General features: G+C 70.5%; 780 protein-coding genes, 20 tRNA genes, 2 other RNA genes, 4 pseudogenes and 2 riboswitches. Of the genes and pseudogenes, 350 read left to right on the forward strand and 456 right to left on the reverse strand.

The window, feature by feature from the left end; translation table 11 throughout:
- Positions 1-23: 23 nt before the first annotated feature.
- From FHS08_RS16965 to xerD, 9 genes are all read left to right on the forward strand, one after another.
- Positions 24-1,577, forward strand: a complete 1,554-nt coding sequence (locus FHS08_RS16965; RefSeq protein ID WP_243847516.1) for a primosomal protein — start codon at positions 24-26, stop codon at positions 1,575-1,577.
- Positions 1,577-2,614, forward strand: a complete 1,038-nt coding sequence (locus tag FHS08_RS12535; protein ID WP_167039909.1) for an HAD-IIA family hydrolase — start codon at positions 1,577-1,579, stop codon at positions 2,612-2,614. The genes FHS08_RS16965 and FHS08_RS12535 overlap by 1 nt, the downstream gene beginning before the upstream one ends.
- A 38-nt stretch (positions 2,615-2,652) precedes the next feature.
- Positions 2,653-2,814, forward strand: a complete 162-nt coding sequence (locus tag FHS08_RS12540; RefSeq protein WP_167039911.1) for a hypothetical protein — start codon at positions 2,653-2,655, stop codon at positions 2,812-2,814.
- Positions 2,811-3,611 carry a TlyA family RNA methyltransferase gene (locus FHS08_RS12545; protein ID WP_167039913.1) on the forward strand — a complete coding sequence of 267 codons (801 nt, stop codon included), beginning with the start codon at positions 2,811-2,813 and terminating at the stop codon, positions 3,609-3,611. Before FHS08_RS12540 ends, FHS08_RS12545 begins: the two co-directional genes overlap by 4 nt.
- Positions 3,608-4,582 carry an NAD kinase gene (locus tag FHS08_RS12550; RefSeq protein WP_167039915.1) on the forward strand — a complete coding sequence of 325 codons (975 nt, stop codon included), beginning with the start codon at positions 3,608-3,610 and terminating at the stop codon, positions 4,580-4,582. The genes FHS08_RS12545 and FHS08_RS12550 overlap by 4 nt, the downstream gene beginning before the upstream one ends.
- Positions 4,579-6,300 (forward strand): DNA repair protein RecN, encoded by a 1,722-nt coding sequence (gene recN, locus FHS08_RS12555; RefSeq protein ID WP_167039917.1) that lies wholly within the window; start codon positions 4,579-4,581, stop codon positions 6,298-6,300. Before FHS08_RS12550 ends, recN begins: the two co-directional genes overlap by 4 nt.
- Positions 6,301-6,474: 174 nt before the next feature.
- Positions 6,475-8,169 (forward strand): CTP synthase, encoded by a 1,695-nt coding sequence (locus tag FHS08_RS12560; RefSeq protein ID WP_167041724.1) that lies wholly within the window; start codon positions 6,475-6,477, stop codon positions 8,167-8,169.
- The gene (locus FHS08_RS12565; protein ID WP_167039919.1) at positions 8,162-8,764 is read left to right on the forward strand and encodes an NUDIX domain-containing protein; all 603 of its coding nucleotides are present in this window, start codon (positions 8,162-8,164) and stop codon (positions 8,762-8,764) included. Before FHS08_RS12560 ends, FHS08_RS12565 begins: the two co-directional genes overlap by 8 nt.
- A 54-nt stretch (positions 8,765-8,818) precedes the next feature.
- Positions 8,819-9,718: a site-specific tyrosine recombinase XerD gene (gene xerD / locus FHS08_RS12570; RefSeq protein WP_167039921.1), complete on the forward strand. Its 900-nt coding sequence runs from the start codon at positions 8,819-8,821 to the stop codon at positions 9,716-9,718.
- A 1-nt stretch (position 9,719) separates the two neighbouring features.
- On the opposite strand, the gene FHS08_RS12575 is transcribed toward xerD, so the two are convergent.
- Together FHS08_RS12575 and FHS08_RS12580 are read right to left on the reverse strand one after the other, a co-directional pair.
- On the reverse strand, positions 9,720-11,039 hold the full coding sequence (locus FHS08_RS12575) for an NAD(P)/FAD-dependent oxidoreductase (protein ID WP_167039923.1): 1,320 nt from the start codon (positions 11,037-11,039) through the stop codon (positions 9,720-9,722).
- Positions 11,036-12,127, reverse strand: a complete 1,092-nt coding sequence (locus FHS08_RS12580) for a semialdehyde dehydrogenase (RefSeq protein WP_341800410.1) — start codon at positions 12,125-12,127, stop codon at positions 11,036-11,038. The genes FHS08_RS12575 and FHS08_RS12580 overlap by 4 nt, the downstream gene beginning before the upstream one ends.
- 109 nt (positions 12,128-12,236) lie before the next feature.
- On the opposite strand from FHS08_RS12580, the gene FHS08_RS12585 reads away from it, so the two are divergent.
- From FHS08_RS12585 to der, 7 genes are read left to right on the forward strand one after another with little or no spacing between them, the layout of a single operon-like run.
- On the forward strand, positions 12,237-13,097 hold the full coding sequence (locus FHS08_RS12585) for an AAA family ATPase (protein WP_170283171.1): 861 nt from the start codon (positions 12,237-12,239) through the stop codon (positions 13,095-13,097).
- Between the two features lie 52 nt (positions 13,098-13,149).
- Positions 13,150-13,995 carry a segregation/condensation protein A gene (locus tag FHS08_RS12590; protein ID WP_167041730.1) on the forward strand — a complete coding sequence of 282 codons (846 nt, stop codon included), beginning with the start codon at positions 13,150-13,152 and terminating at the stop codon, positions 13,993-13,995.
- The gene (gene scpB, locus FHS08_RS12595) at positions 13,985-14,608 is read left to right on the forward strand and encodes an SMC-Scp complex subunit ScpB (RefSeq protein WP_167039927.1); all 624 of its coding nucleotides are present in this window, start codon (positions 13,985-13,987) and stop codon (positions 14,606-14,608) included. The genes FHS08_RS12590 and scpB overlap by 11 nt, the downstream gene beginning before the upstream one ends.
- Positions 14,605-15,387 carry a pseudouridine synthase gene (locus FHS08_RS12600; RefSeq protein WP_167039929.1) on the forward strand — a complete coding sequence of 261 codons (783 nt, stop codon included), beginning with the start codon at positions 14,605-14,607 and terminating at the stop codon, positions 15,385-15,387. Before scpB ends, FHS08_RS12600 begins: the two co-directional genes overlap by 4 nt.
- On the forward strand, positions 15,384-16,499 hold the full coding sequence (locus FHS08_RS12605) for a prephenate dehydrogenase (RefSeq protein ID WP_167039931.1): 1,116 nt from the start codon (positions 15,384-15,386) through the stop codon (positions 16,497-16,499). The genes FHS08_RS12600 and FHS08_RS12605 overlap by 4 nt, the downstream gene beginning before the upstream one ends.
- Entirely contained in the window at positions 16,492-17,214 is a 723-nt protein-coding gene (gene cmk / locus FHS08_RS12610; RefSeq protein WP_167039933.1) for a (d)CMP kinase, read from the forward strand. The genes FHS08_RS12605 and cmk overlap by 8 nt, the downstream gene beginning before the upstream one ends.
- Positions 17,211-18,734, forward strand: a complete 1,524-nt coding sequence (gene der / locus FHS08_RS12615) for a ribosome biogenesis GTPase Der (RefSeq protein ID WP_167039935.1) — start codon at positions 17,211-17,213, stop codon at positions 18,732-18,734. The genes cmk and der overlap by 4 nt, the downstream gene beginning before the upstream one ends.
- Before the next feature lie 51 nt (positions 18,735-18,785).
- On the opposite strand, the gene FHS08_RS17320 is transcribed toward der, so the two are convergent.
- Positions 18,786-19,205, reverse strand: coding sequence for a GNAT family N-acetyltransferase (locus FHS08_RS17320; RefSeq protein ID WP_167039937.1), 420 nt, complete (start codon positions 19,203-19,205; stop codon positions 18,786-18,788).
- 83 nt (positions 19,206-19,288) lie between these two features.
- On the opposite strand from FHS08_RS17320, the gene FHS08_RS12625 reads away from it, so the two are divergent.
- Positions 19,289-20,185, forward strand: a complete 897-nt coding sequence (locus tag FHS08_RS12625; protein ID WP_167039939.1) for an NUDIX domain-containing protein — start codon at positions 19,289-19,291, stop codon at positions 20,183-20,185.
- Here FHS08_RS12625 and FHS08_RS12630 read toward each other — a convergent pair.
- The 3 genes from FHS08_RS12630 to FHS08_RS12640 all read right to left on the reverse strand — a co-directional run bounded on the left by FHS08_RS12630 (position 20,182) and on the right by FHS08_RS12640 (position 22,207).
- Positions 20,182-20,568, reverse strand: coding sequence for an RNA-binding S4 domain-containing protein (locus FHS08_RS12630; RefSeq protein ID WP_167039941.1), 387 nt, complete (start codon positions 20,566-20,568; stop codon positions 20,182-20,184). The genes FHS08_RS12625 and FHS08_RS12630 overlap by 4 nt on opposite strands.
- Positions 20,565-21,272 (reverse strand): lysoplasmalogenase, encoded by a 708-nt coding sequence (locus tag FHS08_RS12635; RefSeq protein ID WP_341800411.1) that lies wholly within the window; start codon positions 21,270-21,272, stop codon positions 20,565-20,567. Before FHS08_RS12635 ends, FHS08_RS12630 begins: the two co-directional genes overlap by 4 nt.
- 350 nt (positions 21,273-21,622) lie before the next feature.
- A complete protein-coding gene (locus FHS08_RS12640; protein ID WP_167039945.1) occupies positions 21,623-22,207 on the reverse strand; it encodes a GNAT family N-acetyltransferase in 585 nt (194 codons plus the stop codon).
- 137 nt (positions 22,208-22,344) lie between these two features.
- On the opposite strand from FHS08_RS12640, the gene FHS08_RS12645 reads away from it, so the two are divergent.
- Positions 22,345-22,418, forward strand: a tRNA-Pro gene (locus FHS08_RS12645).
- 302 nt (positions 22,419-22,720) lie between these two features.
- On the opposite strand, the gene FHS08_RS12650 is transcribed toward FHS08_RS12645, so the two are convergent.
- The 9 genes and pseudogenes from FHS08_RS12650 to FHS08_RS17165 form a co-directional block, all read right to left on the reverse strand.
- Positions 22,721-22,897 carry a nuclear transport factor 2 family protein gene (locus tag FHS08_RS12650; RefSeq protein WP_208382551.1) on the reverse strand — a complete coding sequence of 59 codons (177 nt, stop codon included), beginning with the start codon at positions 22,895-22,897 and terminating at the stop codon, positions 22,721-22,723.
- A 135-nt stretch (positions 22,898-23,032) separates the two neighbouring features.
- Positions 23,033-23,668, reverse strand: coding sequence for a TetR-like C-terminal domain-containing protein (locus FHS08_RS12655; RefSeq protein WP_341800412.1), 636 nt, complete (start codon positions 23,666-23,668; stop codon positions 23,033-23,035).
- A gap of 52 nt (positions 23,669-23,720) precedes the next feature.
- Positions 23,721-24,047, reverse strand: a complete 327-nt coding sequence (locus FHS08_RS12660) for a nuclear transport factor 2 family protein (protein WP_167039947.1) — start codon at positions 24,045-24,047, stop codon at positions 23,721-23,723.
- Positions 24,048-24,060: 13 nt separating this feature from the next.
- Positions 24,061-24,960, reverse strand: a complete 900-nt coding sequence (locus FHS08_RS12665; protein WP_167039949.1) for an SDR family oxidoreductase — start codon at positions 24,958-24,960, stop codon at positions 24,061-24,063.
- Positions 24,961-24,995: 35 nt separating this feature from the next.
- Positions 24,996-25,739: an SDR family oxidoreductase gene (locus FHS08_RS12670; protein ID WP_167039951.1), complete on the reverse strand. Its 744-nt coding sequence runs from the start codon at positions 25,737-25,739 to the stop codon at positions 24,996-24,998.
- 243 nt (positions 25,740-25,982) lie between these two features.
- Complete coding sequence (locus FHS08_RS12675; RefSeq protein ID WP_167039953.1) at positions 25,983-26,600, reverse strand: methylated-DNA--[protein]-cysteine S-methyltransferase; 618 nt, start codon at positions 26,598-26,600, stop codon at positions 25,983-25,985.
- A complete protein-coding gene (locus FHS08_RS12680) occupies positions 26,597-27,094 on the reverse strand; it encodes an RNA polymerase sigma factor (RefSeq protein ID WP_208382552.1) in 498 nt (165 codons plus the stop codon). Before FHS08_RS12680 ends, FHS08_RS12675 begins: the two co-directional genes overlap by 4 nt.
- Positions 27,095-27,436: 342 nt before the next feature.
- Complete coding sequence (locus tag FHS08_RS12690) at positions 27,437-27,829, reverse strand: VOC family protein (protein ID WP_208382591.1); 393 nt, start codon at positions 27,827-27,829, stop codon at positions 27,437-27,439.
- Positions 27,830-27,940: 111 nt separating this feature from the next.
- Positions 27,941-28,441 (reverse strand): annotated as a pseudogene (locus FHS08_RS17165) (hypothetical protein); the annotation flags it as partial.
- A 273-nt stretch (positions 28,442-28,714) separates the two neighbouring features.
- On the opposite strand from FHS08_RS17165, the gene FHS08_RS12700 reads away from it, so the two are divergent.
- The 11 genes from FHS08_RS12700 to FHS08_RS12750 all read left to right on the forward strand — a co-directional run bounded on the left by FHS08_RS12700 (position 28,715) and on the right by FHS08_RS12750 (position 33,358).
- On the forward strand, positions 28,715-29,170 hold the full coding sequence (locus tag FHS08_RS12700; RefSeq protein WP_167039956.1) for an Asp23/Gls24 family envelope stress response protein: 456 nt from the start codon (positions 28,715-28,717) through the stop codon (positions 29,168-29,170).
- Positions 29,167-29,358, forward strand: coding sequence for a hypothetical protein (locus FHS08_RS12705; protein WP_167039958.1), 192 nt, complete (start codon positions 29,167-29,169; stop codon positions 29,356-29,358). Before FHS08_RS12700 ends, FHS08_RS12705 begins: the two co-directional genes overlap by 4 nt.
- Positions 29,355-29,696 (forward strand): hypothetical protein, encoded by a 342-nt coding sequence (locus FHS08_RS12710; RefSeq protein WP_167039960.1) that lies wholly within the window; start codon positions 29,355-29,357, stop codon positions 29,694-29,696. The genes FHS08_RS12705 and FHS08_RS12710 overlap by 4 nt, the downstream gene beginning before the upstream one ends.
- Positions 29,693-30,262: a hypothetical protein gene (locus FHS08_RS12715; RefSeq protein WP_167039962.1), complete on the forward strand. Its 570-nt coding sequence runs from the start codon at positions 29,693-29,695 to the stop codon at positions 30,260-30,262. Before FHS08_RS12710 ends, FHS08_RS12715 begins: the two co-directional genes overlap by 4 nt.
- A complete protein-coding gene (locus FHS08_RS12720) occupies positions 30,259-30,873 on the forward strand; it encodes a hypothetical protein (RefSeq protein ID WP_167039964.1) in 615 nt (204 codons plus the stop codon). Before FHS08_RS12715 ends, FHS08_RS12720 begins: the two co-directional genes overlap by 4 nt.
- Positions 30,874-30,901: 28 nt before the next feature.
- A complete protein-coding gene (locus FHS08_RS12725; RefSeq protein WP_167039966.1) occupies positions 30,902-31,123 on the forward strand; it encodes a hypothetical protein in 222 nt (73 codons plus the stop codon).
- Positions 31,124-31,195: 72 nt separating this feature from the next.
- Positions 31,196-31,369, forward strand: coding sequence for a CsbD family protein (locus FHS08_RS12730; RefSeq protein ID WP_167039968.1), 174 nt, complete (start codon positions 31,196-31,198; stop codon positions 31,367-31,369).
- Between the two features lie 67 nt (positions 31,370-31,436).
- On the forward strand, positions 31,437-31,703 hold the full coding sequence (locus tag FHS08_RS12735; protein ID WP_167039970.1) for a GlsB/YeaQ/YmgE family stress response membrane protein: 267 nt from the start codon (positions 31,437-31,439) through the stop codon (positions 31,701-31,703).
- Between the two features lie 121 nt (positions 31,704-31,824).
- The gene (locus FHS08_RS12740) at positions 31,825-32,391 is read left to right on the forward strand and encodes an RNA polymerase sigma factor (RefSeq protein WP_167039972.1); all 567 of its coding nucleotides are present in this window, start codon (positions 31,825-31,827) and stop codon (positions 32,389-32,391) included.
- Positions 32,388-33,014: an Asp23/Gls24 family envelope stress response protein gene (locus FHS08_RS12745; protein ID WP_167039974.1), complete on the forward strand. Its 627-nt coding sequence runs from the start codon at positions 32,388-32,390 to the stop codon at positions 33,012-33,014. The genes FHS08_RS12740 and FHS08_RS12745 overlap by 4 nt, the downstream gene beginning before the upstream one ends.
- The gene (locus FHS08_RS12750; protein WP_167039976.1) at positions 33,011-33,358 is read left to right on the forward strand and encodes a hypothetical protein; all 348 of its coding nucleotides are present in this window, start codon (positions 33,011-33,013) and stop codon (positions 33,356-33,358) included. The genes FHS08_RS12745 and FHS08_RS12750 overlap by 4 nt, the downstream gene beginning before the upstream one ends.
- A gap of 90 nt (positions 33,359-33,448) precedes the next feature.
- Here the strand turns inward: FHS08_RS12750 and FHS08_RS12755 are convergent, their stop codons facing one another.
- Positions 33,449-34,432, reverse strand: coding sequence for a glycosyltransferase (locus FHS08_RS12755; protein WP_341800413.1), 984 nt, complete (start codon positions 34,430-34,432; stop codon positions 33,449-33,451).
- A 201-nt stretch (positions 34,433-34,633) separates the two neighbouring features.
- Here FHS08_RS12755 and adhE point away from each other — a divergent pair, with 201 nt between their 5' ends.
- From adhE to FHS08_RS12810, 11 genes are all read left to right on the forward strand, one after another.
- Complete coding sequence (adhE, locus tag FHS08_RS12760) at positions 34,634-37,354, forward strand: bifunctional acetaldehyde-CoA/alcohol dehydrogenase (protein WP_167039980.1); 2,721 nt, start codon at positions 34,634-34,636, stop codon at positions 37,352-37,354.
- A gap of 179 nt (positions 37,355-37,533) precedes the next feature.
- The gene (locus tag FHS08_RS12765) at positions 37,534-38,475 is read left to right on the forward strand and encodes a L,D-transpeptidase (RefSeq protein WP_167039982.1); all 942 of its coding nucleotides are present in this window, start codon (positions 37,534-37,536) and stop codon (positions 38,473-38,475) included.
- Positions 38,476-38,682: 207 nt separating this feature from the next.
- A complete protein-coding gene (locus tag FHS08_RS12770; protein ID WP_167039984.1) occupies positions 38,683-39,687 on the forward strand; it encodes an aldo/keto reductase in 1,005 nt (334 codons plus the stop codon).
- Positions 39,681-40,097 (forward strand): DUF2809 domain-containing protein, encoded by a 417-nt coding sequence (locus FHS08_RS12775; RefSeq protein ID WP_341800414.1) that lies wholly within the window; start codon positions 39,681-39,683, stop codon positions 40,095-40,097. The genes FHS08_RS12770 and FHS08_RS12775 overlap by 7 nt, the downstream gene beginning before the upstream one ends.
- 193 nt (positions 40,098-40,290) lie before the next feature.
- Positions 40,291-41,259, forward strand: coding sequence for a calcium/sodium antiporter (locus FHS08_RS12780; RefSeq protein ID WP_167039986.1), 969 nt, complete (start codon positions 40,291-40,293; stop codon positions 41,257-41,259).
- A gap of 59 nt (positions 41,260-41,318) precedes the next feature.
- The gene (locus FHS08_RS12785; RefSeq protein WP_167039988.1) at positions 41,319-42,110 is read left to right on the forward strand and encodes a glycosyltransferase; all 792 of its coding nucleotides are present in this window, start codon (positions 41,319-41,321) and stop codon (positions 42,108-42,110) included.
- Positions 42,111-42,114: 4 nt separating this feature from the next.
- The gene (locus FHS08_RS12790; protein ID WP_167039990.1) at positions 42,115-42,411 is read left to right on the forward strand and encodes a DUF1905 domain-containing protein; all 297 of its coding nucleotides are present in this window, start codon (positions 42,115-42,117) and stop codon (positions 42,409-42,411) included.
- Between the two features lie 67 nt (positions 42,412-42,478).
- The gene (locus FHS08_RS12795; RefSeq protein ID WP_167039992.1) at positions 42,479-42,970 is read left to right on the forward strand and encodes a prepilin peptidase; all 492 of its coding nucleotides are present in this window, start codon (positions 42,479-42,481) and stop codon (positions 42,968-42,970) included.
- A 32-nt stretch (positions 42,971-43,002) separates the two neighbouring features.
- Complete coding sequence (locus tag FHS08_RS12800; protein WP_167039995.1) at positions 43,003-44,028, forward strand: YihY/virulence factor BrkB family protein; 1,026 nt, start codon at positions 43,003-43,005, stop codon at positions 44,026-44,028.
- Complete coding sequence (locus FHS08_RS12805; protein WP_341800415.1) at positions 44,021-44,746, forward strand: NAD(P)H-hydrate epimerase; 726 nt, start codon at positions 44,021-44,023, stop codon at positions 44,744-44,746. The genes FHS08_RS12800 and FHS08_RS12805 overlap by 8 nt, the downstream gene beginning before the upstream one ends.
- A gap of 118 nt (positions 44,747-44,864) precedes the next feature.
- Complete coding sequence (locus FHS08_RS12810) at positions 44,865-47,342, forward strand: glycogen/starch/alpha-glucan phosphorylase (RefSeq protein ID WP_208382596.1); 2,478 nt, start codon at positions 44,865-44,867, stop codon at positions 47,340-47,342.
- 22 nt (positions 47,343-47,364) lie between these two features.
- Here the strand turns inward: FHS08_RS12810 and FHS08_RS12815 are convergent, their stop codons facing one another.
- The 3 genes from FHS08_RS12815 to FHS08_RS12825 all read right to left on the reverse strand — a co-directional run bounded on the left by FHS08_RS12815 (position 47,365) and on the right by FHS08_RS12825 (position 51,630).
- A complete protein-coding gene (locus FHS08_RS12815) occupies positions 47,365-48,096 on the reverse strand; it encodes a glutamine amidotransferase (RefSeq protein ID WP_167040001.1) in 732 nt (243 codons plus the stop codon).
- Positions 48,093-50,654 carry an alpha-glucan family phosphorylase gene (gene glgP, locus FHS08_RS12820; RefSeq protein WP_170283172.1) on the reverse strand — a complete coding sequence of 854 codons (2,562 nt, stop codon included), beginning with the start codon at positions 50,652-50,654 and terminating at the stop codon, positions 48,093-48,095. The genes FHS08_RS12815 and glgP overlap by 4 nt, the downstream gene beginning before the upstream one ends.
- Before the next feature lie 85 nt (positions 50,655-50,739).
- Complete coding sequence (locus tag FHS08_RS12825; protein WP_243847518.1) at positions 50,740-51,630, reverse strand: LysR family transcriptional regulator; 891 nt, start codon at positions 51,628-51,630, stop codon at positions 50,740-50,742.
- Between the two features lie 127 nt (positions 51,631-51,757).
- Between FHS08_RS12825 and FHS08_RS12830 the strand changes: the two genes are divergently transcribed.
- The 4 genes from FHS08_RS12830 to FHS08_RS12845 are packed head-to-tail and all read left to right on the forward strand — an operon-like array spanning position 51,758 to position 55,112.
- Entirely contained in the window at positions 51,758-52,678 is a 921-nt protein-coding gene (locus FHS08_RS12830) for an NAD(P)-dependent oxidoreductase (protein WP_167040003.1), read from the forward strand.
- Between the two features lie 17 nt (positions 52,679-52,695).
- Positions 52,696-54,225: a CoA-acylating methylmalonate-semialdehyde dehydrogenase gene (locus FHS08_RS12835; RefSeq protein WP_167040005.1), complete on the forward strand. Its 1,530-nt coding sequence runs from the start codon at positions 52,696-52,698 to the stop codon at positions 54,223-54,225.
- A 43-nt stretch (positions 54,226-54,268) separates the two neighbouring features.
- Positions 54,269-54,487 carry a response regulator gene (locus FHS08_RS12840; RefSeq protein WP_167040007.1) on the forward strand — a complete coding sequence of 73 codons (219 nt, stop codon included), beginning with the start codon at positions 54,269-54,271 and terminating at the stop codon, positions 54,485-54,487.
- Positions 54,488-54,491: 4 nt separating this feature from the next.
- Positions 54,492-55,112: a CYTH domain-containing protein gene (locus FHS08_RS12845; protein WP_167040009.1), complete on the forward strand. Its 621-nt coding sequence runs from the start codon at positions 54,492-54,494 to the stop codon at positions 55,110-55,112.
- Positions 55,113-55,202: 90 nt separating this feature from the next.
- Here FHS08_RS12845 and lpdA (FHS08_RS12850) read toward each other — a convergent pair whose 3' ends face one another.
- Complete coding sequence (gene lpdA, locus FHS08_RS12850; protein ID WP_167040011.1) at positions 55,203-56,600, reverse strand: dihydrolipoyl dehydrogenase; 1,398 nt, start codon at positions 56,598-56,600, stop codon at positions 55,203-55,205.
- 9 nt (positions 56,601-56,609) lie between these two features.
- Complete coding sequence (locus FHS08_RS12855) at positions 56,610-57,242, reverse strand: copper resistance CopC family protein (protein WP_243847519.1); 633 nt, start codon at positions 57,240-57,242, stop codon at positions 56,610-56,612.
- 146 nt (positions 57,243-57,388) lie between these two features.
- On the opposite strand from FHS08_RS12855, the gene FHS08_RS12860 reads away from it, so the two are divergent.
- Positions 57,389-57,790 (forward strand): four-helix bundle copper-binding protein, encoded by a 402-nt coding sequence (locus FHS08_RS12860; protein ID WP_167040014.1) that lies wholly within the window; start codon positions 57,389-57,391, stop codon positions 57,788-57,790.
- Positions 57,791-57,822: 32 nt separating this feature from the next.
- On the opposite strand, the gene FHS08_RS12865 is transcribed toward FHS08_RS12860, so the two are convergent.
- Positions 57,823-58,119 (reverse strand): hypothetical protein, encoded by a 297-nt coding sequence (locus FHS08_RS12865; RefSeq protein ID WP_208382554.1) that lies wholly within the window; start codon positions 58,117-58,119, stop codon positions 57,823-57,825.
- Positions 58,120-58,346: 227 nt separating this feature from the next.
- Between FHS08_RS12865 and FHS08_RS12870 the strand changes: the two genes are divergently transcribed.
- From FHS08_RS12870 to FHS08_RS12880, 3 genes are all read left to right on the forward strand, one after another.
- The gene (locus FHS08_RS12870; RefSeq protein WP_167040018.1) at positions 58,347-58,850 is read left to right on the forward strand and encodes an FHA domain-containing protein; all 504 of its coding nucleotides are present in this window, start codon (positions 58,347-58,349) and stop codon (positions 58,848-58,850) included.
- Complete coding sequence (ftsR, locus tag FHS08_RS12875; RefSeq protein WP_167040020.1) at positions 58,850-59,542, forward strand: transcriptional regulator FtsR; 693 nt, start codon at positions 58,850-58,852, stop codon at positions 59,540-59,542. Before FHS08_RS12870 ends, ftsR begins: the two co-directional genes overlap by 1 nt.
- A gap of 102 nt (positions 59,543-59,644) precedes the next feature.
- Positions 59,645-60,190: a MerR family transcriptional regulator gene (locus FHS08_RS12880; protein WP_167040022.1), complete on the forward strand. Its 546-nt coding sequence runs from the start codon at positions 59,645-59,647 to the stop codon at positions 60,188-60,190.
- 170 nt (positions 60,191-60,360) lie between these two features.
- Here FHS08_RS12880 and FHS08_RS12885 read toward each other — a convergent pair whose 3' ends face one another.
- On the reverse strand, positions 60,361-61,170 hold the full coding sequence (locus tag FHS08_RS12885) for an AAA family ATPase (RefSeq protein ID WP_167040024.1): 810 nt from the start codon (positions 61,168-61,170) through the stop codon (positions 60,361-60,363).
- Between the two features lie 73 nt (positions 61,171-61,243).
- Between FHS08_RS12885 and FHS08_RS12890 the strand changes: the two genes are divergently transcribed.
- From FHS08_RS12890 to def (FHS08_RS12900), 3 genes are read left to right on the forward strand one after another with little or no spacing between them, the layout of a single operon-like run.
- Complete coding sequence (locus FHS08_RS12890; RefSeq protein ID WP_167040026.1) at positions 61,244-64,651, forward strand: pyruvate carboxylase; 3,408 nt, start codon at positions 61,244-61,246, stop codon at positions 64,649-64,651.
- 54 nt (positions 64,652-64,705) lie between these two features.
- Positions 64,706-66,478, forward strand: a complete 1,773-nt coding sequence (locus FHS08_RS16620; protein ID WP_167040028.1) for a nucleotide-binding protein — start codon at positions 64,706-64,708, stop codon at positions 66,476-66,478.
- A gap of 10 nt (positions 66,479-66,488) precedes the next feature.
- Positions 66,489-66,980 (forward strand): peptide deformylase, encoded by a 492-nt coding sequence (gene def / locus FHS08_RS12900; RefSeq protein WP_167040030.1) that lies wholly within the window; start codon positions 66,489-66,491, stop codon positions 66,978-66,980.
- A 141-nt stretch (positions 66,981-67,121) separates the two neighbouring features.
- Here the strand turns inward: def (FHS08_RS12900) and FHS08_RS12905 are convergent, their stop codons facing one another.
- A complete protein-coding gene (locus FHS08_RS12905; RefSeq protein ID WP_167040032.1) occupies positions 67,122-68,948 on the reverse strand; it encodes an AMP-binding protein in 1,827 nt (608 codons plus the stop codon).
- Between the two features lie 149 nt (positions 68,949-69,097).
- On the opposite strand from FHS08_RS12905, the gene FHS08_RS12910 reads away from it, so the two are divergent.
- The 3 genes from FHS08_RS12910 to FHS08_RS12920 are packed head-to-tail and all read left to right on the forward strand — an operon-like array spanning position 69,098 to position 72,091.
- Entirely contained in the window at positions 69,098-70,039 is a 942-nt protein-coding gene (locus FHS08_RS12910; protein WP_167040034.1) for an ROK family glucokinase, read from the forward strand.
- Between the two features lie 3 nt (positions 70,040-70,042).
- Positions 70,043-70,744: a lysophospholipid acyltransferase family protein gene (locus tag FHS08_RS12915; protein ID WP_167040036.1), complete on the forward strand. Its 702-nt coding sequence runs from the start codon at positions 70,043-70,045 to the stop codon at positions 70,742-70,744.
- A gap of 9 nt (positions 70,745-70,753) precedes the next feature.
- The gene (locus FHS08_RS12920) at positions 70,754-72,091 is read left to right on the forward strand and encodes a class II 3-deoxy-7-phosphoheptulonate synthase (RefSeq protein WP_167040038.1); all 1,338 of its coding nucleotides are present in this window, start codon (positions 70,754-70,756) and stop codon (positions 72,089-72,091) included.
- 107 nt (positions 72,092-72,198) lie between these two features.
- Here FHS08_RS12920 and pknB read toward each other — a convergent pair whose 3' ends face one another.
- Together pknB and FHS08_RS12930 are read right to left on the reverse strand one after the other, a co-directional pair.
- A complete protein-coding gene (gene pknB, locus FHS08_RS12925; RefSeq protein WP_167040040.1) occupies positions 72,199-74,139 on the reverse strand; it encodes a Stk1 family PASTA domain-containing Ser/Thr kinase in 1,941 nt (646 codons plus the stop codon).
- A 68-nt stretch (positions 74,140-74,207) separates the two neighbouring features.
- A complete protein-coding gene (locus tag FHS08_RS12930; RefSeq protein WP_167040042.1) occupies positions 74,208-75,602 on the reverse strand; it encodes a LysM peptidoglycan-binding domain-containing protein in 1,395 nt (464 codons plus the stop codon).
- Positions 75,603-75,740: 138 nt separating this feature from the next.
- On the opposite strand from FHS08_RS12930, the gene FHS08_RS12935 reads away from it, so the two are divergent.
- Positions 75,741-76,091: an Rv2175c family DNA-binding protein gene (locus FHS08_RS12935; protein ID WP_167040044.1), complete on the forward strand. Its 351-nt coding sequence runs from the start codon at positions 75,741-75,743 to the stop codon at positions 76,089-76,091.
- Positions 76,092-76,107: 16 nt separating this feature from the next.
- On the opposite strand, the gene FHS08_RS12940 is transcribed toward FHS08_RS12935, so the two are convergent.
- Entirely contained in the window at positions 76,108-77,202 is a 1,095-nt protein-coding gene (locus FHS08_RS12940) for a polyprenyl synthetase family protein (protein ID WP_167040046.1), read from the reverse strand.
- A 67-nt stretch (positions 77,203-77,269) separates the two neighbouring features.
- On the opposite strand from FHS08_RS12940, the gene FHS08_RS12945 reads away from it, so the two are divergent.
- The 10 genes from FHS08_RS12945 (at position 77,270) to FHS08_RS12990 (ending at position 88,124) form a co-directional block, all read left to right on the forward strand.
- Positions 77,270-77,635 carry a DUF3040 domain-containing protein gene (locus FHS08_RS12945; RefSeq protein ID WP_167040048.1) on the forward strand — a complete coding sequence of 122 codons (366 nt, stop codon included), beginning with the start codon at positions 77,270-77,272 and terminating at the stop codon, positions 77,633-77,635.
- Between the two features lie 199 nt (positions 77,636-77,834).
- Entirely contained in the window at positions 77,835-78,266 is a 432-nt protein-coding gene (gene mraZ / locus FHS08_RS12950) for a division/cell wall cluster transcriptional repressor MraZ (RefSeq protein ID WP_167040050.1), read from the forward strand.
- Between the two features lie 114 nt (positions 78,267-78,380).
- On the forward strand, positions 78,381-79,334 hold the full coding sequence (gene rsmH, locus FHS08_RS12955) for a 16S rRNA (cytosine(1402)-N(4))-methyltransferase RsmH (RefSeq protein WP_167040052.1): 954 nt from the start codon (positions 78,381-78,383) through the stop codon (positions 79,332-79,334).
- Positions 79,331-79,921 carry a cell division protein FtsL gene (ftsL, locus tag FHS08_RS12960; RefSeq protein WP_167040054.1) on the forward strand — a complete coding sequence of 197 codons (591 nt, stop codon included), beginning with the start codon at positions 79,331-79,333 and terminating at the stop codon, positions 79,919-79,921. The genes rsmH and ftsL overlap by 4 nt, the downstream gene beginning before the upstream one ends.
- Before the next feature lie 4 nt (positions 79,922-79,925).
- Positions 79,926-81,740 (forward strand): peptidoglycan D,D-transpeptidase FtsI family protein, encoded by a 1,815-nt coding sequence (locus FHS08_RS12965; RefSeq protein ID WP_167040056.1) that lies wholly within the window; start codon positions 79,926-79,928, stop codon positions 81,738-81,740.
- Between the two features lie 25 nt (positions 81,741-81,765).
- On the forward strand, positions 81,766-83,178 hold the full coding sequence (locus tag FHS08_RS12970) for a UDP-N-acetylmuramoyl-tripeptide--D-alanyl-D-alanine ligase (protein ID WP_167040057.1): 1,413 nt from the start codon (positions 81,766-81,768) through the stop codon (positions 83,176-83,178).
- The gene (gene mraY, locus FHS08_RS12975; RefSeq protein WP_167040059.1) at positions 83,175-84,284 is read left to right on the forward strand and encodes a phospho-N-acetylmuramoyl-pentapeptide-transferase; all 1,110 of its coding nucleotides are present in this window, start codon (positions 83,175-83,177) and stop codon (positions 84,282-84,284) included. The genes FHS08_RS12970 and mraY overlap by 4 nt, the downstream gene beginning before the upstream one ends.
- Entirely contained in the window at positions 84,281-85,819 is a 1,539-nt protein-coding gene (gene murD, locus FHS08_RS12980) for a UDP-N-acetylmuramoyl-L-alanine--D-glutamate ligase (protein WP_167040061.1), read from the forward strand. Before mraY ends, murD begins: the two co-directional genes overlap by 4 nt.
- On the forward strand, positions 85,776-87,035 hold the full coding sequence (ftsW, locus tag FHS08_RS12985) for a putative lipid II flippase FtsW (RefSeq protein WP_167040063.1): 1,260 nt from the start codon (positions 85,776-85,778) through the stop codon (positions 87,033-87,035). The genes murD and ftsW overlap by 44 nt, the downstream gene beginning before the upstream one ends.
- Before the next feature lie 15 nt (positions 87,036-87,050).
- Complete coding sequence (locus FHS08_RS12990) at positions 87,051-88,124, forward strand: glycosyltransferase (RefSeq protein ID WP_167040065.1); 1,074 nt, start codon at positions 87,051-87,053, stop codon at positions 88,122-88,124.
- A gap of 11 nt (positions 88,125-88,135) precedes the next feature.
- Here FHS08_RS12990 and FHS08_RS12995 read toward each other — a convergent pair whose 3' ends face one another.
- The gene (locus FHS08_RS12995; protein WP_170283173.1) at positions 88,136-88,504 is read right to left on the reverse strand and encodes a GntR family transcriptional regulator; all 369 of its coding nucleotides are present in this window, start codon (positions 88,502-88,504) and stop codon (positions 88,136-88,138) included.
- Positions 88,505-88,719: 215 nt separating this feature from the next.
- Here FHS08_RS12995 and murC point away from each other — a divergent pair, with 215 nt between their 5' ends.
- The 11 genes from murC to FHS08_RS13050 all read left to right on the forward strand — a co-directional run bounded on the left by murC (position 88,720) and on the right by FHS08_RS13050 (position 97,297).
- Entirely contained in the window at positions 88,720-90,135 is a 1,416-nt protein-coding gene (gene murC, locus FHS08_RS13000; RefSeq protein ID WP_167040069.1) for a UDP-N-acetylmuramate--L-alanine ligase, read from the forward strand.
- Positions 90,136-90,141: 6 nt separating this feature from the next.
- Positions 90,142-91,128 (forward strand): cell division protein FtsQ/DivIB, encoded by a 987-nt coding sequence (locus tag FHS08_RS13005; RefSeq protein WP_167040071.1) that lies wholly within the window; start codon positions 90,142-90,144, stop codon positions 91,126-91,128.
- 169 nt (positions 91,129-91,297) lie between these two features.
- Positions 91,298-92,446 (forward strand): cell division protein FtsZ, encoded by a 1,149-nt coding sequence (gene ftsZ / locus FHS08_RS13010; protein WP_167040073.1) that lies wholly within the window; start codon positions 91,298-91,300, stop codon positions 92,444-92,446.
- A gap of 9 nt (positions 92,447-92,455) precedes the next feature.
- A complete protein-coding gene (locus FHS08_RS13015; RefSeq protein WP_167040076.1) occupies positions 92,456-93,142 on the forward strand; it encodes a YggS family pyridoxal phosphate-dependent enzyme in 687 nt (228 codons plus the stop codon).
- Between the two features lie 32 nt (positions 93,143-93,174).
- The gene (locus tag FHS08_RS13020; protein ID WP_167040078.1) at positions 93,175-93,636 is read left to right on the forward strand and encodes a cell division protein SepF; all 462 of its coding nucleotides are present in this window, start codon (positions 93,175-93,177) and stop codon (positions 93,634-93,636) included.
- A 4-nt stretch (positions 93,637-93,640) separates the two neighbouring features.
- The gene (locus FHS08_RS13025; protein WP_167040080.1) at positions 93,641-93,940 is read left to right on the forward strand and encodes a YggT family protein; all 300 of its coding nucleotides are present in this window, start codon (positions 93,641-93,643) and stop codon (positions 93,938-93,940) included.
- 98 nt (positions 93,941-94,038) lie between these two features.
- Positions 94,039-94,620 carry a DivIVA domain-containing protein gene (locus FHS08_RS13030; protein ID WP_167040082.1) on the forward strand — a complete coding sequence of 194 codons (582 nt, stop codon included), beginning with the start codon at positions 94,039-94,041 and terminating at the stop codon, positions 94,618-94,620.
- Positions 94,621-94,629: 9 nt separating this feature from the next.
- A complete protein-coding gene (locus FHS08_RS13035; RefSeq protein WP_167040084.1) occupies positions 94,630-95,277 on the forward strand; it encodes a signal peptidase II in 648 nt (215 codons plus the stop codon).
- A gap of 1 nt (position 95,278) precedes the next feature.
- Positions 95,279-96,199 (forward strand): RluA family pseudouridine synthase, encoded by a 921-nt coding sequence (locus FHS08_RS13040; RefSeq protein WP_167040086.1) that lies wholly within the window; start codon positions 95,279-95,281, stop codon positions 96,197-96,199.
- A 144-nt stretch (positions 96,200-96,343) separates the two neighbouring features.
- The gene (locus FHS08_RS13045; RefSeq protein ID WP_208382556.1) at positions 96,344-96,586 is read left to right on the forward strand and encodes an RNA polymerase sigma factor; all 243 of its coding nucleotides are present in this window, start codon (positions 96,344-96,346) and stop codon (positions 96,584-96,586) included.
- A gap of 87 nt (positions 96,587-96,673) precedes the next feature.
- Complete coding sequence (locus tag FHS08_RS13050; RefSeq protein WP_167040088.1) at positions 96,674-97,297, forward strand: GNAT family N-acetyltransferase; 624 nt, start codon at positions 96,674-96,676, stop codon at positions 97,295-97,297.
- On the opposite strand, the gene FHS08_RS13055 is transcribed toward FHS08_RS13050, so the two are convergent.
- Complete coding sequence (locus tag FHS08_RS13055) at positions 97,294-97,902, reverse strand: vitamin K epoxide reductase family protein (protein ID WP_167040090.1); 609 nt, start codon at positions 97,900-97,902, stop codon at positions 97,294-97,296. The genes FHS08_RS13050 and FHS08_RS13055 overlap by 4 nt on opposite strands.
- 57 nt (positions 97,903-97,959) lie before the next feature.
- Positions 97,960-98,436: an NUDIX domain-containing protein gene (locus FHS08_RS13060; RefSeq protein WP_167040092.1), complete on the reverse strand. Its 477-nt coding sequence runs from the start codon at positions 98,434-98,436 to the stop codon at positions 97,960-97,962.
- Positions 98,437-98,496: 60 nt separating this feature from the next.
- Between FHS08_RS13060 and dnaE the strand changes: the two genes are divergently transcribed.
- From dnaE to FHS08_RS13085, 5 genes are all read left to right on the forward strand, one after another.
- Complete coding sequence (gene dnaE, locus FHS08_RS13065; protein ID WP_167040094.1) at positions 98,497-102,015, forward strand: DNA polymerase III subunit alpha; 3,519 nt, start codon at positions 98,497-98,499, stop codon at positions 102,013-102,015.
- Between the two features lie 98 nt (positions 102,016-102,113).
- Positions 102,114-103,094: a hypothetical protein gene (locus FHS08_RS13070; protein ID WP_167040096.1), complete on the forward strand. Its 981-nt coding sequence runs from the start codon at positions 102,114-102,116 to the stop codon at positions 103,092-103,094.
- A gap of 42 nt (positions 103,095-103,136) precedes the next feature.
- Entirely contained in the window at positions 103,137-104,465 is a 1,329-nt protein-coding gene (gene hisD, locus FHS08_RS13075) for a histidinol dehydrogenase (RefSeq protein ID WP_167040098.1), read from the forward strand.
- A gap of 25 nt (positions 104,466-104,490) precedes the next feature.
- Positions 104,491-104,943: a transcriptional regulator NrdR gene (gene nrdR / locus FHS08_RS13080; protein ID WP_167040100.1), complete on the forward strand. Its 453-nt coding sequence runs from the start codon at positions 104,491-104,493 to the stop codon at positions 104,941-104,943.
- 23 nt (positions 104,944-104,966) lie between these two features.
- Positions 104,967-105,995: a quinone-dependent dihydroorotate dehydrogenase gene (locus FHS08_RS13085; RefSeq protein ID WP_167040102.1), complete on the forward strand. Its 1,029-nt coding sequence runs from the start codon at positions 104,967-104,969 to the stop codon at positions 105,993-105,995.
- A gap of 18 nt (positions 105,996-106,013) precedes the next feature.
- On the opposite strand, the gene FHS08_RS13090 is transcribed toward FHS08_RS13085, so the two are convergent.
- Complete coding sequence (locus FHS08_RS13090; protein WP_167040104.1) at positions 106,014-106,577, reverse strand: DUF3043 domain-containing protein; 564 nt, start codon at positions 106,575-106,577, stop codon at positions 106,014-106,016.
- Positions 106,578-106,625: 48 nt separating this feature from the next.
- Between FHS08_RS13090 and FHS08_RS13095 the strand changes: the two genes are divergently transcribed.
- The 6 genes from FHS08_RS13095 to FHS08_RS13120 all read left to right on the forward strand — a co-directional run bounded on the left by FHS08_RS13095 (position 106,626) and on the right by FHS08_RS13120 (position 112,539).
- Positions 106,626-108,017, forward strand: coding sequence for a dipeptidase (locus FHS08_RS13095; RefSeq protein ID WP_167040106.1), 1,392 nt, complete (start codon positions 106,626-106,628; stop codon positions 108,015-108,017).
- 83 nt (positions 108,018-108,100) lie between these two features.
- The gene (erpA, locus tag FHS08_RS13100; RefSeq protein ID WP_167040108.1) at positions 108,101-108,466 is read left to right on the forward strand and encodes an iron-sulfur cluster insertion protein ErpA; all 366 of its coding nucleotides are present in this window, start codon (positions 108,101-108,103) and stop codon (positions 108,464-108,466) included.
- A gap of 180 nt (positions 108,467-108,646) precedes the next feature.
- On the forward strand, positions 108,647-109,543 hold the full coding sequence (ctaC, locus tag FHS08_RS13105; RefSeq protein WP_167040110.1) for an aa3-type cytochrome oxidase subunit II: 897 nt from the start codon (positions 108,647-108,649) through the stop codon (positions 109,541-109,543).
- A 2-nt stretch (positions 109,544-109,545) separates the two neighbouring features.
- On the forward strand, positions 109,546-111,309 hold the full coding sequence (gene ctaD / locus FHS08_RS13110; RefSeq protein ID WP_167040112.1) for an aa3-type cytochrome oxidase subunit I: 1,764 nt from the start codon (positions 109,546-109,548) through the stop codon (positions 111,307-111,309).
- The gene (locus tag FHS08_RS13115; protein WP_167040114.1) at positions 111,309-111,740 is read left to right on the forward strand and encodes an aa3-type cytochrome oxidase subunit IV; all 432 of its coding nucleotides are present in this window, start codon (positions 111,309-111,311) and stop codon (positions 111,738-111,740) included. Before ctaD ends, FHS08_RS13115 begins: the two co-directional genes overlap by 1 nt.
- 13 nt (positions 111,741-111,753) lie before the next feature.
- Positions 111,754-112,539, forward strand: a complete 786-nt coding sequence (locus tag FHS08_RS13120) for a PP2C family protein-serine/threonine phosphatase (RefSeq protein WP_167040117.1) — start codon at positions 111,754-111,756, stop codon at positions 112,537-112,539.
- Between the two features lie 11 nt (positions 112,540-112,550).
- Here the strand turns inward: FHS08_RS13120 and FHS08_RS13125 are convergent, their stop codons facing one another.
- From FHS08_RS13125 to ctaE, 5 genes are all read right to left on the reverse strand, one after another.
- Positions 112,551-112,958: a rhodanese-like domain-containing protein gene (locus tag FHS08_RS13125; protein ID WP_167040119.1), complete on the reverse strand. Its 408-nt coding sequence runs from the start codon at positions 112,956-112,958 to the stop codon at positions 112,551-112,553.
- A gap of 157 nt (positions 112,959-113,115) precedes the next feature.
- Entirely contained in the window at positions 113,116-114,942 is a 1,827-nt protein-coding gene (qcrB, locus tag FHS08_RS13130; RefSeq protein WP_167040121.1) for a cytochrome bc1 complex cytochrome b subunit, read from the reverse strand.
- Entirely contained in the window at positions 114,939-116,018 is a 1,080-nt protein-coding gene (qcrA, locus tag FHS08_RS13135; RefSeq protein WP_167040123.1) for a cytochrome bc1 complex Rieske iron-sulfur subunit, read from the reverse strand. Before qcrA ends, qcrB begins: the two co-directional genes overlap by 4 nt.
- A 40-nt stretch (positions 116,019-116,058) precedes the next feature.
- On the reverse strand, positions 116,059-116,856 hold the full coding sequence (gene qcrC, locus FHS08_RS13140) for a cytochrome bc1 complex diheme cytochrome c subunit (protein WP_167040125.1): 798 nt from the start codon (positions 116,854-116,856) through the stop codon (positions 116,059-116,061).
- 19 nt (positions 116,857-116,875) lie between these two features.
- Positions 116,876-117,529, reverse strand: a complete 654-nt coding sequence (ctaE, locus tag FHS08_RS13145) for an aa3-type cytochrome oxidase subunit III (RefSeq protein WP_167040127.1) — start codon at positions 117,527-117,529, stop codon at positions 116,876-116,878.
- A 165-nt stretch (positions 117,530-117,694) separates the two neighbouring features.
- Between ctaE and trpD the strand changes: the two genes are divergently transcribed.
- From trpD to FHS08_RS13165, 4 genes are all read left to right on the forward strand, one after another.
- A complete protein-coding gene (gene trpD, locus FHS08_RS13150) occupies positions 117,695-118,756 on the forward strand; it encodes an anthranilate phosphoribosyltransferase (RefSeq protein ID WP_167040129.1) in 1,062 nt (353 codons plus the stop codon).
- Between the two features lie 88 nt (positions 118,757-118,844).
- On the forward strand, positions 118,845-119,342 hold the full coding sequence (locus tag FHS08_RS13155) for an aromatic ring-opening dioxygenase LigA (RefSeq protein WP_167040131.1): 498 nt from the start codon (positions 118,845-118,847) through the stop codon (positions 119,340-119,342).
- Between the two features lie 28 nt (positions 119,343-119,370).
- Complete coding sequence (locus FHS08_RS13160; protein ID WP_167040133.1) at positions 119,371-120,369, forward strand: PHP domain-containing protein; 999 nt, start codon at positions 119,371-119,373, stop codon at positions 120,367-120,369.
- Positions 120,370-120,373: 4 nt separating this feature from the next.
- Positions 120,374-120,886 (forward strand): ClbS/DfsB family four-helix bundle protein, encoded by a 513-nt coding sequence (locus FHS08_RS13165; RefSeq protein ID WP_167040135.1) that lies wholly within the window; start codon positions 120,374-120,376, stop codon positions 120,884-120,886.
- A 194-nt stretch (positions 120,887-121,080) separates the two neighbouring features.
- Here the strand turns inward: FHS08_RS13165 and FHS08_RS13170 are convergent, their stop codons facing one another.
- The 4 genes from FHS08_RS13170 to FHS08_RS13185 form a co-directional block, all read right to left on the reverse strand.
- Entirely contained in the window at positions 121,081-122,007 is a 927-nt protein-coding gene (locus FHS08_RS13170; protein ID WP_341800416.1) for a 5'-3' exonuclease, read from the reverse strand.
- A gap of 36 nt (positions 122,008-122,043) precedes the next feature.
- Positions 122,044-122,661 (reverse strand): PKD domain-containing protein, encoded by a 618-nt coding sequence (locus tag FHS08_RS13175; RefSeq protein ID WP_167040137.1) that lies wholly within the window; start codon positions 122,659-122,661, stop codon positions 122,044-122,046.
- A gap of 140 nt (positions 122,662-122,801) precedes the next feature.
- A complete protein-coding gene (locus FHS08_RS13180) occupies positions 122,802-123,326 on the reverse strand; it encodes a hypothetical protein (RefSeq protein WP_167040139.1) in 525 nt (174 codons plus the stop codon).
- Positions 123,327-123,386: 60 nt separating this feature from the next.
- Entirely contained in the window at positions 123,387-124,085 is a 699-nt protein-coding gene (locus tag FHS08_RS13185) for a Pr6Pr family membrane protein (protein ID WP_167040141.1), read from the reverse strand.
- Positions 124,086-124,379: 294 nt separating this feature from the next.
- On the opposite strand from FHS08_RS13185, the gene FHS08_RS13190 reads away from it, so the two are divergent.
- Together FHS08_RS13190 and FHS08_RS13195 are read left to right on the forward strand one after the other, a co-directional pair.
- Positions 124,380-124,730, forward strand: coding sequence for a TraR/DksA family transcriptional regulator (locus tag FHS08_RS13190; protein ID WP_167040143.1), 351 nt, complete (start codon positions 124,380-124,382; stop codon positions 124,728-124,730).
- Complete coding sequence (locus tag FHS08_RS13195) at positions 124,730-125,146, forward strand: YchJ family protein (protein WP_167040145.1); 417 nt, start codon at positions 124,730-124,732, stop codon at positions 125,144-125,146. Before FHS08_RS13190 ends, FHS08_RS13195 begins: the two co-directional genes overlap by 1 nt.
- A gap of 58 nt (positions 125,147-125,204) precedes the next feature.
- Here the strand turns inward: FHS08_RS13195 and FHS08_RS13200 are convergent, their stop codons facing one another.
- Positions 125,205-125,828 (reverse strand): DUF2510 domain-containing protein, encoded by a 624-nt coding sequence (locus FHS08_RS13200; protein ID WP_167040147.1) that lies wholly within the window; start codon positions 125,826-125,828, stop codon positions 125,205-125,207.
- Positions 125,829-126,121: 293 nt separating this feature from the next.
- On the opposite strand from FHS08_RS13200, the gene rpsA reads away from it, so the two are divergent.
- Positions 126,122-127,573: a 30S ribosomal protein S1 gene (rpsA, locus tag FHS08_RS13205; RefSeq protein WP_167040149.1), complete on the forward strand. Its 1,452-nt coding sequence runs from the start codon at positions 126,122-126,124 to the stop codon at positions 127,571-127,573.
- Positions 127,574-127,843: 270 nt separating this feature from the next.
- On the opposite strand, the gene FHS08_RS13210 is transcribed toward rpsA, so the two are convergent.
- The 3 genes from FHS08_RS13210 to FHS08_RS13220 are packed head-to-tail and all read right to left on the reverse strand — an operon-like array spanning position 127,844 to position 130,232.
- Positions 127,844-128,512, reverse strand: a complete 669-nt coding sequence (locus tag FHS08_RS13210; protein ID WP_167040152.1) for a signal peptidase I — start codon at positions 128,510-128,512, stop codon at positions 127,844-127,846.
- 15 nt (positions 128,513-128,527) lie between these two features.
- Positions 128,528-129,649: a hypothetical protein gene (locus tag FHS08_RS13215; protein ID WP_167040154.1), complete on the reverse strand. Its 1,122-nt coding sequence runs from the start codon at positions 129,647-129,649 to the stop codon at positions 128,528-128,530.
- Between the two features lie 28 nt (positions 129,650-129,677).
- Positions 129,678-130,232, reverse strand: a complete 555-nt coding sequence (locus FHS08_RS13220; protein ID WP_167040156.1) for an alternate-type signal peptide domain-containing protein — start codon at positions 130,230-130,232, stop codon at positions 129,678-129,680.
- Between the two features lie 312 nt (positions 130,233-130,544).
- Here FHS08_RS13220 and coaE point away from each other — a divergent pair, with 312 nt between their 5' ends.
- Positions 130,545-131,156, forward strand: coding sequence for a dephospho-CoA kinase (coaE, locus tag FHS08_RS13225; RefSeq protein ID WP_167040158.1), 612 nt, complete (start codon positions 130,545-130,547; stop codon positions 131,154-131,156).
- Positions 131,157-131,204: 48 nt separating this feature from the next.
- Here the strand turns inward: coaE and FHS08_RS13230 are convergent, their stop codons facing one another.
- Entirely contained in the window at positions 131,205-132,707 is a 1,503-nt protein-coding gene (locus tag FHS08_RS13230; protein WP_167040160.1) for a hypothetical protein, read from the reverse strand.
- A complete protein-coding gene (locus FHS08_RS13235; protein WP_167040162.1) occupies positions 132,704-133,699 on the reverse strand; it encodes a hypothetical protein in 996 nt (331 codons plus the stop codon). The genes FHS08_RS13230 and FHS08_RS13235 overlap by 4 nt, the downstream gene beginning before the upstream one ends.
- Before the next feature lie 148 nt (positions 133,700-133,847).
- On the opposite strand from FHS08_RS13235, the gene uvrB reads away from it, so the two are divergent.
- On the forward strand, positions 133,848-135,929 hold the full coding sequence (gene uvrB, locus FHS08_RS13240; protein WP_167040164.1) for an excinuclease ABC subunit UvrB: 2,082 nt from the start codon (positions 133,848-133,850) through the stop codon (positions 135,927-135,929).
- A 36-nt stretch (positions 135,930-135,965) separates the two neighbouring features.
- Here uvrB and FHS08_RS13245 read toward each other — a convergent pair whose 3' ends face one another.
- Positions 135,966-136,211 carry a hypothetical protein gene (locus FHS08_RS13245; RefSeq protein ID WP_167040166.1) on the reverse strand — a complete coding sequence of 82 codons (246 nt, stop codon included), beginning with the start codon at positions 136,209-136,211 and terminating at the stop codon, positions 135,966-135,968.
- Between the two features lie 31 nt (positions 136,212-136,242).
- On the opposite strand from FHS08_RS13245, the gene FHS08_RS13250 reads away from it, so the two are divergent.
- The 12 genes from FHS08_RS13250 to FHS08_RS13305 all read left to right on the forward strand — a co-directional run bounded on the left by FHS08_RS13250 (position 136,243) and on the right by FHS08_RS13305 (position 148,677).
- Entirely contained in the window at positions 136,243-136,692 is a 450-nt protein-coding gene (locus FHS08_RS13250) for a MarR family transcriptional regulator (protein WP_167040168.1), read from the forward strand.
- Positions 136,689-137,237, forward strand: coding sequence for an ATP-dependent endonuclease (locus FHS08_RS13255; RefSeq protein ID WP_167040170.1), 549 nt, complete (start codon positions 136,689-136,691; stop codon positions 137,235-137,237). The genes FHS08_RS13250 and FHS08_RS13255 overlap by 4 nt, the downstream gene beginning before the upstream one ends.
- A 9-nt stretch (positions 137,238-137,246) precedes the next feature.
- Positions 137,247-140,165, forward strand: coding sequence for an excinuclease ABC subunit UvrA (gene uvrA / locus FHS08_RS13260; RefSeq protein ID WP_424960808.1), 2,919 nt, complete (start codon positions 137,247-137,249; stop codon positions 140,163-140,165).
- A 22-nt stretch (positions 140,166-140,187) separates the two neighbouring features.
- Complete coding sequence (uvrC, locus tag FHS08_RS13265) at positions 140,188-142,095, forward strand: excinuclease ABC subunit UvrC (protein ID WP_167040172.1); 1,908 nt, start codon at positions 140,188-140,190, stop codon at positions 142,093-142,095.
- Between the two features lie 32 nt (positions 142,096-142,127).
- Positions 142,128-143,012, forward strand: a complete 885-nt coding sequence (gene rapZ, locus FHS08_RS13270) for an RNase adapter RapZ (RefSeq protein ID WP_167040174.1) — start codon at positions 142,128-142,130, stop codon at positions 143,010-143,012.
- A 64-nt stretch (positions 143,013-143,076) separates the two neighbouring features.
- A complete protein-coding gene (gene whiA / locus FHS08_RS13275) occupies positions 143,077-144,054 on the forward strand; it encodes a DNA-binding protein WhiA (protein ID WP_167040176.1) in 978 nt (325 codons plus the stop codon).
- Between the two features lie 171 nt (positions 144,055-144,225).
- A complete protein-coding gene (locus FHS08_RS13280) occupies positions 144,226-144,852 on the forward strand; it encodes a superoxide dismutase (protein WP_167041758.1) in 627 nt (208 codons plus the stop codon).
- Between the two features lie 104 nt (positions 144,853-144,956).
- Positions 144,957-145,967: a type I glyceraldehyde-3-phosphate dehydrogenase gene (gap, locus tag FHS08_RS13285; protein ID WP_167040178.1), complete on the forward strand. Its 1,011-nt coding sequence runs from the start codon at positions 144,957-144,959 to the stop codon at positions 145,965-145,967.
- Between the two features lie 6 nt (positions 145,968-145,973).
- Complete coding sequence (locus FHS08_RS13290; RefSeq protein WP_167040180.1) at positions 145,974-147,188, forward strand: phosphoglycerate kinase; 1,215 nt, start codon at positions 145,974-145,976, stop codon at positions 147,186-147,188.
- The gene (tpiA, locus tag FHS08_RS13295) at positions 147,179-147,967 is read left to right on the forward strand and encodes a triose-phosphate isomerase (RefSeq protein ID WP_167040182.1); all 789 of its coding nucleotides are present in this window, start codon (positions 147,179-147,181) and stop codon (positions 147,965-147,967) included. Before FHS08_RS13290 ends, tpiA begins: the two co-directional genes overlap by 10 nt.
- 105 nt (positions 147,968-148,072) lie before the next feature.
- Positions 148,073-148,321, forward strand: coding sequence for a preprotein translocase subunit SecG (gene secG / locus FHS08_RS13300; protein ID WP_167040184.1), 249 nt, complete (start codon positions 148,073-148,075; stop codon positions 148,319-148,321).
- Entirely contained in the window at positions 148,321-148,677 is a 357-nt protein-coding gene (locus tag FHS08_RS13305) for an RNA polymerase-binding protein RbpA (RefSeq protein WP_167040186.1), read from the forward strand. The genes secG and FHS08_RS13305 overlap by 1 nt, the downstream gene beginning before the upstream one ends.
- A 52-nt stretch (positions 148,678-148,729) precedes the next feature.
- On the opposite strand, the gene pgl is transcribed toward FHS08_RS13305, so the two are convergent.
- Genes pgl through tkt form a run of 6 tightly spaced genes read right to left on the reverse strand, consistent with a single transcriptional unit; the run spans position 148,730 to position 156,873 of the window.
- Positions 148,730-149,509 (reverse strand): 6-phosphogluconolactonase, encoded by a 780-nt coding sequence (pgl, locus tag FHS08_RS13310; protein WP_167040188.1) that lies wholly within the window; start codon positions 149,507-149,509, stop codon positions 148,730-148,732.
- Entirely contained in the window at positions 149,502-150,455 is a 954-nt protein-coding gene (locus tag FHS08_RS13315) for a glucose-6-phosphate dehydrogenase assembly protein OpcA (protein ID WP_167040190.1), read from the reverse strand. The genes pgl and FHS08_RS13315 overlap by 8 nt, the downstream gene beginning before the upstream one ends.
- Entirely contained in the window at positions 150,452-152,002 is a 1,551-nt protein-coding gene (gene zwf / locus FHS08_RS13320; RefSeq protein WP_167040192.1) for a glucose-6-phosphate dehydrogenase, read from the reverse strand. The genes FHS08_RS13315 and zwf overlap by 4 nt, the downstream gene beginning before the upstream one ends.
- A 13-nt stretch (positions 152,003-152,015) precedes the next feature.
- Entirely contained in the window at positions 152,016-153,635 is a 1,620-nt protein-coding gene (locus FHS08_RS13325; RefSeq protein WP_167040194.1) for a glucose-6-phosphate isomerase, read from the reverse strand.
- Positions 153,632-154,750 (reverse strand): transaldolase, encoded by a 1,119-nt coding sequence (gene tal, locus FHS08_RS13330; RefSeq protein WP_167040196.1) that lies wholly within the window; start codon positions 154,748-154,750, stop codon positions 153,632-153,634. The genes FHS08_RS13325 and tal overlap by 4 nt, the downstream gene beginning before the upstream one ends.
- Positions 154,751-154,767: 17 nt before the next feature.
- Entirely contained in the window at positions 154,768-156,873 is a 2,106-nt protein-coding gene (gene tkt / locus FHS08_RS13335; protein WP_167040198.1) for a transketolase, read from the reverse strand.
- Between the two features lie 284 nt (positions 156,874-157,157).
- On the opposite strand from tkt, the gene FHS08_RS13340 reads away from it, so the two are divergent.
- Positions 157,158-158,081 carry a heme o synthase gene (locus tag FHS08_RS13340; RefSeq protein WP_167040200.1) on the forward strand — a complete coding sequence of 308 codons (924 nt, stop codon included), beginning with the start codon at positions 157,158-157,160 and terminating at the stop codon, positions 158,079-158,081.
- 61 nt (positions 158,082-158,142) lie between these two features.
- Here the strand turns inward: FHS08_RS13340 and FHS08_RS13345 are convergent, their stop codons facing one another.
- The 3 genes from FHS08_RS13345 to FHS08_RS13355 all read right to left on the reverse strand — a co-directional run bounded on the left by FHS08_RS13345 (position 158,143) and on the right by FHS08_RS13355 (position 160,695).
- A complete protein-coding gene (locus FHS08_RS13345) occupies positions 158,143-159,714 on the reverse strand; it encodes a Na+/H+ antiporter (protein WP_167040202.1) in 1,572 nt (523 codons plus the stop codon).
- Between the two features lie 131 nt (positions 159,715-159,845).
- The gene (locus FHS08_RS13350; protein WP_208382559.1) at positions 159,846-160,274 is read right to left on the reverse strand and encodes a dinucleotide-utilizing enzyme; all 429 of its coding nucleotides are present in this window, start codon (positions 160,272-160,274) and stop codon (positions 159,846-159,848) included.
- Between the two features lie 175 nt (positions 160,275-160,449).
- Positions 160,450-160,695, reverse strand: coding sequence for a hypothetical protein (locus tag FHS08_RS13355; RefSeq protein WP_167040204.1), 246 nt, complete (start codon positions 160,693-160,695; stop codon positions 160,450-160,452).
- Between the two features lie 144 nt (positions 160,696-160,839).
- Between FHS08_RS13355 and FHS08_RS13360 the strand changes: the two genes are divergently transcribed.
- Positions 160,840-163,713: a helix-turn-helix transcriptional regulator gene (locus tag FHS08_RS13360; protein WP_167040206.1), complete on the forward strand. Its 2,874-nt coding sequence runs from the start codon at positions 160,840-160,842 to the stop codon at positions 163,711-163,713.
- A gap of 4 nt (positions 163,714-163,717) precedes the next feature.
- On the opposite strand, the gene FHS08_RS13365 is transcribed toward FHS08_RS13360, so the two are convergent.
- Positions 163,718-164,722, reverse strand: a complete 1,005-nt coding sequence (locus tag FHS08_RS13365) for a COX15/CtaA family protein (RefSeq protein ID WP_167040208.1) — start codon at positions 164,720-164,722, stop codon at positions 163,718-163,720.
- 255 nt (positions 164,723-164,977) lie between these two features.
- On the opposite strand from FHS08_RS13365, the gene sufB reads away from it, so the two are divergent.
- The 8 genes from sufB to FHS08_RS13405 all read left to right on the forward strand — a co-directional run bounded on the left by sufB (position 164,978) and on the right by FHS08_RS13405 (position 171,704).
- Entirely contained in the window at positions 164,978-166,396 is a 1,419-nt protein-coding gene (gene sufB, locus FHS08_RS13370) for a Fe-S cluster assembly protein SufB (RefSeq protein ID WP_167040210.1), read from the forward strand.
- A 2-nt stretch (positions 166,397-166,398) separates the two neighbouring features.
- Positions 166,399-167,589 carry a Fe-S cluster assembly protein SufD gene (sufD, locus tag FHS08_RS13375; RefSeq protein WP_167040211.1) on the forward strand — a complete coding sequence of 397 codons (1,191 nt, stop codon included), beginning with the start codon at positions 166,399-166,401 and terminating at the stop codon, positions 167,587-167,589.
- Positions 167,586-167,915 carry a non-heme iron oxygenase ferredoxin subunit gene (locus tag FHS08_RS13380; RefSeq protein WP_167040212.1) on the forward strand — a complete coding sequence of 110 codons (330 nt, stop codon included), beginning with the start codon at positions 167,586-167,588 and terminating at the stop codon, positions 167,913-167,915. Before sufD ends, FHS08_RS13380 begins: the two co-directional genes overlap by 4 nt.
- A gap of 15 nt (positions 167,916-167,930) precedes the next feature.
- Positions 167,931-168,713 (forward strand): Fe-S cluster assembly ATPase SufC, encoded by a 783-nt coding sequence (gene sufC / locus FHS08_RS13385; RefSeq protein WP_167040213.1) that lies wholly within the window; start codon positions 167,931-167,933, stop codon positions 168,711-168,713.
- Positions 168,714-168,722: 9 nt separating this feature from the next.
- Entirely contained in the window at positions 168,723-169,052 is a 330-nt protein-coding gene (locus FHS08_RS13390) for a metal-sulfur cluster assembly factor (protein ID WP_167040214.1), read from the forward strand.
- An 85-nt stretch (positions 169,053-169,137) separates the two neighbouring features.
- A complete protein-coding gene (locus FHS08_RS13395) occupies positions 169,138-169,953 on the forward strand; it encodes an MmyB family transcriptional regulator (protein ID WP_167040215.1) in 816 nt (271 codons plus the stop codon).
- A gap of 87 nt (positions 169,954-170,040) precedes the next feature.
- Entirely contained in the window at positions 170,041-170,835 is a 795-nt protein-coding gene (locus FHS08_RS13400) for an oxidoreductase (protein ID WP_167040216.1), read from the forward strand.
- Between the two features lie 47 nt (positions 170,836-170,882).
- Positions 170,883-171,704, forward strand: coding sequence for an alpha/beta hydrolase (locus FHS08_RS13405; protein WP_167040218.1), 822 nt, complete (start codon positions 170,883-170,885; stop codon positions 171,702-171,704).
- Between the two features lie 16 nt (positions 171,705-171,720).
- Here FHS08_RS13405 and FHS08_RS13410 read toward each other — a convergent pair whose 3' ends face one another.
- Complete coding sequence (locus FHS08_RS13410; RefSeq protein WP_167040220.1) at positions 171,721-172,422, reverse strand: type 1 glutamine amidotransferase domain-containing protein; 702 nt, start codon at positions 172,420-172,422, stop codon at positions 171,721-171,723.
- Between the two features lie 146 nt (positions 172,423-172,568).
- Between FHS08_RS13410 and FHS08_RS13415 the strand changes: the two genes are divergently transcribed.
- From FHS08_RS13415 to FHS08_RS13450, 9 genes are all read left to right on the forward strand, one after another.
- Positions 172,569-173,471, forward strand: a complete 903-nt coding sequence (locus FHS08_RS13415) for a LysR family transcriptional regulator (protein ID WP_167040222.1) — start codon at positions 172,569-172,571, stop codon at positions 173,469-173,471.
- A gap of 104 nt (positions 173,472-173,575) precedes the next feature.
- Positions 173,576-174,736 (forward strand): aminotransferase class I/II-fold pyridoxal phosphate-dependent enzyme, encoded by a 1,161-nt coding sequence (locus FHS08_RS13420; protein ID WP_167040224.1) that lies wholly within the window; start codon positions 173,576-173,578, stop codon positions 174,734-174,736.
- Positions 174,733-175,503: an MFS transporter gene (locus FHS08_RS17325; protein WP_341800417.1), complete on the forward strand. Its 771-nt coding sequence runs from the start codon at positions 174,733-174,735 to the stop codon at positions 175,501-175,503. The genes FHS08_RS13420 and FHS08_RS17325 overlap by 4 nt, the downstream gene beginning before the upstream one ends.
- Positions 175,500-176,141 (forward strand): MFS transporter, encoded by a 642-nt coding sequence (locus tag FHS08_RS17330; RefSeq protein WP_341800418.1) that lies wholly within the window; start codon positions 175,500-175,502, stop codon positions 176,139-176,141. The genes FHS08_RS17325 and FHS08_RS17330 overlap by 4 nt, the downstream gene beginning before the upstream one ends.
- Positions 176,142-176,188: 47 nt before the next feature.
- Entirely contained in the window at positions 176,189-177,115 is a 927-nt protein-coding gene (locus FHS08_RS13430) for a siderophore-interacting protein (RefSeq protein ID WP_167040226.1), read from the forward strand.
- Between the two features lie 44 nt (positions 177,116-177,159).
- On the forward strand, positions 177,160-178,125 hold the full coding sequence (locus tag FHS08_RS13435; RefSeq protein ID WP_167041761.1) for a FecCD family ABC transporter permease: 966 nt from the start codon (positions 177,160-177,162) through the stop codon (positions 178,123-178,125).
- Positions 178,122-179,174, forward strand: a complete 1,053-nt coding sequence (locus tag FHS08_RS13440) for a FecCD family ABC transporter permease (protein ID WP_341800420.1) — start codon at positions 178,122-178,124, stop codon at positions 179,172-179,174. The genes FHS08_RS13435 and FHS08_RS13440 overlap by 4 nt, the downstream gene beginning before the upstream one ends.
- Before the next feature lie 5 nt (positions 179,175-179,179).
- Positions 179,180-180,028: an ABC transporter ATP-binding protein gene (locus FHS08_RS13445; RefSeq protein WP_341800456.1), complete on the forward strand. Its 849-nt coding sequence runs from the start codon at positions 179,180-179,182 to the stop codon at positions 180,026-180,028.
- Positions 180,025-181,059: an ABC transporter substrate-binding protein gene (locus FHS08_RS13450; protein ID WP_243847520.1), complete on the forward strand. Its 1,035-nt coding sequence runs from the start codon at positions 180,025-180,027 to the stop codon at positions 181,057-181,059. Before FHS08_RS13445 ends, FHS08_RS13450 begins: the two co-directional genes overlap by 4 nt.
- 63 nt (positions 181,060-181,122) lie before the next feature.
- Here the strand turns inward: FHS08_RS13450 and FHS08_RS13455 are convergent, their stop codons facing one another.
- Positions 181,123-181,761: a biotin transporter BioY gene (locus tag FHS08_RS13455; protein ID WP_167040230.1), complete on the reverse strand. Its 639-nt coding sequence runs from the start codon at positions 181,759-181,761 to the stop codon at positions 181,123-181,125.
- Positions 181,762-181,912: 151 nt separating this feature from the next.
- Here FHS08_RS13455 and FHS08_RS13460 point away from each other — a divergent pair, with 151 nt between their 5' ends.
- The gene (locus tag FHS08_RS13460; protein ID WP_167040232.1) at positions 181,913-182,344 is read left to right on the forward strand and encodes a phage tail protein; all 432 of its coding nucleotides are present in this window, start codon (positions 181,913-181,915) and stop codon (positions 182,342-182,344) included.
- A 68-nt stretch (positions 182,345-182,412) separates the two neighbouring features.
- On the forward strand, positions 182,413-184,011 hold the full coding sequence (locus tag FHS08_RS13465; protein WP_167041769.1) for an ATP-binding cassette domain-containing protein: 1,599 nt from the start codon (positions 182,413-182,415) through the stop codon (positions 184,009-184,011).
- A gap of 27 nt (positions 184,012-184,038) precedes the next feature.
- Here the strand turns inward: FHS08_RS13465 and FHS08_RS13470 are convergent, their stop codons facing one another.
- From FHS08_RS13470 to FHS08_RS13485, 4 genes are read right to left on the reverse strand one after another with little or no spacing between them, the layout of a single operon-like run.
- Positions 184,039-184,908 (reverse strand): SURF1 family cytochrome oxidase biogenesis protein, encoded by an 870-nt coding sequence (locus FHS08_RS13470; RefSeq protein WP_167040234.1) that lies wholly within the window; start codon positions 184,906-184,908, stop codon positions 184,039-184,041.
- Positions 184,905-185,117 (reverse strand): hypothetical protein, encoded by a 213-nt coding sequence (locus FHS08_RS13475; RefSeq protein ID WP_167040236.1) that lies wholly within the window; start codon positions 185,115-185,117, stop codon positions 184,905-184,907. Before FHS08_RS13475 ends, FHS08_RS13470 begins: the two co-directional genes overlap by 4 nt.
- Entirely contained in the window at positions 185,114-185,476 is a 363-nt protein-coding gene (locus FHS08_RS13480; protein ID WP_167040238.1) for a DUF3099 domain-containing protein, read from the reverse strand. Before FHS08_RS13480 ends, FHS08_RS13475 begins: the two co-directional genes overlap by 4 nt.
- A gap of 43 nt (positions 185,477-185,519) precedes the next feature.
- A complete protein-coding gene (locus tag FHS08_RS13485) occupies positions 185,520-186,056 on the reverse strand; it encodes a DUF4190 domain-containing protein (RefSeq protein ID WP_167040240.1) in 537 nt (178 codons plus the stop codon).
- A gap of 112 nt (positions 186,057-186,168) precedes the next feature.
- On the opposite strand from FHS08_RS13485, the gene fabG reads away from it, so the two are divergent.
- Positions 186,169-186,879, forward strand: coding sequence for a 3-oxoacyl-ACP reductase FabG (gene fabG, locus FHS08_RS13490; protein WP_167040242.1), 711 nt, complete (start codon positions 186,169-186,171; stop codon positions 186,877-186,879).
- 37 nt (positions 186,880-186,916) lie between these two features.
- Here the strand turns inward: fabG and FHS08_RS13495 are convergent, their stop codons facing one another.
- The 3 genes from FHS08_RS13495 to glgC all read right to left on the reverse strand — a co-directional run bounded on the left by FHS08_RS13495 (position 186,917) and on the right by glgC (position 189,634).
- Entirely contained in the window at positions 186,917-187,609 is a 693-nt protein-coding gene (locus FHS08_RS13495; RefSeq protein ID WP_167040244.1) for an alpha/beta fold hydrolase, read from the reverse strand.
- Positions 187,610-187,647: 38 nt separating this feature from the next.
- Positions 187,648-188,286: a phosphoserine phosphatase SerB gene (gene serB / locus FHS08_RS13500; protein ID WP_167040246.1), complete on the reverse strand. Its 639-nt coding sequence runs from the start codon at positions 188,284-188,286 to the stop codon at positions 187,648-187,650.
- A 106-nt stretch (positions 188,287-188,392) separates the two neighbouring features.
- A complete protein-coding gene (glgC, locus tag FHS08_RS13505; protein ID WP_167040249.1) occupies positions 188,393-189,634 on the reverse strand; it encodes a glucose-1-phosphate adenylyltransferase in 1,242 nt (413 codons plus the stop codon).
- Positions 189,635-189,680: 46 nt separating this feature from the next.
- Here glgC and glgA point away from each other — a divergent pair, with 46 nt between their 5' ends.
- From glgA to FHS08_RS13520, 3 genes are all read left to right on the forward strand, one after another.
- A complete protein-coding gene (glgA, locus tag FHS08_RS13510; protein WP_167040251.1) occupies positions 189,681-190,874 on the forward strand; it encodes a glycogen synthase in 1,194 nt (397 codons plus the stop codon).
- A 10-nt stretch (positions 190,875-190,884) separates the two neighbouring features.
- A complete protein-coding gene (locus FHS08_RS13515; protein ID WP_167040253.1) occupies positions 190,885-191,670 on the forward strand; it encodes an ABC transporter ATP-binding protein in 786 nt (261 codons plus the stop codon).
- A gap of 107 nt (positions 191,671-191,777) precedes the next feature.
- Complete coding sequence (locus tag FHS08_RS13520) at positions 191,778-192,038, forward strand: type B 50S ribosomal protein L31 (protein ID WP_167040255.1); 261 nt, start codon at positions 191,778-191,780, stop codon at positions 192,036-192,038.
- Positions 192,039-192,097: 59 nt separating this feature from the next.
- Here the strand turns inward: FHS08_RS13520 and FHS08_RS13525 are convergent, their stop codons facing one another.
- Positions 192,098-192,814: an exonuclease domain-containing protein gene (locus FHS08_RS13525; protein WP_167040257.1), complete on the reverse strand. Its 717-nt coding sequence runs from the start codon at positions 192,812-192,814 to the stop codon at positions 192,098-192,100.
- 59 nt (positions 192,815-192,873) lie between these two features.
- Between FHS08_RS13525 and FHS08_RS13530 the strand changes: the two genes are divergently transcribed.
- Entirely contained in the window at positions 192,874-193,773 is a 900-nt protein-coding gene (locus tag FHS08_RS13530) for an alpha/beta fold hydrolase (RefSeq protein ID WP_167040259.1), read from the forward strand.
- On the opposite strand, the gene FHS08_RS13535 is transcribed toward FHS08_RS13530, so the two are convergent.
- Complete coding sequence (locus tag FHS08_RS13535) at positions 193,733-194,287, reverse strand: CGNR zinc finger domain-containing protein (RefSeq protein ID WP_167040261.1); 555 nt, start codon at positions 194,285-194,287, stop codon at positions 193,733-193,735. The two genes, FHS08_RS13530 and FHS08_RS13535, sit on opposite strands and share 41 nt — an antisense overlap.
- A gap of 74 nt (positions 194,288-194,361) precedes the next feature.
- On the opposite strand from FHS08_RS13535, the gene FHS08_RS13540 reads away from it, so the two are divergent.
- Positions 194,362-195,333 carry an EamA family transporter gene (locus FHS08_RS13540; RefSeq protein WP_167040263.1) on the forward strand — a complete coding sequence of 324 codons (972 nt, stop codon included), beginning with the start codon at positions 194,362-194,364 and terminating at the stop codon, positions 195,331-195,333.
- Positions 195,334-195,469: 136 nt separating this feature from the next.
- Here FHS08_RS13540 and FHS08_RS13545 read toward each other — a convergent pair whose 3' ends face one another.
- Positions 195,470-195,946, reverse strand: coding sequence for an Lrp/AsnC family transcriptional regulator (locus FHS08_RS13545; protein WP_167040265.1), 477 nt, complete (start codon positions 195,944-195,946; stop codon positions 195,470-195,472).
- A 174-nt stretch (positions 195,947-196,120) separates the two neighbouring features.
- Here FHS08_RS13545 and pdhA point away from each other — a divergent pair, with 174 nt between their 5' ends.
- The 3 genes from pdhA to FHS08_RS13560 are packed head-to-tail and all read left to right on the forward strand — an operon-like array spanning position 196,121 to position 199,622.
- Positions 196,121-197,251 (forward strand): pyruvate dehydrogenase (acetyl-transferring) E1 component subunit alpha, encoded by a 1,131-nt coding sequence (pdhA, locus tag FHS08_RS13550; protein ID WP_167040267.1) that lies wholly within the window; start codon positions 196,121-196,123, stop codon positions 197,249-197,251.
- Positions 197,248-198,258 (forward strand): alpha-ketoacid dehydrogenase subunit beta, encoded by a 1,011-nt coding sequence (locus FHS08_RS13555; RefSeq protein ID WP_167040269.1) that lies wholly within the window; start codon positions 197,248-197,250, stop codon positions 198,256-198,258. Before pdhA ends, FHS08_RS13555 begins: the two co-directional genes overlap by 4 nt.
- The gene (locus FHS08_RS13560) at positions 198,255-199,622 is read left to right on the forward strand and encodes a 2-oxo acid dehydrogenase subunit E2 (RefSeq protein ID WP_167040271.1); all 1,368 of its coding nucleotides are present in this window, start codon (positions 198,255-198,257) and stop codon (positions 199,620-199,622) included. The genes FHS08_RS13555 and FHS08_RS13560 overlap by 4 nt, the downstream gene beginning before the upstream one ends.
- A 16-nt stretch (positions 199,623-199,638) precedes the next feature.
- Here FHS08_RS13560 and FHS08_RS13565 read toward each other — a convergent pair whose 3' ends face one another.
- Positions 199,639-201,411: an alkaline phosphatase family protein gene (locus tag FHS08_RS13565; protein ID WP_167040273.1), complete on the reverse strand. Its 1,773-nt coding sequence runs from the start codon at positions 201,409-201,411 to the stop codon at positions 199,639-199,641.
- A gap of 26 nt (positions 201,412-201,437) precedes the next feature.
- The gene (locus tag FHS08_RS13570) at positions 201,438-202,034 is read right to left on the reverse strand and encodes an SACE_7040 family transcriptional regulator (protein ID WP_167040275.1); all 597 of its coding nucleotides are present in this window, start codon (positions 202,032-202,034) and stop codon (positions 201,438-201,440) included.
- Positions 202,035-202,140: 106 nt separating this feature from the next.
- Here FHS08_RS13570 and FHS08_RS13575 point away from each other — a divergent pair, with 106 nt between their 5' ends.
- Genes FHS08_RS13575 through FHS08_RS13600 form a run of 5 tightly spaced genes read left to right on the forward strand, consistent with a single transcriptional unit; the run spans position 202,141 to position 208,752 of the window.
- Positions 202,141-203,745, forward strand: coding sequence for a carboxyl transferase domain-containing protein (locus FHS08_RS13575; protein ID WP_167040277.1), 1,605 nt, complete (start codon positions 202,141-202,143; stop codon positions 203,743-203,745).
- 5 nt (positions 203,746-203,750) lie between these two features.
- The gene (locus tag FHS08_RS16975) at positions 203,751-206,252 is read left to right on the forward strand and encodes an acetyl/propionyl/methylcrotonyl-CoA carboxylase subunit alpha (protein WP_341800421.1); all 2,502 of its coding nucleotides are present in this window, start codon (positions 203,751-203,753) and stop codon (positions 206,250-206,252) included.
- A gap of 15 nt (positions 206,253-206,267) precedes the next feature.
- Complete coding sequence (locus tag FHS08_RS13590) at positions 206,268-207,419, forward strand: acyl-CoA dehydrogenase family protein (RefSeq protein WP_167040279.1); 1,152 nt, start codon at positions 206,268-206,270, stop codon at positions 207,417-207,419.
- Between the two features lie 20 nt (positions 207,420-207,439).
- Complete coding sequence (locus tag FHS08_RS13595; RefSeq protein WP_341800422.1) at positions 207,440-207,946, forward strand: MaoC family dehydratase; 507 nt, start codon at positions 207,440-207,442, stop codon at positions 207,944-207,946.
- Positions 207,943-208,752 (forward strand): aldolase/citrate lyase family protein, encoded by an 810-nt coding sequence (locus tag FHS08_RS13600; protein WP_167040283.1) that lies wholly within the window; start codon positions 207,943-207,945, stop codon positions 208,750-208,752. The genes FHS08_RS13595 and FHS08_RS13600 overlap by 4 nt, the downstream gene beginning before the upstream one ends.
- Positions 208,753-208,888: 136 nt before the next feature.
- Here FHS08_RS13600 and FHS08_RS13605 read toward each other — a convergent pair whose 3' ends face one another.
- Together FHS08_RS13605 and FHS08_RS13610 are read right to left on the reverse strand one after the other, a co-directional pair.
- Positions 208,889-209,494: a histidine phosphatase family protein gene (locus FHS08_RS13605; protein WP_167040285.1), complete on the reverse strand. Its 606-nt coding sequence runs from the start codon at positions 209,492-209,494 to the stop codon at positions 208,889-208,891.
- Positions 209,495-209,542: 48 nt separating this feature from the next.
- Entirely contained in the window at positions 209,543-210,394 is an 852-nt protein-coding gene (locus tag FHS08_RS13610) for a Sir2 family NAD-dependent protein deacetylase (protein ID WP_167040287.1), read from the reverse strand.
- Between the two features lie 160 nt (positions 210,395-210,554).
- Here FHS08_RS13610 and FHS08_RS13615 point away from each other — a divergent pair, with 160 nt between their 5' ends.
- Positions 210,555-211,358: a TrmH family RNA methyltransferase gene (locus FHS08_RS13615; RefSeq protein WP_167040289.1), complete on the forward strand. Its 804-nt coding sequence runs from the start codon at positions 210,555-210,557 to the stop codon at positions 211,356-211,358.
- A gap of 54 nt (positions 211,359-211,412) precedes the next feature.
- On the opposite strand, the gene FHS08_RS13620 is transcribed toward FHS08_RS13615, so the two are convergent.
- Complete coding sequence (locus FHS08_RS13620; protein WP_167040291.1) at positions 211,413-212,306, reverse strand: SGNH/GDSL hydrolase family protein; 894 nt, start codon at positions 212,304-212,306, stop codon at positions 211,413-211,415.
- 136 nt (positions 212,307-212,442) lie between these two features.
- On the opposite strand from FHS08_RS13620, the gene FHS08_RS13625 reads away from it, so the two are divergent.
- The 6 genes from FHS08_RS13625 to FHS08_RS13650 all read left to right on the forward strand — a co-directional run bounded on the left by FHS08_RS13625 (position 212,443) and on the right by FHS08_RS13650 (position 218,506).
- Positions 212,443-214,320, forward strand: a complete 1,878-nt coding sequence (locus FHS08_RS13625) for a DEAD/DEAH box helicase (RefSeq protein WP_167040294.1) — start codon at positions 212,443-212,445, stop codon at positions 214,318-214,320.
- Between the two features lie 9 nt (positions 214,321-214,329).
- Positions 214,330-214,803, forward strand: coding sequence for an SRPBCC family protein (locus FHS08_RS13630; RefSeq protein WP_167040296.1), 474 nt, complete (start codon positions 214,330-214,332; stop codon positions 214,801-214,803).
- Positions 214,804-215,004: 201 nt separating this feature from the next.
- Positions 215,005-216,096 (forward strand): VIT1/CCC1 transporter family protein, encoded by a 1,092-nt coding sequence (locus FHS08_RS13635; RefSeq protein ID WP_167040297.1) that lies wholly within the window; start codon positions 215,005-215,007, stop codon positions 216,094-216,096.
- Between the two features lie 72 nt (positions 216,097-216,168).
- Positions 216,169-216,253: transfer RNA gene (locus FHS08_RS13640), tRNA-Leu, on the forward strand.
- 114 nt (positions 216,254-216,367) lie between these two features.
- Positions 216,368-217,666, forward strand: a complete 1,299-nt coding sequence (locus tag FHS08_RS13645) for a M20/M25/M40 family metallo-hydrolase (protein WP_167040299.1) — start codon at positions 216,368-216,370, stop codon at positions 217,664-217,666.
- Between the two features lie 12 nt (positions 217,667-217,678).
- Positions 217,679-218,506 carry an undecaprenyl-diphosphate phosphatase gene (locus FHS08_RS13650; RefSeq protein ID WP_167040301.1) on the forward strand — a complete coding sequence of 276 codons (828 nt, stop codon included), beginning with the start codon at positions 217,679-217,681 and terminating at the stop codon, positions 218,504-218,506.
- 145 nt (positions 218,507-218,651) lie between these two features.
- On the opposite strand, the gene FHS08_RS13655 is transcribed toward FHS08_RS13650, so the two are convergent.
- The gene (locus FHS08_RS13655) at positions 218,652-219,518 is read right to left on the reverse strand and encodes a PAC2 family protein (protein WP_167040303.1); all 867 of its coding nucleotides are present in this window, start codon (positions 219,516-219,518) and stop codon (positions 218,652-218,654) included.
- 136 nt (positions 219,519-219,654) lie between these two features.
- On the opposite strand from FHS08_RS13655, the gene FHS08_RS13660 reads away from it, so the two are divergent.
- The 10 genes from FHS08_RS13660 to lnt all read left to right on the forward strand — a co-directional run bounded on the left by FHS08_RS13660 (position 219,655) and on the right by lnt (position 230,396).
- Positions 219,655-220,362 carry an HAD family hydrolase gene (locus FHS08_RS13660; RefSeq protein ID WP_341800423.1) on the forward strand — a complete coding sequence of 236 codons (708 nt, stop codon included), beginning with the start codon at positions 219,655-219,657 and terminating at the stop codon, positions 220,360-220,362.
- Positions 220,359-221,399 (forward strand): tRNA (adenine-N1)-methyltransferase, encoded by a 1,041-nt coding sequence (locus FHS08_RS13665; protein WP_167040304.1) that lies wholly within the window; start codon positions 220,359-220,361, stop codon positions 221,397-221,399. The genes FHS08_RS13660 and FHS08_RS13665 overlap by 4 nt, the downstream gene beginning before the upstream one ends.
- Before the next feature lie 9 nt (positions 221,400-221,408).
- On the forward strand, positions 221,409-222,371 hold the full coding sequence (locus FHS08_RS13670; protein ID WP_167040306.1) for an FKBP-type peptidyl-prolyl cis-trans isomerase: 963 nt from the start codon (positions 221,409-221,411) through the stop codon (positions 222,369-222,371).
- A 30-nt stretch (positions 222,372-222,401) separates the two neighbouring features.
- Positions 222,402-223,397 carry a WYL domain-containing protein gene (locus FHS08_RS13675; protein WP_167040308.1) on the forward strand — a complete coding sequence of 332 codons (996 nt, stop codon included), beginning with the start codon at positions 222,402-222,404 and terminating at the stop codon, positions 223,395-223,397.
- On the forward strand, positions 223,394-224,356 hold the full coding sequence (locus FHS08_RS13680) for a helix-turn-helix transcriptional regulator (RefSeq protein ID WP_167040310.1): 963 nt from the start codon (positions 223,394-223,396) through the stop codon (positions 224,354-224,356). Before FHS08_RS13675 ends, FHS08_RS13680 begins: the two co-directional genes overlap by 4 nt.
- 71 nt (positions 224,357-224,427) lie before the next feature.
- Positions 224,428-224,682, forward strand: coding sequence for a Sec-independent protein translocase subunit TatA (gene tatA, locus FHS08_RS13685; protein WP_167040312.1), 255 nt, complete (start codon positions 224,428-224,430; stop codon positions 224,680-224,682).
- Positions 224,683-224,745: 63 nt separating this feature from the next.
- Complete coding sequence (gene tatC, locus FHS08_RS13690) at positions 224,746-225,507, forward strand: twin-arginine translocase subunit TatC (RefSeq protein ID WP_167040314.1); 762 nt, start codon at positions 224,746-224,748, stop codon at positions 225,505-225,507.
- Complete coding sequence (locus FHS08_RS13695; protein WP_167040319.1) at positions 225,504-228,038, forward strand: DEAD/DEAH box helicase; 2,535 nt, start codon at positions 225,504-225,506, stop codon at positions 228,036-228,038. Before tatC ends, FHS08_RS13695 begins: the two co-directional genes overlap by 4 nt.
- Before the next feature lie 93 nt (positions 228,039-228,131).
- The gene (locus tag FHS08_RS13700) at positions 228,132-228,749 is read left to right on the forward strand and encodes a sugar O-acetyltransferase (protein WP_243847523.1); all 618 of its coding nucleotides are present in this window, start codon (positions 228,132-228,134) and stop codon (positions 228,747-228,749) included.
- A gap of 60 nt (positions 228,750-228,809) precedes the next feature.
- The gene (gene lnt, locus FHS08_RS13705) at positions 228,810-230,396 is read left to right on the forward strand and encodes an apolipoprotein N-acyltransferase (protein WP_341800424.1); all 1,587 of its coding nucleotides are present in this window, start codon (positions 228,810-228,812) and stop codon (positions 230,394-230,396) included.
- Here lnt and FHS08_RS13710 read toward each other — a convergent pair.
- The 4 genes from FHS08_RS13710 to FHS08_RS13725 all read right to left on the reverse strand — a co-directional run bounded on the left by FHS08_RS13710 (position 230,386) and on the right by FHS08_RS13725 (position 233,161).
- Positions 230,386-230,769: an RNA polymerase-binding protein RbpA gene (locus FHS08_RS13710; protein WP_167040321.1), complete on the reverse strand. Its 384-nt coding sequence runs from the start codon at positions 230,767-230,769 to the stop codon at positions 230,386-230,388. The two genes, lnt and FHS08_RS13710, sit on opposite strands and share 11 nt — an antisense overlap.
- A gap of 136 nt (positions 230,770-230,905) precedes the next feature.
- On the reverse strand, positions 230,906-231,682 hold the full coding sequence (locus FHS08_RS13715) for a glycerophosphodiester phosphodiesterase family protein (protein WP_167040323.1): 777 nt from the start codon (positions 231,680-231,682) through the stop codon (positions 230,906-230,908).
- Positions 231,679-232,662, reverse strand: a complete 984-nt coding sequence (locus FHS08_RS13720; protein WP_167040325.1) for an SPFH domain-containing protein — start codon at positions 232,660-232,662, stop codon at positions 231,679-231,681. Before FHS08_RS13720 ends, FHS08_RS13715 begins: the two co-directional genes overlap by 4 nt.
- A complete protein-coding gene (locus tag FHS08_RS13725; RefSeq protein WP_341800425.1) occupies positions 232,655-233,161 on the reverse strand; it encodes an NfeD family protein in 507 nt (168 codons plus the stop codon). Before FHS08_RS13725 ends, FHS08_RS13720 begins: the two co-directional genes overlap by 8 nt.
- 131 nt (positions 233,162-233,292) lie before the next feature.
- Between FHS08_RS13725 and FHS08_RS13730 the strand changes: the two genes are divergently transcribed.
- The gene (locus FHS08_RS13730) at positions 233,293-234,057 is read left to right on the forward strand and encodes an SDR family oxidoreductase (RefSeq protein WP_167040327.1); all 765 of its coding nucleotides are present in this window, start codon (positions 233,293-233,295) and stop codon (positions 234,055-234,057) included.
- Between the two features lie 55 nt (positions 234,058-234,112).
- On the opposite strand, the gene FHS08_RS13735 is transcribed toward FHS08_RS13730, so the two are convergent.
- Positions 234,113-234,670, reverse strand: a complete 558-nt coding sequence (locus tag FHS08_RS13735; RefSeq protein WP_167040329.1) for an HdeD family acid-resistance protein — start codon at positions 234,668-234,670, stop codon at positions 234,113-234,115.
- Positions 234,671-234,829: 159 nt separating this feature from the next.
- Here FHS08_RS13735 and FHS08_RS13740 point away from each other — a divergent pair, with 159 nt between their 5' ends.
- The 6 genes from FHS08_RS13740 (at position 234,830) to FHS08_RS16985 (ending at position 238,422) form a co-directional block, all read left to right on the forward strand.
- Complete coding sequence (locus FHS08_RS13740) at positions 234,830-235,423, forward strand: sulfite oxidase-like oxidoreductase (RefSeq protein ID WP_167040331.1); 594 nt, start codon at positions 234,830-234,832, stop codon at positions 235,421-235,423.
- The gene (locus FHS08_RS13745; protein WP_341800426.1) at positions 235,420-236,136 is read left to right on the forward strand and encodes a ferredoxin reductase; all 717 of its coding nucleotides are present in this window, start codon (positions 235,420-235,422) and stop codon (positions 236,134-236,136) included. Before FHS08_RS13740 ends, FHS08_RS13745 begins: the two co-directional genes overlap by 4 nt.
- Positions 236,133-236,390: a DUF6510 family protein gene (locus tag FHS08_RS13750; RefSeq protein ID WP_167040333.1), complete on the forward strand. Its 258-nt coding sequence runs from the start codon at positions 236,133-236,135 to the stop codon at positions 236,388-236,390. The genes FHS08_RS13745 and FHS08_RS13750 overlap by 4 nt, the downstream gene beginning before the upstream one ends.
- Before the next feature lie 164 nt (positions 236,391-236,554).
- Entirely contained in the window at positions 236,555-237,871 is a 1,317-nt protein-coding gene (locus FHS08_RS13755; RefSeq protein ID WP_243847524.1) for an HNH endonuclease signature motif containing protein, read from the forward strand.
- Positions 237,872-237,980: 109 nt separating this feature from the next.
- Complete coding sequence (locus FHS08_RS16980) at positions 237,981-238,088, forward strand: AAA family ATPase (RefSeq protein ID WP_243847525.1); 108 nt, start codon at positions 237,981-237,983, stop codon at positions 238,086-238,088.
- 136 nt (positions 238,089-238,224) lie between these two features.
- Positions 238,225-238,422, forward strand: coding sequence for a hypothetical protein (locus tag FHS08_RS16985; protein ID WP_243847526.1), 198 nt, complete (start codon positions 238,225-238,227; stop codon positions 238,420-238,422).
- Positions 238,423-238,435: 13 nt separating this feature from the next.
- Here FHS08_RS16985 and FHS08_RS13765 read toward each other — a convergent pair whose 3' ends face one another.
- Positions 238,436-239,119: a dihydrofolate reductase family protein gene (locus FHS08_RS13765; protein WP_167040335.1), complete on the reverse strand. Its 684-nt coding sequence runs from the start codon at positions 239,117-239,119 to the stop codon at positions 238,436-238,438.
- A gap of 185 nt (positions 239,120-239,304) precedes the next feature.
- Here FHS08_RS13765 and FHS08_RS16990 point away from each other — a divergent pair, with 185 nt between their 5' ends.
- Both FHS08_RS16990 and FHS08_RS13775 read left to right on the forward strand, forming a co-directional pair.
- Complete coding sequence (locus FHS08_RS16990; RefSeq protein ID WP_167040338.1) at positions 239,305-240,240, forward strand: hypothetical protein; 936 nt, start codon at positions 239,305-239,307, stop codon at positions 240,238-240,240.
- A complete protein-coding gene (locus FHS08_RS13775) occupies positions 240,237-240,623 on the forward strand; it encodes a GntR family transcriptional regulator (protein WP_167040340.1) in 387 nt (128 codons plus the stop codon). Before FHS08_RS16990 ends, FHS08_RS13775 begins: the two co-directional genes overlap by 4 nt.
- Positions 240,624-240,628: 5 nt before the next feature.
- On the opposite strand, the gene FHS08_RS13780 is transcribed toward FHS08_RS13775, so the two are convergent.
- Positions 240,629-241,030, reverse strand: a complete 402-nt coding sequence (locus FHS08_RS13780; RefSeq protein WP_167040342.1) for an ester cyclase — start codon at positions 241,028-241,030, stop codon at positions 240,629-240,631.
- A gap of 80 nt (positions 241,031-241,110) precedes the next feature.
- Between FHS08_RS13780 and FHS08_RS13785 the strand changes: the two genes are divergently transcribed.
- From FHS08_RS13785 to FHS08_RS13800, 3 genes are all read left to right on the forward strand, one after another.
- The gene (locus tag FHS08_RS13785; RefSeq protein WP_167040344.1) at positions 241,111-241,452 is read left to right on the forward strand and encodes a YciI family protein; all 342 of its coding nucleotides are present in this window, start codon (positions 241,111-241,113) and stop codon (positions 241,450-241,452) included.
- Positions 241,453-241,490: 38 nt separating this feature from the next.
- Positions 241,491-242,822 carry an MFS transporter gene (locus tag FHS08_RS13790; protein ID WP_167040346.1) on the forward strand — a complete coding sequence of 444 codons (1,332 nt, stop codon included), beginning with the start codon at positions 241,491-241,493 and terminating at the stop codon, positions 242,820-242,822.
- Between the two features lie 263 nt (positions 242,823-243,085).
- Positions 243,086-243,655: a dihydrofolate reductase family protein gene (locus FHS08_RS13800; protein WP_167040348.1), complete on the forward strand. Its 570-nt coding sequence runs from the start codon at positions 243,086-243,088 to the stop codon at positions 243,653-243,655.
- 40 nt (positions 243,656-243,695) lie between these two features.
- On the opposite strand, the gene FHS08_RS13805 is transcribed toward FHS08_RS13800, so the two are convergent.
- From FHS08_RS13805 to FHS08_RS13815, 3 genes are read right to left on the reverse strand one after another with little or no spacing between them, the layout of a single operon-like run.
- Complete coding sequence (locus tag FHS08_RS13805) at positions 243,696-244,457, reverse strand: GDSL-type esterase/lipase family protein (protein ID WP_170283174.1); 762 nt, start codon at positions 244,455-244,457, stop codon at positions 243,696-243,698.
- A gap of 29 nt (positions 244,458-244,486) precedes the next feature.
- Positions 244,487-245,851 (reverse strand): MFS transporter, encoded by a 1,365-nt coding sequence (locus FHS08_RS13810; RefSeq protein ID WP_167040350.1) that lies wholly within the window; start codon positions 245,849-245,851, stop codon positions 244,487-244,489.
- Between the two features lie 33 nt (positions 245,852-245,884).
- A complete protein-coding gene (locus tag FHS08_RS13815; protein ID WP_167040352.1) occupies positions 245,885-246,931 on the reverse strand; it encodes an LLM class flavin-dependent oxidoreductase in 1,047 nt (348 codons plus the stop codon).
- A gap of 84 nt (positions 246,932-247,015) precedes the next feature.
- Between FHS08_RS13815 and FHS08_RS13820 the strand changes: the two genes are divergently transcribed.
- Positions 247,016-247,651 carry a phosphoribosyltransferase gene (locus FHS08_RS13820; protein WP_167040354.1) on the forward strand — a complete coding sequence of 212 codons (636 nt, stop codon included), beginning with the start codon at positions 247,016-247,018 and terminating at the stop codon, positions 247,649-247,651.
- Positions 247,652-247,654: 3 nt separating this feature from the next.
- Here the strand turns inward: FHS08_RS13820 and FHS08_RS13825 are convergent, their stop codons facing one another.
- Together FHS08_RS13825 and polA are read right to left on the reverse strand one after the other, a co-directional pair.
- Positions 247,655-249,328, reverse strand: coding sequence for a DUF885 domain-containing protein (locus FHS08_RS13825; RefSeq protein ID WP_167040356.1), 1,674 nt, complete (start codon positions 249,326-249,328; stop codon positions 247,655-247,657).
- Between the two features lie 43 nt (positions 249,329-249,371).
- On the reverse strand, positions 249,372-252,011 hold the full coding sequence (gene polA / locus FHS08_RS13830; RefSeq protein WP_167040358.1) for a DNA polymerase I: 2,640 nt from the start codon (positions 252,009-252,011) through the stop codon (positions 249,372-249,374).
- 59 nt (positions 252,012-252,070) lie between these two features.
- Between polA and FHS08_RS13835 the strand changes: the two genes are divergently transcribed.
- Positions 252,071-252,505, forward strand: coding sequence for a hotdog fold thioesterase (locus FHS08_RS13835; protein WP_167040360.1), 435 nt, complete (start codon positions 252,071-252,073; stop codon positions 252,503-252,505).
- Positions 252,506-252,546: 41 nt separating this feature from the next.
- On the opposite strand, the gene FHS08_RS13840 is transcribed toward FHS08_RS13835, so the two are convergent.
- Positions 252,547-253,167 carry a response regulator gene (locus tag FHS08_RS13840; protein WP_167040362.1) on the reverse strand — a complete coding sequence of 207 codons (621 nt, stop codon included), beginning with the start codon at positions 253,165-253,167 and terminating at the stop codon, positions 252,547-252,549.
- 144 nt (positions 253,168-253,311) lie between these two features.
- Here FHS08_RS13840 and FHS08_RS13845 point away from each other — a divergent pair.
- Positions 253,312-253,394: transfer RNA gene (locus FHS08_RS13845), tRNA-Leu, on the forward strand.
- Positions 253,395-253,444: 50 nt separating this feature from the next.
- Here FHS08_RS13845 and FHS08_RS13850 read toward each other — a convergent pair.
- The 15 genes from FHS08_RS13850 to rpe form a co-directional block, all read right to left on the reverse strand.
- Entirely contained in the window at positions 253,445-253,660 is a 216-nt protein-coding gene (locus FHS08_RS13850) for a hypothetical protein (RefSeq protein ID WP_208382565.1), read from the reverse strand.
- A gap of 95 nt (positions 253,661-253,755) precedes the next feature.
- On the reverse strand, positions 253,756-255,198 hold the full coding sequence (gene pyk, locus FHS08_RS13855) for a pyruvate kinase (protein WP_167040364.1): 1,443 nt from the start codon (positions 255,196-255,198) through the stop codon (positions 253,756-253,758).
- A 98-nt stretch (positions 255,199-255,296) separates the two neighbouring features.
- A complete protein-coding gene (locus tag FHS08_RS13860) occupies positions 255,297-256,754 on the reverse strand; it encodes a glutamate synthase small subunit (protein ID WP_167040366.1) in 1,458 nt (485 codons plus the stop codon).
- Positions 256,747-261,336, reverse strand: coding sequence for a glutamate synthase large subunit (gene gltB, locus FHS08_RS13865; protein WP_167040368.1), 4,590 nt, complete (start codon positions 261,334-261,336; stop codon positions 256,747-256,749). Before gltB ends, FHS08_RS13860 begins: the two co-directional genes overlap by 8 nt.
- Positions 261,337-261,409: 73 nt before the next feature.
- Complete coding sequence (gene lgt / locus FHS08_RS13870; protein ID WP_167040370.1) at positions 261,410-262,405, reverse strand: prolipoprotein diacylglyceryl transferase; 996 nt, start codon at positions 262,403-262,405, stop codon at positions 261,410-261,412.
- A 54-nt stretch (positions 262,406-262,459) separates the two neighbouring features.
- The gene (gene trpA, locus FHS08_RS13875) at positions 262,460-263,257 is read right to left on the reverse strand and encodes a tryptophan synthase subunit alpha (RefSeq protein WP_167040372.1); all 798 of its coding nucleotides are present in this window, start codon (positions 263,255-263,257) and stop codon (positions 262,460-262,462) included.
- Positions 263,254-264,462, reverse strand: coding sequence for a tryptophan synthase subunit beta (gene trpB, locus FHS08_RS13880; RefSeq protein WP_167040374.1), 1,209 nt, complete (start codon positions 264,460-264,462; stop codon positions 263,254-263,256). The genes trpA and trpB overlap by 4 nt, the downstream gene beginning before the upstream one ends.
- Entirely contained in the window at positions 264,459-265,235 is a 777-nt protein-coding gene (gene trpC / locus FHS08_RS13885) for an indole-3-glycerol phosphate synthase TrpC (protein ID WP_167040376.1), read from the reverse strand. Before trpC ends, trpB begins: the two co-directional genes overlap by 4 nt.
- Before the next feature lie 2 nt (positions 265,236-265,237).
- Complete coding sequence (locus FHS08_RS13890; protein WP_167040378.1) at positions 265,238-265,468, reverse strand: DUF6704 family protein; 231 nt, start codon at positions 265,466-265,468, stop codon at positions 265,238-265,240.
- A 43-nt stretch (positions 265,469-265,511) separates the two neighbouring features.
- Positions 265,512-266,105 carry a Trp biosynthesis-associated membrane protein gene (locus FHS08_RS13895; protein WP_167040380.1) on the reverse strand — a complete coding sequence of 198 codons (594 nt, stop codon included), beginning with the start codon at positions 266,103-266,105 and terminating at the stop codon, positions 265,512-265,514.
- A complete protein-coding gene (gene hisI / locus FHS08_RS13900) occupies positions 266,102-266,473 on the reverse strand; it encodes a phosphoribosyl-AMP cyclohydrolase (protein WP_167040382.1) in 372 nt (123 codons plus the stop codon). The genes FHS08_RS13895 and hisI overlap by 4 nt, the downstream gene beginning before the upstream one ends.
- On the reverse strand, positions 266,470-267,246 hold the full coding sequence (gene hisF, locus FHS08_RS13905) for an imidazole glycerol phosphate synthase subunit HisF (RefSeq protein ID WP_167040384.1): 777 nt from the start codon (positions 267,244-267,246) through the stop codon (positions 266,470-266,472). The genes hisI and hisF overlap by 4 nt, the downstream gene beginning before the upstream one ends.
- Positions 267,246-268,088, reverse strand: a complete 843-nt coding sequence (gene hisG / locus FHS08_RS13910) for an ATP phosphoribosyltransferase (protein WP_167040386.1) — start codon at positions 268,086-268,088, stop codon at positions 267,246-267,248. The genes hisF and hisG overlap by 1 nt, the downstream gene beginning before the upstream one ends.
- A gap of 43 nt (positions 268,089-268,131) precedes the next feature.
- Positions 268,132-268,395, reverse strand: coding sequence for a phosphoribosyl-ATP diphosphatase (locus FHS08_RS13915; protein WP_167040388.1), 264 nt, complete (start codon positions 268,393-268,395; stop codon positions 268,132-268,134).
- A gap of 41 nt (positions 268,396-268,436) precedes the next feature.
- On the reverse strand, positions 268,437-269,120 hold the full coding sequence (gene rpe / locus FHS08_RS13920; protein WP_167040390.1) for a ribulose-phosphate 3-epimerase: 684 nt from the start codon (positions 269,118-269,120) through the stop codon (positions 268,437-268,439).
- Between the two features lie 83 nt (positions 269,121-269,203).
- Here rpe and FHS08_RS13925 point away from each other — a divergent pair, with 83 nt between their 5' ends.
- Together FHS08_RS13925 and FHS08_RS17345 are read left to right on the forward strand one after the other, a co-directional pair.
- A complete protein-coding gene (locus FHS08_RS13925; RefSeq protein ID WP_167040392.1) occupies positions 269,204-271,051 on the forward strand; it encodes a CHAT domain-containing protein in 1,848 nt (615 codons plus the stop codon).
- 123 nt (positions 271,052-271,174) lie between these two features.
- Positions 271,175-271,330 (forward strand): annotated as a pseudogene (locus FHS08_RS17345) (hypothetical protein); the annotation flags it as partial.
- Here FHS08_RS17345 and FHS08_RS13935 read toward each other — a convergent pair.
- The 14 genes and pseudogenes from FHS08_RS13935 to pyrR form a co-directional block, all read right to left on the reverse strand.
- Positions 271,258-272,625 carry an RsmB/NOP family class I SAM-dependent RNA methyltransferase gene (locus tag FHS08_RS13935; RefSeq protein ID WP_167040394.1) on the reverse strand — a complete coding sequence of 456 codons (1,368 nt, stop codon included), beginning with the start codon at positions 272,623-272,625 and terminating at the stop codon, positions 271,258-271,260. The pseudogene FHS08_RS17345 and the gene FHS08_RS13935 sit on opposite strands and share 73 nt — an antisense overlap.
- Positions 272,622-273,545 (reverse strand): methionyl-tRNA formyltransferase, encoded by a 924-nt coding sequence (locus tag FHS08_RS13940; RefSeq protein WP_167040396.1) that lies wholly within the window; start codon positions 273,543-273,545, stop codon positions 272,622-272,624. Before FHS08_RS13940 ends, FHS08_RS13935 begins: the two co-directional genes overlap by 4 nt.
- Positions 273,546-273,565: 20 nt before the next feature.
- On the reverse strand, positions 273,566-275,545 hold the full coding sequence (locus FHS08_RS13945) for a primosomal protein N' family DNA-binding protein (RefSeq protein ID WP_167040398.1): 1,980 nt from the start codon (positions 275,543-275,545) through the stop codon (positions 273,566-273,568).
- Positions 275,546-275,576: 31 nt separating this feature from the next.
- Positions 275,577-276,770, reverse strand: a complete 1,194-nt coding sequence (gene metK / locus FHS08_RS13950) for a methionine adenosyltransferase (RefSeq protein ID WP_167040401.1) — start codon at positions 276,768-276,770, stop codon at positions 275,577-275,579.
- 126 nt (positions 276,771-276,896) lie between these two features.
- Positions 276,897-277,151 carry a DNA-directed RNA polymerase subunit omega gene (gene rpoZ / locus FHS08_RS13955; protein WP_167040403.1) on the reverse strand — a complete coding sequence of 85 codons (255 nt, stop codon included), beginning with the start codon at positions 277,149-277,151 and terminating at the stop codon, positions 276,897-276,899.
- A 107-nt stretch (positions 277,152-277,258) separates the two neighbouring features.
- Positions 277,259-277,897: a hypothetical protein gene (locus FHS08_RS13960; RefSeq protein ID WP_167040406.1), complete on the reverse strand. Its 639-nt coding sequence runs from the start codon at positions 277,895-277,897 to the stop codon at positions 277,259-277,261.
- Positions 277,898-277,921: 24 nt separating this feature from the next.
- Positions 277,922-278,863 (reverse strand): guanylate kinase, encoded by a 942-nt coding sequence (gmk, locus tag FHS08_RS13965; RefSeq protein WP_341800427.1) that lies wholly within the window; start codon positions 278,861-278,863, stop codon positions 277,922-277,924.
- Positions 278,856-279,728 (reverse strand): orotidine-5'-phosphate decarboxylase, encoded by an 873-nt coding sequence (gene pyrF, locus FHS08_RS13970; RefSeq protein WP_167040410.1) that lies wholly within the window; start codon positions 279,726-279,728, stop codon positions 278,856-278,858. The genes gmk and pyrF overlap by 8 nt, the downstream gene beginning before the upstream one ends.
- Entirely contained in the window at positions 279,725-283,012 is a 3,288-nt protein-coding gene (carB, locus tag FHS08_RS13975) for a carbamoyl-phosphate synthase large subunit (protein WP_167040412.1), read from the reverse strand. Before carB ends, pyrF begins: the two co-directional genes overlap by 4 nt.
- Positions 283,005-284,159, reverse strand: coding sequence for a glutamine-hydrolyzing carbamoyl-phosphate synthase small subunit (carA, locus tag FHS08_RS13980; RefSeq protein ID WP_167040414.1), 1,155 nt, complete (start codon positions 284,157-284,159; stop codon positions 283,005-283,007). The genes carB and carA overlap by 8 nt, the downstream gene beginning before the upstream one ends.
- Positions 284,156-284,662, reverse strand: a complete 507-nt coding sequence (locus FHS08_RS13985) for a PH-like domain-containing protein (protein WP_167040416.1) — start codon at positions 284,660-284,662, stop codon at positions 284,156-284,158. The genes carA and FHS08_RS13985 overlap by 4 nt, the downstream gene beginning before the upstream one ends.
- Positions 284,659-285,969 (reverse strand): dihydroorotase, encoded by a 1,311-nt coding sequence (locus FHS08_RS13990; RefSeq protein WP_167040418.1) that lies wholly within the window; start codon positions 285,967-285,969, stop codon positions 284,659-284,661. The genes FHS08_RS13985 and FHS08_RS13990 overlap by 4 nt, the downstream gene beginning before the upstream one ends.
- A complete protein-coding gene (locus FHS08_RS13995; RefSeq protein ID WP_167040420.1) occupies positions 285,966-286,928 on the reverse strand; it encodes an aspartate carbamoyltransferase catalytic subunit in 963 nt (320 codons plus the stop codon). Before FHS08_RS13995 ends, FHS08_RS13990 begins: the two co-directional genes overlap by 4 nt.
- Positions 286,925-287,458, reverse strand: a pseudogene (pyrR, locus tag FHS08_RS14000) (bifunctional pyr operon transcriptional regulator/uracil phosphoribosyltransferase PyrR); the annotation flags it as partial. The gene FHS08_RS13995 and the pseudogene pyrR, both read right to left, overlap by 4 nt.
- A gap of 75 nt (positions 287,459-287,533) precedes the next feature.
- On the opposite strand from pyrR, the gene FHS08_RS14005 reads away from it, so the two are divergent.
- From FHS08_RS14005 to FHS08_RS14015, 3 genes are read left to right on the forward strand one after another with little or no spacing between them, the layout of a single operon-like run.
- Positions 287,534-288,268 carry a TMEM175 family protein gene (locus FHS08_RS14005; RefSeq protein ID WP_167040424.1) on the forward strand — a complete coding sequence of 245 codons (735 nt, stop codon included), beginning with the start codon at positions 287,534-287,536 and terminating at the stop codon, positions 288,266-288,268.
- Between the two features lie 33 nt (positions 288,269-288,301).
- The gene (locus FHS08_RS14010; protein ID WP_167040426.1) at positions 288,302-288,640 is read left to right on the forward strand and encodes a PadR family transcriptional regulator; all 339 of its coding nucleotides are present in this window, start codon (positions 288,302-288,304) and stop codon (positions 288,638-288,640) included.
- On the forward strand, positions 288,622-289,440 hold the full coding sequence (locus FHS08_RS14015; RefSeq protein ID WP_167040428.1) for a permease prefix domain 1-containing protein: 819 nt from the start codon (positions 288,622-288,624) through the stop codon (positions 289,438-289,440). The genes FHS08_RS14010 and FHS08_RS14015 overlap by 19 nt, the downstream gene beginning before the upstream one ends.
- 60 nt (positions 289,441-289,500) lie before the next feature.
- Here the strand turns inward: FHS08_RS14015 and FHS08_RS14020 are convergent, their stop codons facing one another.
- The 5 genes from FHS08_RS14020 to FHS08_RS14040 form a co-directional block, all read right to left on the reverse strand.
- Positions 289,501-291,075: a Rieske 2Fe-2S domain-containing protein gene (locus tag FHS08_RS14020; protein WP_167040430.1), complete on the reverse strand. Its 1,575-nt coding sequence runs from the start codon at positions 291,073-291,075 to the stop codon at positions 289,501-289,503.
- 139 nt (positions 291,076-291,214) lie between these two features.
- Complete coding sequence (locus FHS08_RS14025) at positions 291,215-294,535, reverse strand: SNF2-related protein (protein WP_167040432.1); 3,321 nt, start codon at positions 294,533-294,535, stop codon at positions 291,215-291,217.
- Positions 294,536-294,587: 52 nt separating this feature from the next.
- Positions 294,588-294,998 carry a transcription antitermination factor NusB gene (gene nusB, locus FHS08_RS14030; RefSeq protein WP_167040434.1) on the reverse strand — a complete coding sequence of 137 codons (411 nt, stop codon included), beginning with the start codon at positions 294,996-294,998 and terminating at the stop codon, positions 294,588-294,590.
- 3 nt (positions 294,999-295,001) lie between these two features.
- Positions 295,002-295,562, reverse strand: a complete 561-nt coding sequence (gene efp / locus FHS08_RS14035; protein WP_167040436.1) for an elongation factor P — start codon at positions 295,560-295,562, stop codon at positions 295,002-295,004.
- Positions 295,563-295,692: 130 nt separating this feature from the next.
- Positions 295,693-296,307 (reverse strand): TetR/AcrR family transcriptional regulator, encoded by a 615-nt coding sequence (locus tag FHS08_RS14040; protein WP_167040438.1) that lies wholly within the window; start codon positions 296,305-296,307, stop codon positions 295,693-295,695.
- A 68-nt stretch (positions 296,308-296,375) separates the two neighbouring features.
- Here FHS08_RS14040 and FHS08_RS14045 point away from each other — a divergent pair, with 68 nt between their 5' ends.
- A complete protein-coding gene (locus FHS08_RS14045) occupies positions 296,376-297,863 on the forward strand; it encodes an MDR family MFS transporter (RefSeq protein ID WP_167040440.1) in 1,488 nt (495 codons plus the stop codon).
- Between the two features lie 56 nt (positions 297,864-297,919).
- Here the strand turns inward: FHS08_RS14045 and aroQ are convergent, their stop codons facing one another.
- The 11 genes from aroQ to rpsD all read right to left on the reverse strand — a co-directional run bounded on the left by aroQ (position 297,920) and on the right by rpsD (position 308,822).
- Entirely contained in the window at positions 297,920-298,378 is a 459-nt protein-coding gene (aroQ, locus tag FHS08_RS14050; RefSeq protein ID WP_167040442.1) for a type II 3-dehydroquinate dehydratase, read from the reverse strand.
- Positions 298,379-298,435: 57 nt separating this feature from the next.
- Positions 298,436-298,969 carry a GNAT family N-acetyltransferase gene (locus tag FHS08_RS14055; RefSeq protein ID WP_167040444.1) on the reverse strand — a complete coding sequence of 178 codons (534 nt, stop codon included), beginning with the start codon at positions 298,967-298,969 and terminating at the stop codon, positions 298,436-298,438.
- A complete protein-coding gene (aroB, locus tag FHS08_RS14060; protein WP_167040446.1) occupies positions 298,966-300,042 on the reverse strand; it encodes a 3-dehydroquinate synthase in 1,077 nt (358 codons plus the stop codon). Before aroB ends, FHS08_RS14055 begins: the two co-directional genes overlap by 4 nt.
- Positions 300,039-300,551: a shikimate kinase gene (locus FHS08_RS14065; protein ID WP_167040448.1), complete on the reverse strand. Its 513-nt coding sequence runs from the start codon at positions 300,549-300,551 to the stop codon at positions 300,039-300,041. The genes aroB and FHS08_RS14065 overlap by 4 nt, the downstream gene beginning before the upstream one ends.
- Positions 300,548-301,789 (reverse strand): chorismate synthase, encoded by a 1,242-nt coding sequence (gene aroC / locus FHS08_RS14070; RefSeq protein WP_167040450.1) that lies wholly within the window; start codon positions 301,787-301,789, stop codon positions 300,548-300,550. Before aroC ends, FHS08_RS14065 begins: the two co-directional genes overlap by 4 nt.
- Before the next feature lie 41 nt (positions 301,790-301,830).
- Positions 301,831-302,685, reverse strand: a complete 855-nt coding sequence (locus FHS08_RS14075; protein WP_167040452.1) for a shikimate dehydrogenase — start codon at positions 302,683-302,685, stop codon at positions 301,831-301,833.
- A 4-nt stretch (positions 302,686-302,689) separates the two neighbouring features.
- Positions 302,690-304,402: an endolytic transglycosylase MltG gene (gene mltG, locus FHS08_RS14080; protein WP_167040454.1), complete on the reverse strand. Its 1,713-nt coding sequence runs from the start codon at positions 304,400-304,402 to the stop codon at positions 302,690-302,692.
- Position 304,403: 1 nt separating this feature from the next.
- Positions 304,404-304,877 (reverse strand): Holliday junction resolvase RuvX, encoded by a 474-nt coding sequence (gene ruvX / locus FHS08_RS14085; RefSeq protein WP_167040456.1) that lies wholly within the window; start codon positions 304,875-304,877, stop codon positions 304,404-304,406.
- A gap of 10 nt (positions 304,878-304,887) precedes the next feature.
- Positions 304,888-307,548, reverse strand: coding sequence for an alanine--tRNA ligase (gene alaS, locus FHS08_RS14090; protein ID WP_167040458.1), 2,661 nt, complete (start codon positions 307,546-307,548; stop codon positions 304,888-304,890).
- Between the two features lie 77 nt (positions 307,549-307,625).
- Positions 307,626-307,898, reverse strand: coding sequence for an ATPase (locus FHS08_RS14095; RefSeq protein ID WP_167040460.1), 273 nt, complete (start codon positions 307,896-307,898; stop codon positions 307,626-307,628).
- A 294-nt stretch (positions 307,899-308,192) separates the two neighbouring features.
- Positions 308,193-308,822, reverse strand: coding sequence for a 30S ribosomal protein S4 (gene rpsD, locus FHS08_RS14100; protein WP_167040462.1), 630 nt, complete (start codon positions 308,820-308,822; stop codon positions 308,193-308,195).
- A 342-nt stretch (positions 308,823-309,164) separates the two neighbouring features.
- On the opposite strand from rpsD, the gene FHS08_RS14105 reads away from it, so the two are divergent.
- From FHS08_RS14105 to FHS08_RS14135, 7 genes are read left to right on the forward strand one after another with little or no spacing between them, the layout of a single operon-like run.
- On the forward strand, positions 309,165-309,839 hold the full coding sequence (locus tag FHS08_RS14105) for a GntR family transcriptional regulator (RefSeq protein WP_167040464.1): 675 nt from the start codon (positions 309,165-309,167) through the stop codon (positions 309,837-309,839).
- Positions 309,840-309,844: 5 nt separating this feature from the next.
- Positions 309,845-310,477 carry a hypothetical protein gene (locus FHS08_RS14110; RefSeq protein ID WP_167040467.1) on the forward strand — a complete coding sequence of 211 codons (633 nt, stop codon included), beginning with the start codon at positions 309,845-309,847 and terminating at the stop codon, positions 310,475-310,477.
- Positions 310,478-310,500: 23 nt separating this feature from the next.
- The gene (locus tag FHS08_RS14115; protein WP_167040469.1) at positions 310,501-312,243 is read left to right on the forward strand and encodes an ABC transporter ATP-binding protein; all 1,743 of its coding nucleotides are present in this window, start codon (positions 310,501-310,503) and stop codon (positions 312,241-312,243) included.
- Positions 312,240-313,082, forward strand: a complete 843-nt coding sequence (locus tag FHS08_RS14120) for a CbiQ family ECF transporter T component (protein WP_167040471.1) — start codon at positions 312,240-312,242, stop codon at positions 313,080-313,082. The genes FHS08_RS14115 and FHS08_RS14120 overlap by 4 nt, the downstream gene beginning before the upstream one ends.
- Complete coding sequence (locus tag FHS08_RS14125) at positions 313,075-314,517, forward strand: M20/M25/M40 family metallo-hydrolase (RefSeq protein ID WP_167040473.1); 1,443 nt, start codon at positions 313,075-313,077, stop codon at positions 314,515-314,517. The genes FHS08_RS14120 and FHS08_RS14125 overlap by 8 nt, the downstream gene beginning before the upstream one ends.
- 6 nt (positions 314,518-314,523) lie before the next feature.
- Positions 314,524-315,789 carry a M24 family metallopeptidase gene (locus FHS08_RS14130; protein ID WP_167040475.1) on the forward strand — a complete coding sequence of 422 codons (1,266 nt, stop codon included), beginning with the start codon at positions 314,524-314,526 and terminating at the stop codon, positions 315,787-315,789.
- Positions 315,786-317,114, forward strand: a complete 1,329-nt coding sequence (locus FHS08_RS14135) for a M24 family metallopeptidase (RefSeq protein WP_167040477.1) — start codon at positions 315,786-315,788, stop codon at positions 317,112-317,114. Before FHS08_RS14130 ends, FHS08_RS14135 begins: the two co-directional genes overlap by 4 nt.
- A gap of 71 nt (positions 317,115-317,185) precedes the next feature.
- Here the strand turns inward: FHS08_RS14135 and FHS08_RS14140 are convergent, their stop codons facing one another.
- Entirely contained in the window at positions 317,186-318,472 is a 1,287-nt protein-coding gene (locus FHS08_RS14140) for a replication-associated recombination protein A (protein ID WP_167041796.1), read from the reverse strand.
- A gap of 161 nt (positions 318,473-318,633) precedes the next feature.
- Between FHS08_RS14140 and FHS08_RS14145 the strand changes: the two genes are divergently transcribed.
- The 3 genes from FHS08_RS14145 to FHS08_RS14155 all read left to right on the forward strand — a co-directional run bounded on the left by FHS08_RS14145 (position 318,634) and on the right by FHS08_RS14155 (position 321,289).
- Complete coding sequence (locus tag FHS08_RS14145) at positions 318,634-318,912, forward strand: dioxygenase (RefSeq protein ID WP_167040479.1); 279 nt, start codon at positions 318,634-318,636, stop codon at positions 318,910-318,912.
- A 78-nt stretch (positions 318,913-318,990) separates the two neighbouring features.
- Complete coding sequence (locus FHS08_RS14150; RefSeq protein WP_424960809.1) at positions 318,991-320,601, forward strand: DUF349 domain-containing protein; 1,611 nt, start codon at positions 318,991-318,993, stop codon at positions 320,599-320,601.
- A gap of 88 nt (positions 320,602-320,689) precedes the next feature.
- Positions 320,690-321,289 (forward strand): type IV toxin-antitoxin system AbiEi family antitoxin, encoded by a 600-nt coding sequence (locus FHS08_RS14155; protein WP_341800429.1) that lies wholly within the window; start codon positions 320,690-320,692, stop codon positions 321,287-321,289.
- Here FHS08_RS14155 and FHS08_RS14160 read toward each other — a convergent pair.
- The 9 genes from FHS08_RS14160 to FHS08_RS14200 all read right to left on the reverse strand — a co-directional run bounded on the left by FHS08_RS14160 (position 321,268) and on the right by FHS08_RS14200 (position 330,790).
- Complete coding sequence (locus FHS08_RS14160; protein ID WP_208382566.1) at positions 321,268-323,553, reverse strand: RelA/SpoT family protein; 2,286 nt, start codon at positions 323,551-323,553, stop codon at positions 321,268-321,270. The genes FHS08_RS14155 and FHS08_RS14160 overlap by 22 nt on opposite strands.
- Positions 323,554-323,589: 36 nt before the next feature.
- On the reverse strand, positions 323,590-324,579 hold the full coding sequence (secF, locus tag FHS08_RS14165) for a protein translocase subunit SecF (RefSeq protein WP_167040485.1): 990 nt from the start codon (positions 324,577-324,579) through the stop codon (positions 323,590-323,592).
- On the reverse strand, positions 324,579-326,321 hold the full coding sequence (gene secD / locus FHS08_RS14170; protein ID WP_167040487.1) for a protein translocase subunit SecD: 1,743 nt from the start codon (positions 326,319-326,321) through the stop codon (positions 324,579-324,581). Before secD ends, secF begins: the two co-directional genes overlap by 1 nt.
- Before the next feature lie 42 nt (positions 326,322-326,363).
- On the reverse strand, positions 326,364-326,795 hold the full coding sequence (locus FHS08_RS14175) for a preprotein translocase subunit YajC (protein WP_167040489.1): 432 nt from the start codon (positions 326,793-326,795) through the stop codon (positions 326,364-326,366).
- Between the two features lie 82 nt (positions 326,796-326,877).
- On the reverse strand, positions 326,878-327,900 hold the full coding sequence (ruvB, locus tag FHS08_RS14180; RefSeq protein ID WP_167040491.1) for a Holliday junction branch migration DNA helicase RuvB: 1,023 nt from the start codon (positions 327,898-327,900) through the stop codon (positions 326,878-326,880).
- Positions 327,893-328,513 carry a Holliday junction branch migration protein RuvA gene (gene ruvA / locus FHS08_RS14185; protein ID WP_167040493.1) on the reverse strand — a complete coding sequence of 207 codons (621 nt, stop codon included), beginning with the start codon at positions 328,511-328,513 and terminating at the stop codon, positions 327,893-327,895. The genes ruvB and ruvA overlap by 8 nt, the downstream gene beginning before the upstream one ends.
- 61 nt (positions 328,514-328,574) lie before the next feature.
- A complete protein-coding gene (gene ruvC, locus FHS08_RS14190) occupies positions 328,575-329,132 on the reverse strand; it encodes a crossover junction endodeoxyribonuclease RuvC (RefSeq protein ID WP_167040495.1) in 558 nt (185 codons plus the stop codon).
- Between the two features lie 133 nt (positions 329,133-329,265).
- Complete coding sequence (locus tag FHS08_RS14195) at positions 329,266-330,024, reverse strand: YebC/PmpR family DNA-binding transcriptional regulator (RefSeq protein ID WP_167040497.1); 759 nt, start codon at positions 330,022-330,024, stop codon at positions 329,266-329,268.
- Positions 330,025-330,064: 40 nt separating this feature from the next.
- Complete coding sequence (locus FHS08_RS14200) at positions 330,065-330,790, reverse strand: hemerythrin domain-containing protein (protein ID WP_167040500.1); 726 nt, start codon at positions 330,788-330,790, stop codon at positions 330,065-330,067.
- A 151-nt stretch (positions 330,791-330,941) separates the two neighbouring features.
- On the opposite strand from FHS08_RS14200, the gene FHS08_RS14205 reads away from it, so the two are divergent.
- Positions 330,942-332,321 carry a pyridoxal phosphate-dependent decarboxylase family protein gene (locus FHS08_RS14205; protein WP_167040503.1) on the forward strand — a complete coding sequence of 460 codons (1,380 nt, stop codon included), beginning with the start codon at positions 330,942-330,944 and terminating at the stop codon, positions 332,319-332,321.
- Here FHS08_RS14205 and FHS08_RS14210 read toward each other — a convergent pair.
- From FHS08_RS14210 to pdxS, 3 genes are read right to left on the reverse strand one after another with little or no spacing between them, the layout of a single operon-like run.
- Complete coding sequence (locus tag FHS08_RS14210; RefSeq protein ID WP_167040506.1) at positions 332,305-332,838, reverse strand: DUF1697 domain-containing protein; 534 nt, start codon at positions 332,836-332,838, stop codon at positions 332,305-332,307. The two genes, FHS08_RS14205 and FHS08_RS14210, sit on opposite strands and share 17 nt — an antisense overlap.
- Before the next feature lie 29 nt (positions 332,839-332,867).
- A complete protein-coding gene (gene pdxT / locus FHS08_RS14215) occupies positions 332,868-333,461 on the reverse strand; it encodes a pyridoxal 5'-phosphate synthase glutaminase subunit PdxT (RefSeq protein WP_167040508.1) in 594 nt (197 codons plus the stop codon).
- Positions 333,462-333,508: 47 nt separating this feature from the next.
- Positions 333,509-334,405: a pyridoxal 5'-phosphate synthase lyase subunit PdxS gene (gene pdxS, locus FHS08_RS14220; RefSeq protein ID WP_167040511.1), complete on the reverse strand. Its 897-nt coding sequence runs from the start codon at positions 334,403-334,405 to the stop codon at positions 333,509-333,511.
- A 72-nt stretch (positions 334,406-334,477) separates the two neighbouring features.
- Here pdxS and pdxY point away from each other — a divergent pair, with 72 nt between their 5' ends.
- Positions 334,478-335,329 carry a pyridoxal kinase PdxY gene (gene pdxY, locus FHS08_RS14225; RefSeq protein ID WP_167040515.1) on the forward strand — a complete coding sequence of 284 codons (852 nt, stop codon included), beginning with the start codon at positions 334,478-334,480 and terminating at the stop codon, positions 335,327-335,329.
- 37 nt (positions 335,330-335,366) lie between these two features.
- On the opposite strand, the gene FHS08_RS14230 is transcribed toward pdxY, so the two are convergent.
- The 8 genes from FHS08_RS14230 to FHS08_RS14265 all read right to left on the reverse strand — a co-directional run bounded on the left by FHS08_RS14230 (position 335,367) and on the right by FHS08_RS14265 (position 343,273).
- Positions 335,367-335,930, reverse strand: coding sequence for an HIT domain-containing protein (locus tag FHS08_RS14230; protein ID WP_167040518.1), 564 nt, complete (start codon positions 335,928-335,930; stop codon positions 335,367-335,369).
- Positions 335,927-337,936, reverse strand: a complete 2,010-nt coding sequence (gene thrS, locus FHS08_RS14235) for a threonine--tRNA ligase (protein WP_167040521.1) — start codon at positions 337,934-337,936, stop codon at positions 335,927-335,929. The genes FHS08_RS14230 and thrS overlap by 4 nt, the downstream gene beginning before the upstream one ends.
- Before the next feature lie 227 nt (positions 337,937-338,163).
- Positions 338,164-341,577 (reverse strand): S8 family serine peptidase, encoded by a 3,414-nt coding sequence (locus FHS08_RS14240; protein ID WP_167040524.1) that lies wholly within the window; start codon positions 341,575-341,577, stop codon positions 338,164-338,166.
- A 151-nt stretch (positions 341,578-341,728) separates the two neighbouring features.
- On the reverse strand, positions 341,729-342,388 hold the full coding sequence (locus tag FHS08_RS14245) for a DNA alkylation repair protein (protein ID WP_167040528.1): 660 nt from the start codon (positions 342,386-342,388) through the stop codon (positions 341,729-341,731).
- A 9-nt stretch (positions 342,389-342,397) separates the two neighbouring features.
- Entirely contained in the window at positions 342,398-342,904 is a 507-nt protein-coding gene (locus FHS08_RS14250) for a glycine cleavage system transcriptional repressor (RefSeq protein WP_167040531.1), read from the reverse strand.
- 67 nt (positions 342,905-342,971) lie between these two features.
- Positions 342,972-343,046 (reverse strand) — tRNA-Val (locus FHS08_RS14255).
- A 28-nt stretch (positions 343,047-343,074) separates the two neighbouring features.
- Positions 343,075-343,148: transfer RNA gene (locus FHS08_RS14260), tRNA-Cys, on the reverse strand.
- A gap of 52 nt (positions 343,149-343,200) precedes the next feature.
- Positions 343,201-343,273: transfer RNA gene (locus FHS08_RS14265), tRNA-Gly, on the reverse strand.
- A gap of 150 nt (positions 343,274-343,423) precedes the next feature.
- Between FHS08_RS14265 and FHS08_RS14270 the strand changes: the two genes are divergently transcribed.
- Positions 343,424-343,496: transfer RNA gene (locus FHS08_RS14270), tRNA-Val, on the forward strand.
- A gap of 91 nt (positions 343,497-343,587) precedes the next feature.
- Here FHS08_RS14270 and FHS08_RS17350 read toward each other — a convergent pair.
- The 6 genes from FHS08_RS17350 to zapE form a co-directional block, all read right to left on the reverse strand.
- A complete protein-coding gene (locus FHS08_RS17350; protein WP_167040533.1) occupies positions 343,588-343,896 on the reverse strand; it encodes a tyrosine-type recombinase/integrase in 309 nt (102 codons plus the stop codon).
- Between the two features lie 323 nt (positions 343,897-344,219).
- Entirely contained in the window at positions 344,220-344,696 is a 477-nt protein-coding gene (locus tag FHS08_RS14280; protein ID WP_167040535.1) for a hypothetical protein, read from the reverse strand.
- The gene (locus FHS08_RS14285; protein WP_167040537.1) at positions 344,693-345,169 is read right to left on the reverse strand and encodes a hypothetical protein; all 477 of its coding nucleotides are present in this window, start codon (positions 345,167-345,169) and stop codon (positions 344,693-344,695) included. Before FHS08_RS14285 ends, FHS08_RS14280 begins: the two co-directional genes overlap by 4 nt.
- 259 nt (positions 345,170-345,428) lie before the next feature.
- Complete coding sequence (locus FHS08_RS14290; protein WP_167040540.1) at positions 345,429-345,965, reverse strand: type II toxin-antitoxin system PemK/MazF family toxin; 537 nt, start codon at positions 345,963-345,965, stop codon at positions 345,429-345,431.
- A gap of 97 nt (positions 345,966-346,062) precedes the next feature.
- Complete coding sequence (locus tag FHS08_RS14295; protein ID WP_167040542.1) at positions 346,063-347,289, reverse strand: ammonium transporter; 1,227 nt, start codon at positions 347,287-347,289, stop codon at positions 346,063-346,065.
- Positions 347,290-347,488: 199 nt separating this feature from the next.
- Positions 347,489-348,526 carry a cell division protein ZapE gene (zapE, locus tag FHS08_RS14300; protein WP_167040544.1) on the reverse strand — a complete coding sequence of 346 codons (1,038 nt, stop codon included), beginning with the start codon at positions 348,524-348,526 and terminating at the stop codon, positions 347,489-347,491.
- Positions 348,527-348,645: 119 nt separating this feature from the next.
- Between zapE and FHS08_RS14305 the strand changes: the two genes are divergently transcribed.
- From FHS08_RS14305 to FHS08_RS14315, 3 genes are read left to right on the forward strand one after another with little or no spacing between them, the layout of a single operon-like run.
- On the forward strand, positions 348,646-349,572 hold the full coding sequence (locus tag FHS08_RS14305) for a sulfurtransferase (protein ID WP_167040546.1): 927 nt from the start codon (positions 348,646-348,648) through the stop codon (positions 349,570-349,572).
- A gap of 28 nt (positions 349,573-349,600) precedes the next feature.
- Positions 349,601-350,041 carry a SufE family protein gene (locus FHS08_RS14310; protein WP_167040548.1) on the forward strand — a complete coding sequence of 147 codons (441 nt, stop codon included), beginning with the start codon at positions 349,601-349,603 and terminating at the stop codon, positions 350,039-350,041.
- Positions 350,042-350,047: 6 nt separating this feature from the next.
- Positions 350,048-350,764 carry a RibD family protein gene (locus tag FHS08_RS14315; RefSeq protein WP_167040550.1) on the forward strand — a complete coding sequence of 239 codons (717 nt, stop codon included), beginning with the start codon at positions 350,048-350,050 and terminating at the stop codon, positions 350,762-350,764.
- Here FHS08_RS14315 and FHS08_RS14320 read toward each other — a convergent pair.
- A complete protein-coding gene (locus FHS08_RS14320; protein WP_167040552.1) occupies positions 350,733-351,968 on the reverse strand; it encodes an alpha/beta hydrolase family protein in 1,236 nt (411 codons plus the stop codon). The genes FHS08_RS14315 and FHS08_RS14320 overlap by 32 nt on opposite strands.
- A gap of 25 nt (positions 351,969-351,993) precedes the next feature.
- Here FHS08_RS14320 and FHS08_RS14325 point away from each other — a divergent pair, with 25 nt between their 5' ends.
- The 4 genes from FHS08_RS14325 to FHS08_RS14340 all read left to right on the forward strand — a co-directional run bounded on the left by FHS08_RS14325 (position 351,994) and on the right by FHS08_RS14340 (position 357,212).
- Complete coding sequence (locus FHS08_RS14325) at positions 351,994-352,584, forward strand: DUF3000 family protein (RefSeq protein WP_167040554.1); 591 nt, start codon at positions 351,994-351,996, stop codon at positions 352,582-352,584.
- Positions 352,577-353,776 (forward strand): HRDC domain-containing protein, encoded by a 1,200-nt coding sequence (locus FHS08_RS14330; protein ID WP_167040556.1) that lies wholly within the window; start codon positions 352,577-352,579, stop codon positions 353,774-353,776. The genes FHS08_RS14325 and FHS08_RS14330 overlap by 8 nt, the downstream gene beginning before the upstream one ends.
- Positions 353,777-353,850: 74 nt before the next feature.
- Positions 353,851-355,056, forward strand: a complete 1,206-nt coding sequence (locus FHS08_RS14335; RefSeq protein WP_167040558.1) for an acetyl-CoA C-acyltransferase — start codon at positions 353,851-353,853, stop codon at positions 355,054-355,056.
- 11 nt (positions 355,057-355,067) lie between these two features.
- The gene (locus tag FHS08_RS14340; protein ID WP_167040560.1) at positions 355,068-357,212 is read left to right on the forward strand and encodes a 3-hydroxyacyl-CoA dehydrogenase NAD-binding domain-containing protein; all 2,145 of its coding nucleotides are present in this window, start codon (positions 355,068-355,070) and stop codon (positions 357,210-357,212) included.
- Between the two features lie 124 nt (positions 357,213-357,336).
- Here FHS08_RS14340 and dxs read toward each other — a convergent pair whose 3' ends face one another.
- From dxs to dut, 5 genes are all read right to left on the reverse strand, one after another.
- Positions 357,337-359,289 carry a 1-deoxy-D-xylulose-5-phosphate synthase gene (gene dxs / locus FHS08_RS14345; protein WP_167040562.1) on the reverse strand — a complete coding sequence of 651 codons (1,953 nt, stop codon included), beginning with the start codon at positions 359,287-359,289 and terminating at the stop codon, positions 357,337-357,339.
- A gap of 171 nt (positions 359,290-359,460) precedes the next feature.
- Entirely contained in the window at positions 359,461-362,289 is a 2,829-nt protein-coding gene (gene acnA, locus FHS08_RS14350) for an aconitate hydratase AcnA (RefSeq protein WP_167040565.1), read from the reverse strand.
- A 137-nt stretch (positions 362,290-362,426) separates the two neighbouring features.
- Positions 362,427-363,215, reverse strand: a complete 789-nt coding sequence (locus FHS08_RS14355) for a DUF3159 domain-containing protein (protein ID WP_424960810.1) — start codon at positions 363,213-363,215, stop codon at positions 362,427-362,429.
- Complete coding sequence (locus FHS08_RS14360; protein ID WP_167040568.1) at positions 363,212-363,811, reverse strand: DUF3710 domain-containing protein; 600 nt, start codon at positions 363,809-363,811, stop codon at positions 363,212-363,214. The genes FHS08_RS14355 and FHS08_RS14360 overlap by 4 nt, the downstream gene beginning before the upstream one ends.
- Before the next feature lie 62 nt (positions 363,812-363,873).
- Complete coding sequence (dut, locus tag FHS08_RS14365) at positions 363,874-364,320, reverse strand: dUTP diphosphatase (RefSeq protein ID WP_167040571.1); 447 nt, start codon at positions 364,318-364,320, stop codon at positions 363,874-363,876.
- Positions 364,321-364,332: 12 nt separating this feature from the next.
- Here dut and FHS08_RS14370 point away from each other — a divergent pair, with 12 nt between their 5' ends.
- A complete protein-coding gene (locus FHS08_RS14370; protein WP_167040574.1) occupies positions 364,333-364,827 on the forward strand; it encodes a DUF3093 family protein in 495 nt (164 codons plus the stop codon).
- An 84-nt stretch (positions 364,828-364,911) separates the two neighbouring features.
- On the opposite strand, the gene FHS08_RS14375 is transcribed toward FHS08_RS14370, so the two are convergent.
- Positions 364,912-365,205 carry a DUF4193 domain-containing protein gene (locus FHS08_RS14375; RefSeq protein WP_167040577.1) on the reverse strand — a complete coding sequence of 98 codons (294 nt, stop codon included), beginning with the start codon at positions 365,203-365,205 and terminating at the stop codon, positions 364,912-364,914.
- A gap of 206 nt (positions 365,206-365,411) precedes the next feature.
- On the opposite strand from FHS08_RS14375, the gene sepH reads away from it, so the two are divergent.
- Positions 365,412-366,452, forward strand: a complete 1,041-nt coding sequence (gene sepH / locus FHS08_RS14380; protein WP_167040579.1) for a septation protein SepH — start codon at positions 365,412-365,414, stop codon at positions 366,450-366,452.
- A gap of 16 nt (positions 366,453-366,468) precedes the next feature.
- Here the strand turns inward: sepH and FHS08_RS14385 are convergent, their stop codons facing one another.
- A complete protein-coding gene (locus FHS08_RS14385) occupies positions 366,469-367,596 on the reverse strand; it encodes an alkaline phosphatase family protein (protein WP_167040583.1) in 1,128 nt (375 codons plus the stop codon).
- A gap of 92 nt (positions 367,597-367,688) precedes the next feature.
- Here FHS08_RS14385 and FHS08_RS14390 point away from each other — a divergent pair, with 92 nt between their 5' ends.
- A complete protein-coding gene (locus tag FHS08_RS14390; RefSeq protein ID WP_167040586.1) occupies positions 367,689-370,148 on the forward strand; it encodes a DNA gyrase/topoisomerase IV subunit A in 2,460 nt (819 codons plus the stop codon).
- 221 nt (positions 370,149-370,369) lie between these two features.
- Here FHS08_RS14390 and FHS08_RS14395 read toward each other — a convergent pair whose 3' ends face one another.
- Positions 370,370-372,439: a DNA gyrase/topoisomerase IV subunit B gene (locus FHS08_RS14395; RefSeq protein ID WP_424960811.1), complete on the reverse strand. Its 2,070-nt coding sequence runs from the start codon at positions 372,437-372,439 to the stop codon at positions 370,370-370,372.
- Positions 372,440-372,608: 169 nt separating this feature from the next.
- Here FHS08_RS14395 and FHS08_RS14400 point away from each other — a divergent pair, with 169 nt between their 5' ends.
- Positions 372,609-372,833, forward strand: a complete 225-nt coding sequence (locus FHS08_RS14400; RefSeq protein WP_167040589.1) for a DUF7455 domain-containing protein — start codon at positions 372,609-372,611, stop codon at positions 372,831-372,833.
- On the opposite strand, the gene FHS08_RS14405 is transcribed toward FHS08_RS14400, so the two are convergent.
- The 6 genes from FHS08_RS14405 to FHS08_RS14430 form a co-directional block, all read right to left on the reverse strand.
- On the reverse strand, positions 372,830-373,852 hold the full coding sequence (locus FHS08_RS14405; RefSeq protein WP_167040592.1) for an alanine racemase: 1,023 nt from the start codon (positions 373,850-373,852) through the stop codon (positions 372,830-372,832). The two genes, FHS08_RS14400 and FHS08_RS14405, sit on opposite strands and share 4 nt — an antisense overlap.
- Positions 373,849-374,511, reverse strand: a complete 663-nt coding sequence (locus FHS08_RS14410) for an alanine racemase C-terminal domain-containing protein (RefSeq protein WP_341800430.1) — start codon at positions 374,509-374,511, stop codon at positions 373,849-373,851. The genes FHS08_RS14405 and FHS08_RS14410 overlap by 4 nt, the downstream gene beginning before the upstream one ends.
- A gap of 49 nt (positions 374,512-374,560) precedes the next feature.
- The gene (locus FHS08_RS14415; protein WP_167040598.1) at positions 374,561-375,319 is read right to left on the reverse strand and encodes a glutamine amidotransferase; all 759 of its coding nucleotides are present in this window, start codon (positions 375,317-375,319) and stop codon (positions 374,561-374,563) included.
- Positions 375,316-376,626 (reverse strand): MurT ligase domain-containing protein, encoded by a 1,311-nt coding sequence (locus FHS08_RS14420; protein WP_167040601.1) that lies wholly within the window; start codon positions 376,624-376,626, stop codon positions 375,316-375,318. The genes FHS08_RS14415 and FHS08_RS14420 overlap by 4 nt, the downstream gene beginning before the upstream one ends.
- Positions 376,619-378,046 (reverse strand): RNA polymerase sigma factor, encoded by a 1,428-nt coding sequence (locus FHS08_RS14425; protein WP_167040604.1) that lies wholly within the window; start codon positions 378,044-378,046, stop codon positions 376,619-376,621. The genes FHS08_RS14420 and FHS08_RS14425 overlap by 8 nt, the downstream gene beginning before the upstream one ends.
- Before the next feature lie 228 nt (positions 378,047-378,274).
- On the reverse strand, positions 378,275-379,198 hold the full coding sequence (locus FHS08_RS14430) for a proteasome assembly chaperone family protein (protein ID WP_167040607.1): 924 nt from the start codon (positions 379,196-379,198) through the stop codon (positions 378,275-378,277).
- A gap of 123 nt (positions 379,199-379,321) precedes the next feature.
- Here FHS08_RS14430 and FHS08_RS14435 point away from each other — a divergent pair, with 123 nt between their 5' ends.
- From FHS08_RS14435 to sucB, 3 genes are all read left to right on the forward strand, one after another.
- On the forward strand, positions 379,322-380,800 hold the full coding sequence (locus FHS08_RS14435; protein ID WP_167040610.1) for a leucyl aminopeptidase: 1,479 nt from the start codon (positions 379,322-379,324) through the stop codon (positions 380,798-380,800).
- A complete protein-coding gene (gene lpdA / locus FHS08_RS14440) occupies positions 380,797-382,170 on the forward strand; it encodes a dihydrolipoyl dehydrogenase (RefSeq protein ID WP_167040613.1) in 1,374 nt (457 codons plus the stop codon). Before FHS08_RS14435 ends, lpdA (FHS08_RS14440) begins: the two co-directional genes overlap by 4 nt.
- Before the next feature lie 64 nt (positions 382,171-382,234).
- Positions 382,235-383,983: a 2-oxoglutarate dehydrogenase, E2 component, dihydrolipoamide succinyltransferase gene (gene sucB, locus FHS08_RS14445; protein WP_167040616.1), complete on the forward strand. Its 1,749-nt coding sequence runs from the start codon at positions 382,235-382,237 to the stop codon at positions 383,981-383,983.
- A 6-nt stretch (positions 383,984-383,989) separates the two neighbouring features.
- Here sucB and FHS08_RS14450 read toward each other — a convergent pair whose 3' ends face one another.
- The gene (locus FHS08_RS14450; protein WP_167040620.1) at positions 383,990-385,285 is read right to left on the reverse strand and encodes a hypothetical protein; all 1,296 of its coding nucleotides are present in this window, start codon (positions 385,283-385,285) and stop codon (positions 383,990-383,992) included.
- A 114-nt stretch (positions 385,286-385,399) separates the two neighbouring features.
- On the opposite strand from FHS08_RS14450, the gene FHS08_RS14455 reads away from it, so the two are divergent.
- Positions 385,400-386,110: a DUF4191 family protein gene (locus tag FHS08_RS14455; protein WP_167040623.1), complete on the forward strand. Its 711-nt coding sequence runs from the start codon at positions 385,400-385,402 to the stop codon at positions 386,108-386,110.
- Between the two features lie 48 nt (positions 386,111-386,158).
- Here the strand turns inward: FHS08_RS14455 and FHS08_RS14460 are convergent, their stop codons facing one another.
- The gene (locus FHS08_RS14460; RefSeq protein ID WP_167040626.1) at positions 386,159-386,590 is read right to left on the reverse strand and encodes an RDD family protein; all 432 of its coding nucleotides are present in this window, start codon (positions 386,588-386,590) and stop codon (positions 386,159-386,161) included.
- Between the two features lie 136 nt (positions 386,591-386,726).
- Between FHS08_RS14460 and glnA (FHS08_RS14465) the strand changes: the two genes are divergently transcribed.
- Both glnA (FHS08_RS14465) and FHS08_RS14470 read left to right on the forward strand, forming a co-directional pair.
- On the forward strand, positions 386,727-388,151 hold the full coding sequence (glnA, locus tag FHS08_RS14465) for a type I glutamate--ammonia ligase (RefSeq protein ID WP_167040629.1): 1,425 nt from the start codon (positions 386,727-386,729) through the stop codon (positions 388,149-388,151).
- 121 nt (positions 388,152-388,272) lie between these two features.
- Positions 388,273-389,013: an AAA family ATPase gene (locus FHS08_RS14470; protein WP_167040632.1), complete on the forward strand. Its 741-nt coding sequence runs from the start codon at positions 388,273-388,275 to the stop codon at positions 389,011-389,013.
- Between the two features lie 97 nt (positions 389,014-389,110).
- Here the strand turns inward: FHS08_RS14470 and FHS08_RS14475 are convergent, their stop codons facing one another.
- The 3 genes from FHS08_RS14475 to FHS08_RS14485 are packed head-to-tail and all read right to left on the reverse strand — an operon-like array spanning position 389,111 to position 393,732.
- Complete coding sequence (locus FHS08_RS14475; protein WP_167040635.1) at positions 389,111-392,113, reverse strand: bifunctional [glutamine synthetase] adenylyltransferase/[glutamine synthetase]-adenylyl-L-tyrosine phosphorylase; 3,003 nt, start codon at positions 392,111-392,113, stop codon at positions 389,111-389,113.
- 17 nt (positions 392,114-392,130) lie between these two features.
- Entirely contained in the window at positions 392,131-393,468 is a 1,338-nt protein-coding gene (gene glnA / locus FHS08_RS14480) for a type I glutamate--ammonia ligase (RefSeq protein ID WP_167040638.1), read from the reverse strand.
- Between the two features lie 33 nt (positions 393,469-393,501).
- Entirely contained in the window at positions 393,502-393,732 is a 231-nt protein-coding gene (locus tag FHS08_RS14485; protein ID WP_167040641.1) for an SPOR domain-containing protein, read from the reverse strand.
- A 75-nt stretch (positions 393,733-393,807) separates the two neighbouring features.
- Between FHS08_RS14485 and ppgK the strand changes: the two genes are divergently transcribed.
- Entirely contained in the window at positions 393,808-394,572 is a 765-nt protein-coding gene (gene ppgK, locus FHS08_RS14490; RefSeq protein ID WP_167040644.1) for a polyphosphate--glucose phosphotransferase, read from the forward strand.
- 35 nt (positions 394,573-394,607) lie between these two features.
- On the opposite strand, the gene rnpB is transcribed toward ppgK, so the two are convergent.
- An RNA gene (gene rnpB / locus FHS08_RS14495) (RNase P RNA component class A) lies at positions 394,608-394,977 on the reverse strand.
- A gap of 147 nt (positions 394,978-395,124) precedes the next feature.
- On the opposite strand from rnpB, the gene FHS08_RS14500 reads away from it, so the two are divergent.
- Together FHS08_RS14500 and FHS08_RS14505 are read left to right on the forward strand one after the other, a co-directional pair.
- Positions 395,125-395,799, forward strand: a complete 675-nt coding sequence (locus tag FHS08_RS14500; RefSeq protein WP_167040648.1) for an LPXTG cell wall anchor domain-containing protein — start codon at positions 395,125-395,127, stop codon at positions 395,797-395,799.
- A 10-nt stretch (positions 395,800-395,809) separates the two neighbouring features.
- Positions 395,810-397,576: a DUF4012 domain-containing protein gene (locus FHS08_RS14505; RefSeq protein WP_167040651.1), complete on the forward strand. Its 1,767-nt coding sequence runs from the start codon at positions 395,810-395,812 to the stop codon at positions 397,574-397,576.
- A 20-nt stretch (positions 397,577-397,596) separates the two neighbouring features.
- Here FHS08_RS14505 and FHS08_RS14510 read toward each other — a convergent pair whose 3' ends face one another.
- Positions 397,597-399,342 (reverse strand): bifunctional 3'-5' exonuclease/DNA polymerase, encoded by a 1,746-nt coding sequence (locus tag FHS08_RS14510; RefSeq protein WP_167040654.1) that lies wholly within the window; start codon positions 399,340-399,342, stop codon positions 397,597-397,599.
- 60 nt (positions 399,343-399,402) lie between these two features.
- Positions 399,403-400,134 carry a CT398-like coiled coil hairpin domain-containing protein gene (locus tag FHS08_RS14515; RefSeq protein ID WP_167040657.1) on the reverse strand — a complete coding sequence of 244 codons (732 nt, stop codon included), beginning with the start codon at positions 400,132-400,134 and terminating at the stop codon, positions 399,403-399,405.
- 167 nt (positions 400,135-400,301) lie between these two features.
- Here FHS08_RS14515 and FHS08_RS14520 point away from each other — a divergent pair, with 167 nt between their 5' ends.
- The gene (locus tag FHS08_RS14520) at positions 400,302-401,894 is read left to right on the forward strand and encodes an amino acid permease (RefSeq protein ID WP_167041809.1); all 1,593 of its coding nucleotides are present in this window, start codon (positions 400,302-400,304) and stop codon (positions 401,892-401,894) included.
- Here FHS08_RS14520 and FHS08_RS14525 read toward each other — a convergent pair.
- A tRNA-Val gene (locus tag FHS08_RS14525) sits at positions 401,854-401,925 on the reverse strand. The two genes, FHS08_RS14520 and FHS08_RS14525, sit on opposite strands and share 41 nt — an antisense overlap.
- Positions 401,926-401,948: 23 nt before the next feature.
- A complete protein-coding gene (locus FHS08_RS14530; protein ID WP_167040660.1) occupies positions 401,949-402,410 on the reverse strand; it encodes a peroxiredoxin in 462 nt (153 codons plus the stop codon).
- Between the two features lie 127 nt (positions 402,411-402,537).
- Here FHS08_RS14530 and aceE point away from each other — a divergent pair, with 127 nt between their 5' ends.
- The 6 genes from aceE (at position 402,538) to FHS08_RS14560 (ending at position 410,125) form a co-directional block, all read left to right on the forward strand.
- On the forward strand, positions 402,538-405,267 hold the full coding sequence (gene aceE / locus FHS08_RS14535; RefSeq protein ID WP_167040663.1) for a pyruvate dehydrogenase (acetyl-transferring), homodimeric type: 2,730 nt from the start codon (positions 402,538-402,540) through the stop codon (positions 405,265-405,267).
- A gap of 8 nt (positions 405,268-405,275) precedes the next feature.
- Positions 405,276-406,496: a PucR family transcriptional regulator gene (locus tag FHS08_RS14540; protein WP_167040666.1), complete on the forward strand. Its 1,221-nt coding sequence runs from the start codon at positions 405,276-405,278 to the stop codon at positions 406,494-406,496.
- An 85-nt stretch (positions 406,497-406,581) separates the two neighbouring features.
- Positions 406,582-407,493, forward strand: coding sequence for an ACP S-malonyltransferase (locus FHS08_RS14545; protein WP_167040669.1), 912 nt, complete (start codon positions 406,582-406,584; stop codon positions 407,491-407,493).
- Positions 407,490-408,491 (forward strand): beta-ketoacyl-ACP synthase III, encoded by a 1,002-nt coding sequence (locus tag FHS08_RS14550; RefSeq protein WP_167040672.1) that lies wholly within the window; start codon positions 407,490-407,492, stop codon positions 408,489-408,491. The genes FHS08_RS14545 and FHS08_RS14550 overlap by 4 nt, the downstream gene beginning before the upstream one ends.
- A 75-nt stretch (positions 408,492-408,566) precedes the next feature.
- Entirely contained in the window at positions 408,567-408,815 is a 249-nt protein-coding gene (locus FHS08_RS14555) for an acyl carrier protein (protein WP_013586517.1), read from the forward strand.
- Between the two features lie 71 nt (positions 408,816-408,886).
- On the forward strand, positions 408,887-410,125 hold the full coding sequence (locus FHS08_RS14560) for a beta-ketoacyl-[acyl-carrier-protein] synthase family protein (RefSeq protein WP_167040675.1): 1,239 nt from the start codon (positions 408,887-408,889) through the stop codon (positions 410,123-410,125).
- Between the two features lie 150 nt (positions 410,126-410,275).
- Here the strand turns inward: FHS08_RS14560 and FHS08_RS14565 are convergent, their stop codons facing one another.
- Complete coding sequence (locus FHS08_RS14565; protein WP_167040678.1) at positions 410,276-410,779, reverse strand: DUF3145 domain-containing protein; 504 nt, start codon at positions 410,777-410,779, stop codon at positions 410,276-410,278.
- 172 nt (positions 410,780-410,951) lie between these two features.
- Between FHS08_RS14565 and FHS08_RS14570 the strand changes: the two genes are divergently transcribed.
- Positions 410,952-411,025, forward strand: a tRNA-Ile gene (locus tag FHS08_RS14570).
- A gap of 267 nt (positions 411,026-411,292) precedes the next feature.
- Here the strand turns inward: FHS08_RS14570 and FHS08_RS14575 are convergent.
- Positions 411,293-412,375, reverse strand: a complete 1,083-nt coding sequence (locus tag FHS08_RS14575) for a DMT family transporter (protein ID WP_167040681.1) — start codon at positions 412,373-412,375, stop codon at positions 411,293-411,295.
- A gap of 58 nt (positions 412,376-412,433) precedes the next feature.
- On the opposite strand from FHS08_RS14575, the gene def (FHS08_RS14580) reads away from it, so the two are divergent.
- Positions 412,434-413,000: a peptide deformylase gene (def, locus tag FHS08_RS14580; protein ID WP_167040684.1), complete on the forward strand. Its 567-nt coding sequence runs from the start codon at positions 412,434-412,436 to the stop codon at positions 412,998-413,000.
- A 67-nt stretch (positions 413,001-413,067) separates the two neighbouring features.
- Here the strand turns inward: def (FHS08_RS14580) and FHS08_RS14585 are convergent.
- From FHS08_RS14585 to dusB, 5 genes are all read right to left on the reverse strand, one after another.
- Positions 413,068-413,140 (reverse strand) — tRNA-Asn (locus FHS08_RS14585).
- 65 nt (positions 413,141-413,205) lie between these two features.
- Positions 413,206-413,994 carry an ATP-binding cassette domain-containing protein gene (locus FHS08_RS14590; protein ID WP_167040687.1) on the reverse strand — a complete coding sequence of 263 codons (789 nt, stop codon included), beginning with the start codon at positions 413,992-413,994 and terminating at the stop codon, positions 413,206-413,208.
- Between the two features lie 51 nt (positions 413,995-414,045).
- Complete coding sequence (gene dnaG, locus FHS08_RS14595) at positions 414,046-415,896, reverse strand: DNA primase (RefSeq protein ID WP_167040690.1); 1,851 nt, start codon at positions 415,894-415,896, stop codon at positions 414,046-414,048.
- Entirely contained in the window at positions 415,896-417,263 is a 1,368-nt protein-coding gene (locus FHS08_RS14600; protein ID WP_167040693.1) for a deoxyguanosinetriphosphate triphosphohydrolase, read from the reverse strand. The genes dnaG and FHS08_RS14600 overlap by 1 nt, the downstream gene beginning before the upstream one ends.
- A complete protein-coding gene (gene dusB, locus FHS08_RS14605; protein ID WP_167040696.1) occupies positions 417,253-418,419 on the reverse strand; it encodes a tRNA dihydrouridine synthase DusB in 1,167 nt (388 codons plus the stop codon). The genes FHS08_RS14600 and dusB overlap by 11 nt, the downstream gene beginning before the upstream one ends.
- Before the next feature lie 89 nt (positions 418,420-418,508).
- On the opposite strand from dusB, the gene FHS08_RS14610 reads away from it, so the two are divergent.
- Positions 418,509-419,012 carry a glutathione peroxidase gene (locus FHS08_RS14610; protein ID WP_167040699.1) on the forward strand — a complete coding sequence of 168 codons (504 nt, stop codon included), beginning with the start codon at positions 418,509-418,511 and terminating at the stop codon, positions 419,010-419,012.
- 15 nt (positions 419,013-419,027) lie between these two features.
- Here FHS08_RS14610 and FHS08_RS14615 read toward each other — a convergent pair whose 3' ends face one another.
- The 5 genes from FHS08_RS14615 to FHS08_RS14635 form a co-directional block, all read right to left on the reverse strand.
- On the reverse strand, positions 419,028-419,717 hold the full coding sequence (locus FHS08_RS14615; RefSeq protein ID WP_167040702.1) for a DsbA family oxidoreductase: 690 nt from the start codon (positions 419,715-419,717) through the stop codon (positions 419,028-419,030).
- 29 nt (positions 419,718-419,746) lie between these two features.
- The gene (locus FHS08_RS14620; protein ID WP_167040705.1) at positions 419,747-420,562 is read right to left on the reverse strand and encodes an isoprenyl transferase; all 816 of its coding nucleotides are present in this window, start codon (positions 420,560-420,562) and stop codon (positions 419,747-419,749) included.
- Complete coding sequence (gene recO, locus FHS08_RS14625; protein WP_167040708.1) at positions 420,559-421,287, reverse strand: DNA repair protein RecO; 729 nt, start codon at positions 421,285-421,287, stop codon at positions 420,559-420,561. The genes FHS08_RS14620 and recO overlap by 4 nt, the downstream gene beginning before the upstream one ends.
- An 87-nt stretch (positions 421,288-421,374) precedes the next feature.
- Complete coding sequence (locus FHS08_RS14630) at positions 421,375-423,000, reverse strand: GTPase family protein (protein ID WP_167040710.1); 1,626 nt, start codon at positions 422,998-423,000, stop codon at positions 421,375-421,377.
- On the reverse strand, positions 423,000-424,997 hold the full coding sequence (locus FHS08_RS14635; RefSeq protein WP_167040713.1) for a dynamin family protein: 1,998 nt from the start codon (positions 424,995-424,997) through the stop codon (positions 423,000-423,002). The genes FHS08_RS14630 and FHS08_RS14635 overlap by 1 nt, the downstream gene beginning before the upstream one ends.
- A gap of 106 nt (positions 424,998-425,103) precedes the next feature.
- Between FHS08_RS14635 and FHS08_RS14640 the strand changes: the two genes are divergently transcribed.
- The 4 genes from FHS08_RS14640 (at position 425,104) to FHS08_RS14655 (ending at position 428,135) form a co-directional block, all read left to right on the forward strand.
- Positions 425,104-425,796 (forward strand): TRIC cation channel family protein, encoded by a 693-nt coding sequence (locus FHS08_RS14640; protein ID WP_167040716.1) that lies wholly within the window; start codon positions 425,104-425,106, stop codon positions 425,794-425,796.
- Positions 425,797-425,899: 103 nt separating this feature from the next.
- Complete coding sequence (locus tag FHS08_RS14645; protein ID WP_167040719.1) at positions 425,900-426,709, forward strand: amino acid ABC transporter substrate-binding protein; 810 nt, start codon at positions 425,900-425,902, stop codon at positions 426,707-426,709.
- A gap of 9 nt (positions 426,710-426,718) precedes the next feature.
- On the forward strand, positions 426,719-427,381 hold the full coding sequence (locus tag FHS08_RS14650; protein ID WP_167040722.1) for an amino acid ABC transporter permease: 663 nt from the start codon (positions 426,719-426,721) through the stop codon (positions 427,379-427,381).
- Positions 427,368-428,135 carry an amino acid ABC transporter ATP-binding protein gene (locus FHS08_RS14655; protein WP_167040725.1) on the forward strand — a complete coding sequence of 256 codons (768 nt, stop codon included), beginning with the start codon at positions 427,368-427,370 and terminating at the stop codon, positions 428,133-428,135. Before FHS08_RS14650 ends, FHS08_RS14655 begins: the two co-directional genes overlap by 14 nt.
- A gap of 54 nt (positions 428,136-428,189) precedes the next feature.
- Here the strand turns inward: FHS08_RS14655 and leuA are convergent, their stop codons facing one another.
- A complete protein-coding gene (gene leuA, locus FHS08_RS14660) occupies positions 428,190-429,950 on the reverse strand; it encodes a 2-isopropylmalate synthase (RefSeq protein WP_167040729.1) in 1,761 nt (586 codons plus the stop codon).
- 352 nt (positions 429,951-430,302) lie between these two features.
- Here leuA and FHS08_RS14665 point away from each other — a divergent pair, with 352 nt between their 5' ends.
- Together FHS08_RS14665 and FHS08_RS14670 are read left to right on the forward strand one after the other, a co-directional pair.
- Positions 430,303-432,402, forward strand: a complete 2,100-nt coding sequence (locus FHS08_RS14665) for a CHAT domain-containing protein (protein ID WP_167040732.1) — start codon at positions 430,303-430,305, stop codon at positions 432,400-432,402.
- Between the two features lie 17 nt (positions 432,403-432,419).
- Positions 432,420-433,763, forward strand: a complete 1,344-nt coding sequence (locus FHS08_RS14670) for a hypothetical protein (protein WP_167040736.1) — start codon at positions 432,420-432,422, stop codon at positions 433,761-433,763.
- A gap of 77 nt (positions 433,764-433,840) precedes the next feature.
- Here the strand turns inward: FHS08_RS14670 and FHS08_RS14675 are convergent, their stop codons facing one another.
- From FHS08_RS14675 to FHS08_RS14745, 15 genes are all read right to left on the reverse strand, one after another.
- On the reverse strand, positions 433,841-437,269 hold the full coding sequence (locus FHS08_RS14675) for a vWA domain-containing protein (RefSeq protein WP_167040738.1): 3,429 nt from the start codon (positions 437,267-437,269) through the stop codon (positions 433,841-433,843).
- Positions 437,270-437,426: 157 nt separating this feature from the next.
- Positions 437,427-438,362, reverse strand: a complete 936-nt coding sequence (locus FHS08_RS14680) for an NADP-dependent oxidoreductase (protein WP_167040740.1) — start codon at positions 438,360-438,362, stop codon at positions 437,427-437,429.
- 1 nt (position 438,363) lies between these two features.
- On the reverse strand, positions 438,364-439,260 hold the full coding sequence (gene era, locus FHS08_RS14685; RefSeq protein ID WP_167040742.1) for a GTPase Era: 897 nt from the start codon (positions 439,258-439,260) through the stop codon (positions 438,364-438,366).
- Positions 439,253-440,716, reverse strand: a complete 1,464-nt coding sequence (locus FHS08_RS14690) for a hemolysin family protein (RefSeq protein ID WP_167040744.1) — start codon at positions 440,714-440,716, stop codon at positions 439,253-439,255. Before FHS08_RS14690 ends, era begins: the two co-directional genes overlap by 8 nt.
- A complete protein-coding gene (gene ybeY, locus FHS08_RS14695; protein ID WP_167040746.1) occupies positions 440,713-441,183 on the reverse strand; it encodes an rRNA maturation RNase YbeY in 471 nt (156 codons plus the stop codon). Before ybeY ends, FHS08_RS14690 begins: the two co-directional genes overlap by 4 nt.
- Complete coding sequence (locus FHS08_RS14700; RefSeq protein WP_208382647.1) at positions 441,180-442,208, reverse strand: PhoH family protein; 1,029 nt, start codon at positions 442,206-442,208, stop codon at positions 441,180-441,182. The genes ybeY and FHS08_RS14700 overlap by 4 nt, the downstream gene beginning before the upstream one ends.
- A 53-nt stretch (positions 442,209-442,261) precedes the next feature.
- A complete protein-coding gene (locus tag FHS08_RS14705; RefSeq protein ID WP_167040751.1) occupies positions 442,262-442,618 on the reverse strand; it encodes an HIT domain-containing protein in 357 nt (118 codons plus the stop codon).
- Between the two features lie 38 nt (positions 442,619-442,656).
- Positions 442,657-443,391: a 16S rRNA (uracil(1498)-N(3))-methyltransferase gene (locus FHS08_RS14710; RefSeq protein ID WP_167040754.1), complete on the reverse strand. Its 735-nt coding sequence runs from the start codon at positions 443,389-443,391 to the stop codon at positions 442,657-442,659.
- 3 nt (positions 443,392-443,394) lie between these two features.
- Positions 443,395-444,510, reverse strand: a complete 1,116-nt coding sequence (gene dnaJ, locus FHS08_RS14715) for a molecular chaperone DnaJ (protein WP_167040757.1) — start codon at positions 444,508-444,510, stop codon at positions 443,395-443,397.
- Between the two features lie 45 nt (positions 444,511-444,555).
- Positions 444,556-445,602: a heat-inducible transcriptional repressor HrcA gene (gene hrcA / locus FHS08_RS14720; RefSeq protein ID WP_167040760.1), complete on the reverse strand. Its 1,047-nt coding sequence runs from the start codon at positions 445,600-445,602 to the stop codon at positions 444,556-444,558.
- A gap of 140 nt (positions 445,603-445,742) precedes the next feature.
- Positions 445,743-446,954: a radical SAM family heme chaperone HemW gene (hemW, locus tag FHS08_RS14725; protein WP_167040763.1), complete on the reverse strand. Its 1,212-nt coding sequence runs from the start codon at positions 446,952-446,954 to the stop codon at positions 445,743-445,745.
- Entirely contained in the window at positions 446,954-447,604 is a 651-nt protein-coding gene (locus FHS08_RS14730) for a DUF1990 family protein (RefSeq protein ID WP_167040766.1), read from the reverse strand. Before FHS08_RS14730 ends, hemW begins: the two co-directional genes overlap by 1 nt.
- Positions 447,605-447,660: 56 nt before the next feature.
- Complete coding sequence (locus tag FHS08_RS14735; RefSeq protein ID WP_167040768.1) at positions 447,661-448,152, reverse strand: DUF1990 family protein; 492 nt, start codon at positions 448,150-448,152, stop codon at positions 447,661-447,663.
- Between the two features lie 3 nt (positions 448,153-448,155).
- Positions 448,156-450,006: a translation elongation factor 4 gene (gene lepA, locus FHS08_RS14740; protein WP_167040771.1), complete on the reverse strand. Its 1,851-nt coding sequence runs from the start codon at positions 450,004-450,006 to the stop codon at positions 448,156-448,158.
- A 51-nt stretch (positions 450,007-450,057) separates the two neighbouring features.
- On the reverse strand, positions 450,058-451,200 hold the full coding sequence (locus FHS08_RS14745; protein ID WP_167040774.1) for a pyridoxal phosphate-dependent aminotransferase: 1,143 nt from the start codon (positions 451,198-451,200) through the stop codon (positions 450,058-450,060).
- Between the two features lie 80 nt (positions 451,201-451,280).
- Here FHS08_RS14745 and FHS08_RS14750 point away from each other — a divergent pair, with 80 nt between their 5' ends.
- Entirely contained in the window at positions 451,281-452,000 is a 720-nt protein-coding gene (locus FHS08_RS14750; protein WP_167040777.1) for an alpha/beta fold hydrolase, read from the forward strand.
- A 111-nt stretch (positions 452,001-452,111) separates the two neighbouring features.
- On the forward strand, positions 452,112-452,372 hold the full coding sequence (gene rpsT, locus FHS08_RS14755; protein ID WP_167040780.1) for a 30S ribosomal protein S20: 261 nt from the start codon (positions 452,112-452,114) through the stop codon (positions 452,370-452,372).
- Positions 452,373-452,491: 119 nt separating this feature from the next.
- Here the strand turns inward: rpsT and holA are convergent, their stop codons facing one another.
- From holA to pabB, 6 genes are all read right to left on the reverse strand, one after another.
- Positions 452,492-453,550, reverse strand: coding sequence for a DNA polymerase III subunit delta (gene holA, locus FHS08_RS14760; protein ID WP_167040783.1), 1,059 nt, complete (start codon positions 453,548-453,550; stop codon positions 452,492-452,494).
- A 131-nt stretch (positions 453,551-453,681) separates the two neighbouring features.
- Positions 453,682-455,058: a hypothetical protein gene (locus FHS08_RS14765; protein WP_167040786.1), complete on the reverse strand. Its 1,377-nt coding sequence runs from the start codon at positions 455,056-455,058 to the stop codon at positions 453,682-453,684.
- A 30-nt stretch (positions 455,059-455,088) separates the two neighbouring features.
- A complete protein-coding gene (locus FHS08_RS14770) occupies positions 455,089-457,419 on the reverse strand; it encodes a ComEC/Rec2 family competence protein (RefSeq protein WP_167040789.1) in 2,331 nt (776 codons plus the stop codon).
- Positions 457,416-458,006, reverse strand: a complete 591-nt coding sequence (locus FHS08_RS14775; protein ID WP_341800432.1) for a ComEA family DNA-binding protein — start codon at positions 458,004-458,006, stop codon at positions 457,416-457,418. Before FHS08_RS14775 ends, FHS08_RS14770 begins: the two co-directional genes overlap by 4 nt.
- A gap of 93 nt (positions 458,007-458,099) precedes the next feature.
- Entirely contained in the window at positions 458,100-460,679 is a 2,580-nt protein-coding gene (leuS, locus tag FHS08_RS14780; RefSeq protein ID WP_167040794.1) for a leucine--tRNA ligase, read from the reverse strand.
- Positions 460,680-460,746: 67 nt separating this feature from the next.
- Complete coding sequence (gene pabB / locus FHS08_RS14785; RefSeq protein ID WP_167040797.1) at positions 460,747-462,057, reverse strand: aminodeoxychorismate synthase component I; 1,311 nt, start codon at positions 462,055-462,057, stop codon at positions 460,747-460,749.
- A 43-nt stretch (positions 462,058-462,100) separates the two neighbouring features.
- Here pabB and FHS08_RS14790 point away from each other — a divergent pair, with 43 nt between their 5' ends.
- From FHS08_RS14790 to FHS08_RS14800, 3 genes are read left to right on the forward strand one after another with little or no spacing between them, the layout of a single operon-like run.
- On the forward strand, positions 462,101-462,790 hold the full coding sequence (locus FHS08_RS14790) for a VTT domain-containing protein (protein WP_167040800.1): 690 nt from the start codon (positions 462,101-462,103) through the stop codon (positions 462,788-462,790).
- A gap of 4 nt (positions 462,791-462,794) precedes the next feature.
- A complete protein-coding gene (locus FHS08_RS14795; protein ID WP_167040803.1) occupies positions 462,795-463,832 on the forward strand; it encodes an App1 family protein in 1,038 nt (345 codons plus the stop codon).
- Between the two features lie 29 nt (positions 463,833-463,861).
- Positions 463,862-464,578 (forward strand): SOS response-associated peptidase, encoded by a 717-nt coding sequence (locus FHS08_RS14800; protein ID WP_167040806.1) that lies wholly within the window; start codon positions 463,862-463,864, stop codon positions 464,576-464,578.
- Between the two features lie 145 nt (positions 464,579-464,723).
- Here the strand turns inward: FHS08_RS14800 and FHS08_RS14805 are convergent, their stop codons facing one another.
- From FHS08_RS14805 to FHS08_RS14830, 6 genes are all read right to left on the reverse strand, one after another.
- A complete protein-coding gene (locus tag FHS08_RS14805) occupies positions 464,724-465,929 on the reverse strand; it encodes a glycoside hydrolase family 3 N-terminal domain-containing protein (RefSeq protein WP_167040809.1) in 1,206 nt (401 codons plus the stop codon).
- Between the two features lie 57 nt (positions 465,930-465,986).
- Positions 465,987-467,660, reverse strand: a complete 1,674-nt coding sequence (locus FHS08_RS14810) for an acyl-CoA dehydrogenase family protein (protein WP_167040812.1) — start codon at positions 467,658-467,660, stop codon at positions 465,987-465,989.
- Complete coding sequence (locus FHS08_RS14815) at positions 467,657-468,742, reverse strand: putative zinc-binding metallopeptidase (protein ID WP_167040815.1); 1,086 nt, start codon at positions 468,740-468,742, stop codon at positions 467,657-467,659. Before FHS08_RS14815 ends, FHS08_RS14810 begins: the two co-directional genes overlap by 4 nt.
- A gap of 44 nt (positions 468,743-468,786) precedes the next feature.
- Positions 468,787-469,938, reverse strand: coding sequence for a PQQ-dependent sugar dehydrogenase (locus FHS08_RS14820; RefSeq protein WP_167040818.1), 1,152 nt, complete (start codon positions 469,936-469,938; stop codon positions 468,787-468,789).
- Entirely contained in the window at positions 469,935-470,411 is a 477-nt protein-coding gene (locus FHS08_RS14825) for a VOC family protein (RefSeq protein ID WP_167040821.1), read from the reverse strand. Before FHS08_RS14825 ends, FHS08_RS14820 begins: the two co-directional genes overlap by 4 nt.
- Before the next feature lie 108 nt (positions 470,412-470,519).
- Positions 470,520-471,497 (reverse strand): helix-turn-helix domain-containing protein, encoded by a 978-nt coding sequence (locus FHS08_RS14830; protein WP_167040824.1) that lies wholly within the window; start codon positions 471,495-471,497, stop codon positions 470,520-470,522.
- Positions 471,498-471,647: 150 nt separating this feature from the next.
- Here FHS08_RS14830 and FHS08_RS14835 point away from each other — a divergent pair, with 150 nt between their 5' ends.
- Positions 471,648-472,529, forward strand: a complete 882-nt coding sequence (locus tag FHS08_RS14835) for an alpha/beta hydrolase (protein ID WP_167040827.1) — start codon at positions 471,648-471,650, stop codon at positions 472,527-472,529.
- Positions 472,530-472,562: 33 nt separating this feature from the next.
- Positions 472,563-473,387, forward strand: coding sequence for an alpha/beta fold hydrolase (locus FHS08_RS14840; RefSeq protein ID WP_167040830.1), 825 nt, complete (start codon positions 472,563-472,565; stop codon positions 473,385-473,387).
- Between the two features lie 121 nt (positions 473,388-473,508).
- On the opposite strand, the gene FHS08_RS14845 is transcribed toward FHS08_RS14840, so the two are convergent.
- Positions 473,509-473,581 (reverse strand) — tRNA-Ala (locus tag FHS08_RS14845).
- A 120-nt stretch (positions 473,582-473,701) separates the two neighbouring features.
- Here FHS08_RS14845 and FHS08_RS14850 point away from each other — a divergent pair.
- On the forward strand, positions 473,702-474,127 hold the full coding sequence (locus FHS08_RS14850) for a VOC family protein (protein WP_167040833.1): 426 nt from the start codon (positions 473,702-473,704) through the stop codon (positions 474,125-474,127).
- Between the two features lie 3 nt (positions 474,128-474,130).
- Here the strand turns inward: FHS08_RS14850 and rsfS are convergent, their stop codons facing one another.
- From rsfS to rplU, 9 genes are all read right to left on the reverse strand, one after another.
- Complete coding sequence (gene rsfS / locus FHS08_RS14855) at positions 474,131-474,511, reverse strand: ribosome silencing factor (protein WP_167040836.1); 381 nt, start codon at positions 474,509-474,511, stop codon at positions 474,131-474,133.
- On the reverse strand, positions 474,511-475,629 hold the full coding sequence (locus FHS08_RS14860) for a hypothetical protein (RefSeq protein ID WP_167040839.1): 1,119 nt from the start codon (positions 475,627-475,629) through the stop codon (positions 474,511-474,513). The genes rsfS and FHS08_RS14860 overlap by 1 nt, the downstream gene beginning before the upstream one ends.
- Positions 475,626-476,222 carry a nicotinate-nucleotide adenylyltransferase gene (nadD, locus tag FHS08_RS14865; protein ID WP_167040842.1) on the reverse strand — a complete coding sequence of 199 codons (597 nt, stop codon included), beginning with the start codon at positions 476,220-476,222 and terminating at the stop codon, positions 475,626-475,628. The genes FHS08_RS14860 and nadD overlap by 4 nt, the downstream gene beginning before the upstream one ends.
- Positions 476,223-476,233: 11 nt before the next feature.
- A complete protein-coding gene (locus tag FHS08_RS14870; RefSeq protein WP_167040845.1) occupies positions 476,234-476,458 on the reverse strand; it encodes a hypothetical protein in 225 nt (74 codons plus the stop codon).
- A 50-nt stretch (positions 476,459-476,508) separates the two neighbouring features.
- A complete protein-coding gene (locus FHS08_RS14875) occupies positions 476,509-477,759 on the reverse strand; it encodes a glutamate-5-semialdehyde dehydrogenase (RefSeq protein WP_167040848.1) in 1,251 nt (416 codons plus the stop codon).
- 57 nt (positions 477,760-477,816) lie between these two features.
- Entirely contained in the window at positions 477,817-478,644 is an 828-nt protein-coding gene (proB, locus tag FHS08_RS14880; RefSeq protein ID WP_167040851.1) for a glutamate 5-kinase, read from the reverse strand.
- Positions 478,641-480,152, reverse strand: coding sequence for a GTPase ObgE (gene obgE / locus FHS08_RS14885; RefSeq protein WP_167040854.1), 1,512 nt, complete (start codon positions 480,150-480,152; stop codon positions 478,641-478,643). The genes proB and obgE overlap by 4 nt, the downstream gene beginning before the upstream one ends.
- Before the next feature lie 105 nt (positions 480,153-480,257).
- Positions 480,258-480,515, reverse strand: a complete 258-nt coding sequence (gene rpmA, locus FHS08_RS14890) for a 50S ribosomal protein L27 (protein WP_167040857.1) — start codon at positions 480,513-480,515, stop codon at positions 480,258-480,260.
- 19 nt (positions 480,516-480,534) lie between these two features.
- Positions 480,535-480,843: a 50S ribosomal protein L21 gene (gene rplU / locus FHS08_RS14895; RefSeq protein WP_167040860.1), complete on the reverse strand. Its 309-nt coding sequence runs from the start codon at positions 480,841-480,843 to the stop codon at positions 480,535-480,537.
- A gap of 237 nt (positions 480,844-481,080) precedes the next feature.
- On the opposite strand from rplU, the gene FHS08_RS14900 reads away from it, so the two are divergent.
- Positions 481,081-481,347, forward strand: a complete 267-nt coding sequence (locus FHS08_RS14900; protein ID WP_167040863.1) for a DUF4031 domain-containing protein — start codon at positions 481,081-481,083, stop codon at positions 481,345-481,347.
- Positions 481,348-481,353: 6 nt separating this feature from the next.
- Here FHS08_RS14900 and FHS08_RS14905 read toward each other — a convergent pair whose 3' ends face one another.
- Entirely contained in the window at positions 481,354-483,846 is a 2,493-nt protein-coding gene (locus tag FHS08_RS14905; protein WP_167040866.1) for an Rne/Rng family ribonuclease, read from the reverse strand.
- 302 nt (positions 483,847-484,148) lie between these two features.
- On the opposite strand from FHS08_RS14905, the gene FHS08_RS14910 reads away from it, so the two are divergent.
- Complete coding sequence (locus FHS08_RS14910; RefSeq protein WP_167040869.1) at positions 484,149-484,751, forward strand: vitamin K epoxide reductase family protein; 603 nt, start codon at positions 484,149-484,151, stop codon at positions 484,749-484,751.
- A gap of 58 nt (positions 484,752-484,809) precedes the next feature.
- Here FHS08_RS14910 and ndk read toward each other — a convergent pair whose 3' ends face one another.
- The 5 genes from ndk to mgtE form a co-directional block, all read right to left on the reverse strand.
- The gene (ndk, locus tag FHS08_RS14915; RefSeq protein ID WP_167040872.1) at positions 484,810-485,223 is read right to left on the reverse strand and encodes a nucleoside-diphosphate kinase; all 414 of its coding nucleotides are present in this window, start codon (positions 485,221-485,223) and stop codon (positions 484,810-484,812) included.
- 1 nt (position 485,224) lies between these two features.
- Positions 485,225-485,635: a DUF4233 domain-containing protein gene (locus tag FHS08_RS14920; protein WP_167040876.1), complete on the reverse strand. Its 411-nt coding sequence runs from the start codon at positions 485,633-485,635 to the stop codon at positions 485,225-485,227.
- Positions 485,632-486,984 (reverse strand): bifunctional folylpolyglutamate synthase/dihydrofolate synthase, encoded by a 1,353-nt coding sequence (locus FHS08_RS14925; RefSeq protein ID WP_167040879.1) that lies wholly within the window; start codon positions 486,982-486,984, stop codon positions 485,632-485,634. The genes FHS08_RS14920 and FHS08_RS14925 overlap by 4 nt, the downstream gene beginning before the upstream one ends.
- Complete coding sequence (gene ileS / locus FHS08_RS14930) at positions 486,981-490,400, reverse strand: isoleucine--tRNA ligase (RefSeq protein ID WP_167040882.1); 3,420 nt, start codon at positions 490,398-490,400, stop codon at positions 486,981-486,983. The genes FHS08_RS14925 and ileS overlap by 4 nt, the downstream gene beginning before the upstream one ends.
- A 299-nt stretch (positions 490,401-490,699) precedes the next feature.
- Entirely contained in the window at positions 490,700-492,019 is a 1,320-nt protein-coding gene (mgtE, locus tag FHS08_RS14935; protein ID WP_167040885.1) for a magnesium transporter, read from the reverse strand.
- A gap of 210 nt (positions 492,020-492,229) precedes the next feature.
- On the opposite strand from mgtE, the gene valS reads away from it, so the two are divergent.
- Both valS and FHS08_RS14945 read left to right on the forward strand, forming a co-directional pair.
- Positions 492,230-494,809, forward strand: coding sequence for a valine--tRNA ligase (valS, locus tag FHS08_RS14940; protein ID WP_167040889.1), 2,580 nt, complete (start codon positions 492,230-492,232; stop codon positions 494,807-494,809).
- Between the two features lies 1 nt (position 494,810).
- Positions 494,811-495,065: a hypothetical protein gene (locus tag FHS08_RS14945; protein ID WP_167040892.1), complete on the forward strand. Its 255-nt coding sequence runs from the start codon at positions 494,811-494,813 to the stop codon at positions 495,063-495,065.
- Here the strand turns inward: FHS08_RS14945 and FHS08_RS14950 are convergent.
- From FHS08_RS14950 to FHS08_RS14960, 3 genes are read right to left on the reverse strand one after another with little or no spacing between them, the layout of a single operon-like run.
- On the reverse strand, positions 495,032-496,372 hold the full coding sequence (locus FHS08_RS14950; RefSeq protein WP_167040894.1) for an MFS transporter: 1,341 nt from the start codon (positions 496,370-496,372) through the stop codon (positions 495,032-495,034). The two genes, FHS08_RS14945 and FHS08_RS14950, sit on opposite strands and share 34 nt — an antisense overlap.
- A complete protein-coding gene (locus tag FHS08_RS14955; RefSeq protein WP_167040897.1) occupies positions 496,369-496,587 on the reverse strand; it encodes a hypothetical protein in 219 nt (72 codons plus the stop codon). Before FHS08_RS14955 ends, FHS08_RS14950 begins: the two co-directional genes overlap by 4 nt.
- Positions 496,587-497,216, reverse strand: coding sequence for an ArsR/SmtB family transcription factor (locus FHS08_RS14960; protein ID WP_167040901.1), 630 nt, complete (start codon positions 497,214-497,216; stop codon positions 496,587-496,589). The genes FHS08_RS14955 and FHS08_RS14960 overlap by 1 nt, the downstream gene beginning before the upstream one ends.
- A 92-nt stretch (positions 497,217-497,308) precedes the next feature.
- On the opposite strand from FHS08_RS14960, the gene FHS08_RS14965 reads away from it, so the two are divergent.
- Both FHS08_RS14965 and FHS08_RS14970 read left to right on the forward strand, forming a co-directional pair.
- On the forward strand, positions 497,309-499,357 hold the full coding sequence (locus tag FHS08_RS14965) for a M3 family metallopeptidase (protein WP_167040904.1): 2,049 nt from the start codon (positions 497,309-497,311) through the stop codon (positions 499,355-499,357).
- Position 499,358: 1 nt separating this feature from the next.
- Complete coding sequence (locus FHS08_RS14970; protein WP_341800434.1) at positions 499,359-499,994, forward strand: class I SAM-dependent methyltransferase; 636 nt, start codon at positions 499,359-499,361, stop codon at positions 499,992-499,994.
- A gap of 19 nt (positions 499,995-500,013) precedes the next feature.
- On the opposite strand, the gene clpX is transcribed toward FHS08_RS14970, so the two are convergent.
- The 8 genes from clpX to FHS08_RS15010 all read right to left on the reverse strand — a co-directional run bounded on the left by clpX (position 500,014) and on the right by FHS08_RS15010 (position 508,035).
- Entirely contained in the window at positions 500,014-501,282 is a 1,269-nt protein-coding gene (gene clpX, locus FHS08_RS14975) for an ATP-dependent Clp protease ATP-binding subunit ClpX (protein ID WP_167040910.1), read from the reverse strand.
- Between the two features lie 168 nt (positions 501,283-501,450).
- A complete protein-coding gene (locus FHS08_RS14980) occupies positions 501,451-502,125 on the reverse strand; it encodes an ATP-dependent Clp protease proteolytic subunit (RefSeq protein ID WP_167040913.1) in 675 nt (224 codons plus the stop codon).
- Between the two features lie 31 nt (positions 502,126-502,156).
- Entirely contained in the window at positions 502,157-502,741 is a 585-nt protein-coding gene (locus FHS08_RS14985) for an ATP-dependent Clp protease proteolytic subunit (RefSeq protein ID WP_167040916.1), read from the reverse strand.
- An 80-nt stretch (positions 502,742-502,821) separates the two neighbouring features.
- Complete coding sequence (locus FHS08_RS14990) at positions 502,822-503,313, reverse strand: tetratricopeptide repeat protein (protein WP_167040919.1); 492 nt, start codon at positions 503,311-503,313, stop codon at positions 502,822-502,824.
- A 105-nt stretch (positions 503,314-503,418) separates the two neighbouring features.
- Positions 503,419-504,849 carry a trigger factor gene (tig, locus tag FHS08_RS14995; protein WP_167040922.1) on the reverse strand — a complete coding sequence of 477 codons (1,431 nt, stop codon included), beginning with the start codon at positions 504,847-504,849 and terminating at the stop codon, positions 503,419-503,421.
- Between the two features lie 389 nt (positions 504,850-505,238).
- On the reverse strand, positions 505,239-506,084 hold the full coding sequence (locus FHS08_RS15000) for a DUF4389 domain-containing protein (RefSeq protein WP_167040925.1): 846 nt from the start codon (positions 506,082-506,084) through the stop codon (positions 505,239-505,241).
- Positions 506,085-506,140: 56 nt separating this feature from the next.
- Positions 506,141-507,172 (reverse strand): NAD(P)-dependent alcohol dehydrogenase, encoded by a 1,032-nt coding sequence (locus FHS08_RS15005; protein WP_341800435.1) that lies wholly within the window; start codon positions 507,170-507,172, stop codon positions 506,141-506,143.
- On the reverse strand, positions 507,106-508,035 hold the full coding sequence (locus FHS08_RS15010) for an oxidoreductase (protein ID WP_167040928.1): 930 nt from the start codon (positions 508,033-508,035) through the stop codon (positions 507,106-507,108). Before FHS08_RS15010 ends, FHS08_RS15005 begins: the two co-directional genes overlap by 67 nt.
- Before the next feature lie 96 nt (positions 508,036-508,131).
- On the opposite strand from FHS08_RS15010, the gene FHS08_RS15015 reads away from it, so the two are divergent.
- Positions 508,132-508,815, forward strand: a complete 684-nt coding sequence (locus FHS08_RS15015; RefSeq protein ID WP_167040930.1) for a TetR/AcrR family transcriptional regulator — start codon at positions 508,132-508,134, stop codon at positions 508,813-508,815.
- A 241-nt stretch (positions 508,816-509,056) separates the two neighbouring features.
- On the opposite strand, the gene FHS08_RS15020 is transcribed toward FHS08_RS15015, so the two are convergent.
- From FHS08_RS15020 to FHS08_RS15030, 3 genes are all read right to left on the reverse strand, one after another.
- Positions 509,057-509,293 (reverse strand): hypothetical protein, encoded by a 237-nt coding sequence (locus tag FHS08_RS15020; protein WP_167040933.1) that lies wholly within the window; start codon positions 509,291-509,293, stop codon positions 509,057-509,059.
- A gap of 10 nt (positions 509,294-509,303) precedes the next feature.
- A complete protein-coding gene (locus FHS08_RS15025; RefSeq protein WP_167040936.1) occupies positions 509,304-509,891 on the reverse strand; it encodes a helix-turn-helix domain-containing protein in 588 nt (195 codons plus the stop codon).
- Between the two features lie 20 nt (positions 509,892-509,911).
- Positions 509,912-509,988: transfer RNA gene (locus FHS08_RS15030), tRNA-Pro, on the reverse strand.
- Between the two features lie 238 nt (positions 509,989-510,226).
- On the opposite strand from FHS08_RS15030, the gene FHS08_RS15035 reads away from it, so the two are divergent.
- Positions 510,227-510,300: transfer RNA gene (locus FHS08_RS15035), tRNA-Gly, on the forward strand.
- Positions 510,301-510,333: 33 nt separating this feature from the next.
- On the opposite strand, the gene FHS08_RS15040 is transcribed toward FHS08_RS15035, so the two are convergent.
- The 3 genes from FHS08_RS15040 to FHS08_RS15050 form a co-directional block, all read right to left on the reverse strand.
- Positions 510,334-511,341, reverse strand: a complete 1,008-nt coding sequence (locus tag FHS08_RS15040) for a thermonuclease family protein (protein WP_167040939.1) — start codon at positions 511,339-511,341, stop codon at positions 510,334-510,336.
- Positions 511,342-511,630: 289 nt separating this feature from the next.
- A complete protein-coding gene (locus FHS08_RS15045; protein ID WP_167040942.1) occupies positions 511,631-511,996 on the reverse strand; it encodes an A1S_2505 family phage non-structural protein in 366 nt (121 codons plus the stop codon).
- A complete protein-coding gene (locus FHS08_RS15050) occupies positions 511,993-512,529 on the reverse strand; it encodes a gamma carbonic anhydrase family protein (protein ID WP_167040945.1) in 537 nt (178 codons plus the stop codon). The genes FHS08_RS15045 and FHS08_RS15050 overlap by 4 nt, the downstream gene beginning before the upstream one ends.
- Positions 512,530-512,651: 122 nt before the next feature.
- Here FHS08_RS15050 and FHS08_RS15055 point away from each other — a divergent pair, with 122 nt between their 5' ends.
- Positions 512,652-513,137 (forward strand): Dps family protein, encoded by a 486-nt coding sequence (locus FHS08_RS15055; protein WP_167040948.1) that lies wholly within the window; start codon positions 512,652-512,654, stop codon positions 513,135-513,137.
- A gap of 46 nt (positions 513,138-513,183) precedes the next feature.
- Here FHS08_RS15055 and FHS08_RS15060 read toward each other — a convergent pair whose 3' ends face one another.
- The 5 genes from FHS08_RS15060 to FHS08_RS15080 form a co-directional block, all read right to left on the reverse strand.
- The gene (locus tag FHS08_RS15060) at positions 513,184-513,837 is read right to left on the reverse strand and encodes a response regulator (RefSeq protein ID WP_167040951.1); all 654 of its coding nucleotides are present in this window, start codon (positions 513,835-513,837) and stop codon (positions 513,184-513,186) included.
- A 29-nt stretch (positions 513,838-513,866) separates the two neighbouring features.
- Positions 513,867-515,255 (reverse strand): sensor histidine kinase, encoded by a 1,389-nt coding sequence (locus FHS08_RS15065; protein ID WP_243847528.1) that lies wholly within the window; start codon positions 515,253-515,255, stop codon positions 513,867-513,869.
- Between the two features lie 133 nt (positions 515,256-515,388).
- On the reverse strand, positions 515,389-516,891 hold the full coding sequence (locus tag FHS08_RS15070; RefSeq protein WP_167040953.1) for an amidohydrolase: 1,503 nt from the start codon (positions 516,889-516,891) through the stop codon (positions 515,389-515,391).
- Positions 516,888-517,529 carry an FMN-binding negative transcriptional regulator gene (locus FHS08_RS15075; RefSeq protein ID WP_167040956.1) on the reverse strand — a complete coding sequence of 214 codons (642 nt, stop codon included), beginning with the start codon at positions 517,527-517,529 and terminating at the stop codon, positions 516,888-516,890. Before FHS08_RS15075 ends, FHS08_RS15070 begins: the two co-directional genes overlap by 4 nt.
- 61 nt (positions 517,530-517,590) lie before the next feature.
- Complete coding sequence (locus FHS08_RS15080; RefSeq protein WP_167040959.1) at positions 517,591-518,025, reverse strand: cupin domain-containing protein; 435 nt, start codon at positions 518,023-518,025, stop codon at positions 517,591-517,593.
- Between the two features lie 100 nt (positions 518,026-518,125).
- Here FHS08_RS15080 and FHS08_RS15085 point away from each other — a divergent pair, with 100 nt between their 5' ends.
- Entirely contained in the window at positions 518,126-518,269 is a 144-nt protein-coding gene (locus tag FHS08_RS15085) for a hypothetical protein (protein ID WP_167040962.1), read from the forward strand.
- A 15-nt stretch (positions 518,270-518,284) separates the two neighbouring features.
- On the opposite strand, the gene FHS08_RS15090 is transcribed toward FHS08_RS15085, so the two are convergent.
- Together FHS08_RS15090 and FHS08_RS15095 are read right to left on the reverse strand one after the other, a co-directional pair.
- On the reverse strand, positions 518,285-519,289 hold the full coding sequence (locus FHS08_RS15090; RefSeq protein ID WP_167040965.1) for an Fpg/Nei family DNA glycosylase: 1,005 nt from the start codon (positions 519,287-519,289) through the stop codon (positions 518,285-518,287).
- Complete coding sequence (locus FHS08_RS15095; protein WP_167040968.1) at positions 519,289-519,834, reverse strand: ribose-5-phosphate isomerase; 546 nt, start codon at positions 519,832-519,834, stop codon at positions 519,289-519,291. Before FHS08_RS15095 ends, FHS08_RS15090 begins: the two co-directional genes overlap by 1 nt.
- A gap of 125 nt (positions 519,835-519,959) precedes the next feature.
- Here FHS08_RS15095 and FHS08_RS15100 point away from each other — a divergent pair, with 125 nt between their 5' ends.
- From FHS08_RS15100 to FHS08_RS15155, 12 genes and pseudogenes are all read left to right on the forward strand, one after another.
- Positions 519,960-520,328 (forward strand): PadR family transcriptional regulator, encoded by a 369-nt coding sequence (locus FHS08_RS15100; protein WP_167040971.1) that lies wholly within the window; start codon positions 519,960-519,962, stop codon positions 520,326-520,328.
- Positions 520,291-520,539 (forward strand): annotated as a pseudogene (locus FHS08_RS16995) (permease prefix domain 1-containing protein); the annotation flags it as partial. The gene FHS08_RS15100 and the pseudogene FHS08_RS16995, both read left to right, overlap by 38 nt.
- 1,232 nt (positions 520,540-521,771) lie before the next feature.
- On the forward strand, positions 521,772-522,140 hold the full coding sequence (locus FHS08_RS15110) for an ArsR/SmtB family transcription factor (protein ID WP_167040974.1): 369 nt from the start codon (positions 521,772-521,774) through the stop codon (positions 522,138-522,140).
- Complete coding sequence (locus tag FHS08_RS15115) at positions 522,137-523,831, forward strand: SulP family inorganic anion transporter (RefSeq protein WP_167040977.1); 1,695 nt, start codon at positions 522,137-522,139, stop codon at positions 523,829-523,831. Before FHS08_RS15110 ends, FHS08_RS15115 begins: the two co-directional genes overlap by 4 nt.
- A gap of 73 nt (positions 523,832-523,904) precedes the next feature.
- Positions 523,905-526,451 (forward strand): aminopeptidase N, encoded by a 2,547-nt coding sequence (pepN, locus tag FHS08_RS15120; protein WP_167040980.1) that lies wholly within the window; start codon positions 523,905-523,907, stop codon positions 526,449-526,451.
- Positions 526,452-526,578: 127 nt separating this feature from the next.
- Positions 526,579-527,490 carry an ATP-binding cassette domain-containing protein gene (locus tag FHS08_RS15125; RefSeq protein WP_167040983.1) on the forward strand — a complete coding sequence of 304 codons (912 nt, stop codon included), beginning with the start codon at positions 526,579-526,581 and terminating at the stop codon, positions 527,488-527,490.
- Positions 527,487-528,341, forward strand: coding sequence for an ABC transporter permease subunit (locus FHS08_RS15130; RefSeq protein WP_167040987.1), 855 nt, complete (start codon positions 527,487-527,489; stop codon positions 528,339-528,341). Before FHS08_RS15125 ends, FHS08_RS15130 begins: the two co-directional genes overlap by 4 nt.
- 10 nt (positions 528,342-528,351) lie before the next feature.
- Positions 528,352-529,662, forward strand: coding sequence for a histidine kinase (locus tag FHS08_RS15135; RefSeq protein WP_167040989.1), 1,311 nt, complete (start codon positions 528,352-528,354; stop codon positions 529,660-529,662).
- A complete protein-coding gene (locus FHS08_RS15140; protein WP_167040991.1) occupies positions 529,659-530,318 on the forward strand; it encodes a response regulator transcription factor in 660 nt (219 codons plus the stop codon). The genes FHS08_RS15135 and FHS08_RS15140 overlap by 4 nt, the downstream gene beginning before the upstream one ends.
- 44 nt (positions 530,319-530,362) lie before the next feature.
- Positions 530,363-531,424: a mechanosensitive ion channel family protein gene (locus tag FHS08_RS15145; RefSeq protein ID WP_167040994.1), complete on the forward strand. Its 1,062-nt coding sequence runs from the start codon at positions 530,363-530,365 to the stop codon at positions 531,422-531,424.
- Positions 531,421-531,897 (forward strand): globin, encoded by a 477-nt coding sequence (locus tag FHS08_RS15150; RefSeq protein WP_170283159.1) that lies wholly within the window; start codon positions 531,421-531,423, stop codon positions 531,895-531,897. Before FHS08_RS15145 ends, FHS08_RS15150 begins: the two co-directional genes overlap by 4 nt.
- A 29-nt stretch (positions 531,898-531,926) precedes the next feature.
- Complete coding sequence (locus FHS08_RS15155) at positions 531,927-533,597, forward strand: FAD-binding dehydrogenase (protein WP_167040996.1); 1,671 nt, start codon at positions 531,927-531,929, stop codon at positions 533,595-533,597.
- A gap of 316 nt (positions 533,598-533,913) precedes the next feature.
- Here FHS08_RS15155 and FHS08_RS15160 read toward each other — a convergent pair whose 3' ends face one another.
- Positions 533,914-534,588: a DUF8185 domain-containing protein gene (locus FHS08_RS15160; protein ID WP_167040999.1), complete on the reverse strand. Its 675-nt coding sequence runs from the start codon at positions 534,586-534,588 to the stop codon at positions 533,914-533,916.
- A gap of 55 nt (positions 534,589-534,643) precedes the next feature.
- On the opposite strand from FHS08_RS15160, the gene FHS08_RS15165 reads away from it, so the two are divergent.
- Complete coding sequence (locus tag FHS08_RS15165) at positions 534,644-535,555, forward strand: acyl-CoA thioesterase domain-containing protein (RefSeq protein WP_170283160.1); 912 nt, start codon at positions 534,644-534,646, stop codon at positions 535,553-535,555.
- Positions 535,556-535,577: 22 nt separating this feature from the next.
- Here the strand turns inward: FHS08_RS15165 and FHS08_RS15170 are convergent, their stop codons facing one another.
- The 4 genes from FHS08_RS15170 to FHS08_RS15185 form a co-directional block, all read right to left on the reverse strand.
- Positions 535,578-536,093, reverse strand: coding sequence for an acyl-CoA thioesterase (locus FHS08_RS15170; RefSeq protein ID WP_167041001.1), 516 nt, complete (start codon positions 536,091-536,093; stop codon positions 535,578-535,580).
- Positions 536,094-536,118: 25 nt separating this feature from the next.
- Complete coding sequence (gene ettA, locus FHS08_RS15175) at positions 536,119-537,798, reverse strand: energy-dependent translational throttle protein EttA (protein ID WP_167041827.1); 1,680 nt, start codon at positions 537,796-537,798, stop codon at positions 536,119-536,121.
- Positions 537,799-537,938: 140 nt separating this feature from the next.
- Positions 537,939-538,457, reverse strand: a complete 519-nt coding sequence (locus FHS08_RS16625; RefSeq protein WP_341800436.1) for a DUF6993 domain-containing protein — start codon at positions 538,455-538,457, stop codon at positions 537,939-537,941.
- Positions 538,458-538,510: 53 nt separating this feature from the next.
- Positions 538,511-539,062 (reverse strand): single-stranded DNA-binding protein, encoded by a 552-nt coding sequence (locus tag FHS08_RS15185; RefSeq protein WP_167041004.1) that lies wholly within the window; start codon positions 539,060-539,062, stop codon positions 538,511-538,513.
- Positions 539,063-539,311: 249 nt separating this feature from the next.
- Here FHS08_RS15185 and FHS08_RS15190 point away from each other — a divergent pair, with 249 nt between their 5' ends.
- Complete coding sequence (locus tag FHS08_RS15190) at positions 539,312-539,572, forward strand: hypothetical protein (RefSeq protein ID WP_167041006.1); 261 nt, start codon at positions 539,312-539,314, stop codon at positions 539,570-539,572.
- Between the two features lie 16 nt (positions 539,573-539,588).
- On the opposite strand, the gene yczR is transcribed toward FHS08_RS15190, so the two are convergent.
- Positions 539,589-541,013: a MocR-like transcription factor YczR gene (gene yczR / locus FHS08_RS15195; RefSeq protein WP_167041009.1), complete on the reverse strand. Its 1,425-nt coding sequence runs from the start codon at positions 541,011-541,013 to the stop codon at positions 539,589-539,591.
- Positions 541,014-541,074: 61 nt separating this feature from the next.
- On the opposite strand from yczR, the gene yczE reads away from it, so the two are divergent.
- Entirely contained in the window at positions 541,075-541,797 is a 723-nt protein-coding gene (gene yczE / locus FHS08_RS15200; protein ID WP_243847529.1) for a membrane protein YczE, read from the forward strand.
- A 1-nt stretch (position 541,798) separates the two neighbouring features.
- Here yczE and FHS08_RS15205 read toward each other — a convergent pair whose 3' ends face one another.
- Entirely contained in the window at positions 541,799-542,011 is a 213-nt protein-coding gene (locus FHS08_RS15205; RefSeq protein WP_167041011.1) for a methyltransferase, read from the reverse strand.
- 146 nt (positions 542,012-542,157) lie between these two features.
- Here FHS08_RS15205 and FHS08_RS15210 point away from each other — a divergent pair.
- From FHS08_RS15210 to FHS08_RS15235, 6 genes are all read left to right on the forward strand, one after another.
- A tRNA-Arg gene (locus FHS08_RS15210) sits at positions 542,158-542,230 on the forward strand.
- 221 nt (positions 542,231-542,451) lie between these two features.
- Positions 542,452-543,054 carry an oligoribonuclease gene (gene orn / locus FHS08_RS15215; protein WP_167041014.1) on the forward strand — a complete coding sequence of 201 codons (603 nt, stop codon included), beginning with the start codon at positions 542,452-542,454 and terminating at the stop codon, positions 543,052-543,054.
- 63 nt (positions 543,055-543,117) lie between these two features.
- Positions 543,118-543,193 (forward strand) — tRNA-His (locus tag FHS08_RS15220).
- A gap of 102 nt (positions 543,194-543,295) precedes the next feature.
- Positions 543,296-543,637, forward strand: a complete 342-nt coding sequence (locus FHS08_RS15225) for a metallopeptidase family protein (protein ID WP_167041834.1) — start codon at positions 543,296-543,298, stop codon at positions 543,635-543,637.
- On the forward strand, positions 543,634-543,936 hold the full coding sequence (clpS, locus tag FHS08_RS15230; RefSeq protein ID WP_167041016.1) for an ATP-dependent Clp protease adapter ClpS: 303 nt from the start codon (positions 543,634-543,636) through the stop codon (positions 543,934-543,936). Before FHS08_RS15225 ends, clpS begins: the two co-directional genes overlap by 4 nt.
- Positions 543,933-544,421: a DUF2017 family protein gene (locus FHS08_RS15235; RefSeq protein WP_167041019.1), complete on the forward strand. Its 489-nt coding sequence runs from the start codon at positions 543,933-543,935 to the stop codon at positions 544,419-544,421. Before clpS ends, FHS08_RS15235 begins: the two co-directional genes overlap by 4 nt.
- A gap of 10 nt (positions 544,422-544,431) precedes the next feature.
- Here the strand turns inward: FHS08_RS15235 and FHS08_RS17000 are convergent, their stop codons facing one another.
- The 6 genes from FHS08_RS17000 to gatC are packed head-to-tail and all read right to left on the reverse strand — an operon-like array spanning position 544,432 to position 549,974.
- Positions 544,432-545,022, reverse strand: coding sequence for a nucleoside/nucleotide kinase family protein (locus FHS08_RS17000; RefSeq protein WP_341800437.1), 591 nt, complete (start codon positions 545,020-545,022; stop codon positions 544,432-544,434).
- Positions 544,997-545,317 (reverse strand): hypothetical protein, encoded by a 321-nt coding sequence (locus FHS08_RS17005; protein WP_243847530.1) that lies wholly within the window; start codon positions 545,315-545,317, stop codon positions 544,997-544,999. The genes FHS08_RS17000 and FHS08_RS17005 overlap by 26 nt, the downstream gene beginning before the upstream one ends.
- Before the next feature lie 45 nt (positions 545,318-545,362).
- Positions 545,363-546,622, reverse strand: coding sequence for a DNA polymerase IV (gene dinB / locus FHS08_RS15245; RefSeq protein ID WP_167041024.1), 1,260 nt, complete (start codon positions 546,620-546,622; stop codon positions 545,363-545,365).
- A 30-nt stretch (positions 546,623-546,652) separates the two neighbouring features.
- A complete protein-coding gene (gatB, locus tag FHS08_RS15250) occupies positions 546,653-548,167 on the reverse strand; it encodes an Asp-tRNA(Asn)/Glu-tRNA(Gln) amidotransferase subunit GatB (RefSeq protein ID WP_167041027.1) in 1,515 nt (504 codons plus the stop codon).
- Entirely contained in the window at positions 548,167-549,678 is a 1,512-nt protein-coding gene (gene gatA, locus FHS08_RS15255; RefSeq protein WP_167041029.1) for an Asp-tRNA(Asn)/Glu-tRNA(Gln) amidotransferase subunit GatA, read from the reverse strand. The genes gatB and gatA overlap by 1 nt, the downstream gene beginning before the upstream one ends.
- Positions 549,675-549,974: an Asp-tRNA(Asn)/Glu-tRNA(Gln) amidotransferase subunit GatC gene (gene gatC, locus FHS08_RS15260; RefSeq protein ID WP_167041032.1), complete on the reverse strand. Its 300-nt coding sequence runs from the start codon at positions 549,972-549,974 to the stop codon at positions 549,675-549,677. The genes gatA and gatC overlap by 4 nt, the downstream gene beginning before the upstream one ends.
- 58 nt (positions 549,975-550,032) lie before the next feature.
- Between gatC and FHS08_RS15265 the strand changes: the two genes are divergently transcribed.
- Entirely contained in the window at positions 550,033-551,739 is a 1,707-nt protein-coding gene (locus FHS08_RS15265; protein ID WP_167041035.1) for a long-chain-fatty-acid--CoA ligase, read from the forward strand.
- Positions 551,740-551,742: 3 nt separating this feature from the next.
- Here the strand turns inward: FHS08_RS15265 and FHS08_RS15270 are convergent, their stop codons facing one another.
- From FHS08_RS15270 to FHS08_RS15290, 5 genes are all read right to left on the reverse strand, one after another.
- The gene (locus FHS08_RS15270) at positions 551,743-552,057 is read right to left on the reverse strand and encodes a YciI family protein (protein WP_167041038.1); all 315 of its coding nucleotides are present in this window, start codon (positions 552,055-552,057) and stop codon (positions 551,743-551,745) included.
- A 7-nt stretch (positions 552,058-552,064) separates the two neighbouring features.
- Complete coding sequence (gene ligA / locus FHS08_RS15275; RefSeq protein ID WP_167041041.1) at positions 552,065-554,377, reverse strand: NAD-dependent DNA ligase LigA; 2,313 nt, start codon at positions 554,375-554,377, stop codon at positions 552,065-552,067.
- A 9-nt stretch (positions 554,378-554,386) separates the two neighbouring features.
- The gene (locus FHS08_RS15280; RefSeq protein ID WP_167041044.1) at positions 554,387-555,052 is read right to left on the reverse strand and encodes a hypothetical protein; all 666 of its coding nucleotides are present in this window, start codon (positions 555,050-555,052) and stop codon (positions 554,387-554,389) included.
- 126 nt (positions 555,053-555,178) lie between these two features.
- The gene (mnmA, locus tag FHS08_RS15285; RefSeq protein ID WP_167041047.1) at positions 555,179-556,276 is read right to left on the reverse strand and encodes a tRNA 2-thiouridine(34) synthase MnmA; all 1,098 of its coding nucleotides are present in this window, start codon (positions 556,274-556,276) and stop codon (positions 555,179-555,181) included.
- Positions 556,277-556,386: 110 nt separating this feature from the next.
- Positions 556,387-557,559, reverse strand: coding sequence for an aminotransferase class V-fold PLP-dependent enzyme (locus tag FHS08_RS15290; protein ID WP_167041050.1), 1,173 nt, complete (start codon positions 557,557-557,559; stop codon positions 556,387-556,389).
- A 179-nt stretch (positions 557,560-557,738) separates the two neighbouring features.
- Here FHS08_RS15290 and glgX point away from each other — a divergent pair, with 179 nt between their 5' ends.
- The 3 genes from glgX to glgB all read left to right on the forward strand — a co-directional run bounded on the left by glgX (position 557,739) and on the right by glgB (position 564,155).
- Entirely contained in the window at positions 557,739-559,826 is a 2,088-nt protein-coding gene (glgX, locus tag FHS08_RS15295; RefSeq protein WP_167041053.1) for a glycogen debranching protein GlgX, read from the forward strand.
- Positions 559,827-559,995: 169 nt separating this feature from the next.
- Positions 559,996-561,978 carry an alpha-1,4-glucan--maltose-1-phosphate maltosyltransferase gene (locus FHS08_RS15300; protein ID WP_167041837.1) on the forward strand — a complete coding sequence of 661 codons (1,983 nt, stop codon included), beginning with the start codon at positions 559,996-559,998 and terminating at the stop codon, positions 561,976-561,978.
- Entirely contained in the window at positions 561,975-564,155 is a 2,181-nt protein-coding gene (glgB, locus tag FHS08_RS15305) for a 1,4-alpha-glucan branching protein GlgB (RefSeq protein ID WP_167041056.1), read from the forward strand. The genes FHS08_RS15300 and glgB overlap by 4 nt, the downstream gene beginning before the upstream one ends.
- 75 nt (positions 564,156-564,230) lie before the next feature.
- Here glgB and FHS08_RS15310 read toward each other — a convergent pair whose 3' ends face one another.
- Complete coding sequence (locus FHS08_RS15310; protein WP_167041086.1) at positions 564,231-565,175, reverse strand: tetratricopeptide repeat protein; 945 nt, start codon at positions 565,173-565,175, stop codon at positions 564,231-564,233.
- Positions 565,172-567,019: a DUF8094 domain-containing protein gene (locus FHS08_RS15315; RefSeq protein ID WP_167041089.1), complete on the reverse strand. Its 1,848-nt coding sequence runs from the start codon at positions 567,017-567,019 to the stop codon at positions 565,172-565,174. Before FHS08_RS15315 ends, FHS08_RS15310 begins: the two co-directional genes overlap by 4 nt.
- Before the next feature lie 173 nt (positions 567,020-567,192).
- Between FHS08_RS15315 and FHS08_RS15320 the strand changes: the two genes are divergently transcribed.
- Positions 567,193-568,254 carry an AI-2E family transporter gene (locus FHS08_RS15320; RefSeq protein ID WP_167041092.1) on the forward strand — a complete coding sequence of 354 codons (1,062 nt, stop codon included), beginning with the start codon at positions 567,193-567,195 and terminating at the stop codon, positions 568,252-568,254.
- Between the two features lie 7 nt (positions 568,255-568,261).
- Here FHS08_RS15320 and FHS08_RS15325 read toward each other — a convergent pair whose 3' ends face one another.
- From FHS08_RS15325 to rpsB, 9 genes are all read right to left on the reverse strand, one after another.
- Positions 568,262-568,993, reverse strand: coding sequence for an alpha/beta fold hydrolase (locus FHS08_RS15325; RefSeq protein ID WP_167041095.1), 732 nt, complete (start codon positions 568,991-568,993; stop codon positions 568,262-568,264).
- A gap of 27 nt (positions 568,994-569,020) precedes the next feature.
- On the reverse strand, positions 569,021-569,305 hold the full coding sequence (locus tag FHS08_RS15330) for a hypothetical protein (protein ID WP_167041098.1): 285 nt from the start codon (positions 569,303-569,305) through the stop codon (positions 569,021-569,023).
- 5 nt (positions 569,306-569,310) lie between these two features.
- Positions 569,311-570,066, reverse strand: a complete 756-nt coding sequence (locus FHS08_RS15335; RefSeq protein ID WP_425560307.1) for an aggregation-promoting factor C-terminal-like domain-containing protein — start codon at positions 570,064-570,066, stop codon at positions 569,311-569,313.
- A gap of 82 nt (positions 570,067-570,148) precedes the next feature.
- Positions 570,149-570,703 carry a DivIVA domain-containing protein gene (locus tag FHS08_RS15340; protein WP_167041101.1) on the reverse strand — a complete coding sequence of 185 codons (555 nt, stop codon included), beginning with the start codon at positions 570,701-570,703 and terminating at the stop codon, positions 570,149-570,151.
- A complete protein-coding gene (locus FHS08_RS15345; RefSeq protein WP_167041104.1) occupies positions 570,700-571,749 on the reverse strand; it encodes a phosphatidate cytidylyltransferase in 1,050 nt (349 codons plus the stop codon). Before FHS08_RS15345 ends, FHS08_RS15340 begins: the two co-directional genes overlap by 4 nt.
- 9 nt (positions 571,750-571,758) lie before the next feature.
- Entirely contained in the window at positions 571,759-572,313 is a 555-nt protein-coding gene (gene frr, locus FHS08_RS15350) for a ribosome recycling factor (protein ID WP_167041107.1), read from the reverse strand.
- A 66-nt stretch (positions 572,314-572,379) separates the two neighbouring features.
- Positions 572,380-573,099: a UMP kinase gene (gene pyrH, locus FHS08_RS15355; RefSeq protein WP_167041111.1), complete on the reverse strand. Its 720-nt coding sequence runs from the start codon at positions 573,097-573,099 to the stop codon at positions 572,380-572,382.
- A 117-nt stretch (positions 573,100-573,216) separates the two neighbouring features.
- On the reverse strand, positions 573,217-574,044 hold the full coding sequence (gene tsf / locus FHS08_RS15360; RefSeq protein ID WP_167041114.1) for a translation elongation factor Ts: 828 nt from the start codon (positions 574,042-574,044) through the stop codon (positions 573,217-573,219).
- A 106-nt stretch (positions 574,045-574,150) separates the two neighbouring features.
- Positions 574,151-575,032, reverse strand: coding sequence for a 30S ribosomal protein S2 (gene rpsB / locus FHS08_RS15365; protein ID WP_167041117.1), 882 nt, complete (start codon positions 575,030-575,032; stop codon positions 574,151-574,153).
- A 305-nt stretch (positions 575,033-575,337) separates the two neighbouring features.
- Between rpsB and FHS08_RS15370 the strand changes: the two genes are divergently transcribed.
- Both FHS08_RS15370 and FHS08_RS15375 read left to right on the forward strand, forming a co-directional pair.
- Entirely contained in the window at positions 575,338-575,874 is a 537-nt protein-coding gene (locus FHS08_RS15370) for a M23 family metallopeptidase (protein WP_243847531.1), read from the forward strand.
- Between the two features lie 40 nt (positions 575,875-575,914).
- The gene (locus FHS08_RS15375) at positions 575,915-576,460 is read left to right on the forward strand and encodes a MarR family winged helix-turn-helix transcriptional regulator (RefSeq protein WP_167041120.1); all 546 of its coding nucleotides are present in this window, start codon (positions 575,915-575,917) and stop codon (positions 576,458-576,460) included.
- Here the strand turns inward: FHS08_RS15375 and FHS08_RS15380 are convergent.
- The 10 genes from FHS08_RS15380 to FHS08_RS15425 all read right to left on the reverse strand — a co-directional run bounded on the left by FHS08_RS15380 (position 576,455) and on the right by FHS08_RS15425 (position 584,720).
- Complete coding sequence (locus FHS08_RS15380; RefSeq protein WP_167041123.1) at positions 576,455-577,366, reverse strand: NADP-dependent oxidoreductase; 912 nt, start codon at positions 577,364-577,366, stop codon at positions 576,455-576,457. The two genes, FHS08_RS15375 and FHS08_RS15380, sit on opposite strands and share 6 nt — an antisense overlap.
- Positions 577,367-577,514: 148 nt before the next feature.
- The gene (locus tag FHS08_RS15385; RefSeq protein ID WP_167041126.1) at positions 577,515-578,438 is read right to left on the reverse strand and encodes a tyrosine-type recombinase/integrase; all 924 of its coding nucleotides are present in this window, start codon (positions 578,436-578,438) and stop codon (positions 577,515-577,517) included.
- Between the two features lie 76 nt (positions 578,439-578,514).
- Positions 578,515-579,717 carry a DNA-processing protein DprA gene (gene dprA / locus FHS08_RS15390; RefSeq protein WP_167041129.1) on the reverse strand — a complete coding sequence of 401 codons (1,203 nt, stop codon included), beginning with the start codon at positions 579,715-579,717 and terminating at the stop codon, positions 578,515-578,517.
- Positions 579,714-581,243: a YifB family Mg chelatase-like AAA ATPase gene (locus FHS08_RS15395; protein WP_167041132.1), complete on the reverse strand. Its 1,530-nt coding sequence runs from the start codon at positions 581,241-581,243 to the stop codon at positions 579,714-579,716. Before FHS08_RS15395 ends, dprA begins: the two co-directional genes overlap by 4 nt.
- On the reverse strand, positions 581,240-581,602 hold the full coding sequence (locus FHS08_RS15400; protein ID WP_167041135.1) for a YraN family protein: 363 nt from the start codon (positions 581,600-581,602) through the stop codon (positions 581,240-581,242). The genes FHS08_RS15395 and FHS08_RS15400 overlap by 4 nt, the downstream gene beginning before the upstream one ends.
- A 101-nt stretch (positions 581,603-581,703) precedes the next feature.
- Positions 581,704-582,027 carry a DUF2469 family protein gene (locus FHS08_RS15405; protein ID WP_167041138.1) on the reverse strand — a complete coding sequence of 108 codons (324 nt, stop codon included), beginning with the start codon at positions 582,025-582,027 and terminating at the stop codon, positions 581,704-581,706.
- A 40-nt stretch (positions 582,028-582,067) separates the two neighbouring features.
- Positions 582,068-582,727 carry a ribonuclease HII gene (locus FHS08_RS15410; protein WP_167041141.1) on the reverse strand — a complete coding sequence of 220 codons (660 nt, stop codon included), beginning with the start codon at positions 582,725-582,727 and terminating at the stop codon, positions 582,068-582,070.
- Positions 582,724-583,521, reverse strand: a complete 798-nt coding sequence (gene lepB, locus FHS08_RS15415) for a signal peptidase I (RefSeq protein ID WP_167041144.1) — start codon at positions 583,519-583,521, stop codon at positions 582,724-582,726. The genes FHS08_RS15410 and lepB overlap by 4 nt, the downstream gene beginning before the upstream one ends.
- 187 nt (positions 583,522-583,708) lie before the next feature.
- Positions 583,709-584,056 carry a 50S ribosomal protein L19 gene (gene rplS / locus FHS08_RS15420; RefSeq protein ID WP_167041147.1) on the reverse strand — a complete coding sequence of 116 codons (348 nt, stop codon included), beginning with the start codon at positions 584,054-584,056 and terminating at the stop codon, positions 583,709-583,711.
- Between the two features lie 166 nt (positions 584,057-584,222).
- On the reverse strand, positions 584,223-584,720 hold the full coding sequence (locus tag FHS08_RS15425) for an MFS transporter permease (RefSeq protein ID WP_167041150.1): 498 nt from the start codon (positions 584,718-584,720) through the stop codon (positions 584,223-584,225).
- A 114-nt stretch (positions 584,721-584,834) separates the two neighbouring features.
- On the opposite strand from FHS08_RS15425, the gene map reads away from it, so the two are divergent.
- The gene (gene map / locus FHS08_RS15430; protein ID WP_167041153.1) at positions 584,835-585,617 is read left to right on the forward strand and encodes a type I methionyl aminopeptidase; all 783 of its coding nucleotides are present in this window, start codon (positions 584,835-584,837) and stop codon (positions 585,615-585,617) included.
- A gap of 39 nt (positions 585,618-585,656) precedes the next feature.
- Here map and pyk (FHS08_RS15435) read toward each other — a convergent pair whose 3' ends face one another.
- From pyk (FHS08_RS15435) to rpsP, 5 genes are all read right to left on the reverse strand, one after another.
- Positions 585,657-587,084: a pyruvate kinase gene (pyk, locus tag FHS08_RS15435; protein ID WP_167041156.1), complete on the reverse strand. Its 1,428-nt coding sequence runs from the start codon at positions 587,082-587,084 to the stop codon at positions 585,657-585,659.
- A 138-nt stretch (positions 587,085-587,222) separates the two neighbouring features.
- A complete protein-coding gene (gene trmD / locus FHS08_RS15440) occupies positions 587,223-587,921 on the reverse strand; it encodes a tRNA (guanosine(37)-N1)-methyltransferase TrmD (protein ID WP_167041159.1) in 699 nt (232 codons plus the stop codon).
- 1 nt (position 587,922) lies between these two features.
- Positions 587,923-588,603 carry a ribosome maturation factor RimM gene (gene rimM, locus FHS08_RS15445; RefSeq protein ID WP_167041162.1) on the reverse strand — a complete coding sequence of 227 codons (681 nt, stop codon included), beginning with the start codon at positions 588,601-588,603 and terminating at the stop codon, positions 587,923-587,925.
- 1 nt (position 588,604) lies between these two features.
- Positions 588,605-588,835 carry an RNA-binding protein gene (locus FHS08_RS15450; protein WP_167041165.1) on the reverse strand — a complete coding sequence of 77 codons (231 nt, stop codon included), beginning with the start codon at positions 588,833-588,835 and terminating at the stop codon, positions 588,605-588,607.
- 4 nt (positions 588,836-588,839) lie between these two features.
- Positions 588,840-589,250, reverse strand: a complete 411-nt coding sequence (gene rpsP, locus FHS08_RS15455) for a 30S ribosomal protein S16 (RefSeq protein WP_167041168.1) — start codon at positions 589,248-589,250, stop codon at positions 588,840-588,842.
- Between the two features lie 268 nt (positions 589,251-589,518).
- Between rpsP and FHS08_RS15460 the strand changes: the two genes are divergently transcribed.
- A complete protein-coding gene (locus FHS08_RS15460; protein ID WP_167041171.1) occupies positions 589,519-590,682 on the forward strand; it encodes a glutamate--cysteine ligase in 1,164 nt (387 codons plus the stop codon).
- Between the two features lie 15 nt (positions 590,683-590,697).
- On the opposite strand, the gene FHS08_RS15465 is transcribed toward FHS08_RS15460, so the two are convergent.
- From FHS08_RS15465 to FHS08_RS15490, 6 genes are all read right to left on the reverse strand, one after another.
- Positions 590,698-591,873, reverse strand: a complete 1,176-nt coding sequence (locus tag FHS08_RS15465) for an enterochelin esterase domain-containing protein (protein ID WP_167041174.1) — start codon at positions 591,871-591,873, stop codon at positions 590,698-590,700.
- Positions 591,870-592,694, reverse strand: coding sequence for an ABC transporter ATP-binding protein (locus FHS08_RS15470; RefSeq protein ID WP_167041177.1), 825 nt, complete (start codon positions 592,692-592,694; stop codon positions 591,870-591,872). Before FHS08_RS15470 ends, FHS08_RS15465 begins: the two co-directional genes overlap by 4 nt.
- On the reverse strand, positions 592,691-593,719 hold the full coding sequence (locus FHS08_RS15475; protein WP_208382575.1) for an iron chelate uptake ABC transporter family permease subunit: 1,029 nt from the start codon (positions 593,717-593,719) through the stop codon (positions 592,691-592,693). The genes FHS08_RS15470 and FHS08_RS15475 overlap by 4 nt, the downstream gene beginning before the upstream one ends.
- The gene (locus FHS08_RS15480) at positions 593,716-594,672 is read right to left on the reverse strand and encodes a FecCD family ABC transporter permease (protein WP_341800438.1); all 957 of its coding nucleotides are present in this window, start codon (positions 594,670-594,672) and stop codon (positions 593,716-593,718) included. Before FHS08_RS15480 ends, FHS08_RS15475 begins: the two co-directional genes overlap by 4 nt.
- A 79-nt stretch (positions 594,673-594,751) precedes the next feature.
- Positions 594,752-595,747, reverse strand: a complete 996-nt coding sequence (gene fepB / locus FHS08_RS15485) for a Fe2+-enterobactin ABC transporter substrate-binding protein (RefSeq protein ID WP_167041180.1) — start codon at positions 595,745-595,747, stop codon at positions 594,752-594,754.
- A gap of 14 nt (positions 595,748-595,761) precedes the next feature.
- Entirely contained in the window at positions 595,762-596,583 is an 822-nt protein-coding gene (locus tag FHS08_RS15490; protein WP_167041183.1) for a siderophore-interacting protein, read from the reverse strand.
- A 114-nt stretch (positions 596,584-596,697) separates the two neighbouring features.
- Here FHS08_RS15490 and FHS08_RS15495 point away from each other — a divergent pair, with 114 nt between their 5' ends.
- Positions 596,698-597,429 carry a helix-turn-helix transcriptional regulator gene (locus tag FHS08_RS15495; RefSeq protein ID WP_167041186.1) on the forward strand — a complete coding sequence of 244 codons (732 nt, stop codon included), beginning with the start codon at positions 596,698-596,700 and terminating at the stop codon, positions 597,427-597,429.
- A 30-nt stretch (positions 597,430-597,459) separates the two neighbouring features.
- On the opposite strand, the gene ffh is transcribed toward FHS08_RS15495, so the two are convergent.
- From ffh to FHS08_RS15515, 4 genes are all read right to left on the reverse strand, one after another.
- On the reverse strand, positions 597,460-599,025 hold the full coding sequence (gene ffh / locus FHS08_RS15500; protein ID WP_167041189.1) for a signal recognition particle protein: 1,566 nt from the start codon (positions 599,023-599,025) through the stop codon (positions 597,460-597,462).
- Between the two features lie 52 nt (positions 599,026-599,077).
- Entirely contained in the window at positions 599,078-599,578 is a 501-nt protein-coding gene (locus tag FHS08_RS15505; RefSeq protein WP_167041192.1) for an RNA polymerase sigma factor, read from the reverse strand.
- A 14-nt stretch (positions 599,579-599,592) separates the two neighbouring features.
- Positions 599,593-600,216, reverse strand: coding sequence for a hypothetical protein (locus FHS08_RS15510; RefSeq protein ID WP_167041195.1), 624 nt, complete (start codon positions 600,214-600,216; stop codon positions 599,593-599,595).
- A 288-nt stretch (positions 600,217-600,504) separates the two neighbouring features.
- Entirely contained in the window at positions 600,505-601,482 is a 978-nt protein-coding gene (locus FHS08_RS15515; RefSeq protein ID WP_341800439.1) for a TetR family transcriptional regulator, read from the reverse strand.
- A 172-nt stretch (positions 601,483-601,654) separates the two neighbouring features.
- On the opposite strand from FHS08_RS15515, the gene lipB reads away from it, so the two are divergent.
- Both lipB and lipA read left to right on the forward strand, forming a co-directional pair.
- Positions 601,655-602,293 (forward strand): lipoyl(octanoyl) transferase LipB, encoded by a 639-nt coding sequence (gene lipB, locus FHS08_RS15520; protein ID WP_167041201.1) that lies wholly within the window; start codon positions 601,655-601,657, stop codon positions 602,291-602,293.
- Entirely contained in the window at positions 602,290-603,330 is a 1,041-nt protein-coding gene (lipA, locus tag FHS08_RS15525; RefSeq protein WP_167041204.1) for a lipoyl synthase, read from the forward strand. The genes lipB and lipA overlap by 4 nt, the downstream gene beginning before the upstream one ends.
- Before the next feature lie 75 nt (positions 603,331-603,405).
- Here lipA and FHS08_RS15530 read toward each other — a convergent pair whose 3' ends face one another.
- Together FHS08_RS15530 and ftsY are read right to left on the reverse strand one after the other, a co-directional pair.
- Positions 603,406-603,906, reverse strand: coding sequence for a DUF2004 domain-containing protein (locus FHS08_RS15530; RefSeq protein ID WP_167041207.1), 501 nt, complete (start codon positions 603,904-603,906; stop codon positions 603,406-603,408).
- Between the two features lie 57 nt (positions 603,907-603,963).
- Positions 603,964-604,836 carry a signal recognition particle-docking protein FtsY gene (gene ftsY, locus FHS08_RS15535; protein ID WP_167041210.1) on the reverse strand — a complete coding sequence of 291 codons (873 nt, stop codon included), beginning with the start codon at positions 604,834-604,836 and terminating at the stop codon, positions 603,964-603,966.
- 78 nt (positions 604,837-604,914) lie between these two features.
- On the opposite strand from ftsY, the gene FHS08_RS15540 reads away from it, so the two are divergent.
- Positions 604,915-607,515 carry a DUF4062 domain-containing protein gene (locus tag FHS08_RS15540; RefSeq protein ID WP_167041213.1) on the forward strand — a complete coding sequence of 867 codons (2,601 nt, stop codon included), beginning with the start codon at positions 604,915-604,917 and terminating at the stop codon, positions 607,513-607,515.
- 12 nt (positions 607,516-607,527) lie between these two features.
- Here FHS08_RS15540 and smc read toward each other — a convergent pair whose 3' ends face one another.
- Together smc and FHS08_RS15550 are read right to left on the reverse strand one after the other, a co-directional pair.
- A complete protein-coding gene (gene smc, locus FHS08_RS15545; protein WP_167041216.1) occupies positions 607,528-611,052 on the reverse strand; it encodes a chromosome segregation protein SMC in 3,525 nt (1,174 codons plus the stop codon).
- An 81-nt stretch (positions 611,053-611,133) separates the two neighbouring features.
- Positions 611,134-611,694 carry a hypothetical protein gene (locus tag FHS08_RS15550; RefSeq protein ID WP_167041219.1) on the reverse strand — a complete coding sequence of 187 codons (561 nt, stop codon included), beginning with the start codon at positions 611,692-611,694 and terminating at the stop codon, positions 611,134-611,136.
- Between the two features lie 499 nt (positions 611,695-612,193).
- Here FHS08_RS15550 and FHS08_RS15555 point away from each other — a divergent pair, with 499 nt between their 5' ends.
- Positions 612,194-612,442 carry a hypothetical protein gene (locus tag FHS08_RS15555; protein ID WP_167041222.1) on the forward strand — a complete coding sequence of 83 codons (249 nt, stop codon included), beginning with the start codon at positions 612,194-612,196 and terminating at the stop codon, positions 612,440-612,442.
- 55 nt (positions 612,443-612,497) lie between these two features.
- Positions 612,498-613,598 carry a GNAT family N-acetyltransferase gene (locus FHS08_RS15560; RefSeq protein WP_167041225.1) on the forward strand — a complete coding sequence of 367 codons (1,101 nt, stop codon included), beginning with the start codon at positions 612,498-612,500 and terminating at the stop codon, positions 613,596-613,598.
- An 8-nt stretch (positions 613,599-613,606) separates the two neighbouring features.
- Here FHS08_RS15560 and mutM read toward each other — a convergent pair whose 3' ends face one another.
- The 6 genes from mutM to FHS08_RS15590 form a co-directional block, all read right to left on the reverse strand.
- Complete coding sequence (mutM, locus tag FHS08_RS15565) at positions 613,607-614,527, reverse strand: bifunctional DNA-formamidopyrimidine glycosylase/DNA-(apurinic or apyrimidinic site) lyase (RefSeq protein ID WP_167041228.1); 921 nt, start codon at positions 614,525-614,527, stop codon at positions 613,607-613,609.
- Positions 614,520-615,221 carry a ribonuclease III gene (gene rnc, locus FHS08_RS15570; RefSeq protein ID WP_167041231.1) on the reverse strand — a complete coding sequence of 234 codons (702 nt, stop codon included), beginning with the start codon at positions 615,219-615,221 and terminating at the stop codon, positions 614,520-614,522. Before rnc ends, mutM begins: the two co-directional genes overlap by 8 nt.
- Before the next feature lie 17 nt (positions 615,222-615,238).
- Positions 615,239-615,448, reverse strand: coding sequence for a 50S ribosomal protein L32 (gene rpmF, locus FHS08_RS15575; protein ID WP_167041235.1), 210 nt, complete (start codon positions 615,446-615,448; stop codon positions 615,239-615,241).
- 2 nt (positions 615,449-615,450) lie between these two features.
- A complete protein-coding gene (locus FHS08_RS15580) occupies positions 615,451-615,951 on the reverse strand; it encodes a YceD family protein (RefSeq protein WP_167041853.1) in 501 nt (166 codons plus the stop codon).
- Positions 615,952-616,084: 133 nt separating this feature from the next.
- The gene (coaD, locus tag FHS08_RS15585; RefSeq protein ID WP_167041238.1) at positions 616,085-616,576 is read right to left on the reverse strand and encodes a pantetheine-phosphate adenylyltransferase; all 492 of its coding nucleotides are present in this window, start codon (positions 616,574-616,576) and stop codon (positions 616,085-616,087) included.
- A 42-nt stretch (positions 616,577-616,618) separates the two neighbouring features.
- On the reverse strand, positions 616,619-618,772 hold the full coding sequence (locus FHS08_RS15590) for an ATP-dependent DNA helicase RecG (RefSeq protein WP_167041241.1): 2,154 nt from the start codon (positions 618,770-618,772) through the stop codon (positions 616,619-616,621).
- An 88-nt stretch (positions 618,773-618,860) separates the two neighbouring features.
- Here FHS08_RS15590 and FHS08_RS15595 point away from each other — a divergent pair, with 88 nt between their 5' ends.
- Both FHS08_RS15595 and rsmD read left to right on the forward strand, forming a co-directional pair.
- Positions 618,861-619,457 carry a 1-acyl-sn-glycerol-3-phosphate acyltransferase gene (locus FHS08_RS15595; protein WP_167041244.1) on the forward strand — a complete coding sequence of 199 codons (597 nt, stop codon included), beginning with the start codon at positions 618,861-618,863 and terminating at the stop codon, positions 619,455-619,457.
- A gap of 4 nt (positions 619,458-619,461) precedes the next feature.
- Positions 619,462-620,025: a 16S rRNA (guanine(966)-N(2))-methyltransferase RsmD gene (gene rsmD / locus FHS08_RS15600; RefSeq protein WP_170283162.1), complete on the forward strand. Its 564-nt coding sequence runs from the start codon at positions 619,462-619,464 to the stop codon at positions 620,023-620,025.
- 21 nt (positions 620,026-620,046) lie between these two features.
- Here the strand turns inward: rsmD and thiL are convergent, their stop codons facing one another.
- Positions 620,047-621,030: a thiamine-phosphate kinase gene (gene thiL / locus FHS08_RS15605; protein WP_167041250.1), complete on the reverse strand. Its 984-nt coding sequence runs from the start codon at positions 621,028-621,030 to the stop codon at positions 620,047-620,049.
- Between the two features lie 43 nt (positions 621,031-621,073).
- On the opposite strand from thiL, the gene FHS08_RS15610 reads away from it, so the two are divergent.
- Positions 621,074-621,541, forward strand: a complete 468-nt coding sequence (locus FHS08_RS15610; RefSeq protein WP_167041253.1) for a DUF3515 family protein — start codon at positions 621,074-621,076, stop codon at positions 621,539-621,541.
- A gap of 45 nt (positions 621,542-621,586) precedes the next feature.
- On the opposite strand, the gene FHS08_RS15615 is transcribed toward FHS08_RS15610, so the two are convergent.
- The 7 genes from FHS08_RS15615 to FHS08_RS15645 all read right to left on the reverse strand — a co-directional run bounded on the left by FHS08_RS15615 (position 621,587) and on the right by FHS08_RS15645 (position 629,231).
- Entirely contained in the window at positions 621,587-622,675 is a 1,089-nt protein-coding gene (locus FHS08_RS15615) for a D-alanine--D-alanine ligase family protein (RefSeq protein ID WP_167041256.1), read from the reverse strand.
- A complete protein-coding gene (locus FHS08_RS15620) occupies positions 622,581-623,705 on the reverse strand; it encodes an NAD(P)H-dependent glycerol-3-phosphate dehydrogenase (protein WP_167041259.1) in 1,125 nt (374 codons plus the stop codon). The genes FHS08_RS15615 and FHS08_RS15620 overlap by 95 nt, the downstream gene beginning before the upstream one ends.
- Positions 623,695-624,456, reverse strand: a complete 762-nt coding sequence (locus tag FHS08_RS15625; protein WP_167041262.1) for a 1-acyl-sn-glycerol-3-phosphate acyltransferase — start codon at positions 624,454-624,456, stop codon at positions 623,695-623,697. The genes FHS08_RS15620 and FHS08_RS15625 overlap by 11 nt, the downstream gene beginning before the upstream one ends.
- A 5-nt stretch (positions 624,457-624,461) precedes the next feature.
- Positions 624,462-625,832 carry a UDP-N-acetylglucosamine 1-carboxyvinyltransferase gene (murA, locus tag FHS08_RS15630; RefSeq protein WP_167041265.1) on the reverse strand — a complete coding sequence of 457 codons (1,371 nt, stop codon included), beginning with the start codon at positions 625,830-625,832 and terminating at the stop codon, positions 624,462-624,464.
- A gap of 73 nt (positions 625,833-625,905) precedes the next feature.
- Positions 625,906-626,502 carry a 3-isopropylmalate dehydratase small subunit gene (gene leuD / locus FHS08_RS15635; protein ID WP_167041268.1) on the reverse strand — a complete coding sequence of 199 codons (597 nt, stop codon included), beginning with the start codon at positions 626,500-626,502 and terminating at the stop codon, positions 625,906-625,908.
- Between the two features lies 1 nt (position 626,503).
- Positions 626,504-627,982, reverse strand: a complete 1,479-nt coding sequence (leuC, locus tag FHS08_RS15640; RefSeq protein ID WP_167041271.1) for a 3-isopropylmalate dehydratase large subunit — start codon at positions 627,980-627,982, stop codon at positions 626,504-626,506.
- A gap of 196 nt (positions 627,983-628,178) precedes the next feature.
- Positions 628,179-629,231, reverse strand: a complete 1,053-nt coding sequence (locus FHS08_RS15645) for a TerC family protein (RefSeq protein WP_167041273.1) — start codon at positions 629,229-629,231, stop codon at positions 628,179-628,181.
- 292 nt (positions 629,232-629,523) lie between these two features.
- Here FHS08_RS15645 and FHS08_RS15650 point away from each other — a divergent pair, with 292 nt between their 5' ends.
- The 4 genes from FHS08_RS15650 (at position 629,524) to FHS08_RS15665 (ending at position 632,309) form a co-directional block, all read left to right on the forward strand.
- Positions 629,524-630,081, forward strand: a complete 558-nt coding sequence (locus FHS08_RS15650; protein ID WP_167041856.1) for an RNA polymerase sigma factor — start codon at positions 629,524-629,526, stop codon at positions 630,079-630,081.
- The gene (locus tag FHS08_RS15655) at positions 630,078-631,178 is read left to right on the forward strand and encodes a DUF4349 domain-containing protein (protein ID WP_167041276.1); all 1,101 of its coding nucleotides are present in this window, start codon (positions 630,078-630,080) and stop codon (positions 631,176-631,178) included. Before FHS08_RS15650 ends, FHS08_RS15655 begins: the two co-directional genes overlap by 4 nt.
- Positions 631,179-631,250: 72 nt before the next feature.
- A tRNA-Glu gene (locus tag FHS08_RS15660) sits at positions 631,251-631,323 on the forward strand.
- A 347-nt stretch (positions 631,324-631,670) separates the two neighbouring features.
- Complete coding sequence (locus FHS08_RS15665; protein WP_167041279.1) at positions 631,671-632,309, forward strand: MBL fold metallo-hydrolase; 639 nt, start codon at positions 631,671-631,673, stop codon at positions 632,307-632,309.
- A 55-nt stretch (positions 632,310-632,364) separates the two neighbouring features.
- Here the strand turns inward: FHS08_RS15665 and FHS08_RS15670 are convergent, their stop codons facing one another.
- The 4 genes from FHS08_RS15670 to FHS08_RS15685 are packed head-to-tail and all read right to left on the reverse strand — an operon-like array spanning position 632,365 to position 636,479.
- On the reverse strand, positions 632,365-632,634 hold the full coding sequence (locus FHS08_RS15670) for an HPr family phosphocarrier protein (RefSeq protein ID WP_167041282.1): 270 nt from the start codon (positions 632,632-632,634) through the stop codon (positions 632,365-632,367).
- Positions 632,635-632,648: 14 nt separating this feature from the next.
- Positions 632,649-634,715, reverse strand: coding sequence for a fructose-specific PTS transporter subunit EIIC (locus FHS08_RS15675; protein WP_167041285.1), 2,067 nt, complete (start codon positions 634,713-634,715; stop codon positions 632,649-632,651).
- Between the two features lie 40 nt (positions 634,716-634,755).
- Complete coding sequence (gene pfkB, locus FHS08_RS15680; protein ID WP_167041288.1) at positions 634,756-635,703, reverse strand: 1-phosphofructokinase; 948 nt, start codon at positions 635,701-635,703, stop codon at positions 634,756-634,758.
- Positions 635,700-636,479 (reverse strand): DeoR/GlpR family DNA-binding transcription regulator, encoded by a 780-nt coding sequence (locus FHS08_RS15685; protein WP_167041291.1) that lies wholly within the window; start codon positions 636,477-636,479, stop codon positions 635,700-635,702. Before FHS08_RS15685 ends, pfkB begins: the two co-directional genes overlap by 4 nt.
- Before the next feature lie 95 nt (positions 636,480-636,574).
- Between FHS08_RS15685 and FHS08_RS15690 the strand changes: the two genes are divergently transcribed.
- Positions 636,575-637,486: a phosphotransferase gene (locus FHS08_RS15690; RefSeq protein ID WP_167041294.1), complete on the forward strand. Its 912-nt coding sequence runs from the start codon at positions 636,575-636,577 to the stop codon at positions 637,484-637,486.
- Here the strand turns inward: FHS08_RS15690 and FHS08_RS15695 are convergent.
- From FHS08_RS15695 to FHS08_RS15715, 5 genes are all read right to left on the reverse strand, one after another.
- The gene (locus tag FHS08_RS15695) at positions 637,473-638,318 is read right to left on the reverse strand and encodes a hypothetical protein (RefSeq protein ID WP_167041297.1); all 846 of its coding nucleotides are present in this window, start codon (positions 638,316-638,318) and stop codon (positions 637,473-637,475) included. The two genes, FHS08_RS15690 and FHS08_RS15695, sit on opposite strands and share 14 nt — an antisense overlap.
- A 798-nt stretch (positions 638,319-639,116) precedes the next feature.
- The gene (locus FHS08_RS15700) at positions 639,117-639,965 is read right to left on the reverse strand and encodes a DUF4062 domain-containing protein (protein WP_167041300.1); all 849 of its coding nucleotides are present in this window, start codon (positions 639,963-639,965) and stop codon (positions 639,117-639,119) included.
- Between the two features lie 142 nt (positions 639,966-640,107).
- Complete coding sequence (locus FHS08_RS15705; protein WP_167041303.1) at positions 640,108-643,470, reverse strand: NACHT domain-containing protein; 3,363 nt, start codon at positions 643,468-643,470, stop codon at positions 640,108-640,110.
- A 129-nt stretch (positions 643,471-643,599) separates the two neighbouring features.
- Positions 643,600-644,226, reverse strand: coding sequence for a Fic family protein (locus tag FHS08_RS15710; RefSeq protein WP_167041306.1), 627 nt, complete (start codon positions 644,224-644,226; stop codon positions 643,600-643,602).
- Positions 644,226-644,366 (reverse strand): hypothetical protein, encoded by a 141-nt coding sequence (locus FHS08_RS15715; RefSeq protein ID WP_167041309.1) that lies wholly within the window; start codon positions 644,364-644,366, stop codon positions 644,226-644,228. The genes FHS08_RS15710 and FHS08_RS15715 overlap by 1 nt, the downstream gene beginning before the upstream one ends.
- 220 nt (positions 644,367-644,586) lie before the next feature.
- Here FHS08_RS15715 and FHS08_RS15720 point away from each other — a divergent pair, with 220 nt between their 5' ends.
- Positions 644,587-646,119 (forward strand): hypothetical protein, encoded by a 1,533-nt coding sequence (locus FHS08_RS15720; protein WP_167041312.1) that lies wholly within the window; start codon positions 644,587-644,589, stop codon positions 646,117-646,119.
- Here FHS08_RS15720 and FHS08_RS15725 read toward each other — a convergent pair.
- From FHS08_RS15725 to FHS08_RS15735, 3 genes are all read right to left on the reverse strand, one after another.
- On the reverse strand, positions 646,064-646,978 hold the full coding sequence (locus FHS08_RS15725) for a DNA adenine methylase (protein WP_167041315.1): 915 nt from the start codon (positions 646,976-646,978) through the stop codon (positions 646,064-646,066). The two genes, FHS08_RS15720 and FHS08_RS15725, sit on opposite strands and share 56 nt — an antisense overlap.
- 537 nt (positions 646,979-647,515) lie before the next feature.
- Entirely contained in the window at positions 647,516-648,697 is a 1,182-nt protein-coding gene (locus tag FHS08_RS15730; RefSeq protein ID WP_167041318.1) for a tyrosine-type recombinase/integrase, read from the reverse strand.
- Entirely contained in the window at positions 648,690-648,905 is a 216-nt protein-coding gene (locus FHS08_RS15735) for a helix-turn-helix domain-containing protein (RefSeq protein WP_167041321.1), read from the reverse strand. The genes FHS08_RS15730 and FHS08_RS15735 overlap by 8 nt, the downstream gene beginning before the upstream one ends.
- Before the next feature lie 281 nt (positions 648,906-649,186).
- On the opposite strand from FHS08_RS15735, the gene FHS08_RS15740 reads away from it, so the two are divergent.
- On the forward strand, positions 649,187-650,701 hold the full coding sequence (locus FHS08_RS15740; protein WP_243847532.1) for a recombinase family protein: 1,515 nt from the start codon (positions 649,187-649,189) through the stop codon (positions 650,699-650,701).
- Positions 650,702-650,737: 36 nt separating this feature from the next.
- On the opposite strand, the gene FHS08_RS15745 is transcribed toward FHS08_RS15740, so the two are convergent.
- The 9 genes from FHS08_RS15745 to FHS08_RS15785 form a co-directional block, all read right to left on the reverse strand.
- Positions 650,738-651,343, reverse strand: coding sequence for a type IV toxin-antitoxin system AbiEi family antitoxin domain-containing protein (locus FHS08_RS15745; RefSeq protein WP_243847533.1), 606 nt, complete (start codon positions 651,341-651,343; stop codon positions 650,738-650,740).
- Positions 651,344-651,383: 40 nt separating this feature from the next.
- On the reverse strand, positions 651,384-652,586 hold the full coding sequence (locus tag FHS08_RS15750; RefSeq protein WP_167041327.1) for a tyrosine-type recombinase/integrase: 1,203 nt from the start codon (positions 652,584-652,586) through the stop codon (positions 651,384-651,386).
- Positions 652,579-652,764 (reverse strand): helix-turn-helix transcriptional regulator, encoded by a 186-nt coding sequence (locus FHS08_RS15755; protein ID WP_167041330.1) that lies wholly within the window; start codon positions 652,762-652,764, stop codon positions 652,579-652,581. Before FHS08_RS15755 ends, FHS08_RS15750 begins: the two co-directional genes overlap by 8 nt.
- A gap of 196 nt (positions 652,765-652,960) precedes the next feature.
- Positions 652,961-653,032, reverse strand: a tRNA-Gln gene (locus FHS08_RS15760).
- Between the two features lie 90 nt (positions 653,033-653,122).
- Complete coding sequence (gltX, locus tag FHS08_RS15765; protein ID WP_167041333.1) at positions 653,123-654,631, reverse strand: glutamate--tRNA ligase; 1,509 nt, start codon at positions 654,629-654,631, stop codon at positions 653,123-653,125.
- 62 nt (positions 654,632-654,693) lie between these two features.
- Positions 654,694-655,461, reverse strand: coding sequence for a fumarylacetoacetate hydrolase family protein (locus tag FHS08_RS15770; protein ID WP_167041336.1), 768 nt, complete (start codon positions 655,459-655,461; stop codon positions 654,694-654,696).
- A gap of 34 nt (positions 655,462-655,495) precedes the next feature.
- Positions 655,496-656,599: a branched-chain amino acid aminotransferase gene (locus FHS08_RS15775; protein ID WP_167041339.1), complete on the reverse strand. Its 1,104-nt coding sequence runs from the start codon at positions 656,597-656,599 to the stop codon at positions 655,496-655,498.
- Positions 656,600-656,648: 49 nt separating this feature from the next.
- On the reverse strand, positions 656,649-657,725 hold the full coding sequence (locus tag FHS08_RS15780) for a 3-isopropylmalate dehydrogenase (protein ID WP_167041342.1): 1,077 nt from the start codon (positions 657,723-657,725) through the stop codon (positions 656,649-656,651).
- 93 nt (positions 657,726-657,818) lie between these two features.
- Positions 657,819-658,013 carry a hypothetical protein gene (locus tag FHS08_RS15785; protein ID WP_167041345.1) on the reverse strand — a complete coding sequence of 65 codons (195 nt, stop codon included), beginning with the start codon at positions 658,011-658,013 and terminating at the stop codon, positions 657,819-657,821.
- Positions 658,014-658,123: 110 nt separating this feature from the next.
- Between FHS08_RS15785 and FHS08_RS15790 the strand changes: the two genes are divergently transcribed.
- Genes FHS08_RS15790 through FHS08_RS15800 form a run of 3 tightly spaced genes read left to right on the forward strand, consistent with a single transcriptional unit; the run spans position 658,124 to position 660,886 of the window.
- The gene (locus FHS08_RS15790) at positions 658,124-658,477 is read left to right on the forward strand and encodes a response regulator (protein WP_208382577.1); all 354 of its coding nucleotides are present in this window, start codon (positions 658,124-658,126) and stop codon (positions 658,475-658,477) included.
- Positions 658,467-660,233: a sensor histidine kinase gene (locus FHS08_RS15795; protein WP_167041351.1), complete on the forward strand. Its 1,767-nt coding sequence runs from the start codon at positions 658,467-658,469 to the stop codon at positions 660,231-660,233. Before FHS08_RS15790 ends, FHS08_RS15795 begins: the two co-directional genes overlap by 11 nt.
- Positions 660,230-660,886, forward strand: a complete 657-nt coding sequence (locus FHS08_RS15800; RefSeq protein ID WP_167041354.1) for a response regulator transcription factor — start codon at positions 660,230-660,232, stop codon at positions 660,884-660,886. The genes FHS08_RS15795 and FHS08_RS15800 overlap by 4 nt, the downstream gene beginning before the upstream one ends.
- A gap of 106 nt (positions 660,887-660,992) precedes the next feature.
- Here the strand turns inward: FHS08_RS15800 and FHS08_RS15805 are convergent, their stop codons facing one another.
- Positions 660,993-662,546 (reverse strand): MFS transporter, encoded by a 1,554-nt coding sequence (locus tag FHS08_RS15805; protein WP_424960812.1) that lies wholly within the window; start codon positions 662,544-662,546, stop codon positions 660,993-660,995.
- 61 nt (positions 662,547-662,607) lie between these two features.
- On the opposite strand from FHS08_RS15805, the gene FHS08_RS15810 reads away from it, so the two are divergent.
- Entirely contained in the window at positions 662,608-663,153 is a 546-nt protein-coding gene (locus FHS08_RS15810; protein WP_167041357.1) for a TetR/AcrR family transcriptional regulator, read from the forward strand.
- A gap of 74 nt (positions 663,154-663,227) precedes the next feature.
- Here the strand turns inward: FHS08_RS15810 and serA are convergent, their stop codons facing one another.
- From serA to FHS08_RS15835, 4 genes are all read right to left on the reverse strand, one after another.
- Positions 663,228-664,832, reverse strand: a complete 1,605-nt coding sequence (gene serA, locus FHS08_RS15815; RefSeq protein ID WP_167041360.1) for a phosphoglycerate dehydrogenase — start codon at positions 664,830-664,832, stop codon at positions 663,228-663,230.
- A gap of 133 nt (positions 664,833-664,965) precedes the next feature.
- Positions 664,966-665,328, reverse strand: a complete 363-nt coding sequence (locus FHS08_RS15820) for a hypothetical protein (protein ID WP_243847534.1) — start codon at positions 665,326-665,328, stop codon at positions 664,966-664,968.
- A complete protein-coding gene (locus tag FHS08_RS15825; RefSeq protein ID WP_208382578.1) occupies positions 665,325-666,107 on the reverse strand; it encodes a peptidoglycan-binding domain-containing protein in 783 nt (260 codons plus the stop codon). Before FHS08_RS15825 ends, FHS08_RS15820 begins: the two co-directional genes overlap by 4 nt.
- 3 nt (positions 666,108-666,110) lie before the next feature.
- Positions 666,111-666,950, reverse strand: coding sequence for a helix-turn-helix transcriptional regulator (locus FHS08_RS15835; protein ID WP_167041363.1), 840 nt, complete (start codon positions 666,948-666,950; stop codon positions 666,111-666,113).
- A gap of 159 nt (positions 666,951-667,109) precedes the next feature.
- Between FHS08_RS15835 and FHS08_RS15840 the strand changes: the two genes are divergently transcribed.
- Positions 667,110-669,938: a glucuronyl esterase domain-containing protein gene (locus FHS08_RS15840; protein ID WP_167041366.1), complete on the forward strand. Its 2,829-nt coding sequence runs from the start codon at positions 667,110-667,112 to the stop codon at positions 669,936-669,938.
- Between the two features lie 4 nt (positions 669,939-669,942).
- Here the strand turns inward: FHS08_RS15840 and FHS08_RS15845 are convergent, their stop codons facing one another.
- The 8 genes from FHS08_RS15845 to FHS08_RS15880 all read right to left on the reverse strand — a co-directional run bounded on the left by FHS08_RS15845 (position 669,943) and on the right by FHS08_RS15880 (position 684,554).
- The gene (locus tag FHS08_RS15845) at positions 669,943-673,212 is read right to left on the reverse strand and encodes a lamin tail domain-containing protein (RefSeq protein WP_167041368.1); all 3,270 of its coding nucleotides are present in this window, start codon (positions 673,210-673,212) and stop codon (positions 669,943-669,945) included.
- A gap of 213 nt (positions 673,213-673,425) precedes the next feature.
- Entirely contained in the window at positions 673,426-676,788 is a 3,363-nt protein-coding gene (locus FHS08_RS15850; RefSeq protein WP_243847535.1) for an ExeM/NucH family extracellular endonuclease, read from the reverse strand.
- A gap of 352 nt (positions 676,789-677,140) precedes the next feature.
- Complete coding sequence (gene ilvC, locus FHS08_RS15855) at positions 677,141-678,166, reverse strand: ketol-acid reductoisomerase (RefSeq protein ID WP_167041371.1); 1,026 nt, start codon at positions 678,164-678,166, stop codon at positions 677,141-677,143.
- A 43-nt stretch (positions 678,167-678,209) separates the two neighbouring features.
- Positions 678,210-678,719: an acetolactate synthase small subunit gene (gene ilvN, locus FHS08_RS15860; protein WP_167041374.1), complete on the reverse strand. Its 510-nt coding sequence runs from the start codon at positions 678,717-678,719 to the stop codon at positions 678,210-678,212.
- A 1-nt stretch (position 678,720) separates the two neighbouring features.
- Positions 678,721-680,529: an acetolactate synthase large subunit gene (locus tag FHS08_RS15865; protein ID WP_167041377.1), complete on the reverse strand. Its 1,809-nt coding sequence runs from the start codon at positions 680,527-680,529 to the stop codon at positions 678,721-678,723.
- A 45-nt stretch (positions 680,530-680,574) separates the two neighbouring features.
- Positions 680,575-682,293 carry a dihydroxy-acid dehydratase gene (ilvD, locus tag FHS08_RS15870; protein ID WP_167041380.1) on the reverse strand — a complete coding sequence of 573 codons (1,719 nt, stop codon included), beginning with the start codon at positions 682,291-682,293 and terminating at the stop codon, positions 680,575-680,577.
- A gap of 45 nt (positions 682,294-682,338) precedes the next feature.
- Complete coding sequence (gene otsB, locus FHS08_RS15875) at positions 682,339-683,145, reverse strand: trehalose-phosphatase (protein ID WP_167041384.1); 807 nt, start codon at positions 683,143-683,145, stop codon at positions 682,339-682,341.
- Positions 683,142-684,554, reverse strand: a complete 1,413-nt coding sequence (locus FHS08_RS15880) for a trehalose-6-phosphate synthase (protein WP_167041387.1) — start codon at positions 684,552-684,554, stop codon at positions 683,142-683,144. Before FHS08_RS15880 ends, otsB begins: the two co-directional genes overlap by 4 nt.
- Before the next feature lie 90 nt (positions 684,555-684,644).
- On the opposite strand from FHS08_RS15880, the gene FHS08_RS15885 reads away from it, so the two are divergent.
- Positions 684,645-684,899 carry a hypothetical protein gene (locus FHS08_RS15885; RefSeq protein WP_167041390.1) on the forward strand — a complete coding sequence of 85 codons (255 nt, stop codon included), beginning with the start codon at positions 684,645-684,647 and terminating at the stop codon, positions 684,897-684,899.
- Positions 684,900-684,926: 27 nt separating this feature from the next.
- On the opposite strand, the gene FHS08_RS15890 is transcribed toward FHS08_RS15885, so the two are convergent.
- The 4 genes from FHS08_RS15890 to FHS08_RS15905 all read right to left on the reverse strand — a co-directional run bounded on the left by FHS08_RS15890 (position 684,927) and on the right by FHS08_RS15905 (position 688,073).
- Entirely contained in the window at positions 684,927-685,382 is a 456-nt protein-coding gene (locus FHS08_RS15890) for a GNAT family N-acetyltransferase (protein WP_167041393.1), read from the reverse strand.
- Positions 685,383-685,444: 62 nt separating this feature from the next.
- A complete protein-coding gene (locus FHS08_RS15895; RefSeq protein ID WP_167041874.1) occupies positions 685,445-686,629 on the reverse strand; it encodes an acetyl-CoA C-acetyltransferase in 1,185 nt (394 codons plus the stop codon).
- A gap of 2 nt (positions 686,630-686,631) precedes the next feature.
- Positions 686,632-687,285, reverse strand: a complete 654-nt coding sequence (locus FHS08_RS15900; protein WP_170283163.1) for a CoA transferase subunit B — start codon at positions 687,283-687,285, stop codon at positions 686,632-686,634.
- A 2-nt stretch (positions 687,286-687,287) separates the two neighbouring features.
- A complete protein-coding gene (locus FHS08_RS15905; protein WP_167041396.1) occupies positions 687,288-688,073 on the reverse strand; it encodes a 3-oxoacid CoA-transferase subunit A in 786 nt (261 codons plus the stop codon).
- A 133-nt stretch (positions 688,074-688,206) separates the two neighbouring features.
- Between FHS08_RS15905 and FHS08_RS15910 the strand changes: the two genes are divergently transcribed.
- Positions 688,207-688,989, forward strand: coding sequence for an IclR family transcriptional regulator (locus FHS08_RS15910; protein ID WP_341800440.1), 783 nt, complete (start codon positions 688,207-688,209; stop codon positions 688,987-688,989).
- Between the two features lie 106 nt (positions 688,990-689,095).
- On the opposite strand, the gene FHS08_RS15915 is transcribed toward FHS08_RS15910, so the two are convergent.
- The 9 genes from FHS08_RS15915 to FHS08_RS15955 all read right to left on the reverse strand — a co-directional run bounded on the left by FHS08_RS15915 (position 689,096) and on the right by FHS08_RS15955 (position 697,732).
- Positions 689,096-690,037: an alpha/beta fold hydrolase gene (locus FHS08_RS15915; protein ID WP_167041401.1), complete on the reverse strand. Its 942-nt coding sequence runs from the start codon at positions 690,035-690,037 to the stop codon at positions 689,096-689,098.
- Positions 690,022-690,774 carry a 3-hydroxybutyrate dehydrogenase gene (locus FHS08_RS15920; RefSeq protein WP_167041404.1) on the reverse strand — a complete coding sequence of 251 codons (753 nt, stop codon included), beginning with the start codon at positions 690,772-690,774 and terminating at the stop codon, positions 690,022-690,024. Before FHS08_RS15920 ends, FHS08_RS15915 begins: the two co-directional genes overlap by 16 nt.
- Positions 690,771-691,463: a TetR/AcrR family transcriptional regulator gene (locus FHS08_RS15925; RefSeq protein WP_167041407.1), complete on the reverse strand. Its 693-nt coding sequence runs from the start codon at positions 691,461-691,463 to the stop codon at positions 690,771-690,773. The genes FHS08_RS15920 and FHS08_RS15925 overlap by 4 nt, the downstream gene beginning before the upstream one ends.
- Entirely contained in the window at positions 691,447-693,012 is a 1,566-nt protein-coding gene (locus tag FHS08_RS15930) for a class I adenylate-forming enzyme family protein (RefSeq protein ID WP_167041410.1), read from the reverse strand. The genes FHS08_RS15925 and FHS08_RS15930 overlap by 17 nt, the downstream gene beginning before the upstream one ends.
- Entirely contained in the window at positions 693,009-694,064 is a 1,056-nt protein-coding gene (locus tag FHS08_RS15935; RefSeq protein WP_167041880.1) for a branched-chain amino acid ABC transporter permease, read from the reverse strand. Before FHS08_RS15935 ends, FHS08_RS15930 begins: the two co-directional genes overlap by 4 nt.
- 74 nt (positions 694,065-694,138) lie before the next feature.
- Positions 694,139-695,014 (reverse strand): branched-chain amino acid ABC transporter permease, encoded by an 876-nt coding sequence (locus tag FHS08_RS15940; RefSeq protein WP_167041413.1) that lies wholly within the window; start codon positions 695,012-695,014, stop codon positions 694,139-694,141.
- On the reverse strand, positions 695,011-695,748 hold the full coding sequence (locus FHS08_RS15945; protein ID WP_167041416.1) for an ABC transporter ATP-binding protein: 738 nt from the start codon (positions 695,746-695,748) through the stop codon (positions 695,011-695,013). The genes FHS08_RS15940 and FHS08_RS15945 overlap by 4 nt, the downstream gene beginning before the upstream one ends.
- A complete protein-coding gene (locus FHS08_RS15950) occupies positions 695,745-696,512 on the reverse strand; it encodes an ATP-binding cassette domain-containing protein (protein WP_167041419.1) in 768 nt (255 codons plus the stop codon). Before FHS08_RS15950 ends, FHS08_RS15945 begins: the two co-directional genes overlap by 4 nt.
- Positions 696,513-696,529: 17 nt before the next feature.
- Positions 696,530-697,732, reverse strand: a complete 1,203-nt coding sequence (locus FHS08_RS15955) for a substrate-binding domain-containing protein (RefSeq protein WP_167041422.1) — start codon at positions 697,730-697,732, stop codon at positions 696,530-696,532.
- A gap of 190 nt (positions 697,733-697,922) precedes the next feature.
- On the opposite strand from FHS08_RS15955, the gene FHS08_RS15960 reads away from it, so the two are divergent.
- Both FHS08_RS15960 and FHS08_RS15965 read left to right on the forward strand, forming a co-directional pair.
- Entirely contained in the window at positions 697,923-698,354 is a 432-nt protein-coding gene (locus FHS08_RS15960; protein ID WP_341800441.1) for a MarR family winged helix-turn-helix transcriptional regulator, read from the forward strand.
- Entirely contained in the window at positions 698,351-699,577 is a 1,227-nt protein-coding gene (locus FHS08_RS15965; RefSeq protein ID WP_167041428.1) for an MFS transporter, read from the forward strand. The genes FHS08_RS15960 and FHS08_RS15965 overlap by 4 nt, the downstream gene beginning before the upstream one ends.
- Before the next feature lie 155 nt (positions 699,578-699,732).
- On the opposite strand, the gene FHS08_RS15970 is transcribed toward FHS08_RS15965, so the two are convergent.
- Positions 699,733-699,808 (reverse strand) — tRNA-Lys (locus FHS08_RS15970).
- Positions 699,809-699,901: 93 nt separating this feature from the next.
- On the opposite strand from FHS08_RS15970, the gene FHS08_RS15975 reads away from it, so the two are divergent.
- Both FHS08_RS15975 and FHS08_RS15980 read left to right on the forward strand, forming a co-directional pair.
- Entirely contained in the window at positions 699,902-700,756 is an 855-nt protein-coding gene (locus FHS08_RS15975) for an inositol monophosphatase family protein (protein WP_167041431.1), read from the forward strand.
- The gene (locus FHS08_RS15980; RefSeq protein ID WP_167041434.1) at positions 700,753-701,334 is read left to right on the forward strand and encodes a hypothetical protein; all 582 of its coding nucleotides are present in this window, start codon (positions 700,753-700,755) and stop codon (positions 701,332-701,334) included. Before FHS08_RS15975 ends, FHS08_RS15980 begins: the two co-directional genes overlap by 4 nt.
- 19 nt (positions 701,335-701,353) lie before the next feature.
- Here FHS08_RS15980 and FHS08_RS15985 read toward each other — a convergent pair whose 3' ends face one another.
- Positions 701,354-702,466 carry an NAD(P)-binding domain-containing protein gene (locus FHS08_RS15985; RefSeq protein WP_341800442.1) on the reverse strand — a complete coding sequence of 371 codons (1,113 nt, stop codon included), beginning with the start codon at positions 702,464-702,466 and terminating at the stop codon, positions 701,354-701,356.
- A gap of 121 nt (positions 702,467-702,587) precedes the next feature.
- Between FHS08_RS15985 and FHS08_RS15990 the strand changes: the two genes are divergently transcribed.
- Complete coding sequence (locus tag FHS08_RS15990) at positions 702,588-703,127, forward strand: YaeQ family protein (RefSeq protein WP_167041440.1); 540 nt, start codon at positions 702,588-702,590, stop codon at positions 703,125-703,127.
- Between the two features lie 83 nt (positions 703,128-703,210).
- Here the strand turns inward: FHS08_RS15990 and ssrA are convergent.
- Positions 703,211-703,579, reverse strand: a transfer-messenger RNA (tmRNA) gene (gene ssrA, locus FHS08_RS15995).
- Between the two features lie 144 nt (positions 703,580-703,723).
- Here ssrA and FHS08_RS16000 point away from each other — a divergent pair.
- From FHS08_RS16000 to FHS08_RS16015, 4 genes are all read left to right on the forward strand, one after another.
- The gene (locus tag FHS08_RS16000) at positions 703,724-704,326 is read left to right on the forward strand and encodes a hypothetical protein (protein ID WP_167041443.1); all 603 of its coding nucleotides are present in this window, start codon (positions 703,724-703,726) and stop codon (positions 704,324-704,326) included.
- An 88-nt stretch (positions 704,327-704,414) separates the two neighbouring features.
- Positions 704,415-705,089: an SIMPL domain-containing protein gene (locus tag FHS08_RS16005; RefSeq protein ID WP_167041445.1), complete on the forward strand. Its 675-nt coding sequence runs from the start codon at positions 704,415-704,417 to the stop codon at positions 705,087-705,089.
- Entirely contained in the window at positions 705,086-706,453 is a 1,368-nt protein-coding gene (locus FHS08_RS16010; protein ID WP_341800443.1) for a M20/M25/M40 family metallo-hydrolase, read from the forward strand. The genes FHS08_RS16005 and FHS08_RS16010 overlap by 4 nt, the downstream gene beginning before the upstream one ends.
- A 37-nt stretch (positions 706,454-706,490) precedes the next feature.
- Positions 706,491-707,951: an MFS transporter gene (locus tag FHS08_RS16015; protein ID WP_167041448.1), complete on the forward strand. Its 1,461-nt coding sequence runs from the start codon at positions 706,491-706,493 to the stop codon at positions 707,949-707,951.
- A 21-nt stretch (positions 707,952-707,972) separates the two neighbouring features.
- Here the strand turns inward: FHS08_RS16015 and smpB are convergent, their stop codons facing one another.
- The 4 genes from smpB to ftsE form a co-directional block, all read right to left on the reverse strand.
- The gene (smpB, locus tag FHS08_RS16020) at positions 707,973-708,449 is read right to left on the reverse strand and encodes an SsrA-binding protein SmpB (RefSeq protein ID WP_167041451.1); all 477 of its coding nucleotides are present in this window, start codon (positions 708,447-708,449) and stop codon (positions 707,973-707,975) included.
- A gap of 106 nt (positions 708,450-708,555) precedes the next feature.
- A complete protein-coding gene (locus FHS08_RS16025; protein WP_167041454.1) occupies positions 708,556-708,885 on the reverse strand; it encodes a hypothetical protein in 330 nt (109 codons plus the stop codon).
- Positions 708,882-709,796, reverse strand: coding sequence for a permease-like cell division protein FtsX (gene ftsX / locus FHS08_RS16030; protein ID WP_167041457.1), 915 nt, complete (start codon positions 709,794-709,796; stop codon positions 708,882-708,884). The genes FHS08_RS16025 and ftsX overlap by 4 nt, the downstream gene beginning before the upstream one ends.
- On the reverse strand, positions 709,793-710,863 hold the full coding sequence (ftsE, locus tag FHS08_RS16035) for a cell division ATP-binding protein FtsE (protein WP_167041460.1): 1,071 nt from the start codon (positions 710,861-710,863) through the stop codon (positions 709,793-709,795). The genes ftsX and ftsE overlap by 4 nt, the downstream gene beginning before the upstream one ends.
- Positions 710,864-711,010: 147 nt before the next feature.
- Between ftsE and FHS08_RS16040 the strand changes: the two genes are divergently transcribed.
- Positions 711,011-712,180, forward strand: coding sequence for a TM2 domain-containing protein (locus FHS08_RS16040; protein ID WP_167041463.1), 1,170 nt, complete (start codon positions 711,011-711,013; stop codon positions 712,178-712,180).
- A 63-nt stretch (positions 712,181-712,243) separates the two neighbouring features.
- Here the strand turns inward: FHS08_RS16040 and prfB are convergent, their stop codons facing one another.
- Positions 712,244-713,353 (reverse strand): peptide chain release factor 2, encoded by a 1,110-nt coding sequence (gene prfB, locus FHS08_RS16045; RefSeq protein ID WP_167041466.1) that lies wholly within the window; start codon positions 713,351-713,353, stop codon positions 712,244-712,246.
- A gap of 25 nt (positions 713,354-713,378) precedes the next feature.
- Here prfB and FHS08_RS16050 point away from each other — a divergent pair, with 25 nt between their 5' ends.
- Positions 713,379-714,656: an MFS transporter gene (locus tag FHS08_RS16050; RefSeq protein ID WP_167041887.1), complete on the forward strand. Its 1,278-nt coding sequence runs from the start codon at positions 713,379-713,381 to the stop codon at positions 714,654-714,656.
- A 12-nt stretch (positions 714,657-714,668) separates the two neighbouring features.
- On the opposite strand, the gene FHS08_RS16055 is transcribed toward FHS08_RS16050, so the two are convergent.
- The 7 genes from FHS08_RS16055 to FHS08_RS16085 are packed head-to-tail and all read right to left on the reverse strand — an operon-like array spanning position 714,669 to position 719,099.
- Positions 714,669-715,106, reverse strand: a complete 438-nt coding sequence (locus FHS08_RS16055; protein ID WP_167041469.1) for a pilus assembly protein TadG-related protein — start codon at positions 715,104-715,106, stop codon at positions 714,669-714,671.
- Complete coding sequence (locus FHS08_RS16060; protein ID WP_167041472.1) at positions 715,103-715,579, reverse strand: TadE family protein; 477 nt, start codon at positions 715,577-715,579, stop codon at positions 715,103-715,105. Before FHS08_RS16060 ends, FHS08_RS16055 begins: the two co-directional genes overlap by 4 nt.
- Entirely contained in the window at positions 715,554-715,964 is a 411-nt protein-coding gene (locus FHS08_RS16065; RefSeq protein WP_170283164.1) for a TadE/TadG family type IV pilus assembly protein, read from the reverse strand. Before FHS08_RS16065 ends, FHS08_RS16060 begins: the two co-directional genes overlap by 26 nt.
- A 4-nt stretch (positions 715,965-715,968) precedes the next feature.
- Positions 715,969-716,160 (reverse strand): hypothetical protein, encoded by a 192-nt coding sequence (locus FHS08_RS16070; RefSeq protein WP_167041475.1) that lies wholly within the window; start codon positions 716,158-716,160, stop codon positions 715,969-715,971.
- A 25-nt stretch (positions 716,161-716,185) separates the two neighbouring features.
- Complete coding sequence (locus FHS08_RS16075) at positions 716,186-717,100, reverse strand: type II secretion system F family protein (RefSeq protein ID WP_341800445.1); 915 nt, start codon at positions 717,098-717,100, stop codon at positions 716,186-716,188.
- A complete protein-coding gene (locus FHS08_RS16080) occupies positions 717,097-717,954 on the reverse strand; it encodes a type II secretion system F family protein (RefSeq protein ID WP_167041481.1) in 858 nt (285 codons plus the stop codon). The genes FHS08_RS16075 and FHS08_RS16080 overlap by 4 nt, the downstream gene beginning before the upstream one ends.
- Positions 717,951-719,099, reverse strand: coding sequence for a TadA family conjugal transfer-associated ATPase (locus FHS08_RS16085; protein ID WP_341800446.1), 1,149 nt, complete (start codon positions 719,097-719,099; stop codon positions 717,951-717,953). Before FHS08_RS16085 ends, FHS08_RS16080 begins: the two co-directional genes overlap by 4 nt.
- Before the next feature lie 111 nt (positions 719,100-719,210).
- On the opposite strand from FHS08_RS16085, the gene FHS08_RS16090 reads away from it, so the two are divergent.
- Both FHS08_RS16090 and FHS08_RS16095 read left to right on the forward strand, forming a co-directional pair.
- Positions 719,211-719,292, forward strand: a tRNA-Leu gene (locus tag FHS08_RS16090).
- A gap of 38 nt (positions 719,293-719,330) precedes the next feature.
- On the forward strand, positions 719,331-720,143 hold the full coding sequence (locus tag FHS08_RS16095) for a DedA family protein (RefSeq protein ID WP_170283165.1): 813 nt from the start codon (positions 719,331-719,333) through the stop codon (positions 720,141-720,143).
- Here the strand turns inward: FHS08_RS16095 and sigJ are convergent, their stop codons facing one another.
- Positions 720,144-721,037, reverse strand: a complete 894-nt coding sequence (gene sigJ / locus FHS08_RS16100) for an RNA polymerase sigma factor SigJ (RefSeq protein ID WP_167041484.1) — start codon at positions 721,035-721,037, stop codon at positions 720,144-720,146. It abuts the gene before it with no gap.
- Positions 721,038-721,207: 170 nt separating this feature from the next.
- Here sigJ and FHS08_RS16105 point away from each other — a divergent pair, with 170 nt between their 5' ends.
- Positions 721,208-721,666: a DUF6069 family protein gene (locus FHS08_RS16105; RefSeq protein WP_167041487.1), complete on the forward strand. Its 459-nt coding sequence runs from the start codon at positions 721,208-721,210 to the stop codon at positions 721,664-721,666.
- Positions 721,663-722,046 carry a hypothetical protein gene (locus FHS08_RS16110; RefSeq protein ID WP_167041490.1) on the forward strand — a complete coding sequence of 128 codons (384 nt, stop codon included), beginning with the start codon at positions 721,663-721,665 and terminating at the stop codon, positions 722,044-722,046. The genes FHS08_RS16105 and FHS08_RS16110 overlap by 4 nt, the downstream gene beginning before the upstream one ends.
- 3 nt (positions 722,047-722,049) lie before the next feature.
- Here FHS08_RS16110 and ku read toward each other — a convergent pair whose 3' ends face one another.
- A complete protein-coding gene (gene ku / locus FHS08_RS16115; protein ID WP_167041493.1) occupies positions 722,050-722,934 on the reverse strand; it encodes a non-homologous end joining protein Ku in 885 nt (294 codons plus the stop codon).
- 46 nt (positions 722,935-722,980) lie between these two features.
- Here ku and FHS08_RS16120 point away from each other — a divergent pair, with 46 nt between their 5' ends.
- A complete protein-coding gene (locus tag FHS08_RS16120; protein ID WP_167041496.1) occupies positions 722,981-725,545 on the forward strand; it encodes an ATP-dependent DNA ligase in 2,565 nt (854 codons plus the stop codon).
- A 45-nt stretch (positions 725,546-725,590) separates the two neighbouring features.
- On the opposite strand, the gene FHS08_RS16125 is transcribed toward FHS08_RS16120, so the two are convergent.
- The 3 genes from FHS08_RS16125 to FHS08_RS16135 all read right to left on the reverse strand — a co-directional run bounded on the left by FHS08_RS16125 (position 725,591) and on the right by FHS08_RS16135 (position 727,853).
- Positions 725,591-726,505: a cation diffusion facilitator family transporter gene (locus FHS08_RS16125; RefSeq protein WP_167041499.1), complete on the reverse strand. Its 915-nt coding sequence runs from the start codon at positions 726,503-726,505 to the stop codon at positions 725,591-725,593.
- Between the two features lie 74 nt (positions 726,506-726,579).
- Entirely contained in the window at positions 726,580-727,287 is a 708-nt protein-coding gene (locus FHS08_RS16130) for a DUF4386 family protein (RefSeq protein WP_167041502.1), read from the reverse strand.
- Positions 727,284-727,853: a hypothetical protein gene (locus tag FHS08_RS16135; RefSeq protein ID WP_167041505.1), complete on the reverse strand. Its 570-nt coding sequence runs from the start codon at positions 727,851-727,853 to the stop codon at positions 727,284-727,286. The genes FHS08_RS16130 and FHS08_RS16135 overlap by 4 nt, the downstream gene beginning before the upstream one ends.
- A 101-nt stretch (positions 727,854-727,954) precedes the next feature.
- Here FHS08_RS16135 and FHS08_RS16140 point away from each other — a divergent pair, with 101 nt between their 5' ends.
- Entirely contained in the window at positions 727,955-728,620 is a 666-nt protein-coding gene (locus FHS08_RS16140; RefSeq protein ID WP_167041508.1) for a TetR/AcrR family transcriptional regulator, read from the forward strand.
- A 4-nt stretch (positions 728,621-728,624) separates the two neighbouring features.
- On the opposite strand, the gene rdgB is transcribed toward FHS08_RS16140, so the two are convergent.
- The 3 genes from rdgB to murI all read right to left on the reverse strand — a co-directional run bounded on the left by rdgB (position 728,625) and on the right by murI (position 730,908).
- Positions 728,625-729,224 carry an RdgB/HAM1 family non-canonical purine NTP pyrophosphatase gene (gene rdgB / locus FHS08_RS16145; protein WP_167041511.1) on the reverse strand — a complete coding sequence of 200 codons (600 nt, stop codon included), beginning with the start codon at positions 729,222-729,224 and terminating at the stop codon, positions 728,625-728,627.
- Between the two features lie 5 nt (positions 729,225-729,229).
- Complete coding sequence (gene rph, locus FHS08_RS16150) at positions 729,230-729,979, reverse strand: ribonuclease PH (RefSeq protein WP_167041514.1); 750 nt, start codon at positions 729,977-729,979, stop codon at positions 729,230-729,232.
- A 101-nt stretch (positions 729,980-730,080) separates the two neighbouring features.
- Positions 730,081-730,908 carry a glutamate racemase gene (gene murI, locus FHS08_RS16155; RefSeq protein ID WP_167041517.1) on the reverse strand — a complete coding sequence of 276 codons (828 nt, stop codon included), beginning with the start codon at positions 730,906-730,908 and terminating at the stop codon, positions 730,081-730,083.
- Between the two features lie 60 nt (positions 730,909-730,968).
- Here murI and FHS08_RS16160 point away from each other — a divergent pair, with 60 nt between their 5' ends.
- Positions 730,969-732,291 carry a nicotinate phosphoribosyltransferase gene (locus FHS08_RS16160; RefSeq protein WP_167041520.1) on the forward strand — a complete coding sequence of 441 codons (1,323 nt, stop codon included), beginning with the start codon at positions 730,969-730,971 and terminating at the stop codon, positions 732,289-732,291.
- A gap of 9 nt (positions 732,292-732,300) precedes the next feature.
- Here FHS08_RS16160 and FHS08_RS16165 read toward each other — a convergent pair whose 3' ends face one another.
- Genes FHS08_RS16165 through FHS08_RS17010 form a run of 3 tightly spaced genes read right to left on the reverse strand, consistent with a single transcriptional unit; the run spans position 732,301 to position 735,933 of the window.
- On the reverse strand, positions 732,301-732,567 hold the full coding sequence (locus FHS08_RS16165; RefSeq protein WP_167041523.1) for a DUF3039 domain-containing protein: 267 nt from the start codon (positions 732,565-732,567) through the stop codon (positions 732,301-732,303).
- Between the two features lie 58 nt (positions 732,568-732,625).
- Positions 732,626-734,194 (reverse strand): hypothetical protein, encoded by a 1,569-nt coding sequence (locus FHS08_RS16170; RefSeq protein ID WP_167041526.1) that lies wholly within the window; start codon positions 734,192-734,194, stop codon positions 732,626-732,628.
- On the reverse strand, positions 734,170-735,933 hold the full coding sequence (locus tag FHS08_RS17010) for an ABC transporter ATP-binding protein (RefSeq protein WP_341800447.1): 1,764 nt from the start codon (positions 735,931-735,933) through the stop codon (positions 734,170-734,172). The genes FHS08_RS16170 and FHS08_RS17010 overlap by 25 nt, the downstream gene beginning before the upstream one ends.
- Before the next feature lie 214 nt (positions 735,934-736,147).
- On the opposite strand from FHS08_RS17010, the gene FHS08_RS16180 reads away from it, so the two are divergent.
- The 6 genes from FHS08_RS16180 (at position 736,148) to FHS08_RS16205 (ending at position 740,441) form a co-directional block, all read left to right on the forward strand.
- Positions 736,148-736,840: a phosphocholine cytidylyltransferase family protein gene (locus tag FHS08_RS16180; RefSeq protein WP_167041529.1), complete on the forward strand. Its 693-nt coding sequence runs from the start codon at positions 736,148-736,150 to the stop codon at positions 736,838-736,840.
- A 54-nt stretch (positions 736,841-736,894) separates the two neighbouring features.
- The gene (locus tag FHS08_RS16185) at positions 736,895-737,821 is read left to right on the forward strand and encodes a hypothetical protein (RefSeq protein ID WP_167041532.1); all 927 of its coding nucleotides are present in this window, start codon (positions 736,895-736,897) and stop codon (positions 737,819-737,821) included.
- Between the two features lie 166 nt (positions 737,822-737,987).
- Complete coding sequence (locus FHS08_RS16190; protein WP_167041535.1) at positions 737,988-738,329, forward strand: hypothetical protein; 342 nt, start codon at positions 737,988-737,990, stop codon at positions 738,327-738,329.
- 48 nt (positions 738,330-738,377) lie between these two features.
- Positions 738,378-738,620, forward strand: a complete 243-nt coding sequence (locus FHS08_RS16195; RefSeq protein ID WP_167041538.1) for a hypothetical protein — start codon at positions 738,378-738,380, stop codon at positions 738,618-738,620.
- Positions 738,621-738,730: 110 nt separating this feature from the next.
- Complete coding sequence (locus FHS08_RS16200; RefSeq protein WP_167041541.1) at positions 738,731-738,943, forward strand: SCO4848 family membrane protein; 213 nt, start codon at positions 738,731-738,733, stop codon at positions 738,941-738,943.
- 127 nt (positions 738,944-739,070) lie between these two features.
- Entirely contained in the window at positions 739,071-740,441 is a 1,371-nt protein-coding gene (locus FHS08_RS16205; RefSeq protein ID WP_167041544.1) for a maltokinase N-terminal cap-like domain-containing protein, read from the forward strand.
- Between the two features lie 121 nt (positions 740,442-740,562).
- On the opposite strand, the gene FHS08_RS16210 is transcribed toward FHS08_RS16205, so the two are convergent.
- Complete coding sequence (locus FHS08_RS16210; protein ID WP_167041547.1) at positions 740,563-741,840, reverse strand: CDP-glycerol glycerophosphotransferase family protein; 1,278 nt, start codon at positions 741,838-741,840, stop codon at positions 740,563-740,565.
- A gap of 72 nt (positions 741,841-741,912) precedes the next feature.
- Here FHS08_RS16210 and FHS08_RS16215 point away from each other — a divergent pair, with 72 nt between their 5' ends.
- Positions 741,913-743,007 carry a glycosyltransferase family 2 protein gene (locus FHS08_RS16215; RefSeq protein WP_481822779.1) on the forward strand — a complete coding sequence of 365 codons (1,095 nt, stop codon included), beginning with the start codon at positions 741,913-741,915 and terminating at the stop codon, positions 743,005-743,007.
- A 3-nt stretch (positions 743,008-743,010) separates the two neighbouring features.
- Here the strand turns inward: FHS08_RS16215 and FHS08_RS16220 are convergent, their stop codons facing one another.
- From FHS08_RS16220 to FHS08_RS16230, 3 genes are read right to left on the reverse strand one after another with little or no spacing between them, the layout of a single operon-like run.
- Positions 743,011-744,462 carry a CDP-glycerol glycerophosphotransferase family protein gene (locus tag FHS08_RS16220; protein WP_167041550.1) on the reverse strand — a complete coding sequence of 484 codons (1,452 nt, stop codon included), beginning with the start codon at positions 744,460-744,462 and terminating at the stop codon, positions 743,011-743,013.
- Positions 744,459-745,730 carry a CDP-glycerol glycerophosphotransferase family protein gene (locus FHS08_RS16225; RefSeq protein WP_167041554.1) on the reverse strand — a complete coding sequence of 424 codons (1,272 nt, stop codon included), beginning with the start codon at positions 745,728-745,730 and terminating at the stop codon, positions 744,459-744,461. Before FHS08_RS16225 ends, FHS08_RS16220 begins: the two co-directional genes overlap by 4 nt.
- Before the next feature lie 43 nt (positions 745,731-745,773).
- Positions 745,774-747,459: a trypsin-like peptidase domain-containing protein gene (locus tag FHS08_RS16230; protein ID WP_167041557.1), complete on the reverse strand. Its 1,686-nt coding sequence runs from the start codon at positions 747,457-747,459 to the stop codon at positions 745,774-745,776.
- Positions 747,460-747,558: 99 nt separating this feature from the next.
- Between FHS08_RS16230 and FHS08_RS16235 the strand changes: the two genes are divergently transcribed.
- Complete coding sequence (locus tag FHS08_RS16235) at positions 747,559-748,758, forward strand: aminotransferase class I/II-fold pyridoxal phosphate-dependent enzyme (RefSeq protein WP_167041561.1); 1,200 nt, start codon at positions 747,559-747,561, stop codon at positions 748,756-748,758.
- A gap of 21 nt (positions 748,759-748,779) precedes the next feature.
- Here the strand turns inward: FHS08_RS16235 and FHS08_RS16240 are convergent, their stop codons facing one another.
- The 5 genes from FHS08_RS16240 to FHS08_RS16260 form a co-directional block, all read right to left on the reverse strand.
- Positions 748,780-749,574, reverse strand: coding sequence for a carbon-nitrogen hydrolase family protein (locus FHS08_RS16240; protein WP_167041564.1), 795 nt, complete (start codon positions 749,572-749,574; stop codon positions 748,780-748,782).
- Positions 749,571-750,074, reverse strand: coding sequence for a DUF6328 family protein (locus FHS08_RS16245; protein ID WP_167041567.1), 504 nt, complete (start codon positions 750,072-750,074; stop codon positions 749,571-749,573). Before FHS08_RS16245 ends, FHS08_RS16240 begins: the two co-directional genes overlap by 4 nt.
- 171 nt (positions 750,075-750,245) lie before the next feature.
- A tRNA-Met gene (locus tag FHS08_RS16250) sits at positions 750,246-750,319 on the reverse strand.
- Between the two features lie 60 nt (positions 750,320-750,379).
- Positions 750,380-753,283 carry a UPF0182 family protein gene (locus tag FHS08_RS16255; protein ID WP_167041570.1) on the reverse strand — a complete coding sequence of 968 codons (2,904 nt, stop codon included), beginning with the start codon at positions 753,281-753,283 and terminating at the stop codon, positions 750,380-750,382.
- 66 nt (positions 753,284-753,349) lie between these two features.
- On the reverse strand, positions 753,350-754,474 hold the full coding sequence (locus tag FHS08_RS16260; protein WP_170283292.1) for a YlbL family protein: 1,125 nt from the start codon (positions 754,472-754,474) through the stop codon (positions 753,350-753,352).
- 133 nt (positions 754,475-754,607) lie between these two features.
- On the opposite strand from FHS08_RS16260, the gene FHS08_RS16265 reads away from it, so the two are divergent.
- A complete protein-coding gene (locus tag FHS08_RS16265) occupies positions 754,608-756,032 on the forward strand; it encodes a zinc-dependent metalloprotease (protein WP_167041576.1) in 1,425 nt (474 codons plus the stop codon).
- 861 nt (positions 756,033-756,893) lie between these two features.
- On the opposite strand, the gene FHS08_RS16270 is transcribed toward FHS08_RS16265, so the two are convergent.
- Together FHS08_RS16270 and nudC are read right to left on the reverse strand one after the other, a co-directional pair.
- Positions 756,894-758,651 carry an ATP-dependent helicase gene (locus tag FHS08_RS16270; RefSeq protein ID WP_167041579.1) on the reverse strand — a complete coding sequence of 586 codons (1,758 nt, stop codon included), beginning with the start codon at positions 758,649-758,651 and terminating at the stop codon, positions 756,894-756,896.
- Positions 758,648-759,559, reverse strand: a complete 912-nt coding sequence (nudC, locus tag FHS08_RS16275; RefSeq protein WP_167041582.1) for an NAD(+) diphosphatase — start codon at positions 759,557-759,559, stop codon at positions 758,648-758,650. The genes FHS08_RS16270 and nudC overlap by 4 nt, the downstream gene beginning before the upstream one ends.
- 78 nt (positions 759,560-759,637) lie before the next feature.
- On the opposite strand from nudC, the gene FHS08_RS16280 reads away from it, so the two are divergent.
- On the forward strand, positions 759,638-760,933 hold the full coding sequence (locus tag FHS08_RS16280) for a protein kinase family protein (RefSeq protein ID WP_167041585.1): 1,296 nt from the start codon (positions 759,638-759,640) through the stop codon (positions 760,931-760,933).
- Positions 760,934-761,096: 163 nt separating this feature from the next.
- Here the strand turns inward: FHS08_RS16280 and FHS08_RS16285 are convergent, their stop codons facing one another.
- Both FHS08_RS16285 and FHS08_RS16290 read right to left on the reverse strand, forming a co-directional pair.
- Positions 761,097-764,393 (reverse strand): ATP-dependent helicase, encoded by a 3,297-nt coding sequence (locus tag FHS08_RS16285; RefSeq protein ID WP_167041588.1) that lies wholly within the window; start codon positions 764,391-764,393, stop codon positions 761,097-761,099.
- The gene (locus tag FHS08_RS16290; RefSeq protein ID WP_167041591.1) at positions 764,390-767,548 is read right to left on the reverse strand and encodes an ATP-dependent helicase; all 3,159 of its coding nucleotides are present in this window, start codon (positions 767,546-767,548) and stop codon (positions 764,390-764,392) included. The genes FHS08_RS16285 and FHS08_RS16290 overlap by 4 nt, the downstream gene beginning before the upstream one ends.
- Before the next feature lie 187 nt (positions 767,549-767,735).
- Between FHS08_RS16290 and FHS08_RS16295 the strand changes: the two genes are divergently transcribed.
- The 3 genes from FHS08_RS16295 to FHS08_RS16305 all read left to right on the forward strand — a co-directional run bounded on the left by FHS08_RS16295 (position 767,736) and on the right by FHS08_RS16305 (position 769,027).
- Entirely contained in the window at positions 767,736-767,960 is a 225-nt protein-coding gene (locus FHS08_RS16295; RefSeq protein WP_167041594.1) for a DUF3107 family protein, read from the forward strand.
- A gap of 13 nt (positions 767,961-767,973) precedes the next feature.
- Entirely contained in the window at positions 767,974-768,264 is a 291-nt protein-coding gene (locus tag FHS08_RS16300) for a hypothetical protein (protein ID WP_167041597.1), read from the forward strand.
- A gap of 82 nt (positions 768,265-768,346) precedes the next feature.
- Positions 768,347-769,027, forward strand: coding sequence for a PhzF family phenazine biosynthesis protein (locus FHS08_RS16305; RefSeq protein WP_167041600.1), 681 nt, complete (start codon positions 768,347-768,349; stop codon positions 769,025-769,027).
- 110 nt (positions 769,028-769,137) lie between these two features.
- Here FHS08_RS16305 and FHS08_RS16310 read toward each other — a convergent pair whose 3' ends face one another.
- Positions 769,138-769,854 carry a ferritin-like fold-containing protein gene (locus tag FHS08_RS16310; protein ID WP_167041603.1) on the reverse strand — a complete coding sequence of 239 codons (717 nt, stop codon included), beginning with the start codon at positions 769,852-769,854 and terminating at the stop codon, positions 769,138-769,140.
- Between the two features lie 189 nt (positions 769,855-770,043).
- On the opposite strand from FHS08_RS16310, the gene FHS08_RS16315 reads away from it, so the two are divergent.
- Both FHS08_RS16315 and FHS08_RS16320 read left to right on the forward strand, forming a co-directional pair.
- On the forward strand, positions 770,044-771,567 hold the full coding sequence (locus FHS08_RS16315; protein WP_167041606.1) for a DEAD/DEAH box helicase: 1,524 nt from the start codon (positions 770,044-770,046) through the stop codon (positions 771,565-771,567).
- Between the two features lie 132 nt (positions 771,568-771,699).
- On the forward strand, positions 771,700-772,125 hold the full coding sequence (locus FHS08_RS16320) for an SHOCT domain-containing protein (RefSeq protein ID WP_167041609.1): 426 nt from the start codon (positions 771,700-771,702) through the stop codon (positions 772,123-772,125).
- Between the two features lie 34 nt (positions 772,126-772,159).
- Here the strand turns inward: FHS08_RS16320 and FHS08_RS16325 are convergent, their stop codons facing one another.
- Positions 772,160-773,029, reverse strand: coding sequence for a PHP domain-containing protein (locus tag FHS08_RS16325; RefSeq protein WP_167041612.1), 870 nt, complete (start codon positions 773,027-773,029; stop codon positions 772,160-772,162).
- A 72-nt stretch (positions 773,030-773,101) separates the two neighbouring features.
- Here FHS08_RS16325 and FHS08_RS16330 point away from each other — a divergent pair, with 72 nt between their 5' ends.
- Together FHS08_RS16330 and FHS08_RS16335 are read left to right on the forward strand one after the other, a co-directional pair.
- Entirely contained in the window at positions 773,102-774,121 is a 1,020-nt protein-coding gene (locus FHS08_RS16330; protein WP_167041615.1) for an endonuclease/exonuclease/phosphatase family protein, read from the forward strand.
- Positions 774,122-774,158: 37 nt separating this feature from the next.
- Positions 774,159-775,631, forward strand: coding sequence for an aminopeptidase P family protein (locus tag FHS08_RS16335; protein WP_167041618.1), 1,473 nt, complete (start codon positions 774,159-774,161; stop codon positions 775,629-775,631).
- 21 nt (positions 775,632-775,652) lie between these two features.
- On the opposite strand, the gene FHS08_RS16340 is transcribed toward FHS08_RS16335, so the two are convergent.
- Positions 775,653-776,327, reverse strand: a complete 675-nt coding sequence (locus FHS08_RS16340; protein ID WP_341800448.1) for an alpha/beta hydrolase family protein — start codon at positions 776,325-776,327, stop codon at positions 775,653-775,655.
- A gap of 1 nt (position 776,328) precedes the next feature.
- Positions 776,329-777,186: a general stress protein gene (locus FHS08_RS16345; protein WP_243847598.1), complete on the reverse strand. Its 858-nt coding sequence runs from the start codon at positions 777,184-777,186 to the stop codon at positions 776,329-776,331.
- Positions 777,187-777,232: 46 nt separating this feature from the next.
- Between FHS08_RS16345 and FHS08_RS16350 the strand changes: the two genes are divergently transcribed.
- From FHS08_RS16350 to FHS08_RS17020, 3 genes are read left to right on the forward strand one after another with little or no spacing between them, the layout of a single operon-like run.
- Complete coding sequence (locus FHS08_RS16350) at positions 777,233-778,525, forward strand: magnesium transporter MgtE N-terminal domain-containing protein (RefSeq protein WP_167041624.1); 1,293 nt, start codon at positions 777,233-777,235, stop codon at positions 778,523-778,525.
- Positions 778,525-779,061 (forward strand): DUF1003 domain-containing protein, encoded by a 537-nt coding sequence (locus FHS08_RS17015; protein ID WP_243847537.1) that lies wholly within the window; start codon positions 778,525-778,527, stop codon positions 779,059-779,061. Before FHS08_RS16350 ends, FHS08_RS17015 begins: the two co-directional genes overlap by 1 nt.
- Complete coding sequence (locus FHS08_RS17020; protein ID WP_341800449.1) at positions 779,058-780,200, forward strand: Mrp/NBP35 family ATP-binding protein; 1,143 nt, start codon at positions 779,058-779,060, stop codon at positions 780,198-780,200. The genes FHS08_RS17015 and FHS08_RS17020 overlap by 4 nt, the downstream gene beginning before the upstream one ends.
- 3 nt (positions 780,201-780,203) lie before the next feature.
- Here the strand turns inward: FHS08_RS17020 and FHS08_RS16360 are convergent, their stop codons facing one another.
- On the reverse strand, positions 780,204-780,581 hold the full coding sequence (locus tag FHS08_RS16360; RefSeq protein WP_167041630.1) for a twin-arginine translocase TatA/TatE family subunit: 378 nt from the start codon (positions 780,579-780,581) through the stop codon (positions 780,204-780,206).
- A gap of 70 nt (positions 780,582-780,651) precedes the next feature.
- On the opposite strand from FHS08_RS16360, the gene FHS08_RS16365 reads away from it, so the two are divergent.
- Positions 780,652-781,287: an O-methyltransferase gene (locus FHS08_RS16365; RefSeq protein WP_167041633.1), complete on the forward strand. Its 636-nt coding sequence runs from the start codon at positions 780,652-780,654 to the stop codon at positions 781,285-781,287.
- Positions 781,288-781,377: 90 nt separating this feature from the next.
- Here FHS08_RS16365 and FHS08_RS16370 read toward each other — a convergent pair whose 3' ends face one another.
- The 3 genes from FHS08_RS16370 to dapE form a co-directional block, all read right to left on the reverse strand.
- Positions 781,378-781,551, reverse strand: a complete 174-nt coding sequence (locus tag FHS08_RS16370; RefSeq protein ID WP_019179788.1) for a DUF3117 domain-containing protein — start codon at positions 781,549-781,551, stop codon at positions 781,378-781,380.
- Positions 781,552-781,659: 108 nt separating this feature from the next.
- Positions 781,660-782,898 carry a hypothetical protein gene (locus FHS08_RS16375; RefSeq protein WP_341800450.1) on the reverse strand — a complete coding sequence of 413 codons (1,239 nt, stop codon included), beginning with the start codon at positions 782,896-782,898 and terminating at the stop codon, positions 781,660-781,662.
- Entirely contained in the window at positions 782,880-783,956 is a 1,077-nt protein-coding gene (gene dapE / locus FHS08_RS16380; RefSeq protein WP_167041636.1) for a succinyl-diaminopimelate desuccinylase, read from the reverse strand. The genes FHS08_RS16375 and dapE overlap by 19 nt, the downstream gene beginning before the upstream one ends.
- Before the next feature lie 52 nt (positions 783,957-784,008).
- Here dapE and dapD point away from each other — a divergent pair, with 52 nt between their 5' ends.
- The gene (gene dapD, locus FHS08_RS16385) at positions 784,009-784,965 is read left to right on the forward strand and encodes a 2,3,4,5-tetrahydropyridine-2,6-dicarboxylate N-succinyltransferase (RefSeq protein ID WP_167041639.1); all 957 of its coding nucleotides are present in this window, start codon (positions 784,009-784,011) and stop codon (positions 784,963-784,965) included.
- Positions 784,966-784,979: 14 nt separating this feature from the next.
- Here the strand turns inward: dapD and FHS08_RS16390 are convergent, their stop codons facing one another.
- The 17 genes from FHS08_RS16390 to FHS08_RS16470 form a co-directional block, all read right to left on the reverse strand.
- The gene (locus FHS08_RS16390) at positions 784,980-786,608 is read right to left on the reverse strand and encodes an L-lactate permease (RefSeq protein ID WP_208382583.1); all 1,629 of its coding nucleotides are present in this window, start codon (positions 786,606-786,608) and stop codon (positions 784,980-784,982) included.
- Positions 786,609-786,736: 128 nt separating this feature from the next.
- The gene (locus FHS08_RS16395; protein ID WP_167041641.1) at positions 786,737-788,035 is read right to left on the reverse strand and encodes a citrate synthase; all 1,299 of its coding nucleotides are present in this window, start codon (positions 788,033-788,035) and stop codon (positions 786,737-786,739) included.
- Between the two features lie 182 nt (positions 788,036-788,217).
- Entirely contained in the window at positions 788,218-789,336 is a 1,119-nt protein-coding gene (gene dapC, locus FHS08_RS16400) for a succinyldiaminopimelate transaminase (RefSeq protein WP_167041644.1), read from the reverse strand.
- Position 789,337: 1 nt separating this feature from the next.
- Positions 789,338-789,658 carry a ferredoxin gene (gene fdxA / locus FHS08_RS16405; protein WP_167041647.1) on the reverse strand — a complete coding sequence of 107 codons (321 nt, stop codon included), beginning with the start codon at positions 789,656-789,658 and terminating at the stop codon, positions 789,338-789,340.
- 9 nt (positions 789,659-789,667) lie between these two features.
- Positions 789,668-790,054, reverse strand: a complete 387-nt coding sequence (locus tag FHS08_RS16410) for a DUF6113 family protein (protein ID WP_167041650.1) — start codon at positions 790,052-790,054, stop codon at positions 789,668-789,670.
- 25 nt (positions 790,055-790,079) lie between these two features.
- Complete coding sequence (locus FHS08_RS16415; RefSeq protein ID WP_167041653.1) at positions 790,080-790,394, reverse strand: AzlD domain-containing protein; 315 nt, start codon at positions 790,392-790,394, stop codon at positions 790,080-790,082.
- A complete protein-coding gene (locus tag FHS08_RS16420; RefSeq protein ID WP_167041656.1) occupies positions 790,391-791,152 on the reverse strand; it encodes an AzlC family ABC transporter permease in 762 nt (253 codons plus the stop codon). Before FHS08_RS16420 ends, FHS08_RS16415 begins: the two co-directional genes overlap by 4 nt.
- A gap of 60 nt (positions 791,153-791,212) precedes the next feature.
- Positions 791,213-793,123: a translational GTPase TypA gene (typA, locus tag FHS08_RS16425; RefSeq protein WP_167041659.1), complete on the reverse strand. Its 1,911-nt coding sequence runs from the start codon at positions 793,121-793,123 to the stop codon at positions 791,213-791,215.
- 160 nt (positions 793,124-793,283) lie between these two features.
- Positions 793,284-794,981 (reverse strand): ABC transporter family substrate-binding protein, encoded by a 1,698-nt coding sequence (locus tag FHS08_RS16430; RefSeq protein WP_167041662.1) that lies wholly within the window; start codon positions 794,979-794,981, stop codon positions 793,284-793,286.
- Between the two features lie 52 nt (positions 794,982-795,033).
- The gene (locus FHS08_RS16435) at positions 795,034-797,145 is read right to left on the reverse strand and encodes a dipeptide ABC transporter ATP-binding protein (protein ID WP_341800451.1); all 2,112 of its coding nucleotides are present in this window, start codon (positions 797,143-797,145) and stop codon (positions 795,034-795,036) included.
- Positions 797,138-798,064, reverse strand: coding sequence for an ABC transporter permease (locus FHS08_RS16440; protein WP_167041665.1), 927 nt, complete (start codon positions 798,062-798,064; stop codon positions 797,138-797,140). The genes FHS08_RS16435 and FHS08_RS16440 overlap by 8 nt, the downstream gene beginning before the upstream one ends.
- A 1-nt stretch (position 798,065) precedes the next feature.
- Entirely contained in the window at positions 798,066-799,025 is a 960-nt protein-coding gene (locus FHS08_RS16445; protein WP_341800452.1) for an ABC transporter permease, read from the reverse strand.
- A gap of 166 nt (positions 799,026-799,191) precedes the next feature.
- Entirely contained in the window at positions 799,192-799,749 is a 558-nt protein-coding gene (locus FHS08_RS16450) for a hypothetical protein (protein ID WP_167041671.1), read from the reverse strand.
- A 6-nt stretch (positions 799,750-799,755) separates the two neighbouring features.
- Entirely contained in the window at positions 799,756-801,420 is a 1,665-nt protein-coding gene (locus tag FHS08_RS16455; RefSeq protein ID WP_167041674.1) for a dipeptide ABC transporter ATP-binding protein, read from the reverse strand.
- Positions 801,417-802,361: an ABC transporter permease gene (locus FHS08_RS16460; RefSeq protein ID WP_167041677.1), complete on the reverse strand. Its 945-nt coding sequence runs from the start codon at positions 802,359-802,361 to the stop codon at positions 801,417-801,419. Before FHS08_RS16460 ends, FHS08_RS16455 begins: the two co-directional genes overlap by 4 nt.
- Entirely contained in the window at positions 802,351-803,280 is a 930-nt protein-coding gene (locus tag FHS08_RS16465) for an ABC transporter permease (RefSeq protein WP_167041680.1), read from the reverse strand. The genes FHS08_RS16460 and FHS08_RS16465 overlap by 11 nt, the downstream gene beginning before the upstream one ends.
- Before the next feature lie 167 nt (positions 803,281-803,447).
- On the reverse strand, positions 803,448-805,073 hold the full coding sequence (locus FHS08_RS16470) for an ABC transporter substrate-binding protein (protein WP_167041683.1): 1,626 nt from the start codon (positions 805,071-805,073) through the stop codon (positions 803,448-803,450).
- A 144-nt stretch (positions 805,074-805,217) separates the two neighbouring features.
- Between FHS08_RS16470 and FHS08_RS16475 the strand changes: the two genes are divergently transcribed.
- Positions 805,218-806,060 carry a CPBP family intramembrane glutamic endopeptidase gene (locus FHS08_RS16475; RefSeq protein ID WP_167041686.1) on the forward strand — a complete coding sequence of 281 codons (843 nt, stop codon included), beginning with the start codon at positions 805,218-805,220 and terminating at the stop codon, positions 806,058-806,060.
- A 110-nt stretch (positions 806,061-806,170) separates the two neighbouring features.
- Here the strand turns inward: FHS08_RS16475 and gcvP are convergent, their stop codons facing one another.
- The 3 genes from gcvP to FHS08_RS16490 all read right to left on the reverse strand — a co-directional run bounded on the left by gcvP (position 806,171) and on the right by FHS08_RS16490 (position 810,653).
- Positions 806,171-808,984, reverse strand: coding sequence for an aminomethyl-transferring glycine dehydrogenase (gene gcvP, locus FHS08_RS16480; RefSeq protein WP_243847604.1), 2,814 nt, complete (start codon positions 808,982-808,984; stop codon positions 806,171-806,173).
- A gap of 110 nt (positions 808,985-809,094) precedes the next feature.
- Positions 809,095-809,478, reverse strand: a complete 384-nt coding sequence (gene gcvH, locus FHS08_RS16485; protein ID WP_167041692.1) for a glycine cleavage system protein GcvH — start codon at positions 809,476-809,478, stop codon at positions 809,095-809,097.
- Complete coding sequence (locus tag FHS08_RS16490) at positions 809,475-810,653, reverse strand: glycine cleavage system aminomethyltransferase GcvT (RefSeq protein WP_167041695.1); 1,179 nt, start codon at positions 810,651-810,653, stop codon at positions 809,475-809,477. Before FHS08_RS16490 ends, gcvH begins: the two co-directional genes overlap by 4 nt.
- Positions 810,654-810,698: 45 nt before the next feature.
- Positions 810,699-810,794, reverse strand: a riboswitch (glycine riboswitch).
- Positions 810,795-810,901: riboswitch (glycine riboswitch) on the reverse strand.
- A gap of 147 nt (positions 810,902-811,048) precedes the next feature.
- On the opposite strand from FHS08_RS16490, the gene FHS08_RS16495 reads away from it, so the two are divergent.
- Genes FHS08_RS16495 through FHS08_RS16520 form a run of 6 tightly spaced genes read left to right on the forward strand, consistent with a single transcriptional unit; the run spans position 811,049 to position 817,732 of the window.
- Positions 811,049-811,771 (forward strand): NUDIX hydrolase, encoded by a 723-nt coding sequence (locus FHS08_RS16495; RefSeq protein ID WP_167041698.1) that lies wholly within the window; start codon positions 811,049-811,051, stop codon positions 811,769-811,771.
- 23 nt (positions 811,772-811,794) lie between these two features.
- On the forward strand, positions 811,795-813,144 hold the full coding sequence (nadA, locus tag FHS08_RS16500) for a quinolinate synthase NadA (RefSeq protein ID WP_167041701.1): 1,350 nt from the start codon (positions 811,795-811,797) through the stop codon (positions 813,142-813,144).
- The gene (gene nadB / locus FHS08_RS16505; RefSeq protein ID WP_424960813.1) at positions 813,141-814,736 is read left to right on the forward strand and encodes an L-aspartate oxidase; all 1,596 of its coding nucleotides are present in this window, start codon (positions 813,141-813,143) and stop codon (positions 814,734-814,736) included. Before nadA ends, nadB begins: the two co-directional genes overlap by 4 nt.
- Positions 814,736-815,605, forward strand: a complete 870-nt coding sequence (gene nadC, locus FHS08_RS16510; RefSeq protein ID WP_167041704.1) for a carboxylating nicotinate-nucleotide diphosphorylase — start codon at positions 814,736-814,738, stop codon at positions 815,603-815,605. The genes nadB and nadC overlap by 1 nt, the downstream gene beginning before the upstream one ends.
- 10 nt (positions 815,606-815,615) lie before the next feature.
- Positions 815,616-816,749: a cysteine desulfurase family protein gene (locus FHS08_RS16515; RefSeq protein ID WP_167041927.1), complete on the forward strand. Its 1,134-nt coding sequence runs from the start codon at positions 815,616-815,618 to the stop codon at positions 816,747-816,749.
- 23 nt (positions 816,750-816,772) lie between these two features.
- On the forward strand, positions 816,773-817,732 hold the full coding sequence (locus tag FHS08_RS16520; RefSeq protein WP_167041707.1) for a glycosyltransferase: 960 nt from the start codon (positions 816,773-816,775) through the stop codon (positions 817,730-817,732).
- Between the two features lie 106 nt (positions 817,733-817,838).
- On the opposite strand, the gene FHS08_RS16525 is transcribed toward FHS08_RS16520, so the two are convergent.
- Positions 817,839-819,887 carry an ABC transporter ATP-binding protein gene (locus tag FHS08_RS16525; protein WP_170283258.1) on the reverse strand — a complete coding sequence of 683 codons (2,049 nt, stop codon included), beginning with the start codon at positions 819,885-819,887 and terminating at the stop codon, positions 817,839-817,841.
- Positions 819,888-819,947: 60 nt separating this feature from the next.
- Entirely contained in the window at positions 819,948-820,583 is a 636-nt protein-coding gene (locus FHS08_RS16530; protein ID WP_167041710.1) for a DUF1345 domain-containing protein, read from the reverse strand.
- A gap of 158 nt (positions 820,584-820,741) precedes the next feature.
- On the opposite strand from FHS08_RS16530, the gene FHS08_RS16535 reads away from it, so the two are divergent.
- A complete protein-coding gene (locus tag FHS08_RS16535) occupies positions 820,742-822,256 on the forward strand; it encodes a DHA2 family efflux MFS transporter permease subunit (RefSeq protein WP_167041713.1) in 1,515 nt (504 codons plus the stop codon).
- A gap of 91 nt (positions 822,257-822,347) precedes the next feature.
- On the opposite strand, the gene FHS08_RS16540 is transcribed toward FHS08_RS16535, so the two are convergent.
- Both FHS08_RS16540 and FHS08_RS17170 read right to left on the reverse strand, forming a co-directional pair.
- A complete protein-coding gene (locus tag FHS08_RS16540) occupies positions 822,348-822,857 on the reverse strand; it encodes a hypothetical protein (RefSeq protein ID WP_167041715.1) in 510 nt (169 codons plus the stop codon).
- A 21-nt stretch (positions 822,858-822,878) separates the two neighbouring features.
- Positions 822,879-823,004: a hypothetical protein gene (locus FHS08_RS17170; protein ID WP_279587857.1), complete on the reverse strand. Its 126-nt coding sequence runs from the start codon at positions 823,002-823,004 to the stop codon at positions 822,879-822,881.
- Between the two features lie 66 nt (positions 823,005-823,070).
- Between FHS08_RS17170 and FHS08_RS16545 the strand changes: the two genes are divergently transcribed.
- Positions 823,071-823,424 carry a hypothetical protein gene (locus FHS08_RS16545; protein ID WP_243847538.1) on the forward strand — a complete coding sequence of 118 codons (354 nt, stop codon included), beginning with the start codon at positions 823,071-823,073 and terminating at the stop codon, positions 823,422-823,424.
- A 10-nt stretch (positions 823,425-823,434) separates the two neighbouring features.
- Here the strand turns inward: FHS08_RS16545 and FHS08_RS16550 are convergent, their stop codons facing one another.
- Positions 823,435-824,262 (reverse strand): DNA-formamidopyrimidine glycosylase family protein, encoded by an 828-nt coding sequence (locus tag FHS08_RS16550; RefSeq protein ID WP_167041718.1) that lies wholly within the window; start codon positions 824,260-824,262, stop codon positions 823,435-823,437.
- Positions 824,263-824,346: the final 84 nt, after the last annotated feature.

Genomic DNA, 824,346 nt, shown 5'->3' on the forward strand with positions numbered 1-824,346 from the left:
CACAACCACCGGAAGGAGCAGCCATGGCGGAAGAGGACCGCGACAAGCCTCGCGGCGCCGGCAAGCCGGTGGGTGGCGAGAGATCAGCCGGAAAGCGCGACGGGGAGCGCAAGCCGTACGTGAAGCGCGACGGCGAACGCAAGCCATATGTCGCGCGTGACGGAGAGCGCAAGCCGCACGTCAAGCGTGACGGCGAACGTCCTTACGCGAAGCGCGACGGCGAGCGCAAGCCGTACGTGAAGCGTGACGGCGAACGTCCTTACGCGAAGCGCGACGGCGAGCGCAAGCCGTATGTCGCGCGTGACGGAGAGCGCAAGCCGTACGCGCCGCGTGATGGTGAGCGGAAGCCGTTCGCGCCGCGTGGTGGTGAGCGGAAGCCTTACGCCAAGCGTGACGGGGACCGTCCATACGCGCCGCGCGATGGTGAGCGTAGGCCTTACGCGCCGCGCGATGGTGAGCGTAGGCCTTACGCCCCGCGCGATGGTGAGCGGAAGCCTTACACTCCGCGCGAGGGGGGCCGTTCGTACGCCCCGCGGGACGGCGAGCGCAAGAGGTACGCGCCGCAGGACGGCGAGCGCACGCCGTTCCCGAAGCGTGGCGGGGTTGATCGGCGCGACGCCGATCGGTCCACCGCGCCGCGGCATCCGGCACCCCCGATTCCCGACGAGGTCACACCTCGCGACCTGAACGCCGCGGCGCGCAACGAGCTGAAGACGCTGAGCAAGGAGAACGCCGACGAGGTCGCGCGTCACCTCGCCATGGCCGCACAGCTCATCGAAGAAGACCCCGCTCTTGCGCACGAGCACGCCCTCGCGGCATCCCGACGTGCCGGTCGCATCGCGGTAGTGCGGGAGACGGTCGCGATCACCGCGTACGCGACGGGCGACTACGCCCTCGCGCTGAGGGAGCTCCGCACGTTCCGCCGGATCTCGGGGCGTGAGGACCAGATCGCGCTCATGGTCGACAGCGAGCGCGGCGTCGGACGACCCGACCGCGCCGTCGAGGTGGGCCGCGCTGTCGATCGCGCGGCGCTTCCGGCCGCGGTGCGGGTCGAGCTCGCCATCGCGATGTCGGGCGCCCGCCTCGATCTCGGCGAGGCGGAGCGCGCGCTGCAGGAGCTCGACATCCCCGAGCTCGACCCCGATCACGCCTTCGAGTGGAGCCCCGCACTGTTCGCGGCCCGCGCCGCCGTGCTGGAAGAGCTGGGCCGAGATGACGAGGCCGCGCGATGGCAGCAACGCGCAGAGGTCGCGGCCGATGCGCTCGAACAGGCCAGCGGCGCAGCTGCGGGCGAAGTCGTCTTCGTCGAGGAGGTGCTCGAGGAGGACCTCGATGACGACGACGCGGAGCGCGCCCAGGCGCGGACGGACGAGTCGCTGGACGAGTTCGATGATGACGCGGACGACGACCTCGACGATGCCGATGAGGAGGACGACCTCGACGAACCCCGCGAAGATCTGACCGATTCCGAGGCCGACGGCGAGGCGGGAGTCTCGGCATCCTCGCCCTCCGTGCAGGACGAGGTCGACGAGATCCTCGTGGAGGCCGGCGTCGACGAAGACGGAGACGAAGACTGATGGCGCTGTTCTCGAGGCGCCCGGCCGACGCGGCGCCGCTCGACGGAGTGGACGCCGTGCTGGCCGACCTCGACGGCGTCGTGTACGCGGGCGCCGGCGCACTGCCTCATGCGGTGGAGAGCCTCAACCGCGCACGTGCGGGCCGTCGGCTGGGGTACATCACCAACAACGCGTCGCGGACGGATGCCTCGGTCGCGGCGCACCTGACCGAGCTGGGTCTCGCTACCTCACCCGGAGAGGTCGTCACGAGCCCGCAGGCGGCGATGCGCCTGCTCGCCGAACGCGTCGCGCCCGGCTCGACGATCCTCGTCGTCGGGGGCGACGGTCTCGTCACCGAGGTCGAGAAGGCCGGGTTCGCCGTGACGCGCAGCGCCGACGACGGCCCTGCCGCGGTCGTGCAGGGCTTCGCTCCGGATGTCGGCTGGCTGCAGCTCGCGGAGGCCGCCTTCGCGCTCAAGGTGCCGGAGGATGAGGGCGGCATCCCGTGGATCGCGACCAACACCGACTGGACGATTCCGCAGGCGCGAGGCATCGCACCGGGGAACGGGACGCTCGTGTCCGCCGTGCACACGGCGATCGGACGTCTCGCGACCGTCGCGGGGAAGCCCGAGACGCCGATCTTCGACGAGGCCGTGGTCCGATTCGGGGCGCAGCATCCCCTCTTCCTCGGCGATCGCCTCGACACCGACATCCTGGGAGCCAATCGCGCAGGCATCCCCTCCGCGATGGTCCTGACGGGAGTCGATCGGCCCAAGCATCTGCTCGCGGCCCCGCCCGACTCGCGACCGACGTACATCCTGAGTGATCTGCGCGAACTCCACGAGCCGTACCCCTCCGCGACCGTCAACGACGGCGTCGTGACGGTCGGTGACGCGAAGGTTCGCATCGACGGCCCCGACGTGCACATCCTCGCGGAGGGCGGTCGCCAGATCGACCTCCTGCGTGCGGGGGCGAAGGCGATCTGGGATACCGGCCGGGGGATCTTCGGGTTCCGCGTGCCCGAGGTGCTCTACGCCGACCCGTTCCATCGGCCCTGATCCGCGGGAGAAGGCTGCTCGGGTCGTATCCTGATGGCATGGACCAGACGGAGCGCGACGACCACGCCGATCTCCTCTCGCGGCTCGAAGTCATCGAGGCGCAGCCGCTCGCGACACGTGCACAGGCGTATGAGGCGCTGCACGACGAGCTGGCTCGCGCCCTCGAGTCCGGCCCCGCGGGCATGACGCCGCGCGCATGACCCAGCGCCTCGATGCGGCGCTCGCGACGCGTGGTCTGGCACGATCCCGCACGCACGGGGCGGCGCTGATCGCCGCGGGACTCGTGACCGTCGACGGCAGACCCGTCGTCAAGGCGTCGAGCCCCGTGCGCGATGACGCGGTCGTCGAGGTGGCGGGCGCCGACCACTATGTGAGCCGCGCCGCGCACAAGCTCATCGCCGGTCTCGACGCGTTCGGGATCGACGTCGCACATCGCGTGGCGCTGGACATGGGCGCCTCGACGGGCGGGTTCACTCAGGTGCTCCGCGAGCGCGGCGCCGAGCCCGTCATCGCCGTGGACGTCGGACACGGGCAGCTCGCGGCATCCGTCGCAGACGACCCCCACGTCGTCCCGGTCGAAGGGTTCAACGTCCGGTACATGACCCCCGAGACCCTCGCGGCGGCCAGCGGAGTCTCGACCGCGCCGTCCGTCGTCACGGGGGATCTGTCGTTCATCTCGCTGACGCACGTGCTCCCTGCGGCACGGGCCGTCGCGGCGCCCGACGCCGACCTCGTGCTCCTCGTCAAGCCGCAGTTCGAGGTGGGTCGCACCGCCGTCAAGGGCGGACTCGTGACGGATGCCGGGCTCCGCGCCGACGCCGTCGCGGGCGTCCTGTGGGCCGCATGGGACGAAGGGCTCGGAACGGCAGGCGTCGTCTCCTCCCCGATCGCCGGCACGCACGGAAACGTCGAGTTCGTCGCACACCTCAAGCCTGGGGGCGGGAGCAATCCGACAGAATGGTTGAGCACTGTGAACCGACTGGCGGGGAGCCCATGACCGACGCACAGCAGCGTGACGAGAACGCCGGGCGCATGATCCTCGTCGTCGCGCACGCGCATCGCGACGAGACCGTGCGCGCGGCCGAACGCGTCGTCGCGGCGCTGCGCGACGCAGGCGCGCGGCCCGTGCTCTCGGCAGACGACCGAGCCGACCTCGCGGCAGCGGTGCCCGCGCTCGGCGATGTCGCGACCCTCGGCGACGACGTGCCGGTCGGCGAGGTCGAGCTCGCGATCGTCCTCGGCGGCGACGGCACGATCCTGCGCGCCGCAGAGCTCGTCCGCGACGGGACGGCGCCGATCCTCGGGATCAACATGGGTCACGTCGGGTTCCTCGCCGAGATCGAGCGCGACGACATGGACGACGCGGTCCGGCGCGTCATCGCGCGCGACTACTCCGTCGAGGAGCGGCTCGCGCTGCAGGTGCGCGTGAAGGATGCCGCCGACACCGTGGTCTATGAGACCTGGGCCCTGAACGAGGCCACGGTCGAGAAGGCGAGCCGTGAGCGCATGCTCGAGGTCGTCATCGAGATCGACGGCAGGCCCCTCTCGAGCTTCGGATGCGACGGCGTCGTCATCTCGACGCCGACGGGGTCGACGGCGTACAACTTCTCGGCGGGCGGGCCCGTCATCTGGCCGACCGTCGAGGCGATCTCGGTCGTGCCGCTCTCCGCCCACGCCCTGTTCGCGAAGCCCCTCGTCGTCGGCCCCGAGCACGCCGTCGCGATCGAGCTTCTCGAGCGCACGAACGGTGTCGGCATCCTGTGGTGCGACGGTCGCCGATCGCACGACCTGCCGCCGGGGGCTCGCGTCGTCGTGCGCCGCTCGGAGAAGCCGGTCCGTCTCGCGCGGCTGCATCCCGCGGCATTCACCGACCGGCTGGTGCGCAAGTTCCGCCTGCCCGTGGAGGGATGGCGCGGCCCTGCCGCGCTGACCATGGGCCACGAGATCATCCGGCCGGAGGCCACGTGATCGAGGAGATGCGCCTGCGCGATCTCGGCGTCATCGCGGAGGCGACCCTGCCCATCGGGCCCGGATTCACGGCGATCACGGGCGAGACGGGGGCGGGCAAGACGATGGTCGTGACGGGCCTCGGCCTGCTGCTCGGACAGCGCGCCGACTCCGGCGCCGTGCGGTCCGGAGCGCCCCAGGCCTCCGTCGACGGGGTCTGGATCGTCCCCGACGACGGCGCTGTCGCCGACCGCGTCCGCGAGGCGGGCGGTGACGTGGAGCCGCTCGGCGACGGGCGCGGCGAGCTCTTCCTCGGGCGCTCCATCTCGAGCGAAGGCCGCAGCCGCGCGTCCGTCGGGGGCCGCGCCGCGCCTGCCGGGGTGCTCGTCGACCTCGCCGACGAGCTCGTCGTCGTGCACGGGCAGTCCGATCAGCTTCGCCTGCGCTCCGCGACGGCGCAGCGCGACGCTCTGGACCGGTTCGGCGGCGCGCCCGTCGAGAAGGCGCTCGCGGCCTACCGCGCCGAGTACGAGCGCTGGCGCGCGCTCGACCGTGAGCTGACGTCGCTCGCGGCCGATCGCGACGCCCGTGCGCGAGAGGCGGAGGACCTGCGCGCGGCCCTCGCCGACATCGAGCAGGCCGATCCCCAGCCCGGCGAGGACGTCGAGCTCGCGCAGCGGGCCGAGCGCCTCGCGAACGCGGAGGAGCTGCGGCTCGCGGCCGCCACGGCGCACGACGCCCTCTCCGGCGAGGACGACGCTCCGGATGCCGCCGCCCTCGTCGCCGAGGCGCGACGCGTCCTCGACCGGGGTGCGCAGCGCGACAGCGCCCTCGCGGCCCTGGCCGAGCAGGCCGCCGACGTCGGCTACCGCATCGCCGATCTCGCGGCCGGACTCGCCGGGTACCTCGCCGACCTCGACGAGTCGGGACCGCACGAGCTCGCGGCCGTCGAGGATCGGCGCGCCGTGCTCGGCGGCCTCGTGCGCGCCCACGGCTCGCTCGACGAGGCGCTCGCCCTCCTCGCGACCGGATCGGCACGTCTCGCCGAGCTCGACGACGACGGCTCGCGCATCGAGCGGCTCACCGTCGAGCGGGCGGATGCGGCATCCGCTCTCGACGCCGCGGCCGCCGCGCTCACGGCGGTGCGCGAGGAGGCGGCGGCGCGCCTGGCGGCGGCCGTGACGGACGAGCTCAGGGCGCTCGCGATGCCCGACGCCCGCGTCGTCGTCGCCGTGTCGGCCGGTGCCGAGACGGCTGCGGGCCGCGACGACGTCGCGATCCTGCTCGCACCTCACCCGGGGGCTGAGCCCCGTGCCGTGTCGAAGGGCGCGTCGGGCGGAGAGCTCAGCCGCGTCATGCTCGCGATCGAGGTCGTCATCGCGGGCGTCGACCCCGTGCCGACGTTCGTGTTCGACGAGGTCGACGCGGGCATCGGCGGTGCGGCGGCGATCGAGGTCGGCCGGCGGCTCGCGCGCCTCGCGGAGGCATCCCAGGTCATCGCGGTGACGCATCTCGCGCAGGTCGCGGCATTCGCGACGAATCATCTGTCTGTCGTGAAGGCGAGCGACGGCTCGGTCACGGCATCCGATGTGCGACGTCTCGAGGGGGCGGATCGCGAGGCGGAGATGGCACGACTGCTCTCGGGGATGCCCGACTCCGAGGCGGCGCTCATGCACGCCCGTGAACTGCTGCAGCTGGCGTCGAGCCCGGCGGGCACGGCGCGGTCCGCGCGTCGCTAGCGTTCGGCCCGGGACGCCCGGACGATCCGGCTCGCGCCGCTCGTCGAGCGGGGGATCGCGCCCCTGCGCTCGCAGTCCAGGGCGCGCCGGACGCGGCACGCGGGCGGCGCGGATCGCGCTCCGCGAGTTGCTCAGCATCCGCACGGCTGAGCGCTGATAGGATAAAAGCCCGTGATGCAGACTTCTGGAACTGGCGCGGGTACAACGGACGACACCACCAAGCACATCTTCGTGACGGGCGGTGTCGTCTCTTCGTTGGGCAAGGGTCTCACCGCCGCGAGCCTCGGGAATCTCCTGACCGCGCGGGGCCTTCGCGTCGTGATGCAGAAGCTCGATCCGTATCTCAACGTCGACCCCGGGACGATGAACCCGTTCCAGCACGGCGAGGTCTTCGTGACCGACGACGGCGCCGAGACCGACCTCGACATCGGGCACTACGAGCGCTTCCTCGACATCGAGCTGAGCCAGGCCGCGAACGTCACGACAGGCCAGATCTATTCGCAGGTCATCGCGAAAGAGCGCAGGGGAGAGTACCTCGGCGACACCGTGCAGGTCATCCCTCACATCACCGACGAGATCAAGCGCCGCATGCGGCTGCAGGCGACCGAGGAGCCGCGGCCCGACGTCATCATCACCGAGATCGGCGGCACGGTCGGCGACATCGAGTCGCAGCCGTTCATCGAGTCGGCGCGTCAGGTGCGCCACGAGCTCGGACGCAGCAACGTCTTCTTCGTGCACGTCTCGCTCGTGCCGTTCATGGGGGCCTCCGGCGAGCAGAAGACGAAGCCGACGCAGCACTCCGTCGCGGCCCTGCGCTCGATCGGCATCCAGCCCGATGCGCTCGTGCTGCGCAGCGACCGCCCCGTGACCGAGGCGAACAAGCGCAAGATCGCGCTCATGTGCGACGTCGACGAGGACGCGGTCGTCAACGCCGTCGATGTGCCGAGCATCTACGACATCCCGACGATGCTGCACGACCAGGGCCTGGACGAGTACATCGTGCGGTCGCTGCGGCTCGACAAGGCGGCCGAGGTCGACTGGACGCGATGGAGCAAGGTGCTGCAGGCCGTGCACAACCCCAAGCACGAGGTCACGATCGGCCTCGTCGGCAAGTACATCGACCTGCCCGACGCCTACCTCTCGGTGACGGAGGCGCTAAAGGCCGGCGGCTTCGGCCAGGAGACGCACGTCGGGATCCAGTGGATCCCGTCCGACCTGTGCGAGACGCCCGAAGGCGCCGCGAGGGCTCTCGGCGCGATCGACGGGATCGTGGTGCCGGGGGGCTTCGGCATCCGGGGCATCGAAGGCAAGCTCGGCGCGCTGCAGTTCGCCCGCGAGCAGGGGATCCCGACGCTGGGGCTGTGCCTGGGGCTGCAGTGCATGGTCGTCGAGTTCGCGCGCCACGTCGCGGGCCTGGAAGGAGCGTCGTCGAGCGAGTTCGACCCCGACACGCAGTTCCCCGTCATCGCGACGATGGCGGAGCAGGTCGACATCCTCGACCACGGCGACATGGGCGGCACGATGCGCCTCGGCCTGTACGAGGCCGTTCTCGCGGAGGACTCGCTCGCCGCCGAGCTGTACGGCTCGACCCGCGTGTCGGAGCGCCACCGCCACCGCTACGAGGTGAACAACCGCTATCGAGACCAGATCGCCGAGGCCGGGCTCGTGTTCTCGGGCCTGTCGCCGGATCGCAACCTCGTCGAGTACGTCGAGCTGCCGCGCGAGGTGCACCCGTACTACATCGCGACGCAGGCGCACCCCGAGCTGCGCTCCCGACCGACCGACCCGCATCCGCTGTTCCGCGGTCTCGTCGCGGCGGCGGTCGAGCGCCACCGCTCGAGCGAGCTGTTCGACGTCGAGAATGACTGACGCGGCCTCGCTCCCGGGACCGGTCGAGCGTCTGCGCGACGAGCCGGTCGAGCCCGACATCGTCGTGAGCGAGCTCGTCTACGAGGGTCGCGTGTGGGATGTCCGCAGCGACGTGTTCCGCTACGGCGGTGCGGAGCTCGAGCGGCAGTACGTCGACCATCCGGGCGCCGCGGCGATCGTCGCCGTGGACGACCAGGACCGCGTCCTGCTCATCCAGCAGTACCGGCATCCGATCCGCAGTCGCGACTGGGAGATCCCCGCGGGGCTCCTCGACGTCCCGGGGGAGTCGCCGCTCGAGTCGGCGCGGCGAGAGCTGGAGGAGGAGGCGGATCTCTCCGCGGCCGAGTGGTCTCCGCTGGTGAGCGTCTTCACGACCCCGGGCGGAAACGACGAGGTCGTCCACCTCTTCCTGGCGCGGGGCCTCTCGCCGACCGGTCACGCGCATGCGCGTGAGGCGGAGGAGGCCGACATCCGCGTCGAGTGGGTGCCGTTGACGGATGCCGTGACCGGCATCCTCGAAGGGCGCCTGCGCAACGGCATCCTGGCCGTGGGCGTGCTGGCCGCCGCCGAGCGGCTGCGCCGTACCGGCGCCTGAGCAGGCCCGGCGCGCTGTCGCCGTTCCGCTCGCGCACGGAGGCAGGATCGTGATGTGAAGCTCGATCGCGCCGTCGACGCCTACCTGCGTCATGTCTCGATCGAGCGCGGGCTCTCGGACCACACGGTGGCGGCGTACCGTCGCGATCTCGCCGGATACCTCGCGTGGCTCGAGGGACGCGGCATCCGAGACTCGTCCGCCGTGACGCCGGCGCTCGTCGCCGGGTTCATCGCAGAGCGCGCCTCGGCGCAGCCGGCCCCTGCGGCATCGAGCCTCGCGCGACTGCAGTCGTCGGTGCGGGGCCTGCACCGCTTCCTCGCGCGCGAGGGGATCCAGGATGCCGATCCCTCGGCCCGGCTGCGACCGCCGAAGCTTCCGCGGCGGCTGCCGAAGGCGCTCACGATCGACCAGGTCGATCGTCTCCTGGGAACTCCCGACGACAGTGCGACAGGGCTGCGCGACCGCGCGCTGCTGGAGCTGCTCTACGCCACGGGGGCCCGGGTCTCGGAGGCGGTAGGGCTCGACGTCGACGACGTGTCGCACGGCGATGTCCTGCGCGTGCGCGGCAAGGGCTCGAAGGAGCGGATCGTGCCCGTCGGGTCGTATGCGCGTGCGGCCCTCGACGCGTACCTGACGCGTGCGCGCCCCGAGCTCTCGCGGCGGGGGAAGGCGTCGCCCCGGCTCTTCCTCGGCGCGCGCGGGGCGCCGCTGTCGCGCCAGAGCGCATGGCTCGTCCTGCAGCAGGCGGCGCAGCGCGCGCAGCTGACGGCGCACGTCTCACCGCACACGCTGCGCCACTCGTTCGCGACCCACCTCCTGCAGGGCGGAGCCGACGTGCGGGTCGTGCAGGAGCTGCTCGGCCACGCGTCCGTCGCGACGACCCAGATCTACACGCATGTCACGGTGGACGCGCTCCGCGACGTCTACGCGACGTCGCACCCGCGAGCCCTCTAGCTCACATCGCAGCCGCAGCTGCAGCCGGAGGCGCGGCCGCTGCCGCAGCCGGAGGCGCGGGTGCGAGCTGCCCGCGGAGCTCGACGGGCTCGTGCACAGCGCCGCGGAACCACTCGACCGCCGTCGCGAGGCCGACGCCGTGGGACGGCATGAACCAGTGGAAGAACACCCACCGGGCGATCCACGCGGGCCATCCCGTCAGCGAGATCCCGTACAGCTCGGCTGCTCCCCGGCCGACGCCGAGGCTCGCGCCCTGACCCAGTCCCGGGAAGCGGAACGGAGCGGGACGGCGTCCCCGCAGCACGCGGGCGATGTTCGAGCCGATCCGCCGGCCGTGAAAGATGGCCCAGAGCGCGTTCGCGGGGCACGCCCCGCCGTTCGTGGGATGCGGCACGGCGGCGACGTCGCCGCCTGCCCAGACCCCGGGCGCGACGCGCAGGAACCGGTCGGTCACGAGGCGGCTCGACGCGTCCCTGTCGAGCGACTCGGTGCCCGGCAGCGCGACGGGCGTCTGGCCGATCGTCGTGACGACCGTCGCAGAGCGGATGAAGCCGCTCTCGTCCAGATCGGCGCCCTCCTCGGTGACCTCGACGAGACGCGTCCTGTCGTGGAGTTCGACACCCGCGCGCTGCGCCTGGGCAGAGGCGTAGTCCGCGATGCGGGAGAACCGGGGTCGCAGCGACGGGAGGGGCTTCGCGCCCGAGTGCGCGAGCACGACGCGCGGCGCCGAGCCCGCGAGAAGCGGATGGGCCGCGACCGCGCTGCGCAGGCGCTGGGCGATCGCGGTCGCGGCCTCGACGCCTGTGAAGCCCGCACCTGCGACCACGACGGTCAGCAGCCGCTGCCGCTCCTCGGGATCGGGAGAGGCCGCGGCGAGCCTGACGATCCCGCTCAGGTGATCCCGTAGCGCGGCGAGTCCCTCGGGGTCCTTGAGCGAGAACCCGAGCTCGGCGAGGCCTGGCACGCGCTCGACGGCGTCGCGGCTGCCGACCCCCAGCACGAGGTGGTCGTAGGAGAGACGGCGGATGCCGGCATCCGTGGCGACCTCGACGACCCGGCGCTGCAGATCGACCTGCCTGACGGAGCCGTGCACGATCCCGACATCGGGGAGGAGTCTCGTCAACGGCACGCGGGCGCGCTCGGGGCGGACGTGTCCCGTGATGACCTCGGCCGTCCAGCCGTGGAACGAGTGCTCCAGGCACGCCGAGACGAGCGTCACACGCGCGTCGCGGATGCGCCCCGCGCCGAGGTCCCGCGCGATCCTGCGGGCGCTCCAGACGCCGACGTACCCGCCGCCGAGGACGACGACCTCTGTCGTCATGACAGCACCGCCTCTCGCGCGGGCGACGGCCAGGCGACGGGCCGTCCGAACGACAGCGGATCCGCGAGCGTGAAGCCGAGGTGCGCGAACCGTCGCGCGGCATCCCGCATGCGGACTGCGTGATCGACGCTCGCCTCGCCGATGGCCTGCTCGGTGCCGCCGTCGAAGGCCATGAGCATCGTCTCGCACAGGCATGCGTAGGCAAGGCCGCGGGGCAGCCCGATGTCGCCGCGGACGTCGATCCCGGGGATCGCCGCGATCCCTCCGTCGATCACGAGGACGTCCGGTCGTTCCGTCTGGAGCGCTGGATCGGTGTTGCGGGGCTGCGTGTCGTCGAGAACGATGGCGCCGGTCTTGAGATGCGCCGAGGTGAGGACGGCGTCGACCGCCGAGGTCAGGACGAGCACGAGGTCGGCGTCGCGCACGACGTCCATCGACGTCGAGGTGCGCACCGCGATGCCGGCGTCGCGTTCGCGGATGTCGGCGGCGAGGTCGCCGAGGCGCCTCGCGCCGCGCGCGACGAGCGTGAGGTCGGCGCCGAGCGGCTCGTCGGCGAGGAGGCGGACGACGCACGACCCCACGCTCCCCGTCGCGCCGACGATTGCGAGGTGCGCGCCGGGCGCTGCGGGGAGCAGCCGTCGCAGCGCCTCCACGGTCAGGTGCGCCGTGAAGGCGTTGCCCGTCGTGAGGGTCAGCCCGGGGCGTTCGCGCAGGAGCCGGCCTGCCCCCGTCGCCGGCGCCGTGAGCGCTCCGAGGCCGACGATCTCGGCTCCGAGCCTCTGCGCGCGGTCGACGGCCCGCTCGATCCTCCCGAGCACCCAGCGCCGATCCTCCGCGAGGAGCTGGCGCGCCCCGACGGGGACGACGACGATCCAGCCGGCGGGGCCGGGCTCGGCATCCTCCCTATGTACGGTCGCGAGGGTCACGGGCGGGACGGGAAGCCGACGCAGCCCCCACTCCCACGCGGGCGCCGGAACGCGGCCGAGCGGTCGCCAGATTCGGGCCATGTCTGACGCGACATCGGCGCGAGGATGAACGAGGAAGGCGAACTTCCGTGCGGGACGCGAGGGCTCGGTGTCGGCGGGCACGGCGGCTCCTTTCGTGGACGTGTTGAGAGAGAGCCCGCTCGGCGCCCCGTGATACGCCCCGACCCGTCGCTAGAATCGATCGAACACTGCAGTGAAGGCGGGAGCATCCGTGGCGAAGAAGGACGACGAAGGTCCGATCGGTCCGACCGGACGCCCGTATCACGGGTTCCCGACGCCCCCCAAGCTCGACAGCCACGGTCCCGCGCGCATCATCGCGCTGTGCAACCAGAAGGGCGGCGTCGGAAAGACGACGTCGACCATCAACCTCGCCGCTGCGCTCGCCGGCTACGGCCGGAAGGTGCTCGCCGTCGACTTCGACCCTCAGGGGGCGCTCTCGGCGGGGCTCGGCATCCCGACGCACGAGATCCCCACGGTCTACGACCTGCTGCTCGATCTCAAGCGCGACCCGCACGAGGCGATCGTGCACTCCGCTGTCGAGAACCTCGACGTCATCCCCGCCAACATCGACCTGTCGGCGGCGGAGGTCCACCTCGTCAACGAGGTCGCGCGCGAGTCGATCCTGGCGCGCGTGCTGCGCAAGGTCACGCCCGACTACGACGTGATCCTCATCGACTGCCAGCCGTCGCTCGGCCTGCTCACGGTCAACGCGCTGACGGCGAGCCACGGCGTCGTCATCCCGCTGGAGTGCGAGTTCTTCGCGCTGCGCGGCGTCGCGCTCCTCATCGAGACGATCGACAAGGTCCGAGACAGGCTGAACCCGAGCATCAAGCTCGACGGCGTGCTCGCGACGATGTACGACCCGCGCACGCTGCATTCGCGCGAAGTGCTCGAACGCGTCGTCGAGGCGTTCGGCGACGACGTGCTCGAGACCGTCATCGGGCGCACGGTGAAGTTCCCGGATGCGTCGGTCTCGGGGCAGCCGATCACGGATTACGCGCCCGAGCACGCGGCCGCCCAGGCCTACCTGCGGCTCGCGCGGGAGCTGGTCGCCCGTGGTGCGGTCGCCTGAGGCGGCTGCGGGGGATGCCGTGCCGTCGCCTGGGGCGGCGCCCGGGGATGCCGTGCCGTCGCCCGATCCGCCGGGCGACCAGGTCGTCGACTCCGCGACGGATGCCGCAGCGGCCGAGGGCGGCTTCCGCGTCTCGCTCGGTGTGTTCGACGGGCCGTTCGACCTCCTGCTCACGCTCCTGTCGAAGCATGAGCTCGACATCACCGAGGTCTCGCTCTCGAAGGTCACGGAGGAGTTCATCGCCTATCTGCGCGTGCTCGACGTGGACGAGGAGATCGAGCAGGCATCCGAGTTCCTCGTCGTCGCGGCGACGCTCCTGGACATGAAGGTCGCGGGGCTCCTGCCGCAGGGCGAGCTCGTCGACGCCGAGTCCGTCGCGCTCCTCGAGGCGCGCGACCTCCTGTTCGCGCGCCTGCTGCAGTACCGCGCGTTCAAAGAGGTCTCGACGTGGTTCGCTGGGCGGCTGCAGGCCGAGGACAGGCGTCACACTCGCGCCGTCCGCCTCGACGAGAAATACCGCAACGCCGTTCCCGAGCTCGTCTGGACGCTCAACGCCGACGACTTCGCGGCGCTGGCTCTGCTCGCGATGACGCCGAGGGAGATCCCCCACGTCGGCCTCGACCATCTGCACGCGCCGCTCGTGAGCATCCGCGAGCAGGCGGCGATCGTGGTGACCCTGCTGCGGGATGCCGGCGCCATGAACTTCCGGGAGCTCGTCGCGGGCGTGACGCAGTCCGGCGTCGTCGTCGCCCGCTTCCTGTCGGTGCTCGAGCTCTACCGCCACGCCGCCCTGTCCTTCGAGCAGCTCGAGCCGCTCGGAGAGCTCACCCTGCGCTGGACCGCCGAGCGGTGGTCCGACGAGAACCTCGCGACCCTGGGGGCAGACTATGACCGATGACGATCCGACGAGCTCAGCCGCGGAGCGCGGCGAGCCGGCGCCACGCCGGCACGACGCGGCATCCGTCGCTCGCAGGCTCGAGGCGATCCTGCTGGTGGTCGAGGAGCCGCAGAGCCTCGTGAGCCTCGCCACCGCCGTCGACGCGCCCGTCGCGGCCGTGCGCCAGGCGATCGAAGGACTCGTGGAGGACTACGACGGTCTCACCGGCGGGCCGCGACGCGGCTTCGAGCTGCGCGAGGTCGGCGGCGGCTGGCGGCTCTATGTCCGCGCCGAGCACGACGGTCTCGTGAGCGAGTTCGTCAACACGCAGGCGCCGTCCCGGCTGTCGCAGGCGGCGCTCGAGACGCTCGCCGTCATCGCGTACAAGCAGCCCGTGACGCGCGGGCAGGTCGCGTCGATCCGCGCCGTGAACGTCGACTCCGTCGTCAGGACGCTCCTCTCGCGCGGACTCATCCAGGAGGCGTTCACGGATGCCGAGACCGGCGCGATCCACTATGCGACGACGGACGCGCTTCTCGTGAACCTCGGCATCAACTCGCTCGACGAGCTGCCCCACATCTCGCCGCTGCTCGACGACGGCGCCGACGGATTCGACGCGGAGGTCGTGCGATGACCGAGTCACCGGAGGCCGAGGGCATCCGGCTGCAGAAGGTTCTCGCCAACGCGGGCGTCGCGTCCCGGCGCGTGTCGGAGCAGCTCATCGTCGAGGGACGCGTCCGGGTCAACGGCGTCGTCGTGACCGAGCTGGGATCGCGCATCGACCCCGCCGTCGACCTCGTCGACGTCGACGGCACGGCGATCCAGCTCGACCAGTCGAAGCGCTACGTCATGCTCAACAAGCCCACGGGCGTCGTGAGCTCCATGAACGACGACCGCGGGCGACCCGATCTGCGGCGCTTCACGAAGGAGTGGGCGGAGCGGCTCTACAACGTCGGCCGCCTCGACGCCGACACGAGCGGCCTGCTCGTCCTCACGAACGACGGCGAGCTCGCGCACGTCCTGGCGCACCCGTCGTTCGGCGTCACGAAGGTGTACATCGCGAAGGTCGATGGACGCGTGACGCCGCAGACCATCGCGAGGCTCACGAAGGGCGTCGACCTCGAGGACGGGCCGATCGCGGCCGACAAGGCGCGGCTGCTGTCCAGCTCGGACGCCGGGGGCGGGTCCCTCGTCGAGCTGACCCTGCACTCCGGCCGCAACCGCATCGTGCGGCGGATGATGGCGGAGGTGGGGCATCCCGTCGTCGAGCTCGTCCGACGGCAGTTCGGGCCTCTTCACCTGGGAGGCCTCCCAGCGGGCCGGGCCCGCGAGTTGACTACAGTGGAACGCGGCGCGCTGCTGACTCTCGCGCGTCAGGCGGGGGTCCCGTCGGGGGAGCAGGAGACCGAGTGAGCGACACGTTGATCACGCGCGCCCGTGCGGCGCGCGTGCGCGGCACCGTGCGGATCGTGGGCGCGGGGCTCCTCGGCGCCAGCATCGGTCACGCGCTCACGGCCGAGGGCGTCGACGTCGCTCTCGCCGACTCGTCGCCCGCGCAGCTGCGCCTCGCCGTCGACTACGGCGCCGGCCGTCGTGCGCGCGACGACGACGATCCGACGCTTGTCGTCGTGGCCGTGCCGCCGGATGTCACGGCCGACGTCATCGAGCGCGAGCTCGCGTCGTTCCCGAACGCCGTCGTGACGGATGTCGCGAGCGTCAAGTCGGAGCCCGTCCGCGCTCTGCGCGAGCGCGGCGTCGACCTCGCCAGGTACATCGGCTCGCACCCGCTCGCGGGACGCGAGCGGGGAGGCGCGATCGCGGCGCGAGCCGACATCTTCGTCGGCCGGCCCTGGGTCGTGTGCCGGGACGAGGAGACGTCCGCGGCAGACCTCGCGCTCGTCGAGGGGCTCGCGCTCGACCTCGGCGCGACTCCGATCGAGATGACGCCCGACGAGCACGACCGCGCGGTCGCCCTCGTCTCGCACGTTCCGCAGCTCGTCGCGAGCCTGCTCGCCGGACGCTTCGTCGACGCGCCGGACGGTTCGCTGCGCCTCGCGGGACAGGGCGTGCGCGACACGACGCGGATCGCGGCATCCGCCCCCGAGCTGTGGGTGCAGATCCTCGGCGCGAACGCGGAGCCCGTCGTCGATGTGCTGGAAGCGCTCGCCGCCGACCTCTCGTCCGTCGCCGACGCGCTGCGTGCGCCCGACGCTCCCGGCGCGCGCCGCGCCGTCGCCGACACCATCCGCCGCGGGAACGACGGGGTCGAGCGGCTCCCCGGCAAGCACGGCCAGAACCGCCGGTTCGAGACGATCGTCGTCATGGTCGACGACACGGCCGGGCAGCTCGGGCGCCTGTTCGGGGAGCTCGGGGAGCTCGAGGTGAACGTGGAAGACCTGCGGCTCGAGCACTCGCCCGGCGCACAGTTCGGCCTCGCCGAGATCAGCGTCGTGCCCAGTGCCGTGCGGCGCGCGATCGACGGGCTCGAAGCCCGAGGCTGGAGGATTGCGAGTGTCAATGACTGACCCTTCGACGAGCTCGGCGGCTGCGGCGGCGGATGCGCCCGTCGTCGTCGCGATCGACGGACCCGCCGGCAGCGGCAAGTCGAGCGTCTCGAAAGAGGCCGCCCGGCGCCTGGGCTACGGGTATCTCGACACGGGCGCCGCCTACCGGGCGCTCGCGTGGCACGCGCTCCAGCACGGCGCCGACACGTCGGACTCGTCCGCCGTGATCGACGTCGCGGGCGACTTCGACTACGCGATCTCGCTCGACCCCGACGAGTACTGGGTCCGCGTCGGCACGACCGACGTGACCGACGCGATCCGCGAGCCGCGCATCTCCGACGCCGTCAGCGGAGTCGCGCGCGTGCCGGTCGTGCGCCGAACGGTCAACGCGCTGTTCCGCGGCCTCGTCGCGGAGTCGGGGCGCCCGGGCGTCGTCGTGGAAGGACGCGACATCACGACCGTCGTCGCCCCGGACGCGCCCGTGCGGATCCTGCTGACGGCCGCACCCGACGTACGGGCCGCGCGCCGCAGCAATGAGCTCACGACGCAGGATGCGGCATCCGTCGCCGCTGCCCTCCACAAGCGCGACGCATCCGACTCGACCGTCGTCGACTTCCTCACGGCAGCGCCGGGGGTCGTCGTCGTCGACTCGACGGAGCTCGACTTCGCGCAGACCGTGGACGCCGTCCTCGACGTCGTCCGGTCCGCGCTCGACACAGACAGGAGCGCATCTTGAGCGCCGACGAGGAATACGAAGGCGGGCCCGATCAGCTCGCCGACAAGCTGGCCGATCTCGACGAGGAGCTCGCCGAGCAGCGGGCCGAAGCGCTCCGCGCCTCGCTCTCCGACTACGAGCTCGAGGACGAGGATGCCGCGCTCCTGGCGGGCGTGACCCTCGGCGAGGACGGCGTCGAGTACCTGCCGGCGCTGCCGGTCGTCGCGATCGTGGGACGCCCGAACGTCGGCAAGTCGGCGCTCGTGAACCGGATCCTCGGCCGCCGAGAGGCGGTCGTGGAGGACACCCCCGGTGTGACGCGCGACCGTGTGACGTACAAGGCGGAGTGGATGGAGCGCCGCTTCTCGCTCGTCGACACGGGCGGGTGGGAGCCCGACGCTCGCGGGATCGATCGGTCGGTAGCGGCTCAGGCGGAGGTGGCGATCGATCTCGCCGACGTCGTGCTCTTCGTCGTCGACGCCATGGTCGGGGCCACCTCGACGGACGAGCACGTCGTGCGGCTTCTGCGCAAGAGCCGCAAGCCCGTCTTCCTCGTCGCGAACAAGATCGACGACGCGCGCCAGGAGCCTGAGGCCGCAGCCCTGTGGAATCTCGGCCTGGGCGAGCCGCATCCCGTCTCGGCGATCCACGGCAGAGGCGTCGCGGACCTCCTCGACGAGGTCGTCAAGGTGCTGCCGGACGTCTCCGCCATGGGGAAGCAGGAGGTGAGCGGTCCGCGTCGCGTCGCGATCCTGGGTCGTCCGAACGTCGGCAAGTCCTCGCTGCTGAACAAGGCGGCGGGCGAAGAGCGCGTCGTCGTCAACGAGCTCGCCGGCACGACACGCGACCCCGTCGACGAGCTCGTCGAGCTCGGCGGCAGGCTGTGGCGCTTCGTCGACACCGCCGGCATCCGTCGTCGCGTGCACCTGCAGCAGGGCGCCGACTTCTACGCGTCGCTGCGCACGTCCGCCGCGCTCGAGAAGGCGGAGGTGGCGGTCGTCGTCCTGGATGTGACCCAGCCCGTGAGCGTGCAGGACCTCAACATCATCGACCTCGTGCTCGAGTCCGGCCGCGCGCTCGTCATCGCCTACAACAAGTGGGATCGCCTGAACGACGACGACATGGAGAACATCGATCGTCGCCGGTACCTCGAGCGAGAGATCGAGCAGGACCTCGCGCACGTCACATGGGCGCCGCGCGTCAACATCTCCGCCCGAACGGGCCGGCACCTCGAGAGGCTCGTGCCGGCGCTCGAGACGGCGCTCACGTCGTGGGATCAGCGCATCCCCACCGGCAAGTTCAACGCGTTCCTTTCGGAGCTCGTCGCGGAGCACCCCCACCCGGTGCGGGGCGGCAAGCAGCCGCGCATCCTGTTCGGGACGCAGGCCTCGACGCGCCCGCCGACGTTCGTGCTGTTCACGACGGGATTCCTCGACCCCGGGTACCGCCGCTTCATCCAGCGGCGCCTGCGCGAGCTGTACGGGTTCGAGGGCACGCCGATCGTCGTCAACATGCGGGTGCGCGAGCGCAAGCAGCGCTGACGTCCTGCCCCGGCGCCCGGCGTTCTCATCGCATGCGGGCCGCGGGCGTTCTCATCGCATGCGGGATGCCGCGGGTCGCACCATCGCCGTCTCGTCCGGAACGACGAAGCCGAACTGCTCGTAGAGGCCGTGCGCGTCCTTCGTGAAGAGCGTCCAGCGGAAGTCGCGGCCCGGGCCGTCGTCGATCATCCGTGCGATGAGGCGCTTGCCGAGCCCCGCGCCCTGGTGCGCGGGCAGCACGAAGACATCGGCGAGGTACGCGAACGCGACGCCGTCCGAGACCGCCCGCGCGAACGCGACCTGCTCGCCCGTGTCGACGCGATAGGCGCCGACGACGCGCCAGGCGCCGTCGAGCTGCCGATCGAGGTCGGCGCGCTCGCGCCAGCGGCCCCAGTAGGCAGCCGTCGAGAGCCATCCCCAGACGATGTCGCACTGGATCCGGGCGGGGTCGTCGTCGAGCTCGTAGTCCACCGTCCCAGTCTGCCGAGTCGTCGCGTCATCCGGCTCGGTCCGATCGGGGGTGCGTGGCCCGCGCCGTGTGACAGGCTGGACGTGTGACGATCGAGCCTCCCGTTCCCGGCGAGCCGCGGCGTCCGTTCGGCCCGCGCGATCCGGGCGATGCGTGGGTGGTCGCCCCCTCGGGGGAGCGGTACTGGGGCCGGTTCGGCGCCGCCGGGCTGCTCGCGTACGATCCCGCGCGCGGTGTCCTCCTGCAGCACCGCGTCGCCTGGAGCCATCACGGCGACACGTGGGGTCTGCCGGGCGGCGCGCGCCACGAGGGCGAGTCGGCATGCGACGGCGCGCTGCGCGAGGCGCAGGAGGAGGCGGGGGTGCCGGATGCCGCGATCCGCCCGCGGCTGCTCAGCATCCTGGATCTCGGGTACTGGACCTACACGACCCTCGTCGGCGACGTCGTCACGCCGTTCGAGCCGACGATCAGCGACCCCGAGAGCAGAGAGCTGGCGTGGGTGCCCGCGGATGCCGTCGCGGCGCGTGCGCTGCATCCGGGCTTCGCCGACTCCTGGGACCGGCTGCGTGCGCTTCTCTCCGTGCGGCCGGCCGTCGTCGTCGACGTCGCGAACGTCGTCGGGGCGGTGCCCGACGGATGGTGGCGCGACCGAGCGGCCGCGGCGACGCGCCTGCTCGGACGGATGTCGGGGCTCGTCGCGAGCGGGATCCCGGCGTCGGCGCTCGACCTTCCCGAGGACGTGTGGTTCCCCGAGTGGACCGCCGTCGTCGAAGGCGAGGGTCGCGGGGCGGAGGAGGTCTCGGGCATCGGGATGGTGCGGGCCGCGGCATCCGGGGACGACGCGATCGTCGCGGAGGCCGCACGGATCGTGGCGGAGGGCCGCGTCGTGACGGTCGTGACGAGCGACCGCGCGCTTGCGACGCGGGCGACGGATGCCGGAGCCGACGTCCGCGGGGCACGCTGGCTGCTCGATCTGTTCTAGGGCTCGTCGTCTCCGGAGACGGCGTCGCGACCGCGCAGACGGTCGATCTCGCGGCGCTCGCGCTTGGTGGGGCGCCCGGCTCCGCGGTCGCGCTTGGCGAGGACCGGGACAGGATCGCGGGGCGGCGTGCGATCCTCGAGGGCGGCAGCGGCGGGCTCTGCGCCGACGCGCTTCGAGATGGGCGCCCTGACGACGAGGATCCGGTCGAACCCGGATATCCGCACGCGCAGCTCGTCTCCTGGGTGGACGGGCTGAGCGGCCTTCGCACGCTCGCCGTTGACGCGTACATGTCCCGCGCGGCATGCGGCTGTCGCTGCCGACCGCGTCTTGTAGACGCGGACCGCCCACAGCCAGGCGTCGACGCGGGCGGAGGCGCTCGTCATCGGGCTGCTCGTCGTAGCGCTATGACGGCGCCGGTCGCGATGAGCCCCTGACCGGCGCAGTACGTCAGCATGACGAGAGGATCGGCCCAGACGGGCATGGCGTCGGGCGTGAAGATGAGGAACGCGAGAATCGAGTCCGACGCGAGGAACAGCGCCCCGCCCCACACGACGAGCGGGTGGCAGCGCGTCGAGCTCGCGGCCGTGCCGCCGAGGACGAGGCCGTAGACGGCCACCGCGATCGCGAGTCCGCCCAGGTGCGGCCAGAGGATCGCGATGAGCGCGATCCACCACGCGGCGTAGACGAGCGCCCACCACGGCATCCGCCGCACGGCGAGATGCCGCTGGAACAGCACGATGTACGCGATGTGTGCGAGCCCGAAGCACAGCAGCATCGCGGGCAGCTCGTCGTCGAGGAACGGGAAGAACGTGTGAGCGCCGTCGCCGAGCCACGACAGGACGATCGCGGCGACGAGGAGCGTGTGGGCCGGCCGCCATCGCGCGCCGCGCGCCGCCCAGACGACCGCGAGCGCGAGGGCGGGCATGAGGGCGAGCTTGGTCGGCCCGCTCACGTCGGCTGCGCCGGCAGCGAGCGCCCCGATGTGGACCGCGGAGACGACGGCATAGAGCGCAAGGCCCCACCACCAGGAGCGCGCGAGCGCGGGGACGGTGTCGCTGTCGCGGGCGGGAGCGGATGTCGCGTGCACGGCACTCCTTCGTGTCGGCGTGGGTTCGGGCGGATCCATCGTAGGCGGTCGCGCGCGGCGGCCCGTCTCAGGTCGGCGGCGGGAGGGCGTGTCCTCGGTCGGCTTGCGCGCGGTCGGCACCTCAGCGCGCGCTCTCTTCCCGCCAGCGGGGGCCGCGCTCGGCCACGCGCGAGCGGTGCCGTGGGCCAGGGCGCGGGGGTAGTCAGCCCGCGGCCGCGGTTGTCGGTTCGGCGGGACCGCGGTTGTCGGTGAGGCGGGACCGCTCGGTTCGGCGGGACCGCGGTTGTCGGTGAGGCGGGACCGCTCGGTTCGGAAGGACCAGGGTTGTCGGTTCGGCGGGACCGTGGTTGTCAAGTCAGCGCGAGCGAGACGACGGCGAGGTCGGGGCGGGGACGGCCGACCTCGCGGAATCCCGCGTCCTGGAACGTCGACAGCACGCCGTGGTACAGCTCGTTCGCGGACTTCTTGCGTCCCGCCGCAGGGTCGATCGGGTACGCCTCGACGACGCGCGCCCCCGCCTCCTTCGCACGCCGGACCGCGGCATCCAGCAGCACGGCGTTGAGCCCGAGCCCTCGGTGCTCTTTGCGAACGACGAAGCACGAGACGGCCCACACGTCGGGGTCGTCCCACGGCTCTTCGGAGGTCGTCGTGAAGTTCTTCGTGCGCGAGAGTCTCACCTGCGCGGTTCGGGGACCGATGCGCACCCAGCCCGCGGGCTCGCCGTCGACGTAGGCGATGAGCGCGGGCGGCGGCCCCGTCCGGATCTCGTCGTGCAGGAGGGCCTCGCGTTCTTCGCGCGTCGTGGTCTGCCACTGCGCGTTCGTGAGGATCCACCACTGGCATTGACAGCTGCGCCCGTCGCCGCCGCCCGTCAGGGCGTGCTCGGCATCGTCGAAGCGGTCAGGCGTCGCGGGCTCGATCGTGATCGTCGGCATGAGCAGACGCTACGCGGCCCCTCCGACACACGGAAGGGATGCGATGTTCCTCGGCGGGGCGTCTCAGTTCGCGGGCGCCTCCCCGAGCGGGTAGGATGGGGGAGTTGTCCGCGCGACTGACTCAGCAGCGAAGACATCGGGATGTGGCGCAGCTTGGTAGCGCACCTGACTGGGGGTCAGGGGGTCGCAGGTTCAAATCCTGTCATCCCGACGAAAGGGTCCCGGGAACTTGAGGGTTCCCGGGACTTCTCAGTCGGTGAAGCGGGACCACGTCACCGCGATGCCATCACTTTGACCGCGCTCGCGTCCTGATGAGGCCAAGGGCCTCGGCGCCCTCAGCCGTCGGAGCTGGTGGTCGCCGTTCGGTGGTCGCGCTCATGTCTGCAACCGCCTCATGTGAGGCTGCGGGTACGCCTTGACACTTGGCACAACCACGTCCGTGCTGCGATCGGTGTCCCACCAGAGGACCCGTCGACGAGCTTTCGCGTACGTCGACGGCAGCGAGCTTCACTGTCAAGGCCCCTGCCTGGGCTCGTGCAGCGAGTAGTGGAACTGGATGTCCGGGGCGGCGAGCTCGTCGATGATGTCGGCGTCGAAGGGATTGCCCCAGAACTCCGTGAACCGGCGGCCGACAGTGGCCTGGTTCTCCTCGAGCGACACGTGCTCGACCTTTCCGTGGATGAGCGCCACCGGCCTGCCTTGCGGCGTGGTGACAGCCAGAAGACGTGGGGGAGCGCAGGCGCGTAGATCGCGACGATGAGTCAGCTCGGAGAGGGCGTACGCCTCGCAAAGGACCGCCCGTCCGCATCGGGGCAGCCGTCTGGCTCAGTGTCCGACCGTGAGGATGCCGTCGAGCAGGTTGTCCAGCAGCGCGTCGATGAACGTCGTCGTGATCGGCTCGTCGGGGATCAGCAGGCGATGATAGACCGCGCCCCAGAGTTGGTCGACGACAACCTGGGGGTCGACATCGGCCCGGAGCTGTCCGGATGCCTGGGCCCGCTGCATCCGCGCGACCGCGATGTGGCGACGCTCGAAGGAGTACAGCGCGCGATACGCGGCGGCGAGCTCGGCATCGGTCTGGGCGGCCCCGATCAGCTCGGCGAGCAGCCGACCGGCCGGGGTCTCGCCCACGAGGCGTCCGAAGGCATGGAGCTGCGAGGTCAGATCGGCTCGAATGTCGCCGGTGTCTGGGAAGGCGAGGGTGGGCTCGACGGCGTGAAAGTAGCCGTCGAGAGCGAGCGCCCCGCGAGACGGCCACCACTTGTAAATGGTGGTCTTGCTGACTCCGGAGAGGCGGGCGACCCGTTCGATCGTGAAGTCTGTGAGCCCTTCCGCCAGCAGCAGCTCGCCGACGGCGCTCAGCACGTCCGCGCGCACCTCGTCGGCGGGGCGACGGCCGCGGCCGCGGCGCAGCGACGCCTGCGGCGTGACCTCGGTCGCGGGCTTCGGTGTGCGGGGCACGGCGGGGACTCCTGTCGACTTCTGATCAGCCTATTCGAGTGGGACGTTCGCCTCAGCTGATGAGCAGGCGGGCGATCAGCCCGTCGCGCAGCTCGAAGCGCATGGGACCCGTGCCGTTGTAACCGTCGCCGGTCACGGTGAGCGTCACGACGTAGCTCCCGGGGGTCTCGCCGTGGGTCGCGTCGACGAGCTCGAAGTGCGCGCGCTTGCCGATGTTGTCGGTGCGGTCCCAGGAGCGGATGCCGGCGTGGCCGTCGAAGCCGCGACCCCAGTCGTCCAGGTGGGCGTCGGAGGCGAACGCCGCCACGAAGGCGTCGGAGTCGCCGCGGTTGGTCGCGTCGATGAAGGTGCGGATGGCGGCAGGCAGCTGGATGGTCATGAGTGCAGCACCACTAGGCGACGTGCAGGAGGTCGGCGAGGTCGACGCGGGTGAGGAACTCGGCGCGGATCCGGTCGGCGACCTCTGAGACCTCCTTCGAGCCGTCGTCGGCCGGATCGATGTGCACGCGGTAGGGGCGTTCGCCGGCGGGCAGCGCGACGATCCGGACGATCTCGTCTGAGACCATCGAGGCGTCCGCGCCCTCGGGGGCCAGCGCTGCGAGCTTTCCCGAGACCTGATCCATGAGGCCGGCGTACTTCGTCTCGTACTCCGCCTCGACCGTGCGGTCCGCGGGGCGGCCGGAATGGGCGAAGTGGTTGGTGCCGGAGGTGAAGGAGCCGGGGACCACGATCGTGGTCTCCACGCCCCAGCGGGCGAGCTCCGCGGCATACGAGATCGCGAGCGAGTCCATGCCGGCCTTCGCCGCGAAGTACGGCGAGAGGTACGGCGGGGTGCCGCCCTTCACGCTTGAGCTGGACACCCACAGCACCAGGCCGGCGCCGCGGCGGCGCATGCCCGGCAAGGCGGCGCGGTTGACCCGCTGCGTGGACAGGACGTTGACGTTGTAGAGCTCGGCGAGCTGCTCGGGCGTGAACGCCTCGGCCGGGCCCACCACCATGTGGCCGGCGTTGTGGATCAGCACGTCGATGCGGCCGCTCTCGACCTCGATCTGTGCGATCGCGGCGTCGACGGACTCCGGACTGTTGACATCCATCTCGATCGCGCGCAAGTCCACGCCGTTCTCCTTCGAGAAGTCGGCGGCGGCCTGCACCTGCGGAGCGTTGCGACCGGTGGTCTCGCGCATCCCGGCGTGGACGGTGTTGCCGGACTTAGCCAGAGCTCGGGCGGTCAGTGCGCCGAAGCCGCTGGATGCCCCGGTGACGACGACGATCTGATTCGTGGTGGTACCCATGATGTTCACCTGTTCTCGATGAGAGCGGGCGGCGCTCAGGCGAGTCCGCCGTTGGCGTAGATGACCTGGCCGTTGACCCAGCGGGCCGGGCCGGCGAGGAACGCGACGGTCTCGGCGATGTCCTCGGGCTGGCCGAGGCGCTCCAGCGGGGCGGCCTTCGAGAGGCTCGCGATGGTGGCCTCGTCCTTGCCATCGAGGAACAGCGGGGTCGCGGTGGGACCGGGCGCGACGGCATTGACGGTGATGTCCCGGCCGCGCAGCTCGCGGGCCAGGATGAGGGTGATGCCCTCGACCGCGGCCTTGGAGGCGACGTACGCGCCGTAGCCGGGGAAGGACGTCTTGGTGACGGTGGTGGAGAAGTTGATGATCGCGCCGCCGGCACGCAACCGGTTGGCGGCCAGCTGGGAGACGACGAAGGTGCCGCGGATGTTCGTGCGGTGCATCCGGTCCAGATCGGCCAGATCGAGGGTCGCGATCGGGCTGAGGAGCATGATGCCGGCGGTGTTGACGAGCACGTCGATGCCGCCGAACGCAGCCGTGGTGGCTTCGAAGGCCGCCGCCATGGCGGCCTCGTCGGCCACGTCACCGCCGACCGCGATGGCCTGACCGCCCTTGCCGGCGATCTCGGCGACGATCGCCTCGGCCTTGGCGGCGTTGCCGGCGTAGTGGACCGCGACGGCGAAGCCGTCCTCGACGAGGCGTTCGACCACGGCCTTGCCGATGCCGCCCGACCCGCCGGTCACCAGGGCGACACGGCCGGTGCTGGAAGTTCTGTTCATGGTGGATGTCCTCTCGTTGACCACCGTCCTTTAATGAACGATTAGTGCATTTAATCAGTAAATGAACGGCGCGTCTATATCGTGAGGGGAGATCGCAGTGATTTCCTCCCACGCTCGGGGGTCGACGAGCGCTGCAGAGCGTTCGTGACGGCGCGATCAATGAGGCCGCCGACGATGACTCCCGCGATCGGATTCACGAACCAGCCGAGCACCGCGGCCAGGACGTATCCGGTGCCTCGGCACTCACGCTGCCGCTTCCAGGTTCAGGAGGGCGGTCTTGGCTTCACGCCCGCCGATGTAGCCGCCGAGCGTGCCGTCGGTGCGCAGCACCCGGTGGCAGGGCACGACGATCGGCAGAGGGTTGGTCGCGCAGGCGGTGCCGACGGCGCGGACCGCCTTGGGGTTGCCGACGAGTTCGGCCATGTCGCGGTAGCTGCGGGTCTGTCCGTAGCCGATCTCCGGCAGGTGCGTCTGCACGAGCTGTCGGAAGCCGCGAGACAGGGACAGGTCGAGGTCGACATCGAAGCTCCGGCGGTGCTTGGCGAAGTACTCGTCGAGCTCGCGGGCCACGACATCCAGCCGCTTCGGGACACGCAGGATGCGGGGGCTGAGCTTCCGGCTGAGAGTCTCGAGCACCCTGTCGTGGTCCTCGCTGGCGTAGGCCACGCGGACCAAGCCTTTGGGGGTGGCTGCCAACAGCAGCTTCCCGAGAGGCGAGTCGATGGTGGTGTAGGCGACGTCGACCAGCTCGGCCTGCTCGGCCTCCTGCTCCAGGCGGCGGTGGAGCCGGCTGAGGATCTCGGCGTCCACGGGCGTCGACAGCAGGGCGGTCACGTCGTCATCGCTTCGGATGCCGGTCATGATGTTGCTCCTTTCGTGATCGCGCCCGGATAGCTCTTCCTGAGATTCTTGAGCCCGTCGGCGGCGGCTCTTCGCGCCGCTTCGACGGTGCCGCCGAGGATCTCCGCGATCTCGGCGTAAGACAGCCCCGCCACATAGCGGTATGCGATGGCTTGGCGTTGTTTGCTGGGGAGCCCGCCCACGGCGGCCCAGAGGTCAGAGTCGCCGGAGCCGGGTATGCCCAGCGTCGTCGGTGCTTCCGGCACGTGCTCAACAGACAGAGGATTGCGCTTCGCCGCGCGGACCACGTCGATCGCCTTGCGATGCGCGATCGTCACAAGCCACGCCTCCACGTTCGCCGTCTCAGGCAGGTCCGGATAGGCACGCAGCGCGGAGAGGAAGGTCTCTGACCAGGCGTCGTCTGCGTCATGCGGGCCGAGGATGACGCGGCAGACGCGCAGCACAGTTGTGCCATGCTGCGCGACGACCCTCTCGAACGGCTGTTTCATGTCCATCCCAGTGAAGACGTACTCGCGGTCTCAAACGTGAGATCGCCCGCCAGATTCATTCAGAACAGTCGTCCAGCGCGGAGCTGAGCTGGCTCTTCGAGTTCCAGCAGAGCCCGCATGCACGTGAGGCCTCCGGCGCCTCCGGTGGGGGGCCGTACGTCGTCGTCTCACCGCGCGGGATGCCCGCCACGATGTCCCAGACAGCGTGCTGGAACGCATCGCCCTCAGCCACCAGCGAGCGCTCGAACGCCGTGTGCGTTCCCGCACGATGGTCTCAACTGTCGGGCCGCCTCGTGCAGGAGGGCATCGGTGGAGACGGCTCTGCCGGCTTCGTGGCCCCGTCGTTCTTCACGCGGCGCTCGTGAGCTGGATCAGATTGCCGCAGGTGTCATCGAGTACGGCGGTGACGACCGGCCCCATCGTCGTCGGCTCCTGCGTGAAGCGGACGCCCTTCGCGGCAAGCCCGGCGTGCGACGCCGCGACATCATCGACGGCGAACGACGCGGCAGGGATGCCGTCGGCGACGAGCGCCGCCTTGTACGCCTTCGCGGCCGGGTGCTGGTCGGGTTCGAGCAGGAGCTCGGTGCCGTCGGGCTCGTCCGGGCTGACGACGGTGAGCCACCGGAACTCGCCCACGGGCACGTCGGTCTTGGGCAGGAAGCCGAGCTGTTCGGTGTAGAAGGCGAGTGCCTTGGCTTGGTCGTCGACGAACACACTCGTCACGTTGATGCGGATGCCCATGCGTCGTTCCTTCGGTTCGGCGGGCCAGCGCTCGGCGATGGCGCGCAGCGGCTGCGTGTGCAGATGGTGGAGCTTCGTCCGCCCCGAGCGGCGTGATCCGACGAGACCCGCATCCTCCAGGACCGCGAGGTGCTGGGAGATCGCCTGCCTGCTCGATGTGATGCCGTGCTGCATGACCAGCCGGCCGCAGAGCTCGAACAGACTCTGTCCGTCCCGCTCCGTCAGCTCGTCGAGGATGAGCCTCCGGGTCGGATCGGCCAGCGCCTGGTAGAGGTCTCCCACGCGACCACGATAGGCAAGCCAAGACTTGCATGTCAAGGCTGATCGTGGCGGAGGATCTGCGTCGTTGCTCCCACGCCGCTTCCCGCGAGGTGCTCGGTGTTGTCGACTGCGCGGGCGCGACGGCCGCCGCTGCGGCAGTCCGCGCCCGCCCGCGAAACGTTCGCGTGAAGGGTGTGGGAGCCTGCAGCCGTCGATCGGCGAGGCAAGGCGCTCCCAGTGGCCCTCGGAGACAACCTCGTGGGCCCCGCCGACTGCGGTGATCGCCGACTGGTCGTCGAGGGCGTAGGCCGGCCCGCCCAGCTCATCGGCCCACTGCCTCGCGGCCCACATGGCGCTGTGCGGCAGGCCCGCGGGTTCTCCAGGCGCGGGAAGATCGAGAAGTCGACCAGGCCCAGCGCACGGTCATCCCCGGTGTCCTCTGTGATCGGACCGTGCTCGGCGTACGGAGCTACCCAGGCTTCTCGCGGAGGCGGTTCCTGCCGCGCCGCAGGGGTGGCGGACGCATTCGTGACGTTCTCGGCGTTCGCACCGTCATACGAGTGTCGCCGGTTCAGGGGGCGGCGGCCACACGCGAGTGCGACATCCGAAGGGGAGGAAGTCATCATGGCGAACATTGCGGCGAACACGCAGGCCGAGATCCGCGCGACGGGGGCGCCGGAGTCGCGCGCCGCCGGGAAGACCACGATCGAAGACGGGGTCGTCGCCAAGATCGCGGGCATCGCGGCTCGCGACGTGAGCGGCGTCTACGCGCTGGGGGGCGGAGCGGCGCGGGCGATCGGCGCCATCCGGGATGCCCTCAACACGACCGATCTCTCGCAGGGGATCAGCGTCGAGGTGGGGGAGAAGCAGGTCGCCGTCGACGTCACCATCGTCGCGGAGTACCCGGTGGCCCTCCAGAAGGTCGCCGACGACGTGCGCACGGCGATCGTGCGCGCGATGGAGGACCTCGTCGGCATGGAGGTCGCCGAGGTGAACGTGACGGTCAACGACGTGCACGTCCCGACCGATGAGGACCAGGACTCCGAGAGCTCCGGGTCGCAGGAGGCGCGAGTCCAGTGACCCCCACCGTCGTCGGTGCCGCCGCGGGTGGGGCGCTCGCTCTCACGTGGATCGCACTCGGCTTCTGGGCATGCGTGCTGGTTGCGGTCGCGATGCTCGTGGGCGCAGCCGCCGCCCGCCTCGTGGAGGGGCGGCTCGACATCCATGCCCTCGCCGACGCCGTCCGCGGGCGGCGCACGTCATCATGAGTGCCGACGGCATCGCAGGGACGCGCGGCGCGACGAGGGGGAGGACCCTGATCGGCGCTCGTGCGCTGCAGCGGCTCGTCGCGCAGCTCGCGGGCGAGGCCGGCAGAGTGCCCCACCGGCTCGTGTCGGCGACGCTCGCCGACAGGGCCGGAGCGCTCGAGGTGTCGGTCACGATGCCGTTGCGCATGGCGTCGCGGCGCGACGAGACGCTGCTCGAGCGAGGCTCGGCGGTTCGCGGCGGTGTCATCTCCGGCATGCGCGACCTCGCGGCGCGGAGAGTGGAGAGAGTCGACGTCAGGTTCGCAGGTGTCCGGCACGGAGAAGGCGGGCGCTCATGACGGCGAGCGAGCAGGCGGTGTACCGGAGGATCCTGCACCGAGAGACCCACTCGTCACGATCGCTGGCCGCGATCGTCGTCGCCTCGCTCACGGCCCTCGTCCTCGTCGGGGCGATCGCGGCCGTCGTCGGCAGCCTCCTGAACCTGCGCATGCGCGACGCACTGTCCACGGCCGTCGCCGCCGTCGTGACCGCCGTCGATGGACGCTCGCTCCTCATCGTGGCGGGCGCCGTCGGGGTCGTGCTCGCGGTCGCCCTCATCGCGCTCGCCGTCGCACCGGGCCGCCGCGCTCGTCGGGGACGCATCGCGCTGCGCGTCGCGATGCTGGTCGACGACGGCGTACTGGCGGATGCCGCGGCCGACGCCGTCGCGGCGCGCTGCGAGGTCGCCCGCGCGCAGGTCGTCGTGACCATGGCGCGACGACGGGCGGCGGTCACGGTCGTTCCGATCAGCGGGGTTCCCGTCGACGCCGCGTCGGCGAAGGCGGCCGCCGCGGAGACACTCGCCGCCGTCGGGTTCCCGACGCCGACGACAGCGGTCGTGGCGGCTCACGGGGTGATCGCATGACATCGACGAGTCGTCTCCTCAACCGTGCCGTACTGCTGCTGCTCGGGGTCGCAGCAGGCGCCGCGGGGCTTGCGGGGCTCCTTGCCGGCGCGCAGCCCGCTTGGGCGTCGGCGTGGACGGCTTGGCTTGCGCGGCTCTCGGACGCCATCGCCGATCGTTACGACGCATCGACGGTCGCTCTTCCTGACGGGACGAGCGTCTCGGCGCTCGTGCTCATCGTGCTCGCGGCGGGGATCGTGCTCGCGGCCCTTCTCGCCGTGTTCGTGTTCACGCGCGGGCGAGGCGCTTCACGCACCGTGCTGCGGGTCGCAGACGAGCGCGGAGCGACCTCGGCCGACCGCAGCGTCGCGGAGTCCCTTCTCGCGGGGCCGATCGACGCGCGCCCCGATGTGCTCTCCGCGCGAGCGCGAGTCTTCCGCGTGAAGGGCGCACCCGCAGTGGAGCTCGCCGTCGTCGTGCGACGCGGCGCCGATCTCGTCCGCGTGCTGACCGCCGCGGAGCAAGTCGCCAGTGACTGGGACGCGCTCATGGGGGTGCGCGTCCCGGTCCTGGTCCATCTGACAGGCCGGACCCCGCTCGTCGCAGCAGGGTCCCGCACGCGAGTGCGCTGACAAGAAGAAGAAGGAGGAGGAGGGACGCATGCGGAAGAACATCGTGATCCTCGTGATCCTGGCGGTCGCCGCCTATCTCGTGGGCGTGGAGTCCGCGAGGTCGCGCGGCAAGAACTACGAGGACCTGCGCCATCAGGTCGAACGACTGTGGAGGAGCCCCGAGGCGAAGAGATCCCGCAGTCGCATCGCCAAGCGAGCGCGCAAGGCGCTCGCGAAGACGCAGCGCAGAGTTCGCGAGCTCGCCGGCTGATCCCGACCGAGTGACGCGAAGAAGGTCGATCCCGGCAATGCCGGGGTCGCGAACCGAAAGGAAGAAGACGCCATGAGCGCAGAACACAGCATCACGAGTGCCGCCGCCAAGATCGGGGGCAAGGCCGAGGAGGCCTTCGGCAAGGTGACCGACAACGACAGGCTCGTCGCCGAAGGATCGGCCGACCAGGTGAAGGGTCACCTGAACACTGTCGCCTCGGACGTCGAGGACTCGGTCGAGAAGTAGTCGCGACCCCGGCGGGCCGCATCGAGCGGGCCGCCGATCCCCACCCCTCTCTGAAAGGACACGTTCCATGGGCTTCTTCAGCTTCCTTCTGCTCGGTCTGATCGCTGGCGCGACCGCCAAGCTCATCATCCCCGGCAAGCAGCGCGGCGGATGGTTCGTCACTCTTCTGCTCGGCGTCGTCGGGGCGATGCTCGGCGGGTGGCTGGGCGGGTTGATCTTCAACGTCGACCTGCAGTCGTTCTTCTCGCTGTCGACGTGGCTGCTCGCCGTCGGCGGCTCGCTCATCGTCCTGCTGATCTACGGCCTCATCGCCGGACGACGAGCGACGGAATGATGTGCGCGGATGATCCCGCGCGACGCACCCGCACTCTGGGGGAGGATGGGGTCGGTGCGGCGGCGACGATGCCGCCGTACCGGCTCCCTCCGGGGAGGGTGCTCCACGAGGGGGACGGTGCATGACGGGTGACCACCATGGGAACGCTCTGGAGGATGCCGACGACCGAATCGTGGCGGGCCGAGCGGCGGATGGCGATGTGGCGGCGTTCGCCGTGCTCGTGCGTCGATACACGCCGATGATGCGCGCCTACACCCGCCGCATGCTGCCGGGCAGCTCGGACGTCGACGACATCGTGCAGGATGCGCTCGTGACGGCGTGGCAACGCCTTCCCGAGCTCGCAGAGCCCGCGAAGGTCAAGAGCTGGCTCATGCGCATCGTGAGCCGCAAGGCCGTCGACCGGATCAGGTCGACGCGCCCGCAGGTCGACATCGACGAGATCCAGCATCCGCTTCCCATCGAGGCGACACCGCCGCGCATCGTCGAGACCCGCGCCGAGGTGGCGGCGCTCGGGGCAGCCCTTCGCGAGCTGCCCGACGCGCAGCGCCAGTGCTGGGTGCTGCGCGAACTCGGCGGGCTCTCCTACGACGAGATCGCGGGGGAGCTCGACGTCCCGGCCTCGACCGTCAGGGGACTGCTCGCGAGGGCCCGCCGCGACATCATCGTGCGGATGGAGGAATGGCGATGACCGACCAGCGCGCACCCGATCCCCGCCGCCTCGGCTTCGAGCCCGACGATCTCGGCGGCCACACCATGGACGAGCTCAGCGACTACCTCGATGCCGGCCGTGTTCCGCGCAACCCGTCGATCGAGGAGCATGCGGGATGCCGGCTCGCCCTCGACGCTCTCGAGAGGCTGCGCGGACTCACGTCCGCGCTGCTCGCGGCGGATGCCGCGGCCGAGCCTCCCGCAGACGAAGGATGGGTCAAGAGGGTGCTCGGCGGCATCGCACTCGACGCGCGTTCGGGCCGACGCATCCCGTTCGCGGACCCCGACGACTCTGCCGACCTCGGGATCACGGAGGGCGCGGTCCGTGGACTCATCCGAGCGGCCGAGAACGCCTTCCCCGGCGTGCTGATCGGCAGCTGCCGGCTCGACGGCGACGTGACATTGCCGGGCGCGCCCATCCGTGTGGAGATCGACACGAGCGTGCCGTACGGCGAGCCGATCCCACACCTGGCCTCTCGCCTGAGGGCCGAGATCGCGGGCCGGCTCCGGCTCCATACCGAGCTGAACGTCGTCGGCATCGACATCACGGTGTACGACATCCGATCGCTGCCCGGGCCCGATCCGGAGGGGAGCGCCCCATGAGCGCCGCACGGCACCGACAGGCCGCGACTGCCGTCGAAGCTGCCGTCCGGGCGACGCCCGGTGTGTCAGAGGTGTACCGCTCGGGGTCGCTCGTGTCGAGCATCGTCGACGCGGGTGCACGGCTGATCGGGCTTCGCGGCGATGCTCCGCTCGTCGTCATCGACGGAGAGGGCGCGAATGCGCACGTGGCTGTCTCGATCGGAGTGGATGCCGCGTCCGGTGCCGCGCAGACATGCCGCGCCGTCCATGCCGCGGTCGCGGAGAGCCTTCCCGAGCACGGGCTCTCCGGAGCAGTGCTGTCCATCACTGTCGCGCACGTGGTGGAGGAGGCCGACATCGCGTGATCGGGCGCTCGGGGCGTGCTGCGTCGGCGGACGTGCTCGCTCGTGCCGGGCGGCACGTTCCTGCGCGCTTCACGTCGGCGCCCGCAGGAGCTACCGCCCAGTGACTGCGGCGACGCGATTGCGGATGCGGCCACCGGCCTGCCCGAAGAGCGACGCGAGGAAACCGATCGGGTCGAGCGTCATCGCCTGGCGGATGCTCTTCCACACCTCGCCGAGCTCGCGGGGTGTCCTGTGCGCCCGGAGCACTTTCCCCGCCTCGTGGGCGGCGAACATACGGCGAGCTCGTCGCCGGTTCTCGATGAGGTGACCCGCCACGTCGCTGTCGCCTCGGTCTCGCGCATCGAGGATGTGGCGCGAGAGGAATCGCTCGCTCGCTTCCCACGTCACTCGGATCGCGTCAGACCGTACGGTCTCGGCGCCGACGTGCCTGCGGTAGTGAACGAGGACGCGGGGAACTGCGACGAACTCGCCTTCGATCAGCAGCCGGCACATGAACTCCATGTCTTCGGCGCGATGGAGGCTCTCGTCGAACCATCCGACTCGCTCGGCGGAACGGCGTCGCACCACAAAGGCCGGAATGTGAGGGAAGGGCTGCTCCCCGCGAAGCATCTCCGCTCGCGAAGCAGGCTCGGCCTTCCATTCACCGAACGGCACACCTGCCTCGTCGACGAATCGACCCGCCGCGTAGGCGGCCACCGCGTCCGGTTCGGCCTCGAGCGCGGCCACCATCTCCTCCAGGTAGTCGGGATCCCAGAAGTCATCGTCGTCCAGGAAGGCCACGTAGTCGCCGGTGCCCTGCGTCACGCCGTGATTGCGCCCGGCCGAGATGCCGCGCGTCTGAATGCGCTCGATCGTCACCCGAGACCGCGAGTGATGCGGATCGGACGTCGCGCCCACTGCCGCCTCGACCGCGTCCGCGAGTGCGGCTGGATCCGGGGAGCCGTTGTCGACGATGACGTAGCTCCAGTGCGCGTGGCTCTGCCCGAAGACGGAAGCCGTCGCCTCGCGCATGAACTCGCCCGAACGGTTCGTGGGAGTGACGACATCCACCACGGCACTGGTATTCACCTCCACATACTGGCATGTCCCGCTGGCGGCGGATCACGCGGTGCACGACCCCGGCGTGATCCCGTCGCCACGACTTCCGCACTCATTCGCTGGAGGGCGCCGTGTCCGTCATGGTCTGACCACGCCTTGTGTGGTCAGACCACATGCGCTACGATGGACGCAGGGCAAAGGTGCGGGCACTCGGCCCGACCTGGGTAGGAGGATCCGATGTCCAACGCGATCGACACTCTCGTCGCGCGAGCGCAGACGGCGCTCAGTGAATACGCTTCGTTCAACCAGGAGCAGATCGACCACATCGTGCGCAAGGCGTCGGTGGCGGCACTGCACCACCACGGCGATCTCGCCGTCATGGCCGTCGAGGAGACGGGCCGAGGCCTGTTCGAAGACAAGGCCGTCAAGAACATGTTCGCGTGCGAGCACGTGACCAACTCGATCATCAACCAGAAGACCGTCGGCGTCATCTCGCACGACGAGCTCACGGGCATCACCGAGATCGCCGACCCCGTCGGCGTCGTCGCGGCGCTGACCCCCGTCACCAACCCCACGTCGACGACGATCTTCAAGTCGCTCATCGCGCTGAAGACGCGGAACCCCATCATCTTCGGCTTCCACCCGTCCGCGCAGAACTCGTCCGTCGCCGCCGCCCGCATCGTGCGCGATGCGGCGATCGCGGCCGGCGCTCCCGAGAACTGCGTCCAGTGGATCGAGGAGCCCTCGATGCAGGCATCCGGCGAGCTCATGAACCACCCGGGCGTCGCACTCATCCTCGCGACCGGCGGCAACGCCATGGTCCGCGCGGCGTACTCGTGCGGCAAGCCGGCGCTGGGCGTCGGCGCAGGAAACGTCCCCGCGTTCATCGAGCGCACCGCCAAGGTCGCCCGCGCCGTCAACGACGTCGTCATGTCGAAGTCGTTCGACATGGGCATGGTGTGCGCGTCGGAGCAGGCCGTCATCCTCGACGCGCCGATCGCCGACGAGGCGCTCGCCGAATTCGAGCGTCTGCACGCCTACATGGCGACAGCCGACGAGAAGCGCATGCTCGAGGAGTTCATCTTCGGCGTCTCCGCCGAGGACGCGAACTGCGCCGAGGCGAAGCTCAACGCGAAGGTCGTGGGCCAGTCGCCCGTGTGGATCGCCGAGCAGGCCGGCTTCACGGTTCCCGCCGACACGTCGATCATCCTCGCGGAGGTCGGCAGCGTCGGCCCGCAGGAGCCGCTGACGCGCGAGAAGCTGGCCCCCGTCCTCGCGGTGCTGCGCGCCGAGACGGTCGAGGAGGGCATCGAGCTTGCGGGCCAGATGGTCGACTTCGACGGCCTCGGCCACTCGGGAGCCATCCACTCGAACGACGCCGACGTCATCGCGCGCTTCGCTGCGCGCGTCAAGGCCGTCCGCATCATCGAGAACTCGCCGTCGGCGCTCGGCGGCATCGGCGACATCTACAACGCCTTCATGCCGTCGCTCACGCTCGGCTGCGGCTCGTACGGCCGCAACTCGGTATCGAACAACGTCTCCGCCGCCAACCTCGTGAACGTCAAGCGCATCGGCCGCCGCAACAACAACCTGCAGTGGTTCAAGGTGCCCGCGAAGACGTACTTCGAGCCGAACGCCATCCGCTACCTCGCCGAGATGAAGGGCGTCGAGCGCGTCACGATCGTCACGGACAAGACGATGGCGAGCCTCGGCTACGTCGACAAGATCGTCGACGTGCTGAACCGCCGCGAGAACCGCGTGCAGTTCCAGATCCTCGACCGCGTCAAGCCCGAGCCCACCGTCACGCAGGTGCGCGCCGGCGCCGCGGAGATGCGCGACTTCAAGCCCGACACGATCATCGCGCTCGGCGGCGGCTCGCCGATGGATGCCGCGAAGGTCATGTGGCTGCTCTACGAGAACCCGGACGTGCAGTTCTCCGACATGCGCGAGAAGTTCTTCGACGTGCGCAAGCGCGCGTTCAAGTTCCCCGAGCTGGGCGCCCTCGCGAAGCTCGTCTGCATCCCGACGACGTCGGGCACGGGCTCCGAGATGACGCCGTTCGCCGTCATCACCGACGACGAGACGGGCATGAAGTACCCGCTCGCCGACTACGCGCTCACGCCGTCGGTCGCGATCGTCGACCCCGAGCTCACGAAGGTGCTCCCGGGCTTCCTCGTCGCGGACGCGGGATTCGACGCTCTCACGCACGCGACCGAGGCCTATGTGTCGGTCTACGCGAACGACTACACCGACGGCCTGTGCCTCCACGCGATCAAGCTCATCTTCGAGAACATCGAGGCCAGCGCCAAGGCGCAGCCCAACAGCACGGATGCCGCAGAGCTCAAGGCCCGCGAGAAGATGCACAACGCGGCATCCATCTCGGGCATGGCCTTCGGCAACGCGTTCCTCGGTCTCGTCCACGCCATGGCGCACGTCACGGGTGCGAAGCTCCACCTCGTGCACGGCCGCACCAACGCCGTGTACCTGCCGCACGTCATCCGCTACAACGGCCGCATCCCCACGAAGCTCACGAGCTGGCCGAAGTACGAGACGTACATCGCACCCGAGCGCTTCCAGGAGATCGCCGCGCACCTCGGCCTGCCGGCGTCCACGCCGGAGGAGGGCGTCGAGAGCTACGCCCGCGCCGTCGAGGAGCTGCGGGCGAAGGTCGGCATCGAGGACTCCTTCCAGGAGCAGGGCGTCGACGAGGCCGAGTTCATCGGACGCCTCGACGAGCTCGCGATGGCCGCCTACGGCGACCAGTGCGCGCCCGCCAACCCGCGGATGCCGATGCTCGCCGACATGAAGACGCTCATGGAGGCCGCCTACTACGGCACGTCCTTCGACGAGGTCCGCTCGGGCCGCGGAGAGGTCGCGATCTCGGGCAAGGCCGACGGCACGGCGGAGGCCGCGCCCGCGAAGGCCGCCGCTGGCAAGACCGCCGCCGCGAAGGCGTAGCGCGAAAAGCCCCTACCCAGGGAGAGGGGGTCGGCCGGAGGGCCGGCCCCCTCTGTTCGTCCCTCGCGGCTTCTCCCTTGCCCTCGGCCGTCTGCGATCGCGCCGCGTCGGAGACTCTCCGCCGCAGCCGTGCTCGGCGGCACATTGCGGCATCCGGCCCGACGACCGACCATGGGCGTATGGACGACGGCCGGCCGAGCGCGGCGACGGGGGCGCGACGCCCGCGCCGCGCGCTGTGGACCGGGCTCGCTGTGACGTTCGCGCTCGGAGCCGTCGTCGTGGGCGCGTGGGCTCTGCGGCCGGGCGAGCCCGCGGCATCCGTCTCTCCCGGGGACACGCCGACGCCCACGGAGGCGGCGAGTGCGCCCATGACCCCGTCGGCTGCTCCGACCCCCACCCCCGCCGGGTTCCCCGCCAACACGACCGCGTACGACGTCCTCGCGCTGCCGCAGGTCGACGTGTTCGCCGTCATTCCGTCCCTGCCCGTCGACGACGATCCCTTCGGGTCGTTCACGGGCGAGGTCGCGCGCTCCCTCTACGACGCGGCGCCCGTCTTCGCGGACCCCCTCGGCGAGCCCGTCGGCGCCCTGCCGCGGGCATACGTCTTCGACGGCACGACCGTGCCGATCGTCGAACGTCAGGACCACTGGGTGAAGGTGCTCCTGACCGGCAGACAGGCGTATCCCTCGCAGGGCAACCCCGCCCAGGTCACGGGGTGGCTGCGAACGCAGGATGTCGTCATCCTCCCGATCGACACGCGCGTCGAGGTGAGCATCTCGGCCCGCACCGTCGACATCGTCAGCACGAGCGGAACGGAGCGCGTCGCGACGGACTTCGCATGGGGCACCGAGGCGACGCCGACTCCGCTCGGGCGGTCCTTCGTCATGCTCATCCGCACGGACTCCGCACTCTGGTACACGCGCGGCAATCCGCTCGTGTACCTGTCGGTCCAGTCGCCGACCCTCGACGGGTTCGCGGGAGCGAGCGTCGCCGTGACGGCGTTCCACTATCACGACGACCGCTCGGGCCGGATCTCCAACGGCTGCATCCGCCTCGACCCAGGGGCGATCGCGAGGCTCGCGCAGCTGGCGCTCGGAACACCCGTCTACATCCGCGCCTGACGCCCTCGATGCGAGGGTGGCGAGGCGCCTGCATCGGCTCCGTGGGCGCGCAGTGCGGTCGCGCGAGTTCCTCTCCATCGAGGGATGACGCGCAGCGGGGGAACGTCGCTTCCTCCGAGGACAGCAGCCAGCTGGGCCGGTCCGGCAAGAGGGCGACGAGAGAGCCCTCGCTGTAGTCTGGGCGGCCGGACGACGGAAGGAACGCTCATGCAGTACCGCCCCCTCGGCCGGACCCGCCGCGAGGCGTCCGCCATCGGCCTCGGAACGTGGCAGCTCGGTTCCGACTGGGGAGCCGTGACCGATGCCGACGCGCTCGCGGTGCTCGAGGCGTCGGCCGCTCACGGTGTCACGCTCTTCGACACGGCCGACGTCTACGGCGACGGGCGCTCCGAGTCGCTCATCGGCCGCTTCCTCGCCGAGCACCCCGATCGCGACGTGACGGTCGCCACCAAGATGGGCCGACGCGTCGCGCAGGAGCCCGAGAACTACACGCCCGAGAACTTCCGCGCGTGGACCGATCGCAGCCGCCGCAACCTCGGGGTCGAGACGCTCGACCTCGTGCAGCTGCACTGCCCGCCGACCGCCGTCATCGAGGCCGACGCGACCTACGACGCCCTCGACGAGCTCGTCGCCGACGGTGCGATCGCCGCCTACGGCGTGTCGGTCGAGACGTGCGACCAGGCGCTCGCGGCGATCGCGCGACCCAACGTCACGAACGTGCAGATCATCTTCAACCCGTTCCGTCTCAAGCCGCTCGACGCCGTCCTCCCCGCCGCCGAGGCCGCAGGTGTCGCGGTGTTCGCGCGCGTGCCGCTCGCATCGGGCCTGCTCTCCGGCACGTACACCGCGGCGACGACCTTCAGCGCGGACGACCATCGCACGTACAACCGCCATGGCGAGGCATTCGACCGCGGCGAGACGTTCTCTGGAATCGACTTCGACCTCGGCCTCGACGCGGCGCGGACGCTCGCCGCGTCTCTCCCGGACGGCGTCCCCCTCCCTGCGGCGACCCTCGCGTGGATCTCGGCGCAGCGCGGGGTCACGACGGTCATCCCCGGTGCCCGCAGCGTCGTGCAGGCGGCGGCCAACGCCGAGGCGGCCGTGCTGCTCGAAGGCACACCGGAGGCGGCGGAGATCCTCGAGGTCTTCGATGCCGCCGTCCACGCCGTCTACGACGCGAAGCTTCGGTCCGCGATCCACCCGCTGTGGTGAGGGCGGCCCGTCGACGCCTCCTCGGGGTCGCGGCGCTCGCGGGCGCGATCGGGGCGGGCCTGGGCATCCACCTGCTCGCACCGGATGCCGCGTGGTCGGATGTCGCCGGCGACGCTCTGTATGCCGTCGCCGCGTATCTCGTCGTCGTGGCGCTCGCCCCGCGCTGGGCGCCCGTCGCCGCCGCGGCGGTCGTCGGCACGTGGTGCGTCGCGGTCGAGCTGTTCCAGCTCACGGGGCTCCCGCTGCGCGCCGGCACGGCGTTCCCGCCCGCCATGCTCATCCTCGGGACCGTCTTCGACGTGCGCGACCTCGTCGTCTACGTCGTCGCCGTCGCCCTCGCGGCGGGGCTCGACGCGCTCGGCCGACGGGCAGCCTCAGACGCCGGGACTCTCCCGCGCGAGACCCCCTGAGCGGTCGCGAGGCTGCCGCTGAGCCGTGTCGAGGAGGCGTGGCGCCGCACCGATCTGTGCGGCTCGCCGCCCGTGATCGTCCCAGACTGAGCGCGGCGACGCCTGATCCGCCTCAGACGTCGCGACGCCTACGTCGGAGGGAGCTCGCACGCGTGCCGTCGAGCCCGGACGGTGCCGACGATAGGGTCGGAGCGTGGCAGTGGTGCTGATCGTGCTGGGCCTGGTCGCCCTCATCGTCGGCGCCGAGCTCGTCGTGCGGTACGGGTCGCGGCTCGCGCGGCGGATGGGCGTCCCGCCGCTGCTCGTGGGGCTCACGATCGTCTCCATCGGCACGAGCGCGCCCGAGCTGGCGGTCGGGATCGACGCGATCCGATCGGGCGCGGGCTCCCTCGCGGTCGGCAACATCGCGGGCACGAACGTCGTCAACCTCCTGCTGATCCTCGGGCTCTCCGCCGCGATCCGACCGATCATGATCCACCTTCAGACGATCAAGCTCGACCTGCCCTCCATGGCCATCGCGTCCGCCGTCGTCCTCCTGCTGGCGCTCGACGGCAGCCTCTCGGTCGTCGACGGGGTCGTGCTGTTCGCCCTCGCCCTCGTCTACCTGGCGCTGCTGTTCGTCTTCACCAAGCGCGAGAACGCAGCCGTGAAGGCCGAGTTCGAGCACGAGTACCCGCCCGAGAAGCCGTCGGGCGGTGCGTGGCCGGCCGTGCTGCAGGTCGTGCTGCTGATCGCGGGGCTCGCCGTCATCCTCTTCGGCGCCGACTGGCTCGTGACCGGCTCGGTCGACCTCGCGCGCGCGGTCGGGGTCTCGGACGCGATCATCGGCCTGACGATCGTCGCGATCGGGACGAGTGCGCCGGAGCTCGCGACGACGATCATCTCGACGATCCGCGGCGATCGCGACATCGCGATCGGCAACCTCATCGGATCGAGCACCTTCAACGTGACCATCATCCTCGGCACGTCGCTGTTCTTCGCGCCGGGATCGATCGCGCTGGACCCGCATCTGGTCATGATCGACCTCCCCGTCATGCTCGCCGTCGCGCTCGTGTGCATTCCCGTGTTCATCACGCATCGAGGTGTGACCCGCGTCGAAGGCGGCGCGTTCGTCGCCGCGTACGTCGCGTACCTCGCGATCCTGCTCGTCACGCGCACGTGAAATCGCGCCCACGCCGTGCCCTGACCACAGCCCCGGCACCCCGCGAGTAGGGTGAGGATGTGCCTCTGCCGCCGCGTGTGACCGTCGTGATCCCGTGCCGCGACGATGCAGACTTCCTCGAGGAGTGCCTCGCCGCGCTCGCGGCGCAGACGCATCCCGCGAATCGGATCGTCGTCGTCGACAACGCGAGTGCGGATGCCTCCGCCGCCGTCGCGCGGCACTTCGGCGCCCACCTCGTGACGGAGTCCATCGTCGGCGTCTCGTCCGCCGCAGCCCGCGGCTACGACGAGGCGATGGCCTCGGCCGACATCATCGCGCGACTCGACGCGGACTCCCGCCCGCATCCCGACTGGATCGCCCGCATCGTCCGCGCGTTCGTGGCAGACCCGACCCTCGGCGTGCTCACGGGCGCCGCCGAGTTCTACGGCGGCAGCCCGCTCGTCAACTATCTCGGCGAGCACTGGTACATCGGCGGCGGCCACTACTGGGTCAGGAAGTGGCTCGGCATCCCGCTCGTCTACGGGTCGAACTTCGCGATGCGCACGCGCGTGTGGAAGCGCGTGCGCGACAGGGTCGACCGCACGAACCCGCGCATCCACGACGACCTCGACCTCACGATCCGGCTTCGACCCGAGGACGGCGTCCGCTTCGACCCGCAGCTTCGGATGCCCGTCTCTGCGCGGGCCATCGCGACGCAGCGCGACCTGTGGCGGCGCGTGTGGCGCGTCGTCCCGACGTTCGCGGCGAGCTGGCCGGAGGGCGCGCGCTGGAACCGCACCGCCGACTCGCGGCTCTCGCCCGACACGGGACCCGAGCTCGACGAGGACTGGGCACCGCAGTTCGGACGGTGACGCGGTGATCGTCGAGTTCGACGGCGAGGTCTTCCGCTGGTCGGCCCGCGCGGAGGACTGGTTCTTCGCGGCGCTTCCCGACGACCTGAGCGATCAGATCCGCGAGATCCCACGCCCGCGACGCGGGTTCGGCTCCGTGCGCGTGCGGGCGCGGATCGGCGGCTCCGACTGGCGGACCTCGATCTTCCCCGACGGCGGTCGCCGCGCCTACGTCCTGCCCCTCAAGAAGGCGGTGCGCGATGCCGAGGGCATCGTCGACGGGGGCATCGTGACCGTCCGGCTCGACATCCTCGACGGGTGACGGCGTCTCTCCACAGAAGCGCGGTCCCGTGCGCCGACCCGTGCGCCGACGATGCTAGACAGATGCGGTGCTCTGGACGGACGTCTTCGCAGCCGCTGCCTTCGTGTGCTTCGCGATCGCGAGCGTCGTGCTCGCCGTCGTCGATCTGCGCAGCCACCGCCTTCCCAACGCGATCGTGCTGCCGCTGTGGCTCGCGGGCGTCGCCCTGTTCGCGGCGGCGAGCGCCGCGGCGCACGACGGCGAAGGCTTCCTGCGCGCGCTGATCGGCTCGGGCGCGCTCTTCGCGTTCTATCTCGTCCTGCGCCTCCTCAGCCCGCGCGGCATGGGAGGAGGCGACGTCAAGCTCGCGGGCGCCGTCGGCCTTCATCTCGCGTGGCTCGGCTGGGACGCCCTTGCACTGGGCGCGCTCGCCGGTTTCGTCCTCGGCGGAGCGTACGGGCTCGTGCTCGTCGCGGCGCGCCGAGCCGACCGTCGCACCGCGATCCCGTTCGGTCCCTGGATGCTCGCGGGAGCGTGGATCGCCGTGCTGGGAGCCGTGTGCGGCATCCGTCTCACCTGACGAACGGGTCTCCGGCGGGTTAGCCTGACGGAATGCCTGGGCAGACGCGGTTGCGGGAGCTCGCGGCGCGGGCGACCGCGTGGGCGCTGACTCTCAAGCCGGTGCGCGCGTTCCTGCTGTACACGGAGCATCGCGGGCCCGTGCTCGCGGACAGCGTCACGTACCGAACCCTGTTCAGCGTCTTCGCAGGCGTCCTGCTGGGCTTCTCGCTCGCCGCGATATGGCTCGCGGGCAACCCGACGGCGTTCCAGTCGCTCGTCGACGCCGTGAACGCGGCGGTCCCCGGTCTGCTCGGCGAGGGAGACGAGGGACTCGTCGACCCCTCGGCGATCCCGGTTCCCGCGGGACTCACGATCGCGACGATCGTGTCGCTCATCGGTCTCGTCGGATCCGCCATGGGAGCCATCGCGTCGCTCCGCACGGCGCTGCACGTGCTCGCCGACAACACGCACGACGACGTGCTGTGGGTCTGGGTCATCCTGCGCAACCTGGCTCTCGCGATCGGGATAGGCGCCGCGCTCGGTGCCTCGGCGGCTGTGACGGCGCTCGCGACGACCGGGCTGCGCGTCGTGAGCGAGTGGCTCGGACAGGGACCCGGCGATCCCGTCGCGCTGACGAGCGGCCGCATCGTGTCGATCCTGGTCGTCTTCGCTCTCGACGCTGCCGTGATCGCCGTGCTCTTCCTCGTGCTGTCGGGCGTGCGCGCATCGGCCCGCTCGCTGTGGAGCGGCGCGCTCCTGGGAGCGGTCGGGCTGACGGTGCTGCAGGAGCTGTCGAGCCTGTTCGTCGGCGGAGCGGCCTCGAACCCGCTGCTCGTGTCGTTCGCCGCCCTCATCGCACTCCTGCTCTGGCTGAACCTCTCGGCACAGGTCATCCTCATCGCGAGCGCGTACATCATCGTCGGCGTCGAGGAGGAGCACGACCGCGTGCGGGCGCGGCACGGCGCCTCGACCTTCGCACAGCGACGCGTCCGACGCGCGGAGGAGGCCGTGCGGGTCGCGACGGAGGAGCTGCAGCATGCCCGTGGCGACGAGGAGAGGGAGCGCAGCCGTGCCTGAGCTCGTGCCCGTCTACACGGCCGCTCAGGTGCGCGAGGCGGAGCGTCCGCTCATCGAGGCGGGCGTGCCCCTCATGTCGCGGGCGGCGGCCGCGCTCGCGAGGGTCACGGGCGCCCTCGTGGCGGCGTCGAGCGGTCGGCGGGTGCTGGTCCTCGTGGGCGGGGGAGACAACGGCGGCGACGCGCTGTTCGCCGCGGCGCTCCTCCTCGCGGACGGCGCCGCCCGCGCGCGTGCGGTCGACGTCCTCCCGACGTCGCCTGCGCATCACGCGAAGGGCCTGGCTGCGGCTCTCGCCGCCGGCGCCCGGATCGTCGACGCGGCCGAGGCGGCCGCATCCCGCCCCGATGTCGTGATCGACGGGATCCTCGGCACGGGAACGCACGGGGCTCCCGTCCTGCGCGGCACAGCGCGCGACGTCGTGTCGACCCTGATCCCGGATGCCGCATCCCGCACGATCGCCGTCGTCGCGGTCGACCTGCCTAGCGGCCTCCACCCCGACGACGGCACGACCGCCGACGGGCTCGTGCTGCCGGCATCCGTCACCGTCACGTTCGGCGCGGTCAAGGCGGGACTCGTGCGCGGGCGCGGGCCCGAGCTCGCGGGCCGCGTCGTGCTGGCCGACATCGGCCTCGGGCCGGCGCTCGCCGCGAGCGAGCCCGTCGGGGAGGCCGAGGTCGAGAGCGTGATCGACGTTGCGCGAGATGCATCCCCCGGGTGACAGGGATGTAAACTCTCGCGCGCAACGGCGGGGAGGATCCCCGCAGGGCGGCCGGGATCGATAGCGTTCTCCTGTGCCCGAAGAAGCCACCGCCTCTGCCGCTCCGATCGTCCACGCGCTGGGTGCCACGCACCCGCTCGCGCTCGCCCCCGTCACAGCGCCCCCGGCCAGCGTCGACGGGTTCGTGCGCGAGTTCCTGCACAACCTCAACTTCGAGCTGGGCGTCTCGCTCTCGGCGTCCAGCGTCAACGACCGCTACCTCGCGCTCGCACAGACGGTGCGCGACTACCTCATGGCCCGCTGGCTGGACGATCAGCGCCGGCTCAGCGAAATCAAGCCGAAGACCGTGTGCTACCTGTCCGCGGAGTACCTTCTCGGCCGCCAGCTCGACAACAATCTCCTCGCCGCGCGACTCACCGACGTCGCGACGGAGGCGCTCGCCGCCTGCGGGGTGAGCCTCGAAGAGCTGCGGGAGATCGAGGTCGAGCCGGGTCTGGGAAACGGCGGCCTCGGGCGCCTCGCGGCGTGCTTCATCGACTCGCTCGCGACGATGAGCGTCCCGAGCATCGGCTACGGCATCCGGTACGAGTACGGCATCTTCCGCCAGACGTTCGTCGACGGCCAGCAGGTCGAGCAGCCCGACTCGTGGCTGCGCCTCGGCTCGCCGTGGGAGTTCCCGCACCCCGAGGCTGCGCAGACCATCTCGTTCGGCGGGCACACCGAGAAGTACGTCGACGACGACGGCGTGGAGCGCTCGCGCTGGATTCCCGGATGGAACGTGCTCGCCGTCCCCTACAACTACATGGTCCCCGGCTACCACAACGGCCGCGTCAACACCCTCCGTCTCTGGCGCGCGGTCGCGACCAGCAGCTTCGACCTGCGGGTCTTCAACTCGGGGGACTACGAGGAGGCCGTTCGGGCTCAGACGTACGCCGAGAACATCTCGAAGGTGCTCTACCCCGAGGACTCGACGCCCCAGGGCAAGGAGCTGCGCCTGCAGCAGCAGTACTTCTTCGTGGCGGCGTCGATCAGCGACTTCCTCGAGAACGTCCTGGGCGACGGCGTCGAGCTCGAGAAGCTCCCGAGCCGCGTCATCTTCCAGCTCAACGACACCCACCCCGTCATCGCGGTGCCGGAGCTCATGCGCGTGCTCCTGGACGAGCGCAGGCTCGACTGGGACGACGCGTGGGCCATCACGCAGCAGTGCTTCGCGTACACGTGCCACACGCTCCTGCCGGAGGCGCTGGAGGTGTGGTCGGTCGATCTCCTCGGGCGCCTCCTGCCCCGCCATCTCGAGATCATCTACCGGATCAACGAGGAGTTCCTCGAGGCCGTGCGCGAGCGCTTCGGCGACGACGAGATGCGCATCCGCAACATGTCCATCATCGGCGAGCACCCCTACCGCTCGGTGCGGATGGCCTACCTCGCGACGGTCGCGGGTGCCAAGGTCAACGGCGTCGCCGAGCTGCACTCCCAGCTGCTGCGAGACAAGGTCCTGCCGGACTTCGACGAGTTCTACCCGGGCAAGTTCACGAACGTCACGAACGGCGTGACCCCGCGACGATTCATCCGCCTTGCCAATCCCGACCTCGCGTCGCTCATCACGGAGGCGCTCGGTGCGGGCTGGACGATCGATCTCGAGCGGCTCCGGGGGCTCGAGGCGTACGCGGAGGACCCGGAGTTCCGCGCGAAGTTCGCCGCCGTGAAGGCGTCCAACAAGCGCAGGCTCAGCGATGTGCTGCATGTGCGCGACGGCTTCGACGTCAGTGAAGACCACATGCTCGACGTCATGGTCAAGCGGCTGCACGAGTACAAGCGGCAGATGCTCAAGGTGCTGCACATCGTGACCGAGTACGAGGGCATCGCGTCGGGGCGGGTCGCCGCATCCGCCGTGCAGCCGCGCACGTTCGTGTTCGGCGCGAAGGCGGCACCCGGCTACATCATGGCCAAGCGCATCATCCACCTCATCAACGCGGTCGGAAAGGTCGTGAACGAGGATCCGCGCGTCGAGGGGCGGCTCAAGGTGCTGTTCCCGCCGAACTACAACGTGACGCTCGCGGAGCGGCTCATCCCCGCCGCCGACCTGTCGGAGCAGATCTCGCTCGCCGGCAAGGAGGCCTCGGGCACGGGCAACATGAAGTTCGCCCTCAACGGGGCGCTCACGGTCGGCACGGACGACGGCGCGAACGTCGAGATCCGCCAGCTCGTGGGCGACGACAACTTCTTCCTGTTCGGGATGACCGAGCCCGAGGTCGAGGCGCTGTGGGCGAAGGGCTACCGCCCTGCGGACTTCTACCAGCAGGACGACGACCTGCGCCGCGCGATCGACCTCATCGCGTCGGGCGCGTTCTCGGACGGCGACCGGTCGGTGTTCGAGCCGATCGTCTCGAACCTGCTCTACGACGACCGGTTCATGGTGCTCGCCGACTACTCGTCGTACATCGCGGCGCAGGCCCAGGTGGATGCCGCATACGCGGACCAGGATGCCTGGACCCGGTCGGCGATCCTCAACATCGCGCGTTGCGGCTTCTTCTCGTCCGACAGGTCGATGCGCGACTACATCGACCGGATCTGGCACACCCCGCCCGTGCTCTGACGCCGCGTCTCGAGGGCATGCCTCAGCGTGCGTACCGCTCGACGAAGTTCCGCAGGATCCGACTCGGATGCGACACGGGCGCGCGGCGCGCCGCCGCGAGCGTCAGGTCGAGCTCGCCCGGCGCGAAGTACCCGTGGTCGGCGTACGCGTGGATGCGGGTCGTGATGCCGTCGACGTCGAGCTCGGGGTGGAACTGCGTCGCGTAGACGTTGCGTCCCACGCGGAACATCTGGACGGGGCATCCTGGCGACGACGCGAGCAGCACGGCGGACGACGGCAGCGCGGTGACCGCCTCCTTGTGGCCGACGAACGCGCCGAACTCGTGCGGCATCCCCGCGAGGAGCGGGTCGGCGGCACCCGCCTCGGTGAGCGTGACGGGCACGACCCCGATGGGCTCGGCGTAGGTCGCGTCGATCACCGCGCCCTGGTGCACGCCGACCGTTCCCACGCCGTAGCACGCGCCGAGGAACGGGAAGTCCCGCGGCACGACCTCGTCGAGGAGCGCGCGGAACTCCGCCTCGACGCGCCGCTGCACGGCGGGCTTCCTCTCCGGCGGATCCGACGCGTTGAACGGGCCGCCGCCGACGAAGATGCCCGAGAGCGCGTCGAGGTCGAGTCGCGGCATCGGGCCCGCTTCGAGGCGCACGCGGACGAGCTCGTGCTCCGTGAGCCCCGCGTACGCCAGGAACGCCGCGTACTCCTCCTCGGCGGGCACGTCCTCCGCCCGGGTGGCGAGGAGCACGAAGGGTCTCATGAGGCGTACGTGACCAGGCCGAGCTCGACGGGGGAGACGAGCAGCGGATGCGTCGGCACGGCGCGCACGCTGTACCCGAACGTGCCCGTCACGGTGAGCGGCAGCGTCCCGGTGAACGTCGTCACGCCGTCGAGCGCAGGCCCTGCCGGTCGGAGCCGGTGCACCACGCGATCGTGGGCGAGCGCGTCGTTCTCGTCCGTACGCCCGTAGGCGAGCTCGACCGCGACGTCGTCGGCGGCGAGGCCGTCGAGCCGCACGGCCGCCCGCACCTCGAGCACGTCGCCCGCCTGCGCCTGCTGCGGGATCCCCGAGCTGTCGACGTTCTCGATATGCACCTTGGGCCACGCGGCGCGCACGCGCGCGACGAACGCTGCGAGCTCCTTCGCCTCGGCGAAGCCGTCGGCGCGCAGCGCGACGTCGTGCTCGGCCGCAGGCACGTACAGGCGCGTCACGTAGTCGCGCACCATGCGGTCGCTCGTGGCCTTCTTGCCGAGCTCGGTCATCGTGTGGCGCACCATGCCGAGCCAGCGCTTCGGGATGCCGCCCTCGCGCTCGTAGAAGGTCGGCACGAGCTGGTGCTCGATGAGGTCGTACAGCGCCGCGGCCTCCGCGTCGTCGCGCTCCTCGTCGTTCGACGCCGTGTCGGCCGTCGGGATCGCCCAGCCGTTCTCGCCGTCGTACCACTCGTCCCACCAGCCGTCGAGGATCGACAGGTTGAGGGCGCCGTTGAGCGCGGCCTTCATCCCCGAGGTTCCGCATGCCTCGAGGGGGCGCAGCGGATTGTTGAGCCACACGTCGCAGCCCGGGTAGAGGATCTTCGCGAGCGTGATGTCGTAGTTCGGGAGGAAGACGATGCGTCCGCGCACCTCCTTGCCCTGGCTGAACCGCACGAGCTGCTGGATGAGGATCTTGCCCGAGTCGTCCGCCGGGTGCGACTTGCCCCCCACGACGATCTGAACGGGCCGCTCCGGGTCGGTCAGGAGCTTCGTGAGGCGCTCGGGGTCGCGCAGCATGAGCGTCAGCCGCTTGTATGTCGGCACGCGCCGAGCGAACCCGATCGTCAGGACGTCGGGGTCGAGCAGGTTCTGCACCCAGGACGGCACGACGCCGGACCCCGTCGCCGAGACGGATGCCGTCATCCTGCGCCGCGCCTCGGCCACGAGCTCGTCCTTCATGGCGCCTCGGACGCCCCACAGCTCTTCGTCGCTGACGACGCGCGCGTCGGACCAGTCGTGCTCGGTCGCGTACGCGTCGCCGAAGGCGCGCTCGCTGAGGGCCTTGATGGCGGGGTGGATCCACGTCGGTCCGTGGACGCCGTTCGTGATCGACGTGATGGGCACCTCGTCGGTGTCGACCCCTGGCCAGAGCTGTCCGAACATGCCACGGCTGACCTCGCCGTGCAGGAGCGAGACGCCGTTGGCATGCTGTCCGAGGTGCAGGCCGAGGACCGCCATGTTGAAGACGCCCGGATCGCCGCCCTCGTACGACTCGAGCCCGAGCTCGAGGGCCCTGACGGGGTCGAGCCCGCGGAAGAGCCCGCTCGTGAGGAAGCTCGCGATGAGGTCCCGCGGGAACCGGTCGATCCCGGCTGCCACGGGTGTGTGCGTCGTGAACACCGTCGAGGCGCGCACCTGTGCGAGCGCCTCGCCGAACGACAGGCCGTCGGCCGTGATGAACTCGGACATGCGCTCGAGGCCCTGGAATCCGGCGTGGCCCTCGTTGGTGTGGAAGACATCAGGCGCCGGGCGGCCGGTCGCGGCGGAGAACGCCCGCACGGCGCGGACGCCGCCGACCCCGAGCAGCAGCTCCTGCAGGAGGCGGTGCTCTCCGCCTCCGCCGTAGAGACGGTCGGTGACGCGGCGCAGCTCCTCCGTGTTGGACGGCGTCTCGGAGTCGAGGAGCAGGAGCGGGATGCGGCCGATGTCGGCGATCCACACTCGTGCGTGCAGCGTGCGGGCCCCGGGCAGGTCGAGCGCGATCTCGATCGGCGCGCCGTCCGGCTCGCGAAGGAGGGTCAGGCCCAGTCCGTACGGGTCGAGGAGCGGGTACGCCTCGCGCTGCCAGCCGTCGTCGCCGATCGACTGGCGGAAGTAGCCGGCGCGGTAGAACAGGCCGACACCCGTGAGCGGCACGCCCAGGTCGGACGAGCTCTTGAGGTGGTCGCCGGCGAGGATGCCGAGGCCCCCGGAGTACTGCGGCAGTGAGCCGTCGACGCCGAACTCCGGGGAGAAGTACGCGATGTGCGCGGGCTTGGCGCCCTCGAGGCGCTGGTACCAGCGCTCGCCCGTGAGGTACGCCTCGAGGCGCTCGTCCTCGGCGCGCACGCGCGCCACGAACCGGTCGTCGGCGGCGAGCTGGTCCAGGCGCGTCTGGCCGAGAGCGCCGAGCATGCGCGACGGGTTCTCGCCGATCTCCTCCCAGAGGTCGGGGTCCATCGAGGCGAAGAGCGCATGGGTCGCGCGGCTCCACGACCAGCGCCAGTTGGAGGCGAGGCGGTCGAGAGGGGCGAGGGAGGGGGCGAGGACAGGGCGGACGGTGAACGTTCGGATGGCCTTCACGAGCCCCACATTACCGGCGGGCCGCAGGCGCGGAGCGGTCGCCCGGATGACCTTCGGCCGTTGCACAGAGGATGCTCAGATGTGGTCAGACCATAGAGCCCGACTCTTCGATGTGCGCGCGGAGGACGGCGAGCGCCTCCGCCACGACGGGATTGCGCGGTCCTTCGTCCCGCGCGACGGCCCAGTATGCGAGCGGATGCGCGTACGAGCCGTCGAGCACGCGTATGAGCCGCGGATCCGGGTCGGCCAGGAAGTCGGGCAGCAGCCCGATCCCGGCGCCCGCCGCTGTCGCCTCGACGTGCGCGAAGACGCTCGTCGACCGGATCGAGGGCGGCGATGCCGGCAATGACTGCACGGCCCGGTCGAGCTCGTCGACCTGCAGCGACGACTCGATGTAGTAGCTGAGCGGATGGGCGGCGAGGTCGGCGACCCTGGTGGGCGCGCCGCGGAGAGCGAGGTACTCCGGCGTCGCGTAGAGGCGCAGTGAGTAGGAGCACACGGGAGTCGCGAACGCGCGGTGCACCTGGGGCCTGCCGACGACGATCTCCAGATCGACGCCCGAGCGGTTCTGGCGCACCCGCTGCGTCGCGGCGATCAGCTCGACGGCGAGCGCGGGATGCCGCATCCGCAGCCGTGCCATCGCGGGAACGAGGAACGACGACGTGAACGCGTCGGGCGCCGCGATGCGCACCATGCCCTGCATCGCGTCCTCGTCGCCCGCGAGGCCGCGAAGGGACGCCTCGATCCGCTCGGCGACGGCGACGGCGCGGTGACCGAGCGGAGTGATCTCCCACCCGCCGGATGTGCGGACGAGCACGCGTCCGCCCATCGCCTCCTCGAGGGAGGCGACGCGGCGGGACACCGTCGAGTGGGTGATGCCGAGAACCTCAGCCGCAGCCGTGTACCGACCGAGCCGGGCCGCCGCGAGGAAGGTCATGAGCGCGTCGAGCTGCGGCTCGCCGGGGGAGGGGGTCATGCCCTCGAGTGTGCAGGGATGCACAGCCTTCGTGCAAGAACGCGGTCCGCCCGTGCGTTGATTCGCGGCATCCGTCGTGCCTATCCTGGCCTGGACCTTCTCCGCCCGATGACGCAGGGAGACGACGATGTCGACGATCGCCTGGATCGGCCTCGGGCACATGGGCGCGCCGATGACCGCCCACCTCGTGGGCGCGGGCCACGAGGTGCGCGGGTACGACATCAGCGCCGAGGCCGCCGCGGCCGCCGCGGCGCGCGGTGTGACGCTCGTCGGCTCGATCGCCGAGGCGCTCGACGGCGCGGATGCGTGCTTCACGTCGCTCCCGAAGCCCGCGCACGTCAGGGCCGTCTTCGGCGGATCCGGCGGGATCTGGGCGCACGCGGATCCTCGCACGATCCTCCTCGACACCTCGACGGTCGACGTCGAGACGTCGCGCTGGTGCCACAGCGAGTCCGACGCGCGCGGACTCGTCTTCGTCGACGCGCCGATCTCGGGCGGCACCGCCGGCGCCGAGGCGCACACGCTCACCTTCATGCTCGGCGGCCGCCCCGCCGACGTCGACCGCGCGAGAGAGCTCGTCGCGCCCATGGCCGGCTCGGTCATCGCGTGCGGAGGTGCGGGAGCCGGGATCTCCGCCAAGCTCGTCAACAACATGATGCTGTTCATCGGCGTCATGGCGACAGCGGAGGGCTCGCAGCTCGCGCAGCGGCTCGGGCTCGATCCGAAGGTCTTCTGGCAGGTCGCCGACGTGTCGTCGGGCGGCTCGTGGCCCCAGCACACGTGGTATCCCGTTCCCGGCGTGATCGAGAGGGGAAGCGCCGCCGACCACAACTTCGACGCGACCTTCTCGGTCGACCTGGCCCGGAAGGACTGCGGCCTCGCCGTGCAGGCGGGACTTGCGACGGGCGTCCCGCTGCCGGCGGCGACCCTCGCCCTGTCGCAGCTCGACGAGCTCGTCGCGCGCGGCCTCGGCCACAAGGACTGCACCCTGGTGACGATCTTCGCGACCCCCGACGGGGTCCTGCAGGGCTACGACCCCTCCCTCTGAGATTCAGGAGCCATGACATGAGCACCCCGACGATCGCACAGTCCGCGGCTGCGGCATCCGCCCCCCTCGCGCAGATCCCGCACGTCGTCGGCGGACGGCACCTCCGGCCCGACGGCCGGCGCGGCGCCGTCTTCAACCCCGCGACGGGGCGGCAGACGCGCGAGGTGGGGCTCGCCACCGCCGAGCTCGTGCACGACGCCGCGCTGGCGGCGCAGGCGGCGCAGCGAGGATGGCGCGACACGGGGCTCGCGAAGCGCGCAGGCGTCCTGTTCCGGGTCCGCGAGCTCATCAGCGCGCGCGCCGACGAGCTCGCGCGGATCATCACCTCCGAGCACGGCAAGACCGTCGCCGACGCCCTCGGCGAAGTCGCGCGCGGGCTCGAGAACGTCGAGTTCTGCACGGGCCTCATGAGCCACCTGAAGGGCGAGTACTCGGAGCAGGTCGCGACGGGCGTCGACGTGCACCAGGTGCGGCAGCCCATCGGCGTCGTGGCGTGCATCACGCCCTTCAACTTCCCCGCGATGGTGCCGCTGTGGATGGTGACGACGGCGATCGCCGCGGGCAACGCCGTCATCCTCAAGCCCTCCGAACGCGATCCGTCCGCCGCCGTCTGGCTCGCTGACGTGTTCCGCGAGGCGGGGCTGCCCGACGGCGTCTTCAACGTCGTGCACGGCGACAAGGAGGCGGTCGACGCGATCCTCGACGACCCCGTGATCCGCGCCGTGTCGTTCGTGGGGTCGACGCCGATCGCGAAGTACATCTACGCGCGCGCTGCCGCGAACGGCAAGCGCGTCCAGGCCCTCGGAGGCGCGAAGAACCACATGATCGTCATGCCGGATGCGGATCTGGATGCCGCGGCCGACGCCGCCGTCTCGGCCGCCTACGGCTCCGCGGGGGAGCGCTGCATGGCGGTGTCGGTCGTCGTCGCGGTCGGCGGCGTCGCCGACCCGCTCATCGCGAAGGTCTCGGATCGCATCGGGCGTCTCGTGATCGGCGACGGGCTCGACCCGGCGTCCGAGATGGGTCCGCTCATCACGCGCGAAGCACGCGAGCGGGTCGCAGGGTACGTCGAAGGGGCGGCGGGCGAGGGTGCGCGCGTCGTGGTGGACGGGCGCGCGCACGAGTTCGAGGGTGACGGCTTCTTCATCGGCGCGTCCCTCGTGGACGGCGTCGAGCCCGGGATGCGGGTCTACGACGAGGAGATCTTCGGTCCCGTGCTCTCGGTCGTGCGCGTCGCGAGCTACGACGAGGCCGTCGAGCTCGTCAACGCGAACCGCTACGCCAACGGCACGGCGGTCTTCACCCGCGACGGGAAGACGGCGCGTCAGTTCGAGTACGACATCGAGGTCGGGATGGTGGGCGTCAACGTTCCCATCCCGGTGCCCGTCGGGTCGTTCTCCTTCGGCGGATGGAAGGACTCGCTCTTCGGCGACACGCACATGTACGGACCGGAGGCGTTCAGCTTCTACACGCGCCGCAAGGTCGTCACGACCCGGTGGCCCGAGCCGAGCGAAAGTCAGGTCAGTCTGGGTTTCCCGACGCACTGACGCGTTCCCGATCCATCCGCACGCCGACCACTAGGCTGACGCCATGGCCATCGCACGACTTCACGGAGGCCCGCTCGACGGGCAGCTCCTTCCGCTGGAGAGCCCCGGGCTCGATTCGCTCATCGTCCCCTACGGCGAGGGCCAGATCGTCTACCGGCGCGGCGGCGACCTCGCCCACACCGGTGCGAGCGACGGGCCGACCGAGGCCGCGTTCTGGTTCGTCGAGGCGACCGACGAGATCGTCCCGGGCACCGACGACTGAGGCCATGGCCGAGCCGTCGCGTTCGGTCGAGGTCGAGCTGAAGTTCGACGTCGACGCAGACACGCCGCTGCCCGACTGGACGGCGCTGCCCGGCGTCGTCGGCGCCTCGGCACCGGAGCCGCGCGACCTCGATGCGCGCTACCTCGACACCAACGACCACGCGCTCGGACGTGCGGGCTTCGCGCTGCGCCGCCGCACGGGCGGACCCGACGCAGGCTGGCATCTCAAGGGCCCGCGTGGTGAGGACGGCGGGCGGGTCGAGCTGCACTGGCCGCTCGGCGACCACGACGGGGTGCCGGATGCCGTGGCCGCCGTCGTCGCGGAGATCGCGGACGCCCCGATGCATCCCGCCGCGCGCATCCGCAACGCCCGAACGGCGTACTCCCTTCTCGACGCGGAGGGCGCGGTCGTCGCCGAGTTCGTCGACGACCGCGTCGTCGCGACCGACGAGCGTCGCGGCGCCGAGCAGTCGTGGCGCGAGTGGGAGTTCGAGCTCGGCCCCGCAGCTCCCGCCTCTGCGGGCGAGCGCGCCGCGCTGTTCGACGCGGCGACGGATGCCGTGCACGCCGCCGGCGGACGGAACGCGGCATCCGAGTCGAAGCTCGGCAGGGCGCTGGGAGTCTGACGGCGACGCGCGGGGAAGCCTGCGCTGTCGGAGTCTCTGCGAACGACGAAGGCCCGGGGCCGAGACCCCGAGCCTTCTGCGCGGCTGCCGTCAGAGGTTGATCATGTGCCCCGCGAGGCCGTGGAACGCCTCCTGCACGGCCTCCGACAGCGTCGGGTGCGTGTGCACGTTGCGCGCCGCCTCGAGCGCCGTGAGGTCCCACTTCTGAGCGAGGGTCAGCTCGGGGAGGAGCTCCGAGACGTCGGGGCCGATGAGGTGGCCGCCGAGCAGCTCGAGGTGCTCGCCGTCGGCGATGAGCTTGACGAAGCCCACGGGCTCGCCGAGTCCGTTGGCCTTGCCGTTGGCCGAGAACGGGAACTTCGCGACCTTGACGTCGTATCCCGCGTCGCGGGCCTGCTGCTCCGTGAGGCCGAACGACGCGACCTGCGGCGAGCAGAACGTCGCGCGCGGCATCATGCGGTAGTCGCCGAGGGTCATCGTCTCGGCCTTGCCGATCGTCTCGGCCGCGACCACGGCCTGCGCCTCCGCGACGTGCGCGAGCTGGAGCTTGGCGGTGACGTCGCCGATCGCGTAGATGTGCGGGACGTTCGTGCGCATGTGGTCGTCGATGTCGATCGCGCCGCGGTCGGTGAGCGCGACGCCCGTGGCCTCGAGGCCGAACCCCGCGACGTTCGGCACGAAGCCGATCGACATCATGACCTTGTCGGCGTCGAGCGAGCCGGCGGTGCCGTCCTGCGCCGTGTAGGTGACGGTCACGCGGTCGCCGTGGTCGGTGACGGTCTCGACCTTGGTCGAGGTGAGGAAGTCGACGCCGTACTTCTTGTACTGGCGCTGGATCTCCTTCGAGACCTCTTCGTCCTCGAGAGGCAGAAGCCGATCGAGGAACTCCACGATCGTGACCTTGACGCCGTAGTTCGTCATGACGAATGCGAACTCCATGCCGATCGGTCCGGCACCCACGATCACGATCGACCGGGGGAGCTCGCGGGCGAGGATCTGCTCCTCGTACGTCACGACGTTGCCGCCGAGCTGGACGCCCGGCAGCAGCCGCACCTTGGAGCCCGTCGCGATGATGGCGTTGTCGAAGGTGACGTCCTCGGTCTGCCCGTCGGCCTTCGTGACGCGGATCGCGTTGGGGCCCGTGAACGACCCCCGGCCGTCGTACTCGGTGACCTTGTTCTTCTTCATGAGGAAGTGGATGCCCTTGACGTGCGTCTCGGCGACCTTGCGGCTGCGGTCCCACGCGACGCCGAAGTCGAAGTGCACGTCCCCCGAGATGCCGAACAGGTCGGCCTTGTGGAGCACCTGGTGGGCGAGGTCCGCGTTCTTCAGAAGCGCCTTCGAGGGGATGCAGCCGACGTTGAGGCAGACACCGCCCCAGTACTTCTCTTCGATGATCGCGACCGAGAGGCCGAGCTGGGCCGAGCGGACGGCCGCGACGTACCCGCCGGGGCCCGCGCCGAGGATGACGACGTCGTAGTGAGGCATGATTCCAGCCTATCGGTCGGAGGGGGAGTCGGAACCGGCCGAGCCGCCCTCGGCGAGCGTCTTCTCGCGGCGGCCGCGCGTCACGACGAGGTAGAGCACGGCGCCGCCGACCGCTGCGAGCAGGACGAGTCCGCCGATGACCCAGGGCAGCGCCGAAGGTCCCGCCGAGATGGGCACGATCGTCGGCTGCGGGGTCGGAGTGGCCGCATCGGTCGGCGTCGCGGAGGGCTCGTCGGACGGTTCCGCCGTCGGCGTCGCGGGCTCCGTCGGCGCGGGCTCCGTCGGCGCGGGCGCGTTCACGGTGAACGAGTACTCGCCCGACACCGGGTGCCCGTCGCCCGACACGACCTTCCAGAGGACCCGGATCGCGCCCTCGGCCGAGCCCGCGAGCGGCTGCGTGACGACGTTCGCCTGCACGGCGGGGGAGCCGGCCGTGAGCGACGCGCCCGCGGCATCCGTCACCTGCACTTCGGTCGCACCCTCGTCGGAGAGCAGCTCGCCGCTGAAGGTCATCGTCAGCTGAGTGGGGAGGGCGTCCAGCGTGGCGCCGGCTGCAGGGTCGGTCGACTCGAGCTCGTCGTGCGCGCTCGCAGGCCCCGCCACGAGGAGGACGGATGCCGCCGCCAGCACCCACGCCGTCAATGTCGTGGACAGTCGTCGTTTGTGAATTCCGTGTGACAACACCCTCTCGAGCCTAGTCGGGCCTTATGCCGGGAAGAGGCCGCGTCTACCATTGCGGCAGGCGGGTGCTCCTGCCCCGCTGGTCTCCGATCTAGGTGAGGTGCGGGATGGACTCGATGATGATGGACATGATGTCGAAGGACATGATGTCGATGCCCGACATGGCAACGATGGACATGTCGGTCCTGCAGGCGTGTATGGACGCCTGCTCGGCCTGCGAGCAGGCGTGCACGGTGTGCTCGACCCAGCTCATGTCGTGCGCGCCGGCGTGCATGAACTGCGCCGACATGTGCAACACGATGATGCGCGCCATGATGCGCATGCAGGGGATGTCGCCCGCCGTCCTGATGTCGATGCTCGACGCGTGCATCGCGATGTGCCAGCTCTGCATGGACGAGTGCATGGAGCATGCCGACCACAGCGAGGTCTGCAAGATGTGCGCTCAGTCGTGCCAGGCCTGCATGGACGCCTGCATGGCCGTCAAGGACATGATGATGAAGACGGCGTAGGCCGTCTTCATCCGTTCTCGGATGCCTCCGCGCTAGGCGGTGCGGAGGATGTTAAACCGACGCGTCCCGACGGCGAGGACGTCGTAGCGTCCATGCAGGGCGATCGGCGCTCCGGGAGAGACCAGACCCGCTGCGCCCTCGGCGTTCCACACCGCGACGGGCGTGCCATCGGCGACCGTGCGGACGACGATGTCGCCCGTCGCCGTGTCGACCGACTCGACGATCGCGTCGGTCCAGTCCGACGGCGTCGCCGACGCGAGACGCGACTGGATGAGGTGCAGAGCGTGGCCCGGAGCGTAGCTCGAGCAGACGGCGCCGTGGCTGCACATGCACGCCGCACGCTCACGCACCTGGAAGGGCGGAATGTGGCTGTGCGGACTCGACACGACGGACTCCCGTTCGTTAGGTTCTATTACTCGTCAGGTTAGGCGGGATGCCGCGGCCGATCACCTCGCGTGACACACGGCGCAACATTGGGGGACGCCCCGCCGCGAACCGGGAAGCCGACCCTTTCGGGAGTCGGCCTTTCGGATAGGGTGGTGCGAGAGGAGGACACGTGGAGGACAACCGCCGATCCGGGCCGGATGAGATCCGCCGGGCATCCGATGCGGGCTCCCCTCTGGCCGACCCGGGAAGCGACACGACGCAGACATTCGGGCACGACTCCGACCTGTCGTTCGTGCCCTTCGGCGCCGACCTGAGCGAGGTCGAGCTCGACGCGATCGAGGCGCTTCCGACGGGCGCTGCCCTGCTGATCGTCCGCTCGGGTCCGACGGCCGGCGCCCGCTATCTCCTCGACACCGACGTCACGACGGTGGGGCGCCATCCCGAAGCCGACATCTTCTTCGACGACGTGACGGTCTCGCGCCGTCACGCCGAGATCACCCGCCAGGGCGCCACGTTCGAGATCGTCGATCAGCGCTCGCTGAACGGCACGTACGTCAACGGCGAGCGAGTCGATCGCGCGGCGCTCGTCAACGGCGGCGAAGTGCGCATCGGCAAGTTCCGCCTCAACTTCTTCGTCTCACCCGCCGACCTGCCGCAGGCGGCGGACGGCTGATGCCGGCCGGTACCGCCCGCGAGCGCTCGGCGTCCGCGGGACTCCTGAGCATCGGACAGGTCCTCGCCAGGCTCGCACCCGAGTTCCCTGGGCTGTCGGCGTCGAAGCTGCGCTTCCTCGAAGTGCAGGGCATCGTCACACCCGTGCGCACCGAGTCGGGCTATCGCAAGTTCTCCCCGCAGGACCTCGAGCGCCTCCGGCTCGCGCTCACCCTCCAGCGCGACCACTTCATGCCGCACAGCGTCATCCGCGAGTACCTGAGCGATCTCGACGCAGGCCGGGATCCGGCGACGCCGGCTCCCGTGCCGCCGCAGTCGATCGTGCCCGCGCCGCGCAGGTATCGCCGCGAAGAGCTGCTCGCGGCGGCCGGGGCGGCGCCGCAGCTGCTGAACGACGCCATCAGCACGGGGATCATCGCGGGGGCCGACATGTACGGCGATCAGGCCGTCGCGGTCCTGCGCGCCCTCGTCGCCCTCGATCGTCACGGCATCGAGCCGCGACACGTGCGCACGCTGCGACAGAGCGCCGAGCGGGATGTCGCGCTCATCGAGTCCGCCCTGTCGGCGCTGCTGCGCCGCACCGACGCGGCGTCGCGGGCGCGCGCGAGCGAGCTTGCGCCCGAGCTCGCGAAGCGCCTCGAAGAGGTGCGCTCGATCTTCATGCGCAGCGCCCTCGAGCGGTTGCTCTCCTGACGGCGGATCGCGACACGCCGACCCTCGAACGGCGGATGTCGTTGCCGGAGTCTCGGCCCTGATCTAGCGTTGAAGTCACCCCTGATCCCTGAGGAGGAGCGAATGACCGCTCATGACTCGGCGGACGAGCCCCGGTTCGTCTCCGACCTCCTCTTCACCGACGGTCTTCCCCAGATGGACGACGAGGTCGGCTACCGCGGCGCCGTCGCCGCGCGCGCGGCCGGCATCACCTACCGGCAGCTCGACTACTGGGCCCGCACCGAGCTCGTCGTGCCGACGGTGCGCGGCGCGACCGGCTCGGGTTCGCAGCGGCTCTACGGGTTCCGCGACATCCTCGTCCTGAAGCTCGTCAAACGCCTCCTCGACACGGGGATCTCGCTCCAGCAGATCCGCACCGCCGTCGAGCAGCTGCGCGCCGCCGGCATCCGCGACCTCGCGGGCACGACGCTCATGAGCGACGGCGCGTCGGTGTACCTGTGCACGTCGAACGACGAGGTCATCGATCTCGTGAGTCGCGGTCAGGGCGTGTTCGGCATCGCCGTCGGCAAGGTGCTGCACGAGGTCGAGTCGACGCTTCTCGACTTCGACCCGCAGACGCCCGAGGCCCTCGACGAGCTCGCGGCGCGTCGCGCGGCCCGCTCGGCCTGAGCGGCGTCCGGCAGAGCCGAGTGGCGTCCGGACCGAGTTGAGCGGCGCCCGGCCGAGCGGGGGTCCGGGCGAGTTCGGTGTGGTACCTGCCTGCGCAGACGTTCTCCGTGACCGACGTCGGGCGACCTGCGACCGGCGACCGATGAGGCACGCCGTCCGCGCGGAAGGGCCTAGGCGCGCGCTTCGCCGGGGGTCGGGATGCGGCCCGTGCGCATGACGCGGTCCAGGAGCGCGTCGAAGTCGGCCGCGAGCTCCTGAGCCGAGTCGCCCGGCCAGATGTGCAGGGGCTTCGCCGCGCCCTGCGCCTGCTGCAGCGAGGTGCGCTCCGGCAGCTGCGGCGCGAGCACGAGCGGGCCGAACATGTCGCGCAGCTCCTTGATGCGGAACTGATGCTCGATCGACTGCGGCCGCACGCGGTTCACGACGATGCCGAGCGGCTGCAGCCGGGGCGACAGTCCACGGCGGATCTCCTCGATCGCACGCAGGGCACGATCGGCGGCCGCGACCGAGAAGAGCCCGGGCTCGGTCACGACGATCACTCGGTCGCTCGCAGCCCACGCCGTGCGGGTGAGCGCGTTGAGCGAGGGCGCGCAGTCGACGAGAACGAGGTCGTAGTCGGCCTCGATCGTCGCGAGCGCCTCTTCGAGCTTCCACACGTCGCGAACGCTCGGATGCGGGCCGTCGAAGTTGATGGCGGACGGACTGCCTATCATGACGTCGATCGTGCCCGGGTGCACCTTGGCCCAGCCGCTCGAGGTGATCGCCTGACGGACGACCTTCTCCTTGGGGTTGGCGAGGACGTCGGCGACATTGAGGCGGCCGGCGACCTGGATGTCCATCCCCGTCGAAACGTCCGACTGGGGATCGAGATCGACGACGAGGGTCCGGACGCCGCGCGCGAAGGCGGCGGAGGCGAGACCCAGCGTCACGGTGGTCTTGCCGACACCGCCTTTGAGCGAGCTCACGGAAAGTACGTGCACAAGGGTCCACGTTACCGTCCCTTAGGCTGAGAGCACACTCAGCCCGATCCCACGGCAGCCCAGCGAGGTGCGAATGTTCCGAAAGATCCTGGTCGCGAACCGCGGTGAGATCGCCATCCGAGCCTTCCGCGCCGCGTTCGAGCTCGGAGCGCGGACCGTCGCGGTCTTCCCCTGGGAGGATCGCGGGTCGATCCACAGGCAGAAGGCCGACGAGTCCTACGAGATCGGCGAGCGCGGACATCCTGTCCGGGCGTACCTCGACATCGACGAGATCATCCGGGTCGCCCTCAAATCGGGTGCCGACGCGATCTACCCGGGCTACGGGTTCCTCTCGGAGAACCCCGACCTCGCCGCGCGCGCGGCCGAGAACGGCATCACCTTCATCGGCCCCTCGTCCGACGTGCTCGGCATGGCGGGCAACAAGGTCACCGCGAAGGAGCACGCCATCGCGGCCGGCGTGCCCGTGCTCGCGTCGACCGCCGCGTCCGACGACGTCGACGAGCTCGTCGCGCAGGCGGCCGGAATCGGATTCCCCATCTTCGTCAAGGCCGTCGCGGGCGGCGGGGGCCGCGGCATGCGGCGGGTCGAGACGCCCGCAGACCTCCCGCCGGCGATCGCCGAGGCGATGCGAGAGGCGGGGGCCGCGTTCGGCGACGCACGCGTCTTCCTCGAGCAGGCCGTCGTTCGTCCCCGCCACATCGAGGTGCAGATCCTCGCCGATGCGACCGGCGAGACCGTCCACCTGTTCGAGCGCGACTGCTCCGTGCAGCGGCGCCACCAGAAGGTCATCGAGATCGCGCCCGCCCCGAACCTCGACGACGAGCTGCGGCAGCGCATCCATCGCGACGCCGTCGCCTTCGCGAGATCGATCGGCTACGTCAATGCCGGCACCGTGGAGTTCCTCGTCGACACGGCGGGCGAGCGGGCCGGCCAGCACGTCTTCATCGAGATGAACCCGCGCATCCAGGTCGAGCACACCGTGACCGAAGAGGTGACGGACGTCGATCTCGTGCAGTCCCAGATGCGCATCGCGGCGGGCGAGACGCTGCAGGAGCTGGGCCTGCAGCAGTCCGACATCCACCTGCGCGGGGCTGCTCTGCAGTGCCGCATCACGACGGAGGATCCCGCGCAGGGCTTCCGGCCCGACACGGGGCGCATCACGACGTACCGGTCTCCCGGCGGTGCCGGCATCCGCCTCGACGGCGGCACGACAGCGGCGGGCTCGCAGATCAGCCCGCACTTCGACTCGATGCTCGCGAAGCTCACGTGTCGCGGCCGGGACTTCCCCGCAGCGGTCGCCCGCGCGCGCCGCGCCCTCGCCGAGTTCCGCATCCGGGGCGTCGCGACCAACATCCCGTTCCTGCGCGCCGTGCTCGACGACCCCGCGTTCGTCGCGGGCGACGTGAGCACGTCGTTCATCGACGAGCGCCCCATGCTGCTCACGAGCAACGTCTCCCGCGACCGCGCGACGAAGCTCCTCAACTGGCTCGCCGATGTGACCGTCAACCGGCCGTACGGCGAGAAGCCCCTCTCGGTCTCGCCCGGCAGCAAGCTGCCCGTCATCGACCTGCTGGCCCCGCCTCCCGCAGCCGGACTCGAGCGACTGCGAGCGCTCGGTCCCGCGGGCTTCGCGAGGGCGCTGCGCGAGCAGACGGCGCTCGCGGTCACCGAGACGACGTTCCGCGATGCGCACCAGTCGCTGCTCGCGACGCGGGTGCGCACGCGGGACCTCACGCGCGTCGGGCCGCACGTGTCCCGGATGACGCCGCAGCTGCTGTCGATCGAGGCGTGGGGCGGCGCGACGTACGACGTCGCGCTGCGCTTCCTCGCGGAGGATCCGTGGGAGCGGCTCGAGGCCCTTCGCGATGCGATGCCGAACATCCCGATCCAGATGCTCCTGCGGGGACGCAACACGGTGGGGTACACGCCGCGGCCCGTCGAGGTCACGGACGCCTTCGTGAAGGAGGCAGCGCGCACGGGCGTGGACATCTTCCGCATCTTCGACGCGCTCAACGACGTCGACCAGATGGTGCCGGCGATCGCGTCGGTACTCGAGACCGGCACGGCGGTCGCCGAGGTCGCGGTCTGCTACACCGGCGACCTGCTGGACCCCGCAGAGGACCTCTACACGCTCGACTACTACCTGCGACTGGCCGATCAGATCGTCGGCGCGGGTGCCCACATCCTTGCGATCAAGGACATGGCGGGGCTCCTGCGCCCCGCAGCCGCGGCCAGGCTCGTGGGGGCCCTGCGTGAGCGCTTCGACCTGCCGGTGCAGGTGCACACGCACGACACGGCGGGCGGGCAGCTCGCGACGCTCCTCGCCGCGAGCGCGGCGGGTGCGGATGCCGTCGACGCCGCAGCGGCGCCCATGGCGGGGACGACGAGTCAGCCCTCGCTGTCCGCGCTCGTCGCCGCCCTCGCCCACACCGAGCGCGACACCGGCCTCGATCTGCAGGCCGTGAGCGACCTCGAGCCGTACTGGGAGGCAGTCCGGCACCTGTACCGCCCCTTCGAGTCGGGACTGCCCGGTCCGACGGGGCGCGTCTACCACCACGAGATCCCCGGCGGTCAGCTGTCGAATCTCCGCCAGCAGGCGATCGCGCTCGGCCTCGCGGACGACTTCGAGCTCATCGAGGACATGTACGCGGCCGCCGATCGCATCCTCGGGCGCATCCCGAAGGTCACGCCGTCCTCGAAGGTCGTGGGCGATCTCGCGCTCGCGCTCGTGGCCGCCAAGGCCGACCCCGCCGACTTCGAGGCGAACCCGCAGAGCTATGACATCCCCGACTCGGTCGTCGGCTTCATGGCCGGCGAGCTGGGAGACCTCCCGGGCGGCTGGCCCGAGCCCTTCCGCACGAAGGTGCTCGAGGGGCGCGAGGTGTCGATCGACATCCCGCCGCTCACGTCGGAAGAGCGCGACGGGCTCGCGGGAGAGGTGCTCGATCGGCGGCGCACGCTCAACCGGCTGCTCTTCCCGGGCCCCGCCAGGGAGTTCGAGTCGAATCGCCAGGCCTACGGCGACCTCACGGCGCTCGGCACCCCCGACTACTTCTACGGTCTCAAACCGGGGGAGGAGCACGTCGCCGAGATCGACCCGGGCGTGCAGCTGTACGTCGGGCTCGAGGCGATCGGCGAGCCCGACAGCAGCGGCATCCGCACCGTGATGACGACGCTCAACGGCCAGCTGCGACCCGTATACGTCCGCGACCGCTCGATCAAGGTCGACAAGGTCGCCGCCGAGAGGGCCGACACGTCGAAGCCCGGACAGGTCGCGGCGCCGTTCGCGGGGGTCGTGACGCTCAAGGCGCGCGAAGGCGACGTCGTGAAGGCGGGTCAGCCGATCGCGTCGATCGAGGCGATGAAGATGGAGGCCGCGATCACGGCGCCCGTCGAGGGCGTCGTGGAGCGTCTCGCGATCAGCCAGACCCAGCAGGTCGCGGCAGGCGACCTTTTGGTTGTCATCCATCCCGCGCACTAGCCTGGGGTGCGGGCAGAAGCCGCCCGACCCACTCTTCAGGAGACAGACCTCGCAGTGACGCCCGATCGCAACGACCAGACGCCGCAGGACGACGCCGAGAACGGCGTGCTCAACGACACCGGAAGCGTCGACACGACCTCCATCGGCATCCTGGGCGGCGCGACCGCGCAGGTGAGCGTGTCGCTCCCCGTCGCAGACGACCCGATCGACGATGACGACGACGTCGTAGGGGACGAAGTCCCGTACGACGTCGACCGCCACGCCGACTCGGACGCCGTCGCCGACTCAGGACCGGCCGCCGACTCGGAGCCCGTCGCCGACGACGAGCAGCGTCCGTCTCCGACGGCCGAGCATCACACGCGCACGGCCGACGTGCCCACCATCGACTCGGCCGACGTGTTCGTGATCGAGGTCTCCGATCCCGCGCCCGCTCGCGACGAGATCGACGTGCACGACGCGGACATCGTCGTCGACGCGCAGATCCAGGACGCCGACATCGTGCATGAGGACGAAGTCGAGACGGATGCCGCGCCCGTCGACGTCACGGCGGACGACGCCGAGGAGGACGCCGACGCCGTCACCACGAACGACGCCGCTGCCGCCGCTGCGCTGCGGACAGAGGTCGACGCGATGTTCGGCCCCCGCGCGACGTCTGACGCCCCGACCAGCACGATCCCTGTCGCCGGCTCGGGTGGCGCGGACGCCCCCGTCACGATGTCCGGGGTTCGACCCGCGACGGAAGCGACCCCGACCACGCGCTGGGAGGCCCACCACCCGGGGACCGCCGAGCGTCCCGATCGCGCACATGCCGTCGAGCGCATCCATCCCCGCACGGAGGTCACCTTGAGTTCGAAGCGACTCGGCGAGTTCGAGGCCGGACGCGAGTCCGCCGACCTGCTCACGGCGGATCGTCTGCTCGACCCGCACCAGGTCGTGCGCCCCGAGCCGGAAGGTCCGTGGCAGCACTTCGTCTATGCCATCAGCGGCAAGCGCATCAATCTCGGCGACGGAAAGCGCGCACGGGCCCGCAAGGAGCTCGACCGCCGCATCTCGGCGCCGCTGTCGGGGGGAGCCCGATTCGTCCCGGTCGTCTCACGCAAGGGCGGCGTCGGGAAGACCACCATCACGACGCTGCTCGGCATGGCGCTGGCCGACGCGCGGGACGACCGGATCATCGCCGTCGACGCCAACCCCGACAGGGGAACCCTCGCCGACCGCATCGCCCGTCCGAGCGGCAAGACCGTCCGCGACCTCGTGCGCGCCCGCGGCGACGTGTCGGGGTACAACGACATCTCCACGATCGTCGCGCGCGACGAGACACGTCTCGACGTTCTCGCGTCGGACTCCGACCCGCGCATCTCCGAGGCGTTCAGCGACCGCGACTACCACGACGTCGCGAGCCTCGCAGCGCACTACTACTCGATCGTGCTGACCGACACGGGCACGGGCATCGTCCACTCCGTCATGGGTGCCACGCTCGACCTCGCCGATCAGCTCGTCATCGTGGCCGGACTCAGCGTCGACGAGGCGCGACTCGCCTCCGAGACGCTGACGTGGCTCGAGACCAACGGCTACTCCGAGCAGGTGCGCAGCGCCGTCGTCGTGCTCAACACGGCTCGCCCCGGGACCCCGCTCGTGCGGGCAGACGAGCTCGAGACGCACTTCCGCTCGCGAGTGCGCGCCGTCGTCCGCATGCCTTACGACCCGCTCGTGGCCGCGGGATCGGCGATCGCCTTCCGCGACCTCCAGCCTGCTACGCGCCTGGCCGCACGCGAGCTCGCGGCGGCCGTGGTCGAGGGTCTCCGAGCCGTCCCGACGGCTGCCTGAGGCGGAGCGCGTGTCGGTACGTCCCATCCGCGTCTTCGGAGACCCCGTGCTGCGCACGCGCAGCGAGCCCGTCGGCGAGATCGACGACGGCGTGCGCGCCCTCGTCCAGGATCTCCTCGACACGGTCGAGCTCCCGGGGCGCGCCGGCGTCGCGGCCCCCCAGATCGGGGTGGGCCTGCGGGCCTTCAGCTACAACATCGACGGCGACATCGGGTACATCCTCAATCCCGTGCTCGTCGAGGTGCGCGGCGACGCCGCGCCGGTGGGCGAGGGATGCCTCTCGGTGCCGGGTCTCTGGCACGACGCGCTGCGGCATCCCTGGGCGCGCGTCGAGGGCATCGACCTCGACGGCAACCCCGTCGTCCTCGAGGGAGAAGGGCTTCTCGCGCAGGCTCTGCAGCACGAGACCGACCACCTCGACGGGAAGCTCTACATCGACCGGCTGCCCCCCGAGACGCGGCGAGTCGCGATGCGCGAGATCCGCGAGAGCAGCTGGTTCTGACGCGAGCCGCTCCTGCGAGTCCGCGTCGACGCCCACGACGACGTCCGGACCCGGAACCCTTCGCGCGCCGGATCGGCGTCGCGCAGGACGAAGGGAAAGGCCCGAGGCTTCCGCCCCGGGCCTTTCGCTTGTCCGGCGCGACTACGCCAGCGACACGTTCGTCGTCGAGACGGGGACGCTGTACAGGTCTGTGATCTCCTTCGCGAAGTCGTCGGTGATGACGTTGCGCTTGATGCTGAGCTTGGGCGTCAGGTGACCGCTCGCCTCGGTCCACTCGATCGGGAGGATCGTGAACTTGCGGATGGACTCTGCCCGCGAGACGTACTTGTTCGCCTCGTCGATCGCGCGCTGCACTTCGGCCCGCACGGCGGCGTTCTGCGCGGCCTCTGCCAACGGCAGGTCGGCGGGCAGGTCGTTGTTGGCGAGCCAGGCCGGCAGCATCTCGCTGTCGAGGGTGACGAGAGCCGAGATGAACGGCTTCTGGTCGCCGACGACGACGACCTGCCCGACGATCGGGTTCGCACGGATGGGGTCTTCGAGAGCGGCGGGCGCGACGTTCTTGCCTCCGGCCGTGACGATGATCTCCTTCTTGCGGCCCGTGATCTTGAGGAACCCCTCGTCGTCGAACGTGCCGACGTCGCCCGTCTTGAACCAGTCGCCCTCGAACGCGGCGGCCGTGGCCTCGGGGTTGCGCCAGTACTCGCGGAACACGTTGATGCCGCGCACCTCGATCTCGCCGTCGTCGGCGAGGCGGATTCCGATGCCGGGGAGGACCGGTCCCACTGTGCCGATCTTCGACTTCTGCGCGAGGTTGACCGTCGCAGGTGCCGTGGTCTCGGTCAGTCCGTAGCCCTCGAGGATCACGACGCCGAGGCTGTGGAAGAAGTGGCCGAGACGTTCGCCGAGCGGTGCGGAGCCGGAGACGGCGTACACGACGCGGCCGCCCATCGCCTCGCGGAGCTTGACGTAGACGAGCCTGTCGAACAACGCGAACTTGATCCTCGTGAGGAAGGGGATCTTCTTGCCGTCCTGCAGGAGCTTGGAGTGCTCGACGGCCGTGTGCGCCGCTGCGCGGAAGATCTTGCCCTTGCCGCCTGCCTCGGCCTTCTGCTCGGCCGAGTTGTAGACCTTCTCGAAGACGCGGGGGACCGCGAGCAGGAACGTCGGCTTGAACGAGCCGAGGGCCGGCAGCAGGAACTTCGTGTCGGGCTGGTGTCCTGTCTTGACACCGGCGTGGATGTCGAGGATCGAGATGAAGCGGGCGAAGACGTGCGCCGTCGTGATGAACAGGAGCGTCGACGCGCCGGGGATCTCGACGACGTCGTGCAGCGCCTTGGCGGAGTTGCGGGACAGCTCGACGAAGTTGCTGTGCGTCAGGACGCAGCCCTTGGGGCGCCCCGTCGAGCCCGAGGTGTAGATGAGCGTCGCGATGTCGGCGCCGTTGGCGATGTTTCGGCGACGCTCGATCTCGTCGTCCGTGACGTCCTTGCCCTGCTCGACGAGCCTCTCGAGGCCGCCGGCGTGCATCGTCCACACGGAGCGGACGAGCGGGAGGTCTGCCCGGACCCCGTCGAGGCGCGATGCATGCTCGGAGCTCTCCGTGATGCACGCGATGGCGCCGGAGTCGGAGAGGATCCACTGGATCTGCGCGGGGGAGCTCGTCTCGTAGATGGGGACCATGACGGCTCCCGCGAAGAAGAGCGCGAAGTCGACGAGCGTCCACTCGTAGGTCGTGCGTGCGATGAAGCCGACCTTGTCGCCGGGCTCGATGCCCGCGGCGGCGAGGCCTTTCGCGAGCGCGACGACCTGGCGCTGGAACTCGGCGGCCGTGACGTCACGCCATCCTTCGCCTTCGGGGACGCCGAACAGAGCGAGGTCGGGCGTCTTCCCGACGCGTTCGACGAGCAGGTCTGTGACGTTGGCCTGCGGGTCGGCGGGGACGATCGCAGGTACTTCGAATTGAACCACGGCAGCTCCTTCGGTACCGGTTGCATTCTCACGTGAGGCTTCCCGTCGAGTGTACCTGCGGGCCGACGCCGCCAAGTCCAGGGCTGTGGAGCGGGGTCCGCACTAGACTTCAAGACGCCGTCGTGCGAGCGCGGCGGGGAGGGATCGCAGTGCTCAAGGTCGGGATCGACATCGGCGGGACGAAGATCGCGGGAGGCGTCGTCGACCCCGAGGGACGGATCGTCGAGAAGCTGCGCGTGGAGACCCCCACCGACACACGCGCTCTCGCGGATGCCGTCGCGGTGATGGCCCGCGACCTGAGCGCCCGGCACGAGGTCGCCGCCGTCGGCGTGGCGGCTGCGGGATTCATCGACCGGGAGCGCGCGAGCGTCATCCACGCGCCCAACATCGACTGGCACGACGAGCCGCTGAAGGCGATCCTCGAGGAGCGCATCGGGATGCCGGTCACGATCGAGAACGACGCCAACGCCGCAGGGTGGGCCGAGTACCGATTCGGCGCAGGCCGCGGCGTGGACGACATGGCCATGCTCACCCTCGGCACGGGCGTCGGAGGCGCGATCGTCCTCGACGGCCGGCTGTTCCGCGGCGGCCACGGCATCGCAGCCGAGCTCGGGCATACGAGGTTCCTGCGCGACGGACGTCCGTGCGGATGCGGACAGAACGGATGCCTCGAGCAGTATGCTTCTGGCCGCGCCCTCCAGCGCGAGGCGAACGACATCGCCGATCAGGACCGCGAGGGTCTCGGCCGGCGTCTCGCGGCGGTCCGCGACGCGAAGGGCGTCATCACGGGACCTGCGATCGCGCGGCTCGTGCTGGCGGACGACGCGGGGGCTCTCGAGGCGCTGCGGCGGATCGCGACCTCCCTCGGCGAAGCGTGCGGCGGCTTCCAGGCCGTGCTCGACCCCGAGCTGTTCGTCATCGGGGGCGGCGTCGCGCAGCTCGGCGACATCCTGCTCGACCCCGTCCGCCTCGCCTACGAGACGTCGCTTCCCGGCTTCGGCGAGCGGCCCGTCGCTCGCTTCGCGATCGCTCAGCTCATCAACGACGCCGGCATCATCGGCGTCGCGGATCTCGCGGGGGAGAGCGCGTAGGCGATGTTCTACTGGTTCATGAAGTACATCGTGATCGGGCCGATCGTGAAGGCGATCTTCCGACCCTGGATCGTCGGGCGCCGGAACGTCCCCAGCCAGGGCGCGGCGATCCTCGCGAGCAACCACCTGTCGTTCGTCGACTCCATCTTCCTGCCGCTCATGATCGACCGCCCCGTCTCCTTCCTCGCGAAGAGCGACTACTTCACGGGCAAGGGGATCAAGGGCTGGGCGACCCGTATGTTCTTCAAGGCGACGGGCCAGCTGCCGATCGACCGATCCGGCGGCAAGGCGTCCGAGGCATCGCTCAACACGGGCCTCCAGGTGCTCGGGCGCGGCGACCTCCTCGGCATCTACCCCGAGGGCACTCGCAGCCCCGACGGCAAGCTCTACCGCGGACGCACGGGCATCGCCCGCATGGCACTGGAAGCGCATGTCCCCGTCGTGCCGGTCGTCATGGTCGACACCGACACGATGATGCCGATCGGCCGCCGCATCCCGCACGTCGTGCGCGTCGGCATCGTGATAGGCGAGCCGCTCGACTTCTCTCGGTACGCCGGGATGGAGGGCGACAGGTACATCCTGCGCTCCGTCACCGACGAGATCATGGTCGCGCTGCACCGGCTGGGCGAACAGGAGTATGAAGACGTCTACGCGTCGACCGTGAAGGATCGTCTCGCGAAATCCCGGGCCGGTTCGGGCCGATAGACTTCAGGGATGCTTCAGCAGCTCGACGGACTCGACCAGTGGCGGACTCTGCCGATCAAGCAGCAGCCCGACTGGTACGACGCCGACGCTGTCGCCGCCGTGTCCGCCGAGATCGCGACGCTTCCGCCGCTCGTCTTCGCGGGCGAGGTCGACAACCTGCGCGAGAAGCTCGCGCGCGCCGCCTCCGGCCGGGCCTTCCTCCTGCAGGGCGGCGACTGCGCCGAGACGTTCGCCGGCGCCACAGCGGAGCAGATCCGCAACCGCATCAAGACCGTGCTGCAGATGGCGGTCGTGCTGACATACGGCGCGTCGATGCCGATCATCAAGATGGGCCGCATGGCGGGCCAGTTCGCCAAGCCCCGCTCGAGCGACACCGAGACGCGCGGCGACGTGACGCTGCCCGCGTACCGAGGCGACATCGTGAACGGCTACGACTTCACCGAGGCGTCGCGTCGGGCCGACCCGGCGCGGCTGCTCAAGGGGTACCACACGGCGGCCTCGACGCTGAACCTCATCCGCGCCTTCACGCAGGGCGGCTTCGCCGATCTGCGCGAAGTGCACTCGTGGAACAAGGGCTTCGCGCAGAACCCGGCCAATCAGCGCTACGAGGGCCTGGCGGCCGAGATCGACCGCGCCATCAAGTTCATGGAGGCGGCGGGCGCCGACTTCGACGAGCTCAAGCGCGTCGAGTTCTACACGGGTCACGAGGGTCTGCTGATGGACTACGAGCGACCCATGACCCGCATCGACTCGCGCACGAACACGCCGTACAACACCTCCGCCCACTTCGTGTGGATCGGGGAGCGCACACGCGATCTCGACGGCGCGCACGTCGAGTACTTCTCGCGCATCCGCAACCCCATCGGCGTCAAGCTCGGGCCCTCGACGACCGCCGAGACGGCGCTCGCTCTCATCGACAAGCTCGACCCCGAGCGTGAGCCCGGTCGGCTGACGTTCATCACGCGCATGGGCGCGGGCAGGATCCGCGACGCGCTGCCGCCCCTGCTCGAGGCCGTCAAGGCTTCGGGGGCGACTCCGCTGTGGGTCACCGATCCCATGCACGGCAACGGCATCACGACCCCGACGGGCTACAAGACGCGCCGCTTCGACGACGTCGTCGACGAGGTGCGCGGCTTCTTCGAGGCGCACAGGGCCGTCGGCACGTTCCCGGGCGGCATCCACGTCGAGCTCACGGGCGACGACGTCACGGAATGCCTCGGCGGCTCCGAGATGATCGACGAGGCGACACTCGCGACTCGTTACGAGTCGCTGTGCGACCCGCGCCTGAACCACATGCAGAGCCTCGAGCTCGCGTTCCTCGTCGCCGAGGAGCTCGAGAAGCTGTAGCGGGGCCGACCCTCCGGGCACGCGGTGCGCGAGCCGCAGGATCCCGCAGTGCGGCGCCTGCGCCGGTTCGCGGCTGCAGGCGACGGATGCCGCGGCCGCACGGCCGCCTAGAGCGACGCCCCGATTCGGACGGAGATCTCGGTGCCCTTGCGCTTCATGTCGCCCGCCTTGGGGTTCTGCGACTCCACCCGCGTGAACGAGTCGGGGAAGGTGCTCCAGCGGTCGTCGTACTCGAGCGTGAACCCGGCATCCGCCACGGCCTTCTTCGCGGCGCCGAGCGTCATCCCGCGCAGATCCGGGACGGCGAACAGGGGCGGACCCGTCGAGACGACGAGCGTCACGGTGTCGCCGGGACGCAGCCATGCACCGTCGTCGCGGCCGGTGACCCGGATGACCCGGCCCTCGTCGATGGTCTCGCTCGCCTCGGTGGGGCTCGGGTCGGCCACCGTCAGCTGGAGACCCTCGAGCGTGCTGCGCGCCTTCCCCTCGCTCTCGCCCACGACATCGGGAAGCGGACCGAGCGAGACGGAGAGCGTGGCGGTGTCGCCCTCGTGGACCGTGCAGCCGTCGGTGCATGCGACGTCGTCGCCCCCGGCGCGCGGGTGGATGACGAGCCCCACGACCTCGCCGTCCGGCGCGTCCGTGAAGAACTGCTCGCTGTCGCCCGCCTCGATCGTGTGCGACTGCAGGATCGCCCGGGCGTCTGACTCGCTCCGCCCGCTGAGCGCCTCGACGGCGACCTCTGCGGGTCCGAGGGAGATGAAGACCGTGACGGTCGTGTCCTTGTCGACGCGCTCGCCGGGCCGCGGGTCGCTGTCGATCGCGAGCCCGACGTCGACCTCGAGGCTGTTCCGGCCCTCCTGCTGCGCGAGCAGCGAGTGCTCGGCCAGGAGCGCCTGAGCCTCGTCGAACGTCCTGTTCGCGACATCCGGGACCGCGACCAAGGAGCCGGGGCCGGAGCCGAACCACCACCCGGCTCCCGCCGCGAGCGCCGCGAGGACGATCACGAGCGCGAGCAGCCACCCGCCCTTCGCGGCGCGGCGCTTTCCCTTGCGCCGCAGCCGCGTCGCGTTGTCTGTGTCGTCGGCGGCGGCCATGGGCGCCGTCATCGTCGCGGGCAGCACCTTGGTGAGCTCGGCCGAGTCCGACACGTCGGAGGGAGCGATGCCGATCGGAGCGGGGCGCGCGACGTGCGGGGTGATGCCCAGTTCGCGCTCGATCTCGCGCAGCCGCTCGAGCATCTCGCGCGCATCGGTCGGACGGTCGTCCGGCGCCTTCTCGGTCGACCACAGCACGAGCTCGTCGAGCGCCTCGGGGACGGCGGGGTTCTTGATGCTGGGCCGCGGCACGGAGTCGGTCGCATGCTGGAACGCGATCTGCATCGGCTGCTCGCCCTTGTAGGGCTGCTCTCCGACGAGCATCTCGTACAGCATGATGCCCAGCGCGTAGATGTCGCTGCGGGCGTCGGCCGTGCCGCGGGTGACGAGCTCGGGAGCGAGGTAGGCGATCGTGCCGAGCAGCTGCGCGCCCGACGCCGTGTTCGCCGTCGTGGCGCGCGCGAGGCCGAAGTCGCCGATCTTGATGCGGCCGTCCTCCGCGAGCAGGACGTTCTCCGGCTTGACGTCGCGATGCACGATGCCGGCACGATGCGCGGCCGCGAGACCCGAGAGCACGGCATCCATGATCGAGACCGTCTGCGCGACCGTCAGCCTGCGCTGCTCGCGCATGAGCTCGCGCAGCGTGATGCCCGGCAGGTACTCCATGACGAGGTAGGCCATGTCGCCGTCCTGGCCCTGGTCGAACACATTGACGACGTGCGGGTCGGCGAGCCGGGCGGCGGCGCGCGCCTCCTGGATGAAGCGGCTCTGGAAGACGGAGTCGTCGCTCAGATGGCCGTGCATGACCTTGAGCGCGATGCGTCGCTCGAGCCGCAGATCCGTCGCCACGTACACGGTCGCCATGCCGCCGCGCGCGATGCGCGCACGGACCCGGTACCGGCCGTCGACGAGACGGCCGATCAGCGGGTCGGCCTGCTGACTCGTGCTCACGCTGAGAGTCTAGGTACGGATGGCTGAGAGCCAGGGGAGCGGCTCACCCGCAGACCCGGGGGGATGCCTCAGCCCAGCGCTGCGAGCCAGGTGTACGAGGCCTGCTCCCACTTCGCGTAGTAGTCGGGGTAGGCCGAGATCTGAACGGCCTGCGCGGCCTGCGTGAAGGTCATCGCCTCCCATCCCGCGATGTCGAGCAGGCCTCTCGTGCGAGAGCCGTTGGGGTCGGACGGGCCGCCGTAGAACGCCTTCGTCGCGCGGACGGGGTCGCGCACCTCGTCGGCGGTGCCCCAGCCCGTGCTGGGCCGCTGCTGGAACAGACCGAGCGAGTCGCGGTCGCCGTGGTCGAGGTTGCGCAGCGATGACTCCTGCATCGCGGAGCCGAGCGCGATCGCGATCCCGCGCTCGGGGACGCCGAGCTCGCGGCCGATGCGGATGATGAGCTGGGCGTTGGCCGTCTGCTCGGCGTCGAGCGTCGCCGACAGCTGCACGACGGGCGCGGGCGGCGCAGGCGCAGCCGGTGCCGTCGCGGCGGGTGCGGCCGCTCCCGGGATCGAGATCCTCTGCCCCGGGTAGATCACCGACGACCAGCCGAGCCCGTTCGCGCCCAGGACGGCCTGCGTCGTGACGCCGTGGCTCTTGGCGATGCCGCTGATCGTGTCGCCGCCCTTGACGGTGTAGGCGCCGCTCGCCGAGGGAGGAGCGGGGGCGGGAGGAGCCGGAGCCGTGGGTGCCGCAGGCGCGGGCGCGGAGGCTCCGGGGATGACGATCCGCTGTCCCGGATAGATGATCGACGCGGATGTCAGGCCGTTGGCGTCGAGCACGGCCGCCGTGCTGAGCCCGCTGCGCTTCGCGATCGCGTAGATCGTGTCGCCCTTCTGCACGACGTAGCCTCCGGCCGCCGCGGGCGGCGGCGTCGAGGGTGCGACGGGAGCAGGGGCGGGAGCCGTCGGAGCGGAGGATCCGGGAATCGTGAGGCGCTGACCGGGGTAGATGATGGACGACCACACGAGCCCGTTGGCACTGAGCACCGCCTGCGTGCTGACGCCGTGCCTGCTCGCGATCCCGCTGATCGTGTCGCCCTTCTGCACCGTGTAGTCGCCCCCGCTGGGCTCAGGCGCCGGAGCGGGCGCGGCCGGGGCGCCCGTGAGGCGCAGCACCTGCCCTGGTCGGATGATCGAGCTGGCCGCAAGGCCGTTGAGCGCGAGGACGTCGGATGTGCGCAGCCCGAACCGCGTCGCGATCGCCCACACCGAGTCGCCCTTGCCGACGACATAGGTCGCGGGCGGCGTGTTCGCGGCGACCCGGACGTTGAGGACGGCGGCCGGCCCCGTGAACGCGGGGGCCTGCCTCGCGCCCGCCGCAGTGCGACTCGGCTCGGCGGCCTGCGCGGGCGTGGCCACGAGCATCAGAGCGATGGAGCCGGCCAGTGCGGCGGGTGCAGCAGCTGTGGTTGGTCGCACGGGTTCCCCCCTCGGTGGACTCACAAAACCGTGTCACGGATGTATATGCGTGTCAACAGGTGATATAGGAGGGGCTGATGTGGCTCATGTGATCGATGTGGCATCGGCATCGCTCTCGGCGGATGAGATAGTGGAACGGTGACTTCCGATGCCACACCCCGTACCGAGACCGACTGGCTGACCCTTCCCGACCTCATCGAGGTCCTGGGAGAACCGCTCGGACGTGTCCACCGGCTGCTCGACGAGCGCTACCTCATCGGCTCGCGCCGCGACGGAGTGCTCAAGGTGCCCGCGGTGTTCATCGTCGACGGGCATCCGCTGTCGTCGCTGCGCGGCACCGTCATCGTCCTTCAGGACGCCGGCTTCTCCGACGACGAGGCGATCGACTGGCTGCTCGAGCAGGAGGACTCGATCGGCATCCCGCCCATCGAGGCACTGCGGGCCGGCCGCAAGAGCGAAGTGCGCCGCGTCGCGCAGACCGTCGCCTGACGCAGGCCGTCGCCCGTTACGTCGATCGGACGGTCGCCGCCCGCGCGAGATCGCGCAGGTCGCCGACCGCCGCGTTCCCTAGCCGCGCGCCCGACAGCGCGCGCTCGGCCTCGCGCGCGTAGTCCGAGATGAGCTGCTCGACGCGATCGAGCGCGCCGGTCTCGACGATCGTGCGCTGCAGCGACGCGATCTGATCTGCGTCCAGCGCCGGGTCGCCGACGAGCTCGTCCAGGATGCGGCGCGCCGGCGGGGCGAGGCGCTCGCGCGTGAAGGCGACCAGGACCGTGCGCTTGCCTTCGCGGAGATCGTCGCCCGACGGCTTGCCCGTCGCAGCCTCGTCGCCGAAGACGCCCAGCACATCGTCGCGCAGCTGGAACGCCATGCCGACGGGGTGCCCGAAGGCGACGAGCGAGGCGAGCTGCGCCGCATCCGCCCCCGCCAGCGCACCGCCGATGACGAGCGGCTGCTGGATGCTGTACCTCGCCGACTTGAGCGACGCGACGCGCAGCGCGCGCTCGGCGTGCCGGTCGTCGGGCGCCGTGCGGAACGCCGACTCCTCTGCGACGTCGAGGAACTGCCCGACGGTCACCTCTCGGCGCATCGACGCGTACTCGCGCCGGGCGGCGGACGCCGCGGAGGCGTCGGCATCCGCAAGCCCCTCCTCGAGCAGATCGTCGCTCCACGCGACGAGGAGGTCGCCGAGAAGGATCGAGGCGGAGCGCCCGAACGCCTCGGCGTCGCCGACCCACGCGGCATCCCGATGCGCGCGCTCGAGCGCTCGGTGCGCGGCGGGACGTCCTCGTCGCGTGTCCGAGTTGTCGATCAGGTCGTCGTGGACGAGGGCCGCGGCCTGGAAGATCTCGAGCGCCGCCGCGGCCGCGACGACCTCCCGCGGAGGCGCCTCAGCGGGACCCGCGACCTCCGCGACGGCGCGCCATCCGGCTATGCAGAATCGCCCGCGCAGACGCTTGCCGCCCTCGAGCGCCCGCGCTCCGGCAGCGACGAACAGCGCGGCTTCGGGGCCCCATGCCGTCGCCGACGCCGTCTGCGATGCCACGAAGTTGCCGAGTCGCTGGGAAACCGCCTCGACAGGGTCCACAGAGGGTGACACGGGCCTAGCCTAGTGATCAACGGGACGCGTACAATCGACGCGACCGGAGCCCGCGGAAGGAGGATGCATGCCACTGTCGGAACAGGAGCAGCGTCTGCTTGACGAGATGGAACGTCATCTCATGCACAACGACGCCGACGTGGTGAGTGCGCAGCGCGACGGGCGCTCGCTCAGCTACCGCAACATCGTCTACGGCACCGTGCTCGTGCTCGTCGGGCTCGGCGGCCTCATCGCGGGCGTCTCGATCCCCCTCGTCGTCATCGGCGTCATCGGCTTCCTCGTGATGCTGGGCGGAGTCGTCCTCGCGGTCACGCCGACGCGCGGCCTCGCACGGACCGCGACGAGGCGCGAGCAGCCCTCGACGCCGGCCTCGTCCTCGTCATTCATGGACCGCATGAACGACCGCTGGGACAAGCGGCGCGGAGAAGGCTGACACCGCCTCCCACACGATCTGGCACCGACCCTCGGGTCGGTGCTTTTTTTGTGCCCGGATGCCGCTACGCGACCGTCCGCGCTCGGCCGGGGTGGAGCGGTGCGCACAGTCGGTGGTGCGTCCTTATAGCGAAGTGGGGGAGAGTGGAGTAAAGTGGCGAACAACCCGCGGGGGGCCGGACGAAGGGGGGTGATGGCCGATGCTTCTGGGCACGCACACTCCCAAGCTCGACGACAAAGGCCGCGTCATCCTCCCCGCGAAGTTCCGCGACGACCTCGGTGCGGGAGTCGTCGTGACCCGCGGTCAGGACCGCTGCCTCTACGTGTTCAGCACGGAGGAGTTCGAGCGCATCCACGAGCGGATCCGTGAGACGCCGCTCTCGAACAAGCAGGCGCGCGACTTCCTGCGCATGTTCCTCTCCGGCGCCAGCGCCGAGAAGCCCGACAGCCAGAACCGCATCACGATCCCCCCGGCGCTGCGCGCCTACGCCGGCCTCGATCGCGAGCTGGTCGTCACGGGCGTGGGCGCGCACGCCGAGATCTGGAACGCCGACGCGTGGAACGCCTACGCGGAGGGCAACGAAGAGAGCTATGCCGAACTGGAGCAGGAGGTGATTCCGGGCCTGTTCTGAGCCCCCGATCGTGATCCCCAGCCGCTCACGCCCTGACGCACTTCCCCGGCGCCAGGTCAGGGCGGATGGGAATCAGGGTCTGGGGATCAGGAGAACGGCAGAGCCCACGCCATCATGAGCCTCCGAGACATTCACACTCCCGTCCTCCTCGAGCGCTGCGCCGAGCTGCTGGCGCCCGCCCTCGAGCCCGCCGGCGCCGTGTTCGTCGACGCGACGCTCGGGATGGGCGGCCACTCCGAGGCCCTGCTGGAGAGGTTCCCCCGCGCTCGGCTGATCGGCCTCGATCGCGACACCGACGCGCTGCGCATCGCCGGAGAGCGGCTCGCGCGCTTCGGAGACCGTGTGACGCTCGTGCACACGGTGTACGACGGCATCGCCGACGCCGTCACGAGCGCGGGAGTCGATCGGGTCGACGGCATCCTCTTCGACCTCGGCGTCTCGTCGCTGCAGCTCGACGTCGCCGACCGCGGCTTCGCCTACTCGCAGGACGCCCCGCTCGACATGCGCATGGACCAGTCGTCGGGCACGACGGCCGCCGACGTCATCGCGACCTACAGCGAAGGCGAGCTGCGCCGCATCTTCGAGCGCTACGGCGAGGAGAAGCTGTCGGGGCGGTACGCCAGAGCGATCATCGATGCGCGCACACGCGAGCCCATCGAGCGTTCCGGACGCCTCGTGGAGATCCTCGTCGCGGCCACGCCGTACGCCGCCCAGCGTGCGGGACATCCCGCCAAGCGCGTGTTCCAGGCGCTGCGCATCGAGGTGAACCGCGAGCTCGTCGTCCTCGAGCGCGCGATTCCCGCGGCTCTCTCGCTGCTGGCGGTCGGCGGCCGCATCGTCGTGCTCTCGTACCAGTCGCTCGAGGATCGCCTGGTCAAGCGCGCCCTCGCGCAGGCCACAGCCTCCACGGCTCCCGCGGGGCTTCCCGTCGAGCTGCCCGAGCACGCCCCCCGCTTCCGGCTCCTCGTCAAGGGCGCCGAGCTCGCATCGCCCGAGGAGATCGCCCGCAACCCGCGGGCCACCCCCGTGCGGCTGCGCGCGGCCGAGCGAGTCAGGGAGTCCGCATGAGCCTTGCAGCGCCGCTCGCGCCCGCCCCGGACCGGCGGACGTCCCCACGCCCGCTCCGCGTCGTGGAGGCGCCCGGCCGACGTCGTCGACCGCGTGTCGTCTACGCCATCGTCGCGATCCTGGGCGCGCTGTCCATCGGCGCGGCGCAGATGGCGCTGTCGATCCTCACGACGCAGTCGTCGTACGAGCTGTCGAAGCTCTCCGGCCAGCAGCGCACGCTCGACTGGCAGAAGCAGATCCTCGATGACGACCTCGCGGGCCTGAGCTCGCCCCAATACCTCGCGGCGAACGCCTCGGCGCTCGGGATGGTCATCATCGAGTCGCCCTCCTACCTGAGGCTCAGCGACGGCGCGCTCCTCGGCACCGGCTCTCCCGCGATCGGCGCATCGTCCGTCGACGCGCTGGGCCGGGCATCCGTCCCGAACGCGCTCATCACCGACACCCCGCTCGTGACCGCGCCCGAGGCGACGATCCAGGGGATGCCCGAGCCGGAGCCTCCCGTCGAGCAGGCCGCCGACGGCGCCGCGCCGGTTTCGAACACTCCGCCGCCCCTCACCGAGGGCCTGCCCACTCCGAGCACACACTGAAGCCATGACGACGAGAAGCACCCGCAGCCCGCGCCGCCGCACCGTGGTCGCCCTCGCCGTGGTCCTCGCGGTCCTCGGGGGGTTCATCGTGCGGCTCGTCGACATCCAGGTGGTCAACGCGCAGGAGCACATCGCCGACTCGATGATGGCGTTCGACGGCGAGCGACCGCTGTACGGGACGCGAGGCGCCATCGTCGACGAGACGGGGCAGTCGCTCGCGGGCAGCATCCTGCTGTACGACGGCGTGCTCGACCCCAAGAACATCACGCTGTACGAGCAGCCGACCAAGACCCGCAAGGCGGGGTTCGTCCGCACAGCGGAGGACGGCACCGCCTCCAACGTGGTGTGGGCGCAGGCGTCCGCCGAGATCGGAGCCGTGACGGGCCAGACGGCGGAGGAGATCCAGGCGATCGTCGCCGCGGCGATCGCGGACAACCCCGACACGCAGTTCGTGTACCTCAAGCGCGGCCTCACGACGGAGCAGTACCGCGCGCTGGCGGATCTCGGCATCCCGTATCTGAGCTTCGACGCGCACCCCGCGCGCACGTATCCCGACGGAGCCGTCGCCGGCAACCTCGTCGGCTACATGGGCACCGAGGGCACTGCGCTCGGCGGCCTCGAGCAGAGCCAGGACAGCTGCCTGACGGCGAGCAACGGGAAGATCACGTACCAGAAGGGCAAAGACGGGGTCGTCATCCCCGGCACCGAGCGCAGGGTGGATGCCGTCGACGGCGGCACGCTGCAGCTCACGATCAACCGAGACCTGCAGTGGTACCTGCAGCAGCTCATCGCCGAGCAGGTGCAGGATCTGGGAGCGCTGTCGGGCAACATCACGGTCGTCGAGGTCAAGACGGGCAAGATCCGCGCGGCCGCCGAATACCCGACGGTCGATCCCAACGACGTGCCGGCCTCGGATGTGAACGACCGCGGAAGCCGCATCTTCACGAACTGGTTCGAGCCGGGGTCGACCTTCAAGGCCCTCACGGCCGCGACGCTCATCGACGCGGGCGGCCAGACGCCGACGTCGACCGTGACGGCGCCGTGGCGCGAGACGTTCCCGAACGGAGCACGGGTCGGGGACTCGTTCCAGCATCCCAGCAACCGCTACACGCTCACAGGCGTGCTGATCGACTCGTCGAACGTCGGCATCTCCAAGTTCGCCGAGCGCGTCGACACCCAGACCCGCTACGACTACCTCAAGAAGTTCGGCATCGGAGACGGGAGCCCGATCGACTTCTACGGCCAGCTCAAGGGCGACCTGCCCACTCCCGACCGCTGGGACAACCAGAGCTTCTACAACATCGCGTTCGGCCAGGGCGTCACCACGACCGTGCCCGAGCTCGCGGGCGCGTACCAGGCGATCGCGAACGACGGACTTCGCATCCCGCTGTCGCTCGTCGAGTCGTGCACGAAGCCCGACGGGACCGTCGTCACGCCCGAGCAGCCCGCCCCGACGCAGGTCGTGCGGCCGGAGACGGCCGTGGCCGTGCAGCAGATGCTCGAGAACGTCGCTCTGCAGAGCTCGCTCGCCAAGAGCGTCGCGGTGCCCGGCTACAACATCGCCGACAAGACGGGCACGGGCGAGAAGACGGACGGGAACGGCCGGTACAAGGCCGGCATCTACTTCACGACGATGATCGGATTCGCCCCCGCCGAGGACCCGCAGTACGTGGTCGTGGTCACGCTCGACGAGCCGACTCGGATAAAGTCGTCGGGGGCCAACGCCTCCGCGTGGCAGAAGGCCATGACACAGGTTCTGAAGACCTTCCGCGTCATGCCGTCCACCGTGGGGCCGACGCTGCTCCCCAAGTTCGGGTGAGCGCGTCCGATTCGGCCGGACAACGATGATCTCACTGACACTCGCACAGCTAGCCCAGGCCGTCCGCGGACAGCTCCGTCTCGCCGGCTCCGACGCACCCGACACGGTCGTCTCCGGTCTCGTCGACACCGACTCGCGGCTCATCGGGCCCGGCGACGTCTTCGTCGCCAAGCCGGGGGAGACGACGGACGGGCACCTGTTCGTGCCCGCCGCCGCGGAGGCGGGAGCCGCGCTCGCGATCGTCGAGCGACACGTCGACGTCGACATCTCCCAGGTCGTGGTCGCGGATGCCGTCGCCTCGCTCGCCGACCTCGCCCGATTCGTCGTGGCCCGCGTCCGGGAGGACGGCGATCTGCGCGTCGTCGGAATCACCGGCTCGAACGGCAAGACGACGACCAAGAACCTCCTCGCTCGGATCCTGCAGGACGAAGGCGAGACCGTGTCGCCTCGCGCGTCGTTCAACAACGAGGTCGGCGCCCCCCTCACGATGCTGCGCGTCGCCGAGTCGACGCGGTTCCTCGTGAGCGAGTTCGGCGCGTCGGCGCCCGGCGAGATCGCGCGCCTCGCGGGACTCGTCGAGCCCGACATCGGGATCGTGCTCATGGTCGGGCTGGCGCACGCAGGCGGCTTCGGAGGGATCGAGGCGACGCTCGCTGCGAAGTCGGAGCTCGTCCGCGCGCTGCGCCCCGGCGGGCTCGCGATCCTCAACGCCGACGACGCGCGCGTCGCGTCGATGGCCGCTCCGGCCGCGGAGCGCGGCGTCGCGGTGCGATGGTTCGGCCGCGGCGCGTCGGCGGACGTCCGCGCCGACGACGTCGAGGTGACGGCATCCGGAACCGCGTTCGTCGTGAGCTGCGACGGCGAGAGCCTTCCGCTGCGGCTGCGAGTCCTCGGCGAGCACCACGTCATGAACGCGCTCGCGGCGATCGCGGCGGCGACGGCGCTCGGCGTCTCCCTGGCGGAGTGCGTCGCCCGCCTCGAGACCGTCGAGCTCGCGGAGCGGTGGCGCATGCAGCCGCTCGGATCCGACCGCGTGCGCATCATCAACGACGCCTACAACGCCAGCCCCGACTCGATGGCCGCGGCCCTGCGGACGCTCGCGCAGATCGTCGAGCCAGGACAGCGCACCGTCGCGGTCCTCGGTGCGATGAGCGAGCTGGGGGAGCACTCCGCCGAGGAGCACGACCGCGTGGGGCTGCTCGCCGTGCGGCTCGGCATCCAGCGCATCGTCGTCATCGGCCCCGACGCGCGCCGCATGTACCTCGAAGCCGTCTCGCAGGGCTCCTGGGACGGCGAGGCGATCTTCTTCCCGACGGCCGACGAGGCGTTCGACTACCTCGTGGGCGAGCTGCGCGACGGCGACCGCGTGCTCGTGAAGTCGTCCAACTCGGCCGGGCTCCGGTTCCTCGGCGATCGTCTGGGAGAATCGTTCTCGTGAGATCACTCCTGACCGCGGCGGCGATCTCGCTGGCATTCACCCTCCTGCTCACGCCGGTGTTCCTCCGGCTGTTCCGGCGATGGGGATGGGGCCAGATCATCCGCACGCCGGAGGACGGGAACATCCCCCCGCACGAGGCGAAGCGCGGCACGCCCACGATGGGCGGCGTCATCTTCGTGCTGGGCACGATCGTCGGCTACTTCATCGGCACGTATGCGGGCGGGTCGCCGCCCACGATCTCCGGTCTGCTCGTGATCTGGATGATGGTGGGCTTCGCGGTGGTCGGCTTCGTCGACGACTACATGAAGGTGCGCCGCCAGCGCAGCCTGGGGCTGACGGGATGGCGCAAGATCCTCGGGCAGGTCATCGTCATCGTGCCGTGGGCGATCGTGTCGCTGCAGTTCCCGAACACGTGGAACCAGACTCCCGCATCGGCGCACGTCTCGATCTTCCGCGACCTCGGCGTCCTCGACTTCATGGCCCTCGGCGTCGCCGTCGGCACGATCCTGTTCATCCTCTGGATCACCTTCATCGGGGTCGCGTGGTCGAACAGCACGAACGTGACCGACGGACTCGACGGACTCGCCGCCGGGGCCGGCATCTTCACGATCGGCGCGATGAGCCTCGTCACGTTCTGGCAGTTCCAGCAGCGCTGCTACTCCGAGGCGCTCGTGGAGGCCTACCAGTCCGCGTGCTATGAGACGCGCGATCCGCTCGACCTCACGATCGTGGCGGCGGCCTTCGCGGCCGGTCTCGTCGGGTTCCTCTGGTGGAACGCGCCGAAGGCGCAGGTCTTCATGGGCGACGTGGGATCCATGGCCATCGGCGGCGTCATCGCCGCGATGTCGATCCTCTCGCGCACCGAGATCCTCGCGGTCATCGTCTGCGGCGTCTTCATCATCGGCTCGGGATCGGTCATCCTCCAGCGCTACTACTTCAAGCTCACGAAGGGGAAGCGGCTCTTCCTCATGAGCCCCTTCCACCACCATCTCGAGATGCGCGGCTGGGCCGAGACGACGATCGTCGTCCGCATGTGGATCGTCGCGGCGATCCTCGCGGCATCCGGCGTCGGATTCATGTACGTCGAATGGCTCACCCAGACATGACCCGGCTCGACGACCTCACGAGCTGGCACGCGGACTGGAAGGGACTGCGCGTCGGCGTCCTCGGGCTGTCGGTCACCGGCTTCTCGGTCGCCGACACCCTCGCCGAGCTCGGCGCGGACGTGTTCGTGTTCACGGAGAAGGCCGACGAGGAGTACGCGCGCCTCATCCCCGTCATCGGGGCGCGACTGTGGACGGGCTCGCTCGACGCGGTTCCGCAGGAGCTCGTCGACTTCGAGCCCGACGTCGTCGTCGCATCGCCGGGCTTCGCGCCGCGGCATCCCGTCGTCGCGTGGACGCTCGAGACGGGCCTCGCGCTGTGGGGGGATGTCGAGCTCGCGTGGCGCGTCCGCGACAAGGTCGTCCGGCTCGACGGCCGGCCCGCCGACTGGATCCTCGTGACGGGCACGAACGGCAAGACGACGACGACCCGCCTCGCCGCGACGATGCTCGTCGAAGGGGGACTGCGCGCGGCGGCGGTCGGCAACATCGGGACGCCGGTGCTGGACGCCGTGCGCGACCCCGCAGGATTCGACGCCCTCGTCGTCGAGCTGTCGAGCCATCAGCTGTGGTACCTCGGCCTCCAGACCGGCCCCGACCCCGTGTCGCCGCACGCCGCGGTCTGCCTCAACCTGGCCGACGACCACCTCGAGTGGCACGGCTCGGCGGATGCCTACCGCGACGCCAAGGCGCACGTCTACGACAACACGCGCGTCGCGTGCGTCTACAACAAGGCGGATGCCGCGACGATGCGCATGGTCGAGGATGCCGAGGTCGTCGAGGGCGCCCGTGCGGTCGGCTTCGACCTCGGCGCCCCCGGGCCGAGCGACCTCGGCGTCATCGAGGGCATCCTCGTCGACCGCGCGTTCCTCGAGGAGCGTCGCACGTCGGCTCTCGAGCTCACGACCGTCGAGGAGCTGCGCGAGCTCGGTCTGGCCGCCCCCCACGTCGTCGCGAACATCCTCGCGGCCGCCGCGCTGGCGCGCTCGCTCGAGGTGCCGCCCGCCGCGATCCGCGACGCGCTGCGCGGCTTCCGCCTCGATCCGCACCGCATCGAAGTCGTCGCGGTCGAGGGCGGCATCACGTGGGTGGACGACTCGAAGGCGACGAATCCGCACGCCGCGGCATCCTCTCTCGCCGCCTACCCGGGTGCCGTCTGGGTCGTCGGGGGACTGCTGAAGGGCGTCGACATCTCGGATCTCGTCGCAGGACGCGGCGCGACGACCAAGGCCGCGATCGTCATCGGCGCGGAGCGCGAGGAGCTCGTCGCGGCGTTCGCGCGACACGCGCCCGCGGTCCCCGTCTTCGAGGTCGATGCCGATGAGACTGAAGAGGTCATGGCGCGGGTCGTCGAGCTGGCGGCCGGGATCGCGCGTGACGGGGACGTCGTGCTGCTCGCCCCCGCCGCGGCGTCCTTCGACCAGTTCTCGTCCTACGCCGACCGCGGCAGGCGATTCGCGGCCGCAGTGAGGGATCGGATCGGAAGGGGGACCGATGGCGACGCGCACGCCGACGCGACCCCGGGCGATCGGACCTGACCAGCCCCGCAGGCGCGGCCTCGCGGCCCGCGTGTCGCTCGGGAAGGCGTTCGCGCCGGTTCCGAGCGAGTTCCTCCTGATCACCTCGACGGCGCTCCTGCTGACGTTCTTCGGGCTCGTCATGATCCTGTCGGCGACGTCGGCCGTCGCGACGGCCAAGGGCGACCCGCCGTACGACGACGTGCTCAAGCAGGCGGTGTTCGCCGCCATCGGCATCCCGCTCATGTTCATCGCGAGCCGGCTCCCCGTGGCCTTCTGGAAGAAGGCCGCGTGGCCGGCGCTCATCGGGGCGATCGGGTTCCAGATGCTCGTGTTCGTGCCGGGCCTCGGCGTCTCGGCGAACGGCAACCGGAACTGGATCGCGATCGGCGGGTTCCAGGCGCAGCCGTCGGAGTTCCTCAAGCTCGCCCTCGCGCTCTGGCTGGGCTACGTGCTGTTCCGCAAGCAGAACCTGCTCACGAAGTGGCAGCACGTCCTGATCCCCGTCGTCCCCGTCGCCGGCATCGTGATGGCGACCGTCATCGGCGGTCACGACCTCGGCACCGTCATCATCCTCGTCCTCATCGTGCTGGGGGCACTCTTCTTCTCGGGCGCGCGTCTGCGGCTGTTCGTGCTGCCGGCGATCCTCGGACTCGGCGCCCTCGCGGCCTACGCCGTCACGAGCGCAGACCGCATGCGGCGCATCATGAGCTTCCTCAACGCCGACTGCCTCGCGGACTACTACGGCGACTGCTATCAGCCGCTGCACGGCATCTGGGGACTCGCGAGCGGTGGCGTCTTCGGGCTGGGCCTGGGCAACTCGAAGGAGAAGTACGACTGGCTGCCGGCCGCGTCGAACGACTACATCTTCGCGATCGTCGGCGAGGAGCTGGGGCTCATCGGCTGCATCGTCGTCCTGGCGCTGTTCTCCCTCTTCGCCGTCGGCGCGTTCCACATCATCCGCAAGACGCACGACCCCTTCGTCCGGATCGTGTCGGGCGGCATCACGGTGTGGATCGTCGGTCAGGCGCTCATCAACATCGGCGTCGTGCTGCGGCTTTTCCCCGTGCTGGGCGTGCCGCTGCCCTTCATGTCGCAGGGCGGCACGTCGCTGCTCTCGGTGCTCATCGCATCCGGCGTCCTGCTCTCGTTCGCGCGGACGCTGCCTGCGAAGCGGCAGGTGCCCGCTGCGGCCCCGCGTCGCGCTGCGACCCGGCCCGTCGCGACCGTGCGCTGACGGTAGGGTCGCTGGGTGACCACGTACCTCCTCGCAGGCGGCGGGACCGCCGGGCACGTCAATCCGCTCCTGGCCGTCGCCGACGCGCTGCGCGAGCGAGAGCCCGAGTCCTCCGTTCTCGTGGTGGGCACCCGGGAGGGTCTCGAGGCCCGGCTCGTGCCCGAACGCGGCTACGAGCTGCTCATCGTCGACAAGGTGCCGTTCCCTCGGCGGCCCGACAGGGCGGCCGCGGCGTTTCCCGCACGGTTCGCGCGCGCCGTCAAGCAGGTGCGCGCGCACCTGCAGGACCGCGCGGTCGACGTCGTGGTGGGCTTCGGCGGCTACGCGTCGGCCCCCGCGTACGTCGCGGCGCGTCGAGCCGGCGTGCCGATCGTCGTGCACGAGGCCAACGCGAAGCCGGGCCTGGCGAACGTGCTGGGCGCCCGATCGGCCGCCGGCGTCGGGGTCGCGTTCGAAGGCACCCCGCTGCGGGGCTCGCGAGTGGTCGGGATGCCGCTGCGCCGCGAGATCGTCTCCCTCGACCGCGATGCGCTCCGCGCTGAGGCGGCCGAGCACTTCGGCCTCGACGCCGCGAAGCCGACGCTTCTCGTCTTCGGCGGCTCGCTCGGGGCGCTTCGGCTCAACGAGGCCTTCGGCGGCGCGTGGCGGGACGTGCTCGACGCAGGGTGGCAGCTCCTCCACGTGACGGGGGAGAAGTCGGACCTCGCCGATCCCGGCGCTGCGGGCTACGCCGTCCGCCGCTACGTCGATCGCATGGACCTCGCGTTCGCCCTCGCCGACTTCATCGTGTCGCGCTCGGGATCGGCGACCGTGAGCGAGATCAGCGCGCTCGGCATCCCCGCCGTGTACGTCCCGTATGCCGTCGGCAACGGCGAGCAGGCCCTGAACGCGGCGTCCGCCGTGCGCGCGGGCGCAGCCGTCCTGATTCCGGATGTCGAGTTCTCGGCCGACCGGGTGCGGTCCGAGGTGGTGCCGCTCCTCGCGGACGCGGCCCGTCGCGACGCGATGCGCGCCGCCGCCGCGACCGTCGGCACGCGCACGGGCACGGAGAACGTCGTCGCGATGATCGACGGGGCGCTCGGCCGCTGAGCCGGACCCCGTCAGGTCGTGCGGGGGTCGGCGCGCAGCGCGGCGGCGACGAGCTCGAGCGCGTGGTCGGCGTCGACGTGCAGCATCCGGATCTGCTCCGCGAAGGCGGCCGCCGCCCGCTTCGCCTCTCGCACCGCGGGATCGCCCTGCGGCGAGACGAACGTGCCGTTGCGGCCGCGGGTCTCGATGAACCCGGACGCCTCGAGCTCGCGATACGCGCGGGCGATCGTGCCGGGCGCGAGACCGAGGTCGCCGGCGAGGCGTCGCACGGTGGGAAGGCGTGCGCCCGCGACGAGCTCGCCCGAAGATACGGCGTCGACGAGCTGTGCGCGCAGCTGCTCGAACGGCGGAACGGGCGACGACGCATCGACGGCGATCACGTGACGCTCCCCGCCGCGACGAGCCGACGCCTCCGCTCTGGGCATGGCGGGAGGGGGCGTCGCGTGCTGCGGATCGTGCGGGCGAAGACGGCGTCGAGTTCCATGGACCTCTTGTACGTGCGTCGCGCAGATGTGTCAACGCACAGCCTCCGCGGCGGGTCGCCAGGCGCGCCCTGGGCCGCGGCATCCCTCGGCCAACTTAGGATTGGTGGGTCATGATCAGACCCGACTTGAGCCTGCCCATCCCCGAGGACATCGAGGCCGCCCACTTCATCGGCATCGGAGGCTCCGGGATGTCGGGCCTCGCGCGCATGTTCCTGGACCGCGGCATCCGCGTGTCCGGCTCCGACCGTGCAGACGGCCCCGCACTGCGTGAGCTCGCAGAGCGCGGCGCCACGATCTTCGTCGGCCACGATGCGGCGAACCTTCCCGACGACGTCGACACCGTCGTGCACACGGGCGCGATCTGGCCGGAGAACCCCGAGTTCCTGCTCGCGAAGGAGCGCGGACTGCACGTCATCCACCGCTCGCAGGCGCTGTACTGGCTCATCGGGGGCCGACGGCTCGTCTCGGTCGCAGGCGCGCACGGCAAGACCACCTCGACGGGGATGATCGTCACGGCGCTGCAGGCCCTTGACGCGCGCCCGACGTTCGTGAGCGGCGGCGTGATCGCACAGCTCGGCGTCTCGAGCGGAACAGGCTCGGACGATCTCGTCGTGATCGAGGCGGACGAGTCCGACGGCACGTTCCTGCTCTACGACACGTCGATCGCGCTCATCACGAACGTCGACCCCGACCACCTCGACCACTGGGGCACGAGCGACGCGTTCTACGACGGCTTCGCGACGTTCGCGAACCGTGCGCGCGAGGCCGTCGTGATCTCGTCGGACGACGCGGGGGCGCGGCTGGTGTCCGAGCGGATCACGCACGACAGCGTCGTGACCTTCGGCGAGGCGGAGGACGCCGACGTGCGCGTGACCGACATCCGCACGGAGGGTCCCGTGTCGTTCACGATCACGGCCCGCGGTCAGAGCGTCGTCGCGCGCCTCGCCATCCCCGGCACGCACAATGCGATCAACGCTGCCGGCGTCGTCGCCGTCCTGCTCGCGCTCGGGCACGGGCTCGAGCCGGCGGTCCGGGCCGTGGAGGGCTTCACCGGCACCGTGCGCCGCTTCGAGCTGCACGGCGTCGAACGCGGGGTCAGCGTCTACGACGACTACGCGCACCACCCTACGGAGGTCGCTGCGGCCCTCGCCGCGACGCGCACCGTCGTCGGCGACGGTCGCATCATCGCGCTCCACCAGCCGCACACGTACTCGCGCACGCAGCACCTGTTCCGCGAGTTCGCCGAGGTTCTCGAGGGTCACGCCGACCACACGATCGTCCTCGACGTGTACGGCGCGCGGGAAGACCCCGTCCCCGGTGTCACGGGCGAGCTCGTGAGCGGAGCCTTCGCCGATCCCGCCCACGTGCACTACGTCGTTGACTGGCAGGAGGCCGCCGACTACACCGCCTCCGTCGCGCGCGAGGGCGACTACATCATCACGCTCGGCTGCGGCAACGTGAACCTCATCATTCCGCAGGTGCTCGAGGCGCTCTCGCGCACTCCGGCGCAGGTCGCGGGGGAGTAGGACGGCATGCGCCGGCCGAGTCCGCTCCCGCCGCCGGTCGGCGCCGCGAGCCGCCCGCGCGCCGACGCCGGGACGCCGTCCGAGCCGATCGCACCGTCCGAGCCCGTCGAGGCGTCCGTGGCCGGGGGCGCCGAGGAGGCATCCCTCGCCCCCGTCATTCCGCTCACCCACGACGTCGACCGCGAGGGCCCGGATGCCGCGTCCCCGCGCGAGCCCGAGGGCGATACCCAGGTCGGCCTGCGCGACGTGTGGCGCGCCGCGCGCGCACGGCGCAAGGCGCTGCGCGCCGAGGTCCGCCGCTTCACGGGCCGCCAGCGACGGCGGCGCCTGACCTGGTTCGCGTCGCTCGCCGCACTCGCCGCGCTCGTCGTCGGGACGGTCGCGGCGGCGTACAGCCCCCTCTTCGGCGTTGAGCGGATCCACGTCCTGGGCACGCAGCAGCTCGACGCGGAGGTCGTCGCCGGCGCCCTCGACGGGCAGCTCGGCAAGCCGCTGCCGCTCGTCGACGAGAGCGCCGTCAAGGCGGCGCTCGTGGCGTTCCCGCTCGTGGAGACCTACACGCTGGAGGCACGGCCTCCCCACGAGCTCGTCGTGCGGATCGTGGAGCGCACGCCGATCGGACTCGTCCAGTCCGCGGCGGGGTACACGCTCGTCGATGCGGCGGGCGTCGCGCTGTCGACGACGCCGACGCCTCCTGCGGGTCAGCCGCTCATCACGGTCGATGCGGGCACGTCGTCGCCCGCGTTCGTCGCGCTCGGACAGGTCATGCGGTCGCTTCCCGACGACATCCGCGCACAGGTGACGGAGGCGTCTGCGACGACGCGCGACGACGTGACCCTGACGCTCGGAGGCACGCGCACGAAGGTCGTGTGGGGCAGCGCCGAGGACTCCGCGATGAAGGCGCTGCGACTTCAGACGATCATGACGGCACGACCGCCCGCCGACGTCAGCGTCTACGACGTCTCGTCTCCGAGCGCGATCGTGGTGCGCTGAGCGCCTGCGGCGACGAATCCGGCGCGGGATGTCGCGACACGCCCACGACGCTCCGGACGGGAGAGCGGCATCCGCTTAGTTTCATCTCAGGAATTGCATACCGGGCAATTCTTTATACCTCTAGTAGAGGTTGAAGGTTTACCAGGTTCGGACGAAGACGGAGGCCGGCATGAGCCAGAACCAGAACTACCTCGCCGTCATCAAGGTGGTCGGCGTTGGCGGCGGTGGCGTCAACGCCGTGAACCGCATGATCGAACTCGGTCTGCGCGGCGTCGAGTTCATCGCGATCAACACGGATGCCCAGGCGCTGCTCATGAGCGACGCCGACGTCAAGCTCGACGTCGGACGTGAGCTCACGCGCGGACTCGGCGCCGGCGCAGACCCCGAGGTGGGTCGCCGCGCCGCCGAAGACCACGCGGAGGAGATCGAAGAGGCCATCCGCGGCGCCGATATGGTGTTCGTGACGGCAGGCGAGGGCGGTGGCACGGGCACAGGCGGTGCTCCCGTCGTCGCCAAGATCGCGAAGTCGATCGGCGCGCTGACCATCGGCGTCGTCACGAAGCCGTTCTCGTTCGAGGGGCGCCGCCGCCAGCAGCAGGCCGAGACGGGCGTCGCCAAGCTCAAGGAAGAGGTCGACACGCTCATCGTCGTGCCGAACGATCGCCTGCTCGAGATCAGCGACCGCGGCATCTCGATGATCGAGGCGTTCGCGACGGCCGACCAGGTGCTCCTCGCCGGTGTCCAGGGCATCACCGACCTCATCACGACGCCGGGCCTCATCAACCTCGACTTCGCCGACGTCAAGTCGGTCATGCAGGGTGCGGGCTCGGCGCTCATGGGCATCGGCTCGGCACGCGGCGCCGACCGCGCGATCAAGGCGGCGGAGCTCGCGGTCGAGTCGCCCCTGCTCGAGGCATCGATCGAGGGCGCGCACGGCGTGCTGCTGTCGATCCAGGGCGGGTCGAACCTCGGCATCTTCGAGATCAACGACGCGGCGCAGCTGGTCAAGGAGGCGGCGCACTCCGAGGCGAACATCATCTTCGGCACGGTCATCGACGACACCCTCGGCGACGAAGTGCGGGTGACCGTCATCGCCGCGGGCTTCGACGGAGGCGAGCCCCAGTCGCGTATCGAGCCCATCACGGCGCAGCGCGTCGTGTCGACGCCGCTCGTCCCGAAGACTCCCGCGGAGGATGCCGCGAAGGAGCTCGCGGTCCAGCCCGAGCCGGTCTCTGTGGGGGTCGCCGCCGTGACCGAGTCCAGCTTCGACTCGGCGTTCGGAGACGACGATCTCGACATCCCCGACTTCCTGAAGTAGACCGAGGGAGTGGACGACCTCGCATCGCGGCTCGCCGACGTCGACGCGCGCATCACGGATGCCGCTCGCGCGGCGGGCCGCGATCCTTCTGGGCTCACCCGCATCGTCGTGACGAAGTTCCACGACGCGTCGATCGTCGAGGAGCTCTACAGGCTCGGCGTTCGCGACGTCGGTGAGAACCGCCAGCAGGAGCTGACGCAGAAGGCCGAGGCGATCGGCCCGCTCGACGGGCTGCGCTGGCACTTCATCGGCCAGGCGCAGACCAACAAGGCACGGGCGATCCGCAGCGCGGCATCCGTCGTGCACTCGGTCGACCGCGATCGGCTCGCCGACGCGCTCGACGCGGCGGGCGACGACGGCGCCACCGACCTCGACGTGCTGCTGCAGGTGAACCTGACGGCCGATCCAGGACGCGGTGGAGTCCAGCCCGGCGGACTCGCGGCGCTCGCGGAGCACGTCGCAGGATGCCGCACCCTCCGCGTGCGGGGAGTCATGGGCGTCGCGCCCCTCGACGAAGACCCCGCGGCGGCGTTCGAGCGCCTGCGCGTATGCAGCGAGCGGCTGCGCGGGATCGTCCCCGATGCGACCTGGATCTCGGCGGGCATGACGGCGGATTTCGCCGAAGCGATCGCGGCGGGCGCGACACACCTGCGGATCGGCTCCGCAATCACGGGACCGAGGCCCCCGCGCGGTTAACCTCGGAGCAGACGAGCGATCAGGAGGAAGCGATGTCGAACCCGCTCAAGAAGACCATGGTGTACCTGGGCCTCGCCGACGAAGAGGACGTCTACGAGGAGCCGGCGCCGCAGCCCGCCGCCCGCAAGTCGCAGACGCAGGTCGAGAAGGCGGCAGCGCCTGTGACGCCGTTGCGACCCGCCGTCGTGCGTCAGCCCGCCGCAGGCACTGTGAGCGAGATCCTGACCGTGCACCCGAAGCAGTACCGGGATGCCCAGATCATCGCAGAGAACTTCCGCGAGAACATCCCCGTCATCATCAACCTCTCGCAGATGAGCGACGCCGACGCGCGTCGTCTCATCGACTTCGCGAGCGGTCTGTCGCTCGGCCTGTACGGCCGTATCGAGCGCGTCACGAGCAAGGTCTTCCTCCTGTCGCCCGAGAACGTCGCCGTCTCCGGCGACGGCGGCGTCGCGCAGGCGGACACCGAGTCGGTGCCGTTCTCGCAGTCCTAGCGCCGTGGAGCTCGTCCCCCTCATCGCCTGGCTGCTGTACTGGCTGCTCCTCGTCTACACGCTGCTGCTGCTCGTGCGTCTGATCCTCGACTGGATCCCGTTCTTCAACCGCGAATGGCGACCGAAGGGCGCGGGTCTGGTCGCCGCCGAGATCGTCTATACCGTGACGGACCCGCCGCTGAAGTTCTTCCGTCGCTTCATCCCGCCGCTGCGCGTGGGCGCGGTGGCGATCGACTTCGGCTTCGCGATCGTCATGCTGCTGTGCTTCGTGCTTCTCGGCGTGACGCGTTCTCTCGCGAGCTGAAACCTCCCCGACTATGCTTGCTGGGTACGGTCCGCCCGACGGGCGGGCTCTGCCCTTGATCATCGTCGGCGACACGACCGCCCGAAAGAGGAATCACCATGGCTTTGACCCCCGATGACGTCGTCACCAAGCAGTTCCAGCACGTCCGGTTCAAGGACGGGTTCGACCCCGACGAGGTCGACGACTTCCTCGACGAGATCGTGGTGGAGTGGCGCAAGACCATCGAGGAGAACGAGCAGCTGAAGGCGAAGCTCGCTCAGTACGAGGCCGGCGGCGCCCCCGCCGCCGCGCCCGCTCCCGTCGTCGAGGCGCCCGCCGCCGCGGCTCCCACGGCCGAGCCTGTCGCCGGCGGTGCCGCAGCGAGCGCCGGAATCATCGAACTCGCCCAGCGGCTGCACGACGAGCACGTCGCCGAGGGCCGCGCGCAGCGCGACCAGCTGATCTCCGACGCGCAGGCACAGGCGACAGCGATCGTCTCCGAGGCCGAGGCCCGCGGCCGCGACGAGATCGCGAAGCTGGAGCGCGAGCGCGCTGTGCTCGAGAACCGCATCACCGAGCTGCGCAACTTCGAGCGCGACTACCGCTCGCAGCTGCGCAGCTACATCGAGGGCAAGCTGCGCGACCTCGAGACCACGGCGACGTCCTCCGGCTCGACGCCCGTCTCCGCCATCGGCCTCTAGGCCCGGTCTTTGACAGGCCGCGCCCCCCTGCGTCATGCGGCGGCCGGCACCGGCATCGCGATCCTCGCTGTGCTGGTGCTGGCCGCCGACCAGTTCGCGAAGCTCCTCGCGATCCGGAACCTCCCGCTCGAAGAGCCGGTGCACGTCATCGGCGACTTCCTGATCCTGTATCTGATCCGCAACGCCGGTGCCGCCTTCTCGCTCGGCGAGGACGTCACGTGGATCTTCACGATCGCGCTTGCACTCGTGGCCATCGTGATCGGCTGGCTCGCGGCCACGCGTGTGCGATCGCGCCTGTGGATGGTCGTGCTGGGACTGCTCCTCGGCGGCGTGCTCGGCAACCTCGCCGACAGGCTCTTCCGTGAGCCGGCGTTCGGTGCGGGTCACGTCGTGGATTTCATCAGCACGCCCTGGATGATGCCCGCCATCTACAACGTCGCGGACATCTTCATCGTGACGATGATGATCTCCGTCGCGCTGCTGGTGTTCTTCGGAGTCCATCTCGACGGGACTCGTGAGCGTCGCGGTGGCGCGGCGCAGCCGGTCGCGGTTGCGCCGGAGTCCGCAGCTCCTGTCGAGACCGCGGCCGTGTCCGACGCCGTGGCTCCCGTCGAGACGGCAGCCCCGGCCGATCCCGCCGATCCCGCGAAGGACTGACGTGGAGTCGCGCAGCCTCCCCGTCCCTGACGGGCTCGACGGAGCGCGGGTGGATGCCGCGCTCGCGAAGATGCTCGGCTTCTCCCGCACGTTCGCGGCCGAGATCGCCGACGCCGGCGGCGTCCGCCTCGACGGCCGCGGTCTGTCGAAGTCCGACAAGCTGCGCGCGGGCGGCTGGCTCGACGTCGAGTGGGAGCACAAGCGCGGACCTGAGGTCGTCCCCGTCCTCGTGCCCGACCTCGGGATCGCGTACGACGATGACGACATCGTCGTGGTCGACAAGCCGGCCGGTGTCGCAGCCCACCCCTCACTCGGCTGGGAGGGCCCGACGGTGCTCGGTGCGCTCGCGGCAGCCGGATTCCGCATCGCGACGACGGGTGCGGCGGAGCGGCAGGGTGTCGTCCACCGCCTCGATGTCGGCACGAGCGGGCTCATGGTGGTCGCCAAGACCGAGCATGCCTACACGAGCCTCAAGCGCGCCTTCAAGGAGCGCGAGGTCGACAAGATCTACCACGCCGTCGTGCAGGGGCATCCCGATCCCCTCTCCGGAACGATCGACGCGCCGATCGGGCGACACCCGACGCACTCGTGGAAGTTCGCCGTCACGCCAGAGGGCAAGGACTCCGTCACGCACTACGAGACGCTCGAGGCGTTCCCCGGCGCATCTCTTCTCGAGATCCACCTCGAGACCGGTCGCACGCACCAGATCCGCGTGCACATGGCGGCGCATCGGCATCCGTGCGTCGGCGATCCGCTCTACGGTGCCGACCCGACCCTCTCCGCGAGGCTCGGGCTCACGCGGCAGTGGCTGCATGCGCACGAGCTGTCGTTCGCGCACCCGCTCACGGGTGACTGGGTCACCTTCACGTCGGACTATCCGGTCGATCTGCAGCACGCGCTGGACATCCTGCGCGGGGACTGAGCGTGAACCCATCGCGCGACATCGGGCAATACCCGGTGTGAGCACAGACAGCGAGATCATCCGGCGGTCCCTCGACTCCCCCTCCGCGTTCGCGGAGCTGTTCGAGAGGCACGCGCGGGTGATCGGGCCTTCGCGGCGCGCCGCGTGGGGTCGGATGCCGCGGACGACGTCCTGAGCGAGACCATGCTCGTCGCCATCCGGCGGCGCCGTGACGACGACCACGCGTGGGAGAGCGCGAGGCCGTGGCTGCGCGGCATCGCGTCTCGCGTCGTCAAGAAGCACCGCGCGCAGGAAGCGGCCCAGTGGCGGTCGTTCCAGTCGTCGGCCGCGCAGGGCGACCACGCCAGCGACGGCGCCATCGACTCCGCAGCGGCCAGGACGGGGTGAGGGCGGCGGAGGCATCCGTCGCCTTCACCCGTGCGGGCGCCGACGCGGCGGATCGTCCATGTCGGACCCCGTCGGCACAATGGGTCCATGGCGATCGAGGTGCGACCGGCACGGGACTTCGATGACGCGCGCGCCGTGATCGGGCCCAAGGGCGAGGACTCCACGGTCTGCTGGTGCCTCAGCTACCGCATTCCGAGCAGGGAGAGTCTCGCGCTGCGCGGCACGGAGCGCGGCGAGCGTGTGAGGGAGCTGCTGGCCGAACCGCTCGCGCCCGGCGTGCTCGCGTACGACGGCGACGAGCCGGTCGGATGGGCGGCCGTGCATCCTCGCCGCGACACGCACTTCGCGACGTTCCGCAGGATCCCGCACGTCGATGAGCTCGACGCCTGGTCGGTGTGGTGCTTCCGCGTTCGGCCGGGGCACCGCAGGCAGGGGATCATGCACGCGCTCCTCGACGGCGCCGTCGCATTCGCGAAGGCGAACGGCGCTCCCGCCGTCGAGGGGTATCCGATCGACAACCAGGGGTCCAGGATCGATCTGACGATGGCCTACGTCGGGACCCGCGCGCTCTTCGAGAAGGCGGGGTTCCGCAAGGCGGCCGACACCGACTCGGTCCTGAGCGGGTTCCCGCGGGTGCTCATGCGGCTCGAGTCGACCCGAGCAGAGCAGACGGGCGCAGAGTCCGTCCCGGCCTCGCCGCAATCGTCCTAGAGCGTCCCGAGCACGTCGAGGCGCACCTGCGCCGCGATCGCGATGGCGGCGTAGTCGAGGATCGTGAGCAGCACCGCCCAGGAGAACACCACGGCACCGACGCGCCGCGGGCGGTCGCCCCAGACGCCGTCGCGCAGCTCCCACCCGAGCGTGAACCAGAACAGCGGGATCGTGACGAGCCACACGATCATGCACCACGGGCACAGTGACCCGTACTCGAAGACGCTCCGCCACGCGAAGACGTGCACGAGCAGGAAGCCGCCGAGCACGAAGACGCCGTATACGCGCCAATACCAGGTGCGCAGCCCTGCGGGCGCGGCGAGGGCGCTGACTCCGGCGTGGACCGGGCCGCCGAACAGCACGAGTCCGATGAGGGAGTTCGTGAAGCCGAGCAGGTTTCCGCCGGGCGACAGGAGGTTCGGACCGCACGTCACGACGACACCCCACGAGCACGAGATGAGCGGCTCGGTGCCCTGCAGCTGGCCCACGTACTCGAGGTACAGCAGGAACGAGACGATCCCGCCGGCCGCGCCAGCGACGATCCAGAAGATCGCAAGGCCCCGCGGTGGACGGACGCCGGTCAGGGAGAGCTCCGTGGTGGCCATGTGCTCAGTGTGCACGCCACGACCCGCCGGTGCCGAATCGAGGGCGGGCACGACTGGTCAGCGCCCGCCCTCGAACCGCGCGGGCTCGTCCTCCGCGATCGCGACGGCGATGCGTCGGCGCATCTCGGCGTCGACTTCGACCGGAAGCGCGTCGAGGTCGTACCAGCCCACCTCGGTCAGCTCTCCGTCGGCGGGATAGGGCTCGCCCGAGACCCACTCGCAGCGGAAGACCATGTCGAGATAGTCGCTCTGGTCGCCGTTGTCGTACGTCACCCGGGGGATCCATCGCACAGACGCGAGCCTCGTCGCGCGGATGACGACCCCCGCCTCCTCGAGCGCCTCCCGCACGGCGGCGTCCGCCGGCTCCTCGCGCGGATCGACGATGCCCGTCACGGGCGTGAGGCGGCCGTCGTCGGATCTGCGCCCCAGGAGGACCTTCTCGTCGCGGATCACGACAGCCGTGACGCCGGGGATGCCGAGGGGGTCGTGACCGACCTTCTCCCTCAAGTGGAGGATGAACTCGGGTGTGGGCACCAGTTCAGGCTAGTGCGCGCGTCAGGCGATGGATGTCGGACGGCTTCGTAGACTCGACCCGTGGCATCCGACTCCTTCGTCCATCTGCACGTGCACAGCGAGTACTCGATGCTCGACGGCGCCGCTCGCATCGGCCCGATGGTCCAAGAGGCCGTCCGCCAGGGCATGCCCGCGATCGCCGTCACCGACCACGGCAACACGTTCGCGGCCTTCGAGTTCTACAAGGCGGCGAAGGATGCCGGCATCAAGCCGATCATCGGCATCGAGGCCTACGTGACTCCGGGCACGCACCGCTCCGACAAGGCGCGCGTGCGCTGGGGCACGCCGGAGCAGGGCGACGACGACGTCTCGGGGTCGGGCGCCTACACGCACATGACCCTGCTGTCGCAGACGACCGAGGGCATGCACAACCTGTTCCGCCTCTCGTCCCGCGCGAGCATGGAGGGGTATTACTTCAAGCCCCGCATGGACCGCGAGCTGCTCCAGACCTACAGCAAGGGTCTCATCGCGACGACGGGCTGCCCGTCCGGCGAGGTCCAGACACGCCTGCGGCTCGGCCAGTACGACGCGGCGCGAGCGGCCGCAGCCGAGTTCCAGGACATCTTCGGCAGAGAGAACTACTTCGCCGAGATCATGGACCACGGCCTCTCGATCGAGCGCAGGGTCATGGGCGATCTGCTGAAGATCGCGAAGGATCTCGACATCCCGCTCGTGGGCACGAACGACCTGCACTACACGCACCAGCACGACGCGGGCAGCCACGCCGCCCTCCTCTGCGTGCAGTCCGGCTCGACGCTCGACGATCCCAAGCGCTTCAAGTTCGACGGCGACGGGTATTACGTCAAGAGCTCCGCCGAGATGCGCCAGATCTTCCGCGACCACCCCGAAGCATGCGACAACACGCTCCTGATCGCGGAGCGCTGCGACGTCGAGTTCAACACGAGCGCCAACTACATGCCGAGGTATCCCGTGCCGGAGGGCGAGACCGAGGAGTCGTGGTTCGTCAAGGAGGTCGAGAGGGGGCTTCACGCGCGGTACCCCGGCGGCATCCCCGATGAGGTGCGGAAGCAGGCCGAGTACGAGACCGGCGTCATCGTTCAGATGGGGTTCCCCGGGTACTTCCTCGTCGTCGCGGACTTCATCAACTGGGCCAAGCGCAACGGCATCCGCGTCGGTCCCGGTCGCGGGTCGGGAGCAGGCTCCATGGCCGCCTACGCGATGAGGATCACCGACCTCGACCCGCTCCAGCACGGCCTGATCTTCGAGCGGTTCCTCAATCCCGATCGCGTCTCGATGCCCGACTTCGACGTCGACTTCGACGACCGCCGTCGCGGCGAGGTCATCCAGTACGTGACGGAGAAGTACGGCGACGAGCGCGTCGCGCAGATCGTCACGTACGGCACGATCAAGGCGAAGCAGGCCCTCAAGGACGCCGGGCGAGTGCTCGGCTTCCCCTTCAGCATGGGGGAGCGGCTGACGAAGGCGATGCCGCCGGCCGTCATGGGCAAGGACATGCCGCTCGAGGGCATGTTCGACCCGAGTCATCCGCGCTACAAAGAGGCGAGCGAGTTCCGCGCGCTCATCGACACGGATGCCGAGGCGAAGACGGTCTTCGACACCGCCGTCGGCCTCGAGAACCTCAAGCGCCAGTGGGGCGTGCACGCGGCGGGCGTCATCATGTCGAGCGAGCCGCTCATCGACATCATCCCGATCATGCGCCGTGAGCAGGACGGCCAGATCGTCACGCAGTTCGACTATCCGTCGTGCGAAGCCCTCGGGCTCATCAAGATGGACTTCCTCGGCCTGCGAAACCTCACGATCATCAACGACGCGCTCGACAACATCGCGGCCAACCGCGGCGTCCCGCTCGTGCTCGAAGACCTCTCCCTCGACGATCCCGAGTCGTACGAGCTGCTGTCTCGCGGCGACACCCTCGGAGTCTTCCAGCTCGACGGCGGGCCCATGCGGTCGCTGCTGCGCCTCATGAAGCCCGACAACTTCGAAGACATCTCGGCCGTCATCGCGCTGTACCGACCAGGGCCGATGGGTGCCAACTCGCACACGAACTACGCCCTCCGCAAGAACGGCCTGCAGGAGATCACGCCTATCCACGAGGAGTTCGCGGAGTCGCTCGCCGACATCCTCGACACGAGCTACGGCCTCATCATCTATCAGGAGCAGGTGATGGCGATCGCGCAGCGCGTCGCCGGGTTCAGCCTCGGTCAGGCCGACATCCTGCGCCGCGCGATGGGCAAGAAGAAGAAGTCCGAGCTCGATAAGCAGTTCGAGGGCTTCCAGGCGGGCATGCACGCGAACGGCTACTCGGACGACGCCGTGCAGACGCTGTGGGAGATCCTGCTGCCGTTCTCCGACTACGCCTTCAACAAGGCGCACTCCGCCGCCTACGGCCTCGTGTCGTATTGGACGGCGTACCTCAAGGCGCACTATCCCGCCGAGTACATGGCGGCTCTCCTCACGAGCGTCGGTGACTCGAAGGACAAGATGGCGGTGTATCTCAACGAGTGCCGTCGCATGGGCATCAGGGTGCTGCCGCCCGACGTGGGGCAGTCGATCAGGTACTTCGCCGCGGTCGGCGAGGACATCCGCTTCGGTCTCGGCGCCGTGCGCAATGTCGGCGCGAACGTCGTGGACGGGATCGTCGCGTCGCGTCAGGACGACGGCTTCGTGAGCTTCCACGACTTCCTCACGAAGGTCCCGCTCCATGTCGCGAACAAGCGCACGGTCGAGTCGCTCATCAAGGCGGGTGCCTTCGACTCGCTCGGCTCCAGCAGGCGCGCCCTCATGGAGATCCACGAAGACGCCGTCGAGGCCGCCGTCGAGACCAAGCGCAAGGCCGCGACAGGTGCGATCGGATTCGACTTCGACAGCCTCTACGACGAGGCCGAGGAGGTCGTGCCGGCGAAGGTGCCCGAACGACCGGAGTGGATGAAGAAGGACAAGCTGGCGTTCGAGCGCGAGATGCTCGGGCTCTATGTGTCGGATCATCCGCTCGCCGGCCTGGAGATCCCGCTCGCGAAGCACGCGTCGACGTCGATCCACGATCTGCTCTCGAACGAAGAGGTGCGCGACGGCGACCAGGTGACGGTCGCGGGGCTCGTGACGAGCGTGCAGCATCGGGTCGCGAAGCAGAGCGGCAATCCGTACGGGATGATCACGATCGAGGACTTCAACGGCGAGGTCACCGTGATGTTCATGGGCAAGACCTACACGGAGTTCCAGTCGCAGCTGATCGCGGACTCGATCCTCGCGGTACGCGGCAGGGTGTCCCGCCGCGACGACGGGCTCAATCTGCACGCGCAATCGGTGTTCGCCCCGGATCTCGGGGCCGTCGACGCCACGGGCCCGCTCACGCTCCTGCTGCCCGAGCACCGAGCGACCGAGACCGTCATCGGGCAGCTCGCCGAGGTGCTCGACCGCCACAGGGGAGACATCGAGGTGACCCTGAAGCTCCACAGGGGCTCGACGGCGAAAGTCTTCGAAGTGCCCATCCCCGTGCGCGTGACCGCCGACCTCTATGGCGAGCTGAAAGGGCTGCTCGGCCCTCAGTGCCTCGGCTGACCCGCATTGCAACGATCCCGCGATCCCATCTGGCGCTGACGGAGCCCGCCGGTAGTATCGGGGTCGGCGCGCCCCCTACGCCGACGGAAAGGAACATCGTGACCGACGAGCAGCTGAACGAACCTGAGGAGGTCGCCGACGTCGCGGCCGAAGCGCCCGATGCCGGGATCCCGCCTCAGTACGGCGTGGGCCCCTTCTCGATCCGCGAGGTCGCGATCGCGGGCATCTGGCTCGTGGCGTTCGTCGTGTCGTTCTTCCCCGTCACGGCGACGTGGACGGGCACGACCGCCGCCATCCGGCTCACGTGGGGCTCCGTGTGGACATCGGGTCTCCCATGGGTCCTCACGATCGCCGTGCCCACGGTGGCCGTCTTCCTCCTCGTGCTGCGGCGCCTGTCGCCGCAGGGCATCCGCCGCGTCGGATCGCTCGGCATCGACCAGTTCGCGTCGGTCGCGTTCTCGGTCGCGACCGTCGTGTGGCTCGGCTGGGTCTGGGACACCGTCGCGTTCGCGGCGGGAAGCGGCATCTGGACCCGCTCGTGGGTCATGTGGGTCGAGTTCGCCCTCATGATCGCCGGTGTCGTCCTCACCGTCTTCGCCCCCGTCATCCCGCCGCTGGCGGAGGACTTCGAGCACCGGCCCGAGGTCGTGGCGCACCGCAGCGCCCGCCCGATCCGCGCCGTCTCGCCACGCCCGACGCCAACGTTCTCGGCGTTCGCGGAGCCATCGCCGACGGAGGCACCCGGCTACGCCTACGATGCGGGCGACCCCGCAGAGCCCGCTGAGCCCGAGTCCGCGGAGTACGGTCTCGCAGGCGACCAGGAGGACTGGAAGCCCCTTCACACGCGGAACACCTTCGACGATGTCGAACCCGAGCAGGCCACCGTGCGCCACCAGGCGTTCTGGGCGCTCGCCCCTGAGGAGCGCGACGTCGTCGACGAGTCCGGCATCCCGATCTTCCGGATCGGGCCTACGGCGTGGGCGCTCGTGATCGAAGACCGCGGCGACTCGTTCGTCGTGCGCCACGAGGACGGCCGTCTCGGCTACCTCCTCGACGTCCGGGGCGTCACGCGGGGCTGAATCCTGCACGTGTCGCCCAGCCCTGCGCGATAACGTTGTGGGATGCTTCGCACGATCGATCTGCGCGGACACGCTCTCTCGCCCTCCGACCTGCTCGCCGTCGTCCCGCGCGCCGAGGCCGCCTTCGACAAGGCACTCGGCACGGCCGCGACTCTCGTCGCGGACGTGGCGTCGCACGGCGAGGACGCGCTCCGCAGCCAGGCGGCACGTTTCGACGGTGCCGAGGGTCACGCCATCCGCGTGCCGCAGGCGCACCTCGACGAGGCGCTCGCAGGTCTCGACCCTGCAGTACGTGTCGCGCTCGAGGAGGCCATCGGGCGCGTGCGTCGCGCGTCGGCAGCCCAGGTGCCCGCTCCCGCGGTGACCGAGCTCGAGCCCGGCGCACGGGTGACGCAGCGCTGGCAGCCCGTTCGCAGGGTCGGCGTCTACGTGCCGGGCGGCAAGGCGGTGTACCCCTCGAGCGTCGTCATGAACGTCGTTCCCGCGCAGGTCGCCGGGGTCGCCCAGATCGCTCTCGCCTCGCCGCCGCAGCGCGACCACCGTGGCCGCGTGCACCCCGTGATCCTCGCGGCGGCCCGTCTGCTCGGCGTGCAGGAGGTCTACGCGATGGGCGGGGCCGGCGCGATCGGAGCATTCGCGCACGGCGTCGCGTCACTCGGGCTCGACCCGGTCGACGTCGTCACGGGGCCGGGCAACAACTTCGTCGCGGCCGCGAAGCGCGTGGTGGCGGGAACCGTGGGGACGGATGCCGAGGCCGGCGCGACCGAGATCCTCATCGTCGCAGACGACTCGGCCGACCCCGTGCTCGTCGCGGCCGATCTCGTCAGCCAGGCCGAGCACGACGAGCAGGCGGCGGCCGTCCTCGTGACGGCATCCGAAGCCCTCGCCGTCGCCGTCGGCGTCGAGGTCGCGCGTCGCGCGGGCGCGACGCGGCACGCCGATCGTGTCGCCGTCTCGCTCGCGGGCCCGCAGTCCGCGATCGTCCTCGTCGACGACCTCGCGACGGCGACGGCGTTCAGCAACGCCTACGCGCCGGAGCACCTCGAGCTGCACCTCGCCGATGCGCGCCCTGAGGACTTCGTGCACGCCGGGGCCGTCTTCGTCGGCGCCGACTCGCCCGTCAGCCTCGGCGACTACCTCGCGGGGAGCAACCACGTGCTCCCGACCGGAGGCCAGGCGCGATACTCGTCGGGCCTGTCGGCTGCGACCTTCCTTCGCCCGCAGCAGGTCATCGAGTACGACCGCGCGGCGCTCGACCGCGTGCGCGAGGCGATCGTGACGCTCGCGGACGCCGAGCAGCTCCCCGCGCACGGCGAGGCCGTCGAGGCCCGCTTCGCCGTTCGAGAAGGTCTGGAGACGGCCGACGCCTGACCGGGTGCCGTAGTCTTTCCGTGCCATGCACTGCCCGTTCTGCCGCCACCCCGACTCGCGCGTCATCGACTCGCGCACGAGCGACGACGGCCTCAGCATCCGTCGTCGTCGCCAGTGCCCCGAGTGCGGAGGGCGCTTCTCGACGACCGAGACGGCGAGCCTCAACGTCGTGAAGCGCTCCGGCGTCATCGAGCCGTTCAGCCGCGACAAGGTCATGTCGGGCGTCCGGAAGGCGTGTCAGGGTCGCCCCGTGACCGAGGCCGACCTCGCGATCCTCGCGCAGACCGTCGAGGAGGCGATCCGGCAGACCGGCACGTCGCAGATCGACACGAACGAGATCGGCCTCGCCATCCTCGGCCCGCTGCGCGAGCTCGACGAGGTCGCCTACCTCCGGTTCGCGAGCGTGTACCGCGCGTTCGACTCCCTCGAGGACTTCGAGGCGGCGATCGGCCAGCTGAGGGCGGATCACGCGCGATAGCGCGTCCCGATAGCCTGGAGGGGATGTATCCCTTCCTTTTCCGGACCGTGCTGTCGCGCATGGACCCCGAGACCGCGCACCACGCCGCGATGCTCGTGATCCGCGTGCTCGGCGTCCCGCCGTTCTCCTGGCCGGCGCGCGCCTTCACGAAGCCTGCGCCGCGGCTGCGGACGACGGCGCTCGGCCTCGAGTTCGACTCGCCGTTCGGCGTCGCCGCCGGCTTCGACAAGGACGTCATCGGCGTCCGCGGGCTGTGGGCGCTCGGGTTCGGTCACGTCGAGGTCGGCACGGTCACGGCGATCCCGCAGGAGGGGAACCCGCGCCCGCGCCTGTTCCGTCTCATCCCCGACCGCGCTGTCGTCAATCGCATGGGCTTCAACAACCACGGGGCCGAAGCGGCGGCGCAGCGCCTGGAGAAGGTCCGGCGCCGGGGCGAGCGCGCCGTCATCGGCGTCAACATCGGCAAGAGCCGGGTCGTCGACGTCGCACAGGCGACGGCCGACTACGTCGCGAGCGCGACGCTGCTCGCGCCCCTCGCCGACTACCTCGTCGTCAACGTGTCATCGCCCAACACGCCGGGGCTGCGGGGCCTGCAGGCGGTGGAGACCCTGCGTCCGCTCCTCGAGGCCGTCCGCGACGTCGCGGGGAAGACGCCTCTTCTCGTGAAGATCGCCCCCGATCTCCCGGATGACGAGATCGAGGCCGTCGCGCGGCTCGCGGTGGAGCTGGGCCTCGCGGGGATCATCGCGACGAACACGACGACCTCGCGTGACGGCCTGCGCACCGACCCCGCCATCGTCGAGGCGGCGGGAGCGGGCGGGCTGTCGGGCGGTCCGCTCAAGGAGCGCGCGCTCGCCGTTCTGAGGCTGCTGCGCGCCGTCGTGCCTGCGGAGTTCTGCGTCGTCTCGGTCGGTGCGGTCGAGACCGCCGTCGATGTCCGCGAGCGGCTGGATGCCGGCGCCGACCTCGTGCAGGGTTACACGGCGTTCCTGTACCGCGGACCGCTGTGGGCGCGGCAGATCAACCGGGGGCTCGCGCGCCCCGACGGGTGACGACGGTGACGGCGCCCGTCAGGCCGGGTACTGCCCGCGCTTGACCTGCGCCTTCGGCAGGCGCATGAAGCGCATCTGGATGGTCCTCATGGCGGCGTACCAGCCGAGTCCGCGCTCTGTCCTGTCGCCCCACTTGGCCTTCGCGGCGCGCTTGACGCGGATCGAGGTCACGATCATGTCGGCGATCACGAGCAGGATGAAGAACCAGAGTCCGACGAACGCGTACATCTGCACCTGATACAGCGGCACGAAGGTGAGGATGATCACGAGCAGCATGAGCGGCATGATGGCTTCGCCGAGGTGCCATCCCGCGTCGATCCAGTCGCGCACCCACCGCCGCTGCGGACCCTTGTCACGGGCCGTCAGATAGCGGTCGTCTCCGGCTGCCATGCCGACGCGCGCCTTCTCGCGCTGCTTCGCGACGTCGGCCTTGGCGCGGGCCTTCGCCTCCTTCGTGTCGGCCACGAGGGGGCGCTTGCGCGCGGCTTCCTGCTCCGCCCGCGTCGGCGTCGCGCGGCCCTTCCCGGTCGCGCCGTCCGGCTGTGCGGGAGCGTCGTTGGATGCGGAAGGGGTCGTGGTCACGAGTGATACCTCTGAGAAGGGGAAAGGGGTGCCCTTAAGATTACCCGCATGACCTCAGAGTTCTCCCGTGCGGAGGCGGTGCGGGATGCCGCGACCGCCGGCATCCCGGCAGCCCTCGCCGATCTCGGCGCCCTCGTCCGCATCCCGTCGATCGCCTTCCCCGGTTTCGACCATGCAGAAGTCCAGCGCAGCGCGGAGGCCGTCGAGGCCCTCGCCGAGGGCATCGGGGTCTTCGACTCCGTCAGGATCGCCGACGCCGCGATACCCGGGACGGACGAGCGCGGCATGCCTGCCGTGCTCGCGACCCGCGCCGCGCGCAACGGCAGGCCGACGATCCTGCTCTACGCGCACCACGACGTGCAGCCCGTCGGTGACATCGGCCTGTGGGACACGCCGCCGTTCGAGCCGACCGTCCGCCACGGCCGCCTCTACGGACGCGGCGCCGCCGACGACAAGGCCGGCGTCATGGCGCACATCGGCGCGCTGCGCGCGCTGAAGGAGGCGCTCGGGGCCGACTTCGACCTCGGGGTCGCCCTCTTCGTCGAGGGGGAGGAGGAGGCGGCATCCCGCTCCTTCTCGCAGTTCCTCACCGACCATGCCGACGCGCTGCGTGCCGACGTCATCGTCGTCGCCGACTCGGGCAACTGGGACGCGAAGACCCCGGGGCTCACGGTGTCGCTGCGGGGGAACGCGCGCTTCACCCTCAGGGTCCGCACACTCGAGCACGCGTCGCACTCCGGAATGTTCGGCGGCGCGGTCCCCGACGCCATGATGGCCACGATCACGCTCCTCTCCACGCTGTGGGACGCCGACGGCGTCGTCGCGGTCGAGGGGATGACGGCACGGGATGCCGCGACCCCCGAGTACTCGGAGGAGACTCTCCGGGACGAGGCCGGGCTGCCTGCGGGCACGACGCCGATCGGGCGGGACTCGATCCTCAGCCGCATCTGGAACAAGCCCTCCATCACGGTGACCGGGATCGACGCGCCGAGCGTCGTCAACGCGTCGAACACGCTGAGCCCCGAGATCTCGGTCGTCATCAGCGCGCGTGTCGCGCCCGGCCAGGCGGCACGGGAGGCCTACGACGCGATCGAGCGGCACCTGCGTGCGCACGCGCCCTTCGGGGCGGAGCTCGAGTTCGCCGACGTCGACTTCGGCGACGGTTTTCTCGTCGACACGAGCGGGTGGGCGGTCGCGGCGGTGCGCGAGGCGTTCGAGGAGGGCTACGGCGTGCCGTCGGTCGACGTCGGCGTCGGCGGATCCATCCCGTTCATCGCCGATCTCGTGCGCGAGTTCCCGTCCGCGCAGATCCTCGTGACGGGGGTCGAGGACCCGCACGCCCGCGCCCACAGTCCGAACGAGTCGCTGCATCTCGAGACGTTCCGCAACGCGCTCGTGTCCGAGGCGCTGCTGCTGGAGAAGCTCGACGCGCGCACGTGAGCGCCCGGAGCCTTCTCGCATCCGTCGCGGCGTAGAATCGACCCATCCAGCCGTATGACAACGGCCCGACCATCGGGAGAGACATGACCGACATCGCACTGTCGACCGACCAGACCCAGCGCACGCACGGCGTTCTCCTGACCGACGCTGCGGCCGACAAGGTCAAGAGCCTGCTCTCGCAGGAGGGTCGCGACGATCTGCGCCTGCGCGTGGCCGTGCAGCCGGGCGGATGCAGCGGCCTCATCTACCAGCTGTACTTCGACGAGCGGTTCCTCGACGGCGACCAGGCGGTCGACTTCGACGGCGTCGAGGTCATCGTCGACGACATGAGCGTCCCGTACCTCGACGGCGCCACGATCGACTTCAAGGACACGATCTCGGAGCAGGGCTTCACGATCGACAACCCCAACGCGGCGGGAAGCTGCGCCTGCGGCGACAGCTTCCACTGACCCGTTCGCCGAACGGCGTCCTGCCCGGCCTCTCCGGCCGCAGGGCGCCGTTCGTCGTACCCGACGAAGTGCCTGCTCAGCGGCGAAACGACGCCCTGAGGCTGGGCGGTTGGCCTGAATCCGGTGGGAGGTTGCCCTAGACTTGCGACAGTCCTGTTCGCGTCCCGGAAAGGTGCACCCGTGCCCTCGAAACGTCGCCTCCGCTGGGCTGCTCTTCCCCTCGGGGTCGCAGCGGCCGTCGTCCTCGCGGGCTGCACCCCGACGGAGCTCAACGGCTTCCTTCCGGGATTCGTGGAGGACGGTCCGGCGACGACCGACCGCACGGAGATGGTCTCGGGCCTGTGGGTCAACTCCTGGCTCGTGCTGCTCGCCGTCGGCGTCATCACATGGGGCCTCATGGCGTGGGCGGCGATCGTCTACCGTCGCCGCCGCGGCCAGTCCGGGCTGCCCGTGCAGCTGCGCTACAACATGCCGATCGAGATCTTCTACACGATCGTGCCGTTCGTCCTGGTGCTGGGCTTCTTCGCCTTCACGGCGCGCGACCAGGTGACGCTCGAGACGCAGTGGGAAGACCCGGACGTGTCGATCACGGCGATCGGCAAGCAGTGGTCGTGGGACTTCCAGTACGACGGCGAAGAGGAGGACAACTCCGACGCCGTGTGGACGATGGGTCAGCAGGCTCGGCCCGACGCGGCAGGCAACGTCGACCAGGACGCGCTCCCGACGCTGTACCTCCCGGTCGACAAGACCGTCACGATCAAGCTCGCCTCGCGCGACGTCATCCACTCCTTCTGGATCATCGACTTCCTCTACAAGAAGGACATGTACCAGGGGCACGACAACTTCTGGTCCTTCACCCCGACGCGTGAGGGCACGTACGCGGGCAAGTGCGCCGAGCTGTGCGGCGAATACCACTCGATGATGCTCTTCAACGTCAAGGTCGTCAGCGAAGGCGAGTACGAGGACTACCTCGAGTCCCTGCGCGACGCAGGGCAGACGGGCGACGTCAACGACGCCTACGACCGCCTCCAGAACTGGCCGGGCACCGGCGCTTCCGAGGAAGAGGGAGACAACTGATCATGGCGACGACGGTCCCACTCCAGGAGGCCCCGCACGGACGTCCGACGACGCTCCCGCCGCGCCAGGCCGCGCTCCTGAGCTCTTCTCGCGTCGAGCAGAAGGGCAACATCATCGTCAAGTGGATCACCTCCACCGACCACAAGACGATCGGCTACATGTACCTGATCGCCTCCGTGCTGTTCTTCATGCTCGGCGGCGTCATGGCGCTCATCATCCGCGCCGAGCTCTTCGAGCCCGGGATGCAGATCATCCCGACGAAGGAGCAGTACAACCAGCTGTTCACGATGCACGGCACGATCATGCTGCTCATGTTCGCGACGCCGCTGTTCGCGGGCTTCGCGAACGCGATCCTGCCGCTGCAGATCGGTGCGCCGGATGTCGCGTTCCCGCGTCTGAACGCGTTCGCGTTTTGGCTGTTCCTGTTCGGATCGACGATCGCCGTCGCCGGCTTCCTGACCCCTCAGGGCGCGGCATCCTTCGGCTGGTTCGCCTATCAGCCGCTCGCGAGCGCGAGCTTCTCTCCGGGCGCCGGCGGCAACCTGTGGATGGTCGGTCTGGGCATGAGCGGCTTCGGCACGATCCTCGGCGCCGTCAACTTCATCACGACGATCGTCACGATGCGTGCGCCGGGTATGACGATGTGGCGGATGCCGATCTTCTCGTGGAACACGCTGATCACGAGCATCCTGATCCTGATGGCGTTCCCCGTGCTCGCGGCAGCGATCCTCGCTGCGGCCGCCGATCGCATCCTGGGCGCGCACATCTACGACCCCGAGAACGGCGGCGTGCTGCTCTGGCAGCACCTGTTCTGGTTCTTCGGCCACCCCGAGGTGTACATCATCGCCCTGCCGTTCTTCGGCATCGTGTCCGAGATCCTCCCCGTGTTCAGCCGCAAGCCGATCTTCGGCTACAAGACGCTCGTCTACGCGACGATCTCGATCGCGGCCCTCTCTGTCGCGGTGTGGGCGCACCACATGTACGTGACGGGAGCCGTCCTCCTGCCGTTCTTCGCCCTCATGACGATGCTCATCGCCGTGCCCACCGGCGTGAAGATCTTCAACTGGATCGGCACGATGTGGCGAGGCTCGGTGACCTTCGAAGCCCCCATGAAGTTCACGCTCGGCTTCCTCGTGTCCTTCGTGTTCGGCGGGCTCACGGGCGTCATCCTCGCGTCGCCGCCGCTGGACTTCCATCTGTCGGACTCGTACTTCGTCGTCGCCCACTTCCACTACGTCGTCTTCGGCACGGTCGTGTTCGCGATGTTCGCCGGCTTCTACTTCTGGTGGCCCAAGTGGACGGGACGCATGCTCAACGAGCGGCTCGGAACGGTGCACTTCTGGATGCTGTTCGTCGGGTTCCACATGACCTTCCTCATCCAGCACTGGCTGGGTGTCGACGGGATGGTGCGTCGCTATGCCGACTACTCGGCGGCAGACGGCTGGACGTGGCAGAACCAGGTCTCGACGATCGGCGCGATCATCCTCGGCGCCTCGATGATCCCGTTCCTGTTCAACGTGTGGATCACGGCGCGCACCGCGCCGAAGGTGACGGTCAACGACCCGTGGGGCTACGGCGCATCGCTCGAGTGGGCGACCAGCTGCCCGCCGCCTCGCCACAACTTCACGTCGATCCCGCGCATCCGCAGCGAGCGCCCCGCGTTCGACCTCAACCACCCGGAGGCCGGCATCCCTGTCGGCGTGGGTCCTGCGAAGGACGCTCCTGACGCTCCGGTCGTCGACCTCGCCGAGGGAGAGGTGAAGTAGTGCGTACGAACGTCGGCCTCTGGTGGCTTCTGACGGTCTTCTTCTTCGTCGTGGCCGTCCTCTACACGGGGTGGAACATCGTCGCCCGCGAGGGCGAGATCGTCCACCGCATCGAGTGGGTGGGCACGGTCGCCCTGTTGTTCACGTCGTTCATGGGCGCCCTCATCGCCTTCTACGTGGGGCGCGTGCACAAGGCGCAGCGTGGAGAGCTTCCCGAAGACATCCTGACCGCAGACATCGACGACGGCGACCCTGAGCTCGGCGAGTTCAGCCCGTGGTCGTGGTGGCCCATCGTCCTCGCCTTCTCGGCGGCACTCGCCATGATCGGCCTCGCGGTCGGCACGTGGATGGTGCCCATCGGCCTCAGCGTCTTCGTCGTCGCGATCGTCGGCTGGGTCTACGAGTACTACCGCGGCTACTTCGCCCGCTGATTCCGGCACGCGCTTGCCCCCCCGCCTGCGCGCCGCGGCCGTATCGACCGTCGGCGGCCATCGTGCCTCCAACCAGGACTCCGCCTTCACGGCATGGTGGGGTGCGGCCGTCGCGGACGGCGTCGGGGGAGGTCCCGCGGGCGATGTCGCATCGGCGGCGCTCGTCCACCGGCTCGTGTCGGGGATGCACGGCCCCGTCACGCCCTCGCAGCTGCTCACGCGCATCCGCGAGGCCAACTGGGATCTGCGGGCGCATGTGCAGCGCAACCCGGCGCTCGACGGCATGGCGACGACACTGACGGGCGTCTTCGCGACGCCGGACGACACGCTCGTGCTCGCCCACACGGGCGACTCGCGTGCGTATCGACTGCGCGAGGGGAGGATGTCGCGCCAGACCCGCGACGACTCGTTCGTGCAGGTGCTCGTCGACCGCGGTCTCATGTCAGCGGAGGAAGCGGCATCCCATCCTCATCGCAACGTCATCACGGCGTCGCTGCACGGCGGCGATGACGACGTCGTGACGCTCGCCGAGTTCGACATGATGATCGGCGACCGCTGGCTGCTCTGCAGCGACGGCATGACCGACTACGTGCCCGAACAGGACATCGAGACCCTCCTCGCGACGGGCGATCCCGCGCACGCCTCGTACGCGCTCGTACGGCTCGCCCTCGACGCGGGATCGCGCGACAACGTCACAGCGGTCGTCGGCGAGGTGACGGACGCGGAGACGGCCGCCGAGCGTCCTCAGTTCCACGGCGCTGCCGCCGATCTGTTCAACGAGCAGCTCGAGTCCGCCTAGTCCCGGCGGGCTCAGGCTCGCACGACCATGACCTGCGGGTCGAAGACGCGGGGGAGCGGACCCTCGTCGTTCTCGGCGGGCTGCCCCTCGCGCACCCAGTACTCGTAGCCGCCGATCATCTCCTTGACCGACCACCCGAGCTTCGCGAACTCGAGCGCGCCCTTCGCTCCGGCGTTGCAGCCGGGGCTCCAGCAGTAGACGACCACGGCCGCGGCAGGATCGAGCTCGCGCGGAGCGCGCTCGGCGATCTCGCGATACGGCATGTGGACGGCGCCCGGGATGCGCCCCTGCGCCCACGCCTCCGCGCTGCGGACGTCGACGAGCACGACGCGCTCGCCCGCCTTCTGCGCCGCGTAGACGTCCGACGGGTCGGTCTCGAGCTGCAGCTTGGCCGAGAAGTAGGAGAGCGCGTCTGTCATGCTCTCACGCTAACGGGGAGGGGTGCCGCGTCCGCGACAGAGGTCGGACAGCCTCCGACGGTTTCCTGCCGACGTGGCGCGCCACAGGGGAGACACGACAGAGAGTCCCGGGCGGCGATCATGCGATCGCGGCGCCGGGACTCTCGGAGAGGTCGGCCTACTGGCCGGACTCCTTCTCGCGGTTCTTCGACTTCTTCGTGCCGTCGTCGGAGACGATGACGTTGGAGGGCCGGTTGGCGGTCTCACCGTGCTGTCCGTCGTCGATCGGGATGTGCGGGGCGTCCGGCACTCCCGCGCGCTCGTGAGCGCCCTGGATCTCGGCATCCTCCTCGACGGCGATGTGATCGAGCGTGTGGTGCTGGTGCTCGATGGCGGCGTTCACATCCGCCTGCGTGAGCGGAGTGAGGCGGTCCTCGAAGAACCAGCGCGAGAGGCCTGAACGGAGATTCTCGTGCCACGGGATGCGGCCGCGGGAGTTGGGTCGCACGACGAGCGGCTCGTAGTCCTCGTGACCGACGAGCTTCCAGCGCTCGTACTCGTCGACGGGCTGGTGCACCTCGATGTACTCGCCGCCGGGGAGGCGGACGATGCGGCCCGACTCGTAGCCGTGCAGCGCGATCTCGCGATCCTTCTTCTGCAGTGCGACGCACATACGCTTCGTGACGAAGTAGGCGATGACCGGTCCGAGGATCAGCAGCGCCTGGAGCGCGTGGATGACGCCCTCCATCGTGAGCGAGAAGTGCGTCGCGATGATGTCGGACGAGGCCGCCGCCCACAGCACGGCATAGAACGTCACACCGGCCGCGCCGATCGCCGTGCGGGTCGCGGCGTTGCGCGGGCGCTGGGCGATGTGGTGCTCGCGCTTGTCGCCTGTGACCCACGCCTCGATGAAGGGGTAGATCAGCACGAGGACGATGAACACGCCGATCACGGCGAGCGGGATCAGGATGTTGAACGACCACGTCCGGTCGAGGAAGACGAACTCGAGGTGCGGCGGCACGAGTCGCAGCGCGCCGTCGGCGAACCCGATGTACCAGTCGGGCTGCGTGCCGGCCGAGACGGGCGACGGGTCGTACGGGCCGTAGTTCCAGATCGGGTTGATCGTGAACAGCGACGCGATGAGGACGATGACGCCGAAGGTGATGAAGAAGAACCCGCCCATCTTCGACATGTAGACCGGCATCATGGGGTAGCCCACGACGTTGCTGTTCGTGCGCGCCGGCCCTGCGAACTGCGTGTGCTTGTTGATCACCATCAGCATGAGGTGGAGCACGAGCAGCGCGACCAGGATGGCGGGCAGCAGCAGGATGTGCAGCGTGTACAGGCGTCCGACGATCTGGTTGCCGGGGAACTCGCCGCCGAACAGCAGGAACGAGAACCACGTGCCGATGAGCGGGATGCCCTTGACCATGCCGTCGATGATGCGCAGGCCGTTGCCCGAGAGGAGGTCGTCGGGCAGCGAGTATCCCGTGAAGCCCTCGCCCATCGCGAGGATGAAGAGGATGAAGCCGATGACCCAGTTGAGCTCACGCGGCTTGCGGAACGCACCCGTGAAGAAGATGCGCAGCATGTGCACGCCGATGCCTGCGACGAAGACGAGCGCCGCCCAGTGATGGATCTGACGCACGAGCAGGCCGCCGCGGATGTCGAACGACAGCCGCAGGGTGGAGTCGAGCGCCGCCGACATCTCGACGCCACGCATCGGGAGGAACGCTCCCGAGTAGTGGGTCGGAACCATCGAGGCCTGGAAGAAGAACGTCAGGAATGTTCCCGACAGCAGGACGGCGACGAAAGACCACAGTGCGATCTCGCCGAGCATGAACGACCAGTGGTCGGGGAAGATCTTGCGACCCAGCTCCTTGACGAACCCGGAGAGGCTCGTGCGCTCGTCGATGTAGTTCGATGCCCAGCCGACGAAACGGCCGCCCAGGGGCTTGTCGCGCGAGACGGACTCGCGCTCCTCGGTGACGGTTGCGGTGCTCAATGGCGCTCCCAGAAGCTCGGGCCGACGGGTTCGTTGAAGTCGCTCTGTGCGATGAGGTAGCCCTCGGAGTCGACGGCGATCGGAAGCTGCGGGAGCGGACGGGCGGCGGGCCCGAAGATGACGGCTGCGCCGCGCGTCACGTCGAACTGCGACTGGTGGCAGGGGCACAGCAGGTGGTGCGTCTGCTGCTCGTAGAGCGCGACGGGGCAGCCGACGTGCGTGCACACCTTCGAGTAGGCGACGATGCCGTCGTACGACCAGCTCTTGCGTTCCTCCGTCTCGATGAGCTGTTCGGGGAGCAGGCGCATGAGCAGCACGATCGCCTTGGCCTTCTCCTCGAGGTAGCCCTCCTCGTGGCCGAGCTCTGCGAGGTCTTCGGGGATCACGTGGAAGGCGGAGCCGAGCGTGACCTCAGACGCGCGGATGGGCGTGCCCTCGGGGTCGCGTGCGAGGCGGGTTCCCTCCTTCCACATGGTGTGGCTCAGGAGGTGGACGGGATCGCCCGCGAACGGGTTCGACGGCGAGTTCTGCGGCGCGAGGCCGCGGAACAGCGTGATGCCCGGCACGACCGAGGCGACGACGGCCGCGATGAGGGAGTTGCGGATCATCGCTCGACGACCGAAACCCGAGTCCTCGTTGGCTTCCGAGAAGGCCTTCACGGCGGCCTCGCGCGTGGAGTCGCGCCCGCGCGTGGCGTGCCGGGGCTCGATGAACTCCTTGTCGGACATGACGGCCTTGGACCAGTGGATCGCGCCGATTCCGAGCGCGAGGAGGGCCAGTGCGATGCCGAGTCCGACGAACAGGTTGTTGTTGCGGACGTCGACGATCCGCCCGCTCTCGATCGGGAAGATCATGTAGGCGGCCACCGCCCACACGCTCGCCGCGACCGACAGGTAGAACAGCGTGTACACGGTGCGGACGGCGCGCGTCATGGCGGCCGGGTCCTTGTCGGTGATCCTCGAGCGGTGCGACGGAAGGTCCGGGGGACGCACCGGGTCGCTGACCGCGACGGCGAGCCCCGCGGAGGGCTTCCACGAAGCCCTCTCGTGCTCGAGCGGGTCGTCCTCGTGTGCCATGCTGCTCCCTCTTGCCTACTGGGTCTTCGTCAGTTGTCGTTCAGTTGGACTTCGCCGTGATCCACACGGTGATGGCGATCAGCGAGCCGATTCCGAAGATCCACACGAACAGGCCCTCGGAGACGGGGCCGAGGCCGCCGAGCGAGAAACCGCCGGCCGACTGGTTCTCCTGCAGGAAGAGAAGGGCCGAGATGATGTCGCGCTTGTCCTCGAGCGACAGGTTCATGTCGCTGAACACCGGCATGTTCTGCGGGCCCGTGACCATCGCGGCGTACATGTGCAGCGGGCTCGTCTGCGTCAGAGCGGGGGCGTACTTGCCCTCCGTCAGGGCGCCTCCCGCGGCCGCGACGTTGTGACACATCGCACAGTTGATGCGGAACAGCTCCGCGCCGCGTGCGACGTCGCCTTCGCCGTCCAGGGTCTCGTCCGAAGGGTACTGAGGACCGGGGGACGTCGACTGGACCCACGACGCGATGGCCTCGATCTGCTCCTGCGTGAACTGCGGCGCCTTCTGCGGCGCCTGCGGCCCCTGCATCTGCAGCGGCATGCGGCCGGTCGCCATCTGGAACTCGACCGCGAGCTCGCCCACGCCGTAGAGCGATGGCCCTGCATCGCTGCCCTCGAGGTTGAGGCCGTGGCAGGTCGCGCAGTTCGCCTGGAAGAGCCGTTTGCCGTCTTCGACGGTGAGGGCGGTGGGGGCCGTGTCGGTGCCGGCCGCCATCGCGGCGGATGCGCCGGCGTAGGCGCCTCCCGTGATGAGCAGGCCGATGCCGATGAGGGCCGCGGCGGCCCAGGGGCTGCGACGTCCGGTGGAGCGGCGTTTTGTCTCTCGTGCCATATCGGGTGTTGGCTCGCTCTCAGCTCACGAAGGGCAGCAGGTAGATGACGGCGAAGAGGGCGACCCACACGACGTCGACGAAGTGCCAGTAGTACGACACGACGATCGCGGTGGTCATCTCCTTGCGGCCGAAGTTCTTGACCGCGAAGGCGCGGCCGATGACGAGGAGGAAGGCGATGAGGCCGCCCGTCACGTGCAGGGCGTGGAAGCCGGTCGTGAGGTAGAAGGCGGATGCGTATGCGTCGGCGCTGATCGGCATCCCCTCGGTGACGAGCTGGGCGTACTCCCACACCTGGCCGGACACGAAGATGGCGCCCATGAAGAACGTGAGGAAGAACCACTCGACCATGCCCCACTGACGGAAGCTCCAGAACCCGCCGGTGCGGTACGGCTGAAGGCGCTCCGCGGCGAAGACGCCCGCCTGGCATGTGAAGGACGACAGGATCAGGATGATCGTGTTGACCGTCGCGAACGGGACGTTCAACAGGTCGGATCGCTCGGCCCACAGCTCGGGGGAGGTCGAGCGGAGGGTGAAGAAGATCGCGAACAGGCCCGCGAAGAACATCACCTCGCTGCCGAGCCACACGATCGTCCCGACGGCGACCGGGTCGGGCCGCTTGACGGAACGCATCGCCTGTGAGTAGGTCGCAGGAGTCGTCGTCACGCTGACCATTATGGCCGAACTCGACGCACGATTTTCGCATCCGAGCGCGCGGATTTGCCTGCGGGTGAATTTAGGACAACCTAAGAGATCACTGCGAATCCGCCGGAAACGGGCTGTGCGGTCGCATCATCGCACGGCGCGGCGGGGCGCCGCACGCGGCTAGGCTTTTCAGTCATGGCAGAGCTCTACTCGTGGCCCGACATCCTCACCTCCCTCCTGGGCCGACGCGACCTCAGCGTCTCGGAGTCGACCTGGGCCATGCGCCAGATCATGGCGGGCTCTGCGACCCCCTCGCAGCTTGCGGGATTCCTCGTCGCGCTGCGCGCGAAGGGAGAGACGGTCGATGAGATCGTCGGCTTCCGCGACGCGATCCTCGAGGCCGCGCTGCCGCTTCCCGTCACGTCCGACGTGCTCGACATCGTGGGCACGGGGGGCGACCGCTTCGGCACCGTGAACGTCTCGACGATGGCGGCGGTCGTGGCCGCGGCATCCGGAGTCCCCGTCGTCAAGCACGGCAACAAGGCCGCGAGCTCGTCGTCGGGCTCGTCCGACGTCCTGAGCGCCCTGGGCATCGAGCTCGCGATCAGCCCCGACGCCGTCGCCGAGGTGCTCGACCGCGCAGGCATCACGTTCGCGTGGGCCGCCGCGTTCCATCCCGGGTTCAAGCACGCGGGCGCCACCCGCAGCGAGCTCGGCGTGCCGACGGTGTTCAACTTCCTGGGTCCGCTGTGCAACCCGGCGCGCGCGGAGGCCAACGCGGTCGGCGTGGCGCAGCTCGACCGGGTGCCGCTCATCACGGGCGTCTTCCAGACGCGGGGCGCGACGGCCCTCGTCTTCCGCGGCGACGACGGCCTGGACGAGCTCACGACGACGGGCCACAGCCGCGTGTGGGAGGTCAGCCGCGGCGACATCCACGAGCACGATCTCGACCCGCGCGATCTCGGCATCCCGCTCGCGCAGATCGACGACCTCCTGGGCGGAGAGCCGGCGCACAACGCCGCCGTGGTGCACCGCGTCTTCTCGGGCGAGACGGGCCCCGTGCGCGACATCGTGCTGCTCAACGCGGCTGCGGGCATCGTCGCGTACCGGCTCTGGAAGGACTCGGCGCAGGTGCAGCGGCCCATCCTCGAGCGGCTCGCGGAGGCGAAGGACGCCGCTGCCGCCGCCATCGACGACGGCGGGGCGGCGGCGAAGCTCGCGCAGTGGATCGAGGCCACGCAGGCGCTCGCGGGCTGACGGCGGCCCTTTCCGCGGGGGCTCTTCCATCGGTGCGCGCCACGGCGATAGCGTGATGCGCAACTGCTCCCGCCTCAAGGAGGACGCCATGACCGATGCACCCGTCGAGACAGCCGACGTCATCGAACCCCCCGCTCGCAGCCTCGGATCGGTCAAGGTGATCGGCATCCTCGGAATACTGGGCGGCATCGCCCTCATCGTGGTCGGCATCGTCGTCTGGATCATGGTGTCGGTCCAGCTGCGGGCCGAGAGCATCACGGTCCCCGACGACGCCATGGCGTTCCAGGGGCAGACCGTCGCGGGACCCTTCACGGCGTACGTGCAGGCCGACATCATCCAGCGCCACGCGCTCGACATCTCCGGCGGGAAGACCTTCGCCGAGCTCGCGCAGGACGACCCGGTGCGACCCGTCATGGCCAACGCGTCGTTCCTCCGGGCGTCGCTGTTCACGTCGGTCGTGTCCTTCGGCGTCGCCGTGTTCGCGATCGCGATCGGCGTCCTGTCGATACTGTTCGGCTGGGCGCTCCAGCGCCTCGCGAACGCGCCCGTCGTCGTGCGCCGGTCCTCGGTGGCCGGCGCTCCGTGACGCGCGCGCACGGCGTGCGCAGGCGGGCATGAATCCGCACGACGCGCTCACCGAGATCGCCTCCCTGCTCGAACGGGAGAGGTCTTCGCGCTACAAGTCGCAGGCTTTCCGGACGGCAGCGGATGCGATCGCGGCTCTGACGGACGAAGAGCTGCGGGATGCGGCATCCCTCCGCCGCCGCAAGGGCATCGGCGACTCGACCTTCGCCGTCATACAGGAGGCGCTCGACGGTCGCGTCCCCTCGTACCTCGAAGACCTCCGCACCCGGGCGGGCGTCGACCGCCGGTCCGCACTCCGCGCCCGGCTGCGCGGCGACCTCCACAGTCACAGCGACTGGTCGGACGGACTGACGTCGATCGACCTCATGGTCGACGCGGCGCGCGCGCTCGGCCACGAGTACCTCGCGCTCACGGATCACTCGCCGCGGCTCCGCGTCGCCAACGGGCTGTCGCCCGAGCGCCTGCGTGAGCAGCTGACGCTTCACGACGGGTTCTCGGGCGAGGGGTTCACCCTCCTGAGCGGCATCGAGGTCGACATCCTCGAGGACGGCACGCTCGATCAGGAGCCGGACCTCCTCGACGAGCTCGACGTCGTCGTCGCCTCGGCGCACTCGAAGCTGCGCATGGAGCGCGCACCCATGACCCGTCGGCTCGTCGCGGCGGTGTCCGACACGCGCACGGACGTGCTCGGTCATGTGACGGGCCGCCTCGTCGAGGGCTCGCGCGGCACGAGGCCGCCGTCGACCTTCGAGGCCGCTCCCGTGTTCGAGGCGTGCGCGGCGCGCGGCGTGGCGGTCGAGATCAACTCCCGCCCCGAGCGGCAGGACCCGCCCGACGATCTCATCGAGGTCGCACTCGAGAAGGGATGCCTCTTCTCGATCGACTCGGACGCGCATGCGCCGGGGCAGCTGTCGCTCATCGACCACGGCGCGGAGCGCGCCGAGCGACTCGGCGTCCCCGCCGAGCGCATCGTCACGACGTGGCCGCTGGCGCGGCTGCGCGAGTGGACCGGAGCACGGAAGGCGTAGCGCCATGAAGATCCACGACCGAGAAGAGCTGATCCGCCGCAACGACGAGGAGTACTCGGCGCTGACGGGTCTCGTGGCGCGCGTGCGGGCCGCGGACCGCGTCGACGAAGAGTTCGCGGGGGATGCGCGCGACCGCAACGTGCGGGATGTGCTCGCGCACCTGCACGCCTGGCACCTCCTGCTGGAAGGGTGGTACGAGGACGGCATGATCGGCGGATCACCCGCCCTGCCGGCCCCCGGGTACACGTGGAGCGACCTGGATGCGCTCAACGTCACGCTGCGCGACCGCTGGGTGGATGCGCCCCTCGAGAAGGTCGAGGCGCTGCTGGATGCCTCGCACAGGGGCCTGCAGCGGCTCGTCTCCGTGCACTCCGACGCTCAGCTCTTCGACGGCGGGACCTACCCCTGGACGCAGGGGTCGGCTCTGGGCTCGCTGTGCCTGGAGTGCGGCGGGAACCACTATCGGTGGGGGCGGGCCGCCATCGGGGCGGGGCTCGGGATCGACGTCGGGGTCTGACGACGGACTCCGCCGATCCCAACGGCGGCAGGCCTCATGTGAGTGCGGCGACAGCTATGAGGAGAGTCGTCGCGCCCATCGTGGGTGAAGGTGCGCTCTCGGTTCGGCGGTGGACTGCGGTTCGGGCGGCGTCCGGGCACTGCGCCGTGCCTGCCGGCGGCGGCACGAGGGCGCCGGGCGCACGAGGCCACGTGTCACGCCGTCGCGTCGAGTGCCAGTGAGATGCGCTCGACGGCGGTGCCGAGAGCCCAGCGTTCGGACAGCCCCGCGAGGCGCTCGCGACGGTCGGCATCGAGAGGCTGCAGGCGCGTGTGGGGCGTCGTGAGAGCGAGGTCCTTCGCCACCGCGACGACGCGCGGCGCGACGGCGAGGTACGGGAGCGCCGCCAGGATCTTTGCAGCGACACCCGCCGACATCCCTCGACCCGCTTCCGCCGCGGCGACGATGCCGGCGAGGTCGCCGTGCGCCGCGAGGAGCGTCGCAGCGGACTTCTCGCCGATGCCAGGAACCCCGGGAAGCCCGTCGGACGCGTCGCCGCGGAGAGTCGCGAAATCGGCGTACTGGCTCGGCAGTACGCCGTACTTCGCGACGACGACCTCATCCGTGACGATCTCGAGCCTGCTCATTCCGCGCGCCGTGTAGACGACCCGCACGTCGCGCGCGTCGTCGACGAGCTGGAAGAGGTCGCGATCGCCCGTCACGATGTCTACGGGCAGCGTCGCCGTCGTCGCCAGAGTGCCGATCACGTCGTCGGCCTCGTGCTCGGCGGCGCCGACGATCGCGATGCCGACCGCCGCCAGCACGTCGCGGATGACAGGCACCTGCACCTCGAGCGGATCGGGGACGACCTCGACGTCGGCTCCGCCCTCCACCACCTCGGCCACCCGGTGCGCCTTGTACGACGGGATGAGGTCGACGCGCCACTGCGGGCGCCAGTCGTCGTCCCAGCAGGCGACGAGGTGCGTCGGGCGGTACGTCGTCACGAGCCTCGTGATGATGTCGAGGAAGCCGCGAACGGCGTTGACCGGAGTTCCGTCGGGAGCCCGCACGGTGTCGGGGACGCCGTAGAACGCGCGGAAGTAGAGGCTCGCGGAGTCCAGGAGCATGAGGCGGTCGGTCACGCGCTCATCCTGCCACGCCCGTCCGACGCGGTCTCGTCAGCAGCCGGGACCCGCGGGATCCTCGAGGCACGTGCGCTCCACGAGGGCCGTACGGACCTCGACGACGCGCACGTCGTAGCCGCCCGTGCTCGCCTCGACGTAGCCCGCGACGGGACGCCACAGACCCGAGCCGAAGTCGACGGATGCCGTGTACCGCACGGTCACCCGCACGGCGTACGTGCCGCGCTCGCGGTACGCGTGGCTCGTCGCGGTGGGCGTGAACGGGGCCTGACGGAGCTGCTCCCACGTCGCGCCGCCCGTCGTCGTGCGCAGCGTCGTGCCGTCGCCGAACTCGAAGACGTAGGCGGCGGGCACGAACCTGACGACGACGTCCCACCCCAGCAGCGTGCCGGAGAGCCGCTGCTCGGATGCCGCGGCGACGATGTTCGCGGGCATTCCGACGACGCCGAACCCCGCGGGTTCGCCCGAGAGCGTCGGCGCCGCCGGCCGGAACGATGCGAGATCGGCGAGCGTCACCTCGGGGACGCTTCCCACCTCGTACGTCACCTCGCACCGAGCCAGGACGCAGTCGGGCGTCGGCTCCGGTTCGGGCGCCGGCGCGCGGCCACCGCCCGCGGACGGCGGGCGGTCCTCGCCGTGCCCGGGCAGGGTCATGGACGCGCCCACGTCGACTTGAGTGCCGTCGTTCGTGATTTGTGGGCAGAGCGCAGCGGCGGCGAGGTCTGGTGTGCAGACGGGGTCTGTCGCTGTCACTCCGACCGCGGCTCCACCCAGAATGAGGCCGATCACCACCGCTAGACGGAGCATGAGCCGTTCGCGCGCGTGACGCTGTTCTCGATGGCCAGATCCTCGCCGGCCAGGATCAAGTCCACTGCCAACAACGTGATTGTTTCGCGCGAGGCGGGCGTCACGTCTTGACCTGAACGATTGACAACACGGGTAGCCGAGGAATCAAGACAGACATAGAGACTCACGTTGAGTGGCGCGAAGCTCGCATGCTCGTGGGTGAGATCAACAATTCGTGTTGCACCCACGATCGACAGACCTTCTTGAGAGAACTTGGTCTGGGTGTCGACATCAACCTCAAGCGCCCGCCCGATGAGAAAGGACGATGGAGAAGGACGAGCCCCAGGGTCGGATCTCCGAGAGTTCAGGGCATCGACGTACGCGCGGTAGGTCTCTTCAGCGGCGGCGAAGGCCTCTTCCTCGCTGGCGAACGTGGGCGGCGTCTCGACGGGCTCGGGGTCGGGCGCACACCCCGTCGCGAAGGCGGCCGCGAGCGCCAGTGCGAGGGCGGCAGTCGTTCGGCGCAGGATCACGCGACCACGGTAGCTGCGGCATCCATCACGGTCGGCGAGTTATCCACATCGCGACGGGGGTCACGCGTCGGCGGCCGCGGCATCCGGAATGCGCGCCGTGAGTCGCAGCCGGCGCTTCACGAGCCCGGAGGCGCGGTCCAGGGCGATGACGGCCGCGGCGAGCACCACGATGACGGCGACGATTCGCGTGAGAGCCCAGACGATGCCGCCGCCGAGCGCCTCGACGTCGAGGAAGGGATACGGGAAGCGGTCGGAGACCGTGGGGAATGCGACGCCGCGCACGATCGCGATGGCCCCGTACGCGACGGGATACAGCAGCCACAGCAGGCCGTCGCGCCACCGGACGATGCCGTGCGGACCGAACACGACCCAGTCCACGAGCACCATCGCCGGCACGACGTAGTGGAGCAGGAACAGCGATCTGTTGTCGAGGACCGTCACGGCGTCGGTCACGAACAGACCGGGCAGCGGGTTCGCGCCCTGATTGAGGATGACGTGCGAGACGAGACCCGTGACGGCGATCCAGAGCGTCACACCGCCGCGCAGACGCGGTGCCGGGGCATCCGTGGTGCCCTCCCGGATCATCCAGTACGTCACGACCGCGAAGAACGCGACGACGATGAGGTTGCTCTGCGTCGTGTAGAACGCGAGGCGTCGCTCTCCGGTCATGAGCCCGAGCGTGCCGACGAGCACGATCGCGACGCGCCACCAGAGCTGCGGCGATCTCCAGACGGGTGGCGCTGACTGCTTCGTGCCCACGCGGCCTCCAGTTCGTCGAGCCACAGAACGCTAGATGCCGCGCGGGCGCGCTGTCAAAACGGGGGTCGTACGCGGGAACAGACCGCCGTACCGAAAGAGAGAGGGCCCACCTCCGGGGGTCGAGGTGGGCCCATGACGAAGCGGCGCGCGACCGGATGCATTCGGCGCGGTCCTCCCGGGGACTGCCTTCGACGTCATGACGAGCCTGACAGGCCAGACTGTGAGGACTCTGTGGTCAGACCGCAAGGAGCCTGCCCGGATGTCGAGAGATCGCCGCGCTAGGCTCGACGGGTCATGACGACGGATGCTCATCGGCTGCTCGCCGACCTCAGGGTCGCCACGCTCGCGCGCATCGCCCAGCTCGACGACGAGATGGCAGACCTCCGTGCCGACCGCGCGATCGACAGCGCCGACGACGAGCACGACCCCGAAGGAGTCACGCTCTCGGGGGAGTGGTCGCTGCTCGCGGGGCTGCGCGACGAAGCGTCCAGGACGCTCGGCGAGATCGACCTGGCTCTCGCGAGAGTGGCGGACGGAACGTACGGCACATGCGTCGACTGCGGTCGCGCGATCCCCGACGCGCGGCTCCGCGCCCGCCCCACGGCGCTGCGGTGCGTCGCGTGCGCCGAGCGGGCGGGGCAGTGATGTCGTTCGGCTCAGGCGCAGGGCGAAGGGTCCTCGCGGACCGGGAGGCATGTCCGTGCGGAAGCGGCGGCGCATACGGGGGATGCTGCGGCCCCGTCATCCGCGGCGGTGCTGCCCCCACGGCCGAAGCGCTCATGCGTTCGCGATACACGGCGTTCGCCGTCGGCGACGAGAGGCACCTGCTCGCGACCTGGCATCCCCGCACGCGTCCTGACGTGCTCGAGCTCGACCCGCGCCTGACGTGGACGCGGCTCGAGATCCTCGCCGTCGATGAGGGTGTGGACGGCGACGAGACCGGCGTCGTGGAGTTCCGCGCCGAGTGGCGCGGGGGCGGCGGCCGCGGCATCCTTCACGAGCGCAGCAGTTTCACGCGGCTGCGGGGCCGCTGGTGCTACCTCGACGGCGAGGTCGAGTGACGCGCTGAGCGCGGTCGCGTCGGCAGACCGAGCGCCTCTGGCGGCGAGACGGCTTCGATCACAGCAGCGCGAGCGCCTGGTTCCGTCTGACCGCTTCGATCCAGTCGGCGTGCGTGCGCGACGAGCACACGACGCCGAGTCTCGACTCATGGCCGACGTCCTCCAGGAGCAGCACGATCTCGGTGCGGGGGCTCGTCCAGGCGGCCATGAGCCGCAGGTCGCCTCTGCGGACCGCTGCGCCCCACTGGTCCCGCGGCACGCGCCGAGCGGCGGGCTCCCAGACCGGACGGTCGACGACGGGATCGCCGTGGTCCTTCGAGAGGAGCGTCGTGAACGAGCCGAACGCGTCGACATAGTGCTGCGGACTCGGGTAGCGGTCGGCGACGACGTACCGCCCCGCGACGAGGAGCCCCTCGACGTACTCGTAGCCGATGGTGACGCGGCGGGAGTCGATCGTCGACGCGTAGAGCATCAGCCGGTCGTCGCCGTGGAGGAGCGCGGCATCCTCCTGCACGTCGTCGACGGAGTCGCCCCAGCGGGCACTGCGGAAGTCGGGTCGGCCGTCGTCGGCGGGCGCGACGGCGGGTGGGCGCATCCGGTGACGATCGGTCCAGCCGCGTCCGTCCCAGAATGTCTCCCACTCCGCTCCGTCGGGATACCAGCCGGCGGGAATCGAGTTCATGATCACGCTCGCACGAGGACGCAGAAGTATGGACAATGTGGTCTGACCACAATACCGAGCGGTCCTGACAGGACGGTGGGAACCGCGATGACGGGCACAGGGAAGCCTTCGGGGCGCGTCCGCGTTCTGATACCCTGGAGTGTCACTCGTGTGGCTTAGTCGCCGTGCGTTCATGACATCGCAAGAACAATCCGCTTCGCTTCGGCTCGAGGCATCCGTCCGCGCATCTCGCGGGTCGGAGGTCGCGAAAGGCTGAGGCCCGACACCCAAACCCAACAAGGACAACCCACTACATGACTACCGCAACGACCGCCCCGGCCACCAAGCAGGTCGCGATCAACGACATCGGATCTGCCGAGGACTTCCTGGCCGCGGTCGAGAAGACTCTGAAGTTCTTCAACGACGGCGACCTCATCGAGGGCACCGTCGTGAAGATCGACCGCGACGAGGTGCTCCTCGACGTCGGCTACAAGACCGAGGGCGTCATCCCCTCGCGCGAGCTTTCCATCAAGCACGACGTCGACCCCAACGAGGTCGTCAAGGTCGGCGACGAGGTCGAGGCCCTCGTCCTCCAGAAGGAGGACAAGGAAGGTCGCCTCATCCTCTCCAAGAAGCGCGCGCAGTACGAGCGCGCCTGGGGCGACGTCGAGAAGATCAAGGAGAACGACGGCGTCGTGACCGGCTCGGTCATCGAGGTCGTCAAGGGCGGCCTCATCGTCGACATCGGCCTCCGCGGCTTCCTCCCCGCCTCGCTCATCGAGCTTCGTCGCGTCCGCGACCTCACGCCGTACCTCGGCCAGGAGATCGAGGCGAAGATCCTCGAGCTCGACAAGAACCGCAACAACGTCGTGCTCTCGCGCCGCGCCCTGCTCGAGCAGACGCAGTCCGAGTCGCGCACCACGTTCCTCAACAACCTGCACAAGGGCCAGGTCCGCAAGGGCACGGTCTCGTCGATCGTCAACTTCGGTGCGTTCGTCGACCTGGGCGGCGTGGACGGTCTCGTGCACGTCTCCGAGCTGTCGTGGAAGCACATCGAGCACGCCTCCGAGGTCGTCGAGGTGGGCCAGGAGGTCACCGTCGAGATCCTCGAGGTCGACCTCGACCGCGAGCGCGTGTCGCTCTCGCTCAAGGCGACGCAGGAGGACCCGTGGCAGGTCTTCGCCCGCACGCACGCGATCGGCCAGGTCGCGCCGGGCAAGGTCACCAAGCTCGTCCCGTTCGGCGCGTTCGTTCGCGTCGCGGACGGCATCGAGGGCCTCGTGCACATCTCGGAGCTGTCGGGCAAGCACGTCGAGCTCGCCGAGCAGGTCGTGTCGGTCGGCGAAGAGGTCTTCGTCAAGATCATCGACATCGACCTCGAGCGTCGCCGCATCTCGCTCTCGCTCAAGCAGGCGAACGAGTCGGTCGACCCCTTCGGCACCGAGTTCGACCCCGCCCTCTACGGCATGGTCACGGAGTACGACGAGAACGGGGAGTACAAGTACCCCGAGGGCTTCGACCCCGAGACCAACGCATGGCTCGAAGGCTTCGACGAGCAGCGTGAGAAGTGGGAGCAGGAGTACGCCGCTGCCCAGGGTCGCTGGGAGGCGCACAAGGCTGCTGTCGCCAAGGCCCTCGAGGCCGAGGCTGCCGCTCCGGTCGAGACCGGCGGATCGTCGTTCTCCTCCGACTCGTCGAACGTCGGCGGCACGCTGGCCGACGACGAGGCTCTCGCGGCCCTGCGTGAGAAGCTCTCGGGTCGCTGATCGACTGAGCGCGTCGCCGAACGGCGACCGCTAGAGAGGGGCCGGGATGCTGCATCCCGGCCTCTCTTGTCTCCCGGCGTGGCTTGTCGCATGCCCGTCCTGTGCGCGGGTCCGCCGTCCCGAATCGGCCCGTCGAGCCGAGTGCGTCCCGTCCCGCGCTCGATCCGGCCCCCCGGCCGGCTGACCGCGGCGGCGCATCGATGGCCGCGGCCCGCGACGGAGCAGCCTGCGGCGTGTTCGCCTCCCGCGAGGCGGCGCCGACTGCCTTGTTCAGGCGGTCTCGCGCGGCTCCATCGCGCAGGCGTCCTCGGCCAGGCGATCCTTCTCCGCGTCGCGCTCGCGCTTCTTCGCGACCGCTGCAGAGACGATGGTGTATCCCCCGTACGCGAAGAGCGCACCGGCGGCGGTCGGGACGATCCAGTGCTTGTGCTGCACGTTGACCCAGTTGCTGACCCAGCCCAGCAGCGGGATCGAGTACATGAGGACGGCCCGCACCTGCTTGCCGTAGACGGGATCGTCGACCGTCGCGTTCGCGTCGCCCTGCGTCGTGAAGACGAACGTGCCGTCCTGATGCTGCGTGATGCCGACGACGCGGTGCGTCACGAGCGTCGGGTCGAGCGGATATGGCTGGAAGGACACGACATCGCCGATCCGGAGCTCCTCGGGGGTCACGGGTCTCACGATGAGGAGCGTGCCGACGGGGAGGGTGGGCTGCATCGACGGCGACAGCACCGTCAGCGGCACGCCTCCGACGACCTTCGGAACGATGATCGTGAGCACGGCGATGAGGAGCACGAGACCGAGCATGCCGGCACTGATGCCGTACCAGAGCGAGTGCAGGATCGGATGCCGGTCGGCGAACGTGCGCCGCGCGGGTTCGACCTCAGAAGTCGCGGTGCGAACCGGAAGGGTCGTCACCTCGAGGGGTGCGGTGGTCATGCTGCGGCCTCCTCATCAGGTGGCGGTGGGGACGTCGGGCGCGAGAGCCGTCTCCTCGGGCTTGAGCGCCGGCTCGCCGCGTGCGGCCCGCATCGATGACGGGTCGCCGGCGCTCGGCGCCGGCTCGTCGGATGCCGGTGCGTCGGGCACCGACGCCGATTCGGCCTGTGCAGATTCGAAGACCAGGAACCGATCCGACTCCGAGTCGAACCTCGCGAAGAACGTGCCGATCGCGACGATCGTCCCGGGGTCGCCTTCAGGTGTGATGATGACGTCGAACGACTGGCCCGTGTCCGCCGCATCGGGGGTGACGATCCCCGCCGCCCTCAGCTTGCTGTCGTCGACGCGGACGAAGGGGGATCCAGAGCTCACTCCGTCGCGCGTGAAGGTGTGACCGTCGAGCCGCCAGTCGTAGAACTCGTGGGTCGCGCTCTCGAGAGCCGCGAACGCGAAGACCACCTCACGCGGGCTGTTCGAGCCGTCGCCCTCGACGACCGGGGCCGAGGTCTGCTCTTCCGGCGGAGTCAGCTGACCTGCGGGCGGGGGAGGCGGCTCGAGCGGCTCGAGCGGACTCTCCCCCGAGAGAAGCGATGGTCTCCAGTCGTCCTCGGAGCACGAGAGCTGAAGGTCGGTGGAGCTGGAGCGCAAGAACCAGACGGGAACCTGAACGAGAAGAGTCTCGTCCGGTGGCGTCGCTCTCACCGTCACCCAAATCGGGGTGGGCGTCCCGAGCGGGAGGCCGATGACCTCTTGCGCCTTGCTCGCATGGTCTGAGCTGAGCTCCTCGCCGGTCTTGTGGATCGAGTCGAACCATCGCTTCTCCTCGATGCGGGTCTCGCCGACGTACCAGTCCGAGAATCCGCCGAACTGCGTGCCCGCACCCAGGAGCACCTTGCCCCAGCCGCCCCCGTCGGCCCCTCGCGTGCAGGTGCCGAACTGCTCCGGCGTGCCCGGGGTCGGAGCCGGCTGCAACTGGATCACGCCGAGATCCGCCTCGATCGAGTCGCTCCAGAGCGCATACGTGCCCCCAGCGGCACTGAGCACGAGGGTCGCCGCAGCGACCGCGGCCGAAGCCGTGATCAGGGCAGCGCCTGTGCGCGTACGGCGAGGCGCCGTGCGGCGGCTGGGGGCGTTCACTATGCGATCTCCAGTTCAACTAGAGCGGTTACGGAGTCGCGAGGGGGCGCTGCTGGGTGAGCTTGAACGTGATGCCACTCAGCCCGATGGTTGCACCTTGTCCTTCCGCGCCATCGACCGCCTCCTTGTCCCACGACACACGGAGCGTGAAGGGATGGCTGAGGGTGGTGGACCCGCCCGGATTGACATAATCGATCTCGTCGCCATTCACGAACTCAACTTCGATTCCGAGAGCGTCCAGGTCGGCAGAGCCCCCGATCGACCCCGGAACCACCGACAGAATGGCCTGAAGGTTGTTTCCGGTTGCGGTCAATTCGACGTTTCCTCGGTACTCGAGCACGTCGCCCGGCACCATCACAAAATTCCCGATGACGAGCTCTTCTTCTTCTCTCGCATCGGGGGACACGTCCCACCATTTGCCCGTCACACTTTGGGGATCCGTGAACTGGAGAGTCCCGGCAGTGATCACTCCAGCGTCCTGTCCGGGGAGCGTGTCGTTCCACAGCGCGAAGGTGCCTGCCCCGCCGAGAAGCAGCGCACCCCCGGCAGCCGACGCGATCGCGCCCTTTACAAACTTGTTCATCTTTGTCCTGCCAATCGGGTTTGGCGGCAGGGCGAAGCAGTGCTCACAACGGTGTGCGTCGACCTGCCAGGGTGGGGCCGACCGCGCGGGTCGCGGCCGGTCGGGGAGACGATGCCCTATGGACTCCATCGCTTCCACATCTCCAGCCTATGTGGTGAGACCACAGGCCCCCAACTGTGGTCGGACCACCCAGTACATTCCCAGTCGCAGCTTCCCACGGGCCGAAACCGGCCTCCGATCGAGGATGTCTTCGAGCGGTGGCGCGGGGGCGGCGACGACTCCTCCACGTTGGACCGTGGCATTCTCGTAGGCATGCCCCTCATCGCGCTGACCGGCGGGATCGCGTCCGGCAAGTCGACCATCGCGCAGCGGCTCGCAGAGCACGGCGCCGTCGTGATCGACGCCGATCAGGTGGTCCGCGACGTGCAGCGGCCCCGCTCGCCGGTGCTCGACGCGATCGCGGAGGAGTTCGGCACGGCGATGATCCTTCCCGACGGATCGCTGGATCGCGCGGCGCTCGGCACGCGCGTGTTCGGCGACCCCGAGGCAGTCGCCAGGCTCAACACGATCGTGCATCCCGCCGTGCGGGTCGAGTCCTGGCGGCGCTTTGCGGAGGCGTCGGCGGCCGACCCCGAGGCGGTGGTCGTCTACGACGTCCCGCTCCTGGTCGAGGCGCGCGTGGACGACCCTTGGGAGCTCATCGTCGTCGCGCATGCGCCCTCCGACGTGCGGCTGCGGCGACTGGTCGAACTGCGGGGGATGAGCGAGAAGGATGCCGCGGCCCGCATCGCGTCTCAGGTCTCGGACGACGCACGGCTCGCCGTCGCCGACGTCGTCATCGACACATCCGGGAGCATCGACGGGACGCTCCGCCAGGTCGACGAGCTCTGGGACCGGCTGCCGCGACTCATCGCACAGCGCTGAGCGCTCCGACGGGCACGCGGACCTCGCGCGACGTGCCGCGGTCGCCGATCACTCCGACTGCTCGGCCTCCCGCGGGACTGATTCGGCAGACGCGGTCTCTTCCTGCTGAGGCTCGGTCGGAGCCGCCTGAAGGTCGGGCGCCGCGGCGAGCTCGGTCGGCCGGGCCGGCTCGACGCTCGGCCCCGTGTCGGCCTGCGGCGCGGTAGGACCGATCGGCTCGGTCTCGCCCCCCGGTGCGACCTCGCTTGCCGGTGCGCCCTCGCCCGCAGGGACGACGTCTTCGGCGATCTCGGGCGGGGTCGAGGCATCCGTCGCCTTCACGGCGTCGAGCGGCTCGATCGAAACCGCCGACTCGGCAGCCTCGGAGATGCCGTCTCCCACCGTCGCGAGGCTCGCGGGGTCGGTCTCGTCCGGCTCGGGAAGCTTCGTCACGCCGACCGCGTCCAGCGCGGGGAACGGCGTCGGCGGGTCCTTCGGCTCGTAGGGGGGAGCCGCAGCGACCGCTGCGAGGATGGCGGCAGCGTCGATGCCCGCGAAGAGGATGGCTCCCGCCTCCTGGTCGGTCGCGGCATCCTTCGCGATGAGAAGGCGCTCCGCCGTCATCGGCCCGCACCAGCTCGACGGCGGGTCTCCCTGGCCGGTCCACGGCGCCGTGCTCTCGTCGACGTCGAAGGTGCACGGGTCGTCGTAGATCTTGTCGAACCCGTACGGCTGCGAGGCGAAGCCGGCATTGTCGCCGCCGCGCATGCAGGCGATCGTCTCGAGGCCGACCTGATCGCGGATGCTCACGAGCGTGCGGTAGAGATCGCACCACGGCTCGCCCCACCCCGGCGGTTCGTTCTGCGGGTACAGCCGCTCGGATGCCGCGTCGGTGTCGACGCGGTCGAGCGCCTGCGTGCCGTACACCTTGACTGCTCCCGCGAAGTACGCGCTTCCCAGATCGGGCCGCTCGACGCAGTACGCGAGCCCCGAGACGTACATGACGAGATAGCGAGGCCCGCCTTCTTCGCTGAACTGCCACATCTGGTTGCCGACCGTGTCGCTCATGTATGTCATGGCGGCGCGGCATCCCGCGCGGAGCCTGCCGTAGGCAGGGCCGTCGTTGCCCGTCGGGCTCTGGTCGGTGGGCGGGAGCTGCCAGACGTAGAGGTTCGGCTCGTCACCGCCGCCCGGGGACGCCGTCGCGCCCGTCGCGCCGGCGTCCCGGTTCGCGCTCGTGCCGCTCCGGCTTCCCGGCATCCCGCTCTGCACGGTCCGCGAGCCGCCGCCCCCGCCCGATCGGCCGGCATCCGCGATCGGGGTGCTTTCGTCCGGCGCTGTGCCGGGGTCGTCGACGCCAGGGGCGTCGGTTCCGGCATCCGGGACAGGATCCAGCGGATCGGGCGTGACTGTGTCGCTCCGCGCCCCCGGATCCGTCCCGCGCGCATCGGGCGTGCTCGTCTGCGCGTCGCCGCCGCCAACGAGCGGCGAGTACTCGCCGCAGCCGGACGTCAGCAGCAGCGCCGCGCACAGCGCGATCGCCTGCGCCGCGCGGGCAGAGGTCGTCTTCATGATGGTTCCTCCTCACAGGGCGGGTACTCGGCGGCGCGCGCGGCGCCGGACGTATCCCGGACGAACGTGTAGCGGATGCCTTCCGACGTCATGGGGAGGATCACGACGACGCCGTAGTCGGGGGTCCAGCCGTCCGAGACCAGGAAGTAGTTGCCGCCCGTCGACTCGAGGTACTTCAGTCCGCGATAGTGATAGCGCGTGCGGCCCTCGTCCTCGGGGCACGACATGCTGACACCCGGCGCGACGATGTCGAGGGGCTCGGCGCTGTCGACCTCCAGGCTCGGCAGCTGCGACACCCGCGAGGGGAACGCCTGGGCGATCTGCGTGCCCTCGACCATCGCGAAGTTGGTGGCCGACCAGAACAGCCCGATCGCGACGAGCACTGCGATCGACCCGCGCAGCACGCCGTCCGTGAGCGGCGCGAACGGCGTCGCATCGGGCAGGACGGCGCGGAGGTTGAGGGCGTAGAGCAGAAGGAGCAGCCCCGCGGCGCACACGAGCGGGGCGGCGATGAACGTCGCGGCGTAGCCGACGAGCCCGAGAACGATCCCGAGCGCGAAAATGCCGACAGCGACCGTCCACAGCCATCGGGCGACGAGCACAGCCACGCGATCGTCCTCGCCGAGCCGCCGCCGGCGGCGCCACCACTGGTCGAATGCCACCCACGCGAGACCCGTCCCGGCCGCGGCGAGCGGCAGGATGAACACCGACTGCACGCTGCGGCGCAGGTAGTCGTCCACCGTCATGCCCAGGATCGCCTCGTCGATGCCCAGGGCGCTCGCGAAGCGGTCGCTGCGCACCCAGCCGAAGTACACGAGCAGGGCGGTCAGAACACCGACGTTCGCCACGACGGCGAGCAGCGCCTTGACCACGCCGCCACGAAGGGCGCGCGTCTCGGACGACTCTCTCGGCGTGTCGCCGGAGTCGGCCGCGTCGGGATCCCCGGCGGGCGCCAACGTCTCAGGAGGACGCGCGGCGGTCGCAGCTTGCATGCTCTCAAGAAGCCCGGAGGACGAGATCTGATACATGGCTGAGCCGTCGTGGGGCGCACAGGCGGAGATCGGGCCGAGACGGCGGGCGCGGCATCCGCCTGCCGCGAACTCCCGACCCGGTGTCGGAGCCCGCGTCTACGCTGGAACGATGCAGACGACTCGGAGCGTGCGGCCGTTCGAGGTCGTGAGCGACTACGCGCCCAGCGGCGACCAGCCCCAGGCGATCGCACAGCTCGCGGCGCGCATCAACGCGGGCGAGACGGATGTCGTGCTGCTCGGCGCGACCGGCACGGGCAAGTCGGCGACGACGGCGTGGCTCATCGAGCAGGTGCAGCGCCCGACCCTCGTGCTCGCGCACAACAAGACCCTCGCCGCGCAACTCGCGAACGAGTTCCGCGAGCTCATGCCCCACAACGCGGTCGAGTACTTCGTGAGCTACTACGACTACTACCAGCCCGAGGCCTACGTCCCGCAGACCGACACCTTCATCGAGAAGGACTCGTCGATCAACGCCGAGGTCGAGCGGCTCCGGCACTCCACGACGAACTCCCTCCTCTCGCGCAGAGACGTCGTCGTGGTCTCGACGGTGTCGTGCATCTACGGCCTGGGCGCGCCGGAGGAGTACCTGCGCGCGATGGTCGCGCTGCAGGTGGGGGAGCGGTACGACCGCGACGCGCTCATCCGCAAGTTCATCTCGATGCAGTACAACCGCAACGACGTCGACTTCTCGCGCGGCAACTTCCGCGTGCGCGGCGACACGATCGAGATCATCCCGGTGTACGAGGAGTACGCGATCCGCATCGAGCTCTTCGGCGACGAGATCGAAGCGCTCTACATGCTGCATCCGCTCACGGGCGACGTCGTCCAGCGGCTCGACTCCGTGCCGATCTTCCCCGCATCGCACTACGTGGCAGGAACAGACGTCGTCCAGCGCGCGATCGGCACGATCGAGGACGAGCTCGCCGAGCGCCTGAAAGAGCTCGAGTCTCAGAACAAGCTCCTCGAGGCTCAGCGCCTGCGCATGCGCACGACGTTCGATCTCGAGATGCTGCAGCAGCTCGGCTTCTGCTCCGGCATCGAGAACTACTCCCGGCACCTCGACGGCCGCGCGCCCGGCGAGCCGCCCCACACGCTCCTCGACTTCTTCCCCGACGACTTCCTCCTCGTCATCGACGAGTCGCACGTGACGGTGCCGCAGGTGGGGGCGATGTATGAGGGGGATGCCTCGCGCAAGCGCACGCTCGTCGAGCACGGGTTCCGCCTTCCGTCGGCACTCGACAACCGGCCGCTGCGGTGGGACGAGTTCAAGAACCGGATCGGCCAGACGGTGTATCTCTCGGCGACGCCGGGCCGCTACGAGATGGGCATCGCGGACGGCATCGTCGAGCAGATCATCCGTCCCACGGGCCTGGTCGACCCGCAGATCGTCGTGAAGCCGTCGAAGGGGCAGATCGACGACCTCCTCGAGGAGATCCGCCTCCGCGCGCAGCGCGACGAGCGCGTGCTCGTGACCACCCTGACGAAGAAGATGGCCGAGGAGCTCACCGACTTCCTCGGCGAGCACGGAGTGCGTGTGCGCTACCTCCACTCCGACGTCGACACGCTCCGCCGCGTCGAGCTGCTCACCGAGCTGCGCGCCGGCGTCTACGACGTGCTCGTCGGCATCAACCTGCTCCGCGAGGGCCTCGACCTGCCCGAGGTCTCGCTCGTCGCGATCCTCGACGCAGACAAGGAGGGGTTCCTGCGCTCGGGCACATCGCTCATCCAGACGATCGGCCGAGCCGCGCGCAACGTCTCGGGCGAAGTGCACATGTACGCCGACAACATGACCGACTCGATGCGCAACGCGATCGACGAGACCGATCGTCGCCGCGACAAGCAGCTCGAATACAACCGCGTCAACGGCATCGATCCGACGCCGCTGCGCAAGCGCATCGCCGACATCACGGAGGTGCTCGCCCGCGAAGGCGCCGACACCGCCGCCATGATGTCGCGCAAGGATGCGGTCATGTCCAAGAGCGGCAAGGGGAAGAGTCCGACTCCCAATCTGCGCCGAGAGGGCATCGCGGCGGAAGGGGCCAACCAGCTCGAGGCGACGATCCAAGACCTGTCGAACCAGATGCTCGCGGCCGCAGGCGAGCTCAAGTTCGAGCTCGCAGCGCGCCTTCGCGACGAGGTGCAAGACCTCAAGAAGGCGCTGCGGGCGATGGAGCGGGCAGGCCACGCCTGACGCTGTCGGGCCGGCGACGTCGTCAGCGGCGGCCGGCTACGGACAGTGCATGAGCGGCTTCGGCCCCGATCGGTCGAACGTGTGCTGCGACATCGCGGCGCCGCACAGGGGGCACGGCCGGTCGGCGCGCGACGGCTCCGGCGTCGTCTCGTACGGACCGACGGATGCCGGGCCGGCGAGCTTGATGAGGCGCGCGTTGAGCCACGCATACCAGCCGCCGGCTTCGCGGACGCGCTCGCGGAGGGGACGGCGGGACTCGGCATCCATTCGTGTCATGAACATTAGTGTACTAAACAAACCGTAGGATGGACTCGTGGATGCGCGCGACGGACTGCTCAAGCTCGAGAACCAGCTGTGCTTCGCCCTCGTGACGGCGGCGCGCAACGTCGTGTCGATCTACCGGCCGGTCCTCGAGCCTCTCGGGCTGACGCATCCGCAGTATCTCGTCATGCTCGCGCTGTGGGAGCGCTCGCCGCGGTCGCTGAGCGACCTCGCCGATGAGCTGGCGATGGAGCCCGCGACCCTGTCGCCGCTCGTCAAGCGGCTCGAGGCTCAGGGCCGTGTCACCCGGTCGCGCCGTGCGGACGACGAGCGCGTGCTCGACATCGGGCTGACCGACGACGGTCGGGCCCTGCGCGATCGCGCGCTCGACGTGCCGGAGCAGATCATGCAGCGCGTCGGGATGGATGTCGCACAGCTGGCCGCGCTGCGCGACGGCCTCGCGCCGTTCGCGGGCAGCCGGCCTCCGATGGGCCGGACGTGACCGTCGTCCTCGTCGAGGGGGTGAGCGACCGCATCGCGCTCGAGACGTTCGCCGCACGCCGGGGGATGCCGCCGCCGCGGATCGTCGTGGTCGGCGGGTCCAAGGGGGTGCGCCGCATCCTCGCGACCCTCGCAGACGAGCATCCGGTCGGGCTCGTGGACGCAGGGGAGCGAGCGGACTTCGAGCGCGACGTCGCTGACGTCTTCGTCTGCGACCCCGATCTCGAGGCCGAGCTCGTGCGCGCGCTCGGGGTCGCCGGCGTCGAGGCGGTGATCGATGCCGAGGGCGAGCTCGCGTCGTTCCGCCGGCTCCAGCGACAGCCTGCGCAGCGCGGCCGGGCGGTGGAAGCGCAGCTCGCGCGCTTCTTCGGCGGAAGGAGCGGCAACAAGGTCCGGTACGCGGGGCTCCTCGCAGCGGCGGTCCCGCTCGACCGCATCCCTCCTCCCCTCGCCGCGCTGCTCGCGTCGCTGGAGAGCGAGTCGCCGCGAACCCCCGGGTCCGCTGCGGCGCATTCGCCCGGCCGCGGTGTCGGAGGCCCCGCCTAGACTTGACGGGTGCCCATCTCACCCGTCGTCGTGCCCGGAAACTCCCATGTCACTGGAGTGACCGGCGGCAAGCTCAGCGTGCGCGGCGCCCGGGTCCACAACCTCAGGAACATCGATCTCGACATCCCGCGCGACGCGCTCGTCGTCTTCACGGGGCTGTCCGGCTCGGGCAAGTCGAGTCTCGCCTTCGACACGATCTTCGCGGAGGGTCAGCGCCGCTACGTCGAGTCGCTGAGCGCCTACGCGCGTCAGTTCCTCGGCCAGGTCGACCGCCCGGACGTCGACTTCATCGAGGGCCTCAGCCCCGCCGTGAGCATCGACCAGAAGTCGACGAACCGCAACCCGCGCTCGACCGTGGGCACGATCACCGAGATCCACGACTACATGCGACTCCTGTGGGCGCGCATCGGCATCCCGCACTGTCCCGTGTGCGGCGAGGTCATCCAGAGGCAGACGGTGCAGCAGATCGCCGATCAGCTCATGGAGCTTCCCGAGCGCACGCGCTACCAGATCGTGGCACCCGTCGTGTCGCAGAAGAAGGGCGAGTTCGTCGACCTCTTCAAGGAGCTCGGCGCGAAGGGCTACGCGCGCGCGATCGTCGACGGCGAGCTCATCCAGCTCGCCGAGCCCCCCGTGCTGAAGAAGAGCTACAAGCACGACATCGCGGTCGTCGTCGACCGGCTCGTCGCGAGCCCCGACATCCTGAGCCGAGTCACCGACTCGGTCGAGACGGCGCTCGGGCTCGCGGGCGGCATCATGCAGGTCAACTTCGTCGACGAGGAGGGGGATGCCGCATGGCAGAGCTTCTCCGAGAAGCTCGCGTGCCCCAACGGCCACCCCCTGCAGCTCACCGAGATCGAGCCGCGCACGTTCTCGTTCAACGCCCCGTTCGGGGCGTGCCCCGCGTGCTCGGGCCTCGGCACGAAGATGTCGGTCGACGTCGACCTGATGCTCGGCGACGAGGATCTCTCGATCGCCGAGGGCGTGCTGCTGCCGTGGACGACGCAGGGCAAGGGGCTGTTCCAGTACTACGAGCGGCTGCTCGAGGGACTCGCGCGCGACTTGAACTTCTCGCTCGACACGCCGTGGCGCGACCTGCGCGTCGACGTGCAGGATGCCGTGCTCCGCGGCGAGAACTACAAGGTGACGGTCCGCTGGAAGAACCGGTACGGCCGTGAGATGCGCTACGCATCGGGCTTCGAGGGCGTCGTCCCGTACATCGAGCGGCAGTACCTGCAGGCCGAGACCGACACGCAGCGACAGCGCTGGTCGGAGTACCTGCGGGAGGTTCCGTGCCCCACGTGCAACGGCGATCGGCTCAAGCCCGAGGTCCTCGCCGTGCTCGTGCACGGCCATTCGATCGCCGAGGCGTCGCGCCTGAGCCTGGCCGACGCGCAGCAGTACTTCGCGACGCTCGAGCTCACCGACCGCGAGGCGAAGATCGCGGCGGCCGTCCTCCGCGAGATCAGGGCGCGGCTCGACTTCCTGCTGCAGGTCGGGCTCAGCTATCTGAGCCTCAGCCGGTCCGCCGGATCGCTCTCCGGCGGCGAGGCGCAGCGCATCCGTCTCGCCACCCAGATCGGGTCGGGTCTCACGGGCGTGCTGTACGTCCTGGACGAGCCGAGCATCGGGCTCCACCAGCGCGACAACCGACGCCTCATCGAGACGCTTCTGACCCTGCGAGACCTCGGCAACACGCTCATCGTCGTCGAGCACGACGAGGAGACCATCCACGCGGCCGACTGGATCGTCGACATCGGGCCTCGCGCGGGCGTCGACGGGGGCGCCGTCGTGCACTCGGGTCCGCTCGCCTCGCTCCTCGAGGACCGCGACTCGATCACGGGCGACTACCTCGCCGGCCGTCGTGAGATCCCCACCCCGGCCAAGCGCCGCCGCATCGACAAGAGCCGCCAGATCACGGTCGTCGGCGCACGCGAGAACAACCTCAAGAACGTCACGGTGGACTTCCCGCTCGGTGTCCTGACGGCGGTCACGGGGGTGAGCGGATCGGGCAAGTCGTCGCTGGTCAACGGCATCCTCTACGAGGTCCTCGCGACCCGGCTCAACGGAGCGCGCCGCGTCGCCGGCAAGCACACGCGCATCACGGGGCTCGACAACCTGGACAAGGTCGTGCACGTCGACCAGGCTCCCATCGGCCGCACGCCGCGCTCGAACCCCGCGACCTACACGGGGGTCTTCGACCGCATCCGGACGCTCTTCAGCGAGACGCCCGAGGCGAAGGCGCGGGGCTACCAGCCGGGCCGGTTCAGCTTCAACGTCAAGGGAGGGCGCTGCGAGGCGTGCTCGGGCGACGGCACGATCAAGATCGAGATGAACTTCCTGCCCGACGTGTACGTCGACTGCGAGGTCTGTCACGGCAAGCGCTACAACCGCGACACGCTCGCCGTGCACTACAAGGGCAAGAACATCGCCGAAGTGCTGGAGATGCCGATCGCCGAGGCGGCGGACTTCTTCGAGCCGATCCAGGCCATCCACCGCTACCTGAGGACCCTCGTCGACGTGGGTCTGGGCTATGTCCGCCTCGGGCAGTCCGCGACGACGCTCAGCGGCGGAGAGGCGCAGCGCGTCAAGCTCGCGACCGAGCTGCAGCGTCGGTCGAACGGACGCTCGGTGTACGTCCTCGACGAGCCGACGACGGGCCTGCACTTCGAGGACGTCCGGCGCCTTCTCGAGGTGCTCGGCGGCCTCGTCGACAAGGGCAACACCGTCATCGTCATCGAGCACAACCTCGACGTCATCAAGTCGGCGGACTGGGTCATCGACCTGGGGCCCGAGGGCGGATCGGGCGGCGGCACGATCGTCGCGACGGGAACCCCCGAGCAGGTCGCGCGCAACGAGCAGAGCCACACGGGCCTGTTCCTCGCCGAGGTGCTCGCCGGCGCACCAGCCGTCCGCAAGGCCGGCTGAGCGAGAGTCGGAACCCGACCGAATGGCAGAACAGCTTCCGTACAAGCCGAAGCAGGGGGAGATCCCGACCAACCCGGGCGTGTACCGCTTCCGCGACCGCGACGGACGCGTCCTCTACGTCGGCAAGGCGAAGAGCCTGCGCTCGCGGCTGTCGAACTACTTCGCGCCGCTGCACACGCTGCACGAGCGCACCCGCCGGATGGTGCTGACCGCGGCATCCGTCGAGTGGACGGTCGTCGCGAGCGACGTCGAGGCGCTCCAGCTCGAGTACATGTGGATCCAGGAGTTCTCGCCGCCCTTCAACGTGCGCTACAAGGACGACAAGTCGTACCCGTTCATGGCCATCACGCTCGCGGACGAGGCGCCGCGCGTCATCGTGACCCGCAACCGCCGCATCCCGGGGGCGAAGTACTTCGGTCCGTATCCGAAGGTCTGGGCCGTGCACGACACGATCGACCTCATGATCAGGGTCTTCCCGATCCGCACGTGCTCGGACGCGTCGTACAGGAAGGCGATGACGACCGGCCGGCCGTGCTTCCCCGGCCAGATCGGCCGCTGCGGCGGCCCGTGCTCGATGAAGGTCACGGTGGAGGAGCACCGCGCCATCGTCGACGACTTCGTGTCGTTCATGTCGGGGGGCGACCAGCGCTTCACGCGCGAGCTGACCCGTCGCATGCGCGAGGCATCCGCCGCGATGGACTACGAAGCCGCGGCCGTCTACCGCGACAGGCTCCAGGCGATCGAGGCGGTGCTGAACAAGAGCGCCCTCGTCCTCGCGGCGGACACGGATGCCGATCTCTTCGGCATCGCGGAGGACGAGCTCGCCGCCGTCGTGCAGCACTTCGTCATCCGCGGCGGTCGCGTGCGCGGCGTCCGCGCCACGACGATCGAGAAGGAGCTCGACATCTCGGGCCCCGACCTGGTCGACCAGGTGCTGCAGCGCACGTACGGCGACGCGGCGGCCGCAGACATCCCGCGGCAGGTCCTCGTCCCCTCGCTCCCCGAGGATGCCGCAGACCTCGAGCTGTGGCTCCGGGAGCGACGCGGCCGGAACGTGACGATCCAGGTGGCGCAGCGCGGGCGCAAGGCCGAGTTCATGAAGACCGCGACGCTCAACGCGCAGCAGGCGCTCATCCTCCACAAGACGCGCCGCACGAGCGACTACGTCGCACGGACGCAGGCCCTCACGGACCTGCAGGAGGCGCTGGGTCTGGCCGAGGCGCCCCTGCGCATCGAGTGCTTCGACGTGTCGCACCTGTCGGGCACGAACGTCGTCGCGTCGATGGTCGTCTTCGAGGACGGGCTGCCCCGCAAAGACCAGTACCGCTCCTTCTCGGTGTCCGAGACGACCGACGACACGGACTCGCTCCACCAGGTGCTCATGCGTCGCCTCGCCTATCTCGACAGGCCGGAGGACCCCGAGCCCGAACCCGAGGTCACGGCCGACGGCGAGGTCGTCGTCGCGCGGCGCCGGCCCCGCTTCGCGTACCGGCCGCAGCTGCTCGTCGTCGACGGCGGCCGGCCGCAGGTCGAGGCCGCCGCGCGCGCCCTCGCCGACGCGGGCCACGAGGAGATCGCCCTGTGCGGCATCGCGAAGCGCCTCGAGGAGGTGTGGCTGCCGGGGGAGGACTATCCCGTCATCCTTCCGCGCACCTCCGAGGCCCTCTACCTGCTGCAGCGGCTCCGCGACGAAGCGCACCGCTTCGCGATCACGCATCAGCGCCGGCGCCGGCGCCGCGACATCCAGAGCGTGCTGTCGGAGGTCCCGGGCCTCGGCGACGCGCGCATCAAGGCGCTGCTGCGGCACTTCGGGTCGGTGACGGCGCTCAAGCGGGCGACCCCGGACGAGATCGAGCAGCTCCCCGGCGTCGGCCCCAAGCTCGCGGCCGCGATACACGCCCATCTGCGCGACGCCTCCGCCGTCGTCTGAATCGCTAGGCTGAACGCGACGATGGGGGAGTCATGGTCGACGAGGAGCAGCGGGACCGCGGGGAAGTGCTGATCGTCACCGGCATGTCCGGTGCCGGGCGCACGACCGCCGCCAACGCGCTGGAGGACCTCGACTGGTACGTCGTCGACAACCTCCCGCCGCAGATGCTCAAGCCGCTCCTCGAGCTCACCGGCCGCGCGGGCGGAGCGCTGCCGCGCGTCGCGGTGGTCGTGGACGTGCGCGGACGCGACCTGTTCGCTCATCTGCCCGAGGTGACACGTGCGCTGCGCGACGCGCGCCAGCAGCTGCGAGTCATGTTCCTCGACGCCTCTGACGACGTGCTCGTCCGCCGCTTCGAAGCGGTCAGGCGCCCGCATCCGCTGCAGGACGACGGGACGATCCTCGACGGCATCCGCCGAGAGCGCGAGCGGCTCGCGGTCGTCAGGGAGAGCGCCGACGTCATCATCGACACGTCGGCGTTCAACATCCACCAGCTCGCGACGGCGGTCGTCGACCTCTTCGCGGAGGAGGACTCGGCACGTCACACGGTGACCATCATGAGCTTCGGATTCAAGTACGGGCTCCCGCCGGATGCCGATCTCGTCGCCGACATGCGATTCCTGCCGAACCCCTTCTGGAGCGAGGATCTGCGGCCGCTCACGGGTGAGGACGATGCCGTGCGCGAGTACGTGCTGGCCCAGCCGGGCGCCCTCGAGTTCGCCGACGCGTACGCCGCGGCGCTTCTGCCGGTCCTCGCGGGCTATCAGCGCGAGAACAAGCGGCACTCCGTCGTCGCCGTGGGGTGCACGGGCGGCAAGCACCGCTCGGTCGTGATGGCCCGCGAGCTCGCGGCTCGACTCGAGGGGACACCGGGTGTCGCCGTCCGTGTGAAGCATCGGGACCTCGGCCGGGAGTAACGTCGGCGGCGGTCGCGGGTAGGCTAGTCGCTTGTCCCATGATCCCCCGACTGCGAGGAGACCCGTGTCGCTGACCGCTGACGTGAAGGCCGAACTGACCTCTGTGCGCGATCCGCGTCCGTCTGCCCGTGTCGCGGAGCTCACGTCGCTGCTGCGCTTCTCGGGCGGTCTGCACTCGATCGCGAACCGCGTCGCCGTCGAGGCCGAGCTCGAGTCCGATGCGCTCGCGCGTCGCGTCGCCCGCGACCTGATCGAGCTGTACGGCGTTCGCCCGGAGCTCGTCCACGTGCAGGGGTCGGGGGCGCGCAGCGGCAGCCACTACGCCGTGCGCGTCATCGAGGGCGGCGAGACGCTCGCGCGCCAGACGGGCCTGCTCGACCAGCGTCGACGCCCCGTCAGGGGTCTGCCGAACAAGCTGACGACAGGCTCGCGCGCCGACCTCGCAGGCGTGTGGCGCGGCGCGTTCCTCGCGGCGGGCTCGCTGTCGGAGCCCGGGCGGTCCGCGGCGCTCGAGATCACGTGCCCCGCACCGGAGGCCGCGATGGCCCTCGTGGGCGCGGCGCACCGCCTCGGCATCCCCGCGAAGGCGCGAGAGGTGCGCGGAGTGCCGCGCGTGGTCGTGCGCGAGGGCGAGGCGATCAGGCTCGCCCTGGCGCACATGGGCGCGCAGCGCGCCGCAGCCGAATGGGACCAGATGCGTCAGCGGCGCGAAGTGCGGGCGGGCGTCAACCGGCTCGTGAACTTCGACGACGCCAACCTCCGCCGCTCCGCGCAGGCCGCCGTCGCGGCGTGCGCGCGGGTCGAGCGGGCGCTCGAGATCCTCGGCGACGACGTCCCCGAGCACCTTCGCGAGGCGGGTGCGCTGCGGCTCGCGCACCGCGACGCGAGCCTCGACGAGCTCGGCCACCACGCAGAGCCGGCGCTCACCAAGGATGCCGTCGCCGGCCGCATCCGGCGCCTGCTCGCGATGGCCGACAAGAAGGCCGAGGTCGACGGCATCCCCGGCACGGAGTCGGCCGTGCCCGCAGGCGCCGAGGACTGACTCCGCCCGGCCGCCGGGGATCGCCGGTCGAGGGGCACAGGCCATCGCCTGGTAGACCACGTCACAGGCGGAAGCAACCCCCTCCTTCCCGCGTTGCCGCTCACTAGGATGAGGATCGTCACCCTCGCCCGCGCCGAGGATCTCGACGCAGAGCCGACAAGGAAGAAGAATATGGCGAAGTACAGCTTGCCCGACCTCCCCTACGACTACGCAGCGCTCGCGCCGCACATCAGCGCGACGATCATGGAGCTGCATCACGACAAGCACCACCAGGCGTACGTGACCGGCGCCAACACGGCGCTCGACCAGCTCGCGGAGGCACGCGAGAAGGGCGATTTCGCGTACATCAACAAGCTCGAGAAGGACCTCGCGTTCAACCTCGGCGGCCACACGAACCACTCGATCTTCTGGACCAACCTCTCGCCGGACGGCGGCGACAAGCCGACGGGCGATCTCGCGTCGGCCGTCGACGACCACTTCGGCTCGTTCGACAAGTTCCAGGCCCAGTTCACCGCCGCGGCGCTCGGCGTGCAGGGATCGGGCTGGGCGGGGCTGTTCTGGGACTCGATCGGCGAGAACCTCATCATCCAGCAGTTCTTCGACCAGCAGTCGCAGTTCGCCGCGGGAACCGTGCCTCTGCTCCTGCTCGACGTCTGGGAGCACGCCTACTACCTCGACTACAAGAACGTGCGCGCCGACTATGTGAAGGCCTTCTGGAACATCGCGAACTGGTCGAACGTTCAGGATCGCTTCACCGTCGCCCGTGAGAAGTCCCAGGGCCTGCTGGTACTGTCGTGAGCAAGGCGGCCGTCCCGGCGGACGAGTCCGCCGGGACGCCGTTGTCCATCGTTTGAGATCGCAATAGACCGCGCTTCGCGCACGACACAATCAGGAGATCTTCCGTGACTGTCAAGATCGGAATCAACGGCTTCGGCCGCATCGGACGCAACTTTCTCCGCGCGGCTCTCGCGCAGGGTGCGGACCTCGACATCGTGGCGGTGAACGACCTCACCGACAACAAGACCCTCGCGCACCTTCTCAAGTACGACTCGGTCGGCGGGCCGCTGAGCGAGTCGGTCTCGTACGACGGGGACTCGATCACGGTGGGCGACAAGACCATCAAGGTCTTCGAAGAGCGCGACCCCGCGAACCTCCCCTGGGGCGAGCTCGGCGTCGACATCGTCATCGAGTCGACCGGGCGCTTCACGAAGGCCGAGGACGCGAAGAAGCACATCGCCGGAGGTGCGAAGAAGGTGCTCATCTCGGCTCCCGCCAGCGGCGACGACGCCACGATCGTGATCGGGGTGAACGAAGAGACCTACGACCCCGAGGCCGACGTGATCATCTCGAACGCGTCCTGCACGACCAACTGCCTTGCGCCCCTGGCCAAGGTCTTCAACGACGCGTTCGGCATCGAGCGCGGCTTCATGATGACGGCCCACGCCTACACCGCCGACCAGAACCTGCAGGACGGCCCGCACGGCGACCTGCGCCGCGCACGCGCCGCAGCGATCAACATCGTCCCGGCCTCGACGGGCGCGGCCAAGGCCATCGGACTCGTGCTCCCCGAGCTCAACGGCAAGCTGAGCGGCTCGTCGTACCGTGTGCCCGTCCCGACCGGCTCGATCGTCGACCTGACGATCGTCACCCCGACCGAGGGTCTCACCGTCGAGCAGATCAACGCCGCCTACAAGGCCGCTGCCGCCGAGGGACGCCTCAAGGGCATCCTGGAGTACACCGAGGACCCGATCGTCTCGAGCGACATCCAGCTCAACCCGCACTCGTCGATCTTCGACTCGGGGCTCACCAACGTGAGCGGCAACCTGGTCAAGGTGTCGGCCTGGTACGACAACGAGTGGGGCTACTCCAACCGCCTCGTCGACCTGACCGAGCTCGTCGCCGACAAGCTCTGACCGACTATGACTCTGCGCACCCTCGATTCGCTGGGTTCGCTCGCAGGCAAGCGCGTCATCGTCCGTTGTGACTTCAACGTTCCTCTCAAGGACGGCGTCATCACGGACGATGGCCGCGTGCGCGCGGCACTGCCCACGCTGAACCATCTCATCAACCAGGGCGCGCGTGTCATCGCGTGCTCGCACCTGGGGCGGCCCGACGGCGCACCCGATGCCAAGTACAGCCTCGCGCCGGTGGCGCAGCGGCTGTCCGAGCTCCTCGGCAAGCCGGTCGCGTTCGCGCTCGACACGGTGGGCGAGTCCGCACAGGATGCCGCAGCCGCTCTCCAGGACGGTGAGGTCGCCGTCATCGAGAACCTGCGGTTCAACCCGGGGGAGACCGCGAAGGACGACGCGGAGCGCCGCGCGTTCGCGGAGCAGCTGGCACGCCTCGGCGACGTGCTCGTCTCGGACGGGTTCGGCGTCGTGCACCGCAAGCAGGCGTCGGTCTACGACCTCGCCGAGATCCTCCCCTCGGCCGCGGGGTATCTCATCGAGAAGGAGGTCGACGTCCTCGACCGGCTCACCGAGAACCCCGAGCGTCCGTATGCGGTCGTGCTCGGCGGGTCGAAGGTGAGCGACAAGCTGGGCGTCATCGAGCACCTCCTGCCTCGCGTCGACAAGCTCCTCGTGGGCGGCGGCATGATGTTCACGTTCCTTGCGGCCGAGGGCGCGAGGGTCGGCAAGAGCCTTCTCGAAGAGGACCAGCTCGACACCGTCCGCGGCTACATCGCGACGGCCGAGGAGCGCGGCGTGGAGCTCGTGCTCCCCGTCGACGCGATCGTGGCGGCGTCGTTCAGCGCGGATGCCGAGCACGTCGTGGCCGACGCATCCGCTCTGGAGGACACTCCGTTCGGCGCTTCGGGCCTCGGCCTCGACATCGGGCCGAAGACGGCTGCCGAGTTCGCGGCCGTCATCCGTGCGTCCAAGACGGTGTTCTGGAACGGTCCCATGGGCGTGTTCGAGATGGCGCCGTTCGCCGAGGGCACGCGTGCCGTAGCGAAGGCGCTGACGGATGTCGAGGGCCTGAGCGTCGTGGGCGGCGGCGACTCGGCCGCTGCGGTGCGTCAGCTCGGCTTCGCCGAGAACGACTTCGGCCACATCTCGACGGGCGGCGGCGCGAGCCTCGAGTTCCTCGAGGGCAAGAAGCTTCCCGGACTGGAGGTCCTCGGATGGTCGTGAACAGAACGCCGCTCATCGCCGGCAACTGGAAGATGAACCTCGACCACCTGCAGGCGGTCGCGTTCGTCCAGAAGCTGCACTGGTCGCTCAAGGACGCCAAGCACGACGACGGCTCGGTCGAGGTCGCGGTCTTCCCGCCCTTCACCGACCTGCGGACCGTGCAGACGCTCATCGACGCCGACAAGATCCCGTTCGCGCTCGGCGCGCAGGACCTGTCGGCGCACGACTCCGGCGCCTACACGGGAGAGATCTCGGGCTCCTTCCTCTCGAAGCTCGACTGCACCTTCGTCATCATCGGGCACTCCGAGCGCCGTCAGTATCACGCCGAGACCGACGAGATCGTCGCGGCGAAGGTGCAGGCGGCCATCCGCCACGGCATCTCTCCCGTCATCTGCGTGGGCGAGACCTCGGACGACCTCGAGAAGTTCGGGGCGTCCGCCGTGCCGGTGGGCCAGCTGCAGATCGCGCTCGAGGGCGTTCCGGCGGATGCCGAGATCGTCGTCGCGTACGAGCCCGTGTGGGCGATCGGCTCAGGACAGGCGGCGACGCCCGAGCAGGCGCAGGACGTCTGCGCCAAGCTGCGGGAGGTCATCGCCGACAAGCTCGGCCCGGAGGCGGCCGAGCGCACGCGCGTGCTGTACGGCGGCTCCGTCAAGTCCTCGAACATCGCGAGCTTCATGCGCGAGCCCGACGTCGACGGCGCCCTCGTCGGGGGTGCGAGCCTCGTGGTGGACGAGTTCGCGGCGATCATCCGCTACCAGAAGCACGTCGGCGTCTAGCCGACCGCGCCGCCGCGGTGGGGCCGGTCCCTCACCGCGGCGGCGCTCCACGTATACTTGACCCTTGTGCGATCCGTCGGGTCGCCGCGAAAGGCTTCAACGACTGTGCAGATCCTCGAGTTCGTCCTGCAGGTGATCCTCGGCATCACGAGCCTCCTGCTGACCCTCCTCATCCTGCTCCACAAGGGGCGTGGCGGCGGCCTGTCCGACATGTTCGGCGGAGGCATGACCTCGGCCCTCGGCTCGTCCGGCCTGGCGGAGCGCAACCTCAACCGGTTCACGGTGGTCCTCGCGCTCGTCTGGTTCGTCGCGATCGTCTCGCTCGGCCTCATCACGAAGTTCCAGGGACTCTGATGGCCACCGGCGGCAACGCGATCCGCGGCACCCGCGTGGGTGCCGGCCCCATGGGCGAGCAGGACCACGGCTTCCACGCCGAGCGCGTCGCGATCTCCTACTGGGACGCGCTGGGCAACGAGACGGTGCGGTACTTCGCCGCCGGGATCCCCGAAGAGGAGATCCCCGACACGATCGACTCGCCCCACTCGGGCCTGCCGGCCGGCCGCGACAAGGAGAACCCTCCGGCCGTCGCCAAGACCGAGCCGTACAAGACGCACCTCGCCTACGTGAAGGAGCGTCGCACGGAGGAGGAGGCGGACGCACTCCTCGACGACGCGCTCCAGCAGCTGCGGGATCGCCGCGGCGGAGAATGAGCGAACGGGATGCCGCGGCATCCCGTTTCTCGTCTCCTGAGGGTCGTGTGAGTCAGTACTCGCCGTCGATGAGGTGTGGCGGCACCTGGTGCGCGGCAGCCTGGTCGACGAAGAACGCGGTGCGCCTGCGCCCCTTCGCGCCCGCGGCGGGAACGCTCTGATAGCTGGCGCCGGCGAGAGCCAGGCCGAGCGCGGCGGCCTTGTCGGGCCCGGCGAGGACCATCCACACGCGCTTGGACGCGTTGATGACGGGTCTCGTCAGGGTGATCCGCTCGGGCGGCGGTTTAGGGGAGTTGCGCACGGGGAGGACCGCACGATCGACGACCTGGATCTCCGGACGATCGGGGAACAGGGACGCGATGTGCGCGTCTGGTCCGACGCCGAGGAAGCAGATGTCGAACGACGGCCAGGGCTCCTCGTCGGAGCCGAAGCGGGCGAGCTCCGCCGCGTATGCGTCTGCCGCGGCATCCAGCGTCACACCGTCGTCGCTCGCCGCGATCGTGTGGATGTTCTCGGCGGGGACGTCGATCGCCGAGAACAGCGCCGTCTGCGCGAGGGCGTCGTTGCGATCCGTGTGGCCGCGCGGGACGAATCGCTCGTCGCTCCACCAGAAGTGCACGCGCGACCAGTCGACGCGGGCGCGCTTGGGGTGACGGCCGGCCGCCTCGAGGACGGCGGCGCCCATCGTCCCTCCCGTGAGCGAGATGTGGACCGTCTGGCCCTCTGACGTGCTCTTCGCCGCGCGCGCGAGGAACCGCACCGCGACTCCCTCTGCGAGCGACGCTGCGTCCGATGCGATGATGACGCGCTTCTCGGTGAAGAACTCAGCCATTCGTCTCCTGCGTCGTCGCAGCAGCTCCCAAGAGCTCCCAGCCTTCCGTGATCACTCGACCATACAGGAGGTCGGGATCCAAACGACGGAGCTCCTCGGCAAGACACTCTCGAAGCGAGCGACGGGGAAGGACGAGGTCGTGGCGGGGCTGGCCGGGCTGCGTGAGACACGCGATGGCGGGGCTGGACCGGTCGAGCAGGATGTCGCCGCTCTCGCGGACGAGACGCACAGACTTGATGCCGTCCGACCACTCGTCGGGTGACATGTAGTGCCAGTCGACCGGAACGTCGAGCATGAGCCTGAGCCATGCCGCCAGCAGCGCCGTCGACGGCGAGCTGCTCGCCCCGCGCACCTCCACCGCCGTGACCGGCTCGAACGGCGGCTGGTCGAGCACGGCCGCGAGCTGCTCGCGCCAGTGCGTCAGCCGCGTCCAGGCCAGATCCGTGTCGCCCGGGGCGTGGTTCTCGCCGAGGACCGCGAGACGGTGCTTGTCATAGGGCCGGGTCGAGGCATCCGTGATGCGGCGCGTCGCGATGCGTCCGAGCGGCGAGTCCGACGGGACGGCGGGCGGATTGTCGGGCCACCACGCGACGACGGGCGCGTCGGGCAGCAGGAGTCCCGTCACGAGGCTCTCGGTGTTGCTCGCGGCTGCGCCGGCGGCGCGCAGGACGACGACCTCGCTCGCACCGGCGTCGCCGCCCACCCGGATCTCGGCGTCGAGGCGGGGCTCGGCATCCTCGTCGCCCAGCATGAGCACGACGACGCGCATGGGATGCTCGCGCGAGGCGTCGTTCGCCGCCTCGATGACCTCTTCCTCGGCGCCGTGCCGCACCGCGATGATGAGGGTGAGCACGCGGCCGAGGGCGACGGCACCGCCCTCTTCACGCACGCTCACGAGGGCGCGGGAGATCTTGCTGACGGTCGTGTCGGGCAGATCGATGATCACGGACGCCTCCAGGTGCGGCCATCGCGGGCCAGAAGCTCATCGGCGGACGGAGGACCCCACGAGCCGGGGGAGTACTGCTCGAGCGGGCCGCCCTGCTCGCGCCAGAACTGCTCGACCGGGTCGAGGATCTTCCAGGACAGCTCGACCTCCTCATGGCGGGGGAACAGCGGCGGGTCGCCGAGGAGGACGTCGAGGATGAGACGCTCGTACGCCTCCGGGCTCGCCTCGGTGAACGCGTGGCCGTAGCCGAAGTCCATCGTGACGTCGCGCACCTCCGTGCCCGCGCCGGGGACCTTCGAGCCGAACCGGATCGTGACGCCTTCGTCGGGCTGGACGCGGATGACCAGCGCGTTCTGCCCCTGCTCGCTCGCCTGGCTGCGTGAGAAGAGCAGCTGCGGAGCGCGCTTGAACACGACGGCGATCTCGGTCACACGGCGGCCCAGCCGTTTGCCCGTGCGCAGGTAGAAGGGCACGTCGGCCCAGCGGCGGGTGTTGACCTCGAGCTTGACGGCCGCGTACGTCTCGGTCGCCGAGTCAGCTGCCATGCCGTCCTCTTCGAGGAAGCCGAGGACCTTCTCGCCGCCCTGCCAGCCGCCGGCGTACTGGCCACGGGCGGTCGCATGGGACAGGTCCTTCGGCAGCGTGACCGCGGCGAGCACCTTCTCCTTCTCGGCGCGGAGATCCTTCGCGTCGAACGAGATGGGCTCCTCCATGGCCGTCAGGGCCATGAGCTGCAGGAGGTGGTTCTGGATGACGTCGCGCGCCGCGCCGATGCCGTCGTAGTACCCCGCTCGGCCGCCGACGCCGATGTCCTCGGCCATCGTGATCTGCACGTGGTCGACGTAGTTGCGGTTCCACAGCGGCTCGTACAGCTCGTTCGCGAAGCGCAGGGCCAGGATGTTCTGGACGGTCTCCTTGCCGAGGTAGTGGTCGATGCGGAAGATCGAGTCCGCCGGGAAGGCGGTGCGCAGCGCATCGTTGAGCGAGCGCGCCGAGGCCAGGTCGTGGCCGAACGGCTTCTCGATCACGACACGGCGCCAGCGGTCCTCGCCGTCGGCCGTGTCGTCGACGAGTCCGGACGCCTTGAGCTGCTCCGCGACGAGGGGGAAGTCCTTCGGCGGGATCGACAGGTAGTAGGCGTGGTTGCCCATCGTGCCGCGCTCCACGTCGAGCTTCTCGACTGTCTCGCGCAGGCGCCGGAACGCGCCAGGGTCGTTGAACTCGCCCGACACGAAGCGGATGCCCTGCAGCAGCTGCTGCCAGGTCTCGTCGCGGAACTCCGTGCGCGCGTACTGCCGCACGGCGTCGTGGACGACGTTGGCGAAGTCCTGGTCGGCCCAGTCCCGGCGGGCGAAGCCGACGAGCGCGAAGCCCGGGGGGAGCAGCCCGCGGTTGGCGAGGTCGTACACGGCGGGCATGAGCTTCTTGCGGGACAGGTCGCCTGTCACGCCGAAGATCACGAGGGCGCTCGGGCCGGCGATGCGGCTCAGGCGGCGGTCATCCGGATCGCGCAGGGGGTTGTGCCCGCGCGAGATCTCCACGGTCATGGAAGACGTGCTCCTACTGGGCGGCTTCGAAGAGCGTGAGCACTTCGGGCTGGGGGTCGGTGAGGGTCAGGGTGACGACGGGGCGGCCGTGCTCGGCGAGCACGCTCGCGTCGCCTGCGGCCTGCGCCTCGATGAGCTGGCCGAACGTGAACGGTCGTCCGGGGATCTCCAGGTCGACGTCGGTGCGCTCCAGGATCTGGAGGAACACTCCCGTGCGGGGGCCGCCCTTGTGGTATTGGCCCGTCGAGTGCAGGAACCGCGGTCCCCAGCCGAAGGTGGTCGGCCGGCCCGAGTCCGCGGCGACGAGCTCGCGAAGGCCCGCGAGCGGGGAGAGGCGGACGCGGTCGACATAGGCGTGGATCGCGACATAGCCGCCCTCGGGCACCCGAGACCACAGCGCGTCGAGCACCCCCGCGACGGTTCCCGCAGCGGCGAGAGCGGGGTCGGACACGCGCACCTCGACGCCCTCGGCCGTGAAGTCGGGCGCGACGGGCAGCGGACGGGCGTCGAGCAGACCGCGCGTCGCGACCTTCGCCGACTCGACGTCGGGCTGATCGAACGGGTTGATGCCGAGCATCCGGCCGGCGATCGCCGTCGCGTACTCCCACACGACGAACTGCGCGCCCAGCGAGCCGCTCATGAGGATCTCGCCGACGTGCCGCTCGAAGAGGTGGAACTCGCCGGCGTCGTCGACGAAGCGGACGAGCTGCAGGTCGTCGGGCGGGTTCTCGACCTCGGGGGAGACCGGGAGCAGGACGACGGGCAGGATGCCGGTGCCCTCCTTGCCCGTCGACTCGGCGACGAGCTGCTCGATCCAGTCGGGAAGCCCGACGATGTGCGTGCCGTCCGTGATCAGGCCGAGCTTGTCCTTGCGGGGGCTGCCTCCCGCGATCGCGGCGGCGAGGATCAGCGCAGGGTTCTCCCGACCGTCGATCGCGAGCTCGAGGAGGGACGCCTCGGCTTCGTCGAGCAGCTCCGAGATGTCGGCGCCGGCAAGGCCTGCCGGGACCAGGCCGAACGCCGTGAGGGCCGAGTAGCGGCCGCCGACGGTCGGGTCGGCGTTGAAGACGCGGTAGCCGTCTGCGCGGGCGGCGACATCGAGCGGCGAGCCCGGATCGGTCACGACGACGATGCGCTCGGCGGGGTCGATCCCCAGATCGCGGAACGCCGCCTCGAACGCGCGCTTGGCCGAGTCGGTCTCGACGGTCGAACCGGACTTCGACGAGACGACCAGGACGGTCTGCGAGAGATCGCCAGACTCGGCGTCGCCGTCGAGCGCCGCCAGCACCTGGCCTGGGGCCGTCGCGTCGAGGATCGTGAGCGGGACGCCCGCCGTCTGCGCGATCACCTCGGGCGCGAGCGACGAGCCGCCCATGCCCGCGAGGACGACGCGCGTGATGCCCTGGGCGACCAGGTCGGCGCGAAGGGCTGCGATCTCGGCGACGAGCGGGCGCGAGACCGTGACGGCCTGCACCCAGCCGAGGCGCGCGGATGCCTCCTCCTCCGCGGCCAGGCCCCACAGCGTGGGGTCGCCCGCCGTGACGCCGGAGGCCACCAGGTCGTCGACGAGACCTTTGACGGTCTCGTCGACGACCGTGGCGACGTGTCCCGACAGGTGGAGGGTGACGCTCACCGGGCTGCGATCTCCGGTGCGCCGGCGAGGGCGCCGGCGACCGTCTGCTGCAGCTCGTGCCACGAGGCGATGAACTTGTCGACGCCCTCGTCCTCGAGCACCTGGGTGACGTCGGCGAAGTCGACGCCGACCGCGGCGAGCCGGTCGAACACGCCGTGCGCGTCGGCGTAGTTGCCCGTGACGGTGTCGCCTGTCACGACGCCGTGGTCGAACGTCGCCTCGAGCGTCTTCTCGGGCATCGTGTTGACGGTTCCGCGAGCGACGAGCTCGGTGACGTAGAGCGTGTCGGGGAGCGACGGGTCCTTCACGCCGGTCGAGGCCCACAGCGGGCGCTGGACGTTGGCACCGGCATCCGTCAGCGCCTTCGCGTCCTCGGCGGCGAACTTCTGCTCGTACAGCTCGAAGGCGAGGCGCGCGTTCGCGACGCCCGCCTTCGAGACGAGCGCGAGCGCCTCCTCGGTGCCGATCGCCTTGAGCCGCTTGTCGACCTCGGTGTCGACGCGCGACACGAAGAAGGAGGCGACGGAGTGGATCTTCGAGAGGTCGTGGCCGTTCGCCTTCGCCTTCTCCAGGCCAGCGAGATACGCGTCGATGACGTCGGCGTAGCGCTCGAGGCTGAAGATGAGCGTCACGTTGACCGAGATGCCCTCCGCGATGACCGCAGTGATGGCAGGCAGGCCCGCCTTGGTCGCGGGGATCTTGATGAGCGTGTTGGGCCGGTCGACCTTGGCCCACAGCTGCTTGGCCTGCGTGATGGTCGCGTCGGTGTCGTGGGCGAGATCGGGGGACACCTCGATCGAGACTCTTCCGTCGAGTCCGTCCGTCGCGTCGAACACGGGACGGAAGATGTCCGCCGCATCCCGCACGTCCTCGGTCGTGATCTCGAAGATCGCCTCGTCGGCCGACGCGCCGGCCGCTGCGAGCGCCACGACCTGATCGTCGTAGCCGTGGCCCGCGAGAGCGCCGGCGAAGATCGTCGGGTTCGTCGTGACGCCCGTGACGTTGCGCGTCGCGATGAGGCCGGCCAGGTTGCCCGACGTGATCCGCGAGCGGGAGAGGTCGTCCAGCCAGATGCTGACGCCCTGAGCCGTCAGCTGCTCGGTGGGGGTGCTCATTGCGTGCTCCTTCGGTTTCACTCCGCCGCGTTCGCGGCGGCAAGGGTCTCGCGCGCCGCCTCGACGACGGCTTCGGCGGTGATGCCGAACTTCTCGAACAGGGTCTTGTAGTCGGCGGATGCGCCGAAGTGCTCGATCGATACCGACCGGCCCTTGTCTCCCACGATGCCACGCCACGTGAGCGCAAGGCCCGCTTCGACCGAAACACGTGCCGTGACCGCCTTCGGCAGCACGCTCTCGCGGTACGCCTCGTCCTGCTCGGCGAACCACTCGAGCGACGGCGCCGACACGACGCGGGCGTTGACGCCCTCGGCCTTGAGCGTCTCGCGGGCCGCGACGGCCAGCTGCACCTCGGACCCGGTCGCGACGATGATGACGTCGGGCGTGCCGTTCGGCGCCTCCGCGAGGACGTACGCGCCCTTGACGGCGTTGCCGGCCGACGCGAACACCTCGCCGGATGCCTCGCCCTCGCCGCGGGCGAACACGGGGATGTTCTGCCGCGTCAGGGCAAGGCCCGCAGGGCCCGCATGGCGGCGCAGGAGCTCGAGCCAGACGACCGCCGTCTCGTTCGCGTCTGCGGGGCGCACGACGGCGAATCCCGGGATCGCACGCAGCGTCGCGAGCTGCTCGATCGGCTGGTGGGTGGGGCCGTCCTCGCCGAGGGCGACGGAGTCGTGCGTCCAGACGAAGATCGAGGGGATCCCCATGAGCGCCGCGAGCCGCACGGAGGGGCGCATGTAGTCGCTGAAGATCAGGAACGTGCCGCCGAACGCGCGGGTCTTGCCGTGCAGCACGATGCCGTTGACGATCGCGCCCATGGCGTGCTCGCGGATGCCGAAATGCAGCACGCGGCCATAGGGGTCGCCCGACCACTCGTGCGTCGACCACTGCGTCGGGATGAACGACTTCGCATCCTTGATCGTGGTCAGGTTCGACTCGGCGAGGTCGGCGGAGCCGCCCCACAGCTCGGGAAGCTCTGCGGCCAGCGCGTTGATGACGACGCCCGACGCGGCGCGGGTCGAGACGTCCTTGCCCGCTTCGAACACGGGAAGCGCGTCGGCGATCCCGCCGGGAAGCTCGCGCGCCTGCACCCGGTCGAACAGCGCCTTGCGCTCGGGGTTGGCCGCGGCCCACGCGTCGAAGCGCTCCTGCCATGCGGCGTGGGCGGCGGCGCCGCGGTCGCGCAGCTCGCGCGTGTGGGCGATGACCTCGTCCGAGACCTCGAACGTCTGCTCGGGGTCGAAGCCGAGGACCTCCTTCGTCGCGGCGAGCTCCGCGCCGCCGAGGGCGGAGCCGTGGATCTTGCCCGTGTTCTGCTTGCCGGGGGAGGGCCATCCGATGATCGTCTTGAGCACGATGATCGAGGGCTTGGAGGTCTCGCCCTTGGCGGCCTCGATCGCCGCGTAGAGCTCGGCGACGTCTTCGACGTACTCGCCGGTCTTCTTCCAGTCGACGGTCTGGACGTGCCAGCCGTACGACTCGTAGCGCTTGGCGACATCCTCCGTGAAGGCGACGTTCGTGTCGTCCTCGATCGAGATCTGGTTGGCGTCGTACAGGACGACGAGGTTGCCCAGGCCCTGGTGGCCCGCGAGCGACGAGGCCTCGGAGGTGATGCCCTCCTCCAGGTCGCCGTCGGACGCGATGACGTACACGAAGTGGTCGAACGGGCTCTCGCCGGCCGGCGTCTCGGGGTCGAACAGCCCGCGCTCGTAGCGAGCGGCGTATGCGAAGCCGACGGAGGACGCGAGGCCCTGGCCGAGCGGGCCCGTCGTGATCTCAACGCCGTCGGTGTGGCCGTACTCGGGGTGGCCGGGTGTGAGCGAGCCCCACGTGCGCAGCGACGTGAGGTCGTCGAGCTCGAGGCCGAACCCGCCCAGGTACAGCTGCACGTACTGCGTCAGCGACGAGTGGCCCGCAGACAGGATGAACCGGTCCCTTCCCACCCAGTGCGTGTCGGCCGGGTCGTGGTTCAGCACCCGCTGGTAGAGCAGGTACGCCGCCGGCGCCAGGCTCATCGCCGTTCCGGGGTGCCCGTTCCCCACCTTCTCGACGGCGTCCGCCGCGAGAACGCGAGCGGTGTCCACCGCGCGCCGATCAACTTCATCCCAACGCAGAACCGACACCCGGCCGCCTTTCTCAGAGAATGGGGCGCCCCGCACACGGTCGATTCACGGCCACAGCGGGCGGAGAAAAGGGATTCGGCGCGTGGGCGCGCGTGCTCTCAGCATACCGAAGGGGTATGCCGCGAAGGCTATCCGGACGTCACATGTGACGAAAATGTTGTCGTCGCCTACGAAATGCCGGAGCGCCCCGTCGTCGCGCCGCCCGCAAGCCGGGTCGCCCCAGGCGAGCAGCCTCGATGCCATAGACTTGGCGCGACTCATCACACGGGCCGATAGCAGGGGCGATGGACATCACGACGGCAGGGATCGCGGCATCCGCACCCCCTCGCTCGCTCGGTCGCACGATCCGCGGCTACGTGGCGCTCACCAAGCCGCGCGTGCTCGAGCTCCTGCTCGTCACGACCGTCCCGGTCATGATCCTCGCGCAGAACGGCTTCCCGAGCCTGCTGCTCGTGCTCGCGACCGTCGTGGGAGGCTCGCTCAGCGCGGGCTCGGCGGCGGCCTTCAACATGTACCTCGACCGCGACATCGACGCGCACATGCGCCGGACGATCAATCGGCCGATCGTGACGGGCGACGTGTCGGCACGCGGCGCACTGACCTTCGCGTGGGTCCTCGCGGTGTTCTCGACGGGCTGGCTGTGGCTCACCACGAACTGGCTCGCCGCGGTGCTGTCGGCGACGGCGATCTTCTTCTACGTCGTGGTCTACACGATGATCCTCAAGCGCCGCACGGAGCAGAACATCGTGTGGGGCGGCATCGCGGGATGCTTCCCCGTCGTGATCGGCTGGACCGCCGTGACGGGCTCGATCGCGTGGCCGCCCGTCATCCTGTTCGTGCTCGTGTTCCTGTGGACGCCTCCGCACTACTGGCCGCTGTCGATGAAGTACAGGGACCAGTACGAGGACGTGCACGTGCCGATGCTCGGCGCGACGCGCAACGGGTCGCAGGTCGGGCTCCAGGTCATCCTGTACGCATGGGCCACCGTCGTGTGCTCTCTGCTGCTGATCCCGGTCGCGGGCATGGGCCTCGTGTACTCGGTCTCCGCCCTCGTCTTCGGCGGATGGTTCGTGTACGAGTCGCACGTGCTCTACAACCGCGCCGTTCAGGGCACCGAGCCCAAGCCCATGCGGGTGTTCCATGCCTCGATCACATATCTGACGCTCCTGTTCGTCGCGATCGCCGTCGACCCGCTCTTGCCGTTCTGACCCCCCGACGCGTCGCTCGCGGGCGCTGCGGGACTCTGCCAGGACGCCGGCGCACGTCGGCTCAGTACTCGGGGTACATGGCGGCCAACGCCGTCTCCTCCGCGTCGATCGCGGCGAGCGCGGAGACGATCGCGGGCTCCTGATACCTGCCTTCGCGCCGGGCCGTCAGGACGGCGGTGCGCTGGGCCTCGAGCATGAGCCGCTGGAGCCGGAGCTTCGCCTCGAGCTGCGGGATCGACTCATCGGGGCCGTAGCGGTCGAGGGTCTCGCCGAGGAATCCGGCATCCGTCCTCAGAAGCGCGACGACGCGCGGCGGATCGTCGGGGGTCGCGGCCTCGTCGAGCCGCGCGATCGCCGCCGTGCGCGCCTCGGCGAACAGGGCGCGCCGCTCGACGAGCTCCTGCATGCGGTTGGGCGGGGGCAGGTGCAGACGGCGGATGACCCAGGGCAGCGCGGAGCCGCCGAGCAGGCTCGCGACCACCACGACGAAGGCGAGGAACTGCAGGTACTCGCGCTGCGGCGTCGACTCCGGGAGGAGGAAGACGGCGGCGAGCGTCACGACGCCCCGCGCGCCCGCCGTCGCGACCGCCACGCCGTTGCGCCAGCTCCAGCTGCGCTCGCGAAGCCGCCGCGGTCCTCGGCGGTAGAGGAGCGTCGTGGCGAGCACCCACGCGAAGCGCGACGCGATGAGCGCGGCGACGATGCCGGCGCAGATGCCGACGGTGGGCCACACCCCCGGACCGGTCTCGATCGCGCCTTCGAGGATGCCGCGGAGGTTAAGTCCGATGAACAGGAACACGGCGTTCTCGAGGAGGAAGGCGATCGTGCGCCAGTTGAGCCTCTCCGCGACGCGTGCCTCGGCGGAGGCGACCGTCGGCGCGCGGAATCCCAGGTACAGACCTGCGATGACGACCGCGAGCACGCCCGAGCCTCGCAGGAGCTCGGCGACGAGGAACGCCGCGAACGGCGTCACGAGGGTGAGGCAGGTGTCGAGCACGGGGGAGCGAAGGCGTCCGCGCACGAGCGACACGACCCAGCCGACGAGCAGGCCGACGCCGACCCCCACGACGACCGCGACGACGAAGCCGAGGGCGATCCCGACCGGGCTCACCGCCGTGACGATCGCCGCGACGGAGGCGTTCAGGGCGACGAGCGCCGTCGCATCGTTGAGGAGGCTCTCGCCCTCGAGGATCGTCACGACGCGGCGCGGCAGCCCGACCCGGCCCATCGTCGCCGTCACGGCGACGGCGTCGGTGGGAGCGACGACGGCCGCGAACGCGAATGCGGCGGCGAGCGACACCGCGGGCACGAGAAGCCAGGTCGCGAACCCCACGACGACGACCGTGAAGACGACCAGTCCCACGGAGAGGAGCAGGATGCTGTCGCGCCTGGCCCGCACATCGATCACCGACATCCCGATCGCCGCGGCGAACAGGAGCGGAGGAAGGATGCCGTGGAGGATGAGCTCGGGCTCGACGACGACGTGCGGGACGCCCGGCAGGAACGACGCGATGCCGCCGACGACGACGAGCGCGGCCGGCGCGGACCACCCGATGCGACCCACGAGACCCGTCACGGCGACCGTCACCACGACGAACAGCACGATCCAGGCGATGGCCGCGACGGTGTCCACGAGTTCAGTATGGATCCGCGCCGTGCGGCGCTGCGCGGTGCTGCGCGGTCAGGTCGCCGCAGCGACGACACCGCCCGTCCTGCGGGGGCCAGGACGGGCGGTGTCGAGTGCGCCGCGTGCGGCGCGCAGGGTCAGCGCGCGGCGGGCGCGTCCTCGACCTCGACGACGGGCTCCTCGGCCGCGGCGACCTCGTCTCCGACGGGCTCGTCTGCCGAGGCGACCTCGTCCTCGACGGGCTCGTCGGCCGCGTCATCCTCGTCGGCCCAGTCGAGGGGCTCGACGACCGCGACGGGAGCCGTCGCGACGAGCGACTTCGCGGCGCCGAGGAAGAGGGCGGCCACGAAGCCGACGAGGCCCGCACCCACGAGGACGGCGCCGAGCGTGACCCACGCCTGGCCGGCGTAGACCTCGACACCCGTGGCCGAGCCGTCGGTGAGGGTCGTGGTCATGGTGGACGTCTTCTCGACGACGAGCCAGGCGCCGACGGCGGCGCTCGCGAGCGAGCCGGCGATGAGGACCCAGAACGGGATGCTGCGGGTGAGGCGGGGCTGAGTGGACATGCGTGAAGAACTCCCTGATCGACGGGCGCGGACCGCCCGGGCACCGACCAGTCTCGCAGGGCGTTCCGGACGCCTCGTGTGCGGTTCCGATGAATCGCCTATGAGCGCCGTCTCTCCGAGCGTCGCGGCGCGCCCCGGGACGGGCGCCGCGCCGCGCCGGCTGCGAGCATGCGCCCTACTCGGCGGACGTCTGCTCGTGGATCCAGGAGGGCGCGGGAACACCCGCGCCCGTCAGGTCGTCGCAGCGCACGTACTGCGTGCCGATGCGCTCCATCGAGCAGTACGGTCCGTACTGCCGGGTCGAGCCGGTCGCGGGCTGCGGCTCGGGCCGCGCAGACGCGGCGGGCGCCGCGGACAGCGAGCCCACGAGGACGGCGGCGCCGACGATCGCGGCCAGCTTCGTGCGGGTGGATGCGTTCATGATGACCCCCAGGCGGCGCTCCGGGCGGAGCGCTGTTGCCATCACGATCCCGCGGAGCGACGGCTCGGCACATCGGAGGCGAACCCTGAGATCGGACTGTCGACACCCTTACCGCGGCTGCGCAGCGGTGCGACAATGTGCGTCATGGGCGACGGGCCGGCCCGTGTTGATGTCGCCCTGTTCGGGAGGGACCGAGAACTGGGTCTTCTCGACGCGCTCCTCGAGGCAGCGGCGCGGCGCGAAGCGCAGAGCGTGCTCGTCACGGGAGTCGTCGGCGTCGGCAAGACGGCCCTCACCCGTCATGCCGCGGATCGACGGCCGCGGACGAGCGTGCTCGCGGGCGCCTGCCTCCCGCTCGTGTCCATCGCGGTGCCGCTGCTCGCCGTGCGCAGCCTCCTCAGATCAGCCCCCGCCTCGGCGGCCGCCGCCCCGCAGAACGCCGGCACCGGCATCCCGGATCTCGCGCGCCTGGACGACTGGCTGAGCGGGCTGTGCGCCGAGCAACCCGTCGTCGTGCTCGTCGACGACCTGCAGTGGGCCGATCAGGCGACCCTCGACGTCCTCACCTTCCTGATCGCGGGACCCGCAGCCCGCCGTCTCGCGATCCTGGCCACGATCCGCTCCGACGAGGTCGGAGACGACCACGTGCTGCAGCGCTGGCTCGCCGACATCCGCCGTCTGCCGCGCGTGACGGAGATCGGGCTCGGCCCGCTCGATCACGACGCCACCGCCGCACAGATCTCGTCCCTGCTGGGCCAGGTCGTGCACACCGCTCTCGTCGACGACGTCTTCGCCCGCAGCGGCGGCAACCCCTACCTGAGTCGGCTCATCGTCCAGGGGCTGGCTCCCACGGCACGGCGCATCGATGCCGAGCTGCCACGGGACCTGCGCACGGCCGTGCTCGGCACGTGGTCGCGTCTGGCGTCCGCCGCGCGTGAGGCCACGACGGCGCTCGCCGTGGCCGGCGTGCCGCTGGCGCCCGCGGAGCTGGCCTTCGCGCTGCCGGTGGGGGAGTCGAGAGTGCGCGGCGCCCTGCAGGCCGCGGCGGGTGTGGGGCTCGTCGAGACGAGGACGGACGGGACGTACTGGTTCGTGCATCCGCTCAGCGCCGAGGTCCTCGAGGGGTCGCTGCCGGCCGAGCGACGACGCAGTCTTCACGCGGCCTTCGCGATGTTCCTGGAGACGCGGGGCGCCCGCGGCGACCTGCGCACGGCGACGGCCGTCGCAGACCACTGGAATCGAGGCGGGATTCCGATCGCGGCATACCGCTCTGCGCTGCGCGCCGCCGACATCGCGGAGAGCTCGGGTGCGTGGCTGGACGCATTGCGCATGCTCGAACGCGCCGCCTCGCTGTGGGATCGCGATCGTGGCGACGACGTGACGGCGATCCTGCGCCGCCGGATCGGTGCGGCGAGGAATGCGGGAGCCCTGCAGGCCGAGCTCGGCGCCATCGATGCGCTCCTGGGAGCCCCCGGCGAGGGGTCCTCCGGAGCGGATGCCGCCGAGGTCAGCCGGCTCCTCCTTCGCCGGATCCATCTCCGGTTCATGAACGGGAACGCGTTCTTCGATCTCGAGGAGACCCGCCGAGCGGTCGCCGCCGCGCCCCCCGGGACGACCGCTCACGCGTCAGCCCTCGCCGAGCTCGCGCATGCGGGAGCCTGGCACGGCGATCCTGCGGCGCCGGAGAACGCGCGGCGGGCGCTCGACGAGGCCCGCGCGCACGACGACGACGCGACGCTCTCCTACGCACTCACCGCGAACGCGATGCAGGCGGTCCTCGCGGAGGACGGAGCACGCGGACTCGAGCTCGCCGAGGCCGGGGCAGAGGCGGCGCTGCGAGCTCGCGACTGGCTGGCCCTCGGCCACGCGGCCCTCTGGGAGGCCAACGCCTGCGAGACGTGGGCGGCGCAGTCGTACGCCTCTCGTGTGGGAGTCCGCAGCGCACAGATGCGAGAACAGGGTGCGCCGCACGCCTACATCGCGTGGCTGGCGGGAAATCAGGCGATGAGCAGCCTGGCGGCAGGCGACTGGGAGGAGTGCGCCGTGCGGCTGCGCGAGGCGCTCGCCTCCGACCCTGGTCCGGTCGGCGACGTGCAGGCGCGACTGACCGCTGCGCGCCTGGCTGCGCTTCAGGGGCGTCAGCGTGAGGCGGAGCAGCACCTCGCCCGCGCCGAGGAGCTGTTCGAGGTCACGTCGGACTTCCTCGCGCACCCGTTCGACCCCATCCGCGCCGAGGTGCGCCTCGGCGGTCACGATCCGGGCGGCGCTCAGGATGCCGCGCAACGCGGGATCGCCGCCGAGGGCATGCCGCCCACGATGTGCGAATGGCTGCTTCCGCTCGCGGCGCGCGCGATCGCCGACCGCATCGGCGCGACGCGCGACGCCGGCGGCGACACCCGTTCGATCCAGGACGAGCTCGAGGCCTTCGTCGCGGCCCACCCGGACATCATCCGCGACTTCGGCAACTCGACGCCTCTGTGGGAGAGCCAGATCCATGCCCTCGGAGCGCTGTACGCCTCCGAGCGCGCTCGGGGACTGGCGGACGCGGATGAGAGCGAGCGCTGGATCGTCGCGGCCGACGCGCTCGTGACGGCATGCCTGCCCTGGGAGCAGGCCTACGCGCGACGTCGTGCCGCGGAGGCGCTCCTGGTGCGCGACGGCGACCGTCTCCGGGGCGCCGATCAGCTGCGCAGGGGGCTCGTCCTCGCGCAGACGCTCGCGGCCGCACCGATCGAGTCCGAGCTGCGCGCGCTCGCACGCCGCGCACGGGTCGCCCTCGCGACGCCGGCACCTGTCGACGGCGACCGGCTCTCGGCCGTCGCGATCACGCCGCGCGAGCGCGACATCCTGTCCCTCGTCGTGGCGGGCCGCACCTACGGCGAGATCGCCCGCGAGCTCGTCATCAGCGAGAAGACCGTGAGCACGCACATCTCCCACCTGCTCGGCAAGACGGGAACGGCGAACCGCATCGAGCTCGCGGGCTTCGCCGAGCGCGCGCTGAGCGCGCAGGACGGCTGAGGTCCTAGGCCTCGACGTAGCCCCGCGACACGTGCGGCTCGAGCCCTGCCTGCGCTGCCGGCGCCTTCAGGTGCATGACGACCGCCGTCATCGCCGCGACGAGGCAGACGGCGAGGACCATGTGGATGTTGACGAGCACGATCGGCAGGCCTGTCCGCGCCTGCCAGAGCCCCACCGCGATCTGGACGAGCTCGACGCCGAGCAGGAGCCCCGCCCACAGCCGCAGGCGGAGAGGGGAGGGGGTCCGGAACGCGCCGATCAGCAGCACGATCGTGAGCGCGAAGGTCACGTAGGCGGGCCACGAGTGCACGTGCTGCATGAGCTCGGGGTCCAGGCCGTTGCGGGCGGCGCCGCCATCGCCCGCATGCGGTCCGGATCCGGTCACGAGGATGCCGACGACGACCGTCAGCAGCACGAACACGCTCGTGACGTGCGTCGTGATCGCGTACCACGCCGGCACCGCTCGCACCCGGGGTCCGGGTGTCGCGTAGACACGGACGACGAAGACGGCCGCGAGCGCGACGAGCACGACGGACGCGAAGAAGTGGAGACCGACGACGAACGGGTTGAGGTTCGTGAGGACCGTGATGCCGCCGATGATCGCCTGCAACGGCACGTAGAGGCCGATGAGGAGTGCGAGCCAGAACAGGTCGCGACGCTCGCGACGCATCCGCACGACGAACAGGAACGTGATGACCGCGACGACGACCAGGACGAACGTCAGCGTGCGGTTGCCGAACTCGATGACGCCGTGGAAGCCCATCGCGGGCGTGGGGACGAGCGACTCGTCCGTGCAGCGCGGCCACGTGGGGCAGCCCAGGCCCGATCCTGTGAGGCGGACGAGGCCCCCCGTGCCGACGATCAGGATCTGGACGGCGAGCGTCGCCCACGCCGCGACGACGACGCGGCGGTCGACCCGGACGGGCAGCCACCGGACGAAGCGTCGCCAGAGGCCCGCGAGCCACCCCCGGAAGGTCGCGCTGTCGGTGCGGGTCGGCTGGGAAGACATCTGGTGTCGCCTCCTGGGAATGCTCTCCGCGTCGGGCGCGCAGGCGCTTGCGAGCCGCCCGTCGTGGGGGCGGACCCTGTAGAATCGAGGGGTTGGATGCCGGCGCGCGACGCGCGATGCATCAGTGACAGTTTAGGCGCGACGACCAGCGCCGATTGAGAGGCCCACCAAGCGGCATCCCCCTCCCGAACTCCCCGGAGGACCCGGATTGCCGGGGCGGATGACACCGTTCGGGCCCATGAGGAGAGTGTGACGATGTCGGATGTGCTGATCGACCGCCCCGAGCTCGAGAGTCTGGGGGTGTACGAGTTCGGCTGGCACGACACCGACGCTGCCGGCGCCGCCGCACAGCGCGGCCTGAGCGAGAGCGTCGTGCGCGGCATCTCCGCGCTCAAGAACGAGCCCGAATGGATGCTCAAGAACCGGCTCAAGGGCCTGCAGCTGTTCGAGCGCAAGCCGATGCCGACCTGGGGCGCCGACCTCAGCGAGATCGACTTCGACAACATCAAGTACTTCGTGCGCTCCACCGAGAAGCAGGCGACGACGTGGGAGGAGCTCCCCGAGGAGATCCGCAGCACGTACGAGCGGCTCGGCATCCCCGAGGCGGAGCGTCAGCGCCTCGTCGCAGGCGTCGCCGCGCAGTACGAGTCCGAAGTCGTGTATCACCAGATCCGCGAGGACCTCGAGGCGCAGGGCGTCATCTTCATGGACACCGACACGGCCCTGCGCGAGCACCCCGAGTTCTTCGAGGAGTACTTCGGCACCGTGATCCCCGCCGGCGACAACAAGTTCGCGGCTCTCAACACGGCGGTGTGGTCGGGCGGATCGTTCGTCTATGTGCCGAAGGGCGTGCACGTCGAGATCCCGCTGCAGGCCTACTTCCGCATCAACACCGAGAACATGGGCCAGTTCGAGCGGACGCTCATCATCGCCGACGAAGACTCGTACGTCCACTACATCGAGGGCTGCACTGCGCCGATCTACAAGAGCGACTCGCTGCACTCGGCCGTCGTCGAGATCATCGTGAAGAAGAACGCGCGGGTTCGGTACACGACGATCCAGAACTGGTCGAACAACGTCTACAACCTCGTCACGAAGCGCGCCATCGCGCACGAGGGCGCGACGATGGAGTGGATCGACGGCAACATCGGCTCGAAGGTCACGATGAAGTACCCGTCGATCTTCCTCATGGGCGAGCACGCGAAGGGCGAGACGCTCTCCGTCGCCTTCGCAGGCCCCGGCCAGCACCAGGACGCCGGCGCCAAGATGATCCACATGGCGCCGTACACCCAGTCGTCGATCGTCTCGAAGTCGATCGCCCGCGGCGGCGGCCGCGCCGGCTACCGCGGTGAGGTGCGGGTCGACGCCAACGCGCACCATTCCGCCAACACCGTCCGCTGCGACGCCCTCCTCGTCGACACGATCTCGCGCAGCGACACGTATCCTGCGATCGACATCCGCGTCGACGACGTGCAGCTCGGCCACGAGGCCACCGTCTCGAAGGTCAGCGAGGAGCAGTTGTTCTATCTGCAGTCGCGCGGGATGCCGGAGGACGAGGCGATGGCCATGATCGTCCGCGGCTTCATCGAGCCCATCGCACGCGAACTGCCCATGGAGTACGCCCTCGAGCTGAACAAGCTCATCGAGATGGGCATGGAAGGATCGGTCGGCTAAGCATGACGACCACGACACAGGCACCCCGGGTGGTGCCGGGTTCCCGAGCGCATTCCGACGGGGCCGGGGCGTTCGTCCCCGTGCAGACCCGCTCGGAGCGCCCCGCTTCGTACGACCCCGCCGACTTCGCCGCTCCGACAGGCCGCGAGGTCAACTGGCGGTACACGCCCGTCGCGCGCCTCGCGCCCCTCTTCCGGGATGCCGATGCCGACGCCGACGCGCTGACCGTCGAGGTGACGGCGCCGGCCGGCGTCGAGACGTACGAGCTCGCGCACGGACAGGCGCCCCGCGGCGAGGCGTTCACGCCCGAGGACCTTCCGTCCGCCATCGCGTGGCACCGCACCGGTTCCGCGCATCACGTGCGCATCGCGGCGGATGCCGAGCTCGACGCTCCCGTCGTGATCGACGTGCGCGGTCTCGGCGGAGTGGCGCACTCGCACCTCGTCGTCGAGGCGCTCCCGAACGCGAAGGCGACCGTCCTCCTGCGCCACAGCGGCGACGGGCAGCTGGCCCAGAACGTCGAGATCCTCGTCCGCGACGGAGCCACGCTCAAGCTCGTCACGGTGCAGCAGTGGGAGGACGACGCGCTCCACGCGGCATCCCACCAGGCTCGCGTCGAGAAGGACGCGTACCTCCGACACATCGTCGTCAGCTTCGGCGGCGGGGTCGTCAGGGTCAACCCCTCGATCGAGCTCGCGGGCGCCGGCGCACACGCCGACCTGTTCGGCCTGTCGTATGCCGACGCCGGCCAGCACCTCGAGAGCCAGGTGTACCTGCATCACAGGGGCCCGCAGACGAAGGGCGACGTGCTCTACAAGGGCGCCCTGCAGGGCGTCGGCGCGCGCAGCGTGTGGATCGGCGACGTCCTCATCGGACCCGGCGCGGTCGGCACCGACTCGTACGAGGCCAATCGCAATCTCGTCCTCACCGACGGCGCGCGCGCCGATTCGGTTCCCAACCTCGAGATCGAGACGGGCGACATCCTGGGCGCCGGCCACGCGAGCGCGACCGGCCGCTTCGACGACGAGCAGCTCTTCTACCTGCAGGCTCGCGGCATCCCCGAGCCGGAGGCCCGCCGCCTCGTCGTCATCGGGTTCCTCGCCGAGATCGTGCAGAAGATCGGCATCCCGTCACTCGAGGCCGAGCTCTCCGCGGCGATCGAGCGCGAGCTCGCGGAAGGAGCCGACCGATGACGGCGACGCGCGTCTGCGCGCTGAGCGAGCTCGAGCAGGACACCGCGAAACGGGTGGAGGTCGACGGCGTCGCCATCGCCCTCGTGCTCGACTCGGCCGGCGAGCTCCACGCCATCGGCGACACGTGCACGCACGGCGACATCTCGCTCGCCGAAGGCTTCGTCGACGGCGAGACGCTCGAGTGCTGGGCGCACGGCTCGGCGTTCTCGCTGCGCACCGGCAAGCCCCTCAACCTCCCCGCGTACGAGCCCGTCCCCGTCTACGTCGTCGAGATCGACGGCGACGACGTGCTCATCGACCCGGCTGTCAAGCTCGAAGCGAACTGAAGAAGGTACCGAACAATGTCTGTCCTCGAGATCCGCGACCTCCACGTGACGGTCGAGACCGACGAGGGGACGACGCCGATCCTCAACGGCGTCACCCTCACGATCCGCACCGGTGAGACCCATGCCATCATGGGCCCCAACGGCTCCGGCAAGTCGACGCTCGCCTATACGATCGCCGGCCACCCCAAGTACACCGTCACGAGCGGCTCGATCGCCTTCGACGGCGAGGACGTCCTCGCGATGACGGTCGACGAGCGCGCCCGCGCGGGGGTATTCCTCGCGATGCAGTACCCCGTCGAGATCCCAGGCGTGACGGTGACGAACTTCCTGCGCACCGCGAAGACCGCGATCGACGGCGAGGCCCCCTCGATCCGCACGTGGACGAAGGACGTCAAGGAGGCCATGAAGCATCTCCGCATGGACGGCAAGTTCGCCCAGCGCAACGTCAACGAGGGCTTCTCGGGCGGCGAGAAGAAGCGTCACGAGATCCTCCAGCTCGAGCTCCTGAAGCCGAAGATCGCCGTGCTCGACGAGACCGACTCGGGTCTCGACGTCGACGCGCTCAAGATCGTCTCGGAGGGCGTCAACCGCGCGAAGGCTCAGACGAACCTCGGTGTGCTGCTCATCACGCATTACACGCGCATCCTCCGCTACATCCACCCCGACTTCGTGCACGTCATGGTCAAGGGCCGGATCGTCGAGGAGGGCGGGCCGGAGCTCGCCGACCGTCTCGAGAACGAAGGCTACGACCGCTTCCTCGAAGGCGAGCTCGAGCCCGCCGTCGACACCGAGGCGTAAGCTCGCACCATGACCGCAACTCTCGCACCCGAGAAGTACGACGAGGTCACCGAAGCGCTCAAGGACGTCATGGACCCCGAGCTCGGGATCAACGTCGTCGACCTCGGCCTCATCTACGACCTCGCATGGGACGACGAGAACGACGCGCTCGTGATCCACATGACGCTCACCTCGGCGGGGTGCCCCCTGACCGATGTCCTCGAGGAGCAGACGGCGCAGGCCCTCGACGACATCGTGGAGCGGTTCCGCATCAACTGGGTGTGGATGCCGCCGTGGGGCCCCGAGCGGATCACCGACGATGGGCGCGACATGATGCGCGCGCTCGGCTTCGCGATCTGACGAGAGGCGGCGAGGTGTCGCGGTCCCGGGACGTCGAACACCTCCGCCGAACCAGGACCCGGCCCCTCCGCGGCGAGCCGATCGCGTGAACGCGAACGGCCGGCTGGGCGAGTACCTCAGGGCGCGGCGCGAGCGACTTCACCCCGAGGACGTGGGGCTCGCCGTCGGCATCGGAAGGCGACGAGTCGAAGGGCTCCGCCGTGAAGAGGTCGCGATCCTCGCGGGGATCAGCACCGAGTACTACCTGCGACTCGAGCAGGGCCGCGATGCGAACCCGTCCGGACAGGTGCTGGAGGCCCTGGCTCGGGCACTCCGACTCGACTCCGTCGCATCCGCATATCTGCGCAGCCTCGCGCGGCCGGAGACCGCGTCGACGGCGGTCGACCACGGCGATGTCGTCCACGAGAGCACTCGATGGCTCATCGAGTCCTGGCCGCTCACAGCGGCCGTCGTGCACAGCCGCTACATCGACGTGCTCGCCTCGAACGCGCTCGCGCGAGCGCTCAACCCCAACTTCCGTCCCGGCGTCAACAGCGTGCTCTCGCTCCTGAGCGATCCCTCGGAGCGGGTCTTCCACGTCGACTGGGAGCCGCTCGCGGCCCGGTCGATCGCACTGCTGCGGAACATGGCGGATACGCACACCGGCGACGCCCGCCTCGCCGCCCTGGTCGCGGAGGGCAGGGCCGCGAGCACGCTGTTCGGCGAGCTCTGGGAACGTCAGGATGTGATCCGCGTCGGCGACGGGACGCATGTGCTGCGACATCCGGATGTCGGGGAGCTCACACTCACGTACCTGCGCCTTCCTCTCGTCGGCACCGACGGGCAGTCGATCTTCCTGTACTCGGCGCAGCCGGGCTCTCCGAGCGCCGCGCGCCTCGAGCGCCTGGCGGCCGCGGACTAGGTGATCTGGGCCACAACGTAGGAGCCCTCCCAGGGTGGGAGCGGCAGGGACACGCGCGAGCGCGGATCCCGGTCTAGCGTCGCGAACGTGGACCTCCATCTGACCGGCAGAGCCGCGATCGTCACGGGCGCGAGCAAGGGCATCGGCCTCGCCGTCACGCGAGCGCTCGTCGCAGAAGGGGCCAACGTCGTCGCGGGAGCCCGATCGATCACCGATGACCTCGTCGCGCTCTCGGACACGGGGCAGGTCCTCGCGGTCGCGGTCGACCTTGCCGACGCCGACGGGCCGGCCGAGCTCGTCTCTCGCGCGTCCCACTTCGGCGGCCTCGACATCGTCGTCAACAACGTCGGCGCCGTCACGGCGCGCACGACGGGGTTCCTCGACGTCAGCGACGACGACTGGGAGCAGACCCTCAACCTCACGCTCATGGCAGCAGTCCGCACGACTCGTGCGGCCATCCCGCTGCTGATCGAGCGCGGCGGCGGCAACGTCGTCACGATCTGCTCCGTCAACGCGTACCTCCCCGACCCCGGCGTGGTCGACTACTCGGCGACGAAGGCAGCTGTCTGGAACCTCTCCAAGTCGCTGTCGAAGGAGTACGGCGCGCGGGGGCTGCGCTTCAACACCATCAGCCCCGGCCCCGTCTCGACCCCGCTGTGGCTCGGCGAGCACGGTGTGGCCGCGACGGTCGCCGCGAGCATGGGCGTGTCGTTCGACGAAGCCCGGCGGCGCATCATCGACGGCGGCGGCGGCTTCTCGACCGGCCGCTTCACCGAGCCCGAGGAGGTCGCCGACCTCGTGCTGCTGCTCGCGAGCGACCGGGCGGGAAACGTCACGGGGGCCGACTTCCTCATCGACGGCGGCCTCGCCAAGCAGCTCTGATCGTCCGGACCGGCCCCCGCCGATCCGTCCCATCGCAAGGAGAAGCCATGTCCAAGACACCCGTCGTGTTCATCCACGGCCTCTGGATCCACTCGTCCGCATGGGCGCCGTGGCTCGAGCTCTTCGCGGAGCACGGCTACGCTCCGAGCGCCCCGGGATGGCCGGGGGATGCCGACACCGCAGCCGAGACCCGCGCAGCGGCCGACGCGCTCGACGATGTGGGAATCGAGCAGATCTGCCACCATTACGCCGACTACATCGACACCCTCGATGCGAAGCCCATCGTCGTCGGGCATTCGTTCGGCGGGCTCATCGCGCAGGAGCTGCTCGCCAACGACCTCGTCATCGCCGCTGTCGCGATCGATCCCGCGCCGATCAAGGGAGTCAAGACGCTGCCGTTCTCGCAGCTGCGCGCCGGCTTCCCGGTGCTCGGCAATCCCGCCAACAGGAAGCGCACCGTGTCGCTCACGGCGAAGCAGTTCCGGTACAGCTTCGGCAACGCGATCAGCCAGGAGGAGTCCGACGCGCTGTTCGAGGCGTGGGCGATCCCGGGCCCCGGGCGCCCGCTCTTCGAAGACGCCACGGCCAACTTCTCGCGCAACTCGCCCGCCAGGGTCGACACGCATCGGGCGGTGCGCGGGCCGCTCCTGCTGACCTCCGGCGGCGAGGACCACACGGTGCCGAAGGCCGTGACCCTCGAAGTCGCCAAGATGTACGAAGACAGCCCCGGCTCGGTCACGGAGTACCACGAGTTCCCGGGCAGGGGGCACTCGCTGACCATCGACTCGGGCTGGCGCGACGTCGCCGAGGTCGCCCTCGCGTGGCTCGCGACGCAGAAGCTCGAGGTGGCCGCGGCGGCCGCGCAGTAGCGCGAGGCGCGCCGGCTCAGCCGATCTGCGCCTTCGCGAGCTGCGCGACGAGCCGCTGCGCGGTGGCGACGCTCGACTGCGGGTTCTGACCGCTCACAAGCGCGCCGTCGGCGACGACGGTGCTCGACCAGGGCGCACCCGCACGGACGACCGCACCGAGCTCGCGCAGCCGAGACTCGACGAGATACGGCGAGCTGTCGCCGAGCCCTCCCAGGCGCTCCTCGTCGTCGGTGAACACCGTCAGCTCACGGCCGGCGAAGGCGAAATCGCCGTTGCGACGGATCGCGCTGAGCAGGCCGGCAGGTCCGTGGCACAGGACGCCGACGACGGCGTCGCGGTCTGCCGCATCGACGAGGAGGCGCCCGAGGTCGGCATCGTGCGCGAGGTCGGCCATCGGTCCGTGGCCGCCGGGAAGCACGATCGCGTCGTAGGCGCCGTCGGCGACCTCGCTGAGAGCGAGGGGCCGGTCGAGCGCGTCGGCGATCCTGTCGAGATAGGCCTGCAGCTCGCGGCCCGACTCCGTCTCGAGGTCGAGGCTGCCGGGGTCAACCGGCGGACGGCGTGCTCCCGGGGTGGCGATGTCCACCGAATGTCCCGCCGCCGTGAGGCCGCGGTGGAGCTCGACGAGCTCCTCCGCCCAGAATCCCGTCTTGTGCGATGCGCCGTCGGCGAGGACCAGCTCGTCGGCGGCCGTCACGACCATGAGCACATGTGCCATCTCTTCTTCTTCCCGTTCGTGTCGTCCTGCGACTCGGTCGAGCCGCCTCCGGGAGAACCGACTCGCCATCGAGAGGATTCCACATGGACGAGGCGGTGCCATAGATTTCTTGATGAGAAGAAGACATCCTGACAGTCGGGAGTGACATGCGCGATCTCGAACTGCTGGCGACCTTCCTCGAGGTGCGCCGAGCCGGCTCCGTCACGGCAGCGGCATCCCGTCTGGGACTGAGTCAGCCCTCGGTGAGCGAACGCCTCGCGCGCCTGGAGGAGCAGTTCGGCGAGACCCTGTTGGTCCGTTCGTCGCGTGGGGTCACTCCGACCCCTGCTGGCGATCGCCTCGCGGCCCGCATCGGCGATCCCGTCGACCGTCTGCGCGCGGCCTGGACGGCGGAGCCCGCAACGGATGCCTCGGGCACCGTGCGCATCGGGGGAGCGAGCGACGTCGTCGCGAGCCGGGTCATCCCCGCGCTCGCGCCGCTCGCCGCGCAGGGCATCCGGCTCGAGTTCGCACTCGGTCGTGCGCAGCCGCTGCTCGAGTCGCTCAAGGAGCGTCGCCTCGACGTCGTCATCGCGTCGATCCGCCCCGCGGATGCCGCGATCCGGTATCGGGGTCTCGTCGACGAGGAGTTCGTGCTCGTCGGTGCACCCTCGCTCGCGCGCGCGATCGATGCGAGGCGTCTTGGCAGCGATCCGGCCGGTGCCCTCGTGCACCTTCCGCTCGTCGTGTACGACGAAGAGCTCTCGATCGTGCGCCGCTACTGGCGCAGCCAGTTCGGTCATCGCCCCGCCAACCCCGTCGCGATCGTCGTGCCCGATCTGCGAGGCATCCTCGCCGCCGTCGTCGCGGGTGCGGGGATCTCCGCGATCCCTCGTTACCTCGCCGATCCGGCCGTGGCGAGCGGGTCGGTCGAGATCCTGCACAGGCCCGAGGAGTCGCCGATCAACACGCTCCACATCGCCATCCCCGTGCACGAGCCTCCCTCCGCGGCGACGGCCGCCGTCATCACTCGCCTTCTCGAGACGGCGCGGGCGTGGGACTCGTTCTGACTGCCGCGCCGGTCGTCGCGGGCGAACGGATGCCGCTCGCGGGGAAAGTCCTCGGATGACCCGCGCCCGTCGACGCGTCGGGACTCGCCGGTAGGCTCTGAGGAGTGAGCGTCAACCCCCTCGAAGCACTTCCGATCGACGAGCTGCGCCGGCGCTCGAGCACGAAGTGGCGGAAGTATCCGGACGACGTCCTGCCCCTCTTCGTCGCGGAGACCGACTTCGCGCCCGCGCCCGCCATCACAGACCGGCTGCGGCGTGCCGTCGAGCTCGGCGACACGGGCTACACACCGCCCGACCCCGGCATCCGCGACGCGTACGCCGCCTTCGCGAAGCGTCGCTTCGGGTGGGATGTCGATCCCGCTCATGTGCGGACGACGTGCGACGTCATGATGGGTGTCGTCGAGATCCTGCGCTCCGTCACCCGGCCGGGCGATCGCGTCGTCGTGACGCCCCCCGTCTACCCGCCGTTCTTCGAGTGCATCCCCGAGGCGGGAGCCGTCGTCGAGCGCGTGCCCCTCGTCGACACGGGCGCGGGATGGAAGCTCGACCTGCCGGGCATCGAGGCCTCGCTCGCGGGCGGTGCGCGCGCCGTGCTGCTGTGCAACCCGCACAACCCCACCGGGACGGTGCACTCGAAGGAGGAGCTCGCCCAGCTCGCCGACCTCGCCGCCGCTCACGACGCGGTCGTCGTGAGCGACGAGATCCACGGTCCTCTCGTGCAGCCGGACGTCGCGTTCACGCCGTTCCTCGCGGCATCCTCGACGGCCGCTCGGATCGGGTACGCCGTCACGAGCGCGAGCAAGGCGTACAACCTCGCAGGGCTCAAGTGCGCACTCATGGTGACCGCGGCGGAGGGCACGGCTCGCGTCGTGCGCGCGCTGCCGGACGAGGTCGAGTGGCGGACGGGCCTGTTCGGGGCGCTCGCGGGCGTCGCCGCCTTCTCGCCCGAGAGCGACGCCTGGCTCGACGGGCTGCTCGCACGCCTCGACGAGAACCGCCGGCTGCTCGCAGACCTGCTGACCGAGCACCTGCCTGGCGCCCGGTACCGCGTGCCCGGCGCCGGCTTCCTCGCGTGGGTGGACCTGTCGGACTTCGGATGGGGGGACAACCCCGCCCGGACGATCCTTCGCGACGCCAAGGTGGCGCTCCACTTCGGCCCGCTCTTCGGCGAGGAGGGCAAGGGGCACGTCCGCATCAACTTCGGCTGCGACCCCGCCGTGCTCAGGCAGGCCGTCGAACGCATCGGGAGGCTCGCGCGCTCGTGAGCGCTCCGCACGAGCCGGCCCCGACAGGTCCCGTGACGCTCCCCGCCGCCGCGGAGGCCGCGGGGATCTGGAACGCCCGGTTCGTCTGGGTCACGGTCGGCGCCGTCGCGCTCATCTTCCTCGCGGCGATGCAGTCGCTCGCCGTCACGACGGTCATGCCGGTCGTCGCCGACGACCTCGACGGGGCGGCGCTGTACGCCGTCGCCTTCTCGGGCACGCTCGCGACGAGCGTCATCGGCATGGTCGCCGTCGGGGCGTGGAGCGACCGATCGGGGCCCGTGTGGCCGCTGACGAGCGCTGTCGCGCTCTTCGTCATCGGCCTCGTCGTCGCAGGCCTCGCACCGTCGATGCCGCTCCTGGTCGTGGGCAGGCTCATCCAGGGACTCGGCACGGGCGGCCAGACGGTCGCGCTGTACGTCGTGGTGGCGCGCATCTATCCGCCCGTCCTGCACGGGCGGGTCTTCGCGGCGTTCTCCGCGGCATGGGTCGTGCCTTCGCTCATCGGCCCGTTCCTCGCGGGCGCTGTGACCGAGTACCTGCATTGGCGCTGGGTGTTCCTCGGCGTCGCCCTCCTGACCGTGGGGGCCTTCACGATGGTCGCGCTGCGCCTGTGGGGCACGCCGATGCACACGGACGAGCCGTCGTCGGCGCGTGTGCTTCCCCGCCTGGCATGCGCCGTGGCCGTCGCGGCCGGCGCCCTCGGACTCAGCCTCGCCGGGGAGGCGCGGGGGCTCGCGGGGTCCTCGTCGCGGCGTCCCTGCTCGTGATCGGGTTCGCCGCGCGACCGCTGCTCCCGCGGCGCACGCTGCTGTCCGCCCGGGGCCTGCCGAGCGTCGTGCTCATGCGGGCGCTCATCGCGGGATCGCTCTTCGGCGCCGAGATCTACGTGCCGTATCTGCTCATCGACCGGTACGGGTTCTCTCCGACGTGGGCGGGACTCGGGCTGACAGCCGCTGCGCTCGCGTGGGCCGCGGCATCCGATGTCCAGGGACGCTTCGGCGACCGCATCGGCAACACCCGCATCGCGATCATCGGGACGACGCAGCTGACGGCCGCGACGCTCGTCGCGGCGCTCACGGCCGTCTGGCATCTGCATCCCGCGGTGGCGATCGCCGGATGGGCGCTCGCAGGCGGCGGCATGGGTCTCATGTATCCGCGGCTGACGGTGCTGACGCTCGCGTACTCGACGCCGCAGAACCAGGGCTTCAACTCGTCGGCCCTCTCGATCGCCGACTCGGTGGGCTCCGCCGTCACGATCGCGGCGATGGGGCTCGTGTTCACGGCTCTCACCGGGACGGATGCCGGGTTCCCCGCCGTCTTCGGGATCGCGGCGGCCCTCGCGGTGCTCGCGCTCGTTCCCGGCCTCCGGCTCGGGCATGCGCACGAGTCGGAAAGGGCGTCGTGATCGGTCCGGTTTGAGGCGAGGCCGAAGGTAAGGCTAGCCTTATCGTCATGCCCCCGATCGAAACCGTCGTCCGGCCTGCCTACCGTCCGTATCGAGTGCGGGTCGCACGCGTGGAACGGCTGTCGCCGCACTTCGTGCGCACAGTGTTCGCGTCCGACGACCTGGCGCACTTCGGCGTCGGCGGTCCCGACCAGCGGATAAAGGTCGTCCTTCCGCACGACGGCGACTTCGGCGACTTCGGTCAGGACGAGGGGGCGGGGGACTGGTACGAACGCTGGCGGGCACTCCCGGATGCCGAGCGCAACCCGTTCCGCACGTATACGGTCCGCAGCGCCGATGCGGGCAGGCGCGAGCTCGTCGTCGACTTCGTCATCCACCACGATGCCGGGCCCGCGGGAGCATGGGCCGAGCGCGCGGCCGTCGGGCAGGAGCTCATCGTGGTGGGGCCGGATACGCGCAGCAGGGAGCCGCTCCTGGGATTCGACTGGCATCCCGGCACCGCACGGCGACTGCTGCTCGCGGGCGACGAGACGGCCGCGCCGGCGATCGCGTCGATCCTCGAGTCGCTCGACGGCTCGTTCGGCGTCGATGCGTTCATCGAGGTGCCGACGGCGGCCGACGTCCTGCCGATCGCGCACCGCGACGGCGTCCGTGTGCGCTGGCTCACGCGCGACGACCATCCCCACGGCGCGCGGCTCGTCGAGGCGCTGACCTCGTGGACGGAGCTCTCGAGCGACGTGCTCGCACGGGCCGCCGCGCCGCGCACGCAGGAGCTCGCCGACATCGACGTCGACCGCGAGCTGCTGTGGGACAGCCCCGAGGACGCCGACGGCGAGTTCTACGCGTGGATCGCGGGCGAGGCGGCGACCGTCAAGACGCTGCGGCGGCTGCTCGTCAGCGCGCACGGCGTCGACCGCAGGCGCGTGGCGTTCATGGGCTACTGGCGCCTCGGCCAGGCGGAACGCACAGAGTGAAGACGACGGCGCGAGCCCGGCGTGCACGGTTCCTGCTCGCGGGGATGGTGGCGCTCCTCGTCGTCGCCGTGGCGCTGAGCCTCGGCGTCGGCGCGCGACCGATCGCTCCGGGCGTGGTCTGGGAGGCGCTGTTCGCGCAGGATCCGACGAACCCCGACCACATCGTCGTTCTCACGCAGCGCGTTCCCCGCACCGTGATCGGCATCGTCGCGGGCGCATCGCTGGCTCTCGCGGGCACCGTCATGCAGGGGCTCACCCGCAATCCGCTCGCCGATCCCGGACTGCTGGGAGTGAACGCCGGGGCATCGGTGGCCGTGCTGGCCGCGATCGTGCTGCTCGGCGTGAGCAAGCCCTCCGGGTTCGTCTGGTTCGCGTTCGCAGGAGCCGCTGTCGCCGCGCTCGTCGTCGCCGCGATCGGATCCCGCGGCCCGGACGGCGGCAACCCCGCCAAGCTCGCCCTGACCGGCGCGGCCGTGACGGCGGGGATCACCGCCGTCACGATGCTCATCCTCACGACGCAGATCGTCGCCCTCGACGTGTACCGCTACTGGTCGGTCGGCGGGCTCACGGCGAGGGGCCTCGACAGCGTCGCGCTGGTCGGCATCCCGATCCTCCTGGGAGCCGTGCTCGCGATCGCCTCGGCCCGCGGGCTCGACCTCATCGCGCTCGGCGAGGACACCGCATCGGGCCTCGGCCACAATGTCGCCCGGACGCGGACGGTCGGGATCGTCGCGACGATCCTGCTGTGCGGCGGCGCGACGGCGATCGCCGGCCCGATCGTCTTCCTCGGGCTGCTCGTGCCGCATGCGCTTCGCGCCGTCATCGGCGACGACTACGCGCGCCTCCTCGCGATCGGAGTCCCCGCAGGAGCGAGCGTGCTCGTGCTCTCGGATGTCGTCGGCCGCGTCATCGCGCCTCCGGGTGAAGTGCAGGCGGGCATCGTCGTCGCGTTCGTCGGAGCGCCCGTGCTCATCGCCCTCGTGCTGCGTCGCAGGCGGGTGGTCCTGTGACCATCGTGGAGCGCGCCGCCGCCCCGGCGACACCCCGCGTCGTCGGCGACGTGCGTCGTCGTGCCCGCCGCCGCGGCATCCTGGTGATCTCGGCGGTCGCGCTCGTGGCGTTCGCCGTCGCGGTGGTCGCCCTGTCGATCGGCGACTACCCTCTCTCGATCGAGCGGCTGTGGCGCACGCTGTGGGGCGGCGGCGAGCGACTGGAGCAATACGTCGTCTTCCGCGTCCGGCTTCCCCGACTGACGATGGCGCTGCTGGTCGGCGCGGCGCTCGGGATCGCGGGCGCGCTGCTCCAGTCGCTCCTGCGCAATCCTCTCGCGAGTCCGGATCTGCTCGGCATCTCGGGCGGAAGCGGTGTCGCCGCCGTGTTCACTCTCCTGGTCATCGGCACGACGGGGCCTCTCCTTCCGATCGGGGCCTTCGTCGGCGGCATGGCCGTCGCCGCCCTCCTGCTCCTGGCCGGACGCGCGCAGCCCGACGGCGGGTACCGGCTCATCCTCGCCGGTGTCGGGGTGTCGTTCCTGTGCATCGCCGTCGTGGACTTCCTCATGGTGCGCGCGCAGGTCAGGGAGTCGCAGATGGCACTGCTGTGGCTCACGGGGAGCCTGTCGTCGACGCCGTGGTGGCAGGTCGGCGTCGTCGCGGTCGTGCTCGTCGCGACCCTCCCGGCGATCGTCGCGGTGGCGCGCTGGCTGCCGATCTCTCAGCTGGGAGCCGCGACGGCGAGCAGCCTGGGGGTGAGCCCGGCGCTCGTACGCGTCATCGCCGTCGCGTCGGCCGTGCTGCTCACCTCCGTGACCTGCGCGTTCGTCGGCCCGATCTCGTTCGTGGCGCTGTGCGCACCGGCGATCGCGCGATCGCTCCTGGGCCACGGCGCGATCGGCATCGGCACGAGCGCCGTTGTCGGAGCCGCGATTCTTCCGGCTGCGGATCTGGTCGCGCAGTATGCGATTCCCGGGCTCAGCCTGCCCGTGGGCGTCGTGACGGGCGCGATCGGGGCCGTGTTCCTCCTCTGGCTGCTGGCCACGTCGAAAGGACGCAACCTGTGACGACGATCGTCGGAACCCCGCGGCTCGCCGCGCGCGGCCTCGACGCCGGCTACCCCGGGCGCCGCGTGATCGAGGGCCTCGACCTGGAGGTCTCTCCGGGCCGCATCACCATGATCATCGGGGCGAACGCCTGCGGGAAGTCGACGCTGCTGGGCGTGCTCGCGCGACTGCGCGCACCGCTCGGCGGCCTCGTGGAGCTCGGCGGCGTGGACGCCTCGACGCTCTCCCGCCGTCGGTTCGCCCAGACGGTCGGGCTGCTGCCGCAGCATCCCACCGCTCCCGACGGACTGTCGGTCGCCGAGCTCGTCGCACGGGGGCGGCATCCGCATCGCGGGGTCTTCCGCCGCTGGAGCGCCGCCGACTCCGCCATCGTGGACGAGGCGATGGCCCGCACGGGCGTATCCGAGCTCGCGGACCGTCCTGTGGGCGACCTGTCGGGCGGCCAGCGCCAGCGCGTATGGATCGCCATGGCCCTCGCGCAGGACCCGCAGATCCTCCTGCTCGACGAGCCGACGACGTTCCTCGACCTCAGTCACCAGCTCGAGGTGCTCGACCTGCTGCGCGAGCTCAACCGCACGCGCGGCACGACGATCGTCGTCGTGCTCCACGAGCTGAACCTGGCGGCTCGCTACGCCGACGAGCTCATCGTGATGTCCCAGGGGCGGATCGTCGCACACGGCGCCCCCGCCGCCGTGCTCACGCCCGAGGTCGTCGCCGAGGCCTTCTCGCTCGACGCCCTCGTCATCCCGGATCCGCTCACGGCGACACCCCTCGTCATCCCCGTGCCCGGCGGCGCGCACGTGCACGGCGACGCGGAACAAGACCACGCACCCACAGTAAGGAACGAGAAATGATGAGACAGCGCACGAAGGCGGCCCTCGGGGTCGTCGTCGCGACGGCAGCGGCCGTCGCTCTCGCCGGCTGCGCCGGCACCGGGTCGGAGGCGCCGACCGGCGGCTCCGGTGTGGGCGACCGGACCGGGTTCCCCGTCACGATCGACTCCGCCCTCGGCGAGACGACGATCGAGTCCGCCCCCGAGCGCATCGCGACGTGGGGCTGGGGGGCGACGGATGCCGTGCTCGCCCTCGGCATCGTCCCCGTCGCGATCCCGTCCGACGACTACTCGGGCGGCGACGACCGCATCCCGCCGTGGATCTCGGAGGCGATCGACGATCTCGGCGGCGAGACTCCCGCCATCCTCGACTCGTCCGCCCCGGAGATCTCCGTCGAAGAGCTGCTCAAGGCCGACCCCGATGTGCTCCTCGCGCCCTACTCGGGTCTCACGCAGGACGAGTTCGACGCCGTGACCGACGCGGGCATCCCGGTCGTCGCCTACCCGGACGCGCCCTGGACGACGCCATGGCGAGACGTCATCACGATCACCGGCGAGGCGCTCGGCCTGAAGGCGGAGGCGCAGACCCTTCTCGGCGACCTCGACACGCTCGTGTCGGATGCCGCGGCGGCCCACCCCGAGTTCGCCGGCACGACGATCGCGTACGTGGACGACGACGTGGACACGTTCTACATGTACCTGCCGTCCGACGCCCGCGTCGAGATCCTCGAGGACCTCGGATTCGTCACGCCGCCGAGCGTCACCGACCTCGACACGGGCGAAGGCACCTTCTACACGACGGTGAGCTACGAGAATCTCGACAAGATCGACGCGCAGGTCGTCTTCACGCAGGCCGAGGAGCAGGCCGCGCTCGACGAGTTCCTGAGCTCGGCCCGCGGACAGCTCATCCCCGCCGTCAGGAAGGGCGCCGTCGCAGCCATGGTCGGGCCCGAGAACGCCGCGGCGGTCTCGCCGACGGCCCTCACGCTCCCGTGGATCCTCCCGACGATCGTGGAGAAGCTCGCCGCCGCGACGGCGATCGCCCAGGGGTGACATCCCCAGACGGCGAGAGGCCCGGACCGGTACGGTCCGGGCCTCTCGCGCGGAGGAGGGGTCTCAGACGTCCTTGCGCGCGTCGACGCGGCGCACGAGCGCCCACGCCGCGGGGATGAGCGCCGCGGCGATCGCGGCCTTCACGAGGCCGCCGACGATGAACGGCGTCACGCCCGCGGCGAGCACCTGGCCGACGTCGTAGCCGAGGCCCATCACGGAGTTCAGGATGAACGCCATGTACGGCACGCCGATCAAGAACGGCACGATGCTCGCGGCGACGAAGCCGATGAAGGCGAGCCAGGGCTTGCGGTCCCATGCCCGCTCCGCGAACCAGCCGGCGAGGAACGCGGCGGGGATGAACCCGAGCACGAACCCGAAGCTCGGCTTGCCGACCGCCGCGATCGATCCCGTGAACTCGGCGAAGACCGGCAGGCCCGCGAGACCCGCGAGCAGGTAGGTCGTCAGCGCGGCCGCGCCCCTCCGCGCGCCGAGCGCGGCTCCCACGACGATGACGGCAAGGGTCTGCCCCGTGATCGGCACGGGCCACAGCGGCACGGTGACCTGGGCGAGCACCGCGACCACCGCGGCGCCTACGACGACGAGGGTCGCGTCGACCGCGAGCGCGCGGGCGCGGGACGAAGGGCGGCCGAGGGCGTCTGCCAGCACGGGGCGGCGGCCGGGGGCTGCGGCGATCGAGGACATGGGGCTCCTTGCCAGTCGAGGCATCCGCACCGGTGCGGATGCGGCATCCGGATTTCAGCCTAGAGCTTCCTCTGCGGTCGTTCTTGGACGGAGTCCACCGATGGCGGGCCGCATGGTTGTGTGCATCATCCGAGGCGACGAGAGTGGCGGGGTGGCGCTGTCCGATGATGTGTCTCCCGCGGGGAGCTTCTCGGTCTCGATCGACGGGATCGTGCTGCCGCTCGTGCGGGAGATCTCGGGCCTTCGCGTCGACGCGGACGCGATCGACGCGGTGCGGCAGAAGGCCGACGGCTCGTACGTCGTGCATGCGATCCCGGGGCGGCCGAAGCCGGGCGAGTTCACGATCACGCGCGGCGTCGCGGCATCCCGCAGCCTGGACGACTGGCTGCGGTCACTCGTCACCGACGGAAAGGTCGCGCTGCGGGTCGAGGTGTCGGTGACGGATGCCGTGGGCCGAGTCGTGCGCACGTGGGTCTGCACGGACTGCTGGGTGCGATCCCTCGAGCTCTCGCGCGACGCGGACGGACGGAGCGAGTCTGTCCAGCGCATCACGATCGCCTACGCCGACGTGCAGATCCTCTGATCCGTCGCGGGTAGAGTGGAATGCTGGCCCTCCGCCGCTTTCCACCCCTCTACGAACGGACGTCTGCTGTGCTCGCCGTGCACGACCTCGAGATCCGCGTGGGCGCGCGCGTCCTGATGTCGGATGTGTCGTTCCGCGTGTCCGACGGCGACAAGATCGGCCTGGTCGGGCGCAACGGTGCGGGCAAGACGACGCTCACGAAGGTGCTCGCGGGCGACGTGCTGCCTGCGAACGGCCGTGTCGACCGCTCGGGCGAGCTCGGCTATCTGCCCCAGGACCCGCGCTCGGGGGATCCGGAGATGCTCGCGCGCACGCGCATCCTCGACGCCCGCGGCCTCGGCACGATCGCGCTCGGCATGCACGAGGCCACACAGGCGATGGGGTCGGACGACCCGGATGCCGCGGCCCGCGCGATGCGCAGGTACGCGAACCTCACCGAGCGGTTCGAGGCGCTCGGCGGGTACGCCGCGGAAGCGGAGGCGGCATCCATCGCCCACAACCTCTCGCTGCCCGACCGCATCCTCGACCAGCCGCTCAAGACCCTCTCAGGCGGTCAGCGCCGGCGCATCGAGCTCGCCCGCATCCTCTTCTCGGATGCCGAGACGATGATCCTCGACGAGCCCACCAACCACCTCGACGCCGACAGTGTCGTGTGGCTGCGCGAGTTCCTGAAGGGATACCGGGGTGGCCTCATCGTCATCTCGCACGACGTCGAGCTCGTCGGAGAGACGGTCAACCGCGTGTTCTACCTCGACGCGAACCGCCAGGTCATCGACGTCTACAACATGAACTGGAAGAACTATCTGCGCCAGCGGGTCGCCGACGAGGAGCGCCGCAAGAAGGAGCGCGCGAACGTCGAGAAGAAGGCGACGGCGCTGCAGCTGCAGGCCGCGCGCTTCGGCGCGAAGGCGTCGAAGGCCGCGGCCGCGCACCAGATGGTCGCGCGCGCGGAGAAGATGCTCTCGGGGCTCGATGACGTCCGCCAGGAGGACCGGGTCGCCAAGCTCCGCTTCCCCAAGCCCGCTCCGTGCGGCAAGACGCCCATCACGGCATCCAATCTGTCGAAGTCCTACGGCTCGCTCGAGATCTTCACGGATGTCGATCTCGCGATCGATCGCGGCTCCAAGGTCGTCGTGCTCGGTCTCAACGGCGCGGGGAAGACGACGCTGCTGCGGATCCTCGCGGGTGTCGACGCGCCCGACACGGGACGGGTCGAACCCGGCCACGGGCTCAAGATCGGCTACTACGCGCAGGAGCACGAGAACCTCGACGTCAGCCGATCGGTGCTCGAGAACATGATGTCGGCAGCGCCCGACATCAACGCGACGGAGGCGCGCAAGGTCCTGGGGTCGTTCCTGTTCACGGGCGACGACGTGCTCAAGCCCGCCGGCGTCCTGTCCGGCGGCGAGAAGACGCGTCTGTCGCTCGCGACGCTCGTCGTGTCGTCGGCGAACGTCCTGCTGCTCGACGAGCCCACGAACAACCTCGACCCGGCGTCACGCGACGAGATCCTCGGCGCCCTCTCGCACTACGAAGGCGCCGTGATCCTCGTCTCGCACGACGAGGGCGCCGTCGAGGCGCTCAACCCCGAGCGCGTGCTGATCCTCCCGGACGGTGTCGAAGACATCTGGGGCCGCGACTACATCGATCTCGTCACGCTCGCCTGACGGAACCGACGCGCCGGGCGTGCGCGGCTAGCGAGGCATCCGGTCGAGCAGGGCGTCCTCGTCCTGCATGTCGCGGTCGCGGCGGCGGGCGCCGAGGGCGGGGGATGCCGCAGGCCCGACTGCGCCGTCCACGGTCTCCACGGCATCCTCGTCGTCTTCGAGCCGGGCTCTGCGCTCGGATCGGATGACGTACCAGATGAAGACGAAGCCCATGACGGCGAACAGGATCCACTGGATCGCGTACGACAGGTGCGGACCGGGGTCGTCCGACGGGGCCTCGAGCGCTTGAGGGGCGGATGCGGGGGCGGGCTGCTCCGTGACCATCAGCCCGTACGCGCCGGCCTCGACGCCGGCACCTCCGACGATGTCGGCGATGAGCGGGAGGTGGATGGTCGGCACCTGCCCGTCGGGGGCGGAGCGCCCCGACGACGGCAGCGGCTCGCCCGGCTTGAGCCGCGCGACGACCGTGACCTCGCCGGTCGGCGGAGCGGGCACGGCGTCGGGGTCGGCCTGGTGCTCGCCGGGGGGCACCCAGCCCCGGTTGACGAGGAAGACGCGACCATCGTCGAGGCGGAAGGGGACGAGCACCTCGAACGCGGCTGTGCCGCCGTGCGCGCGGTTGCGCACCAGCAGCTGCTGGTCGGGCAGATACGTGCCCGTGAGCGTCACGGGATGCCACTCGTCCTCCGGCGCGAGCGAGCCGTCGGCAGGAAGGAGCTCGGCGAGCGGCACGGGCGCCGCGTCGTAGTTCGCGGCGACGAGCGCGAGCTGCCGCGACCGCTCGGCGTTGCGCGAGAACTGCCAGTTCGAGAGGAACGCGCACGCGACGGCGAAGACGATCGCGACGGCGACGTAGACGGTCCATCTCGCGGCGGGGCGCGCAGACCGGAGGCTCATGAGCGGCCCGCCGGCAGCTCGAGCGCCGCGACCGCGACGGGGAAGTCCCGGGCCGCGAGGAAGTCCCGGAGATACGCGACGTGCTCGTCGCACGCCACCCACGTCTTGCGCCGGTCCTCGGAGTGGATCCGGGGGTTGCGCCACTCGATCCGCCAGCGTGCCTGGGCGCGGCATCCCGCCCGCGAGCACTCGGCCTGCTCGGTCGTCATGGCCCCGCGTCCGGCGGTGGGGTCGGGGCCTTCGACTCCTCGATACGGATGACGCGAACGGCGGGCGGCTCCTCGAGGGGCGCCGGGGTCGCAGGGAGCGCCTTCTCGGGGCTCTCGCGCTCGGCCCGGTGATCCTCCTGCGCGACGTTCGCGATGACGACCGCGACGTAGGGGAGGAAGATCGCGCCGATCCCGAGGAGCACGGTGTGCCAGCCGTACGGCGTGATGAGGACCATGAGCACGAAGCACACGACGCGGATCATCATCATGACGAAGTACCGGAAGACGCGCGATCCGGCGTCGTCGCGCGGTGCGCGCGGCAGCGAGGTCGCAGACTGCGGTCCGGTGGAGCTCTTCACGATGCCCACCAGCCTACGCCGGGCTGACGGGCCCGGTTCCGCGTCAGGCGCTGTAGCGGATCACCCCCGTGCCGGCGAACGGAACGACGAACGCGAACACCGCGAGCAGGGCGAGGATCGCGAGGCCGATCGAGGCCCAGCCGATGATGGTGCCGGCGAGGGCGAGCCCGCGGCCGCCTTCGTGACTGGTCTTCAGCTCGTTGAGCGCCATGTGCCCCGTCACGACCGCGATGATCGACCCGATGACGGGCAGGATCACGAATGCTGCGAGCGACGCGACGAGCGAGACGATCGCGAGCGAGCTGGTCTTGGGCGCGTAGGGGTAGGCGTACGGCTGCGCGGTGCCGTACGGAGCGGTGCCGTAGGGTGCGGTGCCGTACGGAGTGGAGCTGTACGGAGCGGTGCCGTACGGAGCGGTGCCGTAGGTCGGGGGCGTCCCGTAGACCGGGGGAGTCCCGTACGCCGGCGGGCCGGCGGGCGGGAGGGGAGCGCCGGAGGGCTGGCCCGGTTGGCCGCCGTAGGCCGGAGGGGCGGGAGCGGGGGCGTCGGGCGTCCCCTCGGGGACATTCGCATCACTCACGGGCGGGTCCTCCTTCATGCTGTGCTCTCAGCGTCTCAGCGGGGGTGCACCGTGTCAAACGCCCGCCGGTAGGCTGGTGCGGTTCGCCGTACCAGAGCCCACGGGAGTGCCCATGACCACCGACCGCGTCGTCCTCGTCACCGGCGGAAACCGCGGGATCGGCCGCGCGATCGCCGAGCGCTTCGTCGCCCAGGGATACCGGGTCGCCGTCACGGCGCGCTCGGGCGAGGGCCCCGAGGGGACGCTCACGGTCCGCGCCGACGTGACGGATGCCGCGGCCGTCGACGCCGCGTTCACGGAGGTCGAGCAGAAGCTGGGCCCCGTGGGGATCGTCGTCGCGAACGCCGGTGTCACGAAGGACACGCTGCTGCTGCGCATGACGGAGGACGACTTCGACAGCGTCGTCTCGACGAACCTCGGCGGTGCGTTCCGCGTCGTCAAGCGGGCATCGAAGGGGATGCTGCGCGCGAAGTGGGGCCGCGTCATCCTCATCTCGTCCGTCGTGGGGCTGTACGGGTCGGCGGGGCAGATCAACTACGCGTCGTCGAAGAGCGGCCTCGTGGGCTTCGCCCGCTCGCTCACGCGCGAACTGGGCGGCCGCGGCATCACGGCGAACGTCGTCGCGCCGGGCTTCATCGAGACCGACATGACGGCGGCTCTGCCGGACGAGACCCAGGCGGAGTACAGGCGCAGCATTCCCGCGGGCCGATTCGCGACTCCCGACGAGGTCGCGGGCGTCGTCGCCTGGATCGCCTCGGACGACGCGGCCTACATCTCGGGCGCCGTCATCCCGGTCGACGGCGGCCTCGGCATGGGTCACTGACGCTCCGCGCGGGCGAACGTCTGGCGACCGCAAGTCCTCAGCGGATCGCCGCGACGATCGCCTGCGCGAGCTCTGCGGGCTTGGAGAACTGGGGCCAGTGACCCGTGCCGAGGTGGACGACCTCGGTGTCGGAGATGGCGCCGAACTCGGTCGCCCACGCACTCCACTGCGCGAGCACCTCGGGCAGCGTCTCGGCTGTCAGCCCGCCCGACAGGATCGTGACGGGAACGCCGAACCGCCGCGCGTCGTGCAGCGCGAGCGTGTCGGTCGGCACCCTCGCGGGCACGGGCAGCGCGCGCCGAGCCCACAGCGCGCGCACGTCGGCATCGAGATCGAACACCTCCTCGTCGTCGAACACCTCCCAGCCGGGGAAGGGCACGACCCCGCCCGTCGTGTCGAACTCGGAGATGTCGGCACCGGGAGCGGGCGGCACGGTGTCGACGAACACGACGCGGGCAACCTTGTCGGGCCGTGCGTCGGCGGCGCCCCACACGACGTTGCCCCCGCCGCTGTGCCCCACGAGCACGGCCGGAGCAGCGAGCGCATCGAGCTCGCCCACGACGGCGGCCACCCAGTCGGCGATGCCGATCGACCCCGACTCGGATGCCGACGCTCCGACTCCGGGCATCGTGAGGGGTCTCGGGCGATGCCCTGCGGCTTCGAGCGCGGGGAGGATGTCGTCCCACGACGACGCGTCGAGCCAGAGTCCGGGAACCAGGATGACGTCCATGACTCGACGCTAGCCGCGGCATCCGACATCGTCGAGGCTCAGGGCAGGAGCGGGATGACCTCGCGCAGATCCACGGGACCGACCACGAGATCGGCGTGCGCACGCACCGTCGGCTTGGCGTTGAAGGCGAGGCCGAGGCCCGCGACCTCCATCATGCGGAGGTCGTTCGCGCCGTCGCCGATCGCGATCGTGCGTGCGAGCGGCACACCGGACGCGGCGGCCCACTCGCGCAGCGAGGCTGCCTTCCCCTGGGCGTCCACGATCTCGCCGTCCACGAGGCCCGTCAGCACGCCGTCCGAGACGACGAGGCGATTGGCCCTCCAGGTGTCCACGCCGAGGGACGGCGCGATCGTGTCGAGGATCTGGTGGAACCCGCCCGACACGACGCCGACCCTTCCGCCGCGCTCATGCACGGCATCCGTCAGCTCGCGCGCTCCGGGAGTCGGCTCGATGCGCGACAGCACCCGGGCGAACGCCGCGACGGGCACCCCCGCGAGCGCCCGCACGCGGGAGCGCAGGCTCGTCGCGAAGTCGACCTCGCCGCGCATGGCGGCCTCGGTCGCGGCGGCGACCTCGGGGCCGCGTCCCGCCTCGTCGGCGAGCAGCTCGATGACCTCGTTGCGGATCAGCGTGGAGTCGGCGTCGAGCACGACGAGGAAGCGGGGGGTCGCGAGCACTCCTCTACGCTAGCGGCGCGCCGGGGCATCCCCCGACGGGAGCCGGGCACCCGCCGGCGAGCGTCACCGAGTCCTCGCGGGGACCCGTGATCGGGATCTCGGGCGGTCAGTCGACGTGCACGCCCTTGCCGACGACTGTGATCCCCGTGTCCGTCACGGTGAACCCGCGCGCGAGGTCGAGCTCGCGGTCGACGCCGACGGTCGCACCCGGCGCGAGGACGACGTTCTTGTCGAGGATCGCGCGGTGGACGCGGGCCCCGGCGCCGAGGCGCACGTGGTCGAACAGGACCGAGTCCGTGATCGTGGAACCGCCCCCGGAGAGGGTCCACGGACCGACGACGCTGCGCTCGAGATGCGTGCCGGACAGCACGGAGCCGAGCGACACGATGGAGTCGATCGCATTGCCCATGCGACCCACGCCGTCGCGCACGAACTTCGCGGGCGGCGAGTTGACCGTCTGCGAATGGATCGGCCAGTCGGTGTTGTAGAGGTTGAAGATCGGGAGGGTCGAGATGAGATCCATGTGGGCGTCGAAGAAGGACTCGATCGTTCCGACGTCGCGCCAGTAGGACCGGTCGCGATCCGTCGAGCCGGGGACGTCGTTGCGCTTCATGTCGTACACGCCGGCCTCGCCGCGACCGACGAAGTAGGGGATGATGTCGCCGCCCATGTCGTGGTTGGACGTCGGCAGCTCACCGTCGTTCTCGACCGCCTCGATGAGCGCGTCCGCGCCGAAGATGTAATTGCCCATCGAGGCGAGCACCTCGTGGGGGCTGTCGGCGAGACCCTGCGGGCTCTGCGGCTTCTCGAGGAACTCGTCGATCTTGGAGGGGTCCTTCTCGTCCACCGCGATGACGCCGAACTGGTTGGCGAGCGAGATGGGCTGGCGGATGCCGGCGACCGTCGCACGCGCGCCCGAGTCGATGTGCGCCGAGAGCATCTGGCGGAAGTCCATGCGGTAGACGTGGTCGGCGCCGATGACCACGACGATGTCGGGCTTCTCGTCGTTGATCAGGTTGAGGCTCTGCAGGATCGCGTCGGCCGATCCCGAGAACCAGCGCTTGCCGAGCCGCTGCTGAGCCGGCACCGACGTCACGTACGAGTCCAGCAGCGCCGACATGCGCCACGTCTGGGAGATGTGCCTGTCGAGGCTGTGCGACTTGTACTGGGTGAGCACGACGATCTGGCGGAGACCGGAGTTGATGAGGTTGGAGATCGCGAAATCGATCAGACGGTACTGGCCGCCGAACGGGACCGCGGGCTTTGCGCGGTCCGCTGTGAGCGGCATGAGACGTTTGCCCTCGCCGCCGGCGAGGATGATTCCGAAGACCTTCGGCGCTGCAGGCATGGCACCACATTATGCCGGGTCGAGGGCGTGTACTAGCGTTCGAGGCATGCGCGTCGACATCATCACGAAGGAGTATCCGCCGGAGATCTACGGGGGTGCCGGCGTTCATGTCACCGAGCTCGTGAAGGCGCTGCGCGCTTCGATCGACGTGCAGGTGCGCGCCTTCGGCGCGGCGCGCGACGAGGACGGCACCACGTCGTACGGCGTGCCGGCCGAGCTGTCGGCGGCCAACGCGGCGGTGCAGACGCTCGGGACGGACCTCGAGATCGTGACGGATGTCGCGGGCGCCGACGTCGTGCACAGCCACACCTGGTACGCCAACTTCGCCGGCCACCTCGCGTCGCTGCTGCACGGCATCCCGCACATCGTGACGGCGCACTCCCTCGAGCCCCTGCGCCCGTGGAAGGCCGAGCAGCTCGGCGGCGGCTACGCCGTGTCGAGCTGGATCGAGAAGATCGCGTACGAGGGCGCAGCCGCGGTCGTCGCCGTCAGCGACGGCATGCGCAGGGACATCCTGCGCAGCTACCCGGCACTCGACCCCGACAAGGTGCGCGTCGTCTACAACGGGATCGACGTGCAGGCGTGGCGGCCCGTGGAGAATCCGGAGCTGCTCGCGCGGCTCGGGATCGATCCCACGAAGCCGTCCGTCGTCTTCGTCGGCCGCATCACGCGCCAGAAGGGGCTCCCGTACTTCCTCCGCGCGGCGGAGAAGCTGCCCGCCGGCGTGCAGCTCGTGCTGTGCGCGGGAGCGCCCGACACGCCCCAGATCATGCAGGAGGTCCAGGGCCTCGTCCGCGAGCTCCAGCAGTCGCGCGAGGGCGTCGTGTGGATCGACGAGTTCCTTCCGCGCGACTCGCTGTGCGCGATCCTGTCGGCCGCGACGACGTTCGTGTGTCCCTCCGTGTACGAGCCCCTCGGCATCGTGAACCTCGAGGCCATGGCGTGCGGCGCCGCCGTCGTCGGGACGGCGACGGGGGGGATCCCCGAGGTCGTAGTCGACGGTGTGACCGGCCGGCTCGTGCCGATCGAGCAGGTGCAGGACGGCACGGGCACGCCCATCGACCCGGAGAGGTTCGTCGACGACCTGGCCCGCATCCTGACCGAGGTCGTCAGCGACCCCGCGAAGGCCGCCGAGTACGGCGCGGCGGGCCGTGCGCGGGCCGCGAGCGATTTCAGCTGGCAGAAGATCGCGGACGCGACGGCGGCGCTGTACGCGGAGGTCGCCGCCGTGGGCCGATAGGCTGGGCGGCATGCCGCAGGTGCTCCAGTTCTCCGACGTCGTCGTCCGCAGGAACGCCAGGGACATCGTCGACAGGCTCTCGTGGTCGGTGAGCGACGATGAGCGCTGGGTCATCCTCGGGCCCAACGGCGCAGGCAAGACGACTCTCCTTCAGCTGGCCGACACGCTCCTGCATCCGACGTCCGGCGTCGTCGAGATCCTGGGGGAGCGGCTCGGCCGCACCGACGTCTTCGAGCTGCGGCCGCGCATCGGCTTCGCGTCGTCGGCGATGGCGCGACGCGTGCCGCCCGAGGAGACCGTGCTCGACGTCGTGCTGACGGCGGCGTTCTCCGTGCTCGGGCGCTGGAACGAGCACTACGAAGACATCGACGAGCGTCGCGCCCTGCGCGTGCTCGCGCAGTGGAAGCTCGACCACCTCGCCGATCGCACGTTCGGCACGCTCTCGGACGGCGAGCAGAAGCGCGTGCAGATCGCGCGCGCCGTCATGACCGACCCCGAGATCCTCCTGCTCGACGAGCCGACGGCGAGCCTCGACCTCGGGGCGCGTGAGGAGCTGCTGGAGCTGCTGGGCGGTTACGCGCAGGCGCCGACGACTCCGGCGATGATCATGGTGACGCACCACGTCGAGGAGATCCCGGTCGGCTTCACGCATGTCCTGCTCCTGCGCGAAGGCCGTGTCGTCGCTGCGGGGCCGATCGCCGAGACGCTCACGGCCGAGAGCCTCACCGAGACGTTCGGGCTGCCGATCCGACTGTCGTCGGAGGATGGCCGCTACGCCGCGCGCGCGACCTCCTGATTCCGCGTCTCGCCCGGAGCCTGATAGAATCGCTCTTTGGTGCACTCGCACCGCAGACTTTTGACCGTCCTGGCAAAATCCAGGACACCACTCCCTAGAGGATCACCATGAAGACTGACATCCACCCCGGTTACCAGGCCGTCGTGTTCCGCGACCTCGGCTCGGGCGAGACCTTCCTGACCCGTTCGACGGTCACGAGCGACAAGACGATCGAGCTCGACGGCGTCGAGTACCCCGTCATCGATGTCGAGATCTCGTCGGCGTCGCACCCGTTCTACACGGGCAAGCAGCGCATCATGGACTCGGCCGGTCGTGTCGAGAAATTCAACCAGCGCTTCAAGAACTTCGGCTCCGGCTCCTCCAAGTAGGCTCGCAGCTTCCGGAAGGCCTCGCTTCGGCGGGGCCTTCCGTGCGTGCGCCGTGCGGCTCAGCGGATGGGCCAGCTACCGTCGACGCTGTCGTCGGGATCGAGCCTGCCGATGCGGATGAAGTACTCGGTGAGGCTCTCGGCCTGATCGCGCGCCCAGCCGATCTGACGCGTGTGCAGCTCGTGCGCCGTCGCCGGGAGCCACGGCGCGAACCGCTCCGCCAGGGCCTGCGCCACGCGCCCCGCGGCGACCGCGTCTGCCGAGGCGTCGTGCGCCCCGTCGAGCCGGACGGCGTAGTGCGCCGCGACGACTTCGAGGGTGCGCTTGCCCGGCCGATAGCGGTCGAGTCGCTTGTCGACGACGAGCGGGTCGATCACGGGAGAAGGCGCGAGGATCGGCTCGACGCCGTGGCGGAGCGCCTCGTTCTTGAGGAGTGAGAAGTCGTACGGCGCGTTGTAGGCGACGACGGGGATGCCGGCATCCAGCAGGGCGCGCAGCGCCGCCACCACCTCCCCGACGACGTCGCGCGCACTCCGCCCCTGTGAGCGAGCGCGGGCGGTCGTGATGCCGTGCACGGCGGTGGCCCCCTCGGGGATCTCGACGCCCGGGTCGGCGAGCCAGTCGCGGGAGCGGATGACGGAGCCCGCCGCGTCGAGCAGGCCGACGTGCGCCGTCACGACGCGATCGACCGTGACGTCGACCCCGGTCGTCTCGAGGTCGAAGACGCCGATGACGCGCGTCCACTCCGGCGTGTCGAAGAGCGGGAGCTGATCCATGCCGCTCACGGTATGCGAGAGCTCGGACGTCCCTCAGAGGCGCTCCGTAGACTCGACGCATGCCCGTCGCGAACCCCTACGCCGAACTGCTCGCCGTCGTCCCCGTCGAGCGACGCGAGGTCGGTGTGCTCGGCGGCACCACGGCGTACTGGGTGTACGGACCGGCGGACGCAGAGACGACGGTCCTGGCGGTGCACGGGTTCCGCGGAGAGCACCACGGTCTCGAGCCCGTCGTCGCGCAGCTGCCGGAGATCCGGGTCGTCATGCCCGACCTGCCCGGCTTCGGCGAGACGGCCCCCATCCCCGGCCGCACGCACGATCTCGAGCTGTACGCGCAGTGGCTCACGGCGTTCGCGGTGGAGGTCGCGCCGGGCGCGGTCGTGCTGGGGCACTCGTTCGGATCGATCGTGGCGTCCGCCGCCGTCGCGGGCGGTCTGCCGACGCCGAGGCTCGTGCTCGTCAACCCGATCGGCGCCCCGGCGCTCGAGGGGCCGCGCGGCATCCTGACGCGCCTCGCGGTCTTCTACTACTGGGCCGGCGCGAGGCTGCCGCGCGCCGTGGGGGAGGCGCTCCTGCGCAGCCGCGTCATCGTGCGCGCCATGAGCGTCTCGATGTCGAAGACGAAGGATGCCGGCATCCGTCGCTTCGTGCACGATCAGCACGACACGTACTTCTCGCGCTTCGCCGACCGCGATGTGCTGCACGACGCGTTCGTGACGAGCGTCTCCCACGACGTGCGCGCCTTCGCACCGAGCATCGCTCAGCCGACGCTGCTGGTCGCCGCGGTTCAGGACGACATCACCCCCATCGAGGCGGAGCGGCGGCTCGCGACGCTCTTCCCGAGCGCGGAGCTCGTCGAGATCGAGGGCGTGGGGCACCTCATCCACTACGAGACGCCCGCGCCCGCCGCGTCCGCGATCAGGCGGTTTCTCGCGCCTTCCGCCGACGGTACGCGTTGACGTTCATGCGGTTGCCGCAGTTGCCGGTGTCGCAGTAGCGCTTCGACCCGTTGCGCGAGTAGTCGATGTAGACGCTGTCGCAGTCTGACGCCTCGCAGACGCGGACTCGGTCGTACTCGCCGGCGCGGATGACGTCGACGAACGCCATCGCGGCCTCCACGAGGATGCGCGTCGCCAGCGGAGCGTCGTCGCTCGTCGCATGGACGTGCCAGTCGTATCCGTCGTGCCGGACGAGCCGGGGCAGCGCGTGGCCGTCGGCGAGCATCTCGTTGACGAGCGGGACGGCGCCGTCGCGGTCGACGTCCCACAGGGCGCGCAGTCGGCGGCGGATGCCGCGGATCGCGGTGAGCTCGTCCCGATCGCGGCGGATGAGCCCTGTGTACGGATTGGCCGATAGGTAGGCGTCGAGGTCGTCGAGCGTCTCGAGCCGGTCAGGATCGTCGTACCCGGGCAGCGTGTTGACGAGGTCCGTGGCCGCCATGAGTGAGCGCCGCGTGTCATGAATGAAAACCACGTTGACTCCTGACATCCGCGTCCATTAGTGTCACCAGTGTAAGCACTTTCGCCCCTGACAGCCGGATGCCGCCCATGACCGCCCGCGTCGCCGTCCTCCCCGTCGACTCCGCACCGCGCGTGCGCACCACGGGGCTCGTCCTGGCCGTCGCGTCCGCGCTCGCATTCTCGTCGAGTGGGCCGCTGGTCAAGCCGCTCCTGGAGGCCGGGTGGTCGCTCGGAGCGGCGCTGCTCGTCCGCATGGGCGTGTCCGGGCTGCTGCTCTCACCCGCGCTGGTGCTCGCGATGCGCGGCGAGCGGCGGTTCCTGCGGCGCCGGTGGCGCCTCATCGCCGGGTTCGGGCTGACGGCGGTCGCGGGATGCCAGCTGCTGTTCTTCGCCGCGATGCAGCGGATGCCCGTCGCCGTCGCGCTGCTCATCCAGTACCTCGCACCCGTCCTCCTCGTCGGTCTCGCATGGATCCGGACACGCCGCGCACCGTCGCGGCTCGTCATCCTGGGCTCGATCGTCGCGATGGCCGGACTCGTGCTCGTCGTCGACGTCGCGGGCGCCCGGTTCGACCCTCTGGGCACCCTGTTCGCCCTCGGCGCCGCGATCTGCGTCGGCGCGTACTTCCTCATCTCCGAGCGCACGGGCGAAGACCTGCCGCCGCTCGCGCTGGCGGCGGGCGGCCTTCTCACGGGAGCCGTGCTCATGGCCGCACTGCTGGCCACCGGCATCCTTCCGTTCGCCGCACCGGCCGTCGACGTCGTGCTCGCGGGGATGACAGTGCCGTGGTGGATGCCGCTCCTGTGGGTCGCGGGCATCGCGACGACGCTCGGGTACGCCCTCGGAGTCGTCGCCGTGCCTCAGATCGGCTCGCGCATCGCGTCGTTCGTGGGATTGTCCGAGGTGCTCTTCGCCCTCGGGTTCGCGTGGCTCGTGCTCGCGGAGGTGCCTGCGCCGATCCAGTTCGTCGGCGGCGCGCTGATCCTCGTCGGCGTCGTGCTGGTCCGGCTGGCCGCGGACTCCGCGCCCGCCCGCGTGAAGGCTCTCACCCCGTCCTGATCGGGGCTGTCCCCATGTCTTTCGTCCAGCCCGTGGTCCCCGCGAGGACTCGCTGCGCTCGTCGGCGGCTACGCCGCGCCCTGTTCTTCTTGGTCGCGGGGGGTTCCCCGCGAGGACTCGCTGCGCTCGTCGGCGGCTACGCCGCGCCCCCGCGGGCCAGCTCCATGAGCGGGGTGACGCGGTAGCCGATGACCTCGCCCATCACGAGCGACGTCTCGGTGCGCTCGACGCCCTCGATCGAGAGGATGCGCGCGTCGGTGTCGAAGAGGTGCTGCGTGTCGCGGCAGGCGACGCGGACGAGGAGATCGATCTGCCCGCTGAGCCCGTGCACCTGCACGATCTCAGGCACTCGGATGAGCTCCGCCGTGATGCGCGGGAGCTCGACCTGCCGCACCGTGACGCTGATGAATGCCTCGATCGGAAAGCCCAGAGCAGAGGACGAGATCGCGCGCTCGTAGGAGAGGAACACCCCGGATCGCTCAAGGCGCCCCATGCGCGCCTGGACCGTGTTGCGAGAGAGCCCGAGCTTGTCGGCGAGAGCGACGACGGTGGCGCGCGGGTCGCCGGCGAGAGCGGCCAGCAGGTCGAGGTCGACGTGATCCAGGGAGGCCATAGTGCGAAAGAATAGCAGGTCTGATCGCGCTCTTCTTACGCAACATGCTCAAGGGATCCTGGCATGCTTGAGCTAGGTGTCAGACGGACGTAGTGTCGGCGTCGTCGGCGACGATGCCGGCGATCCACGATGATCTGCCTCACGAGGGCGGCTCTCACGAGGAGAGACGCGACGATGCACACCCTGACACCCCTGGCCGATCCCGCGACCGACGTCGACGACGTCGCGCGGCTCATCTCCGCGGAGGGCGAGCGCCTCGCGGACCCCGACCTCGACCCCTGGGTCGCCGACGTCGACGCGGAGGCGATGCGTGGCCTCTACCGTGACATGACCCTCGTCCGCAGGATAGACGCGGAGGGCATCGCACTGCAGCGCCAGGGCCAGCTCGGGCTCTGGGCGCCGTGTCAGGGGCAGGAGGGCGTGCAGGTCGGCACCGCCCGCGCGTTCCGCCGCGACGACTTCGTCTTCCCCAGCTATCGCGAGATCGGCGTCAACTTCGTCCGCGGCGCCGTGCCGGAGGACTTCGTGATCGCGTGGCGCGGTGAAGAGCACTCCACCTTCGATCCGTACGCCATCAACACCGCGACACCCCAGATCATCATCGGCGCGCAGGCGCTGCACGCCGTGGGGTACGCCATGGGCATCCAGCGCGACGGCGCCGACCAGGTCGCCGCCGCCTACTTCGGCGACGGCGCGTCGAGCCAGGGCGACGTCAACGAGGCGATGGTGTTCGCCTCCTCCTTCCGCGCCCCCGTCGTGTTCGTGTGCACGAACAACCAGTACGCGATCTCGGAGCCGGTGAGCGTCCAGGCGAGATTCCCCATTGCGGGACGTGCGCCGGGATTCGGCATCCCGAGCATGCGCGTCGACGGCAACGACGTCCTCGCGTGCCTCGCGGCCGCGCGCTGGGCCGTCGACCACGCACGGAGGGGAGAAGGGCCGGCGTTCATCGAGGCGGTGACCTACCGCATGGGCCCGCACACGACGTCGGACGACCCCACGCGCTACCGGGACAAGGAGGAGGTCGAGCGGTGGCGCAGGCGAGACCCGATCGTGCGGATCGAGGCCCTGCTGCGGAGTCGGGGAGAGTTCGACGACGCGTTCGCGGCCGCCGTCGCGCAGGACGCCGACGCCCTCGGCACCGCCGTCCGCGAAGCGACGCTCGGCGCGCGGACGCGCGAGCCCCTCACGGTGCTCGACAACGTGTACGCCGACCCGCACTCGGGGCTCGACGAGCAGCGCGAGCACTTCGCCGCGTATCTCGCGAGCTTCCAGGAGGCCGCCGAAGGGGAGACGGGGCGATGACCGAGCTCACGATGGCGAAGGCGATCAATCACGGTCTGCGCAGGGCGATGGCCGACGATCCCAAGGTCCTCGTCATGGGCGAGGACATCGGGCGGCTGGGTGGCGTGTTCCGCATCACCGACGGCCTCCTCGACGAGTTCGGGGCGCAGCGCGTGATCGACACGCCGCTCGCCGAGGCAGGGATCATGGGCACGGCCGTCGGCCTCGCGTTCCGCGGGTACCGTCCGGTCGTGGAGATCCAGTTCGACGGCTTCGTGTACCCGGCGTTCGACCAGATCGTCTGCCAGGTCGCGAAGCTGCACTACCGGACGAACGGGAACGTGCGGATGCCGATCACGATCCGCATCCCCTGGGCCGGCGGCGTCGGCGCGGCCGAGCACCACTCCGAGTCGCCCGAGGCGTACTTCGTGCACACATCGGGCCTGCGGGTCGTCGCCGTGTCGAATCCGCAGGACGCGTACACGATGCTCCGGCAGGCGATCGCGAGCGACGACCCCGTCGTCTTCTTCGAGCCGAAGCGGCTCTATCACGTCAAGGGCGACGTCGACCTCGACGCACACCTCGCGGACGCCGCTCCCATGGGTCTTGCGCGGGTCGCGCGCGAGGGCTCCGACGTCACGCTTCTGACGTACGGCGCACAGGTCGCGACGGCGATGGATGCCGCGACCGCCGCCGAAGACGAAGGCGTCTCCATCGAGGTCATCGACCTGCGATCGCTGTCGCCCGTCGACTACGGCACGGTCACGGCATCCGTCCGCAAGACGGGCCGCGTCGTCGTGACGCACGAGGCGGCGCGCGAGGCGGGCGTGGGCGCAGAGCTCGTCGCGAGCGTCACGGAGAAGTGCTTCCACTACCTCGAAGCCCCGCCCGCGCGCGTCACGGGGTACGACATCCCCTATCCGCCGGCGAAGCTCGAGAAGCATCATCTGCCCGACCTCGACCGCATCCTCGACGCCGTCGATCGCGTCATGGATCGGCCGAACAGCCTCTCGGGGGTGAGCTCGTGATCGAGGAGTTCCGCCTTCCCGACCTCGGCGAAGGCCTGCCCGAGGCCGAGCTCGTGCAGTGGCTCGTGGAGGAGGGCGACACCGTGGCCCTCAACCAGACGATCGCCGAGGTCGAGACCGCGAAGGCCGTCGTCGAGCTGCCGTCCCCGCACGCCGGGGTCGTGGCGAGGCTGCACGCGCAGGCGGGCGACGTCGTCGCCGTCGGATCGGCGCTCATCTCGTTCGACGTGCCGGTCGGTGCCGGAGAAGCCGCGCAGCCCGGCGCCGAGCGCGCGGGCGCGGCATCCTCCTCGGAGGAGAAGAGCCCGCCGAATCTCGTCGGGTACGGTGCGGCCCCGCGTGGAGCGGGGCGTCCGCAGCGTCGCGCGCGAGCGTCCGCTCCCGCTCGCGACGGGCGCACCGACACGGCCGTGCTGGAGGCGGCACCGCACGACGTCGTCCGACGGCTCGACCTCGCCGACCCGCCGCACGAGCGCCCGCGGTCGACGCCACCCGTGCGCAAGCTCGCGAAGGAGCTCGGCGTGGAACTCTCCCTCGTCGAGGGAACGGGCGCGTCGGGGCTCATCACACGCGCAGACGTGCAGGCGTTCGCCGAGCGGTTGGGGGCGCCCGCGCGCGCCGTGCCGGCGGCGCCTGCATCCCCGCGCGTGCTCGAGCCCCGCGAGCGCACGACGCGCACCCCGATCCGGGGCGTTCGCAACGCCACGGCGGAGGCGATGGTGCGCAGCGCCTTCACCGCACCGCACGTCTCGACGTTCCTGACGGTCGACGTGACCGCGACGACGGAGCTCATCGCCTCGCTCAAGGCCGATCGGGCACTTCACGGGCACCGGATCGGCATCCTCGCGATCGCGGCGAAGGCCGCGTGCCTCGCCCTGTCTCGCACGCCGAGCCTCAATGCGAAGTGGGATGCCGAGAGCGCCGAGATCGTCGAGCACCACTACGTCGACCTCGGCATCGCCGCGGCGACGCCGCGCGGCCTCGTCGTGCCCGTCATCCGCGATGCCGACGCGCTCACGCTGCCCGGGCTCGCAGACGCGATCGGCGCGCTCGCCGAGACGGCGCGATCGGGCAGGACCCCGCCTGCCGACATGATGGGCGGGACGTTCTCGATCACGAACGTCGGCGTCTTCGGCGTCGACGCGGGAACCCCGATCATCAACCCGGGCGAGGCAGGCATCCTCGCGCTCGGCGCCGTCCGCAGGCAGCCGTGGGAGCACAAGGGCGAGATCGCGCTGCGCGACGTGCTGACATTGAGCCTGTCGTTCGATCACCGCCTCGTCGACGGCGAGCAGGGCGCGCGGTTCCTCACCGACGTCGGCGGCATCCTCGCGGAGCCCGGTCGGGCGATGCTCCTGCGCTGAGGCGGCCGTCGCAGCGTCACGGCCGCTTCGGATAGAACAGTCCGAGCCCGTGCGCCCTGAGCACGCGGTATGCGTCGGCGTACGTCCTCGGGTCAGGCTCGCCCGGACGGCCGTACTTCGCGATCAGGAGGCCCAGCAGGCCCCGAGCCGGGGGACTGAGCGGCTTGTCCTTGTGCGGGCCGTTCTCGAGATCGGCGAGCTCGTCCTCGTCCGTGTTCGGGGGCACCCACATCGGGTGCACGATCGGCCACGTGCCGGGCTCGCGCGGCGCGTCGAGATTGACGACGGAGAACAGGTCACGCGCCGAGGCGTCGCGGCGGGTGAGGGGCTGGAGCCCGTGCAGGCGCGACAGCGTCGCGATGACGGCGCCGTGGTGGAGCTCGTCGTGGATGATCGTGCCGGCGCGCGTGTAGGCGGACACGGCGATCGCCGGCACGCGCACGCCGAGCCGGTCGAACCGGAAGCCCATCTCGCCCGGCTCGGCATCCTGAGCCTCCGGCGGCACCGCCGCGGGCGGAGGCACGTGGTCGTACGTGCCTCCGTGCTCGTCGAACGTGATGAGCAGGAGCGTGTTGCTCGCATTCGAGCCCGTCGTGTCGGCGCTCGTGCGGATCGCGTCGTACACGTCGGCGACGAGCTTCTCTCCGGCCCGCACGTCCGACACGGCGGAATCGAGCATGAGCTCGCCGCCCACCTCGCTCGCCTGGAACACGCCGAAGGGCGGGTGGAAGTCGTTGTGGTCGTAGATCATGCGCGGCTCGATGAAGGCGTAGGCGGGCAGAGCGCCGTTCCTCGCGTCGGCGTAGAAGTCGCTCATGTGCACGAAGTGGTCGGTGCGCCAGTACTTCTCGAGCGCGGGCGCGTGGAGCACGCCCGTGAGGGAGACGAGCTGGCGTTCGTCGAAGTACACCTTCCACGACAGCCCTGCTTCCTCCAGGCGATCGAAGAGCGTCGGGGCCGCAGGCGCGTCGAGCCACTTGCGGTAGCCGCGGCCGCCGAGGTTCGTCACGAAGCCGTGCGACGTCGAGGCGTGGAAGAACGACCTGTTGCAGTAGGTCTGCGACGGCACGGCGCAGAACCATGCGTCGAACACCGCGAACTCCCGCGCGAGCGTGGAGAGCACGGGAAGCTGCTCGGGCGAGAACCCGCCCATGATCTGCCCCACCTCCGCGTCGCCCGGAGCCCGCCCGTCCTCGAGCCTGCGGTAGTTGCTGCGGTAGTCCTGCAGGAATCCGCCCATCGTGGCCGCGGCGCCGGCCGGCGGTGCATTGAACGGCGTTCGCAGGGCGTCGAGCGCAGCCGACGCGTTGGAGGGCGGGTCGACGGTCTCGAACAGCTGAGTGTTGACGAACGGGTACTCCTCGCCGGGGTCGGGATCCGGGCTGCCCATGACCGCGTCGGTGGCTCCCGTGTAGACGTGTGCCGCGACCGTGAGTCCCGTGTCGTCGGTGTTCGCGTAGTCGCCGAAGGCGAGCCCGTCGAAGGACTCGCCCGTGGGAAGCGTCTGCGGCGTGTACAGCCAGCCGAGCAGATTGTCGAAGGAGCGGTTCTCGCCCATGAGCACGACGACGTGGTCGAACCCAGGTTCAATGCGTGCGGGCAGCGCCGGCAGGTCCGAGGTGCCCTCCCGGTATCCGACCGTGTGTCCGATGGATGCGCCCGCCGCGGCCCCCACGGCTCCGCCCGCGACGAAGCCTGCCGCCGTGAGTCCGCCGAGCTTGAGGAAGTCGCGCCGTGACGTCGGCTCGTCGGCACGCTCCTGGTCGCCGCTCGGTCGCTTGGTCGTCATGCTCGACCAGGCTAGCGATCCAGGGGTCAGGCCGTCAGTGCCGCGAGCGCCATCGACTCCAGGATGCCGCGCACGGCATCGTCGTCCGGGGCCCCCCGCAGGCCTCGCACGCTGTGCGGCGTCGAGTTGATGAGGCCGAAGCACGCGGACGCGCGGACCCGGAGGTCGCTGTCGGCCCGGCCGGGGTGGAGGCGCGAGAGGGCCGCCACCCAGAGCTCGGAGTACTCGCGCTGCAGGCGTCGCACGTCGTGGCGGTCCCGCTCGCCGAGACTCGCGAGATCGCGGTCCTGCACGCGGATGACGTCGGCGTCGGCGAGCGCGAAGTCCACGTGGAAGCGGACGAGGCCCTGCAGGGTCTGCAGGGACGCGGCATCCTGTGACACGACATCGCGGCCGCCGGCGAGAAGGCGCTCGCTGACCCCGACGAGGATCTCGCCGAGGAGCGCCTGCTTGTTCGCGAAATGCCGGTACACGGCGGGGCCCGACACGCCCACGGCGGCGCCGAGCTCTTCCAGGCTCACACCGCTGAACCCGCGTTCGGCGAACAGGCGGGCGGCCTCGCGCAGGAGGGCGGAGTGACGATCCGCCTTGGCTCGCGTGCGCTCCGTGACACCGCTTGTCATGTCAGTTAATCCTCGCTAACCTGAGATCTCGGTTAGTGAACACTAACCAGTGCGCTCGCGCGGGGACAACCCGGCGTGATGCGATCGTGACGTCGAGGGAGATGACATGACGGCACTCGCGACCTCCGCCGCTCGCGGCGACGTGTTCGAGCGCAGGCGCGACGCGCAGGCCGCGCTCGCGACGGAGCTGGGGGAGCGGCTGGCCGCGGCATCCCTCGGCGGGCCCGAGAGCGCGCGAGAGCGCCATGTCTCCCGAGGAAAGCTCCTGCCCCGGGACCGCGTCGCACGCCTTCTCGACGAGGGGAGCCCCTTCCTCGAGATCGCGCCGCTCGCCGCCGATGGACTGTACGGCGGCGACGCGCCCGCGGCGGGCGTCATCGCGGGCATCGGGCTCGTGCACGGCCGCCACGTCATGGTCGTGTGCAACGACGCGACCGTCAAGGGCGGCACGTACTACCCGCTCACGGTCAAGAAGCACCTGCGCGCGCAGGAGATCGCGTTCGAGAACCGGCTGCCGTGCGTCTACCTCGTCGACTCCGGCGGCGCGTTCCTGCCCATGCAGGACGAGGTCTTCCCCGATCGCGATCACTTCGGGCGCATCTTCTTCCACCAGGCGCGGCTGTCGGCCGCAGGCATCCCGCAGATCGCGGCCGTGCTCGGATCCTGCACGGCAGGGGGAGCGTACGTGCCCGCCATGAGCGACGAGACCGTCATCGTGCGGGACCAGGGCACGATCTTCCTCGGCGGCCCGCCGCTCGTGAAGGCCGCGATCGGCGAGATCGTGACGGCGGAGGAGCTCGGCGGTGGCGAGCTGCACGCACGGCGCTCCGGCGTCGTCGACCACCTCGCAGAGGACGACGAGCATGCGCTCGAGATCGTCCGCGACATCGTCGCGACCCTGCCGCAGCCGCTCGACCCCGCGTGGGAAGTGGCTCCGTCGGTCGCCCCGGCGGTCGACCCGACCGACCTGTACGGCGTCGTGCCGGTCGACGTCTACCAGCCGTACGACGTGCGCGAGGTCATCGCGCGGCTCGTCGACGCGAGCGACTTCCACGAGTTCAAGCGCGAGTACGGCCAGACCCTCGTGACGGGCTTCGCGCGCCTGCACGGCCACCCCGTCGGGATCGTGGCGAACAACGGCGTGCTGTTCAGCGAGTCGGCTCTCAAGGGTGCGCACTTCATCGAGCTGTGCGATCAGCGCGGCATCCCCCTGCTGTTCCTCCAGAACATCTCGGGCTTCATGGTGGGGCGGGATGCCGAGGCCGGAGGAATCGCGAAGGACGGCGCCAAGATGGTCACGGCCGTCGCGACGACCCGCGTGCCCAAGCTGACGGTCGTCATCGGCGGGTCGTTCGGCGCGGGCAACTACTCGATGTGCGGGCGGGCGTACTCGCCGCGGTTCCTGTGGACGTGGCCGGGCAGCCGCATCTCGGTCATGGGCGGCCTGCAGGCGGCATCCGTGCTCTCGACGGTCAAGCGCGACCAGCTCGAAGCCCGCGGCGAGGAGTGGTCGGCAGAGGATCAGGCGGCGTTCGAGGCGCCCATCCGCGCGCAGTACGAAGAGCAGGGCAACCCCTACTACGCGACCGCGCGGCTATGGGACGACGGCGTCGTCGACCCGCTCAAGACCCGCGATCTCCTGGGACTCGCGCTCGACGTCGTCGCCCGCACGCCGCTGCCCGACCCGCGCTTCGGCGTCTTCCGGATGTAACCGTCGTGAGCGAGAGCCTGTTCGACACCGTCCTCGTCGCGAACCGAGGCGAGATCGCGCGCCGCGTCATCCGCACGCTTCGTCGCCTCGGCATCCGCTCCGTCGCCGTGCACAGCGACGCGGACGCGGGGGCGCCGCATATGCGCGAGGCCGACGTCGCGGTGCGGATCGGGCCTGCTGCCGCCGTCGAGTCGTACTTGTCGATCGACGCCGTGTTGCGCGCGGCCCGAGAGACGGGAGCCCAGGCGATCCACCCCGGGTACGGGTTCCTGTCCGAGAACGCCGCGTTCGCGCGAGCGTGCCGCTACGCGGGCATCGTGTTCCTCGGACCGGGCGAGGGCGCGCTGGAGGTCATGGGCGACAAGATCCGTGCGAAGGAGCACGTCGCCGCCCACGGCGTGCCGACGGTGCCGGGGTTCTCCGCTGCGGGGATGACGGATGCCGAGGTCGCGGCCGCAGCCGAGGCCGCCGGCTACCCGCTTCTCGTGAAGCCGTCGGCGGGCGGAGGCGGCAAGGGCATGCAGATCGTCCGCTCGGACGCGGAGCTGCCTGCTGCGCTGGCGACAGCCCGTCGCGTCGCAACGGCCGCCTTCGGGGAGGACACGCTGCTGCTCGAGCGGCTCATCGAGCGGCCCCGCCACATCGAGGTGCAGGTCCTCGCGGACGCGCATGGGAATGTGATCCACCTCGGCGAGCGCGAGTGCACGCTGCAGCGTCGGCATCAGAAGGTCGTCGAGGAGGCGCCGTCGCCCATCGTGGATGACGTGACCCGCGCACGCCTCGGTGCCGCGGCGTGCGCGGCCGCGGCATCCGTCGACTATCTCGGCGTCGGGACGGTCGAGTTCCTCGTGGCGGCCGACCGGCCGCACGACTTCTTCTTCATCGAGATGAACACGCGGCTGCAGGTCGAGCATCCCGTCACGGAGCTCGTGACGGGGATCGACCTCGTCGAGCAGCAGCTTCGGGTGGGCGCCGGGCTGCCGATCTCCTTCGCGCAGGACGAGGTGCGCCTGGACGGGCACGCGATCGAGGCGCGCGTGTACGCGGAGAGCCCCGAGCGCGGGTTCCTGCCGTCGACGGGCGGGATCCTGCGATGGGATGCCGCACCCTGCGTCCGCACCGACTCCGCCGTCGAGACGGGGACGGCCGTGACGGCCGACTACGACCCCATGATCGCGAAGGTCATCGCACACGGCCGCGATCGTGCCGAGGCGCTCGCGCGCTTGGACGCGGCGCTCGCCGACACGATCGTGCTCGGCGTCGAGACCAACATCGCGTTCCTGCGCGGCCTGCTCGCCGACCCCGCCGTGCGTGCGGGCGAGCTCGACACGGGGCTCATCGACCGGATGCCGCCCTTCGAGGCGCCTGCGCCCACGGAAGGGGCGCTGCGGGCCGCGGCATCCGCACTGCCGTCACCTGGACGGGAGTGCTCGCGCAGACACACGGGCATGCGCGCCGAACACCCCGCGCTCGGCGGTCCACCTCAGCTGGGCCGCCGCGGATCCGCCGCGTCCGATCTGTGGAGGTCGGCGTCGGGCTGGCGTCTCGGGCCCGCCCAGCCCCCGCGCGTGCTCCTTCTCGACGACGCGGGCGAGACCCACTCGGTCGTCGTGCCCGGAGAAGGTGTCGCAGGTGGTCGCATCGGGGCCGGGGATGCGGCCGGGTCTGACACGTGGGGTTCGGGCGGCGGCGGGTGGGCTGGAGATGGTGTCGCAGGTGGTCGCATCGGGGCCGGGGATGCGGCCAGGTCTGACACGTCGGGTTCGAGCGGCGGCGGGTGGGCTGGAGATGGTGTCGCGAGCGGTGGTGTCAGACCCACGGATGCGACCAGGTCTGACACGTGGGGTTCGAGCGGCGCCGGGTGGGCTGGAGATGGTGTCGCAGGTGGTCGCATCGGGGCCGGGGATGCGGCCGGGTCTGACTCGTGGGGTTCGAGCGGCGCCGGGTGGGCTGGAGATGGTGTCGCGAGTGGTCGCATCGGGGCCGGGGATGCGGCCAGGTCTGACACGTCGGGTTCGGACGGCGGCGGGCGGGCTGGAGAAGGTGTCGCGAGTGGTCGTGTCAGACCCACGGATGCGACCACATCCGACACATGCGTCGCAGCGGCGGACGGGGTGGTATGGGTCCACGCGGACGGTGCGACCCACCGGCTCCGGCCGCTCACGAGGCGAGAGGCCATGCAGCGGCGGCTCGCCATGCGCGCCGGCGTCGAGGGAGCCGCCGATCCCGAGCTGCGGGCGCCCATGCCCGGCGCGATCGTGGCCGTGCACGTCGCCGACGGCGCGACCGTCGCGGCCGGCGACCGCATCGTCACGATCGAGGCGATGAAGATGGAGCACCCCGTGACGGCGCCGCACGCGGGCATCCTGCGGATAGACGTCGCGGTCGGCGATCAGGTGCGCCGTGACCAACTGCTCGCCCACGTGACAGCGGATGCGCCGGCGCACGCCGAGAACCCTGCCCGCGAGGCGGCCGCGGTCCGAGAGACACACCGACGAACCTCCTGACACCCGAGGAGCACGATGGATCATCACAACCTGACCGAGGACGAGCGCGAGCTCGCACGTCTCGTCCGAGAGTTCGCCGACGAGGTCGTCGCCCCCGCGTCGTACGAGGCCGATCGCACGAAGACGCTGCCGCTCGACGTCGTCGCGCAGATGGGGGAGCTCGGGCTGTTCGGCCTGCCGTTCCCCGAGGTCTACGGCGGCCAGGGCGGCGACTACTTCGCGCTGTGTCTCGCGATCGAGGCGCTCGCACGCGTCGACCAGTCGATCGCGATCACTCTCGAGGCGGGCGTCAGCCTCGGCGCGATGCCGGTGTTCCGGTTCGGCACGGAGGAGCAGAAACGCGAGCTGCTTCCCGCGCTTCTCTCGGGCGAAGCCCTCGCCGGCTTCGGCCTCACAGAGCCGGAGGCGGGGTCGGATGCCGGAGCCACCCGCACGAACGCCCGGCTCGAGGGCGGCGAATGGGTGATCAACGGGTCCAAGCAGTTCATCACCAACTCGGGCACGGCCATCACGCGCTTCGTGACGGTGACGGCCGTCACGGGCTCGCAGGACGGCCGCAAGGAGATCTCGACGATCGTGGTGCCCAACGGGACACCGGGGTTCACGGTGGAGGCGCCGTACGACAAGGTCGGCTGGCACGCTTCGGACACGCATCCTCTGACATTCGCCGACGCGCGCGTGCCCGAGGCGAACCTCCTCGGTGAACGAGGGCGCGGCTTCGCGAACTTCCTGCACATCCTCGACGAGGGCCGCATCGCGATCGCGGCGCTCTCGACGGGCGCCGCGGAGGGGTGTCTCGAGGCGGCCGTCGACTACGCGAAGAAGCGCATGGTCTTCGGCGAGGCTCTCTCGGCACGCCAGAGCATCCAGTTCGTCCTCGCCCGCATGCAGGCCCGCGTGCACACGGCGAGGCTCGCCTGGCACCACGCCGCACGTCTGCGGGACGCCGGGAGGCCGTTCAAGACCGAGGCCGCGATCGCGAAGCTCACGGCATCCGACGCCGCGATGGACAACGCGCGCGACGCGACGCAGATCTTCGGCGGCAACGGCTTCATGAACGAGTACCTCGTCGCGCGGCACTACCGCGACTCGAAGATCCTCGAGATCGGCGAGGGCACGAGCGAAGTCCAGCTCCTCGTGATCGCTCGAGCCCTCGGGGTCGCATGAACGGGGGTAGCGTGACGGTCGTGGGTGACCCGGTGCCGCAGCAGACAGAGCACGTCCAGCGCGGGCTGTACTTCGAGGAGTTCGAGGTCGGCGCGCGCTATGCGCATCGTCCGGGCCGCACGGCGACGGAAGCCGACAACGTCCTGTTCTCGTCCCTCACGATGAACGCGCAGGCGCTGCACTTGGATGCCGCGTACTCCGAGACGCAGCCGTTCGGGCAGCGGCTCATGAACTCGATGTGGACGCTCGCGACGATGGTCGGGGCATCCGTCGCCCAGCTCACGCAAGGCACGCTCGTCGCGCAGCTCGGGCTGTCCGACATCGCCTTCACGGCGCCGCTGTTCCACGGCGACACGCTCTACGTCGACACCGAGATCGTCTCGAAGAGGCTGTCCGAGTCGCGCCCGGGTCAGGGCCTGGTGACGATGACGCACACGGGTCGCAACCAGCATGGGGATGTCGTCGCGACGGCGACGCGCGTCACGCTCATGTGGTGCCGCCCGACCGAGGGGGAGGAGACCCCGTGACATTCGACGTCGGACCCGCGCTGCTGTTCTGCCCCGCCGACAGGCCGGAGCGGTTCCGCAAGGCGCTCGACCGGGCGGACGCCGTCATCCTCGATCTCGAGGACGCCGTGGCACCGGCGCACAAGACCGCGGCCCGGGGCGCGCTCATCGAGAGCGAACTGGATCCCGACCGGGTAATCGTGCGAGTCAACCCCCTCGGCACGGACGCGTTCGTCGCCGACCTCGCGACCCTGTCGCAGACCGACTATCGCACGATCATGGTCGCGAAGGCCGAGTCGGTGAAACGCCTCAGGAAGCTCGACGGGCGCTTCGAGCTCATCGCGCTGCTCGAGACGGCGAAGGGAGTGGCGCAGGCAGACCGCATCGCGGAGCTCGAGAACGTCGTCGCGCTCATGTGGGGTGCGGAAGACCTCGTCGCGTCTCTCGGAGGCACATCCAGCCGTACGCCCGACGGCGCCTACCGCGAGATCGCGCGATACGCCCGCTCGCGCGTGCTCCTGGCCGCGGGGGCACGCGGCAAGGCCGCGATAGACGCCGTGCATGTCGAGATCGCCGACGCCGAGGGCCTCCGGCGGGAGGCGACGGATGCCGCGGCCTCCGGCTTCGCGGCGACGGCGTGCATCCACCCCAGCCAGGTCGACGTGGTCCGCGCGGCCTACCGGCCCGGCGACGAGGAGGTCGCGTGGGCGCGCGATGTCCTCGCAGCGGCGGAGGGGGAGCGGGGCGTCTTCGCGCACGACGGCCGCATGGTCGACGAGCCCGTGCTCCGGCACGCACGCGGGCTCATCCACCGCGCCGACATCTGACCGGCGCTGCGTCCGTCGGCCCGGCCCGCCGTGGCGACCAACGGCCCGGAGTGGCGCCCGACCGCGGGCGGCGCGATGACCGCCTGCGCGGCGTGGCGCCAAACCGCCCGGCACCGCGTAGCGACCACGAGCGTCGCTACGCGAGGACGCCCTCGTAGGACAGCAGTCGAAGCCGCTCCCTCTCGATGAGCACGGTGTACGACGAGCCGTTCTCGAGCTTCGTTCCGGGTGCCGGCAGCTCGCCGCCCGTGGCGTGCCGGATCAGCTCGCGGATGAGGGCGCGGTGCGAGACCACGACGACGGATGCCGCAGCCGGCGCCGTCGTGCGACGGGCGTCGCGCACGACGAGGCGCAGTCCCGCGATCGTGCGAGCGCGCAGATCGGGCCAGGGCTCTGCGCCCGGCACCTCGGCCGCGTGCCAGTCTCCCCAGCGCTCGAAGAACTCGTTCGTGTCGAGGCCCTCTGCTTCGCCGTAGCCGCGCTCACGCAGCTCGGGATACGCATGGGGCGCCTCGACGCCGAGCTCCGCCGCGATGATCTCGGCCGTCTCGCGGGCGCGCGACAGATCGCTCGACACGACGATCCGAGGGGCCGTGGGATCGAGGGTCGCGAACAGACGCGCGGCGGCGGCACGCGCCTGCGCGCGGCCCGTGTCGTTGAGCGGGATGTCGGTCGAACCCTGGATGCGGCGAGCCTTGTTCCAGTCGGTCTCGCCATGGCGCACAAGGGTGAGGACGGTCACTCCTCGATGGTATCCGCGGCCGTGGGCCGGCCCGACCGCGACGCCGGATCAGCCGGCGGCCGGGAGGCGCTCGGCGAGCGCCCGCAGGACGTCGCTCGTGCCGGCGTCGATCTTGACGGTGGCGTGCGCGTCGGCACGGGTCTCACCGCGATTGACGATGACGACGGGCAGCCTGCGTCGGCGAGCCCGCTCCACGAGCCGGATGCCGGAGTTGACGACGAGGGACGAGCCCGCGACGACCAATGCGTCGCTCGAGCGCACGAGCTGCTCCGCCTCGCGGAACTTCTCCGCCGGGATGAACTCGCCGAAGAAGACGACGTCGGGCTTCAGCATCCCGCCGCAGACGCTGCACTCCGGAACGACGAATCCCTCCCAGCTCTCGGGGAGCACGTCGCCGTCGGGGCCGAGCCTGACGCCGTCGGGCACGACGATCCACGGATTGGCCGCTTCGACGCGGACGGCGAGGTCGCGGCGGTCGAAGATCTGCCCGCAGTGGGTGCAGAGGACGCGCCGCATCGTGCCGTGGAGCTCGACGACCCTGCGGCTGCCCGCACGCACGTGGAGTCCGTCGACATTCTGCGTCACGACCCCCGACGCGAGTCCGCGGCGCTCGAGATCGGCGATCGCGTCGTGGCCCGGATTCGGCGCAGCCGACGCGAAGGCGCGCCAGCCGAGGTGACTGCCGACCCAGTACCGCCGACGGGCGCCGTCGCTCGCGAGGAACTGCTGAGCCGTGATGGGGGTCCGTACGGGCGCGCCCTTGCCGCGGTAGTCGGGGATGCCGGAGTCCGTCGACACCCCCGCTCCGGTGAGGACGGCAAGACGGCGGCCGGAGAGCACCTCGACGGCACGGGAGACCGCCTCCGCGGTGGACGCGTCGATGTCGGTCGCGAACGTCATGCGGTCACCCCCTCGCGGCCGAGTCTAGGCCCGCGAGTTTTCGGGCAGGTTACGGCGAACCGGGTCTGCGCCCGCGCACGGACACCCGCGGGCGGACACGTCTCGATGCGACCCATGACCAGGCGGCGGGCGGGCGCACCCGCCGTGCGAGAGTGGACCGATGAGGATCGAACGGGTCGAGGCGGCCGGCGACGCTCGCCTGGCCGACTATCGGGATCTGACGGATGTCGCACTCCGACGCGTTCTGGAGCCCGAGGGAGGGCTGTACATCGCCGAGTCTGCGAAGGTCATCGCGCGGGCCCTCGGCGCGGGGCATCGGCCGCGCTCCGTTCTCGTGCAGGAGAAGTGGGTCGCCGAGGTGTCGACCCTCGTCGGCGATCTCGATGTGCCCGTGTACGTCGTCTCGGCCGACATCGCCCAGGCCCTCACAGGGTATGCCGTGCATCGCGGCGCGCTCGCCGCGATGCATCGGCCCGCGCCGGCCCCGGTCGCCGAGGTGGTGGCGGGCGCGCGGCTCGTCGTCGTGCTCGAGGACATCGTCGACCACACCAACGTGGGTGCGGCCTTCCGGGCCGTCGCGGGGCTCGGTGCCGACGCCGTGCTCGTGAGCCCGCGCTGCGCCGATCCGCTGTACCGCCGTTCTGTGCGCGTCTCGATGGGGACGGTCTTCCAGGTCCCCTGGACCCGCCTTCCCGAATGGGGGGAGGCGCGCGGCATCCTGCACGAGGCGGGCTTCCACCTCGCCGCGCTCGCGCTCGCCGCCGACGCCGTGCCGCTCGACGCGTTCGCGGCGCACCGGCCCGAGCGCATCGCGCTCCTGCTCGGGGCGGAAGGCGACGGACTGAGCCGTCGCGCGCTCGCCGCCGCCGACACGGTCGTGACGATACCGATGGCGGGGGGAGTCGACTCCCTCAACGTCGCCTCGGCGTCGGCTGTCGCGCTGTGGGCGCTGACGCGCGGATGACTCGCTCGGGCGTCTCGGGCGGCGCGCCGTTCCACCGATGTCGCGTCGGGCGCTTCAGGCCCGCTCGGCCGAGCCTTTCGAGGGGTCGGCGCCGGGCAGCAGCGTCTCGACGGGAAGACCGCTCGGGGTCGTCACAGCGACGACCGGTGCCGGGTTGGGCCGCTTCGCCGTGACGTTGTCGCCGGAGGACTGATGCCTGACGCGGCGCAGCACCCATGGGACGAGGTACTCCCGCGCCCACAGCAGGTCTTCCCCTCGCGCTTCGCGCCACGTGCGTGCCGGGATCGGGTCGGGCTGCATGGGCTGCAGGTCGTTCGGCACGTTGAGGGCGCGCAGCACCATGCGTGCCACCTCGTGGTGTCCGAGAGGGTTCAGGTGCAGGCGGTCGTCGTCGAAGAACCGCACGTCCTGGATCTCTTTGAGAGCCCACTGGTCGGCGACGATGCAGTCGTAGCGATCGGCGATGGCACGGATGTTCTCGTTGTAGATCGCGACGCGACCGCGGATGCCGCGGAAGACCGGGGTGAAGTTCGTGTCGATGCCCGTGAACACGACGATCGTGGCGGCGTCGCGCGACAGGCGGACGACCGCGTCCTCGAACAGCTGAGCCACGGCGTCGGGGTCTGCCCCCGGGCGGATGACGTCGTTGCCGCCTGCCGAGAACGTGATGAGGTCGGGTTTCAGTGCCAATGCGGGCTCGATCTGATCCGCGACGATCTGCCCGATGAGCTTGCCCCGCACCGCGAGGTTGGCGTACGCGAAGTCGTCGACCTGGGATGAGAGCACCTCTGCGACGCGGTCGGCCCAGCCGCGATGGCCGCCCTGCGACGACGGCTCGGGGTCGCCGATGCCCTCGGTGAAGGAGTCGCCGATCGCGACGTAGCGGCGCCAGGGGTGGGTTCCGGTGTTCGGGACATCGGGGCTTCGGTGATCCTCGTGGATCGGCATCGGCATCCTTCCTCGGTTCATGACCGTCACCCAGGCTAACGCGGTGCGAGGACATCCGGCGTCCGTCCGCACCGTCCCCGGTCTCGTCTATCGTGGTCACTCGTGCGTCTGGGCGCACGCACCGGAAGGGGGTCCGATGGACGACGACGCGTCGCTGCTGGAGACCCGCGAGGCCGCGTGGCGCGACACCGCTGCAGGATCCGAGCCGCAGCCGCACTTCGGGACGTTCGCCGCCGAGCACCTCTCGCCGTCCTTCCCGCAGCGTGCGCCGTGGGGCACGGCCCAGCGTCTGCGCGCATGGCAGGCCGAGGCGCTCGACCGGTACTTCGCCCTCGACGGCCCCGACGGCGTCGGGAAGGGGCCGCGCGACTTCCTCGCGGCGGCGACGCCGGGGGCCGGAAAGACGACGTTCGCGCTGAGGCTCGCGAGCGAGCTCCTGCGCCGGCGCGTCGTCGACCGCATCGTCGTCGTCGCCCCGACCGAACACCTGAAGACGCAGTGGGCGGATGCCGCGGCCCGCGTCTCGATCCGTCTCGATCCTGTCTTCTCGAACCGGCACGTCGCGCCGGCGAGGCACTATCACGGCGTCGCGGTGACGTACGCGCAGGTCGCGGTCAAGGCGTCCGTCCACGAGCGCCTCGTGCTGGAGGCCCGCACCCTCGTGATCCTCGACGAGGTCCACCACGGCGGCGACGCGCTCAGCTGGGGAGACGCGCTGCGCGAGGCGTACGGCCGCGCGGCACGCCGCCTGCTGCTCAGCGGCACCCCGTTCCGCAGTGACACGGCTCCGATCCCGTTCGTCGAATACCATCCCGACGAGCACGGCATCCGCATCTCCCGCACGGACTACGCGTACGGCTACGGGCGCGCCCTCGAGGACGGCGTCGTGCGTCCCGTCATGTTCCTGGTGTACGCGGGGCACATGAAGTGGCGCACGCGCGCCGGCGAGGAGATGGAGGCCCAGCTCGGGCAGGACAACACGAAGGACATCACCTCGCAGGCGTGGCGCACGGCGCTCGACCCCGAGGGCGCCTGGATCCCCGCGGTCCTGAGATCTGCCGATCGACGCCTCTCCGAAGTGCGCGACCAGGTTCCGGACGCCGGTGGCCTCGTGATCGCGACGGATCAGACGGCAGCGCGGGCGTACGCCGCGATCCTGCACGGAATCACGGGGGAGGCTCCCGCCGTCGTCCTGTCGGACGAGGCGGAGGCGTCCTCGCGCATCGAGGAGTTCTCCGCCGGCACGTCGCGGTGGATGGTCGCCGTGCGCATGGTGTCGGAGGGGGTGGACGTGCCGCGACTCGCCGTGGGCGTCTACGCGACGTCGGCATCGACGCCGCTCTTCTTCGCGCAGGCGATCGGGCGCTTCGTGCGCGCGCGCCGTCGCGGCGAGACGGCGAGCGTCTTCCTCCCGAACGTGCCGCAGCTGCTTGCGCTCGCGAACGACCTCGAGCGTCAGCGGGACCACGCGCTCGATCGGGACGGCGACGCCGAGGACGGTCTCGACGACGACCTCCTCGACCTCGCCGAGCGAGAGGACAAGGCATCCGACGCGCTCACGGAGGAGTTCGAGTACCGCGCACTCGGCTCCGTCGCGCACTTCGATCGCGTGCTCTACGACGGGCGCGAGTTCGGCCAGCTCGCCGTCCCGGGCACGCCCGAGGAGGAGGAGTTCCTGGGGCTGCCGGGTCTGCTCGAGCCCGAGCACGTCCATGAGCTGCTCATGCAGCGGCAGGCGCGCCAAGGGCGGCACAGGACCGCGCGGGAGGCGCGGGAGGCCGCCTCCGGCGGGCTCGCGCAGCCGGAGGTCCCGCAAGCGCTGCACCGCACGCTGAAGGAGCAGCGTCAGCTGCTCAACAGCCTCGTCGGCGTCTACGCGCGGCAGTCCGGCGGACCCCATGGCGCCGTGCATGCGGAGCTGCGCCGGCTGTGCGGCGGGCCTGCGGTCGCGCAGGCGACCGTGGCGCAGCTGCAGGCGCGCATCGACCTCCTGCGGGCCCGCGTACGCTCCTAGACTGCCCGCATGGGCGCCTCGTACTCGTTCGTGTCGCGCTGGGAGGTGCCTGCGACGCCGCAGCGGTGCTGGGCGCAGCTGCAGCGGATGCTGAGCCCGGGCGTCGAGTCGTGGTGGCCCGGCATGGCGATCGTGGAGGCGCCGACCGAGGTCGCCGCCGGCCGGTCGCTGACCCTCGCGGTACGCAGTCCCCTCGGCTACCGCCTGCGGACGCGGCTCACGATCACGGATGTCGATCCCGGGCGTTCCCTCTCGGCGGCGAGCGCGGGGGATCTTCGCGGGACCGGCAGCGTCGAGGTGCGGACGGCCGGGGAGGCGGCATCCGTCGTCGTCTTCCACTGGGACGTGACGACCGAGCGTGCATGGATGAACGCGACCGCCCGCGTTCTGCGCCCGGTGTTCGAGCGCGCGCACGCCGCCGTCATGCGAGCGGGCGAGCGGGGGCTCACGGCGCGTCTCGCGTCTGGCGACCGGTCCGGATAGCCTCGCGGCGCCGATCCGCGGGCGGTGCTGGACATCGGCGCCGCGGGACCGCCGTGTCGCGCTCGGCCGTCGCCGCCTGGGGTGACCACGCGGGCTTCGGAAGTCCGAAATGCTGTCAATTCGCGTCTCGACGCGAATCCGTGCGGAGGCGCTGACTAGCGTTGAGGGATCCCTTTTCCCGTCGCCGCTTCGGAGGCTTCATTGAGCGCGCCCGCAGAACCCACGACCCGAGATCGGCGACGGTGGGCTCAGTATCTCGTCAACGAACGCGCGGAGGCACGCGTCTATCGCGCACTCGCCTCTCGCCGCGAGGGCGAGGAGCGCGACATCCTGCTTGCGCTCGCCGATGCCGAGGGGCGCCACGAAGCGCACTGGCTGGGGCTGCTCGGCGGTGAGCCGAAGCGCCTTCCGTCCCCCGACGCGGGCACACGGGTGCTCGGCTGGATGGCCAGGCGCTTCGGGTCGATCTTCGTCCTCGCGCTCGCGCAGAACGCCGAGGGGCGTTCGCCGTACGACGACGAGCCCTTCGCGACTCCCACGATGGCCGCCGACGAGAAGATCCATCACGAGGTCGTGCGCGGGCTTGCGGCCCGAGGTCGCCGCCGTCTGTCGGGAACCTTCCGCGCCGCCGTGTTCGGAGCGAACGACGGACTCGTCTCGAACCTCGCGCTCGTCATGGGCATCGGAGCGACCGGCGTCGCGCCGCAGTTCGTGCTGTTCAGCGGTGTCGCGGGACTCCTCGCCGGGGCGCTCTCGATGGGTGCGGGGGAGTTCGTCTCTGTGCGGTCGCAGCGCGAACTCCTCGAGGCGACCGAGCCGAACAACTTCGCCGACGCGGCGCTGCCCGACCTCGACCTCGACGCGAACGAGCTCGCCCTCGTCTACCGCACGCGCGGCATCCCGTCCGACGAGGCACTGGAGCGTGCACGCCGGGTCGTGGCCGCCGCCCACGCGGCCGACAGGTCCGTGCCCTATGCGCGCCCGATCGAGGTGGCGGGGGATGAGCACGATGTCGTCGGGGCCGCGTGGGGTGCGGCGATCTCCAGCTTCCTGTTCTTCGCATCGGGGGCGATCATCCCGGTCCTGCCGTGGATCTTCGGGCTCTCGGGCCTCACCGCCGTCGTCGTCGCCCTCGTCCTCGTCGGGATCGCGCTCCTGTCGACGGGTGCGGCGGTGGGCCTCCTCTCCGGCGGCTCGCCGCTCAAGCGAGCCGTGCGACAGCTGCTCATCGGATTCGGTGCCGCGGCGATCACGTACCTGCTGGGCATCGCCTTCGGCGTCTCGCTCGGCTGACGCGCCTCGATTCGGGGATCGGTGCGGATCGTGCTAATGTCGTTCCTCGGTTGCGAAACCGAAAACCACCTCGCGCGGGTGGCGGAATAGGTAGACGCGCTAGCTTGAGGTGCTAGTGCCCGTATAGGGCGTGGGGGTTCAAGTCCCCCCTCGCGCACAAACGAAAGAGCCCCCGTCAGGGGGCTTTTTCGTTTGTGCTGGAGGTGTCATCGCGAGGGGCCCGCCCCCCTCGCGCGCGGCCCGGCTCCGCGGTCGCGATAGGTTAGTCCCCATGCCCACGCCCGACGAGCTGCCCGAAGTCGTCTCGGTCGCACGTGATCTGATCCGGTTCGACACGTCGAACTACGGCGGTGGGCGAGCCAACGGCGAGCGCGAGGCCGCCGAGTACGTCGCGGCCCACCTCGCAGGCCTCGGCCTCGCACCCGAGCTGTACGAGCCGATCCCTCGACGTACGAACGTCATGGCGCGCGTCCCGGGGCGCAACCCCTCCAAGCCCGCGCTCATCCTGCACGGGCATCTCGACGTCGTCCCCGCGGTGGCGGGCGACTGGAGTGTCGACCCGTTCGCGGGGGAGATCCGCGACGGGATGCTGTGGGGTCGCGGAGCGGTCGACATGAAGGACATGGATGCCATGATCCTGACGTCGGTCGCCGGCATCCTGCGTTCAGGGGATCAGCCCGAGCGCGACCTGATCCTGACGTTCTTCGCCGACGAGGAGAACGGCGGAGTCGAGGGCTCCGCACTGGTCGTGCGCGACAAGCCGGAGTGGTTCGCCGGCGCCACGGAGGCGATCAGCGAGGTCGGCGGCTACTCGATCGCGGTCGACGATCGGCGGGCGTATCTCCTGCAGGTGGGGGAGAAGGCGCTCATCTGGCTCAAGCTCGTGGCGCGGGGCCGCGCGGGCCACGGCAGCCGCTTCCACCCCGAGAACGCCGTCACGCGGCTCGCGGAGGCCGTCGCGGCGCTCGGGCGCGCCGAGTGGCCCATCCGCCTCACGGCCACGACGCATCAGCTCCTGACGGGCCTGGCGGAGCTCTCCGGCACGGATGCCTCCGACCCGGACGCCCTGGCGGACACGACGGGGGCGGCATCCGGGTTCATCCGCTCGACGCTGCGCACGACGACCAACCCCACGGGTCTGACGGCGGGGTACAAGCACAATGTGATCCCCGACCGCGCCGAGGCGCTCATCGACGTGCGCGTCCTTCCCGGCACGGAGGAGGCCGCCCTCGCCGACATCCGCCGCATCGTCGGCGACGACGTCGCCGTGGAGATCGTCGTGCAGGACATCGGGCTGGAGGTGCCGTTCGTCGGCGACCTCGTCGACGCCATGGTCGCATCGCTCGGGCGGCACGACCCGGGCGTCCCGGTCATCCCGTACCTCATGGGCGGGGGGACCGACAACAAGGCGCTGTCGCGGCTGGGAGTCGCGGGCTATGGCTTCGCTCCGCTGCGGCTGCCCGCCGACCTCGACTTCACGGGCATGTTCCACGGCGTCGACGAGCGCGTCCCGGTGGACGCGCTCGTCTTCGGCCAGGCCGTGCTGACCGACCTGCTGCGCACATACTGACGGAAGGCCCGCATGCACTTTCTCGAGGCGATCATCCTCGGCCTTGTCCAGGGCCTCACGGAGTTCCTTCCGATCTCATCGAGCGCACACCTGCGCATCCTCGGGACGTTCTTCCCCGGCGCCGAGGACCCGGGAGCCGCGTTCACCGCGATCACCCAGATCGGCACGGAGGCGGCCGTCGTCGTGTTCTTCTGGCGCGACATCGTGCGCATCGTCGGGCACTGGTTCAGGGCGCTGTTCGGTCGCATCCCGCGCAATGATCCGGATGCGCGGATGGGCTGGCTCATCATCATCGGCAGCATCCCTATCGTCGTGCTCGGGCTCCTGTTCCAAGACCAGATCGAGACGACGCTGAGGTCGCTGTGGATCGTCGCAGGGATGCTCATCTTCTTCGGCGTGCTGCTGGGCATCGCCGACCAGGTGGGCGCGAAGAAGCGTCGGCTGCAGGACATCACGGTGCCGCACGGCATCGTCTACGGCCTCGCGCAGTCCCTCGCCCTCATCCCCGGCGTCTCGCGCTCGGGCGGAACCATCACGGCGGGCCTGTTCATGGGCTACGAGCGGGCGGCGGCCGCCCGGTACGCGTTCCTGCTCGCGATACCCGCAGTGTTCGGCAGCGGCTTCTACCAGCTCTACAAGAGCTGGGACGAGCCGGGCGTGTACAGCCTCAGCGAGACCGCGGTCGCGACGGGCATCGCGTTCATCGTCGCGCTCGGCGTGATCGCGTTCTTCATGAGCTGGATCTCGAAGCACAGCTTCCTGCCGTTCGTGATCTACCGCGTGGCGCTCGGATCGACGCTGCTCGTGCTGCTCTCGGCCGGGGTCATCGACGCACGCTGAGCCCCGCGGCCCTGCGGCGCTGCGGCGCTGCGGCCCTGCGGCGCTGCGGCCCTGCGGCGCGCCACGAGCCGGCGGCGGGCACGCGCGGCCAATGACCCCTCTGCGGCGGCGCTCTGCCGCGGAGTCCTCGGCGTCGCGGGAGGACTCAGCGTCGCGGCGGCTCGTCGCGCCCCGGTTTGCCGGGGCCGTCGCCGCCGCGGCGCAGGTACCGCTCGAACTCCTGGGCGATCGCGTCGCCCGACGCCTCGGGCGAGTCCCAGGTGTCGCGTGTGCGCTCGAGCTGGCGGATGTACTCCGTCATCTCCTCGTCGTCCGCCGCGGCGGCGTCGATCGACGCCTCCCACGCGACCGCCTCGGTGGCGAGGTCGCCCCGTGGCACGCGCGCGCTCGTGATGTCTTCGAGCCGGTCGAGGAGCGCGAGCGTCGCCTTGGGCGACGGCGTGTGCCCTGCGACGTAGTGCGGGACGCTCGCCCACAGACTCGCCGACGGGATGCCCGCCCGGTCCGCGGCATCGCTGAGCACGCTCAGGATGCCGACCGGCCCCTCGTACGTGCTCCGCTCCAGGCCCAGGGATGAGCGGATCTGCTCGTTCTCGCTCCCGGCGAACACGGAGATGGGCCGGGTGTGGGGGACGTCCGACATCATCGAGCCGAGCGCGACGAGGCCCGTGATGTCTTCACGCAGAGCGACGTCGACGAACTCTCCCGCGAACGCCTGCCAGGCGCGGGCGGGCTCGACCCCGGTCAGAAGCCACAGCTGCGTCCCGCGGCCGGGCTTGACGGGTCGCAGGACCGTGGCCTCGGGCCAGCGCAGGAGTCGGCGGCCCTCGCCATCGGTCGCGATCTGCGGGCGCGTGTACTGGTAGTCGAAGTAGAGCTCGGGGTCGATCGAGAAGACCGGCTCGTAGTCCCCGCTCTCGCGCAGCTGGGCGATCGCGGCGGAGGCGGCCTCGCCCGCGTCGTTCCAGCCGTCGAACGCCGCGACGAGCACCCTGCGACCCAGTCCGTCCACGCGACCCCCTTCGACCGATTTCGGAGTGCATCCAGAATAGGCGTCGCGCTCCGACGCGGGGCCGCCGAACCGTCGGCGCGCCATCGCGGCCCGCAGCGCTCGGCTGCCTTCGAGGGGCGCTCGGTAGGATCGAACAGTGAATCCGAGCCCCCTCCGCGCCGTCCTGTGGGACATGGACGGCACCCTCGTCGACACCGAGCCGTTCTGGATGGCTGCGGAGACGCCGCTCGTCGAGAGCTTCGGAGGCACCTGGTCGCACGAGCAGGCGCTGCGTCTGGTCGGCCTCGGACTCGACGAGTCGGCGCGGATCCTCCAGGAGGCGGGCGTGCGCCTGAGCACGCAGGACATCATCGACCGCCTCACGGAGGAGGTCATGCGCACGATCGCGGCGGGCGGCGTGCCATGGCGTCCCGGCGCGCGCGACCTCCTCGCGAGCCTCAGGGCCGCGGGCATCAAGACGGCGCTCGTCACGATGTCGATGCGTCGCATGGCGACCACCGTCGTGGACCTCATCGACTTCGACGCGTTCGACCTCGTCATCGCGGGCGACGACGCGACGCGCCCCAAGCCGTTCCCCGACCCCTATCTCCAAGCCTGCGAGGCGCTCGGCGTCGCCGTCGACGAGGCGGTGGCGATCGAGGACTCGCCCAACGGGCTCCGCTCCGCCGTCGCCGCCGGCGCCGCTGTCATCGGCGTGCCGCTCATGGTGTCGCTCGCGGGTGCGGGAGCCCACGCGCTGTGGCCGACTCTCGAGGGTCGCACCGTCCACGACATCACGGCCTTCCACGCCGACCACCACGTCTCCCGCACGCAGCGCGAGGCCGCCCGAGGAGGCGCCCGATGACCCCCCAGCGACCCAGCGGTCCCTTCCGCCTCGGCGACCGCGTCCAGCTCACCGGCCCCAAGGGGCGCATGCACACCGTGACCCTGCGCGAAGACGGCGAGCTGCACACGCATCACGGCGTCCTCCGACACGCGGCGCTGATCGGCCAGCCCGACGGATCGGTCGTCGCGAACAGCGGCGGCCACGCGTACCTCGCCCTGCGCCCTCTGCTGCGCGACTTCGTCATGTCGATGCCGCGCGGCGCCGCGATCGTCTACCCCAAGGATGCCGCGCAGATCGTCGCGCAGGCGGACGTGTTCCCCGGCGCTGTCGTCGTCGAGGCCGGCGTAGGGTCTGGCGCGCTGTCGCTGTCGCTGCTGCGCGCCGTGGGCGAGTCGGGACGGCTCGTCTCGTTCGAGCGCCGCGGGGAGTTCGCCGAGGTGGCCGAGGCCAACGTCGAGACCTTCTTCGGCTCGCGACCCGCGCAGTGGGAGGTCGTCATCGGCGACCTCGTCGAGGAGCTGCCCCGGGCCGTAGCACCGGCATCCGTCGACCGCGTCGTCCTGGACATGCTCGCACCATGGGAGTGCATCGACGTCGTCGCCGACGCGCTGACGCCCGGCGGGGTCGTCCTGTGCTACATCGCGACCGCGACGCAGCTGAGCCGCGTCGCGGAGTACCTGCGCAACACGGGCTCGTTCACCGAGCCGGAGGCGAGCGAGACGATGGTGCGCGGCTGGCATGTGGAGGGGCTCGCCGTGCGTCCCGACCACCGCATGGTCGCGCACACGGGGTTCCTCGTGACGGCGCGCCGCCTCGCGCCGGGTGCCGTCCCGCCCGACGTCAAGCGTCGTGCGACGAAGGTGCCGACCTACGGCGACGAGGATGTCGAGGCCTGGACCCCCGGGGCCGTCGGCGATCGCCACATCACCGACAAGAACCTCCGCAAGCGCGTCCGCGAGGCGCAGAAGGCCGCCGACGGAGCGCGCATCGCGGCGTCGGGGCGCGGCGAAGACACCCTGTCGCCCGCGTCGGGCGAGGCCGAACCGGGCGCCTAGACTGATCCGGTGCGCAAGATCCCTGCGGCCGTCGCCGCTCTCGCCCTCGTCGCCGTCGGCCTGGTCGGCTGCGCCGCAACAGGTCCGCAAGCCTGTGAGCGGCAGACCGAGTCGGCCCCCGCTGTCATGGACCTCATCTCGGTGTCGGGCGACGACTCGTCCGCGCCGAAGGTCGAGATCCCCGCGCCGCTGCGCACCGACGACGGCGGCTTCCGCGACGTCGTGACGGGCGAGGGGACGCCGATCACCTCCCCGTCGCAGCTCGTCGTGCTCGACGTGACGATCGTGGACGGCGCGACGGGCGAGACCGTGATCACGACGCCGTACGACGGCGATCTGTCCCGCGCGTTCGCGCTCTCGCGCTGGTCGCAGGGCTTCCCGACGTTCGAGGCGGCGCTCCAGTGCGCGACGGAGGGCTCGCGCGTCGCGATCGCGCTCGCGCCGGGCGACATCGAGCAGGAGACCGCCGCGGGGCTGGGCATCGGCGAGAAGGACTCGGCCGTCGCCGTCGTCGACGTGCGCAAGGTGTTCCTGTCGCGGGCGCAGGGCGCGCTCCAGTTCAACTCGGGCAACGGGCTGCCCGCCGTCGTGCGCGCGCCCGACGGACACCCCGGAGTCACGATCCCGGATGCCGCGCCCCCGACCGAGACGGTCGTCCAGACCCTCATCAAGGGGGATGGGGCCGTCGTCACCGCCGACGCCCCCGTGCGCGTGCACTACACGGGTCTCACGTGGGCCGACAAGAGCGTCTTCCAGTCGACGTGGGATGCCGATCCCGCCTCGGTGGCGCTCGACTCGGTCGTGCCCGGCTTCGCGCAGGCTGTGAAGGGGCAGACCGTCGGCTCGCAGGTCATGGTGGTCATCCCGCCGAAGGACGGCTACGGCGACCAGGCGCAGGGGTCCATCCCCGCGAACTCGACCCTCGTCTTCGTCATCGACATCCTCGGAATCGACGCGCCTGCGGCGCAGTAGGTTCGCTCGCCGCGACTCTAGGATGAGTGGGTGTCCGCGAAGCGCCCGTTCAAGAACCCGCCCGAGGAGCGGCTCGTCAACCTCGTCGTGGCTCTCACCTCCACGGAGCAGGGCCTCACGAAGGACACGATCCTGACGTCGGTCTCGGGCTATCGGGAGCAGACCGAGTCGGGCGCATCGAAGGACGCGCTCGAGAAGATGTTCGAGCGCGACAAGGAGAGCCTGCGCGGGCTGGGCGTTCCGATCGAGACGATCGGCGACTGGGCGGACCCCGACGACCTCAGGGAGGCGCGCTATCGCGTGCCGACGTCGGAATACGTCCTCCCGGACGACATCGAGTTCACGCCCGCCGAGATCGCGCTGCTCAACCTCGCGGGCGACGTGTGGAGTCAGGGCTCCATGTCGGACCAGGCGCGCAGCGGCCTGCGCAAGATCCGCGCGCTCGGCATCCCCGTCGACGAGCCGATCATCGGCTATTCGCCGCGCATCAGTCTCCGCGAGCCAGCGTTCCCGGCGCTGCAGCAGGCGATCGAGCAGTCGCGCGTCGTGAGCTTCCCGTATCTGAAGCCGGGCGAGCAGGCTCCCCGCCTGCGACGCGTCCAGCCCCTCGCGCTCGTCGAGTACGAAGGGCGCTGGCATGTCTTCGGCATCGATCAGGATGCCGCGGCCGACCGCACGTTCCTCCTCTCGCGCATCGTCGGCGAGGTCGCGATCACGCGCGAGGGCTTCGACCCGGCGCTGCGGGACGGGGCGGGCGACAAGGCGCGAGCGGGGATCGAAGCCGTCGCCGAGCGCCAGCGGGCGCTCCTGGAGGTGAGCCCCGGCACGGAGGCGGCGCTGCGGCTGAGCCGGCGTGCGGTGCCCGCCGAGCAGGGGATCCAGGTGCCCTATGTCGACGTGCACATCTTCGCCGACGAGCTCGCGTCGTACGGCCCGGAGGTGCGCGTCGTCGACCCCGCGTCGCTGCGCGAGGCCGTCATCGCCCGTCTCACGGCGACCGCCGCCGTCCACGGAGGTGCCGCATGACGGCGAAGAAGCCGCTCGTCGCGACGGACCGCGCCGCGATCCTCCTGCAGCTCGTTCCGTACCTCATCGGCAAGGGCGAGGTCTCGATCGCTCAGGCGGCCGAGGACTTCGACGTGACGCCCGCGCAGATGCGCGCGATGGTCGAGAAGCTCACCGTCATCGGGCTCCCCGGCAGCGGGGGGTACCACGGCATGCCGAACGAGCTGTTCGACATCGACTGGGAGCTGCTCGAGCGACAGGACGTCGTCGTCATCACGAACTCCGTCGCCCTCGAGCGCGCGCCCAAGCTCACGGCGCGCGAAGCGGCTGCCCTGCTCGCGGGGCTCCAGCTCGCGCGATCGCTTCCCGGCGTCGGCGACACCGCGCTGTTCGCGGGCCTTCTCGCGAAGCTCGCCCGCGGCGCGTCGGACACGCCGGCTGACGTCATCCTCGCTCCCGAGCCGGTCGACGCGGTCCGTGAAGCGGTCGCCCGCGCCGTGCGCGAGCGCGTCGCCGTCTCGTTCACCTACAAGGCTCCGGATGCCGCGCCCACGACGCGCACCGTCGATCCCGTCAAGGTGCACATCGCGGACGGCCAGTGGTACCTGCAGGGCTGGTGCCACCTGCGCCGCGCGATGCGGACGTTCCATCTCGACCGCGTGAGCGAGCTCGAGCTGACCGGCATCCCGAGCACGCACGGCGCGGAGCCCGCGCCCGCGTGGTTCGAGCCGGGGGAGGGAGACACCGTCGCGAGGATCCGCTTCGCGGCCTCGCTCGCGCCGCTGCTCGGCGACTACCTGCGCGGCGCGGAGATCGAGACGACGGGCGACGTGTCCACCGCGACGGTCCGGCTCGCCGACGAGCGGGCCCTGCGTCGCCTGGCGACGCGCCGGGGCGGAGCGGTCGAGATCCTCGAGCCCCTCAGCGCGCGGCGCGCTGCCGCCGAATGGGCGGCGGAAGGACTCGCGCTGTATCGCTGAAGGCGGGCGGCGTGTCGGCCTCCCGGAACCTCCGCGAGGTAGACTGAGGCGACCAACGGAAGGGATTCCCCATGGCAGGTCTGACAGGGTGGCACTTCCTGATCATCCTCGCGCTCATCCTCCTGCTCTTCGGCGCGGCCAAGCTTCCCGCGCTCGCGAAGAGCGTCGGCCAGTCCGCCCGCGTGTTCAAGGGCGAGATGAAGGCGATGAAGGACGAAGACGCGCAGGATGCGGCATCCTCCGCAGCGTCCACGACGTCGACCGAGGCCACCGTCAAGAACGAGGCGCCGTCGACTCAGGGCGGCACGACAGACACCAAGCTCTAGCCGGACGTGGCAACAGCCGGACCGCGGATCGAGGAACCCGAGTCACCGCGGCGCGAGAAGCGGATGACGCTCGCGCAGCATCTCGTCGAGCTGCGCAAGCGACTCATGATCGCAGCGGTCGCGCTCATCGCGGGCATGATCGCGGCGTTCTTCCTCACGGATCCCCTCATCTGGCTCATCACGGAGCCCATCCGCGTCATCGCGGAGACGACCGGCGACGAGGCGAAGGTCGAGCTGATGTTCACGACCGTGACGAGCGGCTTCGACCTGCGCCTGCGCATGTCGTTCGCGATCGGCCTGCTGCTGTCGGCACCCGTGTGGCTCTGGCAGGTATGGGCGTTCGTCATGCCCGGGCTCACGCGCAAGGAGATCCGCTACACGATCGGATTCGTCGCCGCGGCGATCCCGCTGTTCGTCGCCGGATGCTGGGTGGGCCTGCTGATCATGCCGCACATCGTCGAGCTCATGGCGTCGTTCGTGCCGAACGGCGGGGCCGCCTTCTTCGACGCGGCGTACTACTACGACTTCGTGCTCAAGCTCCTGCTCGTCGTCGGCGTCTCGTTCGTGCTTCCCGTGTTCCTCGTGGCGCTCAACCTGGCGGGGGTCGTGTCGGGCATGGCCATCCTGAAGGGATGGCGCGTCGCGGTGCTCGTCGCCGCCGTCTTCGCCGCGATCGCCACTCCGCCGGCCGACATCGTGTCGATGCTGCTGCTGGCCGGCATCCTCGTGGTGCTCTACTTCGCGGCGGCCGGGCTGTCGCTCGTCTTCGACCGCCGCCGTCGCAAGCGCGACGCGGCGATCCTGCCGCCCGAGGCCACCGCGTGACAGACCTCAGCCCCGCGGAGCGGTACGCGCAGGCGCAGGAGGAGCGATCCCACCCCGTCACGGCCGCGTTCGCGGCATCCCAGCGCTTCCGCCTCGACCCGTTCCAGATCGCAGGATGCCGCGCCCTCGAAGACGGCCGCAGCGTCCTGGTCGCAGCTCCGACGGGCGCAGGCAAGACGATCGTCGGGGAGTTCGCGATCCACCTCGCGATGCGCGAGCCCGCCGTCGGGGGCGTCGGCGACAAGGCGTTCTACACGACGCCCATGAAGGCGCTGTCGAATCAGAAGTTCCGCGAGCTCGTCGACGTCTACGGCGAGAGCGAGGTCGGGCTTCTCACGGGCGACACGAACATCAACGGCAACGCGCGGATCGTCGTCATGACGACCGAGGTGCTGCGCAACATGCTGTACGCGGACTCGCCCGCCCTCCGGGGCCTGCGCTACGTCGTCATGGACGAGGTGCACTACCTCGCGGACCGGTTCCGCGGCGCCGTGTGGGAAGAGGTCATCATCCACCTCCCCCCGCGTGTGCGGCTCGTCTCGCTGTCGGCGACGGTGTCGAACGCGGAGGAGTTCGGCGACTGGCTCGACACGGTGCGCGGCGACACCGAGGTGATCGTCTCCGAGACGCGTCCCGTGCCGCTGGAGCAGCACGTCCTCGTGCGCGGCGATCTGCTGCCCCTCTTCGACGACCGCGCGGGCATCGCGACGGCGCAGGTCAACCAGGAGCTCATGCGCATCCGGTCGTTCAAGGGCCCGAACTTCGAGAACAACCGCCGCGCGCAGGAGTTCCGCAGCAGCGGCGACCGAGGCGAGCGCGCACGGTACGCGTCGGGCGGCGGCAGGTACGAGGCGGCCCATCGTCGTCCTCAGAAGGGCGGCAGACGCCCCGTGCGCTCCGCCAACGTGCAGCGCATCGAGCGGCTCGATCGCCCCGACGTCGTGCACCTGCTGGGGCGCGCGAGCCTGCTGCCCGCCATCTTCTTCATCTTCAGCAGGGTCGGGTGCGACGCGGCGGTCCAGCAGGTCGCGCGCTCGGGCCTGCGGCTGACGACGCCCGAGGAGCGCGCGGAGATCCGGGCGGTCGTGGAGGAGCGGACGCGGTCGCTCCTGGAGGAGGATCTCGCGGTCCTCGGCTTCTGGGAGTGGCGCGAGAACCTCGAGCGCGGCATCGCGGCGCACCACGCGGGTCTCCTCCCGGCCTTCAAGGAGGTCGTCGAGGAGCTGTTCCAGCGCAAGCTCGTGAAGGTCGTCTTCGCGACCGAGACGCTCGCGCTCGGCATCAACATGCCCGCCCGCACCGTCGTGCTCGAGAAGCTCGAGAAGTTCAACGGCGAGGCTCGCGTCGCGATCACGTCGGGGGAGTACACGCAGCTCACGGGCCGCGCGGGCCGCCGTGGCATCGACGTCGAGGGACACGCCGTCATCCAGTGGACCGAGGGACTGGATCCGCAGGCCGTCGCGGCCCTCGCGTCGCGTCGCACCTATCCGCTGAACTCGAGCTTCCGGCCGACGTACAACATGGCCGTCAACCTCATCGACCAGTTCGGCCGCGCGAGGGCGCGCGAGATCCTCGAGTCCTCGTTCGCGCAGTTCCAGGCCGATCGAGCCGTCGTGGGGCTCGCCCGCCAGGTGAAGGAGCAGGAGGAGACCCTCGCCGGGTACGAGCGGGCGATGACGTGCGACCGCGGGAGCTTCCCCGAGTACTCCCGGATCCGCCGTGAGCTGAGCGACCTCGAGAAGACGGGGCGCCGGGACGCCAACGCGTCGCGCGCGACGCGAGACGCCCGGCTGCGGCAGATCGCGTCGCTGCGCAAGCAGCTGCAGCGGCATCCGTGTCACGAGTGTCCCGACCGCGAGCACCATGCGCGCTGGGCCGAGCGGTACTGGAAGCTCAAGCGCCAGATCGAGAAGCTTCGGCAGCAGATCGAGACGCGCACGGGAACCGTCGCGCGCATCTTCGACCGCGTCGTCGACGTGCTCGGCGAGCTCGACTACGTGCGTGTCGAGGACGACGGCCGCACGGTGCTCACGGATGCGGGCGCCACGATGCGACGCATCTACGGCGAGCGAGACCTCCTCGTCGCGGAGTCGCTGCGGACGGGGATCTGGAAGGAGCTGGATGCCGCGTCCCTCGCGTCTCTCGCATGCTGCCTCGTCTACGAGCCGCGGCGCGACGAGGCGGGTCCCGGCGAGCGGGGGCTTCCGCGAGGAGCCTTCCGCAGGGCGCTGAGCGACACGCAGGAGCTGTGGCAGCGGCTCGACGACCTCGAGCAGGACCACCGGCTACCCGGCACGGAGCCCGTCGCGACGGGACTCGCCCAGGCGATGCACTCCTGGGCGCGCGGCGTGCCGCTGGATCGCGTGCTCGTGGAGGCCGATCTCGCGGCCGGCGACTTCGTGCGCTGGGCGAAGCAGACGATCGACCTGCTCGACCAGCTGTCGATCGTCGCCGACGGTCCGGTCGCGACGACGGCGCGCAGGGCGCTGGACGCCGTGCGACGGGGGATCGTCGCGTACAGCTCCGTCTAGCTCCGTCTGGCCATCCTCATCCGTGCCGTCACTGGACGGGCGTCCCTCGCACGTATATGTTGGAGACACCAACATATACGTGCGAGGAGAGTCATGGCACAGCGAGAGCAGGCGTCCGGCGAGCGTATGGAGGCTCTGCTCGAAGCGGACGAAGACCTCCAGCACCTCATGGCCGGCGAGTGGATGCGCTACCGCACGTCACCCGCGCTCCAAGAGCTGACGTGGGAGGCGCAGTCGACGTGCGCCACGATCAACCGCATCTACTACGACGACGGCGTCGAGGCTCGGCGCCTGTTCCACGAGCTCGTGCCGGGCGCGGGGGAGGGCGTCGACTTCCGTCCACCCCTCAGCATCGACTACGGGATGCGCCTCGTCATCGGCGACAGGACCTTCATCAACGCCGACTTCCTCGTGATCGGCGGCGGCTCCGTCGTGATCGGAGCCGACTGCCTGATCGGTCCTCGGTGCGGCATCTACACGCCGAATCACGCTCTCGACATCGCACGTCGGCTCGAGGGCTGGGAGCTTCCGATGCCGGTCGTCATCGGAGACAACGTCTGGCTCGGCGGGTCCGTCACGATCACGCCCGGCGTCACGATCGGCGACAACAGCGTCATCGGGGCGGGCTCGGTCGTCACGAAGGACATCCCCGCGAACGTCATCGCGGTGGGCAACCCGTGCCGTCCGATCAGGCCCGTTCCGGAGAGCTGAGCCTCGCCGCCGTCGAGGCCGCGGCGGAGACGCGGACGGACGTCGCATAGGCTCTTCTCCGTGCCCGCGACCCGCCCGATCCTGCCACTGTGGGCGGCCGTCGTCGCAGCGGCAGCGGGCGGCCTCGTCCTGACGCTCGCGTTCCCTGCCCTCGCGTGGTGGCCCGTCGTGTTCGCGGCGGTGCCGCTCGTGCTCGTGAGCCTGGCCGGTCGCCGTGCATGGTCGGCGCTGCTCGTCGGCTTCGCCTTCGGCGCGGCGTTCTTCCTCGTGAACCTCTCGTTCACGGCGCGCTACCTCGGTCCCGTGCCCTGGATCGCGCTCTCGATGCTCGAGGCGATCCTCACGGCCGTGTGCGCCATCCCGATCGCCCTCGCGTACCGCTGGATGCCGCGGGCGAGCTCGGGGCGCTGGGTGCGGCTCATCGCACTGCCCGCCGTCGTGGCGGGGCTCTGGACGATGCGCGAGCAGCTGCTCGGGTCCTTCCCGTACGGCGGCTTCCCGTGGGGTCGCATCGGCGTGACGCAGGCGAACGGCCCGCTCGCCGATGTCACGTCGTGGGTGGGGATGTCGGGCCTGACGTTCCTCGTCGTCTTCGTGTGCGCCGCTGCGATCGAGTGGGCGCGCATCCGTTGGTTCGCAGACCTGCGCACGGCCCTGCCGGCCGTCGTGACGGCCCTCGTGCTGGTCGCGCTTCCCCAGTTCCCGACGGCGGCCGCAGGATCGCTCCGCGTCGGCGCCGTGCAGGGGAACGGCCCGGCAGGCTACTTCGACGATCGCGGCCCGTACGACGTCTTGAACGCGCAGCTGGAGGCGACCGAGCCGCTCGTCGGCGAGGACCTCGACGTGGTCCTGTGGCCGGAGGGAGGCGTGGACGGCGACCCCACGCAGAGCCTCGTCGCATCGACGGCGCTCGACGCCCTCGCGCGTCGCGTCGACGCTCCGCTCATCGTGAGCGCCGTGACGCAGCGCGGCGAGCTGTACTTCAACTCGTCGCTGCTGTGGGAGGCGGGCGCCGACAATCCCGTGCAGATGTACGACAAGCGGCATCCCGTGCCGTTCGGCGAGTACGTGCCGGACCGGCCGGTCTACAGCTTCTTCGCGCCCGACCTCATCGGCCTCATCCAGCGCGAGTACACCCCCGGCACGGTGCCGCCGATCTTCGACCTCGACGGCGTGGGGGTCGGTCTCGCGATCTGCTTCGACGTCATCTACGACGACGTCATCTGGGACGGCGCGAAGGCCGGAGCCCAGGTGTTCATGTTCCAGACGAACAACGCCGACTTCCGGGGCACGAGCGAGAACCTGCAGCAGCTCGCCTTCGCCCGCATGCGCGCGATCGAGACGGGACGGTCGGTCGTCAACATCTCGACCGTCGGCACGAGCCAGATCATCGCCCCCGACGGCTCGGAGATCAGCGGACTGCCTGCGGACGTCGCAGGGCATCTCCTGAGCGACGTGCCGCTGCGGACGGGGCTCACCCCCGCCGTCGTCATCGGGCCGTTCCTGCAGCTCGTGCTGGGCGGCGGGAGCCTCGTGGCGGTCGCCGCATTCGGCATCGCAGCGCGGCTCGCCCCCCCGGCGCAACGCGAAGACGCCGGCCTCCGAGGAGACCGGCGTCGCGTGAAGAGGTCCGGGATCAGGCTGTGAGCTTGTCGGCTGGGCCCTCGGCGGCGCCCCGTCGGGAGCGCACGTAGGCGAGGCGCTCCTCCAGGAGCTCCTCGAGCTCGGGGAGCGACCTGCGCTCCAGCAGCATGTCCCAGTGACTGCGGGGCGTCTTGTCGCCGGAGTGGTCGACCGTCGCGGTCGTGCCGTCGCCGATCTGACGCAGCGCCTCGGCACCGCACGTGCGGCACTCCCAGGCCTCGGGGACCTCTGCGTCTGCAGCGAACGTCAGGGTGGTGTCACGTCCGCACGACGTACAGGTATAGGTGTGCTGTGCGCGCTCATGGAACACGACGCCCTCTTCGCTCTGCAAGCTCTGGGCGCCGAGTCGGATGCCGCGCAGACTGCGGTCTGCCATTGTGTGGTCCTCTCGTCGCGGTATCAGGTATAACGAAGCGACCTGAGGGGATCATCCGAACGGGGCGCGCTGAGGGGGCATTCACAGTGGATGCACAGGGGCTGGAATCCGGCCCCTGGCTGGTGTTTCTCTCGCTTCAGCGCAGTGTCGCGATGGCGACGTCGGCGCGGTCGGTCACGATGCCGTCGACGCCGAGCGCGACGAGCCTGCGCATGTCGTCGGGATCGTCGACCGTCCACACGTGCACTTCGACGCCGTTCTCGTGCGCCGCGTCGACGAGGCGTCGGGAGAGCACGCGAAGGCTGCCGTGCCGCTCGGGGATCTGGAGTGCGTCGACGGACTGCAGCGTGCGGGCGGCGAGCCGTCGCGAGCGGAGGGCGACCGCCGAGAGGAGCCGAGCGATCGTCGCGGTGCCGGCGGAGGTCGCGGGACGGATGCCGCGTCCCGCGCGCTGCGCGGCATCCAGCGCGATCCGGCGCCTCTCGTCCGAGAAGCTCGTGAGCAGGACCCGCTCGCCGTGACCGGCGACGATGCGCCCGACCGGCTCTGCGGCGTTCGCAGCCTTCACGTCGAGGTTGAAGCGCGTCGTGGGGAAGGCGTCGAGCGCCTGCGCGAGCGTGATGAGCCCGCCCCGCGTCGCCATGAGATCGAAGAGCTCGCGCTCTGTCACGTCGGCGATGCGGCGAGGGTCGCCCGTCACGCGCGAGAGGTCGTCGTCGTGGAACAGGATGACCGTGCCGTCGCTCGTGAGGTGGCAGTCGGACTCGACGTACACCGCGCCAGCGGCGTGGGCGGCCGCGACGGCCGCGAACGAGTTCTCGGCGATGCCGTGGGACGCGGCATCCGGGGTCACGAGTCCGCGGTGGGCGAGCACTCGCGGCGTCGCAGAGCCCTCGAACCAGGGGTGCGTCACGGCGCGGGGGAGGAAGGCTCGGCGCGGGGCGCGGCATCCTTCTCCGCGGTCGCGGCGTTCTCCGTGCTCGCGCCCTTCTCCGCCGTCGCGCCGCCGAACGCGCCGCTGAGCCCTTTCAGCGCGTCGGTGAGCTCGCTCGGAACGATCCAGAGCTTGCTGGACGCGCTCGCGGCGATCTTCGGCAGCGTCTGGAGGTACTCGTAGGCGAGGAGCTTCTCGTCGGGGTTGCCGTTGTGGATCGCCCGGAAGACCGTCTCGATCGCTTCCGCCTCGCCCTGCGCGCGCAGGACGGCGGCCTGCTTGTCGCCCTCGGCGCGCAGGATCTCGGCTTGGCGGCGGCCCTCCGCCTCGAGGATCTGGGACTGCTTCGAGCCTTCGGACGTGAGGATGACGGCGCGGCGGTCGCGCTCCGCGCGCATCTGCTTCTCCATGGAGTCCTGGATCGAGTGCGGCGGGTCGATCGCCTTCAGCTCGACGCGCGAGACGCGCAGGCCCCACTTGCCCGTCGCCTCGTCGAGGACGAGGCGCAGCTGCCCGTTGATCTCGTCGCGGCTCGTGAGCGCCTCCTCGAGGTTGAGGCCGCCCACGACGTTGCGGAGCGTGGTCGTCGTGAGCTGCTCGACGGCGCTCAGGTAGTTCGCGATCTCGTACGTCGCCGCGCGCGCGTCGGTCACCTGGAAGTACACGACGGTGTCGATCGAGACGACGAGGTTGTCCTCCGTGATGACGGGCTGCGGCGGGAAGGAGACGACCTGCTCGCGCATGTCGACGAGCGGCCGCAGCCGGTCGATGAACGGCACGAGGAGATTGAGGCCGGGCGCCAGCGTGCGCTGATATCGGCCCAGCCGCTCCACGATCCCCGCGTACGCCTGCGGGATGATGCGGATCGAACGGAAGACCACGACGATCACGAAGATCGCCAGGACGATCAGCAGGACGATCACGAAGATCTGCCCGACGAATGCTCCGATGTCAACCATCGTCTGCGGTCCTCTCTCGGGGGGGTTCTTGCGAGGCGGGTGCGACCTCGACGGTCGCTCCGAGGACGGCGACAACGTGCACGCGCGTGCCCACGTCGAGCGTCGTCCCCGGGGCGGAGTCGGCGAGTCGCGCGGTCCAGGTCTCGCCGTTGTCGAGCCGGACGGACCCGTGCACGGACGTGACGGGAACGACGACCCGGCCGAGCATCCCGAAGAGCGCGTCGACGTTCATGGGCACGGCTTCCGAGCCGCGGTGGAGCAGCCTCAGCAGCAGCGGCCGGATCGTGAACAGCAGTAGGGCCGACAGAGCGGCGGCGAGCCCCACCTGCAGCCACCACGGACCGCCGAGCAGGTTGGTGCCGAGACCCCCGATGAGGGAGCCGGCCGCGAGCATGAGGAACGTGAACTCGAGGGTCAGCAACTCGATGATGATGAACAGGAGCGCGAGCACGAGCCATGCGATCCAGATGTACTCCGTGAGATCCGGCAGCAGCGCCACATCGCCTCCGTTCGGCCCGTGATGGAACCCTAACATCGGGGTCGGGGCATACGCCGTTGCTAGGCTCGACGTGGCCGTCGCCGCCCGCTCAGGGCCTGTGCAACACACTCGAACCATCCAGGAGCCGTTCCATGTCCCAGATCCTCCCTGCCGGCTCGCTGACCGGGAAGACCGCCCTCGTCACGGGGTCGTCGCGCGGAATCGGCGCAGACACCGTGCGCTACTTCGCCGAGGCGGGCGCGAGCGTCGTCGTCAACTTCCGCAACAAGGCGCCGCGGGCGCAGAAGCTCGCGAACGACCTGCGGGCGCTCGGGGTCGAGGTGCTCGTCGTCGGCGCCGACCTGACGGATGCCGATTCCGTGCAGGCCATGTTCGACGAGGTCGCGCGCACGTTCGGCTCTCTCGACGTCCTCGTGCTCAACGCCTCGGGCGGCATGGAGGCCGGCATGGCGGAGGACTACGCGCTGCAGCTCAACCGCGATGCGCAGGTGCGCGTGCTGGAGACGGCGCTGCCGCTGCTCGGCGAGGGTTCGCGCGTCGTGTTCGTCACGAGCCACCAGGCCCACTTCATCCGCACGACCCCGACGATGCCCGAGTACGAGCCGGTCGCGCTCTCGAAGCGCGCGGGGGAGGACGCTCTGCGAGAGCGCATCCCGTCGCTGGAGGAGAAGGGCATCGGCTTCACGGTCGTCTCGGGCGACATGATCGAGGGCACGATCACCGCGACCCTCCTCGAGCGGGCGAACCCCGGCGCGATCGCCGCGCGCCGCGAAGACGCCGGCAAGCTCTACAACGTCGCCGAGTTCGCAGCCGAGGTCGCCCGTGCCGCGATCGATCCCGTCCCGGCGGACAACACGCGCCTCGTCGGCGACATCGGATCGTTCGCGGGGGAGTAGGCGCCCGCACGAGGAACGGCCCCGGATCGCTCCGGGGCCGTTCCTCGTGCGCGGGTCAGACGCCGCGGCCGAAGGTGAAGGCGCGGACGATGTTCAGGATGCCGAGCACGATCAGGGCGATGCCCAGGAGCCACCACAGGACCGCCGCGCCCCAGAAGGGCGAGAACAGAAGCGTGATGCCCGCGATGATGCTGATGATCGCGAAGAAGATCGACCATGCCTTCGACGGCGCGTCACCGAGCGTCGAGAGGGCGACGATGCCCTCGACGATCCACATGATGCCGACGAGGATGCCGAGGAACACGGCGAGCCAGGCCGTCGTCTGCGCGAGGTTCAGGAATGCGACGATGCCCGCGATGATGAACACGACGCCGAGGGCGATGTGGCCCAGGCGCGACCATCCGCCCTTGTCCTTGCTGAAGATGCCGAGCCCGGCGTAGACCAGCCCTGCCGCGATCGCGTAGATCGCGATGATGGCGGCGACAACGACGGCGGTCTTCCCCGGCCAGACGAGGATCAGGATGCCGACGATGAGAGAGAGCACGCCTCCCACGCCGAGCGCCGTGCGGATGCCGTTGACTGCGGATTTGCCCGCTTCGGATGCGAGTGACATGACTGTCCCCTTCCTGGGAGTCTCCTGGGAGATTCACCCAGGCTAGACCCGCAGAATGCCCCGTGGGGCGACCCCCGCGCGTGTCGCCGATGAACGGATGGTGCACTCCGATGGCACGGAGCAGTCGCGCGACGTCCTCTCCGGGTCTACTTTTGCCCCATGGCGATCCTGTCTCGGGGCTTCGGCACGCGCCGCCGTGAGTCCGATCCGCGCCTTCCTCCCGGCCAGTACCTGACCGAAGACTTCCCGGTGCTCTCGGCCGGACCCACGCCCCGCATCGACCTGGGGGAGTGGCGGTTCACCCTCCGCACCGAGAAGGGGGCCTCGACGACCTGGACCTGGGAGGAGTTCCTCGCGCTTCCCGCCGAGGATGTCGCGACCGACATCCACTGCGTGACACGGTGGTCGAAGCTCGGCACCTCCTGGCGAGGAGTGTCGCTCGACACGATCTTCGCCGGCGTCGACAGCGATGTCACCTATGCGATGGCGCACTCGTACGGCGGGTACACGACGAACGTGCCGCTGGCCGATCTGCTCGGCGGCAGGGCCTGGATCGCGTACGAGTTCGACGGGAAGCCGCTCGATCCCGAGCACGGCGGCCCGGCCCGGCTGCTGGTGCCTCACCTGTACTTCTGGAAGAGCGCGAAGTGGATCCGCGCGATCGCGCTGCAGAGCCACGACGACCCGGGATTCTGGGAGCAGAACGGGTACCACCTCCACGGCGACCCCTGGACGGAGGAGCGCTACTGGTGAGTGCCTCGTGGCGTCCGGCTCGTGTCGTCGAGGCGACGCTCGCCACGTCGAGCGCCAGGATCCTGAGGCTCGCTGTTCCGGGCTGGGAGGGCTCGCTCGCGGGTCAGCACGTCGACGTCCGGCTCACGGCGGAGGACGGCTACCAGGCGGTGCGCTCGTACTCCCTGGGCGACGTGAGCACCGACGAGACGATCGAGATAGCCGTCGACGAGATCCCGGAGGGAGAGGTGTCTCCGTACCTCGTCCGCGACGTCCAGCCGGGCGACGAGGTCGAAGTGCTCGGCCCCCTCGGCGGCTACTTCGTGTGGCGCGCCGGCGACGACGCACCCGTGCAGCTCATCGCGGGCGGCTCGGGCATCGTGCCGCTGCGCGCGATGATACGGGCCCGGCTGGCCGCGGCATCCGGACCGCCCTTTCGGCTGCTGTACTCGGTGCGAGACCCGCGAGACGCGATCTATCGCGATGAGCTCGGGGAGCTTCCGGAGGAGATCCGTGTCGCGTGGGTGTACACGCGCGTGGCGCCGGCGGGGTGGCAGGGGAGGGTCGGACGACTCGACGGAGGGACCCTGGATGCTGCGGCGTTCCCCGTCGCGGACGACCCTGTCGTGTACGTGTGCGGGCCGACGGGTTTCGTCGAGTCGGTCGCCCAGAAGCTCGTGGCGCGAGGGCATCCGCCGCTGAGGATCAGGACCGAACGCTTCGGAGGTGCATGATGCAGGTCGAGCTCGTGGACGGGAACGCGCTCGCGGGCGCGCTGACGGAGGTGTTCGCCGCCGATGCGACGACGATCGAGGTCGAATGCGGCGGATGCGGCGCACGGCGTGCGCTCGCGGAGGCGGTCGTCGAGCGGGACGCAGCCGCGGCGATCGTGCGCTGCCGCGACTGCACGCACACGCTGCTGACGATTCTGCACGAAGGCGGAGGCATCCGTCTCGTGCTGGGGCAGGCGCGCAGCATGCGGGCCTGACGGCGCTCCGCTCGTCGCGTCGAGCCCGGGCGCGCGTCGATGCTCGGAGCGGCTCGATCGCACCATCGGCGATGATCGAGAGAGTGCCTATACCTTCGAAGGACATCGGAGCGTGACCGCGGAATCGGCTTGTCAGAGTCGAAGAAATATACTACCATGATCGCATGGACATGGACGCCGCGCTCGCACCCGGATCCGGTGCAGCAGTGTGGCGCGGCGACGAGGTCGAGGCCGTGGCGCAGTTCGTGCCCGATGCGTTGGATCTCGTCCTGGAGGTCGACGGCATGCTGGCGATCTTCGCCGCTGAGCGCTACTCGCGTGTCGATGCGATGCGGCGCGAGGCCGTCCGTGAGGCCGAGCTGCGTGGGTTGAGGGGCGATGTCGTCGAGCGCTCCGTGCGGCTGGAGATCGCAGCGGCACTGCGGATCACGGAACGCTCAGCGGGGATGCTGCTCGCCCGCGCGCAAGCGCTCGTCGAGCGCTACGCCGATGCCCTGGAGTCGCTGGGGCGCGGTCGGATGACCGAACGTCATGCCGAGATCCTCGCAGACGGCCTCGACGGCATCGATCCCGTGCTTCGAGAGCGATTGACGTCGGCCGCGGTGGAGCTGGCAGAGGCCGAGCCGGTCGGAGTGTTCCGTCGAAAGCTGGAGCACCTCATCGAGGATGCGCAGTCGGCGACCCTCGCACAACGACACGCGAAAGCGGTCGCGACGCGACGGGTCGCAGTGGAGACGCTCGCCGACGGGATGGCTCTTCTCGCCCTGTACGCTCCGGCGGTCGAAGTCCGTGCAGCCTTCGACCGCGCGACCGCGATGGCCGGGGCGTTGAGGCAGGGCGACGGCGAGGCTCGCACGCTCGACCAGCTGCGCGCAGACGTGCTGTGCGACCTGCTCATCGACGGAACCACGAGCAGTCATCCCAAGTCGGCGCGCGGCGTCCGCGCGAGCGTGGTCGTGACGGTGCCGGCGCTGTCGCTGCTCTCCGACGAGGCGGCGATGAACCGCGAACCGGCCAGGGTGGAAGGCGTCGGACCCATCTCGATCGAGAAGGCCCGAGAGCTCTGCGGAGGTTCGCGCGACTGGATGAGAGTGCTCACGCACCCCGAGACCGGGATGGTCGTCTCTGTCGGGCGGACGAAGTACCGCCCGCCCGCGGATCTGAGACGGCTCGTCAAGTGGCGCGCCGATCGTTGTCTCGCGCCCGGATGCGGCATCCCTGCCGATCGATGCGAGATAGACCACAGTCGAGCGTGGGCCGACGGCGGTGAGACCGCTCTGCAGAATCTGAACCCGTTCTGCACGGGGCACCACGTCGTCAAGGGCCACGGATCGTGGACGGTGCGACAGCTCCCGGACTCGGGCGGTGTCATGGAGTGGATCTCGCCGATGGGCCGGAGATACCTCGTCGAGCCCGAGCGGCGGGTTCCGGTGTTTCGAGACACCGCACCGACCGCCCAGACGGCTGCTCCGCCGTTCTGAGCCGACGTGCAATCGCCGATAATGCACATTATGTCAGAACACGGAAGTCGGGGCGGCTGATCCGATCCCTCGACGAGGCGGAGCCCTGCTCCCCTTATGCTTCGATGTTGTGCTCATCTGGATCAACGGCGCGTTCGGTGCCGGTAAGACTCACACGGCGTTCGAGCTGCAGCGTCGGCTCGTCGGCGCGCATGTGGCCGATCCCGAACTTCGATGAGATCGTCGGCGGCCTGCGCTCGCGCGGCCTCGATGTGCGCCACTACGCGCTCCTTGCCAGCCCCGAAACCCTCCGCAAGCGGCTGAGCACTCGAATCGCCTTCCTCCGTTCAGGTCTCCGGCTTGAGACCTGGGCGATGAGTCAGATTCCGACCTGCGTCGCGGCACTGGCCCAGGACCGGTACGCGACCCATGTCGACACGGATCGCCGAACCACAGATGACGTGGTCGAGTGGATCGCCGCAGACGCGGGCCTCGACCTCCAGGCACCGCGGCTCCACCCCGCGCGGTATCAGCTGCGGCGTCTTCAGCTCGGCATCCAGCACATCCGATGATGTGACCGGAGTGCTAGTCGCGCACGCTGTCGCGGTTGCCTGCGCTCCGCGTCCACACGTAGTGCACGACGCCGGAGGGTGACGCGGTCACCTCGATGTCGAAGCGGGTCTCGAGGCTCTCGAGGCCGTCCCACAGCCGCACGCCCCGCCCCAGGATGATCGGGACCACGACGATGTGCAGATGATCCACGAGATCCGCGTCGAGGAACTCGCGCACGACGGTGGGGCCTCCGCCCAGGCGCACGTCGAGCCCGCCGGCGTGATGGGATGCCAACGCAAGGGCGTCCGCGGGCGAGAGCTCGCGGAACAGGAAGGTCGTCTCGCCCACCGTGATGTCGGGGCGCGCGTGGTGGGTGAGTACGACGACGGGCGTGCGGAAGGGCGGCTCCTCTCCCCACCAGCCTCGCCAGGACTCGTCCTCCCACGGCCCCTGCTGTGGTCCGAACTTGCGTCGGCCCATGATCTCGGCTCCGATTCCCTGCCAGGATGCCGCGGCGAAGGCATCATCGACGCCGCGCGTGCCGGTTCCCTTCGACTCCGCGGCGTGTCCCAGCGCGTCGACGAAGGCGTGCGTCGGGAAGAACCAGTCCATCAGCCTCTGGCCGGCGTGACCGAACGGCGTCTCGAGTGACTGCCCCTCCCCCGTCGCGAACCCGTCCAGCGACACGGCGATGTTATGCACTCTGAGCTTCGTCATGCGCTCATGATCACACGTGGAGAAGTCGCTGCGTCAACTCAGCACTCCGACGAGCGTGTGAAGGTCGAAGCCACCGTCTGATTCTGCCCGACGCCCCATCGCTGACGGATCTCCCCGATTCGTGTATTGACAGGTTGGTACACCAGGCAACATCATGTATCAACTGAGCGATACAGGAGGCCGCTGTGGCGGGAGTCGCGTTGGTCGGGTACGTGCTCGCGGTCGTGCTGGCTGTCGTCATCGTCTGGATAGTCGCGCGGCGACGCCCGCAGGGCGACGAGACGGTGCCCCCACCGGTTCGGGCTCTCCTCTCGGCTGCCAGGCGACGCGCGACACTCGCTGTGATTGCCGCCGCCGTCGCGATCGTCGCAGCCTTCGTCGCCTCGTACTCGCTCCCCGCGCTTCTGGGTCTTCCCTTCCTGCTGTCGCCCGCAGTCGGCGCCACTGCGGGTCTGCTTCTCTATGCCGCGATCCCGCCTCGCGCCGCGGTCGTCGAGGCCGACCGCGTTCGCGACGCATCCTTGACACCGCGCACGCCCGTCTCGTACCTCCCTCGAGCGGGTGCGATCCTCTTGGCTATCCTCGTCGTCGCTCAGACCGCCTTCGTGCTCTTCACCGGCTTCACCTCGAGTCCCGACGACTCGGGGCGCTACCGGGCGATCGCGTTCCAGGTCGGCGACGTCGGCTCGGTGAGCACTCCCTACGCAGGCTGGTTCTACGGCATCCCGCTCCTCGTCGCCACGGCGATCCTGACGGCGGCGACATTCGTCGCGCTCTGGCGGGTCAGCTCGACGCCCGCACTCCCCGACTCCGACCTCGCCGAGGTCGATGCGGGATGGCGTCGTGCGACGAATCGCATCATCGTCGCGATCAGCGCGGCTGCGGTTCTGCTGCAGTTCGGCGGGGTCGCGGTCCAATCGGGACTGACGCTCCGGAACGCGGCCTACAACAGCGGCCTCCTCGTCTGGAGCAACACGGGGGTGTTCTTCGGATGGGCCGGCGTGCTCATGCTGATCGGCAGCGTCGTCGGCCTGACTCTCGCTCTGCTGTGGGCGCTCACGCTGCCGGACCTCGCGGTCGACCGCACCTCTCCGCATCGCGTCGAGGCGGTCGCGCCGTGATCGCTCTCGACCCGGGAAGCGCCGTCGTCCCGTTCGAGCAGATCCGGAGCCAGCTCGCCGACCTCATCCGCTCGGGAGGCCTCGCAGGCGGTCAGCGATTGCCATCGATCCGTCAGCTCGCCGCCGACCTCCGCGTCGCACCGGGCACGGTCGCGAAGGCGTACACGATGCTCGAATCGGACGACCTGATCGAGAGCAGCCGGACGCGCGGCACCCGCGTCGCCCTCGGCAAGGTGCATGCCGAGGAGGTTCAGCGCGCGGCGAAGACGTTCGTGGACGCGGTCGGCGGGCTCGATCTCGAGCAGGCTCTCGGCGCCGTGCGCGCCGCCTGGCTCGCGATTCCGCCGGCCTCGGACGCCCGCGACGGCGTGCTCGACTTCTGACCGCCCTACCATTCCGGCGCTGCGAGCTGCGCCAGCAGCTCCGCGTCATACCCCGAGCCCGAGAACTCGGCGATCCGCCCGGCCGCGACGCGATACATCGCGAACTGAGCGATGTTGACGTGTCGCCGGGTCGCCGCGACACCGCGGTAGTTGCCGAGGTGCGTGCCGCTCCCACGGACGTGAGCCGCAATGCGGTCGTCTTCGACGACGAGCTGGATCCGTCGCCAGCGCCAATCTGGGAACGCGCGGAAGAGGTCGGCCTTGTCGTCGATCCACGCATCGGCTCCGCTGGGCAGGTGCGCGCGACGCACCGCGGGGGCGACGAACGAGCGGATCGCGTCGAGATCGTGGCGGTTGCACGCGTCGAGATACTCCGCGAACCACTCGCGCATCTCCCACGACTCCACCTGCCCATTATCCGGGTGGTGCGGTGGGAGCCGGTCGGGGTGAGTATGGATGCATCGAGGCATCCGAGAGGGCTCAACCCATGACGAAATACCTGATCTCATTCCCGAGCGGCGCGATGGTGATCCCCGAAGGGGACTTCCAGGCGGTCGTGGATGCTTCGCACGCCGTCGTGCGAGAGGCCAAGGATGCCGGCGTGTGGGTGTTCGGCGGCGGCATCGACGAGAGCGTCCCACCCGTCCTCGTGGACGCCGACGGCACCGCGACCGCGGGGACCTACCCCCAGACGCGGCAGATCGAAGGCGGCTACACGGTGCTCGAGCTGCCGTCGTACGAAGCGGCGGTCGAATGGGCGGCGAAGATCGCGGCCGCATGCCGCTGCGCACAGGAGCTGCGCGCCTTCCAGTACGACCCGGAGAGCTGAGCCGGCGCGCCAACCGGCGGGCATAGGCTGGGAGGGCCGTGACCGCCGCTCCCCTCACCTCCGCGCCCTCGTGGCGGGCGTGGCTGATCTGGGGAGTGAGCGTCGCGGCCTACGTCCTCGCCGTGACGAACCGCACGTCGCTGTCGGCGGTCGGCGTCGACGCGGCCGAGAGGTTCATGGCGGATGCCTCGACTCTGTCGATGTTCGCCGTTCTCCAGCTCGGCGTGTACGGCGCGATGCAGATCCCGGTCGGGCTCCTCCTCGACCGGCACGGAGCGCGGCCCATCATCACGATCGGCATGGTGCTGATGGCCGTCGGGCAGCTCGTCATGGCCCTCTCCCCCAACGTCGGCGTCGCGATCGCGGCGCGGATGCTGCTGGGTGCGGGAGACGCCGCAGTCTTCCCGAGCGTGCTGCGCCTGATCGCGACGTGGTTTCCCGCACAGCGCGCACCCGTCATGGTGCAGCTCACGGGTCTCGTCGGCCAGAGCGGCCAGATCCTGGCGATCGTCCCGCTCGCGGCGCTCCTGCACGCGACGTCGTGGTCGATCGCGTTCGGCAGCGTCGCGGGGCTCGGCATCCTGTTCGCGATCCTCGTCGCCCTCCTCGTCCGCAACCATCCGCCGGACCGGGATGCCGATGTCTCGGTCGACACCGACACGGGCACGATCCGCGTCGTGACGTCGGCGGTCGACACACGCGTCGGCATCCGGGCGGCGTGGGCGCACCCTGGCACGCGCCTCGCGTTCTGGTCGCACTTCACGACCCCCTTCGCCGGCACGGCGTTCGTCATGCTGTGGGGCATGCCGTTCCTCACGGCGGGCGAAGGGCGCACCCGCGCGGAGGCCTCGTCGATCATGCTGCTGTTCGTCGTCGGCGGCATGGTGCTGGGGCCGGTGATGGGTGCGCTGTCGGGCCGCGTCCCGCATCTGCGGTCGAGGGCTCTCGTGCTCCCCACGATCGCCGTGCAGGTCATCGTGTGGCTCGTCGTGATCGCCTGGCCCGAGCCCGCGCCGCTGTGGCTGCTGCTCGCTCTCGCGCTGGCCCTCGCGACAGGGGGCCCGGCATCCATGATCGCGTTCGACCATGCACGCACGCACAACCCGAGCCATCGCCTCAGCACGGCGACCGGCATCACGAACTCGGGCGGCTTCCTCGCGGGACTGCTCGCGATCTTCCTCATCGGCGTCGCGCTCGATCTTCAGGGCGCGGGGACTCCGTCGACCTACAGCCTCGAAGCGTTCCGCCTCGCCTTCCTGACGCAGGTGCCGTTCTGGGTGCTGGGCTGGATCTTCATCGTCATCGAGCGCAGGAAGACGCGTGCCCTGCTGGGCCTCGATCGCCCGCGTCGCGCGCGCGACGTGCGCTGAGGCGTCGTTCGCGCGCGGTCGCGATGCCGCGGCATCCGTTCGAGTTCACGCGTCCTGCAGACGCTGCAGCTCGCGAGCGATGTCGTCGATGAAGGCGTTGCAGCCCGCGATCGTCGCGGCCACCTGCTCGTCGGAGAAGTCGTCGCGGTCCTTCTCGACCACGCGGCCGTCTTCGACAACGCCGCGTGTATTCAACCACTCAGTAAAATACCGCTCGGTCGAATACGACGCACGTGTCGGATGCCGTGGCTAGCGTGGGCGTCATGCCTCGCGTGATCTTCTACACGGCTACGACGCTCAACGGCTTCCTCGCCGACGCCGACGACTCGCTCGACTGGCTCTTCGCGGTGCCGGGAGCAGACGACGGCGGAGACGGCTTCACCAGGTTCCTCGACGGTGTCGGAGTCCTCGTGCAGGGCTCGTCGACGTACGAGTGGGTCGTCGCGCACGAAGATCTCATCGCCCACCCGGAGAAGTGGCCCGGCTACTACGGCGATCGCCCGACGTGGGTCTTCACGACGCGTTCGCTGCCGGCCGTGCCCGGCGCCGATCTGCGGTTCGCATCCGGACCCGTCGCCCACCACTGGCCCGCGATCCGCGACGCGGCGGGCGGGCGCGACGTGTGGGTCGTCAGTGGCGGCGATCTCGCGGGGCAGTTCGCCGATGCCGGACTGCTCGACGAGATCCGCGTGTCGGTCGCGCCCGCGACGCTGCGCGGAGGAAAGCCTCTGCTGCCGCGAACGCTCGGGGCCGACCGGTTGAAGCTCGAGTCGGTCCGTCAGGGCGGCCCGTTCGCCGAGCTGACGTACTCGGTGGGGCCGATCGCGACCTGAACAGATAGCGGCGCGCGCGACGGCACGCCCGTCGAGCCCGTCAGGACCCCAGCGGTGCGACGTCGACCCAGTCGGGGTGCTTCGCGACGCGGTCGTCGCCGGACGACGTGCCCGTGAGCCGCCGCCGCACCCACGGTCCCACATGGTCGCGGTAATAGGCCGCACCGCGGGGGCGGGCGGCATCCGCGATCGGCGGCAGCGACCACCACGCGGCCGGCGGCTCGAGACCGAGGGACGACAGCACACGCGCGGCGACGCGGTGATGTCCGCGCGCGTTCATGTGGAGGCGGTCCTCCGACCAGTAGCCCGGCGTCGACAGTTCGCGGTCGGGCCAGTTGAGGGCGCGCAGGATGTCGGGGCGGTCTGCGATGCGCGCGACGACGCCGGCCGAGAGCAGGTCGCCGCGGCGCTGCACGACGCTGCTCAGGGGTATCTGAGCGGGGTTCGCGCCCGAGAGCAGGATGAGCTGAACGCCCTCCTCGTCGCAGCGCGCGATGACCCTGTCGAACGCCTCGACGACGTGTGCGAGCGATGTCCGGGGCCTCAGCATGTCGTTGCCGCCGCCGTTGAACGACAGATGCGTCGGCCCGAGTGCGAGCGCAGGCTCCAGCTGCTGCTCGACGATGGGCCACACGAGCTTGCCGCGGATCGCCAGATTCGCATACTCGATGGTCTCGCCCGTCGCATCGGCCCAGCCCTGGGCGACGAGATCCGCCCAGCCGCGCACGCGGCCGTCGGGAAGCTCGTCGCCGACGCCTTCCGTGAAGGAGTCGCCGATCGCCACATATCGCACCGCTGCCACTGCGACAGCCTACGACCAGGCCACGCGCATCAGCGGTCGTCGAGGGCGCGACCGCGCTGGTCGACGAGCCCCCACGCGCTGGCCGCGGCGACGAGGAAGAACGCGGCGAACACGACGAACAGCAGCGGGGCTCCTCCCGCGACGACGAGCGGCCCCACCGAGAGCGGAGCGACGATCGACGCGATGCGCCCCACACCGGCCGCCCAGCCGGATCCCGTCGCGCGCAGCGAGGTCGGGTACAGCTCCGGCGTCACCGCGTAGAGGGCGCCCCACGCGCCGAGGTTGAAGAACGAGAGGGCCATGCCGGTCGCGATGATGGCCCCGGGGCCCGCCGCGGTGCCGAACAGGACGGCCGACACCGCCGAGCCGAGGAGGAAAACCGACAGCGTCGTGCGCCTGCCCCACACCTCGATGAGCCACGCAGCGACGGCGTACCCCGGAAGCTGCGCGAGGGTGATGATGAGCGTGAACTGGAACGACCGCACGAGGTCGTAGCCCTGCGCCACGAGGATCGAGGGGATCCAGATGAACGCGCCGTAGTACGCGAAGTTGACGCAGAACCACACGATCCACAGGCACAGCGTGCGCACGCGGAACTCGCTCGCCCACAGCGCCGCCAGACGCGCGCCGGCCGTCGTCGCGACGGCCGGCTCGACGGGCGACGCGGTCCGCTTCCATCCCGGCACAGACTCGATCGAGGCCGACTTCTCGAACACGCGAACGACGCCGTCGGCCTCCTCGCGCCGTCCGCGGCGCTCGAGCCAGCGTGCCGACTCGGGCAGACCCCAGCGCACGATGAGCGCGTACACCGCGGGAACCGCGCCGAGGGCGAACGCCCAGCGCCATCCGCTCTCCGACGAAGGGATCACGAAGTAGCCGATGAGCGCGGCCGCCGTCCACCCGACGGCCCAGAAGGCCTCGAGGATGACGATGAGCCGGCCGCGGATGCGCGCGGGCGCGAACTCGCTGACGTACGTCGACGCGACGGGAAGCTCTGCTCCGAGGCCGAGCCCGACAAGGAAGCGCAGGACGAGCAGCACCGCGAGCCCGCCGACGAGCGCACTCGCGCCGGTCGCGAGCCCGTACACGACGAGGGTGAGCGCGAACACCTGCCGGCGCCCGAACCTGTCGGCCAGCAGCCCTCCCACGGTCGCGCCGATCGCCATGCCGATGAACCCGATCGAGGCGATCCACGCGGTCTGCGAGGGCGCGAGCGACCACTGGGCGGCCAGCGCCGCGATGATGAACGAGATGAGGCCGACGTCCATCGCGTCGAGTGCCCAGCCGAGTCCCGAACCGGTCAGGACCCGCGCGTGCTCGCGTGTGAACGGCAGTCGGTCGAGCCGCTCCGACACTGAGGCGTCGGTTGCGGCGGCGGGCGCGGCATCCGTCATGCGTTCATCGTAGGGATGCCGCGCCCCTGCGCGTCAGCCCTCCGCGAGCAGCTCGCGTACGAGCGGCGCGACCTTCGTGCCGTACAGCTCGATCGAGCGCATCATCTTCTCGTGCGGGAGCGTGCCCGTCGAGAACTTGAGGTCGAAGCGGGCGATGCCCAGCGTGCGCACGGTGCCGGCGATCTTGCGGGCGACCGTCTCAGGCGAGCCGACGTACAGCGCTCCCTCGGGGCCGACGTCGTGCTGGAACCGCCCGCGGCTGTACGGCGGCCAGCCGCGCTCGCGTCCGATCGAGTTGTTCATCGCCTCGAATCCTTCGTACGCCTCGTCCCACGCCTGCTGGTCGGTGTCGGCCACGTGCCCGGGCGAGTGCACCCCGACCGGGAGCGCCTCGCGCTCGAAACTCGCGAGGGAACGGTGATAGAGCTCGACGAACGGGCGGAAGCGCGCGGAGGGACCGCCGATGATCGCGAGCATGAGCCCGTATCCGTAGCGGGCGGCGCGCACGACGGACTCCGGCGTTCCGCCGACCCCGACCCACGCCTTCAGCCCGTTCTCCGTCTTCGGGAAGACGTCCGCGTTCTCGAGCGGCGCCCGCAGCGTCCCCCGCCAGGTGACGGGCTTCTCGGTGAGCAGCTCCGAGAACAGGTCGAGCTTCTCATCGAACAGCGTCTCGTAGTCGCGGAGGTCGTACCCGAACAGCGGGAACGACTCGATGAACGAGCCGCGCCCCAGGATGACCTCGGCGCGACCGCGCGAGACGGCGTCGAGCGTCGCGAATCGCTCGTAGACGCGCACGGGATCGTCGCTCGAGAGCACCGTCACGGCCGTGCCGAGGTGGATGCTCCTCGTGCGGGCGGCGGCTGCGGCCAGGACGATCTCAGGGCTGGAGACGGCGAACTCCGGGCGATGGTGCTCCCCCACTCCGAAGAAGGAGAGGCCGACCTCGTCCGCGAGGACGGCCTGATCCACGACGTTGCGGATGGTCTCGGCGTGGCTCGACAGCACGCCGTCGGCACGCCGCGTGACGTCGCCGAAGGTGTCGAGTCCGAGCTGGACGTCCGCGAGGCTCTCGGTCATGTGGATTCCTTCCATTCATGCGCATGCAACCTCGGTGCGGAGGAGGACATTCCCCGTCGTCGACGTGCGGCGTACCGTGACGTCATGGCCATCTTCGCGGACAGGGTCGACGCGGGGAACAGGCTCGCGGCCGCCCTGGAGGTGTGGCGGGGCACGGATGCCGTCGTCCTCGGCATCCCCCGCGGCGGAGTCGTGGTGGCAGCCGTCGTGGCGAGCGAGCTCGGCCTTCCTCTGGGCGTCGCGGTCGTTCGCAAGCTCGGGGCGCCGGAGCAGGAGGAGTTCGCCGTCGGTGCGATCGCGGACGGCGTGCGAGTCGTGGATCCGGCCGCCGTGCGCGCGTCGCGGGTGACCCCTGAGCAGCTTGCGGTCGTCGAGGATCTTGAGCGCGCCGAGCTCGAACGACGAGAAGGACTGTTCCGGGCGTCTCCCGCCGTCGCGGGTCGCACGGCGATCGTGGTCGACGACGGCATCGCGACGGGTGCGACGGCGACGGCGGCGTGCCGCGCCGTGCGCGCCAGGGGCGCGGCGCGGATCGTCCTCGCGACGCCGGTCGCTCCCGAGCGCTGGAGACCGGATGCCGCGGCAGCGGACGACTACGTCTGCGTCGCCGCGGCACGTGACTTCTGGGCGGTCGGCCAGTTCTACGACGACTTCACGCAGACGAGCGACGCCGAGGTCGTGCGACTGCTGTCGCGCGACCCCGGCGCCGACGAGGAGTGATCGTCAGCCGACCAGGGCCGACCTCAGCGTGTCGAGCCCGACACCGCCGATGTCGAGCGCGCGCTTGTGGAACCGCTTGATCGAGAACCGGTCGCCCTCCACGGCCTCGACGTCGTCGCGCAGCTGCTCCCAGATGCGCTGCCCGACCTTGTACGACGGAGCCTGACCCGGCCAGCCGAGGTACCTGTTCACTTCGAACTTCACGAACTCGTCCGACATGTTGACGTTTTGGCGCATGAAATCGAGCGCGAACGCGGCATCCCACGTCCCCTCCCCGTCGGGACGCGTCTTGCCGAGGTGCACGCCGATGTCGAGCACGACGCGGGCTGCGCGCATGCGCTGTCCGTCGAGCATGCCGAGACGGTCGGCAGGATCGGCCAGGTACCCGAGCTGCTCCATGAGCCGCTCGGCGTACAGCGCCCAGCCCTCTCCGTGGCCCGACGACCCTGCGAGCAGCCGCCGCCAGGAGTTCAGCTCGGCCCTGTTGTGGACGGCCTGGGCGATCTGCAGGTGATGCCCGGGCACGCCCTCGTGGTACACGGTCGTCAGCTCGCGCCACGTGTCGAACGACTCGACGCCCTCGGGCACCGACCACCACATGCGACCCGGGCGGGAGAAGTCGTCCGTCGGGCCCGTGTAGTAGATGCCGCCTTCCTTCGTCGGCGCGATCATGCATTCGAGCCGCCGGATCGGCTCGGGGATGTCGAAATGCGTGCGGCCGAGCTCCTCGATCGCACGATCGCTGGTCTGCTGCATCCAGCGCTGGAGCTCGTCCGTGCCGTGGAGCTTGCGGCTGTCGTCCTCCTCGAGGAAGGCGACGGCCTCCTCGACGGAGGAGCCTGGGAGGATCTCGTCCGCGACCGCCTCCTGCTCCGCGACCATGCGCGCGAGCTCCTCGATCCCCCATTCGTACGTCTCGTCGAGGTCGATCGTCGCGCCCAGGAAGCGGCGCGAATGCAGTGCGTACAGCTCGCGGCCGACGGCGTCGTCCTGCGCGGCCGACGGCGCGAGGTCGGACGCGAGGAACCCCGCGAGCCGGTCGTACGCGACACGGGCCGCGTTGGCCCTGTCGGTGAGGTCACGGGCCAGGGATGCGGGCAGCTGACCGTCGGAGGGAGCCGCCTCACGGACGAACTGCGCGAAGAAGCCGTTGTCGGCCGTGTACCGCGCGATCTGCGTCACGACTTCGGCGACCTGGCGGCGCGCGGGCACGATGCCGTCCGCCGCGCCCGTGCGAAGTGTCGCGATGTAGCCGTCGATCGCCCTCGGCAGTGCCTTCAGGCGTTGCGAGACGACGGCCCAGTCGTCGGTCGTCGCCTTCGGCATGAGGTCGAAGACCGACCGGATGTCCTGCGCGGGCGACGCGATGACGTTGAGATCGCGCAGGTGCCAACGGGCGTCGTGCAGCTCGAGTGCGAGCCGAAGCTCGCCCGAGAGGTCGAGCTTCGTGACCTCGTCGATCGCGTCCACGGGGGACGCGGCATCCAGTGCGGCAAGCGTCGCACGTGCCTCCTCCGCGAATCGCTCGTGACCTTCGGGCGAGTGGTCGCCGAATCGGTCGTTGTACTCGAACCGGCCGATGTACGTCGCGAGCCCCGGGTCCAGCTCGGCGACGGTGTCGACCCACGCGTCGGCGATCGTGTCGATCGGCGTGGGTGTGCGTTGTGCGTCAGTCATGATTCGAGACTAGGCATCGCGTCCGACGCGGACCAAACGCGGATCAGTGCCCCGCCTCGTTCCAGTCGCGGCCCCGGCCGATCTGCACGTCGAGCGGCACGGAGAGGCTCGCCGCATCGCCCATGCGCGCGCGGACGATGCGCTCCGCCGCGTCCCACTCCCCCGCGGCGACCTCGACGACGAGCTCGTCGTGGATCTGCATGAGCACGCGCGAACGCAGCCCGTTCGCCGAGAAGTCGTCGTGGATGTGGAACAGCGCGATCTTCATGATGTCTGCGGCGCTGCCCTGGATCGGTGCGTTGAGAGCGGCGCGCTCGGCGTTCTCCCGGAGCACGCGGTTGGGGCTCGCCAGATCGGGGAACGGGCGCCGCCGGCCGAAGATCGTCTCGGTGTAGCCGTCGATGCGCGCCTGCTCGACCGACGAGCGCAGGTAGTCGCGCACGGCGCCGAAACGGCGGAAGTACTCCGTCATGAGCTCCTTCGCCTCGGACTGGTCGATCCGCAGCTGCTTCGACAGGCCGAAGGCGGACAGCCCGTAGACGAGGCCGTACGACATGGCCTTGACCTTCGTGCGCATCTGCGAGTCGACGTCCTGGGGCGCGACGCCGAAGACGCGTGCGCCGACGAAGCGGTGCGTGTCCTCCCCCGAGTTGAACGCCTCGATGAGACCGGGGTCCTCCGACAGATGCGCCATGATGCGCATTTCGATCTGCGAGTAGTCGGCCGTCAGGAGCGTGTCGTACCCATCGCCCACTTCGAACGCCGCGCGGATGCGTCGGCTCTCCTCCGTGCGCACCGGGATGTTCTGCAGGTTCGGGTCGGTGCTCGAGAGGCGACCCGTCTGGCTCCCCGTCTGCACATAGGTCGTGCGGATGCGGCCGTCCTGCGCGATCGCGGTGTCGAGCGACTCTATGATCTGCCGGAGCTTCGTCGCCTCACGGTGCTGGAGGAGCAGATCGAGGAACGGATGCGGAGCCGTCTCCTGCAGATCGGCGAGGACCGCGGCATCCGTCGAGTAGCCCGTCTTCGTCTTGCGGGTCTTCGGCAGCTGCAGCTCGTCGAACAGGACTTCCTGCAGCTGCTTCGGCGAGCCGAGGTTGACCTCGCGTCCGATGGCGGCGTATGCCTGCAGCGCGATCGCATCGGCACGCTCCCCGAGTTCGCCCGAGAACGCCGAGAGCTTCGCGTGCGAGACGGCGACGCCCGCGAGCTCCATGTCGGCGAGGGTCAGGAGCGTCGGCAGCTCGATCTCGGAGAGCACCGTCGCGACGCTCTCGGGAAGCTCGGCGCGCAGGGCGTCGGCCACCCGCAGCGTGTACCACGACAGCTGCGCCGGCGTCGCGCCCTCGGTCTCGGGGACGAGCTGGGTCGGGTCGGCCTCGGGCAGCTTCTCGTCGAGATACCTGTCGACGAGGTCCGCGAGCGTCTTGTCGGGGAAGCTCGGACGCAGCAGCCATCCGGCGACGATCGTGTCGAACGCGAGGCCGCCCACGCGCACTCCCGCCCGCCGCAGCGCCTTGATCTGCGGCTTCGCGTCGCTGAGCACCTTGGGCGCGTCGGACCCGAGCCATGCTGCGAGGGATGCCGCGACCTCGTCGCTCCACATCGCCTCCACCGCCGAGTCGGAGGTCGCGAGCCCGATGCGGCGGGGCGACCCGCCCTCCATCGTCACGGTGACGCCGACCTCGCCCGTCGCGTCGGCGGCCCAGGCGGCGAGCGGTGCCGCCTCCAGCTCGGTCGGCACGGGGGCGAGCGCGGCCGCCGCCGAGGTCACGGCGGCCATCTGCTGCTCGATGCCCGCGAGTTCGGCGACGCGCGGGATGAGCGTCTTGAACTCGAGCCGCGCGAAGATGTCGCGCACGGCCTGCGCGTCGATCGGCTGGACCTCCAGATCGGCGGGACCGACGGGAAGCTCGACGTCTCGCAGGAGCTGGTTGAGCGCGCGGTTGCGGCGGACGTCGTCGAGGTGCGCCCGCAGGTTGCCGCCCACGACGCCCGTCACCTTGTCGGCGTTGTCGAGCAGCTCGTCGAGCGACCCGAACTGCGTGAGCCACTTGACGGCGGTCTTCTCCCCGACCTTCGGGACGCCGGGAAGGTTGTCGCTGGTCTCTCCGACGAGCGCGGCGATGTCGGGATACTGCTCCGGCAGGACCCCATACCGCTCGACGACGGCGTCGCGGTCATAGCGCTTGAGCTGAGAGACCCCCTGCACGTTCGGATAGAGCAGCGTGACGTCGTCGTTCACGAGCTGGATCGTGTCGCGGTCTCCCGAGCACACGAGCACATCGAACCCCTGCTCCGCGCCCTGCGTCGCAAGCGTCGCGAGGATGTCGTCCGCTTCGATGTCCTCCTTCTGCAGCACCGTGATGCTCATGGCGGACAGGCAGTCCTGCAGGAGCGGGATCTGGCCCCTGAACTCGGCGGGCGTCTCGGAGCGGTTCGCCTTGTACTCGGCGTACTCGCGCGTGCGGAAGGACTGCCGCGACGTGTCGAATGCGACGGCGAGATGGGTGGGACGCTCCGCCTTGATGAGGTTGATGAGCATCGCGAGGAACCCGTAGATGCCGTTCGTGTGCTGCCCGTCCTTGGTCGTGAAGTTGTCGACAGGCAGGGCGTAGAACGCCCGATAGGCGAGCGAATGGCCGTCGACGACCAGGAGGGTAGGCTTTGCGGAGTCCGTCACCCTGACAGCCTAGCCAGGGCTTCGGACGCACCATCCGACCGCACTCCCGAAGGCACGACATGACCGACCACGCCGCCGCAGACGTCAACGGACTCGAGTGGGCCACGCGTCGCGGCATGGGTGCTCTCGCCGAGAAGATGGGAATGGAGTTCTCCGAGTTCTCCATCGAGCGCTGCGTCGCGACGATGCCCGTCGAGGGCAACACGCAGCCCGTCGGACTCATGCACGGCGGCGCGTACGTCGTCCTCGGCGAATCGCTCGGCTCGATGGCGGCGAACCTGCACGCAGGCCCCGGGAGGCTCGCGGTGGGCGTCGACATCAACGCGACGCACACGCGATCCGCCACGTCCGGCGTCGTGACGGGCGTCTGCACGCCGATCCATCTGGGCCGGTCGATGACGGTGCACGAGATCGTCGTGACCGACGATCACGGCCGCCGCTGCTCGACGATCCGCATCACGAACATGATCAAGGATCTGCCGGCGCGCTCATGAGAGGGGGATGCCGCGGCGTCCCCCTGCGTCGCGTGCCGGCGTCAGGCCTTCTTGGGCGCCAGCTGCTCGATGATGGCCTTCGCGACATCCTGCATCGTGAGGCGGCGGTCCATCGACGCCTTCTGGATCCAGCGGAACGCCTCGGGCTCGGACAGCCCCATCTTCTCGTTGAGCAGGCCCTTCGCGCGGTCGACGAGCTTGCGCGTCTCGAAGCGCTCGACCATGTCGGCGACCTCGGCCTCGAGCGTGATGATCTGCTCGTAGCGGGCGAGGGCGATCTCGATCGCGGGGAGCAGGTCGTTGGGCGTGAAGGGCTTCACGACGTACGCGAGGGCTCCGGCCTCGCTCGCGCGCTCGACGAGCTCCTTCTGGCTGAAGGCGGTCAGCAGCACGACGGGCGCGATGTGGTTCTTGCTCAGACGCTCTGCCGCCGAGATGCCGTCGAGCTGCGGCATCTTGACGTCCATGATCACGAGGTCGGGGCGCAACTCGGTCGCGAGCTGCACGGCGGTCTCGCCGTCTCCCGCCTCGCCGACGACGTCGTACCCGTTGTCGCGGAGGATCTCGACGATGTCGAGCCGGATGAGCGACTCGTCCTCAGCGACGACGACGCGACGCGGTGCGGATGCTGCGGACCCGGTGCTCTGTTCCTGCTCAGTCACCTTTGAATCCTACGGTATGGCCGTTCGCGAACACGCTGGGAGAATCGCTCCCGCGCCGGTGTGGCCGCAATGGCGGACGGACGCGCAGCGTCGGAGCCGATCGGGCGTGAGATAGTGGATGGCGACCCGACGACGGAGTCGCCGGCCGGTGTGGCGGAATGGCAGACGCGACCGACTCAAACTCGGTTGCCCGCAAGGGCGTGTGGGTTCGACTCCCACCACCGGCACGACATGGCATCCGGATGCCGGGGGCCGCGGCATCCGTCGACTCGCGCGTCTACGCCCCGAAGTACTGGTTGCCGAGAGCCTTGCTCTTGAGCGCGTCGAACTCGCCCTGGGAGATCGTTCCTGCATCCAGCAGCGTCTTCGCGCGAGCGATGTCCTCTGCGGGGCTCGACGACGCCACAGGCCGGTAGGAGTCCTCCTCCGGTGCCCTCGCCCGCGACGCGTTGGAGGGCGCCGCGATGCCGCTCCTGCGCGCGATGAGGTACACGAGCGCCGTCAGGAAGGGAACGAAGATCAGGAAGAGAGACGGCGAACGGTCGCGCTCAGTCTAGGAGCGCGACCGTTCGGGCGACAGGGCCCCCGCTACTGGCGGTAGATGGGCGCCGCGCCGTGCACGGCGTCTCCCACCTTGTGGATGCGGATGTCGTTCGTCGAGCCGATGATTCCGGGAGGCGACCCCGAGATGACGACGACCTTGTCGCCGACCTTCGCGAGGTCGTTCGACAGGAGATAGTCGTCCACCTGGATGAACATGCGGTCCGTGTGCTCGACATGCTCGACGAGCGTGGACTGCACACCCCACGTGATCGCCATGCGACGACGGATCGCGGGCTCCGCCGCGAAGGCGAGCATGGGGATGCGGGGACGCAGGCGCGACATCCGCCGTGCCGTGTCACCCGACTCGGTGAAGATGCACAGGAGCTTGGCATCGACGAAGTCTGCGACCTCCATGGCGGCCAGCGTGATGGCGCCGCCCTGCGTGCGGGGCTTCGTCGTGAGCGGCGCGATGCGCTCGAGGCCGTGGTCCTCCGTCGACTCGATGATGCGGGCCATCGTCGAGACGACGCCGACGGGGTACTTGCCGACGCTGGTCTCGCCCGAGAGCATGACGGCGTCCGCGCCGTCGAGGACCGCGTTCGCGACGTCCGACGTCTCTGCACGCGTCGGGACGGGGTTCTCGATCATCGACTCGAGCATCTGCGTCGCGACGATGACGGGCTTGGCCATGCGACGGCACAGCTCGACGGCGCGCTTCTGCACGATCGGGACGGCCTCGAGCGGCAGCTCGACCCCGAGGTCGCCGCGGGCGACCATGATCCCGTCGAACGCGTCGATGATCTCTTCGAGGTTGTCGACGGCCTGCGGCTTCTCGATCTTGGCGATGACGGGGACGCGGCGTCCCTCCTCCGCCATGATGACGTGAACGCGCTGGACATCCTTCGCGTCGCGGACGAACGACAGCGCGATGAGGTCGGCGCCTGCGCGCAGACCCCAGCGGAGGTCGGCCTCGTCCTTGTCCGACAGCGCCGGGACGCTCACCGCGACGCCGGGCAGGTTGATGCCCTTGTTGTTCGACACGGGTCCGCCGACGACGACCTCGGTCGTCACGACGACGCCGTCGGTCTCGAGGACCTTGACGCGCACCTTGCCGTCGTCGATGAGGAGGTGGTCCCCCGCCTTGACGTCGGCAGGCAGGCCTTTGAAGGTCGTCGAGACGATCTCCTTCGTCCCCGGAATGTCTTCGATCGTGATCTTGAAGATGTCGCCGACGGCGAGATCGTGGGGGCCCGCGGCGAACTTGCCGAGGCGGATCTTCGGACCCTGCAGGTCGACGAGGATCGCGACGGCCCGCCCTGCGTCGTCAGCGGCCTTCCGCACGTTCGCAAAGCGCTGCTCGTGCTCCGAGTAGTCGCCGTGGCTGAGGTTGAAGCGGGTGACGTCGACTCCCGCGTCGATGATCGCGCGGATCATCTCGTAGTCGTCGGTTGCCGGGCCGAGTGTGGCCACGATCTTGGCGCGTCTCATCCGTGTCTGCTGCTCTCTTGGGTTTCGGGTTGTCGAATCTGAGCCTCGTCAAGCCTACGCGGGGCCGTCTGAGAAGCGGGGGTGTGCCGTTGTCGAGCCTAGAGGCCGATCGCGACGTCTGTGGGGCGCACGGGTGCCGGCAGCGACGTCTCGCCCATGAGGTAGGCGTCGACGCTCGCGGCCGCCGCGCGGCCCTCGGCGATGGCCCACACGATGAGCGACTGGCCTCGGCCCGCGTCGCCGGCGACGAACACGCCGGGCGCCGTGGACTGCCACTCGTCGTCGCGCTCGACGGCGCCGCGCCCCGTGAACTGGGCGCCCAGCTGCTCCTCGAGGTGCTCCCGCTCGGGGCCGGTGAAGCCCATCGCGATGAGGACGAGGTCCGCGGGGATGTCGCGCTCGGTGCCGCTCTTGGGCACGCGCCTGCCGTCGACGAACTCCGTCTCGGCGATGCGCAGCGAGCGCACCTCGCCGGCCTCGTTGCCGATGAACTCGACGGTGGAGGCCAGATACGCCCGCTCGCCGCCCTCTTCGTGCGCGGACTGCACCTCGAACACCGTCGGCGTCATCGGCCAGGGCTGGTGCTCCGGGCGCTCGCCCGGAGGGCGACGGCCGATCGCGAGGTTCGTGACGCTCAGAGCACCCTGCCGGTGCGCCGTGCCGATGCAGTCGGCGCCCGTGTCGCCGCCGCCGATCACGATGACGTGCTTGCCCTCGGCGGTGATCTGGTGCGGGACGGCGTCGCCCGCCGTCGCCCGGTTCGACTCCACGAGGTACTCCATCGCGAAGTGGACGCCCGCGAGGTCGCGCCCCGGCAGAGGAAGATCGCGCGGCATCGTGGCGCCGGTCGCGACGACGACCGCGTCGTAGCGGGCGCGCAGCTCGCTCCACGAGATGTCCTTGCCGATCTCGACGCCCGCGCGGAAGCGCGTGCCTTCGTCCTGCATCTGGCGGATGCGCGACTCGATGTGGCGCTTCTCCATCTTGAAGTCCGGGATGCCGTACCGCAGCAGTCCGCCGATGCGGTCGTCGCGCTCGAAGACCGCGACGGTGTGACCCGCGCGGGTCAGCTGCTGCGCCGCCGCGAGCCCGGCGGGGCCCGATCCGACGATCGCGACCGTCTTGCCCGTCAGCCGTCCGGGGGGCTCGGCCTCGACCCAGCCGTTGCCGAAGGCCTCGTCGATGATCGAGACCTCGACCTGCTTGATCGTGACGGCGGGCTGGTTGATGCCGAGGACGCACGCGCTCTCGCACGGAGCGGGACACAGGCGTCCCGTGAACTCGGGGAAGTTGTTCGTCGCGTGCAGACGCTCGATCGCCGCGCGGCCCTCGCCGCGCCACGTGAGGTCGTTCCACTCGGGGATCAGGTTGCCGAGCGGACACCCCTTGTGACAGAACGGGATGCCGCAGTCCATGCAGCGCCCTGCCTGGCGGCGGAGCACGGCCGAGTCGCCCGGCTCGTACACCTCTTTCCAGTCGAGGATGCGGACGGGCACAGGGCGCCGAGCGGGAAGCTCGCGCTCCGTGACTTTGAGAAAGCCCTTCGGGTCAGCCACCCGTCACCTCCAGGATGCGGCTCCAGACGACGTCGCCATCGGGGTCGAGCCCCTCCGCGACCGCCTCCTGGCGGGTCTGCAGTACCGCCGCGTAATCGCGCGGAAGCACACGGACGAAGTTGTCGAGCTCCTGCTCGAAGTTCTCGAGGAGCGCGGCGGCGCGCGTCGAGTCGGTCTCGGCGATGTGCTGAACGAGCAGATCGCGGAGGATCTCGGCGTCCCCCGACCCGAGCGGGCCGAGCTCGAGCTCGCCGGCTGCGAGAGCCTCCCGGTTCACGAGCTTGGGGTCGAGCTTGTAGATGTAGGCGGTGCCGCCGGACATCCCGGCGCCGAGGTTGCGCCCCGTCGAGCCCAGGATGACCGCGAGGCCGCCCGTCATGTACTCCAGCGCGTGGTCGCCGACGCCTTCCACGACGGCCGTCGCACCGGAGTTGCGGACGAAGAACCTCTCGCCGACGACGCCGCGCAGGAACATCGTGCCCTGCGTCGCGCCGTAGCCGATGACGTTGCCCGCTATGACGTTCTCCGACGCGTCGAAGGTCGCGGCCTTCGGGGGGCGGACGACGATCTGACCGCCCGACAGGCCCTTCCCGACGTAGTCGTTCGAGTCGCCCTCGAGGCGCAGCGTGATGCCCGCGGGCATGAAGGCGCCGAAGGACTGACCCGCCGAGCCCTTGAGGTTGACGACGATCGAGCCGGACTTCAGACCGTTCTGCCCGTGCGCGAGCGTGACGTGGTGGCCGAGCATCGTCCCGACCGCTCGGGCCGTGTTGCGGATCGGCAGGTCGATCGTGATGCGACCGCCGTGGGCGATGACGTCCTGCGCCTTCTCGATGAGCTGCACGTCGAAGTGCTCGTCGAGCTCGTGGTGCTGCGGACGGAGGTTGCGGCGCGGCTCATCCGCCGCGAATGCGGGACCCTCGAGGACCGGTGTCAGGTCGAGCCCGCTGGCCTTCCAGTGATCCACCGCGCCGTTGACGTCGAGCAGCTCGCTGTGGCCGATCACCTCGTCGAGCGTGCGGAAGCCGAGCTCGGCGAGGTGCTCGCGCACCTCCTCCGCGATGAACTCCATGAAGTTCACGACGTACTCCGGCTTGCCCGTGAAGCGCGAGCGCAGGACCGGGTTCTGCGTCGCGACGCCGACGGGGCACGTGTCGAGATGGCAGACGCGCATCATGATGCAGCCCGACACGACCAGCGGCGCCGTCGCGAAGCCGAACTCCTCGGCGCCGAGCAGGGCTCCGATGATGACGTCGCGTCCGGTCTTGAGCTGGCCGTCGACCTGCACGACGACGCGATCGCGCATCCCGTTGAGCATGAGGGTCTGCTGCGTCTCGGCGAGGCCCAGCTCCCACGGCGTCCCTGCGTGCTTGAGCGAGTTGAGTGGGGACGCGCCCGTGCCGCCGTCGTGTCCCGAGACGAGGATGACATCGGCGAGGGCCTTCGCGGTTCCGGCCGCGACCGCGCCGATGCCCGACTGGCTCACGAGCTTGACGTGCACGCGCGCCTTGGGGTTCGCCCGCTTGAGGTCGAAGATGAGCTGCTTGAGGTCTTCGATCGAGTAGATGTCGTGATGCGGCGGCGGAGAGATGAGCCCGACGCCGGCCGTCCCGCCGCGCGTGCGCGCGATCCACGGGTAGACCTTCGTGGGCGGCAGCTGACCGCCCTCGCCGGGCTTGGCCCCCTGCGCGAGCTTGATCTGGATGTCGTCGGCCTCGGTGAGGTACAGGCTCGTGACGCCGAAGCGACCCGACGCGACCTGCTTGATGGCGCTGCGGCGCTCGGGGTCGAGGAGGCGGTCGACGTCCTCGCCTCCCTCGCCGGTGTTCGACTTCCCGCCGAGGCGGTTCATGGCGATCGCGAGCGTCTCATGGGCTTCGCGCGAGATCGAGCCGTAGCTCATGGCTCCCGTCGAGAAGCGCTTGACGATCGACGACACCGGCTCGACCTCGTCGATCGGCACGGGCGGGCGCTCGCCCTTGCGCAGCGTGAACATGCCGCGGAGGGTCTTGAGCTCGGCCGCCTGGTCGTCGACGAGCTTCGTGTACTCGCGGAAGATGTCATAGCGACGCGTGCGCGTCGAATGCTGCAGGCGGAACACCGTGTCGGGGTTGAACAGGTGCGGCGAGCCGTCGCGGCGCCACTGGTACTCGCCACCGGTCCATAGGCGCTCGTGCGCGCGCGCGGCCTGGTCTTCGGGGTACGCGAAGTCATGACGCGCCTTGTTCTCGGCCGCGATCTCCTCGATGCCGATCCCGCCGAGCTTCGACTCGGTTCCCGTGAAGTACGCGTCGATGACGTCCTGGCCCAGCCCGATCGCCTCGAACGCCTGGGCGCCCGCATACGACGAGACGGTCGAGACGCCCATCTTCGACATGATCTTCAGGACGCCCTTGCCGAGCGCGTAGATGACGTTCCTGACCGCCTTGTCGGGAGAGATCCCCGTGATGAAGCCGGTTCGCACCAGATACTCGACGGTCTCCATCGCGAGGTACGGGTTCACGGCCGACGCGCCGTATCCGAGGACCGTCGCGACGTGGTGCACTTCGCGGACGTCGCCGGCCTCGACGACGAGCCCGACCTTCATGCGGGTCTCGTTGCGGATGAGGTGGTGGTGGACGGCGGCCACGAGCAGCAGCGAAGGGATCGGGACGAGGTCCTTGTTCGAGTCGCGGTCGCTGAGCACGATGAACTCGACGCCGCGCTCGATCGCGGCATCCACTTCGTCGCAGATCTCGTCGAGGCGCGCCTTCATGGCACCGGAGCCGAGGTCGGAGTGGTACAGCCCCTTGATCGTGACCGACGTGCGGCCCGGGAGCGCGCGGTCGATGTGCTGGATCTTGGCGAGCTCGTCGTTGTCGATGACGGGGAAGTCGAGCGTCACGCTCTGGGCGTGGTCGGGTCCCCACGAGAGGAGGTTCGGCTCGGGGCCGAGGCCCGTCTTGAGGCTCGTCACGACCTCTTCGCGGATGGAGTCGAGCGGCGGGTTCGTCACCTGCGCGAACTGCTGCGTGAAGTAGTCGAACAGCAGGCGAGGCCGCTTGCTGAGGACCGCGACGGGCGTGTCGCTGCCCATCGCGCCGAGGGGCTCCGCGCCGTTCTGGCCCATGGGGGCGAGAAGGATCCGGACCTCCTCCTCGGTGTAGCCGAAGGTGCGCTGGCGACGGGTGATCGATGCGATCGGATGGACGATGTGCTCGCGCTCGGGGAGGTCGGCCAGGCGCACCCGCCCCTTGTCGAGCCATTCCTGCCACGGCTGCATCGTCGCGAGCTCGGCCTTGATCTCCTCGTCCTCGATGATGCGGCGCTGGGCCGTGTCGACGAGGAACATGCGACCGGGACGCAGACGCCCGCGGCGCTTGATCCGCTCGGGCGCGAAGTCGAGAACGCCCGTCTCGCTGCCGATGACGATGAGGCCGTCGGTCGTCTCGGTCCATCGGCCCGGGCGCAGGCCGTTGCGGTCGAGCGTGGCCCCCACGAGCGTGCCGTCCGTGAAGATGAGCGCGGCCGGGCCGTCCCACGGCTCCATCTGCAGCGAGTGGTAGTCGTAGAACGCACGCAGCGCCGGGTCGATGTCGGTCTGCTTCTCGTACGCCTCCGGCACCATCATCATGATGGCGTGCGGGAGGCTGCGGCCCGTGAGGGTGAGCAGCTCGAGGACTTCGTCGAAGGACGCCGAGTCGCTCGCGCCCTCCGTGCAGATCGGCAGGAGCGGGCGGATGTCGCCCACGAGCTGCGACTCGAGCTGCGACTGGCGCGCGCGCATCCAGTTGCGGTTGCCGTTGACCGTGTTGATCTCGCCGTTGTGCGCGAGCATGCGCAGCGGCTGAGCGAGCGGCCACGACGGGAACGTGTTGGTCGAGTAGCGGGAGTGCACGACGGCGAGCTCGGAGGCGAACCTCTCGTCGGACAGGTCGGGGTAGAACGGCTCGAGCTGGAGCGTCGTGACCATGCCCTTGTAACCGAGCGTGCGGCTCGACAGCGAGACGAAGTACGCGTCGAGCTCCCTGCGGGCGCGCTTGCGCAGACGGTAGACGCGGCGGTCGAGGTCGATGCCCGACAGCGCGGGCGCGTCGCCCACGGCCGGGCGCGAGACGAAGAACTGCTCGAAGGTCGGGCGGGCCTCGAACGCGAGCTTGCCGAGGTGGTGGTCCTGCGTCGGCACGTCGCGCCAGCCGAGCACGACGAGGTTCTCGCTGGCCGCGATGGCCTCGATGCCCGCCTTCTGCGCCGCGCGGGCCTCGGCATCCCGCGGCAGGAAGACCATGCCCGCCGCATACTCGCCGACGGGCGGCAGCTCGAAGCCGACGACGGCGCGGAGGAAGGCGTCCGGCATCTGCGTCAGGATGCCCGCGCCGTCGCCCGTGCCCGCGTCGGAGCCGATCGCACCGCGGTGCTCGAGGTTGCGCAGCGCCGTCAGCGCCAGGTCGATGATGTCGTGCCCGGGCTCGCCGCGCAGCGTCGCCACCATGGCGAGACCGCAGGCGTCCTTCTCGAACGCAGGGTTGTACATGCCCTGCTTCGACGGGAACACACCCAGACCGGACTGGCCGGTGGGGCTGTGACGGGGGCTCGAAGCCATACCAACCGTCCTCACATTGATGCTCAAGATGGGACGACGTCGGCCCGGGGGAATGCGGAGAGCGAACTCTGCCTTACTTCGTGGCGACTGTGCTTGTGGCGGCGGCCTCGATGACTTCGCTGCTCGGGTCGCTGAGATCGACGAAGTCGTTCGTGTTCTGCGATTGTACAGCGCCCTCGGGAGCCCACTCACGGCCTGGCACGTACGGCGAGGGCTCGAGGCCCGTGTGGCGGCGCTTCTGCACGAACATGATGACCAGACCCAGCACGACGCCGACGATCGCGGCCCACACGTTCGTGCGCAGACCGAGGATGATGTCGCTGGGATCGATGCGGATCGACTCCCACACGATGCGTCCCGCGCTGTACCAGACGAGGTACAGGCCGAACAGGCGCCCCCACTGGAGCTTGAAGCGCCTGCCCGCCCACAGGAGGACGACGACGCCCAGCAGGTTCCAGATGACCTCGTAGAGGAACGTGGGGTGGAACAGGGTCCCCTGGGGCAGCCCGACGGGCCACGCGGGGTTCGGGTATGCGATCTCCAGGCCCCACGGCACGTCGGTCGGCAGGCCGAACAGCTCCTGGTTGAACCAGTTGCCGAAGCGTCCGACCGCCTGCGCGAGCAGGAGGCCGGGCGCGAGCGCGTCGGCGAAGGTCCAGAAGCGGATGCCGGTCCAGCGGCATCCGAGCCACGCGCCGATCGCGCCGCCGATGAGCGACCCGTAGATCGCGATCCCGCCCTCCCAGATGAACAGCGCCGACCACGGGTTGGCGCCCTCTCCGAAGTAGAACCCCCAGTGCGTCAGGACGTGGTAGATCCGTGCGCCGATGATCGCGATCGGGACGGCGAGCAGAGAGATGTCGACGACGACCCACGGCTCCGCGCCGCGCTTGGTCAGGCGGTGGTTCGTGAGCAGCACGGCGAGGATGATCCCCGCGATGATGCACAGCGCGTAGAAGTGGATCGTGGGGTGCCATCCGAAGATGTCGAACGTGAAGGAGCTCACGGGCGGACTCGGGATGCTCGCAACCACGCCCTGGGTCGGGATGCTCTGCGCGGCGTTGATCATGGGGCGTACGTCCTTGCTGAGGGGGATTCCGGCGAGCGGCCGGCCGGGGAAAGTCTAAGCGGCGTCAGGCGCGAGCACCGTGCCGGACGCGAGCTTCCGCGCCGTCTCGGCGAGCCCGTCCAGCCCGCCGTCCCGGAGGGCCCGCACGAGCGCCGTGCCGACGATCGCGCCGTCCGCGTAGTCGAGCACGCCCGCCACCTGCGCGGCGTTCGAGATGCCGATCCCGACGCACGCGCGCTCGCAGCCGTGGGCGCGCAGTCGCTCGACGAGGGTGCGGGCCGCGGCATCGAGCTGCGCCCTCTCCCCCGTGATGCCCATCGTCGACACCGTGTACACGAAGCCCGTCGAGCTCTCGACGATGAGGTCGAGGCGCTCGTCGGTCGAGGTCGGCGCGGCGAGGAAGACGCGATCGAGGCCCGTTCGCTCGCTCGCGGCGATCCACTCGGGAGCCGCCTCCGGCGTGATGTCGGGCGTGATGAGGCCCGCTCCGCCCGCGGCGAGCAGGTCGTCGGCGTACCGGTCGACGCCGTACTGGAGCACCGGGTTCCAGTAGGTCATGACGAGCACGGGCACGTCGACGCGCCGGGTGATCTCGCGGACGGCCGTGAACGTGTCGCGGAGGCGGAATCCGCCCGCGAGGGCCGCCTGGGTCGCCTCCTGGATGACGGTCCCGTCCATGACGGGGTCGGAATAGGGAGGGCCGAGCTCGAGGACGTCCGCGCCGTTCTCGGCGACGGCGACGGCCGCGTCGATGCTCGTCTGGAGATCGGGAAAGCCGAGCGGCAGGTATCCGACGAACGCGCCCCTTCCCTGCGAGCGCGCCGCGTCGATCGCGGAGGCGACCCGGCTCACGACACCGCTCCGGCATCGTACAGGCCGAAGTAGCGTGCGGCCGTGTCCATGTCCTTGTCTCCACGCCCGCTCAGGCACACCGCGAGGACGGCGTCTGGGCCGAGCTCGCGGCCCATGCGAAGCGCGCCTGCGAGGGCGTGGGCGGACTCGATCGCGGGGATGATGCCCTCCGTCCGCGACAGGAGCCGCAGAGCCTGCATGGCCTCGTCGTCGGTCGCGGGGATGTACTCGGCCCGGCCGATCGAGGCGAGCCACGCGTGCTCCGGGCCGACGCCCGGGTAGTCGAGCCCGGCCGAGATGGAGTGCGACTCGATCGTCTGGCCGTCCTCGTCCTGCAGGACGTAGGTCTTCGCCCCGTGCAGCACGCCCGGTCGGCCGCGCTCGATCGAGGCGGCGTGGCGCGGCGTGTCGACGCCGTCGCCGGCGGCCTCGACGCCGTAGAGCCTGACGTGCTCGTCGTCGAGGAACGCGTCGAACATGCCGATCGCGTTCGAACCGCCGCCCACGCAGGCGAGGACGGCGTCGGGGAGACGGCCGAGCTCGTCGAGGAGCTGGCGCCTGGCCTCTTCGCCGATGATCTTCTGGAAGTCGCGCACCATGGCGGGGAACGGATGCGGCCCCGCCGCCGTGCCGAAGATGTAGTTCGTCGTCTCGACGCTCGCGACCCAGTCGCGGTAGGCATCGTTGATGGCGTCCTTGAGCGTGCGGGACCCCGTCGTGACCGGGATCACCTCGGCGCCCAGGAGCCGCATGCGAGCGACGTTGAGGGCCTGGCGCTGCGTGTCGACCTCGCCCATGTAGATCGTGCAGTCGAAGCCGAACAGCGCCGCCGCCGTCGCCGTCGCGACGCCGTGCTGGCCCGCGCCCGTCTCGGCGATGACGCGCGTCTTGCCGAGGCGCTTCGTGAGCAGCGCCTGGCCGAGCACGTTGTTGATCTTGTGCGAGCCCGTGTGGTTGAGGTCTTCGCGCTTGAGGAAGACGCGCGCGCCCCCCGCGTGCGCGCCGAACCGCGGCACCTCCGTGAGCGCGGAAGGGCGGCCGGCGTACGAGTGCAGGAGCCGCGCGAACTCGGCCTGGAACCCGGGGTCGGTCTTGGTGGCCTCGTACTCGGCCGTCAGCTCGTCGATGGCGGCGACGAGCGACTCGGGCATGTAGCGCCCGCCGAACTCGCCGAAGAAGGGCCCCGTTGCCGCGCGCAGGCTCACGATCCCGCCTCCAGGAACGCTCCGAGCGTCGCGACGGGGTCGCCGGTCACGAGGGCCTCCCCCACGAGCACGACATCGGCGCCCGCGGCACGATAGTGCGCGACGTCGGCGGGGGCGAGCACGGCCGACTCGGCGATCTTCACGGCGCCGGCGGGGATCTGCTCTGCAAGCCGCCCGAAGAGGTCGCGGTCGAGGTGGAAGGTCGACAGATCGCGCGCGTTGACGCCCACGAGCCTCGCGCCGACATCGGCGGCGCGAGCGACCTCGGTCGCGGAGTGGGTCTCGACGAGTGGTGTCATGCCGAGCTCGAGCGTCAGCGCGTGCAGGCGCGCGAGGACGTCCTGCTCGAGGGCCGCGACGATCAGGAGCACGAGGTCCGCGCCCGACGCGCGCGCCTCGAGCACCTGGTACTCGGTCGCGATGAAGTCCTTGCGCAGCACGGGCAGGCCGACGGCGGACTTGACGGCCTCGAGGTCGGCCAGGCTGCCCTTGAAGCGCCGGGCCTCGGTAAGGACGGAGATCGCCGAGGCGCCGCCCCGCTCATAGAGCCCCGCCTGCAGCGCGGGGTCGGGGATGGCGGCCAGGTCTCCGCGCGACGGGCTCGCACGCTTGACTTCGGCGATGATCTTGACGCGGTCGGCGGGGGCGAGCGCGGCGAGGGCGTCGCGTGCCGGCGCCTGCGCGAGCGCTGCCCCCTCAACGGCCGCAAGCGGCCGCTCTGAGGCGCGAGCCTCGGCATCCTGAACCGCGCCGGCCGTGAGGTCGGCGAGCATGCTCAATGCTCTTTCGGCGCGTACTTCGGACCGTTGACGCCGTAGCCCGCCCTGGCCAGACCCCAGCCCACGATGAGCCCGACGACGAGAAGAGCGACCGACGCCCAGACGAGCACCGGCAGGTCGAAGAAGAAGAAGACCGTGCCGAGCGTCACGGCGACCAGCATGATGACGACAGCCGTCCACGCGGCCGGCGAATGTCCGTGGCCAGGGTCGCCGATGGGGTTGCTCATGGATGTCCTCCGGGGTAAGGCGGGTTCCGTCAGTCTAGCGGGGTCAGGCGGTCGGATCAGCGCCGCGCGACAGGTCGTCCCAGTCGTCGATCGCGTCGTGGGGGCGGGATGCCGCGGGGGCAGCGGCTGTCGCATCGCCGGGGCGGTACCGGCGGCCGCTGCCGCGCCACGCGTGCGCCGTCGAGAGCGTCAGCACCCCCGCGGCGAAGAGCACGATCCAGCCCGCGAGCGTCACGAAGGGCCACGGAGTGCTCGCCGTCGACGTGATGAGCGCCGACACGGCGGCCTCCCCCGTGAGCCCCGTCGCCTCTGTGACGGTCGATGCGACGGCGGATGCCGGGCGCTGCATCGCCACGGTCCCCGTGAGGGCGGTCAGGGCGACCGCGATCGTCACCGTGAGCGCGCCGAAGACGTACCGCAGGGCCGGTCCGACGATCGTCAGCGCGAGGCCCAGGGCGAGGAGGGCCAGGCTCAGCGGTGCGAGGACGGGGATCGCGGAGGCGCCGGGGACCGCGAGCTCGCGGTGGGCGCCGTCGGCGAGAGCCACCGTGAGCCACGTCTGCGTCGACGAGACGACGCCGAGGGCCCCCGTCGCGACGATCGCGATCACCGCGAGGAGTCGCGCGCGGGCGATCATGACGCGTCGACGGGATCGGGCCCGACGACGGGGTCGAGGTCGTCCGCGTCGAAGCACGTCCGCGTGCCCGTGTGGCACGCCGGCCCGACCTGCTCCACCTGCAGCAGGACGGCGTCGCCGTCGCAGTCGAGGCGCGCGCCGCGCACGACCTGGATGTGGCCCGACGTGTCGCCCTTGCGCCAGTACTCCTGCCTCGACCGCGACCAGAAGGTCACACGACCCGAGGTGAGCGTGCGGCGGAGGGCCTCGGCATCCATCCAGCCGAGCATGAGGACCTCGCGCGTGTCCCATTGCTGCACGATCGCCGCGACGAGGCCCTTGTCGTCGAACGTCACGCGCGCGATGCGCTCTTCGATGGTCTCGGTCATCGTGTCTCGATCCCCTCGGCTCCCAGCGCCGCTTTCACGTCGCCGACGGTCAGCTGGCCCGAGTGGAAGACGGATGCCGCGAGCACGGCGTCGGCACCCGCGTGGATCGCGGGTGCGAAGTCCTCGGCGCGTCCTGCGCCGCCGGAGGCGATGACCGGCACGCTCGAGATCTCGCGCATGAGCGAGACGAGCTCGAGGTCGAAGCCCTCCTTCGTGCCGTCGGCGTCGATGGAGTTGACCAGGAGCTCGCCCGCGCCGCGCTGGGTCGCCTCGCGGGCCCATTCGAGCGCGTCGAGCGAGGTCTCCGTCCGGCCGCCGTGGGTCGTCACGACGAACCCCGAGGGGATCCGGTCGATGACCCCGGCCGAGGCGCGCTTGACGTCGAGCGACAGGACGAGCACCTGCGCGCCGAACCGGTCGGCGATCTCGTCGATCAGACCGGGGCGTGCGATGGCGGCGGAGTTGACGCCGATCTTGTCGGCGCCGACGGACAGCAGCCGTGCGACGTCCTCGGTCGATCGCACTCCCCCGCCGACCGTCAGCGGGATGAAGACCTCCTCGGCCGTGCGGCGCACGACGTCGTAGGTCGTGGCGCGCTCGTCGACCGTCGCGGTCACGTCGAGGAAGGTGATCTCGTCCGCGCCCTGCAGGAAGTACGCGCGCGCGAGCTCGACGGGATCGCCCATGTCGCGCAGGTTCTCGAAGTTGACGCCCTTGACGACCCGGCCGCCGGCGACGTCGAGACAGGGGATGACGCGGCAGACGAGCGCCATCAGAGCCTCGCTGCGTGGATCTCGGTCACGAGGATCGCGCGCGCGCCGATCGCGTAGAGGGCGTCCATGACCTGGTTGACGCCCTTGCGCGGGCTCATGACGCGCACGGCGACCCACTCGGGGTCGCGCAGCGGCGACACGGTCGGCGACTCGATCCCGGGGGCGACGGCGACCGCCTGGTCGAGCAGGTGCACGGGCAGGTCGTAGTCGATGAGCACGTACCTGCGCGCGACCATGACGCCGCGCAGCCGCCGCAGCAGCGTCTCCGTGCCGTCGACCTTCACGGCGGGGCCGATCAGGACGGCCTCCGACTCGAGAAGCACGGGGCCGAAGATCTCGAGGCCGGCCTGCCGCAGCGTCGTTCCCGTCGACACGACGTCGGCGACGGCGTCCGCGACGCCGAGCTCGACGGCGGACTCGACGGCGCCGTCGAGGGGCACGAGGTCGACCGCGATGTCCCGCGCGTCGAGGAACGCGTCCACGAGGCCGGGATACGCGGTCGCGACACGCACGCCGTCGAGGTCTTCGAGCCGGGTGAAGCGTCCAGGGGGCCCCGCGAACCGGAACGTCGAGTCGCCGAAGCCGAGCGCCTCGATCTCGCGCGCCCCCGGCATCCGGGCGTCGAAGAGGAGGTCGCGGCCCGTGATCCCGACGTCGAGCGCGCCCGACCCGACGTAGGTCGCGATGTCCTTGGGGCGCAGGTAGAAGAACTCGACGTCGTTCTGGGGGTCGATGACGTGCAGGTCTTTCGGGTCGCGCCGGCCGACGTATCCGGCCTCGTGGAGCATCTCGGAGGCGGTGTCGGCGAGGGAGCCCTTGTTCGGCACGGCGATTCGCAGCATGGGGGCGTGGCTTTCGGGGTCGGAGCGGATGTCGGGCGGACGCTCAGAGATGTCGGTAGACGTCCTCGAGCGTGAGGCCCTTCGCGAGCATCAGCACCTGGAGGTGGTACAGCAGCTGTGAGATCTCCTCGGCTGCGGCATCCGTCGGCTCGTACTCTGCGGCCATCCAGACCTCTGCCGCCTCTTCGACGATCTTCTTGCCGATGGCGTGCACGCCGGCGTCGAGCTCGGAGACGGTGCGGGACCCTTCGGGGCGCTCCACCGCCTTCGCGGTGAGCTCAGCGAACAGGGCGTCGAACGTCTTCACCGTCCAAGGTTACCGAACAGGGGGGACGCCGCGGTGCGCCGTCAGCGCCGATGGGAGTGCGCGGAGGCCCGCAGAGCCGCGATCGCGGCATCCGGATCGTCCGCGCCGAAGACGGCAGACCCCGCCACGAAGGTGTCGGCGCCCGCCTCGGCGGCCTGCTCGATGGTGCCGGGCGCGATGCCGCCGTCGACCTGCAGCCAGACCCCGGACCCGCGGCGCCGGGCCTCGTCCGAGAGGAGCCGGAGCTTGGGCATCATGTCGGCCATGAACGACTGACCGCCGAACCCCGGCTCGACCGTCATGACGAGGATCTGGTCGAACTCGTCGAGCACGTCGAAGAGCGGCTCGACGCCCGTGGCCGGCTTGACGGCGACGCCCGCGCGCGCGCCGATCCCCCGAAGCGTGCGCGCGAGCGCGACGGGATCGGCAGCGGCCTCGAGGTGGAAGGTGACGGATGCCGCGCCGAGCTCGGCGTAGCCGGGCGCCCAGCGGTCGGGGTCGTCGATCATGAGGTGCACGTCGAGGGGCACGGGGCTCGTCGCCTGGATGCGCTCGACCATCTGCGGGCCGAAGGTGAGGTTGGGCACGAAGTGGTTGTCCATGACGTCGACGTGCACGAAGTCGGCCGTCGCGATGCGTGCGAGCTCGGCCCGCATGTTCACGAAGTCGGCCGCCAGGATGCTCGGATTGATGCGGATGCCGCTGCTGTCAGACACGACTCCCATTATGGGCGGGCGATCCGACGGGCCGTCGATGTATCGAGACGGACGCCAGACGCCTCTTCTTCGACGAACCCTCGGAGGTCTCCATGGCAGCGGTGGTGGAACTCGAAGTCGGCGGCGGGGACGTCCCCGGCGCCTGGATCGTCCGGGTGCTTCGGTCGGCCGGGACCGGCGGCGGGCGCGGCGTCTTCGAGGTCGACGTCGACGCTCTGCTCGGCCGCCTCCGATCGCTCGAGGAGACGGTGCTCGCGTCCTCTGTCGTGGCGCGGCGGGTTCTCACTCCGGGCGAGTCGGATATCCAGCGCATCGGGACCGAGCTGTTCGACGGGCTGTTCCGCGATGATGTCGAGGCGGCGTATCGCACGAGTCGCGCGGTCGCCCTGTCGCGGGGTGAGACGGTGCAGCTGCGGCTGCGCCTCACCGACCCGAGGCTCGCGGCCCTTCCGTGGGAGACCCTCTACGACCGGACGAATCACGCCTATGTCTGTCGCAAGGACTCGCTGATCCGCCAGATCCCCTCCCCCGACTCGCTCCTGCCTCCGCAGCGCACGCTGCCGCTGAGGATCCTCGCGATGGTGTCGTCCCCCCGCCGGCTGGATCCGATCGACGCAGAGGGCGAGCGGGCGCGCCTCGAGGACGCGCTCGCCGCTCAGACGCAGGCCGGACTCGTTCAGCTCGAATGGCTCGAGGACGTCACGTGGGAGAGTCTGCACACGTCCCTGCTCGCCGGCGAGTGGCACGTCCTGCACTTCATCGGACACAGCCGGTATGACGTCGAGACCGATCAGGGCGAGCTCGCCTTCAGCGCCTCCGGAGGACGCACCGACTGGGTCGGAGCCGACTCGCTCGCGGACCTCATCGCGGAGGCCGAGCCGGCGCCGCGCCTCGTCGTGCTCAACTCGTGCCTGTCCGGTGCGACGGGGTTCACCGAGCTGTACTCGGGCACGGCTTCCGCGCTCGTGCGCAACGGCGTCGATGCCGTCGTCGCGATGCAGTTCTCGATCACAGACGATGCGGCCCTCGCGTTCGCCCGCGGCTTCTACGGCGCGCTCGCGCACGGTCGCACGATCGACGACGCCACGCGCAGCGGAAGGATCGCGATCCTCGGGATGGGCCGCGACACGCTCGAGTGGGTGACGCCCGTGCTGTGCCTCCGCGGCGAGGACACGCGCCTGTTCGAGGCGAGGGCCTCGGCTGCCGAGCGGCCGCAGCCGGCCGCGCCGTCAGAGCCCGTGCGGGCGCAGGCGCAGCGGGATGCGGGTGAGGTCCCGCGGACGGCCGATGCGGATGCCGTCCCCGACGAGCCGCCTGCTCCGGCGGCGAAGGAGGACGGCAGGGCTGAGGCTTCCGCCGCTGAGGACGACGATCTCGACCGCGCGCCGGCCCACGCCGATGCGCCGGATCCGCCGCGGACGCGCGTCTCGCGAGGTCGGCGATGGGCGGTGGTCGCCGTTCTGGCGATCGGCGTGCTGGCCGCGGCGGCGTTCGCGGTGTCGATGTGGCTGCAGCAGGCAGGCGACGACCAGAGCACCGAGACGACCCCTCCCGCAGCGTCGACGCCGCCGACTCCCGCGATCGCGACGACCGTGGTCGAGGTGCCGGGGGCCCAGCTGTGGAAGCAGACGGGGATCGAATGCCGGACGGGAGCGCCGCTGCTCATCCGCGCGAGCGGAACAGTGCAGCACGGGCCGACCGTCGATCGGACGTCCGGACCGGACGGGATGCCGGGCGAACGTCTCGACACGAACGTGATCTCCGACGCGAACCACGCCGCGCTCATCGCCCGCATCGGCGAGTTCGGGACCGCGTTCGTGGTCGGCTCGGCGCTGGACACCGTGTGCGACGCCGACGGGGAGCTGTTCCTCGGCATCAACGACGAAGGCTTCGTGGGGAACACCGGGCAGTACCTGGCGTCGGTCCGCTACGAACAGTGACCGTGGCCACGTCGTGCACCGGCATCCCTATCAGATCGCGAGCGGGGACCTCTCTCCCCACAGTCGTCGTGAGGCGGCTTCCTGAGCGGGCACCGCTGCTTCCTCCACCACGTCGAGCAGAAGGTGCAGGGCTGTGTGCGCGGCGTCGTGATCCCCTACTGGGACTGGGCCGACCCCGCGCTGCTCATGACGGAGACCTTCGGGTGTCAGACCCTCCGCAGGAGCGAGATCGACATCGCGTCCGTGTTGTGGCGGTGGGGCCACAGCTGCGCGCGTCCCGATCCGTCGACCTGGTCGGGCAGCTCGGGGGCCGACACCGAGAGGCCCCGGAGCACGGCGCGCGCGTCGAGCTCTTCGACGGCCTCGCCGAACTCGCGCCGGATCTCGGCGACGACGCCCGCTGTCTCGGCGAGGTGCGGCGAGCAGGTCACGTAGGCGACGATGCCGCCCGGCTTGAGGGCGACGATCGCGGCCTCGAGCAGATCGCGCTGCAGCGCCGACAGCTCGGGCACGTCGGACGGCGCCTTCCGCCACCGGGCCTCGGGGCGGCGACGGAGGGCGCCGAGTCCCGTGCAGGGCGCATCGACGAGGATCCGGTCGTACGTCGCGGGCGACTCCGAGGCGCGGACGCGGCCGTCCAGCTCCGACACGGAGACCTCGAGCGGCACGCCCGCGACGGCAGCCCGCACGAGTCCTGCCCGAGCCGGGGAGATCTCGTTCGCCTCGAGCGTCGCGCCGCCCGCGAGGGCCTCGGCGGCGAGGATCGCGGTCTTGCCGCCCGGACCCGCGCACAGGTCGAGCCAGCGCTCCCCCGCACGGACGGGCTCGGCACGGGTGAGCGCGAGCGCCGCGAGCTGCGATCCCTCGTCCTGAACGCGCACACGGCCGTCCGATCCGCGCACGGTCTCGTCGGGATCCCCGCCCGCGAGCCGGAACCCGAACGGCGAGTACGGCGTCCGGCGGACGTCGGGGGGCACGTCCGCGAGACCGGGCAGCGCCGCCATCGTCACCTTGGGCGACGCGTTGTCGGCCGTCAGGAGCGCCTCCAGCTCGTGCGCGCGGCCCTCGGCGGCGAGCGCCCGTCGGAAGGCGCGCACGATCCACACGGGGTGCGAGAGCACGAGGCCCAGCCGTTCGTCGTCGGAGCGCGCGCGGTCTTCGACCTGGGCCATCCAGTCGCCGGGCGTGTCGCGGGACACGCGTCGCAGGACGGCGTTGACGAATCCGGCGGCTCCGCGGCCCGCGCCCTCGCGGGCCAGCTCGACCGACTCGTTGACCGCTGCGTGCGACGCGACGCGCGTCGAGAGGAGCTGGTGGACGCCGAGACGGAGCGCGTCGAGCGCGGCGGGGTCGATGTCGTGCGTGGGGCGGTCTGCGGCGATCGCGATGACCGCGTCGTACGTGCCCTGGCGGCGCAGCGTCCCGTACGTCAGCTCGGTCGCGAGCGCGGCATCCGCCGTCGCGAGTCGCGCGCGCTCGAGGGCGCGAGGCAGCAGCAGGTTGGCATACGCGTCCGACTCGTGGACGGCGCGCACGACCTCGTAGGCGACGCGCCGGGACTCCGCGGCGCTCATCGGCCCGCCACAGGGTCGACGAGACGCGCGCCGCGCCACCAGTCGCCGGCCGCCATCGCGCCCCTGCCCGCGGGCTGGACCGCCACGAGCTCGATCGGGTCGGATCCGGTGCCGGCCAGAACCGCCCTGCCGTGCGCCGCGAGGGCCCCCGCGGCGAGTCGAGGGGCGCCGGCAGGGGCCGCGGTCGCGGCGAGCACCTTGAGGCGCGAGCCGTCGAGCGTCGTATGGGCGCCGGGCTCGGGCGTGACGCCGCGAAGGCGCGCGAGGACGCCCTCCCGCGGCTCTTCCCATCGGATGAGCCCGTCGTCGAGCGTGAGCTTCGGTGCGATCGTGACCTCGCCCTCCTGCGGGGCGGCGACGGCCGTTCCGTCGGCGATCGCGTCCACGACGCAGGCGAGAAGCCCGGCGCCGGAGTCTGCGAGCTCCGCGAGCAGGTCGCCCGCCGTCGCGGCGGGGTCGATCTCGTGGCGCAGCACGCCGAAGACGTCGCCGGCGTCGAGCTCGGGCACGAGCTGGAAGACGGCCGCGCCGGTGACGGCATCCCCCGCCATGAGGGCGCGCTGCACGGGAGCGGCGCCCCGCCAGCGCGGCAGGAGCGAGAAGTGCAGATTGATCCAGCCGTGCGCGGGGGCGGACAGGAGAGGCTCGCGGACGAGGCCGCCGTAGGCGACGATGACGCCGAGCTCCGGCTCGAACCCCGTGATGCGCGCCGTCGCCGCGTCGTCGAGGCGATCGGCCTTGACGGTCTCGATGCCGAGCTCGGCGGCCGCCAGCGCGACGGGAGACGGCGTCAGGACGCGCTTGCGCCCGAGCGGCGCGTCCGTGCGGGTGACGACGGCGGCGAGGTCGTGACGGGATGCCGCGAGCCGCCGCAACGACGGCACGGCCGCCTCGGGAGTCCCGGCGAAGACGATGCGCATGGGCTCCTCGCGAATCCGTGTCAGAGGTCGAGATCGGGCACGTCGACCCGCACTCTGAGTGTATTGCGCGGGCCGGGAGGTCTGCCCTTGGCAGGACGGCGCGTGCGGAGCGCTTCGCTCACGACCGCCGCGCGAAGGGATGCCGCGACCCGAGCGCCCTGCGCGTAGTCGAAGCGGATGAGGGCGCGCGACGCACCATCGCCCGACGGCACGGGGCCGAGGACGGACTCGTCGTCGAGCGCGGGCACGGCGCCGCGCACGGCGTCGAGAGCAGCGGAGACGGCGGCCGTGCTGCCGTCCACGGACGCGACCCGGACTGCGGGCGGCATCCGCAGCGGAGCGCGCTGGGCGAGCTCCGCGCGGGCGTACGCGGGGTGGGTCCACGTGGCGAGAGCGCGCGCGACGGCTCCCGCGACGCCCACGAGGTGCACGGGGGCGCCGGATGCCGCGAGCGCCGCCGCGTTGGACCACCACCGCAGGCACGACTCGGCGATGCGCAGGTCCTCGGACTGCAGCATCCGGTCGCCGTCGAGCAGGATGACGGCGCGGTAGCCGCCCTCGGCGATCGGCTCGGCGCCGCGCGTCGCGACGACGAGCGCCGGTCGCGCGTCGACGCGCAGGACGGGGTGATCGCCGTCGGCGACGACGACACGGACGCCGGGAAAGGCGCGGCCGAGCTCGTCGGCGGTGCGCTCGCTGCCCGAGGACGCCATCCGCACACGCGTCGAGGCGCAGTGCGGACACGTCCACGCGGTCGCCGCGCGTCCGCACCACCCGCACTCGGGCACCGCCCCCGGCCGTGCCGCATGCAGCGGTCCTGCGCAGTGGAGGCACCGCGCGGGGCGCCGGCAGTCCGCGCACACGAGCGCGGGCGCATACCCGGGACGCGCGACCTGCACGAGCACCGGGCCGTCGCGCAGCGCCTCGCGCGCCGCCGCGAAGGCGGCGGACGGCACGCGCGAGCCGCGGGACTCGCCCTCCCTCGTCGCGCTGAGCACGACGCGCGGGGACGCACGCCGCCCGGCTGGGACGTCGCGCAGCCAGCTCAGCGAGACGAGGCGCTCGACGTCGGTCGTGCGCGTGTGCCCCGCGAACAGCAGAGCGCACCCGTCGAGCTCCTGGCGGACGAGGGCGGCGTCGCGCGCGTGCACCCCGGGGCTCAGCGGCTCGGCGAGAAGGGGATCGCCGTCGTCCCACACGACGAGGAGCCCGACGTCGTGGGCGGGGGCGTAGACGGCCGAGCGATTTCCGATCACGACGCACGGCTCATCCGAGAGCACACGGAGATAGCCGGCATACCGCGCAGGCGACGACTGCCGCGCATCGTCGCGCACGAGCGCGCCGTCGGGCACGCGCCCCGCGAGAGCCGCTGCCAGCTGGTCCTGATCGCGATGGTCGGGGACGACGACGACGGCGCTGCGCCCCGCCGCCAGCGTGCGGACGGCTGCTGCCGCGAGCAGCTCCGCCCACCCGCCGACCGTCGTGCCGTCCGCGAGGGCGACGGGGTGCGGCGGCGCGTCCAGCGCGAGTCGCTCGCCTGCCGTCATCGCGTCGGCAAGGCCCGGGAAGGCGCCGATCACGGCGCTCGCCCAGGCCGCCGACTCGGCTTCGACGGTCGCGACGGCGGGCGCTCCCGCCGCGAGCACCGCCTTCTCGGCCCGGACCATCCGCTTGGGGATCACGAGCCGCAGGACATCGGATGCCGAGCCGGCCGCGCGATCGGCGACGCGCCGCGCGAGCGCGTAGAGCCGCGCGGGGAGCACGGCCACCGGCGAGACGACGGACTCGAGCTCGGACAGCGGCCGAGGAGTCGGCTCGGACTCGCCCAGCTCGACGAGGAAGCCGTCGACGACACGGCCCGCCGTGCGCAGGGGGACGCGGACGCGGACGCCCGGGATCGCGTCGGCTTCGAGCTTGGGCGGGATCGCGTAGTCGAAGAGCCGGTCGAGCTGGGGCAGCGGCGAGTCGATGAGCACTCGCGCGACGCGCCGCGCGGTCATGCGCGGCCTCGGCGCACGCCCGCGGGCACGGTCAGAGCCCGGCGGCCGCGCGGAGGTCGTCGACGCGGTCGGTGCGCTCCCACGTGAAGTCGGGCAGCTCGCGCCCGAAGTGGCCGTACGCGGCCGTCTGCGCGTAGATGGGCCGCAGGAGGTCGAGCTCGCCGATGATGGCCTTGGGGCGCAGGTCGAACACGTCGCGGATCGCTCTCGCGATGACCTCGTCCGACACGACGCCCGTGCCGAACGACTCGACGTACAGGCCGACGGGCTTGGCCTTGCCGATCGCATACGCCACCTGCACCTCGAGCCGGTCGGCCAGGCCCGCGGCGACCGCGTTCTTCGCGACCCAGCGCATCGCGTACGCCGCAGACCGGTCGACCTTCGACGGGTCTTTGCCGCTGAAGGCGCCGCCTCCGTGGCGCGATGCGCCGCCGTACGTGTCGATGATGATCTTGCGGCCCGTCAGACCCGCGTCGCCCTTGGGTCCGCCGATGACGAACTTGCCTGCGGGGTTGACGTAGTACGTGACGTCGGGCAGGTCGAGGCCCGTCGACTCGAGCACGGGATCGATGACGATCTCCCGGACGGCCGCGCGGAGGTCGGAGAGATCGATGTCGTCGTTGTGCTGCGTCGACAGCACGACGGCCTGGACGGTCTTGGGGGTCTGGCCGTCGTAGCCGAGCGTCACCTGCGTCTTGCCGTCGGGGCGGAGGAACGGCAGCTGGCCCGACCGGCGGACGTCGGCGAGGCGCTCGGCCATGCGGTGCGCCGTCCATGCCGCCATCGGCATGAGCTGAGGCGTCTCGTTCGTCGCGTAGCCGAACATGATGCCCTGGTCGCCGGCGCCCTGGAAGTCGTGCGGGTCTTCGGAACCGTCCTCGCGGCGCTCGAACGCCTTGTCGACGCCCGCGGCGATGTCGGACGACTGGGCGCCGATCGACACGCTGACGCCGCACGAGTTGCCGTCGAAGCCCGTCTCGCTCGAGGTGTACCCGATGCGGTTGACGACACCGCGCACGATCGCGGGGATCTCGACGTAGGCGCTCGTCGACACCTCGCCGGCGACGTGGACGAGACCCGTCGTGACGAGCGTCTCGACCGCGACGCGCCCGTCGGGGTCCTCGGCCAGGATCGCGTCGAGGATCGAGTCCGAGATCTGGTCGCAGATCTTGTCGGGGTGCCCTTCCGTGACGGACTCGGACGTGAACAGACGCAGCTCGGTCATCGGGGCTCCCGATCGAAGACGGTGGAGGTGGGGATGGCGCGGTCCAGTATGCCCACAACGGCCGACACCGCTGCGGGCGACGCCTCGTGGCGTCATCCGACGGCGGGCCGGCCGTGGGAGGGGCGACTACTCGACGTGGCGCAGTCGGAGCTTGTCCTCGTGGATCTCGTGCATCGCGATCGTGAGGGGCTTGTCCTCGACCGTCGAGTCGACGAGCGGGCCGACGTTGTCGAAGAGGTTCCCCTCGTGCAGGTCCGAGTAGTAGTCGTTGATCTGGCGCGCGCGCTTGGATGCGTAGATGACCAGCTGGTACTTCGAGTCGACCTTCTCGAGCAGGCTGTCGATGGGGGGCTCGATGATGCCCTGGTTGGTTCCTGCCATGGCGGAATCTCCTCAATCGGACGGATGTCGGGGTGCGGCGCGGAGTGCGCGCGCAGACGCATCCGATCATTCTACCGCGAGACTTCCGGATGCCGGGGCCCGCGCGTTCAGGCGAACCGCGCCAGCGCCGCGCGGTATCGATCGGGGTCCGCTCTCGTCGCGTCGGCGACGAGCAGCGCGTGGGCTCCGATGACCCTCGTGTGCTCCCCCGCGCACGGGATCGTGACGATCTTCGTGAGGCCCGCGCGCCACGCCGGGACGAGCGCGTCGAGCGCGATCCGCTCGGGCTGCTCCTCCAGGCCCCGCACGGCGCGCATGCGGCCGACCTGCTCCTCGGAGCGACGGGCGTTCCACGCCGACCAGCCGTCGGTGAGCGCGTCGTCGCCGAACCGGTCGCGCCACGTCGGCCCGATCATGCGGCCGAGCAGTTCGCGACGCTCCGGCGAGCCGTCGGCCGTGCGCTGCAGCGCCGGGAAGAGGTCGCGATCGACGGGCGCGGCCGCATGGGCGACCGCGGCGGTCCAGATCGCGAGCCACTCGCGCGACCACGCCTCCGGTGCCGCCTCGGCATCCGGCTCCCGACGAGGGCTGACGGCGAGCAGCGGCGGCGCATCGCCGTCACCGGGGCTCAGCGCCCACGCCTCCCGCACCCAGAGGAGCTCCAGCAGCGGGTGCGCGGCATCCTGCACCTCGATGACCATGTCGTGCGGCCAGGGGCTTGAGGGGATCGGCCGGCTCGAGCGCATGCCCTCCACTCTGGCACGTGCGGGTCATCGCGTCAGAGCGACGACCTCTTCCGCCGCTCGTTCGACGTCGTCGTTCACGACGCGGAAGTCGAACTCGTTCTGGGCGGCCAGCTCCACCTTGGCCGTGCGCAGGCGTCGCGCCCGCTCCTCCGGACCCTCCGTGCCGCGGCCGACGAGCCGGTGCACGAGCTCGTCCCAGCTGGGCGGCAGGAGGAAGACGAGCGTCGCGGAGGGCTCGGCATCCCGAACCTGACGGGCGCCCTGCAGATCGATCTCGAGGAGCACCGTCCTGCCCTCCGACAGCGCCTTCTCGATCGGCGCGCGCGGCGTGCCGTAGCGATGCCGGTTGTGCACCGTCGCGTGCTCGAGCAGCTCGCCGTCGTGGACGAGCCTGTCGAACTCGTCGTCGTCGACGAAGAAGTAGTGCTCGCCGTCGACCTCGCCGGGGCGAGGCGCGCGCGTCGTGGCAGAGACGGAGAGGTGGATCTCGGGGTGGTGGTCTCTGATGTACCCCGCGACCGTGCCCTTGCCCACCGCCGTGGGCCCCGCGAGCACGACGAGCCTGCTGCGGCCGCCGCGGGGGGCGAGCTCGGGCCAGCGCTCGTCGAGGTAGTCCTGCAGCGCTGCGCGCTGCCGCGTGCCGAGACCGCCGAGGCGCTTGACCGGCGAGATCCCGAGCTGTGCGAGGATGCGGTCGCGCTTGCCCTCGCCGATCGCGGGAATGCTCGTGAGGAACTCCGTGACCCGCATCGCGCCCGCGGGCGCCTCGGGATCGGCGAGTCCGCGCCGCAGCAGCTCCTGGGGGGTGATGACGCGCATGGCGACATCCTTCTTCAGCGCGGCGCGGGCGCGGCGCGCGGCGACGGCTCGACGGGATGCCGCGACGCGGTCGACATCGGGGGGTCGCGTCTGCGCGCCGGGGGTGTGGGGCGGAGCCTCATCGAGAGGGGTGCGAGCGTCAGTCACGGGCCCGCCTGTATTCGTCGGCACGAGCATCGATGGTAGCCGCCAGCGCCCGGGGTCCCACGCTCAGGATGCTGCGGCTCTCGCTCGCGACGACGTTCGGGGTGAGACCGCCGAAGAGGCGCAGGAGATCGGCGGGCGCGGCGCCCTGCGCGCCGAAGCCGGGAGCGAGGATCGGCGCGGCCGGGACGATCTCGCGAGGAAGACCGTAGTCGTCCCAGTCGACGGTCGCGCCGATGACGAACCCGATCGACGCGATGTCCCCGTCGCCCGTGGATCCGCGGCTCCACGACGACACCTCGTCGATGACGTGGTTCGAGACGGTGCCGGCGGAGCGGGCCGAGTCGCCCGCGAGGACGCCGGCCCGGGGAAGGGCGCGCTGGACGACGTCGCCCTCGGGGTTGCTCGTCGCGGCCAGCACGAACACGCCCTTGCCGTTGCCGACGGCGTAGGCGAACGTCTCGGTGAGCGTTCCGACGCCGAGGTAGGGGCTCACCGTGAGCGCGTCCGCCTCCAGCGGAGACCCGGGCGTGAGCCAGGCGCGGGCGTACGCGTCCATCGTCGTGCCGATGTCTCCGCGCTTCGCATCGGCGATCACGAGCAGGCCCGCCGCACGGGCTGAGGCGAGCACGTCCTCGAGGGCCGTGAACCCCGCAGAGCCCCAGCGCTCGAAGAACGACACCTGCGGCTTCACGACTCCGGCCCGCCCCGCGGCGGCCTCCACGACCCGCAGGCCGAACTCGCGCACGCCGGCGGCCGAGGCATCCATCCCCCACTCCTCGAGCAGGCGCTCGTGGGGGTCTATGCCGACGCACAGGGGCCCGCGCGCGTCGAGCGCGGCCCGCAGGCGGGCGCCGAACGACGTCATGACCGTGCCGTCCGCTCGAGGGCGTACTCCTGCAGGCTCTTGACGTCGAAGCCCTCGCGCAGCACGGGAAGGGCGCTGACGGCGGCCCCGAGCACGGCCATCGTCGTGAACAGCGCCTTGTCGGCCGCGACGGCGGCCGCGCGGATCTCGTAGCCGTCCGCGCGTGCCATGCCCCCGGACGGGGTGTTGACGATCATGTCGACCTCGCCGGCGTTGATGAGGTCGACGATGTTCGTCTCCCCCGTCGTCTGCGTCGCCGAGTACTTGTTGACGACCTCGACGCGGATGCCGTTGCGCGCGAGGATCTCGGCCGTGCCCTCGGTCGCGAGGATCGAGAAGCCCAGCTCCTGCAGGCGGTGGGCAGGGAGGATGACGGCGCGCTTGTCGTCGTCGGCGACCGAGATGAACACGGTGCCGGACAGCGGCATCCCGCCGTACGCGGCCTCCTGGCTCTTGGCGAACGCCGTCGGGAAGTCGCGGTCGATGCCCATGACCTCGCCCGTCGAGCGCATCTCGGGGCCCAGGACGGAGTCGACCATGTGGCCCTCCTTCGTGCGGAAGCGCTTGAAGGGCAGGACGGCCTCCTTGACCGCGACGGGCGCGTCGAGCGGCACGCGCGAGCCGTCGTGCTCGGGGAGGAGACCCTCGGCCTTCAGCTCGGCGATCGTCGCGCCCGCCATGATGCGCGACGCGGCCTTCGCGAGCGGGATGCCGAGCGCCTTCGACACGAACGGCACCGTGCGGCTCGCTCGGGGATTGGCCTCGATGACGTACAGCACGCCGGCGCTCACGGCGAACTGCACGTTGAGCAGGCCCCGCACGCCGACGCCTTCGGCGATCGCGCGCGTCGCGATGCGGACGCGGTCGATCTCGGTGCGGCCGAGCGAGATGGGCGGGAGCGTGCAGCTCGAGTCGCCCGAGTGGATGCCGGCCTCCTCGAGGTGCTCCATGACGCCGCCGATGTAGAGCTCGTCGCCGTCGAACAGCGCGTCGACGTCGATCTCCACGGCGTCGTCCAGGAACCGGTCGACCAGCAGCGGCTTGCCGGGCTCGACGACGACCTCGCCCGCCGTGCGGACGAAGTAGTCGCGCAGGCTCGGGGTGTCGTACACGATCTCCATGCCGCGCCCGCCGAGCACGAAGCTCGGGCGCACGAGCACGGGGAAGCCGATCTCCTCCGCGACGGCGACGGCGCCCGCCTCGTCGGTCGCGGTGCCGTGACGCGGGGCGACCAGGCCCGCCGCGTCGAGGATCTCGCTGAAGAGCTGTCGCTCCTCCGCGAGGTCGATGGCGGCGGGGCTCGTGCCGAGGATCGTGTACCCGGCCTCCTCGATGCCCTTCGCGAGCCCGAGCGGCGTCTGGCCGCCGAGCTGGCAGATGACGCCGAGGATCCGGCCCGAAGCGCTCTCCGCGTGCAGGACCTCGAGGACGTCCTCGAGCGTCAGCGGCTCGAAGTACAGGCGGTCGCTCGTGTCGTAGTCGGTGGACACGGTCTCGGGGTTGCAGTTGACCATGACGGTCTCGAAGCCGGCATCCGACAGCGCGAACGACGCGTGCACGCACGAGTAGTCGAACTCGACGCCCTGGCCGATGCGGTTGGGGCCCGACCCGATGATGACGACCTTCGTCCGCTCGGACGGCGTCACCTCGGTCTCGAGGTCGTAGCTCGAGTAGTGGTAGGGCGTGAGCGCGGGGAACTCCCCCGCGCACGTGTCGACCGTCTTGAAGACGGGACGCAGGCCGAGTGCGTGACGGATGCCGCGCACCGCCGCCTCGGAGTCGTCGCGCAGCTGTGCGATCTGCGCGTCGCTGAACCCGTGCTCCTTCGCGATGCGGAGGGTCGCGGCATCCAGCTCGTCGGCGGTCCTGACGAACTCGGCGACCTCGTTGATGAGCACGATCTGATCGAGGAACCACGGGTCGATCTTGGTGGCCTCGAAGGCCTGCTCGATCGTCGCGCCCTTGCGCAGAGCCTGCTGCAGCACGATGATGCGACCGTCGGTCGGGGTCGCGGCGATCTCGAGCAGCTCGTCGACCGAGCGGGGCTCGTCGCCCCAGTGGAAGCTCGATCCCCGCTTCTCGAGCGAGCGGAGAGCCTTCTGGAGCGCCGTCGCATAGTTGCGGCCGATCGCCATCGCCTCGCCGACCGACTTCATGGTGGTGGTGAGCGTCGTGTCGGCTGCGGGGAACTTCTCGAAGTTGAACCGCGGCACCTTGACGACGACGTAGTCGAGCGTCGGCTCGAAGCTCGCGGGCGTCACCTTCGTGATGTCGTTCGGGATCTCGTCGAGGCGGTAGCCGATCGCGAGCTTCGCGGCGATCTTCGCGATCGGGAAGCCCGTGGCCTTGCTCGCGAGGGCGGAGGACCGCGAGACGCGCGGGTTCATCTCGATGACGATGATGCGGCCCGTCGCCGGGTCGACGGCGAACTGGATGTTGCAGCCGCCCGTGTCGACGCCGACGGCGCGGATGATGTCGATGCCGATGTCGCGGAGCTTCTGGTACTCGCGGTCGGTGAGGGTCAGCGCCGGGGCGACCGTGATGGAGTCGCCCGTGTGCACGCCGACGGGGTCGACGTTCTCGATCGAGCAGACGACGACCGTGTTGTCGGCCGTGTCGCGCATGAGCTCGAGCTCGTACTCCTTCCACCCGAGGATCGACTCCTCCAGCAGCACCTCGTTCGTGGGCGAGTCGTGCAGGCCCGCGCCGGCGATGCGGCGCAGATCGGTCTCGTCGTACGCGAAGCCGGAGCCGAGGCCGCCCATCGTGAACGACGGACGCACGACGAGCGGGTAGCCGAGCTCGGCGGCGGCGGAGAGGACCTCGTCCATCGTGTGCGCGATGCGAGAGGCCGCGACATCCGCCCCCGCCTCGATGACGAGCTCCTTGAAGACCTGACGGTCCTCTCCCTTGCGGATGGCGTCGACCTTCGCGCCGATGAGCTCGACGCCGTACTTCTCGAGGATGCCCTGCTCGTGAAGGGCCATCGCGGCGTTGAGCGCCGTCTGACCGCCCAGAGTCGGCAGGATCGCGTCGGGCTTCTCCTTCGCGATGATCGTCTCGATCACGGCGGGGGTGATCGGCTCGATGTAGGTCGCGTCCGCGAAGTCGGGGTCGGTCATGATCGTGGCCGGGTTGGAGTTGACGAGGATGACGCGCACGCCCTCCTCGCGCAGCACGCGGCAGGCCTGCGTGCCCGAGTAGTCGAACTCGCACGCCTGGCCGATCACGATCGGGCCGGAGCCGATGACCAGGACGCTCTTGATGTCGTCGCGCTTAGGCATTCTTGTCCTTCAGGTCGGCGACGACGAGGTCCCGGAAGCGGTCGAAGAGGTAGTTGGCGTCGTGCGGCCCGGCGGCCGCCTCGGGGTGGTACTGCACCGAGAACGCGGGGATGTCGAGGGCGCGCAGACCCTCGACGACGTCGTCGTTGAGCCCCACGTGGCTCACCTCGACGCGGCCGTACCCGTGGGGGCTGTCGAACTCCCCGTCGATGGGCGCGTCGACGGCGAACCCGTGGTTGTGCGCCGTGATCTCGACGCGGCCCGTCGCCTTGTCGAGGACGGGCTGGTTGATGCCGCGGTGGCCGAAGGGCAGCTTGTACGTGCCGAGGCCGAGGGCCCGGCCGAGGAGCTGGTTGCCGAAGCAGATGCCGAAGAAGGGCAGGCGGTCGTCGAGGACGGCGCGCAGCAGCTCGACGTGGTCGCCGGATGCCGCGGGGTCGCCAGGGCCGTTCGAGTAGAACACGGCGACCGGATCGATGGCACGGATGCCGTCGATCGTGACGTCCTGCGGAAGGACGTGCACGTCGAAGCCGCGGGCTGCGAGATTGTCGATCGTGCGCTGCTTGACACCGAGGTCGAGCACCGCGAGACTGCCGATCCTCTCGACGCCCCCGTGTGCCGGCGTGACCTCGGCGCTGGCGACCGACACGGCGGCGGACAGGTTCTGCCCGGCCATCTGCGGGGCGTCCGTGACGAGGCGCAGCTGCTCCTCGGGGGTCAGGCCCGCGGCCTCGCCCGAGAAGATCCCCCCGCGCATGGAGCCGGCGGAGCGGATGTGCCGCGTCACGGCGCGCGTGTCGATGCCGCTGATGCCGACGATGCCGTCGGTCACGAGGGCGTCGTCGAGCGACTCGTCGGCGCGCCAGTTCGACACGACGCGCGAGGGGTCGCGCACGATGTAGCCCGAGACCCAGATGCGGCGCGACTCCGGGTCTTCGTCGTTCATGCCGGTGTTGCCGATGTGCGGCGCGGTCTGCAGGACGATCTGCCCCGCGTACGACGGGTCGGTGAGCGTCTCCTGGTAGCCGGTCATGCCGGTGGTGAAGACGACTTCGCCGAGCGTCGTGCCGCGGGCTCCATAGGCGCGGCCGACGTGACGGGTGCCGTCTTCGAGCACGAGGACGGCGGGATCGGTGGTGAATGTCATGCGTCGGATCCTGTCGGGGTCGAGAGGAGGGGGCGGACGGCGTCGGCGAGCGACCTCGCCGAGGCATCCTGAGGTCGGAGGTAGGTGTCGACGAGGTCGCCCGTGAGCGCGCGCCAGGTGAGCCGGACGAGTCCGCCCTTCTCGACGACGCGGTCGATCGCGACGGTGGACAGCGCGACGTCGGCGAGGCGGTCGGTGGTCAGCACGATGCGGTCCTGGCCGGTGAGGTCGAGCACGACGCCCATGTCGGCCACGGTGACGATCGCACGGGAGCGGAAGCCGAGGCCCGGCGCGTTGACGCGCTCGAGCGGCTCGCCATGCTTCGTCGTCGCGACGTAGAAGCCGTCGAACGTCGCGCGCACGGTCGCCTCGACGGGCAGGTCGCCGAACGGCGCGAGGGGCGCGGCATCCCGCCTCGTGCGTCGTCGCCATCCCCACACGCCCAGTCCGATGAGCACCAGCGTCACACCGATGATCAGCAGCAGCGCGCCTTCGCGGCTCATGCGCGCACCCCCGGCCGCTCGAGGAGGGCGCCGTCGACGAGGGTCGGGATGCCGCCGTTCAGCGTCCAGCGGACCTCGCCGGGGAGCTCCCGCCCGACGTACGGCGAGTTGAGGCTGCGGCCGCGCAGATCTCCGGCGGTGAACGTGCGGACGGGTGCGGGGTCGTAGAGCGTCACCGAGGCGGGCTGCCCCGGGAGGAGGTGCGTCCCGTGGCCCTCGAGCCGCCCGATCCGCGCAGGCGTGCGCGACATGACGCGCGCGACGTCGGCCCACACGAGCAGGCCCGTGTCGATCATCGCCTCCTGCACGACGCGCAGCGCGCTCTCCAGGCCCACCATGCCGTTCGCGGCGGCCTGCCACTCGCACGACTTCGCCTCGGCGGGGTGCGGTGCGTGGTCGGTCGCGACGATGTCGATCGTGCCGTCCGCGAGCCCTTCGCGCACGGCGAGCACATCCTCCTCGCGCCGAAGCGGAGGGTTGACCTTGAAGCGGGGGTCGTAGCCGCGGGCGAGCTCGTCCGTGAGGAGCAGGTGGTGCGGCGTCACCTCGGCCGTGACGTCCACGCCGCGGCGCTTGGCCCAGCGGATGATCTCGACCGACCCCGCCGTCGAGAGGTGGCACACGTGCAGGCGCGAGCCGACATGCTCGGCGAGGAGGACGTCGCGCGCGATGATCGACTCCTCCGCGACGGCGGGCCAGCCGGCGAGGCCGAGCTCGGCCGAGACGGAGCCCTCGTTGAGCTGTGCGCCCTCCGTGAGCCGGGGGTCCTGCGCGTGCTGGGCGATCACGCCGTCGAAGGCCTTCACGTACTCGAGCGCACGGCGCATGATGAGCGGGTCCCACACGCAGAAGCCGTCGTCGCTGAAGACGCGGACGCGGGCGCGGGAGTCGGCCATCGCGCCGAGCTCGGCGAGGCGCTCGCCCTTCTGCCCGACCGTGACGGCGCCGATCGGCTGCACCGTGACGTAGCCGGCGGCTTCGCCGAGGGCGAGCTCCTGCTCGACGACACCAGCCGTGTCGGCGACGGGCGACGTGTTCGGCATCGCGAAGACGGTCGTGTAGCCGCCTGCGGCCGCCGCGCGCGAGCCGGTGAGGATCGTCTCGGATGCCTCGTACCCGGGCTCGCGCAGGTGCGTGTGCAGGTCGACGAGACCCGGCAGGGCGATGAGCCCGTCGGCGTCGACGACGGTCGCGCCCGCTCGGCTGAGCCCCGTCCCGATCTCGGCGATGACGCCGTCGTCGACGATCAGGTCAGCGGCGTCGCCGCCTTCCAGGCGCGCGCCCCGGAACAGGAGGACTTCGCTCACCGTCCGTCCTCACTCTCTCCGGCCGAGCCCGCGAGAAGCAGGTACAGCACCGCCATTCGCACCGACACGCCGTTGGTCACCTGCTCGAGCACAGTGGATCGTGCCGAGTCGGCCGCCTCCGCCGAGATCTCCAGTCCTCGGTTCATGGGGCCGGGGTGCATGACAATGCTATCCGCCCCCAGGCTGGAAAGCCGCCCCGCGTCGAGTCCCCAGCGCCGCGAATATTCCCGTTCAGTGGGGAAATACGCGGCATTCATGCGCTCCAGCTGGATGCGCAGCATCATGAGCGCGTCCGGTGCCGCGGCGACCGCCTCGTCGAGGTCGAAGAGCACGCGCGCGGGCCAGAGCGAGACGTCCTGCGGCACGAGCGTGGGGGGCGCGACGAGCGTCACCTCGGCGCCCAGGGTGTGCAGCAGCCACACGTTGGAGCGGGCGACGCGCGAGTGCAGGATGTCGCCGACGATCGTCACCCGCACCCCTGCGAGGTCGCGGCCGCGGCTGTCGGGCCCGAAGCGGCGCTTGCGGATCGTGTAGGCGTCGAGGAGCGCCTGCGTGGGGTGCTCGTGGGTGCCGTCGCCCGCGTTGACGACGCCGGCCGAGATCCACCCGCTCGTCGCGAGGGTGCGGGGTGCCCCTGAGGCGCCGTGACGGATGACGACGGCATCCGCCCCCATCGCCTGCAGCGTCTGGGCGGTGTCCTGCAGCGACTCGCCCTTCGAGACGCTGGAGCCCTTCGCGGAGAAGTTGATGACGTCGGCGGAGAGGCGCTTCGCGGCGGCCTCGAACGAGATGCGGGTGCGCGTCGAGTCCTCGAAGAAGAGGTTGACGACGGTCTTGCCGCGCAGCGTCGGCAGCTTCTTGACTTCGCGCTGCTGGGTGCCTGCCATGTCCTCCGCGACGTCGAGGATGCGGAGGGCGTCTGCGTGCGAGAGCGTCTTGGTGTCGAGCAGGTGCCTCATGACTCGATCGTCACCTCCTCGATGCCGTCGATCTCGGCGAGCCGCACGTTGACGCGCTCGTCCCGCGCGCTCGGGAGGTTCCTGCCGACGAAGTCCGGACGGATCGGGAGGTCGCGGTGGCCGCGGTCGACGAGCGTCGCGAGCCGCACGGCGGCCGGGCGACCGATGTCCTGCAGGGCGTCGAGGGCGGCGCGGATGCTGCGGCCCGAGAAGAGCACATCGTCGACGAGGACGACCGTCTTGCCGTCGATGCCGCCCGCGGGGATCTGCGTGGGCCGGGGCGCGCGTGTCGGGTTGCGGTGCAGATCGTCGCGGTACATCGTCACGTCGAGCGACCCGACGGGGACCGGCGCGCCGCCGAACTCGCCGACGAGCGCGGCGATGCGGTCGGCGAGCGGGACTCCGCGGGTGGGGATGCCGAGGATGACGAGACCCTCGGGGCCCTTGTTGGACTCGAGGATCTCGTGGGAGATCCGAGTCAGGGCCCGGGCGATGTCGGCCGCATGCAGCACGGTGCGCGTGCTCATCCGCCGCTCCCTTCTCCGCCTCTCTGGACGGGGTTAAAGGTTGCTGTGGTGACTCCATCGTAGTGGGATCATGAGCAGATGACCGATCGCGGTGAGTCCGCGTCGGGGCCGGATGCCGGGAAGCGTGGAGCTCATCGCGCCGGCGACTTCGCCTCGACGACGTCGTTCGTGTTCGGTCGCCAGGTCTCGTTCTTCGACGCGGTGTACGGATTCGCGGCGACGCTGCTCATCTCGAACGTCGACGCTCCCCCCGCATCGGCGTGGCGGTCGCTCGACGCGCTGATCGCTTCGGGCGCCGGCACTCAGCTGGTCGGCTTCATCCTGAGCTTCACCGTGATCGTCGTGCTGTGGCGGGTCAACGTGCGCCTCACGCGGAGACTGCGCGGACTCGACGGGGTCACGGTCGTCGCGAACCTCGTGGCGGCGGCGAGCGTCGTGCTCATCGCGTTCACGACGCAGGGCGTGAGCGATCCCGCGTCCGCCGACCTCCCGCTGCCGACTGCGCTGTACGCGGCCAACATCGCGCTCGCGGCGCTGTGCCAGTCCGCGTTCTACCAGGTCGGGCGCGCTCGGGGGCTGGAGCGACGCAGCACCGACGCGCGATCGAACCTGTGGGAGCTCGTCGGTGCGGCCGTGACGCCCGTCGTCTTCCTGATCTCCATCCCCGTCGCGTTCTCCGTCGGGACGACGGCGGCCAAGCTCACGTGGGCGAGTCTGCTCGTGCTCTCCCCCATCGCGGGGACGATCGCGCTGCGGGCGGTCGAGCGGCGAGCAGGCGGCGACCCGGATGCCGATCCCGACGACGATGCTTGACACCTAGCGTGACGAGGCCTAGCCTCACTAGGCATGAACGCTGAATCGCTCAAGGGACACCTGGACCTGCTGGTGCTCGCCGTCATCTCGGCGGGCCCCATCCACGGCTACGGGGTCATCGAGCGCTTGCGCGATCGCAGCGAGGGGTCGTTCGATCTCGCGGAAGGCACGGTCTATCCCGTGCTGCATCGGCTCGAGCGGGCGGGCCTGCTCGAGCACGAATGGTCGGACGCGTCCGGCCGCCGCCGGAAGCTCTACCGGCTCACACAGACAGGCGCTGCCCGGCTCGTCGAGCAGCACGCAGGATGGCGCGAGTTCGTCGACGCCGTCGAATCCGTCCTCAGGAGGAACCCGTGGCCGCAGACGGCTTGATCGATCAGTACGTCGAGTCCTTCCGTCGTCGGGTGCGCTCGCGGCGCGACCGCGACGACCTCGCCGACGAAGTGCGCGATCACCTGCTCACCGCCCGAGAGCGCTTCGAGGCGCTCGGCGTCGAGCCGCACGTCGCCGAGCGGCGCGCGCTCGCGCGGCTGGGCGATCCGACGCTCGTGGCGTCCCTCCTGACCGAAGTCCCTTCGAAAGGAAGCCTCATGTCCCTTTTCCTCTCCCGCCACCTCCCCGCCATGTCGGTCGCGGCGGCCGCCGCGTGGATCGCGGCGATCGTCGTCGCCGTCTACGGGCAGACCGGCATGGTCGTGCCCTGGACGCAGGAGGCCTATCTCGTGTCGTCGGCCGTCATCGGGCTCGCGTGCCTGCTGACGACGGCGGTCCTCGTGGGCCTCAACGTGCGCGCGACGGGTGAGCTCGACACGACGACGGTCGTCATCGCGGCGGTCGGCGCCCTCGCCACCGTCGCGGCCGCCCTGCTGTCGTGGTTCATCGCGATCTGGCTGCCGCTGCTGGCGATCGCGGTCGTGTGGACGCTCGTACGGGCCTGGGCCACGCACGCGGGGTCGCGCCCCTTCACGGTCGTCATGCTCGCGCTCATGCCGCTGCTGGCGGTGGGCGCGATCGTCGCCACGGTCCTCGGCCAGACGATGCCGGTCGACACCGAGCTGCTGAGCTGGTCGATCCTCGCCGGCCTCGCGGCCGTCGTCGCGGCGTCGCTCGTCGACGTCGCGGTGCGCGTCGGCCGGCGCACGGCACGCGCGGCAGTCGCCGTCGCGAGCTGACCCGCTGCACGCAGAAGGCCGGTGGCTCGGGGGCGCACCGGCCTTCTGCGGAACCCGACGCTACGCGGCCGGCTGCGCCGCAGAACGGTGCAGGTCGTCCTCCGCCTGGCGTGCGCGGATGGGGTGACCCTGCGTCGTGAGGCAGCGACCGGAGGCGAGGTCCCACTTCCAGTCGTGCAGCGAGCAGGTGAGCACGCCGTCTTCGATCTTGCCGGTCTTCGACAGGTCGGCGCGCAGATGCGGGCACCTGCGCTGCACGACCCAGTCCTCGAGCTGGACGTCCTCCGAGACGTCCGACTGCTCGGCGTACCAGTTCTCGACATACTCGATGCGATCGCGCGAGAGGCACTTGAAGAACGTGTAGATGAACTCGTTGAACTTGCCGATCCGCCCCGCCTGGAACTGCATCGAGAGGAAGATCGAGTTCGACCAGTCGATCTCGTGATCGCGGATGTTGGTCGAGACGAGGTCGGCGGGGATCGTGAACCAGTAGCTGGTCTCCTCCCCCGCGTACTCGCGCACCTTGGCCCTCGGGAAGTCGACGCACAGGTCGAGGTCGCCGATCGTCATGCGCACGGGCCCGCCGACGCCCTCGCGGAAGATGCGGCCGCGGCGCAGCAGCGGCTCCCACCACTCCTTGAGGGCGGCGAGCATCTCGTCCGGCGGCAGGATCGCGGCGCGGGATGCCTCCTCGGCGCGCAGCTCGTCCTGTCGGGAATCGCGCTGCTCGGCCAGATAGGCCCACTTGTCCTCGAAGACCCGCTCGATCTCGGCATCCGTGTAGAGGGTCTGCGTGACCGAGAGCTCACCATGATCGAGCTCGACCACGGTCCCGGGGAGGAACTCGTAGCCCTTCTGCTCGGGACGGAGCTCCGCCATGTGCGCGAGGAACTGCCGCTGGTCGGTGAAGATCGCGTCGTTCTCGAGCCCGAACCCGTTGTACCTGAAGAGCTCGTCGCGCAGGAACATGGGTGGGCCAGCCATGGGGAAGACGTGCTCGGCGTCGACCTTCTCGATGTAGTACATGGCGCGCTTGTTCTGCGCGTCGCGCTTGAGCTTGGCGAAGTTCTGCTTGGCGTCCTGAGGAAGGTCGTAGACCATCGGCCACCAGATCGCGCCCGAGACCTGCGTGAAGTACGCGTCGGGCTTCGAGAAGGCCATCAGCCTGTCGAGGTCGAGCGGGTGCGAGTCGTTCTGGTTGAGGATGCTCGCCGTGCCGTCGTCGACGCTCAGCGAGGAGTCGCCGATGGGCCCGTCCGACGGGGCTCGCAGCGGCGTGATCATGAGCGTGAGGTCGCCGAACTCGAGGGGCACCCCCGCCTGCGTGTAGACGATGTTGTCGTAGCCGAGCTTCAGCAGATCCTGCTCGAGGTCGTCCGTCGGGTAGTCCGGCAGGAGGACCGTGATGCCCTTCGGGATGTATCGGCGCATGAGCGCAGGGTCGAAGTGATCGCGATGCCTGTGCGAGATGTAGAGGAAGTCGGCCTTGCCGAATCGCTCCCAGTCGAGGCCGCGATTGTCGGGGAACGGGAACCATGAGCCGAAGAAGGTGGGCCCGATGACGGGGTCGCACAGGATGCTGCCGCCGAGCGTCTCGATGAACATGCCGGCGTGGCCGAGACCCGTGATGCGCATGGAACCCTCCTGAATCGAACAGCTATCGAGTCTACGGGAGGGGCCGGATCGCGCTCGCGGGACGGGCCGATCGCGCAGAGCGGCGCCCGCCGCATCGGTGGTCTCCCGAGGGTGGCGGGCGAGTGCGCCGCGGCGGGTCTCAGCGCTCGAGCAGGCCCCGGATGTCGGCGGCGCTGAGCGCCTGGCCGAAGAGCGCGTCGTCGTCCATGACGGAGCGGAACAGTCGCGCCTTGCGCTGCTGCAGCGCCATCACCTTCTCCTCGATGGTGCCGTTGGCGATGAGCCGATAGACCATGACGCTGCGCGTCTGGCCGATCCGGTGCGCGCGATCGACGGCCTGCGCCTCGGCCGCCGGGTTCCACCACGGGTCGAGCAGGAACACGTAGTCGGCCTCGGTCAGCGTCAGACCGAATCCGCCCGCCTTGAGGCTTATGAGGAAGACGGGTGCGTCGCCGCGGCGGAACGCGTCGATCGCGGCATCCCGATCGCGGGTCGAGCCGTCGAGGTACGCGTACGCGATGCCGCGCGCGTCGAGCTGCGCCGCGACGAGCTGGAGGAACGACGTGAACTGACTGAAGACGAGCGTGCGGTGGCCCTCGGCGACGATCTCGTCGAGCTGCTCGAAGAGCGCCGTGAGCTTGCTCGGGGCGATGTGGGCGTGCTCCGGGTCGACGAGCTCGGGCGCGAGGCTCAGCATCCGCAGCAGCGTGAGCGAGCGGAACACGATGAACCGATTGCGGTCGAGGTCGTCGAGAAGGCCCAGCACCTTCTGGCGCTCGCGCTGCAGCACGGCGTCGTACAGGGCTCTGTGGGCCGCGCCCAGCTCGACGCGCACCTCCTGCTCCTGCTTGGGCGGGAGGTCGGCCGCGACCGCCTCCTTGGTGCGCCGCAGCACGAGAGGGCGGATGCGGCGACGCAGTCGCGCGAGCCGCGCGGCGCGGTACGGCCCGGACTCCCGGTTCTCGGGGACCCTCCCCTTCTCGATGGGCTGCACGTACTCCTCACGGAATCGGCGCGCCGACGGGAAGAGCCCCGGGGCCGTGAGCGACAGCAGCGCCCACAGCTCCGCGAGGCCGTTCTCCAGCGGCGTCCCCGTGATCGCGAAGGCGACGTCCGCACGCAGGTCTCGGACGGCGCGGAACGCCTTCGTCTGCGGATTCTTCACGAACTGCGCCTCGTCTAGCACGACTCCGGCCCACTCCAGGGCGTGGAACTGCGACGCGTCGAGCCGGAGCAGCGTGTACGACGTGACGACGACGTCGACGGATGCCGCGGCATCCGCCAGGGGCTCACGGCGCGTGGCGCCGGTCGTGTCCAGCACGCGCACACGCAGGCCGGGCACGAACCGCGCGGCCTCTGCGCGCCAGGTCGACAGCACCGAGGTCGGCGCGACCACGAGGAACGGACGCCGCTCCCCCTCGGCGACGGCATGCTGCAGGAGCGCGAGCATCTGCAGCGTCTTGCCGAGCCCCATGTCGTCGGCGAGGATCCCGCCCAGCCGGTGGCGCCAGAGGAACGCGAGCCAGTCGAAGCCGGCCTGCTGGTACGGGCGCAGCCGGGCGCGCAGCCCGTCGGGTGCGCGCGTCGGCTCGATGCCGTCGACGTCGCGCAGCGCCTCGACCGTCGCACGCCACGACACGGCGGGCAGCGCCTCGTCTGCGACATCCTCGAAGTCGGCCCACAGATCGGTCTGGCGGCGGCTGATCCGCGTCGTGCCCGCTTCCCACTCGGCGAGGTCGGCGGCCTCGTCGATGAGCTCGCGCAGCCGCTGCAGCGCAGGGTGCGACAGCGAGAAGAACCCGCCGTCCGCGAGGAGGAGCTTCTTCCGTCCCCGCGACAGGGCCGTGAACAGGGGCGTGAAGGGGATGCGCCGTCCGTCGATGGTCACGACGACCCCGAGATCGAACCAGTCCGCGTCGTCCGTCTCCACCGTCGACACCGTCACGCGCGGGTCGGCCGTGAGCTCGCGATAGGCCGGTCGCGTGCCGCGCAGCTCGACCACGACGTCCTCGAGCGCCTCGAGCGCCGGCAGGGCGTGCGCCGTGAACTCCGCGGCCTCGACGCCCGCGAGGGTGCCCGACGACGCGAACGGCACGTCGACGGCGTCGCGCCACACGGCCTCGAGACGACGGCGGATCTCGTCCTCTGCCGCTGCATCGCGCTCCGCGTCGGGCGGCGTGCCCTCCGCGACCGGCGGCGCGCCCGGGTAGCGCCACGTCAGCGCGAACTGCAGGCGGTGCGACGGCTCGAATCCCACCGACACCGCCAGTCGCGGCCGCGCGGAGTCGGGAACCTCGATTCCCGGGCCTGCCGTGAGCGTCGTGAGGCGCGCGAGATGCGGGAGATGGTCGCGGATGAACTCGGCCGCGTCGGAAGGCGGGACCACGACGGGCGCTGACGCTCTCAGCGCGGCGTACTCGGCGGCCGAGAGCGCCACGGGCGCGAGCGACGCGCGGAGCGTCTCGCCGACGGCCGAGACGGCGTAGACCCCGACATGCCCGATCGTCCGGACGATCGGGCCCTCCACCGGATCGCCGTCGATCATGACGTGCGGGGAGATCACGATCCCCCGGGCATCGTGCTCCGCGTGCAGGCCGACGGCCGCTGCGCGCGCGAGCGACACGCTCTGCCGCCGCCTCGTGGCGACGATCGGGATGCCTCGCCCTTCCGCCCCCGCGAGCTGCGTCCACAGGAGCGACGACTCGACGTCGTCGAGGGTGAGCCACTCGGAGCCGTCGGGCATCGTCCCGAGCAGACGCGCGTCGCGCGCGATGCTGAAGAGCTCGACGAACCAGCGCGCCTGCGCGTGGTCCCAGGGATGCCCCGCTCGGCGCAGGGCGTCCCACGAGACGACCCCCTTGATCCAGGTGTCGTCGCGGGCTCCGGTCTCCAGCGGCCGGAGAGCCACGCTGAGCTCATGGCCGTGCTCGTGCAGTCCTCGCGGCGTCGCAGGTTCGGTCCGCGGGGGCGCCCACGGCGAGCCTCCGCGGCGGACGCGCTGGCGCAGCTCGACACCGAGCGCGAGCCGCCGGGCGGCCGCGCGCGGGGCCGGAGGCAGGAGCGAGCGCCACTCGGCCGGCGCGGGCTCGGGCGTCGGCGTCGCGCCGGTCTCGCGCGAGTCGGGCGGCGTGGCGCCGGTCTCGCGCGAGTCGAGCGGCGTGGCGGCCCGCGCGACGCGGTTGCTCTCGAGCAGCGTCGCGACGACGTGCTTGCAGTCGTACGCCATGGGGCACGTGCAGGACGTCGAGACGATCGGGCGCGCGGCGCGGGGCTCCACGACGATCGTGCAGCGGTACGGGCTCGGCCGGCTGCCCGCCACGACGGAGCGCAGAGTGCGGGCGTCCTCGTCCCAGACCAGTCGGCGCACCGCCCCGCTGCGGAAGCACGTCACGCCACGCGAGTACCCGCCCGCGTCGGACTGCTGACGCACGACGGGATCGGCGAACAGCGGCGGGTGCACGCGTCCATTCTCGCAAGCACCGTCGACACCGGCGCCACCGTGCGGCTTCGGGTCAGGACGACCGGGCGATGCGGGCGAGCACTCCGTGGACGAACGAGCCGGAGTCGTCGGTCGAGAACTCCTTCGCGAGCTCGACCGCCTCGTCGATCGCGACGGCCGTCGGCACCTCGTCGTTGTAGAGGAGCTCCCACACGGCCAGGCGCAGCACGGCGCGGTCCACGGCGGGCATGCGGGCGAGCGACCAGTCCTTCGCGAACGTCGTGATCTGCTCGTCGATGGCGTCGCGGTTGTCGATGACGCCGTCGACGATCTCGCGCGCATACAGCCAGGACGCTTCTCGAGCGGGCTCGCTCGCAGCGCGCTTGGCCTCGGCGGCGAGGGTGGTCGCGACGTCGTCACCGCGCACGTCGGCCTGGAAGAGGATGTCGAGCGCGCGTTTGCGCGCCTTCGTACGGGCGCTCACGTGCTAGTTGACCCGGCCGAGGTAGTCGCCCGTGCGGGTGTCGACCTTGACCTTCGTGCCGGTCTCGACGAACAGCGGCACCTGGATTTCGTAGCCGGTCTCGACGGTCGCGGGCTTCGTGCCCGCGGACGAGCGGTCGCCCTGCAGGCCCGGCTCGGTGTAGGTGATCTCGAGGACGACGGATGCCGGCAGCTCGACGTAGAGGGGGTTGCCGTTGTTCAGCGCGATCTGCACCTGCTGATTCTCGAGCAGGAAGTTGGCGGCCTCGCCGACCGTCGTGGCCGGGACGGTGAGCTGATCGTAGTCGGCGACGTCCATGAAGACGAAGCCCTCGCCGTCGTTGTAGAGGTACGTGAAGTCGCGGCGGTCGACGTTCTCGATGTCGATCTTGGCGCCGGCGTTGTACGTGCGGTCGACGACCTTGCCCGAGACGACGTTCTTGAGCTTCGTGCGCACGAACGCGCCGCCCTTGCCGGGCTTGACGTGCTGGAACTCGATGACGTTCCAGAGCTGGCCGTCGATGCTGAGGACGACGCCGTTCTTGATGTCTGCGGTGGATGCCATGAGCGTGGGTGGTCCGTTCGTGTGGAGGAGGGAGGGCCGGTCGCCGAGCGTTCCGGAACGCGGCCGACATCCGATTCTACGGGGTGCCCCGATGCGAACGCTGGGCGCGCGCCGCGAACCGCCCTCGCGGTCACGCGCAGCCGGGCTCCGTCGGGGTCGGTCGGACCAGTGGCAGGAAGATCTCGTCGACGATGCCCACGATGTCGTCGTCGGGCATCGGCGTGAGGTTGAGGAGCAGGTGATGCCGGAAGAGGTCGAAGGCGACCGTCCGCACGCGCGGCGTGAGCCGGGCCGGGTCGATCTCGCCGCGCGCGGCGGCCCGGTCGATCACGTCGTCGAGCGCACCGCGCGTCCTCGTGCCGATCATCTGCCGGCGCAGATCCGCGAAGCTGCCCCCCGACTCGGAGAAGTGCGATCCGATGAGCACGCTCATGAGCGGAGCCAGCGGTGCGCGCGCCTCGTTCGAGCGGTGCAGCAGCTCGATCATGTCTCCACGCAGACTTCCCGTGTCGGGCGCCTCGACCATGCCTTGGCGCAGCCCGTGCGCGAGGGCGGCCTCGAGCAGGGCCTCGCGATCGTCCCATCGCCGGTAGACGACGGAGCGGCTCGTCCCCGCGCGCTCGGCGACGGCGTCGATCGTGAAGCTTCCGTACCCGCCGTCCAGCAGCTGCTGCCAGCCGGCGTCCAGGATGGCGACTTCGAGCTCCTGTCCCCGCCGGCGCTTCGCCGTCTGCTCAAGATCCATTTGTGTATCTTATCCCGCCGGCGTACGATTCCCCATTAGATACAGTCATGTTTCTTACGAAGGAAGCCATGTCAACAGCTCAGGCCCCCGCGCCGGCACTCCCCCGCAGCGCCATCGTTACCGCACTCGTCCTCGTCGTCGGCGGGCTCGCGGTGATCTTCGACAGCACGATCATGAGCATCGCGCTCAAGACCCTCGCAACAGAGCTCCAGGTCCCCGTCAGTACGATCCAGTGGGTCACGACGGCCTATCTCCTCGCTCTCGGCGTCGCCATTCCCGTGGTCGGCTGGGCGCAGGCGCGCATCGGCGGCAAGAGGCTGTGGATGATCGCGCTCACGATCTTCCTCGTCGCCTCGATCGCGTGCAGTCTCGCGTGGGATGCGCCGAGCCTCATCGCATTCCGCGTCGTGCAGGGCATCGGCGGGGGCCTCATGATGCCGCTCATGGCGACGCTCGCGATCCAGCAGGTGCCTGCGGGCGTCGGCCTCGGCAAGCTCATGGCGGCGGTCAGCCTGCCCGCCGCGCTCGGCCCCATCCTCGGCCCCACGATCGGCGGCGTCATCATCAACTCGCTCGACTGGCGCTGGCTGTTCTGGGTCAACGTGCCGTTCTGCCTCGTCGGGCTGGCCCTCGCCTGGCGCTTCATCCCCGCCGACGCTCCGCGCGGCAGGCCGGCGCTCGACTGGGTGGGGCTCGTCCTCGTGTCGCCGTCGCTCGTCGGCATCCTCTACGGTCTGTCGAACGTGAGCCGGGACGGCGGGTTCTCGCGCGTGGACGTCTGGCTCCCGCTCCTCGTCGGCGCCCTGCTGCTCGTCGCGTTCGTGCTTTCGCAGCTCCGCCGGCCGAGCAGAGCCCTCGTCGACATCGGCCTCCTGCGACGTCGCTCGGTCGCCTCCTCGTCCGCCGTGCTGTTCCTCTCCGGCGCGTCTCTGTACGGCGCGATGCTCCTGCTGCCGCTGTTCTTCCAGATCGTCCACGGGACCGATGCCCTCGCGGCCGCGCTGCTGCTCATCCCCCAGGGCGTCGGCGCGCTCCTCAGCCGCACGCTCGCCGGGCGGCTGACCGACTCCATCGGCGCCCGCACCGTCGCTATCGGCGGTTTCGTCCTGATGGGCCTTGCGACGGTCCCGTTCGCCTTCGCGAACGCGGGCACGAGCCAGTGGCTGCTCATGGCGGTGCTGCTCGTGCGCGGGTTCGGCATGGGAGCGGTCATGATCCCCGTCATGTCGGTGGGCTTCGTGGGCCTCGATCGCGACGAGGTGCCGCACGCGAGCATCATCACCCGGCTCGCCCAGCAGCTCGGCGGCGCCTTCGGCACCGCGATCCTCGCCGTGATCCTCGAGTCGGCGACCGGTGGTGCGACAGACCTCGCGGGCCTCGCACACGGTTTCGACGCCGCGTTCTGGTGGGCGGTCGGCTTCACCGTGGTCGCGATCGGCATCTGCTTCGCACTGCCCGCCAAGCGCGCCGCGGCGCCCGTGCCCGCACGTCCGCTCCAGGGCGTAGCGAAGGATGCGGCGCCCGCCCATGCGGCGGAGGCCGCCGACGCCGCCTGATCATCCCAGCGCACTCGGCGGACGATCCGCCGAGTGCGCCCGGCGCATCGTGCAGGTCAGCCCTCGGCGTGACCCGTCAGGACGTCGATGAGGCGCCGCGTCGCGGACGCGTAGCCGGCCACGCCCTCCCCCACGACATGCACGATCGCGACGTCGGCGACGTACGAGTGCTGGCGGAAGGGCTCGCGGTGCGAGACGTCGGAGATGTGCACCTCGGCGACGGGCAGCGCCACGGCGGAGAGCGCGTCGCGGAGCACGACCGAGGTGTGCGTGAGGCCGGCCGGATTGATGACGATGCCGGCGCAGTCCTCCCGGGCGGCGTGGATCGCGTCGACGAGCACGCCCTCGTGATTGCTCTGGACGGCCCGCACCTCGAAGCCCAGGGATGCCGCGGCGTCCGTCGTGATGCGCTCGACGTCGGCGAGCGTCGACGTGCCGTACACGTCGGGCTCTCGCGTGCCGAGAAGGTTGAGATTGGGGCCGTTGACCAGGAGCAGCCGGCGTGGGGGCGTCATGCCCCCGAACCTAGCGCAGGCCGCTCGCGCGCTCCGCACCCGGCCCCGCACGCCGGGTCAGACCGGGCGGCGCATCACGAGCTCGGGCCCGATCGTGCTCGCGAGCGTCTCGCCGGTCGGAAGGAAGCCCGTCTTGCGATACGCGGCCTGGGCGCGTGCGTTGTGCGCGTGCACGTCGAGCGTCAGAGCGTCGACGTCGCGGGCGCGGGCCCAGTCTGCGATCGCGTCGAACAGCAGGGCGAGGATGCCGGAGCCTCGGTGCCGTGGCGCGACGTACACGCCGACGACATCGGCACGCCGGTGCGCGACGTCGCGGTCGAGATGATCCTGCTCTCCAGGCGCACGCACCAGCACTGTCGCGGTTCCGACCCACGTGTCGTCGACGATCGCGACGAACTGGGCGGCCGCATCGCTGAGTGCGGCCCCCGCCGTGCGCTCCTGCCAGAACGCCGCATCGCGAGCCTGCTCGTCGGCGGCGGTCGAGAGGAACGCGATCGCCGCGTCGGGGTCGCTGACGGCCTCGACGCGGAGACGGCGCACCTCGCGCCACTCCTCGAGGCGGACGCGACGCACGGTGACGGCATCCGTCATCCCGCGACCTCCTGGTAGGCGGCGAACAGCAGCGACTCGTCGGGCGCCTGCAGCACCGTGGGGCGTGCGAGGTCGTCGAGCACGATGAATCGCAGCATCCCTGCGCGGCTCTTCTTGTCGCGCTGCATCGTCGCGAGCAGCTGCGGCCACGCCCCGGCGCGATAGCTCGTGGGAAGACCCAGGAGGTCGAGGATGTCGCGATGGCGCTGGGCCGCGGCATCCGGCAGACGCCCCGCGAGGCGCGACAGCTCGGCGGCGAAGACCATGCCGACAGAGATCGCGGCGCCGTGGCGCCACCGGTACCGCTCGGCGTGCTCGATCGCGTGACCGAGCGTGTGGCCGTAGTTGAGGATCTCCCGCAGCCCCGCCTCCCGGAAGTCCTCGCTCACGACGCGCGCCTTCATGTCGATCGCGAGCTCGATCGTGCGCCGGAACTCCGCGCTGTGCGGATCGACCGCCCTGAGCGGGTCGGCCTCGACGAGGTCGAGGATCTCGGGCGCCCAGATGAATCCGGCCTTGACGACCTCCGCGTACCCCGCGACCCGCTCATTGGCCGAGAGCGTGTCGAGCAGGTCGAGGTCGCACAGCACGGCGGCGGGCGGCCAGAACGCGCCGACGAGGTTCTTGCCCTCCGCCGTGTTCACCCCCGTCTTTCCGCCAACGGCCGCATCGACCATGCCGAGCACCGTCGTCGGCACCTGCACGACGGCGACGCCGCGCAGCCACGTCGCGGCCACGAAGCCCGCGACATCGGTGACGGCTCCGCCGCCGAAGCCGACGACGGCGTCCGTGCGCGTGAAGTCGGCCTTGCCCATGACCTGCCAGCAGAACGCGGCGACCTCGATGCGCTTGCCCGCCTCGGCATCCGGGATCTCGGCGAGGAGCACCTCGCGATCGCGTCTCAGCGCGTCGCGCAGCGCCTCGGCCTTCGCGGCGAGGGTAGGCGGGTGGATCACGAGGACCTTGCGCGCGGCCGCGGGGAGGACCGTGCCGAGGGACGACAGGATGCCGTGCCCCACCGTGATCTCGTAGGGGGACGCGCCCGTCACGCCGATCGTCGTGGCATCCGTCATTGCGGGTCCTCCTGGTTCTCGCGCGCCCACGCGGCGACCGCGTCGACGACGTCCTGCAGCGGTCCGCTCGACGTGTCGAAGACGACATCGGCGAGCTCCTGGTAGAGCGGGCGGCGGGCGTCGTAGATCTCGGTCCACCGCGCGAGGGCGTCCTCGCCCTGCAGAAGGGGGCGGGTCGAGTCCTTGACGCGGGATGCGACGACGCGCGGCTCGACCGTCAGCAGCACGACGCGGTGCGCCGCGAGATCCGCCCGCGTGCCGGGGTGCAGGACGGCGCCCCCGCCGAGCGACACCACGCCGCCTCCCTCCAGCCCGGTGCGGACCGCCTCGCGCTCGAGCATGCGGAAGCGCTCCTCGCCCTGCTCGGCGAAGATCGTCTCGACAGGCCCGTGCGCCCGCACGATCGCGATGTCGGAGTCGTAGAAGGGCACCCCGAGCGCCTTGGCGACACGTCGGCCGATGCTCGTCTTGCCGGCACCCATGGGGCCGATCAGGACGAGGGCCGTCATGCGTCGGCGAGGGCGGTGCCGGCCGCGGCGCCGAGCGCCGGGTCGCTGGCGGCGCTCGTCCGCAGCGTCTCGGGGATCGCGGCCAGGTAGCCCTCGAGGTTGCGTCGCGTCTCGCCGACGCTGTCGCCGCCGAACTTCTCGAGCACCGCCTCTGCCAGGACGATCGCGACCATCGCCTCGGCGACGACGCCCGCCGCGGGGACGGCGCACACGTCGGAGCGCTGGTGGTGGGCGGACGCCGTGTCGCCCGTTGCGACGTCGACGGTGCGCAGCGAGTGCGGGACCGTCGCGATCGGCTTCATGCCGGCGCGGACGCGCAGCACCGTGCCCGTCGACATGCCGCCCTCCGTGCCGCCCGCCTTGTCCGACGAGCGCGTGATGCCGTCGCCCCTCGCGAAGAGCTCGTCGTGCGCCTGCGAGCCGCGGCGGCGGGTGGTCTCGAAGCCGTCGCCCACCTCGACGCCCTTGATCGCCTGCACGCTCATGAGCGCCTGCGCGAGCTTCGCATCGAGGCGGCGGTCCCACTGCACGTGCGAGCCGAGCCCCGGCGGGACACCGTACGCGAGCACCTCGACGACGCCGCCGAGCGTGTCGCCCTCCTTGCGCGCGTCATCCACCTCCGCGACCATCGCCTCGCTCGTGGCTGGGTCGAAGCACCGCAGGGGATCGGCGTCGAGCGCGTCGACGTCGCCGAGAGTCGGCAGAGCCGCGCCCTCCGGCACGCGGACGGGCCCGATCGAGAGCGTGTGCGACACGAGGCCGATGCCGAGCTCGCCGAGGAATCCGCGAGCGACCGCGCCCAGCGCCACGCGGGCCGCCGTCTCGCGCGCGCTCGCCCGCTCGAGGATCGGTCTCGCCTCGTCGAAGTCGTACTTCTGCATCCCGACGAGATCGGCGTGTCCCGGGCGAGGGCGCGTGAGCGCCGCCCCGCGTCCGCGGGACTTGTCGGTGAGCTCGACGGGCTCGGCGCTCATGACCTCGACCCACTTGGGCCATTCGGTGTTGCCGATGCGCAGCGCGATGGGACTGCCGAGCGAGAGCCCGTGACGGACGCCGCTCGAGATCGTGAGCTCGTCCTCCTCGAACTTCATGCGCGAGCCGCGCCCGTAGCCGAGCTTGCGGCGGGCGAGGTCGGCCTGGATCGCGGCGCGCGTGACGGGCACGCCGGCGGGGAGGCCCTCCATGATGGCGACGAGTTCGGGGCCGTGCGATTCGCCGGCCGTGAGCACGCGGAGCATTGACCCATCCTCCCACGTGCGCGACGCCGATCGCGCTCGCGCTAGCCGTCTGTGACGCTCGGCCCGCCGGTCACGCCGGCATGCATCGCCGCGATGACGGCGTCCTCGTCGGAGAGCGGGGCCTCGACGTCGCCCGTCGTGAAGATCCTGATCTGCAGGACGGCCTGGTGCAGCAGCATCCCGAGTCCGTCGATCGCCCGTCCGCCTGCGCGCTCCCACGCCGATGCGAGTGCCGTGGGCCAGTGTCCATAGACGACGTCGAGCAGCAGACCGCCGCGCGCGGCGAGCGCGTCGGCTGCGGCATCCGGGACCGCGGCGTCCCCCGGAAGCGTCGCGATCGTGACGTCGACGTCGTCGTGGCCGGATGCCGCGAACGGCACGCCGACGACCTCGACGTCGAGCCGCTCCCCGAGAGCGGCGAGCGGATCGACGGCAGCGGGGCGGCGCGCGACGACGTCGACGCGCCGCGCGCCGAGTTCGGCCAGCGCGACGAGTGCGGAGGTCGCGGTCGCTCCGGCCCCGACGACGCGCGCCGCTTCGACGTGCGCGATGCCTGCCTCCCGCAGCGTGCGCACGACGCCCCCGACATCCGTGTTGAACCCGCGCGGGCCCCCGGGGTCGAGCAGGAGCGTGTTGACGGCGCCCGTCATCTCCGCGCGGCGGTCTCGCGTCGCGGCCGCGGCGAACGCGACGCCCTTGAGCGGCATCGTGAGCGACAGGCCGCGCCACGACTCGTCGAGAGCCGCGAGCGCCGTGCCGAACCCGGCCTCGGAGAGGCGACGGCGCTCGTACGTCCAGTCGAGGCCCAGCGCACGATACGCGGCGGTGTGAAGCTGCGGCGACCGGCTGTGCGCGATGGGATCGCCCCACACGGCGAGGCGGGTCCGCTCCGTCACGGGGTCAGCACCCGGAGTCGGGGTTCGCCTTGCACCAGTCCTGCCACTGCGCGACGGCGCGGTTGTGGTCGGCCAGGTTCGACGTGAACACCGTCTCACCGGTCTCGAGGTTCACCGTGACGAAGTAGAGCCAGTCGCCGTCGGCGGGGTGCATCGCAGCGTCGATCGCGACGTCGCCGGGGTTCGCGATGGGCCCGATGGGCAGCCCGGGATGCACATAGGTGTTCCACGGGTTGGGATCGTCGAGCGCCTCCTGCGACGAGCTCACGGTGCCGTCGTGCATCTCGCCGAACCCGTACTGCGCCGTCGAGTCCATCTGCAGGAGCCCGAAGGTCTCCTGGTTGCCCGGATCGAGTCGGTTCTGTATGACGCGGGACACCTTGTAGAAGTCGTCCTCGAACCTGGCCTCGCGCTGGATGATCGACGCGATCGTGAGGATCCGCTGACGGTCGTCGACAGGCACGCTCGCGGCGTCGAGCGACTTCACGGTGCGATCCACGAGGGTCTGCACGACCTGCTGCGCCGTCACGCCCGGATCGAACGTGTAGGTCGCAGGGAAGAGCCACCCCTCCAGCGGCTGCCCGCCGGCAGCGACGATCGCGGGGTCGACCGGCACGCCGAACTGCGCGGGGTCGGCGATGGCGGCTTCGAAGTCGGCCAGCGGGATGCCGAGGCTCTCGGAGAGGATGCCGAGCGAGTCCGCGACCGTGAGCCCTTCGCGCAGCTGCGCCGTGTGCTCCTGCTTGTTGGCGGGATCCATGATGGCCGCGAGCGCGGCCTCCGAGGTCATTCGCTTCTGCAGCTTGAAGACGCCGGGGACGAAGGGGGGGTTCTGAGCCGTGTCGACGAGGTAGTCGTAGAACGCCGACGACGTCTTCGTGACGCCCGCCTCGTACAGGGACGTCGAGATCGTGCGGCCCGTGTCGCCCGAGACGATCGTGACGAACACTTCGCCGTTCGCGAGTCCGTCCTCGTAGTCCTTCGGCTCCTCCCAGCCCATGAACGCGCGGATCTGGCTCTCGTACGTCGTCCATACGTACCAGCCGCCGGCCGTGACGCCGCCGAGGAGCACGAGCACGATCCCCAGCGCGATCCAGCCGCCGATGCGACGCTTGCGCTTGTCGGGCGGCGGAGGCGGTGCGCCGACGGCGTCGGTCGAGGCGCGACCCGCGAACAGGTCGTCGAGGCTCGTCGTCGGAACGGGATGCGTCGCCCTGCGCTGCTCGCCCTCCACCCCGCCACCGGGTTGCGGCGTCGCGGCGGCATCGGGGAGGCGGATGCCCCCTGTGCGGGCATAGGGCAGGGCGGGCGCGGGCGCCTCGGGGTCGAATGCGGGCTCCGGATCGGGGTCGAGGTCTGGCTCGTGCGGCGGCTCGGGCGCCGACTCGGGCTGCACGGGGGTCGCCCACGCGCGCACGGGCGGCTGGATGGGTGCGGACTCGGCCGACTCATGAGCGGGAGCGCCGTGCACGGGGGTCGCCCCCGTCGCGGCTGCGGCCGCCTCGCGGGCGGCACGTCGCGAGAGGGGTACGGCCGGGGTCGGATTCGGAGCCGCGTCCGCGGCCGTCGAGCCGTCGCGTGCCGCCGGCTCCTCCGGGCGGTGGCCGCTCGACGCAGCGCGCAGTCCCGAGTGCACGGCCGTGCGGGCGCTCGGGTCGGGGAGCTTGCTGAAGAGATCTGCGAACGGATCGTCCTGCGACGGCGTCGGTTCGGGCATGTCAGGTGGGCTCCTGCTCCGCGAGGACGGCGGATCCGGGTGGCCGTCCTTGGTTCTTCTCGAGGTCGAGCGCCTGCTGCAGCAGCACCACGGCGGCGACCTGATCCACAATGCTACGAGAAGAACGCTGAGATCGCCCCGACTGACGCAGAGCGGCGTGTGCCGAGACCGTGGACAGACGTTCGTCGACGAGCCGGACCGCGAGCCCGGATGCCGCGGCCAGCGCCGCAGCGAACTCTCGCGCGTCGACTGTCGAGGCCGTGTCCTCGCCGCGGAGGTTCAGCGGAAGCCCCACGAGCAGCTCGAAGGCGCCGTGCTCCTGCGCGAGGGCGACGACCCGCCCGACCGAGGCGTCGTCGCGCGCGACGGTCTCCACGGGAGTCGCGAGGAGGCCGTCGGGGTCGCATCGGGCCACCCCGACGCGTGCGCGGCCGACGTCGACGCCCAGGCGCACTCCCCTGCGGAAACCTGTCACGACGAACCCGTCACGCGCCGCCGAGCGCGGCGGTCACCGCGGCGAGGGCCGCGGGAAGGGCCGCGGCATCCGTCCCGCCGCCCTGAGCGACGTCGTCGCGACCGCCTCCGCCTCCGCCGAGGGCTGCGGCAGCGGCCTTCGCGAGGACGCCCGCCTTCGCACCGGCAGCTCGGGCCGCGTCGTTGGTCGCCACGACGACGACGGGACGCTCCCCCACGACCGCGCCGAGCGCCACGACCGCGGCATCGGACCCGAGCCGATCGCGCGCCTGGAGCGCGAGCGAGCGGACGTCGTCGGCGGAGGCGGCGGCGCCCAGGGACTCCGCGATGACACGGTGCGAGCCCACGGTCGCCGCGGACCCGACGAGGGCGGGGAGCCGGTCCCCGAGCGATTTCGCCTCGAACGACGCGATCTTCTTCTCGGCGGCCTTGAGCTGGGCCTGCAGGTCCGCGATGCGGGCCGCGAGCTGGTCGCGCGGCGTCTTGAGACTCGACGTGAGCTGCGAGACGATCGCGCGCTCGGCCGCGAGCGAGCGGAAGGCGTCGAGGCCGACGAGCGCTTCGACGCGGCGGTTCGACGCGCCGACCGACGACTCGCCGACGAGGCTGATGAGGCCGATCTCAGCGCTCGTGGAGACATGCGTCCCGGCGCACAGCTCGCGCGACCACGGGCCGCCGATGTCGACCATCCGCACCGTGCTGCCGTACTTCTCGCCGAACAGGGCCATCGCCCCCGCGGCCTTCGCCTCGTCGAGCGGGAGGACGCGCGTCGTCACCTCCAGGTTGTCGCGCACGGCGTTGTTCGCGATCTCCTCGATCTCGGACTTCGTCGCATCCGACAGGGCCTGGCCCCAGGAGAAGTCGAAGCGCATGTAGCCGGCGCGATTGAGCGAGCCCGCCTGCGTCGCGGTCTTCCCGAGCGTGTCGCGCAGCGCCGCATGTACGAGGTGCGTCGCAGAGTGCGCCTGGCGCGCGGCCCGGCGGTTCGCGGCATCCACGACCGTCGTCGCCGGCTGCCCGACGCCGACCTCTCCCGAGGTCACCTCGACGGTGTGGCTCACAAGACCCGGGACGGGCTTCTGCACGTCCAGCACGTCGAGCTCGTAGCCCGGGCCGACGATGACGCCCTTGTCGGCGACCTGGCCACCCGACTCGGCGTACAGCGCGGTCTCTGCGAGGATCACCTCGGCGATCTGACCCCCCGACGCGCGATCCACCGACACGCCGTCGACGAGGATGCCGAGCACTGTCGACTCCGTCTCGAGATCGGAGTAGCCCGTGAAGATCGTCTCGCCCTGCGCACGATAGCGGCTGTACACGCTCAGGTCGGCGATCGCGCGCTTGCGCGACTTCGCGTCGGCCTTCGCGCGAGCCCGCTGCTCGTGCATGAGCCGGTCGAACGCGGCGCGGTCGACCGTGAGGCCGGCCTCCTCGGCCACCTCGAGCGTGAGGTCGATCGGGAAGCCGTACGTGTCGTGAAGGAGGAACGCCTCCTCGCCCGCGATCGACGAGCCCCCGGCATCCTTCGTCTGCGAGACGGCGAGATCGAGGATCGTCGAGCCCGAGGCGAGCGTGCGCAGGAACGTCTCCTCCTCCGCGATCGCGTACTGCGAGATGCGCGACCAGTCCGTCTCGACGACGGGGTACGCGTCCTTCATGGCGTCGCGCGACGCCGTGAACAGGTCGGGGAACGTCGGACCGTCCACGCCGAGCAGGCGCATGGCGCGGATCGAGCGTCGCATGAGACGGCGCAGGATGTAGCCGCGCCCCTCGTTCGACGGCGTGACGCCGTCCGAGAGCAGCATGAGCGACGAGCGGACGTGGTCGGCGATGACCCGGAAGCGGACGTCGTCCTCGTGCACGGCACCATAGGTCCGGCCAGACAGCTCGACGGCGCGGTCGAGCACGGGGCGCACCTGGTCGGTCTCGTACATGTTGTCGACGCCCTGCTTGATGAAGGCGACGCGCTCCAGACCCATGCCCGTGTCGATGTTCTTGTTGGGCAGCTCGCCGACGATGTCGAAGTCGATCTTCGAGCGCACGTTCGTGATCGCGTACTGCATGAACACGAGGTTCCAGATCTCGGTGAACCTGCTGTCGTCGACGGCGGGGCCGCCCTCGCGGCCGTAGGCGGGTCCGCGGTCGAAGTAGATCTCGGAGCAGGGGCCCGCGGGTCCCGGCTGGCCCGTGGACCAGTAGTTGTCCTCGCGGCCGAGGCGCTGGATGCGCTCGACGGGCAGCCCCGCGATCCTCTGCCAGAGACCAGCGGCCTCGTCGTCGTCCTCGTAGACGGTGACCCACAGGTCGCGCTCGGCGAAGCCGAGGCCGCCGTCTGCCTCGCTCGAGGTGAGCAGCTCCCACGCGTACGAGATCGCGCCTTCCTTGAAGTAGTCGCCGAACGACCAGTTGCCCAGCATCTGGAAGAACGTGCCGTGGCGCGCCGTCTTGCCGACCTCTTCGATGTCGTTCGTGCGGATGCACTTCTGCACGTCGGCGGCACGCCGATACGGCGGCGGGACCGTGCCATTGAGGTACGGGATGAACGGCACCATGCCCGCGACCGTGAAAAGCAGCGACGGATCGTCGCTCACGAGCGAGGCGGAGGGGACGATGACGTGGTCGTTCTTCTCGAAGAAGTCGAGGTAGCGCTGCGCGATCTCAGCGGTCTTCATGCGTATGGTTCCTCGGGTGGGCGAGCGGATCCGACCCCGCAGGCGGGGTCGGCACGTCGGAGGTGTGAGTCGGAGAGCTAGTTCGCGGCGCCCTCGGCGGCGTGGGCGACATCGGATGCGGCATCCTTCGCGGCGTCCACGACGTCGCCGGCAGCATCCTTGGCGGCGTCGACGATGCCGGAGAAGCGGGCCTCCTGCTCGCGGTACGCGTCGCCGATGCGGTCGGTGAACTCGCTGATGCGCGCGTCGACCTCGGCGAGGAGCTCGTGGCCGCGGGGGTCCTTGTCGAGCAGGTGGGCGGCGATGAAGCCGCCCGCGATGCCGAGCACGAACCACACCAGATTCTTCATGTCACCCACTCCTCGCCGCGGACGCGGCATCCCACCATCGTAATCGGATACGACGAAGGGCGCCGGGGATGATCCCGGCGCCCTTCGGCTCCCGTCGCTGAGCTTCTCGAAGCGTCGAACGACCATCGCACTGTGCTTGTTTCGGTCGCGGCGCTCACGCGCCGCGGCCTGCGCAGCGCGTTACCGCGCTGTACTAGTCGAGGCGCGGCGCTGACGCGCCGTTCCTCGCGCAGCGCGTTACCGCGCTGTACTTGTCGAGGCGCGGCGCTGACGCGCCGTTCCTCGCGCAGCGCGTTACCGCGCTGCGTAGTACTCGACGACCAGCTGGACGTCGCAGACCACGGGGACCTCGGCGCGCTTGGGGCGACGCACGAGGCGGGACTGCAGCTTGTCGAGCTCGACCTCGAGGTAGCCCGGCACCGGGGGCAGGACGTCGGCGTGACCGCCGGCGGCTGCGACCTGGAAGGGCTCGGTGCCCTCGGACTTAGCCTTGACGTGGATGAGCTGACCCGGCTTCACGCGGAAGGACGGGCGGTCGACCGTCTGGCCGTCGACGAGGATGTGACGGTGCACGACGAGCTGGCGCGCCTGCGCCGTCGTGCGGGCGAAGCCCGAACGCAGCACGAGCGCGTCCAGACGCATCTCGAGCAGCTCGACGAGGTTCTCACCCGTCAGGCCGTCCTTGCGGCGGGCCTCGTTGAACGTGTTGCGCATCTGCTTCTCGCGGATGCCGTACTGCTCGCGCAGACGCTGCTTCTCGCGAAGGCGGACGGCGTAGTCGCTGTCCTGCTTGCGCTTGGTGCGGCCGTGCTCGCCCGGAGCGTAGGGACGCTTCTCGAGGTAGCGGGCGGCCTTCGGGGTCAGCGCGACGCCGAGCGCGCGCGACAGGCGGACCTTGCGGCGGTCCTGGGACTTCGTTGCCACGAAGTGTTCCTTCCGATGACGTGGACGTGTCTTTCACGCCTCACGGACGTATCGCCGTCTCTTCGCCCTTTCCGGACTGCACGCCGGGGCATGCCGGAAGGTAGGTGAGGAAGAGAGGGGATGCCCGAAAACTCGGTTTCGAGCCGGTCAAGTCTATCAGAACGGGATGCCGCGCCCGGGAAGGTGCGCGATCCGGATCGGGGACACGAAGGCGTGCAGCCCGACGCGGCCATGTGTTTCGAGTGTGTAAAAGGTCTCGCCTCGGATCTCGACACCGGCGCATGTATGTTGTAGACAATCGACATGGTCCAAAGTCGCCTCGCCCGAGTCTCCCGCCAGTCCATGCAACAGGAGGTCGTGAAGGCGATCCGGGATGCCATCAGCTCCGGTCAGTACTCCCCCGGCGACCGCCTCATCGAGCAGGAGCTCTCGGAGCAGCTCGGCGTCAGCCGCGCTCCCGTGCGAGAGGCTCTCCGGCAGCTGGTGGGCGAGGGCCTCGTGGAGGCGGAGACCCATCGGGGCACGACCGTCGTCAGCGTCACGACCGCCGACCTCGAGGAGATCGCGCGCCTGCGCGCGGCGCTCGAGCCCGTCGCGATCGAGCGGCTGATCGAGCTGGGCGACCCGCAGCACCTCGTGATCCTCCGCGGCATCGTCTCCGAGATCCGCGCCGCGCTGCCGCGCCGCGACCCGGTCCTCATCTCGCACCTGGACATGCGGTTCCACGAGACCATGTGCGAGCTCAGCGGCTACCCGCGGCTGCTGAGCGCCTGGCGCGTGCTGGGCATCCAGCTGCGCAGCTACTTCGCCGTCGCGCAGTACTTCTTCGACGACGAGAGCATCGCGGGAAACCACGAGCGTCTCATCGACGTGATCGAGCGCGGCGACGTGTCCGCCGCCCGCGAGGAGCTGTACGAGCACATCGTCGGCCCCGAGGGATGGCAGCTCTACCGCCACGGCGGCGCACCCGAGGCGCAGCAAGAACCCGCTCCATCCGACACCCACGAGAAGGACTGACCCCCATGTCGAACACCTCCCGCGCTCGCGCGACGGCGGCCCCCACCGCCGCGCGGGGCATGAACGTCAAGAAGGCCATCTGGACGGCGCTGCTCGGCGCCCTCGGCTGCATCCTCACGATGCTCGCCATCCCGATCGGTCCCAACATCAGCATCAACCTCTACGTGATCTCCGGCATCCTCGTGGGCGCCACGTGCGGCGCGCTGCTGGGCGCGCTCGGCGGGTTCCTCGGCGCGCTGTACACCCCCGTCCTGTGGGGCTGGTTCGGGGCGCTCCCCTACAACGCGATCCTCGGCTTCGGTGCGGGACTGGCCACGCGGTTCGGGCTGCGCCCGTCGGTGGGCGTCGTCCTCGCCTACATCGTGGCCCAGCCCATCGAGATGTGGATGGCATACCAGTTCCTCGGGATGCCGTGGGCCGTGCAGCTCCTGGGCGTCGGATCGACGATCCTGCAGGCCGCCGTCGCGGTCGTCATCACCGAGGCGATCATCAGCGTTCCGCAGCTGCGCAAGCGCCTCCCGCGCACGGGGCGGATGACCGTTCCCGCATGGGTCGATCGGGTGCCGTTCCTGCGCCACCCGTGGGCTGACGACTACCGCATCACACCGGTCGCCGCGGCATCCGCCGGCGCGGCCTGAGCGGCGGACGGGAGAGGCGCCGAATGATCCGGTTCGAGGGCTTCGGCTTCCGCTACGAGGGCACGGACGACTGGGTCGTCGACGGCGTAGACCTCGAGATCCCCGAGGGCAGCATCGTGCTGCTGACGGGGCCGAGCGGATCGGGGAAGTCCACGCTCGCACTCGCTCTGAACGGCGTCGTGCCCCAGCTCATCGCGGGAGAGACGCGAGGCTCGCTCACGGTCGGGGAGCTCCCGTCTCTGACCACGCCCGTCGCGCAGATGGCCGACCAGGTCGCCGTCGTCTTCCAGGATCCCGAGGTGCAGCTGTTCACTCTCACCGTCGAGGACGAGGTGGCCATGTCGCTCGAGGCGGCCCGAGTGCCGCGCGACGAGATGCAGCGACGCGTGCAGAGCGCCATCGACGAGTGCGGTCTGAGCGGACTCGAGCTCGCCTCCCCCGCGCGGCTCAGCGGCGGCCAGAAGCAGCGCGTCGCGATCGCAGCGGCGCTGGCCCGCGAGCCCAGCGTGCTCGTGTTCGACGACCCCACGGCCAACCTCGACCCCGAGGGCACGCAGCACGTATACGAGACGATCGCCGCCGTCGCCGCCCGGCGTGGACGCACGATCTTCATCATCGGCCGGGAGCTCGACGCCCTCGCGGGTCTCGTGGACCGCGTCGTGGCGCTCGAGGGCGGGCGCGTCGTGTACGACGGCGCGCCGCGGGGGCTGCTCGAGCAGGCGGAGCTCGTCGAGCGCCTCGGCATCCGGCCTCCCCTCGCCACTGAGGTCGCGCATCGGCTGGCGTCGATCTCGGCGGGCAGGTGGCACTGGGGCGGACAGGTGCCGGTCGACGAGGCCGGCCTCCTCCGCGAGATCCCGCCCGCGGCGACGACGCTCTCGATCGTGCCGGCCGAGCCTCCGCCCCCGAGCCAGACCTCGTCGGTGCTGCGATTCGACGACGTCGCCTTCTCCTACACGCGCCGCGGCCGCGTCGTGCTCGACGGCGTCACGTTCGATGTCTCGGCCGGCGAGTTCGTCGTGCTGGCCGGCCGAAACGGGGCGGGCAAGTCGACTCTCCTCGGTCAGATCAGCGGACTTCTGCGACCCCGCAGCGGCCGTGTCCTGCTGGGAGGACGGGATGTCGCGGCGCTCACGGTCGCGCAGATCGCCCAGACCGTCGGCTTCATCTTCCAGAACCCCAACCACCAGCTCTTCCGCGACACCGTCGAGGCGGAGGTGGCGTTCGGCCCGCACTGCATGGGATGGGACGCCGACCGCACGCGCGCTGCCGTCGACTCCGCGCTTGCTCGCACGGGCCTCGTCGGCATGCGCCACCGCGATCCCGACCTCCTGAGCATGGGCTATCGCCAGCGCGTGGCGGTCGCCGCCGTCCTCGCCCTCGATCCGCAGCTGCTGCTGCTCGACGAGCCCACGACCGGCCAGGACGAGCACGGCCTGGCCGAGCTCATGCGGCTGGTGGGCGAGCTCAACGCGTCGGGGGTCACGGTCGTCATGATCACCCACGACATGTCGGTCGCGCTCGCCCACGCACGGCGCATGGTCGTGCTGTCCTCCGGCCGGCTCGTCGCCGACGGCACGCCGGCCGATGTCCTCGCCGACGACGCCGTGATGCGCGGTGCGGCCCTCGTGCCTCCCCCGCTCGTGGAGCTCTCGGACCGCATCCTGGGCCCGGGCTCGTTCTCGCGCACGGCGGTGCGCTCTCCGCGCGACCTCGCCGAGCGCATCTGGGCGGCGCGCGCTCAGGACGCGAGGGCCGCGTCGTGATCCGACTGCTCCAGCTGGCCGAGTCGCTGCTGTCGTACCAGCCCGGGAACGGGTTCCTTCACCGGCTGAACCCCCTCACGAAGCTCTTCATGCTGGTGGCGGTGATCGTCTCGGGCGTGCTCCTGTCGTCGGCCCGGGTGCCGTTCTTCTGCATGCTGGCGGTCTTCGCCGTCCTGCTCCTGCTGGCTCTCGTCGGTGGTGTCGACCTGCGCGACGACTTCCGGCAGCGCTGGCCGTTCTTCCTCGTCATCACGTGCTTGATCATCGTGGGAAATCTCGTCTTCCCGCCTCCGTTCGCCGGCCTCGAGCAGCGCGAGTTCTTCACCCTGCCGCCGTTCCTGCACATCACCGACCTGTCCCTCGGGTTCGGGATCGCCAAGAGCTTCTTCGTCCTGAGCTCACTGCTCGGGGTGGTGCTGCTCCTGCGGACGACGCGCCTCGGCGACCTCACCTACTCGCTCACGAAGGTGGGTGTGCCGCATGCGATCGCGCAGGTCATCGCGACCTCGCTGCGCTGCATCCCGATGGTCGCCGACGGACTCGGCATCGTGTACAACGCCCAGCGTGCGCGCGGGATGGAGATGGATGCCGGCGGACCACGGGCCCGCATCGCCGCCTGGCGCACCCTGATGAACCCTCTGTTCGTCGTGTTCCTGAAGTGGGTCGACCTCATGTCGGTCGTCTACCAGGCGCGCGGCATGGACTTCTCGTTCGGCGGTGCACGCACCCGCCTGCGTGCGACGCCGTTCCGCGCCGTCGACGGAGTCGCCCTCGTCCTCGGGCTCGGCAGCCTCGCCGTGCTCGTCATCGCCACCCAGATCGGATGGATACATGTCTAGCCCATCGACTTCGGTCGCCTCGCTCGTCGCATCGGCCCACGCCTGGATGGAAGAGGACTTCGACGAGCATCTCGCCCTTCTCCGGCGATGGCTCCGGCAGCCCTCCGTGAGCGGCACGGGCGAAGGGATCCCCGAGATGGCCGAGCTGGTGCGCTCCGCCATCGTCGACGACCTCGATGGCGAGGCGCGGATCGAGCCGACCGACGGGCACCCCATCGTGCTGGGGCGCGTCGACGTCGGAGCGCCTCGCACGCTGCTCGTGTACGGCATGTACGACGTGCAGCCCGTCGACGGCGAGGAGTGGCTCGTCGACCCGTTCTCGGGCGACGAGGTAGACCTGCCGGGGTTCGGGCCGTGCATCGTCAGCCGCGGCGTCATGAACTCCAAGGGGCCCCTTGCGAACCTCGTCTCGACGGTCAGGACGCTCCGCGATCGGACGGGCACCCTTCCCGTGAACCTCGTCTTCCTCGTCGAGGGCGAGGAGGAGCTCGGCAGCGTGTCGCTGCATGGATTCGTCCCCGCGCATCTCGAGGAGCTGGCGGCCGACGCCGCGCTGTTCCCGTTCTACTCGCAGGACCGCAACGACAAGGTGCTGATGTACCTCGGCACGAAGGGCATGGCCTTCTTCGACCTCACGGTGCGCGGGGGCGACTGGGGAGCACCGCGCTCCGCCGGCATCCACGGCATGAACGCGGGGTGGTTCCACAACCCGGCGTGGGTCCTCGCCGACCTGCTGTCGAGCATGATGAGCCCCGATCAGACCCTCATCACGATCGACGGCATCTACGACGAGGTCGCCCCACCCGACGAGGTCGACCTCGAGCTGCTGCGCCGGCTCGACGACACGTTCGACCCGGCCACGCAGCTGACCGGCTACGACGTCGCGCGCTTCAAGCACGACGCCTCCGGTGCGGAGCTCATGCGGCGGTTCCTCTTCCAGCCGAGCCTCAACATCGACGGGCTGGCCGCCGGCGATGCGGGCGACAACATGAAGACGATGCTGCCGCACGAGGCGCGCGCCAAGATCGACATCCGACTCGCTCCAGGCATGACGGTCGCGGGAGTCCAGAAGAGCCTGCGCGACCACATCGCGAAGCTCGGCTTCCAGGATCTGGTCGACATCCGGGTACGCTCCGGCTATCCCGCAGGCAAGAGCCGCCTCACCGACCTCGCCAACGCGCCCATGCTGCGCGCCTACGAGGCCGCGGGCGCGCAGGTCGAGCCCTGGCCGCTCGTGGCGGGGGCCGCCCCTCTCTACCTGTTCACAGACGAGCTCGGGATCGGCGTCTGCATGGGCGGCCTCGGGCACGGTGGAGGACAGCACTCCCCCAACGAGTACGCGACCATCCGCGGAATGCTCGACTATTCGCGTTCCATCGTCTCCTATCTCTACGACCTCGCCGACGCACCGATCGATCACCCGGAAGGACTCTGAGCGCACATGTCCCGCCTCTCCCTCACCCGCCCGCACCCGCCGAAGTTCCCGGAGCATCCCCTCGAGGAGCACGAGCATCGGGTCGCGCGTGCCCGCCGCCTCATGGAGATCGAGGGGCTCGATGCGCTGGTCGTCTCGCGGAACGTCAACGTGTACTACCTCTCCGGCACGCGCTTCTTCGCCGTGTTCTTCCAGAACACCCCCGCGATCGTGCCGCAGTCGATGGTCGTCATCACGAAGGACGCCGACGTCTACGGCCAGCGGTTCGGTCCCTTCGACAGCGACGACGTCGGCTACGACACGACGTGCAACGCGAGCTTCGAGCACTTCGACTCCGAGCTGGAGCTCGCGTCGATCCTCTCCGACTACGGCATCGGCGCGGGCATGCGGGTCGGCATCGAGTGGGGGCCCGACAGCGCCACCGGCATCAACCCCGTGAAGTTCCTCGAGCTGCGCCGCCGGCTCGAGGGCGATCTCGGTGTCGAGCTCGTCGACTCCACGGCGCTCATGCGCCGGCTCGTGTCGATCAAGTCGCCGCTGGAGATCGAGCGCACGGCGCGTGCCGTCTCGGCGAGCGCGCGCGCCCTCAACCGCGTCATGGAGGAGGTGGAGCTCGGGATGACGGCGACCGAGCTGTCGCATCGCATCATGCGCTATCAGCTCGAGGAGGGCGCGGAGTCGTCGTACCTCGCCGAGGTCATGGGCGAGGGAGACGGCTCCTCCCAGCTGTTCAGCACGATGCCGGTGGACACACCCGTCGAGCCGGGATGGGTCCACTTCGACATCTCCGCGGTCGTCGGCAGGTACCACTCCGACGTCAATCGGGGCCTCTTCCTGGGTCGTGGGCCGACGCGGCTCGAGTCCGAGGCGTACGCCGTCCGCCGCGGCGTGAACGACCTCCTCGACACCCTCATCAAGCCGGGCGTGTCGATCGACGCGGTCGTCCGAGAGGCGACCGACTGGGTCGAAGCCACCGGCTTCCGCATCGGGGCTCTCGGCGGAGCGCCGTTCGTCGGGCATTCGCTGGGCATGGAGTTCTACATCGGGCCCAACATCATCCCCCGCGCGAAGCAGCCCGCTCTCGCCGGCATCGGTCCCGACGACGACATCCTCTTCGAAGAGGGCATGGTGTTCGCCTTCGAGTGCTCGATCGAGCATCCGAGCGGTGTGCGCCTGCCGTTCTTCAACGTCGAGGACAACGCGGTCGTCACCTCCGACGGCGTGCGGGTCCTCAGCGACGAGCTCAGCCGCGACCTCGTGGTGCGCGCATGATCGCCTTCGCGGAGGACGCTTACGACTTCGATCGGGCGCTCGACCGCATCCAGCCGCTCGGTCCGCGCGACGCCGGCCGCACGGTCGACGCGCCTCCGGGGGCGGCGTTCCCGAGCAGCGACTACGCCGCGCGGTACGCGCGGCTGCGCGCGCTCATGATCGCCGAGGGCATCGATGCCGCGCTGTTCACCCAGGAGGAGAACGTCCAGTACTTCAGCGGCTACCTGACGGTGCTGTGGGTCTCCAAGTTCCGCCCGCTCGTGGCCGTGTTGCCCACGGATCCGGGCCGGCCGGCGAAAGTGGTCGTCTCCGGGCAGGAGGTCGGGAACGCTGCGGCGACGTCCTGGGTCGACGAGGTCGTGGCGTTCTCGCCGCAGGTCGCGCCGATCCCCCACATCGCCCGCGCGATCGCGGATGCGGTCGGGGAGCGGGCGCGCGTCGGGATCGAGCTGGGGTTCGGGCAGCGGCTCGGGATGAACGTGCGCCAGTTCCGCGAGCTGCAGGACGCCCTCCCTGGCGTCGAGTTCGTCGACATCACCCCGCTCGCGCAGACCGTGCGCATGCTCAAGTCGACGCACGAGGTCTCGTACCTGCGCGAGGCCGCGCGCATCTCGACATCGGCGGTCGAGGCGGGATGGGAGGCGCTGCGCCCCGGCATGACCGAGCGAGACCTCATCACGGCGATCGGCGCCGAGATGTACCGGCAGGGGGCGGAGGTCACGACGAGCAAGCAGTCGTTCTTCGGCATCATGGCGGGTGCGCGGCGCGGACTCTCCAACGCAGTGGCGGATGATCGCACGCCGCTCGCGCCGGGCGACCTCGTGCTCGTCGACGGCGGTGCCAGCTACCACGGCTACGTGACGGACTTCATACGTCAGGCCGTCCTCTCTCCGGTCGACGACGAGACCCTGACGTGGTTCGACATCGCCCTCGAGGCCAACCGGGCGGCGATCGCCGCCGTCCGGCCGGGAGTGCGCGCGAGCGACGTCTACGACGCGGCCATGCGCGTCTTCGACCACCACGGCGTGCTCGAGCACAACGGCAGCACGATCGTCGGCCACGGCATCGGCGCCGACGTGCACGAGCTGCCGTGGCTCGGCGAGGCGGGCGTCGTCTTCACGTCGGAGGTCGTGCTGCGCGAGGGCATGGTGCTGAGCATCGAGCCGATCCTGTCGGCGCGGACCGGACCCCGCCCGCGCGGGAACTTCATCGTCGAGGAGATGGTCGCCGTCACAACGGACGGAACCGAGCTGCTGACGGCGGGGCTGAGCCCCGAGCTCCACGTCGCGGCGGTTCCCGTCGTCGCCGACGCCGCGCGTCCGTGACGCGTCGGGCACCACCGCTGCGACCACCCCACCGCCGGGCACCGCGTCGTCCCGTGGCCGATCGGGCCGGCTCAGCTCCCGTCGAGGATCCGCCGGATCTTCTCGAGGCGCGCCTGCACGTCGCGCTCCTGCCCGTGGTTCGTCGGCTCGTAGTAGCGGCGCCCGCGCAGCTCGTCCGGGAGGTACTGCTGCGTCGCGACCCCGATGTCGGTGTCGTGCGGATACACGTATCCCTTGCCGTGGCCGAGCCGCTTCGCCCCGGGGTAGTGGGCGTCGCGCAGATGCGTCGGCACGCGGCCGAAGCCGCCGGAGCGGACGTCGGCGATCGCCGCGTCGATCGCGAGATACGCGGCGTTCGACTTGGCGGTCGTGGCGAGGTAGATCGTCGCCTCGGCGAGCGGGATGCGGCCCTCCGGCATCCCGATGAGCTGAACGGCATCGGCCGCCGCCATGGCGAGCGGCAGCGCAGCGGGGTCTGCGAGCCCGACGTCCTCCGCGGCCGAGATGATGAGGCGCCGCGCGATGAAGCGGGGGTCTTCGCCCGCCTCGATCATGCGCGCGAGGTAGTGCACCGCGGCATCGGCATCGGATCCGCGAATCGACTTTATGAAGGCGCTGATGACGTCGTAGTGCTCGTCGCCCTGCCTGTCGTAGCGCAGCAGCGCGCGGTCGACGGCCTGCGCGACGTCCTCCGCCGTGAGGGCGGGACGCGCAGACTCGGCGCTCTGCGCGTCTCCGGCGGGGACGGATGCCGCCGCCTCGAGCGCCGTCAGGGCACGCCTCGCGTCGCCTGACGCGAGACGGATGAGCGCCTCGCGGGCCTCAGGGAGAAGCTCGACCGCGCCGTTGAGGCCGCGCGGATCGGAGACGGCGCGATCGACCAGGATGCCGAGGTCGTCATCCGTGAGCGGCTGGAGGGTCAGCAGCAGAGACCGGGAGAGCAGCGGCGAGACGACCGAGAACGACGGGTTCTCGGTCGTCGCGGCGATGAGCACGACCCAGCCGTTCTCGACGCCGGGCAGCAGCGCATCCTGCTGCGCCTTCGTGAAGCGGTGGATCTCGTCGAGGAACAGGATGGTCGACTGCCCGTACAGGTCGCGCTGGGTCAGGGCGTCCTGCATGACCTCGCGCACGTCGCGCACGCCGGCCGTGATCGCGGACAGCTCCACGAAGCGCCGCCCCGACGAGCGTGCGATCGCCTGCGCGAGGGTCGTCTTGCCCGTGCCGGGCGGGCCCCACAGGATGACGGAGCTCGCCGAGCTCTGCGCGGCATCCGGATTCGCGAGCATCACGAGGGGCGACCCCGGGCGCAGGAGGTGGGACTGACCGGCGACCTCGTCGAGAGAGGTCGGACGCATCCGCACCGCGAGCGGCGTCTGCCCTTGGAAGAGAGCGGCGGGAGAGGTCACTCCTCCAGGCTAGTCGTGGGCTCCGACGCCGGATCGGCGCGGTTTGGCCGCGCTCGGCGCGTTGCGTAGGATCATCCCGCCCGGGACGGACCCGGGGCGAGGGAGGTCCCGTGGCAGGCAAGGAGCGCGGTGCGCGCGAAGCGCGAGAGCGTGCGCGCGTCTATCAGGCGCGTCAGGCATTCCACGCGGGCCGGGCCCGCCGCCGTCGACGCGACAATCTCGTCGCGGGCGTCGCGGGAGGCGTGCTCATCCTCGCCGTCGTGGGCGGACAGGTCGCGTACTTCACGATGGGTCCCGGCGCTCCCGATCCCGCGCCCACCTCGTCGCCGTCGCCGACGCCGACGCCTCCGAGCCCGGACGCCACGCCGTCGCCCACCCCGACGCCCTGAGCGAGCGGCCGCGGCCGTACTAGGCTGGGGAGCCGTCCATCCCCCGCAGGCGGCGCAAGCCGCGATGAGGTGCATCCCGTGACTGCCGCAGCAGAGTCCACTCCCGAAACCCCCGTCGACCCCGAGCTCGCCGCCGAGCAGCCCAGCGAGCCGGAGGCCGCCCCCGAGCAGCCCAGCGCGCCGGAGGCCGCCGCCGAGCAGCCCAGCGCGCCGGAGGCCGCCGCCGGGATCGTCGCCGAGACCATCGCCGAGACCGAGGTGATCGAAGCCGAGGTCGCCGAGGCCGCGACGCTGGACGCCTCGGAGGTCGCCGATGCGGACGCGATCAGCGACGCGTCGGCCGAGGTGGAGTCCGCGCGCCACGAGCCGGCGACCGAGGATGTCGAGGCAGGAGCGGAGACGGAGTCCGAGGCCGAGCCGGCCGTTGCCGGAGCCGGAGAGCCCGCCGCTCCCCCGGCATCCTCGGACGACCCGTGGGGCCGCGTCGACGAGGACGGCACCGTCTCGGTGCGCGAGGGCTCCGAATGGCGCGTCGTGGGCCAGTACCCCGACGGCTCGGCCGAAGAGGCGCTCGCGTACTTCGAGCGCAAGTACGCCGACCTCGCGAGCGAGGTCACCCTCCTCGAGGTGCGTCACCGTCGCGGTGGCGCGTCCGCCTCGGACCTGCGCTCGACCGCGCGGATCGTCCGCGACAAGCTCACGGGAGCCGCTGCCGTTGGCGACCTCGCCTCGCTCGAGGCACGCGTCGCCGCGCTGACGGCGCAGCTCGCTGCGGCGACGGCGACCGAGGTCGCTGCAGCCCGCGAGGCCGTCGACGACGCCGTCAAGGCTCGCACCGAGCTCGTCGAGAAGGCCGAGGCGATCGCCGCACGCGACCCGAAGAGCATCCAGTGGAAGCAGGCGTCCGCCGACATGTCCGCGCTCTTCGACGCATGGCAGACGCAGCAGCGCACGGGAGCGCGCCTGCCGAAGTCGACGGGCCAGCAGCTGTGGCGCCGCTTCCGCGACGCGCGCGCGACGGTCGACAAGCACCGTCGCGAGTTCTACGCCGAGCTCGACGAGGCGCACAAGGCCGTCCGCGACCGCAAGGCGAAGCTCGTGGAGCGGGCCGAGGCGCTCGCGCCCAAGGGCGAGGACGGAATCGGCGCCTACCGCGAGCTGCTCGACGAGTGGAAGACCGCCGGACGTGCCGGAAAGAAGGCCGACGACGCCCTGTGGGCCCGCTTCAAGGCCGCCGGCGACGCGCTCTATGGCGCACGGGGCGAGCGCGAAGCGGCCGAGGCGGAGGAGTCGCGCGAGAAGATCGTGCACAAGCGCGCACTCCTCGACGAGGCCAAGACGGTCGCCGACGAGCCCGAGATCGCGAAGGCGCGGCAGCTGCTGACGGCGATCCAGCGTCGCTGGGACGAGATCGGCCGGATCTTCCCCCGCGACGCCGAGCGCGCCCTGGACGACGATCTGCGCAAGATCGAGCAGGCGCTGCGCACGCGCGAGGACGCCGACTGGAAGCGCAACAACCCCGAGACCAAGGCTCGCGCCAACGACATGACCCGTCAGCTGACCGACGCGATCGAGAAGCTCGAGCAGGAGCTCGAGGTCGCGAAGAGGTCGGGCGACAAGCGCGCCGTCACGAAGGCCGAAGAAGCGCTCGAGGCGCGCAAGACCTGGCTTCGCGCGCTCGGCGGCTGACCGACCCCTGCCGCCCCGACCCGCCGACTTTCCACAGCGGAGCCGCGCGGGCGGGGCGATGTCGCAGGCGTGGGGCACACTGCCTCTTGTGACCCCGTCGCCTGCCTCGCCGTTCCTGTACTTCGTCGACGACCGCCTGTCGCCTGCCGAGCTGTCGGCCGCGCGACTCGACGGGCACCTCGTCGAGCTCGGCGACGCCTATATCCCGGCCGATGCGGTCGAGACCTCAGGACTGCGGGCGGGATCGCTTCGCGGCATCCTGGGCGACACCCTCGCGGCGACGCATCTGACGGCGGCCTGGGTGCACGGCGCGCTCTCCGAGCCTCCCGCGCGGCACACGGTGCAGCGGGCCGTCGCGAAGCGCCTGCATCACGTCATGGGCAGACGGATCCTCTACCGCGACGGCGCGATCGAGCAGGACGACCTGCAGGTGCTGGGCGGCGTGCTCGTGACCTCGCCCGTCCGCACGCTCGCCGACCTCGCGCGGGTGCCCGACGACTCCCATGCGGAGGCCGCCCGCCTCCTCGCCGACGCGCATCCCGGTCTCGCATCCGACGCGATCGCGTGGCTGAACGCGCATGGGTCGCTGCCGCACAAGCGCTCGGCGCTCGCGTTCCTGCGGGGCCTGGCAGAGCGCGACCGCGCGACCGCCCCCCGTGCAGGTCGTCAGGACGACGTGACGCGGTAGACGTCGTAGACGGCGTCGATGCGCCGCACGGCGTTGAGGACGCGGTCGAGATGCACGATGTCGCCCATCTCGAACACGAACCTGCTCAACGCGAGACGGTCGCTCGAGGTCGACACGGTCGCCGACAGGATGTTGACATGATGCTCGCTGAGCACGCGCGTGACGTCGCTCAGGAGGCCCGAGCGGTCGAGGGCCTCGACCTGGATCTGCACGAGGAAGACGCTCTTGGTCGTGGGGGCCCACTCGACCTCGATGATCCGCTCGGGATCCGACATCAGCGAGGTGACGTTCGTGCAGTCGGCGCGGTGCACCGACACGCCGCTGCCGCGCGTCACGAAGCCGACGATCTCGTCTCCGGGCACCGGCGTGCAGCACTTCGCGAGCTTGACGAGGATGTCGGGGGCGCCGCGCACGAGGATGCCGGAGTCGCCGCCGCGCGGGGCTCGCGACCGCCCGACGGCCGGGATGTCGATGAGGCCCGTCGACGTGTCGGTCGCGCTCACGAGCGCCGTCACCTTCTCGATGACCGACTGCGTCGACACGTGCCCTTCGCCGACGGCGGCGTACAGGGCAGAGACGTCCTCGTAGCGCAGCTGCTGTGCGACCTCCGCGAACGAGTCCTGGCTCATGAGGCGCTGCAGCGGCAGGTTCTGGCGGCGCATCGCGCGGGCGATCGCCTCCTTGCCCTGTTCGATCGCCTCTTCGCGGCGCTCCTTCGTGAACCACCCGCGGATCTTGCTGCGCGCGCGGGTGCTCTTGACGAACCCGAGCCAGTCCTGGCTGGGTCCGGCATCTGGGTTCTTGGAGGTGAACACCTCGACGACGTCGCCGCTCTTGAGCTCGGACTCGAGGGGCACGAGTCGTCCGTTGACCTTGGCGCCCATCGTGCGATGGCCGACCTCGGTGTGCACGGCGTAGGCGAAGTCGACGGGCGTCGCGCCCGCAGGCAGGCCGATGACGCGCCCCTTCGGCGTGAAGACGTAGACCTCCTTGGCACCGATCTCGAAGCGCAGCGAGTCGAGGAACTCGCCGGGGTCGGCCGTCTCGGCCTGCCAGTCGGAGATGTGCGCGAGCCAGGCCATGTCGGCGTCGACGGACTTGGAGTCCGGCTTGCCGCCGTTCATCTGCTCCTTGTACTTCCAGTGCGCCGCGACGCCGTACTCCGCCTGCTGATGCATCTCGTTCGTGCGGATCTGGATCTCGACCGTTCGGCCGCCCGGTCCGATGACGGTCGTGTGCAGCGACTGGTACAGATTGAACTTCGGCGTCGCGATGTAGTCCTTGAAGCGGCCGGGCAGCGGCGTCCAGCGAGCGTGGATGGCGCCCAGGACCGCGTAGCAGTCACGGACGCTGCCGACGAGGATGCGGATGCCGATGAGATCGTAGATGTCGTCGAACTCGCGGCCGCGCACGACCATCTTCTGATAGACGGAGTACAGCTGCTTGGGCCGGCCCATGACGCGCCCACGGATGCGCAGCTCTCTCAGGTCGGCGTCGACGGCGCCGATGACGTTCTGCACATACTGCTCTCGCTGCGGCGTGCGCTGCTTCACAAGGCTCTCGATCTCGGCGTAGAGCTTGGGGTGCAGGACGGCGAACGACAGGTCTTCGAGCTCGGACTTGATCGCCTGGATGCCGAGCCGGTGTGCGAGCGGCGCATAGATCTCGAGTGTCTCGGTCGCCTTCTTCGCGGCCTTCTCGGGAGGCACGAAGCCCCACGTGCGCGCGTTGTGCAGGCGGTCGGCGAGCTTGATGAGCAGGACCCGGATGTCCTTGGACATCGCGACGATCATCTTGCGGACGGTCTCGGCCTGCGCGCTCTCGCCGTACTTGACCTTGTCGAGCTTCGTGACGCCGTCGACGAGCATCGCGACCTCGTCGCCGAACTCGGCCGTGAGCTGGTCGAGCCCGTACTCGGTGTCTTCGACGGTGTCGTGCAGCAGCGCGGCTGCGATGGCCTTGGGCCCGAGCCCCAGATCGGCCAGGATCTGGGCGACCGCGAGCGGATGCGTGATGTACGGCTCGCCGCTCTGACGCGTCTGACCCGCGTGCGCGCCCTCGGCGGTGGTGTACGCGCGCTCGACGATCGTCAGGTCGCCCTTCGGGTGGTGCGTGCGCACCGTGCGGAGGAGCTGTTCGACGTCGTCGCGGCGCGCCGCGCGCGAGAAGATGCGCGGCACGAGGCGGCGCAGCGACGAGGTCTGCGCGGCCGCAGGAACGGTCTCGGTCACGCCGATCTCCTCCCCTGCGCCGGAATGATCCATCCTACGCCCGCGCCGGGCGCGCCCCGGCCGTCTTCGCTAGGCCGGAACGCCCGCCCGCTCGCGCAACGCGAGAACCTTCGCATCGTGCGCCTTGACCGCCGGCTCGCTCTCGCGGAAGAACGAGTACAGCGGAGCCGCGACGAACAGGGTCGAGTAGGCCGCGACGATGATGCCGACGAAGATCGACAGCGAGATGTCGCTGAGAGTCTGCGCGCCGAGCCAGAAGGCACCGATGAACAGGATCGCGCCGACCGGCAGGATCGCGACGACCGTCGTGTTGATCGACCGCACGAGCGTCTGGTTGACCGCGAGGTTCACGGACTCGCCGAACGTCCTGCCCGTGGCCTCGCCGTCCTCGGCCGTGTTCTCGCGGATCTTGTCGAACACGACGGTCGTGTCGTAGAGCGAGTAGGCGAGGATCGTGAGGAACCCGATGACGGCCGCAGGCGAGATCTCGAACCCGGCCAGCGCGTAGATGCCGATCGTGATCACGAGCACGTCGACGAGGCCGAGGATCGCCGCCGCCGACATCTTCCACGTGCGGAAGTAGAGCGCGAGGATCAGGAACGTGAGCGCGAGGAAGATCGCGAGGCCCCACAGCGACTGGCGTGTGACGTCGGCTCCCCAGCTGGGGCCGATGAAGGATGCCGAGACCTCGCTCGCGTCGACCTCGTACGCCTCGGCGAGGGCCGCGGAGACCGCACGCGTCTCGGGGTCGCTCATCTGATCGGTCTGCACTCGGACGGTGTCGGTGCCGACGATGACGACCTTCGTCGTCGCGCCGGCGACGACCGACTGCACGGCATCCGTCGCGATGGACTGATCGGTGCTCGTGACGCCCGACACGGTGAACTGCGAGCCGCCCGTGAACTCGATCGAGAACTGGACGGGTCGGATGAACGGCACGAGGGCAGCGCCGACCACGAGGATCGCGGCGATGAGGAACCACAGGCGCCGGCGTCCGACGAACGGGAAGGACGTCTTTCCGGTGTAGAGGTCGTTGCCGAGCTCGTTCATGGAGCGCATCAGGCGTCTCCCCCCTTGCCGGTCGTGTCGGGTCTGCCGTCGCCCTTGGCGGTGGTCGCGGCCGCGAGCTCGGCCTGCTTGCGCTCGGCGATCGTCTGACGACGCTCGGCCTCGCCGCGCGACTTCTGCGTGCGGCGGGCGGCGCCGCCTTTGGCCGTCTCGAGGACGGGTGCCCGGAACTGCGCGCGGCCCCGGTATACGGCGCCGAGGGCGTCGGGGTCGAGCCCGGACAGGCGGTGGCCCGAGCCGAAGAACCGCGTGCGCGCCAGGAGCTGCAGGACGGGGTGCGTGAAGAGGATGAAGATCAGGACGTCGATCGCGGTCGTGAGTCCGAGCGTGAAGGCGAAGCCCTTCACGGTCGCGTCCGCGAGGATGTACAGGACGACGGCCGCGAGGATGTTGATCGACTTCGAGATGTAGATCGTCCGTCTTGCCCGCGCCCAACCGTCCTCGACGGCGCCGGTGATCGACTTGCCGTCGCGCAGCTCGTCCCTGATGCGCTCGAAGTACACGATGAACGAGTCCGCCGTGAAGCCGATCGTCACGATGAGGCCCGCGACACCAGCGAGCGACAGCCGGAAGCCCATGCGCCACGCGAGGATGCACAGGGCGAGGTACGTCAGGACGCCCATCACCGCGAGAGAGGCGATGATGACGAAGCCGAGCGCGCGGTAGACGATGAGGGAGTAGATCGCGACGAGGGCGAGGCCGATGAGGCCCGCGATGAGGCCGATCTGCAGCTGCTGCGTTCCGAGCGTCGCGGAGATCGAGTTGGAGCTCTCCACGACGAAGCTCAGCGGGAGCGCACCGTACCGGAGTTGGTCGGCGAGGGTCCTGGCCGACTCCTGCGTGAAGCTGCCCGTGATGCTTGGGTTGCCGTCGAGGATCACGGCGTTCATCGAGGGCGCCGACAGCACGTAGCCGTCGAGCACGAAGGCGAACTGGTTCAGCGGAGCGGTCGCGCCGTACAGACGCTGGCTGATCTGGCCGAAAGTCTGGGTGCCCTCGTCGTCGAACTTGAGGTTGACCGCCCACAGCCCGTTCTGCTGCTGCAGGCCGTAGCTCGCGTCCGAGATCGACGAGCCGTCGAGCTCGACGGGACCGAGGATGTACTTGACCGAGCCGTCGGCCTCGCACGTGATGAGCGGCTGGTCCTTCGGCGCGTTCGCGGGATCGTTCTCGGGGTTCGCGCAGTCGTAGGCGAGGAACTGCGCCTGCAGCTTCTCCGTGATCCAGGCGGGATCGCTGCCGTTCGTCGGCGACGCCGTCGGCGTGGCGTTCAGCGACGGATCGGGCGTCGGGTACGGCGTCTCCTTGCCGTCGTCGCCCACGAAGGTCGTCGCCGGCGCGCCCGCATAGAGGACTGCGCGCAGCTGCAGCTGGGCGGACGCCTCGATGCGGTTGCGGGTCTCCTCGTCGGCCGGGCCGGGGATCTGCACGACGATCTGGTTGCCGGCCTGAGTCGTCACGTCCGCCTCGCCGACGCCCGACGCGTCGACGCGCTGACGGATGATCGTCGCCGCCTGGTTCATCTGGTCGTCGGTCGGGGCCGTCCCGTCGGCGCTCTGCGCCTCGAGGATGATCTGCGTGCCGCCCTGGAGGTCGAGCGCGAGCTCCGGGGTCCAGGAGCTCTTGCCGAAGACGTAGACGCCGAGGGCGTTGATGCCGAACAGCACGCACGTGATCACGAGCAGCCAGGTGAGGGCGCGCCAGGCATGCCGGACGGGGGTGGATGTCGCCACGAGGGGTCAGCTTTCTCGATGCCCGGCGTACGGGCGAACGGATCAGGCCTGGGGCTTGGCGCCGGGCTCGGTGTCGGTGTCGGCCTCGCCGGCCGCCGCGTCGTCGCTGACGGAGGACTCCGCGCCTTCGGCGACGTCGGCGGCGTACTCCTCGGCCTCGTCTTCGGCCTCGAGGTACTCGTCCTCGGTCACGGCGCCCTCGGTGGGGCTCACGATGCGCAGGATCGACTGGCTGTGCACCTTGATGTCGACGCCGGGAGCGATCTCGACGATGGCGGGCTGGTCGAGGTTGTCGGGGTCGTACGCGACGATCGTGCCGTACAGACCGCCCTGCAGAAGCACCTCGGCGCCGGGGACCGTCTGACGGGCCTTGGCCTCCTGCTCGAGCTTCTGCTTCGCCATCCGTCGCCGCGAGCTCCAGAACATGAAGACGAGGAGCACCAGCAGCAGTATGGGCAGAATCCACTCAGTCATGTGGAGGGGCACCTTTCAGGTGTGGCGCGCAGCATGGCTGCGCTGCCGTGAAGTTCGGGGGTTCGGCGAAAGCCTTCAGTGATTATAGGTCATCGAATCTCAGGGCCCCGTCGGCGTGCGCGACGCCGAGGTGGGCGTAGGCCTCCGGCGTCGCGATGCGCCCCCGAGGCGTGCGTCCGAGGAACCCGATGCGGACGAGGTACGGCTCGACGACGGACTCGATCGTCTCCGCCTCCTCGCCGACGGCGACGGCGAGCGTGCTGAGCCCGACCGGGCCGCCGCGGAAGCGGTGCACGATCGCGTCGAGCACGGCCCTGTCGAGCCGGTCGAGCCCGATCGCGTCGACGTCGTACAGCTCGAGGGCTGCCGCGACGGCTGCGGCATCCGCTCCGCCGCCGTGCACGACGGCGTAGTCGCGGACGCGTCGCAGGAGCCTGTTCGCGATGCGCGGCGTGCCGCGCGAACGCCGGGCGATCTCGGCGCGGGCCGAGACGGGAAGATCGACGCCGAGCATCGCGGCGGAGCGCTCGACGACGCGCTCCAGCTCGGCGGGCTCGTAGAACTCGAGGTGCGCCGTGAACCCGAACCGGTCGCGCAGAGGGTTCGGGAGCAGCCCGGAGCGGGTCGTCGCGCCGACGAGGGTGAACGGCGCGAGATCGAGCGGGATGCTCGTCGCGCCTGCTCCCTTTCCGACCATGATGTCGATGCGGAAGTCCTCCATCGCGAGATAGAGCATCTCCTCCGCGGAACGCGCCATCCTGTGCACTTCGTCGATGAACAGCACTTCGCCCGGCGTGAGGCTCGAGAGGAGGGCGGCAAGGTCGCCCGCGTGCTGGATGGCGGGTCCGCTCGAGAGCCGCAGGGGGCGACCGCTCTCGTGCGCCACGATCATCGCGAGCGTGGTCTTGCCGAGCCCGGGGGGTCCGGACATCAGGATGTGGTCGGGCGAGCGCTGCTGAATGCGAGCGGCGTCCAGCAGCAGCTGCAGCTGCCCGCGCACCTTGTGCTGTCCGACGAACTCCGCGAGGGACGTGGGGCGCAGCGCCCCCTCGATCGCGAGCTCGGTCTCGTCGACGGGCTCGCCGACGTCGCGCAGGTCATCCACCGACGGACTCCTTCCGGGCAGGGCCGAGCACGGCGAGGGTCAGCCGGAGAAGGGCCGAGACGGAGGCGCGCTCATGCTCGCCCGCGTCGGCGGCGACGGATGCCACGGCCTCCGCCGCGATGCGCTCGGACCAGCCGAGCCCGACGAGGGCCTGCGTGACCTGCGCCGACACGACGGGCGCGGCATCCGGAGCCGCTCCCGCCGTCGCGTGGACGGGAGCGAGCTTTCCGGCGAGCTGCACGACGATGAGCTTCGCGGTCTTGGGCCCGATGCCCGACACGCGGCGGAACGGAGCGTCGTCGTCGGCCGCGACGGCATCCGCGATCTGACCCACCGTCAGGGCGGAGAGCACGCCGAGCGCGGACTTCGGCCCGACCCCCGTGACGCCGAGCAGCTGGGAGAACACGACGAGCTCGTCGCGCGAGGAGAACCCGAACAGCGTCAGCGCGTCCTCACGCACGATGAGGTTCGTGTGCAGCGCGAGCTCGTGGCCGACGTGCGCCGTGCGAGCCACCTGAGGGGTCACGTGGACGGCGAGCCCGACGCCGCCGACCTCGACGACGACGGACTCCGCTTCGACGTGGGCGACGCGTCCGCGCAGCGAGGAGATCATTCTCCGAGCCTACGGACGGATTCGCAGGTTTGTTCGAGCGACACGCTCCCGCGACGGGCGATCACCGGCGCGCGACGCGCTCGGCATCGGCCCACGCGCGCTGCGCGGGCGTCAGCGTCGTCGCCGGACTCGCGGCGGGGGCGCCGCGCCACGCATGGCAGAGGGCGAGAGCGAGCGCGTCCGCGGCGTCCGCCGGCTTCGGAAGCTCGTCGAGCCGCAGGATGCGCGCGACCATCGTCTGCACCTGCCGCTTGTCGGCGGCGCCGTAGCCCGTGATGGCCGCCTTGACCTCGGACGGCGTGTGCGTCGCGGCGGGGATGCCGCGCTCCCCCGCCGCGAGCAGCGCGATGCCGCTCGCCTGGGCCGTGCCCATCACGGTGGTGCGGTTGTGCTGCGCGAAGACGCGCTCGACGGCGACGACCGACGGGGCGAACTCGTCGATGACGGCCCTGATGCCGGCCGCGATCCTCGCGAGCCGCCGTTCGATGGGCTCGCCCGGATCCGACCGCACGACCCCGACGTGCACGAGGGTCGCGGAGCGGTCGCGTGCGACATCCACGATCCCCACGCCGCACCGGGTGAGGCCCGGGTCGACGCCCAGCACCCGCAATCGACTCACCGTCTCACGCTAGCCCCGCCTCTCCCCGGCGCCCCGCAGACCCGCCGCTCCGAGAACGACAAGCCGCTTCTGCGGCTGGACGACACGCGGTGCGTGCCGTGCGGCGCAGAAGCGGCTCCCGGCTCGGAAGAGGTCAGTCGTCGTTCTCGAGCTCGGCCTGGACCTCGGCCGACAGGTCGAAGTTGCTGTACACGTTCTGCACGTCGTCGCTGTCTTCGAGCGCGTCGATGAGGCGGAAGACCTTGCGCGCCGTGTCGGCGTCGATCTCGACCTTGAGCGACGGCACGAACTCGACGTCTGCGGACTCGTAGTCGAGGCCGGCGGCCTGCAGCGCGGCGCGGACGGGCACGAGGTCGGAGGCGTCCGTGACGACCTCGAAGCCCTGGGCGTGCGGCTCGACCTCCTCGGCACCGGCCTCGAGGGCCGCGAGCATGACGTCGTCCTCGGTCGTGCCCTCACCGGACACGACGATGACGCCCTTGCGCGAGAAGTTGTAGGCGACCGAGCCCGGGTCGGCGAGCGTTCCGCCGTTGCGGGAGAGCGCCGTGCGCACCTCGGCCGCAGCGCGGTTCTTGTTGTCGGTCAGACACTCGATGAGCAGGGCCACGCCGTTGGGTCCGTAGCCTTCGTACACGATCGTCGTGTACTCGACCGACTCGCCGCCGACACCCGCTCCGCGCTTGATGGCGCGATCGATGTTGTCATTCGGGACCGAGGTCTTCTTCGCCTTCTGGACGGCGTCGTAGAGGGTCGGGTTGCCTGCGAGGTCTGCGCCGCCGAGCTTGGCGGCGACCTCGATGTTCTTGATGAGCTTGGCGAACGACTTGGCGCGGCGCGCGTCGATGACGGCCTTCTTGTGCTTCGTCGTCGCCCACTTGGAGTGGCCGGACATGGGATCGATTCTAGGCGACCGGATGCCGCGACCCGACGGGCTACAGCGTCTCGGGGATCTCGCGCCCGGGGAAGAGAGTCGAGTACTGCTTGCGGTAGAGCCCCTTGCCGACCAGTCGGTAGGCCATGCGGATCGGGAGGGGGATGTCCTTGAAGAACTCCTCGCGCTCTCCTGGCGGGTTCGTCGCGAGGATCATGCCGAGGTACGCGAGGACGACCTTCTTCTCGAACTCGTCGACCCCGTGCTGCGCGAGCTTGCCGAACTCCTTCTCGGTCATCACCCTCTCGACGGCCGGCGTCGCCTCGGTGACCTCACGGCGGAGATGGACCTTCAGGACCTTCGAGAGCTCGGCGTACATGGTGGCCAGCTCCTCCCCGAGAGCGGAGTCGGGGGCGACGATCCAGCGCTCCCGGACCGCGGCGATCTCGTCCAGCCGGGCCGAGACCTCCTGGTGCTGGGCGAGCATGAGATCGACGTGCAGCGCGCATGCGGGCGCGCGCTCCCGCAGCACCGGATACATGTAGAGGTCTTCGCCCTCATGATGCACGTGCAGGAGCTTGTCGACGTTGCGGAAGACGTCTCCCACGTACGCCGAGCGCGCCGTGTCGCCCGCGGCGACGGAGCGTGCGAGCCCCGGCATCTCGTCGTAGAGCCACAGGAAGACGCGATGGATGCGGCGCATCCCCGCCGACGCCTGGCACAGGACGGGGCCGTCCGGTATCGGCGCGGTCGTCTCGCCCGCCTGCATCGTGAAGAAATCGGACATGACAGAGTCCCCAGTCATCCGTCCCGCTCCCCGCGGGTACACTCCCCTGCTCCCCCGGCTGCGACGATACGCGAGCCTCCGCGGCCGGGCAACAGGGTCTGCCCGAGATGGTCGTTGTATCAGGACGCGCACCGGAGAACACTCGGTGTGCATGGACGAACGACAACGCGCCCTCCAGGCGGCCCACCGCGCGGCTCTCGACTTCCTCGACTCGCTCGACGACCGGCCCGTGTGGCCCCGGGCGACGCTCGATGACATGCTCGCGGTCTTCGGCGGGCCTCTCGGCGAAGAAGGCCGAGATGCCGCGGACGTGGTCGCAGAGCTCGCCGACAAGGCGGAGCCGGGCCTGGTCGCGATCCCCGGCGGACGGTTCTTCGGATTCGTCATCGGCGGCACGCTTCCTGCCGCCCTGGCCGCCGACTGGCTCGTGTCGACGTGGGATCAGAACTCCGGCTCGAGCACCCTCACCCCGACGACGGTCGCCCTCGAGCGTATCGCCGGGGAGTGGATCTGCGACCTGCTCGGGCTCCCCGCGGAGGCGGTCGTGGGCTGGGTCACGGGAGCGCAGGTGTCGAACTACGTGTGCCTCGCCATCGCGCAGCATGCCGTCCTGCGCCGGGTCGGGTGGGATGCGACGAAGCGGGGACTGCGCCGCGCCCCCGCCGTGCGACTCGTCGTCGGAGAGCATCGTCACGGATCGATCGATCGGGCGGCGAGGTTCTGCGGCATCGGATCCGAGGAGTTCACCGTCGTGGCCGCCGACGACCAGGGGCGCATGATCCCGCAGGCGCTGGAGACCGCCCTCTCCGTCGGCGACGGACCCGCGATCGTGTGCCTGCAGGCGGGAGAGGTGCACACGGGCGCGTTCGACCCCTTCGCCGAGCTCGTCCCCATCGCGCGCCGCCACGGCGCATGGGTCCACATCGACGGCGCGTTCGGGCTGTGGGCCGCGGCATCCGATCGCCTCCGCCCCCTCACCGACGGCATGACCGACGCGGACTCGTGGACGACCGACGCGCACAAGACGCTCAACGTGCCGTACGACTGCGGCATCGCGATCGTGCGCGACCCCGCCGATGCGATCGCGTTCTTCCGCGCGGGCGGCGACTATCTCGTCTTCACGAGCCTCGACCCGTGGGACGTGAGCCCCGAGCTGTCGCGGCGAGGACGCGGCGTGCCCGCGTGGGCCGCGCTGCGGAGCCTGGGCCGTCGGGGCGTCGCAGCCCTCATCGACCGTCTTCGCGACAACGCCGGGCGCCTCGAGGCAGGGCTGCGCGGCATCCCGGGCGTCATCGTCGTGAACGAGGTTCCCTACACGCAGGTGATGTTCCGGCTCGAGGACGACGAGGCCACACGCGCGCTCGGCGCCGCGATCCTGGAGGAGGGCACGGCCGCCCTCACCGGCGCCGAGTGGGACGGTCGCGCGACCCTCCGATGCTCGATGTCGTCGTGGGCGACGACGCAAGAGGACGTCGATCTCACGGTGGCGGCGATCGCCCGGCTCGTCGGGGAGCTCAGCTCGCGATCTTGACGAGCGTGCGCAGGTTGCGGTTGGTCGTCGTCGCCTTGTAGCGCGCCTTTGCCAGCATCTTCGCGAACGGGGTGTCGACCGTCGTGCCCTTGACGGGGTTCCAGTAGACGACGCCGGGCCCTGTCGAGATCGGGTCCACCGACGGATCGAGGGATGCCGCGGCCGCCGCGAGCTCCGTCCGCGTCGCCTCGTCGGTGCAGAAGACCACCCACGGCTGCCGTGCGGGATTGTCGGCGTCGAACGGGAAGCCGTCGATCGCCGCGTCGAGCTCGGACCGCGTGACGAGCACGATCCAGGCGTCGTACGAGAACCTGTCGCGCAGGGCGGCCTCGATGCGGGACTTCAGCGCGGCGCGGTGAACCGCCGCGGCATCCGTCTCGAAGCGCACGTTGCCGCTCGCGAGGAACGTGCGGACGTCGTCGAAGCCCTGCTCGCGGAAGAGCGCGCCCAGGTCGGCGCTGCGGATCGTTATGCCGCCGACGTTGACTCCGCGCAGCAGCGCGACCCAGGTCGTCATGGCGGCGAGCCTACGCGCGACCCCCGACGTCAGGCGTTCCGCACGGCGTCGAGGAGCAACCCGTGGAAACGGTGCTCGCCCATGACCTCGGGATGGAACGACGTCCCGAGCAGCGCGCCCGAGCGCACGGCGACGACGCGGCCGTCCGAGAGCGCCGCAAGGGGCTCGACGCCCGCGCCGACGTCCTCGACGAGGGGCGCGCGGATGAACACCGCGTGCACGGGCGGCTCTCCGAGCACCGGGATGTCGAGATCGGTCTCGAAGGAGTCGACCTGGCTGCCGAACGCGTTGCGGCGGACCGTCACGTCGAGGCCGCCGAACGTCTGCTGCCCCTCGATGCCGTCCGTGATGCGCTCGGCCAGGAGGATGAGCCCTGCGCACGTGCCGTACATCGGCATCCCCCCGGCGATCGCGGCGCGGATCGGGTCGCGCATGCCGAACGCGCGCGACAGCTTGTCGATGACGCTGGACTCGCCCCCGGGGATGACGAGCCCGTCCACGGCCGCGAGCTCGGCGGGGCGTCGCACGAGGTCGACGTCCGCGCCGAGCTCCGTGAGGACGCGGGCATGCTCGCGCACGTCGCCCTGCAGCGCGAGGATGCCGACGCGGGGACGTGCCGCCATCGGCTACCAGCCGCGCTCTGCTGCTCGGCGAGCTCGGATCACGGCCGTCACCAGCCGCGATCGGCGAGTCGGTGGGGAGCCGCGAGATCGGCGACGTTGATGCCGACCATCGCCTCACCGAGACCGCGAGAGACGTCCGCGATCACCTTCGGGTCGTCGTAGAACGTCGTCGCCTTGACGATGGCGGCGGCGCGCTCGGCGGGATTGCCGGACTTGAAGATGCCCGAGCCGACGAACACGCCGTCGGCGCCGAGCTGCATCATCATGGCGGCGTCGGCGGGCGTGGCCACACCGCCCGCGACGAACAGGACGACGGGGAGCTTGCCCGTCTCGGCGATCTCCGCGACGAGGTCGTAGGGCGCCTGGAGCTCCTTCGCGGCGACGAACAGCTCGTCCTTCGTCATGGAGCGCAGGACGTTGATCTCGCTCGAGATCTTCCGGATGTGCTTCGTGGCCTCGGAGACGTCGCCGGTGCCGGCTTCGCCCTTCGAGCGGATCATCGCGGCACCCTCGTTGATGCGCCGCAGGGCCTCGCCGAGGTTCGTCGCGCCGCACACGAACGGGACCGTGAACTTCCACTTGTCGATGTGGTTGACGTAGTCGGCGGGCGAGAGCACCTCGGACTCGTCGATGTAGTCGACGCCGAGCTCCTGCAGCACCTGCGCCTCGACGAAGTGGCCGATGCGCGCCTTCGCCATGACCGGGATCGAGACCGAGGCGATGATGTCGTCGATGAGGTCGGGATCGCTCATGCGGGCGACGCCGCCCTGCGCGCGGATGTCGGCGGGAACACGCTCGAGCGCCATGACGGCGACGGCGCCGGCATCCTCTGCGATCTTCGCCTGCTCGGCCGTGACGACGTCCATGATGACGCCGCCCTTCAGCATCTCCGCGAGGCCGCGCTTGACGCGGCTCGATCCGACCTGGTTGGGGGTCTCAGTCATAACCATCGATTCTAGTTCGCGCAGGATGCCGCTCCTGCCGCGCCGGATGCGCACGGGTGGCATGATCGGACGGTGAAGATCCTCTCGATCCAGTCGGCCGTCGCGTACGGTCACGTCGGCAACTCCGCCGCGGTCTTCCCGCTGCAGCGCATCGGCGTCGAGGTGCTCCCCATCTACACGGTCGCCTTCTCGAACCACACGGGGTACGGCGCCTGGCGCGGTCCGCTCATCGCGCCGTCCGACGTCGCCGACGTCATCACGGGCATCGAGGAGCGCGGAGTCTTCCCGCAGATCGACGTCGTGCTGTCCGGATACCAGGGAGGCGAAGGCATCGGCGACGTCATCATCGACGCCGTCGCACGTGTGAAGGCCGCGAACCCGGATGCCGTGTACGCGTGCGATCCCGTCATGGGCAACGCGAGGTCGGGATGCTTCGTCGCCCCGGCGATCCCCGTCCTCCTGCGCGAGCGCGTCGTCCCCGTGGCAGACATCATCACGCCCAACCAGTTCGAGCTGGGCTTCCTCACGGGCACGGAGCCCGGCTCGATCGAGTCGACGCTCGAGTCGGTGGAGGCGGCGCGGGCGATGGGGCCGCGGACGGTGCTCGTCACGAGCGTCGAGCGCCCCGACCGGGAAGAGGGCACGATCGAGATGCTCGCCGTCGACGACGCGGGAGCCTGGATCGTCCAGACGCCTCTGCTGCCCCTGAAGGCGAACGGCTCGGGCGACGTCACGGCTGCCCTCTTCACGGCGCACTACCGCCGGACGGGGGATGCCGCGGACGCCCTCGCACGCACGGCCTCGAGCGTCTTCGACCTGCTCGAGAACACGCACCGCTCAGGCGAGCGCGAGCTGCAGCTCGTCGAGTCACAGGAGGCGTACGCGCATCCGCGCATGCAGTTCTCCGTGCGCGCGGTGCGCTGAACGGCCGCATCCTTCGCGGCGCATCGTGCCGCCGCGGTCAGTCGCCCCACGCGTCGGCGAGAGCGCGGCGGACATCGCCGAGCAGTTGCGGCAGCGCCTTCGTCCTCGCGATGATCGGGAAGAAGTTCGCGTCTGCGGCCCATCGCGGCACGATGTGCTGATGCAGGTGCTCATCGACGCCCGCGCCCGCGACCGCGCCCTGGTTCATCCCGAGGTTGAAGCCGTCGCAGCGCGACACGCGCCGAAGGACCCGCATCCCCTGCTGCGTGAGCGCGCCGATCTCGGCGACCTCCTCCTGGGTGGCCTGGTCGTAGGTCGCGACATGACGGTACGGGCACACGAGCAGGTGGCCCGAGTTGTACGGGAAGAGGTTCAGCAGGACGTACGCCGTCTCGCCGCGGGCGACGATGAGGCCGTCCTCGTCGGATCTGTGCGGAGCGGCGCAGAAGGGGCACGCGTCGCGCAGCACCTGCGGGCCCGCCTGGATGTACGCCATCCTGTGCGGGGTCCACAGGCGCTGGAACTCGTCGGGGACGCCCGGAAGCTCGCTCGCGGCGATCAGCCGGGCGTCCTCGACGTCCGTCTCCGCAGCGTCCGTCACGCCAGGTCCTCCGCGGTGTCGACGAGCGCCTTCGACGCGATCGCGGTCTGGATGCGCCGCACCGCGTCGGCGATCGGGATGCCGTTCTCCTGCGAGCCGTCACGGAAGCGGAAGGACACGGTGCCCGCTGTGCGGTCCTGCTCGCCCGCGATGAGCATGAGCGGGACCTTCTGCGTCGTGTGGGTGCGGATCTTCTTCTGCATGCGGTCGTCGCTGTGGTCGAGCTCGGCGCGGACGCCGTCGGCCTTCAGCTGGGCGACGACCTCGCCGAGGTAGTCGGCATACTCGTCGGCGACGGGGATGCCGACGACCTGCACGGGCGAGAGCCACACGGGGAACGCGCCCGCATAGTGCTCGAGCAGGATCGCGAAGAACCGCTCGGCGGAGCCGAACAGGGCGCGGTGGATCATGACCGGGCGGTGCTTCTCGCCGTCGGGACCCGTGAACTCGAGGCCGAACCGCTCCGGAAGGTTGAAGTCGATCTGCACCGTCGACAGCTGCCACGTGCGACCGAGGGCGTCCTTCGTCTTGAGGTCGATCTTCGGCCCGTAGAACGCCGCCTCGCCTTCGACCTCGGTGAGCTTGAGGCCGGACGCCTTCGCGACACGGCGCAGCGCGTCGGATGCTTGGGTCCAGTGCTCCTCGTCGCCGATCCACTTGTCCTTCTCGTCGTCGCGCAGCGACAGCTCGAGCTCGAAGTCGGTGAGGCCGAAGTCGCGCAGCATGGAGAGGACGAAGTCGAGCACACGGCCCGCCTCCTCTTCGAGCTGATCGGGTGTGACGAACAGGTGCGAGTCGTCCTGTGTGAAGCCGCGCACGCGGGTGAGCCCGTGCAGCGCTCCGGAGAGCTCGTAGCGGTACACGGTGCCGTTCTCGTAGAGACGCATCGGCAGGTCGCGGTAGCTTCGGGCGCGCTCGCGGTAGATGAGGATGTGCATGGGGCAGTTCATCGGCTTCAGGTAGTAGTCGATGCCCGTCTTCGTCACCTCGCCTGCAGCGTCGCGCTCCTCGTCGAGGCGGATCGGCGGGAACATGCCCTCCTTGTACGTCACGAGGTGGTTGGACTCGATGAAGAGGTCCTTCTTCGTGATGTGCGGCGTGTAGACGTAGGTGTAGCCGCCCTCGCGGTGGCGCTTGAGGGCGTGCTGCTCCATCTCCTGCCGGATGATGCCGCCCTTGGGGTGCCACACCGACAGTCCCGAGCCGATCTCGTCGGGGAACGAGAACAGGTCGAGCTCCTTGCCGAGCTTGCGGTGATCGCGCTTGGCCGCCTCTTCGAGGCGGAGCTGGTAGGCCCGCAGCTCGTCCTTCGTGGGCCATGCGGTGCCGTAGATGCGCTGCAGCTGCGGGTTCTTCTCGCTCCCCCGCCAGTACGCGCCGGCGACGCGCTGCAGTGCCCAGCCGTTGCCGATGAGGCGCGTGTTCGGCAGGTGCGGCCCGCGGCAGAGGTCCTTCCAGACGGTCTCGCCGTCGCGGTTCACGTTGTCGTAGATCGTCAGCTCGCCGGCGCCGACCTCGACCGAGGCGCCCTCGGTCTTCTCCGCTCCGCCGCCCTTGAGTCCGATGAGCTCGAGCTTGAAGGGCTCGTTCGCGAGCTCGGCGCGCGCCTCGTCGTCGGTCACGACACGGCGGACGAAGCGCTGCCCCTCGCGGATGATGCGCTGCATCTCCTTGTCGATCGCCTTGAGCTTCTCGGGCGTGAACGGCTCGTCGACGCCGAAGTCGTAGTAGAAGCCGTCCGTGATGGGCGGGCCGATGCCGAGGTTCGCCTGCGGGTCGATGCGCTGCACGGCCTGCGCGAGCACGTGCGCCGTGGAGTGGCGCAGGATGCCGAGCCCGTCCGGGCTGTCGATCGCGACGGGCTCGACGGCATCCGTCGCCTCCACGATCGTCGCGAGATCCTTCAGCTCGCCGTTGACGCGGAGCGCGACGACGGAGCGGTCGGGGAAGAGGGCGAAGCCGTCGGCGGGATACGCCACGTCCGACGGGATGACGACGTCAGTCAAGGGAACTCTCCAGAGCGTGAGGTGGAATCAAGGCTACCGGTGCGGATCGCACGGGATTTCGCTCAGCTTCGGACGCGCGCGGCGTCCTGCCCGCTCAGGCGCGACGCGTTCGCGTGCCGGTTGCCGCGACGATCGTCGCGACGAGCAGCCGGCGCAGTTCCATGCACACATGATATCGGCGCCGGATCCACAAGGGATCCGGCGCCGATACGCCCTGCGAGCGCGGGCTACTTGACGGTGATCTTCGTCGTCTCGACGGGGATCACGTTGAGCGCGGACGACTGGAGAGTCGCGGCGGTCGTCCACGTGCCCTTGATGAGCCCCTTCAGCGTGTAGTCGAACGTCACGGCGCCCCCCGCGACGGGCGGGGTGGTCGTGATCCGCAGCTCGGTGCCCTCCGCGACGCTGTCGTTCGGCGCGGTTGCGCCGCTCGATCCGTCACGGTTCTCGGCGCCGGTCAGCGTCGGATAGCTCGCGTCGCGGTTCAGCGTGCCGTAGGTGAACGAGATGTCCTCCGTCCCGTCGACCCCGATCCAGATCTGGAACGAGTTCGTCTTGTCGGGCTGTCCGTAGAGCGCGACCGCGTCCCAATCGAGCACGAGCCACGTGTTGACTCCGTCCGTCAGCGTCCCGGCGCGGAACGCTCCGCCGTTGGCGAAGTTGAGATCCGTCCAGTACGGGGCCAGCACGTTGTTGGGTGCAGCCGGGTTCGGGAAGTCGTCCGGGTGGGGTTCGAACTCGACGTCCGCCGAGGTCCCGCCGCCGACGACGGCGTACCCGTTGGAGGTGATGCCGATCCGGTTGTAGACCTCACCGCCGTACAAGAAGTTCGGAACGTTGAAGTTCGCGATCGTCTCGTCTCCGAGCCCTGGTGTCGGCGCGATCCCGAAAAGCGACAGCGGGAGGTAGCCGGCCGGCGACGTCCCCGGTGCCACGCCCGTGATCGTCGGTGCCTTCGCCCCCGCGAGCGTCCCCTTCCACGTGGCTCCGAGGAGCTGCTTCTTGGCGGGCGCCGTGACGCTCGTCACCTGGAGGAGAGGGTTGGCGACGACGTCGATCTTGGCGTCGACGTCGACCGGCAGCTGGCTCGAGGCCGAGACGGTGCACGTCGTCGTCTTGCCGCGGGCGATCTCCGACGGGGTGCAGGACTGCGTCAGAGCGATCGCGGCATCGCCGACGTTCGCAGCGACGGGCAGCACGACCGGGATCGCGCCGCTCTTGGACGGAGTGAGCGTCACCTGGCCGGTGTGCCAGCCGTCCGTCGCCTTGATGCCGTTCAGGATGATCGTGATCTCCCGAGACGCGCCTGCCTTCAGCGTGAACGAGAGGGGCGCGACGATGAGCTGCAGTCCGTCCGCGTTGGTGCCCTTCGCCGTGAACGTCAGCGAGCCGCTCGTGGCGTTCGTGACGGTGCGCTTGACGATCGCCGCACCGGGCAGCGGGTTGACGTTGACGCTCGCGATGTTGAGGTTCTGCCGCGAGTTCGGGTTGGTCGCGCTCGCCGCGAAGTTCGCGGCCGTCTCGCTGATGGTCAGCGAAGGCGCCACCGCACGGTCGGCACGGATGCTGCCCGCGCCACGGTCGAAGACGCCCGCGGCGCTGCCGTCGGGGTTCACGACGCTCTGCACAGACGACGTCATGAGCGCCGACTTGACCTGTCCGGGCGTCCACGTGGGGTGAGCCGCCTTGACGAGGAGCGAGACGCCCGCCGCGTGCGGCGACGACATCGACGTTCCCGCGATCGCCTGGAACAGCTCGCCCTGCGGTCCCGTCGCGAGGTCGGTGGACTCCGGCGTGTGACCGGCGAGCACCTGCACCCCCGGTGCCGTGACATCGGGCTTCAGGAAGTCGCCGAGAGGACCGCGAGAGCTGAAGCCGGCCATGACGTCTCCGGCGGCCTTGGTCGACTGACCCGCCGCCCACGTCGCCGTCACATCGGGGTGCCCCGAGATGTAGGCGACGAGTTCGGCGTTGGGGCCCTCGAGGTGGATCGCGGGGAGGAAGTGGTTGTCGGTCTCGGTGTCGCTCGCGGTCGGGTTGTAAAGGATGAGGCCCGCAGCGCCGCCCTGCGTCGCGTAGAAGCCCTTCTCGACGCGGCCGACGGGTCCGTTCGGACCCGTCCCGCCGCGCTCGCACGCGACGACCTGGCCCGTGAGGCTTCCCGCGGCGAACGGCGTGCTGCAGATCGCGCCGCCCGTGTACCCGGGGACGTTCTGCGCCAGCACGACGGGCGCGTTCGTCACACCGGACGTCAGCGTCGCGCCGCCCTTCGAGAACGACGTGCCGTCGCTCGAGGTCAGGGTGAGCGTCGACGTGAACGCGCGGTCGAAGGTCGATGCGGCGACGGTGGTCAGCCACGGGCCCGCGTGGTCGGCGGTCGCGGCCCCCGGCCCGGCGTTGCCGGCGGACACATTCACGGTGATGCCTGCCGCGAAGGCGTCGAGGAACGCGAGCTCCACGGCATCCGTGTAGGCCGAGCCGCCGCCGCTGATCGAGAAGTTGATCACGTCGACGCCGTCGAGGATCGCCTGCTGGACGGCGGCGGTCGAATCCGAGGTGTAGCAGCCTGCGATGCACACGCGGTAGGCGATGATCGAGGCTCCGGGCGCGATGCCGCTGACGGGTCCGCGATCGACGCCGAAGATCGGCGCGTTCTGGACGTAGCTGCCCGCTGCAGTGGTGGCCGTGTGCGTGCCGTGGCCGTCCGAGTCGCGGGGCGAGCACGCGGTGGCGGTGCAGAAGTCCGCAGCGCCGGGCGACTCCAGTGCGATCTGGGTGTCGAGGAACGCGCGAGCGCCGACCAGCTTGTCGTTGCACGCGAAGGCGGCGTCGCCTGCGATCCCGAACTCGCAGTCCCGCAGTCCGCCGGGAGGCGTCGGGATGCCGTTGTCGGCGAGCATCGGGTGCTCGGGCCAGATGCCCGTGTCGAGCACGCCGATGATGACGCCCTGACCCGCGTGGTCACGACCGCCGAGCGCGGGCCAGACCTTGTCGGCGCCCACGAAGGTGCTCGCATCGTTGTCGAGCGGCGCCGCGCCGCCCGCCGCGAGAGCGGGACCGGATGCCGCAACCCCCGCGAGGGTCGCGCCCGAGTCGCGGGTGGGGGTGCTCCTGCGCGCGTTGTCCTGCACGGCCGCGACTCCGGGCACGCCCAGGATGAGCTTCGCGTCGCGCGCGGGGACCGTCACGGCGAGCCCGCCGTACGCGATGGCGTACGAGCTCAGGACCTTGGTCGATGGCACGGCGGCGGCGATGCCCTTCTGCGCGTCGGCGAGAACGGACTCGACGTGCTGCAGATACTTCGCAACGGCGGGGTCGCTCAGCGAGAGCTTCTTCCCCGTCACTTCCGGGCTGGTCGCAGCGAACCCCTCCACGTCGCCCGTGTAGGACGCGACGGGGTCGACGTCGACCTTGATCATCGCGGTGATGACCTGGCCGTCCGTGCGGCCGATGACGGCGGAGTCGCTCTCCGCGAGACGTCCGGTCTTGGTCCTTGCGCTGTCGGTCGGGGCCTCGGACGGCGTGAGCGCCGTCGCCGTGAACTCCGGCGGCGGATCCGTCGCCGCGGTCGCCGGAATGGCGGTCCCCACGGCGAGGATCGAGGCGGTGAGTGCTGCAAGGACGGCGGAACGTCGCTTCATCTTCGAGCCCTTCCCGGATGCAATCCGCATCCCGAATCTGTCTCCCCTTGTCGCAGAACGTAGTCGGAAGCGACCGATATATCTACAGCGTGCTCACAGGGATCACTCAGGCGATGTCCAGGCTCGGCGCCGCGGGAGACCGAGGGCGGGGTCAGAGGTGCTTGAGGGCTTCCCGACTGCTCAGCGGGCTCAGGTCGTGGGTCTCCACGTAGGCGCGCACCCAGTCCGGGGCGATGCGGGCGTACTCGCGCAGCGCCCATCCGATCGCCTTCCGGATGAAGAACTCCGAGTCCGTGCGATTCGGCTCGATCACGTCCGCCAGCAGCGCGGAATCGACCCGGTCGCGCCGCCCCAGCTGCGAGATGATCGCGATCCGGCGCATCCAGAGGTCGGCGTCGACGCTCCACAGGCGCACAAGGGCGGCGGTCTCGACGGGGTGCGCGTCGTGCAGGTCGGCGAGCCGGTGCGCGAGGTCGTCTGTGAAATCCCACCACTGCCCCGTGCGCACCATGTGCTCGATGAGAGGCACGAGACCGAGATCGCCGCGGAAGGGCCGCAGCGCGAGGATCGCCAGCGCCGCATAGCGCTCTTCGCGATGGGATGCCGCGTCCCACAGGTCGGCAGCCGCTGCGCGCAGGGTCGCGGCATCCGTCTCCCCCGCGACGGCGGCGCGCACGAGCCGGCGGGTCTCGGGGAGCGTCGTGCCGTGGAAGGCCATCGCCGACTTCATGTACGCCTGCTGCGCCGCAGCGCGCGCGGGGTCGCCCGAGGCGCGGAGCGCAGAGCGGATGCCGTCCGCGAGCGTCGTCATCTCGAACGGTCAGCCGACCGTCAGGTCGACCTGGATCTCGCCCGCGAGCCGCTCGAGATCGGCCGTCGCGGCCGCGACGTCGGCATCCGGGGTCACTCGCACGCTGACCACGGCCTCGAACAGCGTGCCGCCCGACATGGGCGCGTCGAGCGTGCGGCTCGTGAACCGGTCGATGCTGAGCCCGCGCCCGACGAGCGCCCGCGTCACCTCCCGCACGATGCCCGGGCGATCGTTGCCGAGCACCGTGAAGACGAACCGCTCGCCACCCGGCGGGGCGTCGGCGGCGCCCGCGTGCGGAGTGATGTTCAGGATGCCGCGGAGCCCTTCGAGCTCGGTCGTGAGGTCGGCGAGCCTGTCCTCTGGCACGGATACGAGCACGACGCCTGCGAAGGCCCCTGCGAGCTCGGCGAGCTCGCTGCGCTCCCAGTTGCCGCCGTGTGCCGCGATGACGTCCGCGACGGCCTGGACGAGTCCTGCGCGGTCCTCGCCGACGAGCGTGAGCACGAGCTTCGCCATGGTGGCGAGCCTAGCGCGCGAGGATGCCGGAGAAGCAGAAAACCCCCGGGGTTCCGGGGGCTTCGAGTGGTGGGCGATACTGGGATCGAACCAGTGACCTCTTCCGTGTCAGGGAAGCGCGCTACCGCTGCGCCAATCGCCCGAGGTCGTGCTCCGGTCGGGACCGGGAGTGGAGGTGGCGACGGGATTCGAACCCGTGTAAACGGCTTTGCAGGCCGGTGCCTAGCCGCTCGGCCACGCCACCGCGTGTGGTTTGACCCCACGTGCCATGGTCCCCGAGGGGATCCCTGCACTCGAGCGGATGACGAGACTCGAACTCGCGACCCTCACCTTGGCAAGGTGATGCGCTACCAACTGCGCTACATCCGCATTTCGTTCCCGGTGTCCCGGGCACTTGAATGACTTTAGCCGACGATTCTCCAACTCACAAACCGGCGGACGCCCGCGCGTGTCCCGCTCGGACGGTTCGTCAGCGGCTCCCCCATCGGGTAGGATCGAGACTCGGTCCTCACGGATCATGGGCGATTGGCGCAGTTGGTAGCGCGCTTCCTTCACACGGAAGAGGTCGTCGGTTCGAGTCCGGCATCGCCCACAGAAGTATTGCCCCGGAATCACACGGAAGCGGCGAGTGAACGGGGCTTTTTCGCGCGCTCAGAACGGCGCTGCGTGGACGGAATCGCTGGTTACACCCAGCCCGACTCCTCCCACGCTTCACCAGCCGCGACATGTGGCGCGTTCTGCGCGAGACGCTGACCCCTGACTGCACGAAGCGCACGCGGTCCCAGCCCCCACCTGTCGGCCCTGCCTGGCTCGGCTCTTCGCCGTACCCTCCGACACGTTCGCGCGGTAGCCTCCCCCGCGCCGTGCGACCTGCAGCGGTTGGTGTGCACATGGAGCACCTTCCCCGGCACGTCCACGTCCGACCAGCGGAGCCCCGCAAGTTCGCCGCGCCTCAGGCCCGTGTACAGGGCGAGTTCGTAGAACTGGAGCATGCTCGACTCCCCCGCCGCGATGACGAACGCGGACACCTGCCCCGGGGTCCACAGCGGCTCATTCAGGGCGTGCCCCTGTTCGTGTCCTCGGCCGCGACAACGGGCACCGTGTGGGCATCCCCCGTGTCCGCGCGATCATCGTGCGTCGGAACGACGTGGACCTGGCTGTGCACCGCTCCGTGTAGTTCACCAGCGACCGCACAGCGATTCGCGCGACCATGCGCGTGTCCTTCGCGTTCCCCAACGCGGCGGCGATTCAGAAGATCAGCCTGGCGACTGATGGCAGGGCGCGCATTGAGCCTGGTGGGGCTCATGCGCGCCCCTCAGTAGCCCTCTTCAGCCTCAGGGTTCTTGGCCTTCTTCGGAAGGGGAACGACCTGGACTGCCGGGTCGCCACGCTGAACGACAGATTCGGATGCGTCCAGTTCCTTCTCAGCGAAGCCGTCGCTAGACCTGAGGGTCTCCACGACCTCCTTGGCGGGTTGATAGTTCGCGTCATATCCGAGAAGGCTGGCCGCACGGAAGGCTGAAAGGTACGGGGTGCCTACCTCGGGGATGGTGACCGTGCGGAAGGTCCGACCGACCGCCATGTGCGGCTGTACGCTGACGACCTTTACTTCGGTCTTCGGCCACTCGACGTTCCCTAGCGGTTCGTTGGTGTCCGGGTCCGTGATCTCGATTCCGCCTGGGTAGAGGATCTTGAATCTCATTCCGATTTCGACGCCTTCCTCCGCGCCGACATTCAGGACGAGTTCACGTTCGTTCAGGACGGTGGCTACCTTGCCTTCGATGCGACTCACGACGGCTCCTCCGGTTCTTGCTTCTGATCTTCCTCCGCGAGACGCGCGATAGCGTCGGGATGGAAGAGCGCCCAGTCCTGCGCAGAAGCGCTCATGCCCTCTTCCAGGTAGGACAGTTCCACGCTGAGTTGACCAACTGAAGACCTCAACTTCGTCCCCGTCTCCGTGGCAAACGCGTTCTCAGCGCGAACGCGCGCGCGCCGGGCCTGCGAGGTTAGCAACAAGAGACGCCCGACCGCCGCGTTTGCTAGCGATGGATCGGCCCGGCCAGCCTTGTCAAACATGAAGGCCCCGCCGAACTGCAGGCCGCCCGCGACCAGGACGAGAATCACCCCGACGGTGATCCCCCATCCCTCACCAGTCGGGATGAAGGCGAGGGCGACCGTCAGCAGGAATGCGCCGGCGACTAGCCAGCCGCCTACCGTGCGTGTCGAACGCCGCTTCCGTGCTTTCGGAGGCTTGGCGTTGGTCACGCGCTCATCTTGGCGGAGTGTGTGGACTCAGTGTGGACAGACTCGCGGGGAGACGACGTGAGCGGCCGTGACGGAACGGGATGAGTCCGCTCCCAACCCTTGATATTCCGGGGCGGAACGGGACTCACTGGGACTCAAGAGGATGGCCCTTCGCTCCTTCACACGGACGAGGTCGTCGGTTCGAGTCTGGCATCGCCCACAGCTGACACCCGCGCAACGCCGCGGGTGTTCTGTGTTTCGGCCCGCGAGCTTCGGCGTGTCAGCGTCCGGCATCCCACCCGTAGCGACGGTGCAGCGCGTTGGCGACGACGACGAACCTGTCCAGATCGAGGACGGATGCCTCGCGCCGCATGCCGTCGGCGTGCACGCTGTAGATCTGCTCGATGTCGATCCACGACGGACGCCCCTGGGAGTCCCACGACCCCGGGCCGATCGAGAGGAAGTCGCGACTGCCCTCGTGCGACTTGCTCGTCAGGCGCACGGCGTAGACCCGCTCGACGCTCTGGCGGCCGATCACGAGGACGGGGCGGTCCTTGCCACGTCCGTCCCGCTCGTCATACGGAACCCATGTCCAGACCACTTCGCCCGCGTCGGGATCGCCGTCCTTGTCAGGGGTGTACGTGATGCGCAGCCCGTCGCGTGCGGGCGGCTCGATCTCGAGCGTGGCCGTGGGCCCCGACCGGCCGGGCTCGGCATCCTGTTCCTGAGCCACGCGGGCGCGTGCGGCCGCGTGGCTGCGGGAGGACCCGCCGAACAGCCCTGCGATGGCGCCGAGGATTCCCTGTCGCTGTGTCACATCCGTCACCCTAGCCGCCACGCGACGCCGGTCCGGGCACGCGCGAGGGGCGCCGCGGTGACCCGCGGCGCCCCTCGGCTGCTGTGTAGAGAGGAGGTCAGGCGCGCTCGTCGATGAGGTAGCCCTCTTCGCCGTGGACTGCCGTGTCGACGCCCGCGAGCTCGTCCTCGTTCTTGATGCGGAATCCGAGGGTCTTCTCGATCGCGAAGCCGATGACGTAGGCGACGACGAACGAGTAGATCAGCACGCCGAACGCCGCGATCGCCTGAAGGACCAGCTGCTCCCAGCCTCCGCCGAGGAAGAGGCCCGTGCCCGTGGCGAAGAAGCCGAGGTACAGGGTTCCGAGGAGACCGCCGACCAGGTGGACGCCCACCACGTCGAGCGAGTCGTCGAAACCGAGCTTCCACTTCAGCTCCACCGCGAGAGCGCAGACGGCACCCGCGATGACTCCGAGCAGGAGCGCCCAGCCGGGGGTCAGGTTCGCGCAGGACGGGGTGATCGCCACGAGGCCCGCGACGGCGCCCGAGGCCGCTCCGACGGACGTCGCCTTGCCGTCCTTGAACTTCTCGACCACGAGCCAGCCCAGCACGGCGGCAGCGGTCGCACCGAGAGTGTTCACGATGATGAGTCCGACGCTCGAGTCGGGCGTTCCGAGGAGCCCGGCAGTGCCTTCAGCGCCCGCGTTGAAGCCGAACCAGCCGAACCACAGGATGGAGGCGCCCAGGAGGACGAGCGGGACGTTGTGCGGCTTCTGGATGCCCTTCTGGAACCCGATGCGCTTGCCCAGCACCAGCGCGAGCGCGAGGGCAGCGGCACCGGCGTTGATGTGGACGGCCGTGCCGCCCGCGTAGTCGATCACGCTCGTCGAGAAGCCGAAGGTGTCGCCGAGGCTCATGATCCAGCCGCCGCCCCAGACCCATGCGGCGATCGGGAAGTACGCCAGCGTCGCCCAGATGCCCGCGAAGATGATCCACGACCCGAACTTGGCGCGGTCGGCGATCGCGCCGGAGATGAGCGCAACGGTGATGATGGCGAAGGTCGCGCCGTACGTCACGCCGACGAGCGTGTCGCTGTCGGCCCCGCTGAGGCCGAAGTCGGAGAACGGGTTGCCGGCGAACGCCCAGGGGGTGTCGACGGCGCTCATGTTGGCTCCGTAGAGGATCCACAGAACGCTGACGAGTCCGAGCGCGCCGAAGCTCATCATCATCATGCTGACGACGCTCTTCGCCTTGACGAGGCCGCCGTAGAAGAACGCCACTCCCGGCGTCATGAAAAGCACTAGTGCCGTCGCGGCGACGGACCAGGCGAGGTTACCGCTGTCCATGAGAATCCTCATCCATGTGTCGTGTTACTCAAGGTCCCGCAGGGGCCGCATTCGGGTGGCGGCGCTCGGGGCTGGGGCCCAGTTTCGTGACACACCGTTTCGAGAGGCATGCGTGTCGTGTTTCGCGGCGGTTACGTGGGTGCGTGCTGCGTAAACATCAGGTTTCGGGATGCCGCGAGTCGGCTCCCGAAACCCTTCGTCACTCGTGGGTGAGGGCGTTGAGGCGCGAGATCGCGCGCAGATACTTCTTCCGATATCCCCCGGCGAGCATCTCGGCGCCGAACACCCGGTCGAGCGGGACGCCTGTCGCCCTGATCGGGATCTGCGCGTCGTACGCGCGGTCGACGAACGCGACGAGTCGCAGGGCGCTGGACTGGTCGTCGAGCTCGTGGACGTCGCGGATGCCGATCGTCTCGAGCCCGTCGATGAGCCGGATGTAGCGGCTCGGGTGCACGCGCGCGAGATGGGCGACGAGCCCCGCGAACGTGTCGTCCGACGCGAGCGAGCGGGCCGCGGCATCCGTCAGCGCGCTCTCGTACTGAGGCTCCGTCAGCACGACGGCGTGCCCGTCGAGCGCACGCTGCCGATAGTCGGTCCCGTCGATGCGTATCGTGTCGAAGCTCGCCGCCATGGCGTGGATCTCGCGGAGGAAGTCCTGCGCCGCGAACCGGCCCTCGCCGAGCGCGTTGGGAGGAGTGTTGGATGTCGCCGCCAGCCGGGTGCCGCTCGTCACGAGCTCGCCCAGCAGGCGCGTCATGACCATCGTGTCTCCCGGGTCGTCGAGCTCGAACTCGTCGATACAGAGCAGATCCGAGCCGCGGAACAGCTCGACCGTGTTCTGGTAGCCGAGCGCCCCGACGAGGGCCGTGTATTCGATGAAGGAGCCGAAGTACTTCCGGCGCGCCGGCATCGCGTGGTAGATCGATGCGAGCAGATGGGTCTTGCCGACGCCGAATCCGCCGTCGAGGTAGACGCCGGGCTTGAGCTGCGGACCCTTCTTGGCGCGGCGGAAGAGCCCGCCGCCACGCTCGGCGGGGGCACCCGACCCGCAGAAGGAGATGAGCGCGTCCTTCGCGTCCTGCTGAGAGGGGAACGCGGCGTCGGCGCGGTACGTCTCGAAGGTCGCCCCGTCGAACTGGGGCGGCGGCACGAGGGCGGCGACCATCTCGGCGCCGCTCACCTGCGGCGTGCGCTCGACGAGGTGCACGATGCCGGCGGCGGTCGCGGTGGAGGTCATGGCGTGGTCCTGTGTCGCATCGTGACGACGATGATGCGAGCCATCGCCGGGGAATCTATCGTCGGAATCGACCGTTCCACCCTACCGTCGCCCCGCCGTCACCCCTCCGAGGAGCAGCCATGACCGTCGAGCTCGATTCGTCGTCCGCGAAGTTCGCCGAGTATGCAGAGCCCGGCAGGCTCGTGACGGGCGAATGGCTCGAAGCGCGCCTGGGACAGCCGGGTCTGGTCGTCGTCGAGTCCGACGAGGACGTCCTGCTGTACGAGACGGGCCACATCCCCGGCGCCGTCAAGGTCGACTGGCACACGGAGCTCAACGACCCCGTCGTGCGCGACTACGTCGACGGCGAGGGGTTCGCCGAGCTGCTGTCGCGGAAGGGCATCGCGCGCGACGACACCGTGGTCGTCTACGGCGACAAGAACAACTGGTGGGCCGCGTACGCCCTGTGGGTCTTCTCCCTGTTCGGGCACGAGGACGTGCGCCTGCTCGACGGCGGCCGCGACAAGTGGATCGCGGAGGGCCGTCCCATCACGACCGACGCGACGGTGCGCGATGTCACCGCGTACCCCGTCGTCGAACGCGACGACTCCGTCCTGCGCGCCTACAAGGACGATGTGCTCGCCCATCTCGGCCGCGGCCCGCTCATCGACGTGCGCTCGCCCGAGGAGTACGACGGCTCGCGCACGTCGGCCCCCGCCTATCCCGAGGAGGGCGCGCTGCGTGCGGGGCACATCCCGACTGCGCAGAGCGTGCCGTGGGCCCGGGCCGTCGCGGAGGACGGCGGATTCAAGCCTCGCGCAGAGCTCGACGCGATCTACCGGGGAGAGGCGGGCCTGTCAGACGGAGACGCGATCGTCGCCTACTGCCGCATCGGCGAGCGGTCGAGCCACACGTGGTTCGTGCTGAAGCACCTGCTGGGCTTCCAGGACGTCCGCAACTACGACGGCTCGTGGACCGAGTGGGGCAGCGCCGTGCGCGTGCCGATCGTCGCGGGCGCCGAGCCGGGCTCGGTCGCGCAGTCCGAGCGGTCGGCCGCCAGCGCCTGAGCCCGCGAGGCGTGGGAGGATGGCGGGGATGACCGACACCGTCCTGCCCGCGACCCTGGCCGAGATCCGCGACGAGTTCCTCGAGCTCGACGAGCCCGACCGGCTGCAGCTTCTGCTCGAGTTCTCGAACGAGCTGCCGGCGGTCCCCGCCGAGTACGAGGGCCACCCGGAGCTGTGCGAGCGGGTCGTCGAATGCCAGTCCCCCGTCTACATCGTCGTCGACGTCGACGGGGACGGCAGGGTCGCGATGCACGCGACGGCGCCCCGGGAGGCGCCGACGACACGCGGGTTCGCGAGCATCCTCGTGCAGGGCATCGCGGGGCTCAGCGTCGACGAGGTGCTCGGCATCCCCGACGACTATCCGCAGTCGATCGGGCTCACGCGGGCCGTCTCGCCGCTGCGGATCGCCGGCATGACCGGCATGCTCATGCGTGCGAAGCGGCAGGTCCGGGCCAAGCAGGCGGCCTGAGCTCGGATGATCGTCACCGAGATCGTCCCGCGCACACTCGACGCAGTCGACGCCTCGACGGACGAGGCGCGCGCGTGGCTGCGCACGCGCTACGCGCGGGAGGATGCCGCCTATGTGCGGCTCAACATGATCACGAGCCTCACGGGCTCGGCGTCCGGCGCGGACGGCACGAGCGAGACGCTCACGAACCGCGTCGACCGACGGATCCTCGGCGTGATCCGTGCGGAGGCGGACGTCGTGCTCGTCGGCGCGCAGAGCGTCCGCGCCGAGGGGTACGTGGTCCCGCGTTCCGTGCGGCTCGCGATCGTCACGTCGTCGGGTGATCTGGCCGGGCACCGCCTGCGCCTCGAGCAGGGCGCGACGCCGGGCCGCGTCATCCTCGTCTGCCCGCAGCGACGCGCCGACGAGCTCGCCGAGTCGACCCGTTCGCTCGGCGTGCAGGTGCTCGGCGTCCCAGGCTCCGAACGGCTCCAGCCGGGTGCGATCGTGGCCGCGCTGCGCGGGCGGGGACTGACGCGCATCGTGTGCGAAGGCGGTCCCTCCCTCGCGTCGCAGTTCGCGAACGCGGGGCTCATCGACGAGTTCTGCGTCACCGTCGCGCCGGCCCTCGAGCCCGTCGACAAGCCCTTCGTCCGGCTCGCCGAACGCGCGGCGGCCGAGGTCGCGGGGCACCTCGTCGACGAGGCGGGGTTCAGTTATCTGAGGCTGCGGGCGCTGCGCTGAGGACGCGCCGATCGAACCACGAACGGATGCTGTCGCTCCACCGCTCCTGGTCGTAGTTCCACAGCTTCGTGTGACGCGCGACGTCGAACACCTGCATCTCCACGAGATCGGGACGCGCCACGACGAGGTCGTGCGAGGCATCCGACGGCACGAAGCCGTCGTCGTCGCTGTGCAGGATCAGCACGGGATGCCGCAGCTCGCCCGCGCGGGCCACGACGTCGAGACGGTCGAACGGGATCCCGCCGCCCGTGCGGGTGACGGGGGCTGCCCAGTCCGCGCCGAGCGCGCCGATCGCGAGGTCGGTCACGGCGGAGGGCACGTGGAGAAGACGCGCCTGGTAGTCGAGCACGATGCGCCAGTCGATGACGGGCGAGTCCAGCACGATGCCGGCGATGAGGTCGCGGTGCGCCGAGTTGAGCGCGACCTGCAGGGCGATCGCCCCGCCCATGGACCAGCCCATCAGGACGACGCGCTTCGCGCCCCGCCGCCGCGCGAACCCGAGCGCGGCATCCACGTCGCGCCACTCCGTCGCACCGAGAGCGTACGTTCCTGCACGGCTGCGCGGAGCCTCGCCGTCGTTGCGGTACGAGACGACGAGCGAAGTCACGCCGAGCGCATGGAAGACCGGGACGGCGCGCAGGCACTCGGCGCGCGTCGTGCCGCGCCCGTGCACCTGGACGACCCAGGTGTCGGGCTCGAGCACCGCCTCGTCGCCGGCGGGGAAGAGCCATGCGGGGCACGGCCCGAGCGACGACCCGACGAGCTCGGGGGTGAACGGGAGGTGCAGCTCCTCGGGGCGCGAGAAGTACCAGCCGCTGAAGGCCGCCTCTGCGGCCAGGCGCGACTGTCCGCCGATGTGCGTGAGCAGCTTGCGCTTGACGGTCTCGCCGTCCTCCGCGAGCACCGAGCCGAGCTTGAGGTAGTGCTCGGAGCCGGTCGTGAACAGGCCGTAGCGGCCGGGCAGGCGCGTGTCGGGCGTGCGGGTCAGCGTGATCGTCTGGGCCGCCGTGTCGAGCCCGACGATGCGTGTGTCGGGCTCGCGCGCGGCCGGGGTGACGACCTTCCGAGCCATCCGCACGGAGGCGAGGGCGAGCAGCGAGAGCACGCCGGCGAGCGTGACGCTCAGCCCTGTGAGGGCAGTGCGGAGCCCGGCGGCGAGAGCGGGTGAGGCGCCGCGTGATGCGGCGCGCCTGGGGACTACCATCGGACCCTCACTCTAGTCTGTCCGCGTGGCCTCGCTCCGTCCCCCCGCGACTCCGGCGTCGTTCGCCGCCGCGGCGGCGGATGTGCGCGCCGTCGAGTTCCGCAGCGACTTCACGGTGCGCGAGATACCCGCTCCGCAGGGGCTCGCGCCCGAGTCTCTCGCTCTCGCAGGAGACGTCCGGCCGGAGGAGCACGGCGTCGACTCGCCGTACGGCACGGGCCGGCTGATCCTGCTGCACGACCCCGAGCAGCCCGCCGCCTGGAACGGCGCGTGGCGCATCGTGTGCTTCGCTCAGGCGCCCCTCGAGCCGGACATCGGCATCGACCCGCTTCTGACCGACGTGGCCTGGGCGTGGCTGGTCGACGCGCTCGACTCGCGGCACGCCGCGCATGACGCGGCATCCGGCACCGCGACGAAGACGCTCTCGAAGGGGTTCGGATCGCTCGCCGACGAAGGCGACGGAGCGCAGATCGAGCTGCGCGCGTCGTGGTCGCCGCGCGGTCCGATCGGGCCGCACGTCGAGGCGTGGGCGGAGCTCGTATGCATGCTCGCGGGGCTGCCCCCGGGGTCGGAGGGGATCGAGGTCCTCGGAACACGCAGGACGGCACGTGACTGACTACATCGTGATCTCGGATGCCGAGACCCTCGTCTCCGCCGCGCGCACCCTCGCGCAGGGCGTAGGCCCCGCCGCCGTCGACGTCGAGCGGGCATCGGGCTTCCGGTACTCGCAGCGGGCCTACCTCGTGCAGGTGTTCCGCCGCGGTGCGGGCGTCTTCCTGTTCGATCCTCCCGCCATCGGCGACTTCACGGCTCTCGCGGATGCGATCGGCGCCGAGGAGTGGGTCCTGCACGCCGCGAGCCAGGACCTGCCTTCGCTGAGAGAGCTCGGCCTCGAGCCGTCGTCGATCTTCGACACCGAGCTCGCGGCGCGCCTGCTCGGCCACGAGCGCGTCGGTCTCGGAGCGGTCGTCGAGGATACCCTCGGCGTCACGCTCGCGAAGGCGCACTCCGCCTCGGACTGGTCGACGCGCCCGCTCCCCCAGGCATGGCTCGAATACGCCGCGCTCGACGTCGAGCACCTCGTGGACGTGCGCGACGTGCTCGTCGCCGAGCTGGCAGAGCAGGGCAAGACCGCGTTCGCCGAGGAGGAGTTCCGCGCCGTGCTCGAGAGGGTGCCCAAGCCGCCTCGCGAGGAGCCCTGGCGGCGCCTGAGCGGCCTGCACACCGTGCGGGGCCGCCGATCTCTCGCCGTCGCGCGATCGCTGTGGGAGGCGCGAGAGGAGTACGCGCAGGAGCAGGATGTCTCTCCCGGCCGTCTCGTCCCCGATCGGTCGCTCGTCGCCGCGGTGCTGGCCGATCCGGCGACCAAGCAGGATCTCGCGAAGCTGAGGGAGTTCACCGGCCGCGCCAGCCGCTCGGAGCTCGATCGGTGGTGGGCGGCGATCGAGCGGGGTCGCTCCGACAGGATCCTGCCGACCGAGCGCGGGCCGGGCGGCGACTCCCTCCCCCCGCCGCGTGCGTGGCCCGACCGCAACCCCGAGGCGGATGCGCGGCTCAAGGCGGCGCGACCGCTCGTCGAGCAGCTCGCGGAACAGTTGCGCATGCCCACCGAGAACCTCCTCACCCCCGAGCTGCTGCGGCGGGTCGCCTGGAGCCCGCCGGCTGTGGTCACGGCGGCATCCGTCGGAGACGCCCTTCTCGAGCTCGGCGCGCGACGCTGGCAGATTGACCAGACTGCACAGGGGATCGCCGATGCCTTTGTGAGTTCCGTGCAAGCGCTCTCGGAGGCCGTGGAAGACGGTTCGTAGGTTTCCGCCACCCGATGCAAGGCGCCGCGACACGCCTTCCTAGGCTGGGGTCATCCCAACTTTCTGGAGGCAATGTGGCCGAGATTTCGGACGTCTTCTTCGTCGATGGCATGCGAACCCCGTTCGGGCGTGCCGGCGAGAAGGGCCAGTACTGGAACACCCGCGCCGATGACCTCGCCGTCAAGGCGACCATCGGCCTCATGGAGCGCAACCCGAACGTTCCGAAGGACCGCATCGACGACGTCGCGATCGCCGCGACGTCGCAGACAGGCGACCAGGGCCTGACTCTCGGCCGCTCTGTCGCGATCCTCGCGGGGCTCCCGCAGTCCGTCCCGGGCTTCGCGATCGACCGCATGTGCGCGGGCGCCATGACGAGCGTCACGACGATGGCGGGCTCGATCGGCATCGGGATGTACGACGTCGCCCTCGCGGGCGGCGTCGAGCACATGGGGCGTCACCCGATCGGCTCGAACGCCGATCCCAACCCGCGCTTCGTCTCGGAGCGCATGGTCGACCCCGGAGCGCTCAACATGGGCGTGACGGCCGAGCGCATCTTCGACCGCTTCCCGCACCTCACGAAGGAGCGCTCGGACCGCTTCGGCATGCTGAGCCAGCACAAGGCGCAGGCCGCGTACGACGCCGGCAAGTTCCAGCCCGACCTCGTCACGGTCGCGATCAAGGATGCGGAGGGCGCCTGGGGTCTCGCGACGGAGGACGAAGGCCGCCGCCCCCAGACGACGATGGAGGACCTCGCAGCCCTCAAGACGCCGTTCCGTCCGCACGGCCGCGTCACCGCTGGCACGTCGTCGCCCCTCACGGACGGCGCGACGATGTCGCTGCTCGCGGGCGGCGGAGCCGTCAAGGAGCTCGGTCTGGCCCCCAAGATGCGCCTCGTCTCGTTCGCGTTCGCGGGCGTGCAGCCCGAGATCATGGGCATCGGCCCGATCCCGTCGACCGAGAAGGCTCTCAAGAAGGCCGGTCTCACGATCCACGACATCGGCCTGTTCGAGCTCAACGAGGCGTTCGCGATCCAGGTGATCTCGCTGCTCGACCACTTCGGCATCGCCGACGACGACCCGCGCGTGAACCAGTGGGGCGGCGCGATCGCGCTCGGCCACCCGCTGGCGGCCTCGGGTGTCCGCCTCATGATCCAGCTCGCGGCACAGTTCGCCGAGCGTCCCGATGTCCGCTACGGCCTCACGGCGATGTGCGTGGGCCTCGGCCAGGGCGGCTCGGTCGTCTGGGAGAACCCGCACTACGACGGCAAGAAGAAGAAGTAGGACGCATACGGATGACCAGCTACGACGACATCGACTTCTCGCCGCTCGAGGCGCTCTCCGACCGCGAGGTCGTCACGCACTCGCCCGTGCGCGACATCCGCCTCGCCTCCGGCAAGGTGCTCGCCCTCATCACCCTCGACAACGGGCGCGATCACACGCGCCCCAACACCCTGGGTCCGGCGACGCTCACGGAGCTGAGCGCGACTCTCGACGCGCTGAAGGCGCGCGCCGCTGCGGGCGAGATCCACGCGGTCGGCATCACGGGCAAGCAGTACATCCTCGCGGCGGGCGCCGATCTCAGCGAGGTCGCGCACCTTCCGTCCAAGGAGATCGCGAAGCTCGTCACGCAGCGCGGCCACCAGGTGCTGGGCGGGCTGTCGGAGCTCGGCGTTCCGACCTTCGCGTTCGTCAACGGGCTCGCGCTCGGCGGCGGACTGGAGATCGCGCTGAACTCCACGTATCGGACGGTGGATGCCTCGGCCGCGGCGATCGCGCTGCCCGAGGTGTTCCTCGGCATCATCCCTGGCTGGGGCGGCGCCTACCTGCTGCCGAACCTCATCGGCATCGAGAACGCGCTCGAGGTCGTGATCTCGAATCCTCTCAAGCAGAACCGGATGCTCAAGCCCCAGCAGGCGTTCGACTACGGCATCTTCGACGCGATCTTCCCCGCGGCGACGTATCTCGAGAACTCCCTCGCGTGGGCCGACGGCGTGCTCACGGGCACGATCAAGGTCGAGCGCAAGAACGAGCCCGGCAAGATCGAGCGCCTCACGAAGTGGCCCATCGCGATCAAGATGGCTCGCGGGATGCTCGAATCGAAGATCGGCACGGTCCCGACCTCGCCCTACGCCGCGCTCGAGCTGCTCGACAAGGCGAAGAGCGGAACCAAGGCCGAGGGCTTCGCCCGCGAGGACGACGTCCTCGCCGAGCTCATCGCCGGCGACCAGTTCGCGGCATCCATCTACGCGTTCGACCTCGTGCAGAAGCGTGCGAAGCGACCTGTCGGGGCCCCCGACAAGGCGCTCGCGAAGAACGTCACGAAGGTCGGCATCATCGGTGCGGGCCTCATGGCGAGCCAGTTCGCGCTGCTGTTCGTCCGCAAGCTCCAGGTGCCGGTGCTGATCACCGACCTCGACCAGGCGCGCGTCGACAAGGGCCTCGCGTACATCGACGACGAGATCGGCAAGCTCGAGGCGAAGGGACGTCTCGACCGGGACACCGCCAACAGGCTGCGCGGACTCGTCCACGGCACGACCGACAAGAGCGAGTACGCAGACTGCGACTTCGTCATCGAGGCCGTGTTCGAGGAGGTCGGCGTCAAGCAGCAGGTGTTCGGCGAGATCGAGCAGATCGTCGCGGAGGACGCGATCCTCGCGACCAACACGTCGTCCCTGTCGGTCGAGGAGATCGGCTCGAAGCTGCGGCACCCCGAGCGCCTCGTCGGGTTCCACTTCTTCAACCCGGTCGCCGTCATGCCGCTCATCGAGATCGTCAAGACCCCGCAGACGACGGATGCCGCGCTCTCGACCGCGTTCGTCGTCGCGAAGGGACTCGGCAAGAACGCGGTCCTGACCGCGGACGCGCCCGGCTTCGTCGTCAATCGCCTCCTCGCGAAGGTCATGGGCGAGGCCGCACGTGCCGTGTACGAGGGCACGCCGCTGCTCACGGTCGAAAAGGCCTTCGGCCCGCTCGGCCTGCCCATGACGCCGTTCCAGCTGATCGACCTCGTCGGCTGGAAGGTGGCCGCTCACGTGCAGGACACGATGGCGGGCGCCTTCCCCGACCGGTTCTTCGCCTCGGCGAACTTCCATCGGCTCGCGGAGCTCGAGCACGTCGTAGAGAAGGACAAGTCCGGTCGCGTCACGGGCTGGTCGAAGGCGGCGGAGAAGGTGCTCAAGGGCGCTGTCGGCTCGAACCCTTCGACCGAGGCGGACATCCTCCGCCGTGTGCAGGACGGCCTCGCGCAGGAGATCAGGTTGATGCTCGACGAGGGCGTGGTCCCTGAGGTCGAAGACATCGACCTGTGCCTCATCCTCGGCGCCGGCTGGCCCTTCATCGACGGCGGCGCCTCACCGTACCTCGACCGAGAGGGCGCGTCGAAGCGGGTCTTCTCGGACACGTTCCACCACCCGGTCATCACCGGTATCGCGGGCTGATCCGGGCCCTCCGCGAGGGGCTGTCGTTCCGCCGAGGACGGCAGCCCCTCGTCGTGCAGGCAGAGCGGCGTCGTGACGGCGCCGCCGAGATCGAGGATGCGCTCCGAGGGGGCGAACGCCAGCGCTACGCGTCGCCGCGACTGCGGGCCCACTCCCCCACGATCGGGATCTCGGACGTCGTCTGACGTGCGACCGGAAGGCGTGTGCCGAGCACCTGGGCGACGATGTTCTGGGCGATCTTCGCGGCCGTGAGACCGGCATCCTCGAGGATCTGCTCGCGCGTCGCGTGATCGATGAACTCGTCGGGGAGGCCGAGCTCGTCGACTGCCGTGTCGACGCCCGACTCCCTCAGCACCTGACGCACGCGCGTGCCGATGCCGCCGACGCGGATGCCGTCCTCGATCGTGATGACGAGACGATGGGATGCCGCGAGCTCGACGATCGACGGCTGCACGGGGACGACCCAGCGAGGATCGACGACGGTCGCGCCGATACCCTGTGCCTCGAGGCGCTCGGCGACATCGACGGCGAGATGAGCCATGGGACCGATCCCGACGAGCAGGACGTCTTCCGCCTCGCCTCGTGCGAGCACGTCCACGCCGTCCGCGAGGCGCTCCACAGCGGGGAGATCGCGGCTCACGGCACCCTTGGGGTAGCGCAGGACGGTCGGCGCATCGTGCACCGCGACGGCTTCGCGCAGCTCCTCGCGCAGGCGAGCCGCGTCGCGCGGCACCGCCATGCGGATGTGCGGCACGAGCTGCAGCATCGCGAGATCCCAGATGCCGTGGTGACTCGGGCCGTCTGGACCGGTCACACCCGCGCGGTCGAGGACGAACGTGACCCCGGCCTTGTGCAGCGCGACATCCATGAGCACCTGGTCGAACGCGCGGTTCATGAACGTCGCGTAGATCGCGACGACAGGGTGCAGCCCGCCGAACGCCAGGCCGGCGGCGGACGCGACCGCGTGCTGCTCGGCGATGCCGACGTCATAGACGCGATCGGGGAATCGCTGCGCGAAGGGCAGCAGTCCCGTCGGGCGGAGCATGGCGGCCGTCATGCCGATGACGTCGGCGCGCTCCTCGCCGATCGCGACGAGCTCCTCGGCGAACACGTCCGTCCATCCGGCGCCCGCGGCGCTGCCGACCGGCGTGCCCGATACCGGGTCTATGCGCCCGACGGCATGGAACTGGTCTGCCTCGTCGTCGAGCGCAGGCTGGTAGCCGCGCCCCTTCTCCGTGATGGCGTGCACGATGACGGGCGCGCCGTACTCCTTCGCGAGCTCGAGAGTCTCGATGAGCGAGCCGAGGTCGTGGCCGTCGACGGGGCCGAGGTATTTGATGTCGAGATTGGAATACAGCTCGGTGTTGTTCGTGAATCGCGACAGGAAACCGTGCGTGCCCCCGCGGACTCCGCGGTAGACGGCGCGTGCCGCGGGGCCCAGCTTGCGCGAGAGCGTGTCCGACCCGCGGTGCAGGTTGCGGTACGTGTCTGCCGTGCGCACGCGGTTCAGATACCGCGCCATGCCGCCGATCGTGGGTGCGTACGACCGCCCGTTGTCGTTCACGATGATGACGAGATTGCGGTCGTTGTCGTCGGAGATGTTGTTGAGCGCCTCCCACGTCATCCCGCCCGTGAGAGCTCCGTCGCCGACGACGGCGATGACGTGCCGGTCTTTGCGGCCCGTGCGGGTGAGGGCCCGCGAAAGGCCGTCGGCCCAGCTCAGCGAGCTCGACGCATGGGACGACTCCACGACGTCGTGCGGGCTCTCCGAGCGCTGCGGGTAGCCTGCGAGACCTCCTCGCGCCCGCAGGTCGGAGAAGTCCTGACGGCCGGTCAGCAGCTTGTGGACGTACGACTGGTGACCCGTGTCGAAGATCACGGGGTCGTTCGGCGAGTCGAAGACCCGATGGAGCGCGATCGTGAGCTCGACGACCCCGAGGTTCGGACCGAGGTGCCCGCCTGTGCGAGCCACGTTCTCGATCAGGAACGCGCGGACCTCGGCGGCGAGCTCGTCGAGCTGTGCGAGCGAGAGCCTGTCGAGGTCACGGGGTCCTGCGATGGAGGACAGCAGTGCCATCGCACTCCCTTCGCCGTCTACGCTCACGGTCACCCGCAGTCGGATGCCTCGCCAAGTCTACCCACGACGGCTCGACAGCCCCTGCGAGGGGGGCAGGCGGAGCACGCGCCGTCCCGCCCGCGACGACGAGTGGGTCGGAGGTTCCCCCGGCCCACTCGTGAGAGGCATACGTCAGACGAGCGAGCGAAGCACGTACTGCAGGATGCCGCCGTTGCGGTAGTAGTCGGCCTCACCGGGGGTGTCGATGCGGACGACTGCGTCGAACTCGACCGTCTGCTTTCCCTCGGGCGAGAACTCGCTGGGGGCTGCCGTCACCTTGACGGTCTTGGGCGTGACGCCCTCGTTGAGCTCCTCGAGGCCCGCGATCGAGACGATCTCCGTGCCGTCCAGACCCAGCGACTGCCAGCTCTGACCCGCGGGGAACTGCAGCGGGACGACGCCCATGCCGATCAGGTTCGAACGGTGGATGCGCTCGAAGCTCTCGGTGATGACGGCCTTGACGCCGAGCAGGCTCGTTCCCTTCGCCGCCCAGTCGCGCGACGAGCCGGAGCCGTACTCTTTGCCGCCGAAGATGACGAGGGGCACGCCCGCGGCCTGGTAGTTCTGGCTCGCATCGTAGATGTACGACTGCGGGCCGCCCTCCTGAGTGAAGTCGCGCGTGTAGCCGCCCTCGACCACAGCCCCGTCGTTGACGGCGCTCACGAGGAGGTTCTTCAGGCGGATGTTCGCGAACGTTCCGCGGATCATGACCTCGTGGTTGCCGCGGCGAGAGCCGTACGAGTTGAAGTCCTTGCGCTCGACGCCGTGGTCGGTGAGGTACTGGCCGGCGGGGCTGTCGGCCTTGATGTTGCCGGCGGGGCTGATGTGGTCTGTCGTCACCGAGTCGCCGAGCGTGGCGAGCACCCGAGCGCCGGCGATGTCGGCGACCGGAGTCAGCTCCATCGTCATGCCGTCGAAGTACGGGGGCTTGCGCACGTAGGTGGATGCGGCATCCCACTCGAACACGTCGCCGGTGGGCGTCGGCAGGTTCCGCCAGCGGTCGTCGCCCGCGAACACGGTCTCGTACTGCGTGGTGAACATGTCCTGGTTGATCGACTCGTCGATCGTCTTCTGCACCTCGGCGGCGTCGGGCCAGATGTCCTTGAGGAAGACGTCCTCGCCGTTCTGGTCCTTGCCGAGCGGGTCGACCTCGAAGTCGAAGTTCATCGAGCCGGCCAGCGAGTAGGCGATGACCAGCGGCGGCGACGCCAGGTAGTTCATCTTGACGTCGGGGTTGATGCGGCCCTCGAAGTTGCGGTTTCCCGAGAGAACCGCGGTGACGGCGAGGTCGTTCTGGTTGACGGCCTCCGACACCTCGTCGATGAGCGGGCCCGAGTTTCCGATGCACGTGGTGCAGCCGTAACCCACGGTGTAGAACCCGAGGTCTTCGAGGTCCTTCGTCAGGCCCGCTTTCTCGTAGTAGTCGGTGACGACCTTCGAGCCGGGTGCGAGGGTGGTCTTGACCCACGGCTTGGCCTTGAGGCCCTTCTTCACCGCGTTGCGGGCGAGCAGGCCGGCCGCGAGCATGACCGACGGGTTCGACGTGTTGGTGCAGGACGTGATCGCCGCGATCGTCACGGCGCCGTGGTCGAGCAGGTACGACTGGCCGTCGGGCGTGGTCACGCGCGTCGGCTTGGAGGCCGTCGCCGGCGCGTGGCTGTGGTGCACGTGCACATGCTCGTTGTGCTCGTCCTCCGGGCTGTTGGAGGGCGGGTCGGACGCGGGGAACGACTCGGCGATCTCGAGGTCGACGAGGTCATGCTCGACATCCGCGTAGTTGAGCAGGTCGGCCTCGAACTGCTGCTTGGAATGCGACAGCTCGATGCGGTCCTGCGGGCGCTTCGGCCCCGCGATCGAGGGCACCACGGTCGACAGGTCGAGCTCCATGTACTCGCTGAACGCCGGCTCGTGTGCGGCGTCGTGCCAGAGGTGCTGCTCCTTGGCGTACGCATCGACGAGGGCGAGGGTCTGCTCGTCGCGTCCGGTGAGGCGCAGGTAGTCGACGGTGACGTCGTCGATCGGGAAGATCGCAGCCGTCGAGCCGAACTCAGGGCTCATGTTGCCGATGGTGGCGCGGTTGGCGAGCGGGACGGAGGCCACGCCCTCGCCGTAGAACTCGACGAACTTGCCGACGACGCCGTGCTTGCGCAGCATGTCGGTGATCGTCAGCACGACGTCGGTCGCGGTCACGCCTGTGGGGATCGAGCCGGTGAGCTTGAAGCCGACGACGCGCGGGATCAGCATCGAGACGGGCTGGCCGAGCATCGCGGCCTCGGCCTCGATGCCGCCGACGCCCCAGCCGAGCACACCGAGGCCGTTGACCATCGTGGTGTGCGAGTCTGTGCCGACGCACGTGTCGGGATAGGCCCGCAGCACGCCGCCGACGGTGCGGTCGTAGATGACCTTGGCCAGGTGCTCGATGTTCACCTGGTGGACGATCCCGGTGCCCGGCGGGACGACCTTGAAGTCGTCGAACGCGGTCTGGCCCCAGCGGAGGAACTGGTAGCGCTCGCCGTTGCGCTCGTACTCGATCTCGACGTTGCGCTCGAGCGCGTTCTCGGTGCCGAACAGGTCGGCGATGACGGAGTGATCGATGACCATCTCGGCGGGCGAGAGCGGGTTGATGCGCTTCGGGTCGCCGCCGAGGGCCGCCACGGCCTCGCGCATCGTCGCGAGGTCGACGATGCACGGAACGCCCGTGAAGTCCTGCATGACCACGCGCGCAGGCGTGAACTGGATCTCGGTGTCGGGCTCGGCATCCGGATCCCACGACCCGAGAGCCTCGATCTGCGCCTTCGTGACGTTGGCGCCGTCCTCGGTGCGCAGGAGGTTCTCGAGCAGCACCTTGAGGCTGAACGGGAGCTTCTCGTAGCCCGCGACCTTGTCGATGCGGAAGATCTCGTAGTCGGTGCTGCCGACCGTCAGGGTGCTCTTGGCACCGAAGCTGTCAACCGTGGACACGTGTGTCTCCTTCGTCGGCGGCGGGCGCGGGCCGATGACTCGGCACTCCCCATCTTCCCCCGCTCCGAGGGCGTCGGCTAGTGAGGTTGGCCTAACCCTGACGGGGTGGAATTTATCTTGATATCAAGATAAATGTATCACTCGGCGGGAGGCTCCGCGTCGGTCCTCGAGCGGGGGTACAGCCGACGCACGACGAGCCAGGTGCCCGCCAGCAGCGCGGCGAAGAAGGGGATGCCCATCACGATCTTCAGGGTTCCGAGGGCCGCGATGTCGCCCGACCAGTAGAACGGCAGCTGCACGGCGAGCCGCGCGAGGAACAGCGCGGCCCACGCGATCGACAGCCAGAAGAAGACGCGGCGCTTGTGCGCGTCCTGGCGCCACTGCAGGCCGTCCTCCATGAGGAAGCCGCTGATCACCCCGATGAGCGGCCAGCGCACGACGGCGGAGATCAAGAAGGCCGCTCCATAGGCGATGTTCGTGACGAACCCGACGACGAACTGATCGGCGGCGTTCCCCGTGAACAGCGGCAGACCCGCCGCGATGACGGCTGCCACGAGCCCCGACAGGGCGGCGACCGGCGGCGACTTCGTCGCGACGCGCACGACGGTGAACAGGGCGGCGACGCCCACCGAGATGCCGAGCGCCCAGAGAAGCTCATGCGTGGCCGTGTAGATCACGACGAACGCGAGGAGCGGCAGAACCGACTCCAGGATGCCGCGCCAGCCGCCGATCACCTGCCAGATGACGCGACCCGTCGGGGCGTCCGAGTCGGGGTCGAGCCCCGCCCTTCGCGCGGCGGCGCCGAGCGCGGCGCCCAGCAGCTCCGACGCCGTGGGCTCCTCCCCCGCGTCGTCTCCCGGTTCCCGATGGTGCGGCGGCGGGGGCGTCAGGTCGTCGCGCTCCGAGGGGGTCAGCGGATCGGTCACGCGCTGCCCGGCGTCGACGGCATCCGCAGCGGGATGAGATCGCGCGGGGGCATCGGCGTGGTGCCGCGCACGACCACGATCGAGCGGAACAGGTCCTCCACCTTGGCGGCGGCGTCGACGTCGGAGGTCGCGGCGCCTCCGATGACGCCGCGCAGGAACCAGCGCGGCCCGTCGATGCCGACGAAGCGCGCGAGGCGCTTGCCCGTCGATCCGTCGGCGCCGGCGATGACGGGGACCTCCGCGAGAAGCTCGGGACCGAGCGGCCCCTCGCGCTCCTCGACGCGTCCGCCCTGCTGGCGGACCTGCTGACGGATCTGCTCTCGCGTCTCCTCCCACAGCCCTGTCGTCCGTGGTGCGGCGAACGGCTGCACCTGCAGGGTCGAGTCTGCGTAGTCGAGGCCGACGGCGACGATGCGCTTGGACTGCTCCTCGACTTCGAGGCGCAGGTTGAGCCCCTCGCGCGGCAGGATCTTGATGCCGCCGAGATCGATGTAGGGGCGGACGGGGTTCGCCTCGGACTCGTCGAACGGGCCCGCCTCCGCCCGGTCCGGCGGTGCGACCTTGCGGGCCGCGTCCTGGGGGGTGGCATCTGTCATGCCTTGACTCCGTCCTTCGTTCTCTTGGCCGCGGGGAGATCCCCGCGAGCCCTCGCCGGCGGCTACGCCGCGCCCCCGTGGTACCCCGTCGAGCCGAAGCCGGCTTCGCCGCGGACGCTCTCGGGGAGCTCTTCGACGGGAATGAAGCGCGCACGCGACACGGGCATCACGATGAGCTGGGCGATGCGATCGCCGACTGCGACATCGTAGGCGCTGTCGGCATCGGTGTTGAGGAGCGAGACCTTCAGCTCGCCGCGGTAGCCCGCGTCGACGGTGCCCGGGGAGTTGACGATCGTGATGCCGTGCTTCGCGGCGAGCCCGCTGCGGGGCACGACGAAGCCGACGTAGCCGTCGGGGATCGCGACGCGCACCCCCGTCGCCACGAGCGCGCGCCGACCCGGCTCCAGCCGCACGGACTCGGCGGAGACGAGGTCGGCTCCGGCGTCGCCGGGGTGGGCGTAGACCGGAACCTCGGATGCGATGATGGGAACGTCCACGGATTCGGTCACGCAACGAGGGTAATGCAGAAGACAGCAGGCTTCATCAGGCCCCGAGCGGGCGCCGCGTACCGAGAGCGGCTCAGCCCCTCGCTGTGGGCCCTCGTCAGCGCGGCCGTCGTGGCGCCTATGGCGGCGCTCGTGTTCGCGCCGCTCGACACGACCGTCGCGCTCGTCGTGGGCGTGCTCGTCGGCGCCGCCTTCGTCGCGCTTCTCGTGGCGGGATCGCCCGTCGTCGAGGTGCGCGACGGGCGGCTGCGGGCGGGTCGCGCGCACATCGGCGTCGAATACCTCGGCGCCCCGGTCGCCCTCACGGGCGACGACGCGCGGCACAGGCGGGGACCGGGGCTCGGCCGTGACGCGTGGCATGTCATACGTGGCGGGATCGACGGCGTCGTCGTCGTGCCGGTGACGGATCCCGACGATCCGACGACCGAGTGGGTCGTGTCGTCGCGCACGCCCGACCGCCTTGCTGCGGCGCTCAACCGTGCGCGCGCGAACGCAGAAACCGCCGGCTAGGACCGAGAGCCGAGGCGAACCCGTATGGGATGGCCCTACGCTGTCGTTCCCGACCGGCGGCGTCGAAGAAGAGGATGCCTCGGACTAGGCCGCGCATTCCGTGCAGATCGGTCCGCCCGAGTCCTCGTGGTCGAGCTGCGAGCGGTGCTTCACGAGGAAGCAGTTGACGCACGTGAACTCGTCCTCCTGGGGAGGAAGAACCACGACGTCGAGCTCGAGGTCGGACAGATCCGCCCCGGGCAGTTCGAAGCCCGACGGGTTGTCGGCATCCTCGACGTCGACTGCACCCGAGAGCTTGTCGGGAACACGCTCCTTGAGCGCTTCGATCGACTCGCTGTCGTCTTCCGTCTTGCGGGGTGCGTCGTAGTCGGTGGCCATGCGTTAACGTCTCAACTTCCACTAGCTCTGTCATGCCGTTTTGGGGCGGCGATAGTTTGCCGGATCAGGGTGGTTTCCGCAAATGCTGTTCTCGCCGCTCCGTACCGCGCATCCGTGAAACTCACGGCACGCCCCGGATATTCCCGGTCCACGCGGATTCACGTGCGAGCATGAGCGGACACCGCTGGATCGGAGAGGCGTTTCGCATGGAACAGCTCAAAGTCATCGGAACCGAGGACGATCGACTCGTCCTGGCGACCGAGTCGGGCGAACGATTCTCACTCGCCGTCGACGACGTGCTGCGCCACGAGCTGCGCAAGACACGGCGCGAACCCGAGGTGCGCACGGTCAGGCCGAGCCCGCGCGACATCCAGGCGCACATCCGTGCCGGGCTCTCTGCCGAAGAGGTCGCCGAGCTGCTGGGCGCGCGCGTCGAGGACGTCGCGCGCTTCGAAGGCCCCGTGCTGGCCGAGCGCGAGCACATCGTCGGCCAGGCGCTCGCCGTGCCCGTCCTGCTTGCGACCGAGCTCGACGGCGACGCCCACGCGACGTTCGGCACCGCCGTCCGCGCGAAGCTCGCGGACGCGGGCGCCGTGGGCGAGCGCTGGACGAGCTGGAAGGAGCCGAACGGCTGGATCGTCAAGCTCGAGTTCGCGGCGGGCGAGATCGATCACGATGCCCGCTGGTCGTTCGAGCCGCGCCGCGCGACGCTCGCCCCGCTGAACGCCGACGCCGTCCAGCTCTCGCGACAGGGCTCTCTCCCCGAGGGGCTCATCCCCCGGCTGCGGGCCCTCGAGGTGGTGGCCCCCAAGGACGAGTCGCGATTCGACAGCGGAGCCTTCGGACCGCGTCGGATGCCGGCCCCCGAGGCTGACCTGGAGACGCCCGAGGTGCCATCCCCCGTCTCGCCTGCCGTTCAGCACGCCGCGATCAAGCGCGCGACAGAGCCGTCGGTCACCTCCGCCGAGACGGCCGACCTCCTCGAGGCCCTGCGCCGTCGTCGCGGACAGCGCGAGCCGCTGCCCGGAACCGAGGAGATCGCGGCCGACCGCGCCGGCGCGCCTGTCGCGCTCTTCGACGCGCTCGAACCGGGATACGACGAGGCGCCCGCCGATCAGCATGGACAAGAGTCCGCCGCAGACTACCGCGAGCCAGCGGTCGCGGCGGAAGGCGCCGGGCGACGCAAGGGTCGCACGTCGATGCCGTCGTGGGACGAGATCGTCTTCGGCGCCCGCACAGACGACTGAGGTCGCGGGCGGCGGTTCAGGCGAACGCGCCGAGCCGCAGGAGGGGTACGACCCGCTCCTCGTGCGTGAGCGAGCCGTGCTGACCGATCATGCGCTGCGCAGCCTTGTCGGCGAGTCGATCGTCGTAGTATGCGATCCCTGCGCGCGCCGCGACGACGACATCCCCGATTCGCTCCTCGACCTCCGGATGGACCGACCCGAACAGTCCCGCCGCGATGCTCTCGTCGCGCGACAGCACCCACGATCGGCCCGACTCCGACGACCGCCACGTCTCGAGCACGTCATCTCGCGCGCCGCGCTCCGTGTAGAGATGCAGCATGCGGGGCTCCCCGCCGATGAGCCTGACCCCTGCGGCAAGGTCGTCGCCCTCGCCGATCAGGACGTGGCGGTGCCGCGGTACGTCGACCATGCCGTGATCGGCCGTCACGACGGCGCCCGTCCCCGGCGCGAGGGAGTCGGAGAGCGCGCGGGCCGCGGCATCCACCCGCTCCAGAGACGCGACCCATTCGTCGCTCTCCCAGCCGTGCTTGTGGCCGACGGCATCGAGGTCGTTGACGTAGAGGTACACGAGTGCACCGGGATGCCGCGCCGCGATCTCCGCTGCCACGGTCGCGCGCTCCTCCGCCGAGGCCGCCGGGACGAACTCGGCGCCTCGCAGAGTCGCCTCCGTGAAGCCGGTGCCGACGTACTCGCCCTTCGAGACGACGAACACGGGGCGCCCTGCCGCTGCCTCCCGCTCGAGCAGGGGCTGCGACCGCTGCCAGACGCGGGGGTCGAGCCCGTCCGTCGCCCACCCGTGGAGCTGGTTCGGCACGCGATCGGTCCCGGGGATGCGGGCCCGATAGCCCACGATGCCGTGGACGCCGGGCTCCTCCCCCGTCAGGAGCGACGTGAGCGCCGCGGTCGTCGTCGAGGGGAAGACGGTGCGCGCGACATCCTTCTTCGAACCGGCCGAGGAGAGGAAGCGGGCGTGCCCGGAGCGGGCCGCGAGGCCGTGTGCGCCGAGTCCGTCCACGACGAAGACGATCGCGCTCCGCGCGGGGGCGAACCAGTCGCCGGCGCCCGAGAGCGACGCCAGCAGCTGCGGCACGACATCGGTGAGCCGCCGGGCGCGCGGCGGGTCCGCCGGTAGGCTGATGGACATCGGGGCCAGTCTCGCACACGCCGTTCAGAAGACGGCGGGCGGCCCCGCCGGCGTTCGTGCCGGCCCGTCGTAACCCGAGGCCAGACTCCCACATGCCCGCATCCCGCACAGAGCCCATTCCCCCCGACCACGGACGCATCGAAGACGTCGACGTCTCGACGGAGATGCAGGGCTCGTTCCTCGAGTACGCGTACTCCGTCATCTACTCGCGCGCGCTCCCCGACGCGCGCGACGGGCTCAAGCCCGTGCAGCGGCGCATCCTGTTCCAGATGGCCGACATGGGCCTTCGACCCGATCGTGGCCACGTCAAGAGCGCCCGCGTCGTGGGCGAGGTGATGGGGAAGCTCCACCCGCATGGCGACGCCCCCATCTACGACGCGCTCGTGAGGCTCGCGCAGGCGTTCTCGCTGCGCGTTCCGCTCGTCGACGGGCACGGCAACTTCGGATCGCTCGACGACGGGCCTGCCGCGCCGCGTTACACGGAGGCGAGGCTCGCACCCGCCGCCCTCGCGCTCACCGAGAACCTCGACGAAGACGTCGTCGACTTCATCCCGAACTACGACGGTCAGTTCCAGCAGCCCGAGGTGCTCCCTGCGGCCTTCCCCAATCTCCTCGTCAACGGGACCACCGGCATCGCGGTGGGCATGGCCACCAACATGGCGCCGCACAACCTCATCGAGGTCGTCGCCGCCGCGATCCACCTGCTCGATCATCCGGATGCGACCGTCGAAGAGCTCATGGAGTTCGTCCCCGGGCCCGACCTGCCCTCGGGCGGCATCATCGTGAGCGTCGACGGCATCAAGGACGCGTACACATCGGGCAGGGGCAGCTTCCGCACGCGCGCCAAGGTGTCGATCGAGTCGCTCGGCCCTCGCCGCACGGGCATCGTCGTGACCGAGCTGCCCTACCTGGTCGGTCCCGAGCGCATCATCGAGAAGATCAAGGATGCCGTGCAGGCCAAGAAGCTGCAGGGCATCGCGGACGTCACCGACCTCACAGACCGCCACCACGGACTGCGCCTCGTGATCGGCATCAAGACCGGTTTCGACCCCCAGGCGGTCCTCGATCACCTCTATCGGCTCACGCCGCTCGAGGACTCGTTCAGCATCAACAACGTCGCCCTCGTGGGCGGGCAGCCGCAGACGCTCGGTCTGCGTGAGCTGCTGCGCGTCTATCTCGATCACCGGATCGAGGTCGTGACCCGCCGCAGCAGGTACCGCCTCGCACGACGCCAGGAGCGACTGCACCTGGTCGAGGGACTGCTCATCGCGATCCTCGACATCGACGAGGTCATCCAGCTCATCCGCACGTCCGACGACGGCGAGCAGGCTCGCACGCGTCTCATGGACGTGTTCGATCTGACCAAGCCCCAGGCCGAGTACATCCTCGAGCTGCGCCTGCGCCGCCTCACGCGGTTCTCGCGCATCGAGCTCGAGACCGAGCGCGACAACCTCAAGGCCGAGATCGCCCAGCTCGAGGAGCTGCTCGGCAGCGACGTGCTGCTGCGTGCGCAGGTCGCTCGAGAACTGGATGCCGCGGCCGAGACGTTCGGCACGCCGCGTCGCACCCTGCTCCTCGACGGAGGACCTGTCCAGCCGAGGTCCCGCAGCGCGGCCGCGGCCGTCGATCTGCAGATCGCGGACGCCCCGTGCCGTGTCTTCCTCTCGGCGACGGGCCGCATGGTGCGCACGGAGCTCGGCGTCGACGCGCCCAACGGAGGCATCGTGCCGCCCGCGCGGCGCTCGAAGCATGACGCGATCCGCTCCGCCGTCGACGGGACGACCCGTGGCGACCTCGGCGCCGTCACCTCGTCGGGCCGCATCCTGCGGTTCTCTCCCGTCGATCTCCCCTCCGTGCCCGGCAACTCGGTCCAGCTCGCGGCGGGAACCCGCGCGGATCACTATCTGGGGCTTTCAGGGACGGAGCACGTCGTCGCGCTCGTTCCGCTCGTGGACGAGCCGCCGATCGCGCTCGGGACGGAGCAGGGCGTCGTCAAGCGCGTCGCCGCGGCAGAGCTCGCCAACAAGCACGACGTCGAGATCATCGCCCTCAAGGACGGCGACCGGGTCGTCGGCGCGGGCCCGGCGCCCGACGGGACCGAGGTCGTCTTCGTCACCTCCGACGCGCAGCTGCTCCGCTTCGATGCCGACGCCGTGCGTCCGCAGGGGCGCGCCGCGGGCGGCATGGCCGGCATCCGCGTCACGCCGGGCGAGCGCGTCGTCTTCTTCGGCGCCGTGCCGCCCGATGCGACGGAGGCTGTCGTCGTGACGATCGCGGGCACGACGCAGGCTCTGGCGGGCGCGGACGCCGGAACGGGCAAGGTCTCGGTGCTCGACGAGTTCCCCCCCAAGGGCCGCGCGACGGGCGGCGTTCGAGCGCAGCGCTTCCTCAGGGGCGAGGACACTCTGACGCTCGCGTGGGTGGGTGAGCATCCGCGTGCTGTCGCCGCCGACGGGACAACGCGCAGCCTCCCGGCCGCGGGCGCGAAGCGGGACGCCTCCGGCCAGCCGCTCGACGGCGTCGTGGCCTTCGTCGGCACCGGCGTGCGCTGAGCGTCCGCAGAGCGGACTGAGCTGAGCCTCCGCAGGGCGGACTGAGCTGAACCCGCGCAGGGCGGCGCTGTGCCGGCTCAGCGCCGCGCCGAGGCGGGGCGGGGCGGGGGTTGGCGTCCGCTCAGCCCGCGAAGGGGTGCGCTGCGCCGGCGCGGGGCCGCGCTGACCCCGCTCTCGCCAGGAGCAGAAGCTCGCCCCGCCTCCCTCGGCGCGCCGGGGGCTCAGACGTCGATGCGCTCCCGGTCGAGGCGCGCGCTGGAGTCGATGATGAAGTCGCGGCGGGGGGCGACCTCGTTGCCCATGAGGAGCTCGAACACCGCGGTCGCGGCCTCGGCATCCTCGAGTCGCACACGGCGGAGCGTGCGCCCCGCACGGTCCATCGTCGTCGTCGCGAGCTGCTCGGCATCCATCTCGCCAAGGCCCTTGTACCGCTGCACGGGCTCGTGCCAGGTGCGGCCGGACTTGCTCAGCTTCGCGAGAAGTCCGTGCAGCTCCTGCTCCGAGTACGTGTAGACCGTCTCGTTGGGCTTGGAGCCCGGGTTCTGAACGATGACGCGATGAAGCGGCGGCACCGCCGCATATACGCGCCCATCCTCGATGAGGGGGCGCATGTACCGGAAGAACAGCGTGAGCAGGAGCGTGCGGATGTGCGCGCCGTCGACATCGGCGTCGCTCATCAGGATGACCTTGCCGTATCGGGCGGACTCGAGGTCGAACGTGCGACCCGACCCCGCGCCGATGACCTGGATGATCGACGCGCACTCGGCGTTTCCCAGCATGTCGCTGATCGACGCCTTCTGCACGTTGAGGATCTTGCCGCGGATCGGCAGCAGCGCCTGGTACTCGCTGTTGCGCGCGTGCTTGGCGGTGCCGAGCGCCGAGTCGCCCTCGACGATGAACAGCTCCGACTGCGCGACGTCGTTCGTGCGGCAATCGGCGAGCTTCGTCGGCAGCGACGAGGACTCGAGCGCCGTCTTGCGCCGCTGGGTCTCCTTGTGCGCGCGGGCCGAGATGCGCGCCTTCATCTCGGACACGATCTTGTCGAGCAGGAGGGCGGTCTGCGCCTTGTCGTCACGCCTGGTCGACGCGAACCTCGCCGTCAGCTCGCTCGTCACGACGTTCGCGACGATCTGGCGCACAGCGGGCGTGCCGAGCACTTCCTTCGTCTGGCCCTCGAACTGCGGCTCGGGCAGGCGGACGGTCAGCACGACGGTGAGTCCCGCGAGGATGTCGTCCTTCTCGAGCCTGTCGTTGCCGACCTTAAGACGACGGGCATTCTGCTCGACCTGCGAGCGGAGCACCTTCATGAGCCCGAGCTCGAATCCCTGCTGATGGGTCCCGCCCTTGGGCGTCGCGATGATGTTGACGAACGAGCGGGCGACCGTCTCGTAGCCCGTCCCCCAGCGCACCGCCACGTCGACGTGGCACTCGCGCTCGACCTCCGTCGGCACCATCGCCCCGGTCGCCTGCAGCACGGGAACCGTCTCGGTGAACGTCCCCGAGCCGGTGAGCCGCCAGGTGTCGGTGACGGCCCCGTCGGGAGCGAGGAACTCGGCGAACTCGGAGATGCCGCCGTCGAACCGGTAGCTCGTCTCGGCTGCGACGTCGGTGCGCTCGTCGCGGATGACGATCTCGAGCCCCGGGACGAGGAACGCCGTCTGGCGTGCCCGCTGCTCGAGCTCGTCGAGGTGGAACGCGGCATCCTTCGTGAAGATCTGCGGGTCGGCCCAGTAGCGGATGCGCGTCCCCGTGACGCCTCGTGCCGTCTTGCCGACGACCCGCAGCTCGCTGCGCTCCTCGAACGGGGTGAAGGTCGACGCGGGGCTGCCGTTCGAGAACACCCCCGGCTCCCCGCGGTGGAACGACATGGCCCACGTCTTGCCGTCGCGGTCGACCTCGACGTCGAGGCGCTCGGACAGCGCGTTGACGACGGATGCCCCGACGCCGTGAAGGCCGCCCGAGGCGGCGTACGAGCCTCCGCCGAATTTGCCGCCGGCGTGCAGCTTCGTGAAGACCACCTCGACGCCCGACAGTCCCGTCCGCGGCTCGATGTCGACGGGGATGCCGCGCGCCCGGTCGCGGACTTCGACGCTGCCGTCGGGGTGCAGCACGATGTCGATGCGCGATCCGTAGCCGCCGAGCGCCTCGTCGACCGAGTTGTCGATGATCTCCCACAGGCAGTGCATGAGGCCGCGGGAGTCGGTCGAGCCGATGTACATGCCCGGGCGCTTGCGGACCGCCTCGAGGCCTTCGAGCACCTGGAGGTGATGGGCGGAGTACTCAGCGGTCACAATCCTCCAGCGTAATCGGGCCGCCGGCACGGGTCCCGTCGACACACGGCGGCGTATTCCGGCGTACGCGGTCAGCGAAATGTCATCCGTTTGCGGCATTCTCGAAACAAACCCATGGTTGTATTTCCTGACCAGCAAGAGAGCTCTCACATCAGGAGGAGGCACCGAGATGAACACGCTTTCGACACCTGCCGAGCCGACCGCGGTTCTCGAGTACCGCCTCACGGCCGGTGACCGCTGCGACTCCTGCGGCGCCCAGGCCTACATCGCCGCCGAGGTCAACGGCAGCGAGCTCCTGTTTTGCGCCCACCACGGCCGCAAGTACGAGGAGAAGCTCCGCGCCGTCGCCACCTCGTGGCACGACGAGACCGCCCGCCTGGTCGAGGTCGGCTAGCCCGCGGAGTACGTCCGCCGCACGAGCGGCGAGATGCGCACGGCGAGCTCCTCGCCGATCGTTCCGATGGTCTCGGCGAAATCCGTCGCCGTGAGCGGGGCGCCGGCGCCGAACACCGAGACCGTGTCGCCGACGGCTGCGCCTGGCCACGCCTCGACGATGCTCTCGTCCTCGCCGACTGCGGTCAGTCTCCGTGGCCCGCCCGGCGTGCCGACGGCCCCGGCGAGCGACGAGGGAAGCCCGTCGAGGCTCCCGATGCCGATCGTGACCGTCCCCTCCCCGACACGCACGACGGGCGCCGTCAGCGTCGCGATAGGGCGGATGCCGAGCTCGGCGTCGGACGCACCTCCCGCGGGGCGGATGCCGTACGAGAAGGCCCCCACGCGCACGAGGTCGTAGCGGAACTCGGCACGCGCGAACGACGCGGCGCTCGCGGCGAGATGCCGCAGCGCTGGGCGGAGCCCGGCATCCTGTGCGACGCGCACGGCGCTCTCGAACTCGGCGCGTGCCGCATCGTCGTCCGCGTCGGACGCCTCGGAGATGTGACTCCAGACCCCGACCACCTCGATCGCTCCGTGGCGCTCGAGCTCGGCGGCTCGGGACACGAACGCGGGCCAGTCCTCGGCGCGCACGCCGTTGCGATGCAGTCCCGTGTCGATCTTGAGGTGCACGCGGGCGCGACCCTGCGCTGCTGCCACGTCTTCGAGGAGGACCGGATCGCCGACGCCGATGTCGAGGCCGGCGGCGACGGCATCCTGCGCCTCCTCGGACGTCGCGACGATCCACACGAAGATCCGCGCATGCGGCAGCGCGCGGCGCACCGTGCGGCCCGTCGCGACGTCGAACGCCCCGAACCAGCGCACCCCTTCCGCCCACGCGCGCCGGACGACGGGGGCGAGGCCGTGACCGTATGCGTCGTCCTTCACGACGAGCATGTGCTCGGCGGGATGGGTGCGGTGCCGGATCTCGGCCAGGTTCGCGGCGAAGGCATCGAGATCGACGTGCAGCTCGGCGGTCACGCGACCACCTCGCGCCTCGCGCGCAGGCCGACGGCCGTGACGAGCTCTTCCGCCCGCAGCCCGGAGGCCGAGACCCAGTCGCCGAGGGACGGATGCCCCGCCGCGGGATCTCCGAAGAAGACCACCTCGTCGCCCCGCTCGACGGGGAGCTCGGCGATGTCGACGACGCATGCGTCCATCGCGACGCGGCCGAGGACTGGTCGGGCCGCTCCTCCGACCTCCACCGAGATGCGGCCTCCGAGTGCGCGCACGATGCCCTGCGCATAGCCGCCGGTCACGAGGGCCACGTTCGTGTCCGACGAGGCACGATGCAGGTACCCGTACGAGACGCCCTCGCCGGCGTGAAGGGCTTTGACGAGGAGCACGGAGCCCGTGAGGCGCATGACAGGGCTCGTCGACGCCCCTGGGAGACCGTACAGCGCGCGGAGATCGACGTTGCCCATGCCGGTCGTGACGACCCGCACCGCCGCGAGGTCCGCGGCGAGGCGGTCGCGCGCGTCCGCGTCGACGAGCACGGCGTCGATGCCGTGGTCGATCAGCTCGCGCGCGACGAGCGCTGCGCCGTGCCCCCACGCGTCGTGCCGCAGGTCGGCGATCCGCTTCCCCGCCGGCGCAGACGGGAGCGTCGACGCATTCCGCGCGAGGGCGCTGCGGCTCACGAGCGCAACGGGCGCCGAGCCGCGGTGTCGTCGGGCCACGCTCACGACGTCAGATGCCGATCGTCGAGTACGTCTTGCTCCGGGCGCGGGCCTCGATCGCCGCGCGCGCCTCCCGCGCGAACGCATCGAGGTCGGCGTGGGCGTCACCGGAGGAGTAGGCGACATCGTGCTCCGCTGCGGCCCGTGCGAGGAGCAGGTCGGCGAGCGCGGGATTGAGGGGCAGAACCGGTCCCTGCATCCGCAGCGCGATCGCGTTCCCGCTGCGGACTCCCTCCCCGCGCGCGCCGTCTGCCAGGTCGCTCGTGCCCTTGCCCTCGGCGACGAGCGCGAACGGTGCGATGCCGTCGTCGAGGTGCCACAGCGACGAGTGGTCTTCGAAGCCCACGAGGCGCATGCCCGCGGCATCCGCCACGAGATAGCCCACCCGGCGCTGCGCCCGGCGCTCCGTGCGGAACGGAAGGGTGCCGAGGCCCGCGAGGGTTCCGCCGGTCGAGAGGGAGATCTCGCCGCCCAGCAGCTCCGCGCCGCCGCCGATCGCGAGCAGGCCTCGACCCGCCGCGATGTGCGCGGCGAGGGGCGTCGTGTGCCTGCGCAGATCGTCGACGATGCCACGCATGGCCGAGAGGGGGCCGTTCCCGATGACGACGATGTCGGCGTCGGGCAGATCCTGTCCCACGTCGACCAGGACGACGTCGGCACTCAGCCCCGCACGCTCCGCACGCGTGCGGAGGACCTCGACGTTGCCGCGGTCTCCTGTCACCCCGAGCAGCTCGGCGTACAGCTGCGCGATCGTGATGCGGGCCGTCATCGCCGTGCCACCTCCTGGTCGCCGTGGCCGAGCAGACGCCGGCCGATCATCATGAGCTCGTAGTTCACGAACCAGGTCTGGCGTCCCTCGGCCGTGCGCGGGAAGGCGCGCATGAGCGCGACCGCCTTCTCCATGTCGGGCTCGACGACGCCGATCGGGATGCCCGCGTAGGCGATGCGGGTCGCGAGCTGGTACGCCTTGTCGCCCGTGATGACATCGACGTGGTCGAACGCGTCGAAGTCGACGTCGTAGAGCCACGACACGTCGGGGGTTCCCTCGTCTATCGCGAGCAGGAGACGCTCGGGCGCGGTGTCGAGCGCATCGAGGTTGAGCTGCAGGCTCGGGCCGTTCTTGAACATGACGAACTCGACCTGCTCGTCGCCCTCCGCGCGCAGCGGAAGCAGCTCGCCGCGACCGTACGCAGGCTTCATCGCGGCGAATCCGCGCGCGGCGGCGTCGAGGCGGAAGGCGTCGCCGAGGACCTGCCGAGCCGTCGCGAGGGCGGCCGCGGCATCCGCGGCGTAGTGGAGTCCGCGCGCAGGCGTCTTGACGACCGCGCGCTCCCCCTCGAGATCGACGGTCACGGTGTTGCCCGCGATCTCGACGACCTCGGCCTGCGCCTCGAGTCCTTCCGTGCCGGCCACGCCGCTGCGCGTGTCCATCGCGTTCGCGAGACCGTGCGCCGACCTGTTCAGGATCTCGGGCGCGACGCCGAAGTACGTGACGGGCGCCTTCAGGGTCGCGGGGTCGATCTTGCTGAGATACGGATCGTCGCGGTTGACGATGACGCCCCCCGTCGCGCGCGTCGACGTGTCGAGCATCATGTCGGCGACCCGCTCGGTCTCGAAGAACCGGTAGAGCTGGTCGACCTGCACGTTGAGCGAGAGCACGACGGACGGCGACAGGATGTCGGCGAGGTCGGCGGCGAACGCCTCGTCGACCTCCAGCACCGCGACATCCGCTCGCACGCGGCCCGTGATCGTGCCGTCCGCCAGCAGCGCGCTCGTGATCCCCTGTGGGAGATTCGCGCCCGTCGGGTTGGTGAACACCGTCAGCCCATGCGCTCGCAGCACCTCGCTGACCATGTGCGTCGTCGTCGTCTTGCCGTTCGAGCCGAGCACGAACACGACGCCCAGAGGAAACCCTCGCGCGATGTCCGGCAGCAGCGAAGGCGCGAGCTTGTTCGTCAGGTAGCCGGGGAAGGCCGAACCGCCCCCGCGCAGTCGCGTCGCGACACGTGCGAGCTTGCCCGCGAGCACCGCGGGGACGTACCGGAGTCGTGCGAAGCCGGTGCGACCGTCACTCAAGGTAGTCCCGGAGAGACTGCGAACGGGACGGATGCCGCAGCTTCGCCATCGTCTTCGACTCGATCTGGCGGATGCGCTCGCGGGTCACCCCGAACGTGTCGCCGATCTGGTCGAGGGTCTTGGGCTGCCCGTCGCCGAGACCGAAGCGCATGCGGATGACGCCCGCCTCGCGCTCGCTGAGCGAGTCCAGGAGCGACTCCAGCTGGCGCTGTAGCATCGTGAACCCGACCGCGTCGGCCGGGACGACCGCCTCGGTGTCTTCGATGAGGTCGCCGAACTCGCTGTCGCCGTCCTCGCCGAGGGGCGTGTGCAGCGAGATCGGCTCGCGGCCGTACTTCTGCACCTCGATGACCTTCTCGGGGGTCATGTCGAGCTCGCGGCTCAGCTCTTCGGGCGTGGGCTCGCGGCCCAGGTCCTGGAGCATCTGGCGCTGCACGCGCGCGAGCTTGTTGATGACCTCGACCATGTGCACGGGGATGCGGATCGTGCGGGCCTGGTCGGCCATGGCGCGCGTGATCGCCTGGCGGATCCACCACGTCGCGTAGGTCGAGAACTTGAAGCCCTTCGTGTAGTCGAACTTCTCGACGGCACGGATGAGGCCCAGGTTGCCCTCCTGGATGAGGTCGAGGAACTGCATGCCGCGGCCCGTGTAGCGCTTCGCGAGCGAGACGACCAGGCGCAGGTTCGCCCCCAGCAGGTGCGACTTCGCACGCTGGCCGTCACGGGCGACCCACTGCAGGTCGAGACCGAGCTGATTCGACTTCTCTGCCGCCGACATGTGGGACAGCTTCTCCTCGGCGAACAGGCCCGCCTCGATGCGCATCGCCAGCTCGACCTCTTCGGCCGCGTTCAGGAGCGGCACCTTGCCGATCTGCTTGAGGTAGTCCTTGACCGGGTCTGCCGTCGCACCCGTGATCTGCGTCGAGTAGACGGGGATGTCCTCGTCGTCGGTCGACGAGATGACGATCGCGCCGGTCGGGAGAGGCTCCTGGAACGCGGGGGCGGGAGCCTCCTCGTCCTCCTCGTCGTCGTCGCCCTCGGCGGTGTCGGCCTCCTTGACGGATGCCGCGACAGCACCCTTGGCCTGCGTGCCGGGTGCCTCGTCGGGGCCTGCGGCGTCGTCCGTGTCGTCGGACGCCTCGATGTCTTCGAGCTCGACCTCTTCTTCGAGCTCGACGTCGTCCTCGAGCTCCTCGTCGTCGCCGAGGTCAGCGCTCTTGGCCTTCGCCTTGGTCGCGGTCTTGCGCGGAGCCTTCGCCGCGGGAGTCTTCGCCGCAGAAGCCTTCGCGGCGGACGTCTTCGCGGGCGCACGCTTGGCAGCGGTCGCGCTCACGGGCGTGTCCACCGCCTCGTCGGGGACCTCGACCTCGGTGTCCTTCGCTGCGCGGGAACGGGCCGTCGTCTTCGTGCCTGAAGTCACGTTTCGCCTTTCACCGACGGACGCGTGTCCAACGCCCCCCGGTCGATCTCGGACACTAGTAAGACCCTTGTCAAGTCCGAGCCGCGTCGAGGATGCCTCGCACGGTCGTTTGACAACGGGTCAGGTCATACATTGTCTCACACTTGCCGCGCAACGCCGATTCTGCGCGGCCGACACATGAGATTCAACGTGCTGCGGCCGTGCGACATTCCCCTGAGCCCGCCCGGCTCAGCCTCCGCGCTTGTCCTCGTCGCCCGACGGGCGACTCGCGAGGAAGCGCTCGAGCTCGGCGGCGAGCTCATCCGCACTGGGAAGATCGCCGGCGTGGATGATCGGCGTCGCGAGCGTCGAGCCGGCCATGTAGGCGTCGTAGCGCTCTTCGAGGCCCTGCAGCATCCTCTGCAGCTCGTCGCTGCCGGCCACCTGCTCCTCGACCTTCGAGAGATAGTCGCGGTTCTGCTCGCGCAGGTCGTCGCCCGAGAAGACGAGGCCCGTCGCGGCCGTGAGGCTGTCGAGCGCCGCGATCGTCGCCGCGGGGTACTCCGTGTCGCCGAGGTAGTGCGGCACGAGGAGGACGAATCCCGCGATGCGCGTGCCCGCCTCGGCGAACCGATGCTCCAGCAGATGCCCGATCGTGGCAGGCACCTGCGTGTGCGGCTTCCACACGGAGTGCGCCTCGGTGAGGTCCGAGCGCGTGCCGCTCACGGTCGTGCCGATCGGCCGCGTGTGGGGAACGGGCATCGGGATCGAGTGCACCCACGTGACCGACGACACCGCGAGCTCGTCCGCGAGCGACAGGACGGCGGCGGTGAACGCGTCCCACGCGAAGTCCGGCTCGTAGCCGGCGAGCACCACGAACGGCTGCCCCAGCGCGTCGTGGGCGAGCGACAGCTCGAGCCGCTGCGGCCGGTAGTCGGTCAGGTGGTCCTGGTCGAACGAGATGAGCGGGCGCCGAGCGCGGTAGTCGAGGAGGACGTCGTTCGAGAAGACGACGAGGGGCGTGGGGTCGAGCTCGTCGCGCACGTAGTCGATGAGACCCCCGATCGCATTCCCCGCATCGGTGAACCCGGTCAGGGCGATCACGAGCGGCAGCCGCGGCGGAACGGGCGGTGCCGAGACGGCACGCTCATACAGGGACGCGGACAAGGGCATGCATCCATGCTACGAGCCGGTCCGGATGCCGGGGCACTCGCGGTCCCGCTCACAGCGAACACGCCGATCCCGGTGTGGAGGCCGAGCCCTCGCGGGCGCGCACCGAAATCTAGGATGGAGGACATGTCGCTTCCCGACCTCGAGTTCACACCCGCACCCCTCCGAGAATCAGACGCGGACGCGCTCCTGCTGGCGCTCCCGCCCCTCGACAAGGAAGACTCGCCGTCGCTCGACGACTGGCCGGGGCTTCGCGACGCCCTCCTCGCGACGGGCTTCACGGGCGCGGCGTCGTCCTTCCAGCGCGTGTACGCGCCCGAGAGCGCCGAGAAGCCGCTCGCCGTCGCGGGCACGGGACCGGCGCCGGATGCCGCTGCCGTCCGAGATGCGATCGGCGCGGCGCTTCGCACGCTGACGGGGTTCGCGACGGTCTCGATCGCCGTTCCCGGCGCGGATGCGGCGCTGCTGCAGGCCGCGGCGGAGGGCGCGACCCTCGGCGGGTACCGCTTCGACGGGTACAAGTCCGAGACGCCCAAGGCGCGCGCGTCGCGCGTGATCGTGCACGGTTCGGACTCAGCCGACGCCGTCGACCTCAGGGGCGTCGAGGCTGCGGCATCCGCCGTCGCGCTCGTGAAGGATCTCGTCTCGATCCCTGCAGAGTGGCTCGGCCCCGCGGACTTCGCCGCGAAGGCGGTCGAGGCGCTCGAAGGACTTCCCGTCGAGGTCGAGGTCCTCGACGAGGAGGCGCTTCGTGCCGGCGGCTACGGCGGCATCCTCGGCGTCGGCCAGGGATCCGACCGGCCCCCTCGCCTCGTGCACCTCGACTACGCGCCCGAGGGCGCGGAGCGTCACATCGCGCTCGTCGGGAAGGGCATCACGTTCGACACGGGCGGGCTCTCGCTCAAGCCCGCGGCATCCATGGTGGGCATGAAGTACGACATGTGCGGCGCGGCGACGGCTCTCGCCGTGGTCCGCGCGATCGCGACGCTCGGGCTTCCCGTCCACGTCTCCGGCTGGCTGTGCGTCGCCGACAACATGCCGTCCGGCCACGCGACGCGCCCTGGAGACGTCCTGCGCATGCTCGACGGGACGACTGTCGAGGTGCTCAACACGGATGCCGAGGGCCGGCTCGTCCTCGCCGACGGCCTCGTCGCGGCCAGCCGCGAGCACCCCGACCTCATCGTCGACGTCGCGACGCTCACGGGCGCCATCACGATCGCGCTCGGGACGCGTCACACAGGCGTCATGGGCGACGACGCGGCGGTCGCGGACTACCTCGCGGCCGCGGCATCCGTCGACGAGCTCGCGTGGCATCTGCCGCTTCCCGCGCACATGGTGGAGGAGCTCGACTCCCCCATCGCCGATTTGCAGAACGCGAAGATCGGAGACCCCAACGGCGGCTCCCTGTTCGCAGGGCTCTTCCTGCAGCACTTCGTCGGCCGCACCGCGGACGACGAGGACTCTCCGCGCATCCCGTGGGTGCACCTCGACATCGCCAACGTCGGCTGGAACAAGGGCGGGGCGTACGGCTTCACCGAGAAGGGCCCCACGGGCGCGACCGTGAGGTCGCTCATCCGCTTCGTCGGCGAGGCGGCTGCCCGGTGAGCGAGCGGTCCTTCGACCTGGTCGTGCTCGGAGGCGGGAGCGGCGGCTATGCCGCGGCGCTGCGCGCGGCGGAGCTCGGCAAGTCTGTCGCGCTCATCGAGAAGGACAAGGTCGGGGGCACCTGCCTGCACCGCGGCTGCATCCCGACGAAGGCGCTCCTGCACGCCGCGGAGGTCGTCGAGACGACGAGGGATGCCGCGGACTTCGGCATCAGGGCGTCCTTCGAAGGCGTCGACCCCGATGGTGTCCGCAAGTACCGCGAGGGCATCGTCGCGAAGAAGTTCAAGGGTCTCGAGGGTCTCGTCAAGGCGCGCGGCATCACCGTCGTCGCGGGCACGGGCCGGCTCGAGGGGGGCCCGGCCGTGCGCGTCGGCGACGACCTGTACCGCGGGACGGATGTCGTGCTGGCGACAGGCTCGTACAGCCGGTCCCTTCCGGGTCTGGAGATCGGCGGACGGATCCTCACGAGCGAGCACGCGCTCGAGCTGCCCGAGATCCCCCGGCGCGTCGTGATCCTCGGCGGCGGCGTCATCGGCGTCGAGTTCGCGAGCGTCTGGCGGTCGTTCGGCGCGGACGTGACGATCGTCGAAGCGCTCGACCACCTCGTGCCCAACGAGGACGTCGCGCTGAGCAAGGCGCTCGAACGCGCGTTCCGCCGGCGGGGCATCGCGTCCTCGCTCGGCGTGCGCTTCGCCTCTGCGACGCAGACAGCGGATGCCGTGACCGTGACTCTCGAGGACGGCAAGAGCTTCGAGGCGGACTACCTGCTCGTCGCCGTCGGCAGAGGCCCGACGACGGCCGGACTCGGATACGAGCAGGCCGGCGTCGTCCTCGACCGAGGGTTCGTCGTGACCGACGAACGGCTGCGCACGAGCGTTGCGCACGTGTGGGCGGTCGGCGACGTCGTGCCCGGGCTTCAGCTGGCCCACCGCGGATTCCAGCAGGGCATCTTCGTCGCGGAGGAGATCGCGGGCCTGCAGCCCGTCGTCATCCCGGACGTGCAGATCCCCAAGGTGACGTACTCGAGCCCCGAGGTCGCCTCCGTCGGGCTCACGGAGGCCGCAGCCGTCGAGGCTCACGGAGCCGACGGCGTCGTCGCGTACGAGTACAACCTCGCCGGCAACGGCCGCAGCGAGATCCTCGGCACGAGCGGCATCGTCAAGGTCGTCCGGCTCAAGGACGGTCCGGTCCTCGGGGTGCACCTCGTCGGCGACCGCGTCGGCGAGCTCATCACGGAGGGTCAGCTCGTCGTCGGCTGGGAGGCGCATCCCGAGGACATCGTCCCGTTCGTCCACGCGCATCCGACCCAGAGCGAGGCTCTCGGCGAGGCGTTCCTCGCGCTCGCGGGCAAGCCGCTGCACGCACTCTGACCAACCCTGCCCGACGGCATCACTAAGCTAGACAAGACATCGGCATCCTGAAGGAGACAAGCCCATGAGCACTTCCGTGGTCCTTCCCGCGCTCGGCGAGAGCGTCACAGAGGGAACGGTCACCCGCTGGCTGAAGCAGGTCGGCGAAACCGTACAGGCCGACGAGGGGCTCGTGGAGATCTCGACGGACAAGGTCGACACCGAGATCCCCTCCCCCGTCAGCGGCGTCATCGAAGAGATCCTGGTGCAGGAGGACGAGACGATCGAGGTCGGAGCCGTCCTCGCCAAGATCGGCGACGGCTCCGCCGCTCCCGCCGAGGCTCCCGCGCCCGCGGCCGAGACCCCCGAGGCCCCCGCAGCTCCCGCCGAGGCGGCTCCCGCCGTCGCTGCTGAGCCCGCCGCCCCCGCCGAGGCGCCCGCGGCGCCGGCCCCGGCCGCCGCGCCCGCCGCGTCGGGCGGAAAGGACGTCGCCCTCCCGGAGCTCGGCGAGAGCGTCACCGAGGGCACCGTCACCCGCTGGCTCAAGCAGATCGGCGACCAGGTCGAGGTCGACGAGCCCCTCGTCGAGATCTCGACCGACAAGGTCGACACCGAGATCCCGTCGCCTGTCGCAGGCACGCTGCAGGAGATCCTCGTGAAGGAGGACGAGACCGTGGCGGTTGGCGCCGTCCTGGCCCGCATCGGCGATGGCGCCCCCGCTCCCGCCGCGGCGCCTGCTGCTCCCGCGCCTGCTGCTCCCGCGCCTGCCGCTCCCGCGGCTGCGGCGCCCGTGGCCACCACGCCCGCCCCGGCGCCTGCTGCTCCCGCGCCTGCGGCCGCGACTCCCGCACCCGCTGCTCCCGCCCCCGCGCCCGCCGTGACGGCCTCGGCTCCTGCCGCCGTCGCGGATGACGACAGCATCGCCTACGTCACCCCGCTCGTGCGCCGCCTCGCACAGCAGCAGAACGTCGACCTGTCGACCGTCACGGGCACGGGAGTCGGCGGACGCATCCGCAAGGAGGACGTCCTCAAGGCCGCCGAGGCCGCGAAGGCCGCGCCCGCGGCGGCGGCGCCCGCCGCGCCGGCCGCGCCCGCCCCCGCGGCCGTGGAGGTCTCGCCGCTGCGCGGCACCACCCAGCCGTTCTCGCGCCTGCGCAAGGTCCTTGCAGAGCGCGCTGTCGCCTCGATGCAGCAGACCGCGCAGCTGACGACGGTCGTGAAGGTCGACGTCACCGCAGTGGCGTCGTTCCGCACAGCCGTGCAGAAGGACTTCGTCGCCAAGACGGGCGGCAAGCTGTCGTTCCTGCCGTTCTTCGTGCTGGCCGCCGCCGAGGCGCTGCAGGCGTACCCGATCGTCAACGCCACGGTCGACGGCACGAACATCGTGTACCCGGCGACCGAGAACATCTCGATCGCCGTCGACACGGAACGCGGTCTGCTCACGCCCGTCCTGAGGGATGCCGGGGGCAAGACGCTCGCGCAGATCTCGGCGGAGATCGCCGATCTGGCCGCGCGTACGCGCGACAACAAGCTGAAGCCGGACGAGCTCGCGGGCGGCACCTTCACGGTCACCAACACGGGATCGCGCGGCGCGCTGTTCGACACGCCCGTCGTCTTCCTCCCCCAGTCGGCGATCCTCGGCACGGGTGCCGTCGTCAAGGAGCCCGGCGTGGTCTCGGCGGGAGGCGTCGACGCGATCGGCATCCGCTCCTACGTGTACCTCGCACTGTCGTACGACCACCGCATCATCGACGGTGCAGACGCGGCGCGGTTCCTGGGCGCGCTGAAGTCGCGCCTCGAGACGGCCGCCTTCGACGGAAACGTCGGCATCTGACCCTGATCACGATGATGGCTGCTCCGCGACGTCGTGCACGTCGCGGAGCAGCCATCTCTCGTCCTCCCGGATGACGACGACGAGCTGAGCGGGCTGCGCGCCGTCGTTCGCCGCGACACGCAGCACGGCCGCACCGCCGAACTCGTCGACAAGAGTGATCGTCCGCGCAGTCGCGGCGAGATCGATCGCGCCGGGGGGAAGGGACGCACTGGGTTCGGCGAGCACGGAGCCGAGGCACGCGACGTCGTCGCGGCACGCGAGTCGCGCCTCGAGGAGCGCTGACGCGATCGACTCGAGGTCGCCGCCGACCTGCGGCTGAGGCGGGTCCTCGTCATCCGACGACGATGCTGAAGGGACGCGTTGTCCGGGCTCGAGAGTCGGTGATGCCGCGGATGTCGGCTCATCGGCTGCGGAGGGAAGGAGCGCGGCGCCGCCGACGATCGCGGCCACGAGGACGCCGGCCGCGACCCAGGGTCCTGCGCGCCGCTCGCGTGGGCGTCTGTGCAAGGCGCGCCACACCGCGGTCGTGGCGCGGGAGGCGAGATCCGCGAGATCGGAGTCGACGTGTCGGGCGAGGTGGTGGAACAGGCCTCCTCCCGGCGCCTCTTCGTCCAGGATGGCGTCGCCGGTCTCGCGGTGCACCGACAGCGCTCGTGCCTGCCGCGGCGAGAACACGGTGAGTGCGAGAGGTTCGGGCGTCGCTGCGGCGAAGAGCCCCTCCTCGATCCGCTCTGCCTCGCGCGCGACCCGCGACGGCTCGGTCACGAGACCGGCCGCCGCCTCCAGCGCGGCACCGAGCCGCTCGGACGCCGCGGCGAGACGGCGCAGGAGGGCCTCGGTGCTCGCGGCGGCGCTCTGGCCGTGCGGAGCAGGTGCGAACACGGGACGGGCGTCGCTCGTCACCCACCAGGCGCCTGTCGCGTCGGCGCTCGCATACGTCGCGAGCTCTGCGAGGCCCCGCACGAGGCTGACCGCGACCGTCAGGCGCTCCCCGTCCGTGAGCGTCGCACCGCTCGCGTCGCGGCGGGCGACGACATCGTCGAGCCGTTCCACGCACAGAGGCAGGACGGCGAGGTGCCCGCGGCTCACTCGCAGGACGTCCAGGGGCGCCACGACGTGACCTCCGGGCGCGGCATCCCACCCCGGCCAGCCGTCCTCGAAGGCGTCGACGTCGACGAGTACGCGGCTCTCGCCCGACGGCATGACCGCGAGCAGTCCAGACCAGGGGTACTCGGTCGGCGGGCCTACCCGCCTGATGACGCGGAGGCCGCGCAGAAGCCGGTCGTCTGAGGCTGTCGTCACCCGTCGAGCGTGTGCGAGCCTGCCGCTCCGGGCGGCCTGTGAACCCACGTCCGGGGACAGCGGGCGGGCATCCCGCGATGGGGAGGAGACGACGGGAAAGGTAGGCTGGAGCACATGGCAGCCCGCAGCACCGCACCCGAGAAGCGTCCGCGATTCTTCTCCCAGCTCCGCACCCTGTACACCTTCACGCAGCAGGAGTTCCGGTGGCTGCCGCTGCTGCTCGGTGCGATCCTCCTCGCGGGAGTCGGCGTCGGCATCCTCGCGGGGTTCCTCATCCCGCCCTTCGCGATCTGGGCCGTCATCCTGTGGGCCGTCACGGGTCTTCTCCTGGGCGTGCTCGCGTCGCTCATGGCCATGACGCGCATGTCCACGAAGGCGATGTACAAGAAGCTCGACGGGATGCCGGGGGCCGCAGGTCACGTCCTCTCGACGTCGCTCGGACGGAACTGGCAGGGCAGCGAGATGCCCGTCGGCGTGAACCCGAAGACGCAGGAGGCCGTCTACCGCGCCATCGGCCGCGGCGGCGTCGCGATCGTGGGCGAAGGAGCGCGCGGCCGCCTGACGCGGCTCGTCAACGAAGAACGCTCGAAGGTGCAGCGCGTCGCGTCGGGAGTCCCGGTCACCGTGTTCTACGTCGGCCACGGCGACGACGAAGTGCCGATCGCCAAGCTCGCGCCGGCCATCAAGGCGCTCCCGAAGAAGGTCGACCGCGCGACCATGGCAGCGGTCATCAAGCGCATCGACTCGGTCTCGCAGGGCCTCGCGTCGCTCCCGATCCCGAAGGGCGTCGACCCCACGAAGGTCCGGGCACCGCGCCCCCGCTGAGCTCCGCTCCCTTCGGATCTGCCGACCTCACGACCGGACGAGCACGCCTCACGACCTGACGAGCACCGTGCCCGCGGCCTGATCGTGAAGGCCGCGATGATCGGCGTTCCAGATGACCGCGGGGATGACCAGGAACAGCAGCAGAGTCCGCAGCGCGGGTCGCCAGACACCTGTCCAGCCGCCGCCGAGGCGGGTCACCCGCATCCCGAGGATGCGGTGACCGGGGCTGCCCCCGAGCGTCGGGATGAACAGCACCTGGATGGCGAAGAAGACGAGGTTCGACGCCAGCGGATTGGCGAAGCGCCCATCGGTCGTCGGGTCGACGACGGGGAAGAACGCATACGCGATCAGCGCCGACGACGCCAGATCGATCGCCAGTGCGCCGATGCGCCGGCCGACCTTGGCGATGCTCCCCGGGCCCGTCGCGGGAAGGCCGATCCGCTCTCCGGGATACGTGTTCTCAGGAAGCGGATCGGGCACCGGACCAGCCTATCGGCGGAGGCGTAACATCCCTGAAACATGCGGGATACTGCCGGGCAATGCCCTCTCGATACGGTCGAGTCGACCCGCGCGTCGCGGGTCAGCAGTTCCCGATGCCCTACCTCCTGGAGTCTTCATGTTCAAAGATTCATCCGAGGTGCTGAAGTTCATCAAGGACGAGGACGTGAAGTTCCTCGACATCCGTTTCACGGACCTTCCTGGCGTGCAGCAGCACTTCAACATCCCGGCCAGCACCGTCGACGAAGAGTTCTTCACGGTCGGCCAGCTCTTCGACGGCTCCTCGATCCGCGGCTTCGCCAACATCCACGAGTCGGACATGCAGCTCATCCCGGATGTGTCGACGGCATACCTCGATCCGTTCCGCGAGGCGAAGACCCTCATCATGGTCTTCGACATCTACAACCCCCGCAACGGCGAGATCTACTCGAAGGACCCTCGCCAGGTCGCGAAGAAGGCCGAGAAGTACCTCGCGTCCACGGGCATCGCCGACACGGCGTACTTCGCCCCCGAGGCGGAGTTCTACATCTTCGATGACGTCCGCTACGAGGTCAAGCAGAACTCCAGCTTCTACTCCGTCGACTCCGAGGAGGGCGCCTGGAACACGGGCCGCGTCGAAGAGGGTGGCAACCTGGGCAACAAGACCCCCTACAAGGGCGGCTACTTCCCCGTCTCGCCCGTCGACAAGCAGGCCGACCTGCGCGATGACATCAGCCTCAAGCTCATCGAGGGCGGTCTCATCCTCGAGCGCGCGCACCACGAGGTGGGCACGGGCGGTCAGGCCGAGATCAACTACCGCTTCGACACGATGGTCCACGCGGCGGACGACATCCTGAAGTTCAAGTACATCGTCAAGAACACGGCCGAGCTGTGGGGCAAGACCGCCACGTTCATGCCGAAGCCGCTCTTCGGCGACAACGGCTCGGGCATGCACACGCACCAGTCGCTGTGGAACGGCAGCACGCCGCTGTTCTACGACGAGAAGGGCTACGGCGGCCTGTCCGACATCGCCCGCTGGTACATCGGCGGCATCCTCGCGCACGCGCCCGCGGTCCTCGCGTTCACGAACCCGACGCTGAACAGCTATCACCGCCTGGTGAAGGGCTTCGAGGCTCCCGTCAACCTCGTCTACTCGGCCGGCAACCGCTCGGCGGCGATCCGCATCCCGATCACGGGCTCGAACCCCAAGGCGAAGCGCATCGAGTTCCGCGCGCCGGATGCCTCGGGCAACCCGTACCTCGCGTTCGCGGCGCAGCTCATGGCGGGCCTGGACGGCATCAAGAACCGCATCGAGCCGCACGAGCCGGTCGACAAGGACCTCTACGAGCTTCCCCCCGAGGAGGCCAAGGGCATCCCGCAGGTGCCGAACTCGCTGCAGGACTCGCTCGACGCGCTCGCGGCCGACCACGCGTTCCTGCTCGAGGGCGGCGTGTTCACGCAGGAGCTCATCGACACGTGGATCGAGTACAAGGTCGAGAACGAGATCAAGCCGCTCGCACAACGTCCGCACCCGTTCGAGTACGAGCTGTACTACGGCGTCTGACCCGTTCCAGCACGACGAGGGACCCCGGCCGACCGGGGTCCCTCTTCTGTTTCCTGCGCCCGTCGCGATCGACTCGACATCGACGGGTCGGCGGCGGACGGCGACATGACAGGATGAAGGCGTGAGCGCCAAGGTCATCGCCGTGTACAGCACGAAGGGCGGCGTCGGCAAGACCACGGCCGCCGTCAATCTCGCGTGGCAGGCCGCTTCCGAAGGGCGTTCCGTGCTGCTGTGGGACCTGGACCCGCAGGCGGCCTCGACCTGGCTGCTGCGGGTCAAGCCGCGCCTTCGCGGTGGTGTCGACGCGCTCGTGAGAGGCAAGCAGCCCGCGCACAAGGCGATCCGCGAGTCCCAGGTCGACAGGATCGACGTGCTTCCCGCCGACGAGTCGTACCGCGACCTCGAGCTCGCGCTCGGCGCCGAGAAGAAGTCCGAGACGCGCCTGGCCGCGGCTCTCAAGCCGCTCCAGAAGGCATACGACGTCATCATCCTGGACTGCCCGCCCGGTGCATCCCTCGTCGCCGAGAATGCCGTGCGGGCCGCGGATGTCGTTGTGCTCCCCCTCCTCCCGTCCGCACTGGGCCTCCGTTCGCTCGAGCAGGTTCGCGAGATCATCCGCGGCGCCTCCCGCAGGGTCGCACTCGTCGGATTCCTCAACCAGGTCGACCGCCGCAAGCGCACGCACGTGGCGGCGACCGACCGGCTCCCGCGCGAGGACAGCCAGATCAGCGACGTCTACGTTCCCGCCACGGTCGTCGTCGAGCGGATGGGCGATGCGCGCGCGCCGCTCGGCGCCTACGCTCCGACATCGGAGCCGGCGCGGGCGTACGCCCAGCTGTGGCACCTCATCCGCCGCGCGTGACGGCATCCGAGCCTGCCCGCCGCGGACGCTGCGCCCGACGAGGCGGAACTCCGTCGCATGACACGAGGCCGGCGGGGCGCGAGCGACGAGACGGCACCTACCCGTAGAACAGCTTCTCGAAGGCGCGGCGCGCACGGCGCGAAGCGCCCATCCAGTCCTCTTCGACCTGTGTCGCCGATCGCGGGGGGTATTCCAGCAATCGCCCGATGCCGTCGAGCTTGGCTCGGTCCGTCGGCATGACGTCGCTCGTCTGACCCGACAGGACCGTGTTGGCCGAGCGCAGCCGGCTCGCCAGGCGCCAGGCGTCCGCGAGACGGTCGGCGGCGGCGGCGGGGATCAACCCGGCCTCCTGCGCCGCGCGCAGAGCCGCCATCGTGGACGTCGTGCGCAGCCCGGGCACGTGGTGGGCATGCTCGAGCTGGATGAGCTGCACGAGCCACTCGACATCGCTGAGGCCGCCGGGGCCCAGCTTGAGATGGCGGCGTGGGTCCACGCCCTGCGGGAGCCGCTCGTTCTCGACCCGGGCCTTGATGCGCTTGATCTCGCGCAGGGCCTGCGGATCGACGGACCGCGGATATCGGACCTCGTCGGCGAGCGCCGTGAAGGCCCTGATGAGCTTGACGCTCCCTGCCACTCCGCGAGCCCGGAGGAGAGCCTGGGCCTCCCACGACAGGGACCAGCGGCGGTAGTACTCCGCGTAGGCCTCGAGCGAGCGGGCGACCGGGCCGTTGCGGCCCTCGGGGCGCAGGTCGGCGTCGAGCTCGAGGGGCAGGCGCCGATCGTCCGAGTGGCGGCGCAGCTCGGCCACGAGCTGAAGTGCGAGCTCGTGCGCACGCTGCGGATCGACGCCGTTCGGCCGGTACACGTACATGACATCGGCATCCGAGCCGAAGCCGAGCTCCTGGCCGCCGAAGCGTCCCATGGCGATCACCGAGAAGTCGAGGCCGTCATCCTCGGGCGGGACGACCTCGCGCCGCACGGCTCTCAGCGTGGCCTGGATCGTGACCTCGGTGATGGTCGTGAGCGACTGGGCGAGCTGCTCGACCGTGATGGCGCCGAGCAGAGCCGCCATCGCCGTGCGCAGGAGCTCCCTCCTGCGCAGCGCCCGGACGGAGCGCATCGCGTCCTCGATCGTCTCGTGCCGGGTCTGGATCGCCCGCGCCTCGGCCTGCAGGGCGACGCCCGAGCGCGGCGCGAGGAGGTCGGGATCATCGAGCCAGGCCGCCGACTCGGGGATCCACTCCATGAGCTCGCCGACGTATCGCGAGCCGGACAGCACGCGCGTGAGGCTCTCGGCGGCACCGGAGGAGTCGCGGAGCATCCTCAGGAACCAGGGGGTGTCGCCGAGCCGTTCGCTGAGGCGGCGGAAGGCGAGCAGGCCGTAGTCGGGGTCGACGCCGTCGGCGAACCACCGGATCATGACGGGCATGAGATGCCGCTGGATCGTGGCCTTGCGGCTGAGCCCGCTCGTCAGCGACGCGATGTGCCGCAGCGCGCCTGCGGGGTCGGCGAACCCGATGGCGGCGAGGCGATCGTGCGCCTGCTCGGTCGAGAGCACACGCTCGTCCGCCGAGAGCGCCGCGACGGCCGACAGGAGCGGGCGGTAGAAGAGCCGTACGTGGATGTCGCGCACCTCACGCTTGACGGCCTCCCACCGATCCCACACGGCCTCACCCGTCTCGGCGAGCCCCGTCGCCCTCGCGAGCACCCGAAGCTCCTCGGGACGCGACGGCATCAGGTGCGTGCGACGCAGCTGCCTGAGCTGCACGCGGTGCTCGAGGAGCCGCAGCAGCCGGTAGTCGCGCGCGAACGCGGCGGCGTCGGCGCGGCCGATGTATCCCTCCGCGACGAGGGCGTCGAGCGCCTCGAGGGTGCCGCGCTGGCGGATTCGCTCGTCCGTGAGCCCGTGCACCAGCTGGAGCAGCTGCACCGTGAACTCGACGTCTCGGATGCCACCCGGCCCGAGCTTGAGCTGATACGGCACATCATCGGGAGGGAGGTGCTCCGTCACCCGCTCGCGCATGCGCTGCACGCTGTCGACGAAGTTCTCGCGGGCCGCGCTGGTCCACACCTTGGGCTGCACGGCCTGCACATACGCGTCGCCGAGGGCGGAGTCGCCGGCGATCGGGCGCGCCTTCAGGAGCGCCTGGAACTCCCAGCTCTTGGCCCAGCGGTCGTAGTAGGACAGGTGCGATTCGAGCGTGCGCACGAGCGCGCCCTGTTTGCCCTCCGGACGAAGATTGGCGTCGACCTCCCACAGGGGCGGCTCGATCTCGGCGCCGGAGATGCCACGCATCGTCTGCACCGCGAGTCGGGTCGAGATGTCTACGACGCGGCTCTCGCCGATCTCCTCGAAGAGCGGCTCGGAGGCGCCGCCGACGAAGATGACGTCGACGTCGCTCACGTAGTTGAGCTCGCGGGCGCCCGTCTTGCCCATGCCGATGATCGCGAGCTGTGTCGCCGCGACCTGCTCGCGCGGGAAGAGCCCCACTCCCGCTCCCCCGACGGAGACGCGCGTGCGCGCGACGGCGAGGGATGCCTCGAGCGCCGCGCCTGCGGCATCCGCGAGCCGAGCCGCCACGGCCGCGACCTCGTCGACGGGCGAATGACTGAGCAGGTCGTAGGCGGCGATGCGTGCCAGCATGCGTCGATAGCGCACACGGAGCGCGACCCACGACTCCTCGCCGCCCCGTGCCGCGAATCCCTCCACGGCGCCGACGGACTCGAGGAGCGTCGTGCGCATCTCGTCGGCCGACGGGAGCTCGGCGCCCGCACCGACGAGGTGCGTCAGCTCCTCGGGATGGCGCAGGAAGAAGTCGGCGAACCCCGTCGACGCGCCCAGGAGCGCCCACATGGCGCGCCAGCCGCGTTCGTCGCCGCGGAGGGCCGTGATGGATGCCGCGTCCCGCCGAGCGATGCGTGCGAGGGCGCCGAGCGCGGCATCCGGATCCGCCGCGCCCGCTGCGTCCTCGGCGAGCTCGTCCCGCCCGAGGCCGAGGCTCTCCTGGAGCTCGACGAGCAGGGCCTCCGCCGCTTCGAGCCGGCCGAACCCGCGCCGAGCGAGGTCGGTGAGGGCGCTGGAGCGTTCGCTCGTGGACATCGTCTCGCGTGCGGGCTCTACAGCATCTCGAGATTGCTCTTGAGCTCGAAGTGCGTGACCTGCGAGCGGTACTCCTGCCATTCCTTGCGCTTGTTCAGCAGAACGTAGTTGAACACCTGCTCGCCGAGGGTCTCGGCGACGAGCTCGGACTCCTCCATGTGCTCGAGGGCGTGGTCGAGGCTCGCCGGCAGCGGTGCGTACCCGAGAGCGCGGCGCTCGGCATCCGTCAGAGACCACACGTTGTCCTCCGACTCGGGAGGAAGCTCGTAGCCCTCCTCGATGCCCTTCAGACCCGCGGCGAGCATGAGCGCGAAGGCGAGGTAGGGATTTGCGGCCGAGTCGACGGCGCGGTACTCGACGCGCGAGGACTGGCCCTTGTTCGGCTTGTAGAGGGGGACGCGCACGAGTGCGGAGCGGTTGTTGTGGCCCCACGTGATGAAGCTAGGCGCTTCGTCGCCGCCCCACAGGCGCTTGTAGGAGTTGACGAACTGGTTCGTGACGGCCGCGATCTCATTGGCGTGGCGGAGGAGCCCCGCGATGAACTGCCGGCCCACCTTCGACAGCTGGTACTGCGCCCCCTCTTCGTAGAAGGCGTTGACGTCGCCCTCGAACAGCGACATGTGCGTGTGCATGCCGCTGCCGGGCTTGCCGCTCAGGGGCTTCGGCATGAACGTCGCGTAGACGCCCTGCTCGATCGCGACCTCCTTGATGACGGTGCGGAACGTCATGATGTTGTCGGCCGTCGCGAGCGCGTCGGCATAGCGCAGGTCGATCTCGTTCTGCCCCGGGCCGCCCTCGTGGTGGCTGTACTCGACCGAGATCCCCAGGTCTTCCAGCATCCGCACCGATCGACGCCGGAAGTCGTGTGCCGTGCCGCCGGGAACGTTGTCGAAGTAGCCGGCGGAGTCCACAGGCTCGGGCCCATCGGGCCCGAACTGCGAGGACTTCAGCAGGTAGAACTCGATCTCCGGGTGCGTGTAGAACGTGAAGCCGGCGTCGGCGGCCTTCGCGAGCGTGCGCTTGAGCACGTGCCGCGGATCGGCGACGGCGGGCTGGCCGTCGGGCGTCGTGATGTCGCAGAACATGCGCGCCGTCGGGTCGATCTCGCCGCGCCACGGCAGCGTCTGGAACGTCGTCGGGTCGGGGTGCGCGAGCAGGTCCGACTCGTACGAGCGGGTCAGACCCTCGATCGCGCTGCCGTCGAAGCCGAGGCCCTCGGCGAACGCCCCCTCGACCTCGGCCGGTGCGATCGCCACCGACTTGAGCGTGCCGATGACATCCGTGAACCAGAGCCGGACGAACTTGACACCCCGCTCCTCGATCGTCCGCAGAACGAAGTCACGCTGCTTGTCCATCGCATCCTCTCCGGTGCCGGTCGCCGTCCCAGACTAGTGGTCGCCGCCGGTGTCGTCGGCCGCGTCATCCGACGACGTCCACTCGTCGTCACGGGCTTCCTCCTCGGCCCACGCCTTGGAGCGCTCACGGATGATCCCGAGGGCGTTCGCGGCATCCTCGGGCGTGTCGAACGGGCCTGCTCGATCGACGGAAGGCGACTCGAACCCCTTCTCGACCGCGCCCGTCCTGAGGTTGTACCAGTACTTCTCGCTGTCGTTCGTCATGCCGGGTCCTCCTCGTCGGGGCGCGCTCTCGTCGATCCTACTGATCGGTCGCACGGGTCTGGATAGGCTGAGCGCATGGCATCAGGGGCGGCGCGCGCGGTCGGCGTGGACATCGGCGGCACGGGCATCAAGGCGGGCATCGTGGATCTCGACGCGGGTGTGCTCGTGAGCGATCGGGTGAAGGTCGCGACGCCTGCGGGAGCCGAGCCGGAAGACGTGCTCCGCGCCGTCACGCAGGTGCTCGACACGCTCGGCGCGACGGACGACCACGGCATCCCGCTCGGCGTGGCGTTCCCCGCGATCGTGAAGCACGGGCGCACGCTGTCGGCGGCGAACGTGTCCGACGCGTGGATCGGATTCGAGGCCGAGAAGTTCTTCGAGGACGGGCTGGGCCGCGAGATCCACTTCGCGAACGACGCCGACGTCGCGGGCATCGCGGAGGTGCGCTACGGCGCGGCGAAGGATGTCGACGGGCTCGTCATCCTGACGACGCTGGGCACGGGCATCGGCTCCGCTCTCATCTACGACGGCGTGCTGGTGCCCAACTCGGAGCTCGGGCACGTGCAGGGGGCGAAGCGGCAGAAGGATGCCGAGGCCTACGCCGCCTACTCCGTCATGGAGCGGGAGAGCCTCACGTGGGAGAAGTGGGCGAAGCGGCTGCAGTGGTACTACAGCCACATCGAGTTCCTGTTCTCACCCGACCTGTTCATCGTCGGCGGCGGAGTGTCGAAGAACGCCCAGGAGTTCCTGCCGCTGCTCACGCTCGGCACGCCGATCGTGCCTGCCGTGCACCGCAACAACGCGGGGATCATCGGGGCCGCCGCGCTCGCCCTGGGCTGAGGCGAGCGGTTCGAGCGGGCGTCGCCTCGAGGGGGCGAATGGGCCGGCCTGTACGCCGGGTTCTGTTCCGGGGCGTGAGCCCCATCGACGGTCATCTCTCTCGGCGACACGTTGCCGTGCCGCTCCAGCGGCCTACCCGGGGACTCGGCGGGCCGCGTCGTCATCCCCTGTCTGGCCTTGCTCCGGGCGAGGTTTGCCGTGCGGGTCGTGTCACCACGACCCCGGTGGTCTCTTACACCGCCCTTTCACCCTTACCGGAGCCGAAGCCCCGGCGGTCTGCTCTCTGTGGCACTGTCTCGCGGATCGCTCCGGGTGGGTGTTACCCACCGCCCTGCCCTATGGAGCCCGGACGTTCCTCGGCGCGAGACGGCGAACCGCCCGCGACGCGACCGTCCGGCCGACCCATTCGCGTGGGCGAGTCTAGCCGAGCCACCTCCGAGCACGCCGGGCATCCCCGGCTGCGAGGGTCGCCCCCAGCCTGTAGTACCCTGGCCCTGAACCACGACCTCCCACTGGGGAGAGGTCGAGGGGCCTTTGGGGAGGCTTAGCACCATGCGCAAGTCACTTGCGGCGATCTCTGCCGCCATGCTCATCCTGCTCGCAGCACCCGCCGCCGCGTCTGCGGCGCCCGTGCCGAACGCGGCCGAAGTGCAGCCGGAGCCCGTGCAGACCGACGACGGCTACACGCCGACCGAACCGCGGACCCCGACACTCGCGGGCTCCACGGCCGTCGGCGAATGCGAGCACGACGTCCCGTGGATCCACTTCTCCGTCACCCTCGTCGACCCCGACTCGATCTCGACGGGCCACACGGCCAGACTCGTGCTGTCGGACGGCACCCACAGCACGACGGTCGAGCTCGGCGAGCTCCAGGACAACCATCTCGAGGGCTCCGTGCTGTGGCCCGGAGCGTCGGTCGACTCCCGAGGCGTCGCCGACGGCTGGCCCGGGTGGGAGTTCGTCGGCGGCCAGTGGGTCGAGACGGACGGCAACTTCCGCTGGACCCGCGGTGCGATCACAGCGTCGATCCAGGTCAACCCGGAGCTTGCGGTCGCGCTGTCGTATCCGCCCACGACGCCGCTCTGCGCGACGGATCCCCGCGGCGGCTCGCTGCCCGCGACGGGCGTGTCTGCCGCCGTGGTGCCGCTCGGGATCGCCGGCGGCGTGATCGTGGTGCTCGGCGTGGTCCTCGTGGCCGTGCGTCGACGGGCCCGCGGCCGACTCTGAGCGGGTCGTCGTGCCGCGATTGAGCACGCGGACGCTTGTCGCGGTCTGCGGCGCGCTCCTGGCGGTGCTGGTCGCCGGATTCGCATGGGTCGGGGTGCGTGCGTATCTCGCGAAGGGTGAGCTCGAGGCGCTCGTCCCGGTCGCGGGCGACCTCGTCGACGCGGCGGATGCCCGGGACCTCGATCGCCTCGGCCGCGCAGCAGACACGCTCGCGAGCCATGCGTCCGCCGCGTGGACGCTGACGCGCGACCCCGCGTGGGGAGTCGCCCAGGCGATGCCCGTGCTGGGGCCCAACTTCGGCGCCGTGCGGACCGTCGCCGCGAACCTGTCCGCGGTCTCGACATCCGCCGTCGGACCCATGCTCGAGCTCGCGGCGGACGTCCAGCACGACGATGACACCGAGGCCGACGGCTTCGATCTCGCACTCGTCGAACGGGCTCAGCAGCCGCTCGCGGGCGCCGCGTCCGCGCTCGCGACCGCCGACCGGGAGCTGAGCGGGATCCACGGCGACCAGCTCCTCGCTCCCCTCGCGGACGGCGTGAGCCGGCTCTCGTCGGCGATCGCGCAAGCGTCTCCCCTCGTCACCTCGCTGTCGCGCGCGGCCGAGGTGCTGCCCGGGATCCTGGGCGCGGAGGGCGCGCGCAGCATCCTGTTCGTTCTGCAGAATCCTGCCGAGCCGCGCACAGGAGGCGGCGTCACGGGTGCGTTCGCCCTGCTGGAGGCCGACGACGGCAGGCTCTCGCTCGTCGCGCAGGCCGACTCGGGCGTCTTCCCTGGCCGCGCCGAACCCATCGTGCCCATCCCCGACTCGACCGTCGCGCTCTATGGCGACGTCGTGGGCCGCTTCGTGCCCAACACGTCGATGCCCGCCGACTTCACGCTCGCAGCGCGCCTCGCCTCGGCGTGGTGGCAGGAGCACTCGGGCACCGCACCTGACGCCGTCGTCTCGCTGGACCCCCGTGTGCTGGCCGCGCTCCTGGAGGTGACGGGTCCCGTCACGCTCGCCGACGGGTCCGAGGTCGACTCGGCGAACCTCGTGCAACGAGTCGCCGTCGACGCGTACTTCGAGCTCGACCGCGATGCGCAGACCGAGTTCCAGCAGGGCGTCACGCAGACCGTCCTCTCCCACGTGATGTCCGGCGGAATCGACATCCTGGCGTGGATCGAGGCTTTGGCGCCCGTGATCGACGAGGGACGGCTCTCGGTCTGGAGCGCTCACGACGATGAACAGAGGCTGCTCGCGGACGGCGCGCTGGCGGGGCCCGCTGCACGCCACACCGCTGCGGGCGCGGACGGCTTCGCGCTGTATCTGAACGATGCGACGGCGGGCAAGATGGGCATCTTCCTCGAGGCGGATGCCGGGATCGGATCGGTCGAGTGCCGGCCGGACGGTCGACGCGACGTCGTGGTGCGCGTGCTCCTCACGAACATCGCGCCCGCAGACGCCGGCGCGGAGTTCCCCTGGTGGGTCACAGGCGGCGGTCTGGAGGGGACGGAGCCGGGTCACATCGCGCTCGACGTCACGGTCGCCGCGCCGCCGGGCTCGTTCTTCGGCGGCGTCACGCGGGACGGCGAACTCGCGCCGTCGACGAACGTCGTGGATGCCGGATTCCCGTCGTCGCTCGCTCGGGTCGACATCGCTCCCGGCGGCACCACCGTCGTCGAGGCGCGGTTCACGATGGCGGATCCGCGCGATGTGGCGCCCGTGCTGCTCACGACTCCTCTGCTGCGGGACGTGTCGGTCGACGACGCCTTCTCCGCAGCGTGCGCGGGCTGAGCGCCACGGGAGGCTGAGCGTCACTCCTTGAGCGCCGTCGGCGCGATGCGCAGGTCGAGCGGGAAGTCCAGCGGGAAGTCCCCGAACAGCAGCCGACCGGCTGCCGCTGCCGACGCCCGAACGGCCTCGGCGACCTCCTCCGCGCGAGCGGCAGGCGTGTGGACGATGACCTCGTCGTGGAGGAAGAAGGCGAGGTGCGGCCGCGTCGCGAAGGCCGGTCCCGAGCGGGGGGCGGCATCCTGAGCCCCGACGGGGGCCATGTCCGCGAGCCGCGTGCGCAGGTCGGCGAGCCAGGCGAGCGCCCACTCGGCGGCGGTCCCCTGGACGACGAAGTTGCGCGTGAACCGGCCCCGGTCACGCGCCCAGCGCCGTGCGCGCGTCTCGTCCGCCTGAGAGGCCTGGGCCTCCGTGGCCTGCGACTGCGCCGCCGACCACTGCAGCGAGGGAGCCGGCGCCGTGCGCCCGAGCCACGTGCGCACGACTCCGCCGTCCTCCCCCGTGCGCGCGGCCTCGTCGACGAGCGCCATCGCGCGCGGGAAGGTCCGCCGCAGGCGGGGCACAAGCCGGCCGCTGTCGCCCGTCGTCGCGCCGTACATGGCTCCGAGCATCGCGATCTTGGCCTCCGAGCGGGTCGTCACGGCCCCCGCGGCGACGACTCCCGCGTAGAGGTCGCGACCCCGTGCCGCGTCGGCGAGGGCCGTGTCGCGTGACATCGCGGCCAGGACGCGCGGCTCCAGCTGGGCGACGTCGGCGACGACGAAGAGCCAGCCGGGATCGGCGCGCACGGCCTCACGCAGACGCCGAGGAAGCTGCAGCGCGCCGCCTCCGGATGACGCCCAGCGCCCTGTCACGACCCCGCCGGGCACGTAGACGGGACGGAACCTGCCGTCATGGACCCACTCCGACAGCCACGTCCAGCCGTTCGCGGTGAGCAGTCGCATCAGCTGCTTGTACTCCAGGAGCGGAGCGATGACGGGATGCCGCTGCTCGGCCAGCTCCCACTTCGACGTGGACTCGACCAGCACCCCGACGCGATGCAGCGAGCGAAGGAGCTTCGGCTGCGAGTCGAGACTCGCCGAGGGATCCCCGAGGGCGTCGCGCACGCGCGCCGCGAGCTCGTCGACGCGGGCGGGGTTTCCGCCTCCGGCCGGGCGTCGTCCCAGTACCTCGGTGAGGATCCGGTCGTGCACCGCGGCATCCCATGGCAGCCCGGCAGCGCGAAGCTCGGCCGCCACCAGGGCACCCGCCGACTCTGCGGCGAGGAGCAGGCGAAGCCGACCTGGCTCCGAGGCGGCCGCGGCGGCCCTGCGCTGCCTCGCGAACTCGGCGAGGGCGTCCTCGAGCCGGTCGGGCAGCGTCGTCGGACCCGCCGCCGTGTCGGCCTCGATCTCGAACAGCGCCGGCGCGCCCGCGACCGCATCGACGAGGGCGGCGGCATCCCACTGCCGTGCCGCTCGCAGTCCGGCGTCGTCGTGGACGAGCGAGGAGTCCCGCAGGATCGCATGGCACAGCCGCAGGTCGTGGCATCGCGCGACGCGGATGCCGGCCGCGAGGAGCTCGGCGTACCACGCCGGCGTGTCGTGCCACACCCACCGCGGGGCGGCGTCCGCCTCGACGCGAGCGATCCACTCGAGCCGGCCGTTCGCGGTCAGGGCGCGGCGTCCGAGCTCGACGCCCTCCGCGTCGAGGAGCGCTGCCGCGACCCCGTCCTCCGTCCGGCCCAGGACGACCCAGGTCGCGGCGTCAGCGCTGTCCACGGCAGGCATCGCGCCCGACGGGACGGTCGGACGGTCCGCCGGGGCGCACGTCGTCCCGGGGCGTCCGGCTCACAGCCCGGACTCCTCCGTGCGCACGAGGATGCAGCCGCACTCGGGGCACGTCACGACGGCGTCCTCCGCGGCCTGGCGCAGCGACTGGATGTCGGTGCCCGAGAGCACCATGCGGCATCCCTCGCACGTCCCGCGCCGCAGGAGCGCAGCGCCCGCGCTGCGAGACGCGACCTTCGTGTAGAGGCCGAGGAGGTCGGCGGAGACGCCCTGAGCGATCGCCGCCCGATCGCGCGTCGCCTGCTCGAGGCTCGCCGTCGCCTCCGCGACGATGCGCTTGCCCTGGGCGCTCAGCTCCGTGCCCTCGGCGTTCGTCGCGGCGATGAGCTCCTCCTGCTCCGCCACGGCCGCGTCTGCCAGCTCCAGCCGAGCCATGACCTCGAGCTCGCCGTCCTCGAGATCGCTCTTGCGACGTGCGAGCGACGCGAGCTCGCTCTCGAGGCTCTGCGCCTCCTTCGGGTTGGAGGATGCCGCAAGCCGCTCGCGATCGCGCGCGCTGCGCGCATCGACCACCGCGACATCGGACTCGATGCGGCTGAGCTCCGCGCGAAGGTCGTCGCGCGCGCCGAGACGGGCCGTGAGCTCCTGCGTCAGCTCCTGCCGTCGCGCGAGCAGCTCGTGCACGCGTCCTGCCTGCGGCGGGTTCTTGCGCGTGTGCTCCGTCTGGCGGATGCGCGCGTCGAGGTCGGCGATGTCGAGGAGTCGGCGCTGGTCGGCGGGGCTGGCGTTCACGTGTCCAAACTACCTCCCGGCGTCGCGGTGCGAGCAGCCGTGCGGCGACGGCGGGGCGATCGGCCTCGTCGCTCGGCGCTGACGGGAGCGCCGGACCGGGCGGGGTGTCGGAGCCCGCACGCGCGGGTCTAGCATTCAGGCACTGTTGCGGACGAGGGGTTGATGCGATGAATCTCATGCGGACGAAATCGGTCGAGCAGTCGATCGCCGACACCGACGAGCCGGAGTTCCGGCTCAAGAAGTCGCTCAGCGCGCTCGACCTCACCGTCTTCGGCGTCGGCGTCGTGATCGGCGCGGGGATCTTCACGCTCACGGGACGGGCGGCCCACGAGGTCGCAGGACCGGCGATCGTCGTCAGCTTCGTCGTCGCCGCGATCGCGTGCGGCCTCGCCGCCATGTGCTACGCGGAGTTCGCGTCGACCGTGCCGGTCTCGGGCTCGGCCTACACGTTCTCGTACGCGTCGCTCGGAGAGCTGTTCGCGTGGATCATCGGATGGGATCTCATCCTGGAGATGTTCCTCGGCGCGAGTGTCGTGGCGCAGGGATGGAGCGCGTATCTCGGGCTGTTCCTCGACCAGCTCGGCATCCACATCCCCGATGCGATCGGCTACGGCGGCACCGTGGATCTCATGGCGATCCTCCTCGTCGTCGTGCTCGGGGGCCTCATGACCTTCGGCATCAAGGAGTCGCTGCGGGTCAACCTCGTGCTCGTGGCGGTGAAGATCTTCATCGTGCTGTTCGTCATCGTCGCGGGCATCCAATTCGTCAATCCCGCGAACTACTCGCCGTTCGTCCCGGATGCCGCGCCCCGCGAGACCGGGACGGGACTCACGCAGCCGCTTCTCCAGTTCCTCTCGGGCATCGAGCCCGCCGCGTTCGGAGTCGGCGGCATCTTCGCCGGCGCGGCGCTCGTCTTCTTCGCGTACATCGGGTTCGACGTCGTCGCGACCACCGCCGAGGAGACGAAGAATCCGCAGCGCGACCTCCCGATCGGGATCATCGCGTCGCTCGTCATCTGCACCGTCCTGTACTGCGCCGTCGCGCTCGTCGTCACCGGAATGGTGTCGTACGACGAGCTGGACCCCGCAGCGGCCCTCGCCAACGCCTTCGCGTATCACGGCCAGGCGTGGATGGCCACGCTCATCTCGGCCGGGGCCGTCGCCGGGCTCACCACCGTCGTGCTGACGCTGCTCATCGGCGCGACGCGCATCATCTTCGCGATGTCGCGCGACGCGCTGCTGCCGCAGCGGCTCGCGAAGGTGCACCCCCGCTATCGCACGCCGTGGGTCATCTCGATCGTCGTGACCGCGGTCGTGGCCGTCGTCGCCGGCTTCACGCCGATCGGCATCCTGGAGGAGATGGTGAACATCGGCACGCTGTCGGCGTTCGTCCTCGTGTCCGTCGGCGTCATCGCGCTGCGCCGCCGCCGGCCGGATCTGCCGCGCGCGTTCCGTGTGCCGCTGAACCCGTGGCTTCCCGCGCTGTCCGCGATCATCTGCACGTACCTCATGCTCAACCTCACGGTCGAGACGTGGCTGCGCTTCGTGATCTGGCTCGTCATCGGCTTCGCGATCTACTTCGCGTACTCGCAGCGGCGCTCGCGCCTCGGCAAGGACACGGCCGTCTACTACAACCCCGCTCTTCCCGACCTGGTCTCGGGTCCCGCGAACGCCGCGCGGCGCGAGGTCGCCGAGCAGGATGCGGTGGCAGGGGATGCCGTGGGCGATGACGGATTCGAACCGCCGACCCGCTCCGTGTAAAGGAGAAGCTCTACCGCTGAGCTAATCGCCCCACAGCACGATCGTAGGACACCTCTACAGCGTCGCGAGCGCCTCGCGGTAGCCGTCCAGCGGACGCACGACGGTGGTGTCGGGGGTGACGACGCTCCAGCGGACGGCGCCCTCCGTGTCGATGAGGAAGCTCGCCCGCGCCGCGATGCCTCGATCGCGCAGGAACACGCCGTAGGCGCCGGCGACCTCGCCATGGGGCCAGAAGTCGGACACGAGGTCGAAGCCGTACCCCTGCTGCTCGGCCCACGCGCGAAGCGAGTGGTGGCTGTCGACCGAGATGCCGATGACGCGCACGGCGGCATCCTGGAACACCCCGATGTTGTCGCGGATCTCGCACAGCTCCGCCTGACAGCGGCCGGAGAACGCGAGCGGGAAGAACACGAGGACGACAGGAGACCCGCGCCACGCGTCGCTCAGCGTGAGGGTTCCCCCCGCCGCCGCGGGCAGGGTGAAGTCGGGTGCCTGGTCGCCGGTCCGGATCGTCATGACGACCATCCTGACACTCGAGGACTCACTAAGCTGGTGGATGGTGCGTTGTCTGTGCTGAACAAAGCCGGCCGCACCTGAAGCCGCATTCCCTGGCACGACCTGCCAGACGACGAAAGGTCTCCCCGTGACCGTCAACGACCAGGATCCGTACTCGCAGGGCCCACTCGACAGCGACCCAGAAGAGACCTCCGAGTGGCAGGAGTCGCTTCAGCAGCTCGTCGACGCGAAGGGGCCGGGGCGCGGTCGCGAGATCATGCTGAGCCTCCTGCAGACCTCGCACGAGCTTCAGCTCAACGTGCCGCAGGTGCCGACGACCGACTACATCAACACCATCGCGCCCGAGAACGAGCCCGAGTTCCCCGGTGACGAGGAGATCGAGCGTCGGTACCGGCTCTGGATCCGCTGGAACGCGGCGCTCACGGTGCACCGCGCGCAGCGCCCCGGCATCGGCGTCGGCGGGCACATCTCGACGTACGCCTCGTCCGCGTCTCTGTACGAGGTGGGCTTCAACCACTTCTTCCGCGGGCTCGACGACCCGTCGGGCGGCGACCAGGTCTTCATCCAGGGACACGCCTCCCCCGGCATCTACGCCCGCTCGTTCCTCGAGGGGCGCCTGACCGAGCAGCAGCTCGACGGCTTCCGGCAGGAGAAGTCGAAGGCGCCGCTCGGACTGCCGTCGTACCCGCACCCGCGGCTCATGCCCGACTACTGGCAGTTCCCCACCGTCTCGATGGGTCTCGGGCCCATCAACGCCATCTATCAGGCGATGACGAACAAGTACCTCACGAACCGAGGCATCAAGGACCTGTCCGACGCGAAGGTGTGGGCGTTCCTCGGAGACGGCGAGATGGACGAGGTCGAGAGCCGCGGCCAGCTCCAGGTCGCGGCGAACGAGGGCCTCGACAACCTCATCTACGTCGTCAACTGCAACCTGCAGCGCCTCGACGGCCCTGTGCGCGGCAACGGCAAGATCATCCAGGAGCTCGAGAGCTTCTTCCGCGGCGCGGGATGGAACGTCATCAAGGTCGTGTGGGGTCGCGGCTGGGACGAGCTGCTCGACAAGGACACGGACGGCGCCCTCGTGCGCCTCATGAACACGACGCCCGACGGCGACTTCCAGACGTACCGCGCCGAGGACGGGAAGTTCATCCGCGACCACTTCTTCGGCCGCGACGAGCGCACCGCGAAGATGGTCGAGGACTGGTCGGACGACGACATCTGGGGCAAGCTCCGCCGCGGCGGCCTCGACTACCAGAAGGTCTACGCCGCCTACAAGACGGCCGTCGAGCACAAGGGGGCGCCGACCGTCATCCTCGCGAAGACGATCAAGGGCTATGGTCTCGGCCACCACTTCGAGGGGCGCAACGCGACCCACCAGATGAAGAAGATGACCCTCGAGGACCTCAAGCACTTCCGCGACTCGATGCGCATCCCGATCACGGATGCCCAGCTCGAAGAGAACCCGTACGTCCCGCCCTACTACAACCCCGGCCCCGAGGACGAGACGATCCAGTACATGGTCGAGCGTCGCCGCGCGCTCGGCGGCTTCCTGCCCGAGCGCCGCTCGCACCACGTCGGCCTCTCTCTTCCCGGAGACGACACGTACGCCCTTCCCAAGAAGGGATCGGGCACGCAGGAGGTCGCCACGACGATGGCCTTCGTCCGCCTGCTCAAGGATCTGCTGCGGGCCAAGGACTTCGGCCACCGGATCGTGCCGATCATCCCCGACGAGGCGCGCACGTTCGGCATCGACGCGTTCTTCCCGAACGCCAAGATCTACAACCCGCACGGCCAGAACTACACGTCGGTCGACCGAGAGCTCCTCCTGGCCTACAAGGAGAGCCCCCAGGGTCAGATCCTGCACGTCGGCATCAACGAGGCGGGCGCTGTCGCGGCCTTCACCGCGACCGGCACGTCCTACGCGACGCACGGCGAGCCGCTCATCCCGATCTACGTCTTCTACTCGATGTTCGGCTTCCAGCGCACGGGCGACGCGCAGTGGGCCGCGGGCGACCAGATGGCACGCGGGTTCATCATCGGCGCGACCGCCGGCCGCACGACGCTGACGGGCGAAGGACTCCAGCACGCAGACGGCCACTCGCACCTGCTCGCGTCGACGAACCCCGCGACGGTGTCGTACGACCCCGCATACGGCTACGAGATCGCGCACATCGTGCGCTCCGGCATCGAGCGGATGTACGGCGGCAACCACCCCGATCCCAACGTCATGTACTACCTCACGGTGTACAACGAGCCGCTCGTGCAGCCCGCCGAGCCGGCGGACGTCGACGTCGAGGGCATCGTCCGCGGCATCCACCGCATCTCGGTCGGCGAGGGCGACGGGCCGCGCGTGCAGCTGCTCGCGTCTGGCGTTGGCGTGCCCTGGGCGAAGGAGGCGCAGGAGCTCCTCAAGAACGACTGGGGCGTCATCGCCGACGTGTGGTCGGTGACGTCGTGGACCGAGCTGCGCCGCGACGGCCTCGCCGCCGACGAGCACAACTTCCTGCACCCGAGCGAGCAGCCGCGCACGGCGTACATCACGGAGAAGCTGCGCGATGCGCAGGGTCCCGTCATCGCCGTCAGCGACTTCATGCACGCGGTGCAGGATCAGATCCGCCCGTGGGTTCCGCAGCGTTTCGCGACGCTCGGCGCCGACGGCTTCGGGTTCTCCGACACACGCCCCGCGGCTCGTCGCTTCTTCAAGATCGACGGCCCGTCGGTCGTCGTCCGGGCACTCCAGTCGCTCGCCGAGGAGGGCGTCGTCGACCGCGGCCTCTCCCAGCAGGCGATCGACAAGTACCGCCTGCACGACGTGTCGGCCGGCACGAGCGGCAACGCGGGCGGGGAGAGCTGAGCGAGCGGATGCCTGCACCCTCGGCGCCGAAGGAGAAGGCCGAGACGCTCGCGTGGCTGCGACGCATCTCGGGTGACCTGGCGACCGCCACGATCAAGCGGCTCGAGGAGTCGCTCCCGTGGTACGCGGACATGCCGCCGGCGCGACGATCGGCCGTCGGGCTCGTCGCGCAGGCGGGCATCTCGTCCTTCATCCAGTGGTTCGAGGACCCGAACTCGACGCCCTGGATCGCGGCGGACATCTTCGCGGCGGCCCCGCGCGAGCTGCTGCGCAGCGTGAGCCTGCAGCAGACACTGCAGCTGATCCGCGTGACGGTCGAGGTCACCGAGGAGCGCGTCGCGAGCAAGGGCGAGAACGTGCGCGAGGCGATCCTGCTCTACTCCCGCGAGGTCGCCTTCGCCGCCGCCGACGTGTACGCGCGCGCCGCCGAGACGCGCGGACTGTGGGATGCGCGACTCGAGGCGCTCGTCGTCGACTCGATCCTCACGGGCGAGGCCGACGAAGAGCTGCCGAGTCGGATCGCCGCACTCGGCTGGCACGGGCACGGCGAGGTCGCGGTGCTGGTCGGGACGACGCCTCCGCAGTTCGACGTCGACCAGCTCCGCCGCACGGCGCGCAAGCTGGGCGTCGACGTGCTCATCGGTGTGCAGGGGTCTCGGCTCGTGCTCGTGATCGGCCGTGCGGAGTCCTCGGCGAAGGGTGATGAGCCGACGACGGAGCTGCCGTTCCCCGACATCGCGAAGCGACTCGAGCCCGGCTTCGGCGCAGGTCACCTCGTCCTCGGCCCGCCTGTTCCCGCCCTCGTCGACTCGAGCCTGAGCGCACGGGCCGCTCTCGCGGGCTTCGCCGTTGCGAAGGCCTGGCGGCATGCGCCCAGGCCCGTCGAAGCGGACGACCTCCTTCCCGAGCGCGCGCTCGCGGGCGATCCGCTCGCGAAGCAGACGCTCGTCGAGCGGATCTACCGGCCGCTGCAGGCGCACAGCGCCGATCTCGTCGCGACGCTGTGGAGCTACCTCGACAACGGCCGGTCGCTCGAGGCGACGGCTCGCGAGCTGTTCGTGCATCCCAACACGGTCCGGTACCGGCTCAAGCGCGTCTCCGAGGTGATCGGGTGGGACGCGACGGGTCCGCGCGAAGCGCTCATCCTCCAGACGGCGCTCATCCTGGGGTCGATCGGAACAGAGGCGACGCGGAGACGCCCGGCCCCCTCGCGTCGATCGCACCCGTGACGCTGTACGGCACGCACAAAGCCCCTGGCCATTCTTGTGCCGTGATCGCCAGAAGTACCGCTTCGATCCTTGGCAGGATGGTGAGATGATCATTGCGGTCTTCCCCGGGCAGGGCTCCCAGTCCCCCGGTTTCCTCGATCCGTGGCTCGAGCTCGACGGTGTCTCCGACCGGCTCGCGGCCTATTCCGAGTGGGCAGGCGTCGACCTCGTGGCGGCCGGCACGGAGTGGGATGCCGACCGCATCCGCGACACGCAGGTCGCGCAGCCGCTCATCGTCGCTGCGAGCCTGCTGTCGTGGAACGCCCTCCGCGACCGCGGTCGCATCGCGGGCGTCGCGGGGCACTCCGTCGGAGAGTTCGCCGCCGCGGCGGCGGCCGGCGTGCTGACGGAGGAGGACGCGCTCCGGCTCGTGGGGATCCGCGGAAGGGCGATGGCGGATGCCGCAGCCCCCGCGCCGACCGGCATGAGCGCCGTCATCGGGGGGGACGAGGCATCCGTCGTCTCCCGCCTCGAGGAGCTCGACCTGACCCCCGCCAACTACAACGGCGGAGGCCAACTCGTCGCCGCGGGCGCCCTCGCAGCGCTGCAGGCCCTCGCGGCCGAGCCGCCCGCCGGCACGCGGGTCATCCCGCTGCAGGTCGCCGGCGCGTTCCACACGCGGTACATGGCGCCCGCCGTGGAGGTCCTGCGCTCTGCGGCCGCCGAGGCCGACGTGTCCGACCCCGGTGTGACGCTGTGGACGAACCGCGACGGGTCGGCCGTGGCATCCGGAGCCGTGTTCCGCGACCTCCTCGTCGAGCAGGTCGCATCCCCCGTGCGCTGGGATCTGTGCATGGCCTCGTTCGCCGACGCAGGAGTCTCGGGCATCGTCGAGCTCTCGCCCGCAGGCACGCTCGTGGGCCTCGCGAAGCGCGCGCTGCGCGGCACGCCGTCCGTCGCCGTCAAGACCCCGGCCGACCTCGTCGCCGCCGCCGAACTCACGGGAGCAACCGCATGACCGTCTCGCTCGTCCAGCCCACGGGCGTCGCCCACACCCGGATCTACGCGTACGGGGCCGCACGCGGCGAGAACTTCGTCCCCAACGACGACCTCGTCGGCCCCATCGACTCGAGCGACGAGTGGATCCGCCAGCGCACGGGCATCGTGACGCGCGTGCGCGCCGACACGTCGACGACGGCCGTCGACCTGGCGACGGATGCCGCGCGCGAAGCGGTCGAGAAGTCCGGAGTGCCGGCCGATCAGATCGACGCCGTCATCATCGCGACGATCTCGAACCCCAAGCAGACGCCGTCCGTCTCGGCGATCGTCGCCGACCGCATCGGCGCGAACCCCGCCGCCGCGTACGATCTCAACGCCGCCTGCGCAGGCTTCGCCTACGGCGTCGCACAGGCGGACGCCCTCATCCGCGGCGGCATCGTGCGCTACGCCGTCGTCGTGGGCGCAGAGAAGCTCAGCGACATCGTCGACCCGACCGACCGCAGCATCTCGTTCCTGCTCGGCGACGGGGCGGGCGCCGCGGTCGTAGGCCCGAGCGACACGCCCGGCATCGGCCCGACGGTGTGGGGCTCAGACGGGTCCCGTGCCGACGCAGTCGGGATGAATCACACCCTCGTGGAGTTCCGCGACGGCGAGGCGGAGTGGCCGACGCTGCGCCAGGAGGGTCCGACCGTGTTCCGGTGGGCCGTGTGGGAGATGGTGAAGGTCGCCCGCCAGGCCCTGGAGGCGGCGGGGATCGAGGCATCCGACCTCGCGGCGTTCGTGCCGCACCAGGCGAACATGCGGATCATCGACGAGTTCGCCAAGCAGCTGAAGCTCCCCGACACCGTGGTGATCGGCCGCGACATCGAGACGACCGGCAACACGTCTGCGGCATCCATCCCGCTCGCGACGCACCGCCTGCTCGAGGAGCACCCGGAGCTCAGCGGCGGCCTCGCGCTGCAGATCGGCTTCGGCGCGGGCCTCGTGTTCGCGGCGCAGGTCGTCGTGCTCCCCTGACCCGAAACCCCCCAGACCTAGACTGAACGCGACCCGGCCCGGGTCGCGGGACCACCCGAAGAACAGGAGATACCCATGGCATTCACGAACGACGAGGTCCTCGCCGGACTCGCCGAGCTCATCACCGACGAGACCGGCATCTCGGCCGACGAGGTCGCGCTCGAGAAGTCGTTCACCGACGACCTCGACATCGACTCGATCTCGATGATGACGATCGTCGTGAACGCGGAGGAGAAGTTCGGCGTCACCATCCCCGACGACGAGGTCAAGAACCTCAAGACCGTCGGCGACGCCGTCACGTTCATCACGTCGAACCAGGCGTAGCACCGCTCCGGTGGGGGCGCGAGGCCGTTTCGCACAGCGCCCCCACCGGCCCAACGGAGGACCCACAGCATATGAGCACGTCACGCATCGTCGTCACCGGCATCGGCGCGTCGTCCCCTATCGGCGGCACGGCACCCGAGAGCTGGTCGGCGCTCCTCTCCGGCGCCTCGGGCACGCGCACGCTCGAACACGACTGGGTGGAGGAGTACCAGCTGCCCGTCACGTTCGCCGCAGAGGCGCTCGTGCGTCCCGAGACGGTCCTGGAGCGTCCCGTCGCGAAGCGCCTCGACCCCTCGTCGCAGTTCGCGCTGGTCGCCGCACTGGAGGCGTGGGCGGATGCCGGAAGCCCCGACGTCGAGCCCGAGCGTCTGGGTGTCGACTTCGCGACAGGCATCGGCGGCGTCTGGACCCTCCTGGACGCGTGGGACACGCTCCGGGAGAAGGGCCCCCGCCGCGTCATGCCGATGACGGTGCCGATGCTCATGCCCAACGCGGCGGCAGGCAATCTCTCTCTGCACTTCAACGCCCGCGCCTTCGCCCGGACGGTCGCCAGCGCGTGCGCCTCGAGCACGGAGTCGATCGTCAACGCCGTCGAGCACCTGCGCGCGGGTCTCGCCGACGTCGTGATCGCGGGCGGCACGGAGTCGGCCATCCACCCCATCACGGTCGCGGCGTTCTCATCGATGCAGGCGCTGTCCAGGCGCAACGACGATCCGTCGCATGCTTCGCGCCCCGGCAGCATCGATCGCGACGGCTTCGTCATGGGCGAGGGCGCGGGGGTCCTCATCCTCGAGACCGAGGAGCATGCGAAGGCCCGCGGTGCGAAGATCTACGCCGAGGTGGTCGGCGGCGGCGTCACGGCGGACTCGTATCACATCACGGCGAACGACCCCGAGGGCGTCGGCGCGGAGCGCGCCGTCAAGCTCGCGCTCTCGATGGCGGATGCCTCCCCCGACGACGTGACGCACGTCAACGCGCACGCCACGTCGACCCCCGTCGGCGACCCCAACGAGTACAAGGCGCTGAGGACCGTCTTCGGCGCGCGGATCGACGAGATCCCCGTGTCGGCGACGAAGGCCTCGACGGGCCACCTGCTCGGCGGCACGGGAGCGCTCGAGGCGATCTTCACGGTGCTCGCGCTGCGGGATCGGACCGCTCCCCCGACGATCAACATCACGACCCCCGACCCCGAGGTGCCGTTCCGCATCTCGGGAGAGCCGCAGCCGCTCGGCGCGGGTCAGCAGCTCGCCATCAGCAACTCGTTCGGCTTCGGCGGTCACAACGCCGTCGCCGCGTTCGCGTCGGTCTAGTCGCCTGCACACGAAGACGCCCCCGGGGAAGCCGGCCGGGGGCGTCTGTCGTGTCAGGCGGTGATTCGCGGTCCCGGTCTCCGGGAAGTCGTCCTCCGACGACCGGTAGTGGCGCCTCGAACCGCCTGAGGCTGTGGAGTCGTCCGACGGTCAGCCGACCTTGTGGAGCCACACGACCGGCGCGTCGTCGCTCGCGTGGCGGAACGGCTCGAGCTCTTCGTCCCACGCCGAGCCGAGTGCGACCTGCAGCTCGCGCTGCAGCTCGAGCGGATCGCCCGCGGCGACCTCGATCGCGTACCGGACGCGATCCTCGCCGATCACGACGTTGCCCGCGGTGTCGGTCTGCGCATAGTGGATGCCGAGTCCCGGGGTGTGCAGCCATCGTCCGCCGTCGCTGCGCGGCGTCGGGTCTTCCGTCACTTCGAAGCGCAGGTGCTCCCACCCGCGGATCGCCGTCGTGAGGGCTGCGCCCGTTCCGGCGGCACCCTCCCAGTAGAACTCGGCACGGCGGCTGCCGTCGAGGATCGGCTGGTCCGCCCAGTCGAAGTTCACGGGGCGCCCGAGGGCACGCCCCACCGCCCACTCCAGGTGGGGGCACAGCGCTCGTGGCGCGGAGTGGATGTAGATCACTCCGCGCGCCTGCGGTGTCGCCATGGTCTCTCCGTTCGTTCCAGGTACGTCTTCCCCTACGACCTGGACCACGGATGCCGCGGCGTGCTGTTCGGTTGTGCTCAGGGTCATTATGACCCACCCGCGCACGGAATGACAAGCGTGTGATTACCCGCTGCGTCAGTGTGTCGAGCGGGCCGGTAGGCTTTTCTGACGAGGGGCGGTGGCCAAGCTGGTCAAGGCAGCGGGCTCATAACCCGACGATCGTGGGTTCAAGTCCCACCCGCCCCACGACGTGAAGGCTCGCCCGAAGGGTGGGCCTTCACGTCGTCTGCGGGTGTCGGCGTGAGCGGACTCGTGGGCGGGCCCACGCCGCGGAGGCTCCGCGCGGCGCACAGCGGCGCGTGGAGGGCGGCGGGGACAAGTCCCACCCGCCCCACGACGTGAAGGCTCGCCCGAAGGGTGGGCCTTCACATCGTCTGCGGGGTGTCGGCGCGAGCGCACTCGTGGGCGGGCCCACGCGTACGCCGGGATGCTGCTCGTCTTCGAGGTGTCTGCTCACGACGGGGAGCCGGGCCTCCTCCGGCGCGGCTCGTCGTCGTCGTGGACGGGCGGATTGGGCCAGACCTTCGACACGGCCTCCGTGATGCGGATCGAGCCCGTCTTGGGCGCCGACGGGTCGACGACCGCTCCGCTGCTCCCTCGCTGGATCGGGATCTCCTGGCTGTCGGCGATCACCTGCGGGTGGTTGCGTGCGAGCGAGATGACGCCGTAGACGGCGATCGCACCGGCGATCGCGAAGCCGACGAACGCCCACGGCGGTGCGGTCGACGCCTCCTGGAGCACCGTGAGGCCGATGAGCACCGCCACCATGGGGTCGATCACCGTCAGCCCCGCGATGACGAGGTCGGGGGGGCCGACCGCGTACGAGGTCTGGACGAAGTAGGCGCCCAGGGCGACGGCCGCGATGAGCGAGACGAGGCACAGCAGTGTGAGCCACTCGAAGTCGCCCGCCTGGATGCGCTTGATGACGACCTTCGCGAGCGTCGCGACGAATCCGTAGATCACGCCGGAGGCGACGATGTAGAAGAGCGCATGCGCACGCGCGCGCAACCACACCCAGAGGCCGGCGAAGGCGATCACGACCACGCCGAGCAGGATCAGGATGATGATGAGCTCGCGGTCGTGGACGACGTGCTCCGTTGCGACGAACGCCGCGATCGTCACGAAGATCGCGATGCCGCCCACGCACGCGACGATCGCGCGGATGGAGTCCTTCGTCGGCCTGTGTCCGCTGATGCGCGCATTCAGGAGCGTCGTGATGACGAGCGAGATCGCACCGAGAGGCTGCACCAGGATGAGCGGCGCGAACGTCAGCGCGCCGAGCTGGCACGCGATCGCGAGCGCGAGCATGATCGTCCCGAAGACCCACGAGGGCCGCCTGAGCAGCGCGACGAGCTGCTTCCCGCTGAGGCCCTCGCCGCCCGACATGCCGGAGAGGCGCTCGACCTTGGTGACTCCGCGGTGCTGGTACTGCGCACCGAACGACATGAAGACTGCGCCGAGGAGCGCGAGCGGGATGCCGATCAGGATCGCCGGGTCGCGGAACACGCCGACGAGTTCGTCGGTGACGTCGTTCAACGCGGTCCCCCACACCCTTCCGACCCTAACCGCCGGAGTGCCCCGATAGGCTCAAGGCGTGGCCGTTCTGCCGATTCGCATCATGGGAGACCCCGTCCTTCACGCGCCGGCGGCGCGCGTGGAAGAGATCACCGACGAGATCCGCGCGCTCGTCGCCGACATGTTCGAGACGATGGATGCCGCGCCCGGCGTCGGTCTCGCGGCGCCCCAGGTGGGGGTCGGGCTGCGCATCTACACGTACGCGTACCAGGACGACGAGGGTGCGCCGTGGCGCGGCGTCATCATCAACCCCGAGCTGTGGATGCGCCCGCTCGTGCCGGGCGATCCCGATCCCGACGAGGAGTCCGAGGGGTGCCTGTCGTTCCCCGGCGAGCGGTTCCCCCTGCGCCGGTCGGAGTCGGTTCTCGTCACAGGCGTCGACCTCGAGGGCGAGCCCGTCCGCATCGAGGTGGATGGATGGCGTGCACGGATCATGCAGCACGAGTTCGACCACCTCGACGGCATCCTGTACATCGACCGGCTCAGCGACGGCGACTGGAAGGCCGCTCAGAAGATCGCGCGCAAGCGCGGCTGGGGCCACCCGGGGGTGGCCTGGACGCCGGGGATCGACGACCTGGACGCCTGATCGGCGACGGCCGGGAGTCGCACAGGGATACGAAGAAGGCCCCGGGGGTGGAGCCCCGAGGCCTTCGCTCCCCCACTTGGACTCGAACCAAGAACCTATCGGTTAACAGCCGATTGCTCTGCCAATTGAGCTATGGAGGATCACACTCCGCGAAGCGGAGGCAACCACACCATATTAGCAAAGCCTCGAGAGTGCTCGTGACAGCTCATGACGAGACCAGCCGGCGGTCGGCCTCTCCGCTCGGGGTCCACAGCAGGTCGTCCGTGCTGTGCCCGTACGCGATCGTGTGGCCGGCACGCAGGACCAGGACCTCCGCGCTGAGGTCTCGGACGACATCGGGCTCATTCGTGACGACGACGGCCGACATCCCCGTGGCGTCGCGGCGACGAAGGATCGCGTCGCGGGCGGCACGGCGGACCTCGATGTCCATGTTGGCGAACGGCTCGTCGGCGACGAAGAGACGCGGCTCGAGCACGAGGGCGCGCGCGAACGCGACGCGCTGCCGCATCCCCGCGCTCAGCTCATACGGATACTTGGCCGCCGCTCCGAGCGGGAGCATGAGCTCGTCGAGGAGGGTCGCGACCCGCACAGCGAGAGCACGCGAGTTGGCGCGCCGGTCGCGGCTCGTGATGGGCTCGCCGATGACCTCCGAGACGGTGAGCCGCGCAGGCAGGCGCTTGCCCGCCGTCTGCGACAGGTACCCCGCGAGGTACGTGTGCAGGCGATGGGCACGCCCGGGGCGGCGCACAGCGATGCCTTCGACCTCGGCGGTGCCGCCGACGACGGCGAGGCCGAACTCCTCCGAGCCCGCCAGGACGGCTGCGAGGCTCGACTTGCCCGCACCGGTCGGACCCATGATCGCGAGCGTCGCGGCATGCGGAAGGGTGAAGGTCACCCCGTCGACGACCCGGATGTCGTGAGAGCCGCGCGTGGCGCGCGCGATCGACAGATCGGTGCAGCGGATGGCGACATCGGCGTCACGGCGGCGAGTCATGCCCTCATCCTGCCTGTCGGACGATCCGCGCGCCACTGCGCCTCGCCGGTGTCATTCGTCGGCGTGGAGCCGCTGACGCTCGATGTCGAGCTCGCGCAGGCGCAGACGGATGCCGCGCCCCTGCTCGGAGTCGGGAGAGACGCGCTGGATCGCACCGAGCAGCTCCGCCTTGTCGCGGTCGAGGGCGCGCTCGATGAGCCGGCGCGCGAGGTCGGTCGTCGAGGCGACGGCATGCTCGTCGTCCCGAGCAGGGAACACGGCCGTCAGCAGCTCGGCCGCGAGCGAGCGGTACGGCTCGCGGACGGCGGAGACGGCATCCCCCGCCCAGCCGAGTCGATCGAGGTCGGGCGCATCGGCGACGGCGGCCCTGACCGCTTCGAGTGCGGGATGCCGGAACGGCAGCGAGAGCGCCCGGGAACGCAGGGCGGGGTCGAGTCGATGGCCGAACTGCAGGAACCCCATGAGCGCGTCACGCTCGAGAGCGACCTCGGGCGCCCGCGGGAGCGTGGCGACGGTGACGCGGACGACCGGCTCGCCGTCGGGGGATGCTCCCGCGGCCGGCGCCGTCCGTGACGGGGTGCGCCCGCCGCGAGCGGCTCGCTCGACCTCGCGCCGGACGTCCTCCGTGTCCAGACCCAGCCGGCGCGCGAGGACCCGCACGTACTCCGGCTGAAGGAGCGGATCCCGCAGCTCCGCCACGACGGGCGCCGCGGCGCGCAGCGCGCCCACCCGGCCCTCGACGGAGGCGAGGTCGTACCCGGAGATGCGCTGGTCGATGACGAACTCGACCATGGGCACCTTGGCGTCGATCAGCGTGCGCACGGCGCCGTCGCCGCGCGCGAGGCGCAGGTCGCACGGATCGAGGCCCTCCGGCCCCTTCGCGACGTACGTCTGCGCATTGAAGCGCTTCGCCTCGGCGAAGGCGCGGAGCGCGGCCTTCTGGCCCGCGGCATCCGGATCGAAGGTGAAGACGACCTCGCCCGCCGTCGAGTCGTCGCCCATGACGCGGCGCAGCATCGTGATGTGGTCGGAGCCGAACGCCGTGCCGCACGTCGCGATCGCCGTGCCGACGCCGGCGAGGTGGCACGCCATCACGTCGGTGTAGCCCTCCACCACGACGACGCGGTGGTCGCGAGAGATGTCGCGCTTGGCCAGATCGAGGCCGTACAGGACCTGCGCCTTCTTGTAGATGGGCGTCTCGGGGGTGTTGAGGTACTTGGGACCCTGGTCGTCGTCGTAGAGCCTGCGCGCGCCGAAGCCCAGGACCTGCCCCGTCACGTCGCGGATCGGCCAGACGACGCGTCCGCGGAAGCGGTCGTACACGCCGCGCTGTCCCTGCGAGACGAGCCCAGCCGTCGTGAGCTCCTCCCGCGAGAACCCCTGCGCCGTGAGGGCGTCGAGCATGCCCGACCAGCCCTTGGGCGCATATCCGACTCCGAAGTGTGCGGCCGCGCCGGCGTCGAACCCGCGTCCGCCGAGGAAGGCGCGTGCCGTGCCCGCCTCGGGCGTCGCGAGCTGGCCGCGGAAGAACTCGGCGGCGGCGGCGTTCGCGGCGTAGAGGCGCGTGCGCCCCGAGGTCTCGGGTGCCGCGCCGCCGTCCTCGTAGTGGAGCGTGTAGCCGATGCGTCCCGCGAGCCGCTCGACGGCCTCCGTGAACGACACATGGTCGATGTTGCGCAGGAACGAGTACACGTCGCCCGACTCGCCGCAGCCGAAGCAGTGGTAGAAGCCGGCCTGCGGGCGGACGTTGAAGCTCGGGCTGCGCTCGTCGTGGAACGGGCACAGCCCCTTGAGGGCGCCGACGCCCGCCGACTTGAGCGCGACGCGCTCGCCGATGATGTCGGCGATGTTCGTACGGGCCTTGACCTCGTCGACGTCCGCCTGGCGGATGCGCCCGGCCATCAGGACTCCTCGACGGGATCCAGCGGCGGCCGGAGCCGGACCGTGCGTGCGCCCGGCGCCCACACCCCGAGCGATCCGGCGTCGACCTCGCCGACCAGTCGGCCGTGCCACGCGATCGCGAGCTGATCCGTGAGGCTCGCGACCTGATCGACGACGACGCGGCGGCGCTCGGCATCCGTCTCGGCCGCTGCGAAGTCCTCGCGGTGGATCGCGTCGAGCGCCGCCGGCTCGTCCCACAGAGCCGTCGCAAGCCGCTTCAGGACGCCGCGCTGCTCCTTGTAGAGCGTCTTCCTGCCGTCGATCGACACGACGAACGCGCCGATGACGCCCTTGAGCACGGCCATCTCGGCCTCGATGATGCGCGGGACGACCACGTGGGCACGATAGCGCGTCAGCACCGAGCCGTCGTACGAGTCGCGCGTCGCGGAGGTCGCGGCGCGCGCGAAACGGCCGATGAGGTCGGACGTGAGGTTCTTGAGGCGCGCGTGGGCCGCACGCGTGCCGTCGAAGGCGCCGATCCAGTCCGGAAGTCGCGTGAGGCGGAACAGCGCGTCCTCGAGCTCCTCCCTCGCGAAGTCGAACCCGACCCACGACTGGATCGCGGTGACGAGGGCCTCGTGCTCGCGGCGGTCGGCAAGACGCGCAGGATCGAGGTAGCCGTTCACGATCGCGTCCTCGAAGTCGTGCACGGAGTACGCGATGTCGTCGGAGAGGTCCATGACCTCGGCTTCGATGCAGCGCACGCGCCCCGGCGCGCCGTCTCGCATCCATCGGAAGACCGGCTCGTCGTCCGGGTAGACCCCGAACTTGAGCCGTCCACCCGGATCGGGGATCGGATGATCCGCCGTCCACGGGTACTTGCACGTCGCATCCAGACTCGCCCGCGTGAGGTTGAGCCCGAAGCTCTGCCCCTCGGCGCCGAGCACCTTCGGCTCGAGCCGCGTGAGGATCCGGAGGGTCTGCGCGTTGCCCTCGAACCCGCCGACGTCCTCGGCCCAGTCGTTGAGCGCGCGTTCGCCGTTGTGCCCGAACGGCGGATGCCCGAGGTCGTGGCTCAGACACGCGGTGTCGACGACGTCGGGCGACAGGCGCAGAGCGGTCGCGAGCTCGCGTCCGACCTGGGCCACCTCGAGCGAATGCGTCAGCCGGTTGCGCGCGAAGTCCGCGGGACTCGCGGGGCTCAGCACCTGCGTCTTGGCGGCGAGCCTGCGCAGCGCCGCGGAGTGCAGCACGCGGGCGCGATCCCTCGCGAAGTCATCGCGCTGCGACCTGTGCTGCTCGGGATGAAGGCGCGCGGCGTCCGCGTCGTCGTAGCCCTCCGGCCGCCCCGACGCGACGCCGACCGCGCCGCCGGCGTCAGCCGCCACTGTGGTCGAGCTCCGCTTCGGCGAGGGCGCAGGATGCCGCGAACCCCAGGTCGCGCGAGTCGAGCCAGCCGTCCGGCAGGGCGGGGCGCTTCGGCGTGCCCGCGCGCCCGCGCTGCCCCTCCGCCGCGGCGCCGGGGTACGGCGCGTCGAGCTCGAGTGTCGCGAGGAGGTCGTCGATCTCGGCGAGGCTCGAGGCGGTCGCGAGTCGGGCGCGCACGTCGCCGCCGACGGGATAGCCCTTGAAGTACCACGCGACGTGCTTGCGGATGTCGCGGCATCCGCGCTCCTCGTCGTCGAGGAACTCGACGAGCAGCTCCGTGTGCCGCCGGAACGCGCGCGCGACGAATCCGAGCGTCGCGTCGACGGGGTCGCCGGATGCCGCCTCCGGGCCGCCCAGTGCGCGGGCCAGGTCGCCGAACAGCCACGGCCGGCCCAGGCATCCGCGTCCGACGACGACGCCGTCGCAGCCGGTCTCGGCCATCATGCGGGCGGCGTCGTCGGCAGCCCAGATGTCGCCGTTGCCGAGGACCGGGACGCTCGTGACCGTCTGCTTGAGCTTCGCGATCGCCGACCAGTCCGCCTGGCCCGAGTAGAACTCCGAGGCCGTGCGCGCGTGCAGGGCGACCGCGGCGACGCCCGCGTCCTCCGCGATGCGGCCCGCGTCGAGATACGTGAGGTGGTCGGCGTCGATGCCCTTGCGCATCTTGACGGTCAGCGGGATGTCGCCCGCCGCACGGACCGCCCGCGTCACGATGTCGCGGAAGAGCCCGAGCTTCCACGGCAGCGCCGCTCCCCCGCCCTTGCGCGTCACCTTGGGCACGGGGCACCCGAAGTTGAGGTCGATGTGGTCTGCGTGGTCCTCCTGGACGAGGATCGCGACGGCCTTATCGATCGTCGCAGGATCGACTCCGTAGAGCTGGATCGACCGAGGCGTCTCGGACTCGTGGTGCCGGATGAGCCGCATCGTCGTCGCGTTGCGCTCGACGAGCGCGCGCGACGTGATCATCTCGCTCACATACAGACCGGCACCGTACTCGCGGCACAGACGTCGGAAGGCCGTGTTCGTGATCCCCGCCATCGGCGCGAGCACGACGGGCGCGTCGAGCGCGAGGGGCCCGATGCGCAGCGCGGGTGCCGGCGCGGTCATGGTGGTCATCCCGCCATTCTCCCAGAGTCGCGCTGTGCAAGCGCGGCGAACGGGACCGAATCGAACCCCGTGCTCTCGGACGGGCTTAGCCTGGGCGTATGACCGAGACCACACTGACCGACCTGCGCGACATCCCGTTCCAGACCGCGGACGGCGAGCAGAAGTCCCTCGCCGACTTCGGCGACGGCGTCGTGCTCGTCGTCAACGTCGCATCGAAGTGCGGGCTCACCCCGCAGTACGAGCAGCTCGAGGAGCTCCAGAGGACATACGGCGAGCGCGGCTTCACGGTGCTCGGATTCCCGTGCAACCAGTTCATGGGCCAGGAGCCGGGGTCGATCGAGGAGATCCTCGACTACTGCGCCGTCACGTGGGGCGTCACGTTCCCCATCCTCGACAAGGTCAAGGTGAACGGCGGCAAGGCGGCCCCGCTCTACAAGGCGCTCAAGAAGGCGCGCGACGCGGAGGGCAAGAAGGGCCCGGTCATGTGGAACTTCGAGAAGTTCGTCCTGACGCCCTCCGGCGACGTGCACCGCTTCCGTCCGAGCGTCAAGCCCGACGACCCTGCGATCATCGAGGTCATCGAGCGGAACCTGCCCGCCTGACGCTGCGGCTGCCGCCTACGCGGGCTCGGCGACGGGATCGCTCGCGCCGAGGTGCTCCGCCCACACCTGGCGCGCGATCTGCGTGAACGCCTCCGCAGGCTGGGCGCCCGAGACGCCGTACTTGCCATCGATCACGAAGAACGGGACGCCGTTGATGCCGTAGGCCGCGGCCTGCGCCTGATCAGCCCGGACGTCGTCGAGGAAGCGCCGGCTGCGCAGAGCCTCTCGCGCCGCATCGGCGTCGAGGCCGGCATCCGTCGCGAGCAGGACGAGCTCGTCGTCCCTTCCGAGGTGGCGTCCCTCCGTGAAGTACGCGGACATGAGACGCTCCGCGAGCTCGAGCTGGCGCCCCTGCTCCTTCGCGAAATGCAGCAGCTCGTGCGCCTTGACGGTGTTGGTGTGCTTGAGCAGGTCGTAGCGGTAGTGCAGATCGGCCTGGGCGGCGACCTCCGTCACGCGAGCGATCATCGCCTCGGCCTGCGCGCGAGCGATGCCCTTGTGCAGCGAGAGGTAGTCCGACTCGTCGCCGTCGAAGTCGACGGGGGTGTCGGGTGAGAGCTCGAACGAGTGGTACACCACCTCGACGACCGGCGCATCGTCATCGACGGATGTCGCGGCCAGCCCCTTCTCGAGGTTGCGCTTGCCGATGTAGCACCAGGGGCAGGCGATGTCGCTCCACACGTCGATCTTGATGGCGTCCGTCATGTCGGGAACAACCTCGCAGGATCGCCGTGCTATTCCGCGACCTGCGCGCCGGGTGTGTCGACGGCGCCGCCGAAGCGCCGGTCGCGGTCGAGATAGAGCCCGATCGCCTCCCACAGGTCGGTGCGCGAGAAGTCGGGCCACAGCGTGTCGAGGAAGACGAACTCGGCGTAGGCGGACTCCCACAGCAGGAAGTTCGACGTGCGCTGCTCGCCGCTCGAGCGAACGAACAGGTCGACATCGGGCATCTCCGGAATGTAGAGCCGGCGCTGGATGAGCTTCTCCGTCACGGCCGACGGCCTGAGCCTGCCCGCCGCGACGTCGTCGGCGATGGAGCGCACGGCATCCGTGATCTCCACACGACCGCCGTAGTTGACGCACATCGTGAGGGTCAGGACGTCGTTGTCCCGCGTGAGCTGCTCGGCGTACTGCAGCTCCTTGATGACGGAGCCCCACAGCCGGGGCTTGCGCCCTGCCCAGCGCACCCGGACGCCCCACTCGTTGAGCTGATCGCGCCGGCGGTGCAGGACGTCGCGGTTGAACCCCATGAGGAAGCGCACCTCGTCGGGCGAGCGCGACCAGTTCTCGGTCGAGAACGCGTACACCGACAGGTGCGTGACGCCCGCCTGGATGGCACCCGCGACGACGTCCAGCAGTGCCGCCTCGCCCGCCTTGTGGCCTTCGACGCGGGTGAGCCCGCGGCGGTTGGCCCAGCGGCCGTTGCCGTCCATGACGATCGCGACGTGCCGGGGAACGCTCCCCCGCGGAAACGCGGGCGGATACAGACCCGTCCAGTCCACGGGCCGGAACGGCACTGCATCGCGATGCGTGTAGGGCTTGGGGGTCACGGAGCGGTCTCCACGTGCTCGAGGGAACGGATGCCGCGCTCGAGGTGCCACTGCGTATAGGCGGCGACGAGTCCCGAGGCGGCGGAAGTCGCGCCGCGGGGCGCGGCAGCCACGGCGTCCCACTCGCCCGCCATGAGGGACTGCAGCAGCGCGACGGTCGCGGGGTCGACGCGTGCGGCACCCGTCGGCGCACACTCCCGGCACACCATGCCGCCCAGCTGCGCCACGAAGGAGTCGTGCGGTCCGGGTGCGCCGCACCGTGCGCACTCGTCGAGCGCAGGCGCCCACCCGGACAACGCCATCGCGCGCAGGAGATACGAGTCCAGGATGCTGCGCGACGCGTGCTCGCCGGTCGACAGCGCGCGCAGGCCGCCCACGAGCAGGAGGTACTGCTGCGGCGTCGCCTCGGCCTCGTTGAGCCGGTCTGCCGCTTCGACCATCGCGCTCGCGGACGTGTACCTGTCGTAGTGGACGGCGATGTCGGCGCCGTACGTGCCCAGCGACTCGGCCTGCTGAACGATGTCGAGCGATCTCCCCTGGTAGAGCTGCACGTCCGCGACCATGAACGGCTCGAGCCGCGCGCCCAGGCGCGACGACGTGCGCCGCACGCCCTTCGCGACGGCGCGCAGCTTGCCGTGGCGTCGACTGAGCATCGTCACGATCCTGTCGGCCTCGCCCAGCTTGTGGGTACGCAGGACCACGACCTCGTCGCGGTAGGTGGGCACCCCTCGATTATCCCGCCTGCGGTGGACACGGGCGTGCGGCCGCGCGGGCCGAGCGTCAGCGCGGCGCGTGCCGCCGCGGAGCGAGGGTCATCGTGCGGCGCGTGCCGCCGCGGAGCGAGCCGTCTCGAGGGTCGTCAGCTCCGCGTCGACCTCGCCGAGGATCCTCTCGCGCGCGACACGCTCGACGCTCGCCTCGAGCGCTGTCGCGACTCGTTCGGCGCGCCTGTTCGCGCCTGTCCGGGAGGCGAGACGCGAGGCGCCTGCGACGACCAGCCCGACGACGATCCCTCCGACGAGCAGCACCGTCGGCCACGGCAGCGCGACCGCTCCGATCGGGAGGGCCGGAACCAGCCCGTCGGTCGGAATGCGCAGATAGTCGAGGAGCGCGAGGATGCCGAGCCACGCGCCACCGGCGACGGCGGCGGCGAGCAGCAGCCACTGCAGCGCGTCGACCGCCCTCCACCACCGCGCGGGGCGCAGCCGGACGGTCCGGGCGACCGCCGAGTCGAGGGCATCCGTGATCGTCGAGGACGCGGAGACGGCGCGCGCGTTGAGCCGCTCCCCCGCGATTCCGGAGAGCGCTGCGGCGGAGACGAAGTCCCGTGTCGCCGTCGCGACCTGCGCACGCACGGCAGGCGACGCCGTCGGCAGCGACGTGCGGACGAGCTCCGCAGGGGGCGCGTCGGCGGTATCCGTCGAAGTCCGCGCGGGCCGCAGCCCCAGCGTGCGCAGGGGGTCGGACCGGAACCGCTGCAGCCATCGCGTGGGCGGCCACCCCGTCCGGGCGACGGCATCGCGCAGGCTCGCGTCGCGAACGGCCTCCACGACGAGCGGGACGCCGGCGGCGCGTCCGAGGGCGCCCAGCAGGCGCCTGCGTGCCGATTCCAGCTCGACGGGGTCGTGGGCCGGCGCGGGAATCGCCGCGATAAGGTCGCGCGCGGCCCCGCGGATGTCCTCGGTCAGCCGAGCGGTCGCGGCTTCGCGGCGCTCGACGGCCCGGAGGACGAGAGACCCGAGCTGGGCGATCCCCTCTCCCGTGCGGGCCGAGGTGCCCAGCACGCGGGCGGCCAGACCGTCGGCGCGGACGAGCCGCTCGAGGTCGGCCAGACACGTTCGCGCCTCATCGGGAGTGAGGCGATCGAGCTGATTCAGCACGACGACGACCGAGTCCCCGTGGCCGGCGAGCGGGGCCAGATAGCGCGAGTGCAGCACCGCGTCGGCGTACTTCTGCGGATTCGTGATCCAGACCAGGAGGTCGGCGCGCTCGGTCACATGGTCCGCGCGCAGGCGGTGCTCCGCGACGATCGAGTCGTGATCGGGCAGATCGAGCAGCACGAGCCCGTCCGGGTGCCGAGGCGAGACCGCGAGCTCGTGACGCTCGTGGACGCCGAGCCACTCGAGGAGCATCGCCGAGCCCGCCGCGATCTCGGGATGCTCGGCCACGGCGGCCAGCGGGAGCGACGTCGTGGGACGCTGTCGGCTCGTGCGGGCGAGATCCGCGCCGACGAGCAGGTTGAAGACGGTGGACTTCCCGGCGCCCGTGGCCCCGGCGAGGGCGACGACGGTGTGCTCGGCCGACAGCTGCGCGCGTTCTCCCGCACGCGAGAGAGTCGTGCGCGCCGGCTGCAGCACGCCGTCGGCGAGCCTGGCGTGAACCGCGTCGACGGCCGTCCGGAGATCGACGACGCGCTCGGCGAGCGGGAACCGCGCCATCACCGGCGCCCGCCGAACAGGCGCTGCCAGAGCCCTGCACGCTTCTCCTCGGGGGGCGACGGCGTCGATGCGTCGCCGCCCGCGAGCGGGATGCGGCGCTCGCTCGGCGCGATCGCCCGCAGGCTCGCCCCGCGGAGGGAGGGACCGGGCGTCGAGCCGCGCGGCTGCTCGTGCACGCGGCTCGCGCGCTCGTAAGCCGCCGCGCGCTCCACAGTCGTCACTGCGTCTCGGAGCTCGTCTCCCGCCGCCGGGGACACGCCCAGCGCCGCGACGGCGGTGAGGGCGATCGCGGCATCCGCCGCGATGAGAGAGCCGAGCCGTTCGGTCAGTCGTCTCGATGCCTCGCCCGTCAGCCGACGGACGGCGTCGTCGCCGAAGACGGCCTCCAGCACCTTCTGCGCCAGCACCGCCGTGCCGCCTGCGACGCCCACTTCGATGCCCGTCAGCCCGCCCGTGCTCCCGAACACGACGAGCATGAGGGCGACGCCGAGGCCGTTGACGCCTAAGCTGAGCCCGCGTGCGAGGCCGCGACGGCCGGCGCCCTGCTCGCGCACGATGTCGAGCACATCGCCCTGCCACCCGCGGATCTGCTCCCCGATGGACCCACGCAGCTCCGCCGTCCCGACACCCGTCACGCCCGCCGTCGCGCCGGCATCGATGAGGATGCCCGATCCTGCGGGGTCGCCGCGCCACGCCGACCGCACGCGCTCGCGCGCCGTCTCGATCGCATCGATCGTGATGGCCTCGAGCCCGTGCGCGATCGCGAGCTCTACCGGCTGCGCATCCGGCTCGCCGCCGCGGAAGAACGCCACGACGGCGTCGCGGACCCTGCTGACCCCGCGCTCGACCGACCTCATGAAGGCGCTCGCGCCGACGAAGTCCTGCCAGCGGTCGAGGACCTCGCCGCGGAGCATCGCGCCATCGGTCGTGGCCGCCTCGATCTGTGCACGGGCGTCGGCGTAGGCGCTCGTGACGATGCCGGTGAGCCGCGCGGCCGACGCCGCCTGCCCGTCCACGGCGTCGGCGAGAGAGCTCGCCGCGACACACAGATCGTCGACGACGCCGTCCCGCGTCGCGAGGGCGATGTCGTCGCGGGCGTCGGCGCTGCCGCCGAGATCGGTGAGCCACCCCGCGACGTCGGCGACGGCGCCCTCCGGAAGCATGCCGTCATCGAGCGCGGCCTCCGGCACGACGAACAGCGGCGCCGCGCCCAGGCCGTTCTCCTGCATCATGCGCTGGAGATCCGCGACCACGGGGTCGCTGCCCGGGTCGATCCGATCGAGCACGAGAGCGAGCTGCGCACGGCGTCCCGCTGCGGCGCGCAGCAGGTCCCACGGCACGGCGTCGGCGTAGCGGGCGGCCGTCGTGACGAACAGCCACAGGTCGGCGGCGGCCAGCAGCTGTCCCGCGAGCTCGCGGTTGCCCGACTCGATCGAGTCGATGTCCGGCGCGTCGAGCAGCGCGAGCCCCGGCGGCATTCCCGGGAACGGCGCGAGCCTCAGCGCGCGGACGCCGTCGAACGCCGTGCCGTCGCGCTCGGCGCCGGCAGCGCCTGCGGGTGCCGTCGTCGTGTGGATGCGCACGAGGTTCGGAAGCACCCGCTCGGGCGCGAACCACGGTGCATCGGCCGGATGGAAGACGAGGACGGGTGAGCGCGTCGTCGGGCGCAGCACGCCGGGAGTCGTCAAGGCGGCGCCCAGCAGCGAGTTGACGAGCGTCGACTTCCCCGCGCCCGTCGACCCGCCCACGACGACGAGCAGCGGGGCGCCGTCCGAGCGCAGGCGCGGGAGCAGGTAGTCGTCGATCTGAGCGAGGAGCTCCCTCCGCCGCACGCGCGCCTCATCGACGCCGGCGCCGCCGAGCGGCAGCGTCTCGGCCGTCAGCCGGCCGCGCACGACGTCGATCGCGCTGACGAGAGCCGCCCGGGCCCGGGCCGCGGCATCCCGCGCATCGCCCTCGGGCGTGCGGGCGGCGTCGCCCGCTCTCCCCTCCGTCATGACCCCATCCTGCCCGACCCGACTGCGCGGCACGCGGTGATCGCGCGCGAACCGCCGTGGCCGAGGCATCCCACGCGCGGGCCCGCTCGCGTTGCAGAATCGATGCGTGGACGAGCCGCTCTTCACGATTCCCCTCTGGGCCGACCTCACCGCCGTAGGGCTCGGAGGCGTGCAGGGCGCCCTCTTCGCCTCCGGCTTCCAGGGTCAGCGCCGGCTCGATCTGCTGGGCGTCACGATCATCGGCATCGTCGTCGGCATGGGCGGCGGTCTCATCCGCGACCTCCTGCTCGACACGACGCTCGCGACGCTGCAGAGCAACTGGTATCTGCTGACGGCGGTCGCGGCATCCCTCATCGGGATGCTGCTCGCCGGCGTGTTCCACCGGCTCAACCGCCTCATCGTGGGCCTCGATGCTCTCGTCATCGGGCTGTTCGGCGCCTTCGGAACGTCGAAGGCGCTCGCTCTCGGGCTGCCGCCGGTTCCCGCCGTGTTCATCGGAGTGTGCGCCGCGGTCGGGGGCGGCATCCTGCGCGACATCATCATGGGCCTGCCCGTCGCGATCATGCACGTCGGGTCGCTGTACGCCGTCGCCGCCGGCGCAGGGTGCGTCGTGCTCGCGGTCCTCCACGTGTTCGGCGTCGACCTCGTGCCGTCGGCGATCGCGGGGATCCTCGTGGCGTTCGTGATCCGGCTTCTCGCCGTCATCTTCGACGTGTCGCTGCCGGAGCAGCGCATGCTGCACCGCCGGAAGGTGGCGGTCGAGACGGCTGCCATCCCGATCGTCAAACCGCCGCGGTGAACCGCAACCTGGCGTAACGCGAGTGGGCTCGCCGGGCCCGGAGTGCTGAACTCGAGGGATGCGCTGCGTACCGCAGCCGTCCCGTCCCACAAGGAAGCATGCCATGCCTCGTCGTCGCACCACCGCCGTCTCCCTCTCCGTCCTCGCCGTGGCGGCGCTCACCGCCCTGACGGGGTGCGCGTCGGGCTCTCCGTCCGCGGCCCCGGACGAGAACGGATACGCCCTCGTCACGTCGGGAACCCTGACGGTCGCCACGGAGGGCACGTACCGGCCCTTCACGTACCACGAGAACGGCTCCGGACCGCTCGTCGGCTATGACGTCGAGGTCGCGGAAGCCGTCGCCGACAAGCTCGGCCTCGAGGTCGAGTTCAAGGAGACGCAGTGGGACGCGATCTTCGCCGGTCTGGATGCCGGTCGCTTCGACGTCATCGCCAACCAGGTCTCGATCACGCCCGAGCGCGAGGAGAAGTACGCGTTCAGCGCCCCCTACGCGGTCTCCCCCGGCGTCATCGTGACGAAGGACGACGATGACTCGATCGGCTCGTTCGACGACCTCGCAGGCAAGACGACGGCGCAGTCGCTCACCAGCAACTGGTACGAGCTCGCGCAGAAGTCCGGTGCGAACGTCGAGGCCGTCGAAGGGTGGGCCCAGGCAGTCGCGCTGCTCGAGCAGAGCCGCGTCGACGCGACGATCAACGACAAGCTGACCTTCCTCGACTACGAGACGACGAACCCCGGCAGCGGCCTGAAGATCGCGGCCGAGACCGACGACACGTCGAAGTCCGCTTTCGCCCTGACGAAGAAGAACGCCGATCTGGCCGCAGACATCACGAAGGCGCTCGACGAGCTGCGCAGCGAGGGCGTGCTGGCCAAGCTCGGTGAGAAGTATTTCGGCGCGGACATCTCCCAGTAGTCCGCGCAGATGGATGTCTGGCAGCTCGCGCTCAGCTCGTTCTGGCCGATCGTCTGGGGCGCGATCAGCGGTACCGTCCCGCTGGCGCTCGCCTCGTTCGTCCTGGGGCTCGTCATCGCGCTGGGAGTCGCGCTCATGCGCATCTCCCGGCGCAGGGTCGTGTCGGGGATCGCCCGCGCGTACATCTCGGTCATCCGTGGCACGCCCCTGCTCGTGCAGCTGTTCGTGATCTTCTACGGCCTGCCCTCGATCGGCATCGTCGTGCCGCCGTGGCCGAGCGCGATCGTCGCGTTCTCGCTGAACGTCGGCGGGTACGCCGCCGAAGTCATCCGCGCCGCGATCCTGTCCGTGCCGAAGGGACAGTGGGAGGCCGCGTACACGACGGGGATGTCGCGCACGATGACGCTGCGGCGCATCATCCTGCCGCAGGCGGCCCGCGTGAGCGTACCGCCGCTGTCGAACACCTTCATCTCGCTCGTCAAGGACACATCGCTCGCGTCGCTCATCCTCGTGACCGAGCTGTTCCGCGTCGCGCAGCAGATCGCGGCGTTCAGCCAGGAGTTCCTCATCCTCTACATCGAGGCTGCGCTCGTGTACTGGATCGTCTGCCTCGCGCTGTCGGCCGGTCAGAACCGCATGGAAAGGAGGCTCGACCGCTATGTCGCAGCCTGAGATCCTCCTGAGCGTGACAGGCCTGCACAAGGCCTACGGAGACCACGAGGTGCTCAAGGGCATCGACCTCGAGGTGCGCAGAGGCGAAGTCGTCGTTCTCATCGGGCCGAGCGGCTCGGGCAAGACGACGGTCCTGCGCTCCCTGAACGGGCTCGAGACTCCGGATGCCGGCATCCTGCGCTTCGCGGGCGGTCCCGACGCCGACTTCTCGGCGGGTGTGAGCCAGTCGACGCGCTTCGCCGTGCGGGACAGGTCGGGCATGGTGTTCCAGCACCACAATCTCTTCCCGCACATGACGGTGCTCGAGAACGTCATCGAGGGGCCCGTGCGCGTGCAGAAACGGCCGAAGGCGGAGGCGATCGCCGACGCCGAGAGGCTGCTCGCGCGCGTCGGACTCGCCGACAAGCGCGATGCGTACCCCCATCGCCTCTCGGGCGGTCAGCAGCAGCGCGTCGGCATCGTCCGCGCGCTCGCCCTCAAGCCCTCGCTGCTGCTCTTCGACGAGCCGACGAGCGCGCTGGACCCCGAGCTCGTCGGCGAGGTGCTGAAGGTCATCCAGGAGCTCGCGGCCGAAGGGTGGACGATGGTCGTCGTGACGCACGAGCTCCAGTTCGCGCGCCAGGTCGCCGACGAGGTCGTGTTCATGGACGGCGGCGCCGTCGTGGAACGAGGCGATCCCGAGCGGCTCTTCGCGGCACCGCAGCACGAGCGGACGAAGCGCTTCCTCGACAGGATCCTTCGACCGCTCGACTGAGCGAACCGGTGACGGCGGCGTCCGCCCTGGGGACGCGCGCCGCCGTCACTCGGATCAGACGCTCGCGAGCTGGCTCGACCTCTCGCGCGTGCGGATGGCGCGGTTGACGCCCGACACGATCGCCTTGAGCGACGCCGTCGAGATGTCGCCGTCGATGCCGACGCCCCACAGGCGCTCGCCGTCGACCTGCAGCTCGATGTAGGCGGCCGCCTGTGCGTCTCCGCCCGCGCTGAGCGCATGCTCGACGTAGTCGTACAGCGTCACGTCGAAGCCCTGCGCCCGGATGATCTCGAGGAAGGCCGCGACCGGGCCGTTGCCGTGGCCCGTCGCCGCGACGCGGTCGTCGCCGTCGCGGAGCGTGAGCTCGAGCGAGACGTCTCCCGACATGTCGCTCTGCGTGCGCGTCGACAGCAGCTCGAAGCGACCCCACTTCTCGTCGACGACCGTCGACGGCAGGTACTCGTCGGTGAAGATCGCCCAGATCTCGTCGCTCGTGACCTCGCCGCCATCGGCATCCGTCTTCGCCTGCACGACGCCGGAGAACTCGATCTGGAGCTTGCGCGGGAGGTCGATCGCGTGGTCGGTCTTCAGCAGGTACGCGACACCGCCCTTGCCGGACTGCGAGTTGACGCGGATGACGGCCTCGTACGACCGGCCCAGGTCCTTGGGGTCGATCGGCAGGTACGGCACGGCCCATTCGATGTCGTCGACCGTGACGCCCTGCGCCGCGGCTTTGGCATCCATCGCCTCGAAGCCCTTCTTGATGGCGTCCTGGTGCGACCCGCTGAACGCCGTGAACACGAGGTCGCCCGCCCACGGGCTGCGCTCGGGGACGGGCAGCTGGTTGCAGTACTCGGCGGTGCGCTTGACCTGGTCGATGTCGCTGAAGTCGATCTGCGGGTCGATGCCCTGCGTGAGCAGGTTGATGCCGAGGGCGACGATGTCGACGTTGCCCGTGCGCTCTCCGTTGCCGAACAGGCACCCCTCGATGCGGTCGGCGCCCGCCATGTATCCGAGCTCGGCCGCGGCGATCGCGGTGCCGCGGTCGTTGTGGGGGTGCAGCGACAGGATGACGTTCTCGCGGTGGGCGAGGTGCCGGCTCATCCACTCGATCGAGTCGGCGTAGACGTTCGGAGTCGCCATCTCGACGGTCGCGGGCAGATTGATGATGACCTTGCGGTCGGGCGTCGGCTCGAAGATCTCCAGCACCTGGTTGCAGACGTCGACGGCGAACTCGAGCTCGGTGCCCGTGTAGCTCTCGGGCGAGTACTCGTAGTAGACCGTGGTCTCGGGGATGCGCTTCTCGAACTCTCGGCACAGGCGCGCGCCTTCGCGAGCGATGTCGACGATGCCCTGCTTGTCGGTGCGGAAGACGACTTCGCGCTGCAGGACGCTCGTCGAGTTGTAGAGGTGCACGATCGCCTGCTTGGCCCCCGCGATCGACTCGTAGGTGCGCTCGATGAGGTGCTCGCGCGCCTGGGTCAGCACCTGGATCGTGACGTCGTCCGGGATGAGCCCGTCCTCGATGAGCTCTCGCACGAAGTCGAAGTCGGTCTGGCTCGCGCTCGGGAAGCCCACCTCGATCTCCTTGTAGCCCATGCGGACGAGGAGGTCGAACATGATGCGCTTGCGCTCGGGGCTCATCGGATCGATGAGTGCCTGGTTGCCGTCGCGCAGATCGACGGCGCACCAGCGCGGCGCCGTCATGATGCGCCTGGACGGCCACGTGCGGTCGGGCAGATCGACGCGGATCTGCTGGTGGAAGGGCCGATACTTGTGGATCGGCATGCCGGAGGGCTTCTGGGTGTTCTCCATGATTCGTCGCTTCTTCTCTCGCCCCGGATCGGGGATGGCTCTCGCCTGTTGATTGCGGGCCAACCAGAAGCTCCGCGACGAGGAAGGCCCTAGAACGAGGACTCGTCGCGGCGGCTAAGAAGGAGGAGCCGGCCGAAGCGCATTCATCGATCGTAGCAGGATGTCGCGGACCAGCGTGAGACGATCGGCGTCGGGTCGACGGTGCTCCCGGGCCTCGCGACCCACGGTCGCATTCCCCGCGAGCGGGCGATGGATGCGAAGCATGTATCTATCCACCGCATGCACGCCTCACTACTGTGTGGACAGCAGCGTCGAGCGAGACCGACGCATCCGGAGCGTGAGCGAGGCGGCCATGGGTTCCCTGTCGTTCGGTGCATTCGAGATCGTCGTGATCACGCAGCTCTTCCCGCGGGGGCGGGAGTTCGTCGCCGGCCGCTATCCCCCGTCCGTGCTCGCGATCTACGACGTCGTGACGGCAGACCCCGGCTGGGGGGCGGCGACGACGTGGGCCGAGCAGTCGCTCGTCGTCGCACGCGTGCTCCGGGAGCGTCCCGATCTGGCGGCTGCGTATCAGTCCGACATCGATGCCGGATACATGGGATTCGGCGACGGCGGAGACGACGAGATGGATGCCGCGATCCGCGCCGTCGAACAGGCCGGGGCCGACGAGCGCGGCCTCCCGGAGTCTCTGCCCGAGGACGGGATGCTCGGCGGGGAGGACTCGGAAGGCCCCGAGTGGGCGCCGTCACCGCCGCCGACGCGCGGACCCGGCCTTCCGCGGCCCGCGCCGAGCCCCGCCGCTCCACCCCCGCCCCTGCCGACCGACGAGCCTGATCAGCAGGAGCAGCAGGCTGAGGAGCAGGTGCAGACCGGCGCGGACGAGGGCGCCGCCGAGAGCGTGGCGACATGGCTGAACGCACAGCTCTCCGACCCGGCGACACCGCTGCGGGTCGGCAGGACCGCCGACCTCATGGTGTTCTTCGGAGAGAAGAGCCAGGCGGCGGTCGCCGCCGTCGCGGCGACCATCACGATCCCCGCGGGTCAGGAGCACCTCGACGTCCAGATCCGGCTCGCAAGTCTCGACTTCGTCGTTCCCTCCCTCGCCCAGCCGCATCGCATCTCGCGCGAAGGCCGGTCCGAGTCGCGCGCGCACTTCGACATCACGCCGAAGCACGAAGGCCCGTCGAAGCTCTCCGTCCACGTCGATGTCGACGGCAACTTCCTGCAGCGCCTCGACATCACGTTCGACATCGGCACCGACGCCGAGCCGGAGATCGCGAACTACGGGCGTCCCGCGAGCGCGGCGGGGGTGCTGAAGCCGCGCGTCGCGAAACTCGAGTTCATGCCCGCCGTCGGCGGCTACGAGGTGACCGCCGGCGATGTGCTGCCCGAACCCGTCATGATCTGGATCACCCAGGACGAGCTCGGCGCCAGGATCAAGAGCGTGCGCGAGGCGCTCCTCGGCTTCGTGTCCGACAAGGCCGTGTCGCTCGAGCTGGATCTCGCTCCCGAGGTCACAGACGCGGCGCTGCGGAAGCTCGCGTTCGAGGGGTATCTGCTCTTCCGTGCCCTGTTCGCGGGGCCACAGGCGTCTCCGCAGCTGAAGCAGATCGGGACCTGGCTGCGCGAGAGCCTCAGCGACGACGTCAGAACCCTGCAGGTCGTGTCGACGGGCTTCCCCGTCCCGTGGCCGCTCATGTACCTCGCCGACCGTTTCGACACGACGCCCCTGTCGTGGGACAACTTCGTCGGAATGCGCCATGTCGTCGAGCAGGTCACGATGGCGAAGATCGAGACCCACGCGGATCCGACGATCGCCTCGACTCCCGAGCTCTCCGTCCGGGTGCTCTTCAACGAGGGAATCGACGCGAGCATGCCCTCGCATCCCATCGCCGCGCAGCGGGAGTACTGGCGCAACCGCGGCGTCGTGCTGACCGAGGGCACGACGGTCGACGACCTCATCGGCACGGCGCTCACGAGCAGCACGACGGACAAGGTGCTCTACCTGTACTGCCACGCCCAGACCTCCCCCAGCGACGCGCAGGACTCCTGTCTGATCCTCACGGGCGGGGAACGCGTCACGCTGGGACAGCTGAGCGTCTTCGCCCCGTGGGAGGACGCGCTGACGGCACGGCCCCTCGTCTTCCTCAACGCCTGCGAGTCCGCCGAGCTGACCCCCGACTTCTACGACGGGTTCGTGCTCTACTTCCTCGCGAAGGGCGCGCGCGGCGTCATCGGCACGGAGTGCAAGACTCCGGGCCTGTTCGCGAGCGAGTGGGCGAAGGCGTTCTTCGACGAGCTGTTCGCGGGCAACGCCCTCGGCGAGGTGGTGCTCGATCTGCGCAGGAGATTCCTCTCCGACCACAACAACCCGCTGGGGCTGCTCTACGGCGTGCACTGCGACACCGATACCGTCGTCGCGCCCGCGCTCGTGCCGCAGTCCGGCCGATGACAGACAAGGAATCCGCGATGTCCCTCCGACGCATTCCCGGAACCGAGCGGCAGTACTTCCTGATCTCCTACGACAAGCACGGCGACGAGCTCCCCGATCCCGACGGGTCGATCGCGAGCGAACAGGCTCTCGCGGCGCTCGCCGACCCCGCGGCGGCCGTGACGGACGTCTTCGTCCTCAGCCACGGCTGGCAGGGCGACTATCAGGACGCGATCAGCCAGTACGACCGGTGGCTCGGCGCGGCCGATCCTGACAGAGCCGGCGACGGCATCCGTCCCTTCGTCATCGGCCTGCACTGGCCGAGCAAGGCGTGGAGCGATCGCGAGCTCGCGAGCGCGCCCAGCGGGCTGCTCAGCGACGAGCCTCCCGTCGACGGCGTCACGGTGGACGAGGCGGTCGAGGAGTACGCGACGCTCCTCGGAGACGCGCCCGAGCTGCGTGCGGCGCTCCGGACGGTGCTCGCGCACGCCGCTGACGTCGATCCGGATCAGGATGCCGACCCCGGCGACGAGCTCCCCTTCGAGGTCGCCGAGGCGTACCGCGTGATCGCGGCGGGCACGGCGGCGGATGACGGCGACGATCCTCTGCTCGGAGGAGGGTGGGATCCCGACCTCGTCTTCGCCGAGGCGGCGACCGAGCAGTCCGGCGACGACGGTCTTCTCGGGGAGGGGTGGTTCCAGAAGCTCCGGGAGGCCATCCTCACGCCCCTGCGTCAGCTCACCTTCTGGCACGGCAAGAACCAGGCGCGCGAGTTCGGCGAGCGCGGGGCCGCGCGACTGCTGCGCGCGATCATGGGTGCGAGCCCGGCGCGCGTGCACCTGCTCGGACACAGCTTCGGCACGATCGTCGTCTCGAGCGCCGTCCGCGGACCCGGTCGCTCCCCCGTCCCGCCGCCGCGACCCGTCGACTCGCTGTTCCTCGTCCAGGGCGCCGTGTCGCTGTGGGCGTTCTCGGGGGCGGTTCCGCAGAGCATCGGCGGCGGACGCGGGTACCTCGCGGACGTCGCGACGCCCCGGTTCGTCGCGGGCCCGATCGTCGCGACGAGATCGACCTGGGACTACGCCGTCGGCAAGTACTACCCCCTCGCGGTGGGCATCGCCGGCCAGTACCTGCTCGCCGACGAGCTGCCCAAGTACGGCGGAATCGGCACATGGGGCATTCAGGGACTGACGGATGCCGTGGAGCTCCCGCCCCTCGAGCACGGCGCCCGCGCGGACGACGCGTTCGCCGCGGCGACCGTGCACAACATCGACGCGAGCGAGGTCATCTCACGTCTGGACGGCGCCTCGGGCGCGCACAACGACCTTGCGCATCCCGAGCTCGTCCAACTCGCCTGGAACGCGGCCCGCGCGATCGTGTGACGGGCACGGCGGCTGCCCGAGCGCGATGCCGGCGCGACACGGCGCCGGCATCGCCGAGGCGCGGCATCCGCCGCCGCTCAGCCCCGCCTCGTACGACGGATCAGCGCGACCGAGGCGACGACCGCGACGCCGACGAGAACCATGAGCAGTCCGATGACGGGCACGAGGGGCGAAAGCGCGGAACCCGTGGCGGGGAGGTCGGGCGGCGCCGCCGTCGGGTGGTGCGTCTCATCGCAGTCCGCGTCGGACGGGTCGAGCTGTGCCGCGACCGTCTCGCAGGCGACCCCGCCGTTGCGCAGCAGGACGTTGTCGAGCGTCGCGTTCCACGCCCCGGGGTCGACCGTCACGCGGAACCGCAGCACCTCTCGGCTTGTGAGGCCATCGAGTGTCCACACGATCGACGTGCCGACCACGACAGCCGTACCTGCGCTCGCGCTGATGCTTCCCGCGACGAGTGTCGCGTCGTCGAGCACGCCGGCGAGGTCCTCCGTCACGACGACTCCGTCCGACTCGCCTCCGGTCAGGATCTGCGAGGCGATCACCTCGTACTCGATCGTGTCGCCCGGTGCCACCTCGGTGCCGTCGGGCGGATCACTCGACTTCGACGCCGTCCAGTCCCCGTACCTGTTGACGGCCGCGCAGTGCGCCTCGGCGCCGAACAGCAGGGTGAAGTCGGCTGGATCGAAGGGCTCGCCCGCGCTCTCGCACGTCATCGACACGAGCTCGTAGCCGGGGCTGTCGAGCTCGGTGAGCTGATAGCGCTGCCCCGGCACGAGGCTCTGCGCGGCGCCCGCCTGGAAGTCGTGCACGAGCGGGTCGGGGATGATCGGAGGCGGGATGAACTGCGCCCGGAAGGTGAACGCGAGGGGATCCCCGCTGGGCAGCACCGTCTTCGCCACGGTGAGAAGAGCCGTCGTGTTCTGTGCCGTGCACTCGTAGTGCTGTCCGAGCGGGACGATGACGGCCCCCTCGGCGCCGACCGACGGATCGCCGATCGGGTCCGACTGGGGCCGGCAGTTCCAGGAGCCGCTCGACTGGGGGTAGAGGAGCGGCTGCGTGCGGATGTCGTGCTGCAGGTAATGCTGTGTGAAGTGCTCGCTGAGGTCCGGCGTCTCCGCGAGCTGATACAGAGCTCCCGGGATCACCTCCGCCGTCACCCCCGTCGTGCCCGACACGCCGACGTTCCACGGCGGGTCGTTGAACGGGCTGTCGGCGACCAGGCCCCAGAGGTCCTCCCCCTCGGGAGTGTCGAGCGGCCCGTTCGTCACGTCCTTGCGCAGCGTCAGCTGCGATGTGCACGTGACCTCGTTCAGGATCGTCCACTCGTTGAGCCCTGGCGAGAGCGGGTGAGCTGTCGTGGGATCCAGAGGGTCGTACTCGTCGAGGCCGACGTCGGGGTCTGGCGCGCCGGCACGGATGAGGGGATCCTCGGTCAGCTCGCACAACGGCAGAAGCGGATCGATCGTGGTCGTCTCGTCGATCGACACGGTCCGCGACGCGATCGGCGCGGCCGGGTTCGCGTTGTACCCTGTGCGCTCCACGCTCCACTGCTCGGGCGTGAACTGGCCGGTCCCCGGCCCCGTCAGTGCGGCGGTCGCGCTCAGCCCGAACGGCTGCCGTCCGTCCGGCGCCATCTCGACGCCGATCGCCGACACGATCCGCCAGAGCTTGTGCACCGCGACCGAGGCCGGCTGGACCGTCGGCGGAGCCTGGTTGAAGACGGTGCACGTGACCATCTGCTGGAGGCCGATCTGCACGGAGAACGCCGTATCCGGTTCCGCAGGGTCCGGCACGACGTCGACGGGGACGTCGACTCCCGTCGATCGCTCGACGCAGGCGGTCTCGGCGGGCAGAGGGGTGTACGCGCTCTGCGGGAGCGAGCCGACGCCTTCCTCGACCCGGATCTGACCCGTGAACCCCGGAGGGGCCGCCGGATCGAATGCGATCGGGAACGAGACGCCGCCGCTTCCGTGCGAGGTGTCGGCCGGAGTGCCGTCGATGTCGACCTCGGGGTCCGGAGTCGTCGCGTCGAAGGTCCAGGCCTCGCCGGGCAGATACGCGTCGGCGACGGTGCCACCGTCCGGGACGATCCGCTTTATGACCGAGAGGGACGGCGCACACGCATCCAGCACGAGATTGCGCAGGGCGGCGCCCGCCTCGGCGTAGTTCACCGTCTGGAGGTAGTCGGCGACGCCGATGTTCGCGCCGTCGAAGCGCACCTCCCCCGAGACCGTGCGCAGATTGTCCCGGGCCTGAGGCGAGTTGATGCCCGCCCCGACGCCGACGGCGAGGACGCGTGTGTCCTGCAGTTTGACGAGGTTCGCCGATGCGAGGCCGTTGCTGAGCTCGCGGAAGCGCGTGTACCCGCTGCTGCGATCGGTCGGCGTGCCGCCCGTGAGGGGGTTGGCGCCGTAGACCGTCGGGTTTCCGTCGGTGAGGAACACGACCATGTCGAGGTGGGTGTCGCCGGTCGCGGCATCGCCGTTCATGGCTGCCGTCGCCGCGAACCCCCTGTCCCAGTTCGTGTAGTTCGTCGGCCAGGAGAATGTCGGGTCGTTCCAGTCCCGGTTCGAGCCGGGCGGCGCCGCGTCGTCGTCGTAGAGGTTGCGGAACGCCCGCGCCTCCGCCGTCGTGGCGACGGACATGAGAGGCGTGTTCGACCCGAACCCGTTCCCCGGCGAGTCCGTGCCGAAGGTGACGAGCGCGATCTGCGACGGCGTGCCGCGCAATGCGTCGACGAACTGGTTCATCGCCGTGACGAGCTGACCCTGCGAGCCGTTTACCGAGCTCGAGACGTCGACGACGAGTGCGATGTTCAGCCCGCACCGATCGGGGAGCGCGACATTGGCCCGGGAGAACACGACGACTCCGCTCGACGCGATGCGCCGCGTGTAGTTCGGGTTGGCGTGCGCAGGCGCCGTCTGCAGCCCGGGGTCGGTGATCCAGTCCGTGCCCGAGATGTACGAGCGGTCGGCGACGAGCGGAGGACTCTGCCAGACATGCCTCAGCTCGATGAGCGGATCGGCCGTCGAAGGCGAGAGCGGGCCTGTCTGCCAGAACGGATTCGCGAAGTAGCCCGCGGGGGCGGCCAGAGACGCCACATAGAGCCGCGTGCCCTGCGGAACGCCGCGACTCGGGTCGGTGTTGTTCGCGAACGGCGCGACCTGATCGGCGCCGGCGACGGCCGATCCGGCTCGGATGGGGACCTGGAAGACGCAGTCCCCGTCGGCGTCCGAGACACACGTGAAGAAGAGCGGATGAGCGGCATCCGGCACCGCGAACCCGCTGTTGGAGTCGATGGTCGCCGACGGCTCGTCGACGAAGAGGCCCAGGGTGACGCCGGCGAGCGGCGCGATCACGGAGCCTGCCGTGCGATAGTCCGCGACCCGCACGTGGAGGATCGCCGCGCCTGGATCCGGCGCCCCGATGACGGCTCGGCTCGGCGGTGCCGCCACGGGAGCGCTCACGATGGCCGCGACCAGTGCGAGCGCGCACGCGAGCGACACGCCGACACGCCTGCGCCGAGGACTCACTCGCTCGCGCTGTCGTGTCACGAAGATGCCCGCCTCCGGCTCTGTCCGCAACACTCTAGAGCACATCGCGCGGCAGGCGAACAGGGGTCATGGCGACGCGACGAGGGTCGCGGGCGGGATGCGGGGAGGCTCAGGGGATGAGCGCGAGCTTGCCGCCCGGATGCCCCTGGGCGAGCAGCCGCATGGCCTCTCGGGCCTCCTCCAGCGGGAACGTGCGTGCGACGGGCACGTCCAGGCGTCCCGCCGCGGCCGCCTCCAGCAGCCTGCGGCGGACGCTGTCGCGATATGCGGCGCTCTCGGGCAGCGCGCCGGCGATCGCTCGGAAGCCCGCGGCGGCGGCGCGCTGGGGCGCGGCGATCGTGACGATCCTGCTCCTGTCCGCGACGACCGCGAGCGACGCGTCGACGGCCTCGTCGGTGCCTACAGCGTCGAGCGCCGCGATGATCGGCGCGCCCGCGGCATCCTGAACCCGATCGGCGAGGTCGGGGCCGTAGGCGACGGGGATGCCGCCGAACCTCCGCACACGCTCGAAGCTCGCGGGACTCGCGGTGCCGACGACGCGCGCGCCGAGCTCGGCGGCCTGCTGCAGGACGCTCACGCCGACCGCGCCGGACGCGCCGTGCAGCAGGATCGTCTCGCCCTCGGCGACTCCGACGACATGGAGCATCTCGGCGGCCGTCGATCCCGCGAGCAGGAGGTTCGCCGCCTCGGCGTGCGAGAGCGAGGCCGGCTTCGCGAACACGTCCTCGGCCGGCACGACGAGCTCCGTGGCGTAGCCGCCCCGCACGCGGAACGCGACCACCTCGTCGCCGATGCGCGCCTCGCCCGACGCGATCCGCGTGGCGGGGCCGATCGCCGCGAGCTCTCCGGAGACCTCGTAGCCGATCGGCACAGGCAGCGAGACACCGGCGCGGGGCGCCGCGACGTGCTTGTAGTCGGCGGGGTTGACGCCGGCCGCCCTCACCCGGATCGTCACCTCGCCCTGACGAGGTGCGGGAAGCCCGCTCTCGGCGAACACCCATGTCTGCGGGCTCCCCCAGGCGGTCGCGATCCAGCCCCTGGCCATGTCAGAACCCGAGGCGTCCGAGCTGCTTGGGGTCTCGCTGCCATTCCTTCGCCACCCGCACGTGCAGCGACAGGAAGACGCGGCCGCCCACGAGCGGCTCGATGCCGGCCCGTGCCCGCGCGCCGACGTCTCGAAGTCGTGAGCCCTTCCTGCCGATGATGATCGCCTTCTGGCTGTCGCGCTCCACGACGATGTCGGCGTAGATGTCGGTGAGGTCGGAGCCCTCGCGCGGCGCGACATCCTGGACGACGACCGCGATCGAGTGCGGCAGCTCGTCCCGAACGCCGTCGAGCGCCGCCTCGCGGATGATCTCGGCGATGCGGTCCTCCGTCGACTCGTCCGTCACGACGCCGTCGGGGTACAGCGCCGGGCCCGCGGGCATGAGCGTGAGCAGCTCGTCCGTGAGGACGTCGAGCTGCTCGTCGCCCAGCGCGGACAGCGGGATGACGGCCGCCCAGTCCTCGCGCAGGCCGTCGACCTCGAGGAGCCGCTCGGTGATCTGGTCGCGGGTCGCGGCATCCGTCTTCGTGACGATCGCGACCTTCTTCGCGCGGCGGTACCCGTCGAGGGACTCCGCGATGCGCCGGTCGCCGGGGCCGACCTTCTCGGTCGCCGGCACGCAGAAGCCGATGACGTCGACGTCGCCCAGCACCTGCTCGACGAGGTCGTTGAGCCGCTGGCCGAGAAGCGTCCGCGGCTTGTGCAGACCTGGAGTGTCGACGATGACGAGCTGCCCCGCCGGGCGGTTCAGGATGCCGCGGATCGCGCGTCGCGTCGTCTGCGGCTTGTCGCTCGTGATGGCGACCTTCTCTCCGACGAGCGCGTTCGTGAGCGTCGACTTGCCGACGTTGGGGCGCCCGACGAACGTCACGAATCCTGACCGGGTCTCTTCAGGCATCGGTCTCGCCCTTCTTCTGCTTGGCGACGGCGAGGTCGCCGGTCTTCGGTTTCGCGACCTTGACGTCGCCGGTCTTCGGTCGTGCGGCCTTGACGTCGCCGGTCTTCGACTTGGCAGGCTTCACGTCGCCGGTCTTCGACCTCGCGACGCGCACCTCACCCGTGCGCGGGTGCGTGCCATTGGCCTCGTCGGCGGCCGCGAGCGCGGCGCCGCGTTCGACGAACACCGTCGCGAGGCCCCTGCCACGGCCCCTCGACGCTCCGCCCGTGAAGACGAGACCCTCGTACTCGGCGGTGGCGCCCGGCTGCGGGATGCGGCCCAGCGCCTTCCCGAGAAGGCCGCCGACGGAGTCGACGTCCTCGTCCTCGAGCTCGATCCCGAACAGGTCTCCGACCTCGTCCAGCCCCAGTCGCGCGCTGACGCGGTAGCGGCCCGGCTCGAGCTCGACGACCTCGTCGGAGCGCGGGTCGTACTCGTCCGCGATCTCGCCCACGAGCTCTTCGATGAGGTCTTCGAGCGTCACGAGCCCCGAGACCCCGCCGTACTCGTCGACGACGAGGCACACGTGCACGGCGTCGCGCTTCATCTGCTGCAGGAGCGTCTCGGCCTTCATCGACTCGGGGACGAAGACGGGAGGTCGTGCGATCGCGCGGATCGGGGCATCCCGCCATCCCGCCTCGTCGCGGAAGCCGAACTGCACGAGGTCCTTGAGATACACGACGCCCACGACGTCGTCCGCGTCGTCGTCGACGAGGGGGATCCGCGAGATGCCCTTCTCGAGGAACACCGCCATCGCGTCGCGCGTCGAGGCTGTCGCGTCGACCGTCACCATGTCTGTGCGCGGCACCATGACGGCTCGCACGAACGTGTCCGTGAAGTCGAAGACGGAGTGGATGAGCTCGCGGTCGTCTTCTTCGATGAGGTCCTGCGACGCCGCCTCGTCGACCATGCTGAGCAGCTGCTCCTCGGAGGCGAACGACGCGCTGCGGGCGACGCCGGGCGTCACGCGGTTGCCGAGAGCGACGAGGCCGTGCGCGAGCGGGCCCAGGAGGACGCGCACGCCTCGGACGACGGGAGCGGCGCCCGCGAGGAGGCCTTTCGCGTGCTGGCGTCCCCACGTGCGCGGGCTCGCGCCCACGATGACGAACGACACGCCCGTCATGAGGATCGCGGCGACGAGCATGGCCCACCAGATGCTGTCGAGCAGCAGGGTGAAGGCGACCGTCACGAGGACGGCGGCGGTCGTCTCCGAGAGGATGCGGATGAAGACGACCGCGATGGCGTGCGCCTCTGGGTCGTCGGAGATGCGCCGGAGAGAGGCCGCGTTGCGCCCGTTCGCGCCGAGATCGGCGAGATCCGCGCGGGAGGTCACCGCGAGAGCCGCGTCCAGCGCCGCCATGAGGCTGCCGAACGCGATGAGCAGCACCGCGGCGACGAGGAGGAGGGCTGCCGTCATGTGCGGTGGCGTCGTCGCTCGGCGACATGGAAGCTCAGGATGAGCTCCTTCTGCAGCCCGAACATCTCGCGCTCGTCGTCCGGCTCGGCGTGGTCGAAGCCGAGGAGGTGGAGGAGCCCGTGCGTCGTGAGGAGGATGAGCTCGTCGAGCGTCGAGTGCTTCGCGGCGACCGCCTGCGTCTCGGCGACCTGCGGGCAGAGCACGATGTCGCCGAGTAGGCCCGCGGGAGTCGGCATGTCCTCCGTGCCGGGGCGCAGCTCGTCCATCGGGAAGCTCAGGACGTCGGTCGGTCCGGGCTCGTCCATCCACTGGACGTGAAGGGCCTCCATCGCCCCCTCGTCGACGAGGACGATCGCGACGTCGGCGTCGGCGCTGACATGCAGCTCCGCGAGGTTGTGCTCCATGAGTCGCAGCAGCACGCCCTCGTCGACGGCGATCCCCGACTCGTTGTTGATCTCGATCGTCATGCACGGCCTCGCTTGGGGAGATGGTCACGGGGTCCTGCCGGCCGGGCGGCCGAGCGCCGTTCGGCGCGATTGGCGAACTCGGATGCCTCGTCCCGTTCGCGACGGGCCGCGAGGCGGCGCTCATCGTACTCGCTGTACGCGTCGACGATGCGACCGACGAGCGTGTGGCGGACGACGTCGTCGCTCGTGAGGTACGCGAAGTGGATGTCGTCGATGTCGCCGAGGACCCGCGTCACGAGCCGGAGGCCCGACGCGCCCTGCGGGAGGTCGACCTGCGTGATGTCGCCCGTCACGACCATGCGCGTGCCGAAGCCGAGCCTCGTGAGGAACATCTTCATCTGCTCGGGCGTCGTGTTCTGCGCCTCGTCGAGCACGACGAAAGAGTCGTTGAGTGTTCGACCCCGCATGTACGCCAGCGGCGCGACCTCGATCGTGCCGGAGGCCATGAGCTTGGGCACGAGCTCGGGGTCGAGCATCTCGTTGAGCGCGTCGTACAGCGGACGCAGGTACGGGTCGATCTTGTCGTTCAGCGTGCCGGGGAGGAATCCGAGCCGCTCCCCCGCCTCGACCGCCGGTCGCGTGAGGATGATGCGGCTGACCTCCTTGCGCTGCAGCGCCTGAACGGCCTTCGCCATCGCGAGGTACGTCTTGCCCGTTCCCGCGGGCCCGATGCCGAACACGATCGTGTTCTCCTCGATCGCGTCGACGTAGGCCTTCTGCCCCGCCGTCTTGGGCCGGATGATCTTGCCGCGCGACGACAGGATGGCCTCGCCGAGCACCTCGGACGGCCTCGGGCCGCCTTCCGTGCGCAGCATCCGGTTCGAGGAGACGACGTCGGCGGGGTCGAGCCCCTGGCCCGCGCGCGTCATCGAGATGAGCTCGTCGACGAGCGCCTTGGCGGCGGCGACGGGCGCGGCATCCCCCGTCAGCGTGATCTCGTTGCCTCGGACGTGGACGTCGACGTCCGGATGCTCGCGCTCGACGACGCGCAGGAGCCGGTCCTGCGGACCCAGGAGCTGGACCATCGCGATGCCGTCGGCATACACGCGCTCGACGACGGGGGAATCGGAAGAATCGCTCACCGAGGGTCTGCTCCGAGGGTTCGTTCCGCGAGACCGCCCGCGAGGACGTGCGCGTGGACGTGGAACACGGTCTGGCCGGCGCCCCCGCCCGTGTTGAAGATGAGGCGGAAGTCGCCGTCGGAGTGCTCCGCCGCGAGCGAGTTCGCCAGACCCACGAGCTCTGCGAGCAGCGCAGGGTCGCCTGCCGCGAGCTCGACGACGTTGCGGTACTCCTGCGACTTCGGGATGACGAGCAGGTGCACGGGCGCCTGCGGTGCGATGTCGCGGATCGCGAAGGCGTTCTCGGTCTCGGCGATGATCTCCGACGGGATCTCCCCGTTGAGGATGCGCGTGAAGATCGAGGGCTCGCTCATGCGCCCAGTCTATCGACGGGGTCGGCGCGCGCGCCGGATCACCATCGGCCGAGCGCCGCGCTGACGATCGAGATCGCGGCAGGGCCGGCGGTCGAGGTGCGCAGCACGGTCGACCCGAGCCGCACGAGCGTCGCACCGGCGTTCTCCAGGAGCGAGAGCTCTTCGGGCGCGATGCCCCCCTCAGGACCCACGACGAGCAGGATGTCGGAGTCTGACGCTCCCAGATCGGCACGCGACAGCGCGGTCGTCGCCGTCGGCTCGAGCACGAGGACGCGGGATGCCGCGGCCCGTGCGGCGAGCTGGTCCGTCGTGGTCGGCGCGGACACGACGGGAAGCCACGCGCGATGCGCCTGCTTCGCCGCTTCGCGCGCGATCGCCTCCCAGCGGGCGCGGCCTCTCGCGGCCTTCGCGGCGTCCCACCGCGAGACGCTGCGGGCCGCCTGCCACGGCGTGATCTCGTCGACGCCGAGCTCGGTCGCCGCCTGCACGGCGAGCTCGTCGCGATCCCCCTTCGCGAGGGCCTGCACGAGCGTGATGCGCGGGTGCGCGGGAGGGATCTCGGAGCGCGCCCCGATGCGGACGACGACCTCCTTCGGGGCGACGGCCTCGCACGCGCCCGTGAGCAACACGCCCCGGCCGTCGCCGAGCGTGACCTCCTCGCCGACCCGCACGCGGCGCACGGCGGCGGCATGGTGAGCCTCCGCGCCCGTCAGGACGACGACGTCGCCGGGTGCGGCATCCGTCGCCGAATCGACGAGGAAGTGCAGCGCCACGCGTCAGCCGTTCCGGAAGCGGTCGCGGAGCTTGGAGAACAGGCCCTGGTGGAACTCCGCGAGATGCGGCGCCGGCGCCTTGGTCTTCTTGGCGAAGTCCTCGATGAGGGCCCGTTCCTTCGCGTCGAGCCGCGTCGGGGTGACGACGTGGACGCCCACGCGCAGGTCGCCGCGCTGGGATCCGCGCAGCGGCGTGATGCCGCGGCCCTTGATCGTGAGCACGTCGCCCGCCTGCACTCCCGGGCGGATCTCGAGGTCGACGGGGCCGTCGAGCGAGTCGATCGTGGCCGTCGTGCCGAGGATCGCGTCGGGCATCGAGACCTCGAGCGTCGCGAGCAGATCGTCGCCTTCGCGGCTGAACACCTCGTGGTGCGTCACGTCGATCTCGATGTACAGATCGCCGTGGGGCCCGCCGGCGGGTCCGACCTCGCCGGAGCCGGGGAGCTGGAGGCGCAGCCCCGACTCGACGCCCGCGGGGATGTCGATCGACACCGTACGGCGCGCGCGCACGCGCCCCTGACCCTGGCAGGTCGCGCACGGGTACGGGATCGTCGTGCCGTACCCCTGGCACGAGCCGCACGGGTGCGTCGTCACGACGTTGCCGAGAAGGCTCCGCACCGTCTGCTGCACATGCCCGGATCCGTGGCAGATGTCGCACGTCACAGGGCTCGTGCCCGGCTGGCAGCACGACCCCTGGCACGTCTCGCACAGGACCGCCGTGTCGACGTCGAGGTCGCGGTGCGTGCCGAAGACGACGTCGCGCAGCTCGAGCGTCACGTGCACGAGGGCGTCCTGACCGCGCTCGCGGCGGGATCGCGGCCTTCCCGCCCGGCCCCCGCCTGCCGCGGCGCCGAAGAACGTCTCGAAGATGTCGCCGAAGCCGCCGAAGCCCCCGCCTCCTCCGAACGGCGAGTCGTTCCCGCCCATGTCGTACCGTGCACGCTGCTGCGGGTCGCTCAGCACGTCATAGGCGTGGGTCACGAGCTTGAAGCGCTCGGACGCGTCTTCTCCCGGGTTGACGTCGGGGTGGAGCTCGCGCGCGAGACGCCGGTACGCCTTCTTGATCTCGTCGGGGGTCGCGTCGCGCGCGACGCCGAGGACCTCGTAGTGGTCAGCCACAGTCGCCTTCCTGCCCGCGGGGTCGCCGCGGGATCGTCGATGTCTTCAGCAGGCGCTCTCGTCTTCTTCGAGCAGCCGGCTGAGATAGCGTGCGACGGCACGCACCGTCGCGAGGTTGGTGGGATAGTCCATGCGAGTCGGACCGAGCACACCGACGCGCGCCACGCCGCTGGTCGCGTCGTAGTCGCTCGCGACGACGGATGCCTCCGCCAGCCCGAATGCGGCGTTCTCGCGCCCGATGCTCGCCGAGAGCCCGTGTTCGTCTGCGACCATCTCGGTCATGAGCCTGAGCAGGGTCACCTGCTCCTCGATCGCCTCGAGCACCGGGTAGATGCTGCCGCGGAAGTCCGCCTCGCGGCGCGCGAGGTTGGCCGTGCCGGCCATGATCATCCGGTCCTGCCGGAACTCCTCGAGCTCCTCCGCGACGACGCGAGCGAGCTGGAGCGCCGCCGACACGGCCGACGAGGACGCGGCATCCTGGGCGTGCTCCGCGAGGAACGCGTCCACCCGCTGCGATCCCTCGCGCACCGAGACGCCGACGATGAGACCGGACACGACCGCGCGAAGGTGCGTGACGGCGCCGTCGGGAAGCTCGTCGCGCAGGAACGTCACGCGCTGCGAGACACGCCCCGTGTCGGTCACGAGGATGACGATGACACGTCCGCCGCCGATGTCGACGAGCTCGACGTGCGTGACGCTCGCTCGCGCGAACGACGGGTACTGCACGATCGCGACCTGGCCCGTGAGCTGCGTGAGAGCGCGCACGGTGCGCATCAGAAGGTCGTCGAGGTCGCCCGGCGCGTCGAGGAACGACGAGATCGCCGCGCGCTGCGCGGGCGAGAGGGGGCGGAGCTCGGCGAGGTGGTCGACGAAGACGCGGTATCCCTTGTCGGTCGGAACGCGCCCGGACGACGTGTGGGGCGCGGCGATGAGGTCTTCGTCCTCGAGCAGCGCCATGTCGTTGCGGATCGTCGCGGCCGAGACCCCGAAGTGGTACCGGTCGACGATCGACTTGCTTCCGACGGGCTCGCGGGTGTCGACGTAGTCCTGCACGATCGCCCGCAGCACCTGCAGGCCCCGTTCGCTGACCATTCCGCCCTCCTCACCCGCGTTCTGGCACTCACACTCTCCGAGTGCCAATTCTACCGGATGCGCTCGGGACAGGCGGGGAGGCGCGTCGTCGGGCGGAGAGCCCGCGCCCGCCAGGGCGTGAGCGCGTGACGCGCCGGTCCTCAGTCCGTGAGCGCCCGCACGACGGCATCCGCGAGGAGACGTCCACGCAGGGTCAGCACGATCCGCCCGCGCACGGCCTCGCCTCCGTCGACGAGGCCGTCCGCGATGAGCGCCGCGACGGCGTGCCGGCCCTCGCCGAGCAGCTCAGCGACGGGGAGCCCCTCGCGGATGCGGGTGCGCAGCAGGACGTTCTCGAGCGCCGTGGCCCCGGCATCCGGGGTCTCGCGGCCCGCGGCAGGCGACTCGCCCGCCGCGAGACGCTGAGCGTAGGCAGCCGGGTGCTTGACGTTCCAGAACCGCACCCCCGCGACGTGGCTGTGCGCTCCGGGGCCGAAGCCCCACCAGTCGGCGCCCTGCCAGTAGGCGAGGTTGTGCCGCGACCGGTGCCGTACGTCGGTCGCCCAGTTCGAGACCTCGTACCAGTCGTATCCCGCGCCTGCGAGCAGTCGGTCGGCGAGCTCGTACATGTCGGCCTGCAGGTCGTCGTCGGGCGCGGGGACCTCTCCGCGCCTGATCTGCCTGTGCAGCTTCGTGCCCTCCTCGACGATGAGGGCGTAGGCGCTCACGTGATCGGGTGCGAGGTCCAGGGCCGTCTCGAGCGAGGTGCGCCAGTCGTCGAGCGACTCCCCGGGCGCCCCGTAGATGAGGTCGAGGCTCACATCGAGCCCTGCCGCCCGCGCCGCCCGCACGGCCGTCGTGACGCCTTCGGGCTCGTGCGTGCGGTCGAGCGCCGCGAGCACGTGCGGGACGGCGGACTGCATGCCGATCGACAGGCGTGTCACTCCGGATGCCGCGAGCTCGGCGGCGACGGCATCCGTGACGGTGTCGGGATTGGCCTCGACGGTGACCTCGGCGCCGTCCTCGAGCCCGAACGCCTCGCGCACGCCGTCGAGCATCCGGCCGAGATCGCCCGGCGGCAGCAGCGTCGGCGTCCCCCCGCCGAAGAAGACCGTGGCGGCGGGACGGAGGGGTCCGGCATCCTGGAGGACGCCCCTCGCGAGCGCGATCTCGCGCAGCAGCGTGTCGGCGTACTCGTCCTGGCGGGCGCCGCGCAGCTCGCCCGACGTGTAGGTGTTGAAGTCGCAGTAGCCGCAGCGCACCCGGCAGAAGGGCACGTGCAGGTAGGCGCTGAACGGCGTCGCGGGGTCCGTGCCGGCATCCAGCGCTCCGTCGGCCGGGGCGGGATCGCCGAGCGGCAGCGCGGAGCCCATCAGCCCGGCGTCTGGTAGAGCGGGGAGATCGCGCGCAGATACCCCTGGAAGAGCTCGCGGCGGCGACGCCGCGTCATGGCGGGCACGAGCCGGTAGAGGAGAGCCGCAGGCGCGTCGAAGGCCCGCACCGTGAACCAGACCTCGTCGTTGTCATGCCACTCGATCATGAACGACTCCTCGCCGCTCACGACGGAGTCGCCGACCGTGCCGAGCGCGAAGCCCACGCGGCGCGGCTCTTCGACGGCGAAGATGACGCGGAGCTCGCCGTCGATGCGCATCCCCCTCACGCGCCCCTCCACCTTCACGGTCGTGCCGGCGCCGACGTAGGGGGTGCCGTCGGCGTCGAACCGCTGGTCGGCGACGGTGCGGCTCGGCGCGATGGCATTGCCTTCCGCGTCGAAGCTCACTCCCGAGTACATGGGGCCCGCCGCGGGGCGCACGTCCGTGAGCGCGAGGCCGGCGCCCCGCAGCGCGGCCCACGACAGCAGCGCCTCGCTCGCCGTCTGGAAGCGCGCCTCCCCGCTGCCGATGCGCCACGACTCCTCCGCGGGGATGCTGCGCTCGGGCGGGTACTGCATGAGATCGGGCGCCTGCGTCGCGCCGACGGCGGCGTAGTCCACGGTCTCGTCCTTGAAGGTTCCGCGACGCATGTCGTCCAGCCTACCGACCCCGCGAGGAGGCGGCCGAGAGAAATCGGGTCGACGCGTCAGCGGGACGCGTCGATCGCGACGCGCAGATACCGGCGCACGACCCGGTGCTGGATGACGCGCACGGCAGGCAGCGCGAGCGCCCACAGGCCCCCGCCCGACCGAGACAGCGAGCGGAGGGTGAACACGAGCCCGCCGTCGGGATGTGATCGGACGAGGAACGACTCCTCGCCGTGCAGAGGATGCCCCGGGCGTGTCTCGTAGCCGAAGCCGTCGGCATCGGCCCACACGACGTGCGCAGGCTCGGTGAAGCGGACGCCGGCGAAGCCCGCCGTGATGACGACGTCCTGGCCCGCTCGCGGTGGAGTCGGGGGAACGCGGAAGCCCGCCCGACGCTTGAGCTCCCACGTCGTCGCGACTCGGCGAAGCTCCGCTTCGTCGATCGGACGCAGATGCACCGACTGTTCGACGAGCCGATAGCCTCGCGGCGGGTCTGCGATCGGAGACCGGGTCGAGCCCGCCGCGAAGTCGCGCCGCCGTGCGCGCGGCATCCGCTACTTCTTGTCCTTGCTCTCGACATCCCCCGAGAGCGCGGCGATGAACGCCTCCTGGGGGACCTCGACGCGCCCGACCATCTTCATGCGCTTCTTGCCCTCCTTCTGCTTCTCGAGGAGCTTGCGCTTGCGCGTGATGTCGCCGCCGTAGCACTTGGCGAGCACGTCCTTGCGCATCGCCCGGATCGACTCGCGGGCGATGATCCGGGCGCCGATCGCCGCCTGGATCGGCACCTCGAACTGCTGCCGAGGGATCAGCTTGCGCAGCCGCTCGGTCATCATCGTTCCGTAGGCGTACGCCTTGTCGCGGTGCACGATCGAGCTGAACGCGTCGACCTTGTCGCCTTGGAGGAGGATGTCGACCTTCACGAGGTCGGCCTCCTGCTGTCCGCTCGGCTCGTAGTCGAGGCTCGCGTAGCCCTGCGTGCGGCTCTTCAGCTGATCGAAGAAGTCGAAGACGATCTCGCCGAGGGGCATGTTGTAGCGCAGCTCGACGCGTTCCTCGGAGAAGTACTCCATGCCCAGCAGCGCCCCGCGCCGCGACTGGCACAGCTCCATGACCGTGCCGACGTAGTCCTTCGGCGTCAGGATCGCGGCCTTCACCATGGGCTCCGACACCGACGCGACCTTGCCGTCGGGGTACTCGCTCGGGTTGGTCACGGTGATGTGCTTGCCCGCATCCGTCGTCACCTCGTAGATGACGCTCGGAGCGGTCGTGATGAGGTCGAGGTCGAACTCGCGCGAGAGGCGCTCCGTGATGATCTCGAGGTGCAGGAGGCCGAGGAACCCGCACCGGAACCCGAAGCCGAGGGCGACCGACGTCTCGGGCTCGTACTGGAGCGCCGCGTCCGACAGCTTCAGCTTGTCGAGCGCCTCCCGCAGGTCGGGATAGTCGCTGCCGTCGATCGGATAGATGCCCGAGAAGACCATGGGCTTGGGGTCGGTGTAGCCGGGCAGCGCCTCGGTCGCGGGCTTGCGGAGGTTCGTGACGGTGTCGCCGACCTTCGACTGGCGCACGTCCTTCACCCCCGTGATGAGGTAGCCCACCTCGCCGACGCCGAGACCCTTCGTGGGCACAGGCTCGGGGCTCGAGACGCCGATCTCGAGCAGCTCGTGCGCCGCCTTCGTCGACATCATCTGGATGCGCTCTCGCGGCTCGAGCTTGCCGTCGATCATGCGGACGTAGGTGACGACCCCCCGGTAGGCGTCGTACACCGAGTCGAAGATCATGGCGCGGGCGGGAGCGTCCGCGTTCCCCTGGGGGGCCGGTATGTCGCGCACGATGCGGTCGAGCAGCTCCTCGACGCCGGCGCCCGTCTTGCCCGAGACGCGCAGGACGTCGTCCGGGTCGCCGCCGATGAGGTTCGCGAGCTCGAGGGCGAACTTCTCCGGGTCGGCCGCGGGCAGGTCGATCTTGTTGAGCACGGGGATGATCTGGAGGTCGTTCTCGAGCGCGAGATACAGGTTCGCGAGCGTCTGAGCCTCGATGCCCTGCGCCGCGTCGACCAGCAGGACGGCGCCCTCGCACGCGGCCAGCGACCGCGAGACCTCATACGTGAAGTCGACGTGGCCGGGCGTGTCGATCATGTTGAGCGCGAACGTGCTGTCGGCGGTGGCCCACGGCATCCGCACCGCCTGCGACTTGATCGTGATGCCGCGCTCGCGCTCGATGTCCATGCGGTCGAGGTACTGCGCACGCATGTCACGGTCGGCGACGACGCCGGTGATCTGCAGCATGCGATCGGCCAGCGTCGACTTGCCGTGATCGATGTGGGCGATGATGCAGAAGTTGCGGATCAGCTCGGGCGGAGTCGCGGACGGCTCGAGGGGCTTCAGGGCGCGCGGTGACATGTCCCGTCGATTCTACGGGGGACGGATGCCGCGAACCTGAGCGGCCGCGATTCAGATCGGGGCGGGGATCCTCCGCAGTCCCTCGATCAGCTGATCGCGGTCGGACGCGACACACACGCGGATCCACCCTTCGCCCGACGCGCCGAACGCCGTGCCGGGCGCAACGGCGACGCCTGCTTCGTCGAGGAACCGCTCGCACCAGGCGAGCACGTTCCCGTCCGAGACGTGGGCCACGTCGATCCAGAGGTAGAACGCTCCCGTCGGCTCGAGGTAGCGCAGTCCTCGGCGGTCGAGCTCGGCCGTCGCGGCGGCGAGGTTGCCGCGATAGTGCGCCTGCGGGGCGACGACGGCATCCTGCGGTCCCGTGAGCGCCGCGAGCGCCGCACGCTGCGCCGGCGCGTCGACGCAGCTGACGAGGGACTCCTGCACCTTGAGCATCGTGGGACGAAGTCCAGGAGGCGTCACGAGCCAGCCGACGCGCGCACCCGTCATGGCGTACGTCTTCGACGTCGAGTAGACCGTGAACACACGATCGTCGGAGTCGAGCGCGGCGGGACTCACGTGCGCATGCCCCCACGTGAACCGCTCGTACACCTCGTCGCTGATGATCCAGAGGTCATGGCGGCGTGCGAAGCCGACGAGGGCCGCCATCGTGCGCGCGTCGAACGTCGACCCCAGCGGGTTGGACGGCGAGTTCACGATGAGGACGCGCGTGCGGTCCGTCACGAGCGTCTCGAGGTCGGTCAGATCGGGCTGGAAGTCGCGCTCCGGGCGAAGCGCGTACGGCACGGGCCTCGCCTGCAGCAGATGCGCGTTCATCGTGAATGTCGTGTACCCCGGATCGGGCACGAGCACCTCGTCGCCGTGAGACAGCGTGAGCGCCATCGCCAGGTGCAGCGCCTGCGTCGCCCCGACCGTGACCCATACCTGTTCGAGGTCGACCGTGACGCCGTTCTCGCGCGCGAGCTTGTCGACGATCGCCTCGCGCAGGGGCAGGATGCCGCCGTTGGGCGTGTATCTCGTCTCGCCCGCGCGCCACGCCTCGGCCGCAGCCTCGCGAGGGCCGGATGCGACGGTCTCCCCCGGCTCGCCGACGGCGAGCACGATCGTGCCGGGCCGTCGAAGAGCGAGCTCGAGGATGTGCCGGACGCCGGAACCCGGCATCCGTCCGACGTGCGGAGCGATCGCTGGCATCCGGCCATGCTACGCGGCGCGTCGCGGCGCGACGGGCCGTGACGACGCCGTCCCGGACAGGACCGTCGTAGCCTGATCGCATGACGGTCCAGGTCGTGTTCGTGCACGGCATCCGGACGTCCGCGACGATGTGGCGCGCACAGGTCACGCACCTCCTCTCGCGCGGGAATCCGGCGACCACGATCGACCTCCCCGGGCACGGCGCGCGCATGGCCGAGGACTTCACGCTCGACGAGGCGTTCGCGACGATCGATCGTGCGGTCCGGGATGCCGCCGCCCGAGGTCCGGTGCTCCTCGTCGGCCACTCGATGGGCGGCCTGCTCTCGATCGAGTACGCCGGCAGCGAGAACGCGCCCCCCATCGCAGGGTTCATCGCGGCATCCTGCACCGCGATCCCCCGGGGTGTGGGGCTTGCCACCTACCGTCTCCTGGCGCGCAGCTTCGACTCGCTCTCGGATCGCGGACAGTGGCTCGCCGATCGCGTGCTCGATGCGACGCTTCCCCCCGAGACGCGCGCCGACTTCGGCGCGGGCGGATATGCGTACGACGCGCAGGACGTCGCCCTGCGCAGCCTCTCGGTGCTCGACCTGCTCGCGGCGCTCGGTCGCATCCGTGTGCCGATGTGGTTCATCAACGGCCAGTACGATCAGCTGCGCATCAACGAACGGCTCTTCCGCAGGGTGGCCCCGGATGCCGAGCTCATCGTCGTACCGCGCACGAGCCACCTCGTGACCGCCATGCGGCCGCGGGTGTTCAACGCGCTCCTCGACCTCGCGATCACGACGCTCGACCAGACCTGATAGACTCGGTGATTGGCTTGCGTGTGGGTTCACCCCTCACGACCGCCGGAGCGCCCCTCTCGCGCCGACCGGCAACTCATCAGAACACTCCGAACGAAAGAGCCGTCGAACGTGGCGAACATCAAGTCGCAGATCAAGCGCAACAAGACCAACGAGAAGGCGCACGAGCGCAACAAGGCCGTCAAGAGCGAGCTGAAGACCGCCGTGCGTCGCACGCGCGAGGCCGTCACGGCGGGCGACAAGGCCTCGGCCGAGAAGGCGCTCCTGAAGGCGACCAAGAAGCTCGACAAGGCCGTGAGCAAGGGCGTCATCCACAAGAACCAGGCGGCGAACCGCAAGTCGGCCATCGCCAAGCAGGTCGCGTCGCTCTGACCGCATTTTCGAAGAGCCCGTCCCTCCGGGGGCGGGCTCTTCTGCATCCCGCGGCGGCGGATCCTGCAGGCGCTCGACGTGTCGGGCCCCGTGTCCGCGGCCGACGGCATCGCGCCGCGTCAGCTCCCGGAGGCGCTGAACGGCGCGCGCGTCGAGATGACCGTCACGAGGCGCTCCAGCGCGAAGACGGGGTCGCGCGATGCGCCCTTGACCTCGGCATCCGCACGCGCCGCGGCCTGGATGGCCATGCCGAGAGTCGTCTCGTTCCACCCGGAGAGGTCTCGTCGCGCGCGGTCGACCTGCCAGTCCTTGAGTCCGAGTCGAGCCGCGAGCGCGGCGGAGGGCTCACGCCCGCTGCCTGCGACTCGCGCCATCGTGCGGAGCTTCGACGCGATCGCAGCCACGAGCGGCACCGGATCGGCGCCCGAGGCCAGTGCGTGGCGCAGCGAGATGAGCGCATCGCCGTAGCGGCCTGCGATCGCCGTGTCGGCGACGGTGAAGGCGGATGTCTCGACCCGCCCGCCGTAGTAGCGCTCGACCACCTGCTCCGTGATGTCGCCGGGGACGTCCGCGATCAGCTGCTGACACGCGGCCGCGAGCTCCGTGAGGTCGTCGGCGAACGCCGAGACGAGGGCGCGCAGCGCGGCGGGCGCGATGCGCTTCTTCGCCGCCTGGAACTCGCCGGCCGCGAAGTCGAACCTGTCGGAGTCGCGCTTCACGGCGAGGCAGGGGATCTCGACTCCGCCGCCGGTGCCCGCGCGGACGGCGTCGAGGAGCTTCTTGCCGCGCACCGTCGCGCTCGTGTGACGCAGCACCACCGTCGCGCCGTCCTGCGGCGCCTCGAGGTAGGCGAGCGCTTCCGCGAGGAAGGCGTCGGAGCACTTCTCCACGCCCGTGACCCTCACCAGGCGCGGCTCGCCGAACAGCGACGGCGACGTCACCGCGAGCAGCGACCCCTGGACGTAGTCGTCGGCACGGAGGTCGGACACCTCGAGGCTCGGGTCTTCAGCCCGCAGATACTCGCGCAGCGACGCCGTCGCGCGCTCTGCGCACACGTCCTCCGGCCCGGACACGAGGACGATCGGGGCCGGCTGCGGGTCGCGCCAGGAGAGCTGGCGGATCGCGCTGCGTGCGCTCGCCGAGCCGCGCGCGGGTGCTCGTCGTGCGCTGCCTGCCATTCGCCCAGCCTATCGACAGGCGCCGACGTCGCGTCCGCGCGGGGCGGGGACGCGCGCCGGCTGCGCGCCTCCTGCGAGCCCCGCGCAGGATGGCCCGCGACGGAGGCTGCGACCGGGCCGTGTCGCCGGCCTCACGGCTGCGCGAGGAATCGTGCGGGGACGGTCGGCAGCGGCTCGTGGGGGTCGAAGGGCTCCCAGCCATCGTAGTCGGCACTGTTGAGGATGACGCCCTGTCCCTCGCGAGTCCACAGGACGAGGCTCAGCGTCGGGTTCGTCCACGTCCACGTGAAGCGGGGGTGCACACCGGACGCCTCGAAGGGGATGAGCCCTGCGCGCGACCGGACCGTCTGCGCGAAGTCGTGGGTCCAGTCGCGGAACTCGACGCACGTGCGTCCGAAGTCGATCCCCATGGCGACGATCACGACGACGGGCACGACCCACGCGGCGCGCACGCGGTCGTGCGCCCTGACGCCCAGCCGCGTGAACCGCAGCGCGGTCGCGAGTCCGATGAGGACGGCCAGGAGCACGGCCACCGCGATCCGCGCGTTGTAGTGCATCCACGGGTAGGGCCAGTCCGCGTCGATCACGCGGGGAACCGCCGATGGGAAGATCGGCACCGCGAGAAGGGCGATCGCCGCGAGGATGCCGACCCCGATGGCGGCGATGGCGAGCCGCCGCGAGGAGACCGCGAGCGCGAGGATCATCGCAAGCACCGCGACACCCGCCACGACGACGCGGGGATCGCGCGCGAGCAGCGAGAGGTTCGCCGCCTGGTCGAACGTTCCGCCGCCCACCGGCGACAGCGTCCACAGCGCGGTGACGAGCCCGAGGACGGCACCGCCCGCGAGGAGCACCGCCGCCGCGCCGACGATCCACGTCGTCGCGCGCTTGCGCCCGCGGCCCGCCTCGACGTCGTCGCGGTCGCGCATCCTGAGCACGACGCCGACGATGAGCACGGGTCCGAGGAAGATCGTGGACTCGTACGAACGCAGGAGCACGACCGAGACCGCCGCGAGCCCGATCGACTCCGCGAGCGTCCACGGTCCCGTCCGCAGCACGAGCGCCGCCGCGAGGGCGACGAGAGCGTAGGTCAGGTTGTACTCGCCCACCGCGAAGAACGCGGACACGGGGAAGACGACCGCCCACATCGTGAAGAAGAGCCACAGGAGTGGCGTGCGCCAGTGCAGGAGGATGGCGGCGCACCAGGCCGCCGTCGGGATCAGCATGAGCCCTGCACTGTAGATCAGCGCGACCGCCCCCGCGTCGACGCCGCCGACGGCGATCGCGACGATCGCAGGCAGCTCCGTCACCCCCGCCGAGAAGGTCCTGTCCGCATTGCCGAACGCGAAGCCGCCCTCGACGAGCATGCGATGCAGGAAGTGCGCCCCGTCTCCGACATACGCCGTCAGGCACACCGTTCCCACGACTCCGGCGGCTGCGACGATCGCCAGCGCGATCACTCGCCCCACCGCTTCCGGGCGCACTCGCCCGCGTTCCCCAGCCGTCATGCGCGCTCCCTGCGCCAGTTGCCGCCGATATTACAGACCCGCCCGGTCCCTGCTCACGATGAGACCCGTCGGCGCCGACGAGACGGCGATGACGCCTTGCGTGTCTGTGCGGGCGATGGTCGCTCCGAGCGACTCCAGCATCCCGATGGTCTCGGCACGCGGGTGCCCGTAGTCGTTGTCGACGCCGACGCAGATCAGGGCGATCGCGGGATCGAGCAGGCGATAGAGCCCGGCATCCTGATCCGCACTGCCGTGGTGCGCGACCTTCACGAGCGCGTACGGCGGATCGAGGACACCGGATGCCGCGAGCGCGCGCTGCGGCGACGCAGAGAGGTCGCCGAGCCACAGCGACGCCGGCACCCCTCCCCCTTCTATCTCGACGACGACGCTCGCGTCGTTGCCGCTCGGGAACGCGTGGCTCGCACGCGGCGGCCACACGACCCGCCACTGCGCGTCGCCCAGGGTCCCGTGGAGCCCGGCGGCGCCCTGCACGGCCTCCGCCCCGGCCGAGACGAGGTCCGCCACGAGCGCGCGGTCCGCCGACGCGGTCGCCGGTCCGTGGACCACCGTGCCGACTCGTCCGCGCACGGCATCGACCCCGCCGACGTGGTCGAGGTCGAAATGGGTCAGCACGAGAAGGTCGAGCTGCCCGACTCCCGTCCGGGACAGACATGCCGCGAGCCGATCGGGATCCGGACCCGTGTCGACGAGTGCGACACTGCTCCCCGAACGGACGAGGACCGCGTCGCCCTGCCCGACATCGCACGCGAGGACGGACCAGTCGCCAGGCAGCGTGAATCGGCCTGCGACGGAGCTCGTCAGCGCGACGCTTCCCGCAGCGATCCCGACCGCAAGAGCGAGGAGCACGCAGGATGCCGCGCGCAGGATGCGGTGCCGGCGGCCCGCCCCGCGCACGCCGAGCAGCACGGCGACGGCGGCGCCGACGGCCGCGAGCGCCATGAGCCCGAGCACGCCGTCGATCCAGGGCAGCTGGGCGCCCGGGAGCGTCGCGAACGTGTGCGCCGTCGCGGCGATCCACGCAGCCGGGGCCCAGGCGATCGCCGCGAGCCCGGATTGGAGCCACGGCAGGGGTGCGGCGAGGCAGGCCGCGAGCCCCGCGATCGTCGCAAGGGGTGCCGCGGGCCCCGCGAGGAGGTTCGCGACGACGCCGTAGACGGGCACGCTCGGAGTGATGAGCACGAGCAGCGGGCCGCAGGCGAGCTGGGCCGCCAGCGGGACTGAGAACGCGAGGGCGAGCGCGCGCGGCATGCGACGCGCGAGGCCCGCCGCCAGCGGACGGGCCAGCAGCAGGAGCGACGCCGTCGCGACGGCCGACAGGGCGAAGCCGAGCGACGTCGACAGCCAGGGGTCGACGACGAGAAGCACCGTCACGGCGAGCGACAGCACCGACATCCCCGTCGCGGCCCTTCCGAGCAGGACCGCGAGCATCGCGACGGTCGCCATGGCAGCCGCGCGCACGACCGACGGCTCGGGCGTGACGAGGAGCACGAACCCGACGAGGGCGGCGAGCGACACGAGGACGCGGAGCCGCCGCCCTGCCCCGAAGGCGGATGCCGCCCCGAACGCGATCCCGACCACGAGCGCGCAGTTCGCGCCGGAGACGGCCGTCAAATGCGAGAGGGACGACGACTTCATCGCTGCGTCGAGCTCGGCGTCGACGCTCGATGTGTCGCCCACCGCGAGCCCGGGGACGAGGCCCGCGCCGGGCGTGGGCAGGCCCTCGACCGCCGCGACGAGACCTCGCCGCAGTCCTGACATCGTCTCGAGCACACCTGGCGGCTCCTCGACGACCTCGACACCGCGCGTCGCCTGCACGACGAGGACCGCCCGCGCACCGGCGTCTGCCGGGCGCGCCGACCCGCGCGCGACGACCCGCGCCCCGACGTCGACGCGTCCGTCGACCGCGTCGGGCTCGACCGTGATCACGACGTCGATCCGCAGGGCCGTCGTGTCGGCGCCCGACGCGAGGGAGGTCGTGACGGCGTCGAACGCGATCGTGCCAGTGACCCAGGTCTCTGCCTTGCCCGTCACGACGGCCGTCACGGTGAGCGCGCGCCCTCCGTCGAGCCCGAGCGCGCTCGCGGCGATGCGTGCGGGCTGCGCGAGGGCGACGTGCGACGCGACAGCAGCCGAGGCGACGAGCAGCAGCACGAGCACGACGCGCGGCAGCACGAGCACGACGCGCGGCATCCGTCGTGCGAACGCCCGGAGCGAGAGCACGCCCAGGCCCCACGCGACGAGCGCGAGCACCCACGCGTGCGCGGGGACAAGAGTCGCGGCGGCCGCGGCCCCCCACGCGGCGGCGGCGACGGGCACCAGCCGGAGTCCGCGGACGTTCATACGGACACCAGGTCGCGCAGCGCCTCGAGCATCTTGTCGCCGATGCCCGGAACCGCGAGGAGGTCTTCGACGCTCGTGAAGCGTCCGTTGGCCTCGCGCCACTCGATGATGCGCGCCGCCATCGCGGCGCCGATCCGCGGCAGCGTGTCGAGCTCGTCTGGTCCAGCCGTGTTGAGGTTGACCCGGCCGTCGCCGGCCGGCGCCGATGCGGCGTCGGGCGCCGACCCCATGGCCGGGACGACGAGCTGCTCTCCGTCTCCGAGCGGCCGCGCCAGGTTGACGGCGTCTTCTGCGGCGTCGGGAGCGAAGCCTCCTGCGGCGGCGATCGCGTCCACGACCCGCGCGCCGTCGTGCAGGACGTACAGCCCCGGCGCCGCGACGTACCCCGACACGTGCACGTAGACGGTCTCGGGCGCCGCGGCATCCCTCTGCCCGCCGTCGGCGATCGTGACGGACTCGACGGGCGCCGACGCCGAGCGCAGGATGCCGATGCCGACCGTCGCCGTCAGCACGACGAGCACGACGACGACGGCTGCGCCGAGTCCGATCCGGCGGCGTGCCCCGTCGGGGGCTTCGAGGGACGTCACGCCGTCACGCTATGAGCGACCTCCCCGACGAGGACGGCCGGAGTGGCCCGATGGTGGACGGCGCCTCTCGCGCCCGCGCTGGGGAGGAGCGCGTCAGTGCGTGCTGAAGCTCACGACCTTCGGGGGGCGCACGATGGCGCGCGTGATCTCGCGGCCGCCGAGCGTGCGCTGCACGCGCTCGTCCCCGCGGGCGAGGGCCTCGAGCTCGTCGCCGCCGATGCGGGCGGGCACCTCGAGCGTCGCACGCACCTTGCCGTCGATCTGCACGACGGCGGTCACCGACTCCTCGACGAGGAGAGTCGGGTCGGCCTGCCGCCACGGCACGAGGCCCACGAAGCCGTCGTAGCCGAGGATCTCCCACATCTCCTCCGCCGTGTGCGGAGCGAACAGGTCGAGGATCATCGCGGTCGCCTCGGCGGCCTCGCGCACGGCAGGGTCGGCGGGTCCCGCGCCCGTGTCGATCGCCTTGCGGGTCGCGTTCACGAGCTCCATGAGGCGTGCGACGACGACATTGAACTTGGTCTGCTCGACGAGGCCGGGAGCATCCGCCAGCAGGCGGTGCGTCACGCGGCGCAGCGCCGGATCGCCCTCGGCCCACACGACGTCGGGGCTGCTCATGACGTCCTTCGCGACGCGCCACGCGCGGGCGAGGAACTTCTGCGCACCCGTCGTCGAGACGTCCTCCCAGTTGATGTCGTCCTCGACGGGCCCCGCGAACGTGATCGCGACGCGGGACGCGTCGGCACCCGGATCCACCATGCTCGCGGCGAACTCGACGAGGTTGCCCTTGCTCTTGGACATCTTCGAGCCGCCGAGCAGCACCATGCCCTGATTGATGAGGCTCGAGAACGGCTCGGTGAACTCGATGAGTCCCATGTCGAAGAGCACCTTCGTGATGAAGCGCGCGTACAGCAGGTGAAGGATGGCGTGCTCGACGCCGCCGATGTACGAGTCGACGGGGGCCCATTTGTCGGCCTCGCGCGTCGAGAACGCCTCGCCCGCGTCTCCCGGGGAGAGGAAGCGCAGGAAGTACCAGGAGCTGTCGACGAAGGTGTCCATCGTGTCGGGGTCGCGCAGAGCCGGCTCGCCCGTCTCGGGGTCGACCGTCTGCATCCACTCGGTCGCCCCGCCGAGGGGCGACGTGCCCTTCGGCGCGAGGTCGAGACCCTGCGCGTCGGGCAGAGTGAGCGGCAGCTGGTCCGCCGGGACCGGCACGATGCGGCCGTCCTGCGTGTGGATCATGGGGATCGGCGTGCCCCAGAAGCGCTGGCGCGAGATGAGCCAGTCGCGCAGGCGGTAGGACTTCGCCGCCCGACCGGTCCCCGCCGCCTCGAGCTCCTCGATGATGCGAGCGATCGCGTTGCGCTTGCTCAGCCCGTCGAGCGAGCCCGAGTTGATCATACGGCCCTCTCCGGTCAGCGCGATGCCGGTCCTGGCGGGGTCGATCGACTCGAGCGACTCGTCCACGATCGGGTTGCCCTCGTCGTCGAGGTCGATGACGGGGATGGCGCCCGTGATGGGGGCCGTCGTGTCGACGACGACTCTCACCGGCAGATCGAAGGCGCGCGCGAAGTCGAGGTCGCGCTGGTCGTGGGCCGGCACGGCCATGACGGCCCCGTGCCCGTAGTCGGCGAGGACGTAGTCGGCCGCCCAGATCGGGAGCCGCTCGCCGGTGAGGGGGTTGAGCGCGTACCGCTCGAGGAAGACGCCCGTCTTCGGCCGGTCGGTCGCCTGCCGGTCGATCTCGCTCTCCTTGCCCACGCGCTCGAGGTAGTCCTGGAAGCGCATGCGGACCTCCGCCGGCGCACCCGCCGCGAGCTCTGCGGCGAGATCGCTCTCGGGGGCGACGACGAAGAACGTCGCGCCGTGCAGCGTGTCGGGGCGCGTCGAGAAGACCGTGACCTTCTCTTCGCGGCCCTCGATCTCGAAGTCGATGTCGGCGCCGACGGAACGTCCGATCCAGTTCCGCTGCATGCGGATGACCTTGGACGGCCAGAAGCCCTCGAGCTGGTTCAGGTCGTCGAGCAGGCGGTCCGCGTAGTCGGTGATCTTGAAGTACCACTGAGTGAGCTTCTTCTTGACGACCTCTGCGCCGCACCGCTCGCAGTGCCCGTCGACGACCTGCTCGTTCGCGAGCACCGTCTGGTCGTTGGGGCACCAGTTGACGGGGCTCTCCTTGCGGTACGCGAGACCGCGCTCGTACAGCTTCTGGAAGAGCCACTGGTTCCAGCGGTAGTACTCAGGATCGCTCGTGTGCAGGATGCGCGACCAGTCGTAGGACGAGCCGTACTCGCGGAAGCTCTTCTTGTGCTGCGCGATGTTGGCGTACGTCCACTCGCGCGGATCGGCGCCGCGCTGGATCGCCGCGTTCTCGGCGGGCAGACCGAACGAGTCCCAGCCGATCGGGTTCAGGACGTTGTACCCGCGGTGACGCCAGAAGCGCGCGACGATGTCGACATAGGCGTAGCTCTCCGCGTGGCCCATGTGCAGGTCGCCCGACGGGTACGGAAACATGCCCAGCACGTACTTCCGCGGCCGCGTGTCATCTGCGCCGCCCGCACGGAAGGGGTCCGCCTCCGCCCAGCGCGCCTGCCACTTCTGCTGGATGGCGTACGGGTCGAAGCCGCTGCCGTCGGCGGCTGCGGCGGTCTCGGGGGGAAGGGTCTGACTCACGGAAGGACACCAATCACGGGTTTTTCGAGCGCAGAAAGCGCCCCTCCAGGTTACCGGACGGGCGCCCTCACCAGCCGGGAGGAAGCTCCGCGCCCAGTGCGGCCAGCGGACCGCGCGCCTTCACACCGACCTCGGCGACCTCGGCAGCGGCATCCGACCGCCACGTGATCCCGCCTCCTGCGCCCACGTACGCGCCGCCGGGGTGGGTGACGACGGATCGGATCACCATGGCCAGGTCGAGCGCGCCGTCGTCGCCGACCCAGCCGAAGCAGCCGGAGAAGACGCCGCGAGCCATGCCTTCCAGTTCGTGCAGGATCGTCATGGCGGAGAGCTTCGGCGCGCCGGTCATGCTGCCGGCGGGGAACGCGGCATCCAGCAGGTCGCCCACGGTCGTGCCGGGAACGAGCCGTCCCGCGACCGTCGAGACGAGCTGATGCACGGCGGGGTACGACTCCACCTCGAGCAGCCTCTCGGCGGCGACGCTGCCGGGCTCGCAGACGCGGGAGAGGTCGTTGCGCATGAGGTCGACGATCATGACGTTCTCGGCGCGCTCCTTCTCGCTCGCGAGGAGCTCGGCGGCGAGGACGGCGTCCTCCTCCGGATCGCGTCCGCGGGGCCGGGTCCCCTTGATGGGTCGCGTGCGCACGATGCCGTCGGCGACGTCGAGGAAGCGCTCGGGGCTCGCGCTCGCGAGCGCGACCGCGCCCGTCCGCAGCAGCCCGCCGTGGTGGGTCGGCGTAGCGGCGCGAAGGCGGCGATACGTCGCGACGGGATCCACGGCGCCCGCGACCCCGAAGCGGGTCGTGAGGCACAGCTGGTACGCGTCGCCCTCGCGGATCGCGTCGCGACAGCGCTCGATGAGCGCCGCGTACTCGCTCGGGGAGTTCCGCGCGACGGCCTGGGCGCCTACAGCGGCGGAGGCTGCGGCATCCGGCAGCGCATCACGCCACGACGTCACCTCGGACGCGAAGCGCAGCGCATCGGATGCCGGCGCCACGGCCCATATGCACCCGGCGGCATGGTCGAACGCGACGAAGCGATCGACCCGCAGCCACATCGCCTGCGGCACGTGCCCGTCGTCCGGTGCGACGGGGGCGCCCGCACGGGCGGCGGCATCCTCGTACCCGAGCCAGCCGACCCAGCCCCCGCGGAACGGCCCCGCCGGCCAGGACGGGTCGACCGCGCCGCGACAGACGACGGCGCGCACGAGGCCGGGAAGAGGCTCTGGCTCGCCGATCCCGAGCACCGACCACCCCGCGCGCGCGAAGGGCCCCGCGTCGAGCCAGAAGGCATGCGGATGCCGCGCCGGCCCGCCCAGGAACACCCGCTCGGGATCCGTCCAGCCGTCCAGGCGCACGGCTGTGAGCGGGTCGATCATCTTCCCAGGCTAGAGCGCACCGCCCGGCCCTAGGCTCGTGGGCGTGAACGAGTTCCTCAGCTGGCTCCTCGATGCCGTGCAGGGCGTCGACCCCGCTCTGCGGACACTCGTCGCAGGCTTCGCGATGATGCTCGAGACGAGCGTCCTGATCGGCCTCGTCGTGCCGGGCGACACGATCGTGATCGTCGCGGGAACCGCCGTCGCGAGCCCGCTCGAAGGCGTCGTCCTCGGAGTCGCCGTCGTGATCGGCGCGCTCGCGGGCGAGAGCATCGGGTTCTGGCTCGGCCGTCTCCTCGGGCCCAGGATCCGCGCGTCGAGCCTCGGCCGGCGCATCGGCGACGCGAACTGGGTCAAGTCGGAGCGGTATCTGCGCCGCCGCGGCGGTCCTGCGATCTTCCTGTCCCGCTTCCTCCCCGTCCTGCACTCGCTCGTGCCGCTCACGGTCGGGATGAGCCGCTTCTCGTATCGGCGGTTCCTCGCGTGGACGGCACCCGCGTGCGTCCTCTGGGCGGCGCTCTACATCTCCGTCGCGGCCCTCGCCGCGGGCACCTACCGCGAGCTCGCGGACCGGCTGCACTTCGCCGGGTACATCTTCGTCGGCGTCATCGTCCTGTTCTTCGTGCTGGTCTTCCTCGCGAAGAAGATCATCCAGCGCGTGGAGAGCCGTCATCTCGACGGCGACGAAGAGGACATCGTCCGTTCAGGCGTCCCCGAGGAGGACATGGAAGACTGAGTGGATGCCCGAGCACGCCGTCGCCCCTGCACGCACCAAGGTGCTCTGGCTCGCTCGGCTCGAATACCGCTTCCATGCGTGGCGCGAGAGACGCGCGCGCAAGCGGTTGCTGACTCCCACCGTGACCCCGTTCCCGGGGTATGCGGGCGTCGACTGGGTGCGCGTGCTCGGCCGTGTGCTGATCGTGCCGCTCGTCAAGCCCTCCGAACGCGGCGAGTACGCGAGCGTGCGGGGATGGCGCAGCTTCGCCGCGGTGCCTGTCGGCTTCGCGCAGGTCTCCGTGCGCATCGGGGACACGGTCCACGAGGTCGTCGCCGACCGCGGAGGGGTCATCGACACGGTGCTCCCCGCGACGCTCGAACCGGGATGGCAGCCGCTCGAGATGTCCGTCGAGGGCGGCGATCCCGTGGAGACGCGCGTCTTCGTCGTGGGGCCGGACGTGCGGTTCGGCGTCGTCTCCGACGTCGACGACACCGTGATGGTGACCGCGATCCCCCGGCCGCTCCTCGCCGCATGGAACTCGTTCGTCGTCGACGAGCACGCCCGCCAGCCGGTCCCGGGCATGTCGGTGCTGCTCGAGCGCGTGACGCGCGACAACCCCGGCGCACCCGTCGTGTATCTGTCGACGGGTGCGTGGAACATCGCCCCCACGCTCATGCGGTTCCTGCGCCGGCACCTGTTCCCTCCGGGTGCGATCCTCCTGACCGACTGGGGTCCGACGCACGACCGCTGGTTCCGCAGCGGCAAGGATCACAAGCTCTCCAACCTCGATCGGCTCGCGCACGAGTTCCCCGACGTCAAATGGCTCCTCATCGGCGACGACGGCCAGCGCGACGACGAGATCTACACGCGCTTCACGAGCGAGCATCCGTCCAACGTGGCGGCCGTCGCGATCCGCCGCCTCTCCCCCGCCGAGGCGGTCCTCGCGGGCGGCCGGACGGCCGTCAACGACCACTCGGCCGCGTCGGTTCCCTGGGTCACGGAGTCCGATGGGGCGGGGCTGCTCGAACGCCTCGAGGAGGTCGGAGTCGTCGAGGCCTGACGTCTGGGGCCCCGCGTAGGCTGATCCGCATGTGCGGTCGGTTCGTCGTTGCGAATGTCGGGTCCGAGCTCGTCGGCGTCCTCCGGGTCGATCTCGAGGGCGACGACCTCCCCGAGCCCTCGTACAACGTCGCCCCCACCGATCGAGTCGCGATCGTGCTCGACTCGGGCAAGACCGAGCCGCCGACACGGCGCCTGGAGCCCGCGCGGTGGGGTCTCGTGCCCGCGTGGGCGAAAGACCCCTCGATCGGCGCGCGTGCGTTCAACGCCCGAGCCGAGGATCTCGAAGACAAGCCGATGTTCCGCAGAGCGCTGGACAAGCGCCGGGCCGTCGTCCCGGCCACCGGGTACTACGAGTGGAAGACGGTCGACGGCGAGAAGATTCCGCACTTCATCCACCCGGCCGGCGGCGAGCCCCTGTTCTTCGCGGGGCTCTACGAATGGTGGAAAGACGCCTCGAAGGCCGACGACGATCCTGCCCGATGGCTTCTGAGCTTCACGATCCTCACGCGCGACTCCATCGGGCACCTCGGCTCGATCCACGACCGCATGCCGCTGTTCATCGACCACGACTTCGCGGATGCGTGGCTCGATCCCACGGCAGACAACGTGCGCGACATCCTCGATGCCGCGATCGACGCGGCACCGTCGGTGGCCGAGACGCTCGACGACCACGTCGTGTCGAAGGCCGTGGGCAATGTGCGCAACGACTCCCCCGAGCTGATCGAGCCGATCGACGCGCGGTGAGACGCATCCCGTCGAGGACTTCCTCTTCACCTGCGGATGACTCGGCCTGCACGAGTGGGCGATGGTCTGCCGGCAGCGCGGAGTCACGGAGCGCGGTCGGGGGATCCGGGCCCGCCTGATCACGGCGCTCGACGCTCGCTGACCGTCACTCGGCCGGCGCGCAGTCGGCGCAGGGCACGAGGCCGCGTCCCTCTGCCGCGAGCTCCAGTCGCAGCTGGACGACGCGCCCCGCGGCGTCGTCGAGCCGGTCCGCCGAGAGCGTTCCCGCATCCACGGCCGCGACGATGCCGTCGACGATGCGAGGCGCGGTGTCCGCCGTCGTGAACATGACCGACAGGACCATGTCGTTTCCCGCCGCGAGGGCCGCGACGGCGTTGCCGACAGGATCTCGGTACGACGGGACGCCGGACGCCTCCAGCATCCCGAGGTCGTCGGTGATCGCGACCCCCGTGAAGCCCAGATCACGTCGGGCGATCTCGTGCCACGTCGGCGAGAGGGACGCGGGAGCCGCGTCGACCGCCGTGTAGGCGAGATGCCCGAACATGAGGATCCGCGCGCCGGCGTCGATGCCTGCGGCGAAGGGAAGCGCGTCCGTCGCGGCCCACTCCTGCTGAGGCATCGAGGTCGAGGGAATGCTGCCGTGCGAGTCGCCAGGGGCAGCGCCATGCCCGGGGAAGTGCTTGAGCGTCGACAGCGTCTGACCCGCCTCTCCGTGCACGGCAGCCGTCACGTTCGCCGCGCCCGACTCGGGCGTCGTGCCGAGTGCGCGGCGGTAGATGAACATCGACCGGTCGTCGGTGACGTCTGCGACGATGCCGAAGTTGACGCCGATGCCTGCGCGCTGCACGAGAGCCGCGCGCCCCGCGAACGCCGACTCGACCGCCGACGGCGTCTCCGCCTTGAGAGCGACGGATGCCGGGAACCCGTCCCACGGCAGCCGGGAGACGTCGCCGCCCTCCTGGTCCACCGCGATGAGCGGCGGGAGCGCGGGGTCGATCGTCAGCGCGGCCGTCTCGCCGCGCAGCTCCTGCTCCGTGGCCGGGATGTTCGCACCCATGAGGATGAAGCCGCCGATGCCGGTGCGCGCCATGTAGTCGTGGAGGGATGCGGCATCCGTCGTCGGGATGTGCCCCATCACGACGGAGGCCGCCTTCTCGCGCGTCGACATCGCAGCGACCCTGGCGGTGGCCGCCTCCGCGATGTCGGCGGGCTCGGCCGCCTGCACGCGAACGACTCCGCCCCCGTCGGGGCTCGAAGACGGGGTCGACGCGTCGGCGGGTGCCGCGCACACGACGACCGCGGCGAGCATCGCGGACGCGACGACGAGCGCCGAGCGCCGAGCGAAGGGCATCGCCTCAGCCTACGCGGGGGCGTCAGGGGCGTCAGGGGCGTCCTGCGGCGTGGCTCGTCAGTGCCGTGCGACGATGGCCGCGGCATCCGTTCCGCGCGGGAGCACGCCGTACTGCGCGCCGCGGTCGGCTCCGAGGCGAGCCGCGAGGAAGGCGTCCGCCGCGACTGTCGGCGCGTGCCTCACCATGAGCGAGGCCTGCAAGGCGAGCGCGAGCGCCTCGCTCAGCCGCCTCGCCTGCGACTGCGCGAGCGTCGGGTCGGAGCCCGCGAGCGACGAGAGGAGCGCGAGCGAGCGGTCGACGTGGTCGTCGAGAAGCGTCGAGGCGCCTCGCGTCGACGCGAGCTCGTCGGCGAACGCCGCCCCCGACGCGGGATCACGCGTCAGCGCACGCAGGACGTCGAGGGCGATCACGTTGCCCGATCCCTCCCAGACCGCCATGACCGGCTGCTCGCGGAAGCGTCGTGCGAGCGGGAACGCCTCCGTGTATCCGTTGCCGCCGAGGCATTCGAGCGCTTCGTACGCGTGATGAGGGCCGCGCTTGCACACCCAGTACTTCGACACGGGTGTGGCGAGTCGCCGCAGCGCGACATCGCGGTCGGACGCCCCGCTCTCGAACGTCTGCGCGAGCCGCATTCCAGTGAGGGCGGCCGCCTCCGCCTCGAGGGCGAGGTCGGCGAGCACGGCCGTCATGGCGGGCTGGTCGATGAGGAGGGCTCCGAAGGCCTTCCTCCCGCGTGCGTGCCACACCGCCTCCGCGACCGACTGCCGCATGCCGGCCGCCGTGCCGAGCACGCAGTCCAGGCGGGTGCGCTGCACCATCTCGATGATGCCGCGAACGCCCCTGCCGGGCTCCCCCACGAGAGTGCCGTGCGTGCCGTCGAACTCGATCTCGGCCGACGCGTTGGAGCGGTTGCCGAGCTTGTCCTTGAGGCGCTGGATGCGCAGGACGTTCCGTCCGCCGTCCGGCAGGACGCGGGGCACGAACAGGCACGACAGCCCCTCGTCGACCGAACCGCGACGGGTCTGGGCCAGCACGAGGAACCCGTCCGACATCGGCGCGGAGCAGAACCACTTGTGTCCCGTCAGCCGATACTCGCGACCGCCCGCGTGGACCCCGAGCGTCGTCCCCGCTCGCACGTCGGACCCTCCCTGCTTCTCCGTCATCGCCATGCCGATGAGGGCGCTCGACTTCTCGCCCGGCGGAAGCAGCCGCGGCTCGTAGTCGCGGGAGTAGAGGCGCGGCATCCACTCGTCGACGAGCCAGGGTGCCTCCTGCAGCGACGCGACCGCAGCGTGCGTCATCGACACGGGGCAGGCGTGGCCGGGCTCGACCTGCGCGAAGAGCATGAACATCGCGGCGCGCGCGACGGCCGCCCCTGGCCGCGGGTCCGCCCACGCCGACGTGTGCGCGCCGCGGGCGACGGCATCCCCGATGACCCGGTGGTAGGACGCGTCGTACTCGACCTCGTCGAGACGGCGGCCCCACCTGTCGTGACTGTGCGCGACCGGCGGGTGGATGTCGGCGAGGTGCGCATCGGCCTGGAACGACGCGGATCCGACGAGACCGCCCGCCTCGTGAAGTGCCTCGTGCGCCCATCCTCCGCCGAACGTCTCGACCGCTTCGACGAGAGGCGTGTTGAGCGCGTACTCGTCGACGTCGACCCGCCACGGCGCCTGATTGACGACGTCGTGCGTCACAGCGCCGCCCGTGCCACGAGCGGATGCCGTCACGACAGCTCTCGCTCGCGCGGCAGCGCGAGGGCGCGCTGCTGTTCGGTCGTGAGCGGCGCACGCGTGACGATCTCGTGCACGAAGCCGAGCTTGCGCTTGACGGGAGCGACCATGTCGAACGGGTACAGGTCGCCGAAGCCCATCGAGCGGTTGATGCGGTTGAACGCCTGAGACATCCACTCCCAGTCCGTCAGCAGCTGCTGGACGGGCTCGTCGCGGTACGACTCCTGCGGCACGACATCGGTGTCGCGCAGATTCGTGACGGCCGCGTCGAGATGGATGCCGATGGCTGCCGCCGTCTGCAGGGTTCCCGTGAGATGCAGGTAGTGGGCGAACGTCTCGGCGAAGTCCTCCCACGGATGCATCGTCGCGTACTCGGAGATGAACGACTCCTGCCAGTTCGCCGGGGCGCCGAACGAGTAGTGGCGGGCGAGTGCGTCCTTGTAGCTGTCGCGCTCGTCGCCGAACAGCTCGCGGCACCGTGCCCACAGCTCGTCGTCGGTCAGCAGGACGTTCTGGTAGTAGTGGCCGACCTCGTGCCGCAGGTGCCCGAGGATCGTGCGGTACGGCTCGCCGAGCCGCACGCGAAGCGCCTCGCGTCGGTCGTCGAGGCTCTCCGCGAGGTCGATCGTGATGATGCCGTTCGCATGGCCGATCATGACGGGCCTGCCCCGAGACAGGCTCGAGATGAGATCGAATCCGAGCCCTCCGGGCTCGACGCTCCAGGGGACGATCGGCAGCCCCAGATCGCCCAGCTGCAGCAGGAGCCGCCGCTTCGCCTCCTCGACGTTCGCGAGCTTCTCGAGCGCGACGGTGTCGTCCGCGTCGGGGCGCGCCCGCGTGAGCCGGCACGAGAAGCATCGGCCGGCGGGGGCGCCCTCCCACACGAGCCAGTTGCATCCCCACTCGCGGTTCGAGCACGTGTACCAGGTCTCGTCGTCGATGACGGCCTGCCCGTTGCGGATGCCGTAGAACTGGCGAGACAGGATGTGGTAGCCGAGCTCCGCCTCGCAGTTGGGGCACGCGAGCCGGTCGAGATACACGAAGTGACGGCAGTGCGGACAGCGCGGCTGGGAACTCACTCGTTCACCGTAACCCTCACGGGTGCCATCGGCGCGGACGCGCGTCAACCCCGTGCGAGCGGCACTCTCAGGAGCAGGTCGTCACCGGGGCGGGGCGAGCCGCGGCCGTCCGTGTTGTTCGTCAGGACCCAGAGCGACCCGTCCGGCGCCGCGACGGCATCCCGCAGGCGCCCCTGCTCGCCGACGAGCGCCGCGACGGGGTCCGCACGCCGCGCCCCGGCGTCCGTGTCGACGATCCACAGGCGCTGACCGCGCAGGCCCGCGACGAAGACGGTGTCGCCGACCGCCGCGATGCCGCTCGGGCTCGCCTCGTCCGGACGCCACACGGCCAGAGGGTCGGCGAATCCCGCCGCCCCCGCGACCCCTTCGTGGAGGGGCCATCCGTAGTTCGTGCCGGGTTCGATGCGGTTGAGCTCGTCCCACGTGTTCTGCCCGAACTCGCTCGCCCACATCGTGCCGTCGCTCGTCCAGGCGAGCCCCTGCACGTTCCTGTGCCCGAGCGTCCACACGGCGGTGCCGAACGGATTGCCGGGCGCAGCATCCCCCTCTGGAGTCAGTCGAAGGATCTTGCCGTTGAGGGATGCCGCATCCTGCGCGGCATCCCGCTCTCCCGCGTCTCCCGTCGCGACATACAGGAAGCCGTCCGGGCCGAACGCGATGCGTCCGCCGTTGTGGTTGCCCGCCCGGTGGATGCCGGTGAGGATCGGCTCCGGCGCGCCGAGTGCGAGCGAGCCGGGCTCGCCGGTGAGCGGTATCCGCACGACGCGGTTGTCGTCCTGCGCGCCGAAGTATGCGTACAGCCACAGCCGGTCGCCTTCCGAGCGGAGCGCGAGCCCGTGCAGACCCGCCTCGCCGCCCGAGACGACGCCGGGCACCGTCCCCGCGACGCGCGACGAGCCGTCGGCTCGCAGCTCCAGGATGGTCCCGTCGCCGCGCTCGGAGATGAGAGCGCCGCCTCCCGCGAGAGGCACGACCGACCACGGAGCGGCGAGCCCGGATGTGAGCGTCGTCGCAGCTCCTGCGGGGCGCCACCACCCCGTCACGGCCGCAGCCGACGACGTCGGAGAAGGTGCGACGGATGCCGGCCCCGACCCCGTCGGCGGGATCGGCGCCGACGGCGGGGAGGCCGAGCACCCGGCCGTCAGCAGCGCCGCCGCGAGGGCGGCTGCCGTCAGGGGCCGGCGGGTGCGCGTCACGGTCCTGTGACGGCGGCCTCGAGCGCGGCGATGTCGATCTTCTTCATGCCGAGCATGGCCTCCACGGCGCGGTGCGAACGGTCCGGGTCAGGATCGCGGATGAGCTCGATGAGGCGATCCGGCACGATCTGCCAGGACAGTCCCCAGCGATCCTTGAGCCAGCCGCAAGGCTGCTCGACGCCGCCGTCCGACGTCAGGGCAGACCAGTAGCGGTCGACCTCGTCCTGCGTCGTGCAGTGCACGTACAGCGAGATCGCTTCCGTGAAGGGGAACTGCGGACCGGCATCCATCGCGTAGTAGTCCGAGCCGGCGAGCCGGAACTCCGCGTGCATGACCTTGCCGCCCATGCCGGGGACCTCGTCGGGGTAGCGCCCGATCTCGATGATCTCCGACCCGGGGATGAGATCCGTGTAGAAGCGGATGGCGGCCTCGGCGTCGTCGTCGAACCACAGGAAGGGCGTGACGTTGCTCATGCCGTCAGACTCCCCCACCGCGGGCTCTCTCGCAACCAGCACGGCAGCGTCCGCGCCCGCTGTCGCCTCACGCTGAGCCCAGACCCTTCGGCTGCCGTCGACCTCCTGCTACAGGTCGCCTCGTCTCGCGTGACGGGAGAGGGCGTCGCGGCGCCAATCGGAGGGCGCGATGCCGAAACGCGCGCGGAAGGTCCGTGAGAAGTGGGCGTGGTCGGAGAATCCGCATCGATGGGCCACCTCGGAGATGGTCTTCATCGCGGACTCCGGGTCTTCGAGCATCCGGATGGCCTGCGCGAGGCGATGCTCGCGGATCAGATCGCTCAGCTCGATGCCCCGCCGCGCGAGGATCGAGTACACGTATCGCTCGGAGATCGAGAAGGTCGCCGCGATGGACCGCGCCGACAGCTCCGGGTCTCCGAGCCGGGTCCTGACGTGCTCTTCAATGCGTGTGGCCAGCGATGTCGCAGCGGCCTCCCGCCCGTGCGGCGTCTGCGCGACCGGTCGAGTGAGCAGCAGGCGGATGAGGTCCAGCGTCGGCTGCTGCAGCGCGGCCTGCTCCGCCGCCGTGGCGCCTGGGGCGTTCCTCGCGGTGCTGCGAAGGAACGCGGAGACGGCGGCCGTCGTGGCACGGTCCGGATGAATGACGACGTCGAGCTGGTCGGCGATCAGCTGCCGCGACAGTCCGAGCTCGTCGAGCGGGACCTGATACGTGTGACGAAGCGCGCCGGGCGTGAATGCGAGCCGATACGGCTCATCCGTGACGTACAGCCCGATCTCGCCGGGATGAAGCGCCATGACGCGATCGCCACGCACCACGATCCCCATGCCGTGGTCGACCACGCTCACCATCAAGCTGGGGCGCGTGGCGTCACGGGCGAGCTGAGGGGTGCGGACGATGTCGGCGCCCTGAGACTTCGTGGACAGCACGTGCACGCACCCGAGGTCGGCGGTCCGCGTCCGCGCGATCATGTCTGCGTCGAGGTGCGGCTCGAGCGCAAGGGGTACCGGCGCGTTCAGCATCCTGTCGCGGAGGAACTCGATGCTGTCGGTGATCGGGAGTTCTTCGAGGTCGAGTATGGCGCCCAAACGGACACCCCCTTGTCGGGCCCATGCTAGCGACGCGTCCCTGCTGCGTACAGAGCACGCACAGCACAGTGCACTCAGGCGCAAGACGTCGCCGCAGGGCGGGGCGCACGATGGAACGATCCGACCGGCACCCGATGCGAAGGATGAGCCATGGCACACAGCGCCGCTTCCACCCTGACGGAGATCGAACGAGCAGACATCGAACGCGCCAACGTGTCGGGTCGGCAGCCGGTCGTGTTCGTGCACGGACTCTGGCTCCTCTCCAGCAGCTGGGACCGTTGGCGCGCGCTGTTCGAGGATGCCGGATACACGACAGTCGCCCCCAGCTGGCCGGACGACCCGCCCTCCATCGAGGCCGCACGGTCGAACCCGGACGCCTTCGCGTCCAAGATGGTCCAAGAGGTGACCGACCACTACCTGGAAGCCATCGCGGAGCTAAGTGCGAAGCCCGCGGTCGTCGGACACTCGTTCGGAGGTCTGATCGCGCAGAAGATCGCCGGCGAGGGGGCATCCGCGGCAACGGTCGCGGTCGACCCGGCGCCGTTCCAGGGAGTGCTGTCCGTGCCCCTGTCCTCGCTGAAGTCCTCCGCCCCCGTGGTCGGGCACCTCAGCAGCCTGAAGCACGGGGTCACGCTGTCGTTCGAAGACTTCCAATACGGCTGGGCCAATGCGCTCGACGAGGACGAAGCGCGTGCCCTCTACGAGGAGTTCCACGTCGCCGCCGCGGGAAACCCGATCTTCCAGGTGGTCACCGCCAACCTCAACCCCTTCAGCGAGACCAAGGTCGACACGAAGAACCCCGATCGTGGTCCACTGCTGCTGATCGCGGGCGAGGAGGACCACACAGTCCCCGTGAAGCCGACCGAGCAGTCGTACGCGATCCAGTCCAAGAACCCGGGGGTCACCGAGTTCGTCGTGCTGCCGAGCCGCGGGCATTCGCTCACGATCGATCACGGCTGGCGCGAGGTCGCCGACACGGCGATCTCGTTCATCGAACGGTTCGCGCGCTCGGCGCCCGACACCGCCGGGTAGCGCACCGTCACAGCCATCGACAAGGAGAAGAACATGGGCACCATCACCACGAGCGACGGCATCGAGATCTTCTACAAGGACTGGGGCTCCGGTCAGCCCATCGTGTTCAGCCATGGCTGGCCTCTCTCGGCGGATGACTGGGATGCGCAGCTGCTGTTCTTCCTCGGACAGGGCTACCGCGTCGTCGCGCACGATCGCCGCGGGCACGGTCGCTCCACGCAGACAGGCGAAGGCCACGACATGGATCACTACGCCGACGATCTCGCCGCACTCACAGAGCACCTCGATCTCCGGGAGGCGATCCACGTCGGCCACTCGACGGGAGGCGGAGAGGTCGTCCACTACATCGCCCGCCACGGCGAGGGACGCGTCGCCCGAGCCGTTCTCATCAGCGCGGTGCCGCCCTTGATGGTCCAGACCGCGGCCAACCCGGGCGGGCTGCCCAAGAGCGTCTTCGACGGCCTCCAGGCGCAACTGGCCGCGAGCCGCACCGACTTCTATCGGGCGCTGCCTTCGGGGCCGTTCTACGGGTACAACCGCGACGGCGTCGAAGCGTCCGAGGCGGTCATCGAGAACTGGTGGAGGCAGGGCATGATGGGCGGCGCCAAGGCGCACTACGACGGGATCGTCGCGTTCTCGCAGACCGACTTCACGGACGATCTGAGGGCGATCACGGTCCCCGTCCTCGTGATGCACGGCGACGACGATCAGATCGTCCCGTACGCGGACTCCGCACCGCTGTCGGCGGCCCTCCTGCAGAACGGCACACTGAAGACCTACGCCGGCTTCCCGCACGGAATGCCCACGACGCAGGCCGAGACCATCAATGCCGACCTGCTCGGGTGGCTCCGATCCTGAGACCGGCGAGAGGATGCGAGAACAAGACGGCCGAGAGCCGCCGCACGGCATACCGCGGTCAACACCGTCGTGCGGAGCTCCTCCGTGCACGATGGCATCGTCTGGAGTGATCGTTCTTCGGTGGACCTGAGGGGACTCGAACCCCTGACCCCCTGCATGCCATGCAGGTGCGCTACCAGCTGCGCCACAGGCCCATCTCGTCGCTTCCGCTCGCGCGGAGCAACCCCACCAGATTACTACATGCCGCGGCGTGCTCCGAACCACGACGACGTCGGGGCCGCCCCGTAGCCTGGCTTCGACGAGAGGATCATGGCATGGCCGCACTCGGCAACATCGTGTTCTACGCAGACGATCCGAGGGCGCTTGCACGCTTCTGGGCGGGCGTGTTCGGGTACCCCCCGCTCGACTGGGAGGATCCGCTGCGACAGCAGCTGCTCGACGCCGGCCTCACTCCGGAAGACCTTGCCAAGCGCGGTCTCGCGGAAGATCCGGAGGGCAGGGGCCCTCGGCTCTTCTTCCATCACGCCGCCGACCGCAAGACCGGTCGCAATCGCATACACCTGGACGTGTCGGCGACACCGGGTCGCCGACCCACACGAGAAGAGCTCGAGGCGGAGAAGGACAGGCTCGTGGCGCTCGGAGCGACCGTCGTCAGGCTCATCGAGCAGGACTGGGGTCCGTGGCCGGAGTGCTACTACCAGCTGCGCGATCCCGAGGGGAACGAGTTCTGCCTGCAGTGAGACCTAGTCGTCTGCGGAGACGCGGGCCGGAAGCTCGATCGGAACGATCGGGCAGTCCTTCCAGAGCCGCTCGAGCCCGTAGAAGACGCGTTCCTGCTCGTGGAAGACGTGCACGACGACATCGCCGAAGTCGAGAAGGATCCAGCGCGCCTCTTCGCGTCCCTCCCGGCGCAGCCGCTTGTGTCCCGCCTCGAGCAGCTTGTCTTCGACCTCGTCGGCGATCGCGGCGACGTTCCGCTCGCTGCGACCCGTGACGAGAAGGAAGATGTCGACGAGCGGGAGCGGCTGCGACACGTCGAGGGCGATGAGATCCTCGCCGCCCTTCGACTCGGCCGCCGCTGCGGCGACGGCGAGCATGTCGCGGGACGAGTCGGTGGCGACCATCAGAACACTCCGCTGATCATCGCCACGGCGAGGACGCCCAGCAGCGCCGCTGCCAGGATTCCCGCCGTGATCGCGAGCGACACCATCAGCTTGTTGCCCTTCTCGGGGGCAGGCGGCTTGATGATCTCGCCCGAGTTCTTGACGGTGCTGATGGCGGCGCTCGCGGCGATCGGCGTGGGGGACGAGTGCGCGGGCAGCTCGCCGTCGACGAGCGTCGCATCCACTTCGCGGCCGTCCGCAGCCCCCGGGACATGCCCGAGCGAGCCGAGGCCCTCCGGCAGGTTGAGCGTGCCCGTGATGAGCACTTCGCCCGTCGCTGCGACCGGGGAGACGATGGATGCCTCGCCAGAGCTCTGCGACACGATGAGAGCGTTGGGCGTCGCCGTCGACCCGCTCGACGACCGCGAGATGAGCTGATCGAACGATGCGGGCAGAGCGATGTGCGCCGCATCCGTGGTCAGCAGGTCGGCCCCGAGAGTCGGGCTCACGATGGGCCGCTCGGATGCCTCGTCGGCCTCCTCGGCCGGCTCGACGTCGACCGTCGTGTCGATGAGAGGCGCGACGGGCTCGGGCTCCGACGGCCAGAGGGGTGCGATGTCGACGGGCTGGCTCGAAGCCTCGGGCTCGGCAGGAGCGGCGTCGTCGAGCCGCTCGGCGGGAGCGGCGTCGTCGAGCGGCTCGGCGAACTGCGGGACCGGCGCCGTGCCGAGCCCGAAGAGGTCTTCGATGCGCGGCCCGGCGGGGGTGTCGATCGTGACGGGTGCCGAGGGCGTCGTCGCGGCGGGCACCGTGTCGATGGGCTGCGCGTGCGTCAGGTGTGCGGCGGCGATGTCGGGGGTGATGACGGGCACGGATGCCGTGCGGATGCGCTCCTGCTGCCGGGCCTGGCGGCGGGTCAGCGGCGATACGCCGAGATCGACGGAAGCGTCGGGCACGGGAGGCTCGGGGACGACCACCGGCTGCGCAGCGCGCGCCAACGGGGCCGGCGGCGGGACGACGACGGGCGCGGCGTCCGAGACCACGACGGCGGTCACGACGGGTGTGGACCCCGTATTGCGGATCTCCCGCAGCTGGCGCCTGGTGAGGGGAGGAGTTCCGGGCTGCTCGGGTGTAGTCATTCCTTGCTCCGGTAGAGATGATGCTTCGCGATGTACTGGACGACCCCGTCGGGAACGAGGTACCACACGGGGCTTCCCGTGGCGACACGATCGCGGCAATCGGTGGAGGAGATCGCGAGGGCGGGTACCTCGAGCTGGCTCACACCTTCGCTGGGCAGTCCTGCCGTGTCCAGTACGTGTCCTGGGCGCGATACCGCGACGAAGTGGGCCAGGTCCCACAGTTCATCATGGTCCCTCCAGCTGAGAATCTGCGCTATGGCGTCTGCGCCGGTGATGAAGAACAGCTCCGCGTCGGGCCGTTGCGCCTGCAGGTCCCGGAGCGTGTCGATCGTGTACGTCGGTCCCTCGCGGTCGAGGTCGACGCGACTCACGGTGAACCGGGGGTTCGACGCCGTCGCGATGACGGTCATGAGGTAGCGGTGCTCCCCCGCTGTCACGCGCTGCTTCTGCCACGGCTCTCCCGTGGGAACGAAGACGACCTCGTCGAGGTCGAAGGACTTCGCGACCTCACTGGCCGCGACGAGGTGACCATGATGGATGGGATCGAACGTCCCGCCCATGACCCCGACCCTCGGGGCTTGCGTCACCGGCATCGAGTCGGGCCTCAGTGGCCGTGCCCCGCCCGCTCGACGTCGTTCGCGTGGGCGCGGGCGTAGGCGTCCGCCTTGTGGGAGTGGCGATTGGCCACATTGCGGTAGGACAGTGTCACGAACGCGAGGAGCGCGAAGACCACGAACGCCGTGAGACCGAAGCCGACCGTCTCCAGCGCCACGTTGCCGTGATGCTCGGTCTCTTCGGCTGCGAAGGCGATGATCGTGGCGAGGGTCATTCCAGCTCCGTTCGGGATCGCGCAGCAGGCGCGGCATCCAGTCTATGCGGTCAGGCGCGGACTTGTCCGGCGCCGCGCGCCAGCCACTTCGTGCTCGTGAGCTCCGCGAGCCCCATGGGTCCGCGGGCGTGGAGCTTCTGCGTCGAGATGCCGACCTCGGCGCCGAATCCGAACTCGCCGCCGTCCGTGAAGCGCGTCGACGCGTTGGCCATCACGACGGCGGAGTCGACCTCGGCGAGGAACCGCTCGGCGTTGGCCGCGTCCTCCGTGATGATCGACTCCGTGTGGTGCGTCGAGTAGCGGCGGATGTGGTCGAGGGCGTCGTCGAGATCGTCGACCACGCGCATAGCCAGGTCGAGACTCATGTACTCGGTGGCCCAGTCGTCGTCGGTCGCGGGGACGACGCCGTCGGCGAGCCGCGACACGATCGCATCGCCGTGCACCGTGACGCCCTGCGCCTGCAGCGCGGCGACGACGGGCGATACGAGACGATCCGCCGCATCCCGATGCACGAGCACGGTCTCGACGGCGTTGCAGACGCTCGGGCGCTGCACCTTCGCGTTGACGACGATGTCGCGTGCCCATGCGAGCGGGGCCGTCGCGTCGAGCACGATGTGCACGACGCCTGCGCCCGTCTCGATCACGGGCACGGACGACTGCGTCACGACCGTCTCGATGAGCTGGGCGCTGCCCCGCGGAACGAGCACGTCGACGATGCCGCGCGCGCTCATGAGCTCGCGCGCTCCCTCTCGGCCGAACTCGTCGACCGTCTGAATCGCCTCGGGATCCAGGCCCCGCTGCGCGAGCGCGCCGCGCATGGCCTCCACGAGGGCGGCATTCGTGAGCTCGGCGGCGGTGCCGCCGCGCAGGACCACGGTGTTGCCGGAGCGCAGCGCCAGCGCCGCGATGTCGACCGTCACGTTGGGTCGCGCTTCGTAGATCGATCCGACGACGCCGAACGGCACCGAGACCTTCTGGAGCGCGACGCCGTTGGGCAGGGTCCGCTCGTCGAGGATGCGCCCGACGGGGTCGGGCAGCTCTGCGACGTCGCGGACGGCATCCGCGAGAGCCGCGACCCTCGGCTCGTCCAGGCGGAGCCGGTCCTGCAGCCCTTCCGACAGGCCGGCCGCGCGTCCGCGCTCGAGATCCTGCCTGTTCGCCGCGACGACGTCGGTCGCTGCGGCCTCGATCGCATCGGCGATGGCCCTCAGCGCGTCGCGCTTGTCGGCATCCGTGAGCAGTCCGATGGTGCGCGCGGCATCCTTCGCGAGAAGCATGCGATCGCGCGCGGTCGTCGTCATCCGCCCAGTCTAGTTCCGGGGCGGCGAGAGCCGCCTGTGCCGCCTCGGGGCGATCGATCAGCCCGCCGTGCGCACCGGCCCTGTGAGGAGGCTCGCCGTGGGCTCCGGGTTGGGGTCGAACCACGTGCCGATGGGCGCGCCCATCATGGCTTCGCCGACGAGGTCGGAGCTCGTGACGAGAACGCCGACGCCGGCCGCCGCGGCGACGCGCGCGGCCGATACCTTCGTGGCGGCACCGCCGGTGCCGACGCTGTTGACGACGACCGAGCCGAACTCGAACCCGCCGAGATCGTCGCCGTAGGCGATGCGCTCGATCGGGAGCGCGCCGGGCTCTCCCGGCGGACGGGTGTAGAGGGACTCGATGTCGCTCAGCAGCACGAGCGCGTCTGCGCCGATCAGCTGCGCGACGAGAGCGGCGAGGCGGTCGTTGTCGCCGAAGCGGATCTCGTGCGTCGCGACGGTGTCGTTCTCGTTGACGATGGGGAGGATGCGCAGGCCCAGGAGCCGCTCCATCGCGCGGCGCGCGTTGGTGCGGGGCGTCCGGTTCTCGAGGTCGCCGGCGGTGAGGAGCACCTGGCCCGCGACGATCCGGAACGGGCGGAGAGCATCCTGATAGCGGTAGATGAGGACGTTCTGCCCGACGGCGGCGGCCGCCTGCTGAGTCGCGAGGTCGTTGGGACGCTCCGCGAGGGCGAGGAAAGGCATTCCCGTCGCGATCGCGCCCGACGACACGAGCACGACCTCGACTCCTCGGGCGTGCGCCGCGGCGAGAGCCTCGACGATGGGCTGGATCTTGCCGGCGTTCTCACCGCTGATCGACGACGAGCCGACCTTGACGACGACACGGCGTGCGCCCTGCAGATCGGCGCGTTCCCACGCTGTCACTCTTCTTCGTCCTCCTCAGACCACCCTGACGCCGCGCGGCGCTCTGCTTCGAGCTCGGCGCGGGCCTCCGCCTTCGCGTCCATGAGCTCGTGGTACCGCTCGCGGCGCTCGGACGTCGTGCGTCGCGTCGAGGCGTCAAGACGCGGATCCGTTCCGCGCGGAGCCGTGGCGAGCTCGGCGACGGAGGTGAGCGAGGGATCCCAGTCGAAGACGACGCCGTCGCCCAGTCCGATGACGACGGTCGCGCCCGGCGTCGCTCCTGCCCGGAAGAGCTCGTCCTCGACGCCGAGCTTCTGCAGGCGGTCGGCGAGGTAGCCGACGGCCTCCTCGTTCTGGAAGTCGGTCTGCTGCACCCAGCGCACGGGCTTCTCGCCGAGGATCCGATAGATGTCGCCGTACGTTCCGCCCTCGACGCGCACGGAGAACTCGCGCTCGGAGCCCTTGGGGCGGATGACGATGCGCTCCGGGGCGGGCTTGAGCGCCTCCGCTGCCCGATGCTGCGCCACGAGTTCGCCCAGAGCGAACGAGAGGGGACGCAGGCCTTCGTGCGACACCGTCGAGATCTCGAAGACACGGAATCCCCTGGCCTCGAGCTCCGGCCGGACCAGCTCGGCCAGGTCGCGCGCCTCCGGGACGTCCACCTTGTTGAGCGCGACGACCTGCGGGCGCTCGAGCAGCGGGATCTGCCCCTCGGGCACAGGATAGGCGGCGAGCTCGCCGAGGATCACGTCGAGGTCGCTCAGCGGGTCGCGACCCGGTTCGAGCGTCGCGCAGTCCAGCACATGGACGAGCGCCGTGCAGCGCTCGACGTGGCGGAGGAACTCCAGGCCCAGTCCCTTGCCCTCGCTCGCGCCCTCGATGAGCCCGGGAACGTCGGCGACCGTGAAGCGCACGTCGCCCGCCTGCACGACCCCGAGGTTCGGGTGCAGCGTCGTGAACGGATAGTCCGCGATCTTGGGCCTCGCCGCCGAGATCGCGGCGATGAGGCTCGACTTGCCCGCCGACGGGTATCCGACGAGGGCCACGTCGGCGACGGTCTTGAGCTCGAGGAGGACGTCGCCCTCCCAGCCCGGCGTGCCCAGCAGCGCGAAGCCCGGAGCCTTGCGCTTGGGGTTCGCGAGGGCGGCGTTGCCCAGTCCGCCGATGCCGCCGGGGGCCACGACGAAGCGCGTTCCGGGGTCGACGAGGTCGATGAGCGTCTGCCCGTCGGCATCCTTCACGACCGTTCCGACCGGGACAGGAAGCTCGAGGGACTCGCCCGCAGCCCCCGAGCGGTTGTCGCCCATGCCGAAGCCGCCGTTGCCGGCGGTGCGGTGCGGCGAGTGGTGGTACGAGAGCAGCGTCGTCACCTGCGGATCGGCGACGAGCACGACATCCCCTCCGTGGCCGCCGTTTCCTCCGTCGGGGCCGGCAAGCGGCTTGAACTTCTCACGGCGCACCGACACACAGCCGTTGCCCCCTCTGCCCGCACGCAGGTGCAGGGTCACGCGGTCGACGAATGTCACCATCGTGGACTCCTTTCGGCGGGCGGCACCGGTGGGCCGGATGCCTGGGAACAGGACGAGGGGCGAGCCGAAGCCCGCCCCTCGATGAGTGTGTGTGCGAGCCCCGGACTACTCCGCGGCTGCGACGATGTTGACGACCTTGCGGCCGCCCTTCGAGCCGAACTCGACCGCACCGGCCGAGAGCGCGAACAGCGTGTCGTCGCCACCGCGGCCGACGTTGGCGCCCGGGTGGAAGTGCGTGCCGCGCTGGCGGACGAGGATCTCGCCAGCGTTGACGGTCTGGCCGCCGAAACGCTTGACGCCGAGGCGCTGTGCGTTGGAGTCACGACCGTTGCGGGTGGAGCTTGCGCCCTTTTTGTGTGCCATCTCTGCGTCTCTTCCTGGCTTACTTGATGCCGGTGACCTTGACGCGCGTGAGGTCCTGACGGTGGCCCTGGCGCTTCTTGTAGCCGGTCTTGTTCTTGAACTTCTGGATCACGATCTTGGGGCCGCGCTCCTCGCCGAGGACCTCGGCGGTGACGGTCACCTTCGCGAGCTTGTCGGCGTCGGTCGTGACGGCGTCGCCGTCGACGAGCAGCACCGCGGGGAGCTCGAGCGTCTCGCCGACCTTCGCGGCCTGGCGGTCGAGGACGACGATCGTGCCGACCGACACCTTCTCCTGCCGGCCGCCGGCGCGCACAACTGCGTAAACCACTTCACACCTTGTTTCTTCTGGGAGCGCACGGCTCCGGTTGTCTTTGTGAGACTGGGAAGTCATGGTGCGGACTCGCAATGAGCTGGTTGCGAGGCTTGCCACCGGTCACTGAGCTTGTCGAAGTGTCGCCATCAGCATGCGACACGGGACGCACCAAAGGACAACTTTACCGGATCAGGCGTACTTCGGCAAAAGCACGCGGCCGTGTCGCTGCATCCGTCTGCAATGATCGGGGTCGTGGCGATCCTCATCGACGATCCGCGGTGGCCTGCGCACGGTCGCCTCTGGGCGCACCTCGTGAGCGACGCCGACATCGATGAGCTCCACGCCTTCGCCGAGGCGAACGGCATACCGCGCCGAGGGTTCGATCGCGACCACTACGACGTCCCGGAGGAATCCCACGCGCGCCTCGTCGACGCAGGCGCGCGGCACGTCGACGGGCACGAGCTCGTCAGGCGGCTCATCGCCTCGGGGCTGCGCGTGCGTGCCCGCGACCGACGCTGAACGGCGCTACTCCCCCGTCGGCTCGTGCCGCACGGGCGTGCCCGTGAGCGCTGCCGTCGTGACACGACGCCGCGACCTCCCCTGACCGGGTGCCTTGGGCTCGGGAAGAGCACTGAGCACGGAGTCGAGGATGAGGTCCTTCTCGGTCCTGGGAGACTTCGTCGCGTCGCTGCGCTTCTTGCGGGCCTTCTTCGGCCGTTCGGCAGCCGCGGGGATGTCCGGCATGGACGGCGCCTCGACGACCGGCAGCTCGAGGGCGGGCTCGGCACCCGGCTCGTCGTGATGATGGATCGTGGATGCCGCGATCTGCGCGAGCGCGGACTTCACGCCCTCCGTGATCGTGTGCGTGCCGCCGGTCCCGTTCGCGCCAGCGGGGGCTGCGCCGCCGCGAGGGCGGCGTCCGGCCGGCACTCCCCCGGACAGAGGTGCACGGTGCTTCACGACGGGATCGTGATGGACGATGATCCCTCGTCCCGCGCACACCTCGCACGGTTCGCTGAAGGTCTCGAGGAGCCCGAGGCCGAGCTTCTTGCGGGTCATCTGCACGAGCCCGAGCGAGGTGACCTCGGCGACCTGGTGCTTCGTGCGGTCGCGGCTCAGGCACTCGACGAGCCGGCGCAGCACGAGATCGCGGTTGGACTCCAGGACCATGTCGATGAAGTCGACGACGATGATGCCGCCGATGTCGCGCAGCCGCAGCTGGCGGACGATCTCCTCGGCCGCCTCGAGGTTGTTCTTCGTGACGGTCTCCTCGAGGTTGCCGCCGGATCCGACGAACTTGCCCGTGTTGACGTCGACGACCGTCATCGCCTCGGTGCGGTCGATGACGAGCGAGCCGCCCGACGGGAGCCACACCTTGCGGTCGAGCGCCTTCTCGATCTGCTCCGTGATGCGGAACTCGTCGAAGGGGTCGTTGTCCGCCTCGTACGCCTCCACGCGGTCGAGGAGATCGGGGGCGACGCTCGCGAGGTACTGCGAGATCGTGTGGTGCGCATCCTCGCCCTGGATGAGCATCTTCGTGAAGTCCTCGTTGAAGACGTCGCGGACGATCTTGACGAGGAGATCCGGCTCCGAGTGCAGCAGTGCCGGCGCCTGGATCGTCTCGACCTGCTTCGAGATGTGCTCCCACTGGTTCGTGAGGCGCTGCACGTCGCGGGTCAGCTGGTCTTCCGTCGCGCCCTCCGCCGCCGTGCGGACGATGACGCCGGACGACTCGGGCAGCACCTCCTTGAGGATGCGCTTGAGCCGCGCGCGCTCGGTGTCGGGGAGCTTGCGCGAGATGCCGTTCATGGCGCCGCCCGGGACATACACGAGATAGCGCCCGGGGAGGGAGATCTGGCTCGTGAGGCGTGCGCCCTTGTGGCCGACGGGATCCTTCGTGACCTGCACGAGGACGCGGTCGCCGGACTTCAGCGCGAGCTCGATGCGCCGGGGCTGGTTGCCCGTCTCGACGGCGTCCCAGTCGACCTCGCCCGAGTACAGGACGGCGTTGCGTCCGCGCCCGATGTCGACGAACGCGGCCTCCATGCTCGGAAGGACGTTCTGCACGCGCCCGAGGTAGACGTTGCCGATGAGCGACGCGTCCTGGTTGCGCGCGACGTAGTGCTCGACGAGGACATTGTCCTCGAGGACGGCGATCTGGATGCGCCCGTTCTTCGACCGGACGATCATCTCGCGGTCGACGGCTTCGCGGCGCGCGAGGAACTCGGCCTCCGTGACGACCGCACGGCGGCGGCCTGCCTCACGGCCGTCCCGGCGGCGCTGCTTCTTCGCCTCGAGGCGAGTGGACCCCTTGATGCGCTGCGGCTCGGTGATGAGCTCGACGGCGCGCTGGCGCGGCTGGTGCTGCTGAGTCGGCTGCTCCGTGGATTCGGACGCCTCCTCAGAGCCTCCGCGGCGTCCGCGGCTGCGTCGGCGCGCGCTCGACGACGCCTGGGGCGCCGCCGGGCCCTCCTCTGCACGCGGCCGACCTGGCAGCGCAGGCAGCGGCGTGATCTCGGGTGCATAGAAGACCAGCTGGGTCGAGACGGCCGAGACGAACGCCTCCGGAAGGAGACCGAGGGTCACCGCAGTCACGGGCTCGGGCTCGGCCGTGACGGTCGCAGGATCGGGCTCGGACTCGGACACAGGCTCGAGCTCGGCCTCGGCCTCGGCCTCGGCCTCGGACGCAGGCTCGGGCTCAGGCTCGGTCGCGACGGCGACGGGCTCGGGCGCGGCGGAATCCTGCTCGGCCGCGGGCTCGGACGCGCCCGCATCCTCGGTAGGCGGGAGCGGAGCTGCCTCGTCCTCGGCGGCCGCCGCGATGGGATCCGTCTCCGCCGGGTGCTCGCCCTCGCCGGACGAGCCGGACCGGTCGGCGGCGGCATCCGGCGTATCGACGCCATCGACCGCGGCGACGTCCGATTCCGCGACACGGGTGTGTGCGGGCGACTCCTGCGCTACGGCAGCACCGTCATCGGTCTGGGGCTCGGCGTGTTCTTGATTGTGCTCATCGGCCATCACTGGCTTACTCCCTGCGGGCGACACCGCGCGTCGCCCGGCGAAATCTCGTGCGGCGCCGCTCCGTCTCATCGGGAGGCGGTGCCGCGAACTCACTCGGTCTGCAGCAGGCCTGCGGCTCGTGCTGCGAAGGGCGTTCGTCGCCCTGAAGTCTTCTGGCGATGCTCCTCGCGGCGCGGCCGCGGAGCATCGACGACCATTATCGCACTTTCCGCCGACGAATGCCCAGATTGCGGATGCCGCGGATCGCGCGCCGGTGCGGACGCGGCATCCGCATAGCCTCGACTGCGATAATCCGAGGCATGTCACAGGTGCAGAAGCGTTCGCGTCCGACGGCGCTCGCGGTGTGGCTCGTGCTCGCCGGAGCCGTGGGCTGGTGGGCGGCGTTCTCGCTCACGATGGAGCGGCTCCACCTGCTGGCCGACCCCGACGCGATCGCATCCTGCGACTTCAGCCCGCTCGTCCAGTGCACCGCGAACCTCCAGTCGTGGCAGGGCAGCGTGTTCGGGTTCCCGAATCCGATCCTGGGGCTCACCGGCTGGGTCGCGCCGATCGTTGTGGGGATGGCGATCCTGGCGGGCGCGCGGTTCGGACGGTGGTTCTGGCTGCTGTTCGAGCTCGGCCTGACGTTCGCGTTCGTCTTCGTGATCTGGCTCATCGGACAGAGCATCTTCGTCCTCGGGACGCTCTGCCCCTGGTGCATGGTGACGTGGATCGTCACGATCCCGACGTATTACGTCGTGACCCTCCACGTGTTGCGCACGGGTCTGCTTCCCGCGCCCGCGGCAGTCCGCCGCGGCGCGGGGACGCTCATGGGGTGGGTGCCCCTGCTCGCGGTCGTCAGCTACGCGATCGTCGCGATCCTCGCGCAGGTGCGGCTCGACATCCTGGGTGCCCTGTTCTGACGCCGCGACGGATGCCGGCGGTCATCGCCGTCGCCCCGCCGAGCATGCGCGGCTCGCGTCAGAACCAGATCCCTAGCTCGCGCGCCGCGGACTCCGGGCTGTCGGAGCCGTGCACGAGGTTCTGCTGCACCTTCAGGCCCCAGTCGCGCCCGAAGTCACCGCGTATCGTCCCGGGTGCCGCCGTCGTCGGATCGGTCGTCCCGGCGAGCGAGCGGAATCCCTCGATGACGCGGTTGCCCGCGAGGCGGATCGCGACCGACGGTCCCGACATCATGAACTCGAGCAGCGGCTCGTAGAACGGCTTGCCCTCGTGCTCGGCGTAGTGCTGCTCGAGGATGTCTCGGTCGGGCTCGACGAGCTTGATGTCGACGAGGGCGTACCCTTTCGCCTCGATGCGGGCGAGGATCGCGCCCGCGAGGCCGCGTGCGACGCCGTCGGGCTTCACGAGGACGAGGGTCTCTTCCGTGGGCATGTCAATCTCCGTTCGGGATGTCGGATTCCGCTGCGAGGCGCGCATTGCGCCGGTCCAGCGAAGCTCCCTTGATCGTGGCATACGCCCACATCCCGCCGAAAACCAGCGCGACCAGCGCGAGAGCCGGCACGAGGAACGCGGCGAGTGCGACGACGGCCTGCAGCGCCCACCCGAGCACGATGCCCCAGCGGTGCCGGAGGACGCCGGAGGTCAGCAGCATGAGCAGCGCGACGACAGAGCCGCCGACGATCCCCCACCAGTCCGCAACACCGTCCGGCAGCACCTTGAGCCCGAACACGACCAGACCGCCCAGGAACACGATGATCGACTCGAAGGCCAGCACGATCGACCCGAGCGACTCCGCCGCTCCGCGCGGGCGGCGCGGCTTCGGCTCCGCGGGCGATCCGCTCACTCGGTCCACCCCGACTTCCAGTCCTCCGCGGCCGCGAGGGTCAGCGCCTCGCCTGCGAGGACGACGGAGCCGGCGACGACGACGGCGCGACGCTCGCTCGACGCGGCCCACTCGCGGGCGGAGTCGGCCGCGTCGGACAGATCCGCGTGCACCGTCACGTCGAGTCCCGCCGCCTCCGCGAGGTCGGCGATCGCGTCGGCGTCCGCGGCGCGCTCGGACCCCACAGGAGTCGCGAACACGCGGGTCGCGACCGGCGCGAGCGCTGCGACGATGCCGGCTGCATCCTTGTCGGACAGGATGCCGAGAACCACACCCCATTCGTCGAAGTCGAACGCCTCGCCCAGCGCCGCGACGAGCGCTCGCGCGCCGTGGGGATTGTGCGCCGCGTCGACGAGAACCGTCGGGGCGGCGCCGACGAGCTGGAGGCGCCCGGGCGAGGTGGCCTGGCCGATCCCCTCCGCGAGCACGTCGTCCGCGATGCGCTGCGTCCCGCCGCCGACGAGCGACTCGACCGCCGCGATCGCGAGGGCGGCGTTGAAGCCCTGGTGTGCGCCGTACAGGGGCAGATACACGTCGTCGTACGTGCCGGCCAGGCCCCGGACCGTGATGAGCTGTCCCCCGACCGCGAGACGCTGGGACGCAAGAGCGAACCCGTCCCCCTCGAACGCGATGACGGCAGCCCGCTGGGCGGCCGCGGCACGAAGCACGGCCTCCGCCTCGTCGGTCTGCTTCGCCGATACGACCGCGGCGGCGTCCTTGATGATCCCCGCCTTCACGGCGGCGATGTCGGCGATCGTCTCGCCCAGCCTGTCGGCGTGATCGATGTCGATGGGCGCGAAGACGGCGACATCGCCATCCGCCGTGTTGGTCGAGTCCCACGACCCGCCCATGCCGACCTCGACGATCGCGACGTCGACGGGCGCGTCGGCGAACGCGACGAAGGCGAGGACCGTCAGCAGCTCGAAGAAGGTCAGCGGCGCATCGCCGGCGGCCTCCAGCTCGGCGTCGACGAGTCCGACGATCGGCTCGATCTCGTCCCACGCGTCGGCGACGGCCGCGTCGGGGATGGGCTCGCCGTCGACCATGATCCGCTCCGTGAACCGCTCGAGATGGGGGCTCGTGAACAGACCCGTGCGCAGTCCGTGCGCGCGGACGAGGCTCTCGATCATGCGGCTCGTCGAGGTCTTGCCGTTCGTCCCCGTGATGTGGACGACGCGGTACGTCCGCTGCGGGTCGTCGAGCAGCTCGAGCACGCGTCGCGTGCGTTCGACGCGCGGCTGCACCCAGCGCTCCCCCTGCCGTCCGAGCAGGGTCGCGTAGACGCTATCGGCGCGGGTCGTGTCGTTCATGCCGATGTCTCGATCCTCGTCACGGCGACGTAGAAGCCGCCTTGGTTGGCGTACTGTCCCGGGCGCTGGAACGCGACGTGTTCGGGCTCGGCGCCGAACGCGATCGCGTGCCAGACGTCGCCGGGGGCGTCCTCGGGAAGGTGGAGGTCGCGCGCGACGACCCGCACCTCGTGCTCGATCGCGAGGGTCTCGCCCGCGACGTCGGCGACCTCGAACGCCGACGACACGGCCTCCGCGTCGGCGGCATCCGAGAACAGCAGCTGCAGCCGGATGCGGTCGCTGACATCGAAGCCCGCCGCCTTGCGCGTGTCCTGCACGGCGCGCACGACGTCGCGCGCGAGGCCCTCGGCCTCGAGCTCCGGGGTCGTCGTCGTGTCCAGCAGCACGAACCCGCCCGCCGGCAGGAGTGCGAGCGCCTCTCCCTCTGGGCGGCCCGTCGTCTCCAGGGCGAGGTCGTACTCGCCCGCCTGCAGCGCGATGCCGCCTGCCGTCACGACTCCGTCCGCCTCGGACCAGTCCCCCGCCTTGGCGGCCTGGATGACCTGCTGCACCTGCCTGCCCAGACGCGGCCCGGCGGCGCGCGCGTTGACCGACAGCCGGTGCGTGATGCCGTACTCGGCCGCCGTGTCCGCTCCGAGCTCGACGAGCTCGACCGACTTGACGTTGAGCTCGTCGCGCAGGATGTCCTCGAACTGGCCGAGGGACGCGGCATCCGGGACCACGACGGTCAGCCGCGCGAGCGGGAGCCGCACGCGGCGTCCCTCCCTCTTGCGCAGCGCGTTCGCGACCGACGACACCTCGCGGACGGCGTCCATCGCCGTGCGGATGTCGGATGCCGCGGGGAACTCTCCGGCGTCCGGCCAATCCTGCAGGTGCACGCTGCGTCCGCCCGTGAGCCCCTGCCACACACGCTCGGACACGAGAGGGATGAGCGGCGCGGCGACGCGGGTGAGCGTCTCGAGCACCGTGTAGAGCGTGTCGAAGGCCTCGGTCGTGGCCGGGTCTGCGGCATCCACTCCCACCCAGAACCGATCCCGCGAGCGGCGGATGAACCAGTTCGTGAGGGCCTCCGCGAAGTCGCGGAGGCGTCCGGCCGCGGTCGTGGAGTCGAGGCCTTCGAGATCGTCCGCGACACCCCGCACCAGGTCGCCCGTGAGCGCCAGGATGTAGCGGTCGAGCACGTCCGTCGAGTCGGTGCGCCGGCGCGCGACGTACCCGTCGCCGCCGGGTCCGCCTGCCGCGTTGGCGTACGTCGCGAAGAAGTACCACGCGTTCCACAGCGGGAGGAGGAACTCGCGGACGCCCGCGCGGATGCCCTCCTCCGTCACGACGAGGTTCCCGCCTCGCAGCACCGACGAGGACATGAGGAACCAGCGCATAGCGTCTGATCCGTCGCGGTCGAACACCTCAGAGACGTCGGGATAGTTGCGCAGCGACTTCGACATCTTCAGGCCGTCCGAGCCCAGGACGATGCCGTGGCACGAGACGCCCGTGAACGCCGGCCGGTCGAACAGCGCGGTCGACAGGACGTGCATGAGGTAGAACCAGCCGCGCGTCTGTCCGATGTACTCGACGATGAAGTCTGCGGGAGCGTGGGCGTCGAACCACTCCTGGTTCTCGAACGGGTAGTGCACCTGCGCGAACGGCATCGAGCCGGAGTCGAACCACACGTCCAGGACGTCCTCGATGCGGCGCATCGTCGAGCGACCCGTCGGGTCGTCGGGGTTCGGGCGCGTGAGGTCGTCGACGAAGGGCCGATGCAGGTCGACCTCCCCCGCCGTGTTCCGCGGCAGTCGCCCGAAGTCGCGCTCGATCTCCTGGAACGACCCGTACACGTCGACGCGCGGATACGCGGGGTCGTCGCTCTTCCACACGGGGATCGGCGATCCCCAGTAGCGGTTGCGGCTGATCGACCAGTCGCGGGCGCCCTCGAGCCACTTGCCGAACTGGCCGTGCTTGACGTTCTCCGGCACCCAGGTGATCTGCTCGTTGTTGGCGAGCATGTCGTCCTTGAAGTCCGTGACCCGCACGAACCAGCTCGACACGGCCTTATAGATGAGAGGATTCCGGCAGCGCCAGCAGTGCGGATAGGAGTGCTCGTACGATGCGAGGCGCAGCAGGCGCCCGTTCTGCCGCAGGATGCGCACGAGCGGCGTGTTCGCGTCCATCCACAGCAGGCCCGCGACATCCGTCACCTGGGGCAGGAAGGTGCCTCCGTCGTCGAGGCTCATGATGAGCGGGATGCCCGCGGCCTCCGTGACGCGCTGGTCGTCCTCGCCGAACGCGGGCGCCTGATGCACGATGCCCGTGCCGTCGCTCGTCGTGACGTAGTCGTCGACGAGGATGCGCCACGCGCTGCCCGTGCCCCACGTCTCGGCGTCGGCGTAGTAGTCGAAGAGCCGGTCGTACGTGACGTCCTCGAGCTCGGAGCCGATCACCGTCTGCACGACGGCGTCGCGCGCGGCATCCGCCGTCTCGTAGCCGAGGTCCTTCGCGTAGCCGGCCAGCAGGTCCTCGGCGAGCAGGTAGCGGTGCGCCGTCGCCTCGATCGGGTCGTCGGAGGACCCGTCGGCGCCGTGGTGCACGTCGGCCGATCCGAGCGGTCCGCCCGGGACGACGACGTACCGGATGCCGGGACCCACCGCGAGAGCGAGATTCGTCGGCAGCGTCCACGGCGTCGTCGTCCACGCGAGGGCCCGCACCCCCGTGAGCCCCAGCGCCTCGGCCTTGAGCCCCGTCAGCGGGAACGTGACCGTGACGGAGGGATCCTGGCGCATCTTGTACACGTCGTCGTCCATGCGCAGCTCGTGGCTCGACAGGGGCGTCTGGTCACGCCAGCAGTACGGGAGGACGCGGTAGCCCTCGTACGCGAGGCCCTTGTCGTGCAGCGTCTTGAACGCCCAGATGACGGACTCCATGTACGACGTGTCGAGCGTCTTGTACCCGCGCTCGAAGTCGACCCATCGCGCCTGACGCGTGACGTAGTCCTCCCAGTCGCGCGTGTACTCGAGAACCGACTCGCGGGCCTTCGCGTTGAAGGTCGCGACGCCCATGCGCTCGATCTCGTCCTTCTCCGTGATGCCGAGCTGCTTCATCGCCTCGAGCTCGGCGGGAAGCCCGTGCGTGTCCCAGCCGAAGACGCGGTCGACCTTCTTGCCGCGCATCGTCTGGAACCGCGGGAAGAGGTCCTTCGCATACCCCGTGAGCAGGTGGCCGTAGTGCGGCAGACCGTTCGCGAACGGGGGTCCGTCGTAGAAGACCCATTCGTCTGCGCCCTCGCGCTGTGCGATCGACGCGCGGAACGTGTCGTCCTGCTGCCAGAAGCGGAGGACGTCGCGCTCGATCTCGGGGAAGCGCGGGCTCGGTACGACGGAGTCGGCCGCAGGGCCGAAGGCGGAGGGGCGGGGATACGTCATGTCGTCTCGCAGAGGCTCGTGTCGAATGCGTCTGCAAGGACGACCCTCGCGGATCGCGGTACCACCCTGCTTGACGGATGCCGCGGCATCCGCCCTCTCTCACTGCGGCTGTGACGGGCCTGCCCCGCTCGGTTCTAGTGGGGGCCGTGGCCCCGTTCTTCCGAGAGCTCCCCGGTGATGGCCGGATCGGTGCTCGTGCGTCGATTCTACCGGGCGCGCGCAAGACCGCCGGACCCACGCGCTGCTCGCGGCGAGGGGGAAGCATGCGGGGAGAGTGCGCCCTCGAGAGCGCACACCCGCTACAGCCCGAGCACGGCGCGCGCCACGAGGAAGTAGATGATGAGCCCTGACGTGTCGACGATCGTCGTGATGAAGGGCGAGCACACCAGTGCGGGGTCGATCCCGACGGCCTTCGCCACGATCGGGACGGCCGCGCCGATCGTCGTCGCGAGCGTGCAGATCCCGAGGATCGTGACCGACACGACGGTGGCGATCCCGACGTCGGTGAGGAGCATCGCCGGCACGAAGGCCACGACGGCGAGAGTCAGGCCCTCGAGGGCTCCCGCCACCGCCTCGCGTCCGACGACCCGCACCAGGTCGCCGGTGCGGACCTCGCCCACCGCGAGGGCGCGCACGAGCGTCGTGCCCGCCTGGGCGCCGGCGTTGCCGCCCGTGCCGACCAGCAGCGGGATGAACAGTGCGAGCGCGACGACCTCGGCGAGCGTGTCCTCGAAGTAGGTCTGAACGCCGACCGTCAGCGCCGCGGCGCCGATCAGCACGAGCAGCCACACGATCCGCTTCCGGAACAGCCGCAGCGGGCCCACCGCGAGGTACGGCTGACCGAGCAGGCTCGAGCCGCCCGACAGGGCGTCGTCCTCCGCCTCCTCCTCGTCGAGGATGCGCATCGCGTCGTCGACCGTCAGGATGCCGAGCAGCCGCTGCTCGTCGTCGACGACGGGCACCGCGACGTATCCGCCCGCGCGGACCGTGCGCGCCGCGGCCTCCTGGTCGTCCGTCGCGCGCACGAAGGCGGGAGCCGACATGAGCTCGCGCACGGGCGTGCGCGGATCCGCGCTGCTGAACAGATCGCGCAGCGACACGACCCCGACGACCGTCCGCCCGGCGCCCAGCACGGGGATCGTGTAGATCGTCTCGGCCGTCGCCGCCTGCCGCCGCACATCGGCGACCGCCTCGCCGACGGTCGCGCGCTCGGAGATCGATGCGACCTCGGGCGACATCCGCCGTCCGGCGCTGTCGTGCGGATAGCCCAGCAGCGTGTCGGTGAGCGCCCGCTCCTGCGGACTGAGCCCGCTCAGCAGGGTGTTGACGAGGCCCGCGGGCAGCTCGTCGAACAGCTCCGCGCGGTCGTCCGGATCGAGGTCTTCGATGATCTCGGCGACCTGCTCGGAGCGCAGGCCTCCCACGAGGTCGGCCTGCATGCTCGGATCGAGCGCCTCGAACACCTCGATCGCGCGGGTCTTGGGCAGTGATCGGAAGGAGACGGCCCTGTCGGCGCGGCTCATGCGTCCCAGCTCGAGCGCCGTCGCGGACGCATCCATCCCGTCGAGGCGATCGGCGAGCTCGCGCGTACGGGTGCGGAATTCGGTGCGGGTGGCCATGGCACCACTCTCCGGGATCGCCGCAGGGAGCGGCAAGAGCCGTCGACGCGGCGGCGGTCACGCTCGTCAGGGCGCATCCTCGGTCACGCGCGCAGGGCGGCCGCGCACGGTTCCCGCCCGGCAGCCGGTCGCCCGCCACGGTAGAATCGGACGACATCCCACACTCAGGCACGCTCACACAGTGCCGCACATATCGTCTCAGGAGACCCCATGGCCGACGCGCACATCCCCGACAAGCCCGCCCTCGAGGGTCTCGAGCAGAAGTGGGATGCCGCGTGGTCGGTGCAGGGCACGTACCTGTTCGACCGGGTCCGCGCCGCCGAGGTCGGCCGCGAGGGCGTGTACTCCGTCGACACGCCGCCGCCCACGGCATCCGGCTCCCTCCATATCGGACACGTGTTCTCCTTCACGCACACCGACCTCAAGGTGCGCTTCGAGCGCATGCGAGGCAAGACGGTGTTCTACCCCATGGGCTGGGACGACAACGGCCTGCCCACCGAGCGGCGCGTGCAGAACTACTACGGCGTGCGCTGCGACCCGTCGCTGCCGTACGACCCCGGCTTCGCTCCCCCGTTCGAGGGGGGCGACAACAAGTCGAGCCGCGCGGCCGACCAGGTGCCCATCTCCCGCCGCAACTTCATCGAGCTGTGCGAGCGGCTCACGGAGGAGGACGAGAAGCACTTCGAGGACCTCTTCCGCCAGCTGGGCCTGAGCGTCGACTGGACGCAGACGTACCGCACGATCTCCGACCACACGATCCGCACGAGTCAGCTCGCGTTCCTGCGCAACCTCGAGCGCGGCGAGGCCTACCAGGCTCTCGCGCCCACCCTCTGGGACATCGACTTCCGCTCCGCGATCGCTCAGGCCGAGCTCGAAGACCGCGACCAGCCGGCCGCGTACCACCGCGTCGCGTTCCACCGCACCGACGGCGGAGGAGACGTGCTGATCGACACGACTCGCCCCGAGCTGCTGGCCGCCTGCGTCGCACTCGTCGCACATCCCGACGACGAGCGCTATCGTCCCCTGTTCGGCACGACCGTGCGCACGCCGCTCTTCGACGTCGAGGTGCCGGTCCTGGCCCACCCGCTCGCCCAGCAGGACAAGGGCACAGGCATCGCGATGATCTGCACGTTCGGCGACGTGACCGACATCGTGTGGTGGCGCGAGCTCGACCTGCCGAACCGCACGATCCTGGGTCAGGACGGCCGAGTCATGGCCGAAGCGCCCGACGCGATCGTGACGGATGCCGCGAAGTCCGCGTATGCGGAGCTCGTCGGAAAGACGGTGTTCAGTGCCAAGAAGACGATCGTCGACCTGCTGCGCGCCTCCGGCGAGCTCATCGGCGAGCCCAAGCCGTTCACGCACGTCGTGAAGTTCTACGAGAAGGGCGACCGCCCCCTCGAGATCGTCTCGACCCGCCAGTGGTACATCCGCAACGGCGCTCGCGACGAGGCGCTGCGCGACAAGCTCGTCGCGCTCGGGCGCGAGGTGTCGTGGCATCCCGACTTCATGCGCGTCCGCTACGAGAACTGGGTCGGCGGTCTCACCGGCGACTGGCTCGTGTCGCGTCAGCGGTTCTTCGGCGTCCCGATCCCCGTCTGGTACGCGCTCGACGAGAACGGCGACCGCGACTACGACCGCGTCCTCATCCCGGGTGCGGCACAGCTTCCCGTCGATCCGACCGTCGACGTCCCGCCCGGGTACACGGCCGCCCAGCGGGGCGTGGCCGGCGGGTTCGACGGCGAGAAGGACATCTTCGACACGTGGGCCACGTCGTCGCTCACCCCCCAGCTCGCGGGCGGCTGGGAGCGCGACGAGGAGCTCTGGAACCTCGTCGCCCCGTTCGACGTGCGTCCGCAGGGCCAGGACATCATCCGCACCTGGCTGTTCTCGACTCTGCTGCGCAGCGCCCTCGAGGACGACCGCGTGCCGTGGACGGATGCCGCCATCTCGGGCTTCATCGTCGACCCCGACCGCAAGAAGATGTCGAAGTCGAAGGGCAACGTCGTGACCCCCGCCGACATCCTGACGCAGCACGGCACGGACGCCGTGCGCTATTGGGCGGCTTCCAGCCGGCTGGGCTCGGACGCCGCGTTCGACCCGCAGAACCCCACGCAGGTGAAGATCGGCCGCCGCCTGGCGATCAAGGTCCTCAACGCGGCGAAGTTCGTGCTGACGTTCCCCGTGCCCGAGGGCGCCGAGGTCACGCACGCTCTCGACGCGTCGATGCTCGCGACGCTCGACGGCGTCGTGCGCGACGCGACGAAGGCGTACGAGGCCTACGATCACGCGCGGGCGCTCGAGCTCATCGAGTCGTTCTTCTGGACGTTCTGCGACGACTACCTCGAGCTCGTCAAGGAGCGGGCGTACGACCGCACCGACGTCGGACAGGCGTCGGCCGCCCTCGCGCTGAGGCTCGCGCTCTCGACGCTTCTGCGGCTTCTCGCGCCCGTGCTCGCCTTCGCGACGGAGGAGGCCTGGTCGTGGTTCGAGGACGGCTCGATCCACACGGCGGCCTGGCCGGAGCCCCTCGGCATCGACGGAGACCGCGCAGTGCTCACCGCCGTCGGCGAGGCGCTCATCGGCATCCGTCGTGCGAAGACCGAGGCGAAGGCGTCGCAGAAGACGGAGGTGGCGCGCGTCGTGATCGCCGCGACGCCGCAGGTCATCGCGTCCCTTCGACTCGCGGAAGGCGATCTGAAGGCCGTCGGCCGCGTCGCGGAGATCGACTACGTCGAGGCGGAGTCCACCTCCGTCGCGGAGATCGAGCTCGTCCCGCAGGAGGTGTGACATGCAGCTCGGAACGCGCTGGACGGCCCGCACGGAGCCGCCCGCGGTCGTGCCCGCCGCGCTGCGTGAGCAGATCGCCGCGGTCGAGGCATCCCTTCCCGTCGACGCGCTCGGCCAGCCGGCGCCGCGCTGGACGCTGACCTGGCTCGAGGGTCGTCCCATCGCGGAGCTCGACACGGGGATCATCGTGAGCGTCGACGCAGCGGGAACCGTCGTCGTGCGTCACGACGTCGACGACGAGTTCTCCGGAGACTGAGGGGCGTCGGGGGCTGAGGCATCCGCGTCGGCGTCTCGCGTGCCGGCGATGATGAGCCGTGCGGAGACCAGGGTCGCGCCGATCGTCACGGCTCCCCCGATCACGAACGGGAGCCCGAGGTCGACTCGTGCCACGAGGCCGCCGAGGAGCGTCGCGAGAGGCGTCAGACCCCAGGAGAACGTGCGCGTGATCGCGATCACGCGCCCCATCATGGCGTGCGGGACGAGCTGCTGACGCAGCGACGCCCATGGCACGTTCCACACCGATACCGCGAGCGCGCCGATCCCGAAGGTCGCCACCGCGAGCGCGGCACTCGGAGCGAGCCCGGTCGCGATCATTCCGGCGCCCCCGACCGCGAGGCCGGCGAACATGCTCGGTCCCCGTCCGAACCGCGTCACGCACCACGGCGCGACCACCGCTCCCAGCAGGGCCCCGGCGCCGACGCCGGCCGTGACGAGGCCGATCGACGCCTCCGGCACTCCGAGCCGGTCGAGGAACAGGAGGATCGTCGCGGCCTGCGCGAACGCGAGCGCGGGAGCGACGACGATGCCGAGCACGACCATCTTGCGCAGGTAGCGGTGCCGCCACAGCCACCGGAACGCCTCGGCGGCGGTCGGCTGGGCATCGTCGGCGAGGTCGCGACTCGGGCCCGCGGGCGGGTCGTCCAGCAGCGGCCGTGCCGCCGAGAGCGGAAGCAGGAGCGCGAGCGCGATCGGCACGAGGTATCCCGCCGCCCCGACCCACAGGGGAAGCACGAGGGAGACCGCGAACAGCACGCCGCCGATCGGCGCGGCGACGAACCCGTCGATCGCGATCTGCGCGGCCTGGACGCGGCTGTTGGCGCGTTCGAGCCCGGACCGCTGCACGACGGAGGGGATGACGGCGTTGGTCGCGTTGTCGAACAGGGTCTCGCCGAGTCCGAACACGAGCGTGGCGGCGAAGAGCGCCCAGAGCGTCATCCCCCCTGAGACCGTCAGCACAGCGAGCACGAGCGCCGTCGCCGTGCGGATGACGTTTGCGAGCGCCATCACCCTGCGCCGGTCGAAGCGATCGACGATGATCCCCGACGGGATGCCGAACACGAGCCAGGGCACGTAGGCGAGCGCCGCGAGCACCGAGATCGCCAGCGGGTCATGCGTGAGCGTCGTCGCGATGAGCGGAACGGCGATGCGGGCGATGCCGTCGGCGAGGTTGCTGAACCCCGCAGCCGCCCAGAGCATTGCGAAGGGGCGGCCGAGCGGCGGTCTGCGCTTCGCGGGGGATGTCGTGTCGGCATCCGCCGACGCGATCGGTGCCGGTGCCCTCATCGCAGGCCGAGCCAGTGCGCCTCGGCGCGATGCGCGTCCCGCGCGGCCGCGGCATCCTGCACCGTCGTGCGCGCCGGTACTGCGCCGGCGACGCGGTCTGCCCGGCGCTGGATGCGCCACGCCACGACGTCGGCGATGCGCACGGCGATAGCGAGCGCGACCCGCTCCGCGGGAGTGGGCTGCGACGTGATCCGCGTCGCGTGTACGAGGGCCATCAGTGGTCCGTCCCTTCCGTCTGGGGCTTGGCATCGTCGATGGGGAACAGGTCGAGACGCATGAGGTAGGTCCGCACTCCGTCGCCCTGCTGATCGCGGTACTTCTCGACCGCTTCCGTCACGATCGCGTGGATGCGCTCGGAGATGTCCTGAAACTGCTCCTTCGTGAGCCGCGTCGTCGCGGTGGACAGATCCGCCGCCGTCTCGTCGACGTCGCCCGTCCTCATCGACTCGTCGATGAAGTGCATGAGCTGCTCGTGGCGCTGGCGGTAGACCTCCGTGATGACGATCTGCGAGGCGGCACGGCCCGAGGGGGTGCGGACGGCATCCGGACTCGACATCGTCACGGAGCCTCGTGGGCGCTCCCACCAGCGCTCCCTCGCCGTGCCCCGCCCCTCCACCTCCCGGATGAGATCGTGTTTCGCGAGGGCGCGCAGGTGGTAGCTCGTCGCACCGCTGGACTCCCCCAGACGCTCCGCGAGCGAGCTCGCCGTCTGCGGGCCGTACTGGCTGAGGATGTCGAAGATCCGTACGCGCAGCGGGTGTGCGAGGGCCTTCAGCGCTCCGGCATCGAGCACCCGGCTCTCACCGGTCGACGCGGGGGCCTCGGCGTCGTGCGATTCGGTCATGACATCAGGGTAACCATGCAAACATCCCTTTGCAAGCACTTCTTTGCATAGATTCGTCTGCATGCTGTGCGACTCGCTCTAGGCTGGTGGCCATGACCGATGCCAATCCGCTGCTCGCGCCCAGTGCGCTCCCGTACGGCCTGCCCGACTACTCGCTCATCGAGCCTGGGCACTACCTGCCCGCGTTCGAAGCGGCGTTCCAGGAGCACACGCGCGAGGTCTCGGCCATCACGCGGGTCCGGTCGATGCCGACGTTCGAGAACACGATGGTGCCGCTGGAGGCGAGCGGGAGGCTCCTCGGCGATGTGGCCCGCACCTTCTACACCGTCAGCTCCGCCGATGCGACCGACGCGATCCAGGAGATCGACGAAGCGCTCGCACCGCTCATGGCGGCCCACACCGATGCCATCCAGCTCGACGCAGAGCTCTACCGGCGCATCAAGACCCTCCATGACCGGCTCGACGAGCTCGCGCTCGAGCCGGAGCAGCGGTACCTCGTCGAGCGGCACTTCCGCGAGATGACGCAGGCGGGCGCGGGATTGGATGCCGAGGCCAAGGCCCGTCTGACGGAGCTCAATCAGCGACTGTCGTCCCTCACGACGACGTTCGAGAAGAACCTCCTCGCCGACACGAACGACCTGGCCGTCGTCTTCGACGATGCCGCCGAGCTCGACGGGCTCACGGAGAGCGAGCTCTCGGCCGCGGTGCAGAACGCCGTCGACCGCGGGCTGGAGGGCAAGCACGTCGTGACGCTCACGCTGTTCACGGGGCATCCCTACCTCGCGAGTCTCACCAACCGCGAGAGCCGTCGCCGCATCCTCGAGGCGTCCCGCTCCCGCGGAGCACGCGGCAACGAGAACGACAACCGCGACGTGCTGCGCGAGATCGTGCGCCTGCGCGCCGAGCGTGCCGAGCTCCTCGGCTTCGCGACGCACGCGGAGTATGTCACGTCCGACGAGACGGCAGGCTCCCCTGAGGCGGTCCACGACCTGCTCCGTCGGCTCGCCGCGCCGGCCGCGACCAACGCCTCCCGCGAGCAGGCGGCCCTGCAGGAGATCGTGGATGCCGAGCCCGAGCCGTTCCCGCTCGAGGCGCACGACTGGGCGTTCTACACGGAGAAGGTGCGTCAGGCGCGGTTCGACCTCGATCGGACGGCGCTGCGCCCGTGGTTCGAGGCGGAGCGCGTTCTCCAGGACGGCGTCTTCCGCGCCGCGACCGAGCTGTACGGCATCACCTTCGCCGAGCGCCCCGATCTGCGCGCGTACCACCCCGACGTCCGCGTCTTCGAGCTGCACAACGCCGACGGCAGCGCGCTCGGGCTGTTCCTGCTCGACCTCTACACGCGCGACACGAAGCGCGGCGGCGCGTGGATGAACTCGATCGTGTCGCAGTCACGGCTGCGCGGCACGAAGCCGATCGTCGTCAACAACCTCAACGTGCCCAAGCCCGCCCCCGGCAGGCCGACGCTGCTGACTCTCGACGACGTCACGACGCTGTTCCATGAGTTCGGGCACGCGCTGCACGGCCTGTTCGCGACGGTCACCTACCCGCACTTCGCCGGTACCGCCGTCTTCCGCGACTTCGTCGAGTTCCCGAGCCAGGTCAACGAGATGTGGATCTACTGGCCCGCGATCCTCGCGGGATATGCGAAGCACGTCGAGACCGGCGAGCCGCTGCCGGCCGAGGTCATCGACAAGCTGCTGGCCTCCGAGACGTTCAACCAGGGCTTCGCCACGAGCGAGTACCTCGCCGCGAGCTGGATCGATCAGGCGTGGCATTCGCTGACGGCCGAGCAGGCGGGCGCCGACATCGACGTCGCCGGGTTCGAGGCGTCCGCCCTCGCCGACATCGGACTCGACAATCCCGTCGTTCCGACGCGCTACTCGTCGACCTACTTCGCGCACGTCTTCTCCGGCGGATACAGCGCGGGCTACTACTCGTATATCTGGAGCGAAGTGCTCGACGCCGACACGGTCGAGTGGTTCCGTGAGAACGGCGGGCTCACCCGCGCGAACGGCGAGCGGTTCCGCGACCGGCTCCTCGGCGTCGGCGGCTCGAAGGATCCCCTCGAGGCCTACCGCGACTTCCGCGGGCGGGATGCCGACATCCGGCCTCTCCTGGAGCGCCGAGGACTCGCCTGACGTGGATGCCGACGCGGTGCGCCGCGCCATCCGCGAGGCGTTCGACGAGCGGGCGGAGGCCTACGACGAGAGTGCGATGCACCGCGCCCTCGCCTCGGAGGCCGCCGCGTTCGCCGAGCTCGCGACGGTGCGGACGGTCCTCGACGTCGCGACCGGGACAGGGCTCGTACTCCGCGCGCTCGCCGAGCGACGGCCGCAGCTGCGGATGACGGGCGTCGACGTGTCGGCCGGCATGCTCGCCGTCGCGCGACGGGCCCTTCCCTCGGCCGAATGGGTCCAGGCCGACGCCGTCGCCCTGCCCGCCGCGGACGGCTCCGTCGATCTGGTCACGTGCGCGACGGCGCTGCACATCATCGTCGACACGGACGCCGCCATCTCCGAGTGGGCGCGCGTGCTCGCGCCGGGAGGCAGGGTCGTGACGGCGACGTTCGCACAAGGCGACCACGAGCCGGGCCACGTGCACGCGCAGACGCATGACAGGGCCGCCCCGCGCTACCCGCGCGTGCACGGCCCGTTCGCGTCGCCGGAAGCGCTCGCCCGCACGGTCGCCGGTGCCGGGTTCGCCGTGTCGCGTCACGCTCTCTGGTCGTATGCAGACGACCACGTGCTCATCGCGGAGCTGACGCTCGACGGCTGATCCCCGCGGTCGACGGGGCTCAGGCGCTCTTGCGCTTCTGCCTCAGGATGAGCGTCGGCGGAGCGCCCTCGTCGACCGACGCGCGCGTCACGATGACCTTGTCGACGTCTTCCGCGGAGGGGATCTCGAACATGATCGGACCGAGCACGTCCTCCAGGATCGCGCGCAGACCACGGGCGCCCGTCTTGCGGGCGACGGCGAGCTCGGCGATCGCCTCGAGCGCGTCGTGCTCGAACTCCAACTCGACATCGTCGAGCTGGAACATGCGCTGGTACTGCTTGACGAGCGCATTCTTCGGCTCTGTCAGGATCTCCATGAGCGCGACCCGGTCGAGCGGCGATACCGACGCGACGACCGGCAGGCGTCCGATGAACTCGGGGATGAGCCCGAACTTGTGGAGGTCTTCGGGCTGCACCTCGCTGAACAGGTTGAGGTCGTCGCCCTTGCTGTGCAGCGGTGCGCCGAATCCGACGCCGTGCTTGCCGACCCGCGACGAGATGATGTCTTCGAGCCCCGCGAACGCGCCCGCCACGATGAACAGCACGTTGGTCGTGTCGATCTGGATGAACTCCTGGTGCGGGTGCTTGCGACCGCCCTGCGGTGGAACCGATGCGACCGTGCCTTCGAGGATCTTCAGGAGCGCCTGCTGGACGCCCTCGCCCGAGACATCGCGCGTGATCGAGGGGTTCTCCGCCTTGCGAGCGATCTTGTCGACCTCGTCGATGTAGATGATGCCGGTCTCTGCGCGCTTCGTGTCGAAGTCCGCGGCCTGCAGGAGCTTGAGGAGGATGTTCTCGACGTCTTCGCCGACATAGCCCGCCTCGGTGAGCGCGGTCGCATCGGCGACCGCGAAGGGGACGTTGAGGCGCTTCGCGAGCGTCTGCGCGAGGTACGTCTTGCCGCAGCCGGTGGGGCCCAGCAGGAGGATGTTGCTCTTCGCGAGCTCGATCTCGTCGGCGCGCTGCTCGGCGGGCTGGATCGTGCCGTGCGCACGCACGCGCTTGTAGTGGTTGTAGACCGCGACCGACAGCGCGCGCTTCGCGTCGTCCTGACCGACGACGTACTCCTCGAGGAAGGCGAAGATCTCACGGGGCTTGGGAAGATCGAAGTCCGAGACGACGCCCGCCCCCTGCTCGGCGGCACGCTCCTCGATGATCTCGTTGCACAGCTCGACGCACTCGTCGCAGATGTACACACCGGGGCCCGCGATGAGCTGCTGGACCTGCTTCTGGCTCTTGCCGCAGAAAGAGCACTTGAACAGGTCGGCGCTCTCACCGATACGTGCCATCGGGCCTCTCCTCGCAGCTGACGGGGCACTTCCCCCCGGAATGGTTCGAGCCTAGACGCTCCCGCCGACGCGGGGGCGTATCGCCACGACGTTGTGAACGGATGCGGCATCCCGAACATGACGACGGGGATGCCGCGAGCCGCGGCATCCCCGTGTCTTCCCGTGTCGCTACTTCGTGAGCGCCGCGGGCGTGCGCTTGCGCGTCGTCAGGACCTGGTCGACGAGTCCGTACGTGACGGACTCCTCCGCGGACAGGATCTTGTCGCGGTCGATGTCGCGGTTGACCTCGGCCTGCGTCTTGTTCGAGTGCTTCGAGAGCGTCTCCTCGAGCCACGTGCGCATGCGGAGGATCTCCTGCGCCTGGATCTCGATGTCGGACGCCTGGCCGTGACCGGCCTCGCCCATGGCGGGCTGGTGGATCAGGATCCGAGCGTTCGGCAGCGCGAGGCGCTTTCCGGGCGCACCGGCGGCGAGGAGCACCGCCGCGGCCGAGGCGGCCTGGCCGAGCACGACGGTCTGGATCTGCGGCGAGACGTACTGCATCGTGTCGTAGATCGCGGTCATCGCCGTGAACGAGCCGCCGGGCGAGTTGATGTACATGATGATGTCGCGGTCGGGATCCTGGCTCTCGAGCACGAGCAGCTGCGCCATGACGTCGTCGGCGGACGCGTCGTCGACCTGCACGCCGAGGAAGATCACACGGTCCTCGAACAGCTTGTTGTACGGGTCCTGGCGCTTGTATCCGTAGGCGGTGCGCTCCTCGAACTGCGGAAGGACGTAACGGCTGCTCGGGACCTGGAGGCCCCGGGGGCTCGTCTGCGGACCGAAGGTGGGGGTGTGCATTCTGCGTTCTCTCTCTTTCGCCTTCGGCCGGTCAGTTCGCGGTTCCGCCGCCGCCGACGACATCCGTCGCCGACTCGCGGATGTGGTCGACGAATCCGTACTCGAGCGCCTCCTGGGCGGTGAACCAGCGGTCGCGGTCGCCGTCCTCGTTGATCTGCTCGACGGACTTGCCCGTCTGCGCCGCCGTGATCTCGGCGAGCCTGTTCTTCATCGACACGATGAGCTGCGCCTGCGTCTGGATGTCGCTCGCGGTGCCGCCGAAGCCGCCGTGCGGCTGATGCAGCAGGACGCGCGCGTTGGGCGTGATGTAGCGCTTGCCCTTCGTGCCGGCCGTCAGCAGCAGCTGGCCCATCGAGGCCGCCATGCCGATGCCGACGGTCACGATGTCGTTCGGGACGAACTGCATCGTGTCGTAGATCGCCATGCCCGCGGTGATGGAGCCGCCGGGTGAGTTGACGTAGAGGAAGATGTCCTTCTGGGAGTCCTCAGCTGCCAGAAGCAGGATCTTGGCGCAGATCTCGTTGGCGTTCTCGTCGCGCACCTCGGACCCGAGCCAGATGATGCGGTCCTTGAGGAGCCTGTCGAAGACGCTCGTCGCGACAAGGGGTTCGGCCATGTTCACTCCTGATTCGGTGGTCGTGGGATCGAATCTACCGGCGCGTCGGGGGCGACCCGCCCGTGTTCGCCGTGGGCAGATCAGTCGCGCCGGCTCCCCAGCTCGCGCGCGTAGCCGGCGACCGATCGGGTGTAGCGCGACAGGTGCGGCGCGAGCGCCTGCAGAGAGATCGAGAGCCCGCGCAACGGGTCGCCCGCGCTGGCGAGTGCGAGGGCGTAGAAGGCGGATGCCTCGTCGTGCAGCGGCCCGCCGATGCTGTCGTCGTATGCGTCGCCGAGCATGCGCAGCGCCTCGTCGATCTTGCCGAGGTTGCGGATCGTGCTGGCGAGCTGGATGCGCGCGCGCGTACGGCGATAGGGGTCGAGGCCGCCCTCGAGAGCACGGCGGTACAACGCCTCGGCCTCGTCCTCGACGCCGGCCGAGTCGCGAGCGCCGGCACGCTCGAAGAGCGCAACGGGATCGTCCGGGTCGCGCTCCATCGCCAGCGCGTCGATGCGTGCGATGCGCTCCTGGTCGGTCAGCGCGTCATCCGCCCAGACCTGTTCGACCCGTGCCTTCCAATCGGTCGTCATCCGATCGCCCTCTCTCTCGTCGGCTCCGAGTCCGTCGCCGTTCGCGAAGGAGGGGGTGGATGCCGCGGCATCCACCCCCTCCACGGTTCGTCGCTCGTGCGGCGACTACTCCTTGTCGGCGGCGGCCTTCTTCTTGGAGGGCGCGCGCTTCTTCGCCGCGGGCTTCTCCTCCGCCTCGATGATCTCATCGGCGTCGGCTGCGGCATCCGCGATGTCCTGCGCCTCTTCGACGACCTCGTCCTCGGCTGCGACCTCGTCCTCGATCGCGACGAAGCCGGCGAGATCGACGGGGTTGCCGTTCGTGTCGACGACCGACACCTTGCCGAGGGCCACCGCGAGGGCCTTGTTGCGGGCGACCTCGCCGATGAGCGCCGGCAGCTGGTTGTTCTGCTGCAGCGTGTCGACGAACTCCTGCGGCGCCATGCCGTACTGCGCGGCGGACTGGATGAGGTACTGCGTGAGCTCGTCCTGCGAGACCTGGACGTCGAACTTCTCCGCGATCGCGTCCAGGAGAAGCTGCGTGCGGAACTGCTTCTCGCTCGCCTCCGTCACCTCCGCACGGTGCACGTCGTCCTCGAGGCGGCCCTCGGACTCGAGGTGGTTGTGCACCTCGTCCTCGATGACGCCCGTCGGAACGGGGATCTCGACCTCTGCGAGCAGCTTCTCGACGAGCTTGTCGCGCGCCGCGGAGCCCTGCGTGAAGACGGACTGCTCCGAGACGCGCTCCTTGAGGCTGTCGCGCAGTTCGGCGATCGTGTCGAACTCGCTCGCGATCTGCGCGAAGTCGTCGTCGGCCTCGGGGAGCTCGCGCTCCTTGACGGCCTTGACCGTGACGGAGACCTCCGCCTCCTCGCCGGCGTGATCGCCGCCGACGAGCTTCGAGCGGAACGTCGTGTCCTCACCGGCGGTGAGCGAGTCGATGGCGTCGTCGATGCCCTCGAGGAGCTCCCCCGAGCCGACCTCGTACGACACGGCCTCGGCGCGGTCGATCTCGGCGCCGTCGATCGTCGCGACGAGGTCGAGCTCGACGAAGTCGCCCGACGCCGCGGGACGGTCGACCGTGATGAGAGTGCCGAAGCGACCGCGCAGGCGGTCGAGCTCCTCGTCGATCGACGCGTCGTCCGCCTCGACGGCGTCGACCTCGACGGTCGTGCCCTCGAAGGCCGGCAGTACGAACTCGGGGCGGACGTCGACCTCGATCTCGACCTTGAGGTCGCCCGAGAAGTCCTTCTCCGCCGGCCACTCCTTGACGTCGGCGCTGGGGCGGCCCATGACGCGGATGCCGTGCTCCTCCACCGCGTCGCGGTAGAAGCGGTCGAGGCCGTCGCTGACGGCGTGCTCGAGCACCGCGGTGCGGCCGATGCGCTGGTCGATGATGGGGGCGGGGACCTTGCCCTTGCGGAAGCCGGGGACCTGGACGTCCTGCGCGATGTGCTCGTAGGCGTGCGCGATGCTCGGCTTGAGGTCCTCGGGGGTGACCGTGATGTTCAGCTTCACCCGGGTGGGGCTGAGCTTCTCGACGGTGCTGTTGACCATGCGTCGTTCTCCTCGTTCAGACCGCGCGGGAGCTCGCGGTCAGGTCTGGGTCTGTGGGGCCGTGACGTCGGGGCGACAGGATGTGAACCTGCGGCCTCCCGTGGCCACCGAGCCATTGCCGGGTGGCCCCGGCTGCCCCGGAATGTCTTGGGTTTCCTTGTGTCAGCAGGGAATACGGCGACGGCCGAACATAGAGTCTATCGGAACATCTGCGATCGCCTGCGGTCGATAGGGGTGGGCTGCCGATGACCGCCGGTCAGGCGTGGGTCGTGCCGAGCCCCGTGGCTTGTGGAGGATGATGAGCCGACCGTATGCGACCGAGGATCGAGTGGCGCAGGTAGATGGCCCTCGCCGGATTGGCGAGGGCCATCGTTCCGATAGACCGTCTTCTACTTCTCGAGTGCGCCTGGGTCGAGGCGGAAGGGCGGGTACTCGTCGCGCATGAGCGCCGTGTACGCGAAGACCCGGTACATCCAGCGGTGTGCGCCCATGATCAGGTTGAACAGTCCGAGCCGGTAGACGCCGGTGAACAGCAGGATGATCGCCGCGAGGAGGAGGAGCAGCCCGAGCAGGGAGAGCGTCTCGCCGTGGCCGCCGGTCCACGCGGCCCAGGTGCCGCCGGTGACGAGAGCGACGATCACAAGGTGCGGGAGCGCGAACAGCCACGACTTGAACAGCACCTTCCAGCGTGAGAGCGCGGTCGGGTACTCGACCTCGAAGGTGGCGGGATAGTCGGTGCGCGCAAGCGTGAAGGGCGGGTACTTGTCGCTGCCGAGCACGCCGTTGGCGTAGAACGCGACGCGCCAGTTCCAACGGAGCACTCCGTTGGTGAACTGGAACAGCCGAGCCGGGTAGCGGCCGGTGAACAGGATCGCGAACCCGGCAGCGACGGTCACGACGACGAACGCGATCCAGAGGATGGCCAGCACGACGAAGTGCGGGATGGCGAGCAGCCACTTCACGAGCCACATCCAGCGCGTCAGCTTCGGGTCGAGCACGCCCTCGACGCTCACCTTGCGGGCTGCCGGGGGCGCTCCGCCGATGGATCCGCCGAGGCCCGTCGCACCGACGATGATCAGCGCGACCCCGACGAGCACGGCGGCGATCGTGATGAGTGGAGACAAGTCGTACGCAAGCGCCGTCGGTGCGGCGGCGCCGGTGAGCACGCCGGCGACGAGCGCGAGCATGTGTCGGGCGTTCATCCTGTGCGGCGTTGGGGACGTGATGGTGGTCATGATGTGGTGTTCCTTCGGTTGGGTGCTGCAGTTCGACGGCCGGTTGGCGGGCGAGGTCAGACGGAGATCGCGACTTTGCCGGAGGCGTGCTCGTCGACGAAGTACTCGACCGCAGCCGGCACCTCGGCGAGCGGGAAGGTGCGGTCGATCGCTGGCGTGACGTGCCCCGCCTCCAGCAGCTCGCGCAGCTCATCCAAGACCTGGGTGGTGCCGTGCTGCGAGAAGAGGCTGAGCGTCTGACCGACGAACGGTGACATCGCGACGGCGCTCATGATGCGTCCCATCGGTCCGAACACCGGATGCCCGGTGCCGCTGGAGAGCACGAGCGTGCCCTTCGGGGTCAGCACCGATCGGAGCCGGCCGAGCGAGTGGTTGCCGATCAGGTCGAGGATGACGTCGTACCGGGCGGTGTCCAGCGTGAAGTCGTCCCGGGCGTAGTCGATCGCGCGGTCTGCGCCGAGTCCGCGCACGAGCTGCGCGTTCCGGGAGCTCGCGACGGCGGTGACCTCGGCACCCAGCGCCTTGGCGATCTGCACGGCGAACGTGCCCACTCCGCCGGAGGCGCCGTTGATCAGCACCCGCTGTCCAGGAGTGACTGCCCCGGCGTCGCGGAGGCCGAGGTACGCGGTCATGCCCGCAAGAGGAATGGTGGCCGCCTGCTCGAAGGTGAGGATCGCGGGCTTGCGCGCGATCTTCGCGACCGGCGCGGCCACGAATTCCGCGAAGGTGCCGGATTCGAGTTCGCCGTACACCTCGTCGCCGACCTTGAAGGCGGTGACACCAGACCCGACGGCTTCGATGACTCCGGCGACATCCTTCCCGCGCACCGGTGTCTTCGGCGTCCTCAGCCCGAAGGCGAGGCGGGAGATGCTCGGCCGGCCGGAGATATAGACCCAGTCGGCGTGGTTGATGCTCGCAGCCCGAACGCGGACCAGCACCTCGCCGTCACCGATCGTAGGGCTCTCGGTCTCCTCCAGCCGCAGCACGCTGGCGTCGCCGTAGGCGCGCTGGACGATGGCCTTCATCGGGTGCTCGCCATCTGGACCGCCGGGTAGGGCACGCCGGTGAGTTCCTCCGACACCGCCCACAGGCGGGCGGCGATGAGCGGGTCGGCTGCGGCATCCGAGCGGCCCACCAGGACCGGCGCTCCTGCCATCTCGCGCTTGTTGGCCGGTCCGGCGTAGCTGCCACCGGGGATCTCGGCGGTGGCGGCGAACAACGTCGGCAACGCGCCGGCTGCCGCATCCTGGGCGAACAGGCGCACGACCACCGTGGCGAAGACGGTCATGATCGCGCTCTCGGAGCTCGACATGAGGTTGGTCGAAGCCATGCCCGGATGAGCCGCCGTCGAGAGGACGGAGGATCCGGATGCCGTCAGCCGGCGCTGCAGCTCGAGCGAGAACAGCAGGTTCGCAAGCTTCGACTGCTCGTACCCACCGGCGCCCCCGCCGTACTTCCGGGTCGCCCAGTTGAGGTCGTCGAAGTCGATCGTGCCCGAGCGGTGCGCACTGCTCGCGACCGTGACGACCCGGCTGGTGACGTGCGGGAGCAGGAGGTTGGTGAGGGCGAAGTGACCGAGGTGGTTGATGCCGAACTGCAGTTCGAATCCATCCTTCGTGTACCCGAGCGGCGGGACCATCACCCCGGCGTTGTTCACCAGCACGCGGATGTCGCCGGTCCAACCGGCGGCGAAGGCACGCACCCAGCCCAGGTCGGCGAGGTCGAGATGGCGCACCTCGGTGGATCCACCGATGCCGGCCGCCGCATCCTCACCCTTGTGAACGTCGCGCACGGCGAGCACGACGTGCGCACCCTTCGCGGCGAACACCCGGGCCGCTTCAAGCCCGATGCCGCTGTTGCCGCCGGTCACGACGATCGTCGCGCCGTCGAGTTCGGGCATGCGGTCGATCGTCCAGTCGGGGACTGCGTCGTGCGTCCGGTTGCCGTTCATGGCATCTCCTTGATTCGCCCTTACGCTGTAAGGGTGCTGTGGTGAAGCTACCATACGTTGTAAGGTGATGTCTAGCACACCGGAAGGAAGACACGGATGGCTCGCACCGAACGACGGGAACCCGTCACTCGCGATCGCGCCATCGGCGTTGCAATCGCACTGGCCGACGCGGGCGGACTCGAGTCGTTGAGCATGCGCAAGCTCGCCGCCGAGCTGGGCATCGAGGCGATGTCGCTCTACTACCACGTGAAAGGCAAGAGCGACCTGCTCGACGGCATGCTCGATGCCGTCTACACGGAGTTCTCGACACCACGGGCCGGGAACGAGTGGCGGCAGGCGATGCAGGATCGCGCCCGCTCGACCCGTGCGGTGCTGGCGAAGCATCCATGGGCGATCACCATCAAGGCACGTACCTCCCCCGGCCCTGCGACCCTCGGACACCTGGATGCGGTGATCGGCTGCCTGCGCGCAGCCGGCTTCTCCATGCCCCTGATCGGCCACGCGATGTCGCTGCTCGACAGCTACGTGCAGGGCTTCGCGCAACAAGAGGCCTCCCTGCCATTGGACCCCGCAGGCGACATCGCCGCAGCGACCGAGGAGATCATGGCGCAGCAGGCGCACATGGCGGAGACGTTCCCGAACCTCGCCGACATGGCGGCAGAACTCATCCTGAAGCCGGGCTACGCGTACGGAAACGAGTTCGACTTCGGGCTCGAATTGGTGCTCGACGGCCTCGCCGCCGCCCACGCGGAGGATCACGGCGTCACGGTCCGCGACTAGGTTGGGGCCGCGTCCGGGCCTCTCATCACGACCGAGCTCCACGTGCCGACGCGGCGCGCGGCGACCATCCCCCGGCCAGAGACGACCACTCGACTCAGCACGACCGGCCGACTCATCCTCGTGGCGGCCCCCGCCGGATTCGGCAAAGACGAGCATCCTGACCGAGTGGCCGACTTCCCTCGGGGACAGCACAGCCGTCGCCTGCTCTCGCTCGACGAGCGCCCCAGCGAGCCGAGCCAGTTCAGGACAGGACCCACGTGATCACCGCGTTGGACCGGGCTGTGCCGGAGTCGGGGGCGCTGCGCTCGAGGTCTTGCCGTCCAATCCGCCGTCGACCGAGACGGTCATCGCCACGCTGATCGACGACCTCGATTCCGCTGGAACCGACGTCGCGCTGGTGCTCGACGACTTCCACGTCATCGAGAACGGCACCATCCACGCCGGGATGTCGTACTTCGTCGAGAACCTTCCCGCCCATGTGCGCCTGGTCATAGCGAGCCGCGCCGCCCCCGCCGCTTCCGCGAGTCCGACTGCGAACCCGCGGGGAGCTGATCGAACTCCGCGCGGCCGACCTGCGATTCACGCCGTCCGAGGCATCCGCCTACATGAACGACGTGATGGGGCTCGCGCGCGGCGCGGGTGACGTCGTGGCGGTCGGCGATCGGACCGAGGGATGGATCGTGGCGACCTAACTCGCGGCACTTTCGATGAAGGGCCGGGATGACCCGAGCGCGGCCCATCGGGTCACCTCCCGCCTGCTCGTGCGCATCGAGTTCCCGCTGCTGCTCGATCCAGATCCGCACGTCCGATCCCGCGAGCTTCAGGTGCTTGCCGAAGCGGTGCGCGCGCGGCCCGAGGCCGCGGGTGCGCCAGTCGTAGACCATCGAGACCGGCACGCCGAGGTACGCAGCCAGCTCGCCCACGTCGAGCAGCGGCTCCAGCCCCCACGGGTTCGATGCGGTGTCGGCGTCCATACCGAACAGGTACGACGGCACCTCCGGGGCAACGTGAGACATCCGGAGAAGACACGGCGCTGCCGGAGCGCCTGGCCGCGGATGTGGCCCGGCGGCAGCCATTGAGATACTGCGGGCGAAACTGGTCGGGGCGACAGGATTTGAACCTGCGACCTCCCGCTCCCAAAGCGGGCGCTCTACCAAGCTGAGCTACGCCCCGGGCGAGAGCGCACGCGCGCGTGCACCGAACGGCCATGAGGAGTCTAGCCGACGGGCGTGCGAGGCGCCTGAACGGGCGGGGTGCGCGGTGCACCGCCCCAGGTTCGCAGGACCGCGTGAACTTCGCAGCATCCGCCCGCGATCCTGCGAGAATCGCTCGATACTCTGAAGTCTGTGAATGCTGTCCGGGGCGCTGCCGGCCGTGCCATAGACTTATGGATGCCGCGGCACGCCGCTGCGGGGATGTAGCTCAATGGTAGAGCCTCAGTCTTCCAAACTGATGGTGCGGGTTCGATTCCCGTCATCCCCTCCAATTGGTGAAGACGTCGGCCGCCGGGTCGTGCGCTCAGAACTCGCACACCCACCCGTCGTGGTCACGGTCCTGATACCAGTTGTACTCGGGGTCGACGCCCTGCTGATAGTTGCCGTATCCGGCCTGGTTCGCATCTCGGCACGTCCGGAACTGCGGGTCCGTTGCGGGGGCGACGGGCTGCGCGGGTTCGGCAGGCGCCGGGGCGACGGGAGCCGGGGCGACAGGGGCCGGCGCCGGGGCCACAGGCGCCGGAGCGGGCTCCGAGGGCATGTCGTGCTGCGCATCGAGCGTGACGTACTCGGACTCGAGCGGGTGCGCGCCATATCCGTCGCGACTGTCGTACCTGGCGACGGCCCAGCCGGTCTCGATCATGTGGGAGCCGGCATCCTGACCGCCGACGCGCACGTACCGCAACAGCCGCCCGTACTGATCGCTGTCGTCACGCCCATCGACCGCGACCAGTGTCAGGGTCCCGCCTCCCAAGAAGGCGGCAAGTTCCGCCGATGCCTGGTCGTATCCCCACAGGCCGATCTCGGGCGTGTCGATTCCGATGAGGCGCACTTCGCCCGCGGACGTGTCGATCGTGTCTCCATCGACGACAGACAGGAGCGTCACTGCGCTGGCTGTCGTCGGCGTCGGCGTCGGCGAGGGAGGAGCGGGGCTCTGTGTCGACTCCGCAGACGAACCCGCCGAGAACGCCACGGGCTCGTCGTCCGTGGCGCCCGCCAGAACGACGTTCGCGAGGCTGCCGGTGATCAGGAGGCCGACAGCGGAGACGGCGGTCACCCATATCGCAACCTTCCGATCGCGCAGCCGGAGCCACGTGGGCGTGTTCTTCGCAAGAGCGACGATTCCGGTGACGAGGACGATGAGGAAGATCACGACGAAGATCGGAGACAGGAGGACGCCGAGCCCGAAGGCGCCGATTCCGATAAGCACCCATGCCCAGACAGGTAGGCGTCGCTTCGCCTTGGGGGCTCGTCGGGCGGGTGGTGGCGTCAGTCCGATCACCGCGGTCGACTCCTGGGTCGGCTCGCTCATTCGTTCTCCAAGTCGTTCGGGGGGCGCTCGCAGCCGCCGTGCGGCAAGTGCGACCGTCCATCGGCAGCGCCCTGCCGCGAGCTCGAGATGAATCATATGAGAGGTTTCTCATGTTTCACTCGACGCACGCTGAGTGCACGCTGTCACCGCTGCAATAGATCCGGGAATCTCCGACGCGACGAAGGCGCCCCCGGCCTCCCTCCCCACACGACGGCGCGGTGGCTGTGACACCTCAGCTGTGCGACCGGCGATCGATGCGGACCGCGGCCACCTCCTCAGCCCGGCCGCGTCATTCGTCGGCGAGCACCGCGACGAACGACTCCGGCAGTTCGACGTTCTCGCCGGCAGCGCGGAAGAACCCTGCGACCTCCTCGGGTGTATAGCCGGCGATCCCGCAGCCGACCTCGGTCATGAGGAACCGCAGCTCGGGATGGGACGCCGCGAAAGCGATGAATCGCCGAGCCTGCTTCTCGAAGACCTCGAGCCCCGACATCGTGTCGATCCCGTACGCCTGGCCCTGCAGCCCCTCCGCCTGTCCCCAGACGGCGCCGAACCGCTCGTATGCGAAGCGCGCCGCTCCCCCGCCGTGCGCGCCGCGCGAGTTGGAGCCGAAGACGAAGACCTCGCCTCTACCCAGCGACTCGATCCGCGTCACACCCGAGTCGCCTCCTCGTGCGCCGTCACGTGGGCGCGGTAGATCTCCGCGTTGCGGACGATGCCCGCACGTTCCTCCTCGGTCAACTCGCGTCGCACCTTGGCGGGCACCCCGGCCACGAGCGAGCCGTCGGGGATGACCGACCCCTCGAGCACGACCGCTCCGCCTGCGACGAGGCATCCGGCGCCGATGACGGCGCCGGAGAGCACGACGCTGCCCATCCCGATGAGCGACCCGTCGCCGATCTCGCAGCCGTGCACGACGGCGTTGTGCCCCACCGAGACGTTCTCGCCGATGACGACGGGATGCCGCGAGTCCACGTGTACCGAGACGTTGTCCTGCAGATTGCTGCCCGCCCCGACGGTGATCGCGTCGCTGTCGGCACGAAGCACCGCGTTGTACCAGACGGACGCTCCCTCGGCGAGCGTCACGGCACCGATGATCCGCGCACCGGATGCGACGTACGCAGACTCGTGGAGTTCGGGGATCCTCCCCGCGACGGACAGAATGGAGGCGTCTTCGGCGATCGTCATGACTCCAACCTATTGCGCTGCGCCACGGGTGAGCCGAGCCTTCGCTTCCTTGCGGAATGCCGACGCCCGAGTAGCGTTTCACTCAGCAGACGTTTTCTGCCGATACGGAGGCGAGTGATCCAATGACCAAGACGCAGACGACCCCCGCGACCGCAGCCGACCCGACCGTCGCTGCGGGCACGGCTCAATTCCTCACGCCCGTCGTGCTGGGACTCCAGGCGCTGACGATCAACGGCAAGCAGGCGCACTGGCACGTGCGCGGCGCGAACTTCATCGGGGTCCACGAGCTGATCGACCAGATCGTCGAGCGCGTCGAGGGCTGGGCGGACGAAGCCGCCGAGCGGATCGTCGCGCTGGGCCTGCCTGTCGACGCTCGCCTCGGCACGATCGCCGAGAAGGTCGCTCCGACGGCGGTCGGCGCCGGCTTCGCCCAATGGGATGCCGTCGTCCGTGCGCTGATCGCCGACATCGACGCCGTGCTTCCTGACATCCAGGCGGCCATCGAAGGTCTCGACGAGGTCGACCTCACGAGCCAGGACATCGCCATCGGCATCAAGGAGGGCCTCGAGAAGGACCGCTGGTTCCTCTTCGCCCACCTCGCCGAGTAGCGCTGACGACGATGCCCCCCGGTCGCTCGACCGGGGGGCATCGTCGTCAGCGCTGCAGGAAGGCGAGTACCGCTAGCACGCGGCGATGCTCGGTCGCCGACTCCTCGAGCCCGAGCTTGGCGAAGATCGACGTGACGTTCTTCTCGACGGCGCCGACCCCGATGAAGAGGCGCTGGGCGATGCTGCCGTTGCTGCGGCCCTCCGCCATGAGCTCCAGGACGTCTCTCTCGCGGGGCGTGAGCGACGCGAGAGGATCCGCGCGGGCCGCCAGAAGCCCGCGGACGACGAGCGGGTCGAGCACGGTTCCGCCCTCGTGCACGCGGCGCACGGCATCCGTGAACTCGTCGAGCGATGTCACACGGTCTTTCAGCAGGTACCCGACCCCGCCCTCGCCGTCGGCGAGGAGCTCGCGGGCGTAGACCCCTTCGACGTACTGACTGAGCACGAGGATGCCGACCCTCGGCAGCGCCGCGCGGATGGCGAGCGCCGCGCGGATGCCCTCGTCGCGGAACGTCGGCGGAAGGCGGACGTCGAGGATCGCGACATCCGCCCTCACGCCTTGGACACGCGCGACGACGTCGTCGGCGTCGCCCCAGGCGCCGGCGGTCTCGTAGCCGGCCTCCTCGAAGAGGCGCACGAGACCTTCCCTCAGCAGGAGGGAGTCCTCGACGAGGACGACGCGCAGGGGGCGGTCGGTCACGCCCTCAGAATAGGCGTCGCCCTCGCCGCTCACGCCTGCACCGAGGCGGGCAGGTGGACGCCGACCGTCGTAGGTCCGCCGAGCGGGCTGTCGACGACGAGGTGCCCACGCAGACCCTGCACGCGCCCCTCGAGTCCGACGAGACCATGACCCGGCGCGACATGCGCACCGCCCCGCCCGTTGTCGACGACCCAGACGTCGAGCATCGCGTGCGCGCCGGGCCGCATCGCCGCCTTGAGAGTGACTCCCGTCGCCCCTGAGTGCTTCGCGACGTTCGTGAGCAGCTCGGCGACGACGAAGTACGCGGCGCGCGCGACCTCGGGGCCGACCTGCGTCTCGATCGCGGGATCGAGGTCGGCGTTCACCGGCACGGCGCTCGCCGCGGCGAGGGCCCCGAGTGCGGCGACGAGCCCTCGGTCCTGCAGGAGCGGCGGCGCGACACCGCTCGAGAGCGCGCGCAGCTCGTCGAGTGCAGCCTTCGCGTGCACCTGGGCCTCGCGAGCGAGGGCGGCCGCGGCATCCGGATCCCCCGCCTCGGCCCGGCGCTCGAGAGCCGCGAGATCGAGCTGCAGACGCACGAGGCGCTGCTGCGGTCCGTCGTGGATGTCGCGTTCGAGGCGGCGGAGCGCGGCATCCTCCGCCCGCACTGCGGCCGTGCGCGCCATCGCCTCGGCACGCGCCTCGGCGGCTAGGTCGTCGGACGGCCAGCGTCCGAGCATGCCCTGCGCGACGGCGTGGTGCGCGCGGGCGAGGCCGCCGAGCACCCAGGGCATCGTGATCGTGAACAGGATGCCGGCCGCGAGGTACAGCACGACCTCGACGGCCCAGCTCGACCACCCGCCGAAGAGCCACGGCACGGCGTCGGAGACGTAGCGCCCCCACTCGCCCGCGTCGCCGCGCGGGAGGAACAGTCCCCAGAACCAGTACGTGAGACCGCCGAGCCCGACGCTCAGCCAGGCGACCGTCAGTGCGAACGAGATCGTGCTGAGGACGGGGCTCACGATCATGCCGTGCACGAGCGAGAGCCAGTAGCGCGCATTGCGCAGCGGCCTCGTGAGCACGCGCCAGAACCCGGTCTGGTCGGGCCGGTCGCTCGTCCACTCCGGCTCCGCGATCCCGGGGAGCCCCGTGAGCCGCAGCAGGAAGCGGTCGGCCGCCCCGAACCCGCGCGCGACGAAGAGCGATGCGACCACGACGGGAAGGCCGATGACGAGGATGAGCATCCCGACGCCCGCCCAGAACACGCTCGCGAGCACGCCCACCGCCGTCATCGCGAGAGGGAACACGACGAGCAGGTAGACGGCGCTCCCCGGCGTCGCCCTCCACCAGTCGGCGTACGACGCCCAGAAGCCGCGCGGTTCGACGGCGGCGGCAGAGGCTCGGGGCTGTGCGGTGGTCATGAGGGTTCCTTCGGTCATGATCCCAGCCTCGCGAGCGCGGCGCTCGCGCGGCATCCGAGTGCCACCCGGATCGGCACGGGGGCTGTCCCCCGTGCCACGGCGACCTTCGCCGTCCGAGGGAACCGGTAGGGGTTCGCGTCCCGAGTGCCCGCTATGCGCGGTGCGTGACCCGTCCGGCAACGAGCGTCGCCGTGACCTGCATCGCGCGCAGCTCGGGCTCCCCGGCCGTGAGGGGGTCGGCCGCGCACAGGGCGAGGTCGGCGACCCCGCCCGGCTCGACCACGGCTCCGGATGCCGAGCCCCCGTGCGACGAGGCGGCGAGGGCCGTCGCGGCGTCGAGCGCCTGCGCCGGCTGCCAGGGCTCCCGGCCGTCGCGCGTGCGGAAAGCGGCGGCTGCGACGGCCGCCCACGGATCGAGCGGGCTGACGGGCGCGTCCGATCCGAACAGCAGGTTCGCGCCGGACTCGGCGAGTGCCCGCAGAGGGTACGGCAGCGCCGTCTGTCCCGCCCAGATCGAGTCAGTGAGATCGCGGTCGTCGACGGCGTGCTCGGGCTGAACGCTCGCGCCGACGCCCAGCCGGGCGAAGCGCGGGATGTCGGCGTGGGCGACCAGCTGAGCGTGCTCGATCGTCCCCGTCGCGCCGGTCAGCGCGAACGCGTCGAGCGCGTGACTGTTCGCGACGTCGCCGATCGCGTGGATCGCGCAGGAGAGCCCGTTGCCCGTCGCGGTCGTCATGAGATCGACGAGCTCCTCGGGCTGGACGGCGAGCACGCCATGGTTGTGCGGATCGCCCGGATAGGCGTGCGAGCAGGCCGCCGTGCGGGTGCCGAGCGAGCCGTCGGTGATGACCTTGAGCGATCCGACGCGGACGAGATCGGATGCCGCGCCCCTGACGAGGTCGCCCGTGCGCAGGCCCGCCGCGACGGCGCGCTCGAGCAGGTCGGGGTAGATCCCGAACTCGACCCGCAGCGCGTCGAAGCCGGCCGCGAGACGCCGGGCCCACGCCTCTTCGTTCCAGGCCATGTCGAGGTCGACGATCCCGACGACGCCGCGGGACGCGGCATCCCGGGCCACCCGCGCGACGAGCTCGTCGCCGGCGCGCGGATCGACGGCGTTCAGCCTGCGCGAGATCTCGAAGGCGGGGCCTTCTCGCAGCATGCCGTCGGCCGACTCGAAGCCCTCGCGACGCAGAGCGGCGGAGTTGAGCCACACGCTGTGCACGTCGGCGTTGATGAGGTAGGTCGGCACCTCCCCCGTCGCGGCATCCAGAGCGACGAGCGAGGGCGCGTCGGGCCAGAAGGCGTCGCGGAAGCCCGCGCCGACGCGACGCCCGTCGGCGAGCACGGGGGCGCCGGCCATCATGCGCGCGGCCTCCGCCGCAGAGGCGGCCTGGCCGAGCGGCTCCCGCTGCGCGGCGAGCGCCCACTGGACGGTGTGGACATGGTGGTCCCACAGGCCGGGGACGAGCCAGGCGCCGTCGGCGTCCAGCCGCGCTCCGTTCGACCGGAGCGCGCCCGCGGGGGCGATGTCGACGACGACCCCGTCGGCGAGGTGGACGTCGACGAGCTCGTCGCCGAACGGGTCGGAACGCCCCGCGCCCGTCAGCCGCGCGTTGGCCAGGACCGCTGCCGTCTCGCCGCGGACGAGCGTCATCGGGCAGCCCGACGCGTGTCGAGGTCGCGCTGCATCTCGCCGGGAAGCCGTGGATCCGTGTACCGCCCCGACCCAGCGCCGAGCTCGGCGATGATCGTCTCGACGACGTCGTCCGGCCGGTTCTGGCTGAGCTTGCGCTTCGCGACGATCCTCGTCGGCGTGAGGCGGAACCCGACCGTGCCCCTCTCGAGCCTCGTGACGAAGTCGGGATCGTTCGGACGCTCCCAGAGGAGACGCGGGTTCGGCATCCCGCGCTCGAACCGCTCCACGAGACGGTCGAGCACACGCAGGTTCTCGGTGGGAGAGAGCAGCTCGGGGATCCCGGAGAGGTGCGCGGAGACGAAGTTCCAGGTCGGCACGGCGGCGACGTCGCCGTACCACCCGGGCGAGATGTACCCGTGGGGGCCCTGGACCACCACGAGCAGCTCACGCTCGCCGAGGCCGTGGATGAGGTCGTCGGGCTTGCCGACATGCCCGACGATCGTCAGGTCGTCTCGGTCGTCGTCGAGCAGCACGGCGTAGTGCGAAGCGACGAGCCCATCGGCGGTCGCGCTCACGAGGGTCGTCCAGGGGTTCTCGTCGACGAGGCGACGCAGCTCGACGACATCCGCCATCGCGAAGCTGGGGTTCTGGCGCATGCGAACAGCCTACGGTCCGCGCCGCCGGGGCCTCCTCCCCCCGCTGCGGGATGCGCCGTGCTCAGCGAGCAGAGGCGCCGTCGGCGACGAGCTCGCTCGCGAACATCGCGAACACCTCCGCGAGGCTCCTCGCGCTGCGGATCTCCTCGTCGTGCAGGGCCGCGATGAGGGCGCGGATGCGGGGTGTCATGACGAGCAGATACCGCGCGGGCCCGGGGCCTTCATTCCAGTACGTGTGTGCGACGCCCGCACGGGCGCAGGCCGCGCCGCCGGCCGGCACGACGTGCCCGACGCCGTCGAGCAGGAACCCCATCGTCCCCTCGAGCACGTACCAGCCCTCGTCGTCCTCGTGGTGGATGTGCACCGGCGCCACGAACTCGCGCGCTGCACCGGCAGGGGCATCCGCCGTCCATTCCGCCAGAACGAACGCGCCTCCCGGATCCAGCTCTCTCTCGGCGACGGACGGACTGATCGGCTCTGTCGACGACATCTTCATGCCCCTCTGCTCCGCGGACACGTCCGCTGCACCCGCGGTGGCAGGATACGCGTGTGCTCGGAAGCCCGCACCCCTCTCGCGCTGCGCCGCGGAACCGCTGATGTGCCCTGATGACCTCGCCTACGGCGTCCTCGAGTTCTCCGGCGTCGACATGCACGAGGCGCAGACCACGTCGGGGGCGTGGTTCATGCGCGACACGGAATGGAGCTGGATGCTCGGGTCCGCGCCCGTCGACGACCTCTGAGCGCAGGCTCCGCCGTCACGCCTGGCAGGAGGGGCACCAGTACAGCTTGCGCGTCGCGAGCTCCTCCACGACGATCGCCGTGCCGCATACGCGGCAGGGGAGGCCCGCACGGTGGTAGACCCAGTGGCGGTCGTCGCGGTGCGCCATCGCGGCACGCCAGTCGTCCGGCGAGAGGTCGTCCATCGTCATCATCTGGCCCGTCTCGACGCCGATGCGCAGGAGTCGCGCCCAATCGCGCCAGAGCCCGCGGACGATCTCCTCCGGCACCTCGCGACCGGGGGTGTGAGGGTTCAGTCGCGCGCGGAACAGCATCTCGGCGCGATACACGTTGCCGATTCCGCTCACGACGCCCTGGTCCATGAGCAGGAGCGCGATCGAGGTGGGCTTGCGCCGCACGACCGACGTGAAGCGCTCCTCCCCCTCTGCGAGGTCGTCGACGAGCGGATCGGGGCCGAGCTTCGCGATCGTGGCGGCGACCTCGTCGGGCGTCTGCAGCTCGCACGCGGTCGGGCCGCGCAGGTCCGCGCACGTGGCGTCGGTCAGCAGACGCAGCCGCACCTGCCCCACGACGGGCGGCGGCCACTCCCCCGGATCCTCGTCGGGGAGCCCCGTCGTCTGCTCCGACATGCGCACGTGCACGCGCGTCCGCCGAGGCGCGCCGATCGAGGTGAGCGAGTTCTCGCCCGCGGCATCCATCACGGCGTCATCCTCGAGGAAGGTGCCGCGCTGGTTCGTCTGGCCCATGCGGCCGTTCGCCGACGCGATCGTCGGGTCTACGAGGATCTCGCCCGCGAAATCCCATGCGCCGTACATGCCGAGGTGCACACGCAGCCACAGATCGCCCTCGAACTCGAGGAACATCTGCTTGCCGACGGCGCGGACGGATGCCGCGGCCCGCCCGTCGATGAGCGACGCGCCCTCGGCGAACCGGCCCTGCGGGCTCGAGGCCGCGACCGTCCGCCCGACGATGTTCCGGTCGAACTGGCGGGCGATCCGGTGGACGGAGTGCCCCTCCGGCATCAGCCGGCTTCGGGGTCGAACGTGCTGTCGTCGTCGACGAGGACATCGGGCTGCGCACGCGCGGCCCGAGGGTCGGGCAGCAGCGAGCCGTCGGTCTCGTACGCCGCGATCTGCGCGATGCGTCGGACGTGCCGCTCCTCGTTCGAGAACGGCGTCTCGATGAAGCGGTCGATGAAGCTCGTCACGTCATCGAACGTGTGCTGGCGGGCACCGATCGCGATGACGTTGGCGTCGTTGTGCTCGCGCGCGAGCTCGGCCGTCGAGATGTTCCACACGAGGGCGGCGCGGATGCCGCGCACCTTGTTCGCGGCGATCTGCTCGCCGTTGCCCGATCCGCCGAACACGATCCCGAGCGCCTCGACGCCCGCCTCCTGGTCGCGGACGACCGCCTGGGCTGCGCGGACGCAGAACGAGGGGTAGTCGTCCACGGGGTCGTACTCGACGGGTCCGTGATCCACGACGTCGTGACCCTGGTCGGCGAGGTGGTGCTGCAGCTGCGTGGAGAACTCGAGGCCCGCGTGATCGGTCGCGATGTGGATGCGCATGCCTCAATCCTAGGGAGCGGCGAAGGTCTCGCCCTCGTCCGCGTGCGCCGCCCGACTGTCTCAGACGCTCGCCGAGTGATACCTTGTGGCTCTAGGTACATAGAAGCACAAGGTAAGGAGCGCGGATGCGCATCGGCAAGGACCTCGTGGCCGCGACGGCGACTCCGCTCGTGCTCGGCATCCTCGCGGAGGGCGAGTCGTACGGATACGCGATCCTCAAGCGCATCTCCGAGCTCTCCGGCGGCGAGCTCGACTGGAGCGACGGGATGCTGTACCCCCTCCTGCACCGCCTCGAGCGCCTCGGGTACGTCGAGTCGTCGTGGCACGCCTCCCCCGAAGGCCGGCCCCGAAAGCACTACGTGCTGAGCGTCGACGGCAGCCGGGCGCTCGCGGATCACCGCCGGCAGTGGACCCTCGTCGACGACGCGCTTCGCCGGGTGTGGAAGTCGGCGACGGATGCCGCATCCCTCCGACCCGCACTCGGGGAGGCCTGACGTGCCCGCGACGCCCGACGACGACCTGGTCGAGTCCCGCATCGCCGAATGGCGGACCCGGCTCGAGCGGCGCACGGCCTTCGACCGCGCAGACGCGGAGGAGCTCGAAGCGCACCTGCGCGAGCAGATGGACGAGCTGCGCCGATCGGGCCTCTCCGACGACGAGTCCTTCCTGATCGCGATCGGGCGGGTGGGATCACTCGACGACCTCTCGCGCGAGTACGCCCGCGAGCACTCCGACCGGCTGTGGAAGCAGCTCGTGCTCGGCGAGCCCGAGTCCGGATCCGTCCGGCGTCGCCGCGGGGTCGTCGCGGTCGTGCTCGCGATCGCGGCGGGCCTCGCGCTCAAGGCGCCGACGCTGTTCGGGATCGGACCGGACGGCTCGAACGGCGGTGGGCCCACGATCTTCGGAGCCGGCGTCGACAGCGCGTTCTATGCCCGCAACGGCATGCTGCTGGTCCTCCCGTTCCTCGGCCTGTACTTCGCATGGCGCAACCGGCCGACGCCTGCGGTCGCGGCATCCGTCGCCGGCGCGTTCGCACTCGCCGCCGTGCTGGTGAACGTCTACCCGTTCGCGCAGGACGGGATGACGCTCGGTCTCGCCGCCATCCACGTCCCGGTCGCCCTCTGGCTCGTGCTCGGCCTCCTCTACGCGCCGACGGCGGCCCGCTCGGACCGCGCGCGGATGGACTTCGTGCGGTTCACGGGCGAGTGGTTCGTCTACTACGCGCTGCTGGGCCTCGGCGGCGCCGTGCTCATCGGCCTCGGCTCCGCGGTCTTCGGCGCGATCGGCGTCGACGTCCAGTGGTTCATGGTGGAGTGGGTGCTGCCGTGCGGCGCGGCGGGGGCCGTCGTGATCGCCGCATGGCTCGTCGACGAGAAGCAGAGCGTCATCGAGAACATCGCTCCCGTGCTGACCCGCGTCTTCACTCCCCTGTTCACGGCGATGCTCCTCGCGCTCATCGTCGCCGCCGTCGTCCAGCGCGACCTCATCCAGTCGGACCGCGAGCTGCTCATCGTGTTCGACGTCGTGCTGATCGTCGTGCTGGGGCTGCTGCTGTACTCGATCTCGGCACGGGATGCCGCCCGCCCGCCGGGATGGTTCGAGAGGCTCCAGCTGGGGCTCGTCGGCAGCGCGATCGTCGTCGACCTCCTCGTGCTGGTCGCGATGCTCGGGCGGATCGGGGCGTTCGGGTTCAGCGCCAACAAGGTCGCCTCGCTCGGGCTGAACCTGATCCTGCTCGCGAACCTCCTCGGCTCCGCGTATCTGCTCGTCCGCTTCCTGCGCGACAAGCGGGGCTTCGACCGCCTCGAACGCTGGCAGACGGGCTTCCTTCCCGTGTACCTCGCCTGGGCGGCGCTCGTCGTGATCGTCATCCCGCCCTGTTCGCGTTCGTGTGACGCGCGGAGCCGTCGGCAAGGCTTCGGTATGATGACTTCATCATGCCGATATCACCGCGGCAGCGGCCGCTGTACGAAGTCAAGGCGAACCTCTTCAAAGGGCTGGCGCATCCGTTCCGCATCCGGATCCTCGAGCTGCTCTCGACGGCGCCCGAGCGCAGCGTCGCAGACCTGCAGTCGGAGACGGGCCTCGAGGCATCCCATCTCTCGCAGCACCTCGCGGTGCTGCGGCGGCACCGCCTCGTGGAGTCCGAACGGCGCGCGAGCCACGTCTACTACCGACTGTCCGACCCCGCCGTCGCCGACCTGCTGACGGCGGCGCGCACGCTCCTGCTCGGCGTTCTCCAGGCCGACGGCTCGCTGCTGGCCGATGCGCGCGACCTGCCGGCCCTGCCGGAGGCGACACGATGACGAACCCGGCCGTCCCGCTCCGTTCGCGCGTCGGCGCCTACCTCGCCGGCCTCGTCCCTCGCGCCTCGGACTACGCGCTCACGCGGCGGACGTGGCGCGCCGACCTGCTCGCGGGGCTCACGGTCGGCATCGTCGCGCTGCCGCTCGCGCTCGGCTTCGGCGTCAGCTCGGGCCTGACCGCCGAGGCCGGTCTCGTCACGGCCATCGTGGCCGGCCTGCTCGCCGCGGTCTTCGGCGGCTCGAACGTGCAGGTGTCGGGTCCGACGGGCGCGATGGTCGTGATCCTCGTCCCGATCGTCGCGACGCAGGGCGCCGCCGCCGTCGCGACTGTGAGCGTCGTCGCGGGGATCGTCGTCGTCGCGGCGGGCGCGCTGCACCTGGGACGTGCCGTGTCGTTCATCCCGTGGCCCGTCATCGAGGGGTTCACGCTCGGCATCGCCGTGATCATCTTCCTGCAGCAGGTGCCGCTCCTCCTCTCGCCCCGCACGGCGCACGCGGGCGACCACAGCCCGAACGCCGTCGTGGCCGCGGGTCAGTCCCTCACCGGCGCGGACTGGTCCTACGTGCCGTGGGCGCTCGGCGCCGCGGCGATCGTCGCCGCCTGCATGGTCGTCGCCCCCCGGATCCACCGCTCCCTCCCCGGCTCCCTCATCGGCATCGTCGTCGTGACGCTTCTCGCGTTCCTCCTGCCGACGCCGCTCGCCGTCATCGGCGTGCTTCCCGCCTCGCTCCCGGCGCCCGTCCTGCCGGCGCTCGACCCGGCTTCGCTCGGCGCGCTGCTCCTCCCCGCACTGACGGTCGCGGCGCTCGCCGCGATCGAGTCGCTCCTGTCTGCGCGAGTCGCGGCATCCCTCGCCGACACCGGCGCGTACGACCCCGACCGCGAGCTCGTCGGACAGGGCATCGCCTCGATCGGGTCGGGCCTGTTCGGCGGCATGCCCGCGACGGGTGCGATCGCCCGCACGGCGGTCAACGTGCGCTCCGGCGGACGCTCGCGGCTCTCCGCGATCGTCCACGCGGTCGTCCTGCTGCTCGTGGTCCTCATCGCGGCCGGACCGGTGGGGGCCATCCCGCTCGCGGCCCTCGCCGGCGTTCTCATGGTGACGGCCGTGCGGATGGTGCACGCGGGCACGGTCCGCGCGATCCTGCGCTCGACCCGCGCGGACGCCCTGGGTTTCGTGCTCACCGCGATCGTGACGGTGTCGTTCGACCTCATCATCGCCGTGCTGATCGGAGTCGTCGTCGCGGGGGTCTTCGCCCTGCGCAACCTCTCCCGGGCGACCGGCGTGCATCGCGAGCCGATCCCCGCGGATCCCGAGCCCGGCGACGACGGCATCGCGATCATCCGGTTCGACGGGCCCCTCTTCTTCGCCGCAGCCGATCGGGTCTTCGACACCGTCACGGCGCTCGGCGACGACGTGACGGTCGTCATCCTCCGGATGTCGCAGCTCGAGCTCGTCGACGCGACGGGCGCCCGCATCCTGTCCGACATCGTGCAAGCCCTCGAGAGGCGCGGCGTCACCGTGCTCATCAAGGGGGTGCAGGCCGGCCACGAGGAGCTGTTCCGCACCGTCGGCGTGCTCGACTCGCTGCGCCACCACAACCATCTGTTCGCCGAGCTGCCGCCCGCGATCGAGCACGCGCGCAGCCACATCCGGCGCTCCGACACGACGTCGCGCACGACACCGTAGGCTGGAACGGTTGCCGTCGTCGCCTTCCGCGGCGACAGTCCGGCAGACACGGAAGCCACACGGGAGTTCAGAAGTGCCTGGAGAGAACCTCACCCGCATCGAGGCGCAGGAGCGCCGCGCGATCGTCGACACGCAGTCGTACGACGTCGCACTCGACCTCACGAAGGGACCCGAGGTCTTCGGGTCGAGGACCCGCGTGCGCTTCGGCGCGGCCGAGGGCTCGTCGACCTTCATCGACCTCATCGCCCGCGAAGTGCGCTCGATCGAGCTCAACGGCCGTGCGCTCGACCCTGCGGTCGTCTTCGCCGACTCGCGCATCGCGCTCGTCGACCTCGCGCAGGAGAACGAGCTCGTCATCGACGCCGACTGCCTCTACACGAACACGGGCGAGGGCCTGCACCGCTTCGTCGACCCCGTGGACGGCGAGGCCTACCTCTATTCGCAGTTCGAGGTGCCGGACTCGCGCCGCATGTTCGCCGTCTTCGAGCAGCCCGACCTCAAGGCGACGTTCCAGTTCACCGTGACGGCCCCCGAGCCGTGGAAGGTCGTGTCGAACTCCCCCACGCCCGAGCCCAAGCGCCACGGCGACGGCGCGGCGACGTGGACCTTCGAGCCGACCCCCCGCATCTCGTCGTACATCACGGCCCTCATCGCCGGCCCGTACGAATCGACGTTCTCCGAGCTCACGAGCGCGTCGGGGCGTGTCATCCCGCTCGGCGTGTACGCGCGCAAGAGCCTCTGGCAGTTCATGGATGCCGACTACGTGTTCGAGAAGACGCGCCAGGGCTTCGCATACTTCGAGCAGAAGTTCGCGTACCCCTACCCGTTCGCGAAGTACGACCAGCTCTTCGTCCCCGAGTTCAACGCCGGTGCCATGGAGAACGCCGGGGCCGTGACGTTCACCGAGACGTACGTCTTCCGCAGCAAGGTGACGGATGCCGTCAAGGAGCGTCGCGTCGTCACGATCCTCCACGAGCTCGCCCACATGTGGTTCGGCGACCTCGTCACGATGAAGTGGTGGAACGACCTGTGGCTCAACGAGTCGTTCGCCGAGTGGGCGTCGACGATCGCGACGGCGGAGGCCACGGAGTGGACCGAGGCCTGGACGACCTTCAACGCGATGGAGAAGACCTGGGCGTACCGCCAGGACCAGCTCCCCTCGACCCACCCCGTCGTCGCCGAGATCAACGACCTCGAGGACGTCCAGGTCAACTTCGACGGCATCACCTACGCGAAGGGCGGCTCGGTCCTCAAGCAGCTGGCCGCATGGGTCGGCATCGACGAGTTCTTCGCGGGAGTCGCCGCCTACTTCGCGAAGAACGAGTGGTCGAACACGGAGCTCTCCGATCTCCTCGGCGAGCTGGAGACCACGAGCGGGCGCGAGCTCTCGTCGTGGTCGAAGAAGTGGCTCGAGACGGCGGGCGTCAATACGCTCTCCCCCGAGATCGTGACGGATGCCGCCGGGGTCATCACGCGCTTCGCGATCGTGCAGACGGCGCCCGCCGACTATCCGACGATCCGCCCGCACCGGCTCGGCGTCGGCTTCTACAGCCTCTCGGGAGACGCGCTCGAGCGGGTCCACCGCATCGAGCTCGACGTCGACGGCGATCTCACGGAGGTGCCTCAGCTGAAGGGCCTCACGCGACCCGACCTCGTGCTTCTCAACGACGAAGACCTCGCGTACGCCAAGATCCGTCTCGACGACCGGTCGCTGAAGACGGCGATCGAGCACCTCGGCAAGATCAGCGACCCGCTCGCTCGTTCGCTCGTATGGGGTGCGGCGTGGGATCAGACACGGGATGCCGAGGCCTCCGCCTCGGACTACGTCGACCTCGTGCTGCGCAACATCGGATCCGAGACCGAGTCGACGACGGTGCGGACCACGCTCGCGCAGCTGCAGCTCGCCGCCAACTCGTACGTCGCGCCCGACAAGCGCGCCGCGACCCGCGAGAAGGTCGCAGAGGGCCTCTGGGCGCTCGCACAGGCCGCCGAGTCGGGCAGCGACAGCCAGCTGCAGTTCGTGACGTCGTTCGCGAGCGCCGCTGCGACGCCCGGGCAGTGGGACAGGGTACGTCAGGTGCGCGACGGCGTCGTGGCGTTCGAGGGCCTCGAGATCGACACCGACCTGTCGTGGCAGCTGCTCGTGTCGCTCGCGGCGGGAGGCCTCGTCACGGTCGCCGACATCGACGCGGCCCTCGCAGCCGACAACACGGCCAAGGGCGGAGAGTTCGCTGCGCAGGCGAAGGCCGCACTCCCGGATGCCGCGGCCAAGCGCGTCGCGTGGGACTCGCTCGTCGAGAACGACGACCTTCCCAACACCATCGTGCGCTCCGCAGCGCTCGGTCTCGTGCACCCCGCCGGCGTCGAACTGCTGGGCGGTTTCGTGCAGCCCTACTTCGACATGCTCCTGCCGATCTGGGAGTCCCGCTCGTATCAGATCGCGCAGTACCTCATCGTGGGCCTCTACCCGGCCCCGCTCGCGAACGTCGCGCTGCGCGACGCGACGCGCGCGTGGCTCGCCGCGAACGTCGACGCCCCCGCGGCGCTTCGCCGACTCGTGGGCGAGAACCTCGCGGGCGTCGAGCGCGCCCTCTCGGTGCAGTCCCGCGACGCGGAGTAGCACGCACGACGGATGCCCCGGCGCTGGTTCGCCGGGGCATCCGTCGTTCTGCGGTATCGGTCGCGGAGGCGGAGACGGCACTGCGGGAGGACGCGCGCCGACGCCCTCGCTCTCTACCGTCGAAGGCATGATCACAGCAGAAGGCCTCACCAAGAGGTTCGCAGACAAGACGGCCGTCGACGACGTGTCGTTCACGGTTCAGCCGGGAAGGGTCACGGGCTTCCTCGGGCCGAACGGCGCCGGCAAGTCCACGACGATGCGCATGATCGTCGGGCTCGACCGCCCCACAGCGGGCCGCACGACCGTCAACGGCGCTGAGTACGGGCGCCATCGCGCGCCGCTGACGGAGGTCGGCGTGCTGCTCGACGCGAAGGCCGTGCACACGGGACGCACGGCGCGCAGCCATCTGCGGGCGATGGCGGCGACGCACGGCATCCCGAACTCACGCGTCGACGAGGTCATCGACATCACGGGCATCGGCTCGGTCGCAGGCAAGCGCGCAGGCAAGTTCTCGCTCGGCATGGGTCAGCGGCTCGGCATCGCCGCCGCCCTCCTGGGCGACCCGCACACGCTGATCCTCGACGAGCCCGTCAACGGACTCGACCCCGAGGGCGTGCGCTGGGTGCGCCAGTTCGTGCGGCACGCGGCATCTGAAGGACGCACGGTGCTCCTGTCGAGCCATCTCATGAGCGAGATGGCGCAGACCGCAGACCACGTCATCGTGCTGGGGCGCGGCAAGGTGCTCGCGGATGCCGATCTCGGCGACCTGGTGCGCGCCTGGACCACCCTGGGCGTGCGGGTGCGCAGCCCTCGTGCGGCAGAGCTCGCCGCGGCGATCGCCGGCCCCGCCGTCGAGATCGTCACGACGAGCCCGGAGACCCTGGACGTCGTGGGAGTCCCCGCCGCGCGCATCGGCGACCTCGCCGCCGAGCGCGGCATCCCCATCCACGAGCTGACGCCCACGACGGGGTCGCTCGAAGACGCCTACCTCGCTCTCACGGGCGAGTCCGTCGAGTACCACTCCAAGGAGATCGCATGACCGCCCTCGCCTCCGCGGCACCGCAGACGCGGGCCGCCTCGCCGTACCGCCTCTCGTTCCCTCATCTGCTGCGCAGCGAATGGATCAAGCTGTCCACGCTCCGCTCGACCTGGTGGTCGATCGGCGTCGTCGTCGTGCTCTCGGTCGGCGTCTCGCTCCTCATCGCCGGCGCGCTGACGTCGTCCGCCGCGATGGCGGAAGAGGCAGGGGGAACCGTCACGATCGATCCGATCATGGCGGTGCTGAGCCCGACGCAGTTCACGATGCTCTTGGCCGGCGCGCTCGGCGCCATCGCGATCACGGGCGAGTACTCGACGGGGATGATCCGCTCGAGCCTCACGGCCGAGCCGCGCAGGGGTGCCGTGCTCGTCTCGAAGGCCGTCGTCGTGGCCGCGCTTCTCGGCGTCTCGAGCCTCGTCGTCTTCGCGATCTCGATCGTCGCGACGGCGCCGATTCTGCGCGACACGCCCGTCGACTGGAGCGATCCGTCGGCATCGAGCATACCGGTGCTCTACGGCGCCCTGGCGATGGCGGTGTTCGCGCTCATCGGGCTGTCGTGGGGGTTCATCCTGCGCAACGGACCTGGTGCGATCGCGGCGACCGTGGGGCTGCTGTTCGTGCTGCCCATCGTGTCGAGCATGTTCCCGTACGGCGATCCGTCGTGGCAGTGGATCCACGACCTCGCCGATCATCTGCCGATGTTCGCAGCCCAGGCGCTCATGATGCCGGGGCAGGAGTCCAGCATGACGGGCGCGGGAATGACGGATGCCGTCGCCCTTCTGACGCTGGGCGCGTGGGTCGCCGCGGGTCTGCTCGGCTCGTGGGCGGTCCTGCGCACACGTGACGCGTAGAGTCGAGCCCGTGCCGAACGGGTCCAGCCGCAGCTCCGCCGTCCACCCGGACGCGGAGCTGCGGCTCCCCCGTCCGCCGGGTGTCATCCGCCAGTTCTGGGCGCGGCATCCGCTCTTCACCGACATCCTGATCGCCGGCGCGTGGCTCCCACTGTCGATCGTCCCCTTCGTCTCGTACACCTCATCGATCGAGCCGGGCACGGGCGGGTACGCCCGCACTACGGTGCCGGTCATCGAGTCGGCGGCTGTCACCATCCTCGTCGTGATCGCGTGCGCGACCCTTCTCCTGCGGCGACGGCTGCCGCTCATCCCGTTCGCGATGGCCGTGCTGGTGCAGCTCTCCTTCCTCGTCGTCCCGACGACCGCCGGCACGCCGCTTCTTCTCATCACGGCCTACTCCATGGCCGTCTATCGATCGAACCGGGCGTGCTGGGCGGGATTCGGGATCGCCGTCGGGGTCGTCGCCATCGTCGCGGCTGCCTCCGCATCGTGGGGCGGGGTCGCCGTGAGCACGGCGTCGAACGCGGTCATCCTCACGATCGTCTTCGGCCTCATCGGGTCGCTCGTGGGCGTCAACGTCGGCAACCGCAAGCGCTACATCGAGGCCGTCATCGACCGCTCGCGGCAGCTCCTCGTCGAGCGCGACCAGCAGGCGCAGCTCGCCGCAGCCGCCGAGCGGACGCGGATCGCGCGCGAGATGCACGACATCGTCTCGCACTCGCTCACCGTCGTCGTCGCTCTCGCCGAGGGCGCCGCCGCGACGGACGACCCGGTTCGCGCACGCGAGGCGATGGATGCCGCATCCGCGACGGCGCGCACGGCGCTCGCCGAGATGCGCGCGACGCTCGGCGTGTTGCGCACCGACGACCCGGGCGCCCCGCTCGTGCCCGCCGAGCCCGTCTCGCCGCAGAGCACGGTCGCCGCGGCACAGCGCGCGGGCTTCCCCGCCACGCTCACGGTGACGGGCGACGACACGTCCCCGCCGGTGGTCCGCTATGCGACCGGCCGCATCGTGCAGGAGGGCGTGACCAACGCGATGCGCCATGCCCGGCTCGCGACGCAGATCCGCGTGCGGATCGACCGCTCGCCGACCCGCGTGCGGATCGAGATCATGAACGACGGCGCGCACGGCTCTGCGTCGGAGGGCGGCTTCGGCATCCGCGGACTCGTCGAGCGTGCCGCGCACGTCGGCGGGACGCTGCATTCGGGCCCCGCGGGCGGGGGCCGCTGGCTGCTGCACGCCGACCTGCCGTTCGTCGCGCCGCCGGTGCCGCAGGATGCCTCCCCGGTGCCGCAGGATGCCGCCGAGGCCTCCGCATGAGCGACCGCATCCGGATCCTCCTGGTCGACGATCAGGAGCTCATCCGTGTCGGATTCCGGCTCGTCCTCGAGGCCGAGCCCGATCTCGCGGTCATCGGCGACGCGGCAGACGGCGCCGAGGCGATCCGACTCGCCGCGGCGCTTCGCCCGGACGTCGTCCTGATGGACATCCGGATGCCGGGGATCGACGGCATCGCCGCGACGGCTTCCATCGTGGGAGACCTCCCCGAGACGCGCGTGCTCGTGCTCACGACGTTCGACCTCGACGAGTACGCGCTGGGCGCGATCGAGGCGGGCGCCAGCGGCTTCCTGCTCAAGGATGCGCAGCGGCACGAGCTCTCCGCGGCCGTTCGGGCGGTCCACCGCGGCGACGCGATACTCTCACCCAGGGTCACCCGGATGCTGCTCGACCGCATGGCGCCGCATCTGGCCGCCGCGCCGCCCGACCCCCACCCGGCGGCGCAGCTGACCGAGCGGGAGCGGGACGTCTTCCTCGCGATCGGCCGCGGAATGACCAACGCCGAGATCGCGGCATCCCTCTTCCTCAGCGAGTCCACTGTCAAGACGCACGTCGGGCGGGTCCTCGCCAAGCTGGACGCGCGCGACCGCGTCCAGGCCGTGATCCTCGCACACGAATGGGGACTCGCTCGCCCCTGACCGCCCCCAGATCACGAGGAGATGTGCTCGGTAGGATCGAGACGATGATGACCGTTCCCCCTGACACGCCGCTCGCCGACCCTGGCTTCTGGGCAGAGGTCGGCGCGTTCTTCGCGCAGGTGGGCTGGAAGCTCGCCGCCATCGTCGGCATCATGGTCGGTGCCTACGTCCTGACCTGGCTCCTGAGGTTCGTGATCAGGAGAGTCGTCAATCGCATCGTCTCAGGCGCCAAGAACAAGGCCAACGTCGACGACACGCAAGCGCTCGAGCGCTCGCCGCTGGCCGCGGTCAGACTCGTCCAGCGCACGCGCACGCTCGGATCGATCCTGCAGAACATCGTCAACGTCGCGATCGTCATCGTCGCGATCATCCTGATCGTCAATGTCATCAACGACGCGATCCTCGGGTCTTTCGCGCTGCTCACCGCCGCGATCGGCGCGGGCCTCGGCTTCGGCGCGCAGAACATCGTCAAGGACGTCCTCAACGGCATCTTCATCGTCGCGGAAGACCAGGTAGGCATCGGCGACGTCGTCGATCTCGGCCTCGCGACCGGCATCGTCGAGTACGTGAGCGTCCGCGTGACGCACGTGCGCGACGTCAACGGCACGCTGTGGTACGTCCGCAACGGCGAGATCCTCCGCATCGGCAACATGTCCCAGGGCTGGTCGCGCGTCATCATCGACCTCGCGGTGCCCGTCGACGCCGACATCGGAGAGGTCGAGCAGACCATGCTGGATGCCGCGAAGGGCCTCGCGAAGGATCCCAAGTGGCGCACGCGCGTCCTCGAGCAGCCGGAGGTGTGGGGCCTCGAGTCCGTCTCCGGCGATGCTCTCGTCATCCGGCTCGTCATGAAGACCCGCGCCAACGCGAAGGACGACGTGGCACGCGAGCTGCGCATGCGGCTCAAGCACGCGATCGACGAGCTCGGCCTGACGCTCCCGCAGCTGAACTCGATCACGCTCACGGGCCTGGAGGGGGCGCAGCGCGTGCGCGGAGCCAACCCGCCCAGGACAAAGCCGCATCCCGTCACGCCGGACAAGCCCGTCTGGAAGCCGAAGAAGGGCGGCTCCGGCGCCGCTCCCGACGACGGCGACACGACGCCATGACCGACGCATCCGTCCCCATGAGCTTCTACGACGAGGTCGGCGGCCACGAGACGTTCGTGCGACTCGTCGCCGCGTTCTACCGGGGCGTCGCGACCGACGAGGTCCTTCGACCCATGTACCCCGACGCCGACCTCGGTCCGGCCGAGGAGCGCCTGCTCATGTTCCTCGAGCAGTACTGGGGCGGCCCCACGACCTACGGCGAGCGCCGCGGCCACCCGCGGCTGCGGATGCGCCACGCCGCGTTCCACGTCGATCCCGCCGCTCGTGACCGCTGGCTCCTGCACATGCGGGCGGCCGTCGACGAGCTGCAGCTGCCGCCGCTGCATGAAGCGACGCTGTGGGACTACCTCCAGCGCGCCGCCCACGCGATGGTGAACACGTTCGAACCCTCGGGCATCGGACCGGCGGCGGGCGGGCGGGATGGTGCATCCCTCCCCGTGACGACGCGCCCGCCGCACGAGCCCACCGCCTGATCCCACCCCGCGCGACGAAGGAGTCGACCATGCCCCCTGCACCCACCACCCGCACGACCGACGTGCTCGTCATCGGGTGGGGCCTGGCCGGCCTGGTCGCCGCGAGCGAGGCCGTCGCCGCGGGCAGACGCGTCGTCATCGTCGACCAGGAGCCCCGGACCAATCTCGGCGGTCAGGCGTGGTGGTCGTTCGGCGGGCTGTTCTTCGTCGACTCGCCCGAGCAGCGCAGGTTCGGCATCAAGGACTCGCTCGAGCTCGCGCGCCAGGACTGGTTCGGCACGGCCGGCTTCGATCGCGACGAGGACGCCTGGCCTCGCCGGTGGGCAGAGGCATACGTGAACTTCGCTCACGGCGAGAAGCGGGCGTGGCTGCGCGAGAAGGGCGTCGGCTTCTTCCCCGTCGTCGGCTGGGCCGAGCGGGGCGGCTACACCGCGACGGGTCCTGGCAACTCCGTGCCGCGCTTCCACATCACGTGGGGCACCGGTCCCGGGCTCGTCGCGCCGTTCCAGGCGGCGGTCGAGGAGGGTGAGGCCCGCGGCCGTCTCACGATCCTGCAGCGACACCGCGTCACGGCCCTCACGACAGCCGACGGCGCCGTCACGGGCGCGACAGGGGACATCCTCGCGCCGTCCGGCACGGCACGCGGCTATGCGACCACTCGCGAGGTGGTCGGCTCGTTCGAGATCACGGCGGGCGCGACGATCGTCTCGTCCGGCGGCATCGGCGGCAACCACGACCTGGTCCGCACGCGCTGGCCCGAGCGTCTCGGCACACCTCCCGAGACGATGGTCACGGGCGTCCCCGCCTACGTGGACGGCTCGATGCTCGCCGTCACGGAGCATGCGGGAGCGCGGCTCATCAACGGCGACCGCATGTGGCACTACGTGGAAGGCATCCAGAACTGGGATCCGGTCTGGCCGGGGCACGGCATCCGGATCCTCCCGGGGCCATCGTCCGTGTGGCTCGACGCGACGGGTGCGCGTCTTCCCGTTCCCCTCTTTCCGGGCTTCGACACCCTCGGTACGCTCGCGCACCTGCGGAGCACCGGGCACGACCATTCGTGGTTCGTCCTCTCGCAGCAGATCATCGAGAAGGAGTTCACGCTCTCGGGAAGCGAGCAGAACCCCGATCTCACGGGCAGGGACCTGCCGCTCCTCATCACGTCGCGACTGGGCAGGGGCGCAGCGGGACCCGTGCAGGCGTTCATGGACGAGGGCGCCGACTTCGTCGTGCGCGACAGCCTCGACGACCTCGTCGCCGGGATGCGCGCACTCCCGGGCGGCGATGCCCTCGACCCCGAGCTCGTCCGGTATGAGCTCGAGGCGCGCGATCGCGAAATCGACAACGACTTCACGAAGGACGCGCAGATCGCGATGCTGCGCTCCGCGCGCGCCTACCGCGGCGACAGGCTCATCCGCACGGCGACGCCGCACCGCATCCTCGATCCGGCGGCCGGACCCCTCATCGCTGTGAAGCTGCACATCCTGACCCGCAAGTCGCTCGGCGGCATCGAGACCGACCTCTCCGCGCGGGCCCTCGCCCCTGGCGGCATCCCCGTTCCCGGTCTCTACGCGGCCGGCGAGGCGAGCGGATTCGGGGGCGGCGGCGTGCACGGGTATCGCGCCCTCGAGGGCACGTTCCTGGGGGGATGCCTCTTCTCGGGCCGTACGGCGGGTCGCGCTGCTGCCGCCTCGGTCTGAGCCGTGCGACATCGAGCCGCCGCGGGCAGTGCCCCCGTCCGATGACGGGGATGACGGGATCGCGGGCGGATCCTCGCGCGGGCACCGGCATCCGCTCGCACTCGCGCTTCTGCCGTCCGAGCGACCCTCCCTGAGCACGCGGCGAGGGCCGTCCGCGCGACGAGGGGATCACTCCCTCGCCACGACGAGCGAGCGGGCGAAGGCGACCGCAGCGGCCGGGGCGCGGCTCGACACTCGACAGGAACCGTGCCGTCGTGGCGGGCGACGCGGTCGGCGTGCACTCCCCGGCGCGGGGCGCCGGCGGGGATGCTCGCTGTCAGCGCGGCGTGCCGGTGGTCCGCACGGGCGTCAGGCCCGTCCGCACGGGTCCTCGCACGAGCACGTGGCCGCGAGCGAGCGTCAGGCGCGTCCACGCGCCCGCGGTGCGGCGCTGGGCCTGCTCGTCACCCGCGATGAAGCCGAGGCCGAAGGCCGCGAACGCGACTCCGAGCGGCAGACCCCCGAGCGCGTCGTCGGGCACGCCCCACACGGATGCCCGGATCGTGCGCACGATGTCCTCTCCCGGGTCCTGCGGCATCGCCTCGGCGACCGCGGCGATCCCCCACTGCGCCCGTGTCGCGAGGACGGATGCCGCGACCGCCCCGTCCTCGCTCCAGCCGCCGCGCGGAGGCGACACGCCCGCCCACGGGGGCGCGAGACCCGTCTCAGGCAGGACGACGGCTCGCCCGTCGTCGGGTGCTGCGACGAGCTCGGATGCCTCGACCACGAGGTCGCACACGAGTTCTGCGTCGACGCGGAGCACGCGCAGCCCGAGCACGGTCGGCGTGCTGTCGAGAAGTCCCCGTGGCGCGAAGGGCGCCGACGTCATCGCGAGCACGCCGTCCGCGGCACGCAGTCGGACGGCGCCGTCTCCGAGCCGCGCAGCGCGACTCGCGAACGTCAGCGCGTCGGCTGCGGCGTGGTGGTCGGGGAACAGAAGGCGCTGCGACATCCGCCCTAAACTACCAAGCGAAGCCGCGGCATCCGCTCGCGAGACGGGAGACACAGTGACCGACGCCGCCACCGACGCGTCAGCGCGGACCGAGGATCCCATCGCTTCGCTGCTCACGGTGCTCGACCTCGCCGACAGCGACGCCCGCACGACCGAGGACATCTTCACCGGTGTGTCCCAGTCGATGCCGCTCGGACGGGTGTACGGCGGCCAGGTTCTCGCCCAGTCGATCATCGCGGCGTCGCGCACGCTCCCCGAGCAGCGCACGGCGCACTCGATGCACGGATACTTCCTGCGCCCCGGCGACTCGTCGAAGGGCATCACGTTCGCCGTCGACCGCATCCATGACGGACGCTCGTTCTCGACGCGCCGGACCCAGGCGTATCAGGAGGGCGTTCCGATCTTCTCGATGATCGCGTCCTTCCAGGACGAGGATCCGGGCATCGAGCATCAGGCCCCCATGCCCGACGGCATCCCCGGTCCGGACGACGTCTCCGACGACGAGGATCACCTCACGGGGCTGCACCCCATGTCGAAGCGGCTCTTCACGGATCGGCCGGTCGACCTGCGGCACGTGACCAAGCCGATCTACACGTCGGTCGAGGGCGAACGCGTTCCACGGCAGGCCGTATGGATGCGCACCCGTCGGCCGCTGCCCGACGATCCCCTCCTCCACCGCGCGGCTCTCGCGTATCTGAGCGACCTGACGATCCAGGAGTCCGTCCTCCGCGCGCACGGCGTCCCGTGGGCGACCCCGGGGCTCAAGGTCGCGAGCCTCGACCACGGCATGTGGTGGCACCGCTCAGGGCGTGTCGACGAGTGGCTGCTGTACGTGCAGGAGTCCCCGAATGCGCTCGGCGGCCGAGGTCTCGCGACGGGGCGCATCTACACGCGGGAAGGGCTGCTGCTGGCCACCGTCGCTCAGGAGATCATGGTGCGCGTGCCGGAGTCCGGCCCCGCGGGGTGAGTCGGCTCGTCCTCGACGGTCGTCAGCGCCGGTGGGTGTAGACGATCGGGTCGTCGACGTACGGCGACCAGGCAGCGCGCTCCTCGGGCGACAGCCTGAGCGGGCGGCCGGTCGCGGCATCCACCTTGACGACGATCGACGTGGCCCGCGCATACACCGTCTGTCCGCCGCTCCGCTCCGCCGTCTCGAGGGGGCTGCGCACTTCGTAGCAGACCTCGATGCTCGATCCGCCGAGCGCGCCGAACCACAGCTGCACGTCGAGGGGATGCCGCTGGTACGGCACGGGCGCGAGGTATTCGATCTCCTGGCGCGCGATGAGGGTCAGGACCCCGCTGTGCAGCCCGGATTCGAGGACCGCCGTCGCGGGTGCCGTCTCTCCCGCCTCGGGCAGCCAGAAGGCGCGCACGCGCGCCTCTTCGAGGAGCTTGAGCATCGACGTGTTGTTGACGTGATTGAACGCGTCGAGGTCGCCCCATCGGAGCGGGATCGGCACGTGGAGACGTGTGCCGCCGCTCGGCTTCTCGGCCGTGTCGCTCATTCGGTCACCCGTGCCCGTCGCATCGTCAGTCGCGCGTGAGCTTGCGGTACGCCGACCGGTGCGGCTTGGCGGCATCCGGGCCCAGTCGTGCGATCTTGTTCTCCTCGTAGGCCTCGAAGTTGCCCTCGAACCAGTACCACTTGTCGGGATCGTCGTCGGTGCCCTCGTAGGCGAGGATATGCGTCGCGATCCGGTCGAGGAACCACCTGTCGTGCGTGATCACGACGGCGCAGCCGGGAAACTCGAGCAGAGCGTTCTCGAGCGACTGCAGCGTCTCGACGTCGAGGTCGTTCGTCGGCTCGTCGAGAAGCAGCAGGTTGCCGCCCTCCTTCAGCGTCAGCGCGAGGTTGAGCCTGTTGCGCTCGCCGCCGGAGAGGACGCCGGCCTTCTTCTGCTGATCCGGGCCCTTGAAGCCGAACTTCGAGACATACGCGCGGGACGGGATCTCGATCTTGCCGACGGTGATGATGTCGAGGCCGTCCGAGACGACCTCCCACAGCGTCTTGCTCGGGTCGATGTGGGAACGCGTCTGGTCGACGTAGCTGATCTTGACCGTCTCGCCGATCTTGAGGTCGCCGCCGTCGAGCGGCTCGAGGCCCACGATCGTCTTGAAGAGCGTCGTCTTGCCGACGCCGTTCGGACCGATGACGCCGACGATCCCGTTCGGGGGCAGGCTGAAGCTGAGTCCGTCGATGAGCGACCGGCCGTCGAAGCCCTTCCGGAGTTTCTTCGCCTCGATGACGATGCTGCCCAGCCGCGGACCCGGCGGGATCGTGATCTCCTCGAAGTCCAGCTTGCGCGTGCGGTCGGCCTCGGCCGCCATCTCCTCGTAGCGTGCGAGCCGTGCCTTCGACTTCGCCTGGCGGCCCTTCGCGTTCGAGCGCACCCAGTCGAGCTCTTCCGCGAGCCGCTTCGCGAGCTTGGCGTCCTTCTTGCCCTGGACCTCCAGTCGCTCGCCCTTCTTCTCGAGGTAGGTGGAGTAGTTGCCCTCGTATCCGATGAGCCGGCCGCGATCGACCTCGGCGATCCACTCCGCGACGTTGTCGAGGAAGTACCGGTCGTGCGTGACCGCGATGACGGCGCCCGCGTACTTCTGGAGGTGCTGCTCGAGCCAGAGCACGCTCTCGGCATCGAGGTGGTTCGTCGGCTCGTCGAGGAGCAGGAGGTCGGGCTTCTGCAGGAGGAGCTTCGTGAGCGCGACGCGACGCTTCTCACCACCCGAGAGGTTCGAGACGGATGCCTCGCCCGGAGGCGTGCGAAGGGCGTCCATCGCCTGCTCGAGCTGCGAGTCGAGGTCCCAGGCGTCGGCTGCGTCGATCTCCTCCTGGAGCACGCCCATCTCGGCGAGCAGCGCGTCGAAGTCGGCGTCGGGGTCGGACATGAGCGCCGAGATCTCGTTGAAGCGATCGACCTTGGCCTTGATCGCGATGCCCTCCTGGATGTTCTCGAGCACCGTCTTGGACTCGTCGAGGACGGGCTCCTGCATCAGGATGCCGACGGTGAATCCGGGTGTGAGCTTCGCCTCCCCGTTGGACGGGTGGTCGAGGCCCGCCATGATCTTGAGGATCGTCGACTTTCCGGCGCCGTTGGGACCCACCATGCCGATCTTCGCGCCCGGGAGGAACGCCATCGTGACGTCGTCGAGGATGAGCTTCTCGCCGACCGCCTTGCGGGCGCGGACCATCTGGTAGATGTACTCGGCCATACCTGTTGCCACTCACTCCTCGATATCGAACCCGACCCTCAAGCCTACCGGGCACATGCCCGGGGTCCGGCCAGCCGATCGCCCGTGGTGCCGCCGGTACGGGATGCCGACACCGGGCGGTCGCACCGGGGCGGCGTCCGTCACCAGTCGATGGGGCGGGTGCGCCCGACGAGGCACGTCCCACCCTCGAGCCCGGGGACGATCGTGGTGAAGGGAGCGCCCGTCGCCGGGCCTACCTGCCCGATGAGACACTCCGAGCCCCAACGGATCGAGAACTGGATGCTCTCGGCCGGATTGCCGACCGTCGACTCATCCGGTGTCAGCTGCATCGCCGACTTGTCGAAGCCCGCCGCGACGAGCGCGTCGACATACGCGCGCCCCTGCACCTGCTGCGGAGAAGCCCACACGGCGTCGACCACGCTCGTGAAGAGCGGGAGGTTGGCCTCGGCCGTGCCGTTCTGATCCAGGACCGGTCCGGTCGGGGTAGGGCTCGGGGCGGGAGACTCGCTCGGCGTCGCAATGCCGGTCGGCACGCCGGACGGCGATGGGATCGGCGCCGGCACGGAGCATCCGGCAAGGCCGAGCACGACACCTGCCGCGATCGTCGCGACCGTCGCCGCGGCGGCCAGACGCGCGAGCGGATCGGGGCGGCGGGACACGGAACCGAGTCTATGGCCGCCGCCCCTGACCCCCGGCAGGGCCGAGCCCCTGCTCAGAACGGCGAGTCCGCCCCGACCAGCTCGGCGGCGCGCTCACGCTCGACACCGGCTCGACCGTCATCCGCTCCCGGAACGCTCCACTCGCCGTCCCGGGCGGGGGCCGCCGCCCAGGCGTCGGCCTCGGCGGGCGCGGTGGGGCCGCCTGCCCACGACTCCGCCGGAGCCTGCGCAGGAGTGGACGCGGTGCTCGGAGCGTCCTTCTCGAAGGTCGACCGCCCCCACAGCAGGTCGTGTCCGATGGCCTCCGCGTCGATCTCGACAGCCGTTCCGTTCTTTCCGTTGCTCTCCCACTGGCGGACGCGCAGGCGTCCGGTGAGGAGCACGCGGTCGCCCTTCCGCAGCGAGTGGAACGCGTGCTGGGCAAGGCCGCGGTAGGTCGAGACGGTGTACCAGTTCGTGCCGGTCTCCGTCCATCTGCCCGTCGCCTGGTCGAACCGGCGCTGCCCGCTCGCCACTCGGAACGTCGTGATGGGGATCCCCGCCGACGTCCTCTTGTGCTCGGGGTCGGTGGCGATGTTGCCGGTGACGGTGATCGTGTCGCTCATCTCGCATCCTCTCGCTCGTCGCGGGGGACTGTCCTCCCGCGAGCCGCGTCGGTGCCCCCGTGCCCGGCGGGCACCGACGCGATGACCAGGATCCCGTCAGCCGGCCGAACCGACGCGGGCGTTCGCCGCGTCTGGGGACGACCGCGAGCTCGTGCCGCCTGTGGAGGAGCCCCTGTGGCCGGTCTGGCGGGCACGCGCAATGTCGGAGGTCGTACATATCTTCGAATCAGGAGAGAGAGGAAGGTCATCATGCTCACGATCACGTCCACCCCGACATCACCACCGGTGCTGCAACGGCCGAGCCAGGTGCGACTCGTGTCCGCGGCCCCGTCGCTGTGGCGCGTCATCGACGGGAACGGACGCGTGATCGGCCATCTCCAGGTGCTCTCGATCGGCTCGGAGCGTCGGTTCCGCGCGCGCCGTTTCCATGCCGCGACACGGGCGTTCCGCGATCTCGGCGACTTCTGGTCGGCCGACGACGCGGTCGACTGCCTGAGATTCACTCGGTGATCGGCGCGCGAGGGCGTCAGACGACGGACTCCAGCTGGTCGACGGAGGCGATGGGTGCGCCGGCGCGCACGCGCGCCCACGCCTCCGCAAGAAGGTCGACGGCGCGCTCGAGGTCATCCGATGGCGATGTGAACGGCAGCCGCAGGTGACGGTCGTGTCCGCCCTCGACCGAGAAGCGGGGGCCCGCCGACAGCAGCACTCCTCGCGACCGGACGTCCATGACGAGCGCAGCACTGAGCGGCGCGTCGAGCTCGATCCACAGCGAGACACCGCCCTGCGCTCGCGGGACGCGCCACTCGGGAATCCGCTGTCCGAGCGCGGAGATGAGAGAGTCCCTCCCCGCCTTCAGCAGATGCGACCGCTGGGCGACGATCTCGTCGAGCCGCGGCAGAAGCCGCGATGCGACTGCCTGCTCGAACTCGGGAGTTCCCAGATCGTGCGACGACCGGGCCGCGACCAGGCGGCGGACGAGATCGCCCTCGGCGCGGATCCAGCCGACCCGCAGGCCTCCCCACACGGTCTTGCCGAGCGATCCCACGCGGACGACCGTCGCGGGGTCGCCGCCCGCGAAGCCAGGTGCCACAGGTCCTCGATCGATGTCGAGGTCCGCTGTCGTCTCATCGAGCACGAGGATCGTCCCCGCCCGTTCGGCCGCCCTGTGGATCGCAGCACGTTCGTCGGCCGACATCGATCCGCCCGTGGGGTTCTGGAAGTCGGGCATGAGGTAGGCGAGCACGGGGAGAGTCCGCGAAAGAGCCTGCTCCGCGCGCTCGATGTCCCAGCCGTCATCGATCGTCACGGGCACACCGACCAGCCGCGCACCAGCGCGCCGCAGCGCGTCGGCCGCGTGAGGGTAGGTGGGCGTCTCGATGAGGACGCGGTCCCCCCGTCCGAGCAGCACGGCCGAGAGCAGGTGGATCGCCGACTGCGCTCCCGTCGTCACGAGGATCTCGGCCGCTGTCGTCGGGATGCCTCGTCTCGTGTACAGGGCCGCGATCGCCTCGCGCAGGTCCGGGCGCCCCAGCACGTCGTACCCCGAGCGAGCGACGAGGGCGGCGGATGAGGTCGCGACATCCGCCATCACTCCGGCAAGACCGGGCCAGGCGGGAGGACTCGCCTGCTGAAGATCGATCGCGCCGGCCCCCGAGATCACCCGCCCGGGATCGCGACGGCGCAGCGGAAGCGTCACGCTGCCCGAGCCTCGGAGGCTCGCGATGTGGCCCGTGTCGCGCAGGCTCCGGTAGGCCGCCGCCACGGTGCTGCGACTCAGGTGGAGCATCGCGGCGAGCTCGCGTTCCGCGGGAAGCGCGGTTCGCGGTGCCAGCCGATTGTCGAGGCAGAGGAGTCGGATTCCGTCGGCCAGAGCCTCGTAGGCGGGCTCGCGCGTCCGCCAGCCGCCGAGCGCCGCCGTGAGTGCACGAGCCGAGACACGAGAATCCATGGAGCCAGAATACTCAGATTGGACTGAACGGCTCGATCCAATTGTGCGGTTGGATGTCGACATGACTCGACGCGTCCTGCAACTTCTTGTCGGTCTCGTCCTCTACGGGACCGGCTGCGCGCTCACGATCGAGGCGGGACTGGGCGTCGACCCGTGGACGGTGCTCGCTCAAGGTCTCGCCATCCACACCGCCATAGGCATCGGCTGGGTGACGAACATCCTGGGATTCGTCGTTCTCCTCCTGTGGATTCCGCTTCACCAGCGACCGGGCATCGGCACGATCGCCAACATCCTGCTCGTGGGCACGAGCATGCAGGGGGCGCTCGCGGTCATTCCTCCCGTGTCTGGGATCGTCGCGCAGGTGGCGGTGCTGGTCGCAGGGATCGTGGTCGTGGCGATCGCGTCCGGCCTGTACATCGGCGCGCACTTCGGGCCCGGACCCCGCGACGGCCTCATGACCGGCATGCACTCGCGCCTCGGCTGGCCCATCTGGGCGTGCCGAGCACTCGTCGAGGTGAGCGTGCTCGCTGTCGGCTGGATCCTCGGCGGAACGGTCGGCATCGGCACCGTGCTGTTCGCTGCCCTCATCGGACCGCTCGTGCACGTGGCACTGCCCCTGCTCGACGTCTCGAGCCCGCACGACGGCGCGGCGCGTCCGCACGGCGGAGCGAACAGACACGGCGGTCGACGGCGCGGCGAGACGAGTCGTCCGCGTGGCGGAACGCACGCGCGCCGTGACGGCGCGACGGCCGCGACCGACGAGACCGCCGCCGCGGCATCCTGAATCAGTGCTCGCGGAACTCGGGCCAATCCGAGCCGGGCTTGAGCCGCGAGTAGAGGGCGTTCTTCGCGACCTCCATCGACGGGTAGACACCGAGGCTCGTGTCGGCCCCGGCCATCCGGACGGCGTACCCCTCGTCCTCGGTCTTCTCGATCGTGCCAAGCGCCCCTGCGTGGCCGTACGCGACCCAGAGGCGGCGTGAAGTCGTTTCCGTCATTTCGACACTCCTTTCGGGATTCGCCTGGTGACTGCACCCGACGCTACGCCCGGTCCAGGGCGTCCGCCAGGGTCGCACGCTGTGTGACGCTCGTCGTGGAGGAGATCCACAGGGTCGCCGGCGGACCGGTAATCTGGACTGACCTTCCCTCCGTAGCTCAGGGGACAGAGCGAGCGGTTTCTACCCGCAAGGTCGGGGGTTCGAATCCTCCCGGAGGGGCTCTGTGATGAGTCGTGACATAGGTCTCACCTGAGTCACGACACAGGAGATATGAGGAGAAGGAGCCCGGCAATCGACCGGGCTCCTTCTGTGTGTCGCGCCAGCAGCGACGGTCGGGTCGATGGTGTTGGTCGCGATGTCGCGACTCGCCAGCGACCCATCGGAGGGGCTCGGCGGCCGATTCAGGTCGTCGCGTCGTATGCCGTCGTTAGGATGGGGCCATGGTGGGCGCCTCCGAAAACGACCGGCTCGTCTGGATCGACTGCGAGATGACGGGCCTCGATCTGGATTCGGACGAGCTCGTCGAGATCGCGATCGTCGTCACGGACTTCGAGCTGCGACCTCTCGATCCAGGATTTCAGATCGTGATCAAGCCCGACGAGTCGGCGCTCGCCCACATGAGCGAGTTCGTCCGTGACATGCACTCGAAGTCCGGTCTGCTCGACGAGATTCCGCAGGGTGTCAGCGCGGCCGAAGCCGAGTTCCTCGCGCTCGAGTACATCCAGCGGTTCGTGCCCCGCGAAGGCAAGGCACCTCTCGCGGGCAACACCATCGGCACGGATCGCATGTTCCTCGCGAAGTACATGCCCCGCATCGACCGCTGGCTGCACTATCGCAACGTCGACGTGTCGAGCATCAAAGAGCTCTCGCGGCGGTGGTATCCCCGTGCATACATCCACGCTCCTGCAAAGGGCGGCGGGCACCGCGCCCTCGCCGACATTCTCGAGTCGATCCGGGAGCTCGCCTATTACCGTCAGGCGGTCTTCGTTCCGCAGCCCGGTCCCACGAGCGACGGCGCGAGAGCGGCCGCGGCATCCGTCTAGTGTCATCAGCGGTCCCGGAGATATGAGAGAATCAATGGGTTGCCCGCTCGCGCGGGAGACATGGTGGGTATAGCTCAGTTGGTAGAGCACCTGGTTGTGGTCCAGGGGGTCGCGGGTTCAAGTCCCGTTACTCACCCCAAGAGAGCGACGCCGAGAATGCCACGCGTTCTCGAGCCGAGCGAACGAGGGTCGCGCGCACGCAGTGCGAAGCGCCCCGGTTAGGTTGGCGGTCGTGCTCGAGATGGATGCCGCCGCGTTCGAGGAGCTCGTCGTCGACGAGCTCGACCTTCTCCCGGACGACATGGTCGAGGGGCTCGACAACGTCGTCTTCGTCGTGGAGGACCGCCCGGAGGACGGCAGCCCCGACCTCTTCGGGCTGTACGAGGGCTGGGCGATCACCGAACGCGACCGCTACGGCGCAGGAGAGCTCCCGGATCGGATCATCGTGTACCGCGAACCGCATCTGGCCGCGTGCGACACCGAGGGTGCGCTGCGCGACGAGATCCATACGACCCTCGTGCACGAGATCGCCCACTTCTACGGGATCGACGACGAGCGCCTCCACGAGCTGGGGTGGGCATGACTGCCGGCATCGCGACGCCGCGGCTCGAGGACGATCTCGGCATCGACGAGTCCGTCGAGGGCGCGCCGCCCTGGCAGACCGTCGTGTGGGACGACCCCGTCAACCTCATGAGCTATGTGACCCACGTCTTCCGCGAGTACTTCGGGCTGCCCAAGCCGATTGCCGAGCGGCTCATGCTGGCGGTCCACAACGAGGGCCACGCCGTCGTGGCGGAGGGTCCTCGCGAGCAGATGGAGCTGCACACCCGGGCCATGCACGAATACGGGCTGTGGGCCACCGTCCGGAAGGCACCGCAATGACCGACCGCACCGTCGTCGTCGAGCTCGCCCGTATCGAGGCGGCTCACCTCTCCGCGCTCGTGTCGCAGTTCTCCGAGCTCCTCGACGAGACCGAGGACGCCTCCGACGACAGCGCCGTCGCCCGCCTCGTGCCCGACGCCTACGTCGACGACGCCGAGGCGTCCCGCGAGTTCCGCGACCTCACTCAGGACGACCTTCTCGCGCGCCGCCAGGAGGACGCTGCGGCGGTGCTTGTGTCGCTTCACGACGCCGCCCTCCTTCCCGAAGACTCCGATGACGCCGCCCTCACCGAGAACGTCGCCGTGGTCCTCGCTCCGGATGCCGTGCACGCGTGGCTGCGCACCCTCGCAGCCGTTCGCCTCGTCCTCGCGACGCGGCTCGGCATCGAGGACGCCGACGACCACGACGACGAGGACCCCCGCTTCGGGATCTACGAATGGCTCGGCTATCGCCTGGACGGCCTCGTCAGGGCGATCGAAGGGTGATCCGCGGGCGTCACGGGATCGGCACGACGACCGTCGCATGTGCGACCGGGTCGTCTCGGCGCACGTGGTCGTCCTCCTGCGAGGCCCAGCGCGTCCAGTGCGGCCGATACGTCTCGCCGTCCCGATCGAGCGCCCGACGTCGCCGCGACTCGCTGGGCGACTCGAGCCATACCCGCACGTCGCTGAGGCGTGCCGTGACGGGCGTGATGATGCCGGATCCCTCGACGATGAGCGGCAGCGACGGATCGACGGCGTGCGCCTCGGCGTGGGCGGAGGCATCCCAGTCCCATCGCTGCCATACGCCCACGAACCCGCGCGCGTGCTGATTGAGGATGAGCTCCCGCGCCGACTCGACGCCCTCGGCGAGCCCGTCCCAGCCGGGATAGAGCGAGTCGAGCGCGACCAGCTGCACGCGTCCTCGGAGCGGCCACGCGGCGACGAGACGACGTGCGAGGCTCGACTTGCCGGCGCCGCTGCGTCCGTCGATCAGGACCACGGGGTTCGACGCGCCGACGGCCTTGACCGCAGCGACGACCCGCACCGTCGCGACATCGATCGCCGCAGCGAACGGGTCGCTACTTCTTGAGGGCGCGGATGACACGGCTGAGCGCGCTGCCCGCGACCCACACGAACGGAACGGCGACAGCCAGGAGCGAGACGATGTTGGGCTCGAAGCGCAGATCGTCACCCTTGCGGATGTAGGCGCCGACCGGAACGGCCCATCCGCCGCCTCCGCCGCCGCCGTTCCCCTCGTCGTCGGAGCCGCCGCCGAAGCCATGCCCGGCGATCGCGACGGGAACGAGGCGGACGCCGTCGACGTCCTGCTGTTCGCCGTAGACGGACGTGACTCCGATAGAGGCCGTCTGCTGCGCGAGCTCGATTGCGATGTTGGGCATGGTCCCACGGTACTCGGCGTGCGACCGCCTGCCCAGGGCGGATGGTCAGTCGATGCGGGGAGGGCGGGGATTCGACGGGAGCGTCCGCCCGCCGCGCATGCCGCCCAGGAGCGTCGCACGCGTCACGGCGCCTCTCCCGAAGCGGGCGGCGGCGTCGTCGAGCGCGCCCTCCAGGCGTCGCCACTCCTCGTCGTCGTCCCACAGCGAGGGGGGTGCGACGCCGGCGGGCCGGAGCTTCTCGGCGCGCACACCCACGAGCCGCACGGGAAGACGACGGTCGATCGAGGCGAACAGGTCGTGCGCGGCATCCCCTATCCGCTGTCCGACGGCCGTCGGCTCGGACAGCGTCTGCGATCGATTGACCGTGGAGAAGTCCGCGAACCTCACCTTGATCGCAATGGTCGCCGCCTCCCAGCCGTTCGCGCGCAGCCTCGCGCCGACACGGTCTGCGAGCCGCCGCAGCTCCGACCGCAGGATCGCGGTGTCGTCGATGTCGACGTCGAACGTCTCTTCGTGACCGACGCTCTTCTCGACCCGCTCCGTGTCGACCTCGCGGGGGTCGACTCCGCGTGCGAGATGCCAGATGCGATCGCCCGTCGCCGCACCGAGCGCGCGATCGAGCACGGAGCGCGGCGCTTCCAGCACGTCGGCGACGGTCCGGATGCCGCGGCCCTCGAGCGCCTCGGCGGCCTTCGGACCGACCCCCCACAGCGCGCGCACGGGGCGCGCGGCGAGAAAGGCGGCGGTGTCGGCCTCCGCGACGATGAGCAGTCCGTCGGGCTTGCTGATGGTCGACGCCATCTTCGCGACGTGCTTGGTCGCCGCGACGCCGACCGAGCAGGTGAGCCCCGTCTCGTCGAGCACACGGGCGCGCAGCATCCGCGCGATCTCGCCTGGGCTCCCCCACAGCCGCCGCGCGCCGCGCACGTCGAGGAACGCCTCATCGATCGAGAGCGGCTCGACGAGCGGCGTGAACTCCCGGAAGATGCGCATGACCTCCGCCGACAGCGCCAGATACCGCTCGAAGTGCGGCATGACGACGATCGCGGTCGGACAGAGCCGAAGCGCCTGTCCGACCGGCATGGCCGAGCGCACGCCGAACCGACGCGCCTCGTACGAGGCGCTCGAGACGACGCCGCGCCCTTCTGGGGCCCCGACGATGATCGGCTTGCCCTTCAGCGTCCGGTCGTCGAGGATCTCGACGGCCGCGTAGAACGCATCCATGTCGACGTGCAGGATGCCGGTGCCGGCGTCGTCCGCGTCAGGAGGCGAGACGAGCCGGCCCGTACCGTCGCCACGTCCCATGAGTCGATTGTCCCAGGGACCGCCGACACGCTACTGCGCGGCGCGCTCCAGCACGAGCTCGCGGACACGGGCCGCGTCGGCCTGCCCCCGCATCGCCTTCATGACGGCGCCGATGACGGCACCCGCGGCCTGCACCTTTCCGTCGCGGATCTTCGCGAGCACGTCGGGCTGCGCCGCGAGGGCCTCGTCGATCGCGGCGATGAGCGCGCCGTCGTCCGAGACCACCGCAAGCCCGCGAGCGTCGACGATCTGCTGAGGCGTGCCCTCCCCCGCGACCATGCCTTCGAGCACCTGCCGCGCGAGCTTGTCGGTGAGCGTGCCGGCATCGACGAGCCTCTGCAGCTCCGCGACGGCGGCGGGCTCGACGAGCTCGGCGGGCTCCTTGCCCTCGACCTTCGCGATGCGCGTCAGCTCGCCCGTCCACCACTTGCGAGCGGATGCCGGTGAGGCGCCCGCTGCGACGGTCGCTTCGATCTCGGGGAGGATCCCGCTGTTGGCGGCATCCTGGAACTCGAGGTCGGTGAAGCCCCACTCGGTCTTCAGCCGGCGCCGGCGCACGGCGGGCGGCTCGGGCAGCGCCGATCGCAGCTCTTCGATCAGCTCGACCGAGGGGGCGACCGGCAGCAGGTCGGGCTCCGGGAAGTAGCGGTAGTCGTCCGCGTCCGACTTCGGGCGGCCCGGCGAGGTGGTTCCGGTGTCCTCGTGCCAGTGGCGCGTCTCCTGCGTGATCGTGCCGCCCGCAGCGAGGATCGCGGCCTGACGCTGGATCTCGTAACGCACAGCGCGCTCGACGGAGCGCATCGAGTTGACGTTCTTCGTCTCGGTGCGGGTGCCGAGCTTCTCCTGGCCGCGTGGGCGAAGCGACACGTTCGCGTCGCAGCGGAGGTTGCCGCGCTCCATGCGGGCCTCGGAGATGCCCAGCGACAGCACGATGTCGCGGATCGTCTGGACGTACGCCTTCGCGATCTCGGGCGCACGGTGCTCCGCGCCGAAGATGGGCTTCGTGACGATCTCGACGAGCGGAACGCCTGCACGGTTGTAGTCGACGAGGGAGTACTCGGCGCCCTGGATGCGGCCGGTCGCGCCTCCGACGTGCGACAGCTTTCCGGCATCCTCTTCCATGTGCGCGCGCTCGATCGGCACGGTGACGATCGTGCCGTCGGCGAGCTCGACGTCGACCGAGCCCTCGAACGCGATCGGCTCGTCGTACTGCGAGATCTGGTAGTTCTTGCCGAGGTCGGGATAGAAGTAGTTCTTCCGCGCGAACCGGGACGGCGACGCGATCGAGCAGCCGAGCGCCAGGCCCAGGCTGATCGAGTACCGGACGGCGGTCTCGTTGACGACGGGCAGCGATCCGGGGAGCCCCAGGTCGACGGGCGCGATCAGCGTGTTGGGCGCTGCGTCGTGGTTCTCCGAGTTGGCGGGGTTCGCCGCCGCAGAGAACATCTTCGTCTTCGTGTTGAGCTCGACGTGCACTTCGAAGCCGAGCACGGGCTCGAACAGCTCGAGCGCCGCGTCGAAGTCCATCAGGGTGTCCTTGGCCATCAGAGAGCCCCTCCCAGCATGGGCGCGCGATCGAGCAGCGGTGCGCCCCACGAGTCGACGAGGACGGCCTCCAGCGCCGCGCCGACGCGGTAGAGACGTGCGTCCTCGCGGGCCGGGGCGAGGAACTGGATGCCGACCGGCAGTCCGTCCTCCTCTGCGAGACCCGAAGGGATCGAGATCCCCGGGACGCCGGCGAGGTTCGCGGGGATCGTCGTGACGTCGTTGAGGTACATCTGCAGCGGGTCGTCGATCTTCTCGCCGAGCCTGAACGCCGTCGTGGGCGCCGAAGGCGTCGCGATGACGTCGACCTGCGCGAACGCTGTGTCGAAGTCGCGCTGGATGAGCGTGCGCACCTTCTGCGCGGAGCCGTAATACGCGTCGTAGTAGCCGGCCGAGAGGGCGTACGTGCCGAGGATGATGCGCCGCTTCACCTCGTCGCCGAAGCCCGCGTCGCGCGTCGCGGCCATGACGTCCTCGACTGTGCCGCCGGGCACGTCGACGCGCAGGCCGAAGCGGACGGAATCGAACTTGGCGAGATTGCTGGATGCCTCGGCCGGAAGGATCAGATAGTACGCGGCGACGCCGTACTCGAAGTGGGGCGCGCTGATCTCCACGAGCTCGGCGCCGTGCGCCTCCATCGCTGCGAGTGCGCCGCGGAAGGATGCCGAGACCCCAGCCTGGAAGCCGCTGTCGGGCAGCTCCTTGATGACGCCGACCTTGAGTCCCTTGAGGACGTCGCCACGGGCCCCTTCGCGTGCCGCGGCCGCGAACGAGGGCCAGGCCTCGGCGAGCGACGTCGAGTCGTGGGGGTCGTGGCCCCCGATGACGTCGTGGAGGAGACCCGCGTCGAGCACGGTGCGCGTCACGGGGCCGACCTGGTCGAGCGACGAGGCCAGGGCGATCGCGCCGTAGCGGCTCACGCCGCCGTACGTCGGCTTGAGGCCGACGGTGCCGGTGACGTGCGCGGGCTGGCGGATCGAGCCGCCCGTGTCGGAGCCGAGCGCGAGGGGAGCCTCGAAGGCCGCGACGGCGGCCGCGGAGCCGCCGCCGGAGCCGCCGGGGATCCGGTCGAGGTCCCACGGGTTGTGGGTCGCACCGTAGGCGGAGTGCTCCGTGGACGAGCCCATCGCGAACTCGTCCATGTTCGTCTTGCCCAGGGGGACGAGTCCGGCGGCGCGCGAGCGCGCGACGACGGTCGCATCGACGGGCGAAAGGTATCCCTCCAGGATCTTCGAGCCGCTCGTCGAGGGCATGTCCGTCGTGACCAGCACGTCCTTGATCGCGAGCGGGACGCCCGCGACGGGCCCGAGCCGATCGCCCGCTCCACGCCGGCGGTCGATGTCGGCCGCGACCTCGAGAGCGTGGTCGCTCACGTGGAGGAAGGCTCGGATGTCGCCGTCCACGGCGGCGATCCGGTCGAGGTGCGCGCGCGTCGCCTCGACGCTCGAGATCTCGCGGCTCGCGAGCCTGTCGGCAAGATCGGCGGCCGACAGACGGGTCAGGTCGGTCACTGCTCCTCCCCCAGGATCGCCGTCACGCGGAAACGCCCGTCCGCGGCATCCGGAGCATTCCGAAGGGCCTGTTCGAGAGTCAGCATGTCGCCGACCTCGTCGGCGCGGAAGACGTTCTCAAGCGGGATCGGGTGACTCGTCGCGGGGATGTCGGGGGTGGCCACCTGGGAGACCTTCGCGATGTTGTCGACGATGACGTCGAGCTGACCCGTGAGTCGCTCGACCTCCGCATCGCTCAGCTGGATCCGGGCGAGCACGCCGAGGTGGCGCACGAGATCTGGGGTGATTTCAGACACCGCACCAGTCTAGTTGGGCCGCCTGTGCCGCCCCTTCGCCCCGGCGTAGGCTGGACGCGTGACGACGTTCGACCCGCCTCGCCCTTGGACCGCCAGCTACGCCGAGGGGGTCCCTGCCGAGTTGGGGCCCGTCTCCGGATCGCTCGTCGACATCGTCGAGGCGTCCGCTCGCGACTACCCGGAGGCCCCCGCGCTGCAGTTCTTCGGCCGCGAGACGCCGTATCACGCGCTCCTCGACTCGATCGAGCGCGCCGCCGCGGGCCTCAAGGCTCTCGGCGTGCGTTCGGGCGACCCCGTCGCGATCGTGCTGCCGAACTGCCCGCAGCACATCGTCGCCTTCTACGCGATCCTGCGACTGGGCGCCATCGTGGTCGAGCACAACCCGCTCTACACGCCACGGGAGCTGCGCAAGCAGTTCGAGGACCACGGCGCGAAGCACGCGATCGTCTGGAGCAAGGTCGTGGGCTCGGTGCAGGAGTTCCCGGCCGACCTCACCGTGCCGCACGTCATCTCGGTCGACGTCACGAAGGCGATGCCGTTCGGCATGCGAGTCGCTCTGCGGCTTCCGATCGCGAAGGCTCGCGACGCCCGCCGCTCGCTCACGGAGCGCGTCTCGGGCACGATCGCGTGGGAGACGCTGGTCGCGGCCGAGCCGCTGCCCGCGTCGCACCCGAAGCCCGCGACCGACGATCTCGCGATCATCCAGTACACGAGCGGGACGACGGGCACGCCGAAGGGAGCCGCCCTCACGCATCGGAACCTGCTCTCGAACGCGAAGCAGGCGCAGGCGTGGGTGCCGTCGATCCATCGCGGCGAAGGGTGCGTCGTGTACGCGGTGCTCCCCATGTTCCACGCATACGGGCTCACGCTGTGCCTCACCTTCGCGATGTCGATGGGCGCTCGGCTCGTGCTGTTCCCCCGCTTCGACCCCGACATGGTGCTCGAGGTCGCCAAGAAGCACCCGGCGACCTTCCTTCCGCTCGTCCCACCGATCGCCGACCGGCTGCTGAAGGCCGCGAAGGAGAAGGGCGTCTCGCTGCAGGGCACCAGCATCGCGATCTCGGGCGCGATGGCACTCCCCCACGAGCTCGTCGTGCCGTTCGAGGCGGCGACGGGCGGCTATCTCGTGGAAGGCTACGGCCTGTCCGAGTGCTCACCCGTCCTGATGGCCAACCCCGTCGCGGCCCATCGCGTCCCGGGTACCGTCGGACTTCCGCTGCCGGACACGGAGTGCCGCGTCGTCGACCCTGACGAGCCGACCCGCGACGTGCCGGCAGGCGAGCGGGGCGAGCTCGTCGTACGCGGGCCGCAGGTGTTCCAGGGCTACTACGGCAAGCCCGAGGAGACCGAGCGCGTCTTCGTCGACGGCTGGTTCCGCACGGGCGACATCGTGCAGATCGACGACGCGGGCTTCGTCCGGATCGTCGACCGCATCAAGGAGCTCATCATCACAGGAGGCTTCAACGTCGCCCCGACCGAGGTCGAGAACGCGCTGCGACAGCATCCTCAGGTCGACGACGCGGCCGTCGTCGGGCTTCCGAACGAGCGCTCCGGCGAAGAGGTCGTCGCGGCCGTCGTCCTCTCGCCCGGCGCCGGCGACCCCGACATCGAGGGGATCCGCGAGTTCGCACGCAGCATCCTGACGCCGTACAAGGTGCCTCGACGCGTCTTCATCGTCGACGAGCTTCCCAAGTCGCTCATCGGCAAGGTCCTGCGCCGCCAGGTGCGCGAGTCGCTGCTCAACCTGACGGGCGCCGCGCAGTAGCGCTCACGAGAGCGAGTCGCGCGCGACGGCGACGCTGTACGGGTGCAGGGTCGCGAGGAAGAGTCCGCCCGCGATCGCCGGGTCGGCATCCATGAGCGCCCTCGCGACGGGCTCGTCGGGCGCATCGAAGATCGCGATGCCGACCGGGTCGTCCTCTTGCGTGCGGCCCGCGAGCACCAGGATGCCGCGCTCCTTCAGCTCGACGAGGTACGCGAAGTGCGCCTGAGCGAGAGCGACCTCCTCGGGAGTCGGATCTGCCGGCATCCCGGGGCGCGCCGGCACGATGCGGTAGATCCACTGCCTCGTCGTGTCGCCCATGCCCTGATCATCCCGCATCGGGGGCGAGTGCGTCGAGTGCGCTCGGTCCCTGCTCGACCAGGATCCTGAACTGCGCTGCGTCGATGATGCGCACTCCGAGCTCCTCGGCCTTCGCGAGCTTGGAGCCTGCGCCCGGGCCGGCGGCGACGAAGTCGGTCTTCTTCGAGACGCTCGACGCCGCCTTGCCGCCGGCCTTGATGATCGCCTCCTGCGCTCCCTCGCGGCTGAACCCCTCGAGCGAGCCCGTCGCGACGACCGTGATCCCCTCGAGGACGCCGCCCTCGGCGACCGACGCGCCGGGACCGGGATGCCCGGGCGTGGCCAGCCGGGCGCCGGCGGCCTCCCACCGCTCGACGATCTCGCGGTGCCAGTCGACCTCGAACCAGTCGAGCAGGGAGTCCGCGATGATGCCGCCCACGCCCTCGACCGACGCGAGGTCGTCGCGGGACGCTGCGCGGATCGCCGAGACGGACCCGAACCACTGCGCGAGGGCGCGCGCGGCGACCGGTCCGACGTGGCGGATGTTCAGCGCGACGAGGAAGCGCCAGAGCTCCTTCGTCTTGGCCGCCTCGAGGTTCGCCAGCAGCTCGGTCGCCACGGCGGACAGGATGAAGTCGTCGTCGCCGTCGAAGGGGCCGTCGGGGTCGTGCCGCGGGTCGGGTCGGGATGCCGTCGCCTCGCGCCCGGGAAGCGGTGCCTTGCGCTGGCGCCGGAACGGCGAGCGGGTGTCTGGCGTGCCGTCGTCGAGCAGCCGCGGAAGGCCCGTCTCGGCATCCCGCACGACGACGTCGATGCCGAAGAGGTCTTGCGCCCGCAGATCGAACAGGCCGGCCTCCGTCACGAGGGGCGGTGTCTCGGGACGGACGGGCTGCGTGAGCGCCGCGGCCGACACCTCGCCGAGCCCCTCGATGTCGAGCGCGCCGCGTGATCCGATGTGCTCGACGCGCCCGCGCACCTGCGCGGGGCACGACCGCGCATTGGGGCAGCGCAGATCGATGTCGCCCTCCTTCGCGGGTGCGAGCCGCGATCCGCACTCGGGGCACAGCTCAGGCATGACGAACTCGCGCTCGGTGCCGTCGCGCAGCTCGACGACGGGCCCGAGCACCTCGGGGATGACGTCGCCCGCCTTGCGCAGCACGACGGTGTCGCCGATGAGCACGCCCTTCGCTTTGACGACGTCCTGGTTGTGCAGCGTCGCCTGGCGCACGACCGAGCCCGCGACGCGCGCCGGCTCCATCACCGCGAACGGCGTCGCCCGGCCTGTGCGGCCGACCGACACGACGATGTCGAGCAGCTTCGTGTTGACCTGCTCGGGGGGGTACTTGTACGCGATCGCCCACCGTGGTGCTCGGCTCGTCGCGCCGAGCTCGTCGTGCAGAGCGAGCTCGTCGACCTTGACGACGATGCCGTCGATCTCGTGCTCGACGGCATGCCGGTGCTCGCCGTAGTGCCGGATGAAGTCGTCGGCGCCCTGCGCCGACTCGGCGACGCGGAAGTACGGGCTGGTCGGCAGCCCCCACGATCGCAGGAGCCCGTACACCTCGCTCTGTGTCGCGACGGGCGGGTTGGGCCACGCGCCGATGCCGTGCACCGTGAGCCGAAGCCGTGACAGCCGCTCGTGCACGGCCTGCAGCTGCCTCTCGTTCTTGCCCTCGGTCTTCTGGCGGAGCGAGCCGGATGCCGCGTTCCGCGGATTCGCGAAGAGCCTGTCTCCCATCGCCTCCTGGTACGCGTTGAGCGACTCGAAGTCGGCCACCGTGAAGAAGACCTCTCCACGCACCTCGACGAGGTCGGGATGCCCCTCTCCCTCGAGCACGTGCGGGATGCCGCGGATGCGCCGGACGTTGTCGGTGACGTCTTCGCCGACGCGGCCGTCGCCACGTGTCGCGGCACTCGTGAGGCGTCCGTGCTCGTACCGCAGCGACAGCGCAAGGCCGTCGATCTTCAGCTCGCAGAGATAGTGCACAGGGCGGCCGGCGTCGCGCTCTACCCTCGCGGCCCACGCGAGGAACTCCTCGTCGCTGAACACGTTGTCGAGGCTCAGCATGCGCTCGGCGTGCTCGACCGGCGCGAAAAGCGAGCTCTCGGCGGCGCCGACGGTCAGCGTCGGCGAGTCCTGCCCCTGCAGCTCGGGGTGCAGTCGCTCGATGGCCTCGAGCCGGTGCATCCACTCGTCGTACGTCGCGTCGTCGACGATGAGCGTGTCGCGACCGTAGTAGGCGTCGCGCGCCTCGAGGATCTGCTCGGTCAGGCTCTGCGCCTGTGCGCGCGCCTCGTCGAGCGTCAGATCGGGAAGTTCGTGGGCCTCGGCATCCGTCACCCCGCCAGTCTAGGAGGGGGGCTGGACATCGCCCGCTGTCCCGTCGGGCGCTCCGAGCGAGGCGATCACCCGTTGGACGACGCGCTCGTGCCACGGGCTGTAGGGGGCTCCGATGTCGACGACGGCGACCGACTGCCCCTTCAGCATCACCGGGCGATCCAGCTGCACGAGATAGGTGGCGATCCGCAGGGCGTCGAGATCCTGCACGATCCGCACGACGTCACGGCCGCCGAGTCGAACGGTCCGCGTCTCGACGACCGATTCGGGATCCGCTGCCGCGAGGATCTGATCGGCGTGGTCGCGAGGAGTCCCGCCTCCGGCGCGGGCGCGGACGAAGAACTGCACGAGGAGGTCTCCGCCCTCCGGCACGACCGAGGTGCTGCATCCTCGCGACTCGTCGACGACCTGCCACGTCGCGCCGACGTCGGGAAGCGAGTAGGTGAAGCAGGCGCCGCGCACCACACCGCTCTCGATCGACACGGGCTCCCGGCCCGTGACCTCGATCACGCGATCGGCGGCGCTTCCGGAGGCGGCGTTCGACACCCCGGCCGTCGCGCAGACGGCGAGGCACAGGGCCGCTCCCGTGACGACGGCCGCCAGCCGTGATCGTCGGCGATGCGCGGGTGCGGGCTCGGCGTCCGTGCTGCGGCGTGCTCGGGGGTCGATCGTGGTCATGGCTCTCGGCCTCCTTGTGAGTGGGGTCGAGCCAACGTAGACCGGCAGATCGATCGGCTGCGGAGCCGACCCCAGCGGCTGTGCAGCCGCCGCTGCGATGCCGTCCTTGTGGAGGAGGCGAGCAGATCAGGCGCCGACCGGCACCGCCGAGACCGTGCGATCGATCGTGAACTGCCCGATGACCCGCGTGCCGTCGTACAGCACGGCCGTCTGACCAGGCGCCACACCGTCGAACGGCTCGACGGGAGTGACGGTCAGGAGCCCGTCGGCGAGCACCGCGCGGGCCGGCACGGGCTCGGCGTGCGCGCGGATCTGCACGTCGCAGTCGAACGCGTCGGCGGCCTCGGGGCGGCCCGCCCACGAGAACCGCTCGCCCGCGATCTCGGCCGTCGCGAGGGCCTCCTTCGGGCCGACGACCACGGTGTTCGAGACGGGGCGCACCTCGAGCACGAAGCGGGGCCTGCCGTCGGGCGCGGGCACTCCGAGCTGAAGTCCGCGCCGCTGACCGACCGTGAACGCGTGCGCGCCGTCGTGGCCGCCGACGATGGCACCCGAGCGGTCGAGGATGTCGCCGCGCGCCGCGCCGACACGGTCGGCGAGCCAGCCGCGCGTGTCGCCGTCGGGGATGAAGCAGATGTCGTGGCTGTCGGGCTTGTGCGCGACCGTGAGCCCGCGCGCCTCGGCCTCCGCGCGGACGACGGCCTTCGACGGCGTCGACCCGAGCGGGAAGTACGTGTGCGCGAGCTGCTCGGCGGTGAGCACGCCGAGCACGTAGGACTGGTCCTTCGCGGCATCCGACGCGCGGTGCAGCTCTCGCCCGCGCGGGCCGTCGACGAGCGTCGCATAGTGTCCCGTGCACACGGCGTCGAACCCGAGCTCGATCGCCCGCTCGAGGAGCGCGGCGAACTTGATCCTCTCGTTGCAGCGCATGCAGGGGTTGGGCGTGCGGCCCGCGCGGTACTCGGCGACGAAGTCCTCGATGACGTCGTCGCGGAAGCGCTCCGAGAAGTCCCACACATAGAAGGGGATGCCGAGCCTGTCCGCCGCGCGGCGCGCGTCCATCGCATCCTCGATCGTGCAGCAACCGCGGCTGCCCGTGCGCAGCGTGCCGCCCGCGCGGGAGAGCGCGAGGTGCACGCCGACGACCTCGTGCCCCGCCTCGACGGCCCTCGCGGCCGCCACGGCGGAGTCGACACCGCCGCTCATGGCCGCCAGGATCCGCATGGGTCCAGTCTACGAGCGGGGTCTGGGAGCGCGCTCCGCCCGACCCCGCGCGACAGCTGTCACCGTCCGCGGGTCGATCGCGAGGCGCCCGCCGGGGACCGTGGGTGCGCTCACGCCAGCGCGGACGCGGCGCGTGCCCGCTCGACCGCCGCAGGCATCGCCGCGAGCAGGGCGTCGACGTCGGCCTCCGTCGACGTGCGGCCCAGCGTGATCCTGAGCACCTGGCGGGCCTCGGCATCCGTCCGCCCCAGCGCCAGCACGACGTGCGACGGCTCGGGGACGCCCGCCTGGCATGCCGATCCCGTCGAGACGGCGATGCCCGCCTGATCGAGGAGGAAGAGCAGCGTCTCGCCCGCCGCACGGGGGAAGAGGACATGCGCGTTGCCCGGGATCCGGTCGACGGGGTCGCCCAGCAGCTCCGTCTCGGGGATCGAGGACAGGATGCCGCGCACGAGCTGTTCGCGCAGCGCCGTGAGCCGTGCCCGCTCGAGCTCCAGCTCGGCGACCGCGAGCTCGGCGGCGGCGGCGAACGCGGCGGCGCCTGCGACGTCCTGCGTGCCGGAGCGCAGGCCGCGCTGCTGTCCTCCGCCATGCATGAGCGCGGACAGGCGAGCGTGCCGCGAGACCACGAGCGCCCCGACCCCGACCGGTCCGCCGATCTTGTGGGCCGACACGGCGAGCGCGGCCAGGCCGGCCGCGCCCACGGACGCGCCGCGCAGCTGCCGGAACGACACCGGAACGTGCCCGAACGCCGCGACGGCATCCAGGTGGAGTGCGACGCCGGCGGCGGTCGCGTGGTCCGCGAGCGCTCGCGCATCGTTGATCGTCCCGACCTCGTTGTTCGCGATCAGCGCGGTCGCGAGAGCGGCGCCGGGGAGAGCCGCCGCGAACGCCTCCGACGGGATCCGGCCGACGGCATCCAGTCCGACCGGCACGATCCGCGCTCCCTCGTGCGAGCGCAGCCATTCGACGGCGTCGAGCGTCGCGTGGTGTTCGCCGTCCGGCAGGATCACGGCATCCCGCCCCTCCTCGCGGGCCCACCACAGCCCTTTCAGCGCGAGGTTCGCCGATTCCGTCCCGCCCGACGTGAGCACGATCTCGATCGGATCGCAGTCGAGCACGGCGGCGAGCCGTTCGCGCGCGTCTTCCAGGACCCGTCGCGACCGCTGGCCGGATCCGTGGATCGACGACGCGTTGCCGACGACCTCGGATGCCGCGAGCCATGCCTCACGCGCCTCGGGGCGCAACGGCGTCGAGGCCGCATGATCGAGGTACACCGTCACCCCTCCACTGTCCCACGCCGGTGCGCGGGTGGGCCGAGGCGGGCCCGGATCGCGCGTTCCAGCGGCGCGGCCGGGGCGCGTCCCGCGTCGGACGCGCGGCTCGCGCGCACCCCGCAGGCGCCGTGCGGGCCCGCGGCGACGTAACATCTCCGACGCACGGCGTCACTACTGTAGAGCGCATGACCCGCCCGCAGTCCACGGCCACGGTGGCGACGACTCCCGGCCTGCTCAGCTCAGACCTCGACTCGATGGGAGTGACGCTCCATCCCGACGGCGGGACTCTTCGCGTGTGGGCCGGTCGCGCCGCGTCCGTCGAGCTCGTCGTGTTCGACGACACCGACCTGGACTGGATCGTCGACACGGTCGCGCTCGAGCCCGCGGCCGGCGGCGTCTGGACCGTCACGACTCCGCTGCTCCGGCCCGGCACGCGCTACGCCGTGCGTGCGGACGGCCCGCACGGCGCGGGCAACACCTTCAACCCCGGCACCCTCCTGCTCGAGCCGTACTCGCGTGGACTCGTCGCCCAGCGCTTCGAGGACTGGCGCTCCGTCGTCGTGGAGGGCTCGTTCGATTGGGGGGGCGTCACGAAGCCGGATGTGCCGCTGGACAGGGTCGTGATCTACGAGGGCCATCTCAAGGGCCTCTCCAAGCGGCATCCCGCAGTGCCGCCCGCGCTGCACGGGACGTACGCGGGGCTCGCGCACCCCGCCATGATCGAGCACTTCCTCTCCCTCGGCATCACGAGCATCGAGCTGCTCCCCGTGCACCAGTTCTCGTCCGAGCTCCGGCTGCTCCAGCACGGGCTCTCGAACTACTGGGGATACAACACCCTCAACTTCTTCACGCCCCACGCCGCCTACGCGACGGACGCGAGCCGCATGGCCGGCCCCGAGGCGATCCTCCGCGAGTTCAAGGGGATGGTGAGGCTCCTCCACGAGGCCGGGCTCGAGGTCATCCTCGACGTCGTCTACAACCACACGTCCGAGGAGGCGCTGGGCGGCCCCCGCACGAGCCTGCGCGGTCTCGACAACCGCGCCTACTACCGTCAGCACGACGACGGCGCATACATCGACGTCACGGGGTGCGGCAACTCGGTCGACACGTCGACGGATGCCGCGGCCCGCCTCGTGCTCGACTCGCTTCGGTACTGGGCCGACGACGTGCAGGTCGACGGCTTCCGCTTCGACCTCGCCACGACCCTCGGTCGCGATGGGAACCACGACTTCTCGCCGGATCATCCTCTGCTGCAGGCGATCCTGAACGATCCCGCGCTCGCCGGCGTCAAGAAGATCGCCGAGCCGTGGGACGTCGGGATGGGAGGCTGGCAGACGGGCAACTTCGGACCCGGCTGGCACGAGTGGAACGACCGGTACCGCGACCGCGTCCGCAACTTCTGGCTCAGCGACGTCGACTACGCGCGTCGCGCGTCGACCGCGCCGGTCGGCGTCGGCGGCTTCGCGACGCGGCTCGCCGGCTCCTCGAACACGTTCAGCGACGAGCGCGGCCCGCTCGCGAGCATCAACTTCGTGACCGCGCACGACGGCTTCACGCTGCGCGACCTCGTCTCGTACGACGTCAAGCACAACATGGGCAACGGCGAGCAGAACCGCGACGGCGCCGACACCAATCGCTCCTTCAATCACGGCGCGGAGGGGCCCACCGACGACACGACGATCCTCGCGACCCGCCGCAAGGCGATGCGCAATCTCCTCGGCACGCTGCTGCTGTCGGCCGGCATCCCGATGCTGACCGCGGGCGATGAGTACGGCCGCACGCAGCGGGGCAACAACAACGCCTATTGCCACGACTCGCCTCTCACGTGGATCTCGTGGGAGCATGCGCCCTGGCAGGAGGACCTGTTCGCGCACGTCCAGCGGCTCCTGCAGCTGCGCCGGGAGAATCCCGCGCTGCGTCCCAAGCGGTTCGCGCACGACAAGAAGGTCGTGCCGAGCGCATCCGTCATCGACTGGTACGACGAGCACGGCGAGACGATGTCGATCGAGCGCTGGACCAACCCCGCGCACCGGACGCTCCAGTACGACGCCGCGTCGACGCCCGAGCAGGAGGCGCCCAACAGGATCCTCCTCATCATCCACGGCAACGAGCGGCCCATCGATGTGACGCTCCCCGTCATCGACGGGATCACCCGCTATGTCGCGCTCTGGTCGAGCGCCGACGAGCGGCCCAGCGACGAGCACGCCGTCTACGAGCCCGGCGACGTGCTCCCGATCGTCGCGACGTCGATGCACCTGTTCCGGATGGAGTGAGCGCTTGAGCAGTTCCCGGCGATGCCGATCCCTGACATCCCTTCCGAGCGCAAGGTAGGTTCGAACCGTGGTCACGACGTCGCGCACCGCGCGCTCCGGATCCTGGCGGAGCGCCACCTCGATCCCCGTCCGTCCGGCGTCCGCCTGGCAGCCCACCCGTTCGACCGTGATGGGACGGATCCCGCTGACGGCGCCCGCGCCGTCGGTCCCGGACGGGCGATTCCGACCCAAGGCGTTCGCGGGCGAGGTCGTCCCGTTCCGTGTCACGGCCTTCCGCGAGGGCCACGACATCATCGGCGTGCACGTGCGGCTCTTCTCACCGTCCGGTGACGAGTCGCTGCATCGCCTCGCACCGCTCCACGACGGCTTCGACACGTGGTCCGCCCTCGTCGCGCCGCTCGAGGAGGGCGTGTGGCGGTTCCGGTTCGAGGGATTCGCCGACGACTTCGCCACGTGGGAGCATGCGGCCGACGTCAAGATCGCCGCGGGCGTGGACGCCGACCTCATGCGCGAGCTGGGGGCGCGCCTGTTCGACCGCGCGGTCGCGGAGAGATGGCGCCCCGTCGGCGAGCGCCGCGCGCTGGCGAGCGCCGCCGAGCGGCTCCGGGATGCCGCGATCCCCGACGCGGGCGCCCTCGACACGGTCCGCGACCCGGCGATCGCCGCGTACTTCGCCGCACGACCCCTCATGTCGCTCGTCACGATCGGCGACGAGCGCGAGCTGCTCGTCGAGCGGGAGCTCGCGGGTGTCGGCGCCTGGTACGAGTTCTTCCCGCGTTCCGAGGGGGCGCGCCGCTTCAAGGACGGCACGGTGAAGAGCGGCACGTTCCGCTCCGCCGTCCGGCGCCTTCCCGCCGTGGCGGCGATGGGCTTCCAGGTCCTGTATCTGCCGCCCATCCACCCCATCGGCCGCATCAACCGCAAGGGACGCAACAACACGCTCGACCCGCAGCCGGGCGACCCTGGCTCGCCGTGGGCCATCGGCGCCGCGGAGGGCGGACACGACACGGTCCACCCCGACCTCGGCACGCTCGCCGACTTCCGCGCGTTCGTGCGGGCCGCGAAGGCGGAGGGCATCGAGGTCGCCCTCGACCTCGCCCTGCAGGCGGCGCCCGATCATCCGTGGGTCGCCGAGCACCCGGAGTGGTTCACGACGCTCCCGGACGGATCGATCGCGTACGCGGAGAACCCGCCGAAGAAGTACCAGGACATCTATCCGATCAACTTCGACAACGATCCGGAGGGCATCAAGGCGGAGGTCCTGCGGATCGTACGGCACTGGATCGCGCAGGGCGTGAAGATCTTCCGCGTCGACAACCCGCACACCAAGCCCCTCCAGTTCTGGGAGTGGCTCATCGCGACGGTCAATGCGGAGCATCCCGATGTCGTCTTCCTCGCCGAGGCGTTCACGCGCCCGTCGCCCATGCGCGCCCTCGCGATCGCCGGCTACCAGCAGAGCTACTCGTACTTCACGTGGCGCAACACGAAGCAGGAGCTGGAGGAGTTCCTCGGCTCTGTCGCCAACGACACGGCCGACTTCATGCGTCCGAACCTGTTCGTCAACACGCCCGACATCCTCACCGAGTACCTGCAGTTCGGCGGGCGGCCCGCGTACAAGATCCGCGCGGCGGTCGCCGCGACATCCGCACCCCTCTACGGCGTGTACGCGGGGTACGAGCTGTACGAGAACGTCGCCCGACCCGGGTCCGAGGAGAACCTCGACAACGAGAAGTACGAGTACAAGTTCCGCGACTGGGCGGGCGCCGAGGCCCACGGCGACTCGCTCGCGCCATACCTCACGCGCCTCAACGAGATCAGGGCCGCCCATCCCGCGCTGCGCCAGCTGCGCAACTGGTCGGCCCATTGGAGCGACGACGACGCGATACTCGTGTACTCGAAGCACCTCGATGCGGCTCTCTCGCCGACGGGCGCGGCTGACACCATCATCGTCGTCGCGAACGTCGACCCGCACTCGGTCCGCCAGACGATGATCCACCTCGACACGCGCATCTGGGGCGTCGACCCCGGGGATGCGTTCGAGGTCGAGGAGCTGCTCACGAACCAGCACTGGACGTGGTCCGATCACAACTTCGTGCGGCTCGACGCCTTCGCCGAGCCCGTCCACATCCTCCACGTAAGGAAGACCCGATGACCACGCCCGACGCCCGCCTGCTCGACGCCGTCGCCTCGGGGTCCTACTTCGCCCCGCACGACGTGCTGGGCATCCACCCGGGGATGGATGCCGAGGGCGCCGCAGAGTGGACGGTCCGGGCGCGTCGCCCGCTCGCGAAGAGCGTCACCGCCGTCTTCAGCGACGGCACGCGCGTCCCGCTCGAGCACGTGCGCTCGGGCATCTGGGAGGGCACCCGCGGCGGCGACCTCCTCCCCTACGAGCTCGTGACGACGTACGCGAACGGACCGGACTTCACGACCGACGATCCGTATCGCCACCTCCCCGTGCTGGGCGAGCTCGATCTGCACCTCATCCGCGAGGGCCGGGACGAGCAGCTGTGGCGGCACCTCGGCGCCCACGTCCGCGAGCACGACGGGTCGCGCGGCACGGCGTTCGCGGTGTGGGCGCCCAACGCGCGCGCCGTCCGGATCGTCGGCGACTTCAACGGGTGGGACGGGCAGGGCCACGCGATGCGCTCGCTCGGCGCGAGCGGCGTGTGGGACCTGTTCGTCCCCGGGCTCGGAGCCGGAACGACGTACAAGTTCGAGATCCTCACCAAGCGCGGAGACTGGATCCTCAAGGCCGACCCGATGGCGCGGTTCGCCGAGGTGCCGCCGGCGACGGCATCCGTCGTCACGGAGTCCTCGTACGTGTGGAACGACGGCGACTGGATGGCGCGGCGCGCGTCGAGTCAGCCGGTGTCGCAGCCGATGTCGGTCTACGAGGTCCATCTCGGGTCGTGGCGGCCGGGCCTCTCGTACCGGGACGCCGCCGATGCCCTCATCGAGTACGTCACGGCGCAGGGCTTCACGCACATCGAGTTCCTGCCGCTCGCCGAGCATCCTTTCGGCGGATCGTGGGGATACCAGGTCACGGGGTACTACTCCCCCACGAGCCGCTTCGGCCACCCGGACGACCTGCGCTACCTCATCGACCGCCTGCACCAGGCGGGCATCGGCGTGATCATGGACTGGGTGCCGGGTCACTTCCCGAAGGACGACTTCGGCCTCGCCCGGTTCGACGGCGGACCGCTGTACGAGCACGGCGATCCGCGCCGGGGCGAGCACCGCGACTGGGGCACGTACATCTTCGACTACGGCCGCCGGGAGGTCCGCAACTTCCTCGTCGCGAACGCGCTCTACTGGTACGAGGAGTTCCACGTCGACGGCCTGCGGGTGGATGCCGTGGCCTCCATGCTCTACCTCGACTACTCCCGCGAGGACGGCGAGTGGGTCCCCAACATCCACGGCGGACGCGAGAACCTCGAGGCGATCTCGTTCCTGCAGGAGGTCAGCGCGACGTCCTACAAGCGCTACCCCGGCATCGCGATGATCGCCGAGGAGTCGACGAGCTTCCCCGGCGTCACGGCCCCCACGAACCGGGCGGGTCTCGGCTTCGGGTTCAAGTGGAACATGGGGTGGATGAACGACTCGCTGCAGTACATCAAGCGCGATCCCATGTACCGCTCGCACCACGAGGGCGAGCTGTCGTTCTCGTTCGTATACGCGTTCAGCGAGAACTTCATCCTCCCGATCAGCCACGACGAGGTCGTGCACGGCAAGGGCTCGCTCTTCGCGCGGATGCCCGGCGACCACTGGCAGAAGCTCGCCAACCTGCGCGCGTTCCTCGCGTTCATGTGGGGGCATCCGGGCAAGCAGCTCCTGTTCATGGGGCAGGAGTTCGGCCAGATGTCGGAGTGGTCGGAGGGCCGCGGCCTGGACTGGTGGATGCTCGACCAGCCCTCGCACAGGCAGCTCCACGAGTTCGTGGCACAGCTCAACCGCACCTACCGCACGCACTCCGCGCTGTGGGCGCGTGACAGCGACGGCGCCGCGTTCACGCGCCTGGGCGCGCCGACGTGGAACCCCAACGTCGTCGCGTTCGCCCGGCGCGACTGGCACGGCAACTCCGTGGTCGTCGTGTGCAACTTCTCGGGCGTTCCGATCCACGGCTTCGAGCTCGACATGCCGGAGGCGGGCGTGTGGCACGAAGTGCTCAACTCAGACGCGCAGGTCTATGGCGGCTCGGGTGTCGGCAACCTCGGCGTCGTCCACGCGTCGGGCGACAAGCGCGCGTCGATGGTGCTGCCGCCGCTCGGCGTGCTGTGGCTGCGCCACGACCCCGAGGCGCACGTTCCGTCGCCCACGCAGGGCTGAGACACGCGGCCGGAGCCTCCTCGGCGGAGTGGCCTCGGCGGCTGTGCCGGGCTCACCGCCCCGACGGGCAGCGCGTCAGAACAGCAGGCTCGCGAGGCGGCCGCGCGCCCGGATGACACGCGGGTCGGCGTCGCCCACGAGGCCGAAGAGCTCGAGGAGACGCTCCCGCACGCGCGGCCGCTCGTCGGCGGGGAGCATCGCGAACAGCTCGAGGAGCCGCCCGAACGCGTCGTCGACGTGTCCGCCCGACAGATCGAGGTCGGCGACCGTGAACTGTGCGTCGATGTCGGCGGGGTTCGCCGCCGCGGCGGCGCGCGCCGCCTGCAGATCGGCATCCTGCACACGGGCCAGGAGGCGCACCTGGCCGAGCCCCGCGCGGGCCTCGGCATCCCGCGGATTCTCCGCGAGAGCCTTCTCGTACGCCGCCGCCGCGCGGGCGTAGTCGCCCGCCTCGATCGCGTCGAACGCCTCCGCGTGCAGCGGAGGAAGCGGCGGCTCCGTGCCGTCGGCCTCGGCCTCTCCGTCTCCGTCTCCGTCGACGGCGATCGTGCCTGTGACGCCGTGCTGGGCGGCGAGCTGGAGGAGCTGCGCGAAGACCTCGCGCACCTGCTGCTCCGGAACGGCGCCCGTGAACAGCGGGACGGGCTGCCCCGCGACGAGCGCCACGACCATGGGGATGGACTGCGCGCGGAAGCCCTGCGCGAGCTGGGGGTTGGCGTCGACATCCACCTTCGCAAGGACGAGGCGCCCGCCCAGCTCGATCACGACGCGCTCGAGGATGGGGCTCAGCTGCTTGCAGGGCCCGCACCACTCGGCCCACAGGTCGACGACCACCGGCACGGTGCGCGACAGCTCGAGCACCTGACCGAACGTCTCGTCGGTCGCGTCGAAGACGAGGGAGGGTGCGGCGCCGGAGGATGCCGTGGGTGCGGCCGTCGTCGCCGTCTGCACGGGACGATTCCGCAGGGAGGACAGGTCAACGGCGCCGCGCAGTGCGGCCCCCAGGGAGGCGTCGCTCACTTGATCACCTTCGCGTCGAGGATGTTGGAGGCGTAGCCGAGCAGCCGGATCTTCTCGGTCGAGCCCTGGGCGGGCACGTAGAAGAACAGCTGGTCGCTGAAGGTCGTCGTGAACCCCGTCGAGGACTGCTCGACGCCGGCGAGCGTCTTGACGGTCGCGTTGTTGGTGAGCTTGATGACGGCCTCGGCCTGCGTGGGCTTCACGGTGTCGGTCTCGTTCAGGTTCACCGCGACGATCGCACCGCTCTCCACGGTCGCGAGGGCGATCGGCGCGAACGCGCCAGGGGCGGATCCGAACGTGAGGCTGCCCGTCGTCGACCCGGTCTTGTTGAACTCGTCGAGGCGCGCCTGCCGGTCGGTCGTGACGCTTGCGCGGAACTGGTCGCCCTCCGCCTCGAACATGCCGGCGAACTCGCTGTCGTCGCCGTTGTTCAGGATGTCGGAGTACGCCGCGGCGACCTCGTCGGGCGGCATCAGCAGGAACGAGAGGTCCGGCGGGACGAGCGGCGCTCCGATCCAGGCCGGTGCGAGGTCGGGCATCTCGGTCGCGGCCTCGAGGCTCGACAGGTAGGTGAGCTTGTACGGCGACCACGCGTCCTGCTGCGTCAGGTACATGATGCTCGCGGACTTGTCGGCGGCGTCGGTGACGACCGTCATGACGGTGCGCGGCCACGCGTCCTGCGCCTGCGGGAGGGTGATCTCGAGCGGCTTCGCGGGGATCTTCTCGAGCGGCGCCTGATCCGGGATCGCGCCGCGCAGCGTGTAGTTGGTCGTGCGCTCGGCGAGCACCGCTCCGTCGAGCCGCGTCGCCGCGAGCGCCTCGTCGAGGTTGGTGTCGGCCTCCTCGACCGTCGCGGAGATGCGCGACAGGATCCGCTCCGCCTGCGCCTCCGTGACCGCGGGCTGCTGCTGACCCTCCGGCACGATGAGGCTCGCGGTCGGAGTCGGCGTGGCCGTGGGGGCGAGCGTGGGCCACGCGTCGGCCGTGCAGCCCGTGAACAGGAGCGCCGACACCGCGACCGCGGGGACCGCGACGAACGCGCGCCGGCCCGAGATCGCACGCCGGGTCCGCGGCGTAGACGTGATGACGCCCTTGTCCTCGCTCTCGACCGCGAGATCGATCGGCTCGGTCACGGGCATCGGCAGGCCCTTGCGGCGCGGACCGCGCGAGCGGCGGACGTGCCGGATGCCGAGGAAGTACAGGAAGACGCCGATCGCCATGAGGATGCCGCCGCCCACGATGAGCGGACCCGCCCACGGCGTCGAGTTCGCGATCGGCCACGACACGGAGATCGTCCGAGGCGCGGGGGCGACCCCGTCCGAGGCGACGAGGACGCTCATCGTGTCGGGAAGCTGAAGGGGTGCGATGAGCAGGTCGTCCTGCTGGAACTCGTCGAGCCACAGGTCGGAGCCGGCCGGGCTGCGGGGGGCGGCTGGCTCGGCGGGGGGCGCCTCCGCGTCGCCGGGCTCCGTCACGGCATCAGCGGATCCCGCGTCGGCGCCCGTCGCCGGCTGCGTCTGCTCGGGCTCGACGAAGGTCGACACGGCCGCACCCTCGTCGTCGAGCGCGACCTCGTTGTAGGTCGAGTCGGACAGCCACGCCTTGAGGTCGGCCGTCCGGCCGTACGACACGAAGATCGTGCCGTCCGCCTGCGCGCGCAGGGTCTGGGATCCGGGGAGGCGGTTGAGCACGGCGCCGTCGATGAGGGTGTACGGCGCCTCCTGCTCGACCTCGAGCTGCGTGGTCTCGGTCCTCGGTCCCTGGAAGACCGTCCGCTGGGCGATCCCCGCACCGATCATCACGGCCGCCAGCACGAATGCCACGACGGCCCACACGAATCGCACGAATCCACACCTTCCCCGGGCCGCGCAGGCGCGCGCGACCGCTGAATCGACATTTCAGACTAGCGACACACACCTGAAGATCCCCAGAGAGGGGCCAATCCCGCGTCTGAACGAGGCCTGTGCGTATCCTGACGTGACAGCAATCGACGTCGAACGCAGTCCGAGGAGACACCGTGAAGTTCCACAACCCCTTCCGCGTCGCCTTCGTCGCGACCCTCGGTGTGGGGCTCGGCCTCCTGCTCATCAACAGCCTGCAGACGCTGTCCACGATCCTGCTCTACGTCGGCACGGCGCTGTTCCTGTCGCTCGGCCTCGATCCCATCGTCGCGTGGCTCGAGCGGCGCGGACTGAAGCGCTGGCTGTCCGTGCTCATCACGATCCTGGGCGTCCTGGCGATCTTCGCGGGGATCATCCTCATCGTGCTCCCCGTGATCATCGCCCAGATCTCGCAGCTCGTGACGCAGATCGAGAAGATCGTGCGGCAGGGCCAATGGGAGGACATCGTCCAGGACATCCGGGGGTGGATCCAGGAGCGGTTCCCGAACCTGAATGTCGAGCAGGTGTGGCAGTACATCCAGGACTGGGTCGCGTCGCTCGACGTCGGCTCCATCGGCGGGGGCCTCATCGCCGCGGGCGCCCAGATCGTGGCCGGCCTCACGGGCGCCTTCATCGTCCTCATCCTCACGATCTACTTCACGGCGTCGACGCCGTCGCTCAAGCGGGCCGTCTACCAGCTCGTCCCCGCGTCGAAGCGCCCGCGCTTCATCGACCTCGCGGAGCAGATCACGGACTCGGTCGGCTACTACGTCATGGGCCAGGTCTCGCTCGGCGTCATCAATGGAGTCCTGAGCGCCGTCTTCCTCACGATCATCCAGGCGCCGTTCCCCGCCGTGCTCGCCGTCATCGCGTTCTTCTTCTCGCTGATCCCGCTGGTCGGCACGCTGACGGGCTCGACGATCATCGTGCTGATCTGCTTCATCCCCGGACTCGGCTCGGTCCCGACGGGCATCACCGCCGCGATCTACTACCTGATCTACATGCAGATCGAGGCGTACGTGGTCTCGCCGCGCATCATGAACCGCGCCGTCTCGGTTCCCGGGGCCGTGGTCGTGATCGCGGCGCTCGCCGGCGGATCGCTTCTGGGGCTGCTCGGCGCGCTCATCGCGATCCCTGTGGCCGCCAGCATCCTGATCATCTACCGGCAGGTCGTCATCCCCAGGATGAACGAGCGCTGACGGCGCTCTAGGCGGATGCCTCGACTCCGGCCTCGTCCCACTCCGTCGGCAACGGCAGCGCGTCGGGGTTGACCGCCGCGACGATCTCGGTCAGCACGCGGCGCGTCTGGTTCTCCCCGACCCACAGGTGCTTGCCGCCCTCGACGGGGATGACCACGGCGTGCGGGATCGCGGCGAACCGCTCCGTCGCCTCGGCGGGGCGCAGGTAGTCGTCGAGCTCGGGGACGATCACGACGACAGGTCGATCATCGTCGGCCCATGCGGCGATCTCTTCCTCCGTCGCCCGGTGCAGGGGCGGCGACAGCAGGATGACGCCCTCGATGTCGTGGTCGCGCCCGTACTTCAGCGCGAGCTCCGTGCCGAACGACCAGCCCACGAGCCACGGGCGAGGCAGGCCCCGTTCTCGCACGAAGTCCATCGCCGCCGCGACGTCGAACGCCTCGGACTCGCCGCCGTCGAACGCGCCTTCGCTCGTTCCTCGCGGCGACGTCGTCCCGCGCGTGTTGAAGCGCACGACGGCAAGGTCGGCGAGGGCAGGCAAGCGCCCGGCGGCCTTGCGGAACACGTGGGAGTCCATGAAGCCGCCCGCCGTGGGCAGCGGGTGCAGCGTCACGAGCGTCGCCACGGGCTCGCGATCGCGCGGGAGCGCGAGCTCGCCGACGAGCGTCAGCCCGTCGAGCGTCGCCAGCTCGATGTCCTCGCGCCGCGCAGGCAGCAGCAGTGGTCCGCGAATCTCCACGTCAGTCGATCCTCCCGCGTGCGCTCATCACGCCATCCTCCAGCAGTGCGAATGCCAATGCCGCCGCGCGGCCAGATCGGCGCTGTCGCCGAGCACGCCGTCGGCTCGCCACACCACGACGTGGGCGACACCGGACGGGATGTCGCGGCCGCAGCCGGGGCAGCGATAGGTCTTCAGCGCCTTCGCCGCCGAGACCGGCTGCACGGTCCACTCTGCGCCGCGTCGCGACTCGGTGCGCTTCCAGCCTGCGAGGAACCGCTCGAACGACTCGTCGCCCGCCGACGAGGGGCGGCCACGGTTCGACCGCGGCATGAGTGTCAGTACCACCCGGTGGACTGCGAATGACCCCACGCACCGCACGGCGTGCCGTAGCGGCCGCCGATGTAGCCGAGGCCCCACGCGATCTGCGTGGCGGGATTGGTCTCCCAGTCGGCGCCGGCCGAGCCCATCTTGCTTCCGGGGAGCGCCTGGGGGATGCCGTAGGCACCGCTGCCGCGGTTGTACGCGTTGACGCGCCAGCCGGACTCCTTGTTCCACAGCGCGACGAGGCAGGCGAACTCGTCGTCGCCCCAGCCCCGAGCCTTCACCATGTCGTACGCGATCGCCTGCGCGGATCCCGGATCGGGAGACACGAAGGGCGGCGTCCAGCGCGTGCCCGACGACGAGGAGGATGCCGACTTCGGCGCAGGCTTGGGCGTCTCCTTCGGGGCGACGTACACCGTGTACCCGCCGCGATCGAGCGATGCGGCCTCCTGGGGCTGCGCGTCCTCCGAGGTGACGAGGGTCTGGGCCTCGTCGATCGACGACTTGTAGATCGAGACGGCAGCGGCCGCGTCGTCGTCGTTCGCCTCCGCCAGCGCGGCCCCCGTCGGGCCGACATAGGCGGCCACGAACCCGATCGCGCAGAACGCCGCGAACACGCCGACGACCCCGCGACGCCGCGACCAGCGCGCGGTCGCGGGAGGAGTCGCACGAGGCGCCGAGGGGGCGGCTGCGGGAGCCGTCACGGTCTCTGCCTCGTGACGACGCATCCGTCGGGATGCAGCGGGAATCATCTCGTTGCCGGAGGTCACAGTGTCCAGAGTCTAGCGGCCCGTCCCTGAGCGTGCCATTTGAGCGTCTCGGGATGAGCGTTCTCTCACCCGCCCGCGGGCATCAGGCCACGGCGAGCATGACCTCCACGACGGCGTCGAGCACGGCGTCGACCTGCGTCTCGCGGTAGCCGCCGCGCTGCATCCGCAGGGCGACGGCGCGCACCTGCTCGACGGTCACGGACTCCCCCGTCTCGAGGTAGCGCGCGAGCTTGTCGGCCACGAGGTCGACCTCGTCGATGCGATACCCGTAGCGCAGGACGCTGACCCTGTCGAACCTCTTGCCGCGCGGGCGCGTCAGCCGGTCGAGGACGGTCTGCGCCGTCTCGCGCGTCTGCCCCACCCACTCGCGCACTCCGCCGCGGACGACGACCGCCTGACGCTCGCGGGAGGCGAAGGCGTCCTCGATGCGGGCGAGCGCCGTGTCGACGGCCGCGATCGCATAGCCGTGGCGGACGAGACGGAAGGAGGCGCTGCGCACATCGGCCGACGCCATCCCCGTCCCCTGCTCGAACGCGGTGCGCGCGTCGTCGAGGAACGCGTCGACGGCGCTGCGGTCATAGCCCTTCGTGCGGCCCGTCGTGAGGGGGAAGGCGGAGGTGGGGGTCTCTGTCGTCATGAGGCAGCCAATGGGTTCAGGAGGTAGTACAGCGCCAGCGCGGCCGCTGCGGACGGGAGGATCGAGTCGAGCCTGTCGAGGACTCCGCCGTGGCCGGGCAGCCACGAGCTCATGTCCTTGATGCCGATGTCGCGCTTGACCATCGACTCGCCGAGGTCGCCGAGCGTCGCGGTGAGAAGGATGAGCGCACCGATCACGACCCCCGTCCACGCAGGCAGATGGAGCATGAAGATCGCGAGCAGGACGCCCGCGACGAGGGCCGCGGCGGCCGCTCCCGCGAAGCCCTCCCACGTCTTCTTGGGGCTGATGCGCGGCGCCATGGGGTGCTTCCCGAAGGAGAGCCCCGCCGCGTACGCGCCGGTGTCCGACGCGACGACGACGATGATGAACGCGAGCACCCACCATTCGCCGTGGTCCTGGCTCAGCAGGGCGACGCACAGGCTCGTGAGGAACGGCACGTACAGCTGGACGAACGCCGCGATCAGGACGTCTCCGAGCACGAGCCCGTACGTGCGTCCGTCGCGAGCGGCCATCTGCGCGATCATGCGCCACACGACGACGAAGGCGACGGCCGCGAACACCGTCACCCAGTGCAGCCACGGGTCGGCGAAGTAGCCCGCGATCACGAGGACCGTTCCGGCGGCGAGCTGCGGCACGATGTCGACGCGGCGCCCTGCGCCCGTCAGAGCGCGATGCAGCTCGAAGATGCCGAGCGTGCTCGCCGCGAGCGCGAACAGGATGAACACCTGCTTGAGGAAGATGAGCGAGGCGATCAGGGCGAGGCCGATCGCGAGGCCGATCAGGATCGCCCCGATGAGATCGCGACCCGTCCGCTGCTTGATCCGCTCGTTCGCCTCCTCGAACTCCGCCCGCGCGTGCGCGACCTGACTCTCGAACTCGGACCGCGCGGCGCGCACGTGCGCCTGGAAGTCGGGTGTCTGCTCGCCCGCCGGCTTCGCGGCGTCCGCGGCACGGCTTCGGGAGAACGGCGCCTCGGGTTCGCCCCGGGACTCGCCGCCGGGCGCTCCTCCGGATGCGTCGCTCATATGCGGGCCTCAGACCTCGAGGAGCTCGGCCTCTTTGCGCTTGAGCGCGTCGTCGATCTCGTCGACGTGCGCGCGCGTGAGTCCGTCCAGCTCCTTCTCGCCGCGCGCGATCTCGTCGTCGCTGATCTCGCCGGTCAGGGCATCCAGGTCGTCCTTCGCCTTGCGACGGATGCCGCGCAGATGCACCTTGTGGTCTTCGCCCTTGGAGCGCACGAGCTTGACGTACTCCTTGCGGCGCTCCTGCGTGAGCTCGGGCATCGTGACGCGGATGAGGTTGCCGTCGTTCGTGGGGTTGACGCCGAGGTTGGGCATGTCGCGGATCGCCTGCTCGATGGCCCTCAGCGCCGACTTGTCGTAGGGCGTGATGACGAGGCTGCGCGCCTCGGGGCTGTTGATCGACGCGAGCTGGGCGAGCGGCGTGGGCGAGCCGTAGTAGTCGACGAGGATCTTCTGGAACAGCTGCGGGTTCGCGCGACCCGTCCGCACCGTGGCGAAGTCGTCCTTCGCGGCCTCCACGGCCCGGTCCATGCGGGATCCGGCCTCGGCCAAGACGTCGGCGATCACTATGACTCCATTCGGTTGATCCGGCCTCTCAGTCTAGTCGGCTCGGCTCCACGGACCGGGAGGCGTTCAGACGGTGACGAGCGTGCCGATCGACTCGCCGAGCAGCGCGCGCGTCACGTTGCCCGCGGGCTCCATGCCGAACACGCGCATGCCCATGCCGTTGTCCATGCAGAGGCTGAAGGCGGTCGAGTCGACGACCTTCAGGCCGCGCTGGAGCGCATCGAGATACGTGATGCGGTCGATGCGGGTGGCCGAGGCATCCTTCTTGGGATCGGCTGTGTACACGCCGTCGACGCCGTTCTTCGCGACCAGCACCTCGACGGCGCCGATCTCGAGCGCGCGCTGCGCAGCCACCGTGTCGGTCGAGAAGTACGGCAGGCCCGCGCCGGCGCCGAAGATGACGACGCGTCCCTTCTCCATGTGACGCTCCGCGCGACGCGGGATGTACGGCTCTGCGACCTGGGTCATCGCGATCGCGGACTGGACGCGGGTCGCTGCTCCCGCTTGCTCGAGGAAGTCCTGCAGCGCGAGAGCGTTCATGACGGTGCCGAGCATGCCCATATAGTCCGCGCGGCCGCGGTCCATGCCGCGCTGGCTGAGCTCGGCGCCGCGGAAGAAGTTGCCCCCGCCGACGACGATCGCGATCTCGACGCGGTCGACGGCCTCGGCGATCTCCTGGGCGATCTGGCTCACGATGTCGGGGTTGACGCCGAGCTGACCACCCCCGAAGGCCTCGCCGGAGAGCTTCAGGAGGACGCGGCGGCGTCCGGTGGCTTCATCGATCACGGTGATCCTCTCGTCGCGGTTGCAGACTATCGAACGTCGTCGGGGCACAGGCGCGGGGCTGCGTGCCGAGGCATGAGGAAGGCCCGCACCGAATCCGATGCGGGCCTTCCCGGAATGCTACGCGCCGACCTTGAAGCGGGCGAAGCCCGTCAGCGTGAGACCGGCGTCCTTCGCGACCTGCGCGACGGACAGCTTGTTGTCCTTCGCGTAGTCCTGGTCGAGGAGGGCGACCTGCTTGAAGAACGCGTTGACGCGGCCTTCGACGATCTTCGGAAGCGCCGCCTCGGGCTTGCCCTCGTTGCGCGAGATCTCCGTGACGATCTCGCGCTCCTTGTCGACCTCGTCGGCCGGGACCTCGTCGCGAGAGAGGTACGTCGGGTTGGCGAAGGAGATGTGCTGCGCGATGCTGCGCGCCGTCTCGGCGTCGTCGCCCGAGTAGGCGAGGACCACGCCGACCTGCGGGGGCAGGTCCTTGCTCGTCTTGTGCAGGTAGATCTCGAAGTTGTCGCCCGAGAGCGTGCTGACGCGGCGCAGCTCGACCTTCTCACCGATGATGGCGGCCTCGTCCGAGATGAGCTCGGCGACCGTCTGGGCGCCCGCGGGGGCGACCAGCGCGGCCTCGGCCGAATCGGCGGAGACGGCGGACGCGGCATCCAGCACCTTGTCGGCGAGGGCGATGAAGCGCTCGTTCTTCGCGACGAAGTCGGTCTCGGTGTTCAGCTCGAGGATCGTGACCCGACCCTCGTGCTCCTTGGCCGTGACAAGGCCTTCGCTCGTCGAGCGGTCGGCGCGCTTGGCGTTGCCCTTCGCGCCCTTCAGGCGCAGGATCTCGACGGCCTTCTCGAGGTCGCCGTCGGCCTCCTCGAGAGCCTTCTTGGTGTCGACCATGCCGGTGCCGAGCTGCTCGCGCAGCGCCTTGATGTCGGCGATCGTGAAGTTTGCCATGGGTGGCGGCTCCTTGCTTGTGGCTCGTGGTGAGTTCTCGTGGATGCTCCGGCGGGACCACGGCTGCCGTGGTCCCGCCGGAGCGGTAGTTGATGTCCGGGTGGGACTACTCGGCGGCGTCGACCGCGGCAGCCTCTTCGACGACCTCGGCCGCAGCGGCGCCCTCGGCGTCGGCGGCGGACTCGGTCGCGATCGTCTCGACCTCGGCGACGTCGGTCACGACCGGCGCACCCTGCTCGAGGAGCTCTCGCTCCCAGTCGGCGAGGGGCTCTGCCTCGGCGGCCTCGTCGGTGGGGTTGTGGCGCTGGATGAGGCCCTCGGCTGCGGCGTCGGCGATGATGCGCGTGAGCAGGCTCACGGAGCGGATCGCGTCGTCGTTGCCGGGGATCGGGTACTGGAACTCGTCGGGGTCGGCGTTCGTGTCGAGGATGCCGATCACCGGGATGCCGAGCTTCGAGGCCTCGTTGATCGCGAGGTGCTCGCGCTTGGCGTCGACGACCCAGATCGCCGACGGCGTCTTCTGGAGGTTCCGGATGCCGCCCAGCGACTTGTGGAGCTTGTCGAGCTCACGCTGCTTGAGGAGGAGCTCCTTCTTGGTGAAGCCGCTCGCCGCGGGGTCGTCGAAGTTGAGCTCCTCGAGCTCCTTCATGCGGGCGAGGCGCTTGGACACCGTCGAGAAGTTGGTGAGGAGGCCGCCGAGCCAGCGCTGGTTGACGTAGGGCTGGCCGACGCGGGTCGCCTGCTCGGCGATGATCTCCTGCGCCTGCTTCTTCGTGCCGACGAAGAGGATCGTGCCGCCGTGCGCGACGGTCTCCTTCACGAACTCGTACGCCTTGTCGATGTACGTCAGCGACTGCTGGAGGTCGATGATGTGGATGCCGCTGCGCTCCGTGAGGATGAAGCGCTTGACCTTCGGGTTCCACCGGCGGGTCTGGTGTCCGAAGTGGACGCCGCTGTCGAGCAGCTGGCGAATGGTGACGACGGCCATGGCCGTTCTCCTGTTCTGGCGCCTGGGCGCCGCTTTCGGTTTGTTCGCGCCTGACCTGTCTGGTCGGCGAGCCTGGTGCCCGGCACACACCCGCCTCAGCTTCTGAGGACCGTTGGGAGTGGGATGCCGCGCTGCGGGATCCGTGGATCGCCGCCGCGCTCTGGGCACGCGGAGTCACCCCGACGAGCGGAGTGCCCTCCCAGTGTATCAGGCGCCGCTCCTCCCCATCCGGCGTGCCCGGGCATCGATCCCCGCTCCTCCGCCGCCGCGCGGCGGTCGCACCCGCGGACGTGGAGCATGGACGGATGCGTCGGAATGCGGGTGTGCGGTTCACCGCGATGCTCGTCGCGTGCATCCTGATCGGCGCGTCCCCCGCGCAGGCGACAGGCCGCCAGGACGAGCGCACGGCGTCGGATGCCGCGGATCTCGCGCAGCGAGGGTGGGTGTGGCCCCTCGAGCGGTTCCGGCTCACGGCGCCCTACGAGCAGCCGGCCCATCGGTACGCCGCGGGCCATCGCGGCATCGACCTCGCTCCGACGGAGGCGGCCGCGGACCTGCTGGCACCTGCCGACGGGATCATCGCCTTCTCGGGGAGGGTCGCCGGTCGGGGCATCCTGACGATCGACCACGGCGACGGCCTCGTGACCACTCTCGAGCCCGTCGACTCCGCGCTCGAGCCGGGAGCGATCGTGCGTCGTGGCCAGACCGTGGGGACGATCGCCGCCGGGGGCCACGCGGCGCCCGGCGACGTGCACTTCGGCGTCCGGCTCGACGGTGAGTACGTCAATCCGCTGCTGCTGCTCGGTGGCGTGCCGCGGGCCGTCCTGCTGCCGTGCTGCTGACCCGAGGCGGTCCTTGCGTGCGGCTGACAGAATCGTCTCGATGTCCACTCATGACGATGCGCACAGGTCGTCGATCCCCGGCCGGCTCAGCTCCGAACAGCTGCGGGTGTGGCTGACGTACATGCGCGTGCGCCTTCGGCTCTCGTACGAGATGGGGCGACAGCTGCAGGCCGACAGCGGCATCACGCTCGCGGACTACGACGTGCTCGCGGCCCTCTACTCCCGGGACGACAGGACGATGGCCGTCTCGCAGCTCGCGCAGCACGTCGGGTGGGAGCGGAGCCGCGCGTCGCACCAGGTCGACCGCATGGCCAGGCGCGGCCTCGTCGAGCGGCGCAGGTCCGAGATCGACCGCCGGGTGACCGAGGTGACGCTCCTCGAGGAAGGCGTCACGCTCCTCCGCGCTGCGACCCCGCTGCACTTCGCTCTCGTTCAGAGGGTCTTCTTCGCCGGGATCGCGACCGGCGAAGAGCTGGATCGGTTCGGCTCGACGCTCGAGTCGATCTACCGGACCCTGTGCGACGAGGGATCGATCCCGCCTCCGCCCGCCGAGCAGCCGGAGGATCGCCGCGTCGGTCCCTCATGAGGCCAGGAGGATCACCTTCTCGCGGACGCTCCCTGACTCGAGCGCTCGATGCGCCTCGGCCGCATCGGAGAGGGGCATGTCCCGCCGTGCCTTCAGCCGCAGTGCACCGGAGGCGAGCATCGGCATCGTGATGTCGAGGGCGTCCGGGGCGCGCTGGGGTCCGGGCTCGGTGAACCGGGCGCCCAGCGCGAGGGCCGTGGGATCGACCAGGGTGATGACGCGCGTCGCGTCTCCCGTGGCGTCGATGGCTTCGCGGATGCCGCCGCGCCCCGCGGCGTCGATGACGGCATCCACCGAGTCGGCCACGGCGGCGACCCGCTCGAACGCCCCCTGGCCGTACGCGACCGGCTCGCCGCCGAGGCTTCGCACGAGGGCGCCGTCGCGCTCGCCGGCGAGGCCGATCACTCTGAGACCCTGAGCTGCGGCGAGCTGGACGAGGATCTGTCCCACCGAGCCGGCGGCGCCGAGCACGACAAGGGTCTCGCCCGCTGCGGCGCGCACCTCGCGCAGCAGGCCCACCGCGACCTCGGCCGATGCCGGCAACGCTGCCGCGTCGCTCCACGAGACGGAGGGCGGCTTCGCGACCCACGTCGACACGACGGCGAGCTCGGCATACCCGCCCTGGTCGGGCAGGAGCGCTGCGACCTCGTCGCCGATCGAGACTCCCGAGACACCCTCCCCCAGGGCGACGACGATGCCGGACGCCTCGAAGCCCAGCACGGATCCAGGACCCTGCGGGAAGACCCCCACGAGATCGCCGCGGCGGATGTGCAGGTCAGTCGGACCGACGCCTGCGGCGCGCACGCGGATGAGGATCCGCCCTCGCGCCGGTTGGGGCTCTGCGACCTCCTGCCACCGCAGCACGTCCGGCCCGCCGAACTCCGTCAGCACGATTGCATGAGCCATCTGCGTCTCCCTCGCCGTGCACGTCACGAGTCCTGACCGCCCGCGGCGCTCGCCTCCCGTCGTACGTGACATGTCATGTAATTGGCGAAGAAGCTGCGATGCGGGCGGTCCCGGCCATCGAGAGCACCGGTGACCGGACCCAGCGGCCTCAGGCCCGAGGATGCGCGAGCCGATAGCTCGCGGCGAGCCTCTCGCTCGAGACGTGCGTGTAGATCTGGGTCGTGCCGAGGCTCGCGTGCCCGAGCAGCTCCTGCACCGATCGCAGGTCTGCCTCCCTGTCGAGGAGGTGCGTCGCGGCCGAGTGCCGGAGGGCGTGCGGTCCCACGGCCGAGCCGACGAGGGGACCGACCACGCGGGCGACGACGTCGTAGACGGCGCGGGCACCCAGACGCCTCCCCCGCGCTCCGAGGAAGACGGCGAGCGAGTCTGCGTCCGCCGCTCCGCCGGTTCCTCCCGTCGCGCGATCGCGCAGCGCGGGGCGCGCACGAACGAGATACGCGTCGATGGCGCGTGCCGCGGGAAGCCCGTAAGGGACGACGCGCTCCTTCGATCCCTTGCCCAGCACGCGGGCCGTGCGGCGGTCCGGATCGAGGTCGGGCAGATCGAGCCCGCAGAGCTCCGACACGCGCACGCCCGATCCGTACAGGAGTTCGAGGACAGCTCGGTCGCGCAGCGCGACGGGATCGCCGTCGTCATCGGCCGCGCTCAGCCCGTCGAGCAGCGCAGCGAGCGCGTCGGCGGCCGCGACCTTGGGAAGCGTCCGCCCGCGCTTGGGGGCGACGAGCCGGACGCTCGGATCGAGTTCGAGCAGGCCCGCGTCGACCGCCCACGCGAAGAATCCGCGTGCCGCTGCGGTGCGACGCGAGATCGTCGCACGGGCGTCTCCCCGCTGCGTCGCGGTCCACAGCCACTGCCGCAGGTGCTCCAGATCGATGTCGGCGAGCTCGACGGGACCGACGGAGGCGTCGAGGTCCGCGAGGTCGGAACGATAGGCGCGGACTGTCGCGGGCGAGAGCCGGCGCACGTCGCGCACGTGCGCCGCATAGCGCTCCGCCGCCTCCCGCATCCGCATGTCTCCCAGCATGCCGCGCGGCAGCCCGCATGTGTCGGTGGCGCTCCGAGGGCCGCCTGCCGACTCCATCCGCGACTCACGCCGCGCCGCCCACGCGTCGCCAGGCGCCTCCGTCGCGGACGACCTCCGCTTCGAGGAGCATGATCCCGAGGTGCGCCTCGACGTCCTGCGGCGACATCCCGCTGCGACGAGCGACGTCGTCGACGTCGCGCCACCCTCTCGAGCTGAGGGCGTCGCGGACGCGTGCGCGGTCGTCGGTCGCCGGGCGGTCGTCGCCGCCCCTCGCCGTCTCGGGAGCGTTCCCGAGGGAGAGGAGCTCGCGCACGTCGGAGGCCGATGTCACGCACTCGGCGCCGAACTCGCGAAGAAGCCGGTGGCACCCCGCCGACGCCCCGCTCGTGACGGGGCCGGGCACGGCGCCGACGGCACGGCCGAGGGCGGCGGCGTGACCCGCCGTGTTGAGTGAGCCGCTTCGCCAGCCCGCCTCGACGACGATCGTCGCATCGGTCAGCGCAGCGATCAGCCGATTGCGCGCCAGGAACCTCCACTTGGTCGGCGTCGATCCGCACGGCACTTCGCTCACGACCGCGCCCGCGCCCGCGATGCGGGAGATGAGGTCTCTGTGCCCGGAGGGGTAGGGCCGGTCGACTCCTCCCGCCAGCAGCGCGACCGTCACGCCGCCCACAGCGAGGGCCGCCCGGTGCGCCGCGCCGTCGATGCCGTATGCGGCGCCCGAGACGACCGGGATGCCGCTGCCCGCGAGGTCGGCCGCGAGCTCCATCGCCACATGGTCGCCGTACGAGGTCGCGGCCCGCGCGCCGACGATCGCCGCCGACGGCGTCAAGGAGGCGAGCGTCGAAGGGTCGCCGCGCACCCAGAGCGCGAGCGGGGCGTTGTCACCGAGGTCGGCGAGCTGCGCCGGCCACGCCGGGTCGCCGGGCGCGATGTGCTGCACACCCATGACGGCGGCGATCTCGAGAGCGTGGGCGAGCGCGCCGGGGACGAGCCGCGGCATCCATCGTCGCCTGCCGTCGTCGAGCTCCTTCGGGCCGACGCTCTCGGTCGGCGCGAGGCGGCCGGCGGCAAGGCGCTCGAGCGCTTCGACGGCGCCGAGGTCGGCGAGCAGGCGCCCCGCGACGCCGTCGCCCGGCTCGGTCAGGCTGTTCCACACCACGCCCGCATAGCGCTCGACGACGGCGCCGTCGTCGAGCCGGGCGACATCGGCGATCCGTGAGAGCGCGACGCGCGCCGCGGCAGAGGTCAGGTCGAGCGCGGTCATGCCGTGATCCCCTTCTTGAGGTAGAGCGCGCGGCCGATGTGGCCGACCGCGAGCTGCGGCGCGCCCTCCAGATCGGCGAGCGACCAGGCGATGCGGAGCACCCTGTCGTATCCGCGAAGCGTCAGCGCTCCCCGATGCAGCGCCGCATCCAGCGGTCGCCGCACGGCGGGGGTCGGTGCGAGGGGTCCTTGACGCAGCCATGTGCCCGAGACGGCGGCGTTGGTCGTCCAGGGGGTGCCGCACAGACGCAGGGCCGCGCGCTCGCGCGCCTCGGCGACGCGGACCTTCGCCTCCGCCGACGTCAGTCCCGGCGCCGCTGAGGCGGTGTGCTGCGCGACCGACACGCGCGCGAGCGAGAGCTCGATGTCGATGCGGTCGAGCAGAGGGCCCGAGAGCTTGCCGAGATATCGACGGATCGCCGCGGGCGGGCACACGCACGTCCCGCCGGCGACGGCATAATCGCCGCACGGACACGGATTCGTGGCGAGGACGAGCTGGAATCGCGCGGGGAACTCCGCCGTGGCCCCTGCGCGGTGGATCGTGATCGATCCCGTCTCGAGCGGCTGACGCAGAGCGTCGAGCGCCGAGCCGAAGAACTCACCTGCCTCGTCCAGGAACAAGACGCCCTCGGTCGCCCGGGCGATCGCGCCGGGGCGCAGGATGCGCGACCCGCCTCCGACGAGCGCCGCGATGCTGGCCGAGTGGTGAGGGGCTTCGAACGGCGGCGTGCGGGACAGCGTCGCGACGGGCTCTCCCGACAGCGAGCGGATCGATGCGACGGACAGGGCGGCACCGTCGTCGAGGTCGGGAAGGATGCCGGGGAGCCGTCGGGCCAGCATCGTCTTGCCCGCGCCCGGCGGCCCGCACATCAGGAGGTGATGACCGCCGGCCGCCGCGACGACGAGCGCGTCGACGGCTTCGCGCTGCCCGATGACCTCGGCGAGATCGAGCCGTTCGATGGGCGCAGCCGCGGCGTCCCGCTCGGCGACCGGATCGAGGTCGGGCGCATCGACGTCGGCGCCGTGGCCCCGCACGACATCCGCGAGGCTCACCGCTCCGCGCACCTCCACACCCGCCACGAGCTCCGCCTCCGCCCGGTTCGCGTGGGGGACGACCACGGTGCGCATGCCCGCCCGCGCCGCCGCCACGACGGCCGGGAGCACTCCCGGGACAGGGCGCAAGCGCCCGTCGAGTCCGAGCTCGCCGAGATGGACGGTCGACGCGACCGAGGCTGCGTCCATCGGCAGCTCGGTCGCGAGGGTCGCGATCGCGATGGCGACGTCGAAGGCGGAGCCGTGCTTCGGCAGGCTCGCCGGCGACAGGTTGACGGTGACGCGGCGACGAGGGAAGGGGAGCCCGCTGTTGGAGCACGCGTTGCGGACTCTCTGGGCCGCCTCGCCGAGCGCCTTGTCGGGCAGGCCGATGATCTTGAAGTCGGGCTGCTGGTTCGACAGGTCGGCCTCGACCTCGACGAGTCGCCCCTCGATGCCCGCGAGAGCGACCGACCACGTCCGCGCGACCGTCACGCGAGGTCCTCGAGGTGCTCGATCGGGGCGGACGCGGGGTCGGCGCCGATCAGGCCGATCGCGTCGATCCGCAGCCGCCGGCCCTGCACCTGCTGCGGGTGCGCTGCGATCCAGGCGATCGCGAGACGCCACAGGCGCCGGAGCTTGCGGCTGTCGATCGCCTCGAACGGATGCCCGAATCCGTCGGTGCGGCGGGTCTTGACCTCGACGACGACGAGCTCACCGTGCGAGGCCGCGACGACGTCGAGCTCGCCGTCACGCGCGCGCCAGTTGCGGTCGAGGATCTCGTAGCCCAGGGACTCCAGATATCGGACGGCGCGGTCCTCGCCCGCGCGCCCGAGCACGTCTTTGTCTGCCATGCAGGCATGCTCGCGCGCTCAGACCCCGATCGAGCGGCTGGCGGGGGCATCCGTTGGCGACCGCCTGTGCGCCTCGCCTTGGGGAGGAGACGGCGGCGGGGTCAGCTGTCGAGGGAGAGCTCTTCGGGGAGGTGGAAGTCCCTGCGCGAGAGCTCCTCGACGTTGACGTCCTTGAAGGTGAGCACCCGCACGGACTTGACGAACCGATCGGCCCGGTAGATGTCCCACACCCACACGTCGTTCATCGAGATCTCGAAGTAGAAGTCGTGCTCGGTGTCTCGGCGCACGACGTTGACCTCGTTCGCGAGGTAGAACCGCCGCTCGGTCTCGATCACGTACTGGAACTGCGATACGACGTCGCGGTACTCCTTGTAGAGCGCCAGCTCCAGCTCGCGGTCGTAGTCCTCGAAGACCTCGTCATCCATGGTTCTTCCATCCTAGGCGGCGCACTCGGGGGCGGCGGCCTCAGAACAGCGGCTGCGCACCCTCGATCGCCCACGAGAGCCTGTGGTGCGAGGTCGTGCCGTGCTCGCGGATCGCCTCGCGGTGCTCGGGGCTCGCGTAGCCCTTGTTGCGCGCCCACTGGTAGGCGGGAAGCTCGTCGTGGAGGTGCGTCATGAGCGCGTCGCGCGCGACCTTCGCGATGACGGATGCCGCGGCCGCGCTCGCGCAGTCCCTGTCGGCCTTGATGACCGGCTGCACGCGCAGCCCGCGGGCGCCCGCCGGCGTGATGTAGTCGTAGTTGCCGTCGAGGATCACGACCGCGTCCTCCGGCACGACGCCGTGCGCGCGCAGATCGGCGAGAGCGCGGATCGTCGCGAGCCCGAGGGCCCGCATGATGCCGATCTCGTCGATCTCGACGGAGCTGGCCCAGCCGACGGCGCTGTGCGACACCCACGCCGCCGCGCGCGCCGCGACCGCGGCGCGGCGCGGCTCGGGGACGAGCTTGGAGTCCCGCAGGCCCTCGGGGACGCGCTTGCGCGCGCGAGGGGCGTCGACCACGACGGCGCCGACGGCGACGGGCCCGGCGAGGGCACCGCGCCCGACCTCGTCGCACGCGATGACGATGGGGTGCTCGCGCAGGAGCCGTCGCTCGAGCGTCAGGCGAGGCTCCATGACGGTCATGGCGCCGATGGGTCCGCGGAGTCGGAGGCGGGATCGGGGATGCCGGCGAAGGCGTCGTGATGGAAGTCGATCGAGCCGAGGTGGGCGACGGGCCACGTGATGAGGAACGCGCGCCCGACGACGTTGTCGATCGGAACGAATCCCTTGCCCGGCTCCTCCGTGTGGTAGCGGGAGTCCTGGGAGCGATCGCGGTTGTCTCCCAGGACCCACAGCGACCCCGTCGGGACCGTGACGTCGTAGGTCTTCACCTCGGGCGCGGGCTTGCCCGGCTGCAGCTTCAGGTACCCGGACTCGTCGATGGGCACGCCGTTGACCTCGACCTGGCCGATCGCGTTGCAGCAGACGACGTGGTCGCCCGGAAGGCCGATGACCCGCTTGATGAGGTGGTCCTGGCTGTCGGGGGCTGCGAGCCCCACGAGGGAGAGCACCCAGTCCCACGCCTCGACGAGGGGCGGGCGGGGCTCCTGGACGACGGGCGGCAGCCAGCCGCCCGGATCGCGGAAGACGACGACGTCGCCGCGGTCGTAGCCGCCGAATCGGGGCGTGATCTCATCCACGAGGATCCGGTCGTCGATGCGGAGCGTGTCCTCCATCGAGGCCGAGGGGATGTAGAACGAGCGCACGAAGAACGTCTTGATGACGAGCGAGACGACGACGGCGACGAGAACGATGACGACGACATCGCGCAGGAACAGCAGCGTGCGCCTGCCGCGCGTCCGGCCAGGGGCGGGAGCGGGAGCGACCGACGCCTGCGCCGGGATCGGATCCGCGGGCGCGGTCTGCTCGGTCGTCATCTGGGTCCTTCTTCATTCGCGCCGACGGGACTCATCCGGCCTCTCAAGGTTCGCACACTCCGCGGTCACAGGCTGGCCCGATCCGGGCATTGCGACGGGAGTCGCAGCATCCGTCATCCGCGCGCGAACGCGACGACGCCCCGCGGCAGCGTGCCTGCGGGGCGTCGTGACGATGGGTCGGCGGGACTCAGCGGTCGCGCTTCTCCTTGATCTTGGCCTTCTTGCCGCGGAGGTTGCGCAGGTAGTACAGCTTCGCGCGGCGGACGTCGCCGCGGGTGACGACCTCGATGTGGTCGATCACGGGGCTGTGCACGGGGAAGGTGCGCTCGACACCCACCTGGAAGCTGATCTTGCGGACGGTGAAGGTCTCGCGCACGCCGTCGCCGGAGCGGCCGATGACGACACCCTGGAAGACCTGGATGCGCGAGCGGTTGCCCTCCGTGATGTTGACGTGCACCTTGACGGTGTCACCGGGGAAGAAGTCGGGGATGTCCGAGCGCAGCGATGCTGCGTCGACGGAGTCGAGGATCTGCATGATCATGTCTCTCTGCGGCCGCCACAGGTCGACCGCGCGAAGGAATGGAAAGGACGTCGTGCCCGAGGCCGCCGGCTGACGCCGTGCGACGGATTCCCCTGAGGCAGAACCTGGTCAGGGCACAAACATCAATTCTGCCACGGATGCCGCGGCCGACCAAAACGGGTCAGGAGGCCGTCGGCCGCTTCCTCTCGGAGATGACGATCACCTCGGGGTTCGCGGCATCCGCCGGCGGAGGCGGAGTGGGCGGCAGGTAGGGCATCCCGTCGGACGAGTGCAGGATGACCGCTCCGGGCTTCGCCTCGCGCCACAGCTGCCACAGCTCGACCCAGAACAGCCCGACGGCGACGAAGATGGCCGCGACCATCGCGACCGCCCACCACTCCGGCCGGTAGAGGCCGAGCGAGACGATGAGAGCGTGCCACAGGGTGAAGCCGAGCACGTCCCACCACGACACGGCCCGCGAGGCGCGGACGGTTCCGCGGGCGCGCACGAGGAGCGTGAGCAGCAGCTGGCTCACGAAGACCGACGGGATCGCGATGAACAGCACCCACACGAAGGCCCAGCCGCCCGCGTTGAACACGCCCCAGCCCACGAGGAGCCACAGCGGCAGCAGGAACGCGGCGGGGATCAGCCAGCGGAAGAAGGCGCGTCGCAGCCACATATCGCCGATGTTACGCCGGCGCCGGGGGCGGAGGGCCCCATCGGCGCGGTGCGCGGCATCCTCCCAGGCCCGCGCAGGCGCATCCGTCAGAATGGAAAGGACGAGAGGAACAGGATGATCGAGCTGCGGACCCCTGCCGAGATCGAGGCGATGCGACCCGCCGGGCGCTTCGTCGCCGAGACGCTCGCGACGCTCCGCGACGAGACGAAGGTCGGAACGAACCTCCTCGCGATCGACCGGCGCGCGCACGATCTGCTGCGCCGCGCCGGGGCCGAGTCCTGCTACATCGACTATCACCCGTCGTTCGGCGCGAGCCCGTTCGGCAAGGTGATCTGCACATCGGTCAACGACGCCGTCCTGCACGGACTCCCCCACGACTACGCGCTCAAGGACGGCGACCTCGTCTCGCTCGACTTCGCGGTCTCGATCGACGGCTGGGTGGCCGACTCGGCGGTGTCGTTCGTCGTCGGCACCCCGCGCGACGAGGACCTCGCGCTCATCGACACGACCGAGCGGGCGCTGGATGCCGCGATCGGCGCCGCGCTGGTCGGCAACCGCATCGGCGACGTGTCGTCCGCGATCGCAGCCGTCGCGCACGGCGACGGCTATTCCATCAACACCGACTTCGGGGGGCACGGCGTCGGGCGCGTCATGCACGGCGACCCGCACGTTCCGAACGACGGCAAGCCGAACCGCGGGTATCCGCTGCGCGCGGGGCTCGTCGTCGCGCTCGAGCCGTGGTTCCTGCAGACGACGGACCGGCTCGTCACCGACCCCGACGGCTGGACGCTGCGCAGCGCCGACGGCTCGCGCGGCGCGCACGCGGAGCACACCGTCGCGATCACGGAGAACGGCCCGATCGTCCTCACCGACCGGTCCTGGCTCGGCGTCGACTGACCCATCATCCCCCGCGACGGATGCCGCGGCATCCGTCGTCTACAGCGTCTCGCCGACGCCCGTTCCGACGATGTGGACGCGCACGTTGTTCGTCGAGCCCGCGATGCCAGGGGGCGCGCCAGCCGTCATGACGACGCGGTCGCCGATCTTCGCGAGACCCTCGCCCAGCAGCGTGTCGTCGATGATCGTGATGAGCTCGTCCGTCGTCGTGACGCGCGGGACGAGGAACGTCTGCACGCCCCAGATGAGCGCGTTGCGGAAGCGCGTGCCCGGCAGGTCCGTGAACGAGATGATGGGGACCGGATGCCGCAGCCGCGACATCCGCCGTGCCGAGTCGCCCGACTGACTGAAGACGCACACGTACTTCGCCTCGACGAACTCGGCGATGCTCGCGGCCGCGAGCGTCATGGCGCCGCCCTGCGTGCGCGGCTTCGTGCCGAGCGGCGGGATGCGCGAGAGCCCGTGCTGCTCGGTCGAGGCGATGATGCGCTCCATCGTCTCGACGACCGTCACCGGATGCGCGCCGACGCTCGTCTCGCCCGACAGCATGACGGCGTCGGCGCCGTCGATGACGGCATTCGCGACATCGCTCGTCTCGGCGCGCGTCGGAACGGGGTTCTCGATCATGGACTCGAGCATCTGCGTCGCGACGATGACGGGCTTCGCCCAGCGACGGGCGAGCTCAATCGCGTGCTTCTGCACGATCGGCACCGCCTCGAGCGGGAGCTCGACGCCGAGGTCGCCGCGGGCCACCATGACACCGTCGAAAGCGTCGATGATCTCCTGCAGATGCTCGACCGCCTCGGGCTTCTCGATCTTCGCGACGACGGGCACGTCCCGGCCCTCCTCCGCCATGATGACGCGCGCGCGGTGGACGTCCTTCGGGCTGCGCACGAAAGACAGCGCGATGATGTCGGCGCCCAGGCGCAGCGCCCAGCGGAGATCGGCCTCGTCCTTCTGGCTCAGGGCGGGTGTCGTGACGGCGACACCGGGGAGGTTGATGCCCTTGTTGTTCGACACCTCGCCCCCCACGACCACCTCCGTCCGGACGCGCACGCCGTCCGAATCGAGGACCCGCAGGCGCACCTTGCCGTCATTGACGAGGATCGTGTCTCCGGGCTTCACATCGGCCGCGAGCTGCGGATACGTCGTCCCGACGATCTCGCGCGTGCCCTCGACGTCCTCCGTCGTGATCGTGAAGACGTCGCCCGGATCGAGGTGGTGCGGGCCGTCGGCGAAGCGGGCGAGCCGGATCTTGGGCCCCTGCAGATCGACGAGCACCCCGACGGCGCGCCCCGTCTCGGCGCTCGCGCGCCGGACGTTCGCGTACGCCTGCTCGTGCTCGGCGTAGTCTCCGTGACTTCGGTTGATGCGCGCGACGTCGAGCCCCGCGCGCACGAGCGCTTCCACGACCTCGTACGACCGGGTCGACGGACCGAGAGTGGCGACGATCTTGGCGCGGCGCATGGCTCCCCCTTCGATGGCTGTACGACAACTCTTGCGGATCGGGGCGCCCCGCGCATCATGTTCGGGCACCCCGATGCCGCATTCGATCACCGTTGCCCGAACGAGAGCGCGCCCCCTCCCGTCCGCGGGTCGCGCGAATCAGCCGAGCAGATCCGGGCGGCGCTCGCGCGTGCGCTCGACCTGCTGCGTGCGCCGCCACTCCGCGACCTTCCCGTGATGCCCGCTCAACAGCACGTCGGGCACGTCGTAGCCGCGCCACGACGCGGGCTTCGTGTACGAGGGGTATTCGAGCAGCCCGTCCTCGTGCGACTCCTCCACAAGGCTCTCGGGGTTGCCCACGACGCCCGGAACGAGCCGCCCGACCGCCTCGATCATGGCCATCGCCGCGACCTCGCCGCCGTTGAGGACGTAGTCGCCGAGGCTCATGAGACGCACGCGCCCGAGGGTCGCGGCATACGCGAAGACGCGCTCGTCGATGCCCTCGTAACGGCCGCATCCGAAGACGAGGTGCGGTTCGTCGGCGAACTCCCGCGCCGTCGCCTGCGTGAAGACCTCGCCCGCGGGCGAGGGGAAGACGAAGACGGGCCCGGTCCCGGCATCGGCCGAGCCGCCGGACGCGATCTCGTCGAGCGCCTCGCCCCACGGCTCCGGCTTCATGACCATGCCGGCGCCGCCTCCATATGGCGTGTCGTCGACCGTGCGGTGCCGGTCGTGAGTGAAGTCGCGGAGGTCGTGGACCCGGATGTCGAGCAGTCCGCTGCCACGGGCCCTGCCCAGCAGCGACACCTCGAGGACGTCGAAGAACGACGGGAAGATCGAGACGACGTCGATGCGCACGTCAGTCCTCCGCGGGCTCGTCCTCGTCGGCAGCGGCATCCTGGATCTCGTCCTCGGCGCCGTCCTCCTGCTGCGCCCGGTCGTCGTCCTCGAGCTCTTCGAACAGGCCTGCGGGCGGGGTCACGATGACCCGTCCACCGGGCACGTCGACCTCGGGCACGATCGCCTTGACGAACGGGACGAGCACTTCGGCGTCGCTCGCGCCCGCCGCGAGGCGGATGATGAGCAGATCCTGCGCCGGCAGGTGGTCCACGCGCACGACGCGGCCGACGACCGTGTCGTCGCGCACGACGTCCAGGCCGACGAGCTGGTGGTCGTACCAGGCGTCGTCCTCGTCTGCGTCGGTCTCGACATCCTGATCGATCCAGAGGATCGCGCGCACGAGGCCTTCAGCGGCCGTGCGGTCGTCGACGCCCTCGAAGAACGCGACGGGGTGGCTGTTCATCCAGCGGAACTCGCGCACCGTGAGCAGCTTGCCGTGCCACGGCGACGACTCCGGGACCTGCAGAGTGAAGGCCGCGCCGGGGACGAAGCGCCCGTCCGGGTCGTCGGTGTACAGCTCGAGCTTGAGCGCGCCCTTGAGGCCGTGCGCCTTGACGAGGCGACCGACGCGCAGCTGAGTGCGGGCGGAAGAGGACGGGCGGGGGCCCGTGGGCTCGTCCGCCGTGTGGGAGGCGTCCACGTCAGCCGTCCGCGACGTCGACGCGCACGCGCCGGCCGTCGGCCAGCGCGGCCACGAGGGTGCGCAGGGCCTTGGCCGTGCGGCCGCCGCGCCCGATCACGCGCCCGCGGTCGTCGGGGTGCACGTGCACCTCGAGGACATCCCCACGGGATGAGGCGGACGAATGGATGCGCACCTCGTCGGGGTGATCGACGATCCCCTTGACGAGGTGCTCGAGCGCGGCGGCGAGCAACGGACTACTCTGCGTCTGTCGCGGAGGCCTCGGCCTCGACGGGAGCGGGCTCCTCGGCCTTCTTCTCGGCCTTGGGCTTGATGACCGACTTCTTCGATGCGTCGATCGAGAACTCGGGCTTGGGCTCGGCGGTCCTCACCGTCGAGACGGCGTTCGCGTCGCCCTTGAACCTGCCCCAGTCGCCCGTGAGCTTGAGGATCGCGAGGACCTGCTCGGTCGGCTGAGCGCCGACGCCGAGCCAGTACTGCGCGCGGTCGGAGTCGACCTCGATGAACGAGGGCTGCTCGGTGGGGTGGTACTTGCCGATCTCCTCGATGACACGACCATCGCGCTTGGTGCGCGAGTCGGCCACGACGATGCGGTAGTAGGGCGCACGGATCTTGCCGAGGCGCTTGAGACGGATCTTGACAGCCACGATTCTCCTGAATGTGTGGAAAGGCGGATGAACGGCGCCTGGAGCGTGGGGTGCACACCCGGCGGGAGCTCTGGAGCGGACGAGCGCACCGGATAGAGGGTCGAGTGCGGTGTCCGACCCACGATTATTTCACATCGCGGGCATCCCCGCGAACCGGGCGGGTGCCCGTGCCTGCCGGATCCGGCTCGATGTGCGAAGCGCCGGGTGCCGCATCCGCCATGTCTGCGTCCTCCGCGCTCACGGGACGACCCCATGCCAGACTGTGCGGATGACGGTCTCCTTCGCGACCTCCGCCCGCTCGACCGTCGGACTCGAGTGGGAGCTGATGCTCGCCGACGGCAGCACGGGCGACCTCGTCCCCCGCGCCCCCGAGATCCTCGCGGCCCTCGGCGAGCAGACCTCGCTCGAGCGCTACACCGTGACCGGCGAGCTGCTGACCAACACCGTCGAGGTGACGAGCGGCGTGGGCGACACCGTCGCCGCCGCCGTCGACGACATCGCGGACGCGATCGCGGCCGTGCGCACCGTGAGCAATCCGCTGGAGGTGGAGCTCCTGTGCGCGGGGAGCCACCCTTTCGCGCAGTGGTTCGACCAGCGCGTCACCGACAAGACGCGCTACCACACGCTCATCGAGCGCACCCAGTGGTGGGGTCGCAACATGATGATCTGGGGCATCCACGTGCACGTCGGCGTCGAGGACGTCAACAAGGTCTTCCCCCTCATCAACGCCCTCGCGGTCTACCTGCCGCACCTGCAGGCGCTCTCGGCGTCGAGCCCGTTCTGGGCCGGGGAGCGCACGGGATACGCCTCGAATCGCGCCCTCGTGTTCCAGCAGCTGCCGACGGCGGGACTGCCGTGGCCGCTGCAGAGCTGGGCGGAGTTCGAGGCGTACCTCGACGACATGGTGGGGACGGGCGTCATCGCCGATGCGACGGAGGTCCGCTGGGACATCAGGCCCGCCCCGCGATGGGGCACGATCGAAGTGCGGGCGTGTGACGGGATGTCGACGCTGCCTGAGCTCGCCGCCGTCGCGTCGCTCGTGCAGGTGCTCGTCGAGCACTTCTCCCGCGAGCTCGACGAGGGCAGGGAGCTGCTGAGCCTGCCGCCGTGGTTCGTGCGCGAGAACAAGTGGCGGGCGGCACGGTACGGGCTCGACGCGCGCCTCATCGTCGATCGCGAGGGCACACAGCGCCTTGTCGCAGAGCATCTCCGCGAGACGATGGAGCAGCTGCACGACATCGCCGTCGAGCTCAAGTGCGCGCGGGAGTTCGCCGGGATCGAGACGATCCTCACGCAGGGTGCGAGCTACGCGCGGCAGGTGTTCGTTGCGGATGCCGCGGACGGCGATCTTCGCGAGGTCGTGCAGCACCTCATCCGCGAGTTCCGCGCGGGCCCGACTCTGCGCGAGCACCTCGCGGCACTCGGCGACTGAGCGCCGCAGACGCGCTCACAGGCCGTCCAGGGCGAAGAAGAGCGCGTCGCTCCACCACGCGAAGTCGTGACCTCCCGACCACTCCTCGTGCGAGATGCGCATGCCCGCGGCATCCGCGGTCTCCGCGAACGTCCGCGACAGGGGCGCGAGGGTCTCCTCCTCCACTCCCGCCTGCACGACGACGTGTCCGTGCGCGCGACCGCGTAGCAGCCGGGCGACGAGGTCGCCGGGCTCCACCGCGTCGCCGCGCAGCGGGCGACCCTCGCCGTAGTGGTACGACCCGGACTGCGCGATCGCCGTCGCGACGAGGTCGGGTCGCCGAACCGCGAGCCCCGCCGCAGCGAGGCCGCCGAAGCTCTCCCCCGCAGCGACGACGGCGTCGGGACCGAGCCGGATTCCCGTCGCCGCCTCGACGGCGGGCAGGATCTGTCGCTCCACGAGCTGCGCGACCCGGTCAGGACGAGGAAGCAGGGCGGCGCGCTGCTCGAGCGAGCCCGATCCGACGAGGACGGCCGCCAGAGCCGACTCGCCTCGATGCGCGAAGGCGTGCGCGAACCCCATCCGCAGCCACACCTCCCCGTCGAAGACGACGAGCAGGCGACTCACCTGCCCCGCCGGGCGCACGAGCCACGCGGGATGCTCCGTTCCTAGGCGCAGCGGCTCCCCCTGCGGCGCGGCGCCGTGCCGCAGGGCGGACCACGACGGGTGCTCGCGCGAGCGCGGCATCCGCAGGACGCTCGAGCCTCCGCCGAGCGGGTTCGTGATCGTCTCAGGGCTCAGCGGATCGGGCGCACCGGCCTCGTGGACGCCTTTCCACGCCGACCGTTCGCGCCCGATGTCGGAGGGGATGTGCGGGAGCGCCACGACGCGGTAGCTCGCGACGAGCGTCTCGGGGAGCACGTATCCGACGTGCCACACGTCGTCGGCGATGGGGACGAAGCGCGCGGCGGTGATGTCGGCGCGATGACGATCGGTCAGCGAGTTCACGTGCACGATCGCCTCGAGACCGGGCTCGGGACGCCACACGAAGTGGACCTCCCGCATCCCTTCGCCCGCGGGCCGCCCGAGCAGGGGCGTCCGCGGGTGCCTGTCCCAGAACCCCGGCCGCGCGGCATCCGCCTTCAGTGCCCCTGGAGGCACCCGGACGGGCGTCCCCTCCGTCGTCAGCGGCGTCTTGAGCGGAGATCTCATCGCGCCGAACCCAGCGGCAGGACGAGCGGCGTGCCGGCGACCGGGTCTTCGACGACGCGGCACGCGAGGCCGAACGCGTGCTCGACGCGCTCCTCCGTCAGCACGTCGGCAGGGCTGCCTTCGGCCACGATCGCGCCTTCGCGCATCATGACGATCCGATCCGCATAGCGCGCGGCATGGTTGAGGTCGTGCAGCACGGCCACGACCGTGACGCCGCGATCGCGATTGAGGGCGCGGCACAGTTCGAGCACCTCGATCTGATGCGCGATGTCGAGGAACGTCGTGGGCTCGTCGAGCAGCAGGATCGGGGTCTCCTGCGCCAGCACCGTCGCTATCCAGACGCGCTGGCGCTGGCCGCCCGACAGCTCCTCGACAGTCCGGCTCGCGAGGTCGGCGACGCCCGTCGCGGCCATCGCGGCCCCGACAGCCCGCTCGTCTCCGGCCGACCACTGCCGGAAGAAGCTCTGATGCGGGTATCGCCCGCGCGCGACGAGGTCGGCGACCGAGATCCCGTCCGGCGCGATCGCCGTCTGCGGAAGAAGCGCGACCTGGCGCGCGAACTGCTTGCTCGCGAGCTCGCGGACGGGCACGCCGTCGAGCGTCACGACGCCGGACTCCGGCGTCAGGACACGCGCGAGCGCCCGCAGCAGGGTCGACTTGCCGCACGCATTGGGCCCGACGATCGCCGTGAGCTCGCGAGGGGCGATCCGGATGCCGAGCCCCGTCGCGACCCAGCGCCCGTCGTAGCCCAGGGTGAGATCGACGGCCTCGAGCACGGGCGCGACGTCCCCCGGCGAGGTGGGAGGGAGGTCGCTGGTCATAGCCGCCTATTCCGTGAGAGGAGCCAGATGAGGTAGAAGCCGCCGAGCACGCCCGTCATGAGCGCGACGGGCACGCGGAGCCCGAGCGGGAGGTTCTGCGCGGCGATGTCTGCGCCGACGAGCAGTGCCGACCCGGTCACGGCGGATGTGAGGATCGGGACCGCGGCACCGCCTGCGAGAGCGCGCGCGAGGTGAGGCGCCGCGAGGGCGACGAACCCGATGGGGCCGCACACCGCCGTCGCGACGGCCGCGAGCACGACGGCGCACACGAGCGCGACGCGGCGTGCGGCCTGGACGCGCACGCCGACGCCGATCGCGAGCTCGTCGCCCGACTCCGTCACCTCGAGCGCGCGCGAGAGCCCCACAATGACCGGCACGAACACGACGACCGCGCCCACGGCCCACAGCGCCTGATCCCACGACCGCGCGTTGAGCGTCCCCGTGAGCCAGACCTGCGCGCCCATCGCGACACTCGCCTCGGTTCGCGTCAGGAGCGTCGTGTTGACGGCGGCGAGGAAGGCGCCCACGCCGACGCCCACGAGGATGAGCCGGTACCCGGCCGAGCCGCGCGCTCCGCGCGCGAGGACGAGGACGACGATCGCGGTGAGGAGTCCCGCCACGACCGCCGCGAGCGCCACGAGAGGGGGCGGCGCCTCGAACACCGTGATGGCGACGACGGCTCCCGTAGCGGAGCCGGTCACGAAGCCGATGATGTCGGGTGAGCCCAGCGCATTGCGCGAGATGGACTGGAAGACCGCGCCCGAGACGGCGAGGGCGGCGCCGACGAAGACGCCGGCGACGTAGCGCGGCATCCGTATCCGTCCGACGATGCTCGCGACCCGGGGTTCGGCGTCGCCCGTCACGACGTCGAGGAGATCGCCGATGCCGAGCGGAGTGCTCCCCGTCATGAGGCTCACCGCGCCCAGAGCGAGGCACACGACGAGCCCCCCGACCACGACCGTCGCCGCACGGGGGTGCAGCCGCACCGAGAGGTCGCCGACGCGGACGGCGCGCGCGACGCTCACAGCGCCGGCACCCGTCTGCGCCGCACGAGCGCGATGAAGACGGGTGCGCCGATGAGAGCGCTCACGATGGATGCCTGCAGCTCGCTCGGCAATGCGACGACGCGTCCGGCGATGTCGGCGGAGAGCAGGATGCCTCCCGCGATGAGGGCCGACACCGGGATGAGGCGCACGTAGTCGGGGCCCACGACGGACCGGCCGATCAGCGGCGCCGTCAGCCCGATGAACGCGATCGGCCCCGCGGCCGCAGTGGAGGCACCCGCGAGCAGCACGACCGCGAGGCCTGCGAGCATCCACGTGCGACGCGGGCTCACGCCCAGGGCACGCCCGAACTCGGGGCCGAGCGCGAGCGCGTTGAGAGACCGGGACACGGCGATCGCGAGGATGAGGCCCGCCGCGATGGCGATCGACACGGGGCCGAGGACGTCCCAGCTGCGGCCCTGGAACGAGCCCGCGTCCCAGAAGCGGAAGCGGTCGAACACGGTGGGGAAGTTCAGCAGCAGCGTCGACGTGTAGGCGCCGAGCACGACGCTGACGGCCGCGCCCGCGAGCACGAGCCGCACGGGGTTCGCCGCGTGGCTCAGCGCGCCTCCGAGCGCATAGACCAGTCCCGCAGCGAGTGCCGCGCCGAGGAACGAGAACCACAGGTACCACTCGATCGCGACGACTTGCGTCACGGCGATGCCGGTCGCGACGACGGCCGCCGCCCCCGCGTTGACCCCGAGGAGCCCCGGCTCTGCGAGGGGATTGCGCGTCATCGCCTGCATGACCGTGCCCGCGACGCCGAGGGCCGCACCCACGACGAGGACCAGGAGCGTCCGCGGGAGCCGCAGCAAATGCACCGTGAGGTGCCGGTCGTCGGCTGGGTCGAACGCGACGATCGACCGCCATACGACGCCGGGCTCGATCATGCGCGATCCGACCACGACGCTCACGACGACGAGCGCCGCGAGCACGATGAGGATGAGCGCCAGACGGCGGACTCCGCGACGCTGTCGCGTCGCGGAGCCCGTGCGCCCGGCGTGCGGGAGCAGCTCAGCCTCCGAAGAAGCCGGCGATCGCGTCGACGATGCCGAGGGCGCTGAAGTAGTCGATCCGGAACGAGGTCAGCCCGAGCGGATACACGTCGCCCGAGACGACGGCCGGCGCCGAGGCGAACAGCGGCTCCGCGAGCAGCTGCTCCTTCGTCGCGTCGTCGCCGTAGATGAGGAACACGGTGGGTGCCGTGAGGTTCGCGACGGTGTTCTCGGTCGAGACGAAGGCGAAGTCCTGGCGCGGCGCCTGACTCGTGTCGACGTCGTCGGGGGCGCCGACGACCGAGAATCCGAGAGCGTCGAGGATCGTCGCGTGCGGTCCGCCGGGCTTGGCGAATGCGCTGTCGTTCTCCGTGCCGTTGAAGACGATCGCGTTCACGTCTCCCTCGGGGACGGTGATCTTCGAGGCGACCTCGGCGACGTGCGCGTCGTAGCCCTCGACGGTCGCCGTCGCCTCGTCTTCGAGTCCCGTGGCCTCGCCGAGGATCTCGGCGACGTCCTGCCAGCTCTTGTCGCTGTAGTTCACCGCGATCGTGGGGGCGATGTCGGAGAGCTGGTCGTAGGCGTCAGCGGTCTGGTCGGCGCCGGTCGTCGAGATCACGATGAGATCGGGGTCCGCCGCGATGACCGCCTCGAGGTCGAGCTCGAGGTCGGGGTAGAGCACCTCGACGCCGCGGTCGGCGGCGACATCCGCCCACTGGGAGAAGAAGCCGTTCTCGTCGGTCAGATCGCCGGGCGTCGTCGCGGCGCTCGCGACGAGGGGAGCGTCGATCGCGAGGAGCGTCCCGGCGAGCGTGATCGACGTCGTCACGACACGCTCCGGCTTCGCGTCGATCTCGGTCGTCCCGAGCTCGTGAGTGATCGTGCGCGGCCAGGCGGCGTCCTCCGGCGCGGTCGTCGGCGACTCCGCAGGGGCGGGGGTGCTGCACGCCGTGAACGCGACGGTCGCTGCGAGGAGGGCCGCGACCCCCGTGAGCAGCCGGGATGTTCTTCTCATACGTGTTTCTCCTGTCATTCCGACTCGTCGAGCGGAAGGTGATGATCGAGCCCGGCGACGCCGGACTTCCAGTAGCCGTCGATGTCGACCCGGCCCTTGTCGGCCCCGCGTTCGCGCACGAGCATCCGGCGCAGCCCGACGAGCTGCGTCGCCTCGCCCGCGACCCAGACGAACGTCTCGTCGCCGCCCTCGTCCAGCGCTGCCAGAGCCGAGACGAGGGTCTCGCCGCGGTCGCGGTGCGCCCAGCGGACGAAGGCGCCGGGATGACGCGGCAAGCTCTGCTCCGACGCGGCGTCCGGCACCTCCACGACGGCGTCCACCCGGGCCGTGCGCGGGGCCTCCTCGAGCCAGCGCGCGAGGGCGGGCAGCGCCGTCTCGTCGGCGCCGAGCAGGTAGCGGTCGTAGTCGCCGGGGAACACGAAGGATCCGCGGGGGCCGAGGCATCCCAGGACGTCGCCTGCGACAGCTCGCGACGCCCAGCGCCCGGCGGGTCCGTGCGCGTGAGTGACGAAGTCGAGCGTCAGCACGCGCGTGGTCTCGTCGACCGCTCGGACGGTGTAGTCGCGCACGACGGGCGGTGGTCCGTCCGGTCGCACGAGCCGGTCCTCGACGACCGTCGGCAGCCGAAGCGCGCCGCCGTCTTCGTCGGGGAAGACGAGCTTGACGTGATCGGCGGGTGCGAGCGACAGGACCGGGATGAGCGGGATCTCGGCGGGCAGGTCGAACAGGACGCGGCGCATCGTCGGCGACAGCTCCGCCGTCTCGCGCACGACGAGCGTGCGGGAATACAGGGGATGCGGAACGCGACGGGCACCGGAATGGGCACGCGTGGTCAAGATATGGTCCTCCAAGGGAAATCTGTGCGGGATGCGACATCCTTGGCGAACTCTCCGCGCCCTGTTAGCTTAGGCATGCCTTATCTACCGACCATGACTCCTCCTGGACCATCGATGACGAGCACCGGACACCGTGCGGCTCCGAAGCTGATCGACGCCGTGACGATCCGCCACGACGCGCACGAGCTCACCTGGACGGCGATCGGCCGCGTGCGGGTCGTCATCGCGGGACACGAGTGGATCGTCGACGAGACGAAGGCGCTGTGGATCCCCTCGGCGCTCCCCCACACCGTCATCCCCGATCCGGGCGCGCTCGTGCTCCCCGTGTTCCTCCCGCCCGAGCAGGTTCCGCAGCCGTGGAGCGACCCGCATCATGTGCTGCGGACGGACGAGCTGGACGCCCTCGCCCGCACCATCGCGCAGCCGGGGCTCGCGACGGCGAGCGCCGTCGCGTCCGCACGGGCACGCGTGTGCGAGATCATCGCGACCGGATCCGTCGACGACCTGCGACTGCCCACCGACCCCCGCGCGCGAACGGTCGCTCAGGAGCTGCTCGCAGACCCCTCACGGCAGGAGACCCTCGAGGAATGGGGGCTGCAGGTTCACGCGAGCGCCAAGACGCTGCAGCGCTGCTTCGCCGGAGAGACGGGGATGCGCTTCCCCGACTGGCGCACGCACGTGCGTCTGCGGGCCGCCCGCCGTCTGCTGTCGACGGACCAGGACGTGCGCGGGATCGCGGCCGAGGTGGGCTATGCGAGCACAGCGGCCTTCATCAGCGCGTTCCGTCGGCGCTACGGCGAGACGCCCGCCCGACTGCGCGCGGACACGCTCTCGCGCCGCCGCTGACGGCCTCGGCGCGCCCGCTGACGGCCGTCGTCAGCCCTTGCCGAGGAGCTTCTGCAGCTCTGCGAGGTCCTCCGCGCTCGGCGCGCCCTTGCCTGCGCCGAGGCCGCCGAGCCCGAACCCGGAACCGGTCGGCTGCGAGGCCGCCTGAGCCGCGATGCCGGAGTTCTCGGCCGCGCGCTTCGCGGGGTTACCCGAGCGCGAGCCCGCGCGGCTCTTGGGCTGCTTGCCGCGCTTCGACGACGCGCCGGGCTTGCCGCCGATGGGACCCATGCCCGGGATGTTCGGCACGCCGCCGCGCGCGACGGTCTTCATCATCTTGGCGGCCTGGTCGAAGCGCTGCACGAGCTGGTTGACGTCGGTCACGGTCATGCCCGAGCCGCGGGCGATGCGCAGCCGCCGCGAGCCGTTGAGGAGCTTCGTGTTGCGCCGCTCGGCCGGGGTCATCGAGCGGATGATCGCCTCGGTGCGGTCGATCTCCCGCTCGTCGAAGTCGTCGAGCTGCTGCTTCATCGACCCCATGCCCGGCAGCATCCCGAGCATCTTCTTCATCGAGCCCATCTTGCGCATCTGCTGCATCTGCTCGAGGAAGTCCTCGAGCGTGAACTGCTCCGTCGCGAGCTTCTCGGCCATCTTCATGGCCTCTTCCTCGTCGAACGCGTTCTGCGCCTGCTCGATGAGGGTCAGGATGTCGCCGAGGTCGAGGATGCGGCTCGCCATGCGGTCGGGGTGGAACGCCTCGAGGTCGTCGAGTCCCTCGCCGGTCGACGCGAAGATGATGGGCCGGCCGGTGACGGACGCGACCGAGAGGGCAGCGCCGCCGCGGGCATCGCCGTCGAGCTTCGACAGCACGACGCCCGTGAAGTCGACGCCGTCCTGGAAGGCCTTGGCCGTGTTGACGGCATCCTGACCGATCATCGCGTCGATGACGAAGAGCACCTCGTCGGGCGTTGTCGCCTTACGGATGTCGGCGGCCTGCTTCATCAGCTCGGCGTCGACGCCGAGGCGGCCCGCGGTGTCGATGATGACGACGTCGTGCTGCTGGCGGCGCGCGACCTCGACGCCCTCGCGCGCGACCTGCACGGGGTCGCCGACGCCGTTTCCCGGCTCGGGGGCGTAGATCGCAGCGCCTGCCTGGCCGGCGACGACCTGCAGCTGGTTCACGGCGTTGGGGCGCTGGAGGTCGGCTGCGACGAGGAGCGGCGTGTGTCCGTCCTTCTCGAGCATCTTCGCGAGCTTGCCCGCGAACGTCGTCTTGCCCGAGCCCTGCAGGCCCGCGAGCATGATGACCGTCGGCGGGTTCTTGGCGAACTGCAGGCGCCGCTGCTCGCCGCCGAGGATGCCGATTAGCTCCTCGTTGACGATCTGCACGACCTGCTGCGCGGGGTTCAGAGCCCGGTTGACCTCGTCGCCGAGCGCGCGCTCGCGCACCTTCGCCGTGAACTCCTTGACGACGACGAGCGCGACGTCGGCGTCGAGGAGGGCGCGACGGATCTCGCGCACCGTGCCGTCGACGTCCGCGGGCGTGAGCTGCCCCTTCTTGCGGAGGTTGCGGAAGGTCTCGGTGAGACGATCGGAGAGCGTGCCGAAGGTAGCCATGATCCCCCGATTCTACGGGAGCGGATGCCGGGCTCCGCCGTGAGCGGGACGCTCAGCGCACCTCGACTCCGAGGGCTGCCCGCAACTCGTCCTTCGCTCTCGCGTACCGCCCGCGGGCGGTGGATGCCGGGATGCCGAGCACCTCGGCCGCCTCGACGAGGCTGAACCGCTCCCAGTGCACGAGCCGGACGAGCTCCGCCAGGTCGGCGTCGAGCCGGGCGATGGCGTCGCGGACCTCGGATCCCTCGTCGGCGGCGGGGGCCGCGGCATCCGCCCCCGCATGCCCGCGGATGCGGTCAGCGAGCGCCCACCGGCGCCGCTCGCCGCGCGCGTGATTGAGCAGCGTTCCTCGGGCGATGCCGAACAGCCACATGCGGGCACGCTCGGGATCGGCGGGGAGGTCGCCGACCCGCCGCCACGCGACGACCATCGTCTCGCCGAGGAGGTCGGGCGCGTCGTCGAACCCGACGCGGCGCTGGAGGTAGGCGAGGAGGGACGGGGATGCCTCGGTCAGGGCGGTCGTGAGCCGATCGGCGGCACCCTGAGCTCTCATCCGAACCGTCGAGCTCATTCGCCGAGTCCAGGGCAGTAGCCGTTGCCCTCGTAGCTCGTGACGATGTCGGCGTACCCGAGCCGTTCGACCTCCGCCCATACCAGCTCTCCGACAGCGGAGCCCATCGCGTCCATGTACTCGTGGTCCGCGTCGTAGTGCTCCGTGCCATAGCCGGCGTCCACCTCGGTTCCGTCATCGAGGTGAAGGACATTCGTCCCGGCGCGGATCTGCTCGATCTCCTCGGGGAGGCGCTCCCTGGCAAGCGCGAGCACGTCGGTGCCGTCGAACCAGGCTTCAAGGTCTCGCTCGACGTCGTCCTCGAGCCGCTGCGGACTCGTGTGGAAGTTGCCGAGCCGCATCTCGCATTCGATGCCGCTCGGAAGCGTGTACGTGTAGGCGCCGACTGGATCCTCGGCCCATGGCTCCCACTGCATCAGATCGGCGGCGACGGCGACCCCTGCGCCACCCGTGAGGAGCACGACGAGTCCGCCGACGATGAGCGGCGCGCGCACCGTCCGTCGAACCGGACGCACCTCGACACGTGCGTCGGTGATCATCCCGCGCAGGTCCGCACCTCGCGCTGTTCGCGTCGCGGGCGCCGACCGGTCGAGCAGGTCGTCGAGCAGATCCGGGGTCATGGTCTCTCCATCGTCGGGGTGTCGTCACTTCGTACGTGTCCGGCATCCCGCGATTCGTCCAGGCCGTCCGCCGTGTTCTCGTCACCGATGGCTGGCTGGATCGGCGACCTGCCGATGCACCCCCGCCGCCCACCTGCGTGTCGGGCGAACCCCGGCCGTCCGTGCTCCCCCGCCGAGGCGCCGACCAGCAACTGCCAGGTCATCCATGACGGGCCGATCGGGCGACACACCGAAGACCGGGGGCCGACCCCGGCGTGTCGGCTCGTACCTCAGTCATCCGGGCAGCGCCTACTCCGACCCGAGCTCCTGGAAGATCGTCACCTGCAGCCCGGCGGGGCCGCGCAGGCGGGCGTTGAGCGAGCGCCACGGCGTCTCGCGGGCGGATGCCTCGACCTCCGCCCCTGCATCGGCGAGCGCCGAAACGACAGCGGCCGTGTCCCCGACCTCGAACGCGATGCGGATCGGGTCGCTCGGGGCATCCCCGTCGGTCTCGACTCGATCGATCACGGCGACCTGCGCGGGGTTCGACAACTCGAGCGTCGCGCGGCCCGCGCCGAGGATCGCGACGCGGGCTCCCCCCTCGCCTTGGTACGACTCCTGCTCGACGAGGCCGAGCTCGTCGCGGTAGAACGCGAGCGCATCGCCGAAGTCCTCGGCCCGCACGACGACCCGCAGCTGCCGCACGGGAATCGGCAGAGTCGGGGATGCGGCATCCAGCGCCTCCGCCAGTGTGCGGGCGAGCGGCGCGCGACCTGCGCCGTCGTGCGCCCACGCCTCGATCGCCGCGAGCACCGCTCCCGCGTGCGCGGCGCCGGCGACGCGCGAACGGATGCCGTCCGCTCCTCCGCGGCGGACGCGCGCCGACACCGTCGCCGCGATGCGCGACCGCCGAACGCCGGCCTCGCGCTCGAGCTCGGCCTCGAGCCCCATCGCGTCCGCGTTGACGATCGCGAGGGCGAGGCTGTCGGGTGCGAGGTCGGCGCCGAGGTCGGTGAGCGCCGAGCGGACGGCGGACGCGGCATCCGTCGTCTCGTCGGACTCCAGCCGAGACGCCAGAGCGGCGATGCGCTCGTCGAGCCCCGCCCACAGGATGTCGGCCTTCGACGCGAAGTAGTTGAAGAAGCTCGAGCGGCTCACGCCTGCGCGCGTCGCGATGTCGGCGATCGACGTGCCCTCGTACCCCTGCTCGAGGAACAGCTCGCACGCCGCCTCCGCGAGAGTCTCGCGAGACGAGGCGCGGGGCCTGCCGCTCCGCTGCTCGTTCACGGCGCCCAGCGTACTTTGCGGCACCACGAGTGCGGCGGTTCGACGCATCCGCGCCGCATATGGTCGCAGCGGATGCACCGAACCGCCGCACTCGTGTGGTTCCGCGTCCGGCACCCTCGGTCGGGCGTATTGTTGGACGCGATCCAAGAACGCCACGAGCGAAGGAGCACCCGTGCTCGAGATCCTCACCGCCGGCCTCGCCCCGCACTATGTGCCGTATCACGACGGCTGGGCGCTGCAGCGGCGCATCCATGCCGACGTCGTCGCCGGCATCCGTCCTGACACGCTCATCGTGCTCGAGCACGAGGCCGTCTACACCGCGGGCAAGCGCACCGAGCCGCGGGAGCGCCCGACCGACGGCACGCCCGTCGTCGACGTCGACCGCGGCGGCAAGATCACGTGGCACGGACCGGGCCAGCTCGTCGGCTACCCCATCGTCCGCCTCGGCGAGCCCGTCGACGTCGTCGCGCACGTGCGCCGCATCGAGCGCCTCCTCATCGCGGCGCTGCGCGACCACGGCGTCGAGGGTTACCAGGTCGAGGGCCGCAGCGGCGTGTGGGTACGCCGGCCCCTGTCGGAGGACAAGGTCGCCGCGATCGGCGTCCGCGTCGAGAAGGGCGTGACGATGCACGGCTTCGCCGTCAACTGCGACAACACGCTCGCGGGCTTCCGCGGCATCATCCCGTGCGGCATCACGGATGCCGGAGTCACGACCGTGAGCGAGGTCGTCGGCGCGCACATCTCCCCCGCCGACATCGTCGACACCGTCACGAGAGCGTTCGAGGCCGAGTACGCGGGGGTGGTCGCGTGAGCTCCTGCGGCACGCCGGCATCCGGTGCGGAGTCGAGCCCGGCCTCAGCCCCCGACGGCCGCAAGCTCCTGCGCCTCGAGGTCCGCAACGCCCAGACGCCGATCGAGCGCAAGCCCGACTGGATCAAGACGAAGGCCAAGATGGGCCCGGAGTACCAGGCCCTGCATTCGCTCGTGAAGGGCGAGGGCCTGCACACCGTGTGCCAGGAGGCCGGCTGCCCCAACATCTACGAGTGCTGGGAGGACCGCGAGGCGACGTTCCTCATCGGCGGCTCGCAGTGCACACGTCGGTGCGACTTCTGCCAGATCGACACGGGCAAGCCTGCCGACTACGACATGGACGAGCCACGGCGCGTCGCCGAGAGCGTACAGCGGATGCGGCTGCGCTACGCGACCGTCACGGGCGTCGCGCGCGACGACCTGCCCGACGGCGGCGCCTGGCTGCACGCCGAGACCGTTCGGCGCATCCACGCCGACAACCCCGGCACAGGCGTCGAGATCCTCGCGACCGACTTCAACGGCGACCCCGCCCTGCTCGGCGAGGTCTTCGACGCGCGGCCCGAGGTGTTCGCGCACAACGTCGAGACCGTCCCCCGCATCTTCAAGCGCATCCGCCCCGCGTTCCGCTACGAGCGCTCGCTCGACGTGCTGACGCAGGCGCGGGATGCCGGGCTCATCACGAAGTCGAACCTCATCCTCGGCATGGGCGAAGAGCCCGAAGAGGTCGTGCAGGCGCTGCAGGACCTGCACGACGCCGGCACCGACATCATCACGATCACGCAGTACCTCCGGCCGTCGCCGCGCCACCTTCCGGTCGCGCGCTGGGTCAAGCCGCAGGAGTTCGTCGAGTTCAAGGACGAGGCCGAGCGCATCGGGTTCCTCGGCGTCCTCGCCGGCCCGCTCGTGCGCTCGTCGTACCGCGCGGGGCGCCTGTGGGCGCAGTCGATGGTGTCGAAGGGACGCGACATCCCCGACGACCTCGCGCATCTCGCAGCCGACATCGCCGGCGCGCACCTCGGGTTCGCTCAGGCGGTCTGAGCCTTCACGGCGTCCGGTCCGGCGTGCGATGAAGCGCGGCGGGTCGGGCTTCGGCCTGCCGCGGGCAGCCCTGCGTCAGTCCGCGCTCGTGACCGAGAGCACGTCGCCGTCGGAGTCGAGATTGACCAGCAGCACGTCGTCCGTCGCGTCCGGGTCGAGCGCGTACTCGAGCACCGCGAACGGGTCGGAACCGCCGTGCTCGTCCGCGAGGATCGTCATGCTCATGAGCTGCAGCGAGCGGATGATGTCGATGTGCGAGTCTCCGGAGATGTCGACGAGAAGGTCTTCGAGGTCGTCGCCGAGAGACGCCTCCTGCTGCAGGACGTACTCCGTCACCTCGCTCGTGCGCGAGTCGAGCTCGGAGACCATCGCGTTGCGCGCGCTCCGGTCGATCGTCTCGAGGGACGAGATGAGGCCTGCCGCGACATCCAGCGCCGCCTCCGAGACGTCGTCCTGGTCGGGCGCTGTCAAGTCGACGGTCACCGTCTGGTCGCCGAGCTCGACGTTCTCCGACCAGAAGATCGAACCGTCCGGGCCCGACTCGAGGAGTCCGAAGAAGTCGTGCTCGATCGCCATGGCCCTATGCAACCACCGACGCCGCCGGTGCGGTAGAGCCGACGCCGCGTTGCGGCATCATTCGACGAGGGATGCCGCGAACACGTGCGGCGTGAAGCCGGTAAGGTCGCCGATGCCCTCGCCCTGGCCGAGGAGCTTGACGGGGATGCCGGTGCGCTCCTGCACGGCGAGCACGAACCCGCCCTTCGCCGACCCGTCGAGCTTCGTGATGACGAGCCCCGTGACGCCCGCGTGCTCGAGGAACGCCTGCGCCTGGAGGACGCCGTTCTGCCCCGTCGTCGCGTCGAGCACGAGGAGCACCTCGCTGATGGGCGCCTGCTTCTCGATGACGCGACGGATCTTGGACAGCTCGTCCATGAGACCGCCCTTCGTGTGCAGCCGCCCGGCCGTGTCGACGAGCACGATCTCGGTGCCGGTCTGCTTCGCGTAGTCGATCGTCTGGTAGGCGACGGACGCCGGGTCCTGGCCCTCGTGCTGAGGCCGGACGATCGTCGCGCCCCCGCGCTCGGCCCACGTCGCGAGCTGGTCGACGGCCGCGGCGCGGAACGTGTCGGCAGCGCCGACGACGACGGAGCGGCCGTACCGCTGCAGGAACTTCGCGAACTTGCCGATCGTCGTCGTCTTCCCGACGCCGTTGACACCCACGACGAGCACGACGGCGGGGCGCTCCGTGAGGCGCAGCGTCGTGTCGAACCGGGCGAAGTGCTCCTCGAGCGTCTCCTTGAGCATCCGCTGCAGATCGCGCGGGTCGGTCGTGCGGTAGCGCTCGACCTTCTCGCGGAGCTCGTCGACGATGCGTTCCGTGATGTCGGGACCGAAGTCGGCGGTCAGCAGCGCCGTCTCGAGGTCGTCCCACGTCGTCTCGTCGATCGTGGGCTTGACGAACATGCCGCGCAGCGCGCGGCCGAGCGACCAGGAGCTCTCTGCCATGCGCTCAAGCCTAGAGGCGGGCGCCCGAACGCTCCGCGCGGTCTCGAATCCCCGCGCCCGTCGCGGCATGATGAGCGCATGACGTCGCAGGACTCCGCCGTTCCCGTCATCCGGACCCCTGACCAGCGGCTGCGCGTCTTCGTGAGCTCGACGCTCGCCGAGCTCGCGGAGGAGCGCGCGGCCGTCCGCCGTGCGATCGAGAGCCTGGGCCTCGCCCCCGTCATGTTCGAGCTCGGCGCGCGCCCGCACCCACCGCAGGAGCTCTACCGCGCCTATCTCGCCCAGTCGGACATCTTCATCGGCCTGTACTGGCAGAGCTACGGGTGGGTCGGTCCGGGCATGGACATCTCCGGCCTCGAGGACGAGTTCCGGCTCTCCGGACACAGGCCACGGCTGCTCTACCTCAAAGCGCCCGCGCCGGAGCGCGAGGATCGCCTGACCGCCATGATCGACGAGCTCCGCTCCGAGGGCACGGATGCGTATCGCACCTTCCGCAGCACCCGCGAGCTCGGCCGCCTCGTCCGCGACGACCTCGCCCTCCTGCTCAGCGAGCGATTCGTCACCTCGCAGCGGGAACAGGAATCCGCCTCTTCGCCCGTGGTTCCTCCCTCCGGACCGGCCCTCGCCCGATCGCTGCCCGTCGCGTCGACGCCGCTCATCGGCCGGTCGGAGGACGTCGCCGCGGTGATGGGGATGCTCGCGCGCGACGACGTGCGGCTCGTCGATGTGACGGGCCCCGGCGGCATGGGCAAGACGCGGCTCTCGATCGCCGTCGGCGAAGCCGTGCTGGCGGAGGGGGTCAAGCCCGTCTGGTTCGTGCCGCTCGCGGCGGTCTTCGATCCGGCGGAGCTCCTCCCCCGCATCGCGACCGCGGTCGGCGCGGTCGTGGAGGGTACGAGGTCCGCGCTCGACGCCCTGGCCGACGAGATCGGGCAGGACGAAGGGCTGCTCATCCTCGACAACTTCGAGCAGATCGCCGCCGCCGCGCCGCAGCTCGACGAGCTGCTCACGCGGTGTCCCCGGCTCGACGTGCTCGTGACGAGCCGTGTCGCCCTGCGCCTTCGCGCTGAGCACGAGTACGTGCTGGGGTCCCTCGACTCCGGTGCGCCGACCGCCGACGTCCCTCCCGAGGAGGCGAGCTCGCTCCCGGCGGTGCGCCTCTTCCTCGATCGCGCGAGCACCGTGCGCCGCGGCATCCCCGAGACCAGGGAGAACCTGTCCGCGGTCCGCGAGATCTGCCACCGGCTCGACGGCCTCCCTCTCGCGATCGAGCTGGCGGCGGCGCGCACGCGCCTGCTCGATCCCTCTTCTCTGCTCGCGCGTCTCGAGAGCGTGCTCGACACCCTCGGCTCCGGCCCCGTCGACCTCCCCGAGAGGCAGCGCACGTTGCGCGCGACGGTGGAGTGGAGCATGGACCTCCTCGACGAGCCGCAGCAGCGCCTCCTCGCGCAGCTCTCGGTGTTCGCGGGCGGCTGGTCGATCGCCGCCGCCGCCGCGATCGCAGATGCCGACGAGTTCGACACGCTCGACAGGCTCGACGCGCTCGCCGGTCACAGTCTCGTGAGCGTGGAGGCGACGCACGCCGAGCCGCGTTTCCGGATGCTGGCGGTCGTCCGGGAGCTGGCAGCGGAGCGGCTGACGGGCCACGCGCGTGACGGTGCCGAGCGCCGCCACGCGGAGCACTTCGCCTCCGTCATCGACACCGACGACGTCCCCGCCGACCTGACGACGCCGTGGTCCGAGAGTGTGCGGCGCGACGAAGAGAACATCCGCCTCGCGATCGAGTGGTTCTTCCGGCACGACGTGCTGCGCCTTCCTCACCTCCTGCGCTCGCTGTGGCTCTACTGGCAGACGAGCGACCGGCTCATCGAGGGCCGCCAGTGGATACGGCAGCTCGAGACGATCGCCGCCGGTCCGGCGTGGGACGATCGCGCGCACGCGGAGATCCTCTTCACCCAGGCCGTGACGGGAGTCGCGGTGGGCGACGACGCGGGCGCGATCGCCGCCGTCGACCAGATCCCTGCGGTCCTCGGGCGCATCGACGAGCCGGCCCTGCGCAACGCGCTGCAGCTCGCGACCTCGTGGAGCCTGCCCATCCGCGACGACTTCGACGGCGCCCTCGCGGCCGCCTCGACCGCCTACGACGGCTTCGCGGCGCACGACGACGCATTCGTCGCGTTCGCGGCGCTGACGGTAGGGATGTTGCAGGCCGCGGTCGGCCGCGACGGCGAGGCTCGCCGCTTCCTCGAGGAGGCGAACGACCTCGGCGCGCGCTTCGGGAACCTGTGGCTGACATCGAGCGCGCGCACGCAGTGCGCGATCCTCGATGTGCACGCGGGCGACCTCGACGGGGTGCGCGAGACCCTCGCGGGCGTGCTCGACGAGCTGGAGGGTCCTCAGCTCGGGACCATCACGGCGTGCTTCTGCCTCGTCGCGCTTGCGGACCTCGCGGCCGCCGAAGGCCGTCCGGCCGATGCGGCGGAGGCGCTCGGCACCGTCGAGGCGCTGCGCTCGCGCGCGGGACTCCTCGCGTGGCCCATCGCGCGGCGCGGCGAGGCTGCGCTGCGCGACCGGGTCGTGGGCCACGCCGGCGCCGAGGGGCTCGCCGCGGCACGCCGCAGCGCGGCGGATCTGCGTCCGCACGACGCCATCGCGATCGTGCGTCGCGGCATCTCCTGACGCCGTCCGCGCTCAGCTCGCCGCGCGATCCCCCAGCCGCTGACCGACGACCGCGGACACGCCGTCCTGCCGCATCGAGACGCCGTACAGGGCGTCGGCGATCTCCATCGTGCGCTTCTGGTGCGTGATGACGATGAGCTGACTGTTCTCGCGCAGCTGCTCGAAGACGCCGAGCAGGCGTCCGAGGTTGGCGTCGTCGAGTGCCGCCTCGACCTCGTCGAGGATGTAGAAGGGGCTCGGCCGAGCCATGAAGATCGCCGTGAGCAGGGCGACCGCCGCGAGCGAGCGCTCACCTCCCGACAGCAGCGAGAGTCGCTCGATCTTCTTGCCCACCGGGCGAACCGCGACCTCGATCCCCGTCGTCAGCGGGTCTTCCGGGTTCGTGAGCGAGATGCTCCCCGTTCCGCCGGGGAAGAGGATCGGGAAGACGTCGTGGAAGGCGGTCTTCGTGTCTTCGAACGCCGCGAGGAAGATCGTCTGCATCCGCTCGTCGAGCTCTTCGATGATCGTCATGAGGTCTCGGCGGGTCTGGGCGAGGTCTGCGAGCTGCTCGGTCAGGAACTTGTGCCGCTGCTCGAGCGCGGCGAACTCCTCGAGCGCGAGCGGATTGACTCGCCCGAGCTGTCCGAGCTTGCGCTCCGCCTCCTGCAGGCGCCGCTTCTGGGACGCCCGGTCGAAGGGCTCGGATGCCGCGCCCTCGTCGGGCCCGTCCGCGTCGTCTCCCGGTATCGGCTGATCAGGGCCATATTCCGAAACGAGAATGTCTTCCTCGAGACCGAGCTCCGACGCCACTCGCTCGACGAGACTCGACACGTGCAGGCGCTTCTCGTGGATCTGGAGCTCGAGCCCGTGCACGCTCTCCGTGAGGCCGGTGAGACGCTCGCGCACGGCGGCCTCCTGCGTCCGCAGCGCCGTCAGCTCCGTCGTGATCGCCGCGCGCGCGGACTCCGCCGCCGCGAGCTCGACACGCGCCTGCGCGACCGAGCGCGCGATGGCGTCGAGCACGGCGGGGAGCTTGCCTGCGACGTCCGCGGCGAGCTCGCGCTGCGCGCGACGGATGACGGCGCGCCGCGCCGCCTCGGCCGCCGCCTCGCGCTCGCGCTCCCGCTGCCTCTCGAGCTGAACGACACGTCCCTCACCCGCCCGGACGCGCTCGCGCAGCGTCTCGACGTCGAGGCGCGTCCGCATCTCCCCCTCGCGCGCCTCTTCGAGAGCCGTGAGCAGTCCGTCGCGGGCCGACACGTCGAGGATGGGCCTGGGCGCCTCGAGCGCGGTCGTCAGCTGGTCGTGCGCCGACCGTGCGGAGGCCTCGGCATCCGTCATGGCCGCTTGCGCCTGAGCGAGACCCGCCGCGAGTCGCTCGCACTCGGCGATCGCGGCCTCGTGCCGCACGGTCGCCCGGTTGACCTGCTCCGTGTGCGCCGCGAGCGCCGCGTCGTGCGCGCGCAGCGCCTCGAGCGCGGCCTTCGTGCGGTGACGAGCCGTGTCGAGGATGCGGACCTTCTCGGCGAGGGCCTCGCGCAGCGAGTCGGCGACGACGGTCATCTCGGCTCTGCGCTCGGCCGCGGCATCCCGCTCGGCGGCGAGCTCCAGCCGCGATCTTCCCCCTCCCGAGCCCGCGCGCACCGTGAAGCGGGTCACGACCTCCCCCGCCCGGGTCACGATCGACACGGGTCCCTCGACGTCCGGGAGGGCCGCGACCGCTGCGCGCGCAGCGTCGAGGTCGTCGGCGACGAGCGTGTGCGACAGGATGCCGAGCACCCCGTCCGGCCCGTCCACGACGTCGCGTGCGCGCACGACGCCCGCGAGGGAGGGCAGGTCGACGGCGACCGGGGTCGCCTCCGCGATCGCGATGTCGACGACGCCGAGATCGTCGTCGCGTGCGGCGCGCGCCGTCGCGAAGGCGTCGTCGTGCGAGCCGACGAGGACACCCTCCGCGAGCCCGCCGAGCGCGGCCGCGATGGCGGCCTCGAATCCCGGCCGCACCTTGATCGCGTCGCCGATGAGCCCTCGCACGCCCGCGCCGCCCCGTGCGACGAGCTCGGCCGCCGCGTTGCGGACATCGAGCGCGCGGCCGAGCGCCGCCGTCTGCGCCGTCAGCGCCTCGACCTCGCGCTCCGCCGCGTGCAGACGCTCGCGCAGGCGTCCGACTTCGGCCTCGGCATCCGTCGCCTCGCGCTGCGCCCGCTCGTACTCGGCAGCGTGCTCCGCGGACGAGCCCTCGGGCACGAGGTCCGGATCGACCCCCGCGAGCGCCTCCTCGGCCTGCGCGCGCCGGGCGAGGGCCGCGTCCAGCGCGCGCTGCTGCCGATCCACGGCGGTGCGCACGGCGGCGAGGGCGGATGCCGCGGCCTCTGCCGATCCGCGCAGCGCCGTGATGCGCATGTCGTGCTTCGACACGAGCGCGCTCTGCGCCGCGATGTCGGCGTCGAGCGCGTCGAGCTCGGCCCGCGCGCGGATGACGTCGCGCGCGGCGCTCGCCGCAGCATCCTGCGCGTCGCCGAGGCCGGACGCGATGTCGTCCACCTCGCCTCGCGCCTCGTCGATCATGGCCTGCGAGACGGTCGTCGCGGCAACGGCCGAGTCGTCCTCCGCGTCGCCGAGAAGGGCCAGGCGCTGACCCGCGAGCGTGTACAGGCCGCGCATGCGGTCCTGTGCGCGCTCGAGGTCGAACGCGACCCGGCGGGCCTGGTCGACGGCCTCCGAGCGCTGCCGGGCCTCGAGCTGCTCGATGCGCGCCCGCACGCCGTCGACCTGCTCCTGCAGGACCAGCCGCTCCGAATGGCGCTCCTGCTCGCTGCGGGCGTGATCGGCGAGCTCGCGCCGGAGCCCTACGAGCTCGTCCGCCAGCAGGCGCGCCCTCGCGTCGCGCACGACGGCGGCGATCGTCGCCGCCTCGCGTGCGATCTCGGCCTGACGCCCGAGCGGCTTGAGCTGGCGCCGCAGCTCGCCCGCGAGGTCGCTGAGACGTGTGAGGTTCGCCTCCATCGCGTCGAGCTTGCGCAGCGTCTTCTCTTTGCGACGGCGGTGCTTCAGGATGCCGGCCGCTTCCTCGATGAACCCTCGACGGTCTTCCGGCGTCGCCTGCAGCACGCTGTCGAGGCGCCCCTGGCCGACGATGACGTGCATCTCGCGACCGAGTCCCGAATCGCTCAGCAGCTCCTGGACGTCGAGCAGGCGGCACGACTCGCCGTTGATCGCGTACTCGCTGGCACCGTTGCGGAACAGCGTGCGGCTGATCGTGACCTCGGTGTACTCGATCGGGAGGGCGCCGTCGCTGTTGTCGATCGTGAGCTGGACCTCGGCACGTCCGAGGGGTCCTCGTGTCGCGGTGCCCGCGAAGATGACGTCCTCCATCTTCCCGCCGCGCAGGGTCTTCGCGCCCTGCTCGCCCATGACCCAGGCGAGCGCGTCGACGACATTGGACTTGCCCGAGCCGTTCGGACCGACGATCGCCGTCACGCCGGGCTCGAAGGCGAAGGTGGTCGGCTGGGCGAACGACTTGAAGCCTTTGAGCGTCACGCTCTTCAGGTGCATGCGCGCGCCTCCGCGGGATGGATGTCCCGTCCACGCTAGCGGACGCGGCATCCAACCCCGCGGTGGCAGGCCGACGCGACGTCAGCGCGTGCTGCGCGCCTCTTTCGCGAGCTGGCGGACGACGCTGAAGACGCCGAGCGCGGCGAGCCCGACCGAGATGAGGATCGTCGGCAGGTACTCCGCCCACAGCTCGGGGTTGTCGAAGAGGTTGAGCGCCAGGTTGTCGAGGAACACGGGGTCGCCGATGCTGCCGGGGAACGGCACCGCCAGGAACGCCGCGAGGTCGGCGGCGAAGCCCGCGAGGAAGGCGACGACGAGGGTCACGACCGTGAGCCCCACGATCACGGCAAGACCCCTCCCTCCGACGCGCCCCCCGGATCCGAGTCGGTAGAGGAAGGCCGCCAGCGCGACGAGGCCGAAGGCGACGAACGCCGACACGAAGCCGAGCTGCCACACGACGACCCACGCGACGACTCCGATGGGAAGGACGGGAACGGCGAACAGCGCGCCCCGCCCGACTCGCTCTGGTGCGGGGGCGGGCGGCTCGTCCGCGACGGCGAGGTCGGCGGCGGTCGAGGTGTCGGAAGTCTCGGCGGTGGCGGCGATGCGCTCGTCGAGCGGGGGGTCGGTCGGTTCGGTCACTCTGGTTCCTCTGGTCGGGGGGACGGATGCCGCGCTCCCGCGCGGTTGCCACACGCTAGCAACGGCGGCACATCCCCGAACGGGCGTCCCGGGCATCTGTGGAGAGCGCTCCGGCACAGCGGGCGACACGCCGGAGACACGGCGGATTCGGGAGAATCGCTTGACGCACGTATCAGGAGCGCGCTAACGTCACTCTTCGCGTCAGAAGTCGAAAGGAGGTCACCGATGATGCTTTACATCTCGCTCGAGATCGTGCCAGCCGGCATGTCCCGCGGAATCGCTCCGGTGACCCCGTCCTTCGACGCCACCGGCCGCCGCGCGGGCTGACCGCCGCGGCACGGGAGAGCTCCGTCCTCTGACGGGCGCACGCACCTGCGCGTCCTCGCGCTCGGCGTGACAGCGGGCTCTCGCTCGGGCGATCCGATCGCGCCATCTCGCGCGTACGCCCATGTCCGGGCACTCCTTCCCCCCTCCATCCCACGACTCGGAAGAGACGATCATGCACGACACCCTGACGCCCGTCTGGTCGTTCGACCTCGACAGGCGCTCGACCCTCCCGTCCATCCCGCTCGAACGGCTCACGCCCGCCGAGCGCCTCACCCTGCGACTGGGCACGTGGCTCGTCCGCCGCAGCTCCCGCAGGCTCGAACGCGCCGCAGAAGTGCCCAAGCGCAACGGCGAGTACGCCCAGGCACAGCGCGAGCGCGTCATCGCTCAAGCGCACCTGCTCGGGTGCCTTCGCCCCTGACCGCTCGGGTCCGCCTTCGGGCGGACCCGGGCTGCCACTGAATCAAGGAGACATCATGACGATCACGACGGACCTCGTGATCCGCGACCTTCGCATTCCGGCCTCCATGGACGATCGGGATTCCGCCGACTTCGCAGAGATGACGCGCGTGCGCAACGCCGTGCTGCGCGAGGTCTCGGGTCACGACGACCACGCAGTGCCGCCCCACGAGCTGCTCCCGCACTACCACAACGAGCAGTACGAGCGTCAGCTCGTATGGCTGCTGGAGCTCGACGCGGAGGTCATCGGCCGAGCAGGCCTCGGCCTGCCCCTCGAAGAGGGCTCGACGACCGCGTTCTGGTTCATCGACATCCTGCACGCGTTCCACGGCCGCGGATTCGGCTCGGCCGCCCTCGCGCTCGTCGAGCGCACGGCTCGACAGGAGTCGCGCTCCGTGCTGCAGTCGTGGGCCGAGCACGCGAGCGAGGGGGCGCCGCGACTGGCCGCGCCGACCGGCTTCGGAACGATCCCCCGCGACCACGCGGCACGGTTCTTCCTGCGCCACGGCTACGCCCTCGAGCAGGTCGAGCGCTGCAGCGCCCTCGACCTGCGCGCGGACCCGGCGCATCTCGAGCGGCTCCTCGCCGAGGCGACGGCCGCGGCATCCGGCTATCGGGTGGTCCAATGGCTCGCACCGACGCCGCAGGAGCACGTCGCAGGCTACGCCTGGATGAAGTCGCGCATGTCGACGGACGCCCCGTCTGCCGCGCTGGAGTTCGACGAGGAGGTGTGGGATGCCGCGCGCATCGCGGCGCACGACGCCCAGTACGTCGACGCCGGCAGCACGATCCAGGTGACCGCGGCACAGCACGTCGCGACGGGCGAGCTCGTGGCGTTCAACGAACTGGTGATCGGGAACGACCGGACGCGTGCATCCCACCAGGAGGACACGCTCGTGCTGCGAGAGCATCGCGGCCACCGGCTCGGGATGCTCGTCAAGTGCGCGGGCCTGCTCTCCTGGCGCCGGCTCGTGCCCGACTCCCCGCGGGTCATCACGTACAACGCCGAGGAGAACCGGCCCATGCTCGACATCAACGAGGCGATCGGGTTCGTGCCGATCGCGTACGAGGGCGCGTGGAAGAAGACGGTGGATGCCGCGGCGGCCGCTGGGCGCTGAACGGCTGCTCAGGCGGGAGGTCTCGGCATTCGCTGGCAGTGCGGACAGTAGTGACTCGACCTGTTCATGAACGAGACCCGCACGATCGGCCGCCCGCACCGCGGGCACGGCCCGCCCGTTCGTCCATAGACGTTGAGGGAGTGCACGAAGTATCCGGCCTGGCCGTTGACGTTGACGTACTGCGCGTCGAAGCTCGTGCCGCCCTCGGCGAGAGCCTTCTCGAGGACGGCGCGTACCTCGGCGAGCAGACGGCCCACGGCGCGCGTCGACAGCGCGCGAGCAGGGACCCCGGGGTGGATGCGCGCCGCCCAGAGGGCCTCGTCGGCATAGATGTTGCCGATCCCGCTCGCCGTCGTCTGGTCGAGCAGGACCCGCTTGATCGCGGAGTCCTTCCGCGCGAGCGCTGCACGGAAGATGTCGTCGCGGAACGCGGGGTCGAGCGGATCGCGGGCGATGTGCGCGACCTGGCTCGGCACGACGGCGAGCTCGGTGCCCCGGCCGCCGGGTGCGGCATCCGGCGTCGGAACGAGCGAGTCGATCGCGAGCGAGCCGAACGTGCGCTGGTCGGCGAAGACGACGGCGATCTCGCCGTGCAGCGGGTGATGGATGTCGAGCCGTACGCGCTCGTGCCGCTCGGCGGTGGCGCCGGACGGCCGCAGCAGCAGCTGCCCGCTCATGCCGAGGTGGCCGACGACCGCGTCGCTGGGCACGCCGCCGTCCCGCCCGACGAGGGGGAGCCAGAGGAACTTCCCGCGGCGGGCGGCCCCCGTGATCTCGCGCCCCGCGAGATCGGCTTCGAACGCGGCGGCCGAGCCGCCGTGGCGCGTGAGCGCGCGATCGTCGAGCACGGTCGCCGCGACGACGGTCGCGCCCGCGACGGCGGGAGCGAGGCCGGAGCGGACCACTTCGACCTCGGGCAGTTCAGGCACGCCCGCTGAGCTCCCGCCACGCCGCGAGGGCGGCCGCCATCTCCGACTGCTTCTTGCTCGAGCCCGTCCCCGACGCCGAGACGTCTCCGACCGTGACGGTCGCCGTGAACCGCCGATCATGGTCGGGGCCCGTCGAGTCGACGATGTAGACAGGGGGTGCGGCGTCGATGCGAGCCGCGAGCTCCTGCAGGCTCGTCTTCGGGTCCATGGCGGCGCCGTAGCGCTCGGGGTCGGCCATGAGGGGCTCGACGAGCCGCAGCACGAGGGCGGTCGCGGCATCCGGCCCTGCCGACAGATACGTCGCCCCGATGACGGCCTCCGTCGTGTCGGCGAGGATCGAGTCCTTGTCGCGGCCGCCGGTCTGGTCCTCGCCGCGGCCGAGGAGGATGTGCGCGCCGAGCCCGATCCCCCGCGCGACCTCCGCGAGGGCCACGGTCGACACGACGGCTGCGCGCCGCTTCGCGAGCGCGCCCTCGTCGAGATCGGGGTGGGCAGTGAAGAGCCGCACCGTGACGGCCTGGCCGAGAACGGAGTCGCCGAGGAACTCGAGGCGCTCGTTGTGCGGCGTCTGGCCGTGCTCGTACGCGTACGAGCGGTGCGTGAGAGCCAACGCGAGAAGCTCGGGGTCGATGTCGACCCCGAGCTTGTCGGTGAGCTCAGAACGCGCCGGGCTCGGAGAGGTGACGTCGGTCACGATCCGCCGCGGCGGGATCAGACGTCCGCGACCTTGCGGCCCTTGTACTCGAGGAACAGCTCGGTGCCCTGCGAGTCGGTGACGACCTTCGCGTGGTGGGGGCGGCTGTAGACGACCTTGCCGTTCTCGATCGTCTTGACGAGCGTGGGGGCCTCGGCCTTCCACTGCGCGCGACGCGAACGGGTGTTGGAGCGGGAGACCTTCCGCTTCGGGGGGTTACCTGCCATGGCTAGCTCTTCTCTGTGTTCTCGGCGGCGGCGCGCGGCGCGTCGTCGTCGTGGTCTGAGGTGTAGTCCTGGAGCGCCGCCCACCGCGTGTCGATGGTTTCCGGCTGCTCGTTCCCGGTGCTGCTGGTCAGACGCTCGCCCGTGACCGGATCGAGGCCGGGGCAATCCGGCTGACACACCGGCTGAAACGGGAGCGACAGGACGATCGCATCCCTGACCAGAGTTTCAAGATCCACGTGGTCGTCTTGAACCTCGAAGTCAGCTGCTTCCTCTCCAGGATACGCGAAAAGCTCCTGAAACTCGACTTGGACGGGTTCTGCGATGTCGGTGAGGCAGCGCCCGCACACGCCCGTGTACTCGCTGTCGACCGTCCCGGAGGCGAGGATCCCCTCGTGGACGGACTCGAAGCGCACGTCGACGACGACAGGCTCGCCCTCCGGGATCGAGACGAGTCCCTCGCCCCATCGCGCGGGCGCGGCGAGCTCGAGCGACAGCTCGCGCATCTCGCCGGGACGGTGCACGATGTCGCGGACGGAGACGTCGAAGGGGCCGTGCCGGTGCTTTCTCACGAGGATCCATGCTACCGGCGCCCGGCTGGGAGACGGCCCGTGCGGGATGCCCCGTCCGCACGGGCCGTCAGGGGCCGTCGGAGCCGAGGAAGCGCGCGACGGGCCCGGGGACGAAGGGCGACACGTCCCCCCCGAGCCCGGCGACCTGCCGCACGAGCGAGCTCGACACGAGCGCGTGAGAGGGGTCGGGAAGGAGGAAGACCGTCTCGACGTGGGCGAGGTGGCGGTTCACGATCGCCATCGGAGTCTCGTACGCGACATCGACCTGCGAGCGGATGCCCTTGACGAGCACGCCGGCTCCGACATCCGTCGCGTAGTCGACGAGCAGCCCCATGCTCCAGGACGCGACGATCACATTGCCCACGACCTCGCCCTCGGCGATCGACTGCTCCAGCAGCGCCAGCCGGTGCGCGATCGGCAGCATCGCCTCCTTGTCGGGGTTGTGCACGACGAGAACGTGCAGCTCGTCGTACAGCGCGGCGGCACGACGGATGACGTCGATGTGCCCCAGCGTCGGAGGATCGAAAGAACCCGGGACGACGGCGATCCGGCTGCTCATCCGCACAGCATATCGGCGAGCCGCGGTGCGGTCCCGACTGTGTCAGCTCTTGCCGAGAGCCGCTCGCTCCTCCATGCCGACCCGACGCTCGATCGCCGCCGCGAGCCCGGGATGCCGCGACAGGGCGGGGTCGTCGTCGAGGACGCGCTCGGCGGCCACGCGGGCCTCGGCGATGAGATCGGCGTCCTTCACGACGCGCAGCAGCCGCAGCGAGGACCGCACGCCCGACTGCGCATCCCCCAGCACATCGCCCTCGCTGCGCAGCTCGAGATCGACCTCGGCGAGCTCGAACCCGTCGAGTGTCGCCGCGACCGCCTCGACGCGCTCGCGCGCGGGGGACCCCGAGGAGGCCTCGGTCACGAGAAGGCACAGGCCGGGGACACCGCCGCGGCCCACGCGGCCGCGCAGCTGGTGCAGCTGCGAGACGCCGAACCGGTCGGCCTCGAGGATCGCCATCGTCGACGCGTTCGGGACGTCGACGCCGACCTCGACGACGGTCGTCGCGACCAGCACGTCGATGTCGCCGCGCGCGAACGCCTGCATGACGGCGTCCTTCTCGTCGAACGGCATCCTCCCGTGCAGCATCTCGACGCGGATGCCCTCGAACGCGGGATGCCGCGAGAGCAGGCTCTCGACCTGCACGACGCCCCACCGCGTGCGCTCCTGCGCAGGCTCGACGGGCTCGTCGGCGGTGTCGTCCTCGGTCGCCTTCTCGGCGTCGATCGCGGGGCACACGACGAACGCCTGGCGCCCCTGCGCGACCTCTTCCGCGATCCGCTCCCAGACCCGAGAGAACCATCCGGGCTTCTCGGCGAGCGGGGCGACGAACGTCTGGACGCCCGCGCGGCCCGCCGGCATCGTGCGGATCGTCGAGACGTCGAGGTCGCCGAACACCGTCATCGCGACGGTGCGGGGGATCGGCGTCGCAGTCAGCACGAGCGCGTGCGGAGACGAGCCCTTGGCGCGCAGCGACTCGCGCTGCTCGACCCCGAACCGGTGCTGCTCGTCGACGACGACGAGCCCGAGGTCGGCGAAGGTCGTCGACTCGCTCAGCAGGGCGTGCGTGCCCACGACGATGCGCGCCTGACCGCTCGCGACTCGCAGTGCGGCTCTGCGCCGTTCGGCGGCGGGAAGCTGGCCGGTCAGGAGGGTGGGCATGAGCTCGGGGGCGAGCTGGGGCCCCAGCATCCGGGCGATCGAACGCAGATGCTGCCCCGCGAGAACTTCCGTGGGAGCGATGAGGGCCGACTGCCCCCCGGACTGCGCGACCTGGAGCATGGCGCGCAGTGCCACGAGCGTCTTGCCGGAACCGACCTCGCCCTGCACGAGCCGATTCATGGGCCAGTCTCCGACGAGGTCGCGAGCGACCTGATCGCCGACCGCGACCTGATCGGGCGTCAGCGGGAACGGAAGGGCGGCGTCGAAGCGCTCCAGGAGCGCTCCTGCGGGGCGCTTGGTCGCCGACAGCGCCCGCACGAACTGCCGCTGCTGCAGGAGTGCGGCCTGCAGCACGAACGCCTCCTGCATGCGCAGCGTGGCCCTCGCGGGCTCGATCTCGTCGGGGAACTGCGGCCGGTGGATGCGTTCGATCGCGGTCCGCGCCTCGAGCAGGCCGTGACGCGCGCGAAGCTCGTCGGGGAGCGGGTCGGCGACGTCTCCGAGGCTGCCGAGGACGACGTCGACGATCTTCGTGAACTGCCAGCTCGCGACCGACGCCGTCGCGGGATAGATGGGGATGGGAAGGCTGGCGTACGCCTCGGCCGTGAGCCGCGCGGTGTCTTCGTCGTCGAACAGCTCGTAGTCGGGGTGGGCGAGCTGCTTGGCGCCGCGGTACTCCCCCACCTTTCCCGCGAAGATGCCCCGGCGGCCCGGGCGCAGATCCTTCACCCGCCACGACTGGTTGAAGAAGGTGAGCGAGAGCTCTCCGTTGCCGTCGCTGATGACGACCTCGAGCAGAGAGCCCTTGCGGGCCTGCATCCGCCGCTCGTTGACGCGGCGCACCTCGGCCACGATCGTCACGGGCTCGCCGACCGGCAGCGACGAGATCGGCGTCAGCTCGCCGCGGCGCGCGTACCGCCGCGGGTAGTGGGAGAGGACATCGCCGACGGTCCGCATGCCGAACGCGCGCTCGAGCGCCGCCGCCGTCTTGCCGCCCACGGCGCCGTCGAGGCGCGAGTCGAGCGTCAGGCCGGGCATGCTCCGAGTCTAGAGACGGGCGCGGACGCCGGTCTCGGCTGCCGACGTATACCGGGGCCGCCATGCCGGCTCGCGTAGCGTTGGCCGGATGCTCCGACGCCTCCTCGCCCGTCTCTTCTGGGCCTTCAGCCGCTGGACCCTCCGCAGCGAGCCCGCGCCGACGCGGCCCACGATCCTCATCGGCGCCCCACACACCTCGAACTGGGACTTCGTCCTGATGCTCGGCATCGCCTGGCGCCTCGGAATCGAGATGCGCTGGCTCGGCAAGAAGAGCCTTTTCCGCGGCTGGCGCGACCCCGTCATGACGAAGATCGGCGGCATCCCCGTGGACCGCGACGACCCCGCCCGCGTCGTCGCGGACGTCGTCCGGCGCATCCGGGCGGGCGAGGTCTTCAGCCTCGTCGTGACCCCCGACGGCACGCGCGGCGCGAACCCGTACTGGAAGTCGGGCTTCTACCGGATCGCGCACGAGACGGGGATGCCCGTGACCCTCGGATACGTCGACCGCACGACGATGACGACGGGTCTCGGCCCGACCCTCGATCTCACAGGCGACGTCGCCGCCGACATGGACCGCATCCGCGCCTTCTACGCCGACAAGGCGGGGCTACGCCCGGAGCTGCGCACGCAGCCCCGGCTGCGTGCGGAGGATGCGGTGGTCGCCGACGACTCGTCGCTATCGTGATGGTGTGACCCGCATCATCAGCGGCCGCGCCGGCGGCACGGTGCTCGACGTGCCCCCCGCGGGAACCCGGCCCACGAGCGATCGCGCGCGCGAGTCCCTCTTCAGCGCGCTCGAGTCCGCGGATACGGTCGCCCGCGCGCGCGTCGTCGATCTGTACGCGGGTTCCGGTGCGCTGGGCCTCGAGGCCCTCAGCAGGGGCGCGGCATCCGTCGACCTCGTCGAGCTCAACGGGCGCGCCGCCGCGATCGCGGAGCGCAACGCCGCGCGCGTCGCGAAGGCGCTCGGAGCGGATGCCGCGGTCCGCGTGCACCGCTCGACCGTCGCCGCCTTCCTCGCGCGCGCGGCGGGACCCTTCGATCTCGTGCTGCTGGATCCTCCGTACGAGCTCGGCGAGACCGAGCTCGCCGCCGCGCTCACAGCGCTCGCGCCGCTGCTCGCGCCCGGCGGCGTCGTCGTGATCGAGCGCGCATCCCGCTCGCCCGAGCCCGCGCTGCCGCCCGGACTCGCCGTCAGCCGCTCCAAGCGCTACGGCGACACGACGATGTGGTGGGCCTCCGCGACGGCGTGAGCCGTTCGCGGATCGCAGAGCTCAGCCGCGGCCTGCGTCCCAGTCCCGGTACGGGTCCCAGCCGTCACGGCCGCCGTGGGGCCGTCCGTCGATCGTCACGGCGTGTGGTCCGCGCGCGACGACCGCGCCGATCGCGCGGAACCCCTCCGGGAGAGCCGCGCCCGCGGGGAAGGTCGCGAGCAGCGCGTGGTCCTCTCCCCCGCTCAGGGCCGCCTCGTCGAGTCCCCCCGCGAACGCGATCGTGACTCCGGATGCCGCGGCCATCCGCGTCGCGTCGAGCACGAGGCCGTCCGAGACGTCCATGAGCGCCGTGGCACCCGCATCCGCCGCGACGACGCCGAGGGCGATCGGCGGGCGCGGTCGGAGCTGGGCCGCGAGGTCCGCCGCCTCGGCGGGGCTGAGGGTCGCGTCATCGACGGGAAGGGGCGTGCCCGCGGCATCCCGGAACCGCCCGAACAGCAGCGCGAGACCGCGGCCCGCCGCGCCGAGCTCGCCGGCGACGGCGACGACGTCGCCTGCCCGCGCGCCCGAGCGAAGGACGGGCGCGCGCCCGTCGAGCGAGCCGAGCGCGGTGACGGCGATCGTGAGCGTGTCGGACACCGTGAGGTCGCCGCCCTCGACGGCGCAGCCGGGTGCGAGGGTCGCACATGCGGCGCGCAGCCCCTCCGCGACTCCGTCGACGACCGAGAGGCGCGTGTCGTCCGGCATCGCGAGCGCGACGAGCAGGGCTGTCGGCCGCGCACCCATCGCCGCGATGTCGGACAGGTTGACGGCGGCGGCCTTCCAGCCGAGGTCGAACGGCGTCGACCACGCGAGGCGGAAGTCCGGCCCGTGCACGAGCGTGTCGGTCGTCGCGACGACGCGGCCGTCGGGGGCCGACAGGACCGCGGCATCGTCGCCGGGCCCGACGAGAGCCGCCGACGGTCCGAGGCGATCCAGGATGCGCCGCAGGATCGCGCCCTCGGACACCTCGCCCACGGTCTGTTCGGACGCGGCGGAGGTCATCGTTCCACGCTAGCGCGCCGAGCCGAGCGATTAGCCTGGAAGGGTGACCCGCAGAGCCCTTGCCGCCGTCCTCTCCCTGGCAGGAGCCCTGACCCTGGCGGGATGCGCCTCCACCGTGTCGCTCACCCCCGCCGAGGGGGCGAACGACCCCGCATGCGCGGATGTCACCGTGCGCCTCCCCGACTCCGTCGACGGGCAGCAGCGGCGGTGGACGGACGCGCAGGCGACCGGCGCGTGGGGGAACCCGGCATCCGTCATCCTGACGTGCGGACTCGACACGCCGGGCCCCTCGACCCTCCCGTGCGAGACGGCGGGAGGGGTCGACTGGCTCATGGACGACGCCGACGCCCCCCGGTATCGTTTCACGTCGTTCGGCCGGACGCCGGCGGTCGAGGTCTACCTGAACTACGACGTCGTGAGCGCGCGCGAGGTGCTCGACCAGCTCGGCCTCGCCGTCGGCAGGCTCCCCGCGACCGGTGCCGTCTGCACGGACCGTCCCATCGACGAGTAGCCGGTGCGCCGCGCGATCGAGCCGCTACGCGGGGCGATCGAGGAGCTACGCCGTGGGATCGAGCGCAGCCTCGACGAGCTCCGAGATGAGATCGGGATACGACATCCCCGACGCGATCCAGCACTTGGGGAACATCGAGATCGGCGTGAAGCCCGGCATCGTGTTGACCTCGTTGACGTAGAACTCGGTGCCCGTGAAGAAGAAGTCGACGCGTGCGAGGCCCTCTCCGCCGACGGCCTCGAACGCGCGCGCCGCGATGCGCTGCATCTCGGCGAGCTCGCCCTCGCGCAGATCTGCGGGGCACACGAGCTCGATGCCGGGCGCATCGAGGTACTTCGCCTCGAAGTCGTAGAAGTCGCGGCCGGTCACGACGATCTCGCCCGCGAGGCTCACGCGCGGCAGGCCGCCGTCGCGCCCGGGGAGCACACCGCACTCCACTTCGCGGCCGACGATCGCCTGCTCGACGAGCACCGCGGTGTCCTCTGCGAACGCCGTCTCGAGCGCGGCGTCGAGCTCGTCCCACGCCGAGACCTTCGAGACGCCGACGCTCGAGCCGGCGCGGGCGGGCTTGACGAACACGGGGAGCCCGAGGGAGCGGAGCTGCTGCTCCCAGCGACTCCGATCGCGCGTCCGCTCGGCGCGCGTGATCCGCACCCACGGGACGACCGGGACTCCGGCGGCCTTCAGGACGCTCTTGGTGGTGTGCTTGTCCATGCCTATCGCCGACATGAGCACGCCCGCGCCCACGTACGGGAGGTCGAGCAGCTCGAGGAAGCCCTGGATCGTGCCGTCCTCGCCGAAGCGGCCGTGCAGGATCGGGAACACGACGTCGACGTCGCCGAGGGAGTGCTCGCCCGCGGCATCGCGCACCTTCAGCTCGCGCGAGCGGGCCGAGTCGGGCCAGACGATGCGGGTGCCGTTGTCGACGACCTCGGGGAGCCGGCCCGCGTCGAGGGCGAACTTGCCGGGGTCGTCGTCCTCGAGGACGTAGGCCCCGTCCCGCGTGATGCCGATCGGGATCACGCGATACCGGTCGCGATCAATCGCGCGGAGGACGCCGCCCGCCGTCGCGGAACTGATCGAGTGTTCGCTGGAGCGACCTCCAAAGAGCACCACCACCGCCGGCTTGTCCATTGTGCGTCCTCTCGCCCTTCGGGCTGTCGTCGTCGGTCGTCAGGTGCGGCGCGATGTCGCGCGGGTTCATCGTGCCGTCGAGCACGCGCTTGACCTGCTCGACGATCGGCATCTCGATGCCGGCCTCCTTCGCGAGCTGGAGCACGGGCGCGACGGAGGCGAGGCCCTCCGCCGTCTGGTTCATCTGCTTGATGACGTCTTGAAAGCTGTATCCCTGGCCGAGCAGGCGGCCCGCCGTGTTGTTGCGGCTGAGCGGCGACTGGCATGTCGCGATGAGGTCGCCGAGGCCCGCGAGACCCTGCAGCGTCTCGTGCTGCGCGCCGCGCGCGACCGCGAAGTCCGTCATCTCGACGAGCCCCCGCGTGATGATCGAGGCCTTCGTGTTCTCGCCGTAGCCGACTCCGTCGACGATGCCGATCGCGACGGCGATGAGGTTCTTGAGGACGCCGCCGAACTCCGTGCCGATGACGTCGGTATTGACGAACGTGCGGAAGTACCGGTTGCGCGCACGCCGGGCGACGGCATCCGCCGTCTCCTGGCTCGTCGAGGAGATGACGGCCGCCGTGGGCTGCTCGCGGGCGATCTCGAGCGCGAGGTTGGGACCGGAGGCGACGGCGATCCTCGACGGCTCGCAGTGCAGCTCCTGCTCGATGACCTGGCTCATGCGCAGCCCCGTCCGGCGCTCGACGCCCTTCATGAGCGACACGATCGGCACGTCCGACCTCGCCACGAGCGGCCGCACGGCCTTGAGGTTCTGGCGCAGAGCCTGGCTCGGGATCGAGAGGTAGACCTGCTCGGCGCCGTCGAGCGCCTCCGACAGGTGGTGCGTCGCCGCCATCTCACGAGGGAGGTTGATGCCGGGGAGGTACTCGCTGTTGCGCTTGGCCTCGTTGATCTCGTTCGCGAGCTCGGGGCGCCGGGCCCACATCGTGACGTGGGCGCCTCCGTCGGCGAGGATCTTGCCGAACGTCGTGCCCCAGCTCCCGGCCCCGATGACGGTGACGCGGGGAAGATCCTGCCTACGGCTCAAGGCGCCCCGTCTCCTTCTGACCGTGCTCGGCCGGGTTCCACCGCTGCGCGGGAGCGGGGAGTCCGCGCAGCTCGCCCTGCAGCTGCGCTATGCGCGCCATGAGCACGTCGGTCGCCTCCACGAGCACCGACGGGTGCTGGCGCTCGCGGAACGCCGACAGATCGACCGGCTCGCCGACGAGCACCCTCACGCGCTTGCGGGGCGGCCACAGGCTCAGCTTCCCGTAGCGGGGCAGGATGGCCTGCGTGCCCCAGTGCGCGAGCGGGATGAGCGGGATGTCGCCGGCCAGCGCGAGCCGGACTGCGCCGGTCTTGCCGCGCATCGGCCAGAGGTCGGGGTCGCGCGTGAGCGAGCCCTCGGGATAGACGATGACGCCGCGACCGTGCTCGACGAGCTGCTCCGCCGTCTCGATCGTCTGCTTCGCCGCCGTCGCAGAGGCGGCACGGGCCACGGGGACCATGCCCGTCGCGCGCAGCGCGGCGCCCAGCACGGGCACGCGGAAGAGGCTCTCCTTCGCCATGAACCGCGGCGCGCGCCCGAGCCGCCACGTGGCGACCGCGACGATCAGGGGGTCGAACTCGCTGTCGTGGCTCGGGGCGAGCACGTAGGCGCCCTCCCGCGGGAGGTTCTCGCCGCCCTCGATCTCGATCCTCGCGATGAGGCCCACGAGCGGCACGACGATCGCGGCGAGCGGCCAGAACGCGCTCGGCTTGGTCTTCTCGCGCGAGGCACGCGGCTGTGATGCTGCCACGGGCGCTATCCGACGACGTCGAAGTCGGCGCCGAGCGCGTCGAGCTTCGTGAAGAGCTTCTCGTATCCACGGCGGATGATGCCGACGTTGCGGACGACGGACTCCCCCTCGGCCGCGAGCGCGGCGATGAGGTAGCTGTAGCCGCCGCGCAGGTCGGGCACGACGACGTCGGCGCCGTGGAGCGGCGTCGGTCCGTTGATGACGGCGGCCTGCTCGAGGGCGCGCCGCGGCACGCGCCGGCCCTCCGTGTCGAGCCCGTGCGGGTGAACGACGATGTCGGCGCCCATCTGGACGAGCGCGGTCGTGAACCCGAGGCGGTTCTCGTACACGGTCTCGTGGACGATGGACTCGCCCTCCGCCTGCGTCAGCGCGACGATGAGGGGCTGCTGCCAGTCGGTCATGAAGCCCGGGTGCACGTCGGTCTCGACGACGACGGGCTTGAGGACTCCCCCGCGGCGGAACTGAATGCCGTCCTCGCGCACGTCGAACCACCCGCCGGCCTTGCGGAAGACGTTGAGGAAGGTCAGCATCTCCTGCTGCCGCGCGCCGCCGACGAAGATGTCGCCGTCGGTCGCGAGTGCCGCGCACGCCCACGAGGCCGCCTCGTTGCGGTCGAAGATGCTCCGGTGGTCGTAGCCGCGCAGCGAGTCGACCCCCTCGATGAGGATGACGCGGTTGGGCTCGTACGAGATGATGGCGCCCATCTTCTGCAGCACGGCGATGAGATCCATGATCTCGGGCTCGATCGCGGCATTGCGCAGCTCTGTCACGCCCTCGGCCTTCACGGCCGTCAGCAGCACCTGCTCGGTGGCGCCGACGCTCGGGTACGGCAGCTCGATGTTCGCGCCGTGCAGCCCGTTGGGCGCCGTGATCCGGATGCCTTCGTAGCTCTTGTCGACGATCGCGCCGAACGCGCGCAGCGCGTCCATGTGGAAGTTGATCGGCCGGTCGCCGATGCGGCATCCGCCGAGGTCGGGGATGAGCGCTTCGCCCAGCAGGTGCAGGAGCGGGCCGCAGAAGAGGATCGGGATGCGGGAGGCCCCGGCATGCGCGTCGATCTCCTCGAAGTGCGCCGCGACGGCGCCGCTCGGGTCGAACGTCAGCGAGCCGGGCTCGTCGCCCGCCTCGACCACCACGCCGTGCACCTCGAGCAGCGACTTCACGACCTGCACGTCGCTGATGTCCGGGACGTCGCGCAGGATGCTCGCCGTCTCGCCGAGGAGCGCGGCGACCATGGCCTTCGTCGCGAGGTTCTTCGCCCCCTTGACCTCCACGCGACCCGTCAGCGGTCGCCCTCCGCGGATCCGGATGACCTCTCCGGCCATTTCCCGATCTCCTGACTTCGGGTTCGCCGAGTCGCTGAGGAGTGTCTTCATCCGGTGGACCTCACTTGTGTGTCGAGGGGGCAGTCTGTCGGGGGTGGCCGCCCTGGTGGGGCGGCGCCCTGGCTTACGGAACAGGAGTGGTCCGCGGCCGCCATGCCTCGCGGCGAGCCTCGAACTGCGCGATCGCTTCTTCGTTGCGCAGCGTGAGCCCGATGTCGTCGAGCCCTTCGAGAAGCCGCCACCTAGTGTAGTCGTCGATGTCGAAGGCGACCCGGAGCGCGCCGACGACGACCGTGCGGGACTCGAGGTCGACCGTCATCTCGATGCCGGGCTCGGCATCCATCGCCGCCCAGATCGCCTCGAGATCCTCTTCCGACACGACGCCCGTCACGAGGCCCTGCTTGCCCGCGTTGCCGCGGAAGATGTCGGCGAACCTCGTGCTGAGGACGACCTTGAAGCCGAAGTCGCGCAGCGCCCAGACGGCGTGCTCGCGACTGGACCCCGTGCCGAAGTCGGGGCCGGCGACGAGGATGCTGGCGCCCGCGTAGACGGGCCGGTTCAGCACGAAGTCGGGGTCCTGCCGCCAGCTGGCGAAGAGCGCGTCGTCGAAGCCCGTCTTGGTGACGCGCTTGAGATAGACGGCGGGGATGATCTGGTCGGTGTCGACCGCCGAGCGCTTGAGCGGCGCAGCGATGCCGGTGTGCGTCGCGAACTTCTCCATGTCAGGCCTCCGCCCCGATCGCCGCGGGCTGCTCCAGAGACTCGAGGTCGCTCGGGCTGGAGAGCGTCCCGCGCACGGCTGTCGCGGCCGCGACGAGCGGCGAGACGAGGTGCGTGCGCCCGCCCTTGCCCTGCCGTCCCTCGAAGTTGCGGTTCGACGTCGACGCGCAGCGCTCGCCGGGTGCGAGCTGGTCGGGGTTCATTCCGAGGCACATGGAGCAGCCGGCGAACCGCCATTCCGCTCCGAACTCCGTGAAGACCTTGTCGAGCCCCTCGGCCTCGGCCTCGAGCCGCACGCGGGCCGAACCGGGCACGACCATGACGCGCACGCCCTCGGCCTTCCTGCGGCCCTTGACGATCGACGCGAAGGCGCGCAGGTCCTCGATGCGGCTGTTCGTGCACGAGCCCATGAACACGGCGTCGACGGGGACCTCCTTCAGGGGCGTCCCCGCTTCGAGGTCCATGTACTCGAGGGCCCGCTCGGCGGCTGCGCGCTCGTTGGCGTCGGCGAACGACGCGGGGTCCGGCACGACATCGCTCAGCGACACGCCCTGGCCGGGGTTCGTGCCCCACGTGACGAACGGCTCGAGCTCGTCGGCGGCGAGGAAGACCTCGGCGTCGTAGACGGCGCCCTCGTCGGACGGCAGCGTGCGCCAGTACGCGACGGCATCCTCCCAGTCCTGTCCCTTCGGCGCGTGGTCGCGGCCCTTGAGGTAGGCGAACGTCGTCTCGTCCGGGGCGACCATGCCTGCGCGCGCGCCGGCCTCGATCGACATGTTGCACATCGTCATGCGGCCCTCCATCGAAAGGGACCGGATGGCGCTTCCGCGGAACTCGAGCACGTAGCCCTGGCCGCCGTTGGTGCCGATCTTGGCGATGACGGCGAGGATGACGTCCTTCGCGGTGACGCCCGGCTTGAGCACGCCCTCGACCGTGATCGCCATCGTCTTGAAGGGCTTGAGCGGCAGGGTCTGGGTCGCGAGCACGTGCTCGACCTCGCTCGTGCCGATGCCGAACGCCATGGCGCCGAATGCGCCGTGCGTCGAGGTGTGGCTGTCGCCGCACACGACCGTGATGCCGGGCATCGTGAGGCCGAGCTGGGGGCCCACGACGTGGACGATCCCCTGCTCCTTGTCGCCGAGCGAGTGCAGGCGCACGCCGAACTCCGCGGCGTTGCGCCGGAGGGTCTCGATCTGCGTGCGGCTCGTGAGGTCGGCGATCGGCTTGTCGATGTCGAGAGTCGGGGTGTTGTGGTCCTCCGTGGCGATCGTCAGGTCGAGGCGGCGCACCGGTCGGCTCTCGGCGCGCAGGCCGTCGAACGCCTGAGGGCTCGTGACCTCATGCACGAGGTGCAGGTCGATGTAGATGAGATCGGGCTCGCCGTTCTCGCCCTTGACGACGAGATGGTCGTCCCACACCTTCTCGGCGAGGGTGCGCGGCGTGTCGGGGATGACGGAAGCGTCGGACGTGGGGATGCTCATTGGTGTCGTTCTCCTCGGAAGTGGACTGCGCCCACAAGGGATCAAGCCCGCGACGAAACTCCGCGACGAGTGAGGCCTGGGGAACTAGGACTCGTCGCGGCCGCTAAGGAGAAGGCGAGCGATCCGCACCTGGTCAGAATACCACCGGCTCCGGATGCCGCGGCTCAGCCGACTCCTCGCTCACCCTCCGCGAGGATCAGCGCCCGCCGTCGGGCCGGTCGGCCGGCGACTCCTCCTCCGCGGGGGGCGCCGGATCCGCGGAGGCGGACTTCAGCTCCCTGCGGGAGGACGAGATGCTCGCGACGGTCGCGACCGCCATCGCCAGCACGATGACCCCGAGCGAGACCCAGGTCGAGATCTGCGGCGCCCACTCGACGTGCTGTCCGCCGTTGATGAACGGCAGCTCGTTCTCGTGGAGCGCGTGGAAGAAGAGCTTGACGCCGATGAAGGCGAGGATGAACGCGATGCCGTAGTGCAGGTACTTGAGGCGATCGAGCAGCCCGCCCAGCAGGAAGTACAGCTGCCGAAGGCCCATGAGCGCGAACAGGTTCGCCGTGAAGACGATGAACGGGCTTCGCGTGATGCCGAAGATCGCCGGGATCGAGTCGATCGCGAAGATGAGGTCGGTGAAGCCGATCGCGACGAACACGAGGAGCATCGGCGTCCAGACCTTCTTGCCGCCGAGGATCGTGCGCAGCTTCGAGCCGTCGTAGGAGTCGCTGATGTCGATGAAGCGGCGCAGGAACCGCACGATCCACGTCTCGGTCTCGGCATCCTGCTCCTGCTTGCCCGGGAACGCCTGCCGCCACGCGGTGAAGACGAGGAAGGCGCCGAAGACGTAGAAGATCCAGCTGAAGTTCTCGATGAGCGCGGCGCCCAGCATGATGAAGATCCCGCGCAGCACGAGCGCGATGATGATCCCCACCATGAGGACCTCCTGCTGGTAGCGGCGCGGCACGGCGAACTGGCTCATGAGCAGCACGAAGACGAAGAGGTTGTCGATCGAGAGGCTGTACTCCGTGAGCCAGCCCGCGATGAACTGGCCCATCGCGTCGCTGCTTCCCGTCACTGCGAACAGGATGAAGGCGAACACGATCGCCAGCGCCACGTAGAAGACCACCCAGAGGGTGGCCTCCTTGATCGACGGGATGTGCGGGCGCTTGAGGATCAGCAGCAGGTCGGCGACGAGCACGAGCGTCAGCGCGATGAGGGCGCTGACTTCGAACCAGACGGGGATCTCGAAGCCCATGGGAGCCTTTCGGAGGGTCGACGGGGATCGAAAGTCTCTCCCCCGCGGACTGCGGTGCGCGACCGGAGACCCGACGGCGGGGCTCGTGATGACGGAACGCGCGAAACCGGGATACTCCCTCTCGCGCGATCAGAATACAGGCATGCCCGCGCCGCCGGACGACGGTCCCGCGATCCGTTCCGGTTCCCGATGAGACGGATGCCGCCTCCGCGACACTGATGGGGTGAGAGACAATGATGATCCGCACCGTCGCGACCCTCCGGCCGCGACCCGTGAGGCGATCGGACGGGGCATGGCACTGCAGGAGTCGAGGGATGACGCGGTGCTGGTCGCGCGTGCGGCGCGCGGAAGCGAGCAGGCCTTCCGCGAGCTGTACCGCGCCTACGTGCGGCCCGTGTACTGGCTCGCCCACGCACTCCTGGGAAACCCGTCCGACGCGGAGGACGTGACGCAGGAGACGTTCCTGGTCGCGTGGCGCAAGATCCCCGACCTGGAGCTGCGCGGCGAGTCGCTGCTGCCGTGGCTCGCGACGGTCTGCCGGTTCCAGGCCGCGAACCGCATCCGTATCCAGAGGCGCGACCGCGAGCACGCGGGCGCGTCGGCCGACGACACGCTCCCGTCGACGGTGGATGTCGAGCAGCAGGTCATCGGGGCGCAGCTCGCCGACCGGATCCTGCGCGAGGTGGCGGGGCTCAGCGCCCTCGACCGCGACATCTTCCGGCTGTGCGCCGCGGACGGCTACGCCTACCAGGCTGCCGCCGACGAGCTGGGCGTGAGCCACGCGGTCGTCAGAAATCGTCTCTCCCGCATCCGCACGCGCCTGCGGACCGTCGTCGAGGAGACATCATGAACGCCACCACGGACTCCGTCGAGCTCGAGCATCTGCCGGAGCTCGCCGACGAGACCATCGCCCGCATCGAGCACGAGGTCGTGTCGGGCATCCGGCGGGATGCCGCTGCGACGGCGAAGAGGGCGCGCAGGCGGCGCACGGTCTGGCTGACCAGCGGTGCGGCCGCCGCCGCGATCGTCGTGCTCGCGGTCGTCGCGCCGAGCATCTCGGGCCTCGTCCTGAGATCGAGCGGCGGCGCGTCCGTCGCCGACACGGCGCAGGCCCCGGCTCCCGCGCAGGTGTTCGAACCCGACTCCGGCGGCGACAGGCTCGGCGCCGAGGCCGTCTCGGGAGCGTCCGACGGGACCGCCGGTCGCGAGGTCATCGCGACCGCGCGTGCGACGGTGCTCGTGGATGACGCGGCCGCGGCCGCGCGTGCGATCGGCGACGCGGCAGCCGAGCGCGGGGGCTACGTCGAGTCGATGACGCTCGACGGCTCGGGCGTCGTCTCGCAGAGCCCCGGGCGCACGACGATCGACGGCGGCCTCGTCTACGATCCGTCGATGCCGTATCCGCTCGGCGGCGACTGGATCACGGTGCGCGTCCCGGCCGATCAGCTCGCCGACACGATCGCGGCGCTGTCCGAGCTCGGCGAGGTGCAGGCGTCTGCGATCAACCGCCAGGACGTCACGGAGCAGACGGTCGACCTCCGCGCCCGCATCGACGCCGCTCAGGCGTCCGTCGACCGGCTCACGGCGCTCATGGCGCAGGCGGGGAGCGTCGCCGACCTGATCACGGCCGAGCAGGCCCTCGCCGACCGCCAGGCGACGCTCGAGTCGTACCAGCAGCAGCTCACGTCGCTCGAGAGCCAGATCTCGCTCTCGTCGCTGACGGTGTCGCTCGTCGAGCCGGCCGAGGTCGTGAGAGCCGACCCTGCGGGTTTCGGCGACGGCATCGTCACGGGGTGGAACTGGCTGCTCGCGACCCTCAACGGCATCGTGATCGCGCTCGGATTCCTGCTTCCGTGGCTCGCCGTCGCGGCGGTCGCCTGGCTCGTCGTGTGGGGCGTCCGTCGCATCGTGAAGCGCAACCGCGCGGCGAAGACGCCCGTCGATTGACACGGCGAAGCAGCACCCGCCTCGATTTGGAACGGATGCCGGGGCCATGCCATAATTGAACGGTTGTGCTTCGGCCCCATCGTATAGCGGCCTAGTACGCCGCCCTCTCACGGCGGTAACGCGGGTTCGAATCCCGCTGGGGTCACAAACGACAGAATGCCGGTCCGAAAGGATCGGCATTCTGTCGTTTCCGGCCCCCGGCAGGGTGAGAAGCCGCACGCGCGGGCGGTCCCGCTGCGCCGGAGGCTCCGCGCAGCGCGCAGCGATGCGTGGAGGGGCGGAGCGGCCGAATCCCGCTGGGGTCACAAACGACAGAATGCCGGTCCGAAAGGATCGGCATTCTGTCGTTTCCGGCCCCGGCAGGGTGAGAAGCCGCACGCGCGGGCGGTCCCGCTGCGCCCGAGGCTCCGCGCAGCGCGCAGCGATGCGTGGAGAGCCCGAATCCCGCTGCCGTGGTTGCCCGGGCCTGCTCGCACGCGGTTGACTCGAACCATGCGAGTCACCAAATTCGAACATGCCGCGCTCTCCGTCGAGAAGGAGGGCAAGACGCTCGTCATCGATCCGGGGAGCTTCACGCTTCCCCTCGAGAGCGTCCAGAACGTCGTCGCCGTCGTCCTCACGCACGAGCATCCCGACCACTGGACCGCCGATCATCTCGACCGGCTGCTGTCGTCGTTCCCCGGCATCCCGATCTACGGTCCCGAGGGGCTCGCGCGGGCGGCCGCCGGCTACGACATCGTCGTCGTCCACGCGGGCGACACCGTCACGGTCGAGCCGTTCACTCTCCGGTTCTTCGGCGGCACGCACAACGTCATCCACGAGACGATCCCGGTCGTCGACAACGTCGGCGTGCTCGTCGACGGCGAGTTCTACTACCCGGGCGACTCGTATGCCGTGCCGAAGGGCGCGGACGTCACGCTGCTGGCGGCGCCGCTCGGGGCACCGTGGCTCAAGATCGGCGAGGCGATGGACTTCGTCCTCGCGGTCGCGCCGCGTCGCGCGTTCGGAACGCACGACATGACGCTCTCGGTCATCGGCCGCGGCATGCATCGCGCGCGTCTCACGTGGGCCGTCGAGCAGGGCGGCGGCGAGTTCCTCGTGCTCGAGCCGGGTGACAGCGCGGAGACGTGACACCCGACGAACGGATGCCGCGACCCGGCGGGCCGCGGCATCCGTTCGTCAGCGCCTACTGCGCGTCGAGGTCGGTCTCCAGCAGTCCGACGAGGTCGTCGAGCGCCTGCTCGGCCCCCTCCCCCTCGGCTTTCAGCGTGACGACGGTGCCCTGCGAGGCGCCGAGGCCCATGAGCGAGAGGATGCTGCCGGCGTTGAGGTCGGGCCCTCCCTCCACCGCGATCGTGACGGGGATCTTCTTCTCCTGCACGGCCTGCACGAAAAGCTTCGCGGGACGCGCGTGCAGCCCCGAGCTGCTCGCAATGGTGGCCTGACGTTCTGCCATTTCTCCTCCTCGGATCATGCCGCTACGGGCACTGCGACCGCGGCATCGGCGGCTTCGAGCTCCTTGGGAGCGACGAACCGCTTCAGCGCGACGACCAGCAGCGCTGTCACGACCGTACCGGCCGCGAGGGCGACGAGGAAACCCCAGATGGGGTCGATCGCGAAGAACACGAAGATGCCACCGTGCGGAGCACGGGACTGGACCGCGAAGATCATGCTCAGCGCACCCGTGACGGCGCCCCCCGCCATGGAGGCGGGAATGACGCGCAGCGGGTCGGCCGCGGCGAACGGGATCGCCCCTTCCGAGATGAACGAGGCTCCGAGCAGCCACGCGGCCTTGCCGTTCTCGCGCTCCACGGGGGTGAAGAGGGGACGTGCGATGACGGTCGAGGCGAGGGCCATCGCGAGCGGCGGCACCATTCCGGCGCACATGACCGCCGCCATGATGAGGTACGGCGTCGTGTTGGTGGCGGATGCCGTGCCCAGCCCCGCGACCGCGAAGGCGTACGCGACCTTGTTGACGGGACCGCCGAGGTCGAAGCACATCATGAGTCCGACGATGACGCCGACGATCACGATCGCGCCTGTGGCGGCGAGGTCGTTGAGGCCGTTCGTCATCTGCTCCATGAGCCAGGCGATGGGACGGCCGAGGAACAGGATCATGAGCCCGGACGCCACGATCGAGCCGACGAGCGGGATGATCACGACCGGCATGAGCCCGCGGAGCCACCGGGGAACGTCGAGGCGGCCGAGCCACCACGCGACGAAGCCCGCGAGTAGGCCGCCGATGATGCCGCCGATGAACCCTGCCGACATGAGCACGGCGACGGCGCCCGCGACGAACCCGGGGGCGATGCCGGGGCGGTCGGCGATCGCGAAGGCGATGTAGCCCGCGAGGGCCGACACGAGGAATCCCATCGACGTCGACCCGATCATGAACGCGACGGAGCCGAGGTATTGTCCGAGGCCTCCCGCGGGCAGATCCCACAGGGAGTTCTCGATGATGACCTCTCCGGCGTGTTCCGTGACGTCGTACCCGCCGAGGAGGAAGCCGAGGGCGATGAGAAGACCGCCGCCCGCGACGAACGGGATCATGTAGCTCACGCCGGTGAGCAGCCACCGCTGGATGCGGGCGCCGGTGCTCTCGTGCGTCGTCGACGAGGCGGCGATCGTCGCGGTTCCCGTCACACGCTGTGCACCGGGATCGTTCGCAGCGGCGACGGCCTCTCGGATGAGCTGCTGGGGCTGTTCGATGCCCCGCTTGACGCCGGAGCGCACGACGGGCTTGCCCGCGAATCGCTGCGGCTCGCGCACGTCGACGTCGGTCGCGAAGATGACGGCGTCGGCCGCGTCGATGACGCTCTGCGGCAGGGCCTTGTATCCGCTCGAGCCCTGCGGCTCGACGACGAGGTCGATGCCGTCGTCCTTCCCGGCGGCCGTGAGCGCGTCGGCGGCCATGAACGTGTGCGCGATGCCCGTCGCGCAGGCCGTGACCGCGACGATGCGGGCGGGGCGGCCGTCGATCGCGAGCCCGTCGACGAGAGCAGTGGCCGCGTTGGCGGCGCCCTCGACGGGACGGGCCTGAGCAGACCCGGCGGAGGATCCCTGGGCCTCCGACGCGGGGGGCTGCGCCTCGCCGATCGCGTCCTCGACGATCGCGACGACGGCGTCCGGGGTCTGCGCCGCGCGCAGGCTCGCGGTGAAGTCGCTCTGCATGAGGCTGCGCGCGAGCTTCGACAGCACGGCGAGGTGCGCCTCCGCCGCGTTCTCGGGCGCCGCGATGAGGAACACGAGGTCGGCGGGTCCGTCGGGCGCGCCGAAGTCGACGCCCGGCGACAGCCGCGCGAACGCGAGTGACGGCACCGTCACGGCCGCGCTCTTCGCGTGCGGGATCGCGATGCCCCCGGGCAGCCCCGTCTCGTCCTTGTCCTCGCGCGCGATCGCATCGGCGGCCAGGGCTGCGGCATCCGTCGCTCGGCCCTGGGCTGCGACGCGGCCTGCGAGCGCGCGGATCACGTCGGACTTCGCAGAGCCGAGCTCGACGTCGAGGCTCACGAGCTCTGGGGTGATGGTGCGGGTCACGATGACCTCCAATGGTCGGTGCGGGAGTGGTGCGGAAGCGTCATGAGAGGCCGGCGATCGCGATGGCGCCGTCGGGGAGGTCGCGGGGCGAAGGCGCCTGCGTGCCGGGGAGGGATGCCGCGGCCGCGCCGTAGCGGATGGCGCGGCGCAGGCGCTCCTCCGGCCCCTCGCCCTCGGCGGCGGCCAGCAGGTAGCCGGCGAGCGAGCTGTCGCCGGCGCCGACCGTGCTCGCGACGCGGATGCGCGGCGGCACGGCGGTCCATGCGCCGTCGCCGTCCACGAGCACGGCGCCGTGCGCTCCGAGCGTCACGAGGGCCGCGCCGACGGAGCTCGGCACGAGCCGTCGCGCGATGTCGAGCACGGTCCGGGGCAGGTCTCGAGCGTCGTCGAGCGCGACATCCGCCAGCTCGGCGAGCTCCTCGTCGTTCGGCTTGATGAGATCGGGACGCCCGCTCGCGACGACCGCCGCGAGGGCGGCGCCCGACGCGTCGACGGCGATGCGCGGCGCGGCGTCGCCGTAGGCGTCGCGCACCGCTTCGATCACCTGCACGTAGAAGGAGTCGCCGGCGCCGGGCGGGAGCGAGCCCGCCAGCACGAGCCAGCGCGCGCCCTCGGACGCCGCCACGACGGTGTCGACGATCGCCGCGACGTCGGCCTCGCCCAGTGCCACGCCCGGCAGGTTGAGCTTCGTCGTGACGCCGGCGGGGTCGGTGATCGTCACGTTCTCGCGGACGTGCCCCGCGATCGGGACACGGCGAGCGACGACGCCGCTCGCACGCAGCGCGGCATCGAACGGGTCGTCGTCCGCGAGCGGCAGGACCGCGATCGTGTCGACCCCGGCGGCCGCGACGACCCTCGAGACGTTGATGCCCTTGCCTCCCGCGTCCTCGCGCGCCGACACGGCGGCCTGCACGTCGCCGGGGCGCAGGGGCGCCTCGAGCGTGATGGTGCGGTCGAGCGCAGGGTTCGCCGTGAGCGTCACGATCATGCGAGCCACACCTCCACGCCCGCCTCGGAGAGTGCCGTCGCGAGCTCGGCGTCGGGCTCGGCATCCGTCACCAGCACATCGATCGCGGAGAGCGGGGCGAAGCTCACGAGCAACTCTCGGCCGAGCTTCTCGGAGTCGGCGACGAGGACGACTCGGCGTGCGGAGCGGACGATGGCGGCCTTGACCGCGGCCTCGTCGGGATCCGGCGTGCTGACGCCGAAGCCCGCCGAGAGCCCGTTGGCGCCGAGGAACGCGATGTCGGGGCGCAGCGACTCGATCGCCCGCACCGTGTCGGCGCCCACGGCCGCGGCCGTGAGCCCGCGAACGCGGCCGCCGACGACCGAGAGCGAGACGGCGGGGACGCCTGCGAGCGTGTGAGCCAGCGTGAGCGCGTGTGTCACCACCTCGACGGGGCCGCCGTCGAGGTGGGTTGCGAGCCGCGCGGCCACGGCCCCCGTCGTCGTGCCCGCGTCGAAATAGAGCGACCCGCGGAAGCGCCGGCCGAGGGCCTCGAGCGCTCGCTCGGCGATCGCCGACTTCGCGACGCCGTGGTGCTGCAGCCGCTCGGCGAGCGAGGGCTCCGCGGTGCTCGCCCGCTCTCGGGGGACGGCGCCGCCGTGAACCCTCCGCAGGATGCCGGCGTTCTCCAGCTGGTCGAGGTCGCGGCGGATCGTCTCGGTCGTGACGTCGAATCGCCGTGCGAGCTCGACGACGCTCACTCGGCCGTCGTCGCCGAGAAGTCGCTCGATCAGTTCGTGCCGCTCCGTCGCGTACATTCCCGCCCCCTCGTCAGTATCCACACAATACAACACATACAAACATATACACAACACGTTTCCCAGACGTTCCCACGAGGTCATAGAGTCGGCTCGTGCCCGACAAGCCCCGCGCGGAGGTGGTGATCGACGAGCCGCTCGTGCGACGGCTCCTCGTGACGCAGGCGACAGACGCCCTCCCCGATGCCGCGATCCTCCCACTCGCCCTCGCGGCAGAAGGGTGGGACAGCGCCGTGTGGCGTCTGGGAGACGACCTCGCCGTGCGTCTGCCCCGACGCCGTCTCGGAGCGCCGCTGATCGTCCACGAGCAGCGCTGGCTCCCCTCGATCGCGGCGCGCATCGGGCCGACCGGCATCCGGGTCCCTGCGCCCCTCTTCGCGGGAGCGCCCGGCTCCGGGTACCCGTGGGCGTGGTCGGTCGTCCCGTGGATCGACGGGATGCCGGGCCTCGCCGTGCCCCGTGCGCTCCGCACAGGCTGGGCGGTCCCGCTCGCGGACGCCCTCCTGGCGCTGCACCTCCCCGCGCCGGCCGATCATCCCGTCAACCCCGTTCGCGGCGGCCCGCTCGCGGAGCGCGCCGATGCCGTCGCAGAGCGGTTCTCGGCCCTGCGGAGCCGTGCCCGTGCCGCAGGGCTCGCCGAGGCGCACCGGCTCTGGCTGGCGGGGCTCGCGGCGTCCCCTTGGGCACAGCCGCCCCTGTGGATCCACGGCGACCTGCATCCGGGCAATCTCGTCGCGCACGGAGCCGAGCTCGCCGGCATCATCGACTTCGGCGACGTCACGGGAGGCGACCCCGCGTACGACCTCGCGGTCGCCTGGCTCGCGTTCGACTCAGCCGGGAGGGACGCGTTCATCGCGGCGACAGGCGATCGATACGGTGAGGCGACCTGGACGCGCGCTCGGGCGTGGGCCGTCGCCGTCGCACTCATCCTGCTCGTGCACAGCGACGACAACCCGGACTATGCGGCGCTGGGGGAAGAGGCGCTCGCCGAGGTCATCCGAGATTGATCGCGTTCTCGACGATCTCGCCCGCGGGGTCGATCCACACGTCGACGGTGTCATCGCGGACGACGAACCGCACGGTGCTTCCCACGGGCAGATCGGCGTCGATCATCTGTGAAAGGCCCCCGAAGACCCACAGGTCGACCTGGGGGTCGAGCCGGTCCAGGGCACAGCCCCAGTCCAGCAGGCCGCCGTCGATCGTGAGCAGGAGGCACACCGCGTCGTCGGCCCGCCGCATCGTCCACAGGGTCACGCCCTCCCACTCTCCGAAGTGCTTCAGCGAGTCGGGATCACCCGCGAGATAGTCCAGGCCGACGGGCACGATGGGCTTGTCCGCAGCGTCATCGCTCGCCTGATGGAGCACGACGTCGGGCGCCCGCTCGCCGAGCGCGATCCCTGCGAACGTCGCGGAGACGCCGAGGAGGATCCCGACGCCGACCGCCATCCCCGTCCACCCACGGCGCAGGAGGCGTGTCAGACCGGCGGCCCGCGAGCCTGACTCGATGCCGGTCTGCCGCGCGCCTGCGGCCTCGGCTCCGGCTCCGGCTTCGGCCGTCGCCGTCTCGGACTCCGAGCCAGGCTTCGTCGCCGGCTCGGCAGACGCCGGAGCCCTTCCGGACGATGGCGCGTCGCCCCGCACCGCGGCGGCTGCTGGCGTTTCACCCCGCACGGCGTCGGCCGCCGACGTCGGTCGTGTGCGGTGCGCGCGCACCCGCTCCTCGAGAAGCTGGAGTCGCTCGAGCTCGTGCGCATCGAGCCCCGCCTCGGACCCGGGGCCGTATGCGCGGCGCCGAAGTTCGTGGAGCTCGTGCTCGGCATCCGGCGTCAAGATCGTCACGCGGTCCATTCTCGCCCGGCGAGCTGACAGGCGACGGAGGCGGGGCGAACTGTGGAGTGCGGTCCGGTGGGGCGCAGCCTCACGCTCGATCGCCATCGGTCGCTCGCGAGTCTCGGCGTCCATCCGCGCCTGCGCGACGCCATCCCCCTCGCGACGCCATCCCCCCTCGCGACGCCATCGCCCTGGCGGCGCCATCGCCCCTCGTGGCGCTCAGAGCGTGTCCTGCGAGCAGGTGACGGTGGCCGGCTCGATCTCCTGGATCCGGAGGACGACACCGTAGGGCGGTCACCCGGATGCTGCGCCCAAAGTCCTCGTCGACGACGTCGTACGCGTATCCCCCGGCGCCCAGACGCGACGCGAGGTTTCGACATCCGCGACGCATCGGATCGGATCGGCACGACAGTACCCGGCGGCACCCCGGATCGACGAGAAAACCCCCGCCTGAGCGGAGGTTCTCTTGAAGCTGGGGTACCTGGACTCGAACCAAGAACAACTGACGGGCTCGGACCAGATGACGCCACGGCGCCGAATCGGCGAGAATCCGCGTGATTCCGCGGTTCTCATGGCAACGACTCTACCGGCAACCACCGGCTGATGCCGGCCGACCTGGGGGTTTCTGGTCACCAATCTGGTCACCTGAGCGGGTCCCGTGGGCGGCCCAGCGCACTTGACCCCCAGGTGCCTCGACAGGGCCGGATCGCTGATTTTCCGGGCCGTTCTGCCACGCAGACGGCCTCTTTTCATGTCATGGGATGCATAGTTTGCAGGGTTTTGGTCCCCTTCTGGTCCCCCACCGTCCTAGACGTCAAACAGTCTCTCGCGTGGCTCGCCTTCTTCGGTCCACTTCACGAGGACGTTCGTCGGGACGCCGTCTGCAATCGACAGATCGTATCGAAAGCGCTGGAGCTGCCCAGCGTGAAGGGTGCGAGGGCGGTCGCCTTCGTACAGGAGGTTGGCCTGCCGATCCCCCGCGCGTGCGGTGAGTGACTCCGCGTCGATGCCGCCCTCGTTCTTCACATCGATGAACCGACGCACCCTCGTCTTCAGGCGACCGCGGCTATCTTGCTCGGGGATGTTCTCGCTACCGCTCTGCACGATCAGCTTCACGCCTGCGAGAGCAGGCGCTGGGTCAAGAGGCCCACCAATACCGAGCGCTTCGATGTCGCTGTCGATGGCGGCCCAGACCTTGGCAATCAATTCGTCGGCGTTCGCGTACGTACCGTAGAGGCTCCGTCGCGCCAAGTCGTCCCGGAACTGGCGAAGCGCCGCGAGCTGTTCGATGTCGACATCGTTTGGATGCGGCGCTGTCGAAAACCAGAGGTGCACACGCTTCCCATCTGCGACGGCACGGTCGATCTCTTCGACAGTTCCGGAGATAGCTGTCGGCGTTGCTGTGCCGATCCTGCTGCCGAAGATGCCCACGAGTGCGTCCGCGTTGTCGAGCAAGGCCGCATTGATGATCGCCTGCGGGTGATCCCCGGCTTGCGGCACTACCGACTCCCAGCGCAGTGGGACCACTACGACGCTGCGCGTCCGCGCGTTTGACTCGTTCCAGCTGGAGATCGCTCGCAACGCCGCCTCTCGACCGTCGCTTACATCACCGGGAGACGCAATCATCACGTAGAGCACCGTGGCCGACGAAGTCATATCCCGAGCATACGAACGTTCACGTCCCGACTGTCAGTGCTCCGAAGCCAGGAACTCCGATGCTGCATACGTTTGTGCCTGTGCCGGTCGAGGCGCGTCGGTCGAACCGATCTCATTGGATGCTCCCCCGGAGCCGAGCGAGCTACCGATAGGCGGCCTGTGCGTCAACCTTCAGCCACTTCTCGGCTCGAGCAACACTCAGCAGCGATGCTTGCGCAGGGTGCTCCCGCGAGGACAGCTCGGTGCTTACCGCGTCGTCTACCTGCGGAGCCGAGGTGCGCAGCTCGATAAGAGCGGCGAGTTCTGGATCTCTGACGTTGCCAGTGACTGCCCGGCTGCTAAGCCAGCCATACCGGGCGATCTGTTCCGCCGCTCTGAAGGCTGTGCGGCGTCGTGCACCGGGAAGCTGTTCGAGCGCAGACTCGAGCGAAGGAAGTAGTGCTGTCACGACGGCTCCGGAAGCCACACTCCAGAGAGCCAAGGCCCACTCTGCTCGGGCCAGGTCGTCGTCAAGCGCATCGAGCTGCTGGCGCCACCAATCCGCATCACGGCTATTTCCCCGGCTCTGCGCAAGGAGTACGGAGGGATGGCTCGCGTTGCCGAAGGCGGTGGCGTCGGGCCTCTTCGTGTACGCCGTCGTGAACGGCGATGCCGCTCCGATAATGGCGATCTCCGAGGCAAGCCAGCAGCGTCCGACGTACGCGTGCAACGCGGCCGCTGTCTCAGCCCAGGGGAAGGTGCTTCCCTTCTGCCCAACTTTGACGGCTCTCTGCTTGGCGATGCCTTCGTAGGGGGACTTGACCTTCCGGAGTTGGTTGATTGCCTCGCTTCGGCGTCGCTTTGTCCGCTCGTCGCCAGCGACGAACCCTGTCTTCGAAGTCGTGAAGAAATCTCCTGGCGACAGAGCGACCGCAATCTGTGCGGGCAGGGAGCGCGTCGACGTCACCTGCGGGCACTCGCCGTCTAGGACAGCGTCGATGAGCGCGGTTTCGAGCGGCGTTCCGCTCGACGGGACGAGGCCGGCGCTTAGGAAGAGCTGGGCACCGCCGTCGGACAGGTCGATCTGGTCGAAGGAGGCGGTCACGCCTGAGCCGGCCTCGCACTCGGCTCCGATCTCTAGCCACGCATTCTGTTGCGGCGTGCCGATCGATTCCTCGAGTCGCGCATGCCACCATTCCGCGAACTGGCTACGCTGGTTCAGCAGCTCCCGCAGCGCGCGTATCCGCTGCATGTTCTCCGGGTCCGCAGGATTGTTGCGGATCAGGGTCGTGAGCCTCTCCCAGGTGGGGTCGGCGCCGTCGGTGTCCGGGAGACTTGGAAGCTCGGGTAGTCCGACGATGTCGCGCCGATCAAGTGCAGCCAACAGGATCTTGATGCCTTCGTCGGAGCAGAGGGCCGTGAGCACTTTGCGCGCCTCGCGCGGCCGACGTTGGAATACGCCGTCAGCGAGGAGAGCCCACGCGGCCAAGTAGGACGCGGGCGCTGTGCTCGTTGACAACTCTTCCTCGATACCCGCCGTCAGCGGGTAGATATCGCTTCCCTTTGAGTTGCCGCCGTAGAATCTCGCGGTGTTCAGCCAGTAGGGTCGACGGAGCAGTTCTCGGAGCACAGTGGTGCTGTCGAATGTGGCATTGTCCTCGCCAGCATTGCGATAGAGGAAGCGAGCTGCGAAATACTCCCGCATCGAGAGGACCTCGAACTCGTAGGTGCCATCGATCTTGCTTGTGAGTGCCCACAACCGATCGCTGGCGCCTTCGAAGAGTTGGTCAACGATCGACTCGCGGTTGCCATAGGTCTGTTGGAAATGCCGCATAGCGGCCTTCAATTCCTCGACGCTCATGCGGCCGTTGATCTGCGACTCCTCCGTGTGTGCGTGGAGGTACCAGCCGAGGAACGGGATGATCTCAAGAAGCTCTTCTTTGTGGTCGCGGACCGTCTTTGGATGCTTGTTCGCCTCGCGGGCCAGAAGCAGATCAACGTATTTGTCGTAGAGGTCTGTTCGCTGGGTAGGCGTCGCTGCGCCCTGCTGCTGTAGAAGGTCGAGCAGGATAGTCAATTGCATCGGATTGCCGGCGAGCTCATTGATGTATGGCTCACGGCTCCTCTCTTTGAAGCTCTTCCGCAACGCGCGGCCGTCCTTTCCCTTGATACCGCGGACAGCGCACCACTTGCGCAGGTAGGAGTCCCGTTGCTCTACCGTGAGCTGATTGAGTGTCACGATCTCGAAGAGTCTCGTAGATGGCTCAGGCAGCTCGCCTGCACTCGGACGCGTCGTGACGACGATCTTCGGGGGGTCCGTGTAGGCCGCTCCTCGGCCGACGAACTTGTCGATCTCCTTGACGATTCTGCCGCGTATGGTCGCGCTGCCCACCTCATCGAGACCGTCCAGCACAACGAGGCTAGGCACGCGCTCGAAGATGTCCTGCACCGTCTTTGGGTCGACGGCGATGCCGCCGCTTTCGTGCGCCATCAGATCGGCGAGGAATCGCTCTATCGTGGCTTGCTCAGCCTTGCGGGCCTTGGTTCGACGCAGCCGGCTGTCATCGGAGTGATCCCACACATCCGCTCCGCCGAGCCAGAGCGCGTAGTCGCTGAGATCCAGCCGAATCGGGAATCGTGGCTTGTCCAGTCTGGGTAGTGAAGCCGGTTGCTCAGCTGCGGGCATGAATGCTCGGCGATGAGCCTGGCAAATGTACTGGCTGAGAGTCGACTTGCCTTGCCCCGGTGCACCTCGAACGAGCGTGAACGGGGCGGGGGCTTTCAAGAGGTACGCGGCGGCACCACCCACATGAGTCAACGCATCCCGCTGATGGCTGCTCGCAACCGTGTGGATTCGGTCGGCCGTAACGTCCACGAAGAGATCAACGACCTTCTCTCGGTCAACATCCGACTGACTAAACTTGACCCTCTGGTCGTCATCCCACTGCGCCGCCGCGACCTTGCGGATGAGATCGCGATTCGCTTTGTCCTTGGCGGCGCCGACCTGCTCGGCGATGAGATAGCGAATGAGGTCCCATCCAGCGAGCATGTCTGCATACGCCCACTTCGTCTCGGTCGGAGCGTTGTCAACCCACGGATTGAGCGCCTCGCGCCAGAAGCAAGTCATCTGCTCGTACCCGAAATCCTTCGCGTACTGCTCGAGCTTCTCGTCGAGCTGATCGAAGGTTCCTGACCCGGGCCTACTGGTGCTGCCCACGTTGGTGACCAAGAAATAGCGGCGAACTCCCTCGCTCGCTAGCCTTCGCAGATTGGATTCCTCATCTCGGACGACCTGGTCAAGCCAGCTCACTGGGTTTCGTTCCTTGCCAGTGACGGACCACTTCACCTGGTAAACAATCACCTTGTCGGCGTCGAGCTTTCGCAGGCCGTCGCGTCCTCCATCAGCCTGACGCAACGCCATCGGAATGTACTCAGGGAACTGATGAGCGAGTACTGCGCTGACGAGCTGCTGGAAGTCGTGATCTCCCAAGCGTTCGTAGAGGTAGCGATGCTGGCTCTCGGCCATTGCGGCCTCCTTTGCTTGGCTCCTGCAACGTCTGCGTCTATTCAACCCGGAGCAACCGACAAGACGGCGGAAGCGCGCACGATCAACGCTCGACGTCGCGTGAGCGACAAACTAAGTGGTCGACCCTCACTACTCGCCGAGCGCGCGTATCTCGATGAACCCGGCGAGTGACCGCGGGTCGCGGGACTGGTCGTACTGCCGAAGCCGGGCGATGTACTCGGGCTTGTCGAGGTCCCAGAAGTAGCGCTGGGGCGGCTCAGCATCCTGCGCAGCGAGAAACAGGAGGTCGGCGAGCAGGCGCGTCGTTCGCCCGTTCCCGTCGGTGAAGGGATGGATGCGTACAGCCTCCGCGTGGGCGGCGATGCCAAGTTCGTGGGCGATCCAGTCGTCGGTGTGCTGCCAGCGGTAGCGGATGGTCTCCAGCGAGCCGCGGAGCTCGACGGCGATCATCTCGGGAGCGACGCCGATGTTCAGCTCGCGCTTCCGGTAGATGCCGGCCCAAGTCCAGATGTCGCCATAGAGGCGACGGTGCAGGTCGCGCACGTAGTGATCGGTCAGCAGCTCATCGACAGTGAGCGCGCCGTCGAGCACGGCCGTGACGAGTTCCTCGGCGACTTCCTCCTGCACGGCTTGCTCGAGGTCGTAGACGTCAGCCTTCGTGATCGGCTCGCCGAGGAGTTCGCGTGCCTGCGGGAGCAGTGCGTCGGCCTCGTCGTCGGTGACGGGCGTCTCGCCATAGCCCGGCGTCAGCGGCATCAGCCGCGCTGGCGACGCTCAGCGAGGAACCGCTCGACGCGCTCGGAGCGCACGTGCCCGGCGGGGACGGTGCGGCGTTCGAGCTCGGCCGACTCCTTCGTGGATCGGATGGCGAACTGCTTCACGGTCTCCTTGGTCACGGTTCGACGTTCCACGGCTCGCACCTCCTTCTCCATCGCCTGTGCGACGCGACCTCCATTCTATCGCGGGAGGTCGCCGCAGCACAGGCTTCCCGATTGGACGGAGGTGCGTCGTGTCCCTCCGCGATGCCGGGAGCCCCCGGATACGGTATGACGAGGCAACGGCTCTGCTAGGTGCTCTGCGTAGAGAATCAGCAGCCGATCAAGCGAAGGGCCGAGCATGGCGTACGAGCAGCTCCCAATCGTCGAGGTCGACCTCGACGGGCTCCTCCTCGACCTCGAGAACTACCGCATCCCGACGAGACGCGACGACGAGGCCGGAGCGCTGAAGTATCTGTTCGCGTCAGAGGACGTCCTTGGCGCCGCGCGGCTGATACTCAGGGACGGCTACTTTGACAACGAGGTTCCGATCGTGATTGCCAGCACCCCTGGCACGGACGGCCCGCCCTACGTCGTGCTGGAAGGTAATCGCCGCGTCAGCGCGCTGAAGGCACTGCAGAACCCCACGCTCGTTCCCGGACATGAGAGCGATATTCGGGCGTTGCTCAAGCGGTACGCGGTCGAGGCGCAGGATCTACCCGAGCGAGTCCGGGTGATCGTCGCGCCGGATAGGGCGGCGGCCGCGCCTCACGTGGCGAGATTGCATACCGGGATCTCCAAGCGGCGCTGGAGCCGTGACCAGCAGGCTACGTTCTACTACTCGCTGGTGGACGATCAGACGACGGTAGACGATGTCAAGGCGCAGTACCCAGATGTCGATGTGGTCCGCTTCATGAAGATGGCGTTCATGCGTCGGTATCTCGCAGAAGTGCCGTTCACCGACCCGAGCCTGCGCCAGTACGCGGCAAGTGACGATTTGCGCATGTCAGTGTTCGAGTACGCGTATCGGAATAAGGACATCGCCCTCGCCATCGGCGCGGAGTTCGACAAGGAGGGGTACCTCGTTCCTCGGTCGTCATCGCCGGAACAGATCGCCGCGACCCTGCCACGCGGAAGGCTCGACGCGCTCGAGTACTTGGTCAACGAGTTCCGCGCAGACCGGCTCAACACCCGCTCGCCAGAATTCAAGAAGGCAAGCACGCCCCATCAAACGTTGGTCGCCCGCCTCAATGGACAGACGATCACATCTCCGGCTACCGGAGCGCCGGATTCGCCCGCGCCGACGCCGCGGCCCACGGGTGGGTCTTCTGGGGTGTCGGGCTCAGGGACTGATACTCCTGCTACACGAAGCTCCGGTACCTGGAGTAGTGCCGCACCGACGGCCGACCCTACCCCTGGTCCCGGTACGCGCGGCCCGAACCATCCCGACACGAAGAACACTCTCGACCTGACGGGACTCGGATACGAGAACGCCCCGCTGAACCTCAAGCTCCGCTATCACGAGCTCCGCGAGATCGGCCTCGCGCGGCTTCCCATCGCTGCTGCCATTCTGATGCGTTCCGTGCTGGAGTCGACTATCAAGGTGCACTTCGAGGGGTCCTCGACGCCTGTGACGGGTGAACTGAGCAAGGTGTTCGCGCAGGTGGTTCAGACCTATGGCAGCGAGAAGTCACTAAAGGCGACGATCAACGCGATCCAGTCGGGCAACGTCCACAAGCACGGCTCGATCCAGTGGTTCAACCTCATTGCGCACAGCGCAGATGCCTCCGTGTCAGCGGATGACGTGCGCCAAGCCTGGAGAGTCGTGAACCCGCTGCTCAGGCACTTGCTACGTCTACCGTCGACTGCTCCTGCACCGACTGCGACTCCATGATCGCGCGCGCGACCGCACTTGAGGCGATGAGCAGCTCTTCCGCTTGGCCTGGGTACCGCGCTGAGTAGGTCAGCTCCAGCCGGCACTGGAACTGCTCTCGGTACAGGCCCTCGATGAGTGGCGCCGTGTCGTAGGTCATGAGCCAGTGCGCTGGATGGACAGCATTGACAACTGCGGCGAGAGCCTTGTGATCGCGCCCGTCGAACGCATTGAGATAGAGCTGCGATCCGGCTTGGACATAGGGCGGGTCGATGTACATGAAGGCACTATCGTCCTGGGCGTAATTCTGGATCACGGTTCGCCCGTCGAGATCGGTCACGGTGATCCGATCAGCCAGATCTCCGATTGCAGTGAGCCGCTGCGCGAGAGTCTCACGATTGAATCGAGCATCGATCTTGTAGTTGCCGGTCTGCGCTTGCCCGCCGATGACACCGGCATTGAGGATGCCTGAACGGTTGGTGCGGTTCAGGTAGAAGAACGCGAAGCCCAGATCCAAGATGTTCTTTTCGTTTTTCGCCCGGTAGATGGTTCGCTGTTTCTGCCACTCCTCGACATTCAGCGGGGTCGAGCGGACTCGCCCGACTAGCTCGGCGTTGTGCTCGACTGCGGACCTCCAGAACGCATGCACCGCAGGGTCGATGTCGTTGACGACAAGATGCGCGACGATACCTTCACGCAATAGCGCAATGCCAGCTCCGACGCCGCCCGCGTAGGGCTCAATGTATCTCGGATGCTCGATATGCAGCGCTTTGATTATGTCCCCGAAGAACCCCGCGAGTGCCGCTTTACCTCCGGGGTACCGAAGAGGAGACAGCGTGCCGTAGCGCCTGGACGCAAGAACCCGTACCCGATCGCTCATGACGTCCCTTTCCTGTCGGCCCGATGCGCCGCAACGCGACACCGTGCTGAGCAGAATCGAGCATCCCCGCGTCCGAGAAATCGTTCGTGGCAACGCTCACACTCCCGCCATGCACCGCGCCTGCGCAAGCGCTCGCCACGCAGAGCTCGGTCGAGGCCCGTGAGCCCTTCATCGTCGACCTTCTTCAGATCAATCACGTTACGTATACTATCCGTTACAAACAGTCATGCTGAGACCGACACACCCTTGTGAGGAAGGCAGTGCGGCGAGGCTCAGAACAGCGTTGGCACGTCGTTGCGCGGCGCGGCTCAACGGCCGCCGAAGACGGAGACGGGGCTGAGGTTCCCGCCCGGGGCACGGAGTCGTCCTCCATCGAGGTGCTTCACGAACACACCAGAGTCGGTGAAACTGTCGGCGGTATAGCGGGGCGTTCGCATGCTCTCTGTTCAGCTCGCGGACTCAATCGTTGCCTCCGTCACACACCAGCGAAGACATCGTCCCCGTACGAGATAGGGAGATGCCTCCGCGTCTGCGTGTTCACCCGGCTTTCCCAAGAGCGCGCTCCAGGTGCTCAGCAGTCACGGGGTTCACGGTCTCGCTGCGCTGGATGTAGTGCTGCATCGTGATCCGCGGGTCGGTGTGGCCGAGGAGCTCGGAGGCGAGGAGCGCGCCTTGTGCGTCGTTGACGATGGTGGCGACGGTGCGGCGGAATCGGTGCGGGGTCACGTTCTCGATCCCGGCCCCGTTCATCACGTCGCGCAGGAGCCGGCGGATGTTGTTCGTCGTGTGCGGCGTCCCGACCCGCGTGCTGAACAAGAGCGCGCCCGGTTCGGCGTCTCCGCTACGCAGCAGGCGCGAGCGGATCGCCTGCAACGCGAACGACGGCAGCGCGACGCGGCGAACCGAGCGATCCGTCTTCGGATGATCCTGCCGGTGCGTCGGCTCACCCTTGCGGCTGATGATCGTCCCGGCAATCCGTGCCGTCGGGATCGGACCGTCCAGATCGAGATCCTGGAGTCGGATGGCGAGGACTTCGCCGATGCGGGCGGAGGTGCCGAGCATGACCTCGACGATCTGCCCGAGCTGACGGTCCGGCCGCGGTCCCGCCAGAACCCGCCACGACTCCCACGCCTTGATCGCCGCCCGGATCTCCAGCACCTCGCCGATTGTGAACGCGTCCGGGATGGCCTTCTTCCGGTGCAGCCGGGAGACATGATCCATCAGGTTGCGGGGCAGGATCTCGTGGCGGACGGCGAGCGCGAGGGCAAGGCGGAGGACGACGCGGGCATGCTTGGCTCGGCTGTAGCTGCGTCTGGCGAGTTGCTTGAGGAAGTAGTCGCAGCGGGCGACCTCGATCTCCCGAAGGGTGAGGTCCTTGAACGCCGGGAGAACAAGGGCACGCATGTCCCGCTCGTAGAGCTGCCTCGTGGTTCGTGAGAGGCGGCCTTCGATCTCCATGTCTTCCAGCCAGTAGGCGACGAGCTCCGGGAAGGGGCTGTCGGCGCTCATCCCGTTGAATCCTGGCTGGTAGAGGGACCGTTCGGCGAGCTTCTGCTTCAGTTTCCGCTCAGCGGCGGAGATGGAGGGCCCAGTGGCCTGGACGAGCCGGTTCTTGCCGTCCCAGTCGCGATACCGGGCACGGGCGATATGGTTGCCGTTGGGCTGCTTGCTGGAGGCGATGACGCCGAAGGTGCCGATCGGCGTGCGGGGCCTACCCACGCGCGCCCTCCCCCGCTGCGGGAAAGGTAGCGGCGCCCGAAGGCTGGACGTGAGGCTCGCTCATCGTGTCCATCCACGCACGGATGTCGCTGACGCCGAACATGATGCGCTTGCCGAAACGGTACGCGCGCGGGCCTTTGCTGTTGGTGCGCCAGTCGTAGACGGTGGAGACGGGCACGCCAAGGTAGTCAGCGAGCTCCCGCGTCATGCATGAAGGCCCGATCGAGGAACTAGCGGGGGCAGGATTCGCGGTCTCGTTGCGGCGGGTGAGTGATGGTGGGTTTGCTGTGGCCACGGAGCTCAGATGTGAGCTTCATACGTACTATCTCTCGCCTCGTCGACAAATAGGACGTTGGAACCCCAGACTTCGGGCCGTTCTCGCACTCCACGGCACGGTTCGCGTCTATCCCTGATCCCTCCTTCGGAAGGCTTGGTGACTCATGTCACGAGAGGAACCGATCGTTGGAACTGGCTTCATACCTATCCGTCATGGAGAGCACCAAGAACCAATCAACCACCCCTATCAGAGCGCTGATTTACGCGCGGGCATCCCAGGATCGACTGAAGCTGATGCGGTCGATCAAGGATCAGATCACCGACTGCCGCGCCTGGTGCGAGCCTCTCGGTTGGAGGGTCGCGCGCGTCATCACGGATGCGGACCGCTCCGCGTCGCAGTGGCGACGCCGGGAACGCGAAGGATTCGACGAAGCGCTTCGTCTCATCGCTTCCGGGGAGATCGATGGGTTCGTAACCTGGGAGCCGTCTCGGGCGGGCCGCGACATGAGCGTCTACGTCGAGTTGCGTGCCGCGTGCCAGGAGGCGGGCGTCCTCTATCTCACCCAGGGGCGTGTCTTCGACTTCACGCGATCGGATGACACGTTCATGCTCGGCTTCGAGTTCCTCCGGGCCGAGGCGGATGCGAACACGATGCGCGAACGGCAGCTTCGGACGGTCCGGATGATCGCGGAAAAGGGACGCCCGCATGGACGGATCCCCTACGGGTACCGGCGCGTCTACGACGAGAGCACCGGGGTGCTCATCGGCCAGGAGCCCGACCCCCGCACCGGAGAGCTCGTTCGAATGATGGCGCGGGAAGTCCTCGACGGAACTCCGGTGACAGCGATCGCGAATCGGATGCAGGACCTCGGCGAAGAGACGCCGCAGGGAGCACGGAACGGCAACATCTCGGCCGGCTGGACCCCCTCGACCGTGAAGCTGATCCTGAAGAATCCGACGATCGCCGGCAAGCGGGTCTTCCGCGGGCAGGTGATCGGAGACGCGGGCTGGGCACCGTTGATCTCAGCGGAAGACTTCGTCCGCCTGCAGCGGCTCCTGTTCGACCCGTCGAGACGGGTACATGTCGGTGACGGGGTGACACCCAAGTCGCTGCTGTCGCACATCGCGATTTGCGACTACTGCGGACGGGTTCTGCGTCGGACGCTCAGTCGCGCGCAGGGCGATGCCCCGAGGGTGGTGCGCTACCAGTGCCAGTTCCGCGGCTGCTACAAGGTCGCGCTCGTCGCGGCCGACCTCGACCAGTACGTCACCGACTACGCGCTGCGGTGGCTCGCGAAGCCGGATCACATCGCGCTGCTCGCCGGCGAGGACGATGACTGGATCACGCACTCACTCGCAGCTCGGCAGCGGCTGAAGGAACTTGAGGACAGACTGCAGAGCGCCACCGAGCTCTCCTCAGAGGGCCAGCTCAGCTTCACGCTGCTGACTCAGATCGAGAAGACGTTGCGTCCCGAGATCGAGCAGGCCCAGCAGCAGCTCGTGCTTCCGATCGCCGACCGTACGCTCCGGGATCTCATTGGCGCCGAGGACCTGACCGCGGCGTGGGAAACCCTGGAGTTGGAGGAGCGGCGTCGGATCATCAAGGTCCTGTTCGAGATCCGTATCATGCAGGCTCCGCGTCGCGGCCACCGGGGCTTTCAACCGGAGCGAGTGCTCGTCACTCCTCGTGCAAGGGGAGGCGAGGCCCGACTCGACGACCCCAGGTAAGCAGTTGCTTCGGCATCGTGCCGCCCTCGCGGACCGCTAGATCAGCAAGATCTCCAGGGTCTGCCGTATTGTGGGTGATGCCTTCGGGAAGTGCTGTGCCACGTCAAGCAGTTTCGAGGCATAGTTGCCGCGCTCGCGGAGCCAACGCTTGAGCGCTCCGATGGCGAAGTCGCTGCCCCAGTGGTGGCTGAGGCGGAACAGGTCGACGATGGTGCGCTCGGCCGAGTACAGGCCGATCGACATCCCGCCCGGTAGGGCGTGCTCGGTGCGCCCGATGTGGAAGGTGTCGGGGTCGAAGCGGTGCCAGCCGATGTGGAGTCCGTGGACGGTCACCGGCTGGGTGCCGCGCGGGATGGCGATCTCGCTCTGGAACGGGATCTCGTCCGTGAGGTCGTAGATCACGAGGGCGGTGCTCAGGCAGATGGTCGCTTCCGGGCGCTTGGCCGCGACTGCCATCCATCCTGCTGTGGTGTCGTCGGTGGCCCAGGCGCGCATGAACAGCCCGGGGGCGATCCGCTCGTACTCACCGGCTTCGAGTAGTTGCCCGAGCCTGTGGCGAGTGATCCCATGCATGGGGAGATCTCGGTATCGGAAGAGCACCGGTGTCTCAGCGTCCACGCCACCCCTCTCGGCGAAAACCATTACAGATAGAGTATAGCGGGCTTAGTTTCCGTTGATGGAGTCAGCTCCCCAGCAGCTCGTCGAGGATCTCGACCGTGATCGGGTCGACTTCTTCGGCGCTTACGACGTAGCTGGCACGGGTGATCTGCTCGTTCGCGTGCCCAAGCAGCCGGGAGGCGAGCGTGAGCCCGGCTGCGCGTTCGACGAGTGTCGCAGTAGTGCGGCGATAGATGTGCGTGCTGTACTCGTCCACCTCGACGCCGAGCTTCTCGAGCGCCTCGCGATTGTCGTCGACGAACGAGCGCAGCAGCCGTTCGTAGTTGCTGACGCTGATCGGGTTGCCGGTCTTCGTTCCGAACAGGAGCGCGTCCTGCCCTGATGGCGCGAGCGCGAGGCGTCGCCGCACCGCGTCCGCCGCCAGGGCCGGCAGGGCGACGCGGCGACGCTGTCGAGTGCGCTTCGGGGCGTTCTTACGGACGATGCCCTGTTCCTTGTTCTGGATGATGGTGCCGTCGATGAGCATCGTCGGCGGTGCGGTGATGATATCCACGTCCCGGCGTCGCAGGCCGATGCACTCCCCCACGCGTGCCGACGTACCGAGCATGATGTCCATCCCGTCGATGAGCGCCCGGTGGTTCGGGCGCGGCCCGTCGGACTGGTCCTCGCGCCAGTGCTCCATCAGCTCGCGGATCCCGGCGATCTGCGCGGGCGTGAGGATCGAGGTCTTCTTCTCGGGGAGCGGCAGACGTTGCACATCGCGGACTGGGTTGAACGGGATCGCGTCGTCACGAACTGCGTAGCCGCAGATCAGCCCGAGTACCGCGCGTGCCCGCCGGGCGGCGGAGACGGACTTCTCCAGCAGGATCGCCTGGATGATGCGGTCGCACCGGCCGACGGTGAGCGCTCCGAGGGTGATCCCGCCGCACTGTGGCACGACAAGCCGCCGCAGCGTCGTCTCGTACGACTCGTAGGTGGAAAAAGACAGGGACCCGGCGACGGCTCGGGCGCGGATCTGCTCCAGCCACGCGGTGCCCGCTTCAGCGATCGTGTTGCGGCTGTCGAGTCCACTGAAAGCGGAACTGCTGAGCGCCTCAACTCGTCGGAGAAGTAGAGCACGAGCCTCCTCTTCGGTGTCGGCGACCACACGCAGCTGATGGAGATTCCCGCCGTCGTCGCGAGCTTGAGCGCGGGCGCGGTAGCCGGTGGCGAGGCGGGTGATGTGGATGGTGCCCATCTCCCCGGCGGGGATGCGTGGCCTACCCATGCCGGCGCTCCTTCACCCAGGCGAGGAGCTCGTCGCGGTCGTAGCGGACGTGGCGGCCGAGCTTCAGCCAAGGCGGGCCGGAGCGGGTCACCCTCCAGTCCTCGACGGTGCGCAGAGGCACGCGGAGGAGGTCGGCGACCTCGCGGCTGGTGAGGAGAACGGGCGTCGTCTGATCCATGACGGTCAGGTACGACCGGGCTCCCAGCAGTAGGCAGCCGTAGCCGGCAGCATCCGGGGCGGGACGCCGCGGATCGGCAGCCTTAGCCGTGCGGGAGCGGTATTTCGTCCCGTATCTCGTCACCAGGCCCGAAACGGGCTCTGACCAGGGGATGGACGATGGGCTGTTTAGCCGCGGGATCTCGCCAAATCTACTGCTGGGGTACCTGGACTCGAACCAAGAACAACTGAACCAGAATCAGCCGTGTTGCCAATTACACCATACCCCAAGGCGTTCGACCGAAGTCGTGCCGAGGATCGAGTCTAGCCGACGGCGGCGGCTGATCCAAACCGCGCGACCCGCCGCGCGCGGCGTCCGGTCAGCGCTGGACGAAGCCCGTCAGCCGACGCAGCGTCTCGGCCTTGCCGAGCAGCTCGATCGACTCGAACAGCGGCGGCGACACGCGGCGCCCGCTCAGCGCGACCCGCAGCGGCCCATACGCGACGCGGGGCTTGAGGCCGAGCCCGTCGATGAGCGCGGCGGAGAGCGCGTCCTGCACGGCCGCAGCCGTGAACTCGGCCTCGGGCACCAGATCGAGCGCACCGACGGACGCGATGACGACCTCGTTCGCGTCGGCAGGCAGCGACGACAGCGCGTCCTGCGCGTAGACGACGTCCTGCGCGAACAGGAAGCCGAGCAGTCCTGGCACCTCGCCGAGCAGTTGCACGCGCTCCTGCACGAGGGGCGCGGCCTTCGCGATGAGGGCGAGCTCGGCATCCGTCGGCTCCTCCCCCACGATGCCTGCCGCGGCCAGATACGGCACGATGCGCGTCGCGAAGTCGGCGGGCTCCAGCATCCGGATGTGGTCCCCGTTGATCGACTCCGCCTTCTTCTGGTCGAAGCGCGCGGGGTTCGGGTTGACGTCGACGATGTCGAACGCCGCCGTGAACTCCTCGAGGGAGAAGACGTCGCGATCGGGGCCGATCGACCAGCCGAGGAGGGCGAGGTAGTTCAGCAGGCCTTCATGGATGAACCCGCGCTCGCGATGCAGGAAGAGGTCGGCCTGCGGGTCGCGCTTGGAGAGCTTCTTGTTGCCCGTCTCGCCGAGGACGAGCGGCATGTGTCCGAAGCGCGGCACGAACGTCGTCACTCCGGCGTCGATGAGCGCCGCGTAGAGCGCCAGCTGACGAGCCGTCGAGGGCATGAGGTCTTCGCCGCGGATGACGTGGGTGATGCCCATGAGCGCGTCGTCGACGGGGTTCGTGAACGTGTACAGGGGCTGTCCGCCGGCCCGCACGACGACGAAGTCCGGGAAGGAGCCCGCAGGGAATGTGACCTCGCCGCGGATGAGATCGACGTACGTCACGTCGTGATCGGGCACGCGCACGCGCCACGCCGGCTCGCGGCCCTCGGCGCGGAATGCCGCCCGCTGCTCGTCGGTGAGGTCACGATCGAAGTTGTCGTAGCCGAGCTGCTTCGCGCGGCCGTTCGCCTCGTTGCGCGCGTCGATCTCCTCGGGAGTCGAGTAGCTCTCGTAGACGGCTCCGGTCGCGACGAGCCGCTGCAGCACGTCGGCGTAGATGTCGAGTCGCTGCGACTGCCGGTAGGGCTCGTGCGGGCCGCCCTTCTCGACGCCCTCGTCCCAGTCGATCTCGAGCCACGTCAACGCGTCGACGAGCTGGCGGTAGCTCTCCTCGCTGTCGCGTGCGGCATCCGTGTCTTCGACGCGGAAGATGAGCTTCCCGCCCGTGTGACGCGCGTACGCCCAGTTGTAGAGGGCCGTGCGGACCATGCCGACGTGCGGCAGGCCGGTCGGAGACGGGCAGAACCGCACGCGCACGTCGGCGCCGGTCGCGGTCGTGGTGCGGGGATCGGGTGCAGAGGACATCGCCTCAAGCTTAGTGAGCGGATGCCGCCGCGCCTGGAGAGGTGCCGAGCCTGCCTACCGGCTCACGCGTCCCGTGCCGTGTTGCGAAGGATGCCGAGACCCGTCACCTCGACCTCCACCGTGTCACCCGCGACGAACGGGCCCACGCCCGCGGGCGTTCCCGTCAGGATGACGTCGCCCGGCAGCAGCGTGAACGCCGCGGACGCGTAGGCGACGACCTCGGCGACGGAGTGCACCATGTCGCCGAGGAGTCCTCGCTGCTTCACCTCGCCGTTGAGACGGGTCTCGATCCAGACCTCGGCGGCCGGATCGAACTCGGTCTCGATCGCGGGGCCGAGGGGGCAGAACGTGTCGAAGCCCTTCGCACGCGCCCACTGGCCGTCGGTCTTCTGCAGATCGCGGGCCGTGACGTCGTTGGCGATCGTGTAGCCGAACACGTAGTCGAGCGCGTCCTCGGCCGAGACGTTCTTCGCGATGCGACCGATGACGGCGGCGACCTCGCCCTCGTAGTCGACGCGCTGAGACTGCGTGGGCAGCACGACGACGTCGCCCGGTCCGATCACCGACGTGTTCGGCTTGAAGAACAGCATCGGCTCGGCGGGGACTTCGTTGCCGAGCTCCGCGGCGTGGTCACGATAGTTGCGCGCGATCGCGACGACCTTCGAGCGCGGGATGACCGGCGCGAGCAGCGCGATGTCCGAGAGCGGAACGCGCTCCCCCGTCGTGTCGAACCCCGCGAACATCGGGTCGCCCTCGAGGACGACGAGATCCGTCCCGTCGACGATCCCGTACTTGATGGCGTCCTGGTGGCTGAAGCGGGCGATCCTCACCCGTCCAGCCTACCCAGGGGCTTCGTTCGGCGCGTCAGCCGTCGAGGCGCACGAGCCAGCCGTGCGTGTCCTCGCGGCGTCCGTACTGGATGTCGGTGAGCTCTTCCCGCAGCGACAGCGCGAGCGGGCCCGTGGGCTGCTCGTCGAAGAAGCCGCGGCCCTTGAGGACGCCGATCGGCGCCACGACGGCGGCCGTGCCGCACGCGAAGACCTCGACGATGTCGCCGGATGCCACTCCCGACCGCCATTCGTCGATCGAGACGTCGCGGCCCTCGACCTTGTGTCCGCGGTCGACGGCGAGCTGAAGGAGCGAGTCGCGGGTGATGCCCTCGAGGATCGAGTCGGATTGGGGCGTGACGATCGTGCCGTCCTTGTAGACGAAGACGATGTTCATGCCGCCGAGCTCTTCCACGTTGCGGTCCTGGTCGAGGAACACGACCTGGTCGCAGCCCTCCTCGTACGCCTCTGCCTGCGGCAGGAGGCTTGCCGCGTAGTTGCCGCCGGTCTTCGCCGCGCCCGTGCCGCCCTTGCCCGCGCGGGCGTAGTCCTCGCTGAGCCAGATCGAGACGGGTTTGGCGCCGCCCTTGAAGTACGCGCCGACGGGCGATGCGATGACGTAGTAGTTGACCTTGTTCGCGGGGCGGACGCCGAGGAAGGCTTCCTTGGCGAACATGAAGGGCCGCAGGTAGAGGCTCTGGTCGGCGCCCGACGGAACCCAGGCGCCGTCGACCGCGATGAGCTCGCGCAGCGACTGCACGAAGTACTCGACGGGCAGCTCGGGCAGCGCGAGGCGGCGCGCGCTGCGCTGCAGGCGCAGGCCGTTCTGGCGCGGACGGAAGGTGTGGATCGAGCCGTCGGCGTGGCGGTACGCCTTGATGCCCTCGAAGATCTCCTGGCCGTAGTGCAGCACGGCCGCCGCCGGGTCGAGGGACAGCGGGCCGTAGGGCTGGACGCGCGGGCGGTGCCAGCCGCCGCCGACCGACCAGCAGATGTCGACCATGTGGTCGGTGAACGCGGTGCCGAAGACGGGATCGCGCAGCAGCTCTTCACGCTGCGCCGTGGTCTTTGCCGCAAGGTTCTTGGTGACGGCGAACTGCAGCGGTGCGAGTCCGGTGTCGGGGTCGTCGAGAAGGGTCATGTCACGTCCTGAACGGTCGAGTGCGAGGCGATGCCGCTGTCACTCCAGGCTACGCCTGGACCCGCGCGACGATCGCGTCGCCGATCTGAGTGGTGGTGCGGGCATCCCCGCGGGCTGCGACATCTTCCTCCACGGCGCGGGTGACGCGCGCTGCTTCGTCTCGGAGCCCGAGGTGATCGAGCAGGAGGGCGACGGAGAGGATCGCGGCCGTGGGGTCTGCCAGCTGCTGTCCTGCGATGTCGGGTGCCGATCCGTGCACGGGCTCGAACATCGACGGGAACGCGCCGTCGGGATTGATGTTTCCCGAAGCGGCGAGACCGATGCCTCCTGTGACGGCGCCGGCCAAGTCGGTGAGGATGTCGCCGAAGAGGTTGTCGGTGACGATCACGTCGAAGCGGCCCGGGTTCGTGACCAGGAAGATGGTTGCTGCGTCGACGTGCAGGTAGTCTACGGCCACGTCGGGGTGCTCCTGCGCCACGGCGTCGACGATCCGCTGCCAGATTCCGCCCGCGTGCACGAGGACGTTCGTCTTGTGCACGAGCGTGAGCTTCTTGCGGCGCCGCTCGGCGAGGTCGAACGCGTACCGCACGACGCGCTCGACGCCGTAGGCGGTGTTGACGGATGTCTCGTTCGCGACCTCGTGCGGCGTCCCGCGGCGGATCGACCCGCCGTTGCCGACGTACGGCCCCTCCGTGCCTTCTCGCACGACGACGAAGTCGATGTCGCCGGGCGCCGCGAGCGGGCCCGGAGCGCCGTCGTAGAGCTTCGACGGGCGCAGGTTGACGTAGTGGTCGAGCTCGAACCGGAGCTTGAGGAGAAGTCCGCGCTCGATGTTGGCGTCCTTCAGGCGCGGGTCGCCCGGCACTCCCCCGACCGCTCCGAGGAGGATCGCGTCGTGCGCCTTGATCGCCTCGAGGTCCGCGTCGCTGAGGGTGTCGCCCGTCTCGAGGAAGCGAGCGGCCCCCAGCGAGAAGCGGGTCCTCTCGAACAGGATGCCGGAGCCGGCGGTCGCGGCATCCAGCACCTTCTCCGCCTCTGCCACCACCTCGGGGCCGATGCCGTCGCCGGGGATGACGGCGAGCTTCACGACGCGCTGCTGGTGCTGGACGCGGGACTCGGGACTCATTGCTCTCCTCGCTCGGGGTGCTCCGCGTGCGCGACCGGGCGTGCGGCGCACACCCACCCAGGCTATCCGCCGAGCTGCGCGCCGCCGCACGCGTCAGTCGAGGTCGTCGGGAGCGGGCGGCGCCGGCGCCATCGGCGCGGGGTACGGAGCCGGCCTCCCCGGCGTCTGCGTCGTCGTGGAGGAGTTGGCGATGCCTGCCAGGATCGCGGCCGCGAGCAGGAGGGCGACCACGACCGCCCAGGCACGGCCGCCCCGCCACGCTAGGGGCCTGTCGATGTGCGTGCTCATGCCTCGACGGTACGGATGCGGGCCGGGCGGCGGCATCCGGGCGTGCGCGGGAATCCGCGTCGGTGCTGACCCTGATGACAGGTGTCGCGACCGCTGGGAGAATCCGAGTGATGCCGACCCTTCTCATCGTCGACGACCACGACTCGTTCCGCTCCTGGGCGCGGCGCGTGCTGACCGACGACGGCTTCGAGGTGGTGGGCGAGGCGGCGGACGGGGCGGCCGCGATCGACGCCGTCGCGCAGCTGCACCCCGAGGTGACCCTCCTCGACATCGTCCTTCCCGACATGACGGGATTCGAGGTCGCGAGCTCGGTGCACCGCGAGACGATCGTCGTGCTGACCTCGAGCCGCTCGTCCGACGACGTCGATCCCGATCTCGTCGCCGCCGTGTCGGCGGGATTCGTCGAGAAGGCCGACCTCAGCGGCACGGCGCTCCTCGGGGTCGTGGCGAGAGATGTCGGCTGACGTCGCAGCGCGACCGCGCGCCGTCGCAGCGCGGCGCACGCTGGCGTTCGTCGCCCTCGGCACGGCGTGCTTCGTGTGGGCGGTCGGCGCCGCGTGGATCCGCGCTGCCACCGAGTGGACGGGCAACCAGCTCCTGGACCTCATCTCGGGAGGGTCCTATCTCGCCGCCGGGGTGTACGCGATGTACCGGAGGCCGCGCAACGTCATCGGGATCCTGCTGCTCGTGTACGGGATCGTCTGGTTCCTGTCCGTCTGGGCGTACACGGCGTACGCGCCGCTGTTCGCGTGGGCGCAGGTCGCCCTTCCCGCCTCGACGGCGCTCCTGGTCCACGTCGCGCTCGTGTTCCCCGACGGGCGCGCCGCGACACGGCTCGGCCGCGTCGTGATCATCGCCTCGTACGTGTGGATCGTCGGGACGGCGTTCGGCGTCGAAGCGACTCGAGATCGAGTCGCGCAGGGTCTCGAGGACTTCGTCCCGACGCTCGATCTGTGGCCCTCCACGACCGCGTTCGGGGTCTTCGCCTCGCTCAGCGATCTCGGAACCCCCGTCATCGTGGCGCTCATGCTCGTGGCCTTCGGCCAGCGCTGGGCGCTCGCCTCCCCCGCGCAGCGACGCGACCTGCGTCCCCTCTGGATCCTCATCGCCGTCGGCGGCGGCGCCTTCACCGCTCGAGCACTGGGCTCGCTGACGAACGCGCCGGACCCCGTCGCGAGCGTCCTCGGCGAGCTCGTGACGGTCGTGCAGATCGCGCTTCCCCTCGTCGTGGTGTGGGGCCTCCTCCGGGCCCGGATGTCGGTGGGAGACCTCGTCAGGGAGATCCGTCAGCCGCTCGGACCCGGCGGTCTCGAGTCGGCTCTGCGCCACGCGGTCGGCGACCCGGGGCTGCGGGTGCGCTACGCGGACGCCTCCGGCGCGTGGACGGATGCCGCGGGTGCTCCCGTCGCGCTGGCGCCGTCGGAGAGCGCGGCCGTGGCCGTCATCGTCGGACGGGACAGCGCGCGCCGCGCGGCCCTCGTCCACGATCCAGGACTCGACCCCGTCGTCGTGGAGGCCGCCGCGGCGGCGGCCGGCCTCGTGATCGAGAACGATGCGCTCAGGGCCGAGGTCGAGGAGCAGCTCGCCGAGGTCCAGGCATCCCGACGGCGGATCGTGGCCGCCGGCGACGCCGAGCGCAAGCGGGTCGAGCGCGACCTCCACGACGGCGCGCAGCAGCGGCTGCTCTCCCTCATGCTCGCGCTCAAGACCGCCAAGCGGGAGGCGGAGTCGGGAAGCGACGCGGCCGCCGCCACGATCGGCGAGGCCGCGGAGGAGCTGCGGCTCGCGATCGACGAGCTGCGCGAGCTCGCGCGCGGCATCCATCCCGCGATCCTCACCGATGCGGGTCTGGGTCCCGCCGTCCGCGCGCTCGCCGATCGCTCCGCCGTGCGCGTCGCCGCGCTCGAGCTCCCCGCGGGGCGGTTCGCGCCTCCCGTCGAGGCGACGGCCTACTTCGTCGTGTCCGAGGCGCTCGCGAACGTCGCGAAGCACGCCGCGGCGGACGAGGTGTCGATCGCGGTCGCCGCGGACGGCGACTCGCTGCGCGTCGCCGTCTCCGACGACGGCGTCGGAGGTGCCGATGCCGCCCGCGGGTCGGGGCTGCGCGGCCTCGCCGACCGGGTGGCCGCCGCGAACGGGACGCTCGACGTCGTGAGCCCCCCGGGCGCAGGCACGACGGTGCGCGCGCGCCTCCCCTTCGCGGAGGCGGCGGGCGCATGAGAGTCGTGCTCGCCGACGACGCGGTGCTGTTCCGCACGGGGCTCGCCCGGCTCCTGACGGAGGCGCACGTCGACGTCGTGGCGCAGGCGGACGACCTGCCGTCGCTCGAGGCGGCTGTCGCCGGGCACGATCCCGACGTCGTCATCCTCGACGTCAGGATGCCGCCCACGTACACGACCGAGGGGCTGCAGGCGGCGCTCTCCATCCGCCGCGCGCGACCCCGCCAGCCGCTGCTCGTGCTGTCGCAGCACATCGAGCCCCAGTACACCGTGGACCTGCTGCGGGAAGGGGCGTCCGGCCTCGGCTACCTCCTCAAGGACCGCGTCGCCGACGACGCCGAACTGGTCGAGGCGCTCGAGCGCCTCGCGGGCGGCGCATCGGTCATCGACCCCGCCGTCGTCGCGGCGATGCTCTCGGCGACGACCGCGCGGGACCCGCTGTCGGTCCTGACGGATCGCGAGCGCGAGGTGCTCGCACTCATGGCGGAAGGCCGGTCGAACGCGGCGATCCGCGTGCGGCTGTTCCTCACGGACAAGACCGTCGAGTCGCACGTGCGCAGCATCTTCCACAAGCTGGGGCTTCCGCCGGCCGCCGACGACCACCGTCGAGTCCTGGCCGTGCTGACCTATCTGCGGCGACCGCCCGGGACGTGAGAGTCCGAGTCGGCGCACGCTGGATCGGTGTCGCGGCGGGCCCGGCGTCGACCCGGTCACCGCGTGCCGGACCCGTCGTCACGGGACGGGCGCGGCGTCGACCCGGTCACCGCGTGCTGGACCCGTCGTCACGGGAGGGGCCCAGCGTCGTCGCGGCCACGACCGCGGCCACGACGACGAGTCCCGCCCCCATGAGCGCCGCGACCCCGACGCCCGCATCGAACGCCGTGGCCGCGGCATCCTGCAGCGCCGTCGCAAGACCCGGCTCCAGTCCGTGCGACGCCGCGACGGCGCCCGCGAGGGTCTCGCGCGCGGCATCCGCTGCGCCCGTGGGAAGCCCCGCAGGCAGCACGAGGTTCGTGCGGTACAGCGCCGCGAGGATGCCGCCGAGGATCGCCGTGCCGAGCACGGCGCCCAGCTCATAGGCCGTCTCGGAGACAGCGCTCGCCGCACCGGCCTTCGACGGCGGCGCGCTCGAGAGGATGAGCTCGTTCGAGATCGTCTCGGCCATGCCGACCCCGACCCCGAGCGACACGAACGCCACGACGAGCAGGCCGAGGTCCGCGCTCGACGTGCTCGCCGCGACGAGCACGTATCCGAGCAGCGAGAACGCGAGCGCGGACGGAACGACGATGCGAGGTGCCACGCGCTTCGCGATCGGGACGACGACGAGTCCCGACACGACCATCGCGACGAGTCCCGGCACGAGCGCGAGTCCCGACTCGAACGGGCTCAGGCCCACGACGAGCTGCAGATGCTGCGCCACGAAGTACAGGAAGCCGACGAGCGCCACGACGCTCAGGAGATTGACGAGGATGGCTCCCGTGAAGGTGCCCCGGCGGAACAGCGCCATGTCGAGCATGGGCGCCTCGAGCCGCAGCTGCCGGCGCACGAACAGCACGCCGAAGCCCGCGCCGACCGCGAACAGGACGGGCGCGACGCTCGCGAGGCCGTCGACGGCGAGCTCCTTGATCGCGTACACGATGGGCACCATCGTCGCGAGCGACAGCACGATGCTCGGCGCATCGATGCGGCCGGGGCACGGGTCCCGGCTCTCGGGCACGAGGATCGGCGCGAGGACCAGGAGCGGCACGAGCACGGGCACGGCGAGAAGGAACACGGATCCCCACGCGAAGCGCTCGAGGAGGAGGCCGCCGACGATCGGCCCGAGGGCGGATCCGGCCGAGAACATGGCCGCCCAGATAGCGATGGCGAGGCGCCGCTGGTCGCGGTCGCTGAAGATGCTCCGGATGAGCGACAGCGTCGACGGCATGAGCATCGCCCCGAAGACGCCGAGGAGGGCGCGTCCCGCGATCAGCAGGACGGCCGTGGGCGCGAAGCCGGCGACGGCCGACACGGCCGCGAAGCCGGTCGCGCCGATGAGCAGCATCCGTCGCCGTCCGACGCGGTCGCCGAGTGTGCCCATCGTCACGAGCAGGCTCGCGAGGACGAGGGGGTACGCGTCGACGATCCACAGCTGCTGGATCGACGTCGGGGCGAGGTCGAGGGCGATCGAGGGGAGCGCGAAGCTCAGCACCGTGTTGTCGACCGAGACGAGCAGGACCGGAAGCATGAGCACGGTGAGCGCGGCCCATCCGCGCGCGCCGACGGGCCGCGCCTCGGCGTCGGCGATCCGGAGTTCCTGCGTGAGCGTCATCATTTCTATACCGTCCAGCCGGTATAGTATCAGGCGTGCGCGCCGCGATGGATACGATCGAGCCATGAGCCGCCCGCCGAGCGCCCGGGAGAGCGTCCTCGACGCGTTCGAAGGGCTCCTCGTGACCGACGGCGAACGTGCCGCGACAATGGATGCCGCCGCCCGCGCCGCCGGCGTCTCGAAGGGCGGACTGCTGTATCACTTCGCCTCGAAGGACGCGCTCGAAGCGGGTCTCGTCGACCGGCTGCGCCGTCTCGTCGATTCCGACGTCGCGGCGATCGAGGCCGCGCCGGAGGGTGCCGTCGCCTACTTCCTGCGATCGTCCGTCATGGACGACGATCCCCTCGACCGCGCCATCATCTCCGTCTCGCGCCTCGCGCAGCGCGGCAGCGGCGCAGCGAGCGCCGCGCTGCGCGACATGCGCGACCGGTGGGCGGACGTGCTGCGTCCGCACGTCCGAGACGACGCCGCGCTCGACCTCGTCATGCTCGTGAGCGACGGGCTCTACTTCAACAACGCCCTCGGCGGCGACGCGCCCCTCACTGCGGTGCCCTCGGGTCCCGCGCTCGACGCGCTCGTCGCGCTCGTCGTCGACGCCGTCGCGCCCTGACCGCGCACCGACGACGGTCCAGGATGCCGCGACCGGGGTCGCGCTCCCCCGACGCCGCGGGGCTCGCAGGCCGCCTAGGACTCTGTGATCTCGATCTGCCGGAACAGGTCGGCCTGGATCGCCGAGCGGACCTCGTCGAGCAGCTCGTCGGGCACGGGCGAGTCGACCGTCAGCACCGACAGCGCCTGGCCGCCGGCCGTGTTGCGTGCGATCTGCATGCCGGCGATGTTGATGCCGGCCTCGCCGAACTTCTGGCCGTACACCGCGACGATGCCGGGACGGTCCGCGTAGAGCATGACGATGTGGTTCTTCTCGATCGGCAGCTCGACCGCGTAGTCGTTGATGCCGACGAGCTTCTCGATCTGCTTCGTGCCGGTGAGCGTGCCCGACACGGCGAGCTGCGAGCCGTCCGAGAGGGCGCCGCGCAGCGTGATGACGTTGCGGTACTCCGGGCTGTCGTCGTCGACGAGCAGGCGCACCTCGACGCCGCGCTGGTCCGCGAGCAGCGGCGCGTTGACGTACGAGACGGTCTCGCTCACGATGTTCGTGAACAGGCCCTTGAGCGCTGCCAGCTTGAGCACCTTGACGTCGTACTGGTTCAGCTCGCCGTGCACCTCGACGTCGAGGCTCGTGAGCGGGCTGCGGGCGAGGGCCGCGAAGATCTGTCCGAGCTTCTCGACGAGCGGGATGCCGGGGCGCACGTACGGGTCGATGACGCCGCCGGCGACGTTGACGGCGTCGGGCACGAGCTCGCCGCCCAGTGCGAGGCGCACGGACCTGGCGACCGAGACGCCGGCCTTCTCCTGCGCCTCGTCGGTCGAGGCGCCCAGGTGCGGCGTCACGACGACGTTGGGCAGGTCGAGGAGCCTCCTCGCGGGTCCGTCCTGTGCGGGGGGCTCGCTCGAGAACACGTCCAGGCCCGCGCCGGCGATCTCGCCCGTCGTGAGCGCCGTGTAGAGCGCCTCCTCGTCGATGAGCCCGCCGCGTGCGACGTTGACGACGTATGCCGTGGGCTTCATGCGCGCGAACGCCTCCGCGCCGATCATGCCCGTCGTCTCGGGCGTCTTCGGCATGTGGATCGTGATGAAGTCGCTCTGCTCCACGAGATCGTCGAGCGACACGAGCTGCACGCCGAGCTGCTGTGCGCGCGCGCTCGTGACATACGGGTCGTACGCGACGACGCGCATGTCGAACGCCTGCAGACGCGCGGCGATGAGCGCGCCGATGCGGCCGAGGCCGATGATGCCGACGGTCTTCTCGAACAGCTCCGTGCCCGTGAACGAGCTGCGCTTCCACGCGCCCGCGGCGAGCGACGCGTGAGCGGCGGGGATGCGCCGGGCAAGGCTCAGGATGTGCCCGATCGTCAGCTCGGCGGCCGAGATGATGTTCGAGGTCGGCGCGTTGACGACCATGACGCCCGCCGTCGTCGCCGTCTTGATGTCGACGTTGTCCAGGCCCACGCCTGCGCGGGCGATGACCTTCAAGGCGGGAGCCGCGGCGATGGCCTCGGCATCCATCTTCGTCGCCGACCGGATGAGCACGGCGTTCGCCTCGGCCAGCGCCGGCAGGAGCGCCGAACGATCTGCGCCGTCGACGCTGCGGATCTCGAAGTCGGGACCGAGCGCGTCGATCGTGGCGGGAGAGAGTTCTTCGGCGATCAGGACGACAGGCTTCGACACAGGCAGGACCTTCGGGGCGGCGGCAGAGCGATGGACGGCAGAGCGGTGGATGCCGCGCCGCACGCGATCGGGGCGAGGCTGAACACAAGCCTAGCGGGGGTCACCTGGGCGAACCGTGCGCGTGACGGGCGAGTCAGCTCAGCAGCGAGCTCGGGCTGAGCGCCGTGTACGCGACGAGATCGAGCCAGAACACCGCGACCAGACCGAGACCCGTCAGCATGATGAGCAGGGCGTGGTGGGCGGGCCGGCGGTGAGAGAGCCGGAACGCGAAGACGTACACGATGACCGGGAAGACGATCGCGAAGATCCACACCGCCCAGCCGAAGGCGTTGAGCGGCCGGCCGGCGTCGCCGAAGAACTGCGCGGTCTGGATGAGGTTCGCGATCGCGTTCCAGACGGCGTACGCGTAGAAGAGCCCGAACAGCCCCATGATCGTGCCGAGCAGCCACACCGGCATGCGGTGCGCGGGGGACGCGGCATCCGTCGACCGGCTCATCGCCCCACCGCCCCCGTGAGGATGAAGGGCCACGGCACGAGGAGCAGGGCTCCCCCGACGAGCCACGCGATCCGCACCCACGCGGCGCTGCGGATCGTGAGCAGGAACACGGTCGCGAACCACAGGACCGGCGCCAGGACGGCGAGCCAGAAGCTCCCCTGGAACATGACGTCGGAGACGAGGTACTCGAGCCGGCCCTGCAGCCGCATCCCCCCGACGACCCAGCCGATGGCGTACAGCAGGTACGCGCCGCCGAAGACGCCGAGCGCGACGAACATCGCGTTGCCGAGGGGCGCCGCGGCGGGGTCCGGCGCGACCGTGCCGTCGGCGTCCAGCCGCGCGACGTCGTGGCTGCCCTTGCCGACGGCCTCGAATCCCTCCGGAAGACCGACCGGCGCGGCTGCGACGGGTTCGGCGGCCCCCGTCGTCCCCTCCGGCCCGGGGTCCTTCGCCCTGCCGACGCCGACGTCGAGCGTCGGGTCGTCATCGCCGCCCCACGAGAGGGCCTCGTCGTCGCGTCCGGGTGTCACGTGTGTCAGCGTAATGCGCGGCGTCGTCGCCGTGCGCGAAGACGACGAAGCCGGATGCCGCGCCTCCTCGAACTTCGCGAGGACGAGCGCGTGCCACGTGCTCGGACCGACGACGCCGTCGACGGGTGGCGCGAACCGGGCCTGGACGTCGCGGACGGCGTGATCCGTCAGCGGGCCGACGTCGGGGGCGGGTCCGGAGAGCCGCCCCTCGAGGGAAGAGAGCCGCGCCCCGGCGTGATGCCGCGGCATCCGTCACGCGTCCGCCGCGTCGGCGCCTCCGGGCGGCCACGGCGCGGAGGGAGCGCGCAGGAACGCCGACGGCGGGTGCCCGGTGACCTCGCGGACGTGCCTGCTGAAGTACCCCTCGTCGCGGTACCCGCATGCGCGGGCGACGTCGCGGACACGGAACTTCCCGCTGCGGAGCATGTCGACGGCGTTGCGCAGCCGCACGTCCGTCAGATACTGGCGGGGACTGCGGCCCGTCTCCTGGCGGAAGAGGTCCGCGAAGTACACGGGGTGCAGCCCCGCGCGCTCGGCGATGGCGGCCACCGTGACGGGCTCGGCGAAGTGGTCCGTGATGTACCGCACGGCGCGGTCGACGCGCGGATCGCGCCACCGACGCGACGCGCCGGGATCGGCGAGCGCCGCGCAGCGATGCAGGATCAGCAGGACGAGCCCGTCGATGCGCGGCAGGTCGCGGTCGGCGCGGTGCACCCACGTGTGCCACAGCTCGCGCTGGAGGCCGATCAGCTCCTCATCGATGCCGACGCGCGTCACGGTCGCCAGCGGCAGGCGACTTCCCTCCTCGGCGCGCAGCACGAAGTCGATCGCCATGCACGTCATCGGGTCGTCCAGCGGCGTCGAGGCGGACCGCACGGATCCCGGCTGGATGCAGACGAGGTCGCCCGCGCTCACCTCGTGCCGAACGCCGTCGACGGTGTACTCGGCCCGACCGGACACGACATACGTGAGGTCGATGAAGTCGATGCGCTCGCGGGGCATCGACCAGTCCGCGGGGCACGTGCGATACGCGCAGTAGCCGACCTCGACGCCGAGATGACCCCGCGCCGCAGCATCCTCGCCGTCTCGCATGCCGTCCTGCTCTGTAAACCTTTTCTGAACTCTCTCCCATCATCTTGGATTTCCCCATGTCGCGGGCGCATAGCCCCCTCATACGTTCTTTCATGCGGAGGTCAACAGGCTCCGCCCGCCGGCGCAGTCGCCGCGGCCCGCATGGATGAAGGAGTCCACATGCGAAGTCCCCTCCCCCGAGCCGGGATGACCGCGGCGGTCGCCGCGCTCGTCGTCGCGCTCATCCCCGCCGCGGCGCACGCGGAGACCGGCGATGCCGGCGATCCGCTCGTCATCGGCTACGGCTCGCCGAACATCGGCGGCAGCGCGGCGGATCCCCTCTGGGACGATGTCGCGCCCGTGCCCGTCGCGAAGCGCACGGGCTCCCCGGTCGCGAGCGCCGAAGTGAAGGCGGTGTGGGACGAGAACTATCTGTACACGCTCACGGAGGTCACCGATCCGCAGCTCGACATCAGCTCGGGCCAGCTCTACAACCAGGACTCCGTCGAGGTGTTCGTCGATCTCGTCGACGACAAGTCCGCCGCGCACACCACGTACGTCGCCCTGCAGGACTTCCAGTTCCGCATCAGCTACGACAACCGTCCGTCGTTCGACCACGGCGGCGACGACCGTCTCATCTCGAACACCCGTACGACCGACGGCGGCTACGTCGTCGAGTCGGTGTTCCGCGTCGGCGACCTCGTCGAGGGCGGCCTGACCTCGGGCAGGACGCTGGGCTTCGACGTCCAGATCAACGACGGCGCCGGCGGCAACCGGGTCGGCCAGCTGTTCTGGCACGACGGAACCGGCAATCAGTGGCAGCGCCCCGGGCTGTTCGGCACGATCGCGCTGGAGGCCAAGCCGTCCGACATCCCGCCCCGGGTCGACAGGATCGAGCTCTTCTACGCCATCACGCAGGCGGGGCGGGTCAACCGTGCGATCTACGGCAACGCGTCCGTCATCGACGAGCCGCTCGAGGTCGCGCGCGCCGTCTTCGCCGACGACTCCGCCTCGCAGCAGACGGTGGATGCCGCCCGCAGCGCGCTCAGCGACGCGCTCTTCGCGCTCGAGCGCACGGGCCCGTATCCCGATCCGAAGCACCTGCCGGATCAGCCGGGGATGCCCGACCTGTTCCAGTTCCTCGACGGCTCGCGCGTCGAGTCGACCGCCGACTGGGACCGCCGCCGCGAGGAGATCGCCGGCATGGCGCAGTACTACGAGTACGGCTACCAGGCGGGCGCTCCGGCCTCGCTCACCGCCGCTCACGGCGAGCGCTCGGGCTTCGACTTCGGCTGCTTCTGCTTCACGAGCCAGCCCGCGATCGACATCCGCATGACGAACGACGTCGCGGGGCAGAGCGTGAGCAGGTCGTTCACGGCCGTGCTGCAGGTTCCCGACGCCTCGTCCGGCTTCTCGGCACCGTACCCCGTCGTCATCGGCTTCGGCGCAGTGCCGGGGGCGGATCAGTTCCTCGCCAACGGCATCGCGACGATCGCGTACACCCCGACGGATGTCGGAAACGAGAACCACACGGGCATCTACTACGACTTCTTCCCGTACGAGAAGGACATCGCGGGAGCCGACACCGGCACGCTCATGGCCTGGGCGTGGGGGGTCAGCAGGATCGTGGACGCGATCTCGTACGTCGATCCGGCGACGGGCGAGCGCGCCATCTCGGAGCTCGACCCTGACGGCATCGCGGTCACGGGACACTCCCGCTACGGCAAGGGCACGCTCGTGGCGGGCGCCTTCGACGACCGCATCGCCGTCGTGGCGCCGAACGGATCGGGCACGGGCGGCGCGTCGAGCTGGCGCTACCAGTTCGCCGGCAAGGACTATCGCGTCGACAACGGCGGGCAGGCCTATCCGTGGGCGGTCGACGACGCGAGCTCGATCAACGGCTACGTCGAGACGATCAACAACACGTTCGGCGGCAACGCGCCGTGGTTCGCCGACATCTTCGGCGAGTTCCGCGAGCCCGACTCACCGGCGCCCGTGCGGCTGCCGTTCGATCAGCACTCCGTCATGGCGCTCGTCGCCCCGCGCCCGCTGCTCGTGACGGGCGGGTTCTCGGACTTCGGCACGAACCCCGAGTCGATGGCGATGAGCTACCGCGCGGCGGAGAAGGCGTACGAGTTCCTCGACGTGCCCGACCGCATCGGCGTCGCGTTCCACGACGGCGGCCACACGCACACGTTCGACGACACCGCGTACCTCCTCGCGATGATGAAGTACTACCTGCGCGGCGACACCTCCGCGGCGGTCGGCGACAAGCTCGTCGCCGCGAAGACGTACCCGTTCCACACGTACGACGAGGCCTCGGCCCCGTGGTCGGCGCCGGAGCGGTCGGCGCTGACGGTGACGGCGCCGACAGCGAAGCCCGGCGCCCTGTTCGACGCGACGGTGTCGTTCGCCGCGCCGACGGCCGTCGACGACACGGACCTGACCGTGTCGTTCGACGCGAGCAGGCTGCGGGTCGAGAAGGTCTCGGCTGCGGCGGGGCTCGCGGTCGCAGGGCAGAGCACGACGGCAGGCACGCTCACGATCCGGCTCTCCGCCGCGGGGCCCGTGACGACGCGTGACCTCGTGCGGGTGACGTTCCGGGCGACGGACCGCCTCGGCACGGCGGCGCTCGACGTCGACGCCGCGGCGACCCGCGTCGCGCCCGACGGCTACTCCTGGACGTCGCACGTCGGCGGGTCCGGCTCGGCGACGATCGCCGTGGCGGAGTGGGACGCGAAGGCGGTCTACAACGAGGGCGATCGCGTCGGCTACCAGGGACGGCAGTACCTCGCCTCCTGGTGGACGTCGAACCAGAAGCCGGGCGACCCCTACGGGCCGTGGCAGGAGATCGCGACGCTCGACGACGGGTCCGCCGTGTGGACGGCATCCCGCATCTTCGACGCGGGTGACGTCGTGACGTACGACGGGCGCACGTGGACCGCCAAGTGGTGGACGCGCAACCAGACGCCCGGCGACCCCTACGGGCCGTGGCAGCCGCGATCCTGACCCGTCACTGAACGCGAGGGCTCGCCTTCGACCGGATCCCGATCCGGTCGAAGGCGGGCCCTCTGCCGTCGTCCGTCCAGACGCCGTCCGTCTCGACCGCCTTCGCGTACTGCAGCGCGAGCGGCACGGCGAAGGCGTCGTCGGCCGCCGTGTAGCGCTGCTGCAGTCCGTCCTCGAGGATCCGCCAGGGTCGCTCGTTCGATGGTGTCGTCTCGAGCCCGTTGTCGGGGACGAACTGCTCGTAGTCGTACGGGTGGCTGGACGTCGCGTCGAGGGCGACGGAGAACGCGTCGACCGCGAGCGAGCCTGCGCCCAGGTCGATCTGCAGGAGACGCTGGAACCCCGTCGCACGCTCACCCGTGTGCGTACGGAACTCCTGATAGTCGGCCAGCGCCTCCAGGACCGTGTGCCCCTCGAGTCCGCCCGCGTCCTCCGTGACGATCGCTCCGAGCCCGTGGAAGTGCCCCGACAGAACGGTCACGACATTGCGATGCGGAGCGATGACCCGCTCCCAGAGCCGATCGGCATGCGAGACCCACCGGGAGGAGGTCGACCGCGTCGCGACGGCGTCGCGGAGCTTCGGTGTGACGTGCTCGTGCGTCGAGATGACGACGTTCGCGTCGGGGTGGGCCTCGACGACGCCCTCCGCCCACGCGATCTCCCGCTCGCCGTACGCATACGGGAGCGACAGCATGACGAACCGCGCGCCCCCGGCCGTGAACTCCGACCAGCTGGCGCTGTTGTCGCCCGGCGCGATGGATCCGCCGTACCACGGCGCGTCGGCATACCTCGATGGCGGGAAGAACTCGTTGAACAGGTCGTTGCTCACGCCTCGCTTGTTGTCGTGGTTGCCGGGGAGGACGCTGTTCGCGACGCCCGCGTCGTCGAGCACGCGCTGCATCGCGGATGCGACGGCGAACTCTCGGCGAGCGCGCGGCTCGGTCTGGTCGGGGTCGACCCAGTTCTGGATGAGGTCGCCCGTGTGCGTCGCGAACGCGATCTTGCGCGGCGCCGCATTGGCGGCGATCCACGCGACCTCCCCCGCGTACACCTCGGGGTACGCCTCGCTGTAGTACTGCGTGTCGGTGAGGTGGCTGATCGCGACGTCGTAGTCGGACGGGTCGGCGATCGCGGCGGCGTCCGCGGCGGGCGCGTTGCGGCGCTCGACGACCTGCACCAGCAGGTCGGCCGTGCCGTCGGAGATCTGCGACGCGGTGAGTCGTCCCGTCAGCGAGACGGTCTCGTCCGCCGTGCCGCTGTGCGCCGTGCGGGCTCCCGCTGCCTCGTCGAGCGCGCGCCAAGCCGCGGCGTCCCGATCCCACGCGGACAGCCGCACGGCGGATCGTCCGATCGTGCGTCCCGCCCAGCCGACCGCCGATGCGCCGGCAGGAAGCGCGATGCGCAGACGCACGTAGGGGAAGCCGTAGCCGTCGTCGCGCGAGAGCGCGGGCGCTGCGGGGTCCAGGTCGGTCTCGCCGTCGAGGGATCGCGAGACCAGCGGCGCGCCGGAGGATCCTGAGAAGGCGGCGAGCACGCGGGCAGGGACTCCGGATGCCGGCGCCGCCGCGTGTGCGGCGGCGAGGGTCGTCGCTCCGACCGTGTCGGCGGCCGCCCGCGCCCCCGCGAGCGCGTGCGCGGCGAGCGAGGCGAGCTCGACCGGCGCCCGCTCGTCGATCCGCCCCGGCGTCGCGACGGCGGGCACGAAGTCGACGGAGTCGTCGCCTGTGAAGCCCGCCCGCTGGTACGTCTCGCCTCGGAGTCTGTCCGTGCCGAACGTCGGCAGCGGCAGTCCCTTCGTGCACGGACTCACGCGGTCGACGCTCTCGTCCATCTCGTTGCGGTGGTAGATGCCGACGCTGTCGACCCGGCGGCCCTCGCGGTCTTCGACCCAGACGCCCGCGCCCGTCAGGGCCAGCGGCGTCGCGTACCGCGCGTCGGCCGAGGCCGCGTCCGGCGTGCCGTCGAGGGCGGCGAGCCAGGTATCGTCCGGCGCGAGGCGCGTGCCGTCCGGGACGACCGCGAGGTCGTCGAATCGGCGGAAGCCGTCCGTGCCGCACGCGACCAGCCGCCACCCCGAGATGTCGACGGAGGCGCGGCCGTAGTTGCCGAGCTCGGCGTAGTTGCGTCGTGCGACGCCGTCGATCCCGGGGTCGGTCGAGACCTCGCTGAGGGCGACGGCCGGGCTGGACGGGTACGCGAACCGCTCGTCGACGAGCGCGCGCCCGGGCGCGTTGCGCGCGCCGGGGGTGCGCAGTGCGACGGCGAACGAGCCGTCCTGCTGCCGTTGCCAGCTCTCCCCCGAGCGGTGGTCGAGAACGGCCGGGAGCTTGTCGTCGCCCGTCTGGCAGGCCGTGTCCCCGCGGGACGACACGGAGATCCCGTCGCCGCGGAGCCCTTCCGGCGAGACGAGGAGCACCCCTGAGACCAGGTCGGCGAGCGAGGTCGCGGTACGGACGCGCGCCTCGCCGGAGAAGTCCGGGCCCCCGACAACGAGCCGGGCGCCGGGCGCGAGGCGATCGCCCGCGCGGAACTCGTGCTGGAGCGTGCCGGCGTCGAGCATGCCCCTCGCCGTGCAGCGGTAGAGCCGCCAGCCCTCCAGGGACAGCGGCGCCGAGCCCGTGTTGCGCAGCTCGACGAAGTCGTCGCCGTGCCCCGCGGGGCCGGCCGCCGCGACCTCGTCGATGCGCAGGGCCGACGGCGGCCCCGTGTCGGGCGCCGTGGCGTTCGCGGCATCCGGCGTCGCCTTCGCGCGCACCCACCCGTCGTCGGTGCGCTGCCAGCTCTCGCTCAGCCCGATCGCCAGCGTCGCAGGCAGGTTCGGGGTGCGAGCGCATTCGCTCTGCGTCGGCGCGGGCGTGTTCGGGTATTGCGCCACCCCGTCGGCCACGGCACCGGTCGGGTCGACGACGACGAGACCGAACCCCTCGGCGGGAAGACTCTGCGTGAAGGTCTCGCCCGCGGTGGGGCCGCGCCATCCCATGTGCGCCGCGAGCAGCCGCTCGCCCGGAGCGAGCACCGTGCCGGTCAGGTCGATCTCGGGGCTCGTGGGCTTGGCGCGCAGCCCTGCCACGCTGCACCGGAAGACCGCCCAGCCCGTCAGGTCGACCGGACGGTCGCCGTGGTTGCGGAGCTCGAAGAAGCCGCCGGCCCGCCCGTCGGGTCCGCCGACGGAGATCTCGTCGATGAGGACGGATGCCGTGCCGCTCGACGTCGCATGCGCGGCATCCCGCGGGGTGGCGACGATCGCCGCCGTCACGAAGAGGGACACTGCCATAATCGCCGTGAGACGCAACGCGACGCGCACGCCAGCGAGGGTCGCGGACGGAGATGAACCGCCCGCGGACGCACCCCGTCACCGAGGTGAACGGGGCGCGTCAGGACCGCGCAGGCCTGCCGCAGCCCGCATGCGTCCGGCCGCCGCTTCCCCGAGGGGAAGGCGACGGCCGGACGGGACGGCGCGATCAGCCGATCGGCGTGCACCCGCCGATCAGCACGCACCCAGCGGCTGCCACGGCCCGTAGGGGTCGCCGGGCACCTGGTTTCGCGTCCACCACTTGGCGCGCCAGCGCTCACCATCGTGCACGACGGTCTCGCCGCCCGTGTAGACCCACGAGGCGGTCCACTGCTGCAGCGTCGCCGTGTCGCATCGGACGGACTGGCCGACCTCCGCCCACGGACCGTACGGGTCGCCGGGCGCCTGGTTCTGCGTCCACCACTGGGCGACGAACACCTTGCCGGCGTACGAGACCCTGTCGCCCATGCTGTAGACCGTGCGCGCCGCCCAGGCGGGCTCGGTCGGCGCGATCTCGCCCGCGTCCAGGCCGACGATCACGGGGTCGTGGTCGCTCGAGCGGAACTGGTCGGGCGCGTAGAAGAGCGTGCCGTGGTAGTTGTATCGGCTGTACTCGAGGGCGATCGACTCCTCGGCGTTGATCTCCCAGATGTCTGCGCCCTCCGCACGCTCGCGGGCCGCGCCGTTGAGGAGCACGTGGTCGAGCGAGCCGGAGAGGCCGTCGAACGAGTACGAGTACTGCCCCGGGGCGAGAGCGGATGCGGCGTCGACGTAGCCGGCCGAGTAGAGCACCTGCAGCGGATCCTCCTGCGTGTAGGAGTTGAAGTCGCCGACGAGGGCGATCGCCTCCGTGTCGCCGGCCGCGATCGGCGCCCACGTCGCGAGCGCCGTCGCCTGGCGCACGCGCGACTCGTTGGAGGCTCCCTGTCCGTCGCCCGTGTCGGCGTCGCCCGGCCACGGGCCCGCCGAGCCCTTCGACTTGAAGTGGTTGACGACGACGAACACCGGCTCGCCGCCGTCGACGGGGGCGAAGGAGGCGCCGATCGGCTCTCGCGCGTTGGCGAACGCGCCCGTGTCGCTGCTCTCCGTGCCGAGCGCGCGCGGCGCACCCGCGAGCTTCACGGCCGCCGGCTGGTAGATGAGCGCGTTCGTGATCGCATCCTGGAACTGCGCCGGCGGCAGGTCGGCCGACGACGGGACGAACGCCCACTTGGCGCGGCCCGCCGCTGCGTTGAGCGCGTCGACCAGGGTCGCGAGGGCCTCGTCCGCCACCCCGTCCACCGAGAGCGAGTTCTCGATCTCGAGGAGACCGACGACATCCGCGTCGAGCGCGTTGATCGCGGCGACGATCTTGGCCTGCTGCCGAGCGAGGTCCTCCGGCTCGTATGCGCCGCGCGGACCCGTGCCCGGGCACGAGTTCACCGTCACGGGGTCGCCCGTGCGGTCGTTGTACGAGGAGCAGCCCGCAAGGTCCTCGCCCAGCGTCGTGAAGTAGTTCAAGACGTTGAACGAAGCGATCGAGAAGTCGCCGCCGACGGCAGCCGGCGCCGCCGTGCGGTCGTCCTCGAACGAGACGGGCGACGTGCCGCCCGCGAGGAACGGAGTCGTCGGGTTGAGCTTCCACACGTCGTTGCGGAAGTCGACGACGACGGGAGCCGTGAAGGTGACGGATGCTCCGACCCGGACGGGCTCGTCGAGCGAGATGTACGGCGGCGTGAGCGCGCTGTTCGCGGAGCTGAGGAAGTTGACGGAGGTGCCGTCGTCCAGGACGACCCGCCGCGCGGCGTTGTCGGCCTCGACCGCGAGCGCCTCCGCGGAGCCCGCGTCCGCGACCTCGGTGGGCTGCAGAAGCGGGATGGCGCCCGCCGCGAGCCCGACCTCGCCGTACTGGTTCGTGCTGTACGTGTTCGACACCGTGAAGTCTCCGGCCGGCGCGTACAGCATCGACTCGAGCGTCTCGCGCGCGGCGTCCGTCGCGGGCCAGAGCGCCGAGACGGGCGCGACGGGCGCCGCGGCATCCGTCAGCACGGTGACTCCGCCGGCCGCGACCGTGAGCTCGGTGAGGCCGAAGAACTCGCTCACCCCGCCCGTGACGCGCACGTGGTCGCCGAGCGCGACGCTCCCGACGGTCGCGCCCGAGAAGACGAACACCGCGTCGGACGCCGTGTGCGCAGCGAGGTCGATGGCTCCACCTGTGCCGGGTGTCTGGATGACGTAGCCCGCGAACTGGCCCGACCCCGACGGGTAGCGGGCCGTGACGACGCCTTCGGTCGTGACGGTCTGCCCCACGAGCGGCGAAGCGGCGCCGGTCCCCTGGATCTCGGCGATCGTCTTCGCGGTGCCGGGCTCCGGGTCGGGGTCCTCGCCCGGGTCCTCGCCGCCCGCGTTCTGCGGCGTCGGCGCGCCGGCCGTGAAGTCGGCCGCGTTGTCGCGCGTGTCGGCGTGGGTCTCGTTCCGGGAGGTCGAGCTCGTCGCGCTGGGCGCGGGCGCGGGGCCCGTGCCGAGGAATGCGCCGGCCGTGCCGAACCCGACGTAGTCCACGACCTGCGGGTCGGCGGGCGATGTCGGTGCCACGGCCGTGCTGGTCAGCGCGACCTTGCCGGTCGTCCCCGAGAGGTTGAGCGATCCCGTGGCATCCGGCGTCGGGATCGGGGCACCCGTGGTGCCGCTCGCTCCGCCGTAGAGGAAGTAGCCGTGGGCGGGGATGCTGCCGCTCAGCGCCGTGCGGTTGTTGAAGGCGCCGGTCGCGGACGCGTAGTGGAGCGACCAGCCGGTCAGGGACACGGGAGCGTCGGTGCGGTTGTAGAGCTCGACGAAGTCCTGGTCGAGCACGGCGCCGCTGTTGCCGCCCGCGCCGTAGATCTCGTTGATGACGACGGGCGACGACGCCGGCTCGGGGTCGGTGCCGGGGTCCGTGCCGGGGTCCGTGCCGGGGTCCGTGCCGCCGGCCGCGTTCTGCGGAGTAGGAGCGCCCGCGACGAAGTCGGCCGCGTTGTCGAGCGTGTTGGCGTGCGTGTCGCTCCGCGAGGCCGACGTCGTGTTGTCGAGCACGGGGGCGGCGGCGGCTCCGAGGAACGCGTTCGCGGCCCCGAATCCGACGAAGTCGACGACGGAGTCGCCCGACGATCCAAGGATCGGCGCCGTCGACGACGCCAGCGCGACCTTTCCGCTGGCCGCGCTCATCGCGATCGACCCTGACGTGTCGAACACGGGTGTCGTCGTGCCGCTCGCGCCCTGCGCCTCGCCGACGAGGAAGTACCCGCCCGCGGCGATCGTGCCGGTGAGCGCCGTCACCTGCCAGGAGGCGCCGGCGGCGGACGCGTACTGCACCGACCATCCGGAGAGGTCGACGGGCTGGGCCGTGGGGTTGTACAGCTCGACGAAGTCGTGGGTGTACGTCGCACCCGAGTTGCCACCGCCGCCGTAGATCTCGTTGATGACGACGGGAGAGTCGAGGGTCGGCACGGCCGCTGCCGGCTGCGCGACGAGCGCTCCTCCCGCGATCAGAACGAGGGCTGTGAGCCCTCCCGTCATGGATCTCGTCGCGCGCACTGGCATGGGCTCCTTCGGTGATGGCCCGGATGCATGACCGGGCGGGATGGACCTCGCCCATGATGCCGTGGCCGGCGGGCTCGTTCCGATGCATGCACGTTACGAGGAGGTGAACAGTTCCGACAAGGACCTCGCGCGGGTCGCGGCGAACTGCGCGGATCGCGCCTCGCCTGCCTGCCGTATGCGGCGGCAGCCGGCCCGGCATCGCCATGAAGCGCTGACGGATGCCGAGAGCCCGGCCCCCTTGTAAGGGACCGGGCTCGTGTGGCTTGTGTCAAGCCGTGCTCGGCGGGATGCGCCGAGGGTCTTCGGGCTGCGCGTCTTCGGGCTGCGCGGAAGGCGCCACGACTCGTGCGGGTCAGCGCGCGGCGGAGCCCTCGACGTAGTCGGCGTCCTGCTGCTTCCACGCGAACAGGGCGCGCAGCTCCCGGCCGACCTCCTCGATCGGGTGCTGGGCCGCCTTCTCGCGCAGCTCGTAGAACTCCTTGCCGCCGTTGTCCTGGTCGGCGATGAAGCGCTGCGCGAACGCGCCCGACTGGATGTCGGCGAGGACGCCCTGCATGTTCTCCTTGACGCGCGGGTCGATGACGCGCGGGCCCGAGACGTAGTCGCCGTACTCGGCCGTGTCGGAGACCGACCAGCGCTGCTTCGCGATGCCGCCCTCCCACATGAGGTCGACGATGAGCTTGAGCTCGTGGAGGACCTCGAAGTAGGCGATCTGCGGCTGATAGCCGGCCTCCGTCAGCGTCTCGAAGCCGTACTGCACGAGCTGCGACACACCGCCGCACAGCACGGCCTGCTCGCCGAACAGGTCGGTCTCGGTCTCCTCCGTGAAGGTCGTCTTGATGACGCCCGCGCGGGTGCCGCCGATGGCCTTCGCGTACGCCTTCGCGACGTCCCACGCCTGGCCCGAGGCATCCTGCTCCACCGCGATGATGTCGGGGATGCCGCGGCCCGCGACAAACTCGCGGCGGACGGTGTGACCCGGCGCCTTGGGCGCGACGAGGATCACGTCCACCCCCTCGGGCGCCTGGATGTAGCCGAAGCGGATGTTGAAGCCGTGCGCGAAGGCGAGCGTCTTGCCGGGGGTCAGCGTGTCCTTGATGGACTCCGTGAAGATGCCGCGCTGGTACTGGTCGGGCGCGAGGATCATGATGAGGTCGGCCCACTCGGCCGCGTCGGCCACGGACTTGACCTCGAAGCCCTCCTCCTGCGCCTTCGCGGCGGACTTCGAGCCGTCCTTGAGCGCGATGACGACCTGGACGCCCGAGTCGCGCAGGTTCTGCGCGTGCGCGTGGCCCTGTGAGCCGTAGCCGACGATCGCGACCTTCTTGCTCTGGATGAGCGACAGGTCGGCGTCGTCGTCGTAGAAGATCTCGGCCATGGTGTGTGTTTCTCCTTGGGTTTCGGTTCTGTGAGTTCGGGGGTCAGCCGCGCAGCACGCGTTCGGTGATGGACTTGCCGCCGCGGCCGATCGCGAGCAGGCCCGACTGGGCGAGCTCCTTGATGCCGAACGGCTCGAGCGCGCGCAGGAAGGCCTCGACCTTGCCCTTGTCGCCTGTCACCTCGACGACGAGCGCGTCCGCGGCGTAGTCGACGATCTGCGCGCGGAAGAGGTTCACGACCTCGAGGACATTCGAGCGGGTCTGGTTGTCGGCACGCACCTTGATGAGCATGTGCTCGCGCTGCACGGATGCCGCGGAGTCGAGCTCGACGATCTTGATGACGTTGACGAGCTTGTTCAGCTGCTTGGTCACCTGCTCGAGCGGCAGCTCCTCGACGTCGACGACGACCGTGATGCGGGACAGTCCCGGCACCTCCGTGACGCCCACGGCGAGCGATTCGATGTTGAAGCCGCGGCGGGCGAAGAGCCCCGCGACGCGGGTCAGAAGACCCGGCTTGTCCTCCACCAGGAGGCTCAGCACATGACTCGACACGTCAGTCCTCCTGCTCGAACGCCGGCGCGTGGTCGCGCGCGTACTGGATGTAGCTGTTGCTCACGCCCTGCGGCACCATGGGCCACACCATCGCGTCGGCGCTCACGACGAAGTCGATGACGACGGGGCGGTCGTTCGTCTCGAGCGCGAGCGTGATCGCGGCATCCACGTCCGCCTCGTTCTCGACGCGGATCGCGAGGCAGCCGTACGCCTCGGCGAGCTTGACGAAGTCGGGGATGCGGACGGTGTCGTGGCCCGTGTTCAGGTCGGTGTGCGAGTAGCGGCCGTCGTAGAAGAGCGTCTGCCACTGCCGCACCATGCCCAGCGACGAGTTGTTGATGATCGCCACCTTGATCGGGATCTTGTTGATCGTGCAGGTGGCGAGCTCCTGGTTCGTCATCTGGAAGCAGCCGTCGCCGTCGATCGCCCACACGACTCGGTCGGGCTCTGCGACCTTCGCGCCCATCGCCGCGGGAACCGAGTAGCCCATCGTGCCCGCGCCGCCCGAGTTGAGCCACGCGTTGGGGCGCTCGTACTTGATGAACTGCGCAGCCCACATCTGATGCTGGCCGACCCCGGCGGCGTAGACGCCCTCGGGGCCGGTGAGCTCGCCGATCCGCTGGATGACGTACTGCGGCGACATCAGTCCGTCGCTGGGCTGCGTGTATCCGAGCGGGAACTCGTCGCGCAGACCGTCGAGGAACGACCACCACTCCCGGATGTCGGGGGTCGCGCCGGCGGTCGCGCCGCGGTATGCGGCATCCAGGTCGATGAGGACGTCGCGCAGATCGCCGACGATCGGCACGTCCGCCGTGCGGATCTTGGAGATCTCGGCGGGATCGATGTCGACGTGCACGACCTGCGCGCCGGGGGCGAACAGCGCCGCCTTGCCCGTCACGCGGTCGTCGAAGCGCGCGCCGAGCGCGACGAGGACGTCGGCCTCCTGCAGCGCGAGGACGGCCGGGACTGTCCCGTGCATGCCCGGCATGCCCAGGTGCTGCGCGTGCGAGTCGGGGAACGCGCCGCGGGCCATGAGCGTCGTGACGACGGGAGCGCCCGTGGACTCCGCGAGGGCGAGCAGCTCGCTCGACGCACGCGAGCGGATGACGCCGCCGCCCACATACAGGACGGGCTTCTTCGCCTGCGCGAGCAGCTGCGCGGCCGCCTGGATCTGCTTGCCATGCGCCTTCGTGACGGGACGGTAGCCGGGCAGGTCGACGCGCGGAGGCCACACGAACGGCACCTCGGCCTGCTGCGCATCCTTCGTGATGTCGACGAGCACGGGGCCCGGGCGCCCTGTTCCGGCGATCTCGAAGGCCGCGGCGATCGCGCCGGGGATGTCTTCGGCCTTCTTCACGAGGAACGAGTGCTTCGTGATCGGCATCGTGATGCCGACGATGTCGGCCTCCTGGAAGGCGTCGGTCCCCATGAGGTTCGAGAAGACCTGGCCAGTGATGCAGACGATCGGCACCGAGTCCATGTACGCGTCGGCGATCGCGGTCACGAGGTTGGTCGCGCCGGGGCCGGACGTCGCGATCGCGACGCCGACCTTGTTCGACGCGGCGGCATAACCTTCGGCTGCGTGGCCTGCGCCCTGCTCGTGACGGACGAGGATGTGGCGCAGCGCCGTCGAGTCCATGAGCGGGTCGTACACCGGGAGGATCGCGCCCCCGGGCAGCCCGAAGACGTCGGTGACGCCGAGCAGTTCGAGCGAGCGGACGACCGCCTGCGCTCCGGTGAGCACGGGCGCGGACGCGGACGCGGTGCGGACGGGAGGCCGAGGCACGGCCAACGCGGAATCGGAGGGCATGGTGATCTTCCTCGAGTGGGAGATGGGAGGGTGCTGTCGCCGGAGCTACCCCGTGACCGCGCCTTCTGCGGCAGAACGCACGAGTCGGGAGTACTTGGCCAGGACGCCACGGGTATAGCGCGGGGGAAGCGGCTCCCAGCCTTCCCGGCGGGAGCTCAGCTCGGCCTCGTCGACGAGTAGGTCGAGAGTGCGAGCCGCGATATCGACCCGTATCAGATCACCATCGCGCACGAAGGCGATGGGACCTGCGTCCACCGCTTCGGGTGCTATGTGGCCGATGCACAGTCCGGTTGTGCCGCCTGAGAATCGACCGTCCGTCAAGAGTAGTACATCTTTTCCGAGCCCCGCGCCCTTGATGGCCGCCGTGATGGCGAGCATCTCGCGCATGCCGGGACCGCCCTTGGGGCCTTCGTAGCGGATGACGACCACGTCGCCCGCCTCGATCTGACCGGCCTCCAGCGCGTCCATCGCGCCGCGCTCGCGCTCGAAGACGCGCGCGGGCCCCTCGAAGACGGATGCGTCGAAGCCCGCGGTCTTCACGACGGCTCCCTCGGGCGCCAGCGAGCCGTGCAGGATCGTGAGGCCGCCCGTCGCGTGGATGGGGTTGTCGAACGTGTGGATGACGGTGCCGTCGATCGGGTCGGGGTCGAGGTCGGCGAGGTTCTCTGCGAGCGTCTTGCCCGTCACGGTGAGCGCGTCGCCGTGGAGCAGCCCCTCGTCGAGCATCGCCTTCATGATGACGGGGATGCCGCCGTGCCGGTCGACGTCGTTCATGACGTACTTTCCGAAGGGCTTCATGTCGGCCACGTGCGGGACTCTGTCGCCGATGCGGTTGAAGTCGTGCAGGCTCAGCTCGACCTCCGCCTCGCGCGCGATCGCGAGCAGGTGCAGGACGACGTTCGTCGAGCCGCCCAGGGCCATCGCGAGGGCGATCGCGTTCTCGAACGCCTCCTTCGTGAGGATGTCGCGCGTCGTGATGCCCTGACGCAGGAGATTGACGACCGCCTCGCCCGAGCGGTGCGCGAAGTAGTCGCGGCGGCGGTCGGCCGACGGCGGAGCGGCGGAGCCGGGGAGGCTGAGTCCCAGGGCCTCGGCGACGGAGGCCATCGTGTTGGCGGTGTACATGCCGCCGCACGCCCCCTCGCCGGGGGCGAACGCGCACTCGATGCGCTTGAGGTCGGCTTCCGACATCCGGCCCGCGAGGCACGCGCCGACGCCCTCGAAGGAGTCGATGATCGTGATCTCCTTCTCGGTGCCGTCGCTGAGCTTGACCCAGCCGGGGGCGATGGAGCCCGCGTAGAGGAAGACGCTCGACAGGTCGAGGCGGGCGGACGCCATCAGCATGCCGGGGATCGACTTGTCGCAGCCCGCCAGCAGGACGGTGCCGTCGAGGCGCTCGGCCATGACGACGGTCTCGACGGAGTCGGCGATGACCTCGCGCGAGACGAGCGAGAAGTGCATGCCCTCGTGGCCCATCGAGATCCCGTCGGAGACGGAGATCGTGCCGAACTGCAGCGGGTAGCCGCCGCCCGAGTGCACGCCCTCCTTCGCGCCCTGCGCGAGACGGTCGAGACTCAGGTTGCAGGGGGTGATCTCGTTCCAGCTCGACGCGATGCCGATCTGGGGCTTGTCCCAGTCCTCGTCTCCCATGCCGACGCCGCGGAGCATGCCTCGCGAGGTCGTGGCCTCGATGCCGTCGGTGACGACGCGGCTTCGGGGTTTGATGTCGATCGCGGAGTCGGGGATGCGCGGGTCGTTGGGCATACCCTGAATCCTATTCCCGCAGGACGGGTCGCTCTCCCGAGGGGTCTATCCGCGCGGGGTGGCCCGCTCACCCGGGACGGCCGCCCTGCGCGCAGCAGAGCGCTCCGCCGCGAGGCGGGAGAGCAGCGCCGCCATCGCAGGGATGTCGGGCACGACGACGGATGCCGCGGTGGGCCTGTGCCCGACGTGCACGCCGAGGTCGTCGGGGCCGAGGCTCTCGAGCGCGTCCTCGTCGGTCACGTCGTCGCCCGCGAACAGGACAGAGGTCGCGTCCGTGCGGCGGCGGAGGGTCGCGACCCCGGTGTCCTTGCCTTCGTGGCGGAACGAGTACTCGATGATGCTGTGCCCCGTCCGGCGGCGCCAGTGCGGAGCCTCCGCCTCGATGAGCGCGTCCACCGTCGCGTTCGCGGCGGCGGCCGTCGCGGCATCCGCTCGTCGTGTGTGCACGCCGAAGCCGAACGTCTTCGGCTCGATCCAGACCCCGTCCAGCGTCGCCGTCGCGGCCTCGGCGTGCTCGCGCAGCGTGTCGCGCAGCGCGAGGTCGACGGGATCGTCGGCGAGCTCGAGCCGCCCCTCCCCCGGGATCCAGTACTCGGCGCCATGGGACCCCGCGAGGAGGATCGGCGAGTCGTCCTCGTGCTCCGCGATGAGGCGGAGATCGTGCATGCTGCGGCCCGACACGAGCGCGACGACCGTGTCGGGCGCATCCAGGAGCGCGCCGACGGCGTCGCGCGCGGCGGGCGACATGCGCGAGGCCATGGGGTCATCGGAGAGCGGCGAGAGCGTGCCGTCGAAGTCGAGGGCGACGAGCAGGCGCTCCGTCGCCGCGATCCGTGCGATCGGGTCGGTCATGACGCGCTCCTCCCGGCCTGTTCGAGCGCCTCGAGGAAGCTCTTCGACCATGCGGCGACGTCGTTCACGAGCACCTTCCTTCGCATGGCCCGCATGCGTCTGCCCTGCTCCCCCGGTGTCATGTCGATCGCCCGCACGATCGCGTCCTTGAGCCCGTCGATGTCGTGCGGGTTGATGCGGACCGAGCTCGTGAGCTCGTCGGACGCTCCCGTGAACTCGCTGAGCACGAGCACTCCGCGGTTGTCGGTGCGCGCCGCGACGTACTCCTTCGCGACGAGGTTCATCCCGTCGCGCAGAGCTGTGACGAGCATGACGTCGGCCGCGAGGAAGAGGGCCACCATCTCCTCGCGCGGGTACGCCTGATGGAGGTATCGGATCGCCGTGTGGCCCACGGTGTCGTAGTCGCCGTTGATGCGGCCCACCATCGACTCGATCTCGCCCCGCAACTGGACATAGGCCTCGACGCGCTCACGGCTCGGGCTCGCCACCTGCACGAGCGTGACGTCCTCGACACCGACGCGTCCGTCCTCGAGCAGCTCGCCGAACGCCTTCAGGCGGTGCCGGATGCCCTTCGTGTAGTCGAGCCGGTCGACGCCGAGCAGGATCTTGCGGGGATTGCCGAGGCTCTCGCGGATCTCGGCGGCCCGGGCCCGGATGTCGTCGCGCTGGGCGAGCTCGGCGTACGACGACGTGTCGATCGAGATGGGGAAGGCCTTCGCGAGGGCGTTGCGGGTCGTGCCGTCGGGGTACGGGACCGTGATGCCGGAGGCCTTCGTCTGGTATCGCAGCTGCCGGCGCACCGCCCGCGCGAAGTTGCTCGCGTCGGCGACACGCTGGAAGCCGATGACGTCGGCGCCGAGGAGACCCTCGAGCACCTGCTTGCGCCACGGCAGCTGGGAGTACAGCCCGTATGCCGGGAACGGAATGTGGTGGAAGTAGCCGATCGTGAGGTCGGGCCGGGCCTGGCGCAGCATGGCGGGCACGAGCTGCAGCTGGTAGTCCTGCACCCAGACGGTCGCACCCTGTCCTGCGACGGATGCCGCAGCCTCGGCGAACCGACGGTTCACCCTGACGTAGGCGTCCCACCACACCCGCCGGTAGCGCGGGGCGGCGATGACGTCGTGGTACAGCGGCCAGAAGGTGTCGTTCGACATCCCCTCGTAGTACGACTCGACCTCGTCGGCCGACAGCGGCACCGGCACGAGGAGCGTCCCCTCGAACTCGAACGGCTCCAGATCGAGGCCGGCCTGCCCCGCCCAGCCCACCCATGCGCCGTCTGTCGCGCGCATCACGGGCTCGAGTGCCGTGACGAGCCCACCGGGCGAACGGCGCCAGACCTCCTGCTCGTCCACGGACTGCCGATCGACGGGCAGACGGTTGGCGACGACGACGAACTGCGCGTTGGTCACGGGTTCTCCAGTTCGGTTGCGGTCTTCCTCAGGCTATCGCGACGGTCGGGACGCTTCGCACGCTCTCACCCCGCGGGGTAGCGTGGGCTCATGCGCAAGTACCTCTTCGGCACCGGGATCATCGGCGCGATCACGAGCGGCATGGCGCTGCTTCGGGGACTGCGCGGCGACCAGCCGTTCACGTGGCGCACGGGGCTCGCGTGGCTGAGCTGGGGCATCACGCTCGCGCTCGCGATCGGAGCGATCGTCGACACGCGGCGCGCCACGACCGGGCACCTCATCGCCGACGACTCCCCCGTCCACGGCAAGGAGCGCAAGTACCTGCAGCGGCGCCTCCGCGGCTGAGAGGCGTCGGCCCTGCGACGCGGGGCCTCAGCTCCGCGCCGCGGGGAGCGGGATCTGATAGTGCAGGAACCCGGTCCGCGTCGCGACCCTGTCGTACAGCCCCCGCGCTGTCGCGTTGGACTCGTCCGTGAGCCAGTAGACCTTGCTGCTTCCGGATGCCGCCGCCCGCTCGCGCACGTGAGCGATGAGTGCACGCCCCACCCCTCCGCCGCGCACCTCGGGCGCCACGAAGAGGTCCTCGAGGTAGCAGTACGTCGACGTCGTCCACGTCGCGGGGTGGAACAGCCAGTGCACGATGCCGACCGCGCGGCCATCGGCATCCCTCGCCACGGCGCCGTGGAGCGCCTCAGCCGCCACGAGGCGCGCGAACGTCGCATCGGTGACGTCGTCGGCGACCGCGGCCTCGTAGAAGTCGACATAGCCCTGCCAGAGCGGCAGCCAGTCGTCGCGGTCGGCATCGGTGAGGGGTGAGATCGTCGTCACGCAGACGACGCTATCGCCGCCGCCCGCGGCGTGCCGAATCAGCCCGCCGCGGAAGGGGCTGTTCAGCGGGTGAGGATGAGCGCGTCGCCCTGGCCTCCTCCGCCGCACAGCGCGACGGCCGCCGTGCCGGCGCCCCGGCGCACGAGCTCGTGCACGGCGTGCACGACGAGCCGATTGCCGGAGGCTCCGATCGGGTGTCCGATCGCGATCCCGCCGCCGTGGATGTTGACGACGTCGTCGGACAGTCCCAGCTCCGCCTGCGAGCGCGCGACGACGGCGCCGAACGCCTCGTTGATCTCGACGAAGTCCAGCTCGGAGACGGCGATCCCCTGCTTCGCCGCGGCCTTCTCGATCGCGCGGGCCGGCTGCGCGTGGAGCGAGTTGTCCGGGCCGGCGACCTGACCGGATGCCCCGACGACGGCGAGGACGTCCCATCCGTTGGCGTCCGCATGCGCGCGCGTCGTGAGCACGACGGCGGATGCGCCGTCGGAGATCTGCGACGAGTTGCCCGCCGTGATCGTTCCGTCCTCCGCGAAGGCCGGGCGAAGGCCCGCGAGCGTCTCGACGGTCGTGTCGGGCCTGATGCCCTCGTCCGTCGTCATCGAGACGGGCTCTCCGCGCCGCTGCGGCACGTCGACCGGCACGATCTCCGCCTCGAACACGCCGGCGTCGGTCGCGGCGGCCGCGCGCTGGTGCGATCGGGCGGCCACGGCATCCTGAGCCTCGCGCGTGACGTCGTACTCCGCGTTCAGCCGCTCCGTCGACGCGCCCATGCTCACGCGGTCGTACGCGTCGGTGAGTCCGTCGTAGGCCATGTGGTCGAGCACCTCGACGGTGCCGTACGCCCATCCCTCGCGCGACCCCATGAGCAGGTGCGGCGCGCGCGTCATCGACTCCATGCCCGCGGCGACGACGACCGTCGCGTCGCCGAGCGCGAGCATCCGGGCGCCGTCGATGACCGCCGTGAGGCCGGACAGGCACACCTTGTTGACCGAGCCGGCGTGGACGTGCCACCCGAGACCCGCGCCGATCGCCGCCTGCCGTGCGGGGTTCTGGCCAGAGCCCGCCGGCAGCACCTGTCCGACGAGCACGGCGTCGACCGCCTCCGCGGGTATGCCGGCCTTCTCGAGCGCCCCCTTGATCGCGAGGGAGCCGAGCTGAGGCGCCGTGAACGACGCGAGCTGCCCCTTCAGACGGCCCTGCGGCGTGCGGGCCGCGGCGACGATGACGATGTCGTCGTGTGTCATGTTCATGCCTCCATCCTGAGCGCGTCGGGGACGCGCAGCTCGGGTTCGGTCGCGGCGACGACCTCGTCGACGGTCACGCCGGGCGCCGTCTCCACGAGGACGAGCCCCTCGGACGTCACGTCGATGACAGCGAGGTCGGTGATGATGCGGTCGACGACGCCGCGGCCCGTGAGCGGCAGCGAGCACTCGTCGACGATCTTGGCCGTCCCGTCCTTCGCGACGTGCTCCATGAGCACGATGACCTTGCCCGCGCCGTGGACGAGGTCCATCGCGCCGCCCGGACCCTTGACCATCTTGCCGGGGATCATCCAGTTGGCGAGGTCGCCCGTCTTGGACACCTGCATGGCGCCGAGGATCGCCGCGTCGATCTTGCCCGCGCGGATCATGCCGAAGCTCGTCGCGGAGTCGAAGAACGCGGCGCCGGGCAGCACCGTCACCGTCTCCTTGCCTGCATTGATGAGGTCGGGGTCGACATCCTCCTCCGTCGGGTAGGGCCCGACGCCGAGGATGCCGTTCTCCGACTGCAGCACGACCGTGACCCCTTCGGGGACGTAGTTGGGCACGAGCGTCGGCAGGCCGATGCCGAGGTTGACGTACGCGCCGTCGGCGAGCTCCTGCGCGGCGCGGGCCGCCATCTCGGTGCGGGTGAGGGCCATCGTCATGCTCCTTCGGATGCCGAGCCGGCCGTGACCGTGCGCCGCTCGATGCGCTTGTCGATGTCGGGTCCGACCTCCACCATGCGATGCACGTAGATGCCGGGGAGGTGGATCTCGTCGGGGTCGAGCTCGCCCGCCGGGACGAGCTCTTCGACCTGCGCGATGCACACTCTGCCTGCCATCGCGGCGAGCGGGTTGAAGTTGCGGGCCGCCTTGTTGAAGACGAGGTTGCCGTGCGTGTCGCCCATCTTGGCGTGCACGAGGGCGAAGTCGGTCACGATCGCCTCCTCGAGGACGTACTCGCGCGACCTGCCGCCGACGGCGAACGTGCGCACGTCCTTCGACGGCGACGCGACGGCGATGCCGCCGTTCCCGTCGTAGAGACGGGGCAGACCGCCCTCCGCGACCTGCGTTCCGACGCCGGTCTGCGTGTAGAACGCCGCGATGCCCGAGCCGCCCGCGCGCAGCTTCTCGGCGAGGGTCCCCTGCGGCGTCAGCTCGAGCTCGAGGTCGCCGTCGAGGAACTGGCGCTCGAACTCCTTGTTCTCGCCGACGTACGACGACGTCATCTTGCGGATCCGCCTGTCGTTCAAGAGGATGCCGAGCCCCCAGTCGTCCACGCCGCAGTTGTTCGACACGATCGACAGATCCTTCGTGCCCTGGTCGTGCAGCGCCTCGATGAGGCTCATGGGGTTGCCCGAGAGCCCGAACCCGCCGACTGCCAGCGATGCTCCATCGGGGATGTCGGCGACGGCCTCCGCAGCCGACGCCCACGTCTTGTCGATCACGTGCCACTCCCTCGTCCCGTGACGGATGCCGCGGCCCCGCGGCTGTCTCCATCCTGCGCCGTTGCCGCCATCTGGGTCGCGTCGCGCCTTGTCATGTGGAGGTCGCGTGCTCAATCGTCCATATGATGGACACGTGGCCGAGAAGTCCGTCCCCGGAGCCCAGTCGATCTCGCGCGCCGCGCGCCTGCTGCGGCTCGTCACGAGCGCCGGCGACGACGGGCTCGCGGTCGCCGAGCTCGCTCGGCGCGCCGAGCTGACACGCCCGACGGCGCATCGCCTGCTCGCCGCGCTGCGGCACGAGGGCCTCGTCGACCAGGACGAGCGGACGAGTCGATGGATGCCGGGCCCCGAGTTGTACCTCATGGGGACGGTCGCAGCATCCCGCTACGACATCACCGCCATGGCTCGCGACATCGTCCGCTCGCTCGCGGTGCGGACGGAGGAGAGCGCGTTCCTGTCGGTGCGCCGCGGCGACGAGACGGTCTGCCTCCTGCGTGAGGAGGGGAGCTTCCCGATCCGCTCGTTCGTCCTCTCGGAGGGCATCCGGTTCCCGCTGGGCGTCGCGTCGGCGGGGCTCGTCATGCTCGCGTTCCTCCCACCCCACGATGTGGACGCGTATCTCGAGCGGCATCCCGACCTTCCCGAGCGTTGGGGTGCGGCCCACGGGGAGCCTCGGCTGCGCGCGCGCCTCGCCGAGACGAAGGCGCGCGGATACGCCGTCAACCCGGGGCTCATCGTCGAGGGCAGTTACGGACTCGGCGCCGCCGTCTTCACGCGCGAAGGCCACCCGCAGTGGGCGCTGAGCCTCACGGGGGTCGAGTTCCGCTTCGGGCCCGATCGGCTGCCCGAGCTCGGCCGCATCCTCCTCGCCCACGCGCACCAGCTGACGACGCGGGTCTCCGCGACCGCGCGATGAGCCCGTGCGCGCGACGGCGGAGCCCTTCGCCGCGCGCACGGTCGACCGGTCCCAGTGCGGCACGTCGCGGGCAAGGCCCGCCCCCTGCCCACGCGGGCGAGGGCCGCTACGCGGCCGAGGCCGCACGCGCCGCCGCGAGCTCTTCGCGCACGACGGCGGCGACGACATCCGCTCCCGCCGCCGACATCACGATCGTGTAGTGGTTGAACGCGTCGACCGCGGTGTGCGACACGCCTGGCGCGTCCGGAAGGATCCGCGCGAGATGGGCGGGCGCGTACAGCCCAGGCGTCTCGTTCTGCAGGCCTCGCGGAACCGTGAGGAATCGGGCGGGATGCCGCAGCCCCGCGAGCGCGTCCGGCAGCGCGGACCCGGTGTTCATGTCGATCGTGTCGTCGGCGGTCGTGCGGTAGCTCGTCGCGGGCCGGAAAGCGCCCGCGCCGTCGTCGACGAGGTCGTACGCGAGATACCGCTCGAGCTCGGGCGTCCAGTCGTCGCGGAAGGCGGGGTGCTCCCGCCAGAAGTCGAGGTACTCCCCTGTGTCGGCGAAGCGCATCGACAGGCGCGCGGCCGTCGGTCCGAGGATCGCCGAGACGAGGGCGTCGGGATCGAGACCCGCCGGCGCGTCGAGCGGCAGCCCCCCGTCGACCAGCACGAGGCGCGAGACCCGGTCGGGGTGCAGATGCGCGAACACGACGGCGACGAACGCGCCCATCGAGTGTCCGACGACGAGCATCCGCTCGATGCCGAGAGCGTCGAGCGCCGCCGCGAGATCGTCCGCGTGGGCGCGCATCCCCGCGGCGCCGTGCAGCCGGTCGCTGCGACCACGGCCCCGCAGGTCGGGGGCGACGGCACGCACGCCGGCGAGCCGCTCGACGACGAACGGCCACGCGAGATGCGACGCCGTGACGCCGTGGACGAGGAGGACGTCGTCGGTGCGATCGCCCACGGGGTCCCACACCCCGACCCGGAGGTCGCCGCCGGCGACCGGCACATCCATCGTGCGATACGCGTGGACGCCCGCTCCGCGGTCGTTCACCGCGCCGTCCATCCGCCGTCGATCGTGTAGGAGGCGCCGGTGACCATGCCCGCCTTGTCGGAGACGAGCCATCCCGCCAGCGACGCCACCTCGTCCGCCTCCACGAGGCGCTTGATGGCGGTCTCGGTCAGCATGATCCTCTCGACCACCTCATGTTCGGGGATGCCGTGCACTCTTGCCTGATCGGCGATCTGCTTCTCGACGAGGGGCGTGCGCACGTACGCCGGATCGATGCAGTTGCTCGTGACGCCGTGCGGCCCGCCCTCCAGCGCCGTCACCTTCGACAGCCCCTCGAGCGCGTGCTTGGCAGAGACGTAGGCGGACTTGAACGCGCTCGCACGCAGGCCGTGCGCGCTCGAGATGTTGACGATGCGCCCCCACCCCCGCTCGTACATCGCGGGGAGCGCCGCGCGGATCAGGAGGAACGGCGACTCGACCATGAGCCTGTGCAGCAGACGGAAGGCCGCGGGGTCGAAGTCGGGGATGGGCGCGACCCGCTGGATGCCCGCGTTGTTGACGAGGATGTCGACGTCGAGGTGCAGGCTCTCCTGCGCCGGCGTGTCGGAGAGGTCGACGACCCACGCCTCGCCTCCGATGTCGGACGCCGCCGCCGCGGCGGCATCCGCGTCGAGATCGGCGATCACGACGTGCGCACCGCGGCGCGCGAACTCGTGGGCGCATGCGAGCCCGATGCCGCTCGCTCCTCCCGTCACGAGGGCTCGGCGACCGCTCAGGTCCTGTCCGGTCATGCCTGTCCGCCTTCCCGCGCGCCGCCGACTCGCGGGGCGAGCGCATTGTCGATGAACCGCGTCATGGCGCGGAAGACGACGGGGTCGAGCTCGCCCGGCGACCCGCCCGCATCGTCGCGCTCCCACAGCAGGAAGCGCATCCCGATGAGCTCGCCCATGCCCATGAGCGCCCACGCCGCGACGGCGGGGTCGAGTCCGGGGTCGACGTCGCCCGCGTGCTGCGCCGCGCGCAGCCCCTGCTCGTACCCCTCGACGATCCGCGTGTAGTGCAGCCTCAGCACGTCGGGAGACACGAACTCCGCCTCGCGCACGACGCGGTAGAGGGCGGGGTGGGCCGCCGTGAAGCGGAAGAACCCCGCGAACCCGGCGCGCTCGGCCTCCAGGCGCGACGACGCGCCCGCCATCGCCTCCGACATGGAGTGCCGCACACGACGGTTCAGATCGACGACGAGCGCCTCGAAGATCGTCCTCTTGCTGTCGAAGTAGAGGTAGAACGTGCCCAGGCCGATGCCGGCGCGCTCCGTGATCTTGACGATCGACGCCTCGTGGTAGCCCTGCTCGGCGAAGACGGTCTCGGCTGCCTCGAGAAGGCGCGCCCTGGTCGCCTCGCCGCGCTTGGTGAGAGGACGCCCCGTGGCGGAGGAGACGGGCCCGGCATCCTCGTCGAGCAGGTCATCGGGCAGGCTCATGCCGGGCTCCTTTCATGAGACGGCGAGCGTGATCGCGAAGCCGCGAACGGGCGAGCTTGTCGATCGTCGAGCGCGGCAGCTCGTCGACGAAGGCGATGTGGACGGGCACCTTGAATGCCGCAAGATTGCGCCGGGCATGGGCCAGGACCTCGTCGGACGAGAGCGCAGCTCCGTGGGCACGGACGACGAACGCGACGCCGCGCTCGCCCCACACCGGGTCGGGCACGCCGACGACGGCCGCCGCGGCGATGAGCGGATGCCGCAGGAGCGCGAGCTCGACCTCCGCAGGGGCGACGTTCTCGCCGCCGGAGATGTAGATGTCCTTGATCCGGTCCACGATGCGGAAGGCCCCGCCTGCGTCGCGATGGGCGAGGTCGCCCGTGCGGAGCCACCCGTCGTGCATCGCGGCCGCCGTCGCGGCCGGGTCGTCGAGGTAGCCCGCGAAGACGCTCGGGCCGCGCACCCACAGCTCGCCCGTCGCCTCGCCCGCCAGCGGAAGGAGCGTCTCGGGGTCGACGAGCTGCACCGTCACGTGCGGATACGGGAACCCCACGGAACCCGGGTGCGCCGCGGCCTCGTGCGCGGGCAGGTGGAGGACATTGGGGGCCGCCTCCGTGAGCCCGTATCCCTGCGTCAGGGCGACGCCTGCGTCGGTCCACGCATCCTGTGCCTCCTGCGGCATCGTCGCGCCGCCGACGAGCGCGAGGCGCAGCGACGAGACGGCGCCGGGGTGCCAGTCCCGGTCGGCTGCGAGCATCGCGTACTGCGTCGGAACGCCCATCATGGCGGTCACACGGCGTTCGCGGATGAGCTGGAGCGCGCGCGCCGGCTGGAACGAGCGCTCGAGCACGACGGTCGCGCCGACCCACCAGGCGAGCAGCGGCTGGCAGTTCCAGGCGGCGACGTGGAACTGCGGGAGCATCGCGAGCACGACGTCGTCGTGCCGCAGCGGCAGCGCCTCGGCGAGCGCGAGGTTGTTCCAGAAGCAGTTGGCGTGCGTCAGGACGACCCCCTTGGGCGCCGCTTCGCTGCCCGACGTGTAGATGACCAGGAGCGGGTCGTCGTCTTCGACGTGTCGCGTCGGCCGGGCAGCGCGCGAGCGCGGGACGACGGCCTCCACCCCGGTCGTGCCGAGGGTCGCGACCGGCGCGACGTCGCCGAGGGCGCACAGCGCGTCCGCCGCGAGCGCCGCGTACTCGTCGTCGACGAGGATCAGCGCGGGCGCCGAGCGGACCAGCAGGTCCGTCAGCTCGCGGGGCGTGAGACGCCACGACAGCGGCATGAGGGCGATGCCCGACAGCGCGCACGCGAAGAACGCCACGACGTGGTCGCTCGAGTTTCCCGAGATCGTCGCGAGCCGGTCGCCCGGGCCGTACCCTGCTCCGCGCAGGCGCTCTGCGAGAGCGGCCGCCCGCGTCGCGAGCGTCGCGTAGTCGATCGTGACGCCGCGATCGTCGATCGCGACGCGCTTCGGCGAGCGCGCCGCGCGGTCGATGAGCCAGCGCCCGACGGTGTGCGGCCCATCGTCGAGCCCCGCCTCCCCCGTCATGTCCGCGCCCCCGTCTCGACGAGCTCGGTCTCGACGGTCGCGTCGTCGATGCCGCGCAGGGCGTCGCGCACGCGCTCCCCGCGACGACGGCGCACGGCCGCGTCGATCGTGCCCGCGATCCCTCCCGGCAGGAACATCACGACGAGGATGAAGAGCACCCCGAGGAGGAAGAGCGGTTCCGACAGCGGCACGCGCAGGATGCCGGGAAGCCCCGCGATGGCGTCGGATCCCGCGAGGACCGTGAGCCGCTGATCGAGCAGCGTGTACAGCACGCCTCCCACGATGGCACCCCACCTGAAGCCGACGCCACCGAGCACGACCATCACGAGCACCGTGATCGTGAGGTCGGCTGAGACGGCCCGCGGGACCGTGCCCGACTGCAGAAGCATGTAGGCGACGCCCGCGAGGCTCGCGAGCAGGCCCGCGATGACGAAGACGACGAGCTTCGCGCGGTAGGGACGCAGGCCGAGAACCCGCACGCGCTGCTCGTTCTCGCGGGCCGCACGGGCGAGGTGCCCGAGCCGCGACGTGTCGACCCACAGCGTCACCAGGTAGACGACGACGAGCACCGCGAGGCACAGCCAGTACAGGTTGCGCGTGTTGACGACGCCCAGGAAGGCATCCGGAACCTGGCTCGTGTCGAGGCCGAGCCCCTCTTCTCCGCCCGTGACGGCGGAGTTGCGGCGCACCAGCACCGATCCCGCCTGCGCGAACGCGAGCGTCACCATCGCGAACGGGATGCCCGACACCCGCATCGCGACCGCGCCCGTCGCGACGGCGATGACCATGCCCCCGAGGAGCGCGACGAGCACGCCGGGCCACAGCGGCACGCCGAAGCGCTCGAGCGCGATGCCGAGGCCGTACGCGCCCGCGCCGAAGTAGAGGGCGTGGCCGAAGGACAGCATCCCTCCCGATCCGAGCAGCAGGTTGTACGACAGGGCGAGCGCCGCGAACACCATGCACAGCGACAGCAGCGCGAGCGTTCCCGGCAGATAGGTGGGAGTAGGGAGGATGCCGGGCAGCGACAGGTTCAGCATCGGCAGCAGCGCCATGAACGCGACGAGCGCGACGCCGACGACGAGCGGGAGGAGGCGGACGATGCCGGCCGTTCGGGGGGTCTGCACCGTCACGCCCTCTTTCCGAGCAGGCCCGAGGGGCGCACGAGCAGCACGAGGGCGAGCAGGATCACGACGATGAAGTCGCCCGTCCCACCGAGGTAGAAGTTCGCGAACTGCTGCAGCACGGCCACGAGCACCGATGCGACCGCCGCCCCGGCGAGAGAGCCGAGCCCGCCGACGACCGTCACGATGAACGCGAAGATCAGGAGCGTCTGGCCCAGGTGAGCCGAGACGAACGTCGAGTAGTGCATCGCGAGCACGCCCCCGATGCCGGCGGCTGCCCCGCCGATCGCGAAGACGAGCGTGAACGACCGGCGGACGTCGATGCCGAGCGCCGTCACCATCGACCGGTTCTCGACGCCCGCGCGGATGATCATGCCGTAGCGGGTCTTCTGCAGGAAGACGACGAGGGCGGCGAGCACGAGCGCAGCCGCGATCATGAGCACCCAGTAGACGTTCGGGACCTTCGCGCCCAGCACGTCGGTCGTGCCCCGCAGCCACGGGGGTCCCGCGATCGTGATGGCGTCCGTGCCCCAGATCCCCTCGAAGAGCGCGACGGCCGCGAACGAGAGGCCGACCGTCACGAGCACCTGCTCGATGTGCCGCTCGTAGAGGGGGCGGATCAGCACGAGCTCCGTGACGGTCGCGAAGGCGGCGCCCACGAGCGCCCCCACGAGGATCGACACGAGGAACGAGCCCCAGGATGCCGTGCCCAGCGCCTGCGCGACGATCCAGCCCATGAAGGCGCTCAGGGTGAGGAATGCGCCGTGCGCGAAGTTGAGCACGTGCATGAGCCCGTAGATGAGGCTCAGCCCGCTCGCGACGAGGAAGTACAGGGCGCCGAGGCCGACGCCCGTGATGAGAGTGAGGACGAGGGTGCTCATGCGCGCTCCCCCGAAGCGTGCACGGATGGCTCGGCGGCCACGCCGAGCAGGCGCCTGATCAGGTCCGCGTCGTCGAGGATGTCGAGGGCGCGGCCCGTGTGCACGACCCTTCCTCCCCCGATCACGATCGCGCCGCCCGCGAGGCGCCGCACGACCTCGAGATTCTGCTCGACGAGCAGGATCGGCACCGTCTTGGAGGCTTCCAGGAGCGCGTCGGCGACCTCCGCGACGATCCGGGGCGCGAGCCCCTTCGTCGGTTCGTCGACGAGCAGCAGCCGATTGTCGTTGAGGAGCGCCCGCGCGACCGACACCATCTGCTGCTGCCCTCCCGAGAGGGTTCCCGCGGGCTGGTCGCGGCGCGCGACGAGATCGGGGAAGAGCTGGGCGACGAACTCGCGCCGCGGCTCGCGCTGACGCTCGGCGAGCGCGAGGTTCTCGGCGACCGTGAGGCGTGCGAACACCTCGCGGTCCTCGGGGACATATCCGACCCCGCGTCGCACGATCCGGTGGGTGGGCATCGCGTCGATGCGCTCGCCCGCGAGGCGGACCTCCCCGCGGCGATGGATGAGGCCCAGGATGCCGCGGAGCGTCGACGTCTTGCCGACGCCGTTGCGGCCGAGGATGGCCGTGATGCCCGTCGCCGGGACGACGAAGCTCACGTCCTCGACGACCTGCTGCCCGGCGATGGAGCAGCGCAGCCCCTCGACCGTGAGGATGGGCTCTGCCGTGCTCATGCGGCCGCAGCTCCCAGGTAGGCGCTCTGCACGAGCGGATCGGCCATGATCCGCTGCGGGATGTCGTAGGCGATGATGCCGCCGAAGTACATGACGGCGACCTTCTCGACGAGCCCCATGAGGACGTCGATGTGATGCTCCACGAGCAGCACGGTGCACCCCGTCTCCCTGTGCAGGTCGCGGATGCTGTCCACGAGCCCCGCGACATCGCCCGATGCGACGCCGGCCATCGGCTCATCGAGCAGGACGATGCTCGCATCCGTGGCCAGGAGCACGGCGATCTCGAGCTTGCGCTTGTCGCCGTGCGAGATGTCGCCGGCGAGCGCGTCGCGCTTGTGGCCGAGACCGACCGCGTCGAGCTTCTCGAGCGCGACGCGGGTCGCGGCATCCGTTCGCCTCGGGAACCTCAGGAGCGAGTAGTCGCCCCCGAGCGACACCTGGGCCGCAAGCCGCACGTTCTCGAGGACGCTGAGCTTGGGGAACAGGCTCGAGGTCTGGAACGTGCGCCCCAGGCCCGCCCGCGCGCGTGCGGGCACGGAGGCCGACGTCATGTCGGCCCCGTCCATCAGGATGCGACCCGCCGTGGGCTTCACGAGCCCCGAGATCACGTTGAAGAGCGTGGTCTTGCCGGCGCCGTTGGGCCCGATGATGCCCACGAGCGAACCGGCGGCGACATCGAGGTCGACATCCTTCAGGATCGTCGCGCCGCCGATCTGAAGGCCGAGGCCGTCGACGCGGAGGGCGGACGGGACGGGAGCGTTCACTGCTGCGCTTCCTCCGGCTACTCGGCTTCGGCGGGAGCGACGTCGTCGGCAGCGGCCGTGTCGACGAGCTCGGGGACGAAACCGCCGCCGTCGGCGACGAGCTCGACCTGGTACATCTCCTGGATGAGCGCATGGTCGCTGGCCCGCACGGTCGTGGTGCCCTTGGGCCCCTCGAACTCGAATCCCTCCAGCGCCGCGACCATCGCGTCGACGTCGCCCTTCCCCTCCGCGATCGCGTGGACGATCATGAGCGCCGCGTTGAAGCCGTCGGGGCTGAACAGGTCGGGGGTGCCGCCCGCACTCTCGATCGCGTCGATCATCGCCTCGTTGACGTCGTTGTCGTTGGCGCCCGGGAAGTAGTGGTTGAGGAACCTGATCTTCTCGGATGCCTCGCCGTACGCGCCGAACGTCGCGGCGTCGCCGAGCCCCGTCACGACGGGGATCGCGTCGAGGACGCCCTGCTGGCTCATCGCCTGCCACATCGCGCCCGACGTGGCGCCCGCCCACGCGACGAAGACGAGATCGGGGTCTCCCGCGAGCACCTGCTGCGCGAACGGCGTGAACTCCGTCACGTCCTCCGCGACGAGCACCGAGTTCACCGTCGCACCCTTGGCACCGAGGATCGCCTGGACGGCGGCCTCGTTGCCCTGTCCGAACGCCGTGTTCTGCGCGAACACCGTGATGGTCTTGCCCTCGATGTCGTCGAGGAACGTGCCGGCGGTCGCGACATCCTGAGCGCTCTGACGCCCCGAGCGGAACGTGTAGCCGTTGATGCCCGTGAGCGCGTCGACGGCGGCGGGGCCCGAGATGTACAGGACCTTGTTCTGCTCGGCCTGCTCGGCGAGCTTGAGCGCGACACCGGACGATGCGGTTCCCGCGAGGATGTTCACGCCTGCGCCGATGAGCTCCTTGGCCACGGTGACGGCCTTGTCGGGGTCGCCCGCGTCGTCCTTGTACTCGACCGTGATCTTCGTGCCGTCGACCTCTCCCGTTCCGTCGGTCGCGTAGTCCAGGCCCGCCTTGAAGCCGTCGAGGTACTGCTTGCCGTAGCCGGCGAGCGGTCCGGTCTCGCTCGTGATGATGCCGACCGTGATCTCGGCGGGGCCCGACCCCTCCGTCTCGTCGGCCGAGGGGGTCGTCGCCGACGGCGCGCACGCCGCCAGGACGAGAGCTGCCGTGGCGACCACGGAGCCCAGGAGCAACTTCTTCGTAACCCGCATGTGCGTGCCTTTCACCATTGGAAGGTCGAGGACCTGAAACATGATTCAGGTAGTGGTAAATGTAGGAAGCCCGCGCGCTCCCCGCAAGACTCCGCGGCCCTGCAGACCCACGTCGTTACCGATTCGCTACTTTCGCGAGGTCGTCCGGGCGATGTATCACAGTGGTATATATCTGCGTTATGCTTTTCTGGTGACTCAGGAGTACGACATCGAGACCCTCATCGTCGCCGCCCACGCGCTCACGCGCCTCGCGGCCGCCGAGACCCGCAACGAGACCCCCGCGGCGCAGTGGCGCACCATCTCGCTGCTGCGGGACCACGGCCCTCTCCGCATCGGCGAGCTCGCGACCCTCAGCCGCGTGACGCAGCCCGGCATGACGCGTCTGGCCGGCCAGATGGCCGATGCGGGCCTGCTCGAGCGGACTCAGGATGCCGCGGACTCCCGCGCCACCGTCCTGTCGGTCACGGATGCCGGTCTCGCCGCCCTCGACGAGTGGCGCGCGCAGCTGCGCGAGGCCCTCGCCCCGCACTTCGCCGATCTCGACGACGTCGAGCGCGAGGCGCTGCGGGTCGCGGCATCCGTCCTCGCCCGCAGGACCGGCGCGCTGGAGGTCGCACGATGAGCGGCGCCGTGCAGGTCTCCGTGTGGAAGCAGCCCGCCCAGGTGTGGGCCGTCGCATTCGCGTGCGTCGTCGCCTTCATGGGCATCGGCCTGGTCGACCCGATCCTCCCGGCGATCGCCGAGTCGCTGCAGGCCTCCCCCGTGCAGACCGAGCTGCTCTTCACGAGCTACCTCCTCGTGACGGGCCTCGCGATGCTCGTGACGAGCTGGGTGTCGAGCCGCATCGGCGCCAAGGCCACGCTCCTCGTGGGTCTCGCGCTCATCGTCGCCTTCTCGCTCCTGTGCGCCATGAGCGGCAGCGTCGACGCCATCATCGGCTTCCGGGCGGGCTGGGGCCTGGGCAACGCCCTCTTCATCTCGACGGCGCTCGCGACGATCGTCGGAGCGGCCTCCGGCGGCAGCGGGGCCGCGATCGTCCTGTACGAGGCGGCGCTCGGTCTCGGCATCGCGATCGGCCCGCTCCTCGGGGGCCTGCTCGGCGAGGTGAGCTGGCGAGGCCCGTTCTTCGGCGTCGTCGCGCTCATGGCGATCGCGTTCGTCGCCGTGCTCGTGCTGCTGCGCGGCCCCGGCGAGAGGCGCGCGCCCGTGCCGTTCTCGGCGCCGTTCAAGGCTCTGCGCATCCCCGCCCTAGCGATCCTCGCCGTCACCGCGCTGTTCTACAACATCGGCTTCTTCGTCCTGCTGGCGTTCTCGCCGTTCCCGCTGGGATTCGGCGCGATGGGCATCGGCCTGACGTTCTTCGGCTGGGGCGTCGCGCTCGCCGTCACGAGCGTGTGGGTCGCGCCGATGCTCGTGCGCAGGATGCGGCGCACGACCGTCATCCTCATCGTCCTGCCGCTGCTCGCGGTCGTGCTGATCCTCGCCGGCGTCTTCGTCGCGATCCCCGCGGCGCTCGTGACCTGCATCGTCGTCGGCGGGCTCCTCCTCGGCATCATGAACACCGTGCTGACCGAGTCCGTCATGGAAGCGACCGATCAGCCGCGAGCCGTCGCCTCGTCCGCGTACTCAGCCGTGCGCTTCCTCGGAGGCGCGGCAGCCCCGCCGATCGCCGCGGCGCTCTGGCACAGCTTCGACGCCACCGTCCCCTACCTGTTCGCCGCGGCATCCGTCCTCGTCGCCGCCGTCACGATCGTGCTGGGACGCAAGCGCCTCGCACACATCGACGCGCACGACGCGGATGCCGAGGAGGAGGCCGTCGCGGTGCTCATGGGAGACGCAGCATGACGCTCTGATGGGGCTCCCGGCCGGCCGACTCGTCGCGCCGGGTCTGAAGACGACGGCCTTCCGCGATGTCGCGGAGGGCCGTCGTCGCATCCGCACGAGCGGACGAGGAGAAGCGGAACGCCCGGTCGGATTCACATCCGACCGGGCGTTCTCGGTGGTGCGCCCCCAGGGACTTGAACCCTGAACCCATTGATTAAGAGTCAATTGCTCTGCCGATTGAGCTAGAGGCGCGTCGTTCGGATGACCCGAACCGAGGGTCAACATTAGCATCACGATCCCGTCTCCACGAAATCGGGGCACGTCCCCGCCCGATATCCTTGACGCGTGACCTCCCCCTCCGGCTCCCCCCGCTTCAGCGCGCCCTTCGACGGCGATCTGAGCGGCGAGCTCGCGCTCGCGCTGCGGCTCGCGGACGCCGCAGACGCCGTCTCCATGCGCCGCTTCGGCGCGTCGGATCTCGACATCCGCACGAAAGCCGACGCGACCCACGTGACGGAGGCAGACCTCGCGACCGAGCGTGCGATCCGCGCCGTGCTCGAGACGGAGCGCCCGGGTGACGGGATCTTCGGCGAGGAGTTCGGCTCGACGGGCGACGCGGCGCGCCAGTGGATCATCGACCCGATCGACGGCACGGCGAACTACCTGAGGGGCATTCCGATGTGGACGACCCTCATCGCCCTCGCGATCGGCGGCGTCCCGCGCGTCGGGGTGGCGAGCCAGCCCGCCATCGGACGGCGCTGGTGGGCGGCATCCGGCCTCGGCGCGTGGACAAACACGCCGGACGGCGGCGAGCGCCGGCTCTCCGTCTCGACGGTGTCCGCGCTCTCCGAGGCGAGCGTGAGCTTCCAGAGCATCGCGCAGTGGGACGACGCGGGTCACGCCGACGCTCTCCTGCGCCTCTCGCGCGGCGTGTGGCGCGACCGCGGCTACGGCGACACGTGGCCGTACATGCTCCTCGCGGAGGGCCGGCTCGAGCTCGTCGCCGAGTTCGACGTCAAGGAGTACGACATCGCGGCGCTCGTCCCGATCGTCACAGAGGCCGGCGGACGCTTCACGTCCTTCGACGGCGCAGACTCGATCTCCGAACGGTCGTCGCTCGCGACGAACGGCATCCTGCACGAAGACTTCCTCACCCTCCTCCACTCCCCCCATGCGACCCCGACGGAGTCCCGCCGATGACCTTCTCCTCACTCCGCCTCGGCGCAGCGGCGCTCGTGATCGCAGCCACCGCCGTCTTCGCGACGGGGTGCGCGACGACTCCCCAGGCCGCCCCGACGGAGGACTCCGCCCCCGCTCCCACGCAGACCGACGCCGCGCCCGAGGGCACCGCGACGCCCGACGCCCCTGAGTCCCCTGCGGATCCGACGTGCGAGACGCTCATCCCGCCCGCCACCGTCGCCGACTTCGAGGCGGTCGGCTGGACCGTGCAGCCCGACGCGTTCTGGATCGGATCGCTCGAGATCCCCGGTGGGGTCTTCTGCCGTTGGGGCGACTTCTCCACGGCGAGCGACCACATGCAGATGTTCGGCTGGGCGCCGATCTCCGCGGACGACGCCAAGTCCGTCCAGGAGGAGCTCGTCGCGGGCGGCTGGCGCAAGGAGGAGGCGTCGGACGGCGTCTACATTACGGAGAGCCCCGACACGGCCCTGACGACCGACGACGAAGGCTACGGCCTGACGTACCTGTTCCGCGACGGATCGGTGACCTTCGCCGACACGAAGCAGGGCCTGCTGCTCGTGGAGTGGCCCCGCAGCTGACGCCGCCGTCCTCCCCCGGTCACGCGGCCGGTTCGAGCTCGCGATCCAGCAGCGCGACGACCCGCGCGACGGCCTCGCGACCGGCGCGGTTCGCCCCGACGGTCGACTGCGACGGCCCGTACCCGACGAGGTGGACGCGGGCATCCGCGACCGGCTGAGTTCCCCGCATCGGGATGCCGCCCAGGTCGTTGCGCAGGCCGAGCGGGTCGAGGTGGGCGAGCGCAGGCCTGAACCCCGTCGCCCACAGGATGACGTCGACAGGCGTGAACGCGCCGTCGGCCTCGCGCACGCCGCCGGGCTCGATCGCCGTGAACATGGGCCGGCGTTCGAGCGCTCCGCGCGCCTTCGCGGCCCGGGCGTACGGCGTCCACGGCAGACCCGTGTACGAGACGATGCTGCCCGTGGGCCTGCCCGCCTCGACGTCGGCGACGACCTTCGCGATCGTGTCGCGGCCGGTCGTCTCGGGAGTGAACTCTCCCTCGATGAACACGGGCTCGCGACGCGTGTACCAGAACGTCGTCGCGACGCGCGAGATCTCGTCGAGCTGCTGGATGGCCGAGATGCCGCCGCCGACGATCGCCACCCTCAGGCCCGCGAACTCCTCGGCCGACGCGAAGTCGCGCGTATGGAGCTGACGGCCTCGGAACGTCTCGCTGCCCGGGTAGACGGGAAGCGTCGGGTTCGTCCACGTGCCGGTCGCGTTGATCACGGCACGCGCCGTCCACTTGCCCGCATCCGAGGTCACGATGAGATCGTCGTCGGGATCGTCGCTCGCCCCTCGCACCGAGAGCACCCGCACAGGACGCAGGATCGGCAGGGCGTGCGTCCGCTCGAACTCCGCGAAGTAGCTCGGCACGGCATCCCGGCTCGGCGCGTCCGGATCGAACGGAGGCGTCGGCATCGCGGGGAGGCCGAAGATGCCATTCACCGTGGCCATGCGCAGCGACTCCCAGCGGTGCTGCCATGCTCCGCCGGGTGCGGCATCCGCATCCAGGACGACGAAGGTCCGGGAGGCCCCGGGCTCGTCGATCGCACTCGCGAACCCTCTGCGCTGCAGGTGGTACGCCGCCGAGAGTCCGGCCTGACCCGCTCCGATCACGACGACGGCTGCGCGGCGGGTTCCTTCAGTCACGTCCCATAGAACGGCGGCGCAGGCGCCCGTGTTCCCGTGCCGAGCGCGAGATCGCCGATCCCGCATGACGCGTGGGGTCGCGGGACGGCCGGCGACGGCGCAGCGCGTAGGCTCGGACGCTATGGCGGCGGGAGCGACGATCCACACCTTTACGGTTCAGCTGGCCGACATCGATCGCGGCGTCTACGAGGAGGCCGTGCTCCGCGTGGCCCGCCACCCCTCCGAGACGGACGCGTTCATGATGACGCGCGTGCTCGCCTACTGCCTCGAGTTCGAGGAGGGAATCGGATTCAGCGAAGGCATCGCGGCGACGGACGAGCCTGCCGTCCACGTCCGCGACCTCACGGGTCGCCTGACCGCATGGATCGAGGTCGGGGCGCCGGATGCGGCGCGGCTGCACACCGGGAGCATGCAGGCCGAGCGAACCGTCGTCTACACGCATCGCGATCCGGCGAAGGTCTCCGCCGCCTGGGCCGGCAAGCGGATCCACAGGGCCGATGAGATCCGCCTCTTCAGCTTCGACCCCGGTTTCGTCGACGCGGCCGCCGCGCTGGTCGAGCGTCGCAACACGATGACGCTGTCGATCACCGAGCGGCGCGCGTATCTCGAGCTCAACGGCGCGACGCTCGAGTCCGACGTCCACGAGCAGCGAGCCGCATAGCTCCTTCCCGGTCGCCCAGGAAGGAGAAAGGGCCCGGACTTCCGCGTGATCCGCGGGAGTCGAGCCCTTTCCGTGACAACGGCTGGTGGAGATGGGGGGAATCGAACCCCCGTCCATCGCTGAGTGCCTGCGCCTTCTCCGGGCGCAGTCTGTGCAGACGTTCTGCTCGGCCCCGACCTTTGTCACAGACACCTAAGTCGACAGGCCCAGCCTGGGAAGAGTCCCGCGTGACGTCCAGGCGCCGTCACGCAGCGAGATCCCTAGATGACGCCAGGGTCCGCAGCGGGATCGCCTACGGTCTGACGGACTTCAGGCTCGCTTAGGCAGCGAGGGCGAAGTCAGTGCGCTTTGCATCGGCACTTATTGTTTTGCAGAGATCGTTTACGAGATAACCCTGCATCCTCGGCCCGCTTCTCGCAGTTACGCAGGCGATGTCGAAACCGATCATCCCCGTGGGTTCCTCCGTGTGGAGGGCCGTTGTCACACTCTTGAGTTGTCAGCCCCGGATGCCGAGGCACCGAGCATCACAGAATACAACGAATCCTCGACATCCGTGTATTCCTCGTCCTGCGCCGAGCGTCGGATACCCTCGCACCGTGGAGACGTCGCGACTGTGGATCATCGCCGGATCGGCTGCCGTCGTGGCGGTGGCCATCGGCATCACGGCGGCCGTCGTCGCTCCGGCGCCTGTCGCCTCGCCGACGGCCACCCCGACCGCCACCTCCTCACCGTCGGAGTCGTCCACGCCGGCTCCGACGCCGACGGGTCTCGTGACGCCGACGCCCGACCCAGACCCCGCCGCAACCTGTCAGAACACCGTGACGGACGAGTTCCTCGCGATGATGGACGCTCAGGGCTGGACCGGCGAGGACATCGTCGATCAGCAGATCGGACCGAGGCCCTTCGACGGGTTCCTCGACGGCGTGCCGGAGGGCGCCGTCGTGTGCCGGTGGGCCGCCGACCCTGCGACGCCGGCCGATGACGTCGTCGACCTCGCGTGGTCGCTCGTCGCGAGCGAGGTCTCGACGGACGCACGCGAGACCCTCGCAGCACAGGGGTATGTGAGCTCCGAAGCGCCCGAGGGCTTCTATCTCGAGCATCCCGACGGCGGCGCCTACCTGTTCACCTCCACGGACGTCCGCTGGGCGGCCGACGCCGCGGAGCTGGCGTTCGTCAAGGCGCCGCTCGACGCGGGCTGACCACAGCGCGCACGGCGCGGGCTGACCACAGCGCGCACGGCGCGGGCTGCCTCTCGCGCGTCGCCCTGCGACGCGTAGAGTCACTGGCGTGAGCGAAGTCATCATCACCGTCCGCGGCGAGCACGAGACCCGGATCGCGCCCGAAGAGGCGACCGTCCGTCTGACCGTGCGAGCGGAGGGTCCCGAGCGCGGCGCCGTCGTCGAGCGCATCGTCGGGCTGTCCGAGCCGCTGCGAGACGATCTCGCGGTCCGCAAGGCGCAGGGCGCCGTGCGCGAGTGGTCGAGCCAGAGCGTGTCCGTCTGGGCGAACCGGCCGTGGAACGACCAGGGCAGGCAGCTCGCGCTCGTGCACTACGCGTCGGTCGAGCTGAGCGCGACCTTCACGGACTTCGGCGCCCTCTCGCTCTGGATCACCGACGCCGCCGCGCGTGACGGCGTGCAGATCGACGCGGTCTCGTGGCAGCTGACGCCGGCGACTCGCAAGGCGACGGAGGCGGATGTCGCAGCCCGCGCCGTCTCGGTCGCCGTCGACCGCGCGAACGCGTACGCGGCCGCGATCGGCCTGTCGACCGTGACCGCGCTCGAGATCGCGGATCTCGGCCTCCTGACGGACGGCGGCCAGCCGGGGCCCGTCCCCCTCGCGCGCGCCGCGAAGGCCATGATGTTCGCCACGGCGGATGCCGGTGCCGGCCCCTCGATGGAGCTCCATCCCGAGGACATCCTCGTGACGGCGGGCGTCGAGGCCCGGTTCTCGGCCCGGTGAGCGCGGCCGAAGCCCGCGGCGGGGCCGCGGCATCCGTCTCCGTCCGCCCCGGCGTCGCTGAGCGCCTGTCCCGCATGATCCAGCTCCCGACAGTGTCGGCCGAGCGCGACGCGCGCGGCCTCGAGCCGTTCGACGCGTTCGTCGACCTCATCGCCGAGCTCTACCCGCTCGTGCACGCGCACCTCGAGCGCGAGCGCCACACCGACGTCGGCCTGCTCTTCCGCTGGGCGGGGCGGGATGCCGCAGCCGCCCCCGCCGTCCTCATGGCGCACTACGACGTCGTCCCCGTGGACGAGAGCGACCCGTGGACGTACCCGCCGTTCGAGGGCCGCATCGCCGACGGCTGGGTGTACGGGCGGGGCACGCTCGACGACAAGGGTCCGCTCGTGGTCATCCTCGAGGCGGTCGAGAATCTCCTCGCCGCCGGGTTCACGCCCGCCCGCGACGTGTATCTCTCGTTCGGCGGCGACGAGGAGGTCTACGGCCGCGCGGCGCGCGAGACGGCGGCGTCCCTCCGCGACCGCGGCGTCGTTCCGTGGATCGTGATCGACGAGGGTGGGGCCGTCGTCGACGCGCCGCTGCCGTTCGTGCGGGGCGACGCCGCGATGGTCGGCGTCGGCGAGAAGGGCGTGCTGACCGTTCGACTCGACGCGCGCGGCGACGGCGGGCACGCGTCCGCGCCGCCCGCGCGCACAGCGGTCGGGCGCATAGCCCGCGCCGTCGACCGCCTCACGCCCGGCACGTTCGCGCCCCGCACGCCTCCCGCGATCTCCCGGATGCTGCGTCTGTTCGCCGACCGGGCCGGCGGGCCCGGCCGCATCCTGTACCGAGCGCTCGCCGCCGCTCCGCTGCTCACGGCGCGCGCGCTCGCGGCGATGGGCGGCGAACCCGCGGCGCTCGTGCGGACGACGATCGCCGCGACGATGCAGTCCGGAGGGACGGCCCCGAACGTCCTGCCGTCGCAGGCGTCCGCGACGCTGAACCTGCGCATCGCGCTCGGCGAGACGGTCGAGAGCACCGTCCGCCGGCTGCGGAAGCGGATCGGCGACCCGCTCGTGCGGATCGAGGTCGTCGAAGGCGACGATCCGTCAGCGGAGTCGCCCACGGGCAACGAGCAGTTCGCCCTCATCGCGGCGGCCGTCGCCGTGTCGCATCCCCACGCGGCGACGGTGCCGTACATCATGATGCAGGCGAGCGATTCCCGGCACTATCACGCCTTCTCTCCCGCGGTCTACCGCTTCGCGCCGCTCGCGATGTCGGCGGCGCAGCGCGCAGGGATCCACGGAGTCGACGAGCGAGTGGAGATCTCCGAGCTCGAGCGGGGAGAGCGATTCCATCGCGCCCTCCTCGAACGGCTACAGTGATGCGACCCGAATCCATCATCCCCGCGAAGGAGCACGGATGACGCAGCGCGTCACGCTCGGAACTCTCGCCGGAGTCGTCGGCTTCCTCGCCTTCGTCGAGTTCACGAGCGGCGTCCTCCAGGGCTTCTACACGCCCATGCTGACCGACATCGCCCGGCACCTCGGCATCCACGACGCCGACGTGAACTGGCTCGAGGGGACCCAGCTCATGCTGTCGGCGCTCGTCGTGCCTGCCTTCGCGAAGCTCGGAGACATGGTGGGCCACAAGCGGATGCTGGTCATCTCGACGGGGGTGACGGCCGCGGCATCCCTCGTCCTGCCGTTCACCGACTCGTTCGGGCTCTTCCTCGCCGCGTGGGCCGTCCAGGGCTTCTACGTCGTATGGCTGCCGCTGGAGATCGCGCTCATCTGGTCTCGCGCGCGCCGGATGCCGGGCCGCGCCACGATCACGGCGCGGTCTGCGGGCCTCCTGGTCGCCGCGCTCGAGACGGGCGCCATCACGGGCGCTCTCGTCGGCGGGGCGCTCGTCGACGCGCTGCCGCTCGAGGTCGTGCTCATCGTCCCGGCGCTGCTGGTGGTCGTGTGCTTCTTCGTGATCCTCTTCGGGGTCGAGGAGTCGCCCGAGTCGACGGGCGGACGTCTCGACGTGACGGGCCTCGTCCTCATCTCGATCGCCCTCGTGGCGTTCACGGGCGGTCTCAGCCTTCTTCGACTCAACGGCCCCGCCGATCCGTGGGCATGGGCCGTCGTCGCGCTCGGCGTCGCGCTCGTCGTGCCCTTCGTCCTGTGGGAGCTGCGGGTCGACGACCCGCTCATCGACGTGCGGATGTTCGCGTCACCCGCGCTCGGGCCGGTGTTCCTCACTGCGGGATTGTTCGGCGTGAGCGTGCTCGGCGCGCAGGCGCCGCTGTCGACGTTCGCGCGCACGGATCCGGACGTGTACGGATACGGGCTCGGGACGAGCGGGTTCGCGACCTCGCTCATCATCGGCGTCTACCTCATCGCGATGATCACGGGTGCCCTCGTCTTCCCGCTCGCGGCACGGCTCGCGACTCCGCGGCGCACGCTCATCGCGGCGGCGACGCTCGTCGGGATCGGCTTCCTGCTGTTCGTCCCGTTCCACGCCGCGTATGCGCAGCTCATCACGAACATGGTCATCGTGGGCCTGGGCTCCGGCGCCCTCGTCGCAGCGCTTCCCGCTGCCGCGGCATCCGCCGCACCTCCGACGCAGACCGGCGTCGCGACGGGGCTCACGAACTCCGTGAAGACCGTCGGCGGCGCGATCGCCTCGTGCGTGTTCGGCATCGCGCTCTTCCACGGCGCGACGGGCTCGGGCGTCGCCGCCGAAGGCACCGCGGGATCGTTCTCGGGCTACCTGACGGTCTGGATCGTCTGCGGTGCGACGGCTCTCGTCGCCGCCGCGCTGCTCGTGTTCGTGCCGAAGGAGGCGTTCACCGACCGCGCGGTCGAGGGCGCGCAGGCGCTGCCCGTCGGCTGAGAGCGGCCGGCCGCGCGCGGGTCACTCGCCGAGGCGGTTGCGCGAGCGCATGGCGCGTTCGGCCTCGCGCCTGTCCTGCCGCTCGCGCAGCGTCTGGCGCTTGTCCCACTCGTGCTTGCCCTTGGCGACGGCGATCTCGACCTTGGCGCGGCCGTCCGAGAAGTAGAGCTTGAGCGGGATGAGCGTGTAGCCGCCCGCCGCGACGGCGTGCGAGAGCTTGACGATCTCGTCCTTGTGCAGCAGCAGCTTGCGCACGCGCTTCGTGGCGTGGTTCGTCCAGTGCCCCTGCGAGTACTCGGGGATGTGCACGGCATCCAGGAACGCCTCGCCGCCGTCGATGTACGCGTACCCGTCCGACAGGTTGGCGCGGCCCTGTCGCAGCGACTTGACCTCGGTGCCCGTGAGCACGAGGCCGGCCTCGTACGTCTTCTCGATCGCGTACTCGTGGCGGGCGCGACGATTGGTCGCGACGACCTTCTCCCCGCGTTCCCTGGGCATGACTGAACTCCTCGATCGGATGCCGCGCGCTCGTGCGCGGGCGGATGCCGCGGCGCGGCGGCCTGCCAGTCTATCCGAACAGAGGCGTGCCGGTGATGCCCGGGCGTCAGCCCGGATACACGATCGTGAGCACGATCACGAAGATCCAGAGGAAGTAGCCGACGACCCCCGCCGCGATGACGACGGTCATGACGCCCGCGAACCAGCCGTCCGCGCCGCGTCGGCGCAGCACCACGAGCGCGAGGATCGCGCATCCGGTCGCCACGACGGACGTCAGGAACCACGCGAGGAAGAGCTCGGATCGCCCCGCCATCGCCGTCTGCATGGCGACCCAGAACGCGAACGGCGGCACCGCCGCCGCCGCGAGTCCCGCGGCACCGATCCAGCCGGTGCTCGCAAGCCTGCGGCGCTCGGGTACGGGGTCGGGGTCGGTCATGCGCGCAGCCATCTGCGGATCGCGAAGCCGGCCGACAGCGCGGCGAGCACGGCGCCGATGCAGATCACGATCGGCACGACGATCCAGGCGTCCGGGAGCCCCACCCAGGTCGTCACGAAGGGGATGCGCTGGCGGAGGTATCCGTTGACGCCGAACTGCACGCCCGCGACGACGGCGGCGCTCGCGAGGACGGAGCCCAGGAGCGCCGCGAAGACTCCCTCGAGGATGAACGGCGTCTGGATGAACCGGTTGGACGCGCCGACGAGTCTCATGATGCCGAGTTCCCGTCGTCGCGCATACGCCGACAGGCGGATCGTCGTCGCGATGAGGAGGACCGCCGCGATGAGCATGAGCACGGCGATGCCGACCGCGATGTACGTCGCGACCGTCAGCGCGGAGAAGAGCGGCTCGAGGTACTGGAGCTGGTCCGTCACGTCTTCGACGCCCTGCATCCCCCTGAACGCCTCGACGATGACATCGGACTGCGTCTGGTCGGCCAGCGTGATGCGGAAGGTCTCGTTGACCTGGTCGGGGGTCAGGACGCTCGCGTCCTCCTCGCCGACGAGGTCGAGCAGCTCCTGGTACGCCTGCTCGTGATCGAGGAAGGTCACATCGCGGATGAGCGGCGCGAGGGCGTCGCTGTCGAGCCGTGCCTGCACCTGCGCGATCTGGTCCTCCGTGGCCGCGCCGTCTGTGCACGTGCCCACCTGCGAGATCGACGTGCACATGTAGACGGCCACCTGCGCCCGATCGACCCAGAAGTCGTGCATCTTCCCGATCTGCAGCTGCATCAGGATCGCGGCGCCGACGAACGTGAGCGACACGAACGTGACCAGCACGACCGAGATCACCATCGACGCGTTGCGGCGCAGCCCCGACAGCGCCTCTCCGAGAATGAGACCGAACCTCACGACGTGGGCCCCACTTCGTCTTCGTCGCCGTCGAGGCCGAGCCGGTCGGCGAGTCCCAGCTCGTCGACGTCGAGCTGAACCGCATCGACGACGGGGATCGGATTGGTGCGGGATGCCGTCTCCCCCGCCTCCGCGGCCTCCGCAGCCGCGGGAGCCGGTGGGCGAGGCGGCGTGTCGGCGGATGCCTCGACCTCCGCCTTCGCGTCGTCGACCTCGGGGGCGGGTTCTTCCGCGCGCGGCTGAGCAGCAGGGGCGGGAGGGGCGACCGGCAGCTCCACCGAGCCCGTCCCGACGAGCTCGCGGTGGACCTCGAGCACGGCGGTCAGCGCCGCGACGGCCGCGGCGCCGCGTTCGGGCTCGGGTGCGAGGCTCGGCAGGCTCGACGTGTCGCCGTAGCCGCCGTGCCGCTCGTCGCGGATGAGCTCGCCGTTCTGCAGCTCGATGACGCGACGCCGCATCTGGTCGACGAATCCGGCCTCGTGCGTCGCCATGACGACGGTCGTGCCGCCCGAGTTGATGCGCGAGAGCAGTTGCATGATGTCGACGGATGTCGCTGGGTCCAGATTGCCCGTCGGCTCGTCGGCGAGGAGCACCTGGGGACGGTTCACGAGCGCGCGCGCGAGGGCGACGCGCTGCTGCTCCCCGCCCGACAGCTCGTGCGGGAATCGCTTCTCCTTGCCCGCGAGGCCGACGAGCGCGAGCGCCTCGGGGACGGCCTGCTTGACGAACGCGCGTGAGGAGCCGGTGACCTGCAGGGTGAAGGCGACGTTCTGGAACACGGTCTTGGTCGGCAGCAGCCGGAAGTCCTGGAAGACGGCGCCGATGTGACGGCGGAAGTAGGGCACCTTGCGATTGGAGAGCGTGCGCAGATCGCGTCCGAGGACGACGACCCTCCCCTCGCTCGGAATGTCCTCGCGGAGGATGAGGCGAAGGCACGAGGACTTCCCCGAGCCGGACGCGCCGACGAGGAACACGAACTCGCCGCGCTGCACCTCGAAGTCGACGTCGGTCAGGGCGGGTCTGCTGGTGCCTCGGTAGCGCTTCGTGACGTTCTCGAACCGGATCATGGCTCATCGAGCCTAAGCGGGGGCGTGGGGATGCGTCCCTGCGACACTCGCGCGTCTCGGCATCCGCTGTGGTCTGCCCACAGAGGTCTCCCAGTCGTGATGAGGGATGCTGGAACCCCGTGGTCAGACCACATCCAAAGGAGGATCATGTCCAACATCCCGCCTCCGGCGCCGCAGCCGGCGCCGCCGCCCATCCCGGGGCCGACGGGAGCATATCCCCCGCCGGCCGCCTACGGCGCCCCGCAGGGAGGCGTTCCCCCGCAGGGAGCCGTTCCCCCGCCCGCCGCCTACGCCCCTGCCGGCGCCTACCCGCCGCCCGGAGCCCCCCTGCCCGGCGCGTTCGGCGCTCCTCCGCAGTACGCGCCGGCCCAGAAGTCGTTCCTCGTCACGTGGCTGCTCGCGCTGCTCGTGGGCGTCTTCGGCGTCGACCGCTTCTATCTCGGCAAGGTCGGCACGGGACTCCTCAAGCTCTTCACGCTCGGAGGGGCCGGCATCTGGTGGCTCGTCGACCTCATCATCACGCTCGCGGGCAAGCAGACCGACAAGCAGGGGCGCCCGCTCGAGGGATACGACCAGGTCAAGGTCGTCGCCTGGATCATCACGGGTGTCGTGGTCGTCGGATCGTTCGCGATGAACGGTCTGCGCGGCGGATCGGACTCGGACGCCGCCGTCGACACGGGCGAGACGACCATCTCGGAGGAGGCCGCCGCTCCCGAGGAGCCCGCCGCGGAGCCCGAGGCCCCCGCGGATCCTCTCGCAGAGGCCGTGGCGTGGGCCGACGACACGTTCGGCACGTTCGACGCGGTCACGCACGAGGGCGCAGGCGACTCGCTCATCGCTCTGCCTGCCGGGGCTCAGGCGGGGATCGTCACGGCGACGCATTCGGGCTCGTCGAACTTCGCCATCCAGGGTCTGGACGCGGCGAACGAGAGCACGGCCGAGCTGCTCGTCAACACGATCGGCGCCTACAGCGGCACGACCGTCTTCGGCGTCAACGCGCTCGGTGACGCGACCCAGCTCCAGATCACGGCGGACGGCGCGTGGACCCTCACGATCACGCCCATGTCCGCGGCGACGGCGCTTCCCGCGTCCGGCAGCGGCGACGGCGTGTTCTTCTACACGGGCGACGCCGCCGCGATGACATTCGCCCATACCGGCGAGCGCAACTTCGTCGTGTACCAGGAGACCGGCAGCGCCTTCGACTTCGGTCTGCTCGTCAACGAGATCGGCGCCTACCAGGGCACCGTGCCCGTGAAGGCGGGACCGTCGATCATCATGATCACGGCCGACGGAGCGTGGACGACGGCGATCGGCTGACGCCCTGCCGAACGCGGGCGCGGACGACCCTCTGGTCGTCCGCGCCTCTCGCGCCGGGAGTCGCTAGTCGTCGTCCTTGCGCTTGCGCCAGCGGATGCCCGCCGAGATGAGTCCGTCGAGATCGCCGTCGAAGACGGATGCCGGGTTGCCGACCTCGTAGCCCGTGCGCAGATCCTTCACGAGCTGCTGGCCGTAGAGGAAGTACGAGCGCATCTGGTCGCCCCAGCTCGCGGTGATCACGCCGGCGAGCTCCTTCTTGGTCGCGGCCTCCTCCTCGCGTTTGAGCAGGAGGAGACGGGTCTGCAGGACACGCATGGCGGCGGCGCGGTTCTGGATCTGCGACTTCTCGTTCTGCATCGAGACCACCAGGCCCGTCGGCAGGTGGGTGATCCTCACGGCGGAGTCCGTCGTGTTGACCGACTGACCGCCGGGCCCCGACGAGCGGAAGACGTCGACGCGGATGTCGCTCTCCGGCACCTCGACCTCCTGGGCCTCTTCCATGACGGGGATGACCTCGACCGCGGCGAAGGAGGTCTGCCGCTTGTCGGCCGAGCCGAACGGGCTGATGCGCGCGAGGCGATGCGTGCCGGCCTCGACCGAGAGCGTGCCGTAGGCGTAGGGGGCGTCGATCTCGAACGTCGCCGACTTGATGCCCGCGCCCTCTGCATAAGAGGTGTCCATGATCTTGACGGGGTACTTGTGCCGCTCGGCCCAGCGCAGATACATGCGCAGCAGCATCTCGGCGAAGTCGGTGGCATCGTCGCCTCCGGCGCCCGAGCGGATCGTCACGACCGCGGAGCGCTCGTCGTACTCGCCGTCGAGCAGCGTCTGCACCTCGAGCTGACTGACGACATCCTGCAGCTCGGCGATCTCATGGCGCGCCTCCTCGGCGGAGTCCTCGTCGTCCATCTCGTTGGCGAGCTCGACGAGCACCTCGACGTCGTCGAGGCGCCGTTCGATGTCGGTGACGCGCTTGAGCTCGGACTGACGGTGGCTGAGGGCGCTCGTGACCTTCTGCGCCTTGGCGGGGTCGTCCCACAGGTCGGGGACGCCCGCCTCCTCGCTCAGCCGCGCGATCTCCGCGCGCAGCGCGTCGACGTCGACCACCGCCTGGATGTCGGCGAACGTGGAGCGCAGGGCCTGGATGTCGGCGGAGGGATCGAAGTCGAGCATGACAGTCCAGACTATCGTGGATGCGATGAGCGCCCGCCCCGAACCCGCAGGAGCGGGAGACGTCCTGCGCCGGTTCGGGCCGATGATCTACGGCCCCACGGTGCTCTTCGCCCTCGGCGAGGGTGCCGTCATCCCGCTCATCCCCGTCATCGCCGCCCAGCTGGGAGCGGATGTCGCGACCGCCGCCCTCGTCGCGGCGGCGCTCGTCGTCGGGCAGCTGTGCGGAAACATCCCCGCGGGATGGGCGGTAGCGCGCTTCGGCGAGCGGGTCACGATGGCGGCGGCAGGCACGATCTCGCTCGCAGGTCTCGCCGGGATGCTCCTCGCGCCGAGCCTCGGGGTGTTCGCAGCATCCGTGTTCCTCATCGGGTTCTGCGCGGCGGCATTCGGGCTCGCACGCCACTCGTTCATGGCGACGCGTGTGCCGCTGTCGTTCCGCGCTCGGGCGCTGTCCCTGCTCGGAGGCTCGTTCCGGCTCGGAATGTTCGTCGGCCCCTTCATCGCGGCTGCCCTGCTCGCACTGTTCGACGACGAGCACGCCACGATCTGGTTCTTCGCCGCGTGCCTCGTCGCGACGGTCCTGCTCGTCCTGCTCGGCCCCGATCCCGAGACGCAGCTGGCGGCCGAGGCCGCGGGCAACGGCAGCTCGGCGGACGCAGAGGACACGGGCGAGGCCGTCACGGGCGCGATCCCGACGCAGGAGCGCGTCGGCGTGTTCCGGACGATGTGGCGACACCGCGTCGTGCTGTCGCGGCTCGGACTGGCGGCGGCGTCCCTCTCCGCCGTGCGATCCGCACGGCAGGTCGTGCTGCCGCTGTGGGGCGTGTCGATCGGCCTCGACGCGCAGACGATCGCGCTCGTCGTCGGCATCTCGGGCGCGATCGACTTCGCGCTCTTCTACGCGAGCGGCCAGGTCATGGACCGCTTCGGGCGCCTGTGGGCCGCGCTTCCTGCCATGATCCTCATGGGAGCGGGGTTCCTCGCGCTCGCCTTCACGCACGACACGACGCAGGCCGCGATGTGGTTCGCGCTCTTCTCCGCCGTCCTCGGGGTCGCGAACGGCCTGTCGAGCGGCATCCTGCTGACCCTGGGGGCGGATGCCGCGCCTCCCGCCGATCCGGCGCCGTTCCTCGGCTCGTGGCGGACGCTGACCGACGCCGGCGGCGCTGTCGCGCCGCTCGTGGTCTCGGGGGTCGCTGCCGTGTCGTCGCTCGCGATCGCGACCGGAGTCATGGGAGTCGTCGGCTTCGTCGGCGCCGCCGCCTTCATCCGCTGGGTGCCGAGGTTCGTGCCGCGGCGCTGAGCCGACCTCTCGTCAGCGCAGCGCCGTGCGGCTCGTCGCTGTCGACTCGAGGGCGACCTCTGCCGGCACGAACGGCGCGAAGACGGGAGGATGCCACGTCCCCGCGACGGTCGCGCGCGCCGACACCCCGTCCGGGGTCCCCGCCGACACGAGCACGGCGTCGCCGCCCACGGCGACGACGAGCGCCTCCGCCTGCGCCCGCACGTCCTGCTCGCGCAGCTGCGCGCGGGGCTCGCCGTCGACGACGGTCAGCGCGAAGCCGTCCGCGCCCGCGAGCGCCGCGGCATCCGCGAGCGCATCCAGCCGCTTCTGGGCGAGATAGAGGCTCGTCGCGTCGACGCACACGAGCACCGCCACGAGGCAGAGCGCGGCATACCCGAACGTGAGCGGGAGGATGCTTCCCTCGTCGCCGCGCGACGCGGCCGCCAGTCGCGCGCGCAGGCGCCTCATCGCGAACCCCAGAACCGCGAGATCTTCTGCGTCGCGGACGCCTCGATCGGGATGCTCGCGATCCGATCGAGTCCGAGCACCGGCGGCACGAGCGGCAGCGCGACACGGGTCGCGACCGTCACGACGAGCGTCGCGCCCGCCGACGGGCACGTCGTTCCCGCTGGGGCGCATTCCATCGAGACGGAGACCGCGGCGGGGTCGAGCCCGTACTCGTCGACGACGGACGCCAGCACGAGGTCGGACCGTTCGCGCGCCGTGTCGAGGTCGGATGCCGTCGACACGACCCTCGCGACGTGCCTCGCCCCGGCCTGCGCGCCGAGAGCCTGTCCCTGGATGAGACCCAGCGCCACGACGAGGTAGACGAGGGGGACGAGCAGGAGAAGGCCGACGAGGATGAACTCGAGCGGCGCCGTCCCGAGCTCGTCGTCGACGAGGGACTCCCGGCCGTCAGTCGAGCGACTCGAGCGGCGCATACGCGCTCACCTCCAGCATCCTGGGCGCTCCGAGGAGCCCGATGAGCGGCAGCGGCGCCCGTACCGAGATCTCGACCGTGGGCTGACCGAGCACCTCCGTCTCACGCGCCGAGACGTCGGCGGCGTACTCCGGCCCGACCGTCCGCGCGACGATCGTCCGCGTGCGCTCGACTCCATCGGCGAGCGTCGTGTCGGCGAGAGCGGCGTGGAACGCGCCCTCGACGGCGGCGTCGTGCACGACGTTGCGCACGTAGACGGCCAGGCCGAACTGAAGCACGGCGAGCGTCAGCAACGTCAGGAGAGTTCCGACGAGGACGAACTCGACGGGGCTCGCGCCGCTCTCGTCGGCGGCGAGCCCGCCGATCGCGCGGCGCAGCCTGTGCACGGGGCTAGAAGCCGGAGACGCGGTCGATCGCCTGTTCGAACAGGCCCTGGAGGGCGGGGCCCGCGAGGGCCCAGATGAGGACGACCAGTCCCGCCGTCATCAAGGTGATCAGGACCCATCCTGGGACGTCGCCCCTTTCGTCCTCGAGCGTGTCGATGACGCCCGTGCGAAGACGCGAGAGCAGTGAGCGGAACATGGTTTCTCCTTCCGACCGTGTGCGGTCAGCCGATTCCGAGTCGAAGCATGAAGACGCCGGGGAAGACGGCGAACAGCACGCTCAAGGGCAGGATCAGGAACACGAGCGGCAGGAGCATCGCGATCTCCTTCCGCCCCGCGCGTTCGATGAGTCCTCGCTTGGCGTCCTCTCGCGCGTCGAGCGCCTGCGCGTGCAGCACCTGCGCGAGCGGCGCGCCGCGCTCGATCGCCGCGACGAGCTGATCGATCGAGCGCGTCAGCGCCGGCACGTCGAGGCGCCGGGCGAGCAGAGCGAGCGAGTCTCCGAGCGGCGATCCCGTGCCCACGGCGAGCACGACGCCGCGCAGTTCGGCCGTGAGCTCCCCCGAGCCGACTTCTCCGACGCGACGCAGCGAGTCCAGGATGCCCTCGCCGGCCGAGAGGCACAGCGCGAGGAACTCGAGAACGGTCGGAAGCTCCTCCTCGATGCGGGCGAGACGCGCGCGTGCCGCTTGCGTCAGGCGTGCGTCGCAGACGACGGCCCCTGCCACCGCGCACAGCGGCGGCAGGAGCGCGAGCCCGCCCGACGCGCGCCCGGACAGCACGAGGACGATGACGAGGACTCCCCCGACGGCGACGCCGACGACCGCCCACACGAGCTGCCGTGCGCGGAAGGCCGCGGCATCCATCGGCCATCCGGACTGCCGCAGACGGCGCTCGACGCCCTCCGCGCCCCCCAGGAGGGCACCGAGCCTCGCCTGCGCGCCGCGCAGGAGTCCCGCGATGTCGAGCGTTCCCGCCTCGGAGCCCCTCATGGCGTCGACGTCGGCCACATCCCTGAGGTACGGGGCGATGCGGCGGGACAGGCTCGGGGCGCCCCAGCGCGGAGCGAGCGTGAGCAGCAGGCACACGCCGACGCCGAACGCGCCGCCGAGCACGATCGCGAGCGAGATGTCGGTCACCCGAACCACCTCCGCGGCTCCGGGAGCCGTCCGACGCGGAGCATGATGCGGTACGCGACGACCGAGACGGTCGCGCCCGCGAGGATCAGGACGACACCTTCGGGGCTCCCGTAAGCGCGCGCGCCTTCCTGGCGCAGCGCGAGCAGTGCGAGGATCGCCCACGGCGCCGTCACGCCCAGCACGGCGGCTCCCCGGATCCACGACTGCCTCGCCTCGACCTCGGCCCGCAGCGCCGCCTCGGCGCGGACGGAGGACGACAGTGCGCGCAGCACGGGTGTCAGCTCGGTCCCGCCCACCTGGCGCGCCATGCGCAGCGTCTCGATGATCCGGTCGGCGACAGGATCGGCGAGGGTCTCCTTGAGGCGCTGAGCGCTCGCGTCGAACCGCCCCGACGCCGCGACGTCGCGTGCGAACGCGGCGAACGCGGGGCGCAGCGGCGCAGGGGCCGAGTCGGCCAGGCTCGCGACGGCGTCGGGAAGCGACATCCCCGCCCGCACCGAGGCGATGAGCAGGTCGCACACGTCGGGCCACAGCCCCCGGCGGACACGCAGCAGACGCGTGCGGCGCGCGCGGAGCCAGGCCGTGGGCGCGACGGCCCCCGCGACCGCGGCGACGAGCGCGAGCGCGGCGACGTGCGCGACGAGCCACGCCGTCGCGGCTGCGACGAGGGCGCACGCACCCGACACGACCAGGAACGAGCTCGGCGAGACGCGGGCGTACCCCGCCGAGGCGAGGAGCTTCGCGAGCCGCAGGTCGACGCTCCGTGGAGCGCGTTCGGCTGCGGCGGGCCACACCCACGGCGAGATCGTCAGCAGGATGCCGGCCGCCAGCACCGCCCCCCACACGAACGTCACGACGCGTCCGCCGTGTAGACGGTGCGCGCCGTGACGACGCCGGCGGCGACACCGGTCGGCTCGACGATCTCGGCGATGCGGCGGCGTCCCGCGGCATCCCGTTCGCAGTGCACGACGAGATGCACGGATGCCGCGACCGCCGGCTGCACGAATCCGGCGTCGATGTTGCGGCCCGCCAGCAGCGGCAGCGTCGCGAGCTTCGCGAGCGCCTCGCGCGCGGAGTTCGCATGGACCGTGGCGGCGCCCGGGACCCCCGTGTTGAGCGCGAGCAGGAGGTCGAGCGCCTCGGCGTCGCGCACCTCGCCGACGACGAGCCGGTCTGGGCGCATGCGGAGCGCCTCTTTCACGAGCCGGCGGAGCGTGACTTCGCCCGTGCCCTCGAGCGACGGCTGGCGACCCTGCATCGCGACGAGGTCCGGTGCGTCGACGGCCAGCTCGAACGTCTCCTCCAACGTTACGATGCGGTGCTCGGGCGGGCACGCGGCGATGAGCGCACCCAGCAGGGTCGTCTTGCCCGCATGCGTCGCCCCCGAGACGACGACGCTGCGGCCGTCGGCCATCGCGGCACGCAGCAGATCCGCGCCGTGCGGCAGGAGCGAGCCGGCTCGCACGAGCAGATCGAGGTCGCGGAAGGCGGGCAGGAACTTGCGGATGTTGACCGACCAGTGCTTGCGCGCGATCTCGCTCGTCACGACGTGGAGCCGCGAGCCGTCGGGAAGCGACGCGTCGACGAACGGCTGGCTCATGTCCACTCGGCGACCGGTCGCGTTGAGCATCCGCTCGACGAGATCGCGCACCTGCGTGTCGGTGAGCACGAGGGGCACGCGCTGCGGGACGCCCCCTCGTGCGATGAACACGCGGTCGGGCGCGTTGAGCCAGATCTCCTCGACCGACGGGTCGTCGAGGTACGGCTGCAGCGGTCCGTAGCCCGCGACCGACGCGAGGACCTCGCGGACGCAGGCGGCCTCGTCGTCGACAGGCATGAGCCCGCGCGCGAGTGCGAAGTCGTTGTGGCGGCGCACCTCGGCGCGCGCGATCTGCGCCGCGAGCTCCGGGTCGCGGGCGGGATCCATGCGCTCGGCCCGCAGCCGCTCCCGGACACGCTCGGCCACCGTTGCGGCGGGTGAGGGAGCGGCGAGGGTCACCGGAGCATCCTCGCAAGAGCCCGCGGCATCCTCGTGGAGTTATCCACATCCCGATCGGGGGGTCATCCCCCTCAGCCGGCGCTCAGCGAGGTAAGTAGACTGATCGCACCCGCGGGAGTGGTGAAACTGGCAGACACGCAGGATTTAGGTTCCTGTGCCTCCGGGCGTGTGGGTTCAAGTCCCACCTTCCGCACGCGTCACCCCTTCAAGGCAGTACACCGCCGACCGCATATGACCGACGGGACACCCGTGCACAACGCAGCCCTCATCCCCTGGCTCGACCCCGAGACGATCATCGCCGCGGCGGGACCATGGGCCCTGCTCGTGGTGTGCTTCATCGTCTTCGCCGAGACGGGCCTGCTCATCGGCTTCCTGCTGCCCGGCGACACGCTCCTGGTCATCTCGGGACTCCTGTCGCACTCGACGGCCGCCGCGCCCAACGGCGTCTTCGGCGTCAACGTGTGGTGGGTGTCGCTTCTGATCGGCCTCTCGGCGTTCCTCGGCGGCGAAGTCGGCTATCTCATCGGGTACAAGGGCGGCCCCGCCGTCTTCGAGCGCAGAGAGTCGGGGCTGTTCAGCGTCAAGAACGTCGAGCGCACGAACGCGTTCTTCCAGAAGTACGGCGGACTCACCGTCATCCTCGCGCGGTTCGTGCCGATCGTGCGCACGTTCGCCCCCGTCGCAGCGGGCGTCGGCAAGATGCACCGCGGGCAGTACACGCTCTTCAACCTCGTCGGCGCCATCCTGTGGGGCTTCGGGCTCACGATGTTCGGCTACCTCATCGGGTTCATCCCCGTCGTGGGCGACCTGGTCGCCGAGTACATCGACCTCATCCTGCTCGCGGCCGTCGGCGGCACGGCCCTCGTGACGCTGTTCCACTACTTCCGCGAACGCTCCAAGGCGAAGAGAGCCGCTGCCCGGGGGGAGGATGTCGAGACCGACGCCGTCGAGGCGCAGGCACTCGTGCTCGACTCCGAGGTGTTCGAGCGCGGACCGGAGCCGCGCCACGACGGCGACGATGGGGACGGCGCAGCCCGGCCCTGATCAGCGCTGCCGGAAGGCTGCGAGCTTGGCCGGATTGCGCACGGCCCAGATCGACCGGATCCGCCCTTCGGCGACTGCGACCGCCGCGACGGCAAGCGTGAGCCCCGTCGCGTCTTTCACGACCAGACCCGACCTTCCGTTCACGACGGCCACCTCGAAGCGCAGGTCCGGCTGCACGTCGGAGAGGCCGAGAATGTACCGCGCGACGGTCTCGGCGCCGACGATCGGCTCGATCGCCGCACGGACGACGCCGCCGCCGTCGCCCACGATCGTCGCACGCGGGTCGAGCAGCTCGACGAGCTGCGCGATGTCCCCCGAGTCCAGCGCGACCTTGAACGCGCCGACCACGCGTGTGTGCTCGAGCTCCGAGACGCTCGTGCGGCGCGTGTCCCGCACCCGTCGCCGGGCGGACGATGCGAGCTGCCGACACGCCTGCGGCGATCGGCCGACGATCTCTGCTATCTCGACGAACGTGTATTGGAAGACGTCGTGGAGCACGAACGACACCCGCTCGGCCGGCGTCATCGCCTCGAGGACGACGAGCAGGGCCATGTTCAGCGACTCGTCGAGGGAGAGTCGGTCGGCCGGGTCTGTCCCACGGTCCGGCGCGGCGTGACTCGTCCACTGCGCGTCCGCCGGCACGGGCTCCGGCAGCCATTCGCCGACATACCGTTCGCGTCTGGCTCGCGCCGACCCGAGCGTGTCGAGGCAGATGCGGGTCGTGACGGTCACGAGCCACGCGGCCGGCGAGTCGATGGCGCTGCGGGCCGCGGGCGTCAGCGCATACCAGCGGGTGAACGCCTCCTGCACGGCATCCTCCGCCTCGACGACCGAGCCGACGAGCCTGTACGCGACGCTCATGAGCAGCCCGCGATGTTCGGCCACGGATCGCATGCCGGCTCCCTTCGCACCGCCTTTCGCCAGTATGACGAAGCGCGCCACCGAACTGTGAGGCGCCGGCGCCTGCGGCATCCGCCCGGTGTCCTGCGCCTCACACTTCGCGACTCTGCATCGTCGTGATCTCAAGGGCACGAGCCCTGCCGATCCGACACCGAGGAGTCGATGTGACCGCACCGCACCGCATCCCCCGTTCGCGCAGCGGCTACCGAGCCGGCGTCGCCCTGGCCGGCGGGAGCGCATCCGTCATCGTCTGGCTGATCGCCGCGCTCGCGGGCGCTCGACTGATCGTTTCGAGCCCGCTCATCGGAACGCTGACGATCGATCTGCTCCTCGTGATCGTCACCGCGTTCCCCGTCGCAGTGGCCGCGTGGGGCGCCCTCACGGTGATCGAGCGTCTCACCGCACGCCCGCGCGTCGTCTGGACGGCCGTCGCGTCAGCGGTGCTGGTGCTCTCGCTCCCGCCGCTCGCACTGCTCGACGCCACCCCCGTGACGACGGCGGTGCTGGGGCTCATGCACGTCGCGACCGGGGTCGTCCTGATCCTGCTGCTCCCGCGCGGAGCGGTCTCGACCTCCCGCCGCTCAGCCGCGTCGAGCCGATCCGCCCGGGGAGACGTCGTATGAGCGCGCTCGAGGTCGCCCGTCTCGCGCTTCTCGTCGGACACCTCCTGGGTCTCGCTGCCATCATCGGCTCGTTCCTCCTGCAGCTGCGGCGCGCGAGCGGAATCCAGTTCGGCCTGATCATGATCGGTGCCGTCGTGCAGCTCCTCACCGGCTTCGCGCTCGTCGGAGTGCGGCGGGCGAGCGATCTGGACGTCATCGGTCCCAAGATCGGGGTCAAGATCGGCATCGCGCTCATCGTGTTCATCGCCGCCGCCGCCGCCCTCATCCTGCAACGCCGCCGCCGAGCGGCCGGATCCGGCGACGAGCCTCTGCGGCCGCTGCTGTACACGGCCGGGATCGCCGCGATCGCCGATGTCGTGGTCGCGGTCTTCTGGCGATGACGACTATGAGGCCCTGGCCGGCTTCTTCTTCGGGGGCTTGGCAGCGGCATCCTTCTCGTCTGCGGCACCCCCGGACGAGCCGCCCTTCGACTCGTCCCGTGCCGCCCGCGATCGCTCGACGCTCGCGCGCAGCGCCTCCATGAGGTCGATGACCTCGCCACCGGTCTCTTCGTCGCCGCGCTCGCCGAAGGTCTCTGCCGTGTCGAGCGCGTCGCCCTTCTCGAGCTTCGCGTCGATGAGGGTGCGCAGCTCCTCCTGGTACTCGTCCGCGAACTCCGTGGGGTCGAAGTCGTTCGAGAAGCTCTCGACGAGGGATGCCGACAGCTCGAGCTCCTTCGCGGAGATCCGCACGGGCTCGTCCAGCGCCGGGAACGCGGCCTCGCGCACTTCGTCCGACCACAGGAGCGTCTGCAGCACGAGCACGTCGCCGCGGACGCGCAGCGCGGCGAGTCGTGTCTTCTGCCGCAGCGAGAAGCGGACCACCGCCGTGCGGTCGGTCTGCTCGAGGGTCTTGCGCAGCAGGACGTAGGCCTTGGGAGAGGCGGAGTCGGGCTCGAGGTAGTAGGCCTTGTCGAGGGTCAGCAGATCGATCTGATCGCTCGGGACGAACTCGACGACGTCGATCTCGCGACTGCGCTCGGCGGGCAGCGACGCGAGGTCCTCCTTCGTGAGGACGACGGTCTTCTCGCCGTCGTCGTAGGCCTTGTCGATGTCCTGGAAGGGCACGACCTCGCCGTCGAGCTCGCAGATGCGCTGATATCGGATGCGGCCGCCGTCCGTGCTGTGAACCTGATGGAGAGACACGTCGTGGTCCTCCGTCGCGGAGTACACCTTGACGGGCACGTTCACGAGCCCGAAGGTCAGTGCGCCTTTCCAGATCGCCCTCATCCCACCAGTACACACCTGTCACACCTGCCACGGCTAGCCTGGGCGCATGGCGGGGGGCGACCAGCTCGTGAGCGTGGGGGGCCGGCGCCTGCGCGTCACGAACCTCGACAAGGTCCTCTACCCCGACACCGGCACGACGAAGGGCGAGGTGCTCGACTACTACTCGCGCATCGCGCCGCTCCTGCTCCCGCACGTCGCGGGCCGGCCCGTCACGCGCAAGAGGTGGCCCGAGGGCGTGGACCATCCCTCGTTCTTCGCGAAGGATCTCGAGCGCGGCGCCCCCGAGTGGGTGCAGCGGATGCCGATCGACCACTCGACGGGGGCGAAGGACTATCCGCTCGTCGACGACGTCGCGACCCTCGTCTACCTCGCGCAGGTCGCGAGCCTCGAGCTGCACGTGCCGCAGTGGCGGTTCTCGGAGGACGGCGGTCGGGACGACCCCGACAGGATCGTCCTCGACCTCGATCCCGGCCCCGAGACGGGCCTCGCGGAGTGCGCCGAGGTCGCGCGGTGGTGCCGTGCGATCCTGCGCGGCATGGGCCTGGATCCCGCCCCCGTCACGAGCGGGAGCAAGGGCATCCACCTGTATGCGGCGCTGCCGGGGACGCAGACGAGCGACCAGGTCACCGCCGTCGCCCGCGAGCTCGCGAAGGCGATCGAAGCGGATCATCCCGACCTCGTCGTGAGCCGCATGGCGAAGGTCGAGCGGCCGGGGAAGGTGCTCATCGACTGGAGCCAGAACAACGGGTCGAAGACGACCATCGCGCCGTACTCGCTGCGCGGGCGCCCCCAGCCGACGGTCGCGGCGCCGCGCACGTGGGACGAGCTCGACGAACCGCGGCTGCGGCACCTCCGGTTCGACGAGGTGCTCGAGCGCGCGGAGCGGATCGGCGATCCGCTCGCGGCGCTGGGCTTCCGCGCGGGCGGGCGAGGCGCGCCGTCGGGGCCGCTGTCGACGTACATCGCGAAGCGCACGGCAGGGAAGACCCCCGAGCCCGTGCCGGACGACCCGCTCGCCCCTGCGACGCCTTCTGGCGAGGCGCCGCGGTTCGTCATCCAGGAGCACCATGCGACGCGCCTGCACTGGGACTTCCGGCTCGAGCACGACGGCGTGTTCGTCAGCTGGGCCGTGCCGCGCGGCGTGCCTCCCACGAGCGAGCGCAACAACCTCGCAGTCATGACGGAGGATCACCCGCTCGAATACGGCTCGTTCGAGGGGACCATCCCGCGCGGCGAGTACGGCGCGGGAAGCGTCACGATCTGGGACGACGGCCGCTACGACCTGGAGAAGTGGCGCGACGACGAGATCATCCTGACGGCGCACGGGCGCCCGGGCGGCCCGCTCGGATCCGTCCGGCTCGCGCTCATCCGCACCGACGGGCAGGGCGAGAAGTCGTCGTGGCTCCTGCACCGCATGAAGACGGATGCCGCGGGCCGGCCGCAGCCCTCGGGCCAGCCGGTCGAGCCTTCGGAGCAGGCGGACGCCGCGGGCAGTGCGGCACGCTCGCACGCGGCCGCCGACGTGCTCCCCCACTCCCCCGTGGGCTCTGGTCCGCATGGCCCGGCGCGGGGCCGTGCGGGCGCGACGTCCAGCGGCGACGGGAGAACGAGCGAGCACGGCTCCGAGGCGGCGCCGCCGCGGCCCTCGGACCTCAAGCCCATGCTCGCCACGACGTCGACGCCGGCGCTGGCGCGCTCGACCGCGGCCCGTTGGGGCGCGTGGGCCGAAGTGAAGTGGGACGGCATCCGCGCGATCGGCGTGTGGGACGGCCGCCGCCTCCGGCTCTTCTCGCGCAGCGGGACCGACGTGACGGCGCGCTACCCGGAGCTGACGCGCGTCGACGCGCAGCTCGGCGCAGAGCCTGCGATCGTCGACGGCGAGATCGTCGCGCTCGACGCCCAGGGCAAGCCGAGCTTCACGCGGCTGCAGAACCGCATGCACCTGACGAAGCCGCGCGAGATCGAGCGCGAGATCGAGCGCACCCCCGTCCGCTATCACCTCTTCGATGTGCTGTCGTACGCGGGGCAGGATGCCGCATCCCTCCCGCTCGCGCAGCGCCGCGGCATCCTGGAGTCGCTCGCCGCGGAGGCGATCCCCGCGATCGCCGTGCCCCCCGCCTTCGACGACGTGGATGCCGCGCTGGCGGCGAGCCGTCGGTTCGCCCTCGAAGGGGTCGTCGTCAAGAACCCTGCGTCGCGCTACCGCCGCGGCGCGCGCTCCGACGACTGGCTCAAGGTCAAGCTCACGCACACGCAGGAGGTCGTCGTCGGTGGCATCCGCCCGGGGAAGGGAGGTCGCACGGGGTCGATCGGGTCGCTGCTCGTCGGAGTTCCCGGGCCCGCCGGTCTGCAGTACGCGGGGCGCGTGGGCGCGGGCTTCAGCGAGTCCACGCTCGAGCGGCTCGACGCCGTGCTGACCCCGCTGCGCGCGGACGCGAACCCGTTCGTCGGCGTCCCGGCGGCCGACGCGTCCGACGCGCTGTGGGTGCGCCCCGACGTGGTCGCCGAGGTCGAGTTCGCCGAGTTCACCCCCGACGGGATCCTCCGCCACTCGCGCTGGCGCGGCCTGCGACCCGACAAGTCGCCCGCAGACGTCGTCCGCGAGCCCTGAGCGCCCGCCTCGTCCCCTCGCCGAGCGTCGACGGCGAGCGCGCGATCACGTGTGGGCGTCGTGCTCGACGTGGCCCGCGGGCTCGAGCTGGAAGGTCGAGTGCTCGACGTCGAAGTGCTCCGCGAGGCATCCCTGCAGCGCGCCGAGGATGTCGCCCGCGCGACCCGCCGCGAACGCGTCGGCATCGACGACGACGTGCGCCGTGAAGACCGGGGCACCGCGGGTCAGCTGCCACACGTGCACGTCGTGCACGTCGACGACGCCGGGCGCTTCGAGGATGTGGTCCCGGATCGTCTGGACCTGCATCCCCTTCGGCGTCGCCTCGCTGAGCACCGAGCCGACTTCGCGCAGGAGCCCGACCGCGCGTGGCACGATCATCGCCGCGATGGCGAGCGATGCGAGGGCGTCGGCCTGAAGCCAGCCGGTCGTCGTGATGACGATCGCCGCGACGATGACGGCGGCCGAGCCGATCAGGTCGCCCAGGACCTCGAGATACGCGCCGCGGACGTTGATGCTCGATCTCTGCGCCGCGCTCAGCAGCCACAGCGCGATCGCGTTCGCGATGAGACCCACGATCGCGACGACGAGCATGAGGCCGCCTGCCACCTCGATCTCGCCGGGCGACATGAGCCGCCGCACGGCCTCCACCGCGATCCATACCGAGAGCGCGATGAGGATGACGGCGTTGATCCCCGCCCCGAAGACCTCGGCCCGCTGATACCCGAACGTGCGGCGGTCGTTTGCGGGGCGCGCGGCGACGATGCTCGCGATGAGCGCGATGACGAGGGCCGCGGCATCCGTGAACATGTGCGCCGCGTCCGCCAGAAGCGCGAGCGACCCCGAGAGGATGCCGCCCACGACCTGCACGACGAGCACCGTCGAGGTGATCGCGAGCGAGATCGCGAGGAGGCGGCGGCTGCTCGCTCCACGGATCCCCTCCGACGGCGCGTGGTCGTGCATGTTCCCCAGGCTACGAGCCGTGGGCCTCACGAGCCTCGGCTCGGGCTAGTCGGGAATGAGTCCGATTCTCACGTTCATCCGAACGCGGAGATGAGGAAGGCCACGCCGAGGCCCGCGAGCCACAGCGACCACGCGATGTACGCGATCGGAGTCAGCGCTCCTGCGAAGGTCCAGCCGCGCTCCTCGAACGGTCCGACGAACTCGAGAGAGCACAGGGCGAGGATCGCGCCGATGACGATGCCGGCGAGCCCGATCCACCAGCCGACGACATCCGACTGCAGGATCGCGACGCCGACCAGCACCGTCCACGCGCCGCTGAACAGGTAGCCGAGATGTTCGCCGACGGCGACGCCGAGGTACCGGTTGAACGACTGGAACACGATCTCGACAGCCTCGCTGCGCGGTGACCCGTCGGGAGCCCCGGCGCTCGTCCGCGCCAGGTAAGGCACGAGGAACGGCCAGCGGATGAGCCCGAGGAACTGCACGAGGGCGGCGAGGATCCCGACGACGAGGCCCGTCTGGACCACGGCGGGTGCGGCATCCGCAAGACTCGTCGACACGAGTGCCGCGAGGGGTGCGAGGAGCACGGCGGTGAGAGCGAAGCCCCACCACAGCAGCACGAGGCCCGAGCCGCCGGCGCGGAAGCGCTCCAGGATCTCCGCCGTCGGCCTGCGGAGGATGTCCGGGTAGTCGAAGCGCGCGGCGAGCAGTGCGAAGGCGACGTTGAAGGCGATCGGCAGCGCGACGAGCAGGATGCCGGTGGTGGCGAAGACGGCGTTCACGCGTGACTCTCGACGACGATGTCGCCCTCGTCGGCGCCCTCGGCCGACCTGCGCGCCGCGCGCCTGCCCAGGACGACCCGCAGGACGAGACCCGTCACGAGCGTGACGACGATCGCACCGCTCGATCCGAACACGGCATGCGCGCGGTCGAGATCGACGATCACGAGCGACGTGAGGAACCAGCCGAGCGCCCACGTTCCCGCGACGACGACCGCCCACAGCGCCGCGATCCGGATGCCCCGTCCCAGCAGCATCCCCTGCACGGATCCGACGAAGAGGCCGCCGACGGCGCCGGCGACGACAGCGGATCCGGTCTCGGTCGGCGGCCCGGCGAGGAGGACGGCGACGGCGAGGCCCGCGGCCGACGCGAGCGCCGTGCCGACGAGCCAGCGCCAGTCCACGATCCGGCCGAGCGCGAGCCACTGTGCCGCCCCGAGCGACAGACCGACGACGAGACCGCCGGCGAGCGCGACGAGCGGGTTGCTCATCGAGCCGAACAGCGTCCCGGCGACGAACCCTGCCAAAGGGAAGGCGAGGAAGGTCGGGATCCAACGGAGGAGGAACATGGTGGGCTCCGATCGAGTGACCCTCGAGAGGGTGTGTACGTTGTACGTTATGCCATAACATACAATGTACGCAAGAGGCGCCTTCTCGAGGAGACCCGCACATGACAGACACCGCTCACCCCCGACAGCGCCGTCCGCGCAACTCCCTCACGGTCGAGTCGATCCTGGATGCCGGGGAGGGCGTCGCGTCGGCGGGCTTCGAGGCGCTGACCGTGCGCGCGGTCGCCGACGAGCTCGGCGCGTCGCCCATGGCGCTGTATCGATACTTCGCGACGAAGGACGAGCTCGTGGACGCTCTCCTGGACCGGGTCCTCGGGCGCATCGAGCCCGCGCCCGAGACCGACGACCCGCTCGAGGATCTGGCGGTCTTCGCGCTATACCACCGCGCGATGCTGCTCGCGCATCCGTGGGCGATCGCCCCCCTGTTCGGGCGCCCGCTGCCCGGTCCGAACGCCCTGCCGATCGGTGAGAACGCGCTGCGCATCCTCTCCCAGGCCGGCATCACGGGAGACGACGCCGTCGCGGTGTTCAGCGGCATCCTCGCCCTCAACTACGGCTGGGCCGCCTTCACGGTCGGGCGCGTGGGGCTGCAGGGGCCCGTCACGGCCGAGCGGATCGCCGCGCCGCCCGATCCCGGGCTTCCCCTCACCGCCTCCGTCGCCGAGGCGATGGGGCGGTACGGCAGCGACGAGCACTACGGCACGGTGCTGACGGCGCTCCTCACGGGCGTCGGCGCGCTCGCGGGGACTGAGTCCCGCGCGGTCTGACGCGTCAGAGTTCGGCGAGCAGGGGCACCAGCGCGCGGAAGGCGCGCGCGCGATGGGATGCCGCGTTCTTCTCCTCCGCCGTCCACTCGCCCACCGTCCGCTCGGCCCCGGGCTCCTGTCCGTCGGGGACGAAGACCGGGTCGTAGCCGAAGCCGTCCGCACCGGCGGGTGCAAGCGCGAGCCTCCCCTGCCACCGGCCCTCGACGACGTGCTCGGGCCCGTCGGGCGCCACGAGGGCGATCGTCGACACGAACTGCGCCGTGCGGTGCGGATCGCGGATGTCGGAGAGCTGGTCGAGCAGCAGCGCCGTGTTCGCCGCGGCATCCTTCGCGTGCCCCGCCCAGTACGCGGAGAACGCACCCGGAGCGCCGCCGAGCGCGTCGACGCAGATGCCGGAGTCGTCCGCGAGCGCCGGAAGGCCTGTGTGCAGGGACGCCGCTCGCGCCTTGATGAGTGCGTTCTCGGCGAACGTCACGCCGTCCTCGACGGGCTCGGGGCCGTCGTAGCCGACCACTTCGAGATCGGGTCGCGTCGCCGCGACGATCGCCTGGAACTCCTCGACCTTGTGCGGGTTGTGCGTCGCGAGCACGAGCTGGCGGGGCATCCGTGTCACTCCGGCGAGACGGCAGGGGCGAGCGCTGCGATCTGCACATCGCGCAGCTGCGCGCACCCTGCGACGCCGAGGTCGAGCAGCGCGTCGAGCTCGCGCTTGTCGAACGGCGCCCCCTCGGCGGTGCCCTGCACCTCGACGAACAGGCCCCGGCCCGTCACGACGACGTTCATGTCGGTCTCGGCACGCACGTCCTCGACATACGCGAGGTCGAGCATGGGCTCGCCGTCGATGATGCCCACCGAGACGGCCGCGACCGAGTCGATGAGCGGGGTCGCCTTCTGGCCGATGAACCTCTTCGCCCGGCCCCACTCGATCGCGTCCGCGAGCGCGACGTAGGCCCCCGTGATCGCGGCCGTGCGGGTGCCGCCGTCCGCCTGCAGCACGTCGCAGTCGATGACGATCGTGTTCTCGCCGAGGGCCTTCGTGTCGACGACGGCACGCAGGGCACGGCCGATGAGGCGCGAGATCTCGTGCGTGCGCCCCCCGATCTTGCCTCTGACCGACTCGCGGTCGTTGCGCTCGTTGGTGGCCCGCGGGAGCATCGCGTACTCGGCCGTCACCCAGCCCTTGCCCTTGCCCGTGAGCCACCGCGGCACGCCGTTCGTGAACGACGCCGTGCACAGCACCTTCGTGCCGCCGAACGAGATGAGGGCCGATCCCTCTGCCTGAGCGCTCCAGCCCCGCTCGATCGTGATGGGCCGCAGGTCTGCGGGGGTTCGGCCGTCGGCGCGGACGATGTCGGTCATAGGTGTCCTCGTTCTGTCATCGGTGTCCTGGTTCTGTCATCGGTGACCCGCTCGGGCCGGACGCAGGTCGGTCAGAGGGGGACACGCGGATCATGGATTCCTCAGCCCCGCGCCGACGGAAGGTCGATCGCGCCGGTCTGCACGAGCCGCACGCTCGACACCTCCCGGCCCATCAGGCGATGCGCGAGACGGAGGAAGTCGTCGGCGGAGTCCCCCGTCGCCTCGTAGACGTGGCGGGGGTCGGCATCCGGGCTCGCGAGCAGGTCGCGGGAGACCAGCTGGCGGTAGACGTCCTTCGCGGTCTCCGTGTCGCTCGAGACGAGCGACACGTCGGGGCCCATGACATAGCTGATCGCACCCTCCAGGAACGGGTAATGCGTGCAGCCCAGCACGAGCGTGTCGACGCCCGCATGGCGGAGGGGCGCGAGGTAGTCCTCCGCGACCGCGAGCACGTCGGGCGAGCCCGTGACCCCCGCTTCGACGAACTCCACGAACCGTGGGCACGCCTGCGCGAAGACCGTGAGCCGCTCGTCGACGCCGAGCATGTCCTGGTACACGCCGGAGCCGATCGTGCCGGCCGTGCCGATGACGCCGATGCGTCCGTTGCGCGTCGTCGAGATCGCGGTGCGCACGGCGGGGCCGATGACCTCGACGACGGGGACGTCGTAGCGTTCGCGCGCATCGCGGAGCATGGCTGCGGATGCCGTGTTGCAGGCGATCACGAGCATCTTGACGCCCTGGTCGACGAGAGTGTCGAGCACTTCGAGCGCGTACCGCCGGACGTCGGCGATGGGCTTCGGCCCGTACGGCGAGTGCGCCGTGTCGCCGATGTAGAGGATCGACTCGCTCGGCAGCTGCGCCGAGACCGCGCGGGCGACGGTGAGCCCGCCGACCCCGGAGTCGAAGATGCCGATCGGCGCGTCGTTCACGATCGTCCAGCCTACGCCAGGCGGATGCGTCGCCCTCCGCCCGAGCCCTAGGCTGACCGCATGCGCGCGTCCACCGCCCTCCTGACCGACCGCTACGAGCTCACGATGATCGATGCCGCGCTCCGCGACGGCACGGGCGATCGTCCCTGCGTCTTCGAGCTGTTCGGGCGGCGCCTGTCGGGCGGTCGCCGCTTCGGCGTCGTCGCCGGCACGGGCCGGCTTCTCGCGGCTCTCCGGGACTTCCGGTTCGACGACGACGAGCTCGCGTTCCTGCGCGACGGGAAGGTCGTGGATGCCGCGACCCTCGACTGGCTCGCCGCCTATCGGTTCACGGGAACCATCACGGGGTACCGCGAGGGTGAGCTGTACTTCCCCGGCTCCCCCGTCCTGACGGTCGAGAGCACGTTCGCGGAGGGCGTCGTGCTCGAGACCCTCGCGCTCAGCATCCTGAACCACGACTCGGCCGTCGCGACGGCCGCGGCTCGCATGGCCGTCGCCGCCGGCGACCGGCCGCTCGCCGAGATGGGCTCGCGCCGCGCAGGCGAGCGGTCGGCCGTCGCGGCGGCGCGCGCCGCGTACATCGCGGGGTTCGGCGCGACGTCGAACCTCGAGGCCGGGCGCACGTGGGGCATCCCCACGATGGGCACCGCGGCGCACGCGTGGACGCTCCTGCACGAGACCGAGGAGGACGCCTTCCGCGCCCAGATCGCGGCGCTGGGGGTCGAGACGACGCTTCTCGTCGACACGTACGACATCCGCCAGGGCGTCGAGACGGCGGTCCGCGTCGCGGGCACGGGACTCGGAGGCGTCCGCATCGACTCGGGCGACCTGCCGATCGTGGCGGCCGAGGTCCGTGTGCAGCTCGACGAGCTCGGTGCCACCGCCACCCGCATCACGGTGACGAGCGACCTCGACGAGTACGCGATCGCGGCGCTCGCGGCATCCCCCGTCGACTCCTACGGCGTCGGCACGTCCGTCGTGACGGGCTCGGGCACGCCGACGTCGGGCATGGTCTACAAGCTCGTCGCGAGGCAGGATGCCGACGGCGCCTGGGTCTCGGTGGCGAAGGCGTCGACCGACAAGGCGTCCAAGGGCGGGCGCAAGGCCGCCTTCCGCACCCTCGAGCGCGGCACGGCGACGAGCGAGATCATCGCGATCTCCGACGGCTTCGAGGCCGTCGACACCCCAGACGAGCATCCCGGTGCCCGCCCGCTCCAGGTGCGGTTCGTCGTGGACGGTGAGATCGACCCGGCGTTCGAAGGTCCCGCCGGCGTCGAGGCGGCACGCGCCCACCATGCCGAGGTGCGCGAGGAGCTGCCGGTCAGGGCACTCGCGCTCAGCCGGTCCGACCCGGCGATCCCCACCATCTATGTCGACGCGTGACGGTCGGCGTCAGCCCGCCATCGACTCGTAGATCTCCTTGCACGTCGGGCACACGGGGAACTTCTCGGGGTCGCGTCCCGGCGTCCACTTCTTGCCGCACAGCGCGCGCACGGGCTTGCCCGTGATCGCGGACTCGAGGATCTTCTCCTTCTTCACGTAGTGCGAGAAGCGCTCGTGATCGCCCGGCTCGAAATGCTCTTCCTTGAGGAGCTCCTCGAGCTCGCGGTCGAGGGTCGCGAGACCGCCCTGGTCGGGGCCTTCGAGGGGAGTGCTCATGGTCAGCCAGTGTAGCCGCGCGCCACGGGACCTCGGGCGGATGCCGAGGCATCCGTCGTCACGTGGACTCCGCGAACTCCATGATCCGGCCGCCGCGACGCTCGAACACGACGGACCCCACGCCGATGCCGACGAGGAGCACGGCCGCCCCGACGCCCAGCCCGCCCCACAGCGCGAGATCGGCCGCCCCGATGTCGCCCGTGAGCGCGAGCCACGCCCACCACAGCGCCGGGGCGCTGAGCGCGATGGCGCCGAGCATCACGAGCGTCTGCGCGATGGCGCCGTTCGCGCGGGTTCTCTGCGGCTGCTGGAACGGGCTCTCACCCGGTCGCGACACGGCGTACGGCGCGGCGGCCGACGCGATGCTGGAGAGCCCGAGTCCGCACAGGAAGAGCGATCCGCACACTCCGACCATGGCGGGGAGCACGGCCCACCGACCGTGCTGCGAGATCGCGATGGGAATCGCGACGGCGAGGGTCGGCAGGCCGATGAGCAGCACCGGGATGAGGCGCCCGACGCGGTCGGAGAAGCCGCGCACGCCGCTCGCGATGTGCATCCACACGGCGGTCGAGTCGTAGGCGATGTCGTTGTGCGGAAGCCAGCCGAGGAACAGCGCGATGAAGGGCACAGGGACCAGCGCGACGTACTCGGCCGGAACCCCCGCGATCAGCAGCGGGACGGTCGTCAGGAGAGCGGCGATCGGGATGACGATGACATTCACGAGATAGCGGCTGTCGCGCAGCCAGTACACGAGGCTGCGGGCCGCGATGCTGCCGCCCGGCGTGCCGGGTGCGACGGCGAACCAGCCGAGACCTCCCCGCTCGCGAACCGCGAGAGGCCGTTCCGTCGTCGTCAGGGCGTGCCGGACGGCCCACACCCACAGGACCGCGAGGACAGCGATCGTGGCGACGGCCACGAGGGCCCCGACCGGCGCGCTCGGGTCGCCCGAGGCGAGCAGACCGGGATAGGCCCACGCCGCGCCGAGCGGGGTGCCCCCGAGGACGCCGACGGCCTCCTCCAGCTGCGTGGGCACGCTCCCGCGCCACTCGAGAGATGCGAGGAAGACCCCGACGGGGACGACGACGACGAGGATCGCGAGCACGAAGAGCCCGGACAGCTCACGCGAGCGTCGTTCGCGCAGAAAGAGCGAGGTGAGCGCCATCGAGACGTGCGCCACGAGGACGCAGGTCGTGACGCCGAGAACGACCCCGAAGATCGCCGCGGCGACGGGAACGCCGTGCGCCGACCACACGACGGCGGCGCAGATCGCGACCACGGCCAGCGCGAGGGTCGGGACGCTCAGCAGCGCGGCGAGGGCGAGCGCGCCCGCCAGCCGGAGCGGCGGCATCCCGAGCAGAGCGAAGCGCCGGGGGTCGAGCTGGTCCGTCGCACCGCCGACCAGGGGCGCGAGCGCGAAGCCGAGGGTCACGGCAGAGCCCCCGAGCACCGTCACAGCCAGCACGACGTCTGCCTGCGCCGTGCGCAGCGTGAGCAGCGCCCAGCACGCGGCGGCGACGGCGGCGGCCACCACGACGAACCCCGCGACGACGCGGGCGGTCTGCCCGGGCGTCCCCCGCACGGCGCCGAGCAGCAGCGCGGCCCTCAGTCGGAGAACGTATGCAACCACTCGAGCCCCTCCACGTCGCTGAGCCCGCCGGCGAGCTCGATGAAGCGCTGCTCGAGGGTCAGCTCCCCCCGCACGTCGTCGATCGTCCCCTCTGCGAGCACCTGGCCCGCGACGAGCACCGCGACGCGCGAGCACACGCGCTCGACGAGGTCCATGCCGTGACTCGAGAGGATGACGGTGCCGCCGTGCGCGACGTACGCCGACAGGATGTCGAGGATCACCGCACTCGAGACCGGGTCGACGGCTTCGAACGGCTCGTCCAGCACGAGCAGCCGCGGCGAGTGGATCATGGCCCCCGCGAGCATGACCTTCTTGGTCATGCCGGCCGAGTAGTCCGAGACGACGCGTCCGAGCGCGTCGGTGAGGTCGAACGCGCGGGCGAGGTCGGCCGTCCGGCTCTCGACGACGGCGGGCTTGAGCCCGCGCAGCACGCCGAAATAGTAGAGCAGCTGGCGGCCGGTCAGCCGATCGAACGTGCGCAGCCGGTCGGGCAGGACACCCATGAGCCGCTTCGCCTTGAGAGGGTGCGCCGCCGCATCGACACCGCCGACGACGATGGAGCCGCGATCGGGACGCAGCAGCCCCGCGATCATCGACAGCGTCGTCGTCTTCCCCGCACCGTTGGGTCCGACGAGGCCGTAGAACGTGCCGGCGGGCACCGTGAGGTCGATCCCGTCGACCGCGCGCGTGTCGCCGAAGGACTTCTGAACCCCGCGCAGCGATAGCGCCGCCGTCCCGGCGACGGTCGCGGAGGCCGCGGCGGAATCCTCGGTCGCGAAGACGGCATCGATCGCGGCCGCCTGCTCCTGCACCTCGGCGGGTACGACGGCCGGCGCGTCGACGGCACCCGCGACGGCCACGGATGCCGCGACCGCGGCGTCGTCAGCGACGGGGCCGAGCTCGGGCGCCGTATCCACGGCGTCGGCCGTGGGGTCGTTGTCAGGGATTCCCGCGGCGCCGGCGAGGTCGGAACCGGCGTCGACCGCGGCTTCGACGGGCTCCGCGTCCTCCGCGGCGGCTTCGACGGGCTCCGCGTCCTCCGCGGCGGCTTCGACGGGCTCCGCGTCCTCCGCGGCGGCTTCGACGGGCTCCGCGTCCTCCGCGGCGAGGGCCGGCTCGCCGGAAGCAGCGTCGTCGTCCGACACCGCGGACTCGTCCGGTGCGGGCTCTCCCACAGCCGGGGTCTCCGTCGCCGTCGGCGCGACGTCGTCGAGCGGTTCCGCCGACGCCGGCGTCTCCTCGTCGTCGGATGGCTCTGCCGCTTCCGGAGCCTCCTCGTCGGACCGTTCCGCCGGCGCGACGCCGTCGAGGTCGTCGGCGAGCTCTCCCGCCGGTTCGGCGGCGGGAGAGTCCGTGATCTCCTGAGCGGTCGGCTGCACGGCATCCCTCGTCTCGTCCTGCGCGGGGGCGGCGTTCGCCTCGTCGGCCTTCGACGGCTCGCGCTCCGTGTCGGGGAGCGGCGGCTTCGGCGGGATGACGAGCCCCTCCGCGGCAAGGTCGGGAGGAAGCGGCGGAGGCGGACCAGGATGGACCGGGGCGCGCCGCGCCGCCGACGTGCGCGGGGCGCGCCGCGGGGGCTTCGCCGCGGCGGTCTCGGCATCCTTCGCAGCCTGCGCGGCGGTCACCGCGGGCTTGCGCGGCTTGCGCGGCTTGGGCGGAAGCTTGACGATGGGTGCGCGGTCTGCCCGGGCGCCGTCGACACTGCCGTCCGGGGTGTCCGGAAAGTCGTCGTGTGGCACCGGGAGAGAGGCTGTCACGCGATCCAACGTAGCAAGCGGGAGGTCGAGAGAGGGTTCCCCGCGTCGGAGTCGTGGATGAAGGTTTTGTCACGAAACGACAACGGGACCCCGATATCCTGCGGGTTCACAGGGGTCGATCGCTACCATGGCGTAGGCACGACGGAGTGTCGCGTCGGTGAACCGACGGTGAACCACACACTCCAGGAGCTCTCATTTGACCATTCAGACCGTCATCCTCGCCGCAGGCATGGGCTCGAGGCTCGGCCGCAGTCTGCCGAAGCCGCTCACCGAGCTCGGCGACGGGCGCAGCATCATGCAGCAGCAGCACGACAACATCCGTGCCGCGTTCGGCAAGACCGCACGCATCACGACCGTCGTCGGCTACCGCGCAGAGACGATCGTCGAGGCGTTCCCGTACGTCGACTACGTGTACAACGACGTCTACGACCAGACGAACACGTCCAAGAGCCTGCTGCGCGCCCTCAACGCGACCGGCAAGGGCGGCGTGCTGTGGATGAACGGCGACGTCGTGTTCGACCCGCGCGTGCTCGGCCGCGCGATCGCGCTCATCGAGCGCGACCAGTCGTTCGTGACGGTCAACACCTCCAAGGTGAGCGACGAAGAGGTCAAGTACACCGTGACCGCCGAGGGCCACATCAAGGAGCTCTCGAAGACGGTCAAGGGCGGCATCGGCGAGGCCGTCGGCATCAACTACATCTCGAGCCGCGACAAGAAGGCGTTCATCCGCCAGCTCACGCGCGTCGACGACCAGGACTACTTCGAGCGCGGTCTCGAGCTCGCCATCGCGGAGGACGGCCTCGTGCTCGAGCCGCTCGACATCTCCGACCTCTACGCCGTCGAGGTCGACTTCGCAGAAGACCTCGAGCGCGCGAACCTGTTCGTCTGAGCCCTGTCAAGCCTCAGGCGTCCTGAGGCCGACGTTGCATAGGATCGGCCTGATATGGCCGAGAAAGTGCACCGCATCCACTCCCTCCCGGACGACTCGCCCTGGGCGAACGGCATCCCGCCCGTCGGCTCGGAGGAGCACCCGCGCGCCGTCAGGGCGCTCGACCGCGTGCTCGCTGTCCAGCGCCCCGCGGTGCTCGCGCACCTGCGGAGCATCCGCCTCCGCCATCCCGACGCCTCGACCGCTCAGATCATCCGCTATCTCGAGCGGCGCTATCTCGCCGCTGTGACGACGGGCGGCGCGGCCGTCGGCGCGACGGCCGTCGTACCCGGGATCGGCACGGGCGTGACGCTCGCACTGAGCGGCGTCGAGACCGTCGGCTTCCTCGAGGCGACGACGCTGTTCGCGCAGTCGGCGGCGGAGGTGCACGGCATCGCGGTCTCCGATCCCGACCGCGCACGCGCACTCGTGCTGACGCTCCTGCTCGGCAAGGAGGGCATCGATCTCGTCGCCCAGCTCGCGGGGCAGGCCTCCGGCAAGGGCCTCACGCGCGACCGCTACTGGGGCGAGCTCATCACGAAGACGCTTCCGCGGGCCGCTGTGGGTCCGCTCGTGGACCGGCTCAAGAGCTCGTTCATCAAGCAGTTCGCGGCGAAGGGCGGCGTGTCGATCATCGGCAAGGCGATCCCGTTCGGCATCGGGGCGGCGATCGGCGGCGCGGGCAACAACATCCTCGGGCGGCGCGTGCTGGTCAACTCGCGCCGCGCATTCGGCGTGCCGCCGCTCGCTCTCCCGGCCGACCTCGAGCCGCGACCGGGCGCGCAGCGCCTCGAGACGTCGGCGTCGCGGGGTCTGCGCCGGGCGGGCGACGCCATCGCAGGCGGAGTCGCCAAGAGCGCGTCGGCGGTGGGATCGGCCGGGAAGCGGCTCCTGGCGATCCGCGCGAGGGAATCGGACGCCGACGCCGATCCCGACCGCTGATCGTGTGGCCGATCGAGTCCTGAACCGCTCCTCCGCCGGCTCGCCGCTGCGTTCAGCGCGGCGGCTCCTCCCCAGCTCCCCGGCTCCGCGGGTCTCTCCCCCGCCAGAGCCCGCGAGGCCTGGATCACGGGCTCCGGCGTCGGATGCCGCTCCTACCGTCGGCCGCATGCTCCGCGCACTCGACCCCGACGAAACCGCCCCGCCCGCCGCCTATCCGCTGCCCTGGCGCGTCGACCGCGGCCTGCGCGCGCACCCCCGCGTCACGAATGCGAGCGCGGGAGTCGTCGATTTCGTGCGGGTCTTCGTCGAATCCGCCGATCGTGGTCCCTCCCCTGTCCGCGCGGCGCCGGCGTCGATGCGCTCGGCGACGGAGCATTGGGGTCAGATGCTCCCGGGAGAGACTGTGGAGCTGTGTCTGTGCGACGTCGATCCCGACGACGTCGTCGTGACGCTCGCGTGGTTCCGTCCCGCGACCGGGGTCGAGTACGTGTGGCGGTTCGTGATGTGACGGTCGAGGATGGGTCGACGGAGGAGTTCGTCGAGAAGGGGAGCTGCCATGGGTCTGTTCACACCTCGCCCGGAGGAGCCGTCCGAGTGGGCGGGGCTTCCTTCCGAGCCCGATCGCCCCGAGTCCACCGCCGAGCGGCTGCCGGATGCCGCACCCGCCGACGTGGGTCTCATCGGGCTGCTCGGCGAAGGCGTGGCGGCCGTCGAGTCGATCGTCGTCCCGGTCGCGCCGGAGATGGAGATCGCCGAACAGCAGGAGACGAGCGAGGGCCCGGCCGCGGACCGACCCTGATCAGGCGGGCCGAGGACCATCCTCGCCGGCGGGGCGCGGGGCGTCGCGCGCCGGCCGCGAGCAGTCGTCGCGCGTGCGAGACGCCTTCGCCCGCCGCTTAGGCTCGAACGGTGACCGCTGCGATCGTCCTGCTGTTCCTCAATGCCGCCTTCAACGTCGTCGTCTGGCCCTCGTTCTACCGCCGGGTCGCCCAGGATCCCCGAGCTCGGGACGCGAACGGCAGGGCCACGCGGTTCCTCACGGTCCACGTCACGCTCATCGCGGCGGCGCTCGTGCTCGCGCTGGCGTCGGTCATCGCCGCGATCGTGCTCCTGGTGGGCTGAGACCGTCGTGGGCCAGCGCCCGCGAGCCGTCGAACCGGGATCTCCTCCGGCGGCTGTCGCCGGCGATATGCAAGCGCTTGCAGGAAATCCTCGACATCGACGCCGTGCGGGCCATAACCTCGCATGTATGGACAGCACGCTGGCGTGTCTCGCGGCATGGATGCCGAGACAGCGGTGGTACGCCGCGAAGGGGCGACCGCCGAGCCTCCGCCTCGTCGCGTGGTGGGACCTGCCCGCCGACGACGACGCGACCGTGCGCACGTTCCTCGTCGCGGATGAGGGCGCCCTCCCCGTCGTGCTCTACCAGATCCCCGTCGTCGCCCGTGCGACCGCGACGGTCGAGGCGTCCCCCGATCACGTCATCGGCAGTCCCGAGCCCGGAACGACCTTCATCGACGGCGCGTTCGACCCCGCCTACACGCGCGCGCTCCTCCGGCTCGTGACGGAGGGCGGGGAGGGCCACGGCCCCCGGACCGTCGCCGTCGGAGTGAAGACCCACCGCGGCGCCATAGACATCGCCGCACCCGCCCGCGTCCTCGCGGGCGAGCAGTCCAACACCTCCGTCATCTACCAGCCGGACGGTGCCGGCATGCCGGTCATCTGCAAGGTCTTCCGGCAGCTGCATCCGGGCCTCAACCCCGACATCGAGCTGCAGACGGCGCTCGCCGACGCGGGCTCCGCACACGTGCCGCGTGCCATCGGCTCCATCGCCGGGACATGGCCGGATGCGGCATCCCGCGACACGGTGGAAGGCTCGCTCGCCTTCGCCCAGGAGTTCCTGCCCGGCGTCGAGGACGCATGGCGGGTCGCCCTGCACTCCGCGGCCGCCGGCGATGACTTCACGGCGCACGCACGCGAACTGGGCGCCGCCACGGCGGACGTCCATCTCGATCTCGCGAAGCTGTTCCCGACCGTGACGACGGCTCCCGCCGACCGGGAGGCGACGGCGGCGACGTGGCAGCGACGGCTCGCGATCGCGATCGCCGAGGTCCCCACGATCGCCGATCGCCGCGAGGCGGTCGAGAGCGTGTACCGCCGTGCTCTCGAGGCCGACTGGCCGCCCCTCCAGCGCATCCACGGCGACTACCACCTCGGCCAGGTGCTGCGCTCTCCCGAGCGCGGCTGGATGCTCCTCGACTTCGAAGGCGAGCCGCTGCGGCCGATGGCCGAGCGGCGCAGCCCCGATCTCGCGCTGCGGGATGTCGCAGGGATGCTCCGCTCGTTCGACTACGTCGCGGGCTCCATCAGGCTCGACCACCCCGATCGCTCCGACGACCCGATGCTCGCGTGGGCACGGGCGGCGCGACAGGCGTTCCTCGACGGCTACGCACGGGTCGCGGGCGTCGACCTCGACGTCGACCGCACCCTGCTCGCGGCGCTCGAGCTCGACAAGGCCGTGTACGAGGCGATCTACGAGTCCCGGAACCGTCCTACCTGGGTCGCGATCCCGCTGCGGGCGATCGCACGTCTCGCCGGCGCGCCGACGCCCGCCGCCTAGCGAGCCGACCGCACCGACGTCTGCCTCGCGCCCCCGACCCGACGCGCCCCCGACCCGACGCGCCGACGCAGGCGCCGACATCGCGAGGCAGCCGTCGGAAGGCCGGCAGCGAGGCCCGCGCTCACTCGTCGAGCTCCGCCTCGTCGGGGTCGAGCTCCTCGTCGTCGGACTCGTCCGTCGTGCGGGCGTGCCAGGCGTCCCACTCGTCCATGAGGCGCTCGACGGCAGCGTGGAACCGCTCCGTCGCGGCCCCCGGCCTCGTGTCGCCGAAGTATCGGTGCACCCAGTGCTCGAGCCGTTCGACCGACTCAGGGTCGCCCAGCACCCGATCCGTCTCGGCGACGATGTCGGGGGCGGCCTCGGCATCCAGCCATTCGCACGCGGACAGGTAGCCGTGCGTGTCGATCGAGGCGCGCGGGTCCGCAGGGCGCGTGATCATGAGCGGCTTGTCTGCGGCGAGCCGGTCGTAGACCATCGCCGAGATGTCGACGACGGCGACATCCGCGGATGCGAGCTGCCATCCGAGCTCGGGCCCGTCGTCGAACACGTGCTGCGCGGCCGGATCGGCGAGGTTGGCCGCCCGAAGCGCGGCGACGATGCGCTTGTTCGCGGCGCCGTACTCGGCATCGACGACGCCGGAACGAGGATGCGGACGGTAGACCACGCGGTGCCGCCCGGTCGCGAGGAGGGCCGCGACGAGCTGCTCGCCGTGCGTGCGGATGGAGCCGTAGTGCGCCGACGGCCGGTCGCCCTCCCACGTCGGCGCGTACAGCACCACCGTGCGTCCGTCGGGAGTGTACGGCAGCGTGCCCGAGTAGTGGTCGGCCTGGGGACGCCCGATCTCGATGGTTCGCGCGTCGAGGTCGTAGTCCCACAGCACGCGCGCGAGACGCTCGCGCGCGGCATCCCCCGCGACGAAGGCGTAGTCGTACGCCTTGAACTGGTTCGTGGTCATGTACATCTTGTCGGACTCGCCGTGGTTGATGAACACGTGCCACCGGCGCCCGTAGCGGAACATCTGGAAGTTGCGGGTGTTCTGGTTCACGTAAAGGACGACCCGGATGTCCTGCTTCGCGATGAAGCGCTCGAGGTCTCGCACCGTCGGGACGAACGCGACGGGCAGCGCGTCCTCCCGTACGAGCGCCTGCGCACCGGTCGCGGCCCGGCTCAGCACGACGACGGGCCAGCGCTTCGCGAGCTCGGCGAGCGGGCGGTACCACTGCCGCATCTGGTACATGTTGACGACGCCGTCGGCGAAGTAGACGGCGACCGTGTAGTGGCGCTCCGGATGCGGCGGCCTCGCCGCGAGTGCGCGACGCACGTCGTTGACAGCGATGCGGTTGTCGACGGCCTTGCGAACGAGCGCGACGGCCTTGCGCGCATCCGAGACGATTGCCACGCTCCCACCCTATCGACGGCCCGGAACGAGCCGTTCGGGGTTCTGTCCAGGCTGACGTGAAAGGATCGACGCGTGCATGTCGTCGCGTCCGGACGCAAAGATGCGCCGGTCGTTCCCGCACGCGCCGGCGTCAGCTTCGTCATGCCCGTGCTCAACGAGCGCGCCTACCTCGCCCGCGCGGTCGCCACGGTGCTCGCGCAGGATGTCGACGGACCCATGGAGCTGATCCTCGCGCTCGGACCGTCGACCGACGGCACGACCGCGCTCGCCAGGGAGATCGCGCATGCAGACGACCGGATCGTCCTCGTCGACAATCCCGCCGCCGACATCCCCGTGGGTCTCAACCTGGCGATCCGCGCGGGCCGCTACCCGACGATCGTGCGGGTGGACGCGCACTCCGAGCTCGAGGCGGGCTACACGACGCGCGCCCTCGCGACCCTCGACCGTGTCCGCGCGGCGAACGTCGGCGGCGTCATGCGGGCGGACGGCCGCACGCCGTTCCAGCGCGCCGTCGCCCGCGCGTACAACTCCCCCGTTGGCCTGGGCGGCGGCGCGTACCACGGCGGAACGCAGGAGGGCGAAGCCGAGTCGGCATACCTCGGCGTCATGCGACGCTCCGTCCTCGACGAGGTCGGGCTCTTCGACGAGTCGATCCGACGAGGCGAGGACTGGGAGCTCAACCTGCGGATCCGACGCGCCGGCTACCGCGTGTGGTTCGATCCCGCCCTTGCCGTGACCTACTGGCCGCGCGAGAGCTGGAGCCGGCTGGCCCGCCAGTTCCGGGCGACCGGCCGGTGGCGGGGCGAGCTCGTGCGCCGTTTCGGCCGAGGCAACTCCGTCCGCTTCTTCGCGCCCCCCGCCCTGCTCGTCGCGATCGCGCTGAGCGTCGTCGTCGGGGTGCTGCAGGCGACGGGCGTCCTCGCGGGCTGGTGGGCGGTCGCGGCATCCGTCGTCTATCTCCCCGTCGCCGCGTACGTGCTCCTCGTCGCGGCGTGGGCGATCGGACCCGGCGGCGGCAGCGGATGGCGCGACAAGCTGTGGACGGCCGCCGTCCTGCCCACGATGCACCTGTCGTGGGGCGCCGGCTTTCTCGCGGGGGTCGCGGCCGGCGCGCACGACACCGTCGACACGTCGCGGCTCGGAGACCGCAACACGCCCCTGCCGTAGCGGCTACCGCTCGACGAACCCCTGGTCGAGGATGCGCGCGACGACGCGCTCCGCCGCGCGCCCGTCGTCACGCGCGTTGAACTTCTCGCGCCACAGCTCGTACTTCGCGGCGAACTCGGACGGATCTCCGCCGACGAGGGCCGCCACGAGCTCGTCCTGCGAGCGGACCACGGGCCCCGGCGCATGCTCGGCGAGGTCGAAGTAGAACCCGCGCAGCTCGCCGCGGAAGTGCTCGAGGTCGGGCACGAGGAAGTACATCGGCTTGCGCGTGACGCTGAAGTCGAACATGACCGACGAGTAGTCCGTGATGAGGGCGTCGGCGACCAGGAGCAGCCGCGACGTGTCGGGGAAGCCCGTCACGTCGATGACGCGCGGGCCCGCGGCATCCCGCCCCGGCTGGAGCGTGCGCGAGTGACCTCGCACGAGCACGACGGCATCCGTCGCGGCGGCGAGCGCCGCGGGGTCGAGGAAGTCGACCATCTCGGCCCTGTCGTCGCGCCACGTCGGCGCATAGAGCAGGACGCGCTCGTCCGGGCGGATGCCGAGGGACGCACGGGTCTGCGCGCCGTCGCCGCCCGTGAGCACGTCGTCGCGGGGATACCCCTCGACCCACACGGGACGCGTGAGGAATGCGTACGCCTTGCCGAGGATGCGCGCGGAGTACGGGTTCTGCGCGAGCAGGATGTTCCAGCGCCGCGACTCCTTGACGACCGCGGCGGCGCGCCGGGGCTCGAATCCGGGACGGTGCAGCGCGAGGCGCTTGAGCGGGGTGCCGTGCCACGTCTGCAGCACGATCTGCCCCCTGCGTCGCGAGAAGCGGCGGCGCAGCCAGTCGTTCACCACGAGGAGCCGCGCGGCTCCTCTGGCGCGCCACCAGTCGGGGCTGCCCTCGACGACGGCGATCGCGCCCTCGGGCACCTGCACGGAGAGGTCGACGACGCTCCAGTATCGCGTCACGCCCGGTGCGCGCCGAGCCAGCTCGCGGTCGATCGCGAGAGGATTGCAGCTCGCGTTGCGTCCGTAGAAGCTCTCGAAGAACACCGCGTTCTCGAGTCCGCCCGGCCGCGTCGCATAGCGCCGCTCGAGGGCGTCCTGGCCTTCGCCCGAGTCGTAGGCGGGGTCGATCGGCGGGCCGATCGTGACGGACCACCCCGACAGCGACGCCCGCAGGGTGCCGAGAAGCACGAGGGGCACGTCGGGGGGAGCTTCGATCTGCCCCGCGCCATCCGCGCGGACGACGCGAAGCTCGTACTCGCCGGCGGGAAGCGGCAGCTCGGGGCCGCCCCAGCGAGCCGCCCGCAGCCGGAGCGCCGCCTTCCACGTCCTGCCGCGACCCGTGACGGATGCCGCGACTCGCGCGCGGGCGCCCACGAGCTCGATCGAGTCCGGTCGCGGACCCTCGCCCGAGAGGATCAGGCTCGCCCCGCCGTCGGAGCTGAACCGGGCGTCGGTCATGTGGTTCCCTTCGTCTCGGCGGGAGGCTGCTCCCCCAGGCCCGCCAGGATGGCACGGTACACCCTGCAGGCGTTCTGTCCGTCGCGGAACGCATGCACGCGCGCGTCGAGGCTGCGCGCGCGTTCGAGACGCTCCTCGCGTGCCCCGTCGTCGCCGAAGGTCTCGTCGAGCCGCGCGACGGCGTCGGCCCACGTCGTCGACGCGTCGCCGCCCGCGACGTCCTCGAACCGCCCGTAGAAGCCCCGCCGCCGCGCGTAGGCCTCGACGTCGGGCGCGAGGAACACGACGGGCAGGGGCACGAGCGACGAGTCGAACACGAGGGACGAGTAGTCGGTCACGAGCGCGTCGAACCCCGGCAGGAGCGGCGTGACGTCGGCGACGAGGTCGCTGCCGAGCCCGCGGACTCGGTCGGTCGCGACAGGGGGTGCGTAGTCGCCCTCGCCGAGGTGGTGCGATCGGACCAGGAGCACGGCGTCCCGCCGCTCCAGCATGCCGAGGATCGCCGTCCACTCGTCGGCGGTCGGGACGGCAGGGTCGGGCTCGCCGTCGCGCCACGTCGGGGCGTACAGGACGAGCCTCGCGCCGGCGTCGACCCCGCCGACGGCCGCCTCGATGCCCGCGCGGGCGGCCGCGCGCCGCTCGGCGGCCGTGCCGCGAGCCAGCACGTCGACTCGCGGCTCGCCCGTGACGGGCACGCGTGCGTCGGGCAGCGCGAAGGCGGACTCGAGGCGCCCGCGCACGAGATGCGACGCGGCCGGCAGCACCGCGATCCGTCGCGCGGCGCCCCGGTAGAGCGCGGCCAGCAGACGCGAGAGGCCCGGCACGCGGCGCAGGATCGACGGCGCCCGCGTCGTCTCCGGCGAGTCGAGGCCGATCCTCTTGAGCGGGATGCCGTGCCACAGCTGAACGATGAAGGCGCCCGCCTGCGCGTACCGGTTCGCGTCGCCGAACCCGTGCGTCACGACGACGACGCGCGCGCGAGCGGTGCGCCAGAAGCCGCGGAGGGAGTACGCGGGAACGTGCGGGATGCCGCGGGCCGCGGCATCCTGAGCCTGACGGTGGTTCGCCACGAGCCAGACGGCAGGCCTGCCCTCGGCCGCGACGACCTCCCACAGCGCGAGCGCGCCGTCCGCGATGCCGACGGCGCACCCGAACACCCATTCGTCGCGCGTGCGCGGGATCACGAGGGTGGCGAGACGGCCTGCGAGGTAGAGCGGGATGCGGACGAGCTTGCTCAGGTTTCCCGCGCCGAACGAGAAGGACGCCACCCCGCGAGCCTATCGCGGGGCGGCGTCCTGTTCCCGAAGGGGCCTACTCCGTGGGGAGGGACCCCAGCGTCACGTCGACGGTCTGGGTCCGGCCGTCGCGCACGAACGTCACGGTGGCCTTGCTCCCTGCCGCGACGGCGCGCACCTGCGCCGTGAGGTCGGTCGCGTCGGTCACGGGCGTGCCGTTGAACGCCGTCACGGTGTCGCCGGGCTGGAGCCCCGCCGCGGCGGCGGCGCCGCCCGCCGTGATCTCCTTGATGTACGCGCCCGTGATCGTCGAGCCCTCGACGGATGCCGCGGCCTGCACTGTGGCCCCGAGCAGGCCGTGGGTCGCCGCGCCGTCGGCGATGATCTCGTCGCTGATGCGCTTGACGATGGTCGACGGGATCGAGAAGCCGACGCCGATCGAGCCGGACTCCCCGCCCGACCCGCCCGCCGTCGCGATCGCGACGTTGATCCCGATGAGCTTGCCCTCGGAGTCGACGAGCGCGCCGCCCGAGTTGCCGGGGTTGATGGCCGCATCGGTCTGGATGACCGCGATCTTGATCGTGTCGGCCGTCTGCTGCGGCGACTGGCCCTGGCCGAAGTCGAAGAAGAACGGGCCTTCCTGGCCGTTCTCCTGACCGCCCTCGTCGTCCTGCTCGCCGTCCTGTGCGCTCGAGTCGGGCGCGGCCGAGGACGCGATCTCGATCGAGCGGTTGAGGGCGCTCACGATGCCGGTCGTGACGGTGTTCGACAGACCGAGCGGCGCGCCGACGGCGACGGTCTGGTCGCCCACGTTGAGCTTCGACGAGTCGCCGAACCGGATCGGGGTGAGCCCCGACGCGTCCTCCAGCTTGATGACGGCGAGGTCGTACGTCGGGTCGGTGCCGACGACCGTCGCGTCGTATACCTGCCCGTCGGACGTCGTCACGCGGATCGCGGCATTGCCCGTGGCGCCGTCGAGGGTCACGACATGCGTGTTGGTGACGACGTAGCCGTCCTCCGTGAGCACGACGCCCGACCCCGTACCGCCGCTGGACCCGCTCGAGGCCGAGATCGTGACGACGCTCGGGACGACCTTGGCCGCGATCGCGGTCGTCTGGTTGACGGAGCCGGTGTCGTTGACCGTGACGGTCGCCGGCCCGCTCTGCGGAGCGGATGCCGTCGGCGCGAACAGCGCGAATCCTGCCGCCGAGCCGCCGAGGCCCGCCGCACCGCCGACGATGGCCGCCGCGACGAGGAGCCCCACGACCTTGCCCGCACCCGACTTCTTCTTCGTGTCGGTGCCCGCGGCCGCCTGCTGGCCGCCGAGGGGGAGGGTGGGCTGCGTCTGGCTCGCGCCGTACGGGGCTCCGCTCTGCCCGGAGGCCGCGGCGCCGAACGACGACCCGTACGGCGGCTGCGCCGGCTGGCCGGCGTATCCCTGCGGCCGCGGCGTGCCGTACGGCTGTCCGTAGCCCTGCGGCGGGTACGCGGGGTAGCCCTGCGGCCCTGCGACGCCGGGCTGCGCGGGGCTGCCGGGTTGCGGCGCGACGCCGGGCTGCGCGGGATTGCCGGGCTGCGGTGCGGCGCCTGCGGACTGCGCCGCGGCGTGGGCGGGCTGCGCGGGCACGGACGGCTGGCCGTAGCCGACCGCGTGCGGCGTCTGGGTGGGAGCGGGTGCCGCGGCGGCGGCATCCGGGCTCGCCGGAGTCGTCCCTGCGTCGCTCGTGGAATCTGCGGGGCCGTTGCCCTGGATGTCGCTCATCGTTGCTCCTTCTGACCAAGCGGTTACCACGATGCCGCGCATTGCTGTGGGTTTCTTATGCCGCGAGTGGGACTCGACTATGCGAGTAGCGTGAACCGGATGCGAGAGATTCCCGGCGCCTGGCGTCGCACCCTGGAAGGGGCGGGCCTCATCGGCGCCGACGGCTCGACACGTCCTACCATCTTCGCCGAGATGAGCGCACTCGCGGCGCACACGGGAGCGATCAACCTCGGGCAGGGCTTCCCCGACGAGGACGGGCCGTCCGAGGTGCTCGACGCAGCGCGCGCCGCGATCGCCCACGGCGTCAACCAGTATCCGCCGGGGCGCGGCATCCCCGATCTCCTGGCGGCCGTCGCCGAGCACCAGGAGCGCTTCTACGGCCTCCACCTCGATCCCGCCCGCGACGTGCTCGTCACCGCGGGCGCGACGGAGGCCCTCGCGGCGACCCTCCTGGCTCTCATCGACGGCCCCGATGACGAGGTCGTCGTGTTCGAGCCCTACTACGACTCGTATGCCGCGGTCATCGCCCTTGCGGGGGCGCGGCTCGTGACGGTTCCGCTGCGCTGGCCCGACTTCCAGCCGGATCTCGACGAGCTTCGGGATGCCGTGACCGACCGCACACGCGTCATCCTCGTGAACGACCCGCACAATCCCACGGGAGCCGTCTTCTCCCCCGACGTGCGCGCCGAGGTCGTGCGGCTCGCGAACGCGCACGATGCGATCATCGTGACGGACGAGGTCTACGAGCACCTCGTCTTCGACGAGCCGCACGTGCCCATCGCGACGCTTCCGGGAGCGTGGGACCGCACGCTCACGATCTCGTCCGGCGGCAAGACGTTCTCGACCACGGGCTGGAAGATCGGGTGGGTGTGCGGTCCGTCCGACCTCGTCGACGTCGTGCTCGCGGTCAAGCAGTGGCTCACGTACGTCAATGGGGCGCCCTTCCAGCCCGCGATCGCGACGGGCCTCAGGCTTCCCGGCGAGTACTTCGACGGGATCGCCGCGACCCTGCGCGCCAAGCGCGACCTCCTCGGCGCGGGCCTCTCGGCCGCGGGCTTCGACGTGTCGGTCCCCGCAGGCTCGTACTTCACCGTCGTCGATGCGGCGCCGCTCGGGGCGACGGATGCCGCGGCCTTCTGCCGCATGCTCCCCGCGCGTGCGGGGGTCGTCGCGATACCGCTCACGGCCTTCGTGACGCCCGCACGAGCCGGGGACTACGCGACTCTCGTGCGGTTCGCGGCGTGCAAGCGCGTCGAGGTGCTCGAGGAGGCGGCATCCCGCCTCGCGGATCTCCGCTGAGGCCGCCAGGGGTCATCGTCCTCAGCGGGCGGTCACGCGAAAGCGCCGGAGCGCGAGGGCAGGATTGACGCGCCGCACGCGCTCGACGGCCGCCTGATCGAGATGTGCGACCGCGACGTCGGTCGCTGTGCCCACCGCGGCGATCTCGACCCCCTGAGGATCGACGATCATCGACGCGCCGACCCCCAGCGGCGGCGGGTGGTCGGCGGCCGCGACGAACACCGTGTTCTCGATCGCGCGCGCGTGCACGAGCGTGCGCCAGTGGTGCTCCTTGAGCGGCCCGCGCACCCACTCGGCCGGAACGAGGAAGACATCCGCCCCGGCATCCGCGAGCAGGCGCCCCACCTCGGGGAACCTCAGGTCGTAGCAGGTCATGAGGCCGAACCGGAGCCCCTCGACCTCGAACGTCTCCGGTTCGGCGAGCTCGCCGGGCTCGACCCAATCGGACTCGCGCTGGCCGAACGCGTCGTAGAGGTGCAGCTTGCGATAGCGCGCCCGCACACCGTCGGCGGCGACCGCGACGACGGTGTTGCGGACGCGCCGCCCGTCTCCGCCGCGTTCGAGCAGACCCGCGACGACGACCAGACCGTGCTCGGCGGCGATGCGCGCGAGAGCCGAGGTGAACGGGCCGTCGACCTCCTGGGCGTGCGCGGCGAGAGACTCGTCGAACAGGTCGACGAAGTAGCTCGAGTACTCCGGGAACACGACGACGCGCGCTCCGCGCTGCGCCGCCGTCGAGGCGAGCTGCGCGATGACCTCGAGGTTCGCCTCCGTGTCGGCGGCGGGAGCGAACTGGGCGACGGCGACGGCGGTCATCGAGGACTCCTCGCGAAGTGACGGGCACGGATGACGGCGGGGGCGATGAGCCACAGAGTCGCCAGCACCGCCAGAAGCATGGCGATGGCGATCCAGGATGCCGCGTCTCCCACGACGACGTCGAAGACGAACCCGACGACCCCCACGAGGAGGATCGCGACCGTCACGAGCGAGGTCACGAGCGCCGCGTGCCCGTACGCGACGACGACCTCCTTGGCCCGGCGCCGGAAGAGCACGCGGTGGAGAGCAACGGGGGCGAGGGCGACGATGGCGCTCAGCGCCGACAGCACGATGAGGATGAGGTAGACGAGACGCTGGCCGTTCGACAGATCGCGGAACGCCGGCTGGAACGCGAGTGCGAGCAGGAAGCCCGTGAGGATCTGGGTGCCGGTCTGCATGACGCGCAGCTCCTGCAGCACCTCGCTCCAGTTGCGGTCGGCCCGCTCCGCGGGCGTCTCGTCACGCCCGTCGTCGAGATCGTGGGTCGCGGGATCGGGCATGGTTCATCCTCGCCCGTGCCGGATGCCGTGGCAAGCGCGGGCGGCGGCCCTTGCTCGCCGCGGCGGCACAACCCGGCCGCCGCCCGGGACCCCCAGACGCAGGTTCGCGGGCGCCGATCCACGGACGACATGAAGAAGGCCCGGTCCTTCGGACCGGGCCTTCTTCATTCGTTGCGGGGACAGGATTTGAACCTGCGACCTCTGGGTTATGAGCCCAGCGAGCTACCGAGCTGCTCCACCCCGCGGCACATCTAAAGCCTATCACGGCTCGGAGCGGGGATCGTCCACGGGCCCCTCCTGCGGGTTCAGCCGCCCAGTGCCAGCAGCTCCTGCACGGCCGCCGTCAGCCGCTCGTCCGCCTCGGCGAACGCCGCGAGATCGCCCGACTTGAGGGCTGCGTCTCGATCGAGCATCGCCTGGCGCGCCGTCTCGAGCGCCGCCTGGAACTCGGCGCTCGCACCGGTGTCGCCCTCGTCGGGCGGCGACGAGCCCGGGCGGGTCGGCTCGGGAGACGGAGTGACGTCGCCGTCACCGGCATCCGCCCCCGAATCGCCCCCGAACAGCACGTCGAGCGCGTCGTTGAGGGTGTCCTCGAACGCGACGGCGTTGCCGAACGACACCAGGATCTTCTGCAGCGTCGGCAGCTTCGTGCCGCCCGAGGACTGCACGAACACCGGCTGCACGTACAGGAGGCCGCCGCCGACGGGAAGCGTCAGCAGGTTGCCCTTGAGAACCTCGGAGTCACCCTGCTTGAGGATGTTGATGAAGGCCGAGACGCTCGGATCGGCGTCGAACGTGTTCTGCACCTGCCCCGGACCCGGAACGGGAGTCTCGGCGCTGATCTCCAGCATCCTGAGCTTGCCGTAGTCGGGACTTCGCACGCCGGACTGGTCGCCCGCGTTGGAGTCGACGGCGAGATAGCCCATGAGCACGTTGCGCGCGTTCCCGCCCTCGGACGATGGGATGAACGACGTGAACATCGAGTACGTCGGGGCGGTCTGCCCGGGCATCTGCATCGTCAGGTAGTACGGCGGCTGCAGACGCGTGGCGTTCTGCGGGTCGTTCGGCGTCTCCCACGCGTTGTCGCGCTGGATGAACGACTGCGCGTCGTCGACGTGGTACACGCCGAGCATCGCGCGCTGCACCTTGAACAGATCTGTCGGGTACCGCACGTGGCTCATGAGGTCGGCCGACATGTCGGAGACCGGCTTGACGGTCGCGGGATAGACCTTCTGCCATGCCTGCAGCACGGGGTCGGTGGTGTCCCATGCGTAGAGAGTGACCTTGCCGTCATACGCGTCGACGGTCGCCTTGACCGAGTTGCGGATGTAGTTGATGTTGTCGAGCGCGAAGCGCGGCGCGGTGTTGTTCGAGTCCGCGATCGCCGCCGACAGCGATACGACGGAAGAGTACGGGTAGTTGGCGCTCAGCGTGTAGCCGTCCACGATCCACACGATCCGTCCGTCCACGACGCTCGGGTACGGGTCGCTGTCGAGCTCGAGGTAGGGAGCCGCCTTCTGCACCCGCGTGATCGGATCGCGGTCGTAGAGGATCTGCGAGTCCTCGTTGACGGCATCCGAGAAGAGGATCTGCTCGGACTGGAACTTGAGCGCGTAGATGAGGCGGTTGAACACGCTGCCGATGCTCGGACCGCCGTCGCCCGTGAAGGTCGTCTTCGTCTCGTTCGAGCCGCCGTCCGAGCCGGACGGATAGTCCAGCTCGATGTCGCGCGTCCCCCCGGGGGCCCCGACGATCGAGTACGTCGGCGACTTCTCGCCGAAGTACACGCGCGGCTCGAACTTCTCGCTCGAGGTCAATGCTCCGGCCGCAGGGATGCCGCGCTCGAAGAACTCGGGGTTGCCGTCGGCCGTGCGGGCGTTGCCCTTCGCCGCGACCAGACCGTAGCCGTGCGTGTAGACGAGGGTCGTGTTGTACCAGTTCGTCGCGCCGGCGCCGAGCTGGGCGAGGTTGAGCTCGCGGACCGAGACGACAGCGTCCTGCGACTGACCGTCGATCTCGTAGCGGTCGACGTCGAGCGGATCCTGGAACTGGTAGTACGACCGGTACTGCTCGAGCTGGCGGACGGTCGGGCTGATGATCGCGGGGTCCATGATGCGGATCTGCGCCGTCGTCTCGGCGTCTGCGCGCAGGGCGCCGGCCTCGGCATCCGTCCTCGCCTCGAAGTCGCTCTTCTCGAGCCCGTCGATCCCGAACGCGACCTTCGTCCCATCGAGATTGCGCTGGTAGTACTCGCTCTCGAGCGTGAGAAGGTTCGGGCGCACCTGGACGGTGTTGACGAACCACGGATAGCCGATGCCGACGACGATCGCCGAGACGATGAGCAGGGCCGTCGCGATGAGCGGGTAGCGCCAGCGGCCGATGAGGGCCGTGACGAAGAAGAGCACGGCGACGACGACCGCGATGATCGCGAGGATCGTCTGCCCCGGGATGACCGCGTGGGTCTCGGTGAAGCCCGGACCCGTGATGCGGCCGATGCCGCCGGGTTCGACCAGCGTCTTGAAGCGATCGAGCCACAGGCTCGCAGCCTGCACGAGGAGGTACAGGCCCGCGATGACGGCGAGCTGGATGCGGGCCGACTTGGAGATGCGCAGCTCGCGCTGGCCCACGCGCACCGACCCGTACAGGTAGGAGACGACGACCGTCATGAGCAGGCACACCAGCAGCACGGCCGACACGAAGCCCAGCAGCGACCCCCAGAACGGCATCGCGAACAGGTAGAAGCCCGTGTCGAGGTGGAACTGAGGATCTGTCACGGGCGTCTCGACGCCGTTGAACCACAGCCACGTGGTCTCCCACTGCGCGGAGGCGGCGAACCCCGCGAAGAAGCCGAAGAAGACGGGGATCCCCCACATCGCGAGACGGCGCAGCGGCTCGACGACCTCCTGGTACCGGTCCAGCTGCGAGCTCAGGCGCGCGTAGACGGGCCGCAGGCGATAGGCGAGCTGGATCGCGAGCCACACGGGCACCCCCATCCCGAGGAACCCGACGAGGAACATCAGGATGCGCGCCGTCCACTGCGTGAGCAGCACCGAGGAGTATCCGAGCTGGTCGTACCACAGCCAATCCGCGTAGAGGTTCGCGAACACGAAGAACGCGACGATCACCGCCGCGATGATCGCGATCGAGATGGCGATGATACGGCGGGTGCGGGAGGGCGTGGCCTGGTTCGGCGCTGACGTCGTGGTCACCGTCTCATCCTAGGCGGGCGAGATCTGGGGGTTGCCTGTAGGAACCCTAGGAACGTCGTGCGCCCCTCATCCGGCCGTGCACGTCGGCAGCGCGTCGAGGTCGCCGTCATCGCGGATCGCCTCGAGCACGTCGAGCGCGTCGTCGAGCTCGGAGACGGAGAAGACGCGCAATCCGGTCGGCACGTGCCCGACGACCTCCGCGCAGTTCGTCTCGGGGGCGAGGAAGTAGGTCGCGCCGGCGTCGACGGCACCCCACATCTTCTGACGGATGCCGCCGATCGGCCCCACCGTCCCGTCTGCGGAGATCGTCCCTGTGCCCGCGACGTTCGCGCCGCCGTTGAGCTCGCCGGGAGTGAGGGTGTCGATGATGCCGAGCGCGAACATCATGCCCGCCGACGGGCCGCCGACGTTGTTGAGCTGGATCGTGACCTGGAACGGGAACTCGTAGTCGTGCAGGAGCGTGATGCCGAGCAGGAGCGTCGACTCGCCCTCGACCTCGCTCTCGCGCGGCGTGACCGACAGCGTCAGCTCGTCGCCGTCGCGCTCGACGACGAGCTCGACGGGGTCGCCGCCGCCCTCGTTCACGATCTCCCGGAGGGATGAGGCATCCGTCACGGGCCGGCCGTCCGCCGACAGGATGACGTCGTCCTTCTCGAGGATCCCATCGGCCGCGGAGTCGTCGAGCACCGAGTAGACCGTGACCCTCGCGTCGATGTCGTACCCGAGCTCGGTCAGGGCGGCGGCCGTGGCCTCCTTCTGCGAGTCGACCATGTCGGCCGCGCTCTGCTCGTTGCGCTCCTCGGTCGTCTGCCCGACGGGGAAGACCGCGTCGATCGGCAGGACGGCGCGACTCGGCTGGAACCATGCGGCGGCGAGCTCGAACCACGAGGGGGTCCGTTCGCGGTTGCCGACGACCTGGACGGTCAGAAGATCCAGCGACCCCTCCGTCGGGTACGTCGTGGCACCGTCGATGGAGATGAGAGGCACCTGCTCGCCGTCGGACGTCGTCGCCTCGCCGAGGGTGTTGTAGACCGGCCCCGGCTGCTGGATGACGTACGCGGTGGGCAGGAACGTCATGACCAGCAGGAGGATCAGGGCGACCGAGAGGGACCACATGCCCGCGATCGTGCCTCTGGAGAGGGTGCGACGCGGGGACGGGGTGACCTCCACGTTCTCATCGAACAGCGCCAAGGACGGCCTTTCTCTCCGGGATGCGCGGTCGTTCGCGACCGGCGTACAGCGATCGAGTCGCGTCCGGGAGGAGCGATGATCCGTGCGACTAGCGTAGGACGGGACGGACAGGCACGTCTGAAAGGCGGCTGAAGTGGCGGACGACGATCGCAGCCCCGAAGAGGAGTTCCAGGAGCTCATGCGCCAGCTGTTCGGCGGCGAAGCCGGGGGGCTCGATCCGGAGCAGCTCGAACGGCTGACGGGCCTCGGCATCGACCCGGCCATGATGCAGACCGTCATGCAGCACCTCCAGGGCGCGTTCGCGGGCGCCGACGGCGGCATCTCGTGGGACCTCGCGCAGCGGCAGGCGCTGCACATCGCGAACCAGGACGGCCTCGGCGTCACCGACGGGCAGAGGTCCGACCTCGATCAGGCGTTCTCCCTCGCCACGCTCTGGCTGAGCGAGGCGACGAGCATCTCGGAGCTTGCACAGCCGCCGAAGACGCTGACCCGCGGCGGATGGGTCGAGGCGACCCTCCCGGTCTGGCAGGAGCTCGCCGAGCCCGTCGCGACGAGCATCGCGGACGCCCTCACGAGCGCGCTGCGCGATCAGGCGCCCGAAGAGATGCAGGGGCTCGTGCAGGGGGCCGGTCGGCTCATGCGCACCGTCGGCGGATCGCTCTTCGCGACGCAGCTCGGCCAGGTCGTGGGCAGGCTCTCGAAGGAGGTCGTGAGCGGAGGGGATGTCGGCATCCCGATCCTGCCGGCGGGAGAGGCCGCGATCCTGCCGCAGAACTTCGCGGACTTCGGCCGCGATCTCGAGATCCCGGAAGACCAGCTCGCGCTGTACATCGCGACACGCGAACTCGCGCACGCCCGCCTCTTCCGCCACGCCAAGTGGCTGCGTCTGCACGTCATCTCGCAGGTGACGGACTTCGCGCGCGGCATCCATGTCGACACGAGCGCGCTCGAAGACCTCGCGTCGCGGTTCGACCCGTCCGAGCCGGAGGAGCTGCGCAAGGCGCTCGAGAGCGGCGCCCTGCTCCCCCAGCGCTCGGAGGCGCAGACCACGGCGCTCACGCGGCTCGAGAACCTCCTCGCGTCGATCGAGGGCTGGGTCGACGTCGTGACGGCAGAGGCGACGTCGCGGCTGCCCTCCGCCGAGCGGATCGCCGAGGCGGTCCGGCGGCGCCGCGCCGTCGGCGGCCCCGCCGAGCAGGCGCTCGGGTCGCTCGTCGGTCTCGAGCTGCGCCCGCGCCGCATGCGCGAGGCGGCCGCGATGTGGCGCGCCGTGACGGATGCCGTCGGCGTCGCCGCGCGCGATGCGCTCTGGGACTACCCCGACCTCATGCCCACGTCGGAGGACATCGACGACCCCGCCGCCCTGGTCGCACGCCTGGAGGCGCGGGCACGCGGCGAGGAGCCGGTTCGCGACGAGTTCGACGACGCTCTCGCGGCGCTGCTGGCGGGCGAGGACGGCGGGCCCGCGGATCCCGAGGCGGGCGACGGCGGCGGGCCCGCGGAGCCCGACGACGCCGCGGAGCCGGATGACGCGCCGGAAGGTCCCCGTCCGGTCTAGGCGATCCGCGACTTGGCGCTCCGCGTCCGGTCTATGCCGCCGGGCCCGCCGCCCGGCTCGGAGCTCCGCCGCCGGTCCATGCAGCCGGCTCGCGCCGGCTCCTCCACAGGCGAGCGAGAGGCCGTCCGCACTCGCCCGCCGTTGTGGACAACCCGTCCCACCGCCCGCGGCGGCTCCATGATCGGGGCATGCCGCGACTCGACCCCGCTCATCCGCCGCTCTGGCGCACCCCGACGACGCTCCAGTTCGGCGTCGATCCCGTCGCGATCGTGGTCGAGCCCGAGCCGTGGCAGGAGAGGCTCGTCCGCGAGCTCGAGAAGGGCATCCCGGATGCCGCGCTCGAACCCGTCGCGACGGCCTTCGGCGCTCCCCCCGGGGCGGGCGAGCGGTTCGTGCAGCGGATCGCCCGCGCGCTCGAGATGCCGCGCGCACGGCGCGGAGGGCGCGTCGTCGTGCAGACGCCCGACGGGTTCCCGGCATCCTCGGCCGACGCGTTCGCGCAGGCCATGGCCGACGCCGGCTTCGACGTCCGGCGCGAGACATGGTTCGACGTCGGATGGTCGCACGATCCCGACGACGCTCCTGTCGTGGTGCTCGCGCACCATCTCGTCGAGCCGCGGCGCGCCGCCGCGCTGATGTCGCGAGACGCCGTGCACCTGCCCGTCGTGTTCACGGGCGACGCGGTCGAGCTCGGCCCGCTCGTCCGTCCAGGACGGACGGCGTGCCTCGCCTGTGTCGCCGCGCATCGGCGCGACGCCGATCCCGCGTGGCCGCTTCTCGCCGCCCAGCTGCTCGGACGCCCGTGCCCCGATGCGGGACGCACGACGTTCGTCGAGGCGGGAATCGCCGCGGCGGGTCTGCTCAACGACGCCGAGCAGAGCCCTGAGGTCCGGATCGCGCACTCGGTGACGCTGCGCGCCGGCTCGCTGCGGCGGACGACGAGATCGCACCGCCCGCACGCAGCGTGCCGCTGCCGATCTCTCGAAGGAATCGCGACGCCGATCGCTCGCGCGGTCCCCGCGCCCACGACAGCGAGAGCGTTCGCCCGGCCCGCGTGATGCCGACATACGCGAGCCGGCGCTCCTCGTCGACCTGCTCGAAGGTCGTCGCGTAGCTGATCGGGAGAAGCCCCTCGGCGATGCCCACGAGATGGACGTGGTCCCATTCCAGACCCTTGGCCGCATGGAGCGTCGCGAGCGTGACGGTGCGCATCGCGGGCTCGTCCTGCGTCTTGGCCCGCGCCATGAGCTCGTCCGTGAACGCGCGCAGGGTCGTGCCGTCGGGCGCCTCCTCCGCGAGCCGCAGCAGCGCGCCGCGCGCCTCCCACGCGTCGCGCAGCGCCCCTCCCGCCTCGGGCGGCTCATCGCTCAGCCCCCGCGAGCGCAGGATGTCGCGGACCGTCTGGACGAACCCCGTCTCGATCGGCGCGACGGTCGCTGCGCGCAGCTCCATGACGGCCTGGCGCACCTCGGGGATCTCGAAGAATCGACGCCCGCCGAGCACCGTCGCGGCGATCCCCGCGTCGGCGAGCGCACGCAGCAGCTCCGCCGACTGGGCGTGCGAACGGTAGAGCACCGCGATGCGGCGCGGATCGACGCCGCCCGCCAGCTGCGCCGAGATGCGCATGGCGACGCCGCGTGCCTCCGCCTCGTCGTCGGCGAACTCCGTCACCTCGGGCACGACCCCCGGCTCGTCGCGCGCCGAGACGAGCTCCAGCGCTCCCGGACGGTCGCGCATGAGCGCGTTCGCGACCGCGAGGATCGGGGCATCCGACCTGTGGTTCGTCTCGAGGCGCACAACGCGCGCGTCCGCATGCTCACGCGCGAACTCGAGGAGGTAGCGTGCGTCGGCGCCGGCGAAGGAGTAGATCGTCTGGCTCGCGTCCCCGACGACGCACAGGTCGCGTCGGTCGCCGACCCACAGCTCGAGAAGGCGATGCTGGAGCGGAGAGACGTCCTGGTACTCGTCGACCGTGAAGTGGCGGTACTGCTCGCGGACGGCCTGCGTCACCTGCGGCTCCGCCTCGAGCATCCCCGCGCACGCGAGGAGGACGTCCTCGAAGTCGAGCTGTCGCCGTTCGTCCTTGAGCCGCTCGTAGGCACGCTGGAGGTCGACGACGCGCGAGATGTCGAGCCTGCCGATCCCGTGCGGGCGCGCCGCGGCGTACGCGTCGACGCTGCGCATCGTGATCTTGCGCCACTCGATCGCACTCGCCACGTCGCGAAGGGTCGCGGTGTCGGGATCGATTCCGAGGCCGTCGGCGGCGTGCGCGAGCAGGCGCACCTTGTTGTCGACGATGCCGGGGGCGGAGTCGCCCGCGAGCGTCGGCCAGAAGAAGTTCAGCTGCGCGAGCGCGGCCGCGTGGAACGTCCGCGCGGCGACGCCTTCGACGCCCAATGCGCGCAGCCGGCCGCGCATCTCCCCCGCCGCCTTCGCTGTGAAGGTCACCGCCATGACCCGCCCCGGCGAGTACGCGCCCGTGTCGACGCCGTGCGCGATGCGGTGCGTGATGACGCGGGTCTTGCCCGTGCCGGCGCCTGCGAGCACCACGAGGGGACCTCGCAGAGTCGTCACCGCCTCGAGCTGCTGCGGGTCGAGATCGCGCAGGGCGCCGCTCATGCGTTCGCGTGCCAATCCGAGATCAGGCGGTGGGCGATCGACGCCCGCCCCGGGAGCAGGATGTCGCCGCCCCCTGCGAGCGCTTCGCCGATCTCCTCGCGGTCGAACCATCGCACGTGCGCGATCTCGTCTCCGTCCGCCCGCGCCGACTCGTCGTCGACGGCCGTCGCGAGGAATCCGAGCATGAGCGAGCGAGGGTACGGCCACGCCTGAGACCCGCGATAGCGGACCTCCACGAGGTCGATGCCCGCTTCCTCCCGCACTTCGCGTGCCACGGCGGCTTCGAGCGACTCACCTGCCTCGGCGAAGCCCGCGAAGCACGAGTACCGGTTGTCCTCCCACAACGAGTTGGAGCCGAGGAGAAGCCGATCGGGATGCCGCGCACTCGTGATCGCGACGATCACGGCGGGATCGGTGCGGGGGAAGTGCTCGCGCCCGCACGACGGGCACCGCCGCGACCACCCGGACTGGCGCAGCATCGTGAGCGCGCCACAGGCCGGGCAGAACGGGGCGTCGAGCAGCCAGCGGCCGAGGCTCAGGGCTTCGACGAAGGCCCCGGCATCCGTCCCCGAGAGGGAGCCCCCCACGGCGCGCAGGCTCGCCCATCCCGAGGGTGCGGCGAAAGGCTCGGACTCCCGCTTCGGGATCACCGCCGCGACGACGGCGGCGCCGTTCGCGTCGCGGCCGAGGAAGGCCCACTCCGCGTCGCGGGGGGCTCGTTCCGGCTCGACATAGAGCAGCGAGCCGGGCCCCGAGAGAGGTGCCGCGTCGCCCGACAGCACGAGCACGCGCGTGCGGGGATCCGCGCGCAGCGCGTCGAGCAGCCCCTCCGCCGTGCGCTCGTCGGCCGCACGATCGAGACCGGCCCGGGCCAGCGGAGCCGGCTCGGTGGGCACTTGCGCCGTCATCGCGGACCTCTCTGCATCAGTCGGCGCGCCAGGGCGTGGCGCGGCGGCGCACGCGCGCGCCCGACCTACCCTGGGCTCATGGCACGCTCACCCCTCACTCTAGCCGCGTCCGTGACATCGGCTCTGCCTCGGGCGGGGGTCGTCGCGGCGGGTGTCCTGACGGAGGGCTCGGCCGGCAGATTCGACTCCGCCGTCGCGGATCTCTCGGACGGCCGCCGCGTCGTCGTGCGCGCTCCTGCAGACGCCGACGCAGGAGCCGAGCTCGCGGCCGAGGTCCGAGCGCTGCGCGCGCTGACCCCCGGAGTCCGTGCACTGCTCCCGTTCCGCGCCCCCGAGCTGCTCGGCGAGTCGGGGATCGGCGAGGCCCGCGCAGTCGTGGTCGACTTCCTCCCCGGCTATCGCGTCGACGCCGCTCATGTTCCCGGCGGCCCAGGAGCTGCGACCTCGATCGGCGAGGCGCTCGCTGCCCTGCACGCGCTGCCGCTGTCGATCGTCCGCGCCGAGGGGCTTCCCGTCCGCACGCCCCAGCAGGTCCGCGACGACGTCGCCCGCGTCGTCGAACGGGCGGCGGCCACCCGCTCCCTGCCCGCGACGCTGCGCACCCGCTGGCTGCGCGCCCTCGCGGCAGACCGCCTGTGGCGGTTCGAGCCCGCCGTCGTGCAGGGCGGCGCGGGCGCGGCATCCTTCCTCTTCGAGGACGCCGACGAGGTGCCCAGGGTGACAGGGATGCTCGAGTGGCACGGGCTCTCGGTCGGCGACCCGGCGACCGATCTGCAGTGGCTCGCATCCGCTCCCGACGCGGCGGACGACGTCTACGAGGCGTATGCGGCGTCCAGTCAGCGCGCGCCCGACCCGCTTCTGCGCGAGCGCTCGCGGCTGTACGCCGAGCTCGAGTTCGCGAAGTGGCTCGTGCACGGGCACGACTCGGCCCGAAAGGACATCGTGGAGGATGCCACGGCCCTGCTCGAGTCGCTGGCCGACGGCGTCCACGGAGAGGACCTCGTTCCCGACGACCTGCTCGACGTCGACGACGCGATCGCCCTCCTCGACCGGGTCCCCGCCGCCTCCGCCGGCGAGGTCGACACCTCGATGCAGACCGACGCCTACGATCCCGAAGAGCTCGCGCTGTGGATCGCGACCGAGGTCGACGCCTCAGACGCCCCGGCCGCAACCCCTCCCGCCGCGGAATCCCCCGACGCAGCCCCCGTCGCCGCCTTCGACGCCGACGACACCTCCACGGCGCCCATCAGGCTGCCGGTCGCACAGGCCGAGCCGGAGGCGATCGACGTCCACGGCTCGCCGGAGGATGCCGCGGCCGAGGCGTCGCGGGCCGCCGACGCGGCGCTGCGCCGCTGGACCGGCACCGACCGCTGATCCCCAGCCCTCGCGGCGGACGTGCAGCGGCATCCCGGCGATCCGTGCCGTCTGGGCGGTCCGTGCCGTCCCGACCATCCGTGGCGTCCCTGCCATCCGTGGCATCCCGGCGATCCGTGCCGTCTGGGCGGTCCGTGCCGTCGTCCCGGCGGTGTCGCAGCCGTCAGCCCTTCAGCACGAGGTCGTGCGCGACGTAGTACAGGGCGACGTCGATCTCCTCGAGCGGGATGCCGTGCCTCTCGTGGTACGCGCGACGGTACAGCTCGAGCTGGACCATGCGCTGCTGCCGCTCGACATCGTCCAGGGGTGGAGAACCCGTCTTCCAGTCCACGATCTGGATGCGGTCGCCCCGACGATAGACGGCGTCGAGCTTGCAGATGACGATGTGCGGGCGACCGTCCAGGTCGGTCGTCGTGAAGTCGATCTCGGTCTCCACCTCGAGGGGCTTCAGCGGGGCCCACTCCGACGCGAGGAACTTCTCACGGAGGCGCTCGAGCGCCGTGAGGTCGTCCTCCGATGCGGCGATGCCGACGCCGTCGTCGTCGGCCTCCCACAGCGCGTCGTCGAGCGACCCTCCATGTCCGGGTCGGGTGGCCCGTGACTCCACCCACGCGTGGAAGAGGGTCCCGAGGCGCGTCTGCCGATACGGGCGCTCCGGAAGCGGCCGCGCGATCCGGGCGACCGTGCCGTCGTAGTCCGTCACGAAGTCCTTGAAGCGAGACGCCGGGATGCGCGTCGGCGCAGAGCGCAGCGCGATGCGCTGGCGCTCGTCCCGCTCGACGAGCAACAGCTCGAGGTCGCGTTCGGCGCGATCCCGCGGGGCGGACTGCGCGTCACGGACGAGCTGCGCGGCACGCTCGACAGGCGTTCGTCGAGCCCCGAGCGGGTCGATCGGCCATTGCAGCGTGCGCCGCTCCCCCAGGTAGGGGTTGTCGCCGGGGTCGTCGGCGGGAAGCGGCCGATCGAGGGCCTGGGCGATCTCGACGAGGAACGTGCTCTGCGGGCGTGCCTTCTTCGTGCCCGACCAGCTCGCGCCGGTCAGCAGCAGGTGATCGCGAGCGCGAGTCACCGCGACGTAGGCGAGGCGCCGGTCTTCGCCGAGCTGACGGTCGACGTTGGCGCCGAGGAACGCGTCGAACGCCTGCTTGAGCTCCTGCTGCGTGGTCGCGGAGCGCCAGGCGAAGGTCGGCAGCCACGCGGAGTCCCCGCGGAATGCGTACGGGAGCACGCCGAACGAGAGCCAGCCTCGCCGGTCTCGCGGTGCGCTCGGAAGCTCGTCCTTCACGAGCCGGACCACGGCGACGGCATCCCATTCGAGTCCCTTCGAGCCGTGGATCGTCAGGAGCTGCACGACGTCGTCCTCGGGCGGTTCCGTGCGCGGAGCGAACTCGTCGAGCTTCTCGGCGTGGTCGAGCCACGCGAGCAGCGCCGACAGTGAGCCCGTCTCGTCAGCCGCGAGGAAGCCGTGCAGCTCGTCGACGAACGCGCGCAGCTGCGCCGAGGCGATACGAGCCGGCCCGCGCGCCTCGTTCGCCGCGAGCTCGATGTCGAGCCGGAGCTCGAGCTCGATGAGACGGACGAGCTCGGGGATCGGCATCCCCGCCGCACGCCGAAGGCCTGCGAAGACCCCCGCCGCCTCGCGCAGGCGCACGACGGCGTCGGGGGTGAAGTCGGCGAGCCAGCCGTGGTCGGCCTTCGACCGCAGCACGAAGTCGAGGGCGTCGACGAGCGAGCCCTGCTCGTCGCCTGCGCCGTTGCGCACGCGCTCCGCGACCTCCGCGGGGAGGGGCTGCAGTGCCGCGTCATGGCTGGAGAGACGACGTGCGAGCTGCGAGAGGACACGCAGGTCGGCGAGGCCTATGGCCCATCGCGGGCCGGCGAGCAGGCGGATCAGCGCGGAGCCCGCGGAGGGGTCGCTGATGACCCGCAGGGCGCTCACGACGTCGACGACCTCGGGCGTCGACAGGAGCCCGCCGAGACCGAGGATGCGATGCGGGATGCCGCGGCGCCCCAGCGCATCGCCGAATCGCACCATGTGCTTCTTCGAGCGGAAGAGGATGGCCCCCGTCGTCGATCTGCCCTCGGCCGCGCGCTCCGCGCGCACGCGCTCGAACCACTCGGCGACGCGGTCGGTCTCGGTGTCGAGGTCGGTCTCGAAGGAGAGCTCGACCTCGCCTGCGGGAGCGCCGGGCCGTGCCCGCAGCTCTTCGACGGGAACGGCGGCGCTCGCCGCGAGCGGTGCGAGGACGGCATTCGCGGCGCGCAGCACCGTCGCGCTGTTGCGCCAGCTCGTCAAGAGGGAGAACCGCAGACACGGAGCGCCGGGCGCGAACGCGCCGGGGAAGCCGCCGAGATTTCCGGCGCTCGCACCGCGCCATCCGTAGATCGCCTGGTGCGGGTCGCCGACAGCCATGACGGCGGTTCCCGCGAAGATCGTCGCCAGCAGGTCGGTCTGCACGACCGACGTGTCCTGATACTCGTCGAGCAGGACGATCCGATAGCGCGCGCGCAGCTCCTCCGCGACCGAGACATGGCCGCGCACGACCTCGAGCGCCCCCGCGACCTGGTCGGAGAAGTCGATGACGCCGATCCGACGCTTCTGCGCCGCGTACTCCCGTGCGAGTCCCGACAGGAGACCGAGCCCCGCGACATCCGTCTCGGCCTTGTCGATGTCTGCGTACACCGTCACGCGCGACGTCGTCGAAGGAACCTCGACGACGTGGTGGAACTCGTCGGGGAACGCGGCGAGCGCATCGAGGTCGACGAGGTTGTCGACGGAGTCGCGGGCGATGCGCAGCGCCGCGTCGATGATCGTACGCAGCGACGACTCGCGCAGCTCGAGCCGAGGATCGTCCGAGGCCAGCACGACCCGCCGCATGAGCAGCCATGCGGCGGACTCGGACAGGACGGCGGCCTCGGCATCCCGCCCGATGCGCAGCGCATGCTCGCGGACGATCTGGTCCGCGAAGCTGTTGTACGTCGCGACGACGGGACGATGCAGGAGATCATCGGCATCCGCGTCCTCGCCGCCCGACGCCCCGACCTCGGCGGCGAGCCGAGCGAGGACGGCCCGCCGCTCCCCCGCCGCCTTCGCGCTCTCGCCGGCCTCGCGCTCGATCGCCGCGAACACGTCGAGGCGACCTGCCGCGTGCAGCGCGGGAAGATGCGGAAGCAGTCCGTGCCGCTCGAACTCGCCGAGTCGCTGCAACCGCCGCTGCACGCGCTCGGCGAGCTCGCCCGCCGCCTTGCGGGTGAACGTGAGCCCGAGCACTTCGTCGCGGCGGACCAGTCCGTTGGCGACGAGCCAGACGACGCGCCCGGCCATCGTCTCGGTCTTCCCGCTGCCTGCGCCCGCGACGACCAGTGCAGGCGTGAGGGGCGCCTCGATGACGGCGGTCTGCTCGGCGGTCGGCGGGAACTGGCCCAGCGCGGCGGCGATGACCTCGGCCGACAGGGTCATGACGCACTCACCGGCCCGATCGTGTGGATGCGGCAGAGCCCATACGAGAACTCATCGCGGCAGTGCTCTTCGTAGGGCGCGGCGAACGAGTCCCCGCGCATGACGCCGACCGCGTCGCGGATGCGCGCGAGGAAGGCCGTGCGTCGCTCGTCGTCGAACGGCGGCTGCCACGGAGTCACGAACGGCTCCTTCTTCGACGTCGGCCTGAGCACGAGGAGCTTGGCCCCGCCCGACGGGAGACCCGCGACGGCGGGGATCGCACCGTCCTCGAACGCGAGCTGGTAGGCCGCCAGCTGCGGGTTGTCGATGACCTTCGCGTCGGTCTGCGGCTCGGCCTTGCCCGTCTTCAGGTCCATGATGACGACCGCCCCGTCGGGCGTGAGCTCGACGCGGTCGATGTATCCCGACAGGATCGCGCCATGCTCGAACGCCTCCTCGTCGTCGAGCGGGATCGCGACCTCGAAGTGCGGCTCTGCGCCCACGAGCGTGCCGCCCGACGCCTCGAACTCCCGCAGGTACGCGTGCAGGCGTCGGACGAGGTCTCGCGCGCGCGTCCGCTCGGCGCGCTCGCGCCATGGCGCCTCGAACGTGAGCTCGCCCCAGCGCGCCTCGACCGCGGCCCACAGCGCAGCCTCGTCGCCGCCCGACGCGTGCTCGAGCGCGGCATGGATGATCGTGCCGAGCCCCGCCGTCGTGCCCCCCGGGTCGCCGCCGAGGTCGCCGATGACCCAGTCGAGCTCGCACTCCTCGAGCGTGTGCAGCCGGGAGGGCGAGACGCGGACGTCTTCGCGTGCCAGGTCGCGCAGCGGCGCCGTCGAGCTCGGCGCCGCGATCCCGTACCACTGCGAGGGGTCGGCGCCGGGCACGTGCGCGTCGGCGAGGAGCGCCAGCTGGCCCGCCGCGGCGGCCGTGCGAGCCCGACCTTCACGCGGTGTCTGCGATCGGCCGGGCTCGGTGAGCGCCCGGCGATGCAGAGCGACGAGCCCCCGCAGCGACAACGGGTGCTCCATCGCCTTCGTCGCGGGCTCGGGGTCTGGCAGGAACTCGAACAGGACGCTCGGCCCTTTGTCGTCGTCGTCGACGGCCGTCACGACGACCCGTGCGGTCGCGCGCGAGAGCGCCCGCACGAAGAGCCGCAGCTCGTCGTGCATGGCATCGCGCCGGCGATCGATCGCGGCCGCGGATGCCGCGCCGCCCGTCGCCGCGGCGTCCGCGAGCCTCCACGTGTCGAGCAGACTCCCGCGCAGCCGGAGGTTCGGCCACACGCCCTCCTGCACGCCGGCGATGACGACCGTGTCGAACTCGACCCCCAGGGCTCCCGCCGGCGTGAGGATGCTCACGGCTCCGGCCGGCACGACGGCGTCGAGCCGGTCCTCCGCGACGTCGCTCTCGAGGATGCCGCGGACGAACGCGCGCGGATCGGCGTTCAGATCGCGCTCGACGAATCGCTTGGCGGCCTGGAACAGGGCGACGACCGCGTCGAGATCGCGGTTCGCCTGCTCGGCCAGCGGGCCGTGACCGCGCGCCTGCTCGCTCCACACGCGCTCGAGCCGACTGCGATCCCATGCCGTCCAGAGCAGCTCGTGGGCCGTCGCGTGCGCCTCGAGCTGCTCGCGCAGCGCCGCGATCGTGTGGGCGACCGCTGCCGCCCGCCGCGCCTCGCGGGAGTCGACGAGCTCGAACTCGAGCGGAACCCGCATCGCAGAGAGCAGGAGATCGCGCCCCGAGCGCTCTCCCCCTGCCCCGAGCTCCGTGTGCCGAAGCGCCGACCGCAGCCGCCGCAGCTCGACGGGGTCGAGACCGCCGACGGCGCCCGCGAGCGCCTCCTCGACCTCGCCGTGCGTCCAGGTCTCGGCATCCCGCATCGAGAGCTCCACGAGGCCGAGGAGCCCGCGCACGGGCCGGAGCGCGCCGAGTGCCGTGCCGGGCCCGCTCGCTCGCGCGGGCACCTCCCTCGCCGACAGCTCGGCTTCGAGAGCCGTGACCTGGCGTGTGTCGTGGGCGATGACGGCGCAGCGGCTCCAGGGGATGCCGTCTGAGAGGTGCCGCTCGCGCAGCAGCCGCGCGATGGCGTCGAACTCCTCCGCGGACGAGCGCAGCGTCACGGCGCGCAGGGACGCATCCGGCTCGGCGCCCGCGGACGGCGTGCGGTGCACGACGACCCCGACGGCGCCGATCCGCTGCGTCACGGCGCGCACGACGTCGGTCTGGAAGGACGTTCCGCGATGCGCCGTGCGCAGCACGGCCGCCGTGCCCAGCGCGCCCGCGAGCCGCGCGAAGTTCTCAGGCGACGCTCCGCGGAAGGCGCCTGCGCCGACGTCGGGGTCGCCGAACGCGAGCACCGCGATGCCACGGGCCGCGCACGCCTCGAGGAGCTCGACGCCACCGAGGGTGAGCTCCTGCGCGTCGTCGACGAGCACGGCCCTGACGGCGCAGAAGGCGCCCAAGACAGGCGCCGGGCCCGCGGGCGCCGTGCGGAGGATGCCGACGGCCTCGCGGACGAGGCCCGCGGCATCGCGATGCGCGCCGCGCATGCGCGCTCTCACGTCGAGGTACTCGCGGAAGAAGGAGGAGGCCGCGCTCCACGCGGGAAGGCCCAGGCTCTCGCCCAGCCTCTCCAGCCGAGCGGGCTCGATGCCGAGCGTCGTGCACTCCGCGAGGAACGCGCGAAGCTCGGTGCGGAAGCCGCGCGTCGAGCGGATCTGCGGTCCGAGCCAGTCCGGCCAGCCGCGGCCCGCGCCTGCGCGCTCGTCGTCGGCGTCGCCGTCGAGGAGGTCCTGGAGGAGCTGATCCTCGTCTCCGCCCGTCAGCAGCTGGGGAGGCTCGCCTCCGGCGTGCACTTCGGCGGCGCGGACGAGCTGGAAGCCGAAGGACGCGATCGAGCGTGCGAGCGAGCCCGACGTCGCGCGCCCGACGGCGAGCGCGAGCCGGTCGCGCAGGGCCGTCGCCGTCTGCCTCGTCGGGGTCAGCACGAGCACCTCGTCGGTCGAGAGTCCCGCCGCCACGAGGTGCGCGACGCGCGCGACGAGCGTCGCCGTCTTGCCCGTGCCCGGTGCGCCCACCACGACGCCGGACGCCTCGGCCGGCAGCTCCGCCACGGCGCGCTGCACATCGTCCAGCGCGGGCTCCGCGCCGGCATGCTCCCCCAGAGTCATACCAGCACGGTAGCGCGGCGCACCGACATCGCCCGCGCCCGCCGAGCCCGCGGCGGGTGTTCGCCGTCAGCGTGCGCGGGCCGCGCCGGGGCGTCCGCGCCGTGTCGTAGAGTTGCCATGCGGCGGGCCGGACCGGGGCGCGCACAGCACGAATCGGCGGCGTTCGGGCCGCAAGGAGGGCACTCACGTGGAGATCCGCATCGGCATCGCGAACACGGGCCGCGAGCTCAACTTCGACACGAGCGAGTCGGCCGACGCCGTCAAGAAGTCTGTGGCGGCGGCGCTCGATGCGGGTGCGACGCACGTGACGTTCACCGACGCGAAGGGCAGCTCGTACATCGTCCCGACGGCGGCTCTCGCCTTCGTCGAGGTCGGCACGGAAGAGACGCGCCGCGTCGGATTCGTCGCCTGAGCGGAGCATCCCCGTGGAGATCCTTCTCGCTCTGATCTTCGGTGCAGCCATCGGCGCCGCGGCCCATTACTCCGTCACGGGCCGCGACACGCGCGGCGCGGCCCTGCTGCCGCTCGTCGGGGCGCTGTCGTCCTCGCTCGTGTGGATGATCCTGACGTGGGCGGGCCTCGGGCCCGACAACGGCCTGCTGTGGCTGTCCGCCGTCGTCGTCCCCGCCGTCGTGACCTTCCCGCTCGGCGTCGTCCTCGCACGCGTCCGCCGCTCGCACGACGCACGCGCGCGCGCGCGTCTCAAGCTCTCCTAGCGTCGGCCGATCCGCGAGCGGATGCCGCGGCATCCTGCTCGCACGCCCTCGATCGGGCCTGCGCGCCTGCCACAATCGCAGTGTGGCTCTGACCATCGATCTCGTCGACGTCTTCGTCGACGAGGCGGGCGCGCACGGGAACCCGCTGGGGATCGCGTGGGCTTCGCCGTCGACGCGCGGACGCGAGCGCGACATCGTCGCCGACGTGGGGTTCAGCGAGACGGTCTTCATCGACTCCGTGTCGGGGAGAGACGCCCGAGCACGCATCTTCGGTCGCGCCGGAGAGCTTCCCTTCTCGGGGCACCCCCTCGTGGGCCTTGCCGCGTGGCTGCTCGGCTCGGGCGACGACATCCGCTCGATCGCCGTTCCCGCGGGAGACGTCCGCGTCCGCGCGGACGGCGACCTCGTGTTCGTGAGGGCGCTTCCGGAGTGGGCGCCGGAGTTCCAGCTCGAGCAGCTCGACTCGGTCGAGGCGGTCGAAGGCGTCGATCCGGACGCATACGGCAGGGGGCTCCACTACGTGTGGGCATGGATCGACGAAGGCGGAGGGCGCGTTCGAGCGCGCATGTTCGCGCCGGGTCTGGGCATCCGCGAGGACGAGGCCACGGGCTCCGCCGCCATCCGGCTGTCGGCGCAGCTGGCGCGCGACCTCGACATCCGCCAAGGGGCGGGCTCGATGCTGCGCACCCACAGCCGCTATCTCGGGCAGCAGATCGAGGTGGGCGGCCGCACGTCGCCCGCGCGCACGTTCGAACTGGGCTGACCGCCGCACGCGGCCGCCGAACGGTGGTCACAGCCGAACGGTGCTCACGGCCGAACGGTGCTCACGGCCGAACGGTGCTCAGGGCCGAACCCGACCGGCCGCCCGGCCCGCTACGCCGCGAGCCCCATCGCGTCCATGCGACGCGAGTGCGCAGCCATGAGCTCCGTGAACACGGGCTCGACGCGCATCTCGTCCGCGACGGCGAGGCCCGAAGGCCGCAGCGCCGAACGCGCGACCAGAAGAGTGTCGCCCACGAGGCGGCGGCCCCACAGCGCGAGCATCGACCGCCACTCGGGGTCGCTCTCGATCGTCCGGTTGACGATGTCGACGATCGCCTGCCTGTCATGGTCTGCGCGGAGGATCTGGGCGACGCGGCGACCCGTCTCCCCGTAGCTCGCCGAGAGCGTGAAGTAGAAGTCGTCCAGCAGCCCCGCCGTCAGATGCACCGAGAGCATCGTCTCCTGCGGGCGCGCGCCGAGCGTCTCGCGCCGGAAGGCGTCGAGCTGTTCGCGGAAGGGCAGCATGATCTCCGTCGGATCGAGGTCGCGCTCGCGGATGAGGCCGACCAGCCCCTGGTGCTTCGTGAGCGCCGCCCCCGCCGCACGCGACAGCGACTCCTTGTCCGACAGCCCCGGGGTCGCCCGGATGAGGCGCGTCAGCGTCTCGAAGTAGCCGAGCTGGAGGTACGCGGCCTGCCCGAGGTACGTGTCGATGTCGGGCGCGAGCTCTTCGAAGTCGACCCTCGTCGTGTCGCCGAGATCGTCCTTCGATCGCAGCGACAGCGCGCGGCCCTCGGGCCTGCGGCGCTTCCAGAACCAGTCCACCACGCCTCCAGCCTACGGCCGGCGCAGGGGCGCGACGAGTGCGGCGACGCCGGGCATTCGGGAGAACCCGCCCTCCCCGGTAGACTGGGGATTCCCCGGCGTCGGATCGGGGCCCCGCGCCTGCGGATGAGTGAAGGGCGTGGATCCATCACCTCCCCGGCGGACTTCCTCGCCGCCAGACAGGCTCATATCGTGACGACCTTCGCCGAACTCGGCGTTGACCAGGACATCGTGGACGCCCTCGCTTCGAAGGGCATCGTCGATGCGTTCCCCATCCAGGAGCAGACGATCCCCCTCGGCCTTCCGGGCCAGGACATCATCGGCCAGGCCAAGACGGGGACGGGCAAGACCTTCGGCTTCGGCATCCCCGTCGTGCAGCGCCTCGGGCTCGACCCTGCGCACGGGGTGAAGGCGCTCATCGTCGTGCCGACGCGCGAGCTCGCCGTGCAGGTGTACGAAGACATGGACATGCTGACGCAGAACCGCTCGACGAGCGTCGTCGCGATCTACGGCGGCAAGGCCTACGAGGGTCAGATCGAGCAGCTCAAGGCCGGCGCGCAGATCGTCGTCGGCACGCCTGGTCGTCTCATCGACCTGTCCAACCAGCGCCTGCTCGACCTCTCGAACGCGACCGAGGTCGTGCTCGACGAGGCCGACAAGATGCTCGACCTCGGCTTCCTCCCCGACATCGAGAAGATCTTCCAGAAGGTCCCCGCGGTGCGCCATACGCAGCTGTTCTCCGCGACGATGCCCGGACCGATCGTCGCGCTGGCCCGCCGCTTCATGACCAACCCGATCCACATCAGGGCGACCGACCCCGACGAGGGGCTCACGCAGGCGAACATCCGCCACCTCGTGTACCGCGCCCATTCGCTCGACAAGGACGAGGTCATCGCCCGCATCCTCCAGGCCGACGGCCGAGGCAAGACCGTCATCTTCACGCGTACCAAGCGCGCCGCGCAGAAGCTCGTGGACGAGCTCGGCGATCGCGGCTTCAACGCGGCCGCCGTCCACGGCGACATGAGCCAGGAGTCGCGCGAGCGTTCGATGGCGGCGTTCAAGGCCGGCAAGCGCGATGTCCTCATCGCGACGGATGTCGCGGCCCGCGGCATCGACGTCGACGACGTGACGCACGTCATCAACCACACGATCCCCGACGACGAGAAGGCGTACCTGCACCGCGCGGGGCGCACGGGCCGCGCCGGCAAGACCGGCATCGCGGTGACGTTCGTCGACTGGGACGACCTGCACAAGTGGGCCCTCATCAACCGCGCCCTGGAGTTCGGACAGCCCGAGCCCGTCGAGACGTACTCGTCGAGCCCGCACCTGTTCGAGGATCTCGACATCCCCGTCGGCACGAAGGGGCGCCTCGTGACGGCCCCGAAGTCGCAGCCGGCGCGTCCGCAGCCCGAGCGTGCGGCGGATGCCGCCGCGGAGGGCGAGAGCGAGGCCGCGACGCGTCGTCGCCGTCGCCGTTCGCGCGGATCCGGAGCCGAGCGCGTCGGTGCGACGTTCGAGGCGGATGCCGCGGCCCGCGTGGGCGGCGAGACGTCCGCGGCGGCGAGCGGGGCCGCGAGCACGACGGCCGGCGCTGCAGGCGCCCCGGACGGCCGCGGCACGCACGACGGCGGCGGCGCGGAGCACCACGACGGCAGGCCGGCTCCCGCGCGGCGACGTCGTCGCCGCGGTCCCCGATCGAACACTCCGGCCGTCTGAGATGCGTCACCCGGCCCGGGTGACGCACGAAGACATGTCACGTCACCTCCGTCGCCGACCAGGAGCGCCGCGCTAATGTGAGCGCGACGGCGCACGTCGCGCCGGCGTTCCGCACTCAGAAAGGCACCGACCGTGCGATTCTTCGACGTGACCCCGATCAGCTACCAGTACCAGGGCTTCTGGGGCTCGTTCTGGGATCTGATCTGGTGGTTCCTGTGGGCCTTCATCTTCGTGTCCTACCTGTTCGCTCTGTTCGCGATCATCGGCGACCTGTTCCGCGACAAGAAGCTCAACGGCTGGCTCAAGGCCGTCTGGATCTTCTTCCTCATCTTCTTCCCGATCGTCACGGCGCTCGTCTACCTCATCGCCCGCGGCAAGGGCATGGGCGAGCGGTCGGTCGCGGAGGCCAGGCAGTACCGCGCCGCACAGGACGACTACATCAAGCAGGTCGCGGGTTCCAGCCCCGCGGACGAGATCGCGAAGGCGAAGTCGCTGCTGGATGCGGGCACGATCTCGCAGGCCGAGTACGACGCGCTGAAGGCCCGCGCTCTGTCGTAGGCATCGGCATGCGTCGCAGCGCCCTCGTCCGCCCTCAGGGGTAGACGGGGGCGCTTCCGTTGCCGAGAGCGACGATGCGCGCGACCATGTCCGCGCTCGTCGTGTTCTCTCCGGGGAGATTCGGCTTGCCGAGCCCGTGGTAGTCGCTCGATCCCGTCACGATGAGATCGTGACGCTCGACCAGTCTGCGCAGGACACGCTTCCCCTCGTCGGTGTTCTCGCGATGCTCGAGCTCGAACCCCGCGAGCCCGAGCGCGATGAGCTCCTCGAGCAGCGGCACCGGCATCATCCTTCCGCGCCCGGCGGGGGTCGGGTGGGCGATGATCGGCACGCCGCCCGCCGCGACGATGAGCCGCACGGCCGTGCGCGGATCCGGCGCGTAGTGCCCTTCGTAGTAGCCCTCGCGCGGGTGCAGGATGCCGCCGAACGCCTCGCCGCGATCGCGCGCGAGTCCTCGCGCGACGAGCGCGTCGGCGATGTGGGGCCTGCCGATCGTGGCGCCGATCTCGGTCTGCTCCACGACGTCGTCCCACGTGAGGGGGTAGTCGCGTGCGATGTTGCGGACGATCCGCTCGGCTCGTCCGACACGGTCCGTGCGGATCCGCTCGGTCTCGGCGCGCAGCCCCGCGTCGTCGGGGTCGAACAGGTAGGCGAGGATGTGGACGCTGCGCCACTCGTTCTTCGCCGACAGCTCCATCCCGGGGATGAACGTCATGCCGAGGGATGCCGCGGCCTCGGCCGCCTCGGCCCATCCCGCCGTCGTGTCGTGATCGGTCAGCGCCGCCGTGCGGATCCCGTAGCGGTGAGCGGAGGCCATGACGTGGGCAGGCGTCTCGGTGCCGTCGGAGCGGATCGAGTGCAGGTGCAGATCGGCCGGGCTCTCGAAGCGGCGATCGTCCTGCATCCCCTGAGGGTATCGCCCTCCGCCGCCGCGGCATCGGTCGATCTCCCAGACAGAGGACATAGAGTCGCCGACGTGCTGCGACTGCTCGGGATCCTCGTGACGGTCGTGTTCGCGATCGCGACGGCTGCCCTCACCTGGCCGTCCTTCTTCCGTGTCGACCGGTACTTCCCCGTGGCGCAGATCGTGTCGTTCCGGGGTGCCGTGCTCGTCGGGTTCGGCATCGTCCTCATCGTCGCACTGCTGCTTGCGATCGCCCGTCCCGTGCGCGGATTCGCGGCATCCATCGCGATCATCGCGCTCGTCGGCGTCGTCGCGAACGCCGCGATCATCATGTCGCGCGGGATCGGCACCGACAGGCTCCCGGAGAAGACCGACACCAGCGTGCGCGTCATGACGTGGAACACCGCCGGCGATGCGACCTCGGCTCAGCAGATCGCCCAGATCGCCGTCGCGATGGCCGCGGACATCGTGACCCTCCCCGAGACGACGATCGAGACGGGCGAGCAGGTGGCCCTCTCGATGCGCGATCTCGGACATCGCATGTGGGCGTACCACGCCGAGTACGGCACGGACGGATGGGGGGCGCGGTCGACGACGATCCTCATCTCGCCGCGCCTGGGCGACTATGCGGTCATCGACTCGTCGAAGGACGGATCGAGCAACACGTCGACCGTGCCGAGCGCCGTCGCGATGCCGATCTCCGGTCACGGACCCATCGTCGTCGCGGCGCACGCCGTCGCTCCGCGCCAGCAGTACATGCAGGCGTGGCGCGACGACCTGCAGTGGCTGGCCGACCAGTGCGCAGCCGACGACGTCATCATGGCGGGCGACTTCAACGCGACCCTCGACCACCTGCACGGGCTCGGGGTCGACGACGGCACGCTCGGCCGCTGCCGCGATGTCGCCGAGGCGACCGGCAACGGGTCGGTCGGGACCTGGTCGACCGACATGCCCGCACTCCTCGGGGCGCCCATCGACCACGTCATGACATCGAAGAACTGGACGCCGACGGGATCGCTCGTGCTGCGCTCGCTCGACGGCTCCGGCAGCGATCACCGTCCCCTCATCGTGCAGCTCGAGCCGGCCGGCTGACAGACGCTCCCCGGTCCGCTCGTGCGAGACTGGGGGCATGAGCACGCACGCCACGCCCACTCCAGGTATCGCCCACGCCCTGACCCGAGCCGACGGGCGCGTGGGCTCCGAGGACGGCACGGCGCAGGAGCCCGCCTCGGCGGACTCGACGACGAACCGTCGTCAGCGCTACGGTCAAGGGTTCCTCGACACGATCTCCACGGGCTGGGCGGAACGGCCCGACATCGCTCCTCCGCCGCGCGAGCAGGTGCCGTTCGCGGCGGCGCGCCGCGAACGCGTCTCGGCCGCGTTCCCCGGCAAGCGGCTCGTCATCCCCGCGGGCGAGCTCAAGCAGCGCAGCAACGACACAGACTATCCGTTCCGCGCCCACTCGGCCTTCGCGCACCTGACCGGCTGGGCGGCCGACAGCGAGCCCGGGTCGGTGCTCGTGTTCGAGCCGCGCTCGGAAGGCGGCCACGACACCACGCTCTACTTCCGCGAGCGCGCCGACCGCACGACGGCCGAGTTCTACTCGAACGCCGCGATCGGGGAGTTCTGGATCGGCCCGCGTCCCGCGCTGTCGGGCGTCGCGTCCGACCTCGGGCTCGCGACGGCGCACATCGACGCGTTCGAGGGCTCGGACGACGACCTCGTGGTCGGCGAGGACGCCGACCTGACGCGCTTCGTCTCGGAGCTCCGTCTCGTCAAGGACGACTACGAGATCGAGCAGCTCCGCCTCGCGGTGCAGGTGACCGCCGACGGGTTCGACGACATCGTGCGGGAGCTCCCCCGGATCATCGAGCACCCCCGCGGAGAGCGGATCGTCGAGGGCGTGTTCCATCAGCGCGCGCGCAGCGACGGCAACGCTGTCGGCTACGACACGATCGCCGCCTCGGGGCCGCACGCCTGCTACCTCCACTGGACCCGCAACGACGGGGCCGTCGTCCCCGGCGATCTCATCCTGATCGACGCGGGCGTCGAGGTCGACAGCCTGTACACCGCCGACATCACGCGCACGCTCCCCGTCAGCGGCGCCTTCACCGAGGTGCAGCGCAAGGTCTACGAGACGGTGCGCGAGGCAGCGGATGCCGCGTTCGCGGTCGCACGTCCCGGCATCCCGTTCCGGGCCGTCCACGAGGCGGCGATGCAGGTCATCGCCGCCCGCGTCGCCGAATGGGGACTGCTGCCGGTCACGGCCGAGGAGGCGCTCGCGGCAGACTCGGGCGGCCAGCACCGCCGGTACATGGTGCACGGCACGAGCCACCACCTCGGGATCGACGTGCACGACTGCGCGCAGGCGCGGCGCGACATGTACTACGACGGGCTCCTCGAGCCGGGCATGGTGTTCACGATCGAGCCCGGTCTCTACTTCCAGGCCGACGATCTCACGGTCCCCGCGCAGTACCGCGGGATCGGCGTGCGCATCGAGGACGACGTCCTGATGACCGCCGACGGCCCCGTCAACCTGTCGGGCGGCATCCCCCGCACGGCCGACGAGATCGAGGCGTGGATCGCGGCAGCGGGCGTGTGAGGCCCGCTCGGACCTGACGGATCAGGACCGCGACCGCATCCACTCGACGACGACCGGCGCGAGGGCTGCGCCCACCTCATCGGGAGTGCGCGTGAGACCCTTGACGTCGAACGAGTGACCGGCGCCCTCTATCCAGGCGATATCGGCGTCCTGACAGGACGCGACGGCCGCCTCGAGCTGGTCGTGCGGATCGACGAACCGGTCGTTCGTGCCCTCGACGAACAGCTGCGGCTGTGCGATGTCGGGCAGGTGCGCGACGCGCGCCTTCTCGGGCTCCCCGGGCGGATGCAGCGGATACCCCAGGTACACGAGACCTGCCGGGCGGATCACACCCTCCGCGGCCGCCATGGAGGCCATGCGCCCGCCGTACGACTTTCCCGCCGCCCACAGCGGGAGATCGGGTGCGCGATCGCCCGCGAACTCCGACATCGCGCGCCAGGCCTCGACGGCGTGCGCCGCGGGTCCGGGCATGCGCCGTCCCGCCTCGGCGTACGGGAAGGTGAAGCGCAGCGTCGCGCACCCGTGGACGTTGAGCGCCGCCGTGAAGCCCGTGAGGAACGGATGCCGGTAGCCCGCTCCCGCTCCGTGCGCGACCGCCACGACCGCCCACGCGCCGTCCGGCCGCGTCCAGTCCGCCGACACGTCGACCGAACCGGACGGGAGACCGACCGCGATCCGCTCCTCGTCCGAGCCCACGTCAGCCGCGCGGGGGCTCTCGTGTCGCGGCGGGGTCCTCCTCGGAGCCCGCGCTCGGCGCGCGGCCGTCTGCGGGACCGGGCTCGTGCTCGCCCTCGGCACCAACCTCATGGTCGCCCTCGGGACCGGGCTCGTGGCCGGCCTCGGGCTCGTGGCCGGCCTCGGGCTCGTGATCGGCATCCTGCGCAGAGTCCGCGCCGGCGTCGGCTCCACCGCGCGCACTGCGTCCCGCCGCGGCCTGCGGCTCCGGCTCGGCGCCCGCCGCGGCTCCCACGGGCGGCCGGTCGCCGGACGCCGGTGCGGCGCCCCCGGCCGGGGCGGGGAAGACCCGCTCCCCGTATCGCGGCGGCTCGCTCGCATCGACCGTGGGCGCAGGAGCGGGCCGTGCCACGACGGTCTGGGCGCCCAGCACCTGCCGCGCGCGGTTGACGCTCGCGGAGGCGACCGAGACCTCGTAGTGCTCGGCGACGACCTGCATCACCGATGCGAAGTCGCGGCGGCGGCGCACGATCGCGAACGAGATGATGCTCATGAGCATGCCGATCGCGATGCCGACGAACAGCACGCCGACGAAGAGCTGGATGGGGGGCGAGGGCGTGCCCAGCACGAAGATCGCCGAGAAGAGGAGTCCCAGCAGGAGCCCGTTTATCGCGCCCGAGCGCGCAGCGGTCGCATAGCCGAGCTTGCCTGTGATGCGCTCGATCGAGCGCAGCCCCGTGCCGACGATCGCGATGTCGCGGGCCGGCACGTCGGCCGCGATGAGCGACGACACCGCCTTCTGCGCAGCCTCGTACGTGGGATAGGACGCGACGGTCTGTCCGACCTCGTCGAAGCCCTGGGGAAGACGCCCGCCCATCATGCTCACGTCATCATCCTCCCACGATGGCCGGACTACGCTGGGACGTGTGAGCACGCAGAGGGTTTTCGTCGCGCGCCTGGCGGGCTGCGCCGTCTTCGACCCGGCGGGCGATCGGCTCGGCAAGGTCCGGGACGTCGTCGTCATCTATCGCAAGGACGATCCGCCCCGCGTCGTCGGACTCGTCGTCGAGATCCCTGGCCGCCGTCACGTGTTCCTCTCGATCGGCCGCGTCACCTCGATCGCGACGGGCCAGGTCATCACGACGGGGCTCATCAACGTGCGGCGGTTCCAGCAGCGCGGCGGCGAAGTGCGCGTCATGGTCGAGCTCCTCGGCAGGAAGGTGTACTTCACCGACGGCTCGGGCGAGGCCGTCATCGAGGACGTCGCGATCGAGCGCAATCGCCTCGGCGAGTGGGACATCGGCCAGCTGTTCCTTCGGAAGCCCAAGACGAGCGCCTCTCCCTTCGCGAAGGGGCCGACGACGTTCGCGAACTGGTCGGACGTGCTCGAGCAGCAGACCCCCGGCGAGGCGCAGTCGGCAGAGCAGCTCGTCGCGACCTTCTCCGAGCTCAAGGCCGCCGACCTCGCCAACACTCTGCTCGACCTGCCGGAGGACCGCCTCCTGGAGGTCGCCGAAGAGCTGCCGGACGACCGTCTCGCCGACGCGCTCGAAGAGATGCCCGAAGACGACCAGGTGCACATCCTCGAGGCCCTCGGCGACGAGCGGGCCGCCGACATCCTCGACGCCATGGAGCCGGATGACGCCGCCGACGTCCTCGCCCAGCTCCCCGAGGAGCGGCTCGAGGAGCTGCTCGACCTCATGGAGCCCGAGGAGGCCGAGGACGTCCGCGCGCTCCTGAAGTACGGGCCCGACACGGCGGGCGGTCTCATGACGAGCGAGCCGATCGTCCTGTCCGCCGACGCGACGGTCGCGGAGGCGCTCGCCCTCATCCGCCGCCACGAGCTGCACCCCGCTCTCGCCGCCGCCGTCTTCATCACGCTCCCGCCGTACGAGACTCCCACGGGTCGTCTGCTCGGCACCGTGCACTTCCAGCGGATGCTGCGCTACCCCCCGCACGAGCGTCTCGGCGCCATCATCGACGACACCGTCGACCCCGTCCCCGCGACGGCGTCCGCGGCTGAGGTCGCCCGCCTTCTCGCGAGCTACAACCTCGTGTCGCTGCCCGTCGTCGACCAGGCCCATCGGCTCGTGGGCGCCGTGTCGGTCGACGACGTGCTCGACCACCTCCTGCCCGAGGACTGGCGATCGCACGACGGCGATGACGACAGTCCCGCCCCCGTCCCGACGAACACTGCGAGCATCCCGAGGAGGCGCTGATGGCCCGGAACAGCCGCCAGATCTCGCTCGACGCCCCCCGCGGGCGCACGGGGATGCTGTCTCGCCCGTCGCAGCCGTCGCAGGACCGCTTCGGCCGCTTCTCCGAGGCGTTCGCGCGTGGGATGGGGACGTCGGGCTTCCTCATCGGGATGACGATCTTCGTCGTCGTGTGGCTCGCCTGGAACTCCGCCATGCCGCGCGAGCTGCAGTTCGACCCGCGGGAGTACAACTTCACGCTGCTGACCCTCATCCTCTCGCTGCAGGCGTCGTACGCGGCCCCCCTCATCCTGTTGGCGCAGAATCGGCAGGACGACCGCGATCGCGTGCAGATCGAGCAGGACCGGCAGCGGGCCGAGCGCAACCTCGCCGACACGGAATACCTCGCACGCGAGGTCGTCGCCCTGCGGATGGCGCTGACGGAGGTCTCGGACGAGGTCGTGACGCGCGACGTGCTCCGCCAGGAGCTCAAGGCGCTCCTCGAGCAGCTCGACGCCCGCGCCGTGAATGCCGGCGCCGGGGAGGCCGAGGCTCGGTGACCGCGTCGGCGGAGGCCGTGCGCGCAGCTGTCGGCGCTGTCGTCGATCCCGAGCTGCGGCGGCCGCTGTCCGAGCTCGGAATGCTCCGCGACATCTCGGTCGACGGCGGCGTCGCCGACGTCGGGATCGCGCTCACGATCGTGGGATGCCCCGCGGCCGACAGGATCGCGCGGGACGTGACGGATGCCGCGGCATCCGTTCCCGGCGTCGACTCCGTCGCGCTCCACGTCGGCGTCATGACGGCCGACGAGAGACGCGAGCTCACCGAGAGGCTCCGGGGCGGGCGCGCGGCGCGCGTCATGCCGTTCGGGCCCGACTCGCTCACGCGCGTCGTCGCGGTCACGAGCGGGAAGGGCGGCGTCGGAAAGTCCACCGTGACGGCCAACCTCGCCGTCGCGCTCGCCGAACGCGGGCTCGCGGTGGGGCTCGTCGACGCCGACGTGCACGGGTTCTCCATCCCGGGGCTCCTCGGGCTCGTCGACGCGGACGGACGCACGGCCAAGCCGACGCGCATCGACGAGCTCATCGTGCCGCCTGTCGCGCACGGCGTGAAGGTCGTCTCGATCGGGATGTTCCTGCGCGAGGGCGACGAGGGTGCCGCCGTGGCCTGGCGCGGGCCCATGCTCCACAGGACCGTGCAGCAGTTCCTCACCGACGTGTACTTCGGCGACCTCGACGTGCTCCTGCTCGACATGCCGCCGGGGACGGGCGACGTCGCGATCTCGGTCGGGCAGCTGCTCCCCCACGCCGACGTCGTCGTCGTCACGACGCCGCAGTCGGCGGCATCCGACGTCGCGATCCGCAGCGCGCTCGTCGCCCGCCAGACGGGTCAGCGGGTCGTCGGGGTCGTCGAGAACATGGGGCCTCTCACGCTGCCCGACGGCACGGTCCTCGACCTGTTCGGCGCGGGGGGCGCGCAGGCCGTCGCCGACGCGCTGTCCGCACAGGGCGACGACGTGCGCGTCCTCGCATCGATTCCGCTCAGCCCCGCGCTCCGCCAGGACGCGGATGCCGGCATCCCCGTCGTCGTGGCGCACCCCGGCGATGCCGCGGCCATCGCGATCGCTGGCCTCGCTGAGCGGCTCGCGTCGCGGCCCCGCGGGCTCGCGGGCCGGTCGCTGCCGTTCGCCCCGCGCTGAGCCCTATGTCGCCTCGGAGTCGAACGGCGCCGGCTCTCCGGGGTGGAACGACTGGGCAGCGGGGGCGGATGCCGCGACCGCCGTCGGCGCCCCCGGCGAGACGGGCTTCGTCTGCGGCAGCGGCGCGTCGTCGAGGAGCGCCTCGCGGATGATGCGGCGAGGGTCGTAGCGACGAGGGTCGAGCGTGCGCCAGTCGACGTCGTCGAAGTCCTCGCCGAGCTCGTCCTGCACGCGGGTCTTGGCGCTCCGCAGATAGTCGCGCGCCCGCGTGACGAGCCGCGCGAGCCCCTCGGCGTACCGCGGCAGGCGCTCGGGTCCGACGAGGAACGCCGCGACCACGAGAAGCACGAGCAGCTTCTCCCACGTCAGCCCCAGGAACATGCTCCCAGGTTACCGCCGCGCCGAACCAGGAGCCCGCCGCGCGTCACGTTACGCTGGCCGAGGAGGATCCATGAGCGAGCAGGCCGCGAACCACCGGTACGCCGAAGAGGCGACGGTCGAACCCGACCACATCGCTCGAGCGCGCGCCCACGCGCTCGAGCTGGGCGCGACGCCGATCAGCGCGGCTGTGGGCGCGCAGTGCGCCGTCCTCGCGGCGGCGTCCCAGGCGCTCAACATCGTCGAGATCGGCACGGGCGCCGGCGTGTCGGGCCTGTGGCTCCTGCACGGGTCCCCGCGGGCGACCCTCACGACGATCGACAGCGAGCCCGAGCACCTCGCGGTCGCGCGCCAGTCCTTCGCCGACGCCAAGATCCCAGCGGCGCGCGCACGCTTCATCACGGGCCGCGCGGCGGAGGTCCTGCCCCGCATGAACGAGGCGTCCTACGACATCGTCTTCGTCGACGCCGACCCGGAGGGCGTGATCGAGTACGTCGAGCACGGGCTGCGGCTCGTCCGCGCGGGCGGCACCGTCCTCATCCCGCGCGTGCTCGGCGGCGGCGCCGTCGCGGATCCCGTGCGCCGTGACCCTGTGACGGCCGCCTACCGCTCGCTCATTCAGGAGACGCAGTCCTCCCCGGCCGTCATCGGCGCCCTCTCGATCGTCGGCGAGGGGCTCCTGCAGCTCACGACCGTCGCGACCGACTGACCGCTCGACGCCGACGCGACAGGGCGGAGCGACCCCGGGAGAACGCGAACGGCCGGTCCGAGGACCGGCCGCTCCACGTGGATCTGGCGTTCAGGCCGCGTTGACGACACCGCCGAGCACGTCGTAGAGCTCCTTGGCCTCAGCGTCGTTCACGGAGACGACCAGACGCCCGCCACCTTCGAGCGGCACGCGCACGATGATCAGGCGACCCTCCTTCACGGCCTCCATCGGCCCGTCTCCGGTTCTCGGCTTCATGGCTGCCATCAGTGGCTCCCTTTCGTCGTAGGTCTGCCTGTCAAGTTTATCCCCCGGTCAGGACGCGGGCTGACGCTCCGGTCGCTCGTGGTGGACAATTCGACCCGCGACCCGCGCTCAGGGCACCTGCCAGTACGTGTTGGCGAGCGCGAACATGTTGTAGATCCACCACCACTGGCCGAGGAGGCAGGCCGCCAGCACGCCTATACGCCACGGGACGGAGCGCGCAAGGGCAGCGGCTCCCCACAGCGGCGAGAGCGGCACGAGGAGGCGGAAGATGCTCGACTGCGGGAAGGCGACGGCCGCGAGGTAGACGAGGTAGCTCGCCGACCACAGCCGCACGTCGACCCCGAGCCGGCGCACATGCGGCTCGAACAGGAGGAGCGCGGCGATCCCCGCGACGATCAGCCCGAGCGCGATCCATCCCGCGACCGCGCCGAGCCCCCATCGCGTGAACCAGAACTCCGTGCCCGAGAGGAGACCCTCGAACGGGACGAACGTCGTCGGCGGGTCGCTCAGCCAGTTCCGCCGCCACGCGAGCTCGGTCGCGAGGTACGCGCCTGGCCGACCCGTGACGATCCCCGCGACGACCTGCCAAGCGAACCCCACGACGACGGCGAGAACGCCGAGCGCCACGATGTGCACGATGTCGCGCGCCGGCAGCGGCTCACGCCGTCTCGTGATCCAGCGATGGATGCCGTGCAGCCCGAGAAAGAGCCCGAAGGCGAGCACTCCCGGCCGCGTGAAGCCCATGAGAGGGATCAGCAGGTACACCCACGCGTACCGGCGTCGCATCACGCGGTCGAGGGCGAGGAAGAGCCACAGGAGGAACAGCGCCTCCGCGTAGCCGATCTGGAAGATCGCGGCGAGCGGCGCCGAGGCGAAGAAGAGGACGGCCCAGAGCGCCGCCGTCTCGTCGAGGCGGGGAGGCAGCATCCGGAACAGCACGAGGCACGCGAGGTATCCCGCGACGAGCGAGATCAGGATCGCCGCGGTCGGCCACGTCTGAAGGGGTACGCCGATCACCTTCGCGAGATATGCGTAGAGGGGCATGAACGCCCAGGGATTCTCGGCGATCTGTCCCGCGTCGGTCAGGGGCAGGTCCGCGGGGTATCCGTTCTCGGCGAGGTACCAGTACCACTGCGCGTCCCACCCCATCGCGAGCGTGCCGATCGTGGCCTCGGGGCCGAAGCGCGAGGCGGGCCCCGAGATCTCCGCCGCGGCGATGAGGAAGAGCGTCGTCGCGGCGCGCGACAGCAGGTACAGGATGCCGATCCGCAGCGCGACGGGCTGCCGGCGCCACGTCTGGCCGAACGTCGCGCGAAGCCCCTGCGGGATCAGGAGGCGGTCAGCCACGAACGAAGGCCCCGCTCGACGTCCGCGATCTGGGAGAGCGGGACGCGCTCCTCGTCATGGTGCGCGAGATGCGGGTCGCCCGGGCCGTAGTTGACGGCAGGCACGCCCAGCGCGGCGAAGCGCGCGACATCCGTCCACCCGTACTTGGGAGTCGGCTCGGCACCGACGGCCGCGACGAACTCCTGGGCGAGCGGAGCGTCGAGCCCGGGGCGGGCGCCCTCCGCGCAGTCCACGATCTCGACGGAGAACCCGGCGAACACGTCGCGCACGTGTCCTTCGGCGCGCTCGGCCGTCAGGCTCGGTGCGAAGCGGTAGTTGACCTCGACCTCGCAGGCGTCGGGGATGACGTTGCTCGCGACGCCGCCGGAGATGCGCACGGCGTTGAGGGACTCGCGGTAGACGAGACCGTCGACGGGGACCTTGCGCGGGCGGTACGCCGCGAGACGCGCGAGGATGGGCGCCGCGTTGTGGATCGCGTTCTCGCCGATCCACGCGCGGGCGCTGTGCGCCCGGACGCCCTTCGTGCGCACGAGCGCCCGGAGCGTGCCGTTGCATCCGCCCTCGACCGTGCCGTTGGACGGCTCGCCGAGGATCGCGAAGTCGGCCGCGAACAGGTCCGGACGTGTGCGGGCGAGTCGTGTGAGCCCGTTCAGATCGGAGTCCACCTCCTCGTGGTCGTACCACATCCAGGTGAGGTCGACGCGCGGGTCGACGAGCTCGGCGGCGAGCTTGAGCTGCACGGCGACGCCCGACTTCATGTCGACCGTGCCGCGCCCCCACAGGTAGGGCTCGTCGTCGATCACGATGCCACGGGTCGGCACGTTGGCGTTGATCGGCACGGTGTCGATGTGTCCCGCGATGACGACCCGCTGCGCCCGCCCGAGATCCGTCCGCGCGACGATCGTGTCGCCGTCGCGATAGACGTCCAGGTGAGGGAGCGCGTCGACCGCGGCGTGGATGAGATCGGCGAGCACGGTCTCGTCGTCGGAGACGCTCGGAATGTCGCAGATCGCCCTCGCGATGTCGACGGAAGGGGCGGAGAGATCGAGCGCCGGCATCCCCCGAGTCTACCGACGCACACGCGGCGTGACGCGCCGGTAGCCTGTCAGCATGAGCGACGAGACATGGGTCTGGGCCATCGGCCTCGCGACGACGTCGGGCGACGGCACGGTCCTCGACACGTGGTACCCCGAGCCCCGGCTGGGCCGTCTGCCGCAGGGATTCGACCCCTCGATGCCCCCCGAGGACCTCGAACGACTCGCCGTCCCCGATGCCCGTCGAGCGGTCGACGTCGACGTCGTCGCGCTCGAGATCGACATCGCCGCTCCCCCGTCGACGACGTCCGACGCGTACCTGCGCCTGCACGCGCTGTCGCATCGGCTCGTCCGTCCCAACGAGGTCAACCTCGACGGCATCTTCGCCCACCTGCCCAATGTCGCCTGGACGACGGCCGGGCCCGTCCACCCCGACGATCTCGAGCGACTCCGCCCCTTCCTGCAGCGCGACGGCATCCAGGTCCAGGGCCTCGACAAGTTCCCGCGGCTGCTCGACTACGTCACGCCGCCCGGGGTGCGCATCGCGGACGCCTCGCGCGTGCGCCTGGGCGCTTACCTCTCTCCGGGCACGACCGTGATGCACGAGGGCTTCGTCAACTTCAATGCGGGAACCCTCGGTGCCTCGATGGTGGAGGGCCGCATCTCGCAGGGCGTCGTCGTCGGCGAAGGCAGCGACATCGGCGGGGGCGCGTCGATCATGGGCACGCTCTCGGGCGGCGGTGCACATCGCGTCTCGATCGGGGCTCGCTCGCTGCTCGGCGCCAATGCGGGCGTCGGCATCTCGATCGGCGACGACTGCATCGTCGAGGCGGGGCTCTATGTGACGGCAGGATCGAAGATCGTCCTCGCCGACGAGCCCTCCCGCCATGACGGCTCGCGACCGGTCGTGAAGGGCGCAGAGCTCTCCGGCCGGGACGGCATCCTGTTCCGTCGCAACTCGCTCACGGGGGCGATCGAGGCCGTGCGCCGCGCAGGCGTCGGGGTGACGCTCAACGAGGCGCTGCACGCCTGACCCGCACCGGAGCGTCAGGTGAAAACGAGCGACAGGACGAACGTCCACACGCACGTGAAGGCGAGCATCCCGAGGCTGTACCAGATCGACGCCCGCAGGATCTCCGCCTCGCGCCCTGAGAGCCCCACGGCACCGGCCGCGATCGCGATCGACTGCGGGGAGATCACCTTGGCGGTGTTGCCGCCCGCCGTGTTGGCGGCCACGAGCAGCACGGGGTCGACGCCGATGCGCTGAGCCGTCGCGACCTGGAGCTGCGCGAACAGCGTGTTGTTGTTGACGACCGATCCCGTGATGAAGACGCCGAACCAGCCGATGATCGGCGCGAAGAGAGGGAAGATCGGGCCGACCTCGGCGAGGGCCGTTCCGATGCTCGCCGAGCCGCCGCTGAAGTTCGCGATGTTCGCCAGCACGAGGATCGCCGCGATGAGCACGAGCGCGCCCCACAGCATCCGGATCGTCTCCATCAGCTCGTCGAACAGATCGGCGAGCTTGAGGGTCGGCATGGTGAAGAACGAGACGATGACCGCGAGAAGGATCGCCGTTCCCGTCGCGTTGATCGGCGTGAACCCCCACGTGTTCGAGATGGCCTCCCCTGCGGGCGTCGTGATCGCGCCGGTGACGCCGGGGATCGGAAGGCTGACGACGGCTCCCGACAGCGCACCGCCTGACGCGAAGAGGTCGCGGAACCACGGGATGCTCCACACGAAGATGAAGCCCGTCAGGATGTAGAAGGGGCTCCACGCGACCAGGATCTCGCGCACGCTGTGGCGGTGCGGCTCGGGCGCTGCGCCGCCGTCTTCGCGGAAGATGCGCCTGGGCTGCCAGTACCTGCCGAGCACGAAGAGCGCGACCATCGCAGCGAGGCCGGACCCGATGTCGGCGAGCTCGGGTCCCAGGAACCAGAGGACGCTCGCCTGCACGCCGCTGAACACGACGGAGACGACGAGCGTCGCGGGCCAGGTCTCGCGCAGGCCGCGCCACCCGTCGAGGATCGCGACGACGAGGAACGGCGTGATGAGGGCGAGGGGCTGGATGAGCAGAACCAGCATGCGCGAGAGCTCGAGCACGTCGACGCCGCCCACCTGCGCTCCGATGATGACGGGGATGCCGATCGCGCCGTACGCCCCGGCCGCCGCGTTCGCGACCAGGCTGATCATGGCCGCCTTGACCGGGCGGAATCCGAGCTGCACGAGAAGGGCCGCGCAGATCGCGATCGGCACGCCGAAGCCCGCCGCGCCCTCGAGGAACGCGCCGAACGCGAACGCGATCAAGAGGACCTGGATGCGCTGGTCGGGCGAGATCCCGCCGATCGATGCGCGGATGACGTCGAAGTGGCCGCTCGCGACGGCGAGCCGGTAGAGCCACACGGCCATGACGATGATGTACGCGATGGGCCAGATCGCCGTGAGCAGGCCGAACAGCGCAGACCCCGCGATGCCGCCAGGCGGCATCTGGAACGCGAACGCCGCGACGACGATCTCCGCCACCACCGCGATCGCCGCCGCGATGAGGCCGTGAAGCTTGAAGGCGACGAGGCAGATCAGGAAGATCAGGATCGGCGCCGCGGCGACGACCGCGGAGACCCAGATGTTTCCGAACGGGTCGATGTCCTGGGTCCACACGATCGCGGCTCCGCCCTCCATGCCTGCGACGGAACCCCGCCGTCACGCATCACGATAGCGATGCGGCCGCGTGATCGGGAGTGGGTGCAGGGCGTGAAGGGTCGACCTGCACTGCGCCGCTCGCCGCGTCGCCGGCGAGCGATGAGCGGTCAGACCACGCCGGGGTAGTTGCGCTCGCTCGCGCCCGTGTAGAGCTGCTGCGGGCGCCCGATCTTCGTCTGCGAGTCTCGCTGCATCTCGGTCCAGTGCGCGAGCCAGCCGGGCAGGCGCCCGATCGCGAAGAGGACCGTGAACATGCGCGTGGGGAAGCCCATCGCCTTGTAGATGACGCCCGTGTAGAAGTCGACGTTCGGGTAGAGACGACGCTCCTTGAAGTAGTCGTCGTTGAGGGCGAGCTCTTCGAGCTCCTTCGCGAGCTCGAGAAGCGGATCGTGCACGCCGAGCTCCGAGAGGATCTCGTCTGCGGACTCCTTGACGAGCTTCGCGCGCGGGTCGTAGTTCTTGTAGACGCGGTGTCCGAAGCCCATGAGCTTGACGCCGTCTTCCTTGTTCTTGACCCGCTCGACGAAGCGCTGGACGCTCTCGCCCGAGTCGCGGATCTGCGCGAGCATGTTCAGCACCGCCTCGTTCGCGCCGCCGTGGAGGGGTCCGTACAGGGCGTTGATGCCCGCGGAGATCGACGAGAACTGGTTGGCACCCGTCGACCCCACGAGCCGGACGGTCGAGGTGGAGGCGTTCTGCTCGTGGTCCTCGTGGAGGATCAGCAGCCGCTCGAGCGCGCGCGACATGACGGGATTGATCTCGTAGGGCTCGCTGAGGACGCCGAAGTTCAGCTTGAGGAAGTTGTCGACGAACCCGAGCCCGTTGTCGGGGTACAGGAACGCCTGTCCGATGCTCTTCTTATGCGCGTAGGCCGCGATGACGGGAAGCTTCGCGAGAAGGCGGATCGTGTTGAGCTCGACGTGCTCGGGGTTGCCAGGGTCGGACTGGTGCTCGTAGTACGTCGACAGGGCTGCCGTCGCCGAGGAGAGCACCGACATGGGGTGCGCCGTGTGCGGGAGCGACGAGAAGAACCTCTTGAGGTCCTCGTGCAGGAGCGTGTGGCGGCGGATCCGGTTGTCGAACTCCTCGAGCTCGCTCGCAGACGGCAGCTCCCCGTAGAGCAGCAGCCACGCGACCTCGAGGTACGTGCTGTTCTTCGCGAGCTGCTCGATGGGATAGCCGCGGTAGCGGAGGATCCCCTTGTCGCCGTCGATGAAGGTGATCGCCGACTTCGTCGCCGACGTGTTGACGAACCCGTAGTCGAGCGTCGTGTGGCCCGTCTGGCGCGTGAGCGTCGAGATGTCGATGCTCGGCACGCCGTCGGTACCTCGCAGGAGCGGGAGCTCGGCGGTCCTGCCGCCGACCGTCAGAGTGGCCTTCTCCTGCTGCGCGCCCGCATCGCTCACGGCGCCTCCTCGCGATTCCTGGTGGGTTCGGGGGGTCATGACCCCAGCGGACCGGTGTTCCGCCCGGGACCTGCACAGGGGGACGGATGCCGGCATCCTGCGCTGTTACAGCCTAATGGCCGCAGAAGGCTACCGCGGACACGGCCAAAGGCCATGGGATCCGGGTGGAGGAAACCTCCGGATCACGCCGTTCGGGAGGCGCCGCGCAGACGCTCGGCGGCTGCCGCGATGCGCTCGTCGGTCGCCGTGAGCGAGAGGCGCACGTGCTGCGGGAAGAAGGGTCCGTAGAAGACGCCGGGACCCGCGAGGATGCCGAGATCGGCGAGCCTCGCAAGGCTGTCCCACGCCTCGCGGCCCTCCGTCGCCCAGAGGTACAGACCCGCTTCGCTGCGATCCACGCGGAAGCCCGCCGCCTCCAGCGCGGGCTTCAGGATGCCGCGACGCGCACGGTAGAGCTCCTTCTGCGCAGCGACGTGCGAGTCGTCGCCGAGGGCAGCGACCATCGCGGCCTGCACGGGCCCCGGCAGCATGAGACCGAGGTGCTTGCGCGCCGCCAGCAGCCGCGCGACGAGCACGGGATCCCCCGCGAGGAAAGCCGCGCGATAGCCGGCCAGGTTCGACTGCTTGCTCAGGGAGTAGACGGAGAGGATGCCGGTCACGTCCGCGCCCGCGACCCGGGCATCGAGCACGGACGGGATGGGCTCGGCATCCCACGGAGACTCCCAGCCCAGCTCCGCGTAGCACTCGTCGCCCGCGAGGACGGCGCCGAGCTCGCGCGCGCGCGCCACCGCGATCCGGAGGGCTGCGGCATCCCACACCCGGCCGTCGGGGTTGCCGGGCGAATTGATCCACACGAGCTTCGTGCCGTCGGGCCAGTCCGCGGGGTCGTCCGCGGCGAGCGGCGTCGCCCCCGCGACGCGCGCGCCGACCTCGTACGTCGGATACGCGGCCCTGGGGTGGACGACGATGTCGCCTGGTCCGAGATCGAGGAGCGTCGGAAGGAGCGCGACGAGCTCCTTCGAGCCGATCGTCGGGAGGACCTGGTCGGGGGTGAGGCCGACGACACCGCGGCGGCGCGCGTACCAGTCCACGACGGCCTCGCGCAGCGCGGGGGTGCCGACCGTCAGCGGATAGGCGTGCGCATCGGTCGCGGCGGACAGGGCGTCGCGGACCACGGCCGGCGTCGGGTCGACGGGCGAGCCGATCGACAGGTCGACGAGTCCGCCGGGATGCGCCTTGGCACGCGCCGCATAGGGAGCGACGGCATCCCACGGGTAATCGGCGAGGTCACCGACTCCCACGTCAGTGGTCCTGCGGAGGCAGAGCCGCGATGATCGGGTGGTCCTTGTGGATGACCCCGACCTTGGCCGCGCCGCCGGGCGAGCCGATGTCGTCGAAGAACTCGACGTTGGCCTTGTAGTAGTCCTGCCACTCGTCAGGCAGGTCGTCCTCGTAGTAGATCGCCTCGACAGGGCACACGGGCTCGCACGCCCCGCAGTCCACGCACTCGTCCGGGTGGATGTACAGCGACCGCTCGCCCTCGTAGATGCAGTCCACAGGGCACTCGTCGATGCAGGCCCGGTCCTTCACATCCACACACGGCAGAGCGATCACGTACGTCACGCACTCAGTCTAGCCGCCGGTCGGGACCCGCATCCGCTCGGGCCAGGCCACGACGACCGCGACGACGAGCGGGACGGCGATGGTCCACACGACGCCGGGATTGAACTGACCCTCGGGCACCTGCGGCACGATGACCGACCCGCCTGGCCCCTGGCCCGAGAACACGAGCGTCGCCGTCATGATGCCGAGGCCCGTCGCGAGCGCGGCCCACCTGTCGGCCGTGAGCAGACGCACGGCGACCAGCAGCGCCGCGCTGCCGACCACGGCGACGACGAGCCCGAGCGGGAGCCATCCGAGCGCGAACGACTGGGCGATCGTCCCGGCGAGACCGTACACGGCGCCCACGACGAAGGCGACGACCCATGTTCCGATGCGCACCGGCTGGATCGAGGTCACTCCCCCACTGTAGCCGCCGGTCGACTCACGCCGCCCAGCCCCACAGCCGCAGCAGGGCCGCGACGAGAGCCGCTGCCGCGACCACGACGAGGAACGGCGCGCGCAGGAGCAGGAGCCCCGCCGCGACGAGGACGGCGGGGATGCGCGCATCGACGACGATCGCCTGGCCGTCGCCCAGCGTCTGGACCGCGACGAGCGCCGCCAGCAGGGCGACGGTGAGCAGGTCCGCGATGCGGGAGGGCCGGGGCGCCTCGAGCACTCTGGGCGGCACGAGGTATCCGAGGGTCTTGAAGGCGACGCAGACGATCGCCGCGATCAGCACAGCGTTCCACAGGGTCACGGCAGCCCCTCCCGCTCGGGGACGTCGTCCGGCTCGGGCGCCGTCGGCTCCCGCGGATCAAGGTTCGGGTGCCCGAGCCAGTTGACCCATCCCACGACGATCGCGACGAGAGCCGCGACGAGGACGGGAAGCCCCGGAAGGAGGACGGGCGTGAGGATCGTCGCCACCGCCGCGGCCGCGAGACCGACCGCGATGGGCTGGCGCTGCCGCAGCCGTGGCCACAGGAGTGCGAGGAACGCGGCGGCGGCCGCGGCATCCAGTCCGTATGTCTTGGGGTCGCCGAGGACGTCGCCCAGGAGCGCCCCGGCGAGCGTCGACAGGTTCCAGCCCACGTAGATGCCCAGGCCCGTGATCCAGAACCCGACCAGACGCGCGCGCCGCGTCGACTGCGCGAGCGAGACGGCCGTCGACTCGTCGATCGTGAACTGCGCGGCCGCGGCTCGGCGCCAGAACCCCGTCCCGATGACGGGCGACATGCGCATGCCGTACGCGATGTTGCGCACACCCAGGAGGGATGCCGACGCGATGGCGGCGGGGGCCGCGGCGAGACCGCCGGCGCCGATGACGCCGACGAAAGCGAACTGCGATCCGCCCGTGAACATGAGCAGGCTCAGGACGCACGTCTGCCAGACGTCGAGCCCCGACGCGACCGAGAGCGCGCCGAACGACACCCCGTACGCGCTCGTCGCGAGGGCGACGCCGAGCCCCGACCGCGCGGCGCGGCGTGCCTCGTCGGCGGGATCGGGCACGGAGGTCACCCGATCGAGCCTACCGAGCGAGGCAGCGCGGCATCCCGTGCCACCCGTGCGCGAGTGGCTCTACGCGTTGGCGTCCTGGCGCTTGAGACGGCTCGCGGCGCGGCCGCGCTCGGTCGCGTCGAGGACGACCTTGCGGATGCGGACGATCTCAGGCGTCACCTCGACGCATTCGTCGTCGCGGGCGAACTCGAGGCTCTCCTCGAGCGAGAGCTGCCGAGGCGGAGTCATCGATTCGAACGTGTCGGCCGTCGACGAGCGCATGTTGGTGAGCTTCTTCTCCTTGGTGATGTTGACGTCCATGTCGTCGTTGCGGGAGTTCTCGCCGATCACCATGCCCTCGTACACCTCCTGCGCGGGCTGCACGAAGAACGACATCCGCTCCTGGAGCGCGATGATCGCGAAGGGCGTCACGACGCCGGAGCGGTCGGCGACGATAGAGCCGTTCTGGCGCGTCACGATGGAGCCGGCCCAGGCCTCGTAGCCGTGCGAGATCGCGTTCGCGATGCCCGTGCCCCGCGTCGTCGTCAGGAACTCCGTGCGGAAGCCGATGAGCCCGCGGCTCGGCACGACGAACTCCATCCGCACCCAGCCCGTGCCGTGGTTCGTCATGGTCTCCATGCGTCCCTTGCGGGCTGCGAGCAGCTGCGTGATCGCGCCGAGGTACTCCTCGGGAGCGTCGATCGTGAGGTGCTCGAACGGCTCCTGGAGCTGTCCGTCCACGCGGCGCGTGACGACCTGGGGCTTTCCGACCGTGAGCTCGAAGCCCTCGCGGCGCATGTTCTCGACGAGGATCGCGAGAGCGAGCTCGCCGCGGCCCTGCACCTCCCACGCGTCGGGGCGTCCGATGTCGACGACCTTGAGCGAGACGTTGCCGACGAGCTCACGGTCGAGGCGGTCCTTCACCATGCGGGCCGTGAGCTTGTGGCCCTTGACCTTGCCCACGAGCGGCGACGTGTTCGTGCCGATCGTCATCGAGATCGCGGGGTCGTCGACGTGGATCGCGGGGAGCGGCCGCACGTCCTCGGGGTCGGCGATCGTCTCGCCGATCGTGATCTCCTCGATGCCGGCGATGGCGACGATGTCGCCGGGGCCCGCCGACTCCGCGGGATAGCGCTCGAGCGCGCGCGTCTTGAGCAGCTCCGTGATGCGGGCGTTCGAGTGCGAGCCGTCGTGTCGCACCCACGCGACCGTCTGGCCCTTCTTGAGCGTTCCGTTGAAGACGCGCAGCAGCGCGAGGCGACCCAGGAACGGGCTCGAGTCGAGGTTCGTGACCCACGCCTGCAGGGGAGCCTCGTCGTCGTACGCGGGTGCAGGCACGTGCTCGAGGATGGCCTCGAAGAGCGGCTCGAGATCGGGGTTGTCGGGGAGCTCGCCGTTCTCAGGGCGAGTGCGGGATGCCGCGCCCGCGCGACCGGACGCGTACACGACCGGCACGTCGAGGAGCGCGTCGACGTCGAGGTCGGGAACGTCGTCGACGAGGTCGGATGCGAGGCCCAGGAGCAGGTCGTGCGCCTCCTCCTCGACCTCGGCGATGCGCGCGTCGGGGCGGTCCGTCTTGTTGACGAGCAGGATGACGGGGAGCTTCGCCTCGAGCGCCTTGCGCAGAACGAAGCGCGTCTGCGGCAGGGGGCCCTCGCTCGCGTCGACCAGGAGCACGACGCCGTCGACCATCGACAGGCCTCGCTCGACCTCGCCGCCGAAGTCGGCGTGACCCGGCGTGTCGATGACGTTGATCGTGACGGGAGCGTCGGTGTGGATGCCGCTGTACGTGATCGCCGTGTTCTTGGCGAGGATCGTGATCCCCTTCTCGCGCTCGAGGTCGTTCGAGTCCATCGCGCGCTCTTCCATGTGCTCGTGCGAGCCGAAAGAGCCGGTCTGGCGGAGCATCGCGTCGACGAGCGTCGTCTTGCCGTGATCGACGTGCGCGACGATCGCGACGTTTCGGAGGTCCGGACGGAGGGCGCGCGCCATGAGAGGGTCCTTGCGATGCGGGGAGGTGCCGGGATGCCGGCATCTCAGTTTATCGCAGGTCCCGTGCCCAGAAGGCATGCCGTCCCTCGCCCGCGGGCGAGGGACGGCGAAACAGGAACGGGGCGGGACCCCGAAGGATCCCGCCCCGCCCCAGTGGTGATTACTTGAGGTAACCGACCAGCGACCAATCGGTCGACTTGAACGTCGCCGTTCCGAAGTTCGCCAGGCCCTTGTCGGTCGCGACGACCTCAGGGTAGGGGTAGATCGGAACCATCGGCAGGTAGTCCGCGATGACCTCGTTGATCTCCTGAGCGATCTCGATGCGCTTCGTCTCATCGAGCTCCTTGTTCGCCTTCTCCCACAGCGGGCCGAGGCGGTCGTCGGAGATGAACGCGTAGTTGTAGCCGTTCTCGTCGCCGAACTCCATCTCGGGGTAGAACACGGGCTGCGCCGACGAGATCGGGAACAGCGTGCCCTGCCAGCCGAACGTGACGGACTGGAACTTGCCCGCGCCGATGTTGTTGAAGTACTCCGCGCTCGGAACCTGATCGAGGGTCACCTCGATGTCCAGGGCCTTGAGCGAGTCCTGCACGCCGAGGGCGCGGTTGATGTTCGACTCCGTCCCGGCGGGAACGGTCACCGAGAAGGTCAGCGTCTTGCCGTCCTTCGTCCACTCGCCGTCCTCGTGCTTCCAGCCCGAGTCCTCGAGGAGCGTCGCGGCCTTGTCGAGGTCGTGCCCGATGATGTCACCGAAGTGGTCCTCGTAGCCTTCCTGGCCGGGCATGAAGATCCAGTCACCGGTCGTCGTCGCCGGGGCGCCGAGGGGCTCGTTGGCAACGCGGGCGATGAGCTCGCGATCGAGGGCCATGCCGACGGCCTTGCGGACGTTGACGTCGTCGAACGGTGCCGACTTGCCGTTGAAGGTGAGGTGGCTCCACGTCAGGCCGCCCGAGCGCTGGATGACGGCGCCATCCTTGCTCGTGGCCGTCTCGAGGGCATCAGGCGTCAGAATCTCCATGTAGTCGATCTCGTCGTTGGCGAAGGCCTGCGGCAGCGCCTCCTGCGCGATCACCTTGAACGTGATCGTGTCGAGCTTCGGCTTCTCGCCCCACCAGTTGGGGTTGGGGATGAGCGTGAAGATCTTGGCGTCGTTATCGATCTTGTCGAAGATGAACGGGCCGTTCGACGGCGCGGGCGCCGACGTGAAAGCGGTGTTGAAGCTGTTCACATCGCTCGCGACGGCCGCGGGCAGAGGCGGAGTCTGGAGCAGGTTCGGCCAGTCGGCGAAGGTCTCGGCGAAGGTCACCGAGAACTCGTAGTCGTTGGCGACGTCGACCGAGTCGATGGCCTGGAAGACGGCAGACGGGATCGTCTCATATCCGGACTCGGTGTCACGCAGCGCCGCGAACGTCGCTGCGTAGTCGTTCGCCGTGAGCGGCGAGCCGTCCTGCCAGACCGCATCCTCGTTGAGCTTGACGGTGACGATCTGAGGGTCCTCGCTGGTGAGCTCGACGCTGGTGGCGTAGTTCTTGTCCACCTGCCACGAGCCGTCCTCCGTGGGGATGACGAGGTAGCCGAGGGTCGGCTCCAGCACCTGCTGGACGTCGACGTTCTGGGCCGCGGCGTGGTTGGGGTTCCAGCTGCCCTCATCGGTCGGGGTGCTGGTGACGGCAAGGTTGAGCTCGCCACCGTCCGCGAGATCGCTCGCGGCCACCTGCTCATAGCCGACCAGCGGCAGCTGCTCCTGCGTCGGCGACTCGGACGACGACGTGTTGGGGGTCGATGCGCAGCCGGCGAGCAGGAGGGCTCCTACGCCGATCGCAGCAAGGCCCGCAAGTGCCGTGTTCTTGCGAATCATGTGCTTCTCTTTCTCTCGGAACTCCGCCGGGGCCGACGGAGTCGTTTCACCGTCAGCCGACGACGAGGACGTTGTCCTCGACGTGATGGCAGGCGACGTTCGCGCGGCCGAAAGGCCGCAGCGCGGGGTCCTCGCCGACACAGCGAGCCTGGGCACGCTCGTCGAGGAGGGGCTTGAGGGGGCAGCGCGTCCGGAATCGGCATCCGTCGATCCGCTCCGCAGGGCTGGGCAGGTCGCCGTCCAGCAGGACCCGCGCCCGCTCGCGCTCGATGACCGGGTCGGGGATCGGCGCCGCCGACATGAGCGCCTGCGTGTACGGATGCCGCGGCATGTCGAACACCTCGGCGATGGGACCGGACTCGATGATGCGCCCGAGGTACATGACGGCGACGTCGTCGGCGATCTGCCGCACGACGGCGAGGTCGTGCGCGACGAAGATCATCGAGAGGCCGAGCCGATCGCGCAGATCCTGCAGAAGGTTGATCACACCCGCCTGGATCGACACGTCGAGCGCGGAGACCGGCTCATCGAGCACGAGCACCTTGGGGTCGGTCGCGAGCGCGCGCGCGATGCCGATGCGCTGGCGCTGCCCGCCCGAGAACTCATGCGGGTAGCGGTCGGCCATCGACGGATCGAGCCCCACGAGCTCGAGGAGCTCGAGGACCTTGTCGTTGCGGGCGTCGCGCCCCACCCCGTGCGCGAGAAGCGGCTCTGCGATGACCTCGCTGATGGGCAGACGAGGATCGACGGCAGCGGCCGGGTCCTGGAACACGATCTGGATGTCGCGACGCAACGCCCTACGACCGCTCGCGCTGAGCTTCGCGACGTCCTTGCCCTCGAAGAGGATCTGTCCGCCCTGGGGCTTGGTCAGTTCCATGAGCTCGAGGATGGTCGTCGTCTTGCCGCATCCCGACTCGCCCACGAGCGCGAGCACGCGGCCGGGCTTGAGGTCGAAGGTCACCTTGTCGACCGCACGGACCGTCCCCACCTGCCGGCGGAAGACGCCGCCTCGGAAGAGCGGGAAGTGCTTCTCCAGCTCGGTCACGCGCACCGCTGCGTCGGCGGGCACGTCGGCCTTCTCCGTCTCGGGGAGGGCCGGCGGGCGCGGGAAGATCTCGGCGCGGCCGACGAGCCCCGTTGCGATCTCGCCTCCGCGGTGGCATGCGCTCAGGTGTCCGGGAATCGCGCTGTGGCCGGCCAGCTCGGGCTCGATCTCGCGGCACACGTCGAGCGCCGCCGGGCAGCGTGCGGCGAACGGGCACCCCTTCGGCAGTGCGTCCAGCGCGGGCGGTCGGCCTTCGAGGGGCACGAGCCGCTGCGTTCCGGCTGTGCGGATGTTGGGCACGGAGCGGAGCAGGCCGATCGTGTACGGCATCGACGGCTCGGAGAAGATCGTCCCGACGTCGCCCGTCTCGACGAGCTTGCCCGCGTACATGACCGCGACGCGGTCTGCGTGGCCGGCGACGACTCCGAGGTCGTGCGTGATGAGCGACACGGCGGCGCCCGTGAGCTCCTTCGCCTTCTCGAGCACCTCGAGGATCTGCGCCTGGATCGTCACGTCGAGGGCCGTGGTGGGCTCGTCGGCGATGATGAGGCGCGGATCGTTCGCGATCGCCATCGCGATCATGGCTCGCTGCCGCATCCCGCCCGAGAACTCGTGCGGGAAGGCGCGCACGCGCCGGTCCGGGTCGGGGATGCCCACGATCTTGAGCAGCTCGGCGGCGCGAGCCAGGGCGGCGGGCTTGCTGAGCTTCGCGTCGTGGAGGCGAAGAGCTTCGGCGATCTGGTCGCCCACCGTGTAGACGGGGGTCATTGCGGAGAGCGGATCCTGGAAGATGATCGCGAGCTCCTGGCCCCGGATGCGAGACAGCTCGCGGTCGTCCAGTTCGAGCAGGTTGTGCCCGTTGAACAGGATCTCGCCCTCGATCTTCGCCGTGTCGGGCAGCAGCCCCATCACCGCGAGCGACGACACCGACTTGCCCGAGCCCGATTCGCCCACGATCCCGAGGAACTCGCCCTCGTAGATCTCATAGCTGATGTCGCGGACGGCGTGAACGGAAGTGCCGTTGCCGGGGAACGTCACGGACAGGTTCTTGACCTGCAGCAGCGGCGTGCGGTCGACGCTGTCGAGCGGCTGTGCAGCAAAGGACAGGGTCTCAGCCACGGTTCACCCCCGACGTCGGGTCGATCGCGTCGCGGAGCGCATCGCCGATGAGGCTCAGACTCAGCAGGATCAGCACGAGGGTGCCCGCCGGGAAGGCAAACAGCCAGGGCCGGGTCGCGGCGGCCGTGTTGCCGTCTTCGATGAGTGTGCCGAGCGACACATCGGGTGCCTGCACGCCGAAGCCGAAGAAGCTCAGGGTGGTCTCGGAGAGGATCATCGCGCCGACGCCGAGCGCGGCGTCGATGATGAGGAGCGATGCGACGTTCGGGACGATGTGGCGCGTGACGACCGACCACGAGCCGAAGCCCATGTACCGGGCCGCCTTGACGAACTCCCGCTCGCGCAGCGAACGCGTCTGCGACCGGATCACTTGCGCCATGATCATCCACCCGAACAGAGCCAGGAAGAAGGTCATGACGATCCATCCGGCATTCCTGAAGAACGGGTACAGCAGCACGAGGATGAAGAAGGACGGCAGCACGAGGAGCAGGTCGATGACCCACGCGATCGCCTTGTCTGTGAACCCGCCGACGTAGCCGGCGATCGATCCGACGAGAGCCGAGAGGAGCGTCGCGAGGGGACCCGCCACGAAGCCGACGATGAGCGAGATCCGAAGCCCCTGCATGACGCGGGCGAAGATGTCGTAGCCCAGCGTGTCCGTGCCGAAGGGATGCTGCACGCTCGGGGGCTGGTTGAGCGCCGAATAGTCGCGCAGATCGAACGCGATCGGCCAGAGGAGCGGGCCGACGAGTGCCCACAGCACGATCGCGCCGAGCACGATCGCGCCGATCCAGAACCCGCGCGACCGGCGCAGCCGGTGCCAGATGATGCGGCCGCGGGATGCGGGCTTGCGGGCGGGTGTCTCAGTGAGCGGCAGTGCGGGGTCGATCTCGACCAGCGTCGCTTCCGTTGCGGTCATGTCATCGCCTCACTCTCGGGTCGAGGGCGGCATAGAGGACCTCGGACAGTGTCGAGGAGCACAGGATGAGGATCGCGACGAACAGCGTCGATCCTGCGACGGAGTTGATGTCGTTCTGGCGAACTGCTTGGATCGCCATCTCGCCCATCCCGTGCCACCCGAACATCAGCTCGAGGATGGCGGAGCCGGCCACCAGCGTGCCGAAGCTGTACGCGAAGAACGTTGACATCGGGATGAGTGCGACACGCACGCCGTGCCGCACGAGTGCTGATCCGCGCGTGCGGCCCTTCGCGCGAGCGGTGCGGATGTAGTCGGCGCCGAGGACGTCGAGCATCGCGTTGCGCTGATACCGGCTGTACGAGGCGCCAGCCGCGAGGATGAGCACGAACGTGGGCAGGATCAGGTGCGAGATCCGATCCCAGAACTGGGGCCAGAACGAGTCGGCCACTCCCGGCGAGTACTGCCCGCTGAAGTTGATCAGCTGGAACCCGAGCGCCTGATTGACGTTCGTCGCGACGATCATGAGGACGATGGCCATGACGATCGTCGGCGTCGCGATGACGAGGTACGAGAGGATCGTGACCACGCGGTCGCTGAAGCGGTATTGCCGCACGGCTCCCCACACGCCGAGGATGACGCCTACGATCGCTCCGACGATCGACCCGACGAGCAAGAGCTGGAGGCTCACACCGGCGCGGATCGCGATCTGAGCGGTGACGGGCTGGTAGCCGACCGTGAGGCCCAGCGAGCCCTCCGTGAAGATGTTGGTGAGCCATGTCCACGTGCGCTGCAGGAGCGGCACGTCGGGGTTGACGCCGAGCCTGTTGTAGATCGACTCGATCGTCTCCGGCGGTGCGGGGGGATTGCGAAGCAGGTACTCCCAGGCCGGATCGAGCCCGAGGCTTGCGAGCATGTACGCGAAGCACGCCGCAACGAGGGTGAGGACGGCGTAGTTGAACACACGTCGAATGATGTAGAGCGTCACAAGATGTCATGCCCCCAAAGGCTCGCGGCGACCGCGAGGTCACGCGGCACTTCTGGGTCGCGACTTCGCGACTGTGGTCAACCTTAACAACTCGCGAAGGATGAACAGACAACTTTGCCTGTTTTGTTTCCAGACGTTTACATTAGGAGCGCAAAAAGCCCAGTTGGGCCACGACAACGGCTGCGAGCACCAGTCCCACCGTCAACGGGATCGCGTCCCAACGGTGGCGCACGGGATCGCTCGATGGGACGGCTGCGGCGCGGGTCAACTCGATGACGTCGACGGCGTCGACCGTGCCGCGCTCATCCATCCGCGGGCCGCGCGCGCCTGGCCGGCGGGAGAAGGGCCCACCCCAGGCCGTCAGGGTCGACTCGTCGTCGAGCGTGAACACGATCTGCATACGCTGAGTCGCGTACTCGACGCGCGACCACGGCAGTTCGTGCACGCGTCCGATGTTGATCACCACAGCACGGTCCGCCTCGAGACGGATGCCTGGCCGCCACAGCAGCATCCACATCGCCCACACTCCGAGAAGAACAGGGGCGGTCGCGACCGCCACGACATCCCATCGGCCGCGCACGGCGGCATCCCCCACGAGCAGGACGGCGATGACGACCGCGGCCCAGAACGACACGAGCGACGAAGTCGCGCGCAGCGTCCGCACGGGCGGTCGCGCGCGGCCCCGTGGTGAAGTCGTCACGGCGCTCTAGAGTCCGCGGCCGAGCGGGATCGCGGCGCCCGGGATCGCGTCGAGAAGACGCCGCGTGTACTCCTGCGAGGGGTTCGCGAAGATCGCGTCGACCGTGCCCTGCTCGACGATGCGTCCCTTCTCCATGACGCAGACGTCGTCGGCGGCGACGCGCACGACGGCGAGGTCGTGCGTGATGAACAGGTATGTGAGGTCGAGCTCCTCCTGCAGCTGCGCCAGAAGCTGGAGGACCTGGTCCTGCACGAGCACGTCGAGTGCGGAGACCGCTTCGTCGAGCACGACGATGTCGGGCTTGAGCGCGAGCGCGCGCGCGATCGCGACGCGCTGACGCTGGCCTCCCGACAGCTCGCTGGGGTACCTCGTCGCGAGCGCCTGCGGCAGCGACACCTGGTCGAGGAGCTCTTTCGCTCGTGCCCGGCGCGACGCCTTGTCGCCCACGTTGTGGATGTCGAGCGGCTCGGAGATCGTGTTGCCGACGTTGCGGAGCGGATCGAGCGAGCCGTACGGGTCCTGGAAGACCGGCTGCATGCGCCGGCGCATCTCGAACGCCTGCTTCCTCGTGAGGCCTTCGATGTGGCGGCCGTCGATCTCGATCGTGCCGGAAGTGGGCTCTTCGAGCTTGAGCACCATCTTCGCGACCGTCGACTTGCCCGATCCGGACTCGCCGACGAGCGCGAGCGTCTTTCCTCGCGGGATCGCGAACGACACGGAATCCACGGCACGGAACGGCTCGCTGCGGAAGCCGCCCTGGCGGATCTTGTAGTCCTTCGTGAGATCCGTCACGCGCACGGCAGGAGGCGCGGCGGGGTCGACGTCGAGATCGATCCGCTCCCGCGAGGACGTCTGGATGCGCTGCGACGCGATGCTCGGCGCGGCCGTGACGAGACGCTTCGTGTACGGATGGATCGGGTTCTCGAGGATGATGCGGCTCGGACCCGCCTCGACGATCTCGCCGTCCTTCATGACGACGATCTTCTCGGCGCGCTCGGCGGCGAGGCCGAGGTCGTGCGTGATGAGGAGCACGGACGTGCCGAGCTCGCGCGTGAGCTTGGCCATGTGGTCGAGGATGACGCGCTGCACCGTGACGTCGAGCGCCGAGGTCGGCTCATCCGCGATGAGCAGCTTGGGGTCGGCCGCGAGCCCGATGCCGATGAGCGCACGCTGGCGCATGCCGCCGGAGAACTGGTGCGGGTACTGATGCAGACGCCGCTCGGCATCGCCGAGTCCGGCCTGCTTGAGCACCTCGATCGCGCGGGCCTCGACATCCCTCCGGCCCGAGGCGATGCCCGTCGCGCGGACCGCCTCCTTCACCTGGAAGCCGATGCTCCACACGGGATTGAGGTTCGACATGGGGTCCTGCGGGACATAGCCGATGTCGCGTCCGCGCACGCGCTCCATCTGCGACTTCGTGAGCGTCGTCAGCTCGCGTCCGTCGAGCGTGATGCTGCCGGCCGTCACATGGCCCGTCCCGGGGAGGAGGTTGACGATGGCCGAGGCCGTCGTCGACTTGCCGGAGCCCGACTCCCCCACGATGGCGACGGTCTCGCCCGGGAGCACGTCGAAGCTCACGCCGTGCAGGACCTCGTTGGTGCCCGACTGCGTGTCGAAGGCGACCCTCAGGTCGCGGATGCTCAGCAGGGGTGCGTCGGTGATGCCGCTCATCGGCGAGCCCTCGCTCTCGGGTCGAGGGCGTCTCGGATGAGCTCGCCCAGCAGGATGAACGCGAGCACCGTCAGGGTGAGCGCGATCGACGGGTAGATGAGTGCCATGGGAGCGACGCGGAGCGACTGCTGCGCCTGCGAGATGTCGTTGCCCCACGACATGACGTCGCTGCCGAGCCCGACGCCGAGGAAGGTCAGGGTCGCCTCCGCGACGATCGCCGCCGCGAGACCGATCGTCGAGATGACGAGCAGGGGTGCGATCGCGTTCGGCACGACGTGCGACAGGAGGATGCGGAACCGCGACTGGCCCAGGGCACGGGATGCCGTGATGAAGTCGGCCTGGCGCACCCTGAGCACCTCAGCGCGCACGACGCGCGCCGTCGACGCCCAGGCGAACCCGCCGATGGCGAGCGCGAGGGTGAAGACGTTCCGGAACTGCCAGAAGACGCTCATCACGACGACCGCCGCGAGGATGTAGGGGATCGAGAAGAAGATGTCGCCGATGCGCGAGAGCAGCGAGTCGAGCCAGCCGCCGTAGAAGCCCGCGAGCGCACCCATCACGAGTCCGATCGTCGAGCCGATGAGGGTCGCGAGCAGGCCGACCGCGAGCGAGGTCCGCGAGCCCCACACGATGCGCGCCCAGATGTCGCAGCCCTGGAAGGTGAAGCCGAGGGGATGCCCCTGCGCGGGACCGCCGTTGCTGTTGGCGAGCTGGCAGTTGGCGTTGGGCGGCGTCTGGGTGAACAGCGTCGGCCACACCGCCATCAGCAGGATGACGAACACGACCGCGAGTGCGAGCCAGAACGTCGGGCGCTTGCGCAGATCGCGCCACGCGTCCGACCACAGGCTCGTGGGCTTGGCGTCGACGCGGACCGCGTCGACCGCGATCGTCTCGTCTTTGACGGGGGCGACGAAATGCGTCGCGGCGGAGTCACTTGACATAGCGGATCCTCGGGTCGAGCAGACCGTAGAGAAGGTCGACGAACAGGTTGACGATCACGTAGATGATGACGAAGACCGTCACGAAGGAGACGATCGTCGGCCCTTCGTGGGCGAGCGTCGCGCGGAACAGCGTGTTGCCGACCCCGGGGACGTTGAAGATCGCCTCCGTGACGGTCGCGCCGACGAGCAGGACCCCGAAGTTCGTCGCGCTGTTCGTGATGACGGGGATGAGCGAGTTGCGCAGGACGTGCACGGGGATGACGCGGCGGCGCGGGAGGCCCTTGCTGTAGGCCGTGCGCACCCAGTCTTGATTGAGCGTGTCGATCACCGAGCCGCGCATGAGGCGCATGCTCGTCGCGTACAGGCTCACGCCGAGGACTATCGCCGGCAGCCAGAGATCACCCCAGTCGTTCTGCGAGCCGACAGTGGGCCGGAACCACCCGAGCTGGATCGCCAGGAAGTACTGCGCGATGAACGCGAGCACGAAGATCGGGACCGCGACGAAGACGAGAGCGATGACGAGCGAGACGTTGTCGAACACCTTGCCCTTGCGCAGAGCCGAGACCGTGCCGATGACGATCGACAGCGTGAACTCGATCGCGATCGCCATGATCGCCAGCCGGCCCGTGACCGGCAGCGTGCGCGCCAGAACGTCGTTGACCGACTGACCGGAGAACGTGACGCCCATGTTCCCCTGGAAGATGCCGGCGATGTAGAAGAAGTACTGCACGATGAACGGCTGGTCGAGGTGATACTGCGCACGCAGCGCGTCGAGCAGCTGCGGGCTCGGCGTCCTGTCGCCGAACAGCGCCAGGATCGGGTCGCCGGGCATCGCGAACACGAGGAAATAGATCAGCAGCGTCGACCCGAAGAACACGGGGATGACCTGCAGCAGACGTCTGAGGATGTAACCGAGCATCCGCTTTCCTTCCAGCTTCCGGCCGCGATGCGCACGTCACGAACGAGCTATGCGCCGGAATCCTCTCACAGCCATCGTGCCGCGTGCGGGTGCGGAGCGCGAGTGGCCAGGGCGAACAGCCCGTGGGGCGGTGGCTCGCGCCACCGCCCCACGGGTGAGATCCGGAGTTACTCCTTGGTGATCTCGTAGTACAGCGGGACCGAGTTCCACCCGAACGTGACGTTCGAGACCGTCTCGGCGAAGCCGCCCGTGACGTTCGAGTACCACAGCGGGATGGCCGGGAGGTCCTTCAGCAGGATCTCCTGAGCGTCCTGGTACTTCGCGTTCGCGTCGTCCTGGTTCGCGGCCGCGGCGCCCTCGGCGATCAGCGCGTCGAAGTCGGGGTTCGTGTAGTCGCCGTCGTTCGAGCTCGCACCCGTGCCGTACAGCGGCGCGAGGAAGTTGTACAGACCGGGGTAGTCGGCCTGCCAGCCCGTGCGGAACGCCGAGGTGATCGTGCGGTCGTTGACCTGCTTGCGCAGACCCGCGAAGTCCACGAACGGAGCGCCGGACGCATCGATGCCGAGCGTGTTCTTGAGCGAGTTCGACACCGCGTCGACCCACGGCTGGTGACCGCCGTCGGAGTTGTACGCGATCTGGAACGTGCCGCTCCACGGCGAGATGGCGTCGGCCTGGGCCCACAGCTCCTTCGCCTTGTCGGCGTCGTACTCGAGCACGTCGGCGCCGTCGAGCGAGTCCGACCAGCCGTCGATCACGGGCGACGTGAAGTCGCTCGCGGGCGTGCGGGTGTCGTTGAAGACGACCTTCGTGATCTCGGGACGGTTGATCGCGAGGGAGATCGCCTGACGACGCAGCGCGCCCTCCTCGCCGCTGAAGTGCGGGAGGTTCTGCGCGATCGTGAAGGACTGGAACACGGCTGCCGGCTGGTTGACGGCGCGGTCGCCGAGCTCCGACTCGAAGGTCGGCAGAGCCGTCGGGGGAACGCCGTCGATGACGTCGACGTTGCCGGCGAGCAGGTCTGCGTACGCGGCATCCTGGGTCGCGTAGAAGACGATCGTGAGACCGCCGTTCTGCGCCTGGCGGCCGCCCTGGTAGTCCTCGTTCTTCACGAGGTCGATCTGGACGTCGTGCTGCCACGCCGTGTCGCTCGCGAGCTTGTAGGGGCCGTTGCCGATCGGGGCCTCGCCGAACGCCTCGATGTCGTCGAAGGCGACGTCGGGGAGCGGGTAGTAGGCCGAGTAGCCCAGGCGCAGCGCGAAGTCGGCCGCGACGGGCGAGGTCAGCTTGATCGTGAACGTGTGGTCATCGACCTTCTCGAGGCCCGTGAGGTCGGAGTCGGCGTCGGGGTTGAAGCCCTCGATGTCCTGGAACCAGGACTGGTTCTGCTGCGCGTTCGACAGCTGCGCGCCGTAGTTCCACGCGTTGATGAAGTTGTCGGCGAGGACCTCGGTGCCGTCCGTGAAGGTCTGACCCTCCTTGAGGACGACGGTGAGCGTCGAGGGGTCGTCGACCGTGATCGAGTCGGCCATGTCGTTGACGATCTTGCCGTCACCGTCGTAGTAGGCCAGCCCCGCGAAGATCGAGTCGAGGATCTTGCCGCCGCCGACCTCGTTCGTGTTGGTCGGGATCAGCGGGTTCTCCGGCTCCGAGCCGTTGGTCGTGATGATGGCGGAGCTGTCCCCTTCGGGCGCCGTCGTCGGCGTGGTGCCGCCGCCGCCCGCGCAGCCGGCGAGTGCGAGGGTGCCCGCAGCCAGCAGCGCGAGGCCCGCGAGGGCGATCTTGTTGCGCTTCACTTGTCCTCCTGTGCAAGAGATGATGTGTCCCCGCGCGTCATCGACCGAGGACGTTACGGGACAGGGGCCACCATAAGCACAGTTACCCGTTTGCTCCAACCGACGGCGAATACTGTTACAGACCCTTAACAAAAAGCGTGGACGATGTGGCAATCTGACGTGGTGGCCGCGGACGTCGATCGACAGGGACGCTCGTCCCCCGTCATCTCGCGCTCCCGGCTCACGTGGGAGATCGCGCTCGTGCTCGCGATCTCGGTCGGACAGTCCGCGCTCTACTCCATCCTGACCCTCGTGCGGCGGTATCTCGCGGAGATCCCGCTCGGACAGCAGCAGACGCAGCTCAATCCGACGCAGTCCGCGCAGGCGTTCTGGGATGCGCTGTACCAGCTGCTCGACATCCTCTTCTCCTTCGCGCTCGTCGGGCTCGTGCTGTATCTCCTGTGGGATGCCGGACGCAGCCCCTTCCGCCGGATCGGGCTCGATCTCTCCCGCTTCGGGCGCGATCTGGGCCTCGGCCTCGCGATCGCGGCCGGGATCGGCATCCCGGGTCTCGCGCTCTACGCGGCGGGCAGGGCTGCCGGTCTCACGGTGGCCGTCGTCGCGTCGCCGCTGGACGCCGCCTGGTACACGGTCCCGATCCTCGTGCTCAGCGCGCTGCGGGCGGGCCTGCTCGAGGAGGTCGTCCTGATCGGGTATCTCACGACGCGGCTGCGTCAGCTCGGCTGGGGACCGTGGACGATCATCCTGTCGTCGGCGGCGCTGCGCGGCGCGTACCACGCGTACCAGGGCGTCGGTCCGATCGTGGGGAACTTCGTCATGGGCGTCGTGATGGGATGGGCGTACCGCCGCTGGGGTCGTGTCATGCCGCTCGTCATCGCGCACACGCTGCTCGACGTCGTCGCGTTCGTCGGATATCCGCTCGCCGCGGCCCTGTGGCCCGGCGTGTTCGGACCCGTCCCGACGCCGACGCCCACCCCCACCCCGTAGCCCGCGACCTCGCGGTCACCGAGTTCGGAGGATCGCGCGAACCTCGCAGGTCTCGGGAGAGATCCTCCGGGCCCGGCCCGATCCTCCGACGTCCGCAGACGCGCGCGGCGTCAGGCGAACGCCTCGATCGGCGGGCAGGCGCACACGAGGTTGCGGTCGCCATAGGCGTTGTCGATGCGACGGACGGGCGGCCAGTACTTCGTGCGCACGAGCGCGTGCACGGGGTACACGGCCTTCTCGCGCGAGTACGGGTGCGTCCACTCCCCCGCGACGACCGACTCGGCCGTGTGCGGTGCGCCCACGAGCGGGTTGTCGTCGGCGGGCCACTCGCCCGCCGCGACGGCGAGCGCCTCGGCCTTGATCGCGATCATGGCCTCGATGAAGCGCTCGATCTCGCCGAGGTCCTCCGACTCGGTCGGCTCGACCATGAGCGTGCCCGCGACGGGGAACGACATCGTCGGCGCGTGGAAGCCGTAGTCGATGAGCCGCTTCGCGACGTCGTCGACCGAGATGCCCGTCGCCTCCTTCAGCGGGCGCAGGTCGAGGATGCACTCGTGGGCGACGAGGCCGCCCTCCCCCGCGTACAGCACCGGGTAGTGGTCCTCCAGCCGTGCCGCGATGTAGTTCGCCGCGAGGACGGCGGCGGCCGTGGCATCCTTCAGCCCCTCCGCGCCCATCATGCGGACGTACGCCCACGAGATGGGGAGGATGGATGCCGAGCCCGCCGGCGCGGCCGAGACCGGCCCTCCCTCGAACACGAAGCCGCCCGCGTGGTCCGCCCGCTGCGACAGCGGATGCGAGGGCAGGTAGGGGGCGAGGTGCGCCTTCGCCGCGACGGGGCCGACGCCGGGTCCTCCCCCGCCGTGCGGGATCGCGAACGTCTTGTGCAGGTTCAGGTGCGAGACGTCGCCGCCCAGGTCGCCGAAGCGGGCGAAGCCGAGCAGGGCGTTGAGGTTCGCTCCGTCGACGTACACCTGTCCGCCCGCGTCATGGACGGCCTGCGTGATCTCGAGGACCTCGTGCTCGTACACGCCGTGCGTCGACGGGTACGTGATCATGAGCGCCGCGAGCTCCGCCGCGTGCAGAGCGATCTTCGCGCGCAGGTCGCCGAGGTCGACGTTGCCCGCTTCGTCGCACGCGACGACGACGACCTTCATGCCCGCGAGGACGGCGGAGGCCGCGTTCGTGCCGTGCGCCGACGAAGGGATGAGGCACACGGTGCGCCCCGTGTCGCCGTTCGCGCGGTGGTAGCCGCGGATCGCGAGCAGGCCCGCGAGCTCGCCCTGGGAGCCGGCGTTGGGCTGCAGCGAGACGGCGTCATAGCCCGTCACCTCGGCGAGCCACGTCTCGAGCTGCTCGATCATCGCGAGGTAGCCGTGCACGTCGGCCTCAGGCGCGAACGGATGCACACGCGAGAACTCGGGCCAGGACACGGCCGCCATCTCGGTCGCGGCATTGAGCTTCATGGTGCACGAGCCGAGTGGGATCATGCCCCGGTCGAGCGCGTAGTCGCGGTCGGCGAGCGTCTTGAGATACCGCATCATGGCCGTCTCGGAGCGGTGCGCCGTGAAGACGGGGTGCGTGAGGAAGTCCTCCTGACGGAGGAGGGATGCCGCGACGCCCCGCAGGGGCTCGGCCTCGCCGAACGGCAGGTCCCGCACGTCGCGCTCCGCCTCGGGGAGTCCGAACGCCCAGGCGACGACGGCGAGGTCGTCTGCCGTCGTCGTCTCGTCGACCGAGACCCCGACGGTCGCGTCGTCGACCCAGAACAGCTGGTAGCCCTTCGAGCGCGCCCGTTCGACGACGCGCCCCGACGGGCCCGGGGTCACGACCCTGATCGTGTCGAAGAACGCGTCGTGCCTGACGACGAGTCCGTACTCTCGCAGGCGTGCGGCCAAGGCCTCGGCCTTCTGAGCGACCTCCCCGGCGATCGAGCGGAGCCCCTCGGGCCCGTGGTAGACGGCGTACATCGAGGCCATGACGGCCAGCAGCACCTGGGCGGTGCAGATGTTCGAGGTCGCCTTCTCACGGCGGATGTGCTGCTCCCGCGTCTGCAGCGCGAGCCGGTAGGCGGGATGCCCTGCGGCATCCTGAGACACGCCGACGAGGCGGCCGGGCATCTGACGCTCGAGACCCGCACGCACCGCCATGTAGCCGGCGTGCGGCCCGCCGAAGCCGAGCGGCACGCCGAAGCGCTGAGTCGTGCCGACGGCGACGTCGGCGCCGAGCGCGCCGGGCGAGCGCAGCAGCGTGAGGGCGAGAAGATCGGCGGCGACGACGGCGAGGCCGCCGTGCCCGTGGAGCGCGGCGATCGCGTCGGTCGGATCCCACACGCGCCCCGATGCACCGGGGTACTGGAGGAACGCGCCGAACGCGGCGACCTCCGAGAGGTCGGCGAACGACGTGTACCGCACCTCGATGCCGAGGGCTGCCGCGCGGTGCTCGAGGAGCGCCTTGGTCTGCGGGAGCGCGTCGGCATCGACGAGGAAGACGTTCGACGCCGACTTCGAGGCGCGGCGCGCCACGAGCATCCCCTCGACGACCGCGGTGGACTCGTCGAGCATCGACGCGTTCGCGGTGGCGAGGCCCGTCAGGTCGGTCACCATCGTCTGGAAGTTGATGAGGGCTTCGAGCCGGCCTTGCGAGATCTCGGGCTGGTACGGCGTGTACGCGGTGTACCAGGACGGGTTCTCGAGGACGTTCCGAGCGATGACCGACGGCGTGAACGTGTCGTAGTAGCCGAGGCCGATCATGGGCCGGGCCGTGCGGTTCTGCGATGCGAGCACGCGCAGCTCGGCGAGCGCCTCGGCCTCCGTCGCGGCGGGGGGGATCGACGAGGTCGCGCGCGGCTGCACGTGGATGGATGCCGGGACGGCGGCGCCGACGAGCGCGTCGACCGTGTCGTAGCCGAGCGCGTCGAGCATGAGGCGCTGGGCTGCGGCATCCGTCCCGATGTGACGTGCGGAGAACCGGCCGGCGCGCTCCGCGGCGGCCGCGACGACGGCGGGCGCCGCCCCGGCGAGCTCTGCCGTGCTCACGCGTCGGCCTCCGTCAGCGCAACGTAGGCGGCGCGGTCGAGGAGCCCTTCGACGTCGGCCGCCGACACCCTGAGCTTGACGAGCCACCCGTCGCCGAACGGGTCGGAGTTGACCAGCGACGGGTCGTCGACCGCCGCCTCGTTGACGGCGACGACGTCGCCCGTGAGCGGTGCGTACAGCTCGCCCACCGACTTCGTCGACTCGATCTCGCCGCAGACCTGGCCGGCGGTGACGCCGGAGTCGATGCCGGGGAGGTCGACGAAGACGACGTCTCCGAGCTTGTCGGCCGCGTAGTCGGTGATGCCGACCGTCGCGACGTCGCCGTCGACGGCGACCCACTCGTGCTCGGCGGTGTACTTCAGGGCGTTGAGATCGGTCACTTGTTCCTCCGATAGAAGGGCAGGGCGGTCACGGTCGCGGGGATGCGGGTCCCCCGCACGTCGATGGTCAGTTCGGTGCCGGGCTCGCTCGCGGCAGGCGAGACGAAGGCCATGGCGATGGGATGCCCCAGGGTCGGGCTGAGCGCGCCGCTCGTGATCTCGCCGACGACGTCGTCGCCGGACAGCACGGCGTATCCCGCGCGGCCGGCGCGCCTGCCGTCCGCGACGAGACCCACGAGCACGGGGGCGTCGACGGCGAAGACGGCCTGGAGCGACGCCTTGCCGACGAAGTCGTCCTTGTCGAGGGCGACGACGCGCGCGAGCCCCGCCTGAGCGGGGAGGGTGTCGACCGACAGCTCGTGGCCGTGCAGCGGCATCCCCGCCTCCAGCCGCAGCGTGTCGCGCGCCGCAAGGCCCGCGGGCACGAGCCCGAGCGGCTCGCCCGCCGCGAGGACCGAGTCCCACAGGGCGCCGGCGACGGCATCGGGAACGAGGAGCTCGAAGCCGTCCTCTCCCGTGTAGCCCGTGCGGGCGACGAACAGCGGCGCGCCCTCGAAGGATCCGCCGAGCCACGCGTAGTACTTGAGGCCGGCGAGGCCGTCGACCTCGACGCCGTCGGTCGTCGCGAGGATCTCCTCGGCGCGGGGCCCCTGCACGGCGATGAGCGCGAACCGGTCGGAGACGTCCTCGACCGTCGCGACGTCGGAGACGCCCTCGACGTGGAGGAAGGAGACGACGCCGGCCGACGGCTCGCGGTGGAAGGCGGCCGCGACGGGCGCCCGCGACACGCGCTGCGCGAGGGCGTCGGCGACGGCATCCCGGTTCCCCGCGTTGGAGATGACGAGGTACCGGTCCTCGGCGATCGCGTAGACGATCACGTCGTCGACGATGCCGCCCTCGTCCGAGAGGAGGAGCGAGTACTTGGCCTTGCCGATCGGCAGGGTGGACAGGCGTCCCGCCAGCGCGTAGTCGAGGAAGGCACCCGATCCCGGCCCCGTCACGAGGAACTCCGCCATGTGCGAGATGTCGAACAGCCCGGCGGCAGCGCGGACGGCGTGATGCTCGGCGAGGTCGGAGCTGTAGCGCACCGGCATCGACCACCCGCCGAAGTCGGTGAACGACGCGCCGAGGGCCTCGTGGCGGTCGTGCAGGGGCGTCGTGCGAAGTTCGGTCATGAGTTCTCCCGGTGTCGGCGGGCAGACGTCGGGCGACGCCTGTAGAACTCCCCCTCTGTCATGGGCCTGAGAGCTTCGCAGGATGCGGGCATCCGGCTTTCACCGTCGGCGGGCTCGCTGGGAGCCACTTTCCAGAGCGGCCCGACCCGCGCGGTACGCGGACCTGAGAGATTGGCGGGGAGGCTTGCTCCTTCGGTGCTCGGCATGCCGTTCGAGAACGGATGCCGGGGCTCTCCCGCGTGGGTCATGGGGCCAGTCTTCAGTTGCCCGACCAGCATATCCCGCCGACCGTGTCGTGCACGCGCCGCGGACGCAGGGCGTGTGGGACGCGCGCGCCCCGACTTGCAGTTCGTGTCGCGGTGACTATAAGATCGGTTCAACGAGTTAGAGTCACCATGACACGAACAGACCTCACGAGGGAAGCCGATGCCCCGGCACGTCGCGCAGACGGCGACATCCGCGTCGCCGTCTCGACGGTGATCTTCACGCTGCGCCGTCCGCGGGGCGACGAGCGCGCCGCCGTCGTGCTGCCGCTCGTGCGTCGCACACGCGATCCCTTCGAGGGCCAGTGGGCGCTTCCGGGCGGATGGCTCGACGCGACCGAGGGGCTGGATGCCGCAGCCTCGCGCACCCTCGCGGAGACCACAGGGCTCTCCCCCGCCTACCTCGAGCAGCTGTACGCGTTCGGCGCGGTCGACCGGTCGCCGTCTCGCGTCGTCTCGATCGTGTACTGGGCGCTCGTGCGGGAGGACGAGACGCGCACGGAGCCCCAGGAGAACGTCGACTGGTTCGACGCGGAGTCCCTCCCCGACCTCGCCTTCGACCACAATGCGATCGTCGACTACGCGCTGTGGCGCCTGCGCAACAAGGTCGGCTACAGCCGCATCGCGCACGGCCTCCTGCCCGACGTCTTCACCCTCGCCGAACTGCGCGAGGTGTACGAGTCGATCCTCGGACGCCGCCTCGACCCCGCCAACTTCCGTCGCCAGGTCGAGAGCTCCGACACGCTCATCCCCACGGACGACTTCCGCACGGGAAGCCATCGCCCGGCCCGCCTCTACCGCTACGACAGGGAGGTCGAGCTCGCCGATCGCGGCCCGCTCGACATCCGCCACTGAGACCATCCGAAGAAAGCACGACCATGCCCGCCCTCAGCATCACTCTCCAGCCCCGGCCGATCGACGCGAGCGTCGATCACGAGATCCAGGCCATCGTCGCGGGCGTCTCCGGCGCCGAGACGTGCAATACCGACCTCGCCGCCGGCCCGTGGAACTTCGACATCCGACCCGGCTACGGCCCCGGCTCGTCGATGGGCGACGTCATCCCGACGGGGTCGCCGCGACAGGGCGCTCTGCCGGCGGAGTACCGCGAGGCGTCGGAGGCGGAGCTCGACGACCGCATCCGCGCCGCGAAGCGGACCCTCGGCGAGCGTGTCGTGATCCTCGGACACTTCTACCAGCGCGAGGAGGTCGTCGCGCACGCGGACTACGTCGGCGACTCGTTCCAGCTCGCGAACGCCGCGAAGGCGCACCCCGAGGCCGAGGCGATCGTGTTCTGCGGCGTGCACTTCATGGCCGAGACGGCCGATCTGCTCTCGCAGCCCGAGCAGGCCGTCATCCTGCCGAACCTCGCTGCGGGCTGCTCGATGGCCGACATGGCCGACATCGACCAGGTCGAGGAGTGCTGGGAGCAGCTCGCGGACGTCTACGGCGACATGGACGCGACGGATGCCGAGGGCCTCGTCCCCGTCATCCCCGTCACCTACATGAACTCCTCCGCCGCGATCAAGGGATTCGTCGGGCGTCACGGCGGCATCGTCTGCACGTCCTCGAACGCGCGCACCGTGCTCGAGTGGGCCTTCGCACGCGGGCGCCGCGTCCTGTTCTTCCCCGACCAGCACCTCGGCAGGAACACGGCCAAGGCGATGGGCGTGCCGCTCGAGCAGATGCCGATGTGGAATCCGAACAAGCCGCTCGGCGGAGCGTCGGCGACCGAGCTCGAGACCGCCCGCGTCATCCTGTGGCACGGCTTCTGCTCCGTCCACCGCCGCTTCACGGTCGACCAGATCGACAAGGCACGCGCCGAGCATCCCGGCGTGCGGGTCATCGTGCACCCCGAGTGCCCCATGGCGGTCGTGGACGCCTCGGACGAGTCCGGCTCGACCGACTACATCCGCCGTGCGATCGAGGCCGCGACCGAGCCGACCACGTTCGCGATCGGCACCGAGGTCAACCTCGTCCAGCGCCTCGCGGCAGAGCACCCCCAGCACGAGATCTTCTGCCTCGACCCCGTCGTGTGCCCGTGCTCGACGATGTACCGCATCCACCCCGGCTACCTCGCGTGGGTGCTCGAGGGCCTCGTCGAGGGCGAGGTCCGCAACCGGATCACGGTTCCGCGGGACGTCGCCGATCCTGCGCGCGTCGCACTCGAGCGCATGCTCGCGGCCAAGCCCCCGGCCGCGCCCGCTGCGGGCTGGGAGCAGGCGTCGTGACGGTGCATGCCGTCGTCGTCGGGTCGGGAATCGCGGGCCTGACGGTCGCGCTCCACGCGATCGAGCACGGATGCCGCGTCACCCTCGTCACGAAGGATGTGCTCGAGCACGCCAACACGCGCTACGCGCAGGGCGGCATCGCGGGCGTGATGTTCGACGACGACCGCGTCGAGGACCACATCCGCGACACGCTCGTCGCCGGAGCGGGCCTGAGCGATGAGGCCGCCGTCCGCGTCCTCGCGGAGGAGGGCCCCGCGCGCATCCGCGAGCTGGTCGACCTCGGCGTCGCGTTCGACCGCGGCGACGACGGCGCGTTCGTGAAGGGGCTCGAAGCGGCGCACTCCTATCCGCGCATCCTTCACTCGGGCGGCGACGCGACCGGCACGGCGATCGAGAAGGCCCTCGTCGCGCGGCTGCGTGCGAGTGACGTCCGGGTGATCGAGCACGCCTTCCTCGTGGATCTCGTCGTGCGCGGCGGCCGCGTGCGCGGCATCGAGCTGCTCGTCGGCGAGCACCCGGATGCCTCCCCCGCCGTCGCAGGACGCCGCGAGACGATCGAGTCCGACGCCGTCGTCCTCGCGACGGGCGGAGCGGGCGAGCTCTACGCGCACACGACGAACCCGTCGGTGGCGACGGGCGACGGCATCGCGGCCGCCCTGAGAGCGGGCGCGGACGTCCGAGAGCTCGAGTTCTACCAGTTCCACCCCACGATCATCGGGACCGGCGACGCCTTCCTCGTGTCCGAGGCCGTGCGCGGCGAGGGCGCGACGCTGATCGACGAACGCGGACGCCGCTTCGCCTTCGACGCCCACCCGGATGGGGAGCTCGCTCCGCGCGACGTCGTCGCCCGTGCGATCGCGCACCGGATGGAGCTGCAGGACGGACGGCCGGTCTTCCTCGACGCGACGCACCTTTACTCGGAGGATGCCGCCGAGCGTGCGGCCTTCCTCGCGCGACGGTTCCCGACGATCGATGCCGCCGTCCGTGCCCGCGGGCTCGACTGGGCGCGGGAGCCGATCCCGGTGACCCCCGCAGCGCACTATCTCATGGGCGGCGTGACGACGGATCTCGACGGCCGCACGACGCTGCCCGGCCTGTACGCCGTCGGCGAGGTCGCCCGCACGGGCGTCCACGGCGCGAACCGTCTCGCCTCCAACTCCCTCCTCGAAGGGGCGGTCTTCGGCGCCCGAGCGGGCGACGCGATCGCGATAGATGCCGCAGACGGCATATGGCGCGCGCCGGCACGGCTCTCGGCGGTGGCGCCGGTCTCCGTCGCCCCCGATCCGAACGCCCCCGCCTTCTCCCGCGGAGCGCTCCAGGAGCTTCTGTGGGAGGATGCCGGGCTCGTCCGCGACGAGGAGGGGCTGCGGCACGCGGCATCCGTCCTCGCGGCGTGGAGGGCCGCCGCCCGCGCACCCGGCTCGGAAGCCGGGTTCGAGGACGAGAACCTCCTCGTCGTCGCGGAGCGGCTCGTCGCTGCCGCCCGCGCGCGGCGCGAATCGGTCGGCGCGCACTTCCGCCGCGACGTCCCGTCCGCGAGCGCCCCCGCCGCGGCATCCGCTCTCACCTCCCTCACCACTGGAGCCGCCTGATGCTGACCCGCCGCACGATCGACCGCGTCGTCGCCGCCGCTCTCGAGGAGGATGCCCCCTGGGGCGACCTCACGAGCGCGTATCTCGTCCCGGAGGACGCCGTCGCGACGGCGGAGCTCGTGGCGCGGGAAGAGGGCGTCTTCAGCGGCGGCGAGGTCTTCGCCGCCGCCTTCGGGCTCACCGACCCGGCGGTCGACGTACGGCTCACGGTCGAGGACGGCGAGTTCTTCGGGCGCGGCGCCGTGCTCGCGGTCGTGTCGGGGCCCGCGCGGTCCGTGCTCACGGCGGAGCGCGTCGCGCTCAACTTCGTGCAGCGGATGAGCGGGATCGCGACCCTCACCAACCTGTACGTCGCCGAGGTCGCGCACACGCGCGCCCGCATCGCCGACACCCGCAAGACGACGCCGGGGCTGCGCGTGTTCGAGCGGCACGCCGTCGTCAACGGCGGCGGCCACAATCACCGGTTCTCGCTGTCCGACGCCGTCATGGCGAAGGACAATCACCTCGCGGTGCTGGCGGAGAAGGCCGTCTCGGTGACGGCGGCGCTCCAAGGGGCGATCGCGCTCCTGCCCCACACGACCCACGTCGAGGTCGAGGTGGACCGGCTCGACCAGATCGAGCCCGTGCTCGCGGCGGGAGTGGGCACGATCATGCTCGACAACTTCTCGCTCGACGACCTGCGCCGCGGAGTCGAGCTCGTGGGCGGGCGGGCCACGGTCGACGCGAGCGGGGGCGTCACGCTCGCGACCGTCCGCGACATCGCAGAGACCGGGGTCGACGTCATCTCGGTCGGCGCGCTGACCCACTCCGCGCGCGCACTCGACCTCGGACTCGACATGCGGCTCGCCGGCGCGGCAGAGCCCGTGTGACGGCATGACGATGCTGTACCTCGACAATGCGGCGACGACACCCGTGCGCCCCGAGGTGCTCGAGGCGATGATGCCGTTCCTGACCCGCTGGTTCGGCAATCCGTCGAGTCACCACACGGTCGGCGAGGCCGCAGCGGAAGCCCTCGGAGAGGCGCGCCGCCGCGTCGCGCGGGTGCTCGGCATGCGTGCGAGCGACGTCGTCTTCACGTCGGGCGGCACCGAGGCCAACAACCTCGCGGTCAAGGGCATCGCCGTCGCGGCGCAGCTGCACGGCGGAGCGCGTCACGTCGTGACGACCCCGATCGAGCACGAGTCGATCCTCGAATCGGTCGACCACCTCCGCCGCGTGCACGGGTTCGAGGTGACGCACGTGCCCGTCGACGCGGGCGGGCGGCTTGATCCGGATGCCGTCGCCGCCGCTCTGCGCGACGACACGGCGGTGCTCACGTTCGGGTACGCGAACAACGAGGTCGGCACGATTCAGGATGTCGCCGCCATCGCCGCCGTCGCGCGCGAGCGCGGCATCCCCGTCCATGTCGACGGCGTGCAGGCCGCCGGCTGGCTGCCCCTCTCGGGGCTCGGCGCGGACGCGATCTCCATCGCGGGCCACAAGGTCGGAGCCCCGAAGGGCACCGGCGCGCTGGGCGTCCGCGGCCGGATCCCGCTGGAGCCGCTGCTGCACGGCGGAGGTCAGGAGCGCGGCCGCCGCAGCGGCACGGAGGATGTCGCCGGCGCCGTCGGCCTCGCGACCGCGCTCGAGCTCGCCGAGGCGGAGCGCGATGCGGAGGCGGCGCGGCTCACGGTCCTGCGGGACGCGTTCATCTCGCGCGTCCTCGTGCTCGTCCCGAGCGCCCGCCTGACGGGCGACTCCGCGCATCGCCTCCCCGCGACGGCGAGCTTCACGTTCGCGGGAACGAGCGGCGAGGCCGTGCTCCTCGAGCTCGAGCGCCGCGGGGTCGTGTCGTCGAGCGGCTCGGCGTGCGCCGCGGGCAGCGACGAGCCCTCACACGTGCTGCTGGCGATGGGCATCGGGCCGGAGGTCGCGCAGACCGCGGTGCGGTTCACCTTCCCGCACGGGCTCCGCGACTCGCTGGATGCCGTCGCCGACGCGGTCGCGGCATCCGTCGCCGCGGTCTCCCGCTGAGGCCCGTCGATAGGATCGGGCACGTGCCCCCCGCAGCGATCACCGTCATCGTGCCGGGCTTCGACGTCGCTCCGTACGCGGCGGAAGCCCTCGACTCGCTGCGCCGTCAGACGCGCCGGGACTGGGTCGCCGTGCTCGTCGACGACGCGTCGACGGACGGGACGGGAGCGCTGTTCGAGAGCGCGGCGGCGGCCGATCCGCGCTTCCGGGTCGTGCACCACGCGCGCCGCCGGGGGCTCGGCGCGGCGCGCAACACAGGGCTCGAGCACGTCCGGACGCCCTTCCTCGGGTTCCTCGACGCGGACGACCTGTTCACCCCCGTCGCCCTCGACCGCCTGCTCGGCGTGCTCGACCAGACCGGGAGCGACTTCGCGATCGGCGCGTACGTGCGGCTGCGGCCCGACGGCATCGGGGGCTACGAGCCCGGTGTCGTCCAGCCGTGGGTCTCTGCCGCGACCGACCCCGAGCGGCGGGCCACGACGATCGACCGGCATCCCGACGCATCCGGCAACATCGTCGCGTGGTCGAAGGTGAGCCGCACGGACTTCTGGCGCCGGCTCGCACTCGCCTTCCCCGAGGGGAAGGCGTACGAGGACCAGATCGTCGCGCAGCGCATGTACGCGGGCGCCCGCGCGTTCGACGTCGTCCCGGATGTCGTGGCACACTGGCGCGAGCGAGCCGACGGATCCTCCATCACGCAGACGAAGGATGCCGTGCCCGTCCTTCGCGACTACCTCGAGGCGATGGCCGGCGGCATCGAGGTGCTCGAGGCGACGGGTCATCCCGCCGCCGCGCGATCCCGCGTGAGGCTCATCCTCGCGATGGACGTCCCGCCCCTCGTCCGGATCGCCCAGGGCCATCCGGACGACGCGTACCGGCGCGCGCTCGGACGGTTCACGCGCGACGTGTGGGCACGGGGAGGCGCCGGCGCCGAGCTGGACGCGGAGGCCGCGACGCTCGTCGACGCCGCGCGACTCTGGTGACGCGCCCGTCCGCGCTCGAACGACGGTCATGCGCACGCGGCGGCCGCGGCCCGTCGCCTTCCCGGCATGAGCCCCGAGTGCCGCCGCGCGATCGGCCGGGGCGAGCTCAGCCGCGCGTGGGAGGCACGTACGCGCCGTCGTCGCCCAGGTGCGGCCACACGTGCTCGTCGTCCGGTGCGTCTTCGACGAGGAGCGTGACGGCGGCTGCGGCATCCGCATCCTCCGGAGCCTTGTCGGCGCGTCGCTCCGGCAGCGCCGCGCGCGGCTGCGCCTCCTCGACCTCGAGGATCTTCGACGCCGCCAGCTGCTCCGCCGCGAGCTCGGAGTACAGCCCGCCGAGCGCGAGCAGCTCCGAGTGCGTCCCCGACTCGACGATGCGGCCCGCCTCGATGACGTGGATGACGTCGGCGCCGATCACCGTCGAGAGCCGGTGCGCGATCGACAGAGTCGTGCGCCCGTGGGATGCCGTCTCCAGCGCCTCCTGCACGACCCGCTCGGACACGGTGTCGAGCGCCGACGTCGCCTCGTCCAGGAGGAGGACGGGCGGGTCCTTCAGGAGCACGCGCGCGATCGCGATGCGCTGCTTCTCGCCGCCGGAGAGGCGGTATCCGCGCTCGCCGACGACGGTGTCGTAGCCGTCCTCGAAGCTCGTGATGATGTGATGGATGTTCGCCGCCACGCACGCGGCCTCGATCTCGGCATCCGTCGCCTCGGGCTTGGCGTACCGCAGGTTCTCGCGGATCGTCGCGTGGAAGAGGTACGTCTCCTGCGACACGATCCCCACGGCGTCGATGATCGACTCCTGCGTGAGGCGGCGGACATCCTCCCCCGCGAACAGGACGCTGCCCCCTGAGGCCTCGTACAGCCGCGGCGCGAGGTACAGGACCGTCGTCTTGCCCGCTCCCGACGGACCGACGAACGCGACGTGTTGCCCCGGCTCGGCCGTGAACGAGATGCCGCCGAGCGTCGGCCGCACGCCTTCCGCGGCATCCGGATAGCGGAACACGACGTCCTCGAACGCGATCTGCCCGAGAGGTCCCGGCGCCTTCGACACCGTGATCGCGCCGGGGGCGTCCTCGATCATGGGGTGCAGGTCGAGGTACTCGAAGATGCGGGCGAAGATCGCGCTCGAGGTCTGCAGGTCGAGGGCGACCCGCATGAGCCCCATGAGCGGCTGCAGCAGTCGCGCCTGCACGGTCGTGAACGCGACGATCGTGCCCGCCGTGATCGTGTCGGCACCTCCCGTCATGAGGTATCCCGAGACGAGATAGATGACGGCCGGCACGCTCGCCATGAGCACCTGCACGACGGCGAAGAAGCCCTGACCGCTCATGGCTCGCCGCACCTGCAGCCGCACCTGGTTCGCGTTCTCGGACCTGTACCGCTGCGACTCGGAGCGCTGGCGATTGAAGGCCTTCGACAGCAGGATGCCGCTGACCGACAGCGTCTCCTGCGTGATGGAGGTGAGCTCGGACAGGGATTCCTGCGTCTCCCCGGCGATGCGCGCGCGCACCTGCCCCACTCGGCGCTGCACGAAGATCAGCAGCGGCATGAGGAACAGCGCGATGAGCGTCAGGCGCCAGTCGATGAGGATCATCGCGACGAGCGACGCGATCACGGTCACGACGTTGCCGAGGATGCTCGTGACCGTGTTCGTCAGGACGCCCGAGACGGCGCCGACGTCGTTCTGGAGCCGGGACTGGATGACCCCGGTCTTCGTACGCGTGAAGAAGCCCAGCTCCATCGCCTGCAGGTGCTCGAAGAGCCGGACCCGCAGGTCTCCGGTCACGTTGTTGCCGACGGTCGAGGTGAGCCACGTCTGCGTCACGCCGAGTCCCGCCGACAGCAGGAAGAGCCCGATCATGAACAGGACGAGCCTGATGAGGAGCGGGATGTCGACCCCGCTGCCGTCCGTCGGGAAGAGCGCGTCGTCGAACACGCGCTGCACGAGCAGCGGCGGGATCACCGCGATCGCGGCGCCGGCCATCACGATCGCGCCCGTCACGATGATGCGTCCCGTGTAGGGGCGGAACAGCCCGACGACCCGCGCTCCCAGATCGGGGATCGTCGGGGCCTGCGCGTTGAGCTTCTTCTGCGCCGCTTCGTCGACGCCTCGGAACCCTCCGCGTCCGCCGCCCCCGCCCATGCCGCCCATGCCGCCCATGCTCATGAGGGCCAGCCTAACGACGGGCACCCCGAAGGGAGCGGCGCTCCGTCAGCCGAGGCTCGTGACGAGGTTGATGACGGTCGCGAGGATGACGGCGCCGAACAGATACGCGAGAAGCGTCTGGGCGATGATGATGCGCCGGATCGCGTTCGTGCGCACGTTCGTGTCGGCGACCTGGTAGGTCATCCCGAGTCCGACCGAGAAGTAGGCGAAGTCCGTGTACTCCGGGTCGGCCTCCTGGTTGAAGTCGATCCCGCCGACGGGATCCGAGTAGTAGACGTGCGCGTAGCGCAGGAGGTAATCGACCTGGATGAGAGCCCAGGACGCCGCGACCGCGACGACCGAGATCCCTGCGAGGAAGAACGACGCGACGTCTCCCGCATGCCGCGTCTGCAGCAGCACGACCGCGACGGCGCCGAGGCTTGCGATGCTTCCGACGAGCGCCACGAGCCGCGCGATCCTGCGCCCCGGGTCCTCGGCTGTCGCGTGAGCCCTGGTCCGCGCGGCATCCATCGACCACACCGTGAGGAGGACCCAGGCGACGCTCGTGAGCGCGAGCGCGGCCCATCCCGCCAGGAGTCCCGCCGCGAGCCCGAGCAGCGGCGTCACGATCACGCCGACCACGACGCCGACGACGAGGGAGAGGACGCTGCGTAGGAGCACGGTCGTATGTCTGGCTGCCATGCTCGAATGTTTCCACCTCCGAGGGGAATGCCGTGTCGGACCCGGCGGTTAGTCTCAAGGTGCCGCATCGGGGGTGGCCGCTTCGCTGTTCCCCGAGGCGCTTCACGGGCCGACGTGTGCCCTTTCCCCCGCATCGCCGAGAACCGAGGAGACGACGCATGGCCGCCACCGACATCAGGCCCGGCGCCAGCCCCGCCCCCGCTGCCGCCGCGGATCAGCCCGTGCTCCGCCCCGAGGAGAGCCGCGTCATCTGGCTCCTGCTCGCCGCGGCGTTCGTGGCGATCCTCAACGAGACGACGATGGGCGTCGCGATCCCCCACCTGATCGGCGACCTCGGCATCACGGCCGTCGCGGCGCAGTGGCTCACGACGGCGTTCATGTTGACGATGGCGGTCGTGATCCCGATCACGGGGTTCCTGCTGCGGCGCTTCACGACGCGGCAGATCTTCATCGCGGCCATGAGCCTCTTCTCGCTCGGCACGCTCATCGCGGTCGTCGCACCGGGGTTCCCGGTCCTGGTCGTCGCGCGCGTCGTGCAGGCGTCCGGGACGGCGATCATGATGCCGCTGCTCATGACGACCCTCATGACGATCGTCCCCCCGCATGCCCGCGGGCGGATGATGGGGCGCGTCTCGATCGTGATGTCGCTCGCGCCCGCGATCGGCCCGACGCTGTCGGGGTTCCTCCTCGACAACCTGAGCTGGCGGTGGATCTTCGGCATCGTCCTTCCCATCGCGCTCGTCGCCCTCGCGATCGGCGCGCGCTGGATCCACAACCTGGGCGAGACCACCAGCGCACCGATCGATGTCCCGTCGATCGTGCTGTCCGCACTCGGCTTCGGGGGCATCGTCTACGGCCTCAGCCAGATCGGCGGCGCCGTGAGCCACACGGCGGGAGCGGAGGCCGAGGCCGTCTCGACACTGTCGCTGTGGATCGCCCTCGGCGTCGGCGTCGTCGCGCTCGGCCTGTTCCTCTGGCGCCAGGTGCTCCTGCAGCGGGTCGACGACGCGCTCCTCGACCTGCGGGTCTTCCGCTCGCGCAACTTCGCGCTGTCGATCGCGCAGATGGCGGTCCTCTCGGTCGCGTTCTTCGGCGTCATAACGGTCCTGCCGCTGTACATGCAGAGCGTCCTCGAGATCTCGCCGCTCGAGACGGGGCTCGCGGTGCTGCCCGGCTCGCTCGCGATGGGTATCGCCGGCCCCTTCATCGGGCGCATCTACGACGCGCGCGGCACGAAGGTCCTGCTCATCCCTGGCTCGATCATCGCGGTGTCGGTGCTGTGGGCGTACACGACGTTCACGCAATCGACCCCGCTGTGGATCATCGTCGTGCTGCAGACGGTGCTGTCCCTGGGGCTCGCCTTGTCGTTCACGCCGCTGTTCACGGCATCCCTCGCGTCGCTCGAGCCGAAGTTCTACGCGTACGGTTCCGCCGTCCTGGGTACGGTGCAGCAGGTCGCGGGCGCGGCAGGCATCGCCGTGCTCATCACGGTCCTGTCGGCGGTCACGGCGTCTTCGCTCGAGTCCGGTGCGAGCGAGGCTGCGGCGGGCGCGGCGGGTGCCCACGCGGCATTCCTGCTCGCGGCGATCGTGGCGCTCCCGCTGCTGGTGGGCGCGTTCCTCATCCGCAAGCCCGCCGACGAGCCGAGCACCGTGTCCGCCGCCGCGGACTGACGCGCCGGCGCCGCGGCGCCGCCGGCGTCCCGGCGGCGTCACTGGCGCGCCGGCGTGACCCGTGGACGCGCGCTCCGCGACGACGAGGCGATCAGTGGTGGATGAGGGCCTTCAGAAGGATGAGCACGGCGCCGAAGGCGGCCGTGATCACCGCACTGAGCATGCGAGGCCAGAAGCGCTTTACCCAACTGGCGACGGCGAACCAGCCGAGCACGCCGAGGATGACCGTGTCGACGATGAGGGCAGTCCAGATGGCGACATCGTCGTCGAGAACACGGCCCACCCCGAGCAGTAGCACCGCGATCGGGGCGATCGCGATGAGGAGCATGCCCTCCGAGTGGTGGAACGCCGCGGCGAAGCTCGCGCGGACGCTGCCGCGAGTGTGCTCCTTCGCGAGTCCTGCGATGGTGCCGGCGTAGACGTGCGCGGAGAAGAACACGATGACCGTGATGACGACGGTCAGCAGGGCGTTGGCTGACGTTCCGGTCAGCGAGTTGCTGACGACGATCATCCCGGAGACGAGGATGAGGCCGTAGACGGACTCCTCTGAGATGAGGATGCGGCCGATGGTTGTCAGCGCGCGAGACGGTCCATCAGGCATGGGCGGGTCGCGATGCGCCCGTCAGTTCGTGCTGCAGAAACCGCCGCAGCATGATGCGCCATCGTCGACGACGGGCAGGAGGTTCTTGTCGTCCGCGACCGGCTGCAGCGGCTGAAGAACGGGAGCGGGAAGGTTCGACGTTGCCATCCCTCCATGCTAGACGCTCGTCGGCCCGACGAGGCGTGCATGCGTCGAGCGCAATACACTCCCGTCGTGGACGGCTTTCCGACGGCGCGCTGGTGCCGCAGTCGGCGTGCCGGTGTGATCTGCACGCGAGCTGCAGGGCATCCGGGACTGCACAATCGCGTCGGCACGAGTCAGATGTGGTCCGAGCTCGAGGCCGATCCGCCGGCGTGCGCGGGAGGAGGCAGGCACGCCGCCAAGGCGCGGCTGCTCCCGGGCGGCTTTCCCGGCGGGCGCGCGCTGTGTCTCGTGTGCTGGGGCTTCGTCGAGCTGTCCCCCGACGAGACGCTCGCCGCACATGACGCCTTCCGCGGCGCGGGATCCGAAGAGGAGGCATCGAGTCGCGCTGCGTGGTTCAACACCTACGGCTGGGATCGCGGCTGACGGCACGTCGCTACAGGATGGCGCCGCCGGTCTGGCAGGTCGGGCAGTACTCGGCGGTCGCACTCGCGAAGGTGAAGGACCGGATGAGGTCGCCGCATACGGGGCACGCCCGCCCCGCACGACCGTGCACGCGCATGGCTGCGACCTTCGCGGCCTTGAGCTCATCGATCGGGATGCCGCGCCTCGCGGCGATCGCGTCCCGCACGGTCGCCACCGTCGCGTCGTAGAGCTGGTCGAGCGTCACGACTCCGAGCGTCGTCGCGTGAGCGATGGGAGAGACCTTCGCGGCGTGCAGGATCTCGTCCGAGTACGCGTTGCCGATGCCCGCGATCGACTCCTGCTCCTGCAGGATCGCCTTGATCTGCTTGCGGCGGCCTGCGAGCGCTGTCGCGAACACGGCGCGCGTGAAGGACGCATCGGCGGGATCGGGACCGAGCTTCGCGATTGCCGCGACATCAGCCGGATCGTCGACGACCGAGAGCCCGATCGAGACCCACGTTCCCGCATCCGTCAGCTCCAGCACGCTCCCGTCGTCGAAGAGGAGCGACGCGAGAGCCGGCGGACCCCCCGCGGGCTGCGCGGCCCCCACCGTCGCATTCAGGCGTGCCCATCCGTGTCGCCCCAGTGAGACGACGAGGTTGGTCGCATCGAATCCGAGCGCGACATGCTTGCCGAAGCGGCGGGATGCGCGCAGACGATGGCCGACGAGTGATCCGAGCGGGCGAGCGCGGGTTCTCACGGTGCGGAACTCGAGGACATCGACCGCCGTGACCTCGCGCCCGGAGAGTCGCTCGCGGAGGGAGTCCGCCAGCGCCTGCACCTCCGGAGACTCGGGCATAGCGACATCCTGCCACTGTCCAGCCGGACGGTGGCCGCATCGACGAAGCCACGCTCGCCGATGAGCTCAGCTCGTGGTTGTGGT

Source organism: Microbacterium ulmi (assembly GCF_011759705.1).
Classification (GTDB): Bacteria; Actinomycetota; Actinomycetes; order Actinomycetales; family Microbacteriaceae; genus Microbacterium; species Microbacterium ulmi.

What these genes read in the sequence shown, in the direction of transcription:
- FHS08_RS16965 (WP_243847516.1), top strand. Translation starts at nt 24, where the DNA reads ATGGCGGAAGAGGACCGCGACAAGCCTCGCGGCGCCGGCAAGCCGGTG.
- FHS08_RS12535 (WP_167039909.1), top strand. Translation starts at nt 1,577, where the DNA reads ATGGCGCTGTTCTCGAGGCGCCCGGCCGACGCGGCGCCGCTCGACGGA.
- FHS08_RS12540 (WP_167039911.1), top strand. Translation starts at nt 2,653, where the DNA reads ATGGACCAGACGGAGCGCGACGACCACGCCGATCTCCTCTCGCGGCTC.
- FHS08_RS12545 (WP_167039913.1), top strand. Translation starts at nt 2,811, where the DNA reads ATGACCCAGCGCCTCGATGCGGCGCTCGCGACGCGTGGTCTGGCACGA.
- FHS08_RS12550 (WP_167039915.1), top strand. Translation starts at nt 3,608, where the DNA reads ATGACCGACGCACAGCAGCGTGACGAGAACGCCGGGCGCATGATCCTC.
- FHS08_RS12560 (WP_167041724.1), top strand. Translation starts at nt 6,475, where the DNA reads ATGCAGACTTCTGGAACTGGCGCGGGTACAACGGACGACACCACCAAG.
- FHS08_RS12565 (WP_167039919.1), top strand. Translation starts at nt 8,162, where the DNA reads ATGACTGACGCGGCCTCGCTCCCGGGACCGGTCGAGCGTCTGCGCGAC.
- FHS08_RS12575 (WP_167039923.1), bottom strand. Translation starts at nt 11,039, where the DNA reads ATGACGACAGAGGTCGTCGTCCTCGGCGGCGGGTACGTCGGCGTCTGG.
- scpB (WP_167039927.1), top strand. Translation starts at nt 13,985, where the DNA reads ATGACCGATGACGATCCGACGAGCTCAGCCGCGGAGCGCGGCGAGCCG.
- FHS08_RS12600 (WP_167039929.1), top strand. Translation starts at nt 14,605, where the DNA reads ATGACCGAGTCACCGGAGGCCGAGGGCATCCGGCTGCAGAAGGTTCTC.
- cmk (WP_167039933.1), top strand. Translation starts at nt 16,492, where the DNA reads ATGACTGACCCTTCGACGAGCTCGGCGGCTGCGGCGGCGGATGCGCCC.
- FHS08_RS12630 (WP_167039941.1), bottom strand. Translation starts at nt 20,568, where the DNA reads ATGACGAGCGCCTCCGCCCGCGTCGACGCCTGGCTGTGGGCGGTCCGC.
- FHS08_RS12640 (WP_167039945.1), bottom strand. Translation starts at nt 22,207, where the DNA reads ATGCCGACGATCACGATCGAGCCCGCGACGCCTGACCGCTTCGACGAT.
- FHS08_RS12660 (WP_167039947.1), bottom strand. Translation starts at nt 24,047, where the DNA reads ATGACCATCCAGCTGCCTGCCGCCATCCGCACCTTCATCGACGCGACC.
- FHS08_RS12665 (WP_167039949.1), bottom strand. Translation starts at nt 24,960, where the DNA reads ATGGGTACCACCACGAATCAGATCGTCGTCGTCACCGGGGCATCCAGC.
- FHS08_RS12670 (WP_167039951.1), bottom strand. Translation starts at nt 25,739, where the DNA reads ATGAACAGAACTTCCAGCACCGGCCGTGTCGCCCTGGTGACCGGCGGG.
- FHS08_RS12675 (WP_167039953.1), bottom strand. Translation starts at nt 26,600, where the DNA reads ATGACCGGCATCCGAAGCGATGACGACGTGACCGCCCTGCTGTCGACG.
- FHS08_RS12680 (WP_208382552.1), bottom strand. Translation starts at nt 27,094, where the DNA reads ATGGACATGAAACAGCCGTTCGAGAGGGTCGTCGCGCAGCATGGCACA.
- FHS08_RS12690 (WP_208382591.1), bottom strand. Translation starts at nt 27,829, where the DNA reads ATGGGCATCCGCATCAACGTGACGAGTGTGTTCGTCGACGACCAAGCC.
- FHS08_RS12700 (WP_167039956.1), top strand. Translation starts at nt 28,715, where the DNA reads ATGGCGAACATTGCGGCGAACACGCAGGCCGAGATCCGCGCGACGGGG.
- FHS08_RS12710 (WP_167039960.1), top strand. Translation starts at nt 29,355, where the DNA reads ATGAGTGCCGACGGCATCGCAGGGACGCGCGGCGCGACGAGGGGGAGG.
- FHS08_RS12715 (WP_167039962.1), top strand. Translation starts at nt 29,693, where the DNA reads ATGACGGCGAGCGAGCAGGCGGTGTACCGGAGGATCCTGCACCGAGAG.
- FHS08_RS12720 (WP_167039964.1), top strand. Translation starts at nt 30,259, where the DNA reads ATGACATCGACGAGTCGTCTCCTCAACCGTGCCGTACTGCTGCTGCTC.
- FHS08_RS12725 (WP_167039966.1), top strand. Translation starts at nt 30,902, where the DNA reads ATGCGGAAGAACATCGTGATCCTCGTGATCCTGGCGGTCGCCGCCTAT.
- FHS08_RS12730 (WP_167039968.1), top strand. Translation starts at nt 31,196, where the DNA reads ATGAGCGCAGAACACAGCATCACGAGTGCCGCCGCCAAGATCGGGGGC.
- FHS08_RS12735 (WP_167039970.1), top strand. Translation starts at nt 31,437, where the DNA reads ATGGGCTTCTTCAGCTTCCTTCTGCTCGGTCTGATCGCTGGCGCGACC.
- FHS08_RS12740 (WP_167039972.1), top strand. Translation starts at nt 31,825, where the DNA reads ATGACGGGTGACCACCATGGGAACGCTCTGGAGGATGCCGACGACCGA.
- FHS08_RS12745 (WP_167039974.1), top strand. Translation starts at nt 32,388, where the DNA reads ATGACCGACCAGCGCGCACCCGATCCCCGCCGCCTCGGCTTCGAGCCC.
- FHS08_RS12750 (WP_167039976.1), top strand. Translation starts at nt 33,011, where the DNA reads ATGAGCGCCGCACGGCACCGACAGGCCGCGACTGCCGTCGAAGCTGCC.
- adhE (WP_167039980.1), top strand. Translation starts at nt 34,634, where the DNA reads ATGTCCAACGCGATCGACACTCTCGTCGCGCGAGCGCAGACGGCGCTC.
- FHS08_RS12765 (WP_167039982.1), top strand. Translation starts at nt 37,534, where the DNA reads ATGGACGACGGCCGGCCGAGCGCGGCGACGGGGGCGCGACGCCCGCGC.
- FHS08_RS12770 (WP_167039984.1), top strand. Translation starts at nt 38,683, where the DNA reads ATGCAGTACCGCCCCCTCGGCCGGACCCGCCGCGAGGCGTCCGCCATC.
- FHS08_RS12800 (WP_167039995.1), top strand. Translation starts at nt 43,003, where the DNA reads ATGCCTGGGCAGACGCGGTTGCGGGAGCTCGCGGCGCGGGCGACCGCG.
- FHS08_RS12815 (WP_167040001.1), bottom strand. Translation starts at nt 48,096, where the DNA reads ATGAGACCCTTCGTGCTCCTCGCCACCCGGGCGGAGGACGTGCCCGCC.
- FHS08_RS12825 (WP_243847518.1), bottom strand. Translation starts at nt 51,630, where the DNA reads ATGACCCCCTCCCCCGGCGAGCCGCAGCTCGACGCGCTCATGACCTTC.
- FHS08_RS12830 (WP_167040003.1), top strand. Translation starts at nt 51,758, where the DNA reads ATGTCGACGATCGCCTGGATCGGCCTCGGGCACATGGGCGCGCCGATG.
- FHS08_RS12835 (WP_167040005.1), top strand. Translation starts at nt 52,696, where the DNA reads ATGAGCACCCCGACGATCGCACAGTCCGCGGCTGCGGCATCCGCCCCC.
- FHS08_RS12840 (WP_167040007.1), top strand. Translation starts at nt 54,269, where the DNA reads ATGGCCATCGCACGACTTCACGGAGGCCCGCTCGACGGGCAGCTCCTT.
- FHS08_RS12845 (WP_167040009.1), top strand. Translation starts at nt 54,492, where the DNA reads ATGGCCGAGCCGTCGCGTTCGGTCGAGGTCGAGCTGAAGTTCGACGTC.
- lpdA (WP_167040011.1), bottom strand. Translation starts at nt 56,600, where the DNA reads ATGCCTCACTACGACGTCGTCATCCTCGGCGCGGGCCCCGGCGGGTAC.
- FHS08_RS12860 (WP_167040014.1), top strand. Translation starts at nt 57,389, where the DNA reads ATGGACTCGATGATGATGGACATGATGTCGAAGGACATGATGTCGATG.
- FHS08_RS12865 (WP_208382554.1), bottom strand. Translation starts at nt 58,119, where the DNA reads ATGTGCAGCCACGGCGCCGTCTGCTCGAGCTACGCTCCGGGCCACGCT.
- ftsR (WP_167040020.1), top strand. Translation starts at nt 58,850, where the DNA reads ATGCCGGCCGGTACCGCCCGCGAGCGCTCGGCGTCCGCGGGACTCCTG.
- FHS08_RS12880 (WP_167040022.1), top strand. Translation starts at nt 59,645, where the DNA reads ATGACCGCTCATGACTCGGCGGACGAGCCCCGGTTCGTCTCCGACCTC.
- FHS08_RS12890 (WP_167040026.1), top strand. Translation starts at nt 61,244, where the DNA reads ATGTTCCGAAAGATCCTGGTCGCGAACCGCGGTGAGATCGCCATCCGA.
- FHS08_RS12915 (WP_167040036.1), top strand. Translation starts at nt 70,043, where the DNA reads ATGTTCTACTGGTTCATGAAGTACATCGTGATCGGGCCGATCGTGAAG.
- FHS08_RS12920 (WP_167040038.1), top strand. Translation starts at nt 70,754, where the DNA reads ATGCTTCAGCAGCTCGACGGACTCGACCAGTGGCGGACTCTGCCGATC.
- FHS08_RS12945 (WP_167040048.1), top strand. Translation starts at nt 77,270, where the DNA reads ATGCCACTGTCGGAACAGGAGCAGCGTCTGCTTGACGAGATGGAACGT.
- mraZ (WP_167040050.1), top strand. Translation starts at nt 77,835, where the DNA reads ATGCTTCTGGGCACGCACACTCCCAAGCTCGACGACAAAGGCCGCGTC.
- rsmH (WP_167040052.1), top strand. Translation starts at nt 78,381, where the DNA reads ATGAGCCTCCGAGACATTCACACTCCCGTCCTCCTCGAGCGCTGCGCC.
- ftsL (WP_167040054.1), top strand. Translation starts at nt 79,331, where the DNA reads ATGAGCCTTGCAGCGCCGCTCGCGCCCGCCCCGGACCGGCGGACGTCC.
- FHS08_RS12965 (WP_167040056.1), top strand. Translation starts at nt 79,926, where the DNA reads ATGACGACGAGAAGCACCCGCAGCCCGCGCCGCCGCACCGTGGTCGCC.
- FHS08_RS12970 (WP_167040057.1), top strand. Translation starts at nt 81,766, where the DNA reads ATGATCTCACTGACACTCGCACAGCTAGCCCAGGCCGTCCGCGGACAG.
- murD (WP_167040061.1), top strand. Translation starts at nt 84,281, where the DNA reads ATGACCCGGCTCGACGACCTCACGAGCTGGCACGCGGACTGGAAGGGA.
- ftsW (WP_167040063.1), top strand. Translation starts at nt 85,776, where the DNA reads ATGGCGACGCGCACGCCGACGCGACCCCGGGCGATCGGACCTGACCAG.
- murC (WP_167040069.1), top strand. Translation starts at nt 88,720, where the DNA reads ATGATCAGACCCGACTTGAGCCTGCCCATCCCCGAGGACATCGAGGCC.
- FHS08_RS13005 (WP_167040071.1), top strand. Translation starts at nt 90,142, where the DNA reads ATGCGCCGGCCGAGTCCGCTCCCGCCGCCGGTCGGCGCCGCGAGCCGC.
- ftsZ (WP_167040073.1), top strand. Translation starts at nt 91,298, where the DNA reads ATGAGCCAGAACCAGAACTACCTCGCCGTCATCAAGGTGGTCGGCGTT.
- FHS08_RS13020 (WP_167040078.1), top strand. Translation starts at nt 93,175, where the DNA reads ATGTCGAACCCGCTCAAGAAGACCATGGTGTACCTGGGCCTCGCCGAC.
- FHS08_RS13030 (WP_167040082.1), top strand. Translation starts at nt 94,039, where the DNA reads ATGGCTTTGACCCCCGATGACGTCGTCACCAAGCAGTTCCAGCACGTC.
- FHS08_RS13050 (WP_167040088.1), top strand. Translation starts at nt 96,674, where the DNA reads ATGGCGATCGAGGTGCGACCGGCACGGGACTTCGATGACGCGCGCGCC.
- FHS08_RS13055 (WP_167040090.1), bottom strand. Translation starts at nt 97,902, where the DNA reads ATGGCCACCACGGAGCTCTCCCTGACCGGCGTCCGTCCACCGCGGGGC.
- hisD (WP_167040098.1), top strand. Translation starts at nt 103,137, where the DNA reads ATGCTTCGCACGATCGATCTGCGCGGACACGCTCTCTCGCCCTCCGAC.
- nrdR (WP_167040100.1), top strand. Translation starts at nt 104,491, where the DNA reads ATGCACTGCCCGTTCTGCCGCCACCCCGACTCGCGCGTCATCGACTCG.
- FHS08_RS13085 (WP_167040102.1), top strand. Translation starts at nt 104,967, where the DNA reads ATGTATCCCTTCCTTTTCCGGACCGTGCTGTCGCGCATGGACCCCGAG.
- FHS08_RS13095 (WP_167040106.1), top strand. Translation starts at nt 106,626, where the DNA reads ATGACCTCAGAGTTCTCCCGTGCGGAGGCGGTGCGGGATGCCGCGACC.
- erpA (WP_167040108.1), top strand. Translation starts at nt 108,101, where the DNA reads ATGACCGACATCGCACTGTCGACCGACCAGACCCAGCGCACGCACGGC.
- ctaD (WP_167040112.1), top strand. Translation starts at nt 109,546, where the DNA reads ATGGCGACGACGGTCCCACTCCAGGAGGCCCCGCACGGACGTCCGACG.
- FHS08_RS13125 (WP_167040119.1), bottom strand. Translation starts at nt 112,958, where the DNA reads ATGACAGACGCGCTCTCCTACTTCTCGGCCAAGCTGCAGCTCGAGACC.
- qcrA (WP_167040123.1), bottom strand. Translation starts at nt 116,018, where the DNA reads ATGGCACACGAGGACGACCCGCTCGAGCACGAGAGGGCTTCGTGGAAG.
- qcrC (WP_167040125.1), bottom strand. Translation starts at nt 116,856, where the DNA reads ATGGCACGAGAGACAAAACGCCGCTCCACCGGACGTCGCAGCCCCTGG.
- ctaE (WP_167040127.1), bottom strand. Translation starts at nt 117,529, where the DNA reads ATGGTCAGCGTGACGACGACTCCTGCGACCTACTCACAGGCGATGCGT.
- trpD (WP_167040129.1), top strand. Translation starts at nt 117,695, where the DNA reads ATGGCAGAGCTCTACTCGTGGCCCGACATCCTCACCTCCCTCCTGGGC.
- FHS08_RS13155 (WP_167040131.1), top strand. Translation starts at nt 118,845, where the DNA reads ATGACCGATGCACCCGTCGAGACAGCCGACGTCATCGAACCCCCCGCT.
- FHS08_RS13160 (WP_167040133.1), top strand. Translation starts at nt 119,371, where the DNA reads ATGAATCCGCACGACGCGCTCACCGAGATCGCCTCCCTGCTCGAACGG.
- FHS08_RS13165 (WP_167040135.1), top strand. Translation starts at nt 120,374, where the DNA reads ATGAAGATCCACGACCGAGAAGAGCTGATCCGCCGCAACGACGAGGAG.
- FHS08_RS13175 (WP_167040137.1), bottom strand. Translation starts at nt 122,661, where the DNA reads ATGACCCTGCCCGGGCACGGCGAGGACCGCCCGCCGTCCGCGGGCGGT.
- FHS08_RS13190 (WP_167040143.1), top strand. Translation starts at nt 124,380, where the DNA reads ATGACGACGGATGCTCATCGGCTGCTCGCCGACCTCAGGGTCGCCACG.
- FHS08_RS13195 (WP_167040145.1), top strand. Translation starts at nt 124,730, where the DNA reads ATGTCGTTCGGCTCAGGCGCAGGGCGAAGGGTCCTCGCGGACCGGGAG.
- FHS08_RS13200 (WP_167040147.1), bottom strand. Translation starts at nt 125,828, where the DNA reads ATGAACTCGATTCCCGCCGGCTGGTATCCCGACGGAGCGGAGTGGGAG.
- rpsA (WP_167040149.1), top strand. Translation starts at nt 126,122, where the DNA reads ATGACTACCGCAACGACCGCCCCGGCCACCAAGCAGGTCGCGATCAAC.
- FHS08_RS13210 (WP_167040152.1), bottom strand. Translation starts at nt 128,512, where the DNA reads ATGACCACCGCACCCCTCGAGGTGACGACCCTTCCGGTTCGCACCGCG.
- FHS08_RS13220 (WP_167040156.1), bottom strand. Translation starts at nt 130,232, where the DNA reads ATGAACAAGTTTGTAAAGGGCGCGATCGCGTCGGCTGCCGGGGGTGCG.
- coaE (WP_167040158.1), top strand. Translation starts at nt 130,545, where the DNA reads ATGCCCCTCATCGCGCTGACCGGCGGGATCGCGTCCGGCAAGTCGACC.
- FHS08_RS13230 (WP_167040160.1), bottom strand. Translation starts at nt 132,707, where the DNA reads ATGAAGACGACCTCTGCCCGCGCGGCGCAGGCGATCGCGCTGTGCGCG.
- FHS08_RS13235 (WP_167040162.1), bottom strand. Translation starts at nt 133,699, where the DNA reads ATGCAAGCTGCGACCGCCGCGCGTCCTCCTGAGACGTTGGCGCCCGCC.
- uvrB (WP_167040164.1), top strand. Translation starts at nt 133,848, where the DNA reads ATGCAGACGACTCGGAGCGTGCGGCCGTTCGAGGTCGTGAGCGACTAC.
- FHS08_RS13245 (WP_167040166.1), bottom strand. Translation starts at nt 136,211, where the DNA reads ATGTTCATGACACGAATGGATGCCGAGTCCCGCCGTCCCCTCCGCGAG.
- uvrC (WP_167040172.1), top strand. Translation starts at nt 140,188, where the DNA reads ATGGCAGAACAGCTTCCGTACAAGCCGAAGCAGGGGGAGATCCCGACC.
- rapZ (WP_167040174.1), top strand. Translation starts at nt 142,128, where the DNA reads ATGGTCGACGAGGAGCAGCGGGACCGCGGGGAAGTGCTGATCGTCACC.
- FHS08_RS13280 (WP_167041758.1), top strand. Translation starts at nt 144,226, where the DNA reads ATGGCGAAGTACAGCTTGCCCGACCTCCCCTACGACTACGCAGCGCTC.
- FHS08_RS13290 (WP_167040180.1), top strand. Translation starts at nt 145,974, where the DNA reads ATGACTCTGCGCACCCTCGATTCGCTGGGTTCGCTCGCAGGCAAGCGC.
- tpiA (WP_167040182.1), top strand. Translation starts at nt 147,179, where the DNA reads ATGGTCGTGAACAGAACGCCGCTCATCGCCGGCAACTGGAAGATGAAC.
- FHS08_RS13305 (WP_167040186.1), top strand. Translation starts at nt 148,321, where the DNA reads ATGGCCACCGGCGGCAACGCGATCCGCGGCACCCGCGTGGGTGCCGGC.
- pgl (WP_167040188.1), bottom strand. Translation starts at nt 149,509, where the DNA reads ATGGCTGAGTTCTTCACCGAGAAGCGCGTCATCATCGCATCGGACGCA.
- zwf (WP_167040192.1), bottom strand. Translation starts at nt 152,002, where the DNA reads ATGACCGTGGAGATCTCGCGCGGGCACAACCCCCTGCGCGATCCGGAT.
- tal (WP_167040196.1), bottom strand. Translation starts at nt 154,750, where the DNA reads ATGAGCACCCCCACCGAGCAGCTGACGGCTCAGGGCGTCAGCATCTGG.
- FHS08_RS13340 (WP_167040200.1), top strand. Translation starts at nt 157,158, where the DNA reads ATGGACATCACGACGGCAGGGATCGCGGCATCCGCACCCCCTCGCTCG.
- FHS08_RS13350 (WP_208382559.1), bottom strand. Translation starts at nt 160,274, where the DNA reads ATGTCCACTCAGCCCCGCCTCACCCGCAGCATCCCGTTCTGGGTCCTC.
- FHS08_RS13355 (WP_167040204.1), bottom strand. Translation starts at nt 160,695, where the DNA reads ATGAACGCATCCACCCGCACGAAGCTGGCCGCGATCGTCGGCGCCGCC.
- FHS08_RS13360 (WP_167040206.1), top strand. Translation starts at nt 160,840, where the DNA reads ATGGGCGACGGGCCGGCCCGTGTTGATGTCGCCCTGTTCGGGAGGGAC.
- FHS08_RS13365 (WP_167040208.1), bottom strand. Translation starts at nt 164,722, where the DNA reads ATGTCTTCCCAGCCGACCCGCACCGACAGCGCGACCTTCCGGGGGTGG.
- sufB (WP_167040210.1), top strand. Translation starts at nt 164,978, where the DNA reads ATGTCGGATGTGCTGATCGACCGCCCCGAGCTCGAGAGTCTGGGGGTG.
- sufD (WP_167040211.1), top strand. Translation starts at nt 166,399, where the DNA reads ATGACGACCACGACACAGGCACCCCGGGTGGTGCCGGGTTCCCGAGCG.
- FHS08_RS13380 (WP_167040212.1), top strand. Translation starts at nt 167,586, where the DNA reads ATGACGGCGACGCGCGTCTGCGCGCTGAGCGAGCTCGAGCAGGACACC.
- sufC (WP_167040213.1), top strand. Translation starts at nt 167,931, where the DNA reads ATGTCTGTCCTCGAGATCCGCGACCTCCACGTGACGGTCGAGACCGAC.
- FHS08_RS13390 (WP_167040214.1), top strand. Translation starts at nt 168,723, where the DNA reads ATGACCGCAACTCTCGCACCCGAGAAGTACGACGAGGTCACCGAAGCG.
- FHS08_RS13405 (WP_167040218.1), top strand. Translation starts at nt 170,883, where the DNA reads ATGTCCAAGACACCCGTCGTGTTCATCCACGGCCTCTGGATCCACTCG.
- FHS08_RS13410 (WP_167040220.1), bottom strand. Translation starts at nt 172,422, where the DNA reads ATGGCACATGTGCTCATGGTCGTGACGGCCGCCGACGAGCTGGTCCTC.
- FHS08_RS13415 (WP_167040222.1), top strand. Translation starts at nt 172,569, where the DNA reads ATGCGCGATCTCGAACTGCTGGCGACCTTCCTCGAGGTGCGCCGAGCC.
- FHS08_RS13430 (WP_167040226.1), top strand. Translation starts at nt 176,189, where the DNA reads ATGCCCCCGATCGAAACCGTCGTCCGGCCTGCCTACCGTCCGTATCGA.
- FHS08_RS13435 (WP_167041761.1), top strand. Translation starts at nt 177,160, where the DNA reads ATGGTGGCGCTCCTCGTCGTCGCCGTGGCGCTGAGCCTCGGCGTCGGC.
- FHS08_RS13450 (WP_243847520.1), top strand. Translation starts at nt 180,025, where the DNA reads ATGATGAGACAGCGCACGAAGGCGGCCCTCGGGGTCGTCGTCGCGACG.
- FHS08_RS13455 (WP_167040230.1), bottom strand. Translation starts at nt 181,761, where the DNA reads ATGTCCTCGATCGCCGCAGCCCCCGGCCGCCGCCCCGTGCTGGCAGAC.
- FHS08_RS13470 (WP_167040234.1), bottom strand. Translation starts at nt 184,908, where the DNA reads ATGAGCCTCCGGTCTGCGCGCCCCGCCGCGAGATGGACCGTCTACGTC.
- FHS08_RS13475 (WP_167040236.1), bottom strand. Translation starts at nt 185,117, where the DNA reads ATGACGACCGAGCAGGCCGAGTGCTCGCGGGCGGGATGCCGCGCCCAG.
- fabG (WP_167040242.1), top strand. Translation starts at nt 186,169, where the DNA reads ATGACCACCGACCGCGTCGTCCTCGTCACCGGCGGAAACCGCGGGATC.
- FHS08_RS13495 (WP_167040244.1), bottom strand. Translation starts at nt 187,609, where the DNA reads ATGGACGTCATCCTGGTTCCCGGACTCTGGCTCGACGCGTCGTCGTGG.
- glgC (WP_167040249.1), bottom strand. Translation starts at nt 189,634, where the DNA reads ATGCCTGCAGCGCCGAAGGTCTTCGGAATCATCCTCGCCGGCGGCGAG.
- glgA (WP_167040251.1), top strand. Translation starts at nt 189,681, where the DNA reads ATGCGCGTCGACATCATCACGAAGGAGTATCCGCCGGAGATCTACGGG.
- FHS08_RS13515 (WP_167040253.1), top strand. Translation starts at nt 190,885, where the DNA reads ATGCCGCAGGTGCTCCAGTTCTCCGACGTCGTCGTCCGCAGGAACGCC.
- FHS08_RS13520 (WP_167040255.1), top strand. Translation starts at nt 191,778, where the DNA reads ATGAAGACTGACATCCACCCCGGTTACCAGGCCGTCGTGTTCCGCGAC.
- FHS08_RS13525 (WP_167040257.1), bottom strand. Translation starts at nt 192,814, where the DNA reads ATGGATCAGCTCCCGCTCTTCGACACGCCGGAGTGGACGCGCGTCATC.
- FHS08_RS13530 (WP_167040259.1), top strand. Translation starts at nt 192,874, where the DNA reads ATGCCCGTCGCGAACCCCTACGCCGAACTGCTCGCCGTCGTCCCCGTC.
- FHS08_RS13540 (WP_167040263.1), top strand. Translation starts at nt 194,362, where the DNA reads ATGACCGCCCGCGTCGCCGTCCTCCCCGTCGACTCCGCACCGCGCGTG.
- FHS08_RS13545 (WP_167040265.1), bottom strand. Translation starts at nt 195,946, where the DNA reads ATGGCCTCCCTGGATCACGTCGACCTCGACCTGCTGGCCGCTCTCGCC.
- pdhA (WP_167040267.1), top strand. Translation starts at nt 196,121, where the DNA reads ATGCACACCCTGACACCCCTGGCCGATCCCGCGACCGACGTCGACGAC.
- FHS08_RS13555 (WP_167040269.1), top strand. Translation starts at nt 197,248, where the DNA reads ATGACCGAGCTCACGATGGCGAAGGCGATCAATCACGGTCTGCGCAGG.
- FHS08_RS13565 (WP_167040273.1), bottom strand. Translation starts at nt 201,411, where the DNA reads ATGACGACCAAGCGACCGAGCGGCGACCAGGAGCGTGCCGACGAGCCG.
- FHS08_RS13570 (WP_167040275.1), bottom strand. Translation starts at nt 202,034, where the DNA reads ATGACAAGCGGTGTCACGGAGCGCACGCGAGCCAAGGCGGATCGTCAC.
- FHS08_RS13575 (WP_167040277.1), top strand. Translation starts at nt 202,141, where the DNA reads ATGACGGCACTCGCGACCTCCGCCGCTCGCGGCGACGTGTTCGAGCGC.
- FHS08_RS13590 (WP_167040279.1), top strand. Translation starts at nt 206,268, where the DNA reads ATGGATCATCACAACCTGACCGAGGACGAGCGCGAGCTCGCACGTCTC.
- FHS08_RS13610 (WP_167040287.1), bottom strand. Translation starts at nt 210,394, where the DNA reads ATGACGTTCGCGACCGACATCGACGCGTCCACCGCGGAGGCGGTCTCC.
- FHS08_RS13615 (WP_167040289.1), top strand. Translation starts at nt 210,555, where the DNA reads ATGAGGATCGAACGGGTCGAGGCGGCCGGCGACGCTCGCCTGGCCGAC.
- FHS08_RS13620 (WP_167040291.1), bottom strand. Translation starts at nt 212,306, where the DNA reads ATGCCGATCCACGAGGATCACCGAAGCCCCGATGTCCCGAACACCGGA.
- FHS08_RS13625 (WP_167040294.1), top strand. Translation starts at nt 212,443, where the DNA reads ATGGACGACGACGCGTCGCTGCTGGAGACCCGCGAGGCCGCGTGGCGC.
- FHS08_RS13630 (WP_167040296.1), top strand. Translation starts at nt 214,330, where the DNA reads ATGGGCGCCTCGTACTCGTTCGTGTCGCGCTGGGAGGTGCCTGCGACG.
- FHS08_RS13645 (WP_167040299.1), top strand. Translation starts at nt 216,368, where the DNA reads ATGCCCACGCCCGACGAGCTGCCCGAAGTCGTCTCGGTCGCACGTGAT.
- FHS08_RS13650 (WP_167040301.1), top strand. Translation starts at nt 217,679, where the DNA reads ATGCACTTTCTCGAGGCGATCATCCTCGGCCTTGTCCAGGGCCTCACG.
- FHS08_RS13665 (WP_167040304.1), top strand. Translation starts at nt 220,359, where the DNA reads ATGACCCCCCAGCGACCCAGCGGTCCCTTCCGCCTCGGCGACCGCGTC.
- FHS08_RS13680 (WP_167040310.1), top strand. Translation starts at nt 223,394, where the DNA reads ATGACGGCGAAGAAGCCGCTCGTCGCGACGGACCGCGCCGCGATCCTC.
- tatA (WP_167040312.1), top strand. Translation starts at nt 224,428, where the DNA reads ATGGCAGGTCTGACAGGGTGGCACTTCCTGATCATCCTCGCGCTCATC.
- tatC (WP_167040314.1), top strand. Translation starts at nt 224,746, where the DNA reads ATGACGCTCGCGCAGCATCTCGTCGAGCTGCGCAAGCGACTCATGATC.
- FHS08_RS13700 (WP_243847523.1), top strand. Translation starts at nt 228,132, where the DNA reads ATGGCACAGCGAGAGCAGGCGTCCGGCGAGCGTATGGAGGCTCTGCTC.
- FHS08_RS13710 (WP_167040321.1), bottom strand. Translation starts at nt 230,769, where the DNA reads ATGGCAGACCGCAGTCTGCGCGGCATCCGACTCGGCGCCCAGAGCTTG.
- FHS08_RS13720 (WP_167040325.1), bottom strand. Translation starts at nt 232,662, where the DNA reads ATGGTTGACATCGGAGCATTCGTCGGGCAGATCTTCGTGATCGTCCTG.
- FHS08_RS13730 (WP_167040327.1), top strand. Translation starts at nt 233,293, where the DNA reads ATGTCCCAGATCCTCCCTGCCGGCTCGCTGACCGGGAAGACCGCCCTC.
- FHS08_RS13735 (WP_167040329.1), bottom strand. Translation starts at nt 234,670, where the DNA reads ATGTCACTCGCATCCGAAGCGGGCAAATCCGCAGTCAACGGCATCCGC.
- FHS08_RS13740 (WP_167040331.1), top strand. Translation starts at nt 234,830, where the DNA reads ATGGCGATCCTGTCTCGGGGCTTCGGCACGCGCCGCCGTGAGTCCGAT.
- FHS08_RS13750 (WP_167040333.1), top strand. Translation starts at nt 236,133, where the DNA reads ATGATGCAGGTCGAGCTCGTGGACGGGAACGCGCTCGCGGGCGCGCTG.
- FHS08_RS13755 (WP_243847524.1), top strand. Translation starts at nt 236,555, where the DNA reads ATGGACATGGACGCCGCGCTCGCACCCGGATCCGGTGCAGCAGTGTGG.
- FHS08_RS16985 (WP_243847526.1), top strand. Translation starts at nt 238,225, where the DNA reads ATGAGTCAGATTCCGACCTGCGTCGCGGCACTGGCCCAGGACCGGTAC.
- FHS08_RS13765 (WP_167040335.1), bottom strand. Translation starts at nt 239,119, where the DNA reads ATGACGAAGCTCAGAGTGCATAACATCGCCGTGTCGCTGGACGGGTTC.
- FHS08_RS13785 (WP_167040344.1), top strand. Translation starts at nt 241,111, where the DNA reads ATGACGAAATACCTGATCTCATTCCCGAGCGGCGCGATGGTGATCCCC.
- FHS08_RS13800 (WP_167040348.1), top strand. Translation starts at nt 243,086, where the DNA reads ATGCCTCGCGTGATCTTCTACACGGCTACGACGCTCAACGGCTTCCTC.
- FHS08_RS13810 (WP_167040350.1), bottom strand. Translation starts at nt 245,851, where the DNA reads ATGACGGATGCCGCGCCCGCCGCCGCAACCGACGCCTCAGTGTCGGAG.
- FHS08_RS13815 (WP_167040352.1), bottom strand. Translation starts at nt 246,931, where the DNA reads ATGACCGAGAGCCTCGCGGACGTCCAGCTCGGACTCGACACCTTCGGC.
- FHS08_RS13820 (WP_167040354.1), top strand. Translation starts at nt 247,016, where the DNA reads ATGGCCATCTTCGCGGACAGGGTCGACGCGGGGAACAGGCTCGCGGCC.
- FHS08_RS13825 (WP_167040356.1), bottom strand. Translation starts at nt 249,328, where the DNA reads ATGACTGACGCACAACGCACACCCACGCCGATCGACACGATCGCCGAC.
- FHS08_RS13835 (WP_167040360.1), top strand. Translation starts at nt 252,071, where the DNA reads ATGACCGACCACGCCGCCGCAGACGTCAACGGACTCGAGTGGGCCACG.
- pyk (WP_167040364.1), bottom strand. Translation starts at nt 255,198, where the DNA reads ATGAGACGCGCCAAGATCGTGGCCACACTCGGCCCGGCAACCGACGAC.
- gltB (WP_167040368.1), bottom strand. Translation starts at nt 261,336, where the DNA reads ATGGCTTCGAGCCCCCGTCACAGCCCCACCGGCCAGTCCGGTCTGGGT.
- lgt (WP_167040370.1), bottom strand. Translation starts at nt 262,405, where the DNA reads ATGATCAACGCCGCGCAGAGCATCCCGACCCAGGGCGTGGTTGCGAGC.
- trpC (WP_167040376.1), bottom strand. Translation starts at nt 265,235, where the DNA reads ATGCTCGCCGACCTCACGGCCGGCGCGGTTCAGGATGCCGAGGCTCGC.
- FHS08_RS13890 (WP_167040378.1), bottom strand. Translation starts at nt 265,468, where the DNA reads ATGAGCAACCCCATCGGCGACCCTGGCCACGGACATTCGCCGGCCGCG.
- FHS08_RS13895 (WP_167040380.1), bottom strand. Translation starts at nt 266,105, where the DNA reads ATGATCGCCCGCGCGCGACTCCTCGCGGTGATCGCGATCGTCGCGACG.
- hisI (WP_167040382.1), bottom strand. Translation starts at nt 266,473, where the DNA reads ATGACCGAGACCATCGAAGAGCGCATCGCGCGCGTGACGTTCGACGAC.
- hisF (WP_167040384.1), bottom strand. Translation starts at nt 267,246, where the DNA reads ATGGCGCTCGTCTGCCGCGTCATCCCCTGTCTCGACGTCGCCGGCGGC.
- hisG (WP_167040386.1), bottom strand. Translation starts at nt 268,088, where the DNA reads ATGCTGCGAATCGCCGTGCCGAACAAGGGCTCCCTCGCCGACACCGCC.
- rpe (WP_167040390.1), bottom strand. Translation starts at nt 269,120, where the DNA reads ATGGGAGTCGTGTCTGACAGCAGCGGCATCCGCATCAATCCGAGCATC.
- FHS08_RS13925 (WP_167040392.1), top strand. Translation starts at nt 269,204, where the DNA reads ATGGCAGCGGTGGTGGAACTCGAAGTCGGCGGCGGGGACGTCCCCGGC.
- FHS08_RS13935 (WP_167040394.1), bottom strand. Translation starts at nt 272,625, where the DNA reads ATGAGCGCCGCGGAGTCCCGGCGCGTCGCCTACGAGGTCGTGCGCGCC.
- FHS08_RS13940 (WP_167040396.1), bottom strand. Translation starts at nt 273,545, where the DNA reads ATGCGCATCGTCTTCGCCGGGACTCCCGAGGCGGCCGTGCCGTCGTTG.
- FHS08_RS13945 (WP_167040398.1), bottom strand. Translation starts at nt 275,545, where the DNA reads ATGACCGCGCGGCGCGTCGCGCGAGTGCTCATCGACTCGCCGCTGCCC.
- metK (WP_167040401.1), bottom strand. Translation starts at nt 276,770, where the DNA reads ATGACCGAGCTGCGTCTGTTCACGTCCGAGTCCGTCACGGAAGGGCAC.
- rpoZ (WP_167040403.1), bottom strand. Translation starts at nt 277,151, where the DNA reads ATGGCAGGAACCAACCAGGGCATCATCGAGCCCCCCATCGACAGCCTG.
- FHS08_RS13960 (WP_167040406.1), bottom strand. Translation starts at nt 277,897, where the DNA reads ATGCGCTCGAGCCGGCCGATCCCCTCAAGCCCCTGGCCGCACGACATG.
- pyrF (WP_167040410.1), bottom strand. Translation starts at nt 279,728, where the DNA reads ATGACGTCGTTCGGCGCCCGCCTGCGGGCCGCGCTCGACGCGCGCGGG.
- carB (WP_167040412.1), bottom strand. Translation starts at nt 283,012, where the DNA reads ATGCCTAAGCGCGACGACATCAAGAGCGTCCTGGTCATCGGCTCCGGC.
- carA (WP_167040414.1), bottom strand. Translation starts at nt 284,159, where the DNA reads ATGACATTCACCACCGATCCCGCCGTCCTCGTGCTCGAAGACGGCACC.
- FHS08_RS13985 (WP_167040416.1), bottom strand. Translation starts at nt 284,662, where the DNA reads ATGAGCCGCGAAGGCGCGCTGCTGCTGATCATCGGTGTGACGCTGGTG.
- FHS08_RS13995 (WP_167040420.1), bottom strand. Translation starts at nt 286,928, where the DNA reads ATGAGGCACCTGCTCGACACCAAGACGCTCTCGCACGCAGACGCCCTC.
- FHS08_RS14005 (WP_167040424.1), top strand. Translation starts at nt 287,534, where the DNA reads ATGACCGATCGCGGTGAGTCCGCGTCGGGGCCGGATGCCGGGAAGCGT.
- FHS08_RS14010 (WP_167040426.1), top strand. Translation starts at nt 288,302, where the DNA reads ATGAACGCTGAATCGCTCAAGGGACACCTGGACCTGCTGGTGCTCGCC.
- FHS08_RS14020 (WP_167040430.1), bottom strand. Translation starts at nt 291,075, where the DNA reads ATGCGCATCACGGGTCTCGGCCACGCCGGCATGTTCATCGAGACGCTC.
- efp (WP_167040436.1), bottom strand. Translation starts at nt 295,562, where the DNA reads ATGGCATCCACCGCAGACATCAAGAACGGCGTCGTCCTCAGCATCGAC.
- FHS08_RS14040 (WP_167040438.1), bottom strand. Translation starts at nt 296,307, where the DNA reads ATGGATCTTGAGCAGACGGCGAAGCGCCGGCGGGGACAGGAGCTCGAA.
- FHS08_RS14045 (WP_167040440.1), top strand. Translation starts at nt 296,376, where the DNA reads ATGTCAACAGCTCAGGCCCCCGCGCCGGCACTCCCCCGCAGCGCCATC.
- aroQ (WP_167040442.1), bottom strand. Translation starts at nt 298,378, where the DNA reads ATGACGCCCCCACGCCGGCTGCTCCTGGTCAACGGCCCCAATCTCAAC.
- FHS08_RS14055 (WP_167040444.1), bottom strand. Translation starts at nt 298,969, where the DNA reads ATGACGGATGCCGTCACCGTGCGTCGCGTCCGCCTCGAGGAGTGGCGC.
- aroB (WP_167040446.1), bottom strand. Translation starts at nt 300,042, where the DNA reads ATGACGGATGCCACGACGATCGGCGTGACGGGCGCGTCCCCCTACGAG.
- FHS08_RS14065 (WP_167040448.1), bottom strand. Translation starts at nt 300,551, where the DNA reads ATGACGGCCCTCGTCCTGATCGGCCCCATGGGTGCCGGCAAGACGAGC.
- aroC (WP_167040450.1), bottom strand. Translation starts at nt 301,789, where the DNA reads ATGCTCCGCGTGCTCACGGCCGGCGAATCGCACGGCCCCGAACTCGTC.
- mltG (WP_167040454.1), bottom strand. Translation starts at nt 304,402, where the DNA reads ATGCCCGAACCGACGCCGTCGCAGGACGATCCGTTCGCAGATCTCTTC.
- alaS (WP_167040458.1), bottom strand. Translation starts at nt 307,548, where the DNA reads ATGAAGACCGCTGAGATCGCGCAGCGCTACCTCGACTTCTTCGAGAAG.
- FHS08_RS14095 (WP_167040460.1), bottom strand. Translation starts at nt 307,898, where the DNA reads ATGAAGAATCTGGTGTGGTTCGTGCTCGGCATCGCGGGCGGCTTCATC.
- FHS08_RS14105 (WP_167040464.1), top strand. Translation starts at nt 309,165, where the DNA reads ATGCAACAGGAGGTCGTGAAGGCGATCCGGGATGCCATCAGCTCCGGT.
- FHS08_RS14110 (WP_167040467.1), top strand. Translation starts at nt 309,845, where the DNA reads ATGTCGAACACCTCCCGCGCTCGCGCGACGGCGGCCCCCACCGCCGCG.
- FHS08_RS14115 (WP_167040469.1), top strand. Translation starts at nt 310,501, where the DNA reads ATGATCCGGTTCGAGGGCTTCGGCTTCCGCTACGAGGGCACGGACGAC.
- FHS08_RS14125 (WP_167040473.1), top strand. Translation starts at nt 313,075, where the DNA reads ATGTCTAGCCCATCGACTTCGGTCGCCTCGCTCGTCGCATCGGCCCAC.
- FHS08_RS14130 (WP_167040475.1), top strand. Translation starts at nt 314,524, where the DNA reads ATGTCCCGCCTCTCCCTCACCCGCCCGCACCCGCCGAAGTTCCCGGAG.
- FHS08_RS14135 (WP_167040477.1), top strand. Translation starts at nt 315,786, where the DNA reads ATGATCGCCTTCGCGGAGGACGCTTACGACTTCGATCGGGCGCTCGAC.
- FHS08_RS14140 (WP_167041796.1), bottom strand. Translation starts at nt 318,472, where the DNA reads ATGCGTCCGACCTCTCTCGACGAGGTCGCCGGTCAGTCCCACCTCCTG.
- FHS08_RS14160 (WP_208382566.1), bottom strand. Translation starts at nt 323,553, where the DNA reads ATGGATCATTCCGGCGCAGGGGAGGAGATCGGCGTGACCGAGACCGTT.
- secF (WP_167040485.1), bottom strand. Translation starts at nt 324,579, where the DNA reads ATGCGCTCCATGAACGAGCTCGGCAACGACCTCTACACCGGAAAGACG.
- FHS08_RS14175 (WP_167040489.1), bottom strand. Translation starts at nt 326,795, where the DNA reads ATGACTGAGTGGATTCTGCCCATACTGCTGCTGGTGCTCCTCGTCTTC.
- ruvA (WP_167040493.1), bottom strand. Translation starts at nt 328,513, where the DNA reads ATGATCTCCTCGCTGCGCGGACGCGTCGCCCACGTCGAAGCGGAGTCC.
- FHS08_RS14195 (WP_167040497.1), bottom strand. Translation starts at nt 330,024, where the DNA reads ATGTCCGGCCACTCCAAGTGGGCGACGACGAAGCACAAGAAGGCCGTC.
- FHS08_RS14200 (WP_167040500.1), bottom strand. Translation starts at nt 330,790, where the DNA reads ATGTCCGATTTCTTCACGATGCAGGCGGGCGAGACGACCGCGCCGATA.
- FHS08_RS14205 (WP_167040503.1), top strand. Translation starts at nt 330,942, where the DNA reads ATGGACGAACGACAACGCGCCCTCCAGGCGGCCCACCGCGCGGCTCTC.
- FHS08_RS14210 (WP_167040506.1), bottom strand. Translation starts at nt 332,838, where the DNA reads ATGACGACCTGGGTCGCGCTGCTGCGCGGAGTCAACGTCGGCGGCATA.
- pdxT (WP_167040508.1), bottom strand. Translation starts at nt 333,461, where the DNA reads ATGGCGGCACGTCCCCGCGTCGGCATCCTCGCGCTGCAGGGCGACGTG.
- pdxS (WP_167040511.1), bottom strand. Translation starts at nt 334,405, where the DNA reads ATGACTGAGACCCCCAACCAGGTCGGATCGAGCCGCGTCAAGCGCGGC.
- FHS08_RS14240 (WP_167040524.1), bottom strand. Translation starts at nt 341,577, where the DNA reads ATGAAGCGACGTTCCGCCGTCCTTGCAGCACTCACCGCCTCGATCCTC.
- FHS08_RS14245 (WP_167040528.1), bottom strand. Translation starts at nt 342,388, where the DNA reads ATGACGACGCTCGCGGACGGCATCCGCTCTGCGCTCCGCGCCTCGGGC.
- FHS08_RS14250 (WP_167040531.1), bottom strand. Translation starts at nt 342,904, where the DNA reads ATGGCGAAGCTCGTGCTCACGCTCGTCGGCGAGGACCGCGCAGGACTC.
- FHS08_RS17350 (WP_167040533.1), bottom strand. Translation starts at nt 343,896, where the DNA reads ATGCTCCAGTTCTACGAACTCGCCCTGTACACGGGCCTGAGGCGCGGC.
- FHS08_RS14295 (WP_167040542.1), bottom strand. Translation starts at nt 347,289, where the DNA reads ATGGACAGCGGTAACCTCGCCTGGTCCGTCGCCGCGACGGCACTAGTG.
- zapE (WP_167040544.1), bottom strand. Translation starts at nt 348,526, where the DNA reads ATGACCTCCACCGCGACCGCCGCCGGCATCGTGCACCTCGTCGAGCGC.
- FHS08_RS14305 (WP_167040546.1), top strand. Translation starts at nt 348,646, where the DNA reads ATGACCGTCGAGCTCGATTCGTCGTCCGCGAAGTTCGCCGAGTATGCA.
- FHS08_RS14310 (WP_167040548.1), top strand. Translation starts at nt 349,601, where the DNA reads ATGACCGACACCGTCCTGCCCGCGACCCTGGCCGAGATCCGCGACGAG.
- FHS08_RS14315 (WP_167040550.1), top strand. Translation starts at nt 350,048, where the DNA reads ATGATCGTCACCGAGATCGTCCCGCGCACACTCGACGCAGTCGACGCC.
- FHS08_RS14320 (WP_167040552.1), bottom strand. Translation starts at nt 351,968, where the DNA reads ATGGTAGTCCCCAGGCGCGCCGCATCACGCGGCGCCTCACCCGCTCTC.
- FHS08_RS14340 (WP_167040560.1), top strand. Translation starts at nt 355,068, where the DNA reads ATGACCAGCTACGACGACATCGACTTCTCGCCGCTCGAGGCGCTCTCC.
- dxs (WP_167040562.1), bottom strand. Translation starts at nt 359,289, where the DNA reads ATGGCACTGCTGTCCTCCATCGCAGGACCCCGTGACCTCGACAGGCTC.
- FHS08_RS14360 (WP_167040568.1), bottom strand. Translation starts at nt 363,811, where the DNA reads ATGACAGATGCCACCCCCCAGGACGCGGCCCGCAAGGTCGCACCGCCG.
- FHS08_RS14370 (WP_167040574.1), top strand. Translation starts at nt 364,333, where the DNA reads ATGCAGAAGACAGCAGGCTTCATCAGGCCCCGAGCGGGCGCCGCGTAC.
- FHS08_RS14375 (WP_167040577.1), bottom strand. Translation starts at nt 365,205, where the DNA reads ATGGCCACCGACTACGACGCACCCCGCAAGACGGAAGACGACAGCGAG.
- sepH (WP_167040579.1), top strand. Translation starts at nt 365,412, where the DNA reads ATGGAACAGCTCAAAGTCATCGGAACCGAGGACGATCGACTCGTCCTG.
- FHS08_RS14385 (WP_167040583.1), bottom strand. Translation starts at nt 367,596, where the DNA reads ATGTCCATCAGCCTACCGGCGGACCCGCCGCGCGCCCGGCGGCTCACC.
- FHS08_RS14390 (WP_167040586.1), top strand. Translation starts at nt 367,689, where the DNA reads ATGCCCGCATCCCGCACAGAGCCCATTCCCCCCGACCACGGACGCATC.
- FHS08_RS14400 (WP_167040589.1), top strand. Translation starts at nt 372,609, where the DNA reads ATGAACACGCTTTCGACACCTGCCGAGCCGACCGCGGTTCTCGAGTAC.
- FHS08_RS14415 (WP_167040598.1), bottom strand. Translation starts at nt 375,319, where the DNA reads ATGACGGCCCGCATCACGATCGCGCAGCTGTACGCCGAGCTGCTCGGG.
- FHS08_RS14430 (WP_167040607.1), bottom strand. Translation starts at nt 379,198, where the DNA reads ATGCCCTTGTCCGCGTCCCTGTATGAGCGTGCCGTCTCGGCACCGCCC.
- FHS08_RS14435 (WP_167040610.1), top strand. Translation starts at nt 379,322, where the DNA reads ATGTCGCTTCCCGACCTCGAGTTCACACCCGCACCCCTCCGAGAATCA.
- sucB (WP_167040616.1), top strand. Translation starts at nt 382,235, where the DNA reads ATGAGCACTTCCGTGGTCCTTCCCGCGCTCGGCGAGAGCGTCACAGAG.
- FHS08_RS14455 (WP_167040623.1), top strand. Translation starts at nt 385,400, where the DNA reads ATGGCAGCCCGCAGCACCGCACCCGAGAAGCGTCCGCGATTCTTCTCC.
- glnA (WP_167040629.1), top strand. Translation starts at nt 386,727, where the DNA reads ATGTTCAAAGATTCATCCGAGGTGCTGAAGTTCATCAAGGACGAGGAC.
- FHS08_RS14475 (WP_167040635.1), bottom strand. Translation starts at nt 392,113, where the DNA reads ATGTCCACGAGCGAACGCTCCAGCGCCCTCACCGACCTCGCTCGGCGC.
- glnA (WP_167040638.1), bottom strand. Translation starts at nt 393,468, where the DNA reads ATGGACAAGCAGCGTGACTTCGTTCTGCGGACGATCGAGGAGCGGGGT.
- FHS08_RS14485 (WP_167040641.1), bottom strand. Translation starts at nt 393,732, where the DNA reads ATGACGAACGACAGCGAGAAGTACTGGTACAACCTCAGGACGGGCGCG.
- ppgK (WP_167040644.1), top strand. Translation starts at nt 393,808, where the DNA reads ATGGCATCAGGGGCGGCGCGCGCGGTCGGCGTGGACATCGGCGGCACG.
- FHS08_RS14500 (WP_167040648.1), top strand. Translation starts at nt 395,125, where the DNA reads ATGCGCAAGTCACTTGCGGCGATCTCTGCCGCCATGCTCATCCTGCTC.
- FHS08_RS14510 (WP_167040654.1), bottom strand. Translation starts at nt 399,342, where the DNA reads ATGCCTGCCGTGGACAGCGCTGACGCCGCGACCTGGGTCGTCCTGGGC.
- FHS08_RS14520 (WP_167041809.1), top strand. Translation starts at nt 400,302, where the DNA reads ATGAATCTCATGCGGACGAAATCGGTCGAGCAGTCGATCGCCGACACC.
- FHS08_RS14530 (WP_167040660.1), bottom strand. Translation starts at nt 402,410, where the DNA reads ATGACGATCCGGACCGGCGACCAGGCACCCGACTTCACCCTGCCCGCG.
- FHS08_RS14540 (WP_167040666.1), top strand. Translation starts at nt 405,276, where the DNA reads ATGCCTGCACCCTCGGCGCCGAAGGAGAAGGCCGAGACGCTCGCGTGG.
- FHS08_RS14545 (WP_167040669.1), top strand. Translation starts at nt 406,582, where the DNA reads ATGATCATTGCGGTCTTCCCCGGGCAGGGCTCCCAGTCCCCCGGTTTC.
- FHS08_RS14550 (WP_167040672.1), top strand. Translation starts at nt 407,490, where the DNA reads ATGACCGTCTCGCTCGTCCAGCCCACGGGCGTCGCCCACACCCGGATC.
- FHS08_RS14555 (WP_013586517.1), top strand. Translation starts at nt 408,567, where the DNA reads ATGGCATTCACGAACGACGAGGTCCTCGCCGGACTCGCCGAGCTCATC.
- FHS08_RS14560 (WP_167040675.1), top strand. Translation starts at nt 408,887, where the DNA reads ATGAGCACGTCACGCATCGTCGTCACCGGCATCGGCGCGTCGTCCCCT.
- FHS08_RS14565 (WP_167040678.1), bottom strand. Translation starts at nt 410,779, where the DNA reads ATGGCGACACCGCAGGCGCGCGGAGTGATCTACATCCACTCCGCGCCA.
- FHS08_RS14590 (WP_167040687.1), bottom strand. Translation starts at nt 413,994, where the DNA reads ATGACTCGCCGCCGTGACGCCGATGTCGCCATCCGCTGCACCGATCTG.
- dnaG (WP_167040690.1), bottom strand. Translation starts at nt 415,896, where the DNA reads ATGGCCGGGCGCATCCGCCAGGCGGACGTCGACGAGGTCAAGGCCCGT.
- dusB (WP_167040696.1), bottom strand. Translation starts at nt 418,419, where the DNA reads ATGACCACCATGACCGCGCCGGCACCCGCGCTGCGCATCGGGCCCCTC.
- FHS08_RS14610 (WP_167040699.1), top strand. Translation starts at nt 418,509, where the DNA reads ATGACCGAGACCACACTGACCGACCTGCGCGACATCCCGTTCCAGACC.
- FHS08_RS14615 (WP_167040702.1), bottom strand. Translation starts at nt 419,717, where the DNA reads ATGACGGACGCCATCAAGATCGACGTGTGGAGCGACATCGCCTGCCCC.
- FHS08_RS14630 (WP_167040710.1), bottom strand. Translation starts at nt 423,000, where the DNA reads ATGGCGCGGTTCCCGCTCGCCGAGCGCGTCGTCGATCTCCGGACGGCC.
- FHS08_RS14635 (WP_167040713.1), bottom strand. Translation starts at nt 424,997, where the DNA reads ATGACGGAGGGGAGAGCGGGCGACGCCGCCCGCACGCCCGAGGGCGAT.
- FHS08_RS14645 (WP_167040719.1), top strand. Translation starts at nt 425,900, where the DNA reads ATGCCTCGTCGTCGCACCACCGCCGTCTCCCTCTCCGTCCTCGCCGTG.
- FHS08_RS14650 (WP_167040722.1), top strand. Translation starts at nt 426,719, where the DNA reads ATGGATGTCTGGCAGCTCGCGCTCAGCTCGTTCTGGCCGATCGTCTGG.
- FHS08_RS14655 (WP_167040725.1), top strand. Translation starts at nt 427,368, where the DNA reads ATGTCGCAGCCTGAGATCCTCCTGAGCGTGACAGGCCTGCACAAGGCC.
- leuA (WP_167040729.1), bottom strand. Translation starts at nt 429,950, where the DNA reads ATGGAGAACACCCAGAAGCCCTCCGGCATGCCGATCCACAAGTATCGG.
- FHS08_RS14665 (WP_167040732.1), top strand. Translation starts at nt 430,303, where the DNA reads ATGGGTTCCCTGTCGTTCGGTGCATTCGAGATCGTCGTGATCACGCAG.
- FHS08_RS14670 (WP_167040736.1), top strand. Translation starts at nt 432,420, where the DNA reads ATGTCCCTCCGACGCATTCCCGGAACCGAGCGGCAGTACTTCCTGATC.
- FHS08_RS14680 (WP_167040740.1), bottom strand. Translation starts at nt 438,362, where the DNA reads ATGGCCAGGGGCTGGATCGCGACCGCCTGGGGGAGCCCGCAGACATGG.
- era (WP_167040742.1), bottom strand. Translation starts at nt 439,260, where the DNA reads ATGCCTGAAGAGACCCGGTCAGGATTCGTGACGTTCGTCGGGCGCCCC.
- FHS08_RS14690 (WP_167040744.1), bottom strand. Translation starts at nt 440,716, where the DNA reads ATGACGGCAGCCCTCCTCCTCGTCGCCGCGGTGCTGCTCATCGCGTTC.
- ybeY (WP_167040746.1), bottom strand. Translation starts at nt 441,183, where the DNA reads ATGACGATCGAGATCAACAACGAGTCGGGGATCGCCGTCGACGAGGGC.
- FHS08_RS14700 (WP_208382647.1), bottom strand. Translation starts at nt 442,208, where the DNA reads ATGGTCCAGCTCCTGGGTCCGCAGGACCGGCTCCTGCGCGTCGTCGAG.
- FHS08_RS14705 (WP_167040751.1), bottom strand. Translation starts at nt 442,618, where the DNA reads ATGAGCGAGCCCTCGATCTTCACGCGCATCCTCAACGGGGAGATCCCG.
- hrcA (WP_167040760.1), bottom strand. Translation starts at nt 445,602, where the DNA reads ATGGTCAGCGAACGGGGCCTGCAGGTGCTGCGGGCGATCGTGCAGGAC.
- hemW (WP_167040763.1), bottom strand. Translation starts at nt 446,954, where the DNA reads ATGGGCTCCGCGCTGCCGCTCGGCGATCCCGCCCCGGCCGACGGAGCG.
- FHS08_RS14730 (WP_167040766.1), bottom strand. Translation starts at nt 447,604, where the DNA reads ATGCGTCGCGGAACCTTCAAGGACGAGACCGTGGACTACGCCGCCGTC.
- FHS08_RS14735 (WP_167040768.1), bottom strand. Translation starts at nt 448,152, where the DNA reads ATGCCGCGCGCACGGCGGCGCGACTTCGCGGCGGGCTCGACCCGGTCT.
- lepA (WP_167040771.1), bottom strand. Translation starts at nt 450,006, where the DNA reads ATGTCACCGCGCGCCCTGAAGCCCCTCGAGCCGTCCGCGACTCCGCCC.
- FHS08_RS14745 (WP_167040774.1), bottom strand. Translation starts at nt 451,200, where the DNA reads ATGCCAGCGATCGCTCCGCACGTCGGACGGATGCCGGGTTCCGGCGTC.
- FHS08_RS14750 (WP_167040777.1), top strand. Translation starts at nt 451,281, where the DNA reads ATGACGGTCCAGGTCGTGTTCGTGCACGGCATCCGGACGTCCGCGACG.
- holA (WP_167040783.1), bottom strand. Translation starts at nt 453,550, where the DNA reads ATGGCAGGCAGCGCACGACGAGCACCCGCGCGCGGCTCGGCGAGCGCA.
- FHS08_RS14765 (WP_167040786.1), bottom strand. Translation starts at nt 455,058, where the DNA reads ATGACGGCTGGGGAACGCGGGCGAGTGCGCCCGGAAGCGGTGGGGCGA.
- FHS08_RS14770 (WP_167040789.1), bottom strand. Translation starts at nt 457,419, where the DNA reads ATGAACGTCCGCGGACTCCGGCTGGTGCCCGTCGCCGCCGCCGCGTGG.
- pabB (WP_167040797.1), bottom strand. Translation starts at nt 462,057, where the DNA reads ATGATCGACCCGCTCACAGCCGTGCGCCTGGACGGCTGGACGGATCCC.
- FHS08_RS14795 (WP_167040803.1), top strand. Translation starts at nt 462,795, where the DNA reads ATGCCCGAGCACGCCGTCGCCCCTGCACGCACCAAGGTGCTCTGGCTC.
- FHS08_RS14800 (WP_167040806.1), top strand. Translation starts at nt 463,862, where the DNA reads ATGTGCGGTCGGTTCGTCGTTGCGAATGTCGGGTCCGAGCTCGTCGGC.
- FHS08_RS14805 (WP_167040809.1), bottom strand. Translation starts at nt 465,929, where the DNA reads ATGCCCTTCGCTCGGCGCTCGGCGCTCGTCGTCGCGTCCGCGATGCTC.
- FHS08_RS14825 (WP_167040821.1), bottom strand. Translation starts at nt 470,411, where the DNA reads ATGAGCAACGTCACGCCCTTCCTGTGGTTCGACGACGACGCCGAGGCC.
- FHS08_RS14835 (WP_167040827.1), top strand. Translation starts at nt 471,648, where the DNA reads ATGGCACACAGCGCCGCTTCCACCCTGACGGAGATCGAACGAGCAGAC.
- FHS08_RS14840 (WP_167040830.1), top strand. Translation starts at nt 472,563, where the DNA reads ATGGGCACCATCACCACGAGCGACGGCATCGAGATCTTCTACAAGGAC.
- FHS08_RS14850 (WP_167040833.1), top strand. Translation starts at nt 473,702, where the DNA reads ATGGCCGCACTCGGCAACATCGTGTTCTACGCAGACGATCCGAGGGCG.
- rsfS (WP_167040836.1), bottom strand. Translation starts at nt 474,511, where the DNA reads ATGGTCGCCACCGACTCGTCCCGCGACATGCTCGCCGTCGCCGCAGCG.
- FHS08_RS14860 (WP_167040839.1), bottom strand. Translation starts at nt 475,629, where the DNA reads ATGACTACACCCGAGCAGCCCGGAACTCCTCCCCTCACCAGGCGCCAG.
- nadD (WP_167040842.1), bottom strand. Translation starts at nt 476,222, where the DNA reads ATGCCGGTGACGCAAGCCCCGAGGGTCGGGGTCATGGGCGGGACGTTC.
- FHS08_RS14870 (WP_167040845.1), bottom strand. Translation starts at nt 476,458, where the DNA reads ATGACCCTCGCCACGATCATCGCCTTCGCAGCCGAAGAGACCGAGCAT.
- FHS08_RS14875 (WP_167040848.1), bottom strand. Translation starts at nt 477,759, where the DNA reads ATGACGACGACCGCGCGCGATCGCATGCTTCTCGCGAAGGATGCCGCG.
- obgE (WP_167040854.1), bottom strand. Translation starts at nt 480,152, where the DNA reads ATGGTGACATTCGTCGACCGCGTGACCCTGCACCTGCGTGCGGGCAGA.
- rpmA (WP_167040857.1), bottom strand. Translation starts at nt 480,515, where the DNA reads ATGGCACACAAAAAGGGCGCAAGCTCCACCCGCAACGGTCGTGACTCC.
- FHS08_RS14905 (WP_167040866.1), bottom strand. Translation starts at nt 483,846, where the DNA reads ATGGCCGATGAGCACAATCAAGAACACGCCGAGCCCCAGACCGATGAC.
- FHS08_RS14910 (WP_167040869.1), top strand. Translation starts at nt 484,149, where the DNA reads ATGTCACAGGTGCAGAAGCGTTCGCGTCCGACGGCGCTCGCGGTGTGG.
- ndk (WP_167040872.1), bottom strand. Translation starts at nt 485,223, where the DNA reads ATGCCCACGGAAGAGACCCTCGTCCTCGTGAAGCCCGACGGCGTCGCA.
- FHS08_RS14925 (WP_167040879.1), bottom strand. Translation starts at nt 486,984, where the DNA reads ATGAACGACACGACCCGCGCCGATAGCGTCTACGCGACCCTGCTCGGA.
- ileS (WP_167040882.1), bottom strand. Translation starts at nt 490,400, where the DNA reads ATGACGTATCCCCGCCCCTCCGCCTTCGGCCCTGCGGCCGACTCCGTC.
- mgtE (WP_167040885.1), bottom strand. Translation starts at nt 492,019, where the DNA reads ATGGCCACCCGCACCGAATTCCGCACCCGTACGCGCGAGCTCGCCGAT.
- valS (WP_167040889.1), top strand. Translation starts at nt 492,230, where the DNA reads ATGGCCGACGCGCACATCCCCGACAAGCCCGCCCTCGAGGGTCTCGAG.
- FHS08_RS14945 (WP_167040892.1), top strand. Translation starts at nt 494,811, where the DNA reads ATGCAGCTCGGAACGCGCTGGACGGCCCGCACGGAGCCGCCCGCGGTC.
- FHS08_RS14950 (WP_167040894.1), bottom strand. Translation starts at nt 496,372, where the DNA reads ATGAGGGCACCGGCACCGATCGCGTCGGCGGATGCCGACACGACATCC.
- FHS08_RS14955 (WP_167040897.1), bottom strand. Translation starts at nt 496,587, where the DNA reads ATGGCCCTCGTACACGCGACGCGGATCACGTCGCAGCCCACTCCCGCG.
- FHS08_RS14960 (WP_167040901.1), bottom strand. Translation starts at nt 497,216, where the DNA reads ATGACCGAATCGCACGACGCCGAGGCCCCCGCGTCGACCGGTGAGAGC.
- FHS08_RS14965 (WP_167040904.1), top strand. Translation starts at nt 497,309, where the DNA reads ATGACCGATGCCAATCCGCTGCTCGCGCCCAGTGCGCTCCCGTACGGC.
- clpX (WP_167040910.1), bottom strand. Translation starts at nt 501,282, where the DNA reads ATGGCACGTATCGGTGAGAGCGCCGACCTGTTCAAGTGCTCTTTCTGC.
- FHS08_RS14980 (WP_167040913.1), bottom strand. Translation starts at nt 502,125, where the DNA reads ATGCACACCCCCACCTTCGGTCCGCAGACGAGCCCCCGGGGCCTCCAG.
- FHS08_RS14985 (WP_167040916.1), bottom strand. Translation starts at nt 502,741, where the DNA reads ATGGCCGAACCCCTTGTCGCGACGAGCGTCTTCGACAGGCTCCTCAAG.
- FHS08_RS14990 (WP_167040919.1), bottom strand. Translation starts at nt 503,313, where the DNA reads ATGACGACCGATTGGAAGGCACGGGTCGAACAGGTCTGGGCGGATGAC.
- tig (WP_167040922.1), bottom strand. Translation starts at nt 504,849, where the DNA reads ATGGTCAACAGCACCGTCGAGAAGCTCAGCCCCACCCGGGTGAAGCTG.
- FHS08_RS15000 (WP_167040925.1), bottom strand. Translation starts at nt 506,084, where the DNA reads ATGACCACCATCACGTCCCCAACGCCGCACAGGATGAACGCCCGACAC.
- FHS08_RS15010 (WP_167040928.1), bottom strand. Translation starts at nt 508,035, where the DNA reads ATGAACGGCAACCGGACGCACGACGCAGTCCCCGACTGGACGATCGAC.
- FHS08_RS15015 (WP_167040930.1), top strand. Translation starts at nt 508,132, where the DNA reads ATGGCTCGCACCGAACGACGGGAACCCGTCACTCGCGATCGCGCCATC.
- FHS08_RS15020 (WP_167040933.1), bottom strand. Translation starts at nt 509,293, where the DNA reads ATGGGCGGGAAGGTTCTCGACGAAGTACGACATCCCGGCGTGGATGGT.
- FHS08_RS15025 (WP_167040936.1), bottom strand. Translation starts at nt 509,891, where the DNA reads ATGGCTGCCGCCGGGCCACATCCGCGGCCAGGCGCTCCGGCAGCGCCG.
- FHS08_RS15040 (WP_167040939.1), bottom strand. Translation starts at nt 511,341, where the DNA reads ATGAGCGAGCCGACCCAGGAGTCGACCGCGGTGATCGGACTGACGCCA.
- FHS08_RS15050 (WP_167040945.1), bottom strand. Translation starts at nt 512,529, where the DNA reads ATGACGATCGCCGAAGACGCCTCCATTCTGTCCGTCGCGGGGAGGATC.
- FHS08_RS15055 (WP_167040948.1), top strand. Translation starts at nt 512,652, where the DNA reads ATGACCAAGACGCAGACGACCCCCGCGACCGCAGCCGACCCGACCGTC.
- FHS08_RS15065 (WP_243847528.1), bottom strand. Translation starts at nt 515,255, where the DNA reads ATGACCGAAGGAACCCTCATGACCACCGCACAGCCCCGAGCCTCTGCC.
- FHS08_RS15070 (WP_167040953.1), bottom strand. Translation starts at nt 516,891, where the DNA reads ATGACGCTCGTCCGCGGCGAGACGGCAGCGGTCCTGGCCAACGCGCGG.
- FHS08_RS15075 (WP_167040956.1), bottom strand. Translation starts at nt 517,529, where the DNA reads ATGCGCCAGAACCCCAGCTTCGCGATGGCGGATGTCGTCGAGCTGCGT.
- FHS08_RS15080 (WP_167040959.1), bottom strand. Translation starts at nt 518,025, where the DNA reads ATGAAGATGTCGTCGACAGAGCCGATCAGTCCGTCCGTCGCCGAGAGA.
- FHS08_RS15085 (WP_167040962.1), top strand. Translation starts at nt 518,126, where the DNA reads ATGTGCCCTGATGACCTCGCCTACGGCGTCCTCGAGTTCTCCGGCGTC.
- FHS08_RS15090 (WP_167040965.1), bottom strand. Translation starts at nt 519,289, where the DNA reads ATGCCGGAGGGGCACTCCGTCCACCGGATCGCCCGCCAGTTCGACCGG.
- FHS08_RS15095 (WP_167040968.1), bottom strand. Translation starts at nt 519,834, where the DNA reads ATGCGCATCCACATCGCGACCGATCACGCGGGCCTCGAGTTCTCCACG.
- FHS08_RS15100 (WP_167040971.1), top strand. Translation starts at nt 519,960, where the DNA reads ATGCGCATCGGCAAGGACCTCGTGGCCGCGACGGCGACTCCGCTCGTG.
- FHS08_RS15110 (WP_167040974.1), top strand. Translation starts at nt 521,772, where the DNA reads ATGCCGATATCACCGCGGCAGCGGCCGCTGTACGAAGTCAAGGCGAAC.
- FHS08_RS15115 (WP_167040977.1), top strand. Translation starts at nt 522,137, where the DNA reads ATGACGAACCCGGCCGTCCCGCTCCGTTCGCGCGTCGGCGCCTACCTC.
- FHS08_RS15125 (WP_167040983.1), top strand. Translation starts at nt 526,579, where the DNA reads ATGATCACAGCAGAAGGCCTCACCAAGAGGTTCGCAGACAAGACGGCC.
- FHS08_RS15130 (WP_167040987.1), top strand. Translation starts at nt 527,487, where the DNA reads ATGACCGCCCTCGCCTCCGCGGCACCGCAGACGCGGGCCGCCTCGCCG.
- FHS08_RS15140 (WP_167040991.1), top strand. Translation starts at nt 529,659, where the DNA reads ATGAGCGACCGCATCCGGATCCTCCTGGTCGACGATCAGGAGCTCATC.
- FHS08_RS15145 (WP_167040994.1), top strand. Translation starts at nt 530,363, where the DNA reads ATGATGACCGTTCCCCCTGACACGCCGCTCGCCGACCCTGGCTTCTGG.
- FHS08_RS15150 (WP_170283159.1), top strand. Translation starts at nt 531,421, where the DNA reads ATGACCGACGCATCCGTCCCCATGAGCTTCTACGACGAGGTCGGCGGC.
- FHS08_RS15155 (WP_167040996.1), top strand. Translation starts at nt 531,927, where the DNA reads ATGCCCCCTGCACCCACCACCCGCACGACCGACGTGCTCGTCATCGGG.
- FHS08_RS15160 (WP_167040999.1), bottom strand. Translation starts at nt 534,588, where the DNA reads ATGTCGCAGCGCCTTCTGTTCCCCGACCACCACGCCGCAGCCGACGCG.
- FHS08_RS15170 (WP_167041001.1), bottom strand. Translation starts at nt 536,093, where the DNA reads ATGAGCGACACGGCCGAGAAGCCGAGCGGCGGCACACGTCTCCACGTG.
- ettA (WP_167041827.1), bottom strand. Translation starts at nt 537,798, where the DNA reads ATGGCCGAGTACATCTACCAGATGGTCCGCGCCCGCAAGGCGGTCGGC.
- FHS08_RS15185 (WP_167041004.1), bottom strand. Translation starts at nt 539,062, where the DNA reads ATGAGCGACACGATCACCGTCACCGGCAACATCGCCACCGACCCCGAG.
- FHS08_RS15190 (WP_167041006.1), top strand. Translation starts at nt 539,312, where the DNA reads ATGCTCACGATCACGTCCACCCCGACATCACCACCGGTGCTGCAACGG.
- yczR (WP_167041009.1), bottom strand. Translation starts at nt 541,013, where the DNA reads ATGGATTCTCGTGTCTCGGCTCGTGCACTCACGGCGGCGCTCGGCGGC.
- yczE (WP_243847529.1), top strand. Translation starts at nt 541,075, where the DNA reads ATGACTCGACGCGTCCTGCAACTTCTTGTCGGTCTCGTCCTCTACGGG.
- FHS08_RS15205 (WP_167041011.1), bottom strand. Translation starts at nt 542,011, where the DNA reads ATGACGGAAACGACTTCACGCCGCCTCTGGGTCGCGTACGGCCACGCA.
- orn (WP_167041014.1), top strand. Translation starts at nt 542,452, where the DNA reads ATGGTGGGCGCCTCCGAAAACGACCGGCTCGTCTGGATCGACTGCGAG.
- FHS08_RS15225 (WP_167041834.1), top strand. Translation starts at nt 543,296, where the DNA reads ATGGATGCCGCCGCGTTCGAGGAGCTCGTCGTCGACGAGCTCGACCTT.
- clpS (WP_167041016.1), top strand. Translation starts at nt 543,634, where the DNA reads ATGACTGCCGGCATCGCGACGCCGCGGCTCGAGGACGATCTCGGCATC.
- FHS08_RS15235 (WP_167041019.1), top strand. Translation starts at nt 543,933, where the DNA reads ATGACCGACCGCACCGTCGTCGTCGAGCTCGCCCGTATCGAGGCGGCT.
- FHS08_RS17005 (WP_243847530.1), bottom strand. Translation starts at nt 545,317, where the DNA reads ATGCCCAACATCGCAATCGAGCTCGCGCAGCAGACGGCCTCTATCGGA.
- dinB (WP_167041024.1), bottom strand. Translation starts at nt 546,622, where the DNA reads ATGGGACGTGGCGACGGTACGGGCCGGCTCGTCTCGCCTCCTGACGCG.
- gatB (WP_167041027.1), bottom strand. Translation starts at nt 548,167, where the DNA reads ATGGCCAAGGACACCCTGATGGACTTCGACGCGGCGCTCGAGCTGTTC.
- FHS08_RS15270 (WP_167041038.1), bottom strand. Translation starts at nt 552,057, where the DNA reads ATGGGCGACACGACGAGGCAGTGGATCTACCGCATCGTGCCGGCGCGC.
- FHS08_RS15280 (WP_167041044.1), bottom strand. Translation starts at nt 555,052, where the DNA reads ATGACCACGATCGACCCCCGAGCACGCCGCAGCACGGACGCCGAGCCC.
- mnmA (WP_167041047.1), bottom strand. Translation starts at nt 556,276, where the DNA reads ATGCGGATCCTGGCGGCCATGAGCGGCGGTGTCGACTCCGCCGTGGCG.
- glgX (WP_167041053.1), top strand. Translation starts at nt 557,739, where the DNA reads ATGACCCGCCCGCAGTCCACGGCCACGGTGGCGACGACTCCCGGCCTG.
- FHS08_RS15300 (WP_167041837.1), top strand. Translation starts at nt 559,996, where the DNA reads ATGGGACGGATCCCGCTGACGGCGCCCGCGCCGTCGGTCCCGGACGGG.
- glgB (WP_167041056.1), top strand. Translation starts at nt 561,975, where the DNA reads ATGACCACGCCCGACGCCCGCCTGCTCGACGCCGTCGCCTCGGGGTCC.
- FHS08_RS15330 (WP_167041098.1), bottom strand. Translation starts at nt 569,305, where the DNA reads ATGCCGCGGTCGAACCGTGGCCGCCCCTCGTCGGCGGGCGACGAGTCG.
- FHS08_RS15340 (WP_167041101.1), bottom strand. Translation starts at nt 570,703, where the DNA reads ATGACGACAGAGACCCCCACCTCCGCCTTCCCCCTCACGACGGGCCGC.
- FHS08_RS15345 (WP_167041104.1), bottom strand. Translation starts at nt 571,749, where the DNA reads ATGAGCGACGCATCCGGAGGAGCGCCCGGCGGCGAGTCCCGGGGCGAA.
- tsf (WP_167041114.1), bottom strand. Translation starts at nt 574,044, where the DNA reads ATGGCAAACTTCACGATCGCCGACATCAAGGCGCTGCGCGAGCAGCTC.
- rpsB (WP_167041117.1), bottom strand. Translation starts at nt 575,032, where the DNA reads ATGGCCGTCGTCACCATTCGCCAGCTGCTCGACAGCGGCGTCCACTTC.
- FHS08_RS15370 (WP_243847531.1), top strand. Translation starts at nt 575,338, where the DNA reads ATGCGTCGGAATGCGGGTGTGCGGTTCACCGCGATGCTCGTCGCGTGC.
- FHS08_RS15375 (WP_167041120.1), top strand. Translation starts at nt 575,915, where the DNA reads ATGTCCACTCATGACGATGCGCACAGGTCGTCGATCCCCGGCCGGCTC.
- FHS08_RS15380 (WP_167041123.1), bottom strand. Translation starts at nt 577,366, where the DNA reads ATGGCTCATGCAATCGTGCTGACGGAGTTCGGCGGGCCGGACGTGCTG.
- FHS08_RS15385 (WP_167041126.1), bottom strand. Translation starts at nt 578,438, where the DNA reads ATGCGGATGCGGGAGGCGGCGGAGCGCTATGCGGCGCACGTGCGCGAC.
- dprA (WP_167041129.1), bottom strand. Translation starts at nt 579,717, where the DNA reads ATGACCGCGCTCGACCTGACCTCTGCCGCGGCGCGCGTCGCGCTCTCA.
- FHS08_RS15400 (WP_167041135.1), bottom strand. Translation starts at nt 581,602, where the DNA reads ATGGCAGACAAAGACGTGCTCGGGCGCGCGGGCGAGGACCGCGCCGTC.
- FHS08_RS15405 (WP_167041138.1), bottom strand. Translation starts at nt 582,027, where the DNA reads ATGGATGACGAGGTCTTCGAGGACTACGACCGCGAGCTGGAGCTGGCG.
- FHS08_RS15410 (WP_167041141.1), bottom strand. Translation starts at nt 582,727, where the DNA reads ATGACCGTCATGGAGCCTCGCCTGACGCTCGAGCGACGGCTCCTGCGC.
- lepB (WP_167041144.1), bottom strand. Translation starts at nt 583,521, where the DNA reads ATGACGACCGAGCAGACCGCGCCCGCGGATCCGATCCCGGCGCAGGCG.
- rplS (WP_167041147.1), bottom strand. Translation starts at nt 584,056, where the DNA reads ATGCAGATCCTCGACTCCGTCGACGCAGCATCGCTGCGCTCGGACATC.
- FHS08_RS15425 (WP_167041150.1), bottom strand. Translation starts at nt 584,720, where the DNA reads ATGTGGCTGCGACGCGCCTTCTTCCGCTGGCTGATCCCCGCCGCGTTC.
- map (WP_167041153.1), top strand. Translation starts at nt 584,835, where the DNA reads ATGATCGAGCTGCGGACCCCTGCCGAGATCGAGGCGATGCGACCCGCC.
- pyk (WP_167041156.1), bottom strand. Translation starts at nt 587,084, where the DNA reads ATGCGCCGCGCCAAGATCGTCGCCACTCTCGGTCCGTCGACCCGGTCG.
- FHS08_RS15460 (WP_167041171.1), top strand. Translation starts at nt 589,519, where the DNA reads ATGACGGTCTCCTTCGCGACCTCCGCCCGCTCGACCGTCGGACTCGAG.
- FHS08_RS15465 (WP_167041174.1), bottom strand. Translation starts at nt 591,873, where the DNA reads ATGAGATCTCCGCTCAAGACGCCGCTGACGACGGAGGGGACGCCCGTC.
- FHS08_RS15470 (WP_167041177.1), bottom strand. Translation starts at nt 592,694, where the DNA reads ATGACCAGCGACCTCCCTCCCACCTCGCCGGGGGACGTCGCGCCCGTG.
- fepB (WP_167041180.1), bottom strand. Translation starts at nt 595,747, where the DNA reads ATGAGAAGAACATCCCGGCTGCTCACGGGGGTCGCGGCCCTCCTCGCA.
- FHS08_RS15495 (WP_167041186.1), top strand. Translation starts at nt 596,698, where the DNA reads ATGACGAGCACCGGACACCGTGCGGCTCCGAAGCTGATCGACGCCGTG.
- ffh (WP_167041189.1), bottom strand. Translation starts at nt 599,025, where the DNA reads ATGGCTACCTTCGGCACGCTCTCCGATCGTCTCACCGAGACCTTCCGC.
- FHS08_RS15505 (WP_167041192.1), bottom strand. Translation starts at nt 599,578, where the DNA reads ATGAGAGCTCAGGGTGCCGCCGATCGGCTCACGACCGCCCTGACCGAG.
- FHS08_RS15510 (WP_167041195.1), bottom strand. Translation starts at nt 600,216, where the DNA reads ATGACCCCGGATCTGCTCGACGACCTGCTCGACCGGTCGGCGCCCGCG.
- FHS08_RS15530 (WP_167041207.1), bottom strand. Translation starts at nt 603,906, where the DNA reads ATGGCGATCGAGCACGACTTCTTCGGACTCCTCGAGTCGGGCCCGGAC.
- ftsY (WP_167041210.1), bottom strand. Translation starts at nt 604,836, where the DNA reads ATGGCAGAGAGCTCCTGGTCGCTCGGCCGCGCGCTGCGCGGCATGTTC.
- FHS08_RS15540 (WP_167041213.1), top strand. Translation starts at nt 604,915, where the DNA reads ATGACGTCGCAGGACTCCGCCGTTCCCGTCATCCGGACCCCTGACCAG.
- smc (WP_167041216.1), bottom strand. Translation starts at nt 611,052, where the DNA reads ATGCACCTGAAGAGCGTGACGCTCAAAGGCTTCAAGTCGTTCGCCCAG.
- FHS08_RS15555 (WP_167041222.1), top strand. Translation starts at nt 612,194, where the DNA reads ATGCACGACACCCTGACGCCCGTCTGGTCGTTCGACCTCGACAGGCGC.
- FHS08_RS15560 (WP_167041225.1), top strand. Translation starts at nt 612,498, where the DNA reads ATGACGATCACGACGGACCTCGTGATCCGCGACCTTCGCATTCCGGCC.
- rpmF (WP_167041235.1), bottom strand. Translation starts at nt 615,448, where the DNA reads ATGGCAGGTAACCCCCCGAAGCGGAAGGTCTCCCGCTCCAACACCCGT.
- FHS08_RS15580 (WP_167041853.1), bottom strand. Translation starts at nt 615,951, where the DNA reads ATGCGCGAGCTGTCGCTCGAGCTCGCCGCGCCCGCGCGATGGGGCGAG.
- coaD (WP_167041238.1), bottom strand. Translation starts at nt 616,576, where the DNA reads ATGAGCAGCCGGATCGCCGTCGTCCCGGGTTCTTTCGATCCTCCGACG.
- FHS08_RS15590 (WP_167041241.1), bottom strand. Translation starts at nt 618,772, where the DNA reads ATGCCCGGCCTGACGCTCGACTCGCGCCTCGACGGCGCCGTGGGCGGC.
- FHS08_RS15595 (WP_167041244.1), top strand. Translation starts at nt 618,861, where the DNA reads ATGCTCCGACGCCTCCTCGCCCGTCTCTTCTGGGCCTTCAGCCGCTGG.
- thiL (WP_167041250.1), bottom strand. Translation starts at nt 621,030, where the DNA reads ATGACCTCCGCCGCGTCCGAACAGACCGTGGGCGAGGTGTCCGAGGGC.
- FHS08_RS15615 (WP_167041256.1), bottom strand. Translation starts at nt 622,675, where the DNA reads ATGGACAAGCCGGCGGTGGTGGTGCTCTTTGGAGGTCGCTCCAGCGAA.
- murA (WP_167041265.1), bottom strand. Translation starts at nt 625,832, where the DNA reads ATGAAGACACTCCTCAGCGACTCGGCGAACCCGAAGTCAGGAGATCGG.
- leuD (WP_167041268.1), bottom strand. Translation starts at nt 626,502, where the DNA reads ATGGAGAAGTTCGCGACGCACACCGGCATCGCTGCGCCGCTCAAGCGC.
- leuC (WP_167041271.1), bottom strand. Translation starts at nt 627,982, where the DNA reads ATGAGCATCCCCACGTCCGACGCTTCCGTCATCCCCGACACGCCGCGC.
- FHS08_RS15645 (WP_167041273.1), bottom strand. Translation starts at nt 629,231, where the DNA reads ATGGGCTTCGAGATCCCCGTCTGGTTCGAAGTCAGCGCCCTCATCGCG.
- FHS08_RS15650 (WP_167041856.1), top strand. Translation starts at nt 629,524, where the DNA reads ATGGCACTGCAGGAGTCGAGGGATGACGCGGTGCTGGTCGCGCGTGCG.
- FHS08_RS15655 (WP_167041276.1), top strand. Translation starts at nt 630,078, where the DNA reads ATGAACGCCACCACGGACTCCGTCGAGCTCGAGCATCTGCCGGAGCTC.
- FHS08_RS15665 (WP_167041279.1), top strand. Translation starts at nt 631,671, where the DNA reads ATGCGAGTCACCAAATTCGAACATGCCGCGCTCTCCGTCGAGAAGGAG.
- FHS08_RS15670 (WP_167041282.1), bottom strand. Translation starts at nt 632,634, where the DNA reads ATGGCAGAACGTCAGGCCACCATTGCGAGCAGCTCGGGGCTGCACGCG.
- pfkB (WP_167041288.1), bottom strand. Translation starts at nt 635,703, where the DNA reads ATGATCGTGACGCTCACGGCGAACCCTGCGCTCGACCGCACCATCACG.
- FHS08_RS15685 (WP_167041291.1), bottom strand. Translation starts at nt 636,479, where the DNA reads ATGTACGCGACGGAGCGGCACGAACTGATCGAGCGACTTCTCGGCGAC.
- FHS08_RS15700 (WP_167041300.1), bottom strand. Translation starts at nt 639,965, where the DNA reads ATGACTTCGTCGGCCACGGTGCTCTACGTGATGATTGCGTCTCCCGGT.
- FHS08_RS15705 (WP_167041303.1), bottom strand. Translation starts at nt 643,470, where the DNA reads ATGGCCGAGAGCCAGCATCGCTACCTCTACGAACGCTTGGGAGATCAC.
- FHS08_RS15710 (WP_167041306.1), bottom strand. Translation starts at nt 644,226, where the DNA reads ATGCCGCTGACGCCGGGCTATGGCGAGACGCCCGTCACCGACGACGAG.
- FHS08_RS15720 (WP_167041312.1), top strand. Translation starts at nt 644,587, where the DNA reads ATGGCGTACGAGCAGCTCCCAATCGTCGAGGTCGACCTCGACGGGCTC.
- FHS08_RS15725 (WP_167041315.1), bottom strand. Translation starts at nt 646,978, where the DNA reads ATGAGCGATCGGGTACGGGTTCTTGCGTCCAGGCGCTACGGCACGCTG.
- FHS08_RS15735 (WP_167041321.1), bottom strand. Translation starts at nt 648,905, where the DNA reads ATGACGCGGGAGCTCGCTGACTACCTTGGCGTGCCCGTCTCCACCGTC.
- FHS08_RS15740 (WP_243847532.1), top strand. Translation starts at nt 649,187, where the DNA reads ATGGAGAGCACCAAGAACCAATCAACCACCCCTATCAGAGCGCTGATT.
- FHS08_RS15745 (WP_243847533.1), bottom strand. Translation starts at nt 651,343, where the DNA reads ATGGTTTTCGCCGAGAGGGGTGGCGTGGACGCTGAGACACCGGTGCTC.
- FHS08_RS15750 (WP_167041327.1), bottom strand. Translation starts at nt 652,586, where the DNA reads ATGGGTAGGCCACGCATCCCCGCCGGGGAGATGGGCACCATCCACATC.
- FHS08_RS15755 (WP_167041330.1), bottom strand. Translation starts at nt 652,764, where the DNA reads ATGGATCAGACGACGCCCGTTCTCCTCACCAGCCGCGAGGTCGCCGAC.
- gltX (WP_167041333.1), bottom strand. Translation starts at nt 654,631, where the DNA reads ATGTCCTCTGCACCCGATCCCCGCACCACGACCGCGACCGGCGCCGAC.
- FHS08_RS15775 (WP_167041339.1), bottom strand. Translation starts at nt 656,599, where the DNA reads ATGACCCTTCTCGACGACCCCGACACCGGACTCGCACCGCTGCAGTTC.
- FHS08_RS15780 (WP_167041342.1), bottom strand. Translation starts at nt 657,725, where the DNA reads ATGAGTCCCGAGTCCCGCGTCCAGCACCAGCAGCGCGTCGTGAAGCTC.
- FHS08_RS15785 (WP_167041345.1), bottom strand. Translation starts at nt 658,013, where the DNA reads ATGAGCACGCACATCGACAGGCCCCTAGCGTGGCGGGGCGGCCGTGCC.
- FHS08_RS15790 (WP_208382577.1), top strand. Translation starts at nt 658,124, where the DNA reads ATGCCGACCCTTCTCATCGTCGACGACCACGACTCGTTCCGCTCCTGG.
- FHS08_RS15795 (WP_167041351.1), top strand. Translation starts at nt 658,467, where the DNA reads ATGTCGGCTGACGTCGCAGCGCGACCGCGCGCCGTCGCAGCGCGGCGC.
- FHS08_RS15800 (WP_167041354.1), top strand. Translation starts at nt 660,230, where the DNA reads ATGAGAGTCGTGCTCGCCGACGACGCGGTGCTGTTCCGCACGGGGCTC.
- FHS08_RS15805 (WP_424960812.1), bottom strand. Translation starts at nt 662,546, where the DNA reads ATGATGACGCTCACGCAGGAACTCCGGATCGCCGACGCCGAGGCGCGG.
- FHS08_RS15810 (WP_167041357.1), top strand. Translation starts at nt 662,608, where the DNA reads ATGAGCCGCCCGCCGAGCGCCCGGGAGAGCGTCCTCGACGCGTTCGAA.
- FHS08_RS15820 (WP_243847534.1), bottom strand. Translation starts at nt 665,328, where the DNA reads ATGAGCCGGTCGACGGATGCCGCGTCCCCCGCGCACCGCATGCCGGTG.
- FHS08_RS15825 (WP_208382578.1), bottom strand. Translation starts at nt 666,107, where the DNA reads ATGCCGCGGCATCACGCCGGGGCGCGGCTCTCTTCCCTCGAGGGGCGG.
- FHS08_RS15835 (WP_167041363.1), bottom strand. Translation starts at nt 666,950, where the DNA reads ATGCGAGACGGCGAGGATGCTGCGGCGCGGGGTCATCTCGGCGTCGAG.
- FHS08_RS15840 (WP_167041366.1), top strand. Translation starts at nt 667,110, where the DNA reads ATGCGAAGTCCCCTCCCCCGAGCCGGGATGACCGCGGCGGTCGCCGCG.
- FHS08_RS15845 (WP_167041368.1), bottom strand. Translation starts at nt 673,212, where the DNA reads ATGGCAGTGTCCCTCTTCGTGACGGCGGCGATCGTCGCCACCCCGCGG.
- FHS08_RS15850 (WP_243847535.1), bottom strand. Translation starts at nt 676,788, where the DNA reads ATGCCAGTGCGCGCGACGAGATCCATGACGGGAGGGCTCACAGCCCTC.
- ilvC (WP_167041371.1), bottom strand. Translation starts at nt 678,166, where the DNA reads ATGGCCGAGATCTTCTACGACGACGACGCCGACCTGTCGCTCATCCAG.
- FHS08_RS15865 (WP_167041377.1), bottom strand. Translation starts at nt 680,529, where the DNA reads ATGCCCTCCGATTCCGCGTTGGCCGTGCCTCGGCCTCCCGTCCGCACC.
- ilvD (WP_167041380.1), bottom strand. Translation starts at nt 682,293, where the DNA reads ATGCCCAACGACCCGCGCATCCCCGACTCCGCGATCGACATCAAACCC.
- otsB (WP_167041384.1), bottom strand. Translation starts at nt 683,145, where the DNA reads ATGACCGACCCGATCGCACGGATCGCGGCGACGGAGCGCCTGCTCGTC.
- FHS08_RS15885 (WP_167041390.1), top strand. Translation starts at nt 684,645, where the DNA reads ATGCGCAAGTACCTCTTCGGCACCGGGATCATCGGCGCGATCACGAGC.
- FHS08_RS15895 (WP_167041874.1), bottom strand. Translation starts at nt 686,629, where the DNA reads ATGACACACGACGACATCGTCATCGTCGCCGCGGCCCGCACGCCGCAG.
- FHS08_RS15900 (WP_170283163.1), bottom strand. Translation starts at nt 687,285, where the DNA reads ATGGCCCTCACCCGCACCGAGATGGCGGCCCGCGCCGCGCAGGAGCTC.
- FHS08_RS15915 (WP_167041401.1), bottom strand. Translation starts at nt 690,037, where the DNA reads ATGGACGGCGCGGTGAACGACCGCGGAGCGGGCGTCCACGCGTATCGC.
- FHS08_RS15920 (WP_167041404.1), bottom strand. Translation starts at nt 690,774, where the DNA reads ATGACCGGACAGGACCTGAGCGGTCGCCGAGCCCTCGTGACGGGAGGA.
- FHS08_RS15925 (WP_167041407.1), bottom strand. Translation starts at nt 691,463, where the DNA reads ATGAGCCTGCCCGATGACCTGCTCGACGAGGATGCCGGGCCCGTCTCC.
- FHS08_RS15930 (WP_167041410.1), bottom strand. Translation starts at nt 693,012, where the DNA reads ATGACGGGGGAGGCGGGGCTCGACGATGGGCCGCACACCGTCGGGCGC.
- FHS08_RS15935 (WP_167041880.1), bottom strand. Translation starts at nt 694,064, where the DNA reads ATGGCGCTGCTGCCGATGCTGAACCTGTCGCTGCCCGGCATCCTCCCT.
- FHS08_RS15940 (WP_167041413.1), bottom strand. Translation starts at nt 695,014, where the DNA reads ATGAGCACCCTCGTCCTCACTCTCATCACGGGCGTCGGCCTCGGCGCC.
- FHS08_RS15945 (WP_167041416.1), bottom strand. Translation starts at nt 695,748, where the DNA reads ATGAGCACGGCAGAGCCCATCCTCACGGTCGAGGGGCTGCGCTGCTCC.
- FHS08_RS15955 (WP_167041422.1), bottom strand. Translation starts at nt 697,732, where the DNA reads ATGCGGGTTACGAAGAAGTTGCTCCTGGGCTCCGTGGTCGCCACGGCA.
- FHS08_RS15965 (WP_167041428.1), top strand. Translation starts at nt 698,351, where the DNA reads ATGAGCGGCGCCGTGCAGGTCTCCGTGTGGAAGCAGCCCGCCCAGGTG.
- FHS08_RS15980 (WP_167041434.1), top strand. Translation starts at nt 700,753, where the DNA reads ATGACCTTCTCCTCACTCCGCCTCGGCGCAGCGGCGCTCGTGATCGCA.
- FHS08_RS15990 (WP_167041440.1), top strand. Translation starts at nt 702,588, where the DNA reads ATGGCGGCGGGAGCGACGATCCACACCTTTACGGTTCAGCTGGCCGAC.
- FHS08_RS16015 (WP_167041448.1), top strand. Translation starts at nt 706,491, where the DNA reads ATGACGCAGCGCGTCACGCTCGGAACTCTCGCCGGAGTCGTCGGCTTC.
- smpB (WP_167041451.1), bottom strand. Translation starts at nt 708,449, where the DNA reads ATGCCCAGGGAACGCGGGGAGAAGGTCGTCGCGACCAATCGTCGCGCC.
- FHS08_RS16025 (WP_167041454.1), bottom strand. Translation starts at nt 708,885, where the DNA reads ATGACCGACCCCGACCCCGTACCCGAGCGCCGCAGGCTTGCGAGCACC.
- ftsE (WP_167041460.1), bottom strand. Translation starts at nt 710,863, where the DNA reads ATGATCCGGTTCGAGAACGTCACGAAGCGCTACCGAGGCACCAGCAGA.
- FHS08_RS16040 (WP_167041463.1), top strand. Translation starts at nt 711,011, where the DNA reads ATGTCCAACATCCCGCCTCCGGCGCCGCAGCCGGCGCCGCCGCCCATC.
- prfB (WP_167041466.1), bottom strand. Translation starts at nt 713,353, where the DNA reads ATGCTCGACTTCGATCCCTCCGCCGACATCCAGGCCCTGCGCTCCACG.
- FHS08_RS16050 (WP_167041887.1), top strand. Translation starts at nt 713,379, where the DNA reads ATGAGCGCCCGCCCCGAACCCGCAGGAGCGGGAGACGTCCTGCGCCGG.
- FHS08_RS16055 (WP_167041469.1), bottom strand. Translation starts at nt 715,106, where the DNA reads ATGAGGCGCCTGCGCGCGCGACTGGCGGCCGCGTCGCGCGGCGACGAG.
- FHS08_RS16060 (WP_167041472.1), bottom strand. Translation starts at nt 715,579, where the DNA reads ATGCGCCGCTCGAGTCGCTCGACTGACGGCCGGGAGTCCCTCGTCGAC.
- FHS08_RS16070 (WP_167041475.1), bottom strand. Translation starts at nt 716,160, where the DNA reads ATGTTCCGCTCACTGCTCTCGCGTCTTCGCACGGGCGTCATCGACACG.
- FHS08_RS16095 (WP_170283165.1), top strand. Translation starts at nt 719,331, where the DNA reads ATGACCGACGGGACACCCGTGCACAACGCAGCCCTCATCCCCTGGCTC.
- sigJ (WP_167041484.1), bottom strand. Translation starts at nt 721,037, where the DNA reads ATGCGATCCGTGGCCGAACATCGCGGGCTGCTCATGAGCGTCGCGTAC.
- FHS08_RS16110 (WP_167041490.1), top strand. Translation starts at nt 721,663, where the DNA reads ATGAGCGCGCTCGAGGTCGCCCGTCTCGCGCTTCTCGTCGGACACCTC.
- ku (WP_167041493.1), bottom strand. Translation starts at nt 722,934, where the DNA reads ATGAGGGCGATCTGGAAAGGCGCACTGACCTTCGGGCTCGTGAACGTG.
- FHS08_RS16120 (WP_167041496.1), top strand. Translation starts at nt 722,981, where the DNA reads ATGGCGGGGGGCGACCAGCTCGTGAGCGTGGGGGGCCGGCGCCTGCGC.
- FHS08_RS16125 (WP_167041499.1), bottom strand. Translation starts at nt 726,505, where the DNA reads ATGCACGACCACGCGCCGTCGGAGGGGATCCGTGGAGCGAGCAGCCGC.
- FHS08_RS16135 (WP_167041505.1), bottom strand. Translation starts at nt 727,853, where the DNA reads ATGTTCCTCCTCCGTTGGATCCCGACCTTCCTCGCCTTCCCTTTGGCA.
- FHS08_RS16140 (WP_167041508.1), top strand. Translation starts at nt 727,955, where the DNA reads ATGACAGACACCGCTCACCCCCGACAGCGCCGTCCGCGCAACTCCCTC.
- rdgB (WP_167041511.1), bottom strand. Translation starts at nt 729,224, where the DNA reads ATGCCCCGCCAGCTCGTGCTCGCGACGCACAACCCGCACAAGGTCGAG.
- rph (WP_167041514.1), bottom strand. Translation starts at nt 729,979, where the DNA reads ATGACCGACATCGTCCGCGCCGACGGCCGAACCCCCGCAGACCTGCGG.
- FHS08_RS16160 (WP_167041520.1), top strand. Translation starts at nt 730,969, where the DNA reads ATGCGCGCGTCCACCGCCCTCCTGACCGACCGCTACGAGCTCACGATG.
- FHS08_RS16165 (WP_167041523.1), bottom strand. Translation starts at nt 732,567, where the DNA reads ATGAGCACTCCCCTCGAAGGCCCCGACCAGGGCGGTCTCGCGACCCTC.
- FHS08_RS16185 (WP_167041532.1), top strand. Translation starts at nt 736,895, where the DNA reads ATGGCCGAGAAAGTGCACCGCATCCACTCCCTCCCGGACGACTCGCCC.
- FHS08_RS16190 (WP_167041535.1), top strand. Translation starts at nt 737,988, where the DNA reads ATGCTCCGCGCACTCGACCCCGACGAAACCGCCCCGCCCGCCGCCTAT.
- FHS08_RS16195 (WP_167041538.1), top strand. Translation starts at nt 738,378, where the DNA reads ATGGGTCTGTTCACACCTCGCCCGGAGGAGCCGTCCGAGTGGGCGGGG.
- FHS08_RS16205 (WP_167041544.1), top strand. Translation starts at nt 739,071, where the DNA reads ATGGACAGCACGCTGGCGTGTCTCGCGGCATGGATGCCGAGACAGCGG.
- FHS08_RS16220 (WP_167041550.1), bottom strand. Translation starts at nt 744,462, where the DNA reads ATGACCGACGCCCGGTTCAGCTCCGACGGCGGGGCGAGCCTGATCCTC.
- FHS08_RS16230 (WP_167041557.1), bottom strand. Translation starts at nt 747,459, where the DNA reads ATGAGCGACATCCAGGGCAACGGCCCCGCAGATTCCACGAGCGACGCA.
- FHS08_RS16235 (WP_167041561.1), top strand. Translation starts at nt 747,559, where the DNA reads ATGCGAGAGATTCCCGGCGCCTGGCGTCGCACCCTGGAAGGGGCGGGC.
- FHS08_RS16240 (WP_167041564.1), bottom strand. Translation starts at nt 749,574, where the DNA reads ATGACCGCCGTCGCCGTCGCCCAGTTCGCTCCCGCCGCCGACACGGAG.
- FHS08_RS16245 (WP_167041567.1), bottom strand. Translation starts at nt 750,074, where the DNA reads ATGCCCGATCCCGCGACCCACGATCTCGACGACGGGCGTGACGAGACG.
- FHS08_RS16270 (WP_167041579.1), bottom strand. Translation starts at nt 758,651, where the DNA reads ATGAGCGGCGCCCTGCGCGATCTCGACCCGCAGCAGCTCGAGGCGGTG.
- nudC (WP_167041582.1), bottom strand. Translation starts at nt 759,559, where the DNA reads ATGACGGCGCAAGTGCCCACCGAGCCGGCTCCGCTGGCCCGGGCCGGT.
- FHS08_RS16280 (WP_167041585.1), top strand. Translation starts at nt 759,638, where the DNA reads ATGGCACGCTCACCCCTCACTCTAGCCGCGTCCGTGACATCGGCTCTG.
- FHS08_RS16285 (WP_167041588.1), bottom strand. Translation starts at nt 764,393, where the DNA reads ATGACCCTGTCGGCCGAGGTCATCGCCGCCGCGCTGGGCCAGTTCCCG.
- FHS08_RS16290 (WP_167041591.1), bottom strand. Translation starts at nt 767,548, where the DNA reads ATGACTCTGGGGGAGCATGCCGGCGCGGAGCCCGCGCTGGACGATGTG.
- FHS08_RS16325 (WP_167041612.1), bottom strand. Translation starts at nt 773,029, where the DNA reads ATGCAGGACGATCGCCGCTTCGAGAGCCCGGCCGATCTGCACCTGCAC.
- FHS08_RS16335 (WP_167041618.1), top strand. Translation starts at nt 774,159, where the DNA reads ATGAGCACGCACGCCACGCCCACTCCAGGTATCGCCCACGCCCTGACC.
- FHS08_RS16345 (WP_243847598.1), bottom strand. Translation starts at nt 777,186, where the DNA reads ATGATGGGCGGGCGTCTTCCCCAGGGCTTCGACGAGGTCGGACAGACC.
- FHS08_RS17015 (WP_243847537.1), top strand. Translation starts at nt 778,525, where the DNA reads ATGGCCCGGAACAGCCGCCAGATCTCGCTCGACGCCCCCCGCGGGCGC.
- FHS08_RS16360 (WP_167041630.1), bottom strand. Translation starts at nt 780,581, where the DNA reads ATGTTCCTGGGGCTGACGTGGGAGAAGCTGCTCGTGCTTCTCGTGGTC.
- FHS08_RS16365 (WP_167041633.1), top strand. Translation starts at nt 780,652, where the DNA reads ATGAGCGAGCAGGCCGCGAACCACCGGTACGCCGAAGAGGCGACGGTC.
- FHS08_RS16370 (WP_019179788.1), bottom strand. Translation starts at nt 781,551, where the DNA reads ATGGCAGCCATGAAGCCGAGAACCGGAGACGGGCCGATGGAGGCCGTG.
- dapE (WP_167041636.1), bottom strand. Translation starts at nt 783,956, where the DNA reads ATGCCGGCGCTCGATCTCTCCGCCCCTTCCGTCGACATCGCGAGGGCG.
- dapD (WP_167041639.1), top strand. Translation starts at nt 784,009, where the DNA reads ATGAGCGACGAGACATGGGTCTGGGCCATCGGCCTCGCGACGACGTCG.
- FHS08_RS16390 (WP_208382583.1), bottom strand. Translation starts at nt 786,608, where the DNA reads ATGGAGGGCGGAGCCGCGATCGTGTGGACCCAGGACATCGACCCGTTC.
- typA (WP_167041659.1), bottom strand. Translation starts at nt 793,123, where the DNA reads ATGGCGCGCGCCCTCCGTCCGGACCTCCGAAACGTCGCGATCGTCGCG.
- FHS08_RS16430 (WP_167041662.1), bottom strand. Translation starts at nt 794,981, where the DNA reads ATGATTCGCAAGAACACGGCACTTGCGGGCCTTGCTGCGATCGGCGTA.
- FHS08_RS16440 (WP_167041665.1), bottom strand. Translation starts at nt 798,064, where the DNA reads ATGACCGCAACGGAAGCGACGCTGGTCGAGATCGACCCCGCACTGCCG.
- FHS08_RS16455 (WP_167041674.1), bottom strand. Translation starts at nt 801,420, where the DNA reads ATGAGCGGCATCACCGACGCACCCCTGCTGAGCATCCGCGACCTGAGG.
- FHS08_RS16460 (WP_167041677.1), bottom strand. Translation starts at nt 802,361, where the DNA reads ATGTCAAGTGACTCCGCCGCGACGCATTTCGTCGCCCCCGTCAAAGAC.
- FHS08_RS16465 (WP_167041680.1), bottom strand. Translation starts at nt 803,280, where the DNA reads ATGCTCGGTTACATCCTCAGACGTCTGCTGCAGGTCATCCCCGTGTTC.
- FHS08_RS16475 (WP_167041686.1), top strand. Translation starts at nt 805,218, where the DNA reads ATGTGGCAATCTGACGTGGTGGCCGCGGACGTCGATCGACAGGGACGC.
- gcvP (WP_243847604.1), bottom strand. Translation starts at nt 808,984, where the DNA reads ATGCTCGACGCGCTCGGCTACGACACGGTCGACGCGCTCGTCGGCGCC.
- FHS08_RS16490 (WP_167041695.1), bottom strand. Translation starts at nt 810,653, where the DNA reads ATGACCGAACTTCGCACGACGCCCCTGCACGACCGCCACGAGGCCCTC.
- FHS08_RS16495 (WP_167041698.1), top strand. Translation starts at nt 811,049, where the DNA reads ATGACACGAACAGACCTCACGAGGGAAGCCGATGCCCCGGCACGTCGC.
- nadA (WP_167041701.1), top strand. Translation starts at nt 811,795, where the DNA reads ATGCCCGCCCTCAGCATCACTCTCCAGCCCCGGCCGATCGACGCGAGC.
- nadC (WP_167041704.1), top strand. Translation starts at nt 814,736, where the DNA reads ATGCTGACCCGCCGCACGATCGACCGCGTCGTCGCCGCCGCTCTCGAG.
- FHS08_RS16515 (WP_167041927.1), top strand. Translation starts at nt 815,616, where the DNA reads ATGCTGTACCTCGACAATGCGGCGACGACACCCGTGCGCCCCGAGGTG.
- FHS08_RS16525 (WP_170283258.1), bottom strand. Translation starts at nt 819,887, where the DNA reads ATGGGCGGCATGGGCGGGGGCGGCGGACGCGGAGGGTTCCGAGGCGTC.
- FHS08_RS16530 (WP_167041710.1), bottom strand. Translation starts at nt 820,583, where the DNA reads ATGGCAGCCAGACATACGACCGTGCTCCTACGCAGCGTCCTCTCCCTC.
- FHS08_RS16535 (WP_167041713.1), top strand. Translation starts at nt 820,742, where the DNA reads ATGGCCGCCACCGACATCAGGCCCGGCGCCAGCCCCGCCCCCGCTGCC.
- FHS08_RS16540 (WP_167041715.1), bottom strand. Translation starts at nt 822,857, where the DNA reads ATGCCTGATGGACCGTCTCGCGCGCTGACAACCATCGGCCGCATCCTC.
- FHS08_RS17170 (WP_279587857.1), bottom strand. Translation starts at nt 823,004, where the DNA reads ATGGCAACGTCGAACCTTCCCGCTCCCGTTCTTCAGCCGCTGCAGCCG.
- FHS08_RS16550 (WP_167041718.1), bottom strand. Translation starts at nt 824,262, where the DNA reads ATGCCCGAGTCTCCGGAGGTGCAGGCGCTGGCGGACTCCCTCCGCGAG.